Source organism: Ralstonia chuxiongensis, assembly GCF_024158925.1.
Lineage (GTDB): Bacteria > Pseudomonadota > Gammaproteobacteria > Burkholderiales > Burkholderiaceae > Ralstonia > Ralstonia chuxiongensis.
On record NZ_JAMYWC010000004.1, the window covers coordinates 113,552 to 761,489 of the forward strand.

At 63.3% G+C, this 647,938-nt stretch carries 622 protein-coding genes, 7 tRNA genes, 1 other RNA gene and 1 riboswitch (1 of these 631 only partly in view); of the genes, 298 read left to right on the top strand and 332 right to left on the bottom strand.

What is annotated here, in order from left to right; translation table 11 throughout:
• Positions 1–536: the 5' portion of a DUF4136 domain-containing protein gene (locus tag NKG59_RS13970; RefSeq protein WP_253537809.1), read on the bottom strand. It extends 109 nt beyond the left edge of the window; only the first 536 of its 645 coding nucleotides appear in the window; its start codon is at positions 534–536; its stop codon lies off the left edge, out of view.
• Between the two features lie 154 nt (positions 537–690).
• Between NKG59_RS13970 and pepN the strand changes: the two genes are divergently transcribed.
• The 3 genes from pepN to NKG59_RS13985 all read left to right on the top strand — a co-directional run bounded on the left by pepN (position 691) and on the right by NKG59_RS13985 (position 4,608).
• Positions 691–3,393 (top strand): aminopeptidase N, encoded by a 2,703-nt coding sequence (gene pepN, locus NKG59_RS13975; RefSeq protein WP_253537813.1) that lies wholly within the window; start codon positions 691–693, stop codon positions 3,391–3,393.
• 46 nt (positions 3,394–3,439) lie between these two features.
• The gene (locus tag NKG59_RS13980) at positions 3,440–4,456 is read left to right on the top strand and encodes a class 1 fructose-bisphosphatase (protein WP_045206148.1); all 1,017 of its coding nucleotides are present in this window, start codon (positions 3,440–3,442) and stop codon (positions 4,454–4,456) included.
• A 76-nt stretch (positions 4,457–4,532) separates the two neighbouring features.
• Positions 4,533–4,608, top strand: a tRNA-Thr gene (locus tag NKG59_RS13985).
• Between the two features lie 142 nt (positions 4,609–4,750).
• Here the strand turns inward: NKG59_RS13985 and NKG59_RS13990 are convergent.
• The 9 genes from NKG59_RS13990 to lysM all read right to left on the bottom strand — a co-directional run bounded on the left by NKG59_RS13990 (position 4,751) and on the right by lysM (position 13,766).
• Positions 4,751–6,706, bottom strand: coding sequence for a sigma-54-dependent Fis family transcriptional regulator (locus NKG59_RS13990; protein WP_253537817.1), 1,956 nt, complete (start codon positions 6,704–6,706; stop codon positions 4,751–4,753).
• 153 nt (positions 6,707–6,859) lie between these two features.
• Positions 6,860–8,440, bottom strand: coding sequence for a GMC family oxidoreductase (locus NKG59_RS13995; protein ID WP_253537820.1), 1,581 nt, complete (start codon positions 8,438–8,440; stop codon positions 6,860–6,862).
• Between the two features lie 33 nt (positions 8,441–8,473).
• Positions 8,474–9,046, bottom strand: a complete 573-nt coding sequence (locus tag NKG59_RS14000) for a gluconate 2-dehydrogenase subunit 3 family protein (RefSeq protein WP_253537823.1) — start codon at positions 9,044–9,046, stop codon at positions 8,474–8,476.
• Positions 9,047–9,120: 74 nt separating this feature from the next.
• Positions 9,121–9,903 carry a lipoate--protein ligase family protein gene (locus NKG59_RS14005; protein ID WP_253537827.1) on the bottom strand — a complete coding sequence of 261 codons (783 nt, stop codon included), beginning with the start codon at positions 9,901–9,903 and terminating at the stop codon, positions 9,121–9,123.
• Positions 9,903–10,613, bottom strand: coding sequence for a dihydrolipoamide acetyltransferase family protein (locus tag NKG59_RS14010; RefSeq protein WP_253537831.1), 711 nt, complete (start codon positions 10,611–10,613; stop codon positions 9,903–9,905). Before NKG59_RS14010 ends, NKG59_RS14005 begins: the two co-directional genes overlap by 1 nt.
• The gene (locus tag NKG59_RS14015) at positions 10,610–10,861 is read right to left on the bottom strand and encodes a lipoyl domain-containing protein (RefSeq protein ID WP_253537833.1); all 252 of its coding nucleotides are present in this window, start codon (positions 10,859–10,861) and stop codon (positions 10,610–10,612) included. The genes NKG59_RS14010 and NKG59_RS14015 overlap by 4 nt, the downstream gene beginning before the upstream one ends.
• Complete coding sequence (locus NKG59_RS14020) at positions 10,858–11,931, bottom strand: alpha-ketoacid dehydrogenase subunit beta (RefSeq protein ID WP_253537836.1); 1,074 nt, start codon at positions 11,929–11,931, stop codon at positions 10,858–10,860. Before NKG59_RS14020 ends, NKG59_RS14015 begins: the two co-directional genes overlap by 4 nt.
• Positions 11,932–11,963: 32 nt before the next feature.
• A complete protein-coding gene (locus NKG59_RS14025; protein ID WP_253537839.1) occupies positions 11,964–12,974 on the bottom strand; it encodes a thiamine pyrophosphate-dependent dehydrogenase E1 component subunit alpha in 1,011 nt (336 codons plus the stop codon).
• Between the two features lie 306 nt (positions 12,975–13,280).
• Positions 13,281–13,766 (bottom strand): peptidoglycan-binding protein LysM, encoded by a 486-nt coding sequence (gene lysM, locus NKG59_RS14030; RefSeq protein ID WP_253537843.1) that lies wholly within the window; start codon positions 13,764–13,766, stop codon positions 13,281–13,283.
• 303 nt (positions 13,767–14,069) lie between these two features.
• On the opposite strand from lysM, the gene NKG59_RS14035 reads away from it, so the two are divergent.
• Positions 14,070–15,104, top strand: coding sequence for an extracellular catalytic domain type 1 short-chain-length polyhydroxyalkanoate depolymerase (locus tag NKG59_RS14035; RefSeq protein WP_253537846.1), 1,035 nt, complete (start codon positions 14,070–14,072; stop codon positions 15,102–15,104).
• Between the two features lie 7 nt (positions 15,105–15,111).
• On the opposite strand, the gene NKG59_RS14040 is transcribed toward NKG59_RS14035, so the two are convergent.
• The 3 genes from NKG59_RS14040 to gcvA form a co-directional block, all read right to left on the bottom strand.
• A complete protein-coding gene (locus tag NKG59_RS14040; protein ID WP_045206146.1) occupies positions 15,112–15,417 on the bottom strand; it encodes a hypothetical protein in 306 nt (101 codons plus the stop codon).
• 104 nt (positions 15,418–15,521) lie between these two features.
• Complete coding sequence (locus NKG59_RS14045; RefSeq protein WP_045206145.1) at positions 15,522–15,932, bottom strand: YXWGXW repeat-containing protein; 411 nt, start codon at positions 15,930–15,932, stop codon at positions 15,522–15,524.
• A 74-nt stretch (positions 15,933–16,006) separates the two neighbouring features.
• Positions 16,007–16,942: a transcriptional regulator GcvA gene (gene gcvA, locus NKG59_RS14050; protein WP_253537849.1), complete on the bottom strand. Its 936-nt coding sequence runs from the start codon at positions 16,940–16,942 to the stop codon at positions 16,007–16,009.
• A 148-nt stretch (positions 16,943–17,090) separates the two neighbouring features.
• Here gcvA and NKG59_RS14055 point away from each other — a divergent pair, with 148 nt between their 5' ends.
• A complete protein-coding gene (locus NKG59_RS14055) occupies positions 17,091–17,924 on the top strand; it encodes an EamA family transporter (protein ID WP_253537850.1) in 834 nt (277 codons plus the stop codon).
• 9 nt (positions 17,925–17,933) lie between these two features.
• Here the strand turns inward: NKG59_RS14055 and greB are convergent, their stop codons facing one another.
• Entirely contained in the window at positions 17,934–18,497 is a 564-nt protein-coding gene (gene greB / locus NKG59_RS14060; protein WP_253537853.1) for a transcription elongation factor GreB, read from the bottom strand.
• A 115-nt stretch (positions 18,498–18,612) separates the two neighbouring features.
• Between greB and NKG59_RS14065 the strand changes: the two genes are divergently transcribed.
• A tRNA-Arg gene (locus NKG59_RS14065) sits at positions 18,613–18,689 on the top strand.
• 168 nt (positions 18,690–18,857) lie between these two features.
• Here NKG59_RS14065 and NKG59_RS14070 read toward each other — a convergent pair.
• Positions 18,858–21,278 carry a RelA/SpoT family protein gene (locus NKG59_RS14070; protein WP_045206141.1) on the bottom strand — a complete coding sequence of 807 codons (2,421 nt, stop codon included), beginning with the start codon at positions 21,276–21,278 and terminating at the stop codon, positions 18,858–18,860.
• On the opposite strand from NKG59_RS14070, the gene NKG59_RS14075 reads away from it, so the two are divergent.
• Complete coding sequence (locus NKG59_RS14075) at positions 21,277–21,492, top strand: hypothetical protein (protein WP_253537856.1); 216 nt, start codon at positions 21,277–21,279, stop codon at positions 21,490–21,492. The two genes, NKG59_RS14070 and NKG59_RS14075, sit on opposite strands and share 2 nt — an antisense overlap.
• A gap of 48 nt (positions 21,493–21,540) precedes the next feature.
• On the opposite strand, the gene rpoZ is transcribed toward NKG59_RS14075, so the two are convergent.
• The 3 genes from rpoZ to NKG59_RS14090 form a co-directional block, all read right to left on the bottom strand.
• A complete protein-coding gene (gene rpoZ / locus NKG59_RS14080) occupies positions 21,541–21,744 on the bottom strand; it encodes a DNA-directed RNA polymerase subunit omega (protein WP_004630929.1) in 204 nt (67 codons plus the stop codon).
• A gap of 136 nt (positions 21,745–21,880) precedes the next feature.
• Entirely contained in the window at positions 21,881–22,546 is a 666-nt protein-coding gene (gene gmk / locus NKG59_RS14085; RefSeq protein ID WP_045206140.1) for a guanylate kinase, read from the bottom strand.
• A 22-nt stretch (positions 22,547–22,568) separates the two neighbouring features.
• On the bottom strand, positions 22,569–23,504 hold the full coding sequence (locus tag NKG59_RS14090) for a YicC/YloC family endoribonuclease (protein WP_253537859.1): 936 nt from the start codon (positions 23,502–23,504) through the stop codon (positions 22,569–22,571).
• Positions 23,505–23,655: 151 nt separating this feature from the next.
• On the opposite strand from NKG59_RS14090, the gene NKG59_RS14095 reads away from it, so the two are divergent.
• The 8 genes from NKG59_RS14095 to NKG59_RS14130 all read left to right on the top strand — a co-directional run bounded on the left by NKG59_RS14095 (position 23,656) and on the right by NKG59_RS14130 (position 31,075).
• Positions 23,656–24,681: a serine/threonine-protein kinase gene (locus NKG59_RS14095; protein WP_024975228.1), complete on the top strand. Its 1,026-nt coding sequence runs from the start codon at positions 23,656–23,658 to the stop codon at positions 24,679–24,681.
• A gap of 105 nt (positions 24,682–24,786) precedes the next feature.
• Complete coding sequence (locus NKG59_RS14100) at positions 24,787–25,701, top strand: PP2C family protein-serine/threonine phosphatase (protein ID WP_045206137.1); 915 nt, start codon at positions 24,787–24,789, stop codon at positions 25,699–25,701.
• 94 nt (positions 25,702–25,795) lie between these two features.
• On the top strand, positions 25,796–26,512 hold the full coding sequence (rph, locus tag NKG59_RS14105; protein WP_253537862.1) for a ribonuclease PH: 717 nt from the start codon (positions 25,796–25,798) through the stop codon (positions 26,510–26,512).
• A gap of 11 nt (positions 26,513–26,523) precedes the next feature.
• Positions 26,524–27,129 (top strand): RdgB/HAM1 family non-canonical purine NTP pyrophosphatase, encoded by a 606-nt coding sequence (gene rdgB / locus NKG59_RS14110; RefSeq protein WP_253537866.1) that lies wholly within the window; start codon positions 26,524–26,526, stop codon positions 27,127–27,129.
• Positions 27,130–27,136: 7 nt separating this feature from the next.
• Positions 27,137–28,405 (top strand): radical SAM family heme chaperone HemW, encoded by a 1,269-nt coding sequence (gene hemW, locus NKG59_RS14115; protein ID WP_253537870.1) that lies wholly within the window; start codon positions 27,137–27,139, stop codon positions 28,403–28,405.
• Positions 28,406–28,479: 74 nt separating this feature from the next.
• A tRNA-Ser gene (locus NKG59_RS14120) sits at positions 28,480–28,569 on the top strand.
• 239 nt (positions 28,570–28,808) lie between these two features.
• A protein-coding gene (locus tag NKG59_RS14125) for an IS3 family transposase (protein ID WP_253537873.1) occupies positions 28,809–29,932 on the top strand; the annotation gives its coding sequence in 2 pieces (ribosomal slippage) (positions 28,809–29,067 and positions 29,067–29,932; 1,125 coding nt in all).
• A gap of 96 nt (positions 29,933–30,028) precedes the next feature.
• Positions 30,029–31,075, top strand: a complete 1,047-nt coding sequence (locus tag NKG59_RS14130; RefSeq protein ID WP_253537876.1) for an acyltransferase family protein — start codon at positions 30,029–30,031, stop codon at positions 31,073–31,075.
• Positions 31,076–31,381: 306 nt separating this feature from the next.
• On the opposite strand, the gene NKG59_RS14135 is transcribed toward NKG59_RS14130, so the two are convergent.
• Positions 31,382–31,696 carry a hypothetical protein gene (locus NKG59_RS14135; RefSeq protein ID WP_253537879.1) on the bottom strand — a complete coding sequence of 105 codons (315 nt, stop codon included), beginning with the start codon at positions 31,694–31,696 and terminating at the stop codon, positions 31,382–31,384.
• Between the two features lie 832 nt (positions 31,697–32,528).
• Here NKG59_RS14135 and NKG59_RS14140 point away from each other — a divergent pair.
• The 4 genes from NKG59_RS14140 (at position 32,529) to NKG59_RS14155 (ending at position 35,467) form a co-directional block, all read left to right on the top strand.
• On the top strand, positions 32,529–33,113 hold the full coding sequence (locus NKG59_RS14140) for a LuxR family transcriptional regulator (protein ID WP_045206116.1): 585 nt from the start codon (positions 32,529–32,531) through the stop codon (positions 33,111–33,113).
• A gap of 362 nt (positions 33,114–33,475) precedes the next feature.
• The gene (locus NKG59_RS14145; RefSeq protein ID WP_253537881.1) at positions 33,476–33,883 is read left to right on the top strand and encodes a hypothetical protein; all 408 of its coding nucleotides are present in this window, start codon (positions 33,476–33,478) and stop codon (positions 33,881–33,883) included.
• A 35-nt stretch (positions 33,884–33,918) separates the two neighbouring features.
• On the top strand, positions 33,919–34,551 hold the full coding sequence (locus NKG59_RS14150) for a DUF2968 domain-containing protein (protein ID WP_045206114.1): 633 nt from the start codon (positions 33,919–33,921) through the stop codon (positions 34,549–34,551).
• 190 nt (positions 34,552–34,741) lie between these two features.
• Positions 34,742–35,467 carry a ribonuclease E gene (locus NKG59_RS14155; RefSeq protein WP_253537884.1) on the top strand — a complete coding sequence of 242 codons (726 nt, stop codon included), beginning with the start codon at positions 34,742–34,744 and terminating at the stop codon, positions 35,465–35,467.
• A gap of 28 nt (positions 35,468–35,495) precedes the next feature.
• On the opposite strand, the gene pcp is transcribed toward NKG59_RS14155, so the two are convergent.
• The 8 genes from pcp to NKG59_RS14195 form a co-directional block, all read right to left on the bottom strand.
• Entirely contained in the window at positions 35,496–36,143 is a 648-nt protein-coding gene (gene pcp / locus NKG59_RS14160; protein WP_045206113.1) for a pyroglutamyl-peptidase I, read from the bottom strand.
• A gap of 78 nt (positions 36,144–36,221) precedes the next feature.
• A complete protein-coding gene (locus NKG59_RS14165; protein WP_253537887.1) occupies positions 36,222–37,247 on the bottom strand; it encodes a TRAP transporter substrate-binding protein in 1,026 nt (341 codons plus the stop codon).
• A 139-nt stretch (positions 37,248–37,386) separates the two neighbouring features.
• Entirely contained in the window at positions 37,387–38,343 is a 957-nt protein-coding gene (locus tag NKG59_RS14170) for a DUF979 domain-containing protein (protein ID WP_253537890.1), read from the bottom strand.
• 3 nt (positions 38,344–38,346) lie between these two features.
• Positions 38,347–39,072, bottom strand: a complete 726-nt coding sequence (locus NKG59_RS14175) for a DUF969 domain-containing protein (RefSeq protein ID WP_045206110.1) — start codon at positions 39,070–39,072, stop codon at positions 38,347–38,349.
• A gap of 56 nt (positions 39,073–39,128) precedes the next feature.
• The gene (gene pxpA, locus NKG59_RS14180) at positions 39,129–39,872 is read right to left on the bottom strand and encodes a 5-oxoprolinase subunit PxpA (protein ID WP_253537893.1); all 744 of its coding nucleotides are present in this window, start codon (positions 39,870–39,872) and stop codon (positions 39,129–39,131) included.
• Between the two features lie 19 nt (positions 39,873–39,891).
• The gene (locus NKG59_RS14185; RefSeq protein ID WP_082076170.1) at positions 39,892–40,941 is read right to left on the bottom strand and encodes a 5-oxoprolinase subunit C family protein; all 1,050 of its coding nucleotides are present in this window, start codon (positions 40,939–40,941) and stop codon (positions 39,892–39,894) included.
• A complete protein-coding gene (gene pxpB / locus NKG59_RS14190; RefSeq protein WP_253537896.1) occupies positions 40,938–41,585 on the bottom strand; it encodes a 5-oxoprolinase subunit PxpB in 648 nt (215 codons plus the stop codon). Before pxpB ends, NKG59_RS14185 begins: the two co-directional genes overlap by 4 nt.
• 278 nt (positions 41,586–41,863) lie before the next feature.
• Entirely contained in the window at positions 41,864–43,078 is a 1,215-nt protein-coding gene (locus NKG59_RS14195) for a multidrug effflux MFS transporter (protein ID WP_253537899.1), read from the bottom strand.
• Between the two features lie 489 nt (positions 43,079–43,567).
• Here NKG59_RS14195 and NKG59_RS14200 point away from each other — a divergent pair, with 489 nt between their 5' ends.
• The 5 genes from NKG59_RS14200 to NKG59_RS14220 all read left to right on the top strand — a co-directional run bounded on the left by NKG59_RS14200 (position 43,568) and on the right by NKG59_RS14220 (position 48,928).
• Positions 43,568–45,082 (top strand): ABC transporter ATP-binding protein, encoded by a 1,515-nt coding sequence (locus tag NKG59_RS14200; RefSeq protein ID WP_253539084.1) that lies wholly within the window; start codon positions 43,568–43,570, stop codon positions 45,080–45,082.
• Complete coding sequence (locus NKG59_RS14205; protein WP_253537902.1) at positions 45,075–46,184, top strand: ABC transporter permease; 1,110 nt, start codon at positions 45,075–45,077, stop codon at positions 46,182–46,184. Before NKG59_RS14200 ends, NKG59_RS14205 begins: the two co-directional genes overlap by 8 nt.
• A 13-nt stretch (positions 46,185–46,197) precedes the next feature.
• Positions 46,198–47,118, top strand: coding sequence for an ABC transporter permease (locus NKG59_RS14210; protein ID WP_045206103.1), 921 nt, complete (start codon positions 46,198–46,200; stop codon positions 47,116–47,118).
• Between the two features lie 74 nt (positions 47,119–47,192).
• A complete protein-coding gene (locus NKG59_RS14215; RefSeq protein ID WP_253537905.1) occupies positions 47,193–48,353 on the top strand; it encodes a BMP family ABC transporter substrate-binding protein in 1,161 nt (386 codons plus the stop codon).
• 278 nt (positions 48,354–48,631) lie between these two features.
• The gene (locus tag NKG59_RS14220) at positions 48,632–48,928 is read left to right on the top strand and encodes a YkvA family protein (protein WP_253537910.1); all 297 of its coding nucleotides are present in this window, start codon (positions 48,632–48,634) and stop codon (positions 48,926–48,928) included.
• Between the two features lie 9 nt (positions 48,929–48,937).
• On the opposite strand, the gene NKG59_RS14225 is transcribed toward NKG59_RS14220, so the two are convergent.
• The 4 genes from NKG59_RS14225 to NKG59_RS14240 are packed head-to-tail and all read right to left on the bottom strand — an operon-like array spanning position 48,938 to position 52,108.
• Positions 48,938–49,918 (bottom strand): quinone oxidoreductase family protein, encoded by a 981-nt coding sequence (locus NKG59_RS14225; RefSeq protein ID WP_253537913.1) that lies wholly within the window; start codon positions 49,916–49,918, stop codon positions 48,938–48,940.
• Positions 49,915–50,346: a methylglyoxal synthase gene (locus tag NKG59_RS14230; RefSeq protein WP_045206099.1), complete on the bottom strand. Its 432-nt coding sequence runs from the start codon at positions 50,344–50,346 to the stop codon at positions 49,915–49,917. Before NKG59_RS14230 ends, NKG59_RS14225 begins: the two co-directional genes overlap by 4 nt.
• A 10-nt stretch (positions 50,347–50,356) precedes the next feature.
• Positions 50,357–51,148, bottom strand: coding sequence for an SDR family oxidoreductase (locus tag NKG59_RS14235; protein WP_045206098.1), 792 nt, complete (start codon positions 51,146–51,148; stop codon positions 50,357–50,359).
• A gap of 42 nt (positions 51,149–51,190) precedes the next feature.
• Positions 51,191–52,108, bottom strand: a complete 918-nt coding sequence (locus NKG59_RS14240) for a DMT family transporter (protein ID WP_253537916.1) — start codon at positions 52,106–52,108, stop codon at positions 51,191–51,193.
• Between the two features lie 184 nt (positions 52,109–52,292).
• On the opposite strand from NKG59_RS14240, the gene NKG59_RS14245 reads away from it, so the two are divergent.
• Positions 52,293–53,771, top strand: coding sequence for an NCS1 family nucleobase:cation symporter-1 (locus NKG59_RS14245; protein ID WP_253537919.1), 1,479 nt, complete (start codon positions 52,293–52,295; stop codon positions 53,769–53,771).
• A gap of 65 nt (positions 53,772–53,836) precedes the next feature.
• The gene (upp, locus tag NKG59_RS14250; protein ID WP_024975200.1) at positions 53,837–54,487 is read left to right on the top strand and encodes a uracil phosphoribosyltransferase; all 651 of its coding nucleotides are present in this window, start codon (positions 53,837–53,839) and stop codon (positions 54,485–54,487) included.
• 69 nt (positions 54,488–54,556) lie between these two features.
• Here upp and NKG59_RS14255 read toward each other — a convergent pair whose 3' ends face one another.
• Positions 54,557–56,119: a helicase HerA-like C-terminal domain-containing protein gene (locus tag NKG59_RS14255; RefSeq protein ID WP_253537934.1), complete on the bottom strand. Its 1,563-nt coding sequence runs from the start codon at positions 56,117–56,119 to the stop codon at positions 54,557–54,559.
• Positions 56,120–56,293: 174 nt separating this feature from the next.
• Here NKG59_RS14255 and NKG59_RS14260 point away from each other — a divergent pair, with 174 nt between their 5' ends.
• The 8 genes from NKG59_RS14260 to rng all read left to right on the top strand — a co-directional run bounded on the left by NKG59_RS14260 (position 56,294) and on the right by rng (position 63,555).
• Entirely contained in the window at positions 56,294–57,019 is a 726-nt protein-coding gene (locus NKG59_RS14260) for a YebC/PmpR family DNA-binding transcriptional regulator (protein WP_253537937.1), read from the top strand.
• Positions 57,020–57,102: 83 nt separating this feature from the next.
• The gene (gene purD / locus NKG59_RS14265) at positions 57,103–58,371 is read left to right on the top strand and encodes a phosphoribosylamine--glycine ligase (protein ID WP_253537939.1); all 1,269 of its coding nucleotides are present in this window, start codon (positions 57,103–57,105) and stop codon (positions 58,369–58,371) included.
• A 155-nt stretch (positions 58,372–58,526) separates the two neighbouring features.
• The gene (hemF, locus tag NKG59_RS14270; RefSeq protein WP_253537943.1) at positions 58,527–59,435 is read left to right on the top strand and encodes an oxygen-dependent coproporphyrinogen oxidase; all 909 of its coding nucleotides are present in this window, start codon (positions 58,527–58,529) and stop codon (positions 59,433–59,435) included.
• Positions 59,432–60,142: a nicotinate-nucleotide adenylyltransferase gene (locus tag NKG59_RS14275; protein ID WP_253537945.1), complete on the top strand. Its 711-nt coding sequence runs from the start codon at positions 59,432–59,434 to the stop codon at positions 60,140–60,142. Before hemF ends, NKG59_RS14275 begins: the two co-directional genes overlap by 4 nt.
• Positions 60,143–60,216: 74 nt before the next feature.
• Positions 60,217–60,846 carry a ribosome silencing factor gene (gene rsfS, locus NKG59_RS14280; RefSeq protein WP_045206091.1) on the top strand — a complete coding sequence of 210 codons (630 nt, stop codon included), beginning with the start codon at positions 60,217–60,219 and terminating at the stop codon, positions 60,844–60,846.
• A 21-nt stretch (positions 60,847–60,867) separates the two neighbouring features.
• Positions 60,868–61,338: a 23S rRNA (pseudouridine(1915)-N(3))-methyltransferase RlmH gene (rlmH, locus tag NKG59_RS14285; protein WP_021195091.1), complete on the top strand. Its 471-nt coding sequence runs from the start codon at positions 60,868–60,870 to the stop codon at positions 61,336–61,338.
• Entirely contained in the window at positions 61,335–61,958 is a 624-nt protein-coding gene (locus NKG59_RS14290) for a Maf family protein (RefSeq protein WP_253537948.1), read from the top strand. The genes rlmH and NKG59_RS14290 overlap by 4 nt, the downstream gene beginning before the upstream one ends.
• A gap of 127 nt (positions 61,959–62,085) precedes the next feature.
• Positions 62,086–63,555: a ribonuclease G gene (rng, locus tag NKG59_RS14295; RefSeq protein ID WP_253537951.1), complete on the top strand. Its 1,470-nt coding sequence runs from the start codon at positions 62,086–62,088 to the stop codon at positions 63,553–63,555.
• Between the two features lie 20 nt (positions 63,556–63,575).
• On the opposite strand, the gene NKG59_RS14300 is transcribed toward rng, so the two are convergent.
• The 4 genes from NKG59_RS14300 to mdlC all read right to left on the bottom strand — a co-directional run bounded on the left by NKG59_RS14300 (position 63,576) and on the right by mdlC (position 69,103).
• The gene (locus NKG59_RS14300; protein ID WP_253537954.1) at positions 63,576–64,967 is read right to left on the bottom strand and encodes an MFS transporter; all 1,392 of its coding nucleotides are present in this window, start codon (positions 64,965–64,967) and stop codon (positions 63,576–63,578) included.
• A 114-nt stretch (positions 64,968–65,081) separates the two neighbouring features.
• On the bottom strand, positions 65,082–66,017 hold the full coding sequence (locus tag NKG59_RS14305) for a ketopantoate reductase family protein (protein ID WP_253537957.1): 936 nt from the start codon (positions 66,015–66,017) through the stop codon (positions 65,082–65,084).
• Positions 66,018–66,029: 12 nt separating this feature from the next.
• Positions 66,030–67,481 (bottom strand): aldehyde dehydrogenase, encoded by a 1,452-nt coding sequence (locus tag NKG59_RS14310; RefSeq protein ID WP_253539088.1) that lies wholly within the window; start codon positions 67,479–67,481, stop codon positions 66,030–66,032.
• A gap of 32 nt (positions 67,482–67,513) precedes the next feature.
• The gene (gene mdlC / locus NKG59_RS14315) at positions 67,514–69,103 is read right to left on the bottom strand and encodes a benzoylformate decarboxylase (protein WP_253537960.1); all 1,590 of its coding nucleotides are present in this window, start codon (positions 69,101–69,103) and stop codon (positions 67,514–67,516) included.
• Between the two features lie 93 nt (positions 69,104–69,196).
• Between mdlC and NKG59_RS14320 the strand changes: the two genes are divergently transcribed.
• Positions 69,197–70,096 (top strand): LysR family transcriptional regulator, encoded by a 900-nt coding sequence (locus tag NKG59_RS14320; RefSeq protein ID WP_253537964.1) that lies wholly within the window; start codon positions 69,197–69,199, stop codon positions 70,094–70,096.
• Positions 70,097–70,108: 12 nt separating this feature from the next.
• Here the strand turns inward: NKG59_RS14320 and NKG59_RS14325 are convergent, their stop codons facing one another.
• Entirely contained in the window at positions 70,109–70,705 is a 597-nt protein-coding gene (locus tag NKG59_RS14325; protein WP_024975185.1) for a peroxidase-related enzyme, read from the bottom strand.
• Between the two features lie 51 nt (positions 70,706–70,756).
• Positions 70,757–72,481, bottom strand: coding sequence for a lipid A export permease/ATP-binding protein MsbA (msbA, locus tag NKG59_RS14330; RefSeq protein ID WP_045206083.1), 1,725 nt, complete (start codon positions 72,479–72,481; stop codon positions 70,757–70,759).
• Positions 72,482–72,714: 233 nt separating this feature from the next.
• On the opposite strand from msbA, the gene NKG59_RS14335 reads away from it, so the two are divergent.
• On the top strand, positions 72,715–73,497 hold the full coding sequence (locus tag NKG59_RS14335) for a glycosyltransferase family 25 protein (RefSeq protein WP_253537967.1): 783 nt from the start codon (positions 72,715–72,717) through the stop codon (positions 73,495–73,497).
• A gap of 15 nt (positions 73,498–73,512) precedes the next feature.
• On the opposite strand, the gene NKG59_RS14340 is transcribed toward NKG59_RS14335, so the two are convergent.
• The 5 genes from NKG59_RS14340 to dnaE all read right to left on the bottom strand — a co-directional run bounded on the left by NKG59_RS14340 (position 73,513) and on the right by dnaE (position 81,074).
• Positions 73,513–74,355, bottom strand: coding sequence for a glycosyltransferase family 2 protein (locus tag NKG59_RS14340; RefSeq protein ID WP_253537970.1), 843 nt, complete (start codon positions 74,353–74,355; stop codon positions 73,513–73,515).
• Complete coding sequence (locus tag NKG59_RS14345; RefSeq protein ID WP_253537973.1) at positions 74,342–75,115, bottom strand: glycosyltransferase family 2 protein; 774 nt, start codon at positions 75,113–75,115, stop codon at positions 74,342–74,344. The genes NKG59_RS14340 and NKG59_RS14345 overlap by 14 nt, the downstream gene beginning before the upstream one ends.
• 12 nt (positions 75,116–75,127) lie before the next feature.
• Positions 75,128–76,408: an O-antigen ligase family protein gene (locus NKG59_RS14350; RefSeq protein WP_253537976.1), complete on the bottom strand. Its 1,281-nt coding sequence runs from the start codon at positions 76,406–76,408 to the stop codon at positions 75,128–75,130.
• Complete coding sequence (locus NKG59_RS14355) at positions 76,405–77,472, bottom strand: glycosyltransferase family 4 protein (RefSeq protein ID WP_253537979.1); 1,068 nt, start codon at positions 77,470–77,472, stop codon at positions 76,405–76,407. Before NKG59_RS14355 ends, NKG59_RS14350 begins: the two co-directional genes overlap by 4 nt.
• An 83-nt stretch (positions 77,473–77,555) precedes the next feature.
• Entirely contained in the window at positions 77,556–81,074 is a 3,519-nt protein-coding gene (gene dnaE / locus NKG59_RS14360; RefSeq protein WP_253537981.1) for a DNA polymerase III subunit alpha, read from the bottom strand.
• 150 nt (positions 81,075–81,224) lie between these two features.
• Here dnaE and NKG59_RS14365 point away from each other — a divergent pair, with 150 nt between their 5' ends.
• Entirely contained in the window at positions 81,225–82,073 is an 849-nt protein-coding gene (locus NKG59_RS14365) for a sulfurtransferase (protein ID WP_253539090.1), read from the top strand.
• 186 nt (positions 82,074–82,259) lie between these two features.
• On the opposite strand, the gene NKG59_RS14370 is transcribed toward NKG59_RS14365, so the two are convergent.
• The gene (locus tag NKG59_RS14370; protein WP_253537984.1) at positions 82,260–82,832 is read right to left on the bottom strand and encodes a flavodoxin family protein; all 573 of its coding nucleotides are present in this window, start codon (positions 82,830–82,832) and stop codon (positions 82,260–82,262) included.
• 77 nt (positions 82,833–82,909) lie between these two features.
• Positions 82,910–83,608, bottom strand: a complete 699-nt coding sequence (locus NKG59_RS14375; RefSeq protein ID WP_253537987.1) for a pirin family protein — start codon at positions 83,606–83,608, stop codon at positions 82,910–82,912.
• 106 nt (positions 83,609–83,714) lie between these two features.
• Here NKG59_RS14375 and NKG59_RS14380 point away from each other — a divergent pair, with 106 nt between their 5' ends.
• Positions 83,715–84,617 carry a LysR family transcriptional regulator gene (locus NKG59_RS14380; protein ID WP_253537991.1) on the top strand — a complete coding sequence of 301 codons (903 nt, stop codon included), beginning with the start codon at positions 83,715–83,717 and terminating at the stop codon, positions 84,615–84,617.
• Between the two features lie 62 nt (positions 84,618–84,679).
• Positions 84,680–85,624 (top strand): tRNA glutamyl-Q(34) synthetase GluQRS, encoded by a 945-nt coding sequence (gene gluQRS / locus NKG59_RS14385; RefSeq protein ID WP_253537993.1) that lies wholly within the window; start codon positions 84,680–84,682, stop codon positions 85,622–85,624.
• A gap of 25 nt (positions 85,625–85,649) precedes the next feature.
• On the opposite strand, the gene NKG59_RS14390 is transcribed toward gluQRS, so the two are convergent.
• Positions 85,650–87,131 carry a DEAD/DEAH box helicase gene (locus NKG59_RS14390; protein ID WP_414708552.1) on the bottom strand — a complete coding sequence of 494 codons (1,482 nt, stop codon included), beginning with the start codon at positions 87,129–87,131 and terminating at the stop codon, positions 85,650–85,652.
• 250 nt (positions 87,132–87,381) lie between these two features.
• Between NKG59_RS14390 and NKG59_RS14395 the strand changes: the two genes are divergently transcribed.
• The gene (locus tag NKG59_RS14395) at positions 87,382–88,197 is read left to right on the top strand and encodes an oxygen-binding di-iron domain-containing protein (protein ID WP_045206072.1); all 816 of its coding nucleotides are present in this window, start codon (positions 87,382–87,384) and stop codon (positions 88,195–88,197) included.
• On the opposite strand, the gene NKG59_RS14400 is transcribed toward NKG59_RS14395, so the two are convergent.
• Positions 88,181–88,891, bottom strand: a complete 711-nt coding sequence (locus NKG59_RS14400; RefSeq protein ID WP_253537995.1) for a TetR/AcrR family transcriptional regulator — start codon at positions 88,889–88,891, stop codon at positions 88,181–88,183. The genes NKG59_RS14395 and NKG59_RS14400 overlap by 17 nt on opposite strands.
• A 200-nt stretch (positions 88,892–89,091) precedes the next feature.
• On the opposite strand from NKG59_RS14400, the gene NKG59_RS14405 reads away from it, so the two are divergent.
• From NKG59_RS14405 to NKG59_RS14415, 3 genes are read left to right on the top strand one after another with little or no spacing between them, the layout of a single operon-like run.
• Positions 89,092–90,795: an AMP-binding protein gene (locus NKG59_RS14405; RefSeq protein ID WP_253537997.1), complete on the top strand. Its 1,704-nt coding sequence runs from the start codon at positions 89,092–89,094 to the stop codon at positions 90,793–90,795.
• A gap of 13 nt (positions 90,796–90,808) precedes the next feature.
• Positions 90,809–94,120 (top strand): acetyl-CoA carboxylase family protein, encoded by a 3,312-nt coding sequence (locus NKG59_RS14410; RefSeq protein WP_253537999.1) that lies wholly within the window; start codon positions 90,809–90,811, stop codon positions 94,118–94,120.
• Positions 94,121–94,145: 25 nt separating this feature from the next.
• Positions 94,146–95,423 carry a branched-chain amino acid ABC transporter substrate-binding protein gene (locus NKG59_RS14415; protein ID WP_253538001.1) on the top strand — a complete coding sequence of 426 codons (1,278 nt, stop codon included), beginning with the start codon at positions 94,146–94,148 and terminating at the stop codon, positions 95,421–95,423.
• Positions 95,424–95,439: 16 nt separating this feature from the next.
• Here NKG59_RS14415 and NKG59_RS14420 read toward each other — a convergent pair whose 3' ends face one another.
• The 7 genes from NKG59_RS14420 to rpoD form a co-directional block, all read right to left on the bottom strand.
• Positions 95,440–96,453: an MBL fold metallo-hydrolase gene (locus NKG59_RS14420; RefSeq protein ID WP_253538003.1), complete on the bottom strand. Its 1,014-nt coding sequence runs from the start codon at positions 96,451–96,453 to the stop codon at positions 95,440–95,442.
• Positions 96,454–96,664: 211 nt separating this feature from the next.
• Positions 96,665–97,156 (bottom strand): hypothetical protein, encoded by a 492-nt coding sequence (locus NKG59_RS14425; RefSeq protein WP_045206066.1) that lies wholly within the window; start codon positions 97,154–97,156, stop codon positions 96,665–96,667.
• A 112-nt stretch (positions 97,157–97,268) separates the two neighbouring features.
• A complete protein-coding gene (locus NKG59_RS14430) occupies positions 97,269–98,093 on the bottom strand; it encodes an OmpW/AlkL family protein (protein ID WP_045206065.1) in 825 nt (274 codons plus the stop codon).
• Positions 98,094–98,167: 74 nt separating this feature from the next.
• Positions 98,168–99,427 carry a DUF2957 domain-containing protein gene (locus NKG59_RS14435; RefSeq protein WP_253538004.1) on the bottom strand — a complete coding sequence of 420 codons (1,260 nt, stop codon included), beginning with the start codon at positions 99,425–99,427 and terminating at the stop codon, positions 98,168–98,170.
• Positions 99,428–99,517: 90 nt separating this feature from the next.
• Positions 99,518–101,113 carry a DUF2957 domain-containing protein gene (locus NKG59_RS14440; RefSeq protein WP_253538007.1) on the bottom strand — a complete coding sequence of 532 codons (1,596 nt, stop codon included), beginning with the start codon at positions 101,111–101,113 and terminating at the stop codon, positions 99,518–99,520.
• A gap of 736 nt (positions 101,114–101,849) precedes the next feature.
• Positions 101,850–101,937 (bottom strand) — tRNA-Ile (locus NKG59_RS14445).
• Positions 101,938–102,045: 108 nt separating this feature from the next.
• Positions 102,046–104,370 (bottom strand): RNA polymerase sigma factor RpoD, encoded by a 2,325-nt coding sequence (gene rpoD, locus NKG59_RS14450; RefSeq protein ID WP_253538010.1) that lies wholly within the window; start codon positions 104,368–104,370, stop codon positions 102,046–102,048.
• Here rpoD and NKG59_RS26470 point away from each other — a divergent pair.
• Positions 104,363–104,743 (top strand): hypothetical protein, encoded by a 381-nt coding sequence (locus NKG59_RS26470; protein WP_253538013.1) that lies wholly within the window; start codon positions 104,363–104,365, stop codon positions 104,741–104,743. The two genes, rpoD and NKG59_RS26470, sit on opposite strands and share 8 nt — an antisense overlap.
• 108 nt (positions 104,744–104,851) lie before the next feature.
• On the opposite strand, the gene dnaG is transcribed toward NKG59_RS26470, so the two are convergent.
• The 3 genes from dnaG to NKG59_RS14470 all read right to left on the bottom strand — a co-directional run bounded on the left by dnaG (position 104,852) and on the right by NKG59_RS14470 (position 108,508).
• Positions 104,852–106,663, bottom strand: coding sequence for a DNA primase (gene dnaG / locus NKG59_RS14460; protein ID WP_253538015.1), 1,812 nt, complete (start codon positions 106,661–106,663; stop codon positions 104,852–104,854).
• 40 nt (positions 106,664–106,703) lie between these two features.
• Positions 106,704–107,153: a GatB/YqeY domain-containing protein gene (locus NKG59_RS14465; RefSeq protein ID WP_045206257.1), complete on the bottom strand. Its 450-nt coding sequence runs from the start codon at positions 107,151–107,153 to the stop codon at positions 106,704–106,706.
• A gap of 131 nt (positions 107,154–107,284) precedes the next feature.
• Positions 107,285–108,508 (bottom strand): BaiN/RdsA family NAD(P)/FAD-dependent oxidoreductase, encoded by a 1,224-nt coding sequence (locus tag NKG59_RS14470; RefSeq protein WP_045206061.1) that lies wholly within the window; start codon positions 108,506–108,508, stop codon positions 107,285–107,287.
• A gap of 95 nt (positions 108,509–108,603) precedes the next feature.
• Here NKG59_RS14470 and tsaD point away from each other — a divergent pair, with 95 nt between their 5' ends.
• Positions 108,604–109,647: a tRNA (adenosine(37)-N6)-threonylcarbamoyltransferase complex transferase subunit TsaD gene (gene tsaD / locus NKG59_RS14475; RefSeq protein WP_045206060.1), complete on the top strand. Its 1,044-nt coding sequence runs from the start codon at positions 108,604–108,606 to the stop codon at positions 109,645–109,647.
• A 46-nt stretch (positions 109,648–109,693) separates the two neighbouring features.
• On the opposite strand, the gene folE2 is transcribed toward tsaD, so the two are convergent.
• The 4 genes from folE2 to NKG59_RS14495 form a co-directional block, all read right to left on the bottom strand.
• Positions 109,694–110,500 (bottom strand): GTP cyclohydrolase FolE2, encoded by an 807-nt coding sequence (gene folE2 / locus NKG59_RS14480; protein WP_045206059.1) that lies wholly within the window; start codon positions 110,498–110,500, stop codon positions 109,694–109,696.
• A 250-nt stretch (positions 110,501–110,750) separates the two neighbouring features.
• Positions 110,751–112,661, bottom strand: a complete 1,911-nt coding sequence (dxs, locus tag NKG59_RS14485) for a 1-deoxy-D-xylulose-5-phosphate synthase (protein WP_045206058.1) — start codon at positions 112,659–112,661, stop codon at positions 110,751–110,753.
• Between the two features lie 56 nt (positions 112,662–112,717).
• Positions 112,718–113,617 (bottom strand): polyprenyl synthetase family protein, encoded by a 900-nt coding sequence (locus NKG59_RS14490; RefSeq protein ID WP_045206057.1) that lies wholly within the window; start codon positions 113,615–113,617, stop codon positions 112,718–112,720.
• Positions 113,614–113,901, bottom strand: coding sequence for an exodeoxyribonuclease VII small subunit (locus NKG59_RS14495; protein WP_045206056.1), 288 nt, complete (start codon positions 113,899–113,901; stop codon positions 113,614–113,616). The genes NKG59_RS14490 and NKG59_RS14495 overlap by 4 nt, the downstream gene beginning before the upstream one ends.
• 414 nt (positions 113,902–114,315) lie before the next feature.
• Here NKG59_RS14495 and NKG59_RS14500 point away from each other — a divergent pair, with 414 nt between their 5' ends.
• The 3 genes from NKG59_RS14500 to NKG59_RS14510 all read left to right on the top strand — a co-directional run bounded on the left by NKG59_RS14500 (position 114,316) and on the right by NKG59_RS14510 (position 117,412).
• Positions 114,316–115,413 carry an aromatic ring-hydroxylating oxygenase subunit alpha gene (locus NKG59_RS14500; protein ID WP_045206055.1) on the top strand — a complete coding sequence of 366 codons (1,098 nt, stop codon included), beginning with the start codon at positions 114,316–114,318 and terminating at the stop codon, positions 115,411–115,413.
• 100 nt (positions 115,414–115,513) lie between these two features.
• Positions 115,514–116,503, top strand: coding sequence for a DMT family transporter (locus NKG59_RS14505; RefSeq protein WP_253538018.1), 990 nt, complete (start codon positions 115,514–115,516; stop codon positions 116,501–116,503).
• A gap of 21 nt (positions 116,504–116,524) precedes the next feature.
• Entirely contained in the window at positions 116,525–117,412 is an 888-nt protein-coding gene (locus NKG59_RS14510; protein ID WP_253538021.1) for a sulfurtransferase, read from the top strand.
• Positions 117,413–117,484: 72 nt separating this feature from the next.
• Here the strand turns inward: NKG59_RS14510 and NKG59_RS14515 are convergent, their stop codons facing one another.
• The 4 genes from NKG59_RS14515 to polA all read right to left on the bottom strand — a co-directional run bounded on the left by NKG59_RS14515 (position 117,485) and on the right by polA (position 123,775).
• Entirely contained in the window at positions 117,485–118,291 is an 807-nt protein-coding gene (locus tag NKG59_RS14515) for a ZIP family metal transporter (RefSeq protein WP_045206052.1), read from the bottom strand.
• Positions 118,292–118,438: 147 nt separating this feature from the next.
• The gene (locus tag NKG59_RS14520; protein WP_253538023.1) at positions 118,439–119,317 is read right to left on the bottom strand and encodes a dienelactone hydrolase family protein; all 879 of its coding nucleotides are present in this window, start codon (positions 119,315–119,317) and stop codon (positions 118,439–118,441) included.
• A 102-nt stretch (positions 119,318–119,419) separates the two neighbouring features.
• Complete coding sequence (locus NKG59_RS14525) at positions 119,420–120,754, bottom strand: NAD(P)/FAD-dependent oxidoreductase (RefSeq protein WP_253538026.1); 1,335 nt, start codon at positions 120,752–120,754, stop codon at positions 119,420–119,422.
• Between the two features lie 207 nt (positions 120,755–120,961).
• Positions 120,962–123,775 carry a DNA polymerase I gene (gene polA / locus NKG59_RS14530; RefSeq protein WP_253538029.1) on the bottom strand — a complete coding sequence of 938 codons (2,814 nt, stop codon included), beginning with the start codon at positions 123,773–123,775 and terminating at the stop codon, positions 120,962–120,964.
• A gap of 4 nt (positions 123,776–123,779) precedes the next feature.
• On the opposite strand from polA, the gene NKG59_RS14535 reads away from it, so the two are divergent.
• The 4 genes from NKG59_RS14535 to NKG59_RS14550 all read left to right on the top strand — a co-directional run bounded on the left by NKG59_RS14535 (position 123,780) and on the right by NKG59_RS14550 (position 127,134).
• Complete coding sequence (locus NKG59_RS14535; RefSeq protein WP_253538032.1) at positions 123,780–124,733, top strand: LOG family protein; 954 nt, start codon at positions 123,780–123,782, stop codon at positions 124,731–124,733.
• Positions 124,734–124,827: 94 nt separating this feature from the next.
• Positions 124,828–125,256, top strand: a complete 429-nt coding sequence (locus NKG59_RS14540; RefSeq protein WP_253538035.1) for a hypothetical protein — start codon at positions 124,828–124,830, stop codon at positions 125,254–125,256.
• Positions 125,257–125,341: 85 nt separating this feature from the next.
• A complete protein-coding gene (locus NKG59_RS14545; protein ID WP_253538038.1) occupies positions 125,342–126,346 on the top strand; it encodes a homoserine kinase in 1,005 nt (334 codons plus the stop codon).
• Positions 126,337–127,134 carry a BPSS1780 family membrane protein gene (locus NKG59_RS14550; RefSeq protein WP_045206045.1) on the top strand — a complete coding sequence of 266 codons (798 nt, stop codon included), beginning with the start codon at positions 126,337–126,339 and terminating at the stop codon, positions 127,132–127,134. Before NKG59_RS14545 ends, NKG59_RS14550 begins: the two co-directional genes overlap by 10 nt.
• Before the next feature lie 24 nt (positions 127,135–127,158).
• Here the strand turns inward: NKG59_RS14550 and NKG59_RS14555 are convergent, their stop codons facing one another.
• A complete protein-coding gene (locus NKG59_RS14555) occupies positions 127,159–129,519 on the bottom strand; it encodes a UvrD-helicase domain-containing protein (protein WP_253538041.1) in 2,361 nt (786 codons plus the stop codon).
• 152 nt (positions 129,520–129,671) lie between these two features.
• Between NKG59_RS14555 and NKG59_RS14560 the strand changes: the two genes are divergently transcribed.
• Together NKG59_RS14560 and galU are read left to right on the top strand one after the other, a co-directional pair.
• Positions 129,672–132,548, top strand: a complete 2,877-nt coding sequence (locus NKG59_RS14560; RefSeq protein WP_253538056.1) for a valine--tRNA ligase — start codon at positions 129,672–129,674, stop codon at positions 132,546–132,548.
• 33 nt (positions 132,549–132,581) lie between these two features.
• Positions 132,582–133,454: a UTP--glucose-1-phosphate uridylyltransferase GalU gene (galU, locus tag NKG59_RS14565; protein WP_045206042.1), complete on the top strand. Its 873-nt coding sequence runs from the start codon at positions 132,582–132,584 to the stop codon at positions 133,452–133,454.
• Positions 133,455–133,583: 129 nt separating this feature from the next.
• On the opposite strand, the gene NKG59_RS14570 is transcribed toward galU, so the two are convergent.
• The 3 genes from NKG59_RS14570 to NKG59_RS14580 form a co-directional block, all read right to left on the bottom strand.
• Positions 133,584–134,579, bottom strand: coding sequence for a hypothetical protein (locus NKG59_RS14570; RefSeq protein WP_253538058.1), 996 nt, complete (start codon positions 134,577–134,579; stop codon positions 133,584–133,586).
• A gap of 472 nt (positions 134,580–135,051) precedes the next feature.
• Entirely contained in the window at positions 135,052–135,270 is a 219-nt protein-coding gene (gene infA / locus NKG59_RS14575; RefSeq protein WP_004631109.1) for a translation initiation factor IF-1, read from the bottom strand.
• A gap of 348 nt (positions 135,271–135,618) precedes the next feature.
• The gene (locus NKG59_RS14580; protein WP_004631110.1) at positions 135,619–135,912 is read right to left on the bottom strand and encodes a hypothetical protein; all 294 of its coding nucleotides are present in this window, start codon (positions 135,910–135,912) and stop codon (positions 135,619–135,621) included.
• Positions 135,913–136,223: 311 nt separating this feature from the next.
• On the opposite strand from NKG59_RS14580, the gene NKG59_RS14585 reads away from it, so the two are divergent.
• Positions 136,224–137,330 (top strand): glycoside hydrolase family 191 protein, encoded by a 1,107-nt coding sequence (locus tag NKG59_RS14585; RefSeq protein WP_253538060.1) that lies wholly within the window; start codon positions 136,224–136,226, stop codon positions 137,328–137,330.
• Here NKG59_RS14585 and pobA read toward each other — a convergent pair.
• Positions 137,308–138,534, bottom strand: a complete 1,227-nt coding sequence (gene pobA, locus NKG59_RS14590; protein WP_253538063.1) for a 4-hydroxybenzoate 3-monooxygenase — start codon at positions 138,532–138,534, stop codon at positions 137,308–137,310. The two genes, NKG59_RS14585 and pobA, sit on opposite strands and share 23 nt — an antisense overlap.
• 120 nt (positions 138,535–138,654) lie before the next feature.
• Between pobA and NKG59_RS14595 the strand changes: the two genes are divergently transcribed.
• Positions 138,655–139,632, top strand: coding sequence for a LysR family transcriptional regulator (locus tag NKG59_RS14595; protein WP_045206038.1), 978 nt, complete (start codon positions 138,655–138,657; stop codon positions 139,630–139,632).
• A 99-nt stretch (positions 139,633–139,731) separates the two neighbouring features.
• On the opposite strand, the gene pcaC is transcribed toward NKG59_RS14595, so the two are convergent.
• From pcaC to NKG59_RS14625, 6 genes are all read right to left on the bottom strand, one after another.
• Complete coding sequence (gene pcaC, locus NKG59_RS14600; RefSeq protein ID WP_045206037.1) at positions 139,732–140,130, bottom strand: 4-carboxymuconolactone decarboxylase; 399 nt, start codon at positions 140,128–140,130, stop codon at positions 139,732–139,734.
• Positions 140,123–140,935 (bottom strand): 3-oxoadipate enol-lactonase, encoded by an 813-nt coding sequence (gene pcaD, locus NKG59_RS14605; RefSeq protein WP_045206256.1) that lies wholly within the window; start codon positions 140,933–140,935, stop codon positions 140,123–140,125. Before pcaD ends, pcaC begins: the two co-directional genes overlap by 8 nt.
• A gap of 22 nt (positions 140,936–140,957) precedes the next feature.
• Complete coding sequence (locus NKG59_RS14610) at positions 140,958–142,319, bottom strand: 3-carboxy-cis,cis-muconate cycloisomerase (RefSeq protein WP_253538066.1); 1,362 nt, start codon at positions 142,317–142,319, stop codon at positions 140,958–140,960.
• A gap of 7 nt (positions 142,320–142,326) precedes the next feature.
• Positions 142,327–143,529 (bottom strand): 3-oxoadipyl-CoA thiolase, encoded by a 1,203-nt coding sequence (gene pcaF / locus NKG59_RS14615; protein ID WP_045206035.1) that lies wholly within the window; start codon positions 143,527–143,529, stop codon positions 142,327–142,329.
• Between the two features lie 22 nt (positions 143,530–143,551).
• The gene (locus NKG59_RS14620) at positions 143,552–144,214 is read right to left on the bottom strand and encodes a CoA transferase subunit B (RefSeq protein ID WP_004631136.1); all 663 of its coding nucleotides are present in this window, start codon (positions 144,212–144,214) and stop codon (positions 143,552–143,554) included.
• A gap of 106 nt (positions 144,215–144,320) precedes the next feature.
• Positions 144,321–145,010: a 3-oxoacid CoA-transferase subunit A gene (locus NKG59_RS14625; protein WP_045206255.1), complete on the bottom strand. Its 690-nt coding sequence runs from the start codon at positions 145,008–145,010 to the stop codon at positions 144,321–144,323.
• A gap of 324 nt (positions 145,011–145,334) precedes the next feature.
• Between NKG59_RS14625 and NKG59_RS14630 the strand changes: the two genes are divergently transcribed.
• The 6 genes from NKG59_RS14630 to NKG59_RS14655 all read left to right on the top strand — a co-directional run bounded on the left by NKG59_RS14630 (position 145,335) and on the right by NKG59_RS14655 (position 150,216).
• Positions 145,335–146,126, top strand: coding sequence for an IclR family transcriptional regulator (locus tag NKG59_RS14630; RefSeq protein WP_253538069.1), 792 nt, complete (start codon positions 145,335–145,337; stop codon positions 146,124–146,126).
• Positions 146,127–146,216: 90 nt separating this feature from the next.
• Entirely contained in the window at positions 146,217–146,795 is a 579-nt protein-coding gene (locus NKG59_RS14635) for a hypothetical protein (RefSeq protein WP_253538072.1), read from the top strand.
• Between the two features lie 390 nt (positions 146,796–147,185).
• Positions 147,186–148,031: an ABC transporter substrate-binding protein gene (locus tag NKG59_RS14640; RefSeq protein ID WP_045206032.1), complete on the top strand. Its 846-nt coding sequence runs from the start codon at positions 147,186–147,188 to the stop codon at positions 148,029–148,031.
• A gap of 48 nt (positions 148,032–148,079) precedes the next feature.
• Positions 148,080–148,775 (top strand): amino acid ABC transporter permease, encoded by a 696-nt coding sequence (locus NKG59_RS14645; protein WP_045206031.1) that lies wholly within the window; start codon positions 148,080–148,082, stop codon positions 148,773–148,775.
• A gap of 2 nt (positions 148,776–148,777) precedes the next feature.
• Positions 148,778–149,470 carry an amino acid ABC transporter permease gene (locus NKG59_RS14650; protein ID WP_045206030.1) on the top strand — a complete coding sequence of 231 codons (693 nt, stop codon included), beginning with the start codon at positions 148,778–148,780 and terminating at the stop codon, positions 149,468–149,470.
• On the top strand, positions 149,467–150,216 hold the full coding sequence (locus NKG59_RS14655) for an amino acid ABC transporter ATP-binding protein (protein WP_301288162.1): 750 nt from the start codon (positions 149,467–149,469) through the stop codon (positions 150,214–150,216). The genes NKG59_RS14650 and NKG59_RS14655 overlap by 4 nt, the downstream gene beginning before the upstream one ends.
• A gap of 178 nt (positions 150,217–150,394) precedes the next feature.
• Here the strand turns inward: NKG59_RS14655 and NKG59_RS14660 are convergent, their stop codons facing one another.
• From NKG59_RS14660 to NKG59_RS14735, 16 genes are all read right to left on the bottom strand, one after another.
• On the bottom strand, positions 150,395–151,318 hold the full coding sequence (locus NKG59_RS14660; RefSeq protein WP_253538075.1) for a glutamate/aspartate ABC transporter substrate-binding protein: 924 nt from the start codon (positions 151,316–151,318) through the stop codon (positions 150,395–150,397).
• 112 nt (positions 151,319–151,430) lie between these two features.
• Positions 151,431–152,699 (bottom strand): D-amino acid dehydrogenase, encoded by a 1,269-nt coding sequence (locus tag NKG59_RS14665; protein WP_253538078.1) that lies wholly within the window; start codon positions 152,697–152,699, stop codon positions 151,431–151,433.
• Positions 152,700–152,815: 116 nt separating this feature from the next.
• Complete coding sequence (locus NKG59_RS14670; protein ID WP_253538080.1) at positions 152,816–153,145, bottom strand: hypothetical protein; 330 nt, start codon at positions 153,143–153,145, stop codon at positions 152,816–152,818.
• A gap of 88 nt (positions 153,146–153,233) precedes the next feature.
• On the bottom strand, positions 153,234–153,479 hold the full coding sequence (locus NKG59_RS14675) for a hypothetical protein (RefSeq protein ID WP_253538083.1): 246 nt from the start codon (positions 153,477–153,479) through the stop codon (positions 153,234–153,236).
• An 85-nt stretch (positions 153,480–153,564) separates the two neighbouring features.
• On the bottom strand, positions 153,565–155,118 hold the full coding sequence (locus tag NKG59_RS14680; RefSeq protein WP_253538085.1) for a methyl-accepting chemotaxis protein: 1,554 nt from the start codon (positions 155,116–155,118) through the stop codon (positions 153,565–153,567).
• 133 nt (positions 155,119–155,251) lie between these two features.
• Positions 155,252–156,550, bottom strand: coding sequence for an MFS transporter (locus tag NKG59_RS14685; protein WP_253538088.1), 1,299 nt, complete (start codon positions 156,548–156,550; stop codon positions 155,252–155,254).
• Entirely contained in the window at positions 156,547–157,134 is a 588-nt protein-coding gene (locus tag NKG59_RS14690) for a hypothetical protein (RefSeq protein WP_045206025.1), read from the bottom strand. The genes NKG59_RS14685 and NKG59_RS14690 overlap by 4 nt, the downstream gene beginning before the upstream one ends.
• Positions 157,135–157,514: 380 nt before the next feature.
• Complete coding sequence (locus tag NKG59_RS14695) at positions 157,515–158,888, bottom strand: sigma-54-dependent transcriptional regulator (RefSeq protein WP_253538091.1); 1,374 nt, start codon at positions 158,886–158,888, stop codon at positions 157,515–157,517.
• Positions 158,870–160,369 carry a sensor histidine kinase gene (locus NKG59_RS14700; RefSeq protein ID WP_253538094.1) on the bottom strand — a complete coding sequence of 500 codons (1,500 nt, stop codon included), beginning with the start codon at positions 160,367–160,369 and terminating at the stop codon, positions 158,870–158,872. The genes NKG59_RS14695 and NKG59_RS14700 overlap by 19 nt, the downstream gene beginning before the upstream one ends.
• A 939-nt stretch (positions 160,370–161,308) precedes the next feature.
• Complete coding sequence (pelG, locus tag NKG59_RS14705) at positions 161,309–162,679, bottom strand: exopolysaccharide Pel transporter PelG (RefSeq protein ID WP_045206022.1); 1,371 nt, start codon at positions 162,677–162,679, stop codon at positions 161,309–161,311.
• Positions 162,679–164,301, bottom strand: coding sequence for a GT4 family glycosyltransferase PelF (gene pelF, locus NKG59_RS14710; RefSeq protein ID WP_253538099.1), 1,623 nt, complete (start codon positions 164,299–164,301; stop codon positions 162,679–162,681). Before pelF ends, pelG begins: the two co-directional genes overlap by 1 nt.
• Positions 164,298–165,284, bottom strand: coding sequence for a tetratricopeptide repeat protein (locus NKG59_RS14715; protein ID WP_253538102.1), 987 nt, complete (start codon positions 165,282–165,284; stop codon positions 164,298–164,300). The genes pelF and NKG59_RS14715 overlap by 4 nt, the downstream gene beginning before the upstream one ends.
• 26 nt (positions 165,285–165,310) lie before the next feature.
• The gene (locus NKG59_RS14720; protein WP_253538104.1) at positions 165,311–166,786 is read right to left on the bottom strand and encodes a PelD GGDEF domain-containing protein; all 1,476 of its coding nucleotides are present in this window, start codon (positions 166,784–166,786) and stop codon (positions 165,311–165,313) included.
• On the bottom strand, positions 166,786–167,346 hold the full coding sequence (locus NKG59_RS14725; RefSeq protein ID WP_253538107.1) for a penicillin-binding protein activator LpoB: 561 nt from the start codon (positions 167,344–167,346) through the stop codon (positions 166,786–166,788). Before NKG59_RS14725 ends, NKG59_RS14720 begins: the two co-directional genes overlap by 1 nt.
• A 69-nt stretch (positions 167,347–167,415) precedes the next feature.
• Positions 167,416–171,447, bottom strand: a complete 4,032-nt coding sequence (locus NKG59_RS14730) for a tetratricopeptide repeat protein (protein WP_253538110.1) — start codon at positions 171,445–171,447, stop codon at positions 167,416–167,418.
• Entirely contained in the window at positions 171,434–174,271 is a 2,838-nt protein-coding gene (locus NKG59_RS14735; protein ID WP_253538113.1) for a bifunctional glycoside hydrolase/polysaccharide deacetylase family protein, read from the bottom strand. The genes NKG59_RS14730 and NKG59_RS14735 overlap by 14 nt, the downstream gene beginning before the upstream one ends.
• Before the next feature lie 482 nt (positions 174,272–174,753).
• Between NKG59_RS14735 and paeA the strand changes: the two genes are divergently transcribed.
• Complete coding sequence (paeA, locus tag NKG59_RS14740) at positions 174,754–176,070, top strand: polyamine export protein PaeA (RefSeq protein ID WP_045206015.1); 1,317 nt, start codon at positions 174,754–174,756, stop codon at positions 176,068–176,070.
• Here the strand turns inward: paeA and NKG59_RS14745 are convergent.
• The 3 genes from NKG59_RS14745 to NKG59_RS14755 form a co-directional block, all read right to left on the bottom strand.
• Positions 176,010–176,480, bottom strand: coding sequence for a carboxymuconolactone decarboxylase family protein (locus tag NKG59_RS14745; RefSeq protein WP_037031488.1), 471 nt, complete (start codon positions 176,478–176,480; stop codon positions 176,010–176,012). The two genes, paeA and NKG59_RS14745, sit on opposite strands and share 61 nt — an antisense overlap.
• Positions 176,383–176,940 carry a MerR family transcriptional regulator gene (locus NKG59_RS14750; protein ID WP_045206013.1) on the bottom strand — a complete coding sequence of 186 codons (558 nt, stop codon included), beginning with the start codon at positions 176,938–176,940 and terminating at the stop codon, positions 176,383–176,385. Before NKG59_RS14750 ends, NKG59_RS14745 begins: the two co-directional genes overlap by 98 nt.
• A 139-nt stretch (positions 176,941–177,079) precedes the next feature.
• Positions 177,080–177,304 (bottom strand): signal peptidase, encoded by a 225-nt coding sequence (locus tag NKG59_RS14755; RefSeq protein WP_232040681.1) that lies wholly within the window; start codon positions 177,302–177,304, stop codon positions 177,080–177,082.
• Between the two features lie 403 nt (positions 177,305–177,707).
• Between NKG59_RS14755 and NKG59_RS14760 the strand changes: the two genes are divergently transcribed.
• The 4 genes from NKG59_RS14760 to NKG59_RS14775 all read left to right on the top strand — a co-directional run bounded on the left by NKG59_RS14760 (position 177,708) and on the right by NKG59_RS14775 (position 180,447).
• Positions 177,708–177,980 carry a hypothetical protein gene (locus tag NKG59_RS14760; protein ID WP_024975105.1) on the top strand — a complete coding sequence of 91 codons (273 nt, stop codon included), beginning with the start codon at positions 177,708–177,710 and terminating at the stop codon, positions 177,978–177,980.
• A gap of 198 nt (positions 177,981–178,178) precedes the next feature.
• Positions 178,179–178,634, top strand: a complete 456-nt coding sequence (locus tag NKG59_RS14765) for a VirK family protein (protein WP_253538116.1) — start codon at positions 178,179–178,181, stop codon at positions 178,632–178,634.
• Between the two features lie 212 nt (positions 178,635–178,846).
• Positions 178,847–179,680, top strand: coding sequence for a MipA/OmpV family protein (locus tag NKG59_RS14770; protein WP_253538119.1), 834 nt, complete (start codon positions 178,847–178,849; stop codon positions 179,678–179,680).
• Positions 179,681–180,006: 326 nt separating this feature from the next.
• The gene (locus tag NKG59_RS14775; protein ID WP_253538122.1) at positions 180,007–180,447 is read left to right on the top strand and encodes a hypothetical protein; all 441 of its coding nucleotides are present in this window, start codon (positions 180,007–180,009) and stop codon (positions 180,445–180,447) included.
• Between the two features lie 86 nt (positions 180,448–180,533).
• Here the strand turns inward: NKG59_RS14775 and NKG59_RS14780 are convergent, their stop codons facing one another.
• On the bottom strand, positions 180,534–181,415 hold the full coding sequence (locus NKG59_RS14780; protein WP_045206007.1) for a substrate-binding periplasmic protein: 882 nt from the start codon (positions 181,413–181,415) through the stop codon (positions 180,534–180,536).
• A 98-nt stretch (positions 181,416–181,513) separates the two neighbouring features.
• Entirely contained in the window at positions 181,514–181,999 is a 486-nt protein-coding gene (gene pedF, locus NKG59_RS14785) for a cytochrome c-550 PedF (RefSeq protein WP_045206006.1), read from the bottom strand.
• Positions 182,000–182,264: 265 nt separating this feature from the next.
• On the opposite strand from pedF, the gene NKG59_RS14790 reads away from it, so the two are divergent.
• Complete coding sequence (locus NKG59_RS14790; protein WP_253538125.1) at positions 182,265–184,283, top strand: sigma-54-dependent Fis family transcriptional regulator; 2,019 nt, start codon at positions 182,265–182,267, stop codon at positions 184,281–184,283.
• Here the strand turns inward: NKG59_RS14790 and NKG59_RS14795 are convergent.
• Positions 184,269–185,213, bottom strand: a complete 945-nt coding sequence (locus tag NKG59_RS14795; protein ID WP_253538127.1) for an alpha/beta fold hydrolase — start codon at positions 185,211–185,213, stop codon at positions 184,269–184,271. The genes NKG59_RS14790 and NKG59_RS14795 overlap by 15 nt on opposite strands.
• Before the next feature lie 104 nt (positions 185,214–185,317).
• Between NKG59_RS14795 and pqqA the strand changes: the two genes are divergently transcribed.
• The 5 genes from pqqA to pqqE all read left to right on the top strand — a co-directional run bounded on the left by pqqA (position 185,318) and on the right by pqqE (position 188,587).
• A complete protein-coding gene (pqqA, locus tag NKG59_RS14800; RefSeq protein WP_009277446.1) occupies positions 185,318–185,392 on the top strand; it encodes a pyrroloquinoline quinone precursor peptide PqqA in 75 nt (24 codons plus the stop codon).
• Positions 185,393–185,535: 143 nt separating this feature from the next.
• Positions 185,536–186,453 carry a pyrroloquinoline quinone biosynthesis protein PqqB gene (gene pqqB, locus NKG59_RS14805; RefSeq protein WP_253538129.1) on the top strand — a complete coding sequence of 306 codons (918 nt, stop codon included), beginning with the start codon at positions 185,536–185,538 and terminating at the stop codon, positions 186,451–186,453.
• Positions 186,450–187,160 (top strand): pyrroloquinoline-quinone synthase PqqC, encoded by a 711-nt coding sequence (gene pqqC, locus NKG59_RS14810; RefSeq protein WP_045206003.1) that lies wholly within the window; start codon positions 186,450–186,452, stop codon positions 187,158–187,160. Before pqqB ends, pqqC begins: the two co-directional genes overlap by 4 nt.
• On the top strand, positions 187,141–187,413 hold the full coding sequence (gene pqqD / locus NKG59_RS14815) for a pyrroloquinoline quinone biosynthesis peptide chaperone PqqD (protein WP_092969117.1): 273 nt from the start codon (positions 187,141–187,143) through the stop codon (positions 187,411–187,413). The genes pqqC and pqqD overlap by 20 nt, the downstream gene beginning before the upstream one ends.
• Entirely contained in the window at positions 187,385–188,587 is a 1,203-nt protein-coding gene (gene pqqE, locus NKG59_RS14820; protein WP_253538131.1) for a pyrroloquinoline quinone biosynthesis protein PqqE, read from the top strand. The genes pqqD and pqqE overlap by 29 nt, the downstream gene beginning before the upstream one ends.
• Positions 188,588–188,661: 74 nt before the next feature.
• On the opposite strand, the gene NKG59_RS14825 is transcribed toward pqqE, so the two are convergent.
• From NKG59_RS14825 to exaC, 6 genes are all read right to left on the bottom strand, one after another.
• Positions 188,662–188,994 carry a c-type cytochrome gene (locus NKG59_RS14825; protein ID WP_253539096.1) on the bottom strand — a complete coding sequence of 111 codons (333 nt, stop codon included), beginning with the start codon at positions 188,992–188,994 and terminating at the stop codon, positions 188,662–188,664.
• Positions 188,995–189,065: 71 nt separating this feature from the next.
• Positions 189,066–190,820: a PQQ-dependent methanol/ethanol family dehydrogenase gene (locus tag NKG59_RS14830; protein WP_253538134.1), complete on the bottom strand. Its 1,755-nt coding sequence runs from the start codon at positions 190,818–190,820 to the stop codon at positions 189,066–189,068.
• Positions 190,821–191,034: 214 nt separating this feature from the next.
• Positions 191,035–191,610: a cytochrome b gene (locus NKG59_RS14835; RefSeq protein ID WP_253538136.1), complete on the bottom strand. Its 576-nt coding sequence runs from the start codon at positions 191,608–191,610 to the stop codon at positions 191,035–191,037.
• Positions 191,597–192,670, bottom strand: a complete 1,074-nt coding sequence (locus NKG59_RS14840; RefSeq protein WP_253538138.1) for a beta-propeller fold lactonase family protein — start codon at positions 192,668–192,670, stop codon at positions 191,597–191,599. Before NKG59_RS14840 ends, NKG59_RS14835 begins: the two co-directional genes overlap by 14 nt.
• Positions 192,671–192,690: 20 nt before the next feature.
• Entirely contained in the window at positions 192,691–195,312 is a 2,622-nt protein-coding gene (locus tag NKG59_RS14845) for a TonB-dependent receptor (RefSeq protein WP_253538140.1), read from the bottom strand.
• Between the two features lie 258 nt (positions 195,313–195,570).
• Positions 195,571–197,091 carry an acetaldehyde dehydrogenase ExaC gene (gene exaC, locus NKG59_RS14850; protein ID WP_045205996.1) on the bottom strand — a complete coding sequence of 507 codons (1,521 nt, stop codon included), beginning with the start codon at positions 197,089–197,091 and terminating at the stop codon, positions 195,571–195,573.
• Positions 197,092–197,377: 286 nt separating this feature from the next.
• Between exaC and NKG59_RS14855 the strand changes: the two genes are divergently transcribed.
• The 8 genes from NKG59_RS14855 to NKG59_RS14890 all read left to right on the top strand — a co-directional run bounded on the left by NKG59_RS14855 (position 197,378) and on the right by NKG59_RS14890 (position 207,445).
• The gene (locus NKG59_RS14855; RefSeq protein WP_253538143.1) at positions 197,378–198,154 is read left to right on the top strand and encodes a quinoprotein dehydrogenase-associated SoxYZ-like carrier; all 777 of its coding nucleotides are present in this window, start codon (positions 197,378–197,380) and stop codon (positions 198,152–198,154) included.
• On the top strand, positions 198,151–199,098 hold the full coding sequence (locus NKG59_RS14860) for a quinoprotein relay system zinc metallohydrolase 1 (protein ID WP_253538146.1): 948 nt from the start codon (positions 198,151–198,153) through the stop codon (positions 199,096–199,098). The genes NKG59_RS14855 and NKG59_RS14860 overlap by 4 nt, the downstream gene beginning before the upstream one ends.
• Positions 199,099–199,138: 40 nt before the next feature.
• On the top strand, positions 199,139–200,068 hold the full coding sequence (locus NKG59_RS14865; RefSeq protein ID WP_253538149.1) for an MBL fold metallo-hydrolase: 930 nt from the start codon (positions 199,139–199,141) through the stop codon (positions 200,066–200,068).
• Between the two features lie 262 nt (positions 200,069–200,330).
• Complete coding sequence (locus tag NKG59_RS14870; RefSeq protein ID WP_253538152.1) at positions 200,331–201,461, top strand: porin; 1,131 nt, start codon at positions 200,331–200,333, stop codon at positions 201,459–201,461.
• A 182-nt stretch (positions 201,462–201,643) separates the two neighbouring features.
• A complete protein-coding gene (locus tag NKG59_RS14875; RefSeq protein ID WP_253538155.1) occupies positions 201,644–202,555 on the top strand; it encodes an acyltransferase in 912 nt (303 codons plus the stop codon).
• 1,042 nt (positions 202,556–203,597) lie between these two features.
• Positions 203,598–204,269: a hypothetical protein gene (locus tag NKG59_RS14880; protein WP_253538158.1), complete on the top strand. Its 672-nt coding sequence runs from the start codon at positions 203,598–203,600 to the stop codon at positions 204,267–204,269.
• Between the two features lie 47 nt (positions 204,270–204,316).
• Positions 204,317–204,895 carry a hypothetical protein gene (locus tag NKG59_RS14885; RefSeq protein WP_253538160.1) on the top strand — a complete coding sequence of 193 codons (579 nt, stop codon included), beginning with the start codon at positions 204,317–204,319 and terminating at the stop codon, positions 204,893–204,895.
• A gap of 279 nt (positions 204,896–205,174) precedes the next feature.
• The gene (locus NKG59_RS14890) at positions 205,175–207,445 is read left to right on the top strand and encodes a hypothetical protein (protein WP_253538163.1); all 2,271 of its coding nucleotides are present in this window, start codon (positions 205,175–205,177) and stop codon (positions 207,443–207,445) included.
• A 76-nt stretch (positions 207,446–207,521) separates the two neighbouring features.
• Here NKG59_RS14890 and NKG59_RS14895 read toward each other — a convergent pair whose 3' ends face one another.
• A complete protein-coding gene (locus NKG59_RS14895) occupies positions 207,522–208,112 on the bottom strand; it encodes a recombinase family protein (protein WP_253538165.1) in 591 nt (196 codons plus the stop codon).
• Between the two features lie 299 nt (positions 208,113–208,411).
• Here NKG59_RS14895 and NKG59_RS26520 point away from each other — a divergent pair, with 299 nt between their 5' ends.
• The gene (locus NKG59_RS26520; RefSeq protein WP_420804032.1) at positions 208,412–208,648 is read left to right on the top strand and encodes a DUF2158 domain-containing protein; all 237 of its coding nucleotides are present in this window, start codon (positions 208,412–208,414) and stop codon (positions 208,646–208,648) included.
• Positions 208,649–209,250: 602 nt separating this feature from the next.
• Here NKG59_RS26520 and NKG59_RS14900 read toward each other — a convergent pair.
• The 4 genes from NKG59_RS14900 to NKG59_RS14915 form a co-directional block, all read right to left on the bottom strand.
• Positions 209,251–209,478, bottom strand: coding sequence for a hypothetical protein (locus NKG59_RS14900; protein ID WP_253538168.1), 228 nt, complete (start codon positions 209,476–209,478; stop codon positions 209,251–209,253).
• A 69-nt stretch (positions 209,479–209,547) separates the two neighbouring features.
• Complete coding sequence (locus NKG59_RS14905; RefSeq protein WP_253538171.1) at positions 209,548–210,168, bottom strand: hypothetical protein; 621 nt, start codon at positions 210,166–210,168, stop codon at positions 209,548–209,550.
• A 78-nt stretch (positions 210,169–210,246) separates the two neighbouring features.
• Positions 210,247–210,714 carry a hypothetical protein gene (locus tag NKG59_RS14910; protein ID WP_253538174.1) on the bottom strand — a complete coding sequence of 156 codons (468 nt, stop codon included), beginning with the start codon at positions 210,712–210,714 and terminating at the stop codon, positions 210,247–210,249.
• A 371-nt stretch (positions 210,715–211,085) separates the two neighbouring features.
• Complete coding sequence (locus tag NKG59_RS14915; protein ID WP_253538177.1) at positions 211,086–211,517, bottom strand: hypothetical protein; 432 nt, start codon at positions 211,515–211,517, stop codon at positions 211,086–211,088.
• A 222-nt stretch (positions 211,518–211,739) separates the two neighbouring features.
• On the opposite strand from NKG59_RS14915, the gene NKG59_RS14920 reads away from it, so the two are divergent.
• Entirely contained in the window at positions 211,740–212,147 is a 408-nt protein-coding gene (locus NKG59_RS14920) for a transcriptional regulator (protein WP_253538180.1), read from the top strand.
• A 15-nt stretch (positions 212,148–212,162) separates the two neighbouring features.
• Here NKG59_RS14920 and NKG59_RS14925 read toward each other — a convergent pair whose 3' ends face one another.
• Positions 212,163–212,690 (bottom strand): hypothetical protein, encoded by a 528-nt coding sequence (locus tag NKG59_RS14925; RefSeq protein WP_253538183.1) that lies wholly within the window; start codon positions 212,688–212,690, stop codon positions 212,163–212,165.
• A 178-nt stretch (positions 212,691–212,868) separates the two neighbouring features.
• Between NKG59_RS14925 and NKG59_RS14930 the strand changes: the two genes are divergently transcribed.
• Together NKG59_RS14930 and NKG59_RS14935 are read left to right on the top strand one after the other, a co-directional pair.
• On the top strand, positions 212,869–213,672 hold the full coding sequence (locus NKG59_RS14930) for a DUF3800 domain-containing protein (RefSeq protein WP_253538186.1): 804 nt from the start codon (positions 212,869–212,871) through the stop codon (positions 213,670–213,672).
• A 224-nt stretch (positions 213,673–213,896) separates the two neighbouring features.
• The gene (locus NKG59_RS14935) at positions 213,897–214,724 is read left to right on the top strand and encodes a hypothetical protein (RefSeq protein ID WP_253538188.1); all 828 of its coding nucleotides are present in this window, start codon (positions 213,897–213,899) and stop codon (positions 214,722–214,724) included.
• 322 nt (positions 214,725–215,046) lie between these two features.
• Here the strand turns inward: NKG59_RS14935 and NKG59_RS14940 are convergent, their stop codons facing one another.
• The 8 genes from NKG59_RS14940 to NKG59_RS14975 all read right to left on the bottom strand — a co-directional run bounded on the left by NKG59_RS14940 (position 215,047) and on the right by NKG59_RS14975 (position 224,832).
• Positions 215,047–216,318: a hypothetical protein gene (locus tag NKG59_RS14940; protein WP_253538190.1), complete on the bottom strand. Its 1,272-nt coding sequence runs from the start codon at positions 216,316–216,318 to the stop codon at positions 215,047–215,049.
• A 147-nt stretch (positions 216,319–216,465) separates the two neighbouring features.
• Positions 216,466–218,202: a site-specific integrase gene (locus NKG59_RS14945; protein ID WP_253538193.1), complete on the bottom strand. Its 1,737-nt coding sequence runs from the start codon at positions 218,200–218,202 to the stop codon at positions 216,466–216,468.
• 91 nt (positions 218,203–218,293) lie between these two features.
• Positions 218,294–218,383: transfer RNA gene (locus NKG59_RS14950), tRNA-Ser, on the bottom strand.
• An 80-nt stretch (positions 218,384–218,463) separates the two neighbouring features.
• Positions 218,464–219,780, bottom strand: coding sequence for a serine--tRNA ligase (serS, locus tag NKG59_RS14955; protein WP_253538195.1), 1,317 nt, complete (start codon positions 219,778–219,780; stop codon positions 218,464–218,466).
• An 81-nt stretch (positions 219,781–219,861) separates the two neighbouring features.
• The gene (locus NKG59_RS14960) at positions 219,862–221,169 is read right to left on the bottom strand and encodes a replication-associated recombination protein A (protein ID WP_253539100.1); all 1,308 of its coding nucleotides are present in this window, start codon (positions 221,167–221,169) and stop codon (positions 219,862–219,864) included.
• A 99-nt stretch (positions 221,170–221,268) separates the two neighbouring features.
• The gene (locus NKG59_RS14965; RefSeq protein WP_253538197.1) at positions 221,269–221,694 is read right to left on the bottom strand and encodes a hypothetical protein; all 426 of its coding nucleotides are present in this window, start codon (positions 221,692–221,694) and stop codon (positions 221,269–221,271) included.
• A gap of 35 nt (positions 221,695–221,729) precedes the next feature.
• Positions 221,730–222,377 (bottom strand): outer membrane lipoprotein chaperone LolA, encoded by a 648-nt coding sequence (gene lolA, locus NKG59_RS14970; RefSeq protein ID WP_024975079.1) that lies wholly within the window; start codon positions 222,375–222,377, stop codon positions 221,730–221,732.
• A gap of 109 nt (positions 222,378–222,486) precedes the next feature.
• Entirely contained in the window at positions 222,487–224,832 is a 2,346-nt protein-coding gene (locus NKG59_RS14975; RefSeq protein WP_253538199.1) for a DNA translocase FtsK, read from the bottom strand.
• Positions 224,833–225,055: 223 nt separating this feature from the next.
• Here NKG59_RS14975 and trxB point away from each other — a divergent pair, with 223 nt between their 5' ends.
• The 3 genes from trxB (at position 225,056) to NKG59_RS14990 (ending at position 227,478) form a co-directional block, all read left to right on the top strand.
• On the top strand, positions 225,056–226,012 hold the full coding sequence (trxB, locus tag NKG59_RS14980) for a thioredoxin-disulfide reductase (protein WP_045205988.1): 957 nt from the start codon (positions 225,056–225,058) through the stop codon (positions 226,010–226,012).
• A gap of 130 nt (positions 226,013–226,142) precedes the next feature.
• Positions 226,143–226,808: a Smr/MutS family protein gene (locus NKG59_RS14985; RefSeq protein ID WP_253538201.1), complete on the top strand. Its 666-nt coding sequence runs from the start codon at positions 226,143–226,145 to the stop codon at positions 226,806–226,808.
• A 46-nt stretch (positions 226,809–226,854) separates the two neighbouring features.
• Entirely contained in the window at positions 226,855–227,478 is a 624-nt protein-coding gene (locus tag NKG59_RS14990) for a trimeric intracellular cation channel family protein (RefSeq protein WP_253538203.1), read from the top strand.
• 43 nt (positions 227,479–227,521) lie between these two features.
• Here the strand turns inward: NKG59_RS14990 and NKG59_RS14995 are convergent, their stop codons facing one another.
• From NKG59_RS14995 to NKG59_RS15005, 3 genes are read right to left on the bottom strand one after another with little or no spacing between them, the layout of a single operon-like run.
• Positions 227,522–227,860, bottom strand: a complete 339-nt coding sequence (locus NKG59_RS14995) for a P-II family nitrogen regulator (protein WP_004631293.1) — start codon at positions 227,858–227,860, stop codon at positions 227,522–227,524.
• A 13-nt stretch (positions 227,861–227,873) separates the two neighbouring features.
• Positions 227,874–228,500 (bottom strand): class I SAM-dependent methyltransferase, encoded by a 627-nt coding sequence (locus NKG59_RS15000; protein ID WP_253538205.1) that lies wholly within the window; start codon positions 228,498–228,500, stop codon positions 227,874–227,876.
• A 9-nt stretch (positions 228,501–228,509) separates the two neighbouring features.
• On the bottom strand, positions 228,510–230,147 hold the full coding sequence (locus NKG59_RS15005; RefSeq protein ID WP_253538207.1) for an NAD+ synthase: 1,638 nt from the start codon (positions 230,145–230,147) through the stop codon (positions 228,510–228,512).
• A 55-nt stretch (positions 230,148–230,202) separates the two neighbouring features.
• Between NKG59_RS15005 and NKG59_RS15010 the strand changes: the two genes are divergently transcribed.
• Entirely contained in the window at positions 230,203–231,435 is a 1,233-nt protein-coding gene (locus NKG59_RS15010) for a GNAT family N-acetyltransferase (RefSeq protein WP_253538209.1), read from the top strand.
• Positions 231,436–231,500: 65 nt separating this feature from the next.
• Here NKG59_RS15010 and NKG59_RS15015 read toward each other — a convergent pair whose 3' ends face one another.
• Positions 231,501–231,692 (bottom strand): hypothetical protein, encoded by a 192-nt coding sequence (locus NKG59_RS15015; protein WP_045205983.1) that lies wholly within the window; start codon positions 231,690–231,692, stop codon positions 231,501–231,503.
• 302 nt (positions 231,693–231,994) lie between these two features.
• Positions 231,995–232,522, bottom strand: a complete 528-nt coding sequence (ppa, locus tag NKG59_RS15020) for an inorganic diphosphatase (RefSeq protein WP_024975070.1) — start codon at positions 232,520–232,522, stop codon at positions 231,995–231,997.
• Between the two features lie 169 nt (positions 232,523–232,691).
• Here ppa and NKG59_RS15025 point away from each other — a divergent pair, with 169 nt between their 5' ends.
• The 3 genes from NKG59_RS15025 to NKG59_RS15035 all read left to right on the top strand — a co-directional run bounded on the left by NKG59_RS15025 (position 232,692) and on the right by NKG59_RS15035 (position 236,383).
• Positions 232,692–234,128 carry an aldehyde dehydrogenase family protein gene (locus NKG59_RS15025; RefSeq protein ID WP_253538213.1) on the top strand — a complete coding sequence of 479 codons (1,437 nt, stop codon included), beginning with the start codon at positions 232,692–232,694 and terminating at the stop codon, positions 234,126–234,128.
• Positions 234,129–234,167: 39 nt separating this feature from the next.
• Positions 234,168–234,926, top strand: coding sequence for an SDR family oxidoreductase (locus tag NKG59_RS15030; protein WP_027680820.1), 759 nt, complete (start codon positions 234,168–234,170; stop codon positions 234,924–234,926).
• 122 nt (positions 234,927–235,048) lie between these two features.
• Positions 235,049–236,383, top strand: a complete 1,335-nt coding sequence (locus NKG59_RS15035) for an MFS transporter (protein WP_253538217.1) — start codon at positions 235,049–235,051, stop codon at positions 236,381–236,383.
• Positions 236,384–236,429: 46 nt separating this feature from the next.
• Here the strand turns inward: NKG59_RS15035 and NKG59_RS15040 are convergent, their stop codons facing one another.
• The 3 genes from NKG59_RS15040 to hemC are packed head-to-tail and all read right to left on the bottom strand — an operon-like array spanning position 236,430 to position 240,796.
• Positions 236,430–237,623: a heme biosynthesis protein HemY gene (locus tag NKG59_RS15040; protein ID WP_253538218.1), complete on the bottom strand. Its 1,194-nt coding sequence runs from the start codon at positions 237,621–237,623 to the stop codon at positions 236,430–236,432.
• 2 nt (positions 237,624–237,625) lie between these two features.
• Positions 237,626–239,764 (bottom strand): fused uroporphyrinogen-III synthase HemD/membrane protein HemX, encoded by a 2,139-nt coding sequence (hemDX, locus tag NKG59_RS15045; protein ID WP_253538221.1) that lies wholly within the window; start codon positions 239,762–239,764, stop codon positions 237,626–237,628.
• Positions 239,765–239,779: 15 nt separating this feature from the next.
• The gene (gene hemC, locus NKG59_RS15050; protein WP_045205978.1) at positions 239,780–240,796 is read right to left on the bottom strand and encodes a hydroxymethylbilane synthase; all 1,017 of its coding nucleotides are present in this window, start codon (positions 240,794–240,796) and stop codon (positions 239,780–239,782) included.
• A gap of 108 nt (positions 240,797–240,904) precedes the next feature.
• On the opposite strand from hemC, the gene ppc reads away from it, so the two are divergent.
• Entirely contained in the window at positions 240,905–243,913 is a 3,009-nt protein-coding gene (ppc, locus tag NKG59_RS15055) for a phosphoenolpyruvate carboxylase (protein WP_253538225.1), read from the top strand.
• Here the strand turns inward: ppc and NKG59_RS15060 are convergent, their stop codons facing one another.
• Complete coding sequence (locus NKG59_RS15060; protein ID WP_253538228.1) at positions 243,914–245,341, bottom strand: MFS transporter; 1,428 nt, start codon at positions 245,339–245,341, stop codon at positions 243,914–243,916.
• 125 nt (positions 245,342–245,466) lie between these two features.
• Here NKG59_RS15060 and NKG59_RS15065 point away from each other — a divergent pair, with 125 nt between their 5' ends.
• Positions 245,467–246,351 (top strand): LysR family transcriptional regulator, encoded by an 885-nt coding sequence (locus NKG59_RS15065; RefSeq protein ID WP_253539102.1) that lies wholly within the window; start codon positions 245,467–245,469, stop codon positions 246,349–246,351.
• Positions 246,352–246,383: 32 nt separating this feature from the next.
• Here NKG59_RS15065 and NKG59_RS15070 read toward each other — a convergent pair whose 3' ends face one another.
• The gene (locus NKG59_RS15070; RefSeq protein ID WP_253538230.1) at positions 246,384–246,989 is read right to left on the bottom strand and encodes a ferritin-like domain-containing protein; all 606 of its coding nucleotides are present in this window, start codon (positions 246,987–246,989) and stop codon (positions 246,384–246,386) included.
• Positions 246,990–247,194: 205 nt separating this feature from the next.
• Between NKG59_RS15070 and NKG59_RS15075 the strand changes: the two genes are divergently transcribed.
• The 3 genes from NKG59_RS15075 to argH all read left to right on the top strand — a co-directional run bounded on the left by NKG59_RS15075 (position 247,195) and on the right by argH (position 250,083).
• The gene (locus NKG59_RS15075) at positions 247,195–247,842 is read left to right on the top strand and encodes an RNA polymerase sigma factor (protein ID WP_253538248.1); all 648 of its coding nucleotides are present in this window, start codon (positions 247,195–247,197) and stop codon (positions 247,840–247,842) included.
• Positions 247,842–248,561: an anti-sigma factor gene (locus NKG59_RS15080; RefSeq protein WP_253538251.1), complete on the top strand. Its 720-nt coding sequence runs from the start codon at positions 247,842–247,844 to the stop codon at positions 248,559–248,561. Before NKG59_RS15075 ends, NKG59_RS15080 begins: the two co-directional genes overlap by 1 nt.
• Positions 248,562–248,667: 106 nt before the next feature.
• A complete protein-coding gene (argH, locus tag NKG59_RS15085) occupies positions 248,668–250,083 on the top strand; it encodes an argininosuccinate lyase (protein ID WP_253538255.1) in 1,416 nt (471 codons plus the stop codon).
• 70 nt (positions 250,084–250,153) lie between these two features.
• Here the strand turns inward: argH and NKG59_RS15090 are convergent, their stop codons facing one another.
• The 15 genes from NKG59_RS15090 to apbC all read right to left on the bottom strand — a co-directional run bounded on the left by NKG59_RS15090 (position 250,154) and on the right by apbC (position 266,040).
• On the bottom strand, positions 250,154–252,433 hold the full coding sequence (locus NKG59_RS15090) for an arginine/lysine/ornithine decarboxylase (RefSeq protein ID WP_045205971.1): 2,280 nt from the start codon (positions 252,431–252,433) through the stop codon (positions 250,154–250,156).
• A 73-nt stretch (positions 252,434–252,506) separates the two neighbouring features.
• Entirely contained in the window at positions 252,507–253,073 is a 567-nt protein-coding gene (gene dcd / locus NKG59_RS15095) for a dCTP deaminase (protein WP_004632155.1), read from the bottom strand.
• A 196-nt stretch (positions 253,074–253,269) separates the two neighbouring features.
• Positions 253,270–254,145 (bottom strand): formate dehydrogenase accessory sulfurtransferase FdhD, encoded by an 876-nt coding sequence (locus NKG59_RS15100; RefSeq protein WP_253538257.1) that lies wholly within the window; start codon positions 254,143–254,145, stop codon positions 253,270–253,272.
• A gap of 90 nt (positions 254,146–254,235) precedes the next feature.
• Positions 254,236–254,778: a superoxide dismutase family protein gene (locus NKG59_RS15105; RefSeq protein ID WP_253538260.1), complete on the bottom strand. Its 543-nt coding sequence runs from the start codon at positions 254,776–254,778 to the stop codon at positions 254,236–254,238.
• Positions 254,779–254,860: 82 nt separating this feature from the next.
• Positions 254,861–255,178 (bottom strand): hypothetical protein, encoded by a 318-nt coding sequence (locus NKG59_RS15110; RefSeq protein ID WP_253538262.1) that lies wholly within the window; start codon positions 255,176–255,178, stop codon positions 254,861–254,863.
• Positions 255,179–255,213: 35 nt separating this feature from the next.
• Complete coding sequence (locus tag NKG59_RS15115) at positions 255,214–256,377, bottom strand: formate dehydrogenase subunit gamma (RefSeq protein WP_253538265.1); 1,164 nt, start codon at positions 256,375–256,377, stop codon at positions 255,214–255,216.
• Positions 256,378–256,400: 23 nt separating this feature from the next.
• Positions 256,401–256,646, bottom strand: a complete 246-nt coding sequence (locus tag NKG59_RS15120; RefSeq protein WP_045205966.1) for a hypothetical protein — start codon at positions 256,644–256,646, stop codon at positions 256,401–256,403.
• Complete coding sequence (gene fdh3B / locus NKG59_RS15125) at positions 256,643–257,311, bottom strand: formate dehydrogenase FDH3 subunit beta (protein WP_253538268.1); 669 nt, start codon at positions 257,309–257,311, stop codon at positions 256,643–256,645. The genes NKG59_RS15120 and fdh3B overlap by 4 nt, the downstream gene beginning before the upstream one ends.
• Positions 257,312–257,327: 16 nt before the next feature.
• The gene (locus NKG59_RS15130) at positions 257,328–260,333 is read right to left on the bottom strand and encodes a formate dehydrogenase subunit alpha (RefSeq protein ID WP_253538271.1); all 3,006 of its coding nucleotides are present in this window, start codon (positions 260,331–260,333) and stop codon (positions 257,328–257,330) included.
• Between the two features lie 67 nt (positions 260,334–260,400).
• Positions 260,401–260,652 (bottom strand): ubiquinol-cytochrome c reductase iron-sulfur subunit N-terminal domain-containing protein, encoded by a 252-nt coding sequence (locus tag NKG59_RS15135; RefSeq protein ID WP_253538273.1) that lies wholly within the window; start codon positions 260,650–260,652, stop codon positions 260,401–260,403.
• Between the two features lie 235 nt (positions 260,653–260,887).
• Positions 260,888–261,559, bottom strand: a complete 672-nt coding sequence (locus NKG59_RS15140) for a TorD/DmsD family molecular chaperone (RefSeq protein WP_253538276.1) — start codon at positions 261,557–261,559, stop codon at positions 260,888–260,890.
• Between the two features lie 31 nt (positions 261,560–261,590).
• Positions 261,591–263,750, bottom strand: a complete 2,160-nt coding sequence (locus NKG59_RS15145) for a 4Fe-4S binding protein (protein WP_253538279.1) — start codon at positions 263,748–263,750, stop codon at positions 261,591–261,593.
• Positions 263,751–263,829: 79 nt separating this feature from the next.
• Positions 263,830–264,390 (bottom strand): DUF3306 domain-containing protein, encoded by a 561-nt coding sequence (locus tag NKG59_RS15150; RefSeq protein ID WP_253538282.1) that lies wholly within the window; start codon positions 264,388–264,390, stop codon positions 263,830–263,832.
• Positions 264,391–264,401: 11 nt separating this feature from the next.
• Positions 264,402–264,941 carry a DUF3305 domain-containing protein gene (locus tag NKG59_RS15155; RefSeq protein WP_253538285.1) on the bottom strand — a complete coding sequence of 180 codons (540 nt, stop codon included), beginning with the start codon at positions 264,939–264,941 and terminating at the stop codon, positions 264,402–264,404.
• A 10-nt stretch (positions 264,942–264,951) separates the two neighbouring features.
• Complete coding sequence (gene apbC, locus NKG59_RS15160) at positions 264,952–266,040, bottom strand: iron-sulfur cluster carrier protein ApbC (protein WP_253539105.1); 1,089 nt, start codon at positions 266,038–266,040, stop codon at positions 264,952–264,954.
• 206 nt (positions 266,041–266,246) lie between these two features.
• Between apbC and NKG59_RS15165 the strand changes: the two genes are divergently transcribed.
• The gene (locus tag NKG59_RS15165) at positions 266,247–266,876 is read left to right on the top strand and encodes a YiaD family glycine zipper/OmpA-like lipoprotein (protein ID WP_024975042.1); all 630 of its coding nucleotides are present in this window, start codon (positions 266,247–266,249) and stop codon (positions 266,874–266,876) included.
• Positions 266,877–267,180: 304 nt separating this feature from the next.
• Positions 267,181–269,250, top strand: coding sequence for a methionine--tRNA ligase (metG, locus tag NKG59_RS15170; protein WP_253538299.1), 2,070 nt, complete (start codon positions 267,181–267,183; stop codon positions 269,248–269,250).
• Positions 269,251–269,369: 119 nt separating this feature from the next.
• On the opposite strand, the gene NKG59_RS15175 is transcribed toward metG, so the two are convergent.
• The 3 genes from NKG59_RS15175 to NKG59_RS15185 form a co-directional block, all read right to left on the bottom strand.
• Positions 269,370–269,912 (bottom strand): hypothetical protein, encoded by a 543-nt coding sequence (locus tag NKG59_RS15175; protein WP_253539108.1) that lies wholly within the window; start codon positions 269,910–269,912, stop codon positions 269,370–269,372.
• A 95-nt stretch (positions 269,913–270,007) separates the two neighbouring features.
• Complete coding sequence (locus tag NKG59_RS15180) at positions 270,008–273,916, bottom strand: translocation/assembly module TamB domain-containing protein (RefSeq protein ID WP_253538302.1); 3,909 nt, start codon at positions 273,914–273,916, stop codon at positions 270,008–270,010.
• Positions 273,917–273,924: 8 nt separating this feature from the next.
• The gene (locus NKG59_RS15185) at positions 273,925–275,712 is read right to left on the bottom strand and encodes an autotransporter assembly complex protein TamA (RefSeq protein ID WP_253538305.1); all 1,788 of its coding nucleotides are present in this window, start codon (positions 275,710–275,712) and stop codon (positions 273,925–273,927) included.
• A gap of 237 nt (positions 275,713–275,949) precedes the next feature.
• Between NKG59_RS15185 and NKG59_RS15190 the strand changes: the two genes are divergently transcribed.
• Genes NKG59_RS15190 through panC form a run of 3 tightly spaced genes read left to right on the top strand, consistent with a single transcriptional unit; the run spans position 275,950 to position 277,946 of the window.
• Positions 275,950–276,138: a DUF3460 family protein gene (locus NKG59_RS15190; protein WP_024975037.1), complete on the top strand. Its 189-nt coding sequence runs from the start codon at positions 275,950–275,952 to the stop codon at positions 276,136–276,138.
• A gap of 36 nt (positions 276,139–276,174) precedes the next feature.
• Positions 276,175–277,056, top strand: coding sequence for a segregation and condensation protein A (locus NKG59_RS15195; RefSeq protein WP_045202855.1), 882 nt, complete (start codon positions 276,175–276,177; stop codon positions 277,054–277,056).
• A gap of 38 nt (positions 277,057–277,094) precedes the next feature.
• Entirely contained in the window at positions 277,095–277,946 is an 852-nt protein-coding gene (gene panC, locus NKG59_RS15200; protein WP_045202854.1) for a pantoate--beta-alanine ligase, read from the top strand.
• A gap of 50 nt (positions 277,947–277,996) precedes the next feature.
• Here the strand turns inward: panC and NKG59_RS15205 are convergent, their stop codons facing one another.
• Positions 277,997–278,662, bottom strand: a complete 666-nt coding sequence (locus NKG59_RS15205; protein WP_045202853.1) for a ParA family protein — start codon at positions 278,660–278,662, stop codon at positions 277,997–277,999.
• A 75-nt stretch (positions 278,663–278,737) separates the two neighbouring features.
• Positions 278,738–280,234, bottom strand: coding sequence for a cobyric acid synthase (locus NKG59_RS15210; protein WP_253538308.1), 1,497 nt, complete (start codon positions 280,232–280,234; stop codon positions 278,738–278,740).
• A 61-nt stretch (positions 280,235–280,295) separates the two neighbouring features.
• Here NKG59_RS15210 and cobU point away from each other — a divergent pair, with 61 nt between their 5' ends.
• Genes cobU through NKG59_RS15230 form a run of 4 tightly spaced genes read left to right on the top strand, consistent with a single transcriptional unit; the run spans position 280,296 to position 283,825 of the window.
• Positions 280,296–280,871, top strand: a complete 576-nt coding sequence (cobU, locus tag NKG59_RS15215; protein WP_253538311.1) for a bifunctional adenosylcobinamide kinase/adenosylcobinamide-phosphate guanylyltransferase — start codon at positions 280,296–280,298, stop codon at positions 280,869–280,871.
• The gene (gene cbiB, locus NKG59_RS15220) at positions 280,868–281,848 is read left to right on the top strand and encodes an adenosylcobinamide-phosphate synthase CbiB (protein ID WP_253538314.1); all 981 of its coding nucleotides are present in this window, start codon (positions 280,868–280,870) and stop codon (positions 281,846–281,848) included. Before cobU ends, cbiB begins: the two co-directional genes overlap by 4 nt.
• On the top strand, positions 281,845–282,852 hold the full coding sequence (gene cobD, locus NKG59_RS15225; RefSeq protein ID WP_253538317.1) for a threonine-phosphate decarboxylase CobD: 1,008 nt from the start codon (positions 281,845–281,847) through the stop codon (positions 282,850–282,852). The genes cbiB and cobD overlap by 4 nt, the downstream gene beginning before the upstream one ends.
• Positions 282,853–282,868: 16 nt before the next feature.
• On the top strand, positions 282,869–283,825 hold the full coding sequence (locus NKG59_RS15230; protein WP_253538320.1) for a cobalamin-binding protein: 957 nt from the start codon (positions 282,869–282,871) through the stop codon (positions 283,823–283,825).
• 13 nt (positions 283,826–283,838) lie between these two features.
• On the opposite strand, the gene cobC is transcribed toward NKG59_RS15230, so the two are convergent.
• The 7 genes from cobC to NKG59_RS15265 are packed head-to-tail and all read right to left on the bottom strand — an operon-like array spanning position 283,839 to position 290,575.
• Positions 283,839–284,417 (bottom strand): alpha-ribazole phosphatase, encoded by a 579-nt coding sequence (cobC, locus tag NKG59_RS15235; RefSeq protein WP_253538323.1) that lies wholly within the window; start codon positions 284,415–284,417, stop codon positions 283,839–283,841.
• Positions 284,402–285,172 (bottom strand): adenosylcobinamide-GDP ribazoletransferase, encoded by a 771-nt coding sequence (locus NKG59_RS15240; RefSeq protein WP_253538327.1) that lies wholly within the window; start codon positions 285,170–285,172, stop codon positions 284,402–284,404. The genes cobC and NKG59_RS15240 overlap by 16 nt, the downstream gene beginning before the upstream one ends.
• Positions 285,173–285,174: 2 nt before the next feature.
• On the bottom strand, positions 285,175–286,233 hold the full coding sequence (gene cobT, locus NKG59_RS15245) for a nicotinate-nucleotide--dimethylbenzimidazole phosphoribosyltransferase (RefSeq protein ID WP_420804033.1): 1,059 nt from the start codon (positions 286,231–286,233) through the stop codon (positions 285,175–285,177).
• On the bottom strand, positions 286,233–286,853 hold the full coding sequence (cobO, locus tag NKG59_RS15250) for a cob(I)yrinic acid a,c-diamide adenosyltransferase (protein ID WP_253538331.1): 621 nt from the start codon (positions 286,851–286,853) through the stop codon (positions 286,233–286,235). The genes cobT and cobO overlap by 1 nt, the downstream gene beginning before the upstream one ends.
• Positions 286,843–287,682 (bottom strand): ABC transporter ATP-binding protein, encoded by an 840-nt coding sequence (locus NKG59_RS15255; RefSeq protein WP_253538333.1) that lies wholly within the window; start codon positions 287,680–287,682, stop codon positions 286,843–286,845. Before NKG59_RS15255 ends, cobO begins: the two co-directional genes overlap by 11 nt.
• Positions 287,679–288,698, bottom strand: a complete 1,020-nt coding sequence (locus NKG59_RS15260; RefSeq protein ID WP_253538335.1) for a FecCD family ABC transporter permease — start codon at positions 288,696–288,698, stop codon at positions 287,679–287,681. Before NKG59_RS15260 ends, NKG59_RS15255 begins: the two co-directional genes overlap by 4 nt.
• Positions 288,695–290,575, bottom strand: a complete 1,881-nt coding sequence (locus tag NKG59_RS15265; RefSeq protein ID WP_253538337.1) for a TonB-dependent receptor plug domain-containing protein — start codon at positions 290,573–290,575, stop codon at positions 288,695–288,697. The genes NKG59_RS15260 and NKG59_RS15265 overlap by 4 nt, the downstream gene beginning before the upstream one ends.
• Positions 290,576–290,700: 125 nt before the next feature.
• Positions 290,701–290,948, bottom strand: a riboswitch (cobalamin riboswitch).
• 167 nt (positions 290,949–291,115) lie between these two features.
• Here NKG59_RS15265 and NKG59_RS15270 point away from each other — a divergent pair.
• From NKG59_RS15270 to NKG59_RS15290, 5 genes are all read left to right on the top strand, one after another.
• Positions 291,116–291,436, top strand: a complete 321-nt coding sequence (locus tag NKG59_RS15270; protein ID WP_045202842.1) for a hypothetical protein — start codon at positions 291,116–291,118, stop codon at positions 291,434–291,436.
• A 2-nt stretch (positions 291,437–291,438) separates the two neighbouring features.
• A complete protein-coding gene (locus tag NKG59_RS15275) occupies positions 291,439–291,756 on the top strand; it encodes a cell division protein ZapA (RefSeq protein ID WP_092972874.1) in 318 nt (105 codons plus the stop codon).
• Positions 291,757–291,970: 214 nt separating this feature from the next.
• A non-coding RNA gene (gene ssrS, locus NKG59_RS15280) (6S RNA) lies at positions 291,971–292,190 on the top strand.
• Between the two features lie 156 nt (positions 292,191–292,346).
• The gene (locus NKG59_RS15285; RefSeq protein WP_024975020.1) at positions 292,347–292,817 is read left to right on the top strand and encodes an EVE domain-containing protein; all 471 of its coding nucleotides are present in this window, start codon (positions 292,347–292,349) and stop codon (positions 292,815–292,817) included.
• Positions 292,818–292,911: 94 nt separating this feature from the next.
• Positions 292,912–293,613: an SIMPL domain-containing protein gene (locus NKG59_RS15290; protein WP_045202839.1), complete on the top strand. Its 702-nt coding sequence runs from the start codon at positions 292,912–292,914 to the stop codon at positions 293,611–293,613.
• 66 nt (positions 293,614–293,679) lie between these two features.
• Here NKG59_RS15290 and lgt read toward each other — a convergent pair whose 3' ends face one another.
• Together lgt and NKG59_RS15300 are read right to left on the bottom strand one after the other, a co-directional pair.
• Positions 293,680–294,582, bottom strand: coding sequence for a prolipoprotein diacylglyceryl transferase (gene lgt, locus NKG59_RS15295; protein ID WP_253538339.1), 903 nt, complete (start codon positions 294,580–294,582; stop codon positions 293,680–293,682).
• Between the two features lie 14 nt (positions 294,583–294,596).
• On the bottom strand, positions 294,597–295,541 hold the full coding sequence (locus tag NKG59_RS15300) for a LysR family transcriptional regulator (RefSeq protein WP_253538342.1): 945 nt from the start codon (positions 295,539–295,541) through the stop codon (positions 294,597–294,599).
• A 128-nt stretch (positions 295,542–295,669) separates the two neighbouring features.
• Here NKG59_RS15300 and ilvD (NKG59_RS15305) point away from each other — a divergent pair, with 128 nt between their 5' ends.
• Positions 295,670–297,343 carry a dihydroxy-acid dehydratase gene (gene ilvD / locus NKG59_RS15305; protein ID WP_253538345.1) on the top strand — a complete coding sequence of 558 codons (1,674 nt, stop codon included), beginning with the start codon at positions 295,670–295,672 and terminating at the stop codon, positions 297,341–297,343.
• A gap of 55 nt (positions 297,344–297,398) precedes the next feature.
• On the opposite strand, the gene NKG59_RS15310 is transcribed toward ilvD (NKG59_RS15305), so the two are convergent.
• From NKG59_RS15310 to NKG59_RS15320, 3 genes are read right to left on the bottom strand one after another with little or no spacing between them, the layout of a single operon-like run.
• The gene (locus tag NKG59_RS15310) at positions 297,399–297,824 is read right to left on the bottom strand and encodes a DUF2486 domain-containing protein (RefSeq protein ID WP_253538349.1); all 426 of its coding nucleotides are present in this window, start codon (positions 297,822–297,824) and stop codon (positions 297,399–297,401) included.
• Positions 297,821–298,249, bottom strand: coding sequence for a DNA polymerase III subunit chi (locus NKG59_RS15315; protein ID WP_045202834.1), 429 nt, complete (start codon positions 298,247–298,249; stop codon positions 297,821–297,823). The genes NKG59_RS15310 and NKG59_RS15315 overlap by 4 nt, the downstream gene beginning before the upstream one ends.
• A gap of 21 nt (positions 298,250–298,270) precedes the next feature.
• Entirely contained in the window at positions 298,271–299,779 is a 1,509-nt protein-coding gene (locus NKG59_RS15320; protein ID WP_253538352.1) for a leucyl aminopeptidase, read from the bottom strand.
• A 114-nt stretch (positions 299,780–299,893) separates the two neighbouring features.
• Here NKG59_RS15320 and lptF point away from each other — a divergent pair, with 114 nt between their 5' ends.
• Genes lptF through NKG59_RS15335 form a run of 3 tightly spaced genes read left to right on the top strand, consistent with a single transcriptional unit; the run spans position 299,894 to position 302,585 of the window.
• Complete coding sequence (gene lptF / locus NKG59_RS15325; protein WP_045202832.1) at positions 299,894–301,012, top strand: LPS export ABC transporter permease LptF; 1,119 nt, start codon at positions 299,894–299,896, stop codon at positions 301,010–301,012.
• A complete protein-coding gene (lptG, locus tag NKG59_RS15330; protein WP_045202831.1) occupies positions 301,012–302,205 on the top strand; it encodes an LPS export ABC transporter permease LptG in 1,194 nt (397 codons plus the stop codon). Before lptF ends, lptG begins: the two co-directional genes overlap by 1 nt.
• A complete protein-coding gene (locus NKG59_RS15335; RefSeq protein WP_253538355.1) occupies positions 302,205–302,585 on the top strand; it encodes a sirohydrochlorin chelatase in 381 nt (126 codons plus the stop codon). Before lptG ends, NKG59_RS15335 begins: the two co-directional genes overlap by 1 nt.
• 49 nt (positions 302,586–302,634) lie before the next feature.
• Here the strand turns inward: NKG59_RS15335 and NKG59_RS15340 are convergent, their stop codons facing one another.
• The 3 genes from NKG59_RS15340 to NKG59_RS15350 form a co-directional block, all read right to left on the bottom strand.
• Complete coding sequence (locus NKG59_RS15340) at positions 302,635–303,453, bottom strand: carboxypeptidase-like regulatory domain-containing protein (RefSeq protein ID WP_253538358.1); 819 nt, start codon at positions 303,451–303,453, stop codon at positions 302,635–302,637.
• 252 nt (positions 303,454–303,705) lie between these two features.
• Complete coding sequence (locus NKG59_RS15345; RefSeq protein ID WP_253538360.1) at positions 303,706–304,110, bottom strand: 5-carboxymethyl-2-hydroxymuconate Delta-isomerase; 405 nt, start codon at positions 304,108–304,110, stop codon at positions 303,706–303,708.
• A 96-nt stretch (positions 304,111–304,206) separates the two neighbouring features.
• Positions 304,207–305,103: a LysR family transcriptional regulator gene (locus NKG59_RS15350; RefSeq protein ID WP_253538362.1), complete on the bottom strand. Its 897-nt coding sequence runs from the start codon at positions 305,101–305,103 to the stop codon at positions 304,207–304,209.
• Between the two features lie 123 nt (positions 305,104–305,226).
• Between NKG59_RS15350 and NKG59_RS15355 the strand changes: the two genes are divergently transcribed.
• Positions 305,227–306,243, top strand: coding sequence for a zinc-dependent alcohol dehydrogenase family protein (locus tag NKG59_RS15355; RefSeq protein ID WP_253538365.1), 1,017 nt, complete (start codon positions 305,227–305,229; stop codon positions 306,241–306,243).
• A 30-nt stretch (positions 306,244–306,273) separates the two neighbouring features.
• Here the strand turns inward: NKG59_RS15355 and cobA are convergent, their stop codons facing one another.
• From cobA to NKG59_RS15390, 7 genes are all read right to left on the bottom strand, one after another.
• Positions 306,274–307,080, bottom strand: a complete 807-nt coding sequence (cobA, locus tag NKG59_RS15360; protein ID WP_253538367.1) for a uroporphyrinogen-III C-methyltransferase — start codon at positions 307,078–307,080, stop codon at positions 306,274–306,276.
• A 56-nt stretch (positions 307,081–307,136) separates the two neighbouring features.
• A complete protein-coding gene (locus NKG59_RS15365; protein ID WP_045202824.1) occupies positions 307,137–308,468 on the bottom strand; it encodes a sulfate adenylyltransferase subunit 1 in 1,332 nt (443 codons plus the stop codon).
• Between the two features lie 2 nt (positions 308,469–308,470).
• Positions 308,471–309,421, bottom strand: a complete 951-nt coding sequence (cysD, locus tag NKG59_RS15370; RefSeq protein ID WP_253538369.1) for a sulfate adenylyltransferase subunit CysD — start codon at positions 309,419–309,421, stop codon at positions 308,471–308,473.
• Between the two features lie 20 nt (positions 309,422–309,441).
• Positions 309,442–310,269: a phosphoadenylyl-sulfate reductase gene (locus NKG59_RS15375; protein ID WP_253538371.1), complete on the bottom strand. Its 828-nt coding sequence runs from the start codon at positions 310,267–310,269 to the stop codon at positions 309,442–309,444.
• On the bottom strand, positions 310,266–310,814 hold the full coding sequence (locus tag NKG59_RS15380) for a DUF934 domain-containing protein (RefSeq protein ID WP_253538373.1): 549 nt from the start codon (positions 310,812–310,814) through the stop codon (positions 310,266–310,268). The genes NKG59_RS15375 and NKG59_RS15380 overlap by 4 nt, the downstream gene beginning before the upstream one ends.
• An 18-nt stretch (positions 310,815–310,832) precedes the next feature.
• Complete coding sequence (locus tag NKG59_RS15385) at positions 310,833–312,494, bottom strand: nitrite/sulfite reductase (protein WP_253538375.1); 1,662 nt, start codon at positions 312,492–312,494, stop codon at positions 310,833–310,835.
• Positions 312,495–312,619: 125 nt separating this feature from the next.
• The gene (locus NKG59_RS15390) at positions 312,620–313,393 is read right to left on the bottom strand and encodes a sulfite exporter TauE/SafE family protein (protein ID WP_045202820.1); all 774 of its coding nucleotides are present in this window, start codon (positions 313,391–313,393) and stop codon (positions 312,620–312,622) included.
• A gap of 155 nt (positions 313,394–313,548) precedes the next feature.
• On the opposite strand from NKG59_RS15390, the gene NKG59_RS15395 reads away from it, so the two are divergent.
• The 4 genes from NKG59_RS15395 to NKG59_RS15410 all read left to right on the top strand — a co-directional run bounded on the left by NKG59_RS15395 (position 313,549) and on the right by NKG59_RS15410 (position 316,757).
• Positions 313,549–314,490, top strand: a complete 942-nt coding sequence (locus NKG59_RS15395) for a CysB family HTH-type transcriptional regulator (RefSeq protein ID WP_253538377.1) — start codon at positions 313,549–313,551, stop codon at positions 314,488–314,490.
• Positions 314,491–314,530: 40 nt separating this feature from the next.
• Entirely contained in the window at positions 314,531–315,700 is a 1,170-nt protein-coding gene (locus NKG59_RS15400; RefSeq protein ID WP_253538379.1) for an ABC transporter substrate-binding protein, read from the top strand.
• A gap of 21 nt (positions 315,701–315,721) precedes the next feature.
• Positions 315,722–316,606 carry an NAD(P)-dependent oxidoreductase gene (locus NKG59_RS15405; RefSeq protein WP_253538382.1) on the top strand — a complete coding sequence of 295 codons (885 nt, stop codon included), beginning with the start codon at positions 315,722–315,724 and terminating at the stop codon, positions 316,604–316,606.
• Positions 316,607–316,672: 66 nt separating this feature from the next.
• Positions 316,673–316,757 (top strand) — tRNA-Leu (locus NKG59_RS15410).
• Positions 316,758–316,798: 41 nt separating this feature from the next.
• On the opposite strand, the gene NKG59_RS15415 is transcribed toward NKG59_RS15410, so the two are convergent.
• From NKG59_RS15415 to NKG59_RS15520, 22 genes are all read right to left on the bottom strand, one after another.
• Positions 316,799–317,776 carry a tyrosine-type recombinase/integrase gene (locus NKG59_RS15415; RefSeq protein WP_253538386.1) on the bottom strand — a complete coding sequence of 326 codons (978 nt, stop codon included), beginning with the start codon at positions 317,774–317,776 and terminating at the stop codon, positions 316,799–316,801.
• Between the two features lie 203 nt (positions 317,777–317,979).
• A complete protein-coding gene (locus NKG59_RS15420; RefSeq protein ID WP_253538390.1) occupies positions 317,980–318,156 on the bottom strand; it encodes a hypothetical protein in 177 nt (58 codons plus the stop codon).
• A 450-nt stretch (positions 318,157–318,606) separates the two neighbouring features.
• Positions 318,607–319,449: a hypothetical protein gene (locus NKG59_RS15425; protein WP_253538393.1), complete on the bottom strand. Its 843-nt coding sequence runs from the start codon at positions 319,447–319,449 to the stop codon at positions 318,607–318,609.
• Between the two features lie 87 nt (positions 319,450–319,536).
• Positions 319,537–319,857 carry a hypothetical protein gene (locus NKG59_RS15430; protein WP_253538396.1) on the bottom strand — a complete coding sequence of 107 codons (321 nt, stop codon included), beginning with the start codon at positions 319,855–319,857 and terminating at the stop codon, positions 319,537–319,539.
• Positions 319,854–320,060: a hypothetical protein gene (locus NKG59_RS15435; protein WP_253538399.1), complete on the bottom strand. Its 207-nt coding sequence runs from the start codon at positions 320,058–320,060 to the stop codon at positions 319,854–319,856. Before NKG59_RS15435 ends, NKG59_RS15430 begins: the two co-directional genes overlap by 4 nt.
• Positions 320,047–320,286 carry a hypothetical protein gene (locus tag NKG59_RS15440; RefSeq protein ID WP_253538401.1) on the bottom strand — a complete coding sequence of 80 codons (240 nt, stop codon included), beginning with the start codon at positions 320,284–320,286 and terminating at the stop codon, positions 320,047–320,049. The genes NKG59_RS15435 and NKG59_RS15440 overlap by 14 nt, the downstream gene beginning before the upstream one ends.
• Positions 320,287–320,297: 11 nt before the next feature.
• Positions 320,298–320,693: a recombination protein NinB gene (locus tag NKG59_RS15445; protein ID WP_253538404.1), complete on the bottom strand. Its 396-nt coding sequence runs from the start codon at positions 320,691–320,693 to the stop codon at positions 320,298–320,300.
• Between the two features lies 1 nt (position 320,694).
• Complete coding sequence (locus NKG59_RS15450; RefSeq protein WP_253538407.1) at positions 320,695–320,976, bottom strand: hypothetical protein; 282 nt, start codon at positions 320,974–320,976, stop codon at positions 320,695–320,697.
• Between the two features lie 9 nt (positions 320,977–320,985).
• The gene (locus NKG59_RS15455; protein WP_253538411.1) at positions 320,986–321,669 is read right to left on the bottom strand and encodes a hypothetical protein; all 684 of its coding nucleotides are present in this window, start codon (positions 321,667–321,669) and stop codon (positions 320,986–320,988) included.
• A gap of 10 nt (positions 321,670–321,679) precedes the next feature.
• Positions 321,680–322,327 carry an AAA family ATPase gene (locus NKG59_RS15460; RefSeq protein ID WP_253538414.1) on the bottom strand — a complete coding sequence of 216 codons (648 nt, stop codon included), beginning with the start codon at positions 322,325–322,327 and terminating at the stop codon, positions 321,680–321,682.
• 11 nt (positions 322,328–322,338) lie between these two features.
• Positions 322,339–322,758 carry a hypothetical protein gene (locus NKG59_RS15465; protein ID WP_253538417.1) on the bottom strand — a complete coding sequence of 140 codons (420 nt, stop codon included), beginning with the start codon at positions 322,756–322,758 and terminating at the stop codon, positions 322,339–322,341.
• Between the two features lie 191 nt (positions 322,759–322,949).
• Positions 322,950–323,153: a hypothetical protein gene (locus NKG59_RS15470; RefSeq protein WP_253538420.1), complete on the bottom strand. Its 204-nt coding sequence runs from the start codon at positions 323,151–323,153 to the stop codon at positions 322,950–322,952.
• A 13-nt stretch (positions 323,154–323,166) separates the two neighbouring features.
• Entirely contained in the window at positions 323,167–323,349 is a 183-nt protein-coding gene (locus tag NKG59_RS15475) for a hypothetical protein (protein WP_253538423.1), read from the bottom strand.
• Positions 323,346–323,549 (bottom strand): hypothetical protein, encoded by a 204-nt coding sequence (locus tag NKG59_RS15480; protein WP_253538426.1) that lies wholly within the window; start codon positions 323,547–323,549, stop codon positions 323,346–323,348. The genes NKG59_RS15475 and NKG59_RS15480 overlap by 4 nt, the downstream gene beginning before the upstream one ends.
• Positions 323,533–323,760 (bottom strand): hypothetical protein, encoded by a 228-nt coding sequence (locus NKG59_RS15485; protein ID WP_253538428.1) that lies wholly within the window; start codon positions 323,758–323,760, stop codon positions 323,533–323,535. The genes NKG59_RS15480 and NKG59_RS15485 overlap by 17 nt, the downstream gene beginning before the upstream one ends.
• Positions 323,744–324,232, bottom strand: a complete 489-nt coding sequence (locus NKG59_RS15490) for a hypothetical protein (RefSeq protein ID WP_253538431.1) — start codon at positions 324,230–324,232, stop codon at positions 323,744–323,746. The genes NKG59_RS15485 and NKG59_RS15490 overlap by 17 nt, the downstream gene beginning before the upstream one ends.
• A gap of 18 nt (positions 324,233–324,250) precedes the next feature.
• Positions 324,251–324,421: a hypothetical protein gene (locus tag NKG59_RS15495; RefSeq protein WP_253538434.1), complete on the bottom strand. Its 171-nt coding sequence runs from the start codon at positions 324,419–324,421 to the stop codon at positions 324,251–324,253.
• Between the two features lie 383 nt (positions 324,422–324,804).
• The gene (locus NKG59_RS15500) at positions 324,805–324,963 is read right to left on the bottom strand and encodes a hypothetical protein (RefSeq protein WP_253538437.1); all 159 of its coding nucleotides are present in this window, start codon (positions 324,961–324,963) and stop codon (positions 324,805–324,807) included.
• 2 nt (positions 324,964–324,965) lie between these two features.
• Complete coding sequence (locus tag NKG59_RS15505; RefSeq protein ID WP_253538440.1) at positions 324,966–325,211, bottom strand: hypothetical protein; 246 nt, start codon at positions 325,209–325,211, stop codon at positions 324,966–324,968.
• A 1-nt stretch (position 325,212) separates the two neighbouring features.
• On the bottom strand, positions 325,213–326,289 hold the full coding sequence (locus tag NKG59_RS15510) for a DUF7666 domain-containing protein (RefSeq protein ID WP_253538443.1): 1,077 nt from the start codon (positions 326,287–326,289) through the stop codon (positions 325,213–325,215).
• 131 nt (positions 326,290–326,420) lie between these two features.
• A complete protein-coding gene (locus NKG59_RS15515; protein WP_253538445.1) occupies positions 326,421–326,825 on the bottom strand; it encodes a hypothetical protein in 405 nt (134 codons plus the stop codon).
• Between the two features lie 220 nt (positions 326,826–327,045).
• On the bottom strand, positions 327,046–327,588 hold the full coding sequence (locus tag NKG59_RS15520) for a hypothetical protein (RefSeq protein ID WP_253538448.1): 543 nt from the start codon (positions 327,586–327,588) through the stop codon (positions 327,046–327,048).
• 32 nt (positions 327,589–327,620) lie between these two features.
• Here NKG59_RS15520 and NKG59_RS15525 point away from each other — a divergent pair, with 32 nt between their 5' ends.
• The 35 genes from NKG59_RS15525 to NKG59_RS15695 all read left to right on the top strand — a co-directional run bounded on the left by NKG59_RS15525 (position 327,621) and on the right by NKG59_RS15695 (position 354,689).
• A complete protein-coding gene (locus tag NKG59_RS15525; protein ID WP_253538451.1) occupies positions 327,621–327,821 on the top strand; it encodes a Cro/CI family transcriptional regulator in 201 nt (66 codons plus the stop codon).
• A 69-nt stretch (positions 327,822–327,890) separates the two neighbouring features.
• Positions 327,891–328,286, top strand: a complete 396-nt coding sequence (locus NKG59_RS15530; RefSeq protein ID WP_253538453.1) for a hypothetical protein — start codon at positions 327,891–327,893, stop codon at positions 328,284–328,286.
• Positions 328,283–328,501 (top strand): hypothetical protein, encoded by a 219-nt coding sequence (locus NKG59_RS15535; RefSeq protein WP_253538456.1) that lies wholly within the window; start codon positions 328,283–328,285, stop codon positions 328,499–328,501. Before NKG59_RS15530 ends, NKG59_RS15535 begins: the two co-directional genes overlap by 4 nt.
• 9 nt (positions 328,502–328,510) lie before the next feature.
• Entirely contained in the window at positions 328,511–329,197 is a 687-nt protein-coding gene (locus NKG59_RS15540; RefSeq protein ID WP_253538459.1) for a hypothetical protein, read from the top strand.
• A gap of 26 nt (positions 329,198–329,223) precedes the next feature.
• Positions 329,224–329,595: a hypothetical protein gene (locus NKG59_RS15545; RefSeq protein ID WP_253538462.1), complete on the top strand. Its 372-nt coding sequence runs from the start codon at positions 329,224–329,226 to the stop codon at positions 329,593–329,595.
• The gene (locus tag NKG59_RS15550; RefSeq protein WP_253538465.1) at positions 329,592–330,524 is read left to right on the top strand and encodes a DnaB-like helicase C-terminal domain-containing protein; all 933 of its coding nucleotides are present in this window, start codon (positions 329,592–329,594) and stop codon (positions 330,522–330,524) included. The genes NKG59_RS15545 and NKG59_RS15550 overlap by 4 nt, the downstream gene beginning before the upstream one ends.
• A gap of 295 nt (positions 330,525–330,819) precedes the next feature.
• A complete protein-coding gene (locus NKG59_RS15555) occupies positions 330,820–331,161 on the top strand; it encodes a PDDEXK family nuclease (RefSeq protein WP_253538467.1) in 342 nt (113 codons plus the stop codon).
• 116 nt (positions 331,162–331,277) lie between these two features.
• Complete coding sequence (locus NKG59_RS15560) at positions 331,278–331,481, top strand: helix-turn-helix domain-containing protein (RefSeq protein ID WP_253538469.1); 204 nt, start codon at positions 331,278–331,280, stop codon at positions 331,479–331,481.
• Positions 331,482–331,656: 175 nt separating this feature from the next.
• Complete coding sequence (locus NKG59_RS15565) at positions 331,657–331,821, top strand: hypothetical protein (RefSeq protein WP_253538472.1); 165 nt, start codon at positions 331,657–331,659, stop codon at positions 331,819–331,821.
• Positions 331,818–332,105 (top strand): hypothetical protein, encoded by a 288-nt coding sequence (locus NKG59_RS15570; protein ID WP_253538475.1) that lies wholly within the window; start codon positions 331,818–331,820, stop codon positions 332,103–332,105. The genes NKG59_RS15565 and NKG59_RS15570 overlap by 4 nt, the downstream gene beginning before the upstream one ends.
• Positions 332,102–332,488, top strand: coding sequence for a helix-turn-helix domain-containing protein (locus tag NKG59_RS15575; protein ID WP_253538478.1), 387 nt, complete (start codon positions 332,102–332,104; stop codon positions 332,486–332,488). Before NKG59_RS15570 ends, NKG59_RS15575 begins: the two co-directional genes overlap by 4 nt.
• A gap of 165 nt (positions 332,489–332,653) precedes the next feature.
• Positions 332,654–332,899: a hypothetical protein gene (locus NKG59_RS15580; RefSeq protein ID WP_253538480.1), complete on the top strand. Its 246-nt coding sequence runs from the start codon at positions 332,654–332,656 to the stop codon at positions 332,897–332,899.
• 62 nt (positions 332,900–332,961) lie between these two features.
• Positions 332,962–333,603, top strand: coding sequence for a hypothetical protein (locus tag NKG59_RS15585; protein ID WP_253538483.1), 642 nt, complete (start codon positions 332,962–332,964; stop codon positions 333,601–333,603).
• A 263-nt stretch (positions 333,604–333,866) separates the two neighbouring features.
• On the top strand, positions 333,867–335,027 hold the full coding sequence (locus NKG59_RS15590; protein ID WP_253538486.1) for a hypothetical protein: 1,161 nt from the start codon (positions 333,867–333,869) through the stop codon (positions 335,025–335,027).
• A 419-nt stretch (positions 335,028–335,446) separates the two neighbouring features.
• Positions 335,447–335,692 (top strand): hypothetical protein, encoded by a 246-nt coding sequence (locus NKG59_RS15595; RefSeq protein ID WP_253538489.1) that lies wholly within the window; start codon positions 335,447–335,449, stop codon positions 335,690–335,692.
• 47 nt (positions 335,693–335,739) lie between these two features.
• Complete coding sequence (locus NKG59_RS15600; RefSeq protein WP_253538492.1) at positions 335,740–336,123, top strand: hypothetical protein; 384 nt, start codon at positions 335,740–335,742, stop codon at positions 336,121–336,123.
• Positions 336,124–336,395: 272 nt separating this feature from the next.
• Positions 336,396–337,634, top strand: a complete 1,239-nt coding sequence (locus tag NKG59_RS15605; RefSeq protein ID WP_253538495.1) for a PBSX family phage terminase large subunit — start codon at positions 336,396–336,398, stop codon at positions 337,632–337,634.
• A complete protein-coding gene (locus tag NKG59_RS15610; RefSeq protein ID WP_253538498.1) occupies positions 337,634–339,751 on the top strand; it encodes a portal protein in 2,118 nt (705 codons plus the stop codon). The genes NKG59_RS15605 and NKG59_RS15610 overlap by 1 nt, the downstream gene beginning before the upstream one ends.
• Entirely contained in the window at positions 339,752–340,057 is a 306-nt protein-coding gene (locus NKG59_RS15615) for a hypothetical protein (RefSeq protein WP_253538502.1), read from the top strand.
• An 89-nt stretch (positions 340,058–340,146) separates the two neighbouring features.
• On the top strand, positions 340,147–340,857 hold the full coding sequence (locus NKG59_RS15620) for a hypothetical protein (RefSeq protein ID WP_253538505.1): 711 nt from the start codon (positions 340,147–340,149) through the stop codon (positions 340,855–340,857).
• 8 nt (positions 340,858–340,865) lie between these two features.
• Positions 340,866–342,074 carry a P22 phage major capsid protein family protein gene (locus NKG59_RS15625; RefSeq protein WP_253538508.1) on the top strand — a complete coding sequence of 403 codons (1,209 nt, stop codon included), beginning with the start codon at positions 340,866–340,868 and terminating at the stop codon, positions 342,072–342,074.
• 56 nt (positions 342,075–342,130) lie between these two features.
• Positions 342,131–342,472: a hypothetical protein gene (locus NKG59_RS15630; protein ID WP_253538510.1), complete on the top strand. Its 342-nt coding sequence runs from the start codon at positions 342,131–342,133 to the stop codon at positions 342,470–342,472.
• Positions 342,469–343,182: a packaged DNA stabilization gp4 family protein gene (locus NKG59_RS15635; protein WP_253538513.1), complete on the top strand. Its 714-nt coding sequence runs from the start codon at positions 342,469–342,471 to the stop codon at positions 343,180–343,182. The genes NKG59_RS15630 and NKG59_RS15635 overlap by 4 nt, the downstream gene beginning before the upstream one ends.
• A 66-nt stretch (positions 343,183–343,248) precedes the next feature.
• Positions 343,249–344,604, top strand: coding sequence for a packaged DNA stabilization protein (locus NKG59_RS15640; RefSeq protein WP_253538515.1), 1,356 nt, complete (start codon positions 343,249–343,251; stop codon positions 344,602–344,604).
• Positions 344,604–345,329, top strand: coding sequence for a hypothetical protein (locus NKG59_RS15645; RefSeq protein ID WP_253538517.1), 726 nt, complete (start codon positions 344,604–344,606; stop codon positions 345,327–345,329). The genes NKG59_RS15640 and NKG59_RS15645 overlap by 1 nt, the downstream gene beginning before the upstream one ends.
• A gap of 8 nt (positions 345,330–345,337) precedes the next feature.
• Positions 345,338–345,682: a hypothetical protein gene (locus NKG59_RS15650; protein ID WP_253538520.1), complete on the top strand. Its 345-nt coding sequence runs from the start codon at positions 345,338–345,340 to the stop codon at positions 345,680–345,682.
• An 8-nt stretch (positions 345,683–345,690) separates the two neighbouring features.
• Positions 345,691–346,254 carry an aspartyl/asparaginyl beta-hydroxylase domain-containing protein gene (locus tag NKG59_RS15655; protein WP_253538523.1) on the top strand — a complete coding sequence of 188 codons (564 nt, stop codon included), beginning with the start codon at positions 345,691–345,693 and terminating at the stop codon, positions 346,252–346,254.
• Entirely contained in the window at positions 346,254–346,706 is a 453-nt protein-coding gene (locus tag NKG59_RS15660) for a hypothetical protein (protein ID WP_253538526.1), read from the top strand. The genes NKG59_RS15655 and NKG59_RS15660 overlap by 1 nt, the downstream gene beginning before the upstream one ends.
• A gap of 10 nt (positions 346,707–346,716) precedes the next feature.
• Positions 346,717–347,514 (top strand): hypothetical protein, encoded by a 798-nt coding sequence (locus NKG59_RS15665; RefSeq protein WP_253538529.1) that lies wholly within the window; start codon positions 346,717–346,719, stop codon positions 347,512–347,514.
• A 4-nt stretch (positions 347,515–347,518) separates the two neighbouring features.
• Positions 347,519–348,904 carry a hypothetical protein gene (locus NKG59_RS15670; RefSeq protein WP_253538532.1) on the top strand — a complete coding sequence of 462 codons (1,386 nt, stop codon included), beginning with the start codon at positions 347,519–347,521 and terminating at the stop codon, positions 348,902–348,904.
• Entirely contained in the window at positions 348,901–351,072 is a 2,172-nt protein-coding gene (locus tag NKG59_RS15675) for a glycoside hydrolase family 73 protein (protein WP_253538535.1), read from the top strand. The genes NKG59_RS15670 and NKG59_RS15675 overlap by 4 nt, the downstream gene beginning before the upstream one ends.
• A gap of 199 nt (positions 351,073–351,271) precedes the next feature.
• Positions 351,272–353,494, top strand: coding sequence for a hypothetical protein (locus NKG59_RS15680; RefSeq protein ID WP_253538538.1), 2,223 nt, complete (start codon positions 351,272–351,274; stop codon positions 353,492–353,494).
• 1 nt (position 353,495) lies between these two features.
• Entirely contained in the window at positions 353,496–353,678 is a 183-nt protein-coding gene (locus NKG59_RS15685; protein ID WP_253538540.1) for a hypothetical protein, read from the top strand.
• Entirely contained in the window at positions 353,665–354,147 is a 483-nt protein-coding gene (locus NKG59_RS15690) for a glycoside hydrolase family 108 protein (protein WP_253538543.1), read from the top strand. The genes NKG59_RS15685 and NKG59_RS15690 overlap by 14 nt, the downstream gene beginning before the upstream one ends.
• Positions 354,147–354,689, top strand: a complete 543-nt coding sequence (locus NKG59_RS15695) for a 3TM-type holin (protein ID WP_253538547.1) — start codon at positions 354,147–354,149, stop codon at positions 354,687–354,689. Before NKG59_RS15690 ends, NKG59_RS15695 begins: the two co-directional genes overlap by 1 nt.
• 172 nt (positions 354,690–354,861) lie before the next feature.
• Here the strand turns inward: NKG59_RS15695 and NKG59_RS15700 are convergent, their stop codons facing one another.
• On the bottom strand, positions 354,862–355,959 hold the full coding sequence (locus NKG59_RS15700) for an acyltransferase family protein (protein WP_253538550.1): 1,098 nt from the start codon (positions 355,957–355,959) through the stop codon (positions 354,862–354,864).
• Positions 355,960–356,173: 214 nt separating this feature from the next.
• Between NKG59_RS15700 and NKG59_RS15705 the strand changes: the two genes are divergently transcribed.
• Both NKG59_RS15705 and ilvD (NKG59_RS15710) read left to right on the top strand, forming a co-directional pair.
• Positions 356,174–356,254, top strand: a tRNA-OTHER gene (locus NKG59_RS15705).
• Positions 356,255–356,456: 202 nt separating this feature from the next.
• A complete protein-coding gene (gene ilvD / locus NKG59_RS15710) occupies positions 356,457–358,316 on the top strand; it encodes a dihydroxy-acid dehydratase (protein WP_045202817.1) in 1,860 nt (619 codons plus the stop codon).
• An 84-nt stretch (positions 358,317–358,400) separates the two neighbouring features.
• On the opposite strand, the gene dkgB is transcribed toward ilvD (NKG59_RS15710), so the two are convergent.
• Genes dkgB through NKG59_RS15725 form a run of 3 tightly spaced genes read right to left on the bottom strand, consistent with a single transcriptional unit; the run spans position 358,401 to position 361,375 of the window.
• Positions 358,401–359,207, bottom strand: coding sequence for a 2,5-didehydrogluconate reductase DkgB (gene dkgB, locus NKG59_RS15715; protein WP_253538553.1), 807 nt, complete (start codon positions 359,205–359,207; stop codon positions 358,401–358,403).
• A gap of 24 nt (positions 359,208–359,231) precedes the next feature.
• Positions 359,232–360,434 (bottom strand): MFS transporter, encoded by a 1,203-nt coding sequence (locus tag NKG59_RS15720; protein ID WP_253538556.1) that lies wholly within the window; start codon positions 360,432–360,434, stop codon positions 359,232–359,234.
• On the bottom strand, positions 360,431–361,375 hold the full coding sequence (locus NKG59_RS15725; RefSeq protein WP_253538559.1) for a TIGR03571 family LLM class oxidoreductase: 945 nt from the start codon (positions 361,373–361,375) through the stop codon (positions 360,431–360,433). The genes NKG59_RS15720 and NKG59_RS15725 overlap by 4 nt, the downstream gene beginning before the upstream one ends.
• 245 nt (positions 361,376–361,620) lie before the next feature.
• On the opposite strand from NKG59_RS15725, the gene NKG59_RS15730 reads away from it, so the two are divergent.
• Positions 361,621–362,058, top strand: a complete 438-nt coding sequence (locus NKG59_RS15730; RefSeq protein WP_253538561.1) for a MarR family winged helix-turn-helix transcriptional regulator — start codon at positions 361,621–361,623, stop codon at positions 362,056–362,058.
• Between the two features lie 4 nt (positions 362,059–362,062).
• Entirely contained in the window at positions 362,063–363,880 is a 1,818-nt protein-coding gene (locus NKG59_RS15735; RefSeq protein WP_253538563.1) for a chloride channel protein, read from the top strand.
• Positions 363,881–363,882: 2 nt separating this feature from the next.
• Here the strand turns inward: NKG59_RS15735 and NKG59_RS15740 are convergent, their stop codons facing one another.
• Together NKG59_RS15740 and NKG59_RS15745 are read right to left on the bottom strand one after the other, a co-directional pair.
• The gene (locus tag NKG59_RS15740; protein WP_252690866.1) at positions 363,883–365,550 is read right to left on the bottom strand and encodes a GGDEF domain-containing protein; all 1,668 of its coding nucleotides are present in this window, start codon (positions 365,548–365,550) and stop codon (positions 363,883–363,885) included.
• 1 nt (position 365,551) lies between these two features.
• On the bottom strand, positions 365,552–366,577 hold the full coding sequence (locus NKG59_RS15745; RefSeq protein ID WP_253538565.1) for an NAD-dependent epimerase/dehydratase family protein: 1,026 nt from the start codon (positions 366,575–366,577) through the stop codon (positions 365,552–365,554).
• A gap of 56 nt (positions 366,578–366,633) precedes the next feature.
• Between NKG59_RS15745 and NKG59_RS15750 the strand changes: the two genes are divergently transcribed.
• The 3 genes from NKG59_RS15750 (at position 366,634) to NKG59_RS15760 (ending at position 369,699) form a co-directional block, all read left to right on the top strand.
• Positions 366,634–367,683: a CDP-6-deoxy-delta-3,4-glucoseen reductase gene (locus NKG59_RS15750; protein ID WP_253538567.1), complete on the top strand. Its 1,050-nt coding sequence runs from the start codon at positions 366,634–366,636 to the stop codon at positions 367,681–367,683.
• Between the two features lie 271 nt (positions 367,684–367,954).
• Positions 367,955–369,142 carry an acetylornithine transaminase gene (locus NKG59_RS15755; RefSeq protein WP_253538569.1) on the top strand — a complete coding sequence of 396 codons (1,188 nt, stop codon included), beginning with the start codon at positions 367,955–367,957 and terminating at the stop codon, positions 369,140–369,142.
• Positions 369,143–369,222: 80 nt separating this feature from the next.
• Positions 369,223–369,699, top strand: coding sequence for a GNAT family N-acetyltransferase (locus tag NKG59_RS15760; RefSeq protein ID WP_253538572.1), 477 nt, complete (start codon positions 369,223–369,225; stop codon positions 369,697–369,699).
• A gap of 66 nt (positions 369,700–369,765) precedes the next feature.
• Here the strand turns inward: NKG59_RS15760 and NKG59_RS15765 are convergent, their stop codons facing one another.
• The 7 genes from NKG59_RS15765 to NKG59_RS15795 all read right to left on the bottom strand — a co-directional run bounded on the left by NKG59_RS15765 (position 369,766) and on the right by NKG59_RS15795 (position 376,712).
• The gene (locus NKG59_RS15765; RefSeq protein WP_009241298.1) at positions 369,766–370,482 is read right to left on the bottom strand and encodes an ABC transporter ATP-binding protein; all 717 of its coding nucleotides are present in this window, start codon (positions 370,480–370,482) and stop codon (positions 369,766–369,768) included.
• A 16-nt stretch (positions 370,483–370,498) separates the two neighbouring features.
• Positions 370,499–371,275 (bottom strand): ABC transporter ATP-binding protein, encoded by a 777-nt coding sequence (locus NKG59_RS15770; protein ID WP_024974987.1) that lies wholly within the window; start codon positions 371,273–371,275, stop codon positions 370,499–370,501.
• 13 nt (positions 371,276–371,288) lie between these two features.
• Positions 371,289–372,416: an ABC transporter permease subunit gene (locus tag NKG59_RS15775; RefSeq protein WP_024974986.1), complete on the bottom strand. Its 1,128-nt coding sequence runs from the start codon at positions 372,414–372,416 to the stop codon at positions 371,289–371,291.
• 13 nt (positions 372,417–372,429) lie between these two features.
• Positions 372,430–373,365, bottom strand: a complete 936-nt coding sequence (locus NKG59_RS15780; protein WP_045202805.1) for a branched-chain amino acid ABC transporter permease — start codon at positions 373,363–373,365, stop codon at positions 372,430–372,432.
• 210 nt (positions 373,366–373,575) lie between these two features.
• The gene (locus NKG59_RS15785; protein ID WP_045202804.1) at positions 373,576–374,781 is read right to left on the bottom strand and encodes a branched-chain amino acid ABC transporter substrate-binding protein; all 1,206 of its coding nucleotides are present in this window, start codon (positions 374,779–374,781) and stop codon (positions 373,576–373,578) included.
• A gap of 453 nt (positions 374,782–375,234) precedes the next feature.
• On the bottom strand, positions 375,235–376,218 hold the full coding sequence (gene ispH / locus NKG59_RS15790; protein ID WP_253538575.1) for a 4-hydroxy-3-methylbut-2-enyl diphosphate reductase: 984 nt from the start codon (positions 376,216–376,218) through the stop codon (positions 375,235–375,237).
• Positions 376,219–376,223: 5 nt separating this feature from the next.
• Positions 376,224–376,712 carry an FKBP-type peptidyl-prolyl cis-trans isomerase gene (locus NKG59_RS15795; RefSeq protein ID WP_413412096.1) on the bottom strand — a complete coding sequence of 163 codons (489 nt, stop codon included), beginning with the start codon at positions 376,710–376,712 and terminating at the stop codon, positions 376,224–376,226.
• Between the two features lie 119 nt (positions 376,713–376,831).
• Here NKG59_RS15795 and radC point away from each other — a divergent pair, with 119 nt between their 5' ends.
• The 4 genes from radC to nadB all read left to right on the top strand — a co-directional run bounded on the left by radC (position 376,832) and on the right by nadB (position 379,883).
• A complete protein-coding gene (radC, locus tag NKG59_RS15800) occupies positions 376,832–377,506 on the top strand; it encodes a RadC family protein (RefSeq protein WP_253538580.1) in 675 nt (224 codons plus the stop codon).
• A 179-nt stretch (positions 377,507–377,685) separates the two neighbouring features.
• Positions 377,686–377,919, top strand: a complete 234-nt coding sequence (gene rpmB / locus NKG59_RS15805; RefSeq protein ID WP_004631999.1) for a 50S ribosomal protein L28 — start codon at positions 377,686–377,688, stop codon at positions 377,917–377,919.
• Positions 377,920–377,932: 13 nt separating this feature from the next.
• Entirely contained in the window at positions 377,933–378,103 is a 171-nt protein-coding gene (gene rpmG / locus NKG59_RS15810; RefSeq protein ID WP_003262397.1) for a 50S ribosomal protein L33, read from the top strand.
• A 178-nt stretch (positions 378,104–378,281) separates the two neighbouring features.
• On the top strand, positions 378,282–379,883 hold the full coding sequence (gene nadB, locus NKG59_RS15815) for an L-aspartate oxidase (protein ID WP_024974980.1): 1,602 nt from the start codon (positions 378,282–378,284) through the stop codon (positions 379,881–379,883).
• Between the two features lie 3 nt (positions 379,884–379,886).
• Here nadB and nadC read toward each other — a convergent pair whose 3' ends face one another.
• From nadC to purN, 7 genes are all read right to left on the bottom strand, one after another.
• A complete protein-coding gene (gene nadC, locus NKG59_RS15820) occupies positions 379,887–380,786 on the bottom strand; it encodes a carboxylating nicotinate-nucleotide diphosphorylase (protein WP_253538583.1) in 900 nt (299 codons plus the stop codon).
• The gene (gene nadA / locus NKG59_RS15825) at positions 380,783–381,931 is read right to left on the bottom strand and encodes a quinolinate synthase NadA (RefSeq protein ID WP_253538599.1); all 1,149 of its coding nucleotides are present in this window, start codon (positions 381,929–381,931) and stop codon (positions 380,783–380,785) included. The genes nadC and nadA overlap by 4 nt, the downstream gene beginning before the upstream one ends.
• Before the next feature lie 188 nt (positions 381,932–382,119).
• The gene (locus NKG59_RS15830) at positions 382,120–383,310 is read right to left on the bottom strand and encodes a DesA family fatty acid desaturase (RefSeq protein ID WP_253538602.1); all 1,191 of its coding nucleotides are present in this window, start codon (positions 383,308–383,310) and stop codon (positions 382,120–382,122) included.
• 372 nt (positions 383,311–383,682) lie between these two features.
• A complete protein-coding gene (locus NKG59_RS15835) occupies positions 383,683–385,059 on the bottom strand; it encodes a mechanosensitive ion channel family protein (protein ID WP_253538604.1) in 1,377 nt (458 codons plus the stop codon).
• A 25-nt stretch (positions 385,060–385,084) separates the two neighbouring features.
• Positions 385,085–385,654, bottom strand: a complete 570-nt coding sequence (locus tag NKG59_RS15840) for a phospholipase D family nuclease (RefSeq protein ID WP_253538607.1) — start codon at positions 385,652–385,654, stop codon at positions 385,085–385,087.
• Positions 385,651–387,045, bottom strand: coding sequence for an RsmB/NOP family class I SAM-dependent RNA methyltransferase (locus tag NKG59_RS15845; protein WP_253538610.1), 1,395 nt, complete (start codon positions 387,043–387,045; stop codon positions 385,651–385,653). Before NKG59_RS15845 ends, NKG59_RS15840 begins: the two co-directional genes overlap by 4 nt.
• The gene (gene purN / locus NKG59_RS15850) at positions 387,042–387,692 is read right to left on the bottom strand and encodes a phosphoribosylglycinamide formyltransferase (protein ID WP_253538613.1); all 651 of its coding nucleotides are present in this window, start codon (positions 387,690–387,692) and stop codon (positions 387,042–387,044) included. The genes NKG59_RS15845 and purN overlap by 4 nt, the downstream gene beginning before the upstream one ends.
• 402 nt (positions 387,693–388,094) lie before the next feature.
• On the opposite strand from purN, the gene NKG59_RS15855 reads away from it, so the two are divergent.
• The gene (locus NKG59_RS15855; protein WP_004631976.1) at positions 388,095–388,760 is read left to right on the top strand and encodes a response regulator transcription factor; all 666 of its coding nucleotides are present in this window, start codon (positions 388,095–388,097) and stop codon (positions 388,758–388,760) included.
• 60 nt (positions 388,761–388,820) lie between these two features.
• Here the strand turns inward: NKG59_RS15855 and NKG59_RS15860 are convergent, their stop codons facing one another.
• Entirely contained in the window at positions 388,821–390,653 is a 1,833-nt protein-coding gene (locus NKG59_RS15860) for an ATP-binding response regulator (protein ID WP_253539111.1), read from the bottom strand.
• Positions 390,654–390,872: 219 nt separating this feature from the next.
• Between NKG59_RS15860 and NKG59_RS15865 the strand changes: the two genes are divergently transcribed.
• The 4 genes from NKG59_RS15865 to NKG59_RS15880 all read left to right on the top strand — a co-directional run bounded on the left by NKG59_RS15865 (position 390,873) and on the right by NKG59_RS15880 (position 395,769).
• The gene (locus NKG59_RS15865) at positions 390,873–391,871 is read left to right on the top strand and encodes a bifunctional riboflavin kinase/FAD synthetase (RefSeq protein WP_024974970.1); all 999 of its coding nucleotides are present in this window, start codon (positions 390,873–390,875) and stop codon (positions 391,869–391,871) included.
• 109 nt (positions 391,872–391,980) lie between these two features.
• On the top strand, positions 391,981–394,860 hold the full coding sequence (gene ileS, locus NKG59_RS15870) for an isoleucine--tRNA ligase (protein ID WP_253538616.1): 2,880 nt from the start codon (positions 391,981–391,983) through the stop codon (positions 394,858–394,860).
• A complete protein-coding gene (gene lspA, locus NKG59_RS15875) occupies positions 394,860–395,384 on the top strand; it encodes a signal peptidase II (RefSeq protein ID WP_253538618.1) in 525 nt (174 codons plus the stop codon). Before ileS ends, lspA begins: the two co-directional genes overlap by 1 nt.
• 7 nt (positions 395,385–395,391) lie before the next feature.
• A complete protein-coding gene (locus NKG59_RS15880; RefSeq protein ID WP_253538621.1) occupies positions 395,392–395,769 on the top strand; it encodes a DUF4180 domain-containing protein in 378 nt (125 codons plus the stop codon).
• 4 nt (positions 395,770–395,773) lie between these two features.
• On the opposite strand, the gene NKG59_RS15885 is transcribed toward NKG59_RS15880, so the two are convergent.
• Positions 395,774–396,352, bottom strand: a complete 579-nt coding sequence (locus NKG59_RS15885) for a YdcF family protein (RefSeq protein WP_253538624.1) — start codon at positions 396,350–396,352, stop codon at positions 395,774–395,776.
• 149 nt (positions 396,353–396,501) lie between these two features.
• On the opposite strand from NKG59_RS15885, the gene coaBC reads away from it, so the two are divergent.
• The 3 genes from coaBC to dut are packed head-to-tail and all read left to right on the top strand — an operon-like array spanning position 396,502 to position 399,193.
• Complete coding sequence (gene coaBC / locus NKG59_RS15890) at positions 396,502–397,707, top strand: bifunctional phosphopantothenoylcysteine decarboxylase/phosphopantothenate--cysteine ligase CoaBC (protein WP_253538626.1); 1,206 nt, start codon at positions 396,502–396,504, stop codon at positions 397,705–397,707.
• Positions 397,704–398,750: an LLM class flavin-dependent oxidoreductase gene (locus NKG59_RS15895; protein ID WP_253538628.1), complete on the top strand. Its 1,047-nt coding sequence runs from the start codon at positions 397,704–397,706 to the stop codon at positions 398,748–398,750. Before coaBC ends, NKG59_RS15895 begins: the two co-directional genes overlap by 4 nt.
• A complete protein-coding gene (gene dut / locus NKG59_RS15900) occupies positions 398,747–399,193 on the top strand; it encodes a dUTP diphosphatase (protein ID WP_024974963.1) in 447 nt (148 codons plus the stop codon). The genes NKG59_RS15895 and dut overlap by 4 nt, the downstream gene beginning before the upstream one ends.
• Before the next feature lie 67 nt (positions 399,194–399,260).
• Here dut and clpA read toward each other — a convergent pair whose 3' ends face one another.
• Positions 399,261–401,549 carry an ATP-dependent Clp protease ATP-binding subunit ClpA gene (gene clpA, locus NKG59_RS15905; protein ID WP_253538630.1) on the bottom strand — a complete coding sequence of 763 codons (2,289 nt, stop codon included), beginning with the start codon at positions 401,547–401,549 and terminating at the stop codon, positions 399,261–399,263.
• On the bottom strand, positions 401,546–401,872 hold the full coding sequence (gene clpS, locus NKG59_RS15910) for an ATP-dependent Clp protease adapter ClpS (protein ID WP_011002382.1): 327 nt from the start codon (positions 401,870–401,872) through the stop codon (positions 401,546–401,548). The genes clpA and clpS overlap by 4 nt, the downstream gene beginning before the upstream one ends.
• Positions 401,873–402,447: 575 nt before the next feature.
• On the opposite strand from clpS, the gene NKG59_RS15915 reads away from it, so the two are divergent.
• The 3 genes from NKG59_RS15915 to NKG59_RS15925 all read left to right on the top strand — a co-directional run bounded on the left by NKG59_RS15915 (position 402,448) and on the right by NKG59_RS15925 (position 403,996).
• Positions 402,448–402,651: a cold-shock protein gene (locus NKG59_RS15915; RefSeq protein ID WP_004631953.1), complete on the top strand. Its 204-nt coding sequence runs from the start codon at positions 402,448–402,450 to the stop codon at positions 402,649–402,651.
• Between the two features lie 189 nt (positions 402,652–402,840).
• A complete protein-coding gene (locus NKG59_RS15920; protein WP_253538632.1) occupies positions 402,841–403,296 on the top strand; it encodes a YjjA family protein in 456 nt (151 codons plus the stop codon).
• Between the two features lie 79 nt (positions 403,297–403,375).
• Entirely contained in the window at positions 403,376–403,996 is a 621-nt protein-coding gene (locus NKG59_RS15925) for a DUF4126 domain-containing protein (protein WP_045202784.1), read from the top strand.
• A 4-nt stretch (positions 403,997–404,000) separates the two neighbouring features.
• On the opposite strand, the gene NKG59_RS15930 is transcribed toward NKG59_RS15925, so the two are convergent.
• Genes NKG59_RS15930 through cydP form a run of 5 tightly spaced genes read right to left on the bottom strand, consistent with a single transcriptional unit; the run spans position 404,001 to position 407,388 of the window.
• Positions 404,001–404,288, bottom strand: a complete 288-nt coding sequence (locus tag NKG59_RS15930) for a cyd operon YbgE family protein (RefSeq protein ID WP_253538634.1) — start codon at positions 404,286–404,288, stop codon at positions 404,001–404,003.
• Positions 404,285–404,413, bottom strand: coding sequence for a cytochrome bd-I oxidase subunit CydX (cydX, locus tag NKG59_RS15935; protein ID WP_045202782.1), 129 nt, complete (start codon positions 404,411–404,413; stop codon positions 404,285–404,287). The genes NKG59_RS15930 and cydX overlap by 4 nt, the downstream gene beginning before the upstream one ends.
• Before the next feature lie 23 nt (positions 404,414–404,436).
• Positions 404,437–405,579, bottom strand: coding sequence for a cytochrome d ubiquinol oxidase subunit II (gene cydB, locus NKG59_RS15940; RefSeq protein ID WP_253538636.1), 1,143 nt, complete (start codon positions 405,577–405,579; stop codon positions 404,437–404,439).
• Positions 405,580–405,589: 10 nt separating this feature from the next.
• Entirely contained in the window at positions 405,590–407,146 is a 1,557-nt protein-coding gene (locus NKG59_RS15945; RefSeq protein WP_253538638.1) for a cytochrome ubiquinol oxidase subunit I, read from the bottom strand.
• Positions 407,143–407,388 (bottom strand): cytochrome oxidase putative small subunit CydP, encoded by a 246-nt coding sequence (gene cydP / locus NKG59_RS15950; protein WP_253538640.1) that lies wholly within the window; start codon positions 407,386–407,388, stop codon positions 407,143–407,145. The genes NKG59_RS15945 and cydP overlap by 4 nt, the downstream gene beginning before the upstream one ends.
• A gap of 475 nt (positions 407,389–407,863) precedes the next feature.
• Between cydP and NKG59_RS15955 the strand changes: the two genes are divergently transcribed.
• Positions 407,864–408,043, top strand: coding sequence for a hypothetical protein (locus NKG59_RS15955; protein ID WP_253538642.1), 180 nt, complete (start codon positions 407,864–407,866; stop codon positions 408,041–408,043).
• Between the two features lie 416 nt (positions 408,044–408,459).
• Here NKG59_RS15955 and NKG59_RS15960 read toward each other — a convergent pair whose 3' ends face one another.
• From NKG59_RS15960 to NKG59_RS16035, 16 genes are read right to left on the bottom strand one after another with little or no spacing between them, the layout of a single operon-like run.
• Positions 408,460–408,669 carry a 2-hydroxymuconate tautomerase gene (locus tag NKG59_RS15960; RefSeq protein WP_260780134.1) on the bottom strand — a complete coding sequence of 70 codons (210 nt, stop codon included), beginning with the start codon at positions 408,667–408,669 and terminating at the stop codon, positions 408,460–408,462.
• 19 nt (positions 408,670–408,688) lie between these two features.
• Positions 408,689–409,735, bottom strand: coding sequence for a 4-hydroxy-2-oxovalerate aldolase (dmpG, locus tag NKG59_RS15965; RefSeq protein ID WP_253538644.1), 1,047 nt, complete (start codon positions 409,733–409,735; stop codon positions 408,689–408,691).
• Positions 409,736–409,748: 13 nt separating this feature from the next.
• Positions 409,749–410,684: an acetaldehyde dehydrogenase (acetylating) gene (locus NKG59_RS15970; protein ID WP_253538646.1), complete on the bottom strand. Its 936-nt coding sequence runs from the start codon at positions 410,682–410,684 to the stop codon at positions 409,749–409,751.
• Between the two features lie 37 nt (positions 410,685–410,721).
• On the bottom strand, positions 410,722–411,513 hold the full coding sequence (gene dmpH / locus NKG59_RS15975) for a 2-oxo-3-hexenedioate decarboxylase (RefSeq protein WP_252690837.1): 792 nt from the start codon (positions 411,511–411,513) through the stop codon (positions 410,722–410,724).
• A gap of 31 nt (positions 411,514–411,544) precedes the next feature.
• Entirely contained in the window at positions 411,545–412,327 is a 783-nt protein-coding gene (dmpE, locus tag NKG59_RS15980) for a 2-oxopent-4-enoate hydratase (RefSeq protein WP_045202774.1), read from the bottom strand.
• A gap of 25 nt (positions 412,328–412,352) precedes the next feature.
• Complete coding sequence (locus NKG59_RS15985) at positions 412,353–413,204, bottom strand: alpha/beta fold hydrolase (RefSeq protein ID WP_045202773.1); 852 nt, start codon at positions 413,202–413,204, stop codon at positions 412,353–412,355.
• Positions 413,201–414,655: a 2-hydroxymuconic semialdehyde dehydrogenase gene (locus tag NKG59_RS15990; RefSeq protein WP_045202772.1), complete on the bottom strand. Its 1,455-nt coding sequence runs from the start codon at positions 414,653–414,655 to the stop codon at positions 413,201–413,203. The genes NKG59_RS15985 and NKG59_RS15990 overlap by 4 nt, the downstream gene beginning before the upstream one ends.
• A gap of 49 nt (positions 414,656–414,704) precedes the next feature.
• Positions 414,705–415,157: a GlcG/HbpS family heme-binding protein gene (locus tag NKG59_RS15995; protein WP_045202771.1), complete on the bottom strand. Its 453-nt coding sequence runs from the start codon at positions 415,155–415,157 to the stop codon at positions 414,705–414,707.
• Positions 415,158–415,215: 58 nt separating this feature from the next.
• A complete protein-coding gene (locus tag NKG59_RS16000; RefSeq protein WP_253538648.1) occupies positions 415,216–416,160 on the bottom strand; it encodes a catechol 2,3-dioxygenase in 945 nt (314 codons plus the stop codon).
• Between the two features lie 23 nt (positions 416,161–416,183).
• Positions 416,184–416,549, bottom strand: a complete 366-nt coding sequence (locus NKG59_RS16005; RefSeq protein WP_045202769.1) for a 2Fe-2S iron-sulfur cluster-binding protein — start codon at positions 416,547–416,549, stop codon at positions 416,184–416,186.
• A 15-nt stretch (positions 416,550–416,564) separates the two neighbouring features.
• On the bottom strand, positions 416,565–417,629 hold the full coding sequence (locus NKG59_RS16010) for an NADH:ubiquinone reductase (Na(+)-transporting) subunit F (RefSeq protein ID WP_253538651.1): 1,065 nt from the start codon (positions 417,627–417,629) through the stop codon (positions 416,565–416,567).
• Positions 417,630–417,632: 3 nt separating this feature from the next.
• Complete coding sequence (locus NKG59_RS16015) at positions 417,633–417,998, bottom strand: phenol hydroxylase subunit P4 (RefSeq protein ID WP_253538653.1); 366 nt, start codon at positions 417,996–417,998, stop codon at positions 417,633–417,635.
• Positions 417,995–419,539 (bottom strand): aromatic/alkene/methane monooxygenase hydroxylase/oxygenase subunit alpha, encoded by a 1,545-nt coding sequence (locus tag NKG59_RS16020; protein ID WP_253538655.1) that lies wholly within the window; start codon positions 419,537–419,539, stop codon positions 417,995–417,997. The genes NKG59_RS16015 and NKG59_RS16020 overlap by 4 nt, the downstream gene beginning before the upstream one ends.
• A gap of 45 nt (positions 419,540–419,584) precedes the next feature.
• Positions 419,585–419,854, bottom strand: a complete 270-nt coding sequence (locus NKG59_RS16025; RefSeq protein ID WP_012430589.1) for an MmoB/DmpM family protein — start codon at positions 419,852–419,854, stop codon at positions 419,585–419,587.
• Between the two features lie 35 nt (positions 419,855–419,889).
• Complete coding sequence (locus NKG59_RS16030; protein WP_045202765.1) at positions 419,890–420,897, bottom strand: aromatic/alkene monooxygenase hydroxylase subunit beta; 1,008 nt, start codon at positions 420,895–420,897, stop codon at positions 419,890–419,892.
• Positions 420,898–420,952: 55 nt separating this feature from the next.
• Positions 420,953–421,162 (bottom strand): phenol hydroxylase subunit, encoded by a 210-nt coding sequence (locus NKG59_RS16035; RefSeq protein ID WP_045202764.1) that lies wholly within the window; start codon positions 421,160–421,162, stop codon positions 420,953–420,955.
• A 708-nt stretch (positions 421,163–421,870) separates the two neighbouring features.
• Between NKG59_RS16035 and NKG59_RS16040 the strand changes: the two genes are divergently transcribed.
• The 7 genes from NKG59_RS16040 to NKG59_RS16070 all read left to right on the top strand — a co-directional run bounded on the left by NKG59_RS16040 (position 421,871) and on the right by NKG59_RS16070 (position 428,445).
• Positions 421,871–423,376, top strand: coding sequence for a ferritin family protein (locus NKG59_RS16040; protein WP_253538657.1), 1,506 nt, complete (start codon positions 421,871–421,873; stop codon positions 423,374–423,376).
• Between the two features lie 24 nt (positions 423,377–423,400).
• Entirely contained in the window at positions 423,401–423,661 is a 261-nt protein-coding gene (locus tag NKG59_RS16045) for a toluene-4-monooxygenase system B family protein (RefSeq protein WP_045202762.1), read from the top strand.
• A 7-nt stretch (positions 423,662–423,668) separates the two neighbouring features.
• Complete coding sequence (locus NKG59_RS16050; RefSeq protein WP_045202761.1) at positions 423,669–424,004, top strand: monooxygenase system ferredoxin subunit; 336 nt, start codon at positions 423,669–423,671, stop codon at positions 424,002–424,004.
• 19 nt (positions 424,005–424,023) lie between these two features.
• Positions 424,024–424,338, top strand: coding sequence for an MmoB/DmpM family protein (locus tag NKG59_RS16055; RefSeq protein WP_045202760.1), 315 nt, complete (start codon positions 424,024–424,026; stop codon positions 424,336–424,338).
• A 12-nt stretch (positions 424,339–424,350) separates the two neighbouring features.
• Positions 424,351–425,340, top strand: a complete 990-nt coding sequence (locus NKG59_RS16060) for an aromatic/alkene monooxygenase hydroxylase subunit beta (RefSeq protein ID WP_045202759.1) — start codon at positions 424,351–424,353, stop codon at positions 425,338–425,340.
• A 37-nt stretch (positions 425,341–425,377) separates the two neighbouring features.
• Positions 425,378–426,409 carry a 2Fe-2S iron-sulfur cluster-binding protein gene (locus NKG59_RS16065; RefSeq protein ID WP_253538659.1) on the top strand — a complete coding sequence of 344 codons (1,032 nt, stop codon included), beginning with the start codon at positions 425,378–425,380 and terminating at the stop codon, positions 426,407–426,409.
• 257 nt (positions 426,410–426,666) lie between these two features.
• Positions 426,667–428,445 carry a sigma-54-dependent Fis family transcriptional regulator gene (locus NKG59_RS16070; RefSeq protein WP_253538660.1) on the top strand — a complete coding sequence of 593 codons (1,779 nt, stop codon included), beginning with the start codon at positions 426,667–426,669 and terminating at the stop codon, positions 428,443–428,445.
• Positions 428,446–428,493: 48 nt separating this feature from the next.
• Here NKG59_RS16070 and NKG59_RS16075 read toward each other — a convergent pair whose 3' ends face one another.
• Positions 428,494–429,870, bottom strand: coding sequence for an OmpP1/FadL family transporter (locus NKG59_RS16075; protein WP_253538662.1), 1,377 nt, complete (start codon positions 429,868–429,870; stop codon positions 428,494–428,496).
• Between the two features lie 446 nt (positions 429,871–430,316).
• On the opposite strand from NKG59_RS16075, the gene NKG59_RS16080 reads away from it, so the two are divergent.
• Together NKG59_RS16080 and NKG59_RS16085 are read left to right on the top strand one after the other, a co-directional pair.
• On the top strand, positions 430,317–432,011 hold the full coding sequence (locus NKG59_RS16080; protein ID WP_092972714.1) for a sigma-54-dependent Fis family transcriptional regulator: 1,695 nt from the start codon (positions 430,317–430,319) through the stop codon (positions 432,009–432,011).
• The gene (locus tag NKG59_RS16085) at positions 432,008–432,757 is read left to right on the top strand and encodes a GntR family transcriptional regulator (RefSeq protein ID WP_045202756.1); all 750 of its coding nucleotides are present in this window, start codon (positions 432,008–432,010) and stop codon (positions 432,755–432,757) included. Before NKG59_RS16080 ends, NKG59_RS16085 begins: the two co-directional genes overlap by 4 nt.
• A 340-nt stretch (positions 432,758–433,097) precedes the next feature.
• Here NKG59_RS16085 and icd read toward each other — a convergent pair whose 3' ends face one another.
• Together icd and NKG59_RS16095 are read right to left on the bottom strand one after the other, a co-directional pair.
• Positions 433,098–434,348, bottom strand: a complete 1,251-nt coding sequence (icd, locus tag NKG59_RS16090) for an NADP-dependent isocitrate dehydrogenase (RefSeq protein WP_024974950.1) — start codon at positions 434,346–434,348, stop codon at positions 433,098–433,100.
• A gap of 261 nt (positions 434,349–434,609) precedes the next feature.
• Entirely contained in the window at positions 434,610–435,215 is a 606-nt protein-coding gene (locus NKG59_RS16095) for a sugar dehydrogenase complex small subunit (RefSeq protein WP_253538665.1), read from the bottom strand.
• A gap of 156 nt (positions 435,216–435,371) precedes the next feature.
• On the opposite strand from NKG59_RS16095, the gene NKG59_RS16100 reads away from it, so the two are divergent.
• The 5 genes from NKG59_RS16100 to NKG59_RS16120 all read left to right on the top strand — a co-directional run bounded on the left by NKG59_RS16100 (position 435,372) and on the right by NKG59_RS16120 (position 440,169).
• On the top strand, positions 435,372–435,584 hold the full coding sequence (locus NKG59_RS16100) for a hypothetical protein (protein WP_004631913.1): 213 nt from the start codon (positions 435,372–435,374) through the stop codon (positions 435,582–435,584).
• A gap of 186 nt (positions 435,585–435,770) precedes the next feature.
• Positions 435,771–437,285 carry a metallophosphoesterase gene (locus NKG59_RS16105; RefSeq protein ID WP_253538668.1) on the top strand — a complete coding sequence of 505 codons (1,515 nt, stop codon included), beginning with the start codon at positions 435,771–435,773 and terminating at the stop codon, positions 437,283–437,285.
• Positions 437,282–438,622, top strand: coding sequence for a cytochrome-c peroxidase (locus tag NKG59_RS16110; RefSeq protein ID WP_253538671.1), 1,341 nt, complete (start codon positions 437,282–437,284; stop codon positions 438,620–438,622). Before NKG59_RS16105 ends, NKG59_RS16110 begins: the two co-directional genes overlap by 4 nt.
• 90 nt (positions 438,623–438,712) lie before the next feature.
• On the top strand, positions 438,713–439,165 hold the full coding sequence (locus tag NKG59_RS16115) for a DUF192 domain-containing protein (RefSeq protein WP_253538674.1): 453 nt from the start codon (positions 438,713–438,715) through the stop codon (positions 439,163–439,165).
• Between the two features lie 38 nt (positions 439,166–439,203).
• The gene (locus tag NKG59_RS16120) at positions 439,204–440,169 is read left to right on the top strand and encodes an MBL fold metallo-hydrolase (RefSeq protein WP_253538677.1); all 966 of its coding nucleotides are present in this window, start codon (positions 439,204–439,206) and stop codon (positions 440,167–440,169) included.
• Here the strand turns inward: NKG59_RS16120 and NKG59_RS16125 are convergent.
• From NKG59_RS16125 to NKG59_RS16135, 3 genes are all read right to left on the bottom strand, one after another.
• Entirely contained in the window at positions 440,166–440,633 is a 468-nt protein-coding gene (locus NKG59_RS16125) for an MliC family protein (RefSeq protein WP_253538680.1), read from the bottom strand. The genes NKG59_RS16120 and NKG59_RS16125 overlap by 4 nt on opposite strands.
• Positions 440,634–440,668: 35 nt before the next feature.
• A complete protein-coding gene (locus NKG59_RS16130; RefSeq protein WP_253538683.1) occupies positions 440,669–441,634 on the bottom strand; it encodes a LysR family transcriptional regulator in 966 nt (321 codons plus the stop codon).
• 64 nt (positions 441,635–441,698) lie between these two features.
• Positions 441,699–442,607, bottom strand: a complete 909-nt coding sequence (locus tag NKG59_RS16135) for a LysR family transcriptional regulator (RefSeq protein WP_045202749.1) — start codon at positions 442,605–442,607, stop codon at positions 441,699–441,701.
• Between the two features lie 73 nt (positions 442,608–442,680).
• Between NKG59_RS16135 and NKG59_RS16140 the strand changes: the two genes are divergently transcribed.
• On the top strand, positions 442,681–444,237 hold the full coding sequence (locus NKG59_RS16140; protein ID WP_253538686.1) for an MFS transporter: 1,557 nt from the start codon (positions 442,681–442,683) through the stop codon (positions 444,235–444,237).
• 9 nt (positions 444,238–444,246) lie between these two features.
• Here NKG59_RS16140 and NKG59_RS16145 read toward each other — a convergent pair whose 3' ends face one another.
• Both NKG59_RS16145 and NKG59_RS16150 read right to left on the bottom strand, forming a co-directional pair.
• A complete protein-coding gene (locus tag NKG59_RS16145; RefSeq protein WP_253538689.1) occupies positions 444,247–444,657 on the bottom strand; it encodes a DoxX family protein in 411 nt (136 codons plus the stop codon).
• A 34-nt stretch (positions 444,658–444,691) separates the two neighbouring features.
• Positions 444,692–445,576 carry a LysR family transcriptional regulator gene (locus NKG59_RS16150; RefSeq protein ID WP_253538692.1) on the bottom strand — a complete coding sequence of 295 codons (885 nt, stop codon included), beginning with the start codon at positions 445,574–445,576 and terminating at the stop codon, positions 444,692–444,694.
• Positions 445,577–445,700: 124 nt separating this feature from the next.
• Here NKG59_RS16150 and NKG59_RS16155 point away from each other — a divergent pair, with 124 nt between their 5' ends.
• The 4 genes from NKG59_RS16155 to dapA all read left to right on the top strand — a co-directional run bounded on the left by NKG59_RS16155 (position 445,701) and on the right by dapA (position 450,118).
• The gene (locus NKG59_RS16155; protein ID WP_253538695.1) at positions 445,701–447,332 is read left to right on the top strand and encodes a gamma-glutamyltransferase family protein; all 1,632 of its coding nucleotides are present in this window, start codon (positions 445,701–445,703) and stop codon (positions 447,330–447,332) included.
• Positions 447,333–447,433: 101 nt separating this feature from the next.
• Complete coding sequence (locus NKG59_RS16160; RefSeq protein ID WP_253538698.1) at positions 447,434–448,750, top strand: MFS transporter; 1,317 nt, start codon at positions 447,434–447,436, stop codon at positions 448,748–448,750.
• 127 nt (positions 448,751–448,877) lie between these two features.
• Positions 448,878–449,225, top strand: a complete 348-nt coding sequence (locus tag NKG59_RS16165; protein ID WP_253538700.1) for a hypothetical protein — start codon at positions 448,878–448,880, stop codon at positions 449,223–449,225.
• Between the two features lie 8 nt (positions 449,226–449,233).
• On the top strand, positions 449,234–450,118 hold the full coding sequence (gene dapA, locus NKG59_RS16170) for a 4-hydroxy-tetrahydrodipicolinate synthase (RefSeq protein WP_253538703.1): 885 nt from the start codon (positions 449,234–449,236) through the stop codon (positions 450,116–450,118).
• Positions 450,119–450,134: 16 nt separating this feature from the next.
• On the opposite strand, the gene NKG59_RS16175 is transcribed toward dapA, so the two are convergent.
• Positions 450,135–450,725, bottom strand: coding sequence for a hypothetical protein (locus NKG59_RS16175; protein WP_253538706.1), 591 nt, complete (start codon positions 450,723–450,725; stop codon positions 450,135–450,137).
• A 318-nt stretch (positions 450,726–451,043) separates the two neighbouring features.
• On the opposite strand from NKG59_RS16175, the gene ypfJ reads away from it, so the two are divergent.
• The gene (gene ypfJ, locus NKG59_RS16180; protein ID WP_253538709.1) at positions 451,044–451,928 is read left to right on the top strand and encodes a KPN_02809 family neutral zinc metallopeptidase; all 885 of its coding nucleotides are present in this window, start codon (positions 451,044–451,046) and stop codon (positions 451,926–451,928) included.
• Between the two features lie 15 nt (positions 451,929–451,943).
• On the opposite strand, the gene NKG59_RS16185 is transcribed toward ypfJ, so the two are convergent.
• Complete coding sequence (locus tag NKG59_RS16185) at positions 451,944–452,690, bottom strand: SDR family oxidoreductase (RefSeq protein ID WP_253538711.1); 747 nt, start codon at positions 452,688–452,690, stop codon at positions 451,944–451,946.
• A gap of 138 nt (positions 452,691–452,828) precedes the next feature.
• On the opposite strand from NKG59_RS16185, the gene NKG59_RS16190 reads away from it, so the two are divergent.
• The 4 genes from NKG59_RS16190 (at position 452,829) to NKG59_RS16205 (ending at position 457,716) form a co-directional block, all read left to right on the top strand.
• Positions 452,829–454,304, top strand: coding sequence for a DNA-3-methyladenine glycosylase 2 family protein (locus tag NKG59_RS16190; RefSeq protein ID WP_253538713.1), 1,476 nt, complete (start codon positions 452,829–452,831; stop codon positions 454,302–454,304).
• Positions 454,305–454,313: 9 nt separating this feature from the next.
• A complete protein-coding gene (locus NKG59_RS16195; protein ID WP_253538715.1) occupies positions 454,314–454,910 on the top strand; it encodes a methylated-DNA--[protein]-cysteine S-methyltransferase in 597 nt (198 codons plus the stop codon).
• A 12-nt stretch (positions 454,911–454,922) separates the two neighbouring features.
• Entirely contained in the window at positions 454,923–455,855 is a 933-nt protein-coding gene (locus NKG59_RS16200; RefSeq protein WP_253538717.1) for a DMT family transporter, read from the top strand.
• Between the two features lie 550 nt (positions 455,856–456,405).
• The gene (locus NKG59_RS16205) at positions 456,406–457,716 is read left to right on the top strand and encodes a HipA N-terminal domain-containing protein (protein WP_253538719.1); all 1,311 of its coding nucleotides are present in this window, start codon (positions 456,406–456,408) and stop codon (positions 457,714–457,716) included.
• Positions 457,717–457,747: 31 nt separating this feature from the next.
• On the opposite strand, the gene NKG59_RS16210 is transcribed toward NKG59_RS16205, so the two are convergent.
• Complete coding sequence (locus tag NKG59_RS16210) at positions 457,748–458,023, bottom strand: hypothetical protein (protein ID WP_024974928.1); 276 nt, start codon at positions 458,021–458,023, stop codon at positions 457,748–457,750.
• A 224-nt stretch (positions 458,024–458,247) separates the two neighbouring features.
• Between NKG59_RS16210 and NKG59_RS16215 the strand changes: the two genes are divergently transcribed.
• Positions 458,248–459,663 carry a M20 family metallopeptidase gene (locus NKG59_RS16215; protein WP_253538723.1) on the top strand — a complete coding sequence of 472 codons (1,416 nt, stop codon included), beginning with the start codon at positions 458,248–458,250 and terminating at the stop codon, positions 459,661–459,663.
• Between the two features lie 75 nt (positions 459,664–459,738).
• Complete coding sequence (locus tag NKG59_RS16220; protein ID WP_253538726.1) at positions 459,739–460,563, top strand: transporter substrate-binding domain-containing protein; 825 nt, start codon at positions 459,739–459,741, stop codon at positions 460,561–460,563.
• Positions 460,564–460,578: 15 nt separating this feature from the next.
• Here the strand turns inward: NKG59_RS16220 and tet are convergent, their stop codons facing one another.
• Both tet and NKG59_RS16230 read right to left on the bottom strand, forming a co-directional pair.
• Entirely contained in the window at positions 460,579–461,760 is a 1,182-nt protein-coding gene (gene tet / locus NKG59_RS16225) for a Tet(A)/Tet(B)/Tet(C) family tetracycline efflux MFS transporter (RefSeq protein WP_253538729.1), read from the bottom strand.
• A 120-nt stretch (positions 461,761–461,880) separates the two neighbouring features.
• Positions 461,881–462,687, bottom strand: a complete 807-nt coding sequence (locus NKG59_RS16230; RefSeq protein WP_253538732.1) for a hypothetical protein — start codon at positions 462,685–462,687, stop codon at positions 461,881–461,883.
• Positions 462,688–463,094: 407 nt separating this feature from the next.
• Here NKG59_RS16230 and NKG59_RS16235 point away from each other — a divergent pair, with 407 nt between their 5' ends.
• The 5 genes from NKG59_RS16235 to NKG59_RS16255 all read left to right on the top strand — a co-directional run bounded on the left by NKG59_RS16235 (position 463,095) and on the right by NKG59_RS16255 (position 467,831).
• Positions 463,095–463,367 (top strand): hypothetical protein, encoded by a 273-nt coding sequence (locus tag NKG59_RS16235; RefSeq protein WP_252690787.1) that lies wholly within the window; start codon positions 463,095–463,097, stop codon positions 463,365–463,367.
• Positions 463,368–463,641: 274 nt separating this feature from the next.
• Complete coding sequence (locus NKG59_RS16240; protein ID WP_253538735.1) at positions 463,642–464,850, top strand: cyclic di-GMP phosphodiesterase; 1,209 nt, start codon at positions 463,642–463,644, stop codon at positions 464,848–464,850.
• Positions 464,832–466,388 carry an ABC transporter permease/substrate-binding protein gene (locus tag NKG59_RS16245; RefSeq protein WP_253538738.1) on the top strand — a complete coding sequence of 519 codons (1,557 nt, stop codon included), beginning with the start codon at positions 464,832–464,834 and terminating at the stop codon, positions 466,386–466,388. The genes NKG59_RS16240 and NKG59_RS16245 overlap by 19 nt, the downstream gene beginning before the upstream one ends.
• Positions 466,389–466,452: 64 nt before the next feature.
• Positions 466,453–467,220: a sulfite exporter TauE/SafE family protein gene (locus NKG59_RS16250; RefSeq protein ID WP_253538741.1), complete on the top strand. Its 768-nt coding sequence runs from the start codon at positions 466,453–466,455 to the stop codon at positions 467,218–467,220.
• Between the two features lie 167 nt (positions 467,221–467,387).
• Positions 467,388–467,831, top strand: coding sequence for a hypothetical protein (locus NKG59_RS16255; RefSeq protein ID WP_253538744.1), 444 nt, complete (start codon positions 467,388–467,390; stop codon positions 467,829–467,831).
• A 67-nt stretch (positions 467,832–467,898) separates the two neighbouring features.
• On the opposite strand, the gene NKG59_RS16260 is transcribed toward NKG59_RS16255, so the two are convergent.
• The gene (locus NKG59_RS16260) at positions 467,899–469,299 is read right to left on the bottom strand and encodes a GntP family permease (RefSeq protein ID WP_253538746.1); all 1,401 of its coding nucleotides are present in this window, start codon (positions 469,297–469,299) and stop codon (positions 467,899–467,901) included.
• 153 nt (positions 469,300–469,452) lie between these two features.
• A complete protein-coding gene (locus tag NKG59_RS16265) occupies positions 469,453–469,815 on the bottom strand; it encodes a hypothetical protein (RefSeq protein WP_156158338.1) in 363 nt (120 codons plus the stop codon).
• A gap of 180 nt (positions 469,816–469,995) precedes the next feature.
• Between NKG59_RS16265 and NKG59_RS16270 the strand changes: the two genes are divergently transcribed.
• Positions 469,996–471,327: an MFS transporter gene (locus NKG59_RS16270; RefSeq protein ID WP_045202725.1), complete on the top strand. Its 1,332-nt coding sequence runs from the start codon at positions 469,996–469,998 to the stop codon at positions 471,325–471,327.
• A gap of 50 nt (positions 471,328–471,377) precedes the next feature.
• Here the strand turns inward: NKG59_RS16270 and NKG59_RS16275 are convergent, their stop codons facing one another.
• Positions 471,378–472,130 carry an oxidoreductase gene (locus NKG59_RS16275; protein ID WP_253538749.1) on the bottom strand — a complete coding sequence of 251 codons (753 nt, stop codon included), beginning with the start codon at positions 472,128–472,130 and terminating at the stop codon, positions 471,378–471,380.
• Between the two features lie 311 nt (positions 472,131–472,441).
• Between NKG59_RS16275 and NKG59_RS16280 the strand changes: the two genes are divergently transcribed.
• Positions 472,442–472,726, top strand: a complete 285-nt coding sequence (locus NKG59_RS16280) for an HU family DNA-binding protein (RefSeq protein ID WP_003272088.1) — start codon at positions 472,442–472,444, stop codon at positions 472,724–472,726.
• Positions 472,727–472,824: 98 nt separating this feature from the next.
• On the opposite strand, the gene NKG59_RS16285 is transcribed toward NKG59_RS16280, so the two are convergent.
• The 7 genes from NKG59_RS16285 to NKG59_RS16315 form a co-directional block, all read right to left on the bottom strand.
• The gene (locus tag NKG59_RS16285) at positions 472,825–473,403 is read right to left on the bottom strand and encodes a HutD/Ves family protein (RefSeq protein WP_253538753.1); all 579 of its coding nucleotides are present in this window, start codon (positions 473,401–473,403) and stop codon (positions 472,825–472,827) included.
• Positions 473,400–474,359 (bottom strand): formimidoylglutamase, encoded by a 960-nt coding sequence (gene hutG / locus NKG59_RS16290; RefSeq protein WP_253538756.1) that lies wholly within the window; start codon positions 474,357–474,359, stop codon positions 473,400–473,402. The genes NKG59_RS16285 and hutG (NKG59_RS16290) overlap by 4 nt, the downstream gene beginning before the upstream one ends.
• Complete coding sequence (locus tag NKG59_RS16295) at positions 474,356–475,159, bottom strand: amino acid ABC transporter ATP-binding protein (protein ID WP_301288165.1); 804 nt, start codon at positions 475,157–475,159, stop codon at positions 474,356–474,358. Before NKG59_RS16295 ends, hutG (NKG59_RS16290) begins: the two co-directional genes overlap by 4 nt.
• Entirely contained in the window at positions 475,156–475,824 is a 669-nt protein-coding gene (locus tag NKG59_RS16300; protein WP_045202722.1) for an amino acid ABC transporter permease, read from the bottom strand. The genes NKG59_RS16295 and NKG59_RS16300 overlap by 4 nt, the downstream gene beginning before the upstream one ends.
• A gap of 18 nt (positions 475,825–475,842) precedes the next feature.
• Positions 475,843–476,607, bottom strand: a complete 765-nt coding sequence (locus tag NKG59_RS16305) for a glutamine ABC transporter substrate-binding protein (RefSeq protein ID WP_253538762.1) — start codon at positions 476,605–476,607, stop codon at positions 475,843–475,845.
• Positions 476,608–476,665: 58 nt separating this feature from the next.
• Complete coding sequence (locus tag NKG59_RS16310) at positions 476,666–477,436, bottom strand: IclR family transcriptional regulator (protein ID WP_253538765.1); 771 nt, start codon at positions 477,434–477,436, stop codon at positions 476,666–476,668.
• 109 nt (positions 477,437–477,545) lie between these two features.
• Positions 477,546–478,073 carry a hypothetical protein gene (locus NKG59_RS16315; protein ID WP_045202719.1) on the bottom strand — a complete coding sequence of 176 codons (528 nt, stop codon included), beginning with the start codon at positions 478,071–478,073 and terminating at the stop codon, positions 477,546–477,548.
• A 251-nt stretch (positions 478,074–478,324) separates the two neighbouring features.
• Between NKG59_RS16315 and NKG59_RS16320 the strand changes: the two genes are divergently transcribed.
• From NKG59_RS16320 to NKG59_RS16330, 3 genes are all read left to right on the top strand, one after another.
• The gene (locus NKG59_RS16320; protein ID WP_253538768.1) at positions 478,325–478,867 is read left to right on the top strand and encodes an ester cyclase; all 543 of its coding nucleotides are present in this window, start codon (positions 478,325–478,327) and stop codon (positions 478,865–478,867) included.
• Between the two features lie 145 nt (positions 478,868–479,012).
• Complete coding sequence (locus NKG59_RS16325) at positions 479,013–479,942, top strand: DUF2167 domain-containing protein (RefSeq protein WP_253538771.1); 930 nt, start codon at positions 479,013–479,015, stop codon at positions 479,940–479,942.
• A gap of 3 nt (positions 479,943–479,945) precedes the next feature.
• Entirely contained in the window at positions 479,946–480,665 is a 720-nt protein-coding gene (locus NKG59_RS16330; RefSeq protein ID WP_253538774.1) for a site-2 protease family protein, read from the top strand.
• 53 nt (positions 480,666–480,718) lie between these two features.
• On the opposite strand, the gene sodB is transcribed toward NKG59_RS16330, so the two are convergent.
• Both sodB and xseA read right to left on the bottom strand, forming a co-directional pair.
• Entirely contained in the window at positions 480,719–481,297 is a 579-nt protein-coding gene (sodB, locus tag NKG59_RS16335; RefSeq protein WP_253538777.1) for a superoxide dismutase [Fe], read from the bottom strand.
• Positions 481,298–481,444: 147 nt separating this feature from the next.
• The gene (gene xseA / locus NKG59_RS16340; RefSeq protein ID WP_253538780.1) at positions 481,445–482,854 is read right to left on the bottom strand and encodes an exodeoxyribonuclease VII large subunit; all 1,410 of its coding nucleotides are present in this window, start codon (positions 482,852–482,854) and stop codon (positions 481,445–481,447) included.
• A gap of 1,074 nt (positions 482,855–483,928) precedes the next feature.
• Between xseA and NKG59_RS16345 the strand changes: the two genes are divergently transcribed.
• The 7 genes from NKG59_RS16345 to NKG59_RS16375 all read left to right on the top strand — a co-directional run bounded on the left by NKG59_RS16345 (position 483,929) and on the right by NKG59_RS16375 (position 489,087).
• Positions 483,929–484,549, top strand: a complete 621-nt coding sequence (locus tag NKG59_RS16345) for a MotA/TolQ/ExbB proton channel family protein (RefSeq protein WP_045202714.1) — start codon at positions 483,929–483,931, stop codon at positions 484,547–484,549.
• Between the two features lie 28 nt (positions 484,550–484,577).
• A complete protein-coding gene (locus NKG59_RS16350; protein WP_004631807.1) occupies positions 484,578–485,006 on the top strand; it encodes an ExbD/TolR family protein in 429 nt (142 codons plus the stop codon).
• Between the two features lie 30 nt (positions 485,007–485,036).
• Positions 485,037–486,086: a tetraacyldisaccharide 4'-kinase gene (gene lpxK, locus NKG59_RS16355; RefSeq protein ID WP_253538783.1), complete on the top strand. Its 1,050-nt coding sequence runs from the start codon at positions 485,037–485,039 to the stop codon at positions 486,084–486,086.
• Positions 486,087–486,155: 69 nt separating this feature from the next.
• Complete coding sequence (locus NKG59_RS16360) at positions 486,156–486,344, top strand: Trm112 family protein (RefSeq protein WP_004631803.1); 189 nt, start codon at positions 486,156–486,158, stop codon at positions 486,342–486,344.
• A 16-nt stretch (positions 486,345–486,360) separates the two neighbouring features.
• A complete protein-coding gene (kdsB, locus tag NKG59_RS16365; RefSeq protein ID WP_253538786.1) occupies positions 486,361–487,167 on the top strand; it encodes a 3-deoxy-manno-octulosonate cytidylyltransferase in 807 nt (268 codons plus the stop codon).
• Positions 487,168–487,513: 346 nt separating this feature from the next.
• Positions 487,514–488,182 (top strand): adenylate kinase, encoded by a 669-nt coding sequence (gene adk / locus NKG59_RS16370; protein WP_253538789.1) that lies wholly within the window; start codon positions 487,514–487,516, stop codon positions 488,180–488,182.
• Between the two features lie 146 nt (positions 488,183–488,328).
• Positions 488,329–489,087 (top strand): 3-hydroxyacyl-CoA dehydrogenase, encoded by a 759-nt coding sequence (locus tag NKG59_RS16375; RefSeq protein ID WP_252690766.1) that lies wholly within the window; start codon positions 488,329–488,331, stop codon positions 489,085–489,087.
• 14 nt (positions 489,088–489,101) lie between these two features.
• Here NKG59_RS16375 and NKG59_RS16380 read toward each other — a convergent pair whose 3' ends face one another.
• Positions 489,102–489,998 (bottom strand): LysR family transcriptional regulator, encoded by an 897-nt coding sequence (locus NKG59_RS16380; RefSeq protein WP_232040865.1) that lies wholly within the window; start codon positions 489,996–489,998, stop codon positions 489,102–489,104.
• 119 nt (positions 489,999–490,117) lie between these two features.
• Here NKG59_RS16380 and NKG59_RS16385 point away from each other — a divergent pair, with 119 nt between their 5' ends.
• Positions 490,118–491,149, top strand: coding sequence for a bile acid:sodium symporter family protein (locus NKG59_RS16385; RefSeq protein ID WP_045202709.1), 1,032 nt, complete (start codon positions 490,118–490,120; stop codon positions 491,147–491,149).
• On the opposite strand, the gene NKG59_RS16390 is transcribed toward NKG59_RS16385, so the two are convergent.
• From NKG59_RS16390 to tsaE, 3 genes are read right to left on the bottom strand one after another with little or no spacing between them, the layout of a single operon-like run.
• Positions 491,150–491,695: a GNAT family N-acetyltransferase gene (locus tag NKG59_RS16390; RefSeq protein ID WP_253538792.1), complete on the bottom strand. Its 546-nt coding sequence runs from the start codon at positions 491,693–491,695 to the stop codon at positions 491,150–491,152.
• Between the two features lie 3 nt (positions 491,696–491,698).
• Positions 491,699–493,222 (bottom strand): N-acetylmuramoyl-L-alanine amidase, encoded by a 1,524-nt coding sequence (locus tag NKG59_RS16395; RefSeq protein WP_253538795.1) that lies wholly within the window; start codon positions 493,220–493,222, stop codon positions 491,699–491,701.
• Positions 493,216–493,794 (bottom strand): tRNA (adenosine(37)-N6)-threonylcarbamoyltransferase complex ATPase subunit type 1 TsaE, encoded by a 579-nt coding sequence (gene tsaE / locus NKG59_RS16400; RefSeq protein WP_253539122.1) that lies wholly within the window; start codon positions 493,792–493,794, stop codon positions 493,216–493,218. The genes NKG59_RS16395 and tsaE overlap by 7 nt, the downstream gene beginning before the upstream one ends.
• Before the next feature lie 16 nt (positions 493,795–493,810).
• Between tsaE and queG the strand changes: the two genes are divergently transcribed.
• From queG to plsY, 7 genes are all read left to right on the top strand, one after another.
• Positions 493,811–494,968, top strand: coding sequence for a tRNA epoxyqueuosine(34) reductase QueG (gene queG / locus NKG59_RS16405; protein WP_253538797.1), 1,158 nt, complete (start codon positions 493,811–493,813; stop codon positions 494,966–494,968).
• Between the two features lie 258 nt (positions 494,969–495,226).
• Positions 495,227–495,877 carry a chalcone isomerase family protein gene (locus NKG59_RS16410; protein WP_045202704.1) on the top strand — a complete coding sequence of 217 codons (651 nt, stop codon included), beginning with the start codon at positions 495,227–495,229 and terminating at the stop codon, positions 495,875–495,877.
• Positions 495,878–496,000: 123 nt separating this feature from the next.
• On the top strand, positions 496,001–496,978 hold the full coding sequence (locus NKG59_RS16415; protein ID WP_253538800.1) for a tripartite tricarboxylate transporter substrate binding protein BugE: 978 nt from the start codon (positions 496,001–496,003) through the stop codon (positions 496,976–496,978).
• 61 nt (positions 496,979–497,039) lie between these two features.
• Positions 497,040–497,516: a methylated-DNA--[protein]-cysteine S-methyltransferase gene (locus NKG59_RS16420; protein WP_253538803.1), complete on the top strand. Its 477-nt coding sequence runs from the start codon at positions 497,040–497,042 to the stop codon at positions 497,514–497,516.
• On the top strand, positions 497,513–498,448 hold the full coding sequence (xerD, locus tag NKG59_RS16425; RefSeq protein ID WP_253538805.1) for a site-specific tyrosine recombinase XerD: 936 nt from the start codon (positions 497,513–497,515) through the stop codon (positions 498,446–498,448). Before NKG59_RS16420 ends, xerD begins: the two co-directional genes overlap by 4 nt.
• Before the next feature lie 22 nt (positions 498,449–498,470).
• Positions 498,471–498,962, top strand: coding sequence for a Cys-tRNA(Pro) deacylase (gene ybaK / locus NKG59_RS16430; RefSeq protein ID WP_253538807.1), 492 nt, complete (start codon positions 498,471–498,473; stop codon positions 498,960–498,962).
• 70 nt (positions 498,963–499,032) lie between these two features.
• Complete coding sequence (gene plsY / locus NKG59_RS16435; protein ID WP_253538810.1) at positions 499,033–499,656, top strand: glycerol-3-phosphate 1-O-acyltransferase PlsY; 624 nt, start codon at positions 499,033–499,035, stop codon at positions 499,654–499,656.
• On the opposite strand, the gene NKG59_RS16440 is transcribed toward plsY, so the two are convergent.
• Complete coding sequence (locus tag NKG59_RS16440; protein WP_253538815.1) at positions 499,653–500,669, bottom strand: GlxA family transcriptional regulator; 1,017 nt, start codon at positions 500,667–500,669, stop codon at positions 499,653–499,655. The two genes, plsY and NKG59_RS16440, sit on opposite strands and share 4 nt — an antisense overlap.
• A 160-nt stretch (positions 500,670–500,829) precedes the next feature.
• Between NKG59_RS16440 and NKG59_RS16445 the strand changes: the two genes are divergently transcribed.
• On the top strand, positions 500,830–503,217 hold the full coding sequence (locus tag NKG59_RS16445; protein WP_253538817.1) for an acylase: 2,388 nt from the start codon (positions 500,830–500,832) through the stop codon (positions 503,215–503,217).
• Positions 503,218–503,283: 66 nt separating this feature from the next.
• On the opposite strand, the gene NKG59_RS16450 is transcribed toward NKG59_RS16445, so the two are convergent.
• The gene (locus tag NKG59_RS16450) at positions 503,284–503,769 is read right to left on the bottom strand and encodes a YajQ family cyclic di-GMP-binding protein (protein WP_253538820.1); all 486 of its coding nucleotides are present in this window, start codon (positions 503,767–503,769) and stop codon (positions 503,284–503,286) included.
• Positions 503,770–503,875: 106 nt separating this feature from the next.
• On the opposite strand from NKG59_RS16450, the gene murB reads away from it, so the two are divergent.
• The 3 genes from murB to argG all read left to right on the top strand — a co-directional run bounded on the left by murB (position 503,876) and on the right by argG (position 506,750).
• Positions 503,876–504,904, top strand: a complete 1,029-nt coding sequence (gene murB / locus NKG59_RS16455) for a UDP-N-acetylmuramate dehydrogenase (RefSeq protein ID WP_253538822.1) — start codon at positions 503,876–503,878, stop codon at positions 504,902–504,904.
• A gap of 148 nt (positions 504,905–505,052) precedes the next feature.
• Positions 505,053–505,370 carry a pyrimidine/purine nucleoside phosphorylase gene (ppnP, locus tag NKG59_RS16460; protein ID WP_253538825.1) on the top strand — a complete coding sequence of 106 codons (318 nt, stop codon included), beginning with the start codon at positions 505,053–505,055 and terminating at the stop codon, positions 505,368–505,370.
• A 42-nt stretch (positions 505,371–505,412) separates the two neighbouring features.
• Positions 505,413–506,750 carry an argininosuccinate synthase gene (gene argG, locus NKG59_RS16465; RefSeq protein WP_045202694.1) on the top strand — a complete coding sequence of 446 codons (1,338 nt, stop codon included), beginning with the start codon at positions 505,413–505,415 and terminating at the stop codon, positions 506,748–506,750.
• 84 nt (positions 506,751–506,834) lie between these two features.
• Here the strand turns inward: argG and argF are convergent, their stop codons facing one another.
• The gene (gene argF, locus NKG59_RS16470; protein WP_024974875.1) at positions 506,835–507,761 is read right to left on the bottom strand and encodes an ornithine carbamoyltransferase; all 927 of its coding nucleotides are present in this window, start codon (positions 507,759–507,761) and stop codon (positions 506,835–506,837) included.
• A gap of 368 nt (positions 507,762–508,129) precedes the next feature.
• Between argF and NKG59_RS16475 the strand changes: the two genes are divergently transcribed.
• Positions 508,130–508,453: a DUF3579 domain-containing protein gene (locus NKG59_RS16475; protein ID WP_232040882.1), complete on the top strand. Its 324-nt coding sequence runs from the start codon at positions 508,130–508,132 to the stop codon at positions 508,451–508,453.
• Positions 508,454–508,598: 145 nt separating this feature from the next.
• Here NKG59_RS16475 and rpsT read toward each other — a convergent pair whose 3' ends face one another.
• Positions 508,599–508,865 carry a 30S ribosomal protein S20 gene (gene rpsT, locus NKG59_RS16480; protein ID WP_004631753.1) on the bottom strand — a complete coding sequence of 89 codons (267 nt, stop codon included), beginning with the start codon at positions 508,863–508,865 and terminating at the stop codon, positions 508,599–508,601.
• A gap of 315 nt (positions 508,866–509,180) precedes the next feature.
• Here rpsT and murJ point away from each other — a divergent pair, with 315 nt between their 5' ends.
• Positions 509,181–510,734, top strand: a complete 1,554-nt coding sequence (murJ, locus tag NKG59_RS16485; RefSeq protein WP_253538828.1) for a murein biosynthesis integral membrane protein MurJ — start codon at positions 509,181–509,183, stop codon at positions 510,732–510,734.
• A complete protein-coding gene (locus NKG59_RS16490) occupies positions 510,734–511,579 on the top strand; it encodes a SirB1 family protein (RefSeq protein WP_045202692.1) in 846 nt (281 codons plus the stop codon). The genes murJ and NKG59_RS16490 overlap by 1 nt, the downstream gene beginning before the upstream one ends.
• A 3-nt stretch (positions 511,580–511,582) precedes the next feature.
• Here the strand turns inward: NKG59_RS16490 and NKG59_RS16495 are convergent, their stop codons facing one another.
• On the bottom strand, positions 511,583–512,230 hold the full coding sequence (locus tag NKG59_RS16495; RefSeq protein WP_045202691.1) for a VTT domain-containing protein: 648 nt from the start codon (positions 512,228–512,230) through the stop codon (positions 511,583–511,585).
• Positions 512,231–512,356: 126 nt separating this feature from the next.
• On the opposite strand from NKG59_RS16495, the gene mutL reads away from it, so the two are divergent.
• The 9 genes from mutL to NKG59_RS16540 all read left to right on the top strand — a co-directional run bounded on the left by mutL (position 512,357) and on the right by NKG59_RS16540 (position 519,858).
• Entirely contained in the window at positions 512,357–514,264 is a 1,908-nt protein-coding gene (gene mutL / locus NKG59_RS16500; RefSeq protein WP_253538830.1) for a DNA mismatch repair endonuclease MutL, read from the top strand.
• A gap of 3 nt (positions 514,265–514,267) precedes the next feature.
• Positions 514,268–515,245 carry a tRNA (adenosine(37)-N6)-dimethylallyltransferase MiaA gene (gene miaA, locus NKG59_RS16505; protein WP_253538833.1) on the top strand — a complete coding sequence of 326 codons (978 nt, stop codon included), beginning with the start codon at positions 514,268–514,270 and terminating at the stop codon, positions 515,243–515,245.
• Positions 515,242–515,769, top strand: coding sequence for a GNAT family N-acetyltransferase (locus NKG59_RS16510; protein ID WP_253538835.1), 528 nt, complete (start codon positions 515,242–515,244; stop codon positions 515,767–515,769). Before miaA ends, NKG59_RS16510 begins: the two co-directional genes overlap by 4 nt.
• 80 nt (positions 515,770–515,849) lie before the next feature.
• On the top strand, positions 515,850–516,590 hold the full coding sequence (locus NKG59_RS16515; RefSeq protein WP_253538838.1) for a 2OG-Fe(II) oxygenase: 741 nt from the start codon (positions 515,850–515,852) through the stop codon (positions 516,588–516,590).
• 10 nt (positions 516,591–516,600) lie between these two features.
• Positions 516,601–517,257 (top strand): DNA oxidative demethylase AlkB, encoded by a 657-nt coding sequence (gene alkB, locus NKG59_RS16520; protein ID WP_253538841.1) that lies wholly within the window; start codon positions 516,601–516,603, stop codon positions 517,255–517,257.
• A 15-nt stretch (positions 517,258–517,272) separates the two neighbouring features.
• Entirely contained in the window at positions 517,273–517,923 is a 651-nt protein-coding gene (locus tag NKG59_RS16525) for a DNA-3-methyladenine glycosylase family protein (protein WP_253538844.1), read from the top strand.
• A gap of 112 nt (positions 517,924–518,035) precedes the next feature.
• Positions 518,036–519,121 carry a bifunctional DNA-binding transcriptional regulator/O6-methylguanine-DNA methyltransferase Ada gene (gene ada, locus NKG59_RS16530; RefSeq protein WP_253538847.1) on the top strand — a complete coding sequence of 362 codons (1,086 nt, stop codon included), beginning with the start codon at positions 518,036–518,038 and terminating at the stop codon, positions 519,119–519,121.
• A 6-nt stretch (positions 519,122–519,127) separates the two neighbouring features.
• Positions 519,128–519,391 (top strand): Ada metal-binding domain-containing protein, encoded by a 264-nt coding sequence (locus tag NKG59_RS16535; RefSeq protein WP_253538850.1) that lies wholly within the window; start codon positions 519,128–519,130, stop codon positions 519,389–519,391.
• Between the two features lie 38 nt (positions 519,392–519,429).
• Complete coding sequence (locus NKG59_RS16540; protein WP_253538854.1) at positions 519,430–519,858, top strand: hypothetical protein; 429 nt, start codon at positions 519,430–519,432, stop codon at positions 519,856–519,858.
• Between the two features lie 74 nt (positions 519,859–519,932).
• Here the strand turns inward: NKG59_RS16540 and purM are convergent, their stop codons facing one another.
• Positions 519,933–520,988 (bottom strand): phosphoribosylformylglycinamidine cyclo-ligase, encoded by a 1,056-nt coding sequence (purM, locus tag NKG59_RS16545; RefSeq protein ID WP_253538856.1) that lies wholly within the window; start codon positions 520,986–520,988, stop codon positions 519,933–519,935.
• 164 nt (positions 520,989–521,152) lie between these two features.
• On the opposite strand from purM, the gene NKG59_RS16550 reads away from it, so the two are divergent.
• From NKG59_RS16550 to NKG59_RS16590, 9 genes are read left to right on the top strand one after another with little or no spacing between them, the layout of a single operon-like run.
• Complete coding sequence (locus NKG59_RS16550; protein ID WP_253538859.1) at positions 521,153–522,223, top strand: AI-2E family transporter; 1,071 nt, start codon at positions 521,153–521,155, stop codon at positions 522,221–522,223.
• A gap of 48 nt (positions 522,224–522,271) precedes the next feature.
• On the top strand, positions 522,272–522,973 hold the full coding sequence (gene hda / locus NKG59_RS16555) for a DnaA regulatory inactivator Hda (protein WP_004631704.1): 702 nt from the start codon (positions 522,272–522,274) through the stop codon (positions 522,971–522,973).
• A 52-nt stretch (positions 522,974–523,025) separates the two neighbouring features.
• Complete coding sequence (locus NKG59_RS16560; RefSeq protein WP_253538862.1) at positions 523,026–523,700, top strand: histidinol-phosphatase; 675 nt, start codon at positions 523,026–523,028, stop codon at positions 523,698–523,700.
• Between the two features lie 12 nt (positions 523,701–523,712).
• Positions 523,713–525,275 (top strand): polynucleotide adenylyltransferase PcnB, encoded by a 1,563-nt coding sequence (gene pcnB / locus NKG59_RS16565; protein ID WP_253538865.1) that lies wholly within the window; start codon positions 523,713–523,715, stop codon positions 525,273–525,275.
• Positions 525,272–525,787, top strand: a complete 516-nt coding sequence (gene folK, locus NKG59_RS16570) for a 2-amino-4-hydroxy-6-hydroxymethyldihydropteridine diphosphokinase (RefSeq protein WP_004631694.1) — start codon at positions 525,272–525,274, stop codon at positions 525,785–525,787. The genes pcnB and folK overlap by 4 nt, the downstream gene beginning before the upstream one ends.
• A gap of 29 nt (positions 525,788–525,816) precedes the next feature.
• Positions 525,817–526,461, top strand: a complete 645-nt coding sequence (locus tag NKG59_RS16575; RefSeq protein ID WP_253539126.1) for a deoxynucleoside kinase — start codon at positions 525,817–525,819, stop codon at positions 526,459–526,461.
• 56 nt (positions 526,462–526,517) lie between these two features.
• Positions 526,518–527,336: a 3-methyl-2-oxobutanoate hydroxymethyltransferase gene (gene panB / locus NKG59_RS16580; protein ID WP_045202666.1), complete on the top strand. Its 819-nt coding sequence runs from the start codon at positions 526,518–526,520 to the stop codon at positions 527,334–527,336.
• Between the two features lie 10 nt (positions 527,337–527,346).
• Positions 527,347–528,060 carry an ABC transporter permease gene (locus tag NKG59_RS16585; protein WP_253538868.1) on the top strand — a complete coding sequence of 238 codons (714 nt, stop codon included), beginning with the start codon at positions 527,347–527,349 and terminating at the stop codon, positions 528,058–528,060.
• Positions 528,061–528,111: 51 nt separating this feature from the next.
• On the top strand, positions 528,112–528,810 hold the full coding sequence (locus tag NKG59_RS16590; protein WP_253538871.1) for an ABC transporter ATP-binding protein: 699 nt from the start codon (positions 528,112–528,114) through the stop codon (positions 528,808–528,810).
• On the opposite strand, the gene NKG59_RS16595 is transcribed toward NKG59_RS16590, so the two are convergent.
• From NKG59_RS16595 to dnaK, 3 genes are all read right to left on the bottom strand, one after another.
• Positions 528,754–530,643 carry a bifunctional chorismate-binding protein/class IV aminotransferase gene (locus NKG59_RS16595; protein ID WP_253538874.1) on the bottom strand — a complete coding sequence of 630 codons (1,890 nt, stop codon included), beginning with the start codon at positions 530,641–530,643 and terminating at the stop codon, positions 528,754–528,756. The two genes, NKG59_RS16590 and NKG59_RS16595, sit on opposite strands and share 57 nt — an antisense overlap.
• 150 nt (positions 530,644–530,793) lie before the next feature.
• Complete coding sequence (dnaJ, locus tag NKG59_RS16600) at positions 530,794–531,942, bottom strand: molecular chaperone DnaJ (RefSeq protein WP_045202662.1); 1,149 nt, start codon at positions 531,940–531,942, stop codon at positions 530,794–530,796.
• 134 nt (positions 531,943–532,076) lie between these two features.
• A complete protein-coding gene (gene dnaK, locus NKG59_RS16605) occupies positions 532,077–534,032 on the bottom strand; it encodes a molecular chaperone DnaK (protein WP_024974838.1) in 1,956 nt (651 codons plus the stop codon).
• Between the two features lie 264 nt (positions 534,033–534,296).
• Between dnaK and NKG59_RS16610 the strand changes: the two genes are divergently transcribed.
• Positions 534,297–535,598, top strand: coding sequence for a phospholipase A (locus tag NKG59_RS16610; protein WP_253538877.1), 1,302 nt, complete (start codon positions 534,297–534,299; stop codon positions 535,596–535,598).
• A 12-nt stretch (positions 535,599–535,610) separates the two neighbouring features.
• Here the strand turns inward: NKG59_RS16610 and rnk are convergent, their stop codons facing one another.
• The 4 genes from rnk to grpE form a co-directional block, all read right to left on the bottom strand.
• On the bottom strand, positions 535,611–536,018 hold the full coding sequence (gene rnk, locus NKG59_RS16615) for a nucleoside diphosphate kinase regulator (protein ID WP_045202660.1): 408 nt from the start codon (positions 536,016–536,018) through the stop codon (positions 535,611–535,613).
• 177 nt (positions 536,019–536,195) lie between these two features.
• The gene (locus NKG59_RS16620; protein ID WP_253538879.1) at positions 536,196–536,336 is read right to left on the bottom strand and encodes a hypothetical protein; all 141 of its coding nucleotides are present in this window, start codon (positions 536,334–536,336) and stop codon (positions 536,196–536,198) included.
• Positions 536,337–536,349: 13 nt separating this feature from the next.
• Positions 536,350–536,775 (bottom strand): thioredoxin family protein, encoded by a 426-nt coding sequence (locus tag NKG59_RS16625; protein WP_253538882.1) that lies wholly within the window; start codon positions 536,773–536,775, stop codon positions 536,350–536,352.
• Between the two features lie 11 nt (positions 536,776–536,786).
• Positions 536,787–537,434: a nucleotide exchange factor GrpE gene (grpE, locus tag NKG59_RS16630; protein WP_420804034.1), complete on the bottom strand. Its 648-nt coding sequence runs from the start codon at positions 537,432–537,434 to the stop codon at positions 536,787–536,789.
• 262 nt (positions 537,435–537,696) lie between these two features.
• On the opposite strand from grpE, the gene NKG59_RS26475 reads away from it, so the two are divergent.
• Entirely contained in the window at positions 537,697–537,891 is a 195-nt protein-coding gene (locus tag NKG59_RS26475) for a hypothetical protein (protein WP_045202657.1), read from the top strand.
• A 21-nt stretch (positions 537,892–537,912) separates the two neighbouring features.
• Here NKG59_RS26475 and NKG59_RS16640 read toward each other — a convergent pair whose 3' ends face one another.
• From NKG59_RS16640 to hutU, 6 genes are read right to left on the bottom strand one after another with little or no spacing between them, the layout of a single operon-like run.
• Positions 537,913–538,311 carry an RNA-binding S4 domain-containing protein gene (locus tag NKG59_RS16640; protein ID WP_024974832.1) on the bottom strand — a complete coding sequence of 133 codons (399 nt, stop codon included), beginning with the start codon at positions 538,309–538,311 and terminating at the stop codon, positions 537,913–537,915.
• Entirely contained in the window at positions 538,308–539,423 is a 1,116-nt protein-coding gene (hemH, locus tag NKG59_RS16645; RefSeq protein ID WP_253538890.1) for a ferrochelatase, read from the bottom strand. Before hemH ends, NKG59_RS16640 begins: the two co-directional genes overlap by 4 nt.
• A gap of 56 nt (positions 539,424–539,479) precedes the next feature.
• Positions 539,480–540,706, bottom strand: coding sequence for an imidazolonepropionase (hutI, locus tag NKG59_RS16650; RefSeq protein ID WP_420804035.1), 1,227 nt, complete (start codon positions 540,704–540,706; stop codon positions 539,480–539,482).
• A gap of 1 nt (position 540,707) precedes the next feature.
• Positions 540,708–541,685: a formimidoylglutamase gene (gene hutG / locus NKG59_RS16655; RefSeq protein ID WP_253538896.1), complete on the bottom strand. Its 978-nt coding sequence runs from the start codon at positions 541,683–541,685 to the stop codon at positions 540,708–540,710.
• Between the two features lie 2 nt (positions 541,686–541,687).
• A complete protein-coding gene (gene hutH / locus NKG59_RS16660) occupies positions 541,688–543,244 on the bottom strand; it encodes a histidine ammonia-lyase (protein ID WP_253538899.1) in 1,557 nt (518 codons plus the stop codon).
• Positions 543,245–543,270: 26 nt separating this feature from the next.
• Positions 543,271–544,989, bottom strand: coding sequence for a urocanate hydratase (gene hutU, locus NKG59_RS16665; protein WP_253538903.1), 1,719 nt, complete (start codon positions 544,987–544,989; stop codon positions 543,271–543,273).
• 154 nt (positions 544,990–545,143) lie between these two features.
• On the opposite strand from hutU, the gene hutC reads away from it, so the two are divergent.
• Entirely contained in the window at positions 545,144–545,857 is a 714-nt protein-coding gene (gene hutC / locus NKG59_RS16670; RefSeq protein ID WP_253538906.1) for a histidine utilization repressor, read from the top strand.
• A 131-nt stretch (positions 545,858–545,988) separates the two neighbouring features.
• Complete coding sequence (locus tag NKG59_RS16675; protein WP_024974825.1) at positions 545,989–546,336, top strand: carboxymuconolactone decarboxylase family protein; 348 nt, start codon at positions 545,989–545,991, stop codon at positions 546,334–546,336.
• 41 nt (positions 546,337–546,377) lie between these two features.
• On the opposite strand, the gene hrcA is transcribed toward NKG59_RS16675, so the two are convergent.
• A complete protein-coding gene (hrcA, locus tag NKG59_RS16680) occupies positions 546,378–547,436 on the bottom strand; it encodes a heat-inducible transcriptional repressor HrcA (RefSeq protein WP_045202649.1) in 1,059 nt (352 codons plus the stop codon).
• A gap of 111 nt (positions 547,437–547,547) precedes the next feature.
• On the opposite strand from hrcA, the gene NKG59_RS16685 reads away from it, so the two are divergent.
• The 5 genes from NKG59_RS16685 (at position 547,548) to NKG59_RS16705 (ending at position 554,848) form a co-directional block, all read left to right on the top strand.
• Positions 547,548–548,492 carry an NAD kinase gene (locus NKG59_RS16685; RefSeq protein WP_045202648.1) on the top strand — a complete coding sequence of 315 codons (945 nt, stop codon included), beginning with the start codon at positions 547,548–547,550 and terminating at the stop codon, positions 548,490–548,492.
• 10 nt (positions 548,493–548,502) lie between these two features.
• Entirely contained in the window at positions 548,503–550,209 is a 1,707-nt protein-coding gene (recN, locus tag NKG59_RS16690; protein WP_045202647.1) for a DNA repair protein RecN, read from the top strand.
• A gap of 93 nt (positions 550,210–550,302) precedes the next feature.
• Entirely contained in the window at positions 550,303–550,767 is a 465-nt protein-coding gene (locus tag NKG59_RS16695; protein WP_253538909.1) for a hypothetical protein, read from the top strand.
• A gap of 263 nt (positions 550,768–551,030) precedes the next feature.
• Positions 551,031–552,671 carry a S8 family peptidase gene (locus tag NKG59_RS16700; protein WP_253538913.1) on the top strand — a complete coding sequence of 547 codons (1,641 nt, stop codon included), beginning with the start codon at positions 551,031–551,033 and terminating at the stop codon, positions 552,669–552,671.
• A gap of 212 nt (positions 552,672–552,883) precedes the next feature.
• Entirely contained in the window at positions 552,884–554,848 is a 1,965-nt protein-coding gene (locus NKG59_RS16705; protein ID WP_253538915.1) for a S8 family peptidase, read from the top strand.
• 84 nt (positions 554,849–554,932) lie between these two features.
• Here NKG59_RS16705 and rrtA read toward each other — a convergent pair whose 3' ends face one another.
• Positions 554,933–555,550, bottom strand: coding sequence for a rhombosortase (gene rrtA, locus NKG59_RS16710; protein ID WP_253538917.1), 618 nt, complete (start codon positions 555,548–555,550; stop codon positions 554,933–554,935).
• A complete protein-coding gene (gene glnE / locus NKG59_RS16715; RefSeq protein ID WP_253538920.1) occupies positions 555,547–558,390 on the bottom strand; it encodes a bifunctional [glutamate--ammonia ligase]-adenylyl-L-tyrosine phosphorylase/[glutamate--ammonia-ligase] adenylyltransferase in 2,844 nt (947 codons plus the stop codon). Before glnE ends, rrtA begins: the two co-directional genes overlap by 4 nt.
• A 175-nt stretch (positions 558,391–558,565) precedes the next feature.
• Here glnE and NKG59_RS16720 point away from each other — a divergent pair, with 175 nt between their 5' ends.
• From NKG59_RS16720 to NKG59_RS16740, 5 genes are all read left to right on the top strand, one after another.
• On the top strand, positions 558,566–562,855 hold the full coding sequence (locus tag NKG59_RS16720) for a YhdP family protein (protein WP_253538923.1): 4,290 nt from the start codon (positions 558,566–558,568) through the stop codon (positions 562,853–562,855).
• 5 nt (positions 562,856–562,860) lie between these two features.
• Positions 562,861–563,730, top strand: a complete 870-nt coding sequence (locus tag NKG59_RS16725) for a carbon-nitrogen hydrolase family protein (RefSeq protein ID WP_253538925.1) — start codon at positions 562,861–562,863, stop codon at positions 563,728–563,730.
• 30 nt (positions 563,731–563,760) lie between these two features.
• Positions 563,761–565,224: a metalloprotease TldD gene (gene tldD / locus NKG59_RS16730; RefSeq protein WP_253538928.1), complete on the top strand. Its 1,464-nt coding sequence runs from the start codon at positions 563,761–563,763 to the stop codon at positions 565,222–565,224.
• Positions 565,225–565,613: 389 nt separating this feature from the next.
• The gene (gene aroG / locus NKG59_RS16735) at positions 565,614–566,693 is read left to right on the top strand and encodes a 3-deoxy-7-phosphoheptulonate synthase AroG (RefSeq protein ID WP_012762821.1); all 1,080 of its coding nucleotides are present in this window, start codon (positions 565,614–565,616) and stop codon (positions 566,691–566,693) included.
• A 168-nt stretch (positions 566,694–566,861) separates the two neighbouring features.
• The gene (locus tag NKG59_RS16740) at positions 566,862–567,764 is read left to right on the top strand and encodes a mechanosensitive ion channel family protein (RefSeq protein WP_253538931.1); all 903 of its coding nucleotides are present in this window, start codon (positions 566,862–566,864) and stop codon (positions 567,762–567,764) included.
• A gap of 76 nt (positions 567,765–567,840) precedes the next feature.
• On the opposite strand, the gene NKG59_RS16745 is transcribed toward NKG59_RS16740, so the two are convergent.
• Positions 567,841–568,398, bottom strand: a complete 558-nt coding sequence (locus NKG59_RS16745; protein WP_253538934.1) for a cob(I)yrinic acid a,c-diamide adenosyltransferase — start codon at positions 568,396–568,398, stop codon at positions 567,841–567,843.
• Between the two features lie 118 nt (positions 568,399–568,516).
• Between NKG59_RS16745 and NKG59_RS16750 the strand changes: the two genes are divergently transcribed.
• The 11 genes from NKG59_RS16750 to NKG59_RS16800 all read left to right on the top strand — a co-directional run bounded on the left by NKG59_RS16750 (position 568,517) and on the right by NKG59_RS16800 (position 579,217).
• Complete coding sequence (locus NKG59_RS16750; protein ID WP_253538937.1) at positions 568,517–569,935, top strand: FAD-binding oxidoreductase; 1,419 nt, start codon at positions 568,517–568,519, stop codon at positions 569,933–569,935.
• Positions 569,936–569,962: 27 nt separating this feature from the next.
• Positions 569,963–570,853 carry a LysR substrate-binding domain-containing protein gene (locus NKG59_RS16755; protein WP_092972487.1) on the top strand — a complete coding sequence of 297 codons (891 nt, stop codon included), beginning with the start codon at positions 569,963–569,965 and terminating at the stop codon, positions 570,851–570,853.
• 493 nt (positions 570,854–571,346) lie between these two features.
• The gene (locus tag NKG59_RS16760; protein WP_253538940.1) at positions 571,347–572,846 is read left to right on the top strand and encodes an FAD-linked oxidase C-terminal domain-containing protein; all 1,500 of its coding nucleotides are present in this window, start codon (positions 571,347–571,349) and stop codon (positions 572,844–572,846) included.
• Between the two features lie 13 nt (positions 572,847–572,859).
• Positions 572,860–573,789, top strand: coding sequence for an ion transporter (locus tag NKG59_RS16765; RefSeq protein ID WP_253538943.1), 930 nt, complete (start codon positions 572,860–572,862; stop codon positions 573,787–573,789).
• 22 nt (positions 573,790–573,811) lie between these two features.
• Complete coding sequence (gene glcE / locus NKG59_RS16770; protein ID WP_253538946.1) at positions 573,812–574,945, top strand: glycolate oxidase subunit GlcE; 1,134 nt, start codon at positions 573,812–573,814, stop codon at positions 574,943–574,945.
• A gap of 27 nt (positions 574,946–574,972) precedes the next feature.
• Positions 574,973–576,217 (top strand): glycolate oxidase subunit GlcF, encoded by a 1,245-nt coding sequence (glcF, locus tag NKG59_RS16775; RefSeq protein WP_253538949.1) that lies wholly within the window; start codon positions 574,973–574,975, stop codon positions 576,215–576,217.
• Between the two features lie 52 nt (positions 576,218–576,269).
• Positions 576,270–576,647 carry a CidA/LrgA family protein gene (locus NKG59_RS16780; RefSeq protein ID WP_253538952.1) on the top strand — a complete coding sequence of 126 codons (378 nt, stop codon included), beginning with the start codon at positions 576,270–576,272 and terminating at the stop codon, positions 576,645–576,647.
• Entirely contained in the window at positions 576,644–577,375 is a 732-nt protein-coding gene (locus NKG59_RS16785) for an LrgB family protein (protein WP_092972481.1), read from the top strand. The genes NKG59_RS16780 and NKG59_RS16785 overlap by 4 nt, the downstream gene beginning before the upstream one ends.
• A gap of 169 nt (positions 577,376–577,544) precedes the next feature.
• Positions 577,545–577,940, top strand: a complete 396-nt coding sequence (locus NKG59_RS16790; protein ID WP_253538954.1) for a VOC family protein — start codon at positions 577,545–577,547, stop codon at positions 577,938–577,940.
• 57 nt (positions 577,941–577,997) lie between these two features.
• Positions 577,998–578,477, top strand: coding sequence for a cupin domain-containing protein (locus tag NKG59_RS16795; protein ID WP_253538956.1), 480 nt, complete (start codon positions 577,998–578,000; stop codon positions 578,475–578,477).
• Between the two features lie 41 nt (positions 578,478–578,518).
• Complete coding sequence (locus tag NKG59_RS16800; protein ID WP_045202628.1) at positions 578,519–579,217, top strand: helix-turn-helix transcriptional regulator; 699 nt, start codon at positions 578,519–578,521, stop codon at positions 579,215–579,217.
• 7 nt (positions 579,218–579,224) lie between these two features.
• Here the strand turns inward: NKG59_RS16800 and NKG59_RS16805 are convergent, their stop codons facing one another.
• The 9 genes from NKG59_RS16805 to NKG59_RS16845 all read right to left on the bottom strand — a co-directional run bounded on the left by NKG59_RS16805 (position 579,225) and on the right by NKG59_RS16845 (position 588,644).
• A complete protein-coding gene (locus tag NKG59_RS16805) occupies positions 579,225–579,722 on the bottom strand; it encodes a glutathione peroxidase (RefSeq protein ID WP_253538957.1) in 498 nt (165 codons plus the stop codon).
• A 96-nt stretch (positions 579,723–579,818) separates the two neighbouring features.
• Positions 579,819–583,043 carry a pilus assembly protein gene (locus tag NKG59_RS16810; protein WP_253538959.1) on the bottom strand — a complete coding sequence of 1,075 codons (3,225 nt, stop codon included), beginning with the start codon at positions 583,041–583,043 and terminating at the stop codon, positions 579,819–579,821.
• A 29-nt stretch (positions 583,044–583,072) separates the two neighbouring features.
• Entirely contained in the window at positions 583,073–583,642 is a 570-nt protein-coding gene (locus NKG59_RS16815; RefSeq protein WP_253538960.1) for a pilus assembly PilX family protein, read from the bottom strand.
• A 2-nt stretch (positions 583,643–583,644) separates the two neighbouring features.
• A complete protein-coding gene (locus NKG59_RS16820) occupies positions 583,645–584,682 on the bottom strand; it encodes a PilW family protein (RefSeq protein WP_253538962.1) in 1,038 nt (345 codons plus the stop codon).
• A complete protein-coding gene (gene pilV / locus NKG59_RS16825) occupies positions 584,679–585,281 on the bottom strand; it encodes a type IV pilus modification protein PilV (RefSeq protein WP_045202623.1) in 603 nt (200 codons plus the stop codon). Before pilV ends, NKG59_RS16820 begins: the two co-directional genes overlap by 4 nt.
• A complete protein-coding gene (locus NKG59_RS16830; RefSeq protein ID WP_253538964.1) occupies positions 585,278–585,751 on the bottom strand; it encodes a GspH/FimT family pseudopilin in 474 nt (157 codons plus the stop codon). Before NKG59_RS16830 ends, pilV begins: the two co-directional genes overlap by 4 nt.
• Positions 585,752–585,759: 8 nt before the next feature.
• Positions 585,760–586,197 (bottom strand): type IV pilin protein, encoded by a 438-nt coding sequence (locus NKG59_RS16835; protein ID WP_045202858.1) that lies wholly within the window; start codon positions 586,195–586,197, stop codon positions 585,760–585,762.
• A 197-nt stretch (positions 586,198–586,394) separates the two neighbouring features.
• Positions 586,395–587,534 carry a PilT/PilU family type 4a pilus ATPase gene (locus NKG59_RS16840; protein WP_045202621.1) on the bottom strand — a complete coding sequence of 380 codons (1,140 nt, stop codon included), beginning with the start codon at positions 587,532–587,534 and terminating at the stop codon, positions 586,395–586,397.
• A 66-nt stretch (positions 587,535–587,600) separates the two neighbouring features.
• On the bottom strand, positions 587,601–588,644 hold the full coding sequence (locus NKG59_RS16845; RefSeq protein ID WP_009241469.1) for a type IV pilus twitching motility protein PilT: 1,044 nt from the start codon (positions 588,642–588,644) through the stop codon (positions 587,601–587,603).
• Between the two features lie 122 nt (positions 588,645–588,766).
• On the opposite strand from NKG59_RS16845, the gene NKG59_RS16850 reads away from it, so the two are divergent.
• Entirely contained in the window at positions 588,767–589,483 is a 717-nt protein-coding gene (locus tag NKG59_RS16850) for a YggS family pyridoxal phosphate-dependent enzyme (RefSeq protein WP_045202620.1), read from the top strand.
• A gap of 30 nt (positions 589,484–589,513) precedes the next feature.
• Positions 589,514–590,338 (top strand): pyrroline-5-carboxylate reductase, encoded by an 825-nt coding sequence (gene proC, locus NKG59_RS16855; protein WP_253538969.1) that lies wholly within the window; start codon positions 589,514–589,516, stop codon positions 590,336–590,338.
• 54 nt (positions 590,339–590,392) lie between these two features.
• Here proC and ubiA read toward each other — a convergent pair whose 3' ends face one another.
• The 5 genes from ubiA to NKG59_RS16880 form a co-directional block, all read right to left on the bottom strand.
• Positions 590,393–591,268, bottom strand: coding sequence for a 4-hydroxybenzoate octaprenyltransferase (gene ubiA, locus NKG59_RS16860; RefSeq protein WP_253538972.1), 876 nt, complete (start codon positions 591,266–591,268; stop codon positions 590,393–590,395).
• 67 nt (positions 591,269–591,335) lie between these two features.
• The gene (gene katG / locus NKG59_RS16865; RefSeq protein WP_253538975.1) at positions 591,336–593,513 is read right to left on the bottom strand and encodes a catalase/peroxidase HPI; all 2,178 of its coding nucleotides are present in this window, start codon (positions 593,511–593,513) and stop codon (positions 591,336–591,338) included.
• 127 nt (positions 593,514–593,640) lie between these two features.
• Positions 593,641–594,141, bottom strand: a complete 501-nt coding sequence (locus tag NKG59_RS16870; RefSeq protein WP_045202616.1) for a Dps family protein — start codon at positions 594,139–594,141, stop codon at positions 593,641–593,643.
• A gap of 174 nt (positions 594,142–594,315) precedes the next feature.
• A complete protein-coding gene (locus NKG59_RS16875; RefSeq protein ID WP_315862601.1) occupies positions 594,316–594,558 on the bottom strand; it encodes a hypothetical protein in 243 nt (80 codons plus the stop codon).
• A gap of 306 nt (positions 594,559–594,864) precedes the next feature.
• On the bottom strand, positions 594,865–595,812 hold the full coding sequence (locus NKG59_RS16880; RefSeq protein WP_253538981.1) for a LysR substrate-binding domain-containing protein: 948 nt from the start codon (positions 595,810–595,812) through the stop codon (positions 594,865–594,867).
• Between the two features lie 154 nt (positions 595,813–595,966).
• Between NKG59_RS16880 and NKG59_RS16885 the strand changes: the two genes are divergently transcribed.
• Positions 595,967–597,130, top strand: a complete 1,164-nt coding sequence (locus tag NKG59_RS16885; RefSeq protein ID WP_045202613.1) for a metallophosphoesterase — start codon at positions 595,967–595,969, stop codon at positions 597,128–597,130.
• Positions 597,131–597,276: 146 nt separating this feature from the next.
• Here NKG59_RS16885 and recG read toward each other — a convergent pair whose 3' ends face one another.
• The gene (gene recG / locus NKG59_RS16890) at positions 597,277–599,427 is read right to left on the bottom strand and encodes an ATP-dependent DNA helicase RecG (RefSeq protein WP_253538985.1); all 2,151 of its coding nucleotides are present in this window, start codon (positions 599,425–599,427) and stop codon (positions 597,277–597,279) included.
• Between the two features lie 131 nt (positions 599,428–599,558).
• Here recG and queA point away from each other — a divergent pair, with 131 nt between their 5' ends.
• From queA to secF, 5 genes are all read left to right on the top strand, one after another.
• Positions 599,559–600,620, top strand: a complete 1,062-nt coding sequence (queA, locus tag NKG59_RS16895) for a tRNA preQ1(34) S-adenosylmethionine ribosyltransferase-isomerase QueA (protein WP_253538988.1) — start codon at positions 599,559–599,561, stop codon at positions 600,618–600,620.
• A 2-nt stretch (positions 600,621–600,622) separates the two neighbouring features.
• A complete protein-coding gene (gene tgt / locus NKG59_RS16900; RefSeq protein WP_024979061.1) occupies positions 600,623–601,774 on the top strand; it encodes a tRNA guanosine(34) transglycosylase Tgt in 1,152 nt (383 codons plus the stop codon).
• A 105-nt stretch (positions 601,775–601,879) separates the two neighbouring features.
• Positions 601,880–602,212, top strand: a complete 333-nt coding sequence (gene yajC, locus NKG59_RS16905) for a preprotein translocase subunit YajC (protein WP_024979062.1) — start codon at positions 601,880–601,882, stop codon at positions 602,210–602,212.
• Between the two features lie 116 nt (positions 602,213–602,328).
• On the top strand, positions 602,329–604,218 hold the full coding sequence (secD, locus tag NKG59_RS16910; RefSeq protein ID WP_253538991.1) for a protein translocase subunit SecD: 1,890 nt from the start codon (positions 602,329–602,331) through the stop codon (positions 604,216–604,218).
• 77 nt (positions 604,219–604,295) lie between these two features.
• Positions 604,296–605,267: a protein translocase subunit SecF gene (secF, locus tag NKG59_RS16915; RefSeq protein WP_045202609.1), complete on the top strand. Its 972-nt coding sequence runs from the start codon at positions 604,296–604,298 to the stop codon at positions 605,265–605,267.
• 95 nt (positions 605,268–605,362) lie between these two features.
• Here secF and NKG59_RS16920 read toward each other — a convergent pair whose 3' ends face one another.
• From NKG59_RS16920 to purB, 4 genes are all read right to left on the bottom strand, one after another.
• Entirely contained in the window at positions 605,363–605,959 is a 597-nt protein-coding gene (locus NKG59_RS16920) for a YceI family protein (protein ID WP_253538994.1), read from the bottom strand.
• A 63-nt stretch (positions 605,960–606,022) separates the two neighbouring features.
• Positions 606,023–606,595 carry a YceI family protein gene (locus NKG59_RS16925; RefSeq protein WP_253539129.1) on the bottom strand — a complete coding sequence of 191 codons (573 nt, stop codon included), beginning with the start codon at positions 606,593–606,595 and terminating at the stop codon, positions 606,023–606,025.
• A 98-nt stretch (positions 606,596–606,693) separates the two neighbouring features.
• Positions 606,694–607,275, bottom strand: a complete 582-nt coding sequence (locus tag NKG59_RS16930; RefSeq protein WP_253538997.1) for a cytochrome b — start codon at positions 607,273–607,275, stop codon at positions 606,694–606,696.
• A 263-nt stretch (positions 607,276–607,538) separates the two neighbouring features.
• Entirely contained in the window at positions 607,539–608,912 is a 1,374-nt protein-coding gene (gene purB / locus NKG59_RS16935) for an adenylosuccinate lyase (RefSeq protein ID WP_253538999.1), read from the bottom strand.
• 239 nt (positions 608,913–609,151) lie between these two features.
• Here purB and NKG59_RS16940 point away from each other — a divergent pair, with 239 nt between their 5' ends.
• Positions 609,152–609,760, top strand: a complete 609-nt coding sequence (locus tag NKG59_RS16940) for a glutathione S-transferase (RefSeq protein ID WP_253539001.1) — start codon at positions 609,152–609,154, stop codon at positions 609,758–609,760.
• A 19-nt stretch (positions 609,761–609,779) separates the two neighbouring features.
• On the opposite strand, the gene NKG59_RS16945 is transcribed toward NKG59_RS16940, so the two are convergent.
• From NKG59_RS16945 to NKG59_RS16955, 3 genes are all read right to left on the bottom strand, one after another.
• Positions 609,780–611,378, bottom strand: coding sequence for an FMN-binding glutamate synthase family protein (locus NKG59_RS16945; protein ID WP_253539004.1), 1,599 nt, complete (start codon positions 611,376–611,378; stop codon positions 609,780–609,782).
• 91 nt (positions 611,379–611,469) lie between these two features.
• Positions 611,470–612,582 (bottom strand): tRNA 2-thiouridine(34) synthase MnmA, encoded by a 1,113-nt coding sequence (gene mnmA, locus NKG59_RS16950; RefSeq protein WP_253539007.1) that lies wholly within the window; start codon positions 612,580–612,582, stop codon positions 611,470–611,472.
• Complete coding sequence (locus tag NKG59_RS16955; protein ID WP_253539010.1) at positions 612,579–613,073, bottom strand: NUDIX hydrolase; 495 nt, start codon at positions 613,071–613,073, stop codon at positions 612,579–612,581. The genes mnmA and NKG59_RS16955 overlap by 4 nt, the downstream gene beginning before the upstream one ends.
• Before the next feature lie 287 nt (positions 613,074–613,360).
• Here NKG59_RS16955 and NKG59_RS16960 point away from each other — a divergent pair, with 287 nt between their 5' ends.
• The 9 genes from NKG59_RS16960 (at position 613,361) to NKG59_RS17000 (ending at position 623,613) form a co-directional block, all read left to right on the top strand.
• Positions 613,361–614,500: a Re/Si-specific NAD(P)(+) transhydrogenase subunit alpha gene (locus NKG59_RS16960; protein WP_024979073.1), complete on the top strand. Its 1,140-nt coding sequence runs from the start codon at positions 613,361–613,363 to the stop codon at positions 614,498–614,500.
• An 82-nt stretch (positions 614,501–614,582) separates the two neighbouring features.
• Positions 614,583–614,945 (top strand): aspartate 1-decarboxylase, encoded by a 363-nt coding sequence (gene panD / locus NKG59_RS16965; RefSeq protein ID WP_024979074.1) that lies wholly within the window; start codon positions 614,583–614,585, stop codon positions 614,943–614,945.
• A gap of 71 nt (positions 614,946–615,016) precedes the next feature.
• Positions 615,017–615,346 carry an NAD(P) transhydrogenase subunit alpha part 2 gene (locus NKG59_RS16970; RefSeq protein ID WP_253539013.1) on the top strand — a complete coding sequence of 110 codons (330 nt, stop codon included), beginning with the start codon at positions 615,017–615,019 and terminating at the stop codon, positions 615,344–615,346.
• Entirely contained in the window at positions 615,343–616,803 is a 1,461-nt protein-coding gene (locus NKG59_RS16975) for an NAD(P)(+) transhydrogenase (Re/Si-specific) subunit beta (RefSeq protein WP_253539015.1), read from the top strand. The genes NKG59_RS16970 and NKG59_RS16975 overlap by 4 nt, the downstream gene beginning before the upstream one ends.
• Positions 616,804–616,953: 150 nt before the next feature.
• Entirely contained in the window at positions 616,954–617,991 is a 1,038-nt protein-coding gene (locus NKG59_RS16980; RefSeq protein ID WP_253539017.1) for a response regulator, read from the top strand.
• A gap of 656 nt (positions 617,992–618,647) precedes the next feature.
• Positions 618,648–620,060 carry a class I SAM-dependent methyltransferase PhcB gene (phcB, locus tag NKG59_RS16985; RefSeq protein WP_045202595.1) on the top strand — a complete coding sequence of 471 codons (1,413 nt, stop codon included), beginning with the start codon at positions 618,648–618,650 and terminating at the stop codon, positions 620,058–620,060.
• 20 nt (positions 620,061–620,080) lie between these two features.
• Positions 620,081–621,409, top strand: coding sequence for a two-component system sensor histidine kinase PhcS (gene phcS / locus NKG59_RS16990; RefSeq protein WP_045202594.1), 1,329 nt, complete (start codon positions 620,081–620,083; stop codon positions 621,407–621,409).
• A 7-nt stretch (positions 621,410–621,416) separates the two neighbouring features.
• Positions 621,417–622,523, top strand: coding sequence for a two-component system hybrid sensor histidine kinase/response regulator PhcR (gene phcR / locus NKG59_RS16995; RefSeq protein WP_253539019.1), 1,107 nt, complete (start codon positions 621,417–621,419; stop codon positions 622,521–622,523).
• 82 nt (positions 622,524–622,605) lie between these two features.
• On the top strand, positions 622,606–623,613 hold the full coding sequence (locus tag NKG59_RS17000) for a response regulator (protein WP_045202592.1): 1,008 nt from the start codon (positions 622,606–622,608) through the stop codon (positions 623,611–623,613).
• A 32-nt stretch (positions 623,614–623,645) separates the two neighbouring features.
• On the opposite strand, the gene NKG59_RS17005 is transcribed toward NKG59_RS17000, so the two are convergent.
• From NKG59_RS17005 to NKG59_RS17040, 8 genes are all read right to left on the bottom strand, one after another.
• On the bottom strand, positions 623,646–625,055 hold the full coding sequence (locus tag NKG59_RS17005; RefSeq protein WP_253539022.1) for a THUMP domain-containing class I SAM-dependent RNA methyltransferase: 1,410 nt from the start codon (positions 625,053–625,055) through the stop codon (positions 623,646–623,648).
• 129 nt (positions 625,056–625,184) lie between these two features.
• Positions 625,185–625,607 (bottom strand): CopD family protein, encoded by a 423-nt coding sequence (locus NKG59_RS17010; protein WP_024979083.1) that lies wholly within the window; start codon positions 625,605–625,607, stop codon positions 625,185–625,187.
• A gap of 85 nt (positions 625,608–625,692) precedes the next feature.
• Positions 625,693–626,973 (bottom strand): glutamate-5-semialdehyde dehydrogenase, encoded by a 1,281-nt coding sequence (locus NKG59_RS17015; protein WP_253539025.1) that lies wholly within the window; start codon positions 626,971–626,973, stop codon positions 625,693–625,695.
• A gap of 73 nt (positions 626,974–627,046) precedes the next feature.
• A complete protein-coding gene (holA, locus tag NKG59_RS17020; protein ID WP_253539028.1) occupies positions 627,047–628,123 on the bottom strand; it encodes a DNA polymerase III subunit delta in 1,077 nt (358 codons plus the stop codon).
• 25 nt (positions 628,124–628,148) lie between these two features.
• Positions 628,149–628,673 (bottom strand): LPS-assembly lipoprotein LptE, encoded by a 525-nt coding sequence (locus NKG59_RS17025; protein WP_253539030.1) that lies wholly within the window; start codon positions 628,671–628,673, stop codon positions 628,149–628,151.
• Positions 628,674–628,703: 30 nt separating this feature from the next.
• Positions 628,704–631,337 (bottom strand): leucine--tRNA ligase, encoded by a 2,634-nt coding sequence (leuS, locus tag NKG59_RS17030; protein WP_253539033.1) that lies wholly within the window; start codon positions 631,335–631,337, stop codon positions 628,704–628,706.
• A gap of 178 nt (positions 631,338–631,515) precedes the next feature.
• The gene (dapB, locus tag NKG59_RS17035; protein WP_253539035.1) at positions 631,516–632,307 is read right to left on the bottom strand and encodes a 4-hydroxy-tetrahydrodipicolinate reductase; all 792 of its coding nucleotides are present in this window, start codon (positions 632,305–632,307) and stop codon (positions 631,516–631,518) included.
• Between the two features lie 123 nt (positions 632,308–632,430).
• Positions 632,431–633,087, bottom strand: coding sequence for an outer membrane protein assembly factor BamE (locus NKG59_RS17040; RefSeq protein WP_045202584.1), 657 nt, complete (start codon positions 633,085–633,087; stop codon positions 632,431–632,433).
• Between the two features lie 149 nt (positions 633,088–633,236).
• Here NKG59_RS17040 and fur point away from each other — a divergent pair, with 149 nt between their 5' ends.
• Complete coding sequence (gene fur, locus NKG59_RS17045; RefSeq protein WP_045202583.1) at positions 633,237–633,668, top strand: ferric iron uptake transcriptional regulator; 432 nt, start codon at positions 633,237–633,239, stop codon at positions 633,666–633,668.
• Between the two features lie 70 nt (positions 633,669–633,738).
• On the opposite strand, the gene NKG59_RS17050 is transcribed toward fur, so the two are convergent.
• From NKG59_RS17050 to NKG59_RS17110, 13 genes are all read right to left on the bottom strand, one after another.
• Positions 633,739–634,782: a LysR family transcriptional regulator gene (locus NKG59_RS17050; protein WP_045202582.1), complete on the bottom strand. Its 1,044-nt coding sequence runs from the start codon at positions 634,780–634,782 to the stop codon at positions 633,739–633,741.
• A gap of 312 nt (positions 634,783–635,094) precedes the next feature.
• Complete coding sequence (gap, locus tag NKG59_RS17055) at positions 635,095–636,093, bottom strand: type I glyceraldehyde-3-phosphate dehydrogenase (RefSeq protein ID WP_009241512.1); 999 nt, start codon at positions 636,091–636,093, stop codon at positions 635,095–635,097.
• An 86-nt stretch (positions 636,094–636,179) separates the two neighbouring features.
• Positions 636,180–638,195, bottom strand: a complete 2,016-nt coding sequence (gene tkt, locus NKG59_RS17060; RefSeq protein ID WP_045202580.1) for a transketolase — start codon at positions 638,193–638,195, stop codon at positions 636,180–636,182.
• Between the two features lie 115 nt (positions 638,196–638,310).
• Positions 638,311–639,459: a galactonate dehydratase gene (gene dgoD, locus NKG59_RS17065; protein WP_253539046.1), complete on the bottom strand. Its 1,149-nt coding sequence runs from the start codon at positions 639,457–639,459 to the stop codon at positions 638,311–638,313.
• 20 nt (positions 639,460–639,479) lie between these two features.
• A complete protein-coding gene (locus NKG59_RS17070; protein WP_253539049.1) occupies positions 639,480–640,106 on the bottom strand; it encodes a 2-dehydro-3-deoxy-6-phosphogalactonate aldolase in 627 nt (208 codons plus the stop codon).
• Positions 640,103–640,912, bottom strand: coding sequence for an SDR family oxidoreductase (locus NKG59_RS17075; protein WP_253539052.1), 810 nt, complete (start codon positions 640,910–640,912; stop codon positions 640,103–640,105). Before NKG59_RS17075 ends, NKG59_RS17070 begins: the two co-directional genes overlap by 4 nt.
• Positions 640,909–641,793 (bottom strand): aldose 1-epimerase, encoded by an 885-nt coding sequence (locus NKG59_RS17080; RefSeq protein ID WP_253539055.1) that lies wholly within the window; start codon positions 641,791–641,793, stop codon positions 640,909–640,911. The genes NKG59_RS17075 and NKG59_RS17080 overlap by 4 nt, the downstream gene beginning before the upstream one ends.
• Positions 641,774–642,688, bottom strand: coding sequence for an SMP-30/gluconolactonase/LRE family protein (locus NKG59_RS17085; protein WP_253539058.1), 915 nt, complete (start codon positions 642,686–642,688; stop codon positions 641,774–641,776). The genes NKG59_RS17080 and NKG59_RS17085 overlap by 20 nt, the downstream gene beginning before the upstream one ends.
• Before the next feature lie 10 nt (positions 642,689–642,698).
• On the bottom strand, positions 642,699–643,646 hold the full coding sequence (araH, locus tag NKG59_RS17090) for an L-arabinose ABC transporter permease AraH (RefSeq protein WP_413412772.1): 948 nt from the start codon (positions 643,644–643,646) through the stop codon (positions 642,699–642,701).
• A gap of 77 nt (positions 643,647–643,723) precedes the next feature.
• On the bottom strand, positions 643,724–645,259 hold the full coding sequence (gene araG / locus NKG59_RS17095) for an L-arabinose ABC transporter ATP-binding protein AraG (protein WP_253539061.1): 1,536 nt from the start codon (positions 645,257–645,259) through the stop codon (positions 643,724–643,726).
• Positions 645,260–645,292: 33 nt separating this feature from the next.
• Positions 645,293–646,297 (bottom strand): arabinose ABC transporter substrate-binding protein, encoded by a 1,005-nt coding sequence (locus tag NKG59_RS17100; protein WP_414708531.1) that lies wholly within the window; start codon positions 646,295–646,297, stop codon positions 645,293–645,295.
• A 76-nt stretch (positions 646,298–646,373) separates the two neighbouring features.
• Complete coding sequence (locus NKG59_RS17105) at positions 646,374–647,387, bottom strand: 2-dehydro-3-deoxygalactonokinase (protein ID WP_045202572.1); 1,014 nt, start codon at positions 647,385–647,387, stop codon at positions 646,374–646,376.
• A 175-nt stretch (positions 647,388–647,562) separates the two neighbouring features.
• A partial coding sequence (locus NKG59_RS17110; RefSeq protein ID WP_253539074.1) for a porin occupies positions 647,563–647,938 on the bottom strand: 376 nt, incomplete at its 5' end.

Sequence of the window (647,938 nt, forward strand, 5' to 3'; positions counted from 1 at the left end):
ACCGCCGTCAGCGATCCATCCCCACCCTGCGTTTGCGCCGTCACCTGATAAACGCGCTTACCGGTGGCTGCCTCGTCAATTTCCACGTGATAGGCATAGAACGGCACCTGCACGTTGGTATCCACATATTGCGGCCCCCACGGGCCCCAGGGCCCCCAAGGACTACGCCATGGCCCCCAGGGCCCCGGTCCCCAATACGGATCCGGGTACACGGGCTGGCGCACCTGCACGAGGCGCGTGGAGGTCGAATAGTCCAGGCGGACCAGATAGCGCGCGCTGGCGCGCGGCACGCTGGTAAAGCCGTGGACGGCCAGTTGGTCTGATGTCCAGGCCTCGTAGGTCTGGCGTTCGAGATCATTTTGCTGCGCTGCGGTGTGCTCGAAGGCATAGGTGCGCGGCGGGTTATCGGTCCAGCCGGGTTGCCGGAACGCCGTCACCTGGCTGGTGACCGTGCTCGCGCAGCCCGCCAGCAGGCTGGCCGCCATCAGGGCGCCAGCCATCGGCCAGACGCCCGATGTCTTGATCCATTTCCACATAGAAAATCCCCCTACTCTCAATCAGACAGATGGTCGCGGGCCCCGGAAGCGGGCTGCGGGCACTCTGTTACTCAGAGTGACGCCCTGCGCGGAAGATTCCCGCCAAGGGCCTGAGTACAATGGCCTTTTGCGTACCTCTACGAGGATGTTACCGATGTTGCGCACCGATACCGCCGTCACGATTTACCGCAAGGACTACACCGCGCCCGCTTTCCGCATTGACGAAGTGGCCCTGGAGATCGATCTCGTGCCCGAGCGCACCCGCGTCGTCAACCGCATGCGCATGACGCGCACAGACGCCGGCAAGCCTCTCGTGCTGGTGGGTGAAGGGCTGGAACTGGCCGCCGCAACCGTCGACGGTAAAGCGCTGTCCGGCCTGCAAGTCTCGGGCGACACCCTCACCATCGATGCCGTGCCGGCCGATGTTGGCACCAGCTTCACCCTGGAACTCACCACCTACTGCAATCCCGCAGCCAATTCGTCGCTGATGGGCCTGTACGTTTCCAACGGCAACTTCTTCACGCAGTGCGAGGCCGAAGGCTTTCGCAAGATCACCTACTTCCTCGACCGCCCGGACGTGATGACGGTCTACACCGTCACGCTGCGCGCATCGAAAGCGGACTATCCGGTGCTGCTGTCCAACGGCAATCTCATGTCGGAGCGCGACCTGCCGGACGGCCGCCACGAAGCCGTGTGGCACGACCCGTTCAAAAAGCCGTCGTATCTGTTTGCGCTGGTGGCGGGCAAGCTGCAGTGCATCGAAGAGCGCATTCAATCCGCCTCGGGCAAGGAGAAACTGCTGCAGGTGTGGGTGGAAGCGCAAGACCTGGGCAAGACGCGCCACGCAATGGATTCGCTCATCCACTCGATCCATTGGGACGAACGCCGCTTCGGCCTGGAGCTGGATCTCGACCGCTTCATGATCGTCGCCGTAGGCGACTTCAACATGGGCGCGATGGAAAACAAGGGCCTGAACATCTTCAACACGAAATACGTGCTGGCCAATGCCGAGACGGCGACCGATGTGGATTTCGCCAATATCGAATCGGTGGTCGGCCACGAATACTTTCACAACTGGACGGGTAACCGCGTCACTTGCCGCGACTGGTTCCAGCTGAGCCTGAAGGAAGGCCTGACCGTGTTCCGTGATCAGGAATTCTCCGCCGACATGGCCGCAGCCGCCGGTAACGAAGCCGCCGCAGCCAGCGCCCGTGCCGTGAAGCGCATCGAAGATGTGCGCGTGCTGCGGCAGGCGCAGTTTCCGGAAGATGCCGGGCCGATGGCCCACCCGGTGCGGCCCGACAGCTACGAAGAGATTAATAATTTCTATACCGTCACGGTGTACGAAAAAGGCGCGGAAGTCGTGCGCATGTACCAGACCCTGCTCGGCCGCGACAGCTTCCGCAAGGGCATGGACCTGTACTTCCAGCGCCACGATGGCCAGGCTGTCACCTGTGACGACTTCCGCGCGGCCATGGCCGATGCCAACGGCCGCGACCTCTCGCAATTCGGCCGCTGGTACAGCCAGGCCGGCACGCCGATCGTGGCCGTTGACGGTCACTACGATGCGGCCACGCACACCTACACGCTCACGCTGCGCCAGCGCTGCGAGCCGGTCGGCATCGAGACCACCAGCGGCATCCAGAAGCAGCCGTTCCACATTCCGTTTGCGATCGGGCTGATCGACAAGCAGGGCCACGATTTGCCGCTGCGTTTGCGTGGCGATGCCACATCGCCCTCGCCCGTGACCACGCGCGTACTGGACTTCACTGAAACCAAGCAGACCTTCGTCTTCGAAGATGTGGCCGAAGCGCCGTTGCCCTCGCTGCTGCGCAATTTCTCGGCGCCGGTAGTCGTCGAATACGGCTATACGACCGAGCAGCTCACGTTCCAGCTCGCGCACGATTCAGACCCGTTCAATCGCTGGGAAGCCGGCCAGCGCCTGGCCACCGACACGCTGCTGCGCATGGTGACCGACATCCAGCACGGCCGCGCGCCGGTGGTTGATCCGGCGCTGGTCGAAGCCCTGCGTGCCGTGGTCGCCGACACCTCGCTTGATCCGGCCTTCCGCGAGCAGATGCTGATCCTGCCGGCCGAAGGCTATCTGGCCGAGCGCATGGACGTGGCCGATCCGGCTGCCATCCACACCGCCCGCCGCACGCTGCGCCGCACGCTGGCAGAAAAGCTCAACGCGGAACTGCTGCGCGCCTATCAAGACAACCAGACCGAAGGCGCCTACTCGCCCGATGCTGTGTCTGCAGGCAAGCGCGCGCTCAAGAACATTGCCCTCGGCTATCTGGTGGAAACCGAAGCCCCCGAGGCGCTGGCCCTGGCCGAACAGCAATATGCCCGCGCCACCAACATGACCGACCGCATGGGCGCCCTCTCCGCGATGGTCACCAGCTATGCCCCGGGCCGCGAAGCCGCACTGGCCGATTTCTACACGCGCTTTGCCGACGATGCCCTCGTCATCGACAAGTGGTTCTCGCTGCAAGCCATGCAGCCGGGCGCCGCCGGCAAGCCGACGCTGGCCACCGTGCGCGCGTTGATGGCCCATCCGGCCTTCACGCTGCGCAACCCGAACCGCGCGCGCTCGCTGATCTTCAGCTTCTGCTCGGGCAACCCCGCGCAGTTCCACGCCGCCGATGGTTCCGGCTATGCCTACTGGGCCGAGCAGGTGCTCGCGCTCGACGCCATCAACCCGCAGGTCTCCGCCCGCCTGGCACGCGCGCTGGACCGCTGGCGCAAATACGTGCCCACACTGCGCGACGCCATGCAGGACGCGCTCAAGCGCGTGGCGGCACATCCGAGCCTCTCGCGCGATGTGCGTGAGATCGTCGGCAAGGCGCTGGCCTGAATGTCACCGCTTGTATCGTAAAATCGCGCCCGTCTCAGGAGAACCCATGAAGCGCATCAACCTCACCCGCTACCTGATCGAAGAGCAGCGCGAGCACAACACCATCCCGGCCGAGCTGCGCCTGCTGCTCGAAGTCGTGGCGCGCGCCTGCAAGGCGATCTCGCACAGCATCAACAAGGGCGCGCTGGCCGGCGTGCTCGGCTCGGCCGGCACCGGCAACGTGCAAGGCGAAACCCAGCAGAAGCTGGACGTGATCGCCAACGAAGTCCTGCTCGAAGCCAACGAATACGGCGGCAACCTGGCCGCCATGGCCTCGGAAGAGATGGAATCGTTCTATGAGATTCCGCACCGCTATCCGAAGGGCGAATACCTGCTGCTGTTCGATCCGCTCGACGGCTCGTCCAACATCGACGTGAACGTGTCGATCGGCACGATCTTCTCGGTGCTGCACATGCCCCAAGCAGGCCAGGCTGTGACCGAAGCCGATTTCTTGCAGCCCGGTGCCAAGCAGGTCGCTGCCGGTTACGCCGTGTACGGCCCGCAGACCACGCTGGTGCTGACCGTCGGTAATGGTGTGCACATGTTCACGCTGGACCGTGAAGTCGGCAGCTTCGTCCTCACCAGCCGCGACGTGAAGATTCCGGTCGACACGAAGGAATTCGCCATCAACATGTCGAACATGCGCCACTGGGCCCCACCCGTGCGCCGCTACATCGACGAATGCCTGGCCGGCACCGAAGGCCCGCGCGGCAAGGATTTCAACATGCGCTGGATCGCCTCGATGGTGGCCGACGTGCATCGCATCCTCACGCGCGGAGGCATCTTCATGTACCCCTGGGATAAGCGCGAGCCCGGCAAGGCCGGCAAGCTGCGCCTGATGTACGAAGCCAACCCGATGGCCTTCCTGGTGGAACAGGCCGGCGGCGCGGCCACCAACGGCGAGCAACGCATTCTGGACATCCAGCCCGAACAGCTGCACCAGCGCGTGGCGGTGGTTCTGGGGTCAAAGAACGAGGTGGATCGCGTCACGCAATATCACCTCGACGCCAAGAAAACGGCGTAACGACACCACGTAAGACTGTTGTTCCAGCGGTTCTTGCAGAGCGACAAAAAGTTCTGTTAGAATCGCTGTTTCCGACGCCGCTGTAGCTCAGTCGGTAGAGCAGCGCATTCGTAATGCGAAGGTCACCAGTTCGATTCCGGTCAGCGGCACCAGGACATCATTCAAAACCCAAGCCAGTGCTTGGGTTTTGTCTTTTTGGGCGTAATTCTGGTGTACTGCGGAGTCCGCTACAGCGGACATCAACTCACCCCCCCCCTCCGGAACAAGCGTCCTTGGCTCTCGCAGTACCTCAGCCTATTGCTGATTCGGCGCGACGATCCCGAACCGGTCCATCTGCCGATAGACCGTCGCGCGGGCGATGCCAAGCTCCTGCGCAACGTGGGTGATACGCCATTTGTTCCGGCGCAGCGCAGCCAACAGGATTTCCCGCTCGTTGTCGGGCGCGATATCCGCCGCAATTGAAGCTTGGCCCGCCGCACCGTCCGTCGTACTTTCGAGAACCTCCGGCGGCAATGCGTCAACTTCAATCAGGCCGTCGTCGCTCATGGCAAGCGCAAAGCGAAGCACGTTGCGCAACTGCCGGACATTGCCCTGCCACGGGTAGCTGCGCAGCACCGCCAGCGCGGCCGGCGCCAGTTGCGCCTGCATGTCGAGCTGGCGCGCTTCTTCTTCGACGATCCGCGCGATCAGGTAGTCCTTGTCACAGCGCTCGCGCAGTGTCGGCAGGTGCAGCGTTGCGCCGCATAGCCGGTAGTAGAGATCCTCACGGAAGCGCTGCTCGGCAATCAACTGACGCAGATCACGGTGCGAGGCGGCAATCACGCGCAGGTCGACCGGAGTCGGCTTTTCCGAGCCCAGCGGCATCACCTCGCGTTCGGACAGCACACGCAACAGGCGGCTCTGCAGATGCAGAGGCATGTCGCCAATTTCGTCGAGGAACAGCGTACCGCCGTCCGATTGCGCGATCAGGCCGCGCATGCCCTTGCTGCGGGCGCCGGTGAAGGTGCCAGGCGTGTAGCCGAACAGCTCGCTCTCGATCAGCGATTCGGGAATGGCGGCGCAATTGACCGCAACAAACGCCTTGCTGCGACGCTCGCTCGCGGTGTGCAAAGCCTTGGCCAAGACTTCCTTGCCGGTGCCTGTCTCGCCTTGCACGAGGATGTTGAGCGGCTTGTTGGCAAGGCGCTTGGCCTGCAGAATCAACCGCTGCATCTGCGGATCGTCGGCGCCCAGTGCCTCCAGGGCAGCACTGGCCTCGGGGCTGGGCAGCAGCGGCGCAGAGGCCGACGCCGACGGCATAGACGGCTTACCGGGCGCGCCGCGCGGCGGGATCCCTGTCGCGTAATACAGCCCGTGGTCGAACATCCGAATCGCCGTGCGCTCGGATGACGTGCCCGCACGGGCGATGCGCCACAGCTCGCTCATGTTTTCGCGAAACACTTCGGTAAGCAGATGGCCACGTACGTCGGCGTGCGGATCGCTCTCGAGCCGCAGCTTGCGCCGGCCGCCGCTGTTGATGCCGCGAATCACTCCGTTGGCATCGAAGGCGACCATGATTTCGCTATCCACATCCACCAGCGACCACGTTGACCCAAGCCGCAGGATCCACTGGTCGCGGAAATAACGCAGGAAGTTCGCATCTTCGATCTTCTGCGCGTACATGGCGGTCATCTGCAGCGCGAGGTGCTGCCCTTCGCGCGGCGCCGGCGCACTGAGAGCGGACACATCGAGCACGCCCAGGAAGTTGCCAGTCGGGTCAAACAACGGCGCGCTGTTACAGGTGAGCGTGATGTGGCATGCGTCGAAATGATCGGTCTGATGGCACGTCACAGGGGCCTGCTCGACGATACATGTGCCGACCGCACAGGTACCGGCGCGCGACTCACTCCAATCCGCCCCCAGATACAGGCCAGAACGCTTGAGTTCACGATCCAGGTTGTCGTTGCCGATGAAGTCGACCGTGACGCCGTAGGCATCGGTCAGCAGCAGCACGTAGTCGAGGCCGGAGACACGCTTGTAGAGCTGCTCCATGCCGGTACGCGCGACGCTCAGGAAGTCCTCGATCTGATCCTTGTGCTCGCGCAGGCGCTGTGCCTCCACGATGTAGGCGGGTGTGGGGCGACTCGGGTCGCGGCCGTAGTCGTCCAGGCAGCGCCGCCATGAGCGCTCGATGACGCCCTGCGCCTCGCCCGGCTGCTGCGAGAACGCGAGCAGCCGCTCGATATGTGCGCGGTGTGCTTTTTGCTGCACGACTGTCTCCTTAGCCGCCGCATTTGAAGGGTGCGAAGCCCACGCTGCCGGTCTTTGCCGGCATTGGAGCGAGGGCAGATGCGGTTCTACGCTAATCGATTTACCCAGTTGTCGCAACGTAACGGCAACGCAAGGGCAATCAGGTTGGCTGGCTTAGATTTCCCTCCGGTTCAATGCCCCGGCAATGTACTCGGCCTGCCGGATCGCCAGGGCAACGATGGTGAGCGTCGGGTTGGCCGCCGAACTGGACGTGAACTGGCTGCCGTCCGAAATGAACAGGTTTTTCACATCGTGCGCCTGGCCCCAGCGGTTGACCACGCCGTCGCTCGCCTTCGCACTCATGCGGTTGGTGCCCATGTTGTGGCTGGCCGGATAGGCAGGCATGTCGATCACGCGCGTCGCGCCCACCGCCTCGGACACCTTGCGCCACTGCACCAGGCCGTGCGCGGTGATCTTTTCGTCGTTTTCGTGATAAGTCTTGGTGACGATGGGAATGGGCAGGCCGTACTGGTCTTTCTCCGTGGGGTGCAGCGTAATGGTGTTCTGCCCACGAGCCAGATCTTCACCGCAGACCCATACACAGCTCATGTGGTCGTACATCTCCATGGCCGATGTGAAATCGCGCCCCCAGCCGCCCGGTTTCATGAACGCCGCCGTGTACGGCAGATGAATGGCCAGGCCTTCGAGGTAATAACCGCCGACAAACCCGCGCTTGGTATTCAGCGGCACCTCATCGGCCACCACCGCCGCGATGTCAAAGCCGCGATACATGTAGACCGGCTTCTTGTGGATCGACACCGCCGCCGCCGTCGCGTGGTTCATGTAGTTCTTGCCCACCTGGCCTGACGAATTTGCGAACCCATTGGGGAACATGCTCGACGCCGAGTTGAGCAGCAGCCGCGGCGATTCGATGGAGTTGCCCGCCACGCAGACCACCCGCGCCTTTTGCAGCTGCTTGCGGCCCTTGCTGTCGACATAGAGCACACCATTGGCACGGCCCTGCTTGTCATGCTGGATCTGCAGCACCATCGACTCGGGCCGCAGTTCGACATTGCCCGTGGCCTGGGCGCGCGGCACTTCGGTGTAGAGCGTCGACCATTTCGCGCCGATCTTGCAGCCCTGCATGCAGAAACCGATCTGCATGCAGCCAGGGCGGCCGTCGTACGGCTCGGAGTTCGACGCAGCCGGACGCACGATGTGCTTGTAGCCGACCTTCTTTGCCCCTGCTTCAATCACCTTGTAGTGGTTGTTCGGCGGCATGGGGGGCAAGCCGCTGGCCTTGGTGCCGCACACGCCCATCTTCTTCTCGGCCAGTTCGTAATACGGCTCAAGCTCGGACAGCGTGATGGGCCAATCCAGCACGTTGGCCCCGTCGATGGCGCCATAAGTGGTTTTGGTGTGGAAGTCGTGTTCCTGAAAACGCAGTGCCACACCCGACCAGTGCACCGTGGAACCACCCACGCCCTTCACGATCCAGGCAGGCAGGTTCGGATATGTCTTGGTGTGGTGCCAACCGCCTGCCGAGATGCGCTTGTCCAGCCACGAAATCTTGTTGAACATGGCCCATTCGTCGTTCTCGAAATCGGCCTGCGTGTAGTGCTTCCCCGCTTCCAACACCACGCATTTGACACCGCGCTGCGCCAGCTCGTTGGCCAGCGTGCCGCCGCCCGCACCCGAGCCGACGATCACGACGACGCTGTCGTCGTCGAGGGAAAACTTTGCCTGATCCGTCATGATGGTTGTCTCCGTTTTTTTATGTGCCGAGGCTTAGAGCCAGTCGATGTCGTCAAAGCCGCGGTGCAAGTAACCGCCCTTCTGCCACGACGAGCCTTCGTAGCCGAATAGCGGCCATAGCTTCTTGTTGTTGTAAAGGCCGGTGACCAGATCGCCCTGCACCTTCTTGAAGAAGGGCGTGGACTCGATGTCCTTGAGCAGCGCCACACGTTCGTTCTCGGTCTTCACCTGGGCATAGGGCACGCCATAACGCTGCCTGGCGCGTTGGTCCAGGTCGTGCACGCCATCGATCAGCAGCGCCTTCACTGCGGGGTCCTTGCCTGCGGCCGCGTCATAGGGCGCGACCGCCTCCACGTAGAACTTCTCGGCCAGCTTGTCGTGCGGATAGATGTCGCGCGCCATGCGCACCAGCGTCTTGCCGATGACGGTGCCTAGACGAGAAAAGCTCTGCTCGACCACCACATCCTTGGTGACCGCCATGGCCGCGGGGACGACCGTGACGCTGATGGCGGCCAGGCCGCCACCGCGCAGAAAGCCGCGTCGCGACACCTTGGGTTGCTTGTCCAAAACACGCATGGCAGAGCCAGCGGCTGGCGTGGGTTTCATGTTGGTTGCCTCCGTTATCGGGCGCGCACAGCGCGCGCCTTATCTTGTTGAAATGCACAACGTTGACCGCCAGCTCACGGGCCTGCTGTGGCAGACCGAGTTACCTGCGTCGGATGCGGCACGCGGCGGGAATGACTGGATTCATTCGTGGGCTCATGCTCGCCAAGCACATCGACGAGCATGTGTTGCAGACCTTCGGCCAGTACGGTCGTCAGCAGCGGCGCACCCAGCTGCTCGGTGCAGGACGTCGTGCAGGCCTGCAGGCGCTGGGCATCCGCCGGATTCGCCCCCAATGCCGCGCACAGCAGCGGCCAGTCGGGCGGCGAGATGAGCGTGCCGCACGTCAGCAGCACACCCGTACGCCGACGTACCTGCGCGAGGCCGACGATCTTGCGTTGCCCGACCACCACCTCCCACGGCGACAGCGAACCGAAGCAGGCCCACTTGAGCGATCGCGCCGGCGGCGTCATCTGCAGTTCCTCGGGCGGCACCGCGTAGGCGGGAATGCCGAGATCTCGCAGCAGCCCTGCGTGCAGCACGCCCAACCATCGGTAGCTCGACACCGTGCCGGTGCCCGCCACCAGCGGGTGATCGGCGGGCAGCACGATCGACGCCGACAACATCCAGGGCCCGGCCAGCACGGCGCCACCTCCAGCGTCGCGCACAACCACCGGCGTGGCACCGCCTGCCATGCCCGGATGCAAGGCCGCCTGCGCACGGCCCAGGACGACACCGGGCCCCGCATACGTCCACAGCCGCACCGCCGGCCGCAGCACCGGTTGCGCAAGTTGCGCGCGATTCCACTCCTGCTCTTCTGCGCAGTGGATTCCGTCGGAGAGAAAGTCGGGCGCGAGCATCACAGGCCTTCGAGAGTTTCTAGCCGCGTCTTCAGATCGGTCAGGAAGCGTGCGGCCGGGTAGCCGTCCACCGCGCGGTGATCGAAGATGAGATGCAAGCCCATCATTGGCGCGATCACGATGCAGTCGTCCTTGACCACCACCCGCTTGGCAACGCGCGTCACCCCGAGGATGGCAACCTGCGGCACATTGATGATGGGCGTGAAGCTGTCGATGCCCGTCATGCCGAGATTGGTCACGGTGAACGTGCCGTGCTGATAGCTGCCGGCCGACAGCGTGCCAGCGCGGGCGCCTGCGGCCAGCCGGCGGCTTTCGGCAGCAATGTCGGCAATTGACTGCGTATCGACATTGCGCAGCACCGGCACCATCAGCCCTTCGTCCAGGCTGACGGCCAGGCCGATGTTGACCTCGGGCATCAGCTCGATCTCTTTCTCCTGCAGGCGTGCGTTCAGGCGCGGATGCTCGCGCAGCGTCAACGCCACCGCACGCAGCACGAATGCCGTCAGCGTGACCTTGCACTGCGGCCCGAGTTGCTGCTGCAGAGCCTGCACTGCGGCCTCCAGCCGTGACGCATCCACCTCGATCGACTGCGCCACGCGCGGCACCTGCCAGGCGGCGCTCATGGCGCGGGCGATGGCACCGCGCATGCCGGCAAGCGGCACGACACGACGCTCGCCGGCATCGGGCACGAAAGCCAGGGACTGACTCATGCTTTCGGCTCCAGCCGCGCGAGCACGGCGCCGCGTCCAAAGGTGTCCTGCGCGGCCACCTCCAGCGCAGCGACAACGCCATCGGCAGGCGCTGCCACCTCATGCGTGGCCTTGACCAGTTCGACCACCGCCAGTGCCTGGCCCGCGGTCACTGCATCGCCGGGCTTGACCAGCCAATCCTGCAACAGGGCCTCGGTGCCGTCTTCAACGTCCTGCCAGACGGCGTCGGACATCACGATGTCGATCATGCTGCTTCTCGCTTGAGTGAATAGGAAACGGGTTGGTGCTGCACCAGTGCACGCACCTGGGCGACGATGCTGTCGACCTGTGGAATGACGAACTGCTCGAGCGGACGGGAATACGGGATGGGCACATCCGGCACTGCCAGCCGCCGCACGGGCGCGCGCAATGCCACGGTGTCGAGGTTCTCCGCGACGATGGCGGCAATCTCGCCCGACAGGCCGAAACTCAGGTAATCCTCGTCTGCCACCAGCAGACGGCCTGTCTTGGCCACCGAGCGCAGCACGGCCTGGCGGTCGAGCGGCACGATGGTGCGCAGGTCGATCACCTCGACATCGATGCCCTCGGCGGCGAGTTGCTCTGCTGCAAGCAGCGACTTCTGCACCATCTGCGAGAGCGTGACGATGGTCACATCGCGACCTTCGCGCGCCACGCGGGCCTGCCCGAAGGGGATCGCGTAGGCCTCCTCGGGCACCGCGTTCGTGCTGCCCTCGAAATAGGACATCCACGACAGGCCCATGATGCCTTTGTGGTAGCAGAAGATGACCGGGTTGTCGTCGCGGATGGCCTGGGTCATCAGACCCTTGGCGTCATACGCGTTGGACGGCACGACCACCTTCATGCCCGGCATGTGGGCAAAGCTGGCGTACAGGCATTGCGAGTGCTGGGCCGCATCGTTATAGCCCCCGCCGATGCCGGTCGTGATGACCGCGGGCAGCGCAACACGGCCACCGGACATGTAGGTGTTCTTCGCCAGGTGGTTGTAGATCTGGTCAAAGCACACACCGAAGAAATCCACGAACATCAGCTCGGCAATGGGGCGCAGCCCTTCTGCCGCCGCGCCGAGCGCCGCGCCGATAAACGCCGTCTCCGAAATCGGCGTGTCCATGATGCGATCCGGCCCGAAGCGGTCGAGCAGCCCGGTGGTGGCGCTGAAGATGCCGCCGTACTTGCCGATGTCTTCGCCCATGACAAAGACACGCGGGTCGCGTTCCATTTCCTGGCCGATCGCTTCTGAAATGGCCTGCGCCATGGTGAGGGTGCGCGCGCCCTGCGCCGCGCCTTGTGAGGCTTGCATGGTGAGTCTCCTGTGATGGCCGCAGGGGCTGCTTAGTGAACGAAAACGTGATCCAGCGCCTCGCTCGGATCGGGGTATGGGCTGTTGCGGCCGAACTCGTAGGCCGCATCAATGCGCGCCGCGATGGCGGCCCGCAGCGCGGTGTCCGCGTCGTCATCGAGCAGCCCCGAAGCGCGCAGACTGTTGCCGAGCAGGTTGATGGGGTCGGACTCGCGCAGATGCTTCGCCTCGTCCTTCGGGCGGTAGGTTTCCGGATCGCCCTGGAAGTGCCCGAGGTAGCGATCGGTCTTGACCTCGATGAGCGTCGGGCCCTCGCCGCGGCGCGCGCGGGCGACGGCCTCGCCGGCCGCGTGATACACGGCCACGGCGTCGTTGCGGTCCACCAGCACGCCAGGCATGCCGTAGCCGGCAGCTCGTACATCGTTGGAAGGCACGGACGTCGAATCGGCTTTCTCGACAGAAATGCCGTACTTGTTGTCTTCGCAGATGAAGACGACGGGCAGCTTCCAAAGCGCGGCCAGATTCAGCGATTCATGAAACGCGCCCTGGTTGGCCGCGCCCTCGCCAAACACCGCAACGGCCACCCAGTCCTTGTTCAGCTTGCGCGCAGCCAGCGCAGCGCCGCAGGCCTGCGGCATGCTCGCGCCAACGATGCCGCTGCACGAGAACTTGGTCTCCGGGTGAAACAGGTGCATGTGGCCGCCCTTGCCGCGGCCAAGGCCCGTTGCCTTGCCGAAGATTTCGGCGGTCATTTCATCCAGGGGCACGCCCTTGGAGATGGCGAAATGGTGGGCGCGGTGCGGGCCGACCACGGTGTCTTCGGGCCGCAGATGCGCACACACGCCCACCGCTACCGGTTCCTGACCTGCCGACAGGTGCATCTCGCCAGGCACAGGGCCGGCGCCAATATCAAAGGCCAGGCCCTTCTGGATTTTCGGGGGCAGCTTGCCTTCCAGATAGACCTTCGCCATGGCCTCTTCATACTGGCGAATCTCGATCATCTTCTCGTACATCCACAGAAGATGTTGCGGTGTCGGGTCCATGCAAAGTCTCCTCTTGCTTTCGTATCGGTGTCCGGCTGCTGTGCCGGCTGTCCGGGAATTGCAAGAGGGGTGCCAGCTGCGAGGGCACGCAGCAAGCGTGCATGGAAAACTCCCACAAAGCCTTTCGGCGCAAGGGATTGCGGTGTTGCAGCGCAGATGGCCGAGCACCTGGAGGCGTCTCGGCAAAGCGCTGCCGAACGAGACAGACGTCGCAGTGAATGCGACAGATGTCTCACTCAACCGTCATGCATGAGCAAAAGAAAAAGGGCCCGAAGGCCCTTTGTCTTGATGCAACCGCCAGACAGATCACGCCGCCGGAATGCGCAGCTTCTGCCCCGGATAGATCTTGTCCGGATTCGACAGCATCGGCTTGTTGGCTTCGAAAATGGCGGGGTACTTGTTGGCATCGCCGTAGAACTTCTTGGCGATGGCCGAAAGCGTGTCGCCGCGCTCCACGGTGTGCCATTGTGATTCTTCCGACTCGGTGTTGACCGACATCTGGTCATCCACCGACTTGATGCCCTCGACGTTGCCGCAGCACAGGATGATCTTTTCGCGCGTGGCTTGGTCGGGCGCTACGCCAAATACCTTGGCAGCATCGCCTTCAACCTGCACTGACAGCGCCGTGGCGCTCAGGCCCTGCTGCGCGATGTAGTCCTGGATGGCTTGGCCCTTGGCATCGTCGGCTGCCTTGGCGGCGGCGGCATCCGCCGATGCATCGGCCGGCGCGGCGGCAGCGCTGCCGTGGAAGAGCTTCTCGCCAGCCTCTTTGATGAAGTCAAAAAAACCCATAACGACCTCCATAAGTACACAACGGGGAACGGGAAAGCAGAAGGGCGTGCCCCAGTCGGGCTCGCCCGTCGCGGCAGTGTAGCCGCTCACCTGCGGTGTCTCCATGACAGTCTCACGCGCAATTGCAAACTTTGCGGCCCGATAAGGCGTTCAAGAGGCGCTTCACCCACTTTGAATGCTGCAACGCAACAAAATCACTGGCACACTGTCTTACCAACATCGAAACCACTTGCGGCCCTTCGGAGAGCACGGGCACCATCGTCCTCATCCGCGCCCATTTCCGCCGCCATGCACCGTACTTGGATGAAATCCATCACCCGGCTAGTCGACGCCCTGACCACGCCGGGCTTTGGCCGCCAGTCATGGCCGCCCAAACCGGTCAAGCCGCCCAAGCCAACCGCACGCCGCGATAACCCGCGCCGCGTACGCCCCACGCCCACCCAGGGAACCTTCGTGCGCGAACAGTTCATCTACGAACCTGAGTCGCCCGCCGTGGTGGCGCGCCGGCCGGAATACTGGCTCTACACACCGCCTACACGCGGCGGCAAGCCGCCCGCCCTGATGGTGATGCTGCATGGCTGCAAGCAATCGGCAGAAGTGCTGGCGCATGGCACACGCATGAACGCACTGGCAGATCGCGAGGGCTTTATCGTGCTGTATCCGGAACAGCCGCGCCGCGCGCATCCGCAATGTTGCTGGCATTGGTATGACCCGGAGCACGCCGGCGCGCGCGAGGCCGATGGCATTGCCCAACTGATCGAACAAACCTTGGCACAAACTGGCGCAGACCCCTCGCGTGTGTACCTGGCAGGCTTGTCAGCCGGCGCGGGATTGGCCGGCCTGATGGCATTGCGTCATCCGAAACTGTTCGCCGCGTTGGCACTGCACTCTGGCCCGGCCTTGGGCGTGGCACGCTCACCGGCGTCTGCATTGAACCTGATGCGTCGCGGGGCCCGCGTCGACGCTGTCGAGGCGCTCTCAAGCGTGGTGAACGTGGCCACCTACCCCGGCATGCCGACGATGCTTCTGCACGGCCTGCGCGACGAGGCCGTCAACCCCGCCAACCAGGCGCAGTTGGCCGCGCAATTCCGCGCACTGAATCATCTGGGCGATGGGGGCAACGTCTCACGTCAAACCACGCGCGGCGAGGGCTATGTCCTGCGCAACGACATGCGTGATGGCGAATGCATCGTCAGCCTGTGCCAACTCACCGCCACGGGCCACGCCTGGAGCGGCGGCGACCCGCGCTATGCCTTCCACGCGCCGGGGCCCGACTCGACGTGGCTTTGGTGGCAATTCGCGCGCCGGCACGTTCGCGACACAGCGCTGGCGGCGTAAGCGCGCGTCAGAGATCAATCGACTGCTGGACGGGGTTGCGTCCCAGCAATTCATCGATCAAGCCATAGCCGCGCGTAAGGCCGGCATCTTCGGCGGCTTCGCGCGTGGGCAGCGGGCGCTCGTCATGCGAGTGGGCGACGAGCGTTTCGACGGCCGTCGGATCCGCGCCGGACTCGCAGATGCGCACGACAAAATCCCACTGCGTGGGCCCCTGCCCGCCGTTGTCCGATTTGCGCTCGGCACGGGGAATGGCCAGTACGTAGACGTCGAAGTCTTTGTACAGCTCGGTGCGCCAATTCGATTCCATTGTCATGTTGCCTCCCGGAAGACGCCGCAACTTCTCACTTGGCGGTTGCGGCATCGACAGACTTACCTGCAAAAAACAGGCCGGTACATGACCGGCCTGTCGTTGCATCATCAGCATTCGCCCTTGCGCGCGTGGCCCGGGGGGCAGTGGTAGCGGTCGTCGCGATCCCGGCCACGGCCATGCCAGCGGCCGTCGTCGCCGCGATCCCAGCCACCGTCACGCATCTGCCAGCCGTGCGGACCCTGCTCCCAACGCGGCTCGCGCCAGTGGTAACCCGGTCGGCCATGTTCACGATAGCCGCGACGCCACACATAGCGGCCATCGCGCCATTGCCAGTAACCCGGCACCCATACGTAGCCCGGCTGCAAGACCGGCACAGGCTCGTACTGAGGCGCCGGCGGCGCGTAGGTCGGGCCAATCTGCACGCCGATCGACACTTGTGCCTGTGCAGGCAAAGCGATCGATCCGGCCACACCGGCAGCCGCCAAGCATGCAGCGAGAATCCATGCGTTCTTCTTCATGTGAGGACCTCCTTCTCAAACCAATCGAACTTGAATGGATCGTAGCATCGGGTTTTGCCGTCGCCTCTAGGGTGTTACGCGGCGTTACCTCCGTTACCGGAGGGCGGAAACGTGTTCACGTTTGCGTGACGTTGCGGTCGTTCCTCGCCCAGCCACGCGCAAAACGCCTGTACCACTTCGTCACAAAGATTGCGCGCAGGGCTGTACCAGTAGTAACTGCGTGCGACCAGCGAGAGATTTGGGAACGGCGCCACAAGACGCCCCTCCTCCAGGTCATCCGCGATGAGCGCCGATGGGCCCATCGCGACACCCAACCCATCGATGGCGGCCTGAATCGACAGATAGAAGTGCTCGAACGTGAGCGCATGCGCGGGCCGCAGGTTCGGCACACCTGCCAGCACCAGCCAGCTGGGCCACACCGAAGGCAGCGTGTCCGAATGCAGCAGCGTGTGATGCCGCAAGTCGGACGGGGCCGACAACGGCAAGCGCTCCAGCAACACCGGGCTGCACACCGGAAAGCGGCTCTCGTCCAGAAAGCGTCCCGATTGAAAGCCCGCATGAATCTCCGGCCCGCCACGGATAATCACGTCGAAATGGTCGGGCAAGTCTTCGATCTCTTCGATGGACGTGGTCAGCCGAACCTCCACGCGCGGAAAGCGCATCTGAAACGTCGACAGCCGTGGAATCAGCCAGCGCATCGTGAACGTTGGGATGCTGTTCACACGGAGGATGCGCACAGCATCGCGGTCGCGCAGCGACTGGCTGGCCGTGCTGATGCGATCAAGCGCTACGCCAATCTCGGCAAGGTAGCGCTGGCCCGCATCGGTCAGCTCCACTCGCCGATTCAGCCTGCGAAACAACGACACACCCAGCCACGCCTCCAGTGCCTGAACCTGACGGCTGACCGCGCCATGCGTGACATTCAGTTCCTCGCCCGCACGCGTAAAACTCAGATGGCGCGCCGCCGATTCAAAGGCACGCACGGCATTCAGAGGGGGCAACTGGCGCATGTCGCGTGAGTTTTTTGCACAGATCGAGTCAGTATATATCGATTGTTGACCACACTTTACGGCGCTACGCTGGCGCCTTCTTGCTCTCGCTGACACAGCATCGAGTGAGAAAAATCGACCCGATTCTCACTTCACGCACATCGTCACCGTGACCCCCGCCGTTATCGCCTTGGTTCTCTGCGCCGCCCTGCTTCACGCTTCGTGGAATGCGTTGCTGAAAAGCGGCTCCGACCGCCTGCGCGCCATCACGTTGATGACGTTGGCCTCGGGCGTGGCGGCAATACCGATGGCGATTGCGTTGCCGTTGCCCGCGCCGGCCGCTTGGCCGTATGTTGCGCTATCCGCAGTGCTGCACGTTGGCTACAACGTGTTCCTCGCACGCGCGTATCGGTTTGGCGAGTTCGGGCAGGTGTATCCGATTGCACGCGGATCATCGCCGCTGCTGGTAACGATGGGCGCCGCGCTGTTTGCGGGCGAAATGCCGGGTGTGATTGCGCTGGCGGGCGTGGTGCTGGTAAGCGGCGGCATTCTCAGTTTGGCGCGGGGCCGGAAGGCCGACCTTGGCTCGACGCTGGCGGCGCTCACCACGGGCGTATTCATCGCGTGCTACACGGTGTGCGATGGTATCGGCGCGCGAGCAGCAGGCAATGCAAACGCGTACTCGGCATGGCTGTTCATGCTCGACGGTCTGCCGATGGTACTGCTCTATCGCGGGTGGAAAGGCCCGTTGAACATCGACCTGCGAGACGCCACCACGCTCAAGACGTTTGGCGGCGGCGTGGTCTCGCTCATCGCGTACGGCATCGTCATCTGGGCCGTGACGCTCGCGCCCATGGGGCCCGTCTCAGCCCTGCGCGAAACGTCGGTGGTGTTTGCCGCGCTGCTCGGCCGACTCTTCCTGAAGGAATCGCTCACGGCGCGGCGTCTGTCCGCCTGCTCGGTGATCGCCTTCGGCGCTTACTGCCTGGGGCACCCGGCTTGAGTACAAAACTCAGGCTGAGCGCGGCGGATATTTGACCTCGAGGATGTCGATCTGCTCGACGCCGGTGGGTGTACGCAGCGGCACCGTATCGCCCTCGCGCGCTTTGATGAGCGCACGCGCAATCGGCGAGATCCAGCTCACATACCCGATATCCAGATCGACCTCATCCATGCCGACGATGGTGACGGTAGTCTCATCACCACGCTGGTTGACGTAGGTGACCGTCGCACCAAAGAAGATCTGATCGTTGTCGCCCTGCAAGCTGGCGTCGACCACCTCCGCCTTCTCGATACGGCGCGTGAGAAAACGGATGCGACGATCGATCTCGCGCAGGCGCTTCTTGCCGTAAATGTAGTCGCCGTTCTCAGAGCGATCGCCATTGGATGCAGCCCACGACACGATGCCAACCACTTCGGGTCGCTCCGTGTCGATCAGGTGCATCAGCTCGGTGCGCAGGCGCTCGTAGCCCGCTGGCGTGATGTAGTTCTTGGAACCCGGCGGCAAGGGCGCAGCGCCCTCGGGCAGATCGTCTTCGTCATCGCCGGAATCTTCCCGGACGAAAGCCTTGTTCATGATGGAAGCCACGGTGGATCAAGGCTCCATTATAGAAAGTTGGTCCCTCTCGAAGAAAAAGTGAAGAAGGGGGTTCACAAGACCGAAAATCTCTGTATAATCTCATTTCTCGGTTGCGGCTGTAGCTCAGTTGGATAGAGTACTTGGCTACGAACCAAGGGGTCGTGGGTTCGAATCCTGCCAGCCGCACCAACCTAATACGAGAACGAAAAGGGCTTCCAGAAATGGAAGCCCTTTTCTTTTGCCCGCATCCGTCTCGCATACGCGCAATGTCACAGCGCTCTTGCGTTCGGCGCAAGCGAGCCACAAACAAAAAAGGCGAAGCCCTCTGGCCTCGCCTTTTTGTTTTTGCGTGGAGCATCAATCTCCGCCGCGATCTCGCGCAATGCGAATCACATCCGGGTTGCGTCGAAGCGCGCGCATCACATCGGCCAAGTGCACGCGGTCGTGCACCTGGATCAGGAACGTCATATACGTCGCCTCCTGATGCCCCTCCTGCTCCATCGATACGTGTGCCACATTGGCGTCGGCCGAGGTCAAATCCGCCGCTACGCGCGCAAGAATACCCTTCGTATTGCGCACCAGCACCTTGATTGACACGTCGAACGCACGCGTCGTGTGCTCGGCCCACATGACGTCGATCCAGTGCTCCGGATCCTTGCCATGCAGACGCTTGGCCACGCGGCATTCCTGCACGTGGATCTGCAACCCCTCACCCTTGCCGATGTAGCCGACGATCGGGTCGCCGGGAATCGGGCGGCAGCACGACGAGAACACCATCGCCATGCCTTCGTCGCCGCTGACGGTGACGGCGGGGGCTTCTTCGCCAGCAAAGGTGTGTACGGCTGCCATCAACGCCTCGTCGCCGTCGTGGCCACCTTCCTGCAGAAGGATCTCGAGGCGACGCGCAACCACGGCGGCCACCCGCCGGCCGAGTGCGAGATCCGCGAAGACATCTTCACGCGCCTTGTTGCCTGTCCATTGCACGATGCGTTCCCACACCTGGGCAGACACGGCCTTCATGTCGATGCCGATCTGACGCAGCGCCTGTTCGAGCAAGCGCTCGCCAAGTTGGATCGCCTCATCCAGCTTGGCTGTCTTCAGGAAATGCCGGATCGCCGCACGCGCCTTGCCGGTACGTACAAACGTGAGCCACGCCGGGTTCGGCTTCGAGTACGGCGCCGTCACCACCTCGACGATGTCGCCGTTCTTCAGCTCCGTGCGCAGCGGCAGCAACTCGTTGTTGATCTTGACCGCCACGCACTGGTTGCCCAGGTCACTGTGCACCGCGTAGGCGAAGTCCAGCGCCGTGGCGCCGCGCGGCAGTGCACGTATCTCGCCCTTGGGCGTGAACACGTAGACCGCATCCGGGAACAGGTCGATCTTGACGTGCTCCAAAAACTCCTGCGAATCCCCCGTCTGGCTTTGAATGTCGAGCAGCGATTGCAGCCACTGATGCGCTTGTTGCTGCGCGCGATCGGGCTCGTCGTGGTGCTGCTTGTACATCCAGTGCGCGGCCACGCCGGCTTCTGCAATCTGGTTCATCTCGCGCGTGCGGATCTGGAACTCGACCGGCGTGCCGAACGGGCCCACCAGCGTCGTATGCAGCGACTGATAACCGTTGATCTTGGGGATGGCGATGTAGTCCTTGAACTTGCCGGGCATCGGCTTGTACAGGCTGTGCAGCGCACCCATCGTCATGTAGCACTGCATCTGCGTGTCGACCACCACACGAAAGCCATACACATCCAGCACCTGCGAGAACGACAACTGCTTGTCGTGCATCTTGCGGTAGATGCTGTACAGCGTTTTTTCGCGGCCGGTCATCTCGGCCGGGATGCCGGCATCGGTCAACGCACGCTGGGCCGTTTCAAGAATGCGGCTCACGACTTCGCGTCGATTGCCACGCGCGGCCTTCACCGCCTTCTCAAGCGTGGCGTACCGGAACGGCGAGCCGATGCGGAAACTCAGTTCCTGCAACTCACGATATGTCGTGTTGAGGCCCAGGCGGTGTGCGATCGGCGCGTAAATCTCCATCGTCTCGCCCGCAATGCGGCGGCGCTTTTCCGGCGGCACGTGGTCGAGCGTGCGCATGTTGTGCGTACGGTCGGCGAGCTTGACGAGAATCACGCGCACATCGCGCGCCATCGCGAGCAGCATCTTGCGGAAGCTCTCCGCCTGCGCCTGCTCGCGGCTCTGGAATTCGAGCTTGTCCAACTTGGTCAGGCCGTCGACCAGTTCTGCGACTTTGGGGCCGAACTTCTCGGCCAGTTCGCTCTTGGTCACGCCCTGGTCTTCGATCACGTCATGCAGCAGCGCCGCCATGATCGATTGCACATCCAGCTTCCAGCCCGCACAGATCTCTGCCACGGCCACGGGATGCGTGATGTACGGCTCGCCGCTCTGGCGGTACTGCCCGAGGTGCGCCTCATCGGAGAAGTGGAACGCTTCCTTCACCAGCTTGAGATCAGCCGGCTTCAGATACGACAGTTTCTCGGCCAGCCCCGAAATGGAGACGACCTGCTGGCGAGGCGGTGCCGCGGGCTGCGAAGTCGGGCCGAACAGATGCCGATAGGTCTGCTCAAGCACCGCGTCGATGAAAAGGGTGTCGGCGCCCTCAGGCTTGGCCGTCTGCTCAGGCGCCTCGGCGCTTGTGCCCTTGTGCGATTTTGGCGGCAGGGCTGCGCGCTCCCCTACCAGGTCGGCACCACGCGGATCAGGCAAGTTCGGCGCGCCCGTACGAGGCGACGCGGGGCCGGAGCCGGAAGCGGAGGACGGCATGGAAACGATGGAAGCGGTGGAAGACCCGGAAGGACCCGTAGAGACGTCCAGCGCAGGACTGGACGACCTCGCGGACGATTCCACCGACGGCACGTTGTTGCCGTGCGTGGCGGAATGTTGGGTCCTGGGCGAAGAAGCGGGCGAGGTAGGCATGCCGGGGTCCAGTGCGTTCGCGGCTTTCACATCCATGAAAGATCGCCAGAACGATCAGTGACCGAGGCAGCGTACCACGCCAGGTAATGCCAAGTTAATGCGTGTCAGCTCAGGACGGAACCTTCTTGAGCATCTCGATACCAACCTGGCCGGATGCGATTTCGCGCAATGCGGTCACGGTCGGCTTGTCCTTGGCATCGACCTTGGGCGTGTGGCCCTGCACCAACTGACGGGCGCGGTACGTTGCGGCCAATGCCAGTTCGAAGCGATTCGGAATCTGTTTCAAGCAATCTTCGACGGTAATACGCGCCATGAAAACTCCACCTGGTGGCAAATCTTGTTGATCTCGATATTTTAGCAGCAGCGCAGCACTTCCCTCGGACAGCACGGGGGAACGGGCGCTACCACACTTTCGCAATCACGCTGAAAAACGCGATTGCGCTGCTTGCTCAGTGAATGCCCAGCTCGACGAACAGCTCGCCGTGGCGCGCCTTCTGGGCACCGAAGCGCAGACGCGTGGCCTGCACCACGGTGCTCAACTCGGCCAATGCGGTATCGAACACTTCGTTGATGATCACGTAGTCGGCTTCGGGGGCGTGCGCCATCTCGGAGCCGGCCGCCAGCAGGCGGCGCACGATCACGTTGGGCTCGTCCTGACCGCGCTTTTTCAAACGTTCTTCCAGCGCCGTGAGCGATGGCGGCAGGATGAAGATTTCGACAGCATTGGAAAAACGCTGATGCACCTGTTGGGCGCCCTGCCAGTCGATCTCGAGCAGCACGTCGGTGCCGGCACGCATCTGTTCTTCGATCCACACGCGTGAAGTGGCGTAGTAGTTACCGTGCACCTCGGCCCACTCGAGAAACTCGCCGCGATCACGGCAAGCCTTGAACTCTTCGACGGTCATGAAGTTGTATTCGCGGCCGTGCTGCTCGCCCGGACGCGGCTTGCGCGTCGTGGCCGAGACCGACAGGCGGATCGACGAATCCTGCGCCAGCAGCGCATTCACCAGCGTCGACTTACCGGCGCCCGACGGCGCCACGACCATGAACAGGCTGCCCGGAAAATGATTCTCGATGGGCGTATCGACGGCAGAGTGCGCTTGAGAGGATGGCATGTTCTAGTTCTATCGTTTCGAGTTATTCGAGGTTCTGGACCTGCTCGCGCATCTGCTCGATGAGCAGCTTGAGTTCCATCGATGCATCGGCCAGCTCCTTCGCGGCGGCCTTCGAGCCAAGCGTGTTTGCCTCGCGGTTCAGCTCTTGCATCATGAAGTCCAAGCGCTTGCCGATCTGGCCGCCCTTCTCCAGGATGTGGCGCGTCTCACGCAAGTGCGCTTGCAGGCGCGCGAGTTCTTCGGCGATGTCGATGCGGATGCCGTAGACGGTGGCTTCCTGGCGGATGCGCTCTGACAGCTCATCGCGCGTCAGCGCCGGGGTGCCTTCGGGCGCAGCCAAGCCAAACGCCTCGCGCAGGCGCTCGGTCAGCTTGTCCTGATGCTGCTGGATCAGAACAGGCACCATCGGCGTCAGTTTGTCGACGATGGCGAGCATTGCGTCCGCACGGTCAAGCAGCACGGCCTTGAGCGCATCGCCTTCGCGACGGCGCGATTCCAGAAGTTGCTTGAGCGCCTCTTTGGCAGCCTCGATCACGGCATCGCGCAGCGCGTCTTGCGTCAGTTGGGGCTCGGCCAGGACGCCGGGCCAGCGCAGGATTTCGCCCATGCGCAGCGAACCCGATGCCGGCAGGTGGCGCGTGACCGCCTGCTCCAGTTTGGCAAGTTGTTGCAGCAGGTCCACATTGAGCGCCGCGACATCACTGGCGGCTTCCTGGCGCTGCAGGTTGATTCGGCATTCCAGCTTGCCGCGCGACAGTGCGCTCATCAGCATTTCGCGCAGGGCCGGCTCGAAGGCGCGGCACTCCTCCGGGGCGCGGAACAGCAGATCGAGAAAGCGTGAGTTGACGGTGCGGAATTCGACCGAAACAGTAGCGACGCTCCCGCTGGGTGCGCCATGGGCATCGGTAAAGGCTGCCTGACGTGTGGCAACGCCGTAGCCGGTCATGCTGTAGATCATGGAATCGTGGTGTGTTGTGCTTGGTCGAATCAGGAAATCCGTCGGCGGTTATTTAACGCCCGGAATTGGCGGGGAATCCCCCACCTTTTGTCGCTTTACAACGTGTGGACTGGTCAGGGAGAATCCGACAGCCATTTCGCCACACAAACCCATGACAGAGTCAAAAGGCTCAGGACAGCCACGCAGTGCCCCGTTGCCGGTCGGTACCTTGCTGTCCAATTATCGTATTGTAAAGAAGTTGGCCAGCGGGGGGTTCAGCTTCGTCTATCTTGCGACCGACGAACATGGGACGCCGGTGGCCGTGAAGGAGTATTTGCCGTCTTCGCTGGCGCGTCGTGCGCCGGGCGAATTGATTCCGGTCGTGCCAGAAGAAAGCGGAAGCGCATTCCGCCTCGGGCTCAAATACTTCTTTGAAGAAGGCCGGTCGCTGGCCAAGATTTCCCACCCTGCCATCGTGCGCGTGCTCAATTTCTTCCGGGAAAACGGCACCGTCTACATGGTGATGACGTATGAGCAGGGTAAAACGCTGCAGGAGCACATCCTCACCGCGCGTCAGCAAGGCAAGCTGAAGATGCTGCGCGAGCGCTTCATTCGCCAGGTCTTCCATGACCTGATGAGCGGGCTGCGCGAAGTCCACATCCACAAGCTGCTGCACCTCGACATCAAGCCCGGCAACATCTACCTGCGCGAAGACTTTTCGCCGATCCTGCTCGACTTTGGCGCCGCACGGCAGACGCTCACCGCCGAGGCCTCGCGCTTCCAGCCGATGTACACGCCGGGCTTTGCCGCGCCGGAGCTGTACCGCAAGCACAACGAGTTGGGCCCGTGGACGGACATCTACAGCATCGGCGCCACGATCTATGCCTGCATGGCGGGCACGCCGCCCCAGGAAGCTACGCAGCGCGAGAAAGACGACAAGCTGGAAGAAGGCCTGGAGCGCTTGCGCAAGGTCTATACGGCCAGCCTGATCGATCTGGTCGGCTGGTGCCTGAAGATGAAGCCCGAAGAACGCCCGCAGAGTGTATTCCGCCTGCAAAAGGTGCTGCGCGAAGAAAGCAACGCGCTGACCGAGTTGCAAGCGCTGACCGCTGTCACTCAGGGCGGCCCCGTGCCAGAAGAAAAAGAGGCCTTGACGACACGTTTCATGTCCCGCCTGTTGCGCCGCCGGGACAGTTGACAGCCAGGTTGCCGCCAATAGGCGGAGTATGATTTCAAACGGTGCAACACTAGGCGGGACTTGCCGCTGCACCGCATCTCCACATCGAATACTCATCTAGCCGCAATGCGATTCTCGGTTTATCAGGAAAGCAAAAAAGGCGCGCGACGCGTCAACCAGGACCGCATGGGCTATTGCTTCACGCGCGATGCCATGCTGATGGTGCTATGCGATGGCCTGGGCGGGCATTCCCTGGGCGAAGTTGCGGCCCAGCAAGCCCTGCAGACCATGGCGCGCCAGTTCCAGCGCCACGCACGTCCGTCGATCCGCAATCCGCGTGACTTCCTGCACGAGAGCATCATGCTCGCGCATCGCGACATCCATCGCTATGCCGAGACGAACGGCCTGCCCGATGCGCCACGCACGACCATCGTCTGTGCGCTGGCCCAGCGCGGCTCGCTGCACTGGGCGCACGCCGGCGATTCGCGCATGTATCTGATGCGCAAGGGCGAACTGGTGACGCGCACGCGCGATCACTCCAAGATCGAGAACCTGCTGCAACAGGACCGTGTGCTGCCGATGCAGGTGGCGCACCACCCCGAGCGCAACAAGATCTACAACTGCCTGGGCTCGCCCAATCTGCCGCTGATCGACATCGGCGGGCCGGTCAACCTGGAGCCGGGCGACGTTGCCATGCTGTGCTCCGACGGTCTGTGGGGCAGCGTGGAGGAAGACGAACTGGTCGATACCTGCACCAGTTTCTCGGTCACGCAGGCGATTCCCGAGCTGATTGCCCGCGCACTGCGCAATGCCGGCGACACCGCAGACAACACCACTGCCATCTCCATGATGTGGGAGCTGGACGCGGTGACCACCACGCAGGATTCGGTGCAGACCGACACCCTCCCCCTGAACGCCTTCACCACGTCCATCCTGGACGCGCCGCAAAGCGAATCGGGGCTGATGTCGGAAGAGGAAATCGAGCGCTCCATCGCTGAAATCCGGGCCGCCATCGACAAGACCAGCAATCTGACGCGCTGACCGCCGTCGCGCAGTCCTCATCCGGCCCGCCCTGCCGAGCGCAGCGCGGGCCGGTATCATGTCGGGCTAACCGTTTTCCTCAGCGAGACCCCACATGCGACCCAGCGGCCGCCAGCCCGACCAACTCCGTCACGTCACCCTCACCCGCAACTTCACGCGCCACGCCGAAGGCTCGGTGCTGGTGTGCTTTGGCGACACACAAGTGCTCTGCACGGCCAGCGTGCTGCCCAAGGTGCCGCCGCACAAGAAAGGCAGCGGCGAGGGCTGGGTGACAGCCGAATACGGCATGCTGCCGCGCTCGACGCACACGCGCTCCGACCGCGAGGCCGCACGCGGCAAGCAGACCGGCCGCACGCAGGAGATCCAGCGCTTGATCGGCCGCGCAATGCGCTCGGTGTTCGATCTGCGCGCGCTGGGCGAACACACATTGCATCTCGACTGCGATGTGCTGCAGGCCGATGGCGGCACGCGCACGGCCAGCATTACCGGCGCGTTCGTCGCGGCATATGACGCTGTCTCGGTCATGCGTGAAAAGGGCCAGCTGGCGGGCAACCCCGTCCGCGACTTCGTGGCTGCCGTATCGGTGGGCGTGGTCGATGGCGTACCTGTGCTCGACCTGGACTACCCTGAAGACTCCGCCTGCGATACCGACATGAACGTCGTCATGACCGGCAGCGGCGGCTTCGTGGAAGTGCAAGGCACTGCGGAAGGCACGCCGTTCTCGCGCGCCGAAATGGATGCCCTGTTGAATTTGGCCGACCAAGGCATCCGCACGCTGATCGGCCTGCAAAAGCAGGCGCTGGGCCTGTGAACGACACTGCCATGCGCAAGATCGTTCTCGCATCGAACAACGCCGGAAAGCTGGCCGAGTTCAACGCGCTGCTGGGCACCCTCGGGTTCGACGTGACGCCGCAAGGCGCGCTCGGCATTCCGGAGGCTGAAGAGCCTTATGCGACGTTCGTTGAAAACGCGCTCACCAAGGCGCGCCACGCGAGCCGCGCGTCTGGCCTGCCTGCGCTGGCAGACGACTCCGGCATCTGCGTGCATGCGCTGGGCGGCGCGCCGGGCGTGTATTCCGCGCGCTATGCGCAATTGGTGGGTGGGCCGAAATCGGATGCCGCCAACAACGCCCGCCTCGTCCGCGAACTGGCCGGCAAGGCCGATCGCGGCGCACACTATGTTTGCGTGCTCGTCTACGTGCGCCATGCAGATGACCCGCAGCCGATCATTGCCGAAGGCAACTGGTTTGGCGAGGTGATCGACACCCCGCGTGGCGACGGCGGCTTCGGCTACGACCCACACTTCCTGCTGCCTGATCTCGGCAAGACCGCCGCCGAACTGACCAAGGCCGAGAAGAACAGCGTGAGCCATCGTGCACAAGCCCTCGCGCAGCTTGTCGAACGGCTGCGCACCTTTGAAAACGCCTGAAGTTCCGATGATCCCGATTCACCCCGCCGGCTCAGCCAAGACGCCTTCCGCAACCGCCGCTGAGACCGGTGACAAGGTCACCTCCGTCTTTCTGCAGCCTGGCAAGATCGGCCTGCCCGCCTCGCCGCCGCTGTCCTTGTACGTGCACGTGCCGTGGTGCGTACGCAAGTGCCCGTACTGCGATTTCAACTCGCATGCGGAGCCGGACCAGGGCATCCCGGAAGAGCGCTTTCTGGCTGCGGTGCGGCAGGATTTGGAAGCTGCGCTGCCGATGGTGTGGGGCCGGCATGTGCATACGATCTTCATCGGTGGCGGCACGCCCAGCTTGTTGTCGGCGCAAGGGCTGGACCGCCTGCTGTCGGACATCCGCATGCTGCTGCCGGTCGACGCCGATGCCGAGATCACGATGGAAGCCAACCCGGGCACGTTCGAGGCAGAACGCTTCCGCAGCTACCGCACCAGCGGCGTGAACCGCCTGTCGATCGGCATCCAAAGCTTCAACGACGCACACCTGCAAGCACTTGGCCGCATCCACAGTGCCGCTGAAGCGCGCGCCGCAATCGACATCGCCCGCGCGCATTTCGACAACATCAACCTCGACCTGATGTTCGCCCTGCCGGGCCAGACACTGGCCGAATGCGAGGCCGATGTGGAGGCCGCGTTGTCGTTCGATACGAGTCATGTGTCGCTGTACCACCTGACGCTGGAGCCGAACACGTACTTCGCCAAATACCCGCCCGCGCTGCCGGATGACGACACGGCGTTTGCGATGCAGGACTGGATTCACGCGCGGCTGGCTGCGGCTGGCTACGAGCACTACGAGGTATCGGCGTATGCCAAGGCGGGCAAGCGCTGCAAGCACAACCTGAACTACTGGCAATTCGGCGATTACCTCGGCATCGGGCCAGGCGCGCACGGCAAGCTGAGCTTTCCGCACCGGGTCATCCGCGAGATGCGGCACAAGCATCCGGACACGTATCTGCGTCAGGCTGAGACGGCCGGCGGTGCGGCGGTGATGCAGGAGCAGCGCGAAGTCGACGCCGCTGACCTGCCGTTCGAATTCATGCTCAATGCGCTGCGACTGACGGACGGTTTCCCGGTCACGCTGTTCCAGGAACGCACCGGTCTGCCGCTGCGCTCCATTGAGCGACAACTCGACGCCGCCGAGCAGCGCGGCCTGCTGACGCGCGACCATGTCGCCATCCGGCCCACCGAGCTGGGCCAGCGATTCCTCAACGATTTGCAGGAATTGTTCTTGGCTGACGACGAAAACTGACGGTAACCGGTGCCAAGTTGCGCCAGGTGCCGTTACAATGGCGCCCTTGCTCGCAACGAGCAGCGCAGCACAAAGGAAGCGTGGCCGAGTGGTTTAAGGCAGCAGTCTTGAAAACTGCCGATGGGGTGACCCATCCGTGAGTTCGAATCTCACCGCTTCCGCCATCTAGTCATCCGCTGGCGTCCGAACAATTCCGAGAAATGCCGAAATAATCGCGCAGCGACGCAGTTTTGGGGGCATTTCTATTCTCGCTGCGTCGGCCCTGCTCCCACACAATCCGCCTATCAAACAGCGGGGGGACGGGGTCCGAGATGGCAACGCGACAGCTACATCGATTGACAGTGACCTGCTCCCCGCGATTGGTACGTTGACGATGTAGAGTCCGTTCCGAAGAGGAGCGGTCATGAAGAAGCGATTCACCGAAGAACAGATTATTGGCGTGCTGAAGGAAGCCGAGGTTGGTCTAAAGCCGGCAGAGCTGTGCCGCAAGCACGGCATCTCGGAAGCGACGTACTACAACTGGAAGGCGAAGTTCGGCGGGGTGACGGTTTCCGAAGCCCAGCGGCTGAAGGAGCTTGAGCAGGAGAACAACAAGCTCAAGCGCTTGCTGGCTGAATCGATGCTGGACAACGCGGCGCTGAAGGACCTGCTGTCTCGAAAGTAGCAAGCCCGCAGGCCAAGCGCGAAGCGGTCCGGACATTGATGACCGAACGCGCCATGGGTGTCACCCGGGCCTGCGGGCTGGTAGGGCTTTCGCGCTCGCTGTTCCACTACGAATCGCGTCGCCGAATTGACGATGAAGCGCTGACAGGCCGGATGATGGCCATCGCCGCGCAGAAGCGCCGCTACGGCTATCGCCGGATTCATGTGCTATTGCAACGGGAGGGCTGGCCGGCCAACCACAAGCGCATCTGGCGCCTGTACTGCAAGGCGGGACTGAGTGTGCGCAAGCGGCGACGCAAGCGCATTGCTGCCGTCGAGCGCACGCCGCTGCCGTTGCCAACCGGCCCGAACCAGAGCTGGTCGATGGACTTCGTTTCCGACGGGCTGGCCTATGGTCGGCGGTTTCGATGCCTGAACGTGGTTGATGATTACACGCGCGAGTGCGTGGCCATCGAGGTTGACACCTCGCTACCGGGCTTACGAGTGAAGCAAGTGCTTGAACGGCTCAAGGAGATGCGGGGCTTGCCCGCGTCCATCACGGTGGACAACGGTCCGGAGCTCGCTGGTAAGGTGCTCGATGCATGGGCCTACGAAGCGGGCGTCACGCTGTCGTTTATCAGACCCGGCAAGCCAGTGGAAAACGCCTACATCGAGAGCTTCAACGGGCGGTTCCGCGATGAATGCCTGAACGAGCACCGGTTCGTCTCAATGCGCCACGCCAGGCAGCTGATTGAGCAATGGCGAATCGAGTACAACACCGAGCGGCCTTACAGTTCGCTCGGCTACCTGACCCCGGCGCAGTTCGCGCAGGGGCATGAGCAGAAAGGGATGTTAACCTCGGACTCTACCTGCGCTTCGTACTAAAACCGGGGGCAGATCAGGTGATGTTCACCCGTAAGTGTTAGCGATAGTCGCGTCTGAGAACCGCTAGAATTGCGGCACTTTGATCCGGCGGGAACGATGAGCCAAACCACACCAAACAAATTTGAGGGAATTCAAGCACTGCGCGCGCTAGCATGCCTGCTCGTCGTGCTTCAACACGTCACTTTCTGGGGTGCCTTCACGAAAGGAATCGATGACCATCCTTTTCTACTGATCAACTACGGCAGGCTTGGCGTCAGCCTCTTCTTTGTGATCTCTGGCTTCGTCATGGGCTACTGCCTTGATCAGGGCAAGACTTTCTTGTGGAAGCGTGTCGTAAGAATCTACCCGCCGTTCTGGATCGCGGTTGTGCTCAGCTACATCGTATTGCGTCTGGCTCACGTCGGATGGCATGGTTCGCTGCAGTCGCTGCTGCTCGTGCCTTCGCAGGAAATCAACACGACATATGCCATACCATATTGGACACTGTGCTACGAGGTGGCCTTTTATGTAGTGACGTACCTCATGATCATACTGGGCCTTTCTCGAAACCAGATGTTGTTCACCATCGGATGCTGGATGGTGATGATCCTAGTGGCCGATGTCTATAACCCAGCAGGCGACATGGATGTCTGGACCAACTTCTTGCCCGTCTCTCAGCCAGGCCTGCGCATCCTTATCACGCCGTTCCCAATCTTTTTCATTGTTGGACTCTTCGCTTCGATTTCCATGCGAAAAATCTTCGATCACGTACCGCCAAGCGTCTTGATCCTAGGAGCGGTAAGCGCGTGGGCCATCTCGAATGGAATGGCTTTCAAATCGACCGCAGCAATGTTCGTGATGCAAGGAATCGCGTTCAGCGTTGCTATTATTGGAGCACTTCGCATGACGTTCCCGAAGATCGTATGCAAGCTGGGCGACTATTCATACGGCATCTATCTTGTGCACATGATATTCCTCACGGCCGCATCGAAGGCCATCCGGCACTTTGCTCCGGAACTGCCACTGTGGGCTTGTTGGGCGGTGATGGCTATCTTGTCGATCACAGCCGGAACCGCCTTCGGCAAATTCGAATACCGCCTGCATGCGCGTATTTCCAATAAACTGTTTCCTCGGCGACAGGAAGACAGCACTGCGTCTGCGTAGCCTCTTCGCGTGTGCTTACCGTATTGGACGGCATCCTCAGTGAACTTCGCCGGCGCGTGGTCGCCTTATGCACATTCTTCGAAACACGAAGGGGAAGCTACAGACGGATGTTCTTACTCGCGCGCCGATCTTCGCAGACATTTCCCGGACCGGCATCGCTTAGCGATGAATGTTTGTCCTCCGTCCCACCAATCCTTCCAAGGCGTGCCCGATTTCTCCCGCACTCCTCGCCGCGTCGATTGACAACGCCGTTCTGCAGGCATTTCCGCTTGTGCCAGTTGCGGGTCTTCAATAGCGCGTGCCGTGTTAGTGCCGCGCCATTGGCCAAAGCGCATCGGGATCCTCCCCAAGCGCCTTGGCAATGGCCAGACGAACGCGCTTCGCCCCATTGCCCGCGATGGAAGAAGACAGCAATTGCGGAGTGACGTCTTCTAAGCCCAGCTTTTCTGAGAGTTCGCGCAAGGTGGCCTTGCCGAAACGCTCGTTGAGCAGGCGTTTTACGGTGGGTATGGCGCGGGGAAATTCGCGAGGATGGGGCGAGGGCCCTGCTACCTGACTTCCTCTCTTGCGCTCCTTCGGCTCTATTGAATCGACCGGTTGAGGGAGAGGATTCTCGGCCATAGACCGGCCTAGATTTGTTAGAGCTTCAGCTGCGTTTCGGCCTGTGCTGGAGCACATCGTGTCCGGTGCGACCAACACCGCAAAATAGCGTCCACGATCTTGATACAGCCTCACCTTGCAAATCAAATCCATAATATTCGGGCGCTAAATAAAAACGGGCTTACTGATTATTCTTTTTTTAAATGGAATAACCTGACCGCGGCTGCTGCGCGCCGTTAACCGAAGCCAAGAAAGCAAGCGCCGCCCCAAGCCCCCCCCGGGCTTGGGGTTGGTCGAGCGCATGAAGACTCTTCCCCATTCTTCAAAAAAGGTACAACTCTTTTTATTTTTCTCTCACCAATTAGCTTATTGGTGAGGGCTTGCGCATCAACGCCGAAGCAATGTCGCCGGATCGCCGACTCGAAGAGACCCGGGAGAATCCGCTTACCCCGTGTCAACGAGTCGGGCTTGGCCTGTGACGGCCAGACGACTTGCTGTTTTCCCCGTTACCCGCCCCGCGTCGATCCCATGGAATCGAGAGGGCGCTGAACATTGTTATTAGGCGTGATACTGACACCGTATATTGTGGGCAACGATAGCAGACGCTATTCTGACTGGCAGCCTGCTAATTAGAGGGCATGAACCTGCCAGCAGACGCCGCTCGTGCCTGCTGCTTTTTGGTGCAGCGGGCACGGATCAGCATATTCCGGGACGCGGCAAACGCTTGCAGCGCTGTCAATGATCACAGCCTTGTGCAACCGTTTGTCGCTGTCTGGGATTGCGACCCAGCTTGGTCATGCACATCGGCGCCTGGCCATCAGTTCTTTTGTATTGCAACCAAACGCGGCAGACCATGGAAGTCCTCAATGATGTGAGCGCGATCGCTTTGGCCAATAGTCTTCCGGATGGCGTCTTTCTGGTCGACGAGCGTGGGCGGATCCGTCACGCCAACGCGGCCTGGCAAGACCTCCTTGGTTATCGGCCAGCCGAGCTGATCGGGCAAAGCATGCTTGAACTCGTAGCGCCGGACGACCGCGACAGAACCCGAAGGGAGGCCGGTCGCGTTCAGGCCGGTGCAAAGTGCACCGGGTTCGAGAATCGCTATCGCCACCAGCTTGGCACCGATGTCCAGTTGTCATGGTCGGCGCAGTGGAGCGTCGAGCACCGACTGCGCATCGGCGTGGCGCGTGACGTCACCGCAACGCGGCCCCTGGCGGAGCAGAGCCACCTAGTGCAACTGCAAGCGCGTCTGGCGCCTCATGAATCCAGGGTATTGCAGCTGTTGTTGACCGAGGCCGCAGAAAAGCAGATTGCGGAACAACTCGGCCTTGCCGTTTCAACCACACATTCCTACATCACGAACGTCTATCGCAAGTTCGGCGTGCGCGGCCGCGCTGGGCTGATGAGCCTGTGGCTCAAAGAGATGCAGAACCGCTGACACCCGCCCTCTCCTTCGCCGTGCCTTGGCGAGGGAGCATTTACGCGCCGCCCGATCGGCATCGGGGCTTCTCAGCTTCACGACTTGGCACAAAGAGCGCGCAACCCCTGCGCTATACTGCCGCCCGTCACGCACACAACGTGACCTCGGATTGGCGTCCGGGAATGTTGTAGGCGGGCAACCGCCGGCTGGCGGTTTTTTTGCGCCCGTACATCATGTGCCTCCTTAGGTCGGGCCTTGGTGGGGGAGCGCTCGCGCTCGCCGGTTGCCTACGACGCCGGTACGCCAACTCTGCCTTGTGCCCGGCCACCCCGATTGGCGTCGGGGAGCGGGTATTTCAGCCCGTCGTAGGAGGCATCGACATGCGTCACGCCCTCGCTCGTCCCGAGCAATCGCAATCCCCTTCCCCACAAGCCAGTCGCAAGCCCGAGCGCGAGATTGAATCGCTTCAGCAGCAACGCGCCGACCTCGTGCGAGCGTTGGCAGCGGCCGAAGCATCCGTAAGAACATTCCCCATCGGCTCATTGCAACAAACCAACGCGCGGGCCCGTGTCACGCGTTTGCAGAGAGAATTGCGCCGCTTGAAAGCCGCGCTTGACACGTCGAAGCGGCATCAGGACGTCGGCGACTTTCTGATCGAGATGTTCCGCGAGCGCGTTTCCCGCAACGAATGGCAGTGCATCGTCGCCGAGGCGCGACGCCGCCATGATTCAAAAGCTGCGGAACGTCAAATCGGACCGCTCGCTGCAGGGCCTGGAGCGCAAAGCTGATATAGTCGCGTCGCCTCCGATTTCTGAACTTTGCGATGTCCCTCGTACTCCGCCGAACCGTCCTCACGTTCGTTGCCGCAGCCTCGGTTGCAGGCGCCGGCTTCGTCCACGCGCAAGCCAGCGCGCCACAAGCGCCGGCAGTGTCCACGGCAGCGTCGGGCGGCACCGTTGCTGAACTACAGCAGTTGCTGGCGCAGAAACGCCTGACCGAACTGCGCACGACCTACAACGGCGACTATGGCACCAGCCTGCTGCTCGTCAACGAAGACACCACGGCCTACGTTGCCCTGTCGTATCGCAAAGAATTATGGCGTGTGTACAAGTTTGCGTCGGTCGCCCCGGCCGAAGGTGCATACGACACGCTGGCCAGCCAGACCCGGACGTGGGCCGAAGATGATCTGCGCCGCGCCGTCACGGCTGGCCAGAAGGCGCAACTGGAGCGTGAAGCCCAGGCAGCCCAGCAGCGTGCCGCATCGCTCAGCCAGGAAGTTCGCATCATGCAGGTGCAGCGCCAGAAGATGCTGACCGAGCAGCAGACCATGCGCCAAGAGACCAAAGCCCTGGACATCGAGCGCCGCGCGTATCAGACCCAGGTCGAATCGCTGCAGCAACAGATCCGCCTGCTGGAAAAGCAACTCAACGATCCGCACTGGTCGCCAGCACCGTAACGGCCTTCGGTATTCACCTTCCTGGCCTGGCGCAGAAGCGACAGGCCAGCGACCTCCCCGCCTTCGATGCAGCCCGCATCGACTTAAGAGCAATCTGATCGACCACCGTTTATCCAACGCTTAGCATGGCGCCTGCTTGCGCAGCCGGCTTTGCTTTGACGTCCGCTGCGGCCATCAGCGGAGACGGATTTTGGAATCCCCCAACTTCATCATCGACGGACACCTGCGCCTACCGGGCCTGGTGCGTATGCCGCCGCCTTTCGGGCCACCGCTCGACGATGCGCAGACCGACGTCGCCACACAGGTCAGTGCGGCCGCCGACCCTGCTGCCAAAACGTGCGGTGAAGCGGGCAAAGCCACCCGCGGCCAGTGGCGTCAACGCATGACCGCGCTCGCAACTGGCACGACCTGCACATTGGCCGCTGCGCTGCTTGGCTGGCAGACCGGGCAGCATCGGCCGCCAGCCTCAGAGCCGAATCAGACCGCCGTAACCGTCATCGCCCAGCCGATCACGCCGGGCGTTCCGCTCGAGAACCTTCCTGCCGAGCCCATCGCGTCAGCGCAAATCCAAGAGCCCGACGAATCCGAAGCCGCTACCCCAGCCGCAACGGCAGCCGCGCAGGCTCCCAACATAGCGTTTAACGATGCAGAAGTTGCCGCGCCAGTCATCGCTGCTGCATCGCCGGCGGTGACGCAATTGCCGGTGAAATCGATCCGGACGCGCATGCTTGTGCGGGTCGTCGAGCCAGCCCCGACGTACGAGTCGGAACAACCAGGCGCACTGCACGACGATGAATCTGCGTTCATCGAATTCGAGCCGGCACCGATCAACACGGCGCCAATCGCCTCAGGCTATGCGACGCCGGGCACGCCGGTGCGCATCGAACTGCAACGGCATACGCGCTTCACGGACTGACCGGCGCGCGCTGCGCCGCCGCGCTGGCTCAGTGCAGTTGGCCACCCGTTTCGCGTACGTCGTGCAACGTGCGCAGCGTTGTCTCGATGGCAATGCGCAGGCCGGTGACGATGGTGTCGTGCGCCATGCTCGGTTGCCCCGGATGCTTGGCTGCCTGCGACGGCAGATACGGGATGTGGATGAAGCCGCCGCGCGTCGGCAGCTTGTGGCGGGCGATGGCATGCATCAGCCCATAGAAGACGTGGTTGCAGACAAAGGTGCCCGCCGTCTGCGACACCGACGCAGGAACGCCGCCCGCACGCAGTTCGCGCACGATGGCCTTGATCGGCAACGTTGAAAAATACGCGGCCGGCCCGTCGCTTGCGATAGCGATATCGATGGGTTGCTTACCGGCGTTGTCGGCAATGCGTGCGTCGTCGACGTTGATGGCGATGCGCTCGATGGCCATCTCGGCGCGGCCGCCGGCCTGCCCCACGGCAATCACCACATCCGGCTTCAACGTCTGCAGCAACTTGCCGAGCACTTTGTTGGATTCACCAAAGATGGTCGGCAACTGGCGTGCGACGATCTCGGCGCCGGCAATGCCTTGGCCATCGAGGGTGCGCACCGCTTCCCACGACGGATTGAGGGGTTCGTTCTCGAACGGATCGAAACCGGTGACGAGGACGGTAGGCATGACGTTCTCCTGCGTGCAGCGTAAGACTAAAACGATGATAAACGTCCGTCGAACATCATGCCCAAGCGCGTTGCGGCGTCAGTTTGCCTTGCTGCGCTTGTTCTCGAAGTTCAACAGGATGTCGACTTCTTCCGTGCCCGCGGTGTGCAGCCATTCGCGCGTCAGACGCTCGCCCAGGCGGCGCATATCGCCCTGCAGCGTCACGTCCGGATTGAGCACGCGCACGCCAGTCTTGGCGAGCTCGGCCTCATCGCGCTCATAGGTCTGGCGGCTGGCGTCCCAACCCCGCGTTTCGTAATCCTTGGCGAGCTTGAGCACGGTCTGCTGCATCGCAGGCGGGAGCTTGGCGAAGCGCGCCTCGTTGACGAACACGGCGTTCTTCGGGATCCACGCATTGACCTTGTAGTAATAGGTCATGCGCTGGCCCGCCTTCGTCTCCAGGCCGGTGGACGGCGACGTGACCATGGTGTCGATCCGGCCGCCGGCAATCGCGGCGGTCAGATCGGCGGCTTCCACCTGCACGGCCTGCGCACCGTACAGCTCGGCAATGCGTTTTTGCGCCGCGTTATAGGTGCGCAAACGATGTCCCTTCAGGTCGGACAAACGGGTGATCGGTGTTTCGGAATACAGGTTCTGCGGCGGCCAGGGCACGGCGTACAGCAGGCGCAATCCGTTGGCCTTCATCAGCGCTTCGATGTGGCTGCGCGAGGCATCCCACAGCAGGCGCGCATCGTTGTAGCCCGACACCACGAAGGGAATCGAATCCACGCCGAAGAGCGGATCGCGCTGGGCCAGCGTCGAAAGCATCACCTCGCCCGCCTCAGCCTTGCCGTCCTTGACGCCATCAAAGATGGCGGCCGGCTTAAGCAGCGTGCCGTTCGGATAGACCTCAAGCTTGAGCCCGCCGTTGGTGGCGCTGCTGACGGCGCTGGCGAAGGCCTGCAGGTTTTGCGTATGGAAATTGAGGGCTGGATACGGCGTGGCCACTCGGAGCGTTTCCGCGCGGGCTTGCGCGGCGGAAATCAGCGACAGGGCGCTAACTGCAAGAACACAAAGAAAGCGGCGTCCCGACATGGAACGGCCGCTCGTCATCTGGCTGCTCATGAATCCCCCCGGAGAAAGAGCACGATGCGAGGTCTACGACCGCATGCCCTTGTCTCGCGGGCAGCGATCGCGCTTGGTGGCGTCGGCGGGCGAAGAACCGCCCGCGTGACGCACACCGCACGCGACGCATTAAACACGATTAGTGAAGCATCAGGAAGTACAAGAGCAGGATATTGGCTGTAAGCAACAGCAGCGCGGTCGGGACTTGCGCTTTGATCACAGCGTTCTTATCGGACAACTCCAGCAGCGCAGCCGGCACGATATTGAAGTTGGCCGCCATCGGGGTCATCAACGTGCCGCAGTAGCCCGAGAACATGCCGACGGCCGCCATCACCGCCGGGTTGCCATGGAACACGCCCACCAGGATCGGCACCCCCACGCCGCCCGTCATAACCGGGAAGGCAGCAAAGCCGTTGCCCATGATGACGGTGAACAGCGCCATGCCCACGCAATAGACAACGACCGCAACGAGGCGATAGTCCATGTTGATGTAGGCGGTGGTCAGGTGCGCGACAGCCTTGCCCACGCCGGCATCGGCAAAGACGAGACCCAGCATGGCCAGCATCTGCGGCAGCACCAGCGCCCAGCCGAGCGACTCCGTCAGCCGACGCGATTCACGCATGGCTTGCACCGGCGTGTCGCGCGTCAGCCAGCACGCCAGCGCGAGCGAGATGATGCAGCCCAGGCCCAGCGAGACGAAGGTCTGGTTCTTCGGATCCAGCAGCAAATCGCCACCGATCTTGATGTCCTTCAGGAACACGCTGCCGATGACGGTGACCAGCGGGATGGTCAGCGCCGGAATGAACAGGCGGTTGCCCAGGCGCTTGGCGGATGCACGGCGCTCTTCTGCCGGCAGTTCGCCATGCTTGCCCAGTGTCACGCCGCCCGTGCCGGCCAGCAGTGCCATCAACACGGCACCGACGCCCACCGCGATCGGCGGGATCTTGTCGCCAACGAGAAAGATGACGGCGAAGATCGCCCAGAACAGGCCCGTGGTCCAGCGACGGGGGTGGTTCTTGTCGGCAAAGGTCATCAGCGCGGTGATCGTCAGGATGATCCCGGCCAGCCAGTACAGATAGTTGATCGACAGAATCATGGCTTACCCCTGCTTGGCCGCGGCCGCGTTGGTGTTAGCGGCGGCACCCATCTCACGGGCAAGCCAGCCGTCCAGGCGCTTGAGGCGCACCGAGTGGATCAGGAACGCACAGACCGCAGTCGGGATGCCCCACACCGCGATGTGCAGCGGTTCCACGTCGATGCCCGAGCCGAGCAGGAACGTGTGCATCAGCGCGATGGCGCCAAAGGCCACGAAAATGTCTTCGCCGAAGAACAGCCCGACGTTGTCGGTGGCGGCGCAGAAGGCCAGCAGGCGTTCGCGCACCGGCGCCGGCAGCTTGCCGAAGCGGTTTTCGGCGGCACCTTCGGCCATTGGGGCCAGCAGCGGACGCACCATCTGCGGATGCCCGCCGAGGCTCGTCAAGCCCGCTGCCGCCGTCAGCTCGCGCACGGCGAGGTAGACGATCAGCAGACGGCCCACCGTGGCCGATTGAATGCGCGAGATCCAGTTCTGCGCGTGCTCACGCAAGCCGTGACGCTCGAGCAAACCCACCACCGCGAGCGGCAGCAGGATGATCAGCGGCAACGTCCGCGTCTTGATGATGCCCGTCCCGATCGCTGTCAGGATTTGGTCGATGGACATCGATGCCGCAAAGCCGGTAGCGATGGCGGCCACAGCCACCACCAGCATCGGATTGAATCGCAGGATGAACCCCGCGATGATGACGGCCACCCCGATCAGCGGCCATAGATTCACTGCCGTACCCATGTGGTGCTTCCCCCCCAAGTTAATAAAAAGCCCCGCTGGAAGGACGGGGCCGTGGCTCAGGCGCCGGCGCGAACAGCGATACCCTCGCTGCCAAGCCGTTCCCGAATGCGTCGCGCGAACGCCAGCGCATGCGCGCCGTCGCCGTGCAGACAAACCGTTTCCGCGCGGATCGGAACCCACGTGCCGTCGATGGCCTTTACGCGCTGCTCGCGCACCATCGTCAGCGTCTGGTCCAGCGCGGCATCTTCGCTGTCAATCAGGGCACCCGGCGTGCCGCGTTTGACGAGTGAGCCGTCAGCGTTGTACCCGCGATCGGCAAACACCTCCTCCTTGGCCTCCAGGCCAAGTTCGCGCGCTGCCTTGACCAGCTCACCGCCAGCCAGGCCAAACACCACGAGCGACGGATCAAAATCACGGATCGCGCGCACGATGGCGACGGCCAGAGGCCGGTCACGCGAGGCCTGGTTGTACAGCGCGCCGTGCGCTTTCACGTGGGCCAGCTTGCCGCCCTGCGCGCGCACGATGGCAGACAGCCCGCCAATCTGGAACAGCACGCCCGCGTAGATTTCATCAGGCGGGAGATGCATCTCGGTGCGGCCGAAGTTTTCGCGATCAGGAAAGCTCGGATGCGCGCCGATCGACACGCCCTGGCGCAGCGCCCAGCCGACGGTCTGGCGCATCGTGTTGACGTCGCCGGCGTGCCAGCCGCAGGCGATGTTGGCGGAACTCACCAGCGCGAGGAGCGCCTCGTCGGTGTCGCAGCCTTCGCCAAGGTCGGCGTTCAGGTCAATTGCAGTCATGGTGTTGTCTTCCGGTGCATCAGGCGTTCAGTCGCGTCTTGGCGGTGCGGTGCGCGCTCGACAGAATGCCCTGGCGCTGCCAATCCAGCGCGGTTTCAATTTGCTGCAGATACCGTGCCACGTCGGCGCGGGCGGCTTCGGCTTGCTCCAACGTCACGCGCTCGAAGCGCACGCGCGTGCCAAGCGGAATCTGCGCCAGGCGCCATTGGTCGGCCAGGATGACGGAGCCGATCTTCGGATAGCCGCCCGTGGTTTGCGCATCGGCCATCAGCACAATGGGCTGGCCCGACGGCGGTACCTGGATCACGCCTGGCACCACGCCGTGCGAGAGCAGATCGCCGCTGCGCTGCTTCTTGCGCTTGAGTTCCGGCCCTTGCAGGCGAAAGCCCATGCGGTTGCTGTTGGGCGTGAGCGTCCAGTCGGATTCCCAGAACGCGGCTTGCGCATCGGCAACGAAATCGTCGTATTCGGGACCCGGCAGCACACGCATGACGGGCGTGTCCTTCTGCGCACGGTCGAACGTCCAGCGGGCGGCCTTCACGGCAACGGTATCGCCGCTGATGTCGGGGGCGTACGTCGTGTCTGCAGGCAACACCGGCAACCTGTCGCCGTCCTTCAGCGGGCGCCCTTCGAGGCCTCCGAAGCCGGCTTTCAGATCGGTGCTGCGCGAGCCCATCATCTCAGGCACATCGATGCCGCCGGCCACGCAGAGATACGCACGCACACCGCCCTGCGCAACACGCAAGGTCAGCGTCTGACCGCGCTGCACAGGGATGGCGCGCCATGCATGCACCGGCGCGCCGTCGAGCGTGGCGCGGCAATCAGCGCCCGTCAGCGCGATCAGGCCATTGGCGTGGAAGCGCAGGGTGGCGTTGCCCAGCGTGAATTCGATGCCCGCCGCATCACTGCGGTTACCGACCAAGCGGTTGCCCACATACAGCGACAGCGGATCGAGCGCGCCCGACGTGCAAACGCCAAAGCGGCGATAGCCGGTGCGGCCCAGGTCTTGCACGGTGGCCAGCACGCCGGCCCGCACGATCTCGATCATGGGTTGGGGTTTCGAAGTCATGCGCGCACCTTCGAGGCAACAAATCGGATGCGGTCTCCAGGCGAGAGCAACGTGGGGGGATTGCGCTGCGGCATGAAGAGCGCCGCGTCTGTGCGGCCAAGCAATTGCCAGCCACCGGGGGACGCGGCCGGGTAGATGCCCGTCTGCTCACCGCCGATGCCCACGGAGCCGGCCGGCACGGCCATGCGCGGCTCCGCGCGGCGCGGCGTGGCGAGCGACTTGTCGAGCCCGCCCATGTAGGCAAAGCCTGGCTGGAAGCCCAGGAAATAAACGATGTATTCGGGCGCGGTGTGGCGACGCACGACTTCGGCCGTGCTCAGGCCGGTGTGCTTGGCGACTTCGCGCAGATCGGGACCTTCGTCACCGCCATACGCGACCTCGATGTCGACGAGTTTGCCGTCGGCCACCAGCGCCTGGCTTTCTTCCCAGGCTTCGCGCAGTTGGGTGGTCAATCGCTGCGCATCGGCCATGGGGCCGAACACGAGCGTGAGGTTATTCATGCCGGGCACCACGTCGACCACGCCCGCCCAGTTGGACGCGCGCGAGGCCATCGCCCAGATGCGCTGCTGACAAGTCAGGGTGGCCGGTGGCGGCACTTCGCACAACAGCGCCAGTTCGCCCAGCCGGTGAATCGTGCACTGCAACTTGACCCCCGTCTCGTGTGCGCCGTTGACGGGGAGATCCCGGCAAAACGATGCGCGATTGAAAACGAAAGCGATACGTTAATAAATTGTCGATAAATTCTGTATAAGAAGTAACCCTTAGTCACTCAGGGCCAAGTCGCGGCTGAACGCGGTCCGGCTGCACTCATCATAGGTGCCGGACACGGTCAGCGTGACGGGCATGTTATGCCCGAGTCATATGAAAAGAGGAAGACGCCTCTAAAACAAGAGGCGTAGAGAAACAGAGGAAAGCGCGGGAATCAGGCGCTGGGCTCTTCGCGCGTGATGCGCAGGCCCAGAACAAGCGCGGCGATGGCGCACACGGCCATCATGCCCAGCAGCGGCAGCGCACTCTGGCCGATGGCGGCGACCACCGTACCGGTCACCATGCCGAGGCCAAACTGCATAGCGCCCATGAGCGCCGAGCCGGTACCAGCACGCGCGCCCTGCCCCGCCATGGCCAGGGCGCCGGTGTTTGGCGAGATGCAGCCGATCGATGCGATGTAGCAGAACAGCGCCGCCAGCACGAGCGGCAGCGGCGTATAACCCGCCGCGGCGGCGGCGGCGGCCAGCACGCTGGTGATAACCGGCACCCAGAGCGCCCGGCGCAACACGCGCGCCGGCGAATACTTGCGCACCAGCCGCACATTCACGCGCGAGGCCGCGATCATCCCTGCCGCGTTGCTGCCGAACACCCACGCGTAGTGCGAGGGCGTCAGCCCATAACCGTCGATCAGCACGAACGACGACACGGTGATGTACGCAAACATGCCCGACAGAAACACCGCGCCGCACCACATATAGGCGGCGTAATGGTGATCGCGCAGGAGTTCCCAGTAGTCGCGCAGCACGTGACTGACTGCCAGCTTGCGCGCCTGCTCGGGCGCCAGCGACTCGCGCATCAGGTAGTGCACGGCCACCAGCGACAGCACGCCAAACGCCGTCAGCAATGCAAAGATGACCCGCCACGTTGCGAACTGCAGCACCGCGCCGCCAATCATCGGGGCGAGGATGGGCGCCACACCCATCACCAGCATCAGCGTGGAATACGCCTGCGCGGCGCCGGCCGGGTCCATGCGATCACGCACGGCAGCGCGTGCGATGACCATGCCCGCGCAGCCGCCAAACCCCTGCACGCCGCGCAGCACGGCCAGCATTGTGGCGTCTTTGGCAAATGCGCAGCCAATGGATGCAGCCACGTACATCGCCAGACCGATATAGAGCGGCGGCTTGCGGCCAAACCGATCGCTGGCCGGGCCGTAGATGAGCTGGCCGATCGCCAGGCTGATCAGGAAGACGGTCAGCGTGAGCCCCGCCGCGGCCGACGACGTATTCAGATCGCGCGCGATGGTCGGCAGGCTGGGGAGGTACATGTCGACCGACAGCGGGCCGATGGCCGTGAGCGCGCCAAGCAGGAGGAGCCAGCCTGGAATCGGGCCTGGCATGCGGGATCGTGCGGGAGCGGGAGCAGTCATGAAGGGAGAGCGGGACGCGGCAGCTGACGTGCGGCCCGCGCCGAAGCAAACCGAAGACTTTAGCGCAAAGTGGCGAACCACGGGGGGCGCGCACCGGTCAGGTGCACGGCGGCGTGCGCGCCCCGTCCAAGGGCTGCGCGTGCAACCTGCATACGTCGGCATGACAAGCTGGAACTCGCAAATGGCCCCCATGGGCCCGGCACGGGATTTGCACTCTGCCACCCCTCGTACGAGGCAGTCGCAAGCGGGCCGAAATCCCCGTCTGGAGCGGTGCCGGACGATATAATTTGTGGTTGATGGCAAGCATCACGCAACCATGATGATTGCTGCGATGCGTCGGCGCGAACCTGCATCGGCGTTACCTGTTGTGAAGTGTCGTCAACACCCAAAAAGAGACCGCCTCCGCTGCGTACCCTGCACGGTGAGCGGCACGGAAACCACGAGCCAACTGTTGTGACACCACTCCCACCACGCCTGTCGCTGACGGGCATGACCAAGCGCTACCCGAGCGTGGTCGCCAACGACGGCGTCAGCCTGACTGTCGCGCCGGGCGAGATCCATGCCGTGCTGGGCGAAAACGGCGCCGGCAAGTCGACGCTAATGAAGATCATCTTCGGCGCCGTGCAGCCCGACGCCGGCGAGATGCTGCTCGACGGCCAGCGCGTCGAGATCGCCAATCCGCACCAGGCCCGGGCGCTGGGCATCGCCATGGTGTTCCAGCACTTCTCGTTGTTCGACACGCTCACGGTGGCAGAGAACATCCTGCTCGGCCTGCCCGCTGGCACCGACCTGCGCGACGTGGCCGATCAGGTGCGCAGCACGGGCGAAAAATACGGCCTTCCGCTGGAGCCGCATCGCCATGTGCACACGCTGTCCGTCGGCGAGCGCCAGCGCGTGGAAATCGTGCGTGCGCTGCTCACCAAGCCGCGCCTGCTGATTCTTGACGAGCCGACCTCGGTGCTGACACCGCAGGCCGTCGAGAAGCTCTTCGTGACGCTGCGCCAGTTGGCGGCAGAAGGTACGAGCATCCTCTACATCAGTCACAAGCTCGACGAGATCCAGGCCCTGTGCCACGCCGCCACGGTCATGCGCATGGGCAAGGTCACGGGTGTGTGCGACCCGCGCCAGGAAACGGCGGCGTCGCTGTCGCGCATGATGATCGGCGGCGAGCCGCCGCGCGAATTGCGCCCGCAGACCACACCGGGCGAGGTACGCATGGAAGTGGCCGGCCTGTCGCTGCCCAAGGCGCACGCCTTTGCGACGGAGCTGCGTGATATCGCCCTGCAACTGCGCAGCGGCGAGATCGTCGGCATTGCCGGCGTGTCGGGCAACGGGCAGCAGGAGTTGCTGGCGGCGCTGTCTGGCGAGGACACCCGCGCCCCGGCACAAACCATCAGCATCGGCAAGGAGCCGGCCGCCAAGCTCGACCCGCGTGCACGCCGCAAGCGCGGGCTGTCGTTCGTGCCGGAAGAGCGCCTCGGGCGCGGCGCTGTGCCATCGCTGTCGCTGGCAGCCAATACGCTGCTGACGCATCAGCGTGCGCCGCAGGTGCGTGGCGGGCTCATCGACAAGAAGGCTGCCGCCAAACTGGCGGCCGGTATCATCAGCCGATTTGGCGTGAAGGCCGGCGGCCCGGATGCCTTGGCCAAGAGCCTGTCGGGCGGCAACCTGCAGAAATTTATCGTCGGCCGCGAAATCGAATGCGCGCCGCGCGTGCTCATCGTCGCGCAACCCACCTGGGGCGTGGACGTGGGCGCGGCGGCCCAGATCCACAACGAAATCCTCGCGCTCAAGGCCGGGGGCTGCGCCATCCTGATCGTGTCGGAAGAACTCGACGAACTCTTTGCGCTGTGCGATCGCCTGCACGTGATCGCCAATGGGCGCCTCTCCCCTTCTACCCCCACGCACGCCACCGACCGCGAACAGATCGGCCTGTGGATGAGCGGCATGTGGGACGAAACCGCGGCTTCGGCGGCAGCAACCTCGGAGGTGGCCCATGGCTGACGTCATGCATGGCAGCCGCCTGGCGCTGCCGATCTCGCTGGAGCTGCGCGCGATCCCGTCGCGCACCATGGCCTATGCCTCGCCGCTGATCGCCCTGGTGCTGACGATGGTGTTTGGCCTGCTGCTGTTCGCGCTGCTGGGCAAAGACCCGGTGGCGGGTCTGCGCGTGTTTCTGGTCGAGCCTCTGGCCAGCAAACGCGCGATTGGTGAAGTGCTGCTCAAGACCGTGCCGCTCGTGCTGTGCGCACTGGGCTTGTCGGTGTGCTATCGCGCCAACGTGTGGAACATCGGCGCGGAGGGGCAGCTTATCGTCGGCGGCATCTTCGCGGCGGCCACGATCATTTACTTCGATACGCCCACACCCGCCATCCCCGGCAGCTTTGCGTTGGTGCTGGCCGTCGTCGCCGGCCTGATCGGCGGGGCGCTGTGGGCGGCCATTACTGCGCTGCTGCGCGATCGCTTTCATGCCAACGAGATCCTCGTCTCGCTCATGCTCACGTACATCGCGCAGTTGCTGCTGCTGTACGTGGTCAACGGGCCGTTGAAGGACCCGAACGGCATGAACTTTCCGCAGTCGATCGTGTTCGACAGCGCATTTGTTCTGCCGACGCTCGTGGCTGGCACGCGTCTGCACGTCGGTTTTCTGTTCATGCTCGTGATGACGGCGGCGATGACGTTGTTCGTGTTCCGCAGCTTTGCGGGCTACCGCCTGCAGGTGGGCGGGCTGGCGCCGCAAGCGGCACGCTACGCGGGTTTCTCGTCGCGTGCGGCGCTGTGGACGGCGCTGCTGGTGTCGGGTGGCCTGGCAGGCATTGCCGGCGCCTTTGAGGTCACGGGCCCGATCGGGCAGCTGCTGCCGTCCATTTCCCCCGGCTACGGCTTTGCCGCCATCGTGGTGGCATTCGTCGGTCGCCTGAATCCGGTCGGCACCGTGCTGGGCGCGATCGTGATGTCGCTGTTCTATATCGGTGGCGAGCTTGCGCAATCGCGCCTGGGCCTGCCGTCGGCCATTACCGGAGTGTTCCAGGGCATGCTGCTGTTCTTCCTGCTCGCCTGCGACACGCTCATCGAATACCGCCTGCGCTGGCGCGCGCATCACTGATCAGGCCTCACACATGGAAAGTCTCGCTCCCCTGATCGCCGCGTCGATCAACGCCGGCACCCCGCTGTTGCTGGCCGCCCTGGGCCTCTTGATGAACGAGCGCTCCGGCGTGCTGAACCTCGGCGCCGAAGGCATGATGCTGGTGGCCGCCGTGGTCGGCTTCATGGTCGGCTACCAGACGCAGATTCCGCTGCTGGGTTTTGCCGCCGGCGCGATTGCCGGCATGGTGATGGCGGCCCTCTTCGCGTGGCTGGCGCTGGTGCTCGTTACCAACCAAGTTGCGACGGGCCTCGCCTTGTCGATCTTCGGCACCGGGCTGTCCGCCTTCATGGGGCAGCGCTTTGTCGGCATGTCGCTGCCGGCGCAGGCGCATGGCATTCCGGGGCTGGAGTCGATTCCGTTCGTCGGCCCTGCCCTGTTCGCGCAGCACTGGATGGTCTATTTCAGCCTGCTGCTGTGCGGCGCGATTGCCTGGTTTCTGTTCAAGACGCGCGCGGGGCTCACGCTGCGCGCGATTGGTGAATCGCCAGAGTCGGCTCACGCGCTCGGCTACCCGGTGCGCACCATCCGCTTTGGCGCGCTGCTGTTTGGCGGCGCATGCTGCGGGCTTGCGGGCGCTTACCTGTCGCTGGTCTACACGCCAATGTGGGTCGAGAACATGGTCGCCGGCCGCGGCTGGATTGCCCTGGCGCTGACCACCTTTGCCACCTGGCGCCCAATGCGCATCCTGTTCGGCGCGCTGCTGTTTGGCGGCGTGACGATCCTGCAGTTCTACCTGCAGGGGATGGGCGTATCGGTGCCGTCGCAGATTCTGTCGATGGCGCCGTTTGCCGCCACCATCGTCGTGCTGGCCATCATCTCGCGCAATCCGGATTGGATTCGCCTGAACATGCCCGCATCGCTCGGCAAGCCGTTCCGACCGGGGGCTGCCTAAACTGCAGCCTAAGCTTTCGGCATTCCCGCTTTTTGCTTCAACACAGTCAACGAGCCACACAACAGGAGAAATCGATGAACGTTACCCGCAGGATCACGCTGGCCGCCCTGGCCGCCGGTGCTGCCCTGACCCTCTGGGGTTGTGGCAAATCCAACGAAGGCGCAAGCGACAAGACCGCCGCGCCGGCCGCTTCCTCGGCCCCCGCCGCTTCCGCACCGGCACCGGCCAATGAGCCGCTGAAGGTCGCGTTCGTCTACGTCGGCCCGGTGGGCGATGCGGGCTGGACATATGCTCACGATGCCGGCCGCAAGGAAGTGGAAGCCAAGTTCGGCGACAAGGTGAAGACGAGCTTTGTCGAAAACGTGCCCGAAAGCGCTGCTGACGCCGAGCGTGTGTTCCGCGACTTGGCAGCGCAAGGCAACAAAGTCATCTTCGGTACGAGCTTCGGTTTCATGGAATCGATGCTCAAGGTCGCCAAGGAATTCCCGGACGTGAAGTTCGAGCACGCCACCGGTTTCAAGACCGCCGACAACCTCGGCCAATACGACGTGCGCACGTATGAAGGCGCGTACCTGGCGGGCGTGGTGGCCGGCAAGATGAGCAAGTCGGGCAAGCTTGGCGTGGTGGGTTCGGTGCCCATCCCCGAGGTGATCCGCAATATCGACTCGTTCACGCTGGGCGCGCGCAGCGTCAACCCGAAGGCCACCACCCGCGTGGTTTGGGTCAACAAGTGGTTCGATCCGGGCAAGGAGCGTGAGGCTGCCACCACCCTCATCGGGCAAGGTGTCGACGTGCTGATGCAGAACACCGACTCCGCGGCAGTCGTGCAAACTGCACAAGAGAAAGGTGTCTACGCGCTCGGCTGGGACAGCGACATGACCAAGTTCGGCGAGAAAGCCCACCTGGCCGCCTCGATCAACAAATGGGGCGTGTACTACACCAAGGTCGTCGGCGACGTGCTTGAAAACAAGTGGAAGCCGGAAACCGTGTGGTGGGGCTTGAAGGAAGGCGCGATCGATCTGGGCGCGTACAACGCCGCGGTACCGGAAGACGTGAAGGCGCTGGTCGAGACCCGCAAGAAGGGCATCATCGATGGCTCGGCACCGATCTGGAAGGGCCCGCTCAAGGACAACACCGGCAAGGAAGTCCTGCCCGCCGACAAGGTCGCCGACGACGGCTTCCTGCACGGAATCAAGTTCTACGTCGACGGCGTGGAAGGCAAGATTCCGGGCTAACCTGCCCACGGTCCTACTACGCGGTCCGATCTTGGCTCTGTGATGCTCGCCGTACCCATGTACGGCTGCGCTTCTCAAGCCAACCTCGGACCGCTCGCTACGGACCGTGAACAGGTTCGTTGCGGCAAAAAGCCGGCATCTCGCAAGAGGGCCGGCTTATTTCATCGACGATGGCGCCTAATGTTGACTTGAAAACCGGTCCGTTTCCCCAAGCTGATACGATGGTTTGCCGGTCAAACACGCTCATGTGACGCCGGCTTTTCATCAAGGAGCCCACGATGTTCGGACGACTCTTCCGCCTGTGGAGCGTGGTGCGCAACGACGCTCGCCTGCTGTGGTTTGCGCTGCGCCATCCGGACAAACCGTGGTGGCTTGCCCCGGCTGCGCTGCTGCTGGTGGGCTATGTGGTATCACCTGTCGACCTGATTCCGGATGTCATCCCAGTGATCGGCTGGGTGGACGACATCGTGCTGGTGCCGCTCGCGTTGCACATGCTACTGCGCGGCCTGCCCGACCGCGTGCACGAGGATGCGCGCTTTGCCGCCGCCCGGCGTGTGAAGCCCACCGGGCGGTAACTTTCCACCTTACGGCAAGAGGATCGTCGACCCGGTCGTCTTGCGCGCTTCCAGATCGCGGTGCGCCTGCGCCGCGTTCTGCAGTTCGTAGCGTTGGTGAATTTCGATTTTCACCTTGCCGCTGCTCACCACATCAAACAACTCTGCCGCCATCGGTTCCAGCAGTTCGCGCCGCGCCGTGTAGGTCATCAGCGTCGGGCGCGTGATCTTGAGCGAGCCCTTTGCGCTCAGCACACCGAGGTCAACCGGCGGCACGGGGCCCGATGCGTTGCCGTAGGTCACCATCATCCCGCGCGGCGCGAGGCAATCCAGCGAACCCGTGAACGTATCTTTGCCAATGCCGTCGTAGACCACCGGCACGCCCTTGCCGCCGGTGATTTCGCGCACGCGCTCGGTAAAGTTCTCGCGCGTGTAGACGATGGTGTGATCGCAACCGTGCGCGCGTGCAAGTTCAGCCTTGGCATCGCTGCCAACGGTGCCGATCACGGTGGCGCCGAGCGCCTTGAGCCACTGGCACGCAATCAAACCCACGCCACCCGCGGCTGCGTGAAACAACACCGTATCACCGGGCTGCACGCGATAGCTGTCGCGAATGAGGTATTGCGCGGTCATGCCCTGCAGCATCATCGCTGCGCCGGTTTCAAAGTCGATCGCATCCGGCAAGCGCACGAGAATGTCGGCCGGCATCGTGCGCACCGCAGCGTAGGCGCCGGTGGGGCGGCCGGCATAAGCAACACGGTCGCCGGGCTTAACGTGCGTCACCCCCTCGCCCACCGCTTCCACCACACCCGACGCTTCCATGCCGATGCCACCCGGCAGCGGCTGCGGATACAGCCCGGTGCGGAAATACACGTCGATGTAGTTCAGGCCGATGGCGTGCTGCTTGACCGTCACTTCGCCGGGGCCGGGCGCGGGCACGTCGACATCGACGTACTGCATCACTTCGGGGCCGCCGGTCTCAAAGATGCGGATGGCTTTCGCTTGTGTCATGCGTGGATCTCCTTCGGATCGGGCGCCACCCGTTGCAGGGCAGACATCACCAGGTCGGCGGTGGCCAGGTTGGTGGCGCAGGGAATGTTGTGGACGTCGCAGGCGCGGACCAGCGCGTTGATGTCGGGTTCGTGCGGCTGTGGCGTCATCGGGTCGCGCAGGAAGATGACGACGTCGACACGGCCTTCGGCCAACTGTGCGCCAATCTGCAAGTCCCCGCCCCACGGGCCGGACAGCATGCGCTGCACGGTCAGACCGACTTCCTTCTCCAAGCGGCCACCGGTGGTGCCGGTCGCCAGCAGATCGCATTGCGACAGGAAGGCTCGGTGCGTTTGTGCGAAAGCGACCATGTCGTCTTTCTTGTGATCGTGTGCGATCAGGGCGACGCGGCGTTTGCGGGCTGCGCTTTCGGGCGTAAGAGTGGTCATCGTGATTGGCTTAGAAGGTGCCAGGGAAGCTGCCGCCATCCAGCAGGATGTTTTGCGCATTCAGGTAGCCAGCGTGCTGGCTGCACAAGAAAGCACACACGGCGCCAAATTCGGCCGGTTGGCCGAAGCGTCGGGCCGGATTGCCCTGCCGCTTGCGGTCGAAATTTTCTTCTGCGCTGATGCCAGCGGTCTTGGCGCCAGCTTCCAGCGTCTTGGTCAGGCGGTCTGTCTCAAACTGGCCCGGCAGCAGATTGTTGATGGTGACGCCATGCTTGGCGACTTCACGCGCCAGGCCCGCCACGAAGCCCGTCAGCCCGGAGCGCGCGCCGTTGGACAAACCCAGCACGTCAATCGGTGCCTTCACCGCACCGCTGGTGATGTTGACGATGCGGCCCCAGCGGCGCTCGATCATCTTGTCGACGGTGGCTTTGATGAGATCGATGGGCGTGAGCATGTTCGCGTTGAGCGCAGCATTCCATGCCTCGCGGTCCCAGTCGCGAAAGTTGCCCGGCGGCGGGCCGCCCGCGTTGTTGACGAGAATGTCGGGCGAGCCGCCCAGTCGCTCGCATGCGAGCAGCGCCTCGGCGCGGCCTTCCGGCGTGGTGATGTCGGTGGCCACGGCTTCCACGCGCACGCCGTGCGCCGTGCGGATGCGCTCGGCCGCTGCCAACAACGCTTCGGCACCGCGCGCGACAATCACCACGTCCACGCCTTCAGCGGCCAGCGCGTCGGCGCACGCAAAGCCCAATCCCTTGCTTGCGCCGCACACCAGCGCACGCTTGCCTTTCAGCCCCAAATCCATCCTGTCTGACTCCTTGTGATTGTTATCTGGATTGGCCGCCTGTCAGCCGCGACGGCGTGACAGCAGCGCCATCCCGGCAAGCACCAGCGCACTGCCAGCAATCTGCCAAATCGTGATCGGCTCGCCCAGCAGCCACCAGCCAAGCAGCAGCGTTGACACCGGCCCGATCATGCCCGCCTGCGAGGCCACCGGCGCACCCACACGCGCCACCGCCATCATCGTCATCGTGACCGGCGCCACCGTGCAGAACACCGAGTTGATGGCCGACAGCCCATACACCTGCCAGGGCAACACCAGCGCCGACACCGGCCGCAGCACCAGAAACTGGACGATACAGGCTGCGGTCGACACGCACATCGCATAGGCAACCAGCCGCATCGACCCAACGCGCTTGACCAGCTCGCCGCTGGCCAGCAGATAGATACCGTAGCTGATGGCACTGGCGAGCACCAATCCGCCCCCCAGCCACACGTTGTTGCCGCCCTGGTTGAGGTCGTGCGCGAACACCAGCACGATGCCGGCATAGGCCAGCGCCAGCGACACCCACTGCGAGCCGGTGATGCGCCGCTTGAATACCGTCGATGTAATCAGCAGCACGAACGACGGCGTCAGAAACAGGATCAGCCGCTCCAGCCCCGCCGTGATGTACTGCAGGCCGAGGAAGTCGAGAAAGCTGGAGAGGTAATAGCCGATGAGCCCCAAGCCGACGATGCGCCAGCGGTCTGGCACGGTCAGCGGCTCGGCCCCGCGCGACTGCCACCACCCCATCGCCATGAACAGCGGCGCCGCCAGCAGCATGCGCAGGGTGATGACCATGACGGCGTCCACCTGATAGCGGTACATCAGCTTGGCGACGATGGCCTTGGCGGAAAACAGGACGGCGCCCGCGGAGGCAAGCAGCAGGCCGCCGGTGTCGGTGGTTCTTGCGGAACGGGAAGACGCAGAAGACGCGGTGGTCACAGCGGGGCGCGGGAGAGAAGCGAGAGGCGTTGGAGAGCGTCGTCGATTGTATTGGAATTCAACAAAACGTTCCGACGCGGGGTGCGCTGCGCGTGGCACAGGTTTCGCTTGGATACACCCGGGGCCACCGTACAATCGCGCCTGCATTCCGAAAATCTACAACGACAACGGATCCCACATCGACATGAGCCAAACCACCTCCGCCGCATTCTCTGCGGACGCCGCCGGGGCACCCGACCCGACCCTCTGGAACGAAGACCTCAACCCCACCCCGCAAGCTGCCCGCACCTGGACGGCGACCAACTACGCCGCGCTGTGGGTATCGATGGTGGTGTCGGTGCCGGCCTACATGCTGGCATCGGGCCTGATGAGCGAGGGCATGAACTGGTGGCAGGCCGTGCTGACGGTGTTCCTCGGCAACCTGATCGTGCTCGTGCCGATGGTGCTGGTGGGCCACGCTGGTACCAAGTACGGCATACCCTTCCCTGTGCTGGTGCGGGCGTCGTTCGGCGTGCGCGGCGCGCAGTTGCCGGCCATTCTGCGAGCGATCGTGGCGTGCGGCTGGTTCGGCATCCAGACGTGGCTGGGCAGTCAGGCGATCTACACGATCCTCAACGTGGTCACCGACAACATGCTGGTGGGCAGCAACATTCCGGGGCTGGGTATCAACCCGGGCCAGGGATTCTGCTTCCTGCTGTTCTGGGCGCTGCATATCTGGCTGATCACCAAGGGGCTCGAATCGATCAAGCGCTTCCAGGCGCTGGCCACCCCGCTGCTGATCCTGGCCGCGCTGGGCCTGGTCTGGTGGGCGTATATCAATGCGGGCGGCTTTGGACCGATGCTGTCGGCGCCGTCGGCTTTCTCGGCGGGCGGCAAGCGCGCCGGCGAGTTCTGGGGCTTCTTCTGGCCGTCGCTCACCGCCATGGTCGGCTACTGGGCCACGCTGGCGCTGAACATTCCCGATTTCACCCGCTTCGCGCGCAGCCAGCGCGATCAGCTTGTCGGGCAGGCCATCGGGCTTCCCCTGCCGATGGGCTTGCTGGCGCTGGTGGCCGTGCTCGTCACGTCGTCCACGGTGGTCATCTACGGCCAGGCGATCTGGGATCCGGTCACCCTGGCCGGCAAGATGACGGGCCCGTCGGTCATCGTGGCCCTGCTGGCACTGATCACCGCCACGCTGATGACGAACATCGCCGCCAACGTGGTGTCGCCGGCGTATGACTTCTCGAACCTGGCGCCGCATCGCATCTCGTTCCGCATCGGCGGCTACATCACGGCGGGCATCGGCCTGGCGATGATGCCGTGGAAGATCCTGGAAACCACCAAGGGCTACATCTTCACGTGGCTGGTCGGCTACGGCGCACTGCTGGGCCCCGTGGCCGGGATCATGATGGTCGACTATTTCCTGGTGCGCCACACAGTGCTCAAGACCGGCGATCTGTTCCGCATGGACGGCCCTTATGGTTACGGCAACGGCTGGAACGGCCGCGCCATCGTCGCGCTCGTGATTGGTGTGCTGCCCAATCTGCCGGGCTTCTTCAAGCAGGCCGGGTTCGTCGCCAGCGTGCCGGGCGTGTTCGAAGCGCTGTACACGTATGCATGGTTCGTGGGCCTCGCAATTTCGGCCGTGGTGTATGTGATCCTGATGCGTGGGCGGCGCTGAGCGCCTCCACAATCGGCACGGGGCGCGCCGGTACAATGCGCCCCATCTGAGAATTCCTTGCCGCCATGAAACAAGATCCGCGCTTTCCGAACCTGTTCATCCTCAATCACCCGCTGATCCAGCACAAGCTCACGCACATGCGCGACAAGGACACGTCCACGCGCACGTTCCGCGAGCTGCTGCGCGAGATTACGCTGCTGATGGGCTACGAGATCACGCGCAACCTGCCGCTGACCAGCCGCCACATCGACACGCCGATGGGCCCGATGGAAGCGCCCGTCATCGCCGGCCGCAAGCTGGCCGTGGTGCCCGTGCTGCGCGCAGGCGTGGGCATGAGCGACGGGCTGGTGGAATTGATTCCGTCGGCACGCATCGGCCATATCGGCGTGTACCGCGACGAGCAACACCGCCCGGTGGAATACCTCGTGCGCTTGCCGGACCTGGAGGACCGCACCTTCATCCTGTGCGATCCGATGGTCGCCACCGGCTACTCGGCCGTACACGCCGTCGACGTGATGAAGAAGCGCGGCGTGCCCGACGAGAGCATCCTGTTCCTGGCGCTCGTGGCGGCGCCCGAAGGCGTGGAGGTGTTCCAGCAGGCGCATCCGGGCGTGAAGCTGTTCGTCGCGTCGCTCGATTCGCACCTGGATGAAAACGCCTACATCATCCCGGGCCTGGGCGATGCGGGCGACCGCCTGTTTGGCACGAAGAACTGATCGCACGCTGCCAGCGCAAACAAAAACAGCCGGCAATGCCGGCTGTTGTCTTTGGTGCGTCGGACACGCTCAGCGCTTCTTCGATCCGCCCAGAATGCTGCCCAGCACGCCGCGCACGATTTCGCGCCCGACGGTCGAACCGATGGTGCGCATAGTCGACTTGGCCAACGTTTCGACAATCGAATCGCCACGGCCGCTGCGGCCCGTACCCTTCGTCAGGATTGCGCCGACATCGCCAAGCCATCCGCCGCTCTCCTGTTGTGCAGGCGCAGGCGCCGGTGCGGGCACTGAACCTGTCGATGCACCGAAATCCGTGCCGATGGAACCCGGCGCCGGCGCAGATGCCGGCCCGCCCTTTGCCACGCGGCCGCTCAAGATCTCGTACGCCGATTCGCGATCGATTGCCTGGTCATAGCGTCCGGCCACCAGCGAATTGGTCATCAGCTCGCGGCGCTCGTCGTCCGAGATCGGGCCGATGCGCGATGCGGGCGGCACGACAAACGCACGCTGCGTAATCTCCGGGCGGCCGCCCTCATCCAGCATGGAGATCAGCGCCTCGCCCACGGCCAATTCGCCAATGGCCTCTTCGATGCTGAATTCCGGATTTGCTCGCATCGTGGTGGCCGCTGCCTTCACGGCTTTCTGATCGCGCGGCGTGAAGGCCCGCAACGCGTGCTGCACGCGGTTGCCGAGCTGGCCAAGCACCGTGTCCGGCACGTCGGCGGGGTTCTGCGTCACGAAGTACACGCCTACGCCCTTGGAGCGGATCAGCCGCACCACCTGTTCCACCTTCTGCAGCAGGGACGGCGGTGCGTCATTGAACAGCAGATGCGCCTCGTCAAAGAAGAAAGCGAGTTTGGGCTTGTCCACGTCGCCCACCTCGGGCAGATGCTCGAACAACTCGGAGAGCATCCACAGCAGGAACGTCGCGTACAACTTGGGCGCGTTGAGCAACTTGTCGGCCGCCAGGATGTTGATCACGCCCTGGCCGCGCACGGTCTGCATCAGGTCATTGATGTCGAGCATGGGCTCGCCGAAGAACTGGTCGGCGCCCTGCTCTTCCAGCGCGATCAGGTTGCGCTGGATGGCCCCGATGCTGGCCGACGAGATGTTCCCGTACTTGTTCGTGTAGTCCGACGAATGCTCGCCAACGTGCTGGAGCATCGCACGCAGGTCTTTCATGTCAAGCAGCGCAAGGCCTGAGTCGTCCGCAATCTTGAAGACGAGGTTCAGCACGCCGGTCTGGATGTCGTTCAGCTCCAGCATGCGCGAGAGCATCAGCGGGCCCATGTCGGACACGGTGGCGCGCACGGGGTGGCCACGCTCGCCGTACACATCCCACAACGTGACGGGGCAGCTGGCCCATTGCGGCTCTTCCAGACCGCGTTCCTGCAGGCGGGCCTTCAGCTTGTCGTTGGGCTGACCGACTTGCGAAATGCCGGTCAGATCACCTTTTACGTCGGCCAAAAAAACCGGTACGCCGATCTTCGACAGGCCCTGGGCGATCGTTTGCAGGGTGACGGTCTTGCCGGTGCCGGTGGCGCCGGTGATCAAGCCATGCCGGTTGGCGAGCTGGGGCAGCAGCACCAACTCCGCTTTGGCGTTCTTGGCAATCAGGATGGGATCGGTCATGGCGTTTGGACGAGGATCAATCTGGGGGGGATGACACACCAGCAAGTCGACCGGATGGACGGGGCGGCGGGCGTGTGCAGCATGCTAAAATCCGCGACCGATTATAGAGCGTGCAGGTGGCGTCAAACCGCCATCTGAGCGCCAGATCCCACCGCATTCCGCTCGGAGAGTTTCATGGCCGGTCATTCCAAATGGGCCAATATCAAGCATAAGAAAGCCGCTGCAGACGCCAAGCGCGGCAAAGTTTGGACGCGCCTGATCAAGGAAATCACCGTGGCGGCCCGTCTGGGCGGCGGCGATGCCGACTCCAACCCGCGTCTGCGCCTGGCCATGGACAAGGCCACCGACGCGAATATGCCCAAGGACAACATCAACCGCGCCATCCAGCGCGGCGTGGGTGGGCTGGAAGGCGCGAACTACGAAGAAATCCGCTACGAAGGCTACGGCATCAACGGCGCAGCCATAATCGTCGACTGCTTGACCGACAACCGCACGCGCACCGTGGCTGAAGTCCGCCACGGGTTCGACAAGTACGGCGGCAACATGGGCACATCGGGATCCGTCGCGTTCCTGTTCGACCACATCGGTCAGTTCATCTACGCGCCGGGCACGCCGGAAGACAAGCTGATGGACGCCGCGCTGGAAGCCGGCGCCGACGATGTCGTCACCCATGAAGACGGCTCGCTCGAAGTCATCTGCCCGCCCCACGATTTCACCAAGGTCAAGACCGCGCTCGAAGCTGCCGGCTTCAAGGCGGAACTGGCCGAAGTCATCATGAAGCCGCAGACCGAAGTCGAGTTCACCGGCGAAGACGCGGTCAAGATGCAGAAGCTGCTCGACGTCCTGGAAAACCTGGACGACGTGCAGGAAGTCTTCACCAACGCGGTCATCGGAGAGTAAGTCCCGGACACGCGCATAACGGCGATCGACCTCACGATCGCCGTTTTTGTTTTCCAGATTTCGATTTTTTGAGTAGGTACAGCATGAAAGTGATGGTGGTCGGTTCGGGCGGTCGAGAGCACGCCCTGGCATGGAAGCTGGCACGCTCGCCCAAGGTGCAGGTGGTATACGTGGCCCCCGGCAACGGCGGCACGGCGCTCGACAAGCGCCTGCAGAACCTCCCGATCACGGATCCGGAAGTGCTGGCCGCCTTTGCCGAGCGCGAAGGCATCCACTTCACGGTGGTCGGGCCGGAGGCACCGCTGGCCGCCGGCATCGTCGACCTGTTCCGCGCCAAAGGCTTGCGCATCTTCGGGCCGACCAAGGCCGCCGCGCAGCTTGAATCGTCGAAGGATTTCGCCAAGGCGTTCATGCACCGCCACGGCATTCCGACCGCCAAGTACCAGACCTTTAGCGATGCTGCGCAGGCACATGCGTACATTGACCAGGAAGGCGCCCCGATCGTCATCAAGGCCGATGGCCTGGCCGCCGGCAAGGGCGTGGTCGTGGCAATGACCGCCGAAGAAGCGCACAACGCCATCGACATGATGCTGGCCGACAACCGCCTGGGTGACGCCGGTGCACGCGTTGTGATCGAAGAATTCCTCGCCGGCGAAGAGGCCAGCTTCATCGTGGTGTGCGACGGTAAGAACGTCGTGGCGCTGGCCACCAGCCAGGACCACAAGCGTCTGCTCGACGGCGACGCCGGCCCCAACACGGGCGGCATGGGCGCCTACTCGCCCGCGCCGGTGGTCACGCCCACGCTGCACGCCCGCGCGCTGCGCGAGATCATCATGCCGACCATCCGCGGCATGGAGAAGGACGGCATTCCGTACACCGGTTTCCTGTATGCCGGCCTGATGATCGACGCGGAAGGCAACCCCAAGACGCTCGAATTCAACTGCCGCATGGGCGATCCGGAAACGCAGCCCATCATGGCACGCATGAAGACCGACCTGTACGACGTGCTCGACCGCGCCATCGACGGCAAACTCGACGGCATGGAGCTGGACTGGGACCGCCGCACCGCGCTGGGCGTGGTCATGGCCGCGCACAATTACCCGGACACGCCGCGCAAGGGCGACGTCATCACCGGCATCCCGAAGGAAACGGAAGACAGCGTCACCTTCCACGCTGGCACCACACTCAAGGACGGCGTGTTGACCACCAACGGCGGCCGTGTGCTGTGCGTGGTTGGCCTGGCCGATACCGTCAAAGCGGCCCAGCGTGCGGCATACAACGCCATCGAGCAGATCCACTTTGACGGTGCCCAGTACCGGACCGATATCGGCCATCGCGCCATCCGCCATTGAGCGATAGCCGGCCGCGCTGATGCCCCACCATGGGGCAGGCGCGGCATCCGTCACCCCGGGTGATCCCCGACTTGCCCCGGCTGCCCGCCCGCTACAATGGTGACAACCGTATGACTCGGCCTGACTCGACCCTTCGAGCGGCCCCTTCTGATCGCATGGATACCCAAGCCGTCCGCGCCTACCTGCTGGACCTGCAGGACCGCATCACCACTGCCGCCAGCACCCTGGACGGCGGCACGTTCGTCACCGACGCATGGGAGAAGCCGCCCACCGAGCGCCTGCGCGGCAGCGGTCGCACTCGCATTCTGGAAGGCGGCGCGCTGCTTGAGCGCGGGGGCGTCGGTTTTTCGCACGTGATGGGCGACACCCTGCCACCGTCGGCCACCGCCAACCGGCCGGAGTTGGCGGGGCGCGGTTTCGAGGCAATGGGCGTGTCGCTGGTCTTCCACCCGCGCAATCCCTACGTGCCGACGGTGCATATGAATGTGCGCTGCTTCGTCGCCGTGCGCCCTGACGCCGAGCCCGTCTGGTGGTTCGGTGGCGGCATGGATCTCACGCCTTACTACGGCTTCACCGAAGACGCCTCACACTTCCACCGCACCTGTCAGGGCGCCCTGGCCCCCTACGGCGACGAGCTGTACCCGCGCTTCAAGCAATGGTGCGACGATTATTTCTATCTGAAACACCGCAAGGAAGCGCGCGGCGTCGGCGGCATCTTCTTCGACGACTTTGCGGAGCTCGGCTTTGATCGCAGCTTCGAAATGATGCGCTCGGTTGGCGATGCCTTCCTGCCCGCCTGGCTGCCCATCGCTGAACAACGCCACGCCACGCCCTACGGTGAGCGCGAGCGCGCCTTCCAAGCCTATCGCCGTGGCCGCTATGTCGAGTTCAATCTGGTATTCGACCGCGGCACACTGTTTGGCCTGCAAAGCGGCGGCCGTGCGGAATCGATCCTGATGTCGATGCCGCCGGTGGCCAACTGGCGCTACGACTGGCAGCCGGAACCGGGTTCACCGGAGGCCGCGCTGTACACCGATTTCCTGCCGGCGCGCGATTGGGTATGACGCTTCCCACGTTCGTGCGCCCCGATCTCGATCGCCCCTATCGGCTTGGCTTGCTGGGTGGCACGTTCGATCCGCCGCACGTTGGCCACATCGCCCTGGCCGAGCTCTGCATTGCCCGCCTCGACCTGGATGAGCTGCTGTGGATTCCGACCGGCGTGTCCTGGCAGAAAGCCGCTGACATCACGCCTGCCCCGCTGCGCTTTGCCATGACCGAACTGGCCGCCAAGGCGGTACAAGGTGGCCGCACCCGTGTCCACGCGAGCAGCATGGAAGTCGACCGCCACGGGCCCAGCTACACCATCGACACCGTGCGTGAATTGCGCGGCGTCTACGGCCCGGATACCTCCATGGCGTGGCTTATGGGCGCCGACCAGCTCGTCGGCCTGGACACCTGGCACGGCTGGCAGGACCTGTTCGAATACGTCCACCTGTGCGTCGCCACGCGCCCCGGTTTCGACCTGCAGGCGCTGCATGCGCCGGTGCAGCGCGAACTCGATGTGCGCCGGGGCGACACGGCATTGATACAATGCGCACCCGCAGGCCATATGTGGATCGACCAGACCCTGGCTGTCGACCTGTCATCCACCCGCCTGCGCCGGCAGCTTGCCACCGGCGCGCGCTGCGACGCCGACCTGCCCGCCGGCGTGGCCGACCTGATCCAATCGCATTCGCTGTACCGCCGTGCCAATGGCACGGTCAGTGCTTGACCGCGTGATTGACCGCATTCACGCGCTTTTTTTCGACCTTTTTTCTCGCCTTTTAAACGTTCTTCTCACTCAGTATGGATATTCGCAAACTACAACGCGTGATCGTCGACGCGCTCGAAGACGTCAAGGCGCAAGACATCAAGGTCTTCAATACGACCCACCTGACCGAACTGTTCGACCGCACGGTCATCGCCAGCGGCACGTCTAACCGCCAAACCAAAGCTCTGGCCGCATCGGTGCGTGACGCCGTCAAGGAAGCCGGCGGCCATGTCATCGCCGTGGAAGGCGAAGACGTAGGCGAATGGGTGCTGGTCGACTGCGGCGACGCCGTGGTCCACATCATGCAGCCGCAGCTGCGCCAGTACTACAACCTCGAAGAGATTTGGGGCGACAAGCCGGTGCGCATCGAACTGGGCGGCACCGGCAAGCGCGGTCTGCCCAAGGCCAGCGAAGGTTACGACGACGAGGAAGACGAGGCCGAAGAGGTCACGCCGGCCAAGCGCCGCACCACCAAGCCGAAGCTGGCAGGCGAGCGCCCGACCAAGGCCGCAGCACCGGCCAAGAAGGCTCCCGCCAAGACAGCCGCCAAGAAGCCGGCCACCAAGCGCGCATCCGGTACCGGCAAGACCGTCACCAAGACCGCCGCAAAAACGGCGACCAAGACGGCAGCCAAGCGCGCTCCGGCCAAGAAACGCGCAGCGTAACGTCGAGCGCGCAGTCTCGCCATGCAGTTGCTGATCGTTGCCGTCGGGCACAAGATGCCGTCCTGGATCGAGGACGGCTTCTCTGAATATGCCAAGCGCATGCCGCCCGAACTGCGCATCGAACTGCGCGAAATCAAGCCCGAGCAGCGCTCCGGCAGCCGCACCGCCGCCACCGTCATGCAGCTTGAAGCAGCGCGCATTGAAGCCGCGCTGCCCAAGGGCTGCCGCATGATCGCGCTGGATGAGCGCGGCAAAGACCTCACCACCGTTGCACTGGCTGAATCCCTCACCGGATGGCAGCAGGAAGGCGGCGACATCGCCTTCGTGATCGGCGGCGCGGACGGGCTAGACCCAGCGCTCAAGGCCAAGGCTCGCATGCTGATCCGCCTGTCGAGCCTGACGCTGCCGCACGGCATGGTCCGCGTGCTGCTGGCCGAGCAGCTCTACCGCGCGTGGAGCATCACGCAGAACCACCCGTACCACCGCGTATGACCATGGATGCACACGGCGCGCCGCACCTCTATCTCGCTTCGCAAAGCCCGCGCCGGCAGGAACTGTTGCGCCAGATCGGCGCGCGCTTCGAGTTGCTGCTGGCCGGCGACAATGAAGATGCCGAAGCGCTGGAAGCCGTGCTCCCCGGCGAGACGCCCGATGACTACGTCCAACGTGTCTGCGCATTGAAAGCACAGGCCGCTGTACGCCGCCGCATCGCACGCAAGCTCCCGGCCCTGCCGATCCTCACATCCGACACCACGGTATGCCTGGGCGGCGAGATCCTCGGCAAACCGACCGACGCCGCCGATGCCCACCGCATGCTGCGCGCCATGTCCGGCCGCGAACATCGCGTGCTGACCGCCGTGACGGTCGTCACCGCCAGCGGCACGCCGATGCACGCGCTGTCCATTTCCGACGTGCGCTTTGCCGTATTGACGGACACCGACATTGCCCGCTACATCGCCAGCGGCGAGCCCTTTGGCAAAGCCGGCGCGTACGGCATCCAGGGTCGCGCTGCCGCCTTTGTCGCCCATATTTCGGGAAGCTATTCGGGTATCATGGGGCTACCCTTGTTCGAGACCGCCGCACTGCTCGCACAGGCGAGCATCACGCTGTAACTCGCCCCTGACCGGCCGCTGAAGCGCGCACCGGACAGCGTGCGAGGGCCGGTTTCAAGACACGCTTCGGGCGCACACGATCAAGCCCGGAGGCGGGTTCTGAAACCCGCTCTCCTGGTACCTCTCCATGTCCGAAGACATCCTCGTCAATATCACGCCGCAAGAAACGCGCGTGGCCATCGTCCAGCAAGCCGCCGTTCAAGAACTTCACATCGAGCGCACGCTGACGCGCGGCTTGGTCGGCAACATTTACCTTGGCAAGGTGGTGCGCGTGCTGCCCGGCATGCAGTCGGCCTTCATCGACATCGGGCTCGAGCGTGCGGCGTTTTTGCATGTGGCCGACATCTGGCACCCGCGTGACGCCAAGGACGCGCCGCCCACACCGCAGGTCGCCATCGAGAAGACGCTCTTCGAGGGCCAGGCGCTGATGGTGCAGGTCATCAAAGACCCGATCGGCACCAAGGGGGCGCGCTTGTCCACGCAGGTCAGCATTGCCGGCCGCACGCTGGTGTATCTGCCCCAAGACCCGCACATCGGGATTTCGCAGAAGATCGGTAACGAGGCTGAGCGCGAAGCGCTGCGCACGCGCGTGACCGCCATGGTGCCCACTGAGGAACGCGGTGGCTTCATCGTGCGCACCATCGCCGAAGAGTCGACCGACGAAGAGCTTGCCAACGACGTTGCTTACTTGCGCAAGATCTGGGCGACCATCCGTCATAACGCGACCACCCTGCCCGCCCCGTCGATCCTTTACCAGGACCTGAACCTCGCCCAGCGCGTGCTGCGCGATTTCGTGACGGACGAAACGCGCAGCATCCAGGTCGATTCGCGCGAGAACCATCAGAAGCTTGTCGAGTTTGCGCGAGAGTACACGCCGGCCGTGGTCGAGCGCCTGACGCATTACACCGGCGAACGACCGATCTTCGATCTGTACAACATCGAGGCGGAGGTTGAGCGCGCGCTGTCGCGCCGGGTCGACCTGAAATCAGGCGGCTACCTGATGATCGACCAGACCGAGGCGATGACGACCATCGACGTCAACACCGGCGGTTACGTGGGCGCACGCAACTTCGACGACACGATCTTCAAGACCAACCTGGAAGCGGCCCACACCATCGCGCGGCAACTGCGGCTGCGCAACCTGGGCGGCATCATCATCATCGACTTCATCGATATGGAGTCGGCCGAGCATCGCGACGCGGTTCTGGCGGAACTGCGCAAGGCGCTGTCACGCGACCGCACGCGCATCACCGTCAACAGCTTCTCGCAGCTTGGGCTGGTGGAGATGACGCGCAAGCGCACGCGCGAATCGCTGGCACATGTGCTGTGCGAGCAGTGCCCGGTGTGCCAGGGCAAGGGGCAGGTAAAGACGCCGCGCACCGTGTGCTACGACATCCTGCGCGAGATCATGCGCGAGTCGCGGCAGTTCAATCCGCGCGAATTCCGCATCCTTGCTTCGCAATCGGTGATTGATCTGTTCCTGGAAGAAGAAAGCCAGCACCTTGCGATGCTGGGCGATTTCATCGGCAAGCCGATTTCGCTGCAGGTGGAATCGTCGGCGGCCAGCCAGGAGCAGTACGACATCATCCTGATGTAGCACTGCTCCCAGCGCGGCAGCTACGGTTTGACCGGGCTGCCGTGCGAAACCGGCGCCGCTGCCATGGATGCTCGCGCACGCTCGGTCAGACGCGGAATCTGCTCGCGCATGGCGAGCAGCGCGGCTAACACCACCAACATCACAATTCCGAGCATTGCCAGATAGGCCACCGACCCGCCGGCGGTGATAACCATGGCACCGGCAAACGCGCTGAGAATCGCGCCCAGCCGTCCGAACGCCACCGCCGATGCGGTGCCCGTTGCGCGCACCGCCGTTGGATAAACGTAGGCACACAGCGCATACATCGTCGATTGCACAGCGTTGACGAACAGCCCGTGCAGCCCAAGCCCGACGATCAGCAGGTTCGTGTTCAGCTTGGCGTCGACGCCTTGCAACGCAAAAGCGCTTGCGGCCGCGCCTACGCAACACAGCGCCATTGGCCAACGCGAACCCCATCGTGCGATCGTCACCGCGCAGACCAACGCGCCGATCACCCCGCCAAGGTTGTACGCCGTGAGCCCCGAGCCCGCCACGCTCACGCTCAAGCCTTCTGAAGCAAGCATCGTCGGCAGCCAGCTGAACGCTGCGTACACGGCAAGCAGACACATGAAGAAGGCCGCCCAAAGCGCCACCGTATCGCGCGCCTGCCCCGGGGAAAAAAGCGAGCGGAAGCTCGCGTGCTGAATGACCTTCTGACCCGCCACATCGGCAAACGCGGTATTGGCGGGCACATCGCGCCCCATCTTCGACAGCAGATGCGCCAGTTGCGGCCAGTGCGATTGACGACGCGCAAGGAAGCGCGGTGATTCTGGCAGGGCAGCCACCAACACAAATCCAAGCGCCAGCGGCAGTGCACCGCCAATCCAGAACAGCCCCCGCCAGCCATAGAGCGGCAGCACGTGGCCCGCAAACAGCCCTGCCAACATCCCGCCGAGTGGCACGCACACGATGGTGGCCGTCACCGCCAGCGTGCGGCGACGCGCAGGCGTGAATTCCGCCGTCATCGTCGTGGAGCTTGGCAGCGCGCCACCAATGCCCAGGCCGGCGATCAATCGCAGCGCGGCAATCGTCGCCACATTCGGTGCAAAACCGATCGAGCACGTCGCCACGCCAAACACGAACACGCTCCCGATCAACGCCCAGCGTCGCCCGAAGCGATCGGCAAACAGGCCCGCCAACGCGCTGCCCAGCCCCATGCCGACCAGGCCGGCGGCTACTGCCGGGGCGAACGCGTTGCGCGTGATACCCCACTCCTTGATGAGCACGGGAATGGCGAAGCCGATCAACTGGCCGTCAAAGCCGTCCATGACGATGGCGAAGGCCGCAAGCAGCACCGCCAACTTCTGCGCGAGGGAAAACGGCCCATCGTCGAGAACCGTGCCGATATCGATCGTGGTCTGGTTTCCGTTCATACCGGTCCCCGTTTGGACGCCGCGCTCGGCAATCTGGAATTGCACTTCATGTGGATGTCTCCGTTGAGGTGGCGTCTGCGCGCCATCGAATGAAACCCTGCGTATCTCGGCCTGCTAAGGCGCCTGCTGGTGCACGGTGCTCGCCTGCACCAAGCGCACCAATTGCATCAACGTCTCGGTGTGTGGCACAGGCACGCCATACCGGCGCGCCGTCGCCACCACGGCGCCGTTGATGGATTCGATCTCGGTCGGGCGTCCGGCCAGCACGTCCTGCAGCATCGACGGCTTGTGCCCCCGATGTGCGACGATGGCGAGCCGCACGTTGTCGTTCACCTTTGCGGCATCAACTGAAATGCCGCTGGCGCGCGCCACGGCCAGCACTTCGTCCACGATGTTCAGCGCCAACGTCGGGCCGTCTTCCACCGCGCCCAGCGCGTCCACGGACTGGTTCAGCACCGTGCACAGCGGATTGAGCGCGGCGTTGAAGGCGACTTTCTCCCACACGGCGCCCCATACGTTCGCATCTGCCTGGCAGTTCAGGCCGGCGGCGGATAGCGCATCCACCACACGTGCGAGCATCGGAGGCCGCTCGCCGTCTGCGCTCATCAGGCGGATCGCACCTGCGCCGTGTGAGCGCACGTGGCCTGGGCCAGCAAGGTCCGCCGGCCACGTGGTCACGCCAACGAAGATGCGCTCCGGCGGCACCACCGAAGCCAGCGCCTCCACGTTGCCCAGCCCGTTCTGCAGCGTCAGCACATGCGTTGCCGGGCCAAGCAGGTGACGCACGCTCGCGAGTGCCGCACGCGTGTGCATCGCCTTGGTGAAGACGATCAGCAAGTCAGGTACGTCCGTCGCATCGCCCGGACGCAGGGCCTGCAGGTTGCGGACGTGGCGATCGCCGCCATCGGTTTCCAGCCGCAAACCGTGCGCGGCAATCGCGTGCAGATGCGCGTCGTTGATGTCGAGCAGCGTGACATGCTGGTCGGCTTCGGCGAGCAGCCCGCCGAACAACGACCCCATCGCGCCCGCGCCGAGGATCGAGATCTTCATCGGCATCTCGGCTCAGAACGGGTAATGGCGCGGCGTGGTCTGCACCGTCATCCAGCGCAGCTCGGTGAACTCCGCCACACCGGCGCGGCCGCCAAAGCGCCCAAAGCCGCTCGCCTTGACGCCGCCGAACGGCATCTGCGCCTCGTCGTGCACGGTCGGGCCATTGATGTGGCAGATGCCGGATTCGATGCGGCGCGCGACGTTCATCGCGCGCGCCACATCGCGACTGAACACGGCGGACGACAGACCATATGCGTTGTCATTCGCACAGGCAACGGCGGCATCGTCGCCGCTCACACGCACGATGCCCTTGACGGGACCGAACGATTCTTCCGCGTAGATCAGCATATCGGGCGTGACGTGGTCGAGCAGCGTGGCGGGCATCAACGTGCTGGTGGCCTTGCCGCCGCACAGCAGCTTCGCGCCCTTGGCGAGTGCGTCGTCGATGAGGTGATTGCAGCGTTCGACCGTGCTCATGTCGACCACCGAGCCCAGCACCGCCGGCCCTTTGCGTGGATCGCCCAGCGGCAGCGCTGCGGCCTTGGCCGCCAGTTTGGTAACGAACACATCGGCGATGGATTCATCGACGATGATGCGCTCGGTGGACATGCAGATCTGGCCAGAATTGGCGAACGCACCGAAGGCCGTGCCATCGACGGCGGCGTCGATATCCGCATCCGACAGCACCAGCAGCGGCGCCTTGCCGCCCAGTTCCAGCACAACAGGTTTCAGATACGTCGCGCAGGTCTGCGCGATGATGCGGCCCACGCGCGTGGAGCCCGTAAAGTTGACGCGACGCACCGCCGGGTGCGCAATCATCGCCTCCACCACTGCGCCCGCGTCCGCCGGGGCATTCGTCACGAAATTCACGACGCCATTTGGCAAGCCCGCCTCCTGCAAGGCTTCGACGATGAGCCCGTGCGTGGCCGGCGAAATCTCGGAGCCCTTCAATACGACGGTGTTGCCGCACGCCAGTGGCAACGCAATCGCGCGCACCGCCAGGATGACCGGCGCATTCCACGGCGCAATACCCAGCACCACGCCGGCCGGCTGGCGCACGCCCATGGCGAGGCTACCCGGCACGTCGGACGGAATGATCTCGCCCGCAATCTGCGTGACCATGGCGGCGGCTTCCTGCAAACCGCTCGCAGCCAGATGCACGTTGAAGCCCGCCCACAGCGCGGAGGCTCCCGTTTCAGCAGCCATCGCGGCGGCGAAAGCCTTGCCCTTGGCTTCGAGCGCTTGCGCAGCACGCATCAGCAACGCGCGGCGCTCGCTCGGGCCGATGGCGGCCCAGGCCGGGAATGCTGCCGCTGCGGCATCAACAGCGCGACGCGCATCGTCCACGGTGGCGGCTGGCGCTCTCGTGGCCACGGTGCCGTCAAGCGGATTCCGCCGCTCGAACACCGCACCACTGGCAGCTTGCACGCGCTCGCCGTTGATGAGCATCGAGATGGTCTGCACCGCATCCGGCGGGGCAATGTTCGTATTCGTCATCAGGCGATCTCCACTTCAATCAAGGTTGGTCCGGCGGAATGCAGGGCCGTACGCAGTACGGCTTCCAGCGCATGCGGTTCGCTCACGCGCTCGCCTGTGCAGCCCATCGCGCGGGCCAGGCCGACAAAATCGATGCCGTGCAGATCCGTGCCTTGCACAGCGTCGGTCGGCGCAAAGCCGAACACCGGGGCGAAATCCTGCAGGGCAGCATAGCGGCGGTTGTTCAGGATCACGAATGTCATGGGCAACTTGAGCAGCGCAGCGCTCCACAGCGCCTGGATGGAATACATGCTCGATCCGTCGCCAATCAGACCAATCACGCGTGTGCCCGGTTTGGCGAGTGCCACGCCGACTGCCGCCGGCATGCCGTAGCCTAGTCCGCCGCTGTCCATGGTGTAGAAGGCGCCGGAGCGGCGCATCGGCAAGTAGGCCTGCATGGTCGAGCGTGCACTCGGAGCCTCTTCGACGACGCTGTCTGCCGGGCCGCGCACGGTATCGAGCGTCTGCAGAACAAAGGCGACCGACATGGGCGAGCCCGGCTCGGCTCGCGGCGATTTGACGCGTGGCGCGGGCAGCGGACGTGACGGTGGCGCTGCGCGGGCGAGCAGGTCCAGCACGCCCAGGCGAATGTTGCCAACGGCGGAAATGCCCTCCGGCGTCCAGGCAGCAGTCGCTGGATCGTCGATCAACTGCACGAGCTTTGCCCCGACCGGCACATGCGGCCCATGGCCTTCCACGTGGTACGTAAACGCCGGTGCGCCGAGCGCGAACACCACGTCGTGCCCTTGCAGCAGGCTGACGATCTTCTCGCGCATCGCGGGCAGGAAACCGGCGAAAAGGGGGTGGTCTTCGGGAAACGCGCCACGCCCGGCCATCGGCGCGGTGAACACGCGCGCGTTGTGGGTCTCGGCGAGTTGCACGACGGCGTCCCACGCGCCAGCGCGATCGACCGCGGCTCCGACCACGAACGCCGGCCGCTGCGCCGCGTCAAGCAAGTCGCCGATGCGCGCCAGCGTGACCGGATCGGGCCGCACCGCGGTGGCCACTTCGTGCACGGCGACGGGCTCTGTCGTCTGGTCCCAGTCATCCACGGGAATCGACACCAGCACCGGGCCCCGGGGCTCCTGCATGGCGAGGTGATACGCGCGGGCCAGCGCCAGCGGCACATCTTGCGCACGCGCGGGCTCGATGCTCCACTTCACGTACGGCTTGGGCAGCTCCGTCGCCTGGTTGGAAGCGAGGAACGGATCGAACGGCAGAATGGATCGCGCCTGCTGCCCAGCGGTAATCACGAGCGGCGTGCGGTTCTTGAAGGCTGTGAAGATGTTGCCCATGGCATTGCCGACACCGGCCGCCGAATGCAGGTTCACCAGCGCGGCATTGCCCGTTGCCTGCGCAAAGCCGTCCGCCATGCCGACCACCACGGCTTCCTGCAAACCCAGGATGTAGCGGAAATCCTCCGGAAAATCGCGAAACATCGGCAGCTCGGTCGAGCCCGGATTGCCGAACACGTGGGTCATGCCGAGCCGGCGCAGCAGGTCGATCGTGGCGTCGCGCACGGTGATCAGCGCGAGCGAAGTGCGGGTCATACAGGCAGTCCTCCTTGAAACAGGCTGCCAGTATGGAATCCGTAACGATTAACGCGATATTGAATTATTTCGCCAAAGTCATTACCTTTTAGCATGACTTTCGATCTACGCCAGTTACGCGCCTTTACCACCATCGTCTCCGCCGGCAGCCTTGGGCGTGCGGCGGAGGTTCTGCACGTCACGCAGCCGGCGCTCAGCCGCATCGTCAAGCGATTGGAAGACGAAGTGGGCGCGCCGCTGTTCGAGCGGCACTCCAAGGGAATGCAGCTCACCGCGATCGGGCAGGCACTCCTGCCGCACGCGTCGCTGCTGCAGCGCGAGGCCGATTACGCACAGGAAGAGATCGACGCGATGCGCGGGCTTGCCAAGGGCACGATCCGCGTGGGCGCAGTGGGCAGCATCGCAAGCTATGTCTTGCCGTTGGCCGTGGGCACTGTGGTAGCCCGCTGGCCAAACTTGCGCGTGGAGATACTGGAAGGCGTATGGGACCGGCTGGCCGAAGGACTGGTCAAGCACGAGATCGATCTCGCGCTGTCGATGGCGATGCCGGATACCGACGAAATCATCGCCATCGCGGATTGCCGCTGGGAGGATGCGAGTTTCGTGGTCGCGTCGCCGGAGCATTCGCTGCGCCATCGCCCTGGCCTGACATTGGCCGATACGCTGGATGCATTCTGGGCCGTTCCGCCGCGCGGCACCGGCCCGTACGAGCACATGCGTCAGATATTCGAGGCTGCCGGCTTGGGCTTGCCGAACATCGTGGTGGAAACGCGCTCGGTGACGGCACTCAAGAGCCTCGTGGCGCGCTCCGGATTCCTCAGCTGGATGGCAGAACCGATGATCGATGCGGAGCGCCGTGCCGGCGTGATCGAGCCACTGCCGATACCCGGCCTGGTCGCGCGCCGCACGCTCACGGCGTTCCGGCGCCGCCACGGCATCCTGCCGAGCCCCGCCGTCAAGCTGCTCGAAGCGCTGCGCGAGCTGACGGCGTAGGCCCTTTGCGCCCTATTTTTTCTCGCGCGGCAAGCGGCCGAGCAGGAAGAATTCGTCATTGGGCCGCATCGAAATCACATTCGCCATGCGGTTCGACAGGCCAAAGAAGGCGGTGATGCCGGTGATGTCCCAGATGTCCTCATCATCGAAGCCATGCGCGCGCAACGCTTCATAGTCGGCGTCATTGACGGTGTGCGAAGCAGTGCAGACCTTCATTGCGAAGTCGAGCATGGCGCGCTGGCGCGGCGTGATGTCGGCCTTGCGGTAATTGACGGCAACCTGGTCGGCCACCAACGGTTTCTTCTCGTAGATGCGCAGGATGGCGCCGTGCGCGACCACGCAATACAGGCATTGGTTGGCGGCGGAGGTGGCGACCACGATCATCTCGCGCTCGCCCTTGGTGAGGCTGCTGCCTTCTCGCAGCATCAGCGCATCGTGGTACGCGAAGAAGGCGCGGCATTCATCGGGCCGATGTGAGAGCGCCAAGAAGACGTTCGGCACAAAGCCGCTCTTCTCCTGCACTTCCAGGATGCGCGCACGGATGTCTTCGGGAATGTCGGCCAGTTCAGGAACGGGGAACCGGCTGATGGGCGGCGTGGTGGTCGTCACGATGTCTCCTTTGATGTGAGCATCTTGAGCACGCCGCCCGAAAGGCAAGGCTTACTGGGTAGCGAACTGGATGCGATGGAGTCCAGCATACAACCCATCGCGCTCGATGAGTTCGCGGTGCGTACCGGCTTCAGCAATCTTGCCGTGCTCCAGCACGATGATGCGGTCGGCGTTTTCAATGGTCGACAGACGGTGCGCGATCACCAGCGTTGTACGGCCTTCCATCAGCCGTTCGAGCGCGGCCTGCACTTGGCGTTCCGACTCCGAATCCAGCGCGGAAGTCGCTTCATCCAAGATCAGGATCGGCGCGTCTTTGTAGATCGCGCGGGCAATCGCCAGGCGCTGGCGCTGGCCACCGGACAGCTTCGAACCGTTATCGCCGACATTGGTATCGATGCCCTCGGGCAGGTTGTCGACCACATCGGTCAGGTAGGCCGCTTCCAGCGCACGGCGCACGCGGGCCATGTCGATCTCGGAGGCGTCACGCGCGCCATAGGCCACGTTAGCAGCGATGGTGTCGTTGAACAGCACCACGTCCTGGCTCACGAAAGCGATCTGACGGCGCAGGTCATACAGCGCCAGATCCGCCAGCGCATCGCCATCAAGCGAGATCGTGCCCGAGGTCGGATCGAAGAAACGCGGGAGCAGATTCACCAGCGTGGTCTTGCCGCTGCCCGACGGCCCGACCAGCGCGACGACCTCGCCCGGCTTGACGTGCAGATTCACGTTGTCGAGCGCCGCCCGACCATCTTCGCCATAGCGGAAGGTGACGTTGTCGAAGCGGACATCGCCGCGGGCACGATCGATCTTCTTGCCGCCTTCTTGCGGTTCGATCGGCGTGTCGATCAGGCCGAAGATGAACTCGGCGGCGGTCAGGCCGCGCTGCAGCGGCTGATTCACGTCGGTCAGGTGCTTGAGCGGCGAGATCAGCAGGAGCATCGCCATCACAAAGCCGGTAAAGCCGCCGACCGTGGTCTGATTGGCCTGCGCCTGCATCATGGCAATGGCCAGGATGATCGACAGCGCCAGCGCGGCCAGAAACTGCGTCACCGGCTGGTTCAGGCCACCAGCCACGGCCACGCGCATGGCGTAACCACGCAGACGATTCGTCATGGCATTGAAGCGCAGCGATTCATACGCTTCGCCGCCGTGCAGCTTGACGACCTTGTAACCGCCCACGGCCTCTTCCACCACATAGGCGGCCTGGTTGGTCAGGTTTTGGCTCTCGCGATTGAGCGAGCGCAGGCGGCGGTTGATACGCGACATCAGCAACCCGATGATCGGCAGGATCACCGCCACCACCAGCGTCAGGCGCCAGTTGGTATAGAAGAGGAAGATCAGCAGCGCCAGTACCGTCATTGAATCGCGCACCAGCGTGATGAACACGCCGGTCAGCACCTGCAGCACCTGGTTGACCTCAAAGATGACCGCGTTGATGATCGACGCCGCCGTATTGCGCTGATAGTACGAAGCCGGCGCCTGCAGCAGGCGCTCGAACATCTTCATCCGCAGATTCAGCAGCACCTTGTTCGACACGAGGCTCAGCAGATACGTCGACGCAAACTGCGCGATGCCGCGCACCACGGCAATGCCCACCAGCATGGCCGGCACCTGCCACAGCCTGCCGGCGTATTCACCGCCGAAGCCCTGATCCAGCAAATCCTTCACGACCTTGGGGATGATCCCCTCCGTGGCTGCCACCACGCCCATGGCAACCATTGCGAGGATGAAAGCGGTCAATTCGGGGCGCAGGTAGCCCCATAACCGCTTGAGCATCGGCTTGGCGGGGGCTGGGTGATCAGACTTTGCTTGTATACTCACGGCGTTTTCAAATGAGGGTGGGCAGCTTGCGTCGCATGGCGGTCGGCTCTGCCGACATCAAGTGCGTTGCAGCGGCTGTCATCCGACAGACGGGCGACCCGGCATTTTAGCGGCAATCCACCACCCGGCCCATCCTGCTGCGCAATCCCCGGTCAAGACGGACCGACGCATCACCTGACGCTTCCGCAATGAGTTCGCGCGTTCCCACGTTTTTCATCAATCTTGACCACGATGCCGGTCGCCGCGAGGCGCTGGAACGCCAGCTCGATGCGCTTGGCCTGCCGCATAGCCGCTTCCCGGGTGTGTACGGCAAGACACTTCCCGCCGACGAACTTGCGCGCCACTATGACCACGCGCGCGCTATTGGCCAGAGCCGAGAATTGACGGTCGGCGAAGTCGGCTGCGCACTGAGCCACCTTGGCGTCTACCGGGCAATCATCGAGCAAAATCTGCCCTACGCGCTCATCCTCGAAGACGACGCGAAACTTGGGCCCGATGTGCCCGCCGTGCTAGACGCGCTGGCGCAGAGCGTGTCACCGGACGAACCGGTCGTCACGCTGCTCACGCACATCGACCGTTACTACAAGCGCAGCGCCCAATCGCTCACAGCTGACCACCGCACGGTCAAACTCGCCAACTACCAGTGGCTCGCGCATGGCTATTTCGTCACGCGCGCTGCAGCCAAGCGCATGGTCGAACAGCTTTATCCCGTGTGGCTAGCAGCAGACTATTGGTACAAGTTCGAGCGCGAGGGCATCGTGCAGATGCGCGCGGTCGTGCCTTATGTGATTGGCGTGCAGAACTTTGATAGCGGCTCCAACCTCGAAGCCGATCGCGCCGTCAAAAGCCGCGAAGCCGACGACCGACTCGGTGTCGGCCATCATCTGCACCAGATCTTTGTGCGCAAATTCCTCTATCAGATCTTCGTGCGGCCATTCCTCGGCATCGCCAAGCAGAAGAAGACTTGGTAAGCACGACGGCGCCGCTCAGGCGCCTTGCTCTCGCAGTTCCGCAAGCCCGACTTCTGCGCGGATGATGTCGGTATTCCGGCGAGCCATCATGCGCTGATAATTGGGGCTCTCCTGCGCGCGCGATTGTTCGCGATGCCATAGGTGGAAGACCTCGGTCGCGCAGAAGCCGCGCTTGCGCCGCACACCGGCGTTGTATAGGCGCACAACCAGATCGGCGTCTTCATGCCCCCACCCGACGAAGCTCTGATCGAAGCCGTTCACGCGCTCGAAATCGCTGCGCCACACACCGAGGTTGCAGCTTTTGATGCCGCGCAGGCTGGTGTCCTTGAACGTACGCGGCACCGGCAAACCTGGCACCAATAGCGGCAGGAACTTGTTGACACGGCCCGCGCGCCAGGCGGCAAACCAATACGCGCGGTCCTTCAGGTGGATATCGATCTGCTGGGCGACGACCTCACGCGTCATCGCTTCATCCAGCAGGATACGGCTGCCAGACAACAGGCGCCCCTGCTCGGCCAACGCGCGGTGCCGGGCTACAAAATCCGGACGCGGCACGCAATCGCCATCGAGAAAGACGAGGTAATCGGCATCCGTCGCCAGCACGCCGCGGTTGCGTATCTCACCAGCACGAAAGCCGTCGTCTGGGTGCCAGACATGGCGCAGCGGATACGGTGCGGTCTTGGCGGCCGTTTCAACCGCTACGCGTGTGTCATCGCGCGAACCGTCGTCGGCCACGACGACGTCGAATGCACGGTCAGTCTGTGCGCCACACCCTGCCAGTACGCGGGCGAGCGCGTCCGGGCGGTTATACGTCGTAACGATGAGAGCGATGCGACGCGGCGGCTCAGCGCTTGCCATGACGATGCAGCATTATCAGCTTGATGTAGCGGTAGTACGTGCCTTCCGCGTTCGACACGGCGAGCATGAAGCCCTCCGCGCCATCAAGGAAGCCGCGCTGGATGACGTACGTACGGATGAACGCCCACAGCCCGTGGCCGATCGCGCTGCCAAGCGACGCACGCTTGCCCTTGGCATAGGCGGCCGCCGCACCGGCGGTCGAATAATCGTTGGCCTTGTCGAGCGCAGCCTTCAGGTCGGGAATCGAGTAGTGAATGATCGGTGCGCGAAAGTCACCCACCGTCCCCTCGAAGACCAGGTGCGAGTGCACCGGCGCATCGAAGAACGTCACCTGCTCGCGTTTGAAAAAGCGACGAATGCGGTCCGGCCACCAGCCCGAATGCTTCATGAAGCGGCCGCAAAAACTCGAGCTGCGCGGCATCGAATAAACAGTGTGCGAGCTGCCCGACTCGAGTACGGCGATCATCTCGGCACGCAATTCGGGGCTGATGCGCTCGTCGGCATCCAGCGAGAGCACCCAGTCGGTACGGGCTTCGCGCAGGGCACGGTTGGATTGTTCGCCGTAGCCGGGCCAGTCGGTCTCGAACACGCGCGCACCAAGTTGGCGGCAGATGTCTTGTGTGCCGTCCGTGCTACCCGAGTCGAACACGATGACATCGTCCGCCCAGTCGCGCACGGAACGGATGCAGTCGCCGATATCAGCGGCTTCGTTCTTGGCGACGATAATGACGGCGAGCGTGGCTCGATTGGATGCGGACATGCGAAAGCGATCTCAGAGAACAGGAGCGGCGCCAAGCTGCTGCCGGCGCCGATGGATATGCGCGGTGAATACGGCCACCATCACGCTGTAGAACACAACCGTCTGCGCGATGATCAGCATCACCTCGGTCAGCCCGAACAGTACGAAGCCGACACATAACGTGAGGCCCATCGCCCCCGTGGTGCGCAGGATGCGATCGTCGCACAGGGCGGCGCGCAGAAAGTACGCGGCAGGCACCAGGTACAGCGCCAACAATGCGCCGATGCCCAGCACGCCAAGCGTGGCGCCATTGTATAGAAACTCGTTGTGTGCATGCTCGAAGGCAGTCGCTTCCTGCGTGATCAGGCCCTCCGCGTGAATCGCCTTGAGAGCGGGCTCGAATTGGCCTCTTCCCACCCCGGCGAGCGGATGGCGCGTCAACATCAGCGTGGCCGCTTTCCAGAGCTGGAAGCGGATGCCGACCGAGGTATTGGTCTGACCAGCTTGATAGGCATGCAAATCACTGACTGCCTGATCGAAACGAGTACGAACCATACTCGACGATACGCATACCGCCGCCAACAGCACGAAGAACACCAGCAAGGCCGCCACGCGCTTCTTCCAACTCACATGGCGCAGCGTCGCCACTGCGATCAGCAGCAGGATGGGAATCGCGATCCAGCCGCCGCGCGACTGCGACAAATAGGATGCATAGAGCCCAGCGCCGCCTGCCATCCCGCGCAAGATGACAAGTGGCCAGCCGTCACCCTTGGACCATCCTATGGAAATCAGCGAGAACAGGCCCATCAGCAACGATAGATTGCCGAAAGGGATTGCGTTGGCAAATGCGCCAATCTTGTCTGGCCGCCCCATACGCAATTCAAGGTAAGCCCACACAATCGACGCCAGCGCGCCGGCAACACAACCCCATTGCACGCCCTCTATCTGTTTAGGACGCAATTGCAACAGTGCAAGCAGCGCCAACCCGAACAGCCAGAGCCGACCATAGGCAAACGGCACATTGCGCGGCGCAGCAGGATTGAGTAGCGCACTGATCAGCATCGCAGTCGGCATGGCGGCCATGGCCAAAATCAGCCAGCGATGTTCGCGCCACATCGTTCGTAGTCGGCTCATGACGTCTGCGGGTGCGGCCAGCATCGACCAGATCGCGGCCACAAGTAGCAGCAAGAACGACAGGAACGCTGCGCCGCGCACCGACAGCATGAAGGCCGGCAGGATGGCGATTCCAAACACGGCCAGAGCCGCCGGCACGCTGGATATCAGCGTCCGGCTACGTTGCGTCAAGCCGCTCATCGCAATGTCCCCGCGCCAGGTGCAAGCGCCAACAAGGCATCGATGTGAGCAGTGATGCTGGGGTCATAGCGCAGATGCTCACGCGGATTCGCCAAGCGCGCCTGGCCGGCCTGCGCACGGGCAACAGCGGCTTCGATCGCGCGCGCCAGCGTGGCTGGATCGTCCAGATTGAAGGTGGGCGCCCCTTGTTCCGAGATCACCTCGGTGCAGGCGATATTGGCTGCGAGCACGGCCGGCGTCCCGCACAGCACAGACTCCACCCCGATCAGCCCGAACGGCTCGTAGTGCGAAGCGAGAATCGTGTAGTCCGCCGCGCGGTAGACGTTCTCGATGTCCTTGCGGTATCCCAAGTAGCGGATGTTGGGCGAGGACGACGACACCGGCCGTCCGATCACCGCCAGCTGCACCGGCAAATTCGTGCTGGAGAAGAACGCCTCCAGCAGCGGATAGCCCTTGCGCTTGTGGCTCGACGACGGGAACACAAACGTGACGCGATCCTTCGCAAAGCCCAGTTCATCTCGCAGGCGCTGACGCTCGGCCTCGTCCACCGGCGAGAACTTCGTCTCGCTCACCGGCGGATACACCGTCTTCACCTTGGCCGCGGGAATGTCGTAATAGTCGAGCACTTCCCGCGCCATCAGCCGCGAGTGCGCAACGACAACATGCGAGCGGACGTAGTCTCGGCGCTCCAGCGAAATCTGCTGGCGGTCCCAGAAGGCGGCCTCTTTGGAAAAGCTCTTGAGATAACCGACGTGCGTACCGCCACAAATGGCGATATCCGATGCCCCTGTGCGGTTGCAGCCGATCATCAGATCGATGTGCTCACGCTTGGCCAGATAGCGCACCAGCCAGCCGAACGCGTGGTCGTTCAATTTGCCCGGCAGCTTGCGTGTGGGCAATGCAACGGCCTTGACCTGGCGATATTCGGGAAGCGCCTTGTCCACCATCTTGGCGAAGAACACGGGACGGATGTCGCGCTCATGCAGGCCGCGCACCAGGTCCATCGCGTAGCGCTCGCTGCCGCCGCTGTAGCCCAGCGCGTTGCACGAGATTCCGACGTTCATGGATGCTCTAGTAATAATCGTATTGAGACTGCAGTCGTGCCGAGCCTGTGCCCGGCGATGGCGCCCCCTGCGCCATCTTCGAACTACTCGTACACCGTTGCCACGTTCTCGGCGTCCAGCGCCTGACGCAGCGCGGCGATTGCCGCTTCGCTAGGGACAATGCGCCAGGCGTCGCCGAGCACCGCTTCGCAGCGGGCCTGCTCGCAGACGTAGCTAATGCGCACAGAGACGCCATTGCCATCCGCCGCGACATGCGGCGAGAGCAGGTCGCGCAGCTTGGCCGCCGTTGAATCGCCATTCATCGACAGACGAATCGCCCGCGCAAACTTGGCGCGCGCTTGGGTCATGTCCATAACCGATTCGGCTGTCACGCGCACGCCACCAGTGAACATGTCGTGGCGGGCGCTGCCCTGCACGATCAGCACTTCGTCCTCCTTGAACAGCGCGCGATTGGCTTCGAACACTTCGTTGAAGACCGTCACTTCGGTGGCTTCGCTGGCAGAGCCGTCGTCGAGCATGACGATCAGCATCTTGCCGCGCTGTGTCATCTGCGTCCGCTGGCCGACGATCACGCCCGCCACGGTCTTGTTACGCGCATCGCGATTGCCGTAGCCACCGCCATTGCCCTTGTCGGTCACTTCGCGGGCCAGATCGGCCAGCGTCGTGCGTGCAAAGCGGCGCACCTCGTCGCGGCATTCATCGAACAGGTGACCGGAAAGGTAGAAGCCCAGCGCCTGCTTTTCTTCCTGCAGCTTGCGCTTGGTCGACCAAGCCGGCTCATCGACGAGTTCGGGGCGATGCTGCTCAGCGTCGTCGCCGCTCATCAGATCGAACAGCGACACCTGGTTGGCGGCCGCTGCCTTCTGCTCGGCGGCTTCCATGGCAAGGCCGATCGAGGCGAGCAGCTGTGCGCGGTTGTCGTGGAGGCTGTCGAAGGCCCCGGCACGCACCAGTGCTTCGATCGTGCGGCGATTCACCTGGCGGCGGTCTACGCGCTCGCAGAAGTCGAACAAATCTTTGAATGGGCCGTCTTCGCGTGCACGCAGGATGTCTTCGATCGCGCCCTGACCGCTGCCCTTCACGCCACCCAGGCCGTAGCGGATGGTCTTGGCGTCGGTTGGCGCAAAGCGATACTGGCTCGCGTTGATATCCGGCGGCAGCACGGTCAGGCCGTTCTTGCCCCGGGCATCGTCGTAGAGGATCTTCACCTTGTCGGTGTCGTCCATGGCGAGCGACATGTTGGCTGCCATGAATTCGGCCGGGTGATGCGCCTTGAGCCAAGCCGTGTAGTACGCCAGCAGCGCATAAGCGGCCGCGTGCGACTTGTTGAAGCCGTAGCCGGCGAACTTCTCCATCAGGTCGAAGATTTCATCGGCCTTTTCGGTGGAGAGCCCATCCTTGGCCGCACCCGCGCGGAACAGCGCTCGATGCTCGGCCATTTCTTCGGCTTTCTTCTTACCCATCGCACGGCGCAGCAAGTCAGCGCCGCCGAGCGAGTAACCGCCCACGATCTGCGCCATCTGCATCACCTGCTCCTGGTAGACCATGATGCCGTAGGTCTCCTTGAGCACCGGTTCGACGCGCGGGTCGGGGTACTCGACCTTCTCGCGGCCGTGCTTACGCGCGCAGAAGCTCGGAATCAGGTCCATCGGGCCTGGGCGATACAACGCCACCAGGGCGATGATGTCCTCAAAGCGGTCAGGTTTGGCGTCCTTCAGCATGCCCTGCATGCCGCGGCTTTCCAGCTGGAACACAGCGACCGTGTTGGCCGACTTCAGGATGTCGAACGCCTTCTTGTCCGTCAGCGGAATCTGGCTGCAGTTCCAATCTGCCTTGGACGGATCGAGCATGCGGATGTAGCGCTCGGCCCAGTCGAGGATCGTGAGCGTGGTCAGGCCCAAGAAGTCGAACTTGACCAGGCCGACGGCTTCCACGTCGTCCTTGTCGTATTGACTGACGACGCCGGCATCTTCGCCGCCTTGCGTATAAAGCGGGCAGAAGTCGGTCAGCTTGCCCGGGGCGATCAGCACACCGCCCGCGTGCATGCCGACGTTACGCGTCATGCCTTCCACGCGCTGTGCAAGCTCCAGGAGCTGCTTGACCTCTTCTTCGTTGGCTTCGCGCTCGGCCAGCAGCGGCTCTTCCTTCTTGGCCTCTTCCAGCGTGACGAGCTTGCCCGGCTTGAACGGGATCAGCTTGGCCACGCCGTCAACGAAGTTGTAGCCGAGATCGAGCACGCGGCCCACGTCGCGCACCGCAGCCTTGGCAGCCATGGTGCCGAAGGTGGCGATCTGCGAGACCGCGTCCTTGCCGTACTTCTCTTTCACGTACTGGATGACGCGGTCGCGGCCGTGCTGGCAGAAGTCGATGTCGAAGTCGGGCATCGACACACGTTCCGGGTTCAGGAAACGCTCGAACAGCAGGTTGTATTTGAGCGGATCCAGATCCGTAATGCCCAGCGCGTACGCCACCAGCGAACCGGCACCGGAACCCCGGCCCGGCCCCACCGGCACGCCATTGTTCTTGGCCCAGTTGATGAAGTCCGCAACGATCAGGAAGTAGCCCGGGAAGCCCATCTTGATGATGGTGCCCGTCTCGAATTCCAGGCGGGCGTAATACTCGGCGCGTTTGGATTCACGCACGGCCTCGTCGGGGAACAGCACTTCCATGCGCTTTTCCAGCCCTTCCTTGGCAAGCTGGACGAGGTAGTCATCCAGCGACATGCCATCGGGCGTCGGGAACAGCGGCAGCTTGGGCTTGCCCAGTTCCAGCTTGAGGTTGCAGCGCTGCGCGATCTGCACTGCGTTGGCCAGCGCGGACGGGATGTCGGCAAACAGCGCGCACATCTCGTCCTGCGTCTTGAAATACTGTTCGGTCGTGAAACGACGGGCACGGCGCGGATTGGCGAGCAGTTCGCCCTCCGCAATACAGGTGCGCGCTTCGTGGGCCGTGAAATCGTCCGGCGTCATGAACTGCACCGGATGCGTGGCAACCACTGGCAACTGCATGGCCGAAGCAAGCTTCACCGCCTGCTGGATGTAGGCCTCGGTACCAGGGTGCCCAGCGCGCTGCAGTTCAATGTAGAACGCGCCAGGAAATACGCGCGACCAATCCGTCGCCAGCTTGCGCGCCAGCGCATCGTTTCCATTGGCCAGCGCCATGCCGATGTCGCCGCCCATGGCGCCGGAGAGCGCCAGCAGGCCAGTGGCCAGGGGGGCGTTTTCCACGCCCGGCTCGTCGAACCATTCGGGGGCGATTTCCGCGCGGCCGCGATGTTGGTTGGAGAGCCAAGCACGGGCCAGCAGCTGGCACAGATTCAGGTAACCCTGCTTGTCACGCACCAACAACAGAAGGCGTGCCGGTTTGTCGCGCTCGTCGTGATTGGTGATCCACACGTCGGCGCCGACGATAGGCTTCACGCCCTTGCCGCGCGCCTCCTTGTAGAAGCGCACCAGCCCGAAGGCGTTGGAGAGATCGGTCAGCGCCAAGGCGCCCATGCCGTCTTTGGCGGCAGCCTTGACGGCATCGTCCAGACGGACGTTGCCATCGACGACGGAATATTCAGAGTGGAGGCGGAGGTGGACGAAGCGCGGCGAATTCATCCGCGTATTGTACCGGGTGACATCTTCCGTAAAGCATTCGGGGCGTGTCCGATTGACCATCGACAACCCCGGGCGGCTCCTCGGGCGGCTATAATTTCGGCTTACGAATCAACAGGTTATCCAAGGCGCCAAAAAATGGCGCGGCAGCACATGCAGATCGTCAATATTTCCGCTTACAAATTCGTCACCCTCGATGACCGCGAGACCCTGCGCCCCGCCCTGCTGGCCGAGTGCCAGGCGCGCGAGCTGAAGGGCACCGTGCTGCTGGCGCCCGAGGGCATCAACATCTTTCTGGCCGGCTCGCGTGAAGCCATTGACGGCATCGTGGGCTGGCTGCGCGCCGACCCGCGTTTTGCTGACCTGGCACCGAAGGAAAGCCTGTCCGACCACCAGCCGTTCCGCCGCCTGCTGGTGCGCATGAAGAAAGAAATCATCACCATGCGCCACCCGCTGATCCGCCCGGAAGAGGGCCGCGCGCCGTCGGTTGCGCCGCCGGACCTCAAGCGGTGGCTCGATCAGGGCCACGACGACGAGGGCCGCCCCGTAGTGATGCTCGACACGCGCAATGACTATGAAGTTGCCGTCGGCACTTTCAAGAACGTCGTCGAATACAACCTCAAGAAATTCACCGAATTCCCGCCCGCCATTGCCGCGCACAAGGACGACTTTGCCGGCAAGACGGTGGTGTCGTTCTGCACCGGCGGCATCCGCTGCGAAAAGGCGGCGATCCACATGCAGGAGATCGGCGTCGAGCGCGTCTATCAACTCGAAGGCGGCATCCTCAAATATTTCGAGGAAGTAGGCGGCGCCCATTACGACGGCGATTGCTTCGTGTTCGACCACCGCACGGCTCTCAATGCTGAGCTGCTGCCAGCAGGCCCGAAACAATGCTTCGCCTGCCGCGCTGTGGTGACGCCGGAAGAACAGCAGTCCCCCGACTACATCCCCGGCCAGCGCTGCCCGCATTGCGCCGGCAGCCAAACGCGCGCAGCCGCATGAAGCGCCTCGCCGCCCTCCTCGTCGTTACAACGATGTGCCTGACAGCATTGGCCGGCTGCGCGACGAGCTGCGAGGGTGGCTCCAACCGCGGCATGTTCTGCGGGGCGGGAACGCGGTTCTGAGCCGCCATGGCATACCAATAAAAAAACGCCGGACATGCCGGCGTTTTTCTTTGAGCGATCCGCTTTACTGACGGCCGCGCACAAACTGATTGGTGATGGCAACAATGCGCTCGCCGAATAGCTTGGCGGTTTCCAGGTCGCCTGGCAACGGGCCCTCTTCAGGGCTCCCATCAGACGGCGATTGCGCCAGAGCGCCGCCGAAGCCCGCCAGGTAATTCACGTCGTTGCGCGTGGCGGCCTTGCTGTTGGCCGGCATCATGCCCGTGCCGACCCAGATCATTCCGTGCTGCTGCGACAGCGTCCACAGGTACTGGATCGACGCGTACTTGTCGCCATTCATCGATGCGGAGTTCGTAAACCCCGCGGCGATCTTGTCCTTCCACGCGCCCGTGAACCACGCCTTGGACGACGCATCGGCAAATTTCTTGAAGTCGCCCGACACGCCGCCCATGTACGTCGGCGCGCCAAAGACGATCGTGTCGACGCCGGCCAGCAGCGCCCACGTGTCATCGTTGACGTCTGTGACCGAAATCAGGTGTGCTTCGGCGCCGGCTGCTTGCACGCCCGCAAACACGGCCTCAGCCTGCTTCTTGGTGTGGCCATAACCGCTGTGATAAACGACTGCAACTCGTGCCATGGGAATCCTCTTGGGGTTGGGGTACCGCGGAGAACAACGGAAAAGAAAAATGGCGCACACAGCGTGCGCCACGAACATTACGGCAGATCGAACACCAGCACTTCGCTGTCTTCGCCGCCCGAGAGCGTCACCGCCTCTTCTTGCGTCAGCTTGGCTGCGTCGCCGCCAACCAGCGTGCGACCGTTGACGCTCACCTTGCCGCGAACCACGTGCACATAAGCACGGCGGCCCTCTGCAATGGCCAAGGACGCAGTTTCTGCGCCATCAAACTTGCCGGCGTAGAGCGCCATGTCCTGGTGCACCTTCACCGAACCGTCACGACCATCGGTGCTGGCGATCAGGGCGAGCTTGCCGCGCTTGGCGGCCTCGTCAAAATGGCGTTCTTCGTAGCCAGGCGTGAGGTTCAACTGTGCGGGGAGCACCCAGATTTGCAGGAAATGCGTGGCCTGGTCCTGCGCGTGGTTGAACTCGGAGTGACGCACACCTGTCCCAGCCGTCATGCGTTGTACGTCGCCGGGGCGCAGCACGCTACCGTTGCCCATGCTGTCCTTGTGCGCCAGTTCGCCATCCAGCACGTAGCTGATGATCTCCATGTCGCGGTGGCCATGGGTGCCAAAACCCATACCAGCGGCGACGCGGTCTTCATTGATGACGCGCAACGGCCCGAACTGAACGTGTTCCGGGTCCATGTAATCGGCAAACGAAAAGCTGTGATACGACTTGAGCCAGCCGTGGTCTGCGTAACCGCGATCTTGAGAGGGGCGGATTTCAATCATTTTGATGAATCTCCTATCCAAATTACTGCATCGATGTGTGAATGGTACGCAGATTGGCTATAGTTAAGCGATACAGCTTTGATTCAATACATCAAAAATTCTGAACATGGCGCTCTCGCTGGAATCTCTGGAAGTGCTGGACGCGATCGAACGCAAGGGCAGCTTTGCCGCCGCGGCGCACGAACTGGGCAAAGTGCCGTCGGCGCTCACATACGTGGTGCGCAAGCTGGAAGACGATCTCGATGTCCTGCTGTTTGACCGCCGCCGCCACCGAGCGGAACTCACGCCCGCTGGCCGCGCATTGCTCGACGAAGGCCGTCACCTGCTGCAGGCCGCCGACGAACTCGCGCGCCGCGTCAAGCGCCTCGCCACCGGATGGGAAGCCACGTTGACCATCGTAGTCGACGATCTCGTGCACTTTCGCGCACTCATGCCCGTCATCCAGGACTTCTACGCCGAAAACACCGCCACGCGATTGCGCTTCTGCCGGGAGGTTCTGGCCGGCACGTGGGACGCCCTTCTCTCCGGCCGCGCGGACTTGCTGATCGGGCCGGCACAGGTGATGCAGGTACAGGGCATCCAGACGCGCACGGTGGGCAACATTCCGTTCATCTTTGCAGTGGCGGCACATCACCCGCTGGCACAAATGGAGGAGCCGTTGCCGGCAACCGCCATCACGCGGCATCGCATCGTTGCCGTGGGAGATACATCGCGCAATCTGCCTGCACGCACCATCGGCGTGATGGCCGGACAGGACACGCTGGTGGTGCCGTCCATGGCAGACAAGGTGCAGGCGCAGATTCGTGGCCTCGGCTGCGGCTGGCTGCCGGTGCCACTGGCGCAGCCGTATCTGGATTCCGGCGTGCTGATCGCCAAGGAAACCACCGAAGACAAGCGCGCCGGCACGTTTCAGGTTGCCTGGCGCAACAACATGCGCGGCAAGGCGCTGCAATGGTGGGTCGACAAGCTGGAAGACCCGCGCCTGGGGCAGGCTCTGATGATGCAGTAGGGGCCCCGTGAGGACAAATCGCGCACAATAGCGGCATCGGCTTCTGAGCCCGGAGCGTTGCGTTGTCCCAAGCCAATCTCGATTTTTCGGAATCCACCACGTCGTCGCGCGGCCAATACCGGGGCCGCTTTGCGCCCTCGCCCACCGGGCCGTTGCATATCGGCTCGCTGGTCACCGCGCTGGCGAGCTGGCTGGATGCGCGCGTACATGGCGGCACGTGGCTCGTGCGCATTGAAGACATTGATTTCCAGCGCAACGTGCCCGGCGCCGACCGCGACATCCTCGCCACACTTGATGTGCTCGGACTCATTCCTGACGAGGCGCCGCAGTGGCAAAGCACGCACCTGTCACGCTTTGAACAGGCGCTGGAGCAACTGCAGGCGAACGGCAGCCTCTACCCGTGCGGCTGCACGCGCCGCGAGATTGCGGACTCCGTCACCAGCATCGACGCAAATGGGCATGTGCGTCACCAGACCCTGATCTATCCCGGCACGTGCCGCAACGGGCTGCACGGCCGTCCGCCGCGCGCTTGGCGCGTGCGTGTGCCGGATGCCGATGCCGCCACCATCTGCTTCAACGATCGCTGGCAAGGCACGCAATGCCAGAACCTGGCTGAAACCGTAGGCGACTTCGTGCTCAAGCGCGCGGACGGCATGTGGGCGTACCAGATTGCGGTGGTGGTGGACGATGCCACGCAAGGCATCACGGACGTCGTGCGGGGCGCCGACCTGCTCGACTCGACGCCGCGCCAGATCTATCTGCAGCAGCTGCTTGGGCTGCCGGCGTTGCGCTACTTGCACGTGCCCGTGGTGGTGAACGCCGACGGCGAGAAACTCAGCAAGCAGACGGGCGCACGCGCCATCAACCGCAGTCAACCGCTGGCCGCGCTAACGGAAGCGGCACAGCACCTCGGGCTGGACATTCGTGCTGGGGATGTGGAGGAGTTCTACCGGGACGCCGTCCCGGCATGGGCCAATCGCCTTGCACGATTGACCACGGCGGCATAGTTGCCGCCGTTTTCGACAGACTGACTTAACGCTTGCGCGGCACGCCACCGAGCAGCGCCGCAATCGGGCGCTTGGCGGTACGCGGATGCCCGGTCGCCTGCGCTGGCTTGGCAGCTTCTGCCGATTCCGCTGGCAGAGACGATTCGTACGGGCGATTGAAGAACGGGTCGTCCGATGGGCGGAACGGCGGGCGCACGATCGTGTGATCCAACACGCGGGCACCGTTGCGATCGTCGCGCTCGCGGGAGCGGCGGACTTCGCTGCGGGCACGCTTTTCATCGCGCTCACGGCGTTCACGGTCACGCGCCTGTTCGCCAGTCGGGTCGAAATCAGCGAGTTGCTCGCGCGGCAGGTTGCGCTTGATCAGCTTTTCGATGTCGGCCAGGAACCGCTCATCGCCTGGCGCGAACAGCGACAGTGCGTCACCGGAAGCACCGGCACGACCCGTGCGGCCGATGCGGTGCACGTAGTCTTCCGCGTTGAACGGGAGGTCGAAGTTGATCACGCACGGCATCTGCGAGATATCGAGACCGCGCGCCGCCACGTCGGTGGCGACCAGCACATCCACGGTACCTTGCTTGAAGGCTTCGAGCGTTTGCATGCGCTCGGTCTGCGTCTTGTCGCCGTGGATGGCGTTGGCGTTGATGCCTTCGCGCTCCAGCGCGCGCGCCAGGCGCGAGCAGCCGATCTTGCTGTTGGAGAACACGATGCACTGGCGCGGCAGGCCTTGCTCTGCGCGCTGGCGCAGCAGATGCACGAGCGCCGCTTGCTTGTGGTTGTCCGGCACCGTGTAGATGACCTGGCGGACGTTCTCTGCCGTGGCGTTGCTGCGTGCCACTTCAATGGTTTGCGGATGACGCAGGTAGCTGGCGGCCAGCTTCTTGATCTCGGGCGAGAACGTGGCCGAGAACAGCAGCGTCTGGCGGTGCGCCGGCAGCAGGTTGATGATGCGCTGCAGGTCGGGCAGGAAGCCCATGTCGAGCATGCGGTCGGCTTCATCCAGCACCAGCATGCGCACCTGCGAGAGGTTCACGCTGCGCTGCTGCACGTGATCGAGCAGACGGCCCGGCGTGGCAACGAGGATTTCCACGCCGCGGCGCAGTTGCTCCGTCTGCGGGTTCATGTCGACACCGCCGAACACGACGGCGCAGCGCAGCGCCGTGTATTTCGCGTACTTGGCGACGTTGTCGTACACCTGGTCGGCAAGCTCGCGCGTGGGCGTGAGAATCAGCGCCCGCACCGGATGACGCGCGGGCGACGCGCTCGTGTTGGCGTCGGGCAGCAGGTTATGGATGATCGGCAGCGAGAAACCGGCGGTCTTGCCGGTGCCGGTTTGCGCTGCGCCCATGACGTCGCGGCCGGCGGTCACCACCGGAATGGCGGCAGCCTGAATGGGTGTGGGCTTGGTGTAACCGCTTTCGGTCAGCGCGCGGAGGACGTCCGGATGCAGGCCGAAGCTGTCGAATGTCACCGATTCATTGGCCGGCGCTTCTGACGCTTCAGACATCGTTGCAGTATTCATAGGGGAGATGCGGCATGCCGGTTGGCATGGCGGCGCGCCAGACCCAAGCGGAAAACCCGCGTGCGGCTCGCGCAAAGCGTTAAAGATCAAGAGTTTATCACGTGAGACTCAGCCCGGGCCGGATGATCGGCCACCCAGGCCAACGCCGGCGTCACACCTGCCTTGACACGGATCAAGTGTGGCCGCCCCGCCCTGCGCGACCATCGGAGCATTCCAACCGCGGCTGCGCTCTCCCATGGTCACCACGCTCTATGAAACGCCCGAGCACGTCTGCCTGATGTTTTCCGACCTGGTCGACGATCACGATGACCTGCCGGTGCAGACAAACCAATTCCTGATCGTCGATCACGGCCACGGCGCGCTGATCGACCCAGGGGGTCAGATGACCTACAACGCGCTGTTTTTGGCGATGAACCGGTACTTTCCGCCCAAGCAGCTCGACTACGTGCTGGCCTCGCATGCGGACCCCGACATCGTCGCTTCGGCGGGACGGTGGCTGACGAGCTCAAGCTGCGACATCCTGATCTCGCGCGTGTGGGAACGCTTTCTGCCCCACTTCTGCAGCGTCGGCAAAACCGAAGGCCGCATCGTGCCGATTCCGGATACGGGCATGGCGATTCCGCTGGGGCAATCGCATCTGCTGGCGGTGCCGGCGCATTTCCTGCATTCGGAAGGCAATTTCCAGTTCTACGATCCGGTGTCGCGCATCCTGTTCTCAGGCGATCTGGGGGCGTCGATGGTGCACGCCAATGTGGCCGCCAAGCCAGTGGAAGATTTTGACGCGCACCTGCCGCTGATGGCGCCCTTCCACCGCCGCTACATGAGCGGCAACCGCGTGTGCCGGCTGTGGGCGCAGATGGTGCGAGGGCTCGATATTGAATGGATCGTGCCGCAGCACGGCCAAGCCTTCCATGGCAAAGCCATGGTCAACCGGTTCATCGACTGGGTTGAGACGCTCGACTGCGGCATCGACTTGATGACGCCCGAAGTCTTCCGCCTGCCTGCGTTGCCGAAGGCGCCGGCCGGCGCGACGCTCAAGACGCGCGTTTAACGCCAGATGCCGGAGCGGCCGGCAGAATGATCTTCATCATGGCGCTCGACAGCTCGTGCGCCAGTACGCCGGCGTCGATGCGCGATGGATCGTGCCACGTATACATAAACCCCATCACACCGCCCATCGAGTGCGCGGCGACGCGCGCATCGCCAAAGTCGAACACGCCGGCGCGCTTGCCCTCGTCGAGCAGCGCATAGAGATCGCGGTAATACGCCCGCGACATGCCGTGCAGCCACTCCACCGTTTCGGGGCGCAGGTATTGCCGATCGCGGTACGTGAGCGCCGCGGCGTAGTGGCAGTCGATGCAACGACGCGCCATTTCCAGCAGACACGCCTGCAGACGCTCCCGCACGGGTAGGGCCGGGTCGGCGGTCTCACGGATGGCCGACAGACACACCTGTGCGGCCTCGCGACACAGAATGTCGAAAATCTCGTACTTGTCGGTGAAGTAGTAGTACACCGCCGGCTTGGTCACGCCCAGCGCGCTGCACAGGTCGCTCATCGTCATGCCGGCATAGCCTTTGGTGAAAAAGAGTTGCGCAGCTGTGTCGAGAATCTGCCGGCGGCGGGCCTCCTGCCGCTCGGCGATATGCGGGCGCGTGACTGGCGGTGTGACGCCAGAGGCCTCGGGGGCCTCGGCTTCAGCCGACGGTTGCACGTCGGGAACGGCAGATTTGCGGACGATGGACATGGCGCGTATTTTCGCATGTCGCCCGCGTATGCGCCGTGGCATACGCGCATCTGGCGACATCATTGCTCTTAATTGCTTGACGCATCAAAGAACGCTTTCTATATTCTTACCCGTTGGTATAAAAAATTACTTTTCAGTATAGATAGTGCGGCGCCGCCGTGCGCACGCACTGCACAACCCAACGGAGACAAGCTTTGGCGATGGACGAGTCCGAGTATCTCGGCCGCGTTCGCGCGCTCTGGGCGCGCGCATGGCCGGTCGATACCCCCCGCGAGCCGCAGTACCCGATCGGGCGCGCTGCCCTCACCGACTATCTGCGGCACTGGGCCCGCACCACGCCAGACAAACCGGCCATCCACTTTTACGGGCACGACACGACGTTCGCCCAGCTCGACGATCTCTCCGACCGCTTCGCTGCGCTGCTCGCGCAACACGGCATTGGCGCGGGCGACCGCGTTGCGGTGTTCCTGTCGAACTGCCCGCAATTCAATGCGGTGTTTTTCGGCATTCTCAAGTTGGGCGCCGTGTATGTGCCGATCAGCCCGCTGTCGCAGCGAGCGGAGTTGATGCATGCGCTGAGCGACGCCACACCGCGCGCCATCGTCACGCTGGATCGCCTCATGCCGCTGGTGCGTGACGTGCGGCCCGAAACATCGATCGAGCACGTCCTCGTCACCCGTTACGCAGACGTGCTGCCCGCGCTGCCGACGCTGCCGCTCCCGGCAATGCTGACCGAGCCGCCGCTGGCCTGCGACGATGCAATCGACCTGTTGCCCGCATTGGCACAGACCACGCCGATTCCCCTGCCGCCCGCCTCACTCGATGCAGTTGCCGCGCTCAACTACACCGGCGGCACGACGGGGCTGCCCAAGGGCTGCATCCACACGCAGGGCGACATGGTGGATATGGCTGCCGCGTTCTCGGCCGTGTCGCTGCGCGCGGATGCCGACACCGTCATGCTCAGCTTCTATCCGCAGTTCTGGATTGCCGGCGAGAACACCGGCCTGATCTTCCCTGCCTTCCTTGGCGTGCCGCTGGTGCTGCTCGCGCGCTGGGATGCGGAAGCCTTCATGGCTGGCGTGCAGCGCTACCGCGTAACCAACGGCTCAATGCTTGTCGACAGCGCGGCCGAGGTGATGGCACATCCGCGTGTGCATGCGTACGACTTACGCTCGCTGCGGCATACGGGCGTGTCGTCGTTCGTGAAAAAGCTCAACCCCGAATACCGCCGTGCGTGGCGTGAACTGACCGGCTCGATGATGGCCGAGAGCGCCTGGGGCATGACGGAAACGCAGACCTGCAACAGCTTCACGGTCGGCATGCAGGACGACGATTTCGACCTGCGCTCGCAACCGATTTTCGTCGGGTTGCCGGTGCCGGGCACCGACTTCAAGATCTGCGATTTCGACACGCACGAACTGATGCCGATCGGCGCCGAGGGCGAACTCTGCGTACGCACGCCGACGCTGCTCAAAGGCTACTGGAACAAGCCAGACGCCACCGCGCAAACGCTGCGCAATGGCTGGTTTCACACTGGCGACATCGGCTGCATCGACGAACACGGCTACGTCCACTATCTCGGCCGCCGCAAGGAGATGCTCAAGGTCAACGGTATGAGCGTATTCCCGGCGGAGATCGAAGCCATGCTCGGCAAGCATCCGGCCATCCTCGGTTCTGCCGTGGTAGGCCGCGCTGACGAACAACGCGGCCAGCTTCCCGTCGCCTTCGTGATGCTGCGGCCCGAGGCCGTCGGCACATTGGATGACGCCACGCTCACCAGTTGGTGCCGCGAAAACATGGCCATCTACAAGGTGCCTGTCGTGCGCATCGTCGACGCGCTGCCACTCACGGCCACCGGCAAGGTGCGCAAGCAGGACCTCGCTCCACTCGCTGAACAGATCTAACCCACACCGTTCCATGACGTTTCGCAAACTGCTGATCGCCAATCGCGGCGAGATCGCCATTCGCATTGCCCGCGCAGCCGCCACGATGGGCTTGCCCTCCGTCGCCATCTATTCCGAAGACGATCGCGACGCGCTGCATCCACTGCGCGCCGATGAAGCCGTGCCCTTGCCCGGCACCGGCCCGCGCGCATATCTCGACGGCGCAGCCATCCTAGCGGCCGCACGCGCCGTCGGCGCCGATGCGGTTCACCCGGGCTATGGCTTTCTGAGTGAGAACGCGGCCTTCGCGCGCCAGTGCGCACAGGCCGGAGTGCAGTTCATCGGACCGTCACCGCGCGTGCTCGATCTCTTCGGCGACAAGGCACGCGCGCGGGCACTTGCGCACGAGGCCGGCATTCCCATCGTCAGCGGCACGCAAGGCGCGACCACGCTTGAAGATGCGCGCGCCTTCTTCGCTGCGCTGCCGCCCTCGCACGGCATGATGATCAAGGCCGTGGCCGGCGGCGGCGGACGGGGCATGCGCGCGGTGCACGATGCGCAGGCGATTGCCGACGCGTATGCGCGGTGTGTTTCTGAAGCCACCGCTGCGGGTGGTGGCGGCGACGTCTATGTGGAAGCTCTGGCGCCCGCGCCGCGCCATATCGAAATCCAGATCGTTGCAGACGCACATGGCAACGTTGTGCATCTCGGCGAGCGTGAATGCAGCCTGCAGCGCCGTCACCAGAAGCTGATCGAGATCGCGCCCAGCCCCGCGTTGGACGACGCCCTGCGCACGCGCATCGCTGACGCCGCCGTCTCGCTTGCCAAAGCGGCGGGCTACAGCGGCATCGGCACGTTCGAGTTCCTCGTGGAAGGCGCGGGCACGCCGCACCCTACGTTCTACTTCATGGAAGCCAACCCGCGCGTGCAAGTCGAGCACACCGTCACGGAGATGGTGACGGGTGTCGACCTGGTGATGACGCAACTGGCTCTGGCGCGAGGGGCCTCGCTCACCGACCTGGGGCTTGCCCGGCCAATCGCACCGCGCGGCCACGCCGTGCAAGTGCGCATCAATGCCGAGACCATCGATGCATCCGGACAACCGCATCCGTCCACCGGCACGCTCACGGCATTCGAACCACCCAACGGCCCCGGCGTGCGCGTCGACACCAGCGGTTATGCGGGCTACCGTCCGAACCCGCGCTTTGATTCGCTGCTGGCCAAATTGATCGTCCACGCGCCGCACGGCACGTATGCGCAGACGCTGGCACAGACGTACCGCGCGCTGTGCGAATTCCGCATCGAAGGGCTGGCCACCAACAAGCGTCTGCTGCAAGACCTGCTGCATGACGCCGACGTGCAGGCCAACGCCGTGCACACGCAGTTCCTCGATGCGAAGCTCGCCGAACTAGCCGCCGGCAATGGCGAAGCCCATCCCGCGCTGCACGCCACGTCGGTCGCAACCACCGACCTCACGCCCGCAACATCATTCGTCGACGAGCTTCCTGACGATGCTGAAGTTCTCACCGCGCCGATGGATGGTGCGCTCATTCAGATCGACGCAGAAGCCGGCGCCATGGTTGCGCGCGGCGACGTGCTGGCTGTGATTGAAGCGATGAAGATGGAGCACGTTGTCATCGCGCCCGCGGCCGGACGCGTGCTGCAGGTCTGCGCTCAGCCGGGCGCAACGGTACGCGAGGGCCAGCCGCTGGCCGTGCTTCAGCCCAGCGATGCACAACACGACGACGCTACTGCCGACGCAGAGATCGACCTCGAGCGCGTTCGCCCCGACCTGCAGGCCGTCATCGACCGCCACGCATTCGGCCTCGACGCGAACCGCCCGGACGCCGTTGCCCGCCGCCGCAAGACCGGCCAGCGCACCGCGCGCGAGAACATCGACCACTTGTGCGACGCCGGTTCATTCATCGAGTACGGCGCTCTCGCCATCGCCGCGCAACGCCAGCGACGCGCGCTCGATGACCTGATTCGATCGACGCCTGCCGACGGCATCATCACCGGCATTGGCACCGTCAACGGCATGCACTTTCCCGATCAGGACGCGCGCTGCATGGTGCTCGCGTATGACTACACCGTACTGGCTGGCACACAAGGCACCTTCAACCACAAGAAGACCGACCGCGCGCTGGAGCTGGCGCAGCAATGGAAGCTGCCCGTTGTGCTGTTTGCCGAAGGCGGCGGCGGCCGGCCGGGCGACACTGAAAAGCGCGGCGTCAGCGGCCTCGACTGCCCCACCTTCATTCACTTCGCGCGCCTCTCGGGGTTGGTGCCGACCGTCGGCATCGTGTCGGGCCGCTGCTTTGCGGGCAATGCCGCGCTGCTGGGCTGCGCTGATGTGATCATCGCCACGCGCGACGCGACCATCGGCATGGGCGGCCCGGCCATGATCGAAGGCGGCGGCCTTGGCATCTACGCGCCCGAAGAGGTCGGCCCCGTGAGCGTGCAGGCGCCCAATGGCGTGATCGATGTCTTGGTCGAAAACGAAACCGAAGCCGTGGATGTCGCGCGCCGCTACCTGAGCTATTTCCAGGGCCCGCTCACCCACTGGGAAGCCGGCGACGTGCGCCACCTGCGCCACGTAATTCCCGAAAACCGCATGCGCAGCTACGACATGCGCGCCGTGATCGATGCGCTGGCCGATACAGGTTCCGTGCTGGAGCTGCGTCAAGCCTTTGGCGTGGGCATCATCACCTCGCTGATCCGTATCGAAGGCCGCGCCTTCGGCTGCATTGCCAACAACCCGCGCCACCTGGGCGGCGCCATCGATTCTGCAGCGGCCGACAAGGCATCGCGCTTCATGCAGTTGTGCAACGCGTTCGATCTGCCCATCGTCTCGCTATGCGACACACCGGGTTTCATGGTCGGGCCGGACGCGGAGAAAACCGCCACCGTACGCCACGTCAGCCGCATGTTCGTGACGGCGGGCAACTTGCGCGTGCCCTTCTTCACCGTCGTGCTGCGCAAAGGCTACGGCCTCGGGGCGATGGCCATGGCGGCGGGCGGTTTCCACGCGCCGTTCTTCACCGCGTCGTGGCCGAGCGGCGAGTTTGGCGGTATGGGCATCGAAGGCGCCATCCGCCTGGGTTATCGCAAAGAGCTGGAAGCGGTGGAAGACCTTGCCGAGCGCGAGATGCTGTTCCGCAAGATGGTCGATGCGGCCTACGAGGAAGGACGCGCGCTCAACATCGCCAGCTATCTCGAAATCGACGCAGTGATCGACCCGGCCGATACGCGCCGCTGGCTGTTGCGCGGGCTGCAATCGACGCCGCCTGCGCAGCCGCGGCACGCGCGCGACCCAGCCACGCGCCGCTTCATCGACACCTGGTAGACGAGAACACACACAAGGAGGAGACATGCCCGCAGTGATCCGCTTTGCCCGTCCCGTGTCCGCATTGGCTTGTGCCGGGGCGCTCTCGTGCGCACCACTGGCCTACGCCGCCGACCCGGCCCCGATCAAGGTAGCGTTCATCGATCAACTGAGCGGGCCGCTCTCGAATGTGGGCGAGCAGTTTCTGGCGAATCTGAAACTCGGCATCGACGACGCCAACGCACAACCGCAGGGCGTGCTGAACGGTGCCCGCTACGAGCTGTCGACCTATGACAACAAGCTGTCGGCGCAAGACAGTCTGTCGGCCCTGCAAAGCGCCATCGATGCGGGGGCGAAGATCGTCTTCACCGGCGGCTCGGGCTCTTCCGTGGTGGCCGCCATGGTGGATGCCGCCACCAAGCACAACGAGCGCAATCCGACCAAGCGCGTGCTAATCATCAACTACGCATCGATCGACCCTGACCTGACGGGCGCGCATTGCAGCTTCTGGCATTTCGCCACCGAGGCCAACACCGCAATGAAGATGCGCGCGCTGGCCAACTTTGTGAAAACGCAGCCCGATATCCGTAAGGTCTATTCGCTGAACCAGGACTACGCACACGGCCGGCTGTGGGCCTCATTGGGTAAGCAGATGATCTCAGCCGCGCGGCCCGACGTGCAGTTCACCGGAGAGACGCTGCACCCGATCGGCAAGGTGAAGGACTTCGCGCCTTACGTCTCGAAGGCCAAGGCAACGGGCGCCGACACACTCCTCACCGGCAACTGGGGGCAAGACCTGAACCTGCTCATCAAGGCCGCTGGCGACATGAGCTACGACGTGCGCTATCTGAACCACAGCGGCGCGGGCGCCCCGGGCACCGTGCTGGCAGTGTCGCAGGCCAAGATCGGCAAGGTGACGTGGGTGTCTGAATGGACGCCCGGCAACGGTGACGCGCAGCTGATGCAGATGGATGCGCGCGTGCGCCAGACACCTGCTGGCGAACACTTCGCCCCGCGCACCGTGTTGTCCGTCGAACTCGTGACGGACGCCATCCGCAAAGCCAATTCCACCGATCCGCTGAAGATAGCGCTGGCACTGGAAGGCATGCAGAAACAGAGCTTTCTGGGTGACGTCACGATGCGTAAGGTCGACCACCAGTTGTTGCTGCCCCAGGTAGTATCGACCATCGCCCCGGTGGACGGAAAGACCGTCAAGGTCGGCTACGACGGCACCCAATGGGGCCACAAAACCGAGAGCACAACCCCGGCCAAAGACCTGGACCTGCCGACCACTTGCAAGATGAAGCGGCCGGCGGGCGCCTGACGAGCCAATCGGGGGATCAGTCAGCGCGGTCCGTGCGCAGTGGGCCGTACTCGATCGGCACCCAGGCGAATGCGTTGCCGTCCCGGCGCACGTGACCCAGGCCCGGGAACGGCAGATGTGCGCCTGCGACCCAAAGCTTGTCCCGCGCGGCTTCCGCAAACAGCTTGCGGCGCGAGGCAACAGCTGCCTTCTTGTCGACGTCGTATTCGAATGCGACCTCTGGGTGCTGGAATTGCACCGCGTGGCTGTGCACGATATCGCCCCACACCAGCAGGCTGTGTCCCTTTGATGCAAACAGGTAACCGCTGTGCCCCGGGGTATGCCCGTTGGCGACCACCGAGCGTACGCCCGGCACCACCTCGTCGCCCGGCTTGAATTGCTTGAGCTTACCCGCGGCGGCATATGGCGCCACCGAGTCGCGCGCCATCTTGAAGAACGGTTGCATGTCGGTCGGCTTGGACGCGGCAACCGCTTCGCTCAACCAGAAATCGGCTTCCGGCGCGGCCACATACACCTGCGCGTTCGGAAACGCCGGCTGGCCTTGCGGCGTCAAGAGGCCGCATGCGTGGTCCGGATGCAGGTGCGTCAGCAGCACGGCGTCGATCTGCTCCGGCTGGTAACCGGACGCACGGACGTTGCCCGCCAGGCCGCCCATCGTCGGGCCAAAGCACGTGCCAGAACCCGTATCGACAAGGATGCGCTTGGCGCCCGTGTCGATCAGGAAGCCGTTCACCGCCGTCTGCATGCCCGGCGTGTTCGATACGAACATCCGCGCCAGCAAGCTCTGCACCGATTTCGCATTCAGGCCAAGCAAGGTCTTGGCGGGCAGATCGGTGTAGCCGTCGTAGAGGGCGGTCACAACGTCGTCGCCCAGGGCCATGCGGTAATAGCCGGGCACCTGGGTGCGTTGTTGCGTGGCGGCGGTGCTGACAGCGGTGGCAGCCACAGCCGATGTTGCGGTTTGGGCGTGGGCAAATCCGATGGACGCCGCCATCGTGGCGGCCACGGCGACAGAGGTGAGCAAACGCATGTCTTGGCTCCTGGGAAAGACCGCTGCCCCGGTGCAGCGGCGGAAGCCGGATCATGCCACCGCCCAGCACATTGCGTTGCCGCCATTGGCGACAGGGGTATTGCTCAGACAGAAAACCGGCCCGCAAAAAGAAACAAGGCCCGACATGCCGGGCCCATGCTTCAGACCAATCGACGGCGGCTGCGCAACCGGCCGTCAACCGGGTACGTGCTTACTGCACGTGGAACTTCGGCGTCGATACCACCGTGCCGCTCACCGTGCAGTCCGGTGTGAGCAGTGCGTTGGTGAACGTGAGCGACGAGTTCGGGTCGTTCCAGGCGGTCACGACCTTGCTGGGGCCGCAGTTACCCAGCAGGAACACGCTGACCCCTGCGTTGTTGATCGACAGCTGGGTGGTGCTGTCGGCCTGGCCAGTCCACGGGGTCGTTCCCGAGATAAGGCCGCACGTCCCGCCGCCGGTAAACGATGTGGACGTGATGTTGACGATGCCCGTGGGCGTGATCGTACCGGTGAAGGTCGCTGTGCAATTGGCGCTGATCGAGCCCTTGGACAACGTGGTCTGGCCCGTCACCGAGAACGGCTCGCCGTTCGGGTTCATGGCTTGACCATCGACACGCGAAACGGTGACGGCAAGTGCGGGTGTGGCTGCTACGGTGGCAAGTGCGAGTGCAACTGCAAGAGATACGACTTTACGTGTGCTCATTTATTGCCTCACTAGAACTGACGGTAGAAACCGCCTTAAGAATGCGGCGCAAACCGGTTCCCGCTCGATTCACGCCGCGCCAATTAGCCAGGCGCAGACAGCCGACACCCAGCTAAAACTTGTACGACACCCCGACGAACGTGATGATCGGATTGGCCTTGAGCGTGGTCTTGGTGGTCGCCAGCGTGGTCCCGTCCGCCGCCTTGATGACGGTTGCCGCTTCGGTCTTGAGTGGCAGATACGAGACCGTTGCCGTCAATGCCCATTGCTTGTTGATCGCGTAGCTCGCGCCGAGGTTGAAGATCGGCGCCCACGAGGCGGACGATTTCCCTTCCACATACGTCGGCCCCGGCTTGCCCGCCCCCGCTGCCAGGACGCTGCCCAGTTCGCGATTCACCGCCGCCGCAAAGTACGGATTCAGCTCGATGTTGGTGAAGAAGCTGTAGACCACGCCCACACCCACGAACGGACGGAACGTCGACTGCGCGTGCCCGAAGTACCACTGCAGGATGACCCCAGGGCTCCATTGGCGCGCCTTGCGCACGGCCGGCTGATTGGACGGGTCATCCAGATCGACGTGGCCGAGTGCGCCGGCGGGCCCGGGCGCGCGGATCACGCCATGCCCGGTCAGCTTGAATTCCGGAGGCACGCCGGCAATCGTGGTCAGCGCGATGTTGTCGGTAAAGAAATGCGTGAGCGTCAGGCCCAGCGTGTTGGCATTGCTCACGCGCAGCCCGCTGTTGGGCGACGTGAAGCTGCCCGGCAAGCGCAGCGGATCATTGATCGGCGCATTGATCACGCTGGTGGTCAGGTTGTTGCTCGAGTCCTGCGGCATGATGTGGAACCAGCCCACCGTCGCCACGTTGTCACCGGCCTGCTGCGCCATGGCCCCTGCGGATGCGCAGGCCGCCACCAATGCGACAGTCAGTTTCTTCATGATGCTTCCTCCTGTTGTTCTGAGCGGAGCGCGGTTGTCTGTGCCGCGCCCCGTGGCGTGTTATTCCGGAAACGTCACTGCACGAAGGCGCCCACCGTGAAGTACGGGTTCTTCGTATCGCTCATATCCAGGAAGCCGAAGGTCTTGCCGGTGAAGATCAGCTTGCCCGTGGGGGCCGAGCCGGCCGGGGCACTGGTCTGCGTGGTGCGGATGACGCCCGGGACGGTCTGTGTGAAGTCGAGGTTCAGCGGGCGCGCCAGCGCTGCCTGCGATGCGTTGAACGGATCGAGCATCGTGGCCTGCACACCCACCAGCGCCGTGGCACGGTAGTTGAAGGTACTGTCCACACCCGTGTATTCGCCGTCTTGCGAGCCCTGCGCGATGTTGCCGACCGGCGCCATCATCGAGATGCCGGACTCGTCGTCCGCCACCGGCGGTCCAGCGGTCAGATCGGAATTGGCCGCCCCCACGCGAATGAAGATCGGCACGAGCTGGCCATACAGCTTGCCCACGATCATCACGCCCTTGCCCGCCTTGGCCGGGTCCAGCGACGACACCGTGGCCGGCACTTGCGGCTGATAGTTCAGCGTGGTGAAGGCCGGAGCATCGCTGCGCAGCGTCAGCTTCTGGTTGACCGTCGCGCTTGACGTCAGGCAGGCCCCGCCGTTCTTCACACCCAGGTTGTCGCACTCGGTGTAGGTGCCGTCCGCGTTGATGGTGAAGCGCGCGTCAACCGCCTGCTGCGAGAAGTTCTGCGACGGCACCTGGTGGTAGCCGAGCTGGTTGTAGTTGCCCGCGATCTTGTTCAGATCGGTCTCGGTGTTCGAGAAGCTGATGAACGGGTAGTACGGGAACGTGGTCTGCGGAATTTTGCCCACGCCGACAATGCCATCGAACTGGATCGTCGCTCCCGGGATCGTGCCGCCCAGCACACCCTGACCGAGGAAGAACCGCGCAGGCCGGCTCGGATCGAGGCTTGCGTTATCCAAGCGGAACGCGCACTGGTTCAGCTTCTCGGTCGGCAGCGCTGTTTCCTGCGTGAGCGTGCCGGTCTGCACGTTGTTGGGGGCCGTATCGCGCGTGGGCGCGACGGTGCCCGTCTTGACCGGAATCGGCGAGGCCAGATACGTGATCTGGTACGTCATCTTCGTCGTGTCGAGCTGCACCTTCACGAGTTCGCCCGAGCCCGACCCGCCGGTGAACACGGTGTTGTAGTCGATGGCCTGCGGACACAGGCGCTGGATCACCGGAGCCGGCGAATCATCTCCGCCACCTCCGCATGCTGTCACCATCGGCGCGCACGCGAGCACGACCAACCATTTACGCCATTGCATTTGCGTCTCCTCCATGTTGTTGTTCAGCCGCGGCAGCGCCGCGTGCACAGGTCACGCACGCCGCCGCATGTGGTTTCGTTGTTGCACGCTTCACTGGACGAATGCACCGACCGTGAAGAACGGGTTGTACTTGTTGTTGTTCATGAGCATCGCGTACACGTTGCCCACCTTGACCGCCACGCCGGTGTCGCCCGCCTTGAACAACGCGACGTTGCCGCTGGCGCCTTGCGCGTTGAAGTCGTTCTGCGCGGTCACGATCAGCTTGCCCGGCGAGGTTTGCGTGTAGTCCAGGCCGAACTGCGCCGTCACACGCGAGGTGAGCGGGTTGATGAAGGCCGCGGTGCCGTTCTGGAACAGCGTTGACGTGTAGTTGGCGGCCAGCGTCGACACGGCCGTGCCGTCACTGCAGTTGCCGGCATTGGCGTGGAAGAAGCCACCGCTAAAGGAGCCCGACAGTTCCGGGTGATCGATCGTCGCGTTCAAGCCGTTGCCACTGGCAGGCGCACCGCTCGGACCGTTGTTACTGACCACGCCGCAAGCCGAGCCGCTGGTCGCCCCAACATAGCCACCCTTGAGCGCGTTGGCCGGGATCGCCGTCGCGGGCGACAGGATCGAGATACCGATCTGGTCGTCCGCCACCGAAGCCAGCAGGTTCGTCGCATCGCTATGCGAGTAGCCGACACGGATCACCACCGGCACCACTTGCCCGTTGAGCTTGCCGGCGATGAGGATGCCCTTGGCCTGGCTTGGCGCCAGCAGCACCAGCGGCGAGACCTGGCCGACATACGGATACGGCACGCTGCCGCTGGTCGGGTTGCTGACGAACACGTTGTCCTGCGAGCCATCGGTGTTCTGACGCAGCGTCCAGGGCGTGCCCGTCGTGTGGCACGAATAGTCGATGCCTTCCGCGGTACACGTGCCGTCTGCGTTCAACGTCTGCGTCCAGTTGACAGCGTCAGGCTGCCAACCTTGCGGTGCCGAGGTCTGGCTGCCCGAGCCCGTGGGCGTGACGTGCACGCCGACCTGGTTGTAGCGCCCCGCGACCTGCGAGAAATCCGTCACCGTCTCGGAGAAGCCCAGGAACGGATAGAAATCAAACGTTCGCGAAGGCACTGCGCCAATCACGACGCCGGGAATCGGCTGGATGCCGTCGAACTGGATGGTCGCCCCCGGAATGCCGCCCCCCACGATGCCCTGACCGACAAACAGCATCGGCGGGTCTTGCGGATTGACGGTGATCGCGTAGCTGTTGTCGGCCGTCTTGCCCGACTGCAGCACGAAAGCGCAGCGGTTCTGCTCTGGCGTCGGCAAGTTGGTCGGATGAACGAACGTACCGTCGATGGTCAGCCCCTTGCGGGTCGTATTGATCTGTCCCGCCGAAGTCGGCACCGACGATTCCAGAAACTGCATCTGGTACGTGTTCTTGCTCGTATCGAACTTGACCTTGATGTACTCGCCGCTGCCCGAGCCGCCGGTGTACGTGGTCGTGTAGTCCAGCGCCGCTGGGCACAGACTGGTCGGCGTGCTGGGTGTGGTGACCGCTCCGCTAGGCGGGCAGGAACTGCCCGAACACTGCGCAACATCCGACGAGCCGGGGTCATCCGCCCCACCGCACCCGCCGATAAACGGCATGGCCACTATGCAACTGGTTGCCATGACAACAAAAAGATGATGTCGACTACCCATGGTTGTCTCCTCACGTTTTGGAACTTGTTGTGTTTTGGGCCGGCGAATGTGTGCAACAGCCGGTCAATACCCCGCCTGCCGGCAAACGACAGCCGACAGCGCACGACCTGCCCCGTCGGCAGATCGACCTGCAAACTACAAAAACGGCGGACGAGCTTTGGCCGCGTTACCCGATGGTTTACCGGGTATCACGCAGATCGGCAGGGTGCCGATCCCAAGAAATCGAGGTAATGCTGCTAGCGTGGACGAGCCTCGCCACCGCTGCTGCAGTGACGACGATGGCGGTGACGCGCGTGGGCACGCGCAGAAGCGGAATGCTGGAAGGGCCCGTTTTGAATGCGTAACATCCTGTGTCTCCGAAGGGTACGCTACTGGCTATTTACTTATCGTTATGGCCGAAACTATGGTCCGCTCAGAGTATGAAGTAAATAGAGATTTCATTCAAAACAGCGACCGCAATCCCCCGCGCAAGCAGGCGCGGCGCGGTTTGGCGGTTTTTCAAACGAGGGAATGAAACGGTTTCGTTTGAAGCGTTTTAAACTACCCCCTCCGATTGGGGGAATGCCAACGCAATGCGGTGTTATTCAATTATTTCGAAATGAATATATTTCGCCGAAACTCACTGAAGTAGCAAAATACGATCCCGTGACAATAACGCGCGCAAGGCGAGAGAAAGCCGCCAGATAAAAACGGCACGCAAACGCGGATGAAGGGAAAAAAGGCGGGAGAAGAAAGATGGTGGGCCGGGTGGGATTCGAACCCACGGTGTCCTTTCGGAGGCGGATTATGAGTCCGCTGCCTGCAACCAGCACGGCGTCCGGCCCTGTGAAACGGGAAAAAAAGAGACCCGGCGCTTAGGCCGGGCCTGGTGCGGGATTTTACCTGAAAGTGGGCGCGAGCCCACTCGGAAAATCGCCTGCTTCGCTACAGAATCAGCTCCCCTCGAGGAAGCTCTTCAGCTTGTCGGAACGGCTCGGATGGCGCAGCTTGCGCAGTGCCTTCGCCTCGATCTGACGGATACGCTCGCGGGTCACGTCGAACTGCTTGCCGACTTCTTCCAGCGTGTGGTCGGTGCTCATTTCGATACCGAAGCGCATGCGCAGCACCTTGGCTTCGCGCGGCGTCAGCGAATCGAGCACGTCCTTCACCACGCCGCGCATGGAGCCATGCAGCGCCGCTTCGGCCGGAGCCAGCGTGTTCGTATCCTCGATGAAATCGCCCAGATGGGAGTCGTCGTCGTCACCGATCGGCGTTTCCATGGAGATCGGCTCCTTCGCGATCTTCATGATCTTGCGGATCTTGTCTTCCGGCATCTCCATCTTCTCGGCCAGCGTTGCCGGATCCGGCTCGTTGCCGGTTTCCTGCAGAATCTGACGCGAGATGCGGTTCATCTTGTTGATCGTCTCGATCATGTGCACCGGAATACGGATGGTGCGTGCCTGGTCGGCGATCGAACGCGTGATGGCCTGACGGATCCACCACGTGGCGTACGTCGAGAACTTGTAGCCGCGACGGTATTCGAACTTGTCCACCGCCTTCATCAGGCCGATGTTGCCTTCCTGGATCAGGTCGAGGAACTGCAGACCGCGGTTCGTGTACTTCTTGGCGATCGAGATCACCAGACGCAGGTTGGCCTCGGTCATCTCGCGCTTGGCTTCACGGGCACGGCGCTCGCCTTCCGACATCTTGCGGTTGACGTCCTTCAGCTCGGTCAGCGGCAGCACCACGCGCGCCTGCAGGTCGATCAGCTTTTGCTGCAGTTCGTGCACGGCCGGCACATTGCGCTCGACGATGGTGCTGTACGGCTTGCCATCAGCCACCACGGTCTCGATCCACTTCAGGTTGGTCTCGTTGCCCGGGAAGCGCGCAACGAAGTCGCCGCGCGGCATGCCGCACTTGTCGACCACGATGTTCAGGATGGCGCGCTCGAGCTTGCGCACTTCGTCCACCTGGCCGCGCAGCGTGTCGCACAGGCGCTCGACGTTGCGTGCCGTGAAGCGGATCGTCATCAGCTCGGCCTGGATGGCTTCCTGTGCCTTCACGTAAGGCTTGGACTTGTAGCCTTCCTTCTCGAACGCACGACGCATCTTGTCGAACTGCTCGCCGATCACACCAAACTTGACCAGCGCAGCCTGCTTGAGCTCTTCGAGTTGGCGGGCCGAGGCTGCGGCAGCGCCGGCGCCTTCATCGTCCTCGTCTTCCTCTTCGTCGACCTCTTCTGCGGCTTCCTCTTCCTCGAATTCCTCTTCTTCCTCAGCAGCAGCGGCTGCATCGGCTTCAGCGTTCGGGTCGATCAAGCCATCGATGTACTCGTCGATCTTGGCTTCATCGTTGGCAACGCGCTCGCCCATGGCGAGGATTTCAGAGATGGTGACCGGGCACGCCGAGATGGCCATGACCATGTCCTTCAGGCCGGCTTCAATGCGCTTGGCGATCACGATTTCGCCTTCGCGCGTCAGCAGCTCGACCGTGCCCATTTCGCGCATGTACATGCGGACCGGGTCGGTCGTGCGGCCGAATTCGGAGTCAACCGTCGACAGCGCGGCTTCAGCTTCTTCTTCAGCCTCTTCTTCCGTGGTCACGGAAGGTGCGTTGTCGTTCAGGAGCAGCGTTTCAGCGTCCGGCGCCTGCTCGTACACGGCAACGCCGATGTCGTTGAGCGTGGCGACCAACGTTTCCAGCGACTCCACGTCGACCATGTCGTCGGGGAGGTGGTCGTTGATTTCGGCGTAGGTCAGGTAGCCGCGCGATTTGCCCAGCTTGATCAGCGCCTTGAGCTTCTGGCGGCGAGCCTCGAGCTCTTCTTCCGAACCGCCTTGCTGCGAGGCAGCGAATTCCTTGAGCAGGGCTTTTTCCTTGGCCTTGCGGTCACGGGCCTTCAGCTTTTCGGTTTTCGGTGCCGGAGCGGCGGGGGTGTCAAATTCTTCAGTCACGTCCGTGCTGCTGTCGTCGTCTGCCTGCGTCTCTGCCTTGGGCTTGCGGCCGCGCTTCTTGGGCTCGGCTGCTGCCTCGGCGCGGGGCGCGGGAGGAGTTGTGGGGGTGGCCTCTGCCTGGGCGGTGCGCTTGGTGTCTTCCGCGGTTGCCTTGGCTGGCTTGGCTGCGGTGCTGGTACGAGCAGTACCCGTCTTGGTTGCGCTTGCGCTGGCAGTGGTCTGCTTGCTCTCGACTTCGGTAACTTTCGATTTCGCCACGGTGGTTGTCTTGCCCTTGAGTGCGACGGAAGCGGCTGTGCCGCCAGGTCTGGCGCTCGTGCTCATCGACGTCGAGACCTTGCCTGAGGTTGAAGATTGGATCGCGCCCTTTGTGCGCGCTGTCGATTTGACAGTCTTGGCGGCGACAGCGATATCGGCGGTCTGGCGCGGCTGGGTTTTCCCCGTCTTTGCCGGCGCAGTGGCCTTCACTCCTGTCGATCCTGCCTGCCCCATATGGGTCCGACCATTCGCGACTTTCGCCGTTCCCGCTGGGGTCTTTCCTCCTCCCGAGCCGCGCGCCGATGAGGATCGCTTGGCAGAATCAGAAGCAGGACTGGCCTTGGAACCGGCCTTCGCGGAGGTCTTCACCTTCACCATGGGCACGCTCACTCCCCCAAAAATGGGAAAAAGGACTTGCAATCCAAACCGGCTATTCTAGCACGCCAGACCAAGCCGGTCTAAACGAAAATCGGGTTTTCGCCTGAAAAATCAAGGGGCTACCCGCAATTGCCCGCCCAGCTTGGCGGTTGGCTCTGCAGCCCATGCACTACACGAGCTGTCGACGGCGGCTGATTTCGCCCACGAGCCAGCGCAGGCGCTCCTTGTCTTCGTCGCCGGCATGGCCGGCTTCCATCTTGCGCTGCAACATCTCCAGCTCGCGCTTGAGTGGCTCGGCGAGCATCTTTTGCACGGCGGTATCGAATTCGGAAATGGCCGGCTCCAGTTCAATGTCATCCTGGAGAACGGCGGTACGCAGCGCGGCAAAAGCTTCGGCCTGGGGCGTCTGACCAAGTCGCTCGACAAAGGCCCCGAAGTGCACTTCCGGACCGACAGCATCGCATTCGGCCAGCAAACCCGCCAACACCTCACCTTGGGGCAATTGTGGCGCAGTCAACTGCGTGCGGGCATCGGCGTCGAGCCGGGCGGCCAGTGCGGGATAGCGCATGAGCAGGCGAAGCACCTTTTGCTCCAACGCGGTGGGTGCAGTGCGCGCCACGCGCGGGCGCTTTTGTGTCATGCGGCCCGCTTGGGCCGGGTCGCTGCGAAGGCCGCATAGCGCTTCGATGTCGGCGGGCGTGGTGCCTGTCATGTCGGCTAGGCCGCGCACGATCTGGAGGCGCAGGCCGCCGGCAGGCATGGCACTCAGCAGCGGCTTGGCTTCGTATTGCGCGCGGGCACGACCCTCGGGTTGACGCATGTCGAGGTCTTCCGTCACGGCCTGCAGCAGGAAGCGCGACAGCGGCATCGCGTTGTGCACTTCACGGGCGAAGGCCTCGGTGCCCTCTTCCCGCACGAAGCTATCCGGATCATGCTCCGAGGGCAGGAAGAGAAACTTGATCGTCTTGTTGTCGGTAGCGTGCGGCAGGCACGCTTCGAGCGCACGACGTGCAGCACGGCGCCCCGCACTGTCCCCGTCGAACGAGAAGATGACGGTATCGACCTGCCGCAGCAGCTTCTGCACGTGGACGGGCGTGCAGGCCGTGCCCAGTGTGGCCACCGCATTGGCAAACCCGAGCTGCGCCAGCGCGACGACGTCCATATAGCCTTCCACGACCAACACATAGTCGAACTCGCGGATGGCGTTGCGCGCCTCGAACAGGCCGTACAGCTCGGTGCCCTTGCTGAACAGCGGCGTTTCGGGGGAATTGAGATATTTCGGCTCGCCCTGCCCCAACACCCGGCCGCCAAAGCCGATCACCACGCCCTTGGTATTGCGGATGGGGAACATGATGCGATCGCGAAAGCGGTCGTACCGGCGGTGCGAGCCATCGGCGCTGGTCTTCTCGCTTTCGATGACGAGCCCGGCCTCGATAAGCGGTGCGGCGGTGGCGTCTTCGCGATACGGACCGAACACGGCTTCAAGCGATTGCCAATCGTCCGGCGCATAGCCGAGGCCGAAGTGCGCGGCAATCTCGCCAGTCAGGCCGCGGCCTTTTAGGTATTGGATGGCGTTGGGTGCACTGCGCAGTTGCTTGCGGTAGTGCTCACAGGCGCGGGCCATGACGTCGCCCAGTGCGACAGTCTTGGCTTGCTGCTCGGCCCGCGCTGCAGGCGGCAAGCCACCGCGCTCTTCGGGCACCACCATGCCGACGGACTGCGCGAGGTCCTTGATGGCCTCGACGTACGATTGCCCGGAAAACTCCATCAGGAAGCCGATGGCCGAACCGTGCGCGCCGCAGCCGAAGCAGTGATAGAACTGCTTGGTGGGCGACACCGAGAACGACGGCGACTTCTCGTTATGGAACGGGCACAGCCCCATGAAGTTGGCGCCGCCCTTCTTCAACTGCACGTAACGGCCCACCACGTCGACGATATCGACGCGGTTGAGCAGGTCGTCAATGAACGGCTGCGGGATCACGCGGGGTGCGCCCCTTGGATGCTGCGAGTGTGGAAGGGATTCAGGCGCCAGCCAGAGCGGCCTTCACGCGTGCTGAGACTTGCGTCATGTCGGCGCGGCCGGCCAGGGCGGGCTTGAGGATGCCCATCACCTTGCCCATGTCTTGGGGGCCAGTTGCGCCAGCCTTGGCCACGGCGTCACGCACGGCGGCGTCGACTTCAGCCTCCGACAGTTGCGCGGGCATATAGACCTGCAGCACGGCCACCTCTGCCGCTTCCTTGGCGACGAGATCGTCACGGCCGGCTTGCTCGAATGCGGTGATCGAATCCTTGCGCTGCTTGAGCATCTTGTCGATCACGGCCAGCACGGCAGCATCATCCAGTTCGATGCGCTCATCCACCTCGCGCTGCTTGATGGCAGCCTGCAACAGACGGATCGTGCCCAGACGATCTGCTTCCTTGGCACGCATGGCGGCCTTCATGTCTTCCGTGATCTGTGCCTTGAGGGACAACTGCGACATTCTGAACTCCGATAAACGGCAAAACCCGCTTGGACGGTGGGCCCAGCGGGTTGCAAACTTTGAAAATGGATCACTGATCGTAGCACAGAACCCAAACAGTTCCAGGACCGATCCGTGGGGGATCAGCGGGCGGACGCAGCCTCCCCCGCCGCCACGGCCGAGGCCCACGCCCACTGGAAGTTGTAGCCGCCAAGCCAGCCCGTCACGTCGACCACCTCGCCGATGAAGTACAGGCCCGGCGCAGATTGCGCCTCCATGGTGGCGGATGACAGCGCGCGCGTGTCGACCCCGCCGCGCGTCACTTCGGCCTTGCGATAGCCTTCACTGCCGGACGGTGTCAGCTCCCAGCGGTTCAGCGCGCCGCCAAGTATGCGCAGCACCTTGTCCGGCAACTCGGCAATCGGCGCCTGCGGGTTGGCACCGTGCGTGGCGCACCACGCCTGCGCGACGCGTTCCGGCAAGCGCTGCGCCAGCACCGTCCCGAGTTGCTTGCGTGAGCCCGACTTCTCATCGCACAGCCACTGTGCGGCGTCAGCGTCGGGCAGCAGATCGATGACAAGCGGCTGGCCCGAATTCCAGAAGCTGGAGATCTGCAGCACGGCTGGGCCGGACAGCCCACGATGGGTGAGCAGCAAGTCTTCGCGGAACGTCGTGGCGCCGCCCTTTCGACCGCCCTTGCCCGCAGGCTGCTCAACGGTCACATCCACTTCCATCGACACGCCGGACAATGCCGAGAACGGGGCCCAATGCTCGGCATTGAAGGTAAGCGGCACCAGCGCCGGATGCGTCTCAACGATCTTCAACCCGAACTGCCGCGCGATGCGATACCCGAAATCCGTCGCGCCGATCTTGGGGATGGACAAGCCGCCCGTGGCGATCACCACCTTGTTGGCGACGATCTCACCTGCGCTGGTCGACAGACGATATGCCTCGCCGTCCTTGCCGATTTCAGCGATGGAGCAGCCGGTTCGCCAGGTCACATTGCCCCGCTCGCATTCCGTTTCGAGCATGCGGATGATGTCTTCCGCGCTGTCGTCGCAGAAAAGCTGGCCCTTGTGCTTCTCGTGATACGGAATGCGATAGCTGGAAACGAGGCTGACGAAATCCTGGGCCGTGTACCGCGCCAGCGCCGAGCGACTGAAGTGCGGATTGTTCGACAGGTAGTTGGCCGGCCCCGCGTTGACGTTGGTGAAGTTGCAGCGCCCGCCGCCGGAGATGCGAATCTTCTCCGCCAACTTCGTCGCGTGATCGATCAGCACCACGCGTGTGCCGCGCTGGCCAGCCACAGCCGCGCACATCATCCCGGCCGCGCCCGCGCCGATCACCGCTACATCGCACCGCATCATGATGGCTGCGCCGCCCTATTCTTGAAGAAACCGCGCATTTTAACTTGTGCTATCTTCGGCGGCCTTCCCATTGCAATTCCTCACTCCCGCTTGCCATGCTGGTTCTCGGCATCGAATCCTCTTGTGACGAAACCGGCGTCGCCCTGTACGACACGGCGGTTGGCCTGCGCGCCCATGCGCTGTATTCCCAGATCGCCATGCACCGCGAATACGGAGGTGTGGTGCCCGAGCTGGCCTCGCGCGATCACATCCGCCGCGTGATTCCGCTGCTCGAAGAGGTGCTTGGCAAAGCCGGCGCCACGCGCGCGGACATCGACGCCATTGCCTATACAAAAGGCCCGGGGCTGGCGGGCGCGCTGCTGGTGGGCGCTTCGGTGGCGAATGCGCTGGCGTTTGCGCTCGGCAAACCGCTGGTGGGCGTGCATCATCTGGAGGGGCATCTGCTTTCGCCCCTGCTGGAGGCAGACCGGCCTGAGTTTCCGTTCCTGGCCCTGCTCGTCTCGGGCGGGCATACGCAGCTGATGCGCGTCGATGGCGTCGGCCAATACACTCTGCTTGGCGAAACACTCGACGACGCCGCCGGCGAAGCCTTCGACAAGACCGCCAAGCTGCTCGGCCTCGGATACCCGGGCGGCCCTGCCGTGTCGCGCTTGGCCGAATTCGGCAACCCGGGCGTATTCGACCTGCCTCGGCCGATGCTCCATTCGGGCAACTTCGATTTCTCGTTCGCGGGCCTCAAGACTGCGGTGCTCACGCAAGTGCGCAAGCTCAACCTGACCGACAGCGAGACCTGCTACCAGCCACGCGCCGACCTTGCTCGCGCATTTGTCGACGCCATCGTCGAAGTGCTCGTCAAGAAGACGCTGCGCGCGGCACGCGAACATGGCCTCAAGCGCATCGTCGTGGCGGGTGGCGTGGGCGCCAACCGCCAGTTGCGCGATGGCCTGAACGCCGAGGGCAAAAAGCGCGGCCTGCGCGTCTATTACCCCGACCTGCAGTTCTGCACCGACAACGGCGCCATGATTGCCTTTGCCGGGGCAATGCGGCTGCAGGCCGACCCCACCCAGGTGCAGGACGGCTACGGCTACGGCGTGACACCACGCTGGGACCTCGAAGACATCCGTATCCAGCAAGCATGAAAAAAGCCGCTCGGTTGAGCGGCATTTTTCTTTGGCGCAGCGTCGATTACTTATCGGTGCGCTTGTCGCGCTCGATCAGCGCATAAGCACTGTGGTTGTGGATCGACTCGAAGTTTTCAGCTTCCAGCGTGTAGGCCACGATGCGGTCGTCCTGGTTCAGGCGCATGGCGATATCGCGCACCAGGTCTTCCACGAATTTGGGGTTTTCGTACGCACGCTCGGTCACGAACTTCTCGTCCGGGCGCTTGAGCAGGCCCCACAGTTCGCACGATGCCTCCTCTTCGGCCATGCGAATCAGCGATTCGACCGGCGTATCGGCGGCCAGCTCGGCGTCGATCGTGATGTGCGAGCGCTGATTGTGCGCGCCGTATTGCGAGATCTTCTTCGAGCACGGGCACAGGCTCGTCACCGGCACCAGCGCCTTGACACGGACCGTAGTGTGGCCGTCGCGCACTTCGCCAATCATCGTCACTTCATAGTCCATCAGCGATTGCACGCCCGACACCGGGGCGGTCTTGCTGACGAAATACGGGAAGTGGACTTCGATGCGGCCGGCGTCGGCTTCGAGCTTCTCCAGCATCTTTTCCAGCAGCAACTGGAACTGCGCCAGATTCAGCGGCTCGCGCTCTTCTTCGAGCAGCGCGACGAAGCGAGACATGTGCGTGCCCTTCTGGTCAGCCGGAAGATGCACATCGAGGTTGTACGTGCCGACGGTGTTCTGCACGCCCGAGGGGGTCTGCAGCGACATCGGGTAACGCACACCGCGCACGCCAACGCGCTGAATGGGGATCTGGCGGGTATCGTGGCTGGACTGCACGTCCGGCATCGCGAAAGCTGGGTTCATATCGTTCATGATCGGTTTCCTTTACGGTCGCCCGGCCATCGCAGTCGGCCGGTACGCAACGAGTGTGAAACCGCGGAACCTGGCTGACGGTGACCACCCCTCAAGTGATCGAATCGGCCAATCCCGCGACTGCGCACACAATTCACAAATAAGACTGGCGGAGTGTAAAAGAAATTTCCTACCTCTGCAGTCAACTACTCATACCCGTGGATGCAATACGGGTGATTGATTCTGCCTATGGCTCAAAGCCAAAGGTGACTCAGGCGACGCGCGGGGCTGCAGCGCGCGGCTGTACGGCAAAGCGCTCGCGGATGGAGGCGAGGATGCCGTTGGCATCCAGCCCGCATTGCGCCAGTAGCGCTGCATGATCGCCGTGGTCGACAAAGCGGTCGGGTAGGCCGAGCTGCAGCACCGGCGTAGCGACACCTGCGGCAGCCAGCGCTTCCAGGCAGGCGCTGCCTGCACCGCCCATCACGCAGCCTTCCTCCACGGTGACCACGTAATCGTGCGTGCGGGCCATTTCGAGCACGCAGGCCACATCGAGCGGCTTGACGAAGCGCATGTTGACGACGGTCGCGTCCAAACGTTCAGCCGCTGCCAAAGCCGGGGCAACCATTGAGCCAAACGCCAGAATCGCCACGCGCTGGCCTGCCGGAGCCGTGGAAGCGCGACGCACTTCGGCCTTGCCTACCGGCAGCGGCTCCAGCGTCGGCTGCACCGCCACGCCCGTGCCTGCACCACGCGGATAGCGCACTGCTGCCGGGCAGTCCTGCGCAAACGCGGTGCTCAACAGCTGGCGGCATTCGTTCTCGTCGGCCGGCGTCATCACCATCATGTTGGGGATACAGCGCAGGTAGGCAATGTCGTAAGCGCCTGCGTGCGTGGCGCCGTCTGCACCGACCAGACCGGCGCGGTCCAGCGCAAACACCACCGGCAGGTTCTGAAGTGCGACGTCGTGGATTAACTGGTCATAGCCGCGCTGCAGGAACGTCGAATAGATGGCGACAACAGGCTTCAGCCCCTCGCACGCCAGGCCGCCAGCAAAGGTGACAGCGTGCTGCTCGGCGATGCCGACGTCGTAATAGCGGTCCGGAAAGCGCTGCTCGAACTCCACCATCCCAGAGCCTTCGCGCATGGCCGGCGTGATGCCCACCAGCCGCTTGTCGGCCGCCGCCATATCGCACAGCCATTGGCCGAACACTTGCGTGTACGTGACCTTGGCCGGGCGCCCGGAAGGTTTGATGCCCTCTTGCGGGTTGAACTTGCCCGGGCCGTGATAGAGGATTGGATCAGCCTCGGCCAGCTTGTAGCCCTGGCCCTTCTTGGTGACGACGTGGAGAAACTGCGGGCCACCACCTTCGCGTGCGCGCTGGCGGATGTTCTGCAACGTCGGCACGAGCGACTCGAGATCATGTCCGTCGATCGGGCCGATGTAATTGAAGCCGAACTCCTCGAACATCGTGGCCGGCACGAACATGCCTTTGGTGTGTTCCTCGAAGCGCTTGGCGAACTCCAGCACCGGCGGCGCCACCGACAGCAGCTTTTCCACGCCCTTCTTGGTGGCCGCGTAAAACTGCCCGCTCATCAGCCGCGCGAGGTAGCGATTCAGCGCCCCCACCGGCGGCGAGATCGACATGTCGTTGTCATTCAGCACGACCACCAGCGGCAGGTCTTTATAGACGCCCGCGTTGTTCATCGCCTCGAAGGCCATACCGGCGCTCATCGCGCCGTCGCCAATCACGGCAATGGCGACGCGATCTTCACCCTTGGTCTTGGCGCCCAGGGCCATGCCCAGCGCAGCCGAAATCGACGTGGACGAGTGCGCGGTGCCGAACGTGTCGTACGGACTCTCGCTGCGGCGCGGGAAGCCGGAGATGCCGTCCAACTGGCGTAGCGAGCCCATCTGGTCGCGGCGGCCCGTCAGGATCTTGTGCGGATAGCTCTGGTGACCGACGTCCCACACGATGCGATCTTCCGGCGTGTTGAAGACGTAATGCAGCGCGATGGTCAGTTCGACCGTCCCCAGGTTCGACGACAGATGGCCGCCCGTTTGAGAGACGGAATCGAGCACGAAGGCGCGCAGCTCGTTGGCCAGCGGCCCGAGTTGGCGGCGGTCCAGTCGGCGCAGGTCGGCCGGATCGTCGATGGTGTTCAGAAGTTCGTACGTCATGTGGGACCGCCGCTCAGGCGTTTTGGCAAAGACTTCTACCGTCTATGCAATGTTGTTCAGTGGCCACGCCGCACGATCAGGTCGGCCATTTCGACCAATCGATCGGTACGGGCTTTGCCCGATTCGCGGGCAAGTTGGGCAACCGCCGCACCCGCTGCGGCGTGCAGCTCGTCGGCCAGTGCCCGGGCCTTGTCCAGCCCGAGGATGGACACGTAAGTCGGCTTGTCGTTGGCCTCGTCCTTGCCAGCGGTTTTGCCCAGCGTGGCGGTATCGGCGGTCACATCGAGGATGTCGTCGACCACCTGGAACGCGAGACCGACCGCGCCGGCATAAACATCAACCTGCTCCAAGGCTGCGGCATTCACGCCAGCACAGAGCGCGCCCATCCGCAGACTCGCCCGCAGCAAGGCACCGGTCTTCATGCGATGCATTGCCTCCAATTCGTCCTGAGACAGCGCAATGCCGACGCTTTGCAGATCGATCGCCTGACCGCCCGCCATGCCGAGCGAACCGGAAGCGCGCGCCAATTCAGCCACCAACACTGCACGCGTCGCCTGGCTCACGGCGCACAGCTCAGCCAACACGATGAACGCCTGCGTCTGCAAGGCATCACCCACCAGCAGTGCCGTCGCTTCATCATAGGCGCGATGCACGGTCGGGCGGCCCCGGCGCAGGTCGTCGTCGTCCATGCACGGCATATCGTCGTGAACGAGCGAATAGGCATGGATCATCTCCACCGCGCAGCTTACGCCGTCGAGTGCCTCAGGCGATGCGTCGCCCAGCGCACCAGCGGCGTGCGCCAACAATGGGCGCACACGCTTGCCCGCACCTAGCGTGGCGTAGCGCATGGCGGCATGCAGGCGTTGCGGCGAGACGGTTTCGGCCGGCAGCGCGCGCTCGAGTGCACCTTCCGTGCGCGCGACCACAGACGCCATCCATTGGGCGAAATCACTCATGCATCGCCTTGCTCGTTGGCGCTGCTGTCGTCGGATAACGGCTTCAGGGCATCGCCATCAAGCACGCGCACCTGCTGCTCGACGCGTTCCAGCACCTGCTGACAGTATTTGACCAGCTCGGCTCCGCGTCGATACGCCGCAAGCGAGGCTTCCAGCGGCAATTCACCGGATTCCATGCTGGCGACGAGGGTTTCGAGTTCCGCCATGGCCGCCTCATAGGAAGCGGGCGTAGCAGAGGGAGTGGCGGACGCGCTGCTGGAGGCGTCGTTTGAGGCACGGGGCATGCCGATTGCGAATCAGAAAAGGACAATCTGGCATTTTACGGCAATTCCGCGTGCGTTCCGCGCACATCCCGCAAGGCGCGGGATAGCGGTTTGCGCTGGCAAGGCGGGGCATCGTCAGCCTGACGGTCGGGCGGCTGGAAGCGGAAAGGGTTCGAAAATCAGGGACTTATCAATTTCTCTGGGGTACAATCGCCCCCTTTCCTCCAAAGGCCGGGCCGGTGTACGCCGCTCCGCACGATGGTTTGGGTCTGTTGGCCCATTGAACGTATGGTCGTTGGCCCAAGCGGGGGCCAGCAAGCGCTCGTTTCCTACCTCAACAGACCCTAGGCCACCTGCCGATGGCGTCCTTTCCCAAATCGATCTTGTCGATGGTTGGGTTGTTCACTGCTTTCACCGTTATTGGGAGTGGGGATAATGTCCAATCTCAGCGCCGCACTGAATTTAGTGCCGTCTGAAACCCAGTTGCCCGTCTCTGCTTACTTCGACGAGGCGCTGTATCAAACTGAAATCGAACGTCTGTTCAAACATGGCCCCGGTTACGTCGGCCATGAGTTGATGGTCCCGGAAGTTGGCGACTATCACACGCTTGCCGCCGAGGCCGAAGGCCGCGTGCTGGTGCGCAACCCGAACGGCGTCGAACTGCTCTCCAATGTGTGCCGGCATCGGCAGGCAATCATGCTCAATGGGCGCGGCAATGCCCAGAACATCGTCTGCCCGCTGCATCGCTGGACGTACGACCTGAAGGGCGACCTGCTGGGCGCTCCGCACTTCGAGAAGCAACCATGCGTGCATCTGTCGCGCTCGCCGCTGCAGAACTGGAACGGCCTGCTGTTCGAGGGTAAGCGTGACGTGCGCGAAGACCTTGCACGCCTGGGCGTGGCGCGTGATCTCGATTTTTCCGGCTACATGCTCGACCACGTCGAGGTGCACGACTGCAACTACAACTGGAAGACCTTCATCGAGGTGTACCTCGAGGACTACCACGTCGTGCCCTTCCACCCAGGCCTGGGCCAGTTCGTCTCGTGTGACGACCTGGAATGGGAATTTGGCGAGTGGCACAGCGTGCAGACGGTCGGCATCCACGCCAATTTGCGCAAACCCGGCACACCGGCTTACCAGAAGTGGCATGACGCCGTACTGCGCTTCAACAACGGCGAGATGCCGAAGTACGGCGCGGTGTGGCTCACGTATTACCCGAACGTGATGGTCGAGTGGTATCCGAACGTGCTCGTGGTGTCGACGCTGCATCCGATGGGCCCGACAAAGACACGCAACGTGGTCGAGTTCTATTATCCGGAAGAGATCGTGCTGTTTGAGCGCGAATTCGTTGAAGCCGAGCGCGCCGCCTACATGGAAACGTGCATCGAGGACGACGAGATCGCCGAGCGCATGGACGCCGGACGCCTCGCCCTGCTCAAGCGCGGCACCAGCGAAGTTGGCCCGTACCAATCGCCCATGGAAGACGGCATGCAGCACTTCCACGAGTGGTATCGACGCGTGATGGACTACTAGGCGACGACTGAAGGTAGGCATCCGCCGGCTTCCGCGTCACAATAGGAACGGTGCAGCCCTCACAGGCCGCACCGTTTTTTTTCGCCCTCGCCCCCTCACCATGCCTGCCGACACTGCAACCGCTGCTCAGACTGCCGCCCAGACGGCCGAGAGCTCCTCTCGCCAATCGCTGTGGATGATCCTCGCCGCATTTGCCTTCTCGGCGATGGGCGTGTGCGTAAAACTGGCCTCGGCGCATTACAGCACCGGCGAGATCGTGTTCTACCGCAGCGTGATCGGCATGACGCTGATGGGCGCCATCCTGGCCAAGACCGGCGCGGGCATCCGCACGCCCTACCTCATGGCGCACATCAAGCGCAGCGTGTTCGGGGTGACGTCTCTCCTGCTGTGGTTCACGTCGATCAGCCTGCTGCCGCTGGCGACGGCCATGACGCTGAACTACATGTCGCCGGTGTGGATTGCGCTGATCATCGGCGCGGGTGCGGCAATGGCTGGCAAAGCCGCGGGCGCCGACAAGAAGATGGTGGCTGCAATCCTGATGTCGTTTGTCGGTGTGCTGTGCCTGCTGCAACCCAGCGTGGGCGGCGGGCCGTCCCAGCTTGCCGGCGGCATGGTTGGGCTGGTGTCGGGCGTGTTCACGGCCCTCGCCTATGTGGAGGTCCGCCAACTGGGCGACCTGGGCGAGAACGAGGCACGCATCGTGTTCTACTTTTCCTTGGTGAGCGCAATTGCTGGCGGCGTCTGGATGCTGATAGGCGGCGCGCAGCCGCATACGTTGCACAGCGCGGCGCTGCTGCTGGCGGTCGGGCTTCTGGCCACGCTGGGCCAGACCGCCATGACGCGTGCCTACAAACGCGGTAACACGCTGCTGACTGCTAACCTGCAATACACCGGCATCGTCTTTGCGAGCGGGTGGGGTATGTTGCTGTGGAATGACCACCTGAACGCGCTGTCGTGGGCGGGCATGGCACTCATCATCGGCAGCGGCATCGTGACTACCGTCATGCGCGCCCGTCAGTCGGGCACCGAGCATCCGACGCCGCAGACAGCCGTGTCCGGCCCGGAAGCCGAGATTCACCCAGAAGTTTGATCGACCCAGGAGATTGCCGCCATGAGCGAACGCGCTCACTACGCCACCCTCATTACCGCACCGCAACTGGCCGCCCTGCAGCAGAGCGCCCCCGAAGCGGTGGTCGTCATCGATTGCAGCTTTGACCTTGCCAACCCCGCCGCGGGGCGCGATGCGTATCACGCCAGCCATGTGCCCGGCGCGTTCTACATGCATCTCGACAACGAGCTATCGGGCCCGAAAACCGGCACGAACGGCCGCCACCCGCTGCCCGATGCAGAAGCCTTGGTCGCGCGCCTGCAGGCACTGGGCGTCAACGACGACACGCAAGTCGTCGCGTATGACCGCCAGGGCAGCATGTACGCCGCGCGCCTGTGGTGGCTGCTGCGCTGGGTCGGCCATGCCGATGCGGCCGTGCTAGATGGCGGCCTGCAGGCCTGGGAAGCCGCGCACTTCCCCGTCGACCAGATCGTGCCCGAAGAACCGCAGCTCAACGCCACGCCCGGCAACATCACGCGCAAGCCCTCGCTCGTGCAGATGGTGACTGCAGATATCGTGCAGAAATACCTGGGCCACGCCGACAAGCCCGTCGTCGATGCCCGCGCCCCCGACCGCTACCGTGGCGAGAACGAAACGCTCGACCCCGTTGGCGGCCACATCCCGGGCGCACGCAATCGCTTCTTCCGCGACAACCTGCAGGCCGACGGCACGTTCAAGCCTGCGGAACAATTGCGTGCCGAGTTTGATGGCGTGCTGGCCGGTGCCCGGCCGCAAGACGCGACGCTGCAATGTGGCTCTGGCGTAACCGCCTGCCACAACGCATTGGCCATGGAGATCGCCGGCCTGACGGGCGCAGCGCTCTACGCCGGCTCGTGGAGCGAGTGGTGCAGCGACCCATCGCGCCCCGTGGCGACGGGGCCGAATCAGTAATCTGCGAATCTGGCGTGCAGCAAAAAGCCCGGCATCAACCGGGCTTTTTTTTCTTGAAGCGAATGCGGCACCTCAGTGCGCGTGACCGTGCAAACCTTCGGTCAGCAAAAAGATCATCGCGATGCCCGCTGCAATCAACGCGACCTGCACCGCCGATTCCTGCCAGCGCGGCCGGCGCTTCATCTGCGGCATCAGATCGCACACGGCGATGTAAATGAAACTGCTCGACGCCACCACCAGCACGTATGGAATCCACGACGTCAGGCGGTCCAGCAAGTAATAGCCAAGCACCGCGCCCACCAGCGCGCAAACACTGCAGAGCAGGTTGTAGACAAAGGCGCGCGTCTTGGTGAACCCGGCGTTGAGCAGCACCATAAAGTCGCCAATCTCTTGCGGAATCTCGTGAGCGGCAATCGCCAGCGCAGTGACGATGCCTACCTTGGTGTCCGCCAGGAACGCCGCCGCGATGACGATGCCGTCCGAAAAGTTATGCAGACCATCGCCCACCAGGATCATCAGGCCGCTGCGGCCCGCTTCCTGCCTGTCATGGCCGTGGTGATGTCCGTGACCATCGCCCTCGTGATGGTGTGAATGGCGGATCAGCGAGATCTTTTCCAGCAGGAAGAAACCCAGCAGCCCCGCCAGCAACGTGGCGAACAACGCATGCGTGTTGGGCTCGATACCGCGATGCGATTCGAACGCCTCCGGCAGCGAATGCAGCAGCGACGTGGCCAGCAGCACGCCCACCGAAAAGCTGACCATCCGATCGACCATGCGCGACAGCACCGTCAATGACAGCACGGCGGCGCCCGCCATGCTGCCGATGCCAGACAGCGCGGTGGCGAGAAGAATGCCTAACAGGGTGGTATCGAAGGTCATGCGGAGGTGACGCAGCGGGAGCCAATAAACGCAACAGAGTTGCAAGAAGGGCGAATTGTATGCCGCTTTATCAACCTTTGCCAGCACAGACAAAAGAAAAAGGCCCCAGCGACTGCGAGGGCCTTCCATGGTCAGCGCGTGGAGGCGCTACACCACGCCGTGATCCTTGAACCAGGCGAGGCACTTCTTCCAACCATCTTCCGCGTCGGCCTTCACATAGCTCGGGCGGTAATCGGCATGAAATGCGTGGCCCGAATTCGGATACACGATGATGCGCGATGCGTGCGCCTTGGGGTTCTTGGACTTTTCCAACGCGGTTTTCATCGTGTCGCGCACGTCTTCCGTGATCACGGTGTCCTTCGCGCCGTAGAGGCCCAGCACGGGCGCCTTCAATTCGTCCACCTTGTCGATGGGCGAAGCCGGTTGCAGCGGATTCGGATTGCCCTTCAGCGGCCCGTACCAAGACACTGCAGCCCTGATGCTGGGATTGCGCTCCGCGGCAAACCAGACGTGACGTCCGCCCCAGCAGAAACCGGTGATGCCGATACGCGCCGCGTCGCCCCCGTTCTCCTGGGCCCATGCGATCGTGGCGTCGATATCGCCCGCCACCTGCGAATCCGGCACCTTGGATACCACGTTGGCGACGGCTTCCTGGACCGTGCCGTAAGCGCGCGGATCGCCCTGGCGCACAAACAACTCAGGCGCGATCGCCAGATAGCCGAGCTTGGCAAAGCGCCGGCAGATATCGGCAATGTATTCGTGCACGCCAAAGATCTCGCTGACGACAATCACCACCGGAAGCTTCGTCTTGCCTTCTGGCTGGGCGCGATAGGCCGGCATCTTGAAATCGCCGACGAGCACAATCACCTCGCCCGCCGTCAGCCCATTGAAATCGGTATGGATCGTCTGCGCAGTCACCGGCAGCACCGCAGCCGCAAAGGCCGAGCCCAGTGCCGTCTTCATGAAGCCGCGACGGTCAAAGCTGCGGCCGGGTACCAGGCTCTCCACTTCTGCATCAAGCTGCATCGCACTCTCCTCGCGGGCGGTTACGGTGAACGAAGCGGCTAGTCTACCGAAGCGGTTGCATTGCTGCCGAGCCAGGCAACCAGCACAAGTACAGGGAACAGCCTAGTGCAGCTTGACCCGCGGATTCGTCTTGCTGCGCAGCCAGTGCATGACCGTATCCACCGACATGCGCACCCAACCGTGCAGCGCCAGAACGTGCATGCGATACAGCGACGTGTACATCAGCCGTGCCATCAGGCCTTCGATGAACATCGATCCGCCGATCAGCCCGCCCATCAGGCTGCCGACCGCGCTGAAATGGCCGAGCGAGACCAGCGAACCAAGATCCTTGAACGCGAACGGCTGGACCGGCTTGCCATCCATGCGCTTGCGCAACGCGTCGAACAGATAGGTGGCCTGCTGATGCGCAGCCTGCGCACGCGGCGGCACGCTAGTCGACGCCTCGGGCCACGGGCAGCTTGCGCAATCGCCAAAGGCGTAGATCGAGTCGTCGCCTTCCACCTGCAGCGTGCGCGAGACGACAATCTGACCCAGCTTGTTCACCGGCAGCCCCAGTTCGCCCAGCACCGACGGTGCACGGATGCCCGCGGCCCACACGGTCAGATCCGCCGGAATAGACTTGCCGCTGGCCGTGTTGACGGCGCTGGCAGTGACTTCCGTCACACGTTCGCTGGTGACGACGTCCACGTCGAGCTTGTGCAGCAGCTTGGTGGTCGCTGCCGAAATGCGCTCCTTGAGCACCGGCAAAATGCGCGGGCCGCCCTCGATCAAATGGATGCGGATGTCGTGGCGCGGGTCCAGCTTGTGCAGGCCATACGCGGCCAACACGTGGGCGGTGTTGCGCAACTCTGCCGACAGTTCCACGCCCGTGGCACCCGCACCGACGATGGCGATGTCCACCTGCGGACGCGCATCGCCCATACCGTTCTGTGCGCGCATACACGCTGCGATGAGCCTGCGACGGAAGCGCTCGGCTTGCCATGCGGTGTCGAGGGCGATGGCGTGCTCGGCCGTGCCCGGCACGCCGAAGAAATGCGTCACGCTACCGATGGACAGCACCAGCGTGTCGTACGCAATTGCGCGCTCGGGCAGCACCTCGGTGCCGTCGGCGTCAACGCATCCGGAAACAATGATGGATTTGGCGACGCGATCGAGGCCCTTCAGCTCGCCCTGCTGGAATTCGAAGCCGTGCCAGCGCGCCTGCGCCGCATATTCGAGCTGATGCGTGTTTGGATCCATGCTGCCGGCGGCGACTTCATGCAGCAGCGGTTTCCAGATGTGTGTGGGGTTGCGGTCGACCAGAATGACCTGCGCTGCGCCGCGCTTGCCGAGCTTGTCGCCCAGCCGCGTTGCGAGTTCCAACCCGCCAGCGCCCCCGCCGACCACCACAATGCGCGGCCCGTTCGCCTCGCCTGCGCCATCCGTCTGCCCTGCCATGTGCCTCTCCTGGAGCCGTTGAATCTTTTCGATCACGTGATCTGTCAGGTGCAGTCTGCTGCAACGCAAAATTCACCGCAACCCCGCACGCATGGATATGGCGAATCATGACAACCGCATGCCAAGGCCCTCCGCAGGCTGCCTCGGCAGGCAAACTGGCGCCACGCCTTGTATTACAGGGCGGCGCTCAGGCGGCAAGCGATTGCGTCAGTGCGCCTCTTCCCAGTTGGCACCCACGCCAACTTCGGCCACCAGAGGCACGCGCAACGTTGCGACGCTGCACATCAGCTCGGGCAGACGCTCGCGCACCACGGCCAGTTCGTCCTGCGGGACTTCCAGAACCAGTTCATCGTGCACCTGCATGACAAGGCGCGAGCGCATCGCCTCGGCTTCGAGCCAACCTTGCACAGCCAGCATCGACAGCTTGATCAGGTCAGCCGCCGTGCCTTGCATCGGCGCGTTAATGGCGGCGCGCTCGGCAGCCTGACGACGTGGGCCGTTGCCGCCGTTGATATCCGGCAGCCACAGGCGACGGCCGAAAACAGTCTCCACGTAGCCTTGCTCGCGCGCACTCTGGCGGGTTTCTTCCATGTAGCTCGCGGCGCCGGGGTAGCGGGCGAAGTAGCGGTCGATATAGAGCTTGGCAGCGTCGCGCCCAATGCCTAGATTGCTGGCCAGCCCGAACGCGCTCATGCCGTAGATCAGGCCAAAGTTGATGACCTTCGCCACACGGCGCTGGTCGGGCGAAACCTCCAGCGGCGTCACGTTGAACACTTCGGCGGCCGTGGCGCGGTGCACGTCCTGGCCCTCGCGGAACGCACGCATCAAGCCTTCGTCCTGTGACAGATGCGCCATGATGCGCAGTTCGATCTGCGAGTAGTCAGCCGACACGATCACGCTGCCCTCCGGGGCGATGAACGCTTCGCGGATGCGCCGCCCCTCTTCCGTGCGCACGGGAATGTTCTGCAGGTTCGGATCGGTCGAGGCCAGACGGCCCGTCACCGCCGTCGCCTGACCGTAGGTGGTGTGGACCCGGCCAGTGCGCGGGTTGACCATCTTCGGCAGCTTGTCGGTGTAGGTGGACTTAAGCTTGGCCAGGCCCCGGTAATCGAGCAGCAGCTTCGGCAGCGGGTAGTCTTCTGCCAGCTTCTGCAGCACTTCTTCGTCGGTCGACGGCGCGCCGCTTGCGGTCTTCTTGATGACCGGCAGCTTCATCTGGTTGAAGAAGATGTCGCCGATCTGCTTGGGCGAGCCGAGGTTGAACGGCTGCCCCGCAAGCTTGTGCGCCTCGGCCTCCAGATCGATCAGGCGCAAGCCCAGCTCATTGCTCTGCTTGGCCAGGCGGTCGGCATCGATCAACACGCCGTTGCGCTCCATCTTCTGCAGCACGATGGAGGTCGGCATTTCGATCTGCTCGTAGACGTAGCGCAGCTTGTCGTCTTCGGCCACCTTGGGGAACAGCGTGCGATGCAGACGCAGCGTGATATCGGCGTCCTCCGCCGCGTATTCGGTGGCGCGATCGAGCGGCACTTCGTCAAAGCCGATCTGCGAGGCGCCCTTGCCGCACACAGCTTCGTAGGTGATCGTCTTCAAGTGCAGCACGCGCTCGGCCAGTGCATCCATGCCGTGATTGCGGTGGGATTCGAGCACGTACGATTCGAGCATCGTGTCGTGCTCGATGCCGCGCAGCGCGATGCCATGGTTGGCAAACACATGCGCGTCATACTTCAGATGCTGTCCGACCTTCTTGCGCGATTCATCTTCAAGCCACAATTTCATGCGCGCAAGCACGGTGTCTCGCGAGAGCTGCGCCGCAGCATCAAACCCGGCCACATCAGGGCCGCGATGCGCCACCGGAATGTAGCAAGCCTCGCCCGGCTTGACCGACAGCGAAATGCCAACCAACTGCGCAAGCATCGGGTCAATGGATGTCGTCTCGGTATCGATGCAGACGAGGTCCACTTCATCCAGACGCTGCATCCATGATTCGAGCTGCGCTTCAGTCGTCACCGTCTCATACTTGATCTCGTCGGGCGGCGCTTCCACGTCGAACAGGCTGGCCTGGGCTTGCAGTTGCGCGGCCTCGCCGGCGTAATTCTTCACTGGCGTCGCGGCCTTGCGCGCGGCACCCATGCTGCGCGTATCGGGCAGCGCTTCTCCGGAGGCCTCGCGCAGCCACGTCTTGAAGCCGTATCGGGAGAAGAAATCGACGAGCTTGGATTTGTCTTCGCCGCCGTCGATCAGCGCATCGAATGTCGGTACTTCTTTGCTGAGGTCGCAGTCGAGCTTCACTGTCAGCAGCTCGCGGCCCTTGGGCAGCCACTCAAGCGTGCTGCGAAGGTTGTCGCCCACCACGCCCTTGATCTCGCCCGCGCGCGCCATGACATTGTCGAGCGTGCCGAATTCCGACAACCATTTCACCGCCGTTTTCGGGCCGACCTTGGGCACCCCCGGCACGTTGTCCACAGTGTCGCCAATCAGCGAAAGATAGTCGACGATGCGTTCGGGCGGCACGCCGAACTTGGCTTGCACGCCGGCCGGATCGAGCGTTTCATTGGTCATGGTGTTGACTAGCGTGACGTGGTCATTCACCAGTTGAGCGAGGTCCTTATCCCCCGTTGAGACGATGGTCCGGACGCCTTCGCGAGCCGCCCGTTCGGCCAGGGTACCGATCACATCGTCGGCCTCGACGCCCTCTACCACCAGGATGGGCCAACCCAATGCCCGTACGGCTTCGTGGATTGGTTCGATCTGCGCGCGCAGGTCATCGGGCATGGGCGCGCGATGCTCCTTGTAGGCCGGATAGAGGTCGTCGCGAAAGGTCTTGCCTTTGGCGTCGAAAATGCAGGCGCTATACTTGGCCGGGTAGTCGTTGCGCAGTTTGCGCAGCATGTTCACGATGCCGTAGATGGCCCCCGTAGGAAACCCTTCTCCGTTTCGCAAGTCGGGCAGTGCGTGATAGGCACGGTATAGATAACTCGAGCCATCGACGAGCAACAGCGTTTCTTGACTTTCCGACATTCCCATGGACTCTAAAGTGACTGGAACGCCAAAAGGCGTTTCCGATAATGGCGCTTCTGCTGAAGGCGGCATGGCAAAGCAGGCTGCTGGTGCTTCCGCGACGGAGGTTTCGGCGGCTGAACTGACCGGTGTGAGCCCCTCGCGCCAGGCCACCACGGCCGACATGGACGTCAACGTGACAGTGGGCGTTGAACAGGAGCCCCAAGCTGACGCGACACACGGCCGTACCGATCGCAAGATGATCCCCAGCCTGCGGGCACTCGCCGACGAAGAACGCGCCACCGCAAAGAAAGCGCGCGCCTCCTGGCAGATGTTCACGATTATGGCAGAGTTCATCGAGGCGACCGAGTACCTTTCGGAGATCCGTCCGGCCGTCTCAATCTACGGCAGCGCGCGCCTGCGCGAGGATTCGCCGTACTACGAACGCACCATCGAAATCGCCCGGCTGTTCTCGGATGCGGGCTTCGCCGTCATCTCCGGCGGAGGCCCCGGCATCATGGAAGCGGCCAACAAGGGCGCCCACGCCGGCAAGTCGGCCAGCGTCGGCCTGAACATCGAACTGCCACACGAACAGCAAGGCAATCGATACCAGGACATCTCGATGCGCTTCCGCCATTTCTTCACGCGCAAGGTCACCTTCGTGAAGAACTCGGATGCGTTCATCGTCATGCCCGGCGGTTTCGGCACGCTCGATGAACTGGCTGAAGTGCTCACGCTCGTCCAGACGGGCAAGTCGCGCAGTGTGCCGGTGGTCATGTTCGGCAGTCATTTCTGGAAGGGCCTGCTGGATTGGTTCCGCTTTACGCTGCTGCCAATGGGCTTGATTGCCGAGCACGACCTGGACATCATGCGCATCGTCGACGAACCCAAGGACGCGCTCGATGCCGTCTACGAGTTCTACGAAAAGCGCGAAGGCACCTCGCCGATTCCGCCCAAGGAAGAAATGTTCTATCTGTAATCTTGCGTGTGGCATTTGGCGCCACGCAAACGGACGATGGCGGGAGGCTGGACTGCTAGAATGTAGGGTCTCAGATCACCCGCCGGAGTCCATGATGGATTCGCTGCTTCACCCGCCCGCCCCCGTCCACTCCGGCTTTGCCAATGCCGCGCGCCTGATGCGCCACGCTGGGCTGCTGGCAGGCGCCATTTTTTGCCTCGCCCTGCCTGCGCACGCCGAGGTGACCTCTGACAGCGCCGGTTTGGACCTGCCGGACGTCAAGGCGATCAACAATCAGCCGATTTCCAAGCCGACTCGAGGCGCCATCCACAACGAGCGCGTCAAGCCGAGCTTCGACTACCGCGACAACGACGGTACGCAGGTCGAGGAATACCGCTTCCAGAAGGGCCAGGCGCCGGATATCCATGTCAAGTCGGGCATGGGCACGTCCTACAACCTGAGCAAGCCGGAAGACAGCTCGCCGCGTATCCGCGAGCGCGGCGATATCGACCGTGTGCCCTCGGTCAACGTCCTGAAGTTCTAAGCCTGTGCCGCGACCGCGGCGCCTGCAGGCCGGCTCCTCGGTAGACCGGCCCGCTTTCCCTCCACCCGTTTCCCGTTCCTGAAGCATGGCTGTTTTCACCCCGGTCTCCGACGCCGAGATCTCCCTCTGGCTGGACCAATACGATGTGGGCGCCGTGCGCGCATTTCGCGGCATCCCGTCCGGGATCGAAAACTCCAACTTCTTCCTGACAACGGAAAACGATGGGCAGACGCACGAATACGTCGTCACCCTGTTCGAGCGGCTGACGTTCGAGCAACTGCCGTTCTACCTGTATCTGATGCAGCATCTGGCGCAGCACGACATCAGCGTGCCGGCGCCGATTCCGGGGCGCGACGGCGAGATCCTGCGCACGCTCAACGGCAAGCCGGCGACTATCGTGACGCGTCTGGCGGGCCGCTCGAACCTGGCGCCCACGGTGTCGGAATGCGCCATCGTCGGCGACATGCTCGCGCGCATGCATCTGGCGGGGCGCGACTACCCACGCCATCAGCCAAACCTGCGCAGCCTGCCGTGGTGGAACGAAGTCGTGCCCGACGTCGTGCCCTTCGTGCACGGCGACACGCGCGCGCTGCTGGAAAGCGAACTCGCGCATCAACAACGCTTCTTCGCCAGCGCCGACTACGCCGCGCTGCCCGAAGGCCCGTGCCATTGCGATCTCTTCCGCGACAACGTGCTGTTCGAGCCGGCCGCCGATGGCCAGCCGGAACGCCTGGGCGGCTTCTTCGACTTTTACTTTGCCGGTGTCGACAAGTGGCTCTTCGACGTGGCCGTCACCGTGAACGACTGGTGCATCGACCTGGCCACGGGCGTGCTGGATGCCGAACGGGCACGGGCCATGCTCCACGCCTATCACGCCGAGCGTCCGTTCACAGACGCCGAATCGCGGCACTGGCAAGACATGCTGCGTGCCGCAGCCTATCGTTTCTGGGTCTCGCGCCTGTGGGATTTCTATCTGCCGCGCGACGCCGAACTGCTCAAGCCGCATGACCCCACCCACTTCGAGCGCGTGCTCCGTGAACGGGTTGGCGCGAGCGCCCTGACTCTGGATCTTCCCCAACCATGCAACTGATTGAAGTACCGGCCAAGCAAGGCTACGTCTGGCTGCGCCAGGGTGCGTGGCTGTTTCGCAAGAACCCGATTGGATTCTTGCTGCTGCTGTTCATCTATCTGTTCGCGGTCAACCTGTTGATGCTGCTAGTGCCGCCGATTGGTGTGTTCGCCATCCTGCTGGTGAATCCGGCCATCTTTGTGGGCTTCATGTCGGCCTGCCGCGACACAGTGGCGGGCAAGCGCGTCGGGCCGGCGTCGCTCATCGCGGGCTTTCGCGCATACGGTAAGGATGCAAGGCGCGGCCTGCTCAAGCTTGGCGGCATCTATGGCGTGCTGGTTCTCGTGGTCAGCGGCGTGCTGATGACGATGGTGGACGTTGACACGCTCATGACCGTCGTCAGCGACAAACCGCTCACGACTGAGGCGATCCGCGAGTTCTACCTCGCCATGGTGATGGGCTCGGTGCTGTACATCCCGGTGGCGGTGCTGTTCTGGTTTGCGCCGTTGCTGGTGGCATGGCACGGCATCCCGGTGGGCAAGGCGCTGTTCTTCAGCTGGATGACCGTGTGGCGCAATCGGGCGGCCTTCATCGTGTACGGCGTGCTCGTCGCAATCTTGCTGATCGCCGTGCCGCTGTTCATCGATGCGCTGTTCGCATCGAGCGGCGCCAACAACATCGCCCCGATCATCGCCACGCCGTACCGGATTCTGGTGATGGCGGTGCTGTACTGCTCGTTCTATGCCACGTACCGCGGTTGTTTCAACGTGACACAGGCCGCCGGCCAGACGACTGACACAGCGGCCTGATCGGCCCGATGGCCCGATCGACGCTCAGTTGATCGGGTCGAGCTTGGCGATACCCAACGCCAGCGTTTTCACCCCGTGGCGGTTGAACTTGATCTGGGCGCGCGCCTCGGCGCCCTCGCCTTCCAGCGTCGTGATGACGCCTTCCCCGAACTTGTTGTGGAACACCGACTGGCCCACGCGGAAGCCCGTGGCCTCTGCACGCTTGGCATCGGCGTAATTCTTGCCGGTGTCCATGCCGCCGGTCGGGCGGCCAGTGTAGGCGTCATCATCACCGCGCTCGGGACGCTTGAACCAGTCCTTGCCCCAGGCGGAATCGCCTTGCACACGGCGCGTCGCCTGGTAGCCCGAGTGCTGCGGCGTCAGCCACTTCAGCGTCTCTTCGGGGAGTTCGTCAAAGAAGCGTGAGCGGATGTGGTAGCGAATCTGTCCGTGCAGCACGCGGCTTTGCGCGAACGACAGATACAACCGCTCGCGCGCGCGCGTAATCGCCACATACATCAGGCGGCGCTCTTCCTCCAGGCCGTCCTTCTCCATCTGGCTGTTTTCGTGCGGGAACAAGCCTTCTTCCAGCCCAGTGATGAAGACGACGTGGAACTCCAGCCCCTTGGCCGCATGCACGGTCATCATCTGCACGGCATCCTGGCCGGCCTGGGCCTGGTTGTCGCCTGCTTCGAGCGAGGCGTGCGTAAGAAACGCGACCAGCGGCGTCATCTCCGCAGGCGTCTCGTCGGTCACGAGTTCAGAGGCGGTATCGATCTCGCCGCCTTCGATGCGAAGCATGGCGTCGTGGCGCACCGGCAGCGCGGTCGCAATCGCGTCGACGCCGTAGCCTTCCTCGGCAACGAAGGCTTGGGCTGCGGTGACCAGTTCCTGCAAGTTCTCGATGCGGTCCTGGCCTTCCTTCTCGCCCTGGTAATGCGTGATCAGGCCGCTGGCGTGGATGACGTGCTGGACGATCTCGGGCAGCGTCATCTGGCGCGTGTCGGCACGCATCTGTTCGATCAGACGGACAAACGCCGACAACTTGGTGCCCGCCGCGCCCGTGAGATACGGCACCGCCGCTGCGAGCGAGATGCCATACAGCCGCGCCGCATCCTGCAACTGCTCCAGGGAGCGCACCCCAACGCCGCGCGCCGGAAAGTTCACCACGCGGCCAAACGCAGCATCGTTATCCGAGTTCTCCAGCAGCTGGATGTACGCCAGCGCGTGCTTGATTTCCGCGCGCTCGAAGAAGCGCAGGCCGCCGTACACCTTGTAAGCGATGCCAGCCGAGAACAGCGCGTGCTCGATCACCCGTGACTGCGCGTTGCTGCGATACAGGATGGCGATTTCCGAACGCGCCGTACCGCTGGCAATACGGTCACGGATTTCTTCGACGATCCAACCGGCCTCTTGTCCATCCGTCGCGGCCTGGTAGACACGCACCGGCTCACCGTGGCCGGCATCGGTACGCAGGTTCTTACCCAGCCGACGCGTGTTGTGCGAGATCAGGTGGTTGGCGGTATCGAGGATGTGGCCGTGCGAGCGATAGTTCTGCTCCAGCTTGATCCGGTGCTCGACGCGGAATTCACGTTCAAAGTCGACCATATTGCCAACGTTGGCACCACGAAACGCGTAGATGCTCTGATCATCGTCGCCCACCGCGAAGATAGCGTTGGGCGCGACACCGGGCTCGCCGAGGCCGGCCAGAATCTTCAGCCAGGCGTATTGCAGCTTGTTCGTATCCTGGAACTCGTCAACCAAGATGTGCTTGAAGCGCCGTTGGTAGTGCGCGCGGATGGCGTCGTTGTAGCGCAGCAGTTCGTAGCAGCGCAGCAGCAGTTCGGCAAAATCGACCACGCCTTCGCGCTGGCATTGCGCGTCGTAAGCGGCGTAGAGGTCGGCCATGCGGCGGTCGTATTCGTTGGCGATTTCCAGATCGCCCGCGCGCAAGCCCTGCTCCTTGGCGCCATTGATGAAGTACTGGACGTTCTTTGGCGGGAATTTCTCGTCGTCGATATTGAGCGACTTGAGCAAGCGCTTCACGGCGGAAAGCTGGTCTTGCGTGTCCAGAATCTGGAACGTCTGCGGTAAGCCGGCATCGCGGTAATGCGCGCGCAGCAACCGGTTGCACAGGCCGTGGAACGTGCCGATCCACATGGCGCGCGTGTTGATCGGCAGCATGGCCTGCAGGCGGGCCGTCATTTCCTTGGCCGCCTTGTTCGTAAACGTGACGGCCAGCACACCCGACGGCGACACCCGCGCACTCTGGATCAGCCAAGCGATGCGGGTAGTCAACACACGCGTCTTGCCGCTGCCCGCCCCCGCCAGGATCAGCGCCGATTCATCGGGAAGGGTGATGGCAGCGCGTTGTTCGGGGTTCAGATTGGCGAGCAGGTCGGACATGCGGGAGGAGCCTCGGCAGAATCCTGAAATTATACCGGCCGCATTCGCCGCTTCGCCCGTGCCGGACATCGACACGCCGTATAATTCCAAGCTTTCGCCCGCCATTTTCCTGGGCCAAACGTCTTTTTACGCCGATTGCGCGCCCTGTCAGCATGACCGATCAAAACCAGTCCCTCGCCAAGAGTTTCGAACCCGCCACCATCGAGCAGAAGTGGAGCGCGGCTTGGGAAGCGATGGGCGTCTCCCGCGCGACGCTCGAAGCCGGCAAGCCCGACTTCTGTATCCAGCTTCCGCCGCCGAACGTGACGGGCACGCTGCACATGGGCCACGCGTTCAACCAGACCATCATGGATGGCCTGACGCGCCACGCGCGCATGGCCGGCGCCAATACGCTGTGGGTACCGGGCACCGACCACGCCGGCATTGCCACGCAGATCGTCGTCGAGCGCCAGCTGGATGCCCAAGGCGTGTCGCGCCATGACATGGGCCGCGAGAAGTTCGTCGAGAAGGTGTGGGAATGGAAGGAGCAATCGGGCTCGACCATCACGCGCCAAGTGCGCCGCATGGGTGCCTCCATCGACTGGGAGCGCGAATATTTCACGATGGACCCGAAGATGTCGCGCGCGGTCAGCGACGTCTTCGTGCGTCTGTATGAGCAGGGCCTGATCTACCGCGGCAAGCGCCTGGTCAACTGGGACCCGGTGCTCGGCACCGCCGTATCCGACCTGGAAGTGGTGAGCGAAGAGGAAGAAGGCTCGCTGTGGCACATCCGCTATCCGCTGGCCGAACCGGACGCCGTGCACGGCCTGACACACCTGACGGTGGCCACCACCCGCCCCGAGACGATGCTCGGCGACACGGCCGTGATGGTGCACCCCGAGGATGAGCGCTACGCCCACCTCATCGGCAAGTTCGTTCACCTTCCGCTGACCGATCGCAAGATCCCGGTGATTGCAGACGAATACGTCGACCGCGAATTCGGCACCGGCGTGGTCAAGGTCACCCCGGGCCACGACTTCAACGACTACGCCGTGGGCCAGCGCCACAAGCTGCCGCAGTTGTCGATCCTGACGCTCGACGCGAAGATCGTTGCCGATGCTCCGGCCGCGTACGCAGGCATGGATCGGTTTGACGCGCGCAAGAAGATGGTCGAAGACCTCGAAGCGCAGGGCCTGCTGGCTGAAGTCAAAAAGCACACGCTGATGGTGCCGCGCGGCGACCGTACCGGCGTCGTGATCGAGCCGATGCTGACGGATCAGTGGTTCGTCGCCATGAGCAAACCGGCGCCGGAAGGCACGCGCTTCCCGGGCCGCTCCATCGCTGAAGTGGCGCTGGACGCCGTGCAGAGCGGCAAGATCAAGCTCGTGCCCGAGCAGTGGGTCAACACGTACAACCAGTGGCTGAACAACATCCAGGACTGGTGCATCTCGCGCCAACTGTGGTGGGGCCACCAGATTCCGGCGTGGTACGACGAAGCCGGCAACGTATACGTCGGCCGTACCGAAGAAGAAGCCAAGGCCCAAGCGACGGCCAAGGGCTACACCGGCACGCTCACGCGTGACGACGACGTGCTGGACACGTGGTTCTCGTCCGCGCTGGTGCCGTTCTCATCGCTGGGCTGGCCGGCCGATACGCCGGAACTGAAGCACTTCCTGCCGTCCACCGTGCTGGTCACGGGCTACGACATCATCTTCTTCTGGGTGGCGCGCATGGTCATGATGACCTTGCACTTCACCGGCGAAGTGCCCTTCCACACCGTCTACGTGCACGGCTTGGTGCGCGATTCGGAAGGCAAGAAGATGAGCAAGTCCGAGGGCAACACGCTCGACCCGGTGGATCTGATCGACGGTATCGCGCTGGAGCCGCTGCTGGCCAAGCGCACGACCGGCCTGCGCCGCCCGAAGGACGCGCCCAAGGTCGAGAAGCGCACGCGCAAGGAATTCCCCGAAGGCATTCCGGCATTCGGTGCCGACGCGCTGCGCTTTACGTTCGCCTCGCTCGCCACACTTGGCCGCAGCATCAACTTTGACCCGGGCCGCTGCGAGGGCTATCGCAACTTCTGCAACAAGCTCTGGAACGCCACGCGCTTCGTGCTGATGAACACCGAAGGCCAGGACTGCGGCATGCAGGAATGCGTCGGTGATTGCGGCCCAGAAGGCTACCTGCACTTCTCGCAGGCCGACCGCTGGATCGTCTCGCTGCTGCAACGCGTGGAAACTGAAGTGGAGAAAGGCTTTGCCGACTACCGCTTCGACAACATCGCCAACGCCATCTACAAGTTCGTCTGGGACGAATACTGCGACTGGTATCTGGAGCTGGCCAAGGTGCAGATCCAGACCGGCACGCCGGCTCAACAGCGCGCCACGCGCCGCACGCTGCTGCGTGTGCTGGAAACGGTGCTCCGCCTCGCCCATCCGATCATTCCGTTCATTACCGAAGAACTCTGGCAGAAGGTTGCACCGATGGCCGGCCGCGCCAAGGGCGACGGCACCGAAAGCCTCGCGCTGCAGGAGTACCCCCGCGCCGTGCTCAGCAAGATCGACGAGCAGGCCGAACAATGGGTGCAGCAGTTGAAAGCACTGGTGGACGCCTGCCGCAACCTGCGCGGTGAGATGAACATTTCCCCCGCACAGCGCGTGCCGCTGTACGCCAATGGCGAGGCCGAATTCCTGCAGGTGGCGGCGCCGTACGTCCAAGCGCTGGGCAAGCTGTCTGAAGTGAAGGTCTACACGGATGCGGCCGCCATGGAGCAGGACGGTGCCGGCGCACCGGTCGCCATCGTCGGCGAGAACAAGCTGCTGCTGAAAATCGAGATCGACGTGGCCGCCGAGCATGCGCGCCTGTCGAAGGAAATCGACCGCCTGCGCGGCGAGATCACCAAGTGCGAAGCCAAGCTCGGCAACGAATCGTTCGTTGCCCGCGCGCCGGCCGCCGTGGTGGAACAGGAACAAAAGCGTGTGACGGATTTCAAAGCCACGCTGGCCAAGCTGGAAGCCCAGATTGCACGGCTGCCGGTACAGGCTGCCTGAGCGCCCAGAACAATCGATATCAAGGAAACCACGATGCAACGCGTCACCAAAGCCGTTTTCCCCGTCGCGGGGCTCGGAACCCGCTTTCTGCCGGCCACGAAGGCCAGCCCGAAGGAAATGCTCCCGGTCGTGGACAAGCCGCTGATCCAGTACGCCGTGGAAGAAGCCATGGCCGCCGGCATCACCGAGATGATCTTCGTCACGGGCCGTAGCAAGCGCGCCATCGAAGATCACTTCGACAAGGCTTACGAACTGGAAGCGGAACTGGAAGCCAAGCACAAGACTGCCCTGCTTGAGGTCGTACGCTCGATCAAGCCGTCGCATGTGGATTGCTTCTACGTGCGCCAGCCTGAAGCGCTGGGCTTGGGCCATGCCGTGCAATGTGCCGAGAAGCTCGTCGGCGATGCGCCTTTCGCCGTCATCCTGGCTGACGACCTGCTGGACGGCGACCCGCCCGTCATGAAGCAGATGGTCGACCTGTACGAACACTACAACTGCTCGGTAATTGGCGTGGAAGAAATTGACCGCGAGCAGAGCCGTTCGTACGGCGTGGTCGATGGCCGGCCGTGGGAAGAGGACGGCAGCGTGATCAAGATGTCGGGCATCGTCGAAAAGCCGGCGCCGGAAAACGCGCCGTCCAACCTGGGCGTGGTCGGCCGCTACATCCTCACGCCGCGCATTTTTGAACACATCCGCAACCTCAAACCGGGCGCGGGCGGTGAACTGCAGCTGACGGACGCCATCCAGTCGTTGCTGTCCGCAGAGCAGGTGCTCGCCTATCGCTACAAAGGCGTGCGCTACGACTGCGGCAGCAAGTTAGGCTACTTGAAGGCAACGGTAGAACTGGCGCTCAAGCACAAGGAAGTCGCTGCCGACTTCCGAGCCTATCTGGCTGCGCGCGGCTGAGCCAATAGGCGCGTCGCCATGGAAAAAACCCGCGCAGCGTGAGCTGACGCGGGTTTTTTGTTGCCGGATCGTGTCCCGTCCGTCCGGCGCGGAGTTCCACCCTTTTGCGAGGAGAGGCTGCAGCCCTTCTTATTGCGGCGCCGTCAGCGGTTTGATGGTGTTGTTCAGCAAGCTCCAGTACGAACTGGTGCTGTACGGCAGCATCTGCTCAACGTAGTTCCACCAGAAGTAGCCGCCGATGAAGCGCGGATCCGCTGCCATCGAGGTGGTACCCATGGGGTAGTACGACTTGATCAAGTTCTGCTGCACCGACAGCGGCGCCGACGTACTGGACGTACCGATTTCACCAAAGCCCACCTTCGCGGCCGGGAAGATGCTTTCAAGCAACTTGAAATCGTTTGCCCACGACGGATTCAAACCCGGGCAGTCCTGGTACGGGTAGTAGCTGAACAGTGCGTAGTCCGCACCTTGGAGCACACGGGACGGCAGGAAATTGGTCGCCCAGGTACGCCATGAGTCCATCGACAGTTCGTAGCAGTTGGTGCCCTTGCCATCGTCGTTGTAGTACATCGTCACCGACACCAGGCCACCCGCACCCTTCACGATGTCGTAGGCATTGCCGACCATCTGACCGATCTGCTGTTCCTGCGACGTTGCCGTCGCGGTCGGACCGCTCGGATTGGCACGCAACCATTCGCCATTGATTTCATTGGCGATTTCCCATACGTCCACGACATTCTTCAGCGTGCTCACCAACTCGTTAGTGCGTGCGCTGTAAGTGGTCGAGTCGACCGGGAAATAGTACGAATCCATCACTTCGCCCATCACGTAGGCAACTTGATGAAGCTTGACCAGCGGTGCGTAATAGTCGGCTGCCGATGTACCCGGGTCGAAGACCACGCGCACGGTCGGCTTGTACGGCAGGTGCGTGAGCGACGCCACGATCGCATTGATTTTGCTGACGTCATCAAGCGTGACGCCGTAGATGGGTGCCTTCGGGCGCGTGGCCTGCGCCGAGGCATTTTGTATTCCCAGACCTGTCAGCGTTGTTGCCGCCGCCAGACCCACCAAAGCGCGCAGGCTCATGCGCGCCGCCCTCTGTGCTGCTTTCTTGGTTTCCAACATTGTGATTTTCTATTCCCTCGGACGCAAAAACGTTACGCCCAGTACTGCGATGGACAAGCGCCGTCCTACCTGTGCGGTATCCCGATGTGGTGTGACTCCTTTGACACACTGAACACCGAACGGGTGCGAGCGTCAGATGACGCCCCGGTCGGCGAATGGATGCGCGATTAGAGGTCCTGCTGAGTCGATGGATCGATCAACGGCCGTGCGCTTATTGAGTGGACTGGTACAGCTGGCGCGAGCTCGCCCGAGGGCAGCACGCGGCTTGAAAAATGTGACAAGCCCTGCACTTCAGTTGGCTACCAACTGCGCTCCCCCCGTTGGCAGCCAAGCGGCATGATACCGGATGTTGTCGGGAGATCAACGAAATTTAACGCTGCTTACGCAGCAATAATAAAAAAACCGCGGGTCGGGCAGACGCGCGGTTCTTCGAAACGCCCACGGGGTGGACGTCTTGGCGGCACAGCCGTTTTTACTTGTGCCGGTAGTTGATGCGACCCTTCGTGAGGTCGTACGGCGACATCTCCAGCTTCACGCGGTCGCCCGCGAGAATGCGGATACGGTGCTTCTGCATCTTGCCCGATGCGTAAGCCCAGATTTCCACGCCGTTTTCCAACTGCACGCGAAAACGATTGTCGGGTAGTGCTTCAGACACCACCCCTTCAAATTCAATCAGTTCTTCCTTGGCCAAACTCGTTCCTTTGTATGCAGCACGCGGCTGCGCCGATGGTTGCAATGATGTGATGACCCACCCGAACCACGCCACACGCATCTAGGATGCATGCAGCGGTACGCCGCGATCATCTGCCCGGACAGCGGGCTTGGGGGGTACCGAGTTGCACGAAACACAAATCGCGCCCGCCAGTGGCGCGCGCCGTTTCGTGCAAGCGAGAGCGAGGATGGGTGGCGGTCGCAGAAGCGCGCCGCCCGACTCGGCGCGGGGTATTCCCCGGTGCTGGACTCAGCTGCTACCGGCCAGGATTGGCGCGGAGGCGAGCCGGATTCGCTTTCTATTCTACCACGGGGAGCTTCCGCGGGTTCAGGCGCCGTCGGCAGGAAGCGACAGTTCAGGCACGTCGCCATCGATGATGCTCTCAGCAAAGCGCAGCGCTGCAATGCGCGCAGCACCCACATTGCTGAATTGTCGATCCCCTGAGAGGCGGAAGACCTGCGTCTGCCCGGGTTCGGGCGACTCCCCCGCCCTACAGATCATCACGGCAGCGTTGTAGCTGCGATCTTCCCTGGCCTCAGGCCAGCGTGCCGTGCGTTCATGTTGGAAAGCCAACGGATAAATGTCGAAGCCTTTGTATTGGCCCGCCGGCGAAGTGTCCATCTGAAATGCCCCCTTCTTGAACGTCGAGTGCTGTCTGACTATACACCCGTGCGTTTTGCATGGCGATGAAAGCGACGGCAACGTTTGACTTCGGGCACGGCACAGCAGGTGCAGACCAATCGGCCATGGCAAAGAGGTCCGAAGCGACGACGAACGCTGGTCTAAAGAAGTTTCAGAACGCCCCGCCCCGGCCGCACGGGGCGGGGCGATCCGATTGTGCTAGCTTGGATTGATTGGTGCCTGCCGGGGCATTCAAACGGATACGCACGCTCTGAGCACGGCACTGCCTCCCAATCCTCTCAAGAGTGACAATGCGCCTGATCTCTCCAATTGCCCTGGCATGTGCCGGGCTAATGCTGTCTGCCTGTGGTGGCGGCGACGGTGGTTCGTCATTGAGCCCGCAAGCTGGCGCTGCTTCCAATACCGCGGCAGCGTCGAAAAAGATGGCTAGTACTGCCACGGCCACCACACCCGCTTGCGGAGTCAACGGCACCTCGCCGCTGGCAGGCGTGCAAACGTGGATGTATCAGTTGCAGGGCATGACCACCGGCGCGCAGATCGATGCGCTGGATGCGCAGCCGTACGACATGCTGGTAATCGAGGCCAACAACACCGTCAAAGGGCTGGAGAACTTCAACACCGTCGACATGGTGGCGCGCCTGCACACCAAGCCCGACGGCTCCGCGCGCAAGGTGCTCGCGTACATCGACATTGGCGAGGCCGAAGACTTCCGTACCTATTGGGCGTCGAACTGGAAGGCGCCCACCGCTGACGGCCCCGGCACGCCCGACTTCATCATCAAGGCCGACCCCGATGGCTGGGCCGGTGACTACCCCGTAGCGTTCTGGGATCCGCGCTGGCAAGCGCTCTGGCTCGGGCCGAACGGCGCCGTCGCGCAACTGGCGCGCGAAGGGTTCGATGGCGTTTATCTGGATTGGGTCGAGGCGTACGCCGAGCCTTCGGTGGCGGACGCGGCCCAGGCGGCTGGCGTCGACCCGGCGCAGGCCATGGTGGATTTCATCGCCAAAATCCGTGCAGCGGGCCGCGCCATCAATCCGCAGTTCGCGGTGATCCAGCAAAACGCACCCTCGTTGATCGACGACGGCGGTGAATCAACCTTGCTGGCAACAATCGACGGCATCTCGCAGGAAGACACGTGGTTCGGCGGCAGTGCGGATGCCGCGTGGGGCAGCGCCTCTGGCGGCGACAAGGCCGCCAGTGCAGATGACACGCAATGGACGATTAACCAACTCCAGAAATACTGCGCTGGGAACGTGCCCGTCTTCACGATCGACTACGCGTTGAAGACCACCAACGCGCAGAAGGTCTACACGGCTTCGCGCGGGCAAGGCTTCCACCCGCTGGTCTCCCGCATTGCGCTGTCCAAGCCGACGACTACGCCGCCCTGGAATTATTGACTACGCTCAACGACGCACCGGCCGCCGTATCGGCAAACGGCAGGCCGACGTAGTTTTCGGCCAGCACGCGGGCCCCGGCCGGTGAGCTGGTCACGTAGTCCAGCTCGGCGCGCTGCAGCTTTTGCATGAACGGCGCGTGGTCGTCAAAGCGATGCAGCATCGACGTCATCCACCACGAGAAATGCTCGGCGCGCCAGACGCGTTGCAGGCAGCGTTCGGAGTAGCTTGCAAGCTGGGCGGTGTCGTCCTGCTTGTAGCGCGCGGTGAGCGCCTGAGCCAGCACGCGAACGTCAGCCACAGCCAGGTTCATCCCCTTCGCGCCGGTGGGCGGCACGATGTGCGCGGCGTCCCCCGCCAGGAACAGGCGGCCGTACTGCATCGTCTCGCAGACAAAGCTGCGCATCGGCGTGACGCTCTTCTGTAGGATCGGGCCTTCCTTCAGGCGCCAGCCGTCGTTGTTCTCCAGTCGCGTGTGGAGTTCATCCCAGATGCGCGCATCGGACCATTCGGCCAGGTTTTCATCGGGCTTGCATTGCAGGTAAAGCCGCGTGATCTTGGGTGAGCGCATGCTGAACAGCGCAAAGCCGCGGTCGTGGCTCGCGTAGATCAGCTCTTCCACGGCGGGCTCGGCTTCCGCCAGGATGCCAAGCCAGGCAAACGGATACACGCGCTCGAACACCGCTTGCCGCTGCGCCGGAATCGCTTGCCGGCAGATGCCGTGAAAGCCATCGCATCCGGCGATGTAATCGCATTGCAATGTCTGCGGCACGCCGTCGTGGACGAACTGCACCGAAGGCGTGGCCGACTCGATGTCGTGTACCGACACATCGCTCACATCGAACAGCAGCGGAGCGCCCTGCTCCATGCGCGCCGCAATCAGATCCTTGACCACCTCATGCTGCCCATACACGGTGATCGAGCGGCCGCCCGACATCGCCGTCAGGTCAATGCGATGGCGCTTGCCACCAAATAGCAGATCGATGCCGTGGTGGACCAGCCCTTCGCGGCGCATCCGCTCGCCCGCGCCCGCTTCGTTAAGCACATCGACCGTGCCTTGCTCCAGCACGCCGGCACGGATGCGCTCTTCAACGTACGCGCGGCTCTTGGTTTCGAGGATGACGGCGTCGATGCCGTTGCGGTGCAGAAGCTGCCCGAGCAGAAGGCCTGCCGGGCCCGCGCCGATGATGGCGACCTGGGTGCGCATGGTGGTTGTCTCCAGAGGTGTTTGGAATCGTTCTGGCAACCATTGTTGGCCTGTGCCTTGATATCGCACAATGCAATATTGACGATAAACTTTATCGCTAATTCAGATAGTACGTTTGCCATGTCGACCCTGCCCGACTTTGACCTGAATCTGTTGCCGATCCTGCTGGCGCTGCACGACGCGCGCAGCGTGAGCATGGCCGCGCAACAGCTCGGTATGAGCCAGCCTGGCGTGAGCACCGCGCTGGGGAAGCTGCGTGCCGCGTTTGACGACCCGCTGTTTGTACGCACCTCGCGCGGCATGGAGCCGACGCCGCGAGCGCTGGCGCTCATTCCTGCAGCACGCGATGTGCTGGCGCGTGTGCAGCAGGGCATTCTGGAAACCGGCGCGTTCGATCCGGCCACGACCACGCATACGTTCTCGATCTCGTTGTCAGACGTGGGCGAGATGGTGTTTTTGCCGCGCATTGTCGAGGCGATGGCGCGGCAGGCGCCGCGGGCGTCGGTGCAGTCTGTATCGCTGCCGCCGGCGCAGATCGAGCGCGCGCTAGAGACCGGTTCGCTCGACCTGGCTGTGGGTTACTTCCCTGACTTGAAGAAGAACAACTTCTTCCAGCAGCGGCTGTTTACGCACTATTTCACATGCATCGTGCGCGCCGATCATCCCGTCACGCGCGGCGGCAACACAAAGCTGTCGATGGCGCAGTTCCTGGAATACGGGCACGCCGTGGTGCGCGCGGAGGGGCGCAGTCAGGAACTGTACGAGCGGTTTCTGGAACGCAAGCGCATCCGCCGTAAGCCAGCGCTGCTGACACCGCATTTCATGAGCATTCCGTTCATCCTGGCGCGCACGGACTTGATTGCGACGGTGCCGCACGCGGTGGGCCTGTCGTTCATGCAATCGCACGCCAACATCTGCGTGATGGAGCCGCCGCTGGAGCTGCCGAGCTTCGATCTCAAGCAGCACTGGCATCGCAAATTCCATAACGACACGCGCAACCAATGGTTCCGCGCGCTGGTGTCGTCGCTGTTCAACGACGAGGCGGATGAATGGCGCGAGCCCGGCCATCGGCCCGCTAAACGCAAAAACACGAAGTAATCGACCTGCCCCGGATGTTCACAATCACGCGCAGGCGGCGTCGGCGGCCATTTTCCCGGTGTGTTGCGTGGCGCCTACCCGAGACGGAGGATTCTGCGTCTACGTCTTCGAAGCGGCCTCCGCGTCCATCTCCGCAAACACCGTCTGCGCCAGATGAAACGCATGGTTGGCCGCCGGCACGCCACAGTAGATGGCGGTCTGCAGCAGCGTTTCCTGAATCTCGTCGCGCGTGACGCCGTTGTTGGCAGCGGCACGCAGATGCAGACGCAACTCACCGTCGCGGCCGAGGGCGACCATCATGGCGATCGTCAGGAGACTGCGCGTGTGGCGCGGCAAACCGGGGCGTGTCCAGATTTCGCCCCAGGCATAGCGCGTGATGAGATCCTGGAACGGTGCGGTCAGCTCGGTCTGCGCGGCGTTGGCACGATCGACGTGGGCATCACCCAGCACAGCGCGGCGCACTTCCATGCCCGCAGCGTAGCGTTCGCGATCATCCATGGGAGACCTCGCGCGCAACGCCCGTCGTCAAGAAGCTGACCAGCGCTTCGGTGTAGCCGTCAGCCTGCTCCCAGTTGGCGAGGTGGCCAGCGGAGAGTTCGATGTATTGCGCACCGGGCACGCCGTCGGCAATGAGCTTGGTCTGAGCGGCGGGCGTGGAGATATCGTGCGTGCCGCCGATCACCAGCATCGGCACGCGGATGTCCGGCAGCTGCGCGCGTAAATCCGCATCGCGAATCGCGCCGCAGTTGCCGTTGTAGCCCGCGTCCGGCGTCGACAGCAACATCGCCTTGACGATGTCGACGCGGCTTGCGTTGGCATCGCGGTAGCCCTGCGTGAACCAGCGCTCCAGCACGGTTTCCGTAATGCTAGCCATACCGCCCTGTTCGACCTGCGCGATGCGGGTGTTCCAGCTTTGCTGCGTGCCGATCAGCGCGGCGGTGTTCGTCACCACCATGCGCGGGAAGCGCTCGCCGTGATACGCGGCCAGCCACAGGCCAGTCAAGCCGCCCATCGACAGGCCGCAGAACAGCGCAAGCTCAATGTTGTAGTGGTCGAGCAACGCAAGCACATCCCCGCCAAGCTGTGCGACACCGAACGGCGCGTCGGGCACGCTCGACTTGCCGTGGCCACGCTGGTCATAGCGCAACAGGCGGAAGTGCTGACGCAGCGCTTCGAGCTGCGGCTCCCACATGCCCAGGTTGGTGCCTAGCGAGTTCGACAGCACAAGCACCGGCTTACCCGTGGCGGGCCCATCATCGAATTCGTGATACAGGCGGACGTTGTCGTGTTCAAGCCAGGGCATGGTGTCTCCGTGGAATGCGTGTTCAGGGGTGGCGGCGAGCGTGTTCCGCGAGCACGCGGTCGACAGCGGCGCCCGCATCGCCAAGGTAATGGGTGGGATCGAGCAGCGCGCTCAGCCGTTGCGGCGTGGCGGTGCCCCAGATGCGCAGGACGTCGGCGTCTTGGGCCAGCACGTCATGCAGCGTTTTGCTCTCTTGTACGGCTTTGCGGCTGGCCGCTTCGACCACATGGTGCGCTTGCAGGCGACCAAGATCTGCGCCGAGCGCCAGCATCACGGCTTCACCAAGGATCAGGCCGTGCGTGAGGTCCAGATTCGCGCGCATGCGAGCGTCGTCAACATGCAAACCTTCAACAATCTCACGCATGCGATCGAGTGCGCCGGCCACGAGGCAAGCCATCTCGCGCAACGTCGCCCATTGCGCCTGCCAGCCGCCGAGCGCGCGTTCGTGCTCCTGCGGCAGCGCAGACAGCAGCGTGCTCGCCAACCCCGGCATGCGTGCGGCCACAGCCAGCACCGTCGCGCAACCGACCGGGTTGCGTTTATGCGGCATGGTGGAAGAGCCGCCCTTGCCTGCACCGGACGGCTCGGCAACCTCGCCGACCTCGGTCTGCATCATCAGCGAGAGATCGCGCGCGAAGTGGCCCAGCGTGCCGGTCAGCAGCGCGAGCGTGGTGCCAATATCGGCGATTCGATCTTGCTCGCCGTGCCAGGAGAGCGCCGGCAGCGGCAAGTCAAGCTCGTGCGCCAGCGTTTGAGCGACGGCACGTGCATGTTCGCCCAAGCTGGCAAGCGTGCCTGCCGCTCCGCCAAACTGCAGCGCGGGCACATGCGCGCGCAATGCGGCAAAACGATCCTGCGCCCGATGCACCGCTTCCAGCCAGCCCGCAACCTTGCGCCCGAACGTTGTCGGTAGCGCCTGCTGCAACCATGTGCGCGCCACCATCGGCGTATTGCGATGACGTTGCGCCAGCGCGGCCAGACCGTCCGCCAGCTTCTGCAGATCCGCGTCGATCAACTCCGCCGATTGCCGCCACTGCAGCATCAGACCAGTATCGATGATGTCCTGGCTGGTCGCGCCCCAATGCACGTAGCGCGCGGCGCTTTCATCGTGCTGCGCGACGGCGGCGGTCAGTTGCTTGACCAGTGGAATCGCCAGGTTGCCAGCACTGGCAGCGGCGGTGCCCAGCGCATCCAAGTCCAACGTAACGTTGGCGCACACCGCGCGAATCGGCGCCACGGCTTGCGCCGGAATCACGCCAACCGCGCCCTCGGCCTGGGCGAGCGCGGCCTCCACATCGAGCATCGCGCGCACGGTGGCCGCATCGGACCACACCGCCAACATGGCCGGTGTGGAGAATGCGCGATCGAGCAGTCCGCTGGTCATGGCCGTATCAAACGCGTTCGATCACCAGCGCAATGCCCTGCCCCACGCCGATGCACATCGTGCACAGTGCATAGCGTCCGCCCGTGCGTTGCAGCTGATACATCGCCGTCGTCACCAAGCGCGCGCCGCTCATGCCGAGCGGGTGGCCCAGTGCGATGGCGCCGCCATTCGGATTGACGCGCGGATCGTCATCACGCAGGCCCAGTTGACGCGTCACTGCCAAACCCTGCGCAGCAAACGCCTCGTTCAGCTCGATCACGTCCATCTGATCAATCGTCAGGCCCAGTTGCTTGAGCAGCTTCTGCGACGCCGGTGCCGGGCCAATGCCCATCACGCGCGGTGGCACGCCAGCGGTCGCCATGCCGACGATGCGTGCACGCGGGGTCAGGCCAAAGCGCTTGGCGGCGTCTTCATTGGCGAGGAGCAGCGCGCAGGCGCCATCGTTCACGCCCGAAGCATTGCCGGCGGTCACGGTGCCGTCCGGACGCACCACGCCCTTGAGCTTGGCAAGTGCTTCCATGCTGGTCGCGCGCGGATGTTCATCCCGGTCCACCACGATGGCATCGCCTTTCTTCTGCGGGATCGTCACCGGCGTGATTTCCTGTGCGAGCGTGCCGTCTTCCTGCGCACGCGCGGCGCTGGCCTGGCTGCGCAGCGCGAAGCGGTCCTGGTCTTCGCGGTTGACCTTGTAGTCGGTGGCGACGTTCTCGGCGGTTTCGGGCATCGAGTCGACACCGTATTGCGCCTTCATCAGCGGGTTGATGAAGCGCCAGCCGATGGTGGTGTCGTAGATGGCGGCATCGCGCGAGAAGGCGCTCGCGGCCTTGCCCATCACGAACGGCGCGCGGCTCATGCTCTCCACGCCGCCCGCGATCATCAGCGCGGTCTCACCCGAGCGGATCGCGCGCGCAGCGGTGCCGGTCGCGTCCATGCCCGAGCCGCACAGGCGGTTGATGGTCGAACCCGGCACGCTGTCCGGCAACCCGGCCAGCAACGACGACATGCGCGCCACGTTGCGGTTGTCTTCGCCCGCCTGGTTGGCGCAGCCGAAGATCACGTCGTCGATGGCCGACCAGTCGACCTGCGGGTTACGCGCCATCAGCGCCTTGAGCGGCACCGCGCCAAGGTCATCCGCGCGCACGGCAGACAGGCTGCCGCCGTATCGGCCGATGGGGGTCCGGATGGCGTCGCAGATAAAGGCTTCGGTCATGATTGTTCTGTCTCCAATAGTTCTAGGCACGACGCAACGGCGCGGCCGTCATCGTCTGCAGCGTATCGAAATCGAGGCCGTCGGCCATCTCACGCACCACCAGCCCCTCGGGCGTGATGTCGATCACCGCGAGGTCGGTGTAGATGGTATCGACACAGCCGATGCCCGTCAGCGGATACGTGCACGACGGAACTATCTTGCTTTCACCCTGCTTGGTCTGGTGCTCCATCATGACGAAGACGCGCTTGGCACCGATGGCCAGATCCATCGCGCCGCCCACGGCAGGGATTGCATCGGGTGCACCGGTGTGCCAATTGGCCAAGTCGCCCGTGGCTGACACCTGAAAGGCGCCAAGCACGCAATAGTCGAGATGGCCGCCACGCATCATGGCAAACGAATCGGCGTGATGGAAGAACGATGCACCGGGCTTGATGGTGACGGGCTGCTTGCCGGCGTTGATCAGGTCTTCGTCTTCTTGCCCGGGCGCGGGTGCAGGGCCCATGCCCAGCAGGCCGTTTTCGGTGTGCAGGATGATTTCGCGGTCGGCCGGCAACTGATTGGCCACGAGCGTCGGCAAGCCGATGCCCAGGTTGACGACTGAGCCATCGGGAATGTCACGCGCCACACGCGTAGCGATTTGATCGCGCGTCCAGCGTTGAATCTTGGCGGTGGTTTCGGCGCTCATGCGGTCGCCTCCTGACGAATAGCGTTCATCTTGTCTTGGTAGTGTCGGCGACGGCCTGCATTCGCGGACGCGCGCATCCCCGCCATGCGGGGCCCCTGCTTGCTGCTCATGCGGCCTCCTTGGCTTGCGCAGCGCTGCCGAGTTGCACGACGCGCTTCACAAAAATGCCCGGCGTGACGATGTGCTCCGGGTCCAGCTCGCCAAGCTCCACCGTCTCGCTGACCTGCGCGATGGTGCACTTGGCCGCCATTGCCATCACCGGCCCGAAGTTGCGCGCCGTCTTGCGATAAACGAGGTTGCCCCAGCGGTCTGCACGCAGGGCCTTGATGAGGGCGTAGTCGGCGGTCAGCGGCAACTCGAACACGTACGGCTTGCCGTCGATGATGCGCGTTTCCTTGCCTTCGGCCAATTGCGTGCCATAAGCGGTCGGGCAGAAGAAGCCTCCAATGCCGGCACCTGCGGCGCGGATACGCTCGGCCAGGTTGCCTTGCGGCACCAGTTCCAGCTCGATCTCGCCGGCGCGATACAGCGCATCGAACACATACGAATCGGCTTGGCGGGGGAACGAGCAGACGATCTTGCGCACGCGACGCGCCTTGAGCAGCGCGGCCAGGCCCGTCTCGCCATTGCCGGCGTTGTTGTTGATGATGGTCAGCTCACGCGCGCCATGCGCGATGAGCCCGTCGATGAGTTCCGATGGCATACCGGCAGTACCGAACCCGCCAATCATGATGGTGGCACCGTCCGGGATATCGGCCAGGGCGGCCTCCACAGACGGACAAAGCTTGTTGATCACGTGCATTCTCCGGCAAGGGCGCCACACATTCTCGATGGCTGGCGCGGTTCGGAGCATCGCGGGGGCCGGACATGGCCGAGCCGCAACGGGCGGCGTGCGAGTCTCCTGTTTGACGATTGGATCGACACAGGCCTTTGCTGTCCGGCCCACGCTTGCTTTCCCTCATTTGTTCGATATACGAACTCGCGTTCGATCCAAGAACGAATCTACGCCTCCCCTCCCGAGCGTGTCAAGGCGTACGCATGCCGATCAGACGTTCGAGTAGCGAAACCGGGGCAATGCCAGTAGTCTTGAGGCCACTGCACCGCTTTTGTCTTTCTTTGCATGTCTGCTGCCGAACTGCCTACCGAAAAGCCCAGCGATTCCTACGTCCAGTCCTTTGCACGGGGGCTGTCGGTCATTCGCGCGTTCAATGCCGAACGCCCCGAGCAAACGCTCTCCGAAGTCGCCGAGGCCACGGGCCTAACCCGCGCCGGCGCCCGACGCATCCTCCTCACGCTGGTCAGCCTGGGTTATGTCAGCTTTGAAGGCCGCCTCTTCCGCCTCACGCCCAAGATTCTTGATCTCGGGTTCGCCTACCTCACCTCGATGCCGTTCTGGAATCTGGCCGAGCCGGTAATGGAAGAACTCGTGCAGACGGTGCACGAGAGTTGCTCTGCCTCGGTATTGGATGGGACGGAGATCGTCTATGTTCTGCGCGTGCCCACGCAAAAGATCATCGCGCTGAACCTGTCGGTCGGCAGCCGCCTGCCCGCGTTCTGTACGTCGATGGGCCGCGTGTTGCTGTCGGGCCTGCCCGAGGATCAGCTCGACATTGCACTGCGCGAGTCGGACCGGCGCACACGCACGCAGCGCACCATCACAGATGTCGACGCCTTGAAGGAGGTCATTGCCGGCGTGCGCCAACAGGGTTGGGCGCTGGTCGACCAGGAGCTCGAGGAAGGGCTGATTTCGCTGTCGGCGCCGATCCGCAATCGCGCAGGGGATATCATCGCCGCCATGAATATCAGCGGGCAGGCCAACCGGACTTCCGGCAAACAGATGACGAAGCAGTTTCTCGGTCCGCTGCAGCAGGCGGCCGAGCGTATTTCTGCCATGGTGCGGGTACGAACCTGACCTGAGTTAAAGGCAGCAGCGCCCAATGCGCTGCGCGCCTCGCATCCCGACAGTTTTTTCAATAAAATTGTGGCTCCGTGGGCAAAGAGGATGTCTGTGACTCAACACACCGCCATTCACACCGGTCTGGATGTGAAAGGCCGCCAACGCCGGGCGCATGCTTCGTGCATCCTGGCGCTTGCCCTGCCGTTGCTGTCCAGCCCTGTGTGGGCCCAATCGACCACGCTGGCGACGGCCATGCAGGAATTGACGCCGCTGGCCCGCATGCTGGTGGGCGCCGCCACGGGTCGCAGCACGGCTGCCGCCGGCGTGCCGGCCCTCACGGGCCCCGCCCGCAATGCAGACCGTGCCCTCGCGCAGGCCTGCGCTGAAATCAACCGCTTCACCCCCGTCCCGCTCGACCGCGAGACCTCGCTGGCGCAATGCTCGCTGGCCCAGAAGAAGAACCTCGTCTTCGTCATCACGCTGACCAACTACGCGGCGCACTCGGCCGCATCGCAAGGCTTTCGGCTGAATTTTGTCCCGATCCTGCAGAAGAACATCTGCAACAACGGCGACGTGCGCATCCTCACGCGCCTGGGGCTGAGCCTGGTCTACCGCTATCGCGGTAACGATCACGAGACCGTGGGCGACGTGCCCATCAACGAATCGATCTGCGGCGCGCTCTAACCCCACGCTCTGCCCCGGGAATCCCCTGATGGAGCGCGGTCGGCTGCCATGTCATTAATGGCAGGCAAAGTCTCATTTGATCCAACATCTGCCGGGCCCCTGCCTTGCTGCGCCAGCCTTACCGGGCTGCACGCGCGCAACCCGGCAACCCCAACACCCGCCTGTGCATTGCACCCCGCCCTGCTTGCCATCCGCCATCTCCGCCGCGTCGGCATGGACTATAGTTGGGCGTTCCGCGCGGGCCTGGCGCGGGTATTCTGCTCCCAGTCATATGGTTATCCGAAGTCCGCGCATGCAAATCGCGCACACGCCGGTATGCTCGCGGGCGATCCCCGATCTGATCTCGTTTCGCACACAGTTCACCACCCAAGTCGTCAAGGAGGAAATCCGATGAAAACAAACCGACGTCTGACGCAATTTGCGGGTGCAGCCATCCTGGCTGCGGCAACCCTGATCGCCACCACCGCACACGCTGATCAAATTTCCGACATCAAGAAGAAAGGCGAACTTGTCTGCGGCGTGCTCGGCACCGACGAGCCGTTCAGCTTCCTGAAAGACCCGATGAGCCGCGAGATCGTCGGCTATGACGTCGACATGTGCGATGCCATCGCCAAGAGCCTGGGCGTCAAGCCCGTGCTCAAGCAACTGGCCGTAGCCGCACGCTTGCCCGAACTGCAGCAAGGCCGCGTGGACCTGCTGGCCGCCTCGCTCACGCACAACAAGGAGCGCGAGGCACAGATCGACTTCTCGGTGTCGACGTTCATCACGGGCCAGAAGGCCATGGTGAAGAAGAGCAGCGGCATCACGTCGCTCGCCCAGCTTGATGGCAAGAAGCTCCTGACGGTCAAGGGTTCGACCATGGAAGCCAACATTGCCAAGACCATCAAGAACGCCGATGTGGTCTCGTTCGACAACAGCCCGCAGGCGCTGCTGGCCCTGCAGCAAGGCAAGGGCGTCGCCTACGTGAACGACGAAACCACGCTGATCGGCAACATGGCCAAGATGGGTCCGGCAGCCAAGGATTACGCGCTCCTGCCGCAAAACCTGTCGACCGAACACCTCGCACTGGGCATCCGCAAGGGCGAGCCGGCCTTCAAGAAGCAGGTCGACGACGTGCTGCTCGGCATGGAAAAGAGCGGCGAGGCGCAGAAGCTGTTCGACAAGTGGTTCGGCCCGAATACAAAGATGGCCTTCCCGCAGCGCACCTTCAAAATTTCTACCGACAAGATCGATTAATCGTTAAAGGTCGGGCCGCCCAGACGCCGTTCTGGGCGGTGAATCTCCATGCCCCATTTTGATTTGTCGATGCTGCTCTCCGGGCAGTATCACCAATGGCTCGTCAGCGGTTTCTTCCTGTCGATCAAGCTCTCAGTGCTGGCCTTCGTGCTGGCGCTGCCGCTTGCCATCGTCGTGGCGCTGCTGCGCCTGGCGCCGGCCGCACCGCTACGCGGCATTGGCCAGACCTTCGTCGAAGCCATCCGCAACGTGCCGCTGCTCGCCCACATGCTGTTCTGGTATTTCGGCGCGCCGCAGATCCTACCGGAGTTCATCCGGGACTGGCTCTACAGCATGAACTACGAGGCCGCCAGCGCCGTCATTGCGCTCGTGCTCTACACAGCCGCGTATATGGCGGAAGACATCCGCAGCGGCATCCGTTCGATCCCGAAGGAACAGCTTGAGGCCAGCCGCGCGCTCGGGCTCTCGTTCCTGCAGGCCATGCGCCTGGTGGTGCTGCCGCAATCGCTGCGCGTGACGGTACCGCCGCTGGTCAGCCAAACGTTGAACCTGTGGAAGAACTCGAGCATCGCCATGGTCATCGGCGTGGCCGAATTGATGTACCAGGCACAGCAGGTGGAGTCCGCCACCTTCCGCGGCTTTGAGGCGTTTGCGTTTGCCACCGCAGCCTATCTAACCATCTCGATTGCGATCACGGTGTTCTCTGCCTGGTATCAGCATCGCTACCCCGTGCGGACGCTGTAGCCATGCTCGATCTCATTCAAACCTACGGTATCTATTACCTGATCGGCCAGTACCCGAACGGGCCGCTGGGCGGGCTGGCACTGACGTTCCTGCTGGCGTCCGCCGGCCTCGTGCTGGCGCTGCCGATGGGCATCATCCTGGGCCTGTGCCGCGTGAGCCCGATCGCCGCGCTGCGCTGGCCGGCCACCGCGCTCGTCTACGTGGTGCGCGGCACGCCGCTGCTGATGGTGATCTTCTGGGCGTATTTTCTGCTGCCCTCCATCACCGGCCAGCGCACGGATCAGTTCAGCACCATGCTGACCGCGCTGGTGATTTTCGACGGGGCCTATCTGGCGGAGATCGTGCGCGCGGGCATCCAGGCGTTGCCGCGCGGGCAAATGGAGAGCGCCCGCTCGCTCGGCCTGTCGTACATGCAGGCAATGCGCCGGGTGATCCTGCCGCAAGCGCTGCGCAACATGCTGCCGTCGCTCGTCAACCAGCTTGTATCGACCATCAAGGAAACCTCGCTGGGCTACATCATCAGCCTGCCCGAGGTGTCGTTCGTGGCGGGGCAGATCAGCACCGCCGTGATGGTCAAATCCGCCGAGGTGTACGGCCTGCTCGGCATCAGCTACTTCATCATGTGCTTCAGCCTGACACGCGTGGCGTTCTATCTGGAGCGCCGCCTTGCAGCGCGCGCTCCGTCCAAACCATGAACATGATCACGATCGAACACGTCGACAAGTGGTACGGCGATTACCACGCGCTGGTCGACATCAACGAAACCGTTGCCAAGGGCGAAGTGGTGGTCGTGTGCGGGCCGTCGGGCTCGGGCAAGTCGACGCTCATCCGCACGCTGAACCGGCTCGAAGCCATTCAGAAGGGCCGCATCGTCGTGAACGGGCACGAGGTGCATGCGCCCGGCGTGGACGTCAACGTACTGCGCAGCGGCATCGGCTTCGTGTTCCAGCAGTTCAACCTGTTTCCGCACCTGACGGTCATGCAGAACTGCACGCTCGCGCCGGTGCAGCTCAAGCGCATGCTGCCGCAGGAAGCGAAGGACTTTGCGATGAGCCTGCTCGAACGCGTGGGGCTGCCGCACAAGGCCGGCGCCTACCCCGGCGAGCTGTCGGGCGGCCAGCAGCAGCGCGTGGCCATTGCGCGTGCCCTGGCCATGAAACCGCCCGTCATGCTGTTCGACGAGCCGACCTCCGCGCTGGACCCGGAGATGGTGAACGAGGTGTTGCTGGTGATGAAGGACCTGGCCCGCGACGGCATGACCATGGTCTGCGTCACGCACGAGATGGGTTTCGCACGCGAGGTGGCAGACCGCGTTCTGTTCATGGACCAAGGCCAGGTGCTGGAGCGCGCCACGCCGGAAGACTTCTTCCAGCGCCCGCAACACCCGCGCGCGCAGCGCTTCCTGGCCGACATCCGCTCGCCGTGGAGCGAACCCGCCTGAACCAAGGCGGCGCGCAAAAAAATAGGGGGTCGATGTCCCCGTTTTCTTTGCCGTCCGCTTAAACCTGTTCACGATCCGTAGCGAGCGGTCCGAGGTTGGCCCGAGAAGCGCAGCCGTACATCGGTACGGTGAGCATCACAGGGCCAAGATCGGACCGCGCAGTAGGATGGTGGGCAGGTTATTGAATGGCCTTGTCGTTCGGGTGTGCGTACAGCTCCTTCATGCCGGCCGTCATCTGGTAGTTCAGGTTCAGGCCCTTCGGCGGAATCGGCGACAGGAACCATTTCTTGTACAGATCGTTCGCCTTGCCCGACTTCATCAGGTCGGCAATCACGTCGTCGGCCACTTTCTTGAACGCCGGATCGTCCTTGCGCATCATGCAAGCGTAGGTTTCGGTCTGCAGCGGCTTGCCCGTGACAACCCAGTCGGCCTGGTTCTTGGCCTTGGTGCGCTCGCCATACAGCAGCGGCTCGTCCATCACAAAGGCCACAGCGCGGCCCGATTCCAGCGTCAGGAACGCCTGGCCGTGATCCTTCGCGAGGATCAGGTTCATCTTGTCGGCGTCCTTGGCTTCACCGTTCATCTTTTGCAGGATGCGGTCTTCGGTCGTGCCGGCGGTGGTCACCACGGTCTTGCCCTTCAGGTCGGGAAAGTCCTTGATGCCCGAGTCTTTCTTCACCAGCATCAGCATGCCGTAGATGAAGATGTTGTTCGAGAACGCCACCTGCTTCTGGCGCTCAAGGTTGTTGGTGGTCGAGCCGCACTCGAAGTCGATCGTGCCGTTCTGCAACAGCGAAATGCGGTTCTGCGATGTAATCGGCGTGAGCTTGACCTGCAGCTTCTTGCCCACCGTCTTTTCCACACCCGCGACGATCATGTTGGAGATCTCTTGCGAGTAGCCCGTGATCGTATTGGCGTCAGCCTGGTACGAGAATGGAATCGACGACTCGCGATAGCCCACCGAGATCACGCCCGATTGCTTGATCTTGGCCAGCGTGTCGTTCGACTGCGCCTGGGCGCCGGTCGACAGCACTGCCAGCGCGCCGGCCGCAGCCAGCGTCAGGCCACACAGAATACGTTTGGTCGAATGCAAGGTCTTCATGCTTCCCCTCCTATGGGTGTGTTCGCTCCAGACTACTTGGGTTACCAATTGGCACGGGCCAGATACGCATCATCAAGCCAGCGCGCTCGGTCTTTTGAATCTCGTTCTTGTGTCACGTGGCCAGCGCATACGGCACTGGGGAAATCGCGGGCTTGCGGCCGGCAATCAGATCGGCCAACAAACCTGCACTGCCAAGCGCCAACGTAAAGCCCAGTGCGCCGTGGCCCACGTTCAACCACAACCCTTCCACCGGCGATGCGCCCACCACGGGCACGCCCGTTGGTGTTGCAGGCCGCATGCCGGCCCAAGGGGCGGCATCGGCACCCGCGTCATTCGCGCGCATGGCGCCCGGAAACAGCGCGCGCGTTTCGTCATACAGCGTCTGCGCGCGGCGCGTGTCCAGCGCCGTTGACCAACCCACCAAATCAGCCATGCCCGCCACACGCAGCGTCTGCCCGATGCGGGCATAGACGATCTTGCGCGCAGCATCCGTCACGCTGATCACCGGTGCAACATCGCCCTCGCCCAGCGGCAGGCTGATGCTGTAACCCTTCAGCGGGTACAGGCCCGGGTCGATGCGCAATGGGCTGAGCAGCCTGGCGCTGGTCACGCCCGCTGCCATCACCACCGCATCGGCGGCAACTTGGTCACCATCGGCCAGTTTGAGACCGCGCACCGGGCGCCCTTCGGTCCACAACGCTTCAACGCCGGTATTGAAGCGCAGCGTCACGTTCGGCATCGCGCGCAGCCGCTTGAACAAGCCGACGCAGAGTTGGTGGCAATCGGCCACGTCTTCGTCGGGCGTGTAGATGGCGCCGACAATCTGGTCGCGCACGCCGGCAAGCGCGGGTTCGTGGGCGACCGCCTCATCGGCGGACAACGCATGCTGCTCACACCCGAGCGTGGCCTGATAGCCGACCTGCGCGCGGGCAGAGTCAAACGCCGCAGCATCGCGATGCACCACCAGCTTGCCGCGCCGGGCAAAGCTGAATACCAGATCCGGCAGTGCCTCCCGCAGCGCTTCCATGCGTGCTCGGCTGTAGAACGACAGCGCGAGCAACTCACGCGTGGTGCGATCGGCCCGGTCACGATTGCAGGCCGCGATAAAGCGCAACCCCCAGCGCAGCAATGCCGGGTCCAGCGACGGCTTCAGGCGCAGCGGCGAATCGCGGCGCAGCAGCCAGCCCGGCACATGGGAAAGCACACCGGGGCCCGCCAGCGGCGCCACATAGCTGTAGCTCAACTGGCCGCCGTTGGCGTAACTGGTGCCTTCGCCCGGGCCCGGATGCCGCTCGACCAAGGTGACCTGATGGCCTTCCTGAGCCAGCGCATAGGCCGTGCTGATGCCGATGATGCCGGCGCCCACTACTGCTATTTGCATGAAGAAGCTGCGAGATTTGGAATGTCGGGTGCAGCTTAAGGAGCCCAGCGGTGGTTGGGCAAATGCGGAGTTGTTGGGGGGGATGTTGTGGGGCTATGGGTTGGTTGCCCCCGCGGTCAACTGTCTGCGTCGCGCCCTGCACGGGAAGGTGGGGCCAACAGCATACTGGCCGTGAAACACGGAGCGTTTTCCTCTCCGCGCAGGGTGAGCAAGCGTGCAGCAATGGCTTTTCCTTGCCCCACCGCCGCCGCAACGGCTGCCTCGGCTGAATCGAACTCGGCCGAGGCGTTATGAAAACGTTCCAGGCGCGGATAGATCATTGCCTCATTCTCGCGTGCGCAGACGAAGCCGGTGTATGAATAACCGAGCCGCCCTCTACTGCCCGGCACGACCAGCACGTGTATCGCACAGCCGTCGAAGTGTTGAATCCGCCATCCTCGCATCATTTCCTCCTTCGTCTATCTCGTCGACGACCCGATATCGCTGCCCTGAGCCTACGGGCAGTACCTCGCACCGCGTAAGGTGCCAAATGGCCTAGCGGTGGGAGCACGGCAAGAGCAGGCATCGGCCTGACCAAGTCCATTTGTAGCCCGTGACATCCGTGTACCAGGCGCCCAGATAACCGTCCGCATTCAACACATCGAACATCACGGCTGCAAAGACGGTGACGGCAAGAACGCCCATCAGGATCTGGGCCAGCGGGGTACGGTGAGAGCGATCGTCTTCGTGCAACGCTTCTCGACCTTTCTCGTCAGTTCTGTGCGTGTCGCCTGCCACCATGCCGTCAGCTCCATTTCATACGGTCACCATTCAGGTCCGCCCTCAAAGCGCAGAACAACACGAGCGCACTTTGCGCATGCGTGTTCTAGGCAACCTGAAAATGCTTCACGGACTCCGCAAGCAGGCTGCCTTGTTCTTCCAGTGCCTGCGATGCGGCTGCCGCCTCCTCCACCAGCGCTGCATTGCGCTGCGTCATCTGGTCCATTTCCGAGACGGCCGTGTGAATCTGGGCAATACCCTGGCTCTGCTCGGCGCTGGCAGATGCAATGTCCTCGATCAGCCGCGTGACGTTAGCCACGGCCGTGGTAACGGATCGCATGGTTTGCCCCGCACGCCCCACGGCAACGTCACCTTCGCGCACATGCTCAAGCGACGATTCGATCAACCCCTTGATTTCCTTGGCCGCAGAAGACGACCGCTGCGCAAGCGTGCGCACCTCGCTGGCAACCACCGCAAAGCCGCGACCCTGCTCACCGGCACGTGCGGCCTCCACCGCTGCGTTGAGCGCGAGGATGTTCGTCTGGAACGCGATCCCCTCGATAAGCGCCGTGATCTCGTTGATGCGCACCGAGCCAGCGCTGATCTTGCCCATGGTCTGAACCATGTTGTCCACTTCGTCGCTGCCTTGTTTGGCAACGTCAGAGGCATTGACCGCCAGCGTGGCAGCCTCTCGCGCATTGGCGGCGTTCTGCTGCACCGTCGTAGTCAGCTCTTCCACGCTGGAGGCCACCTCCTCCAGTGCGGAGGCCTGTTCTTCCGTGCGGCTCGACAAATCAACGTTGCCACTGGCGATCTGGCTGGAGCCAGCAGAAACCGACTGCGCCGCGTCACCCACGCGGCCGATAAGCGACCCCAGGCCCTGGCAGATCTGCTTCATTGAAGACAGCACGCTGCCACTGGGCGCGATCCTGAACGCTTCCTGTTCGCGGAAATCGCCGCCGGCAATGCGGGTAGCAATGGCGGCCAGACTTGAGGGCTCCGCCCCGAGTGCGCCCAACACGCTGCGCGCAATGGCAATACCCAGCACACCGGCTGCCGCAAACGCAAACAGCCCTGCCGCCACGGCTATCCACATGGCTGTGGTTGCATACGCCTGTGCCGTTTCCACCGCCTGGCGCGATCGGGTGGATACGAACGTGTCATACGCTTCAACAGCCTTGTCGAGCTCGGCAAGCAGCGGCACGCATTCCCGGTTGATCTTGTCGATTGCGGCGTCGCGATGGCCGGTCTCGGCCAACTGCGCGATGGCCAGCGCAACAGGGCCGTACCGGTTCTCCACCGCGCGAATGGCGGCCACCAGGGCGCGGGTCTTGTCGGTGGCATCCGGGCCGCTCTTGGCCTCATCTTCCAGGCGCGCCAGTTGGGCTTGCACACCGGCATGGGACTTGGCTACCGCGTCTGCTGCGGTGCGCCGGTCTGCATCCGTGTCGGCAAGCACGAGATTGCGCGCGGCAACAGCTCTTCGCTCGACATTCAATTGCACCGCCGCAACCAGGGTGGACCTCAGGTAAAGGCCACGCTCGAAATTCCCGAACTTCGCGCTGAGTGCGTTCAACTGATAGCACGTCATGGCAGCCACGATCGCCACCAGAACGGCGAGCGCCGCGAACGCGGAAAGTAATTGTGTCCTGACTTTCATACTGCTCCCCATCCAAAAGGAAAGTCTTTCTCTGAAGACGTTTTATTCAAATCACGGTACGGCTCGTGCCGTTCAAACTGCATTGCGCTGCCTTGCGTTGTGCTGCCGTTTCGCTCCTGGTTTCACTGCAGAATTACGCGCCTGAATGCGCGACTTGGGTGGCCTCTTCAGCCGATGAGCGCTCAGGCATGAAGACCGCAAAGACGAAGATGGCCGCAACGGCCACGATTGAGAGTGCGAGGAACGCGGCGGCAAAGCCAAAGCGGTCGACCAACAGGCCGCCGGTGAGATTGCTGAGTGCTGCGCCAATGCCCACGACCAGCGAAACGGTGCCTTGCGCAAGGTTGAAGCGCCCGGTGCCGCGCATCATGTCGGACAGCATGACCGTGATGACAACGCCGAAAATGCCGGCGCTCACGCCATCCAGAAGCTGGATTGCAATGACGGCGTACGGGCTGCTCGCCAGTGCAAACAGAACGCCGCGCACTGGCAACACCACCAGCGCGATGAGAAACAGCTTCTTCCGTCCGACACCGGCCTTGATTGCGCGTCCGACTGCTGCTGCCACCACAATCATCACGAGCTGCGCCGCGATTACACACGCGCCGAGCCACTGCACGCCCTTGTGCGGGGCTTCTACGGCGATCATCTGCCCTGCAAGCGGCAGCATGGCTGCATTGCCAAAATGGAACAGCACAACTGTGGCGAGCAGCGCCAGCAGATCGCGCCGTTTGAACACGTCCAGGATCGGCTGCGGTTTCCCGGCCCCGCTTTCCGAGTGCAGCATTTCGCCGCCGCGCGCGATCTCATAGTCAACGTCGGCTGGTCGAATGAGCGCCGCCGCAAACGCGCTTGCCACTGAAAAGGCGCAGACGATGTAGAACAGCCACAGCGTGCCTGCGTAGTGCGTGACGGTTGCGGCCAGGATCGCGCCGCTGAAATTGCCGGCGTGGTTGAAGACCTCGTTGCGGCTCACACGTGCAGGCAGCCGGCGGTGCCCGACGATGCCCAGGCTTAACGAGGCGAGGCACGGCCCGACGACCGCCGAGACGAGCGCCAGCGCAAGCTGCGTGCAAAAGATGACGGACCACGTGGGCGACCATGCGATCAGCATGCAACCCAGGCCGATTACACCGGCCGAAATGGCAATCATGGCGCGCTTGGCCCGCACGGCGTCTACCAACATGCCCGCCGGTATCTGGGCGATCGCGCCGGCCAGCCCGCTTGCACCCACGACAAGACCGATATCCGCCGAAGACCAGTGCTGCGTCCCCTTCAGGAATACCGCGAGAAAAGGCCCGACGCCGTCCCGGACATCGGCCATCAGGAAGCTGAGCGCGTCGAGGCCCCGAAGGCTGCGCGCGGACGGTGTGCGGCTGGCGTGCTGCTCTGGTTTGGTTTTGGCTCCGGTTGTGAGGGCGTGCATCGTCATCGAGCAGCGTTCTCCCGACCTGCCCGTGTAGACGGGTGCGCAACGCCATCGCTGGCCAACGCTATGGCGGCCACATCGAGCGTGCTGGCCAACTCGCTCGAGACGAGCTCTCCCCACGCATGCACGCGCGTGCCAGGCGCGAGATACCTCGCCAGTTCCTCTGCGGCGCGCACTGCCATGCGCAGCGAAGTGCCGCCCCCCAGCAGCGCACCGCATGGCTCGCCCTTAGGGCCATAGAGCGGCAGCACCACCGTGCCGATCAAATCAACAGGCACCCTTTGCACGTCCCGCTCGTTATCGTGGTTCCGATTGCGCCCGGGTCCCTCATCGACGATGGTCTCGCCGTCTTCGGCTTCAATCGCAAACACCGACATGACGTCGGTCCTGCGTGGCGCGGCGCCTTGTACACGCACGGTGTCGCCTTGTGTGACATGCGCCGCAACGCTTGCCGACATGCTCGGTGGGAAATACACCTGCCAGGTACCGTCGAGAATGAAGCCGTCCAGGTCGCCGTGTTCGTTCATCAGAAATTGCGTGACAGTGCCTTGTGCTTCTGCCAGGCGTGCTGGGTCGATCGGATGCATCAGTCGTGCTTCTTTCAAAGTGGACGTCGAAAAACGGCCATGAACTTGCGCCGTGCTGCAGGCCACACCGGAAGCGGTTGAGGACAGAACGGTGCCGTATTGGCTACGCCAGCCTTCACAGGACAGGCGCTATGTGAGGGGGCAAGGCCGACGGGCACAGCACAGCAGACGCGTTGCGGAGCACGCTCGGGGGGATGCGCGGTATGTCGTGCTGGAAAGGTGGGCTCGGTGCGCTGCATGGTTCACTCCCGTCGCGGGGCGTGGAGTGAATTGCAAGTGCCATGCCATCCTGGAAACCGTGATGCGACAAGGCTCCGGCGGGGGCATACCGCCCAGGGATGCCCGCTTGGTGGACACCGGGTGTCTGATTTCTTGACGTTTTAACTCAACCCGAGCGCCGCCATCTTTGTGTAGAGAGACTGCCGGCTGATGCCAAGCCGGCGCGCGGCATCGGCTCGGTTGCCATTCGCCAGCGCCAGCGCATGGGTGATGACGGCACGCTCGACGCGCTCAACGGCTTCGGCAAGTGGGAGTTCGACAAGGTCGGAAGGCACCGGCCGCTCCTGCGCCGCAGTTGGCCTGCGCAAAAACGATAGATCATCTGCGGTGATGGTGGGCCCGGGTGCCAACGAACAGACGCGCTCCATGGCGTTCTTCAGCTCACGCACGTTACCGTGCCATGCGTGCTCGACCAGCATGCGCTGCGCCTCAGCGCAAAGATGCATCGGGCGCCCCGTCGCGCGCACGGCCGAAGCCAGAAAATATTCAGCCAGCGGGACGATATCGGCCACGCGCTCGCGCAGGGGCGGCAAATGCAGCGCAACAACGTTGAGCCGATAGTGCAGATCCTGACGGAACTGTCCCGCCGCCACCATGGTGTCGAGATCACGGTGCGTGGCGGCCACCACCCGCAAGTCGATCGGTATGGCCCGGTTCGTGCCCAGCGGCGTTACGTGGCGCTCCTGCAGCGTACGCAGAAGCTTCGCCTGCATTGCGGTGGGCATGTCACCAACTTCGTCGAGCAGCAACGTACCGCCGTTGGCCGCAACGAGCCTTCCGACACGGTCGGTGGTGGCACCCGTGAATGCACCCTTGCGATGCCCGAACAGCTCGCTCTCAAGCAGGTCATGCGGTATGGCCGCGCAATTGACGGCAACGAACGGCCCGGCCCGCCGATTTGACGAGGCGTGCAGCACCCGCGCCGCCACCTCCTTGCCAGTTCCTGTCTCACCGGTGATGAGCACGGTGGAGTCGGTCATGGCGGCGCGGCCCAGTTGCTTCTGTACCGTGCGCATGGCAGTGCTGATACCCAGCAACTGAGGCCGGTCAGTCTCGGACTCGTCAAGAAACGGCGTGCCGGCATGAGAAGACAAGGCGCGCGGCTGGTTGGCCGAGAAGACGCGCTCCAGCAGCACCGCAATGTCGCGACGCCCGACCGGTTTCGTCAGATGCTCGAAGGCACCCAGGCGCATGGCGCCGATGGTGTTGTCGCAACTCGCATATGCCGTGAGCATGACGACCGGAATGGCTTTCAGCGCCGGTTCTTCGCCCAGGCGCTCAAGTACATCCAGGCCATTCAGATCGGGCAGACGGAAATCGAGGAACACGCAATCGGCAGGCTGCCCGTCGCCAAGCATCTGCAATGCGGCCTGTCCCGTTGCGGCTTCGACCACGCGGTGTCCGAGATCGGTCAGGGTTTCGGCCAAGCCCTCTCGAAACGCATCGTCGTCATCGACTATGAGGATGGTTGCCATGGCACTTCCATTACGAATGAGGTGGTATCCGAGGTTTCGTCCAGCCATGCCCGGCCCCCATGGGCGGCCGCAACCTCGCTGACCACGGCGAGGCCGAGTCCGGACCCATCGACGCGGCCAGTCACAAATGGCTCGAAGATGTGCGCGCGCTGTTCAGGCGGCACACCGGGGCCGGTGTCCGAAACGGAAATCCTGAGATAAGCGCGGCTGCCAACATGGGGGCGTGTAGCAAGCGCCGTCACCTCACCGCCAGCGCCCGCATGCCGGATGGCATTGATGAGCAGGTTGTCGAGCGCGCGGCGCATTTGTTCCTGATCGAACCGGGCCGGCCTGGGTGGCGCATCGTCGCTTTCCTCCCGAACGTCGCTCGTTGAGACCAGGCTCACGTGCCTTTGCTGGGCAAGCTCCTGATGCGACCCGACCACGTTGTCCATCCACTGCGCCACATCGGCCTCTTGCACATGAAGGCGGACGGGCTGAGTCAGCGCAAGCAGGCTCGTCAACTGCGCTTCGATCCTGCCGATTTGTTCGAGGATGACCCGAAGCGCTTCCTGCTGGCGCTTGCTGTCACCCGCCAGCGCATTCTCAGCCTTGAGCCGCATGGCCCCAGTCGGGTTGCGTATCTCGTGCGCGACCTGCGCCGCCAGCTTGCCCAGCACACTGAACCGCTCAGCCTGCGCCAGCCGTTGCCCCAGTCTGGCCGTCTCGTGCTGCAGCGCCTCTGCCCGCGCCACGTAACCATTGAACGCCTCGACGATGCGATCCAGATCCGGTTCACCCACCAGTGGCAGGCGGGCGGCATCACCGCGGGGCGGCAAGGCCATTTCCAGTTGCCCCAGTTGGCGCTTCCACCGCCGCAGGACAACCCCAAAGGCCACCGCAATCACTAGGATCCCGGTCAGCACAATGGCAAGGCCGGTCACCAGATCTCTGCCGTATTGCCCAAGCGCGGGCTGGGCTCGCGTCATGGTCCAGACGAGCACGCCTTGTTGGCCCTGTGCCACGCAGGCGGCGGCGACCACGGCATCGTGCCGGTTCACCACAGCGTCCGTTGCAGGCTGCTGCCCCTGAAGGCTGGCCTGTAATGCGCGGAGGATGAGCGGAATTTCAGCCTCGGGGACGTCCCGCTTGATACCGCTGCCCTGGTAGGTCGGGAACGCGTAGGCGAGAAAGCCATTCCGGTTTGATCCCGCGTGTGGTGACCAGAAGCCGCCCTCCACGCCCGGCGCGGAGGCAAGCACAACGTCGAGGATGCCGCGCATCAGGTCGGCACTGGCAACGGCGTCGGTCGGCAGTATCGATTGGCGATAGCGCGAAGCGACGGCATCGCACGCTGTCGCGGCCTGCAGCTTTGCATTTGCCACGTGATGGTCTGCCGCAGAGCGAACCATCACCCAGACGATCACGAGAAGCGTGGCAAGGATGATCGCAACAAGCCCCCAAAGGATGGTGAGCTGGGCAGAGAACGACGGACGTTTCATCAAAATGGGGACGACGGCACAACAGGACGATTCAGCCGATTCTTGGTCGTGAACAGGCGGCAATCAAGAGGAGCGGGGTCAAGCACAGACGCCTTGAAAGACGCTGATCTTAAGGTCAGCCCGCATGCGAGCTGAACGCCTGTCTGTCGTAACTTTCATTGAACCCCCGTTCCAAGGGAAGTTTCTCTCGGCCGGCCTTTCATCCGCCTTGCAGCACGACCCCATTCCCGGCCGGCAAGAATCGAATTGATGCTGCAAATCCAACGCACCGCATCGGGTGCGGAAGTTTGCGCAAAGCCAGCTGAATCTGCCGATCAGGTTTTCATATCAGCGTTTCCCAGCAAACGGGCCGATTTAAACGCAGCATCGTTACTGGTAGCCCATCCACTCGGCGTGCGCGTCTCGATTTGGAGACGGGCGCCGGCCACTCACCACGCCATCAAAACCATCCCCTAACGCTCCTCCGCCCGTTCCCGGGGAAAGCAACCCGTCCTTCTGATCTGTACCGCCCATGTTCCAGCTCCCCACGCGCAAGCACATTGCGAGGCAAAAACCGCGGAACGTGAGGTTCGGGCCTGCAACCGTCGAGCAAAGAACCCCATCCATCGAGTTCGGAACTCCATTCACCGAGTAAAAAGCTCCGGCCGTCGAGCTCAGAGCGCCATCCACCGAGATCAGAGCTCGAAATTCTCGAGCAAAAAGTGCCGAGTGCCGAGCTCGAACCCTCACCCGTGGAGCACAAAGCCCCGGGCGCCGGCCTCCAAGCCCCGATGACGGAGCAAAAAGCATCATGGTGTTGCTGCAAAAAGCAGCAGTCGCCAAGCAAAAAGCCTCGCGGCTGGCGCTTGGAGCGCGGTGCGCGAGGCTTGAAGGGTCGTGAACGGAGGTTGAAGTGTCGCGGGCGGGGTTCCGGACAGCAACGGAGGCTGTCGGCCAGCCTCACTGCAACATAAACGTCTCGTACTCCAGCCGATCCAGCTTCCGGTCGAGGATCACCAGGCTCGCCATCACAACCAGCAGCAGCGACACGGCAAATCCGTATCCGTACCAGGCCGGCCCAAGCTGCAACGTAATCCACGTCAACACGCCGTTGAGCGCAACGAACGCTGCCGTCAACGCCAGCACCACGCGGCGCCGGTCGAGGTAGAAGAAGATGTTCACCACGCCCAGAAACACCACCTGCAAGCTCGCGGCAATGGTGTCGACATACAGCAGCGGCAGATACAGCTCGGAAATCTGCAACGCCCGTAGCACCGCAGCGCCCACGGCAAACAGCACCAGCGCGGCCATCGCCTGAATCTTCACGATCTCGTACAGGCCGGCACGAATGGTCTGCACCATGGTGTTGCGCATGTCTTCGATGTGTTCGAGCGATGCCCCGCCCCGCACGGCGTCATAGAAGGCGTCGTAGTACTCGACAAAATCGGTCTCGATGCGCACCAGGAACACCGCCATGCCGGGGATGATGCCGAGGTACGCCAGGAACACCGGAATGTCGTAGATGACCGAGGCGTGCAGCGGCCCGATCACCTGCTGCCCCGTGCCCGGTGCGTACCAGAACATGAACTTGTCGAGCCAGATGCCGAGGTTGTAGAGCAGCCCGATCAACATGAGCGACGGATACGCAAACCGCTTGTCGAACACCTCGAACGACACGAAGCGCCGCCCGCTGAAGTTGCGGTAGATGAGCGCGGCCATGCCGATCAGCAAGAAGAGCTGCCCCGTCACGAACCCCAGCAGCAGCCCTTCCAACCCGAACCGGTTAAACAGCAGCGCCAGCAGCACGGTGAGCGTGTAGCCGACCAGGAAGATCCACACGATCGCCTTGTACTGCTTCATGCCCGACAAGAAGATCACCGCTATCCAGATGTTGGCCATGACCACGAAACCGGCCAGCATCAGCAGCCGGTAGATCGCCGATTGCTGCGGAAACGCAAACACGATGACGAGCAGCCCAAGCCCGCCCGCGATCAGCGTCATTACGAGCGACACGGCGTGGTAGTTGGGCAGGATCAGGTCGTCGCGCTTCTCGAACAGGCGGTCGGACGTAAAGCGCGTGAAGGCAAGCTGCAGCGGCCCCGTCAGGATCAGGCTGACCGCAATCAGGTAGGTGACCGACACCTGGAACTGCGTGATGAGCGAGCCGGGAATCACGAACGGCAGGCTCAGGATACCGATCAGCAGAATCCCGACGATGGAGAGAATCCACGGCCCGGAGCTGATGATGCCGGCGTAGGTGTAGGCGCGCAGCAGCCCGAGCAGGCTGTCGCGCTTGAGCATCTTGCGCAGCTCAAAACCAATGCCGGCCATCAGCGGGCTCCCTCATGTGGCTTGTTCTGCTGAGCGTGGTGCGGGCAGGCCGCCGCGGCGACAGAAGCGGCCTTGGCACCGTGCTCGGTACTCATGTCGGGCAACGTCTGCAGGCGCGTATACAGCTCGCGGTAGCTGCCGACCATCATCTCTTGCGTGTAATAGCGCTCGACGCGGGCAATACCGGCAGCCTGGGCCGCATGCCAGCGCGTTTCATCGCGCAGCAGTGTGAGCACTTCGGCGGCCAGGGCAGCCGGGTCGGCAATGCGCACCACGGCGCCGGCCGCACCCAATGCCGCGTCTTCACCCTCCAGGCCGAACAGCAGTTGCCGGCACGAACCCACATCCGTCGTGACTGACGGCACGCCCGCGGCAAACCCTTCCAGCACCACCAGCGGCAACGCCTCGCTGATGGAACTCAGCACCAGCACGCCCACCTTCGGCAGGATGTCGTCGATCTTTTGGAAGCCCAGGAACTTGATGCGGTCGCCCAGGCCCAGGCTCTCGGCCAGGCTGTGGCATTCCTGCGCGTATTCCGGGTCTTCGTCTTCCGGGCCGGCAATCCAGCCTTCCGCATCGGGCATCTCGCGCGTGACGGTCAGCATGGCGCGAATGAACGTCTTCACGTCTTTGATCGGCACCACCCGGCCGATCAGGCACATCACGCGCGGCACGCTGGCCTGGCGCTTCTCGCGCAACGCAGCCAAGCGCGGCAGGTTGATGCCGTTCGGAATGCTGCGCGTCTTCTCGGCCGGCGCGCCGTCAATGACCTGGCGCTGCCGATTGCCTTCGTACAGCGCGACGATGTCTTCGGCCGCGTCATAGCAGACACGGCCCATGGTTTCGAAAAACCGCACCCACAGATCGCGGAAGTAACTGATCTGCGCGATGTCCTTTTCGAAGATGCTGCGGTTGTCACGAATCCACTGGCTCTGGAACAGGTCGATCTTCCGTTCCTTGGTGTAGATACCGTGCTCGGACACCAGCAGCGGCCGCCCGCGCCGATAGCGCAGCAGCGCGCCAAGGAAGCCTGCATAGCCGGTCGAGATGGTATGGAACACCTTCACCGGGATGAGGTTTTCGGCAATGCGCACAAGCTGCCACAGCGGCTTGTGCATGATGCGCACGGTCCAGAAGTAGTCCGTGAACGACGGGTCGGTGCAGTAGCGCCGGTAGTAGTCCGTCATCATGTCCCACGCGCGGTGGCTGTAGAGGAACTGCTCCTCGGCCAGCGGGCCATCGTCGCGCAGGTCGGCAATCGAGGCGCGAATCAACTCGGCCGTCGCTTCCTTGTTTGCCGGATCGCGCAACGCGTCGTGCAGCTTGCGTGAGCGCTCGAACGCTGCGGCATCGCCGCCGCTGGCCTGCACCAGCGGCGGCGGCGGAAAGTCGTACAGGTAGTGGCACTCCAGGTGCACCACGTTGTCGGGAATGGCGTAGACGGGCTTGCCGTAATCCTCACGGCGGCTGCCAATGAAGACGATGGCAAAGCGGATGTCCGGAAACGCCCGGATCATCTGATTGACCCAGCTCGACACCCCGCCGCTCACGTAGGGAAAGGTCCCTTCAAGCAGCAGCGCAACGTCGGCAGACTGGGCGCGCGGAAAGTGGTCGTTGCTCATGATGTCCAGTAGCGCAACAGCGGGCGCAGCAACGGCAGCGGAGAACGGCTGGAGAACTGCGCCAGCGCCGCACGCGCGCCGGCATAGTCGCGGCGCAGGTAGCAGGCCTCGGCCAGCGGAGGCAGCAGGCGGTCTCGCGGGAAGCCGAGGGATTCAGCACGGCGCAGGTGGGACTCGGCCACATCGGGCTCGCGGCGCGACAGGGCTAGCCGGCCGCGCATGTACCACAGCGCGGCGTTGTCGGGCTGGATGTCGAGCGCGGCGCTGGCGTAGCGCTCGACCTGCTCGGCGGTGTAGCGGTACACGTCGCCCTGCACGAGGTTCTGATAGATCAGCTCCCAATACAGGTCGGCCAGGCGCTTGTTGATGTCGTAGCGCGCCTCGGGCGTGGTGGCTTCTTCCAGGCGTGGCAGCTCGGCCAGGATCTTTTGCGTGAGCACCTTCTCGGCGTTGTCGAGCATGCCGTAGGCCAGCAGGCGGATATCGTCCACCGGATCGGCCAGCAGGTCGCGCAGCACGGGGCTGGCAGTGCGCGTGGGCATCGACTGCATGGCCACCAGCGCAGTCATACGGCTCTGCACCGGCGCGCGCTCGTTGCTGAGCTGTGCACGCAGCCGCGCACCCCCACCATGCGTCACGCGCGAGATCAAATGCGCAACAAACACCGGCAGGCCCACATCGGCGATGTCCTTGTCGTCTTCGGGCCTGGGGAACAGCTTGGCGAGCAGCAGGCTGCCGAGCACCAGCAGGGAACCCGCCACCGGCACGAAAAAGCACAGCGCCGTCAGGTAGCCATACGTCCACACGAACGGCACGCGATAGCGGCGCGGCAGCAAGCGCCACGCAGCCAGGCCGATCAGCGCGGCGGCGGTGCCCTGCAGCATCAGGCACGACAGCAGCAGCGCAAGGCTGTTGCCGGCGTGCAGTGCCATCGCCACTGCCGCGATCTGGGCCGCGATGCCGCCGAGCGTGAGCTTAAACATGGTCGATCCGCATGGCCTGACCGCCTCTATCCGTCGAGATGGCAGCGCGAGAGGAAGCGCTGCAGCGCTTCGCCCGGATGCTCGCCGGTCACATGCAAGGTCTGCACGCTGATATGTGCGCCCTCGAAGTCGACACCGAACTGCGCACGCAGGCTGTCTTCAATGCGCACCAGATAGGCCGACACGGCGCCCGCGCCCGACAGCGGCATCAGCGTGATGATGGCGCGGCGGTTCTTGCCGTTTGCCTGCCAGACAACATCCAGCGCACGGCGGCTGCGCACGACGCTCTCGAACAGCGCATCGCTGGCCTCGTCCTGGTGGAAGATGAGCGCCACCACCGACGAATCGATACCGGTGTCGCGATGCAGGCGTGCCAGCCGGCCGAGGTCGAGCGCGAACTCGTACGGCGCATCGGGCACGAGGTCCAGGATCTCGGAGCTGACGGTGAGGTGGCGCACACCGTCGGCGTAGTAGCCAAGCAGCACGAGCAGGAACTGCAGGTTCTCGTACGACAGTGAGAGGAACGGCATCTGATGCACGACCACCAGCCCGATCAGCTCATCCGCACCCGAGAGCACCGGCGCGCACGCCACGTAGCGCGAGCCGTCTTCGGGGTTGTTCACATTCCGCAGCTCGGGCGCCTGCGGATGGCCCAGCGTGTGGGTGTCGATGCAATGGCGGATCAACGGATCATCGGCAACGATGTCGAACGGCGTGCCCACGCGGGCCACCGGTTCGGTATCGATGCGGTTGCCGATCACGCGCACCATGGCCGCCACTTCCAGTTGGCAGGCCTGCGCCGTCCATTGCAGGAACGGCTCGGCGCCGGGCAGTTGCGCCACGTCGGGCTGGTTGTCGCCCATGCCGTGCTCACGCGCTGCCAGCGCGATATTGCGCAACTGCGTAAGTGTGTCGCGCAGCGTGGTCGGCTTGGCCAGCAGGTCGTTCTCCAGGCGCTCGTGCGAGAGGCGCAGGAGGAAGTGGTTCTTGGTAAGGGCCGCCAGCCGGTCGTTCAGGTAACCATTGACGGTGCGGGCGCGCGACAACCGCGCGCCCCAGATGTCGCCGTACTGCCCGCCGACCAACACAAGCATCAGGCCGCCCAGGAAGTACATGCGCGGGAAGCTGCCGGCAGCGGCCGTCTGTCCGTAGAACACGGCCCAGGCGCCCAGCACCACCAGCGCGGCCAGCGCGCCGAGCAGCGTGCCGTAGCGCAGCGCCAGGATGAGCGGCACCAGCCAGATCCACGGAAAGCCGTAGCCGAGCAGCAGCGGGTTGTCCGGCGCGAACAGCCAGACGACGCCGATAGCCACTACCACCGTACCCAGCGTTTCGAGCACTGCGCTCGGGCTGGAGACGGCGGGAGCAATCAGGCGCCCATACCAGGTGGACGCACCAATGCCTTGCGCGTTGCGCCGCCGCTCAGTTCGCCCACCCTGGCCGCGCCCATCGGCGGCGGCGCGGCCAGCCGATTGAGCGGAACCTGCCGACTCGGTCTTCATCAGCCCCGGCCCAGTGGCGAGAGCAGCTCGCGCAGCAGCTTCTGCGCTACCGCCGACACCGCATCGCGGCTCCAGCCGGTGCGGCTGCCGGCCGCGCTCCAGATCACGTTGCCGGTCTGCACGTCAATCACTTGCAGCGTGATGCCGACAGCGGGCTCGCCATCCACGCCGACCTTGTAGCGCCATTCATCCACGGCGCCGGTCAGGGCATAGCGGGCCTTCTCGCCGCGCGCCCAATCCAGCGCACGTGCCACGGCCTCGCGCTCGGCGGGCTCGAACAGCGACTCGCTGTTCAGGTTGGCCGGATACTGCTTGAGGTTGGAGAAGCCGCGCGCCTTGAGGATGCTGGCCGCAATCGTCTCGGCACGCAGGCCGGCCTGCGGCGTTTCGGTGTAGTTGGCGATGGGCAGGACCACCCACGCATCCGACGCGCTGGTCGCCGGCGCACGCGCGCTGTCAACCACCGCGCAGGCGGACAACACAAGCGCCGCACCAACGCCCGCTGCCACGGCCAGCCAGCGCCGGCGGCCGGCATTCATCTTGTTGATCAAGGGTGTCATCGCGTTCTCCCTGGAGTCTTCCGTTGTGTGCTTCATCTCGTTCTTTCCCCGTTGCTTTGTTCTTGCTTGTCAGTAGAGCCAGCGGTAGCGCAGGCCGATCTCCGTCAGCGGCGATGTCCCCGCGCGCGTAATCGACTGGTGCTCGATGTACAGCGCCAGATGGTCGTTGCCAAACACGCTGCCTGCCACGCCAAGCTGGGCCTGCACGCCCCACCCTTCGCGGTTGTCATGCAGCATGCCCGCATCCATGAAGGGCCGCCAGGCGCGCGTGTAGCGGTCCAGATAATCCGTGCCGAAACCAAACAGCATGCCGAACTGGTTGAACGAGCGCGGCATGATCTGGGCAACGTCCGGTGCGGCGCCCGAAGGAAGCAGGCGAGCCATCAACGGGCTGACCGTGCCCGTTGCGTTGTAGCGTGCGACGGTACCAACCACGCGGATCGTGTAGTCCGGATATTCCACCCGGAAGCGGTGACCGATTTCGCCATCGAACACCATGCCGCTGCCCAGGAACGAGCGGTCCTGCCCGTAGAAGCGGTCGCCTTCCACGCGAGCGCGCACGTATTCGTTTTGTGTGAGGCGCCAGTTGTTGCCGATCGAGAACAGATCCTTCACGCCGCCCACACGCAGTTGCGGCGTTTCATTGGCCGGCTGGTTGCGACCGATCGACAGTTCGGTGCCCACCGGCCCAACCTGGCCGAGCAGGCCGTCCAGCCGGAAGGCGTAGAGCGAGCCCAGCCCCTGGCGCCAACCCACCGTGCCCTTCCACTGCGTGTTCTGCGTCTGGTACTGCGAGATCCAATCCACCTGCCGATCCTGCGCGGGCACGCCGGTCAACTGCGTATCGTCGGTCGAGCGCTGGTTCCGCTGGGTGGCGCGCACGAGCATGCTGTAGTGATCGGTCAGGCGGATACCGGCGGCCGCGCTGCTCTCGAAGTACGTCAGCGGCGCCTGCTTGAACCACGTCTCGCGTGGCTCCAGCGCCTGCGCATTGGTCAGCAGCGTCTCCTGCACACGTTCGTGCAGTTGCTCGTCATCGGGGGCGGTGGTCAGCCCTTCAAACGACAGACGCTGCGCCTCGCCGAGGCGGTCCGTCATCACGTTGGCATCGATGCGGTTGTAGAGCGGAATGCGGTCAGGCGTGTCGTCAAGCAGGCGGTTGAGCGTCTGCAGATCGCGCTCGGCCAGGGCAATGGAGATCTCGGCATAGGCCGGGCGCGTCATGCGGCGCGTGTACTGCTGCAGCAGCCACGCGCGCGCCAGATCATTCGCCTCCTGCGAAAGCGCCCAGCCCAGCGCGGCCTCCTTGGCCACGGCGGAAACAAGCTGATCGCTCACGCGGGCCTGCTTGCGCTTGTCGGCGGGAGTCTGTGGCGGCTCGGGCGGCAACGTGTCGATATCGCCCAGCTCGGACTTATCCATTGCCGAGCGCCCACCTTCGCGGGCCTGCTTCGTCGCGCGGCGATCATCGCGCAGCAGCTCGATCAGCAGACGCTGCGCCAGGTCGCCAGACCCGAATGTTTGCGCCAGTGAGATGCGCCGGGCGCGCAATTCAGCGCGTGCATCTTCTTCCAGCGGCACCGCATCGCCATCCCCCACCGTGACGCGCGTGCCGACGCGGCGCCCCGCGGGCGGGTTGGCCTTGCCGTTGCCTGTCGTGTCTTCAGCGCGCCACAGCAGCCACCACGCCTCGCGGCGCAGCGCCCAGGCAGCATCGGCCTGACCGGCCATTTCACGCGCATCGGCATAGGCCAGCAACCAGAGCGGATCGGTCTGCATCGACTTGCCCTGGCGGCCCAGGAAGCGCAGCGCCAGGTTGGCGTCAAACAGCTGCAGGCCGGCGGCAGCGTAGGCACCCCAGTACGCGGAATCGTTTTCGGCCTCGCTACGCCAAAGCGCCAATGCGCGCTTGAGCTCGGCGTTCTGACCGGAATCCAGCAGGCCCCACAGGAAAGCGGCCTTCACATCGCTGCCCGCATCAGGCAGCGACACAGCGCGCCGCAGGTCACGCATGGCCGCATCCCACTGACCGCTCTGGCGGAAATACTCGGCGCGTGCGCCCAGCACGCCGGCGGATCGCTCAGCCGCTTTGCGCTGTTCCGGCGTGAGCGAGGCCAGCAACCCGTCGACGCGGCGGAAGGCGCGCGCACGCGTGTAGTAGTAAATGGCCTGCTGCAGGTGAACCATCGTGCCGTCCTTCCGGAAGGCAAGTTCAGCCAGACGGCCAGCATCGATGGGGCTGGCGTCGTAGAAGTCGATCATCGTTGTCAGATCGTCTGGCTCAGCCTTGCCGCCGATCAGCAACTGTCGATACGCCTGACGAGACAGATCATCACGCTGGTTCAGACGCGCGAGCTGGGCGAAGGTCCGCCAGTAGAGATCATCGGTTGGCGTGGCCGCCTTGTCTGCGGCCTGCATGGCGGCAAGCGCCTGCGCGAACTGCCCGCGCACGTACAGGATGTTCGCCAGCTTGAGCGCGTACTGCGCGTTGGGGCCGAACTCCTTCTGCAGACGCACGTAGGTGTCGTAAGCCTGATCGTCTTTGCCGGCGCGCTCGGCCAGATTGGCGTAGCGCTCCAGCACCACCTGGCGGTGCGGCCCGCGCGCGATGCTGTTCAGATACGCCAGCCCTTCCACGGGTTCGCCCAGGCGCTCGTACGCCGCGATGATCTGGTCGAGCAACTTCATGTCGCCCGGGTTGCGGCTTGCCTTGTAGCGCAGTCCCGCCAGATAGGCGTGGTCTTCGTTGAGCGCGGGCGCCAGACGCAACACATGGTGCCAGGCCGCGTCATCCCCAGTGGATTGCGCGTACGCCAGCCAATAGTTCAACGCCGCCATCGGTTGGCGGTTCCACTCAGCCACCTGCGCGGCACGTTCGGTCCAGATTTTCAGATCGGGGCGTTGACGCACGGCGGCCTCGGCCACGCGCATGGCATCGTTCAGATTGCCACTGCCCATGAAAACCTGGAATGCGAGGTCGTAGTCTTCCGCATTGAACGGGGCGATCCCGCGGGCGATGGCCTGTGCGCCCGACGGTTGCGAGGACGAAGCCGCATCGTCAGCCTTGTTCTGCTTATCCGCTACCGGGCGAATGCGCGCAGCGTGGCGCTGTCGACGTGCCAGGCCTTCCGGGCCATCCATGAACACCAGGTTTGCGGGACTTGGCAGCGGTTCAGGCCGGCCTGCGAATGCCCAGTCATGACGGGCGACACCGGAGGCCAAGGCAATGCCCTCCCCGGCCTGATGCCACGACAGCCGCAGCAGGCGGCGCGCGTATTGGTCTGCCAGATCCGGCCGGTTACATGCCATCGCCAGGCGCGTAAGAAAGCGCAGCGTTTCGGTATCGTCGATCAGCGGGCCAACACGGCGTTGCGCTTCCGTCATGGCATCGTCGAGCAGATTGCCAGCCTGCAGTGCCTTCAACCCGGCGATGAAGTAGCGGCGCTGTTCGTCGAGCGACTTGGCGGTCGCCTGCGCGGCAAAGTTGGCTGCGGCTGCGGCACGATATTCGCCCACGCCCAGCGCAATCTCAGCGGTACGCGCCTGCCATTGCGCGGCGCGCGCCACGTCCTGTTTCGCCAGACGTTGATAGAACTGGATGGCAATCGCACCTTGGTCCAAGCCACGCGACTTGGCGGCGAGCATCTCCAGCTCGGCCGCAGTCCAGCGATAGTCCAGCGCCTGCTTGAGCAGACCACGCAGGTCAACCAGCATGGCGGCGCGCTGCGGATCGTTCGGTTGCAGCGCGTAGGCGCGTTGCTCTCGGATGGCGATATCAAGGAGCAGCGCTTCACGGTCGAGCGTCTTGTCGCGCAGCGCGCGCATGCGAGCGACCATGGCTTCGGCTTCTGCCAAGCGGCCCGTGCGCACGTACTGGGCAGCCAGCACACTCAAGAACTCGCCGTCGTTCGGGCGCACGCGCAGCCAGGCTTCCAGGTAGGCCACCGACAGCGCATCGACCTTGCCGCCCTCCAGCAGGCGCGCCTCCAGACGTTCGCGGGGGAACATCAAGGCGAGCGCCAGCCCGATCAGCGCACCCAGGGTGCCGATCAGCCAGGCTGGCAGCAGCCGTTCACGCGGGGTCAGGTCAGCAGACCACATCGATACGTTGGTAGGTCACGGTTTGCGCAGCAGCTCCTGTCAGATCAACGCGCACGGTGTTGTCTTGCGCGCGGGCGGTGCGCGCTGGGTTGCCGTTGACCTTTACGCGGCAGGCACCTGCGTTGGCCAGACGGACGAACGGCTTGTAATAGCCGCCCGCCTCGAAACTCAACTCATTACCGTTTCGTGCGAAATTGCGCACAAAGGCAGCGGCTTCCGCAATGTACGCCGGCTTGGCTGGTTCCGCCTCCGGTGCGAGCGTAAAGCGTGCGGCGCCGTCATCAAGATGGATATAGATGCCGCCGGCCGCCTTGTCATACCCAACCACTCCCTGCGCATCCGCCAGGCGCGGCGTACCGTGCGCCATCCAGCGCAGCTCGCGCAGATCGCCATCGCCACGCACGACCCAGGTGTTGTCGTCACCGACTTCTCGGGCGATGGCCATGTTGCGGAAGTCCAGCACCTTGACCACATATTCGGTCGAATAGATCGGGAACACGGGCTGCGACAACGCGTAGTCATAGACCTTCTTCAAGGCCTTGAGCGACGCAAGCTTGGTGCCCGAATACATGTGGTAGTAGATGTTGATCGGCTTGAAGCGATACGGAGTGTCCGTCAACTGCAGCGTTTCAATCAGGCGATCGAAACCATAGAACGGCCCGGTCCAATCGTTTGTATAGACGTTCTCGTTCTGGTTTGGCGCAAACACCTGGTAAGCCCCTGGGCCCTTGTCGATGCCCAGCGGCGCAATCTCCGTCCATGATGGCGAACTGCGCGTGATGGTGGTATCGCCCCCGTTCATGTTGAGCACGCCTGCGTCCCAGGCCATGCGCACGGCAATCTCTGGGGGCTGGCAGTCGCCCGACCACTGCAGGACCTTCACGCGCTTTCCGGGCGGGGCCAGACGCTCGTTGATGTAGTTGATGGAGCCCGCTATCTCGCGGTCGAGGCTGAACTTGTAGCCGGGAATGGACAGCGTGAATGCGGTGTCGCCACCGCCCTTGTCCGCACCCGGGCCTTCCTTGGCCCGATCAGCAGCGGCGCCGGGCACGGTGCGGCTCCAATCAAACGGGTGCGAATAGGTATGGGTGCCCAGTTCGACGTACGGCAGCGCGAACATTTGGCGCGCAATTGCTTCCAGGCGCGGCGTCAGCTTGGGGTAAAGGCCGCTTGCGCCCACCTCGCCTTCGATGACCGACAGTGTTGTCGGGATACGGTACTTCTCCCACACGTCCTGCAGCAGCACCTCGCCGGAATATTCGGGGCCGGGAAACTCGGCGCGTGAGGCAAAGCCGTCGCCATCCACGTGCACGAGCATGAGTCGGCGGCCGTTTTCAGAGGTCACATCGGGGATCGGCATGTCCGGCAGCGCCAGCGCGCGGCGCAGGAACTCGATCGGCTGGACAACCCAACGCGCCTGCTCAACGGTGTCCATGGAGAACACCGCGTATGGATTCAGTACGTAGCCGCCCCAATCGGTAATGGCAGCGGCATCAAACTCAAAGTTGCCCGACTTCAGCCGCAGCAGCGACTGCCCATTCGCGCTCACCTTGATCGGCTGGGCTTCACGGCGCTCCGGTTGCGGCGCCATTTCAAAACCCATCATCTTGTCTTGCGACACCACCGACAGCGGCCCGTTGGCACGCCCACGCACCAACTGCAGCTTGAACATGTCGGCCATGCTGCCGTCCACCGGCAGGCCGAACTGGTTCAGAAAGGCGATGTGCACGCCGTCATGAATACGTTGCCGCACCCACGAAGACAGCGCCGCCACCTGCTTGATCGGACTGGTGTTCACCCACACCACCACGCCGGCGTAGCGGTCGGGCGGTACCGAAGCGGGCAGCGGCTTGTTGATGTCGGCGTACTCGACGTCGTAGCCGAGAAAATTGAGTGGCGTGGCCACGAAGCGCACGCCCTCGCTGGTGTCAATGGTGGTACGCGGGTCGCGGTCCTGCAGGATCAACACCTTGCGCGGCAACACCTCGATGCGCCCCACGCCAATGGTCGACAGGTCGGGATCGGTCACGTACGGCACCACGCCCTGCGCCTTGATGCGCTTGGCCGTTTCGCGTGCACAGGCACGGTCGGTCGGCGGACAGTAGTCGATGGCGATGACGGGCAAGTGGTAGTCGTCGCGAATCTGGCGTACATGGCCCATCAGCCATTCGCGGTCCGCGTCGCTCACATCCTTGTACTGCTTGCTGCCCTGGTCCCAGCCGCGATACAGCGATTCAAACGCCACCGCATACGCCTGGTCGTGCACCTGAGGCAGGATCTCAAACCCGCGGTTGAAGATCAGCTTGGCGTCCGGATAGCGCGCCTTGATCGCGCGAATCACCCGCACCATGCCGGCTTCCTGCGCCGCGCGCGAGGCGTCGTCCTTGGCCACCAACTGATACGAGTCGAGCGTATCGAGAAAGAAGCCCCGGTAGCCCTTGTCCCACAGCGGCTTGATGACGTGTTCGACATAAAACGCCGGCCACTCGGGCTGGGCCTGGTCCACCACGCGCGAGGCCCACGCCGCGTTGCGGCCCAACAGCCAGGCCTTGGGTAATTCCTTGTACCAGCTGCGCTCTGGCGTGACCTCGCCCACGCTCACGTAGGCGTACCACTGCGTCTTGGGTGTCTTGAACTGCGATGGATCGAACCCGTGGTCCGGTTCCACGACAACGGCATCGAAGGCGCGCAACTGCGCCACGGGCGGTTTGTCGCCGTAGTACCACGCGATGTTCGGCGCGCTGGCCGAGACGGAAGATGTAACCGCAGGCGCACCGGACCCGGTGGTGGCAGGCGTTTGCTGCGCAAACGTCGTACAAGGCATCGATACGGCGGCTGCGACAAGAAGCCCAGCCAACCGCGCGATCGTCCCTGCCGTATTCCCCCGTTTCCCCCCGGTGCGCCGCTGTAAACGGCTGAGAACCCACATGAACTGGCACTCCGCTATGCAACTAGGTGCATCAATTAGGCCGATCTGCGCCGGCACTGAAGTTCGGCGCCTGTGGTGGCGCCGTCCGGAACCGCTGTTTTTCCCCGGTTGCCGCCCGTAAACGCAGGCCCCGCAAGGCATACCGAGAGAATGTGTCCGAAGGTGAAGTATCGCCGATGCCGCGGGTACACGGCAAACCACATTTTGGATGGCCGTCTATCCTCCTCGGACATAAACAATTGTTTGAGATCATCCGCGCACGCCGTGGTTTGACAAAGCGATCAGCGCTGCACCATGATCATTCGAAGCCACATTCCACGCGACCGTGCAGTTGTCGCTGCGCAACGACGCGACTTGCCCGGACGGGCCCCGCCATCATGTCCGCCCTCATCTTTGCCCTGCTGATCCTGATCAGCGCCTTTTTTTCTGCTTCCGAAATCGCCCTCACGGCATCGCGGCGCACCCGCCTGCAAACCCTGGCCGACGACGGCGACACCCGCGCCCTGCGCGTGCTGCAACTCAAGGACATGCCTGGCAACTTCTTCACCGTGGTGCAAATCGGGGTGAATGCGGTGGCCATCCTGGCCGGTGTCATCGGCGACAGCCAGATCTCGGGGCCGCTGGCGGGGGCGCTGGGCGACTGGCTGCCTGCCGCCCGCGCCGAACGTATCGGCAGCATCGCCGGCTTCATCATCGTGACGGCGCTGTTCATTCTCTTTGCCGACCTGCTGCCCAAGCGCCTGGCCGTGCTTTACCCCGAGCGCTGCGCGCTGTCGGTCATCGGCCCGATGCAGTCGTGCCTGCGCGCGCTGCGGCCGGTGGTGTGGCTGTTCAATGGGGCGGCCGACATGTTCCTCAAGCTGTTTGGCGTGCCGACGCACCGCGTCGACCAGATCACCACCGAAGACATTGCCGCCATGATGGGCGCAGGCGCGGAAGCCGGCGTGCTGCGCAAACACGAACTGGCCATGATCGAAAATGTGTTCGAGCTGGAATCGCGCACCATCACCTCGGTGATGACCGTGCGCGACGAGGTGATCTACTTCACGGTGGACGAACCGGTGGAGTCGATCAAGATGAAGATCATTGCGCAGCCGCACGCGGAATACCTCGTCTGCCGCGAAGACATCGACTCGGTGCTCGGCTTCATCGCGTCCAAGGACATCCTGCAGCAGATCCTGTCGGAAGAGTCCTCGGCCGTGATCCGCAACATCAGCAAGCATTACGACAAGAATCTGCTGGTGCTGCCCGACACGCTCAACCTGTCGCAGGCGCTTACGCGCTTTCGCGAGATGCACGAGCGCTTTGGCGCGGTCGTCAACGAATATGGGCTGGTGGTGGGTGTTGTGACACTCGACGACATTGTCGGCGCGGTGATGGGCGACATCCTCTACCTGGGGGAAGACGAGCAGATCGTGCGCCGCGATGACGGCTCATGCCTGATCGACGGTGTCACGCCGCTGGGCGATGTCAAACGCGCCTTCGACCTCGACGACCTGCCCGGCGAACACCACGTCGAAACCCTCGCCGGGCTGGTCATCTACGCGCTCAAGCGCATTCCCAAGAAGAGCGAAACCGTCGACATCGGGCCGCTGCATATTGAAGTGCTCGACATCGACAACCACCGGATCGATCAGTTGCTGGTTTCGCGGCGCATCGATCCGCCGGCAGGGGCCGCGCCCTCGGCGTCGTGAGCAGCAAATACTTCCTTGGCGGCAAACATGCCGTTAAGCGCCGCCGGAAAACCCGCGTATAGCGCCATCTGCAGGATCGTCTCGGTGATCTCCGTGCGCGTGAGCCCGACGTTGAGCCCCGCCGCAATGTGCACCTTCAACTGCGGTGCCGCATTGCCCAGCGCCGTGAGCGCGGCAATGGTGGCGATCTCGCGCTCGCGCAGCGTCAGGCCCGGGCGGCAGTAGACATCCCCAAACCCGAATTCGACGATGTAGCGGCCGAGGTCGGGCGAGATGTCGGCCATGGCCTCGACCACGCGTTCGCCAGCCACATCATCGACTTCCTTCAGCTTTTGCCAGCCCCGTGCGTAGCGGTCGTCCTGCAGGTTGGCGTGGTTTGCGGCTTGTGCTGTGTGCGTGTTCGGTGTCATGCGCGTCCTCGTTCGGTTGGCGTTTCGGCTGGCGTTTCGATTTGGAAGATGAGGAAGCAGAGCCTGACGCGTTTTCCACGGCTTCAATCCGAGCCCGGATGCCGTCGTAGACAACGAGTTTGACGCGCAGCACGGCCAGCGTTTCGGCCCGTGCGCGCAGCTCCGCTTCCAGCGCCGCGGCATGCGATTCCAGCAGGCGTTGGCGCGCCGACACACTCTCCAGACTGTCGCCCTGCCGCCGCAGCGCGGCGTACTCCTGCATCTGCGCGATCGGCATGCCGGTATCGCGCAGGCGCAGCAGGAACTCAAGCCACCTCATGTCTTCGGTGCGGAAGACACGATGGCCGTTATCGCGCCGCTGCACGCTGTCGAGCAGGCCGATGCGCTCGTAATAGCGCAGCGTATGCGTCGACAGGCCGGTGGCTTCTGCAACTTGGGCGATGGTCAGGAATGTGGTCATGAACGGAGCTTAGAAGTTAGAGCGCACTCTAAGTCAAGCGACTTTAACGTGAATCTTTTCGGCTCGCACAAAACAAAACGCCGGCCCCTTCTAGGAGGCCGGCGCCTTGGTGTGCAGAAAATCGGTGGGCTACTGCAGGTCAGCCGCCCACGCCGTACGCGCTCTTGTCCTGATGCTTCGGACGATGGTCGCGTTTCTTTTTCTTCTTATGGAGTTGCGTTGCCTTTTCGCCCGCGGCAGGTGCCGACGCGGCGGGTGCCGGCGCGGCCGCGGCAGGTGCCGGAGCCGCTGCCGGTGCGGATGCCTGCGCAAATGCGCCGGCGCTGAAGACTGTAGCCACGAGGGCGGCCAGAAGCTTGTTCATCGTGTTGTCCTTATAGAAGAGACTGGTTTGTGGCGCTACCGGTATCGGATGGAGCGTGACCCATTGCGCTCCCACGCCCGCGATGCAATGCGCGGCCTGCCATCGAAATGACCCACGCATCACCACGCAGTGTGGTGTACGCGTCAGCGGTTGTCCACCCGAAGCCTGACGGTACGCCGATGCGCAAGGCTGGGCCTTGATGTGTCTCAACCCATCGCAACAGACATTGGATGCCGTGAAACCTACCCTGTTACGCGCGCTTACACCGTGGGCAGAACGCTTACAAACGGCGGTCAGCGCGCTCTCAATGTGAGACGTTTTTGGAGGCATGGATCGCAAATGGGACGAGATCCATGTATCTGGAGTCCCAATATCCCGCTTGTATCTGATTAAGGAGTCTCACATGAAAGTCGCTCAATCCCTGGCCGCTCTGATCGTTGCTGGTGCCTTCGCAGCCCCCGTGTTCGCAGCTGGCACCGCGTCCGCACCGGCCGCGGCACCCGCACCGGCTGCGACCGCTGCAGCGACGACCACCGATGCCGCTTCGGCACCGAAGGCTGAAGCCAAGCACGAGAAGAAGCGCACCCACAAGAAGGCCCACAAGGCTGCAGCCAAGTCGGAAGCCAAGACCGACGCTGCTTCGGCACCGAAGGCCGCTGCGCCCGCCAAGCAATAAGGCAGTCGCGCCATGAAGAACGCCGGGCACTCCCGGCGTTTTTTATTTGGATGAGCAAAGTTGAGCATCGGGGCGCGATCTCGCGTTGTGGCTGAGCATGATCTCTTCTACGATCCACGCGTGTCTCCCTGCCCGGCCCGGCTTGCATGGCGGGCCGGGGTTGTTTGTCTATCGCCCCCCCTGCGACTCACATCACGCATGCTCCCAAAGACCAAGAAACCGATCGCGCTACCCCTCGCCGCGCTTGCAACCCTTGCAACCCTGCCGCTGTTCGCCGGCGCGCAAACCATTCCCCTGCCCGACGTGCTGACAGCCGAACAGGCGCTAAGCGCCGGCAAGCCCATGACGGCAACCATCGATCTGTCGCGCTGCAAGGGCGACACCAACACCACGCCTGCTGGACGGACGCGCGGCGGTCTCACCGTCAATGCATACCGGATCCAACCGGACCACACCCTCAGCTTTGCCGACACCCATTTCACCGTCGGCCGTGATGGTGCGCCCATCACACAATTCCTGCGCTACACCATCACGGCCGATGGCACCGCGCGCTTTGCCTCGTACATCTTCGCCATGCCCGCATACACGCTGCAAAGCCAGGTCTCGTACACATGCAAGCTAGGCGACGGCGTCAAGCTGTTTGCGCGGTTCTGAGTGCGGGCAATCGCAACCATCATCTGAGCGTCAAGCCCTCAACGCCCGCTTAGCGTCGCGTCACGCCCACCCTGTCGAGCGGACAACGCTGGCAGGGTGGTTTGCTTTGTGAAGGCGACGGCCACACCGTCATCCAGCGTTCGGGCGGTTCCACTAGAATGGCGTGCCCGCTGTTTCCTTCGCTCACATTCCTTTCGAATTCCCGCTCTCCCATGCCGCTGTCTTCGCGCGCCCTGCCCCGCTTTGCGTTCTTCCTTCTGATGACCATCGGCGCATTGAGCAGCACCGCCCGGGCCCAGACCGCACCCGCCACCGCCACCAGCACAGAAAGCAGCGCAGGAAACAGCGCCGAAGCCAGCGATTGGAGCGTCGCTGTCGGCCCCGCGATTTACATGTCGCCCAAGTACCCAGGTGCGAAATCGAGCTTCGTGTTTCCGTGGATCGATCAGGAGATCGAATACAAGCACCGGTTCTTTTCCAAGGGGATGGACTTTGCAGGCGTGTACCTGGCTAACAACGACACGTGGCAGGTGGGCGGCAACTTCCAGTTCGACCCCACATGGCGCCATGCGCATGACGACGCGCGCCTGAACGGTCTGGGCAACGTCAATGCCACGGTGCGCGCAAAGGCGTTCGCGCAGTACACGGTGTCGTTCCTCACGCTGTCCACCGATGCGGAGCAGGACATCCTCGGTAACCGCCAGGGGTTGATCGCCAACGCCGATGTCTACGCAAGCGCGCCGCTCGGCCGCTGGCTGTTCAGCCTTGGCACCGGCGTGTCATGGACGAACGGTCAGTACATGCGTACGTTCTTTGGCGTGGACGATGGGCAGAGCGCCCGTTCGGGCCTGCCGGTATTTGCCACGCATGCGGGGCTGCGCGACATCCACTTCAATGCCATCGTCACGTGCAAGCTCGATGATCGGTGGACGGCCAATGGCTCGCTCACGGTTGCGCGGTTGCAAGGAGATGCTGCCGACAGCCCGATCATGCAGCGCCGCCAGCAGACCACGGCCATGGCTTCGCTTACATACCGGTTCCGCTGACGTCGCGCCCAAGATCGGGCGCCACGATATGCGCAATCGCTTGCGCAGGCAGGTGACGTTTGCCTCGCAAACTGTATGCACGAGGCAATCCGCCTATAAGACCAGAACTTGGCCCGCGCGCCTCTCAGCCAAACGGACCATGCTTCCTTTTCACAACAGGCATGCACGTGGACTAGCGCAATCGCCCCGGTTTTTTTGCTAGTCTGTTTGGCAAGCGGCGATCACTTCCGATCAATGCGCGGGCAGTGAACGGTGTCTTCCCACCGGCGGCGGACACCGCAAGACAGGAGGGCTTGACCATGTTGCGGTGGATTGCAAACTGGGCCTTGAGCCACGCACCCTCTCCCGAGAAGCAGGCCGAACGCGCGCTAAGCGAATTGCGCATGGAGCTGTACCAGGCAGAGCAGCGCGTGATGGATGCACAAATGCACGCGGACTATTACCGCGCCCGTATCACGTTCCTGGAAGACGTCGTCAAGAAGGGCATCGAGCGCGTCTCCGACCAGCGCAAGGGCAAGCAGGAAAGCGCCCACGCATTGCGCGCTGGTCTCAAGTTCACGGCCGAGCTGTGGCGCGAATCACAAGCGCGTGACTCGCACATGCTCAAGCGCCGCACGGCAATGTCGTTCATCGACCCGCACGACGCGCAGGTCGACGACTCGCACGCGCCGAAGATCCACCACTTCTCGAAGATCCCTGTGGATTCGCAGTTTGACGACAACGTGAGCGCGTTGCCCTCCAAGCACGCCGCGGCGGAGAAGGCATAGCGCGTGAGCTGGCCGGAGCGGCCAGCCCGCACGGCCATCGCATCAGGTACGTCGACACGTTCGGCTCCGTGTGCAGGCGGTGGCGCCTACGGTGCCACCATCGAGACGCCGTATTGCGCAAAGATGCGCTGCAGCTCGCCGCTGGCGCGCAGTGCATTGAGCGCACTCTCCAGCGCCTGCGCCAGTTCACGCTGATCCGCCTTGACGGCCATGCCGATTGCCCAGCCGCGTGCGGGCAGCAGCGGCGACTGCAGCTCGGTCGCCACAAAGCGCGTGGCAGATTGATTCTGCGCCTTCAGCGCACTTTCATATTGCGCCCGCGTCACCATTGCCGCGGCAATCTGGCCGGAGAACAGCGCACGCAGCGCCTCGTTGGCCTCCGGATAGATCTTCACCTTGTCTCGCAGGGCGCCGTTGGCGCTGGAAAGCAGCGCGCTTGCGCCGCCCGATCCCTGCTCGGCGCCAGTCGCCTGGCCGGCGAGGTCTTCGAAACTGCTGACCTTACCGACGCGCTCGCTGTCGTACACCAGCACGTAGCCTTCGCGAAGGTACGGCGCGAAGATCAGTACCTGGCCATTCTGGCGAATGAAATTCGGGTCGACCGGCACATGCAGCATCACGTCGGCCGGGCCGTACCCGAGGTAATGCCCCTTCCAGACCATGTTGCGCAGGTCGCCCGACATGCCGTCGTCATCTGCATCAAAGGGCAGCAACGACGCCGACAGACCCATCTGCTTGCCAAGCGCATTGGCAAGCGCCACATCAATGCCGCTGAATTGCCCCCCGACGTTATCGGAGAACGGCGGCAGGCCCTTGTACAGCGCGACCTTCAGGGCGCCGCTCTGGCGGATCTTCGCCATGTCGGCGTGTGCCGGCACGGCGCCCAACACCATGGCTGCCGCAGCAAGCAGGAGGCAGGCAAGGCGGCGAAAAGCTCCGGCCGCAGCCAACCGAAAACGGGCGTTCATGAGACATCTCCAGGCGGAAAAAAAATGAGCGAGCCGCTGCACACTAAGGCAGGGACAGCACCGGCTCGCCAAGCTGCCAACTGAGGCAGGCCGACCTACTAGTCCTCTACGCGGCGCGATTCCAGATACGTCTTGATCGCCCAGACCGCTTCCTGGGTCAGCACGTTCTCAAACGGCGGCATGTAGACGCGGCCGTCACGGGTGCGGCCGTGACGGACGGTGGCGGTGAAGTATTGCGACACCTCGCCGTAGCAGGCTTCCTTCTTCTTGGCATCGGCCAACGACATGCAGTCGGTGTCGAGCTTGCGCAGGTCGGGGGCGATCCCGCCGGAGATGGCCTCCAGCCCATGGCAGCGCGCGCAGTTCTGGTTGAACCCGGAGGAGCCGATCCGCAGCGCTTCGTCGTGTGCGGGACCGGTCCGGTATGGATTGTCCTGACGCCAATCGGCGCCGAGTTGCGGTAAGGTGTGCGTGTCTACGGCCTGCGGCGTGACATCGCCGTGAGCGGATGAGGTTGCGGGCAATCCCGCGGCCAGAAATGCGCAGGCAGAAAGCAGCGCGAGCAAGTTTTGAGGCGTTTTCAAGAGTGTCTCCTTGTTGTCGTTGAAACGATTTTTGGAGGCATTTCTGCAAGAGCCATACCAAGTCGAAAATCTGCCGGGAGACACCGCCAAGATCCGCCAAACGCTCCGGATATCGGAGGTACGGGTTGGCACAGGTGCTCAGGAATGCAACACCCTGGCAAGGGTCTTGCTTCATGGCGCAACACTTCCGGTTCGCTCCCTGGTTAATTGAGGCGATCCGGCCGACCCGCACACAGATTGCGGGCGAGGTTTTAGGAGACACACCATGACCCCTCACGCGGCAGCCGGCACGCGCGCTTCCGACAACGCCCCGGCCACGCTCGGTGACGCACCGCACGATCAGCCCGAACTGATCGCGCAATCGCACGAACGATCCAAGTCGTACGGCCTGCGGCCCTATGAATCGCCCGACTTCTGCCCGGTGCTGCACAACGAGCTGAAGACCGAGATCGAGCGCAGCCAGTCGCTGTTCACGCACGCGCTGCCCGTGATGGAGACGCTCTACAGCCAGATCGTCAACACGCAGAGCATGGTGATCCTGACCGACACGTCGGGCCTGATCCTGCATTCGATGGGCGACGACGATTTCCTGGCCCAGGCCAGCAAAGTAGCCCTGCAGCCGGGCGCGCTGTGGTCGGAAGCGAGCCGTGGCACCAACGCCATCGGCACGGCGCTGGCCGACGGCAAGCCCACACTGGTCCACGGCTCGGAGCACTACCTCGAAGCCAACCAGTTCCTCACCTGCTCGTGTGCGCCGATCTTTGATCCGTACGGCGCCACCGTGGGTGCGCTCGATGTGACGGGTGATCATCGTGGCTTCCACAAGCACACCATGGCGCTGGTGCGCATGTCGGCCCAGATGATCGAGAACCAGCTGTTTGCCAACACGTTCCAGGACGTGGTGTGCATCCACTTCCACTCGCGCCCGGAATTCATCGGCACGCTGGTCGAAGGAATTGCGGCCTTCACGCCGGCGGGGCGCTTCCTGTCGGCCAACCGCAGTGGCGAGTTCCAGCTCGGCCTGTCGATCCGCGCGCTTCAAGCACATACCTTTTCGTCGCTGTTCGGACTGTCGATGTCGCAGTTGATCGACCGGGAACGTACCGCGGCGGCAGGCATCGTGCAGTTGCAGCTGCCCAGCGGCGTGAAGGTATTTGCTCGCGTCGAATGGAAGCGGCCGGCCAACCGCATGGTGGGCGGTGCAATTGGCGCAGAACGTTCGACCGACCACGACACGGCGCCGCGCCGGGCCTACATCGAGCCATCCCGGCAACCGGCAAGCCTGGAGGCACTGGATACCGGCGATGCGCAGATCCAGACCGTGATCGGCAAGCTGCGCAAGGTCATCGGCAAAGACATCCCGGTCATGGTCCTGGGCGAAACCGGCACCGGCAAGGAACTGCTCGCGCGTGCCATCCACGCCGACAGCCCGCGCCATGCCGGCCCCTTCATCGCCGTGAATTGCGCGTCGATTCCGGAAGCGCTCATTGAATCCGAGTTGTTCGGCTACGAAGAAGGCGCCTTTACCGGCGCGCGCAAGAAGGGCGGCATCGGCAAGATGGTGCTGGCCAACGGCGGCACGCTCTTCCTCGACGAGATCGGCGACATGCCGCTGCACCTGCAGGCGCGGCTGCTGCGCGCCCTGCAAGAGCGTGCGGTCTCGCCGCTGGGCAGCAACAAGCTGATCCAGGTGGATGTGACGGTCGTGTGCGCGACGCACCGCAACATGCGCGAGATGGTGGCCAGCGGGCAGTTCCGTGAAGACCTGTACTACCGCCTCAACGGCCTGGTCGTGCGCCTGCCGGCATTGCGCGAGCGCACCGACCTGGACGTCGTGGCCGACAAGCTGCTGAAGCTCGAACAGGCCGACGCGCCCCCCATCAGCGAAGCCGTGATGCAGAAGTTCCGCAGCTACCACTGGCCCGGCAACATCCGCCAGCTCGGCAATCTACTGCGCACCGCCCGGCTGATGGCCGAAGGCGCGCCAGAGATCACCGAAGACCATCTGCCTGACGATTTTCTTGAAGACTGGCAGGCGCGCCATGGCGATCAGCCGGCTGCAGACAACGCGGTGGCGCCGACGGCGGCTGTGCCGCCCGTCACTCAAAGCGTGGGCGGCTCCCAGCCCAAGCGGCTGGCCGATGTGGAAAGCATGACGATCATGGCGGCCGTGAAGGCGCACAACGGCAACATCTCCGCTGCTGCAAAGGCGCTCGGCATTTCACGCAACACGATCTATCGCAGGATCGACGAGGCCGGCGGCTTGCCCTCAGACACCGACTGACCACGCCGATGCACGGATGGCAGCGCCCAGCGCTTTCGCCATTTCCCCTACCGCCAGGTGCCCACCCGGCACCCACACCAACCGCGCATGCGGTATCGCTGCAGACAATCGCAGCGCATTCCGGGGGCGGCAAACGTTGTCTTCCCGCCCATGCAGCAGCGTCACCGGCAATCCCCTCGCGCCGATACGCGCAGCCGCCCGCAGCAACGCTGATTTCCCAAGCCCTGCCCGCCGATACAGGTAATGCGCCTGCAACTGATACTTGCGCACGAGGGCCATGCGCTGCTGCCATGTTTGGCGACGTGTCTGCGGCGGCAGACCCAGCAGCCGATGTTCCGCACGCTGCCACGCCCTGACGATGTTCAATTTCTGAACAGTTGTACCAGGCTGCAACATGTCTGTTGCAACGAGAAGGCGCCCACGGGCTGCGGGAAAACCCTCGCCGCGCCCGTCGACGCTCCGCAAGAGATCACGGCCAGCGCCGCGCGCGTTGAACAGCGCCTGCACATCGTCGAAACCGGTCAGGAAAGCGCCGCGAAGCACGAGCGCCGATACGGCATTGGGAAAGCGATCAGCGTAGGCCAGCGCGAGCGCTGCGCCCCATGAGCCGCCGACCACGCCCCAGCGCTCAATGCCAAGTGCGACGCGCAGTTGCTCAAGATCGGCCAGCAGCGCCGTCACCGTATTACGCCGTAGCGTGCCGGCCGGTCGTGAGCGCCCGGCGCCGCGCTGGTCCGGGAGCACGGCGCGATGCAGCAGCGGATCGAACCACGCGGCCATCGAGGGCGCACAACCGCTGCCCGGGCCGCCGTGCAGCACCAGCCACGGCTCACCGCTGTCGTGCCCGCATTGGCGCACATGCAGACAATAGCCGTCAGGCGTGCGCAGGTTGAGGCGAGCGGAGGTGGTTGGCCAGTCGGAAGTGGGCATGGATGTTGCCTTGATGACGATGCGGCTGTGTTCGGCAAACGCCTGCGTCAGCCGCTGAACAACGCAGTGCACTCACTAACTATGCCAACCCTCAAGGAGGAGACATGAACTGGACAACGCCCGCCTATACCGAACTGCGACTCGGGTTCGAAATCACCATGTACATCGCCAACCGCTGATGCTGCACGGCTGAGCACGTAAGGCTCCACAGGCCCGCCGGTTCTTCACGGCGGGCTTTTTTTTCGGCTCGCGGCTTGCATGCCGTCCCGCCATCCCCTGGCCGACTTCTTGCTCAATCCGCCCGACACGTTGGATTTGCATCATGACAATACTCAGGGTTCTCGGCTCGGCCGCCGGCGGCGGTTTTCCGCAGTGGAACTGCAACTGTCGCAACTGCGATGGCGTGCGGCGCGGCACCGTGCGTGCCACTCCGCGCACGCAGTCGTCCATCGCACTCGGCGACGGCCAACACAACTGGATCGTGGTGAATGCCTCGCCGGACATCCTCGCGCAACTGCGCAGTTCACCGGCGCTGCAACCCGCACGCGCGCCGCGTGATACGGGCATCGTGGGCGTCGTGCTGATCGATGCGCAGATCGACCACGTGACCGGCTTGCTGATGCTGCGCGAGCATCGGCAGGCGCTGCCTGTCTATGCCAGCGCGGCCGTCATCAGCGATCTGTCCACCGCTTTCCCGCTCACACGCATGTTGTCGCACTACTGCGGGCTCGACACGCGCGCGCTGGCGCTGGACGGCACGGCGTTTTCGGTGCCTCCGCTCGACGACGTTGCGTTGACGGCGATCCCGCTGGAGAGCAAGGCGCCGCCCTATTCGCCCAGCCGCAACGCGCGTCGCGTGGGCGACAACATCGGCTTGCGCATCGTCGACAGAAAGAACGGCCGGCGGGCGTTCTACGCGCCCGGCCTTGCCCGCGTCGAACCGCATGTGTTCGACGAAATGGGCGCGGCCGACGTGGTGCTGGTGGACGGCACCTGCTGGCAAGACGACGAGATGCTCTCGCTTGGTTTTTCCACCAAGACGGCAGCCGACATGGGCCACCTCGCGCAATCGGGCCCGGGCGGCATGATCGAAGTGCTCGACCAGTTGCCCGCAAAGCGCAAGGTGCTCATTCATATCAACAACACCAACCCGATCCTCGATGAAGACTCGCCGCAGCGCCGCGAGTTGGAGGCGCACGGCATCGAGGTGGCTTACGACGGCATGGAAATCTCGCTATGACACATCCTGTTGCGTGGACGGCCGAAGACTTCGAAGCGCGGTTGCGCGCGAAGCAGGCGGGCTATCACATCCATCATCCATTCAACCTGCGCATGCGCGCCGGCGAATGCACGCCAGAGGAAATCCGCACGTGGGTTGCGAACCGGTTCTACTACCAGGTCAACATCCCGCTCAAGGATGCGGCCATCCTGTCCAACTGCCCTGACCGGGCAACGCGGCGCGAGTGGATCGTCCGCATTCATGATCACGATGGCGACGATGCGCGCCCCGGCGGCATCGAGAGTTGGGTGCGGCTGGGCGAAGCCGTGGGCCTGACGCGCGACGCACTGTGGTCTCACCAGCATCTGCTGCCGGGCGTGCGCTTTGCGGTGGATGCGTATGTGAACTTTGCGCGCCGAGCGCCGTGGCAGGAGGCGGTGTGCTCCTCGCTCACGGAGATGTTTGCGCCGGACATCCACAAGGAACGGCTGGCCGGCTGGCCCGATCACTATCCGTGGGTGCAGCCAGAAGGGCTGGCGTACTTCCGCTCACGCATTCCGCTGGCCTCGCGCGACGTCGAGCACGGCCTGCGCGTGACACTCGACTACTTCCGCACGCCCGAGCAGCAACAGCGTGCGCTGGACATCCTGCAGTTCAAGCTCGACATCCTCTGGTCGATGCTCGATGCCATCCAACAGGCCCACGCACATGAGCCCTCCCTTGCCTGATCCGGCCCACCCCATGCTGCACCGGACCTTCCGGCTGCAATGGGAAGACATGCAGCAGAGCTGGGTACTGCTGTACCCCGAGGGCATGGTCACCCTCAATGACAGCGCCGCTGCGATCCTGCAGCGCTGCGACGGTGCCCATACCCTCGACATGCTGATTGACGACCTGCAATCCGCCTTTGGCGTGCAGGGCATCGCTCCGGAGGTCCACGCCTTTGTCAAACATGCATTCGAACGCGGCTGGCTCGTTTGAGGCCGATTCGCTGCTGGCGCCGGCCGCCACGCCGATGCCCGGTCCGCCGCTCTGGCTGCTGGCCGAGCTGACCTATCGCTGCCCGCTGCATTGCGCCTTCTGTTCCAACCCGGTGGACTACACGCGGCACGATCGGGAACTCACCACCGAGCAGTGGTGCGATGTGTTCACCCAGGCGCGGGCGCTGGGCGCGGTGCAGCTCGGCCTGTCTGGCGGCGAGCCGCTATTGCGCAAGGATCTCGAAACGCTGGTCGCGCATGCGCATGGGCTCGGGTTCTACGTGAACCTCGTGACGTCCGGGGTGGGCCTGACCGATGCGCGGCTTGGGGCGTTGCGGGCTGCGGGGCTCGACCATATCCAGTTGTCGTTCCAAGACTCCACGCGTGAGATGAACGACTTTCTGTCGAGCACGCGCACCTTCGACTTGAAGCGCCGCGTGGCGGATTTGATCAAGGCCCACGGTTATCCGATGGTGATGAACTGCGTGATGCACCGGCATAACCTGCCGCACGTGGGCGCCATCATCGACATGGCGCTGGAGATCGGCGCCGAATACCTGGAACTCGCCAACACGCAGTACTACGGCTGGGCATGGGAGAACCGCCTGGCGCTGATGCCCACCCTGGAGCAACTGCGCGACGCCGAGGCTGTCGTGAACGACTACCGGACCCGCATCGGCAGCCGATGCCAATTGCTTTACGTCGTGCCGGACTACTTCGAGCAGCGCCCGAAGAAGTGTATGAACGGCTGGGGCACGACATTCCTCGGCATCGCGCCGGATGGCGTTGCGCTGCCCTGCCACTCGGCGCGCATGCTGCCGGGGCTGGAACTGCCGAACGTGCTCAGCCAGCCGCTGCGCGACATCTGGCGAAGCAGCGACGCCTTTCAACGCTTTCGCGGCACGCATTGGATGCCGGAGCCATGCCAGTCATGCGAATCGCGCGAGGAAGATGCCGGCGGCTGCCGCTGTCAGGCGTACCTGTTGACGGGCGATGCGACACGCACCGACCCGGTATGTGGAAAGTCGGCAGATCACGGCGCGCTGCAGCAGGTGGTGCTGCAAGGCCGGATGGCTGCGATGAACGGGTTCGGGCAGATGCGGGATACGTGCACCGGTGAAGTGCCGATCGTGTTCCGGACGGATGCGAATTCGCGCCGGCTGACACAGCCATAGAGCGCGGTCATAGAAAACAGAGAGGGCCGGACAATGCCGGCCCTCTCTTCTTTTCTTGCGAACAACGTAGAAGCCTAGGAACCTGAACTCAACACCCAGGCCACCAACTGCTTCGCTTCGTCTTCCTTGAGGTCGGGATGCGCGGGCATTGGGATGCGGCCCCACGTGCCCTTGCCACCGTCGCGCACTATCTGCGCCAGCCTGGTCGGCGCGTCAGCATCGCCCTTGTACTTGGCGGCCACGTCAGCAAAGGCCGGGCCGACGATCTTGGCATGCATGCTGTGGCACGAGAAGCAGCCGCTCTTGTCGGCCAGGGCCTGCATGTCGGGGGCGGCGTGGGAGGGTGCCGCGCCAATTGCTGCGCACGCTACCGCCAGCAACGAAAACACTCCATTACGCATGATCACGATCTGAAACTCCATGAAGCTGTGCGAGAGGCTGTGCGCCGCACAGGGCGCACAGCGCTCAACTCAGCACGTCAGTTCTTGTGCAACTTGAACACCCAAACCGAACCACCCTGCTCCAGGAAGTTCACACGCTTGGCTACTTCACCACCCCACAGCGGAACTGCACCACCCCAGCCCGACACCACGGCCACGAACTGCTCGCCGTTGTCTTCCCAGGTGACGGGGGGCGCAACGATGCCGCTGCCGGTCTGGAATTCCCACAGCTCCTTGCCGGTCTTGGCATCAGCCGCCTTCAGGTAGCCCTCGGGCGTGCCCCAGAACACCAGGCCGCCGGCAGTCGTCATCACACCACCCCACAGCGGGGCGTTGTTCTTGATCTGCCATTCAATCTTGCCGGTCTTCGGGTTGATCGCGCGCAGTGCGCCGATGTAATCCTCATTGAGAGGCTTGATGGTAAAGCCGGCGCCCAGGTAGGCCGCGCCCTTCTTGTAGCTGACGGGCTCGTTCCAGATCTCCATGCCCCACTCGTTGGCGGGCACGTAAAACAGACCGGTTTGCGGGCTGTAAGCCATCGGCATCTGGTTCTTGCCGCCCAGGAAGCCAGGCTCGGCAAACACCGCCTTGCCCTTCTTGTCTTCACCCGTGGCTTGCGCCGGATCGCCTGGCCGGTGCTCCGGTGCGTAGTTCGGGCGACCGGTCTTGAGGTCGATGCTGGTGGCCCAGTTGACCTTTACGAACGGGAACGCGTTGAGCAGCTTGCCGCTCTTCGCGTCGTTCACATAGAAGAAGCCGTTACGGTCAGCCTTGCCGCCGACGCGCTTGCCGTCCATGTCGAACGTGACGAACTCGTTCACACCATCGAAATCCCAGCCGTCGTTCGGGGTGTTCTGGTAGTGCCAGACGATCTTGCCGGTGTCCGGGTTGATGGCCAGCGTCGACGACGAATACAGGTTGTCGCCCTTGCGCAGGTGGCTGTTCCACGGGCCCGGGTTGCCGGTGCCGAAGTAGACCAGGTTGGTCTGCGGGTCATACGTGCCGCCCAGCCACGTCGATGCGCCACCGGTCTTCCACGTCTCGCCGGGCCAGCTCGCGTTGAGCGTGCCCGTCATGCCGTTCTCGGTCTTGTTGCCGTCCTTGTCGTACTTGTAGCCCATGTGGCCTTCGACCGTCGGACGCGACCAGATCAACTGGCCGGTCTTGGCATCGCGCGCTTCCACACGGCCCACCACGCCAAACTCGCCACCCGACACGCCCGTCAGCACCATGCCCTTCACGATCAGCGGTGCGGCGGTCGTCGAGTAGCCGGCGGCGTAGTCTTCGATCTTCTCCTTCCAGACGATCTTGCCGGTGTCCTGATTGAGCGCGATCAGTTGCGCATCCAGCGTGGAGAAGATGACCAGGTTGTCGTACAGCGCAGCGCCACGGTTGACGACGTCGCAGCACGGCATGATGCCTTCCGGCAAACGCTGCTCGTACTTCCACAGCTTCTTGCCGGTCTTCAGGTCGATCGCGTAGATGCGCGAGTACGACGCCGTGACGAACATCTTGCCGTTGTAGATCAGCGGCTGGGCTTCCTGCCCGCGCTGCTTCTCACCGCCAAACGAGAACGACCACGCCGGCACGAGCTGGCTGACATTCTTCGTGTTGATCTTGGTGAGCGTGGAGAAGCGCTGCCCTTGCGTACCCATGCCCCAGGTCAGCACGTCGTTCGACGATTTCGCGTCGTTCTCGATCATGGCATCGGTAACGGGGGGCGTTGCCGCGTGCACGGCAACACTTGCTGCCGCCATTGCAGCCGCAAGTGCAATCACTCGTAGTGTCCTCATTCTTGTCTCCTCTACCTCTATTTATGGTCCAGGTCCGGCAGTGTGATGTCACACCGGTCGGACTCAGGGCAAATCCCGTGCCATCGGAAAACGCCGTGAAATCACGGTTCTGACCCACTTGCAGCACGGTGTTGCGTGCCATACCGCAACACATCGTGTGTTCTGTTGCGAAATGGAGCAACGCCGTGAACGCAGCCCACGCGCAAACCGCGGCCTACAGCGCGCGCGTGCGCCCGCCCGGCAACATGCGCTGCACGCATTGCTGTGCATCGAGCCATTGGTGCTTGATCACGCCGGTAACGTGGAGCGCAACCAGGCAGAGCAGCAGATCGGCCGTCGTGCTGTGTACCGTGTAGAACATGTGCTGCAATGCGCTGTCGACCCAACCCCAGCGCGGCAAGGGCACGCCCCAGAAGCGCGTTCCGTATTGATTGAACGAAGACCCGAGGTAACCCGACAGCGGCATGACGACCATGCACATGTAGAGCAGGCGGTGGGTGATGCGCGCAAGCTCCGCCTCCCAGCAGTGCACCCCCGGGATCGAACGTGGCGCAGCACGGCGCAAGCGCACGGCTACACGCCACGCAATCACCAGCGCCGCCGTCAGGCCGAGCGATTTGTGCAGATTCACCCAGGCGGCCTTTCCGGGCGCGCCCTTGGCCAGACCCGTCATGTAGTAGCCCAGCGCGAACAGCCCGCATAGCAGCAAGGCGCTGACCCAATGCAAAGCGATCGGCAGGCCCGCGTAGGCAGGCGCCGGTGCGGTGGTGGGTCGATCAGCGCGGCGCATCAAGAGTGCCCACCGAGGTTGGATAGGTCACCACGCCCCAGGGCAGCTTGTAACCGGGGAGCGTATCGACGACCCCGCGCTTCTGCGCGTCGATCACCTGCACACTGTTCGACCGGCCGCAGGCAAGCAGCAGCTTCTGCCCGCCAGGCGTGAAGCTGAAATGCCAGCACCGCTTGCCCACCGGAATGGTGGCCACCGGCGCAAAGGTGCGGGCATCGAACACCTGCAGCTGATCTGCGCGGCTGGCGGCCACCCAGAGGTATCGGCCCTCGCGGTCAAACGCGATGCCGTACGGCCCCTGCCCAGTGGGCACGGTCTTGATTGGCTTGAAAGCGGCGTCGAGCAACAACAGGTTGTTCGAGTTTTCCAGCGTCACCACATAGGTCTTTCCATCCGGCGCGATCTTGATGCCGCGCGGCCGATTGCCGAACGGCGCGACATCCACCGACTGAATCTGCTTAAGCGTGGACAAGTCGTAGACGCCGACCGTGTTGTCACCCTCGTTCGCCACCAGCAGCAACTTGCCCTCCGGTGAAAACTCGATGGCTTCGGTCTCGCGGGCGGCCTTGATGCGGCCCACCACCGCCCATTGGCTGAGATCGATGATCGCGACTTCAGCGGGGGCTTCATCCTTCTCGCCCTTTTCTTCTTTTCCGGCTCGATCGCTCTTGCCTGGAGGGCCGCCCTCCGACGACGGTTCGTAAGTCACGAATGCCCGGAGGCCGTCGGGCGAGATGCGCATGAATTCGACATTCCTGCCGACTGCGATGCGTTTGATCTCCTTGCGTGTGGCCGTATCAACCACCGACACATCGGCGCTGCCTTGGTTGGCCGTCAGCAGCAAGCGGCCATCGGCCGTGATTGCCAGGCCGCGCGGGTCCTTGCCCACGGCAATCTCGTCAACCTGTTTGAGCGTGCGTGCACTCAGCACGGTCACGCCGCCGCCCTGATTCGTGACATAGGCGACGGGGTCCGGCACCTCGGCAACTGCCTGCAGCGTCGATACCAGACCCACGCTGATCAACGTGGCAATCCGGATGTAGTAGGTCAATGCATTCATGATCGTCTCTTCTAAGGGGCTCAGTCCTTGTCGGCACCGGAGCCCTTGCCTCCAAACGAATACGTCAGGCCAATCCAGATCGCGCGTGGCGACGCCGGCGTCATGAACTGCTGCGTCGCCAGCGTGTAGATGCTCCGGGTGCCCGAGAGGCCGTATGTGGAATAGCGCTTGTTGAACAGGTTGCTGATGTACGCCGAGATTTCGAGGTTTCTCGTCGGCTTGTAGTGCAGGTTCAGATTGACGAGGCCGTAGCCGGCTACCTGGCCGTTCGGGTCGGCATTGCTTTCGTTGCCGTGCGCGATCTGCTTGCTGACCAGGATCACGTTCCCGCCCATCGACAGGTTCGGGCTGAAGGCGTACGACGCACCAAGCTTGAGCGTCTTTGCGGGGATGCCCGGGATCTTGTTTCCGCTGACGACGTTCTGCCCGCTGGCCGTGGTGAATGCCGACTTGTAGATCGCATCGACATAACCAAAGTTGGCCGACAACGACCACTTGTCGATCTTCGTGCTCGCGCCCAGTTCAAAGCCGCGCCGCTCCGTCTCGCCGACGTTGGCGAAGTAGCCGTACGTGTTTGACGTGGCGATGAACTGGATGTCATTGCTGAGGCGCGAGTCGTAGACAGACGCGCTCCAGTAGGTGGACTTGCCCAGCTTTCCGCGGCCGCCGAACTCGATGGTTTTGGCCACCACGGCTTTCAGGTCCGGATCACCGTTGAACCCGGTCGGCAGCGAGCACGGGCTGTTTGGATCGGCGCAAGACAACTCGATCGATGTCGGCGCGCGCATCGATTCGCTATAGCTGCCGAAGATGCCCTGCCCGGCTCCGAGGTCGTAGTTGAATCCCAATGCCGGGTTGAACCGGTGATAGTGATGCGAGCCGGCCAGACTGTTGGTTTCCGGCCCTGCCACCGCCCCGGCCGGCACACCGTTTGGGGTGGATGCTGCGCCCGATCCAGCGTTCGAATACCGATAGGCGTTCGCATAGCCGGGGTTGTAGTACGACACGCCCGATACGTCGTCCGTCCAGGAGTAGCCGCCGTCTCCATTCAGGTATTTGTTGTTGGCGCCCCCCTGGTTGAGCGTGGTGTAGTTGAAGCTTCCGGATGCCGTCACGCTCAGCTTTTCCGTCACGCTCAACGTATCGGTGAAATACGCGCTGAAGTTGTTGACGTTGGACGACAGGCTGACCGCGCCAATCACGTTGCTGCCCGTGAATGACGCCGGGTTCGACGCCGACGGTGCCAATCCATTGGCGGTGAATCCGTACTCTTGGTTGGGAATCACCACGGCCTGATAGTCGATCAATCGGGCGAGGTATGTGGTCTGGTCGTAGGTGATGCGCGAATGATCGAACGCACCACCAAACGTGAACGTATTGTTGTGTCCCGCCAATTGGCTGAAATTCGACCACTGCAGCGACGAGCCCACCGTGTCTTCATGCGTGGCGGAATCGACGACGCTCGTATTGATGGCGTTGGTCCAGCGGCCATAACCCAGCGCGAGCGCAGTGGCGCTGGTCACGGCATTCACCGCCGTGCCATTCGGCGCCTTGTTCGCGCATTTGTAGGCGGTGAGGCCACCTGCGGTGGTTGTTGCCAGCGAGCCATCGTCGTTGAAGCAGCCGTCGTCCAGCTGCGCGTTGCTGTTGACGTTATGCAGGTTGGCCTTGCGGTAGTAGAGGCTGCCGGCCAGCTGATTGGTGTCGTTCAGCCAATGACTGCCCTTCAGGTTCAGCATCGCCATCCGGTTTGAGATGGTGTCGGGCCACGTATAGGCCGCGCTGCGGTTCGCCATCATGTCCATCGGCAACGACTGCGTGCCGCTCAGCGAGGTATCTGCGAGCGCAGCCGACAGCTCCAGTTGGGTAGCGCCGTCGTTGCCGTGCCACCGCGCTTTCCCATACAGCTGCTTGACGTTCGAACCCGAGTGTTCGCGAAAGCCGTCCTGCCGGTCGAAGTTGCCGGCGACGAAGTAATCGGTGCCGTGCGCCTTGTCGACAATGCCGGTCTCGAAGCTCAGCGAGCGCCTCCCAAACGAGCCACCCAGGGCCTCGATCGACGTGCCGGCGTTGTCCTTTCCGTTTTTGGTGTTGACGACAAGCGCGCCACCCAAGGTATTGAGGCCGAACATCGGATTGGAGCCCGGCAGGATGTTGACGCTGGACATCGCATTCATGGGAATGAGATCCCAGTTGACGATGGAGCCGAAGGGCTCGTTCATCCGCACGCCATCAAAGTAGACCGACACGCCAATGGGCACGCCCAGCAGCGAAGACACCTGGAACCCGCGGTAATTGATGTCGTTCTGGTACGGATTGCCCGCCCCATTGCTGATGCTGACCTGGCCGAGGTTGTCGTTCAACAGGTCCGCCAGATTCGAGCTGCGTTGCTCGCGGGCATCCTTTGCACTGACGCGCTGGGCATTGGCGGGAAACTGCGACAGCGGGACACCAATGCTGTCGATCGGGGTCGAGCCGACGACCTGAGCGGTTGGCAACGCCACCGCAATGATCGGGTCCTCGGCAAGCGCCGGCGAGCACAGGCCCGCCGCAGCGAGCGCCGCCACCCCGCCGGCCAGACGCGGCGCGGCGTTACGCAGACGGCTGGCGTCCTTGCCCGAACGGCTGGTATTCGAATGCACGGAGTGTCTCCCTGGTGTTTCTCGTTCGCCGAGCCCGGGCGCGCCAACGGCACATCCCTAAGTCAAAGCGTGGCGAGAGCTATTGCCGGCTGGGAATCAGCGGCGATGGGGGTGACACCTGCGCGCGTTGCGGCAGTGCATGTGGTGGGCGCATGGCCATGTCTCCTCTTCTTTTTTCGCCGGCGAGGTCTTTGCCTCGCAGGTCAGCGGCTGGCGCACGGGTGTCGATGACCATGCGCCAGCCGTCCTGCTACACCATCAGAAGAAGCCGAGCGGCTTGGTGTCGTAGCTCACCAGCAGGTTCTTGGTCTGCTGATAGTGGTCGAGCATCATCTTGTGGGTCTCGCGGCCCACGCCCGACTTCTTGTAGCCACCAAACGCTGCATGCGCCGGATACAGGTGGTAGCAGTTCGTCCACACGCGCCCTGCCTTGATGGCACGGCCCACGCGGTACGCGCGGTTGATGTCGCGCGTCCACAGACCGGCGCCCAGGCCAAAGTCGGTGTCATTGGCGATCTGCAGGGCTTGCGCTTCGTCCTTGAACGTCGTCACGGCAATCACCGGGCCGAAGATCTCTTCCTGGAACACACGCATGCTGTTGTCGCCCTTGAGCAGCGTCGGCTTGATGTAGTAGCCCTTCGACAGATTGCCGGGCAGCACTTCCACGTCGCCGCCGACCAGACATTCGGCACCTTCCTCCTGCGCGATCTCCAGGTAGCTGCGGATCTTGTAGAACTGCTGCTCCGAAGCCTGCGCGCCAACCATGGTCTCGGTGTCGAGCGGGTCACCGCGCTTGATGGCGGCCACCTTGGTCATCACCGCATCCATGAAGCGGCTGTAGATGGATTCCTGCACCAGCGCGCGCGACGGGCACGTGCACACCTCGCCCTGGTTGAAGAAGCCCAGCACCAGGCCTTCGGCGGCCTTTTCGATGAAGCTCGGCTCGGCCTGCATGATGTCTTCGAAGTAGATGTTGGGCGACTTGCCGCCCAGTTCCACCGTCGACGGGATGATGTTTTCAGCCGCGCACTTCATGATGTGCGAGCCCACCGGCGTCGAGCCCGTGAAGGCGATCTTGGCGATGCGCTTGCTGGTAGCCAAGGCCTCGCCAGCTTCCTTGCCGTAGCCGTGCACGACGTTGAGCACGCCCGCCGGCAGCAAGTCGCCAATCAGTTCCATCAGCACGCAGATGCCCAGCGGGGTCTGCTCGGCCGGCTTGAGCACCACGCAGTTGCCGGCAGCCAGCGCCGGCGCCAGCTTCCATGCAGCCATTAGCAGCGGGAAATTCCACGGGATGATCTGACCGACCACGCCCAGCGGCTCGTGGATGTGATACGCCACCGTGTGCTCGTTGATTTCGGCAGCAGAACCTTCTTGTGCGCGAATGCAGCCTGCGAAGTAGCGGAAGTGGTCCACAGCCAGCGGGATGTCGGCGTTCAGCGTTTCACGCACGGGCTTGCCGTTGTCCCACGTTTCAGTCACGGCCAGCAGCTCGAGGTTCTGTTCGATGCGGTCGGCAATCTTCAGCAGGATCAGCGAGCGGTCCTGCACCGAGGTGCGTCCCCAGGCGTCAGCGGCAGCATGGGCAGCGTCGAGCGCGCGGTCGATGTCTTCAGCGGTCGAGCGCGGGAACTCGCCGATCACCTCGCCCGTCACAGGCGTGGTGTTGGTGAAGTACTGGCCCTTGACCGGCGACACGAATTCGCCACCGATGAAATTGCCATAGCGCGGCTTGAACGAAACGATGGCGCCGGGAGTGCCGGGATGAGCGTAACGCATGGGTTGTCTCCTGATGTTTGAGTGATGACCGCAGCGTCGTTGTCTGCGCTGTGTCCGCTCGTCATCTGCAAAACCCGGGCCATCCCCTGCGGTGGATGCTGCATCCACTCCCAATCGCCCGTTCACGCCGATTGGCTCGCCTGACTGTTCCAGAATGGAGCAACAGGTGTTGCAAAGCTCAACGCCCCATCACCTGAACAGCCGAGGGATGTGCGTGCGGACCCACCGCGTGCATGGCATGACTTTCGCAACACGGGCCGTTCATCTGAACCTTGCAAGGCACACGATGAGAACGGCCTTACTCCATGCTGCCGCTGCCACGCTGGCCGTTGCGTGCCTCTCCTGGCCGGCCCGCGCCGATACGAACATTGACCCGGCAGGCTCGCCGCTCTGGCCGACGATTCAGCAGGAGGTGTTTGGCGCGGCGCCAACAACGTTCGACAGCCGCATCAGGATCACTGGGCCCGCGTTTGCAGAAGACCCGATGCAGGTGCCGATTGCGTTTGACGCGTCGGCGCTCGGCAAGGTGGAGCGCATCGTCGTCGTGGTCGACAGCAACCCGATCCGCAAGGTGCTGGAATTCGCGCCCATGCACGTGCGCCCGGCGCTGTCGTTCCGGTTCAAGCTGCAGGAGGCCTCTGCGGTGCGCGTGGCGGCGCGTACGCAGGACGGTGTTTGGCATGTCGGCACCTTGCAGGTGGACGCCACCGGCGGCGGCTGCACGCTGCCCGGGGCCACCCGCCAGAACTCCACGTGGAGCACCACGCTGAACCAGGTGGAGTCGCGCGTGTTTCCGGGCTTCAACGGCGCAGGCAGCCGCATCCGCCTGCGCGTGATGCATCCGATGGACACGGGCTTGGTGGCGGGCATTCCGTCCTTCCATATCGAGCAGCTCAACCTGCTCGATGCCCGGCGTCAGCCCATGCTTGAACTGGCGCTGTTCGAACCCGTGGCCGAGAACCCGATCTTCTCGTTCGATCTGGAGGGCCCTGTTGAACGCGGCATCAGCGTGGCCGGCGTCGACAACAATGGCAACCGCATCCGCGCACAGGTGACACGATGAGCCGACGGCAACAACGGTTTGGCTTCCTGCTCTGCCTCGCGATGTTGGCCGGCCTCGCACGCGCTGAGGGCCCCGATTACCACCTCGTACCGCACGCAATTGCGCCCGGCGTCTGGGTGCTGGAAGGCGCCAACGCAGATTTCTCGGCGCGCAACGGCTGCAACATCATCAACACCGGCTTTATTGATACCGGCGACGGCGTGCTCGTCATCAACACAGGGCCGTCGCTGTTGTACGGCGAACAGCAGCGCCAGGCCATCCGCACGGTCACATCGGCGCCGGTGCGCTGGGTGTTCAACCTCAACCTGCATCCCGACTATTTCTTCGGCAACCAGGCTTATGCGGATATCGGTGCACAGGCGCTGCCGGGCACCATTGCGGGGGCGCAACGGGAGGGCGCGGCCTATGCCGACAATCTCTACCGTATCTGCGGCGCGTGGATGCAGAACACGGTATCCACACCGCCCAGCGTGCCATTGACGCCCGGCACACGCGCCATGGGCAGCCACCGCATCGACCTCATCCGGCTCGACGGGCATACCGATGACGATCTCGTCCTGGTGGACCGGACCAGCGGTGTCGTCTTCGCCGGCGGCATTGCCTTTCGAGACCGGATTCCCACGACGCCGCACGCCAACATTGCGCATTGGCTGGCCAGCCTGGACGCGTTGCAGAAGATCGTTGCCGACAGCGGTGCGCGCGTGTTGATCCCCAGCCACGGGCCCGCGCTCGGCAAGGCCGATGCCATTGCACAGACACGCCGGTACTTGCAGTGGCTCGAGGCTCGCATGCGCCGCGCGGCCGCAGAAGGACGCGACCTTGCAGAGGTGATTGCCATGCCGGTAGACGCGCCCTACGCGCAATGGGGCGGAATGCCCGCGGAGTACGTGCGCAACGTGACGCGCTTCTACCCACGCTACGAGAACGCCGCGCTGGCGCCCTGACATGGCGCCAGACCCCGCGCGGCGACGCTGGATGCGCATCATGCTCGCGACCCTGATCAATCCTGCGCCGACGGCGTCTGCGGCACCTGCCCGCGTTACGCTGTTGCGCCTGCAGGATAGCCTGTACGCTGCGCGCGCTGTCAACGCAGAGGCCTCGCGCGCGAATGCCGGAGAAGTCGTGCCCACCCTGGTGCACACGACCGGCAACGGCGTGCTCGTGGTGGACCCTGGCCCGCACGCGCGATGGGGACACCATCTGATCGCGGCCATCCGGCACATCACGGCGGAACCCATCCGTTGGGTGGTCAACACGCACGCGCACCCGGAGCACGTGCTCGCCAACGCGGCGTTCGCGCAACTGCAGCCGCGCCCTGCGTTCCTGGCTTCGGCGGCCACCGCCGACCTGATGCGCCAGCGTTGCGAAACCTGTCTGGCCCGGCTGACCGCCCTGCTGGGTGCGCGCGTCATGCAGGAAACGCAGATCATCTATCCCGAGTCCGCATTGCGCGATGGCGACTGGCTGCACACGGGCAAGACAGCATGGCAAGTCCATGTCTGTACGGCTGCGCACAGCGCTTCCGACACGGTGCTGTACGCGCCGCAGCGCGGCGTGCTGTGCACCGGTGGCTTGGCATATCGGCAGCGCATTCCAGACCTGCAGGACGGCTCGCTGATCGGTTGGCGCCAGGCATTGCATGCGCTTGCGCACCTGCCAGTCAACATCGTCGTCGGCACCGCCATCGGCACACCGGCGCAGATGCTGCAACCGACGCTGGCCTATCTCGACATGCTCGACAGCGCGATCACGCGCGCCATTGAAGCCGGTGGCGACGCAGCGCGCGCGCTCGCGTACGTCCCGGGCGACGCCTATCGCGACTGGCGCAACTTCGACCCCCGTCATGCGCTGAACGTGGGACGTGCGTGGCGCGAGCTCGAAGATCGCTGGATGCAAAGCGCGCCAAGGGTCTGACCGCGGCTGCTCCACTGCGCAACAGAGAGCGGACATGTGTTGCACCAACTGTCCCGCCACGCCACATCACACGCACAGCCGCGGGCATCCGCAAACGTTAGGCAACTGACTGCAACTCCGTGCAATGCGCGACGAACGTCGTGGTACGCATATTGCAAAGTCCCGCCGACGTTGAGCGCGCGCCCCGCGTGTTTAGCGCCAACACCGCATGCGTCCGAGCCAATTCAATGGACGCATCACACAACGACAATACGGAGACAACATGCAGAACACACGCCTTCGACCCTGCGTCCTGACCGCCCTTGCAGCCGCCCTCGGCTGCGCAGCGAGCGGCGCCATCGCGCAATCGTCGGTCACGATCTACGGCACAGTCGATGCCGGACTCCAGTATCAAAACCGCAGCGCAGCCGGCGGCAGCATCACGGAGATGCATTCGGGCGGTATCAGCCCAAGCATCTGGGGCCTCAAGGGATCGGAAGACCTGGGCAGCGGCCTGAAGGCCAACTTCAACCTCGAAGGGCATTTCAGCAGCGACACCGGCACGCTCACCACCGGCCCCGGCTTCAGCTCCGAGCTGTTCCGCCGGCAGGCGAACGTCGGCCTGAGCGGCAACTGGGGCGCGGTCACGCTGGGGCGCCAGTACAGCCCGGCGCTCATCGGCACGATCGGCACGGAAGCGCGCGGCTTCAAGGAGCAGTTCTCGAATCTGTACGGCTGGGCCTACAACCAACTGCCCGCACCGGGCAACGCGATGGGCGCCGGCACCAACCCCGGCAACGACGTCGGCGTGTTCATTGGCAATGCACTGCAGTACTCCAACAACTTCGGCCCCGTGTGGCTGGGCGTTGCGTACTCATTTGGCGAGACCGCCGGCAGCTTCAAGCGCGGCAATGAACTCTCGCTGGGTGCCACGTACACGGGCCCGGTCACAGTCGGCCTCGGCTATCAGTCAACGGCGGACAGCGGCACGGGCGAGACCCTCAGCCGCTTGTGGAGCGCAGGCCTGGCCGTACCGTTCGGTGCCTTCACGGGCCGGGTGAACTACATTGGCGTGACCAACAACGCGCCGAGTGGCCAACGCGTATCGGACGTCAAATCGATCGGCGCCGGGCTCGACTACAAGTGGAGCCCCGCCAATACCGCCACGCTGGCCGGCTACTACAGCAAGTACGAAAGCAGCGCGCACGACAGCTCCACCAAGTCGATCGTGCTGAGCAACGACTACGCATTCTCCAAACGCACCACGCTGTATGCGCAGCTCGTGTACGTCAATGCGGGCGCGGTGGGCACAGCCGATCCGCTGGAAAGCCTCAAAACTTCCATCGTTGCGGGCGGCACTGCGCCGGGCGCGAAGACGGTGCTGGCAGGTGTGGGGCTGAAGCATTCGTTCTGAGCCATACCTGAGCGGGAAGAAACCCTTGGCCAACACCAAGGGTTTTTTTCGCCCTCAGATACGAAGCATGAATCCTGACGCAGCGCATGGTCTGGGCGGCCGATCCGCGCTACGCTCGCGTATCGTCAACATCACGATTTTTGCCTGCCGGGGGCCAACCGGGGGCGCTCATTGGAGGAGCCTTGATTCGCGTCCTGCCTGCCTTTGTATTGGGCACGCTTAGCTCAGTCCTGCTGGCCCTGAACACACTGTTCTGGAGCGTGCCGCTGTTCACGCTCTCGGCGTTCAAGCTGCTGGTGCCGGCAGCGGCAGTCCGCCGCCGGATCGACCCCATGCTCAATTGGGTCGCCACATGCTGGATCGGTTGCAACAACGCCTGGATCGGCGTGCTGCAACGCGAGCCGTGGAGCGTTGAAGGTGCCGACAACCTGCGCTACGCGGGCTGGTACCTGGTCAACTGCAACCATCGGTCGTGGGTGGACATCTTTGTGCTGCAGCGGGTGTTGAACCGGCGCATACCGCTGCTGAAATTCTTCCTCAAGCAGCAGTTGATCTACGTGCCGGTCATCGGTCTGGCCTGGTGGGCGCTGGATTTCCCGTTCATGCGTCGGCACTCCAAAGCGGCGCTGCGCAAACACCCCGAACTGCGCAATCAAGACCGCGAAACCACGCGTCGCGCTTGCGCCAAGTTCGCCCATGTGCCGACCAGCGTCATGAACTTTGCCGAAGGCACGCGATACACCCCCGCAAAGCACCAGACGCAATCGTCGCCCTATCGCCATCTGCTCAAGCCAAAGGCCGGCGCGCTGGCCTTGACGCTCAATGCCATGGGTGGGCGGTTCCAGTCGCTGCTCGATATCAGCATTGCCTACCCAGACGGCACACCGAGCTTCTGGCAACTGGCCAGCGGCCGGGCCGGTCGGGTGATGGTGCATATCCGCGAGCTGCCGATCCCACCGGATTTCTGCACGCACGACTACAGCACCGACGCCGCCTTCCGTAGCGATTTCCACCGCTGGCTCGCCCAGCTCTGGGAAGAGAAGGACCAGCAGATCGAAAACATGTTGGCGCGGGCGGCAAACCGGGCGGCGTGACCGCCGGTGTCGACGCTTTTTCGCCAGACGAAATCTAAGCGCCAAACAAAAAGCCCCTTGGTCGTAAAACCAAGGGGCTTTTGCTACTGCTGGCGGAGAGGGTGGGACTGTATCGTGCGCCCCACCTTTTCCCATATAGATCAATGCTTTGCAGCCCTCACTAGGAGTCGAACGTACCACGCTGTGTGTACCAGTTCAACATTGAAACCAGTTGCAAAATCGACGAAACCCGTAATAGACAGACCGCAGCCTGACCGACCGATTCCAACTTCGGCCGTTGGCTACCGGCGCATAAGTTACTAACTACCGACACCATCCATCCGCGCCAACGCTCACGGAAAAAAAAAACCGCACGTCGCGAGAGGTGCGGTTTTACATGTTGAATCGGCTTACGGAGCCAAACTCGGATTAGCGTACGTCAGAAACAGGGAGGTCAACCAAGCCGTTAGGCCGTGGCGAACCAGTTGTGCTGCGGGTTTGAAGTATTTGGTCATAGTTTTAGCCTTGTTGACAGAGGATTTAGTGATTGAACGCTTGTTTGTGCGCTGTCCGGGCTTTTGCTTCTGAACCACATGCTTCTTTGGCTTGATGCCAACCGCCCTGCGGGCGGTCTTCTTGCTAGTTGCTTGCTGCTGTACGCTTTGCGTCGGTGCTTCGTGCTGCACGGTGACGCATGTCACATTTGCCTGAGTTTGGGCGAAGCTCGTCGGCTCCGTAAGCTGACTCAAACCATCCACTTCTCAAAGTGGACCATAATTATACGCAAAAACCCTCGCCTTGCATAGAAGCACTGCCGCACTTTATTAGCCCAGCATTCTCCTGCCCGCGACGGGCACCTCGCCAAAGCGCCCCGTATCCACACCGACTGCTGGGCGTCAATGTCGGCACACCAAATGAATTGACGCCGCAACGCCGGTGGACGGTGCCGCTTCACCCGCCGGTCACGATACCCATTAAGTTTCCGGCGGTAGCGCCGTTACCCCAATATAACCGGTAGCGCCGGCATATTTTCACGGAAACAATTATATAAAAAATAAAATAAATGAACATTCAAAGTATCATAACTTATATTCTTGTCGCCCTGTATGGCATCATGCTTATTCTGGGCATTTTCATAATCACATTCTCCGCAATTCGAGCAATAAAATCTCGGGAAGCAATTAGGAATAAAATAACAGCCAAACTTGAGGCGAACATCAAACTCACCTCAGATGATCTCGTCAATATGGGGAAAGGTTTAAATTTAAATAGAGAAAGTGTTGCTAAATGTTTGAATCAATTACTTGCCGACGAGGCAGATGCACAGCGCTTTCTTGACATAAGGAGACTCGTCTCTGAAATGGAAAAAGAGGAGCCATTTAACGATCTTCCGGGTGAGGTCAAGCCGTCCCTGCTTAGACTAAGCGAGCTTGCCGACGCATCCCAGGTAAAGAGCGATCAACTGGTCTTGATTCCGATTCAGAAAACGCTTGCGTCCTATGTCGAGCTAAAGGACGAAGTCGCGAAGGGACGTAAGGTTGGGCGTTTCATGAACATGGTAGCGGTACTCGGGTTCATAATAGGTGCCTGGGGTCTCTATCTGACAGCCAAGAGCCCTGATGCAAAAGATATCGACGCCATTGTTCGCCGAGCAATGCTCTCCGTATCCACCTCCGGTATCAATCAAATAACCAAAGAAACAGATTCGCACGCGACCCTCGGAAAGGCGCCATAATTAGTTTCGCCAACACAAAGGCTGAATACCAAGGAAATTCTGCGAACATGGGTGACCAACCAACATGGTGGAAGTACGTTGTGGACTGCGCGCAGATTGCGTCGGCCATCGGGACGTGCGGTGCGGTCATCGTTTCCCTCTGGCTCGCCAATCGAAAGCCCAAGCCAGAACTTCAGCTGACAGTCGGACTGAGAATCCTGATTGGAGGCGGATTGTCCGGGCCGCCATGGCCTGAATTTTTGTGTATTAGTGTCGTCAACATAGGTAATACGCCCGCTACCGTCGACGGCTTCTCATGGAAGCCATCTCGGCGCGCAAAGGTCGCTGGTTATCAGAATGTGGAATCTCCGGCGCCGTACGCCCAGAATCCACGTTTACCGCTGACACTGCAACATGGGCAAAGTGCAACGTTCTTCATCGAAGCTGGCCAGGATCGCGGTTGGTTCAAATCGGTCGAGCAAGACGGATTCTTTGACGAGATTTTGGTCAGCCGGAAGCGGCTGGACAAATTGTGTCTGCATGCCTTTACCAGTGTCGGCGTAGTTGCAAAAGCCAAGCCTGCCACCGATGTCCTAGATCGCCTCTGGGCGGCGATACAAGTGCACAGAACGCGTACCGCATCTTGACCTGTTCCAATGCCGCGCGCCGTAACACCTTCACATAGCCCTTACCGCAGGAACCTGTTGGCGCGCCGAGTCACGAGAGGGCCGTCAATGCTGGCGAAGCTCGTGCCGTAGTTCAACACAAGCCCCTCCTACGGCCAAAGCAATCCGAGCAAGCCTCATCGGCATTGGGGCGCTATGCTGTATCTCGATATGGTTGTCTTGGCTTTCGGGCTACCACATTCCTTCTATTAAAGAGCTGGCGAGTATCACGCCGAACGCTCTGAAAGGACTCGCTGCGTCATGATCCCCACTCGGGTAGGAAAGCTGAAATTTATCGTCGAGGAAATGCAGCTGGCATTTCACCTCGCCATGCACGTGACTGACCCCTTCGTCGCGCGCACACTGGCCCGCCACATTCTTGTTCGCGCAGAAAATTTTATCGAGCACGCTCGGGGCCTGCGCAAGCCGCTCAAAAACGCGGGCCATGACATTCGCGACTTCCATAAAACCAAAGAAGCCTACGCCTCGGCCTTCGAAGAATACTTCCAGGTTGCAAGGCACAAGCTAGGTGCTCATGTACAGGATTTTGACTTCGGGAAGCGCATCGAGCTTTGGAACGAGATCGAGATCGTTAAGATCGGCTACTTCGTCGATGGCGCACTGCAAATTTACCGCAGCCTCGCTGCCCTGAGCTTGCCGGGATACGTTACCTACGCCGAGCCGACCGAGCTCACCGATCCGAGCGTCTTGGAATCCCTTGGTCAGTTTCAGCAGGCCATCAACAATGGCAGTGGGATCGAAATGGGGACCGATCCGCTCGCTATGACACGAAATAACACGAGTGCAGTCCTAAACATGACCCCCGTCCATCAACGCGCGGGGCAACTGGCACTGATCCGCCGTTGGATTGCCATGCAGAGGGAAATTCTTCGCTGGATGGGCCCTCAAATCCGCATTGCCCGCATACTCAAGGCGCGCATTGTCACTGATCTCGTCAGCTTTTGTGATTGTCTTGTGACTCGCACAGTTCCCCCGGGTGCGCTGCAAGAGATGGAGGGGCTGGACAAACTTATCGTCGCCAGCGGTCAGTCGTCTGCCACCATCGACAACTTCGTTGCAGCATCGAATTTTCAGGCTGAGCTCCAAGTAGCTAGGACCATTCGCGACAAGATTGGGGCTCATCTCGAAATCAGTGACAGCTATACCCTTGCAGGACTTTCGACCGACCTGGATACCTATGACCTAGTCGAGGGATTGAATTTCTATGGACGCGTTGGCGCGGCCTTTACTAAGACCTGCCATAGCATCCTTTTCTTGCGCTTGTATGCTGCCGACGGCCAGCGCCTGCACGGGGTGAGTGCGGCCATGGCACCGGCTGCCCCATATGCCGGCAATTCCATCGAGGGACCACCTGCGCCCCCAACACCGCTACCAATCGACGACGTAGAAAGTTACCGTACGAATCTCGCCCGTTGGCTTGATAGCAACGATGAGCGGAGAGCGGAGGCTAGTCATTTCTTCGGTCAAGCCTTTCTAGGTTCGCAGGTCATTGAGACACTTGACGAAGTCGAACGGTTTGGCGCGGGACAACGCAGCCCAGAGAGCGAGTTTCGAAAAGCCCACGGATTCCTCCTTTCAACGCTGGTCAACGGAATTTCAGACTTTGACTTCCAAGGCGTGCTTGAACTTGTCCTTTCATGCCGCAACGGCTCGCCTTACCCGCTCGCTGAACTTCTCGTCCGCTACGGCAGTGACGCTTCCGAGTTCAGACAATGGTGGATTTGCTCAGCGCTCGGAGAGATTGGCAGCGCTCCACACGCGACTGTGAGCCAATTTCTTGAGACGCGAACCTATTCGCGCAACTGGCCAATTCGCTTTCAGGCCACTCTTGCTCGTTTCAAAACGTTTGTGAAGGCGGAGGGAACCTTTCGGCTCAATCATAAGGGGCAGACGCGCGTCGACTACGACACCTTCGTAGGTTCGCTGACTACTTCTATGACGGAATTCGAGCAGTTCGTTTGCGTGCTCGCGTTTGCCAGTATTCTGAGTGGCCCAAGAGTTGGCTCTCTGTCCTCCCCCTTCCACGGTAACTATGCGGAACTTCAGAAGAAAATTGAAGCACTCATCGTTCCCCTATTGAAAGACGATAGTGACAAGGGATCAAAGAGAACTACGCTGCACGACCTGATCCAGACCAACGACTACGTTGGCGTATGCGTTCTCGTAGCAATAGAGCTCGGCGACCAACACCCTTGGCACACTGTATTGGTAGATTGTTGTTGCAATGGCTCAATCGCAGATGCGGGCCATGACCAGGCTGCTCGCCACCTCGCAATGTGCTTTCTTCTCAGGAAAGAACATCATCTCGCATATGAGATCGTCGAAGGGATCGCGTCTAGAAGCCCCGATTGGGTGGACATTCAGGTCCTTGCGGCCGAAATTCTCGGTGAAACACCTGAGGCTGAAGAGCAGGCAAAACAAAGAATCTCCAGTATCCGGCGCACGTACAAGCTAACTTCCGATTTGGATGCGCGGCTGTGCGCTATCGAAACGGAAATCGAGAAAAGATAGGGGATGCCTCATTCATCCGGTTTCCGCTGTGTGGGTACGAGACTTTGCAACGGGTTGCAAATTTTGCGTCGACGAGTCAGAAGGCTGTTGGCTGCATTCGGTTGCGCACTCGCATGATTGTTTGGCGGCTAGTGCCCATATCCCGCGCGATAGCTGCGATGGCGTGGCCTTGAACCAATCGATCCTGAACCGATCTTTCCTGTTTGGCGTTTAGTGCGTGCGGGCGGCCCAGCACCTTGCCATTGTCCTTCGCGCGGGCGAGCCCAGCGGCCGTGCGCTCCAGCAACAGATCACGTTCAAACTCCGCCATGGCTGACAGTACCGACATAGTCATCTTGCCGGCGGCGCTCGTCAGATCGGCCCCGCCGAGCGCCAAGCAGTGGACGCGCACGCCGATACCCTGAAGGTCCTCGACAGTGGCGCGCACGTCCAACGCGTTGCGCCCGAGACGGTCTAGCTTGGTCACCACTAGCACGTCCCCCGACTCCAGGCGATCGTGCAGCTTGGCGAAGCCTTCGCGCTGCCTCGCCGCGACAGAACCGGATACAACCTCGGCCACCACGCGACGTGACTCAATGTTATAGCCGGCGGCCCGTATCTCGTGCACTTGGTTCTCAGTGGTCTGCTCGGCGGTGGACACCCGGCAATACGCAAAGACTCGGCTCACTCCCACTCTCCTGTACGAAAACCATGCTCAAAACATTAACAGCGTACGGAAGTAGGTCAAGCAGATATGTGAACAGGGCTAGTGGAGGTGTTCAAAAACGACCGTCTTTGGACGCTAGCGGACCTCATGTCGTTGTCAACACGCGGATTTTGCCGAGGTGCGGCAGCCCCTGCCCGAAAGTCGAACGAGAGGTCCACGCGCCGAGTTCATCCCTGTGAGCTACTTCCCACCAAGTACATCTTGAATTCGGCTCCGATGCCCTGACTTCCTGTGACCCGACAATCATGAGGAGGTTAGAAATGCCTGTAGTAGATCGCAGTAGCCAACGCGCCACTGGGGACGCGACTCAGTCCCACACCACGGTGCGCGCTCAATACAAGGGGAAGAAGGTCAAGTTGAAGTCAGGAGGCCCCGAGATGACCGTTAACGAGGTCGTCCCCTCACCGCTTGGGATCGTGCTCGCCTGCGCTTGGTTCGACGACACTCGCTTGAGCAAGGACACATTTTCGCTCGAAGCTGTCGAACTCGTACCCTAACTGATCGTCGAATAAAAACTGTATGTTGAGTAGTAGAGGTGACGCCCGGTGAGTTCATGCTACCGGGCGTTTTTACTTGGCCGCTTAGCCAAGCTCACTTGGCGTGTGTCCGCTATTGGGCCTAGATAGGTAGCTCTTCTTGTTTTTCTCTAGGGAAACTGGGAAAACCAGGAATCGCGTTCGCGCTCCAACGGCTGCCGAGCGGCACAAAAATGCGCGGAAGCCTTGCCCAGTAAGGACTTACAAGAAGCCGACCCCAACCGCCTCTGGGGTTGAAGCATCCGGTAATCTTTGAGGAAAGATCGCTCTATGGCCCCGTGAACGCGCCCTGGAGCATGTCACACGTTGGCCGGACGCCAGCGGAGTGGGCGCCCCGAGGGAATGCGTAGGGCATGCCGGCCGCGCACATCGCGCAGGCAGGCCCCACCGCAAGCTGGATCAGAATGGGCTCTTGGCGGATGCCGCAGCCTGGGCCGGCTCCAACGCCGAGCCGCAGTGCTTACATTTCACGGCCTCGACCCGAACCGGCTCCGCACAAAACGGGCACTTACGATAGCCTCCGAACTGGCCGGTCTCGGCGGCGATCTGCTCCTGATTCTTGCTCAGCAGGACGATGAGCAAGGCGACGACGGGCACCGAAAACCCAAAAGCGCCGAGACGACGCCACCCGCGTTGCCCTCAGTGACAATCGATGCGCCCATGACCGTCAGTGGCCCACCGATGAGAATGGCGAGGAAATACCACAGCCACATCAGCCCTTTCTTGTGGGCAATGCCGGCGACAACGGCGGCGAAGGCGAAGTAGAGGGCAAAGCCGGTGATGGGCTCCATGAGACGATCTCCTTGTAATTGGTGAAATTGGTACGTGATGAAGACGCTGGCGACGGATGCGCCGGCCGATCAGCGGGACAATGGCGACCGCCTCTGCTCACCCCTGAACTGACCGACCGGCACGGTCACCCACGCAGGATGCGGCGCGTGCGCGAGCAGGTCTGCCACCGAGCAGAGCTTGGCGGTTTGGGTATTGTTCGCTGACAGCGCGTGAGCCCAGGTGTCGGGCAGTGCCTCGCCGGCTAGGAACGCCGCCCACTTGTCCGAGTAGCGGCCGCGCGTGTGGATCAGCAGATGGGCACGACGTGAAACGGGGTGTGCATCCCATGGGCGCGCGTAATCCTCCTGGTGTAGCCCGACCTCTCCCTCTCTGCCGGTAACCGAGCAAACCTGCGGATACCGGAGCCAGCCATTCAACTCGTAGAACCGCACAAGCTGCCATGCGCGAATGCGTGCCGTCCCGTCAAAGCCGTTATACGGGCCGATGGTCGGCCACTTCCAGCGAGGCAGAGCGAACACCGTTTGAGGCCGGTCGAACGTCAGTGTCACGAACTCGTAGCGGTGGACAACCGGGACAATGTCGCTGGGCGACTCGGGAAGACAAGAGCTGTCACGCCCCTCTGGGTCGCTATCAGCAACTGACGCACTCTCTGCAGGAGCCTGGGTAAACAATCCGTGATTCAGCGTCATAGATAGTTAGCGTTGCAACCGGTTTCAAAATCGATGACAGGAACGCGTCACTGCTACCGAGGTGGTGACATGTGTCGCCTATCGTAGGATCGCCCGTATCGCATCGCGAACCAGCGTCCACACCGTGGCACGCACGGCGGTGCGCGCCGCAAGTTCGCCCATGGACATGCGCTGCCCATCTTGCCGAGCCGACGTAATCTCCTGGATCAGCGGAGGCGCTCCGAGGCTGCGTCTCAAAGCCTCCGGGTCGCGCTGATACTCTTGCAGCAACCGCTCTCGCTCTTCTTCAATGTATGCGAGGTACTGCTCGCCCAGTCCTGGGAATTCCGTCTTGGCCTCGATTTTCGCAGCTTGCTGCGCGATCTCGGCTTCAAACCGGCTGATGTATGTGGCGGCTGAGGGCATGCCACTCGTTACAGAGATTTCCAGAAAGCTCTTCCAATAGCCCCTTGCCAGCGTATGGCACTTCTCACGGTAGGCTTCCAGCACTCGTTGAAGCACCGGATCAGTTTCCGCGCGTTCTTTCAGTTTCAAGCCGTCGCTCATATTTATTCTGCTGTCATTGGTTCCGCACGAAGCGTCGTGTGTGTTCGCGGCCCGCTGTCATCAAGACAGCTCTGGCGAAGAGCACGGCTAATCGAGATAGCAAGAGTGGCGAAGGTTTTATCGAGACCGGCGAAGAGCTGGCCCCTGTAATGAGCAATCAGGCGCCAGGGGCTTGCTCGATGTTGTCCTGACCGTTGTTCGCACGAAATGCGCTGCCTGTGACACGTCCAGGGGCCGATGGCGTCGCGTACGCACCGCACAGCGGAGACAGCGTGGTGGCATAAAAGAAGTGCCTTGGCAAAGCGATGCGCACCCCGGGAAGGAGACGGAGGCACCGCACATCGCGCCCACCGACAGAACTAAGCGGAAGCTCATGGGTTCTCAACTTCCAGCTTCAGGTCGTTCACAGCATCATTGAACGCGCTCTCCGCAGCAGCGTTAACTGAAACGCCAGGCCCCAGGGTCTCCACGTAGGTTCGCCAGCGCGCGTAGACCTTCTTGATACCGTCCCGTACTGCCGAACGATGAGGTTTGGCGATCTCGTCCTTAAACGCAGCCTCGCCCTTGTCGAGTTGGGCTGCACAGGAGCGCGTCGCGTCAGTGGCTGCTGAGCGCGCGTAGTCGCGGGAGATGTTGAGCTTGATTGCACTGTTGGCCATGTCCTGATCAAACCAACACCGCTGAGCGGTCTCCCGCAGCGTCTGGATGTACTTCAGCTCGGGGTTTTCTTGATTTTGGGCGGCGGCACTTGCGGCCCACGCCAGGGTAGCGGCGCCGATGACGACGCCTAGCGCTTTCTTCATGCGGATGCTCCACAGGTCTTGGTGGGACCCGCAATCGACTAAGCGGTGAAACCGGTTGCAAGAACAGGGGTTCCCGTTTTCCGAATGCGGGCAACTTGCCGCCTGCCCAAGGCATCGAAGCCCTCCCACCCCGCGCCAGCAGCGCACCGACTTTAAACCCGATGGTTGTTATTTACAACCACTGGTTATCGTGAAAAGCGGCCATTGCCCTACGCTCGCCGCATGCAACAAGCTGACGACAAGCAAGCCTTCTCGGAGCGCCTCAAGCAGGCTCTACACCGGAGCCCCAAGCCAGTGGGGACCCCGTCCGAGCTAGCTATTCAGTTCAACCTACGACATCCGCGCGAGCCCATCACGCCGCAGGCTGCACAGAAATGGATGACGGGGAAGGCACGGCCGACCGACGACAAGATCAGGACTCTTGCCGAGTGGCTAGGCGTGTCCGAGTCGTGGCTGCGATTTGGGGTGAAACCGTCAGACGGCAGCGCCACAAAGAAGCGGCGTAAAGAAATCAGCGACTCAACGTTCAGCGAGCAAGAAGTTGCAATGATCCGCAGTTTTCGGCAGTTGCCAGCTCATCGCCAAGCACTTATACGCGATCTGATCGAAGATTTGGCACTGGACTCGTAAACTTGCGCCGGGTTGCTATTGGGGTTTTCTCGAAGCCCAGTCCGCTGCTTGCAATCGATCTTCCCACTCTTTGATTGCAGTGGTCGAAAGCCCGCTAGCGCGCAACGTCTCCCAGGAAGTGGCAAGCTCGATTCCTGCTTGGTGACGGGCAGGAAATCCTTCTGCTACTCGCTGTGCCATCGCTAGCATCTCTTCTCTGCGTGAAGCCTCCATCGTTTCATCGGCTCGAATTGCTGCGGCGGACGAGACCATTCGCTGTTTTGCGAGCGCCCACGATTCGGCGGATGCTCTGTCCTTGATAACCTCGTTCAGATGGCCGACTACAGTCCGTAGTTTCGAAGCTGCCACGATCGGTGTATCGGCGGTCTGCGTTAGCCAAGCCCGCAATGCAGCCCCTCCACCATCTTCGGTCGAGAAATCCAGTCCCTTCACATACTGTGAAAGCGGGTAAACCGTCAGGGCCAACATATCGAGGCGGGACTCGCTGGGCGTGGCGACAATCCAGTTGAGCAATGCGGAAACGGGGGAGTCTGGGGTAGTCAAGGCGATTCCTCGTCCGGTGTGAAGAATTTACATGGTAGCAGCCCTACCTCGAGCACCATCTGCGTGCATAGGAAAGCATGCGAAATTCTAGTGTGCCGGCTCGAGCGCAGCAGTCTGCGCCTCACTACTGTTGAACGTGGCATAGCCGCGACGGCAGGGGCTATGTCATAGTTACAACATGCGCTCCGAATATCTTTTCTACATGGACGATTCAGGTCCGCGTGACCCTGATCGTGATCGTGGTACCGAGTCAAACCGGGCAGATTGGTTTGCGCTTGGAGGCGTGCTCATAGATTCTGCGCACGAGGACGCGGCAAAAGCGGCTATAGAAGCCTTCCGCCGGCGCTGGGTGCAGATGCAGAACGAGCCGCTTCGCTCTTACGATATTCGGCATAGGACTCAGCGGTTCCGTTGGCTAGCAAGCCTGCAGCCCGCCGAATATCAAAGGTTCATGGAAGAACTGACGGCTTTAATCGTGGGCCTGCCAATCCATGTGCTGGCGTGTGTCATTGACCGGCCGGGCTACAACAAGCGGTACCTGCAGGCGTACGGTGCTCGGCGGTGGAAGCTGTGCCGGACAGCGTTCAACATCGCTGTAGAGCGCGCGGCGAAGGTAGCCCTTCACCACGGAGCCCGGCTGCGCGTCTACGTTGAGCGAAGTGACAAGCCGACGGAGACTCAGTTCAAAGGCTATTTCGACGAGATGCGCCGAGTTGGGCTTCCATTCAACGCGGCAAACTCGGAGAAATACCGACCTCTCACCCCGGAGCAGCTGCACGACACGTTGTTCGAATTCCGCGTCAAGACAAAGGCATCGCTTCTGATGCAGCTAGCTGACTTGGTCTTGTGGCCCGTGTGTCAGGGCGGGTATGACAAGGAGCATCGACCCTATGCGGAGTTAGCGAAGGCTGGCAAATTGATCGACGTTCTCTGCACGGAAGAGAACGGACTGCTCGGTGTCAAATATAGTTGCTTTGACTAAGCACCAGAAACACAAAAGCCCGCTTACGCGGGCTTTTGGCGGCCACCAGTGAATGCACTGGGGTGACCTCGTAGGCTATGCCTACGAGGCATTATTAACGATACTAGTCGGTATGTCAACTGCTTTTTGTGCCGCGCCGGCTATGCCCGTTCGGCGCCGGCGATCGAGTTTTGGCGTTGACGCAGTTCTCTAGAGAGTGGGAGTGGGAGTGGGAGCGGTAGACGATGATCGAACAACGTGATCTGGGGATGGTCCGCCTGGCGGTCTCGCAGAAAACGCGAGGGTGGGAAGGGCGCATGCAGCAAGAGTTACACGCCAACGTCGCATTGTGCTCCTCAAAAGGATGGATGACCTCGGGCAACATGCTGCTTACCAGCGAGAAGATTGTCATCGAAGGATATGGGGCACTACAGCAAGCGATCAGCGCAGGTCTTTCGCAAGCATTGGTTGACCTGCATATCACGGTCGAAACTGAGGACTTCCCTGCTCTGCTAACGATCGCGACGCAAGCTCTTCCTGCGCCGACCACGATGAGAGATACGTGGTTGCGGGCACTCCCAAACGTTACGTTTCCCGACGCAGCGCTGAATCAAGTTACTGCGACAGTTCAATCTGCGTGTGAGCGAATCGCACGCGAGCTTGAGCAGGACGTGCAGTATGCGTTGGAAAAACATTTCCGCTCGGGTAAGCAGCCCCAACAAAGTACGCTGGTTATCTTCAACGGCGCGGCGACTGTTGGGGCGATCCAGAGTGGCAGCAATATGACTGCTAACGTGACGCAGTCCGCTACCTCGATAGGAGAGTTGGCCGCCGCTCTGGAGACGCTGGGCCCTCTCATCGCATCAAGCGAACTTGATAGCGACGCGAAAAAGGAGCACCAAGCATTCTTGGATGAGTGTGTTGCATCGGCGCAGTCTGGCAAACCGAACAAGACCAAGATCGGAGCTTTCCTTGGCATGCTCAAGGGCACGGCGGAGGGACTGAAGAACGGCGCTGCCCTCGTTAACGCTGCGACTGAGGTCTACCATCTGTTGTCGTCGATGGCCAGCTAGTAGCAAATGATGGTTTGCCCATCCGGCGAAATCTCACAGTGCCCGGCGGACTTGCCGCTAGCCAGCAGCAAGACACGCTAAAGCGCGTCGTCGCCTTCGCGTTTTGCTGCTTCTAGTGCTTGGGCATGCTGGGCGCACAGGGCGACGCCGTTGGGCCCCCATCGGCAGTTTTCAAGACTGCTGCCTTAAACCACTCGGCCACGTTTTCTCCGGAGCGGCAAAGGGAATCGAACCCTCGTCGTAAGCTTGGAAGGCTTCTCCTCTACCATGGAGCTACGCCCGCAGTGAAGAAAACGAATGTAACCGGCGACCGTTTAGAGGACTATGAACGATTCTGACCACTCTCCTGGCAACTGGGCGAGAACAGTTCGAACAACGGTTGATATCTAGTGGTGAGCGGGTAATGCTGGTCCCGGCTGGACTGGCGCGCCGCTGCTAACGACTCGACAAGCCCGTTTCTCTTCAAGCGCCGAGCCTCAGCGACTGATACGGGAAATTCGTCTCCACAACAGCGAATGCCGCCGCGCGACAGTAGCAGTTGCAGGATGTCGGCGGCGCGTTGCGGCGCATCGGGATACAGATTCTGCAAGTGCATCATCAACTCGCAGAGTCGGCTAAGCAGTGCGTCCGGCACTAACGGTTCTAACGCTCCCACCCGCGCGAGAATTGCATCGCGCACGCCGTTTGCACGCTGCGTCGCGTCTTCCACTATCCGGCGTAGCCGCAAAGCGAGCGACAGTTCTGCAGCGCCCGGAACGCTTTTAAGATGGCGGATTTCTAGACGAATGCGGTCCACCGTCTTCGGATAAATCGCCGCGCGCACCGCTTTCGTCAACCGCGCTGAAAACCGAATCAGTTCGGGACTGTCTTCGCTGGACCATGCTCGCTCGCTACCCCCATTGCTGATCGCCCACAACGTTGGCCGCATGCGGCGTACCTCGTCAATAGCGTTGGCGTGACCGAACTCCCAGTACGTCTCCGCTTGGCTGACCACCCAAGGGCGCTGCTCTGCCAGCCATCGCCTGTCAGCGGCCGAACATCCTACCAAGTGTTCGATCAGAGCTTCCACGGCCCGCAGCGCACTGAGCGCGTCGGCTCCTGCGTCATTCTGTGCAACCGGATTCAAAAAATGCCCAGGCAGTAGATTATCCTGTCGGCCGCTAGCCGACTGATCGGCGAGCGCTAAGAAGGTACTTTCATCCGAGGTCAGGATGTCCTGCCAGACCGCAGCGGCCATATCCAAACCGCGTGTGCGGGCATGCGCCGCTAGCCTCGTGGGGCTCATTGTCGCCGTCACGCGAAGCTGCACCGCTGGCCGCTGAGCCTCGTCCGCCGCCGAGTGTCTCGCCGCCGTCGCTCGCCGGAACTCCAATTTCAGGTCGACCAACCACCTTGCACTGTCGGCCATGGCGCCCGAGAAGACTTCGACGGTAGCATCGGCCCCTTCTCGTATTCGTCTGAGCGCCGCGCAGCGGTAATCCAGCGTCAGCCCAATGATGGAACGCATTACCGCTATATCATCTGCAAGCTCGACCGGCTCGTCATAGTCAGGACGCGGTATGTCGCTCAGCACGTAGCTGCGCTTGAACTCCATACGATCAAAACGGGCTCCCTCCGCTGTGAGTTGCACATCCCTATTAAAAAAATTGGGTAGCCGGGATGCAGCACGTGTTCGCTTTCGCACGAGATGCCCATCTGCACTAAGGCGATGTGTTGCCATGCGTTGATTGTCGTCCTCGTCTTAGTCTTTGTTGTGCACGTCGTTTACCCCCTGTAGAGGGAGCAATTTTTCGACAACAGGAAAACGAACCTTCACCAGCTCTTCCAGCTTGCGTGACACCGAATATCCGTTGCCATAGCGATCGCGCATCGAGCTACCTGCAGCCCACCCGCAGATACCCTTCACGACGTCGCCATCCGCTTTGGCAGAGCGCGTCGCGTCGTTAAACCCATGGCGGAACGAGTGGAAGTCTAGGCGTGCATCGGTCACGCCCTGCTTGTCGCAGAAGCGCCCAAACCACTTCCCGAAATTTTCCGAGTAGTAGCCGTTCGCCGACATGGTGATATGCGGGAACAGGCGCACGTGCCCTGCCCGCTTCTGGTCGTCAACGTAGTCGAGAAAACCCAACTGCAACAGCACCGGATGAATCGGGACATCGCGCTCGGCATTGCGCGTCTTGAGGCGCTTCTCCTCGCCTGCGTCGCTGTCCTGTGTGAACCGCATGAACGGGATGCCATCGGCCTCGCGAATATCGGCAACTTCAAGCTGGCACAGCTCGTTCAGGCGGGCGCCGTGATACAAACCTAACAGCGGAATCCAGTAGCGCGCCTGCTCCTTCTCGGGAATGTCGCTGTAGCTGCCCCGATACATCTCAGCGGAGAACAGCCTATCGAGATCAGCATCGGCGAACGGCTGGCGGCTTTCTTGTTTGCTGAGCTTCTTCTGCGTTGGTTTCAGGCCCTTAGCAAACGCGTCGTCTGCGATGATCTGTTCTTGTTTCGCCCAGCGAAAGAACGTGGCGAATGCCTGCAACGAATTGCTGGCGGTACGCTCCGCTATGGGTTCGACACCATTCGCCTCAGCGTGCTGCGCGGCCTGAAGCAATGTCATGCCCTTGAAGCGCTTAGTGACGTTCGCCGGCAGGTTCGCGAGAACGTCCCGAATCTTACGGGCGTGATCTCGTCCAACTTCGACAAGAGGGAAATTGCCACCGACGATTTCCAGTAGCAGATTGAACCCAGTCTCGTATGCGACGATGGCCTTTTTGCTTAAGCCTGCGCGCTGAGGGTCATTGCGGAATCGCTCGATGGCCTGCGCGACCGTGACGGCGTTTTTTTGTGCGACCGGGGCCGCCGCACTACCCACCTCGCTCGAAGCGACTACAGGCCGGAAAAGCGGGTCTCGGATGGTATGGTGTAGATCGAGTTCAACGTGATGTCGCCGAGCCATGTTGAGGCACTCAACTTCTCCGCGAATCATGTAGCGTGCCAAGGTCTCCGTGCTGGCACCAGATGCGTTCGGATAGCCGAGCTTGCCCAACAGTTTCCGTGCCTGATACAGGTACTGGCCATAGATGCTCTCGTCTGGCGACATCACATGCGCTATGTCCTCATCGATTATGTCGATCAGTTCCTCCACTGACCTACCCGGAGGGATGGGCTGCCAGACGGTGTCTTCGCACGCCTCCCATCTCGGACGGAACCAGTCGCGCGCGATCTGCTCCAGCACACCGCGTCCGACCTCAACAGCTTCAGGCGTGACGGCTTTGTCCGCATTCAGCGCGGCGGCAAATAGGCGATGGATGGAAACGAGAGCTTCGGAAAGCTTCGCGTTGGCCTCGGCGCGATCTTTAGTCTTGAGGCTGAGCTTGATTTCAGCCTTGCCGATCTGCTCACGAAGATTTTTAGGAACGCGCAGGCGCGCGTAGTAGGTGCCGTTACGGCGAACAAGCCCAGGCTTGTTTTGCATGGTCTCCATGGCCCCCTGTGTACCACATTACGAGGAACAAGGGCAGCTAAACCATTGATGCAAAAGAAAACCCCAGTTGCTGTAAGCAACTGGGGCTGTCTGGCGGAGAGGGTGGGATTCGAACCCACGGTACCGTCGCCGGTACGCCTGATTTCGAGTCAGGTACATTCGACCACTCTGCCACCTCTCCGGTAACTGGGTCGCTGAATCGCGAAACCGCGACTATAGCAGAATGTTGCCTGCCAGATCAAGAGGGTCGGCGCCACTCGATCAAACTGCCGGCTTCAGCACTTCCTGGCCGCCCAAATACGGGCGCAGCACCGCCGGCACCGTGACCGAGCCGTCCGCGTTCTGGTAGTTCTCCAGCACCGCCACCAACGTACGGCCCACGGCAAGGCCCGAACCGTTGAGCGTGTGCACCAGTTCCGGCTTGCCCTGTGCGTTGCGGAAGCGCGCCTGCATGCGGCGCGCCTGGAAGTCGCCCATGTTCGAGCAGGAACTGATCTCGCGGTATGTGTTCTGCGCCGGAATCCACACCTCGATGTCGTACGTCTTGGTGCTGCCGAAGCCCATGTCGCCGGTGCACAGCACGACGGTGCGGAACGGCAGTTCGAGCTTGCGCAGGATGTTCTCGGCGCAGTTGGTCATGGCGTCCAGCGCGGCGGCCGAGGTTTCAGGCTGCACGATCTGCACCATCTCAACCTTGTCGAACTGGTGCTGGCGGATCATTCCGCGCGTGTCCTTGCCGTACGAACCGGCTTCCGAACGGAAGCACGGCGAATGCGCGGCGAACATCATCGGCAGGGCGTCCGCAGCAACGATCTCATCGCGCACGAGGTTCGTGAGCGGCACTTCGGCGGTCGGGATCAGGTAGAAGTTTTCGACGCGCTCACCGCCTTCCTCTTCTGCGCTGTGCCCCATCTTGCGCGGCACGCGGAACAGGTCTTCCTCGAACTTCGGCAACTGGCCAGTGCCACGCATCGACGCTGCGTTGACGATGTACGGCACGTACGCCTCGGTGTAGCCGTGCTCCAGCGTGTGCGTGTCGAGCATGAACTGCGCGAGTGCGCGATGCAGACGCGCCACCTGCCCCTTGAGGACAGTGAATCGCGCGCCCGACAGCTTGGCACCCGCGTCAAAATCCAGCCCCAGCGCGGCGCCCAGGTCTACGTGGTCCTTGACCGGAAAGTCGAATGCGCGCGGCGTGCCTTCGCGGCGCACTTCCACGTTCTGCGTTTCGTCGCGGCCGGCCGGCACGCTTTCGTGCGGCAGGTTCGGGATCGACAGCATCAGGTCCTGCATCTTGGCCTGCACCACGTCGAGTTGCGCGGCAGAGGCCTTTAGCTCGTCGCCAATGCCCGACACCTCAGCCATCACGCCAGATGCATCCTCGCCCTTGCCCTTGAGCATGCCAATCTGCTTGGAGAGGCTGTTGCGGCGAGCCTGCAGCTCTTCCGTGCGGGTCTGGATGGCCTTGCGCTCCGCTTCAAGCGCGGCAAAGCCGGCCACGTCGAGCACGTAGCCGCGATCTTTGAGGCGCGCGGCGACGGCGTCGATGTCTTTGCGCAGCAGTTGGATATCAAGCATGGTGAGAAAAAAGGAAAACCGAAGATTGCGAGCGATCTGAATGATCGAAAAGGCCGATTTTATCGTACCGGCCCGTGTGGATTATTTGTTACGAGAGGATTTGTCCCGCTCGGCATGCCACTGCGCATCCAGCTCGCGCAGGTGCCGCAGCTTCTCGCCGATCTTGCCTTCCAGGCCGCGCGGCGTGGGCACGTACCAGTTCTGCGGGGGCAGATCGTCGGGGAAGTAGGTTTCGCCGGCGGCGTAGGCCTCGGGCTCGTCATGCGCGTAGCGGTAGGCGTGGCCGTAGCCAAGTTCTTTCATCAGTTTGGTCGGCGCATTGCGCAGATGCACGGGCACGTTGCGCGACTTGTCCTGGCTGACGAAGGCGCGCGCCGCGTTGTAGGCGTTGTAGCCGGCATTCGACTTGGGCGCGATGGCCAGGTAGATCACGGCCTGGGCCAACGCCAGCTCGCCTTCCGGCGAGCCCAGACGCTCGTACGTTTCCGCTGCGTCCAGCGTGATGCGTCCGGCACGCGGGTCGGCCAGCCCAATGTCTTCCCACGCCATGCGCACGATGCGGCGCGCGAGGTAGCGCGGGTCGGCGCCCCCGTCGAGCATCCGGCAGAACCAGTACAGCGCGCCGTCCGGGTCGGAGCCGCGCACGGATTTATGCAGTGCGCTGATCTGGTCGTAGAACGCGTCCCCGCCCTTGTCGAAGCGGCGCAGGTTTTCCGACAACGCAGAGGCCAACAGCGCCTCGTCCACCACCGAAGCGGTATCGCCCTCGGCCTGCGAACGCGCGGCGCGGGTGACGATTTCAATGTTGTTGAGCAACTTGCGGCCATCGCCATCGGCAGACGCGACGATGGCGTCGACTGCGGTGGGCGCCCACTCCAATCCGCCCAGCTCCTGACGCGCCCGTTCGGCCAACTGCTTCAGTTCATCGTCGGACAGGCTCTTGAGCACATACACCGCGGCACGCGAGAGCAATGCACCGTTCACCTCGAACGAGGGGTTTTCCGTCGTCGCGCCGATGAAGGTGAACAGCCCGCTTTCCACGTGCGGCAGAAATGCGTCTTGCTGGCTTTTATTGAAGCGATGAACTTCGTCGACGAACACGAGCGTGCGGCGACCATTGGCGCGGAATTGCTCTGCGCGCTCAACGGCCTCGCGGATGTCCTTGACGCCGGAGAGCACGGCCGACAGCGCGATGAATTCCGCATCGAACGCATTGGCCATCAATCGCGCCAGCGTGGTCTTTCCAACGCCAGGCGGGCCCCAGAGGATCATCGAATGCGGCTCGCCAGACGCGAAGGCCACGCGCAGCGGCTTGCCCGGCCCCAGCAGATGCTGCTGGCCGATCACTTCGTCGACAGAATGGGGGCGAAGGCGCTCGGCCAGCGGCATGTGGGCGGGCGCGTCCGGAAAGAGAGATGCGGAAGCGTTCATCCGGGGATTGTCGCAGAAACCGGGCGCAACCCCGGCGCCCCTTCGCGCAACGCGCGGTCAGTTTGACGCGCGCTGCACGAGCCCCATGAATGCCTTGGCCGGCAACGGCCCATGACACGACTGCGCACCGTTTGACGCGCGCAGGAGCAGCCAGACGTTCTCGCTGGCCGGCGGCTGAATCACGAACGGTTGGCGCGCGGAAGCCTCGGGCAGACGCGGATCAACCGGCGCCTGGATCGGCACAACCTGCCCGGCGTGGCCTTTCACCAATGCGCTGCACTCGGCGCCGGGCAGCTCGGTCGCGTGCAAGAAATCCTTGTTGACCAAGGCTTCGGCGAGCACGGTGTCGGGCGCGGTGAGGAAGGAATCAACGTCAAAACGGGACGCACCGGTGGAGGCGCATCCCGTGAAGACGGCCGCCGCTGACGCTGCGACAGCAAGAGCGGCTGCACGGTGCAGCGACGTGGTGAACGGCAAAGGCATGGTCGGTCTCCTTGTCGAAAACCGGCCTGCACGCGTCATTGCTTGATTACGTCGGCCCCTTTGGGCGGCGTAAAGCGGAACACGTTGGCCGGCAGTTGCGGATTCTTCTGGATGTTCGAGAACGTCAGCAAGGTGGTGTTGCCGAAGGCGTCGCGCAGCTCCATCCCCTGCAGCTCTCCGCTGCGAAAACCGATGGCGATGCGCTCGAACTGGGTGTCCTTTGCCTTGGGGGTGAGTTCGGCCCAGTCGATGCCGTCTTTGGTACCGCCTTCCTTGAGCGTGAAGTTCTTGGCCAGATCGTTGCTGCCAAACAGGATGGCCGCGGGGCTGGAGCCCAGCGATGCATCGAGCTTGCGCTCCGTGATCTGGTTCAGGTCCTTGTCGAAGATGTAGAGCATCTGGCCGTCGGCCGAGAGTTGCTGCTCGTACGGCTTCACATAGCGCCAAACGAAGCGCCCTGGGCGCGAGAAAACGAAATCGCCGCTGGAGGTACCAGCCACGCGCAGCGGGCTGCCGTTGGTGCCGCCCTTCACTTGTCGCTGGACGAACTCTCCGCGCGCGGTGCTGACGTTGCTCACGAAGGCGTTGAGCTGCTCGACTGCACCCGCATAGGCGCCGGCGGACCACGCCGCCAGCGAAACCAGCCCGGCGGCCATCAGGTGACGTGCTTTCAACACAAACATAGGAATCCCGGTTTCAGTTGATCTTATTCTTAGTAGCCGGCCGCGCCCGAACATTCCGCCCGCGCGGTAACGCGATGTAACGGCAAATGCGCACAGCATACCGACAGCGTCATTCCTCTTCGACGACGTTGCCGTTGCGGTTGGGCGCCAGGATTTCGCGGTTGCCGTTGCCGGACATGGCCGACACAAGCCCAGCCTTTTCCATGTCCTCGAGCAGGCGCGCCGCTCGGTTGTAGCCGATGCGCAGATGGCGTTGCACGAGCGAGATGGAAGCGCGGCGGTTCTTAAGCACCACGTCGACAGCCTGGTCGTACAGCGGGTCGGCCTCGCCGCCACCGGCGCCGACAAGGCCCGCGCCGCCGCCAAAGCCATCGCCGCCGCCCTCGCCATCGGCCACGCCGCCTTCCAGGATGCCCTCGATGTAGTTCGGCTCGCCTTGCGATTTGAGGTTATCGACGATGCGGTGGACTTCCTCGTCCGACACGAACGCACCGTGCACGCGCACCGGCAAACCGGTGCCGGGCGCCAGATACAGCATGTCGCCCATGCCCAGCAGCGCTTCGGCGCCCTGCTGGTCGAGAATCGTGCGCGAGTCGATCTTGCTGCTGACCTGGAACGCAATCCGCGTCGGCACGTTGGCTTTGATCAGGCCCGTAATCACGTCCACCGACGGTCGCTGCGTCGCCAGCACCAGGTGGATACCGGCGGCCCGTGCCTTCTGTGCGATCCGTGCGATCAGCTCTTCGACCTTCTTGCCGACCACCATCATCAGGTCGGCCAGTTCGTCGATCACGATGACGATCATCGGCAGCTTGTCGAGCGGCTCGGGCGCATCGGGCGTCAGGCTGAACGGGTTGGGAATCTTCTCTTCGCGCGCCGCGGCTTCTTCAATCTTCTTGTTGAAGCCTGCCAGGTTCCGCACGCCCATCTTGCTCATGAGCTTGTAGCGGCGTTCCATCTCGCCCACGGCCCAGTTCAGCGCGTGGCCAGCCTGGCGCATGTCGGTCACGACGGGGCAGAGCAGATGCGGAATGCCTTCGTAGATGCTCAGTTCCAGCATCTTCGGGTCGATCAGGATCAGGCGCACCGCGTCGGCCTTGGCCTTGTACAGCAGCGACAGGATCATCGCGTTGATCCCGACCGACTTACCGGAGCCCGTGGTACCGGCCACCATGCAGTGCGGCATCTTGGCCAAGTCAGCCACCACCGGCTTGCCGGCGATGTCCTTGCCCAGCGCCAGCGTGAGCTGCGATGCGCTCTCGTTGTAGACCTGCGAGCCGAGAATCTCCGACAGGCGCACCGCCTGACGCTTCGGATTCGGCAGCTCCAGACCCATGCAGTTCTTGCCCGGAATCGTCTCCACCACGCGGATCGACACCAGCGACAGCGAACGCGCCAGATCCTTGGCGAGGTTGACGATCTGGCTGCCCTTCACGCCCGTGGCAGGCTCGATCTCGTAGCGCGTGATAACCGGCCCCGGATAGGCCGCCACCACCTGCACTTCCACGCCGAAATCCTTGAGTTTCTTCTCGATCAGGCGCGAGGTGAATTCCAGCGTCTCGGCGCTTACGGTTTCCACAACCGGCGGGATCGGGTCGAGCAGCGCGAGCGGCGGCAGGTCGGAATCGTGAATGTCGACAAACAGCGGCTGCTGCTTCTCGCGCTCCACGCGTTCACTCTTGACCACGGCGGTCGGGCGCACGATCTGCACCGGCGGCGATTCTTCAATACGCACACGGCGGATTTCGACCACTTCCTCGCGCTCGACCTTGGCTGCCTCGCCAATGGCCCGGTCCTGTTTGCTCTCGCGGCGCGTCTTGAAGCCGACGAACAGCATCTCGACGCCCGCGCCAATCTGCTCGGCCAGGTTCAGCCACGAAAAATGGAAGAACAGCGACAGCCCGACCAGGAACGTGAACAGCAGCGCCAGCGTGCCGCCGGTAAAGCCCAGCGAATGCTGCATCGCCCCGCCGATCACGTCGCCCAGCACGCCGCCAGGCGCACGCGGCAGCTTCATGTGTAGCGAATACATGCGGATCGCTTCCAGACCCATGCTGGAAGCCAGGATGAGCGCAAAGCCGATCCACGTGACACTGGCGTCAACGCGCGGCATGGAGGTGCGCGGCAGGCGCTCGTCCGACATCAGCTCGCGCCAGCCGCGCCAGACCTTGCGCACCAGCAGCACCGCCCACCAGTAGGCGGACGCGCCAAAGACAAACAGCAGCAGATCGGCCAGCCACGCGCCCACGCGGCCGCCCAGGTTGCGGATTTCATCGACCTGGCTGGCGTGGGTGAAACCGGGGTCGGCCCGGTTGTATGACAGAAGAATGATCAGGAAGGCGATGGTCACCGCCAGCAACAGGAACCAGCGGACCTCCCCCAGCAGCCGGCCAATGCGGGACGGCAGTGCGGAGGGATCGGTACGGGTTGTCGGAGTGGTGGAAGCTCGAGCCATGCGGGAGACGGGTGCGCCGCTTCGGCAAGGCCGCGCGGCTTGATGACAGCACAAAAGGACTGCACAAATGCGATGCCGAGGATTGTAACGCGGCCCTATCACCGCCATTGGAATTTACAACCGGGCGGACGAGGGGGTGCCACTTTATAATGGCGCCCATCACCCTCACCTAGCCTGCACGGCGGCGCTCCACCCCTCGTGCCGCGCACACACAGAACGCATCATGGCAAAACACGCAAAAGTGCTGATCCTTGGCTCCGGCCCCGCCGGCTACACGGCCGCGATTTACGCTGCCCGGGCCAACCTGAACCCTGTGCTGGTCACCGGCCTGGCGCAGGGCGGCCAGCTCATGACCACCACCGACGTGGAAAACTGGCCTGCTGACAAGGAGCACCTGCAGGGCCCCGAGTTGATGCAGCGCTTCCTGGAACACGCCGAGCGCTTCAAGACCGAAGTGCTGTTCGACCACATCCACACCGCGCATCTGAATGAAAAGCCGATCCGCCTGGTGGGCGATTCGGGCGAATACACCTGCGACGCACTAATCGTCTCCACCGGCGCTTCGGCCCAATATCTGGGCCTGCCGTCGGAAGAGACGTTTGCTGGCCGCGGCGTGTCTGCCTGCGCCACGTGCGACGGCTTCTTCTACAAGGGCCAGGAAGTGGCCGTGGTGGGTGGGGGCAACACCGCCGTGGAAGAAGCGCTGTACCTGGCCAACATCGCCAGCAAGGTGACGCTCATCCACCGCCGCGACAAGTTCCGCGCCGAGCCGATCCTGATCGACCGTCTGCATGAGCAGCAGAAGAAAGGCAAGATCGAGATCAAGACGAACATGGTGCTCGACGAAATCCTGGGCGATGACTCCGGCGTGACGGGCGCTCGCCTGAAAGGCACGAACGAGAACGAAGGCAAGACCGAAGAGCTCAAGGTAGCGGGCGTGTTTATCGCCATCGGCCACAAGCCGAACACGGACATCTTCCGCGGCCAGCTCGACATGAACGACACGGGCTACATCCGCACGAAGAGCGGCCTGGACGGCATGGCCACCGCCACCAACATCCCGGGCGTATTCGCCGCGGGCGACGTGCAAGACCACATCTACCGCCAGGCCATCACCAGCGCCGGGACGGGCTGCATGGCCGCGCTGGACGCACAGCGCTACCTGGAAAGCCTGGAATAAGCGTCATCGCGCCGGGGCTTCCGAGCGCAAACAAAACGGCCGATGGGTGACCATCGGCCGTTTTGCCATGTGCGGCACCTTCGTATAATCGACACACGCTCCACCCCGATGTGCTCGCCTGCCCTTCACCATGAAACACGCCCCCTCCCCCGCCAACAAGCTCAGCCTGACCGACTTGGCCAGCCTGCGTGACCAGCTCAAGCACGAGACGGAAGCACGCGAGGCCGAACGCCAGCGCGCCGAAGCCGCCGCACGCAAGGCCGCAGAAGAAGCCAACGTGTTCCGTGCCAGCATCGGCGAGGTGAGCGCGCTGCGCCAGAACAAGCGCGTCGAGCATCCGCGCAATCCGCCCGCGCCCGATCCCGTGCATTCGCGTGCCGAAGAGCAGACCGTGCTGCGCGATTCGCTGTCGGACGAATTCGACGTGGACAACCTCCTGGAAACCGACGACACGCTTTCCTACCGCCGCCCTGGCATCGGCGACGACGTGCTCAAGAAACTGCGCCGCGGCGAGTGGGCCACGCAAGACCAGATCGACCTGCACGGCATGCGCCGCGAAGAAGCCCGGGAGGCGCTGGCAGCCTTCCTGCGCCGGGCTGTGCAGCGTGGCATCCGCTGTGTGCGCGTGGTCCATGGCAAGGGCCTCGGCTCGCCCGACAAAACGCCCGTGCTCAAGGGCAAGGTGCGCTCGTGGCTGGTGCAGAAGGAAGAAGTGATCGCTTTTGTCGAGCCGCGCAACACGGCCGGGGGCGCTGGCGCGGTGCTGGTGCTGCTGCGCCAGCCGCACGGCTCCTGAAGCGCAGTCCGCCCATTCAACGGCTCACAACAAGAACAACACGCATATGCACGTGACCCGCCTGCAGCTGGTGATGCACTGGGTGGAGATCCTCGCGGTCTTCTCGTTTGCCATCTCTGGGCTGGCCGAGGCCAAACGGCGCCGGCTCGACGCCGTGGGCGCGTTCATCGTCGCGTTCTTGACCGCGTTCGGCGGCGGCACGCTGCGCGATCTGCTGCTGGATCGACGGCCCTTCTACTGGATCGAGCACGAGCAATACCTGCTTGCGCTGTTCGTGATGAGCCTGTTCGCCAACTGGGTGATCCGGCTGGTCAGCCAACTGGTGTCTGATCGCGTGCTGATCGTGGCCGACGCCATCGGCATGGGGCTCTTTGGCGTGCTGGGCACGCAACTGGCGCTCGATGCGGGCGTCCCGGTCTTCGTGTCGGTGATGATGGGCGTAATCACGGCGGCCTTTGGCGGCTTGCTGCGCGACGTAGTCTGCAATGAAGTGCCCATGCTGCTGCGGGACAATCACCCGTACGCAACGTGCGCGTTTGTCGGGTGCTTCCTTTACGTCGGGCTGACGCACACGGACTTGCTTCCGAGCGTGTCCGTGGTGATCGCCACGCTGGCGATCGTGATCGGGCGGCTGGCGACGCTGCGCTGGAACATTACCCTGCCGCGTTGATCAGCGCTGACCGGCGCGAGCGCGCCGGCCACAGACAACGGCGTCAGACGGCTGCTTCGTCCTTCTCGCCGGTGCGGATGCGAATCACCTGCTCCACCGGCATCACGAAAATCTTGCCGTCGCCGATCTTGCCGGTCTTGGCGGCCTTGACGATGGTGTCGATCACGTTTTCGACCTGGCTCTCGGCCACCACCACCTCGATCTTGATCTTCGGCAGGAAGTCGACCACGTATTCCGCACCGCGATACAGCTCGGTGTGGCCCTTCTGACGGCCAAAACCCTTGACCTCGGTGACGGTCAGGCCGGTCACCCCCACGTCGGCGAGCGACTCGCGCACTTCGTCCAGTTTGAAGGGCTTGATGATGGCGGTGATCTGTTTCATGGTGTCTCGCTCACTAGTTGGTGAAGTATTCAAGCGTCCAATAATACTGGAGCCGGTTAATGCGCACATCCTGGGCGATGCCGGCCACCGTCTGCAGCAGCGTCGGATCATCGGGAAAGTTCTTCAGCACATCGTGCTCGCTGCCGTCGCGCAGGGGGCGGCGCTGCCACGTGTTGCCATGTTCGTCGTTGTAGGCGATGGGCGTGCTTGAGCCGAACACATACTGGTTATCGAACCACAGGACACGCACGCCGGGCCCGAGCGCGCGGTGCAGCCCTTCGACGTGCTGGCGCAAGTCCTGAAGCGGCACATGCGACCACCAGCAACCTGCCGTCATCACGTCAAATGTTGCCGGCGCAAACGGCAGCGCGTCATTGTCGGCGCGCACAAACGACGCTGCGGGGATGCCCTTGCCGCTCGCGATGCGCAGCACGGTGTCGTTGAAATCCGCGCCGACGATGCTGCGCGCGTCCGTCATCGCCTCGGTCCAGAAACCGGTGCCGCATGCCAGATCCAGCACCCGCGCACCGCGCGTCAGATCGCGCACACGCGCCTTCAACCACGCCAGATCGCCCTGCCGTTCCGGCTTTGCATAGATGCGCTCGTATTCGGGGGCACGCTTGGCGTAGTAGTCGAGCATGGCGGCGGCTTACTCTTTGAAACGCGACGTAATCGGATATCGCCAGTCGCGCCCGAACGCCCGCTGCGTCACGCGGATGCCCACTGGCGCCTGACGCCGCTTGTACTCGTTGATCTTGATGAGGCGCACGATCTTCTGCACGTCGGCCTCGGCAAACCCCGCAGCGATGATGTCGGCCACCGGCTGGTTCTGCTCCATGTAGCGCTGCACGACGGCGTCGAGTGCATCGTATTCGGGCAGGCTGTCTTGGTCGGTCTGGTTCTCGCGCAGCTCGGCCGACGGCGCACGGGTCAGGATGCGCTCCGGAATCACTTCCGACAACGTATTGCGATAGCGGCACAGCCGGTAGACCAGCGTCTTGAAGATGTCCTTGATGACGGCAAAACCACCGGCCATGTCACCGTACAACGTGCAGTAGCCGACCGCCATTTCGCTCTTGTTGCCGGTCGTCAGCACGATGCGGCCGCTCTTGTTGGACAGCGCCATCAGCAGCGTGCCGCGAATGCGCGCCTGGATGTTCTCTTCCGTCGCATCTTCGGGCAGCCCGCGGAACTCCTCCGCCAGCGCGCCCTTGAAGGCGTCGAACATCGGGCTGATGGCGATTTCGTCGTACTGCACGCCCAGGCGGGCCGCCATGTCGCGCGCATCCACCCACGAGATATCTGCCGTGTAACGCGAGGGCATCATCACCGCGCGCACGCGATCCGCGCCCAGCGCATCGACGGCAATCGCCAGCACCAAAGCGGAATCGACGCCGCCCGACAAGCCGATGATCGCGCCCGGGAAGCCGTTCTTGCCGAGGTAATCGCGCACGCCCAGCTTGAGCGCCTCGTACACCTGGGCTTCAAGCGAAGGCTCCGGCACGATCGTGCCCGGCAGCGCGCGTCCGCCATCGAACTGCGCGTAGCCGACGCCCTCCACAAACTGCCCCATCCTCACGACGACGTTGCCTTCGGCATCGAGCACGAACGAGCCGCCATCGAAGACGAGCTCATCCTGCCCGCCGACCAGGTTCGCATACACATGCGGCAAGCCCGATTCCTTCACGCGGTCACCGATGATCCGCTCGCGCAGGTCTTCCTTGTCGAGGTGATACGGCGAGGCGTTTGGGATCAGCACCACCTGCGCGCCGGCGGCCTTGGCATAGGCCGTGGCTGTGGCATACCAGGCGTCTTCGCAGATGATGATGCCGAAGCGCGTGCCGTCCACTTCGAACACAAAGGGCTCGGTGCCGGGCTGGAAGTAGCGCTTCTCGTCAAAAACCTCGTTATTGGGCAGTTCCAGCTTGTTGTACCGGCCGACCACGCGGCCGTCCGCGGCCACTGTGGCGCTGTTCGTGGGCTTGGGCAACAGGCCGGGCGCCGGGGCTTCCAGCGAGAGTTGCGGGTGCCCGATCAGCACGTGCAAACCGGGGAAGACCGCCAGCTCGGCGATCAGCGCATCGAGCGCGCGCGCGCTGGCATCGATAAAGGCCGGGCGCAGCAACAGATCTTCGGGCGGATAGCCGGTGAGCGACAGTTCCGGCGTGAGCAGAATGCGCGCACCAGCCTGGTGCGCTTCGCGCGCGGCGGCGACGATGCGGGCAGCATTGCCGGCGAAATCGCCGACGGTGCAGTTGATCTGGGCGAGAGCGACAGAGACGGTCATGGGGGCAATGTGGATTGCAAGCGCGGCATTCGAAGCTGGAATTAGAATCGGCGGCATGACCTCTCGCCCCCTTTTTCCCGAGCCCCAAGCGCACGCTGGTTCGCGGCACGAATTGACCAATTATCGCATGCGACTTGTGACCGATCTGCGCGACATCGGCCGCGAGGCGTGGGACGCCCTGCTCGCCCTGCAGCCCGAGGCGACGCCCTTCCTGCGTTTCGATTTCCTGCACGCCCTGCATGAGAGCGGCAGCGCATCGCCTGACACCGGCTGGTCGCCGCAATACCTGACGCTGTGGGAAGACGGCCCCGATGGCGAAGTGCTCGCTGCGGCCGTACCGCTGTATGTGAAGGGCCACTCCTATGGCGAGTACGTCTTCGACTGGGCGTGGGCCAATGCATACGCGCAGCATGGGCTGGAGTACTACCCGAAATGGCTGTCGGCCGTGCCGTTTACGCCGGTACAGGGTGCGCGGTTGCTGGCGCGGGATGCGGCTGCGCGCGCGGCGCTGCTCGACACGTTGCTGGCGGTTGCGCGGCAGAGCGAGTTGTCATCGCTGCATGTGCTCTTTCCTACCGCCAGCGAGGCCGAGCAAATGCGTGCGGCAGGCATGCTGCTGCGGCAAGGGGTGCAGTTCCATTGGTGCAATCCGGGCTTTGCCAGCTTCGACGACTTTCTGGCCGCGCTGGAGCAGAAGAAGCGCAAGAATATCCGCGCCGAACGCCGCCGCGTGCACGACGCGGGCATTACGTTCCGCCACGTGCCTGGCGCAGCGGCGACAGACGTTGACTGGCGCTTCTTCCACCGCTGCTATCGCACCACCTACCGCGAGCATCACTCGTCGCCGTATCTGAACCTAGAGTTCTTCCGCCAGATCGGCCAGACGATGCCGGAAAACCTCCTGCTGGTGATCGCCTCGCGCGAAGGCAACGATATCGCCAGCGCGCTGCTGGTCATCGACACGCGGTCCGAAGCGTCCGTCATGTACGGCCGCTACTGGGGCGCGATCGAGCACCACCCTTGCCTGCACTTCGAGACGGCGTATTACCAGCCGCTGACGTACTGCATCACGCACGGCATCCGCACGTTCGAAGGTGGCGCGCAAGGCGAGCACAAGATGGCGCGCGGCTTCGAGCCCGTTGCGACGCTGTCGGCACACTGGCTCGCACACCCGGCATTTGCCGATGCAGTGAGCAGGTTCCTCGACCGCGAAACGGCCGGTATGGAAGCGTATCTCGACGAACTGACGGACCGCTCGCCGTTCAGGCAACGATCAGAATCGGATTAGCCAGGGGAAAACAGCGGAGGCGGGAAAGACAGCGTCCGCACGAACGGCGGACGCGGAGGTGAAACTTAGGGCGCGGCAGGCTTCTGGTGAGCGATCACGCAGTGTGCAGTGCTTGAATCCACCGCCACAGGGGCCGATGCGACGGCACGCTCGCCAGCGTGGGCAGCGTCCGGCGGACCAACCAGCAGCGCCCACACAGTGAATGCGGCCATGGCCACAGCGGAAAGCACGGGAACGACAACGGTCTTGTTCAACATCGCAGTACCAAGGGTTGGAGTCAAACTTGACGGGGAGTCTAGAGGGGCCGTTTCCGGTGGGCAAATGAGCGTTTCTTAAATCTCTGTGTAGCAGAACTACCGGGCGGTAAGTATGCGAAATTCGTGAAAAATATCACAGAACACATACTGCAGCTCTGTCCCGGGTGCAAATGGCGACCGGACGCGAGTCGACAAATCTCCGCGTGCTGCGCTGATGACCGCTTCGCAAAGAAAAAATCCCGGCGCTCCATCCGGAGGCCGGGATTTGTCAGACATGCCGTACGGCAAAATCCTGAAATCGCTTACTTCTTATAGTTGGCAACGCCGTCGGCGATTTCCTTGTGGGCTTCTTCAATGCCGCCCCAGCCTTCGACCTTGACCCACTTGCCGGCTTCCAGCGCCTTGTAGTGCTCAAAGAAGTGCTTGATCTGGTCCAGCAGGTTTTGGCCGATGTCCGACAGGTCGGTCATGTGGGCCGTGGCCGGGCTCAGCTTGTTGACAGGCACGGCAACCAGCTTGGCATCCACGCCGGACTCGTCCGTCATCTTGAGCATGCCCAGGGCACGGCAGCGCACCACGCAACCGTGGATGAGCGGGAACGGCGTGACGACCAACACGTCGACCGGGTCACCGTCGCCCGAAAGCGTCTGCGGGATGAAGCCGTAGTTAGCCGGGTAGCGCATGCCGGTACCAACGAAGCGGTCCACGAACAGCAGGCCGGTTTCCTTGTCGGCTTCGTACTTGACCGGGTCGCTTTGCGCCGGGATCTCGATGATGACGTTGAAGTCGTTGGGGATGTCCTTGCCCGGCGAGACGTTGTTGAAGCTCATGGAAATGCTCCGGAATGCGCGAAGTGCGTAAAAACGCGACGCAAATGGTTAGAAAGAAGCGTGAAAAACTGTCGGCGGGCATTATAGCTCCTGACACCCGGCCGCTTCCCCTGACAACGCCGCGCCCGTGCGAAAATCGTGCGTTGCCGATCTTTTGCAGGAACCCCCCATGCATGCCCAGCACTTCATCGCCAACCGTCTGATGTCGCCCGATTCGGGCATGCGCATCAAGGTGTTCGATCCGTCCGACGGCCAATCCTTTGCCGAGATTGCGCGCGGCAACGCCACCGACATCAGCGTGGCCGTGCATGCGGCGCGGCGTGCGTTCGAGGGCGTCTGGGGCCAGTTGGCACCCGCCGAGCGCGGCCGCTTGCTCATGCGCGTGGCCCTGCGCCTGGCCGATCACGAAGAAGAGCTGGCCCGCCTGGAAGCCCGCGACACCGGCAAGCCCATGCGCCAGGCGCGCGCCGACGCCCGCGCCGTGGCCCGCTACTTCGAGTTCTACGCCGGTGCGGCCGACAAGCTGCACGGGCAAACCATCCCCTACCCGGCCGATACCACCGTGCTGACCGTGCGCGAGCCTCATGGCGTAACGGCGCACATCATCCCGTGGAACTACCCGATGCAGATCTTCGGGCGCAGCGTGGGCGCTGCATTGGCGGCAGGCAACGCGTGCGTGGTCAAGCCGGCGGAAGACGCGTGCCTGTCGATCCTGCGCGTGGCCGAGCTGGCCGCCGAGGCGGGCCTGCCCGATGGCGCACTCAACATCGTGACCGGCTATGGCCACGAAGCAGGTGCGGCACTGGCGGCGCATCCCGGGATCAATCATGTGTCGTTCACAGGGTCACCGGAAACGGGCAAAGCCGTTGTGCGAGCGGCCGCGGAAAACCACGTGCCCGTGACGCTGGAACTTGGCGGCAAATCTCCGCAGATCGTGTTTGCCGACGCCGATCTGGAAGCGGCTATTCCAGCCGTGGTGAACGGCATCATCCAGAACGCCGGGCAGACGTGCTCTGCCGGCAGCCGTGTACTGATCGAGCGCAGCGTTTACGAGGCGATGCTGGATCGATTGGCCATGGTGTTTGAATCCATTAGGGTCGGCCCCTCGTCACTGGACCTGGATTGCGGCCCGCTCATCAACCCCAAGCAGCAGCAGCGCGTATGGGATTTCGTCTCGGATGCGCAGCACGCCAACATTCCGGTGATGGCGCAGGGCCAGGTAGTGCCCGAGGCGCCCGAGACCGGCTACTACCAGGCGCCGATGCTGCTGCGCGATGTGCCGCACACGCACCGCCTCGCACAGCAGGAAGTGTTCGGCCCGCTGCTGGCCGCCATGCCGTTCGATACCGAAGCCGAAGCGCTGGCCCTGGCCAACGGCACACCGTACGGCCTGGTGGCCGGCGTGTGGACGAACGACGGTGGCCGCCAGATGCGCCTCGCACGCAAACTCAGGGCGGGCCAGGTCTTCATCAACAACTACGGCGCCGGCGGCGGCGTTGAACTGCCCTTCGGCGGAACGGGCCAATCGGGCCACGGGCGCGAAAAGGGCTTTGAAGCGCTCTACGGCTTCACCACACTCAAGACCATCGCCATTCGTCACGGTTAAGGCGCAACGCAACATCCACCCACAACACGAGGAGACACCATGCGGCTTGCCGGCAAAATCGCCATCGTCACAGGCGCAGGTTCGGGTTTTGGAGAGGGCATCGCCAACACCTTTGCCCGCGAAGGTGCGCGCGTCGTCGTCAATGACTTGAATGCGGAGGCCGGCGAACGCGTGGCCAGCGCTATTCGCGTGGCCGGCGGCGATGCGCATTTCGTGCAGGCCGACGTGTCCAATGGTGACTCCGTCGCCAAGCTGCTGGGCGCCACGCTGGCGCGCTATGGCGATCTGCACATCGTCGTGAACAACGCCGGCACCACGCATAAGAACAAGCCGCTGTTGCAGATCACCGAAGATGAGTTCGACCGCGTGATGGCCGTCAACGTGAAGAGCATTTACTGGACCGCACATCACATCGTCCCGCACTTCCGCGAGCGCGGCGGCGGCGTGTTCGTCAACGTGGCGTCCACTGCGGGCATCCGGCCACGGCCGGGGCTCGTCTGGTACAACGCCAGCAAGGGCGCCGTCATCACGGCAAGCAAGGCGATGGCGGCGGAGCTTGGCCCCGACAAGATCCGCGTGAACTGCGTGAACCCGGTGATGGGCGCCACGGGCCTCATCGAGCAGTTCATGGGCGTACCCGACACCCCCGAGAACCGCGCGCGCTTCCTGGCGACGATCCCGATGGGGCGGCTTTCCACGCCGCAGGATGTGGCCAACGCATGCCTGTATCTGGCGTCGGACGAAGCGGAGTTCATTACCGGCACGTGTTTGGAAGTGGACGGCGGGCGCTGCGTATAAACCCTGCCGGCGGGCGCCTTGGCGCATTCGCCCGAGAAGCGCAGAATGCTGTGGCGGTTTTCCAGGCCGAGGTCGGTAACGAGGAGCACTCGGCCTGAACTCACAATAACTCTGGAGACCCGATGGCCATCACCACCCCACCCACCTCACCGGTCGGCGGCACAGGCACGTTGCCGCCCCAGTCCACAAGCGCATTTGAAGAAGCCACTTACCGCAAGGTGACGTGGCGCCTCGTTCCATTCCTGCTGCTGTGCTACGTGGTCGCGTATCTCGATCGCGTCAACGTGGGCTTTGCCAAGCTGCAGATGCTCAACGACCTCAAGTTCAGCGAGACCATCTACGGCCTTGGCGCGGGCATCTTCTTCATCGGCTACTTCCTTTTTGAAGTGCCGAGCAACGTGGTCCTCCATCGCGTAGGCGCGCGCATCTGGATTGCGCGGATCATGATTTCGTGGGGCATCATCTCGGCGGCCATGATGTTCGTGACCACGCCGGCCATGTTCTACGTGATGCGCTTTCTGCTGGGCCTGGCAGAAGCCGGCTTCTTCCCGGGCATCATCCTGTACCTCACGTACTGGTATCCGGCGCAGCGGCGCGGGCGCACTACCACCTTCTTCATGACGGCGATTGCGCTGTCGGGCGTGATCGGGGGCCCCATCTCGGGTTGGGCGATGAAGGCGTTTGGCGGCGTCTACGGCCTGGCCGGCTGGCAGTGGATGTTCCTGATCGAAGGCATCCCCTCGATCATCGTCGGCATCTTCGTGCTGGCCTATCTGGACGATCGCATCAGCCACGCGAAGTGGCTGACGGACGAAGAGAAAGACCTGCTCGCCCGCAACATCGCCGCCGAAGACGCCGAGAAGGAAGACCCGCCCATCCGCACCGTCATGGCCAGCCCGCGCGTGTGGCTGATGAGCCTGATCTACTTCACCTTCGTGATGGGCCTGTATGGCGTCAGCTTCTGGCTGCCGACACTGATCAAGCAGACCGGTGTGGCCGATCCGTTCTCGGTGGGCTTGCTGACGGCGATTCCGTACGGCGCGGCGGTCGTCGCCATGGTCTTGGTAGCCCGCAGCGCCGACCGCCTGCGTGAGCGCCGCTGGCACATCGCGATTCCCGCGGTGGTGGGGGCAATCGGGCTCGTGCTGTCGGCCGTGTGGCACACCGACACCACGCTGGCCATGGCCGCCCTCACACTCGGCACCATGGGCATCCTGACCACGTTGCCACTGTTCTGGAGCCTGCCGACTGCGTTCCTGGCCGGCACGGGCGCCGCCGCTGGCATTGCGCTCATCAATTCGCTGGGCAACCTTGCGGGCTTCCTGAGCCCATACGCCGTCGGCTGGCTGAAAGACGCCACGCAGAGCACCGATTCGGGCATGTACATGCTGGCCGCGTCGATGGTGCTGGGTGCGATCCTCACGCTTTCCGTCCCGGCACGGATGGTGAACAAATAGGCGCCGTCACCAGCAAGAAAAAAGGCCGGGGTCATCCCGGCCTTTTTCATTTCACGGCAAGCAATGCGCTTTGCCGGTAGTGGCGCTGCGCGTCTTCCATGCGCTCCGTCTGCTCGAACATCTGTGCAAGCGCCAGATGCGCATGGGCGCGTAGGTTGCCGGAGTGATCCGCATCGGCATACTTCAATGCCGACTCCAGGTTCGACTGCGCCTTGCCCCAGAGCTGCTCCTTGAAGCACAGCATGCCGAGCGTGTAGAACAGGTCGGCATCCACCGGATGCTGGGCGAGCCATTTCTCGGCTTGCTGGATCAGCGGCAGCGCCTTGCCCGGCACTGCGCAATCGGCGTAGCGGCGGATCAGGCGGCTATCCCAATGCGTCTTCAGGCCATCTTCAACAATGCGCTTGGCGTCATCGGTGCGGCCAAGCTGCGCGAAATACAGCGCCGCCTGTGAGGCAATGCGCGGCGAGCGGCGTTCTTCCGTGGTCAGTTCGCGCCAGAAGCTGTTCAGCGCATCGGCATCGTGGCGGCGCTCGGCCAGCAGCGTTTCGCACGCCATCTGCTTGAGACGCGCGGCCAGCACGGAATGGATGGCGTTGCGCTTTTCCAGGGCGCGCGTGAGGCGCAGCACCTCGCTCCAGTTCTTCAAATGCTGATGCGCGCGCAGGGCAATGCGTTGCGCCTGAATCTGCCGAGAGCCCTGCGATTGCAGTTGCGCGATCTTCTCCAGCGCACCTTCCGCATCGCGTGCGTCGACCAGCAATTCGGCCATCGACACAAGCTTCGCCTGCTCACGATCGGGCGACGACACTTCGGCCATCCAGGCGTCGCGGCGCTCGGTCTCCTGCATGCGGTGTGCGGCACGGGCGCCGATCAGCGCGGCCGTCTCGCGCTGCGGCTCCCAGGCCTGGGCTTCGCGTGCCTGGCGTTCCGCATGGCCGAAGCGGCCGGCAAACAAGCTCTCCATTGCTTCGCGCAACGCGGCCGATGCCTTCAGGATGCGGTTGCGCTCGCGATACGCGGCAGCACGCGCCGGCATGCCGGCCACATGGTGGAAAAGGCGCATCACAAGATGCAGCACCACGAACGTCGCCAGCAACGCAGCCAGCACGAAATTGAGCGACATCTCGACCCGGTACGGCGGGTAGAACAGCACGACGTTGCTCAAGTTGAGTTCAGTGAACAACGCCAGCCCAACGGCGGCGGCAAACAGGAGCGCGACCCAGAATACCCAGCGCATGCTCACTCCTTGCCCGAACCGCGCACGGCGGCAAGGCTGTCAGCCAGCGTCGGCACCTGCAGCGTGCCGGCCGTCGCGCGCACCTGCGACAGTTGATTCTGCACCGTGGTCACGCGCGAAGACTGCGTATCGAAGTAGCGCGCGAGCAGCGTATCGGCACGCCCCAGGTCGGCACGGAACACAGCGTCATTACGCGAGAGCAACGCCAGGCGCGCATTCATCAGGCGCAGCTTGAGGTTTTCGCGCAGGAACCACGCTTGGTCGGAAGAGAGCAGCAGTGCCTCGGTCTGATCGACGCGGCGCACCTGTACGATTTGGCCCAATTCGCCGCGCACGTCGTTCCACAGGCGGCCCCACCAGGCGCGCACGCCCGCCGACCATCCAGCGTTTGGCGGCGTGGATGCAACCGGCGCCGACGCGGCCGCAGCACGCGCCTTGGCATTCTTCGTGGGTTTCACGGCAGCATGCGGCGCCTGTGCAGCCTGTTCCGTCTCGAGCGGCTGGGCCGACGAGATGAGCGGCAGCGTGTCTACAGCGTTGATGGCGTCATCCAACCGCAGTGCCGCACCCGCCAGATCAAACGACGGCATCGCCTTGAGCTTGGCCACGTCGCGCGATACCGCCCGGCGCACGGCGTTGAATTGTGGCTTGTCGAGCGTGGCGAGGCGCGCGTCGACCGTTTGCAGCGCAGCCAGTGCACCGGCGACATTGCCGGTCAGTTGCAGTTGCTCGGCGGTGACCTCCAGCGAACGCTGGATCTCGGCGCGCTGCCAGTCATCGCGATTGCGCAGAAGGTCTTGGTTGGCCTGCTCCAGCGCGGCTTGGCGATCGCGCGTTTCAGCGGTGCGGGCATCCAGCGCGCCGAATTTCTGTTGCAGCTGGGAAACCGAATCCTGGTCCGCACGTGACAGCACGCGCATCTCCTGCGCCAGCGCTTCGTTCGTCTGGGCGTGCTGACGGATCTCGCGTGCCAGACGCTCATTGCGCACCTGCAGCGCGGCCACGGCCGCCACGACCGCAACCAGCGCCACCCAGATCAGCCAACCGCCACGGCGCGGCGCATGGTTGACCGTCATGGTGGGCGCAAACGCAGCCGGCGGAGCAGCAGGCGCAGGCACTGGGCTCGGCTTGGCTTCCGCAGATGCGGGCGCTGGTGTCGAAGCAGGGGCAGAAGCGGGAGCCGCCGAGGGAACGGGAGTCTGCGTCACAGTGGAAGAAGAAGTAGACGGGTTTGATTCAGCTGACGCCTTTGCCGGGGCTTGCTCGGGTGCCGATACTGGCCCGGCCCACGCGAGCACGCTGGCGAGGAGCCGGTCGTCGCCGGCGCCGGTGAGCGTCACGTCGCGAAAGCCCAGCGATTTGGCCTGTTCGACGATGCGGGCGTGCGAAGCAAAGCATGGCGCGCCGTGCAGCGTATCCAGATCGGCGGGCAACAGATTGGCACGGGCCAGTTCATCGAGATTGCGGACGGCCTCGGAGCTGGTGAGCGTCCAGGCGTGGCGGGCCGAAAGCACGGCACGCAAGGCGAGCCACGCCGCGGCATCGGGCACCGGCACGCTGCGGCGATAGGCTTCCACCGTACGGACCGATGCGCCGGCTTCGCGCAGTTGATCGGCCAGCCATTCGCGGCCGCCATTGCCGCGCACGATCAGAACTTCACGGCCGCTCAACGCGGGCACATCCAGCCGCGCGTACAGCGCTTCGGAATCCTGACGAGCGTCGTCGGCATGCGTGTCGGGCTTGATCACACGGTGCGCGGGCGGCGCAACGCCGTGCTGGGCAAGCGCCAGTGCGCTCGCGGGGCCCACCACCGCCACAGGCACTTCCTGCGGCCAGCGGAAACCTTCCGGCATGGCGGCAAATGCCTGCTGCACGGCGTTAGGGCTGACGAACACGACCAGCGCATAGCGCGAGGGATCGCCCAGCGCGGCACGCAAGTCGTCGAGATTGGGTGTCGGCGCAATGTCGAGCAGCGGAAACTGATGCGTGCGCAGGCCGTGGCGCTCAAGCGCCGCCACCAGCATGGGCGCCTGCGCGCGCGGACGCGTGACCACCACCACGGGCGGGGTTGCCGGTTGAACAGGCGGCGTGCTGGATGCGGGCGACGATGGTGACAAGCGCAGTGGCAAGTGGTCGTCCATGGCGAGCCGTGGAAGTTAGGTAGCGGGTGAGGCGTCGGCGCCCAGCATGGCAAGGATGTCGCGTGCGCCACCGGCCAGCATCTGCTGGGCGACGCGCACGCCAAGTGCGTCCGCTTCGGCCAGCGTGGATGGCGTGGTTTCGCCATCCGCGGCAAGTTTGCGGGTACCGTCCTGCGAAGCGACAAAGGCGCGCAGGCGCAGCGCGCCGGCATCCGACCACTGCGCAAACGAGGCCAGCGGCACTTGGCACGAACCGCCGAGAATGCGCGAAACCGCGCGTTCGGCAGTCACAGCCAGCGCTGTGGGCTCATCGTGCAGCGGCGCAAGACACGCTCGCACGTCTGCGCGATCGGCGCGAATCTCGATGCCGAGCGCGCCCTGCCCTGCTGCTGGCAGCGATTCTTCCGGCGCGATGGTCGAGCGGATGCGATCAGCCAGCCCCAGGCGCTTGAGCCCGGCAGCGGCCAGGATGATGGCAGCGTAGTCGCCACGATCAAGCTTGCCGAGGCGCGTATCGAGGTTGCCCCGCAGCGGCTGGATGACCAGATGCGGGAAGCGCGCCCGCAGCGAAGCCTCGCGGCGCAGACTGGACGTGCCCACGACGGCGCCTGCCGGCAGCGAGGCCAGATCGGCGTAGTCGTTGGAAACAAAGGCATCGCGCGGGTCTTCGCGTTCGAGGATGGCCGACAGCGCAAAGCCTTCGGGCAATTCCATCGGCACATCCTTGAGCGAATGCACGGCGAGATCGGCGCGCCCCTCGGCCAGCGCGACTTCCAGTTCCTTAACAAACAAACCTTTGCCCCCCACCTTCGCGAGGGAGCGGTCGAGAATCTGGTCGCCGCGCGTGGTCATTCCAAGGATGGACACGTCGCACGCGGGATAGTATTTTTGCAATGCAGCACGCACGTGTTCGGCTTGCCAGAGGGCAAGCCGGCTTTCGCGCGAGGCAATGACCAGCTTGGTCGGCGCCTGGGCTGCAGGAGTCGTTGCAAGCTGGGATTGACGGGAAGTCGGGCGGGCGTTGGAAGACATGCGGCAATGGTAGCACGCAGCTTTTTCGCGACAGTCCGGCTATCACGTTGAAGTGATGCAGAAAAGAGGGCCGTTCAGGCACCTTACCTACCCAACCTAGGAGACACCATGACGCAGCCCGCCGCGCGCCGCGCTTCCTCGCGCGCGACCACCGCCCGCAAGCCTTCCGCCGCCCCCGCCAAGACCAGCAAGGCCCCGAAGGCCATCAAGGCTGCCAAGCCCGCCTCCAAACCGGTGACCAAGGCCAATGGTGCGGACGAAGCCAACGGCGCATCACTCGGCCCCACTTCCCGACGCTCGTCGGGCAGCGCCGCGGCCAAGGATCAGCCGCTGAAGGAAGACATCCGCTTCCTCGGGCGCCTGCTGGGCGACGTGCTGCGTGACCAGGAAGGCGGCACCGTCTTCGAAACGGTTGAAACCATCCGGCAGACTGCCGTGCGCTTTCGCCGCGACGGCGACCGCCAGGCCGAGCAGGATCTCGACCGGCTGCTGAAAACCCTCTCGCGCGACCAAACCACGTCGGTGGTGCGCGCCTTCAGCTATTTCTCGCACCTGGCGAACATCGCTGAAGACCAGCACCACAATCGCCGCCGCCGCGTGCATGCGCTGGCCGGATCGCCGCCGCAGCCGGGCAGCCTGATGCGCGCGCTGCTGTCGGCCGCGGATGAAGGGCTGTCGGGCGACGTGCTGCGCCGATTCTTCGAAACCGCGCTGATCGTGCCGGTGCTGACCGCCCACCCGACGGAGGTGCAGCGCAAGAGCACGCTCGACGCACAACGCGAAATCGCCCGCTTGCTGGCTGAACGCGATGCACCGCTCACCACGCGCGAGCGCGAGCGCAACACCGCGCTGCTGCGCGCCCATGTCACCAAGCTGTGGCAAACGCGCATGCTGCGCACCACGCGCCTGATGGTGGCTGACGAGATCGAGAACGCGCTGTCGTATTACAAAACGACCTTCCTGCGCGAAATTCCAGCGCTGTATCGCGAACTGGAAGAAGACATTGCGACCGCGTTCCCGCGTCGCGGCGCACGCGGCGAACCGGCACCGCTGCCGCCCTTCTTCCAGATGGGCTCGTGGATCGGCGGCGACCGCGACGGCAACCCCTTCGTCACGGCAACGACATTGCGCGACGCTGCACGGAAGCAGGCGAGCGTGATCCTCGCGTGGTACCTGGAGGAGATCCACGCGCTGGGTGCGGAGCTGTCGATGTCGACGTCGCTGGTGGATGTGAGCACAGAGCTGCAAGCGTTGGCCGAGCGCTCGCCCGACCATTCCGAACACCGCGTGGACGAGCCGTACCGCCGTGCGCTGATTGGCGTCTATGCGCGCCTGGCTGCCACGTGCCATGAGCTGACAGGCGAAGACGCAGGCCGCCACGCCGTCGGCCCCGCCCCGGCTTACAACAACGCAGAAGAACTGCGCGCCGACATCCAGATCGTGATCGACTCCTTGGCGGCGCACCACGGCGAAGTGCTGGCCGATGCGCGACTGGCATCGCTGGCGCGCGCGATTGATGTGTTCGGCTTCCACCTGTCATCGATCGACCTGCGTCAGGTATCGGACGTGCACGAAGCGACCGTCGCCGAGCTGCTGAAGGTTGCGGGTGTGGAAGGCGCCTATGCGGCGCTATCCGAGGCCGACAAACGCACGCTGCTGCTGCGCGAGCTGCAACAGCCGCGCGTGCTGACGCTGCCGTTCCACGCATACAGCGAGCAGACCACGTCGGAGATCGACATCTTCCGCGCCGCCCGGGAAGTGCGTGCCCGCTACGGCAATCGCATCGTGCGCAACTACATCATTTCGCACACCGAGACGCTGTCCGACCTGCTGGAAGTGATGCTGCTGCAGAAGGAAGCCGGCATGTTCCGCACGGGCGCCAATGGCAGCGGCAGCGCCGCGCTGGACGTGATGGTGATCCCGCTGTTCGAAACCATTGAGGACTTGCGCAACGCGCCGGAAATCATGGGCGACCTGCTTGCCCTGCCCGGCTTCGATGCCGTGCTGGCGGCGCAGGGCAACGAGCAGGAAGTGATGCTCGGCTATTCGGATTCCAACAAGGACGGCGGTTTCCTCACCTCCAACTGGGAGCTGTACAAGGCCGAGCTGGCGCTGGTGGAGCTGTTCGAGCGCAAGGGCGTGCGCCTGCGCCTGTTCCACGGCCGCGGCGGCACGGTGGGCCGAGGGGGTGGTCCGACCTATCAGGCCATCCTGTCGCAGCCGCCGGGCACGGTGAACGGGCAGATCCGCCTGACCGAGCAGGGCGAAATCATCTCCAGCAAGTTCGCCAATCCTGAGATCGGCCGGCGCAACCTGGAAACCATCGTCGCGGCCACGCTGGAAGCGACGCTGCTGCCTACGCGCAACCGGCCAAAGGGCCTGGAAGATTTCGAAGCCGCCATGCAGGCGCTATCGGACAACGCCTTTGCCGCGTACCGCAATCTCGTCTACGAAACCCCGGGCTTCAAGGATTACTTCTTCGCCACCACGCCGATCACCGAGATTGCCGACCTGAACCTCGGTTCACGCCCGGCCTCGCGCAAGCTGATGGACAAGAAACACCGCCGCATTGAAGACCTGCGTGCGATTCCGTGGGGCTTCTCGTGGGGCCAATGCCGTCTGCTGCTGCCGGGCTGGTTCGGCTTTGGCAGCGCGGTGCAGCGCTGGCTCGATGACGCTGGCAACGCCAAGGCCCGCGCCGCGCGCCTGGCCACGCTCAAGCGCATGCACAAGCAGTGGCCGTTCTTTGCGAACCTGCTCTCGAACATGGACATGGTGCTGTCCAAGGCCGATCTGAACGTGGCGTCGCGCTACGCGCAGTTGTGCGATGACCGCAAACTGCGTAACGCGGTGTTCTCGCGCATCTCGGCGGAATTCACGTTGACCGAGCAGACGCTGGCAGCCATCACGGGGCGGTCGGAGCGCCTGGCCGACAATCCGCTGCTGGCGCGTTCCATCAAGAACCGCTTCCCGTATCTCGATCCGCTGAATCACTTGCAGGTCGAACTGCTCAAGCGCTTCCGCTCGGGCAAGGCCGGCAGTGACGATGCGCGCGTGCGACGCGGCATCCACCTGTCGATCAACGGGATTGCGGCTGGCCTTCGCAATAGCGGCTGATCAGGCAGCCAGCGCGGTGGCGGCCGGGCGACGGCTGATCCACGCCATCGCCATCGCGCCGGCGTACGACAGTGTCATCAGGCCAAACACCAGCGGCGAGGCATGCGCCAGACCGGGCACCACCGTGACGACCGCGCCCGCCGCTGCCACGCCCAACAAACTGCCGGTCTGCCGCGCAGCGTTGAGCAAGCCCGACGCCGTGCCGGCCAGCTCGCCCGGCGCCGCAGACAGAATGGTCGACGTCATGGGCGCGATCGCCAGCGCGGTGCCGCCGCCGTAAGCCATCATCGTTGCACTCACCACCCAGATGTGCACCTGCCCGGTCAGCGCAGCCGACGTGGCGAGCAAACCCGCAGCGCCGATCAAGAGACCACTCAGCATCATCGTCGGCGTAGAAAAACGCGCCATCAGCTTGCCCGCGAAGATGTTGCCCGCCGACAGGCTCACCGCCATTGGCAGCATGACCAGGCCCGTCTGGCGTGCGCTCAGGTGTTCGACATTCTGCAAATGCAGGCTCAGCACGAACAACGCACCGTAATAGCCGAAATTCAGCAGAAACCCCACGCCGTTGACCGCGCCCAGCGTGCGATGCCCCAGCCAGGCCAGCGGCACCAGCGGCGCACGCGCCCGGCGTTCGGCCAAGACGAACAGCGCCCCGGCCACCACCGTCAACAGCGCGGTACCCCACACCCACGGCGATAGCGCGCCGCGCACCGGCCATTCAATCGCGGCAAAACACAGCGCCGCGAGCATCACGGCGCTCGTCACCTGCCCCGCCCAGTCGAACGGCTTGGCGCGTGCAGGCTGCACGTGGCGCACGATCACCCACGTACCCAGCATGCCGACCACGCCCAGCGGCACGTTGATCAGGAAGGCACTGCGCCAGCCATAGGTGTCGACCAGCACGCCACCCAGCGCCGGGCCCACGGCCGCGGCAGTTGCGACGATGGCGCCCCACAGGCCAATGGCCCAGGCGCGCTCGCGCGGGTCTTCAAACGTGCTGCGAATGAGCGATAGCGAACTCGGCAGAAACATCGCCGCGCCCACGCCCTGCAGGGTGCGCGCGGCAATCAGCGTGGTCACTGAAGGCGCCAGCCCACAGCCGGCCGAGGCCACGATGAACACCGCCATCCCCGCCATGAACACGGTGCGCGCGCCAATGCGGTCACTCAGCAAACCGCCTGTGAGGATGAAGGCGGCAAAGGCCAGCGTGTAGGCATCAACAATCCAGGCAAGTTCTGCGACGCTGCTGTGCAGGCTGTCGCGCATGGCGATGAGCGCCACGTTGACCACGGTCGTATCGAGCACCGCCATGAACACGCCCGACGTGAGAATGCCCAGCGTGGCGTTGCGGCGCCATCGGCTGAGATCGGGTTGCAAGTTACCCCGGGGCGTGGCAGCAATGGTGTGGGCGTTGCATGAAGACATGGCAGAACCGTTTGGCAATTTCATGCAGCCCAGTGTAGGCTGGAGAACGCATGCAAAAAAGCAGTGTTTTTGCATTGCATCGCTGCAAATTTGCATCACTCATCTACGAATATTCGGAGCCCGATGTGAACTGGGACAACGGACGCTTCTTCCTGGCCGTGGCGCGCACCTGCACGCTCCGCGGCGCGGCCCAGCGCCTGGGCGTGGATCAGGCCACGGTGGGCCGCCGCATCGCCGCGCTGGAAGACGAGCTATCGGCCAAGCTCTTCTTGCGCACGTCGACCGCGCTGGTGCTCACGCCCGCAGGCGAAGCGCTGATCGGCCCGGCCGAAGCGATGGAGCAGGCGGCACACACCATCGAGCGCCGCGTTGCCGGCATCGACGACCAACTCGCCGGCACGATCCGTGTGGCCACGACCGACACCATGGCGGCCACCTTTGTCATGCCGGCCATCGCGCAGCTGCGGCAGCGGCATCCGGGCATCGACGTCGTCTGCATGGCGTCCAAGAGCATTGCCAACCTGACCAAGCGCGAAGCCGACGTGGCCGTGCGCACGGTGCGGCCGGATTCACCAGACCTCATCGCGCGGCGCATCGGCCAAATGGAAACCGGTATCTATGCGAGCCAGAGCTACGTCGCAGCGCGCGGTGAGCCGGAAGAAGGGACGGCCTTTGCGGGGCACGACCTGGTGGTCTATCCGCGCAATGAAGTGCCGTGGATGTGGGAAGACCTCTGCGGCGAGCCCATCACGCGCGGGCGCGTCGTCTTGCAGAGCAACTCGGCGCTGGCGCTATTAGAGGCGGTGGCCGCAGGCATTGGGATCACTGAGCTGGTGTGCCGCCGCGCGCAAGCGTATCCGCAACTGGTGCGCTTGCTGCTAAACCGCCGGAGCATGCAGGACGTCTGGCTCGTCACGCACGCCGATCTGCACAAGACCGCACGCGTGCGGGCCTTGCTCGATTGCATCGTCGAAGCATTCGACGCGCACAAAAAAACCGCCACACCGTAACGAGCAGCCGGTGTGGCGGCCCAACAAACCTTTTAGCTGATGAACGCCACCGGCACCGGGTCTTCACCCAGCACCGAGAGCAGCACCGCCCAATGCATTGTCTCGTCGCCCAGAATGCTGGCGGCGGCCTTGGTCAGGTCGCGCGTGTAGAAATTCGGCATCACACCCAGATAAGCCGAGGCAGCGCCCTTCTCCAGCCCGGCGGCAAAACGCAGCACGTCGGCCTGCGTCTTGAGCTGGCTAACCGGGAAGTTGTATTCCGCCACCTTCTTTTCCATGACCGGCGTACCACCCAGCTTGGACACCGTTCCCGCCAGCACCGCCGCGTGTGCCTTGTGGTGGCCCTGGAACTTCACGGCCGTCGCCAGCACGGGTTTTTGCAACAGGCCGCTTTCCGCGCCCACCTGATATGCGGCGATGGCTTGGTACTCCAGCCCCAGCGCCACGTTCAAAATGTTGACGTCGTCTTTCACGCTGCCTGATTGGGCCTGGGCCCAGGCCGGCATCGACTGCCCCAGCGACACCGCCGCCAGCGAGCCCAGCGCCATCAGCCCCGGTGCGCGCAGCAGCACGCGGCGGCGCGCGTCGATGCGCGGGCTGTCACTTTCCAACTGATCCATCTCTTTAGTTGTGTCCATCGTCGGTCTCCTTCCAGATGTGGGGAAAAGTGCGACCCGTGCGGTGCGTGATGCGAATCGCGGGCGTTTGTTCAGCGCCTGATCGCTTATACGAAGGGCGCATCCAATTGGATGCAAATACCTCAGCACCTTTCACGTGAATTCCCCCCACAACCGCGGTTTCTACCTACACTTTGGGCAGAACCGTCCACAAAAAGCTGCCCACGTGCTCACCTTCCAGCGCACCGCCGACGACCACGCCGCGCAAGACGCCGATCCGCCGACGGCGGCCGCGGCAGCTCGCCCCCAAAGCGCCGACGCGGAAGAGCTGGCGGCGTTGCTGCAGCGCATCGGCCTAGGTGACCGCGACGCCCTACGCACGCTATATACGCGCTGCGCACCGAAACTGTTTGGGCTCGCGCTGCGTATCTTGGTCAGGAAGGACTGGGCCGAGGACGTCTTGCAAGAAAGTTTCGTCAACATCTGGCGCCATGCCGGTGATTACCGCCCCCACATGGCCGCCCCCATGACGTGGATGAGCACCATCGTGCGCAACCGCGCACTCGATTGTCTGCGCCGGCAACATGCCGAACGTGTGCAGGAATCCGTGCCGCTGGATGACACCTACGCCGATGTCCTGGCCGACCACGCCCCTGGCCCCGCCGACCTCGCGCTGGCCGGCCAGCAAGCCCGCGCGCTGGCCGAATGCCTCAAGCGCCTGGACCCGAAGCAGCGCGAAGTCATATCGCTCGCCTATCTGCGAGACCTGTCGCACAGCGAGCTGGCGCAAGCGTTGTCACTGCCGCTGGGCACTGTCAAATCCTGGATGCGGCGCGGATTGGACCGCCTGCGCGAATGCCTCGGAGCACCCTGATGGACCCGCGCCGCCACCCCGATCTCGTTGACAAGCTGGCCGCTGAATATGCGGTCGGCACATTGCGCGCCGGTGCACGCCGCCGGTTCGAGCAGATCATTCGCCACGACGACGCCGTGCGCGCCACGGTCGAACGCTGGCAACGCTATCTGGCCGACCTGCCCGCGCTCCAGCCAGCCACGGCGCCGCTGCCGGAAATTCTCTGCCGGGTTGAAGTGCAACTCGGCTGGCGCGAGCCGGCGCCGCCGCGGCAAGCCCTCTGGCAACGGCTCTGGCAAGGCACGGGTTTCTGGCGCGGCGCCACCGCAGCCGCGGCGGTGATCGCGGCGGTGGCGATCGGGCTGAACCTGCGACTGGCGCAGCAATTGCGCGAGGCGCCTGTCGCCAACGCTGTGGCCGTGCTGCAGGATGCGAAGGCCCAGGCGGCCGTCCTCGTCACCTGGGATGCGCGCACCGGCACGCTATCGCTCAAGCGGCTGGATGCAACGCCGCTCAACACTGAACAGGCTTTGCAGCTCTGGGCGCTGCCGCCCGGCGGGCATCCTCAGTCACTTGGGGTAATCGGGCACCAGCGCGCCGTGCGGCTGACAGTGGCGCAGCCGTTGCGGCAGGTGCCAGCCCTGGCCATCAGCGTGGAGCCGCGTGGCGGCTCGCCCAACCCGGAGGGCCCGACCGGGCCGGTCGTCTTCAAGGGCGCGCTGATCGACAACACGCTGTAGCCAGGCTCTGGCGCGGGGGCTGAAAGGCCCTGCGGGCGATATAATCGCGGTTTCCTGAATTTGCGGCTGGCGCTCTCGCCGGCCGCGCTCCTCCAGCTGTCCGCCCATGACCTCCCAACTCGCCAAGAAGGCCGAAGCGTGGTCCGCCCGCTTTAACGAGCCGGTGTCCGATCTCGTCAAGCGCTATACCGCGTCGGTGTTCTTCGACAAGCGCCTCGCACTGTTCGATATCCAGGGCTCGCTCGCGCACGCAGCCATGCTTGCCAAGCAGGGCATCATTGCCGAGGCCGATCGCGCCGCCATCGAAAAGGGTATGGCGCAGATCCGCCAGGAGATCGAAGCCGGCACGTTCGAGTGGAAGCTTGACCTGGAAGACGTTCACCTGAACATCGAAGCGCGCCTGACCGCCATGGCGGGCGACGCCGGCAAACGCCTCCACACGGGCCGCTCGCGCAACGATCAGGTCGCCACCGACATCCGCCTGTGGCTGCGCAGCGAGATCGACAACATCGTCGGGCTGCTCAAGGCCTTGCGCAGCGCGTTGCTGGACTTGGCCGAACAGCACACCAACACCATCGTCCCGGGCTTCACGCACTTGCAGGTCGCGCAACCGGTGGTGTTCGGCCATCACCTGCTGGCCTACGTCGAGATGTTCACCCGCGACACCGAGCGCATGCTGGACGCCCGCAAGCGCGTCAATCGCCTGCCACTGGGCGCCGCGGCGCTTGCCGGCACGAGCTACCCGATCGACCGCGAATTCGTCGCGCAGCAACTGGGCTTTGACGGCGTGTGCCGCAACTCGCTGGATGCCGTGTCCGACCGCGACTTCGCCATCGAATTCTGCGCCGCTGCCGCCCTGATCATGACGCACGTCTCGCGCCTCTCTGAAGAGCTGGTGCTGTGGATGAGCCCGCGTGTGGGCTTTATCGACATTGCGGACCGCTTCTGCACCGGCAGCTCGATCATGCCGCAAAAGAAAAACCCCGACGTGCCCGAACTGGCGCGCGGTAAGACCGGCCGCGTCAACGGCCACCTGATCGGCCTGCTCACGCTGATGAAGGGTCAACCGCTGGCGTACAACAAAGACAATCAGGAAGACAAGGAACCGCTGTTCGACACCGTGGATACCGTGGTCGACACGCTGCGCATCTTTGCCGACATGGTGCCGGGCATCACCGTCAAGGCCGACGCCATGCGTGCAGCTGCGCTGCAAGGCTACGCCACCGCCACGGATCTGGCCGACTACCTGGTCAAGCGTGGCCTGCCCTTCCGCGATGCACACGAAGCCGTGGCCCACGCCGTGCGCGCTTGCGACGACCTGCGCTGTGATCTGGCAGACCTGTCCGTCGCACAACTGCGTGACATCTGCGGCCTGGGCGACAAGTCCGACCTCATTAGCGACGATGTGCACGCCGTGCTGACGCTGGAAGGCTCGGTCGCCTCGCGCAACCATATCGGTGGAACGGCGCCGGAGCAGGTGAAGCAAGCCATTGCGTTTGCACGCGCGGCGCTGGCTGAATAATCGGCCGCACGCTCCAAGCAAAAACGCCGCGCTGACTCAGCGCGGCGTTTTTGTTTTGCGCAGCTGAAACTCAGCGCACGCAGTCGACGAAATACCCCATCTTGCCGTCGACTTCCTCCTCGACCAGACCATGAATGTCGGTCTCGAAGCCCGGGAACAGCTTGTTGAACTGGCGTGCGAATTGCAGATACTGCACGATCGTCTTGTTGAAGCGTTCGCCAGGAATCAGCAGCGGAATGCCCGGGGGATACGGGGTCAGCAGGATGGCGGTGATGCGGCCTTCCAGGTCGTCGATTGCCACGCGCTCGGTTTCACGGTGGGCCATCTTGGCCCAGGCGTCCGACGGCTTCATCGCCGGTTCCATATTCGACAGGTACATCTCCGTCGTCACGCGAGCCACGTCGTTGGCCTGGTAGACGCTGTGGATGCTGTCGCACAGCTCACGCAGTCCGATGCGTTCGTACTGCGGGAACTGGCGCACGAACTCCGGCAACACGCGCCACAGCGGCTGGTTGTTGTCGTAATCGTCCTTGAACTGCTGCAGCTCGGTCACCATCGAGTTCCAGCGGCCCTTGGTGATGCCGATGGTGAACATGATGAAGAACGAGTACAAACCCGTCTTCTCGACGATGATGCCGTGCTCAGCCAGGTAACGCGTCACGATGGCGGCCGGGATGCCCGAGTCGCTGAACTTGCCGTCGACGTCCAGGCCCGGGGTGATGATGGTGGCCTTGATCGGGTCGAGCAGGTTGAAGTCTTCAGCCAGGTTGCCAAAGCCGTGCCAGCGCTCGTTGGCCTTCAGCATCCACGCTTCGCGGTCTTCGATGCCTTCGTCGGACAGGTCGTTCGGGCCCCAGACCTTGAACCACCAGTCGTCGCCACGTCCACTACCGCCATTCGTGCCGACGTATTCCTGCTCCACCTTGCGCATGGCGCGGCGGAAGTCCAGCGCTTCGGCAATGCTTTCCTCCACCAGCGCGGTGCCGCCCGGCGCCTCCATCATCGCCGCAGCCACGTCGCACGAAGCGATGATCGAATATTGCGGGCTCGTCGACGTGTGCATCAGATACGCCTCATTGAAGCGGTACGTATCGAGCTTGCGCGTTTCGGAATCCTGCACGAGGATCTGCGAGGCCTGCGACAGGCCGGCCAGCAGCTTGTGCGTACTCTGCGTGGCAAACACCAGCGCGTCCTTGCTGCGCGGGCGGCTGTGACCAATCGCGTGCATGTCCTCGTAGAACGGGTGGAACGACGCGTGCGGCAGCCACGCTTCATCAAAGTGCAGCGTGTCGATTTCGGTCGACAGCATGTTCTTGATCATCTCGGCGTTGTACAGCACGCCGTCGTACGTGCCCTGCGTGATGGTCAGGATGCGCGGCTTCTTGTTCTTGGCCTGGCTGGCGAACGGGTGATCAGCGATCTTCTTGGCGATCGTTTCGGGCTCGAACTCGCTCTTCGGGATCGGGCCGATGATGCCGAAATGGTTGCGCGTCGGCATCAGGAACACGGGGATCGCGCCCGTCATCATGATCGCGTGCAGGATCGACTTGTGGCAGTTGCGGTCCACCACCACGATGTCGCCGGGCGCCACGTTGGCGTGCCACACCATCTTGTTCGATGTCGACGTGCCATTGGTCACGAAGAACATGTGGTCCGAGCCGAAGATGCGCGCGGCGTTACGCTCAGACGCGGCCACCGGGCCCGTGTGGTCGAGCAGCTGGCCGAGCTCTTCCACAGCGTTGCAGACGTCGGCGCGCAGCATGTTTTCGCCGAAGAACTGGTGGAACACCTGCCCCACCGGGCTCTTCAGGAACGCCACGCCGCCCGAGTGCCCCGGGCAATGCCACGAATACGAGCTGTCCTGCGCGTAGTCGATCAGCGCCTTGAAGAACGGCGGCGGCAGTGAATCCAGGTAGTTGCGTGCTTCACGGATAATGTGCCGGGCCACGAACTCGGGCGTGTCCTCGAACATGTGAATGAAGCCGTGCAACTCGCGCAGCACGTCGTTCGGCAGATGGCGCGAGGTGCGCGTTTCGCCGTACAGAAAGATCGGAATGTCAGCGTTGCGGCGACGCACTTCGGCCACGAAGGCGCGCAGATTTTCAACTGCTTCCGGCTCAGGCTTGTCGCTGTCCGGGTTGATGAATTCATCGTCGTCGATCGAGACGATGAAGGTGGACGCGCGGCTCGACTGTTGAGCGAACGAGGTCAGGTCACCATAGCTGGTGAGGCCAGTCACCTCCATCCCCTCCTGCTCGATGGCTTGGGCCAGCGCGCGAATGCCCGACCCGGAGATGTTCTCGGAGCGGAAGTCCTCGTCAATGATGATGACGGGAAAGCGGAATTTCATCGTGGTTCCTTATGGATGAAGCTAAAGGCACCGCTCCGGATACGCCTGAACGCGCGGAAACGGACTACAAAAACTAGGTCTTGGGCAGCGTCACACCGTGCTGGCCCTGATACTTGCCACCACGATCCTTGTACGAGGTTTCGCATTCCTCGTCGCTCTCGAAGAACAGCACCTGCGCGCAGCCTTCGCCGGCGTAGATCTTGGCGGGCAGCGGCGTGGTGTTGGAGAACTCCAGCGTCACGTAGCCTTCCCACTCCGGCTCGAACGGCGTGACGTTCACGATGATCCCGCAGCGCGCGTACGTGCTCTTGCCCAGACACACGGTCAGCACGGTGCGCGGGATGCGGAAATACTCCATCGTGCGGGCCAGCGCGAACGAGTTCGGCGGGATGATGCACACATCGCCCTTGAAATCGACAAACGACTTCTCGTCGAAGTTCTTCGGATCGACGATGGTGCTGTTGATGTTGGTGAAGATCTTGAATTCGTCGGCGCAGCGGATGTCGTAGCCGTAGCTCGAGGTGCCGTAGGAAACGATGCGGCGGCCGTCGGATTCGCGCACTTGACCGGGCTCAAACGGCTCGATCATGCCGTGCTGCTCGGCCATGCGGCGGATCCACTTGTCGGATTTGATGCTCATGGAGCGTCCAGATACCTTGGATGAACAAATGGGGGCAGGCTTCGCGGTGCGAAAACTGTCCCCATTTGGTCACGCCGGCAGGCCGGCCCGCGGCTGGGGCCGGTTTGGAACGCGGATTGTACTCCCAAACCTGTGACGGAAAACCCCGTGGCGGCCGATGGCTTGCGCTGGCCTTATCCGAACAAACGCTGGCAAATCAGCGGCCGGATTCAGCCGGCTGGGGCAGCTCCCCGCGCGGCCCGACCGTGCCGGCCACGTCCGGCTCGGCCACAAAACGGTCGCGCCCCGTGTAGAGCAGAAAGTGCCGCCCAGTGCACCGCGCAAACAGCGTCAGGTTGACCCGCTGCGCCATCTGGTGACCCATCTGCGTGACGCCCGAGCGCGACAGCAGGAACGGAATGCCCATCTGCGCGCCCTTGATCACCATCTCGGAGGTCAGGCGGCCGGTGGTGTAGAAGATCTTGCCGCCGCCCTCCATGCCCTCAAGCCACATGAGGCCAGCGATGGCATCCACGGCATTGTGGCGGCCCACGTCTTCGATGAAGTGCAGCAGCCCGCCGTGCGCATCGAACAGCGCGCAGCCATGCACCGACCCCGCTTGCTTGTAGATCGACTGCTGCAGGCGAATGGTGTCGACCACGCGATACAGCGTGGTTTGTGTCATGCGCGCGTCGGGCGGCAGATGGATGGCGTCGATCTCGTCCATCAGCGAGCCGAACACGGTGCCCTGCCCGCAGCCAGTGGTTACGGTGCGGCGGGCGGTCTTTTCATCCAGGTCCGCGATGCCGCCGCGCGTGGTGACGGCAGCGGATTCGGTTTCCCAGTCGACCTGGATGGAGGCGATGTCATCGATGCTGCTGACCAGGCGCTGGTTACGCAGATAGCCGAGTACGAGCGCTTCGGGCGCGCCGCCCAGCGTCATCAGGGTGACCAGTTCGCGCTTGTCGAGGTAGACGGTGAGCGGGCGTTCACCGGGAATGTAGACACTGCGTGCGCGGCCCAACTCGTCGAGCACTTCAACCTCGTCGAGCAGTGGAACGGAAGCGTTGGTCAGTTCAGGGCGCAGCGGCATCAATGTCTTCGTTCAAATAAAAATGCGCACGGCAAGCGTGCGCATGGTGCGGCTGGTACCTGCGTGGGAGCAGGTACCGCGTGCGGGCGATCAGTTCGCCACGATCACGCCGCAGGCGATGCGCCCGCCGGAATTGCCGGTGGGCTGGGTCATATAGTCGTCCTTGCCTGCGTGGACGATCAGCGCATGGCCGACCAGGCTCGTGGGCCCAGGCGACAGCGTCACGCCGGAAAGAACGATCGAGCCGACGGCCTTGCCGTTGGCATCGGATTGCAGCATCGGAATGTCGCCGGCATGGTGTGCGCCGTGGCGCGGATCACCGTGCTGCTGGCCAGTCGGGTTGAAGTGGCCGCCAGCGCTATTGCCATCCGCCGACGAGCAATCGCCCTTCTCATGCACGTGGAAGCCAAACATACCGTTAGCCGGCAAACCAGAAATATCCACGGCGATGGCAACCCGATTGTCGCCTTGCTGCGCGAGCTTCACGCTGCCTTGCACGGTACTGCCGCTCTTGGGTGCCAGCACGGCCGATGCCGCCATGCCCGAATCGGCCGCCTTGGCCGTCGACGCGGTATTCGATGCGCAGCCGGCCATCAGGCCGATCGCGGCGAGTGCAATCACGAGTTGCTTCATGTGTCACCTCCAGTCAGGGTTCACTCGGGGAGCGGACGATTGTACTGCCGGATGATGAACACGCAACATTGGCAACAACGGTTCACCCTTTGGCCGCCGGTGCAGATGCTGGAGGCACGGGTGCGACAAACGGCCCGGGGTCGACGCACGGCGCGCCCGGTTGCGTATGCGCAGCCTTGCCGCCGGCCTGGTAGGACGCCGCTACCTTGTCCTGGGCCTTGCACGTCTGGAACGCGGCCACCTTGTCGCCCCAGGCTGCCTTGGCCTTCGCCAGGTCCGCCTGTGCCTTCTGTTCTTCCGTCGGTGCCGGCAGCTTGGCGCCGGCCAGTCCGCTTGTCAGGCTCAGCATGGCGGCAGCAAGTGCCATACCTGCGGCGCGGCTCAGAGCGGATGCATGCATGGTGAGGTTCCTTGAATCGGTGGCGGTCGATGGCGTCATGACTTGGCGGGCTGCTCGCTCGGCGCTGGCGGCGCAGGCGGTTGGGTCCGCTGCGCGGGGATCTTGCCGGCCTTGACGTCGTCGTACCAAAGCTCGTGGTGCTCCTTCGCCCAAGCCTCGTCGACATAGCCATCACGCATGGCGCGGTAAGCCCCTTCCATGCCGATCGTGCCCATGTAGATGTGGCCCAGCGACATGCAGATCATGCCCACCGCCGCAATGGCGTGAATGACCTCGGCCAGTTGCATCGTGCTGCGGTAGTAATCCACGCCCGGGACGATGCGATCGAGCGTCCAGCCCGAGGCCGACAGGATCAGCCCGAACACGACGAGGCCGCCCCAGAACCAGAGTTTCTCGCCAGCATTGAAGCGGTGCGACGGCACTTCGGCGCCGTGCTCTCCGGCAAACATGCCGCCCAAGCTCAGCAGCCATTTCGTGTCGCCGCGGCGCGGCAGGTTGTCCCCCACCCACATTACGAAGGCCACGATGATGCTGACCGTGAAGAGCGGCCCCACCAGGTTGTGGAGATTTTTCAATATGTACGTCAGCCAGCCAAACAACTGATGGCCGACGATCGGCAGCAGGAAATGCTTGCCCCACAGCATGAGGATGCCTGACACGCCCAGCGTGACGAACGAGATGGCCATCGTCCAATGCACATAGCGCTCGGTAGGCGTGAAGCGCTCGATCTTGCGGCCGGTGGGCGCTTCCTTCAGGGGAATCGTGCCGCGCCACAGGAAGAACCCCAGGATGAGCAGCGGCACCAGCACCACGAGCCAACCGCCCCACACGGTGATCACGCCATTGCGGAACAGCCGCCATTTTTGCCCCGTGCGCTGGATCAGCACGCCGGCTTCCAGCCCGGGAATACTGGCGTAATGCGCCTGGTCGGAGTTCACCTCGCGCCAGACAGGCGCGTTGTTGCCGGGTCGCGTGACACGGCGTGCGGCCTGGTCTCCCGCCTCTTTGGCGAGATCGCGCTTCTTTAGATCAAACACGTTCTCCGAGACGATGTTGGAGAACGGTTGCGCCGGTTGCACGGCCGGGTTGACGGGGGCATTGTTGGCGGCCGGCGCGCTGGCCGGCTGCTGCGCACTCGCCAACGCCGCCGCTGCGCCGAGCAACACGGCCATCACAAGGTGTTTCCAGGAAGTGCCCATGGACGAACCTCCGCTTGCGCGCGTCATGGCGTCTTGTTGTACTCGTTCTGGTATTGGCCGCGCGCGCGGATCTGGTTCTCCCAGCTCGTGCGGTCACCGGGCGTCCAGTTCTTGGCCATGAACGGATCGCCTTCCGCGCCCTTGTAGGCTGGCGCGTCGTCTTTGCGGTGCGAGGCAAAGGCGACTTGCGGGCGTTCGCCGCAGGCACCGAGCAACAGCGCAGCGCCCAGGGCGATCAGCAGGCTGGTCGATGGTGCTCGGGGGGTCATGATTGCGCTCCCGGCGTTGAAGCAGGCGTGGCGGGCGCGGCCGGGGTAGCCGGCGCTGCCTGGCTGCCTTTGCCGTGGCCACCGCCGTAAGCCGTGCCCCATCCGAACAACTCGGCGCCCTTGCCGCGTTTCATGACCCGGTTACGCAGGATGTCGGAAATCACATCGCCATCACCGCCCAGCAGCGCCTTCGTCGAGCACATTTCCGCGCACAGCGGCAGCTTGCCTTCGGCCAGGCGGTTGCGGCCGTACTTCTCGAATTCTTCCTCGCTGCCGTTCTTCTCGGGGCCGCCCGCGCAGAACGTGCACTTGTCCATCTTGCCGCGTACGCCAAACGTACCTTGGCTGGGGAACTGCGGCGCGCCGAACGGGCAAGCATACGAGCAGTAGCCGCAGCCGATGCAGACATCTTTGTCGTGCAGCACCACGCCGTCTTCGGTGCGGTAGAAGCAGTCGACCGGGCAGACCGCCATGCACGGCGCATCGGAACAATGCATGCAGGCCACGGAGATGGACTTCTCCGCGCCGACCATGCCGTCGTTGATCGTGACCACGCGGCGACGGTTCACGCCCCAGGGCACCTCGTGTTCGTTCTTGCAGGCCGTGGCGCAGGCGTTGCATTCGATGCAGCGCTCGCTGTCACAGATGAATTTCATGCGTGCCATGTTGATCTCCCCGTCCTTATGCGAACCGCTCGATCTGGCAGACCGTCGTTTTCGTTTCCTGCATCATCGTCACCGAGTCGTAGCCGTAGGTCGTGGCCGTGTTCACAGCCTCGCCACGCACGATCGGGTGGGCGCCTTCCGGGTAGTAATCGAGCAGGTCCTTGCCCTGCCACCAGCCCGAAAAGTGGAACGGGATGAAGGCGTGGTCGACGCCCACGCGCTCCGTCACCAGCGCGCGCACCTTGATCTGGGCGCCGGTCGGCGTCTTGACCCAGACAAAATCGTTGTGACGAATACCGCGGTCGGCTGCGGCCTTCGGGTTGATCTCGACAAAGTTCTCCTGCTGCAACTCGGCAAGCCACGGGTTGGAGCGCGTCTCTTCGCCGCCGCCCTCGTACTCCACCAGGCGGCCGGAGGTGAGGATGATCGGGAATTTCTCGTAGACCTTGTTCTCGATATTGCGTTGCTGCACCGTCTTGTACAGCGTGGGCAGGCGCCAGAAGGTCTTCTTGTCGTCGTGCGTGGGGTACTTGGCGACCATGTCGGGCCGCGTCGAATACAGCGGCTCGCGGTGCTGCGGAATGCCGTCCGGGAAGTTCCACACGATCGCGCGAGCCTTGGCGTTGCCGAACGGGTGGCAGCCATGCTTCATCGTCACGCGCTGGATGCCGCCGGACAAATCGGTCTTCCAGTTCTTGCCTTCAGCGGCCTTCTTCTCGGCGTCGGTCAGGTCGTCCCACCAGCCGAGTTTCTTGAGGAAGACGTGATCGAACTCGGGGTAGCCGGTCGTCAACTCCGAACCCAGCGAGAACGAGCCATCTTCGGCCAGCAGGTTGACGCCGTCGCGTTCCACGCCAAAGTTGGCGCGGAAGTTGCCGCCGCCCTCCATCACATGCTTGCTGGTGTCGTACAGGTTGGGCGAGCCGGGATGTTTGAGTTCCGGCGTGCCGTAGCATGGCCAAGGCAGGCCGAAGTAATCGCCGGTGAGGTCGTAGCCGGTTTCGGCGTCCTTGCCGCCCTTGCAGCGCAGCGTGCGCACATCAAACAGATGCATGTTGCGCATGTGAGCCTTCAGCCGTTCCGGCGATTGCCCCGTGTAGCCGATCGTCCAGTTGCCGCGATTGATTTCACGCAGGATCGATTCGATCTCCGGCTCGCGCCACGTCATGCCGGCGCGCTTGTATTCGGTGATCTTGTAGTTCTTTGACAGCTCCTTGCCGAAGCCGAGGCGATCGGCAAACGCCTGCATGATCACGTGGTCGGGCTGCGATTCGAACAGCGGCTCGATCACCTTCTCGCGCCATTGCAGCGAGCGGTTCGATGCCGTACATGAGCCCGCCGTTTCGAACTGCGTTGCGGCCGGCAGCAGGTAGACGGCACGGTTCGGATTGGGCGGCGTGCCGTCGGCGGCGGGCATGTTGGCCATGGCCGCCGTGGCCGACGGGTATGGGTCAATCACCACGAGCAGGTCGATCTTGTCGAGCGCACGCTTGATGTCCATCCCGCGCGTTTGCGAGTTCGGTGCGTGGCCCCAGTAAAAGACCGCGCGAACGTTGTTGTCCTGATCGATCAGGTCATTCTTCTCGAGCACCGCATCGGCCCACCGCGAAACCGTGGTGCCCGACTTTTCCATCATCGCCTGCGAGGCGAAGCGGCCTTTGATCCAGTCGTAATCGAGCCCCCACACGGAGGCGAAATGCTTCCACGCGCCCGCAGCGAGGCCGTAATAGCCCGGCAGAGAATCGGGATTGGGTCCGACGTCGGTCGCGCCCTGCACGTTGTCGTGGCCGCGGAAGATGTTGGCGCCGCCGCCCGACTTGCCGATATTGCCCAGCGCCAGTTGCACGATGCACGACGCGCGCACGATCGCATTGCCGATGGTGTGCTGCGTCTGGCCCATGCACCACACCAGCGTGCTCGGGCGGTTCATCGCCATCATCTCGGCGACCTTGTGCACCTGTGCCTCAGGCACGCCGCACACTTCCTCGACCTTGTCCGGCGTCCACTTGGCAAGCACTTCTTCGCGCACCTTGTCCATGCCGTAGACACGGTCGTGGATGTACTGCTTGTCTTCCCAACCGTTCTTGAAGATGTGATACAGCACGCCAAACAGGAAGGCGATATCGGTGCCCGAACGAATCCGCACGTATTCATCGGACTTGGCCGCCGTGCGCGTGTAGCGCGGGTCGACCACGATGACCTTGCAGCCTGTTTCCTTGGCGTGCAGCAAATGCAGCATCGACACCGGATGCGCCTCGGCCGCGTTCGAGCCGATGTACAACGCGCACTTGGCGTTCTGCATGTCGTTGTACGAATTCGTCATCGCGCCGTAGCCCCAGGTGTTGGCCACGCCGGCCACGGTGGTGCTATGGCAGATACGCGCCTGGTGGTCGCAATTGTTGGTACCGAAGAACGACACCCACTTGCGCAGCAGATACGACTGCTCGTTGCTGTGCTTGGACGAACCCACGAAGAAAAACGAATCCGGCCCGGTTTCCTGGCGGATCGTGTTCATCTTGGCGACGATCTCGTTGAGCGCCTGCTCCCAGCTGATGCGCTGGTAGCGGCCGTCCACGAGCTTCATTGGCGTCTTCAGGCGGTATTCGCCGTGACCGTGCTCGCGCAGGGCGGCGCCTTTGGCGCAGTGCGCGCCCAGGTTGATCGGCGAGTCGAATACCGGTTCCTGGCGCACCCACACGCCGTTTTGCACGACGGCATCCACCGAGCAGCCGACCGAGCAGTGCGAGCACACCGTGCGGCGCACAACGATATCGCCCTTACCTTCGGCGGCGTGGGCCTCACCCACCACCGATTTCTTCACCAGCGAAAGCTGCGTCGCGGCCAGCCCTGCGCCAACGCCGATGCCGGAGCGTTTGAGGAAGGTGCGGCGGTCCATGGTCGGCAGTGCGCCGGCCAGGCTGCGAGCCAGACTGCCGGCAAGCGATGTGGCGCCCTGGCTGTTTGAACGTCGGGCCGGTGCGGCTTTGGTGTCCTGTACCGCCGGTTTGCGGGTCAGAAGCATGAGGTCACCTGAGGATGTGGGGTGCGTGCAATGACGATGGAGTAGTAGCGGCGCGCATGCGGCCGTGTCAGATCCACGTCGTCTTGTAGTACTTGCGAATGTGTTCGCTCAGCCGATAGCCGGTGGCACCATCATCCGCGGTGTCAGCAGGGGGCGAGGCCGTGGCGGCGGGCGCTTGCACCAGATGGCTGGCCGTGGCGGCCGTGCCTGCGGCGGCAGCGGCTACGGCGGCGCCCATCAGGAAGCGGCGGCGCGTGGGGCCGGATTCAGCAGAATCCGCCTCTGGGCGGGCGTGTGGGACGGTGTTCGGACCTGGCATTTCGATGCTCCCCGGCTCATTCAAACCGATGACCGAATGTAATAGGAATTTTTGAACACATTTTAGGAGTAACGGCATGGGAAAACCATGCCTAAAACCCCTCACACAGGGATTTTCCTGACGATTTACCGATGAATTTTTTCAATGAGTGCGATTTGAACCGGTCCGCCGTGACGCGGACGGGACGCGACTCTTGACAGGCCGCTCAATTTTTAGGCGGTCGGTCTCATTGCCGTCACGCCAATTCCAGCGCGAGCCGCTCGACGTCGAAAAACGCCTTTGCCAATCCCGCCACGTCGGCATAAAACGCGGCACGCGGATGCTGCAGTACAGCATCACAAGCCGTATCGACCCACGAGGCCAGATGGCGCTGGAAAAAAGCGCGCTGCTCCTCAACGCGGGCAACAGCAACATCGTCCCCCGCGATGAGGTAACGCATGACCTCGCACAGCGTAGCGAGGTGATCTTCGGTTTCCGTGACGCCCTCGGCGCGCTCCAGGCCGTAGCGTCGCAGGTCGTCGCGCAGCACCACGAGCGGCTTTTCGTTCATGAAACCCGCTTGGTAGTACGAGCCATACAAGAACACTTCGGGCTTGCCGACGCCGATAAACAGCTCGGTGTATTCGTCGTCGGCCTGCCCTGCGGTGGTCTGGCCGGCTCGGGCGACAAGCTTTCGCCACGCCTGGGTAAGTGCGCTGCTGGCGGCGGCTTCCGCATCGGCCGGGGCGATAGCGTCGTCGCCTACCGGGTCCAGCGGCGCGGCAGCAATGCGCTGCAGCAAATCGGCGTCTGCCGCGTGGAAGAACAGCGTGGCCAGCAGGCCGTACAGGTCCGCACGGGCGAGATCCTCGGCGCTGTCGGCAGGCGTGGCGGCGGGCTGGAATTGCAGGGGCTGGGCGTCGGTCATGGGCTCAGAGATCAGCTTGAATGCGCGGTTTTCAGTGCGGGGCGCCGGGGCGTTCGCCGTGCTGCATCATGTCGATCACGCGGCAGTCGCTGCACATTTTGAGGCGCTCGGCGGCAGCGCCCGAGAACGCCGGATGGGCGCCCAGCTTTGCAAGCATCGTCGTGACCATCTGCGCGGTGCCGAACGGCTTGTTGCAGCGGATGCAGTGGAACGGCTGGGCCTCATTAAGCGTGACCGATTGGCGGGCTTCGGCCGACAGGTTCAGACGCGGGACGAGGGCGATGGCGCTTTCAGGGCACGTGGTTTCGCACAGACCGCATTGGACGCAGTTTCGCTCGATCATGGCCAGCACGGGGCGCTCGGCCTGATCGCGAAGCGCCTGCGATGGGCACGCGCCCACGCAAGCCATGCACAGCGTGCAGCTTTCGCGGTTCACGGTGATGGCGCCAAACGGTGCGCCGGCCGGCAGCGGGATAACGGCCTCGGTTGCCTGGGCGTGGCGCGCAAGATGGTCGAGCGCAAAATCCAGCGTCTCGCGCTTTGCAGCGGCCACTGCAAAGGTGGCCGCAGGCATGTCACGGCGGAAACCGCGCAGCGGGGCCGATACGTCAGCACTGCTCAGGCGCGCGTCGAGCGCCGCCGCATCCGCCACGTCGATCAGCACCACGCCCGCCTCATCCGCCGGTTCGCCAAGCCCGTGCAGCATGGCCTGCGCCACAGCAACCTGCTCGGCGAGCATCGCGCGGTACTGCGGTGCGTCGTCTTCGGTCAGGAGAATGGCGATGCGCGCGGCGCCGTAAGCCAACGCAGCAAGCCACAGGTCCAATCCCGTCGATGCCGCATGGAAGACCTCAACCGGCAGCACATTCACCGGCACGCCCTGCGCCTTGCCGATACGCGCGGCCCGGCCAAGTTGCTCGATCAGCGTGCGCCCGCGCCCACCGTTATGCAGCAGAACCACGGCATCACGCCCACCCGCCGATGCATACGTGCTCAGCAGGGTCTTGAGCTTGCGCCCCTGGTAAGGCGCGCTGGGATAGGCGTAGGTGATGGCGCCGGTCGGGCATGCGGTCGTACACGCGCCGCAGCCCACGCACAGATTGGGCGTGACGTGCACGCTGCCACGGCCGTCCTTCCACTGCGGCGCAATGGCCGACGCGGAACACACCTGCACGCAAGCGTCGCAGCCCACTTGGCCGTTACGCCCGTGGGCGCAGATGGATTCCTTGTATTGGAAGAACTTGGGCTTCTCAAACTCGCCCACCATTTGCAGCAGTGCCAGCGATGCCGTCAGTTGGCGACCGGCGTCTGCGCCAGCGTGGAAGTACCCCTGCGGCGGCTGGTGCTGGGCAAACGCCGGCGCATCGTTCAAATCGAAGATCAGGTCAAACTGGCCCGACAGCGCCTGCGGTGCCTCCACGCGGCTGAAATCGATGGCCATCGCATCGCCGCACGCTTTTACGCAGGCGCGATGGTCGCGGCATGCGTCCAGATCGATCTGGTAAAGCGCGTCGATGGCGCCTTCAGGGCAGACATCGATGCAGGCGTTGCAGCGGGTGCAGCGGTCCAGGTCGATCGGATTGCGGTTGCGCCACTTCACTTCGAACGTGCCAAGCCAGCCTTTCACCTCCTGCAGCTCGCCTGCTTGGACGGGCCAGCGGCGCTCCATCGGCGGGACAAGCGGACCGCTTGCGCGATCACGCCCAGTGATGAGCACCGTCACGCTCAGTTGGTCGGCCAGGCGTTCGGCCCACGGCATCGCTCGCTCGGCAGGACCGACGATCAGCACGTTGCCGTCGGACCGGTAGTCGACCACCGGCACAGGGTCCGGCGCCGGCAACCCTGCCACGGCGAGCAGCGCCGCTGTCTTGGCACGGAAACCACGCGCATCGCGCTTGGCCCCCGCCGACCACCCGCCCGTTTCGCGCACGTTTACAAAATGGATCGGCGCGGTCACGCCCTCGTGCTGCGCGGCCACTTCTGCAAACAGCGCCTTTTCCTGCGTGCAGGCGACGATGACGTCTTCCGTGCCCTCCAGCGCCTGCGTGAACGCGCCGATCTCGCGGCGGCACAGCAGGTGGTGCGTCTTGCCTGGCGCGCCGATGGCGGCGTCGGACCCGCGCAGGGCGTCGCCCACCGCATCGGCATCGATCGGCATGGTGTGATTGCAACTGCAGAGCAGCGTCGGCATGGATTTGTGCGTGAGCGCCCACGTGCATGGCGCGGGCTGTGGAGACATGGCCGCACGGTCGTTGCCGCGCGGTACTTTTTTATTCTACGGACGGCGGCTTAGCGCCGCCATGCGGGGTTGCCTGGGCGGGGTCCTCAACGAGGGGCGATTCGGCATCGGCAAGTTCACACGGCGTCTCGCCGGTCACAGCGGGCGAAGCGTCCGATACCGGTTCGATTCCTGTCGGCGCAGCCGCCTCCTCTTCCAGCGGCTCGAACAACCGCAATCCCGCCGTATGGCGCAGCTCGCGCAACATCTCAGGCGGGATCGGGTCCGGCTGCGAATAATCGTCGATATACGTGTCGAGCCCGTCCATCACATTGAAATGCGGATCGGCGAAGAGCTTCTTGAGCGCGGCACGCTTGACGGTTTCGTCCACCCCGTGCGCGACGAAGGGCGCGAAATCATCGGATGGTGTCAGCTTGGCGGCGTCCTCCAGCGTGAGCGGGGGCGGCGCCTCGGGCGTGGGCTCGGCCGTCGACGCTTCGGGCACGACAACGGGCTCCGGCTCGGCGGGCGGGGCCGCTTCCGGTTCGGGTTCGCCGCGCCGCTCGGCGGCCTTGCGGCGTGACCAGCGCGAGAGGAAAGTTTCGTCGCTCACGGCAGCTTCGCTCAGAACTTTGCGCGGTCTTCCGGCGGCAGGAACGACTCCGGCCGGCGCCGCTTCTTCGGCTCGGGCCGGTAGTGTTCGGCCACGTACGCCTGCAGCCATTGCAGTGCCGCGGCGTCCAACGGCACATTTTCGACCGTCTCGCCACCGTCGAGCCAGCGCCCAGCCTCGTTGTAGCTCAGCGAAACCGTATGCGGAATCGCCCGGCCTTCGTCAGCCGTGCCCGATTCGCCCAGGCGCCACAGCACAAACCAGCAGGGCGCGGCGGAGGTCACGTTGAGGTAGTAACCCTCGGCCTCGTCGCGAAACAGCGTGACGGAGAAGCCGGGCGTGAGCCAGCGCTCGTCGCCCTTCTCATCGTCGGCGCGATCCAGGCAGCGCGGTGCGGTGCCGTATTCGCCCAGATCGGGCACGACAGCCTCCAGCCGCCACTGGAACGGCTGCCAGCGGTTGGCCGTCGGGCGGCGGCACAGCACCACCGCCACCCGTACAGACGGGCGCTCCGTCTGGCGATCGTTGGACAACGGCTCGCTGGCGTCCATGGTTTTTCGCTCAGGTGTTCTGCACGACGATCGAGGGGAACTTGCTTGTCATGTCCTTCGCCTTCTCGGCCACGGCAATCGCGACGCGGCGCGCGATCTGCTTGTAGACGCCGGCAATTGCGCCGTCGGGATCAGCCACCACGGTCGGACGGCCCGAATCGGCCTGCTCGCGAATGGACAGATTCAGAGGCAGGCTGCCCAGGAACGGCACGTTGTACTGTTCGCACATCTTCTCGCCGCCGCCGGCGCCGAAAATGTGCTCGGTATGGCCGCAGTTCGGGCAGCAGTAGACCGCCATGTTCTCGACCACGCCGATGATGGGAATCCCCACCTTCTCGAACATTTTCAGGCCCTTCTTGGCGTCGAGCAGCGCGATGTCCTGCGGCGTGGTGACGATCACCGCGCCCGTCACAGGCACCTTCTGCGACAGCGTGAGCTGGATGTCGCCCGTGCCCGGCGGCATGTCGACGATGAGGTAATCCAGGTCGCGCCAGTTGGTCTGCTTGAGCAGTTGTTCGAGCGCGGAGGTCACCATGGGGCCGCGCCAGACCATCGGGTTGTCCTGCTCTATCAGGAAGCCGATCGAGTTGGCCTGCAGGCCGTGCCCCTCCATCGGCTCCATCGTCTTGCCATCTGCCGACTCGGGCTGGCCCTGGATGCCCAGCATCATCGGCTGGCTCGGGCCGTAGATATCGGCGTCGAGAATGCCGACGTTAGCGCCTTCCGCAGACAGCGCCAGCGCCAGGTTCACTGCGGTGGTCGACTTGCCCACCCCGCCCTTGCCCGATGCCACCGCGATGATGTTCTTCACATTCGGCATGAGGTGCACGCCGCGTTGCACCGCGTGCGCGACGATCTTCATCGACACCTGCACGCTCACATTTTCGACACCTTGCACCTTGCGCAGCGCCCCGATCACCAGCTTGCGGATCGGCTCGAACTGGCTCTTGGCGGGGTAGCCGAGTTCCACGTCGAGCGACACCTCGCCGCCGTCGACCCGGATGTTGCGCGCCGATTTGGACGACACGAGGTCGCGCTCGGTATTGGGATCCACCACGCCGCGCAGGGCTTCGGTGATCTGTTCGATGGTTACGCTCAACATTTGCTCCACAAATCTAATGCGAATGGGGGACGGGCCAACGGTGACGCGGCATGAACTTTGCGGCGCCCTGGCCACTCTATCTACTGTTTTGCTATTGTATTTTGCCGGCGCGTCGTTCGTCCGATTCCTCCCCCAATATCCCTCTGATGCGCCGGATATCGGCAAACTCACAAGAACCGATCCCGTTACCCGTAGGAGAAACCATGAAAGCCAAGCTTATTTCCGTCTCGCTCGTCGCCCTGCTGGCCGCCGGCTGCGCGACCGAACAGCAGAACCAGACCGCCATGGGCACCGGCGTTGGCGCGGCCGTGGGCGCTGGCATCGGCGCGCTGGTCGGCAACGGCAAGGGCGCCGCCATTGGCGGTGCGCTGGGCGCGGCAACCGGCGCAGCCGTCGGCTACAACTGGGGCGCTATCAAGTCCAAGCTGGCTGGCGATACGGCCGGCACCGGCACGCAAATTTCGGAGCAGCCCGACGGCTCGCTCAAGCTGAACATTCCGAGCCAAGTCTCGTTCGACACCGACAGCGCGGTGATCAAGCCGTCGTTCCGGGGCCCGTTGGATAGCGTGGCACAAACGCTCACACAACATCCGGAACTGGCCGCCAATGTGGTCGGCCACACGGACAGCACCGGCAACCCGAACTACAACATGACGCTGTCGCAAAAGCGTGCGCAGAGCGTGGCGAGCTACCTGACTGACCGCGGCGTGGCCCGCAACCGTCTCTCGGCTGAAGGCCGCGGCCAGAACCAGCCCGTTGCCGACAACGCCACCGAGGCCGGCCGCGCTCAAAATCGCCGCGTCGAAATTTATTTGAAACCAATTCAGGGCTAACCCTGTCATAGAAAACAGGTGCCGCTTGCCACACGTTGCTGGCTCGCAATGCGTGGCTGACCTCCCGGGCGGTACCTGATTTCTCCTCCTTTTCCGTTGTGGAAAGCTGCGCCGGCTCTGACCGGCGCTTTTTTTGGGTCACACCCTGCGCGACATCGTGACGCATGGGCCAACCCCACGATCACACCCCGCGATTCCGCAGATTCCTCTCTGACGGGCTCGACGCCGTCGGGCGCGCTAAAATATGCGTTTCTCCGCGCGCCGCGCCCTGTTCGCGGCCTGCCCGCACTTTTCTGGCTCGCTCATGTCCGAACGTCGCATCCTCGTCACTTCCGCCCTGCCCTACGCAAACGGACCGATTCACATCGGCCACCTGGTCGAGTACATCCAGACCGATATCTGGGTGCGTTTCCAACGCATGCGCGGGCATGAGACCTACTACGTGGGTGCCGACGACACACACGGCACGCCCGTCATGCTGCGCGCCGAGAAGGAAGGCCTGACCCCGCGCCAGCTCATCGAACGCGTCTGGACGGAACATAAACGCGACTTCGACAACTTCCTCGTCTCATTCGACAACTACTACAGCACCGACTCCGATGAAAACAAGGAGCTGTGCCAGAGCGTCTACCTCAAGCTCAAGGAAGCCGGCCTGATCGATGTGCGCGAGGTCGAGCAGTTCTATGACCCGGTCAAGGAGATGTTCCTGCCGGACCGCTTCATCAAGGGCGAATGCCCCAAGTGCGGCGCGAAAGACCAGTACGGCGACTCCTGCGAAGTCTGCGGCGCGACGTACCAGCCGACCGACCTGAGGAATCCGTATTCCGTGGTGTCAGGCGCGACACCGGTGCGCAAGTCCTCCGAGCACTATTTCTTCAAGCTCTCCGACCCGCGCTGCGAAAATTTCCTGCGCGAATGGGTGGCTGATCTGGCCCAGCCTGAAGCGACCAACAAGATGCGCGAATGGCTCGGCGACGAAGGCGAGGCCAAGCTGTCGGACTGGGACATCTCGCGTGATGCGCCGTACTTCGGCTTCGAGATTCCGGGCGCGCCGGGCAAATACTTCTATGTGTGGCTGGATGCGCCGGTCGGCTACTACGCCAGCTTCAAGAACCTGTGCGCCAAGCGCGGCATCGATTTCGATTCCTGGATCGCAGAGCACTCGACCACCGAGCAGTACCACTTTATCGGCAAGGACATCCTGTATTTCCACACGCTGTTCTGGCCAGCAATGCTCAAGTTCTCGGGCCACCGCACGCCGACCAACGTGTTCGCGCACGGCTTCCTGACCGTGGACGGCGCCAAGATGAGCAAGTCACGCGGCACGTTCATCACCGCACAGAGCTACATCGACACCGGCCTGAACCCGGAATGGCTGCGCTACTACTTCGCCGCAAAGCTAAACGCGACGATGGAAGACCTGGACCTGAACCTGGACGATTTCATCGCCCGTGTGAACAGCGATCTGGTAGGCAAGTTCGTCAACATCGCGAGCCGCTCGGCGGGCTTCCTGGTCAAGCGCTTCGAAGGTCGCGTGAGCGATGCCGCGCTGGGCCACCCGCTGATGGTGCAACTGCGCGAAGCGGCCCCGCAAATCGCCGATCTGTATGAAAAGCGCGAGTACAGCAAGGCGCTGCGTGCCGTGATGGAGCTGGCCGACGCCGTCAATGCGTTCGTCGACACGGAAAAGCCGTGGGACCTCGCCAAGGACGAAGCCAACCGCGAAAAGCTGCATGCCGCGTGCTCGGTTGCGCTGGAAGCGTTCCGCCTGCTGGCCGTGTACCTCAAGCCGATTCTGCCGACCACGGTTGAGCGCATCGAAGCGTTCCTCAACGTTGAGCCGCTGACGTGGCGCTCGATCGATTCGCAACTGTCGTCGGCCAAGCCGATCCAGCCGTACTCGCATCTGATGACGCGCGTGGACAAGAAGCAGGTGGATGCGCTGGTGGAAGCGAATCGTCAGTCGCTGCAAGCCACTGCCGATGCACCGGCTGCTGCCGCCAACGGAGCTGCCGTCATTGAGCCGATGGCCGAGACCATCACCATCGACGACTTCGCCAAGATCGACTTGCGTGTGGCCAAGATCGTCGCCTGCCAGCGCGTGGAAGGATCGAACAAGCTGCTGCAGCTCACGCTAGATGTGGGTGAAGGGCAGACGCGGAATGTGTTTTCTGGCATCCAGTCGGCGTATGCGCCGGAAGATCTCGTGGGCAAGCTGACCGTGATGGTTGCCAACCTCGCACCGCGCAAGATGAAGTTCGGGATGTCGGAAGGGATGGTGTTGGCGGCTTCGGCGGCTGATGAGAAGGCTCAGCCGGGGCTTTATATTCTTGAGCCGCATTCTGGGGCGGTGCCGGGGATGCGGGTGCGTTGATTTAGTTTGAGGGGGAGGATGGGCCTTGGTGGTCCACTCCCCTTTCGTTCCCTGCCGGGGCTGAAACAAGGGATGCACCACAAGAACATCCTCACGGCAAAGGCCCAAGCCGCAATCAGCTACGCCCCATTCAACCGATCATCACTCCGCGAGGTCGTAGTCACCTTCCCATCCGGCCCGAAGTGCACATTGAAGAAAGCCCGCTCGGTAGCACTTTCCATCCACCGGTACCCCCAAACCTCTTCCTGCTTCAGCTTAAACACCTCAACCTTCCCCGGCTTGCCCAGCATCCGGCGGATGTCATCTTTGGTCTGCCCCACCCGCACGCGCCCAAAATTCTCGGCAGTCAGCACCTGCTCGATCTTCTGCACGTGCCCGTCGGGCCCGATCGTCACCATCCACGTTGAAGTCCCTTCCGGCCCGCGCGGATACTCAAGCTGCCGCGTGCCGCCTTCGTTCTCCCAGATCATCTCGGGCTGGCCGGCAGTGGCCCTGACATCGTCTTCGGTGGATTGCCCCGCCACGATGCCCTTGAACAGCAGGTTGTCGGGCTTAGCCGATTGCCATGCTCGTTTGGCGGCATCGCCCACGCGATCCACGGCCTGGTCGACCTTCTGCTGATCACAGCCGAACAGCCCCAGCAATGAAGCCAGAACGCCCATGGTGACTCCCACTTGTGCGAATTGACGAAGATGCGGCATGGAACTCCTCGTGCGAAACATGTACCCGCCGCCATTCTGGCAGCGGGGCCAACCGATTACCAACGCTTGTTGAACAGCACCGACGCACCGTTGATCGTGCCGCCGCGTGCCACCACCGACCACCGCCGCGAAAACTGCCACGTCAGTTTGACGATGGAATCGGCCGTCGACAGACTCTGCTCGTAGCCAACGGTGATGCGCTCCGAGATTGCCTTGCCCAGGCTCACCACCTGCGGATCGGTCAAGCCAGCGGTGGACGGCCCGATCGAGAACTCGTCAAGCCCGAAGCGCCGCGCCACGTTCTTGCCGGCCACGTTGCCCAGCAGGCCGAGTGCCGCGCCGGACATCGCCTGCTGCTGGCCCAGGCCAGCGTTTGATGCGCTGTAGCCGAACATCAGCCAGGAGAGCTTGTCTTCATCGGGCACGTTGGGCTCGGAGACGAGCTTGACGCGCGGCTGGCGCACCGTGCCCGTCACCTGCACGCCGGCTTCGACTTCCTGGTTACGCCGCATTGCGGTGATGTTGAACGACGGGTTGTTGATCGGCCCCACGAAGTTCAGCACGCCCTGTTCGATGGCCAGCTTGCGGCCGAACGCTTCGTACGTGCTGCCCTCGCGCACGTAGATCGTGCCGGTGCCGCGCAGGGGCACAAGCGGTTCGCTGTGCACGTGCATCTGGCCGCCCAGTGAGAGGTCTGCACCGGCACCCTTGAAGCGGAAGTTGTCGCCAAAATCGACATCGACATCCACCACCGGGCTGAAGCGGCCAGCCGGCTTCTCTTCCCGCTTGACGCCGCGTTCGGCCTGGTTGCGGGCGGCATCGGCACGGCGGACGATGACCACGTCGTCGCCGAGCGACGGCGCGCCGTCCTTTGGCAAATCAAACAGGCCGCGGTCGACCTTGAACTTACCGGTGATGGCCACGCGGTCGTTGTCGTTGGCGATACGCGCCTGGCCCGACAGCACCAGCGTGCGATCCGGATCGGCAAAGAGTTGCAGCTTGTCGGCAACGATGGAGCCTGCCAGGTTCGGATTCGCCTCGCCAAGCTGCACGCGGCCCTGCGCTCGCACGGTGCCGTCGCCGCCATGGAACACCACCTCTTGCAGGTCGACCACGTTCTGGTCGAGCGCCACGCGCACCACGCCCTTGGTCAGGCGGATGCCCTGGTCGTACAGCGCCACGTCAACGTCCTGGCCCGTCAGGAAGCCGCTCACCTTGGGCGCACCCACCGTACCGGCAAATGTCAGGCTGGCTGCAAGCTGCCCGTCCGTTGCGACGTCGGGCCCAAGCAGATCTCCAATGCTCTTGAGATGCGGCAGGCTGATCGTCAAACCGCCGGAAAGCGGCGACGAGGGCGCCATGAGCGCCAAGGTGCCCGGTCCGGGATCACGCACAAGCCCGACACCTGCGTCGAGGTAAAGGTTGCCGACCCGCGTTGATTGCACATTCCCGCGCAGCCCGAGGCGCATGCCTTCGCCGCGCGCTTCCACGGTCGCTTCGGTCAGGCCCAGCGGCGTGAAACCACGGCCGGCGTTGATCGACAGATCGCCGCTGCGCCGGGCGATGCGCGCCGTGCCGGTGGCCGTGCTGCCGAGATCCAGATCCCACTGGCCGTCGACGACGAGATCCGTGCGTACCGGCGGAGCCTGGCCCGTCCAGGTGCGCACAAGCTCCAGCACCCGCGCAATCTGCAAGCCATCGAAGCGACCGGCGCTGCGCACGTGGCCCTGGGTCGATTCGACACGCTCGATGTGGATGGGCGTCTGGTCCAGTGTCAGGTCTGCACGACCCATCATCAGGCGGCCTGGTGCCACCGATAGCTTCACAGGAGCCGTGAGCTGCAGGTTGGGCGCGCCCTGCGCCGACAGCGTGGAGATCGTGCCGTCCCAACCATCACCGTCCTTGCCGGGGGTGAGCGCACCGGCGCCTGCGAGCGCGAACTTGAACGGCTGGTTGCGTACGTTGCCGTCGGCGTCGGCGCGGAAGCGGTGGGCGCGTCGCGTGCCATCCAGCGTGGCATGCACTTCTCGTAACGACAGGCTCGGACCCGTCACGCGCTGCGCGGTCAGCTCGAACAGCAATGGCCCGTCGATCCCGTCGCGGATCTGCGCACGGCCCTTGGCGGTGTCGATCTTGTTCCCTTGATAGGCAAGCTGATTGGCGCGGAACGTGGCATCCACCTGCGGGCGCTTGATCGTGCCGGAGACATCGCCGGATAAGGTCAGCGCGCCGCTCACCCCAAGCTGCAGGCGTGCGAGCTGCGGCGCATCGACTTCGACATGCATGCGGTCGCCTGCCCCGCCAAAGCTGCCCCGCAGGCTGGCTTTGTTGCCGGCCACGTCGAGCTTGGCGTCGCTGGACAGCAGGCGTTCGCCACGCACGTGGACATTGCCCTCGCCGGTCATCGGCAAGCCAGCGTAATCGCTATCGCGCACGGCAAACTTGACGGCGGCGTCAATCGGCTCACCGAGCGTGCCGCGTGCGTCGAACTCGGCATTGATACGGCCCTTGGCCACCTTGGCCAGCCGCGACGGATCGAACTCCGCCAAGTTGCCCTTGAAGGCGAAAGACTGCGCATCGTCGTGCTTGAGCGTGCCCGCCAGCGTCAGCCGCGAGCGCCCCAGCGACACCTGTGCGCTCTCCACCGCAACCTGCGCCGCATCCAGCACGGCTTTCGCTTGCGCGCGCATGTCGCCACCCGCCAGATCAAGCGCCACACGTTGGGTGCGGCCTGCAAAATCCACGGTGATGGGGCCAGCAAGCTTCGTCTTCTCCAGCGATGCGTGCAGCGCCTGCAGATCGAGCTGGCGCACATCCACGCGCAAGGCGCCATGCCCCTTCCGCACATCGGCGCCACCCGTGAGCACCGCGCCGCCCAGCAGGCGCACATCCAGCCCGGTGAGTTGCTGATCGTTTTCGTTTAGCCGCACCTGTGCACGCAGCGATTGCAGCGGCAGCTTCTGTTTGTCGAGCGTGCCGGGCTGCGCGTTGTCGATCTGGATGGGGCCCGCCACCGTCAGCGTCTTCGCCTTCTCATCTGGGCGCAGATCCGCGTGGATCGACAGCGATGCTTCCGGCGCGCCCGGCGCAAACGCACGCGGGTCCACATGCTCCGCCGATACGACAGCGCGCGACAGAGGCAACGCGCCGAACGGCGTGGCGTCAATCAGCGCCTGCGCGGTCAGCTTCGCGCCGGTGCCGGTCGCCTCGATATGCAACGCTTCCAGCGAACCCGACAGTTGCGCCGACACTGACGCATCCTGCTTCTGCCCGTTGACCTCGAATTGAGTGGCCAGCGTCGCGGCCCCGGTGAGCGGATACGGCCTCGTGCCGGTCATGCGCAGCGTGGCCGCGAGCTTGCCGGCGGGCGTCTCCATACCGTCGAGGAGCACGTTGTGATGCATGCCGTCGGTATGCAGGCTGCCGGCAATTGACTTCAGTTCGGTGGTCGACGTGCCCTGCCGGATGGCAAGGCGATCGACTGCAAGGCGATCCACATCCAGCGCCAGCGGCAGCACCAGCGAATTGGGCGGGCCACTCGGCGCTGTGGGCGGTGTCGGGTGCAGGATCACCTCGACATTGCCGGCACGCAGATACGCGAAATGCGCATGCCACGGACCACGCGTGATGGCCCAGCGGCCTTCCACATGGTCGATGCGCACTTCCGTGCTGCCCGCGCGCACGTGCAGATCGCGCAGCGACACGCCCTCGCGCACCGTGCCGCCCTCCAGCTTGCCCGACACATAAGCGTTGCCAAAGCGCGTAGCGAGTGACCACAACTGTGCCGTGCCCGATTGCGAATGGATGGCCCAAACCAGCCAACCGGCGAGTGCCAGCACGATCGCTAACAGAAGGGCGATGAACACGCCGAACCAGCGCAGCATGCGGCGGCCCCAACCGCGCTTTGGACGCTCGGGGCGCGGTGCTTCGGGTTGCTCGGGTCCAGGCGTTTGCGGATCGGTCATCGTCATATTCAGAACGCGATGCCCAGCGACACGCTCGGCCGGAACTGCTTCTGCTGGATGCCGTAGGCCATGTCGAGCTGGATCGGCCCCACGGGGCTCTTCCAACGTACGCCGACACCCACACCGTTGAACCAGCGACGCTCCGACCAGTTGTCGGTGGCGGTGCCGGTATCCCAGAACACGGCGGCGCCCCATTGCGGCAGGAACCAGCGTTGATACTCCAGCCCGCCGGTGACGAGGAACTTGGCCGGCAACGTGCTGCCGTTGACGTCGTTACCGATGCTCTGGAAGTCGTAGCCGCGCACCGACTGTGTGCCGCCCGTGCGGAAGCGCAGCGTGGCCGGCACGCCGTCGCCGGAACCAGCGGTGATGACCGCGCCCAACTCACCGCGCGCGACGAAGATATCGCGCTGCCCCACCGGCACGAACTGGCGGATACGGCTGTACGACCGCACGAACGATTGGTCCGTCAACACGCCTTTCACTGCCGCGCCGATCTGCGTGGTGATGATGTTGCCGCGGCGCGGGAACAGCGGGTCGTCCACGTCGCGGCGCGTCCACGCGAAACCCGGGACGAGCGCCTTGCTCAACTGACGCTCGGCGCCGTCGGGCCGCAGGTCGTCGTAGTAGAAATCAACGGTGAACGACGTCTCATAGATGCCGCGCACACGCGTCTGCTTGAAGCCGGAACGATAGCTGCGCGTGTCGGTGCCCGAGGTATCGGTGCGGTCCATGCTGGTGTAGAAGCTATTGACGTATTGCTTGTCGTCGGGCGGCACGGTCACGCCGGCAAACAAGTACTGACGGCGCTGTTCGATGCGGGCCTGCGTATCGAGCACCCATGCCTTGCTGAACAGGTTCAGATATTGATAGCGCCCTTCCACCGAGGCGCCCGTGTCCGTGCCGTAACCCACACCGCTGGTGATGCGGTTGGGCGGGTACTCCCGCACGCGCACGCGCACCGGCGCGTTGACCGGGTTTTTCGGATCGTCGCCCAAGTCAACGATGGCATTGGAAAAATACGGCTGCCCTTGGATGGCGGCCTGCAACGATTGCAGTCGATCAGCAGAGTAATCCTCACCCACGCGCAGCGAGTTGACGTGGTTGATGATGCTAAGGGGGTAACGCGACAAGCCCTGCACCTCCAGCGGCCCCAACGTGTAAGCCGGACCGCTGTCATAGCCCACCGACAGGTCTGCCTTGTTTTCGTCCGGATCGACACGCGCCTGCGATGACGTCTGCTTGGCCGCGTAATAACGTTTGCTCTGCAGCGCGGCCAGACCGTCGTCCTTGGCCTTGTCCCAGCCCGACTGACGGAAGGCCATGCCGTGCTGCAGGCTCCACGCCTTTTTCAACTCGTCGATGCGCTTGGCGTCTTGCGTGATGGCCCCGGTAAAGTCGAGCGCCACGGTGTCGATGGTGGTACGCGGGCCGGGCTCGACCTTCACGTTGACCACGCGGTGGTCCGGCGGGCCGTCCAGCTTCGCGGTCGCCTTCGGCACGAAATAGCCCTCGGTGGCCGTCAGCTTGGTGACCTGATCGCCAATGGTCTCGACCATGTACTGGAGCTGGTCGTCAGTGATGTCCTTGCGGTCTTTGTAGCGCGACAGGTCCAGATGGCGCTCCAGCAAGTCGCGAATGGACTTCGGCGCATCGATCTTGACGTCGTATTCAGCGTGCGCCGGGGCGCAGGCGAGGGACAGCACAAAGCCGGCCGCCAGCGCGGCGGCGGGCAAACCCAGGAAACGAAAGCGTGGTGGTCGTGACGGTCGCGATGGTCGATTGGAGCCGGTCATCGTGGCAAGCGTGGCGCCGCCCCACGGGCCGGCTGAATCGAAGGAAAGGCGTATTTGACCATACCGGGCCCGGCGGGTGCCCAGGCAAATGCAACGAATGCGGCCTTCCGGATCGGCCGGAAGGGTTTCGCACGTGCCGTGCCCAAGGCCGTTAGGACGGCCAATACGGTAAAATGCGCCGGTTTTCCGCCCGAGACCTTCCCGCGCGGGCAAGATCACCCAACATCACATACCGCCATGGCCCTGTACAAGTCCGAGATCACCCAGTTCCTGGAAGAACTCAAGACCCAGAAGCCCGACCTGGAAGCGCAGCAGCGCCAAGGCCGGTCCCTGCTGTGGGATAAGGACCCGATCGACCTGGAAGAGCGCGCCCGCGCCAAGTCTGCACGCGTGCCGCAAAAGCCGTACGTCTACTCGCTGGACTGATCGGCCGCCCCCTCGGCCCGCCTGGCTCACCGCCGCATGACCACTTCCGCGCAGGACAAGCTGCCACTGCCCGTCGAGCTGCCCAGCGTGGCGCCCGATCAGGACTCCACGCCCGCGCAGGTCGACGGCCTCGCCTTTGCGCGGCTCTACGGCGAGCCGCTGTTCAAGCTCCCGCAGGATCTCTACATCCCGCCCGATGCGCTCGAGGTTTTTCTCGAAGCGTTTGAAGGGCCGCTGGACTTGCTGCTGTACCTGATCCGCCGCCAGAACTTCAATGTGCTGGACATTCCGCTGGCGCAGGTCACGCGGCAATATCTGGCGTACATCGAGCAGATCCGCACGACCAACCTTGAGCTGGCTGCTGAATACCTGCTGATGGCAGCCATGCTCATCGAGATCAAGTCGCGCATGCTGCTGCCGGTCAGGAAGACCGACGAAGGCGCTGAGCCCGAAGACCCGCGCGCCGAACTGGTGCGCCGCCTGCTCGAGTACGAGCAAATGAAGCTCGCCGCGCAGAAGCTCGACACCGTGCCGCAACTTGGCCGCGATTTCCTGCGCGCGCAGGTCTATATCGAGCAGAGCCTCGCGCCGCGCTATCCCGACGTCAATTCCGACGACCTGCGTGTCGCCTGGGCCGACGTGCTGCGCCGGGCCAAGCTCACGCAGCATCACAAAATCTCGCGCGAAGAGCTGTCCGTGCGCGAGCACATGAGCCAGATCCTGCGCCGCCTGCAGCACGCGCGGTTCATGGAGTTCACCGAGCTGTTCGAAGAAGCGATCCAGTCCGGCAAGGGCGCACCCGTCGTGGTCGTCAACTTTGTCGCCATGCTCGAGCTTTCGCGCGAATCGCTGCTCGAAATCACGCAGGCCGAACCGTACGCGCCGATTTACGTGCGCCTCGCCTATTCTCCGACGTAATTCGTCCGACCTGACCCGGGCCGCATCACACAACAACTATGAAAGTCATCTCGTCGATCCAGGAATTGCGCGACCAGTTGCGCGGCCAGAACCGCGTCGCCTTCGTGCCGACCATGGGCAACCTGCATGAAGGCCACCTGAGCCTGATGCGACTGGCGCGCCAGCACGGCGACCCGGTGGTGGCATCCATTTTCGTGAACCGTCTGCAATTCGGTCCGAACGAAGATTTCGACAAATACCCGCGCACGCTGCAGGACGACATCGAGAAACTGCAAAAGGAAGGCGTGTACGTGCTGTTTGCGCCCACCGAGCGCGACATGTACCCAGAGCCGCAGGAATACCGCGTCGACCCACCACACGACCTGGGCGACACGCTCGAGGGCGAATTCCGCCCCGGCTTCTTCAAGGGTGTCTGCACGGTGGTGATGAAGCTGTTCTGCTGCGTGCAACCGCGCGTGGCCGTGTTCGGCAAGAAGGATTACCAGCAACTGATGATCGTGCGCCGCATGGCGCATCAGTTTGCGCTGCCGGTGGACATCATCCCCGCCGAAACGGTACGCGCGGATGACGGTCTGGCGCTGTCGTCGCGCAACGTCTACCTGACTAACGAAGAGCGCGCCGAAGCGCCCGAGTTGTACCGCACGCTGCACCAAGTGCGTCAGGACGTGCTGGAAACCGTGCTGCAAGGCCAAGCTTCGCACGAAGAGGTGACCACCAAGGCGATGGAATATCTGCGTGGCCGCGGCTGGCAGCCCGACTACGTGGCCGTGCGCCGCCGTTCCGACCTGCAGAAACCGACACCCGAGAACATCGCTGCCGGCGAGCCGCTGGTCGTGCTGACCGCCGCGAAGCTCGGCAAGACGCGCCTGATCGACAACCTCGAAATCTGAGCGACGCAGCCTCGCCCCACAAAAAAGCCCGGCAATTACCGGGCTTTTTTTCATGCCGCCGCAGAAGAGTCGGCCACGTGGGCCTGTGGAGGCGATTCACCCAGCCAATCGAGAATGCCGCTCCACTGCTCCACATCCTTGGCCACGCGCGAGGGCGCCACGTCCCACAGCGTCAGGCCGTGCGCGGCCAATTGCACGTAATTCTGGGTATCGCGCAGGTAGCCGAGGATTGGCACTTCCAGCCCTTGCACGAAACGCTGGAGCTGTTCAGCAGCACGCGTGCGCATATCGACGCGCATGCCGACCACGCCCAGCTTGACCTCGCCATGGCGCACCGGTTTTTCATCGGCAAGTTTGCGCAGGAAGGCTTGCGTGGCAAGGATGTCGAACATGGAAGGCTGCAGCGGCACGATCACGTAGCCGGACATCTTGACGAGATCCCCCAGCCGCCAGCCATGGAGGCCCGCCGGCGTATCGAGCACCACGTGCGTCGTACCCTTGGGCGGCTTGGCGATGTGATCAGCGTTGATTTCCCACGTGCGGATGGGCTTGGCGGTTTCGGGGCGCAAGGCGAGCCACTCGCGTGAGGACTGCTGGCGATCGGTGTCGCCCAGCATCACGGCGTGATCCCGCGCCGCAAAGTAGCCGGCCAGATTAGTGGCCAGCGTGCTTTTGCCCACTCCGCCCTTCGGATTCGCTACAACGGCCACCGGCATGCCTGCCTCCTTGCGCTCGTCGAATCATGTGCCGAGTTAGTCACCCAGCGGATCTGTCCATCCGGTAATTATGGCTCAGCCTGCACGTGGCAGCGTTCGGAAGAGCGTCGCGAGATCCAGATGCGCTTCGCACGTGTCGGCAAGACGTTCGAGCGATGCCTCACGCAATGCGGCGTAGTCCTGCGCCTGCGCATCGCGCACACCGGCCCAGGCAAGCAACGCGCGGCACGCCCCGGGCGCGTCGAACAAGCCGTGCAGATAAGTCGCGAGGATTTGCCCGTCGGCGGAGATCGCGCCATCTGCGCGGCCATCGTCGAGTTGCACGGCGGGGCACGCGAGCGCCGCGCCCTCGGTCACGCCCATGTGGATTTCGTAGCCGGCGATGGCCGCACCGCTTTCCGCCAGAGTGCCGCGCACCTGACGCAACTGCTTGGCGGCCTCCAGCGTGGTCTCGAAATCGAGATAGCCGAAACCCTCGACGCTGCCAGCTGCGCCTTCCAGGCCGTGCGGATCATGCAAGCGCCGCCCCAGCATCTGCATGCCGCCGCAGATGCCGATCAGCTTGCCGCCATAGCGCAGATGCCGCGCGACGGCCGCTTCCCAACCGTTGGCGCGCAACCAGGCAAGATCGGCCTGCACGCTCTTGCTGCCGGGCAGGATGATGAGGTCGGCGGGCGGAATCGGCTGGCCGGGGCCGACCAGTCGAACGTCCACTTGCGGGTGCGCGCGCAGCGCGTCGAAATCGGTGTGGTTGGACACACGCGGCAACACCGGAATGACGACGCGTAGCGCATCGGCTGAGGCTGCGCGCTGCACGGTCTGCACCGCGTCTTCTGCGTCGAGGTGCAGCCCGTGCAGATACGGCAGCACACCCAATACCGGCTTGCCCGTCTGCGCGGCCAGCCAGTCGAGCCCGGGCGTGAGCAGAGAAATATCGCCGCGAAACCGGTTGATGATGAACCCGCCCACGCGCGCACGTTCGCTGTCAGACAAGCAGGCCAGCGTGCCAACAAGGTGCGCGAACACGCCACCGCGATCGATGTCGGCGACGAGCACGACGGGGCAATCGACGGCTTCGGCAAAACCCATGTTGGCGATATCGCGATCGCGCAGGTTGACCTCCGCCGGGCTGCCAGCGCCCTCCACGAGCACGAGATCGTACTGCGCGCGCAGCCGCGTGTGCGATTCGAGCACGGCGGCCAAGGCGGTGGGCTTGTAGTCGTGATACGCGCGGGCATCGAGATCACAGCGCGGCTGCCCGTGGATGATGATCTGCGCGCCCGTGTCGCTGTTGGGCTTGAGCAGCACGGGGTTCATGTCGACCGTGGGGGTGACGCCCGCTGCCTGCGCCTGCAACGCCTGGGCGCGGCCGATCTCGCCACCGTCTGCGGTGACAGCGCTATTGAGCGCCATGTTCTGCGGCTTGAAGGGCGCCACGCGCACACCGGCGCGATGCGCAACGCGGCACAGGCCGGCGACCAGCGTGCTCTTGCCAGCGTCGGACGTGGTGCCCTGGATCATCAACGTGCCCCGAAGCGGGGCCGGCGGCACAGAAAATGGAGCTTTCGACATGCGCGGATTATCGCACCCACCTTGTTGTGCCTTGCCGCCGCGCCCTCGCTAAAATGCTGGAATGTCACGCCGCCTCACCCTCGTCCTCGGTGGTGCCCGTTCGGGCAAAAGCCATCACGCCGAACAACTCGCGCTGCAATGCGCGGGGCCCGTCACGTACGTCGCCACCGCCGGCGAGGGCGATGAAGAAATGCAATTGCGCGTGGCCATGCACCGCGCGCGCCGCCCAGCTGAGTGGGCGCTGGTCGAAGAACCGTTGCACTTGGCCGAAGCGCTCTACACACACGCGCAGCACGGTGGCTGCGTGCTGGTCGATTGCATGACGCTGTGGCTCAACAATCTGCTCTTCTCAGAGCACCACGAATACCCCGAAACAGGCCTCGTCACGCCACCCAAAGCCTGGACAGCCGAGATCGATGCGCTACTCACCGCGCTGCCGTTGCTGCCCGGCGAGGTCATCCTCGTGAGCAACGAGATCGGCTTGGGCGTGGTGCCGATGGGCGCTGTCACACGTTTCTACGTGGACGAGCTGGGCCGGCTGAACCAACGCCTCGCCGCGCTGGCCGACAACGTGCATCTGCTGGTGGCGGGCATTCCGATGGTGGTGAAAGGGCCGGCACTCGGCGCTTCAACGTGAGCGTGTCTCCTGGCGGCGTATTCGATCTTGGCTGGCCGCTCGTGACGCTGGCCACGCTGGCGGGCGTGCTACTCGACCGGCTCTTCGGCGAGGTGCCGCGCTGGCATCCGCTGGTCGGCTTCGGACGCATCGCCACCGCGATTGAGCGCTGCATGAACCGCGCACCGGCTGCGTTCGCATGGTCGCGCATCGCCGGTCTCGTTGCGTGGGCGGGCGCCGTACTGCCGTTCGTACTCCTGGCGGGATGGCTTGCCGTCGTGGCGCGTGATGTGTCGCCATGGCTGGTGGCAGCCTTTGATGCGGTGGCGCTCTATTTCGCCATCGGGGCGCGCAGCCTGCATGACCACATCGCGCCGATCGCGCTTGCGCTACGCGATGCGGATCTGCCCCGCGCACGTGCCCTCGCCTCGCGCATCGTCTCGCGTGACCTCACACAAGCCGCGGATGAGCCCATCGCGCGCGCCGCCGTGGAATCTGCGTTGGAGAATGGCAGCGATGCCGTCTTCGCGCCGCTGTTCTGGCTTGTGGTGGCAGGCGCGCCGGGCGTGATGCTGTATCGGCTGGCCAACACGCTTGATGCAATGTGGGGCTACCGCAATGCGCGCTTTACCGGCTTTGGCTGGGCGGCGGCCCGCATCGACGATGTGCTCAACTGGATTCCCGCGCGACTCACGGCAATAAGTTACGCGCTACTCGGCCACACCGCCGATGCGCTGCGCTGCTGGCGCACGCAAGCCCCGCAATGGTCGAGCCCCAACGCTGGCCCGGTGATGGCTGCTGGCGCGGGCAGCCTGCGCGTTCAGCTCGGTGGCGCAGCACGCTACGAAGGCGTGGACGAAGCCCGCCCTTCGCTCGGCACCGGAGAAACGGCGGCCGCAGCCGATATCACGCGGGCATTGACGCTCGTGTCGCGCACGTTGTGGTTGTGGCTCGGCGCACTCGGCTTAATTGCGGCGTTGGCGTGGGGCCTCGCGTGAACGCCATCGTCCACGGCGGCAATCTCGCGGCCGCACGCGCGCTGTACGGAGAGCCTGCCGGCGGCTGGCTTGACCTGTCCACGGGCATCAACCCGCACGGCTATCCCATCCCGCCGATTCCACCCGATGCTTGGTTGCGCCTGCCCGAAGACGATGGCCTCGAAGCGCAGGCCGCCGCGCACTACGGCGTGATCGACGCGCGCGCCGTGCTGGCGGTTGCTGGTTCACAAGCGGCGATCCGCACGCTGCCGACCCTGCTGCCGCGTGGGCGTGCCGGCATCGCGCAGATCGGCTACAGCGAATACGCACCCGCCTTTGCGCGTGCCGGCCACGACGTCGTGCCGCTGCCTGAAGCCGCCTTCCTCGGCAACCTGCCAAACGACGTGCAGCACTTGGTTGTCGTCAACCCGAACAACCCGACGGCGCGCGTGCTACCGGCAGAAACCCTGCGCGATTGGCACACGCGCCTGCATGCGCGCGGCGGGTCGTTGATCGTGGACGAGGCATTCATCGAAGCGTTCGACGATGGCCCCACATTGGCGCCCCTGGCTGGCGTGCCGGGGCTCGTCGTGCTGCGCTCGATCGGAAAGTTCTACGGGCTGGCGGGCGCCCGCATCGGCTTCGCGCTGGCGGCGCCTGAGCTGCTGTCAGCGCTGCGCGAGGCGCTGGGGCACTGGACGGTCAACGGTCCGGCCCGTGCCGTGGTGCGTGCGGCGCTGGCCGATACCGCCTGGCAAGTTTCAACGCGCGCCCAACTGCGGCATGCGGGGGCGCGGCTCTCGGCGTTGCTGGATCGCCACGGCCTGCCGAATGCCGCCACACCGCTGTTTGCCTGGGCACACGCCCCACATGCGGGAGCGCTGCATGCAGGCCTAGCGCGCCTCGGCATCTGGACCCGCCTGTTCGATGCACCCATCAGCGGCTTGCGCTTCGGCCTGCCCCCGGACGAAACCGGATGGCAACGCCTTGCCGATGCGCTAGCATCGCTGTCGCACTCCGCTTGACCTGCCCTCCCCCCTGATGCCCGTTCGTCTCTCTTGTCTTGCCCGTCGCCTGTGCGCACGCGGCCTCTTCGCACTTGCGCTCACGATCGCAGCCGCACCGGCATTTGCCACCATTTCCGTCACGGACGATAGCGGCGCCACCGTTACGCTGCAGCGCCCCGCGCAACGCATCGTCAGCCTCGCCCCGCATGCGACCGAGCTGCTGTTCGCGGCCGGCGGCGGTGCGCGCATCGTCGGCACCGTGGCTTACAGCGACTACCCGCCACCCGCACGCGACATTCCTCACGTGGGCGATAACCGCTCGCTCGATCTGGAGCGCATCGCCGCCCTCAAACCCGATCTGGTGGTGGTCTGGCGCCACGGCAACGCGCAGAAGCAGATCGACCGGCTGCGCGCGCTGGGCATTCCGCTGTTCTTCTCCGAGCCGCATCGCATGAGCGATATTCCGCGCTCGATCGAGGCACTTGGTACGCTGCTCGACACCCGTGCCAGCGCGCACGATGCGGCCCAGCAATTCCGCCAACGCGCCGATGCACTGCGCCAGCGCTACGCGAGCCGGCCGCCGGTTTCGGTGTTCTACCAGGTATGGGAACAGCCGCTGATGACGCTCAACGGCCAGCACATCTTCTCTGACATGCTGGCGCTTTGCGGCGGCCGCAATGTGTTTGCCAGCGAGCCCTTGCTGGTGCCGACCGTTTCGCCCGAGGCCGTCATCGCAGCAAACCCTGAAGTGTTGCTGACCGCGAGCATGGGTGCCACGCAAGGCAGCCGCCCGATCGATACGCTCGACGCGTGGAAGCGCTGGCCGCAATTGCTGGCCGTGCAGCGCGGCAACCTCTTCACCATCAATGGCGACCTGATCAACCGGTTCGGACCACGCCTGGTGGAAGCGGCAACGCTGTTGTGCGAAGACCTGGAACAAGCCCGCATGCGGCGCCTCGGTTCACAAACCACCAACGGGTTGAGTCGCTGAACGGCGCCGCTGGTCAGCGGTTCCAGAACAGAAGCACCGGTAACGCGTCGGGCAGCACGCGAAAGCCGCAGGCCGCCCCCCATTGCAGAGGCCATTGCAGCGTCTCGGCCAACGGCCGTTGCAACCAATGCGACGCCAGTGCACGCATACAGCCGGCATGCGTCACCGCCCACACGCAAGACGCCGGCGTCGCGCTTGTTGCCTCTGCCCAGGTCGTCACGCGCGCCAGCAAATCCGCCGCCGACTCCCCGCCATGCGGATTGCCGTGCACAAGATCACGCGCCCACTGGTCAATTTCCGCGCGCGGGATGTCATCCCACTGGCTGCCTTCCCAGGCGCCAAAATCGAGTTCCATCAATTGCGCATCGATCTCGATCGTGGGAAGTTGAGCCGTTTGCGCTAAGGCTTCGGCTGTCAGGCGACTGCGTTGCAATGGACTCGCCAGCAGGCGATGCGGGGTGTGGGCGCTGAGTTTCTCGACGATGGCCGAAGGTTCGGGGTCCATCGGCGAAGCCAGCTCCAGGTCGGTGCGGCCATAACAGAGACCTGCCGTCATGGCGGGCCGCGCGTGGCGGATCAGGATGACATCCATGCCAGCAACCCCCACAGAATCAGCAGCTCGAACATCTGCTGCGCCATGCCAAGACAATCACCCGTGATGCCGCCGATGCGACGCACGAAGTATCGACCAAGCAGCCAGCGCGCAACGATCAACCCGACGACAACGAGCGCTGCGCATGTCGGCCCAAACCACAGCAGAGGGGCGATGCCGAACACGCCGGCCCACAACGCTTCGCTCCATCGCATGCGCTGGGCAACTGGCTTGGCCTTGCCTTCAGCGCGCACGTAGTCGTGGGTGAGGAGGTAGCTGACGGCCGCCGCACGGCTTGCGGCATGCGCGCTCACCATTGCAACGAGGATGGCGATGCCATGCGGCGCCATCGCGCTCAGCAATTGCCACTTCAGCAGCAACGCCATGCACACGGCAATCGCCCCGAACGCGCCGATGCGCGAATCGTGCATGATGCGCAGCCGATCTTCCGGCGTGTAGCCGCCGCCAAAGCCGTCTGCGCAATCAGCGAGACCGTCCTCATGAAACGCGCCGGTCAGCAACAACGTAGCGACCATCGACACGGCCACCGCCACACCGGCCGCGGGCACCGTGCGCGACACGAGCCAGTAAACCGCGGCTGCCACGGCGCCCACCAACCAGCCAATCAGCGGAAAGTAGCGCGCCGCGCGATTCAACCCAGCTTGCGAGAACCCGATCGACGCCGGCACAGGGATGCGGGTGAAATACCCGACCGCTGTCCACAGCGCCTGCCAATGTTCGCGCAAGGCGTTCATGGCTATGCGCGCTCGCTCACGCCTGCGCTGGCGAAGGTCGCCATCTCGCGCAGGAACGCCACCGCTGACACGACCACCGGATACGCCAGCACCGCACCGCTGCCCTCCCCCAGTCGCAACGACAGCGACAGCAGCGGCCGCGCATCGAGCACCTCCAGCAGCGCGCGATGCCCGCGCTCGTCTGACACATGCCCGAATACGCAATAGCGCAGCACGTCGGGCGCCACCTGCGCCGCCACCAGCACTGCGGCCGTGGCAATGAACCCGTCGACGAGGATGACCATGCGCCGCTGCGCAGCTTCAAGAACCGCACCCACCATCGCCGCGACCTCGAAGCCACCGAAGCACGCAAGCACGTCCAGCGGCTCACGGACGTCAGCATGCTTGGCCATTGCCGCCTCCAGCACGGCACGCTTGTGGGCGAGGCCGTCATCGTCAAGCCCCGTGCCGCGGCCAACGCATTGCGCGACCGGCAGATCGCATAACCGCGCCATCAGGCATGCGGCAGACGCCGTGTTGGCGATGCCCATTTCGCCCAGCGCAATCACATTGGTGCCGAGCGCCGCATGGTGCGCCACCCGCTGCGCGCCGAGTGCCATGGCGCGGTTCCGCTCGTCGGCGGTCATGGCGGCTTGCGCAGCACCGTCGTCGGCAAAGTTGCGCGTGCCGGGGCCGACAGGTGCATCGACCAGGCCCGGCGTATCCGCCGTCCACAACGGTGCAGCAACGCCGGCGTTCACCACCTCCAGTGCAAACCCATGCTGGTGGCAGAACACATTGACAGCCGCGCCACCCGCGATGAAGTTGAGCACCATCTGCGCCGTCACCGCTTGCGGGTATGCGCTCACGCCAGCGTGGGCGATGCCGTGGTCTGCGGCAAAGACCACCATTGCAGGGCGCGTCAGCTGCGGTGTGTCGGTGTTCTGGATCAGGCCGATCTGCACGGCCAGCGATTCGAGCCGGCCCAGTGCGCCGAGCGGCTTGGTCTTGCTGTCGACGGCGGCCTGCAGGCGCGCGCGCAGCGCATCATCAAATGGTGGAATGTGCATGGCTTGGTTCATCACAGTTCGACTCCCGGCTGCGCCTGGATGCCTTGGGAAAACGCATGCTTGACGAGCGTCATGTCGGTCACGGTATCTGCGGCGTCAATCAGCTCGGGTGGCGCACCGCGCCCGGTAATCACCACGTGCTGCGCCGGCGGCCGCGCACGCAAATCGGCCAGCACGGTCTGTACGTCAAGGTAGTTGTACTTGAGCGCAATGTTCAGTTCATCCAGCAGCACCAGGCCGACGGTCGGATCGTTCAGCAGTTCGCGTGCGCAAGCCCATGCGGTTTGCGCCTTTTCAATGTCGCGCGTGCGGTCCTGCGTCTCCCATGTGTAGCCCTCGCCCATCACGTGAAAGCTGCATTGTTCGGGAAAACGACGGAGAAAGCGCTCCTCGCCGGTCGGGATCGCGCCCTTGATGAACTGCACCACGCCGACCTGCATGTCGTGGCCCATGGCGCGGATCACCATGCCAAAGCCGGAGCTGGATTTGCCCTTGCCGTTACCGGTGTTGACGAGCAGCACGCCGCGCACGTCGGTGGCGGCGGCGATCTTGGCATCCACCACGGCCTTCTTGCGCTGCATGCGCGAGCGGTGGCGCTCGTTCAGCGCGTCATTGTTGTCTTCAGTCGTCATCGGAATCATCAGGAATCAAGGCCGTGAGGCGGCCGTCGGCCACCTCAGCAATAGGCGTGCGCAGCACGCGCGCGCAGTGCTCGGGCGTGAGCACATCGGCCGCGATGCCGGCCGTGGTGTGCCCGGCGCCGTCCATCAGCAGCGCGTGCGTAGCGAAGCGGCGCGCGAGGTTCAAGTCGTGCACGGTCAGCACGACCAGCCAGCCGTGTTTGCGGCAGCCTTCGCGTAGCAGGCGAAGCACGGCAACCTGCTGATGCAAATCGAGGTGCGCAACGGGCTCATCGAGCAGCAGCACACGCGCCTCTTGCGCCACCACGGCAGCCATCGCCACGCGCTGACGTTCACCGCCAGAAAGCGTGCGCACATCGCGTTGTGCCAGCGGCTGCAACTGCAGCGCAGACACCGCTGCATCTACGGCGCGGGCATCGGCGTCGCCCTCCCACTCCCAGCGCGCGAGGTGCGGGTGGCGGCCGGTCATCACGGCGTCGTACGCGGTGATGGGGAAGGTGTCATGCAAGGTCTGCGGCAGAAACGCGCGACGGCGTGCCATCGCCAGCGCCGGCCAATCGGCAAGCGGCAAACCGTCGAGCATGACGCTGCCGCCGTCCGGCAATCGCAAACCTGCCAGCACGGCAAGCCATGTCGACTTGCCCGCGCCGTTCGGCCCGACCACGCACCAGAGTTGACCCGCGGTGGCCGTCATCGACAACCGCTCGATCAGCACGCGCCCATCGATGGTCACCCGCAGATCGTGCAGCGCGAGTTCGGGCGCTGCGTCCAAGTGGGCGAATGCGTCCGGTGCTGGACTTGGGCGGCGCCACCAGCTCATCGCGTGCTCCGCATCAGCAGGTAAAGAAACGTCGGCACCCCGAGCAGGGTGGTGATCACGCCCACGGGCAACTGCGTTGGGGCAATCACCGTTCGGGCGATCAGGTCGGCCAGCATCAGCAGGCCTCCGCCGGCCATCGCCGTGGCGGGCAAATGGATGCGCACGTCGCGGGTCCACGCCAGGCGCACCATGTGCGGCACCAGCAGGCCGACAAACGCGACCGAGCCTGCAATCGTGACCGCCACTGCTGTACACAGCGATGCCACCACGTAGATCAACGCACGCACACGCGCCACCGGCACGCCTAGCGCGCGGGCGCGGGTTTCACCGGTCAGCAGCACATTCAGGTCGCGCGCATGCGGCAGCACCACGGCGACCGCCACCACGAGCGCCGTCAACGCGCCCGCATAACGATCGGCGCCACCGAGGTCGCCGACCATCCAGAAAATCATGCCGCGCAGCTTATTCTCGGGCGCGACGGTCAAGATAAGCGTGATCAGGCCGACCCAGCCGGAGGCCATCACCACGCCACCGAGCAGCAAGCGCGCATTGGCCTCACCCGGCTCGCCGCGCCACAGGTGCTGACGCGCCAGCGCCGCCACCAGCGCCATCGACAGCAAGGCTCCGGCCCCGGCGCTCGTCTGCACCGCCCACCACGGCAGCGAAAACAACATCGCCGTGAGCGCCGCCACAGCCCCGCCACCGGACACGCCCAGCACATACGGATCGGCCAGTGGATTGCGCAGCAGCATCTGCATGAGCGCCCCGGCAAAGGCCAACAGCCCGCCGGCAGCAAATGCAGCGCCGGCGCGCGGCAAGCGCAATTCGGTGACGATGCCTGCAGCCAGGCCATCGCCACCGCTATTGCCAAAAAAGAGGGCCCGCCAGACTTCGGCGGGCGACAGCTTCACACTGCCGAGCATCAATGACGCCACCAGCACCACCACGCACGCGAGCGCCAGCAGCGACCACAGTCGCCAGGCAAAACCGCGTGCGCGCAGTGCAGGTGTTGTCATCGCTTCGGTTCGTGCTGTTGCCACGACAGCGTGAAGAACACCCCACGCGATGCCGTGTTGTATGGATAGACCAACTGGTAATTCTTGTTCGTCACGTTTTCAACCCGTGCCGACACTGCCCAGTCAGGCGTGATCTGGTAGCGGCCGACTAGGTTCAGCAGGCCATAGCCGCCGAGCGTCTTGGTCGAATCCTGGCGGTCTCCCGCCGCATTCCACTCCACGCCCGCCGAGAACGGCCCGAAGGTCTTGTACGCCGAAACGCTGCCGAAGTGCCGTGCACGGCGCGACAGCAACTGGTTGGCTGACAAGTCCTGCGGGTTCTGCATGGTAAAGCTGGCACGCAGATCCACGCCATAGATCGAACCCCGATACGACGTCTCGAGCCCGTTCACACGCGCACGGTTGACGTTGGCTGCGGAGCAATTGAAATCTGCGTCGCATACAGCCGTGATCAGGTTGCTGTAGTCCGTCTCGAACGCCGTTACGCGCACCAGGCCGATCGTGCTGCTGAATTCCACGCCGCCTTCCACCGAGCGCGCTTTCTCGGGCTGCAGGTTCGGGCTGCCGAAGAACGGGTAGTAAAGCTCGTTGAAGCTCGGCGCGCGGAAGGCATTGCTCACGCTCGCCACTGCCTTCCATTGCGGGTTGAACGCGAAGCCGTAGCCGGCGTAATAGCTGTTGGCGCCACCAAAGTCCGAGTAGCGGTCGCGACGCACGTTCAACTGCAACTGGTGCGGACCGAACTTGCCTTCGTAACCGATGTAGCCGGAATCGACCCTGCGCGTGGGCGCGTCGTAGGCATCACTGTCGATGGTGGTTTGCGAATGTTCCAGGCCGACCTTCAGCAATTGGTCAGGCATGAACACCCAATCGTTCTGCCAGCTCGCCTGCTGGTTGCGCGTGTTGAAACGACCGTTCTGCGCGCCGTTCAGGAAGTTCAGGTTTTTATCGTCACCTTGCGAGAGCGTCACGCGCGTCTTCCAGTCCTGCGTCACCTTGCCGTCCACATACGCCGACATCGACCGCACCTGGTTATGCGCGATATTGATATCGGTCGGGCTGCCGAAGCCGCTGTCGTAACTGACATCGCCCCAGGTCTGGAAGTACGTCAGCCCTGCCTGCCAATCCGCGGAAAAGCGATGCGACAACTGCGCCGACACGCTCTTGTTCGTGTAGGGGTTGTCGTTCGGGTTGGCATTCTTGGCCTGCAGCGGATTGATTGCAGAGAATCCGTCGGTCTTGAACTCCGACACCGACACCGCGAACGACGTATCGCCGCGCTCGCCCAGCGAGCCGTTGATACCCGCCTGCGCGCGCTTGGTGTTGCGTGCGCCGTACTCAATCTCTGCGTTGGCCAACGGGGCATGCCCCTTGCCGCTGCGCGTGAAGATCTGCACCACGCCACCAATCGCGTCGGAACCGTAGAGCGCCGACACATTGCCGCGCACGACCTCGATATGGTCGATCTGGTCGGCCATCAGTTGATCGATCTGCGTGGCGCCCAGCGTAGCGGAACTCACCCGCACGCCATCAATCAGAACCAGCGTCTGGCTGGAACTGGCGCCACGCATGAAAAGACTGGCGCTGGTGCCGGGGCCGCCGTTCTGTGTGATTTCGATGCCGGCCTCGCGGCGTAGCAGCGTCACCGCATCCGACGCCTGCGAGCGCTCGATATCGGCGCGGCTGATGACCGTCGTGTGCGGCAGTGCATCCGACAGGGGCTGCTCGCTGCGCGAGGCCGTCACCACGGTCGGATTCAGTTCACCCACTGGCGTGCTGGCTGCCGGTGTATTGCTTTGTGCCCAGGCCGGCGCAACTGCACCTGCCATGACCCCCGTTAGTGCGCTGGCAAGCGCGCGCATGGCCGTCCGGGGCATCCGGAGTGGCCGCTTTGTAGTCAAGCTCATGTTGAAAAGACAAGAAGCGTCAGCCGGACCCGTTCCCCCGCGGGTCGCTGGCAGCAGGATCTCGATGCGGTTCCCTCCAGGGTTTCACATCGGCTCTGAGATCCACCGTCCTGGCCGGTATCCGGGCTGGCGAAGCGGCCTGTCCGCCTTCCCATTCCCAAAGGAACAGTGGCGTATGGACAGACCGCGCGGCACCCATCTTCTTTGCGAGATGGCGGGCACACGCGACGTTCGCTTACCGTTGCGGGGGCAGCGCAGGTTGGCGCATCGCTTGGGGCGCGCGCTCCCTGCTTCCCGTTTAACTGCAGATGGTGCTGCGGGCACCAGGACGCCGCGAAGTTTAACGGAAAAGGCCCGCAAAACCCGCCCCAGTCGCGGTAAAAACACACCCGTCGCCCGTTGTGCCCGCTGCGTCGCCTCATGCCAGCGCATATTGCGCATCCGTATGGAGGACAGGCGCGACGCGCATCATCGGCTAAAATCCCCCCACTCGATTCTGATTGACACCCAATGCTGAACGAACTCGAACAACTTGCCGGCAAAATCGCGCGCGTGCTGCGTCACGCCGATGCGCTAGCCGCCGAGAACCAGCGCCTGCGCGCCGAAGTCGAGCGGCTTCAGGCGGAAGCCGAGGCCTCCAAGACCGAGCGCGACGCGATGGTCGCCGATCGCAGCGTGCTCAATGCCAAGATCGAAGAAGCGCAACTGCGCATCCAATCGATTCTCGACAAGCTGCCCACGGCTACCGACGCGCGCCAGCTTGACCTCCTCGGCCAGGCCGCAGGCGCCGATGAAACAACGGCCGCCCCCGCCCCGCATTCGGAGACCTAAGCATGAGCAGCAAGCAAATTGAAGTGAACATCGCCGGGCAGCCCTACAAGTTTGCCGTCTCGGTCGATAACGAAGCCGCGCTGCGTGAAGCCGCAGCCATGGTCGACAACCAGATGACGCGCATCAAGAACGGCTCGAACACCAAGGGCATCGAGCGCGTTGCCGTGATGGCCGCCATCAGCATCGCGTCGGATTTGCTGTCGATGCAACGCCAGGCCGCGTCCGATTCCGCCCTGCCGATCGACACGATTCGCGCCAAACTGGCCGACCTGAACGCCCGCACTGACGAGGCGCTGCGCCAGTACGGCGAAGTCATTTAGCGAAGGTCAAAACGTGTTTGTAACCGGATCGCATCCGGGCTTGGGTTCGGATGCGAACGGGTGTATAGTGTCACCCAATGGCTTCCACAATCTCCCGCAAACCCTTGCAGCATAAGGCTTTAGCGGCTACAGGGTAGAGATAGACGGTTGCCTGCGATGAATCTTCAGACGCATCGCCATGCGCTCAAAACACAGCGTGATGATGCGTCTGACAGTTTCCCTGCCTGGTTCGCCATGGCCATTAATTCCTTGAACCGATAAGCATTGCTTGGTGCGGGATATGCCGTGTGGGCGAGCGCGTCTTCCAGTGCATAGCGTGCGACGCAAGTCGTGGGCTCCCTGCGCCGGTGATGTACCCAAAATGCGGCTTCCGCTGCCACTCTGAACCTCACTTGGGTTCAGGATGCGGGTCTAGCGGCCAAGGTGGGGACCCAACAAAAAGGCGGTAGTGCACATGTGCGCTACCGCCTTTTTCTTTGCCTATCCTCGATACGCCCGCCATTGCCACAGCGCCAATGGCGAGGCCGCAGCCGTGTTGCTATGCTGCGCACACCGTCACTTCCCCGCACGTCGCCCGCGCACCCCACCCGATGGCCACCCAATACTGGTTGATGAAGTCCGAGCCCGACGAGGCCAGCATCGACACGCTGCACGCCGAAGGCACCTTGCCCTGGACGGGCGTTCGCAACTATCAGGCACGCAACTTCATGCGCGACCGCATGCGCATCGGCGACGGCGTGCTGTTCTACCACTCGTCCTGTCCGCAGCCCGGCATCGCGGGGCTGGCGGAAGTCTGCTCGACCAGCTATCCCGATCCGACGCAATTCGACGCCAAGAGCCATTACCACGACCCCGCATCGAAGCCGGAAGCGCCGCGCTGGATGCTCGTCGACGTAAAGTTCGTCCGCAAATGCGCGCTGATCGATCTGCCGACGTTGCGTGCGCAGGAACAGCTCGCCGACATGACGGTGCTGCAGCGCGGCAACCGCCTTTCGATCACGCCCGTCACACCTGCGCAGTGGCGTTACATCACCACCAAATTGATGCGCGATCCTGAGTGAACGGTTGGCATCGGCAGGGAATTGTTACAAACGTGATGAACGATGCGCGTAGCAGCCAGTCAGACGCATCACATTGCTTTTTTGGGAGAACACAATGAAATCTGTCCTGGCCGCAACCATTCTGGGGACTGCAATGATGACGACTGCTTTCGCACAAGCCGCTCCTGAAACGAATCATTCGGGCGTACTGTCGCTGGATGCGCAGGCCGTGGCCGAAGTGCCGACCGACACCGTCACGCTCACCCTGGGCGCCGAGCAGGAAGGCGCGGACCCGGGCGCAATCTCCACAGCCCTGTCGCGCAAGGCCGATGAGGTAATCAACCAGGCAAAACGCACGTCCGGCGTACAGGCAGAAACGGGCGGCTTCAACATCTATCCGAATACCGATCGCAACGGCAAGATCAGCGTCTGGCGCGGCCGTGCGGAAGTGCGCATCACATCGAAGGACTTTGCAGCGGCGTCCAAGCTGGCGGGCCAACTGGCCAACCAGATGCAGGTGCAGAACGTGAACTTCACGCTCTCGCGCGAGGCGCGCACGGCGGCGGAAGCCAAGCTGATCGATCAGGCCGTGAGTTCGTTCCGCGACAAGGCCCTGACGACCACCAAGCTGTTCGGCTACACGAGCTACACGATTCGCGATGTGCATGTGAGCGAGGGCAGCAACAACCCGGGCCCGCGTCCGATGATGCGCATGGCAGCGGCTCCCGCGTCGTACGATTCGGCGCCGGTGCCCATCGAGGGCGGCAAGGCCCAGGTAACGGTGACCGTTTCCGGCGCCGTGCAGATGCTGAAATAGGCAGCGAGCCGCTCCATGAAAAAAGCCACCGAACTTCGGTGGCTTTTTCTTTGCGCGGTTGCAACGTCAGGCGTGCGCCTGGTTTTTTGCGCCGTTGCCTGCACGACGATAGGACCAGACCAGCATGGCGATGCCGATCAGGATCATCGGCAGCGACAGCCACTGCCCCATCGACAGGTTCGCCGCCAGCAGGCCGAGGAAGTTGTCCGGCTCGCGGGCAAATTCCGCAGTGAAGCGAAACACGCCGTAGCCGAGCAGAAATGCGCCAGACACCGCGCCCATCGGCCGCGGCTTGCGCGCATACAGCCACAACAGGATGAAGAACAGCACACCCTCGCCGAGGAACTGGTAGATCTGCGAGGGGTGGCGCGGCAGCATGTGGTACTGGTCGAACAGAGCTTGCACGCCGCTGGTGACGGCCTCTTGCGCGTGCGAGAGCAGCCACTCCCGGTCTTCGCCCTGCGCCTGCGGGAACATCATCGCCCACGGCAGATTGGGCGACGACACACGGCCCCACAGCTCGCCGTTGATGAAGTTGCCAAGGCGCCCCGCTGCGAGGCCGCACGGCACCATCGGCGCGATGAAATCGGTCACCTGCATCCACGAGCGGCCGCGCATGCGCGCATACAGCATCATCGCCACGACCACACCGAGGAAGCCGCCGTGGAAGGCCATGCCGCCTTCCCAGACCTTGAAGATGTCGAGTGGGTGGGCGAAATACCAATCGGGCTTGTAGAACAGCACGTAGCCCAGGCGCCCGCCCAGAATCACGCCCAGCACGCCGTAGAAGAGCATGTCGTCGAGGTCGCGGCCGGTCCAGCCTTCGGCGGCGATGTGCGGCTGGCGCGTGCGCAGGCGGCCGAACCACAGGAACATGATGAACGCCGCCAGATACATCAGGCCGTACCAGCGGATGGCGAGCGGCCCCAGATGCAGGGCGACGGGATCGAATTGCGGATGGATGAGCATGAATCCTGTGGGTTTCAGGTTTGGTTGTCTTCTTGCAGCTTGGCGACGGCTTCGGCACTGGCCACGAACCACGGCAGCACCGGCGAAGCCGCATCTCGCCGCCACACCAGCCCGGTCTCGATGAACGGGCTTGGCGCGGCGAGTTCGAGATAGACCACGCCGGTCCGCTGCAGGTTGCATAGCGATGCCGGGACCAGCGCAATCCCCATCTCAGCGGAGACCAGGCTGACGATGGTCTGCATCTGGATGGCTTCCTGGCCGATGCGCACAGCGGCCCCAGATTCTCCGGGCCGGCCGCCGTGCGCGGCATGATAGCCGGTAATGATGTCATACAGCGCAGGCGCGGACCGGCGCGGAAAAATGATGAGCGATTCGGCCGCCGCATCCGCCAGGGCAATGGGCTGGCCCGGCGCCACGCCCCATTGCGCCGCGCGCGATGCGGGCACCGCCAGCACAAGGCGCTCGCGCACCAGCGGGCGGTATTCCAGCTCGCCGGGCACCGAGCCCGCGTGATGCGCGATCACGACACCCGCGTCCACATCGCCGGCCAGGAGCGCTTCGATCTGCACATCGCTGGTGGCCTCGCGCAGCAGAAGCTGCACATCGGGCCGCGCGTCGCGAAAATGCCGCAGCAAGGCTGGCAGGATGCCGTAGTCGGCGGTGCTGACGAAGGACAGCGACAGCGAGCCGACCTCCCCGCGCGCCAGCCGCTGCGCCAGGCCGGGCAGTGCATTCGCCTCGGCAAGCACACGCCGCACCTCGACCAGCCAGCGCGCACCGACGGCCGTCAGCGCCACGGAGCGCTGCGTGCGATGAAATAGCGTGACCCCGAGTTCGTCTTCCAGCGCGCGAATCTGCTGCGACAGCGGCGGCTGCGTCATCGAAAGACGCTCGGCGGCGCGCCCGAAATGCAATTCCTCGGCAACGGTCACAAAGTAGCGAAGCTGGCGCAGATCCATATCGGCGATTGATATTTTTTTCGACTCAATAATCTGCCAATAATATATTTGACGCACCATTTCTCCAAGCGCATGCTGGGCGCCAGGCTGTTGACTACAACGATAGTGCCGACCCCACGGAGACTTCCATGCCAGACAACAAGCGTTCGCAACACATTACCCAGGGTGTGGCGCGCTCGCCCAATCGCTCGATGTACTACGCGCTGGGCTACACGAAAGACGACTTCAACAATCCGATGATTGGCGTGGCCAACGGCCATTCGACCATCACGCCGTGCAACTCGGGCCTGCAGAAGCTGGCAGATGCCGCCGTGGCTGCGATAGAAGACGCTCGCGCGAATCCGCAGACTTTCGGCACGCCCACCATTTCCGATGGCATGTCGATGGGCACGGAAGGCATGAAGTTCTCGCTGATCTCGCGCGAGGTGATTGCCGACTGCATCGAGACCTGCGTCAACGGCCAATGGATGGATGGTGTCGTCGTCATCGGCGGCTGCGACAAGAACATGCCGGGCGGCATGATCGCCCTGGCGCGCACGAATGTGCCAGGCATCTATGTGTACGGCGGCACCATCAAGCCGGGCCACTGGAAGGGCAAGGATTTGACGATCGTCTCGTCGTTCGAGGCCGTAGGCGAATTTACGGCCGGCCGCATGAGCGAAGAAGACTTCGAGGGCATCGAGAAAAACGCCTGCCCGTCGAGCGGTTCGTGCGGCGGCATGTACACGGCCAACACGATGAGTTCATCGTTTGAAGCGCTGGGCATGTCGCTGCTGTATTCGTCGACGATGGCCAATCCCGATCAGGAGAAGGTCGACAGCGCAGCCGAATCCGCGCGCGTCCTGGTAGAAGCCGTGCGCCGCGACCTGAAGCCGCGCGACATCATCACGCGCAAATCCATCGAGAACGCCGTAGCCGTAATCATGGCCACCGGCGGCTCCACCAACGCCGTGCTGCACTACCTGGCCATCGCCCACGCGGCGGAGGTGGAATGGACGATCGACGACTTCGAGCGGGTGCGCCAGCGTGTGCCCGTCATCTGCAACCTCAAGCCCTCTGGCCAGTACGTGGCCACCGATCTGCACGAAGCCGGCGGCATTCCGCAGGTGATGAAGCTGCTGCTCAACGCAGGCCTGCTGCACGGCGAATGCATCACCATCACCGGCAAAACGCTGGCTGAAGAACTCGCGCAGGTTCCTGATCAACCGCGCGCTGACCAGAACGTGATCCTGCCGATCGACAAGGCCCTCTACAAGGAAGGCCACCTCGCCATCCTGAAAGGCAACCTGGCCGAGGAAGGCGCCGTGGCGAAAATCACCGGCCTGAAAAACCCCGTCATCACCGGCCCGGCGCGCGTCTTCGACGACGAACAAAGCGCGATGAGCGCGATCCTGAGCGACCAGATCAAGGCCGGCGACATCCTCGTGCTGCGCTATCTGGGGCCGAAGGGCGGCCCCGGCATGCCGGAGATGCTGGCCCCGACCTCAGCCATCATCGGCAAGGGCCTGGGCGAATCGGTTGGCTTTATTACCGACGGACGCTTCTCGGGCGGCACGTGGGGCATGGTGGTCGGCCACGTCGCGCCGGAAGCATACGTGGGTGGCACGATCGGCTTCGTGCACGAAGGCGATTCAATCACCATTGACGCGCACCAGCGCCTTTTGCAGTTGAACGTGCCCGATGATGAACTCGCCCGCCGCCGCGCGGCGTGGAAGCAACCGGCGCCGCGCTATACGCGTGGCGTGCTGGCGAAGTTTGCGAAACTGGCAGCCACGGCCAGCAAGGGCGCGGTAACGGACTGAGTGGTTGGCGACACCAACAAAAAACCCGCCAGACGGCGGGTTTTTCTTTGTCCGATCAGCGCTGCAGCGGCTTCTGCTGCGCAGCGAACGCATCGTCCAGCGCCGCACCCAGCCAATCCATCAGGCGAGCCTCGAGCGTGCGGGTCAGCTCAGCGGCGAGCTGTTCGCTCAGCAGCGAGAGGCGCGATTCCATGGTTGCGCGACACTGCGCTTCGATCAACGCCGGCCATTCGGACTGGAAACGCCACATCACATCGCCCATCACGCGGGCGGCATCGGTCCCTTCGTGAGGCATGGCCGAAGTTGGTGCAAGGCCTTGCTCGCGCAGTGCGGGCGGGACGTCCGCGTTGGGCGCCTCAATTGGGGCGTGCCGCGGCGTGACGGGCGCTGCCGCAGGCGCCACATCCTCCAGTTCGACAATCTCCGTCAGAACGGGGATGTTGTTGTCCGCGTGGGACCCAGGATAGCGTCCGTCGGTCATGCGCGCCCCACGTCGTGATGTTGGATCGGATAGCCGCGATCGCGGTAGAAGCGGAAGCGATCGCGCGCTGCTGCGCGATCGGCATCGTCATCGCCAACGATCTCGATCAATCGGCTAAAGCGTGCGAACAGCGCCGGCGGTTCAGGCGAAAGATTGACCAGAATGTCGTGATGCGGCGCGTCGTCCAGCGGCTCGGATGCATCGGCCAACAGGATGGGCGTCTGCGCAGCCAGCGGATGCCGCAGGCCGCAGTGCGGCAGGAAATCGAGCTGACTGAACGTCCACAACTGCGTGTCGAACGCTTGCAGCGCAGCCTGATCTCCGACCACGATCACTTTCAGACCCGCGCCGTAGGCCTTGCGTACTAGCCGGCAGGCATAGGCCAGCTTGCCGGGCACGTTGCTGTGGAAATCGACGCGAGTCATACGGTGCTTTACCTCTGCCAATCAACCGCGGTCCATCAGGAAGCGCGTCAACAGCGGCACCGGGCGGCCCGTGGCGCCCTTGGCCGCGCCGCTCTTCCAAGCGGTGCCGGCGATGTCCAGGTGGGCCCAGTCGTACTTTTCGGTAAAGCGCGCCAGGAAACAAGCCGCCGTCACGCTGCCGGCCGGACGGCCGCCGATGTTGCCCATGTCGGCAAAGTTGGACTTGAGCTGCTCTTGGTATTCCTCATCCAGCGGCATGCGCCACGCGGTATCGAGCGATTGCTTGCCGGCCGCCACCAGCGCGCCCGCCAGCGCATCGCTGCGGGCGTACATGCCGGTGTTGATGTGACCAAGCGCGATGATGCAGGCGCCCGTGAGCGTTGCCACGTCGATCACCACCGCCGGCTTGAAGCGCTCCACGTAGGTCAGCGCATCGCACAGGATCAGGCGGCCTTCGGCGTCGGTATTCAGGATCTCGATGGTCTGGCCCGACATGCTGGTCACCACGTCGCCCGGCTTGGTGGCAACACCGCTGGGCATGTTTTCGCAGGTCGGCACCACGGCGATGACGTTCTGCTTGAGCCCCATTTCAGCCACAGCACGCAGCGTGCCCAGCACCGAAGCAGCGCCGCACATGTCGTACTTCATCTCGTCCATGCCCTCACCCGGCTTGAGCGAGATGCCGCCCGTATCAAACGTGATGCCCTTGCCGACCAGCACCACCGGGGCCTGCTTGGCCGGACCACCCTCGTAGCGCAGCACGATGAATGCCGGCGGCTCCACGCTGCCCTTCGTCACGGCCAGGAAGGCGCCCATCTTCAAGGCTTCGATCTGCTTGCGGCCGAGCACCTCAACCTTGAGCTTGAAATCCTTGGCGATCTGGCGTGCGGTGTTGGCCAGGTAAGTCGGCGTACAGATGTTGGACGGCAGGTTGCCCAGATCACGCGTGAGGTCCATACCGTTGGCGATGGCGGTGCCGCGCGCGGCGGCCACGGCGGCCGCCTTGGCATCGGCTGCAGCCACGGTCAGGACGACCTTGCGCAGGCTCGTACCGTTTTTGTCGCGCTTGCTCTTGAGCTCCGGGTGACGCTCGATGAAGCGGTAGCTGGCTTCGCGGATGAGCGTGACGGCGGTCAGGACAGCCCAGGCGGTGTCTTTGTCGCGCGCGGCGTGCTCGGTGAGCGTCCACGTCACGCTGGTGGCCTTGGTGCTGGCCAGCGCGCGCAGTGCGGTGCGCACGGCTTCAGCGTAAGCGCGATCGGTGAAGTCGGCTTCCTTGCCCAGACCGACCAGCAGCACGCGGGCAGCGCCCACGCCTGCCACTTCGTGCAGCAGCAGCGACGTGCCGCGCTTGCCTTCAAAGTCGCCCAGCTTGACGAGGCGAGCGACCAGGCCCTTGGTGGCCACGTCCAACGCCTTTGCGGCGCCGGCCAGGGTCTGCGACTCGAACAGACCGATCACGAGGCAATCGCTCTTGGCGGCCAGGGCGCCCGCTTTGGCCCAATCCAGGGCTTTTGTGCTAAATTCCATCGCGCTTCTCTCTATGAGGCGAGTCAACGAAAGCCCACATTATCCGCCATTTTGCGCAGGGGCTCCGGTGGAACGCACGCCGGCCATGACCTCGCCCTCCCATCCCGCATCCGCATGATTTTTGAACAAGCCCTGCGACGCGAGCTGTCCTTCACCGCCGGCGCCGTCTTTCTCGTGCTGCTGACGTTCATGCTGACCACCCTGGTGATCCGCATTCTCGGCATGGCCGCCAACGGCGAAGCGAACCCGAACGACGTCCTGCTCCTCATCGGCCTGGCAACGCTGGGCTACCTGGCGATTCTCCTGTGCGCCACGCTCTTCATCTCGGTATTGCTGGTGCTGACGCGCTGGTACAAGGATTCCGAGATGGTGGTGTGGTTCACCTCGGGCATCAGCCTGACGGATTTCATCCGCCCCGTGCTGCGTTTCTCGCTGCCGTTCATCGTGCTGGTGGCGCTGCTGGCGCTGTTCGGCTGGCCGTGGGCCAACCAGCAGAGTGCGCTGTTCCGAGACCGCTTCGAGCAGCGCGACGTGCTGTCGATGATCTCTGCCGGCCGCTTCATCGAGCCTGCGCACGGCAACTACGTCCTCTTTATCGAGGGCGTCGATAACGGCATGAAGCACGCCCGGAACCTGTTCGTCGCCAATGCCGAACAGGACAAGATTGGCGTGGCGATGGCCAAGACCGGCGAATTCAAGACCATGCCAAACGGCGACCGCTTTGTCGTGCTCGACAAGGGCCGCCGCTATGAAGGCACGCCCGGCAAGCTGGATTACCGCATCGTCGAGTTCGACAAATACGGCGTGAAGGTCGCCAACAAGCCGCCGCAGGCAGATGCCAGCCTGCCAACCAAGAGCCGCTCCACGAAGGATCTGCTCGCCAACCCGACGCCCGAGAATCTCGGCGAGCTGGTCTGGCGAATCGGCCTGCCGCTGCTGGCGCTGAACTTCGTGTTGATCGCCATTCCGCTGGCCTACGTCAACCCGCGCCTGGGCCGTTACACACCGATGATCTTCGCGGTGCTGATCTACCTGACGTATTCGAACCTGCTGAACCTGTCGCAGGCGTGGGTCTCGCAGGGCAAGATGAACGTATTCATGGCGTGGTGGCCGATCCACCTTGCCGCCTTCATCTGCGCGGTGCTGCTGTTCCGCTTCCGCCATTACAGCGCGGCCGGCCTGAAAGGGATTTCCGCCCTGCTCGGCTTCGCACCCAAGAAGGCGGGTGCGTGATGAAGATGCCGGTCTATGAGAAGTACTTTGCGCGTCAGATCTACGGCGTATTCATCTTCATCCTGTTTGCGGTGCTGGCGCTGTTCATCTTCTTCGACATGCTGGGCGAGCTGGGTTCAGTGGTCGGACGCTACACCACGCTCATCGCGTTCTTCCACGTGATGCTGCAGGCGCCGACGCGCGTGTACGAAGTGATTCCGGTGGCGGCGCTCATCAGCGCCATCTACGTGTTCTCGCAGATGGCGAGCCAGTCGGAGTTCACGATCTTTCGCGTGGCCGGGCTCGATACGCGGCGTGCGCTGATGTCGTTGTTCAAGATTGCGTTGCCGCTGGCGCTGGTCACGTACATCTTCGGTGAATTCATCGGGCCAAAGGCGGAAGAGTACGCACAGAAAGTGCGACTGGAAGCACTGGGCGCGACGGTCTCGGCCGGCTTCCGCTCGGGCGTATGGGTCAAGGATCGCGGCCCCGCCAAACCGGACGGCACGGGCGGCGAAGTCACCCGCTTTGTCAACGTGGGCGCGCTGCAGCCGGACCAGTCCATCAAGGGCCTGCGCATCTATGAATTCGATTCGGACTACCGCCTGAGTTCGATCCGCGTGGCGGAGCAGGCGCGCTACCAGGGCCACCAGAACTGGCAACTGAACGGCGTGACGGAAACGCGTTTCATTGAATTCCCGCGCAAGCCCGGCACAGTGGCCCCACAGGACACCGTGCAGGCCGTGCCCGGCGCACCCGATGCGCTGGCGCCTGACTTCCGCGGCGAGCAGATCAAGCTGCCGCAGCAGGAGATGCGCTCAGAACTCACGCCGCAGATCCTGTCGGTGCTGATGGTCACCCCCGACCGCATGGCTACGCTGGACCTCTTCCAGTACATCCGTCACCTGCGCGACAACAAGCAGGACACGCAGCGCTACGAGATCGCGCTGTGGAAGAAGGTGGTCTATCCGTTCACTGTGCTGGTGATGATGGCGCTGGCGTTGCCTTTTGCGTATCTGCACGCACGGGCGGGGGCGGTTGGCCTGAAGGTGTTCGGCGGCATCATGCTGGGGTTGTCGTTCCAGCTGGTGAACAACCTCTTCTCGCACGTCGGCCTGCTGAACACGTGGCCGGCCATCTTCACGGCCATCGTGCCGGGCGCGCTGTATCTGGCACTGGCGCTGGTCAGCCTGCGCTGGGTGGAGCGCCACTGATGGCCGACCGCGCCCTTGTCCTCTTTGCACACGGCGCACGTGATGCCCGCTGGCGTGAACCGTTCGATCGCCTGCACGCGCGTTTGGCTACGCAGCAACCCGACGTTGACACGCGCCTCGCCTTTCTCGAACTGATGACGCCCGATCTGCCGGGCACCATCGCTGACCTGGCCGCAAACGGCACGCGGAGTGTCACCATCGTGCCGGTGTTCTTTGGCCAGGGCGGCCACTTGCGGCGCGATCTGCCTGCGCTGGTTGCGCAATGCGCGCAGGCCCATCCCACGCTCTCTATCCGCTGCGCCGATGCGGTTGGCGAAGACGACGCCGTGCTCGACGCGATTGCCGGCTATTGCCTACGTGAACTCGCCATCGGCGGCTGATCTGCGCCCCGTCGTTGCAGCCTGACGCAGTCGAATTCAGTTGCGCGCATCAGGACGACGACGAGGCCAGCGTTGTCAACTGCCATCCCGGTCCGAAGACTAAATTGCCAGGCACTCCTGGTGCGCCCGTGCGGCAGGCCCACTCCGTCGGCTTGGCGGTTCCGTTGCACGAATCAATCGATTGGACCAGCGGCTGAAGATAGTACTGGCTATCCCAGGTGATTGGCTCGTCGATTGGGCGGCTCGGCAGCTGCGTCAGCCACGCAAGGCTGTTATTCATGCCAGGAGGCGGCTTTTGAAAGAAAAGGAACGGCAACGCGGTCTCGGCCCGATTGACGAGGTTGATCGTCACGCTCTTGAGCGCGCGCATCGAGTTGAGTTCTGACGGGTCACCATCGGGCGTCAGCTCTGCGACAACGGCCGTCGTGAGGACCGTCACATTGGCAATCATTGACGCGCCGCTGCCTTCCTGCGCCCCGGCCGTCACCGAATACAAGGTCGGATCCTCACCCTGCGTATCGTTTGCCGTGATCAGCAAAGGCAGGGAAAGCCCCGCCACCGGCACTTGGTAGATACCGTTCTCGTCGGTCGACGTTGTGATGGTGCGGCCGTTTGAATCGGTCACCGTCACGATGGCGCCGGGCAATACGTCGGCCCACGCGACCGTTCCGGTCAAAGTCGACGGCGTGAGCGTGGCCGGGGTCGCGACGGTCGTGCTGCCATCGTCTCCGCCGCCACATCCGGCAAGTGCGGACAGTGCGATTGCGCTCATCGCGGCGCTGGCCAGTGTGCGCCCCGTTCGATTGCGTAGATTTGTTGCGTCTTTCATGGCGGTTTGTTGCAAATAACAAGCGCCGGATGCTGCCATGCCTCTGATATCACCTCAACGAACCCGGACGATTGCGCGCGCAATCGGTCGTGCCGTCGCAGGAACTGTTCGCCGCGTCTCGGCACGTACTGAGCGAGCGTCTGGCCCTGCGGTAACCGGATGCCGGCGTCCGCTTCGCCTTTTCTTGCACCGACACCGCGCGGCCTGCCACTCAGGCGCACGCTGCCGCGCCAATCCACTGCACCGATGCTGTCGGCTTGCTGGATTGCTCACGACGTCTCACACGTCGGTTCAGCCACCCTCGGTTTCCACCTGCGCAAAGCGCGCGTGCACGTTGTTCTCAACGTGAAATCCATGCGTATTGAACTCCACCAACTCCAAAGTCAGGCCGAGGTAGCGGCGCTTGAACACATCGGCCAGATGCGCGCGCATGGCGGTGAACATCTCCGCGCAGATGGGCCCGGTGACGGTATTTGGCCGGCCCGCCCTGATGCGGAACGTCGCGTGGATAAAGGCGTCGTCTTCGGCCCCGTCGGCCATGCGGTACTGCTCAAGGCGCAGTGCGCGCGTACGGATGCCACCGGGAGGAAAGACATCCGCATGGCCGATCAGCACGGCATTGAGCACGCGCATCAGCTCGGGGATGCGCGCATCGGCTTCGACATTGGCGGTGTACTCGATGATGACGTGCGGCATCGCAGGCGTCCGGAAAGGGAGTTAAGAGGCCGTTGCAAAATGAAGCGAAGCGGCTCTGACGGTTCAACGCCGACGCAGAAAGCGCTCTTGAGGTGATTAACGCGCCACTGCCGCGTCGGTGGACAGCGCCGATTCGAGCGCATCCACCACCCGCGCCAAGCGGCCGAGCGACGGTGCGCGCTGCACGCAGACGTCCCACTCGGCGGGCGCCGACGTGAGCTTGTGCACCGACAGCGAACCCTCAGCGATTTGCTGCCCGATCAGCCGCACGGGCGCAAACCCAAGCCCGAAACCTTCAGCCACTAGCGCGTGCTGCAGCGGCACAGATTGCACTTCCGCCGCCACGTTAGGCGTCAGTCGATCCGCTTCGAAGCGGCCGAGAAGCCAAGCGCGCATCTCGCATCCGGTGGGGTTCAGCACCCACGCTTCGTCGGTGACCTGCGCCATCGACAGCGTGGCCGGCAGCTTGCGCGCGGGCGCGGCAATCAGGCTGACGGGCTCGGTGCCGATCACGCGGGTCTCCGCATCGGCATGGTTACTGCGGGCGTTGGACGGCGTCAGCCACAGCGCGGCGTCCAGCTCAGCGCGTTTCAAGCGTTCGCGCAGCACGCCGCCCCACTCGCAGCTCAGGCGGAATGACACGGCCGGATAGCGCTCCCGCAATCCCGACAACACGCGCGCAAACCGCGCATCGCCCACCGCATGGCTCACGCCCACGCGCAGCGCGCCTTCCGGTTCGCCACTCGCGCGCACGCTGCTGCGCAGCGCCTCGAACTCCCCGACGATGGTGCGACAGCGTGCCAGCACCGCTTCGCCTTCGGCTGTCAGGCGGAACGGCTTGACGCGCCTGTCGAAGAGCACCGTGTCGAGCGCGCGCTCCAGCCGCTGGATCTGCTTGGTGACGGCCGGCTGCGTGAGCGGCAGGCGCTCAGCCACACGGGCAATCGAGCCGGTCTGCGCCAGCAGCACGAAGGTGCGCATTTCCTCAAGCATGGAGACATTCCCAATCGTTATGTTTTGTTTGATCAAATTGAATTTGATTCATCTTAGGCGAGGCGCCACAGTATCGCCAGACGCGCTGTTGCGTTGCTTTTCCTCACGGAGAACAAGGACACCATGAAAGCCCTGGCACTGACCGACGGTTACGGCATCGACGCCCTGCGTCCCATCGAGCGCGACACGCCCACGCCCGCACCCGACGAAATCATCGTGCGCACGCACGCCGCGTCGCTCAATTACCGCGATCTGGAAATTGTCTCCGGCACGTTCTTCACGCGCTTTCCACTGCCGCTGATTCCGCTATCGGACGGCGTGGGCGAAGTCGTGGCCATTGGCGAGAACGTGACGCGCGTAAGCATTGGCGATCGCGTCGCCGGCACCTTCTGGCAACGCTGGGACGGCGGAGACTTCCGCAACGCCGACACGCGCCGCATGCTGGGCGGCCCGATCGATGGCTGGCTGGCCGACACCATCCGCTTGGACGCGGGCGGCGCGGTGGTCGTACCGCCGCACCTGTCGGCCATCGAGGCGGCTACCCTGCCTTGCGCTGGCCTCACCGCATGGCATTGCCTGATCGAGGCTGGCGGCCTGCAGCCCGGCGAGACGGTGCTCGTGCAGGGCACCGGCGGCGTGTCGATGTTTGCGGTGCAGTTCGCGTTGATGGCGGGCGCACGGCCTATCGTGCTGTCGAGCAGCGACACAAAGCTGGCGCGCGTGCAGGCGCTGGGCGTGCCCGAGTCCGACACGATCAACTACCGCGCCAGACCCGAATGGCACGAGGCGGTGCTCGCGTGCACCGACGGCCGCGGCGTCGATCACGTCATTGAAGTGGGAGGCGGCGGCACGCTGCAGCGCTCGCTGAAAGCGCTGCGTGTGGGTGGCCAGATTCACCTTGTCGGCTACCTGGCAGGGCGTGACGGCGGCGTGAATCCGCTGGAGATCTTCGCGCGCAAGGCGATCCTCCGCCCGGCATCGGTCGGCTCGCGTGCGTCGTTCGAGGCGATGAACCGGGCGCTAGCACTGCACGGCCTGCATCCGATCGTCGATCAGGTGCTGCCGTGGCAGGACGCGCCGGAGGCTTTCCGGGCCATGCAGGCCGGACAGGTGTTCGGAAAGGTGGCGCTGGCGTTTTGAACCGTGCTGGACCGTACTCTGCGGTACGGCTCAGGCAGCCAGCGCGCGGGGCTCGCTGGAGAAGGCTTCCGGCACGGCCACCGTCGCCCGCGCGGCAAACGCGTCACCGATCATCAGCAGGCTCGGATGCTCTGGATTGATCCACTCCGCGGCGGCACCATCGGCCATCTGCTGCAGGGTGAAACAGGCGGAGCGCTGCTCGGGCGTGGTGGCAGCCTCGACCACCCAGGCGGGCGTCGACGGTGCGCGGCCACGGGCGATCAGGTCCGCGGCGATGGAGGCAGCTTGATCGCGGCCCATGTAGTAGACGAGCGAATCGGCCTGCGCAACGGGTTCCGGCACGACGCCTTCGGGTTGCGGCGTGTCCGGATCGGCGGCCTTGGCTTGCGTAACAAACGCGACGCTGCGAGCGACACCGCGCTTGGTTAGCGGCTGGCGGATCGCCGAAGCGGCCGCCAGCGCTGCCGTAATGCCCGGAACGATTTCGTATTCGATACCGGCTTGCTCGAGCGCCTGCAGCTCCTCGTCAGCACGGCCGAACAGCATCGGATCGCCGCCCTTCAGACGCACGACGCGCTGATATTTCGTGGCCAGATCGACGAGTTGGCGATTGATGAAGCGCTGCGCGGTCGAACGCTTACCGCAGCGCTTGCCGACCGCAATCAGCACAGCCTGCGGGCAGTATTGGAAGACCTCCGGCGAGACCAGTGCGTCATGCAGCACGACCTCGGCTTCGCCCAACAATCGTGCACCGCGCACCGTGATGAGGTCCGCCGCGCCGGGGCCGGCACCAATCAGGCTCACGCGGCCGAGTGTTTTGGGGGTCTTCGCTTCCATTGCCTGGATTCCTTTGCTTTTTCCTGCGGGGCGCAGCTTACCGCGCCCCATCCACGTTAGGAAAACGCACGGATCATGCCAGCCGCCACCGTATGGTGCGTGGCTTCGTCTACAAGGATGAACGCGCCGGTGGCCGGGTTGTCGCCATACGCATCGCAGACAATCGCCTTCTGCAGGCTGATATTGACCGTGCCGATATCGTTGAGCGCGATCTGCTTACGGCCGGTTTCGTGCGACAGCGTATGCACGTCCAGCACGCGCTCCACATCCGACACGCGTGCGAACACGGTAGCCGTGGTGTGCTTGAGCACGTACTTGCGGGCCGGGTTCAGCTCATGCTCGTCGAACCAGCACAGGTCGGCATGCAGCTTCTTGGCAGCGTTGGCGGCAGTCGTCGGAGCAGCAACGATCGTGTCGCCGCGCGAGATGTCCACGTCGTCGGCCAGACGCACGGTGATGGTCTCGCCGGGGCCGGCAGAATCAGCTGCGCCATTGGGCGTGAGCACTTCGGCCACCGTGGTTTCGCGGTTGGCAGGCAGCACGCGCACGGCTTGGCCAACGCGCACGGTGCCGGCTTCCACGCGGCCCATGTAGCCGCGGAAATCATCGGCCTGCGAGCCGTCCTGACGCGCCACAAGCTGCACGGGGAAGCGCAGCGCATCGTCGCCCGCCGGGGCGGTCTCTTCCACCTTCAAATCTTCCAGCAACGCCAGCAGCGGCTCACCTTGGTACCACGGCATGGCTTCGGACGCGTGAACGATATTGTCGCCGCGCAGGGCCGACACCGGCACGTAGCGCACGTCGCGCAAGCCCAGTTGCGTGGCCAATGCATCGTAGGCGGTACGGATTTCGTTGAAACGCGTTTCGCTGTAGTCGACCAGATCCATCTTGTTGATGGCCACGATCACGTGCTGCAGTTCCAGCAGCTTCACGATGGCCGAATGGCGCTTGGTCTGGGCCAGCAGCTCAGTCTTGCCGTCGACGGTCGTCACACGCGTGGCATCGATCAGGATGATGGCGGCGTGCGCGGTCGAGGCGCCGGTCACCATGTTGCGCGTGTACTGCTCGTGGCCCGGCGTATCCGCGATGATGAACTTGCGGCGCGCGGTCGAGAAATAGCGGTACGCCACGTCAATCGTGATGCCCTGCTCGCGCTCGGCTTCCAGGCCGTCGGTCAGCAGCGAGAAGTCGATCTGTTCGCCGGCAGTGCGTTTGTTCTTGGCGTTGGCCAGCGCTTGCAACTGGTCGGTCAGCACGGCCTTGCTGTCGTACAGCAAGCGGCCGATCAGCGTGCTCTTGCCGTCGTCAACGGAACCGGCGGTGATGAAGCGCAGCAGGCCTTGGTGCGATGCAGGATGCGTCGCTGGGTGCGTCGAATTCGTCGTCATGATCAGAAATACCCTTCCTTCTTGCGCTTTTCCATCGAGGCTTCACTCGTTTGGTCGTCCATGCGCGTGGCGCCGCGTTCGGTGATTTCGGTAACGGCCGTCTCGGCGATGATCTCGGCCGGCGTGGCAGCGGTGCTCGCCACCGGGCATGTGCAGCTGATGTCGCCCACGGTACGGAAGCGCACCGACAGGACTTCGCTCACGTCGCCGTCGGCCTTGGGCGTGATCGACGTGACGGGCACCAGCAGGCCGTTCTTGCGCACGACTTCACGTTGATGCGCGTAGTAGATAGGCGGCAAGGCCAAGTTCTCGCGGGCGATGTACTGCCACACGTCGAGTTCCGTCCAGTTGGAGATCGGGAACACGCGCATCTGCTCGCCCCGCGCCATGCGGGCGTTGTACAGGCTCCAGAGTTCCGGGCGCTGGGCCTTCGGATCCCACTGGCCGAACTCGTCGCGGAACGAGAAGATGCGTTCCTTCGCGCGGGCCTTCTCTTCATCGCGGCGGGCGCCGCCCATCAGGGCGTCGAAGCCGTACGATTCGATCGTTTCCAGCAGCGTGACGGCCTGGGCGGCGTTGCGCGAGTCGGTTTCCTTGCGCAGGCGCACCGTGCCGCGCTTGATGGAATCTTCCACATGCCCGACCACCAGACGCGCGCCCAGCTTGGCAACCTGCTCGTCGCGGAAGGCAATCACTTCCGGGTAGTTGTGACCCGTGTCGATGTGCACCAGCGGGAACGGCAGATCGATCTTGCGATCGCCCAGGCGGAATGCCTTGAGCGCCAGATGCAGCATGACGATCGAATCCTTGCCGCCGGAAAACAGCAGCGCCGGGTTGCGGCATTCGGCCACCACCTCGCGGATGATGTAGATCGACTCGGCTTCCAGCCAGTCGAGGTGTTCGTTCTGCACAGGCGTCAGGGCCGTGCCGGGGATCTCGCTCATCACTCCCATGATTCTTCCTTAGCTCTCGCTCAATTCTGTTGCGACAGGTTCGTCGCCGAATTTGTTACCGCATTTGCCGCATGCAGACCGCATTCCTTGCTGTCGCGCGATTCCCACCACCAGCGGCCGGCGCGTACGTCTTCACCGGCACGCACCGCGCGCGTGCAAGGCTCGCAGCCGATACTCGGATAGCCCTTGTCGTGCAGCGCGTTGGTCGGCACGTTGTGTTGTTCGAGGTAAGCCCAGACTTCTGCCTCGGACCAGTCGAACAGAGGGTTGTACTTGGCGATGCCGCGCGCGTCGTCGTCTTCCGCAAACGGCAGGTCGGCACGGGTGACGGCCTGCTCGCGGCGCTGGCCCGTAAGCCACGCGTCGGCGTCTCTCAGCGCACGGTTGAGCGGCACCACCTTGCGGATGTTGCAGCAGGCTTTGCGCAGTTCAATGCTGTCGTAAAACGCGTTGAGGCCGTGGTCGCGCACGTAGGCTTCCACTGCGCGGGCGTCCGGTGCGTATTGCTCGATCGCATAACCGTAGTGCGCGCGAATGCGATCAAGCATGGCCAGCGTTTCGGCGTGCAAGCGGCCGGTCTGCAGCGTGAAAATCGGCAGGTGCGCCCGCACGGCCTCGGGGCTGCGCAAGATCGCATCGGTCACGACCATGTCTTCGGCGGCCAAGCTGGTGGCGAACTTTGCCACGCCGTGCTTGGCGGCAATCTCAGCCAGGCGCTCGAACAGCGCGGCTTCCTTCGCGGCCAGGGCTTCAGCCGTGCCGTTGTAGACGGGGCGCGTCCACAACACCGGGCGACCGATTGCGGACACCGGCACTTCGGACACGGCGATGTCTTGGGTGTCGCTCATGCTGCATTCGCCTCGGTTGCGCGCTCGCGGCGGAACAGCGGACGCGGCTCGTCGATGGCGCCCTGGTAGCGCACGCTGATCTCGCCAAAGCCGTTCAGGGCATCGTCGATGTTCTTGTCTGCACGCACGGCGTAGGCATCAAAGCCGCAGCGGCGCATGAAGTCGAGCTGATCGCGCAGCACGTCGCCAATGGCGCGCAACTCACGCGTGAAGCCCAGGCGCTGGCGCAGCAGGAACGCGGTGCTGTAGCCACGGCCATCGCGGAAGACCGGGAAATCCACGGCCACCAGCGACAGGTTGGGCAGGTCAGCCTCCAGCGCAAACGGCTCGTCGTCGGGAGCGAGCCAGACGGCCAGCGTGCCAGCGCGGGCGCGGCCGAGCAGCGCGTCGCGGTTGGCTTGCCAATAGGCCAGCGGCACGATGGCGTGCGCAGCGGCATCCACGTCGGCTTGCGTCAGTTCGCCACCTTCCGGTGCGCGCAGCACGGTCCATTCGTCAGCCACGATTTGCGGGGCACCGTTTTGCAGCTTGATGATCTTGCTCATATTCGTTTCCCTCGGCGTTCAGGCTTCTTCACGGGCGTAGACACGTTCCTTGAACGGGGCCATGCCGATACGGTGATAGGTGTCGATGAACAGCTCGTCTTCCGTGCGGTTGGCGACGAAGGTGTCGATGATGCGTTCGATCACGTCGGGCATTTCTTCAGCCTTGAACGACGGCCCGATGATCTTGCCGATCGCCGAATCATTGCCCTGCGCGCCGCCCAGCGACACCTGGTACCACTCTTCTTCGTGCTTATCGACACCCAGGATGCCGATGTTGCCGACGTGGTGGTGTCCGCACGAGTTGATGCAACCTGAGATGTTGAGCGACAGCTCGCCCAGGTCGTACACGTAGTCGAGGTTGTCGAAACGCGCTTGAATCGCTTGCGCGATGGGGATCGACTTGGCGTTCGCCAGCGAGCAGAAGTCGCCGCCCGGGCAGGCAATGATGTCTGTCAGCAGACCGATGTTGGCGGTGGCCATGCCGTGTTCTTTGGCCAGTTGCCACAGCTCGAACAGATCGTGTTTCTTCACGTCCGGCAGGATCAGGTTCTGCTCGTGCGCGACACGCAGCTCGCCAAAGCCAAAGCGCTCGGACCAATCCGCCACCAGCGCCATCTGCTCAGCCGTCGCGTCGCCCGGAGGCAGCGCCGCGCCGGGCTTGAGCGACAGCGTGACTGCGGCGTAGCCCGGCACGCGGTGCGGATGCACATTGCGGCTCACCCAGCGGGCGAACGCCTTGTTCTCCAGCAGCGCCTTTTCATAGGTGGCATCGGTGTCGGCCAGCTTTTCATACGCAGGCGGCGCGAAGAACTGCGCCACGCGGTCGAATTCGGCCTGCGTGATGGTCGACGGACCGTCTTTGATGTGCAGCCACTCTTCTTCCACCTGGCGGGCGAATTCTTCCGCGCCGATGGCCTTCACGAGAATCTTGATGCGCGCCTTGTACTTGTTGTCGCGGCGGCCGTAGCGGTTGTACACGCGCACGGCGGCCTCGATGTACGACAGCATGTGCTGCCACGGCAGGTCTTCCTTGATGATCGCGCCCAGGATCGGGGTGCGACCCATGCCGCCGCCGGCCAGGATGCGCAGCAGCGTCTGGCCGTCCTTCTCATAGGCGTAGACGCCGATGTCGTGCAGTTGCGTCACGGCGCGGTCTTCGCGCGAGGCCGACACGGCGATCTTGAACTTGCGCGGCAGGAACGCGAATTCAGGGATGAACGTCGACCATTGGCGCAGGATTTCCGCCAGCGGGCGCGCATCGATCACTTCGTCGGGTGCCACGCCGGCAAACTGGTCGGTCGTGATGTTGCGGATGCAATTGCCCGAGGTCTGGATGGCGTGCATTTCCACCGAGGCCAGCTTGGCCAGGATGTCAGGCACCTGCTCCAGTTCGATCCAGTTGTACTGGATGTTCTGGCGCGTGCTGAAGTGGCCGTAGCCGCGATCGTGCTCGGCGGCGATGTGGCTGAGCATGCGCAGTTGCTTGGCGCGCAGATGACCATACGGAATCGCCACGCGCAGCATGTAGGCGTGGCGCTGGTAGTACAGGCCATTCTGCAGACGCAGCGGCAGAAACTCTTCTTCCGTCAGTTCGCCCGAGATACGGCGGCGCACCTGATCGCGAAACTGCTCTACGCGGTCGGCGACGAGGCGGTGATCGTAAGCGTCGTATTGGTACATGACTGTTCAGTCCAATCCGGCTGGGCCGGCATGCGATTCAATTGGGGGAAAGCGTTTCGTTATGGTGCTGCTGTCGGCTCAGCGACAGCAGCCACAATCAAGCAGGGTCGGCATGAGATCACGCATCACGACACCAGCTTGATGGCCGTGATCGTCAGCGTGGCGGCAAGCGCGCCGCGCACCAGACGTTCCGGCAGATTCTTGGACAGGCGCGCGCCCAGCCAGATACCCGGGATGGAGCCCACCAGCAGCGACACCAGCAGGTTCCAGTCGATCGTGCCCAGGTACATGTGACCCAGGCCCGCCACGGCGGTCAGCGGCACGGCATAGGCGATATCGGTGCCAGCCACTTCGGCGCTCTTCAATTCGGGATACAGGATCAGGATCAGCGTCGCGCCCACGGCACCTGCGCCAATGGACGACACCGTCACCAGCACACCCAGCACCACGCCGACGATGACCGTGGCCACGGCCAGTGCCGTGCCCTGCAGACGATAACGCGGGTTGGCCGCCAGCCAGCCCAATACGCGCTGACGGAACAGCAGCGAAATCACCGTCAGGATGACCGACGCGCCGATCGTCACGCGAATCACGTGCATCCACTCCGCATCCAGGTTGCCGGCGGTCTTCAGCACGATCACCGTCACCAGGGCTGCGGGCAGACTGCCCAGGCAGAGCCGCTTGACGATGTCCCAGCGAATATGACCGTGGCTGCGATGTGCGATCGTGCCAACGCCCTTGGTGAGCGACGCAAACGCCAAGTCCGTGCCGACAGCAGTCGCCGGCGAAAAGCCGAACATCAGCGTCAGCAGCGGAGTCATCAGCGAGCCGCCGCCAACGCCCGTCAGGCCGACCAACAGGCCGACCAGCAAACCGGAAACCGTATAGGCGAGCGTCATAGCGCGGGGGACAGTGAGGGCGTGTTATCACGAAGTTCGAGCATCGTAATGAACTGGCCTCATATCCCAAACCAATAAAAAATTGTTTGTTTATATGGCGTCGGTTATAAGTAGCGGTCAGTTCGCACCCGTTCTTCTTTATCGACCGCGCAGCCATGAACCTTCACCAATTCCGCTTCGTGCGCGAAGCCGTGCGGCAGAAATTCAACCTGACAGAGGCCGCGAAAGCGCTCTATACGTCACAACCAGGCGTCTCCAAGGCCATCATTGAGCTGGAAGAGGAGCTGGGCGTCGATATCTTCACCCGGCACGGCAAGCGCATCCGGGGTCTCACGGAACCGGGCCGACGCATCCTGGCCTCGGTCGAGCGCGTGCTGGAAGAGGTCGAAACCCTCAAGCGCGTCGGCAAGGACTACGCCGCCCAGGACCAAGGCAACTTCACCATCGCCACCACGCACACGCAGGCGCGCTACGCTCTGCCCAAGGCGATTGCCGAGTTCACGCGCAAATACCCCAAGGTGCGCCTCTCCATTCAGCAGGGCACGCCCGCGCAGATTGCCGAGATGGTGCTGCACGATCAGGCCGACATTGCCATCGCCACCGAAGGCATGTCGCACGTGAAGGATCTGATCTCGATCCCGGGCTACCAGTGGCAGCATGTGGTGGTGACGCCGCCTGACCACCCGCTTCTGTCTCGCCAGCACCTGACGCTGGAAGACCTGAAGGGTTACCCAATCGTCACGTACGACCAGCACTTTGCCGGCCGGCCCAAGATCGACCACGCCTTCGAGCTGCGCCAGATCAAGCCCGATATCGTGCTGGAGGCCATCGACGCAGACGTCATCAAGACCTACGTAGAAGTCGGGCTGGGCGTGGGCATCGTGGCTGGCGTCGCCTTTGACGCAGAGCGGGACCGCAACCTGCGCGCGATTCCGGCCGGACACCTGTTCGGCACCAACGTCACGCACCTGGGCGTCAAACAAGGCGCGTATTTGCGCGGCTTCGTCTACACCTTCATCGAGCTGTTTGCGCCAACGCTGACGCGCAAGCTGGTCGAGCAACTCATGTCCGGCGATCACGAAGCGTACGAGCTCTGATTCGCCTGCAACTGCAATTGCCGAACTTCCCGGAGATTTCATGACGACCCGACGTCGCCTGTTGTGCGGCATGGCGCTCCTTGCCAGCGCTGCCGCCATTGCCCTGCCCGCCCAAGCCGACATCCGTGTGGGTGTGGTGTTGTCCACCACCGGCCCCGCTGCGGCAATCGGCATTCCCAGCAAGAACACCGTGCAGATGTGGCCCGGGAGCATTGGCGGCCAGCGTACGCAGATCATCATCCTGGACGACGCGTCTGACCCGTCGATGGCGGTGCGCGACGTGCGCAAGCTGATCGCCGAAGACAAGGTGGACGTGATCGTCGGTCCGACGATCGTGCCGACGGCGCTGGCCTCGCTCGATGCGGTGGCCGAAGGTCAAACGCCGATGATCACGCTGGCCGCCTCCGCTTCCATCGTCGAGCCGCAGGACGCCAAGCGCCGCTGGGCCTTCAAGATGCCGCAGAACGATTCGCAGATGGCCACGCTCGTCACGCAGCACATGGCGGACAGCGGCGTGCATACCGTCGGCTTTATCGGCTTTACCGATGCGTATGGCGAAAGCTGGTGGCGCGAATTCTCGAAGCTGGCCGAGGTGCGCAAGCTGCGCGTGGTGGCCAACGAGCGCTTTGCGCGCACAGATACCAGCGTGACCGGCCAGATTCTCAAGTTGATGGCCGCCAAGCCCGACGCCATCCTGATTGCCGGGGCCGGCACCCCGGCCGCGTTGCCCCAACGCACGCTGGTCGAGCGCGGCTACAAGGGCCGCATCTACCAGACCCACGGCATCGCCAGCACGGAATTCCTGAAGGTGGGCGGCAAGGACGTGGAAGGCACCCTCTTCCCGACCGGCCCCGTGGTGGTGGCGCGCGAGCTGCCAGCCAGCCATCCGGTACGCAAAGTAGCCGTGGAATTTGCCGATCGCTATGAAGCCAAGTACGGCCCCAACACCGTCACGCAATTTGCGGGCGACGCCTGGGGCGCGTGGCAGTTGCTCGACAACGCCACGGCCCGCGCGCTCAAGACCGGCGCCAAGCCTGGCACGCCCGCTTTCCGCGCCGCCCTGCGCGACGCGCTGGAAACCACGCACGATCTGACTGTGCCCAACGGCGTGCTGAACCTGAATGCCCAGGATCACCAAGGCTTCGACCAACGCTCGCGTGTGATGGGCATCATCAAGAACGGCCGCTTTGCTTACGCCGGCCCGCGCTAATCAAACACGCACAAATCTGCCATGACACGTATCGCCTTCATCGGCCTCGGCAACATGGGTACGCCGATGGTCCAGCACCTGATTGCCGCCGGACACACCGTGCGCGCCTATGTGCGCCGTCCGGAGGCTGCCGACAACGCCCGCGCCATCGGCGCCGAGCCTTGCAGCACCCCCGCCGAGGCCGCACGCGACGCCGAAGTCATTTTCACCAACGTCACCTCCACGGCCGATGTGGAAGGCGTGCTATTGGGGCCGGACGGCGTCGTCCATGGCGCACCGCGTGGCGCGGTGTGCATCGACCACAGCACGATCTCCGCCGTAGCCACGCGCCGCATTGCGGCCGAGCTGGAAGCGGCAGGCCTGGAATTCCTGGATGCGCCGGTCTCGGGCGGCACGATGGGCGCGCAAAAGGCCACGCTGTCGATCATGGTGGGCGGCAAGGCCGAGGTGCTGGAGCGTGTGCGCCCGCTACTGCAACTGCTGGGCACCACCATCACGCATATCGGCGACCACGGCGCCGGACAGGTCGCCAAGGCCTGCAACCAGATCGTGCAGGTCATCAACATCCAGGGCATTGCCGAAGCCATGCTGTTTGCACGCGCCCAGGGCACCGACCCGTCGCGCGTGCTGGCTGCCATCGGTCCGGGCTTTGCGGGCAGCCGCATGCTCGACATGATGGGCCCGAAGATGGCCGAGCGTAACTTTGCCGCCGGCATCGAAGCCCGCCTGCATGACAAGGATTTCGGCCTCGTGCGCGAGATCGCCCAGGAACTCGGCCTGCAGATGCCGGCGATGGAGCTGGTGGCTTCGCAGCTCAATACGCTGGTCGCCAATGGCTGGGGGTATGACGATACGGCGTCGCTGCTGCGCGTGCTGGAGCAGCAGAACAATCAGCAGGCGGATTGAGCATCGCCCCACACGCCTTGTTCGGATGCCCGGACTTCTGGCATAATTGCCGGCTCATCAGCACCTGCCCGAGTGGTGAAATTGGTAGACGCAGGGGACTCAAAATCCCCCGCCGCAAGGCGTGCCGGTTCGATTCCGGCCTCGGGCACCACTTAATTTACAAGGCTTGGCTTCTGTTTACAAGGCCAAGCTTCATTTGGCGGTGTGTGTTTTTCTGCCAATCTTGCCCACCGCTTCGGCAAGTTTGTCGCTCAACAGGTGGCTATAACGTCTCGTCGAAACCACCGTCTTATGACCTAGCACCTGGCCCACGGTGTACAGGTCAATCCCGCTGTTCACCATCTCGGACGCTGCTGCATGTCGGAGGTCGTGGAATCTCACGTGCTCCAGTCCGGCTTTCCTGCGTGCCTTGGCGAACTCGTGGCCTAGCTTGTTCTCGGTAATCGTGAACTTGATGCGCCGAGACAACACAGCAATCCTCGGATGGATAGGCACAAGGCGCCGTTCTCCGTTCTTCGTGTCTTCCAGTAGGTAGCCGTTCTTTCTGGGCTTGGCCCGAAGAATCTCCCCGCGCCGCATGCCTGAGTAGAACGCTATCCTGATTGCTGCCCTAGCCTGCCGATCTGAGCACGCTCTGGCGATCTCCAACATCTCCTTGCGCTTGGGGTAGCTGTGCCGCTCGTTCTTCACCGCTGGCATCACCATGCGCTGCGTCTGGTCTTGGTCGATCATCCCGACCTTGTAGGCATACTTGATCGCCGCCCGGATATAGGCCATGACGTTGCGGATGGATGCGGGTTCTAGTCCTCGCTCCGACAAGACTCTAGCGAACGTTTTGGACCACTCGTGCAGGTCATCCGTGTAATCACCCTCAAAGTACGCCTGCCACTTCTCTAGACGCTGCGCACGCTTGTCCCCATCTTTCCAGCGACCGCCGCAGTCCTTGCAATGGAGGACAACGCACTCGCCAATCGTCACGCGCCGTTTTATAGCGCCCGTGGCGAGTCCGTATAATTCGGCCTCCCACTGCGCCGCTATCTTGTCCGCGCTTGCTTGACTAGTTCCCGCAGGGAAAACCTTGGTCTTGCGGTAACGCTGGCCGTTGATAACACGCTCGAACGTCCAACGCAGGCGCTTGCGTCCGGCTTTTGTAATGGTTTCGACTGGCATTTGTCTAGGTACGCATAGAGCGATTCAACCTCGTACACGTGCGTCTTTCTGGTCAGTTTGTACCGCTTGATGATGTCGTCCTTCAGGCGGCTGATCTGGTGCGCCGGAATGCCCAGGATCGCGGCGGCTTCTTTCGCTGTCACTCTCACGGCTCCATAACCTCCAAGTCGTCTCCAACATCCTCGTCAGTGCTGCTGTGTATGTCATGGCATGACGTGCCACAGCCATGTGGCAATGCCTGCTATTAGCAGAACTCCGCTTGTAAATAGCCCCAAGCCTCCAGCCAGCATCAATTCAAAAGCTCCCTTGAAATCCCATCGATCCGTGACCCGCAGGATGCCCAAGGAAAACAACAGCAGAACGAATCCGATCGCGGTCATCTCAATGCTCCCCATGCTCGGGCTTGGCCGCGTATCGGCTACCGGGTTGCCCAGGTTCATTGCTGCCAGTGCACGCTAGGCCATGATCGGTGGCTTGCGGACAGCGTTTGTTGCCGCATGTTTTGCACACGATCATCGCGTCCGGGAAAGGCCATGCGGTCCTGTTCTCGGTGATATGCCGCTTCCAGCATCGATGACAGCAATATCGGTTGAATTCCGGCTCACTCATGGCTCTCTCCGTGGGCGGCATGTTGCGTGCACTCGCGCTCAAAGAGCTTTACCGCCTCACGAAGCAAAGCGATATAGCCTTCTCGTGTCGCTAGAGCCTTTTGCAATCCCTCTCGGTCATCTTGTTGGCCCAGCGAAAATCCATGCTTGAGCCCTGCGCAATAAGCGCTGTCGTATAGGGCGTCAGCAATAAGTTGCCGCGCGTACTGTCGTTTCCCGCACTCACTCATGTCCGCTCTCTCCAATGGCTGCGGCTGCGCCGTCCAAAATGAAGCACGCGATATGGCGCCCTGTGCCTTTCCCCTGACTGCCGTCTTCGGTGGCGAGCCATCGCACATCGCCCAGGTTGCGAACTTGCGCGCCCGCCGCCAGTAGCATCAGCACCCACTTGTCGATTGGATAGACCAACACCACGCGCTCGTCAAACTCAAGCCCCGGCGCAGGTTGTGGACACAGATGCTCCGGGCCTTCCGCGTTGCTCGTCTCGCCCGCAGTCGCGGCGCTGGCGCGGGTGAGGATGGCGCGGGCGAAGCTGTGAAAGTTGTTACCGTTCAGTGGGCCGCCGTGTTTGATCCAGACATCGGTAATTTCGTCATCACTCAGCCCCGTCGCCTCTACGTTGCTAGACTGGGCGCTGGCGCGGGTGAGGATGGCGATTGCTTTGTCTACCTGTTCCATGTCACCAAGCAATTTGCTGTAGGCAGGGACTGCGCGCACATGGTTCGCCAATCCGATTAGTGCTGCGCGTGCAGAAGACACGTCATCACTCAGCCCCGGCGCCGATGCTTCGGGGTGGGTGTAGAGCGGAACCGCATTTGGACACTCCTTTTCAACTTGCACCCACGGATGCACGCGCGATGCCTTGAAGAAATGCCCAGCGGGCCGCGCATCAGCCTGCGCGCGGAGGGTAGCCAATTTTCGGGACTCGCCCATCGTCAGCCCGCACGAATCACAAGCAATTTCACTGTCTCGCATTTCCATCCTCCAGCGCGGTTCCGTTTCGCATTTCGTCATAGCCATCAAAATCACACTTGTTGCATTCGTAGCCAACTGCAAGATCGCCACCGCACTCTGGGCATACACCGTCGTACTTCATCATGTGTCGCCGCAGCGATGGAGCTTTGACGGGGTATTGCATTTGCTCATAGAGACTCATCGCTTTTCCTCCAGCGCGGCGCTCATGGCCGTGTCTACTGTCGTGTCGATGTACTCGGGGCCATTGGTTGAGGCAATTGCGGTATATGCGTCCGACCACGGCCCATCGCCGCAATCGTCGTGGCCTTCATCGCGTAGGAACCTGTACCGCTCCCCATCCCTAACCATCGGCTCAAGCGCGCGAGCGCAGGCGAAGAAGCCAGCAAGCGCAGCCTCTCCGGGCTCTGTAAATCGCTCGGCACGCAGCCCGAAGCCCTCCGGCTCCAGCCACCACTTCTGGAACATCTCGCGCATCTGCGCTTCACGCTCGGGGGTCATGTGGACTCCAGCATGCGAATGTATTGATGTGCTGCGCTGTTGTTGTCAGCAAAGCGCAGATGGTGTTTGTCTATGAACTGCTGCGCTGCCGTTTCAAGGTTTGCGAACCATGCGCCGTCCGGCAGGTCATCGAAGTCGTTTGCTTCCATGTGGGCTTTGAACTTATCGCGCAGGCGAACAGGGATCGGGTTATTGCGGCTCATGCCGTCCTCTGGCTTTAAGCATGGCATCGGCAATTACATAAGCGTCTCGCGCATACATGTCGGGATCGCTTTGCGGTTGCACAGGACAGGCCAACATTCCGCCAACTGCCTTCGCCGCGAAGTAATCTCGTAGAGTCATCCCTGTGAATCCCGGAATGGGCTCCCATTTCTCATCCACGCATTGCCCCGGCATGGGAAACGCCGGTCCACCGTTGTTCTTGTCCATGTCTCCCTCGTCTAGTCCCTGAACTCAATGCCGAAGTTCTGCACGGCCCATGCTTCTATCCGGGTCATGTATGCGCCGAACTCTTCTACATTGAGCGTCGTTGTCGAAATGCCCACAGTCCCCCCTCCTGGCAATTCCTCAACGCCAATGAATTGCCTTTTTGTCCACTCATGCCACGCCTCTGCGCTGTAGTGCTTGCCGTCTAACATCGCTTGCTCGGCAATCTCGTTCAGCAATGCCCACAGACGTTTGTTTTGCTCTGTGGAGCGCTTTGCTCGATGCTCCGCCACAGACACAGCCAGCGGCTTCCCAGCATCAGAAAACGCCCTCCAGTTGTGCTTGAGGAAGTTCCACAGGGCTTGCGCGTTGGGTTCGCCGCGCAGGACGAAGGTTTTTGCAGCAGACATATCAACTCCAGGCGGCAGACTTCAATTCGGCACGTTGGGCTTGCATCGCCTTGATCGACTTGGCGGACGTTTCCATCTCGTTGATCTTGTCGCGCATTTCGTCAAGAACATGCTTCACATCGTGGCCCTCTTGCAGATCGCGCAGAACAGATGCCGACCGAGACGAGATAACGGCACAGAGCGTTTGCATGTTCCGCATCTCGTCATCAAGAGCAGACCGAACAGTTGCGTATTGGCCGCGCGCTCGAATCAACTCATCTGGAATATCTTTGAAGTCGATCATGACGGTTCATCAAATCAGGTGCCCAGCAAAGCCGCGCATGTGCTGAAGGAAGGGAATATCGTCGTCAAAATCCGCCCCGCCGCCATTCGATGCTTTTGCATAAGCATTAGCAGAGCTATGGCTTGCTGATGCGGGACGCTTTTTCAACGGACGGTCGGCCAGCAATGCCACACGTTGTGCAAGCGCTTCCGGCGTTTTCTTGCCGCTCAAGATTTCGGACGCGGTGAGTTCAGTTTGCGACTCAAAAACACCGACCAGTTTCGCAGTCCACGCGGTTTCTCCGGGCGTCTTGCGGCTTTCCTCTTCGGTCTTCTGCAACAGGAAGCCAATCTGCTTGTTGGCAAGCTCGGGATACACCTGCCCTTGCTCCATGTATTCCTGCTTTGCCTCGCGGTCCCAGCGCTTGACCTGTCCGTCTACAGGCTTCATGTCACGCAGCTTCAGGCAGGTCATGAGCGCCATCACCAGATCGAAACCAGAGAGGCGCGTGCCGTCTTCTTTCTCGGTGTAGATGAATTGACGCGTTTCGCGGCCATCGTTGGCTTGCAGGGTCAGAGCAATGCCTTTCGTGCCCGTGCGATCCGACTTGATGTCTTCGGCCCACAGGATGCGGCCAACATACTTGCCGGTTTCGGTGAGCCACTTGCCTGTGCTGTCAGCGTTCATGGCGGCTTGCTTGTCGAGTGTGTACATGCTGGTTTCCTTATGCTGCTTGCTTGAGGTCGTAATAGGCAGTGATCGCCTTGTCCACCTGGGCGAGATCGTTCTCGATCAGATCGGATTCAAAGAGGCCAATCGGTGACTTAACCGTGTCTTGGCCGTTGTTCTTGGTGCTGAACATGTAGTCGCCGTTGGCAACCACGGTCCGCAGCACAATGGTCACAAGACCTTCCATGACGATCTTTTCGTCGAGCAGCTTGCCGATGGTCTTGATCTTGGTCTTCCCGAAATCGTCAGTGCTGGTGTGACTCAGGATGTAGACGCGCTTGTGATCCGACAGCGAGGTCGATGCCATCAATACATCCCATGCGTGGCGAGCAATCTCGTTGTACTTGGCGAATGCACCATTCCCGGTTTCGTTGTCAGTCACGCGGCGCATGAACTCGTTTGCAAGCACGTACTGAAAATCATCGATGACAATGATTTCCTTGTCGGTACGCTGCATGGCGCCAACAATGTGCGCGCTGTTGTCGGTCACGAAGACGGATCCGCCTTGACCTTTAATGACCGGCTTCCAGTTGGTTGATCGGAATGGAAGCGGCTTCTTCACCGCTTGAATCAACAGCGTCTTCTCTGGGTCGAGGTTGCGCATGCTGGTGCTTTTTCCCGTGCCGCTTTCCCCGATAATCATGCAGGCTATGCTCATCGCTCGCCTCCCTTGGTGAGGGCTTTTTCAAGCGGCCACTTATAAGCATTCAGACGCATGGTTAGCGTATTCGCACGAATACCTAAGCGTCTTGCCCATTCAGCAAGAGAAAGAGTTTCGCCATTGAAAGTGAGGAGCTTGATACGGCTTGTCTTCTGGGATTGCTCTCGGACAGTTGCCCAACGGCAGTTGCCCGGTTCGTAATTACCATCGTTGTCAATCCTGTCGATAGTCAGCCCATTTGACGGCCCCATATCAGCAAGGAATGCTTCGAACGAATTTCGCCATCTCTCGCAAACTTTTATCCCACGGCCTCCGTAGCGGTGATAGCGAATGTTGTTGGGATTCTCACAACGAGCCTTCATGTTTGCCCATGCTTGATATTCACGTGTTCCGTATTGCTGATGAGTCTTCATTTCCTGATTCCTTTCCTGATTGGTTTAGAAGGGGCAACGATCCGGATTGCCGTGCTTTCGCAGCCATCGGCACCGTTGCCATTCGCGCAGTGCCGCAGCCAGTGCGGAGCGCAGATCGTGAAACACAGCTTCCATTTCTTTCCTCGTACCAAAACAAACAGTCAGCGGGGTCGTCTAGGTCGTCTTCCATGTCAGGCGAGACGTGCGCCTGTGATGGGGTTGTAGCTGCCGCGCTTCGGGGCGTTGGCCTTTGCTGCGATCCAGCGGTCGCCAAGCAATGCTTGCCAGTGGGAGCGCTTTGCTTGTTCTTGCAGCTCGCGCAGTTCAACCGGATCAATGCCGCTTGTGTCCACGTGGCGGAGATCAGTCATCTTCTCAGGCGATTTGGTCAGCATGTCGATCTCCTGTTCAGTGCTTGAACGGCCAGCCGTTGTATCGCAGCGCTGGCAAGCCATCCGCGCGATGCTTGATCTTCCCCATCATCTGCAGCAGTGCGTAATCCGTTTGGCGCACGATCTCTTTCTGATCTACCGGGCCTTCCAGTAGCAGGACGATTGCGCCTTGCACCCATCGGGTATCGCTTGAGTTCATGACTGGGCTCCTTCGCGGGCTTTGGCGAGAGCGGCGCGAGCCATTTGCATAGACTGGTTGTGATGCGGATCGCCCAAATTATTGAGGGTTATGTAGTCGATTTGCTCCAGATAAATCATCTGCAACGCCTCCACCAACTCCCCCACCAGGTTGTCGCGCTCGGCCAATTTGATGGCGGCGGCTTCATTGCTGAGACACATGGCTTTCCTCCAGCAGTCGAACGTCATGGCCGACCTCAACCCACGGCGTGAAGGAGCCGACTTCTACAGTGCGGCCGACCAATTGATTGGGGGTCATGTCGCCCAATTGCCCGCTAACCACCAAATCCACGCGATGCAAGAAACCCTTCTCATCACGGCACTCGCAGTAATCAAGCGGCGGCGGCATGTAGGCCTCAACGCGTAACTTCATGGCTGGCTCCGGTGGCTTTGGCGTGGTGCTCTCGGTGATGGGTTGGGCATAGCCATCGCACATCCAAGGGCTTGCTGTAATCGTCGTGATGAGCCTGAGCTGGCTTTGTCCCGCACACTTCGCATGGCTGTCGCGTCATGCGACCAGTTTCAATCGCAGTGCGCACCAAACGACGCGCTTTATGATGTTCTGCGGTGCCATGCGCCTTCGCATATCCACGCATCAATGCATTTCTCCGCTCTCGATTCATTTCATCTTCGAAATACGTTGATGCATAAGCGCGGTGATACTCGCGCGACATCTTCCCTGAAACAACAGGATTTCCGGCCTCTTTCCTTCTTAAGCGCCATTCAGCCTGCCTCGTCTTACGGCACGGATCGCATTCGAAATCGCTTTTTGCAAGCTGCCATGGCTTAGGCACAAACTTCTGTTTGCAATGTCTGCAGACGCTGGTCTCGTGCTTCGTATTCATGGTCAGGCTCCTTGGGGGTCAGGCGGCAAGAACCACTGCGTTTACTTCCCAAAGTTCGTCGTCCGCCATAAGAGATAAGGCCTGTCGCTCGGCATCAAGCCGACTCGGCGCAGCGATTCGATAAATCGTCACAGCCTTGGGCCGCTGTTGCGGGTTTTTCGCAATGAGATAAACCGTGTAGTCGTGCATGTCATCCCTCAGTGTCAGTGGTGGGTTAGGCGGCGAGCCCGTTGAATGGCGACCATGCGGCGATACACGCCAAACATGAACCCAGGGGCTTCGTGCGCGTAGTCGCGGGCCGTATTGACGCAGTCTTCAAGCATGTTTCCGTAAAGCCAGCAGCAGCATGGAACATGAGCAACAACGAACTCGCGCAAGGCCACGCAGTGAGGACAAGTCTTGAACGTGCTCGCATCACCATCCCACACACCGAAGACGTTTTCGTACCGTTCTCCAGCCCGGATATGGCGGCCGCACTCGTCGCATTTGTGTTCCTTCTTTGCGCTTCGCTCCGTCTTGCTGAAGACGGACGGCATCTCGTAATCGCAATAGCAGTCCACAGTCATCCCCTATCAGTACCGGCAGCGCTCGCTGCGCTCGTCGGATTGCTCTTGTTCAAACTCGCGCTGGAAGTCCGAACCAACAGCCACAAGGCCTATGGCAATCACCCCAGCAACTACGATCAGCACTGCTGTGAAGATGCCGATCTGGATCAGGATTTCGGGTGTCATGGCTAGTCCAGTCCGTAGTACTTCAACTCGACAACGTACTCATCGCCATCCCAGTACTGCATGTCGATGGCCGGATCGCGGTACGGGTCAATCGCGTGCTTGCGGTCCAGCGCAGTCAGCAGAACTTCGTCCTTGTTCTTGCCGCGATACGTGTACACACCACCGCTGCCTTGCTTGCGTTCCGTGTAGCGCACGGAAGATGCGTGGACTGCGAGAGCGGCTTGGAATGCGGGATGGAGGTTTTGCATGTCAGACCTCTACGAATTCGCCCTTTTCATTCAGGCGGTAGAACGTGTCTTCCTTGATGCCGTCCCGACCGACAATGGCTGCCTTGGCGTGGACGATCTTCCAATTGACATCGCGGTAGACGAGAAACAGTGCGCAGCCGGTTTTTCCCTTGGCTTTGCCATTGCGACCCGATGCGGTGGCTGCGCCGGAGTTGCCCGATGCGGTGGCTGCGCCGTAGTAGCCCGATGCGGTGGCTGCGCCGGAGTAGCCCGATGCGGTGGCTGCGCCGTAGTTGCCCGATGCGGTGGCTGCGCCGTAGTAGCCCGATGCGGTGGCTGCGCCGGAGTCGCCCGATGCGGTGGCTGCGCCGTAGTTGCCCGATGCGGTGGCTGCGCCGTAGTAGCCCGATGCGGTGGCTGCGCCGTAGTAGCCCGATGCGGTGGCTGCGCCGGAGTTGCCCGATGCGGTGGCTGCGCCGGAGTCGCCCGATGCGGTGGCTGCGCCGGAGTTGCCCGATGCGGTGGCTGCGCCGGAGTCGCCCGATGCGGTGGCTGCGCCGGAGTAGCCCGATGCGGTGGCTGCGCCGGAGTTGCCCGATGCGGTGGCTGCGCCGGAGTCGCCCGATGCGGTGGCTGCGCCGGAGTTGCCCGATGCGGTGGCTGCGCCGGAGTAGCCCGATGCAACCGCGCTCTTGTTCTTGCCTTCGGCCTTGACGACAGTGTTGTCCTTGTCGCTTACCGAACCCTTGGCAGGCGTGCAGCGATCCATTGTGTATTTCACCGCCGCCTTGATAAGGCCAGCGATGTCAATCTCAGCCTTCACTGAGATATGCGAGCTGGCGATTTTCGAGTCTTCGTCATGGCGAGACAGCGTGCCGCTCTGCTCAACGATGGCGAAACGCGATTGCGATGCTTTGTAGTAGCGCAGAACGTGCAGCGGATATTCGCAGGCATGGAAACCGCCCGAGCAAGCTTCAACATCGCCTTTGTGCTCGTAGCTCTTGCCCACTTCGTATTGGAAGTCGCGGCATGTCCAGTCCTGGTTGAACCCCTTGTAGGCCGTGACTACTTCTCCCGCCTGCTCTTTCTTCTTCGCCATCGTCTTCTCCATCTGCGGTGCGTTGTTTGTTAAATGCATTAAACTCCATGGGCGCACGTGTGTCAAGTGCAATAAGCAGCGAGGACGGAAAAAATCCCGCCGAAGCGGGATCGCGCTTAATGGATGGGGCGTCAGAAGGCGGTGCAGTTGGTGAAGACACCTTGTTGGACGCAGTTCATGGTTGAGGGTTGTGGGGTGATTGGCTGCGTAGGCGCCGTCTGTTGTATGAATGTGGCTCCCATCCCCATGATGGCTAACGCATTGGCTTGTCTAGCCTGCTTCTCTTGAATTTCGAGCTGCTTTCTGGCGTAACTTGCTTGCGCAATCGCCTGGGCTTGCTGCCAATCGCATTGAGCATGACGAGCTTCAAGCTCCTCAGTGGCCGCCTTTACTACAGGGGCATACCCACTTAGTGTTGCTGCACAAAGATTAGGGGTGGCATCTCCCCTGGCAATTTCTGCCAGTTGTTGCGGTGTGTATTCAGCTGCGCAAGCCGCTGACGTGGTGATGAGTAAGGCAACAAAAATTCTTTTCATGTCCCGCCCCTATGCTCGTGGCACCAATCCCGCCGCGCGTTTTTCTGCAAGCACACGTATCAGGCTAGACGCGCCTTCAGCGACGATTGGGTCATCCTCAAAAACTCCAGTGAACATTACATGGTATTCCCTATGTGTTGTTCTTAATACAAATGCGATCCCAGAAACCTCTCCCGCCTCCGCCATCTGCAAGAGTTCACGAGTGATTTCAACGGCATCTTTATCCACCACCAGACGAACCACTTTCCCCAGTTTCGGCATGTTGCCCCCGTGTTTCTGCCGCCGCCAGGTCTTTTTGGGCTTGTTGAAGCTTCTGTCGGTAGCGGCTGTTCTCAATGCTGCCACCGTATGAAGCGGTTACTGAATTAGAAATTGGAGAAAACAGACTGAAAAGCTGTTTAATTTGGTCCAAAGCCACTGCCTGGGCATGCGAAGGCAGCGCGAAGAAGTATTTCAGAAGTTCAATTGCATCTGTTTGGTGCACGAATACGGCGTCCTGCGCTCCGTACTCTTCCAGAAGCCAAAACGGTGAAACCCTCAGCACGTAGGCCAGCCTCAAAAGTATTTCCCCCTTCATAGGGTAAGTACTACCTTCCGCCGCCAACCAGTGCGCCACAGCCGCACGAGTCACTTTCACTTGGCGTGCGAGTTCTGCCTGGGAAATGCCCCTGCCTTCATTGGCGGCATCCATCGCCGCTTGGAGTCGTTCGCTGAATTTCATGCTTACAACAGTAAACGCTTGAATGCTTACTGTGTTTGACATATGATTGTTCAACACACTAAGCAGGTAGCCCCATGGTTCTGACGAAACAACAGGCGATTGATCTATTCGGCAACGGCGCGAAGCTAGGCCGTGCGTTGGGTCTGACTCGCGGGCGGATTTCCCAGTGGCCCGAAACGCTGGATCAACGGCAAACCGATCTGGTTGTCGGCGCGGCCATCCGGCTCGGCAGGGATGTTCCCCCCGCGTTTCTGAAGCCCGAACAACCCGCATAACTCTCTCCCCCTTTTGGCGTGCCCGTCGCACGCCTTCTTTTTTACGCAATCGAGCACGTGGAACGCCACATGGAACACAAAGAACAAATGCGCGGCGCCCAGCGTGAGATGCCTTTCTTCTCTGCTGTCGGTGAGCCCGAGATGGTTTCCGCGCAGTTGATTGCGCGTCTTCGCAATGAAAGCGATGCGACCGTTCTGTGTTGGGCCAAACGGCGCGTGCGCTACTCGATCAGTGATGCGGCGGCAAAGCTCGGTATGCCGAAGTCGCATCTGTCGAACATCTTGAGTGGCAAGAAGTACCTGCCGTTCGACTTCCGCATCAAGTTTCAGGCGCTGTGTGGGAACTGGGCCATCCGCCAATACGAAGACGCCGTTTGCGGCTTTCGTTCGGAGGTTGAGACGCCAGAGCAGCGCCGCATTCGTGAGCTAGAGGCCCAGCTTGAGGCTATGAGGAGCGCGGCATGAAACCAAAGACTCAATACGACCGCATCTGCACCGCCCTGCGCATCAAGGCGATGACGACGATGGAGCTGATCGCTGCAACGGGCTCTGTATGCCCCTGGCGCCGCCTGTCGGAAGCAGTGCAATACGGCTACCTCCGAGCCAACGAAAAGCTCGTAGAAGGCACGAAGCGCGTCAATGGCAAGACGCTCAAGACTTGGAAGATTGTGCGGGTGTGAGGGAACGCTGTGGCGCGCATTAGAACCATCAAGCCCGAATTTTTTACCAGCGAAGACATTGTAGAGATGTCGCCGTTTGCTCGTCTGCTCTACGTCGCATTGTGGTGCGAGGCTGACCGTGAAGGACGTATGACTTGGAAGCCAAAGACCTTCAAGTTGCGTTATTTCCCGGCTGACGCCATCGACATTGACGCTCTTTGCGAAGAAATCATTGGTCGTGGCTTGGTTGAGTTGTATGGCGATGGATTGGCTTACATCCCCAAGTTCCTAGATCACCAACACATCAACCCGCGTGAATCGCCATCTTCTTTGCCGCCCCCTGACGACGCGTCCCACACGCGTGAACCACGCGTAGATCACGCGTCAGGACGCGACAGTGACGTACAGGTAGGAAGGGAAGGAAAGGAAAGTAATAAACACGCGTCAGTTGACGCGATGTTCGAAGAGTTTTGGACTGCCTACCCGAAGAAGGTTTCGAAGGCAGCGGCGCTAAAAGCGTATCGAAAAATCAAACCGAGCGAGTCCCTGCAAGCCGAAATTCTTGCAGCCGTATCGCGGGCCAAGACCTCGGTTGACTGGTCGAAAGACGACGGGCAGTTCATCCCGTACCCAGCCTCATGGTTGAACGCTCGCCGTTGGGAAGACGAGGCGCCCAGCCAAGGCGGTGCTCAAGGTCGCTTTGCGGGGCTGAAATGATGTTGCCCTACGGAGCTAGGCCCATCGTGGAAGCCCGCATGCGGGGTAAGCGGCCCGCCGAGATGGTGGTGGTTTCGCTGGTTGGGCATGTGGACGAAGTGAATCCAGTTGTCGTTGCGGATCCATCCAAAGCGTACGACTGGCGGTTTGTGATTGGCCTTGAGGTGTGCGTGTTTGCAAAGCCCGGCGTCAAGTTTCACCCGGTTGTTTGCGAGCTTTATCGGCACGCCCCGGCATGGATTGGCCTGTGGGACGTGGAATCGCAGGAGGGCGCGGATTGCATCGTGCACCTGAAGCCGGAAGCAATGAACAAGAACCGCTTTGTTGGCGCCGATTTTGACGCGATCTACTGGCCGTGGCTGAAAAGCGAGAACAAGGAATTCAGGGGGAACGCATGAAGTTGATTGACGAATCGGTAGACCTTTCTGCCTACCTGAAAGAGCCGGAAGACGCGCATAAGGTGCGCCCCGCTTCTGAGCTTGCCGACGATGTGGTCAATCTTTTCTATCGCCCGCGCAACAACCCGAAGGTTGGTCTTGGGTTTAACAAAACGCGAGATGACTTTGAATGCCGTCCTGCAGAAGTGACCTTGTGGGCCGGGATCAACGGCCACGGCAAGAGCCAGTTTGTCGGCATGACGTCGATGCATCTGTGCGCACAGGATCAGCGAGTGTGCATTGCGTCGCTGGAAATGAACCCCACCCGCTTGATGGCTCGCATGTCTCGTCAAGCGTGGGGCGGAATTGATCCGAGCATGGAATTTATTCGCAAGTTCCACGCTTGGACAGATGGGCGTCTCTGGCTCTACGACCACGTGGGCAACTCTAGCCCGGAAAAGATGATCGCCATCATCCGCTACGCGGTGGATGCATTCGGCATTCAGCATTTCGTGGTGGACAACCTGACGAAGGTTGTGGATGGAGAAGACAACTACAACGCGCAGAAAGACTTCGTGAACCGCCTGTGTGGTGTGGCCCATGACACAGGTGTCCATGTTCACCTTGTCGCTCACGTGCGCAAGAGCCGCAGCGAGAAAGAGCAGCCGGGCAAGTTCGATGTGAAAGGCGCCGGCTCGATCACTGACCTTGTGGACAACGTGTTCATCGTCTGGCGCAACAAGGCCAAGGAAGAGGCCATGCGCTCAGGACAGCAGTACGACATGGGCGAGCCGGACACGATCCTGCAGCTTGAGAAGCAGCGCAACGGGGAAACGGAGGGTCACTACGGCTTTTGGTTCGATCCCGCCTCCCTGCAGTACCTGGAGATGCGCGGCGATTTGCCGACGCGGCTCAAGATCGAATTGGCTTATAGCGAACAGCGCGCTTAAGGCGCCGGAGGAAGCATGAACTGCAAACCCGGGGATTTGGCTTACATCGTGCGCTCCCTCTTCCCTGAGAACGTTGGGAAAGTGGTGAGAGTTATTGAGCCTGCAGACTCTTGGAATGGCAATGAAGGATGGATGTGTGAGGTTTGCACTCCACTGAAAGCCTTGAAGCCAGAAGGAATTGTCCAAGCGGTAAAAGTGATTCATTGCCGGGATAGCAGCCTTCGACCAATCAGCGGCGTTCCATTGCATGACGTAGAGCGCGACGAGGTAACAGCATGAACAGCACTGACCCGGAATGGATCCAAATTTGGCTCATCTTGTTTGTGATTCTTTTTCTGATTCTAGCTTTGATGCCATGAGAAGGGCGGCAAAGGTCGATTCTAACCAAGCCGAGATCGTGGCGGCGCTTCGGAAGATCGGTGCAAGGGTCGAGCCGATGCACTCAATGGGGCGCGGCTTCCCCGATCTGCTGGTGATGTGGCGTGGTGTTCTAACGTTGCTTGAAGTGAAGGACGGCAGTAAATCACCCAGCAGGAGAAAGCTAACTCCAGATCAGATCGAGTGGCACGCGCAATGGGGTGAATGCGTTCGAGTAGTGGAAAACGTGGAGCAGGCCATAGAGGCCATCGGCGGTTGATTGAAGGACGTTAGATAGGAGGAAGACATGCGCTGCACAAACTGCGGTGGCTATCACTCGTTGAGTCAGTGCCCATGGAATCGGCATCTGTGCGTTAGGTTGGCTGGGAGGTAATTATGAAGATCTTCGCAGAGCGGTTGAAACTAGCGCGCACAGAGCGGGGTATCAGCCAGCGTGAGCTTTGCCGCCGCCTTGGGGTAAGCCAGAACTTGGTGGGCGAATACGAGCGGGCAGAAGCCATTCCCAAGATCGATAGCCTGCTTGCGATTGCTCAGGAGTTGGATTGCACGACGGATTTTCTTGTGGGGCTGGAGGATTAGCCATGGAGCACGAGAAAAAGCATCACCACGGCTGGGTGAATCTGTATCGCGGGCACAGCAACACTCCGCCCCGCGTAAATGGGTTCGTACATCCAACAGAGCATGTAGCCAAAGAAGTCGCAAAGATGCACGGTGACGACTGCATTGCTACCGTTAGGGTGGAGTGGGAGGAGTGATGGCTACCTACGAACAAGATCCAATCACCGAAGCCAAAAAGTGCGCCGCTCAGCAAGCAGTAGATATGCACGCTGGTAACGAGCAACAACCAGAGCCCGTGCGCCAACCTACCGAGCAGATCGACTGGGAAAAGCATCGCCAATTCATGCGGGGGCTGGGATGACATATCGCAACCGTGACCTGCTCGGTGTCGTTCACGAGCTGGAATGCGTGAACTGCGGCGCCCATGGCGTACAAGCTGCCCATGCAAATCTGCAGGAGTTTGGCAAAGGCATGGCCACCAAGGCTAGCGATGCGGCAATTATGAGCTTGTGTCCGCCTTGTCATGCAGCGTTGGACCAAGGCAAAGACATGACCAAGGACGAGCGCCGAGCCATGCAGTTTGAATGCATCACCAGAACTTACGTGCGCTTGATGGAGCGCGGTCTGATTGAGGTGGCGAAATGACAGTCAGCGAAGCCAGCGTAAAAGCCGTGTACGAGCACGTCAAAGACATGGGCGAAGCGAAATTCGGTTGCGATGAAATCGCGCAAGCCATGGGCCGATCCCGTGAGAACGTCCGGGAGACATTGAGCGCTCTGGCAAAGCGTGGGCTGATAGAGAAGCTACAGAAGCCGCAACGGAAATTTTGCGGTAACTCGTTGCTCTACAGGCGCACGAATCTGCTCTACATCGCGCCAGATGACAAAGCAGACCGCTATGACTTCCGAGAGCTATACGCGGCATGGAAGATTCGGGCGGCGCAAACTTGGACGGGCATTTCACGCACCCATGAGTGCTTGGATGAGCCGCGAGGCTTTGGGGAATTCGCTGACGGTACGTGTCTATAGGGGGATGATGTGACAGATCAGGAACTTAGCGCCTATTGCCTTGAATGGGCTCGCTGGTGCCGGACGCGGCGATATTTTGCGCCACCTGTGCCACCGAACATTCTTGCTCAGCTACAGCCAAGACGGCGCGTAACGAGCGAACCAGATGGCCCGCTTGACCCCATGATGTCTTACTTCAACATGGCTGTGCATGGATTGGCAGAGCAGGAGCCCGGAGAGCATATTTGCTTCACTCTCTACTACTTCCATGGATTTAGGCCAGTCAAAGCAATTGCTGCCGCCATGGGAATCGGCAATCGAACTTTCTACGACCGGCTGCACAGATTTGCTCGCCGCGCCTATCAAATGGCTGCAACGATCAAACGTGTGCAATTGGAAGAGTGTGCGGAAAAATCCGCGCAACAAAGTTAGTTCGTAGCCGCGCGATTCTTTCTAAAATCCATAGTTAATAAGGATGCTGAGAGATTGCGCTCATGGGATGGCCTGCCCCGAATGATGTCGTTTTAGATAAAAACGAATCGCGGCGCAGGCTTTACCGCAATAGGCGAGATGCCCTCAAAAGAGAAATTGAGGAACTTCGTGAGCGCAAAGAAGAGCGTGAGCGTAGAAGTTCGGCTGATCCAACACTTGATGCAATTGTTGATCTGCTGAGAAGTCAAGCTTTTGATGATTGGTATCACGCCCTTACCGGTGAGAGCAGCGTTGATTGGGTGGACTCGGTTTTAAACGTATCGCCCAAGTTCTTGCATCCTATCGGGATGACAATGGTTGAGTGGATTGAGTTCTCTTACAAGAACATGGTCCACAAGCACAGAATGCGGCATTCCGGCTACAAACTTCTTGTGGCCGAGGAAATCCGCAATTGCAAGGATTCTCATCGACGCAGACGATTGCAGCAAAGGCTTGCAACGCCGAGATGGGCTGACCCTTCTGAAATAGCAAAGATCTACCGCCAGCGCGACCGTCTAAACAAACAGACCGGCATAGCTCACGAAGTAGATCATATTGTCCCTATCCAGCATCCGCTGGTGTGTGGACTTCATGTGGAACACAACTTGCGCGTTATTACAAAGACGCGCAATCAGGCAAAGCTCAACCATTTTATGGTTGATTAGATGCAATGCTGTAATTCGTGTGCCCGCCTTGAGCGGGCTTTTTCTTTGGGGTTCCAGATGGTGACACGGAAGCAAAAAGAGGCTGACACCGTGGCCCATTGCGGTAATTGCCGGTACTTCAAAGAAGAGAAAGAAGGCTACGAGACGTGCCGACGAAATCCGCCTCAAGTCATGATTGACGAGGAAGGAAATACGTCGAGCGTGTTCCCGCCCATCATTGCGGCTGAGTGGTGCGGCTGCTGGGCGCCTAAGCTGAATGCCTGATGGCCTCGTTACGAGACTTTGCGACTGCGCGGGAATGCGAATTCCTAGACGCCATCGAGAAGCACGGTAGCGAGCGCAAGGCGGCAGAGGCTCTAGGCGTCAATCGCGGGACGGTATCGAGCGCTATTCGGCGTGTTAGGTACAAAGCGGCCCGACAAGGTTATGCGCCGGGGCATTGGACTGGCGGCGTCGCACCAGGCTATTTGACGGGCAAAGTCACTGTTGCGGTCAATGCCAAGACGGGAGAGGTTGAGCGCTATTGGCAGCGCCAACATCCTGACGCCAATCAGATTGAGGAAGCTATCCGCGCGGCAGCCGAGGCGATGGCAGAAGATTTGCCGCGTGTTAAGGCCGCACCGTTTGATGGCAAGACAGACAGCGCGTTGTGCAACCTAGTGGTTTTCACGGACTACCACCTAGGAATGCTGGCTTGGCACAAGGAAGGCGGGGCTGACTGGGATCTGAAGATCGCCGAGCAGATGTTGTTGGCCGCGTTCCTGCATTTGGTGGAATCGTCGCCCAAAGCTGAGAAGTGCGTTCTGGCTCTGCAGGGAGATTTCCTGCATACGGATGGGTTGCTTCCGGTAACTCCGGCGCATCACCACGTGCTGGACACGGACGGGCGGTTCTCTAAGATCGTTGCAAGTGCCATTCGCGTGATTCGCCGTCTGATTGACCACGCATTACAGAAGCATCATGAGGTGCACCTGATCGTGGCGGAAGGCAATCACGATGAATCTAGCTCGGTATGGCTGCGCCAGATGTTTGCGGCCCTGTATGAGCAAGAGCCGCGTCTGACGGTCAACGCATCTGAGTTGCCTTTCTATGTGGTGCAGCACGGTGAAGTCATGCTGGCTTTCCACCACGGCCACAAGGTAAAGAACGAGCATCTTCCTGGCTTATTCGCGGCGCAGTTCGCGTGGATGTGGGGGCAGACAACGAAACGTTATTGCCACACTGGGCATCGGCACCACGTGGACGAGAAGGAATATGCCGGGATGACTGTCATACAGCATCCTACTCTCGCGGCCCGAGACGCATATGCAGCGCGCGGCGGCTGGATCTCGGAAAGAGCCGCGCAGTCGATCACGTATCACGAGAAATACGGGCAAGTCGCAAGAAACATCGTGACGCCCGAGATGTTGAGCCCCATTCGGTAGCTAGATCCGCCAGCACTGCCTTTACGGCGCACATATCGCGCTGGGCCTGGGTCTGGCTCCCTAATGGGGGCTTTCACGCATGGCGATCAAGAGGCGAGAGGCCGTAGCAGCGGCCATGGAGACTCGCTGAAAGTCGAAAGGCAAACGGACAGGCGTTATTGCTAGCCGAGAGGAGTCCGGTAGGGGTTCGAATCCCGCCTTGGTCGCCAGCCGTGAGGGGTTTTAGGGTATAGCCCGCGAGACCGCCCATGGATTGATCGTGGTCGCCCCTCAACCAGCAGTTAGCGCTGCACAAGAGTTATCGACGCGTCTCCTCCAGGTTGGCTATCCAACCACTCGCGCCCTGCTGGCATGTGTAAGTGGGGCGCTTCTTTTTGGGGCCAATCATGGCGAATTTGACAGCATCACAGCGCAAGGCAATGCCAGCCAAGGAATTTGCAGGCGGCAAGCCTTCCGGTGATAAGACCGGGCGCTTTCCGCTGAATGACAAAGCGCATATCCGTGCAGCCGAGTCGTACGAGCGTTTTGCAACGCCTGCCGAGAAGAAGCGCATCGATGCAGCGGCCAACAAGGCGTTCGGCAAAGACCGTGATGCAAAGCCGAGCAAAGAACGTGAAGTGCAACACCCGCAGAGCCACAAGGCCTTTGAGGACTTGGGCAAGTAATCAACGCTTAACTTGGAGCGCTACCCGTAAGGGCGCGGCTGAGAGTTATGAAACTGTATTTTGTTCCTGTAGAACACGAAGAAACAATGATGGGCTTGCTGCGCCGCATGAATGAAAGCGGAAGCCCGCAGCCCGGGCAAGTCTTTTTTGTTGAGCCCCATGAGATGGCGGCATTGCTTGCATCTCACATCATTGATACGCCCGAGCGAGGCGATATTGCTGAGAGCCATCTGAAAGTGGCAGACAAAGAATACACAGCATCATCCTTTTCCAAGCATGTTGTGCATGCTGGTGAGAATCAGACAGAGCCAGTACAAGTTTTCGACGATTCGCCTTTCTGGAATTCGATTCTGAGGGCCAGAGAGGGTCGGGAAGCGCCCAAAGACGCAGCATCTGAATGCGTTAATATTCCTAAAAGTCATCTGAAGTAGGGGTCTATAGATGGCAAAAGGAATAAAGACAGGTGGCCGTCAAGCTGGCACGCCGAACAAAGCAACAGCCGATGTGAGAGCGCTTGCCCAACAGTACGGGGAAGACGCTATCCGTGAGTTAGCAACGATCCTGACGACTAGTGAGAATCACTCGGCTCGAATTGCAGCCGCAAAGGAACTGCTAGACCGAGGCTACGGGAAATCAAAACAGTCAGTAGAACTTGGCGGCCTAGACGGTGGGCCAGTGCAGTTCGAGCGGATTGTGCGAGAAATTGTCGATCCTTCGTCTTCAGACGCCTAGAGCGTTCAAGCCGCTCCTAAAGCCTGGGCGGTACAAGGCTGCCCACGGTGGGCGAGGCTCCGGCAAGTCTCACTTTTTTGGTGAGCTGTGGCTAGAAGAAAACATAAGCGGCAAGTACGACTTCGTATGTGTTCGGGAAACACTCAAATCGCTTGAGTTTTCGGTAAAGAAGCTTCTAGAAGCAAAGATTCAAGCCTTCAACGCGGGTGACTATTTTGATGTGCAAGATCGGCGGATCTTGTCACGTCATGGTGGCGTGACGATCTTTGAGGGCATGCAGAATCACACTGCCGAATCAATCAAGTCACTTGAGGGCTTTGATCGAGCGTGGTTCACAGAGGCGCAGAACGCGACAGATAAAAGTCTGACGATCCTTCGGCCGACGATTCGTAAGCCTGGATCTCAGCTTTGGTTTGACTGGAACCCAGATCAGCCAACAGATCCGATTGATGTGCTGTTGCGCAGCGAAGTGCTGCCGCCCAATGCAATCGTTGTGCAGGCTAACTACATGGATAACCCATGGTTGCCTGATGAGTTGCGCGCTGAAATGGAGTTTGACAAGCGACGCGACCCAGACAAGTACGCCCATGTTTGGCTCGGAGGATACCGGCAGAACAGCAATGCGCGCGTTTTCCATAACTGGACCGTTGAAGAGTTCGATGTGGACCCGGCGCAGATAATTCGGCAGGGTGCTGACTGGGGTTTCTCAGTCGATCCAACGGTGCTTGTGCAGTGTTACATCGTTGGCCGCAAGTTGTATGTGCCATATGAGGCGTATCGAGTTGGCTGCGAGATTGTGGATACGCCAGCATTGTTTATGACGGTGCCAGATAGCGAGAAGTGGCCTATTACGGCTGACTCTGCGCGACCGGAAACAATCAGCCATATGCAAAAGAATGGTTTCCCCAAGATCATGCCTGCGATTAAGGGCGCGAAATCTCTTGAGGAAGGCGTCGAGTTCCTAAAGTCCTTCGACATCGTTGTGCATCCGCGTTGCCAGCATCTGATTGATGAGTTGTCGCTCTACAAATATGAAGAGGACAAGCTCACGGGCACGGTGCTCCCGAAGTTGGAAGACAAGGATAACCACGTAATCGACGCGCTGCGATATGCCTGCGAAGGCGCGCGGCGCGCAGTCAAGAAACAGAAATCTGAAGACAAACCGCAACGTCACCGGCCAACTGGCGCCGGGGGCTGGATGGGGCATTGATGGCACGCAAACGCAAGGAAGCAGACGGACTCGATCCGATAGTGAAGGAAGCGCAAGACCGCTTTCGTCGCTGCCAGGAGTTCGAGGACTCGTTTCGCCGTTTGTTTGTCGAGGATGTGAAGTTTGCCAATGGCGACCCGGACAACGGCTGGCAATGGCCGGATCAGATTCGCAATTCACGTGATGGAGACCAACGCCCGTGCCTGACGATCAACAAAACGCGTCAGCACAATCTGCAGATCATCAACGACGCGAAGAAGAACAAGCCCAGCATCAAGACGCTGCCTGTCGATGGGCAGGCTGACGTTGAGATCGCCAAGATCCTTGATGGCATCGTTCGCCATATTGAGTACAACAGCCACGCCGAGACGGTCTACGACACGGCCACCGAGTTTGCGGTTGAGGGCGGGATTGGCTATTGGCGAGTAGTGACTGAATACGCGCACGATGGCAGCTTTGAACAGGAAATATTCCTGCGGCGCATCAAAGATCCGATGACGGTCTATCTAGATCCGGACATTGAGTCTGCGGACGGGTCTGACGCAAAGTTTGCCTTTGTATTTGAGGACATCACCAAGGAAGAGTTTGAGGCGCAGTATCCTGGTGAAGAGGCCAATGATGTGGCCTTCCCGCTGGATCGCACGGGCAATGCGTGGTTGGACAAAGACAAGATCCGTGTCGCCGAGTACTTCTACAAGCGTCCCAAGAAAGACACGCTAGTCAATCATCCGGTCAACGGCCCGATGCTGTTGTCGGACGTGGAAGATCCGGAAGAGGCCAAGATGTTGATGGCTGATCCGCAGGTCATGAAGCGCGAAGTGATGATGCCGGAAATCACGTGGTGCAAGATCGCTGGTAACAAGGTGATCGACACCAAGCCTTGGCCCGGTCGTTATATCCCAGTTGTTCGAGTAGTTGGCGAAGAGCGCTTGATTGAGGGCAAGATTGAGCGCAAGGGGCACACGCGGAACCTTAAGGACGCGCAGCGCATGTACAACTACATGTCGTCTGCGAATGTCGAGTTCATCGCGCTGCAGACCAAAACGCCATTTATCGCCGCTGCAGAGGCAATTGAGGGTTATGCGTCCGAGTGGGCGCATGCCAATACGGACAATCTGCCCTATCTGCCATACAACGCGCGCGATGAACAGGGTAATGAAATCCCGCGCCCGCAGCGTGAACAACCTCCAGTTGGTGCGCAGGCATATCTAACCGGCATGCAGACGGCTCAGCAAGAGCTAATGATGGCGTCCGGACAGTACCAAGAGCAGTTTGGGCAGCCGTCGAATGCACAGGCTGGTGTGGCGATCCAAGCGCGTCAGCGTCAGGGTGATACGGCAACGTATCACTATATCGACAATGTGGCCCGCGCTATTCGTTACACGGGTCGCATTCTGATCGATCTAATCCCCAAGATCTATGACACGCGCCGCGTGGTGCGCATTCTTGGAGAGGATGGCAGCGAGACGTTCGCAACGATTGACCCCGAGCAGCAACACCCGGTTGCAATGGAGAACGGTCAGCCTGCGCCGCCTGAGAAGGACCGAGAAGGCCAGGACATTAAGCTCATCTACAACCCTGGCATTGGTCGCTATGACGTAACTGTTGAGGTTGGCCCGAACTTTGAGACGCGCCGTCAGGAAGCATTCAATGCGCTGACGCAGATCATGTCGCAAGATCGCGATCTTATGAAAGTTGCAGGCGATCTATTGTTCAAGGCCGCAGATTTTCCGATGGCGGATGATGTTGCCGAACGGATCAATCGTACGATCCCGGCGCAGATCAAGGGTGAAGGCCCAAGCCCAGAAGAGCAGGACATGCAGCAGAAGATGCAGCAGATGGGCCAGATGATCGAGCACCTTGCTCAGCAGCTTCAAGACGCGCACATGGGCCGCGAGCAGCAAGATACCAATATCAAAGCATATGACGCAGAGACGAAGCGTTTGCAAGCACTTGGGCAGCCCCTGGACCCCGAAATGATTTCTCACGTGGCAACGCAAGTCGTCATGCAGATGCTGCAAACAGGAATGCCAGCGCCACCGCCAGATCAGCAACAGCCAACCAACCCCGCTTCGGCGGGTTTTTTTTCGCCCGCGCAACCACAAACGGAGCAATAAATGGGATACCCCGGTCTTTTGCAAGACGCGTCTAACCCGACGCCAATCTCTACGCTTTTCATCATTCGCCAAGTGCTGACACCCACTGCTGTTGGTGCCAATACCACTGTTGAGCAGACCTTTACGGTACCGGGCCTTCAAGTTGGCGATTCGCTCGACATCAACAAAGCCTCGCATCAAACGGGCCTGAGCATCGGCAATGTGCGCGTGTCAGCGGCTAACACGTTGGCAATCCAGTACGTGAATACCACTGCTGGCTCGATCACGCCCACCAGCGAGCAATACATCATCGGCGGCCAACGCTAACCGCCAACAGCTTCAAACCAAACCGCCTTCGGGCGGTTTTTTTTCGTCCGCACTCGGCGGTTACCGAGGCTTCTCTCTTGGATTCGTCCATGCAAACCGAAGAAAACGCAGTCCCGCAAGAAGACGTAACGCCTACGGAAGAACAGGCGCAACAGCCCGCTGAAACGACATCGGAATCGGGCACCGAAACCCCCACAGAAACCACCGAAGCGACGCCAGAGCACGCGCCCAAGAACTGGGCAGAACGCCGCATCGACAAATTGACGTGGGAGAAAAACGAGGAAAAGCGCCAGCGCGAAGCGTTGGAAGCGCAATTGCGGCAGTACCAGCAGCCCACGGATCAGCCCAAGCCGGTGACGGAACAACCGTTGACGGCAGAGCAAATCCGCGTGGAAGCGAAACGACTGCTTGAACAAGAGCGCTTTGATAACGCCTGCAATAAGACCTTTGAAGCCGGGAAAAAAGAATTCCCCGATTTTGAAAAGTCTTTGCGCACGTTCGGAATGCTTGGTGGCGCACCACAAGAGTTTCTTGAGGTCGTTACCGAAATGGATGCCGGTCACAAGGTGATTCACCACCTTGGGGCCAATCCAGAAGAAGCCGAACGCCTGCTGTCACTTCCTCCGTTGCGCATGGCTCGGGAATTGGCGCGTCTAGAAACGTCGCTTTCCAAAGCCCCTCCTGTCTCCAAAGCCCCTCCACCGATTTCGCCCGTTAGCGGACGTGCGGCTCCCGCAGAGCCGTCCGAGTTCGCGTCAACGGCGGAGTACGTCGCGTGGAAGAAGGCAAACCGCAAATGAGGTTTTAAATGTCAAACACCCTTCTTACTCCGACCAAGATTCTCGATGAATCGCTGATGATTCTTGAGAACAACCTCGCTTTCACCAAGCGAGCAAACCGCGAATATTCGGATCAATTCGCTCGCACTGGCGCCAAGATCGGCGCAACGGTCAACGCTCGTAAGCCCAACCGCTTCGTGGGTACGACTGGCCCGAACCTGAACATCGAAAACGTGAACGAAACCAGCGTGCCCATCACGCTGACGACTCAGTTCCACGTCGATTTCACGTTCTCATCGCAAGAACTGACGTTGATCGTGGATGAGTTCGCTGATCGCTATCTGAAGCCTGCCATGGCGACTATCGCCAACAAGCTGGACTTCGACGGCCTGGCGCTCGCTGCTAACGTGGCAAACAACGTTGGTACGGTTGGGACCACGCCGAACGACATCAAGGTACTGCTAGACGCTGGTGTGAAGCTGGACAACGAAGCTTGCCCGCGTGACGGCATGCGTACGGTTGTATGGGATCCAGCAACCAACGGCTCAATGGTTAAGTCGGCTGCTGGCCTGTTCAATCCGTCTCCGAAGATTAGCGATCAGTACGACAGCGGCATCTTCTCGCCGTCGGGTCTGGGCTTTGACATCGGCATGGATCAGAACGTGAACACCTTCACGACTGGTACGCGCACGAACGGCACCGTGAACGGCGCAGGTCAAACGGGTTCGACTCTGATCTTGGCGGGCCTGGGCGCTGGCGGCACCGTGAACAAGGGTGACACGTTCACCATCGCCAACGTCTTCGGTGTGAACCCGCAAAACCGCCAATCCACGGCTGTGCTGCGTCAGTTCACCGTGACCGCCGCCGCAACCGCTGACGGTTCTGGCAACGCCACTGTGTCGATCTTCCCGCCGATCAACACTGCCGCTTCCAACCAGCAATACCAGACGGTTTCTGCTGGCCCCGCTAACGGCGCTGCTGTTACGTGGGACATCGCAGCATCGACCTCGTACGTTGCGAACCTCGCATATCACCGCGATGCGTTCACGCTGGCAACTGCTGACCTGGAAGACGTGAGCCAGTACGGCGCATGGGGTGCTCGTCGCAACTATCGCGGCATCTCGATGCGTATCAGCCGCCAATACGCAATTGGTACGGATACCGTGCCGTGCCGTATTGACGTGCTGTATGGCTGGGCGCCGATCTACCAAGAGCTGGCCTGTCGCATCGTCCGTTGATGCTAATTCGCCAATCCGCCCCCTCTTCGGAGGGGGTTTTTACTTCTGGGGATCAAATGTCCTACGAGTTTCAGTTGTACCCGGCATGGGTCAGCAAGGAAGGCGAAGAGCCGAAGCTGGTGAAAGACGAAGCTGAATTTCACGCGCTTGGGGAGGGCTGGAAGTTGCCAGAAGCTGCACCTTTCACTCCGCGCGAACAAGGTCCCGACTTTCAGGAATATCCGAAGTGGGTCAATGGCGTGATTGTGAACGATGCCGATGCCGAGGCTGCACTTCTAAAAGCCCAGCCAGACAGTGAGCGCGCAATCCTGCTCAAATTGGCTGAAGACAAGGGCATCAAGGTTGATGGCCGTTGGTCGGATGCCAAGTTGCGTGCCGCTGTTGAGTCCGTCGAATGACAACCGCCGTCGATCTGCTCACGCTGGCGCTGAAAGACATCGGCGCGCTCGGCATTGGTCAATCTATTGGCCCTGACGATACGGCAGATGGTCTGGCTACACTCAACATGATGTTGGGTGAATGGCAAGCCGAACGCTTAAGCGTGTATCACCTTGTAGATACAGCCATTCCGTCTACTGGTGCGCAGTCTTACACCGTGGGCAGCGGCGGCAACTTCAACATCCAGCGGCCCGTGCGAATCGAAGCCGCTTATGCGCGCCTTAACGCTGGCAGCCAAAGCGCAATTGACTATCCGGTCAAGCTGATCGATGCCCGCGAGGACTACGCAAATATTGCGCTTAAGGGACTGACATCGTTCCCTAAATGGGCGTTCTATGACGCCTCGTATCCAATGGGGAATTTGCTGTATTACCCCGTCCCAAATGCCTCTTTTGAGCTTCACATCGTAACGATGGAAGTTCTGCCGCAGTTTTCCGCTCCTGGCGCGACGATCAGCTTACCGCCGCAGTACGTTTCCGCGATCCGATACAACCTTGGGCCATATTTGGCCCCCTCGTATCAGATTGAGCCGCTTCCCTCGTTGGTCCGGCGTGCCGCAAACGCAAAACGGATCATCAAGAGAATGAACGCGCAAATCCAGGCTATGAAAATGCCGCGTGGACTGCGTTCGTACCAGAAGTGGAATATCTACAGCGGGAACCCGTACTAAATGCGAGTCGTTCTTACTGGTGGGGCATACACAGCGCGCAGCCTAATTGCTGATGCGCAACGCTGCGTGAATCTGTATCCAGAAAGGAACCCAGAGGATGCGGCTGCCGCTGTTACCCACTATCCAACGCCGGGCCTCACGTTGGTATCGTCGCCACCTGTTGCCGGTGAGTCTCGGTGCATTTATACGGCCACCAATGGCGCACGATATGAGGTTGTAGCTCAAACCGTTTATTCGGTGAGTTCGAAGAATGTTTATACCGCGCTTGGCACGTTGACCACTAGTACAGGTCGCGTCTACATGGTGGACAACGGATTCAACGTCTTTTTGGTCGATGGCTCTACCAACGGGTGGGCCATCGATATGGCGTCAAATTTCATGATCCAGATTAGCGATCCGTCCTTCTATGGCGCAGATCGCGTTGATATCGTTGACGGCTATTTCATCTTCAACAAGCCCAACTCTCAGCAGTTCTACATCTCAAATTACCTAAGCATCTCGTTCAATTCGTTGGATATTACGTCCAAATCAACGTATCCGGATAACTTGGTTACATTGGCCGTGATGCATAGAGAAATTTGGCTGTTTGGCGATCAAACCACAGAGGTTTGGTACAACACCGGCGCATCAGATTTCACGTTTGGCCGCATGCCCGGCGTCTTTATTGAGCATGGGTGTGTAGCAAAGCACTCAGTAGCAAAACATGATCTAACGCTGATGTGGCTGTCGAAGGATCAGCAGGGGCAAGGCATTGTCTTGCTAGGCAAGAACTACACAGCAAGCCGCATCAGCACACACGCCATAGAGCAAGAGTTCCAGACATACAGCCGCATTGACGATGCAGTTGGTTATACCTACCAACAAGGCGGCCATGTTTTCTATGTGCTGAGCTTTCCTACGGCAAACAAGACGTGGTGCTACGACATCACTACGGGGCTTTGGCACCAGCGTGGCTATTTGGAAGGCAGCGGAACATTTTCGCGTCATCGTGGCGTGTGTCATTCATTCAATCAAGGTAGAAACCTTGTTGGTGACTACGCGACCGGCAACGTGTACGCACTCGATCCGAATTCATACACAGACAATGGCAACCCGATTCTTTGTGTGCGCTCTTTCCCACACATTGGAGCTTCGGGTAAGCGCGCTCTTTTCAGGCAGTTTGTCGCCGATATGGAAGTCGGACAAGGGGTGGCTGGCGATCTTACAGACCCAGCCGTATTTCTGCGTTGGTCGGATGATCGCGGGTTCTCCTGGGGGAATCCGGTGCAGGGATCACTTGGGAAGGCTGGCGACTACATCAGCGTTATCCAATTTCAGAGACTGGGTTATGCGCGCGACCGCGTGTTTGAATTGTCATGGTCTGCTGGCGTAAAGACGGCTTTGAATGGCGCCTATATCGACATGTCGGCGGCTAGAACCTGATGGCAACGAACGATAGCGCAAACTTCCCTGGGCCTAGTGTACCGATTGACCAAGATGGGAAAGTTCTGCTTTCTCAGCCATGGGTTCAGTTTCTTGTTTCGCTCCTTGTCCGAACTGGCGGGAATGGTGTTCCTAGCTCTGACATTGCTGCCCTGTTAGCGCAAGTACAGGCAGCTCAAGCGCAGGTTGATTATCAATCTGTGCAAATGCAAGATCCAAGTCTGCAAGACATACGCGCAGCAATCCAAGAAATACTGAGTCAAATCCCTTCCTCGCCAAATCTTGGTGACTACGACAGAAGGCTTGATGCGCTTGAAAGCGTCATACAACAAAGCGTTGAACTGAATTCAATCCTCAAAAAAATTGAGGAAATTGAATCGTTGTTGCCTGAAATAAGACCAACTCAAAGCGTACTTGAGCAATGGAACGCCCCGACCCTTCAAAACTCTTGGGTGAACTTCGGCGGATCTCTAAACCCGGCTGGCTATTGGAAGGACCCGCACAACGTCGTGCATCTGCGCGGCGTGGTCATGTCCGGCACTGTCAATGCAACGATTTTTCTTTTGCCTGTCGGGTACCGGCCAGCTAACGAAGAACTTTTCTCTGTCGTCAGCAATAACGCCTTTGGACGTCTCGATGTTCGGGCTGCTGGCGATGTTGTTCTTGTCACTGGAAGCAATAGCTTTGCAAGCTTGGACGGCATCACGTTCCGCGCTGCCACCTGAGGTAAAACATGGCAATCACTTATAGAAAACTATTCCAACCGGTTCAACTGGGCGTGGCGCTGGCAACGATCTTTACCGTTGATTCATCGCCAACCAATGTCCTCCTAAGGGGTGGTCGTGTACGTCTGACAAACACCTCCGCATCAGCAGTATCAGTTGAACTAGATGCTGTACCAAGCGGTGGTACTGCTGGCGTTGGCAATCAGTTGGTATCTACAAATTACACCGTGCCAGCAAATGGATGGGTAGATGTTGATCTTCCTGTTATGGCCGCATCAGATTTTTTGCAAGGTAAGGCTGGTGTAGCCAACGTGATTACAGTGCATTTCATGAATGGGGGCTTGTTCTCGTGAGGAATTTTTTGAAGATCGCGGATGGCGTGAATGTTACGCCGTTGCTAAATGCAATCTATCGCAAGCCCGTGTTGTGGAAGGCCGACGATTTTTTGAGGAAATTTCCCCAGGGTCCATTTGAGGATACGGAAACGATCTATCTTCGGTTCCAGGACCACGTCCCCTGTGAAACAGAAGAACAAGTAGAGCTATACAAGCAAAACAAGCTTGCAGGTTATGACCTGCATGAATGCCCGTGGCGTGAAGAGGCAAAGGAGTTGCCAGAAGCACGCGCGCACATCATGGCTCTCATGACAACCATGGGCGCAACTCGCCTTGGCCGCTGCATGTTGAATCGCGTAAGAGCGGGAGGCCGAATTTTCCCGCATGAGGATTCACCTTGGCACGCTTCCTACTGGGACCGCTATCACATCGTGATTCAGTCTGAGCCAGGGAATGTCTTCAAGTGCGGTGACGAACAGGTGTGGATGCGTCCAGGCGAGGTTTGGTGGTTTCAAAATTCAATCACGCATGAGGTTATCAACAACAGCGCAGAAGACCGCATTCATCTCGTTGTTGATCTGAGGTTCTGATGATTACCTTTGCTATTGAGAAGTTCACCGATTTTTATGGTGAGGCACTTCCTTTGTTGCACGAGCATTACGCCGAGATTTCCACGCACAAAGATCATGAGGTTTCCCTTGAGCCGATGGTAGAGATCTACCAATCGCGAGAAGCAGAAGGTGCACTACTTGTCATTGTTGGCCGAGAAGAAGGCCAAATTGTTGCATATATGCTGTGTTTCATCGCGCCAGGATTGCATTACCGCTCCTGTTTGACTTGCACCCCAGACATTTTTTATGTGGATGCCGATAAGCGAACTGGCATGACAGGCGTCCGCATGTTCCGTTTCATTGAGAAAGAGCTAAAACGACGTGGCGTTAAGCGCTGGGCTGTCGGCAGCAAAGTTCAGCATGATGCATCTGCCTTGTTTCGTTTCATAGGCTTTGAGCCAGTAGAAACGACGTACGAGAAATGGCTTTAAGGAGAATGTGATGGTTGCAGCAGCAATTGGCGTAGGTGCTGTAACGGGGTTGGCCGGCGCCGCCATGACATCGAGTGCGGCTAGTGACGCAGCTGATACGCAGGCAGGCGCAGCAAGATATTCAGCTGATCTGCAGAACGGTCAATGGCAGCAAACACAGCAGAACCTTAAGCCATATCTTGACTTTGGTTCGTCAGCCATCAACCCGTTGCGATCTGCAATGGGGTATGACTCCAACTGGAATCTAGATCCCAACAACATCCTGAACCAGACATTCAAGGCGCCTACTGCCGCTGACGCTGCGGCAACGCCTGGGTATCAATTTACGCTGGATCAAGGGCTGCGGGCTGTTCAAAACTCAGCCGCTGCGCGCGGGCTTGGTACTTCTGGTGCAGCGCTTAAAGGCGCTTCTTCGTACGCTACTGGACTGGCAGATTCGACGTACAACGATGTATTCAATCGTGCCCTGCAGACATTCAATACCAACTATGGATCTGCTGCGAATCGCGTGAACCGATTGAGCAGCATAGTAGGAAGCGGACAGAACGCTGCGGCAACAAATGGCTCGCTTGGGGCGCAGACCATGAACAGCATTGGCGATACGCTAATGAGTGGCGCCAATGCATCTGCTGCTGGTCGAGTGGGAAGCGCCAATGCCCTGGCTAACGGCTTGAGCGGCGTTGGTAGCAATGCACTGCTATACGGGATGATGAGTGGCCCTAACAACGCTGCTGGCGGTTCTTGGAGCACTGCATTTAATCCAAACGACACAAGCACTTACTTCAATAACCCTGCTGCCTACGGTTGATCAAATGCCACTTGACTACACGATCCCCCTAAAAGCAGGGGCTGGCGTACAAACCAACCCGCTGCAAACGGCAATGCAAGCTGCGCAATTCCGCATGTCAAACCTGAATGCTCAGGCATTGCAACAGGGAATTGATGCCAACAATGCTGCATCGCAGGCGTTCAAGGAATCGACAGATGCGAATGGCAACACGGATTACAACAAGTTCCGTTCGATCATGGCATCTGGGGCTGGCGCCTATAACCTGCCGCAGATCAATAACAGCATTCTTGATGCACAGCAAAAGCAACAGACGCTTGATACAGGAAAGCTCGATCAGTCGATCAAGGTTCAATCAGGCTTACGGCAAGGTCTTGGCACTCTCATGCAAAAGCCGGATTTGTCTCCTACTGATGTCCTGAGTTTCATGGGGACGCAACTTCAGGCTGGAGCTGTGACGCCCCAAGTGGTTGCAGCTGAAATGCATAGCATGCCGACGGATCCAGGACAGTTGCGCCAATGGCTGACGCAGCACTATCAATCTGCGCTGCAAGGCGAGACGCAAATGCGCGCCATGTTCCCGCAGTACAGCAAGCTAAACACTGGCCCTGCAACTGTAGCGGTCAACGAAAATCCGATGGCGCCCGGTGGCGTTGGGGCTGTCGGCTACACGGTCAAGAATGGCTTGTCTCCGGAAGCCGCATCTGCTCCAACGCAAGTCGGGATCACCCCTAGCGGTGCTCCAATTACTGGAACGCGCGAGCAGTTTGTTAATCAATCCAACCAGAAAGGCGGTGTCCAGACTGCCCTATCTCCCTACGAGACGGCTTCTCAAGGAAAGGCTGCCGATTACGAGCAAGACATGAACGGTCGTGCCCGTGCCGCAGCAAACTCTTCCCACTATTTGAACGAAGCGCAGGCGCTATTGCAGGGCGTAAAAACTGGCGGTGGAACTGAAAAGTGGAAAGACCTTGCGGAGCGAGCTCAAGCGATTGGTGTGCCGCGTGACATCGTGGACAAGATCGCGGGCGGCAACCTTGGCGACGTGCAAGCGCTCGGGAAGGTTCTCATGCAGGGGGCCATCCAACAAATGCAATCTGGTTTCAACGGTACAGGTGCTGTTGCAAACGTAGATGCGTTCATGAAGAACAACCCGAACCTGAATACCGATCCACGTGGAATCGAAAAGATGATTGGGTTCATCAACGGCATGAACGGCGCGGTAGGGAAAGAGCAGCAAGCCTATCGAGATTTCGTCAATAAGGGCGGCAACCCAACCGATTTCCCTGCTAAGTGGAATGCAAGTCCAACCATGCGCGCTTTCACTGGCCAGATCACGCCTGTGAAAACTGGCACCTACAACGGTCGCAAGGTTGTTCAATATTCTGACGGTTCGGTGGACTACCAATGAGCAAAGACATCGACGCCTTTGTGCGCACCAATCTGCCGACCGCGCAGGCGGTAGCAAGCAAGATCGGCGTTGATCCGATGGTGCTGCTCGGGCAATGGGGGCTTGAGACTGGGTGGGGTAAGTCTGTCATTCCTGGCACGAACAACCTAGGCAACATCAAAGGCCAAGGTGCGGCGGCAACCGACAATATGACGGGTTCGACGGATCAGTATCGCGCCTATCCCACGCTGGACGCATTCGGACAGGATTTCAGCGGTCTTATCAGCCGCAAGTATCAAGGCGCCATGAACACCGGCCCAGATGCTGTCGCATATGCAACCGCGCTTAAGAAAGGCGGCTATGCGGAAGATCCGCAGTACACCACGAAATTGCCTGCTGCTGTGCAGTCTGTGCGTGCCTCCCAGGGCATCGACATTGACCCCAGCAAAATCCAATGGGACGCCCCTCAATCTGGTGGCTCGCCAGATATTGCGCCGCAGATCGATGCGTCAAAAATTCAGTGGGATTCTGCGCCAACAGCCGTATCAAAAGTAATACAGCCTGCACAACAGCAAACTTATGATCCGACATCCGGCATGAGCACCTTTGATAAGGTGATGGCCGGTGCTGGTAAATCTGTCGTTGATCTTGGGCATGGCATTCGCCAATTGGGGGCGGAAGCTGGTAACAAACTAGGGCTGGTGAGCGACCAAACGGTCGGTGATTTGCGCGCTCAAGAAGATGAACGTAAAGCGCTAGACGCCCCCTTGATGCGAACTGGTGCGGGGACAGCGGGCTATGTTGGAGGAATGCTAGCTACATCAGTCATTCCAGCAACGATTGGGGCAAAGGTTGCGGCTGGCGCTGGCATGGCTAACACAGCAAATGCATTGCGCGTCATCGCCAACCCGAACACATATAAAGCAGCGGCTGCAGTTGGTGCTCTCCAAGGGGCAATTCAGCCCGTTGGTACGGACGATAGCCGTACGATGAATGCCGGTCTTGGCGCGGCTGGTGGTATGGCTGGTAATGCCATCGTGAATGGTATTGGCCGTATTGCACAGCCGGTCAAAAACGCCTTGTCTCCTATTCTTCAGCAGGGCGCCGATGTCCTCCGCAATGCAGGTGTCCCACTTGATGCCGCTCAGCAAAGCGGATCTGCGGTTTTGAACAGGATTCGTTCTGCCCTGAGCGACAATCCCTTTACTGCTGGCGGGGAAGCGACAAAGCGAGCCACGCAGCAGAGCGCTTTCAATAATGCTGTACTTAACACGATTGGGGCATCAGGAGAGGCCGCTACACCCGACGTAATGAAGGCGGCTAAGAACAGCATTGGCCAAGTGTTTAATGACGTGGCAGCGCGCAATCCTGTGGCCTACGACAATACCCTTAACCAAGCCATTACCAACATCGCCCAAGGCGCTAGGAATGAACTGAGCGATCAGCAAATGGGCATCATCACTCGTCAGATCAACAACGTTCTGGATAAGGCCAACAATCCAGGCATGGCGATTGATGGTAGTGCATACCAAAACATCAAAAGTGGACTGGATCGCATTTCTGGCGGTCAGGATACAGCGGTTGGTCACTGGGCGCGTCAATTGCGAGGCGTTTTGGATGATGCTTTGGAGCGTTCTACCGCTGCAAACGGTAACCAAGCTGACTATGCAGCGCTGCAGCAGGCACGTCAGCAATGGGGCAACATGCGCAAGATTGAGGGAGCTATTGCTGCGGACGGAAGTGGCGATATTTCTCCTGCGAAGTTGGCGAACATTGTGAACCAGAAGGCCAACCGAGCATCGTCTGTCTATGGTGCTGGTGACCAGACGTTGCCGGATCTAGCCAAGGCTGGACGCAATCTCCTGACCGATAGGTTGCCTAATAGCGGGACTGCCGCACGCGCAACCATGCAGTTGCTGGCACCGGCACTTGTGGGCGGCTCATATGGAGCGCTACAGGGGGACTGGGAGAAGGCCGGAATTGGCGCCCTTGGCGGGATCGCTTTGCCTAAAGCTGCTCAGTATGCGATCAACAATCCAGCAGTGGCCAATTATCTAGCCAATGGCATCGGGAATGATGCTGTTCGAGGTGTTCTGATGGCGCCTAGAAATAACGCGCTTTTGAATGCCCTAGTGCGTCGTTCGGTTACCCCGCAACTTCCTGTCTTCCAGAATGGGGCGCAGCAATAACCGTTTGAGCCAACAATCTGGCATGAATCGATGCACAAAGTTGTTGCAAAACCACACGATAAGGCTGTAGCAGAACAAATAGAAGGGCTTCAGCAAAAGAGCCAACAACCATAGTTTCATAGTCCCACCAGTCCCCGCCAAGTGAGGGGATTTTCATTCCTAGGCCGCCATTTGGTGGCCTTTTTGTTTTGAGGAATCCATGCAACTACTGCAAAACGGCAAACAGCAGTTCATCGATCAGAACGGGTTGCCGTTGGCAAACGGAACGGTCGGATACTACGCGCCTGGCACATTGAATCCGTTGCCCACCTACCAGGATCAAGCCGGGACTATCCAGAACGCAAATCCTATCACGTTAGATAGCCGTGGACAGGCGATTGTCTGGGGTACGGGCACTTATCGCCAGATCGTAAAAGACTCCACTGGAGTCACTATCTGGGATCAGATCATCACTTCGAGCACGAGCGCAGCGGATCTCAGTTCACAAACTGGGGCTGGTGGAACGGCCATGATCGGTTTCGATGGTGGCACGCTTGCATCCTTCCTGCTTTCCAAAAGCAACCGTGTCGTCGATTCTTTTGCGACGCTGCGCACGATCTCTAAGACGCTATATACCCGCGCCTTTGTAGATGGTTCCACGAAATCCGGGTTCGGCTTTTACTGGTGCGATCTCAGTGATACCACGACGGCGGATGACGGATGGAACAACATCGTGGCTTCTGACGGTGGCCGCTGGAAACGCGCCGAAGGAGCCATTTTCGATATAACGCTTTTGGGTGTAAAGGCCGGAACATCCACAAGCCAAAGCGCCGCCATTGCGGCCGCGCAGGCAGTTTGTGCTGTCGCTGGAAAGATCCCATATCTTCCAGCTGGTACTTATGCTGGCAGTGTGGCAATCCGAACCAGTAATTCCGGCCTTATCGGAGAAGGGTCATCTGTCACAAAAATCGTGATCCCAGCCACGACATATAGCCTTTCGTCATTTAGTATGGCCGGCCAGGTCGCCACCGTCACCACGTCAACACCGAGCGGCGTCTTTGTTGGCCAGGGTATCAGCATCAAGGGCACGTCCGCGAGCGCATACAATGTCGGCTACATCGTCACGGCCGTGCTGAGCAGCACGCAGTTCCAGTGCAAGTCGCTCAATTACACCTTCACCGATGGAACTGCAACCGGCGGCAACGTCAGCGAGGGGAATGTCTGTGATGTTGGCCAACTAGCCTACGGCAACGCTTCTACGGCGATTGCGGGCATCGTGGTGCGTGGCATTACCTTCGACGGTAACCGCTCCAACCGCACGACACCTCCAGACGATCTGACGGATTGGGGTATCGCGCTAACGAACACCAAGAATTATCACATCAGCGATGTGCGCGGCGTCAACTGCTGGCAGGGCGGCTTCGGCGCGTTCATCAACTCCAACTATGGCTATGTGCAAGCCTACGTAGAGAACTGCGGTTTCTCTGCCCAAAATCCTGCTGGCTTCGACATCAACAGCAGTAGCTACAACGAGTTCCACTGCACATCCAGCCGCTGCAACTACGGTGCGCGCGTTCTAGACAATTGCGTAGGTAACGTCGGTACTTTTGTCATCGACTCCGCTACGCAGACTGGGTTCGTCTACGGAAACCAGAACGTCAACTATTCGAGCGCGAACAACTTCCGCATCTCCGTTATCAATGGGTGTTCGATTGCCGGTGTGCAGATCACAGCGAAATGCTATTCGTCTGAGCTTGATGTGACTGCTCAGGGCACAACCGGCCCAGCAGTGCATGAAGTTCAAGCCCTCGGCGCAAATGCATCGGAGGGAAACACGTACCGCGTGAATAGCAAGAATTGCAGTGCTCAATCTGTGCTAATCGGCGGAAACAGCGGCAAATGGATTGTCAATAGCTGGCAAGACGGACGCTCCGGCGGTGCTGGCGCCGCCTTCGCCATCGATGTATATGGCAATCGAAACCAGATAGATGCCGTGGTCGAGGATTCGTCAACGCCTCAAGTACGAGGTATCGCGTTCCGCTCCGGAGCGGTCGGCAATGATGTTCTGAAGTTCACGCACAACACTCTTGTTCAGGAAATTTCGGATGCGTCAGGCGGCTATAACTTCTTCGAAGAATCGGGCTGGACAACGCCATCTTTTAGCGCTGGCTGGAGCAACACCTATGGCGCTCCGTTCAACACGATTGGATACAGGAAGCTCGGAAAACATGTGCGCCTCAAGGGCACTGTGACGGGTGGTACTGGGACCATCTTCACGTTGCCAACTGGCTATGCACCAGTTACCGGCACATATCTTTTCCCAACCGTATCTAATGGCGCATCTGCAGTAGTGGCAATCAATACAGCCGGTGTTGTTTCGCTTCAGTCTGGCTCCGCTGTATCCGTCAATCTTGACCACATCAATATTCCCATCGACGCATAACATGACTGAAAACAACGATACCTGGGCGGGGTTGTTCAAAGCTGTGGTCGCATGGATTGGCGTTCTTGTTGGAAGCATTACGCTTTCAAAGCTAGTGCTTTTTGCCACCCTTGTTTACACAGTTCTTCAAACATATGTCCTGTGGCGAGACAAATTGAAGGGTCAAGAAAATGGCAAGCTTTGATGACGCCTTCGATTCATTGATCGGTAACGAGGGCGGATATAGCAACCATCCTCAGGATCCAGGCGGTGAAACAATGTGGGGAGTAACTGCTCGCGTGGCGCGTGCCTATGGTTACACAGGACCGATGCGCGACCTTCCACGCGATACCGCCAAAGACATCGCCAAGAAGCTTTATTGGGATCCGCTACATCTGGATCAATTTGACCCGCGCGTAGCGTTTCAGATCTTTGATGCCAACTACAACGGCGGTCATCCTGTGCTCTGGATGCAGGGAGCATCAGGTGCAAATGTAGATGGCCTGATAGGGCCAAATACGATTGCAGCAGTGCAGGCCACCGATCCACTCAAGTTCATTCTTCGCTGGAATTCGATTCGCCTTCGATATTTCACAGCGCTCAAGACGTGGGCAACGTTCGGTCGTGGCTGGGCAAACCGCATTGCTGATAACCTGAAACGAGGGGCAATCTAATGCTTCCTATTGCACTAGCTTTGGCGCAATTCGCGCCGATGATTGCAGGATGGTTGGGTGGTCCTAAGGCTGAACAGGTAGCCGGGAAAGTTGTCGGCATCGCTCAACAGGTGACGGGGCAGTCTTCGCCCGATGCCACCGTCGCCGCTCTTGCAGCAGACCCTAATTTGGCCTTTCAGTTTCAGAAGGCCGTATTGGATCAGCAAGCTCACCTAGCAGATGTCGCAGCAGATGTCACCAAGGCTGAACTGGCTGCTGACACTGCCAATACTGCAGCCGTCAATGAGACGATGCAGGCTGAATCCAAATCTGACCATTGGCCAACCTATAGTTGGCGCCCATTCGTTGGCTTCTGCTTCGGCTTCGCATGGATCGGCGCGTATTTCATCATTCCCATCCTACGCGGATGGTGGCCACAGATAGCACAACCTGCGATTCCGCCAGAGGCATGGATTGCCATTGGTGGTGTGTTGGGCGTGGCTAGCTTTTTCCGTGGTCGCATGCAAGCCGATCCGCGCATTCCAACCGACAACCGAGGATAAGCATGCTAGCCCGCTACATCATGAACTGGCTGCGTTGGTGGGATCAGGGTCTGAATGTTCTTACGGGCGGCGACAGCCTAGAGACACTCAGCAGTCGAGCAGGAAAAGGCCAACGAGAAGGGAAAAAGTGGGCATGCTATCTATGCCGCTTTTTAGACCTATTCCAGCGTGATCATTGTGAGCGATCAATCAATCCAGATGATGGGTCTAACGCCACTCTTCCTGATTGACCTTCGCGCCACGCGATGATGCGCTTGCCGAGGTTGATAACCGGCTTCTCGATCACGTTGAATGCGACAGCGGACAAGGCCAGCGATACCAGCACCACGATCGGGTAAGCCATGATCATCCGCATCTCTGCCGATCGGTCGGTCATCGCGGCATTGATCATGCCCGCCACCTTCCCGAAAACCAGAAAGTGAAGCAGGTAGGCCGAGTAGCAGTACTTGCCTGCGGTTCCCATGGCCTTCATTCGGGCGATGCGCCCGAACAGCGGCGAATTCACCATCGCGCCAGCGAAGATGAAGAACAGCGGAATGCTACCGAACAGGACCTCGCTGTTGTACGTCCAGAAGTAATAAGCCGAGGCCAGCGCCAGTGCATCGTACTGCATGCCTTCCATCTTTCCGCTCGGCAACTTTCGCCATATCTGATACAGGAAGACGCCAGCCGCGAAAGCAAACAGGTGGTTGAGAGGCATGTAGAACACGGCATCATTGGCAGTCGGAATCTTGTAGATGGCTGCAACTGTCCACCAAAGACTTTGCCCGACCAAAGCGACAGCGAAGAAGACACCAGCACGGCCCGCTGTAGTCAGCACCAGCGCGAGCCCCGGCAGGAAGAAGTAAAAGACCTCTTCAGCGAAGATCGACCAGCCGCCCGGAATCACCGAGGGCACGGCGTGCTGCATGAACCCGAAGTAGAAAAAGGCGGTCGCCACAGTTTCATTGAGCGGCTTGCCATATGCATGCATGTACAGCAGGCAAGCGATCCACCACATCGGCAGAATGCGCGTCGCGCGCCGGATGTAGAAATTGGTCCACGGTATCGCCTCGGTTCCCTTGCGGGCGTTCCACGACATGAACAGTGTGAATGCGCTGACCATGAAGAACAGTTGCACGCCGCGCGCGCCCATCAGCAGCCACGAGAACACGGCCTGGTTCGAGAACGGCGAGACGCTTGCTACAGTGATCGCCGTGTGCACTCCCATCACCATCAGGATGGCGATGCCGCGCAGGCCGTTGATAAACGGCAGGTTCTGATCCTTCATTTTTTCTTCGTATTCCTCGGTGCGCCGATGCTACCTCCTGATGTGGACGGGCAGATATTCATTTGTCTTATATCTGATCTAAGAAAGAAAAATTCCGCTCCCCGTCACTCCTAGAGGTGTGTGTAATTTCGCCTTCTGACGCCCAACACTGTTCTTATATACAGTATTTTGCATTTCTGTAAGTCCTTGATTTTGTTGGAATGCCTTGCTGTGAGCCTGTGTTTACATACAGCTAATTAGGACTCAAAATCCCCCGCCGCAAGGCGTGCCGGTTCGATTCCGGCCTCGGGCACCAGAATTCAAGCCGCTTCTGTTCACGCAGAAGCGGCTTTTTCATTGGGCACTCGCCAACCCGACGACGGCCGGCAACACGCCTCGCCTGGCGTGGGATAATGCGGGTTTTGCCCCGGGCGCGGCTCAAGAGGTTGATCGCACGGGCATGAGGGCCTGTATCCGCGTGGCCCGCTCCCCATTTCGAACCTTCTTCAGTACGCACAATGCCCGCATACCGTTCCAAAACCTCCACCGCCGGCCGCAACATGGCGGGGGCACGCTCGCTCTGGCGCGCCACCGGCATGAAAGATGAGGACTTCCAGAAGCCGATCATCGCGGTGGTCAACTCGTTCACCCAGTTCGTGCCCGGCCACGTGCATCTGAAAGACCTGGGCCAGCTCGTCGCGCGCGAGATCGAAGCCGCGGGCGGCGTTGCCAAGGAATTCAACACGATTGCCGTGGATGACGGCATCGCCATGGGCCACGACGGCATGCTGTATTCGCTGCCCAGCCGCGACATCATTGCCGACTCGGTCGAATACATGGTCAACGCGCACTGCGCCGACGCCATGGTGTGCATCTCGAACTGCGACAAGATCACCCCGGGCATGCTGATGGCCGCCATGCGCCTGAACATTCCGGTGATCTTCGTCTCCGGCGGCCCGATGGAAGCGGGCAAGACGCGCCTGGCCAACCCCGTCACCAAGGCCATCGAGATCAAGAAGCTCGACCTGATCGACGCGATGGTGATTGCGGCCGACAGCAAGTATTCCGATGAGGAAGTGGCGGAAGTCGAACGCTCGGCTTGCCCGACCTGCGGTTCGTGCTCGGGCATGTTCACGGCCAACTCGATGAACTGCCTGACCGAAGCCCTGGGCCTGTCGCTGCCGGGCAATGGCACCGTGGTCGCCACGCACGCCGACCGCGAACAGCTCTTCAAGCGCGCCGGCCACCGCATCGTTGAACTGGCCCGCCAATACTACGAACAGGAAGACGAGCGCGTGCTCCCGCGTTCGGTCGGCTTCAAGGCATTTGAGAACGCGATGACGCTGGACATCGCAATGGGCGGCTCGACCAACACGATCCTGCACCTGCTGGCCATCGCACAGGAAGCCGAAATCGACTTCACGATGGCAGATATCGACCGCCTTTCGCGCGTCGTGCCGCAGCTCTGCAAGGTCGCGCCGAACACGAACAAGTACCACATCGAGGACGTGCACCGCGCAGGCGGCATCATGGCCATCCTGGGCGAACTGGACCGTGCCGGCAAACTGCACACCGATACACCAACCGTGCACGCGCCCACGATGAAGGATGCGCTGGACCAGTGGGACATCGTCCGCACGTCGGACGAAGCCGTGCAGACGTTCTACCGTGCCGGCCCGGCTGGTATCCCGACGCAGGTCGCGTTCAGCCAGAACACGCGCTGGCCGAGCCTCGATCTGGATCGCGCAGAGGGCTGCATCCGCTCGAACGAGCATGCGTTCTCGAAGGAAGGTGGCCTGGCCGTGCTGAGGGGCAACATCGCGCTGGACGGCTGCGTGGTGAAGACCGCTGGCGTGGACGACAGCATCCTTGTGTTCGAAGGCACGGCACACGTGACGGAATCGCAGGACGAAGCCGTCGAGAACATCCTCGCTGACAAGGTCAAGGCTGGCGACGTGGTGGTCGTGCGCTACGAGGGCCCGAAGGGCGGCCCCGGCATGCAGGAAATGCTGTATCCGACGAGCTACATCAAGTCCAAAGGCCTGGGCAAAGCCTGTGCCCTACTGACGGACGGCCGCTTCTCGGGCGGCACGTCGGGCCTGTCGATCGGTCACTGCTCGCCGGAAGCGGCAGCAGGCGGCGCGATTGGCCTGGTACGTAACGGCGACAAGATCCGTATCGACATCCCCAACCGCACGATCAACGTGCTGGTGTCGGACGAAGAACTCGCACGCCGCCGCGAAGAGCAGAACGCCAAGGGCTGGAAGCCTGCACTGCCGCGTCCGCGCAAGGTGTCGGCCGCACTTAAGGCGTACGCCAAGTTGGTCATGTCGGCAGACAAGGGCGCGGTGCGCGACCTGTCGCAACTGGACGACTGATGCGCCGCGGGCCATGCGCCCGACTGAAGCAAAGAAAAGCCGCTCTTCGGAGCGGCTTTTTCTATTGCGCCGGTGCCGCGACGTTCAATCCCACTGAGGCGCAAGCCCGTCGGGTGACACCTCGCGGCCGTTGCGCTCGAGCGCGGCAATCTGCGCCATGTCGTCGGCCGTCAGGTGCAGTGTTTGCGCACGCAGGTTGCTCGCAAGATTCTCACGCTTGGTTGACGACGGGATGACCGAGTAGCCGAGTTGCATCGCCCAGGCCAGCGCGACCTGCGCCGGCGTTGCCTCGTGCCGCCGTGCAATCGCACCGATCACCGGATCACCCAGCACCTTGCCGTATGCAAGCGTCATGTACGACGTGACGTGAATGCCCTCGCGCTGCAGGAAATCGACGAGCCTGCGGTTCTGCAGATACGGGCTCAGCTCGATCTGGTTGGTGGCAATGGCGTCTTTGCCAACTACCGCCATCGCCTGTCGCGTCAGCGCGATGTTGAAGTTCGAGACGCCGATCTCGCGCGTCAAACCCCGGGCCTTGGCATCAGCCAGCGCGGTCATGAATTCTTCGAGCGACACGCCGTTGTTGGGCGCAGGCCAGTGGATCAGCGTGAGGTCGACGTAGTCGGTGCGCAGCTTGGCGAGGCTGTCTTCGAGACTCGCCGCGAGCTTGCCTTTGGCGTAGTTTTCGACCCAGATCTTCGTGGTCAGAAACAGCTCTTCGCGGCGCACGCCGGAGCCGGCAATTGCCTCGCCGACCTCCGCTTCATTACCGTAGATTTGCGCAGTGTCGATTGCGCGGTAGCCGAGTTCGAGGCCATTGCGGACCGAGTCGATGACAACCTGGCCCTTCAGGCGAAACGTACCAAGGCCGAAAGCGGGGATCTTGTTCATCTTGTGCTCCGAGGGGAAATCGAATCAGGGGTTCATGGCCAGACGCGTCCGGCGCTGCACAACGTGTAGACCCACCAGCGCGAGACCTGCCGCCGCAATCACTGCGCCGACAATTGGCACGGCCGCAAAACCCAGGCCTGCGGAAATGGCTGCACCGCCCGCTGCCGCGCCCAGTGCATTGCCGAGGTTAAAAGCGCCCACGTTGATTGACGATGCGAGCCCCGGCGCCTCAGCCGCGGCCCGCATCACACGCATCTGCAGCGGCGGCACGACCGCAAAGGTGGCAATGCCCCACACCAGCAGTGCTGCGGCCGCGCCCACATGCGTCTTGGCGAGCACGGGGAAGGCGAGCATCGTCACGATCAGCAGCAACAGAAAGCCGATCAGGCTGCCATCTAGCGAGCGATCGGCCAGGCGGCCGCCGGCGATGTTGCCAATCGAAAAACCGATGCCGATCAGCACCAGCATCGCCGTCACGAACGCGGGCGAGGCGCCGGTCAGTTGGGCGAGCGTCGGCGCGACGTACGTGTAGAGCGTGAACATCGCGCCCGCACCGAGCACCGTGGTGGCAAGCGCGCCCAGCACGACGGGACGCGTCAGCACGGCCAGTTCGGCACGCAGGTTGGGCATCTTGCCGGCATCGCCCTTCGGCAGCGCGGCGAACAGACCCGCGATGGCGATCAGGCCCAGGCTTGCCGTGGCGGCAAACGACATGCGCCAGCCGATCATCTGACCAAGCCACGTCGCGGCCGGCACGCCGCCGACGTTAGCGATCGTCAATCCCATGAACATCGTGGCCACGGCGCTGGCCTGCTTCTCGCGCGGCACAAGGCTGGCGGCAACCACCGAACCCAGCCCGAAAAACGCGCCGTGGTTGAGGCTGGTGACGAGCCGCGCGAGCAGCAGCGTCGTGTAATCCGGCGCAACGGCTGACAGCAGGTTGCCGATGGTGAAAATACTCATCAGCGCGATCAGCGCCTTGCGTCGCGGCCAGCGTGCGAGCAGCGGCGTCATGATCGGCGCGCCGACCATCACGCCGATGGCGTAGGCGCTGATCAACATGCCGGCCTGCGGGATCGATACATGCACGCCGTCGGCAATCACGGGCAGCAAGCCCATCGGCGAGAACTCAGTAGTGCCAATACCGAAGGCACCAGCGGCAAGCGCGAGCAGCGGCAGCGTCGCGCTGCTGCGTGTGGGCTCGGCGGAAGTGGGGGTGGGGTTCATGCGGTGTACTCCAAAGCAGAGGAATGGAAAGCGGGCAGAACCTCTGCCGCGATTTCCTCAAACGTTTCAGCAAGCGGGCGACGATTCCGGCGGAAATGCAGGCCGATATGCTGCACGCCCGCCTCGCGCATCGCTGCCAACTCTTCGGACAGTGCGATGCGCCCGGCGCGTGCGCCAAAGCGATGGCGTTGCAACGGCTCGTGCGGGTCTTCCGCCAGATCGAGGTGAATGAAGCTCACGTAGGGCTTGTCGCCCGCAACGGCACGCCATGCGGCGGCGCGTTGCGCGTGATCGGCTGGCGTGCCCGGATAGGCAAGGCAACCGTCCATGTGTGTGCCGATCCAGGCCGGCGTCTGTTGCGCGAGGCCGGCCACCAGCAGCGGAAGCGACGTGCGCATGGCCGGCAGAATCTCTATGCCGGCGGGCAAGCTGCCACGCGCGCCGTCCCGCAATAGCGAGATCTGGTCGCGGAAGCTTGCCCCGCGCGATTCGAAGTCGCGGCCGAACAGCGGATATTCGACGGGCCGGTCACCGCTGGCCACGCCGAGCAACAGACGACCGCCGCTCAATTCCTGGATGGTTGTGGCCGATTTGAGCGTCAGCAGCGGCTCGCGCAACGGCAGAACAACGGCGGCCGTGCCGAGCAGAATGTGGCGCGTAATGCCGGCCAAGTAGCCAAGGTACGAGAACACCTCAAATACCTGTGCAGCATCGCCGAATGCGGGGTCGTACACCGGTACATCGCGCACCCACAAGGCACGAAAACCGAGCGAATCCGCGAGTTGCGCGAGGGCTGCGTGGTGTTCGATATCGGGCACACCGTGGCGGCGCCCGTCACGCAGGCGCTTGGCATCGCCAGCGGGGGACCAATCGTTGTCGAGCGGCAGTTCAATGCCAATGCTGAAGCCGCCGTATGTGAGTTTGTCGAGTGCGGGGGGCATGGTTGTGATCGGGTCAAAAGGCGCGCTGCGGGCGATGCATGTGCTATCAGCGCAATGGGCATGGACCGCAGTGTGCGTGCTCCACCTTTGCAGAAAAACCCGCCCGTCGACGAAACAGTCTTGATTGGCAATCAACAATCCGCGTTACTCAAAACGCACTCCAGGTTGGCAGTACAGCAACATGGCAGGCTTTCCCAAATATGTCACACCGTGATATATTCCGGCCCGAACCCTTTGATTCCGCTATGGCCACCCCTGCCCGACCTCTGTCCAAGCAGGATTTCGAGAGCCTCTCCGATTTCCGCTACCACTTGCGCCGCTTCCTGCGCGCCTCTGAAGATCTGATCCACGCCAAGGGCATCACGCCGCTGCAGTATCAGTTGCTGCTGCACGTGAAAGGCTATGCCGGGCGCGAATGGGCCACCGTCGGCGAACTGGCCGAGCGCCTGCAGGCCGCGCCGCATGGCACGGCGGCACTCATCACGCGTTGCGAAGAAGCGGGCCTGGTCGAACGCCGTCAAAGCGACACCGACGCACGCCAGGTGGAAGTGCATCTCTCCAAGAAGGGTGACCAACTCGTTGCGCTTCTTGCCGGGCTGCACCAGAGCGAGCTGTCGGCCTTCAGCCGCGCTTTCAAGATCCCCCACCTCGATCACCCCGCCGAACCCTCCGCCGAGCAGTAACGTCATGCAAACCCTTGAACACCACCAGCACCGGCGCGACTTTGCGACCGACACCACGCTGTTCCGCACCACTGCGCTGGCGGTTGTCATTGCTGCGTTTGCCACGTTGGCCGCCGTGGTGCTGCTCAACCTGATCCGCTTCTTCACCAACCTGTTCTTTTTCCAGACGCTGTCGCTGGCGGACCGCTCGCCGGCCACCAACACGCTCGGCGCTTGGGTGATTGCGGTACCGCTCATTGGCGGGCTGATCGTCGGGCTGATGGCGCGCTTCGGCTCGGAGAAGATTCGCGGCCACGGCATTCCGGAGGCCATTGAGGCCATCCTCTTCGGCAAGAGCAAGATGTCGCCAAAGGTGGCGGTGCTCAAGCCGCTGTCGTCAGGCATCGTGATCGGCAGCGGCGGCCCGTTTGGCGCGGAAGGCCCGATCATCATGACGGGCGGCGCGATCGGCTCGCTGTTCGCGCAGTTCTTCAAGCTGACGGCCGCCGAGCGCAAGACGCTGCTGGTGGCCGGGGCCACGGCGGGCATGACGGCTGTGTTCGGCACGCCGGTGGCCGCGCTGCTGCTGGCGGTGGAACTGCTGCTGTTCGAATGGCGCCCGCGCAGCATGCTGCCCGTGGCGGTGGCCTGCGCGGTGGCGGGCTTTCTGCGTGTGCTGGTGCTGGAACCCGGCCCCCTCTTCCCGCTGGAAACCGCACCGGCGACGCTGCCTGCGCTGGGCTCTTGCGTGGTCGCCGGGCTGCTTTGCGGCGCGCTGGCACGCTCGCTGTCGATGGCGCTGTACAAAACTGAAGACCTGTTCGGCCGCCTGCCGATCCACTGGATGTGGTGGCCGGCCATCGGCGGTCTGGTGGTTGGCATTGGCGGCTATTTCGAGCCGCGTGCGCTGGGTGTCGGCTACGACGTCATCGGCGATCTGCTGCACAACCATCTCGCCATCCGCGTGGCGCTGGCGCTGCTGGTGGTCAAGGCCATCATCTGGGTCATCGCGCTGGGTTCCGGCACGTCGGGCGGCGTGCTCGCTCCGCTGCTGATGATGGGTGCCGGCCTGGGGGTGCTGATCGGCCCCGTGCTGCCGGGTGGAGACCCGGGCCTGTGGCCGCTCGTGTGCATGGCTGCCATGTTGGCCGGTGTGCTGGGCGCCCCGCTCACGGCCATCGTCTTCGCCTTCGGGCTCACACACGATGTGAATGCGCTGCTGCCGATTCTGCTGGCAGTGGCAGTGTCCTACGGCTTTGTCGTGCTGACCATGCCGCGCTCGATCATGACCGAGAAGATCGCGCGCCGCGGCTTCCACATCTATCGCGAATACGCCGTCGATCCGCTCGAGCGTCACGCCGTGGATGAGGTGATGACGCGTTCGGTGCAGACCATCGACGCGCAGGCCACGCTGGCCGATACACTCGCCAATCGCTTTGGCGCCAGCCAGGCGCACCGGGCGTTTCCGGTGGTGCACGGCGGGCCGAATGGCAGGCTGATCGGCATGCTCGACCGCGATGCGCTGCTGGCGGGCCAGAAGCGCGGCGCCATCACCGTTGCCGAGTTGTTTGGTGCGAATGCTCCCGTGATGGCACTGCCCGGCGAGACCTGCCGCATCGTCGCTACGCGCCTGGCAGTGCATGGGTTGGAGCGGCTGCCGGTGGTGGCCGATTCGCAATCGCGCGCGCTGGTGGGCATTGTTTCGCGCAGCGATCTGGTCAAACCCTCGCTGGCGTTCTTTGATGAGGAGCAGCGCCGCGAGCGCTTCCGCCGTGTGCCGCTGGCGGGCACGCGCACGCAGCTTGAACTTCGCCGCCGCCGCGCGGGCCGCGTCGCGCGCTAGTCTCAGCCGGCCACGTGCCGGTTGCGCCCGCTTTCCTTGGCGCGATACAGCGCCAGATCAGCGCGCTTGAGCATCTCCGACGCGGTATCGCCCGGCCGGCAGACCGTCATGCCCATGCTGACGGTCATCGACAGCCCGGTCGGGAAACTTTCGTCCGTCTCGGCCACCGCCGTACGCAGGCGCTCCGCCACCTCGGTGGCCGTGTCCAGCGTGGTGCGGCCCATCACCATGGCGAATTCCTCGCCGCCCAGACGCCCGACCAGATCACTGCTGCGCAGCACGCCCGTGGCAAGCGACGCAAAGCGCTGCAACGCCATGTCTCCCACAGCGTGGCCCCACGTGTCGTTGATGCGCTTGAAGTGATCCAGATCAGCCAGCACAAGCACGAGCGGTTCGGCGCGGTTGTGGGAACGCGCGAGCACCGTGTCGAACAGCGCCAGGAAACGGCGGCGCGTCAGCACACCCGTGAGATGGTCGAAATGCGCCTCATTGGCAAGCGCGCTGTTGGTGCGCTGCAGCCGCTGGTTGAGATGGCGCGTTACACGGTGATGCTGGCGCTCGCGCACCAGAGACCACGCCACCAGCACGAACGTCACCAGCACGCTCACGAACAACACGAAGCCGATCGCGCGGTTGCGCGCATGGTTGGCGAGCTGCTGGCCCCACGCAGGCAGCGGCTCGGCCACGACGATGGTGAGGTCCGCACTGGCATTGCGCGACACGGTGAGCGAAGGCATCGCACTGCCCTCACGCCAGGCCAGCGTGTCGCGCACCTCGGCCGGCACCCAGCCGGGCACATCGTGATGCGCGCTGGCGGTAGGCTGATAGGGCCAGGGCTCGAAATCGACGCGCTGGTAGGCGTTGTACCGGTCGCTGGCACCCATGCGCTGCAGGCGCGCATCCGGCAGGATCTTCCCCACCAGCGACGCATCTGTCGACAGAATGATCAACCCGTTTGGATCGGTCACCAGCGATGTCGGGTGCGACACCCAGTGCTGCAGCCTCGCAAGGCTCACCTTGGTGCCCATCGCCGCGACCAGGTATCCACCGGCGTCATACACCGGCGCAGCGAAGAACAGGCCCGGCACGCCCGTCACCCGGCCCACCGTGAACTGCTCGCCCAGGCCACCCAGCATCGCCTCCTTCATGTACGGCTGCATGCTCGACTGCACGCCGACAAACGAATCGGGATGACCGGCGTTATTGGCGAGCACCACGTAGTTGTGCTCGTTGACGACCCACACGTAGTCCAGCCCGAGATTGCCGGCGGTCGCGTTCAGGAACGCATCGATGTCGACCACTTCCGGGTGCGACATCGCCTCTTCAGCACGCGAGCCCTGATCCATCAGGTTCCAGCGCCGGGTGTCGACGCGCGCCACGGCACGCGGGATAGCGTCGATCTGCGCGAGCGTCTGCGGCAGCGCGCGCAGCAAGGCCACGTCGGCCGTGATCTGGTTCGACATCCCCTCCGCCACCTGCGCAGCCAGCTGGCGGCGAGCATCGACCATCTGCTGCATGTCGCGCGCGCTCATCGAATCCGCCACGACGCAGGCGGCAAACCAGGAGACGCCTACGCCCACCACCGCCGCCGACAGCCAAAGCGCCAACCGCGCAAGGCGCAGCCGGGCGCCGTGCGACGACGTTGCAGGTGCGGGCGCAGGCGCTTTCATATCAGGCCTCGCTGCTCAGGAAATCCGCCACCGTCGGGTAGCGCAGCGCCACGCGCAACTCGCGCGCAAGCCGTGTATTGCGCAGCCGGCGCGATTCGCTCATGAACGACAGCAGCGCCGGCTCGATCTGCTGGACGGCCTCGGCCCGCGAAATGCGCGGCGGCCGCTGCAAGCCCCGCGCGTCGGCCACGGCATCAAAGTAATCGCCCATGCGCAGCTCCGATGCATCGCTGGCATGCACAATGCGCTGCGGTTTCCCCCGGAACAGCGCGGCAATGACGGCGCGCGCAAGGTCGTCGGCGTGAATGTGGTTGGTGTAGACATCGTCTTCCGTACGCAAGGCGGGCGTACCGCGTTCGAGCCGCGCGACGGGTAGCCGATTCGCCGCATAGATGCCGGGAATGCGCAAAATCGACGTGCGCCAGCCGCCGCCCGCGCCAAACCAGCGCACGCGGCGCTCAGCGGCGACACGGCGTTGGGCACGGGCCGTGGTTGGCTTTACCGTGCGGGATTCGTCGACCCAGGCACCGCCCGCATCGCCGTAAACGCCACTGGTGCTGGCATACACGAACGCACGCGCTTGGAGGCGAGTTTTCAAGCGGCCAGTGAGGCCACCCGACCTGCGTGCCCGCTCGGGTAAAATGCGACGTTTTGTGGCCGGGGAAACCGGGGCCGGCTGCGTCAGCGCGTGCAGTAACGCGGCGGTACGCGGATCATCGTTGCCGATAGTGGGCGGCGGCGCCAGATGCAGCACGCGGGGGCTTAAACCTCGCAGGCGGCGCAGCGACGCGGGATCGTCCAGATTGGCGACAATCGGCACGGCGCCGGCTTCGCGCAACGAAGCGCGACCTTCAACGCGCGAGGTGACGGCGAAGACGCGAAAACGCGTGCGGAGCATCGCCAGGCAGCGTTGCCCGACATCGCCGCAGCCGACGATCAGCACGCGGGGAAGGCCCAAGCGCAGTGCAGTTTTGGATGGCCGAGCGGTTGACTGATTCACAATCGGACGTGCTGCCGGATTGACCATCGTTGCATGCCCAGACGGGCGACCAGACACACTTTTCAACATATTCGGATTGTAGTATGGCTTACCAGATCAACGTGCTGCCCAGCGGCCGCCAGTTCCAGGCCGAAGACGGCGAGACCATCCTTGCAGCGGCGCTGCGCCAGGGCATCGGCCTGCCATACGGCTGCAAAAACGGCGCGTGCGGTTCGTGCAAGGGCCACGTGCGCGAGGGCTCCATCGTCCAGGGCAACCACTCGCCCAACGCGCTGTCCGCCCAGGAAGCCACCGAAGGCCGCGCGCTGTTCTGCTGCGCTACGCCCGCCACTGACATCACGATTGAAGTGCGTGAGGTGCAAGGCGCTGGCGACGTACCCATCAAGAAGATTCCATGCCGCGTCGCATCGCTGGAAAAGGCCGCGCCGGACGTCACCATCGTCAAGCTGCAACTGCCTGCCACCGAGCGTATGCAATTTCTGGCCGGACAGTACGTGGAATTCCTCCTGCGCGACGGCAAGCGCCGCAGCTACTCGATCGCCAACCCGCCGCACGACGACGGCCCGATCGAGCTGCACATCCGCCACATGCCGGGCGGCGCGTTTACCGACTACGTGTTCGGCGCCAAGGAAGGCGCCCCGGCCATGAAGGAGCGCGACATCCTGCGCTTCGAGGGCCCGCTGGGCAGCTTCTTCCTGCGTGAAGAATCCGACAAGCCGATCATCTTGCTGGCTTCGGGCACCGGTTTCGCGCCCATCAAGGCGATCATCGAGCACGCCCAGTTCATCGGCAGCACGCGCCCGATGACGCTGTACTGGGGCGGCCGTCGCCCGCAAGACCTGTACATGCACGCCAAGGCCGAAGAATGGGCGCGCACGCTGCCGAACTTCACTTACGTGCCGGTCGTCTCCAACGCCTTGCCCGAAGATGCCTGGACGGGCCGCACCGGCTTCGTTCACCAAGCGGTGATGGCCGATCACCCCGATCTGTCGGGCCACGAGGTCTACGCCTGCGGCGCGCCGGTGGTGATCAACTCGGCTCGCGCGGACTTCGCCGCCCAGTGCGGAATGCACCCGGACGCGTTCTTCGCCGATTCCTTCACCTCGGAGGCAGATCTCCACCCGGCCGGCTGACGTTGCACAAATCCAAAGAAGGTCAAAATTTCGTTTTGACTTGACTTGGCATCCGTCTTATTCTTGCGCCTTATGAACCAAGCCCTGCACCTCCGACGCCGCCGTACGTTGCTCCCTCCGGGAAGCCGCGCGGCTGTCTGCTGATTGCATATCGGGTTCACAGGATTCGACGATCACAAGGCCACGGGGCAACCCCCGTGGCCTTTGTCTTTTTCCAACTCGCGTTTTTTCGGTTTTTCATCTTCCTGCCGCCTTTTTCTGGAGCTTTGCCATGGCGTTTGCTGACTACCCCGTCCAGTCCCTGATGTACATCACCAACCGGCCCGAGATCGTCTTCACCGAAGGCAAGGGCTCGTGGCTGACGGACCACAACGGCAAGCGATACCTGGACTTCGTGCAAGGCTGGGCCGTCAACTGTCTCGGTCACTCCAACGACGGCATGATCGAAGCGCTGAACGCGCAGGCCCGCAAGTTGATCAACCCGAGCCCGGCGTTCTACAACGAGCCGATGGCCAAGCTGGCCGGCCTGTTGACCGCGCACAGCTGTTTCGACAAGGTGTTCTTCGCTAACAGCGGCGCTGAAGCCAACGAAGGTGCCATCAAGCTCGCTCGCAAGTGGGGCAAGAAGCATAAGAACGGCGCGTTCCAGATCATCACGTTTGACCACAGCTTCCACGGCCGCACGCTCGCCACCATGAGCGCGTCGGGCAAGGCCGGCTGGGACACCATCTTCGCGCCGCAGGTGCCGGGCTTCCCGAAAGCCATCCTGAACGACATTGCCTCGGTGGAAGCGCTCATCACCGACGAGACTGTCGGCGTGATGCTGGAGCCGGTGCAAGGCGAAGGCGGCGTGCTGCCGGCCACGCCCGAGTTCATGCAGCAACTGCGCGCGCTGACCAAGAAGCACAAGATCCTGTTGATCGTTGATGAAGTGCAGGCAGGTTGCGGCCGCTGCGGCACCCTCTTCGCCTATCAGCTCTCGAACATCGAGCCGGACATCATGACGCTGGGCAAGGGCATCGGGGGCGGCGTGCCGCTCTCGGCTCTGCTGTGCACGGATGAAGTTGCCAGCTTCGAGGCCGGCGACCAAGGCGGCACTTACAACGGCAACCCGCTGATGACGGCCGTCGGCTGCTCGGTGATCGAGCAACTCCTGGCCCCGGGCTTCCTGGACGGCGTGCAAGAACGCGGCGCCTATCTGCGCACGCAACTGCTCAAGCTGAGCGATGAGTTCGGCCTGGCCGGCGAACGCGGTAATGGCCTGCTGCGCGCGCTGCTGCTCGGCAAGGACATTGGCGGCCAACTGGTGGAAGCTGCACGCGAGATGAACCCGACGGGCCTGCTGCTGAACGCCCCGCGCCCGAACATCTTGCGCTTCATGCCTGCGCTGAACATGACGACCGAAGAGATCGACACGATGATCGGCATGCTGCGCACGCTGCTGAAAGCACACGCCTAAAGCGCATCGCATGACCCCGGGGCGGCGCGCAATGCGTCGCCCTTCATCGCCCCATCGCTGCTCCCCCTCTGAGGTTTGCCATGGCCGTGACGCGAGAAGTTCCGGCCACGGGGATCGTGTTGTCTGATGATTCCGCGTGGCTCCCGCTGGACGACATCTACAACTTCCTCTCGCAGGAAACGTATTGGGCGCGCGGCCTGCCGCGCGACGTGTTCGACCGATCGATCGCAAATTCGCTGTGCTTGGGCGCGTATCGCCAAGACGACGATGGCTCGCATGATGACCTTGTGGGTTTTGCGCGCGTCATCACCGATCGTGCGACGTTCGCTTACCTGTGCGATGTGTTCGTGCTACCGGATTGGCGCGGAAAAGGCATCTCGCACGCGTTGATGGATTTCCTGCGCGAGCACCCTGACCTGCAGACGCTGCGCCGCACAGTGTTGGTGACAACGGGCGCCGACTGGCTTTATCGCAAGCATGGCTTCACCGATGTGCCGGAGGGTGTCGGTTTCATGCAATTGCATCGGCCAAAAATCTATACGGCGGCATCTGCCTGAAACGTTGGTCACGCACAAAGAAAAAGCCCCGCAATCGCGGGGCTTTCTCGTGGTGCTTGAGGGTGCTTACTCGCCCAGGTAGGCGGCACGCACCTTCGGGTCGTCCAGCATCTGCTTGGCATCGCCGCTCATGGTGATGAGACCGGAGTCCATCACGTAGCCGCGGTGCGCTGCCTGCAGCGCCAGACGCGCGTTCTGCTCGACGAGCAGCACAGTCACGCCTTGGGCCGAGATGTCGCGCACGACCTCGAAGATCTTCTCCACCATGATCGGAGAGAGACCCATCGACGGCTCGTCCAGCAGCAGCAGCTTCGGTTGGCTCATCAGCGCACGCGCCATGGCCAGCATCTGCTGCTCGCCGCCCGACATTGTGCCGGCCAGCTGGTTTGCGCGTTCCTTCAGACGCGGGAAGATGCCGAACATGCGGTCGATATCGGCCTTGATGTTGGCCTCGTCGTTGCGCGTGAAGGCCCCCATCTGCAGGTTCTCGACGATGGTCATGCGCGCGAACACGCCGCGGCCTTCCGGCACCATCGCCAAGCCCTGCTTGAGCAGGTTGTAGCTCGGCACGCCCTTGATGGACTTGCCCAGATACTGCACGTCACCGCCGGCCCAACCCTGCAGGCCGGTGATGGCCTTCATGGTGGTCGTCTTGCCGGCGCCGTTGGCACCGATCAGCGTGACCAGCTCACCTTCGCGAATCTCCAGATCCACGCCCTTGACCGCCTGGATGCCGCCGTACGCGACCTTCAGGCTGTCGATCTTCAACATTACTGGTTTCATATTCCGTTCCTCTGCGTCAGTGCGCTGACGCGCCGAGGTAGGCCTCGATCACGGCGGGGTTGCTCTGCACTTCATGCGGCAGGCCTTGTGCGATCACCTTGCCGTAATCCAGCACGGTCAGGCGGTTGCACAGGCCCATCACCAGCTTCACATCGTGCTCGATGAGCAGGATGGTCTTGCCGTCGGAACGGATCTTGTCGAGCAGACCGCGAAGTTCCACCTTTTCGGTGGCGTTCATGCCGGCGGCCGGTTCGTCCAGGGCCAGCAGCTTGGGCTGCGTGGCCAGGGCGCGCGCGATTTCCAGACGACGCTGGTGGCCGTACGACAGGTTACGCGCCGTGTAGTTGGCGTACTTGCCGATGCCGACGTAGTCCAGCAGGTCGTGCGCCCAGTCTTCGATCGACTGCTCTTCCTCGCGTGCAGCCTTGGTGCGGAACACCGCGCCGATCAAGCCGGCCTTGGTGCGCACGTGGCGGCCGACCATGACGTTTTCTGCCGCGGTCATGTCGCCGAACAGACGGATGTTCTGGAACGTGCGCGCAATGCCAGCCTTGGCCACTTCGTGCACGGCGGTCGGCTGGTAAGGCGTGCCGGCCAGCACGAACTCGCCTGCGTCAGGCGTGTACAGGCCCGTGATGACGTTGAAGAACGTGGTCTTGCCGGCGCCGTTCGGGCCGATCAAACCGTAGATTTCGCCTTCGCGAATTTCCAGGTTCACGTCGGACAGCGCTTGCAGGCCACCGAAACGCTTCTGGACTCCTCGGATCGAGAGGAGGACGTTGTTATTGCTCATGTGCGTGCCTCCATCAGATACGGGACAGTCCACCAGCCCGCTGCTTTTGCGGACGGTCTTCCTTGCGCGGCGAGGGCCACAGGCCCGCAGGGCGATACAGCATCACCCCCACCATCGCCAGGCCGAACAGCAACTGACGAAGCACTTCCGCTTCCACAATCACGTGGCCGAACAGCTTGTTCTGCACCGGCTCGGCCAGGGCGCGCAGCAGTTCCTGGAAGCCCACCAGCAGAATGCCGCCCAGAATCACGCCCGGGATATGGCCCATGCCGCCCAGCACGACGATCGCCAGGATGTAGATCGACTCCCACAGCACGAACGATTCCGGCGACACAAAGCCCTGGAACGACGCGAACATCGCACCCGACACACCACCGAACGACGCACCCATCGCAAAGGCCAGTAGCTTGATGTTGCGGGTGTTGATGCCCATCGCCTTGGCAGCGATTTCATCTTCACGCAGCGCCACCCATGCACGACCAATACGCGAGTTCTGCAGCCGCAGGCACACGATGATGATGATCGCGGCCAGGAACACGAACAGGTAGTAGTACATGTAGACCGAGTCGAAGCGAATGCCGAAGAAATCATGGCGCTTCGAGAAGTCGAACCCAAAGATCTTGACCGGCTCGATCAGGTTGATGCCCTTCGGACCGTTGGTGATGTTCACCGGGCGGTCGAGGTTGTTCATGAAGATCCGGATGATTTCACCAAAGCCCAGCGTCACGATGGCAAGGTAGTCACCGCGCAGCTTCAGCACCGGCGTGCCCAGCAGAATGCCGAACAACGCCGCCAACCCGGCACCCAGCGGAATCACCCACCAGACAACAAGGTGCAGCCCGTTGGGGAACAGGTTGTGAATCCACTCGAATTGGTTGGACAGGTGCGGCGAACCCAGCAAGGCCATCATGTAGGCGCCCACCGCGTAGAACGCGATGTAGCCCAGATCAAGCAGGCCGGCAAAGCCCACCACGATGTTCAGGCCCAGGGCCAGCATGATGTACAGCAGCGCGAAGTCCAGCACGCGCACCCAATAATTGCCACCTGCGGCACCTACGATGAACGGCGCGAAGATCGCAAGGATCAGGAAGCCGTACAGCGCGGCGCGCGTCTTCATTGGCGCTTTGAAATTTTCTGTCATGGCGCTCCCCTTCTTATGCGCGGTCCGCAACGCGTTCGCCCATGATGCCGGACGGGCGGAACAGCAGCACGCCAATCAGCACGATGAATGCGAACACATCCTGGTAGTTCGAACCGAACACACCGCCAGTCAGATCACCGATATAACCAGCACCCAGTGCTTCGATCAGGCCCAGCAGCATGCCGCCAACCATGGCGCCTGCCAGGTTGCCGATGCCGCCCAGCACTGCGGCGGTAAATGCCTTCAGGCCGGGGATGAAGCCCATGTAGAAGTGAGCATTGCCGTAGTTGGTCGCCATCATCACGCCGGCGACCGCAGCCATGGCAGCGCCGATCATGAAGGTGGCCGAGATCACGAAATTGGGGTTAACGCCCATCAAGCCCGCCACACGCTGGTTCTCTGCCGTCGCACGCATGGCGCGCCCCAGCTTCGTGCGGTTCACCAGCAGGATCAGACCAATCATCATCAGGATGGACACCGCGATGATCGCGATTTCCTTGCCAGTGATGGTCGCGCCGGTCGAGCCGATGTCGATCGGACTCGAAGGCAAAAGCTCAGGGAAGCTCAGCGGGTTGCGCGACCAGATCATCATCGCGAGTGTCTGCAGCACGATCGACACGCCGATGGCGGTGATCAGCGGCGCCAGGCGCGGCGCATTGCGCAGCGGCCGGTAAGCGACACGTTCGATGGTGTAGGCCACGATGGCGCAGACCGGCATTGCAAACAGCAACGCAAACACCAGCGTGAGCCAGTTAGGCAGATTGGGGAAGTATTTTTGGAGGAAGTTGATGGCGGTCAGGGCAGACATTGCACCGACCATCAGAACATCGCCGTGGGCGAAGTTGATGATGCCGAGAATACCGTAGACCATGGTGTAGCCAAGTGCGATCAGCGCGTAAATGCTGCCGAGCACCAGACCGTTCACGATCTGCTGGATAAAGATATCCATGAGAACAGCTCCTGCTATGCCTTGCTTTGTTGTAGGCGACGGGATGACGTGCCCGCAAGGTATGCGATCAATCGGATGGGTAAGGTGAGGTTGCTGGTAAGCGGCCTGCCGACACGCCCATGGTGAGGGCCTTGTTTCATTGGCGAGGCTATGAAAAACGGCACCGCAGGGGTAGTCGCGGTGCCGTTTTTAGGGCGGATAACCCTTCGATTACATCTTCACAACGTCAAGAACAGTCTTCTTCTTGTCCTTGTAGTTGTACAGGGTGATGGAACCTTGCTTCAGGTCACCCTTGTCATCGAACGAGATGTTGCCGATCACGCCGTTGTAGTTGGTTGCCGGCATGGCAGCCAGGATCTTGGCCGGATCGGTCGAGTTGGCACGCTTCATCGCGTCGATGATCACGTTGACAGCGTCATACGTGAACGGAGCGTAGATCTGCACCGGCGTATGGAAACGGTCTTGGTACTTCTTGTCGAAGTCCGCGCCCTTCTCCATCTTCGACAGCGCCAGGCCTGCTTCCGAGCAGACGATGTTGTCGATTGCGTCGCCAGCCAGTTCGGCCACCTTGTCGGTACACACACCGTCGCCGCCAACGATCTTGGCCGTGATGCCCAGTTCCTTGGCTTGCTTGGCGAACGGGCCGCCGGTGGCGTCCATACCGCCGTACATGATCACGTCCGGCTTCTTGCCCTTGATCTTGGTCAGAATGGCCTTGAAGTCGGTCGCCTTGTCGTTGGTCGCCTCACGCGCCACGACGTTCACGCCGTCAGCCTTTGCGGTCTTCTCGAACTCGTCGGCCAGGCCCTTACCGTAGGCGGTGGCATCGTCAACAATTGCCACGGTCTTGGCGCCCAGGGTCTTGGCGGCGTAGTTCGCCAGTGCCGGACCTTGTTGCGCGTCGGTTGCAACCACGCGGTAGGTCGTCTTGAAGCCCTGCTTCGTGTAGTCGGGGTTCGTCGACGACGGCGAGATCTGCACGATGCCTGCATCGCTGTAGATCTTCGAGGCCGGGATCGACACGCCCGAGTTCAGGTGGCCGACGACAGCAACAACGTGCTCGTCAACCAGCTTCTGCGCCACGGCGGTACCGGTCTTCGGGTCGCCTGCATCGTCTTCACCGACCAGCTCCAGCTTGATCTTCTTGCCGTCGATGGTCAGGCCTTCCTTGTTGGCTTCTTCAACGGCCAGGCGTGCACCGTTTTCGTTGTCTTTGCCAAGGTGAGCAATACCGCCCGTGAGCGGAGCCGCGTGACCGATCTTGACAACGGTCTCGCCGCCGGCAGCCGCCGCCGGAGCCGACGTTGCTGCAGGTGCAGCAGCTTGGTCTGCGGGCTTTTCCTCGTTCTTACCGCAAGCTGCTACGAGTGCCACGGCAGCCGCAAGCGGCAGAACTTTGGCAAACTTAATTTGCATGAGTGATCTCCTAGATCTCGCAAGAGCAAGAAGAGCGTCCTGCCTCCCGGCCGCTCCCCCTGCGCCGATTGTTTCAATTTGAAACGCGCGAATTGTATCCCCTTTTATTGCGGATGCAATACGCGTCGCAACAACGATTTTTGCAGTAACTACGCCGCTTTACGGGCTTTCCCCAATGCCCAAACAGGCGTCATTTCGCGCAGGCATTCGCGAACGGCGGATAGCCATATCAAGAAGCGTGCCAGACTAGGGGAAACCCCGTATTCATGCGGCTTGGCGGACGATTGCCACGGTAAATCAAGGCTTCGCCGGTATTGAAGAGGTTTTGCAACGCACAAAACAAAACGGCCACTCCGGGAAGAAGTGGCCGCTGATTCCTCAAAAGCGCTTTATGCACCGCATTAGGGCGCACAGTTTTTGTGCGCTTTTAAGTGTGTATTTACATAAAGGCATTCAATTGATTTGAAGACCCCTCGGAAGGGGGAAAGACATGTTTTCCTGGATACCGTCGAGCGGACGCACTGTGCGCGCGCCCAGTGCCTTGAGGCGGTCGACGATCGACTGCGCCAGCTCTTCGGGCGCCGAAGCACCCGCTGTCAGCCCCACGCGGCGCTTGCCGGCCACCCATTCGGGCCGCACCTGTTCCGGCGTATCCACCATATAGGCAGGCACGCCCAGCTTCTCAGCCAGCTCACGCAGACGATTCGAGTTCGAGCTGTTCGGGCTACCGACCACGATCACCACCTCCACTTGCGGCGCCATGAACTTCACGGCGTCCTGGCGATTCTGCGTCGCGTAGCAGATGTCCTGCTTCTTCGGCTCGTGCACAGCCGGAAAGCGTGCCTTGATGGCGGCCACGATCTCCTGGGTCTCGTCCACCGACAACGTGGTCTGCGTCACGTAAGCTAGGCGCGTCGGGTCTTTCACCGCGAGATGCGCAACATCGTCGACGGACTCGACCAGCAGCATGCCGTCGTTGGCCTGGCCCATGGTGCCTTCCACCTCGGGATGGCCCTTGTGCCCAATCATGATGATCTCGAAACCCTGCGCACGCATCTTCGAGACTTCCACGTGCACCTTGGTCACCAGCGGGCAGGTCGCGTCGAACACGCGCAGGCCACGCGCCTCCGCCGCCTCGCGCACCGCACGCGACACACCATGCGCGCTGAAGATGACCGTGCCGCCCACGGGCACGTCGTCGAGTTCCTGCACGAACACCGCGCCCTTGTTGCGCAGATCGCCAACGACATAGGCGTTGTGCACGATCTCGTGACGCACGTAGATAGGCGCGCCAAACAGCTCCAGCGCGCGCTCGACGATCTCGATAGCGCGATCCACGCCAGCGCAGAAGCCGCGCGGCTGCGCCAGCAAGACCTCGGCGTCGGCCTGGGTGACAGGATCAATGGAATCGAGCGGGGCGTTCACAGCGTTGCTCATATCAATCAGAGAATGCCGATCAACTGGACTTCAAACACGATCGTCTGGCCAGCCAGCGGGTGGTTGAAGTCGAACAGCGCGGAGGTCTCGCCGACTTCCTTGAGCACACCGGCATATTTACCGCCGCTCGGCGCATTGAACTCAACCAGGTCGCCCGGCTGGTAATCCTCTTCAAACGAAGAGTTTTCGCGCAGCGTGGCCAGCGACACGCGCTGCAGCAGCTCCGGATTACGCGGACCGAACGCCTGCTCGGGCGCCAGGCGGAACGTCGTGCGCTCGCCCTCGCGCATACCGAGCAGCGCCTGCTCCAGCGTCGGCGCCATCTGGCCTTGGCCCAGCAGCAGCGTGGCCGGCTTGTCATCGAAGGTCGTGACGATGTCCGTGTCGTTTTCCAGCGCGATGCGGTAGTGCAGCGTCAGAAAGGAATCCGGGCCAACCACCTTGCCTGCGTTGCTTGGCGTCGCCGCGGACGCCTCGTTCACCAAATTTTGCACGCTCAACCTGCTTGACCAAAAAGTAACCCGTTATTGTACGTCAGCCCTCCCCGCGGCCGCAGGCGCGAAGCCCACCGCACTCTCGCTGGCAGGGCCTTTCCTCTGCTCATCCCTACCCTATGGCAATCGTCGACTGGCCCGCCCACGAGCGGCCGCGTGAAAAACTGCTCGCTCACGGCCCCGCCGCGCTCTCCGACGCGGAATTGCTAGCCATCTTCCTGCGCGTGGGCATGCCAGGCAAAAGCGCTGTCGACCTCGCCCGCGAACTGCTCACGCACTTCGGATCGCTCGCACGGCTGTGCCATGCGTCACAACAAGAGTTCTCGTCGATCAACGGAATGGGCCCCGCAAAATACGCACAACTGCACGCGCTGCTGGAAGTCGCGCGGCGTGCACTAAAAGAGGACTTCACCCAGGGCAGGACCTTTGACTCTCCACAAAGCGTGAAAGATTTCTTGCGCCTGACATTGGGGCACCGCCCGCATGAGGTGTTTGCCTGCTTCTTTCTAGATGTGCGACACCGGCTCATTGCCTGGGAAGAACTCTTCCGCGGCACACTAACGGAAGCCCGCGTCTATCCGCGCGAGATTGCCAAGCGCGCGCTACATCACAATGCGGCCGCGGTAATCCTGGCCCACAACCACCCCACCGGCAACACGGAGCCCAGCGAATCCGACATCACCCTGACCCGCGAGTTGTGCCGCGCGCTAGCCATGCTCGACGTGATCGTCCTGGATCACATGATCGTTGGTTGCAGCCACGTCTACGGCTTCCTAGAACACGGCAAAATGTAGTGCCGATGCCGCATCGCACGGTGCCCAACAGCAATCCGTCGATCTCGTTGATTTGTCAGCGCTTTTGTGTGTATAATCCGCGTTTCGCTGAAGTCCCACCTCTACAGTGGCGCTGCGCTTGGATTGGTCCCAGCGCCCGGTCGCAAACTGTAGCCAACGAATTTAGTTAGGAGTGCTCCATGGCACGCGTCTGTCAAGTGACCGGGAAAGCGCCGATGGTCGGCAATAACGTTTCCCACGCAAACAACAAGACCAAGCGCCGTTTTCTGCCGAACCTGCAGAATCGCCGCTTCTGGGTCGAATCCGAAAACCGCTGGGTCAGCCTGCGCGTCTCGAACGCTGGTCTGCGCCTGATCGATAAAAAAGGCATCGACGAAGTGCTCGTGGATCTGCGCGCACGCGGCGAAGTCTAATTAGGAGTTAAACATGGCCAGCAAAGGCGGACGCGACAAGATCAAGCTGGAATCGACCGCAGGTACGGGTCATTTCTACACGACCACCAAGAACAAGCGCACCAAGCCGGAAAAGATGGAGATCATGAAGTTCGATCCCGTCGCCCGCAAGCACGTCGCTTACAAGGAAACCAAGATCAAGTAATCCTCGCGGATTGCGCATCTTGTTTCCGTCGGCATGACCGACAGCAAAAACCCGCTCTCAGGCGGGTTTTTTGTTGCCTGCTGTTTGGCCCATGCTGGGGTGTACACTGCTCTTCTTTCCGATTGACACGCGACTGTGTTACTCACCAGCCGCGCCTGCACCGCGTCCCGCGTCTTCCATGAATTTCGATGTTGCCGTTGTTGGCAGCGGCTTGGCGGGTCTGACCGTCGCCCTGCACCTAGCCGATCACCGTCGCGTGGTTGTCATCAGCAAACGCAGCCTGCCGGAAGGCGCCAGCGATTGGGCGCAGGGCGGCATTGCCGCAGTGCTCGACTCAGGCGACAGCCATGACGAGCACGTCGACGACACACTCATCGCCGGGGCAGGACTATGCGATGAAGCCGCCACTCGCTACATCGTAGAAAACGGGCGCTCGGCCATTGAATGGCTGATCGGCCATGGCGTACCTTTCACGCGCGACGAGCAGGCCGAACTCGGCTTCCACCTGACACGCGAGGGCGGCCATCGCCATCGACGCATCATCCACGCCGCCGATGCCACGGGCCATGCCGTGGTCACGACGCTGGTTGAGAAGGTGCGCAATCACCCGAACATCACGCTGCTGGAAGACCACTTTGCGATCGACCTGATTACCGACGCGAAGCTGGGCCAGCCGGGAATGCGCTGCCATGGCCTATATGCGCTCGACATCGCATCGGGCCACGTCAAGACGATTACCGCGAGCCAAACCGTGATGGCCACGGGCGGCGCAGGCAAGGTCTATCTCTATACGACGAATCCGGACACCGCCAGCGGCGACGGTATTGCCATGGCCTGGCGCGCAGGCTGCCGCGTAGCGAACATGGAGTTCATCCAGTTCCACCCAACGTGTCTTTACCATCCGTTCGCGAAATCATTCCTGATTACCGAAGCCGTGCGCGGTGAAGGCGGCAAGCTGATCCTGCCCGACGGCACACGCTTCATGCCGGCGCATGATGAGCGCGCTGAGTTGGCTCCGCGCGATATCGTCGCCCGCGCCATCGACTTCGAGATGAAGAAGCGTGGCCTGGACTGCGTCTATCTGGACATCAGCCACCAGAGCCCGGAGTTCCTCAAGGAACATTTCCCGACCATCATGGCGCGCTGCCTGGAGCTGGGCATCGACATCACGCGCCAACCGATTCCGGTGGTGCCGGCGGCGCACTACACGTGCGGCGGCGTGGTGACGGATCACCTCGGGCGCACGGATATCGCCGGCCTGTACGCCGTGGGCGAGACAGCCTACACCGGCCTGCACGGCGCCAACCGGCTGGCAAGCAATTCGCTGCTGGAATGCATGGTGATCGGGCGGGGCGCGGCGGAAGACATCCTCGCGCAACCACCCTCGAACCCAACGTCGGTGCAGATTCCCGCGTGGGATGAGAGCCGCGTGACCGACGCCGATGAAGAAGTCGTCGTCTCGCACAACTGGGATGAGCTGCGCCGCATGATGTGGAACTACGTCGGCATCGTGCGCACGAACAAGCGGCTGGAACGCGCGCAGCACCGCATCGCCCTGTTGCGCGAAGAAATTACGGAGTACTACGCCAACTTCCGCGTGAGCCACGATCTGCTGGAGCTGCGCAACCTCGTCGAGGCCGCCTCGCTGATCGTCGACAGTGCGCTGTCACGGCATGAGAGCCGTGGCCTGCATTTCTCGCGCGACTACCCCGAGACGCTGCCCAAGGCGCTGCCGACGGTCATGCAGCCGACCCATCGGCAAATCGCCCGGAAACGCTAAGGCTTATTCGACGATCCGCAAAGAGAAGTCGGTCGCGCGCACGTCCTTCGTCAGCGCGCCGACGGAGATACGATCCACGCCCGTTTCGGCAAACGCGCGGATCGTCTCGATGTTCACGCCGCCGGACACCTCCAGCAGCGCTCTGCCCGCCGTCATGCGCACAGCCTCGCGCATCGCGGGCGGCTCGAAGTTGTCGAGCAGCACGGAGGTAGCACCCGCCGCCAGCGCTTCTTCAAGCTGCGCCAGCGTTTCCACCTCGATCTGGATCGCCACGCCGGTGTTCAATGCCTGCGCCGCACGCAGGGCTGCCGTCACGCCACCCGCCGCAGCGATGTGGTTTTCCTTGATCAGGATGCCGTCATACAACGCCAGGCGTTGATTCTCGCCACCACCGATACGCACGGCGTACTTCTGCGCCAGGCGCAAACCCGGCAGCGTCTTGCGCGTATCGAGCACGCGGGCGCGCGTGCCGTCAATGGCCGCAGCGTAACGCGAGGTCGACGTCGCGACGCCGGAAAGCAATTGCAGGAAGTTCAATGATGGCCGTTCGGCCGTCAGCAGCGATCGCGCCGGGCCTTCGATCTCGCACACCACCGAATCGGGCGCCATGCGGTCGCCTTCGTGCTGGTGCCAAGTAACGCGCAGCGTCGGATCAACGGCGCGCATGCACGCATCGAACCAAGGCGTGCCGCACAGCACGGCGGTCTCGCGCACGATCACCCGCGCACGCGCATGGCGATCTGCGGGGATCAGCAAGCCGGTGCGGTCACCCGTGCCGACGTCCTCGGCAATGGCAGCAGACACGTTGGCGGACAGCGCCTCGCGCAGTGCTGGGCCAAAGCTATCGAAAATTGCCTGAGCCGGTGTGGCAAAGCTCGTCGTGTTCATATGGGTTGCCGTCATGCCGGGCCGATTCCTTGAAAGAGTTGCGCGTTGGCGGCCAGCTCACCCTGCGGGCGAACCATGGCTTTCTCCCGCGCGGCAAAATCCAGCATGCGATCGATGCAGACCACGGCCTGCTTGCCGATGGCCGGATCGACGTGGATCTCGTTGCGACCGGTTTCCAGCACTTCGGCCAGATTGGTCAGCGCATTCATCGCCATCCATGGGCAATGCGCGCAGCTCTTGCAGGTGGCGGCGTTGCCGGCGGTCGGCGCCTCGATGAAGCGCTTGCCCGGGGCCGCCATGCGCATCTTGTGCAGGATGCCGTTGTCGGTCGCGACGATGAACTCCTGCGCCGGCAACGACTGCGCTGCTGCAATCAGCTGCGAAGTCGACCCGACCACATCGGCCTGCGCTACCACCGATTCAGGCGATTCCGGGTGCACAAGGATCTTGGCGTTCGGGTGCTCGGCGCGCAGCAGGTCCAGCTCTACGCCCTTGAACTCGTCGTGCACCAGGCACGAGCCCTGCCACATCAGCATGTCGGCGCCGGTCTGCTTCTGAATGTAGCTGCCGAGATGACGATCGGGGGCCCACAGGATCTTCTTTCCCTGCGCATGCAAGTGCTGCACGATCTTCAGGCCGATCGATGAGGTCACCATCCAGTCGGCACGCGCCTTCACGGCGGCGCTGGTATTGGCATAGACGACCACGGTGCGATCCGGATGCGCGTCGCAGAAGGCGGCGAACTCATCCGGCGGGCAACCCAGATCCAGCGAGCAGGTCGCGTCAAGATCCGGCATCAGCACGGTCTTTTCGGGGCTCAGGATCTTGGCAGTCTCGCCCATGAAGCGCACGCCCGCCACGATCAGTGTCTTGGCCGAATGGTCGCGGCCGAAGCGCGCCATCTCCAGCGAATCGGACACGCAGCCACCGGTCTCCTCGGCTAGGTCCTGCAGGTCAGCGTCAACGTAGTAGTGCGCGACCAGCACGGCTTCACGTTCCTTGAGCAGGCGCTTGATGCGAGCCTTCAGTTCGTCGCGTTCCTCGCGCGACAGCACCGGCGGCACCTTGGCCCAGGCGTGGGCCACGCAACTGGCGCCGGATTGCGCTTCGGAAAGCATATCCGGGCGCTCGAATTCAACCGTCTTGATGTGGGTTTCCATGGTGGTCTCCGCGTCCATTCGCGCTGTTAAGGCGCCGAGAAGCTGGCGCGGCAATGAAACGGACGGCGTGTGAGGAGGACTGGCACCGCGATACATTGTCGCGGCCCGTTAAAAATGTGAGTTGGGGGCAGTTTACCCAAAAGAAAAGCCCCGCTGCGGAGCGGGGCTTCACCTATGAAACAAGAAAGTCAGGCGTAACGGCGCAGGCGAACGGCAAACTCCTGCAGCGCGTGGATGCCGCTTTCCTCAGCGCGCTTGCACCACTCTTGCAGTTGATGCAGCAGCTGCTCACGCGTGGCGTTCGAACGGCCCCACAGCGCACCCAGCTCGCGGCGCATCTCAACGAAGGTGTGCAACGCCGAATGGTCCGACACGATTTGCGAGAGCTGCTCACGCTGGGGCGCGCCCAGCTTGGTCTCGTCGCGGTGGAACCACTTGCGGGCCGGCTTCAGCGCACGGTACTCAACAGCGCGCGAGTCCTTCAGCTTGGCCAGCTCTTGGCGGTAAGCCGTCTTAACAGTCTTGGCGTAGCGTGCCATCACGTCGTAGCGGTTGGCGATGATGGCTTCGAGCGTGTTCTGGTCGACCGGCTTCACATCGCCAAAACGAGCCTTGGGCGCCACTTTCTTGACCTTTGCCAAACCCACGATTTCCAGCGCGCGGATGTAGCCCCAGCCGATATCGAACTCATACCACTTGACCGAAAACTTGGCCGACGTGGCGTACGTGTGGTGATTGTTGTGCAGCTCTTCGCCGCCGATGATGATGCCCCACGGCGATACGTTGGTCGAAGCGTCTTCGCAGTCGAAGTTGCGGTAACCCCAGAAGTGGCCCAGACCGTTGATGATGCCGGCAGCATGGATCGGGATCCACAGCATCTGCACCGCCCACACCGTCAGGCCCAGCGCGCCGAACATCAGCACGTCCAGGATCAGCATCAAACCGACGCCCTGCCATGTGAACTTCGAATACAGGTTCTTCTCGATCCAATCGTCCGGCGTACCGTGGCCGAATTTCTGGATCGTTTCCTTGTTCTTGGCCTCGGCGCGATAGAGCTCAGCACCTTCCATCAGCACCTTGCGGATGCCACGGGTCTGCGGGCTGTGCGGATCCTCTTCGGTTTCACACTTGGCGTGGTGCTTGCGGTGGATGGCGGTCCATTCCTTGGTGACCATGCCGGTGGTCAGCCACAGCCAGAAACGGAAAAAGTGTCCGGCGATAGGATGCACGTCCAGCGCACGGTGTGCTTGGCAACGGTGCAGAAAAATCGTGACGCAGGCGATCGTGATGTGCGTCATCACCAGCGTGAAAATCAGAATCTGCCACCAGGCCCAATTCAGGGTGCCGTTGGCGAGGAAAGTCAGAAGGGAGTCGATCAAAGTGTTCTCCGTGGTCAACTCGGGTGATCAAAGCAGCCTTTGGTCCGACAAATCAATCCGGACGGGCTGCCTCTTAAGGCCATCCGCTGTCGCAGCGTTACGACAATGGGGTCGTGTTGGCGGTGATTCAGGTGTTGGCACCTGGCTTGCGCATCACATCGGCGAGCTTGTGGCTGCTACCCATATGACCTCCGCCCCAGCGCAATACAAGGTGTTTGCGGTGCTTTGTCGCAAGTGCTATGCCCTTTGCGACGGCCCGTCTGATCCTTTGTGGGAGCACTCAGTATTTTAACCGAATACCCCCTCTATTCCATGGGGGAAAACCGCTGATTTGACCTCAGACAAGTGGGCACCGTTCCGCTCGCAGGTGTGTTAGGCCTGCAGCGTGGCACCGGATGAGGCTGCCGCATCACCCGAAGTGCTCGAAGCGCCCTGCTGCAGCGCCAACGGCCCAAGCACACGCACTTCCCGTTGCGGATACGGAATGTCGACGCCAGCCTCTTTGAAGCGGCGATAGATGGCGCGATTCAGATCGGACTGGACGCCCAGCTTGCCGTTGTGCGGATCCGCGATCCACACGCCAAGTTCGTACTCGATGCCGCTGTCGGCAAACAGGGCCATGAAGGCGGCGGGTGCGGGCTCGGGCAGAATGCGCGGAATGCCCTCGGCGCATTGCAGCAACAGCGCCAGCACCGCTTCCGGATCGGCGGCATACGATGCCTGCACGCGCACTGCCACGCGCACGGTGCCGCGCTCGTTGTGGTTCTGCACAGCCTGCGCGACCATCAGTTCGTTCGGCACCAGCGTATCGCCATCGCCGTTGCGCACCACGGTGTAGCGCGTGCGGATCTGCGTGACAATGCCGGTGTATGTGCTGACCGTAATCTGATCGCCGAGCTTGAGCGAGCGCTCAAGCAGGATGATGAAGCCCGAGACGTAGTTGCTGGCGATCTTCTGCAAGCCAAAGCCCAGGCCCACGCCGAGCGCCCCGCCAAACACCGACAGCACCGTCAGGTCGATGCCCACGAGCGACAGGCTCAGCAGCAGCGACACCAGCAGCAGCGCTGCCTTGGTCACGCGCGACAGCACCACCTTCAGGTTGGCATCAATGGCAGAAGCGCGCGTAATGCGGCTGTCCAGCCACGAGCCGAACCACATCGCCACGAGCACGGTGACGAGAATCCACACCACGCCCATCAGCATGGCGGCGAGGCTCACCTTCTGCTTGCCGCCCAGCGCAAAGCGAATGCCGTCGAGGTAATCCACCACATCGCCCAGCACGCCCAGCACGTAGAGCACCATGCCTATCCACATCAGCGTGGTCAGCACACGCTCGGCGACAACAAGCATGCCGTGCAACTCACCGTTGGCCGACAACACGCGGCGCAGCACGTAGAAGCCGAGATAAAGAATCGCCAAGCCAAACAGCGGTACCGCAGCCAGGCGGAACACGCTGATCGGCATGGTGCCGATCAGGGCATAGCGCGCACCAAGCACCAGCAGCCAGCCAATCAACGGGAACATCGCCCGCTCCAGGCTCGACCAGGCAAAACGCAGGGCGAACGTGTCGTTCGCATGCGCCGTATGCAAGCGCCGCGAAATCGGCCGCGCGATCAGCCACGCGGCAACGAGCACCAGCACCAGCACGCCCAGTTGCCAGATAAAGCGCGGCCCACCCAGATCGGAGACGATGTCGTCGATCATGTGACCCAGCGCGATATGGTTGAGATTCAGCGGCAATCCATTCATTGGCGTGACCGGTTATTCCAAACCCTTATTGGGTCCGATAGGGCAACGCATCGCCCACATGCTTCTGCCAATTGGCGGCATAGCGCTGGGCGAGATCGGCGTCGCCGCGCACGATCAGTACGTTTTCGGCATTGCCGCGCTGCGCGGTCTGCGTAAAGTTGAAGCTGCCGGTAACCAGCACCGGATGCGCGCCGCGCGGGTCGATCACGATGACTTTGTTGTGCGCGTTCTTGTAGCGCACCTCCAGCCAGACGGGGATGCCCGCATTGGCCACCTCGGGCACGCGGCTGCCGCCAGAACGCGTCATCTGCTCGCGATCGGCCAGCACCCGCACATCCACGCCGCGCTGATGCGCCGCCAGCAACGCACGCGTAATCGCCTTGTTCGACAGCAGATACGCCTGCACCAGCACCTGCTCGTGCGCCTGATCGATGGCATCGGCCAACAACCCTTCGATGTCGTCGTCGGGCGTGAACGCAGCCTGCACCGTGCCCTTGGCTGGCAGCACTGGTGGCGTGCCGCGGGCCTGCGCCACGCCACCTGCGGCAAACACCAGCCATGCGGCCAGCAGCCAACCCAAGCGGCGCAGCATCATGCGCGGCGCTCCAGCACGGCCGCGAAGAAGCCGTCGGTCTGGTGCGTGTGCGGATACAGTTCCAGGTAGGGCCCCATTTCCAGGGGGATCTTCTGCGCGGCGAGCACCTCACCGGCGGGCACGAGCACGAAGTCATCATGGGCGGCCAGAAACTGCTCGACCACCTGCTGGTTCTCGCGCGCCAGCACGCTGCAGGTCGCGTAGACGAGGCGGCCACCCGGCTTCAGCAGCCGCGCCGCCGATGTCAGGATCGACAGCTGCTTGGCTGACATTTCTTCCACGGCCTGCGCAGATTGGCGCCACTTCAGGTCCGGATTGCGGCGCAACGTGCCCAAACCGCTGCAAGGCGCGTCGACCAGCACGCGATCGATCTTGCCCGCCAGCCGCTTGACCTTGGCATCGTGCTCGCTGTCGATGCGGCCCGGATGCACGTTCGACAGGCCGCTGCGCGCCAGGCGCGGGCCCAGGTTCGACAAGCGTTTTTCCGATACGTCGAAGGCATACAGGCGCCCCGTCGAGCGCATCGCCGCGCCAATCGCCAGGGTCTTGCCACCAGCGCCGGCACAGAAATCGACCACCATCTCGCCGCGCTTGGGTGCCAGCAATTGGCAGAGCAGTTGGCTGCCCTCGTCCTGCACCTCGACCGTGCCGTTGGTGAAGATATCGAGCTTGTTCAACGCCGGCTTGCCCGCTAGGCGAATGCCCACCGGCGACAGCGGTGCTGCAGCCCCCTCGATACCGGCTTCGGCCAGTGTTGCGAGCACGGCTTCGCGCTCGCCCTTGAGCGTATTCACACGCAAGTCCAGCGGCGCGGGCGTGAGCCACGCTTGCGCCAGTGCTTCGGTGAAGTCCGCACCGTGCTGTGCAACCAGCGCATCGAAGAGCCAGTCGGGCAGATTGGCGCGCACGCGGGCCGCCAGCGCGGCGCGGTCGCGGTTTTCCCAGCGATCCAGCCATTCGGCCTCCGCCGGGTTCAGGAACGGGGCGATAGCCTCACGCCCGGCCGTCTGCAGCAAGCCGAGCAGCACTAGGCGACGACGCGCCGGGCCAGTGCCGCTCTCGGCAAACTGACCGAATTCAACCTTGCGGCGCAGCACGGCAAAGGCCGCTTCGGCGATGATGCCGCGCTCGCGGTGGCCAAGTTCGTGGTGCTCACGGAAGTACTGGCTGACCACCATGTCGGCCGGCGCCGCAAAGTGCAGCAGACGCGCAAGCACCTTATCCAGGTGTTCCAGATGGCTGCCATGCACGCCCGTGCGCGGGCGCGGGGCGCTGCGCGGCGCGGGCTTGCCCTGCGGTGCCCGATACCAGCCACCGCCACCGGAACCCGCGCGCTTGTTGCCCGATCCGCCGTTTCCATTGCCGCGCGAACGCTGACGATCCTGACTCATGCTGCCTCCCGGGCGTTGACGCCAATAACAAGCTGCGATTCATCCGGAGAGACGCGCACAACACCGTCTTCGATCGACAACCGCCCTTCCACGAACCAGCGTACGGCACGCGGATAAATCGTGTGTTCCTGCGCCAGCAGCCGCCCGGCCAGCGAGTCAGGCGTGTCGTCCTGGCGCACGTCGATGATGGCCTGCAGCACGATCGGGCCGTGGTCCAGGTCAGCGGTGACGAAATGCACCGTCGCGCCATGCACCTTCACGCCCATGGCCAACGCGGCCTCGTGCGTATGCAAGCCAGGGAAGCACGGCAGCAGCGACGGATGAATGTTCAGCATGCGCCCGGCGTAGCGCTTGACAAAGCCCGGCGTAAGGATGCGCATAAAGCCGGCCAGCACCACCAGATCAGGCGAAAAGCCGTCGATCACCTGCGCCAGGGCGGCGTCAAAGCTGTCGCGATCGGGGAACGCCTTGTGATCGACCACCGCGGTGGCGATGTCGTGCGACGCGGCAAATTTAAGTCCTGCCACATCGGGCCGATTAGAAATGATGGCGGCAATGCGTCCCGACCAACCTTCGGCCTGACAGGCGCGGACAATGGCTTCCATATTGGAACCGCGTCCGGAAATGAGAATGACGATGTTTTTCATCGCGGCATTTTATCAAGTGCGCCGGAGTTCCCCGAGAAAATCGGGTGTGACGCCTTCGCAGCCATGCCGCGGGCGCTTTTGCAGCCACCGTGGCATTTTGCCGACGCATGCCGGCAAAAACTCTGTCATGCCAGCAAAAGGAAGGGGCAACCGTTGGCGCGCTTTGGCGCGCTCTGATAATCTCAGCGCCATAATTGTCCGCGCTCCCGAGGGGTCGGGTGGGCTGCCAGCGATGATCCGACGCGTATCAACCGCCTGTTCATCCTGCGCTGCAACATCGTGCGGGCAATACCGTGACAGTCGATCGGCACAGGGTGAGACACCCGGCCCGTCGACCATCGCCCGCGCCGGGTCGACACGCGTACAACAACAAGAGGGCATTGCCCTCACCGGGGAATAAGAATGACGAGCTCGCTGCGTAGCCTGCTGGTGGTCGACGACCACCCTCTCGCCTTATCTGGCACGACCACGTTTCTTGCACACGCCTTGCCTGAAGTTCAGGTGCACGCGGCTATTGGCCGGCGCCAGGCGCTTGCGCTGGTGGAGGAAGGCGTCCGACCGGACGTCGTGCTGCTGGACGTGTGGCTGTCCGATTGCACGGGCTTCGACGCCATGCGCGAACTGCGCGGCAAACTGCCAGAAGCACGCTTTGCCTTCATGTCGGCCGAAAACACGCCGGAAATCGTCGCCAAGGCTCAAGCGCTAGGCGCCATCGGCTTCATCGGCAAGCACGCCGATGCCCATGCTTTCTCCAAGGCGGTGGCCGGCATTTTCGGCGGCGATGCGTCGTTCCCGTCCGAAGACGATATGGGCGGCATCAACGGCAAGGGCGGTGCCTCGCACGGCATTCCCATCACGCCGGCAGAACTGGGGCTGACGCCGCGCCAGGGCTCGGTGCTGGCGCTGCTGCTCGAAGGCCTGCCCAACAAGTCGATCGCGCGCCAGTTGGGCCTGACGGAAAACACCGTCAAAGAACACGTCTCGGCGATTCTGCAGCGGCTGGGCGTACGCACGCGCATCCAGATCATCTCGCGCATGGAACGCTTTCGCCTGACCGGCGCTGCCTGATCCAGCCGCCTCATCTGAGCATTCTGACGGCGCCCTTCACGGCGCCGTTTCACATTACCGTCAATAAGCGACCTGCGGCTCGGCTGAGCGGCCGCGCAGCCAGCGCTTGAGCAGCACGCGCAGCATGTTCGGGTCCATCGGTTTGGCCAGTAGCAGGTAGCCGGCTTCTTCGGCGCGCGCGAGGGCGGCGGAGTTGCGATCGCCAGTCAGCAGCACGGCGTGGGCATCGGGGTGGCTGACTTGCCAGCGTTCGAGCAGTTGCAGGCCATCCTCCTCGCCGGGCAGGCGCAAGTCGCAGAAGATGATCTGCGGACGGATACCGCGCGCGAGCAGTTGCTCTGCGGAACGGCCATCGGCGGCGCTGTGGACTTCCACGCCCCACGCTTCGAGCAGCGCGTGCCAAGCCTTGCGGATTTGCTGGTCGTCGTCCACGACCAGCACCACGCCCGAGAATCGCGGCTGATCGAGCACTGCACGCTTCTGCTCGGCGCGTGGCTGCGTGGCCAGCGGTGCCTTGATCTCGGCGGGCACCGGTCGAAGCGCCATCCAGAACATCGAGCCGCGCCCCGGCACCGAGCGCACGCCAAACGTGCCGCGCAGCAGACGCACACATTCCTTGTAGATCGACAGGCCCAAACCCAGGCCCTGACTCGGATCGCGTTCCGGGTTTTCAACCTGGTAGTACGTCGAGAAGATGTCTTTCTGATGCTCAGGCGCGATGCCGATGCCTGTATCCCAGACCTCGATCCGCAGATGCTTCTGGCGCACGCGCAGCGCCACCATCACGCCGCCGCGCTCGGTGTAGCGCAGCGCGTTCTGCAGCAGATTGAACAGCGCCCGGCGCAGCAGCACCGGCTCGGCCATCCCGAACACCGGCAGCGGCGGAATGCGCGCCGTGAGCGCCAGACCCTTGGCGCGCGCATCCGGCATGAACTGCTGGACCACTTCGGTGATGACCTCGCCCAGATCCACCGGCTCCAGCGTCGGCGAGGTCTTGCGGCTCTCCAGCTTGGACAGGTCCAGCAGCGAGCGGAACAGCAGATCGATGGTCGCGGCGCCTGAGGCCAATTGCTCCACCAGCGGCGCCAAGGATTCCGACTGGTTGCGCGCCCGCAGCGCTTCCACCAAGAGCACGATCGCATGCACCGGCTGACGCAAGTCGTGGCTGGCGGCAGCCAGGAAGCGCGATTTTTCTTCCGATGCCGACAACGCGCGCTGCTTCTCGTCCTGATAGCGGCGCGCGAGCTGGCGGCTCTCGTTCTCAAGCTGGATTTCGCGCACCAGCGTGTTGTGGATGTTGACGGCATGCCGGGTCAGCAGGGCCGCAAAGAACAGCAGCACGCCGCGCAAATACAGCCCGTGTCCCGGAAATGCCTGGTCGGCCAGCACAAAGTGCGGCGCCAGGATGCCCGTCCCGAGGATCAGCAGGCTGGACGGCACGGGCGCCTGCGACAACACCGCTGCCGCCGCCACGCCGATGATCACGATCATCAGCAGGCTGCTGAACTCCAGCGACGGCGACATCAGATACAGCCCCGCCGAACAGCCCCACGCCACCCCACCCACGGCCGACATGACGTGCATGCCCGTCCACCACTTGCGGGTGTGCGCGGCCAGCGTCATGCGGGTCAGGTCGTAGCGATAGCCAAAATAGAAGCGCAGACCTGACGCCGTCAGGCACAGCATGATCAGGCACCAGCCCAGCAGCCCCGGGCGGTTGGAGGCGCCCCAAAACGCTGCGACCGTCAAGGCGGGCAGCACGACCGAGGCAGCAATCCCCATGGGCGCCCCGCGATGCACGGCGGCGAGCAGCTTGGCGCGGGCGTCCAGTTCGAGCGGCGCGCGGCTGGCAAGCCCAAACTTGGCGAAGAAAAGGCGCAGCGAGGCGTTCAAGGAGATATCGGGTAGGAACTGGATATCGGATTGTGCCGCAAGCATGCGCCGAGCGGGCGCACCGTTCGGACGATTGTGCAACACCCCGACACCCAGCCGCGTGCGCGCCGGGGATGGGGCAATCCCTTATATAATGTGCGTTTTGCTGGATTTTGGCGGCTGTCAGGCCAATCCGGCACGAAATCGCACTTCTCCTTTCCTCGACCACCGACGCTTCTCGTGAAAGTCTTTCGCGGCTTGCCCAACGCCGAAAGTCGCGCGCCCTGCGCGTTGACCATCGGCAACTTCGACGGCGTGCACCGCGGGCACCAGTCTTTGCTGGCCCGCGCACGCGCGGCGGCCGACGCACGCGGATTGCCGCTTACGGTGATGACGTTCGAGCCGCATCCGCGCGAATTCTTCATGCCGGACCGCGCGCCCACCCGCATTGCGCTGCTGCGCGACAAGCTGGAAAGCCTGCGTCGCCAGGGCGTCGACCGCGTGGTCGTGGAGCATTTCAACGCGCATTTCGCTGGGCAGACGCCGGACGAGTTCGTGCGCAATGTTCTGGTCGATGGCCTGCACACGCGCTGGCTGCTGGTGGGCGATGATTTCCGCTTTGGCGCCAAGCGGGCGGGCGATTTCAACTATCTGCAGGCCGCCGGTGCCCAGTTTGGCTTCGAAGTCGAGCAGATGGGCTCGGTGTCGGAGTCCGGCGTGCGCATTTCCAGCTCGGCCGTGCGCGAAGCGCTGGCCGCCGGCGACCTGGAACACGCCCGCCGCCTGCTCGGGCACGGTTATGCCATCAGCGGACACGTGGTGCACGGGCAAAAGCTCGGCCGCTCGCTGGGCTTTCCGACGCTGAATTTGCGCATCTCGCATCGCAAGCCGGCCGTGGCCGGCATCTTTGTCGTGCAGGTGCACGGGCTGGCCGAAAAACCGCTGCCGGCCGTCGCCAGCATTGGCGTGCGACCGACGGTGGACGACTCCGGCCGCGTGCTGCTGGAAGTGCATATCTTTGATTACCACGCCAGCGTCTACGGCAAGCTGGTGCGTGTGGAATTCATGAAAAAGCTGCGCGACGAGGCTCGTTACGATTCGCTCGATGCCCTCAAGGATGCGATCGCGCAGGACTGCGTTCATGCACGGCAGTTCTTCGGCCTGCCCATTCCGCCAGCCGGCGAGTCGCCCACGCTTCGGCGCGACTTCGCCACCTCCGCCACCGACCGAATTCAGTAGGCGGCCGACACGTTCGCCGCCCAGAAGCCACACGCTGCGCACGCGCGCCCTGCACTGTCAGCCGCGCCTGCACCGATCCGATTTGCCCGAATCTGCCCCACATCACACCATGTCCGATTCCAAGAAGCCCACGCCGGAGAAGAGCAAGTACCCGGTCAACCTGCTGGACACCCCGTTCCCCATGCGCGGCGATCTGCCCAAGCGCGAGCCGCAATGGGTGAAGCAATGGCAGGACAAGCAGCTCTACAAGAAGATCCGCGCCGCGCGCAAGGGCGCGAAGAAGTTCATTCTGCATGACGGCCCGCCGTACGCCAACGGTGACCTGCACATCGGCCACGCGGTCAATAAGATCCTCAAGGACATGGTGATCAAGGCGCGCGGCCTCACCGGCCTGGACGCTGTTTATGTGCCGGGCTGGGATTGCCACGGCATGCCGATCGAGATCCAGATCGAAAAGCAGTTCGGCAAGGGCCTGCCCGTCCAGGAAGTGCAAGAGAAGGCGCGTGCGTACGCCACCGGCCAGATCGCGCGCCAAAAGGCGGATTTCGAGCGCCTGGGCGTGCTGGGCGACTGGGCCGATCCGTACCTGACCATGAACTTCCGCAACGAAGCGGACGAGGTGCGTGCGCTGGGCAAGATCCTGGAGAAGGGCTACGTCTTTCGCGGCCTGAAGCCGGTCAACTGGTGCTTCGACTGCGGCTCGGCGCTGGCGGAAGCCGAAGTGGAGTACGCGGACCGTACCGACCTGTCGATCGATGTTGGCTTCCCGTTTGCCGATATCGACGCACTGGCCAGCGCCTTCCACGTGGGTGCTGACGTGCTCAAGGCCAAGCAAGGCTGGATCGTGATCTGGACCACCACGCCGTGGACGATCCCCTCCAACCAGGCGCTGAACCTGCACCCGGAAATCGAATACGCGCTGGTCGACACGCCGCGTGGGCTGCTGATCGTCGCCAAAGAGCGCGTCGAAGCATGCCTGCAAAGCTGGAAGCTTGAAGGCACTGTGCTGGCCACGTGCGAAGGCGCCGCACTCTCGGGCGCGCGCTTCCACCACCCGCTCGCCAAGATGGACGCTGGTTACGACCGCACTTCGCCTGTCTACCTGGGCGATTACGTGACGATCGATACCGGCACCGGCATCGTCCACTCCGCGCCTGCCTATGGCGTGGAAGACTTCCAGTCCTGCAAGTCGCACGGCATGCCCGACTCGGAAATCATCAACCCGGTGATGGGCAACGGCGTGTATGCATCGACGCTGCCGCTGTTTGGCGGCCAGATGATCTGGGATGCCAATCCGAAGATCGTTGAGGTCCTGCGCGAATCCGGCAACCTGTTCGACGCGCACAAGCACCCGCACAGCTACATGCACTGCTGGCGCCACAAGACGCCGATCATCTACCGCGCCACGTCGCAGTGGTTCGCGGGGATGGACGTGCAGCCCAACGACGGCAACGCCACGCTGCGCGAGACCGCGCTCGCGGGCATCGACGCGACGGCGTTCTACCCGTCGTGGGGCAAGCAGCGCCTGCACAACATGATCGCCAACCGCCCGGACTGGACGCTCTCGCGCCAGCGCCAATGGGGTGTGCCGATGGCCTTCTTCGTGCACAAGGAAACCGGCGCGCTGCACCCGCGCACACCTGAGCTGCTGGAGCAGGTCGCCCAGCGCATCGAAAAGAGCGGCATCGAAGCCTGGCAGACGCTCGACCCGCGCGAGCTGCTCGGCGATGAAGCCGACATGTATGAGAAGAACCGCGACACGCTCGACGTGTGGTTCGACTCGGGCACGACGCACTGGCACGTCATCCGCGGCTCGCACGCGGCGGATCTGTACGACGCTTCGGCCGACCTGCCGGACGGTCGCCTGGCTGATCTGTATCTGGAAGGTTCGGACCAGCACCGCGGCTGGTTCCACTCGTCGCTGCTGACGGCTTCGATGCTGTACGGCAAGCCGCCGTACAAGGGCCTGCTCACGCACGGCTTCACGGTGGACGGCGAAGGCCGCAAGATGTCCAAGTCGATCGGCAACACGATCGCGCCGCAGGAAATCGCCAACAAGATGGGCGCTGAGATCATCCGCCTGTGGGTGGCCTCGACCGACTATTCGGGCGAACTGGCGATCTCGGATGAAATTCTGAAGCGCGTGGTGGAAGGCTATCGCCGCATCCGCAACACGCTGCGCTTCCTGCTCGCCAACCTGACGGATTACGACCACGCCAAGCACGCGCTGCCGACCGAGCAATGGCTCGAGATCGACCGCTACGCCGTGGCGCTGACGGACGCGCTGCAGAAGGAAGTGCTGTCGCACTATGACGTGTATGAATTCCACCCGGTGGTCGCCAAGCTGCAGACGTTCTGCTCGGAAGACCTGGGCGGCTTCTACCTCGACGTGCTGAAGGACCGCCTGTACACCACGGCGCCGGATTCGCTCGCACGCCGCTCCGCACAGAACGCGCTGTACCACATCACCCAGGCAATGCTGCATTGGATGGCGCCGTTCCTGTCGTTCACGGCCGAAGAGGCATGGCAGGTGTTTGCGCACGGCACGGAGCACACCGACACCATCTTCACCAGCACCTATTACAACGCTCCGGTGCCGCAAGGCGCCAGCGCGCTGCTGGAGAAGTGGGCCGCCATCCGTAACGTGCGCGGTGAAGTAACCAAGCAACTGGAAGCGCTGCGCATCGACGGCAAGATCGGCTCGTCGCTGCAGGCGGAAGTGACGGTGTCGGCAGGTGAATCGGTGCATGACGCGCTTGCCAGCCTCGGCGACGACCTGCGCTTCGTGCTGATCACGTCCGCGGCCAAGTTGGAGCGCGCGCCGGAAGGCGGCGATCTGCTCATCACCGTGGTGCCGTCCACGCACGCCAAGTGCGAGCGCTGCTGGCACTACCGCGCCGACGTCGGCCACGACGCGACCCATCCGACCCTCTGCAAGCGCTGCACCGACAACCTGTTCGGTGCCGGCGAACAACGGAGCGCTGCCTGATGGCCACTCGCAACAACGGCAAGAGCAAGTCGATCGGGTTGAAGAAGAGCAGCGGCGGTCATGGCGTGGGCCCCTGGCTGGGCCTGGCGGTCATCTGGATCCTGCTGGACCAGTTGACCAAGATCGCCGTCCTCAAAACCTTCACTTACGGCGAGTCGCGGCCGATCACCGGCTTCTTCAACCTGGTGCTCGCCTATAACAAGGGGGCGGCGTTTTCGTTCCTGGCCGCGGCGGGCGGCTGGCAGCGTTGGTTCTTCACGGGCCTGGGCGTGGCGGCGGCGCTGTTCATCGTGTGGCTGCTCAAGCGGCACAGCGGGCAAAAGCTGTTCTGCTTTGCCCTGGCGCTCATTCTGGGCGGCGCGCTGGGCAACGTGATCGACCGTGTCATCTACGGTCACGTGGTGGATTTCCTCGACTTCTACCTGCACAACTACCACTGGCCGGCGTTCAACGTGGCCGACTGCGGCATCACCATCGGTGCGGTACTGCTGATCGTCGACGAACTGCGGCGCGTGCGGCGCTGACGCTGCGGTGCCAGAACTCCGGCATTGGAATGGTGAAGCGGTGCTGTGCCTCGACGAGGCCGGCCCGCCCATCGCCAGCGAGCAGGATGCGCTGGACCACGTGATCGGCGAGGCGCTGGGGCATGGCGCAACGATGGTTGCCGTGCCCGTCAGCCGCCTCGATGCGGCGTTCTTTGTGCTGCGCACCGGCTTGGCTGGCGGCATCGCGCAGAAGATCACGAACTACCGACTGAAGCTCGCCGTGGTCGGTGACATCTCGGCGCATCTCCACGCCAGCAGCGCGCTGCGCGACTGGGTGCGGGAATCCAATAAGCGCGACACGATCCGCTTCGTGCCGTCGCTCGACGATCTGGCCGCCGATGCGCGGCCCATGCCTGTCGAATAAGGGCTCAGCCCCAGTAGCGCACGGCATACCACGCGCGCTTGACGTACTCCGCAAGAATCGACCCGGCTTCGTAGACAGGCACCGACTTGGCGAGCGTGTCACCGGGGAACACGCCTTGCGCACCCCAAGTGACTTCCGGCCACACCTTGCGGAACACCGCCAGCGCCCGGCCGGTGTGATACCAGCTCGTGACCAGGATTGCGCTCTGCACCTGCTGGCCCGCCAGCGTCTCGCGCGTCATCCGCGCATTTTCCATCGTGCTGCCGGACACACATTCGTGGCCGATGCGCTCCGCCGGCACGCCGGCCATCACAAGGCGGCGCTCGATCAGCAGGCAATCGCCTTGGCCGCTGACGAACACGCGAGGCGCTACACCCGCGTGGTACAGCTCGGCAGCGCCGATCACGCGCTGACCCGACTCTCCGCCCAGCACAACGATCACGTCTGCGTGCGCGAGCCTCGGCTCCTCGCGCAGCCATGCCTTCGCCCCGCAGACGAGCGCGGCAGCGGCCACCACCGCAGCGATGGCGCAACCGCCGATCAAGGCGAGGACATTGCGAACTGCTGAGCGACCGAAAACCATATGGGGAATGCGCATTTGAGGAAAAACCGGGGCGCCAGACGCGCCGCGGGGCAAGCCGGTATCATCGCCACTGTTTAGCAGGAAGCCCGGGCACCGGGTTGTATCCTGCCCGCGCATATCGCGTCAATCGGATTCCCAAGCGGGTTGTTATGGAACTGCAAGGCAAACATTTCGTGCTCGGCCTGACGGGCGGCATCGCGTGCTACAAGTCCGCCGAGCTGGTACGGCTGTTGACCAAGGCTGGCGCGACCGTGCAGGTGGTGATGACCGAGGCCGCCACGCACTTCATCACACCGGTGACGATGCAGGCGCTTTCCGGTCGTCCGGTCTTCACGTCACAGTGGGATGGCCGCATCGGCAACAACATGCCGCATATCGACCTCTCGCGCGAAGCGGACGCCATCGTCATCGCGCCGGCGTCCACCGACTTTCTGGCCAAGCTCGCGCACGGCATGGCCGACGACCTGCTCTCCACGCTGTGCATCGCGCGCGATTGCCCGCTGCTCGTGGCGCCCGCGATGAACCGCCAGATGTGGGCCGCGCCCGCCACGCAGCGTAACGCCGCCCAGTTGCGCGCGGATGACGTCACCCTGCTCGGCCCCGACGCCGGCGACCAGGCCTGCGGCGAAGTCGGCGACGGCCGCATGCTGGAGCCGGAAGACATCGTCGAGCAGCTCATCGGCTTCTTCCAGCCCAAGCTGCTGCGCGGTCACCGCGTGCTGCTGACGGCCGGCCCGACCTTCGAGCCGATCGACCCCGTGCGCGGCATCACGAACCTGTCCAGCGGCAAGATGGGTTTTGCCTTGGCACGTGCGGCAGCGCAGGCCGGTGCAGAAGTCACGCTGGTTGCCGGACCGTGCCATCAGGACACGCCCGCAGGCGTGCTGCGCATTGATGTGCAAACCGCCCAGCAGATGCACGACACCGTCATGCACGAGCTGGATGCTGCCAAGAACGACATCTTCATCGCGGTTGCGGCGGTGGCCGACTGGCGCGTGGCACAAGCGGCGGAACAGAAACTCAAGAAGCAGAACGACTCCGACGTACCCGCACTTACGTTCACACAGAACCCGGACATCCTCGCCGGTGTGGCGCGCCGGGCGAATGCGCCTTTCTGCGTCGGCTTTGCGGCCGAAACCGAACGGTTGGAAGAGTTCGGCGAGGCCAAGCGCAAGAAAAAGGGCATTCCGCTGCTGGTCGGCAATCTTGGCCAGCAGACCTTCGGCCGCGACGACAACGAAGTCGCACTCTTCGATGCAAAGGGCATCACGCGCCTGCCGCGCGCCGACAAGCTGACGCTCGCGCGCCAGATCGTCGCCGCCATCGCCGACCGCGTGCATGGGGCACGATCATGACTGCCGCGCCAATCCGCCTGTCGGTTCTGGACCAAAGTCCGGTCATCTACGGCCACAGCGCACGCGATGCCATCGCCGCGACGGTCGACCTGGCGCAACTCGCGGATTCGCTCGGCTACACGCGCTACTGGTGCGCCGAGCACCACGGCCTGCGCGGCGTGAGCAACCCCGCGCCGGAAGTGATGATTGCCCGCGTAGCCAGCGCCACGAAGCACCTGCGCGTGGGCTCCGGCGGCGTGATGCTGCCCTACTACAGCCCCTTCAAGCTGGCCGAGCAGTTCCGCCTGCTGGAGGCGCTGTTCCCGAACCGCATCGACCTGGGTGTCGGCCGTGCACCTGGCGGCGACATGCGCACCGCGCAAGCCGTGGCGATGGGCGACTACAACCGCGGCGACATCTTCCCGCAGCAGGTGCAGGAACTGATCTGGCACCTGACGGGCACGCTGCCGTCCGATCACCCAGCGGCCGGCGTTCTGCTGCAACCCGAGATCGATACCAAGCCCGAGTTGTGGATGCTCGGCTCGAGCGATTTTGGCGGCGCGCTGGCCGCGCGTCTGGGCATCCGTTTCGCGTTCGCGCATTTCATCAACCCGCACGTCGGGCATATCGTCACCCAGCAGTACCGCACGGATTTCGAGCCCGGCTACGACGCGCGCCCGTATAGCGCCGCCGCCGTCTTCGTGATCGCGGCTGATACCGAAGCCGAAGCGCGCCGCTATGAAGCCGCCGTCGACCTGCGCCGCGTGCAGATGGCGCTTGGCGTAAACGGCCCGATCCCGACCGTCGAGCAAGGCGAGGCCCACGTCTACACCGAGCGCGACCAGGCCATCGCTATGCGCGAGCGGCCACGCAGCATCATCGGCACACCGGAATCCGTGGCCGAGCAGATGCATGCGCTCAAGGAACGCTTTGTCGCCGACGAACTGATCGTGCTGACCGTCGCACCCAGCTACAAGGCGCGACTGCGCTCATACGAGCTGCTGGCCGAGGCGTTTGCGCTACCATCTCCGGCTTCTGCAACCTCTTCGGCCCGCCCCGCATGAAACTCGACGTCAAGATCCTCGACGCCCGCCTGCACGAACAGCTCCCGCAGTACGCCACCACCGGCAGCGCCGGGCTAGACCTGCGCGCCTGCATCGACGCCCCGCTCACCATCGAGCCCGGCACCACGCATCTGGTCCCGACCGGCATGGCCATCCATCTGGCCGACCCGGGTTATGCCGCGCTGATCCTGCCGCGTTCCGGCATGGGCCACAAGCACGGCATCGTGCTCGGCAACCTGGTCGGCCTGATCGATTCGGACTACCAGGGCCAGCTCATGGTCAGCACGTGGAACCGCGGCAGCACGGCATTCGTGCTCAATCCGATGGAGCGCCTTGCGCAACTCGTGATCGTGCCGGTGGTGCAAGCCGAGCTGAACATCGTCGACGATTTTGCCGAGAGCGAGCGTGGCGCGGGTGGTTTCGGCAGCACCGGGCGCCACTGACAACATCGCCCACGCATAACAAAAAGGCCCGGAGATTCCGGGCCTTTTCTTTGGTGCGACAAACTCGTCAAGCTTCCGCTTCTTCCTGGGCAGGTGCCGGCGGCGCTTCGTTCTCGGAGAATTCCAGCTTCACCGCATCCGCATCGTCCAGGTCCACGATCACCTTGCCCCCATTGGTCAACTTGCCGAACAGCAGTTCGTCGGCCAGCGCCTTGCGGATCAGGTCTTGAATCAACCGTTGCATCGGACGTGCACCCATCAACGGGTCGAAGCCCTTCTTCGCCAGGAAGCGACGCAGCTTCTCGGTGAAGATGGCATCCACCTTCTTCTCGTGCAGTTGCTCTTCCAGCTGCATGAGGAACTTGTCGACCACGCGCATGATGATTTCCTCATCGAGCGAGCGGAAGCTGATGGTCGCATCCAGACGGTTGCGGAACTCCGGCGTGAACATGCGCTTGATGTCGGCCATCTCGTCGCCCTGTTCGCGCGTCGTGGTGAAACCGATCGTTGCCTTGTTCATCGTCTCGGCGCCCGCATTGGTCGTCATGATGATGATCACGTTGCGGAAATCCGCCTTGCGGCCGTTGTTGTCCGTCAGCGCGCCGTGGTCCATCACCTGCAACAGGATGTTGAAGATGTCCGGGTGCGCCTTCTCGATCTCGTCCAGCAGCAGCACGCAGTGCGGCTTCTTCGTCACGGCTTCCGTCAGCAGACCGCCCTGATCGAAGCCCACGTAGCCCGGAGGCGCGCCGATCAAGCGGCTCACCGCATGGCGCTCCATGTACTCCGACATGTCAAAGCGGATCAGCTCGATGCCCAGGATGAATGCGAGCTGCTTGGCGACTTCCGTCTTGCCCACGCCCGTCGGGCCGCTGAACAGGAACGAGCCGATCGGCTTGTCCGTCTTGCCCAGGCCTGCACGCGACATCTTGATGGCCGAAGCCAGCGCATCAATGGCCGGATCCTGCCCGAACACGACCGACTTCAGGTCGCGCTCCAGCGTCTGCAGCTTGCTGCGATCGTCCTGCGACACGCTTTGCGGCGGGACGCGGGCGATGCGCGAGACGATGTCTTCGATCTCACCCTTGCCGATGGTCTTCTTCTGCTTCGACTTCGGCAGGATGCGTTGCGCGGCACCAGCTTCGTCGATCACGTCGATTGCCTTGTCCGGCAGGTGGCGGTCGGTGATGAAGCGCGCCGACAGCTCAGCCGCCGCAGTCAATGCCGACGATGCGTACTTCACGCCGTGGTGTTCTTCAAAGCGCGACTTCAGGCCACGCAAAATCTGCACGGTCTGATCAACCGTCGGCTCCACCACGTCGATCTTCTGGAAGCGGCGGGACAGCGCTGCGTCTTTCTCGAAGATGCCGCGATATTCCGTGAACGTCGTCGCACCGATGCACTTGAGTGCGCCTGAGGACAGCGCCGGCTTGAGCAGGTTGCTTGCGTCCAGCGTGCCGCCCGAAGCGGCGCCTGCGCCGATCAGCGTATGGATTTCGTCGATGAACAGGATCGCGTTCGGATTGTCCTTGAGCGACTTCAGCACGCCCTTCAGGCGTTGCTCAAAGTCACCGCGGTATTTGGTGCCGGCCAGCAGCGCGCCCATGTCGAGCGAGTAGACGACGGACTTCGCGAGGATGTCCGGCACTTCGCCCTTGGTGATGCGCCATGCCAGGCCTTCGGCGATGGCTGTCTTGCCGACACCGGCCTCGCCCACCAGCAACGGGTTGTTTTTGCGCCGACGGCACAGCACCTGCACCACGCGTTCGACTTCCTGCTCGCGACCGATCAGCGGATCGATCTTGCCGGCCTTGGCCAGCGCGTTCAGGTTCTGGGTGAACTGCTCCAGCGGGCTTTCCTTGCCGTCGCCGCCTTCGCCTTCGGGGTTGCCTTCGCCCTGCTTGGCGGGCTCAGCCTGGTCCTTGCGGATGCCGTGGCTGATGAAGTTCACGACGTCCAGCCGGGTCACGCCCTGTTGCTGGAGGTAGTACACCGCGTGCGAATCCTTCTCGCCGAAGATGGCGACCAGCACGTTCGCGCCCGTCACTTCCTTCTTGCCGTTGGACGTGGATTGCACGTGCATGATGGCGCGCTGGATCACGCGCTGGAAACCCAGCGTGGGTTGCGTGTCCACCTCGTCCGTGCCGGGCACCACAGGCGTGTTGTCGGCGATGAAGTTCTTCAGATGCGTGCGAAGGTCTTCGATGTTGGCGGCGCAGGCGCGCAGCACCTCCGCGGCCGTCGGATTGTCCAGCAGCGCAAGCAGCAGATGCTCCACCGTAATGAATTCGTGGCGAGCCTGCCGGGCTTCGACAAACGCCATGTGCAGGCTGACTTCCAGTTCTTGCGCGATCATGCTTCCTCCATCACGCACTGCAGCGGATGCCCCGCTTGCCGTGCATGGGTTGACACTAATTCCACTTTCGTCGCGGCGATATCCCGTGTGTAGATACCGCACACGCCCCTACCTTCCCGATGCACAGTCAGCATGATCTGTGTGGCGGTCTCCCGGTCTTTGCTGAAATACTGCTGAAGAATCATCACGACGAATTCCATCGGGGTGTAGTCGTCGTTGAGCAGCAGCACCTTGTACATCGCGGGCGGTTTGAGCGCTTGCTCTTTCCGCTCGAGGACGGTGCCTGCATCGTGTTGTGGAGTGGTCGCTTGCCGGATTGCCATGGTCTTATTCTAACCACTCCTTTCGAGTTCGCAATTTGGGGAAATAACACCGACTTCAAGGTCTACAAACGGTTTGGCCCGTGGAGCGTGCGTCCGTCAGCCCTCGGGCGCGAGGCGTTTTACCGCCCCTGCGTTGGCTGGAACCGGCGCAAGCTCCGCGCCTGAGATGCCAATCGTTTTCCGTACTTGGAGGCGATCGGCTGGATTTCGAGCAAAACCTCTTCAGAAACTGACCGTTTTTCGCCACAAACCCACCCTTTGTGGCCTTGACAGTCTCTTACAATCCTCGAACAATCGAATTCAGCATGTGCGCCCTACTGCCCCGCAAACCGTTGGCAGCGAGCCGCATGAATGGTGAGCCCGGGAGGCCTCACACCAGTCGACTACAGATCGACAACCGCTTCAGGCTGTGGCGTTTGCCACAAGAAGACCGATCGCTTGCGGCGCGGTTCCACCCGCGCCATTCGTCGTGCCGTGCAGGCCGGCGGCCGGGCGATGACTGCGCGGTACCGCTCTGCACTGCCCCGACAGGCATACCTCCCGGCTCGGACTTGTGTTTTAACGGAGGGGTTTTCATGGCACTCGGTACGGTCAAATGGTTTAACGACGCCAAGGGTTTCGGTTTCATCTCGCCTGACGAAGGCGGCGAAGAGCTGTTTGCGCATTTCTCGGCCATCCAAATGGCTGGCTTCAAGACGCTCAAGGAAAATCAGCGCGTCTCGTTCGAAGTGACGCAAGGCCCGAAGGGCAAGCAGGCCACCAACATCCAGGCTGCCTGATTGGCGTTGCGCGGCACCCCGCCTGATGGCGACGGTGTCCAAATGCAAAAAACCCGGCGACATGCCGGGTTTTTTGTTGCCGCGGCACCAGACAATGGCGGAGATACCTCACCTCGCGCAACACGTCATTTCAGTGCGTTGTGCGCTACGGTAAGGATGATCCCCGTGCCATTTCAAGGAGCCCTGCGCATGAAACCCCATCTGATTCGCACCGCCGCCACGGCCACGCTGCTGATTGCCGTGCTATTTCCGGCTGCCGCCCACGCCCAGATCGGAGACCTCATCAAGGGGGCCACGCAGGGCAACAGCCAGGGCGCCACTGGCGGCCTTGGCAGCATCGGCGGCCTGGGCGGTGTGCCGTCGCTCGGGTCATTGACGTCGGGCAGCACCGGCAATGTGGCTGGCGTGCTGGAATTCTGCATAAAGAACAACTACCTTGGCGGCGCCACCGATGCGGCCTCGGTCAAAGACAAGCTGCTCGGCAAACTGGGCGGGGCGCCAGCGTCGACCCCGGGTTACACCGACGGCACAAAGGGCATCCTGACGAATTCGGATGGCAACAGGTTCGACCTGAGCAGCATCAAGTCGCAAATCACCCGGCAGGCGTGCGACAAGATCCTGTCGCAGGGCAAATCCCTGCTTTGAGCCGCGGCGCAGGCAAGCGCGCACTACACTGCAATATCGACTGACCGTTTGCCTGTCTTCCACGCCCCGAGGGAGCCTCATGCTGGAAACCGCCGCGCTGGCCGCCGGGCTGTCCTGGACCAGCGGATTCCGCCTCTACCTGGCCGTATTTGCTGCCGGCGTGCTCGGCCGCACGGGTTGGCTGCATTTGCCGCCCGGCCTGCAGATGCTGGAATCGTGGTGGGTGATCGGCTTAGCCGGCGTGCTGGCCGTGGCGGAATTCCTCGCCGACAAGATTCCCGGTTTCGATTCCGTGTGGGATGGCATCCAGACCTTCATCCGCGTGCCTGCGGGCGCGATTCTGGCTGCGGCCGCATTCGGGCAGCTCGATCCGCAATGGATGGTGGCTGCAGGACTGATTGGCGGGACGCTGGCCGGCACGGCACATGCCACCAAGGCCGGCACGCGCGCGCTGATCAATACGTCGCCGGAACCGTTCTCGAACTGGGTGGCGTCGTTCAGTGAAGACGTGGCCGCCAGCGGTGGTTTGCTGATGGCATTTTTCCTGCCGGTTGCGTTCTTGGTGGTGCTGGGGCTGCTGCTGTTGGTATCGGTGTGGTTACTGCCCAAGCTGTGGCGCGGCGTGCGGCGCCTGCGGAATGCCCTGCGCGGGCGTTCGTCTGAACCGCCGCCGGCCGGTACCACCCGGCTGCCGCGCTAAGGCGCTACCCAAAGGCGCGCAGCACCCCGAACAGCGTCAGGGCCAGCGCACAGGCCCACCCGGAAAACAGCACGCGCCAGACCTTGTTGCGCGGAACAAACCCCACACCCCGCACCAGCCCCGCGCTCATCGCCCAGAACAGCAGCACGGCCAGACCGTGGTCGGCATGCCCGTCGTGATTGGCGAGGATGTACGGATACACCGTGCCCACCGCCATCACGAGCAACCCGGCTGCCAGGCTGGCGGCGTGGATGCGCGGCTTGTCGGTGGCGTTCACGTTTGCTGTGCTCATTCGCGCTCTGGGTTCGGACTGTTCGCGTTGGCGGCGCGGTCATCGCTCACCTCACCCCACATTGCGTTGAGCACCGCCAGCAGCACAGCAAAGCCGACACCCAGGACCCAACTGAAGTACCACATGGATTTGCTCTCCTGTGCCGTGGTTAGTAAGTCGAGTGCTCGTTGGCGCGGATGTGCTCGACCGTCACCTTGCCTCGCATCACGCGGTAGCACCAGCTTGTGTAGGCGATGATGATGGGCGTGAAGATGATCGCCGCCCAGAACATCAGGCCAAGCGTGAAGTGACTGGAAACGCTGTCCCACACCGTGAGGCTGGCGCCGGGCATGCTGGACGAAGGCAGCACGAACGGGAACATCGAAGCCCCGGCCGTCGTGATGATGCCCGCCAGCCCCAGCGACGACAGCACGAACGCAGTAAGCGTGCGCCCCGCCCGCGACAGAACCACGGCCAGTAGCGGGCCAATCACGCCAATTGCCGGCAGCGCCCACAGCAACGGCTGCGCCTGATAATTGCGCCACCATGCATCCGCCGTGCGTGCCACGGACTTGGCCATTGGGTTGGCAAGTCCGGCGGGGTCGATGGCCGATGTGATGACGTAGCCTTCGATGCTGCCAGCGTGCAACCACACACCGGCCGCAATAAACGCCACCACCGCGACGATGGCCGCGCCAGTGGCAGCATTGGTGGCGCGCTCCTGGACAGCGCCCTCCGTCCGGTGGGCTAGGTAGATGCCGCCATGCATGGTGATCATCGCGCTCGACACCACGCCCGTCAGGATGGCAAACGGATTCAGCAGTTGCCAGAACGTGCCGGTGTACGTCACCACCATGAAATTGTCGAAGTGGAAAGGCACGCCCTGCAGCAGGTTGCCGAACGCCACGCCAAAGATGAGCGGCGGCACCGCGCCCCCGATGAAGAGGCCCACGTCCCACACGTTGCGCCACGTGGCGTTCTGGATCTTGCTCCGGTAGTCAAACCCGACCGGCCGGAAAAACAGCGCCCACAGCACGGCCAGCATCGCCCAGTAGAACCCGCTGAACGCGGTGGCATACACCAGCGGCCACGCGGCAAAGATGGCGCCACCGCCCGTGATAAACCAGACCTGATTGCCGTCCCAGTGCGGGCCGATGGTGTTGATCATCACGCGGCGCTCGTCGTCGGTCTTGCCGACAAAGGGCAGCAGCGTGCCGACGCCCATATCGTGTCCGTCCATGATGGCAAAGCCGATCAGCAATACGCCGATGAGCAGCCACCAAATGACCTTGAGGGTTGGGTAGTCGAACATGGCGTTCTCCTCAAGCGTGGGCGGCTTCGAAATCGTAGCGGCCAGTGCCGAGGCTGCCCGGCCCCTGACGCGCGAAGCGGATCATCAGGTACATCTCAACGATCAGCAGCAGCGTGTAGAAACCGATGAAGCCCGCCAGCGACCCATACAGGCTGGCCTCACTCAACGTCGACACACTCAGATGCGTGGGCAGCACGCCGTAGATGGTCCACGGCTGACGCCCATACTCCGCCACCACCCAACCCAGCTCGATGGCGATCCAAGGTGCGGGCAGCATCCACAGCGCACAGCGCAGCAGCCATGCCGGTGCCTTGCGCTGCGGCCGCAACGTGCTCCAGAACGACAGGCCAAACAGCGCCAACATCAGGAAGCCAAGCCCGACCATCACGCGAAAACCCCAGAACATCGGCCACACGCGCGGCACGGTATCGTCGACAGCCTTGTCGATCATCTCAGGCGTGGCTTGCCGCACGTCGGTCACGTACTTCTTGAGCAGCAGGCCAAAACCCAGGTCTTGCTGATGGATCTGCAGGGTCTGGAGCGCCGCCGCATCGCCGGGGTGCTGGCGCACCGTTTCCAACGCGGCCACAGCCTCGATACCGCTCATGATTCGGCCGCGATTGCGCGCCTTGATCTCGTGGATGCCCGGAATCTGCTTGGACACCGAGCGCGTACCGATCAGCCCCATCACCCACGGAATCTCGACCGCCCAGTCGTTCTTCTGCTCGCGCTGGTTGATCGACGCAATCACGTTGAAGCTGGCCGGCGCGGGCTCGGTCTCCCACATGGCCTCGATGGCGGCCATCTTGGTTTGCTGCGCTTCGCCCACGGTGTAGCCGGACTCATCGCCCAGCACGATCACGGAGCACACGCTGGCCAGGCCGAACGCCGCCGCCACGCGAAAGCTGCGCCGCGCGAATTCCACATCGCGGCCGCGCAGCAAGTACCAGCTCGAAATCGACAGCACGAACATCGCGCCCGTCACGTAACCCGCCGACACGGTATGCACGAACTTGGCCTGCGCGATGGGGTTGAAGACCACGGCCCAGAAGTCATGCATCTCCATGCGCATGGTCTGCCAGTTGAATTCGGCGCCGACCGGGTTCTGCATCCAGCCGTTGGCGATGAGAATCCACAGCGCGGAAAGATTGGTGCCGATCGCCATCAGCGTCGTCACCAGCAAGTGCTGCGTCTTGGAAAGGCGATCCCACCCGAAGAAGAACAAGCCGATAAAGGTGGATTCCAGAAAGAACGCCATCAGCCCTTCAATGGCCAGCGGCGCGCCAAAGACATCGCCCACGTAGTGCGAGTAGTACGCCCAGTTGGTGCCGAACTGGAATTCGAGCGTAATGCCCGTCGTCACGCCCAGCGCAAAGTTGATGCCGAACAGCTTGCCCCAGAAGCGCGTCATGTCTTTCCAGATGACCTTGTTGGTCATCACGTAGACGCTTTCCATGATGACCAGCAGCCAGACCATGCCCAGCGTGAGCGGCACGAACAGGAAGTGGTACATCGCCGTGGCTGCGAACTGCAGCCGGGACAGATCGACGAGATGTTCGGAAATCACGGTTGTCCTCCCTGCACTGCTGACGGTGTCACGATCAGGCGATCAGCGGCCCGCTCGGCGTCGACCGGCACCCGGTGGTCACGCACAAACACCCACCACAGCGCGCTCAGCGCCACCAGCTTGATGGCGACGACGATGAGCAGGTGGCGGAGGAGTCGGCGGTCGTTGGGGTTCACGGGCGGACGAGACTTGGCGCGCGTCGATGCCATCGGCGGGGTTCCGCCAGTGGCAAAGAAAGTCACATGTGATCCAGTCTAGTCATGGATGGAAGGAGTGACAAACCGTTGCTGTTGTTTCTTGACGGTCATCAAGCGCCCCCGGCAAGCCAAAACCGTAAAGATTCGTGGACCCGGCTCGGCTGGACTCCCGCGCAGCCGCCTCACCACAAGGTTTGGCGCCAGTCGTCAGCAAATTCTGATTTATAGTTTCGCCCCTGCTCAGACGAAGCGGCCATCAGTACACTCTGCGCCGTCGCTTTCAGTGCCATGGTGAAAGCGATCGAGGTGTGGAAACCTTGGGTATAGCGGGCAAGCGCCGAGCATAGGTGCTTGTCCTCAAACACTATGGCTAGGCTTCGTCTCCCTCCTGGGGCGAGCCAGGCTTGAACGGCTTCGGCCGTGCCGATCGCTATACCTCGGTTTTCCACCTTGCCTGTGCTCGCCCACCCCTCCTCCACGGGTTGGGCGCGGTTCCGTTCATCAGATGAAGAGGAATGCCGTGACCCGCTCGATCTCCCAATCCGCCGATTCCCCGGCTGGCGATTCGCTCACCGAATATCAGAAAGGTGTTGGCGCTGCGCGTGATTTTTTGCGTGCCCTGTCCGCGCGCGCCGCAGGCATCAAACATGCCGCAACGAGCACGACCGACTCCTCAGAACATCCCGAACAACCCAGCTGATCGATGGGCGAGGCCCAGCGCATGGGCCACGACGCCCTTGTTGCAGCATCGGCGTTGGGGCTTGTTGGGGCTCGCCCGCCCTTTTGAGAGTACGAACCGGTCAAGTCTGCGAGCATCTGCAGATGGCCGGTTGCGGCTTGAAATAAAAAAACCCCGGTCAGCCGAAGCTGCCGGGGGTTTTTCATATCCATCGCGGCCGGAGCCGCGAGCGACATGCGGGGGGGCATTCTCGCTAAATCACCCGTCAACCACCGCCCTGTCGACCATCGAGAATTTCGCCAGTGAAATCGCTCTCACAATCACCTGCACTCGGCTCTCGATGGTCACGGTAGAAAGATCAGTTCCGGTTTTCGTAGTCGTCGTGACGTGCTCTTTTTGCTGCGGCTGCCAAATCCTGGGTGCCTAGGACAGCTGAGCTACCGCCCCAGATCCTTCGCCGACACGCCCGCAATGCCCCAGTTCTCCTTTGGCACATCGTGGATCCATACGCGGACGTTCTCCTTCGGAGCACCGGTCGCCTCGACAAGGGCAGCCGTGACCTTGTCGATCACGGCGCGCTTCTGTTCGGTCGTGCGACCTTCGATCATGTAAATCTGTGCAAAAGGCATGGCTTTCCTCCTTGGTATTTGCAATGGCCGGCGATACTCAGGCCGCCTGCGCTGCCAGGATGCCGCGCTGACGAGCCATGGTGAGTGCCGTGTCCTCGATCATGTCTTCCTGACCGCCCACCATGCCGCGCCGGCCCAGTTCGACCAGCAGATCACGGGCCGGTACGCCGTATTTCTTTTCTGCACGTTTGGCGAACAGCAGGAAGCTGCCGTACACACCGGCATAGCCGAGCGTGAGCGCGTCGCGGTCGATGCGGATGGGGAAATCCATGATGGGCACCACAAGGTCTTCAGCCACGTCCTGAATCTTCCAAACATCCACGCCGGTCTTGATGCCCATGCGGTCGCACACCGCCACCAGCACCTCCATTGGCGTATTGCCTGCACCGGCTCCCAGCCCCGCTGCAGCCGCATCGATGCGCGTGGCACCGCATTCGATCGCGGTAATGGAGTTGGCGATGCCCATGGCCAGGTTGTGGTGGCCATGGAAACCCAGTTCGGTCTCAGGCTTGAGCGCGTCGCGCACGGCGGTAAGGCGCGCTTTCACGTCGTCCGGCAGCATGTAGCCGGCTGAGTCGGTGATGTAGATGCAATTGGCGCCGTAGCTCTCCATCAGCTTGGCCTGCTTGACCAAGCCTTCGGGGCTATTCATGTGCGCCATCATCAGAAAGCCGACGGTGTCCATGTCGAGCTTGCGCGCGTAGCTGATGTGCTGCTCCGAGACATCGGCCTCGGTGCAGTGCGTGGCCACGCGAATCGTATGCACGCCAAGCTCACGCGCCATCTTGAGATGGTCAACCGTGCCAATACCGGGCAGCAGCAGCGCCGACACTTTGGCTTGCTTCATGAGCGGGATGACGGCACCCAGGTATTCCTCGTCACTGTGCGCGGGAAAACCGTAGTTGAGCGATGAGCCGCCCAGGCCGTCGCCATGGGTGACTTCAATCAGGGGAACGCCGGCGGCGTCCAGACCCTGCGCAATAGAGCGCATCTGCTCAAGCGTCATCAGGTGGCGCTTGGGGTGCATGCCGTCGCGCAACGTCATGTCGTGAACGGTAATGCTCTTGCCTTGCAGCGTAGTCATGTGAGGCTCCTCGTCAGGCGGTTTCAGTGGCGGGGGCGGCCGAGGTGGCGCGCAGGGTCAGTTCACCCTTGAGGATTTCCTCGGCGAACATCTCGGCAGTGCGCGCGGCGGCGGCGGTCATGATGTCGAGGTTGCCGGCGTACTTGGGCAGGTAATCGCCCAGGCCCTCGACCTCCAGGAACACGCTCACGCGGTTGCCGTCGAACACCGGGCCGTTGACGAGCTTGTAGCCAGGCACGTACTTCTGAACCTCTTTGATCATCGCGTGGATCGACGCGGTGATGGCCGCCTGATCCGGCTCAGTTTCCGTCAGGCAATGCACGGTATCGCGCATGATCAGCGGTGGCTCGGCGGGGTTGATGACGATGATGGCCTTGCCCTTTTTCGCTCCACCCACACGCTCGACCGCACCGGCCGTGGTGCGCGTGAATTCGTCGATGTTCTTGCGGGTGCCCGGCCCCACCGACCGGCTCGACACCGTGGCGACGATCTCGCCATACGCCACGGGTTGCACGCGGCTGACTGCCGCCACCATCGGGATGGTGGCCTGCCCGCCGCAGGTCACCATGTTGACGTTCATCTCGGCGCGGCCGAGGTGCTCTTTCAGGTTGACCGGCGGCACGCAATACGGGCCGATGGCCGCAGGTGTGAGGTCAATCATCAACACACCCAGCGCATTGAGCTTGCGGGAGTTCTCCGCATGCACATAGGCACTGGTGGCGTCGAAGGCAATCTGCACGCCGTCGGCCAGCACGTGCGGAAGCAGGCCGTCGACACCGTCTGCCGTGGTCTTGATGCCCATCTCGCGGGCACGCTTGAGCCCGTCGGATTCCGGGTCGATGCCCACCATCCACACCGGATCCAGCACGGGGCTGCGTTGCAGTTTGGCCAGCAGATCGGTGCCAATGTTGCCGGGGCCGATCAGGGCGCATTTGATCTTTTGAGTCATGGTCGCGGTCTCCAATACGCAATGTTCAACTTGGCATTCAATTCACGAAGCGCATCGACACGTTGCCCAGATCCTGGAAACGCACGCATACGCTGTCGCCCGCTGCCACCGCAATCGCCTCGGTCACGCCGCCGGTCATGATGAAGGTGCCAGCCGGGATCTCCTGGCCTCGTGCGCCGAGGTGGTTGGCCATCATGGCCACGGCGGCCGCCGGGTGGCCAAGGACGGCAGCGCCCGCCGCCATGGCGACAGCGCGGCCATTCTTTTCCAGCACCACGCCCAGTGTGCGCAGGTCCAGTTCCTCCAGATTGCGGGAACGGCCACCGACCACGAAGCGCGCGGCCGACGTGTTATCGGCAATCACGCTCTTGAGGTCGAACTTGAAATCGCGGTAGCGGCTGTCAATGATCTCGACCGCCGGGATCACGAAATCAATGGCCGCCAGCACATTGCCGACATGGCAGCCCGGACCACGCAGCGCAGCCTTGGTGACGATGCAGATCTCGGCTTCCACCTTGGGATGGATCAGCTCCGACATGCGAATTTCACTGCCCTCCGCACGGGCCATGTCCTCGCTCACGAAGCCGAAGACCGGCGTTTCAACGCCCATTTGCTTCATCTTCGCGAACGAGGTCAGCCCCGCCTTCAAGCCGACGATCTTCAGCCCGCGCGCTTCCTTGCGCCGACGGATCTCGTCCTGGATGTCGTAGGCATCGGCCCAGTCCATGTCGGGGTATTCGTCGGTGATCTTGGTGATGTCGCGTACGTGCAGCTGCGCGGATTCCACATGCGCAGCCAGCGCTTCAATGGTTTGGCGATTCAGTGCCATGGTGTATTTCTCCTCGATGCTCTGTTGGGTGTCAGATGAAGCGCACCGAGGTGCTACCGAGGCCGCCGACGCTGCAGTGAAGGCTGTCACCCGGCTTGACCGGCACGAGCGGCGATTGCGAACCCGACAGGATCACATCGCCGGCCTTGAGCGCGATACCGAGTCGCCCCAGCGTATTCGCCAGCCACGCCACAGCGTTCACAGGCGAGCCCTGGACGGAGGCGCCGCACGAGGTGCTCACGATCTCGCCGTTCTTCTCCAGCACCATGCCTGCCAGCGCCAGATCAAGATCGCGCGGGCTGCGGCGTGTCCCGCCTAGCGTGAAGACACCGCACGAGGCGTTGTCGGCCACGGTGTCCTGGATCTTGATCTTCCAGTCGCGGATGCGCGAATCGACAATCTCGAAACATGGCATCACGCAGTCGGTCGCGCGCAGCACGTCGGCCGCCGTCACGCCGGGGCCGCACAGGTCGCGCGAGAGCACGAAGGCCACTTCGGCCTCCGCCTTCGGCGCGATCATCTTGCCGGTGTCGACCGGCTCGCCCTCGTTGAAGACCATGCCCGAGAGCAGATGGCCGAAGTCGGGCTGGTTCACGCCAAGCATGTCCATCACGATCTGGCTTGTCACGCCGATCTTCTTGCCGATCACGGTTTCGCCGGCTTCGATGCGGCGGCTGATCATGCGCAGCTGGATCTGGTAGGCGTCGTCGATGGTGATGCCGGGTTCGCGGTCGGTCAGCGGCTCCACCGGTGTGCGCGAGCGCAGCGATTCGTAGAGCGCGTCGCCGTAGTGTTGGATCTTGAGGGCGTCCATATGAAGGTCTGCGTAAGAGAGTGGTTCAGGCGACTGCGCCGGCATCGGCTTCGGCCAGGAAGTTGTTCACGAGCTGGGCAAAACGGGCGCTGTGTTCGATCTGTGTCCAATGCCCGCAGTGGCCGAAGACGTGCAGCTGGCTATTGGGAATCCAGTCAGCCAGCGTGAGCGAGTTCGATACCGGGATCACCTGATCCTCCCGCCCGTGCAACACCAGTGTTTCGTGCGGCAGCGCGCGGATGTCGGCTTCGGCGCTCGCCATGGCATCCACCCAGCGCTGCCGGGGTGCGGGGAACATGGCGGCATAGGATTCCTGCACACCCGGCACGATGGTGGCCTCGTAGCGTAGTTGCGCCAGTTCGTCGGTCACACGGCCGCGGTCGTAGGCAAACACGTCGAGCAGACCGCGCATGGCCGCCAGCGACGGTGTGTAGCCCCACACCGCATCCAGCGCCGGCGTGATGGCAAACGGCACGCCGACCGCGCCCATCAGCACCAGCCGCCGCACCCGCTCGGGCGCCCGGATCGCCAGCGCCAGTGACAGCCCGCCGCCAAAGGAATTGCCGACCAGATCGACCTGCGGCAAGCCAAGGGCATCCAGCAGGTCGATGGCTTGCTGAACCCAAACGTCCATGTTGTAGACCTGCCCCGCGGGCCGGTCGCTCAGGCCGAAGCCCAGCATGTCGGGCGCAATCACGCGGCGCTGCCGGGCCAGCGCAGGCATGACCGGCCGCCAGTTGACCCATGCGCTCACACCCGGGCCTGACCCGTGTATGAGCAGCACCGGTGCGCCCTGCCCGACATCGTGAACGTAGGTCTGAACCGCACCGGTGCGGACGTAGCGGGCATCCGCGCCTTCAAGGTTGATCGTGCTCATAGTTTCACCATCACGTTGCGCAGCTCGGTATAGAACTCCAGCGAATGCACGCCGCCTTCGCGGCCGATGCCAGATGCCTTCGCGCCGCCGAATGCCGTGCGCAGGTCGCGCAGGAACCAGCTGTTGATCCAGCACAGCCCCACCTCAACGGCGCGCGCCATGCGGTGCGCCGTGCCCAGGTTTTGCGTCCACACCGTGGTGGCCAGACCGTAGTCCGTGGCGTTCGCAAGCGCGATGGCTTCTTCCTCGGTATCGAATGGCGCAATGTGGCAGCAAGGGCCGAAGATTTCTTCGCGAATGACGCGGGCGCTCTCGGGCAAGCCTGTCCAGATGGTCGGCTGCACCCAATGGCCCTCGGCCAGCGCGGCAGGCATGTCGGGGGCACCGCCGCCAGTCACAACCGTGGCGCCCTCGGCCCGGGCCAGCTCGTAGTACGACATGACCTTTGCCTTGTGCTCGCCAGAGATCAACGGGCCCAGACCCACCCCCGGCTCTCCCGATGGCCCGATCTTCAACGCCTCAGCCTTCTCCTTGAGTGCTTGCACAAACTTGTCGAAGATCGGCCGTTGCACGTAGACGCGCTCGGTGCCCAGGCAGACCTGCCCGCAGTTCTCGAACGCACTGCGCGTAATGCCAGCGACGGCCTTGTCGAAGTCGGCATCGGCAAACACGATGCCCGCGTTTTTGCCGCCCAGCTCGAAACTCACCGGCCGCACGCCCTTGGCGGCTGCCGCCATGATGGCCTCGCCCGTGCGCGTCTCACCTGTGAAGGTGATGCCGTTGACGCCGGGATGTCGCGTGAGGAACTCGCCCGCAGAGCCCGGCCCGAAGCCGTGCACGACGTTGTAGACACCCTTGGGAATGCCCACATGCGCCATCACCTCGCCCAGCAGCGTGGCCGTGGCCGGTGTCTCTTCCGACGGTTTGACGATGACGGTGTTGCCGCAGGCCAGCGCCGGGCCGACCTTCCACGTCATCAGCAGCAACGGCAGGTTCCACGGGCACACCACCGCCACCACGCCCAGCGGCGAGCGCAGCGCGTAGCTGACGGCCGTACCGCCATCGGGCGTGGCCATCTCGAAACTCTCTGTGGGCACGTTCTTCACGATGTCGGCAAACACCTTGAAGTTGGCCGCGCCGCGCGGGATGTCGATGTGTGCCGCCAGGCTGCGCGGCTTGCCGGTATCGGCCAGCTCGGCTTCAAGAAAATCGTCGAAACGCCGGTTGATTTCGTCTGCCACCGCGTGCAGCAACTCGACGCGCTTGACCACGGTCATGCGGCCCCAGTCGCCATGCAGGGCAGCCTGTGCGGCGGCCACGGCGGCATCCACCTCGGCCTGCCCCGCCTCGTGAACCAGACCGATCACACGGTTGTCCACCGGCGCACGGTTCTCGAACGTCTTGCTGGTGGCGACAAATTCGCCATTGATGAAATTGAGGAATTGCTTCACGGTTGGATTCCCGAAACAAACGGTTCTTCTTTTGGTTGAGGAGAGCTCTTCATGACAGGCCGATCGCGTGCAGCCCTGCGCGGGCACACGCCTCATCCTGCTCAGCCGAGCCGCCAGACACGCCAATGCCACCGATGCGCTCGCCCGCCTCGATGATCGGCAGGCCACCGCCAAAGATCACAAGGCGCGGGCGCTCGGCCAGCCCCAGGCGCAGCATTTCATCGCCGGCCAGCAAGTCACCCCACTGCGCGGTGGGAAAACCGAAGCTGGCCGCCGTATAGGCCTTGTCGATGGCAATGTCGATCGAGTGCAGAAACGCGCCCGACATGCGCGCAAAAGCCACGAGCGTGCCGCCGCCATCGACCACGGCCACGTTGATGCACAGGCCCTGCGCCTGCGCCGACTCCACCGCCGCCGCAACGGCAGCCTGGGCCGCGGGGAGCGTGATCTGGCTGCGTACCTCGCTGAGGAAGGTGGCGTCGTGTGCAGTACGTGTGGACATGGCAAGACGGGACGTGGAAATGGCGGTTCAGGCGGCTCGGCAAACAGGCTCGGACAGATCAGGTGTAGACATCGGTGAACGACGGCACCGCTTCACCCGTGTGGTAGAAGATGCCGGTCCACAGCTTGTCTTCGCTCCACGTGGTGACGGGGCGATCTGGCTGCGCGAGGTAGCCCAGTCCAGCGAACGTCTCGTTGCGGTTACCGCTGGGGTCGAAGAAGTAGATCGTTTCCCCGCGCGTGATGCCATGACGCGTGGGCGCCACGTCGATCTTGGTCTGGTTCTTGGCCATGACGTCTGCAGCCTTGAGCACGTCGTGCCATGAATCCAGGAAGAAGGCGATGTGGTGCAGGCCACTGCGCGGACCACCGACGAACGCGATGTCGTGCGGCGTGGTGCTGCGGGCCAGCCATGCGGCAGCCTGTACGGCGCCGCCCGGGCCGACGACGACCTGCTCCGTCAGGAAGAAGCCCAGCACCTCCTGCATGAACCGCGTGTTTTCGGCAACCGTGTTGATGCCAGCTTCCGGATTCAGCTCGCACATCAGCAGGGCATGATCCAGCCAGTGCACGCCCGCGCCCTTCAGGTTGTCCGGCCACGGGTCGGGGTTGAGACTGCCCACCTCGGTGCCGACCACCTCCTTCATTGCATAGAGCCGCATCTCGTGGCCGCTCGGCAGATTGAACTGCAGCATGCGGCCGGTGGCCGGCAGCGAGCCCTCTGGCAGCATCACCGTCTTGAGGCCCCACGCTTCAATCTTCGCCTGCAGTTCGTCGAGGTCGGCGTCCTTCTCTACCTTGTAGGCGAGATGGTTGAGGCCTGCCTGGTCCGACGGTGTGAGGATGAGCGAGTATTTGTCCCACTCGTCCCAGCACTTGAAGTAGACGTTGCCGGCGTTGTCCTGCATCGTCACCTTCAGGCCGAGCACGTTTTCGTAGTGCCGAACGGCGGCGGCCATGTCCATCACCTTTAGGCTGGCATGCCCGATTCGTAGAACACCCATGCTTGTCTCCTGGTTGATCAAACTCACTGCGGTTTTTTGTCGGACTGCGCCCCCGCAGATGCGGCGAAGCCTCTGGAAAACGGTTTTTCAAATCTGCCCAGTACAGCCAGCCTGACGGCGGTCAGCGGTGCTTCACGGCACGCCAACGTCACGCCCTGCGCTTCTTCGTCTGCGCTGACGTGGGCACGGCTGAGCGGCCCCAGGCGCACGGTGCTGCCTTCAAGCACGCGCACCTTGCACACCCCGCAGCCGCCATTGACACAGCCCACGGGAATGCCCTTGCGCCCGAGGCGCAACATGCCCGTCAGCAAGCTCTCGGTGGTGGCGCATGGGTAGTGCTCCTGGGTCTGTTCCACGCACACATCCACCTTGGGTCGGGTATCCAGCATTGCGTGGCACTCCTTTCAAACCCGCTTGAACAGCGGGCTGCGCTGCGCGTTGGCATCGGCAGCCGAGAGGAACTTCTCGGTGTAGATGTCATCCTCGAACAGCCGGCCCTGCATGAGCGCGCCGATGGCAGCCTCCACCATCGGCGGCGGCCCGCACAGATACGCCTTGTGCCCCGAGAACTGCCCGTTGAAATGCACCTTGGCAGCGTCGTGGGCAAAGCCGCGCGCACCGTCCCAGGCGCTCCCCTCGGCTTCGTTCGACAGCACCGGCACGTAGTGGAAGTTCGGGTGGCGATTGGCCAGGGCAACAAACTCATCGTGGCCGTACAGCTCTTCACGACTGCGTTGTCCATTGACCAGCGTGATGGGCAACGTGCAGCCCTGTTCCAGCAGATCAAGGATCATCGACCGCGGGCTGGACAGACCCGAACCACCTGCGACGAACAGCATCGGCTTGGCCGCTGACTGCCGCACGAAGAACCGGCCGTACGGGCCCGTCACGTGCAGCGTGTCTCCTGCACCAACTTGCTCGTGCAGCACGCCGGTTCCGGCGCCGCCTGGGACGCGGCGCACCTGCAGCTCGATCTCGCCCGTGCTTGCCACATTGCTGGGCGAATTGGCGATCGAGAAGGCACGCCGTTGACCGAGCCCTGGAATCTCCACCATCACGTACTGGCCAGCCTGGAAGTCGATCGGCTGGTCGAGCTTCAGGCGCAGCCCCTTGATGGTGGGCGTGAGGGCTTCAACGCGCGTGACCGTCGCCACAAAATCCCGCACGGGAATGACACGCGCGTCCGGCTCGTCGTCTACATCAGCCTCGATGCAGACGTCGCTCAGCGCGGTGGCGCAACACGCCAGCGTCTTCCCTTCTTCACGCTCGATATCCATGAGCGCGAAGGGATTGGCTGGGCCGTGGTCCACCTCGCCGTGCGTGACCTGCACCTTGCACGTACCGCACAGTCCGTGGCCGCACGCATGCGGGATGTACACCCCCGAGCGCAACGCGGCGTCGAGCAGGGTCTGGCCCTCGGCCACGTCCAGCGTGGCGCCAATGGGCTCGATGGTGAGTTGATTACACATGGCTTAACTGCAGGAACCGTTGATGCCGGTGAGGCCCGGCGTACGAAAACGGATCACGTCCTTGTGGCCCAGACCGTTCTCGGCCAACGACTTGGCCGCATCGGGCGTCCAGGGCTCACCGGACTTGAACCACTGGGCTGCGCTCCAGTCGATGCGCGCGAAGTCCGGATGCTCGGCGTAGATGCCTGGCAGCACCTGGCTCATCAGCGCACCGAACGGCATGTCGGGCGGCAGCGGCAGGCAGACCGGCGCGCTGAACATCAGGTGGTCTTCCCACCCGATGTAGAGCAGCGGCGCAGGAAAGTTCTCGCGCACGTCCTTCATCGGAAACTTGTAGGGCGCGGCTTTCGGATTGGTCACGACGCTCATGCTGTTTCTCCCGTCCAGGCGGCGAAGTTCTTCTGGTCTTCCGAGCCTTCGAAGTCGAAGTTGTCACGTCCGACGTTCATCTCGTAGTACTTGAGCACCGCCATCAACGGGTCGAACCCTTCGGCGGTCGGGTCCGTGCCCTCGGGGAAGCAATGACCTTGGTAGACCTGGTGCACAGGCAGCCAGCTCTGCACATACTTCTCGGGTTCGTCGTCGAAGATGTGTTTGCAGTGGTCCGAGCAGAAGTGATACTTGTTGCCGAAGTAGTCGCTCTCGCGATAGGCGATCTTGGTGGCGTCGCCCGGCTCGGTGAAGAACATCGGCACCTGGCAGGTCGTGCACAGCATCGGCAACGTCTTGTTGTAGAAGCGCCGTCCTTCCTCGGCCCGCTCGCGCCAGAATTCAAAGCGCGGGCGATAGAGCTTGTCGAAGGAGTCCGGATACTTCTGCGCGAGCCACTGCATCTCGTCCTCGTTCGGAATCCACGTGTGGAACGGTGCGGCCGCGCCGTAGTTGTAGAACGTGGCCCACGCCTGGTGGCTGATGTGGTCCTTGCCTTCGCACGCGTCCTTCCAGCCCGCCGGCTCGCGGATGCCATAGCGCGCCAGGTCCTTGAAGAGCGCGCCACCGTTGCCCTCGGCGTACATCTCCCAGGCCTCCTTCCAGCTCATCACGCGCTTGGGCAGCATGTAGTCCTGCATCATCGCGACGATGGTCAGCAGCCGGTAGCCGCGCCAGAACCACTTGTCGATCCAGCGCTGAACGATGGGCACGTTGTCGGGATCCTGCTCCAGCATGAACTTGATGCATTCGATGCCCAGCGTCATGTGGCGCGACTCATCGGACTGCGCAGAGAAGCCGAAGGTGACGGTGCTCATGTCGCCGTTGTGCGCGGCGCCGGACATGAACGGCACGAACAACAGGTTGGTCAGCACGTATTCGAACGAGAAGCTGACCGCTGTCAGGAACTCGAACGGACCGGCCGTGCATGCGTCTTCGAAGAACGACTTCGGCACCGACAGGTACCAGACACGGTCGAACCAGTGGTTCGGGCTGTGCATGCCGTTGAAGTACTTGTTGTAGTGCGAGATCGCATGCGTCTCGGTCTGGTAGTGGCGCAGTTCGTCGATGGACTGCATCTGCGCAGCCACGCGCGCACCTTCGCCCGTGAACTGACGGCCCACGTGGGCAAACCCACGGTGCGCGTTGTATTCCAGTGGCGTGACGCCCTGGATGAACAGCTTGAGCGCATTGACGTAGCGCGCATCGCTGATGCCGAGCTGACCGTTGTTCTGCGCAAAAGCCTCAATCACGGCGTAGAGCTTCTTTTCCTTCTCGCCCTGATACTTCCAGTACGCATCCATGGTCAGGCGGAACGGGTCTTGCCACTTGTCCCAGTCGTGGATCTTGATCCCTTCGTAGGTGTCGTACGGAAAGACCTTGTCCATCGGCTGATAGGTGGTTTCCCAACCGAGGCCGCGCGTCATGGCGGCGTAACGCTCTTTCAGGCCAAGCTTCTTCTTGGCAACACGGGTGTCCATCGGGTGTCTCCTCTCGTATGTGTAGGTGTGCGAGGTCTTGCGTGTTCAGTGCTGCCAGCTCAGCGTCAACTGATCGTCGTCTTCGTCGATGTGGCCCGAGAGCGTGACGAGGTTGACGTGCAGTTGCTGAAGGTCGAAGGGCCGGCCTGTCTGCTCTTCGATGGTTTCGCGGCGGATGGTCAGGCGCCCTGGGGCGTCGATCTTGACCAGGCCAGTCGGGTAGGTGACGACGGCCTCCGGGTTGTCGGTCACGATGGCCTCGATCACAGGGCGCGACTCCTCGTTGGCCTGGAAGGCAATAAAGACTTGAGACATGGGTTTCCTCTGCAAGCAATCGGAAGACGTGGAGTTCAGAGCGACAGGCCAAGCTTGGCCGCACGAGCGTCAAGCGCGGCACGCACTTCGCCCAGTGCCGCAGCGCCGTGCTCTCCCAACGCCATCTCGGCCACGGGTGCCAGTGCGGCCTGTGCACGGTCGGCCCACTGCGCGAACCATTGCGAGAGCAAAGCGCGGTTGCCAGCGGCTTCGGGCTCCGGTGCGCTCGCCATGGTCTTGATGACCGCGTCGATCCAGCGCGCGGTTTCGTCGTGCCACTCGGGCATGAAGCTGGTCAGGATGGCCACGGCCGTACCGCCTTGCAGCGCGAGGTGGTCATCGACAAAGTGCCCATAGATGAGCGGATACAACAGGCCGTCCAGTGCAAGGTTCTGGGCCATGAACAGCTCGACCGGGTCCTGCACCACGAAGCTGTCTTCCACGTAGCGGCGCAAGCCTTGCCAACGGGGGTCTTCCAGCCAGGCCCGCTTGCCGGCATCGAGCACGGCAGGCTCGTCCAGTGCCAGGGCCAGACGGGTAATCAGCTGTGCAATCCCGAGATCGTCCATGGCGTGGAACATCGCGGGCGCGGTGAAGGCCGTGCCGTAGCCATACGCGCAGATCGACGCGTTGTTCATGTTGGCGCCCCACGCCACGTGGCGCAGCGGCAGCAGCACCTGCAGCGCGCGGTCGCGCAGCGCATCACCCATCGCAGATGCCAGCCCGCGCGACTCGACAAACTGGAAGTTCGCTTCCACCGCTTCCTGTTGACGCGCGCGGGTCATGGTCCAGGTGGCGTAATAGAACTGGCGCGGATCTTTGAGCGCCTGCCAGTCAGCCAAGTGAATGCGGCTGCGGCTCGGGTCGTACAACTCGTGCGCTGGGTCCCACGTCGGACGGTAATGAAAGTTCGCCATGGACTGCGCGCCGTAAGTCGCTTCCTGGTAGCGCGTGGCTGCTTTGCCTTCGCCGATAAGGCGGGCAACGTGGGCGAACGTCTGCCGCAGCGGCGTGATTTCGCGGGCCTGCAAGTCGATGTTCATGCGGGTTGTCTCCTGGGTGTTTTATGGGGTGTGGCGGTGGACGGTCTACGCCGTCTCAGGAATCCAGCCTCGTCACCTGGTGGCGCTGACAGAACGCGGTGAAGGCCGGCTCCGGCAGCAGCAAGTCGACACTCAGCTCGGGCCAGCCGATGGCGAACTCGAAGCTCACCAGCCCATCGTCGCGTCGCTCAATGCGACTCACGTATTTGCGCGTGAGATCGACGATGGGCATCTCGTCGGATGACAGGTTGATTTGCGTGGTCATGGGCATATCCGCTGTTGAGGTCGGGATTGCCACCGACGCTGAGCTGTCGCCGGTGACGGCTCCTCTTTTGCAGAAGCTGTGCCAGCCGGGCGGACTTTCTTCAAAAATCTCGATATTTCGAGGGAAAACCCCAACAACGAGACAGCCTTTATGCGGTGTCATGCACGCAAAACAGGGGGCAATGGCTGCGAATTTCGCTTGATCAGGCAGGCGAATTGATCATTTGATCGAGCCACTCGGGGCGGCTTTCATCAAATCGTCGAGCCCAGCCGTAGCCTAACAGGCCTGGAATAACCGGAAAGCTGGCGAACGACACGGTCATTGCGAGCCGCGCGCTCCAACTTCGAGAAAACACTCGGGCGACGGATAGGCGTATATCCGGTGTCCGGGGTGCTTTACCTCCAAGCAGAATCCAGATTCTCGAGATTCTTATCAATTGATCAAATCAGACGGCGAGGCAACGGCGACCGAATCTGATCAAAAACTGAAATCGCGATGGGGAAGGACGCTTCTGCACTGCACACAGCCGGCGCACAGGAGTGTCGACGGCGCGCGTCGATACAGGCGTCAGGGATTTTTGCGTTGCACCAACCCACGGCAGGCGCTGCGGTTGGCACCGCCCTTGCAATGGAGGACCGCCCAGCGCAAATGCGACCGCGCTGAGACCACCAAGCAAAAGCACTACAGACCCACCAAGGAGACATCACCATGGCGTTACTGGAACGCGCCGCGTGGTACGACATCGCACGCACGACCAACTGGACCCCGAGCTACGTCACCGAGTCCGAGCTGTTTCCCGACATCATGACCGGCGCGCAGGGCGTACCGATGCAGACATGGGAAACCTACGACGAGCCATACAAGACGTCGTATCCCGAATACGTCCGCATCCAGCGTGAGAAAGATGCCGGTGCGTACTCGGTCAAGGCTGCGCTAGAACGCAGCCGCATGTTCGAAGACGCCGACCCGGGCTGGCTGTCGATTCTGAAGGCGCACTACGGCGCCATTGCGCTCGGCGAATACGCCGCGATGAGCGCGGAGGCACGCATGGCCCGCTTCGGCCGCGCACCGGGCATGCGCAACATGGCCACCTTCGGCATGCTCGACGAGAATCGGCACGGCCAGCTGCAGTTGTATTTCCCGCACGACTATTGCGCCAAGGACCGTCAGTTCGATTGGGCCCATAAGGCTTATCACACCAACGAATGGGGCGCGATCGCGGCACGCAGCACGTTCGACGATCTGTTCATGTCGCGCAGCGCGATCGACATTGCGATCATGCTGACGTTCGCATTCGAAACTGGCTTCACGAACATGCAGTTCCTCGGCCTCGCCGCCGACGCTGCAGAAGCGGGTGATTTCACCTTCGCCAGCCTCATCTCAAGCATCCAGACCGATGAGTCGCGGCACGCGCAAATCGGTGGTCCGGCACTGCAGATCCTGATCGCGAACGGCCGCAAGGAGCAGGCGCAGAAGCTCGTCGACATTGCCATTGCGCGCGCCTGGCGACTGTTCTCGCTGCTCACCGGCACCTCGATGGATTACGCAACGCCGCTGCACCATCGCAAGGAGTCGTTCAAGGAATTCATGACGGAGTGGATCGTCGGGCAGTTTGAACGCACCTTGATCGACCTGGGCCTGGACCTGCCCTGGTACTGGGATCAGATGATCAACGAGTTCGACTACCAGCACCACGCCTACCAGATGGGTATCTGGTTCTGGCGCCCGACGATCTGGTGGAATCCCGCGGCCGGCATAACGCCTGATTGCCGCGACTGGCTCGAAGAAAAATACCCCGGCTGGAACGACACATTCGGCAAAGCCTGGGACGTCATCATCGACAACCTCTTGGCCGGCAAGCCCGAGCTGACCGTGCCCGAGACGCTGCCGATCGTATGCAACATGAGCCAGTTGCCGATCTGCGCAATTCCGGGCAACGGCTGGAACGTGAAGGACTACCCGCTCGACTACAAGGGCCGCACGTACCACTTCAATTCCGAGATCGACCGCTGGGTCTTCCAGCAAGACCCGCTGCGCTATCGCGACCACCTGACGCTGGTCGACCGATTCCTCGCGGGGCAGATCCAGCCGCCCAACCTGATGGGCGCACTTCAGTACATGAACCTGGCGCCTGGCGAGTGCGGTGACGACGCCCATCACTACGCGTGGGTCGAGGCGTATCGCAATCAGCGCTACCAGAAGAAAGCCGCGTGAGGCGGCACGCAAACGGAGGACGACATGGCACTTTTTCCTGTGATTTCGAATTTTCAGTACGACTTCGTGCTGCAGCTCGTCGCGGTGGATACCGAGAACACGATCGACGAGGTGGCCGCAGCAGCGGCACACCACTCGGTGGGGCGCCGCGTGGCACCGCAGCCCGGCAAGATCGTCAGGGTCCGGCGCCAGGGCGGCGAGCAGTTCTATCCGCGCAACGCCAAGCTGGCCGACACCGACATCAAGCCGATGGAAGCGCTCGAATTCATTTTTTGCGATGCATGAGGCCGCGATGAACTTCCAGAAAGTCTGCTCGCTCGACGAGCTTTGGGAAGGCGACATGACCGAGGTCGAAGTCGCCGGCCATGTGATCGTGCTGGTGCGCCCCGAAGGGGGTGAACCGCGCGCGTTCCAGGGAATCTGCCCGCACCAGGACATCCCGCTGGCCGAGGGCAAGTTCGACGGTCGGGTGCTGATGTGCCGCGCACATCAGTGGACCTTCGATGCCAACACCGGCAAAGGCATCAACCCCGGCGGCTGCCGGCTTGCCGAGTACGCCTTGAAAGTCGAAGGCGACGACATCTTCGTCGCAGTCGAGGGCGTTGAGCCTCTCTTCGCCAATTGCTGACATCGCCCAGGAACCCACCATGAGTATCGCCAACACCGCCGAGGCCTACCGCAACAATCGCGTCGGCCCAGTACTGCGCGCGAGCAGCATCACTGCCGGCGTCATCGAAGCCGCACAGGAAGACAACCCGGGCAAGAGCATCCGCATCGACGACAAGCTCGCCTATGTGCGCATCGACACCGACGGCGAACTGATCCTGCGCCGCGCCACGCTCGAAGAGGCACTGGGGCGACCGTTCAAGATGTCCGAGCTCGAAGTCAACCTCAGCTCGTTCGCCGGCCGCATCGAAACGACGGATGACTACGTCCGGTTCTACTACGAAAAAACGCTGTAATCGGAGACACACATGACAACGCAAGCTGAAGTCCTCAAGCCGCTCAAGACCTGGAGCCATCTGGCCGCGCGGCGACGCAAGCCCAGCGAGTACGAAATCGTCTCGACCAACCTGCACTACACCACCGACAACCCCGATGCGCCGTTCGAACTCGACCCTAATTTCGAAATGGCGCAGTGGTTCAAGCGCAACCGCAACGCATCTCCCCTGACCCACCCCGACTGGAACGCATTCCGCGATCCGGATGAACTGGTCTACCGCACGTACAACATGCTGCAGGACGGGCAGGAGACCTATGTGTTCGGGCTGCTCGACCAATTTTCCGAGCGCGGGCACGACGCCATGCTCGAACGCACCTGGGCAGGCACGCTGGCACGCCTGTACACGCCCGCGCGCTACCTGTTCCACACGCTGCAGATGGGCTCGGCCTATCTGACGCAACTGGCGCCCGCCTCGACCATTTCGAACTGCGCGGCTTATCAGACGGCCGATTCGCTGCGCTGGCTGACACACACCGCGTACCGCACCAAGGAGCTGTCGCAGACCTTCAGCGACCTCGGCTTCGGCACCGATGAACGCCGCTACTGGGAGCAGGACCCGGCGTGGCAAGGCTGGCGCAAGCTCGTCGAACACGCGCTGGTGGCGTGGGACTGGGCCGAGTGCTTCGTTGCCCTGAGCCTGGTAGTACGGCCGGCGGTAGAGGAAGCCGTATTGCGCAGTCTCGGCGAAGCGGCCCGGCACAACGGCGACACCCTGCTTGGCCTGCTGACCGACGCGCAACTTGCCGATGCGCAACGCCATCGCCGCTGGGCCGGCGCACTTGTACGCATGGCGCTGGAACAGCCCGGAAACCGCGAGGTCATCACCGGCTGGCTCGCCAAATGGGAGCCCCTGGCAGATGAAGCCATCGTGGCCTACTGCGCAGCACTGCCCGACGCGCCAGCGGCGCAGGCGCGCGCAACCGCTGCCGTGCGCGAGTTCCGGCACAGCATCGGCCTGTGAGACCAGACAGCCCGGGCGACATCACTCCATCCAAACCATGGCCAACGACACATCGGAACTGGCGATGACACACCAGATCACCATCGAAGGCGGCGCCGCTTTTTCCATCGCTGCAGAAGAAGACACCTTGCTGCGGGGCGCGTTACGCGCCGGCATTGCCCTGCCCCACGAGTGCAGCGTCGGGGGCTGCGGTGCATGCCGCTTTGACCTGCTCTCGGGTCTCGTGGAATCCATCTGGCCGGAAGCACCCGGGCTGTCCGAACGCGACCGCAAGCGCGGCAAACATCTCGCCTGCCAGTCGCGCCTGCTGGGCGATTGCACGATCCGCGTGCGCTGCGACGAAGCATATCGCCCGGTCGTGTCACCGGGCCGCTGGCCGGCCGTGCTGCTGGCCCGGCGCGAGCTGACGCCCGACATGAGCGAGTTCACATTTCGGATACAGGCCCCGGCAGAGTTCCGTCCGGGCCAGTACGCGCTGCTGTATCCGCCGCACACGCCGGGTGCGCGCGCCTATTCGATGTCGAACCTCCCCAACGAGGACGGCATCTGGAAATTCGTGATCCGGCGCGTTCCCGGCGGTGCTGGCAGCAACGCTTTGTTCGATCACGTTGAGATCGGGCAAAGCATCATGCTCGATGGCCCCTATGGCCACGCCTACCTGCGTGACGACAACGCACGCGACATTGTGTGCATTGCCGGAGGCTCGGGGCTTGCGCCCATGCTGGCGGTCGCCCGTGGAGCGCTTTCCGAGAACCGCGTCGGGCGCGTGCACTTCTTCTACGGCGGGCGCTCACAGCCCGACCTCGGCGCCATGGCGGCACTTGAAGACCTCGTGGCAGACAGCCGCTTCGCACTCTCGGTCGTGCTGTCTGCGCCTGCGCCCGCGCTTGGGTGGCAAGGGCCGACCGGCTTCGTACACGCCGAGGTCGAGCGGGTGTTGGCAACGCCGCTGGACCATTTCGAGTTCTACTTCGCCGGCCCTCCGCCCATGATCGAAGCCGTGCAGACATTGCTGATGCACACGCATCACGTGCCGTTCGAACAGATGCACTTCGACCGCTTCGTCTAAGCCTGCAACCCATCAAGAATCGCGAGCCCAGCAACGCGACGAACACAGCACAGCACAGCATTGACGATCAATTTCGCAGATCGGCCATGTCGCGTATTTTCACCAATCCCCATATCTGGAAGCTGAGGTTAAGCTCATTCGATCGAACCTTGTATGACGTCCGCGGACCGTCCGACAACAACAGTCGGACGGTGCCGCGTGAGCGCCAGCCGCTCGCCGTCGCGACGGCAACCCATCTGGCCGCGATCGAGGAGACCATGGCAAAACGGCATCCGCGACAATCCAAATCCGACGCAACGGCACCGGCGCGACCCGATCGCGACCCGAAACACCCGGTCGCCACCGAGATCCGCGTGCCGGCCATCCACGACCTCGCCAAACGCTTGCGCTTCGCTCCGCAGCAAGGCCGGATCTGGTTGGACGACCAACGCATGATGCTCATGCACATCAGCTCGCTCGGCGCGCTGAGGCAAGAGCTCATCGAAAGCCTGGGCAAGGAAACGGCGCGTGGGCTGATCACCCGCATCGGCTATCAGGCCGGTACGCACGATGCCGCCATGGCGCGCAAGGTTCGCGCAGGCTTCAACAGCTACGACGACTTCCTGGCAGGCCCGCAACTGGTGTCGCTGGAAGGCATGGTGCATTGCGAGCCGGTCGCACTCGATATCGATGTACAGCGTGGCCACTATTTCGGCGACTTCTACCTGATCGACAGCTCCGAGGCCGAGGCCCACGTCGCCAGCTACGGCATCGGCAACGAACCGGTGTGCTGGATGTTGATCGGCTATGCGTGCGGATACACCAGCGCATTCATGGGCCGCCCCATCCTCTGGCGCGAGATCGAGTGCCGCGGCATGGGGCATGCGAAATGCCGCGTGGTTGGCAAACCCGTTGAAGAGTGGGAAGACGCCGAAGACGACCTGCGTTTCCTGCAGATTGGCGATTTCGTCAAGTGGGCGCCCCAACACGAGGCGCCATTGCCCGCCACAAGCCGCATTGCAGCGCGTCTGGCCGCCGCACCGGCAAACAGCTTCGGCGTGGTTGGAATCTCGGCCGGTTTCAACACCGTCTGCCATATGGTGAACAAGGTGGCCCCCACCGAAGCCACCGTGCTGTTCCTGGGCGAAAGCGGTGTCGGCAAGGAAGTCTTCGCCAACAATCTGCATCGCCTGAGCAAACGCGCCGACGGGCCATTCGTCGCCGTCAATTGTGCGTCGATCCCCGAGCATCTGATGGAATCGGAATTGTTTGGCGTGGAGCGTGGCGGATTCACGGGCGCGACCACATCACGGCCCGGGCGCTTTGAACGCGCCGACGGCGGGACGCTCTTCCTCGATGAAATCGGCACGCTCAGCCTGACAGCACAAGGCAAACTGTTGCGTGCGTTGCAGCAGGGGGAAATCGAGCGCGTGGGCGATACGCGCACACGCAAGGTCAACGTGCGAGTGATTGCCGCAACGAACGTGAACCTGCGCGAAGCCGCCAAGGCGGGCCAGTTTCGCGAAGACCTGTTCTTTCGGCTGAACGTTTTCCCGATCCAGGTGCCGCCACTGCGCGAACGGCGGGACGACATCCCGCTGATGATGAACTGGTTCCTCCAGCGCTTGGCCAAGAAGCACGACAAACAGATCACCGGCTTTCGCGAACGTGCCGTCGATGCGCTGTTCGCCTACGACTGGCCCGGCAATGTCCGCGAGCTGGAGAACATGATCGAACGCGCCGTGATCCTGGCCGAAGATGGCGGGTCACTGGACTTGTGCCATCTTTTCACCAGCGGTGAGGAGATCGACACCGCCTCGTTCATCCTCAAACGCAGCGGCAATATCGGGCAGAGCAGCGAGACGGCTGAAGACGTCGCGCCGTCCAGCACCGCCATTCCCCGGCCAGGCCTGGAGGAAACCGAGGTGGCGATGTTGCGCGCCGCCGTGGTCGAGGCCAACGGCAACCTGTCGCGCGCGGCACGGGTGCTCGGCATCAGTCGCCCGACGCTGGCTTACCGGCTTCGCAAGTATCACATTCCGGTCGACGGAAGCTGACCCGTGCAAGCCTGGGCGACAAGGTTTCGTCGCCCAGGCACGCGCGCCCTAGAAGCGCTTCTGATACGCAATCACGGCGTTGACTTGCGAGTGCGTCACGCTGATCGGCACCGCCGTATTGGGCTGGCTCGAATTGGCCAGCGTCTTGCGCAGCGCTACCGACAGCGCAAAGTCGATCACATCGTTCTTGCCGATTGCATAGGAAACGCCACCGGTCAGGCTCGTCGTGGGCGTGGCGGGCACCACGGCCAAAAGCATGTTGCCCGGAATGGCCTCCCGCGCGTAATGGAACCCGCCACGGAACGTCCACTTTGCGTTGTAACGGTACTCGGCGCCGATCCCGAACACGCTGATATCGCGGTAGTTCTGCGGCAGCGACAGATCCAGATTGGCACCCGTGCCTGACTGCACGAACCCGACGTTCATGTCCTTCATCACGCTTGACCAGAACACACGCTGGTAGTCCGCTGACACCAGCAGCTGATCGTTGAACCGATGACTGATGCCTACGGTCAGTTGCGCGGGCATCTGGAAGTTTCGAACCGTCACGTCGCCCTTGAGCGGGATGTTGCCTGCGACCGAACTGACGGCGGCAAGCGTTGCTTGGCCCGTGAGGTCGCCAACATGCGTCTTCGCGTTATACGCGGCACCGATGCGGGTATCCGGCGTGACCTGATAGGTCAGACCCAGCCGCCCGCCAATGCCCCAGGCCTGAGCGCCGCCCCCGACCGGGGCATTGCGTGCGAAGTTGATGTAGCCGCCGGAAAGCCCTGGCACGCCCATCAAGGTGGGAACAAGCGTGCCCGAGACGCGCCCCTGGCCGGCCAGCGTGCCGATCTGGGAGACATCCAACAGTGTCCCGAGATTCAGCGAGGTCCAGACCGCATCCAGCGATGCGCCCACGGTCAACTTGTCGGTGACTTGGTATGCCGCCGAAAACGGCACACGCAACACCAGCAGACGTGAGAACTGGTCCAGCCCGGTGTCCACTCCGTTGGAGGTGCGCGAAAGGAAGCTGCTGCCACCGTATTGCGTCCCGAGGCCACCCTCCGCGAAAATGCCCGCCCCAAACGCGTACCTGCCCTGCCGATAAACGAACGCGGTCTGCGGCGCAAAATACGGGCCGTTGTTATTGCCGTGGTTGCCCGAACTCGCTGTCTCGCCGGTTGCGGTATTCGTGGCCTTGATGTCGGTCGACACGACATCGAGCCCCAGGCTGAAATGGCGGCCATCGCCCATCAGGCTAAGCGTCGCGGGATTTTCCATCATGGCGGCGGCCCCGATATCGAAGGCCGCGCCCGTTCCGCCCATTGCGCGCGAGATCGGACCAAAACCCTCCAGATTGAACACGTCTGTCGCCCTGGCGTGGGTCCCACAGACCGCAACACAGATGGCCGTGGCCGCGCGAACGTAGTTGCCTTTCACGGGTGTCTCCTTGTCTATTGATTGATGCGAGATAACAAGACGGCGGCACTGCCCGATCGCGACGAACATGCGCCGCGGACACACCGCCGGAATCGCGACCGGCAAAGCGCTGCTGCGCGGTCGCGGGAGTCGGTTTGCAGAAGGCATGCCAGTTGCGACCGCCTCGCCAAATAATCTCGATATTTCAAGGGAAAACCATGACGTTTCGGCTCGATTTCCCGCGCGTGTTCCGGGCCCCAAGTAGGGTCGCCTGCTCCCGGTACGGAGACCTCCTTCTCCTTTTTGACGATTTGGTGGGATTGGTCAGCATCGGCGCTTGATCAATTGATCAAAGCCCTCGCCCCTGCCGGAAACCCCGCTGTTTCCGGTGCTTGCTGTCTTCCTGCTTATCCAGGAGAATATCGAGATTCCGGCCAATTCCGCCCTCACCCAGGAGGCCGCGCGCTGTGCAAGCCAAGTTCAATTACCCCTCAGACGCCGACCTGCGGCGCCTGCTGCATTTCGAACCCGAGAGCGGCACCATCTGGCTGGGCGAGCGGCGCATGCTGTTGCTGCACACCGCCGCGCTGAGCGGTTTGCGGCAAGACCTGATCAATTCGGTAGGGCCAGTTCATGCGCGCCGCCTGTTGACCCGCATGGGGTATGCCTCCGGGCGTCGCGATGCCGAATTTGCTCGCAAGACGCGTGGAGCGCTGTCACTCGATGCCGCCTTCATGGTCGGCCCGCAGTTGCACATGCTCGAAGGGGCGGTGCGCGTCACACCGGTCCAGCTCGACTTCGACCCCGCGAGCGGGCGGTTCTTTGGCGAGTTCCGCTGGGACAACTCCTGGGAAGCGCACGCCCACCGCCAAGCCTACGGCGTGGTGGACGAACCGGCTTGCTGGATCCAGCTCGGCTATGCCAGCGGCTACACAAGCGCGTTCATGGGCCGCCTTATCCTCTTCAAGGAAAGCACCTGTGCCGCATGTGGCGCCGATCACTGTGAAATCGTGGGCAAACCGATTGATGAATGGCCCGACGGGGATGAGCAGCGCCAGTACTTTGAAGACGAGTCATTGCTCGACACCATTGCGGCGCTTAGCGAACAAGTGCAAGCCCTCAAAACCACGATCGAGTCGACACGTGAGCCGCTCGTGGCAGCGGGCATGCTGGTAGGCCGCTCGCCCGCGTTCCAGCGCGCCCACGAACTACTGAACCGTGCAGCTGCCACCCACGTGACGGTGCTGCTCACAGGCGAGACTGGCGTGGGCAAGGAGCGTTTTGCGCGGGCGCTTCACGAAGGCTCGTCCCGAGCAACGGGCCCCTTCGTCGCCGTTAATTGCGCCGCCCTGCCGGCCGATCTGATCGAGGCCGAGCTGTTTGGCGTCGAGCGCGGCGCCTATACCGGTGCCCACGCGGCGCGCACCGGTCGCTTCGAACGGGCGGATGGCGGCACGTTGTTCCTGGATGAAGTGGGCGACTTACCGCTGCCAGCCCAAGCCAAGCTCCTTCGCGTTCTGCAAGAAGGCGAAATCGAGCGACTGGGCGCCGAAAGCACACGCAAGGTGAACGTGCGTCTCGTGGCAGCCACCAACGTCGATCTTGAAGCCGCGGTGGCCCAGGGGCGCTTTCGTCGCGATCTGCTGTATCGGCTGAACGTCTATCCGATCTGCATCCCGCCGCTGCGCGAACGCATGACCGATATCGAGCCGCTGGCCAATCACCTGTTGGCCCGTTTCACAGCCTTGCACCAGAAGCGCCTCGCTGGTTTTGGGGAACGCGCGATGCAAGCGCTCATGCATCACGACTGGCCCGGCAACGTCCGAGAGCTGGAGAACCTCGTGGAGCGCGGCGTCATCCTCGCACCACAGGGCGAAAGCATCGAGATCGAACACCTCTTTCCGAACCAGCCCTCAGGCATGCAATCGCAGCTGAGCCCCCAAGGTCGCCTGGCACCCGTGCGGCTCGAAAGCGAACAGACCCTGTGCGCGCGCATTCTGGACAGCGGCCTGAGTCTCGAAGCATTGGAAACGCAGCTGCTTGACCTTGCGGTCGAACGCGCCAAGGGCAATCTTTCCGGCGCCGCACGCCAGCTGGGCCTCACACGCCCCCAATTGGCCTATCGCCTCAAGCGGCATCTAGACAGAGGTAGCGAAGAATGAAACGCGCCATACAAGCCGGCGTGTCTGGCGCACAAGCGGCCAGCACAACCACGGTTGCGCATGCAGAACCCGAAGTGCCCCGAACCCTATGCGAGCGCGCTTACCTCGATCTGCGGCAAGACATCATTCAGGGCCGTCTGGCTCCGGGCGAGCGCCTGCGCGTTGAACACCTCAAGGATCGATATAACGTGGGGGCCGGTACGCTGCGCGAAGCGCTGGCGCTCCTCGTCTCGGACGCGCTCGTCACGGTGGAGGGCCAGCGCGGTTATCGCGTGACGGGAATTTCGTTGGCCGACCTGCAGGACCTCACCGACACGCGAGTGATGCTGGAGACGGAAGCTGTGCGCTTGTCCATCCGTCACGGCGATGCGCAATGGGAAGCACACCTGCGCGCCACCTTTGACGCCCTGAGCGACGCGGAATCGCTGGGTCCATCGGCCAATCCCGAACACTGGGAACGTGCCAACCGGCAGTTTCATGAAGCACTCATCGCTGCGCACCGCTCACCGTGGAGCAAGTACCTGCTGGACCTGCTCTACCGCCATGGCGAACGTTATCGGCGCGTGGCCATTCGGCGGGGCACCGCGCAACCCAGCAGCCGCAACGTGCATGAGGAACATACGGCCATATTCGAAGCGGCCATGGCACGGCAGGAAGCCCGTGCGGCATTGGCGGTTGAAGTGCACATCCGACTTACATACGAGTTACTGGCAAAGCTCGGACTGGAGACGGGGACGAGTGAATAAAGGTAGCAAACAGGGGATGTGATGACGTGGTGGGCGATTCGCACAAGGCAAATTTTGGCCAGGACATCCCTTCTGCCAGCGGTCACAGCGCCCATGCCGCCAGGGCCGTTTCGCGTACACACAGGACGCTACAAGTTGCAGGCCGCGCGGCCGCAGTGCCGGATTCTCGCTCGGAAGTGAGATTAAGGAGGGTTTTTCAAGCTCCTCCTTACCCCTCTGAATGGTCCCCACCAAGTGACGCTTGCCATGATGCCGCCTAGTACGACCTGAAAAGAAAAAACCCCGGAGATCGTTGATCTACCGGGGTTTCTGGTTCGCCGTGAAATCAGGCGAAACGAGCTTACATATTGTCGATCATCACTTGACCGAAGCCCGAGCACGACACTTGAGTCGCGCCTTCCAGCAAGCGGGCGAAGTCATACGTGACCTTCTTCGACAGGATCGACTTCTCGATCGACGAGATGATCAGGTCAGCGGCTTCCGTCCAGCCCATGTGACGCAGCATCATTTCGGCCGACAGGATTTCCGAACCCGGGTTCACGTAATCCTTGCCTGCGTACTTCGGAGCCGTACCGTGGGTGGCTTCGAACATGGCCACCGAATCCGACAGGTTGGCACCCGGGGCGATACCGATACCGCCAACTTGCGCAGCCAGGGCGTCGGAGATGTAGTCGCCGTTCAGGTTCAGCGTTGCCACCACCGAATACTCGGCCGGACGCAGCAGGATCTGCTGCAGGAAGGCGTCGGCAATTGCGTCCTTGACGACGATTTCCTTGCCCGTCTTCGGGTTCTTGAACTTGCACCACGGGCCGCCGTCGATCAGCTCGGCGCCGAATTCCTTCTGTGCCAGCGCGTAGGCCCAGTCACGGAAACCACCTTCCGTGAACTTCATGATGTTGCCCTTGTGCACGATCGTGACCGACGGCTTGTCGTTGTCGATCGCGTACTGGATGGCCTTGCGCACCAGACGCTCCGTGCCTTCCTTCGAGACCGGCTTGACGCCGATACCCGAGGTTTCCGGGAAGCGGATCTTCTTGACGCCGAACTCGTCCTGCAGAATCTTGATCAGCTTCTTGGCCTTGTCGCTCTGGGCTTCGAATTCGATACCGGCGTAGATGTCTTCCGAGTTCTCGCGGAAGATGACCATGTCGGTCTTCTCCGGCTCTTTGACCGGCGAGGGCACGCCCTTGAAGTAGCGCACCGGGCGCAGGCAGACGTACAGGTCCAGCTCTTGGCGCAGCGCCACGTTCAGCGAACGGATGCCGCCGCCCACCGGCGTCGTCAGCGGGCCCTTGATCGACACCACGTAGTCCTTCAGGACTTGCAGGGTTTCTTCCGGCAGCCACACGTCCGGGCCATACACCTTGGTCGACTTCTCGCCGGCGTAGATTTCCATCCACGAAATCTTGCGCTCGCCCTTGTAAGCCTTCTCAACCGCTGCGTCCACCACCTTGATCATCACCGGGGTGATGTCGAAGCCGGTGCCGTCACCTTCGATGTAAGGAATGATCGGGTTGTTCGGAACGTTCAGGGAGAAGTCTTGATTGACAGTGATCTTCTCGCCGGCCGGGACCTTGATGTGTTGATACATGGACGACTCCAGTGCAGACCGCAGGTAGCGGGTGGACGGTGGGGGTTGACAGCACAGCGCGCCGCTCACGGGTTGGCCGGCGTGGCGCGCTGCAATGAACTGGCGATTCTAACGGCCTACGATGACGCGCTCACGATGCACCGCACAAAATCTCGCATCTGGCGCAAGCCGCAACTCTTATATAAGACACAAGAGTTAATTTCGCATTATGCCGGAAAATTTCACCATCCGCCATATTTCGGCCCCTGATTCCGGGCGCTGTCAACGGCCAATCAGGTCGGCGTCAAAGGCGCAGGCAATCAGGCCGCGGACATCGATCAGGGCAGGATCCGCGTCCCGCCGGGCGCTCCAGACATCCACCAGCCGGACCAAGGCGGCACGCAGATCGCGCGCGTTGTCGGCATCAAGCAAGCGGACCAGGCCGGCAGCATCCACGCCCGGATGCCGGCGCACCAACCACGCAAGCGCCTGGATGTGTTCGATAAAGCGATCGTCAGCCCGGTGCAGATGGCTGAAACAAGAGAGCCCCAGCTGGCGATCCAGCGGCGCGCCGGAAATCGTTTGTGACACGAGCATGAAATCATCAAGGGCGGAAGCGCCGTGCGAAGGGGGCCAGAACCCGGGCAAGGCGCCCAGCACAATCAACGTGCCACAACCCAGGGCGAAATCGCGGCGCTGGAGCCGGGCCGGCGGAATGGGAGCGGCGGGCTTGGTGGGGCGGGAAGATGACGGCGGGAGAGACACGGCAAGCCTTGAGCAAAATCGGCTCGCATTCTCTAGGTGCGGGCGCTGCCATCCAATCAGATCGATCCGAAACGCAGGCGCCGCACGCTTGGCCGCAGGCATCTTTCTTGCGCAGCGCAACATGCGCCACATCGCGGATCAGGAAGTACGGATGCTTCTGTCTGCCCCCAACAAAAAATTCAGTGCAACGTGTCAACGCGCCTGTAACGGCCTGCGTTATTGCAGATGACTCATTTAGCGGGTCGTTGGTTAACTCACTGATCTATAAAAGGATTCACCATGAAGAAGCTGATCGCTGCCCTGATCGCCGGCCTGTTCGCCACCGGTGTGTTCGCTCAAGCCTCCGCTCCGGCTGCTGACGCAGCTGCTGCTCCGGCTGCTGCCGAAAAGGCTGCTCCGAAGGCCAAGAAGGCCAAGAAGCACCACCACAAGAAGGCTGCCAAGAAGGCTGCTGACGCTTCGGCTCCGGCTGCTGACGCCGCCAAGCAATAAGCTTGTGTTTCTGCCGGGCCCACGCGGCTCGGCCGATACAGAAAAAGCAGGTGCTTATGCATCTGCTTTTTTTTCGCCCTCGCCTGCCCAACGGAAATCCCGGGCACACATGCAGGGCTGTCAAAATAGCGCCATCAAGCTTGAGTACCTTGCCCGTTCCTCACAACAAGAAACAGGGATGGCGCAATGGAATTCCGATCGATGTTCGCTCCGGTGCGACGAAAACGCACCGTGTTCACGATGCTCTCTCTTGCCGCGCTGGCCGCTGCCGCCGTGATTGCCGGCTGCGGTGGGTCGTCGTCCGATTCGACGCCGGTGTCCACGGCCGCGCCGTCGGACGCAGCCACGGCCGACGCCAACATCCAGGCCGCGTGGGTTGAGATCGGCGACAGCAACCAGGCTGTCGTGCGCGCCGTCACCAGCTATACGAACAGCGCCTCGCCCGTCGACAGTTCGGTCTGCCCGCTCCTGACGGTGGACGGCACCTCCACGCGCATGACGCTGCGTGTGGCCGCCGGCACCCCCGCACAGCGCACCACGGCCAGCGCCGCCAGCGATTCGAAAGCCTCGTCCTTCCCTGTGAACGCCTGCGAGGCCACCGTGGCATCCACCGCCAAGGCCGCGTCGATCGGCGCGCGCGTGCTGCCCCTGCCCAAGGCGAACCCGCAGCGCGTGGTGATCCTGGCGGACACCGGCTGCCGCATGAAGAAGTCGAGCAACACGTTCCAGTCGTGTAACGACCCGCTGTCGTGGCCGTTTGCGAGCGCTGCCGCCACGGCCGCCAAGATGAACCCGGACCTCGTCCTGCACGTGGGCGACTACCACTACCGCGAAAACGCCTGCCCGCCCGACGTGGCCGGCTGCCAGGGCAGCCCGTGGGGCTACGGCTGGGATACGTGGCAGGCTGATCTGTTCCAGCCCGCCGCCCCCCTGATGGCCGCGGCCCCGTGGGTGCTGGTGCGCGGCAACCACGAGGAATGCGCACGCGCCGGCCAGGGCTGGTACCGCTTCCTGGATCCGCGCCCGTACTCGGCCGACCGCTCGTGCGACAACCCGGCCAACGACACGGCTGCCAACGCCTCAGACCCGTACGCCGTGGCCCTTGGCAGCGATACGCAGGTCATCGTGTTCGACTCGGCCAAGGCGGGCACGACGGCATTGGCGACGACCGACCCGTGGTTCCAGACCTACCAGAAGCAGTTCAGCACGGTGGGCACGCTGGCCGCCAAGCCGGGCGTGATGTCGATCTTCACCAATCACCACCCAATCCTGGGCTTCGTGCCCATCGCGGGCAGCACGCCGCTGGGCGGCAATGCCGCGCTGCTGTCGGTCATGAACAGCCTGAACGCCACGGCCTATTACCCGCCGGGCGTGCAGGTCGCGCTGCACGGCCACGTGCATGACTTCCAGGCCATCAACTTCACGAGCAACCACCCCGCAACCATCGTTGCAGGCAACGCCGGCGATTCGCTCGACGTGGCCCTGCCCGATCCGTTCCCGGCCGTCAGCCCGGCCTCGGGTGTGACGGTTGGCAGCATCTCGCACAACAACTCGTTCGGCTTCATGGTGATGGACCGCCAGGCCGCACCCGCCAAGGGCTGGCTGTTCAAGGCCTACACCGTGGCTGGCAAGCTGCTGACGACCTGCACGCAGAACGGCACGAGCCTGGTGTGCGACAAGACGGGCTTCGTTGCACCTTGAAGCGCCTGAGCACCGCGCTGTGGGTTGCCGCCGCACTCTTCTCGGGTGCGGCGGTGGCCGAATCGATCGGCATGACGCCCAGGTTGGACGCCGTGCCGCCGCCTGCCGAGTCGACCGCGTTTAAACCAGACCCGAACCTCGTCGCGCTCGGCAAGCGGGTGTTTTTCGACCCGCGCCTGTCGGAGCCGCAAGGCACTTCGTGCGCGGCGTGCCATGACCCGGGCCGCGCCTTCGCGCCCACGCTCAAGGGCGAGGCGCTGCGCATCGGCGTGCCGGCTGGCAGCCGCCCCGGGCATGTGGCGGCACGCAACGCGCCGTCGCTGCTGTATCTGCGCTACATCCCGCATCGCTACTTTTTCCAGGACGACGACGCAAGCTTCCCGTCGCCGTTTGGCGGCTTCTTTGCCGATGGCCGGGCAGATTCCATCCCGGAACAGATTCGCGGCCCGCTGTTCAATCCGGACGAAATGGGCAACCGTTCAGCGCGCGACCTGCAGCGCAAGGTGGCCGGCACCGATCTGGGCCAAGCGTTGGCGAAGCAGTTCGGCGCCGATGCAGTGCGTGAACCGGAACGCCTTGTCGGCGTGTTGGGCAAGGCACTGGAAGCCTATTTCCAGAGCGACGAGCTGGCGCCGTTCACCTCGCGCTTCGACGATTTCCTGCGCAAGCGCACGCCGCTTTCCGCCGCCGAGATGCGCGGCCTCGCCTTGTTTCGCAATCCGGACAAAGGCAACTGCGCGTCGTGCCATCTGATGGTGGAATCGTCGTCGCGTCCGGAGCGCTCACTGTTTACCGATTTCGGCTACGACGCCATCGCCGTGCCCCGCAATCCGCTGCTGCCCGCCAACAAGGACCCGCGCCACTTTGACGTTGGGCTGTGCCAGACCGCCCACAAGCTCAAGTGGCCGGAGCCCGATCAGTGGTGCGGCTACTTCCGCACGGCTGGCCTGCGCAACGTGGCGGTGCGCCAGACGTTCATGCACAACGGCGTGTTCCGTACGCTGCGCGACACGGTGGCGTTTTATGCCACGCGCTCGACCGATCCCGCGCAGTGGTACCCCGGCGGCAAGCGTTTCAACGATGTGCCAGCCAAATACCAGGGCAACATCAACGTAAATGCCGTGCCGATGAACCGCCGCCCCGGCACCACGCCTGCGCTGACGGGAGACGAGATCGACGACATCGTTGCGTTCCTGCGCACGCTCACCGATGCGCGCTATGTAGCGCTGATGCCCGATCCGGCGGCGGACAAGGCGCGCTCGGCGCATGCGCCCAAGACAGCCGCCAAAACGGTCGCCGTCGAGCACCAAGCCGCTCCCAGCCCCAATACGCGGTAACAACTTCGTCGCCCGGCCGGCCGCCGTCTCATTGACGCCGGCTGGCCGAGTGCCGATCATGGAGCGTTTCTTTTCCGACCCGTTCGCGCCATGACCATCCTGTCCCGCATCTTTGCTGCTCTGTCGCTGGCCGTTGCCGCCACCGGGGCGCTCGCCCAGACACCCACCGCGCCCAATACCGGCCTGCCCGTGGCCGACCTGACCATCGGCATGTACAAGGTCAAAGCCGAAGTGGCGGCCACCCCGCAAACGCGCGAGACCGGCCTGATGTTCCGCAAGACCATGCCCGACACCGCCGGCATGCTCTTCGTGTTTGATGAATCCGCCGGCCACTGCTTCTGGATGAAGAACACCGACCTGCCGCTGTCCATCGCCTTCATCACCGACGACGGCACCATCTCCGACATTGCCGAGATGAAGCCGCAGACCGAAGACAATCACTGCCCCACCCGGGCCGGCAGCTACGCGCTGGAAATGAATAAAGGCTGGTTCGCACGCAAGGGCATCAAGCCTGGCATGAAGGTGGGCGGACTGCCCCGCTAAAGCACGCACGCATACAACAACAGAGAGGAGACCGCCGCATGCACGCTTTCGACAACAACCGTCGCCGCTGGATGCGGCAGGCCGGCGCGCTGGCCGTGGGTGCGAGCGCGGCGTCTGCAAGTTTGCCGTTGAGCGCTTTGGCCGCCGATGCACCCAAGAAGGGCACGCGGTTGATCTTGCTGGGCACGGCGGGCGGGCCGACGCCGAAGAAGAATCGCTCGGCGCCGGCGCAGGTGATCGTCATCAACGGCGTGTCGTACGTGGTCGATTGCGGCAACGGTGTCGCACGCCAATACGTGACGGCGGGCCTCAAGCTCAAGGACATCCGCCACGTCTTCATCACGCATCAGCATTCCGATCACAACGCCGATTACGGCACGCTGATGCTGCTCGCCTGGGCCACCGACCTGACCGGCCCAGTCGACGCCTGGGGCCCGCCCCCGCTGGCCGCGATGACGACCAAGTTCCTTGAGCTGTACGACTACGACATCCGCACGCGCATTGCCGACGAAGGCCGCCCGCCGCTTGCGCCGATGATCCATCCACACGAAATCAGCGAAGGCGGGCTGGTCATGCAGGACGCCAACGTGAAGGTGACGAGCGCGCTGGTCAAGCACCCGCCGGTGTCGCCGGCATTTGCGTTTCGCTTCGATTCGGCAGACCGCTCCATCGTCATCTCCGGCGATACGGCGCCGAGTGAGAACCTCGTGCGACTCGCTTACGGCGCCGATGTGCTCGTCCATGAGGTGATGCACCTGCCGTCGCTGGACAAGCTGCTGTCCACCGAACCCAATGCCAAGACGCTGCGCGAGCATCTGCTGGCGAGCCACACATCCACCGAAGAAGTCGGCCGCATTGCCACCGAGGCCAAGGTGAAGACGCTGGTGCTGTCGCACTTCGTGCCCGGCGGCTATCCGTTCCTTGAAGACTCAGTCTGGCTGGATGCCGTGCGCCCGCACTTCAAGGGCGAGATCATCGTCGGGCACGATCTGCAGGAAATTTAAGGGCGGCCGCTGGTCGCTTCGCTGCAATCGCGGTAGAGCTGATTGCGGCTGCCGGGCAGGGTCTCGTCGGCGAGGAAGCCGGTGGGGCCTTTCGTCCACCACACATACTGGCCCGACGCATAGCGCGCACCCGAAGCGGCCATCACGTTGGCAAACACGAGCGTCTTGCCGTTCAGTGTCATGGCGGCCAGCGGCGTGTCACCCACCGTCATGTATTTCACGAGGAGCGTCTTGCCGCCTTCGCACGTGTAGCGCACGTCGTGCGGGTCCTTGATCGGCAACGCAGAATACGCACGCGCCTGATCGATCGCCTTGTTGAGCCCGGCCTTGGCAAAGTCGAGCGCGGTGTTCAGATCGTCGGACGACATACCGGGCACCGGCGACTGCTGCGCGGTGGCAATACCGCTAAATACGCCGGCGCCCAGCACCAGCCCAAACATCACTGCAGTTGCAAATCGACGCATGGATCCGTCTCCTGGGAATGGTCAGCGCAAGCCGGTTAGTCTGCCGCGTCGCTGTCAGGTTCTATGGGCTTGAGCACAAATGCGGTCGGCTCGACACGCTGTGGCAGCTCATCGGACAGCGCGCGCGCGGCCTCGGCAAAGCACTGCACGAGGCTGTCCGCCAGCGATGACGGCGCGTGATGCTCGGCACGCATGGCGCGCACGTCAAACGTCTGCGCCGGCTCCAGCGCGAACAGCGCGATACGCTCCATGCTGCCGGTGGCAGCCGTGAACTGATCGAGCATCGTCACGCCGAGCGACTCTTCCACCAACGAACGCGCCAACGAATACGTCTGCACTTCCAGCGTCGACTGCGGCGCCAGACCACCACGTGCCAGCGTCTGCCCGACCAGCGAGCCCAGCGATATCTGGTCTTCCAATCCGATGAAAGGCTTTTCGGCAACGAGCTTGTGCAGCGCGCGGCCATCCGTCTTGCCGCCCACCCAGGCGCGCGGCGCGGCCAGCAGGATGCGGCCCTGCGCGACCGGCGTGGTGCTGATGGCCGGATGCACGGGCGGTGCAAAGGCAAACCCGACGTCGATGTCCTGCGAGAGCAAGCCCTGGACGATTTCAGCCGTGTGATGCGTGAACACGCGTACCAGCGTATCGGGATGCCGCTGCGAGAAACGCCGCACCGCGGGGGCCAGGATACTGGGCGCCAGGCTGGGCGTAGCGGCCACGCGCAAGCGCCCCGCCCCCTTATGGCGCAAATTGGCCGACACGCGCCGCACGCGCTCGACCTCCTGATAAAGCCGCTCGACTTCGCTGAACAGTTCGAACGCCTCGGCGGTGGGCTGCAGGCGCCCTTTGGTGCGGTCAAACAGGCGGAAGCCGAGTTGCAGCTCGGTGTGCTGAAGCACGCGCGTCACCACGGGTTGCGACACGTTCAGCATGCGCGCGGCCTCGCTGACGGTCCCGACCAGCATCACGGCGCGGAAGACTTCAATCTGGCGCAGACGCATGGCCACCGGTCCTCACAATCCGAATAGGGAAGCGCCGATTGTGACATCCAGCGCCGGTCTTCGGCTAGGCGGGGGCGGGTGTGGCGGAAACGCCCTCCGCTTCCAGCGCATCCAGAAACACGCGCACCTTGCGCGGCACCAGCTTGCGGGCAGGCATCAGCGCGTAGACGCGCAGCGCGGTCAGCTCGAAATCCGGCAGCACGCGCACGAGCCGGCCGGCCGCGACTTCCGTATCGCCCACCGAGCGGGCCATGCGCGCCACACCCAGGCCACGCACGGCGGCCCGGGCGCGCATTTCGGCATTCAAGGTCTGCAGACGCGGCTGGATCGGGACTTCGATGGGCTCGACCGCGGGCTCGCCGACGGGGCGGAAGGCCCAGCTTGCATCGTCGGGGCCGGACAGGCAGGGCCAGCCGGCAAGGTCAGCGGGCGTCTTGAGCGGCGGACGTTCCGCCAGCAAAGCCGGCGACGCATACAAACCGCGCGGGATCAGCACCACGCGGCGCGCAACGAGTGACGAATCCGGCAGCATCTGGTCGACCATCACGAAGACGATGTCGTAGCCGCTGGCCAGCAGGTCGGGTTGCTCCCACGAGATGTGCACCTGGATTTGCAGATGCGGGTATTTCTCAAGCGTGCGGCATACGGGTTCGGTCAGGTGCTGCGCGCCGACTTCGTACGGCGCGGCGATGCGCAGCGTGCCGGCCACGGTTTCGCTGGCTGCGGTGGTGTCGGCGTGCACTTCGCGCAGGCGCTCGAACAACGGCGCGATGTCGTCGTAGAACTGCGAGCCCGCTTCGGTCAGCCGCAACTGGCGAGTGGTACGCGTCATGAGCCGCACGCCCAGCCCGGCCTCCAGCCGTGATACGGCGGCGCTGGCCGTCGATTTGGGGATGCCCAGCGCCTCGGCGGCGGCGGTGAAGCTGCCGGCCTCCACCACGCGGCAGAAGGTTTCCCAGTCGTTCCACTCCATTGTTCGCATGACTGGACAGTGTTCCTAGAGTTGGCCGTTTATCCGGCTGGCGGGCAAGTTTATGCTCGGGCACATGTCGCTGCAAATCCTCAAACCCGCGTCTCTGCGGGCGTTTCCCCACTTTTCTTCGGCGCGCGTCCACGCTTTTGGGCTGGCGCTGGGCCTCTCCTCGGGCCTCGATTTTGTCTCTTCGCAGATGTTCGCCGTGGCGGGCCAGCACATCCAGGGCGGTGTGCATGCGAGCCCCGAGGCATATCTGTACGCCGTCACAGCGTATGCCGTGGCGGCCGTGGTCGCCAACCTCGCCATCGGCCGCATTGCAGCGCACGTGGGCTATCGGATGTATTCGCTGGTGGGCATCGTGCTGTTCGCCATCGGCTGCGTGGTGTGCACCCAATCCAACAACATCGGCGAACTGGTCATCGGGCGGACCATCCAAGGCCTGGGCGCGGGCGGCTTGTTTTCGGCGTCGCGCATTCTGGTGCAGCTCACGACCGAACCCGATGAGCGCATTCCTCCAATGCTGATGTTCAGCGTCGGCCTGTTCGGGCTGACCACTCTTGCGCCGTGGATCTGCGCCGAGGTGCTGGAGTACAGCGAATGGCGCGTGATTTTCTGGATCGAACTGGCGCTGGCCAGCGTGGCATGGGTGGCGATGTTCCTCCTACCGCCCGAACACCATCAGCCGCGCACACGCGCCGCACGCCGCCCCGATGAAGCGCCACCAGAAGACAGCCAGTGGGATTGGGTTGGCGTGGGTGCCATGGCCATCGGCGCGCTGTCGGTTCTGATGGGGCTGTCGGAGCTGCGCTACAGCCGGCTGACGGCCTCGCCTTTGATTCCGCTGTTGTTGCTGGGCGGTGCCGCTTCGCTGCTGCTGGCCATCCACCGCCTGCGCACGCACCCGGACCCGTGGCTCGATCTCTCGCGCCTGAACGGTCGCCGCTACCTGTGGGGCATCGGCTTCTACGGCATCTATTACTTGATGAGCGGGTACTGGTCGTACCTGTTTCCGGCGGTATCGCAGGGCGGCCTGGGCTTTACATTCCGCACGACCACGCTGTTCCTGATGATCAGCGGCGCAGTGTCGACCGTGGTGGCCGTCGTCATGACGATTTGGTTGCCGTTCTTCTTCCGCAAGCGCCGCTTCATTGCCATCGGCTTTGCCGTGTATGCGGCAGCGGCGCTGCTGCTGGCGACAAGCCTGATGCCGGGCGCGCCGGACTATGCGTTCTTCCCCGTGTCGGTCCTGGAAGGCATCACGCCGGGCGCGGTGATGATTCAGGTCGCGATGATGACCTACCTCGATCTCGACCGCGAAGACTTCGCGCACGGCTATCAGATGAAGAACATCGCGCGCCAGTTTGCGACTGCGGTGGGCACGGGGCTGGCGGCTGTGTCGCTGCAGACGCAGCAGGCGGAATCGCGCTCGCTGATCGTGGCGCATGTCACGCGCTTCACGGCAGACCTGCAGGCCGCCAACCCGCTCACGCCCGAGCGCCTGGCGAGTTTGTCCGCCGAAATTGATCGGCAAGCCACGCTGCTGGCGGGCACGCAGCTCTTCAGTTGGTTTGCGGTGGCATGCGGCGTGTTTGCCGTGCTGGTGTTGGTGCAGCGGTCGTTGCGTTGAGCGCGCGCATCACGACTTCTGCACCGCGTACCTCCCCGGCCCTACAGCAGCCAACAGAAACAGCCCGCCCATGATGCTCAGGTTCTTGTAGAACTGGATTTTGTTGGCAGCTTCCATGGCGCCTTGCATATCCCAGTAGGAATGGGCGATGAACGACGTGCCGAGCACGAACAGCGCCATCAGAAGGGCCAGCGGCCGCGTCCACAGGCCGATGAGCAAGGCGATGCCCACGCCAAACTCCATGACGACGGCAACCGCGGCAGCGACCATCGGCATAGGCGCACCTGTGCTGGCCATGTAGCCGACCGTGCCCTGGAAGCCTGTCAGCTTGCCCCAACCGGACATCACGAACAGCACCATCATCAGGATGCGGGCGAGCAGGATCAGTTCGTCGCGCCAGCGTTGAATGAATGCGTCCATCGCAGCCTCCGGAGCCAGTTATGGTGGCTCCAGTCTAGGCGCTGGAATTGCCAAGTGTGGTTTCGAGCGCATCGAGTACCGCCTGAATCACACCGTGCCGCACATGCTCTTTCCGCTCGATCATGCCGACGGCGCGCACGGGCGTCTGCGGCGGCATGGGCAGCACGCGCAGAGCGGGGTCGCTCTCCCAGCTCGCCCGGCGCAGTCGCGGCACCAGCGTCACCCCCACCTGCTGGCGCGCCAGCTCGACAATCGCCTCGATTGAATTGACCTCGATGAACTCGTTGACCGCCATGTGCGTCTTGCGCAGGGCACGGTCAATCAACGCGCCGGTGCGCACCGCGCGGTCGAAGCGCAGAAACGGATGGGTGCGCAGAACTTCCTCTGCGCGGCCGCGCGTATGGCGGCCCGCCACCACCACCAGCGGCTCGGTATAGAGCGGATGCCAAGCAAGATTGGCGGGCAGGCGTTCCAGGTGTTCGACCACCAGCGCGCCATCCAGCTCGCCCGCTTCCACCTGCTCCGCCAGTTCACCCGATTTGCCGGTGATGAGCTTGACGTCCAGCCCCTTGTGCACCTGCTTGAGCCCCGCCACCGCATGTGCCAACGATCCCATCACCGAGACCACCGCGCCAATCGCCACGGCACCGGACAACTCCGTCTGCGGTTCGTCGCCGATGCGCATGGCGTCGTACAGGCCCAGCAGGTGTTCGGCTTGGGGCAGCAGCGCTCGGCCATGGGCGTTCAAGGTGACAGTGCGCCCCGACCGGTCGAACAGATCGCGGCGCAGTTCGGTTTCCAGCGCACGCATCTGCAGGCTCACCGCGGCCTGCGTCAGCGCAACGCGCTCGGCGGCGGCGGCAAACGAGCCATGGCGTGCCACGGCAACAAAGGTGCGAAGGAAGCGGACGGTACTCACGGCAAGGCGCGGCGGATTCTCAAGTTTTTCTTAAGCTTTATCCAATGAATTTTAACTTTATTAAATCCAGCGCACCGCAAATAATCATTCGTCAAACATTCCCACTTATTTGCGCTTAAGCCCCATGTCCTCCCACCGCTTCGATTGGCAAAACCCGTATCCCACCGTCCGCATTCCGCTGTTTGCGCGCAACGTTGTCTCCACGTCTCACCCGCTGGCCGCGCAAGCCGGACTGCGCATGCTGCTTGCGGGCGGCAGCGCCGTTGATGCGGCCATCGCGGCGGCGGCCATGCTGACCGTGGTCGAGCCCGTCTCGTGCGGCCTCGGCAGCGATGCATTCGCCATCTTGTGGGACGGCAAGGCGCTGCACGGCTTGAACGCCTCCGGTACCGCGCCGCAGGCCTGGAACCTCGACTACTTTCGCAACAAGTACGGCGAAGACGCCAACGGCAACCCCAAGCGCCCCATGCGCGGCTGGGATGCGGTGACCGTGCCCGGCGCCATCTCCGCCTGGGCCGCATTGCACGAGCGCTTCGGCAAGCTGCCGTTTGCCGATGTGTTGGAACCTGCCGCCGAGATTGCCGAGCGCGGCCACACCATCGCGCCCATCGTTGCGCACAAGTGGGCAGCGGCCATTCCCGAGCTGCACAACCAGCCCGGCTACGCGCAGGCCTTCATGCCGCACGGCCGCGCGCCGGAAGTGGGCGAGAAGTTCAAGCTGCCCGATGCCGCTGCCACGCTGCGCCGCCTTGGCCAGACCAACGGCCGTGATTTCTACGAAGGCGAACTCGCTGAACGCATTGCCGCGTACTCGCGCGAATGCGGCGGCGGCATGACCGCGCAAGACCTGCGCGACTATCGCCCCGAGTGGGTCAAGCCCATCACCAAGCGCTATCGCGGCTACGACCTGCACGAGATCCCGCCCAATGGCCAGGGCATCGCCGCGCTCATCGCGCTGGGCATTCTCGACCGCTTTGACCTCGGCGCCCTGCCCGTCGACTCGGCGGATTCGCAGCATCTGCAGATTGAAGCGATGAAGCTGGCGTTTGCCGATCTGTACAAATACGTGGCCGACCCGCGCTCGATGGAAGTCACGCCCGAGCAGATGCTCGACGACGCGTACCTCGATGCACGCGCCAAGCTCATCGACATGGGCCGCGCGCAGATGCCGACCTTCGGCATGCCGCGCGCCGGCGGCACGGTGTACCTGACCGCCGCCGATGAGAACGGCATGATGGTCTCGTTCATCCAGTCCAACTACATGGGCTTCGGCTCCGGCGTGGTGGTGCCGGGCACAGGCATCAGCCTGCAGAACCGCGGCTTCGGATTCTCGATGGATGCGCGCTCGGCCAACGTGGTGGAAGGCGGCAAGCGGCCGTTCCACACCATCATCCCCGCGTTCCTGACCAAGGACGGCCAGCCGCAGATGAGCTTTGGCGTGATGGGCGGCGACATGCAGCCGCAAGGCCATCTGCAGACGCTTGTGCGCATGCTCGATTACAAGCAGCAGCCGCAGGCCGCATGCGATGCACCGCGCTGGAAGGTCAACCGTGATTTCACGCTCGACGTGGAAAGCACGATGAACGCCAAGACCGTCGCTGCGCTGGAAGCGCGCGGGCACAAGCTTGAATCGGTGGCCGATCCGTACATGGATTTCGGTTCCGGCCAGTTCATCTGGCGCCTGTCGGACGACGCCGACCACGGCTACGTGGCCGCCAGCGACAGCCGCCGAGACGGCCACGCTGTGGGCTTCTAAAGAAAGCCCCCGCACCAGCGCGCTGACCCGTCGGACCGGGCGGGCAACGCGCTGCAGTCTCCATAAAAACGATCCCGGCCGGCACCAAAGGAACCTTCATCATGACCGCCCCCTCTGCGGCAGGCTCTGCTGCACCCGCTCGTCCTGCAACAACGAGTGCAGCACATGCGCGGCGCATCGTCATTTCGTCGTCGATCGGCAACGCGCTGGAGTGGTACGACTTTCTCGTCTACGGCTTCTTCGCATCCATCATCGGCAAGCTGTTCTTTCCGGCCGATGACGAATGGGTGTCGCTGCTGTTTGCGGTGGGCAGCTTTGGCGTGTCGTTCATCACGCGGCCGGTGGGCGCGATCGTGCTTGGCATATATGCCGACAAGAAGGGGCGCAAGGCGGCACTCACGCTGTCGATCCTGCTGATGATTGTCGGCACGCTGGTGATTGCCGTGATGCCGAGCTACCAGCAGATCGGCATCGTGGCGCCCGTCACCATCCTGCTTGCACGCCTGGTCCAAGGCTTTGCGGTGGGTGGGGAATTCGGCAGCGCAACGGCCTTCATGGTGGAGCACAGCACGCGCGGGCGCGGGTACTACGCAAGCTGGCAATTCGCCAGCCAGGGCATTGCCACCATTCTTGCGGCAGGGCTGGGGGCGCTGCTCACGGCATCGCTCACGCCGGCGGATCTGGAGGGCTGGGGCTGGCGGTTGCCGTTCATCTTTGGTCTGCTGGTCGGCCCGGTAGGTTTCTACATCCGCCGCCATCTGGATGAGACGCCCGAGTTCGTTGCCGAGCAAAAGAAGACGACGATCGACCCGCAAGCTTCCTTCAAAGCGCAGTGGATCAACCTGCTGCTTGCGGTGGGCGTGGTGGCGCAATCGACTGTGTCGGTGTACGTGTTGCAGCTCTACATGCCTACGTACGCCGTCAAGCAGTTGCACCTGCCGGCGGCTCAGTCGTTCGCGGTGGTCGTGCTCAACGGCGGGCTGCAGTTCCTGCTCTCGCCGGTGATGGGCGCGCTGTCGGATCGCATTGGCCGTATCCGCATCATGCTCACCACGTCAGCGCTGATGATCCTGCTGATCTACCCGATGTTTGCGCTGTTGCGCGTGTATCCGACCATCGGCGCGCTGCTGGCGCTGCAAGCCGTGTCGGGCATCTTCAAGGCAGCGTATTCAGGCCCGATGCCGGCGTTGATGTCAGAGATCTTTCCCACGCGCGTGCGCTCGACCGGCCTGTCGCTCGGCTACAGCCTGGGCGTGACGCTGTTCGGTGGGTTCGCGCCGTTCATCGTCACGTGGCTGATCCACACCACGGGCGATACGCTGGCACCGAGCTACTACGTGCTGACGGCGGCCGTGGTGAGCGGCATCTCGCTGACGGTCATCGCGCTGCGTCGTCGCAGGCAAGCGCACGCTGGCTGAGCATTTACGCTTTCTTTACGCGGCGCCACGCCCCTTTTTCACGCTTTTTACGAGCGAATCGATACGGTGTCGTCATGTTCAACGACATGGCGGCGCAGGCCGTCGCCACCTCATCATGGCGCGATCGATGCTCCTGTCTTCGCTGGTTCCGCAGTTGCTGCCACCCTCTCCGGCGACGATGCCTCGCGCGGTTGCCATGCCGGCCCGCCAATACGTCTGCCTGCGCGTGACGGTGCCCGGCGATGCGCCGCACGCGATTCGCCGGCACCTCCATGCGTTGCTCGGCGACACGCTTGGGCTGTACATCGTCCGGCATGACGCTCGCCGCAAGGCCATCACGGTGGATCTGGAACTGGCCCATGCAGACGTGGATGCAGTAATCGGCGCACTGCTGCGTGGCTTGCCCTGTGCCACGCTGGGCCGCATCACGCCGCTGTGCATGTCGCGCAGGCGCGCGCTCGCGTCGCTGCACTGAGGCGCGCCATGTTCTCGGGAATCTGGATTCCGTTGGTCACACCGTTTCACCGCGATCGCGTCGACACCGCCGCGCTGCGCCGATTGGTGCGCCATTACCAAAGCGCCGGTGTGTCGGGTTTCGTTGCACTGGGCACGACGGGGGAAGCCGCGCTGCTCTCGCAAATCGAGCGCTATACCGTGCTTGAGGCCATCGCTGAGGCTTGCGGCGATCGCACGCCTTTCCTGATAGGCGTGGGCGCGGCCGACACGCGCGAAGTCTGCGCGCAAATCCGACACTACGAGCGTTGGAACAGCGCGGGCTACCTAGTGCCACCGCCTTACTACGTCTGCCCGTCGCAGGCGGGATTGCGCTGGCATTACGCGCAAGTGGCCGCCAGCACGGCCCGCCCGGTGGTGCTCTACAACGTGCCCAAACGCACGGGCGTCTCGATCGCGCCGCAGACCGCGCTGGTGCTGGCAGAGCAGCCCAACATCGTCGCCATCAAGGAATGTGTGGCCGAGCATTTCGGCGCGTTGCAAGGCGGGCCGCTGGATGTGCTGAGCGGAGATGACGGCGCGCTGCTCGATTGCCTGGCACATGGCGGCACGGGCGGCATCCTCGCCGGTGCGCATCTGCGGCCTGAGCTATTCGTGGCACTTGTTGCGCACCATCGCGCGGGTCGCATCGACGAAGCCCGGCGGTTGGCCGACGCCCTCGCGCCGTTGGCGGCGCTGCTGTTTGCGGAGCCAAACCCGGCGCCGGTCAAAGCGTTGTTGTCCGCGCAGGGAAGCGTTGGCGCAGATACGCGCGCGCCGATTCTGCCGGTGTCAGAATCGCTGCACCGTCGCCTGATGACAGCGATGCACACGCTGGAAAACGTCGAAGCAGATTGCCCGCTGCGACTGGCCTAGATACCGAGAGGGCCGCTCAGGCGCCCTTGTACCACGCCGCGTTGAACGGCGCGCCATGGCGCATGTAACGCGCGCCGCGATGATGACGACGTGCGTTGGCGGGTGCCGGCGCATCGTTGTCTTCCAGGGTCTCGCGTTCGGCCACCGTGCGGGCACGCGGCTGCTGCACTTGCGAATACACACGTTGTTCCATCCGATCACGCGCTGCCGCAACGCGGTCGGGCGATGCGGGTTGCGTGGCAGCTTCCGCGGGCGCAGGCGCAACGGCCGACGCTGGCGTGGCTGCGTTGGCAGGCCCGGCAGCCATGGCAACGCTCATCGCATCACCAGCCTGGGCGGCTGTCGGCGTGTGGCCGGCAAGGCTCTTCACCCAGGGCGCGTGGTACATCCCAACGTAGATGGCGCCGGTCACGGCAATCAACGCGGCAGCAACACTGCTGAATGCACCGCCTATCACGGCACCCGACACGCGCTCCCACCAGGGCTTGCGCTCTGCGTCGGCCTGTTCCACATCCGACACCTCGGTCGGATCAACATGGGTGGCAGCCAGATGCGACGACTCTGCGGCGTCTGGTGGTTGAGCAGTGATTGAAGCAGGCAAGCGCATGGTAAGAACTCGAAATAATGGATCGGCAGCGTCATCTGCTACCGAACGTTATTCGGGAACCGCCGCATGTCATCTGTGTGACAGCCGGACGGAGGATGAGCAGCCTTGGTTAGCAAGTTTCCTGCCGGGCTTTGTGCGATGCCGCAAATCGCCGCCAGCCCTTGTCAATGCTTGCACCGGATCTGCGTGCAGACGATTCGGCAGCGCGGCGGCATGCCCGTACGTACGCACAGCAGGTAGACTTTGCAAAGTTTACCGGGTGTGACGCCCGGGCTGACCCTGCCCTACTAGCCTCACAGGCCTCTCAAGGAGAACATCGTGCGTTGGGATGACATGCGCGAAAGCAATAACGTCGAGGATGAGCGCGCCTCCTCTGGCGGCGGCTTCGGTGGCGGCGGCATGCGGCTAGGCATCGGCGGCATCGCAATCGTGGCCGTCGTGGGCTTGCTGATGGGCAAGAACCCGCTGGAAATCCTCAGCATGGTGATGCAGGTATCGCAGAACGCGCCGACGCAATCCGCGCAGCACAGTCCTGCCCGCCCCACCGGCGAGACCGACAACGACCGCAGCAAGCAATTGGTTTCGCACGTGCTGGGCGACACCGAAGACACCTGGACGCAACTGTTCAAGCAAGCCGGGCGCGCATACCAGCCGCCCAAGCTCGTGCTGTTCCGCCAGGGCATCCGCTCAGGCTGCGGCGACGCCACTTCGGCCGTTGGCCCGTTCTATTGCCCGGCCGACACCAAGGTCTACCTTGACCTCGGCTTCTTCGATGAACTGCGCCGCAAGTTTGGCGCCCCGGGCGACTTTGCTGCCGCGTACGTCGTCGCGCACGAGGTCGGCCATCACGTGCAGAACCTGCTGGGCGTGTCGGAGAAGGTCAGTCGCGCCCAGGCCGGCAAATCGCAGGCCGGGGCGAATGCGCTGTCGGTCAAGCTGGAGCTGCAGGCCGATTGCCTGGCCGGCGTGTGGGGCCACTTTGCGCAGCAACGCGGCCTGCTGGAGCGCGGCGACCTGGAGCAGGCGCTGACCGCCGCGCACGCCATCGGCGACGACACGCTGCAGCGCAACGCCGGCCGCAGCGTCACGCCCGATGCCTTCACGCACGGCACGTCTGAGCAGCGCATGCACTGGTTCCGCCAGGGCTTCGATGGCGGCGACCTTCGCCAGTGCGATACCTTCCGCTCCGGAGCGAATGCCTGATCGCCTGATCGCCGATCAGCGCCCACCCGCGCAATCCAGCAGCGCGCCCGTCACGTAAGACGCCGCATCGGAGAGCAGCCAGACGATGGTCTCGGCCACTTCCTGCGGCGTGCCGGGCCGGCCGATCGGCGTGGCGCCGCCCAGGCGCTGCGCGCGATCGGGCTGGCCGCCTGAGGCGTGAATATCGGTCTCGATCAAACCGGGGCGCACGGCATTGACGCGCACGCCATCGCGCCCGAGTTCACGCGCCAACCCTAGCGTCATGGTGTCGACGGCACCCTTGGAGGCGGCGTAGTCGACATATTCGTGCGGCGACCCCAGCCGCGATGCCGCCGACGACACGTTCACCACCGAACCGCCCACGCCACCGCGCGACGTCGACAGCCGCCGCGCCGCCTCGCGTGCCACCAAGAAGGCACCCAGCACGTTGGTCTCGAACATCGTGCGCAGCCGGTGCGTGGTCATGTCGGCCACGTCCTGAGCCTCCGCCACGATGCCGGCGTTGTTGACCACGCCATGCAGCGCGCCAAAGCGCCCCGTCGCGGCCTCGAATAGCGCGATCACATCTTCATCGCTCGACACATCGCCCTGCACCGCCAGCGCGTGGCCGCCCGCCTGTTCGATCAGCCCCACCGTCTCTTCCGCCGCCTGCCGGTTGCCGCGATATTGCAGCGCGACAGACCAGCCGCGTTGGCCACACAGCACCGCCGTGGCGCGGCCGATACCCCGGCTCCCGCCGGTAATGACGATGGTCTTGGACATGCCGATCTCCCGATGTGTTGTTGTGTCCGCAATTGTGCCGAGATGCCGCGTTTTTGGCATCGAGGGATGTGTCCGAATCCGGCGAACCCATGCGACTCGACAGGGCTAGACTAGCTGCCAAGTCACCCGATCACTACCATGCATCTCGACCACAACGCCTGCTACCACGCCGTGCAATCGCGGGACCGTCGCTTTGACGGCTGGTTCTTCGTCGGTGTGACATCCACCGGCGTATATTGCCGCCCCGTTTGCGCCGTCCGCACGCCGCTGGAGAAGAACTGCCGCTTCTTCACCACGGCAGCCGCAGCGGAGCGCGCGGGCTTTCGGCCGTGCCTGCGCTGCCGGCCGGAACTGGCGCCGGGGCACAGCCTGGCCGAGATGTCGTCGAGCCTCGCGCGCGCCGCCGCCCGCATGATCGACGAAGGCTTTCTGCAAGAGCACGACTTGGCCGCGCTGGCTGCAGCCGTGGGCGTAACCGACCGCCACTTGCGCCGCATCTTCCGCGCCGAGTTCGACGTCTCGCCGATCGAGTACGCGCAAACGCAGCGCCTGCTGCTCGCCAAACAGCTGCTGACCGATACCGCCATGCCCGTCGGCGATGTCGCCTTTGCGGCCGGCTTCGGGAGCGTGCGCCGGCTGAACAGCGGCTTTACCGAGCACTACGGCTTTGCGCCCACGCGCCTGCGATCGCGCACGACGGCACCGCGCGCTGAAGACGGCCCCACGCTCATGCTGGGCTATCGCCCTCCGTTTGCGTGGCAGGCGTTGCTTGAGTTTCTGCGGGCACGTGCGGTCGATGGCGTCGAAGTGGTCGACGCCGACAGCTACGCACGCACGATCACGGTCGACTACGCCGGCGCGCGGCACATCGGCTGGCTTCACGCGCGCAATGTGCCGCAACGCCATGCGGTGGCGCTCACGCTGTCGCCCAGCCTGCTGCACGCCATGCCGCCCGTTCTGGCCCGCGCGCGACGGCTGTTCGACCTCGATTGCCGGCCCGATCTGGTGGACGCGCACCTCGGCACGCTGGCCGCCGAAACGCCAGGCCTGCGGGTGCCGGGCGCCGTGGACGGCTTTGAGATTGCCGTGCGTGCCATCGCCGGGCAGGTCATTTCGCTGGTGCAGGCGCGACGCATTCTCGGGCGCATGACTGCCGTGTATGGCGTGCCGTTGCCGCAATCGCGCGAAGGGCTGTCGATGGCGTTTCCGAGCGCTGCCGCACTGGCAAAAATTGATGCGCAAGCGCTGTCGGCGCAGACCGGTCTGCAAGCCAGCCGCGCCGCCGCCGTCGTCGAGCTGGCCCGCGCCATCGATAGCGGGAGCCTGCGGCTCGAACCGCTGGTGCCGCTCGCGCCCACGCTGGCTGCCTTGCAAGCGCTGCCGGGTGTCGGCGAGTGGACAGCGCAATACGTCGCCATGCGCGCGCTGGGCTGGCCGAACGCATTTCCGCTGGGCGATTACGTCCTGCGCAAACGGCTCGCCAACGGCGACGGCGCGCTTCCTACGCGCCGTGCCATGGTCGAGCGCGCAGAACCGTGGGCGCCGTGGCGCGCATATGCCGCCATGCATCTCTGGCACCGCGAGGATGCGCTCACGCAACCCGCTTCGCATTGACCGACCGCCATGTACCGCCACACCTTTGCCTGCCCGCTCGGCGATCTGCTGTTGACCGCGACCGACACCCACCTGACCGGCGCGTTCTTTCCCGGCCAGAAGACGATTCCCGTGAACGCCGCGCGCATGTCGCCGGGAGCGGAGGTGCCAGTCCTCCGCAAGGCACAGGCGCAGTTCACCGCGTACTTTGCCGGCAAGCTGCATGACTTCGATCTGCCGATGGCACCCCAGGGCACGCCGTTTCAGCAAGACGTCTGGCGCCTGCTGTGCGACATCGCATTCGGCAGTCGTACCACGTACGGGCAGATCACCGCGCGCCTGGGGCTCACGCGCGAACATGCGCGCGCGGTGGGCACGGCCGTGGGCCGCAACCCGATCTCGATCGCCATCCCGTGCCACCGTGTGGTCGGCGCGGATGGCGCGCTCACGGGCTATGCCGGCGGCTTGCCGCGCAAGGCCGCGCTGCTGCGGCTCGAAGGACATCCCGCGCAGGTTGGCGAACGTCTTCCCATGGCCGACGACGACCGCCAAGGCACCCTGGCACTGCTGCCTGCATATAACCCAAATCGCGCGGACAATGCGCGCACAGCACCCCAACAACGATAACGAGACCCCTTCATGCGCCGCTCCGACGTGCTCGAACTCCTCACCCTGGCAGCCCTATGGGGCGGCTCCTTCCTGTTCATGCGTGTGGCAGCGCCGCCTTTCGGGCCGGTTGCGCTCATTGCGCTGCGTGTGGCGATTGCTTCGTGCTTTCTCGTCCCAATGCTCGCCTTGCGCGGCGGCATGGGCGCGCTGCGCACGCACTGGCCGCATCTGCTGGCCGTGGGCGTGCTGAATTCGGCCATCCCGTTCTGCCTGTTCGCCTATGCCGAACTCACGCTCACGGCGGGCTTCACCTCGGTGCTCAATGCGGCGGCCCCCTTGTTTGCGGCCATCGTCGCTTTCACCTGGCTGGGCGAGCGGATGTCGTCGCTGCGCGTGCTTGGATTGGCGATCGGCTTCATCGGCGTCATCGTGCTGGTGGGCGGATCGTCTGTCATCGACGCAAAACAAGGCGGCGTGGCGGTAGCCGCAGCGCTGTCGGCCACCGTGCTGTACGGCGTGGCCAGCAGCTACACCAAGCGTTTCCTGACCGGCGTGCCGCCGCTGGCCGTGGCGACCGGCAGCCAATTGGCCGCCGCCATCGTGCTCGCGCCGCTGGCCTACTGGTTGTGGCCCGCGCACACGCCCACCGGCAGCGTGTGGTTGCACGTCGTCGCCTTGGGTATCGCATGCACGGGCGTCGCCTACATCCTCTTCTTCCGCCTTGTCGCGCACGTGGGGCCGACGCGCGCAGTGTCGGTCACCTTCCTGATCCCGGTGTTTGGCGTGCTGTGGGGCATCCTGTTCCTGGGCGAGCAGCTGACGCTCAACATGGTGATCGGCTGCGCGGTGATCCTGCTCGGCACGTCGCTGTCGACCGGCGTGTTCGCACCAGGGAAAAAGGCCCATGCAAATGCGGCAACCGCTGCACAGGATAAGGATTCGCTTCTGCGTTCCGGCCGCTGAATGGCCACGTTGGTCGTGCCCCGCCCGGCCGGGGCACCGCCCTGCGCCGGTCAAAACCCGGTTGAAGCCGACGCTTAAATCCGCAGTTGAATTCATGCGCAATGCGGTTATGTCATCTCCTCCCTCACATTGCGAAGGACTTTTTTGTGGATTCTTGCAGCGCGACAAAATGTTGACACCGCTGCGATAAATCGCCAGTTTGTAATGAATGCCCTATCGTCGCGCCGCCTCTGAAATTTATTCAATGGCGCCAGCATTACCTCCCCGGTCAGATTTAAAAAATCTGCACAACTGAAGTAGATACCTGAAACATCGACCAACGCGCACTCGATCTTAACGATCCGATAATCCGATTTGAGAAACTTGCATCATCGAAATCGGATTTCCGCACGCGTTGTGCAGATTTTCTTTGTTATGCTCGCCATCGGTCGATGAGGGGCGTGCAGGGAAATGGCATATTTGCTGCAAAGCAGCCGAATTCCCAATTGCCGGCGGGTTATCCGCTGCACAGCCGACTAAGCACGCTCCATCAAATACGTTGGATACGCGCATGCTGGACGTCTACCTGAATAAGCACCTGATCGGTCAGCTATCGTGCGGCCGCAGCGGTTGGGCGTTCGAATACGATTCTCGCTGGCAGACTTCGTCGCAGGGCTTTGATCTGAGCCCGCACCTGCCACGCACCGCCGGCAATATCGCCGACACGGCAAAAGCCCAGCCGGTACGCTACTTCTTTGAATACCTGCTGCCCGAACCGGCACGCAACACGCCCAAGGCTGCTGCCGCGGCGCTGGAGCATCTCGCGCAAGCGGCGCCGCATCTGGATGGCCCCCTGGCCCTGGTGCCCGCCGGCCTCAAACCATGCAGCGGCCGCGCCGACGGGCTGTCCGAGCGCGATCTCGTGCTGCAGTTCCAGCAAACCGTCGGACGGCCACCCCGCAGCACGCCGCTGCATGTGGCCGAACCTCGCGCGCGCTACGGCACCGACGCTGCCGCGACGTCCGAAGAAATCAGCCTGCCCTTCCTGTCCTCAAACGGCCTGCCGGTATCGATGTGGCTCGGCCGGTTTTCCGCACCGGCCAATGCCGCGCAATCGAGCCACTTTGTTCGGCTGGATCTGGGCGAAGGCGCGCACTTGCCGTACGCCACCATCAACCACTGCTGGGCGACGCTACTGGGCCGCAGCATCGGGCTGGACACGCCGTTCATCGGTCTGCGCCAGTTTCCCGAAACAGCCGCCGTGGTGCAGCGCCTTGATCGCACCCTGCGCTGCAAGAGCGACGATACGGCGCTGGTGCAGGCACGCTATGTCGTCTCGGCGGTGCAATTGCTGGGGCTCTCACCCAAACACCGCTTCCTGCCGATTACCGTCGAGCAGGTCGCGCAATGCGCGAGCCTGTGCGCGGACCCGGCTTCCGCCACGGCCGCGCTGTTCCGCTGGATGGTGTTCTGCCTGCTGATCGGCGGGCGCAATGCGTCAGCCGGCACACTGCATTTCCACATCGGTGCGGACGGCGTCCGCCTCGCGGCGCACGACCACCTCTTCTGCGCGGCGGTTTACGCCAACGAATGGAATGCCGATGAACTGGCGCCGGACGCACAAGCGCGCTATGAGGCCATCGACCAGGACGCCCTTCTCGCCCTGGCCGATCACCTCGGCTACGACGCCAGCCAGGCGCGCCGCGAGTTGCTGCGACTGATCAGCATGCTGGCGCCGCAGTCTTCATTCGTGGCGACGCATCTGTCTCAGGCGCTCGGGCATTCGCCGACACGCGCGGCGGAGATCGATTTCCTCGCGCGCATCCACCGCCATGTGTCCGAAACGGCACGGCGGCTGGGCGGCAAGACTGCTGAAGTCTGAGCTGAAGCGCGAGGCTGGCGCCCCAACAAACTTAGAGCGCAGCCAGGCTGACCGTGCCATAGCGGGCGTAGCCGTGCGCGGCCAGCGTATCCATAGCCTCAGCCTCGGCGCGGGCAAATGTCAGCGCGAGCGTATCGGGGCTTCCTGCCCCGCTGGCGAAGGCCTGGTAGGCCGCGAACGCCTCGCGCGGCGACACGCCGCTGCGTTCAAGCACCCGCTGCGCGGCCTCGAGCGCAGCACGAATCGCCGTCTCCCCAGGCGGGGCATCGCGAAACGCTAGCTGTAGACAAGACGTCGTCGGATTCATCCGCGTTTCGATGTTCGATTCACTGGAACAGCACACCTGACCCAGTCTAGGAAAGCGCCTACCGAGTGCCAAGCGTGGCGCTCGCCCCTGAGCGTGTTCCACCCACCGCGAATGATCGACCTCGGGATGCCCCCGGGTGCACATGCCGTGAATCGCGTTGCATAATCGAATCGATTGACGAAGCAACGACTTTGTTGGCGCCGCCATTACGACAGGAGACATCGATGATCACGCCCCCCATCCGGTTGAAACGCACCGCAGTTGCTTGGCTGCTGGCCAGTGCAGCCTTGCCGACGTTCGCGCAGATTCCGTTCAGCCCTGGCGGCGCGTCATCCACGCCTGCACAGGCTGCGGGCGCCACGGCCGGCGGGATCGACGTGGCGCAGATCAAACCGGCGGTGGATGCCGCGGTCAATGCCGAATACAGTCAGCTCGACCTGCTCTACAAAGACATCCACGCGCATCCGGAACTGGCGTTCCAGGAAACGCGCACTGCGGCCACGCTCGCAGCGCAGATGCGCAAGATCGGCTTCGACGTGACGGAGCATGTCGGCAAGACCGGCGTGGTCGCGGTCTATCGCAATGGGGCGGGCCCGACGATCCTGGTGCGTACTGAACTCGACGCACTGCCGATGGAAGAAAAAACCGGTCTGCCCTACGCCAGCCACGTCCACACGAAATGGCGCGGCGAAGACGTGGGCGTGGCGCATAGCTGCGGGCACGACGTACACATGGCGTCGTGGGTGGGCACGGCCAAGACGTTGGTCTCGCTCAAGGACCGCTGGCACGGCACGCTGGTGTTCGTCGCGCAACCTGCCGAAGAAACCGTATCGGGCGCGCAAAGCATGATCGATGACGGCTTCTTCAAGCGTTTCCCCAAGCCCGACTATGCGTTTGCGCTGCATACGGGCCCGGGGCCGTACGGTTCGATCGTCTTCAACAGCGGGCCGATCACGTCCAACTCCGACGGGCTGGAAATTACGTTCAAAGGTCGCGGCGGCCATGGCTCTGCACCCGACAAGACCATCGACCCGGTAATGATGGCTGCGCGCTTCGTGGTCGATCTGCAAAGCGTGATCAGCCGAGAGAAAGATCCGCAGGAATTTGGCGTGGTGAGCATCGGGGCCATCCAGGGCGGCAGCGCCGAGAACATCATCCCTGACAGCGTGCTGCTGCGCGGCACGATTCGCTCATACAAGCCCGCGGTGCGTCAGAAGATGCTCGACGGCATCCGCCGCACGGCCAAGGCCGTCACCGAGATGTCGGGTGCGCCGGACGCCGACATCAAGATCACGGAGGGCGGCAAGGCGGTCAACAACGACCCGACCGTCGTTGCGCGCACCGAGGCGATGTTCAAGACCGCCTTTGGCAACGACCGCGTGCTGCGCGTGCCGCCCATCACGGCCAGCGAAGATTTCTCGGCGTTTGTTGACGCGGGCATCCCGTCAATGTTCTTCTTCATCGGCGTGAATGATCCGCAGACGTTCTTTGCCTCGCTCAAGCCGGGCGCCAAGCCACTGCCGACCAATCATTCGCCGCTGTTCGCGCCCGTGCCGGAGCCGTCCATCAAGACGGGGGTGACGGCGATGTCGCTGGCGGTGCTCAATGCGCTGCAATGGAACAAGGCGTCGGGCCAGTAAGCCGGCGTTGATATGGGCGCGGCCCGTCTTGGCTGCCGAAGCGGCCGCGCTTTTGATTTTTCCGGAGGGGATTCCATGTTGAACCGTTTCATCCGCACGAGCGCCCTGCTGCTGTTGTGCGCCTGCGCCGCGGCACCCGCCCTGGCGCAAACCACGCCTGCCAACCCGGCCACCAACCGTCTCGACGAAATCATCGCGCGTGGCACGTTGCGCGTCGGCACCACCGGCGACTACAAGCCCTTTACCTACAAGAACCCCGCCGATGGCCGCTTTATCGGCCTGGACGTCGAGATGGGCGAGCGGCTGGCCAAGGCACTTGGCGTGAAGCTGGAAATCGTGCCGACCACGTGGTCGACGCTGATGCAGGACTTTGCGGCTGACCGCTACGACATCGCCATGAGCGGGGTGTCGGTCACGCTGGAGCGGCAAAAGAAGGCGTTCTATTCGATTCCGTATCAGCGCGATGGCAAGACGCCGATCACGCGTTGCGAGAACCAGTCGAAATACCAGACGCTGGCGCAAATCGACCAGCCGAACGTGCGCGCGGTGGTGAACCCGGGCGGCACGAACGAGAAATTCGCTCGCGAGCACCTGAAGCAGGCGCAGATTCGCGTCTATCCGGACAACGTGACGATCTTCAACGAGATCGTCGCTGGCCGTGCAGACTTGATGATGACCGACGCGGTGGAAACCAAGCTGCAGCAGAAGCTGCACCCGGAGCTGTGCGCCGTGCACCCCGAAGCGCCGTTCGATTTCTCTGAGAAGGCCTACTTGCTGCCACGCGACGTGGTGTTCAAGAACTTCGTCGACCAGTGGCTGCGGCAGACCACCGAGAGCGGTGAGTTCGCCAAGCGCTTTGATGCGTGGCTGGCGTATCCGTGGAATACACCGGCCAAGTAAGCGGCGTGAGCCGTGCTATGCCCGTGCGGCGCGCCTGGCAGCGCCGCCCATCAGCAACACAAGGCACACGCCGTTAAGCAGCGCGCCGAGCAGCCAGACCGTGCCGGGCCACACCGGCGCGGTCATCGCATACACCGCTGTGGCCGCCAGCGGGCCGATCATGGCGGCCACACTGGCGAGGCTGGCCAGCGCGCCCTGCAACTCGCCCTGCTCATGGTCACCGACCTGGCGCGAGAGCATGGCCTGCAGCGCCGGCATGCCAATCTCGGCCATGCAGAGCAGCACCATCGTCGGATAGACCATCCAGCCGGCGCTAATCCAAGCCATGGCCGCAAACCCGGCCACATCCATCATCACGCTCAGCACCACGGCGCGGCGCTCGCCAAGCGCACGTGAAATCGGCCCGGTCATGAAGGCCTGCGCCAGCGCATGCATCAGCCCATAAGCCGCCAATGACAAACCTGCGGCGCGCGTGTCCCAACCGAAATGCGCCTCGCCGTGGATGACCCACAGCGTTTGCGGAATCTGCCCGACGATCTCGATGATCGCCAGGACAGCCAGCAGCGGCAACAGCGTCGGCACGCGTGCCACGCGGCGCAGCGACTGCACCGGCAGCAGCGCACGCCACGCAAACGGCGCACGTTCGGCGCGGCGCGACTCCGGCAATGCGAAGCAGGCAACCAGGAAATTGACGCCATTGAGCGCCGCCGCCAGCAAGAACGGCGCGCGCAGCCACCAGTCGCCCAGCAGCCCGCCCAACGCCGGCCCAGCGATGAACCCCAGGCCGAAGCACGCGTTCATCAGCCCGTACCGGCGCGCGCGATCGGCCGGCGCTGTGATGTCGGCGACGTACGCTGTCGCCACCGCATAGTTGGCCCCGGTAATGCCCGCCACCACGCGGCCGACGTACAGCACCCACGCGTGCGGCGACAGTGCCATGACGAGGTAATCGACCGCAGCCCCCGCCAACGACACGAGCAGCACCGGCCGGCGCCCGTAACGATCGGCCAGGGCGCCCAGGATCGGCGCAAAGACAAATTGCATCGCCGCGTACGCCGCGATGAGCAGGCCGAATTCGAATGCGATATCGCCCGTGTGGTCCAGCTCGCGCAACAGGCTCGGCAGGATGGGCAGAATCAGCCCGACGCCCATGGCATCGAGCGTCAGCGTGAAGAGGATGACGGCAAAGGCAGGCATGCGAATGCGCCGCGAGCCCGTCGGGCGGCGGCGCTTCGAAAAACAGGAAGCCGAGATGATGCCGTGGAAGTGCGCGCCTTGCAGCGTCGCGCGGCGCTCAGGCGAAAGCCGCTGGCAAGCTTAGTGGAGGTTGGCTGGATCGCCGTGTTGCAAGGCCAGCGCGTCGCGCAGCAACGCGTCGGTCATGTCGCGGCCCAGGAGCGCCGGGTTGAAACGCGCCGAAAAACGCGTCGAGCAGGATTCCACTTGCAGCACCACCTGGCCCGGCGGCAGCAGTTCGATGTCGACGTGGATGACCTCGTCATCTTCGGTAAAGGAATGCAGCAGCGTCAGCGCGCGATAGCCGTCGGCGCGTTCTACGGCGGATTCCGTCCAGGACGGCGCCAGCAGCGCGCAATTGACCAGCGTTTCAGGCTCGTCAGGGCGATACAGATGCAGGCCCATCATGGTCGAAGCGGCGTCGGCCACGCCGGACCATTCGGCTGCAGGAATCAGATCCCCCAGCAGGCGGATGTCGTCGACCGCGGCGGCGGTCTGCACAAAGGCGGCGCCCAGGAAGAACGCGGTCTCGTCGCGGAAACCACCCGCCACGGTGTTGCGCCACAGGCGGTGGCTGCTCTTGCAGCCGAGCGCCACTTGCGACAGCACCTTGGCCGCACGCGCGCCGTCGGCGCCCGACCACTGCTCCACCGCGCCGTGCGAGAACAGGCGATCGGCCATCACCAAACCCACGCCTTCAGGCAGCACGCGCTCTTTCAGCCAGTTGGCCAAGACGTGCACACCGCTGAACGGCATGTCCGGACGCCCGATCGCATGCGCTCGCACGCGGCCGTTTTCCGGCACATGGAACGGCATGGCAAACAGCCTCGCCTGATAAGCGACGCCGTCGATCTCAAAACGGGCGATGGAAGCGGTGGTGATGGACATGATGGCCTTCCTGCTGCAAGGGGCGGAAAACGCCGCCCGTACCTGCATCAACGACCATCCACGCCGAATGTTTAGCCGCCACATTGGGGGGTCGAGGGGAGGGGAATCCCCATGTCTGTAATGCGACGCAACAATCGGGGACTTCAGCGCAGGAATTTTTTCCCGCGCCAGACGTCACACCTTCGCATTAAGGGTTATCCCGCATCTCACATTTTCATTTCAATTCAATGACTTATGCGCAGATTGCGGTGCTTGAAGGGTCACAATTGTTCTTATTTTTTGAACAAAGAGTTTAATAGAACTGCTTTTTTACCCTCCGAGCAACGACTAAGCTTATGCCATCGCGTTACCGCACCGCAGCAAAACTGCCCTGCGGCAATGCTCACCCCCCTGTTGTGGAGTCCATCATGAAGACCAAGAACCTGATTCTCGCCTCGCTGATCGCTGTTGCCGCTGTTCCCGCTTTCGCTGCCGGCGTGCAAAGCAAAGACCCGTACACCAACGGCCAAGCCGTGACCAAGGCTGATCCGTATACCGATGGCGCCCGCAAGGCTGACGTCTACACCGACGGCGCCGTGCGCAAGGCTGACCCGTACACCGATGGCGCGCTGCGCAAGGCCGATCCGTACACCGACGGCGCCCTGGTCGGCAAGGCTGACCCGTTCAGCGACGGCCAATAAGTCGTCCATCCGCTGTTCGCATCACCCGTATCACTCTCCCTCCCCGATGCCGGAGCCCTCGTTGGCGCCGGTACCGGCTTACTGAAGCGGCCTTTGTGGCCGCTTTTTTTTCGGCTACACCCCCAGAGTTCACATGGCGAGCCCGGACTTTTCCCCCTCAAGGCCGCGGCCGCACGTCCGATAGAAGAGAATGCATCCATTGGCGGGCAGCCTTTCCTTGAACCCGTTGCGCAAAAAAACGTGCTTCGCCACGGACTGATCTCTGAACATCAACATGCGCAAGCGCATCGCCATCGAACACCTGCGGGTGGGCATGTACCTCGACGAATTTGTCGGCTCGTGGCTGGACCACCCGTTCTGGCGGGCCCGTTTTCGCGTGGAAGACGCCACCCAATTGCAGCGCCTGCGTGCCAGCGGCGTACGTGAGGTGTGGATCGACACCACGCGCGGCACCGACGTGGCCGCCGCCAATGCAGCGCCTGGCGCGCCTGAAGTTCTGGCACCGCCCTCCTGCTCGGCCGACGCCAATATCGCGCCACGCCCGTTCACGTATGCGGAAGAAATGCGCCACGCCGCTCGCCTCATCTGCAAAGCCGAGGTGGCCGTGCAGGCCATGTTTGCCGACGCGCGCATGGGCCGCACGATCGAAGCGCGCGACGCACTGCCGTTGGTGGAAGCCATTTCGGGCTCCGTCGACCGCCACCCGAGCGCACTGACGAGCCTGGTGCGCCTGAAAGTGAAAGACCGCTACACGTTCCTGCATTCCGTAGCGGTATGCGCGCTGATGGTGTCGCTGGGCCGCCAGTTGGGGCTGTCCGATGACGAAGTCCGCGATGCGGGCTTGGCCGGCCTGCTGCATGACATCGGCAAGATCGCGATTCCGCCCGAGGTGTTGAACAAGCCCGGCGCGCTGACCGATGCTGAATTCCGTCACGTGATCGTCCACCCGCAGGCAGGACACGACATCCTGGCCGGCGACAGCAGCATGCGCGACATCGCGCTCGACGTTTGCCTGCACCATCACGAGCGCATGGACGGCACCGGTTATCCGCACAAGCTCGCGGGCGAAGGCATCTCGCTATTTGCGCGCATGGGCGCCATCTGCGACGTATACGACGCGGTCACGTCCGACCGGCCGTACAAGAAAGCATGGGAAGCCGCCTACGCGGTGCAGCGCATGGTCGAATGGCGCGGCAACCATTTCGACCCGATGGTGTTCAACGCCTTTGTCAAAAGCGTGGGCATCTATCCGGTGGGCTCGCTCGTGCGGCTGCGTTCGGGCCGGCTGGCGGTGGTCGTGCAGCATGCGCCCGGCGCGCTGCTCACGCCCACGGTCAAGGTATTCTTCTCAATATCGTCGGGCACGCGGATTGCGCCCGAACTCATCGATCTGGCGCAGACCGGCGACCAGATCGTCTCGCGAGAAGAACCCCGCGACTGGGGCCTGACCGACCTCAACGAACTTTGGATACACGGCGACTGATCCGTAGTTCCCTCCTGTGGCGCTTGCTGGCATGGCTTGCGCTGGGCTGGCTGACGTGCAGCGCCTCGGCCTTCGCTGAACCATCATTGCGGATCGGCTCCAAACGCTTCACCGAGTCGTACGTGCTGGGCGAGATCCTCACGCAGACCACAACCCCGCACGGCCCGGCCGAACACGTACCGGGCCTGGGCAACACCGCCATCGTTTTCGCCGCGCTCAGGAACGGCAGCATCGACGTCTACCCCGATTACCTCGGCACCATCGCCGCTGAAATCCTGCACCTGCCCGCGGACCAGGCTGCCAACCCCGATCAGGCCGCGCTGCTGGCCGAGGTGAACCGTGGCCTCGCCCCGATGGGCCTGGCGGCCGGCGTGCCTCTCGGCTTTGAAGACACCTACGCGCTTGCCATGCGCGACGCCGATGCCGAACGCGAACACATCCGCACGCTCGCTGATCTGGCGACGCACCCGGCGCTACGGCTTGGCCTGTCGCACGAATTTCTCGGCCGCGCCGATGGCTGGCCAGCCATTGCGCAGCACTACAAGCTGCCGCAGCACCCGACCGGCCTCGACCACGGCGTCGCCTACGACGCGCTGCGCGCCAGCCAGGTCGACGTGATCGACATTTACTCCACAGATGCCAAGATCCGCCGCGAACACCTGCGTGTGCTCGAAGACCCCGCACACGTCTTCCCGCGCTACGACGCCGTGCTGCTCTACCGCGCCGACGTTGCGCAACGGCACCCGGCGCAATGGCAGGCCATCAGCGCACTCGCTGGGCGCATCCAGCGCGACGACATGGTGGCGATGAATGCGGCGGTCGAACTCCAAGGCCAGTCGTTCTCGCAAGCCGCGCGGCAGTTTCTCGCCGGGCATGGCAATGCGCCGGCCGCGACACCGGCTCACGCATTCTTCACCCGGCTGACGGACGGCCTGGGGCGGCTCACGCAACGGCATCTGATGCTGGTGGGTATTTCCACTGGCGTTGCCGTGCTGCTCGGCGTGCCGCTGGGCCTCATGGCCGCGCGTCGCCGGATCAAGCAGCCGATCCTTGCCGTCGTGGGCGTCCTGCAGACGATTCCGTCGCTGGCGTTGCTGGCGATGCTCATCCCAATCGTCGGGTCGATTGGCGTGGTTCCGGCGCTGATTGCGCTGGCGGTCTATGCGCTGTTGCCCATCGTGCGCAACACCATCGTCGGACTGGAACAGGTGCCCGATGGCTTGCGCGATGCGGCATTGGCGCTGGGGTTCACGCCGTCGCAGCGCACGCGCGTGGTGGATCTGCCGCTGGCACTGCCGGTCATCCTGGCCGGCATCAAAACCGCCGCGGTCATCAGCGTGGGTACGGCGACCATCGCAGCGTTCATTGGCGCCGGCGGCTATGGCGAACGCATCGCCAGCGGGCTCGCACTCAACGACAGTGCAACGCTGCTCGCGGGCGCCATCCCCGCTGCGGTGCTGGCGCTGCTCGTGCAGGGCGCGTTCGAGGTGGCCGAATGGTGGCTGCGCCGACACGGCAGCGACACCCCGCTCCGCTGACGAGCGCGCGCGTGGGCGTTCCATTACCATCGCGGTCATTCCAGCCGCCTTACACGCCCCGCTTATGACCACGCTTCCGTTTTCCACTGCCCTGCTTGTCGCTGCGGCCGGCGTCTATGCCGGCGCCCAGAATGCCCTCGCGGGCGGCGGGTCGTTCATCACGTTTCCGGCTTTGCTGCTGGCGGGGCTCAACCCGCTGGGCGCCAACATGACGTCGACGATCGCGCTGTTCCCCAGCCAGATCACCTCATCGATTGCCGGGCGCAAACTGGCCGGCGGCGTCGATGCTGGCGAACATCACCTCTCGCTCAAGCAACTCATTGTCATCAGTCTGGTGGGCGGCGTGCTGGGCGCGCTGTTGCTGCTGGCGACACCGCCATCGTTCTTTGCCAGGCTCGTGCCGTATCTCGTGCTGTTTGCAACGAGCGTGTTTGCGTGGGGCAGCTTCCGCCGCAAGCCGCTGCACGCAGCCTCCGGCATGTCGACCACCGCGCTGGCGACCGCACAGTTTGCAATTGCCATTTACGGCGGCTACTTCGGCGGCGGGATCGGCTTCCTGATGCTCGCGGCGCTGACCGTGGCCGGCCAACAGGTGCGCATGGCGGGCGCGACCAAGAACGTGCTTGCCATGACGATGAATGCATCCGCCGTGGCGGTGTTTGCGTTCTCGCCGCAGGTCAACTGGACAGCCGTGGTGGCGCTGGGCATTGGCGGCATCGCGGGCGGATTTGCGGGCGCGTGGCTGCTGCACCGGTTGCCGGAAAAAGTGCTGCGCGGCTTCGTCGTCATCGTCGGCATCATCCTGACGGTTTGGCTGTTCATGCGCGCCTGAGTGCCGCATTTGAGGTTGGCTTGACAGCGTTTGTCCGACAGACGGTTCAGTCAACGTCTACTGTCTGCCGGGTTGCCGCTTTCCTATTGTGACGTTCGGGACGCGCAAGATGGCACGCCGTATGCGTGTCATGGAGTCCGCCCCGTTTCACAACAAGGAGAACGAGCATGCAAGCACGCAAGATGTCGAGTCTGGCCGCGGCGATCGCCGTGGCCGCCTGCGCGTGGATCGGCGCGGCGCCCGCGCAGGCCCAGCAAAAGGATCACAGCGCAGTGACGGGCGTCGACAGCCAAATGGAGGGCCCACGCACCCAGGTTCAGCGCAACGCTGATGCCGCTGCCAATCCCGGCTATCACAACAACGCCACCGGCGCGCAACCCGAAGCCACGCCCGGCACGCTCAAGCAGAAAGTCCACCGTGCGCATATGAAGACCGACAAGTGGGTCGACAAGCACGTCACGCACCGTCATGGCAAGGGCAAGGCGACGACGGAATCGTCCTCAGACCGCGCATTCTGGTCGCATCGCGCCAACCAGTGCGATTCGCTGGTGGGTGAAGCCCAGCGCGTCTGCCGCGAACGCCGCTCGGAAGCTGGCGGCAGCATGCAATAACCGTCTCTGCCCATGAAAAAAGGCCGACGTTTATGCGTCGGCCTTTTTCATTGCGGCGATGACTGCGTCAGACGATGCCGGTGGCGTAGAACACGGCAATCACGAAGAAAACGGCCAGCGTCTTGATGATCGTCACGCAGAACACATCGCGATACGCCTCGCGGTGCGTGAGGCCTGTCACGGCGAGCAGCGTGATGACGGCGCCATTGTGCGGCAGCGTGTCCATGCCGCCCGACGCCATCGCTGCCACACGGTGCAGAACTTCCATCGGAATGCCCGTCGCCTGCGCGGCCTGCACGAACTGATCGGCCATTGCCGCCAGCGCAATGCTCATGCCGCCCGACGCGGAACCGGTGATGCCCGCAAGCGTGCTCACCGTCACCGCTTCATTGACCAGCGGATTCGGAATCGCGCGCAGACCATCGGCCAGCACCAGGAAACCCGGCAGCGCGGCAATCACGCCACCGAAACCGTATTCCGAAGCAGTGTTCATCGCGGCCAGCAGCGCGCCCGACACCGCCGCCTTGCTGCCTTCGGCAAAGCGGCCCTTCACGGCGCGGAAGCCGAACACCAGCACCACGATGATGCCGATCAACAGCGCCGCTTCCACAGCCCAGATCGCGGTCAGCTTGTCGGCTTCAACCGTCAGCGGCTTGGGCAGGCCCGGCAACGCAACGGTGACGATCTTGCCGTACCACGTCGGAATCCAGCGCGTGAACAGCAGGTTCATCACGCCCACCAGCACCAGCGGCGACAACGCAACGAGCGGATGCGCGAGCGTGCCGGTGTCGGCGGTCTCGGGCTCGTTCACCAGCTTGGTAAGCCCGTGGTCGTAGCCATGGCCATTGCGCACGGCCGCGCGGCGGCGCCATTCCAGATACGACATGCCGACCACGATGATGAACAGCGCACCAATGGTGCCAAGCCACGGCGCAGCCCACGAGGTGGTGTGGAAGAACGTGGTCGGAATGATGTTCTGGATCTGCGGCGTGCCCGGCAGTGAATCCATCGTGAACGAGAACGCGCCCAGCGCGATCGTGCCCGGGATCAGGCGCTTGGGGATATTGCCCTGGCGGAACATCTCCGCTGCAAACGGGTACACCGCAAACACCACCACGAAGAGCGACACGCCGCCGTAGGTCAGCAGCGCGCACACCAGCACGATGGAGAGCATCGCCCGCTTGGCCCCCACCACGCGGATGACCGACGCCACGATCGAGCGCGAAAAGCCCGACAGCTCGATGACCTTGCCGAACACCGCACCGAGCAGGAACACCGGGAAATACAGTTTGACGAAGCCGACCATCTTCTCCATGAAGATGCCGGAGAACACCGGCGCCACAGCCGATGGATCAGTCAGCAACACCGCGCCCAAGGCGGCCAACGGTGCAAACAGGATGACGCTGTAGCCGCGATACGCGGCGAACATCAGAAATGCCAGCGCAGCCAGCACGATGATGACGGACATCGACAATCTCCTCGCATGCTTTTCTTTTAAGAGCGAAGGATTGTATGTCGCGATGCAACAGATTCCGTTACGCAATCACGCGTATTGAACTGACGGCGGAACTGGCGTTCAGCCGCGCCGGATGTGCGTCTTCGTCACGTCGACGATGACGATTCAATGACGATGCCCCCCGCCTCCTCCGTGCCCCCAGCCCCCTCCATGGCCCCAGCCACGTCCGCCCCATCCCCGGCCACCCCAACCGCGATGGCAGCCCCAGCAGCCGCCCCCACCAATCCACACGCTGCCGAAGACGGGCGCCGGGTAATAGGCCGGCCCATAGTAGTAATAAGGATCGTACGGATACGACGGATACACCGCCACCGGCGCAGGCGCCACGGCTGCAGGCGCGATCGGGTTGCCGTAGGCGTCGTAATACGGGGCGACCACGCAGCCGCCCAACAAGACGGCCGCGCACGCGGCCACCGCGCCCGGCAGGATGGCGGCTAAACGACGACCAAGTTGCGGTGTGCGGCTCATGATGTGCTCCGTTGGATGCATGCGCATATGCATTCGACAGTGTCTGGCTGATTCAATTCCAAGGACTTCTTATACCGCCGCAGCGAATCCTTGCCGGATCACTTACCATGACCGCTTCGCCGCCCGCGCTGGGGAGAGATCGAGGCAGGCGATGCCCATAAAACACTGGAGGACACATCCATGCAAGCCACGGCAGCGCCCACCCACGGCGATCGGGCACCGGCACCGGCCATCTCTGCAGCCACCCGACGCAAGGCCATCATCGCCGCCACCATCGGCAACGGCCTCGAATGGTTCGACTTTACGGTCTACAGTTTCTTCGCCGTCATCATCGCCAAGCTGTTCTTCCCCACCGGCAACGACTTCACGTCGTTCATGCTGACCGTCGCCACGTTTGGCGTGGGCTTCTTCATGCGCCCGGTCGGCGCCGTCGTACTCGGTGTGTACGCCGACCGCGTGGGCCGCAAGGCTGCACTCACGCTCACCATCATGCTGATGGCGATCGGCACGGCCCTCATCGGCCTCGCACCGACGTACTCGCAAATCGGTATCGGCGCACCCATCCTCATCGTGATCGCGCGGCTCATCCAGGGCTTCTCGGCCGGCGGTGAAGTCGGTGGCGCCACGGCGTTCCTGATCGAGTATGCGCCAGACGAAAGGCGCGGCTACTTCGCAAGCTGGCAGCAGGCGAGCCAGGGCATCTCGTTCATCCTGGGTGCCGCCATGGGTGCCATCGTCACGAATGGCCTGTCGCCCGAGCAGATCGATGCATGGGGCTGGCGTATTCCGTTCCTGTTCGGCCTGCTGATCGGGCCGGTCGGCATGTACATCCGCTCACACCTGCACGAGCCGCCCGCGTTCGAAGCACAGAAGGCAAAGGCCGCAAAAGAGTCGCGTCTGGCGCCGCTGTCGCAAGTGCTGCGCGATCACCCGCGCGAAGTGCTCGGCGGCTTGGGCGTGACGATTCTCTGGACGGTCTGCACTTACACGCTGGTGTTCTACATGCCGACGTATGCGAAGCAACAGCTCGGTCTGCCCCTGGGCGCGACATTCCAGTCGACGGCGCTTTGCGGTGCGATCATCTTCGTGCTGTGCCCGCTCATGGGCACGCTGTCCGACCGCATCGGGCGCAAGCGCATGCTGGGCACGGTGGCGCTCATCATCGCAGCTGCGGCGTATCCCCTCTTCCACTGGCTCAACGTCAGCCCGACGGTGCAGACGCTGCTGCAGGTGCAGGTGATCCTGGGTGTGTTGCTGGCGGCGTTCACAGGCCCGGCGCCTGCCGTGCTGGCCGAGCAGTTTCCGACGGCGGTGCGCTCTACCGGCCTGTCGATTTCGTACAATCTGGCGGTCACGATCTTTGGTGGTTTTGCCCCGCTGATCGTGACGTGGTTGATTGCCAGTTCCGGCAGCAAGCTGGCACCGTCGTACTACGTGATGGCCGCGGCGATCATCAGCGTGTTGGCGCTGTCGCTGATGCACGACCGCACGGGCAAGCCGATCGAAAAGTAATCGCTTGAAATAGCTCCTCCGCGAAGCACGAGCGAAAAACGGCCGGTGGATCAACCCACCGGCCGTTCGTCTTTTGCGCCCAGCAACGCAGCGTTTTCCAGCACACGCACACCCGGCGCATCCACCCGCGCCGTCATGACAAGCGCTGCCGCCACCGATTCCGCCGACACCGGTCGCCATGTCTTGGGCACCATCCATCCGATTGCGCACGACAGGCCTTGCGCAATACGTTCACCGAGCCGAAATTCTGCGCGTGTGCCGAGCAGCAGTGAAGGCCGAACCACCGTCACGGACGGAAAGCCGATCGACAGGATTTCCGCCTCCACTTCGCCCTTGCAGCGGTTGTAGAAAACGCGCGAGCGCGCATCGGCGCCCAACGCACTCACCAGCAAAAAATGGTGCGCACCCGCAGCAAACGCGCGCCGCGCCAATTCAACCGGATACTCGACATCAACGCGCCGGAATGCCGCCTGCGAGCCAGCCTGCCGGATCGTCGTACCAAGCGCGCAGATGACGATATCGGCAGCAAACGCTGACTGGGTTTCGGGCGCATCCAGGCGCTCGAAATCGACCACGCATTCGCGCAATCGACCGGGCGTCGCCGGCCCGGCTGTCAAGGCCGCGCGCCGCCGTACGAGCGCCGTCACGCTGCCCGCCCAGGGCTGCGCAACCAGACGACGCACCACCGCGCGGCCCACCAGCCCGTTGGCGCCGGCCACCAGAACGGCCGGTCCGCGCGGGTGCTCCGGCGCTTCGCCGCCGGCCGCGAAGCCTTGTCCGACAAGCATTTGCGAACTCGACATGATGTTCTCCATGAAGTTTGCACGGGCCCGGAAACACAGTGTACGGCGTCTGCCGAACCGGTTTTCGGCAGCGTCGCCTGCGCGCTTTCGGTGCGTTTTCGGCATGAGGGACGCTTGCGGAAATGCAAACAAACCCCGTCGATATCAGGTGTTTCCCGGATACCCGCCCGCAAACCCAGGCGGGGCAAGTGTCGGGTGCAAGCAACGGCCCGCAAACCCTTGCAGTTAGGGGATGTGCAACCCTTCGCAACGGTGATATAAAACGGGTCGCAGTACAACGCTGTCCAACAAACCTGAAGTGGGGAACTGACATGACGACCAAATCCGAACTCGTAGCCGCCATTGCGAAAGACGCTGAACTGAGCAACGCCGCCGCCGAGCGCGCGCTGAACTCCGCGCTGGAAAACATCAAGAAGACCGTCGCCAAGGGCGGCACCATCACGCTGGTTGGCTTCGGTTCGTTCTCGTCGGGCAAGCGCGCAGCACGCACGGGCCGCAACCCGCGCACCGGCGAAGCCATCAAGATCCCGGCAACCAAGACCGTGAAGTTCACGGCTGGCAAGGGCTTCAAGGACGCCGTGAACAAGAAGAAGTAATAGTCTTCTGCCGAGCCCGGCATGCGTGCCGGACCGGGAGACTTGCAAGGGACCCTACGGGGTCCCTTTTCTTTTGGTGCGTTTGATCTGGCGCAACGTCAGCCGACCGGCCACAAGGCCACCAGATAACCGACCGAACCGACACGCGCGACAACCGTGTCTGGATCGCCCTCTGCATCGAGCCATGCAGCCGCGCCCTGCGGTACATCGTCGGCGCCGATCGACAGCACGCCGTGCACGCAATACACCAGCCATTGCATGCCCCCATGCAAGCGCGGCAGCGAGCGGCGCTCGCCGGCTGCCAGGGCAATCGCCTCGGCGTGATGTGCCCAGGCGTCGCGCCGCGTCATCACGTTGAAATCCGACAGCGGCGCGTCAAGCGTGGCATGCACATCCGCTTCGCCGGGAAAGCGCGCGGGGGCTTCGCCGGGCGCCAGCATCACGGCTTCGGCGTCGGCGCGATGCATCGTCAGCCGGCCGCCCGCAATCACTGCAAGCGATCGGTCAATGCCGACAAAGCGCGAGAACGCCCCTGCCGCGTCCACCTGCGCAGTGCTCACGCGCCAGTCGAAATTGTCGAGCGTAGCGCCAGCGGGCTCGATGGCGATTTCGGTCGTGACACCGCCGCCGTTCTTCCACGGCATGCGGCGCATTGCATCTGCAGGAATCAGCTTCATGGGCGGCGCAACAAGTGATACGCCAGACGCGCCGCTACGCGCACGGTGCGGCGGTCCTGGTCGTATTCGGGGTTGGTCTCGGCGATGTCCGCTACACGCACCTTGCCCGTCGCACAGACGCGCTGCACCAGGGCCTCGAGCACCGGCAGCGTGATGCCGTACGCCGCGGGCGCGGACACGCCGGGCGCCACGGCAGCGGCCAGCACATCCATGTCGATGGTCAGGTAGACGTGATCGGCATCTGCCAGCCATGCATCGAGATCGGCCACGCGCGCATCGAGGTGGCGCTCCTGCACATCGGTGTCTTCCACGTAATGCGCGTGCAGCGCATCGGCGCGGTCAAACAGCGCGGGCGTGTTCGACAGGCGGCTCACACCCAGGCAGCAATACGTCAGGTCGATGCCGTGTGCGGCGCAGTCTTCGGCGATCTGGTCGAACGGTGTGCCGGAGTTGCCGGGGCGGCTCGTGCGCAGGTCGAAATGCGCATCGAAGTTGACGACCGCGAGACGCCCCCTCCAGCCTTGTTTCTGCCAATGCTGGCGCAGGCCCTGATAAGTGCCGAAGGCAACCTCGTGGCCGCCGCCGAGCACGACCGGCCGCGCGCCGGCATCGAGCAGTTCGCACACGATGTCGCCGAGTTCGGCTTGCGCGCCTTCCAGGTCGCCATCGTCACACGTGACATCGCCCGCGTCCGCTAGCACCGACAGGCCATGCGCGGGCACGTTGGCTAGCGCACGGCGAATTTCGCGCGGGCCCTGTGCAGCACCGGCGCGGCCATGGTTGCGCACCACGCCCGCATCGCACGCAAACCCGACCAGCGCAGGCACGCCAGACAACGTCACCGCATCGGCGGACTGCACGACCTGGAACAGGCGCGTCACGTCGCCGCGTTCGCCCGTGTCGTTACGCCCCTGCCAGATGGAGGCATCGAACGTTGCAGCTTTGGTCATCGTCATGCGCGTGTCAGCACCGCTTGCAGGAATGAACGCGTGCGCGCTTCCTTGGGCTCGCCAAAGATGACCGACGGCGGCCCGGCTTCGACGATGCCGCCGCCGTCCATCACCACCACCACGTCGGCCACTTCACGTGCGAAACCCATCTCGTGCGTGACCACAAGCATCGTCATACCTTCCTTGGCGAGCACCTTCATCACCTGCAGCACTTCCCCAACGAGTTCCGGGTCGAGCGCAGACGTCGGCTCGTCGAACAGCATCACCTTGGGCCGCATCGCCAGCGCACGCGCAATGGCCACGCGCTGCTTCTGTCCGCCCGAGAGGCTGGCAGGCATCGCGTCGGCCTTGTGTGCCAAGCCCACCTTCTGCAGCAGCTCGCGCGCTTCGGCTTCCGCCTCCTGCTTCGACTTGCCACTCAGCATGCGCGGCCCAACCGTGACGTTGTGCAGCACTGAAAGATGCGGGAACAGGTTGAACGACTGGAACACCATCCCGACCTGCTTCCGCAGTTGGTTCAACTCGCCATCGGGCAGCAACTTGCCGTTGTCGATCAGGCGCTTGCCGCAGATGTCGATGGTGCCGCCTTCGGCCGTCTCCAGCCCATTGCAGCAACGCAGGAACGTGCTCTTGCCCGAGCCGCTGGGGCCGATGACGACGACCACCTGTGAGGCGTCGACTTCAAAGTCGATGCCCTTGAGCACGGTGTGATCGCCATACGATTTGGTCAGCCCGCGGATCTGGATCATGGGCACATCCAGCGTGGATTTGAGAATTTGCGGGTGAGCCGCATTTGTCATGCTCATTGCACCATGCCTCCCGCACGGATGTTGCGTTCAAGCCGATGCAGCAGATAGCTGGCGGCGCTGGTCAGCACCAGATACACCAGCGCAATCGCCAGATACACCTCCAGCGAGCGGTACGACACGCTGATGATCTTCTGCCCCTCGTGCATCAGATCGTGGATCGTGAGCAGCGACACCAGCGCCGAGTTCTTGATCAGCGCGATGAACTCGTTGCCCAGCGGCGGGATCATCCGCACCACGGCCTGCGGCAGGATGATGGCGCGCATCGACTGCGCCGACGACATGCCGATCGAGCGTGCCGCCTCCATCTGCCCGCGATCCACCGACTGGATTGCACCGCGCACGATTTCCGACACATAGGCGCCCGAATACACGCCCAACCCCAGCACGCCGCACACGAACGCCGGCAGCAGGATGTCGAATTGCGGCAGCCCGAAGAACAACAGGAAGAGCTGCACCAGCAGCGGCGTGCCACGGATGAACGTCACGTATACCGTGCAGATGCCGTAGATGAATCGGCGGCGCGGGTTCAACCGCCCGATGCCGATCAGCAGGCCCAGCACGCAGCCGAGCACCAGCGCCGCGGCCGTCACCTCAACGGTGACGAGCGTACCGCGCAGGATGTCGTGCCAGCCGGCCCAGACGGGAGAAAAGTCCAGTTCCATCAGCGTGTCCGTCTGTCGTTACTTGGCAGTGGCGCCAAACCACTTCTTGACGATCTGGTCGTACGTGCCGTCGGCCTTGATCTTCTCCAACGCGGCGTTCAACGCCTTGGTCAGCTCGGGCTGGTCGCGGCGCACGGCGATGCCGTATTCCTCGGTGGTAAGCGCCGGCTCAACCAGGCGCAGACCCGGGCGCGCCTTCACGTAGTACGCGGCAGCGGGGCGGCCTGTGACGGCGGCATCTGCACGGCCGATCTCAACGAGGTTGAACATCTCGTTGTTCTTCTCGACCTCCACGCGCTCGACCTTCGGGTAGTTTTCGCGCAGGTAGTTGACCGACTTGGTGCCCACCTGCACGCTCACCTTCTTGCCATTCAGGTCAGCCGGCGTCTTGATGGCCGTGTTGCCTTGCTTGACCAGCGCGACCAGACCGCCGTGGTAGTACGGCACCGTGAAGTCCACCACCTTCTTGCGCTCTTCCGTGATGTAGATGCCGGAGATGGCCACGTCGAAGCGGCGCGAGATGAGACCCGGCACGAGGCCCTTGAAGTCGATGTCAGTCCACTCGACCGGACGGCCCATGGTGCGGGCCAGCGCTTCGATCAGGTCCACATCAAAGCCGGTGCGCTTGCCGTTTTCGACAAACTCCATCGGCGCGAACGTGGCGTCGGTGGCCACGCGCAGCGGCTCGCCAGCAGCGTGCGCGGCGGTTGCGAAGGACACCGCAGCGGACAACGCCACGGCACAAGCCATCATCGAATGCATGAAGTGACGACGATTCCCCATGAGTGGTCTCCTTGTGTGATGCATGTGGGGTGAGAAAAAGAATCGGAAAATCAAAAATTCAGATGTCCTGCAGCCGCGCAGAAATGGACGCAGCCGCCGCAACGGTCATGTCGATCAGGCGTTGCTCCTTGCCGCGCACGCGTGTTGCAGGCGCCATCAACGTAATGGAGCCGAGCGCGTGGCCGGGCAGCCGGAACACCGGCACGCTCACGCCCCAGACTCCGGGGTCGACCTCGCCTTCGGATAGCGCATAGCCCGCGGCGCGAATGTCAGTGAGTTCAGCTTGCAGTTGCGCCTGGGTGTCGGCATCGATGGCCAGCAAGTCGGCGAGGATGGCGCGCGCGGCAGCAGGCGGCATGAACGCGAGCAATGACTTGGCAGAGGCGCCGGCCAGCAGCGGCACGCCGCGCCCCTTCTCGAATGAGCAGCGCAGCGACTGCTGGCTCTCGACCATCTCCAGGCAGACGGCCTGATCCTTGACGGCCACGACCAGCCCCACCGATTCACCCGACTCGGCCACAAGTTTGGCCATGCCGATGCGCGCTTCCTGCACGAGGTGCGAAGCGTGGTCGAAACCCAGCGCGAGCTGCAGGCTGATCGGGCCAGGAGCATAGGTGCCCGCCGATTCGAGCACGAAGCCCCAACGCTTGAGCATCGCGACCTGACGGTACAGCGTGCTCTGCGGCAGGCCGGTCAGTTCAACCAGCTCGCGTGCCGCAACCGGGCGGCCGTGGCGCGCGATGGTGGCGAGCACCATCAGCACGCGGTCCGAACCGCTGGCGGCGGCGGCGGATTGTGCTGGTGAAGGTGCTAGGCCCGGCTCGGTCATCGCGAAACTCCGTCGAGTGATGTTGCGACGGAGAATGCGACGATTTTCTCAATACATCAACGCAACATTCCCATTAAACGGGAATACATCGCGATTTCAGTATTTACACCTAGGACGCGTCGGTCACATTCCAGGCTTCCTCGTCCAGGCGCGCTTCCAGAAACGCGACGACGCCGTGGGCGGATGCCTCGCTGCGACACGTCGTCAGCGCGGCGTACAGCGGGGCGGCGAGGCCGTTGAGAAAGTCCACGGGCGCTTCCGGACCTTCGGCCAGATAGCGCTGCAAAGCCGAGAACGCGCCGGCCTGGCTAAGGCGCCAGTCGGCAATCGAAGCCTGCCGCACATGGCGCGGTGCAAATGGCGTGGCAGGCGCCGGCTGGGGCGACGTCTTGAGCTTGGGCGCCACCTTTGGCGCGCGGCTTGCGACATAGCCGTCGGCAATCAGGCGCGCGAGGTCTTCGGCGCGGTCCTCAATGTCGGGGCCGGCGCCGCTCAATTGCGCCAGGATGTCCGCCGCGCAGCGTTCGCCGTTGACGAGCAGCAGGATCGCCCGCTGCCGATGCGTGACGTGCCCACTGCGCGCTTGCAGCTCCTGCGTGCCGCGCTCGGTGCGCGACAGGATGTGGCTCAGATCCACCGTCTCCTCCCTTGTTTTTATGCGTCTGTTCGATGAAGGGCCAGTCTAGAAAAACCCTGCGCGGCGCGGACCATTTGAGCGCCGCCGGGCGTGCGATACCGACTATCACGTGCGCAGCATTGCGTTCGTGCGGGCGACCAGCATGTCGATCGATCATCAAATCTGGATTGAAACCAGATCGACTCACAAGCCCTTTATCGTCTGCGATTGGAAATCTACAGTGCAGCGCTTCACTACCAACGGAGTCCACCATGCTTATCCGCCCCGCCCTGCTCGCCGCCGCCGTGCTGACGCTGCCCGCCCTCGCAATGGCACCCGCAGCCATTGCGTCAACCTCCGATGCTGATCTCATCCGCGCGGACCACGTCGCCGCGCCCGACACGCCGCAGGCTGCAGCCGCCGTGCTGGCCGCACGTCGCTACGCCACCTTCTGGCATACCGGTGAAGCGCGCTATGCCACGCAAGCCCTGTCGCCCGCGTTTGTCGACCGCACATTGCCTGCTGGCCGCGTGCAGGGCACGCAAGGCCCGCTCGATGCATCCAAGGCGTTCCGCACGGCGGTGCCCGACATTCGCGTGGAGATTGAAGACATGGTCGTTGCCGGCGACCGCGTCTCGGTTCACCTGCGCTTTCGCGGACACTTCACCGGAGAGTTCGGCCGCGCGCACGGGCAGAACCAGCCGATCGACTTCCAGGCCTTCGACCTGTACCGGATTGCCGACGGCAAGATCGCCGAAAACTGGCACCTGGAAGACAACCAGACGCTGCTGCGGCAGATGGGCCTTCAACCGTAATCCTCACGGCTTCATTAACGCCCATTAACAGCTCAACTCCCCGCTCCCGCTATGCTTCGGCCCAGCTTGCAGACCGCCTAGCGGCTGCGCAAGCATGAGAAGAATCGAGCCAATCAACACACAAGAAAATCTTCGGGAGAAGTCCATGGGAAAGGGGTATCAGGGCGCGTTGCGCGTCTGGGCGGGCGCGCTCGCCTGCGCGGCGGTGCTCGGTGCGATGGGGGCGATGGGCGCTACGGCAGCCCACGCGCAACAGGCCAGCGATCCGCAACAGGAAATGAAGCAGGCCTGGGCCGCCGCCAAGGCCGCCGCGAAGGTCGGCCCCACGTCGATCGAACTGCGTGACCAGGCCACGCTCAAGATCGGCAAGGACGAGGTGTTCATCCCGCAGCCGGCTGCCGGGCAGCTCATGCACGCCATGGGCAATAGCAACAACCCCGACATGCTCGGCCTGGTCATGCCCACCAGCGACGATGACGAATGGATGGTCGTCGCCAAGTACGAGGCCTCTGGCTACATCAAGGATGACGACGCCCGCGACTGGAACGTCGACGATCTGTACAAATCGCTCAAGGAAGGCACCGCCGCTGCCAACGAAGAGCGCGAGAAGCGCGGCATCCCCGCACTGGAAATCCAGGGCTGGGTCGAGCGTCCGCACTATGACGCCGCCACGCACCGCCTCATCTGGTCGATGGCTGCGCGCTCCAAGGGCCAGCCGGCCGACGATCCGGGCGCGGTCAACTACAACACCTACGCACTGGGCCGCGACGGCTACATCAGCCTGAACCTGATCACCGGCCGCGACCATGTCGACGCCGACAAACCCGCCGTGCAAAAGCTGCTCGCCGATCTCGATTTCAAAGATGGCAAGCGCTACACCGATTTCAACTCGAAGACCGACAAAGTGGCCGAGTACGGACTGGCCGCGCTGGTGGGTGGCATCGCCGCCAAGAAGCTGGGCCTGTTTGCCGTGATGGCCGCGTTCCTGGTCAAGTTTGCGAAGGTGGCGATCCTGGCGGTGGCGGGCTTTGGCGCGGCTATGGCCAAGTTCTTCAAGCGCAAGCCGAGCGCATAAGCCGTGGCCAAGCTGCTCATCCTGCTGTTTTCGGGGCTGAAGTTCGGCAAGTTGCTGACCACCGGCGGCACGATGCTGCTGTCGGTGGCCGCATATGCCTTCGTGTTCGGCTGGCGCTATGCGGTGGGCTTCGTGGTGCTGCTGTTCATTCACGAGATGGGCCACTTCATGGCGGCACGCCAACGCGGGCTGGCGGTTGGGGCGCCCACCTTCATCCCGTTCGTGGGGGCGTGGATCGACCTGAAAGAGCAGCCGATGGATGTCGAAACCGAAGCCCATATCGGCCTCGCAGGCCCCGTGGCGGGCACCGTGGGCGCGATGCTCTGCTACGGGCTTGCGCGCTACACCGACAGCCAGTTGCTGCTGGCGCTGGCCTACGCCGGCTGCTTCCTCAACCTGTTCAACCTGATCCCGCTCTCGCCGTTTGACGGCGGACGCATCACGGCGGTGCTGTCGCCGCGCATCTGGTTTCTGGGTGTGCCGGTGCTGGTGGCGCTGTTCATCTGGCGGCCGAGTCCGATCCTGATCCTGATTACGGTGCTGGCCGTGCCGCAGTTGATGAAGGCTTGGCGCTACGACCCACATGCGCCGGAAAACCGCGCGTATTACAGCATCTCGAACGAGTCGCGCCTGACCTACACGGTGTATTACATCGGCCTGGTCGTCTTTCTGGCGATGATGAGCCACGAGTTGCACGACATGCTCGGCAGCGTGCGCGCATAAAAAAACCTCCGCTGGTGCGGAGGTTTTTTCTTGGGTCGCCGGAGCGATTCGCTTTAGGCGAAGTTCTTGGCAACGAAGTCCCAGTTGACCAGGTTCCAGAACGCCTCGACGTACTTCGGACGGGCGTTGCGGTAGTCGATGTAGTAGGCGTGTTCCCACACGTCGCAGGTCAGCAGCGGCTTTGCGTCGGTCGTCAGCGGCGTGGCGGCGTTCGAGGTCGACACCAGATCCAGCGAGCCGTCAGCCTTCTTCACCAGCCAGGCCCAGCCCGAACCGAAGGTGCCGATGGCCGTCTTCGTGAACTCTTCCTTGAACTTGTCGAAGCTGCCCCACTTGGCATTGATGGCGTCAGCCAGCGCGCCGGCCGGAGCGCCGCCGCCTTGCGGCTTCAGGCCGTTCCAGTAGAACGTGTGGTTCCACACCTGTGCGGCGTTGTTGAACACGCCGCCCGAGGACTTCTTGACGATGTCTTCGAGGCTCAGGTTCTCGAACTCGGTGCCCTTGATCAGGTTGTTCAGGTTCGTGACGTAGGTCTGGTGGTGCTTGCCGTAGTGGAACTCCAGCGTTTCCTTGGAGATGTGCGGCGCCAGAGCGTCTTGGGCGTACGGCAGCGGGGGGAGCGTGTGTTCCATTGTTCTTGCCTTCTGTGGGTTGTACAGGTTGGGAGCGACGATTGTAGGAGACTTGCAAAACCGGCGCAAACCGCATGCCAAATAGTGGGAATACCCGCTAAACGCGTGCGGAATCGCGATCATTGCCGCGATAAGGTCATGCACCGGTCACAGTTCGAGCTTGGTTTGCACCTGGGCGATTTCGATGTCAGCCGTGCCTTGCGCCAGCCGGGCCTCGATCCGTGCCCGGGCATGCAAGGCATTCGGATCGCGGATGGCATGGCCCTTGGCATCGAGCAGCACCGCATAACCACGTTCCAGCGTGCGCTGCGGCGCCAGCAGTTCCAGCCCGCTGTGCTGACGTGCCAGACGCTCCTGCGCGCGAGCCAGCCTGTCTCGCATGACGCGTGCCAGCGTCGCTTCGGCTTGCTGCAGGCGCGTGCGCTCTCGCGTGGCGTCGGGGCGGGCTACGGCCAGGCGCATCGTCAGCAAACGCTGCAGGTGTTCCGCGCGCTGCACGCGGCCGGTCAGGGCAAAGCGCAGGCGGCCTTCCAGATGCGCCAGCTGCGTGCGGCGTTCGCGCATCTGCGCTTGCGGGCTGCGCAGGCGGCGCGCGAGCCAATCGACGGTCTGCGCGCGGCGATCGAGCTGGCGACGAAACTGTCCGGAGAGCGCATCCCAGTCGCGTCCCACATCGCGCAGCATGCGAGCACGATCAGGGCTGACGAGTTCGGCGGCCGCAGTCGGCGTGGGCGCCCGCACGTCGGCCACAAAATCGACGATGGTCACATCCGTCTCATGTCCGACGCCCGCCACAATGGGAATGTCCGATGCGGCCACCGCACGCGCCACCGGTTCTTCGTTGAAGGCCCATAGGTCTTCAATACTGCCCCCGCCCCGGCACAGAATGATGACGTCGACCTCTGCCCGGGCATTGACCCGTTCCAGCATGGCCGCGATGCGCTCCGACGCGCCGGCGCCCTGCACCGGCACGGGATAGACCACCACCGGCACATGCGGAGCGCGCCGGCGCAGCGTGGTCAGCACGTCGCGCAAGGCCGCCGCCTGCAGCGACGTCACCACGCCAATCGCACGCGGATGCCGCGGCAAGGGGCGTTTGCGGTCGGCTTCGAACAAGCCTTGCGCCTCGAGCGCGGCTTTCAGCCGCAGGAAGGCTTCGTACAGATTTCCCAGGCCCGCCCGGCGGATGGCTTCGACGCTCAATTGCAATTCGCCGCGCGCCTCGTACAGCGTGACCAGCGCACGCACCTCGACGGCCTCGCCTTCGCGCGGGGTGAAATCGGCGTATTGGTTACGGCCCTTGAACATCACGCAGCGAATCTGCGCGCCCGCATCCTTGAGCGAGAAATACCAATGTCCGCTGGCCGCGCGCGTGAAGTTCGAAATCTCGCCGCGCACCCAACCCAGCGGAAAGTTGCGTTCGAGCAGCCCAGCAATGCGGCGGTTGACGTCGCTGACGGTGAGCACGTCCTGCGAGCCCCGACTCGGTGCAGACGCAGCGGCTGGTGCGGCCGACACCTCAGGTGTGGATGTGGGCGTGGGTGCGGTGGCATCCATCCAGAATGGGCGGCGGGAAGACGGCGGCGGGGTCATAAGTGGTGCGAGGAGCGCAAAACGATGAGGCTTCGGGGCGACTTCTACCTTGAATAGGGGAGGCAACCGACGCCGGGTGGGCTACCTGTCCACAGCATAACTTGCTTGTCAAGCTTGACAGCGGTCAGGTGACGCGCTCTCTGCATTTTGACGCAACCTATTGATTCTTATGAAAAATCCACCCATGTCAAAATTTCAGCAGCGCAAGTAATTTCGTTCTGCGTCAAGCATTTAGCGCAGGCGCCCCAAGGATGTTCACAAAGTTATCCACAGCGGCGCTGGAAAACCGGGGTGTGACGCCTGGGCAGTGGATAAATCGGCCGTCGATTCTCACATGTTCGCGGCGGGTATCCCCATTTTTTCGTGCGAATGCCCGCTGCACAATTTTTAGGCGGACCACCGAACACTCTTTTGAATCAGTCACTTAAGGTGCTTGTCCGGGCAATGTCCACAACCCGTCCACAGGACTGTCCCGTGCCGGTGTGGATTTCCTTGCGCTTTTTCGAGGTGCGCCCTCGTTCTTCTCCAAATCCACGCCAAAACCCTGGCTGCCTCATTTTTAAGCACCCCGCGGGACTTCCTTTTGGATCAAGCACTTAACGTACTTGTTGAGGCAATGTCCACAACCCATCCACACAACTGTCCCGCAGCGGTGGGGATTACTCGCTGTTTTACCGGGTCCGTGGGCGTTTGTTCATGGATTGGCCTCCGAAATACCGCTTGCACATTTTTTAAGCACGACACCGAACTCCCTTTCGCATCAAGCACTTAGTTTGCTTGTTCGGGCAATGTCCACAACCCGTCCACAAGACTGTCCCGCGCGGCTGTGGATTGTGCGGTCGGCATCTTTCGTGACAGCGCGTTGACCATCGCCTGCGGCTGTCGCGATGCTGCGCCATCGTGTTGCCGTGGCAGGTCCGACGCGCTAGAGTGCTGCCTGTTTTTGCCGCAACGGACAGCGTTCGGGGACGCGGACGGCACAAGCAGCAAACCAGAACAGAATCACACTCCTTCTACAACGACAAAACGGGTTGTCCAGTGTTTTCCATCATTCAAGCCGCCGGCTGGCCAATCTGGCCGCTATTGATCGCCTCGGTGCTCGCACTCGCGCTCATCATCGAACGCTTCGTCGCCCTGCAACGCAAGAAGATCATTCCGCCCAAGGTGTATGACGAGGCGCTGGCCGTCGCGCATCAGCGCCGTGCTACGCCAGAAGTGGTGAACACGCTCGAACAGGGCTCGCCGCTGGGCCGGCTGCTGGCCGCTGCGCTGCGCCACGTGGTACTGCATCCGAACACCACGCGCGATGCCGCCAAGGAAGTGGTGGAAGAAGCTGGCCAGAATGTTGCCCACCGCCTGGAGCGCTATCTGAACGCGCTCGGCACGATCGCTTCGGTGGCGCCTCTGATGGGCCTGTTCGGCACGGTGGTCGGCATGATCGAGATCTTCGGCAGCCAGACCGCCGCGGGCACGAACCCGCAGGCGCTGGCGCACGGCATCTCGGTCGCGCTGTACAACACCGCGCTGGGCCTGGTGGTGGCCATCCCGACACTGATCTTCTGGCGCTACTTCCGTGGCGTGGTCGATAACTACGTGGTCGAGCTAGAGCATCTCTCCACCACGTACCTCGACGCGATCCTGCCGCCGCGGCGCGGCTGATCCGGGCAACGCCCTACTGGAAACAGCCATGCGCTTCCGCCCGCGCCGTGCCCGCGAAGAGCCGGAGATCAACCTGATCCCGCTGATCGACGTGCTGCTCGTGATTCTCATCTTCCTGATGATCACGACCACGTATTCCCGCTACACCGAACTGAAGGTCAACCTACCCACCGCCGAGGCTGAAAAAGCCACCGAGCGCCCGGGCCAGATCGTCGTGTCCGTCACTGCCAACGGCGTCTACTCTGTAGACAAGCAAGTGCTCGACACGCGCGATGTCACCAGCCTGGCCGACGCGCTGCGCAATGCCGCAGGCAAGGCCGGCGGCCCTGAGCCCATCGTCATCGTCAACGCCGATGCGCAGGCCGCGCACCAGGCGGTGGTGAATGTCATGGAAGCCGCACGTGTGGCCGGTCTCTCGCACCTGACCTTCGCTACGCAAACCGGCAACGCCCGCTAAGAGACTGTCTCTAAACCACCATCACGCCGCATGCCCGTCGCCCAGCACCGCCTTGCCAGCTTCGTCACCCGCCAATGGCAGCAACGCGGCTGGTTTGCGTGGGTGATGTGGCCGCTGTCTTGGCTGTTTGGCGGGGTGAGCGCCTTGCGCCGGCTGCTGTTCCGCACTGGCGTGCTGCGCTCAGTACGGCTGCCGATGCCGGTGGTGGTGATCGGCAACGTGACGGTGGGCGGGGCCGGCAAGACGCCCGCCGTGATTGCGCTGGCGTCGGCATTGGCTGAAGCCGGCCTGCGGCCGGGCATCGTCTCGCGCGGCTACGGTGCACAACTGAAGCATCCGCGCCCTGTGCGCGAACACTCCCGCGCAGAAGACGTCGGCGACGAACCGCTGCTCATCGCGCGCGCCACCGATCTGCCGGTGTGGGTCTTCCCTGATCGCGTGCTGTGCGCGCAGACGCTGCTGGCCTCGCACCCGGGCTGCAACGTGATCGTCTGCGACGACGGCCTGCAGCACTATCGCCTGCGCCGCGATATCGAAATCATCGTGTTCGACACGCGCATGGGAGGCAACGGCTTCCTGCTGCCCGCCGGCCCGCTGCGCGAGCCGATGACGCGCCGCCGTGACGCCACGCTCATCAACGATCCGAACTACCGTGCCACGCCCGACCGCCCGGACGTCTTCGGCATGCACCTCGAGCTGCAGGACGCCTACAACCTGGCCGACCCGGCGCTGCGCCGCCCGCTGGCCCAGTTCGCACGCGTCGAAGGCGGGCAATTGCTGGCCGCGGCCGGCATCGGCAACCCCGAGCGCTTCTTCGCTTCGCTGCGTGCCGCCGGCCTCAAGCCGAGCACGCTGCCGCTGCCCGACCACTACGATTTCGCCGACAACCCGTTCACCGACAGCCACGCCGAAGTCATCCTGATCACCGAAAAGGATGCCGTAAAATGCGGCCATCTCGACGACCCGCGCATCTGGGTGGTGCCGACCACACCGGTGGTCGACCCCGCGCTGGTCGAACAGGTCTGCCAGCGCGTACGCGCCCTGGCCGATCGCGCAACGCTCAAGGCAAGCGCACAATAACGCCACCCCATCCGCAGTACCGGCGCGCCGCCCTACCGTTTGGGCGGCCGCCACGGAGCCTCTACCGCCATGGACAATCGCCTGCTGGAAATCCTCGTCTGCCCGTTGTGCAAGGGCACGCTGCAACACGACCGCGCCAACAACGAACTCATCTGCCACGTCGACAAGCTGGCCTACCCCATCCGCGACGGGATCCCGGTCATGCTGGCTGACGAAGCGCGCCAGACCGTGGAAGGCACGCCGGTCGACCCGGCCTGATACGAAGGTCGCCGCCATGTCGCACGCGCCGTTCATCGCTGTCATTCCCGCGCGGCTGGCGTCCACGCGGCTGCCCAACAAACCGCTGGCCGATATCGACGGCAAGCCGATGGTGGTGCGCGTGGCTGAACGCGCGCATCAGTCGTCGGCCGCGCGCGTGGTGGTCGCCACCGATGCAGCGTCGGTCGCCGACGCCTGCATGCAGCATCACGTGGAAGCCGTGCTCACGCGCGCTGACCACGCCTCCGGCACCGACCGTCTGGCCGAAGTGGCCACCGTGCTCGGCCTTCCCGACGACGCCATCGTCGTCAACGTGCAAGGCGACGAACCGCTGATCGCGCCGACGCTGATCGACAACGTGGCCGCGCACCTGCGCGATCACCCCGACTGCGCCATCGCCACCGCTGCCCACCCCATCCACGACCCGGCCGACGTCTTCAACCCGAACGTCGTCAAGGTCGTGCTGGACGCTGCCGAGCGCGCACTGCTGTTCTCGCGGGCGCCGCTTCCCTGGGCGCGCGACACCTGGACGCCCGCCGTCATGGCGCAGTCCGCTGCGGAGCGCCCGCTGCCGGCCATGCCCGTGCTGCGCCATATCGGCATCTACGCGTACCGTGCCGGATTCCTGCGCCGCTTCCCCCAATTGGCCGCTACCCCCCTCGAACAAACCGAGCAGTTGGAGCAGCTACGCGCCATGTGGCACGGTGAGCGCATTGCCGTGCTGACCACGAATGACGCCCCCGCTGCCGGTGTCGATACCCCCGAAGACCTCGCCCGAGTGCGCGCTGCCTGGGCTGAACTGCTGACCCAGGACGGCCCCTGAAGCCGCTATTTCTCTGAACTTTGCGCGCGGGGCTGCCAAAACCCCGGCCCCGCCATGGCATAATCGCAAGGACGACAAGCCGCATGACGACGCCCACGCAGGCGCCACAGCGGCGACAGGGAGACAAATCGAGCCATGGGTGCCGCCGTCCGGCGGACGCCTGATTCCCCAGAGTCCGGTAAGGCTGGCGTCAACTTCGCCCGCTAGGCTGCCTGTTTGCGTCGATTGCGTCGCCATGGCTTGATCACCAGGCGTATTGGGAATCCGCCCTCTCGGACCGATTCCCAACGCGCTTCATAGAGCCTGACAGCGCGACAGGATTCGAAAACTTGAGGAACTCGTCACCATGCGGTTGATTCTGTTGGGCGCGCCCGGCGCCGGCAAAGGTACGCAAGCCAAATTCATCTGCGAAAAGTTCGGCATTCCGCAGATCTCCACCGGCGACATGCTGCGCGCGGCCGTCAAGGCAGGTACCCCGCTGGGTATCGAAGCGAAGAAGGTGATGGATGCCGGCGGCCTGGTGTCGGACGACATCATCATCGGCCTCGTACAAGACCGCCTGCAGCAGCCTGACTGCAAGAACGGCTACCTGTTCGACGGCTTCCCGCGCACCATTCCGCAAGCGGAAGCCATGAAAGATGCCGCCGTAGCAATCGACTACGTGCTGGAAATCGACGTGCCGTTCGACGCCATCATCGAGCGCATGAGCGGTCGTCGCGTGCACGTGGCATCGGGCCGCACGTACCACATCAAGTACAACCCGCCCAAGACCGAAGGCGTGGACGACGAAACCGGCGAAGCGCTGATCCAGCGCGATGACGACAAGGAAGAAACCGTGCGCAAGCGCCTGGACGTGTACGAGAACCAGACGCGTCCGCTGGTGGACTACTACTCGCAGTGGGCCGCCAACGGCAATGGCGCCGCCAAGGTTGCCCCTCCGAAGTACCGCAAGATCAGCGGCGTGGGCAACGTGGACGAAATCACGGCCCGCGTGTTCGGTGCCCTGCAGGACTAAGCGCACCCGCAAACACTCGCCAGGAAAAACGGCGCCTCGATCATGAGGCGCCGTTTTTTTTGCGCGATCGCCGGCCGCTTCGCGCTACCATATGACGTTGACGTAAACGTCAAGTAACTCGCAATCCACAAACGAGGAGACACGGCATGGAGATTCGCGATCAGGTATTCATCGTCACCGGCGGCGCGTCGGGACTGGGCGCAGGCACGGCACGTACGTTGGCGGAAGCCGGCGGCAAGGTGGTGATTGCGGACCTGAATGAGGCCGCCGGCACCGCACTGGCTCAGGAACTGGGCGGCCGCTTCGTGCGCTGCGACGTCACATCCGAAGCGGACGGGCAAGCCGTTGTGGAAGCCGCCACATCGCTGGGCACGCTGCGCGGGCTGGTGAACTGCGCGGGTATCGCCACGGCATCGCGCACGGTGGGCAAGACGGGGCCGCATCCGCTGGACCAGTTCGCACGTGTCATCAACATCAATCTGATCGGCACGTTCAACATGATCCGCCTGGCCGCGACGGCCATGGCCGGTAACACGCCCAACGCCGGCGGCGAGCGCGGCGTGATCATCAACACGGCATCGGTTGCAGCGTTTGACGGGCAGATTGGCCAGGCGGCCTACGCGGCGTCCAAGGGCGGCGTGGTGGCGATGACGCTGGCGATTGCACGTGACCTGTCGCGCGACGGTATCCGCGTGATGACGATTGCCCCCGGTATTTTCGAGACGCCGATGCTGCTCGGCATGCCGGCCGAAGTGCAGGACGCACTGGGCAAGATGGTGCCGTTCCCGCCGCGCCTCGGTAAGCCGGCGGAGTATGCGCAGCTCGCGCGCGCGATCGTCGAGAACCCGATGCTCAATGGCGAAACCATCCGCCTGGATGGCGCCATCCGCATGCAGCCGAAATAAGCGCGGCGGTCAGGTCACGAGGTGGCTGGCAGCGCCATCCGGCGAATCATCTGCCACGCCGCCTCGGCCGCCGGCGAGAGCGAGCGATCCTGCCGACGCGCCAGCACGATGGCGCGCGTTTCCTTTGGCGACAGCGGCACCGCCACCAAGGGCGACGACGACGGTAGCGGCAACGACAGCGACGGCACCACGCCTGCGCCGATACCCGCTTCCACCATGCCGAAAACCGCGCTGCTGTGGCCCATCTCCTGCGCGACATCAGGTTGAACGCCGTGGCGCAGGAAGATGCGGTCGATGAGCGGTCGGCTGCCCGAAGCATGGTCGAGCAGGACGACCGCCGTGCGATGCAGATCTTTCCAGCGCACGCTGCTGCGTTGCGCGAATGGATGATCCTTGCGACAGACGAGGCAGAACGGATCGATCAGCAGCGGCTCGGTCCATAGGCCCTCGGTATCGAGCGGCTCCACCACCACACCGAAATCTGCTCCGCCTGTGCGGATCAATTGCAGCGTGTCGACCTGCACGGAGTCACGCACGATCATGCGGATATCCGGATAGCGCACTGCGCACTCTGCCACGTACACCGGCATCAATCGGGTCGACACCGTTGGGCTGGACGCCACCACCACGCGCCCCCGCCGCTGCTCGCCCACCTGACGCGCCTGTTGCAACGTGTCGTCCAGATCAGCGACGAGGCGGTCAAGCGCCGTCGCCAGCGAGCGCCCCACTTCCGTCAGCACGACTTCGCGGGTAGTGCGATCGAGCAGCTTCAAACCCAGTTCGCCTTCCAGCTCCGAGATCGAGCGGCTCACGGCCGGCTGTGTCAGGCCGATGGTGTCGCCCGCGCGGCTGAAGCTGTGCGCACGTGCCACGGCGAGAAAGACACGCAATTGGCGCAGGGTCACATTCATGCTGACGACGTATGAATTGATTCGATCAATGCATTTGTATTCTAGATGGGGATGTTGTGCAATAGCGCCTATCCCGCCATCCAACCCGCGCCGTTACGTAACGGTGACTGCGCACGCACATGAAGATTCCGCTTCTGTCTCCGTTGTTGTCCCATATCGATGGGTTCATTCGCGCCATGCTGGTGATGGTCGCGCTGGCCCTGTTCTTCCCCGCGCTTGGCGCGAGCGACGGTCCGCTGCGGCTCGACATTGTCACCATCGTCGGCGTGTCGCTGGTGTTCTTCCTGCACGGCGCGGCGCTCTCGCGCGAGAAAATCGTGGAAGGCGCCCGCAACTGGCGCCTGCATCTGTTCGTGCAGAGCTGCACATTCATCCTGTTTCCGCTGATCGGCGCGGTCATCCTGTTTGCGTGCAAGCCGTTCATTCCGGCTGAGCTGCTGCTGGGCGTGTTCTATCTGTGCGCGCTGCCATCCACGGTTTCGTCGTCGGTGGCGATGACGGCAATGGCCAAGGGCAACGTGCCGGCCGCCATCTTCAACGCGACCATTTCAGGGTTGATCGGCATGATTGCCACGCCGCTGCTGATGAGCTTCGTGATCCAGGCCTCGGGCGCGGACCTCTCAGTCGGCAAGGCGCTGCTGGGCGTGGCCGAACAACTCTTACTGCCGTTCGTGCTGGGCCAGTTGCTGCGCCCGGTGCTCGGCGGCTTCATCAACAAACACAAGCCGATCATCAACAAGGTCGACCGCGCGGTCATCCTGCTGATCGTGTTCAACTCGTTTGCAGATTCGACGCACGCTGGTGTGTGGTCGAAGTATCCGTGGGAGACCATCGTGGCGGTGGCCGTCATGAGCGGCGCGCTGCTGTTCGTTGTGCTCGGTGCGACGACATGGCTGTCGCGGCGCGCGGGCTTCAATCTGGCCGACGAGATCACCGCCGTGTTCTGCGGCTCGAAGAAGAGCCTGGCGAACGGCGTGCCGATGGCGAAGATCCTGTTTGCCGGCAACCCCGCGCTGGGTCTGATCGTGCTGCCGCTGATGATCTATCACCAGTTGCAGTTGATCGTGTGCTCGACGCTGGCGCGCAGGTATGCGGATCGCGTTGCCCATGCGGAGGCAGGCGCAGGCGCCCCGGCCAGCCGCCCGGCTTGATCAGCGCAAGCCCATCAAACCAGCGAGTTCCGCTTCCCGCCAATGGTAGGTGCGCACCCAAGCGTGCCCGCCATCGGCAGTCTCCAGCCAATCCCGGCTGACCGGCACACCGCCCAGCGCTTCGTAAAAGCCGATCGCGGCGGTGTTCGCCTCGTACACCAGCAGATGCAATTGTGTAATGCCCTGAGCTGCGGCCCAGCGTGCCGCTTCGCCCATCAGGCGCTTGCCGACGCCATGGCCGCGTGACGCCGGCAGCAGATGCAGGTTGTCGACGAGCGCACCCCAAGGCGTGCCGTCTTCACGCAGGGTGCAGAGAAAACCAATGGTTTCGCCGTCCAGTTCGGCACACCACACGCATTGCCCTGCCACGGGTGCAGTCATGCGTTCATGCCACTTGGCCCGCATCTCAGCGTTGGCCACGTCGTCGAGATACGCATCGGACAGGATGCCGAGCCCGCGATACGCGCTCTGCCAGCTTCGCGTGTGGATGTCGGCGATGGTGCTGGCGTCAGACGCACCGCCTTCGCGCAGCACGAGCGTCGTCATGCGTCAGACGCCCGGGTTGCGCGATAACGGCGGGTTCTTGGCAAAGTAGGCCCGAATGCCGCGCAGGATGGCGTCGGCAAGCTGGTTCTGGTGGCCCAGATCGTTGAGCTTGGCTTCTTCTTCCGGGTTGGAGATGAACGCCGTCTCGACCAGGATCGACGGAATATCCGGCGCCTTGAGCACGGCAAATCCCGCCTGCTCGACCTGCCCCTTGTGCAGCCGGTTGATGCCGCCGATCTGGTCCAGCACCGCCTTGCCGACCTTCATGCTGTCGGTGATCTGCGCGGTGGTCGACAAGTCCAGCAGCACGCGCGTGACCTGCGCGTCTTTCGAGCCCAGATTCGCGCCGCCAATCATGTCGGCAGCGTTTTCCTTGTTGGCGAGCCACTTGGCCTGCGCGCTCGATGCACCACGATCGGACAGCACGAACACCGATGCCCCGCGCGCTTCCGGCGAGAGAAACGCATCGGCATGGATGGAGACGAACAGATCCGCCTGCACACGGCGCGCCTTCTGCACGCGCACGCCCAGCGGGACGAAGTAGTCGGAATCGCGCGTCATCATGGCGCGCATGTTGGGCTGGGCGTCGATCTTGGCTTTGAGCATGCGAGCGATCGACAGCACCACGTCTTTCTCGTGCGTGCCGGCACCGCCCGTGGCGCCCGGGTCTTCGCCGCCATGGCCGGGGTCGATGGCGACCGTGAGCAGGCGACGCATGCGCGGGCCGCTCGACGGCGCGCGCGGCACGGGTTGCTCGGGGATGATCTCCAGCGGCGGCGTGTTCGGCGCGTTGGCGAGCGTCGACGGAGGATTCGTAGAGGTCGCCGGCGGCACCTTGCGCGGCGGCGTGCGGTTGGCAAGCGCCGGGAGGTGCGGCTCTTCGATCGGCGGCCTGGTCGGGCTGCCGCCGCTGCTGCGGCGTGCCAGTGCGGCGATGGGGTCATCGTCATCCGACGGCGACGGCATCGGCGTGCCGCCCGACGCAGCAAAGCGCTCCTGCTTGCCCTCGGTGGCCTGCACGAGCTGCATCAGCGGGTCGGGCGGGTTGGTCGGATACAGATCGAAGACGAGCCGGTTGCGATAGCCCGCAATCGGCAGCAGCGTGAACACCTGCGGGTTGACGCTTTCCTTCAGGTCAAACACCAGGCGCACGACGCTCGGCCGGTTCTGGCCTACGCGCACCTGGCGGATGTACGGATCGTTCGGCGCGATCTTGGCAACCAGCTCGCGCAACGTCGGGTTCAGGTCCAGCCCGTCGATGTCGACCATCAGGCGATCCGGATCCTTGATGAGCTGATGCGTAGCCTTGAGCGCGACGTCGGACTCGATGGTCACGCGCGTGTAATCCTGGGCGGGCCACACGCGCACGGCGACGATGTTGGCGCCACGCGCAATCTGCGGGCCCACCAGGGTCAGGATGACCGTGCCTGCGCCGGCCTTCGCCATGCGCGTGAGCCATTGGCGGCGGGCCTGGCTCGGCAGGTTCGGATCATCCGGTTGGTCGGTCGGCAGATGCTTGATCAGCATGGGAACAGGTGTTGCAACGACTGTAAAAGTTGAAGGCCGGTCTGCGTGCGTGCGCTCAGACGTGCAAGGCGCGGTGCATGCTCAACGCCGTCATCGTAGGTTTCGTGCACAACGTCGACCGATAAAGCGATGTGCAGATCGGGCGTGCCGAGCAGCGCCTGGGCCTTCTCGGGCCATTCGACCAGGCACAGCGCGGGTTCGGCAAAGCAATCGCGGAACCCGGCATCAGTCCATTCTTCGGGATCGGCAAAGCGGTACAGGTCGAAGTGATAGACCTTTTGCGTGCCCGTAGTTCCGGCAACGTCGTACGGCTCGACCAGCGTATAGGTGGGGCTGCGCACGCGCCCGGTATGTCCGAGGCCGCGCAGAATGGCGCGCGAGAGCGTCGTCTTGCCCGCGCCCAGATCGCCCGAGAGTTGCACTTGCACGGGCCGCGGACCGAGTGCCAGCACGGCCTGCGCCAGCGCCGCGCCAAAGGCCGACGTGGCCGCTTCATCGACAAGCGAAAGCGTGCGCTCGGTGAGCGGAGGGGTAAGACCAGAAGGCGCGTCAGCAGGGAGCACGGTGGGCATTGCGTACAATTTAGGCATGTCCGCCACCCCCACGTCATCACCCGAAACGAACCTGGATGCACGCTTGCCAGCCGATGAGGCCGGCATGCACGCGCTTGTGGCGCAGATCCGCTCCTGGGGTGCCGAACTCGGCTTCGATGCAATCCGCATCGCCGATGTCGACCTGTCGCACGCTGAAGAAGGGCTCCAGACGTGGCTTGCGCAGGGGTTTCACGGTGACATGGATTATATGGCGAACCATGGCATGCTCCGCGCACGCCCGGCCGAACTTGTTGCCGGAACGGTACGCGCCATCGTCGCGCGGATGCCGTATCTGCCACATCTGGACGATCCGCGAATGGCCGGCAGCGACTGGCGCACCATCGAGTGGGATCGTCTGCGCCGCCCCGAAGACGCCACGATCTCGCTCTACGCACGTGGCCGCGACTATCACAAGGTGCTGCGCCAGCGGCTGCAGAAGCTGGCAGAAAAGATTGCTGGCGCCGTGGGGCCGTACGGCTTTCGCGTGTTCACCGATTCGGCGCCGGTGCTGGAAGTCGCACTGGCGACCAACGGCGGCCTGGGCTGGCGCGGCAAACACACGCTGTTGCTGGACCGCGATGCGGGCTCGATGTTCTTTCTCGGCGAAATCCTCGTCGACCTGCCGTTTCCCGCTGATCCGCCCGTGGAGCCCCACTGCGGCAACTGCACGCGCTGCATCGACGTGTGCCCTACGCAGGCCATCGTCGCGCCATACACGGTGGACGCACGCCGTTGCATCTCGTACCTGACCATCGAGCACAAGGGCAGCATCCCGGTCGAGCTGCGCCCGGCGATGGGCAACCGCGTCTATGGCTGCGACGACTGCCAGCTCATCTGCCCGTGGAATAAGTTTGCAGTGCCGGCCAACCTGCCTGACTTTGACGTGCGCAACGGCTTGGACGCGGCCACGCTGGCTGATCTGTTCAACTGGACCGACGCCGAATTCAACCAGCGACTGGAAGGCAGTCCGATCCGCCGCATCGGGCACGAGCGCTGGCTGCGCAACATTGCCGTGGCGATCGGCAACGCACTGCGCGCCCCGCTGCCGAATACCACGCGCGCGCAACTGATTACCGCCTTGAAAGCACGCGCCGATGACGCCTCGGAACTCGTGCGGGAACACGTGGCCTGGGCGCTGGCACAGACGACGTGAGCGCTCGCTCGGGTTAGGCACGCCAACGCATCAGGACTGTGATGCGCCTTTAATCTGCCTTTCCAAGTTGCCACGCCGATTGGTTTAAAAATCCAACAAAGTGCGTGTAGCACAAAACCGCGAATACCTGCTTAACGCTCACGCCAGCGAGGCCTTATACCGCCTAGTACGCAAACGCTTGCGCATCAGGGCAGACACTAATTGTTTGCAAATAAAATATCGGGAAAATGGCGGCTTAATCTCAAACCGCCCATTTCGATGTTTTCCGCTCTTGTTCATCTCCGTTGCGCATTGCAGGTTGCTGCGCGTGCCCGTTCATCCAGGATGGCACGCGCGTGGCGCGGCGGCGTCATGGGCGCGATGCTCTGCGTCGCGTGCGCGAGCCCGGCATGGGCAACGGTGAACGTCGAGGGTGTGCCGTTCGACGACGCCGCACGTGTGGCCGGCCGCGAACTGCTGCTCAATGGCACGGGCCTGCGTTCAGTGTTTGTCATCAAGGGCTATGTCGCAGGCTTGTACCTGCCCGAGCGTGCGAAGAACGCGGCGGTCATCCTCGGCATGAAGGGGCCGAAGCGGCTGCAGATCCACCCGCTGCGTGATGTGGGCGCCGATACGTTCATCCGCGCGCTGAACGACGGCATCCACCGCAACCAAACAGAAATTCAAATGCAGAGGCTGGCCGACCGTCTGACGCAGTTGGAAGACGCGATGCGCCAGATCGGCTCCACCAAGCGTGGCGACACCATCAACTTCGACTACGCGCCCGATGCCGGCACCACCATCAGCATCAATGGCGTGGCGCGCACCAAAGCCATCCCCGGCGAAGACTTCTACCAGGCTGTGCTCAGCATCTTCATCGGCAACAGCCCGGTCGACCGCGATCTGAAAAGCGGGCTGCTCGGAACCTGACAATCTGACGATTGGCTTTTCAGGGTTTCCCCGGTTGCCGTGTGGTTGGCGTTTGCGGTTGTGCTATTCAGCAGTTTCCCCACAAGAACGCAGAACGCACACCAAGCCACAAGGAGGATGACGATGACCAAGGGACGACTGATCGCCAGCCTGATCGCAGTCGCTGGAACGCTGTTATGCGGGCCGGCGCTGGCCGACAACTACCCCGCCAAGCCGCTCAAGCTGATCATTCCGTTTCCGCCGGGCGGCACGACGGACATCGTGGGGCGAGGCGTGGCCGATCAGCTTGCCAAAGTGCTGGGCCAGCCCGTGGTGGTGGAAAACAAGGGCGGCGGCGGCGGTTCAATCGGCGCCGATGCCATCGCCAAGGCTGTGCCGGATGGCTACACGATCGGCATCGCCACCGTCTCTACGCATGCTGTCAACCCGGCGTGCAACCCGAAGCTTTCGTACGACCCGCTCAAGGACTTCAAGCCGATCACCAACCTGGCCACCGTGGCCAACGTGATTGCGGTCAACCCGACCTTTCCGGCCAAGAACTACAAGGAATTTGTCGCAGCGTTGACGGCGAACCCCGGCAAATATTCGTTCGCGACGTCGGGCACCTGCGGTATCGGCCACATGCTGGGCGAAGAGTTCAAGGTGCTGACCAAAACACAGATGGTCCATGTGCCGTATCGCGGCGCAGGGCCGGCATTGAACGACGTGCTGGCCAACCAGGTGCCGATCATGGTCGACAACCTGCCCTCGTCCATGCAGTTCATCAAGGGTGGCAAGTTGCGGCCGATCGTGGTGGCGTGGAATAAGCGCATCGATAGCCTGCCGGACGTGCCCACCTTTGCCGAAGTCGGCCTGAAGGACGCAAATGACCCGGCGTGGTACGGACTCGTCGCACCGGCCGGCACGCCGGACGACATCATCCGCAAGCTCAACGAAGCTTCGGTCAAGGCACTGAAAGATCCGGGCCTGGTCGATCGATTCCGCGGTGCCGGTGCCGAGCCCGTCGGCAATACGCCTCAGCAATATACGGCCGAGATCAAGCGCGAATTCGACAAGATGCGCACGCTGGTCAAGCAGCAGAACATCAAGCTGGATCAGTAGCGCGGCCCGCCCAGGGGCCTGTGCTAGATTCGCAAGATTGTTTTTTGCGCCGGCCCCTGTCATGCCATCCCCTTTCGACGCCGTTCTGGAAGCGCCCTTCGGCAAGCTGGGCGTGCGCGTGGCCGACGGCGCCCTGCGTGAACTCGTTTACCTGCCCGATAGCACGCCCCTCGTCGATTCATCAGACGCGTTGATCGCCAGGCTGGCCCGCCAGCTCGACGCGTACTACGACAATCCCCGCGCGACCTTCGATATCCCGCTCGCGCCCGCCGGCACCGATTTTCAGCGCCGCGTGTGGCAGGCCATCAGCGCCATCCCGTGCGGCAGCGTCATCACTTACGGCACCATCGCGCAACAGATCGGCAGCGTGCCGCGCGCGGTCGGGCAGGCGTGCGGCGACAACTGGTTCCCGATCCTCATTCCGTGCCACCGCGTGGTGAGTACGTCCGGCATCGGCGGGTTTTCGCATCACACGGATGGCTACCTGTTGAACATCAAGCACTGGCTGCTGCGCCACGAAGGCGTGATGCTGATATGAGAAAGGCCGCACAGAAAGACGCCGAAGCGCCGGCCCAGCCGCCACAAAGCGCAGATGCTATCCAGCGCTTTTGCGACGCGCTGTGGCTGGAAGATGGCCTCGCTCGCAATACGCTCGATGCGTACCGGCGCGACCTGACGCTCTACGCGCACTGGCTGGCCGAGCGCAGCAAGTCCATCGCCGAAACCGAAGACGGTGACCTGGCGGATTACTTTGCCGCACGCCATGCCGAGAGCCGCGCATCGTCCGCCAACCGGCGCCGTACGGTGTTCAAGCGTTTCTTTCAATGGGCGTTGCGCGAGCATGTGGTGAGCACCGATCCGTCGCGCCTGCTACCGACCGCCAAGCAGCCGCCGCGCTTTCCGAAGACGCTGTCCGAAACGCAAGTCGAAGCGCTCATCAACGCGCCGGATGTCGACACGCCGCTCGGCCTGCGCGACCGCGCGATGATCGAGCTGATGTATGCGAGCGGGCTGCGCGTGTCGGAAATCGTCGCGCTGAAAACGGTGGAAGTCGGCCTGAACGAAGGTGTGGTGCGCGTAGTTGGCGGCAAAGGCGGCAAGGATCGTCTGGTGCCGTTTGGCGCCGAAGCGGGCGACTGGCTGCGGCGTTATTTACGCGATGGCCGCACGGCGCTGCTCGGCGAGCGCACGGCGGACGCGCTGTTCGTCACCGCGCGCGGCGACGGCATGACGCGCCAGGCCTTCTGGTATCTCATCAAGCGCTATGCGCTGCTCGCCGATATCCACGCGCCGCTGTCGCCGCACACATTGCGGCATGCGTTTGCCACGCACCTGCTCAACCACGGCGCAGACTTGCGTGTCGTGCAGATGCTGCTCGGCCACGCGGATATTTCCACCACGCAGATCTACACCCACGTCGCGCGCGAGCGGCTGCGCACGCTGCACGCGCAGCACCATCCGCGCGGATAGCGATCGTTCTTCCCTGCCCCGTATGAGCAAGTCCAAGCACGTTTCCGAGACGCCCGCCACACAATACCTCAAGGCACATGGCGTGGCCTTTACCGAACACACCTACGACTACGTCGACAAGGGCGGCACCACCGAGTCATCCCGCCAACTTGGCGTGGACGAACACGCCGTCGTCAAGACGCTCGTCATGGAAGACGAGCACGCCAAGCCGCTGATCGTGCTGATGCACGGCGATTGCTCGGTCTCGACCAAGAACCTCGCGCGGCAAACCGGCCGCAAGAACGTGCAGCCGTGCAAGCCCGAGGTTGCGCAGCGGCATAGCGGCTACCTCGTCGGTGGCACATCGCCGTTTGGCGTGCGTAAGGCGATGCCGGTGTACGTGGAGGCGAGCGTGCTGGAGCTGGAGCGCATCTACATCAACGGTGGGCGGCGCGGCTTTCTGGTGAGCCTGGCGCCCAGCGTGCTGACGTCGGTGCTGAACGCGCAGCCCGTCGATTGTGCAAACCCCGATTGAAACGAATGCCGCCGCTGGGGCACGCTTGCGGCCACGCTACAATCCCGCAGCCTGATTTCTCACATTCCATATGTCACCAGTCGTCGCAACCGTCATTTTTGCCGTAGCCGCCTACCTGATCGGCTCGATTTCGTTTGCCGTGGTGGTGAGCCGCGCCATGGGTCTGGCAGACCCGCGCACCTACGGCTCGGGCAACCCCGGCGCCACCAACGTGCTGCGATCGGGCAACAAGAAGGCAGCCATCCTCACGCTGCTCGGCGATGCGGCCAAGGGCTGGCTGGCGGTGTGGCTGGCGCTATTCCTGGCGCCGCGCTTTGGCGTAGATGAGACCGGCATCGCGCTGGTGGTGATCGCCGTGTTCCTAGGTCACCTGTATCCAGTGTTCCATCGCTTTGCGGGCGGCAAGGGCGTCGCCACGGCGGCGGGCATTCTCCTGGCGCTGAACGTGTGGCTTGGGCTGGCAACGCTGGCTACGTGGCTCATCATCGCCGTGTTCTTCCGTTATTCGTCGCTGGCGGCGCTGGTGTCGGCGGTGTTCGCACCGTTCTTCTACGTGCTGATGAATGGCTTCGACTGGATTGCCGGGGCGGTTGCGCTGATGGCGGTGCTGCTCATCGCGCGCCACCGCGCCAATATCGCCAAGCTGCTGGCCGGCAAGGAAAGCCGCATCGGCGAGAAGAAAAAAGCCGCCTAATTGCGCAGCTCGGCGCGCACCGAATGCGCGCGCCGATGTTCCCCCGGCGGCCGGCCCGTGTGCCGCCGGATCAACCGCCGGAAGGCGGACATGTCCTGATAGCCGCACTGCTCGGCAATCGTCGTCAGGCTCAGCGTGCTGACTTCCAGTAAGTGGCACGCGCGCTCCACGCGCAGCCGGTGCAGCAATTGCAACGGCGACATCCCCACCGTTTTCGTGAAATGCCGCAGCAGCGTCCGCTCGCTGGTTGAGGCGACGGCGGCAAGCTTCCCCAGATCAAACGGTTCGTGCAGATGCTGTTGCAGGTAACGGCGCGCGCGCAGCACGACGCTGTCGCGGATAGCCGGTTTGCTGCGCAGCCAGATGCCGATGGCCTCGCCGCGGGAGGGGTGGTCGAGCACCGTATTGCCCAGCGTGCGCGCAAGCCGCGCATCAGCCAGCCGCGCGACCACGCGATGCATGAGCGCCACGCCATGCTCCATCGCCCGCGCTGTGATGACGTTGCCGCTGCTGACGATAGCCTGCGCTGGCGCGGCTTTCAGATGCGGAAAGTAGCCCTGCACCCAACCTGCGATGAGCCATGTCACCGTCAACCGTTGGCCGGCGGGCAGCACGTCAGCCAGCATCGCCACACCTGTGAAGGACGACGCCACCAGCCGCCCCGCATCCAGATAACGGCGGATCGTGGCGCGCTCCACTTCCAGCAACGCCAGACGCTGCTCCAGCGTGCCGATGTGATCGAAATGCAGCGGGGGGACGATCAACGCATCACCAAGCTGCGTGCCATCTTCCGGTAATGCGTCACAAGGGCACGCGAGCGTTTCTGCCGCAGCCTGCCAACGAGCTGGGTCCCGCGCGATGAGGCGCCAGCCGAACACCGGCGTCTTGGCGGCATTGGCCCGCTTGCCGGCTTGCATGGAAGCCAGCGCATTGGCCACGCCGAGCGTGTCGGCAGCGGTCGCCAGCGTTGAGAAAGCGGCGTCGGGAAAGGTCAGCAGGTCGATTGTTGGCATGCCCGAGTATAGGCGCCAGGGGCAATCTGCGTGGCGATATTGACCCCAACTCTGGCGGGAATACCTCTTCCGAATCTGAATCACCCGATTGACGATGCGACGGTGGCTGCGCACAGACGCAACCGCCCATAACAACACCGACATCAGGAGACAACGCACGATGCAGCAATTCATGCAGGGATTCGCACTGCGCGGCACGCTCGCCATGGCCGCGCTTGCGGCGCTGGCCGGCTGCGCCGGCACAGACAGCGGCTGGGCCACGCCTTCGGACACCGGCCTTTCGGCCGAAATCAGCCGCACCCGCTTCGGCATTCCGCACGTCCGCGCCAACGATTACGCCAGCCTCGGCTTCGGCATGGCCTATGCCTATGCGCAGGACAACGTGTGCCTGCTCGCCGATCAGGTCGTCACCGTCAACGGCGAGCGCTCGAAGACATTCGGGCCGGACGGCACCGTCGTGGTGTCGTTCAAGCCGGTGCCCAATACGCAAGCAGATGCCTTCTTCAAGAGTGCGTTTGATGAAGCTGGCCTGCGCGCTGGCTATGCGCAAATGTCGCCTGAAGCGCGCGAGCTGCTGCGCGGTTACATCGCGGGCTACAACCGCTATCTGAAAGACACGCCGGCCGCCAACCGCCCTGCGGCCTGCCGCAATGCCGAATGGGTGCGCCCCCTCACGATGGCCGACATGATGCTGATGGGCGAAGAAAAGGCCATCCAGGCCAGCGCAGGCGCCATGCTGGCGAGCATCGTCACGGCGCAGCCGCCGGGCGGCGCGCCTGCCTCCGCCGTCATTGCACCGCATGCCGTCGACACCGCCGCACTCGACCGCGACCTGCAACTGCGCGACATGCCGATCGGCTCCAACGGTTGGGCCTTCGGCAAGGCCGCCACGGACAACGGCCGCGGCGTGCTGCTCGGCAACCCGCACTTTCCCTGGACGACCACCAACCGCTTCTATCAAGTCCACCTGACCGTGCCCGGCAAGCTGGACGTGATGGGCGCGTCGATTGCCGCCTTCCCGGTCGTCAGCATCGGCTTCAACAAAGACGTGGCATGGACGCACACCGTCTCAACCGGCCGCCGCTTCACGCTGTTCGAACTGAAGCTTGCCCAGGGCGATCCGACCACCTACCTGATCGACGGCAAGCCGCACAAGATGACCACGCGCACGGTGGCCTTTGACGTGAAGCTGCCGGACGGCCGCATCGAGCGTCGCACGCACACCTTCTACAACACGGTGTACGGCCCCGTGCTGTCGATGCCCGCCGGCGGCATGCCGTGGACCTCGCAGAAGGCCTACACGCTGCGCGACGCCAATCGCAACAACACGCGCTCCATCGATACGTGGCTGCATATCGCACAGGCCAAGGACGTGGCAGGCATCCGGCAAGCCATCAGCAATCTCGGCATTCCCTGGGTCAACACGATTGCCACCGACCGCAACGGCCGTGCGCTGTTTGCCGACGTGTCGACCACGCCGGATGTGTCGGCTGAAACGCTCAAGCGTTGCGCGCCGTCTCCGCTGGCCGACAAGCTCTTCAAGGGCGCGGGATTGGTGCTGCTCGACGGCTCACGCAGTGCGTGCAACTGGCAGGTCGATCCGGCATCGCCCGTGCCAGGCCTGGCGGCGCCCGCACGCATGCCGGTGCTGGAGCGCGATGACTACGTCGCCAACAGCAACGACAGCTCGTGGCTGAGCAATCCGGCGCAGAAACTGACGGGCTTCTCGCCGGTGATGGGCTCGACCGACGTGCCGCAACGCCTGCGCACCCGCGTCGGCCTCATCGAGATCGAGCGCCGCCTCGCCGGCACCGACGGGCTGCCCGGCAACAAGGTCAACCTGCCGAACCTGCAGGCGATGATCTTCCGCGACGCCAACCTCGCCGGCTACCTCGTGCGCGACGATCTGCTGGCCGCCTGCAAAGCCACGGCCAACCCCGATGCCGATGTGCGCGACGGCTGCGCTGCCCTTGCGCAATGGAACCTCACGGACAACGTCGACGCTCGCGCTGCACACCTGTTCCGCGAGTTCTGGATGCGCGCCAAGGACATCCCGCATGTCTACGCGGTCGACTTCAACCCCGCTGATCCGATCCACACACCGCGCAACCTGCGCATGAGCGATGCAACCGTGCGCACGGCCGTGTTCAAAGCGTTGAAGGATGCCGTGGGCGCCGTCCGCACGGCCGGCTTTGCGCTGGACGCACCGCTGGGCACGGTTCAGGCGGCACACGCGCCGGGCGGCGACATCGCCCTGCACGGCGGCGAGGAGTACGAAGGCGTGCTGAACAAGCTGCAAAGCACGCCGATCGGACCGAAGGGCTTGCAGGTGTATTTCGGCACGAGCTACATCCAGACTGTCACGTTCGACGATCAGGGGCCGGTTGCCGATGCGCTTCTGACCTACGGTGAATCGACCGATCCTGCATCGCCGCATGCGTTCGACCAGATGCGCGAGTTCTCTGCGAAGCGCTGGAACCGGCTGCCGTTCTCGGAAGCCGCCATCGCCGCGGATCCGGCACTGAAGGTGACCAAGCTGTCGCAGTGAAGTTTTGCCACCGCAAATGCAAACGCCCCGCTCGTGCGGGGCGTTTTGCTTGCGAGCGCGACGCGCTCAGTCGCGGAAGTTATTGAAATCCAGCGGCGTGTCGCTCACGTCCTTGCGCAGCATGGCGATCACGCTTTGCAGGTCATCCCGCTTGGCGCCGGTCACACGCACCGCATCGCCCTGAATGCTTGCCTGCACCTTGATCTTGCTGTCCTTGATCGTCTTGACGATCTTCTTGGCCAAGTCGCCAGAGACGCCCTTCTTGATCTTGACGACCTGCTTCATCTTGTCGCCGCCGATCTTCTGCTTGTCCTGGTAATCAAGGAAGCGCACGTCGACGTTGCGCTTGGCGAGCTTGTTCATCAGCACATCGTTCACCTGGCCGATCTTGAAATCGTCATCGGCAAACAAGGTCAGTTCCTGCTCCCTGTGCTCGACCCGGGAGTCCGAGCCCTTGAAGTCGAATCGCGTCGAAATCTCTTTGTTGGCCTGTTCCACGGCGTTCTTCACTTCCACCATGTTGGCTTCGCATACCACGTCAAACGACGGCATCGTGTTCTCCTTGCAGACTTGAATTCGGGTTGCTGCGGCGCCTCGCTGCGGGTGCCGCGCGTGCCATGGCTTCTATAATCTCGGCTTTCCCAGCAGATTTGGCGCCATGGCGTTGCTCGACACGCATTATCCCCTAGGCCAGCACAACACGTTCCGTTTTGAGGCCACCGCCCGCTACGCCGTGCATGTGCGCACGCCGGAAGACATTCCCGCGGCGCTGGCCGACCCGCGCGTGCAGGGCCTGCCTGTGCTGGTGCTGGGTGGTGGCAGCAACGTCGTGCTCACGCGCGATTTCGAAGGCCTCGTGCTGCTGATGGAGATTCCGGGCATCGCCGCCGGCCAAAGCACGGTCGACGGCCGCGAAGTCCACACCGTCACCGCAGGCGGCGGCGAATCGTGGCACGGCCTGGTGGCTCACACCGTCTCCCATGGGTTGCCTGGGCTGGAAAACCTCGCACTGATTCCCGGCACGGTGGGCGCGGCGCCCATCCAGAACATCGGCGCATACGGCGTCGAGATCAAGGACCGCTTCCACTCCCTGCGCGCATACGACCGCCACGCCGGCGAGTTCGTCACCCTTACCGCCGCCGATTGCGCCTTTGGCTACCGCGACAGCGTCTTCAAACGCGCCGGCGCCGATCGCTACATCATCACCGAGGTCACGTTCGCCCTACCACTCAACTGGCAGCCCGACACGCACTACGCCGAACTCGCACGCGAGCTGGCCGCGCAAAACATCGCCAGCCCGACGGCGCAGGACATCTTCGATGCCGTGGTCACCATCCGCCGCCGCAAGCTGCCCGACCCGGCGGAGATCGGCAACGCGGGCAGCTTCTTCAAGAACCCTATCGTCGATGCCGCTACGCGCGATGCGCTGGCCGCGCGCTTCCCGAATCTGGTCGGGTATGCGCAGCCGGACGGCACCTACAAGCTCGCCGCCGGCTGGTTGATCGATCAATGCGGCTTCAAGGGGCGACAGAGCGGTGCTGTGGGCGTGTATGAGAAGCAGGCGCTGGTGCTGGTGCACCGTGGTGGTGGCAGCGCGGTCCAGTTGATGACGCTGGCGCGTGAGATCCAGGACGCGGTTCAAGCGCGCTTTGGCGTGCGCATCGAACCCGAACCCGTGGTGGTGTAAATGGCCCGGCGGAGGGGCTTCTTGAGCACCTTGCGCCACATCGCGTCCGTCTGGACCCAGGCAACCCTCGCCTGACGTACCCGCGGTCGACCCAATGGCCTAAAATGGCAGGTTTGACCCTACGACCTCCCTTTTCGCGTTCCATTTCATGACCACCGAAACCTTTGACGGCGTCCGCCTGACCACCAAGGCCAATGTGTACTTTGACGGAAAGTGCGTCAGCCACAGCTTTACCCTGCCCGACGGCACCAAGAAGTCCGTGGGTGTGGTGCTGCCGGCCACGCTGACCTTCGGCACGGCCGCCGCCGAGATCATGGAGTGCGTGGGCGGTTCGTGCGAATACAAGCTCGACGGCACCGATGAGTGGAAGACGTCCGCCGCCGGCGAAAGCTTTCAGGTTCCGGCCAACTCGAAGTTCGACATTCGGGTGACCGAGGCCTACCACTACATCTGCCACTATGCCTAAGCGCGCCTAAGCGCCAGCAGCGATCATCTGAAGAGAAAGAGTATGGAAACCATCCTGCAACACGTTCCCGTCGGCCAGAAGGTCGGCATTGCCTTCTCCGGCGGTCTCGACACCAGCGCCGCGCTGCGCTGGATGAAGAACAAAGGCGCCCTGCCGTACGCCTATACCGCCAATCTCGGCCAGCCCGACGAGGAAGACTACGATGCCATCCCGCGCAAGGCCATGGAGTACGGTGCAGAGAAGGCCCGCCTGATCGAGTGCCGCCCGCAACTTGCCAATGAAGGCATTGCCGCCATCCAGGCCGGCGCCTTCCACATCAGCACCGGCGGCATCACGTACTTCAACACCACGCCGCTGGGCCGCGCCGTGACCGGCACCATGCTGGTCGCCGCCATGAAGGAAGACGACGTCAACATCTGGGGCGACGGCTCGACCTTCAAGGGCAACGACATCGAGCGCTTCTACCGCTACGGCCTGCTGACCAACCCGGCACTGAAGATCTACAAGCCGTGGCTGGACCAAGCCTTCATCGACGAGCTGGGCGGCCGCGCCGAAATGTCGGCCTTCATGACCAAGGAAGGTTTCGGCTACAAGATGAGCGCCGAAAAGGCCTACTCGACGGACAGCAACATGCTGGGCGCCACGCACGAGGCCAAGGATCTGGAGCACCTGAACAGCGGCATCCGCATCGTCAACCCGATCATGGGCGTGGCGTTCTGGAAGCCGGAAGTCGAGGTCAAGGCGGAAGAAGTGTCGGTCACCTTCGACGAAGGCCGTCCGGTCGCCGTCAACGGCCGCGAAATCGCCGACCCGGTGGAGATGTTCCTGGAGCTGAATCGCATCGGTGGCCGCCACGGCCTGGGCATGAGCGATCAGATCGAGAACCGCATCATCGAAGCCAAGAGCCGCGGCATCTACGAAGCCCCGGGCATGGCGCTGCTGCACATCGCCTACGAACGCCTGGTGACCGGCATCCACAACGAAGACACCATCGAGCAGTACCGCATCAACGGCCTGCGCCTCGGCCGTCTGCTGTACCAGGGCCGCTGGTTCGACCCGCAAGCGATCATGCTGCGCGAAACTGCCCAGCGCTGGGTCGCTCGCGCCGTGACCGGCACCGTCACGCTGGAACTGCGTCGCGGCAACGACTACTCGATCCTGAACACCGAATCGCCGAACCTGACCTACGCACCTGAGCGTCTGTCGATGGAGAAGGTCGAAGACGCACCGTTCAGCCCCGCCGACCGCATCGGCCAACTGACCATGCGCAACCTGGACCTGATGGACACGCGCGACAAGCTGGCCATCTATTCGAAGGCTGGCCTGCTGTCGCTGGGTACCGCCAACGCACTGCCCCAACTCGACGGCGGCAAGAAGTAACTACCTGCCGCGTCAAAGCAAAAAGGCCGCTCCGACGTCAATCGGAGCGGCCTTTTTCATGACTGCAGACTTGGGCTGCTGGGCTCAATAGCGCCCGCAGAGCAGGTATTCCATCAGCGCCTTCTGCACGTGCAGGCGGTTTTCCGCCTCATCCCACACGACGCTTTGCTTACCGTCGATGACGGCTGCCTCGACTTCCTCGCCGCGGTGCGCGGGCAGGCAGTGCATGAACAGCGCATCGGGTTGCGCGCGCTGCATCATCGCCTCGGTGACCATCCAGTCGCCAAAGGCTTTCTTGCGCGCTTCGTTCTCGGCTTCGTAGCCCATGCTGGTCCACACGTCGGTGGTCACCAGATGCGCGCCATCGCAGGCTTCGAGCGGGCTTTCGAACACGTGCACAAACGGCAAAGCGGAATCGGCCACCATGGCCGGATCAAGCTGATAGCCCTTCGGTGCAGAAAAATGGAAGCGGAAACCCAGAATCTCAGCCGCCTGGATCCACGTGTACGCCATGTTGTTGGCATCGCCCACCCACGTGACGGTCTTGCCCTTGATGGGGCCCCGCTGCTCGATGAAGGTGAAGATGTCGGCCAGCACCTGGCACGGGTGGTATTCGTTGGTCAGCCCGTTGATGACAGGCACGCGCGAATGCGCGGCAAACCGTTCGATGATCTCCTGCCCGAAGGTGCGGATCATGATGATGTCGGTCATACGCGAGATGACCTGCGCGGCGTCTTCGATCGGCTCACCGCGCCCCAGTTGGGAATCGCGCGTGTTCAGGAAGACCGCGTGGCCGCCAAGCTGGTGAATGCCAGCTTCGAACGACAGGCGCGTACGCGTGGAATTCTTCTCGAAGATCATAGCCAGCGTGCGGTCGTGCAGCGGGTGCCACGTTTCGTAGTTCTTGAACTTGGCCTTGAGGATCGCGGAACGGTCCAGCAGGTATTCGTACTCTTCCAGCGAAAAGTCCTTGAACTGCAGGTAGTGCTTGATCGAGCTTGGTGGGTTCATAAAACAACGAAGGCGGCCTGCAGATGACGCACCGGGAACATCCCGTGACACGTCGCCCTAGCCGCCTTGCCTGTTGAAGATTCAGTCCATCATACGGGATCGCCACCCATTTGGCGAGTTTCGCGCCTGCGCGGGCGGCTACCATAAAGGCCCTGGTGAAAGGCCGATGAAAGTCTTATATAAGATATAATACTGGCTGCCTCGGATGCTCCAACCGTCCGCAAACCGGCACAACGAGCCGGCCCGTCCGGTTCACGAATCGGCAACCAGGCAGGCGCATCATCCGCACCACAAGTGCACCCCGCTCGAACGTTGCAGCACCCGCACGGTCGAAGTCGTTTGCAAATCTCCACAGCCCCACGCAGTCCATGGCAGCCAACCCCCGCCAATTCTTTATCCAGGGCGTCACCCGCGACGGAAAGACCTTCCGCCCGAGCGACTGGGCCGATCGGCTGTGCGGTGTGATGGCGCAGTTCCGACCCGCCGGTGATTCCGGAGATCCCCGCTTCACCTACTCCCCCTATGTGCGCCCGGTCATGTCGGGCGGCATCCGCAGCGTGTTCGTCGACGAGCGCCTGCGTGACATCGAACCCAAGGCCCTGGATTTCGTGCTGAACTTCGCGCACGACAACAATCTGCAGCTCGTGGAAGCCTGCATCCTGCCCGAAGGCGGCACGCCCGCGAAAGCCTGATCCCCTAAGAACGCCGCTCCACTCGGCGCCTCGCACATTGGGAGCGCGCAGAATGCAAAAAGCCCGTCCAAAGACGGGCTTTTTTATCGTCGGAGCGCGACGTTGCGTGTCGCACCATGCCGGCTAGGCCGGCATCACCCCGAACTTAGGCAGCCATTGCCTTGATGGCAGCGGACAGACGCGACTTGGCGCGTGCAGCCTTGTTCTTGTGGACGATCTTCTTGTCAGCGATGCTGTCGATCGTGCTTTGGGCGGTCTTGAATGCAGCAGCGGCTGCAGTCTTGTCGCCAGCGGCCACGGCCTTGCGGACGCCCTTGATTGCGGTACGCAGACGCGAGCGCAGAGCCGAGTTGTGAGCGTTCTGAACGACGGCTTGGCGTGCGCGCTTGCGTGCTTGTGCGGTGTTTGCCATGGAAAAATCCCTGAAGAAACGGTAGCAAGCGCCCCGGGAGACACGGAAGGCCGAAGCGCGCAAATTGGTGAAAGACGGCAATTATACGCAGACTTCCGCGCCCAACGCAAACCCTGTTGTGAAATCGCCCGGATGACGGCAGTTTGCGGCTTTTGCGGCACTTTTGGGCGCATGACGAGCCGGTCCCTATAATACGGCCGCAATTGTGCCCTCCGGTCACGTCAGTCACGCCGGGCGCGAACCCCGCATGGCGCCGTCGGTCAGACCGCCATCGCCGTGTTTGCCTCCCAGACGGCGCCCAACCAAGCATTCATCTTGAATCTCCTCAAAACACTCGCCACGATCAGCGGCCTGACGATGCTCTCGCGCATCACGGGGCTCATTCGCGAGACGCTGATCGCCCGTGCCTTTGGTGCATCGGTGTACACCGATGCCTTCAACGTCGCCTTCCGCATCCCGAACCTGCTGCGCCGGCTTTCGGCGGAGGGCGCGTTCTCCCAAGCGTTCGTGCCGATCCTGGGCGAATTCAAGAATCGCCAAGGGGAAACCGAAACACGCGCATTGGTCGACTCGGTGGCCACGGTGATGACGTGGTTCCTGGTGGTCATCTCGGCGCTGGGCGTGATCGGTGCCCCGTTGATCGTCACCGCTGTCGCGACGGGCTTCAAGGCGCACGAGAACCAAGCCTATATCTCGGCGATCTTCATGACGCGCGTGATGTTTCCGTACATCGGGCTCGTGTCGTTGGTGGCGCTGGCGTCGGGCATTCTGAATACGTGGCGGCAGTTTGCGGTGCCCGCTTTCACGCCGGTGCTGCTGAACCTGTCGTTCATCGTGGCAGCGGTGTTTGTGGCGCCGTACCTTGATACCCCTATCTACGCGCAGGCCTATGCGGTGATGGTGGGCGGCATCCTGCAGCTGGCCATTCAGATTCCGTCATTGCGCCGCGTGGGCATGCTGCCGCGCGTGTCGTTCAACGTGCGCGCGGCGTGGCATCACCCGGGCGTGCGACGCGTGCTTAAGCAGATGCTGCCGGCCACGCTGTCGGTGTCGGTCGCGCAGATCAGCCTGATCATCAACACCAACATTGCATCGCGCCTGCCGACGGGCAGCGTGTCGTGGCTGAACTACGCAGACCGGCTGATGGAATTCCCGACCGCACTGCTGGGTGTGGCGCTCGGGACGATCCTGCTGCCAAGCCTGTCGAAGGCAAGCGCCGACAACAACCGTGAAGAGTACTCGTCGCTGCTCGACTGGGGCCTGCGGCTGACGGTGCTGCTCGCAGTGCCGTCGGCGGTGGGGCTGTTCGTGTTTGGCGCGCCACTCACGGCCACGCTGTTTCACTACGGCAAATTCACCGGCATGGACGTCGAGATGACACGCCAGGCGCTGACGTCGTACGGCGTGGGGCTGGTCGGGCTGATCGTCATCAAGATCCTGGCGCCGGGCTTCTATGCGCGGCAGGACATCCGCACGCCGGTGAAGATCGCGCTGGTGGTGCTCGTGGCGACGCAGCTGTCCAACTATATCTTCGTGCCGATTTTCGGCCATGCGGGGCTGGCACTGTCGATCAGCTTTGGCGCGACGATCAATGCGGCGCTGCTGTTCTTCGGCCTGCGTCGTCGCGGCTATTACCACCCGCTGCCGGGCTGGGGTCTGTTCATCGCGCAGGTGATGTCGGCCGTACTGCTGCTGGCGGGCGTGCTGCTGTGGCTTGCGCACAATTTTGATTGGGTGGGATTGGGCGCCAAGCCGCTCGTGCGCATCGCGCTGCTGGGGGCAAGCCTGGTCCTGTGCGCGGTGGTCTATTTCGGTACACTGTGGCTCACCGGATTGAAGTTTTCCACGTTCCGAAAAAAGGCCATCTGATGACCACTAAAGTCCTCGATTATTTTTCGGCCCTGGTCGCGGACGACGACAGCATCCCACTCACAGAAACCGCCCTGTCAATTGCGCAGGACGCGTATCCGGATCTGGACCTGCAGGCAGAGTTGGCCGCCATCGACGTGCTCGTCGCGCGGATCAAGAACCGCATCGCCGACGGCACGCCGGCCATCCAGCGCCTGCGCCTGCTCAATCAGTTTTTCTATCGCGAGCTGGGCTTCGGGCCCAATGCAAACGATTACTACGATCCCGAGAACTCCTATCTGAATACCGTACTGCAAAGCCGGCGCGGCATTCCGATCTCGTTGGCGGTGCTGCTGATGGAGATCGGCCAGCAGATTGGCCTGCCCCTCAAGGGCGTGTCTTTTCCGAACCACTTCCTCGTGCGCATGAGCATTCCTGCAGGCGAGGTCGTGCTCGATCCGCTGACGGGCCAGACGTTGTCGAAGGAAGAGTTGCAGGACATGCTCGACCCGTACCTGGAGAAGGAAGGCATCGAAGACCCGAACACGGTGCCGCTCGGGGTGTTCCTGCAGGTGGCCACGCACCGCGAGATCATCGCGCGCATGCTGCGCAATCTGAAGGCGATCTATCTGCAGGAATCGCGCTGGCAACGCCTGCTGGCGGTGCAGCAGCGCTTGGTGATTCTGCTGCCCGATTCGATCGAGGAGGTGCGCGACCGTGGGTTGGCCTACGCCAACCTGGAATGCTTCCGACCCGCGCTGGAAGACCTGGAAGCCTACGTGGACGCGCGGCCGGATGCAGCCGACACGGCCAAGCTCAAGGAGCGCATGCCAACGCTGCGCGCCATGAGCAAGAACTTGAATTGACGTCTACTTCGGGGCCACAGCGCCCCGACGGCGCCTGAGAAGCTTCCATAGCCCGCCCAGCGCCAGCGGCACGATTGCAGCGCCCAGGCCGATAAGCACGATCGTGTTCAGGTGCTCGCGGATGATCGGCACGTTACCGAACAGGTCGCCGGTCAGCACCAACAAGCCGACCCACAGCACGGCGCCGATCATATTGAACAGCTGGAATTTGGCGAACGTCATCTTCGACACGCCCGCCACGAACGGCGCGAACGTACGCACCACCGGAATGAAGCGTGCCATCACCAGCATTTTGCCGCCATGGCGCTCGTAGAAGGCGTGTGTCCTAAGCAGCGCTTGGTGATCAAGGAAGCGGATGTGACCGTCGAATACCTTGGGCCCGATCCACGAACCGACGAAGTAGTTGACGGTATTGCCCGTTACCGCGGCAGTCACCAGCAGCACGATGAGCAGCCACGCGTCCATCTGGCCCGTGGCGCACATGGCGCCAGCAATAAAGAGCAGCGTGTCGCCCGGCAGGAATGGCAGCACCACCAAGCCGGTCTCGGCAAAGACGATGGCGAACAGCAGCACGTAGACCCACGCGCCGTACTGCTGAATGAGCAGTCCCAACGATTTGTCGACATGCAGAACGATGTCGACCAGTTGCATCACGATATCCAAACCAACCCCCGATTGAGCAGCGGGGAATGATACCGGATGTCAATTAATTTTCCCCTTGCGCTTGCCGGGCTTGCGTCGGTGCGCCGCACATGGCGTGACATTTATAATGCCGCGATGACTTCCGCCTCGACTTCCCGCCGCCCCATCCGCCCGCTTCCCGACCAGCTGATCAGCCAGATCGCGGCCGGCGAGGTGGTCGAACGGCCGGCATCCGTGGTCAAGGAGCTGCTGGAAAACGCGCTGGATGCCGGCGCCACGCAGCTTCAGATCAAGCTGGAGGAAGGCGGCGTGCGGCGCATTGCCATCACCGACAACGGCGGCGGCATTCCGGCGGGCGAACTGCCCGTCGCGCTGATGCGGCATGCGACCAGCAAGATCGGCTCGCTGGAAGAGCTGGAATCGGTGGCGACGCTGGGGTTTCGAGGCGAGGCGCTGGCTTCGATTGCCTCGGTGGCGGAACTGACGCTCACGTCGCGCACAGCCAACGACGCTCACGCCACGCAAATCATTGCGCAAACCGGGCGGGCGCAGCCGGCTTCGGGCGGCGTCGGCACCACGGTTGATGTGCAGCATCTGTACTTCAACACGCCGGCGCGCCGCAAATTCCTCAAGACTGAGCAGACCGAGCTGGGCCACTGCATGGAGGTGATCCGCCGCACCGCGCTCGCGCGGCCGGACGTGGCCATCTCCGTGCATCACAACGGGAAACCGCTGGAGCATTGGAACGCCACGCAGGCAGACTCGCGCACCGCCGCCGTACTCGGTACCGAATTCGCCCGTGCGCGATTGCCCTTCGAAGAATCTGCCGGCGAACTGCGTTTGTTTGGCTTTGCCGGCCTGCCAACCGCCTCGCGCGGCCGGGCTGATCATCAGTTCTTCTACGTCAACGGCCGCTTCGTGCGCGACCGCCTGCTCACGCACGCTGTGCGCAGCGCCTATGAAGACGTGCTGCACGGCGACCGTTTCCCCGCCTACGTGCTGTGCCTGGAGTTGCCGCCCGAAGCGGTGGACGTGAACGTGCATCCGTCCAAGATCGAGGTGCGCTTCCGCGACAGCCGCGCGGTGCACCAGTTTGTCTATCACGCGGTGCAACGCGCCCTGTCCCGCCACGCCGGCGAACAGGGCGACAGTCTGCGCACCGACATCGCCGATGCGCCCGAGATTGCTGGGGTCACGACGGCGCCCTCGCCTGCTGACAACACCACGCGCTGGATCAACCAGATGGCCGCGCGGCAGACGTCGCTCGGCATTGCGCAGCCGCGTGCGGAATACCTGTCGATGATGCGCGGCGATAGCGCGCCCATGCCGGCGAGCCGCCCCGCGTGGATGACCGATGTGCCGAGCGCCGCAACGTTATTCGACGGCGGCACCGCGACTGTCCAAGCGCCCGCCGCCGTTGCAGAACCGGCTGCAACGCCACAGGCCGATGACGACGACGATCATCCGCTCGGTTTTGCCGTGGCCCAGTTGCATGGCATCTACGTGCTGGCGCAGAACACGCGCGGCATGGTGCTCGTCGACATGCATGCCGCGCACGAGCGCATCCTCTACGAACAGCTCAAGGCCGCGCTCGAAACCAAGCGTGTCGAAGTGCAGCCGCTGCTGATTCCGGTCACGTTTGCCGCAAGCCCGGTGGAGATCGGCACCGCAGAGGAATTCCGCGACACGCTTACGCTGCTCGGCTTCGACATCTCCGCCGTGTCGCCCACCACGCTGGCCGTGCGATCGGTGCCGACGCTGCTGCAGAAGGCGGATGCGCAGGCGCTCGCGCGCGACGTGCTGCGCGATCTGCAGGCCTACGGTGGCTCGCGCGTGCTGGCCGAACGCCAGAACGAGCTGCTCGCCACGCTGGCGTGCCACTCTGCCGTGCGCGCCAACCGCCGCCTGAACCTGGACGAGATGAACGCGCTGCTGCGCCAGATGGAAGCCACCGAACGCGCCGACCAATGCAACCACGGCCGCCCGACGTGGATCCAGTTGACCGTGGCGGACCTGGATCGCCTGTTCCTGCGCGGCCAGTAACCGATGACCGCATCTGCTGCAAGCGCACCGCGCGCGATTTGCCTGCTGGGGCCCACGGCGTCCGGCAAGACCGCCGCCGCATTGAAGCTGGCCGAGCGCTGGCCGGTCGAGATCATCAGCATGGATTCCGCGCTGGTGTATCGCGGCATGGACATCGGCACGGCCAAGCCCAGTGCCGAAGAACAGGCCATCGCGCCGCATCACCTGATCGACATCATTGATCCGCTCGATGCGTATTCCGCCGCGCAGTTTGCCAATGATGCGAGCGCGCTGATCGACGCCATCCGCGCACGCGGCCGGCTGCCGCTGATCGTCGGCGGCACGATGCTGTACTACAAGGCGCTCACGCAAGGCCTCTCCGATTTGCCCGGCGCCGATCCTGCCATCCGCGCGGAAATCGATGCCGAAGCGGCGCGCGATGGCTGGCCGGCGCTGCACGCGAAGCTCGCACTGGTCGATCCGGTGACGGCTGCGCGATTGCACGCGACCGATTCGCAGCGCATCCAACGTGCGCTCGAACTGTATCGGCTGACCGGTCAGCCGATGTCTGCCCTACTCGCACGCGAGGTCGGCGCGAATGCGTTCCAGCAGCACGATGCAGCGGCGCCGTATCTGACGATCGCGCTGGAGCCCTCCGACCGCCTCGTTCTGCATGCGCGCATCGCGCAGCGCTTTGATGCGATGCTCGCCGGCGGCCTGCTCGACGAGGTGGAGCGCTTGCGCCGCCGGGGCGATCTTTCGCCCACGCTGCCGTCCATCCGCTGCGTGGGGTATCGCCAAGCGTGGGCTTACCTCGAAGGCGAAATCAACATGGCGACGCTGCGCGAGCAAGGCATCGCAGCCACGCGCCAACTCTGCAAGCGCCAGATCACGTGGCTGCGCAGCACGCCCGAGCGGCACGTGGTCGATTGCCTCGCGCCCGATTACGTCGACCAGGTCGCGCGCCTGGTCCAAACCTCACTGGAATCGCAATCACCATGACCGTCACCACAGCGACCCGCTTCACGCTGCGCCCTGCCACACCGGATGACTGCGCCTCGCTCGTGCGCCTGATCTCTGCGCTGGCCGAGTACGAAAAGCTCACGCACCTCGTGCAGACCACGCCTGACGCGCTGGCGACGATGCTGTTCGGGCCGCGCCCGTATTGCGAGGCGGTGCTGGCGGAAGTCGACGGCCGCGCCGTGGGCTTTGCTCTGTTCTTCCACAACTTCTCGACCTTCCTGTGCAAGCCGGGCCTGTATCTGGAAGACCTGTTCGTGGAGCCCGAATACCGCGGCCTGGGCATCGGCAAGGCACTCCTGATCCACCTCGCGCGTCTAGCGCAAGAGCGGGACTGTGGCCGCTTCGAATGGAGCGTGCTCGATTGGAACGCGCCCTCCATCGCTTTCTACGAAGCCATGGGCGCGGATGTGCTGCCCGAGTGGCGCATCTGCCGCGCCACCGGCGACGCGCTGACCAAGCTGGCCGCCACGACCATGCCCGCCAGCCTGGCCGCACAGGCCTGAATTTGACCGCAAGCTCCGGAGTGCCGCGCGCACTCCCGTGAGCGTAGGCTTGGCATATCGAATCTCCGAGCGGAGCGCATATGCCGCCTTCCACTGCCGCCGCGCATGTCAGCGCGGGGCGCCATCCCAATTTTGATGACATCGACTGGCATGCCGTTGAGGACGCCCTCAATGAGGTCGGCAGCGCCGTGTTGCCCAGCCTGCTCACGCATGACGCGTGCGACGCCCTGGCCGCGCTGTATCCGCAGGATCGCCTGTACCGCTCGCGCGTGGTGATGGAGCGCCATGGCTTCGGGCGCGGTGAATACCAATACTTCGCGTATCCGCTGCCGGACCTGGTCGCGCAGTTGCGCACGTCGCTCTACCCGCCACTGGCGACCATCGCCAACCGCTGGAACCAAGTCATGGACATCGACGTGCGCTATCCAGCCAAGCACGCCGATTTCCTGCGCCGCTGTCACGAAGCCGGCCAGTTGCGCCCCACGCCGCTGATCCTGCAGTACGGCCCCGGCGACTACAACTGCCTGCACCAAGACCTCTATGGCGAGCACGTCTTCCCGCTGCAGGTGGCCATCCTGCTGTCCGAACCCGGTGTCGATTTCACCGGCGGCGAGTTCGTCATGACGGAGCAGCGCCCTCGGATGCAATCGCGGCCCGAGGTGGTGCCACTGCGCAAAGGCGATGCAGTGGTCTTTGCGGTGCACCATCGCCCCGTACAAGGCACGCGCGGCACGTACCGCGTGAACATGCGCCACGGCGTGAGCCGCCTGCGCTCGGGCCAGCGGCATACTGTGGGCATCATCTTCCACGACGCGCTATAGCCAGCTCACCATGACGACCGGGGACCTGTTTGCCGACCACGCACCCGCCGACGACACGCGCATCGCGCTCGGCGAGGCGGCCTTTGTGTTCCGTGGCTTAGCGCTGGCGGATGCACCGGCCCTTCTGGCGGCGGCGGATGCCATAGAGCAGCAGGCAGCGTTTCGTCACATGGTCACGCCGGGCGGCTTCGAGATGTCGGTCGCGCTCACCAACAGCGGCACGCTGGGCTGGACCTCAGACCGCCGCGGCTACCGCTATTCCACGCTCGACCCGCTCACGGGAGCCGCGTGGCCGCCACTGCCCGATGTGTTCCTGCGCCTAGCGCGTAACGCCGCCGCTGAAGCGGGCTTCCCCGCCTTCACGCCAGACGCCTGCCTCATCAACCGCTATGTGCCTGGCGCCCGCATGTCGCTGCATCAGGACAAGGACGAACAGGATTACGGCGCGCCCATCGTCTCCGTGTCGCTTGGCATGCCGGCGGTCTTCCTGTTTGGCGGACATCGCCGCGCAGACAAGGCGCAGCGCATTCCCCTTTTTCACGGCGATGTCGTCGTCTGGGGTGGCCCGGATCGCCTGCGCTATCACGGCGTTGCGCCGCTCAAAGACCATCCGCATACGCTGCTGGGCAGCGAGCGCATCAACCTCACGTTCCGCAAAGCCGGCTGACCGGCAAATCAGCGCATGACCATCGCCGCAGACCTGTCCGAAAGCGCCTACCGGCAAGCCGCAACATTCCTGGCCACGCAGGACGAAGACTGGGCCCGCCATATTGCTGCCATCGGCCCCTGCCGCCACACCGCCAAGCCTGCGCGCGAACCTTATGAAGCGCTGATCCGCGCGATCGCCTATCAGCAGTTGCACGCCAAGGCCGGTGACGCCATCCTCGGACGTTTCCTCGCGCTGTATCCGGCTGCCGCTTTTCCCGCACCGCAGCAGGTGCTCGCCACCGACGAGGCAGCGCTGCGCGCCTGCGGTTTCTCTGCGACCAAACTGGCGACCATTCGCGGCATTGCACAAGCCACCCTCGACGGCGTCGTCCCCACGCGCGAACACGCGCAGACCATGTCAGACGAAGCGCTCATCGATCGGCTGGTGCCCCTGCGCGGGGTAGGCCGGTGGACGGTCGAAATGCTGCTCATCTACACGCTGGAGCGCTCCGACATCCTGCCCGCGGATGACTTCGGCGTACGCGACGGTTATCGCCGCCTGAAGCGGCTCGACACCACGCCCACGCGCAAGCAGATGGAAAAACTCGGGCTTGCGTGGAGCCCATATCGAACCGTCGCGGCCTGGTATTTATGGCGTGTGCCTGCCAACGCTTCACGCTCGTGAACGCGTAGGACGGGTGACGCGAACGAGGCATCGAATTTGACCGCAAGACCCGGAGTGCCCAGCCAGACGGACGTACCTACAGTACAGTCATCGCAGTCCACTGGATGACGTCATGCAAACCTCCGCTCGCCCCGTATCGGACACCCCTCTCGTTGCACACGACCCGCGCTGGGCTCGCGTGCTGGCGCGCGATGCCTCTGCCGACGGGCAATTCGTCTATGCGGTAAAGACCACCGGCGTGTATTGCCAGCCGAGCAGCCCGTCGCGCCTGCCGCGCCCCGAGAACGTCGAATTCTTCGACTCACCTGCCGACGCAGAAGCCGCCGGTTACCGTCCGAGCCGCCGCGCTGCCCCGGATCAGACCACCGCGCGCGCGCAGCAAACCGCGCTCATCGCGCAGGCCTGCCGCCGCATCGAGGCAGCCGACACGCCGCCCACGCTCGACGCACTCGCGCAAGACGCGGGGCTGAGCCCGTATCACTTCCATCGCCTGTTCAAGAGCGTCACGGGCCTCACGCCCAAGGGTTACGCCGATGCGCATCGTGCCCGCAAGCTGCGCGCGCAGCTGGAGCGCGGCAGCACCGTCACCGAGGCCATCTACGACGCCGGGTTCAACGCTAGCAGCCGCTTCTACGAGGCGTCCGACAACGTGCTCGGCATGACGGCCAGCCGCTACCGCGCAGGCGGCGCCCAGACGACGATCCGCTTCGCGGTGGGCGAATGCTCGCTCGGTTCGATTCTCGTGGCGCAGAGCGATCGCGGCATCTGCGCGATCCTGATGGGCGACGATCCCGACGCCCTTGTGCGCGATCTGCAAGACACGTTCCGGAAGGCCGAATTCATCGGTGGCGACGCGGGCTTTGAGGACCTCGTGGCTCGGGTGGTGGGGCTGATCGAGGCGCCATCCATCGGGCTGGAGCTGCCGTTGGATGTGCGCGGCACCGCGTTCCAAGAACGCGTGTGGCAAGCGCTGCGTGAAGTGCCGCCGGGCAGCACCACAAGCTACGCCGAGATTGCCGCGCGCATCGGCGCACCCAAGGCGGTACGCGCGGTGGCGCAGGCCTGTGCGGCCAATCACATCGCGGTGGCGATCCCGTGCCACCGCGTGATCCGCCGAGACGGCAACACCTCGGGCTATCGCTGGGGCGTGGAACGCAAGCTGGCGCTACTGGAGCGCGAGGCGCAATCCGCCGCATGAAACCACGTGAGAACGTGGACCCTCATCGGCGCCAGCGGCCAGCCCTATGAGAGCGCCGCGCCCGGCACGCTGGGCGGGCATCGGCGTGCGCGCATCTATGGCCGGCTCGATTGCGCAGCAGCACGCCGGGCCATCGAGCGCGGCGGTTATGTACGCCACCGCGTGTTCTTCCTGAACGAAGCCGACGCGCGTGCCGCCGGCTACCGGCCGTGCGCGGTGTGCATGCCGCAGGCGTATGCGGCATGGAAAAAATCCGCCAGTTGCGGGTAAAGTCGTGGGCTGAACATCGCCGACACGCTCCGCACATCATGACCAAACCCCTGCTGCTTGCCGTGCTCACCGCTCTGGCGCTGGTGGGCTGTGGCCGCTCCGACGACGCGCACAAGCCTGCCGCGCCCGCTTCGGCTTCCACGCCTGCGGCCTCCGCCCCCGGCGCATCCAACGCGGCCAATGCGCCGCCCGCCGTCAGTGAGGCTGAACAAGCCAAGGCCGTCGATCTGGCCCGCGCCGCCATCGAAAAGTACAAGCTGACCACCCTGCCGCAGGAGTGCCTGTCCTTCATGGTGGACCGGGCCGATGACACGCACAACAGCGTCGAAGTGCGGGAAAACCACACCCCCGCGTGCGGCGGCGACCCGAACACCGCACCGCGCGTGGTCACGCTGCTCATCGACAAGAACACCGGCGCGCTCCAGAAGGACGACCCCGCCAGCGGCGAATACGTCCCGCTGAAATAAGCGCCCACCAGAAGATACGCGCATAAAAAAACCGCCGAGGTATTCGGCGGTTTTTTGTTGGCGCGAACTTCGCGTCAGACCACGATCGTCTGTGCTTCGCCGGCTTGGCGTGCGCGGATTTCGCCGATCTGGTAGACCGTCTCGCCCGCGTCCTTCAGGTGCGCGATGGCGACCGGTGCATCAGCCGCCGACACGATCACCACCATGCCGATGCCGCAGTTGAACACGCGGTGCATTTCATCATCGGCCACGTTGCCGGCCTTCTGCAGCCACTGGAACAGCGGCGGCAGCGTCCAGGCGTCCTTGTGCAGCACGGCGGTCAGGTTGTCTTGCAGCACGCGCGGCACGTTTTCGGTCAAACCACCGCCGGTGATGTGCGCCATGCCCTTGACGGTCAGCTTGTCGATCAGCGACAGCAGCGGCTTCACGTAGATGCGCGTCGGCGCCATGATGGCGTCTTGCAGGCGCTGGCCGTGGAAATCGGCGTTCAGGTCCGGGCGCGACACCTCAATGATCTTGCGCACCAGCGAGTAGCCGTTCGAATGCGCACCCGACGAGGCCAGGCCCAGCACCACGTCGCCCTCGGCAATGGTCGTGCCGTCGATGATCTTGCGCTTTTCGACCGCGCCGACGGCAAAACCGGCCAGGTCGTATTCGCCGTCCGGATACATGCTCGGCATTTCAGCGGTTTCGCCGCCGATCAGCGCGCAGCCGGCCAGCTCACAGCCCTGGGCGATGCCCTTGACCACGGTGGCAGCGGTGTCGACATCCAGCTTGCCGCAGGCGAAGTAATCCAGGAAGAACAGCGGCTCGGCGCCCTGCACCAGGATGTCGTTCACGCTCATGGCGACCAGATCCTGGCCAACCGTGTCGTGGCGGTTCAGCGCAAAGGCCAGCTTGAGCTTGGTGCCCACGCCGTCGGTGCCGGACACCAGCACCGGCTCCTGATACTTCTTGGACAGCTCGAACAGCGCGCCGAAGCCGCCGATGCCGCCCAGCACGCCTTCGCGCATGGTGCGCTTGGCAAACGGCTTGATGCGGTCGACAAGGGCGTCACCCGCCTCGATGTCGACGCCCGCGTCGCGGTAAGACAGGCCGGTCGATGCGGATGGGGTTTCGGAAGCGCTCATACAGTCGTCTGAATTGAAAAAACCGGGAAAGAAAGCGAGACGGCGGCGGGAAGTCACAAAAACCGGACCCGCCGGTCCAGTAAAATCGCGATTTTACCGGATGCGGCCACCCCAATGGCCGCTTTTCCGACTCATCCACCCCGCTATCGGAACCGCCGCCCCTCATGAACGCCCCCGTGCTGTCGCAGGAAACCAAGCGCACGCTCGCCTGGATCGCCGTGGCGCTTGTCTTCCTGGCCCTGCTCAAGGCACTGGCGCCCACGCTGACGCCCTTCGTCTTCGCGTTCATCCTGTCGTACATCCTGCACCCAGGCGTGGAATGGCTGCAGCGCCATCGCGTACCGCGCGTGCTGGGCGTGTTTTTGATGATTCTGGTGCTCTCGGTGGTGGGCGTGGCGCTGATGTTGCTGATCCTGGCAGTGCTGCAGCGGGAGATTCCGGCCATCCGCGAGCAATTGCCTGGGATGCTTGCCAAGCTCAACGCGTTTCTGTCGCCCAAGCTGGACGAATTGGGTCTGCATGTCAGCTTTGATTTTCCGGGCCTGCGCGCTCTGCTTACGGAACAGCTCGCCGCCAGCCCGGACGACGTGGTCGCCCGGGTGCTGACCTATCTGCGCGTGTCGGGGTCGGCGGCCATCCAGGTGCTGGGCATTTTTTTCCTGGTGCCGATCGTCATGTTCTACCTGCTGATGGACTGGAACATGTTGATGCGCCGCGTCGAAAGTGCCGTCCCGCGCCGCTGGCTGCCAAAAACGCGCGAACTGGCCGCCGAAAGCGATGGCCTGCTTTCCCAATACCTGCGCGGCCAGATCATCGTGATGCTGGTGCTGGCGGTGTACTACTCGGCGGGGCTGACGCTTGCCGGCTTTGACGTGGCGCTGCCGGTGGGCATCTTCACGGGGCTGGCAGTGTTCATTCCGTACATCGGTTTTGGCGTGGGGCTCACGTTGGCCATCCTTGCCGCACTGTTGCAGTTCGGCAACCTCTATGGCTTGCTGGCGGTGGCCGTGGTGTACGGCATCGGCCAGTTCTTGGAAAGCTTCTATCTGACGCCGCGTCTGGTGGGCGAACGCATCGGCCTGCACCCGCTGGCGGTCATCCTCGCCTTGCTGGCTTTTGGCCAATTGTTCGGTTTTTTCGGTATCCTCCTCGCCCTACCGATGAGTGCTGTGCTGCTGGTCGGTTTGCGGCAAATTCGGCAGCTTTACCTAGGCAGCCGGCTCTACCAGGACTGAAAGCCACTGAAGGCAACTGAAAAGTACGGCGACTCCACTTCAAGTTTCATGGCCACACCCGAACAGCTCCCGCTCGAACTCGGCGCGACACCCGCCCCGACCTTCGACAACTTCGTCGCCACCGGCAACGAAGAGGCGGTGCTGCGTCTGCGCGCCCTGATTCCGCAAGTGGTGGACGGTACCGCCACAGACCGCCTGGTCTACCTCTGGGGCGAAGAAGGCAGCGGCCGCAGCCACCTGCTGCAGGCCATCTGCGCCCAGACCGAGGCTGGCGGCTACGAAGTCCGCACGCTGGAACCCGACGCCCCGCCCGAAGCCTTCGAATTCGACCCAACCATCACCGTCTGGACGATCGACGACGCCGAACGGCTGGACGAATGGGCGCAGATCGCCGTGTTCAACCTCGTCAATGAAGTGCGCGCGCATCCGCATGCCGCCATCGCCATCTCCGGGGCCGCCGCGCCGATGGCGATGCCGCTGCGTGAAGACCTGCGCACCCGCCTGGGCTGGGGCCTGGTCTACTGGCTGCGCCCACTGTCCGACGCCGACAAAGTTGAAGCCCTGCGCCAAGCCGCCCGCGAACGCGGCATGCAACTTTCGGCTGATGTGCCGCAGTGGCTCGTGACGCACTCCTACCGCGACATGCCGAGTCTGATGGCCCTGCTGGACGCCCTCGACACCTATTCGCTGGCCCGCAAGCGCGCCGTCACCCTGCCGCTCGTGCGCGACATGCTCGCGCTGATGAAGTGAATCCGGGGGCTCGCGCGGCCGGTGATGTAACGTTCGGGTAAAATCGCGCCCCATGAATCTGGCCCTCTTCGACCTCGATCACACCCTCATCCCCACCGACAGCGACCACGAGTGGGGACGTTTCCTCATCCGCCGCGGCGTGGTGGATGAAGCCGAATACCAGCGCAAGAACGATCAGTTCTATGCCGACTACAAAGCCGGCACGCTGGATATCCATGCGTTTCTGCGCTTTGCCCTGGCACCGCTGGCTGCCCACCCGCGCGACACGCTCGCCCAGTGGCACGCCGAGTTCATGCACGACGTGATCCGTCCGAAGATCACGCCGCAGGCGCAAGCGTTGGTCTACAAGCACCTGGACGCTGGTGACCTGTGTTGCGTGGTCACCGCCACCAACAGCTTCGTGACCCGCCCGATTGCCGAGGCCTTTGGCATCGACCACCTCATCGCCACCGAACCGGCCACCGCCGACGGCAAGCCGGACAGCGCTTTCACCGGCGACGTGGCCGGCACACCGAGCTTTCGCGAGGGCAAGGTCGCGCGCGTGCACGAATGGCTGGCCAACATGGGCCGCGGCTGGAGCGATTTCGAGCACAGCACCTTCTACAGCGATTCGGCCAACGACGTGCCGCTGTTGGAGGAAGTGACCGACCCCGTTGCCACCAACCCGGACGATACGCTGCGCAATCTGGCAGCCGCGCGCAACTGGCGCATCATGGATCTCTTCTAAGCAAGGCGCGGCGTGATCAAGAAACTCATCAATCGCCTGCTGGGCAAGACCTCCGCAGAGCCCCACGCTCCGGCTGAACCGGGAGCGCCCGCCGCCAGGAAAGTCCGTACACCCAAGGCACCCAAAACGGCCAAGGCGCGCACCAAGTCCGCCGGTGGCGTGCCGCGTCAGGCGCGTGTGTGGAGCGTGGACGAGCACGGTATCGATCCGAAGCTGCTCTCGCGCAACGCGGTCAAGGTCACATCCACGCTGCAGGAAGCCGGCTATAGCGCCTTCATCGTCGGCGGCGCCGTGCGCGACCTGCTGCTGGGCATCAAGCCGAAGGATTTTGATGTGGCGACCAACGCCACGCCCGAGCAGGTACAGGCGCTGTTCCGCCGCTCGCGCATCATCGGACGCCGTTTCCAGATCGTGCACGTCACGTTCTATGGCGGACGCGATCAGGAAATCATCGAAGTCTCAACCTTCCGCGCGCTTGTCGACGCGGTCGACGCCGAGCAGGTGCCCGCCGGCAAGCGCGTCAAGCGCACCGAGCTGGATCACCACACGCATGCGATCGACGCCAGCGGCCGTGTGCTGCGCGACAACGTCTGGGGCACCCAGGCCGAAGACGCCACCCGCCGCGACTTCACCGTCAACGCGATGTACTACGACCCTGCCGACGAAACCGTGCATGACTACCATCACGGCATGGAAGACATGCGCGCACGCACGCTGCGCATGATCGGCGATCCGCACACCCGCTACCGCGAAGATCCGGTACGCATGCTGCGCGTGGTGCGCTTCGCGGCCAAGACCGGCTTTGACATCGACGCCGACACGCGCGCGCCCATCGCAGAGCTGGGCCCGCTGATCCATAACGTGCCGGCCGCCCGCCTGTTCGACGAGATGTTGAAGCTGCTGATGTCGGGCCATGCCTGGGCATCGCTGCAGGAACTGCGCAAGGCGGGCCTGCACAGCGGCCTGCTGCCGCTGCTGGACGTCGCGCTGGAGCAGCCGATGGGCCAGCGCTTCGTGCAGCTCGCCCTCGACAACACCGACGATCGCGTCAAGGCTGGCAAGCCGGTCTCGCCCGGCTTCCTGTTTGCCTCACTGCTGTGGCATCACGTGGTCGAGCACTGGAATCGCCGCCGCTCTGCCGGCGAGCCGCTGATCCCCGCGCTACACACCGCCATGGATGAAGTGCTCGATCGCCAGACCGAGCAACTCGCCATCCAGCGCCGCTTCACCTCCGATATGAAGGAAATCTGGAGCATGCAACCGCGCTTTGAAAAGCGCTCGGGCCGCATGCCGTATCGGCTGCTGGAGTTGCCGCGCTTCCGTGCCGGCTACGACTTCCTCGCGCTGCGCTGCGCCTCGGGCGAATTGCCGCAAGAACTCGCCGACTGGTGGACCGACTTCCAGAACGGTGACGGCGAAGCCCGCGAAGCCCTCATGGCACAAGCCAAGCACGCCCCGAGTGCCTCCGCAAATACCGGCTCAGCCAGCCCAGGCAAGCGGCGGCGTCGCCGACGTGGTCCGGCAAAATCGGATACAGTCGTTGACGTCAATCCGGGAAGTTCGGAGGAAACGTGAAGACAGTGGCGTACATCGGCATCGGCGCCAACCTGGGCGACGCACGCCAGGCAGTGAAAGACGCCGTGGTCTGCCTCGCACAGCAGGTCGGCATCACCGTCACCGGCAAATCGAGCCTGTATCGCAGCGCGCCCGTGGAATCCAGTGGCGATGACTACATCAATGCCGTGGTGCGCATCGATACGCATTTCACTGCCGACCAACTGCTCCGCATCTGTCACCACATTGAAGACCAGTTCGGCCGCGAGCGCCCGTTTCACAATGCGCCGCGCACGCTCGACCTGGACTTGCTGCTCTACGGCGACCACGTCCTCACCTCACCCGAGCTGACGGTGCCGCACCCGCGCGTTGGCCAACGCGCATTTACCCTGCTGCCCTTGCATGAACTGGCGCCCGATCTCGTGATTCCGGGCATTGGCGCCGTGGCTGCACTGTTGCCCGGCGTGGCCGACCAGCGCATCGAAAAGACCACGATGTGCCAGTGCATGCGCGCCAAGCAGCCGGCCGCCTGATCATCCGCACCACGCACAACCACCCGCCGATGGCACTGGATCACCTGCGCCGTATCGTTGTCGAAGGGCCCATTGGCGTGGGCAAGACCGCGCTGGCCCAGCGTCTGGCCGATCATCTGCGTGCGTCGACGTTGTTCGAAACGCCCGCCGAAAACGCCTTCATCGCCCGCTTCTACGAAGACCCCGCGCGCTATGCGCTGCCGGTGCAGCTGCGTTTCCTGCTGCAACGCGCCGAGCGCCTGAAGGCGTGGCATAGGGCGACGCTCGCCGGTGAGCGCATCGTCGCCGACAGCTTCCTGCCACGCGACCGCCTGTTCGCCCAACTCACGCTACCGGCCGATGAACTCGCGCTGTACGACGCGATGGCCAATGCGCTGGCCCTGCCGCAACAGCGCATCGATCTCGTCATCTGCCTGCAAGCACGCGCAGAAGACCTGCTGCCGCGCGTCGCCCGTCGCGCCGTTCCTTACGAAACAGGCATCGATGCCGAGTACCTTGGACGCATCTGCGCCGCATACGGCGAGCTGTTTCTGTATTACGATGCCGCACCGACGATGATCGTCGACACCGCTGCCTTCGACCCCGCAGGCAACGACGACGATTTCCGCACCTTGCTCGCCCGCATCGACGCGATGCGCGGGCCCAAGGAATTCATCAAGCTGGCAACGCGCTAGTCGACGCACCGCATGGTCTGCGTGGGCTCTCGCGATGCCCCAATGAGTCTCAGCCCATGAGCTATCTCCAGGAATCGAACCGCAAGGCCGTCACGGTGACTTCGTTGCAGGCCATGCGTGCCGCTGGCGAGCGCATCGCCATGTTGACGGCCTACGACTCCAGCTTCGCCGCCCTGATGGATCGCAACGGCACCGACGTGCTGCTCGTCGGCGATTCGCTCGGCAACGTGATGCAGGGCCAGAAGACCACGCTGCCGGTCACGCTCGATCACATCGTCTACCACACCGAATGCGTGTCGCGCGGCATCGACAAAGCGCTGCTCGTGTCGGACCTGCCGTTCGGCACGTATGGCACACCCGAACAAGCCTTCCACAGCGCCGTTCGCGTGATGCAGGCCGGTGCGCAGATGGTCAAGCTCGAAGGCGGCGTGTGGCTCGCGCCTACGATCAAGTTCCTCGTTGAACGCAGCATTCCGGTGTGTGCGCACATCGGCCTGACGCCGCAATCCGTGCATGCGTTTGGCGGCTTCAAAGTGCAGGGGCGCGGCGATGAAGCGGCTGCGCAACTGAAGGCCGATGCGCTGGCCGTGCAGGATGCCGGCGCGCAGCTCGTCGTCATGGAAGCCATCCCGGCCGAGCTGGCCGGTGAAGTCACGCGCCTGCTGGCCATTCCCACCATCGGCATCGGTGCCGGGTTGGAGTGCTCGGGCCAAGTGCTCGTGATGCACGACATGCTGGGCGTGTTCCCCGGCCATCGCCCCAAGTTCGTACGCAACTTCATGGAAGGGCAAACCACCATTGATGGCGCCGTTGCTGCCTATGTGGCGGCCGTCAAGGACGGCACCTTCCCCGGCCCGGAACACACCTTCGCCTGAGCGGCCCCGCATGGAAATCTGGTCGGCCACCGTCGACGCCTTCGCCCTGCTTGCCAGCGGCGATGCGGCGTTGTGGCTGATCGTCTGGGTGTCGTTGAAGGTGGCGATTGCGGGGCTGCTGCTGGCGGGGCCCCCAGGTCTGCTCATCGCCTACCTCATCGCCATGCACCGTTTTATGGGGCGCCGTGCGCTGGTGGTGCTGGCGCAGGCATCGCTGTCGTTTCCGACGGTGCTGATCGGGCTGCTGCTGTATCTGCTGCTTTCGCGGCAGGGGCCGCTGGGCGGCTTCGGGCTGCTGTTCACGCAGGGTGGGATGATCCTCGGGCAAGCAGTGCTCGGCCTGCCGGTGATCGTCGCGTTTGCACTGACGACGCTTGAACGCGCTGACCCGCGCCTCGCCGAGACAGCGCGTGTGCTTGGCGCCGGACGCGTCCGGTTGCTGCTGACCGTCTTTCGTGAACTGCGCTTCGGTTTGATGGCGGCCGTGGTAGCCGGTTTCGGGCGCGTGATCGCGGAGGTGGGCTCGGCGCTGATGGTCGGTGGCAACATCGAAGGCGTCACGCGCACCATGACCACGGCGATTGCGCTGGAAACCAGCAAGGGCGAGTTCGCACAGGGCATCGCGCTGGGCATCGTGCTGATCATGCTGGCGCTGCTCGTCAACCTTGGGTTGGCTTGGCTGCAGGGCGCCGGCAACTATCGCGGGGGCGGGCATGCGCAGTAAGCACAGACACCACCCAGACCGGACGTTCAAGACGGATCGGGAGGTGGCCGCATGAATACAACGTCGCAACTGACGATGGTGTTTGAAGGCTTGCGCTGCCAGCACGGCGCGCGCGTGCTGTTCGAGATCCCGCGCCTTGCGCTGTCGGCAGGACACGCGATAGTCATCACGGGCGCAAACGGCGTCGGCAAGACGACCCTGCTGCGCATGCTGGCCGGGCTTGCACCCGCCAATGGCGCGACCGTCGATATGGGGCAAGGGCGGAAGGCGCTGTCGCCGTACCCGGCCGAGTTGCGCGCGCGGCTGACCTACGTGCACCAGCATCCCTATCTGTTCCGCACCTCGGTACGCGGGAATCTTGCCTATGGGCTCACAACGGGCCCGCATCGCGTGACGCATGCGGAGCTGGCTGCGCGTGTCGAGGATGCGCTCCGCTGGGCGGGCCTGCAGCACGTGGTCGATGTGCCGCCCGAACGCCTGTCCGGTGGCGAGACGCAACGCCTCGCACTGGCACGGGCTCGTGCGCTGCGCACGGACGTCCTGCTGCTCGACGAGCCGACTTCGAACCTGGACGGCGCCGCGCGCGAGCAAGTCATTGCACTTGTGGGAGAACTGGCAGCAGAGGGCCGCACGCTGCTGATGGTCTGTCACGACCGCGAACTGATCAACCTGCCCGGCGTGGCCCGCTGGAAGCTAGAGCACGTCGACGGTCAGGGGCGGCTCGAAATGCGCGGGCACCACGCCGCGTAGGGCGTTGCATACGGCGATGGCCTCGGCGCGGGCAACCTCGGCGCGCGTGAGCGAACGTTCCCGCAGCGGCCCATCAAGCCACGGTGAAGCGTCTTTCAACAGCACGGCACGCATCACGCCCGGCAAGACGCCCGCAGACAGCGGCGGCGTCCACCACGCACCATCGAGCTTGACCAGCAACGTGCTGCGCCCGCCTTCGGCCAACGTGCCATCGGCGTTGAAGAACACGGTATCGAATGCACCTTCGCGTTCGGCCGCTTGCCAGGCAGCGTCATAGCCTGCGCGCAACGTGGTCTTGTGCGTCGGCAGACTGTGCACGACCTCGCGCGGTTGCGCCGCGACGAGCAGACGCACTGGCGCATCCCAGCTTGCATGCAGCGGCGACAGGGGCACTGCTGAGACGTTCGCCGTACCATTCGGCGTCAGCAATAAGCGCATGCGATAAGCGCCCTCACCTTCCAGCGATGCGCACATGCGCGCCACGTCATCCGCCAGCGCAGTTCGATCGACGGGGAAGCCGAAGGCGGCCGCAGAGCGCTCCAGCCGCGCCAGATGCCAATCCAGGAGCGCCACACCATCGCGCGTCGCGCGCATCGTCTCGAACAATGACAGCCCTGGATCGAGCGCCGTCACGAAACGCGCCTTCAGTTGGCACTCCGCGTACTCCTCATCGGCGAGGCTGTCGTGCACGATGCCGGAGCCGATGCCGAGTTCGCCGCTGCGCAGGCCATCAGCGCCGGGCGGCCCGAGCACCAGCGTGCGGATCGCCACCGAGAAGCATGCGTCGCCCATCGCCCGATCGTCGGCAGGCGCATCGATCCAGCCGATGGCGCCGGTGTACAGGCCACGCGGGTCTGGCTCCAGTGTCTCGATGATCTCCATCGTCCGCCGCTTGGGCGCCCCAGTGATGGAGCCGCACGGGAACAGCGCACGCAGGCAATCAGCAAGGCCGGTGGCGGGCGGGATCTCGGCCTCCACGGTCGACGTCATCTGAAGCACGCTGCCGAACGGCGTCACCTCGAACAGCATCGGCACGCGCACCGAACCGGCACGCGCGAGGCGGCCCAGATCGTTGCGCAACAGATCAACGATCATCAGGTTCTCGGCGCGGTTCTTCTCGTCGGCGGCCAGCGCAGTGGCACGGGCTTCGTCGACTTCGACATTGCCGGTGGCAGGCGCGGTGCCTTTCATCGGCCGCGCGACAAGCTGGCCCGCGTGATGCGAAAAGAACAGCTCCGGCGAACACGACAGAATCGCACCGCCCTCCGGTAGCGCGATGAATGCGCCGTAGGGCACGGGCTGGCGCGCGCGCAGGCGCCGATACAACGCTGCCGGCGCGCCAAACGCAGTCATGCGCAGGCGGTACGTGTAGTTGACTTCGTAGGTATCGCCCGCCGCAATCCAGTCGTGGATGCGCGCGATGGCGTCGGTGTAGGTGGCGTGATCGACGCTGGCGGCACAGTCGAACAGGCCCGCTGCGCCCGTCGCTTCGGGCCACGCGTCGAACAGCGTATCGACCTCTGCCGGCGACAGCATCTGCATCATGCGAAACAGCAGCACGCGCAGGCGGCCATCGTGGCCGGGCAATGAGGAAGAAATTTCGGTGGAAGCCGGCAGGCCGACCAGAGGCCCACCAAACTCATACGGCGCAACGATCAGAGCATGCAAACCCTGGCGCCAGGCGGCACGAAGATCGTCATCCAGCCCATCCAGCACGCCGGCCGGCCGGAAGAACTCGCCGGCGTAACCGGTGTACCAGCGCGAGCACGGCGCGCCGCCCGAGGTGGCATCGTCCAGCAGCGCAAACGGCGCGCCGACTTCCGGCAACTGCATGACGATGTCCCTGATCGAAAAGGTGGTGTTTAAGAAGCCTAGAAAAGCGTAGCGAGCGACCCGAGGTTGGCGCGAGAAGCGCGGCCGTACATCGATACGGCGAGCATCACAGTGCCAAGATCGGGCCGCGCAGTAGCTTTGCGAGGTTTCTTACGAGGAGAAGAAGTTCTTCACCTTGTCCATCCACGACTGCTCTTGCGGGCTGTGCCGCGAGCCGCCTTCATGCACGGACTTGTCGAACTGTTTGAGCAGATCCTTCTGGTGCTCCGTCAGCTTGACCGGCGTCTCGATGTTGATGTGTACATAAAGATCGCCCGCATAGCCCGAACGCACGCCCTTGATGCCCTTGCCGCGCAGGCGGAACGTCTTGCCGGCCTGCGTGCCTTCAGGCACCGTGAACGAGGCGCGACCGCCCAGCGTCGGCACTTCGATGTCGCCGCCAATGGCTGCCGTCGCAAACGAGATCGGCATCTGACAGTGCAGATCATCGCCGTCGCGCTCGAACACCGAGTGCTGCTTGATGTGGATTTCCACATACAGGTCGCCCGGGGGGCCGCCATTGATACCCGGCTCGCCGTTGCCCGACGAACGGATGCGCATGCCTTCGTCGATGCCGGCCGGAATCTTCACTTCCAGCGTCTTCTGGCTCTTCAGCTTGCCCTGGCCGTGGCACTTGGTACACGGCTTGGGGATGTACTTGCCGCTGCCGTGGCACTTCGGGCACGTCTGCTGCATCGTGAAGAAACCCTGCGACACACGCACCTGACCGGCGCCGTGACACGTTGGGCAGGTCTCCACGCTTGAGCCGGGCTCGGCGCCCTTACCGTGGCAGTGGTCGCACTCGTCCCAATGCGGCACGCGGATCTGCGTGTCATAGCCATGCGCGGCCTGCTCCAGCGTGATCTCCATGCTGTAGCGCAGGTCAGCGCCGCGATACATCTGCGGGCCACTACCGCGGCGTCCGCCCTGGCCCTGGGCCTGGCCAAAGATGTCGCCAAAGATGTCGCCAAAGGCCTCGGCAAAGCCGCCCCCAAAACCTGCACCGCCCGCGCCAAAGCCGCCGGCCATGTTCGGGTCGACACCCGCGTGGCCGTATTGGTCGTAGGCAGCCTTCTTCTCCGCGTCGGAGAGCATCTCGTAGGCCTCTTTGGCCTCCTTGAACTTGTCTTCCGCTTCCTTGCTGTCCGGATTGCGGTCCGGGTGGTACTTCATCGCGAGCTTGCGATAAGCCTTCTTGATCTCGTCGTCGCTCGCGTTCTTACCCACCCCGAGCACTTCGTAATAATCACGTTTTGCCATGGTGGCTTCAGTCGTCGCCTGTTTTTACTGCGTGTCGAATAGCAAAAAAGCCGAGCGTGACATCAGGTGCGTCCCGCACAACCCGATGATCACTGCCCGGCGTACCGCAACGTCCGCCTGGCGGACGAGTTGGCTTACTTCTTGTCGTTCACTTCCTTGAACTCGGCGTCGACGACGTTATCGTCGTGCGGTGCGCCTTGTCCGGCCTGCGCGCCTGCCTGGGCACCGGCAGCGGCTTGTTCCGCACCGCCGGCCTCGCCCTTGGCTTGCATGTCGGCGTAGACCTTCTCGCCGAGCTTCTGCGAGGCGGTTGCCAGCGCTTCGGTCTTGGCGTCAATCGCGGCCTTGTCGGTCCCCTTCAGGGTCTCTTCAAGTTCCTTGATCGCGGCTTCGATCTTGTCCTTCTCGCCAGCTTCCAGCTTGTCGCCGTACTCGCCCAGTGCCTTCTTGGTCGAGTGCACCAGCGCTTCACCCTGGTTACGGGAGTCGACCAGTTCGCGCAGCTTCTTGTCTTCCTCGGCGTTGGCCTCGGCGTCCTTCACCATGCGCTCGATCTCGGCTTCCGACAGGCCGGAGCTTGCCTTGATCGTGATCTTGTTTTCCTTGCCGGTCGCCTTGTCCTTGGCGCCCACGTGCAGAATGCCGTTGGCGTCGATGTCGAACGACACTTCAATCTGCGGCGTGCCGCGCGGTGCCGGCGGAATCCCCTCAAGGTTGAATTCGCCCAGCATCTTGTTGCCGGAGGCCATCTCACGCTCGCCCTGGTACACCTTGATCGTCACGGCCGGCTGGTTGTCGTCGGCGGTCGAGAACGTCTGCGAGAACTTGGTCGGGATGGTCGTGTTCTTGCCGATCATCTTGGTCATCACGCCACCCAGCGTTTCGATGCCCAGCGACAGCGGCGTCACGTCCAGCAGCAGCACGTCGGTACGGTCGCCGCCCAGCACCTGACCCTGGATGGCGGCGCCCACGGCAACGGCCTCGTCCGGGTTCACGTCCTTGCGGGCTTCCTTGCCGAAGAACTCCTTCACCTTCTCCTGCACCTTCGGCATACGCGTCATACCGCCGACCAGGATCACGTCGTGGATGTCCGACACCTTCACGCCGGCATCCTTGATGGCGGTGCGGCACGGATCGATCGTACGGGCGATCAGGTCTTCGACCAGCGCTTCGAGCTTGGCGCGCGTGATCTTCAGGTTCAAGTGCTTCGGGCCCGAAGCATCGGCCGTGATGTACGGCAGGTTGATTTCGGTCTGTTGCGTGCTCGACAACTCGATCTTGGCCTTTTCAGCGGCTTCCTTCAGGCGCTGCAGCGCGAGCACGTCCTTCGACAGATCGACACCCTGCTCCTTCTTGAACTCGCCGATGATGTAATCGATGATGCGTTGGTCGAAATCTTCGCCGCCCAAGAACGTATCGCCGTTGGTCGACAGCACTTCGAACTGCTTCTCGCCGTCCACGTCGGCAATCTCGATGATCGAGATGTCGAACGTACCGCCGCCGAGGTCATACACGGCAATCTTGCGGTCGCCCTTCTCGTTCTTGTCCAGGCCGAAAGCCAGCGCAGCCGCAGTCGGCTCGTTGATGATGCGCTTGACGTCCAGACCGGCGATGCGGCCGGCATCCTTGGTGGCCTGGCGCTGCGAATCGTTGAAGTATGCCGGCACCGTGATCACGGCTTCGGTCACTTCCTCGCCCAGGTAATCCTCGGCGGTCTTCTTCATCTTGCGCAGGGTTTCAGCCGAAATTTGCGGCGGGGCCAGCTTCTGGCCGCGCACTTCCACCCAGGCGTCGCCGTTGTCGGCCTTGGTGATGGTGTACGGCATCAGGCCGATGTCCTTCTGGACTTCCTTCTCTTCAAACTTGCGGCCGATCAGGCGCTTGACGGCGTACAGCGTGTTCTTCGGGTTGGTCACCGCCTGGCGCTTGGCCGGGGCACCGACCAGGATCTCGCCGTCTTCCATGTAGGCGATGATCGACGGGGTGGTGCGAGCGCCTTCTGCGTTCTCGATCACCTTGGGGGTGTTGCCCTCCATGATGGAGACGCAGCTGTTGGTGGTACCAAGGTCGATACCGATGATTTTGCCCATGTTCTTGCTCCTCGAATCTGGTGTCAGGACTGCACTGAATACAAACTTGGATCGGATGTGGGAGTGCCGTCCGGCTTTTCAAGGCCGAATTTTGAAAAGTTGAGCATTTTGGCCGGTTTTTCTTGGGAAAGCACCCGAAAACGTGCGCTCCCAGGCAGAAACGCGTGTTTTGAACGCCCAGAGCCGCAAACCGGGCACAAAAGGCGTGGGTGGTACCCTTGCGCGCATTGCCACTCGCCGGACGCCAACCCGGCTTTTGCGCCCATGCCTTTGCATCCTCTCCGATCCATTCTTGGCGCTGCCCTGCTTGCCGCATGCGCCGTGCCCTCTGCCGATGCCGCCGTTGCCCTGCTCCAGCCCTCCCGCCGCGTCAACGCCAACCAGCCCTTCACCCTGACCCTGGTTATTTCGGGCGATGCCGCCCAGCGCAGCTATGCCGTGCCGGCCAAGCTGCGCGTAACGGCCAGCGCTGATCTGCAGGGCCCGGTGGAAGTGATTCTTGATCGACACAATGCCGGCGCTGAAACCCTGCACCTGCGTCCGGGCCAAGTCCGCACCGTCACCTACACCGGCACGCTGCCCGAGGTGCTGCGCGGTACGGTTCGGATCGATGTGCCGGATCTCGATGCGGCGCCCGTTCTGGTGACGCTCGTGCGCGGCGCGGACGCCCCGCAGATTGCTGCCGATGGCGCCCCCACCGGCGCCGCCCGCAACGCCGCCGCCGAAGCGACCCGCCCCGGGGGTGCGCTGGGCACCAACCCAAGCGCCCCCGCTGCCAGTGCAACTGCTACGGCTACCCCGCCCGCTCCCGTGGCAGTTGCTGGCAGTGGCGAGGCATCGCGTCCGCCCGAAGACACCGCGCGCCTGACTTTCCACGAACCCATGTTCGCCGCAGTGGGCGCGCACGGGGGCCTGAACGCCAAGTTCCAATTGAGCTTCAAATTTCGGATTTTTCAGCCTGAGAACCCGGCATCGGCAGCGCTGCTGGATAACGTGTACTTCGGTTATACGCAGTTCTCGTTGTGGGATGTGGGCAAGGAATCTGCGCCGTTCCGCGATACGAACTACCGGCCGAGCGTGTTCTATTACCGGCCCGATACGGGCATCCGTGGCGGCGCCCTCACGCGGCTATCGTTCGCGGGCGGCATCGAGCACGAATCGAACGGCCGCGACGGCGATGCGTCACGCGCCATCAACACGGTCTTCGTACGGCCGACGTTCCACTTTGGCGACCTGAACGATTACCACTGGAAGTTCGAGCCGAAGCTCTACGCCTACCTCACGCGCACCGGCAACACCGATATCGCGCACTATCGCGGCTTTGGGGATTTCCGCGTGTCGTACGGTGCGCCCAATGGCTGGGAATTGGCCGCCACGCTGCGCAAGGGCACCCGCAAGGCCTATGGCAGCGTCGACGCGCAATTGACGTATCCGATGAGCCGGATCTTTACCGGCACGGCTGGCTACCTGTTCATCCAGTATTTCACCGGCTACGGCGAGAGCCTGCTCGACTACAACCACAAGCTGGGCTCGCAATTGCGTGTCGGATACAGCCTCTCGCGATAGGACGCAGCCGGCTTAGAGCGTGTGCTGGCCGCTGGACTCGGGCTGGAACGCGACGCGGTCGATGCGCAAGGAACGCTCGGCACCATTGGGCGCCGAGTATTTGACCGACTTGCCCGCACGCGCACCCAGCAGCGCAGCGCCCATCGGCGAGAGCACCGACAGCTTGGCCGACGTCACGTTGGCCTCTTCCGGGTAGACGAGCGTCCACTCTTGTTCTGCGCCGGCGTCGTCCACCACGCACACGACCGAATTCATGGTCACCACATCGGCGGGAATCTTGTTGCCGGGCACCACGTTGGCACGGGTAATCAGGTCGTCGACCAGATCGGCCAGCGGCGAGTTACTGCCAGCGCGGGTGGCGGCATTTTCCAGGCGGGTGAGGTCCAGTTCGGTCAGGTAGATGGTGGCTGCTTTGGACATGACGATCTCCTACAGGTCTATGTTCAACACTAGGCAAAGCCGCTGCCGATGGCCTTCCGGGCCAATGCAACGCAGCGGCAAGAAAACCAGCGGGCGCATAGGCCGGCCGGCGGTGATACGAAGCTGAAACTTCTGGGGGGAGTAGAGAGAGCCCGGCGGCAACGTGCCGCAAGGGCACTAGAACAACCGCCGGGCGGCGGCAATGGCCGCGTTCATCGCCTGGGCGGCGCGCGGCGAAGTGCGCGCCACGCGCTTGGGGCGCACAGCACTGAAAGACGAAGAGAGAAGAAAGGCCGCAGCCACCGGCATCGACGTCATGATGGTAGCCGCCTCAGACGAGAGGCTTGCCGGCCAACTTGTTGCGCGCATTGGCAACGGCAGCGGCAAACTGCGCGTGGCCATGCCAGCCGGTCGCCCGGCCGAGCTTCTTGCCACGATGGAAAAACATGAACACCGGAATACCGTGCAGGCCAAAGCGCTGGCCCAGCTGAGGGTGTGCATAGACGTTGGCGTGCAGCCAGTTCAGCCCAAGCTCACGCACGGCGGTCGGTTGCGCGAGCATGGCTTTCTTGGCCATTTCGCAGTTGAAGCAATCCACGCCCCAGAAGAATACGCACACGAGCGCATCGCCCGCCGCCGCAATGGCCGCGTCGAAGGTCTCGGTGCTCACTTCGCGCATGCCAAACGCCGCGAACGCGGTCTTGTCGACCGGTATCGCACCGTTGGCGTATTGCGAAGTGGTTGTGTTCTGGATCACGGGGCGTCGGCTTACTTGGGCGCCGCCACCGTCACGAGAGCCGGGCGCAGCACGCGGTCGGCCAGCGTGTAGCCGCGCTGTAGAACAGCGACCACGGTATTGGCTTCCTGATCGGCCGGCACCATCGAGATGGCTTGATGACGATGCGGATCAAACTTTTCGCCCACCGGGTTCAGTTCGGTCACACGTCCCTTCTCGAACGCGGCGTAGAGCTGCTTGAGCGTAAGCTCAACGCCCTCCCGCAGCTTGGTGGCATCGCCCGATGTGTCGGCCAAAGCGGCCTGAAGGCTGTCCATTACCGGCAGCAGGTATTCCGCAAAACCTTCGATGGCGAACTTGTGGGCCTTCGCCACGTCGTCCTGACCACGGCGGCGGATGTTCTCGCCTTCGGCCGTGGCGCGCGCCCAGTTTTCATAATTCTGGCGCGCCTTTTCTTCAGCGGCTTCCAGCTGACGGCGCAGTTCAGCGACGTCCATGTCGGCCACGGCTTCTGCCACGGCGGCTTCGTCACCGGCGACAGCCTGGGCGTCGGCGCTCGCGCGCTGAGCCTGGCTCGAATAAGCGTGGGCCGCCTGGCCCGTCGCCGACTGGTTTGGCTGGGTGCCTTGGGTGTCCGTTGGCATGTCCGAGTTCGAGGGGGTGTCCGGAGTGTGTTTCATAGCGCTGGATAAAGAGGATCGACGCACGGCATGTGCCGGAAGACGATCCGCTGGATTTTTACAAAAGATTTGTCCCCGTTATGGGGCATTTGGCGCGCTTTTCAAGGGCGCCGGATGCGCAGCAACTGTGCGCCGCGCATCACGAAATATGGGGTTACAACTTTCATCAGCCTGCAACGGCACGGCAATTGCGACGCCTTTATTGGCCGCCTATGATGCAAGAAAAAACTGGGGGGCGCGAGCTTCTTTGAGGGTTCGTACCATGCATAACAAGCTGCCCGTTCTGACCGTGCTCCTGCTGTTGACCCTGACCGCAGCCACAACGTTCATTTGCCTGTCTGGGGCCGTCACGCCGCGTTATACGGAGTACGGTAGCGGCAAGGCATTCTTCAAGCACTACATCATCAAGCCAGCGCAGATGCAGCAGATGCCGCGCGGCTTGAGCGTATTAAGTTAGCACACACTCGCTCGGTACACCTCACTCTCCGCCGAGTTTGTCGATTCGCCGCCGGTCTCGCTTGGTCGGTCGGCCAGCAATTTGTGTGGCGGGTTCCCGATACAGCCGGCGTTTGTCGGCGTTCTCTTCGCGTTTTAAGCGACTGGTGTCCGTCTCGGCGTAGAGCGTTTGTGCAACGGAAGCTGGGCCGCGTACTTCGGCCAGCGCCAGCACCTCTACTTCCCACTGTTGTTCATGCGCGTGCACTCGCACGCGGTCACCAATTTTGACATCCTTGGCGGGGCGAACCGGCTGATCGTTGATCTGCACGCGACCGCGCTCCACCGCATCCGTCGCCTGCGACCGTGTCTTAAAGAAGCGCGCCGCCCAGAGCCATTTGTCGATGCGCACGCGATCGGCCGCGTCGGTGCTCACCTTCATGCGGCGGCCCCCTTGCTCTGCGCACGTGTGCGGCTGGCTTCCAGCACATGCGGATGCGTGAGCGTGAGCGGCCAGCCCTGAAGATGCGCCAGCGCAATGTCGGCAATGCCGGCGATCCACGCTTCGCTGTCATTCAGGCACGGGATGTAATGGAATTCCTTGCCACCGGCGACACGGAAGGTGGACTGCCCTTCCATGGCGATCTCTTCCAGCGTCTCCAGGCAATCGGCTGGGAAGCCCGGGCAGAACACATCGACGCGGTTGGTGCCAACGCGGCCGAGCTCTTCCAGAGTGGGCGCGGCGTATGGCTGTAGCCATTCGGCGCGGCCAAAGCGTGACTGGAAGGTGACCAGGTACTGACCCGGCTGCAGGCCAAGCGCTTCGCCCAGCAAGCGGCCGGTCTTCAGGCATTCGCAGTGGTAAGGGTCACCCAACTCCAGCGTTCGTCGCGGCACGCCATGGAACGACAGCACCAGTTTGTCGCCATGCGCAAAGTCAGGCGCGCCATGCTGCGCCCAATACGCGCCCACCTGCTGGTGCAGCGCATGGATATAAGCGGGGTCATCGTGGAAATGCTTGACCAGTCGCAACTCGGGCTGATTGCGCATTTCACCCAGCACGCGGAAGACCTCGTCGAAGGCCGTCGCAGTGGTGGTGCCGGAATACTGCGGATACATCGGCAACACGAGGATGCGCTCGACACCCTGCTTGCGCAGCGCCTGCATGACCGACGGGATCGACGGATTGCCATAACGCATCGCGCAGGCGACCACCACATCGTGGCCCTGGGCGTTCAGCAACTGCTGCAGCGCATGCGCCTGGCGCTCGCTATAGACGAGTAGCGGCGAGCCCGTCTTGTTGGCCTCACGCAGCCAGATGCTCTCGTACTTGTGCGCCGACGCCCGCGAACGCAGCGGCACGATCAGCAAGTTGAGGATGAACCACCACGCGGCGCGCGGAATCTCCACCACGCGTGGGTCGGACAGGAACTGACGCAGGTAGCGGCCCACCTCGCGCGGCGACGTGCCGTCGGGCGTGCCGAGGTTGACGAGCAGGATCGCCGTGCGATCGGGCTGACCGTGCTGGAACAGGGGTTCGGGCAAGAAAGGCATGGGCGCGGGTTCGCGATAGACCGGCCGATTATACGAGCCGAGTCATCGGGTGTGCCTTACGCCGTTACCACGCCATCCTTGACCACACCGGTACACGGGTTGAGCCCCATCGCATAGGCCAGATCGGCAGGCCGGTCGATGCGCCAGAGCGCGAAATCTGCCGCGCAGCCCGGGGCAAGCACACCGCACGTGCCGGACAGACCCAGCGCTGCGGCGGCGTGACGCGTGGCGCCGGTCAGTGCTTCCAGAGGCGTCAGGCGGAACAGCGTGCATGCCATGTTCATCGCCAGCAGCAGGGACGACAGCGGCGACGTGCCTGGATTGCAGTCGGTCGACACGGCCATTGGCACACCAGCGGCACGCAACGCTGCCATCGGCGGCAGGCGCGTTTCGCGCAGGCAGTAGAACGCGCCGGGCAGCAGCACGGCCACCGTGCCGGCCCGTGCCATGGCTGCGATGCCGGCGTCGGTCAGACATTCGAGGTGATCCGCGGAAAGGCCGCCATAGCGTGCAACTAATGCCGCGCCTCCCTGATCGGAGAGCTGCTCGGCGTGCAGCTTGACCGGCAGACCCAGGCGCTGCGCGGCATCGAACATGCGCGCCGTTTGTGCAGGCGTGAAGCCAATGGTTTCGCAAAAGGCGTCGACGGCATCGACCAGACCTTCTGCTGCAAGCGCGGGCAGCACATCGGCGCAGAGGTGGTCGATGTAGTCATCCGCACGGCCAGCAAATTCGGGCGGCACCGCGTGCGCGCCGAGGAACGTCGTGCGCACGCGCACCGGCAACGACTGGCCGAAGCGGCGGGCAACACGCAGCATGCGACGCTCGGTGTCCAGGTCCAAGCCGTAGCCGGATTTGATTTCGACGGCGGTAACGCCTTCGGCGCGCAGTGCGTTCAGGCGCGGCAGGCTGACTGCGGCCAATGCGTCTTCGCTGGCCGCACGCGTGGCACGGACGGTGGACAGGATACCCCCGCCCGACCGCGCGATCTCTTCGTACGGAACGCCGTTCAGGCGCGCTTCGAATTCATTGCTGCGATTGCCGGCATAGACCAGATGCGTGTGGCAATCGATCAGGCCCGGGGTGAGCCACGCGCCGCCGCCATCGTGCTCGCGTGTCGCGCGGGCGTTGACGGGCAGATCGGCCCGGTAGCCAAGCCACGCAATGCGGCCATCCTTGACGGCGATGGCACCATCGCGGACCTCGCCGTAGCCGTCAGCATCGGCGGCGAGCGTGGCGAGGTGGACGTTGGTCCAGAGCGCATCCCAGTGCGGGTTGGCCAGATCAGCCATGAGCGGTTCCTTGCAGGCCAATGCCGTCCGCTACCCGCGCAACCAGGCGGGCAGCGACACGTGCCGTGTGATTGTCAATGTCGAGCGACGGGTTCAGCTCCGCCACATCCGCCAGCCGTAGCTTGCCGGAGCTGACCACACGATCGACGATGGGCTCGATCACATCCATCGCCACGCCGCGCGCGGATGGTGCGCTCACGCCGGGGGCGACAGCGGCCGGCAGCACGTCCAGGCACATCGTCAAATAGACGTGATCGACCTGGCTCAAGAACACCTCGACCACCTTCAGCACGTGGGCGAGTTGCATGACGTCCATCTCGTCGTCGTGCATCCAGCGCACGCCAAGCTGGCGTGCACGCGCGAACAGCGCTTCGGTGTTGGCGTAGGTGCTCACGCCCAGGCAGGCGTAGTGGAACGGCCAGCCGCGCCGCGCGCAGTCTTCGGCGATCTGGCGAAAGGGCGTGCCCGAGCTGCCGCGCTCACCCGCACGCAGATCGAAATGCGCATCGAGGTTGAGAATGCCGATACGCGGAGGCTGGTCGGATTTCGCCGCCAGATGCCGCGCCAAGCCGTCAAACGATGCCCATGCAATCTCATGCCCGCCGCCGAGCGCGATCGGAAACGCGCCGCGGTCGAGCAGATCGTGGAGCACACCGGACAACTCGCTCTGCGCCTCTTCCAGCGCGTCGCCCTGGCAGGTCACATCGCCCGCATCGACGACCACACGGCCGGCACGCGCGGGCAAGTTCGCGAGCATCTTGCGGATGGCAGCCGGGCCGGCTTGTGCACCGATCCGCCCGTGGTTGCGCGCGACACCCGCGTCGCAAGCGAACCCCGCCAGAGCGACGGAGTTGGCCAGCGGCGTCGATGCATCGATGCGGCGCACGGTCTGGTGCCAACGCAAACCCAGCGGGCCCTCCTCCGCGTCGACGCGGCCTTGCCAGACGTTCGATTCAGCTTGGGCAAGCATGGTCAACGGAGAGAAAGTTCGCTGATATGGGTGCGGCACGAGTCGCCCAGATCGCCGTCGAGCACGAGGCGGCGAGCGCCCTCGATGTCGGGCGCGAACAGGCGATCTTCACCGTAGTACGCCACGCACGCGCGGATGCAGCCATGCGCTTTCTGCAGCGTATCGGACGTCGCCAGCGGCTTGTGGAAGTCGATGCCCTGCGCTGCCGCCAGCGCTTCGATGCCGACGATGGTGGCCGTGTTCTCTGCCATGTCCTGCAGACGGCGGCCGGCGAAGGTGGCCATGCTGACGTGGTCTTCCTGGTTGGCGGAGGTCGGCAGGCTGTCGACGCTGGCCGGGTGGGCGAACGTCTTGTTCTCCGATGCCAGCGCGGCCGCAGTGACGTGCGCGATCATGAAGCCCGAGTTCAGACCCGGCTGCTCGACCAGGAACGGCGGCAGGCCCGACAGCGTGGAGTCGATCAGCAACGCGATGCGGCGCTCGGATAGCGCACCGATCTCGGCAATTGCCAGCGCGAGCATGTCGGCGGCAAACGCCACCGGCTCGGCGTGGAAATTGCCACCCGAAATCACTTCACCGGCGTCGGCGTAAACCAGCGGGTTGTCAGTCACCGCGTTGGCTTCGGTGAGCAGCGTGGCACCAGCCTGACGAATCAGGTCAAAACACGCGCCCATGACTTGCGGCTGGCAGCGCAGGCTGTACGGATCTTGCACGCGCTTATCGCCCACGAGGTGCGACTGGCGGATGGCACTGCCGGCCAGCAGGTTGCGATACACCGCGGCGGTCGCAATCTGCCCAGGCTGACCGCGCACGGCGTGCACGCGCGGGTCGAACGGCGCATCGCTGCCCTTGGCGGCATCCACCGACAACGCACCCGACACGGTGGCGGCTTGCAGCAGACGCTCAGCCAGGAACAGGCCGTTGAGTGCCAGCGCGGTCGACACTTGCGTGCCGTTGATGAGCGCCAAGCCTTCCTTTGCGGCCAGCGCAATCGGCTCGATGCCGGCGGCGGCCAATGCGGCACGCGCGGGAGTGCGCACGCCGTTCACACGCACGTCGCCCTCGCCCAGCAGGGCCAGCGTCATGTGCGCGAGTGGCGCCAGATCGCCCGACGCGCCCACCGAACCCTTGGACGGAATGCACGGCACGATGCCTGCGTTCAGCAGCGCCAGCAGCGTGTCGATCACGACCCGGCGCACGCCCGAATAGCCACGTGCGAGGCTGGCCGCCTTCATCAGCAGCACGAGGCGCGCCACGTTATCGCTCAGGTCTTGACCCGTGCCCACGGCGTGCGACAGGATCAGATTGCGTTGCAGGCGCTCCAGTTCGTGCGTAGCGATCTGCGTTTTGGCCAGCAGGCCGAATCCGGTGTTGATGCCATAGGCAGGCGCGCCCTTGGCGACGATGGCCTGCACGGTGGCGGCCGACGCCTCGATCGCGGCCGCGCAGTCGCCGGACAGGGCGACAGGCGTGGGGGCGAGCCATACGCGACGCAGATCTGCAAAGGACATTTCGCCCGGTTGCAGTGTGAGGATGGGGGGCGTGGTCATGGTGTTCATAGCAATACGAGCGGGATGTCTTTAACTTAGCCGATCATCGGCAGATTCAAACCGTTGCGCTTGGCGCAGGCAATGGCGGTTTCGTAGCCGGCATCGGCATGGCGCATGACGCCGGAGCCCGAATCGTTGACGAGCACACGGCCCAGACGCTTTGCCGCAGCGTCCGTCCCGTCGGCGACGATCACCACGCCCGAATGCTGCGAATAGCCCATGCCGACACCGCCGCCGTGGTGCAGCGACACCCACGTCGCACCGCCGGCTGTGTTCAGCAGCGCGTTGAGCAGCGGCCAGTCCGACACGGCGTCGGTGCCGTCGCGCATGGCTTCGGTTTCGCGGTTGGGGCTCGCCACGGAGCCGGTGTCGAGGTGATCGCGGCCGATCACGACGGGCGCCTTCAGTTCGCCGTTCTTGACCATCTCATTGAAGGCCAGGCCAGCCAGGTGACGCTCACCCAGGCCGAGCCAGCAGATGCGGGCGGGCAGGCCCTGGAAGGCGATGCGGTCACGCGCCATGTCGAGCCAGCGGTGCACGTGCGTGTTGTGCGGGAAGAGTTCCTTGATCTTCGCGTCGGTCTTGTAGATGTCTTCCGGGTCGCCGGACAGCGCCACCCAGCGGAACGGTCCCTTGCCCTCGCAGAACAGCGGACGAATGTAGGCCGGCACGAAGCCCGGGAAGTCGAAGGCTTTCTTCACGCCCTGGTCGAACGCGACCTGGCGGATGTTGTTGCCGTAGTCGACGGTCGGGATGCCCATGGCCTGGAAGTCGAGCATGGCCTGCACGTGCACGGCGCACGACTTCGCGGCCTCATCGGTCAGGCGGGCGTGCTGCGACGGATCGCGTTGCGCAGCACGCCATTGCTCGACCGTCCAGCCGACCGGCAGGTAGCCGTTGACCAGATCATGCGCCGAGGTCTGGTCAGTCACCAGATCCGGCTTCAAGCCGCCAGCGCGGGCACGCTTGACCAGCTCCGGCAGGATTTCCGCCGCATTGCCGAGCAGGCCGATGGACACGGCCTCGCCGCGCTCGCAATGGTGGCGAATCAGATTGAATGCGTCGTCGATGTCCTTGGCTTGTTTGTCCAGGTAGCGCGTACGCAGGCGGAAATCGATGCTCGATTGCTGGCATTCGATGTTCAACGACACGGCACCGGCCAGCGTGGCGGCCAGCGGCTGTGCGCCGCCCATGCCGCCCAGGCCGGCGGTCAGGATCCACTTGCCAGCCAGCTTGCCGTCGTAATGTTGACGACCGGCCTCGGCAAACGTCTCGTACGTGCCTTGCACGATGCCTTGGCTGCCGATGTAGATCCAGCTACCAGCGGTCATCTGGCCGTACATGAACAGGCCCTTGCGATCCAGCTCGTTGAAGTGTTCCCAGTTCGCCCACTTGGGCACGAGATTGGAGTTGGCGATCAAGACGCGCGGTGCATCCGGGTGGGTCTTGAAAACGCCCACCGGCTTGCCCGATTGCACGAGCAGCGATTCGTCATCGTTCAGCTCGCGCAGCGTTTCCAGGATCTTGTCGAAGCAGGCCCAGTCACGTGCGGCACGGCCAATCCCGCCATAGACGACGAGGTGCTTGGGGTTTTCGGCCACGTCGGGGTCGAGGTTGTTCTGGAGCATGCGGTAAGCCGCTTCGGTCAGCCAGCTCTTGCAATGCAGCTCAGTGCCGCGGGGGGCGCGGATTTCACGCGAGGCGTCGTAGCGCGGATCGTTGGTCAGGTGGGCAGCGTTGGTCGGGGCATTCATGTGAGGTCTCCTGCGAACTCCTTTGTCATGGAGCGCATCTTATGTTGTATATACAACTTAGGCAAGAAAACTTTACAAGCTAAGAGCAAACCCTGATGATGACCGCCATCCGCCCATCACATCGGCCGCCCAAACCGCGCCGCAAGCCACGTCCATGTCACACGACCCGTCCGCCAGCACGCCCGCCTTCCAGCGCATCAAGGAAGACATCCTCATGCGCATCCGCAGCGGCGAGTGGCAAGAAGGCGAAATGATCCCGGGGGAGACCACGCTCGCGCAGACGTTTGGCGTGTCACGCATGACGGTCAATCGCGCCCTGCGCGAGTTGACCGCCGAGCAGATCCTCACGCGTGTGCAGGGCCTGGGAACGTTCGTCGCGCAGCAGAAGTTCCAGGCAACGCTGGTGGCCATCCGCAACATCGCCGAGGAAATCGCAACGCGCGGCCACAGGCACCGCGCCGAACTGCACAAGTTGGAGCGTGCCCGTGCCAACGAAGCGATGGCGGCTTCGTTTGGCGTGCCGACGGGCCGCGTGCTCTTCCATTCACTGATCGTGCATTTCGAAAATGACCTGCCGATCCAGGTGGAAGACCGTTGGGTGAACGCCGCGTTGGCGCCTGAATACATGGAGCAGGACTTCACACAGACCACGCCAAACGCCTACCTGATGCGTGCCGCCCCATTGCAGGGTGTGGATTACGGCATCGAGGCCCGCCTGCCTCCGCGCGAGATCGCCGAAATGCTGCACATGGATGTGCGCGAGCCCTGCCTGATGCTGCGGCGGAAGACGCTGTCGCAGGGCCAGGTCGCCTCGGTGGCAACCATGTGGCACCCGGGCGGGCGGTATCAATTCACAGGGAGCTTCTGAGCGCCTCGTTGCGCTACATCATGACCTCGCTCCGGGGCGCGGACGAGAATGCTCGAAAAGGATGCGCGGCGGCTTATGCGATATGCCCAGCCCGCTACCTCACTCCACACCCGTCCCAGGAGAGCACTGTCATGAGCGGCATGCCCGAATTCAAAAGCGTGGTCAAAGATGTGTCTGCGCACATGCGCAGCTTGCGCGAATCGCAGCCGGAGTTGATGACGGCATTCAGCCAACTGGCGGCAGCCGGCACAAAAGATGGCGCACTGAGCAAAAAGACCCGAGAGCTGGTGGCGCTAGGAATCGCCATCGCCAGCCGCTGCGACGACTGCATCGGCTTCCATGTCCAAGCGTTGGTCAAACTTGGCACAACCCGCGCCGAACTCGAAGAGGTGTTGGGAACAGCCGTCTATATGGGAGGCGGCCCTTCGATGATGTACGCCACGCATGCGCTGGCGGCGTTCGAGCAGTTTTCAGCCTGAGACATTGGCGGGCAACTCCGCCCGCCACTGGCGGCGTTGTTTCAGTACTGGCTGAGTGTGCTGGATAGCAGCTTGGCTGTGATATCCACGATCGGGATCACGCGCTCATACGCCATGCGCATCGGCCCGATCACGCCCAGCGTGCCAACGATCTTGCCGTCCACCTCGTACGGCGCGGTGATGACGGCCATGTCTTCGTGCGGCACAAGGCTGCTTTCGCCGCCGATGAAGATCTGCACGCCCTCGGCACGGCTCGATACGTCCAGCAGTTGCAGCAGGCCAGTCTTCTGCTCAAACACCGCAAAGAGCCGGCGCAGCTTGTCCATGGACGAAGACAGGTCTTCCACCTCCAGCAGCTTGCGCTCGCCCGAGATGACGACCGGCTCTTCCTCCGACGCCGCGCTGCTGCCCGCCTCCACGGCCGCCTGCATCAGCGCGGTCATGTCGGCCTGCAGCGCAGACAACTCGCCGCGCAGGCTTTCGCGCACCGCGTCGAACGTCTGGCCGCCGTAATGCGCGTTGATGTAATTGGCCGCTTCCACCAGCTGTGACGGGGTGTAGGGCGTATCGGTATGGATGATGCGGTTCTGCACGTCGCCTTCGGGCGTGACGACGATCAGCAGGATGCGGGACTCTGACAGCCTCAGAAATTCGATCTGACGGAACGCATGCGTGCGTCGCGGCGTCATCACGATGCCGGCAAACTGCGAGAGGTTGGACAAGGTTTGCGCCGCCGCCGCAATCACCCGCTGCGACGATTCCGAGCCATGCGACGCCAGTTGCGTGCGCACCTGCTCTGCAATCGCGCCGACCATCTGCTGCGCCATGCGGTCGTGCGTGCTCAGCACATCCAGCGGGCTGGCCGTCAGCATCGTATCGACAAAGAGGCGGTAGCCACGCGGCGTCGGCACGCGCCCGGCCGAGGTGTGCGGACTGGCGATGAAGCCCATCTCCTCCAGGTCGGACATCACATTGCGGATGGTGGCCGGCGACAGGTCGAGCCCAGAATACTTCGACAAGGTGCGCGAGCCCACAGGCTGGCCCTCGGCGATATACCGTTCGATCAGGGTCTTGAGGAGGATGGTGGCGCGCTTGTCCATGATTTTTCAATTTTACGCAAAATCGGCGCCCGTCTACGGGTGATGTCGGCGTTTCTCCACTAAACACGCGCTGACGTGGCGACGGTCATATCGATATGGTGTAATGCGCGCATGTCGATTCCCCCGTCCGCCGTGGCCCCGCAAGCTCCCGCCGCCTCGTCTTCGCCTGTTTCGCCTTTCAAGACCGTTGCGCTGGTCGGCCGGTATTCGGCCGCCAACATTGCCGGCCCGCTCATGGAACTGGCGTCGTGCATTGCCGCGCGCGGGCATGACATTGTGTTCGAGCGAGACACGGCGCTCAACATCGGCGTCCAGGATTACCCTGCCCTGCCGCCCGAAGAGATGGCGCGCCACGCCGACGTGGCCGTCGTGCTCGGCGGCGACGGCACGCTGCTCGGCATCGGGCGCCACCTGGCCGGTGCCAGCGTCCCCGTGATCGGCGTCAACCACGGGCGGCTCGGCTTCATGACCGACATCCCGTTCGACGACGTGCACACCGTGCTGCCCGACATGTTGTCGGGCCGCTACGAGGCCGAAACCCGCACGCTGCTGCAGGCCCAGGTCGTGCGCGACGACGAGGTCATCTTCTCCGCCCTCGCCTTCAACGACGTGGTGGTCAACCGCTCGGGCACCTCGGGCATGGTGGAACTGGCCGTGTCCGTCGACGGCTTCTTCATGTACAACCAGCGTTCGGACGGCTTGATCGTTTCCACGCCCACGGGCTCGACGGCGTATGCACTGTCCGCGGGCGGGCCGATCCTGCATCCGGCGCTCTCGGGTCTGGTTCTGGTGCCTATCGCACCGCACTCGCTGTCGAACCGGCCGATCGTCATTCCGCAAGACGCGGAGGTGGTCATTCAGGTCACCAGCGGGCGCGATGCCAGCGTCAACTTCGACATGCAGTCGCTCACGTCCTTGCTACCCGGTGACCGCATCGTGGTGCGCCGCTCGGAACGCACGGTGCGGCTGCTGCACCCGATCGGGTACAACTACTACGCCACGCTGCGTAAGAAGTTGCACTGGCACGAGTACCCGACCGAAGACAACCGGCTCTAACACCTCTTACATGCTGCGCAGCCTCACCATCCGCGATTTCGTCATCGTTCACGCGCTGGATCTCGATCTGGCCGACGGTTTTACCGTGTTTACGGGCGAGACCGGCGCGGGCAAATCCATCCTGATCGATGCGCTTGCACTCACGTTGGGCGAGCGCGCCGATGCCGCCGTCGTGCGCGAAGGCGCGCCACGTGCCGACATCACCGCCGAGTTCGACGTGCATCCGCATGTGGCCGCATGGCTCGAGGCGCATGAACTGCACGACGACGAAGGCGTGATTCTGCTGCGCCGCACGGTCGATGCCGCAGGTCGCAGCAAAGCCTTCATCAACGGCGCGGCCGTCACGCTGGCGCAGCTGCGCGAAGTGGGTGAGCAACTGGTCGACATCCACGGCCAGCACGCGCATCAACTGCTGCTCAAGGCGGATGCGCAGCGCAGCCTGCTCGACGCCCACGCGGGCCTTGAAGGTGCCGTGCGCGTGGTCGGCGAACGCTACCGGGAATGGCACGCCGTGGTGCGCGCGCGCGAAGCCGCCGAGCAGCAGTCGCGCGAAGTCCAGCTCGAACGCGAGCGCATTGAATGGCAGGTCAACGAATTGCAGAAGCTTGGCCCCCAGCCGGGTGAGTGGGAAGACGTGCAGGCCGAGCACCACCGCCTGTCGCACGCCGCCAGCCTGATCGAAGGCACGCGCGCGGCGCTGGATGGTTTGTCCGAATCGGAAGGCGCGGTGCTTACGCAGCTGGGCGCGACGCTCCATACGCTGCGTGAACTGGCCGAGATCGACCCCGCGCTGGCTGATGTGCTGGCCGCGCTGGAACCGGCCGAGGTGCAGATCCAGGAAGCCGTGCACACGCTTGCCCGCTATGCCGATCGCGCGGAGCTGGACCCGGACCGACTGGCCGAAGTCGACGCGCGCATGCAAGCGCTGCACACCATGGCGCGCAAATACCGCGTCGCCCCCGAAACGCTGCCCGCTGAACTGGCTGAACGGCAGGCGCAACTCGCCGCGCTGCAAGCTGCATCCGATCTTGATGCGCTGCAGGCCCAGGAAGCGCAAACCCACGCCGCGTATATGACGGTCGCGCAATCGCTGTCGCGCGACCGCGCCAAGGCCGCGCGCGAGCTGGCCGACGCGGTGACCGGCGCCATGCAAGGCCTCTCGATGGCCGGCGGGCGCTTCGACATCGCGCTGCACGCGCTGGAACACGGCGGCGCTGCGGGGCTGGAGCAAGTCGAATTCCTCGTCGCCGGGCATGCGGGCGTTTCGCCGCGGCCTTTGGCGAAAGTCGCCTCGGGTGGCGAGCTGGCGCGGATCAGCCTGGCCATCTCGGTGATTGCCAGCGAGGCCAGCCCGACGCCCACGCTCATCTTCGACGAAGTGGATTCCGGCATTGGCGGTGCGGTTGCGGAAGTCGTGGGCCGGCGCCTGCGCGAACTGGGCATACGCCGCCAAGTGCTGTGCGTCACTCACCTGCCGCAAGTGGCCGCGCTCGCCAATCACCACATTCAGGTCGCCAAGCAGACGGTGGCCGGCAGCACGCGGTCCGACCTCGTGGTGCTGGACGCCACGGCCCGCGTGGACGAGATCGCCCGCATGCTGGGTGGCGCGTCGCTCACTGACACCACGCGGCGCCACGCAGACGAGATGCTCGCCGCGGGCCGTGCGCAATCGGCACCGGAATCCGCAGCGCGGAAATCCCGCCGCGCGGCACAGTGATCGCCTATACCGGAACCATTGCTGCCAGGGTTGGCACGAAGGTTCCGGCTGCACACGCGACAAACATCCTCTACCGAATCCAAGGAGAACTTCATGGCCCGCATGGCCCGCACGATCCAACCGGCTGCCCGCCCTCGATCCCTGCTGTCGTCCGCCAAGCCTGCGCTGGCGATAGCGCTCGGCCTGTGCCTGCTGACCGCGTGCAAGTCCGTTCCGGCCATTGACCCAGGAAAACCGCCTGCCATGGACCCGACCTCGGCCAACACCCAGCCTCCAGCTTCCGTGTCGGCTGCACACAATCTGGGCGACGTCATCATTGGCCTAAGCACGCCGACCACGTCGTCCTCCACCGTGCAAGGCGTGCTGGATGCTGCCGGTGCACGCGCAACGCCGCGCCTGGCCTTTGCGGTGGTACGTCCGATGTCGGGCGGGTTCTGGGTGGTGCGCGCTAGCTCGGGCGATGCATCGGCCACGCTGGATGGCGCAGTGACGGCGTTGCGCGGCACGCCCGGCATCGCCTCGGCCGACCCGGATCGCATCATGAAAATCCAACGCTGAACCACCGCGACACCGCTCCACACTGTGAAAGATCGGGCGCCGCGTGGCGTCCGGTTTCCTGCTCCACGTTCCGTCGCCAGGCCCGCATTCTGCTTCAGCAGCAACTCACAACCGGCCTTTTTCCCCTCGCAAACGTGATCGGCCATCGCCGCCACACCAAGCGGACAAGTCGCGTGCTACCTTTGGTTTTGTGTAACGGTATGTCAACGATCACATCCTGACGACGTTTCTCATTACAACGAGACCCCACGGAGCACCCGCTGATGACCCCCTCCCTCTTCCGGTTGAAGTCTTGGCTCCGCGCGGGCGCCGGCCTTGCCTGTCTTGCCTGGGTGATGGGCAGCCAGGTCGCTACAGCTGCCGCGCCGCCGCCGCAATACACCGGTGACCTGATCATCAAATGGCGCGACGACACGAGCGGCACGCGCAAGACGCTCTCCGCCAGCGAGGCGAACAACCGGTTGCTGTCGGTAGCGCAAGCGGCGGGCAGCACGCTGCAGGTCAAGCGCACGCTGGGCACCAACGCGCAGCTCATGCGCACAGGGCTGACCGATGCCGCCAGCATCCAGGCCACCGTCAACAAGATCGCGCAGGATGCCCGCGTGGCCTATGTGGTGCCTGATCGCATCCTGCGGCCTAACACCATTCCGAACGATCCGCTGTTCGCCACGCAGAACAACCTGGCCGCGCCGGCGCTCGTGCCCGGCGGTATTAACGCGGCTGCGGCGTGGAGCATCACGCAGGGCTCAACGGGCATCGTGGTGGCAGTGGTCGATACCGGCTATACCGATCATCCCGACCTGTCAGCCAAGATCCTGCCGGGCTACAACTTCATTTCGGACCCGGCGCGCGCCGGTAACACCTTCGGGCGCGGCACGGACGCGCATGACCTAGGCGATGGCGTAACGAGCACGGATGTCGCAAACATTTCGGGCTGCACCAGCAGCGATATCGCCAATAGCAGCTGGCACGGCACTGAGGTCAGCAGCGTGCTCGCCGCCCAGACAAACAACACCGTCGATATCGCAGGGGTCGGCTGGAACACGCCGATCGTGCCGGTACGCGTGTCGGGCAAATGCGGCGCGCTGCTGTCCGACACGGTAGACGGCATGTTGTGGGCGGGCGGCATCAACGTATCTGGCGTGCCGACCAACGCCAACCCGGCACGGGTGGTGAACGTGAGCCTGGGCAGCACCACGCAGTGCTCTGCGGCAGAACAGGACGCGGTGAATCAGTTGGCCGCACGCGGCGCCATCGTGGTGGCGGCCGCCGGCAATGAAGCCGCGCAGACCGTTGATGCACCGGCCAATTGCGCTGGCGCCATCGCCGTCACCGCGCACGTCGACAGCGGCGAGAACGCCAGCTACGCAAACGTGGGGCCGCAGGTGGCGTTGTCCGCGCCAGGGGGGGGCTGCGGCAACTCGAAGGTCGTGACGAGTACGACTCCGGCGACTTGTGCGGAGCCCGTGTCCGTTATCCAGGCCGACTCCAACGATGGTGCACAGACTGTCGGCAACCCCACGGTCAAATCGGTGGCGGGTACGAGCTTTTCGACACCTGAAACAGCCGCCACCATCGCGCTCATGCTGAGCGTGCAGCCACAGTTGTCGAATGCGCAAGTATTGGCTGGCCTGAAGCAGACCGCGCGGCCGCACCCGAGCGGCACGTTCTGCGCTGTGAACACCGGCATCTGCGGCGCTGGCCTGCTGGATACCGCCGGTGCCGTCAGTTATGCCCAGAACACAGCCCCTGCAGGCGCGGGCAGTGGCACGGGGTCGGGCGGATCGACCGGGGGTACGAGCGGCGGTGGTGGCGGAGGCGGCGGGGCCATCCCGCTGGTCGGCGCAGCGCTGCTGTTGGCGGCTGGCATCGCTGGCGGTCGCCGTCGCCTGAAGGCGCATTAAGCGTACGCACCTCCCAAAAGGCGCCTCCGCTTTTCGCGTGCAACGCTGCGCGGTACACGCCTCCTGGCTGGTTATGCCAACTGACGTACCGCACGTGTGATTTCAGCCAGATATAAAAATTACTAAACAACGCAGTTAGCCTGTTTAAGGTGGGAAACGCGCAATTCTTGTGATAATTGCGCCTCCGTTTTCTACAACAACAGGTTCATTACATGAAATTGATTGCCCAGGGGGGTATTGTCCGCGCACTCGTCGCGCTCGGACTGGTCTCGTATCACGCTGTCCCGGCGTTCGCCGTAGGTCAACCGGCAAACGTTGGCGCCCAAATGCAGTGGGTATCGCAGTTGATCGTCAAGGAAAAGAGCGGCGGCGGCACATCCCAGTTGCAATCCGCGGAGACGGCAACGCGCGTGAACGTTGCGACAGTGCAACGCTGGTCGGCCGCTGCACAGTTGCCGATGACGTACAAGCGCGCAATGTCGGGCGGGGCTCATGTGGTCACGTTGCCGCAAACCATGTCGGTAGCAGACGCACAGGCCGTGGCCCAGCGCATGGAAGCCAGCGGCCAATTTGAATATGTGTCTCCAGACCGGATCTGGCATGCGGCTTCCACGCCGTCCGATCCGTTGTTCCAATACCAATGGAACCTGCTCCCCACGACCGGCACCGTCAACAACGTCGTCACGGTCGGTAGCATTGTGCCCGCCAATGGGGCGACAACGGTGGGTGGCGCTAACGTGACCACCGCTTGGGACACGACCAAAGGTTCGAGCAGCGTCAGCGTTGCTGTGCTGGATACCGGCATTCTTCCCGGTCACCCCGACTTGTCTGGGGCGCACATCAACCAGGGTTACGACTTCATCACCAACCCCGTTGTGAGTAACAAAGGCGGCGCCGGCCGCAGCAGCGACCCGACCGATCCGGGCGACTGGGTCACCAGCACGGATATCACCACCTATCCGACAATCTGCGGCGGCCTCGCGACGTCCGACAGTTCCTGGCACGGCACCTTTGTCACCGGGCAGCTCGTCGCGCAACACAACAGCATAGGCGTCGCCGGCATCGCCCCGGGCGTCAGCCTGTTGATGGCACGCGTGCTCGGCAAATGCGGCGGTTCAAGCTCTGACATCATCGATGCACTGACGTGGGCAACTGGCGGCACCGTTACCGGCGTCAGCACGGTCAATACGGCCCCCGCCAAGGTCGTCAACATGAGCCTGGGCGGCGTCGGCAGTTGCGATACCCCCACGCAAAACGCCATCTCGGCCGCACGTGCCCGCGGCGCTGCCATCGTGGTGGCAACTGGCAATGAAGGCAACACGACGACCATTGGTACTCCCGCCAACTGCACGGGGACCATTGCTGTCACGGCGCATACCTTCGAAGGTGACAGGGCCAGTTATGCGAACGTCGGCACAGGCACGACGCTGAGTGCGCCCGGCGGTGGCAACGGTTCGACGGTCAGCGGTCTGGGGGCACTGGTTGCGTCGGTGACGAACATGGGCACGACCACGGCCACCACAGACAGTTACACCGCTGAAGGCGGCACCTCGATGGCCACCCCACATGTGGCGGGCGTCGCCGCGCTGATGCTGTCGGTCAACAGCTCGCTCACGCCTGATCAGATTGCCACCGTCCTCCAGCAGTCGGCTCGCCCATTCCCGGCGGGCACATACTGCGCGACGCATACGGGCGTCTGCGGCGCCGGCATGCTGGATGCGGGTGCCGCCGTTGCGCTGGCGAAGGGCAATCCGACTGTGCACGCATCGACGTCGGCAAGCACAGTGGTCGCAAACAACGCGGTCACGCTCACAGCAACCGGCAATGCAGGCCTCGTCAATACCATTACGAGCGTGCAGTGGGCGCAAACTTCTGGGCCGTCCGTCAGCCTCACCACTGCCGGCCCCGATAGCAACGGCAATTACACCGCTACCTTCACGCCATCGGCCGAGGGCACCTACGCCTTCAAGGTAACGCTGATGAGTAACACCGGCGCGACCGCCACCGATACCGCCAACGTGACAGTCACTGCAGCAGCAGCGAGCACCGGCACCACCACCCCGCCTGCGACGGCCACGTCCAGCGGTGGCGGCGGTGGTGGCGGCGCTATCGGCCTGGGCGGCGCAGTATTGCTGCTGGCCGCCGGCTTGGCCGGCCGTCGGCGTCGCGTGAAGTAAGCCTATCGGTACTTTCGGCCCGCGCCTTGATTGGGCGCGGGCCTTTTTCCCACTCCCGCTTTGTCCCGTCGGGCTTTCCGCTGCTTACCTACGCAGCCGATTGTTGCGATGGCGCCACTCCCCCAACACCCAAACCAGCAACCCGCTGGCCGCGCCAAAGGCATGGGCGATACGCACCACGCCAAACCCCCAGTGCGGGTCATAGGCGATGGGCGACAGCCACGACTGTTCGAGCCACACCTTCACCAGCACGCCCGCGCACAGCGCCACGCCAATCCAGCGTGAGAAGCGATCCTCGGCACCGTCCGTGGACGGCTTCAGCAGCCGCAGCCCGCCCCATGCCGCCAGGCCATGCAGCGCGCCGGAGAGCCCGCCGTACCACTGCACCGTCGGCTGATTGAGCAGTGCGATCTGCACAAGCACCCCGCACGCCACTAGCGCTCCAACGATGACATGCGGCCGCAACACGCGCGCGAGCAGCAAGATGAGCCCTGCCGCTGCCATCGCATCCGCCAACCAATGCCATTGGTCCAGATGCACCCACATGGCGGTCACGAGCCGCCACCACTGCCCTGCGCGCACGGCCTGGCGTTGATACAGCCCGACCGCATACAGCCATGGCACGAACGAGAACGCCGCCGACAGCGCGGCCACGCCGGCGCACGCGCCCCACGTGTGCAGCGTTTGCCGATGCACCCTCATTGCGCGGGCCCAAACACTTGCTCCCATAACGCCCGTACGTGAGCGGCCTCGCGCGCGCAAGTGTCGACCGGTACGCGGGCAACGGATTGCCCGTCGAGTCGCAACTTGTGCTGGCGCGCGCGGAAGTCCCGATAGGCATCGGCCACTTGCGCGGCTGCTGTCGCGTCAATCAACCCGAGTTCGCCAGCCATGCGCAGTAGCGCGATGTTTCCCTTGTTGAGGGTCAGCTCGGCATGCGCCGCGCTATGCAGAAGCACCAGGAATTGCACGGTGAATTCGATATCGACCATGCCTCCGCGATCGTGCTTGAGATCAAACAGCCCCGTGGGATTCGCATGACCTTCCGCCACGCGCTCGCGCATCGCCACGATCTCGTCGCGCAGCGGGCCAGGTTCGCGCTGCTGGCGCAATACGGCGGTGCGCAGCGCCTCGAAGCGCTCGCCGATTTCCGTATCGCCCGCGCAGAAGCGTGCACGCGTGAGCGCTTGGTGCTCCCACACCCACGCGGCGTTGTCGCCCTCGCGCATCTGATAACGGCGGAAGGCTTCGAAGTGCGTGACCATCAAACCCGCGGCACCGTTCGGGCGCAAGCGCGTATCGACGTCGAACAGCATGCCTGCGGCGGTATGGCTCGTCAGCCACGTGATGAGCTTGCGCGCGAATGACGCGTAGACATCGGGCGCGCGTTCGTCATCGTCGTCGTAGAGGAAGATGACGTCGAGGTCCGACGCATAGCCGAGTTCCTTGCCGCCGAGCCGCCCGTAGGCAACCACGGCAAAGCGCGGCACCTCGCGGTGACGTGTCGAAACCTGCTGCCAGACAGTTTCAAGCGTAAGGTCCAGCACGGCATCGGCCAGATCGGAAAGCCGGTCGCTGATGTGCTCGACACTCAGCATGCCTTGCAGGTCCTGCAGCAACACCCGGAAGGTTTCCGCATGGTGCTCCTGGCGCAGGATGTCCATCTGCATCTCGACATGGTCGGACGCTGCCTGCAAACGGTCTCGCACGCGCGCCCGGAACGCGGGCCAATCGGGCTCGGCCGACAGCGCTTCCACGTCGAGCAGCTCATCAAGCAGTTGCGGATGGCGCGTGAGATAGTCCGCCGCCCAGCGCGACGCATGCAGCGTGTGGGCCACGCGCTCCATGGCCTGCGGATATTCGCTCAGCAGCGACAGGTACGACGAGCGCCGGCTGATCGCATCAAAGAAATCGAGAAAGCGCGCTATGGTGACATCGGCATCTGTCTGCCGCGATGCCTGGTCAAGCGCGCGGTTGATCAGCAAGTCAAAACGCTGGCGACTGACTTCGGACAACGCGCGATAACGCGGCGAATTGCGCGTCGCGCGCAGCCGCTCCAGCACGCTGTCAGGATTTGCGTAGCCGAGTTCGGCGAGCTGTGCGCGGGCGGTCTCCGTGTGCTCATCGTCGAGCAGGTCCGCATGCCAGACGGCGGCGCACGGCGGCTGGCTGTCCTGCTTGTCGGAAAAGGTCTGATCGAAATGCTGGGCGACTTCGTCTTGATACGCCTCGAGCTTGGCGACCAGCGCCACATAATCGTCAAAGCCCATCATGCGTGCCACGCGCAGCTGATCTTCCGGCGAGCCTGGCAGGTTGTGCGTTTGCGCGTCTTCGATGTACTGCAGGCGGTGTTCAAGCTGGCGCAGGAAGCGATAGGCCTCCGTCAGCCGCGCCACGGCTTCGGCATCGATCAGGCCGCGCTCTGACGCCGCCCGCAGCACCTCCAGCGTGGGCCGCACGCGCAGCCCGAAGTCTTGCCCGCCGCGAATGAGCTGAAACACCTGCGCGACGAATTCAATCTCGCGAATGCCGCCGCGCCCGAGCTTGATGTTGGGCGAACGCGCCTGCAGGTGGCCCGCATTATCGCGCTGCTGGTTGGCGCCATTGCTGCGCTTGGCGGCCTCGTTGCGGATCTGCGCATGCAGCGCGCGAATGGCGGAGATCACGCCGTAATCGAGATAGCGCCGGAAGACGAACGGGCCCGTCACGTGCTCCAACTGTTGAGTGACCCGGGCCGCATGCGGGCTGGTCGGGTCGGTGATCACGCGGCCCTTGATCCAGGCGTAGCGCTCCCACTCGCGGCCCTGCACGACGAAGTACTCCTCGAGCATGCCCAAGCTGCACGCGAGCGGCCCCGCATCGCCGTTCGGGCGCAGGCGCATGTCGACGCGAAAGACGTAGCCGTCCTCCGTCACATCGGCCAGCGCGTTGATCAGCCGCCGGCCAAGCTTCGTGAAATATTCGTGGTTGGAAAGCGGGCGCGGGCCGCCCTGCGTGTCGCCGTCATCGTCGTAGAGAAAAATCAGGTCGATGTCGGACGAGACGTTCAACTCGCGCCCGCCCAGCTTGCCCATGCCGACCACCACCAGTTCCTGCACCTCGCCCGAGGATTGCGCGATCGGCTGGCCGTGCAGCGCGCTCAGTTCCTGGCCGATCACGGAAATGGCCGTGCGCACTGCAAACTCGGCCAGGTCGGTCATCGTGCCCGTGACTTCATCGAGCGTCGCGGCGCCGGACAAATCACGCTCAACCAGTGTGCCGAAAACTTCATTGCGCAGCAGGCGCAAGGCGCGCTTGAGCGCAGTCTCGACCTCCACGGCCTTGGTGTCGAACAGCTCGGTAAAGCGCGCCGACAGCCACGCCACGTCAATCGGCTGCCCTGCGCCGGCCTGCACGCGCTCGGCCCAGCCCTCGCGCGCTTGCGCTTGGCGCTGGAGATAGCGCGAATACGCAAGTGCAAAAGGCAGTGCAGCAGCGGGAGCCTCCGGCGCGCGGGCCGGAGCTTGCAAAAACGGCTGGGCGGACAAGGCGGAATCAGTCATGCGGACGCATCGAGCATTGGCGGAAGCATCCATTCTCGCTGAAATGCGTGCCGGTATACGCAGGGCAATCCGTGATCACCAACGTTCACGGGCATCGGGCGTGCTTGCCGCTGGGCAGGCGCGACGCCTCACTCCAAATATGGCGCCGCCTTCTGAATATCGGATAATCCGCATCATGCCTCGCCCGTCCCAGCCCCCAGAATCGCCGAAGTCCGATGGTGGACACGCCAGCACCCTGTCCACACGCGGGGTGGGCCGGCCCACGGCCTGGGCGTGGCTGGTGCGATTCGTCAGCCGGATCGGCACGGGCATTGGGACTGTTTTACGCGCCCCGATCTGGCGCAAGCTGTGGCGCGTGCTCTGGAAGACGGCGGCGGCGCTGGCCGTCCTGGCCGTCCTGGGCATGCTGGCGGTGCGCTTCATCCTGTGGCCGCGCGCAAGCCTGGCGCGCGACTGGATGGAGCGCGAGGCGTCCAGCGCACTGCACGCCACCGTCGGCATCGGCTCGCTTGAGACCTACTGGGAGGGCTGGCACCCGGCCTTCCGCGCCCAGCGCATCGACGCGCACGACACCGCAGGCCGTCGCACCTTCGCGGTACAGGACGTGCAGGCGCGGCTGTCCTGGCGCTCGTTGCTGCGCATGCAGATCACCTTTGCCTCCCTGCACGCCAGCCAGGCCGACGTGCTGGTACGGCGCAATGCGCAGGGCGCCTTGCTCGTTGCGGGCATGCCGCTCGGCCCAAACACCGGCGGCGACAGCGATTTCCTCGACCAGCTCCTCTCCCAAGGCGACATCGATTTCCAGCAAGGCGCCGTCCGCTGGCTCGACGAGCAGCAGAAGCTGCCCGAAGTGGCACTGGGCAATGTGCGCGTGCAGCTACGCAGCGGCCCGACGCGCCACCGGCTGGAGGCCAGCGGCACCTCGCCCACGCTGTTCAACGGCCCCATCAAACTGCACGCCGATTTCCGTCACGATCTGCTGGCCCGCCCCGGCGATTGGCGCCACTGGCACGGCCAGGCTTCCTGGCAGGTCGATACGCTGCAGTTGGCTTCCGTGCAGCACTATGTTCCCGTGCTGGCCGCCGCCAAAAGCGGCACGCTCACGTCCGACGGCTCGGTGGAATTTGCCGACGGCGTATTCACGCGCAGCCAGGCGCGGCTGACAGGGCAGCAACTCGATCTGCAGGTCCGCAAGGATCTGGACCCGCTGCAGCTGCGCAGCCTCCAGGCGCTGGCCACGCATCAGCGCAACGCGCGCGGTGAGCACACCTTGCGCGTCGACACGCTGCTCTGGCAGCCCCTGAACCCGCCCGCCCAACCGCCGTCGGTGCCCGAACTGGCCGGCCCCGGCATCCAGGCGCCCACCAACCCGGCCGGCACGCCGCGCGGCTTGCGCAACGTCACCGTGGGGTGGGCGCTCGACTCGCGCGATGCCCTGCGCAGCCTGCAAGTCAAAGCCACGACACTGGATTTGGCCGACCTGCGCAACATCGCCACCGCGCTGCCGCTGCCCGCCCGCGTGCTCGAACCGCTGCGTACCAAGCAACCATCCGGCCGCATCGACGATCTCGACATCAACTGGCAGCGCGATGTCTCCCGCTGGCGGCCAAATGCGCCGGCGCCCGTGCACTTCACGGGCCGCGCCACGATGCGTCAGGTGTCGTTCGGCCCCGGCGCGCTGCCCGCGGTGCCGCCGGGCCAGCATCCCGAGCCAGCCGTGCCCGGCGTTGAAAACATCTCCGGCAACGCGGTCTTCTCCAACGACAAGGGCACGCTGCGCATTGAGTCCAACGACACCGCCCTGCTGCTGCCCGGCACCTTTGCCGACGCCCGCGTGCCGCTGGACCGGCTGCAAGGCACGTTCAACTGGACGTATCGCAAGCAGGAACTGGTCGTCACCAGCGACAACCTTGCGTTCTCCAACGACGACCTGTCGGCGCGCATCACAGGCAGCTATCGTCACGCGCCAGACACCAGCCATCTCGGGACCATCGACCTGAAGGGCACGCTGGACCGCGCCAACGTTCCACGGGTGCCGCGCTACCTGCCGCTGTCGATCGGCCAGCATCTGCGTGACTACCTGGGCGGTGCGCTGCAAGCGGGTACGGCCAGCAACGTCGATTTCGCGCTGGCGGGCGATCTGCACGACTTCCCGTTCCGGCCGCCGCACAAGGGCGTCTTCCGCGTGGAAGTGCCGATCCAGGACGTGACGTACCAGTCTGCGCCGCCTGAAGCCGCGCACAACCCGCCGGGCCGCGTGCCCACGCACCCGGGCGACTGGCCGGCGTTCACCAACATCGACGGCACGGTGATCTTCGATCGGGCATCCCTGGCGTTCAAGGTGGCGCGCGCCAAGGTAATGGGCGTGAATCTGCAGGACGTGAATGGCAGCCTGCCCGACATGGGCGACCACAGCCCGCTGCTCACCATCGATGGTCGCGGCGACGGCGCCACGCAAAACTTCCTGCAATACGTCGAGGCCAGTCCCATCGGCCAGTGGATCGGGCATTTCACGAAGGACGCGCGCGCCCAGGGCAACGCCACGCTGGCGCTCAAGCTGGACCTGCCGCTACACGAGATGCATTCGACGCGCGCCCAGGGCAGCGTCACGTTCGTACGCAATGACGTCACGCTTGTTCCGCAGGCGCCACCGCTCACCGATGTGAACGGCGCGCTGACCTTTACGCAAAAAGGCATCGGTTTCGACAACCTGCGCGCGCGCTTTGCCGGCGGCGAAATCCGCCCCACGGGGGGCACCGCGCCCGATGGCACGATCCGCATCCAGGTGGCGGGCACCGCATCGGCGCAAGGGCTGCGTGAGACGACGCCAGAGAACAGCCCGGTGGCCGCCGTCGCCCGCTCGCTGGAGGGCAGCGCGCCGTACAGCGCGACCATCAGCGTCAAGCAGCATCGCCCGCTCATCCAGGTGCAGTCCGACCTCACGCCGATGACGGTGCGCCTGCCGGCACCGCTCAACAAGGCCGCCGGGCAGCCGCTGCCGGTGCGTTTCGAAATGCAGCCGCTGGCGTCCAACAACGCCATCGACGAAATCGTTTTGCAGGTCGGCAATATCGTCAGCGCCCGCTACGAACAACGCAACACGGGCAACGGCGTCGAGGTGCTGCGAGGCGGCATCGGCGTACGGCAGCCCGTGCCGCAGCCGCAGGAAGGCGTGCAGGCCAACCTGGCGCTGGATCAGTTGGACGTCGACGCCTGGCGCCAGGTGTTTGCCGCGCCCGCCGCAGACAAGAGCGCCAGCCAGATTGCCGCCGAACACGTGGCCAATGCCACCAATGCCGCCAACGCCTCTGACGGCCATAGCGCATATCTGCCCAGCCACCTGAGCGCCCGCGCGCAAACGCTGCGCATCCTGGGCCGCGACTTCAACGCCGTGCGCATCGATGCCACGCGCGACGGCCCCAACTGGCAATCGACCATTGATTCGCGCGAAATTGCGGGCAGCGCGCGCTGGCACGCCGAGAGTGCTGCTGTGCCCTTCGGCGAGCTGACGATGCGCCTGTCGCGCATGAGCATCCCGGATGCGAAGGAAGAGACTGCGCTCACCGAATCGCTGGCCAGCAGCTCGCAGGAAATTCCATCGGTCGACCTCGTTGCCGACAAATTCGACCTGCGTGGCAAGGCGCTCGGCAAGCTGGAGATCAAGGCGCGCAATCAGATCACCGACGGCGCGCCCGTCTGGACGCTTGAGACGCTGAAGATCGAGCAGCCCGCCGCCACGCTGACGGCGCATGGCACGTGGCGCATCCCGCGACGCCTGCGCGGTGGTGGCGATGATCCCGAGCGCCGGACGCTGCTGGACTTCAACCTTGATCTGCGCGACACCGGCGACCTGCTGCAGAAGATGGGCTTCGCCAAGGTGATCGACGGTGCCAAGGGCAAGCTCGAAGGCCGCGTGGTCTGGCGTGGCTCGCCCATGTCGATCGACTACCCCACGCTCAATGGCCGCATGGCGCTGAACCTGGAGCGCGGCCAGTTCCTGCCGGTCGATCCGGGCCTGGCCAAGCTGGCCGGCGTGCTGAGCCTGCAGGGGCTGCTGCATTTCGCAACCGACTTGCGCAGCGCCACAGGCCGCGGCACGCCGTTCGAGAGCGTGGCGGCCACCGGCACCATCGCCAGCGGCGTGGCCCACACCGAAGATTTCGCCGTCAAGGGCCCGCAGTTCCAGGTGGCCATGCAGGGCTCGGCCAACATCCTCGATGAAACGCAGGACCTACGCGTGAAGGTCACGCCCAAGGTGGACGCCACGTCGGCCTCGCTGGCGGCGGCGTTCATCAATCCGGCCCTCGGGCTGGGCACGCTGGCCGCGCAATTGGTCCTGGGCGATCAGCTGTCGAAGGCATTCGTCACGCAATACCACGTGACCGGTAGCTGGGCGGATCCGAAGATCGAGAAAGTCGCGTCCAACGGTAATTCGGGCAGCCAATCGCAAACCTCGGCAAAATAGGCGCCATGACTTCGACCACCGTTGCTCCGGCCCCCGTCGCATCCGGCATGGATGCGCCTTTCGATGCACCTTTTCGCGTCGCCGCCATCCAGACCGTGACGGCCATCGACGTGGACGCCAACTTGGCGCGCGCAGATGCGCTGCTTGCCGAGGCGGCCGCCCAGGGCGCGCAACTCGCGTTGCTGCCTGAATATTTCTGCATGATGGGCCGCAAGGACAGCGACAAGGTCGCCATCCGCGAGGACGACGAAGACGGCCCGATCCAGACCTTCCTCGCCGATGCCGCGCGCCGTCACAAGCTGTGGCTCGTCGGCGGCACGTTGCCGATGTGGTGCGAAGACGAACAGCGCGTGCGCAATACGTCCCTCGCATTCAACCCGGCCGGATTGCGTGTCGCGCGCTACGACAAGATCCATCTGTTCAACTTCGTGCGCGGTGAAGAGCGCTACGACGAGGCCCGTACCATCGAGCCCGGTGCCACGCCCGTAGCCTTCGATGCGCCGTGCGGCCGCGTGGGCATGTCGGTGTGCTACGACCTGCGTTTTCCAGAGCTGTACCGGGCGCTGGCGTCGCAAGGCAACCTGAACTTGATTCTGATGCCGGCGGCCTTCACCTACGTGACGGGCGCCGCGCACTGGGAAATCCTGCTGCGTGCCCGCGCCATCGAGAACCAGTGTTATGTGCTCGCCGCCGCTCAGGGGGGGCGCCATGAAAACGGCCGCCGCACCTGGGGCCATTCAATGCTCGTCGACCCGTGGGGCGAAGTCATCGCCTCCGTGCCTGAGGGCGAAGGCGTTGCCATCGGCGACATGGACCCAGCCCGCATCGCACAAGTGCGCCGGGATCTGCCGGCGCTCAAGCACCGCGTGATGTAAGCCAATCGAATTTTTTTGCGAGAACCGATCATGAACGCAGGCGACATCGCCATCCAGAATCTGTCCATCGCGCGCCGCGTGCTGCTCGATCCGTACGGCCTTGACGAAGCGCACCTGCAGCGCGCGCTGGCCGACATCTTCACGCACCGCGTGAACTATGCCGATCTCTACTTCCAGTACACCCGTAACGAGGCGTGGAGCCTGGAAGAAGGCATTGTCAAATCCGGCAGCTTCAGCATCGACCAGGGTGTGGGCGTGCGCGCCGTCTCGGGCGACCGCACCGCGTTTGCCTATTCCGACGACATAAGCCTGCCCGCGCTCATGCAGGCCGCCGGCGCCACACGCACCATCGGCAAGGCCGGCGCCGGCCGCGTGAAGGTGGCGAACAGCCTGGCCACCACCCCGGGCAGCCACTCGCTGTATGCGCCGAACGACCCGCTCGATTCGATGACAGCGTCAGAGAAGGTTGCCCTGCTGGAGCGGATCGAAAAGCTTGCCCGCGCCAAAGACCCCCGCGTGGTGCAGGTGATGGCCGGCTTGGCCGGTGAATACGACGTCATGCTGGTCGCGCGCAGCGACGGCGTGATCGCGGCGGATGTGCGCCCGCTGGTGCGCATCTCCGTGACCGTCATCGCCGAGCAGAACGGGCGCCGAGAAATGGGTAGCTCCGGCGGCGGCGGCCGCTATGCCTACGGCTACTTCACCGACGAACTGCTGCGCGAATACGTGGACGAGGCAGTCTCCTCCGCACTCGTCAACCTGGAAGCCAAGCCGGCCCCGGCTGGCACGATGACCGTGGTGCTCGGCCCGGGCTGGCCCGGCGTGCTGTTGCACGAGGCCATCGGCCACGGCCTGGAAGGCGACTTCAACCGCAAGGGTTCGTCGGCGTTCTCCGGCCGCATGGGCGAGCGCGTGGCCGCCAAGGGTGTCACCGTGGTGGATGACGGCACGCTTGCCAACCGCCGCGGCTCGCTCAACCTGGACGACGAGGGCAACCCCACGCAGTGCAATACGCTCATCGAAGACGGCATCCTCACGGGCTACATGCAGGACACGCTCAACGCGCGCCTGATGAAGATGCCCGTAACCGGCAACGCCCGCCGCGAGAGCTACGCCGCCCTGCCGATGCCGCGCATGACCAACACCTACATGCTCGGCGGCGACAAGGACCCGCAGGAGATCATCGCCAGCGTCAAGAAGGGGCTGTATGCGGTCAACTTCGGCGGCGGTCAGGTCGACATCACCAACGGCAAGTTCGTGTTCTCGGCCAGCGAGGCCTACCTGATCGAAGACGGCAAGATCACCGCCCCGGTCAAGGGTGCAACGCTGGTCGGCAGCGGCCCTGAATCGCTCAAGCACGTGACGATGATCGGCAACGACATGCGCCTCGACTCGGGCATTGGCGTGTGCGGCAAGGAAGGCCAGAGCGTGCCGGTGGGCGTCGGTCAGCCGACCCTGCGCATGGAGAACATGACGGTGGGCGGCACGGCCTGATTGCCCTGAAACCGTCGTTTTGACGCCGCAGGCCCGGAAAATCCGCGCTTGCGGCCCTCAAAGAAAGGGTTTATAAAGACGGTTCGATTGGTGCGGCGCAGTAGTTTCAAGTCACCTCTGCGCCACAATTTTTCCTGCATCGACGCGTTTTCCTCTCATGTCCTTCGCCAAGTTTTTTTACTTTTACTTTTGGCATCTCGCACCGCTGGCGGAAGGAGAGGGGCGCTTACAGCAAAAATAAAGCACCCAGCAGATACCGAAAACCGCCAGCGACCCTGGCGGTTTTTTTTTTCGCCCAGTCACCTGCCCCACCCGGCACCGACGCGAAACATGATCCGAACACAGTAGACGTTTCCAATAGAACTCAAGACACATCCCCGGAGCATTCCATGCCGAAGAACACCGATGATTTGCGCATTCGCGAACTGAAAGAGCTGACGCCACCGTCGCATCTGATCCGCGAATTCCCGTGCAGCGACACCGTGTCCGACCTGATCTACCAGAGCCGGAACGCGATGCACCGCATCCTGCACGGCATGGATGATCGCCTGATCGTCATCATCGGCCCGTGCTCGATTCACGACACCAAGGCAGCGATGGACTACGCCCGCCGCCTCGTTGAGCAGCGCGAGCGCTTCAAGAATGAGCTGGAAATCGTGATGCGTGTGTACTTCGAGAAGCCGCGCACCACGGTCGGCTGGAAGGGTCTGATCAACGACCCGCACATGGACGGCAGCTTCAAGATCAACGACGGCCTGCGCACCGCGCGCGAGCTGCTGATGAACATCAACGAGCTGGGCTTGCCCGCCGGCACCGAATACCTCGATGTGATCAGCCCGCAGTACATCGCCGATCTGGTGAGCTGGGGCGCAATCGGCGCGCGCACGACCGAAAGCCAGGTGCACCGCGAGCTGGCTTCCGGCCTGTCGTGCCCGGTCGGTTTCAAGAACGGTACCGACGGCAACGTGAAGATCGCCGTGGACGCCATCAAGGCCGCATCGCAGCCGCACCACTTCCTGTCGGTCACCAAGGGCGGCCACTCGGCCATCGTGTCGACAGCCGGCAACGAGGATTGCCACATCATCCTGCGCGGCGGCAAAGCGCCCAACTATGACGCGGCCAGCGTGCAGGAAGCCTGCGACGCCATCTCCAAGTCAGGCCTGGCCGCGCGCCTGATGATCGACGCTTCGCACGCCAACAGCAGCAAGAAGCACGAGAACCAGATCCCGGTGTGCGAAGACATCGGCCGCCAGATGGCTGCCGGCGACAACCGCATCGTCGGGGTGATGGTCGAATCGCACATCAACGCCGGGCGCCAGGACCACGTGCAAGGCACGCCCGTGTCCGACCTGGCCTACGGCCAGAGCGTGACCGACGCCTGCATCGGCTGGGACGATTCGGTGAAGGTGCTGGAAACGCTGGCTGACGCCGTGCGCAAGCGCCGTCTGGTGCCGGGCAGCGGCAACTAAGACGCCATCAGCGTGATTTGGGAAGGACGCCTGCGGGCGTCCTTTTTCTTTGCGCGCGCATCACCGCGCAGATCTATAACAAATGTGAGCGCAACGTATCAAAGTCACACAAGTGCGTTGCCTTTGACATATCGTAGGTGGATTCCCCCTGCTCTCCCGGAGGCATCCATGGCAGACACCCTGGCGGACACCGCCGTCAACACCGCAAACAAGTACCAGGCGATCGTGGCGCAATACGCCGCCGACGTCGGCATGAAGATCCTCGCGGCCATCGTCTTCTGGGTGGTCGGCCGCTGGCTGATCAATCTGGCGGTGCGCATGGTGGAAGGCTCGTTGAGCCGACAGAAGGTCGATCCGACCGTGCTGCGCTATGTCGGCTCCATCATCACCGTCACGCTGAACGTGCTGCTGGTGATCGGCATCCTCGGCTACTTCGGCATCCAGACGACGACGTTCGCGGCGCTGATTGCCGCAGCCGGTGTGGCGATCGGCATGGCGTGGTCGGGGCTGCTGTCGAACTTTGCGGCGGGCGCATTCCTGATCGTGCTGCGGCCGTTCAAGGTGGGCGACTTCGTGACGGCCGGCGGCGTAACGGGCACGATCAAGGAGATCGGCCTGTTTGCCACGACGATCAACACGCCCGACAACGTGGTCACGATGGTCGGCAACGGCAAGATCTTCGCAGACACGATCCAGAACTACACGTTGAACCCCTACCGCCGCGTCGAGTTGAAGGCGCAACTGGCCGGAAGCGCCGACCACCGCGCCGCCATCGCGCTGCTCAAGGAGAAGGTTGCCGCCATTCCGAACGTGCTGACCGATCCGGCCGTCGATGTGGAGATTCTGGAGTTCAACCTAGTGGGGCCCGTGCTGGCCGTGCGCCCGTACACGCACAACGACAGCTACTGGCAGGTCTATTTCGACACCAACCGCACGATCAAGGAAGCGCTGACCGAGGCTGGCTTCCCGGCGCCGACGCCGTCGCAAGTGCTGACCATTACGGCGCCAGGGCAGTTGGCGGGCTTGGCTGCCGTGGCACAAAGCACGACCACGCCGACCAGCGTGAACTGATCCACGCGCCGCAAAGCAAACGGCCCGGCCGAGGTGGCAACCTCGCCGGGCCGTTTCTTTGTGGCGCCGACTGCGATCAGGTCGGCTTGTGCTCGTCGCGCTTCCACAGGACGTCCGTGCCGCCGTCTGCGCGATTGAGCACGCGCGCCAGCACGAACAACAGGTCCGACAGGCGATTGACGTATTGGCGCGGCGCCTCGCCGATGGTCTCTGCGCGACCCAGCGCGACGATGCTGCGCTCGGCACGGCGCGCGACGGTGCGGCAGACATGCGCCTGTGCCGCAGCGGGGCTGCCGCCGGGCAGGATGAATTCGGCCAGCCGGGGAAGATCGGCGTTGTAATCGGCCAGCCATTGGTCGAGCCGCAGCACGTGCGCGGTCGTCACCATCGTGTAGCCGGGAATGCACAATTCGCCACCCAGATCGAACAGGTCATGCTGGATGGCCGTGAGCGCGGCGCGCACGCCGTCGGGCAGCGCTTGCGTGAGCAGCACGCCGATGTGCGAGTTCAGCTCGTCGACGTCGCCGATGGCGGCGATACGCAGGCTGTCCTTGGCCGTGCGGCTGCCGTCGCCGAGGCCGGTGGTGCCGTCGTCGCCGGTGCGGGTAGCGATTTTGGATAGGCGGTTGCCCACGGTGCGTCTCCCTGTATTGCGTCAATGTTGGTGGCGCCATTATCGCAAGGGCGGCATGACCCCGGCGTTAGAATGACAGCCCGAGCCGGCTTCAGACCGCCGCCCCACGCGAGACGCCATGAACCACCCAGCCCCTCCCTCCCAGTGCATCCGCAAGCCGATTCCGCCTGCGATGCTCGACGCGCTGCGCACCCGCTTCGCCGACCACATCTCCACCAGCGAAGCCGTGCGCGCCCACCACGGCCGCGACGAATCCGCCTACGACCCGATGCTTCCCGACGCCGTCGTCTTCGCGCAGACCACCGAGGAAGTCGCCGCCGTCGCCAAACTCTGCTTTGAACATGAGATTCCGCTGATCCCGTATGGCGCCGGATCGTCGCTCGAAGGTCATCTCCTGGCCGTGGCCGGCGGCGTGAGCCTCGACCTGTCGCAGATGAACCACGTGCTGTCGGTGCACCCGCAAGACCTGACGGTGACGGTCGAGCCGGGCGTCACGCGCAAGCAGCTCAATACCGAGATTCGCGATACCGGTTTGTTCTTCCCGATCGACCCGGGCGCGGATGCGTCCATCGGCGGCATGTGCGCGACGCGCGCGTCCGGCACCAACGCCGTGCGTTACGGCACGATGCGCGAGAACGTGCTGAACCTGACGGTGGTCACCGCTGACGGCCGCATCATCAAGACGGCCAACCGTGCACGCAAATCGTCGGCGGGCTACGACCTCACGCGCCTCTTCATCGGCAGCGAAGGCACGCTTGGCATCATCACCGAGATCACGCTGAAGCTGTATCCGCAGCCCGAAGCCGTGTCCGCGGCCGTGTGCGCCTTCCCGAGCATGGGCGATGCGGTGTCCGCTGTGATCGACACCATCCAGATGGGCGTGCCCATTGCGCGCGTGGAGTTTGTCGACGCGCTCGCCATCCGCGCGATCAACCAATACGACAAGCTCACGCTGCCCGAAATGCCGACGTTGTTCTTCGAGTTTCATGGCTCCGAGCACGGCGTGCAGGAGCAGGCCGAGACCGTCCAGCAGATCGCCGCTGAACACAAGGGCCAAGGCTTCGAATGGGCAACTCGCCCTGAAGACCGCAGCCGCCTGTGGAACGCTCGGCACAACGCCTACTTTGCGTTCCTGCAGCTCAAGCCCGGCTGCCGCGCCGTCACCACCGACGTATGCGTGCCGATCTCGCGCCTGGCCGACTGCGTGGTGGAAACCGAGAAGGACCTGCTCGCCAGCGCGCTGCAGCTGCCCGCTCCCATCGTCGGCCACGTGGGCGACGGCAACTTCCACGTCGCGCTGCTCATCGATCCGAACAAGCCGGAAGAACTGGAAGAAGCCGAGCGCATCAACCAGCGCATCGTCGCGCGTGCGATCGCCATGGACGGCACTTGCACGGGTGAGCATGGCGTGGGCCTGCACAAGATGGACTTCCTCATCGCCGAACACGGCAACGATGCGATCGACCTGATGCGCAGCATCAAGCAGGCGCTGGACCCGAAGCACATCCTGAACCCCGGCAAGATCTTCCACCGGTAACCGACTCACCCACCAGCGACCGCCCGCATGTCCTCCGTCTTCAAGCGCGTTCCTCCGCTGCATCTGTTGATTGCCTTTGAGGCGGGGGCTCGCCATGCGAGCTTCGCGCGTGCGGCCGAAGAGCTTTCTGTCACGCCCAGCGCGGTATCGCACCGCATCAAGAACCTCGAAGAGCTGTGGGGCGAAGACCTCTTCGTGCGCACCGGCACGGCGCTCAGGCTCACGGCCGCGGGCACGCGCTACCTGCGCAGCGTGCAAGTCGCGCTCGACACGCTGCACGAACTGGCGCGGCCGGAATTCAGCAAGCAGCGCGCGCGGCTGCGCGTGGCGATTCCGCCCACGTTTGGCCGCCAGCACCTCGTGCCGCGTCTGCCGGAGTTCAACGCGCTGTACCCGCACATTGATCTGGAACTGCATCTCTCCATCCCGTTCCTTGACGTGAAGGCCGAGGACACCGATGTCGAGATCCGCTACGGCACCGGCCGCTATCCGGACCTGAAGACCACGCTGCTGCTCAACGAGCCGGTGTTCCCGGCGTGCGGGCGCGGCTACTTCGAGCAGATCAGCGGCAACACCATCACCGAAGCGTCGCAGTTGCTGAACCTCACGCTGCTGCGCAGCCCGCTGGAGCCGTGGCGCCCTTGGTTTGAGGCGGCGGGGCTAGATGCGCCCGAACCCGCCACCGGCTCGCTGTTCAACGACATCGGCCTGATGCTTGAAGCGGTGGCCTCCAACCAGGGCGTTGCGCTGGTGCGGCAGGCGATGGCGCGCAACTGGCTGGGCTCGGGGCAGATCGTGCGGCTACTGGACATCGAATCGACGTCGCCGCATGCTTATTACATCGTGCAGCGCGAACAGGCGCCGATGAAGCCCGAGGCGCGGCAGTTTGTGGATTGGTTGCTTGGGCTGGATTGGTAAGCCGTTCAGTTGTGGGCAGTCGAGCCTCGCGGCTACACCTCAAACCACCGGATTCGAAACTTTTAGTATCGACGTTGGACCTCTCGACCATCGACATTGATGCAAAAAGCAGCAACGCCGGACCTCGGAGGTCCGACATCGCAGCTCAGAGGTCGGACCCACCGCCCTTTTTGCTCCGACGTTGCTGCTTTTTTCATCAACGCCGACTCTATTTGCCTCACGCGTGAGGTAGAGGAACCTCAGATTCGAAACTTTTAGTGTGAAGCTCGATGGTTTGAGCACCACCGTCGATGGTCGAAGGCTCGATCGTGCAGGTCGGACCTCCGCGAACGAACAGTGAACCCTTGCTGCATCGCGATGAACCACATTGGCCACCCCGGCGAGCCAAATTCATCGCAGCAAAAGTCCTTAACACGCCGCGCGGCGCGGCGGCCGGGCTATAGTGCCTCCCACCCCGGCCAGCGCTGGCGGGCAGAACCATGAGAGACACCCCATGAATGCGCCATCGTCGTTGTCCGCCACCGCCCGCGATCTGACTGCCCTACAGGCCGAGCTGACCGCCGCGCTGTCCCAGATCGTGTCCGACGACGCACTGCTCTGGGAGCGCGAAGACACCACCCCGTATGAATGCGATGGCCTCGCCGCTTACCGGCAGGTGCCGCTGGCCGTGGTGCTGCCGGATACCGAGGCGCAGGTCGTCGAAATCCTGCGCGTGTGCCACCGCATGGGCGTGCCCGTGGTGCCACGCGGCGCCGGGACGAGCCTCTCGGGCGGCGCGATGCCGACGCCGGGCGGGCTGGTGCTGTCGCTGGCCAAGTTCAAACGCATCATCAAGGTCGATCCTTACACGCGTACGGCGGTCGTGCAGCCGGGCGTACGCAACCTCGCCATCTCGGAAGCCGCCAACCCGCACGGGCTGTATTACGCACCCGATCCGTCGTCGCAGATTGCCTGCACCATCGGCGGCAACGTCAATGAAAACTCGGGCGGCGTGCATTGCCTGAAATACGGCCTGACCGTGCACAACGTGCTGCGCGTGCGCGCCGTGATGATGGATGGCGAGGTCGTCGAGTTCGGCAGCGAAGCGCCCGACGCACCCGGCCTGGACCTGCTGGCAACGGTGATCGGCTCCGAAGGCATGCTGGCCGTGGTGACGGAAGTGACCGTGCGCCTGATCCCCAAGCCGCAGTTGGCGCAGGTGATCATGGCGAGCTTCGACAACGTGGAATCCGGCGGCAACGCCGTGGCCGACGTGATTGCCGCGGGCATCATCCCGGCCGGGCTGGAAATGATGGACAAGCCCGCCACCGCCGCAGTTGAGGAATTCGTCTGCGCCGGCTACGACCTCGATGCGGCGGCCATCCTGCTGTGCGAATCCGACGGCACGCCCGAAGAGGTGGCCGAAGAAATCGCCCGCATGAGCGAAGTGCTGCGCGCCTCGGGCGCCACGCGCATCCAGGTGTCGCAAAGCGAAGCCGAGCGCCTGAAGTTCTGGAGCGGTCGCAAGAACGCCTTCCCGGCGGCAGGCCGCATCTCGCCGGACTATTACTGCATGGACGGCACCATCCCGCGCAAGCACATCGGCACGCTGCTGCGGCGTATCCAGCAGATGGAGCAGAAGTACGCCCTGCGCTGCATCAACGTGTTCCACGCGGGCGACGGCAACATGCACCCGCTTATCCTCTTCAACGGCGAAGACCAGGACGAGTGGCACCGCGCCGAACTGTTCGGCTCCGACATTCTGGAGACCTGCGTCGAACTCGGTGGCACCGTGACGGGCGAACACGGCGTGGGTGTGGAAAAGCTCAGCTCGATGTGCGTGCAGTTCTCGGCGGAAGAACGTGACGCCTTTTTGCGCGTGAAAACGGCCTTCGACCCGGTGCGCCTGCTGAACCCCGACAAGGCCATCCCCACGCTCGCGCGCTGCGCCGAATACGGCAAGCTCCACGTGCGCAACGGCCTGCTGCCGCATCCGGACCTGCCCCGCTTCTGAGCACGCGACGGCCATGAGGAATCCGCCCCGCACCAGCCGCAACCGATGGCACGCCCACAATGCGCGCCTTGGCGAGTATCTCGGCAAACCCGAGAGCGGCTGGCGCGCGCGCTGGTACACCATCATCTTTGAAGCCGAAACACGATCCGGCAGGCTGTTCGACCTGACCCTGCTTGGCGCCATCCTCGCCAGCGTGCTGGTGGTGATGCTCGACAGCCTGCCGAGCGTCAGCGGCCGCGCGGGCACGCTCTTCACGGTGCTCGAGTGGCTCTTCACACTGCTGTTCACGGCGGAATACGTCATGCGCATCCTCGTGGTGCGCAGACCCTGGCGTTACGTGCTCAGCTTTTACGGCGTCATCGATTTCATCTCGATCCTGCCGACGTGGCTGGCGATCTTTGTGCCCGAACTGGCCTACCTGCTCGATGTGCGGCTGCTGCGTCTACTGCGCATCTTCCGGATACTGAAGATCACGGTCTACTTTGAAGAGGCGCAGATCCTCCTGCGTGCGCTGTTGAACGCGCGGCACAAGATCTTCGTGTTCCTAGGTACCGTCTTCATCATCACCATCATCCTCGGCACGGTGATGTACGTGGTGGAGGGGCCGCAGCATGGCTTCACCAGCATTCCGGTCAGCATGTACTGGGCGGTCGTCACGCTCACCACCACGGGCTTCGGCGATCTTGTGCCGCGCACGCCGCTGGGCCAGTTCATTACCTCGCTCACCATCCTCCTCGGCTACAGCATCATCGCGTTCCCGACCGGGATCATCGGCGCGGAACTGGTGAACACCATGCGCGAAGGATCTGCCTCCGCCGCCCCACCGCAGACCCGCGCGTGCAGCGGCTGCACGCTCGACCGTCACGACACAGACGCCGCATTCTGCAAGCGCTGCGGCACCCGGCTCCCACTGCTTCCAACGGAGACAGCTGGCAGCCAGTAAGCTGCCCGCCAGAAAGTTCGACATGCCAATCACCCCAGACACCGCCCTTTCGCCCGCGCTCTCGCGCTTTCGTGACGCCATCGCCCAGGCCGTCGACAGCCGCACGCCGCTTACCCTGCGTGGCGGCGGCACCAAGGATTTCTACGGCCGCGCACCGGCACCCCACGGCACGGTGCTCGACACACGCGAATGGTCCGGCATCGTCGACTACGACTGCGCCGAACTCGTCATCACGGCGCGCAGCGGCACGCCGCTCGTCGAGATCGAAGCCGCGCTGGCCGAGCACCGGCAAATGCTGGCGTTCGAACCCCCGCACTTTGCAGCGAATGGCCGACAGGCAACGGTGGGCGGTGCGTTTTCATCCGGCCTGTCCGGGCCGCGCCGGCAGTCGGTGGGCGCGCTGCGCGATTTCGTGCTCGGCGCCGTCGTCATGGATGGCCGCGGCGACATGCTCAACTTCGGCGGCCAGGTGATGAAGAACGTGGCCGGCTACGACGTCTCGCGCTTGATGGCCGGCGCGCTTGGCACGCTGGGCTTGATCGTGCAGGTGTCGCTCAAGGTGCTGCCGATACCGTTCTGCGATGCAACGCTGCGCTTTGCCCTGGCACAAGGCGAAGCCATCGATACCTTGAACCGCTGGGGCGGCCAGCCGTTGCCGATCGCGGCGTCTGCGTGGATCGACGGTGCGCTGTGGGTACGCTTGAGCGGCGCCGATGCGGCTGTGCGCGCGGCCATTACCAAGCTTGGCGGCGAGCGCGTTGACGACGCAGAAGGCGCCGCGTTCTGGCGCGACCTGCGCGAGCAATCGCATGCATTTTTTGCGCGCGCCGTGCAAGGCAGCCTGCCGCTGTGGCGCATCGCCCTGCCCCCGGCCACGCCGCCGCTGGCGCTCGGTCATGCCTCGGCCGACGAGCAACTCGTCGAATGGGGCGGCGGCCAGCGCTGGTGGATCGACACCGCCAACACCTCGGCTGACGTCATCCGAAATGCAGCAAGCAAGGCCGGTGGCCACGCCACGCTGTTCCGCAACGGCGACCGCGCCAGCGACATCTTCACGCCCGTCGCCGCGCCGTTGATGGCCGTGCACAAGCGCCTGAAGGACAGCTTCGACCCGCACGGCATCTTCAACCCGGGCCGTCTGTATTCAGCGTTCTGACTGCCGACTTCTAACGCAAGCCCCATCATGCAAATCACGCTCGCGGCGTTCCTGCGCAACACCCCCCAGGGCGAAGAAGCCCAAAGCATCGTGCAGAAGTGCGTGCACTGCGGTTTCTGCACGGCCACCTGCCCAACCTACCAACTGCTCGGCGATGAGTTGGACGGCCCGCGCGGACGCATCTACCTAATGAAGCAGGTCCTGGAAGGCCAACCCGCCGGCGAGGCCACGCGTCTGCACCTGGACCGCTGCCTGACCTGCCGCAACTGCGAATCGACCTGCCCGTCCGGCGTGACCTACGGGCGCCTGGTGGAGATCGGCCGCAAGATTGTCGATGACCAGCTCGACGCGAAAGGTGAATCACGCCCGTTGGGCGAGCGCGCCGTGCGCTGGGCACTGCGCGAGGGGCTGACACGGCCGGCGCTGTTCGGCTCCGCGCTCAAGCTCGGACAGGCCGTGCGGCCGATGTTGCCGCAAGTGTTGCGCAACAAGGTTCCGGCCAAGCAGCCTCACGCCGGCATGCGGCCAAGCACCGCGCACGCACGCAAGATGCTGCTGCTCGAAGGCTGCGTGCAACCGGCCATGTCGCCCAACATCAATGCGGCCACGGCGCGCGTGTTCGACAAACTGGGCGTGCAGCTCATTAGCGCAGACCGCGCGGGCTGCTGCGGCGCCATCCGCTATCACATGAACGACCATGCGGGCGGCCTCGGCAACATGCGCGCCAACATCGATGCGTGGTGGCCGCATATCGAAGCCGGCGCCGAGGCCATCGTCATGACCGCCTCGGGCTGTGGCGCGATGGTCAAGGAATACGGCCACCTGCTGCGCGATGACCCGGCCTATGCCGAGCGCGCGGCACGCGTGTCCGCCATGACGCGCGACCTGTGCGAGGTGCTGCCGGCGTTTTCGCCACAGCTTCTGCAGAAGGCCAAACCGGAAGCACAACGGCCGCGCGTGGCGTGGCACCCGCCCTGCACGCTCCAGCACGGTCAGCAGATTCGCGGTGCGGTCGAAACGCTGCTCGCATCGCTGGGCGTGGACGTCAAGCTCTGCGCCGACAGCCACCTGTGCTGCGGCTCGGCGGGCACGTATTCGGTGCTACAACCGGAATTGGCCTACCGCCTGCGCGACGACAAGCTCGCCAAGTTGCAAGCGACGCAGCCCGAGCGCATCGTCACCGCCAACATCGGCTGCGTGACGCATCTGCAGAGCGGCACAGACACGCCGGTTGAACACTGGATCGAGCTGGTCGACCGCATGCTGGCCTGAAACGAACGCAGCCGGGTTCTATACTTGGCGCTTCGTTTTACCCGGAGGCCCCATGCTGCAAACCTTCGCGATCCTGCTGACGTTCCAGTCGGTAGGAGAGCTGCTCACGTATTCGCTGCACCTGCCGGTGCCCGGCCCGGTGATCGGCATGGTGCTGCTGGTCATCTACCTGCTGGTGGACAAGGGCCGCGTGCTTGAAGTCATGCAGGGCACCGTCAGTGAGTTGCTGCGGCACCTGACCATCCTGTTCGTGCCGGCCGGCGTGGGCGTCATGACGCAACTGAACCGCATCGGCCAGGAATGGCTGCCGATCGTGGTGGCGACCGTCGTGTCGACGTGGCTATCGATCGCCGCCGGTGCACTCGTCACCCGCGCGCTGATGCGCCGCATGGGTGACAGCGGCGAAGGCAACGAGGAGCTGGCCCCATGAACGCGATGGCTCCCAACCTGCACCAACTCTGGGTCTACCTGGCCGCCAGCCCGCTGCTGGGCCTGACCGCCACGCTCATCGCTTACCTGATCGGCGTGCGCCTGCACGAACGCAGCCGCTTCAACCCGATGGTCAATCCACTGCTGATTGCGGTCGTCATCCTGGGCACACTCCTGACGCTGACGGGCACGCCGTACAAGACGTACTTCGACGGCGCGCAGTTCGTGCACTTCCTGCTGGGCCCGGCCACCGTTGCGCTGGCCGTACCGCTATTCCAGCAATGGGCGAAGCTGCGCCGCCACGCGCTGCCGCTGATGGGTGGGCTGCTGGCGGGCTCGGTGGTGGCGGTGGTGTCAGCCGTGGGCATCGCATGGCTGCTGGGCGCATCGCCCGAAACGCTACGCTCCATGGCGCCGAAATCGGTGACGATCCCGATCGCCATGGGCATTTCGGAAAAGATCGGCGGTGCACCGACCATTACGGCGGTGCTGGTGCTCATTACCGGCATTGTTGGTGCGACCACCACGACGCGGCTGCTGAACCTGCTGCGCGTGCGCGAGTACAGCGTGCGTGGCTTTGCTACCGGCATTGCGGCGCATGGCATTGGTACGGCGCGCGCGTTTCAGGTCAATCCAGAGGCGGGTGCGTTCTCCGCGCTGGGCATGGGCCTGAATGGCGTGCTGACAGCGGTGCTGGTGCCGCTGCTGGCGGGCTGGATTCCGCACTGAACTGTTTTCCCCCTCCGCCCAGCCTTCACTGCCTGGGCAACTTGCAACACGCTGCGCAATCCTCCTGAATGCTCCTGACAGAACGCTGTCAGGAGCCCCCCGCCAGAATCGCTCCACCTTAACGAGACAGGTTCCCCCAACCGCCTGCCTCATCAACCGGAGCGACAACATGGCAAGCGTGATCAACTGGTTTGAAATCCCCGCCAACGATTTCCCGCGCGCGGTGAAGTTTTACGAGAACGTCTTCGACACGCAGCTTAAGCAGGAAGACATGGGCGATCTGACCATGGGCGTGTTTCCGGCCGGTGAGACGACCATCCACGGTGCGCTGGTCAAGGGCGAAGGCTTTGCGCCGTCCGACAAGGGCAGCGTGGTCTACCTGAACGCACCGAACCTGGATGCCGTGCTCGAACGCGTGAACGGCAGTGGTGGCCAATGCGTATTCGGCCCGATGGCGCTGCCGGACCACATGGGCCGCATCGCCCACATCGTCGACACCGAAGGCAACCGCGTCGGCCTGCACGAGCCGGACGCCAAGACCCAGGCGTACCTGCTACAGCAGTGACGCCCCCGAGGCCGGTGCGCGGGCGCCGGCCTTTACTACGAGATAGAGAAGAACACCATGCCGAGCCAATCCCCGTATCTCATGCGTGCCGCGGATATCACCGCGCGCACGCAGTCGTTTTCTCACCCCTGGAACAGCCTGTCGGAAATTCACGGCACCATGATGGGCCGGCTGCTTGGGCTCAAGCGCACCGGCGTGAATTTCGCGCGCGTGCCGCCGGGCAAGGAGTCATTCGTCTACCACTCGCACCAGCGCGAAGAGGAATGGATCTACATCCTCTCGGGCGAAGCGCAGGCTGAAATCGCAGACAGCATGTTCACCGTGCGCGCCGGTGATTTCATGGCGTTCCCCACGGGCATCGCGCACCACCTGCGCAACTGCGGCAAGGAAGACCTCGTCTATCTGTGCGGTGGCGAACATCTGAATATCGAGATTGCCGACTTCCCGCGACTGGGCAAGCGCATGCTGCGCCGTGGCGAACAGGTCGATGTGGTCGAAATCCACCCGCAACGTGAGCTGACGCCCTTCGGCGCGTAGGGGATATGGCGCGCATTGCACCCGGGCCGAAGGCCACTACAATGCCGCGCATGACCCGCCGCGCCGACCGCCTGTTCCAGATTGCCCAGATCCTGCGAGGCCGCCGTTTGACCACGGCGGCCATGCTGGCCGAGCGCCTCGGCGTGTCCGAGCGCACGGTGTATCGCGACATCCGCGACCTGTCTGTCTCGGGCGTGCCGATCGAAGGCGAAGCCGGTATCGGCTACCGCATGCGCGCCGGCTTCGACCTCGCGCCGCTCATGTTCACCGCCGATGAAGTCGAAGCCCTAGTGGCCGGTGCGCGGATGATCAAGGCATGGGGCGGCGGCACCATGGCTGACTCGGTGGAAGCGGCACTGGAAAAACTGATGGGCGCCCTGCCCGCAGAGCGCCGCAACGAAGCCGAGACCACACGCATCTTTGCGCCCGGTTACGGCATGGGCAGCGAGGTCAAGCAGGTCTTTGACACGCTGCATGCGGCGCTTGGCCGCCACGCCGTTGCGCGACTCTCCTACCGAGACGCGCAAGGCCAGTTGACCGAGCGCTGCATCCAGCCGCTCGGCCTGTTCTTCTGGGGACAAGTCTGGCTGGTGGCCGCCTGGTGCGAGCACCGACAGGACTACCGCACCTTCCGCCTTGACCGCTGCGTGAAGGTCGACATTCTGGAGCGCCACTTTGCCGAGTCCGCCGAGCGCTCGCTGGCGGATTTCATGCGCAAGGTCCGGGGGTCGTCGGACTGACGCAACCTCAGGCGGGATCCGGCTCCGCCAGCAGCCGCTCAATATCGTCGGCGATCTCTTCCGGCTTGGTCATGGGCGCGTAGCGCTTGTAGACCGTGCCGTCACGGCGCAGCAGAAACTTGGTGAAGTTCCATTTGACCGCTCCGATACCGAGCACGCCGGGCTTTTCCGAGGTCAGCCACTTGTAGAGCGGATGCGCGTTCGAGCCATTCACGTCGATCTTGCCGAACATCGGAAACGAGACGCCGTAGTTTTTCTCGCAGAACGCGCCGATTTCGTCTTCGCCGCCCGGCTCCTGCTTGCCGAACTGGTTGCACGGAAAGCCGAGCACCTCGAGGCCTTTCTCATGCAGCCGCTTGTACACCGCCTCCAGACCGGCGTATTGCGGCGTGAATCCGCACTTGCTCGCCGTGTTCACGATCAGCAGGACCTTGCCTTTGTACTGCGACAGCGGCACGCGCTGGCCGGTCAACGAATCGGCCTCGAATGCGTAGACGTCACTCATGGCTACTCTCCGGATGGTTGCGGGAACGGGGTGCTCCGGCATCTGTCCGGAATTGTAAGGGCCCGCGCTGGGCGGGCCGTTGAGGGGCGATGCGGGTCAATGCTTGTCGGTGTCGGAGAACCAGAATGTGCGCTTGCGTTTGCCGAGGCCCTTAGGTGTCACTTGGACGGGGGCCAGCGCGGAGCCGCCTCCACCGGTGCCCGTCTGATTGCCGCAGCCGAAGCACACCGGCACTGGCGTCGTACCGCCATTGCCGTTGTTCACCAGCACTACGCCATAGACCGACGAGGGCGGGAAGCCGCCGCCATCCAGCACCACCGAACGATTCGGGTTCTGGCCGGTGCCCGTCAGGAAGCTGACTGAATACGTGCGTGCGATGCCCAAGTTCGGGTAACACGCACCGGCAGATGGAACCGCCGGGGTATTGGTTCCGAACGTGGTGTAGCCTGCCACCGTGAGGGGGGCGTTCACGACCTTCTCGCCTGGATTCGGCAGCGTGATGTAGAAGCCCGAGCCCGTCCCGCTGTACGCCGTCGAAGTGGAATCAACGAGGTTGGCTTCCGTCAACGGCACCCATCCCGCCGGCACAGGACCGAGATTCGGGTCCTTCAGCATGTAAAAGCGGTTGACCACGTTGTAAGCGGTGCCCGGCGTTGTAGAAGCCGAATAGAGCGGGTGCTCGCGATCGCCCGTGCCTGCCAAGACGGCGTTGAACGCCGCTGTGGGGACCACATCGGCCGCATAGAAGAACTTGCGCGCGTTGTTGGTGTTGGCCGCTCCGCCCAGTGACGCAAACTGCGTCAGCGCCCAGTTGGCGGGCGTATTGCCAGATGCACTCTGGAAATCCACACGCCAAATGTTGCCGCCCAGATCGCCCACGTAGGCCATCTGGATGTAGCCGCTGCCTGTGCGATCGACCGCCGTGACGTCGGAGGCGATCGAACGCGTGAGGCTGGTGTTCTTCACACACACGCCGGCCACACCGGTGCAGTTGGCCAAAGCGCTCCACACCGGCACGCCGCTGTAGGCATCAAGCACGATGATGCCGCGCCCCATGGTGTCGGTGCCGGGCGCGGGGTCGCTATCTTCGGAAGACGCATCGTAGCCGGCGCCCATGATCAGCACAGGGTTGGCGTAACCGGCCACACGCATCAGGCGCGGCTTGGACCACGTCTGGCCAAGTTCGGGAATGTCACTGTTACTGCGCGACCAGAGATAGCGCGGATTGAGCGGGTCCGACACGTCCAGCGCATAGATCAAGCTGCCGCCACGTCGTGCGGTCAGATAGATGATGGTGCGCGGGCTGGTCGCGTTGCGTTGGTCCTGCATGACGGTGGTGCTGCCATCGAAGAAGTCATCGCGCGGCGTTGGCGTCGGCGTGATGCCATTCGGCGTGGTGGACAATTTCACCTCCGGCGAATTGGCATAAAGCCGGCTCAGCTTGCCAATGAACTCCGGTGGGATGAAACCCCAGAGCTCGCCGCCAGGGCGCACGCCGTTGATACCAGTCGACTGGTTGCCATTGATCGCATGGAAGACACCATCGTTGGCACCGTAAAACACCACGATGCCGGTAGTACCGCCGTAGTTGATAACCACCGGTCGGGAGTGCAACACGTCACCATGGATCGACGGGCGGATCGTCACCGGCGAGCCGGGGCCGGTTTCGGCCTCTTGTCCAGCAACCTTGGAGTTATCCAGCGCGTACACATCGCGCCCGCGTACCCAGTTGATGAAGTTGGTCTGCTCGCTCGAAGTGATAGTGGGGGCGCCGTTCGTACCGTTGTAGGAATTGATGGCGTTCAGCCCCGAGTTGCCCGCCAGCCATGTGTTGGCCGTATCGAATGTCGGCATGGCCGTGCTGGTCGGGCAGGTGCCTGCACCATTGCAAGTCAGTAGCGTACGGCCAGTCTGGCTCGTGAGGAACTGGGCGCGCAGCATTTCGCCGGCCCCTCCCTTCTCTACAACTTCCCCGTCTGGGGAGTCGAATGCCCATCCCTTGCTGGAAGGGCTGTTTTGCCAGAAGCCCTTGCTCGGCCAGTTGGCCAGGCTGCTGCCATAGCCACTTGAGCCGAACGACAGCGGCGGATCGGCCGTCCAGAAGCTGATCGCGTTGGGGGACATGAAACCCGTGCCTGCGTTGCTAAGCGCCGCGTTGCCAACGGAATCCAGCAGCTGCAGGCTGCCGTTGGCGTCGTAGCCCACCTGATACTGCTTGAGATTGCCCATCCAGCGCGGTGTCGCCGTCGCGTCAGGGCGGAACATGCCGATATACACCTGATTCAGGAACTGGCCCTGCGCGTTGACGGCCGCCGGCAAGCTGACCGACGCGAACACGCTATTGACCGCCTGGATTTCATTGAGGATCGACAGCAGTGCATCCTGCAGGCCCGCCACGTCGCCAAGCTGCACGGTGTAGGCTTTGCCGCCACCGTTGGTGGCCATGCTGTTGTCGAAGGTGACGTAGTCCTGATTCTTGCCGTCCGTCACCGTGATGGCGTAGGTAATGACGTTCTGCGGATTGGCAGTGTTGGCCGTTCCTTGCAGATCGCTCTGGTACATGTAGCGTGCCCACTCGTCCCCCCAGTTGGACGCGTACTTGCTGTTGATGGCGATTTGCGTCGTCTGTGCAGCCGTGGGCGTGGGCACCGCCGCCTGTAGCGCCGCCAGCATCTGCGTGTCACTTTCAGCCGGGTGACCGCTGTTGGTGGCGTTGCCAATGTAGATGACGAAATTGCGCTGGCAGGGGTTCGTGATGGGCGACGTGTACTTCGTGCCTGACAACCCCGTCACACCGGTGTTCTTGTAGCCGGCATAGAACGACCAGGCCTCTTGCATTGCGCCGGAGGTCTGGACGTTATTGCCGTTCAGATCGCCGGGAAACTGGTTTTGCAGGTACGACAGCAGGCTGTTCACGCCCGTGCTGTCCATCAACTGCAGTGTCTGCGATGACTTCGGGTTCGCCGTCGGAAACCTGAACAGGCCGCCCGGACTTTTCGGGTCAAACATCATCAGACCAAGATTGACGTTGCCCAGCAGCGAAGGATTGTTGGCAATCGACTGTGCGGCACCGTACAGAGCGCACTGCTCGGCTCCCGAGCTTTTGCTCGGGTTGGCCACCGTCAACCCCGTCGCAGAACATGTGAACGACGCGTTGGCGTCAGAGTTGGCGCCATCGTCAAAGATGATCACTACATTGGGCTTGCCGGCGTTCTGCTGCAGCCCCGTATACAAATCGATGTCTTCAGCACTAGCGGGTTGAGCGCCTGACAGCGCAAGTGCCGTGGCGACAAACGCAAATCGTTGAGCAAATGAGCGCATATGGGTTCTTCCTGGCTTTGCGCGTTGGCTTACGGACACGCCGCGCCGGTCAGCACGCGAACCGCGACGCCCTGATGCAGCGTGGTGTTCACGGCCGTGCCGTTGGCATCGTTGACGGTGGCGGCAACATCCCATTGCGTCGCACTGCAATTCGACATGCCACCCGGTGTACCGGCGGCGGTCAGGATGCCGGTGTCGGAGTTGTTGTTCACGCCGCCGAAGCAGGACGAGTCGGCGGCGAAGTTGGGGCTGGTCGTATCAGTGGTCAATTGCGTGTTGGCGATCGGTTTGGTTGCCACGCACGTAGGCGCGGCAACCTGCGCGGTGTAGTCCGTCTTGCCATCGCCGTTCACGTCCACCGGCACGTTGGTGGCGACCGGGTTCGAGGTGAAATCCACGCTGATGACCTGCTCAATGCCCTGCTGCGCGGCGCTGCGCGCTTCCAGGCCGTATTGCTGGTTGGCGGCGATCTTGGTGTTGATCACGCCCGAGTTCATCATCATCACGACGATGCCCATGAAGATCGCCAGAAAAATCAGCGTGACAACAAGCGTCACACCCGACTGACGTGCCGATTGGCGAACCGATAAGCGCCGCATGGCTACTCCCGTGGGCCGGCTACATTGGCGACGCGTGCGAGTTCCGCATAGACGTGTCGCTTATAGCCATCGTTGAAAGGGGCGGAGAGCGTGCCGCGGCCCATGTCGTAGGACCGCGTGTCCGTCCAGCCCGGCGACACGCCCAGCGTTCGCGCAAGCACATTGATGCGCACGGCGGTCACGTTGCTCCAGTTCGTCGCAGCGGATGCGGTCCAGTTGTAGCCGGCCACATTGGTGCACGCGGCGCTGTTGTCGATGCCCGGATTGGCGACATAGCAATCGGGTGAACCGTTGCCGTCCATGTCTACGCCATAGGCGAAATGCACGTCGTCGATGCCCTGGGCGATTGAGTTGGGCGGCTGCAGCGCGCCATTGGAAAACTCGACCATCTTGAGCGTGGGAATGCTGTCGCCGCCGGTGCCGCAGCGGTCGCACGTGGCAAGGTAGAACGCTCGCACGCTGACTTGGCGCACCGGGGCAGCATTTGTACAGGTTTTGTCTTTCAACACGAAGTCCGCGCTGTTGCTGCTGAAGACAAAGGGGGCGGTGTCCGTACTGCAGAACGAATCCTGCAGGTAGGTCTGACCAGCAACGATCGCGCTGGGCAACACGGCCGCGGTTGACACGCGGCGCACCACCAGGATTTCCGAATTGGGCGACAGGTTCGGCAAACACGTTGCCGGGTTCGTATTGGCGGCATAGCCGTAGATGGCAACGGGCACCGTCGCAGGGCTGTTGGTAAAGCCAAGTGCGTTGGTGGCGCTTGCGCACACATCGGGCGTGGCCAGCGCTGAGGTTCCCAGCAGATTCAGATCGCCAAGGAAGCCTCCGAGCGCGACTTCCTGGCTGATGATGTCGAGCGCATAGCGGCCGTTCTCGATCTGCGTGGCGCTGTTGCCCAGCTGCACGCGCGATTGCGAGGTGGACGCATACAGGCTTGCCAACGCGGTCAGCAGCAACAGCCCCAGCGTCATGCCGACCATCAGTTCGACCAGCGACATCCCGCGCTGCAGACGACGCAACGTGCGGTTCGGCGTCATGACAGCACCCCCATGCGCACCTGCACGCTAATGGCACGCCGATAGGCGTCGTTACCGTAATTACCGCTGCCGCTGCCGCAAGGCAGCGCCGGCGCCACGGTCTGCACCATGCCTTGCCATGCGACGGTCACGCGATAGATCTGGTTGACCGTGTCGACGGCCTCGATACAGCCGCGCGCGCCGATCATGGCGCCCAGCGCAACGGTGCCGCTGGCGGCAGTCTCCGTATTACCGAGCAGCGCATTGTTCCAAGCCGCGAGATCGGTGGTGACAGTGGCTTGCTGCGCGGCCGTGCCAGTCGTGCAACTGGGTGCCGAGACACCGCCCGTGCCGGCCGTGGTGATCGCACCGGCCACGGCGTAGCACGAGGCCACCTGGCGGTTGGCATTGAGCCGCGCAGCCATGTCCTGCAACAGCGTCAGGGCCTGCACGCGCTGGTAGGACTCCATCTCGGACTGGTTCGAGCGGACCATCATTCCGGCCGCGCCCAGCAGCGCCACCAGCAGGATCACGACCGAAATCAGGATCTCGATCAGGGTCGACCCACGCTGCCCGGCCTTGCGTAACCGGCGATGTGACAAATGTGCGATGGCGCTCATGAGCACGTCCCCGAAACCACGGCGACGCGGCCGGTGCCGCCCACCTGTACGCAACTTGACGAGACCGATTGCGACGCGCTCGTCGGCGTGACCTGGAACGTGACGCCGCCTGCAGTCGGTCGGCCATCGTTGCCGAACGACAGCGTATTGCCGTTGCTCGCCGCGATGGTCACCCCGCTGTACGGGCCGAATGTGCGGATCACCGTGGCGGGCGTGCCGACCGTCAGCGTCCAGCCGGTCGCCCAGTTGCTGGAGGTTGAAACGGTGGCGATGGCGTTCTGCTTGACCGCCTCCGCACGCGCCAACGACACGGCGGACGACAGATCGAACGACGCATTGCGCGTGGCCTGCGTCGCAATCATTCCCGAGAACGAAGGCACGGCAATCGTCACGAGAATGGCGAGCACGGCCAGCGTGACCATCAGCTCGGTCAGCGTGAAACCTTGAATGGGCTTGCGCAGGATATTCATGGCTCGCCTCACTTCCAGCAGTTCGTGGCGCCAGTGGACGCCGCCTTGGCACCCGTATTCGTCAGGGTGAGCGTGCCGCAGGCGGTGTCGTTTACCTGCTGCGAGCCCTGCGGATTCGCCGCCAGCTGATAAGACGGCGGCACACTGCTGGCGCTCAACGTGAAGGTGTAGTTTGGCGAGACGTTGGCCGGCACGTTGCTGGCGTATTGCAACGTGGCCAGATTCGACGCATAGGCACGGTTATCGAGCAGGAAGCGCTCCTGCGCGGACGCCACTTCCTGCATGAAGGATTCCGCCGCTGCCCGATTGGAGCGGACGATGTACTGGACGTAGCTGGGATAAGCAATGATCGCCAGGATGCCGACAATGGCCACTGTGATCATGAGCTCAATCAGCGTAAAGCCCCGCGCCGCCCGCGCGCGCTGACACCTCGGCTTGCTTGCCACGTTTTTACCCACCCGGATTTGCTGTTGCTTTTATCGTTTTGATGCGCGCCCGCCGATGACTTGGCAGGCCCGCTCACCGCTTAAACGGCAATTCTCAGCAAATATTAAGGAAAGATCATGAGGCCCGGGTGGCCTTCCGAGCGGCGCAAACGTTGTGCGCCGCAAATTACCTCAAATGGTGTAGCGCTTTCGACACATCACACGACGTTGAGATGTTCAGTGCCGGCAGATAGATCTGTCTGCCCGCCGCGCTTGCTGTGCAGCTTGATCTGCAGGCGCAGATCGTTGAGGGAGTCCGCATTGCGCAGCGCATCCTCGTAGGTGATCTTGTTTTCCTCGTACAGATCGAACAGCGCCTGGTCGAACGAGATCATCCCCTGCTCGCGGGATTTCTTCATGACCTCCTTCAGCTCGTGCACCTCGCCCTTGAAGATGAGGTCTTGCACCAGCGGGGTGGCCAGCATGATTTCGACTGCCGGCACGCGCCCCTTCCTACCCTGACGCGGCAACAGGCGTTGCGCGATCATCGCGCGCAGGTTCAGCGACAAGTCGATCAGCAGCTGCTGACGCTTCTCTTCGGGGAAGAAGTTGATGATCCGGTCAATGGCCTGGTTTGAGCTGTTGGCGTGCAGCGTGGCGAGGCACAGGTGACCGGTCTCCGCATACTGGATGGCGTATTCCATCGTGTCGCGGTCCCGGATTTCGCCGATCAGGATCACATCCGGCGCCTGGCGCAGCGTGTTCTTCAGCGCCACGTGCCAAGACTCGGTATCCACGCCCACTTCACGCTGCGTCACCACGCAGTTCTGGTGCGTGTGCACGTATTCCACCGGATCTTCAATGGTGATGATGTGGCCATACGAATTCGCGTTGCGATAGCCCACCATCGCCGCCAGCGAGGTCGACTTGCCCGAACCCGTGGCGCCCACCACGATCACCAGCCCGCGCTTGCTCATCACGATCTCGTTCAGGATCGGCGGCAAATCCAGCTCACCCAGCGTCGGGATCTTCGTGTTGATGGTCCGCAGCACCATGCCGGCGCGGCCCTGCTGCATGAACGCCGACACGCGGAAACGCCCCGCGCCCGGCGCTGTGATGGCGAAGTTGCATTCCGAGCTGTCTTCGTACTCGCGCAGCTGCTTCTCGTTCATGATCGACTTGACCAGACCGACGGCCTGCACGGCATTCAGCGGCTGCTGCGAAATCGGCGTGACCTTGCCGTCCACCTTGATTGCGGGCGGAAATTCCGACGTGATGAACAAGTCCGAGCCACGGCTGTTCACCATCAACTGCAAGAGTTCGTGGATGTATTTGGTGGCGGCTTCGCGGTCCAGCATGGCGTGCCCCTCCTGAAGAGAATTGGAAAGCGCGCTGACGTGTGGGTCAGCGCATCAGTTCGCGTATCAGTTCGCGAACGCGTCCGGGTTCTTGGCGATGGCGCGCGCGTCTGCGTAGTTGATCGCCGAGCGCTTGATCAGCTCAGACAGGCACTGGTCGAGCGTCTGCATGCCCATGCCGCTGCTGGTCTGCATCATCGAGTACATCTGCGAGATCTTGTTCTCGCGGATCAAGTGACGGATGGCCGGCGTGGCAATCATGATTTCGTGGGCGGCAATCCGGCCCGAACCATCGCGCGTCTTGAGCAGCGTCTGCGAGATCACCGCCTCCAGCGATTCGGAAAGCATGGTCCGGACCATCTCCTTCTCGTCTGACGGAAACACGTCAACGACCCGGTCGATGGTCTTGGCGGCCGAGCTAGTGTGCAGCGTGCCAAACACCAAGTGACCGGTCTCTGCGGCGGTGAGCGCAAGGCGAATGGTCTCAAGGTCACGCAATTCGCCGACCAGCACCACGTCCGGATCTTCACGCAGTGCCGACTTCAGCGCATTGGCGAACGAGTGCGTATGCGGGCCAAGCTCGCGCTGGTTGATCAGGCTTTTCTTCGATTCGTGCACGAATTCGATCGGGTCCTCCACCGTGAGGATGTGGCCCATGTCGTTTTCGTTGCGGTGATTGACCATCGCGGCAAGCGTCGTCGACTTGCCCGAACCGGTCGGGCCCGTAACGAGCACCAGGCCGCGCGGCTTCATCGCCAAGTCCGCAAACACCGCCGGCGCCTTCAGGTCATCCAGCGAGAGCACCTTCGACGGAATCGTCCGGAACACGGCTGAAGCGCCGCGGTTCTGATTGAACGCGTTGACCCGGAAACGCGAGAGCCCCGGGATCTCAAACGAGAAGTCGACTTCCAGGTTTTCTTCGTAGACCTTGCGCTGCCCGTCGCTCATGATGTCGTACACCATGGAGTGCACATCTTGGTGCGTGAGCGGTGGCACGTTGATCCGGCGCATGTCGCCGTGGATCCGGATCATCGGCGGCAATCCGGCCGACAGGTGCAAGTCCGACGCTTTGTTCTTGGCGGAAAACGCCAGAAGCTGCGCGATGTCCATCTTATAATGACCCCCGACTTTTTTATGTCGCCCGGGCGTCGCAATGGCGCCTCCAGACGCGCTCCGAGCCGTTGATTTGACGTGCCGGAACCTTGTTTATTTGTAACAAACGTCGCCGGATTATGTCTGTAATCGCCGCCAACTTGCAAGCCGTGCGTCAACGGATCACAACGGCCTGCACACTGGCTTCGCGCGATGCTGCGGGTGTCACATTGCTGGCCGTTTCGAAGACGTTCGACGCCGATGCCGTACGCGCCGCACATGCTGCAGGGCAACGCCTCTTCGGCGAAAACTACGTGCAGGAAGGCATCGCCAAGATCGACGCGCTGGCCGACCTGCGCACGGGCCCCGACCCGATCCACTGGCACTTCATCGGCCCCCTGCAGAGCAACAAGACGCGCGCCGTGGCCGAACAGTTTGACTGGGTACACAGCGTCGACCGCCTCAAGATTGCCGAGCGCCTCTCGGCCCAGCGCCCCGACACCTTGCCGCCGCTGCAGATCTGTCTTGAGATCAACATCAGCCGCCAGGCCAGCAAACATGGTCTGATGCCAGATTTCGATGAAGTGCTTGCCGTGGCACAAGCCGTCTCGGCGCTGCCCCGCCTGCAATTGCGCGGCCTGATGGCCGTGCCTGAGCCGAGCGAAGACCCTGCCGCGCAGCGCAAGCCGTTCGCCGATCTGCGCGCCCTGGCAGGTCGGCTGCGCGAGGCCGGCATCCCGCTCGATACCTTATCGATGGGCATGTCCGCCGACCTGGAAGACGCGATTGCCGAAGGCGCCACCATTGTGCGCGTCGGCAGCGCCATCTTCGGGGCGCGGCAGTATGCAAACGCCTGAATTCCTGTTTTCTTTCACACCACCACTCTCATGCTCGACACTCTGAAACTCGGCTTCATCGGCGGCGGCAACATGGCGGCGGCCCTCATCGGCGGCCTGATTGCCAAGGGCGCGCACGGCGCCAACATCGTGGTGGTGGATCCAACCGAGCCTGCCCGCAGCCGCGCCGAACAAACCTGGGGCGCCCGCACCGCTGCCGCCCCCGGCGCAGAACTGGCCGACCGCGACGTGATCGTCCTGGCAGTCAAGCCGCAGCAGATGCGTGAGGTCTGCGCGCAACTCGCCCCGCATCTGGGTGACAGCCTGGTGCTGTCGGTGGCGGCGGGCATCCGGATTCAGGATCTGTCGCGCTGGCTGAATGGCCATGCGCGTATCGTGCGGGCCATGCCGAATACGCCGGCGCTTTCTGGCCTGGGTATGACGGGCCTGGCCGCCAACGCTGGCTTGTCCGACGCCGATCGCGCGACCGCCAGCGCCATCGCCAATGCTGTCGGCAAGAGCGTTTGGGTGCCAGCCGAAGCGCAGATTGACGCGGTGACTGCCATCTCGGGCAGCGGCCCGGCGTACGTGTTCTATTTCATCGAAGCGATGCAGCAGGCGGCGCAGGAGTTGGGGCTGTCCGCGGAGGATGGCCGCACGCTGGCGGTCGAAACATTTGTTGGCGCGGCCACGCTGGCAGGCCAATCGCCTGAGCCGGTTGAGGTGCTGCGCGAGCGCGTGACATCCAAAGGTGGGACGACCTATGCGGCGCTCACTTCAATGGAGGGGGCTGATATTAAGGCTGCCTTTGTGCGTGCGATGCATGCTGCGGCGGCACGCGGTAAGGAGATGGGGGAGGAGTTTGGGCGGGATTGAACCTGTCGGTCCATCCCCGGCTGAGTATGAATCGCGGGATGGACCAGCAACGCCCTAGCGCAGCAAATACGCCCCCGCCACACCAGCAAACAAACAAGCCCCCAGCCAATTGTTATGCCGGAAAACAAAAAAGCACTTCATCCGATCCCGCGTTTGCAGCATCGGGTAATACCAAAGCGACAACGCCACCGCAGCAGCAAACCCGATCCAATACGCCAGGCCTAGCGCCATCACGTGGCCGGCCCAGGCCATGATCCCGAAGAAACCGACGTAGCACAGCATGATCGCCGCCACGTCGTAGCGTCCGAACGTAATGGCCGACGTTTTGATGCCGATGAGCAGATCGTCATCGCGATCGACCATCGCGTATGCGGTGTCGTAGGCAACGGCCCAGAACACATTGCCGGCAAGCATCAACCACGCCAGCGCAGGCACCTGATCCTGCACCGCTGCGTACGCCATCGGGATCCCAAACCCGAACGCAATACCCAGGTACGCCTGCGGAATCGCGAAGAACCGCTTGAAGAACGGATACGTGCCGGCAATCATGATGGCCGCCACCGACATCCATTTGGTCAGCGCATTGAGCGGCAGGATCAGCATGAAGGCGATGAGCGACAGCACCGCCGCAACCGCCAGCGCTTCCCACGGGGCGATCAGGCCAGCGGTGAGCGGCCGCTCCTTGGTGCGTTTGACGTGTTTGTCAAAGTCGCGATCCGCCCAGTCGTTGACGGCGCAGCCAGCCGAGCGCATCAGGAATGTGCCGACCGTGAAAATCACCACCAGCGACACCGGCGGATGGCCATCAGCGGCCATCCATAGCGCCCACAGCGTCGGCCACAGCAGCAGCAGCGTGCCGATCGGTTTGTCCATGCGCATCAGGCGCGCATAGAGCACGAAGCGGCTGGGTTGGGCGGCGGACGATTGCATGGAAATCACCAAAGAAAAATGGCGCCTGCACGAGGCAAGGCGCCATTTTAGTCCCGCCGAAAGCAGCTTAGGCGGCGGCCAAATCGAACCGGTCGAGATTCATCACCTTGACCCAAGCGGCAACGAACTCGCTGATGAAGCGCTCCTTACCGTCGGCGCTGCCAAACACCTCGGCCAGCGCACGCAGGATGGAATTCGAGCCGAACACCAGATCGACGCGTGTGCCGGTCCACTTGAGCTGACCCGTCTTGCGGTCAACGCCCTCGTAGATATCACCTGCGGCCTTCCATTCGGTACCCATGTCGAGCAGGTTGACGAAGAAATCGTTGGTCAGCGCGCCTGGTGTGGCGGTAAATACGCCGTGCTGGCTGCCATCCGCATTGATGTTGATGGCGCGCAGGCCACCGATCAGCACGGTCAGCTCAGGTGCGGTCAGCGTCAGCAACTGGGCCTTGTCGAGCAGCAGCACCTCGGCCGGCATCGCGTAGTCGGCTTTCTGGTAGTTGCGGAAGCCGTCGGCCACCGGTTCGAGCGGCGCGAACGAGGCGGCGTCGGTCTGCTCGGCCGTCGCATCGACGCGGCCCGGCGTGAACGGCACGGTGATCGTCGTGCCAGCCGCCTTGGCAGCCATTTCAATACCGACGCTGCCCGCGAGCACGATCACATCAGCCAGCGAAGCCTTGCCGGAGGCGCGCTGAATCTCCTCCAACTTGGCCAGCGTGCCGGCCACCGGCTGGTTGACCGCCCAATCCTTCTGCGGTGCCAGGCGAATGCGCGCACCGTTGGCACCGCCGCGCTTGTCCGAACCGCGGAAGGTCGAGGCAGACGCCCAGGCCACCGCAACCAGTTCGGAGGCCGACAGACCGGAAGCAGCAATCTTCGCTTTGAGGTCGGCGATATCGGCATCGGTCGGCTTGTGCGTGGCAGCCGGAAGCGGGTCTTGCCAGATCAGGTCTTCGCGCGGCACTTCGGGGCCGAGGTAGCGCGACTTCGGACCGAGATCACGGTGCGTGAGCTTGAACCAGGCGCGGGCAAAGGCTTCGGCAAACGCCTGCGGGTTGTTGAGGAAGCGACGCGAGATCTTTTCGTACGCCGGATCGAAACGCAGCGACAGGTCGGTCGTCAGCATCGTCGGGCGGCGCTTGGGCGAATCGGGCGTCGGGCCCGGAATGATCGCCTCGGCGTCCTTGGCCACCCACTGCAGCGCGCCGGCCGGGCTCTTCTCCTGCACCCATTCGTACTTGAACAGGTTCTCGAAGAAGAAATTGCTCCATTGCGCAGGGGTCTGCGTCCAGGTGACTTCCAGCCCGCTGGTGATGGCGTCGGCGCCCTTGCCGGTGCCGAACGTGCTCGCCCAGCCCAGGCCTTGCGCTTCCAGCGGAGCCGCTTCGACATCGGCGCCAACGTGGCTCGCCGCGCCCGCGCCGTGCGTCTTGCCAAAGGTGTGGCCACCGGCAATCAGCGCGACGGTTTCTTCGTCATCCATCGCCATGCGGGCGAAGGTGTCGCGGATGTCGCGTGCAGCAGCCAGTGGATCGCCGTTGCCGTCCGGGCCTTCCGGGTTCACATAGATCAGGCCCATTTGCACGGCGGCCAGCGGGTTCGCAAGATTGCGGTCGCCCGAGTAGCGGCTATTGGGGTTGTTGGTGGGCGCGAGCCAGGTGGTCTCGCTGCCCCAGTACACATCGTTGTCCGGTTCCCAGGTGTCTTCACGGCCCGCGGCAAAGCCGAAGGTGCGGAAGCCCATGGTTTCGAGTGCCACGTTGCCGGTCAGGATCAGCAGGTCGGCCCACGAGATTGCCTGGCCGTACTTCTGCTTGATCGGCCACAGCAAGCGGCGCGACTTGTCGATGTTGACGTTGTCGGGCCAAGAGTTGAGCGGTGCGAATCGTTGCTGGCCGCGCCCTGCGCCGCCACGACCATCACCCGTGCGGTACGTGCCGGCGGCGTGCCATGCCATGCGGATGAACTGCGGGCCATAGTGTCCGAAGTCTGCCGGCCACCAGTCTTGCGAATCCGTCATCAGGCGGCGCAAATCGGCCTTGAGGGCGTCGTAGTCGATCGCATTGAATGACTTGCGGTAGTCGAACTTCGGCCCGAGCGGATCCGACTTCTCGGAATGCTGGTTCAGCAGATCAACGCGCAGTTGATTGGGCCACCAGTCCTTATTGGCCGTACCGCCACCGAAGGCGTGCGAAGCAGCGGGAGCATGGCCGGAAAACGGGCATTTGGCTTCAGTCGTCATGATTCTCTCGTTTAGGTCATGGGGTTGATGCTGTCCCACCCGCAACACAACGGGCTCGCGGGAGGGACGCAATTCGCTGCTGTCGAAACGCCTGTCGCAAACGTGGCGAACGGCCGTCAAGCCAGCCTTAAGCCAGTAGCGAGCGCAGCATCCACGCGGTCTTCTCGTGGATGTCCATGCGTTGCGTCAGCAAGTCGGCGGTCGGTTCGTCGGCGGCCTTGTCGACATCCGGAAACAGGCTGCGAGCGGTGCGCGTCACGGCTTCGTGGCCGGCTACCAGCTCGCGCACCATGTCCATCGCCTCGGGAATGCCCTTCGATTCCGGAATCGACGACAGCTTGGCGAACTCCGAATACGAGCCCGGCGCGGGATAGCCCAAGGCGCGAATACGCTCAGCCACCGGGTCGACGGCATTCCACAGTTCGTTGTACTGCGTCTCGAACATCAGATGCAGCGTGTTGAACATCGGGCCGGTGACGTTCCAGTGGAAGTAATGCGTCTTCAGATACAGCGAGTAGGTATCGGCCAGCAGGCGCGACAGGCCTTCTGCGATCTTCTTGCGATCCTTGTCAGCGATGCCGATGTTGATCTGGGCTGCGGCAGTCGCGCCGTTGTTCTTCTTTGCCATCTGGATTCCCCTATGAAGTGGTGTGCAAAAACGCGATGCCCTTGCCTTGATTCAGCGTCGGGCCACGCGTGCTTCGAGCCTTCTTTCGGTTGCCGCTCGCGCAGCAAGTTCCGATCGTCGCATCGTCCTATGACGAAACGCACAGCGGATGGCAACCGAGCATCAGGCCGGTCATCAGACCATGAGCTGCACCATACCGTGCAGGAGCACGATCATAGCGCCGGCAGTCACGATGGTTAGACCGATCTGCTTGCGCACCCACTTGCGTTGAAGGCGGGCGGATTCTGCAGCGCGCGTGCCGAGGCCCCCGGCCGCACTACCGGGCATGCCGAACAGCATCGGCACCTCTGCCTGCGACGCGCGCACGGTGCCCGCAAACCCCTGCCATTCCGAAACAAACATCCGCACCATTGCCATGCTTTTTCTCCTTGCAACCACACGCGTTCCTGATGCCCGCACGACAAGCGCGGGCAGCTTCATGCATTCATCAGGTCAGTGCGATTCACCATAGGCAGCGAGCCATTCCAGCACGGTCGCGACGGTGTTCGAGGCAAGCGGCAGGGACATGACGGGCTCCACGGTGATTGGGCAGTGAGCGATGCGCTCACCATGGAAAACAGTCTACCATTGCACTATCGATACTTATATTTGATTGTTTTTATCTATCAGTTAGGCGTGCGCTATGGCCGCCATGGGATGACGGCCAACGGATATCTAAGAGGATCAGTGAATCAGCGGGGTGGGCGGCAACAACTTGATGCCGGGCAGTTCGCATTGCGCGACCGCCTTGGCCACCGCTTCGATCGCGGCAATGCGGGTGAAACTCTTGCGCCAGGCCAGAACAACGCGGCGGTCAGGCACAGGCTCCTGGAACGGCACGTAACTCAGCAGATCGGTGGCGGCAGGCTGCATGCTCGGCACCGACGTGCGCGGCAGCACCGTAATGCCCACGCCGCTGGCGACCATATGGCGGATCGTTTCCAGGGACGAACCTTCGAACGTCTTCTGAATACCGTCCGCGTTCTGCGAGAAGCGCGACAGCTCCGGGCACACCCCGAGCACATGGTCGCGGAAGCAATGCCCGTTGCCGAGCAGCAGCATGGTCTGCTGCTTGAGCGCTTCCGGGTCCACCGACGACGCCTTGGCCAACTCGTGACCGCGCGGCACCGCCACGACAAAGGGTTCGTCGTACAGCGGCGCCGTCATCAGGCCGGCTTCGGGAAACGGCTCGGCCATGATGGCGCAGTCGATCTCGCCCTGCTTGAGCAGCTCCACAAGTCGCACGGTGAAGTTCTCCTGCAGCATCAGCGGCATCTGCGGGACGGTGTCGATCATCTGCTTGACGAGCGCGGGAAGCAGATACGGCCCGATCGTGTAGATCACCCCCAGGCGCAGCGGCCCGGCCAGCGGGTCCATCCCCTGCTTGGCGATCTCGCGGATCGCCATCGTCTGTTCAAGCACGCGCTGCGCCTGTGTGACGATCTGCTCGCCCACGGGCGTGACGCTCACTTCCGATGCGCCGCGCTCGAAAATCTGCACGGCCAGTTCGTCTTCCAGCTTCTTGATGGCGACCGACAGCGTCGGTTGCGAGACGAAGCAGGCCTCGGCGGCACGCCCAAAGTGGCGTTCCCGCGCTACGGCGACGATGTATTTGAGTTCAGTGAGCGTCATGACGATCAATCGGCTTGGGGATGTCGATAGATTTTACCAAGGGACGTGCAATATTGCTTGGTGTTCGAACGACGGCCCCGGCATTGACAACGCTGCCATCCACCCCATCTTCCGGGGATACGCCCCACCGAGACAAAAAAGGAGCCGCCCCAACATGAGTGACGAACCTAACGGCAGCCGATCCCTGCCCCGCGGCAGACGCCGCTTTCTGGCAACGACAGTGGCGCTCATGGCAGCGCTGCATCTCTACATCGGATGGCGGCTACTGCCGGATCTGGGCTGGAACGGCGCAGGCTGGGCTGCAGGCGTCATCTTCCTGCTCGTATCGACGGTGATGATTCCCACTGGGATGGCTGCGCGCTTCGTGATCCGCCCCATCTCGCTGGCGGATCGCGTGACCTGGTTTGGCGCGTTGCTGATGGGCCTGTTCTCGTCTCTGCTGGTGTTGACGCTGCTGCGCGACGTGGCGCTCATCGTGCTGCCGCAGGCCTATCGCCACGACTCGGCCCTGCTCGTCGTCGCCCTCACCTTGCTGGTGACCTTGATCGGCTATGTCAACGCGCGCCGCATCCCCCGCGTCGCCCGGGTGACGGTGCCCATTGCGGATCTGCCTGCCGCGCTGCACGGCTTCACCATTGCGCAAATCACTGATCTGCACGTCGGGCCCACCATCAAGCGTGCGTATGTGACGGGCGTGGTCGAGCGGCTCAATGCGCTGCAACCGGACGTCGTCGCCGTGACGGGCGATCTGGTGGACGGCGAGGTTGACGTGCTGCGTCCGCATATCGCACCGCTGGCCGGCATGTCGGCTCGGCACGGCGTTTTTGCGGTGACGGGCAATCACGAGTACTACTCAGGGGTCGGCCCCTGGGTGTCGGAGTTCGAGCGGCTCGGCATGCGCGTGTTGATGAACGAGCATGCGGTGCTTGAACATAACGGCGCGCCGCTGGTGATCGCGGGCGTGACCGATTTCAGTGCGGGCAAGTTCGACGCTACACACGCGAGCGATCCAACCCGGGCGCTGGCTGGGTCGCCGCCCGGCGTGACGCCCACCATTCTCCTCGCGCATCAACCGCGCAGCGCCCCGGCCGCAGCGGAGGCCGGCTTCGACCTGCAACTGTCCGGGCACACCCATGGCGGCCAGTTCTGGCCGTGGAGCCTATTTGTTCCACTGCAGCAGCCTTTTACGGCTGGCTTGCACAAGCTGGGGCGCCTGTGGATCTACACCAGCCGTGGCACGGGATATTGGGGCCCGCCCAAGCGGTTCGGCGCGCCGTCGGAGATCACGCTGATACGGCTGGAACCGACCGTCGGCTAAACCTAAGAACTGATATCCAACGAAGAAAACGTTCAGTTGACGGAGATCACCGCCCTGCTCGATCAGGCCGATCGTGCGATGTACACGGCCAAGCGCTTGCGCAAGCAGGCGCAGTTGGCGCACTAAAAAACCGTGCGCCGCCGGCCTTAGACGCGCAGGTAGTGCTCGCGCTCGCCCAGCCAGCGCTTGAGATGCGTATCGACGGCTTCAGGAAAGCGGGCGAGCATGTCGTCCGCCGCTCCTTGGGCAAATTCGACGAGCCAAGCATCGTGGTTCAGATCGGCAAAGCGCAGCATCGCTTCGCCCGACTGCCGCGCGCCGAGAAATTCGCCGGGGCCACGGATCTCCAGATCGCGCCGGGCGATTTCGAAACCATCGGTGGTTTCGCGCATGGTCTGCAGACGCTGCTTGGCCGTCGGCGACAGAGGCGCCTGATACAGCAGCACGCATACCGATTCCGCCGTTCCGCGGCCCACCCGCCCGCGTAGTTGATGCAGCTGCGCAAGGCCAAAGCGCTCGGCGTGCTCGATCACCATCAACGAGGCATTGGGCACATCCACACCGACTTCAATGACGGTGGTGGCCACCAGCACGTGCAGCTCGCCGCCGGCGAAGGCGCTCATCACGGCGGCCTTCTCGGCGGATGGCAGACGTCCGTGCACGAGGCCCACCTTCAAACCTTCCAGGCTCTGGGAAAGCGTCTCGAAGGTTTCGACGGCGGTCTGCAGCTGCAGCGCTTCGCTCTCTTCGATCAGCGGGCAAACCCAATAGACCTGCCGACCTTCGCGTGCGGCAGCGTAGATGCGTTCGATGACTTCGTCGCGGCGCGCATCGTTCACCAGGCGAGTGACGATGGGCGTGCGGCCGGGCGGCAATTCGTCGATGGCAGAGACGTCGAGATCGGCGTAATACGTCATCGCCAGCGTGCGCGGGATCGGCGTGGCGGACATCATCAGTTGGTGCGGCACTTGGGCGTTGGCGGCAGCGGGAGCATCGCCATTGCTCGCCTTGCCGCGCAGGGCAAGCCGCTGTGCCACACCAAAGCGATGCTGCTCATCCACCACGGCCAGGCCGAGCCGCGCGAACGTGACCGCATCCTGGATCAGCGCGTGCGTGCCGATTACGAGTTGCGCCGTGCCGGCCGCCACGCGCGCGGCCGCCTCGTCCTTCTGCTTGCGCTTGAGGCTGCCCGCCAGCCAGACGATGTCCACGCCCAGCGGCTCCAGCCAGGCAGAAAGCTTGCGGTAATGCTGCTCGGCCAGCAGTTCGGTTGGCGCCATCAGTGCAGCCTGCCAGCCGGCATCGATGGCCTGGCATGCTGCCAGCGCGGCAATGACGGTCTTGCCGCTGCCCACGTCGCCCTGCAGCAATCGCTGCATCGGGTACGGGTGCGCAAGGTCGGCGCGGATCTCTTCCCATACGCGAGCCTGCGCGCCGGTCAGCTTGAACGGCAGCGCATTCATGAAGCGCGCGAGCAGCCCATCCTTGCCGCTGTCGCGCAGGATGGGCGCATTACGCATGCGGCGCGCGGCCTGCGCACGCTTGAGCGACAGCTGCTGCGACAGCAGTTCATCAAACTTGATGCGCAGCCATGCCGGGTGCGTGCGCTCGACGAGGCTGTGCTCGTCGACATCGGGCGTCGGTTGATGCAGCAGGCGCACGGCGTCGGCCGGCGTCATCAGCTTGAGCGGCGCGAGCGGCCCGGTGATGAGGCTGTGCGGCAACGTTTCCGGCAGCGGCGTGCGTGTGAGCGCGTTCAGGATCGCCTTGCGCAGATAGGCCTGCGCCACACCGGCCGTGCTCGGATACACCGGTGTCAGGCGGTCGGGCAGCGGTTCATCCTCCGCCACGGCGCGCACGGTCGGGTGCACCATCTCGGCCCCGAAGAAGCCACCGCGCACTTCGCCGCGCACACGCAGGCGCACGCCTTCGGCCATCTGCTTGACTTGGCTGCCGTAGAAATTGAGAAAACGCAGAACCAGCTCGCCCGAGTCATCGGCGATATGCACGACGAGTTGCCGGCGCGGCCGGAATGCCACTTCGTTGCGCGTGACCGTGCCCTCCACCTGCGCGGCCCAGCCGGTATTAGCCCGCGCCGTGGCTTCGGCAATGGTCAGGAGCGTGGTTTCGTCCTCGTAGCGCATCGGCAGATGCAAGACGAGATCGACGTCGCGGTGCAGGCCGAGCTTGGCCAGTTTGTCCGCCGGGCGGGCGGTCTTGGCTGCTGCCTTGGCTGGCTTGTCTGCCGGGGCTGCGCGTTTTGGCTTCGGCGCCGGCGCAGTATCAGCGTCGGGCATAGGAGCAGCATCAGTGGCGGAACGGGCGCGAGGCGGCACAGGGCGTTTACAATGGCGAACTTTGCGAGTCGCCCGATTGTACCGGCGCCCGCCACCATCACTTGGCGCAATCCACGTCTGCGCCACTTTTCATGCTGACGCTGTCCGATTTCGACTTCGATCTGCCGCCCGAGCTGATCGCACAAACCGCCCTGCCCGACCGCACCGCGAGCCGCCTGCTGGCCGTGTGCCGTGCGGAAGATGCCGTACATTTTGAAGACCGCCAGTTTGCCGATCTGGTCGACTACCTGCGCCCCGGCGACCTGCTCGTCTTCAACGACACGCGGGTCATCAAGGCACGCTTTTTCGGCCACAAGGCCAGTGGCGGCAAGGTGGAGGTGCTCGTCGAGCGCCTGCTGGACGAGCACACCGTGTTGGCGCAAATCCGCTCCAGCAAGTCGCCCGTCGAGGGCACCACACTTCGCCTGGCCGACGCCTTTGACGTGACGGTCGGCCCCCGCGCCGAGCCGTTCTTTACGTTGCGTTTCCCGCAGCCGGCGCTGGATCTGATCGAGCAATACGGCCGCCTGCCGCTGCCGCCCTACATCGAGCACGACCCCGACAGCTTTGACGAGACGCGCTACCAGACCGTGTATGCACGCAACCCGGGCGCCGTCGCGGCCCCCACGGCGGGCCTGCATTTCGACGATGCGCTGTTCGCCAAGCTGGACGCCATGGGCATCCAGCGCGGCTTTCTCACGCTGCACGTGGGTGCGGGCACGTTCCAGCCGGTGCGCGTGGAAAACATCGCCGAGCACCGCATGCACAGCGAGTGGTACGAAATCACGCCCGAACTGGCCGAAGCGATCCGCGCCACACGGGCGGCCGGCGGCCGCGTGATCGCGGTGGGCACCACCTCGATGCGCGCGCTTGAATCGGCCGCGCAGCCAGACGGCACGCTCAATGCCTGCAGCGGCGAGACCGACATTTTCATCACCCCCGGCTACCGGTTCCGCGCTGTCGACCTGCTGGTGACCAACTTCCACCTGCCTAAATCGACGTTGCTAATGCTGGTATCGGCATTTGCCGGCATGAGCGCCATCCGAGGCGCCTACCAGCACGCCATCGCCCAGCGCTACCGCTTCTTCAGTTACGGCGACGCCATGCTGCTGACGCGCGCTCCCTCCGAACCCGGCGAACCCCAATCGCTCTGACCATGCTCAAGTACGAACTGCTCACCACCGATGGCCTCGCCCGACGCGGCCGCATGACCCTGAACCACGGCGTGGTCGAAACGCCCATCTTCATGCCGGTGGGCACCTATGGCGCGGTCAAGGCGATGTCGCCGGCGGAGCTGAAGGACATCGGCGCGCAGATCATCCTGGGCAACACGTTCCACCTGTGGCTGCGCCCGGGGCTGGAGGTGATGGACGCGCACAAGGGCCTGCACGGCTTCAATGGCTGGGACAAGCCCATCCTGACCGATTCCGGCGGTTTTCAGGTGTTTTCGCTGGGCGATCTACGCAAGATCACCGAAGAAGGTGTGACATTTGCATCGCCCATCAATGGCGACAAGCTGTTCCTGTCGCCCGAGATCTCGATGCAGATCCAGCGCCGGCTGAACTCGGACATCGTCATGCAGTTCGACGAATGCACGCCGTACAAGATTGGCGATCGCCCCGCAACCGAGGCCGAAGCCGCCGCTTCGATGCGTATGAGCCTGCGCTGGGCCCAACGCTCGCGCAACGAATTCGAGCGCGAGAAGAATCCGAACGCGCTGTTCGCCATTGTCCAGGGCGGCATGTTCGAGAACCTGCGTGATGAATCGCTCGCCGGTTTGCAAGCGATTGACGCCGATGCAGGCGGCGAAGGTTTCGGCGGCTACGCCATCGGCGGCCTGTCGGTCGGGGAGCCCAAGGAAGACATGATGCGCGTGCTGCAGCATGTGGCGCCGCGTCTGCCTGCCAACAAGCCGCATTACCTGATGGGCGTCGGCACACCGGAAGATCTGGTGGCGGGCGTTGCCAGCGGCATCGACATGTTCGACTGCGTGATGCCGACCCGCAACGCGCGCAACGGCTGGCTCTTCACCCGCTTTGGCGACATCAAGATCAAGAACGCGGTACACCGCAACGATCCGCGTCCGCTGGACGAGACCTGCGGCTGCTACACCTGCAGCAATTTCTCGCGCGCTTATCTGCACCACCTGCAGCGCGTCGGCGAAATCCTTGGGGCCCGCCTGAACACCATCCACAACCTGTATTACTACCTGGAATTGATGGCCGAGATGCGCACCGCCATCGAGTCGCACGGCTTTGCTGCATTCCAGGCGCGCTTTGCTGCAGACCGCGCGCGCGGGGCGCTGTAACCCGGCTCAACAGGGCGCCAGGCGCGCCCATTTTCCGCGGCACCGCAATGGTAGAATGTCGGGTCCGATTTTTGACCGATTGACGAACCATTACGGAGTTCTGACGTGTTCCTGATTTCCGACGCTTACGCGCAAACTGCACCGGCTGTTGGTGGTGCCGCGGGTGGCCTGATGAGCTTCCTGCCCATCATCCTGATGTTCGTGGTGCTGTGGTTCATCATGATCCGCCCGCAAATGAAGCGCCAGAAAGAAACCAAGGCGATGCTCGAAGCCTTGGCCAAGGGCGACGAAGTCGTCACCGCCGGTGGCATTCTGGGCAAGGTTAGCAAGGTGGCTGAGCAGTATGTCACCGTGGAAATCGCTGCCAACACCGAAATCACCGTTCAGAAGAGCGCCGTGACGACCGTGCTGCCCAAGGGCACGCTCAAGGCACTGTAAATCGGCCCATCCCGGCGCCGCGCACGATTGCGCTGGCGCCGGAACCCCAGGCAGCGCCTATTCTAAGAATCCGCGCCCGCGCCCGCGCCCTCGGCGTCGCCTCTCTGCATTCCAAGATGAATCGCTATCCGCTCTGGAAATACATTGTGATCCTGGTGGCGCTTGCCATTGGGTTCCTCTATACGCTGCCGAACTTCTTCGGTGAGGCACCTGCTGTGCAGGTGTCTTCGGGCAAGGCCACCGTCAAGGTCGACCTGAACGTGCAAAAGCAGGTCGAAAGCCTGCTGGCCGCGGCCAGCATTCAGCCTGACGGCGTGTTCTTTGACAACAACGGCACTTCCGCCAGCGTGCGCGTCCGCTTTGCCGACACCGACACGCAACTCAAGGCCAAGGACGTCCTGGCCCGCGGCCTGAATACCGATCAAACCGATCCGACCTTCATCGTGGCGCTGAACCTGCTGCCGGGCTCGCCGCGCTGGTTGAGTGGCGCGCCATTCTTTGCCAAGCCGATGTTCCTGGGCCTCGATTTGCGCGGTGGCGTGCACTTCCTGCTGCAGGTCGACATGAACGGCGCGGTGACGAAGAAGCTCGATTCGCTGGCCGGCGACATCCGCACGCAGTTGCGTGACAAGGGCATCCGCCACAGCGGCATCGACCGCAACAACAACACGATCACGATCAAGTTCAGCACCCCGGACGAGGCCGACCGCGCCCGTGCGCTGCTGGCCGATTCGACCCGCGAACTGGCCTACACCGTGGACAAGAGCGCCGACGGCGCCACGCTCACCGGTACCTTCACCGCCGCTGCGATGAAGGAAGTGCAGGACAACGCGGTCAAGCAGAACATCGTCACGCTGCATAACCGGGTGAATGAACTGGGCGTGGCTGAACCGGTGATCCAGCAGCAGGGTCCGGACCGCATCGTCGTGCAACTGCCGGGCGTGCAGGACACGGCCAAGGCCAAGGACATCATTGGCCGCACCGCCACACTGGAAGCGCGCCTGGCCGATCCAAGCGCGCCGCTCGTGCCGCGTGCCGGCGATCCGGTGCCGCTGGGCGACGAACTGTTCACGCAAGGCCGCAGTGCCCCGGTGCTGCTGCAAAAGCAGGTGATCTTCACCGGTGACCGCATCACCAGTGCTTCGGCCGGCTTTGACCAGAACCACAACTCGTCGGTCGACATCACGCTCGACGGCCAGGGCGGCCGCATGCTGCGCGATGTCTCGCGTGACAACATCGGCAAGCGCATGGGCATCGTGCTCTTTGAAAAGGGCAAGGGCGAAGTGCTGACGGTGGCGACCATCCAGTCAGAACTGGGCTCGCGCTTCCAGATCACTGGCATGGGCTCGACCGAGGCGGCTTCCGATCTGGCGCTGCTGCTGCGCGCAGGCTCGCTGGCGGCACCTATGGAGATCATCGAAGAGCGCACCATCGGCCCGTCGCTGGGTGCCGACAACATCAAGAAGGGCTTCGATTCAGCGCTGTACGGCTTCCTCGCCATCTCGGTGTTCATGGTGCTGTACTACATGCTGTTCGGTGCGTTCTCGGTGGCAGCCCTGGGCGTCAACGTGTTCCTGCTGATCGCCCTGCTCTCCATGCTGCAGGCCACGCTCACGCTGCCGGGTATCGCGGCAATCGCGCTGGCGCTCGGTATGGCCATTGACGCCAACGTGCTCATCAACGAACGCGTGCGTGAAGAGCTGCGCAGCGGCGCATCGGCTCAGATGGCCATCGCCGCCGGTTTTGACCGCGCCTGGGCAACCATCCTCGATTCGAACGTGACCACGCTCATCGCCGGTCTGGCCCTGATTGCCTTTGGTTCGGGCCCGGTACGCGGCTTCGCCATCGTGCACTGCCTGGGGATCGGCACGTCCATGTTCTCGGCGGTGTTCTTCAACCGCGGTCTCGTGAATCTCTGGTACGGCCGCAAGAAGAAGCTGCAGAGCGTCGCGATCGGGCAGGTGTGGAAACCGGGCAATACGAACACGCAATCGCCCGCCAAGTAATCACGCCACCCACAACGAATCTCGCATAACCGGCACCGCCCCAGCACAACAGGGGCGGTTGCCACAAAGGGCAGACCATGGAGTTTTTCCGCATCCGCCGCGACATTCCGTTCATGAAGCACGCGTTGATTCTCAACGCGCTGTCGTTCCTGACGTTTATCGCCGCTGTCTTCTTCCTGTTCCACAAGGGCCTGCACCTGTCGGTGGAGTTCACTGGCGGTACGGTGATGGAAGTCGCTTACACCCAGGCCGCCGATCTGCCGAAGATCCGCGGCGACGTTGAGAAGCTCGGCTATGCCGATGCGCAGGTGCAGAACTTCGGCACCTCGCGCGACGTGATGATCCGCCTGCCGCTCAAGAACGGTCCGGACGGCAAGCCTATCGCCTCGGCCGTGCAAAGCCAGCAGGTGATGACGGCCCTGAACGCCGTCAACCCTGACGCCAAGCTGCAGCGCGTTGAGTTCGTCGGCCCGCAGGTCGGCAAGGAACTCGCCACCGACGGCCTGCTGGCGCTGCTGTTCGTGGTGATCGGCATCGTGATCTACCTGTCGATCCGCTTCGAATGGAAGTTTGCCGTGGCGGGTGTGATCGCCAACCTGCACGACGTCGTGATCATCCTGGGCTTCTTCGCCTTCTTCCAGTGGGAATTTTCGCTGTCGGTGCTGGCGGGGGTGCTGGCGGTGCTCGGCTATTCGGTCAACGAATCCGTGGTGATTTTCGACCGGATCCGCGAAGCGTTCCGCAAGTACCGCAAGATGAACACGCACGAGGTGATCGATCACGCGATTACCAGCACCATCTCGCGCACGATCATCACCCACGGTTCGACCGAAATGATGGTGGTGTCGATGCTGGTATTCGGCGGCCCGACGCTGCACTACTTCGCTCTGGCCCTGACGATCGGTATTCTGTTCGGCATCTACTCGTCGGTGTTTGTGGCTGCTGCGCTGTGCATGTGGCTGGGCGTCAAGCGCGAAGACTTGGTCAAGTCTGAGAAGAAGGCCGGTGGCCCGAAAGAAGACGATCCTAACTTCGGCGCGCAGGTCTGAAGAGACCGCTCCGCCCTGCCCGGAGGACTTATTCTTCGGGCAACAAAAAAGCCCCGCAACTGCGGGGCTTTTTTTGGCTGTGGCGTTTGCCAGGCTTATTGCTGCGCCACGCTGGCGTCTTGCTTGATGCCTTCCACCTGGATCTTCAGCTTGGTTTCCATGTTGAAACCGTAAGCCTTGCCGTAGTCGACGCCGAAGTCGTCGCGCTTGAACTTCATCTCGGCATCGGCGCCGCAGACTTCACGCTTGAGCATCGGATGCTGCATGCACTTGAACGCGTCGATTTCCAGCTTGGCCGGCTTGGTCACGCCGTGCAGCGTCAACTGGCCGTCGGCTTCGGTCGGCACGTCGCCCTTGAACTTCGTGAAGTTGCCCTTGAACGTGGCGGTCGGGTACTTGGCCACGTCGAAAATCTCGGCGCTTTTGGCGTGCTCGTTCATCTTGGCGAGACCGAAATCGATGCTGTCGGTTTGCACGGTCACGTCGATGCTGCCAGTCTTGGCGGCGCGATCCAGCGTCACGGTGCCGCTGGACTTCTCGAACTTGCCGCGCCACTTCGACAGACCGCCCATGTGGTCAGCTTCGAAGCTCGGGTAGGTGTGGCTCGGATCCAGCTGGTACGTGGCCGGTGCAGCAAAGGCGGCAGTGGCAGCAACGGCCGACAGTGCGGCAACGAGGGTACGCAATTTCATGAGAACTCCTGCGGAATAAAAGCGGCACACGGGGGCCGAAAATCGTTAGATTGAGACTTCTGGTTACTTCTTGGCGATGACAACGCGGAACTTGATCGTCACGTCGTCCGAGACAACCGACGTGTCCTTCCACTCACCGTCACCCACCTTGAATACGTTGCGCTTGACCGGCAGCGCGCCTTCGAAGATCTGATTGGCGCCTTCCTGCTTGAACGTCACGGGTGCCGTCACGTCCTGCGTGACGCCCTTGATGGTCAGCTTGCCGACCACATCCACCTTGCCACCCGCGCCGGGCTTGAATGCGGACGACACGAACGTTGCCTTCGGATACTTGGCAGTGTCGAACCAATCCTTCTTCTTCAGTTCGTCGTTGTATTCCTTGCTGCCGACGTCAACGCTCGTCACGTCGATGTCGACCTTCGCCGTCGAGGCAGCCACATTGGCCGGGTTGTAATTGACGGCGGCGTCGAACTTGCCGAATTTGATATCCATCGGCACGCCAAGCTGCTTGCCGGTGGCGGTGACGCTGCTCTTGGCGGCATCAACCTGGGCGCTGGCCGATACCGATACGGCAGCGATCGACAGCGCGCCGGTAGCAACCAGGGCAATGGCGCGGGGGCGCACAAAACGTTTCATCATCAGACTCCTTCAGTCAGGCCGGGCCATGCCCGCAGTCTTGGTCAGGATGGAAAGGCAGAGCGCCGGCACACATCGTGCACCGGCGTGTTTGGAAATCAGCGGAGGAAAGGCGCCATGCGGCGCAGCGTGCCGTCACGATCGACGACGTGGTGCTTGAGCGCAGCCAGGATGTGCAGCACGACGATGGCCGCCATGGTCCAGTTCAGCCATTCGTGCGCCATGCTGAAGATGTCTTTCAGCGCATCGCTCTTGTCGAACGGCATCGGCAGTTCCCACAGGCCGAGATAGACGACCTTGACGCCGGCTGCTACGCTCAGCAGATAACCCGTCAACGGCACAGCAAGAATCAGCAGATACAGCCCGACGTGCGCGGCTTCCGCGGCGGCGTGCTGCCACTTTGGCATGCCCGGCACGGGCCCCGGGGCGGGGTGCGTCAGGCGCCACAGCACACGGAGCACCGCAAAGATCAGCACCGTGATGCCGATCCACTTGTGATACGAGAACAGCTTCAGCTTGGTTGGCGTAAAGCCCGGGATATCGGTCATGTACAGACCGAGCCCGAAGGCCGTGAAGATCAGCAGAGCGACGATCCAGTGCATCGCAATCGCGGGCTTGGCATAGGCGCCATGGTCAGCGGCGCCGCGCGTGGCGAAATTCGAGTGGGCGGCTTGTGACATCGGTTCCCTCGGTGTTTTGGAGCGCTCAGTAGGCGGCGCCTGTGGGTATGACCACGGCGCCAAACGATTGTGCATTATTTGCGCGATCCGACCGGCCAAGGCCGCCTTAAGTTCATCGAGAAATTCAAATTTTTTGATTGACTAGGCATGTCAATGGGAGCGGCCGGGCAAAAGCTTCTTCGGAAGCTACAAAGCAAAACGGCCCGCCCCCGAATTCGAGAGCGGGCCGTTCTTCACACGGCACCACCAAATTTTTGAAACAATCAGGCGATACGGCGTGCCAGTTCTTCTGCCTTGCCGATGTAGCTGCCGGGCGTCATGTCCAGCAGCAACTTACGGGCGTCTTCGGGAATCGCGAGCGTACCGATGAATTCACGCAGCGCGTCGCGCGAGATGCCCTTGCCGCGCGTCAGTTCCTTGAGCTGCTCGTACGGATTGGCGATGCCGTAGCGGCGCATCACGGTCTGCACCGGCTCGGCCAGCACTTCCCAGCAGGCGTCGAGGTCTTCGGCCAAGCGTGCCGGGTTGGTTTCCAGCTTGCCCAGGCCGCGCAGGCAGGCGTCGTACGCGAGCAGGCTGTAGCCGAACGCCACGCCGATGTTGCGCAGCACGGTCGAATCCGTGAGGTCGCGCTGCCAGCGCGACACGGGCAGCTTTTCCGACAGATGACGCAGCACCGCGTTGGCCAGGCCGACGTTGCCTTCCGAATTTTCGAAGTCGATCGGGTTGACCTTGTGCGGCATGGTCGACGAGCCAATCTCGCCGGCCTTGGTCTTCTGCTTGAAGTAGCCCTGCGAGATGTAGCCCCAGACGTCGCGATCCAGATCCAGGATGATCGTGTTGGCGCGTGCCACGGCGTCGAACAGCTCGGCCATGTAGTCGTGCGGTTCGATCTGGATGGTGTACGGGTTGAACGTCAGGCCCAGGCGGGTCTCGATCACGTCCTTCGAGAAGGCTTCCCAGTCCAGCGACGGATATGCCGACAGGTGCGCATTATAGTTGCCCACGGCACCGTTCATCTTGCCCAGCAGTTCAACGGCTTCGATGCGGCGGATGGCGCGGTCCAGGCGGGCGGCCACGTTGGCCATTTCCTTGCCCAGCGTGGTCGGGCTTGCCGGCTGGCCGTGCGTGCGCGACAGCATCGGCACGTCGGCGTTGGCGTGGGCAAGTTCCACCAGGCGAGCCTGCACGCGGCGCAGCGTCGGCACGATCACGGTGTCGCGCGCGCCCTTGAGCATCATCCCGTGCGAGGTGTTGTTGATATCTTCCGACGTGCAGGCGAAGTGGATGAACTCGCTGGCGGCTTCCAGCTCGGCGTTGCCCTTCACGCGCTCCTTCATCCAGTATTCGACGGCCTTCACGTCATGATTGGTGACGGCTTCAATCTCTTTGATCCGGGCGGCGTCTGCCTCGGCAAAGTTCTCGACCAGCGCCAACAATGCACCTTCGGCAGCAGCCGAGAAACGCGGAATCTCGGCCAGGCCGGCCTGCGACAGGGCGATCAGCCAGTGCACCTCCACCTTCACGCGGTTGCGCATGAAAGCGGCTTCCGACAGCCACTCGCGCAGCGGATCGGCCTTGGCAGCGTAGCGGCCATCGATGGGAGACAGAGCGGTCAGGGCAGAAAGCGACGACATGGCAGGCGGGGAAAAATGTGAAGGGAATCTCAATCCGGACAACCCGGACGGGGCGTTGCGCGTTGAACCAAGGTGCATACGCGCACCCAAGCGAGCCCGCGATTTTACCACCCGGCACCTGTCTTTCATGGCCAATCCGGCCTAAAGCAAGCCTCCGTTTGGTTGAGTTGGGTTCGGGCGCCGCGCAGCGCACTCGGGAAAGTGCGCAGCTATACTTCCGCCTCCAACATGACACGCCTATGAAACTGATCGGATCGCATGCCAGCCCGTACACCCGCAAGGTGCGCGTCGTCCTGGCTGAAAAGAAAATCGACTACCAGTTCGTGCTGGAAGACGTGTGGAGCGCAGGTACGCAGATCCACCAGTTCAACCCGCTGGGCAAGGTGCCCTGCCTGGTGATGGACGACGGCGGCGCCCTATTCGACTCGCGCGTGATTGCCGAATACGCCGATACGCTGTCGCCGGTGGCGCGCCTCATTCCGCCTTCGAGCCGTGAACGCGTGGAAGTGCGCTGCTGGGAGGCGCTGGCCGACGGCCTGCTCGACGCCGCGCTCATGCTGCGCATCGAACATACGCAGCGCACGCCGGAACAGCGCAGCGAAACGTGGCTCGCGCGCCAGACCCACAAGATCGATCAGGCGCTGCAAGCCATGTCGCAAGGCCTGGCTGACAAGACTTGGTGCAACGGCAATCACCTGACGCTGGCCGACATCGCCGTCGGCTGCGCGCTTGCCTACCTGGATTTCCGCCAGCCGCAGATCGATTGGCGCGAACGTCACGCCAATCTCGCTTCGTTCTACACGCGCATCGAGAAGCGGCCGAGTTTCATGGAAACCCAGCCGCAGTAACAACTGAAACTCACGAGCGTTACACGGCCACCGGATCAAACCGTTCGGCCTGGGCCATCGGCCAGTAGCGCTCATAGAGTTGATAGCGGTACCGCCCGGCCAGCAGGTCGCCGGGTTCCAGGTACTTGAGCAGCGCGGAGAGCAACTGCACCTCGTTGCCCGACACGCGCCGCACGATGTGGTGCGCGCGAAAATCCGCCGGATGCTGCAAGCCAGCCGCCTGCGTCAGTTCCAGCAGCGCATGCAAGGTGTGCGCGTGATATTGATGCACGCGCTCCGCCTTGTCGGGCACGACGAGCGCCTTCTGCCGAGATGGGTCTTGTGTTGCTACGCCGGTCGGGCAGCGGTCGGTGTGGCACTTCTGCGCCTGGATGCAGCCCAGCGCAAACATGAAGCCGCGCGCAGCGTTGCACCAGTCGGCACCCATTGCCAGCGTGCGCGCCACGTCAAACGCCGTGACGATCTTGCCTGACGCGCCAATCTTGATCTTGTCGCGCAGGTTGGCGCCCACCAGCGTGTTGTGCACCAGCAGCAGCCCTTCCTGGAGCGGCGTGCCGACGTGGTCCGTAAATTCGAGCGGCGCCGCACCCGTGCCACCCTCCGCGCCGTCAACGACGATGAAGTCCGGCAGGATGCCCGACTCCAGCATCGCCTTGACGATGCCGAAGAACTCCCACGGATGCCCGATGCAGAGCTTGAAACCAGTGGGCTTACCGCCGGATAGCGTGCGCAGCCGATCCACGAACTGCAGCAGCCCCAGTGGCGTGCTGAACTCCGAGTGCGCGGCCGGCGAAATACAGTCTTTGCCGATCTGAATGCCACGCGTGGCGGCAATCTCGGGCGTCACCTTGGCGGCAGGCAGGACGCCACCGTGCCCCGGCTTGGCACCCTGCGACAGCTTCACCTCAATCATTTTCACCTGCGGGCTGCGCGCCTGCTCGGCAAAGCGGTCCGGATCGAAGCGGCCGTTCGCGTCGCGGCAGCCGAAGTAGCCAGACGCCACTTCCCAGATCAGGTCGCCGCCTTCCTCGCGGTGATACGGCGAGATCGAACCCTCACCCGTGTCATGGATGAAGTTGCCGAGCTTCGCACCGCGGTTGAGCGCGCGAATGGCATTGCCCGACAGCGCCCCAAAGCTCATCGCCGAGATGTTGAACACCGACATGGAATACGGCTTGGCGCGGCCCTCGCCCACCATCACGCGAAAGTCCGACGAGGCAATGCGTGTGGGCGCCAGCGAGTGGCCGATCCACTCGTGCCCCGGCACCTTCACATCGACTTCGGTGCCGAACGGGCGGCTATCGACTTCTCCCTTGGCGCGCTGATAAACGATGCTGCGCTGGGCGCGCGAGAACGGCTTTTCGTCGGTGTCGTCTTCAACGAAGTACTGGCGGATTTCCGGGCGAATGAATTCGAACAGGAAGCGGAAATGGCCCCAGAGCGGGTAGTTGCGCAGCACCGAATGGCGCGTCTGCGTGATGTCGTGCACGCCGAGGATGACGAACATGCCCGGGATGACCGCACACACCCAATGCAGACGCCCCGCTATCGCAAACCCCGCGGTGACGGCAAACAACAGCACAACGCCCGCAAAGGCCCAGTAGCGACGTGGCAGCATGACCAACCCTGTGTGGAGACAAATCAGGGCGCAAGCTTAAACGAGTGCCGCAACAGCCGCAGCCGACACAACGCAGTGTTGCAAAAACCGATCAGGCGACCGCCTTTTCCACGACAGCGGGTTCAGCGGACGAAATAATGCCGCCACCCAGGCAGATTTCACCGTCATACAGCACGGCGGATTGGCCTGGCGTGACAGCCCGCTGCGCCTCAGGGAAGGTCAGCGTGAGCGCGCCATCTGCGGCGCGCTCGACCGTGCAAGGCGCATCCGCCTGGCGGTAACGCGTCTTGGCGCCAAGATGGGTGCCTTCGGCGGGTGCCTGACCGGCCACCCAGCTCAGATCATCAGCGTGCACGGTGTGCGCCAGCAGCCACGGGTGATCGTGACCCTGCACCACATACAACGTGTTGGCCGCCATGTCCTTGCGGGCCACGTACCAGGCATCGCCGTTGCCGTCGCGGCTGCCGCCAATGCCGATGCCCTTGCGCTGCCCCAGCGTGTAGAACGCCAGGCCAATGTGCTCGCCGATGGTCTTGCCGTCGGGCGTTTTGATCGGGCCGGGCTTGGTCGGCAGGTAGCGGTTGAGAAAATCGCGGAACGGCCGCTCGCCAATGAAGCAGATGCCGGTGGAATCCTTCTTCTTGGCGTTCGGCAGCCCAATTTCGGCGGCGATCTCGCGCACCTTCGTCTTCGGCATCTCGCCCAGCGGGAAGAGCGTGCGCGAGAGCTGTGCCTGGTTCAGCCGGTGCAGGAAATAGCTTTGGTCTTTCGTGTGATCGAACGCCTTGAGCAGCTCGAAGCGGCCATCGACCTCGCGCACGCGGGCATAGTGCCCGGTCGCGATCGTGTCGGCACCCAGGGCCATCGCGTGATCGAGGAAGGCTTTGAACTTGATCTCGGCGTTGCACAACACGTCGGGATTGGGCGTGCGACCGGCCGAATATTCGCGCAGAAAGTCCGCAAAGACGCGGTCCTTGTACTCGGCGGCAAAGTTGACGGCTTCCACGTCCACGCCAATCAGGTCCGCCACCGATACCACGTCGATCCAGTCCTGCCGGGTCGAGCAGTACTCGCTGTCGTCATCGTCTTCCCAGTTCTTCATGAACAGGCCGACGACGTCATAGCCCTGCTGTTTAAGCAGCCACGCGGTGACGGACGAATCCACCCCGCCGGACATCCCGACGACGATGCGCTTCTTGCTCATGGCTGCGCTCCGAACCCGTACACGCTGGCGTGCGTATGGATGATGTCGAGCGGATAGCGCTTGCCAGCCAGGTAATCTTCGACGCAGGCGAGCAGCAACGGGCTGCGATGCCGTTCGCGGCTGGCGCGGATTTCATCCGGCGTCATCCACACAGTGCGGACGATGCCGTCGTCCAGCGTGCGACGCGGGTCTTGGGGGCCAAGCTCGCCGGTAAATGCCATCCGCACATAGGTGATCGGATCCCCCTGCGGCGGTTGGAACTGCGCCATGTAGCAGCCCAGGAAGGCGGTCGGCACAAAGCTGTACGCGGTTTCTTCCATTGCCTCACGCGCGACTGCGTCGACCAGGCTTTCGTCCGGGTCGAGATGGCCGGCAGGCTGGTTCAGGCGCAAGCCGACATCGGTGTGCTCCTCAACCAGCAGAAAGCGCCCATCTTGTTCAATGACGGCGGCGACGGTAACGCTGGGTTTCCAGCGGACAGCTTGGTTCATGGCAAAAAGGCAACAAAAACAAGGCGTTATTGTAGCTGGAGGCCGCCTTCCACGCTTGCCCAGGGCGTTGGAGCAGACGCATATCGCCCCGCCCCTTTATTGTGAGCAATTGAGCACACGTTTGCGCAGGATCGACCCGCATTCCATGTCGGTTCGGATATTCGACATGCCACTCGACGAGCGTCCGTGCGCCAAAAAGTTCGGGTAAGCTGCACGTCGATCCTGATCCAGCGCGCCTTCGTTCACTTCGCGCGCATCCTAAACATAATCAGCGAGGAGAGAACACGATGCACATCGGCATCCCGCAGGAGACGCGGGCGGACGAGACGCGCGTTGCCGCGACCCCGGAAACGGTGAAAAAGTACGTGGCGCTTGGCCATCAGGTGACGGTCCAATCGGGTGCCGGCGTAGCCGCCGCCCAGCCCGACGACGCTTACGTGGCTGCCGGCGCCAAGATCGGCACCGCGGCCGAAGCGCTCGGCGCGCAGATCGTGCTGAAGGTGCGCTCGCCGGAAGCGGCCGAACTGGCGCAGATGCAGCCGGGCGCGGTGCTTGTCGGCATGCTCAACCCGTTTGATGACGAAAATACGGCCCGCCTTGCCGCCGCCAACGTCACCGCGTTCGCGCTGGAAGCGGCACCGCGCACCACTCGCGCGCAGAGCATGGACGTGCTCTCTTCGCAGGCCAACATCGCCGGCTACAAGGCCGTGATGGTGGCAGCCAACCATTATCAGCGCTTCATGCCGATGCTGATGACGGCCGCCGGCACGGTAAAAGCCGCGCGCGTGCTGATCTTGGGCGCCGGTGTGGCGGGCTTGCAGGCGATTGCCACCGCCAAGCGCCTGGGCGCCGTGATCGAAGCCTCTGACGTGCGCCCGGCCGTGAAGGAGCAGATCGAATCGCTGGGCGCCAAGTTTCTCGACGTGCCGTTCCTGACCGACGAAGAGCGCGAAATCGCCCAGGGCGTCGGCGGCTATGCCCGCCCGATGCCGCCCGACTGGATGCGCCGCCAGGCTGAACTCGTACACACGCGCGCAAGCCAGGCCGACATCGTCATCACCACCGCGCTGATCCCGGGCCGCCGCGCGCCGACGCTGCTGTCCGAAGCCACCGTGCAGGCGATGAAGCCGGGCTCGGTCGTCGTCGATCTGGCGGCGGCGCAAGGCGGCAACTGCCCGCTCACCGAAGCCGACCGCGTCGTCGTCAAGCATGGCGTCACGCTGGTGGGCTACACCAACCTCGCGTCAATGGTGGCGGCTGACGCCTCTGCCCTCTACGCCCGCAACGTGCTCGATTTCCTCAAGCTGATCATCGACAAGGATGGTGGCCTGAACATCAACCGCGAAGACGACATCGTGGCCGCCTGCCTGCTCAGTCAGGCCGGCCAGGTGGTGCGCGCTCCCGCAGCCACGAGCGCCGCCAAATAAGAACGGAGACGGCGGCCCGGCGGGGATAGAAACCCGGCCTGGTCGCCAGTGGCGATTTCATTTTTGTTTCAAGGAAAGCTTCATGCAACGCAACATGCTTCGCGCCAAGCTGCACCGCGCGACGGTCACCCAGGCCGATCTTGACTACGAAGGCTCCTGCGGCATCGACGAGGATCTCCTCGACGCCGCGGACATGCGCGAATACGAGAAGATCGAGCTGTACAACGTCAACAACGGCGAACGCTTCTCGACCTACATCATCAAGGGCAAGCGCGGTTCGGGCGAAATCTCGCTCAACGGTGCCGCTGCCCGCCGCGCCCACGTGGGCGACCTGCTGATCATCTGCACCTACGCGCCGATGAACGAAGAGGAAGTCGCCGCCTACAAGCCCAAGGTCGTACTGCTGGGCGAGGGCAACAAGATCAAGGCCATCAAGGAAACCTGACGCGCCAGGCGGCCCGTGTCTGCTTGACAGGGCCGCTTCGCACATCGACCAAGAAGCGAGGAGGAGCACTCATGGAGCTGGTCAATCACACGGTGATCAACCTGATCATCTTCGTGCTGGCGATCTACGTCGGCTACCACGTGGTCTGGACGGTCACGCCGGCGCTGCATACGCCGCTGATGGCCGTGACGAATGCCATCTCGGCCATCATCATCGTCGGCGCGATGCTGGCGGCCGGCCTGACGCAGACGGGCGTGGGCCGCACGATGGGCGTGGTGGCGGTGGCACTGGCGGCGGTCAACGTGTTTGGCGGCTTCCTGGTCACCCAGCGCATGCTGGAGATGTTCAAGAAGAAAGAGCCGAAGGCCAAGGGCGGTCAGTCCGAGGGAGCCAAGCAATGAGCATGAACCTCGTCACTCTGCTGTACCTGCTGGCATCGGTGTGCTTCATCCAGGCGCTCAAGGGGCTTTCGCATCCGACCACGGCGCGGCGCGGCAACGCGTTCGGCATGACGGGCATGGCGATCGCCGCCGTCACGACCATCGCGCTCATCTACAAGCTCAAGGCCGAGATGTTTGCCGGCACCGAGAGCGGCGCATCCACGGGTTTCATCCTGATCTTCGCGGGCCTGGTGCTTGGCGGCGGCATCGGCGCCTATGTGGCGCGCACGGTCGAAATGACCAAGATGCCCGAGCTGGTGGCCGCCATGCACTCGCTGATCGGTCTGGCGGCGGTGTGCATTGCCGTGGCCGCCGTGGCCGAGCCGTCGGCGTTCGGCATCACGATGGCCGGCGACAACGTGCTGCCCCTGGGCAACCGCGTAGAACTGTTCATCGGCACGTTTGTGGGCGCCATCACGTTCTCCGGCTCGGTGATCGCCTTCGGCAAGCTGTCGGGCAAGTATAAGTTCCGCCTGTTCCAGGGCGCGCCGGTGCAGTTTGCCGGCCAGCACATGCTGAACTTGCTGCTGGCGGTGGCCATGCTCGGCTTCGGCATCCTGTTCTTCCTGAGCCAAAGCTGGCTGCCGTTCGTCATCATGACGGCCATCGCCTTTGTGCTGGGCGTGCTGATCATCATTCCGATCGGCGGCGCCGACATGCCGGTGGTGGTGTCGATGCTGAACTCGTATTCGGGCTGGGCAGCGGCGGGCATCGGCTTCTCGCTCAACAACCCAATGCTGATCATTGCAGGCTCGCTGGTCGGTTCATCCGGTGCCATTCTGTCTTACATCATGTGCAAGGCGATGAACCGGTCGTTCTTCAACGTGATCCTGGGCGGCTTCGGCTCCGAGGCTTCCGCCGGAGCCGCAGCGAGTGGTGGCGGGCAGCAGCGCCCGGTCAAATCGGGCTCGCCGGATGATGCGGCCTTCCTCATGGGCAACGCCGAAACGGTCATCATCGTCCCCGGCTACGGCCTGGCGGTGGCGCGCGCGCAGCACGCCCTGAAGGAACTGACAGAAAAGCTGTCGGACAAGGGCGTCACCGTCAAATACGCGATCCACCCGGTCGCGGGCCGCATGCCGGGCCACATGAACGTGCTGTTGGCCGAAGCCGAAGTGCCGTACGACCAGGTGTTTGAAATGGAAGACATCAACGGTGAGTTTGGCCAAGCCGACGTGGTGCTGGTGCTGGGCGCCAACGACGTGGTCAACCCGGCGGCCAAGAACGATCCGAAGTCGCCCATTGCCGGCATGCCGATTCTGGAGGCCTACAAGGCCAAGACGATCATCGTGAACAAGCGCTCGATGAACGCCGGCTACGCCGGGCTCGATAACGAGCTGTTTTACATGGACAAAACGATGATGGTGTTTGGCGACGCCAAGAAGGTCGTCGAAGACATGGTGAAATCTGTCGAGTAAGGCGGGGCACTGACGGCCGTCAACGCGCCGTCAGGTCAGACGGGTTCCGCTTGCTCCCGGCGGCGGCAGGCAGTAACGTAGTGCAAACGGGCAGCGTCGGCCACACCGGCCGTGCGCTGCACCCGGCCCTCTTCCGATTCCTCCCGACGTATGCAACAGGACAGCGCCCTGCCGGTCTATTTCCACCCCACCCTGACGGTGGTGGTCGACGACAGCCAATCGTTCGTGGAAAGCCTCGGGTTCCAGATGGACCCATCGCGCGCACTGTTGGCCTTCAATGATCCGGAAGAGGCGCTGGCGTGGCTGCGCCAGTGGCATTCGCTTCGCATGCCGGGTTTCCTGCCGGTGCGCGTCACGCACGATGACCTGACGTTCTCGACCGAGCGCCGCACCATCCAGCTCGACGTCGACCGTGTCTATCGCCAGATCCACGAAGTCAACCGCTTCCTGCAGCCCTCGGTCATCGTGGTGGATTACTCCATGCCGCGCATGAACGGGCTGGAGTTCTGCGCCAAGCTCAAAGATCTGCCGTGCATGACGATCCTGCTCACGGGCATGGCCGACGAGAACATCGCCGTGCAAGGTTTCAACGACGGCCTGATCGACCGCTACATCAAGAAAGACCATCCGGCGATGGCGGAGCGGCTCAGTGTGGAAATCGAAGCACTGCAGGTCCGCTATTTCAGCAACCTGTCGAGCACATTGCGCGATCTGCTGTCGCGCCATTCGTTCAGTTTCCTGTCGGACCCTGCGATCACACGGCTCGTGCGCGAGCTGTCCACGCGCTACCGTTTCATCGAGTACTACCTGTATCCGCACCCCGCCGGCGTGCTGCTGCTCACGGCCGACGGGCGCGCCACGCTCATGGTCATCGAGACCAACGCGAGCATGCTCACGCACTTGGAGAACGCCGAGGCGTACAACGCGCCCGATGCGCTGCTCAAGGGCTTGCACGACAAGCAGATCGTCCCATTCTTCTGGCCTGGCGATGGCATGTACACCCCGGCCTGTGTGGAGTGGGAACAATATTGCCTGCCCGCAGAGGTTTGCCAGGGGCGCGAACCGTACTACTACGCGCTGTTCGACATGCCCAGCCATCTGCTGCCGGCACAGGTCTACAGCTACACCCAATTCCTCACCAACTACAAGCAGGATCCGGACGCGCTCACCGGCCGCAAATCACGCTGAGGCGGTGTTTCCGCTTTGCTCTGCCCTGCGGGTTTCCGCATTGTGTGGGTCACATTCGGCAAGTACAATCGATTGCATCATTCGGCAGCCATGACGTCAGAGCATGGCCCGGCTGAATCGCCCTGATGCGTGCGTGGCATAGCTGCGGCATCATGGCGAACGAGGGTACCGACATGCAACATTCAAAGCGGCGCCCCAAGTTCATTACTGTGCGGGATTCTCCTTGAGGGACGATTTGGGATGCAGCAGCGGGCCGCGCGTTCAAGCAGCGCGCGTTGCGGATGTCAGGGGAGTGCATCGTTCCAATCTGGTCATGGTTCACGGTTGCACGATTCCCGTTGCCACGCTGTTGATCGGCCGGCAGTAGAGGTGCCGCGGTAGCAATACTGACGGCGCCGGCTGCAGTCGATCATCTTCCCCGATCTTCTCGGAGCGGGTTTGGGCGAGAGACGCCCGGGCTGGCGCGTATTGCGCACGGCCAGCGGACGGCTTCAAACACGCTTTCACGACTGATGCGGCGGCATGCCCGGCAGTGTCGGCGGGGCGCGTCGTATTCGCGGTGCCCGGATTCGCGGTGCGACCCCGGGTGCACGGTTGTTGGAGTGAGCGTCCCGCTTGGCAGACGTTTTCCCTGAAGTCTCCGGCAAATTCGCACCGTGTACTCACCCAACCAAATCGATCCCGCGGTCAGCTTCCGTAACTCACAGGGTCAGCAGGTCCGCGGCACCATCATCACGCTTCAGCGGCGTGCCCTGGTGATGGAGATCTACAACCCGTACTCGATCGTGCAGGTAAGCGAGGTGCTGTCCGAACTCGCGATCAAGATGGGGACGCGGCAAGCCTATCTTGGCAAGGCCGTGGTGATCAGCCTGGTGAACACGGGCCTGACCGCCGTCGTCTCGCTCACGCTGATCGACGAATGGCGCGAGCTATCGGAAGTGGCCGACACGCCGGCCTCCGTGGGCGAAGAAGCGCGAACGTTCGTGCAGGAATGGCAGGAACGCTTCCGCATCCATCGCGACTATCAGATCGTCGTCAACGAGATGCGTGCGTTCCTGGCCGAGGTATCGCGCTGGGTAGAACAGGTGGATCTGTCGAAGACATTGCCGCGCGAAGACAACAAGCTGCGCATGGATGTCTTTCAGGAGCTGGCCGAGCCGATCATGCTCAAGCTCAAGGGCTACATGGACGGGCTGGAGTCGGAGGCAGGCAAGGTCGAGGCTGAGCTTGCGCCGGCGCACCGCACGTTCGCGCAAGCCGCGCTGCATCCGCTGCTGTTGCGCGCGCCGTTCATCTATCGCACGTACACCAAGCCGCTGGGCTACGCGGGCGATTACGAGATGGTCAACCAGATCCTCTCAGACCCGCGAGAAGGTCCGAACACGTACTTCCAGATCGTCAACGCCGCCTTCCTGCGCACCGATGTGGCCGAGGCACACCGCAACCGCATCGACATTCTTGTGCAGTATCTGAGCGATCTGGCCGCGCAAGCCAAGGCGGCGGGCCGAACGTTCAAGGTGCTCAACGTGGGCTGCGGGCCGGCGGTGGAAATTCAGCGCTTCATTCAGCAGCATCCGGAACCAACGTTGCTGTCGTTCGAACTGGTGGACTTCAGCGAAGAAACGCTCGACTACACCCGCGAGCAGATGCGCCGTGCGATGGACCGTGCGCGCAAGACCGTCACCGTCGATTTCGTGCATGAATCGGTGCATCAGCTGCTCAAGCGCCGCATCACGGCCGACAGCCCGCAAGCCGGCGATTGCGATGCGGTCTATTGCGCAGGCCTGTTCGACTATCTCTCCAACAAAGTCTGCCAGCGCCTGCTCGCCTACTTTGCTTCGCGTACGCGCCGGGGCGGCGCCATCCTCGCGACCAACGTGCACGGCAACAACCCGATGCGGTTCGTGATGGAACACGTGCTGGAGTGGTACCTCGTCTATCGCGATGAACCGCTGATGACCGAGCTGCTGCCCGAAGGCTCGCACGACGTGCGTGTTTATACCGACGTGACCGGCGTCAACGTATTCGCCCAGGCCAGCGTGGCCGGGCTTGCCACATCCGCCGCTTAATCCGCTGCCCAGGAACACGCATGGAGCCCATTACACATCGCGGATACCAGGCCGAGCTGAAGCAGTTCCGGCTCGTCTTCAGCCGCATGGCGGCCGTGACCGGCATCGTGCTGGTACTGGCAGGCGTCGGGCTGGACTACGGCATGTATGTGGACAAGCTCTGGCTGTTTGCCTCGCTGCGCGTCATCACCTCGCTCATCATGTTCGGCGCCCTGCTTGTGCTCTATACGCGCTGGGGCGAAGAGCATGTGCAGAGCCTGACGTTCTTCTGGTTGATCTGTCCGCAGATCATGATCTCGTGGATGATCTACGACACCGAGGGCGCCAGTTCTCCGTATTACTCGGGGCTGAACCTGGCGATCTACGCGGTGGGCATGGTGATGCCGATCGGCTTTCTGCAAGCCGTGCTGTTCGGCACCTGCACGTATATCTTCTGGGTGATCGCGTGCACGTTGCATCCGGGCGGCATCCAGTCGCGCGAAATCTTCATCGTGCATTCGCTGTTCATCCTGTTCTCGATTGCGACGAGCACGCTGTACACGTACTTCAATGAGCGCGGGCGCTTCCAGCTTTTCCGGCTCAAGGAAGAAGTTGCGCAGAAGAACGAGCAGCTCGCGCGGACCAATCAGGACCTCACCGACATCAAGGGCCAGCTTCTGCAGCAGGAAAAGATGGCCGCCATCGGCACGCTGTCGGCAGGCCTGTTGCATGAGATCAACAACCCGGTCAACTTCTGCCTGATGGCGATTGCTGTGGCGCAGGAAGACCCCACCGCCAAGGGCAGCCCGATGCTGCTCGAATGCCTGACCGATGCCAAGGAAGGCATGCAGCGTGTGCAGCACATCGTGTCGGACCTGAAAACCTTCGCCTACCGCAGCCCTGAGAAAGGCGAGGCAAATGCGCCGTTCCTGGCAGAAAAGGCCATTGACTCCGCCATCCGCCTGACCAGCCACGAGTTGCGCGGTGTGACCCTCGAACGCAAACTGCCGCCGGACACGCTCGTGCGCGGCGATGAGGCGGCCATCATCGGTGTGCTGATCAACCTGTTGTCGAACGCGGCGCTTGCCATGCAAAAGGTGCAGCGCGAGAACCCACGCATCGAGATTGCCGCCGAATGGATCGACAACCGTCTCCACGTGGTGGTGACTGATAACGGCCCTGGCATCTCAGAGAAAAACCTGTCGCGCGTGTTCGAGCCGTTCTTCACCACGCGCGATGTCGGCAAGGGCCTGGGCCTCGGCCTGTCGATCAGCTACAGCGTCATCCAGCGTCATGGCGGCACCCTGGCCGTGACGAGCCAGGAAGGCGAATGGGCGCGCTTCACGTTCGATCTGCCGCGCTCGGAGTAGACGCATCATGGACACCACGCCGGACACCGTCACCATCCTCTACGTCGACGACGAAGCGCAAGCCTGCAAATGGTTCGCGCGCACGATCGGCGCCGGCTACGCTGTGCTGACGGCCAACAGCGTCGAAGAGGCCAAGACTGTGCTACGCGATTCGCACGAGCGCATCAGCGTGGTACTTACGGACTTCCGCATGCCGGGCGGCGACGGCACCGAGCTGCTGCGCTTCATCGATGCGGAATACGGCGACATCGCCACCATCCTCGTCACCGCGTATGCCGACAAGGACCTGCTGATCCAGGCCGTGAACACCGGGCGCGTGTTCAAGATCCTGGAGAAGCCCTATCAGCCCGAAGACGTGCGGCGCTCGCTGCAAGAGGCACTGGTTCTGCGCCAGGACCGCCTCTTGCGTACCCAGCGCCTCATGGCAATCGACGAAACGCTGGCTTTTCTTGCGCACGAGCTGAACACCCCGCTGGCCGCCATCTCGAACTTTGCACGCGGCATCCGCATGCGCGTGGACCAGACCGAGCCCACGCCCGGGGCCCTTCCCGAAATCGGGCGCGCGGCCGATCGCGTGCAGGACAACGCGCGCTACTGCCTCTCGGTGATCGCCACGTTTCTGAATTCGGTGCGCAACACCTACGGCAAGCCCGGCACAGCCGCCACGCCCAACAGCGCGGGCGGGCTGATCCGCTCGTTGTTCGACACATACCCGTTCACGAACGCGCAGCGCGAATGGGTGTCGTACCGCGTGGAAGACGATTTTCCGATCCAGACGCTGCCCAACTGCGTGATGCTCGTGCTCTCGTCGCTCACGAGCAACGCGTTGCAGGCGCTGCGGCACACCAATGCACCGAAGCTTGAAATCGTCGCCAGCCGTCTGCCTGACGCCTGCAACGCCCAGCACATGATCCGGATCGAGGACAACGGCCCCGGTATCGCGCCTGACGTTCTCGCGCGGCTGACCATCGACCCCGTGACGACGCGCGCCGAAGAAGGCGGCAACGGCATGGGCATGATTTTTTGTACGCGGATCATGCAATCGTTCGGGGGAGCGATTGCGATTGATTCCGCACCCAGCGCAGGCACGCGCGTGACTCTGACGTTCCCATGACAAGACCACAAGACTTACGAACCAGGCCGCACGTGATCCGCGCGTTTGCCGTATCGACTGCAATTGCTATGAGGAGTGACGGATGACCAATCCCGGGGGCAACGAGCCCAAGATCCTGTACGTGGACGACGAGACATTGGCGCTGACTTACTTCGGCCGTGCCATCGGTTCACTGGCGCCGGTCGTCACCGCCACCTCGGTCGAAGAAGGCAAGCGCATGCTCGACCAGCACGCCGCCACGCTGGGTGTGCTCGTGTCAGACCAGCGCATGCCTGGTGAACTCGGCAACGAGTTGCTGCGCTACGCGCGCGAGCGCTACCCGCACCTCGTGCGCATCCTGACTACCGCCTACTCCGAAATCGAAGACACGGTTGAGGCAGTCAACCAGGGGCAGATTCACCGCTACATCAAGAAGCCGTGGGACATCACCGCGCTACGTGTGGAACTGAAGCAGGCATTGGAATTCTCCGATCTGCGTCGCGAGCGTGACGCGCTGCTGCGCGAGAAGATGACCGTGCGCCAGAGCCAGACGCTTACGCATCGCATCGGTGCGCTGCAGACGCTGTACCTCGCGGTGTCGGGGCTGTCGTCGTTCAGCGCCGTCAACGATTACCTGCGTGCCGCCGCCGCCGTGGGTCTGCAATCGCTGGCACAGCCCGACTGGGCGATGAAGGATTACACCGAGCTGATCGGCGAAGAAAGCCTGCGTACCGGCGAGTTCAGCCACGCAGTGCGGCAGGCATATGTGGACCTGTCATCGCGCTTTGACAGCAAGCCCGCGGCGCAGGCGTTGGAAGTGCTGGCCGAGGTGCTTGACGGCAAGGTCTCGCCGTCAGGCAGCGATGCGGCGGCGGTAGTGGATCTCACCGCGCTGACGGAATTCCTGGAGGCGGCGTCCACGCACAAGGTGTCGGAATCGCATGCCAAGTGGCTGGCGTTCCTGCTGTGGCTCGATGGCAAGGGTTGGTCGCTCACGGCCGAGCGCGATGGTGCGACGGTCAAGCTGCGCCTGCTCGACAACCAGACGCAGCTCACGCCGGATCAACTCGCGGCGTGGATGGAGCATTTCCAGGATTTGCAGGCCGCCTGAAGCAGGCCCACAGTTGTCACAAACGCCGATGCTTATGCGTCGGCGTTGCCGTTTGAAGCATCGCCCTGTGCGGGCCGCTCGGGCCGATCGCGCATGCCGCCCTTCACCATGTCGAAGCGGAACAGACGGCATTCGATGTTGCCGTTGTAGAGCGGCGTGCGCTGCGATTCCTTCAGTCGCATCCGACGCGGCATCGAGAGATCGCCGGTAAAGACGAACGCCTTCCAGCCGGCGAAGTCGCGCTTGAGCGTGCCGGCAAAGGCTTGCGCAAATTCGTTGGCGGCGGCCTCTTCCTCGGGGTCGATCGGCGGCGGCGGCTCGGGCTGACGCAGCTCACGCATCGGACGGCGGCCATCGTCGCGCGGGGCGCCCATGGCGCGGCTGGCGCGCTCGAACACGGTGCCGTCTTCCTCACCCTCGCCTTCCGGCCGGCGGCGGCGCGAACCATGTGCACCACGCACCACAATGCGCTCGCCGTATGGGGGATTCATCAGCAACACACCGGCGGTCTCGAATGGCGGCTTGCCGAAGCGCGCGTCGACTTGCTTGAGCACAGGCTCGCCAGGCAGACCGGCACGCTGCCAGTTGGCGGCGGCATAGGCAAGCATGTCGGTGGAAATGTCGGCGCCAGCCACCAGCGGCGGCGCACGGCGCATGGAGGCGGCGGCAGCATCGGCGGCGGCTTCGCGCAGGCGCTTGAAGCATTTGGCGTCGTGGTCCTGCAACCACTCGCAGGCGAAGGCGCGCTGGCCGCCCGGCGCAATGCCAAGCGCGCGTTGCGCAGCTTCAACGAGGAATGTGCCGCTGCCGCACATCGGATCGTAGAACGGCATGCCGTGGGCACCCGTCCAGCCCGTCAGGCGCAGAATGCCGGCGGCAAGGTTTTCCTTCAGCGGGGCCTCGCCCTTTTCCTGGCGCCAGCCGCGCTTGAAGAGCGGCTCGCCGGTGGTGTCGAGGTAGATCGTGCAGTCGGTCTCGGTCAGGTACGCGTAGATGCGCACGTCCGGCGAGACGGCGTCAACGCTGGGCCGCGCGCCCATGCGCTGGCGGAAGCGGTCACACACCCCGTCCTTCACGCGCAGGCCGACAAACTTCAGGCTCTGCAACGGCGATTTGTGCGCGGTCACATCCACGCGAATCATCTCGTCGGGCGTGAAATAGTCTTCCCAGCGCTGCGCAGCGGCCAGCGCGTAGATGTCGTCTTCCGAGCGATAACCGCGCGAGCCGAGGCGCATCAGCACGCGGCTGGCGATGCGGCTGTGCAGGTTGACGGCATACGCCGCACCCTGCGTGCCGAAGAAGTGCACGCCACCCGGCACGGTGCGGCCCACCTCGAACGCGGCCAGCTCATCCACCTCCGGACGGATGGCGATTTCGGCCAGTTCATCGGCCAGCGCCTGTTCTAGCCCACGGGGGCATGGCGCGAAGTAAGCAGTTGCCATCGGAAGACAAAATAGTTAGAGATCACTGCAAAATGAAGCGAAGCGGTTCTGACGGTTCAACGCCGACGCAGACAGTACAAGTCGTACGGCAAGGAGGGGTTGGTCCGTCAGAATCCTTTTGCAGTGGCCTCAGAACGGCTTGACGACCACCAGGATCGTAATCGCCAGCAACAACAGCACCGGCAGTTCATTGAACCAGCGGTAGAACTTGTGGGAACGTTTGTTGGTGCCCGCCTCGAACTTGCGCAGCAGCACGCCACAACCGTGGTGATATCCGATCGTCACGAGCACCAGCGCGAGCTTCGCGTGCATCCAACCATTGGGCGGATACAGCCCGATGCGATATCCCAGGAACAGCCACAGCCCAAGCAGGATCGCGACAATCGCCAGCATGGTCGTGAAGCGAAACAGCTTGCGCGCCATGATCAGCAGGCGCGTGATGGCTGCACGCTCGGTTTCCATCGCAAGGTTGACGAAGATGCGCGGCAGATAGAACAGCCCGGCAAACCAAGACGCAATGAATACGATGTGAAAGGCTTTGACCCAGAGCATGCGAACAGTCCCGTGAATGGTGAAGCGCGAACGGTAAACACATCGCGCGCCGCTCTTGGCGGCGCTCAACGTGCAACAAGCGATATCAGGCGCGAATCTCGCCGTGCCCGAACACGACGTACTTCAGCGAAGTCAGCCCCTCCAGCCCGACTGGTCCACGCGCGTGCAGCTTGTCGTTGGAGATGCCGATTTCGGCGCCAAGGCCGTACTCGAAGCCATCGGCAAACCGCGTGGAGGCGTTGATCATCACGCTGGCCGAATCGACCTCGCGCAGGAAGCGCATGCCGGTCGAATAGTTCTCGGTGATGATGGAATCGGTATGCGCGGAGCCGTAGGTGTTGATGTGCTCGATGGCGGCATCCAGGCCGTCAACGGTGCGGATCGACAGGATCGGCGCCAGATATTCGGTGTGCCAGTCCGCCTCAACGGCATCCTTCAGATTGCCGAAGCCGGCGGCTTCCAGCGTGGCACGCGTGGCCGGGCACACGCGCAGTTCCACACCCTTGTCCTGATAGATCTTCGCCAGCGGCGGCAACGCCCGCGCAGCCACATCGCGCGACACGAGCAGCGTCTCCATCGTGTTGCACGGCGCATAGCGCTGCGTCTTGGCGTTGTCGCACACACGCACGGCCTTTTCGATGTCGGCATCGGCGTCGATGTAGACGTGACAGATGCCGTCCAGGTGCTTGATCATCGGCACCCGGGCTTCTTCGATCAGGCGCGCGATCAGGCTCTTGCCGCCGCGCGGCACGATCACATCGACATACTCCGTCATGGTGATGAGCTTGCCGACCGCCGCGCGATCCGTGGTGGCCACAACCTGTACGGCGTTGGCAGGCAAGCCCGCATCGGCCAACCCTTCCTCGATGAGCGCCGCTAGCGCGCCGTTTGATTCGATCGCCTCGGAGCCGCCGCGCAGAATGGTCGCGTTGCCTGACTTTATGCACAACGCCGCGGCATCCACCGTCACGTTCGGACGCGACTCATAGATGATGCCGATCACGCCAAGCGGCACGCGCATCTGGCCGACCTGGATGCCGGTCGGGCGGAACTTCATGTTGCTGATCTCGCCGATGGGATCGGGCAGCGCGGCGATTTGCTCCAGGCCTGCGGCCATGGTATCGATGGCGCGGTCGGTCAGCGTGAGGCGGTCGATGAAGGCAGCATCCTGGCCGTTGGCGCGGGCGCGCTCGACGTCGCGTGCGTTGATCTCTTTGAGTTTGGCGGCATCGCGACGGACGGCGGCTGCAATATGCAACAGCGCGCGGTTCTTTTGCGCGGTGCCGGCACGTGCCATGCCGCGCGAGGCGGAGCGCGCCTGACGGCCGACCAGGGCCATGTATTCGTTCACGTCGAGCTGCTTCATGATGATCGCGACCGGCGAGCTGCCGGCAAATTCAGTGTGAGGACAATTCGGAGGCTTGCGCCGATGGCGCGGATCAGGCCGGCACCGGGAGGCTGCCCGGCCGCGCGATGCGCATCGCCAGTTGCAGCAGGCCATCCCATGGTTCAGCCGGAAGCGATGGTTCGCGCAATCCCTTGACCTGCCGATCCAGCTTGGCAGCCATCGAGAGCGCACCTTCCAGCTCGCGCTGCGACAGCCGCTGCGCCGCCTGCGGCACCAGCCGCTCGCGCGGGCCCCAGACCCGAAGCTCCCGCAGCATGGACGCCACCGGCTTGCCCTGGGCCGCGCCCGAGGCGATTTTTGATAATACGCGAATTTCTTCGGTCAACGTCCAGAGGACCAAGACCGTGGCTTCGCCCTCGCCCCGCAGGCCTTCGAGCATGCGGACCAGCCGCGGCACATCGCCCGCCAGCATGGCTTCAGACAGCTTGAACACGTCGTAGCGCGCCACGTTGAGCACCGCATCGTGCACATCGTCGAACGTCAATACGCCCGGCGGATGCAGCAGACCAAGCTTCTGGATTTCCTGATGCGCGGCCAGCAGGTTACCTTCCACACGGTCGGCAATGAACTGCAGTGCGCGCCGGCCGGGCTCGCCAGGCTCCACACGCTGCTGCTGGCGTGCCAGGCGCTCGCCAATCCAGCCGGGCAGCTTGGTGCGGTCCACCGAATCGATCTTGATCGACACGCCCGCGCCTTCCAGCGCCGCGAACCACGCAGATTTGGCGGTCGCAAAGTCCAGACGCGGCAGCGTGATCAATGTGAGGGTGTCGGTGGCCGGCCCGGACGGCGTACCCGCAGCCAATGCGCGCAGTGCCTCGCCGCCATCCTTGCCGGGCTTGCCGGACGGAATACGCAATTCGACGATCTTGCGATCCCCGAACAGCGACATCGACTGCTGCGCCTCGGTCACGCGCGACCACGAGAAACCGCGCTCGACGCTCATCACCTCGCGCTCGGTAAAGCCCTGCGCGCGTGCGGCCTGGCGCAGTGCATCAACAGCTTCCAGTGCGAGCAGGTGCTCGTCGCCGTGCACAACGTACAGCGGCGCGAGCCCCTTGGTGGTGGCCTGCTTCAGATGACCTTCGAGCGCATCGAGCCGCAATTGCATGGCAAACCTTGCCCTGATCCGCCGCTTACGACGGCAGCTTCACAGCGGCCAGACGCCGCACAAGCTGGTTGATCGTATCGCCCTGCATGTCGCGGTAGAGCGCCGCTTCTTCGTAATCCTTGGCGAGCACCTGCGTCTCGTTGTACGAAAGATCGCGGAACTGCGTGATTTCCGACGGCGGGATCAGCAGGTTGTCGTGCGCATCGCGCAGCTGGAAGCGGAAGCGATACGTAATGCGGTATTCGCGCACCACACCTTGCGGCGTGAGCGACGAGATGGTCTTCACGCGGTCTTCGGCCAGCACGTCGAGCAGCGCATCGGCGTCTTTCTTGTCCGACACGATGACGGTGTCGGAGCCGTTGTCGATCAGCCGGCGCAACTGCGCGCGCATCTGCGAGTTCTGCGGCAGATTGATGTACAGCCGCTTGAACGCGAAGTCGGTATTGCCCCGCATGTGAAAACCGCAGGCAGACAGCGCAGGCAGCGCGATCGCCAAGGCAAGGACAGAGCGACCAAAGCGGCGGCGGGACAAACCTCGGGACAACGACATAACCATGCGTTCCTTGAGTGGGATGGCCGATCAGGCCACCACGTTCACCAGACGGCCCGGCACCACGATGATCTTCTTGGGCGGCTTGCCTTCAGCAAACTTCTGGACCGCCTCATCCTTGGCGGCAATCGCTTCGATGGCGGCGCGGTCGGCATCGGCCGGCACGACGATGCTGCCGCGCACCTTGCCGTTGACCTGCAGCACGAGTTCGATCTCACTCTGCACCAGCGCACCTTCGTCGACCTGCGGCCACGGGGCGTCGAGCAAGTCGCCATACGCGCCGGCGTAGCCCAGTTCCTTCCACAGCACGTGCGTGATGTGCGGCACCACCGGATACAGCACGCGCAGCAACAGCCCCAAGCCTTCGCGGCGCGCATCGGCGCCCGCGTCCTTGGCGCCTTCCAACGCGTTGAGCATCTTCATCGTCGCCGAGACGACGGTGTTGTACTGCAGACGCTCGTAGTCGTAGTTCGCTTGCTTGAGCACGGTGTACAGCTCGCGGCGCAGCGCGCGATCGGCATCCGTTGCACCGGCCACGACGCCATTACCGTGACCAGCGCGAATTGCGTCAGCATGCGCCACGCCAAAGTTCCACAGACGGCGCAGGAAGCGCGAGGCGCCTTCCACACCAGCATCGTTCCACTCGAGCTGTTGCTCGGGCGGCGCTGCGAACATCGTGAACAAGCGCGCCGTGTCGGCACCGTATTGGTCGATCAGCGCTTGCGGGTCAATGCCGTTGTTCTTCGACTTCGACATCTTCTCCACGCCGCCAATCACCACCGGCTGGCCATCGGCTTTGAGCGTGGCACCCACCGGGCGGCCGCGTTCGTCGGTCTGCACGTCAACATCGGCCGGGTTGATCCACTGCTTCTTGCCCGATGCATCTTCGCGGTAGTAAGTCTCGTTGAGCACCATGCCCTGCGTGAGCAGGTTGGTGAACGGCTCGTCGAACTTGACCAGGCCCAGGTCACGCATGACCTTGGTCCAGAAGCGCGCGTACAGCAGGTGCAAAATCGCGTGCTCGATGCCGCCGATGTACTGATCCATCGGCATCCAGTAATCGTTGCGGGCGTCGACCATGCTGGCGCCGTCCGGGCACGTATAGCGCATGTAGTACCAGCACGAGTCGATGAACGTATCCATCGTGTCGGTCTCGCGGCGCGCGGGCTTGCCGCACGACGGGCACGTGCACTCCAGGAAGCGGGGGTCCTTGGCGAGCGGGTTGCCTGTGCCATCCGGAACGAGGTCTTCGGGCAGGCGCACCGGCAGATCCTGCTCGGGCACCGGCACGACGCCGCAGCTCTCGCAATGGATCAGCGGGATCGGCGTGCCCCAGTAGCGCTGGCGCGAGATGCCCCAGTCGCGCAGGCGCCAGGTGGTCTTCTTCTCGCCAAGGCCCTTGGTGGCCAGGTCAGCGGATACGGCGTCGACGGCCTGCTGATAGTTCAGGCCATCGTACTTGCCGCTGTGGAACAGCACGCCGTGTTCCTTGTCGCCATACCACTCGGCCCAGGTGGTCGTGTCGTACGGCTGACCCTTCACGTCGATGACCTGCTTGATGGGCAGGCTGTACTTGTTGGCGAAGGCAAAATCGCGCTCGTCGTGTGCGGGCACACCCATCACGGCGCCGTCGCCGTAGGTCATCAGCACGTAGTTGCCGACCCACACCGGCACGGATTCACCCGTGAGCGGGTGTGTGACGGTCAGGCCCGTCGGCATGCCCTTCTTTTCCATGGTTGCCATGTCGGCTTCCATGACGCTGCCGTGCTTGCACTCTTCGATGAACGCGGCGAGTGCCGGGTTGGTCTGCGCGGCGTGCGTAGCGATCGGGTGCTCGGCGGCCACGGCGCAGAAGGTCACGCCCATGACGGTGTCGGCGCGCGTGGTGAAGACATACAGCTTGCCGTCGTTGATCAGCTTGCCGTCATCCCCGGAAATGTTGTGCGGGAACGCAAAACGCACACCCTCACTCTTGCCGATCCAGTTCTGCTGCATGAGCTTGACGCGCTCCGGCCAGCCCAAGGGGTCGAGGTCGGAGAGGAGCTCCTGCGCATACTTCGTGATGCCCAGGTAGTACATCGGGATCTCGCGCTTTTCCACCACCGCGCCCGAGCGCCAGCCGCGCCCGTCGATCACCTGCTCGTTGGCGAGCACGGTCTGGTCGACCGGGTCCCAATTGACGGTGCCGGTCTTGCGGTAGGCGATGCCCTTTTCGAGCATCTTCAGGAACAGCCATTGGTTCCAGCGGTAGTAGTCGGGGCTGCAGGTCGCCACTTCCCGCGACCAGTCGATCGCCAGACCCATCGACTGCATCTGCTTCTTCATGTAAGCGATGTTGTCGTACGTCCATGCAGCCGGTGCCACGCCGTTGTTGAGCGCCGCGTTTTCCGCCGGCATGCCGAAGGCGTCCCAGCCCATCGGCATCAGCACGTTGTACCCCTTCATGCGCAGCTGACGCGTCATCACGTCGTTGATCGTGTAGTTGCGCACGTGGCCCATGTGCAGCTTGCCCGACGGATACGGCAGCATCGAGCAGGCGTAGAACTTGGGCTTGTCCGAGCCGTCAGCAGCGCGCGCGTGTTCGGTCACCCGGTAGGCGTCCAGGGCCTGCCAGTGTTGCTGCGCTTGCTGTTCGACTTCAGACGGGGAGTATTTGTCTTGCATGGTGATGGGTCGTCCGAGGTGCCCCGGGCGATTGCAGCCGCGCCACCTACGCGCGCAGCCGGATTGAATAACGGAAAAGGCCCGATTATACCGTCGCCACCCGCCCCATCAGGGCGATCGCGAGCGGAGAAAAAGGGCGCCGGACAGGCCTGCCGGCGCCCTTTCCTGCCCGCCTGATTTACAGGCCGAGCACGTCGTTCATGTCGTACAAGCCTTTCTTGCCGGCCACGTACACCGCAGCGCGCACGGCGCCTTCGGCATACGACTGGCGCGTGTTGGAGCGATGCGTGATCTCGATGCGCTCGCCATCGCCGGCAAACAGCACGGTGTGGTCACCCACAATGTCGCCGCCGCGCACGGTGGCAAAGCCGATGGTGCCCAGCTCCCGCGGCCCGGTCTCGCCTTCGCGGGCATACACCGCACGATCGGCCAGCTTGGTGCCCTGTGCCTCGGCCACGATCTCGCCCATCTTGAGCGCGGTGCCCGACGGCGCGTCGATCTTGTGCTTGTGATGCGCCTCGATGATCTCGACGTCATAGCCCTGCGCCAGGATCTTGGCGGCGACTTCGATCAGTTTGAAGGTCGCATTCACGCCCACGCTCATGTTTGGCGCCCAGACCACGCCGATCGACTCACCGTAGGTCTTGAAGCTGGCCTTCTGCTCGGCCGTGAAACCGGTCGTGCCGATCACCACGGCAGTTCCCAGCTCACGCGCCACATTCAGGTGATTGAGCGTTGCGTCAGGACGCGTGAAATCGATCAGCACGTCGGCCTGCGAGAGCCCCGCGCGCACGTCGTCGGTCACAATCACGCCGGTGGTCTTGCCGAGCTTGACGCCGGCATCCTGTCCCACGGCGTCGCTGCCGGTGCGGTCCAGCGCGGCGCCCAGCATCACGCCCGGCGTGCGCAGTACAGTGTCGATCAGCATCTGGCCCATGCGGCCCGAGGCGCCTGCAATCGCAATTTTCATGTCGGTGGAAGCGAAAAGCTGCAAAAGAGAAAGCGGTCTGTAAAACGCACAAGCGGCGGAACCCGTCCGCCGCTCGCTCGAAGATGGTGTGCCGATGCTCCGGCTACGCGCGCCTCTGGGCGTTCAGGGCGACGTGGTGGCCGGCGGCGGAACGCTGGTGTCGGTACCGCCACCACCAGTGCGGCGCTCCGGCAACGTCACGTCAACACTGTTTTTGGAGCCGGTGGTCGACTGCACACGGTCAGCTGCTTCAGCCGACGGAATCGACGGCGCGCGCGCTGCCGGTGCGGCACCCGCAGCAGCAGCGGCTTGCGCGGCATCCTTCTTCGGGCGCTTGATGCCATCGATCTCGGAGATCAGCTCCGATTCGGACGGCAGTTCATCGGCGCCCACCCACTTGGCCAGGCGATCGCCGTCAAACCACACGGTCAGCTTGCGTTCCTGCACAACGGCCGTGTTGCCACGCTTGAATGAGAAGATGTAGTCCCAGCGGTTGGCATGGAACATATCCGTCAACAGTGGCGTGCCGAGTACGAAGCGCACTTGGTCGCGCGTCATGCCTTCCTTGAGTTGCGCCGCTTGTTCGCGCGAAACGAAATTGCCTTGCACGATATCGATGCGATACGGCGTGATGGCATTGGCGATCTTGCGCGTGGTGCTGTCATAGGTGCCGCATCCGGCCAGCAACGCCGACGCAGCGAGCATGGCACCCACCAACAGACCGCCGCGACGGGCGACGTGGGCAAAACGGACAGGACTGCGCGCAAAGGAAAAGGTCATGAGCGATCGGCCTTCAAACGGTTCCGGACATGCCGGTACGGGAGGAATCGGCGAGGGCCAGGCACATCGTGCAGGCCCGTCAATAGGACTTTTGCCGCCAAAACCCTTATGATTGGAATCCGAACATTGTACTCTAGGGAGCCTGGCGCATGCCGAGTCCTGCAGACCTCAAGAACATCGGTCTGAAAGCCACGGTGCCGCGGTTGAAGATCCTCGAGATCTTTCAGACCAGCGAAGAGCGCCACATGAGCGCCGAAGACGTGTACCGCATCCTGCTCGCCGAGCACATGGACATTGGCTTGGCCACGGTCTATCGCGTGCTGACGCAGTTCGAACAGGCGGGGCTGCTGTCACGCAACAACTTCGAATCCGGCAAGGCGATCTACGAACTCAACGAAGGCAAACACCACGATCACCTGGTGTGCCTCGATTGCGGCCGCGTGGAAGAATTTTTCGATGCCGAGATCGAGCAGCGCCAGCAGAGCATTGCCCGTGCGCGCGGCTTTGCGCTGCAGGAGCACGCGCTGTCGCTCTACGGCAATTGCTCGAAGGAGGCCTGCCCGCACCGGCCAAAGCGCTGAAGCGTTATCCAAAAGAAAACGGCCGCATCGTCTGCGGCCGTTTTTCATTGGAGCGGCGAGATGGCGGATGTCAGACGGACAACCGCGTCTCGCCCTCCTTTTCTGCGTCGCCCTGGCCGCCTTTCTCGGCCTTGCCGTGCTCATTGGCCTGCACGGGCGGATGGGCCGGAGCGCCCGACGCCTGCCCGGTGTATTCGGCCACAACCTGCTTGAAGAGCTGACGCGCCCACACCAACATTGGATGCGTGTTGCGGCTGCGGTGCCACAGCATGTTCAGGCCCAGCACGGTTTCAAGCTCAGCCGGCAACGGAAACGCGTTCAGGTCGTACGTCTTGCAGACCATATCCTTCATCAGCGAGTTGACCGTGAAGATCATGTCGGTCTGGGCAGCCACTTCGCCCTGTGTGCGCCAGCTATGCACGGTCATGGTCGAGTTGCGCTTGAGGCCGCGCTGCTGCAAGGCGTAGTCCAGCGGAATGAGCGACGGCGCGACGCGACTGCCTGGGCTGCCTTGCGCGATGAAGATATGCTCGCAATCGAGATATTGCTCGAGCGTGCAACGTTCCCCGAGGATCGGGTGGTCCTTGCGTGCGCAGACCCACATGTTGAACGAGGTCACGACCTCTTCCATGATCTCGGGATGGCGCGTGGGGAACGGTGAGAACGCCAGATCCAGCTCGTTGGCGCGCATGGCGGCCACGTCGGCTTCCCACGAGGATGACTCGGTCAGGCGCACCTGCAATGCCGGCGCCAGTCGCTTGATGCGCAACAGGAAGCGATCGAACAGCGCATCGCCCAGCGTGCCTGCAAAGCTGACGTTGAACGTGCCGGTCGCCTCGGCCGGGTCAAACGTGGCGATGTCGCCTTCGTTGATGGCGGCCCACAAGTCGAGCATCTCACGCACCTTGGGACCCAGCTCCAGCGCCTTGGGCGTGGGTGTCAGGCCATGCGGAACACGGATGAAGAGGGGATCGTCGAAAATTTCGCGTAGACGGCCCAGCGAATGCGAGACAGCCGGTGCGGTCATGTGCATCTTTTCAGCCACGTAGGTGGCGTTGCGCTTGCTGAGCAGCTCAACAAAAATCACCAGCAGCTTGGTATCGACGTTGACCATGGGACGCCTTGGCTCGAACACGTTGGAAAACTGGAAAGGCAACCATTGCCGAGGCAATGGGTCGGATGCGGCACAAAAGCCCGCCACATCACAATGTAGTAATTGTTCAGTGTACGGACTGCAACCCGATTTTCAAAGCGAATTCCTGTGGCGCGAATTCGAAACTTGCCCATCCGCAAACGTTTCTTTTCAGTTCTTAACAAACCGGGATCGAGCGTGTGCCGAGTGACGCGTGGCTGTGACGGCTGCTCCGCTTTGCTCGCCTATGAAAAACGCGCCCGAAGGCGCGTTCGTCTGTCCCGTTGATCGGGATTACTTGCCTACCACGCGCGCCATTTCCAGGCACTTGTTCGAGTAGCCCCACTCGTTGTCGTACCAGCTCACGACCTTGATGAAGGTGCCATCGAGTGCGATGCCGGCTTCGGCGTCGAAGATCGAGGTGCGTGCATCGCCGCGGAAATCCGTAGCGACGACCTTGTCTTCGGTGTAGCCCAGCACGCCCTTCAGCGCGCCTTCGCTTTGTGCCTTCATTTCGGCGCAGATTTCAGCGTACGTGGCAGCGCTTTCCAGCTCGACGGTCAGGTCAACGACCGACACGTCCGAGGTCGGCACACGGAACGACATGCCGGTCAGCTTCTTGTTCAGTTGCGGGATCACCACGCCCACGGCCTTGGCGGCGCCGGTGGACGACGGGATGATGTTTTCCAGGATGCCGCGGCCGCCGCGCCAGTCCTTGTTGGACGGGCCGTCAACGGTCTTCTGCGTGGCGGTGGCAGCGTGCACGGTCGTCATCAGGCCGCGCTTGATGCCCCACTTGTCGTTCAGCACCTTGGCAACCGGTGCCAGGCAGTTGGTCGTGCACGAAGCGTTGGAGATGATCGCCTCGCCCTTGTACGTTTCGTGGTTAACGCCGTACACGAACATCGGGGTGTCGTCCTTGGACGGGGCCGACATGATCACCTTCTTGGCGCCCGCGTCGATGTGCTTCTGCGCGCCTTCCTTGGTCAGGAAGATGCCGGTCGATTCGATCACCACGTCGGCGCCGACTTCGCCCCACTTCAGCTCAGACGGATCCTTCACGGCGGTCAGGCGGATCTTCTTGCCGTTGACGACGAGGGTGTTGCCGTCGACAGACACTTCACCGTCGAAGCGGCCGTGCACCGAGTCGTACTTGAGCATGTACGCCAGGTAGTCGGGCTCGAGCAGGTCGTTGATGGCAACGACTTCGATGTCCTTGAAGTTGGCGGCGGCGGCGCGGAACACCATGCGTCCGATGCGGCCGAAGCCATTGATGCCGATCTTGATGGTCATGGTCAGTCTCCTGATAGCAGAAAAGAAATCGACGGTGCGATAAAAACCAGCGCGGCACCTCGTGGGTGCCGCGTACGCAAATTCAGTTAAGCAATGACGCTCTTGGCGGTGTTCACCACGTTCTCGACCGTGAAGCCGAAGTGCTTGAACAGCACGCCCGCCGGGGCCGATTCACCGAACGTGTCGATACCGACCACGGCTTGTACTTGGTACTTCCACCAGAAATCGGTCACGCCCGCTTCCACGGCGATGCGCGGCACGCCGGCCGGCAGCACGCTCGCCTTGTAGGCGGAATCCTGCTTGTCGAACACGGTCGTGGCAGGCACCGACACCACGCGCGCATGGATACCCTCGGCGGCAAGCTGATCCGCTGCACCCACCGCCAGGCCAACTTCCGAGCCGGTGGCGATGATCACCACGTCCGGCTTACCGTTGGCGGCATCGCGCAGCACGTAGCCGCCGCGAGCGATGGCTTCGCGCGTGGCCGGGTTGCGCGCCTGGAACGGCAGGTTCTGGCGGCTGAAGATCAGGCAGCTTGGGCCGTTCTGGCGCTGGATGGCAGCGGCCCAGGCGACGGCGGTTTCGGTGGTGTCGGCGGTGCGCCAGACATCCATGTTCGGGATGAGGCGCAGGCTGGCAACGTGCTCGATGGATTGGTGCGTCGGGCCGTCTTCGCCCAGGCCGATGGAATCGTGGGTGAACACGAAGATCGAGCGGATTTTCATCAGCGCTGCCATGCGCAGCGCGTTGCGGCTGTAGTCGGAGAACGTCAGGAACGTACCGCCGTACGGAATGTAGCCGCCGTGCAGCGCGATGCCGTTCATGATGGCGCTCATGCCGAACTCGCGCACACCGTAATTGATGTGGTTGCCCCAGGCATCCACACGCACGGCCTTGCTGCCGCTCCAGTTGGTCAGGTTCGAGCCTGTCAGGTCGGCCGAACCGCCAAGCAGCTCGCCCAGCACCGGGCCATAGGCTTCGAGCGTGTTCTGGCTGGCCTTGCGGGTGGCGATGGTTTCAGCCTTGAGTTCGCACTTCTCGATGAACTCGGCGACCGCCTTGTCGAAGGCTTCCGGCAGTTCGCCACGCATGCGGCGCTCGAACTGCTCGGCTTCGGCCGGGTGGCGCTCGGAATACGCATCGAACAGCGCGTTCCAGGCCTTTTCCAATGCATGGCCCTGACCCTTGGCATCCCACGCGTCGTACACGGCTTGCGGCACCTCAAACGGGGCGTGCGGCCAGGCCAGCGCTTCGCGCGCGGCAGCGATTTCAACGCCGCCCAGCGGGGCGCCGTGCACATCGTGACCGCCTTCCTTGTTGGGCGCGCCCTTGCCGATGAGCGTGCGGCAGCAGATCAGGGTCGGCTTGTCCGACTTCTTGGCTTCGGCAATGGCGGCGTCAACGGCGTCAACGCTGTGGCCATCCACGGCGCGGATCACGTTCCAGCCGTACGCTTCGAAGCGCTTCGGGGTGTCGTCGTTGAACCAGTGGACAACGTCGCCGTCGATCGAGATGCCGTTGTCATCCCACAGCGCGATCAGCTTGTTCAGCTTGAGCGTGCCGGCCAGCGAGCAAGCCTCGTGGCTGATGCCTTCCATCAGGCAGCCGTCGCCCAGGAAGACATAGGTGTGGTGGTTGACGATGTCGAAACCCGGGCGGTTGAACTCCTGGCCCAGCAGGCGCTCGGCCAGCGCCATGCCGACGGCGTTGGTGATGCCTTGGCCGAGCGGGCCGGTGGTCGTTTCCACGCCCGGGGTGATGCCGTATTCCGGGTGGCCGGCGGTCTTGCTGTGCAGCTGGCGGAAGTTCTTCAGCTCCGACATCGGCAGGTCGTAGCCGGTCAGGTGCAGCAGCGCGTAGATCAGCATCGAGCCGTGGCCGTTGGACAGCACGAAGCGGTCGCGATCAGGCCAGCGCGGGTTCAGCGGGTTGTGGCGCAGGTGGCGGCTCCACAGTGCCACGGCGATATCCGCCATGCCCATCGGCGCGCCGGGGTGGCCCGAATTGGCTTGCTGGACGGCGTCCATGGCAAGCACGCGAATGGCGCTGGCCATCAACTGGGTAGGCTGGGTGGTATTCGAGTGGAGGGCGGGGGCGGTCATGCGAACCTGCGGCAGGAGATAGGCGGGAAAACCGCGATTTTACCAGACGGGGATGACCCGGCTGGGGTGATCGCGGTCAGTAAAACGTGCTACGACGTCCCCTCCCCCGCCCGGCTTACCACTCCGCCACAGAACCGTCGGCGTGGCGCCACACTGGGTTGCGCCAGTCGGGAGCTTCCTTGCTGCGTTCGATGACCAGCGCCTCGTCAATATCCACGCCCAAGCCAGGCAGGCGCGGCGGGCGGATATAGCCGCCGTCCAACGCAAAATCGGCCTTGTTCCGCACGTAATCGAGCAGTTCGGCGCCTTTGTTGTAATGGATGCCCATGCTCTGTTCCTGCAACGTGGCGTTCCAGCTCACGAAATCGACGTGCAGGCAGGCCGCCAGGGCGATGGGGCCCAGCGGGCAATGCGGCGCCAAGGCCACATCGTAAGCCTCGGCCATTGCGGCGATCTTCACGCACTCAGTAATGCCGCCGGCGTGAGACAGGTCCGGCTGCAGAATCGATACCCCGCCCGCTTCCAGCACGCGCTTGAAGTCGAAGCGCGAGAACATGCGCTCGCCGGCGGCAATGGGCAGATGGGTGTGGGCGGCCAGGCGGGCATAGGTTTCAGCCTGCTCGGCCAGCACCGGTTCCTCGATAAAGAGCGGGCGATACGGCTCCAGCTCCTTGATCAGCACCTTGGCCATCGGCGCAGAAACGCGGCCGTGGAAATCGAGCCCGAATTCGACGGTGTTGCCGAATGCCGAGCGAATCTCTGCGACCTTGGCGACCGCCGCGTCGACGGCGCGGGACGTGTCGATGATGCCCATCTCTTCGCAGCCGTTGAGCTTGAAGTGATCAAAGCCACCGGCCTGCAGCGCCTTCATGCCGGCAATCACGTCGGCCGGGCGGTCGCCGCCAACCCAGCTGTAGGTGCGCATCTTGTCGCGCACGAGACCGCCGAGCAGTTCGTATACCGGCACGCCCAGCACCTTGCCCTTGATGTCCCACAACGCCTGGTCAATGCCGGCAATGGCGCTCATCAGGATCGGGCCGCCACGGTAGAAACCGGCGCGGTACATGGTCTGCCAGAGGTCGTTGATGCGGCTCGGGTCTTGGCCGATGAGGTAGTCGGACAGCTCGTGCACCGCCGCTTCCACCGTGCGCGCACGGCCTTCAATGACGGGCTCGCCCCAGCCGGTGACGCCATCGTCGGTCTCGACTTTCAGGAACATCCAGCGCGGAGGCAGGCGGTACGTGGTCAGGCGGGTGATTTTCATGGATCGAATCGATGGTGCGTTCAGGTGCGGTCGGATTGGGCGGTGCGATAGGCGGTGACGAAGGCGCGCGCGCGTTCGGCGGTGCGCTCGACGGGCTGGCCTGGGCGATACAGGTCGCTGCCGAGGCCTGCGCCGATGCAGCCGGCGGCAAGGTAATCGGCGAGGTTCTCCGGCGTGATGCTGCCAACGGCAAACACCGGCACCTCCGGTGGCAGCACGGCCTTGAGCGCGCGCACGTAGGCAGGCCCGAGCGCGCCGGCCGGGAAAATCTTCAGTGCCTGCGCGCCCGCATCGAGCGCGGCAAACGCTTCGGTGGCGGTCATGCAGCCGATGCAGGTGACGAGCTTGCGTGCGGCTGCGGCGCGGATCACGTCTGCATTCGTATTGGGCGTCACGACGAGCTTGCCGCCGGCCGCGACCATCAGGTCAACGTCTTCGGGGCGCAGCACGGTGCCCGCGCCGATCAGCGCGCGGTCGCCAAAAGCACGTGCGGCAAGCTGCACGCTCTGCGCCCAGTCGGGCGAGTTCAGCGGAATTTCGATGGCATCGAAGCCGGCATCGACGAGCGCCTGCGTGTGCGCGAGCACCTCGTCGGGGCGGATGCCGCGCAGGATGGCGATCAGCGGAAGGTGGGTTGTCCAGGTCATTCGTGATAAAGCTGCGAGCGGCCGCCATCGATCAGGATGTCGGTCGCGTTGATGAAGCGCGCCTCGTCGGAGGCGAGGAACAGCGCGGTGTAGGCCACCTCTTCGGGTTCGCCGATGCGCTTGCACGGCAGCAGCTCGGCCTGGCGGCGGCGTTCGGCTTCGGGGTCAGGTGCGGCGGCAAAGCCGGCTTCGGCAATTGGCGTGAGGATCAGCCCCGGCGAGATCGAATTGACGCGGATACCGCGCGCCGCATATTCGATGCCCAGCGCCCGCGTGAGCCCGATCAGCCCATGCTTGGCCACCGGATACGGAAACGCGCCGGGAATGATCTTGTGCCCATGCACCGACGCGATGTTGACGATGCTGCCCGCCCCGCGCGCCAGCATGTGCGGCAGCACGGCACGCGCGCAGTGCCACGCGCCTTCCAGATCGACGGAAAGGCAGCGCGCCCAATCGTCCTCGCTCAACTTGAGCGGATCGGCAAACACGTTGATGCCGGCGTTGTTGACCAGCACGTCGATGCCGCCAAAGCGCTCGACGCCGGCAGCGACCATCGCATCGATCTGCGCACGGTCGCGCACGTCGGCTTGTACGAGGAGGATGTTGTCGTCGTTGCCGACGCTGTTGCCAATTTCGGCGGCGAAGGCCTCGGCGCGCTCGTCACGCACCAGCGTGTTGACGATCACACGTGCGCCGTGCTGCGCGAACAGCTTGGCAATCGCACCGCCAATGCCTTGCGTGGCGCCCGTCACCAGGGCGACCTTGCCTGCGAGACGCGGCGGAAAAGACATCGGAGAAGCGGTCATGCGTCAAAACCATTCACGGTGAATTGATAGTTGCGCTGCAGGCTCTGGCCGGTGCCGAGAATGGTCAGGCCGTGGTCTTGTGGCAAGCCAGGCAGGTTGTGTGCGTTGATCGCGTGGTCAACCGGCTCAAAGCAGAAGAAGTCGTACGCGACCGGTGTGTACAGCACATAGCGCGACGTGTCGGCGGTGATTTGCACGGACATGCGGCGGCTGGGCCAGACGATCTCCGCACGGCCATCCCAGCCTTCAAAGCTGTGATTGATGGCGGCGCTGGCCTCCAGCTTCCCGAGCTTGCGAAAGTCTGCATCCGCAGATAGCCCCCGCAGGTCCGTCGGCAGATAGTCCGGCGCGGATTGCCACATGGCCGTTGCGCCAGCGCGCAACCGAACATCGGGCGTGCGCGGAAAGAACGGATGCACGCCAAGCCCGAATGGCAGCGGCGCACCTTCGTTGCGTACCGTCAGCACGATCCGCAACGTGTTCCCCATCAACGTGTAGCGCTGCACCGCCTGATAGCGGAACGGGCGCCCCTGCTCGACCACCGCAGCGAGTTCAACGGACGTATCCGTTTGCGACACGGCATGCCACGGCATCAACCAGCCGTGACCATGCAGCGGATACGGTTCGTCGTCACGCGTTCGCGGCACTTCGATGGTCTGTCCCTGAAACGCGAAACGCCCGCCACCGATACGGTTGGACCAGGGCACCAGCGAATAGCAAGCCAGCGTTCTCGGATCGCGCAGTGCAGCGTCTGCTTCGCCCGGCCGAAAGATGGCTGTGACATCGCCATCGCGCAGCAGATCGAAACGCAGCAACCCGCCACCCGCCTCGGGCAGCACCTCGGCGCGTAGCACGCCGTTTTCAAGCCGCAACGTAGGCATGGCCGAACCGGCCCTCCGGCAATCCTCGTACGTTGGGTACGGCCAGCTGTAGGGTCGCGCCGGCGTTCACGTCTTCTGCCAGGCGGTGCGCCGACAAACCGTCGCGCGCCGTCGTCAGATACAGCGTATCGAGTGCCGCGCCGCCAAATGCGGGGCACGTGGGCTGCGATGCCGGCACGGACATGCGCGCCAGCACGCGCCCGTCCGGTGCGTACCGCGTCAGCCGGTTGCCGCCCCACTCTGCATTCCACAGGCAGCCGTCTGCGTCGACGGTCGAGCCATCGGGCGAGCCTTTGTGGGCACCCTCGGCATCCTGGTCGCGCAGATCGGCGAAGACGCGAATATTGGCGACTGCGCCCGTCTGCCCGTCGTAATCGCATGCGTGGATGCGACGGCTGTGCGTATCGCACCAATACATGGTCTCGCCGTCAGGGCTGAAGGCGATGCTGTTGGCGATGGCGATGTGGGGCAGCGCCAGACGCTGCAGCGCGCCCATCGGCGTGAAGCGATAAAAACTGCCGGTGGGTTCGGGGCCGCCTTCGTGCATGGTGCCGAAGACGTAGTTGCCGGAGCGATCGGCGCGGCCATCGTTGACGCGCGTGGTCGGGTTGTCGGGCTCAACCTCGGCCAGCAGCGTAAGCGTGCCGGTGCGCGTGTCGAAGCGGGCGATGTTCTTGGCAAGGCCCAGGATCAGCACACCGGGCTCGTCCGTCAGCACAAAAGAGCCCACGCGTTGCGGCAACGGCCATTGGCGCTCCTGCCCCGTCGCCGGATCGTGCTGCCACAGCAGCGATTCCTGGATGTCGGTCCACCAGAGCAGGCGCTGGGCGTCGTCCCAGACGATGCCTTCGCCCAGCGTGCAGCGCAGATCAGAGAGCGTGGTTGCGGTTGTCATGTGCGCAGCCTCACTCACGGCCGCCGCGGTTCTTCAACTGGTCGACCAGCACCGCTGCCAGCAGAATCGCGCCGCGCACGAGGTACTGGTAAAACGCGTCGATATTCAGCAGGTTCATCGCGTTCTGCACGGTGCCCATGATCAGCACGCCGACCAGCACCCCGCTGATCGTAGCGCGGCCGCCCAGCAGCGACACGCCGCCCAGCACACAGGCCGAGATCACGTTCAGCTCAAAGCCTTGCGCCGCATTCGGCTGGCCGCTGGTAATGCGCGCCGCCAGAATCACGCCCGCCAGCGCAGCAACGACGCCCTGGATCAGGAAGATGACGATGCGCGTCATGTTGACGTTCACGCCCGCCAGCCGCGCCGCTTCCGGGTTGCCGCCAATCGCCAGCGTATTGCGGCCGTAGATTGTCTTGTTGAGCAGCACGCCAAACACCACGAAGCACAGCCCCGCCACCCACACCGGCGTCGGCACGCCAAAGACGATGGTGTTGCCCAGGTCGAAGAAGTCCATGTCGGACACGCCCACCGCCTGCCCATGCGAGGCAATGAAGGCGAGGCCGCGCACGATTTCCATCGTGGCCAGCGTGGTGATGAGCGCGTTGATCCTCAGCTTGGCGATCACGAAACCGTTGACGCCACCGATGATCGCGCCCGCCACCAGGCTCCCGCCGATGCCAAGTGCGATGCTGCCGGTGGCGTTGATGATCATCGCGCACAGCACGCCGGCAAACGCCACCGTGGAGCCGATCGACAGGTCGAAATCACGCGACGCCAGACAGAACATCATCGTGCAGGCGACCATGCCGATCTGCGAGACGGAGAGCGCAAGGCCCACCATGTTCTGCCACGAGAAGAAGTACTCGACCGAAAACGACAGCGCGGCAAACAGAATGGCGAAGATCAGCGGCAGGCTGAAATCGTCCAACAAGCGGAGTAGGCGCGTCTTGTTCATGGCAGAGCGTGCCGATGCGGCGAGCGCATCGGAATGTTGCAAGGGTTGAGACTGGGACATCTTGGACTCCGGGGTTCTCAGGCGGCCAACGGCGGCATGGGCGCAGACGGCAGCGGCGCAGATTCAGGGCGCAGGGCGAGCTTGAGCACGGCCTGCTCATTGGCCTGCTCGCGCGGCAGTTCGCCGGCGATGCGACCTTCGCTCATTACGAGCACGCGATCGGCGACGCCGAGGATTTCCGGCAATTCGCTGGAAATCATCAGCACGGCCACGCCACGTTCGGCCAGCTCGTACAGCACCTGGTAGATCTCGTTCTTGGCACCGACGTCGATGCCACGCGTGGGCTCGTCGATGATCAGCACACGCATGTCGTCTTCGGCCAGCCAGCGCGCCAGGATGACCTTCTGCTGGTTGCCGCCCGACAGCAGGCGGATCGGCTGCTCGCGGTTTGGCGTCTTGATGCGCAGGCGCGTGATGTAGTGGTCAGCCGTCTTCGTCTCCTGCTTGTCATTGACGAACAGGCCGAAGCGGCGCTGGTTGCGCCGGCAACTGATGTTGATGTTTTCCGACACCGAGCGGCAGCCGATGATGCCCTCTTCCTTGCGGTCTTCCGGGCACAGCACGATGCCCTGGCGGATGGCATCGGCCACATCGCGGATGCGGATCGGCGCGCCGTCGAGTGTGAGGCTCCCGGCCGTCTTGCGATCGGCTCCGTAGATCAACCGCGCCAGTTCCGACCGCCCCGCGCCCACCAGCCCGAACAGGCCGACGATCTCGCCACGGCGCACGGACAGGCTTGCCGGCTCAGCCAGCTTCGGGCCCGTCAGGCCATCCACCTGCAAGCGCACGTCGCCCAGCGGGCGCGCGCGGTAATCGAAGATGTCGTCGATCTGGCGACCGACCATCTGCGCGACCAGCTCGTCGCGCGTAACGTTGGCCATCGATGGGAAATCCGCCACCTTGCGGCCGTCGCGGAAGATCGTGCAGCCATCGCACAACTCGAAAATCTCGTCGAGCCGGTGCGAGATGTAGATCAGCGCACGGCCCTGCGCGCGCAGGTCTTTCACGAGGCGGAACAGGATGTCGGTCTCGCGGATCGACAGCGAACTCGTCGGCTCGTCCAGCGCAATCACACGCGCATCGCGCAGGATCGCCTTGCAGATCTCGACCATCTGGCGCTGCCCGATCGACAGGTGTTTCAGCTTGGCGCGCGGGTCCAGATCGACGCCGATGCGGCCGAGCTGTTCACGCGTCCAGGCCATCGCCTCGCGCTGGCGGATGAACCCGCCGCTGGCCGGCAGGTGGCCGAGCAGCAGGTTGTCCATCACCGTCAGTTCGGGCACCGTCTGCAGCTCCTGGTGGATGACGGCAATGCCGGCATCCAGTGCCGCCCGCGTGGTCGGGAACGTCGTCGGCTTTCCCTCGACGACGATCTGCCCACCATCGGGCTGATAGTCGCCGCCCAGGATCTTCAACAGCGTCGACTTGCCCGCGCCGTTCTCGCCCAGCAAGCCGTGCACGCGGCCGCATTCGATGCCGAACGACACATCGGACAGCGCCCGCACACCCGGAAACACCTTGCTGATGCCACGAAACTCAAGAAACGCCGACATGGCAAGTCTCCTTCAACAACGTTATCCGCAAGATCACAAACCCATTTCCTGGCGGACTTGCTTCTCGTTGTCGCGGGTCATCAGGCGGCCGCTGGTCAGGATGAGCGGGTCCGGTGCCTTGTTGTTCTTGATCCACTCGTACATGTTGAGCGAGGTTTCATAGCCATGGCGCTTCGGGCTGATCAACACGGTGCCGAAGAAACCGGTCTTCTCGGGCTTGGCAAACTCGTTGAGCGCCGACTGGCTGCCGCCGATGCCCACACCGATGATGTCTGCCGGCTTCAGGCCGTGGCCTTCCGCTGCACGCACGGCCCCCAGCACGGCTTCGTCATTCAGGCCGAAGGCAATCCAGTGCTTGAACTTGGGGTTCTTGGTCAAGGTGATGTTGGCGGCGTTGAACGCGGCTTCGGTATCCGTCTTGGCCTGTGGGCTGGTCAGCACGTTGGCAGCCGGGAAGCCCGCCTTGGTGAGCGCGGCGACTGCACCGTCGGTGCGCTCCTTGGCCGTCGGCAATTGGTCATACGCAATGCGGATGGCGCCAACTTCCGACAGATTCCAGCCGCGCTTTTTCATCTCCTGCGCGATGGCGTCGCCCACTTGTTCGCCGATCTTCGTGGCCGAGATGCCCATGTGCGGCACCGACGCGATCGGCTTGCCGCTGCCGTCGACCAAGCGGTCATCCACCGTCATCAGCTTGAGGTTGTTCTGCTTGGCCTTGGCCACGACTGCAGGTCCGAGCTTCACGTCGGGCACGCAGATCACGAAGCCCTGCGCATGCTGCGCGCCCAGGTTGTCGATGGCAGTCAGCACTTCGCCGCCGCTGGGCACGCCGATCTTCACCAGCTTGAAGCCCTTTTCCTTGGCAGCCTGGTCTGCGAACTTCCATTCGTCCTGGAACCACGGCTCTTCGGGCTGCTTGACCAGGAAGCCGATCTTCACGTCATCGGCTGCATGGGCAAACACCGAAAGGCCGCCGGCCATGGCGAACAGCGTGGCGGCCGCAATGGCCTTGAATGTCCCGCGTCGTTGTTGTTGCATGTTGTCTCCTTGCGATGCCGTCTTTGCGGCATCTGTTGTGCGTTGGATGAAAGATGGGATGGCGTGGGCGCCGGGCTTACGCCACCTTCAAGGTTTTGACCAGACCGCGCTCGCGTGCGATGGCGATCGCGCCGCTGCCGGCCAGGTGTTCCTGCTGTTCACTGCTCGTAACGGTGACCTTGCCTGAGAAGAAATCGTCGTCCGACACCAGCACGGCCAGCGCTTCGCGCAGCAGCGGCTTGCCCGTGATGACGAACTGTGTGCCCGGGTTCATGCGGATCGCGCTGCTGTTCTTGAGCGTGAGCAGATCCGCGCCCAGCACCGCGCCCAGCAGGAAGTTGGCCCGTGCATTGCGCTCGTAGATCGTGAACTGACCCAGCGTGCGCACCATGAAGCAGGCGCGCCCCAATCCGATGCTGCTGGCGCTGCGCGCGCCGGACAGCAGCATTTCCGGATCGACCTCGGTAGCAAAGTCGGAGTCCAGCGCGTCGGCCAGGATGGTGTTGTGCGTGATCACGTGCAGCAGCTCGCCGGCCAGCGTCGTCACACAACCGGTGATGCGCTGGTCCGCGTCGAGATGCACGAACTTCGAGTGCGAACCCGGCAGCACGATCACCGCCGGCTCTGTGATGCCGAGGCGCGAAACCAAACCCATGGTCTCGACTTCTTCGCCGCGCATCATGTCCATAGACTCGATGTTGTGCAGGCCGAGGTTGTCCACCGGATTGCGTACGCCCGGCACAAACCAGATTGGCTGGGCGCACACTTCGGGGATGGTCGCCTGCACCATCCCCGCAGCGAGGTCGCGCAGGCCAGCCGGCGCCACCAGGTGCGGTACTTCGTGCAGGCCGACGTTGGAGGTGATCATGCCGGACGCCAGTACCAAGTCGACCTGGCTCATACCGAAACCAGCCTTCTGCAGCGCAGCTTCAATGGTGTCCTGCACGCCGCGCTGCAGCGTCGTCCGGTTGCCGGTGATGGCGGTGTCGCGCACGCCAACCTGGCGCGCAGCCTGGCAGAGCGCAACGTCATCGCGCCAGACCGTGACGCGTGTGTTGGTGGTACCGGTATCGATGGTGAGGATGTTCATGCGTGGCATTGCGTGGTGTGACGTGGGACGGGCCCGGGGTTAAAACCCTTTCATGATCCGCGGCGAGCGGCCCGAGGTTGACTTGGAAAGCGCCGCCACCCATGAAGACATCGTTGGGAAGCGGCAACGTCGCACAGTCGAGTTCGGGGCGCGCAACAGGATCATGAGCGGTTTTTTAGAACGAGTGGACGATACCGGTGTACGCACCCAGCTGGTTCTTACCCACCGCCGGGTTGTTGTTGGTTGCTTCCACCGAGAAGTTGGCGGTAGCGCTGTTCTGCACCGTGCCGACGCTCGCGTACAGCATCGTGCGCTTGGACAGGTTGTAGTTCGCGCCCGCCATGAACAGGTTGGCGTTGCCGCCGCCGTGGTTCACGTTGACGCGATAGGCCGCGCCGATCAGCGTCAGCGCCGGTGTGACTTCGTAGTTGATGCCCAGCCAGTAATGATTGGCCTTGGTCGGGGCGCCCGCAGCCGCATCCGGCGCAGACAGGTTTTCATACGCGGCAAACAGCTTCGCCTTGCCGATGGTGTACGTGCCGCCGATCGTT

What these genes read in the sequence shown, in the direction of transcription:
- pqqC (WP_045206003.1), top strand. Translation starts at nt 186,450, where the DNA reads ATGACACATCCTGTTGCGTGGACGGCCGAAGACTTCGAAGCGCGGTTG.
- hutG (WP_253538896.1), bottom strand. Translation starts at nt 541,685, where the DNA reads ATGCTTGCCCAAGCTGAATCGAACGTCTGGCAAGGCCGCGTCGACGCG.
- gmk (WP_045206140.1), bottom strand. Translation starts at nt 22,546, where the DNA reads ATGCCATCCTCTCAAGCGCACTCTGCCGTCGATACGCCCATCGAGAAT.
- NKG59_RS15285 (WP_024975020.1), top strand. Translation starts at nt 292,347, where the DNA reads ATGGCCACCCAATACTGGTTGATGAAGTCCGAGCCCGACGAGGCCAGC.
- NKG59_RS16780 (WP_253538952.1), top strand. Translation starts at nt 576,270, where the DNA reads ATGCTGCAAACCTTCGCGATCCTGCTGACGTTCCAGTCGGTAGGAGAG.
- alkB (WP_253538841.1), top strand. Translation starts at nt 516,601, where the DNA reads ATGACGACCGGGGACCTGTTTGCCGACCACGCACCCGCCGACGACACG.
- NKG59_RS15450 (WP_253538407.1), bottom strand. Translation starts at nt 320,976, where the DNA reads ATGATCGACTTCAAAGATATTCCAGATGAGTTGATTCGAGCGCGCGGC.
- pqqB (WP_253538129.1), top strand. Translation starts at nt 185,536, where the DNA reads ATGACAATACTCAGGGTTCTCGGCTCGGCCGCCGGCGGCGGTTTTCCG.
- NKG59_RS14780 (WP_045206007.1), bottom strand. Translation starts at nt 181,415, where the DNA reads ATGAACGCCCGTTTTCGGTTGGCTGCGGCCGGAGCTTTTCGCCGCCTT.
- NKG59_RS16925 (WP_253539129.1), bottom strand. Translation starts at nt 606,595, where the DNA reads ATGAAACGTTTTGTGCGCCCCCGCGCCATTGCCCTGGTTGCTACCGGC.
- secD (WP_253538991.1), top strand. Translation starts at nt 602,329, where the DNA reads ATGAATCGCTATCCGCTCTGGAAATACATTGTGATCCTGGTGGCGCTT.
- NKG59_RS14510 (WP_253538021.1), top strand. Translation starts at nt 116,525, where the DNA reads ATGAGCGAACGCGCTCACTACGCCACCCTCATTACCGCACCGCAACTG.
- exaC (WP_045205996.1), bottom strand. Translation starts at nt 197,091, where the DNA reads ATGCGTTACGCTCATCCCGGCACTCCCGGCGCCATCGTTTCGTTCAAG.
- NKG59_RS14915 (WP_253538177.1), bottom strand. Translation starts at nt 211,517, where the DNA reads ATGAAGAAAGCGCTAGGCGTCGTCATCGGCGCCGCTACCCTGGCGTGG.
- NKG59_RS15070 (WP_253538230.1), bottom strand. Translation starts at nt 246,989, where the DNA reads ATGGACACAACTAAAGAGATGGATCAGTTGGAAAGTGACAGCCCGCGC.
- NKG59_RS15205 (WP_045202853.1), bottom strand. Translation starts at nt 278,662, where the DNA reads ATGCCGGTGGCCGTTGTAGCGAATCCGAAGGGCGGAGTGGGCAAAAGC.
- NKG59_RS15260 (WP_253538335.1), bottom strand. Translation starts at nt 288,698, where the DNA reads ATGACAACACCTGCACTGCGCGCACGCGGTTTTGCCTGGCGACTGTGG.
- NKG59_RS15490 (WP_253538431.1), bottom strand. Translation starts at nt 324,232, where the DNA reads ATGAATACGAAGCACGAGACCAGCGTCTGCAGACATTGCAAACAGAAG.
- NKG59_RS14725 (WP_253538107.1), bottom strand. Translation starts at nt 167,346, where the DNA reads ATGACACCCTTGATCAACAAGATGAATGCCGGCCGCCGGCGCTGGCTG.
- NKG59_RS16920 (WP_253538994.1), bottom strand. Translation starts at nt 605,959, where the DNA reads ATGAAATTGCGTACCCTCGTTGCCGCACTGTCGGCCGTTGCTGCCACT.
- NKG59_RS15340 (WP_253538358.1), bottom strand. Translation starts at nt 303,453, where the DNA reads ATGGCAGCATCCGGCGCTTGTTATTTGCAACAAACCGCCATGAAAGAC.
- NKG59_RS14720 (WP_253538104.1), bottom strand. Translation starts at nt 166,786, where the DNA reads ATGAAGACCGAGTCGGCAGGTTCCGCTCAATCGGCTGGCCGCGCCGCC.
- NKG59_RS14395 (WP_045206072.1), top strand. Translation starts at nt 87,382, where the DNA reads ATGGTCACCACGCTCTATGAAACGCCCGAGCACGTCTGCCTGATGTTT.
- NKG59_RS15480 (WP_253538426.1), bottom strand. Translation starts at nt 323,549, where the DNA reads ATGTGTCTCAGCAATGAAGCCGCCGCCATCAAATTGGCCGAGCGCGAC.
- NKG59_RS16960 (WP_024979073.1), top strand. Translation starts at nt 613,361, where the DNA reads ATGCACATCGGCATCCCGCAGGAGACGCGGGCGGACGAGACGCGCGTT.
- NKG59_RS16440 (WP_253538815.1), bottom strand. Translation starts at nt 500,669, where the DNA reads ATGCCAACAATCGACCTGCTGACCTTTCCCGACGCCGCTTTCTCAACG.
- NKG59_RS14420 (WP_253538003.1), bottom strand. Translation starts at nt 96,453, where the DNA reads ATGCGTTTGCTCACCTCTGTCGCCGTGGCCGCCACGATGGCGGCGTCC.
- polA (WP_253538029.1), bottom strand. Translation starts at nt 123,775, where the DNA reads ATGTCGGAAAGTCAAGAAACGCTGTTGCTCGTCGATGGCTCGAGTTAT.
- kdsB (WP_253538786.1), top strand. Translation starts at nt 486,361, where the DNA reads ATGTCGCACGCGCCGTTCATCGCTGTCATTCCCGCGCGGCTGGCGTCC.
- NKG59_RS14140 (WP_045206116.1), top strand. Translation starts at nt 32,529, where the DNA reads ATGGAAGTCCTCAATGATGTGAGCGCGATCGCTTTGGCCAATAGTCTT.
- NKG59_RS15145 (WP_253538279.1), bottom strand. Translation starts at nt 263,750, where the DNA reads ATGCCGACGCTGCTCTGCAGTTGCAATCACACCATGCCGATCGATGCC.
- NKG59_RS14640 (WP_045206032.1), top strand. Translation starts at nt 147,186, where the DNA reads ATGAAAACAAACCGACGTCTGACGCAATTTGCGGGTGCAGCCATCCTG.
- folE2 (WP_045206059.1), bottom strand. Translation starts at nt 110,500, where the DNA reads ATGAACGATATGAACCCAGCTTTCGCGATGCCGGACGTGCAGTCCAGC.
- NKG59_RS14515 (WP_045206052.1), bottom strand. Translation starts at nt 118,291, where the DNA reads ATGACCTTCGATACCACCCTGTTAGGCATTCTTCTCGCCACCGCGCTG.
- nadB (WP_024974980.1), top strand. Translation starts at nt 378,282, where the DNA reads ATGAATTTCGATGTTGCCGTTGTTGGCAGCGGCTTGGCGGGTCTGACC.
- NKG59_RS15035 (WP_253538217.1), top strand. Translation starts at nt 235,049, where the DNA reads ATGGCCATCACCACCCCACCCACCTCACCGGTCGGCGGCACAGGCACG.
- NKG59_RS15740 (WP_252690866.1), bottom strand. Translation starts at nt 365,550, where the DNA reads ATGAAAGCGCCTGCGCCCGCACCTGCAACGTCGTCGCACGGCGCCCGG.
- NKG59_RS16740 (WP_253538931.1), top strand. Translation starts at nt 566,862, where the DNA reads ATGGCAGACACCCTGGCGGACACCGCCGTCAACACCGCAAACAAGTAC.
- NKG59_RS15630 (WP_253538510.1), top strand. Translation starts at nt 342,131, where the DNA reads ATGTCCTACGAGTTTCAGTTGTACCCGGCATGGGTCAGCAAGGAAGGC.
- NKG59_RS16065 (WP_253538659.1), top strand. Translation starts at nt 425,378, where the DNA reads ATGGCCAACGACACATCGGAACTGGCGATGACACACCAGATCACCATC.
- NKG59_RS15005 (WP_253538207.1), bottom strand. Translation starts at nt 230,147, where the DNA reads ATGACCGTCTCTGTCGCTCTCGCCCAGATCAACTGCACCGTCGGCGAT.
- NKG59_RS15300 (WP_253538342.1), bottom strand. Translation starts at nt 295,541, where the DNA reads ATGGATCTGCGCCAGCTTCGCTACTTTGTGACCGTTGCCGAGGAATTG.
- NKG59_RS16445 (WP_253538817.1), top strand. Translation starts at nt 500,830, where the DNA reads ATGCAGCAATTCATGCAGGGATTCGCACTGCGCGGCACGCTCGCCATG.
- NKG59_RS15680 (WP_253538538.1), top strand. Translation starts at nt 351,272, where the DNA reads ATGCAACTACTGCAAAACGGCAAACAGCAGTTCATCGATCAGAACGGG.
- hda (WP_004631704.1), top strand. Translation starts at nt 522,272, where the DNA reads ATGGCCACACCCGAACAGCTCCCGCTCGAACTCGGCGCGACACCCGCC.
- NKG59_RS16145 (WP_253538689.1), bottom strand. Translation starts at nt 444,657, where the DNA reads ATGGACGCATTCATTCAACGCTGGCGCGACGAACTGATCCTGCTCGCC.
- lptG (WP_045202831.1), top strand. Translation starts at nt 301,012, where the DNA reads ATGAAGATGCCGGTCTATGAGAAGTACTTTGCGCGTCAGATCTACGGC.
- NKG59_RS15735 (WP_253538563.1), top strand. Translation starts at nt 362,063, where the DNA reads ATGCAAACCCTTGAACACCACCAGCACCGGCGCGACTTTGCGACCGAC.
- NKG59_RS14430 (WP_045206065.1), bottom strand. Translation starts at nt 98,093, where the DNA reads ATGAAGAAACTGACTGTCGCATTGGTGGCGGCCTGCGCATCCGCAGGG.
- tldD (WP_253538928.1), top strand. Translation starts at nt 563,761, where the DNA reads ATGAACGCAGGCGACATCGCCATCCAGAATCTGTCCATCGCGCGCCGC.
- NKG59_RS14405 (WP_253537997.1), top strand. Translation starts at nt 89,092, where the DNA reads ATGGACGAGTCCGAGTATCTCGGCCGCGTTCGCGCGCTCTGGGCGCGC.
- NKG59_RS15465 (WP_253538417.1), bottom strand. Translation starts at nt 322,758, where the DNA reads ATGAAGACTCATCAGCAATACGGAACACGTGAATATCAAGCATGGGCA.
- NKG59_RS16875 (WP_315862601.1), bottom strand. Translation starts at nt 594,558, where the DNA reads ATGGCAATGGTGCGGATGTTTGTTTCGGAATGGCAGGGGTTTGCGGGC.
- NKG59_RS14435 (WP_253538004.1), bottom strand. Translation starts at nt 99,427, where the DNA reads ATGCAATGGCGTAAATGGTTGGTCGTGCTCGCGTGCGCGCCGATGGTG.
- NKG59_RS15535 (WP_253538456.1), top strand. Translation starts at nt 328,283, where the DNA reads ATGAAACCAAAGACTCAATACGACCGCATCTGCACCGCCCTGCGCATC.
- NKG59_RS15420 (WP_253538390.1), bottom strand. Translation starts at nt 318,156, where the DNA reads ATGACCGCGATCGGATTCGTTCTGCTGTTGTTTTCCTTGGGCATCCTG.
- pcaC (WP_045206037.1), bottom strand. Translation starts at nt 140,130, where the DNA reads ATGGATGATCGCGAACGCTACGCTGCGGGCATGGAAGTGCGCCGCGCT.
- lpxK (WP_253538783.1), top strand. Translation starts at nt 485,037, where the DNA reads ATGCCCGTCGCCCAGCACCGCCTTGCCAGCTTCGTCACCCGCCAATGG.
- NKG59_RS15835 (WP_253538604.1), bottom strand. Translation starts at nt 385,059, where the DNA reads ATGAATGGATTGCCGCTGAATCTCAACCATATCGCGCTGGGTCACATG.
- NKG59_RS16885 (WP_045202613.1), top strand. Translation starts at nt 595,967, where the DNA reads ATGAGTGACGAACCTAACGGCAGCCGATCCCTGCCCCGCGGCAGACGC.
- NKG59_RS16050 (WP_045202761.1), top strand. Translation starts at nt 423,669, where the DNA reads ATGAACTTCCAGAAAGTCTGCTCGCTCGACGAGCTTTGGGAAGGCGAC.
- NKG59_RS16285 (WP_253538753.1), bottom strand. Translation starts at nt 473,403, where the DNA reads ATGAAGCTGATTCCTGCAGATGCAATGCGCCGCATGCCGTGGAAGAAC.
- NKG59_RS15660 (WP_253538526.1), top strand. Translation starts at nt 346,254, where the DNA reads ATGATTACCTTTGCTATTGAGAAGTTCACCGATTTTTATGGTGAGGCA.
- NKG59_RS15565 (WP_253538472.1), top strand. Translation starts at nt 331,657, where the DNA reads ATGGCTACCTACGAACAAGATCCAATCACCGAAGCCAAAAAGTGCGCC.
- NKG59_RS16805 (WP_253538957.1), bottom strand. Translation starts at nt 579,722, where the DNA reads ATGAGTGACGTCTACGCATTCGAGGCCGATTCGTTGACCGGCCAGCGC.
- NKG59_RS16215 (WP_253538723.1), top strand. Translation starts at nt 458,248, where the DNA reads ATGATCACGCCCCCCATCCGGTTGAAACGCACCGCAGTTGCTTGGCTG.
- NKG59_RS16060 (WP_045202759.1), top strand. Translation starts at nt 424,351, where the DNA reads ATGACAACGCAAGCTGAAGTCCTCAAGCCGCTCAAGACCTGGAGCCAT.
- NKG59_RS16270 (WP_045202725.1), top strand. Translation starts at nt 469,996, where the DNA reads ATGCAAGCCACGGCAGCGCCCACCCACGGCGATCGGGCACCGGCACCG.
- NKG59_RS14500 (WP_045206055.1), top strand. Translation starts at nt 114,316, where the DNA reads ATGTCCAATCTCAGCGCCGCACTGAATTTAGTGCCGTCTGAAACCCAG.
- ppnP (WP_253538825.1), top strand. Translation starts at nt 505,053, where the DNA reads ATGACCACCGAAACCTTTGACGGCGTCCGCCTGACCACCAAGGCCAAT.
- NKG59_RS16255 (WP_253538744.1), top strand. Translation starts at nt 467,388, where the DNA reads ATGCAAGCACGCAAGATGTCGAGTCTGGCCGCGGCGATCGCCGTGGCC.
- NKG59_RS16205 (WP_253538719.1), top strand. Translation starts at nt 456,406, where the DNA reads ATGCTGGACGTCTACCTGAATAAGCACCTGATCGGTCAGCTATCGTGC.
- mnmA (WP_253539007.1), bottom strand. Translation starts at nt 612,582, where the DNA reads ATGAGCAAGAAGCGCATCGTCGTCGGGATGTCCGGCGGGGTGGATTCG.
- NKG59_RS14630 (WP_253538069.1), top strand. Translation starts at nt 145,335, where the DNA reads ATGTCTGCTGCCGAACTGCCTACCGAAAAGCCCAGCGATTCCTACGTC.
- gap (WP_009241512.1), bottom strand. Translation starts at nt 636,093, where the DNA reads ATGACCATCAAGATCGGCATCAATGGCTTCGGCCGCATCGGACGCATG.
- NKG59_RS14070 (WP_045206141.1), bottom strand. Translation starts at nt 21,278, where the DNA reads ATGCCGTCCTCCGCTTCCGGCTCCGGCCCCGCGTCGCCTCGTACGGGC.
- glcE (WP_253538946.1), top strand. Translation starts at nt 573,812, where the DNA reads ATGCCAATCACCCCAGACACCGCCCTTTCGCCCGCGCTCTCGCGCTTT.
- NKG59_RS14350 (WP_253537976.1), bottom strand. Translation starts at nt 76,408, where the DNA reads ATGAGCGGCTTGACGCAACGTAGCCGGACGCTGATATCCAGCGTGCCG.
- NKG59_RS16125 (WP_253538680.1), bottom strand. Translation starts at nt 440,633, where the DNA reads ATGCGTCGATTTGCAACTGCAGTGATGTTTGGGCTGGTGCTGGGCGCC.
- aroG (WP_012762821.1), top strand. Translation starts at nt 565,614, where the DNA reads ATGCCGAAGAACACCGATGATTTGCGCATTCGCGAACTGAAAGAGCTG.
- NKG59_RS15190 (WP_024975037.1), top strand. Translation starts at nt 275,950, where the DNA reads ATGGCCCTGTACAAGTCCGAGATCACCCAGTTCCTGGAAGAACTCAAG.
- NKG59_RS14095 (WP_024975228.1), top strand. Translation starts at nt 23,656, where the DNA reads ATGACAGAGTCAAAAGGCTCAGGACAGCCACGCAGTGCCCCGTTGCCG.
- NKG59_RS15400 (WP_253538379.1), top strand. Translation starts at nt 314,531, where the DNA reads ATGACGACCCGACGTCGCCTGTTGTGCGGCATGGCGCTCCTTGCCAGC.
- NKG59_RS16640 (WP_024974832.1), bottom strand. Translation starts at nt 538,311, where the DNA reads ATGAAGGTGAGCACCGACGCGGCCGATCGCGTGCGCATCGACAAATGG.
- NKG59_RS14870 (WP_253538152.1), top strand. Translation starts at nt 200,331, where the DNA reads ATGCAGAACACACGCCTTCGACCCTGCGTCCTGACCGCCCTTGCAGCC.
- NKG59_RS15475 (WP_253538423.1), bottom strand. Translation starts at nt 323,349, where the DNA reads ATGAACTCAAGCGATACCCGATGGGTGCAAGGCGCAATCGTCCTGCTA.
- proC (WP_253538969.1), top strand. Translation starts at nt 589,514, where the DNA reads ATGCTCGACACTCTGAAACTCGGCTTCATCGGCGGCGGCAACATGGCG.
- NKG59_RS14520 (WP_253538023.1), bottom strand. Translation starts at nt 119,317, where the DNA reads ATGCAGCTTGATGCAGAAGTGGAGAGCCTGGTACCCGGCCGCAGCTTT.
- NKG59_RS15335 (WP_253538355.1), top strand. Translation starts at nt 302,205, where the DNA reads ATGGCCGACCGCGCCCTTGTCCTCTTTGCACACGGCGCACGTGATGCC.
- NKG59_RS15625 (WP_253538508.1), top strand. Translation starts at nt 340,866, where the DNA reads ATGTCAAACACCCTTCTTACTCCGACCAAGATTCTCGATGAATCGCTG.
- NKG59_RS15270 (WP_045202842.1), top strand. Translation starts at nt 291,116, where the DNA reads ATGCTGAACGAACTCGAACAACTTGCCGGCAAAATCGCGCGCGTGCTG.
- NKG59_RS15165 (WP_024975042.1), top strand. Translation starts at nt 266,247, where the DNA reads ATGAAAGCCAAGCTTATTTCCGTCTCGCTCGTCGCCCTGCTGGCCGCC.
- NKG59_RS14015 (WP_253537833.1), bottom strand. Translation starts at nt 10,861, where the DNA reads ATGATCGACATCGTGATGTCCGACGCCGTCTGGCAGGACGTTGAAGAC.
- NKG59_RS14995 (WP_004631293.1), bottom strand. Translation starts at nt 227,860, where the DNA reads ATGAAACAGATCACCGCCATCATCAAGCCCTTCAAACTGGACGAAGTG.
- dmpH (WP_252690837.1), bottom strand. Translation starts at nt 411,513, where the DNA reads ATGGCACTGAATCGCCAAACCATTGAAGCGCTGGCTGCGCATGTGGAA.
- NKG59_RS15445 (WP_253538404.1), bottom strand. Translation starts at nt 320,693, where the DNA reads ATGTCTGCTGCAAAAACCTTCGTCCTGCGCGGCGAACCCAACGCGCAA.
- NKG59_RS16305 (WP_253538762.1), bottom strand. Translation starts at nt 476,607, where the DNA reads ATGGGGAATCGTCGTCACTTCATGCATTCGATGATGGCTTGTGCCGTG.
- glcF (WP_253538949.1), top strand. Translation starts at nt 574,973, where the DNA reads ATGCAAATCACGCTCGCGGCGTTCCTGCGCAACACCCCCCAGGGCGAA.
- NKG59_RS14525 (WP_253538026.1), bottom strand. Translation starts at nt 120,754, where the DNA reads ATGGCAGGGCAGACGGATGGCGCAGGCGAGGCGAACGGGCCGCGCATT.
- NKG59_RS17075 (WP_253539052.1), bottom strand. Translation starts at nt 640,912, where the DNA reads ATGACCGCTTCTCCGATGTCTTTTCCGCCGCGTCTCGCAGGCAAGGTC.
- argH (WP_253538255.1), top strand. Translation starts at nt 248,668, where the DNA reads ATGACCTCCCAACTCGCCAAGAAGGCCGAAGCGTGGTCCGCCCGCTTT.
- cydB (WP_253538636.1), bottom strand. Translation starts at nt 405,579, where the DNA reads ATGTTCGACTACCCAACCCTCAAGGTCATTTGGTGGCTGCTCATCGGC.
- NKG59_RS15530 (WP_253538453.1), top strand. Translation starts at nt 327,891, where the DNA reads ATGGAACACAAAGAACAAATGCGCGGCGCCCAGCGTGAGATGCCTTTC.
- NKG59_RS17100 (WP_414708531.1), bottom strand. Translation starts at nt 646,297, where the DNA reads ATGCAACAACAACGACGCGGGACATTCAAGGCCATTGCGGCCGCCACG.
- NKG59_RS16585 (WP_253538868.1), top strand. Translation starts at nt 527,347, where the DNA reads ATGGAAATCTGGTCGGCCACCGTCGACGCCTTCGCCCTGCTTGCCAGC.
- pelG (WP_045206022.1), bottom strand. Translation starts at nt 162,679, where the DNA reads ATGGCCGGCATTGGTTTTGAGCTGCGCAAGATGCTCAAGCGCGACAGC.
- NKG59_RS16955 (WP_253539010.1), bottom strand. Translation starts at nt 613,073, where the DNA reads ATGAACCAAGCTGTCCGCTGGAAACCCAGCGTTACCGTCGCCGCCGTC.
- NKG59_RS16385 (WP_045202709.1), top strand. Translation starts at nt 490,118, where the DNA reads ATGAAGATTCCGCTTCTGTCTCCGTTGTTGTCCCATATCGATGGGTTC.
- NKG59_RS14990 (WP_253538203.1), top strand. Translation starts at nt 226,855, where the DNA reads ATGCACGTGACCCGCCTGCAGCTGGTGATGCACTGGGTGGAGATCCTC.
- NKG59_RS14370 (WP_253537984.1), bottom strand. Translation starts at nt 82,832, where the DNA reads ATGGCACGAGTTGCAGTCGTTTATCACAGCGGTTATGGCCACACCAAG.
- NKG59_RS14545 (WP_253538038.1), top strand. Translation starts at nt 125,342, where the DNA reads ATGGCTGTTTTCACCCCGGTCTCCGACGCCGAGATCTCCCTCTGGCTG.
- NKG59_RS15970 (WP_253538646.1), bottom strand. Translation starts at nt 410,684, where the DNA reads ATGACTCAAAAGATCAAATGCGCCCTGATCGGCCCCGGCAACATTGGC.
- holA (WP_253539028.1), bottom strand. Translation starts at nt 628,123, where the DNA reads ATGCAATTGCGGCTCGATGCGCTCGAAGGTCATCTGAAGCAGGCCACC.
- cydX (WP_045202782.1), bottom strand. Translation starts at nt 404,413, where the DNA reads ATGTGGTACTTCAGTTGGGTCCTGGGTGTCGGCTTTGCTGTGCTGCTG.
- NKG59_RS15015 (WP_045205983.1), bottom strand. Translation starts at nt 231,692, where the DNA reads ATGTTGAACAAGACCGTTGTCGTTCCCGTGCTTTCCGCTGTGGCCATG.
- NKG59_RS13995 (WP_253537820.1), bottom strand. Translation starts at nt 8,440, where the DNA reads ATGACGGATCAGGCAAAGTTTTCCCTCGACGACGACAGCGTCGTCGTG.
- NKG59_RS14675 (WP_253538083.1), bottom strand. Translation starts at nt 153,479, where the DNA reads ATGGTGGCAGGCGACACGCACAGAACTGACGAGAAAGGTCGAGAAGCG.
- NKG59_RS16515 (WP_253538838.1), top strand. Translation starts at nt 515,850, where the DNA reads ATGCCGCCTTCCACTGCCGCCGCGCATGTCAGCGCGGGGCGCCATCCC.
- NKG59_RS14230 (WP_045206099.1), bottom strand. Translation starts at nt 50,346, where the DNA reads ATGACCACTCTTACGCCCGAAAGCGCAGCCCGCAAACGCCGCGTCGCC.
- NKG59_RS14670 (WP_253538080.1), bottom strand. Translation starts at nt 153,145, where the DNA reads ATGATGCGAGGATGGCGGATTCAACACTTCGACGGCTGTGCGATACAC.
- NKG59_RS16820 (WP_253538962.1), bottom strand. Translation starts at nt 584,682, where the DNA reads ATGACGCCGAACCGCACGTTGCGTCGTCTGCAGCGCGGGATGTCGCTG.
- NKG59_RS16295 (WP_301288165.1), bottom strand. Translation starts at nt 475,159, where the DNA reads ATGAGCATGACAAATGCGGCTCACCCGCAAATTCTCAAATCCACGCTG.
- NKG59_RS16970 (WP_253539013.1), top strand. Translation starts at nt 615,017, where the DNA reads ATGGAGCTGGTCAATCACACGGTGATCAACCTGATCATCTTCGTGCTG.
- panB (WP_045202666.1), top strand. Translation starts at nt 526,518, where the DNA reads ATGAGCTATCTCCAGGAATCGAACCGCAAGGCCGTCACGGTGACTTCG.
- NKG59_RS14550 (WP_045206045.1), top strand. Translation starts at nt 126,337, where the DNA reads ATGCAACTGATTGAAGTACCGGCCAAGCAAGGCTACGTCTGGCTGCGC.
- katG (WP_253538975.1), bottom strand. Translation starts at nt 593,513, where the DNA reads ATGACGACTGAAGCCAAATGCCCGTTTTCCGGCCATGCTCCCGCTGCT.
- argG (WP_045202694.1), top strand. Translation starts at nt 505,413, where the DNA reads ATGGAAACCATCCTGCAACACGTTCCCGTCGGCCAGAAGGTCGGCATT.
- NKG59_RS15720 (WP_253538556.1), bottom strand. Translation starts at nt 360,434, where the DNA reads ATGAACCCCACCCCCACTTCCGCCGAGCCCACACGCAGCAGCGCGACG.
- NKG59_RS15355 (WP_253538365.1), top strand. Translation starts at nt 305,227, where the DNA reads ATGAAAGCCCTGGCACTGACCGACGGTTACGGCATCGACGCCCTGCGT.
- NKG59_RS15115 (WP_253538265.1), bottom strand. Translation starts at nt 256,377, where the DNA reads ATGGGCACTTCCTGGAAACACCTTGTGATGGCCGTGTTGCTCGGCGCA.
- NKG59_RS15840 (WP_253538607.1), bottom strand. Translation starts at nt 385,654, where the DNA reads ATGATGCTGCGCCGCTTGGGTTGGCTGCTGGCCGCATGGCTGGTGTTT.
- rph (WP_253537862.1), top strand. Translation starts at nt 25,796, where the DNA reads ATGCGACCCAGCGGCCGCCAGCCCGACCAACTCCGTCACGTCACCCTC.
- NKG59_RS16130 (WP_253538683.1), bottom strand. Translation starts at nt 441,634, where the DNA reads ATGCGTCTGCGCCAGATTGAAGTCTTCCGCGCCGTGATGCTGGTCGGG.
- NKG59_RS16595 (WP_253538874.1), bottom strand. Translation starts at nt 530,643, where the DNA reads ATGCAGTTGCCGGAAGTCGGCGCGCCGTTTGCGCTGCTGGACGATGCC.
- NKG59_RS14035 (WP_253537846.1), top strand. Translation starts at nt 14,070, where the DNA reads ATGAAATCCATCACCCGGCTAGTCGACGCCCTGACCACGCCGGGCTTT.
- NKG59_RS16795 (WP_253538956.1), top strand. Translation starts at nt 577,998, where the DNA reads ATGCCGAGCCAATCCCCGTATCTCATGCGTGCCGCGGATATCACCGCG.
- NKG59_RS15060 (WP_253538228.1), bottom strand. Translation starts at nt 245,341, where the DNA reads ATGTCTTCATGCAACGCCCACACCATTGCTGCCACGCCCCGGGGTAAC.
- NKG59_RS15230 (WP_253538320.1), top strand. Translation starts at nt 282,869, where the DNA reads ATGCCCGTTCGTCTCTCTTGTCTTGCCCGTCGCCTGTGCGCACGCGGC.
- NKG59_RS15275 (WP_092972874.1), top strand. Translation starts at nt 291,439, where the DNA reads ATGAGCAGCAAGCAAATTGAAGTGAACATCGCCGGGCAGCCCTACAAG.
- NKG59_RS16230 (WP_253538732.1), bottom strand. Translation starts at nt 462,687, where the DNA reads ATGTCCATCACCACCGCTTCCATCGCCCGTTTTGAGATCGACGGCGTC.
- NKG59_RS16045 (WP_045202762.1), top strand. Translation starts at nt 423,401, where the DNA reads ATGGCACTTTTTCCTGTGATTTCGAATTTTCAGTACGACTTCGTGCTG.
- NKG59_RS17105 (WP_045202572.1), bottom strand. Translation starts at nt 647,387, where the DNA reads ATGAACATCCTCACCATCGATACCGGTACCACCAACACACGCGTCACG.
- NKG59_RS17005 (WP_253539022.1), bottom strand. Translation starts at nt 625,055, where the DNA reads ATGGCAACTGCTTACTTCGCGCCATGCCCCCGTGGGCTAGAACAGGCG.
- NKG59_RS14620 (WP_004631136.1), bottom strand. Translation starts at nt 144,214, where the DNA reads ATGAGCGCCGAAACCACCGCCAAGATTCAACGCTGGACGCGCGATCAA.
- cobC (WP_253538323.1), bottom strand. Translation starts at nt 284,417, where the DNA reads ATGGATGTCATCCTGATCCGCCACGCGCGGCCCGCCATGACGGCAGGT.
- NKG59_RS16550 (WP_253538859.1), top strand. Translation starts at nt 521,153, where the DNA reads ATGAACGCCCCCGTGCTGTCGCAGGAAACCAAGCGCACGCTCGCCTGG.
- NKG59_RS14170 (WP_253537890.1), bottom strand. Translation starts at nt 38,343, where the DNA reads ATGATTCTGTCGATCAACTATCTGTACTGGCTGGCCGGGATCATCCTG.
- NKG59_RS15550 (WP_253538465.1), top strand. Translation starts at nt 329,592, where the DNA reads ATGAAGTTGATTGACGAATCGGTAGACCTTTCTGCCTACCTGAAAGAG.
- purN (WP_253538613.1), bottom strand. Translation starts at nt 387,692, where the DNA reads ATGAAAAACATCGTCATTCTCATTTCCGGACGCGGTTCCAATATGGAA.
- NKG59_RS15670 (WP_253538532.1), top strand. Translation starts at nt 347,519, where the DNA reads ATGCCACTTGACTACACGATCCCCCTAAAAGCAGGGGCTGGCGTACAA.
- NKG59_RS14840 (WP_253538138.1), bottom strand. Translation starts at nt 192,670, where the DNA reads ATGAATGCATTGACCTACTACATCCGGATTGCCACGTTGATCAGCGTG.
- NKG59_RS16035 (WP_045202764.1), bottom strand. Translation starts at nt 421,162, where the DNA reads ATGACCACGCAAATCAACCTGTCATCCGACGAGATGCCCATCGTCGAT.
- NKG59_RS16025 (WP_012430589.1), bottom strand. Translation starts at nt 419,854, where the DNA reads ATGTCTCAAGTCTTTATTGCCTTCCAGGCCAACGAGGAGTCGCGCCCT.
- NKG59_RS14090 (WP_253537859.1), bottom strand. Translation starts at nt 23,504, where the DNA reads ATGATCTACAGCATGACCGGCTACGGCGTTGCCACACGTCAGGCAGCC.
- NKG59_RS14860 (WP_253538146.1), top strand. Translation starts at nt 198,151, where the DNA reads ATGAGCCGACGGCAACAACGGTTTGGCTTCCTGCTCTGCCTCGCGATG.
- NKG59_RS16005 (WP_045202769.1), bottom strand. Translation starts at nt 416,549, where the DNA reads ATGCTGGATACCCGACCCAAGGTGGATGTGTGCGTGGAACAGACCCAG.
- NKG59_RS16350 (WP_004631807.1), top strand. Translation starts at nt 484,578, where the DNA reads ATGCGCTTCCGCCCGCGCCGTGCCCGCGAAGAGCCGGAGATCAACCTG.
- NKG59_RS15770 (WP_024974987.1), bottom strand. Translation starts at nt 371,275, where the DNA reads ATGAGCAATAACAACGTCCTCCTCTCGATCCGAGGAGTCCAGAAGCGT.
- NKG59_RS16880 (WP_253538981.1), bottom strand. Translation starts at nt 595,812, where the DNA reads ATGACGCTCACTGAACTCAAATACATCGTCGCCGTAGCGCGGGAACGC.
- NKG59_RS16410 (WP_045202704.1), top strand. Translation starts at nt 495,227, where the DNA reads ATGTTTTCCGCTCTTGTTCATCTCCGTTGCGCATTGCAGGTTGCTGCG.
- NKG59_RS15575 (WP_253538478.1), top strand. Translation starts at nt 332,102, where the DNA reads ATGACAGTCAGCGAAGCCAGCGTAAAAGCCGTGTACGAGCACGTCAAA.
- NKG59_RS15780 (WP_045202805.1), bottom strand. Translation starts at nt 373,365, where the DNA reads ATGGATATCTTTATCCAGCAGATCGTGAACGGTCTGGTGCTCGGCAGC.
- NKG59_RS16210 (WP_024974928.1), bottom strand. Translation starts at nt 458,023, where the DNA reads ATGAATCCGACGACGTCTTGTCTACAGCTAGCGTTTCGCGATGCCCCG.
- NKG59_RS16310 (WP_253538765.1), bottom strand. Translation starts at nt 477,436, where the DNA reads ATGACCGAGCCGGGCCTAGCACCTTCACCAGCACAATCCGCCGCCGCC.
- NKG59_RS14890 (WP_253538163.1), top strand. Translation starts at nt 205,175, where the DNA reads ATGATCCCCACTCGGGTAGGAAAGCTGAAATTTATCGTCGAGGAAATG.
- NKG59_RS14855 (WP_253538143.1), top strand. Translation starts at nt 197,378, where the DNA reads ATGAGAACGGCCTTACTCCATGCTGCCGCTGCCACGCTGGCCGTTGCG.
- NKG59_RS16020 (WP_253538655.1), bottom strand. Translation starts at nt 419,539, where the DNA reads ATGGACACCCGTGTTGCCAAGAAGAAGCTTGGCCTGAAAGAGCGTTAC.
- gcvA (WP_253537849.1), bottom strand. Translation starts at nt 16,942, where the DNA reads ATGCGCCAGTTGCCCCCTCTGAATGCCGTGCGTGCCTTTGAATCGGCG.
- phcR (WP_253539019.1), top strand. Translation starts at nt 621,417, where the DNA reads ATGGACACCACGCCGGACACCGTCACCATCCTCTACGTCGACGACGAA.
- NKG59_RS15785 (WP_045202804.1), bottom strand. Translation starts at nt 374,781, where the DNA reads ATGCAAATTAAGTTTGCCAAAGTTCTGCCGCTTGCGGCTGCCGTGGCA.
- xerD (WP_253538805.1), top strand. Translation starts at nt 497,513, where the DNA reads ATGAGAAAGGCCGCACAGAAAGACGCCGAAGCGCCGGCCCAGCCGCCA.
- NKG59_RS14010 (WP_253537831.1), bottom strand. Translation starts at nt 10,613, where the DNA reads ATGAGTCAGTCCCTGGCTTTCGTGCCCGATGCCGGCGAGCGTCGTGTC.
- NKG59_RS14235 (WP_045206098.1), bottom strand. Translation starts at nt 51,148, where the DNA reads ATGGATTTGGGGCTGAAAGGCAAGCGTGCGCTGGTGTGCGGCGCAAGC.
- NKG59_RS15495 (WP_253538434.1), bottom strand. Translation starts at nt 324,421, where the DNA reads ATGCACGACTACACGGTTTATCTCATTGCGAAAAACCCGCAACAGCGG.
- NKG59_RS15635 (WP_253538513.1), top strand. Translation starts at nt 342,469, where the DNA reads ATGACAACCGCCGTCGATCTGCTCACGCTGGCGCTGAAAGACATCGGC.
- NKG59_RS16510 (WP_253538835.1), top strand. Translation starts at nt 515,242, where the DNA reads ATGACCGTCACCACAGCGACCCGCTTCACGCTGCGCCCTGCCACACCG.
- NKG59_RS15100 (WP_253538257.1), bottom strand. Translation starts at nt 254,145, where the DNA reads ATGCCGCTGCGCCCTGAACTGACCAACGCTTCCGTTCCACTGCTCGAC.
- NKG59_RS15500 (WP_253538437.1), bottom strand. Translation starts at nt 324,963, where the DNA reads ATGACACCCGAAATCCTGATCCAGATCGGCATCTTCACAGCAGTGCTG.
- NKG59_RS15620 (WP_253538505.1), top strand. Translation starts at nt 340,147, where the DNA reads ATGCAAACCGAAGAAAACGCAGTCCCGCAAGAAGACGTAACGCCTACG.
- lolA (WP_024975079.1), bottom strand. Translation starts at nt 222,377, where the DNA reads ATGTTTGTGTTGAAAGCACGTCACCTGATGGCCGCCGGGCTGGTTTCG.
- NKG59_RS15665 (WP_253538529.1), top strand. Translation starts at nt 346,717, where the DNA reads ATGGTTGCAGCAGCAATTGGCGTAGGTGCTGTAACGGGGTTGGCCGGC.
- hutU (WP_253538903.1), bottom strand. Translation starts at nt 544,989, where the DNA reads ATGAATGCCCCGACCAACGCTGCCCACCTGACCAACGATCCGCGCTAC.
- NKG59_RS16100 (WP_004631913.1), top strand. Translation starts at nt 435,372, where the DNA reads ATGAAGAAGCTGATCGCTGCCCTGATCGCCGGCCTGTTCGCCACCGGT.
- NKG59_RS15195 (WP_045202855.1), top strand. Translation starts at nt 276,175, where the DNA reads ATGACCACTTCCGCGCAGGACAAGCTGCCACTGCCCGTCGAGCTGCCC.
- NKG59_RS15090 (WP_045205971.1), bottom strand. Translation starts at nt 252,433, where the DNA reads ATGAAATTCCGCTTTCCCGTCATCATCATTGACGAGGACTTCCGCTCC.
- NKG59_RS14650 (WP_045206030.1), top strand. Translation starts at nt 148,778, where the DNA reads ATGCTCGATCTCATTCAAACCTACGGTATCTATTACCTGATCGGCCAG.
- NKG59_RS14610 (WP_253538066.1), bottom strand. Translation starts at nt 142,319, where the DNA reads ATGACCAGCGGACTGCTCGATCGCGCATTCTCCACACCGGCCATGTTG.
- NKG59_RS15505 (WP_253538440.1), bottom strand. Translation starts at nt 325,211, where the DNA reads ATGCAAAACCTCCATCCCGCATTCCAAGCCGCTCTCGCAGTCCACGCA.
- NKG59_RS14135 (WP_253537879.1), bottom strand. Translation starts at nt 31,696, where the DNA reads ATGGCCGAGAATCCTCTCCCTCAACCGGTCGATTCAATAGAGCCGAAG.
- glnE (WP_253538920.1), bottom strand. Translation starts at nt 558,390, where the DNA reads ATGACTGATTCCGCCTTGTCCGCCCAGCCGTTTTTGCAAGCTCCGGCC.
- NKG59_RS14215 (WP_253537905.1), top strand. Translation starts at nt 47,193, where the DNA reads ATGAACGTTACCCGCAGGATCACGCTGGCCGCCCTGGCCGCCGGTGCT.
- NKG59_RS16175 (WP_253538706.1), bottom strand. Translation starts at nt 450,725, where the DNA reads ATGCGCTTGCCTGCTTCAATCACTGCTCAACCACCAGACGCCGCAGAG.
- NKG59_RS16165 (WP_253538700.1), top strand. Translation starts at nt 448,878, where the DNA reads ATGCTCCTGTCTTCGCTGGTTCCGCAGTTGCTGCCACCCTCTCCGGCG.
- NKG59_RS16195 (WP_253538715.1), top strand. Translation starts at nt 454,314, where the DNA reads ATGTACCGCCACACCTTTGCCTGCCCGCTCGGCGATCTGCTGTTGACC.
- NKG59_RS14275 (WP_253537945.1), top strand. Translation starts at nt 59,432, where the DNA reads ATGACGCTTCCCACGTTCGTGCGCCCCGATCTCGATCGCCCCTATCGG.
- coaBC (WP_253538626.1), top strand. Translation starts at nt 396,502, where the DNA reads ATGGAACTGCAAGGCAAACATTTCGTGCTCGGCCTGACGGGCGGCATC.
- rnk (WP_045202660.1), bottom strand. Translation starts at nt 536,018, where the DNA reads ATGTCCAAAGCAGCCACCATCTACCTGACCGAACTGGACCTCACCCGC.
- NKG59_RS16475 (WP_232040882.1), top strand. Translation starts at nt 508,130, where the DNA reads ATGGCAGCCAACCCCCGCCAATTCTTTATCCAGGGCGTCACCCGCGAC.
- NKG59_RS14585 (WP_253538060.1), top strand. Translation starts at nt 136,224, where the DNA reads ATGCGCCTGATCTCTCCAATTGCCCTGGCATGTGCCGGGCTAATGCTG.
- NKG59_RS14700 (WP_253538094.1), bottom strand. Translation starts at nt 160,369, where the DNA reads ATGAAACGTCCGTCGTTCTCTGCCCAGCTCACCATCCTTTGGGGGCTT.
- NKG59_RS14930 (WP_253538186.1), top strand. Translation starts at nt 212,869, where the DNA reads ATGCGCTCCGAATATCTTTTCTACATGGACGATTCAGGTCCGCGTGAC.
- trxB (WP_045205988.1), top strand. Translation starts at nt 225,056, where the DNA reads ATGGCAAAACACGCAAAAGTGCTGATCCTTGGCTCCGGCCCCGCCGGC.
- rlmH (WP_021195091.1), top strand. Translation starts at nt 60,868, where the DNA reads ATGCAGTTGCTGATCGTTGCCGTCGGGCACAAGATGCCGTCCTGGATC.
- NKG59_RS15765 (WP_009241298.1), bottom strand. Translation starts at nt 370,482, where the DNA reads ATGAAACCAGTAATGTTGAAGATCGACAGCCTGAAGGTCGCGTACGGC.
- dgoD (WP_253539046.1), bottom strand. Translation starts at nt 639,459, where the DNA reads ATGAAAATCACCCGCCTGACCACGTACCGCCTGCCTCCGCGCTGGATG.
- NKG59_RS15520 (WP_253538448.1), bottom strand. Translation starts at nt 327,588, where the DNA reads ATGTCAAACACAGTAAGCATTCAAGCGTTTACTGTTGTAAGCATGAAA.
- NKG59_RS14075 (WP_253537856.1), top strand. Translation starts at nt 21,277, where the DNA reads ATGGAAACGATGGAAGCGGTGGAAGACCCGGAAGGACCCGTAGAGACG.
- murB (WP_253538822.1), top strand. Translation starts at nt 503,876, where the DNA reads ATGGCGTTGCTCGACACGCATTATCCCCTAGGCCAGCACAACACGTTC.
- NKG59_RS16010 (WP_253538651.1), bottom strand. Translation starts at nt 417,629, where the DNA reads ATGTGTAATCAACTCACCATCGAGCCCATTGGCGCCACGCTGGACGTG.
- NKG59_RS14795 (WP_253538127.1), bottom strand. Translation starts at nt 185,213, where the DNA reads ATGCCCACTTCCGACTGGCCAACCACCTCCGCTCGCCTCAACCTGCGC.
- leuS (WP_253539033.1), bottom strand. Translation starts at nt 631,337, where the DNA reads ATGCAAGACAAATACTCCCCGTCTGAAGTCGAACAGCAAGCGCAGCAA.
- pcp (WP_045206113.1), bottom strand. Translation starts at nt 36,143, where the DNA reads ATGCCTACCGTCCTCGTCACCGGTTTCGATCCGTTCGAGAACGAACCC.
- NKG59_RS14690 (WP_045206025.1), bottom strand. Translation starts at nt 157,134, where the DNA reads ATGCATCCGATCGACCCAGCACGCCTGGCAGAAGCACAAGGCACTGTC.
- hemW (WP_253537870.1), top strand. Translation starts at nt 27,137, where the DNA reads ATGATCCCGATTCACCCCGCCGGCTCAGCCAAGACGCCTTCCGCAACC.
- xseA (WP_253538780.1), bottom strand. Translation starts at nt 482,854, where the DNA reads ATGGATGCCACCGCACCCACGCCCACATCCACACCTGAGGTGTCGGCC.
- hemDX (WP_253538221.1), bottom strand. Translation starts at nt 239,764, where the DNA reads ATGGACGACCACTTGCCACTGCGCTTGTCACCATCGTCGCCCGCATCC.
- NKG59_RS15515 (WP_253538445.1), bottom strand. Translation starts at nt 326,825, where the DNA reads ATGAAAAGAATTTTTGTTGCCTTACTCATCACCACGTCAGCGGCTTGC.
- galU (WP_045206042.1), top strand. Translation starts at nt 132,582, where the DNA reads ATGCAACGCGTCACCAAAGCCGTTTTCCCCGTCGCGGGGCTCGGAACC.
- cobA (WP_253538367.1), bottom strand. Translation starts at nt 307,080, where the DNA reads ATGGAAGCGAAGACCCCCAAAACACTCGGCCGCGTGAGCCTGATTGGT.
- pcaF (WP_045206035.1), bottom strand. Translation starts at nt 143,529, where the DNA reads ATGACCGAAGCCTTTATCTGCGACGCCATCCGGACCCCCATCGGCCGA.
- NKG59_RS14150 (WP_045206114.1), top strand. Translation starts at nt 33,919, where the DNA reads ATGTCCCTCGTACTCCGCCGAACCGTCCTCACGTTCGTTGCCGCAGCC.
- NKG59_RS14570 (WP_253538058.1), bottom strand. Translation starts at nt 134,579, where the DNA reads ATGTTGGAAACCAAGAAAGCAGCACAGAGGGCGGCGCGCATGAGCCTG.
- NKG59_RS14940 (WP_253538190.1), bottom strand. Translation starts at nt 216,318, where the DNA reads ATGGAGTTCAAGCGCAGCTACGTGCTGAGCGACATACCGCGTCCTGAC.
- NKG59_RS14415 (WP_253538001.1), top strand. Translation starts at nt 94,146, where the DNA reads ATGCCCGCAGTGATCCGCTTTGCCCGTCCCGTGTCCGCATTGGCTTGT.
- icd (WP_024974950.1), bottom strand. Translation starts at nt 434,348, where the DNA reads ATGTATCAACACATCAAGGTCCCGGCCGGCGAGAAGATCACTGTCAAT.
- paeA (WP_045206015.1), top strand. Translation starts at nt 174,754, where the DNA reads ATGTCCGCCCTCATCTTTGCCCTGCTGATCCTGATCAGCGCCTTTTTT.
- dnaJ (WP_045202662.1), bottom strand. Translation starts at nt 531,942, where the DNA reads ATGGCAAAACGTGATTATTACGAAGTGCTCGGGGTGGGTAAGAACGCG.
- NKG59_RS14225 (WP_253537913.1), bottom strand. Translation starts at nt 49,918, where the DNA reads ATGACACAAGCGAAAGCCATCCGCATCTTTGAGACCGGCGGCCCCGAA.
- NKG59_RS14965 (WP_253538197.1), bottom strand. Translation starts at nt 221,694, where the DNA reads ATGCCTTTGCCGTTCACCACGTCGCTGCACCGTGCAGCCGCTCTTGCT.
- NKG59_RS15455 (WP_253538411.1), bottom strand. Translation starts at nt 321,669, where the DNA reads ATGTACACACTCGACAAGCAAGCCGCCATGAACGCTGACAGCACAGGC.
- mdlC (WP_253537960.1), bottom strand. Translation starts at nt 69,103, where the DNA reads ATGACCCGCACTTCGCTCGCGCTGATCACCGTGCGCGACGCCACGATC.
- NKG59_RS15395 (WP_253538377.1), top strand. Translation starts at nt 313,549, where the DNA reads ATGAACCTTCACCAATTCCGCTTCGTGCGCGAAGCCGTGCGGCAGAAA.
- dapA (WP_253538703.1), top strand. Translation starts at nt 449,234, where the DNA reads ATGTTCTCGGGAATCTGGATTCCGTTGGTCACACCGTTTCACCGCGAT.
- fdh3B (WP_253538268.1), bottom strand. Translation starts at nt 257,311, where the DNA reads ATGGCACGCATGAAATTCATCTGTGACAGCGAGCGCTGCATCGAATGC.
- NKG59_RS15610 (WP_253538498.1), top strand. Translation starts at nt 337,634, where the DNA reads ATGGCACGCAAACGCAAGGAAGCAGACGGACTCGATCCGATAGTGAAG.
- NKG59_RS14945 (WP_253538193.1), bottom strand. Translation starts at nt 218,202, where the DNA reads ATGGAGACCATGCAAAACAAGCCTGGGCTTGTTCGCCGTAACGGCACC.
- NKG59_RS16095 (WP_253538665.1), bottom strand. Translation starts at nt 435,215, where the DNA reads ATGTTGCGCTGCGCAAGAAAGATGCCTGCGGCCAAGCGTGCGGCGCCT.
- NKG59_RS15380 (WP_253538373.1), bottom strand. Translation starts at nt 310,814, where the DNA reads ATGAGCAAGATCATCAAGCTGCAAAACGGTGCCCCGCAAATCGTGGCT.
- NKG59_RS17040 (WP_045202584.1), bottom strand. Translation starts at nt 633,087, where the DNA reads ATGACCTTTTCCTTTGCGCGCAGTCCTGTCCGTTTTGCCCACGTCGCC.
- NKG59_RS14535 (WP_253538032.1), top strand. Translation starts at nt 123,780, where the DNA reads ATGGACTCTAAAGTGACTGGAACGCCAAAAGGCGTTTCCGATAATGGC.
- NKG59_RS16140 (WP_253538686.1), top strand. Translation starts at nt 442,681, where the DNA reads ATGTCGCTGCAAATCCTCAAACCCGCGTCTCTGCGGGCGTTTCCCCAC.
- araG (WP_253539061.1), bottom strand. Translation starts at nt 645,259, where the DNA reads ATGTCGGCGTTTCTTGAGTTTCGTGGCATCAGCAAGGTGTTTCCGGGT.
- dmpG (WP_253538644.1), bottom strand. Translation starts at nt 409,735, where the DNA reads ATGACTACGCTGCAAGGCAAGAGCATTACCGTTCACGACATGACGTTG.
- NKG59_RS13980 (WP_045206148.1), top strand. Translation starts at nt 3,440, where the DNA reads ATGAAGCGCATCAACCTCACCCGCTACCTGATCGAAGAGCAGCGCGAG.
- lgt (WP_253538339.1), bottom strand. Translation starts at nt 294,582, where the DNA reads ATGCTCATCCATCCGCAATTCGATCCCGTCGCCCTGCATCTGGGGCCG.
- NKG59_RS14830 (WP_253538134.1), bottom strand. Translation starts at nt 190,820, where the DNA reads ATGAGGACACTACGAGTGATTGCACTTGCGGCTGCAATGGCGGCAGCA.
- NKG59_RS14375 (WP_253537987.1), bottom strand. Translation starts at nt 83,608, where the DNA reads ATGATTGAAATCCGCCCCTCTCAAGATCGCGGTTACGCAGACCACGGC.
- queA (WP_253538988.1), top strand. Translation starts at nt 599,559, where the DNA reads ATGCTGACGCTGTCCGATTTCGACTTCGATCTGCCGCCCGAGCTGATC.
- dmpE (WP_045202774.1), bottom strand. Translation starts at nt 412,327, where the DNA reads ATGGACGCCCTCAAGATCCAACACTACGGCGACGCGCTCTACGAATCG.
- NKG59_RS15290 (WP_045202839.1), top strand. Translation starts at nt 292,912, where the DNA reads ATGAAATCTGTCCTGGCCGCAACCATTCTGGGGACTGCAATGATGACG.
- NKG59_RS14730 (WP_253538110.1), bottom strand. Translation starts at nt 171,447, where the DNA reads ATGTGGTCTGCTGACCTGACCCCGCGTGAACGGCTGCTGCCAGCCTGG.
- NKG59_RS15750 (WP_253538567.1), top strand. Translation starts at nt 366,634, where the DNA reads ATGGCTTACCAGATCAACGTGCTGCCCAGCGGCCGCCAGTTCCAGGCC.
- pepN (WP_253537813.1), top strand. Translation starts at nt 691, where the DNA reads ATGTTGCGCACCGATACCGCCGTCACGATTTACCGCAAGGACTACACC.
- pobA (WP_253538063.1), bottom strand. Translation starts at nt 138,534, where the DNA reads ATGCGCACCCAGGTCGCCATCATCGGCGCGGGCCCGGCAGGCCTTCTG.
- NKG59_RS16260 (WP_253538746.1), bottom strand. Translation starts at nt 469,299, where the DNA reads ATGTCCGTCATCATCGTGCTGGCTGCGCTGGCATTTCTGATGTTCGCC.
- NKG59_RS16725 (WP_253538925.1), top strand. Translation starts at nt 562,861, where the DNA reads ATGACTTCGACCACCGTTGCTCCGGCCCCCGTCGCATCCGGCATGGAT.
- NKG59_RS15755 (WP_253538569.1), top strand. Translation starts at nt 367,955, where the DNA reads ATGGCGTTTGCTGACTACCCCGTCCAGTCCCTGATGTACATCACCAAC.
- tkt (WP_045202580.1), bottom strand. Translation starts at nt 638,195, where the DNA reads ATGACCGCCCCCGCCCTCCACTCGAATACCACCCAGCCTACCCAGTTG.
- NKG59_RS14390 (WP_414708552.1), bottom strand. Translation starts at nt 87,131, where the DNA reads ATGTCTGAAGCGTCAGAAGCGCCGGCCAATGAATCGGTGACATTCGAC.
- rdgB (WP_253537866.1), top strand. Translation starts at nt 26,524, where the DNA reads ATGCGCAAGATCGTTCTCGCATCGAACAACGCCGGAAAGCTGGCCGAG.
- NKG59_RS16160 (WP_253538698.1), top strand. Translation starts at nt 447,434, where the DNA reads ATGACCGCCCCCTCTGCGGCAGGCTCTGCTGCACCCGCTCGTCCTGCA.
- NKG59_RS15080 (WP_253538251.1), top strand. Translation starts at nt 247,842, where the DNA reads ATGGACCCGCGCCGCCACCCCGATCTCGTTGACAAGCTGGCCGCTGAA.
- NKG59_RS15730 (WP_253538561.1), top strand. Translation starts at nt 361,621, where the DNA reads ATGGCCACCCCTGCCCGACCTCTGTCCAAGCAGGATTTCGAGAGCCTC.
- NKG59_RS16755 (WP_092972487.1), top strand. Translation starts at nt 569,963, where the DNA reads ATGTCCTCCGTCTTCAAGCGCGTTCCTCCGCTGCATCTGTTGATTGCC.
- NKG59_RS15315 (WP_045202834.1), bottom strand. Translation starts at nt 298,249, where the DNA reads ATGACTCGCGTCGATTTCCACAGCAACGTGCCCGGCAAGCTGGCCTAT.
- tsaE (WP_253539122.1), bottom strand. Translation starts at nt 493,794, where the DNA reads ATGCCCACCGTGCTCCCTGCTGACGCGCCTTCTGGTCTTACCCCTCCG.
- NKG59_RS15595 (WP_253538489.1), top strand. Translation starts at nt 335,447, where the DNA reads ATGCCAGCCAAGGAATTTGCAGGCGGCAAGCCTTCCGGTGATAAGACC.
- NKG59_RS16980 (WP_253539017.1), top strand. Translation starts at nt 616,954, where the DNA reads ATGCAACAGGACAGCGCCCTGCCGGTCTATTTCCACCCCACCCTGACG.
- NKG59_RS14765 (WP_253538116.1), top strand. Translation starts at nt 178,179, where the DNA reads ATGCTCCCAAAGACCAAGAAACCGATCGCGCTACCCCTCGCCGCGCTT.
- NKG59_RS16840 (WP_045202621.1), bottom strand. Translation starts at nt 587,534, where the DNA reads ATGCTGGACCGCGAAGCCGCCACCAAATACATCCACGAACTCTTGCAG.
- cobT (WP_420804033.1), bottom strand. Translation starts at nt 286,233, where the DNA reads ATGAACCAAGCCATGCACATTCCACCATTTGATGATGCGCTGCGCGCG.
- NKG59_RS16070 (WP_253538660.1), top strand. Translation starts at nt 426,667, where the DNA reads ATGGCAAAACGGCATCCGCGACAATCCAAATCCGACGCAACGGCACCG.
- NKG59_RS15855 (WP_004631976.1), top strand. Translation starts at nt 388,095, where the DNA reads ATGACGAGCTCGCTGCGTAGCCTGCTGGTGGTCGACGACCACCCTCTC.
- NKG59_RS16265 (WP_156158338.1), bottom strand. Translation starts at nt 469,815, where the DNA reads ATGAGCCGCACACCGCAACTTGGTCGTCGTTTAGCCGCCATCCTGCCG.
- NKG59_RS16810 (WP_253538959.1), bottom strand. Translation starts at nt 583,043, where the DNA reads ATGCGCTCATTTGCTCAACGATTTGCGTTTGTCGCCACGGCACTTGCG.
- NKG59_RS14410 (WP_253537999.1), top strand. Translation starts at nt 90,809, where the DNA reads ATGACGTTTCGCAAACTGCTGATCGCCAATCGCGGCGAGATCGCCATT.
- araH (WP_413412772.1), bottom strand. Translation starts at nt 643,646, where the DNA reads ATGAACAAGACGCGCCTACTCCGCTTGTTGGACGATTTCAGCCTGCCG.
- NKG59_RS16540 (WP_253538854.1), top strand. Translation starts at nt 519,430, where the DNA reads ATGACCAAACCCCTGCTGCTTGCCGTGCTCACCGCTCTGGCGCTGGTG.
- NKG59_RS14255 (WP_253537934.1), bottom strand. Translation starts at nt 56,119, where the DNA reads ATGACCGATCCCATCCTGATTGCCAAGAACGCCAAAGCGGAGTTGGTG.
- NKG59_RS14645 (WP_045206031.1), top strand. Translation starts at nt 148,080, where the DNA reads ATGCCCCATTTTGATTTGTCGATGCTGCTCTCCGGGCAGTATCACCAA.
- NKG59_RS15185 (WP_253538305.1), bottom strand. Translation starts at nt 275,712, where the DNA reads ATGACCGGCTCCAATCGACCATCGCGACCGTCACGACCACCACGCTTT.
- NKG59_RS15615 (WP_253538502.1), top strand. Translation starts at nt 339,752, where the DNA reads ATGGGATACCCCGGTCTTTTGCAAGACGCGTCTAACCCGACGCCAATC.
- NKG59_RS14495 (WP_045206056.1), bottom strand. Translation starts at nt 113,901, where the DNA reads ATGCCCCGTGCCTCAAACGACGCCTCCAGCAGCGCGTCCGCCACTCCC.
- NKG59_RS14745 (WP_037031488.1), bottom strand. Translation starts at nt 176,480, where the DNA reads ATGACACCGAACACGCACACAGCACAAGCCGCAAACCACGCCAACCTG.
- purB (WP_253538999.1), bottom strand. Translation starts at nt 608,912, where the DNA reads ATGTCGTCGCTTTCTGCCCTGACCGCTCTGTCTCCCATCGATGGCCGC.
- NKG59_RS15695 (WP_253538547.1), top strand. Translation starts at nt 354,147, where the DNA reads ATGCTTCCTATTGCACTAGCTTTGGCGCAATTCGCGCCGATGATTGCA.
- NKG59_RS14020 (WP_253537836.1), bottom strand. Translation starts at nt 11,931, where the DNA reads ATGCAAGCCTCACAAGGCGCGGCGCAGGGCGCGCGCACCCTCACCATG.
- NKG59_RS14665 (WP_253538078.1), bottom strand. Translation starts at nt 152,699, where the DNA reads ATGCAAATAGCAGTAGTGGGCGCCGGCATCATCGGCATCAGCACGGCC.
- NKG59_RS14900 (WP_253538168.1), bottom strand. Translation starts at nt 209,478, where the DNA reads ATGGAGCCCATCACCGGCTTTGCCCTCTACTTCGCCTTCGCCGCCGTT.
- NKG59_RS15885 (WP_253538624.1), bottom strand. Translation starts at nt 396,352, where the DNA reads ATGGTTTTCGGTCGCTCAGCAGTTCGCAATGTCCTCGCCTTGATCGGC.
- NKG59_RS15745 (WP_253538565.1), bottom strand. Translation starts at nt 366,577, where the DNA reads ATGGTCAATCCGGCAGCACGTCCGATTGTGAATCAGTCAACCGCTCGG.
- cobO (WP_253538331.1), bottom strand. Translation starts at nt 286,853, where the DNA reads ATGACGACTGAAGACAACAATGACGCGCTGAACGAGCGCCACCGCTCG.
- NKG59_RS16850 (WP_045202620.1), top strand. Translation starts at nt 588,767, where the DNA reads ATGTCTGTAATCGCCGCCAACTTGCAAGCCGTGCGTCAACGGATCACA.
- NKG59_RS14100 (WP_045206137.1), top strand. Translation starts at nt 24,787, where the DNA reads ATGCGATTCTCGGTTTATCAGGAAAGCAAAAAAGGCGCGCGACGCGTC.
- NKG59_RS15600 (WP_253538492.1), top strand. Translation starts at nt 335,740, where the DNA reads ATGAAACTGTATTTTGTTCCTGTAGAACACGAAGAAACAATGATGGGC.
- ilvD (WP_045202817.1), top strand. Translation starts at nt 356,457, where the DNA reads ATGCCCGCATACCGTTCCAAAACCTCCACCGCCGGCCGCAACATGGCG.
- NKG59_RS15415 (WP_253538386.1), bottom strand. Translation starts at nt 317,776, where the DNA reads ATGCCAGTCGAAACCATTACAAAAGCCGGACGCAAGCGCCTGCGTTGG.
- NKG59_RS16845 (WP_009241469.1), bottom strand. Translation starts at nt 588,644, where the DNA reads ATGGACATCGCGCAGCTTCTGGCGTTTTCCGCCAAGAACAAAGCGTCG.
- NKG59_RS16705 (WP_253538915.1), top strand. Translation starts at nt 552,884, where the DNA reads ATGAAATTGATTGCCCAGGGGGGTATTGTCCGCGCACTCGTCGCGCTC.
- NKG59_RS14685 (WP_253538088.1), bottom strand. Translation starts at nt 156,550, where the DNA reads ATGACGATGCACGCCCTCACAACCGGAGCCAAAACCAAACCAGAGCAG.
- NKG59_RS14365 (WP_253539090.1), top strand. Translation starts at nt 81,225, where the DNA reads ATGCAGATCGTCAATATTTCCGCTTACAAATTCGTCACCCTCGATGAC.
- NKG59_RS15180 (WP_253538302.1), bottom strand. Translation starts at nt 273,916, where the DNA reads ATGACCGATCCGCAAACGCCTGGACCCGAGCAACCCGAAGCACCGCGC.
- NKG59_RS15375 (WP_253538371.1), bottom strand. Translation starts at nt 310,269, where the DNA reads ATGAGCGACACCCAAGACATCGCCGTGTCCGAAGTGCCGGTGTCCGCA.
- rsfS (WP_045206091.1), top strand. Translation starts at nt 60,217, where the DNA reads ATGGATATTCGCAAACTACAACGCGTGATCGTCGACGCGCTCGAAGAC.
- NKG59_RS14960 (WP_253539100.1), bottom strand. Translation starts at nt 221,169, where the DNA reads ATGCCGCTGGCCGAGCGCCTTCGCCCCCATTCTGTCGACGAAGTGATC.
- NKG59_RS14345 (WP_253537973.1), bottom strand. Translation starts at nt 75,115, where the DNA reads ATGTCCGCATCCAATCGAGCCACGCTCGCCGTCATTATCGTCGCCAAG.
- NKG59_RS15685 (WP_253538540.1), top strand. Translation starts at nt 353,496, where the DNA reads ATGACTGAAAACAACGATACCTGGGCGGGGTTGTTCAAAGCTGTGGTC.
- hutG (WP_253538756.1), bottom strand. Translation starts at nt 474,359, where the DNA reads ATGACGATGACCAAAGCTGCAACGTTCGATGCCTCCATCTGGCAGGGG.
- NKG59_RS15140 (WP_253538276.1), bottom strand. Translation starts at nt 261,559, where the DNA reads ATGACCGACGCCCAGCCCCTGCAATTCCAGCCCGCCGCCACGCCTGCC.
- upp (WP_024975200.1), top strand. Translation starts at nt 53,837, where the DNA reads ATGAAACAAGATCCGCGCTTTCCGAACCTGTTCATCCTCAATCACCCG.
- tsaD (WP_045206060.1), top strand. Translation starts at nt 108,604, where the DNA reads ATGCTGGTTCTCGGCATCGAATCCTCTTGTGACGAAACCGGCGTCGCC.
- NKG59_RS15930 (WP_253538634.1), bottom strand. Translation starts at nt 404,288, where the DNA reads ATGAGCACAGCAAACGTGAACGCCACCGACAAGCCGCGCATCCACGCC.
- NKG59_RS15030 (WP_027680820.1), top strand. Translation starts at nt 234,168, where the DNA reads ATGCGGCTTGCCGGCAAAATCGCCATCGTCACAGGCGCAGGTTCGGGT.
- NKG59_RS15010 (WP_253538209.1), top strand. Translation starts at nt 230,203, where the DNA reads ATGACCTCTCGCCCCCTTTTTCCCGAGCCCCAAGCGCACGCTGGTTCG.
- NKG59_RS14220 (WP_253537910.1), top strand. Translation starts at nt 48,632, where the DNA reads ATGTTCGGACGACTCTTCCGCCTGTGGAGCGTGGTGCGCAACGACGCT.
- metG (WP_253538299.1), top strand. Translation starts at nt 267,181, where the DNA reads ATGTCCGAACGTCGCATCCTCGTCACTTCCGCCCTGCCCTACGCAAAC.
- NKG59_RS17025 (WP_253539030.1), bottom strand. Translation starts at nt 628,673, where the DNA reads ATGTCGTTGTCCCGAGGTTTGTCCCGCCGCCGCTTTGGTCGCTCTGTC.
- NKG59_RS15460 (WP_253538414.1), bottom strand. Translation starts at nt 322,327, where the DNA reads ATGATTATCGGGGAAAGCGGCACGGGAAAAAGCACCAGCATGCGCAAC.
- msbA (WP_045206083.1), bottom strand. Translation starts at nt 72,481, where the DNA reads ATGCTCAAGCGGTTATGGGGCTACCTGCGCCCCGAATTGACCGCTTTC.
- NKG59_RS17000 (WP_045202592.1), top strand. Translation starts at nt 622,606, where the DNA reads ATGACCAATCCCGGGGGCAACGAGCCCAAGATCCTGTACGTGGACGAC.
- NKG59_RS15365 (WP_045202824.1), bottom strand. Translation starts at nt 308,468, where the DNA reads ATGACGACGAATTCGACGCACCCAGCGACGCATCCTGCATCGCACCAA.
- NKG59_RS14300 (WP_253537954.1), bottom strand. Translation starts at nt 64,967, where the DNA reads ATGAACGGAAACCAGACCACGATCGATATCGGCACGGTTCTCGACGAT.
- NKG59_RS15700 (WP_253538550.1), bottom strand. Translation starts at nt 355,959, where the DNA reads ATGAAGGATCAGAACCTGCCGTTTATCAACGGCCTGCGCGGCATCGCC.
- NKG59_RS14985 (WP_253538201.1), top strand. Translation starts at nt 226,143, where the DNA reads ATGAAACACGCCCCCTCCCCCGCCAACAAGCTCAGCCTGACCGACTTG.
- NKG59_RS14680 (WP_253538085.1), bottom strand. Translation starts at nt 155,118, where the DNA reads ATGAAAGTCAGGACACAATTACTTTCCGCGTTCGCGGCGCTCGCCGTT.
- NKG59_RS16325 (WP_253538771.1), top strand. Translation starts at nt 479,013, where the DNA reads ATGGGAAAGGGGTATCAGGGCGCGTTGCGCGTCTGGGCGGGCGCGCTC.
- NKG59_RS15675 (WP_253538535.1), top strand. Translation starts at nt 348,901, where the DNA reads ATGAGCAAAGACATCGACGCCTTTGTGCGCACCAATCTGCCGACCGCG.
- NKG59_RS15385 (WP_253538375.1), bottom strand. Translation starts at nt 312,494, where the DNA reads ATGTACCAATACGACGCTTACGATCACCGCCTCGTCGCCGACCGCGTA.
- NKG59_RS16275 (WP_253538749.1), bottom strand. Translation starts at nt 472,130, where the DNA reads ATGTCGAGTTCGCAAATGCTTGTCGGACAAGGCTTCGCGGCCGGCGGC.
- NKG59_RS14595 (WP_045206038.1), top strand. Translation starts at nt 138,655, where the DNA reads ATGTCGACCCTGCCCGACTTTGACCTGAATCTGTTGCCGATCCTGCTG.
- recN (WP_045202647.1), top strand. Translation starts at nt 548,503, where the DNA reads ATGCTGCGCAGCCTCACCATCCGCGATTTCGTCATCGTTCACGCGCTG.
- NKG59_RS17015 (WP_253539025.1), bottom strand. Translation starts at nt 626,973, where the DNA reads ATGAAGCAGCTCGACGTGAACGAATACATGGCCCTGGTCGGCCGTCAG.
- serS (WP_253538195.1), bottom strand. Translation starts at nt 219,780, where the DNA reads ATGCTTGATATCCAACTGCTGCGCAAAGACATCGACGCCGTCGCCGCG.
- recG (WP_253538985.1), bottom strand. Translation starts at nt 599,427, where the DNA reads ATGCCCGACGCTGATACTGCGCCGGCGCCGAAGCCAAAACGCGCAGCC.
- NKG59_RS14340 (WP_253537970.1), bottom strand. Translation starts at nt 74,355, where the DNA reads ATGGCAAGCGCTGAGCCGCCGCGTCGCATCGCTCTCATCGTTACGACG.
- NKG59_RS14835 (WP_253538136.1), bottom strand. Translation starts at nt 191,610, where the DNA reads ATGCGCCGCGCTGATCGACCCACCACCGCACCGGCGCCTGCCTACGCG.
- NKG59_RS15310 (WP_253538349.1), bottom strand. Translation starts at nt 297,824, where the DNA reads ATGACCGACGGACGCTATCCTGGGTCCCACGCGGACAACAACATCCCC.
- NKG59_RS14735 (WP_253538113.1), bottom strand. Translation starts at nt 174,271, where the DNA reads ATGCCTTGTACGACGTTTGCGCAGCAAACGCCTGCCACCACCGGGTCC.
- purD (WP_253537939.1), top strand. Translation starts at nt 57,103, where the DNA reads ATGAAAGTGATGGTGGTCGGTTCGGGCGGTCGAGAGCACGCCCTGGCA.
- NKG59_RS16930 (WP_253538997.1), bottom strand. Translation starts at nt 607,275, where the DNA reads ATGTCACAAGCCGCCCACTCGAATTTCGCCACGCGCGGCGCCGCTGAC.
- NKG59_RS14000 (WP_253537823.1), bottom strand. Translation starts at nt 9,046, where the DNA reads ATGAAACCCACGCCAGCCGCTGGCTCTGCCATGCGTGTTTTGGACAAG.
- NKG59_RS15525 (WP_253538451.1), top strand. Translation starts at nt 327,621, where the DNA reads ATGGTTCTGACGAAACAACAGGCGATTGATCTATTCGGCAACGGCGCG.
- NKG59_RS14290 (WP_253537948.1), top strand. Translation starts at nt 61,335, where the DNA reads ATGACCATGGATGCACACGGCGCGCCGCACCTCTATCTCGCTTCGCAA.
- argF (WP_024974875.1), bottom strand. Translation starts at nt 507,761, where the DNA reads ATGAACCCACCAAGCTCGATCAAGCACTACCTGCAGTTCAAGGACTTT.
- NKG59_RS14440 (WP_253538007.1), bottom strand. Translation starts at nt 101,113, where the DNA reads ATGGGTAGTCGACATCATCTTTTTGTTGTCATGGCAACCAGTTGCATA.
- NKG59_RS14865 (WP_253538149.1), top strand. Translation starts at nt 199,139, where the DNA reads ATGCTCGCGACCCTGATCAATCCTGCGCCGACGGCGTCTGCGGCACCT.
- hutH (WP_253538899.1), bottom strand. Translation starts at nt 543,244, where the DNA reads ATGAACACCATGACCACGCCCCCCATCCTCACACTGCAACCGGGCGAA.
- hemF (WP_253537943.1), top strand. Translation starts at nt 58,527, where the DNA reads ATGGATACCCAAGCCGTCCGCGCCTACCTGCTGGACCTGCAGGACCGC.
- NKG59_RS14025 (WP_253537839.1), bottom strand. Translation starts at nt 12,974, where the DNA reads ATGGACCCGACACCGCAACATCTTCTGTGGATGTACGAGAAGATGATC.
- dut (WP_024974963.1), top strand. Translation starts at nt 398,747, where the DNA reads ATGAAACTCGACGTCAAGATCCTCGACGCCCGCCTGCACGAACAGCTC.
- NKG59_RS14715 (WP_253538102.1), bottom strand. Translation starts at nt 165,284, where the DNA reads ATGTTTAAGCTCACGCTCGGCGGCATCGCGGCCCAGATCGCGGCAGTG.
- NKG59_RS15995 (WP_045202771.1), bottom strand. Translation starts at nt 415,157, where the DNA reads ATGTCCACACGTACTGCACACGACGCCACCTTCCTCAGCGAGGTACGC.
- NKG59_RS14695 (WP_253538091.1), bottom strand. Translation starts at nt 158,888, where the DNA reads ATGGCAACCATCCTCATAGTCGATGACGACGATGCGTTTCGAGAGGGC.
- panD (WP_024979074.1), top strand. Translation starts at nt 614,583, where the DNA reads ATGCAACGCAACATGCTTCGCGCCAAGCTGCACCGCGCGACGGTCACC.
- ada (WP_253538847.1), top strand. Translation starts at nt 518,036, where the DNA reads ATGCAAACCTCCGCTCGCCCCGTATCGGACACCCCTCTCGTTGCACAC.
- cysD (WP_253538369.1), bottom strand. Translation starts at nt 309,421, where the DNA reads ATGGGAGTGATGAGCGAGATCCCCGGCACGGCCCTGACGCCTGTGCAG.
- NKG59_RS15345 (WP_253538360.1), bottom strand. Translation starts at nt 304,110, where the DNA reads ATGCCGCACGTCATCATCGAGTACACCGCCAATGTCGAAGCCGATGCG.
- rng (WP_253537951.1), top strand. Translation starts at nt 62,086, where the DNA reads ATGTCCGAAGACATCCTCGTCAATATCACGCCGCAAGAAACGCGCGTG.
- NKG59_RS14200 (WP_253539084.1), top strand. Translation starts at nt 43,568, where the DNA reads ATGACCAAGCGCTACCCGAGCGTGGTCGCCAACGACGGCGTCAGCCTG.
- NKG59_RS14005 (WP_253537827.1), bottom strand. Translation starts at nt 9,903, where the DNA reads ATGCTCGCGCCCGACTTTCTCTCCGACGGAATCCACTGCGCAGAAGAG.
- NKG59_RS14335 (WP_253537967.1), top strand. Translation starts at nt 72,715, where the DNA reads ATGAGTTCGCGCGTTCCCACGTTTTTCATCAATCTTGACCACGATGCC.
- NKG59_RS15320 (WP_253538352.1), bottom strand. Translation starts at nt 299,779, where the DNA reads ATGGAATTTAGCACAAAAGCCCTGGATTGGGCCAAAGCGGGCGCCCTG.
- dnaE (WP_253537981.1), bottom strand. Translation starts at nt 81,074, where the DNA reads ATGAATTCGCCGCGCTTCGTCCACCTCCGCCTCCACTCTGAATATTCC.
- NKG59_RS15000 (WP_253538205.1), bottom strand. Translation starts at nt 228,500, where the DNA reads ATGCTCGACTACTACGCCAAGCGTGCCCCCGAATACGAGCGCATCTAT.
- NKG59_RS16155 (WP_253538695.1), top strand. Translation starts at nt 445,701, where the DNA reads ATGTCCTCCCACCGCTTCGATTGGCAAAACCCGTATCCCACCGTCCGC.
- NKG59_RS15895 (WP_253538628.1), top strand. Translation starts at nt 397,704, where the DNA reads ATGACTGCCGCGCCAATCCGCCTGTCGGTTCTGGACCAAAGTCCGGTC.
- ispH (WP_253538575.1), bottom strand. Translation starts at nt 376,218, where the DNA reads ATGAGCAACGCTGTGAACGCCCCGCTCGATTCCATTGATCCTGTCACC.
- NKG59_RS15175 (WP_253539108.1), bottom strand. Translation starts at nt 269,912, where the DNA reads ATGGGCGTTCTGGCTTCATTGCTGGGGCTGTTCGGCTGTGATCAGCAG.
- NKG59_RS14790 (WP_253538125.1), top strand. Translation starts at nt 182,265, where the DNA reads ATGACCCCTCACGCGGCAGCCGGCACGCGCGCTTCCGACAACGCCCCG.
- dcd (WP_004632155.1), bottom strand. Translation starts at nt 253,073, where the DNA reads ATGAGCATCAAATCCGACAAGTGGATCCGCCGCATGGCCGAGCAGCAC.
- rpoZ (WP_004630929.1), bottom strand. Translation starts at nt 21,744, where the DNA reads ATGGCGCGTATTACCGTCGAAGATTGCTTGAAACAGATTCCGAATCGC.
- NKG59_RS16415 (WP_253538800.1), top strand. Translation starts at nt 496,001, where the DNA reads ATGACCAAGGGACGACTGATCGCCAGCCTGATCGCAGTCGCTGGAACG.
- NKG59_RS15725 (WP_253538559.1), bottom strand. Translation starts at nt 361,375, where the DNA reads ATGCCCCCCGCACTCGACAAACTCACATACGGCGGCTTCAGCATTGGC.
- NKG59_RS15690 (WP_253538543.1), top strand. Translation starts at nt 353,665, where the DNA reads ATGGCAAGCTTTGATGACGCCTTCGATTCATTGATCGGTAACGAGGGC.
- NKG59_RS16610 (WP_253538877.1), top strand. Translation starts at nt 534,297, where the DNA reads ATGCCTTTGCATCCTCTCCGATCCATTCTTGGCGCTGCCCTGCTTGCC.
- NKG59_RS15485 (WP_253538428.1), bottom strand. Translation starts at nt 323,760, where the DNA reads ATGAAGTTACGCGTTGAGGCCTACATGCCGCCGCCGCTTGATTACTGC.
- NKG59_RS16085 (WP_045202756.1), top strand. Translation starts at nt 432,008, where the DNA reads ATGAAACGCGCCATACAAGCCGGCGTGTCTGGCGCACAAGCGGCCAGC.
- NKG59_RS15555 (WP_253538467.1), top strand. Translation starts at nt 330,820, where the DNA reads ATGGATCCAAATTTGGCTCATCTTGTTTGTGATTCTTTTTCTGATTCT.
- ybaK (WP_253538807.1), top strand. Translation starts at nt 498,471, where the DNA reads ATGAGCAAGTCCAAGCACGTTTCCGAGACGCCCGCCACACAATACCTC.
- NKG59_RS16115 (WP_253538674.1), top strand. Translation starts at nt 438,713, where the DNA reads ATGACCATCCTGTCCCGCATCTTTGCTGCTCTGTCGCTGGCCGTTGCC.
- NKG59_RS15580 (WP_253538480.1), top strand. Translation starts at nt 332,654, where the DNA reads ATGTCTTACTTCAACATGGCTGTGCATGGATTGGCAGAGCAGGAGCCC.
- lspA (WP_253538618.1), top strand. Translation starts at nt 394,860, where the DNA reads ATGGCCACTCGCAACAACGGCAAGAGCAAGTCGATCGGGTTGAAGAAG.
- NKG59_RS15845 (WP_253538610.1), bottom strand. Translation starts at nt 387,045, where the DNA reads ATGAGTCAGGATCGTCAGCGTTCGCGCGGCAATGGAAACGGCGGATCG.
- pcaD (WP_045206256.1), bottom strand. Translation starts at nt 140,935, where the DNA reads ATGCCCTGGCTTGAACACGACAACGTCCGCCTGTATCACGAATTCGAT.
- NKG59_RS16000 (WP_253538648.1), bottom strand. Translation starts at nt 416,160, where the DNA reads ATGGGTGTTCTACGAATCGGGCATGCCAGCCTAAAGGTGATGGACATG.
- NKG59_RS15590 (WP_253538486.1), top strand. Translation starts at nt 333,867, where the DNA reads ATGGCCTCGTTACGAGACTTTGCGACTGCGCGGGAATGCGAATTCCTA.
- NKG59_RS16185 (WP_253538711.1), bottom strand. Translation starts at nt 452,690, where the DNA reads ATGTCCAAGACCATCGTCATTACCGGCGGGAGCCGGGGTATCGGCCGC.
- dxs (WP_045206058.1), bottom strand. Translation starts at nt 112,661, where the DNA reads ATGACGTACGAACTTCTGAACACCATCGACGATCCGGCCGACCTGCGC.
- NKG59_RS15760 (WP_253538572.1), top strand. Translation starts at nt 369,223, where the DNA reads ATGGCCGTGACGCGAGAAGTTCCGGCCACGGGGATCGTGTTGTCTGAT.
- NKG59_RS16790 (WP_253538954.1), top strand. Translation starts at nt 577,545, where the DNA reads ATGGCAAGCGTGATCAACTGGTTTGAAATCCCCGCCAACGATTTCCCG.
- NKG59_RS16040 (WP_253538657.1), top strand. Translation starts at nt 421,871, where the DNA reads ATGGCGTTACTGGAACGCGCCGCGTGGTACGACATCGCACGCACGACC.
- NKG59_RS16675 (WP_024974825.1), top strand. Translation starts at nt 545,989, where the DNA reads ATGAGCGGCATGCCCGAATTCAAAAGCGTGGTCAAAGATGTGTCTGCG.
- NKG59_RS14245 (WP_253537919.1), top strand. Translation starts at nt 52,293, where the DNA reads ATGAGCCAAACCACCTCCGCCGCATTCTCTGCGGACGCCGCCGGGGCA.
- NKG59_RS15025 (WP_253538213.1), top strand. Translation starts at nt 232,692, where the DNA reads ATGCATGCCCAGCACTTCATCGCCAACCGTCTGATGTCGCCCGATTCG.
- NKG59_RS16030 (WP_045202765.1), bottom strand. Translation starts at nt 420,897, where the DNA reads ATGAACATCGACTTGCAGGCCCGCGAAATCACGCCGCTGCGGCAGACG.
- NKG59_RS26520 (WP_420804032.1), top strand. Translation starts at nt 208,412, where the DNA reads ATGCCTGTAGTAGATCGCAGTAGCCAACGCGCCACTGGGGACGCGACT.
- NKG59_RS15110 (WP_253538262.1), bottom strand. Translation starts at nt 255,178, where the DNA reads ATGCATGCATCCGCTCTGAGCCGCGCCGCAGGTATGGCACTTGCTGCC.
- NKG59_RS14305 (WP_253537957.1), bottom strand. Translation starts at nt 66,017, where the DNA reads ATGAAGATCTCGATCCTCGGCGCGGGCGCGATGGGGTCGTTGTTCGGC.
- nadC (WP_253538583.1), bottom strand. Translation starts at nt 380,786, where the DNA reads ATGACGGCAACCCATATGAACACGACGAGCTTTGCCACACCGGCTCAG.
- NKG59_RS16785 (WP_092972481.1), top strand. Translation starts at nt 576,644, where the DNA reads ATGAACGCGATGGCTCCCAACCTGCACCAACTCTGGGTCTACCTGGCC.
- greB (WP_253537853.1), bottom strand. Translation starts at nt 18,497, where the DNA reads ATGAACAAGGCTTTCGTCCGGGAAGATTCCGGCGATGACGAAGACGAT.
- NKG59_RS14425 (WP_045206066.1), bottom strand. Translation starts at nt 97,156, where the DNA reads ATGAGCACACGTAAAGTCGTATCTCTTGCAGTTGCACTCGCACTTGCC.
- NKG59_RS16375 (WP_252690766.1), top strand. Translation starts at nt 488,329, where the DNA reads ATGGAGATTCGCGATCAGGTATTCATCGTCACCGGCGGCGCGTCGGGA.
- dapB (WP_253539035.1), bottom strand. Translation starts at nt 632,307, where the DNA reads ATGAAAATTGCGATTGCAGGCGCCTCGGGCCGCATGGGCCAGATGCTG.
- NKG59_RS15560 (WP_253538469.1), top strand. Translation starts at nt 331,278, where the DNA reads ATGAAGATCTTCGCAGAGCGGTTGAAACTAGCGCGCACAGAGCGGGGT.
- pelF (WP_253538099.1), bottom strand. Translation starts at nt 164,301, where the DNA reads ATGAGCAACGACCACTTTCCGCGCGCCCAGTCTGCCGACGTTGCGCTG.
- NKG59_RS14175 (WP_045206110.1), bottom strand. Translation starts at nt 39,072, where the DNA reads ATGGGTACGGCAGTGAATCTATGGCCGCTGATCGGGGTGGCCGTCATC.
- rpmG (WP_003262397.1), top strand. Translation starts at nt 377,933, where the DNA reads ATGGCCAGCAAAGGCGGACGCGACAAGATCAAGCTGGAATCGACCGCA.
- NKG59_RS16700 (WP_253538913.1), top strand. Translation starts at nt 551,031, where the DNA reads ATGACCCCCTCCCTCTTCCGGTTGAAGTCTTGGCTCCGCGCGGGCGCC.
- lysM (WP_253537843.1), bottom strand. Translation starts at nt 13,766, where the DNA reads ATGGGTTTTTTTGACTTCATCAAAGAGGCTGGCGAGAAGCTCTTCCAC.
- NKG59_RS16525 (WP_253538844.1), top strand. Translation starts at nt 517,273, where the DNA reads ATGACCATCGCCGCAGACCTGTCCGAAAGCGCCTACCGGCAAGCCGCA.
- NKG59_RS14655 (WP_301288162.1), top strand. Translation starts at nt 149,467, where the DNA reads ATGAACATGATCACGATCGAACACGTCGACAAGTGGTACGGCGATTAC.
- NKG59_RS14380 (WP_253537991.1), top strand. Translation starts at nt 83,715, where the DNA reads ATGGCGCTCTCGCTGGAATCTCTGGAAGTGCTGGACGCGATCGAACGC.
- NKG59_RS16420 (WP_253538803.1), top strand. Translation starts at nt 497,040, where the DNA reads ATGCCATCCCCTTTCGACGCCGTTCTGGAAGCGCCCTTCGGCAAGCTG.
- NKG59_RS14355 (WP_253537979.1), bottom strand. Translation starts at nt 77,472, where the DNA reads ATGAACGTCGGAATCTCGTGCAACGCGCTGGGCTACAGCGGCGGCAGC.
- NKG59_RS16280 (WP_003272088.1), top strand. Translation starts at nt 472,442, where the DNA reads ATGACGACCAAATCCGAACTCGTAGCCGCCATTGCGAAAGACGCTGAA.
- NKG59_RS14755 (WP_232040681.1), bottom strand. Translation starts at nt 177,304, where the DNA reads ATGAACAAGCTTCTGGCCGCCCTCGTGGCTACAGTCTTCAGCGCCGGC.
- NKG59_RS16560 (WP_253538862.1), top strand. Translation starts at nt 523,026, where the DNA reads ATGAATCTGGCCCTCTTCGACCTCGATCACACCCTCATCCCCACCGAC.
- NKG59_RS17070 (WP_253539049.1), bottom strand. Translation starts at nt 640,106, where the DNA reads ATGACCTGGACAACCCACCTTCCGCTGATCGCCATCCTGCGCGGCATC.
- NKG59_RS16575 (WP_253539126.1), top strand. Translation starts at nt 525,817, where the DNA reads ATGGCACTGGATCACCTGCGCCGTATCGTTGTCGAAGGGCCCATTGGC.
- NKG59_RS16200 (WP_253538717.1), top strand. Translation starts at nt 454,923, where the DNA reads ATGCGCCGCTCCGACGTGCTCGAACTCCTCACCCTGGCAGCCCTATGG.
- sodB (WP_253538777.1), bottom strand. Translation starts at nt 481,297, where the DNA reads ATGGAACACACGCTCCCCCCGCTGCCGTACGCCCAAGACGCTCTGGCG.
- NKG59_RS16940 (WP_253539001.1), top strand. Translation starts at nt 609,152, where the DNA reads ATGAAACTGATCGGATCGCATGCCAGCCCGTACACCCGCAAGGTGCGC.
- NKG59_RS16220 (WP_253538726.1), top strand. Translation starts at nt 459,739, where the DNA reads ATGTTGAACCGTTTCATCCGCACGAGCGCCCTGCTGCTGTTGTGCGCC.
- dkgB (WP_253538553.1), bottom strand. Translation starts at nt 359,207, where the DNA reads ATGAACAAGATCCCCGCTTTCGGCCTTGGTACGTTTCGCCTGAAGGGC.
- hemH (WP_253538890.1), bottom strand. Translation starts at nt 539,423, where the DNA reads ATGCCTTTCTTGCCCGAACCCCTGTTCCAGCACGGTCAGCCCGATCGC.
- NKG59_RS15430 (WP_253538396.1), bottom strand. Translation starts at nt 319,857, where the DNA reads ATGACCCCCGAGCGTGAAGCGCAGATGCGCGAGATGTTCCAGAAGTGG.
- NKG59_RS14660 (WP_253538075.1), bottom strand. Translation starts at nt 151,318, where the DNA reads ATGAAGACCTTGCATTCGACCAAACGTATTCTGTGTGGCCTGACGCTG.
- NKG59_RS14400 (WP_253537995.1), bottom strand. Translation starts at nt 88,891, where the DNA reads ATGTCCATCGTCCGCAAATCTGCCGTTCCCGACGTGCAACCGTCGGCT.
- NKG59_RS15645 (WP_253538517.1), top strand. Translation starts at nt 344,604, where the DNA reads ATGGCAACGAACGATAGCGCAAACTTCCCTGGGCCTAGTGTACCGATT.
- NKG59_RS16695 (WP_253538909.1), top strand. Translation starts at nt 550,303, where the DNA reads ATGGCCCGCATGGCCCGCACGATCCAACCGGCTGCCCGCCCTCGATCC.
- NKG59_RS16190 (WP_253538713.1), top strand. Translation starts at nt 452,829, where the DNA reads ATGCATCTCGACCACAACGCCTGCTACCACGCCGTGCAATCGCGGGAC.
- NKG59_RS14560 (WP_253538056.1), top strand. Translation starts at nt 129,672, where the DNA reads ATGACCGATCAAAACCAGTCCCTCGCCAAGAGTTTCGAACCCGCCACC.
- NKG59_RS14935 (WP_253538188.1), top strand. Translation starts at nt 213,897, where the DNA reads ATGATCGAACAACGTGATCTGGGGATGGTCCGCCTGGCGGTCTCGCAG.
- NKG59_RS14910 (WP_253538174.1), bottom strand. Translation starts at nt 210,714, where the DNA reads ATGAGCGACGGCTTGAAACTGAAAGAACGCGCGGAAACTGATCCGGTG.
- NKG59_RS16870 (WP_045202616.1), bottom strand. Translation starts at nt 594,141, where the DNA reads ATGGCAAAGAAGAACAACGGCGCGACTGCCGCAGCCCAGATCAACATC.
- NKG59_RS14210 (WP_045206103.1), top strand. Translation starts at nt 46,198, where the DNA reads ATGGAAAGTCTCGCTCCCCTGATCGCCGCGTCGATCAACGCCGGCACC.
- NKG59_RS14635 (WP_253538072.1), top strand. Translation starts at nt 146,217, where the DNA reads ATGTCTGTGACTCAACACACCGCCATTCACACCGGTCTGGATGTGAAA.
- NKG59_RS17085 (WP_253539058.1), bottom strand. Translation starts at nt 642,688, where the DNA reads ATGACAACCGCAACCACGCTCTCTGATCTGCGCTGCACGCTGGGCGAA.
- NKG59_RS14205 (WP_253537902.1), top strand. Translation starts at nt 45,075, where the DNA reads ATGGCTGACGTCATGCATGGCAGCCGCCTGGCGCTGCCGATCTCGCTG.
- NKG59_RS14580 (WP_004631110.1), bottom strand. Translation starts at nt 135,912, where the DNA reads ATGGACACTTCGCCGGCGGGCCAATACAAAGGCTTCGACATTTATCCG.
- NKG59_RS16490 (WP_045202692.1), top strand. Translation starts at nt 510,734, where the DNA reads ATGACCACTAAAGTCCTCGATTATTTTTCGGCCCTGGTCGCGGACGAC.
- NKG59_RS16815 (WP_253538960.1), bottom strand. Translation starts at nt 583,642, where the DNA reads ATGCGGCGCTTATCGGTTCGCCAATCGGCACGTCAGTCGGGTGTGACG.
- NKG59_RS14770 (WP_253538119.1), top strand. Translation starts at nt 178,847, where the DNA reads ATGCCGCTGTCTTCGCGCGCCCTGCCCCGCTTTGCGTTCTTCCTTCTG.
- NKG59_RS16800 (WP_045202628.1), top strand. Translation starts at nt 578,519, where the DNA reads ATGCCGCGCATGACCCGCCGCGCCGACCGCCTGTTCCAGATTGCCCAG.
- hemC (WP_045205978.1), bottom strand. Translation starts at nt 240,796, where the DNA reads ATGTCTTCCAACGCCCGCCCGACTTCCCGTCAATCCCAGCTTGCAACG.
- NKG59_RS15510 (WP_253538443.1), bottom strand. Translation starts at nt 326,289, where the DNA reads ATGGCGAAGAAGAAAGAGCAGGCGGGAGAAGTAGTCACGGCCTACAAG.
- clpA (WP_253538630.1), bottom strand. Translation starts at nt 401,549, where the DNA reads ATGATCGCGCAAGAACTGGAAGTCAGCCTGCACATGGCGTTTGTCGAA.
- NKG59_RS16300 (WP_045202722.1), bottom strand. Translation starts at nt 475,824, where the DNA reads ATGGAACTGGACTTTTCTCCCGTCTGGGCCGGCTGGCACGACATCCTG.
- NKG59_RS15915 (WP_004631953.1), top strand. Translation starts at nt 402,448, where the DNA reads ATGGCACTCGGTACGGTCAAATGGTTTAACGACGCCAAGGGTTTCGGT.
- rpsT (WP_004631753.1), bottom strand. Translation starts at nt 508,865, where the DNA reads ATGGCAAACACCGCACAAGCACGCAAGCGCGCACGCCAAGCCGTCGTT.
- cobU (WP_253538311.1), top strand. Translation starts at nt 280,296, where the DNA reads ATGTCACGCCGCCTCACCCTCGTCCTCGGTGGTGCCCGTTCGGGCAAA.
- NKG59_RS15255 (WP_253538333.1), bottom strand. Translation starts at nt 287,682, where the DNA reads ATGAGCTGGTGGCGCCGCCCAAGTCCAGCACCGGACGCATTCGCCCAC.
- NKG59_RS15440 (WP_253538401.1), bottom strand. Translation starts at nt 320,286, where the DNA reads ATGGACAAGAACAACGGTGGACCGGCGTTTCCCATGCCGGGGCAATGC.
- NKG59_RS15155 (WP_253538285.1), bottom strand. Translation starts at nt 264,941, where the DNA reads ATGGACGCCAGCGAGCCGTTGTCCAACGATCGCCAGACGGAGCGCCCG.
- pxpA (WP_253537893.1), bottom strand. Translation starts at nt 39,872, where the DNA reads ATGACTGCAATTGACCTGAACGCCGACCTTGGCGAAGGCTGCGACACC.
- secF (WP_045202609.1), top strand. Translation starts at nt 604,296, where the DNA reads ATGGAGTTTTTCCGCATCCGCCGCGACATTCCGTTCATGAAGCACGCG.
- tet (WP_253538729.1), bottom strand. Translation starts at nt 461,760, where the DNA reads ATGCCTGCCTTTGCCGTCATCCTCTTCACGCTGACGCTCGATGCCATG.
- NKG59_RS15210 (WP_253538308.1), bottom strand. Translation starts at nt 280,234, where the DNA reads ATGTCGAAAGCTCCATTTTCTGTGCCGCCGGCCCCGCTTCGGGGCACG.
- NKG59_RS16450 (WP_253538820.1), bottom strand. Translation starts at nt 503,769, where the DNA reads ATGCCGTCGTTTGACGTGGTATGCGAAGCCAACATGGTGGAAGTGAAG.
- NKG59_RS14165 (WP_253537887.1), bottom strand. Translation starts at nt 37,247, where the DNA reads ATGAGCAGCCAGATGACGAGCGGCCGTTCCATGTCGGGACGCCGCTTT.
- NKG59_RS14185 (WP_082076170.1), bottom strand. Translation starts at nt 40,941, where the DNA reads ATGACTTCGAAACCCCAACCCATGATCGAGATCGTGCGGGCCGGCGTG.
- queG (WP_253538797.1), top strand. Translation starts at nt 493,811, where the DNA reads ATGTCCGCCACCCCCACGTCATCACCCGAAACGAACCTGGATGCACGC.
- NKG59_RS15130 (WP_253538271.1), bottom strand. Translation starts at nt 260,333, where the DNA reads ATGCTTCTGACCCGCAAACCGGCGGTACAGGACACCAAAGCCGCACCG.
- NKG59_RS15650 (WP_253538520.1), top strand. Translation starts at nt 345,338, where the DNA reads ATGGCAATCACTTATAGAAAACTATTCCAACCGGTTCAACTGGGCGTG.
- rrtA (WP_253538917.1), bottom strand. Translation starts at nt 555,550, where the DNA reads ATGAGGGTGCATCGGCAAACGCTGCACACGTGGGGCGCGTGCGCCGGC.
- ppc (WP_253538225.1), top strand. Translation starts at nt 240,905, where the DNA reads ATGACGCAGCCCGCCGCGCGCCGCGCTTCCTCGCGCGCGACCACCGCC.
- NKG59_RS15350 (WP_253538362.1), bottom strand. Translation starts at nt 305,103, where the DNA reads ATGCTTGAGGAAATGCGCACCTTCGTGCTGCTGGCGCAGACCGGCTCG.
- ppa (WP_024975070.1), bottom strand. Translation starts at nt 232,522, where the DNA reads ATGAGCTTCAACAACGTCTCGCCGGGCAAGGACATCCCCAACGACTTC.
- NKG59_RS16015 (WP_253538653.1), bottom strand. Translation starts at nt 417,998, where the DNA reads ATGAGCGTCGTGACCAATCCGAAAGCCGCGCCCTACAAGTTTCCGATG.
- NKG59_RS16395 (WP_253538795.1), bottom strand. Translation starts at nt 493,222, where the DNA reads ATGCTGATCAAGCATCTGCCGACCGACCAACCGGATGATCCGAACCTG.
- miaA (WP_253538833.1), top strand. Translation starts at nt 514,268, where the DNA reads ATGACCGCATCTGCTGCAAGCGCACCGCGCGCGATTTGCCTGCTGGGG.
- pilV (WP_045202623.1), bottom strand. Translation starts at nt 585,281, where the DNA reads ATGAGCGCCATCGCACATTTGTCACATCGCCGGTTACGCAAGGCCGGG.
- tgt (WP_024979061.1), top strand. Translation starts at nt 600,623, where the DNA reads ATGCTCAAGTACGAACTGCTCACCACCGATGGCCTCGCCCGACGCGGC.
- NKG59_RS15405 (WP_253538382.1), top strand. Translation starts at nt 315,722, where the DNA reads ATGACACGTATCGCCTTCATCGGCCTCGGCAACATGGGTACGCCGATG.
- mutL (WP_253538830.1), top strand. Translation starts at nt 512,357, where the DNA reads ATGACTTCCGCCTCGACTTCCCGCCGCCCCATCCGCCCGCTTCCCGAC.
- NKG59_RS15240 (WP_253538327.1), bottom strand. Translation starts at nt 285,172, where the DNA reads ATGAACGCCTTGCGCGAACATTGGCAGGCGCTGTGGACAGCGGTCGGG.
- NKG59_RS15585 (WP_253538483.1), top strand. Translation starts at nt 332,962, where the DNA reads ATGGGATGGCCTGCCCCGAATGATGTCGTTTTAGATAAAAACGAATCG.
- NKG59_RS14885 (WP_253538160.1), top strand. Translation starts at nt 204,317, where the DNA reads ATGGGTGACCAACCAACATGGTGGAAGTACGTTGTGGACTGCGCGCAG.
- pqqD (WP_092969117.1), top strand. Translation starts at nt 187,141, where the DNA reads ATGAGCCCTCCCTTGCCTGATCCGGCCCACCCCATGCTGCACCGGACC.
- lptF (WP_045202832.1), top strand. Translation starts at nt 299,894, where the DNA reads ATGATTTTTGAACAAGCCCTGCGACGCGAGCTGTCCTTCACCGCCGGC.
- ileS (WP_253538616.1), top strand. Translation starts at nt 391,981, where the DNA reads ATGTCCGATTCCAAGAAGCCCACGCCGGAGAAGAGCAAGTACCCGGTC.
- NKG59_RS14320 (WP_253537964.1), top strand. Translation starts at nt 69,197, where the DNA reads ATGACTTTCGATCTACGCCAGTTACGCGCCTTTACCACCATCGTCTCC.
- NKG59_RS16495 (WP_045202691.1), bottom strand. Translation starts at nt 512,230, where the DNA reads ATGCAACTGGTCGACATCGTTCTGCATGTCGACAAATCGTTGGGACTG.
- NKG59_RS14750 (WP_045206013.1), bottom strand. Translation starts at nt 176,940, where the DNA reads ATGACCACATTCCTGACCATCGCCCAAGTTGCAGAAGCCACCGGCCTG.
- NKG59_RS15040 (WP_253538218.1), bottom strand. Translation starts at nt 237,623, where the DNA reads ATGCGCTGGGTATTCTGGGTCGCGCTCCTGTTTGCCGCCGCCGTTGGG.
- NKG59_RS15775 (WP_024974986.1), bottom strand. Translation starts at nt 372,416, where the DNA reads ATGACAGAAAATTTCAAAGCGCCAATGAAGACGCGCGCCGCGCTGTAC.
- NKG59_RS16120 (WP_253538677.1), top strand. Translation starts at nt 439,204, where the DNA reads ATGCACGCTTTCGACAACAACCGTCGCCGCTGGATGCGGCAGGCCGGC.
- NKG59_RS16055 (WP_045202760.1), top strand. Translation starts at nt 424,024, where the DNA reads ATGAGTATCGCCAACACCGCCGAGGCCTACCGCAACAATCGCGTCGGC.
- NKG59_RS14905 (WP_253538171.1), bottom strand. Translation starts at nt 210,168, where the DNA reads ATGACGCTGAATCACGGATTGTTTACCCAGGCTCCTGCAGAGAGTGCG.
- NKG59_RS16320 (WP_253538768.1), top strand. Translation starts at nt 478,325, where the DNA reads ATGCTTATCCGCCCCGCCCTGCTCGCCGCCGCCGTGCTGACGCTGCCC.
- NKG59_RS14040 (WP_045206146.1), bottom strand. Translation starts at nt 15,417, where the DNA reads ATGACAATGGAATCGAATTGGCGCACCGAGCTGTACAAAGACTTCGAC.
- NKG59_RS16250 (WP_253538741.1), top strand. Translation starts at nt 466,453, where the DNA reads ATGACCACGCTTCCGTTTTCCACTGCCCTGCTTGTCGCTGCGGCCGGC.
- hutC (WP_253538906.1), top strand. Translation starts at nt 545,144, where the DNA reads ATGTCACACGACCCGTCCGCCAGCACGCCCGCCTTCCAGCGCATCAAG.
- NKG59_RS14505 (WP_253538018.1), top strand. Translation starts at nt 115,514, where the DNA reads ATGCCTGCCGACACTGCAACCGCTGCTCAGACTGCCGCCCAGACGGCC.
- NKG59_RS16135 (WP_045202749.1), bottom strand. Translation starts at nt 442,607, where the DNA reads ATGGAGTGGAACGACTGGGAAACCTTCTGCCGCGTGGTGGAGGCCGGC.
- ilvD (WP_253538345.1), top strand. Translation starts at nt 295,670, where the DNA reads ATGCCAGACAACAAGCGTTCGCAACACATTACCCAGGGTGTGGCGCGC.
- NKG59_RS14130 (WP_253537876.1), top strand. Translation starts at nt 30,029, where the DNA reads ATGAGCCAAACCACACCAAACAAATTTGAGGGAATTCAAGCACTGCGC.
- NKG59_RS15470 (WP_253538420.1), bottom strand. Translation starts at nt 323,153, where the DNA reads ATGCTGACCAAATCGCCTGAGAAGATGACTGATCTCCGCCACGTGGAC.
- NKG59_RS16750 (WP_253538937.1), top strand. Translation starts at nt 568,517, where the DNA reads ATGAACCACCCAGCCCCTCCCTCCCAGTGCATCCGCAAGCCGATTCCG.
- hrcA (WP_045202649.1), bottom strand. Translation starts at nt 547,436, where the DNA reads ATGGACAAGCGCGCCACCATCCTCCTCAAGACCCTGATCGAACGGTAT.
- NKG59_RS16975 (WP_253539015.1), top strand. Translation starts at nt 615,343, where the DNA reads ATGAGCATGAACCTCGTCACTCTGCTGTACCTGCTGGCATCGGTGTGC.
- nadA (WP_253538599.1), bottom strand. Translation starts at nt 381,931, where the DNA reads ATGGAAACCCACATCAAGACGGTTGAATTCGAGCGCCCGGATATGCTT.
- NKG59_RS16360 (WP_004631803.1), top strand. Translation starts at nt 486,156, where the DNA reads ATGGACAATCGCCTGCTGGAAATCCTCGTCTGCCCGTTGTGCAAGGGC.
- NKG59_RS15120 (WP_045205966.1), bottom strand. Translation starts at nt 256,646, where the DNA reads ATGACCCCCCGAGCACCATCGACCAGCCTGCTGATCGCCCTGGGCGCT.
- NKG59_RS16830 (WP_253538964.1), bottom strand. Translation starts at nt 585,751, where the DNA reads ATGAATATCCTGCGCAAGCCCATTCAAGGTTTCACGCTGACCGAGCTG.
- NKG59_RS15985 (WP_045202773.1), bottom strand. Translation starts at nt 413,204, where the DNA reads ATGAGCACGATCAACCTTGAAGGCGCGGATGCCCGCTACGTCCGCACC.
- NKG59_RS16685 (WP_045202648.1), top strand. Translation starts at nt 547,548, where the DNA reads ATGTCGATTCCCCCGTCCGCCGTGGCCCCGCAAGCTCCCGCCGCCTCG.
- NKG59_RS15435 (WP_253538399.1), bottom strand. Translation starts at nt 320,060, where the DNA reads ATGAGCCGCAATAACCCGATCCCTGTTCGCCTGCGCGATAAGTTCAAA.
- NKG59_RS16620 (WP_253538879.1), bottom strand. Translation starts at nt 536,336, where the DNA reads ATGACGTCGATGCCGGTGGCTGCGGCCTTTCTTCTCTCTTCGTCTTTC.
- panC (WP_045202854.1), top strand. Translation starts at nt 277,095, where the DNA reads ATGAAAGTCATCTCGTCGATCCAGGAATTGCGCGACCAGTTGCGCGGC.
- pqqE (WP_253538131.1), top strand. Translation starts at nt 187,385, where the DNA reads ATGCATTCGAACGCGGCTGGCTCGTTTGAGGCCGATTCGCTGCTGGCG.
- NKG59_RS15265 (WP_253538337.1), bottom strand. Translation starts at nt 290,575, where the DNA reads ATGCCCCGGACGGCCATGCGCGCGCTTGCCAGCGCACTAACGGGGGTC.
- adk (WP_253538789.1), top strand. Translation starts at nt 487,514, where the DNA reads ATGCGGTTGATTCTGTTGGGCGCGCCCGGCGCCGGCAAAGGTACGCAA.
- NKG59_RS14470 (WP_045206061.1), bottom strand. Translation starts at nt 108,508, where the DNA reads ATGATGCGGTGCGATGTAGCGGTGATCGGCGCGGGCGCGGCCGGGATG.
- NKG59_RS17050 (WP_045202582.1), bottom strand. Translation starts at nt 634,782, where the DNA reads ATGGTCAACGTCGATACCAAGCTGCTGGTGATTTTTGTTGAGCTGCTC.
- NKG59_RS14145 (WP_253537881.1), top strand. Translation starts at nt 33,476, where the DNA reads ATGCGTCACGCCCTCGCTCGTCCCGAGCAATCGCAATCCCCTTCCCCA.
- NKG59_RS16105 (WP_253538668.1), top strand. Translation starts at nt 435,771, where the DNA reads ATGGAATTCCGATCGATGTTCGCTCCGGTGCGACGAAAACGCACCGTG.
- clpS (WP_011002382.1), bottom strand. Translation starts at nt 401,872, where the DNA reads ATGGCAATCCGGCAAGCGACCACTCCACAACACGATGCAGGCACCGTC.
- NKG59_RS17080 (WP_253539055.1), bottom strand. Translation starts at nt 641,793, where the DNA reads ATGCCTACGTTGCGGCTTGAAAACGGCGTGCTACGCGCCGAGGTGCTG.
- rpoD (WP_253538010.1), bottom strand. Translation starts at nt 104,370, where the DNA reads ATGAGCACGAGCGCCAGACCTGGCGGCACAGCCGCTTCCGTCGCACTC.
- NKG59_RS14260 (WP_253537937.1), top strand. Translation starts at nt 56,294, where the DNA reads ATGGCCGGTCATTCCAAATGGGCCAATATCAAGCATAAGAAAGCCGCT.
- NKG59_RS14540 (WP_253538035.1), top strand. Translation starts at nt 124,828, where the DNA reads ATGGATTCGCTGCTTCACCCGCCCGCCCCCGTCCACTCCGGCTTTGCC.
- NKG59_RS16945 (WP_253539004.1), bottom strand. Translation starts at nt 611,378, where the DNA reads ATGCTGCCACGTCGCTACTGGGCCTTTGCGGGCGTTGTGCTGTTGTTT.
- fur (WP_045202583.1), top strand. Translation starts at nt 633,237, where the DNA reads ATGCCGAGTCCTGCAGACCTCAAGAACATCGGTCTGAAAGCCACGGTG.
- NKG59_RS15925 (WP_045202784.1), top strand. Translation starts at nt 403,376, where the DNA reads ATGCTGGAAACCGCCGCGCTGGCCGCCGGGCTGTCCTGGACCAGCGGA.
- NKG59_RS16760 (WP_253538940.1), top strand. Translation starts at nt 571,347, where the DNA reads ATGAATGCGCCATCGTCGTTGTCCGCCACCGCCCGCGATCTGACTGCC.
- NKG59_RS16390 (WP_253538792.1), bottom strand. Translation starts at nt 491,695, where the DNA reads ATGACGACGCTCGTGCTGCGCGAAGGCGGTGCGTCTGACGCCAGCACC.
- rpmB (WP_004631999.1), top strand. Translation starts at nt 377,686, where the DNA reads ATGGCACGCGTCTGTCAAGTGACCGGGAAAGCGCCGATGGTCGGCAAT.
- NKG59_RS15920 (WP_253538632.1), top strand. Translation starts at nt 402,841, where the DNA reads ATGAAACCCCATCTGATTCGCACCGCCGCCACGGCCACGCTGCTGATT.
- plsY (WP_253538810.1), top strand. Translation starts at nt 499,033, where the DNA reads ATGTCACCAGTCGTCGCAACCGTCATTTTTGCCGTAGCCGCCTACCTG.
- NKG59_RS14920 (WP_253538180.1), top strand. Translation starts at nt 211,740, where the DNA reads ATGCAACAAGCTGACGACAAGCAAGCCTTCTCGGAGCGCCTCAAGCAG.
- NKG59_RS15135 (WP_253538273.1), bottom strand. Translation starts at nt 260,652, where the DNA reads ATGCCAGGTCCGAACACCGTCCCACACGCCCGCCCAGAGGCGGATTCT.
- NKG59_RS17010 (WP_024979083.1), bottom strand. Translation starts at nt 625,607, where the DNA reads ATGCTCTGGGTCAAAGCCTTTCACATCGTATTCATTGCGTCTTGGTTT.
- NKG59_RS15390 (WP_045202820.1), bottom strand. Translation starts at nt 313,393, where the DNA reads ATGACGCTCGCCTATACGGTTTCCGGTTTGCTGGTCGGCCTGTTGGTC.
- NKG59_RS14045 (WP_045206145.1), bottom strand. Translation starts at nt 15,932, where the DNA reads ATGAAGAAGAACGCATGGATTCTCGCTGCATGCTTGGCGGCTGCCGGT.
- NKG59_RS16235 (WP_252690787.1), top strand. Translation starts at nt 463,095, where the DNA reads ATGAAGACCAAGAACCTGATTCTCGCCTCGCTGATCGCTGTTGCCGCT.
- NKG59_RS15105 (WP_253538260.1), bottom strand. Translation starts at nt 254,778, where the DNA reads ATGAAGCAACTCGTGATTGCACTCGCCGCGATCGGCCTGATGGCCGGC.
- NKG59_RS26475 (WP_045202657.1), top strand. Translation starts at nt 537,697, where the DNA reads ATGCATAACAAGCTGCCCGTTCTGACCGTGCTCCTGCTGTTGACCCTG.
- NKG59_RS16765 (WP_253538943.1), top strand. Translation starts at nt 572,860, where the DNA reads ATGAGGAATCCGCCCCGCACCAGCCGCAACCGATGGCACGCCCACAAT.
- NKG59_RS16590 (WP_253538871.1), top strand. Translation starts at nt 528,112, where the DNA reads ATGAATACAACGTCGCAACTGACGATGGTGTTTGAAGGCTTGCGCTGC.
- NKG59_RS16240 (WP_253538735.1), top strand. Translation starts at nt 463,642, where the DNA reads ATGCGCAAGCGCATCGCCATCGAACACCTGCGGGTGGGCATGTACCTC.
- dnaK (WP_024974838.1), bottom strand. Translation starts at nt 534,032, where the DNA reads ATGGGCAAAATCATCGGTATCGACCTTGGTACCACCAACAGCTGCGTC.
- ubiA (WP_253538972.1), bottom strand. Translation starts at nt 591,268, where the DNA reads ATGCAATCGTCCGCCGCCCAACCCAGCCGCTTCGTGCTCTATGCGCGC.
- NKG59_RS16380 (WP_232040865.1), bottom strand. Translation starts at nt 489,998, where the DNA reads ATGAATGTGACCCTGCGCCAATTGCGTGTCTTTCTCGCCGTGGCACGT.
- phcS (WP_045202594.1), top strand. Translation starts at nt 620,081, where the DNA reads ATGGAGCCCATTACACATCGCGGATACCAGGCCGAGCTGAAGCAGTTC.
- NKG59_RS14195 (WP_253537899.1), bottom strand. Translation starts at nt 43,078, where the DNA reads ATGACTGCTCCCGCTCCCGCACGATCCCGCATGCCAGGCCCGATTCCA.
- NKG59_RS14975 (WP_253538199.1), bottom strand. Translation starts at nt 224,832, where the DNA reads ATGGCTCGAGCTTCCACCACTCCGACAACCCGTACCGATCCCTCCGCA.
- NKG59_RS14880 (WP_253538158.1), top strand. Translation starts at nt 203,598, where the DNA reads ATGAACATTCAAAGTATCATAACTTATATTCTTGTCGCCCTGTATGGC.
- NKG59_RS14760 (WP_024975105.1), top strand. Translation starts at nt 177,708, where the DNA reads ATGAAAGTCGCTCAATCCCTGGCCGCTCTGATCGTTGCTGGTGCCTTC.
- NKG59_RS14555 (WP_253538041.1), bottom strand. Translation starts at nt 129,519, where the DNA reads ATGTCCGACCTGCTCGCCAATCTGAACCCCGAACAACGCGCTGCCATC.
- NKG59_RS16720 (WP_253538923.1), top strand. Translation starts at nt 558,566, where the DNA reads ATGCCTCGCCCGTCCCAGCCCCCAGAATCGCCGAAGTCCGATGGTGGA.
- radC (WP_253538580.1), top strand. Translation starts at nt 376,832, where the DNA reads ATGGCAATCGTCGACTGGCCCGCCCACGAGCGGCCGCGTGAAAAACTG.
- grpE (WP_420804034.1), bottom strand. Translation starts at nt 537,434, where the DNA reads ATGAAACACACTCCGGACACCCCCTCGAACTCGGACATGCCAACGGAC.
- purM (WP_253538856.1), bottom strand. Translation starts at nt 520,988, where the DNA reads ATGAGCGCTTCCGAAACCCCATCCGCATCGACCGGCCTGTCTTACCGC.
- NKG59_RS14490 (WP_045206057.1), bottom strand. Translation starts at nt 113,617, where the DNA reads ATGAGTGATTTCGCCCAATGGATGGCGTCTGTGGTCGCGCGCACGGAA.
- NKG59_RS15570 (WP_253538475.1), top strand. Translation starts at nt 331,818, where the DNA reads ATGACATATCGCAACCGTGACCTGCTCGGTGTCGTTCACGAGCTGGAA.